Origin of the sequence: Providencia sp. PROV003 (genome assembly GCF_045040775.1) — a bacterium.
GTDB lineage: Bacteria > Pseudomonadota > Gammaproteobacteria > Enterobacterales > Enterobacteriaceae > Providencia > Providencia huashanensis.
This window is the reverse complement of the sequence record NZ_CP096369.1, coordinates 2,941,247-3,863,992: the sequence shown is the minus strand read 5'-3', so window position 1 is coordinate 3,863,992 and position 922,746 is coordinate 2,941,247. Positions and strand designations below refer to the sequence as shown.

The 922,746-nt window shown below is 39.3% G+C and carries 850 protein-coding genes, 13 tRNA genes, 6 pseudogenes, 1 riboswitch and 2 other annotated features (2 of these 872 only partly in view); of the genes and pseudogenes, 494 read left to right on the top strand and 375 right to left on the bottom strand.

What is annotated here, in order from left to right:
- Positions 1-1,253: the 5' portion of an MFS transporter gene (locus M1F14_RS17775; RefSeq protein WP_048606586.1), read on the bottom strand. It extends 163 nt beyond the left edge of the window; 1,253 of the gene's 1,416 nt are visible here — the first part of the coding sequence; it begins with the start codon at positions 1,251-1,253; the stop codon falls past the left edge of the window.
- 454 nt (positions 1,254-1,707) lie between these two features.
- On the opposite strand from M1F14_RS17775, the gene M1F14_RS17770 reads away from it, so the two are divergent.
- Positions 1,708-3,105, top strand: a complete 1,398-nt coding sequence (locus M1F14_RS17770; protein ID WP_042846489.1) for a chitoporin ChiP — start codon at positions 1,708-1,710, stop codon at positions 3,103-3,105.
- Between the two features lie 209 nt (positions 3,106-3,314).
- On the opposite strand, the gene M1F14_RS17765 is transcribed toward M1F14_RS17770, so the two are convergent.
- From M1F14_RS17765 to ybfF, 8 genes are all read right to left on the bottom strand, one after another.
- Complete coding sequence (locus tag M1F14_RS17765) at positions 3,315-3,854, bottom strand: polymer-forming cytoskeletal protein (RefSeq protein WP_232370520.1); 540 nt, start codon at positions 3,852-3,854, stop codon at positions 3,315-3,317.
- Positions 3,855-4,526: 672 nt separating this feature from the next.
- Positions 4,527-4,976, bottom strand: coding sequence for a ferric iron uptake transcriptional regulator (gene fur / locus M1F14_RS17760; RefSeq protein WP_042846487.1), 450 nt, complete (start codon positions 4,974-4,976; stop codon positions 4,527-4,529).
- 267 nt (positions 4,977-5,243) lie between these two features.
- A complete protein-coding gene (gene fldA, locus M1F14_RS17755; protein ID WP_042846486.1) occupies positions 5,244-5,771 on the bottom strand; it encodes a flavodoxin FldA in 528 nt (175 codons plus the stop codon).
- Positions 5,772-5,925: 154 nt separating this feature from the next.
- A complete protein-coding gene (gene ybfE, locus M1F14_RS17750) occupies positions 5,926-6,219 on the bottom strand; it encodes a LexA regulated protein (protein ID WP_042846485.1) in 294 nt (97 codons plus the stop codon).
- A gap of 170 nt (positions 6,220-6,389) precedes the next feature.
- Positions 6,390-8,489, bottom strand: coding sequence for a type I secretion system permease/ATPase (locus M1F14_RS17745; RefSeq protein WP_048606590.1), 2,100 nt, complete (start codon positions 8,487-8,489; stop codon positions 6,390-6,392).
- Positions 8,490-8,492: 3 nt separating this feature from the next.
- Positions 8,493-9,821 carry an HlyD family type I secretion periplasmic adaptor subunit gene (locus M1F14_RS17740; protein ID WP_048606591.1) on the bottom strand — a complete coding sequence of 443 codons (1,329 nt, stop codon included), beginning with the start codon at positions 9,819-9,821 and terminating at the stop codon, positions 8,493-8,495.
- Positions 9,818-11,923 (bottom strand): peptidase domain-containing ABC transporter, encoded by a 2,106-nt coding sequence (locus M1F14_RS17735; protein ID WP_181469167.1) that lies wholly within the window; start codon positions 11,921-11,923, stop codon positions 9,818-9,820. The genes M1F14_RS17740 and M1F14_RS17735 overlap by 4 nt, the downstream gene beginning before the upstream one ends.
- A 243-nt stretch (positions 11,924-12,166) precedes the next feature.
- Positions 12,167-12,943, bottom strand: a complete 777-nt coding sequence (gene ybfF, locus M1F14_RS17730; RefSeq protein ID WP_181469168.1) for an esterase — start codon at positions 12,941-12,943, stop codon at positions 12,167-12,169.
- Between the two features lie 326 nt (positions 12,944-13,269).
- Here ybfF and seqA point away from each other — a divergent pair, with 326 nt between their 5' ends.
- From seqA to kdsB, 13 genes are all read left to right on the top strand, one after another.
- Entirely contained in the window at positions 13,270-13,815 is a 546-nt protein-coding gene (gene seqA / locus M1F14_RS17725; protein ID WP_042846480.1) for a replication initiation negative regulator SeqA, read from the top strand.
- Between the two features lie 55 nt (positions 13,816-13,870).
- A complete protein-coding gene (pgm, locus tag M1F14_RS17720; RefSeq protein ID WP_042846479.1) occupies positions 13,871-15,505 on the top strand; it encodes a phosphoglucomutase (alpha-D-glucose-1,6-bisphosphate-dependent) in 1,635 nt (544 codons plus the stop codon).
- A 290-nt stretch (positions 15,506-15,795) separates the two neighbouring features.
- A complete protein-coding gene (gene serC, locus M1F14_RS17715) occupies positions 15,796-16,884 on the top strand; it encodes a 3-phosphoserine/phosphohydroxythreonine transaminase (protein ID WP_042846478.1) in 1,089 nt (362 codons plus the stop codon).
- Between the two features lie 247 nt (positions 16,885-17,131).
- Positions 17,132-18,406 carry a 3-phosphoshikimate 1-carboxyvinyltransferase gene (aroA, locus tag M1F14_RS17710; protein ID WP_042846477.1) on the top strand — a complete coding sequence of 425 codons (1,275 nt, stop codon included), beginning with the start codon at positions 17,132-17,134 and terminating at the stop codon, positions 18,404-18,406.
- 185 nt (positions 18,407-18,591) lie between these two features.
- On the top strand, positions 18,592-19,275 hold the full coding sequence (cmk, locus tag M1F14_RS17705; protein WP_042846475.1) for a (d)CMP kinase: 684 nt from the start codon (positions 18,592-18,594) through the stop codon (positions 19,273-19,275).
- A gap of 174 nt (positions 19,276-19,449) precedes the next feature.
- Positions 19,450-21,123 (top strand): 30S ribosomal protein S1, encoded by a 1,674-nt coding sequence (gene rpsA, locus M1F14_RS17700; protein WP_004909559.1) that lies wholly within the window; start codon positions 19,450-19,452, stop codon positions 21,121-21,123.
- A 56-nt stretch (positions 21,124-21,179) separates the two neighbouring features.
- The gene (ihfB, locus tag M1F14_RS17695; protein WP_042846474.1) at positions 21,180-21,467 is read left to right on the top strand and encodes an integration host factor subunit beta; all 288 of its coding nucleotides are present in this window, start codon (positions 21,180-21,182) and stop codon (positions 21,465-21,467) included.
- Between the two features lie 577 nt (positions 21,468-22,044).
- The gene (locus M1F14_RS17690) at positions 22,045-24,435 is read left to right on the top strand and encodes a DNA internalization-related competence protein ComEC/Rec2 (RefSeq protein WP_181469169.1); all 2,391 of its coding nucleotides are present in this window, start codon (positions 22,045-22,047) and stop codon (positions 24,433-24,435) included.
- A 36-nt stretch (positions 24,436-24,471) separates the two neighbouring features.
- Entirely contained in the window at positions 24,472-26,217 is a 1,746-nt protein-coding gene (gene msbA / locus M1F14_RS17685; RefSeq protein WP_042846473.1) for a lipid A ABC transporter ATP-binding protein/permease MsbA, read from the top strand.
- Entirely contained in the window at positions 26,214-27,212 is a 999-nt protein-coding gene (gene lpxK, locus M1F14_RS17680) for a tetraacyldisaccharide 4'-kinase (protein WP_181469170.1), read from the top strand. Before msbA ends, lpxK begins: the two co-directional genes overlap by 4 nt.
- A gap of 403 nt (positions 27,213-27,615) precedes the next feature.
- Entirely contained in the window at positions 27,616-27,831 is a 216-nt protein-coding gene (locus M1F14_RS17675; RefSeq protein ID WP_004256206.1) for a cold-shock protein, read from the top strand.
- Between the two features lie 152 nt (positions 27,832-27,983).
- Positions 27,984-28,163, top strand: coding sequence for a Trm112 family protein (locus tag M1F14_RS17670; protein WP_042846471.1), 180 nt, complete (start codon positions 27,984-27,986; stop codon positions 28,161-28,163).
- Between the two features lie 5 nt (positions 28,164-28,168).
- On the top strand, positions 28,169-28,915 hold the full coding sequence (gene kdsB / locus M1F14_RS17665; RefSeq protein ID WP_181469171.1) for a 3-deoxy-manno-octulosonate cytidylyltransferase: 747 nt from the start codon (positions 28,169-28,171) through the stop codon (positions 28,913-28,915).
- A 97-nt stretch (positions 28,916-29,012) separates the two neighbouring features.
- On the opposite strand, the gene elyC is transcribed toward kdsB, so the two are convergent.
- On the bottom strand, positions 29,013-29,840 hold the full coding sequence (gene elyC, locus M1F14_RS17660; RefSeq protein ID WP_042846469.1) for an envelope biogenesis factor ElyC: 828 nt from the start codon (positions 29,838-29,840) through the stop codon (positions 29,013-29,015).
- A 356-nt stretch (positions 29,841-30,196) separates the two neighbouring features.
- On the opposite strand from elyC, the pseudogene cmoM reads away from it, so the two are divergent.
- The 9 genes and pseudogenes from cmoM to M1F14_RS17615 all read left to right on the top strand — a co-directional run bounded on the left by cmoM (position 30,197) and on the right by M1F14_RS17615 (position 53,362).
- Positions 30,197-30,986 (top strand): annotated as a pseudogene (cmoM, locus tag M1F14_RS17655) (tRNA uridine 5-oxyacetic acid(34) methyltransferase CmoM).
- Positions 30,983-32,308 (top strand): chromosome partition protein MukF, encoded by a 1,326-nt coding sequence (mukF, locus tag M1F14_RS17650; RefSeq protein WP_042846467.1) that lies wholly within the window; start codon positions 30,983-30,985, stop codon positions 32,306-32,308. Before cmoM ends, mukF begins: the two are co-directional and overlap by 4 nt.
- On the top strand, positions 32,289-33,014 hold the full coding sequence (gene mukE / locus M1F14_RS17645) for a chromosome partition protein MukE (RefSeq protein ID WP_042846466.1): 726 nt from the start codon (positions 32,289-32,291) through the stop codon (positions 33,012-33,014). The genes mukF and mukE overlap by 20 nt, the downstream gene beginning before the upstream one ends.
- Positions 33,014-37,453 carry a chromosome partition protein MukB gene (gene mukB, locus M1F14_RS17640; protein WP_181469172.1) on the top strand — a complete coding sequence of 1,480 codons (4,440 nt, stop codon included), beginning with the start codon at positions 33,014-33,016 and terminating at the stop codon, positions 37,451-37,453. The genes mukE and mukB overlap by 1 nt, the downstream gene beginning before the upstream one ends.
- Positions 37,454-38,174: 721 nt before the next feature.
- Positions 38,175-39,128 carry a YadA C-terminal domain-containing protein gene (locus tag M1F14_RS17635; protein ID WP_145927298.1) on the top strand — a complete coding sequence of 318 codons (954 nt, stop codon included), beginning with the start codon at positions 38,175-38,177 and terminating at the stop codon, positions 39,126-39,128.
- A gap of 377 nt (positions 39,129-39,505) precedes the next feature.
- Positions 39,506-41,263, top strand: a complete 1,758-nt coding sequence (gene ldtD, locus M1F14_RS17630; RefSeq protein WP_042846462.1) for a L,D-transpeptidase — start codon at positions 39,506-39,508, stop codon at positions 41,261-41,263.
- A gap of 366 nt (positions 41,264-41,629) precedes the next feature.
- On the top strand, positions 41,630-42,178 hold the full coding sequence (locus M1F14_RS17625; RefSeq protein WP_042846461.1) for a YcbK family protein: 549 nt from the start codon (positions 41,630-41,632) through the stop codon (positions 42,176-42,178).
- A gap of 39 nt (positions 42,179-42,217) precedes the next feature.
- Positions 42,218-42,865: an MBL fold metallo-hydrolase gene (locus M1F14_RS17620; protein WP_071547892.1), complete on the top strand. Its 648-nt coding sequence runs from the start codon at positions 42,218-42,220 to the stop codon at positions 42,863-42,865.
- A 222-nt stretch (positions 42,866-43,087) separates the two neighbouring features.
- A complete protein-coding gene (locus M1F14_RS17615; RefSeq protein WP_181469173.1) occupies positions 43,088-53,362 on the top strand; it encodes an anthrax toxin-like adenylyl cyclase domain-containing protein in 10,275 nt (3,424 codons plus the stop codon).
- Positions 53,363-53,494: 132 nt separating this feature from the next.
- Here the strand turns inward: M1F14_RS17615 and M1F14_RS17610 are convergent, their stop codons facing one another.
- The 4 genes from M1F14_RS17610 to pncB all read right to left on the bottom strand — a co-directional run bounded on the left by M1F14_RS17610 (position 53,495) and on the right by pncB (position 59,864).
- Positions 53,495-54,685 (bottom strand): amino acid aminotransferase, encoded by a 1,191-nt coding sequence (locus M1F14_RS17610; protein ID WP_181469174.1) that lies wholly within the window; start codon positions 54,683-54,685, stop codon positions 53,495-53,497.
- A 408-nt stretch (positions 54,686-55,093) separates the two neighbouring features.
- Positions 55,094-56,200 (bottom strand): porin, encoded by a 1,107-nt coding sequence (locus tag M1F14_RS17605; protein WP_269750023.1) that lies wholly within the window; start codon positions 56,198-56,200, stop codon positions 55,094-55,096.
- 568 nt (positions 56,201-56,768) lie between these two features.
- Positions 56,769-58,169, bottom strand: a complete 1,401-nt coding sequence (gene asnS / locus M1F14_RS17600; protein ID WP_181469175.1) for an asparagine--tRNA ligase — start codon at positions 58,167-58,169, stop codon at positions 56,769-56,771.
- 489 nt (positions 58,170-58,658) lie between these two features.
- Positions 58,659-59,864 carry a nicotinate phosphoribosyltransferase gene (gene pncB / locus M1F14_RS17595; RefSeq protein ID WP_042846454.1) on the bottom strand — a complete coding sequence of 402 codons (1,206 nt, stop codon included), beginning with the start codon at positions 59,862-59,864 and terminating at the stop codon, positions 58,659-58,661.
- A gap of 552 nt (positions 59,865-60,416) precedes the next feature.
- On the opposite strand from pncB, the gene pepN reads away from it, so the two are divergent.
- The 3 genes from pepN (at position 60,417) to M1F14_RS17580 (ending at position 65,530) form a co-directional block, all read left to right on the top strand.
- Positions 60,417-63,035 carry an aminopeptidase N gene (pepN, locus tag M1F14_RS17590; protein ID WP_181469176.1) on the top strand — a complete coding sequence of 873 codons (2,619 nt, stop codon included), beginning with the start codon at positions 60,417-60,419 and terminating at the stop codon, positions 63,033-63,035.
- A 658-nt stretch (positions 63,036-63,693) separates the two neighbouring features.
- Entirely contained in the window at positions 63,694-64,704 is a 1,011-nt protein-coding gene (gene pyrD, locus M1F14_RS17585; RefSeq protein WP_042846451.1) for a quinone-dependent dihydroorotate dehydrogenase, read from the top strand.
- Between the two features lie 280 nt (positions 64,705-64,984).
- A complete protein-coding gene (locus M1F14_RS17580; protein WP_042846450.1) occupies positions 64,985-65,530 on the top strand; it encodes a cell division protein ZapC in 546 nt (181 codons plus the stop codon).
- A gap of 136 nt (positions 65,531-65,666) precedes the next feature.
- On the opposite strand, the gene M1F14_RS17575 is transcribed toward M1F14_RS17580, so the two are convergent.
- The gene (locus tag M1F14_RS17575; protein ID WP_181469177.1) at positions 65,667-66,776 is read right to left on the bottom strand and encodes a YcbX family protein; all 1,110 of its coding nucleotides are present in this window, start codon (positions 66,774-66,776) and stop codon (positions 65,667-65,669) included.
- Positions 66,777-66,875: 99 nt separating this feature from the next.
- Here M1F14_RS17575 and rlmKL point away from each other — a divergent pair, with 99 nt between their 5' ends.
- The 6 genes from rlmKL (at position 66,876) to rmf (ending at position 74,938) form a co-directional block, all read left to right on the top strand.
- On the top strand, positions 66,876-68,984 hold the full coding sequence (gene rlmKL / locus M1F14_RS17570; protein ID WP_048606607.1) for a bifunctional 23S rRNA (guanine(2069)-N(7))-methyltransferase RlmK/23S rRNA (guanine(2445)-N(2))-methyltransferase RlmL: 2,109 nt from the start codon (positions 66,876-66,878) through the stop codon (positions 68,982-68,984).
- Positions 68,985-68,996: 12 nt separating this feature from the next.
- On the top strand, positions 68,997-70,904 hold the full coding sequence (locus tag M1F14_RS17565; RefSeq protein ID WP_042846447.1) for an ABC transporter ATP-binding protein: 1,908 nt from the start codon (positions 68,997-68,999) through the stop codon (positions 70,902-70,904).
- 30 nt (positions 70,905-70,934) lie between these two features.
- Complete coding sequence (gene pqiA / locus M1F14_RS17560) at positions 70,935-72,215, top strand: membrane integrity-associated transporter subunit PqiA (RefSeq protein WP_071547901.1); 1,281 nt, start codon at positions 70,935-70,937, stop codon at positions 72,213-72,215.
- Positions 72,212-73,861 carry an intermembrane transport protein PqiB gene (gene pqiB / locus M1F14_RS17555; RefSeq protein ID WP_042846445.1) on the top strand — a complete coding sequence of 550 codons (1,650 nt, stop codon included), beginning with the start codon at positions 72,212-72,214 and terminating at the stop codon, positions 73,859-73,861. The genes pqiA and pqiB overlap by 4 nt, the downstream gene beginning before the upstream one ends.
- The gene (gene pqiC / locus M1F14_RS17550; protein ID WP_042846443.1) at positions 73,861-74,415 is read left to right on the top strand and encodes a membrane integrity-associated transporter subunit PqiC; all 555 of its coding nucleotides are present in this window, start codon (positions 73,861-73,863) and stop codon (positions 74,413-74,415) included. Before pqiB ends, pqiC begins: the two co-directional genes overlap by 1 nt.
- A 352-nt stretch (positions 74,416-74,767) precedes the next feature.
- On the top strand, positions 74,768-74,938 hold the full coding sequence (gene rmf / locus M1F14_RS17545; protein ID WP_004909639.1) for a ribosome modulation factor: 171 nt from the start codon (positions 74,768-74,770) through the stop codon (positions 74,936-74,938).
- 145 nt (positions 74,939-75,083) lie between these two features.
- Here the strand turns inward: rmf and fabA are convergent, their stop codons facing one another.
- The 3 genes from fabA to M1F14_RS17530 all read right to left on the bottom strand — a co-directional run bounded on the left by fabA (position 75,084) and on the right by M1F14_RS17530 (position 77,819).
- Positions 75,084-75,602, bottom strand: a complete 519-nt coding sequence (fabA, locus tag M1F14_RS17540) for a bifunctional 3-hydroxydecanoyl-ACP dehydratase/trans-2-decenoyl-ACP isomerase (protein ID WP_042846441.1) — start codon at positions 75,600-75,602, stop codon at positions 75,084-75,086.
- A gap of 96 nt (positions 75,603-75,698) precedes the next feature.
- A complete protein-coding gene (locus tag M1F14_RS17535) occupies positions 75,699-77,435 on the bottom strand; it encodes a Lon protease family protein (protein WP_181469178.1) in 1,737 nt (578 codons plus the stop codon).
- Between the two features lie 207 nt (positions 77,436-77,642).
- Positions 77,643-77,819: a GhoT/OrtT family toxin gene (locus tag M1F14_RS17530; RefSeq protein ID WP_071547903.1), complete on the bottom strand. Its 177-nt coding sequence runs from the start codon at positions 77,817-77,819 to the stop codon at positions 77,643-77,645.
- Between the two features lie 173 nt (positions 77,820-77,992).
- Between M1F14_RS17530 and matP the strand changes: the two genes are divergently transcribed.
- A complete protein-coding gene (matP, locus tag M1F14_RS17525) occupies positions 77,993-78,460 on the top strand; it encodes a macrodomain Ter protein MatP (RefSeq protein ID WP_042846439.1) in 468 nt (155 codons plus the stop codon).
- Between the two features lie 184 nt (positions 78,461-78,644).
- Here matP and ompA read toward each other — a convergent pair whose 3' ends face one another.
- Together ompA and sulA are read right to left on the bottom strand one after the other, a co-directional pair.
- On the bottom strand, positions 78,645-79,727 hold the full coding sequence (gene ompA / locus M1F14_RS17520) for a porin OmpA (RefSeq protein ID WP_181469179.1): 1,083 nt from the start codon (positions 79,725-79,727) through the stop codon (positions 78,645-78,647).
- A 353-nt stretch (positions 79,728-80,080) separates the two neighbouring features.
- Positions 80,081-80,602 carry an SOS-induced cell division inhibitor SulA gene (gene sulA / locus M1F14_RS17515; RefSeq protein ID WP_042846437.1) on the bottom strand — a complete coding sequence of 174 codons (522 nt, stop codon included), beginning with the start codon at positions 80,600-80,602 and terminating at the stop codon, positions 80,081-80,083.
- 236 nt (positions 80,603-80,838) lie between these two features.
- On the opposite strand from sulA, the gene M1F14_RS17510 reads away from it, so the two are divergent.
- Positions 80,839-81,453 (top strand): TfoX/Sxy family DNA transformation protein, encoded by a 615-nt coding sequence (locus M1F14_RS17510; protein ID WP_042846436.1) that lies wholly within the window; start codon positions 80,839-80,841, stop codon positions 81,451-81,453.
- Between the two features lie 126 nt (positions 81,454-81,579).
- Here M1F14_RS17510 and yccS read toward each other — a convergent pair whose 3' ends face one another.
- The gene (yccS, locus tag M1F14_RS17505; protein ID WP_173424818.1) at positions 81,580-83,727 is read right to left on the bottom strand and encodes a YccS family putative transporter; all 2,148 of its coding nucleotides are present in this window, start codon (positions 83,725-83,727) and stop codon (positions 81,580-81,582) included.
- 123 nt (positions 83,728-83,850) lie between these two features.
- On the opposite strand from yccS, the gene helD reads away from it, so the two are divergent.
- Positions 83,851-85,902, top strand: coding sequence for a DNA helicase IV (helD, locus tag M1F14_RS17500; RefSeq protein WP_181469180.1), 2,052 nt, complete (start codon positions 83,851-83,853; stop codon positions 85,900-85,902).
- A 30-nt stretch (positions 85,903-85,932) separates the two neighbouring features.
- On the opposite strand, the gene M1F14_RS17495 is transcribed toward helD, so the two are convergent.
- Positions 85,933-86,391 (bottom strand): methylglyoxal synthase, encoded by a 459-nt coding sequence (locus M1F14_RS17495; RefSeq protein ID WP_042846434.1) that lies wholly within the window; start codon positions 86,389-86,391, stop codon positions 85,933-85,935.
- A gap of 113 nt (positions 86,392-86,504) precedes the next feature.
- Between M1F14_RS17495 and M1F14_RS17490 the strand changes: the two genes are divergently transcribed.
- Positions 86,505-86,918, top strand: a complete 414-nt coding sequence (locus tag M1F14_RS17490) for a CoA-binding protein (RefSeq protein WP_129466706.1) — start codon at positions 86,505-86,507, stop codon at positions 86,916-86,918.
- Between the two features lie 70 nt (positions 86,919-86,988).
- Here M1F14_RS17490 and hspQ read toward each other — a convergent pair whose 3' ends face one another.
- Positions 86,989-87,309 (bottom strand): heat shock protein HspQ, encoded by a 321-nt coding sequence (hspQ, locus tag M1F14_RS17485; protein ID WP_173424817.1) that lies wholly within the window; start codon positions 87,307-87,309, stop codon positions 86,989-86,991.
- 218 nt (positions 87,310-87,527) lie between these two features.
- Here hspQ and M1F14_RS17480 point away from each other — a divergent pair, with 218 nt between their 5' ends.
- Positions 87,528-87,806, top strand: a complete 279-nt coding sequence (locus M1F14_RS17480; RefSeq protein WP_173424816.1) for an acylphosphatase — start codon at positions 87,528-87,530, stop codon at positions 87,804-87,806.
- A gap of 7 nt (positions 87,807-87,813) precedes the next feature.
- On the opposite strand, the gene M1F14_RS17475 is transcribed toward M1F14_RS17480, so the two are convergent.
- Positions 87,814-88,143 (bottom strand): TusE/DsrC/DsvC family sulfur relay protein, encoded by a 330-nt coding sequence (locus tag M1F14_RS17475; RefSeq protein ID WP_181469326.1) that lies wholly within the window; start codon positions 88,141-88,143, stop codon positions 87,814-87,816.
- A gap of 183 nt (positions 88,144-88,326) precedes the next feature.
- Between M1F14_RS17475 and M1F14_RS17470 the strand changes: the two genes are divergently transcribed.
- Positions 88,327-88,414, top strand: a tRNA-Ser gene (locus M1F14_RS17470).
- Between the two features lie 163 nt (positions 88,415-88,577).
- Positions 88,578-88,880 (top strand): annotated as a pseudogene (locus tag M1F14_RS17465) (Arm DNA-binding domain-containing protein); the annotation flags it as partial.
- A gap of 121 nt (positions 88,881-89,001) precedes the next feature.
- On the opposite strand, the gene M1F14_RS17460 reads toward M1F14_RS17465, so the two are convergent.
- The 23 genes from M1F14_RS17460 to M1F14_RS17350 all read right to left on the bottom strand — a co-directional run bounded on the left by M1F14_RS17460 (position 89,002) and on the right by M1F14_RS17350 (position 122,221).
- The gene (locus tag M1F14_RS17460; protein ID WP_181469181.1) at positions 89,002-90,345 is read right to left on the bottom strand and encodes a VasL domain-containing protein; all 1,344 of its coding nucleotides are present in this window, start codon (positions 90,343-90,345) and stop codon (positions 89,002-89,004) included.
- A 23-nt stretch (positions 90,346-90,368) separates the two neighbouring features.
- Positions 90,369-90,797 carry a type VI secretion system baseplate subunit TssE gene (tssE, locus tag M1F14_RS17455; RefSeq protein WP_042846429.1) on the bottom strand — a complete coding sequence of 143 codons (429 nt, stop codon included), beginning with the start codon at positions 90,795-90,797 and terminating at the stop codon, positions 90,369-90,371.
- Between the two features lies 1 nt (position 90,798).
- Complete coding sequence (gene tssJ / locus M1F14_RS17450; RefSeq protein WP_042846428.1) at positions 90,799-91,338, bottom strand: type VI secretion system lipoprotein TssJ; 540 nt, start codon at positions 91,336-91,338, stop codon at positions 90,799-90,801.
- A 15-nt stretch (positions 91,339-91,353) separates the two neighbouring features.
- Entirely contained in the window at positions 91,354-92,445 is a 1,092-nt protein-coding gene (gene tssG, locus M1F14_RS17445) for a type VI secretion system baseplate subunit TssG (RefSeq protein ID WP_048606625.1), read from the bottom strand.
- A complete protein-coding gene (gene tssF, locus M1F14_RS17440) occupies positions 92,421-94,172 on the bottom strand; it encodes a type VI secretion system baseplate subunit TssF (protein WP_042846426.1) in 1,752 nt (583 codons plus the stop codon). The genes tssG and tssF overlap by 25 nt, the downstream gene beginning before the upstream one ends.
- Positions 94,173-94,195: 23 nt before the next feature.
- Positions 94,196-95,806 carry a type VI secretion system protein TssA gene (tssA, locus tag M1F14_RS17435; RefSeq protein ID WP_181469182.1) on the bottom strand — a complete coding sequence of 537 codons (1,611 nt, stop codon included), beginning with the start codon at positions 95,804-95,806 and terminating at the stop codon, positions 94,196-94,198.
- Positions 95,807-95,825: 19 nt separating this feature from the next.
- A complete protein-coding gene (locus M1F14_RS17430; RefSeq protein ID WP_181469183.1) occupies positions 95,826-99,203 on the bottom strand; it encodes an ImcF-related family protein in 3,378 nt (1,125 codons plus the stop codon).
- A 59-nt stretch (positions 99,204-99,262) separates the two neighbouring features.
- Positions 99,263-100,465, bottom strand: a complete 1,203-nt coding sequence (locus M1F14_RS17425) for a hypothetical protein (protein ID WP_181469184.1) — start codon at positions 100,463-100,465, stop codon at positions 99,263-99,265.
- Positions 100,466-100,469: 4 nt separating this feature from the next.
- Positions 100,470-100,736 (bottom strand): PAAR domain-containing protein, encoded by a 267-nt coding sequence (locus tag M1F14_RS17420; protein ID WP_181469327.1) that lies wholly within the window; start codon positions 100,734-100,736, stop codon positions 100,470-100,472.
- Between the two features lie 36 nt (positions 100,737-100,772).
- Positions 100,773-101,711 (bottom strand): DUF6708 domain-containing protein, encoded by a 939-nt coding sequence (locus M1F14_RS17415; RefSeq protein ID WP_052219346.1) that lies wholly within the window; start codon positions 101,709-101,711, stop codon positions 100,773-100,775.
- Positions 101,712-101,715: 4 nt separating this feature from the next.
- Positions 101,716-104,337, bottom strand: coding sequence for a T6SS effector BTH_I2691 family protein (locus tag M1F14_RS17410; protein WP_181469185.1), 2,622 nt, complete (start codon positions 104,335-104,337; stop codon positions 101,716-101,718).
- 55 nt (positions 104,338-104,392) lie between these two features.
- Positions 104,393-105,340, bottom strand: a complete 948-nt coding sequence (locus M1F14_RS17405; RefSeq protein ID WP_042849144.1) for a DUF6708 domain-containing protein — start codon at positions 105,338-105,340, stop codon at positions 104,393-104,395.
- A 4-nt stretch (positions 105,341-105,344) separates the two neighbouring features.
- Positions 105,345-107,969, bottom strand: a complete 2,625-nt coding sequence (locus M1F14_RS17400) for a T6SS effector BTH_I2691 family protein (RefSeq protein WP_181469186.1) — start codon at positions 107,967-107,969, stop codon at positions 105,345-105,347.
- Positions 107,966-108,835 (bottom strand): DUF4123 domain-containing protein, encoded by an 870-nt coding sequence (locus M1F14_RS17395; RefSeq protein WP_181469187.1) that lies wholly within the window; start codon positions 108,833-108,835, stop codon positions 107,966-107,968. Before M1F14_RS17395 ends, M1F14_RS17400 begins: the two co-directional genes overlap by 4 nt.
- A gap of 8 nt (positions 108,836-108,843) precedes the next feature.
- Positions 108,844-111,240, bottom strand: coding sequence for a type VI secretion system Vgr family protein (locus M1F14_RS17390; protein ID WP_181469188.1), 2,397 nt, complete (start codon positions 111,238-111,240; stop codon positions 108,844-108,846).
- A complete protein-coding gene (gene tssH, locus M1F14_RS17385; RefSeq protein ID WP_181469189.1) occupies positions 111,237-113,900 on the bottom strand; it encodes a type VI secretion system ATPase TssH in 2,664 nt (887 codons plus the stop codon). The genes M1F14_RS17390 and tssH overlap by 4 nt, the downstream gene beginning before the upstream one ends.
- A gap of 184 nt (positions 113,901-114,084) precedes the next feature.
- Entirely contained in the window at positions 114,085-114,576 is a 492-nt protein-coding gene (locus tag M1F14_RS17380; RefSeq protein ID WP_004912469.1) for an Hcp family type VI secretion system effector, read from the bottom strand.
- Positions 114,577-114,578: 2 nt separating this feature from the next.
- Positions 114,579-116,315 carry an OmpA family protein gene (locus M1F14_RS17375; RefSeq protein WP_042848034.1) on the bottom strand — a complete coding sequence of 579 codons (1,737 nt, stop codon included), beginning with the start codon at positions 116,313-116,315 and terminating at the stop codon, positions 114,579-114,581.
- 2 nt (positions 116,316-116,317) lie between these two features.
- Positions 116,318-116,977 (bottom strand): type VI secretion system protein TssL, short form, encoded by a 660-nt coding sequence (gene tssL / locus M1F14_RS17370; protein WP_048606636.1) that lies wholly within the window; start codon positions 116,975-116,977, stop codon positions 116,318-116,320.
- Complete coding sequence (tssK, locus tag M1F14_RS17365; RefSeq protein WP_048606638.1) at positions 116,974-118,311, bottom strand: type VI secretion system baseplate subunit TssK; 1,338 nt, start codon at positions 118,309-118,311, stop codon at positions 116,974-116,976. The genes tssL and tssK overlap by 4 nt, the downstream gene beginning before the upstream one ends.
- Positions 118,312-118,333: 22 nt before the next feature.
- Positions 118,334-119,878, bottom strand: a complete 1,545-nt coding sequence (gene tssC / locus M1F14_RS17360; protein ID WP_042848029.1) for a type VI secretion system contractile sheath large subunit — start codon at positions 119,876-119,878, stop codon at positions 118,334-118,336.
- 19 nt (positions 119,879-119,897) lie between these two features.
- On the bottom strand, positions 119,898-120,395 hold the full coding sequence (tssB, locus tag M1F14_RS17355; RefSeq protein WP_042848028.1) for a type VI secretion system contractile sheath small subunit: 498 nt from the start codon (positions 120,393-120,395) through the stop codon (positions 119,898-119,900).
- 932 nt (positions 120,396-121,327) lie between these two features.
- A complete protein-coding gene (locus tag M1F14_RS17350) occupies positions 121,328-122,221 on the bottom strand; it encodes a hypothetical protein (RefSeq protein ID WP_042848025.1) in 894 nt (297 codons plus the stop codon).
- 417 nt (positions 122,222-122,638) lie between these two features.
- On the opposite strand from M1F14_RS17350, the gene M1F14_RS17345 reads away from it, so the two are divergent.
- Positions 122,639-122,914, top strand: a complete 276-nt coding sequence (locus M1F14_RS17345; RefSeq protein WP_042848080.1) for a GNAT family N-acetyltransferase — start codon at positions 122,639-122,641, stop codon at positions 122,912-122,914.
- A gap of 27 nt (positions 122,915-122,941) precedes the next feature.
- A complete protein-coding gene (locus M1F14_RS17340; RefSeq protein WP_042848022.1) occupies positions 122,942-123,835 on the top strand; it encodes a pirin family protein in 894 nt (297 codons plus the stop codon).
- 97 nt (positions 123,836-123,932) lie between these two features.
- On the opposite strand, the gene M1F14_RS17335 is transcribed toward M1F14_RS17340, so the two are convergent.
- Positions 123,933-124,289: a MerR family transcriptional regulator gene (locus M1F14_RS17335; RefSeq protein WP_042848020.1), complete on the bottom strand. Its 357-nt coding sequence runs from the start codon at positions 124,287-124,289 to the stop codon at positions 123,933-123,935.
- Positions 124,290-124,375: 86 nt separating this feature from the next.
- Here M1F14_RS17335 and M1F14_RS17330 point away from each other — a divergent pair, with 86 nt between their 5' ends.
- From M1F14_RS17330 to M1F14_RS17320, 3 genes are all read left to right on the top strand, one after another.
- Positions 124,376-125,158, top strand: coding sequence for an SDR family oxidoreductase (locus M1F14_RS17330; RefSeq protein WP_042848018.1), 783 nt, complete (start codon positions 124,376-124,378; stop codon positions 125,156-125,158).
- Between the two features lie 698 nt (positions 125,159-125,856).
- Positions 125,857-126,375 (top strand): hypothetical protein, encoded by a 519-nt coding sequence (locus M1F14_RS17325; protein ID WP_042848016.1) that lies wholly within the window; start codon positions 125,857-125,859, stop codon positions 126,373-126,375.
- A 91-nt stretch (positions 126,376-126,466) separates the two neighbouring features.
- Positions 126,467-126,895, top strand: a complete 429-nt coding sequence (locus M1F14_RS17320; RefSeq protein ID WP_042848014.1) for a molybdopterin-binding protein — start codon at positions 126,467-126,469, stop codon at positions 126,893-126,895.
- A 67-nt stretch (positions 126,896-126,962) separates the two neighbouring features.
- Here M1F14_RS17320 and M1F14_RS17315 read toward each other — a convergent pair whose 3' ends face one another.
- Positions 126,963-127,403, bottom strand: a complete 441-nt coding sequence (locus tag M1F14_RS17315) for a hypothetical protein (RefSeq protein WP_208292081.1) — start codon at positions 127,401-127,403, stop codon at positions 126,963-126,965.
- Between the two features lie 172 nt (positions 127,404-127,575).
- On the opposite strand from M1F14_RS17315, the gene M1F14_RS17310 reads away from it, so the two are divergent.
- A complete protein-coding gene (locus M1F14_RS17310) occupies positions 127,576-128,142 on the top strand; it encodes an NAD(P)H-dependent oxidoreductase (protein WP_048606646.1) in 567 nt (188 codons plus the stop codon).
- 201 nt (positions 128,143-128,343) lie between these two features.
- Entirely contained in the window at positions 128,344-128,634 is a 291-nt protein-coding gene (locus tag M1F14_RS17305) for a putative quinol monooxygenase (protein ID WP_042848009.1), read from the top strand.
- A gap of 8 nt (positions 128,635-128,642) precedes the next feature.
- On the opposite strand, the gene M1F14_RS17300 is transcribed toward M1F14_RS17305, so the two are convergent.
- Both M1F14_RS17300 and M1F14_RS17295 read right to left on the bottom strand, forming a co-directional pair.
- Positions 128,643-129,224, bottom strand: coding sequence for a TetR/AcrR family transcriptional regulator (locus tag M1F14_RS17300; protein WP_052219432.1), 582 nt, complete (start codon positions 129,222-129,224; stop codon positions 128,643-128,645).
- Entirely contained in the window at positions 129,221-129,757 is a 537-nt protein-coding gene (locus M1F14_RS17295; protein ID WP_181469190.1) for a dihydrofolate reductase family protein, read from the bottom strand. Before M1F14_RS17295 ends, M1F14_RS17300 begins: the two co-directional genes overlap by 4 nt.
- Positions 129,758-129,988: 231 nt before the next feature.
- On the opposite strand from M1F14_RS17295, the gene M1F14_RS17290 reads away from it, so the two are divergent.
- From M1F14_RS17290 to M1F14_RS17265, 6 genes are all read left to right on the top strand, one after another.
- The gene (locus tag M1F14_RS17290) at positions 129,989-130,255 is read left to right on the top strand and encodes a DUF2798 domain-containing protein (RefSeq protein WP_042848005.1); all 267 of its coding nucleotides are present in this window, start codon (positions 129,989-129,991) and stop codon (positions 130,253-130,255) included.
- A gap of 76 nt (positions 130,256-130,331) precedes the next feature.
- A complete protein-coding gene (locus M1F14_RS17285; protein ID WP_048606649.1) occupies positions 130,332-130,655 on the top strand; it encodes a YnfA family protein in 324 nt (107 codons plus the stop codon).
- 741 nt (positions 130,656-131,396) lie between these two features.
- Positions 131,397-134,444, top strand: a complete 3,048-nt coding sequence (gene fdnG, locus M1F14_RS17280) for a formate dehydrogenase-N subunit alpha (RefSeq protein WP_181469191.1) — start codon at positions 131,397-131,399, stop codon at positions 134,442-134,444.
- An 11-nt stretch (positions 134,445-134,455) separates the two neighbouring features.
- Entirely contained in the window at positions 134,456-135,343 is an 888-nt protein-coding gene (gene fdxH / locus M1F14_RS17275) for a formate dehydrogenase subunit beta (RefSeq protein WP_164975524.1), read from the top strand.
- Positions 135,336-135,992, top strand: a complete 657-nt coding sequence (gene fdnI, locus M1F14_RS17270; RefSeq protein WP_042848077.1) for a formate dehydrogenase-N subunit gamma — start codon at positions 135,336-135,338, stop codon at positions 135,990-135,992. The genes fdxH and fdnI overlap by 8 nt, the downstream gene beginning before the upstream one ends.
- Positions 135,993-136,189: 197 nt before the next feature.
- The gene (locus M1F14_RS17265) at positions 136,190-136,648 is read left to right on the top strand and encodes a YbaK/EbsC family protein (protein WP_042847995.1); all 459 of its coding nucleotides are present in this window, start codon (positions 136,190-136,192) and stop codon (positions 136,646-136,648) included.
- On the opposite strand, the gene M1F14_RS17260 is transcribed toward M1F14_RS17265, so the two are convergent.
- Complete coding sequence (locus tag M1F14_RS17260) at positions 136,649-137,194, bottom strand: GNAT family N-acetyltransferase (RefSeq protein WP_080750926.1); 546 nt, start codon at positions 137,192-137,194, stop codon at positions 136,649-136,651.
- Between the two features lie 2 nt (positions 137,195-137,196).
- Positions 137,197-137,643, bottom strand: a complete 447-nt coding sequence (locus M1F14_RS17255; RefSeq protein WP_042847992.1) for a GNAT family N-acetyltransferase — start codon at positions 137,641-137,643, stop codon at positions 137,197-137,199.
- Positions 137,644-137,867: 224 nt separating this feature from the next.
- Here M1F14_RS17255 and agp point away from each other — a divergent pair, with 224 nt between their 5' ends.
- Positions 137,868-139,121, top strand: a complete 1,254-nt coding sequence (gene agp / locus M1F14_RS17250) for a bifunctional glucose-1-phosphatase/inositol phosphatase (protein ID WP_042847990.1) — start codon at positions 137,868-137,870, stop codon at positions 139,119-139,121.
- Between the two features lie 130 nt (positions 139,122-139,251).
- Complete coding sequence (locus tag M1F14_RS17245; RefSeq protein ID WP_042847989.1) at positions 139,252-139,719, top strand: GNAT family N-acetyltransferase; 468 nt, start codon at positions 139,252-139,254, stop codon at positions 139,717-139,719.
- 206 nt (positions 139,720-139,925) lie between these two features.
- Here the strand turns inward: M1F14_RS17245 and M1F14_RS17240 are convergent, their stop codons facing one another.
- From M1F14_RS17240 to ttrS, 11 genes are all read right to left on the bottom strand, one after another.
- Positions 139,926-140,363 carry a universal stress protein gene (locus tag M1F14_RS17240; RefSeq protein WP_181469192.1) on the bottom strand — a complete coding sequence of 146 codons (438 nt, stop codon included), beginning with the start codon at positions 140,361-140,363 and terminating at the stop codon, positions 139,926-139,928.
- A gap of 218 nt (positions 140,364-140,581) precedes the next feature.
- Positions 140,582-141,151: a tetratricopeptide repeat protein gene (locus tag M1F14_RS17235; protein WP_042847984.1), complete on the bottom strand. Its 570-nt coding sequence runs from the start codon at positions 141,149-141,151 to the stop codon at positions 140,582-140,584.
- A gap of 589 nt (positions 141,152-141,740) precedes the next feature.
- On the bottom strand, positions 141,741-142,148 hold the full coding sequence (locus tag M1F14_RS17230; RefSeq protein ID WP_042847983.1) for an acyl-CoA thioesterase: 408 nt from the start codon (positions 142,146-142,148) through the stop codon (positions 141,741-141,743).
- A 202-nt stretch (positions 142,149-142,350) separates the two neighbouring features.
- On the bottom strand, positions 142,351-142,704 hold the full coding sequence (locus M1F14_RS17225) for a hypothetical protein (protein ID WP_042847982.1): 354 nt from the start codon (positions 142,702-142,704) through the stop codon (positions 142,351-142,353).
- Positions 142,705-142,810: 106 nt separating this feature from the next.
- Positions 142,811-144,229: an FAD-binding oxidoreductase gene (locus tag M1F14_RS17220; RefSeq protein WP_042847981.1), complete on the bottom strand. Its 1,419-nt coding sequence runs from the start codon at positions 144,227-144,229 to the stop codon at positions 142,811-142,813.
- 274 nt (positions 144,230-144,503) lie between these two features.
- Positions 144,504-145,292 (bottom strand): PhzF family phenazine biosynthesis protein, encoded by a 789-nt coding sequence (locus M1F14_RS17215; RefSeq protein ID WP_042847980.1) that lies wholly within the window; start codon positions 145,290-145,292, stop codon positions 144,504-144,506.
- A 156-nt stretch (positions 145,293-145,448) separates the two neighbouring features.
- Positions 145,449-146,978, bottom strand: a complete 1,530-nt coding sequence (locus M1F14_RS17210; RefSeq protein ID WP_042847979.1) for a peptide MFS transporter — start codon at positions 146,976-146,978, stop codon at positions 145,449-145,451.
- A 382-nt stretch (positions 146,979-147,360) separates the two neighbouring features.
- Positions 147,361-148,587 (bottom strand): multidrug efflux MFS transporter MdtG, encoded by a 1,227-nt coding sequence (gene mdtG, locus M1F14_RS17205; RefSeq protein ID WP_042847978.1) that lies wholly within the window; start codon positions 148,585-148,587, stop codon positions 147,361-147,363.
- Between the two features lie 141 nt (positions 148,588-148,728).
- Positions 148,729-149,673, bottom strand: coding sequence for a Kdo(2)-lipid IV(A) acyltransferase (locus tag M1F14_RS17200; RefSeq protein ID WP_042847977.1), 945 nt, complete (start codon positions 149,671-149,673; stop codon positions 148,729-148,731).
- Positions 149,674-149,738: 65 nt separating this feature from the next.
- Entirely contained in the window at positions 149,739-150,335 is a 597-nt protein-coding gene (gene ttrR / locus M1F14_RS17195; protein WP_048606760.1) for a tetrathionate respiration response regulator TtrR, read from the bottom strand.
- A 126-nt stretch (positions 150,336-150,461) separates the two neighbouring features.
- Positions 150,462-152,219, bottom strand: coding sequence for a tetrathionate respiration histidine kinase TtrS (ttrS, locus tag M1F14_RS17190; protein ID WP_071547921.1), 1,758 nt, complete (start codon positions 152,217-152,219; stop codon positions 150,462-150,464).
- Between the two features lie 254 nt (positions 152,220-152,473).
- On the opposite strand from ttrS, the gene ttrB reads away from it, so the two are divergent.
- Genes ttrB through ttrA form a run of 3 tightly spaced genes read left to right on the top strand, consistent with a single transcriptional unit; the run spans position 152,474 to position 157,306 of the window.
- A complete protein-coding gene (gene ttrB, locus M1F14_RS17185; protein WP_042847974.1) occupies positions 152,474-153,211 on the top strand; it encodes a tetrathionate reductase subunit TtrB in 738 nt (245 codons plus the stop codon).
- Positions 153,193-154,239, top strand: coding sequence for a tetrathionate reductase subunit TtrC (gene ttrC, locus M1F14_RS17180; protein ID WP_131680688.1), 1,047 nt, complete (start codon positions 153,193-153,195; stop codon positions 154,237-154,239). The genes ttrB and ttrC overlap by 19 nt, the downstream gene beginning before the upstream one ends.
- On the top strand, positions 154,232-157,306 hold the full coding sequence (ttrA, locus tag M1F14_RS17175; RefSeq protein WP_071547922.1) for a tetrathionate reductase subunit TtrA: 3,075 nt from the start codon (positions 154,232-154,234) through the stop codon (positions 157,304-157,306). The genes ttrC and ttrA overlap by 8 nt, the downstream gene beginning before the upstream one ends.
- 155 nt (positions 157,307-157,461) lie before the next feature.
- On the opposite strand, the gene M1F14_RS17170 is transcribed toward ttrA, so the two are convergent.
- The gene (locus M1F14_RS17170) at positions 157,462-158,481 is read right to left on the bottom strand and encodes a nickel/cobalt transporter (RefSeq protein ID WP_181469193.1); all 1,020 of its coding nucleotides are present in this window, start codon (positions 158,479-158,481) and stop codon (positions 157,462-157,464) included.
- Positions 158,472-159,107: a DUF1007 family protein gene (locus M1F14_RS17165; protein ID WP_042847966.1), complete on the bottom strand. Its 636-nt coding sequence runs from the start codon at positions 159,105-159,107 to the stop codon at positions 158,472-158,474. The genes M1F14_RS17170 and M1F14_RS17165 overlap by 10 nt, the downstream gene beginning before the upstream one ends.
- Positions 159,108-159,335: 228 nt before the next feature.
- Here M1F14_RS17165 and M1F14_RS17160 point away from each other — a divergent pair, with 228 nt between their 5' ends.
- Positions 159,336-160,379 (top strand): rhodanese-related sulfurtransferase, encoded by a 1,044-nt coding sequence (locus M1F14_RS17160; RefSeq protein WP_042847962.1) that lies wholly within the window; start codon positions 159,336-159,338, stop codon positions 160,377-160,379.
- Positions 160,380-160,414: 35 nt separating this feature from the next.
- Here M1F14_RS17160 and M1F14_RS17155 read toward each other — a convergent pair whose 3' ends face one another.
- From M1F14_RS17155 to M1F14_RS17125, 7 genes are all read right to left on the bottom strand, one after another.
- Positions 160,415-161,008 carry a LuxR C-terminal-related transcriptional regulator gene (locus M1F14_RS17155; protein WP_042847961.1) on the bottom strand — a complete coding sequence of 198 codons (594 nt, stop codon included), beginning with the start codon at positions 161,006-161,008 and terminating at the stop codon, positions 160,415-160,417.
- Between the two features lie 215 nt (positions 161,009-161,223).
- A complete protein-coding gene (bssS, locus tag M1F14_RS17150) occupies positions 161,224-161,478 on the bottom strand; it encodes a biofilm formation regulator BssS (RefSeq protein WP_042847959.1) in 255 nt (84 codons plus the stop codon).
- A gap of 217 nt (positions 161,479-161,695) precedes the next feature.
- Positions 161,696-162,745, bottom strand: coding sequence for a dihydroorotase (gene pyrC, locus M1F14_RS17145; protein ID WP_042847957.1), 1,050 nt, complete (start codon positions 162,743-162,745; stop codon positions 161,696-161,698).
- Positions 162,746-162,936: 191 nt separating this feature from the next.
- Positions 162,937-163,012, bottom strand: a tRNA-Asn gene (locus tag M1F14_RS17140).
- A 600-nt stretch (positions 163,013-163,612) separates the two neighbouring features.
- A tRNA-Asn gene (locus M1F14_RS17135) sits at positions 163,613-163,688 on the bottom strand.
- A 336-nt stretch (positions 163,689-164,024) separates the two neighbouring features.
- Positions 164,025-164,100 (bottom strand) — tRNA-Asn (locus M1F14_RS17130).
- 135 nt (positions 164,101-164,235) lie between these two features.
- Positions 164,236-164,739 (bottom strand): YlaC family protein, encoded by a 504-nt coding sequence (locus M1F14_RS17125; RefSeq protein WP_042847955.1) that lies wholly within the window; start codon positions 164,737-164,739, stop codon positions 164,236-164,238.
- 480 nt (positions 164,740-165,219) lie between these two features.
- Here M1F14_RS17125 and cspE point away from each other — a divergent pair, with 480 nt between their 5' ends.
- The 4 genes from cspE (at position 165,220) to mgtA (ending at position 169,707) form a co-directional block, all read left to right on the top strand.
- Positions 165,220-165,432 (top strand): transcription antiterminator/RNA stability regulator CspE, encoded by a 213-nt coding sequence (cspE, locus tag M1F14_RS17120; protein ID WP_008911725.1) that lies wholly within the window; start codon positions 165,220-165,222, stop codon positions 165,430-165,432.
- A 104-nt stretch (positions 165,433-165,536) separates the two neighbouring features.
- Positions 165,537-165,728: a protein DsrB gene (dsrB, locus tag M1F14_RS17115; RefSeq protein ID WP_042847951.1), complete on the top strand. Its 192-nt coding sequence runs from the start codon at positions 165,537-165,539 to the stop codon at positions 165,726-165,728.
- A gap of 425 nt (positions 165,729-166,153) precedes the next feature.
- Positions 166,154-166,852, top strand: coding sequence for an MgtC family protein (locus M1F14_RS17110; protein ID WP_042847948.1), 699 nt, complete (start codon positions 166,154-166,156; stop codon positions 166,850-166,852).
- Positions 166,853-167,001: 149 nt separating this feature from the next.
- Entirely contained in the window at positions 167,002-169,707 is a 2,706-nt protein-coding gene (gene mgtA / locus M1F14_RS17105; protein WP_181469194.1) for a magnesium-translocating P-type ATPase, read from the top strand.
- Positions 169,708-169,760: 53 nt separating this feature from the next.
- On the opposite strand, the gene M1F14_RS17100 is transcribed toward mgtA, so the two are convergent.
- Positions 169,761-170,462, bottom strand: coding sequence for a hypothetical protein (locus M1F14_RS17100; RefSeq protein WP_181469195.1), 702 nt, complete (start codon positions 170,460-170,462; stop codon positions 169,761-169,763).
- A 179-nt stretch (positions 170,463-170,641) separates the two neighbouring features.
- Positions 170,642-170,950, bottom strand: coding sequence for a DUF5339 domain-containing protein (locus M1F14_RS17095; RefSeq protein ID WP_042847942.1), 309 nt, complete (start codon positions 170,948-170,950; stop codon positions 170,642-170,644).
- A gap of 1,019 nt (positions 170,951-171,969) precedes the next feature.
- Between M1F14_RS17095 and fliZ the strand changes: the two genes are divergently transcribed.
- The gene (gene fliZ / locus M1F14_RS17090) at positions 171,970-172,485 is read left to right on the top strand and encodes a flagella biosynthesis regulatory protein FliZ (protein ID WP_042847941.1); all 516 of its coding nucleotides are present in this window, start codon (positions 171,970-171,972) and stop codon (positions 172,483-172,485) included.
- 260 nt (positions 172,486-172,745) lie between these two features.
- Here the strand turns inward: fliZ and putA are convergent, their stop codons facing one another.
- The gene (gene putA, locus M1F14_RS17085) at positions 172,746-176,729 is read right to left on the bottom strand and encodes a trifunctional transcriptional regulator/proline dehydrogenase/L-glutamate gamma-semialdehyde dehydrogenase (RefSeq protein ID WP_042847940.1); all 3,984 of its coding nucleotides are present in this window, start codon (positions 176,727-176,729) and stop codon (positions 172,746-172,748) included.
- A gap of 500 nt (positions 176,730-177,229) precedes the next feature.
- On the opposite strand from putA, the gene putP reads away from it, so the two are divergent.
- The gene (gene putP, locus M1F14_RS17080; RefSeq protein WP_042847939.1) at positions 177,230-178,714 is read left to right on the top strand and encodes a sodium/proline symporter PutP; all 1,485 of its coding nucleotides are present in this window, start codon (positions 177,230-177,232) and stop codon (positions 178,712-178,714) included.
- A 94-nt stretch (positions 178,715-178,808) separates the two neighbouring features.
- On the opposite strand, the gene cycA is transcribed toward putP, so the two are convergent.
- Positions 178,809-180,209 (bottom strand): D-serine/D-alanine/glycine transporter, encoded by a 1,401-nt coding sequence (cycA, locus tag M1F14_RS17075; RefSeq protein WP_042847937.1) that lies wholly within the window; start codon positions 180,207-180,209, stop codon positions 178,809-178,811.
- A 254-nt stretch (positions 180,210-180,463) separates the two neighbouring features.
- Between cycA and M1F14_RS17070 the strand changes: the two genes are divergently transcribed.
- Positions 180,464-180,539 (top strand) — tRNA-Lys (locus M1F14_RS17070).
- 307 nt (positions 180,540-180,846) lie between these two features.
- The gene (locus M1F14_RS17065; RefSeq protein ID WP_257786026.1) at positions 180,847-180,981 is read left to right on the top strand and encodes a hypothetical protein; all 135 of its coding nucleotides are present in this window, start codon (positions 180,847-180,849) and stop codon (positions 180,979-180,981) included.
- Between the two features lie 46 nt (positions 180,982-181,027).
- Here the strand turns inward: M1F14_RS17065 and M1F14_RS17060 are convergent, their stop codons facing one another.
- Both M1F14_RS17060 and M1F14_RS17055 read right to left on the bottom strand, forming a co-directional pair.
- A complete protein-coding gene (locus M1F14_RS17060) occupies positions 181,028-182,164 on the bottom strand; it encodes a hypothetical protein (RefSeq protein ID WP_181469196.1) in 1,137 nt (378 codons plus the stop codon).
- A 391-nt stretch (positions 182,165-182,555) separates the two neighbouring features.
- Positions 182,556-182,678, bottom strand: a pseudogene (locus M1F14_RS17055) (integrase); the annotation flags it as partial.
- 132 nt (positions 182,679-182,810) lie between these two features.
- Here M1F14_RS17055 and M1F14_RS17050 point away from each other — a divergent pair.
- Positions 182,811-182,942, top strand: coding sequence for a hypothetical protein (locus tag M1F14_RS17050; RefSeq protein WP_257786027.1), 132 nt, complete (start codon positions 182,811-182,813; stop codon positions 182,940-182,942).
- A gap of 46 nt (positions 182,943-182,988) precedes the next feature.
- Here the strand turns inward: M1F14_RS17050 and M1F14_RS17045 are convergent, their stop codons facing one another.
- The gene (locus M1F14_RS17045) at positions 182,989-184,125 is read right to left on the bottom strand and encodes a hypothetical protein (protein ID WP_052219422.1); all 1,137 of its coding nucleotides are present in this window, start codon (positions 184,123-184,125) and stop codon (positions 182,989-182,991) included.
- A 390-nt stretch (positions 184,126-184,515) separates the two neighbouring features.
- A pseudogene (locus M1F14_RS17040) lies at positions 184,516-184,638 on the bottom strand (integrase); the annotation flags it as partial.
- 132 nt (positions 184,639-184,770) lie between these two features.
- Between M1F14_RS17040 and M1F14_RS17035 the strand changes: the two are divergent.
- Positions 184,771-184,926 carry a hypothetical protein gene (locus tag M1F14_RS17035; RefSeq protein WP_162762215.1) on the top strand — a complete coding sequence of 52 codons (156 nt, stop codon included), beginning with the start codon at positions 184,771-184,773 and terminating at the stop codon, positions 184,924-184,926.
- A 46-nt stretch (positions 184,927-184,972) separates the two neighbouring features.
- Here the strand turns inward: M1F14_RS17035 and M1F14_RS17030 are convergent, their stop codons facing one another.
- Positions 184,973-186,115 (bottom strand): hypothetical protein, encoded by a 1,143-nt coding sequence (locus M1F14_RS17030; protein ID WP_181469197.1) that lies wholly within the window; start codon positions 186,113-186,115, stop codon positions 184,973-184,975.
- 1,011 nt (positions 186,116-187,126) lie between these two features.
- Complete coding sequence (locus tag M1F14_RS17025) at positions 187,127-187,342, bottom strand: hypothetical protein (RefSeq protein ID WP_048606782.1); 216 nt, start codon at positions 187,340-187,342, stop codon at positions 187,127-187,129.
- A gap of 352 nt (positions 187,343-187,694) precedes the next feature.
- Between M1F14_RS17025 and M1F14_RS17020 the strand changes: the two genes are divergently transcribed.
- Together M1F14_RS17020 and M1F14_RS17015 are read left to right on the top strand one after the other, a co-directional pair.
- Positions 187,695-188,051, top strand: a complete 357-nt coding sequence (locus tag M1F14_RS17020; RefSeq protein WP_042844291.1) for a hypothetical protein — start codon at positions 187,695-187,697, stop codon at positions 188,049-188,051.
- 92 nt (positions 188,052-188,143) lie between these two features.
- A complete protein-coding gene (locus M1F14_RS17015) occupies positions 188,144-188,356 on the top strand; it encodes an AAA family ATPase (RefSeq protein ID WP_129465768.1) in 213 nt (70 codons plus the stop codon).
- A gap of 138 nt (positions 188,357-188,494) precedes the next feature.
- Here M1F14_RS17015 and M1F14_RS17010 read toward each other — a convergent pair whose 3' ends face one another.
- Positions 188,495-188,923, bottom strand: a complete 429-nt coding sequence (locus M1F14_RS17010; RefSeq protein ID WP_042844289.1) for an antitoxin HicB — start codon at positions 188,921-188,923, stop codon at positions 188,495-188,497.
- Between the two features lie 1,653 nt (positions 188,924-190,576).
- Here M1F14_RS17010 and flhD point away from each other — a divergent pair.
- The 13 genes from flhD to M1F14_RS16945 all read left to right on the top strand — a co-directional run bounded on the left by flhD (position 190,577) and on the right by M1F14_RS16945 (position 203,250).
- Entirely contained in the window at positions 190,577-190,927 is a 351-nt protein-coding gene (gene flhD / locus M1F14_RS17005; protein ID WP_042844288.1) for a flagellar transcriptional regulator FlhD, read from the top strand.
- A complete protein-coding gene (gene flhC, locus M1F14_RS17000) occupies positions 190,924-191,514 on the top strand; it encodes a flagellar transcriptional regulator FlhC (RefSeq protein ID WP_042844287.1) in 591 nt (196 codons plus the stop codon). The genes flhD and flhC overlap by 4 nt, the downstream gene beginning before the upstream one ends.
- Before the next feature lie 96 nt (positions 191,515-191,610).
- The gene (gene motA, locus M1F14_RS16995) at positions 191,611-192,498 is read left to right on the top strand and encodes a flagellar motor stator protein MotA (protein ID WP_042844286.1); all 888 of its coding nucleotides are present in this window, start codon (positions 191,611-191,613) and stop codon (positions 192,496-192,498) included.
- Positions 192,499-192,505: 7 nt separating this feature from the next.
- Entirely contained in the window at positions 192,506-193,423 is a 918-nt protein-coding gene (motB, locus tag M1F14_RS16990; protein WP_042844285.1) for a flagellar motor protein MotB, read from the top strand.
- A 103-nt stretch (positions 193,424-193,526) separates the two neighbouring features.
- Positions 193,527-195,596, top strand: a complete 2,070-nt coding sequence (cheA, locus tag M1F14_RS16985; RefSeq protein ID WP_181469198.1) for a chemotaxis protein CheA — start codon at positions 193,527-193,529, stop codon at positions 195,594-195,596.
- Positions 195,597-195,612: 16 nt separating this feature from the next.
- The gene (gene cheW / locus M1F14_RS16980) at positions 195,613-196,110 is read left to right on the top strand and encodes a chemotaxis protein CheW (protein WP_042844283.1); all 498 of its coding nucleotides are present in this window, start codon (positions 195,613-195,615) and stop codon (positions 196,108-196,110) included.
- A gap of 104 nt (positions 196,111-196,214) precedes the next feature.
- Entirely contained in the window at positions 196,215-197,900 is a 1,686-nt protein-coding gene (locus M1F14_RS16975) for a methyl-accepting chemotaxis protein (protein ID WP_042844282.1), read from the top strand.
- A 116-nt stretch (positions 197,901-198,016) separates the two neighbouring features.
- Positions 198,017-199,585 carry a methyl-accepting chemotaxis protein gene (locus M1F14_RS16970; RefSeq protein ID WP_042844281.1) on the top strand — a complete coding sequence of 523 codons (1,569 nt, stop codon included), beginning with the start codon at positions 198,017-198,019 and terminating at the stop codon, positions 199,583-199,585.
- A gap of 150 nt (positions 199,586-199,735) precedes the next feature.
- Complete coding sequence (locus tag M1F14_RS16965) at positions 199,736-200,572, top strand: CheR family methyltransferase (RefSeq protein ID WP_042844279.1); 837 nt, start codon at positions 199,736-199,738, stop codon at positions 200,570-200,572.
- Entirely contained in the window at positions 200,572-201,639 is a 1,068-nt protein-coding gene (locus M1F14_RS16960) for a chemotaxis response regulator protein-glutamate methylesterase (protein WP_042844278.1), read from the top strand. The genes M1F14_RS16965 and M1F14_RS16960 overlap by 1 nt, the downstream gene beginning before the upstream one ends.
- A 39-nt stretch (positions 201,640-201,678) precedes the next feature.
- On the top strand, positions 201,679-202,071 hold the full coding sequence (gene cheY, locus M1F14_RS16955) for a chemotaxis response regulator CheY (RefSeq protein WP_034782834.1): 393 nt from the start codon (positions 201,679-201,681) through the stop codon (positions 202,069-202,071).
- Between the two features lie 24 nt (positions 202,072-202,095).
- Positions 202,096-202,734, top strand: a complete 639-nt coding sequence (locus M1F14_RS16950; protein ID WP_042844277.1) for a protein phosphatase CheZ — start codon at positions 202,096-202,098, stop codon at positions 202,732-202,734.
- Between the two features lie 216 nt (positions 202,735-202,950).
- On the top strand, positions 202,951-203,250 hold the full coding sequence (locus tag M1F14_RS16945) for a helix-turn-helix transcriptional regulator (RefSeq protein WP_042844276.1): 300 nt from the start codon (positions 202,951-202,953) through the stop codon (positions 203,248-203,250).
- A 20-nt stretch (positions 203,251-203,270) separates the two neighbouring features.
- On the opposite strand, the gene M1F14_RS16940 is transcribed toward M1F14_RS16945, so the two are convergent.
- Genes M1F14_RS16940 through M1F14_RS16930 form a run of 3 tightly spaced genes read right to left on the bottom strand, consistent with a single transcriptional unit; the run spans position 203,271 to position 204,358 of the window.
- The gene (locus M1F14_RS16940; RefSeq protein ID WP_181469199.1) at positions 203,271-203,828 is read right to left on the bottom strand and encodes a hypothetical protein; all 558 of its coding nucleotides are present in this window, start codon (positions 203,826-203,828) and stop codon (positions 203,271-203,273) included.
- Between the two features lie 15 nt (positions 203,829-203,843).
- Positions 203,844-204,152 (bottom strand): CcdB family protein, encoded by a 309-nt coding sequence (locus tag M1F14_RS16935; RefSeq protein ID WP_181469200.1) that lies wholly within the window; start codon positions 204,150-204,152, stop codon positions 203,844-203,846.
- A complete protein-coding gene (locus M1F14_RS16930) occupies positions 204,152-204,358 on the bottom strand; it encodes a type II toxin-antitoxin system CcdA family antitoxin (protein ID WP_072035164.1) in 207 nt (68 codons plus the stop codon). The genes M1F14_RS16935 and M1F14_RS16930 overlap by 1 nt, the downstream gene beginning before the upstream one ends.
- Before the next feature lie 198 nt (positions 204,359-204,556).
- Here M1F14_RS16930 and flhB point away from each other — a divergent pair, with 198 nt between their 5' ends.
- Together flhB and flhA are read left to right on the top strand one after the other, a co-directional pair.
- On the top strand, positions 204,557-205,708 hold the full coding sequence (flhB, locus tag M1F14_RS16925; RefSeq protein ID WP_048606786.1) for a flagellar biosynthesis protein FlhB: 1,152 nt from the start codon (positions 204,557-204,559) through the stop codon (positions 205,706-205,708).
- Positions 205,701-207,800 carry a flagellar biosynthesis protein FlhA gene (flhA, locus tag M1F14_RS16920; RefSeq protein WP_042844272.1) on the top strand — a complete coding sequence of 700 codons (2,100 nt, stop codon included), beginning with the start codon at positions 205,701-205,703 and terminating at the stop codon, positions 207,798-207,800. Before flhB ends, flhA begins: the two co-directional genes overlap by 8 nt.
- A 370-nt stretch (positions 207,801-208,170) precedes the next feature.
- Here the strand turns inward: flhA and M1F14_RS16915 are convergent, their stop codons facing one another.
- From M1F14_RS16915 to flgA, 3 genes are all read right to left on the bottom strand, one after another.
- Complete coding sequence (locus M1F14_RS16915; RefSeq protein ID WP_042844271.1) at positions 208,171-208,611, bottom strand: flagella synthesis protein FlgN; 441 nt, start codon at positions 208,609-208,611, stop codon at positions 208,171-208,173.
- Positions 208,612-208,620: 9 nt separating this feature from the next.
- Positions 208,621-208,923 (bottom strand): flagellar biosynthesis anti-sigma factor FlgM, encoded by a 303-nt coding sequence (gene flgM, locus M1F14_RS16910; RefSeq protein ID WP_042844270.1) that lies wholly within the window; start codon positions 208,921-208,923, stop codon positions 208,621-208,623.
- 280 nt (positions 208,924-209,203) lie between these two features.
- Positions 209,204-209,872, bottom strand: coding sequence for a flagellar basal body P-ring formation chaperone FlgA (gene flgA / locus M1F14_RS16905; protein ID WP_131679912.1), 669 nt, complete (start codon positions 209,870-209,872; stop codon positions 209,204-209,206).
- Between the two features lie 208 nt (positions 209,873-210,080).
- Between flgA and flgB the strand changes: the two genes are divergently transcribed.
- The 13 genes from flgB to M1F14_RS16840 all read left to right on the top strand — a co-directional run bounded on the left by flgB (position 210,081) and on the right by M1F14_RS16840 (position 223,153).
- The gene (gene flgB / locus M1F14_RS16900; protein WP_042844268.1) at positions 210,081-210,494 is read left to right on the top strand and encodes a flagellar basal body rod protein FlgB; all 414 of its coding nucleotides are present in this window, start codon (positions 210,081-210,083) and stop codon (positions 210,492-210,494) included.
- Between the two features lie 5 nt (positions 210,495-210,499).
- Complete coding sequence (gene flgC, locus M1F14_RS16895) at positions 210,500-210,904, top strand: flagellar basal body rod protein FlgC (protein ID WP_042844266.1); 405 nt, start codon at positions 210,500-210,502, stop codon at positions 210,902-210,904.
- Between the two features lie 12 nt (positions 210,905-210,916).
- Positions 210,917-211,774 (top strand): flagellar hook assembly protein FlgD, encoded by an 858-nt coding sequence (locus M1F14_RS16890; RefSeq protein ID WP_048606788.1) that lies wholly within the window; start codon positions 210,917-210,919, stop codon positions 211,772-211,774.
- A gap of 27 nt (positions 211,775-211,801) precedes the next feature.
- Positions 211,802-213,022 (top strand): flagellar hook protein FlgE, encoded by a 1,221-nt coding sequence (gene flgE / locus M1F14_RS16885; protein WP_048606790.1) that lies wholly within the window; start codon positions 211,802-211,804, stop codon positions 213,020-213,022.
- A gap of 15 nt (positions 213,023-213,037) precedes the next feature.
- A complete protein-coding gene (locus tag M1F14_RS16880; RefSeq protein WP_042844263.1) occupies positions 213,038-213,793 on the top strand; it encodes a flagellar basal body rod protein FlgF in 756 nt (251 codons plus the stop codon).
- Positions 213,794-213,811: 18 nt separating this feature from the next.
- Complete coding sequence (gene flgG, locus M1F14_RS16875) at positions 213,812-214,594, top strand: flagellar basal-body rod protein FlgG (RefSeq protein WP_042844262.1); 783 nt, start codon at positions 213,812-213,814, stop codon at positions 214,592-214,594.
- Positions 214,595-214,675: 81 nt separating this feature from the next.
- Positions 214,676-215,458 (top strand): flagellar basal body L-ring protein FlgH, encoded by a 783-nt coding sequence (locus M1F14_RS16870; RefSeq protein ID WP_173424802.1) that lies wholly within the window; start codon positions 214,676-214,678, stop codon positions 215,456-215,458.
- A 33-nt stretch (positions 215,459-215,491) separates the two neighbouring features.
- Positions 215,492-216,595: a flagellar basal body P-ring protein FlgI gene (locus M1F14_RS16865; RefSeq protein ID WP_042844261.1), complete on the top strand. Its 1,104-nt coding sequence runs from the start codon at positions 215,492-215,494 to the stop codon at positions 216,593-216,595.
- Complete coding sequence (gene flgJ / locus M1F14_RS16860; RefSeq protein ID WP_181469201.1) at positions 216,595-217,575, top strand: flagellar assembly peptidoglycan hydrolase FlgJ; 981 nt, start codon at positions 216,595-216,597, stop codon at positions 217,573-217,575. The genes M1F14_RS16865 and flgJ overlap by 1 nt, the downstream gene beginning before the upstream one ends.
- Positions 217,576-217,717: 142 nt before the next feature.
- Positions 217,718-219,361, top strand: a complete 1,644-nt coding sequence (flgK, locus tag M1F14_RS16855) for a flagellar hook-associated protein FlgK (RefSeq protein ID WP_166686867.1) — start codon at positions 217,718-217,720, stop codon at positions 219,359-219,361.
- 28 nt (positions 219,362-219,389) lie between these two features.
- Entirely contained in the window at positions 219,390-220,325 is a 936-nt protein-coding gene (gene flgL, locus M1F14_RS16850; protein ID WP_042844258.1) for a flagellar hook-associated protein FlgL, read from the top strand.
- 762 nt (positions 220,326-221,087) lie between these two features.
- Entirely contained in the window at positions 221,088-222,338 is a 1,251-nt protein-coding gene (locus M1F14_RS16845) for a hypothetical protein (protein ID WP_181469202.1), read from the top strand.
- Positions 222,339-222,382: 44 nt separating this feature from the next.
- Entirely contained in the window at positions 222,383-223,153 is a 771-nt protein-coding gene (locus tag M1F14_RS16840) for a sel1 repeat family protein (RefSeq protein ID WP_272537622.1), read from the top strand.
- 1,115 nt (positions 223,154-224,268) lie between these two features.
- On the opposite strand, the gene fliR is transcribed toward M1F14_RS16840, so the two are convergent.
- The 13 genes from fliR to fliF form a co-directional block, all read right to left on the bottom strand.
- Positions 224,269-225,048: a flagellar biosynthetic protein FliR gene (fliR, locus tag M1F14_RS16835; RefSeq protein WP_042844251.1), complete on the bottom strand. Its 780-nt coding sequence runs from the start codon at positions 225,046-225,048 to the stop codon at positions 224,269-224,271.
- Positions 225,049-225,050: 2 nt separating this feature from the next.
- On the bottom strand, positions 225,051-225,320 hold the full coding sequence (gene fliQ / locus M1F14_RS16830; RefSeq protein WP_042844250.1) for a flagellar biosynthesis protein FliQ: 270 nt from the start codon (positions 225,318-225,320) through the stop codon (positions 225,051-225,053).
- A gap of 8 nt (positions 225,321-225,328) precedes the next feature.
- Complete coding sequence (gene fliP, locus M1F14_RS16825; RefSeq protein ID WP_173424801.1) at positions 225,329-226,048, bottom strand: flagellar type III secretion system pore protein FliP; 720 nt, start codon at positions 226,046-226,048, stop codon at positions 225,329-225,331.
- Between the two features lie 36 nt (positions 226,049-226,084).
- Positions 226,085-226,543, bottom strand: a complete 459-nt coding sequence (gene fliO / locus M1F14_RS16820; protein WP_129465773.1) for a flagellar biosynthetic protein FliO — start codon at positions 226,541-226,543, stop codon at positions 226,085-226,087.
- 22 nt (positions 226,544-226,565) lie between these two features.
- Entirely contained in the window at positions 226,566-226,982 is a 417-nt protein-coding gene (gene fliN, locus M1F14_RS16815; RefSeq protein ID WP_042844248.1) for a flagellar motor switch protein FliN, read from the bottom strand.
- Complete coding sequence (gene fliM, locus M1F14_RS16810) at positions 226,975-227,982, bottom strand: flagellar motor switch protein FliM (RefSeq protein ID WP_042844246.1); 1,008 nt, start codon at positions 227,980-227,982, stop codon at positions 226,975-226,977. Before fliM ends, fliN begins: the two co-directional genes overlap by 8 nt.
- A gap of 5 nt (positions 227,983-227,987) precedes the next feature.
- Positions 227,988-228,467 carry a flagellar basal body-associated protein FliL gene (gene fliL, locus M1F14_RS16805; RefSeq protein WP_042844245.1) on the bottom strand — a complete coding sequence of 160 codons (480 nt, stop codon included), beginning with the start codon at positions 228,465-228,467 and terminating at the stop codon, positions 227,988-227,990.
- Positions 228,468-228,631: 164 nt separating this feature from the next.
- Entirely contained in the window at positions 228,632-230,005 is a 1,374-nt protein-coding gene (locus M1F14_RS16800) for a flagellar hook-length control protein FliK (protein WP_181469204.1), read from the bottom strand.
- Positions 230,006-230,449 carry a flagellar export protein FliJ gene (fliJ, locus tag M1F14_RS16795; RefSeq protein ID WP_042844242.1) on the bottom strand — a complete coding sequence of 148 codons (444 nt, stop codon included), beginning with the start codon at positions 230,447-230,449 and terminating at the stop codon, positions 230,006-230,008.
- An 11-nt stretch (positions 230,450-230,460) separates the two neighbouring features.
- Positions 230,461-231,825 carry a flagellar protein export ATPase FliI gene (fliI, locus tag M1F14_RS16790; RefSeq protein WP_042844241.1) on the bottom strand — a complete coding sequence of 455 codons (1,365 nt, stop codon included), beginning with the start codon at positions 231,823-231,825 and terminating at the stop codon, positions 230,461-230,463.
- Positions 231,822-232,541, bottom strand: a complete 720-nt coding sequence (gene fliH / locus M1F14_RS16785) for a flagellar assembly protein FliH (protein ID WP_042844240.1) — start codon at positions 232,539-232,541, stop codon at positions 231,822-231,824. The genes fliI and fliH overlap by 4 nt, the downstream gene beginning before the upstream one ends.
- A complete protein-coding gene (gene fliG, locus M1F14_RS16780) occupies positions 232,534-233,526 on the bottom strand; it encodes a flagellar motor switch protein FliG (protein ID WP_042844239.1) in 993 nt (330 codons plus the stop codon). Before fliG ends, fliH begins: the two co-directional genes overlap by 8 nt.
- A complete protein-coding gene (fliF, locus tag M1F14_RS16775) occupies positions 233,523-235,208 on the bottom strand; it encodes a flagellar basal-body MS-ring/collar protein FliF (protein ID WP_131679923.1) in 1,686 nt (561 codons plus the stop codon). The genes fliG and fliF overlap by 4 nt, the downstream gene beginning before the upstream one ends.
- Before the next feature lie 244 nt (positions 235,209-235,452).
- Between fliF and fliE the strand changes: the two genes are divergently transcribed.
- Positions 235,453-235,764: a flagellar hook-basal body complex protein FliE gene (gene fliE / locus M1F14_RS16770; protein ID WP_042844236.1), complete on the top strand. Its 312-nt coding sequence runs from the start codon at positions 235,453-235,455 to the stop codon at positions 235,762-235,764.
- Positions 235,765-235,852: 88 nt separating this feature from the next.
- Here the strand turns inward: fliE and M1F14_RS16765 are convergent, their stop codons facing one another.
- Complete coding sequence (locus tag M1F14_RS16765) at positions 235,853-236,329, bottom strand: tyrosine-type recombinase/integrase (protein WP_230683857.1); 477 nt, start codon at positions 236,327-236,329, stop codon at positions 235,853-235,855.
- On the opposite strand from M1F14_RS16765, the gene M1F14_RS16760 reads away from it, so the two are divergent.
- From M1F14_RS16760 to M1F14_RS16715, 10 genes are all read left to right on the top strand, one after another.
- Positions 236,256-236,438 carry a hypothetical protein gene (locus tag M1F14_RS16760; RefSeq protein ID WP_230683858.1) on the top strand — a complete coding sequence of 61 codons (183 nt, stop codon included), beginning with the start codon at positions 236,256-236,258 and terminating at the stop codon, positions 236,436-236,438. The genes M1F14_RS16765 and M1F14_RS16760 overlap by 74 nt on opposite strands.
- Entirely contained in the window at positions 236,435-236,611 is a 177-nt protein-coding gene (locus M1F14_RS16755) for a hypothetical protein (protein WP_155405727.1), read from the top strand. Before M1F14_RS16760 ends, M1F14_RS16755 begins: the two co-directional genes overlap by 4 nt.
- A gap of 32 nt (positions 236,612-236,643) precedes the next feature.
- Positions 236,644-237,360: an antitermination protein gene (locus M1F14_RS16750; protein ID WP_181469205.1), complete on the top strand. Its 717-nt coding sequence runs from the start codon at positions 236,644-236,646 to the stop codon at positions 237,358-237,360.
- A gap of 244 nt (positions 237,361-237,604) precedes the next feature.
- Positions 237,605-238,108: a hypothetical protein gene (locus M1F14_RS16745; RefSeq protein WP_048606800.1), complete on the top strand. Its 504-nt coding sequence runs from the start codon at positions 237,605-237,607 to the stop codon at positions 238,106-238,108.
- Between the two features lie 198 nt (positions 238,109-238,306).
- Positions 238,307-238,576, top strand: coding sequence for an HP1 family phage holin (locus tag M1F14_RS16740; RefSeq protein WP_181469206.1), 270 nt, complete (start codon positions 238,307-238,309; stop codon positions 238,574-238,576).
- Positions 238,576-239,046, top strand: coding sequence for a lysozyme (locus M1F14_RS16735; RefSeq protein WP_181469207.1), 471 nt, complete (start codon positions 238,576-238,578; stop codon positions 239,044-239,046). Before M1F14_RS16740 ends, M1F14_RS16735 begins: the two co-directional genes overlap by 1 nt.
- Positions 239,028-239,201, top strand: coding sequence for a hypothetical protein (locus M1F14_RS16730; protein ID WP_173424798.1), 174 nt, complete (start codon positions 239,028-239,030; stop codon positions 239,199-239,201). The genes M1F14_RS16735 and M1F14_RS16730 overlap by 19 nt, the downstream gene beginning before the upstream one ends.
- 20 nt (positions 239,202-239,221) lie before the next feature.
- Positions 239,222-239,668, top strand: a complete 447-nt coding sequence (locus M1F14_RS16725; RefSeq protein WP_232370523.1) for a lysis protein — start codon at positions 239,222-239,224, stop codon at positions 239,666-239,668.
- Between the two features lie 253 nt (positions 239,669-239,921).
- Positions 239,922-240,296, top strand: coding sequence for a hypothetical protein (locus M1F14_RS16720; RefSeq protein ID WP_042844230.1), 375 nt, complete (start codon positions 239,922-239,924; stop codon positions 240,294-240,296).
- A 107-nt stretch (positions 240,297-240,403) separates the two neighbouring features.
- Positions 240,404-241,150, top strand: a complete 747-nt coding sequence (locus M1F14_RS16715; protein ID WP_071547938.1) for a hypothetical protein — start codon at positions 240,404-240,406, stop codon at positions 241,148-241,150.
- A gap of 115 nt (positions 241,151-241,265) precedes the next feature.
- Here the strand turns inward: M1F14_RS16715 and M1F14_RS16710 are convergent, their stop codons facing one another.
- The gene (locus M1F14_RS16710; RefSeq protein WP_042844228.1) at positions 241,266-241,601 is read right to left on the bottom strand and encodes a hypothetical protein; all 336 of its coding nucleotides are present in this window, start codon (positions 241,599-241,601) and stop codon (positions 241,266-241,268) included.
- A gap of 312 nt (positions 241,602-241,913) precedes the next feature.
- A pseudogene (locus M1F14_RS16705) lies at positions 241,914-242,033 on the bottom strand (IS3 family transposase); the annotation flags it as partial.
- 784 nt (positions 242,034-242,817) lie between these two features.
- Here M1F14_RS16705 and M1F14_RS16700 point away from each other — a divergent pair.
- The 3 genes and pseudogenes from M1F14_RS16700 to M1F14_RS16690 all read left to right on the top strand — a co-directional run.
- Positions 242,818-243,225, top strand: a complete 408-nt coding sequence (locus M1F14_RS16700; RefSeq protein WP_042844226.1) for an ASCH domain-containing protein — start codon at positions 242,818-242,820, stop codon at positions 243,223-243,225.
- 347 nt (positions 243,226-243,572) lie between these two features.
- Complete coding sequence (gene cspA, locus M1F14_RS16695) at positions 243,573-243,785, top strand: RNA chaperone/antiterminator CspA (RefSeq protein ID WP_042844225.1); 213 nt, start codon at positions 243,573-243,575, stop codon at positions 243,783-243,785.
- 7 nt (positions 243,786-243,792) lie between these two features.
- Positions 243,793-243,915 (top strand): annotated as a pseudogene (locus tag M1F14_RS16690) (cold-shock protein); the annotation flags it as partial.
- Positions 243,916-244,146: 231 nt separating this feature from the next.
- On the opposite strand, the gene M1F14_RS16685 reads toward M1F14_RS16690, so the two are convergent.
- Positions 244,147-244,278 (bottom strand): entericidin A/B family lipoprotein, encoded by a 132-nt coding sequence (locus tag M1F14_RS16685; RefSeq protein ID WP_048606810.1) that lies wholly within the window; start codon positions 244,276-244,278, stop codon positions 244,147-244,149.
- A gap of 478 nt (positions 244,279-244,756) precedes the next feature.
- On the opposite strand from M1F14_RS16685, the gene M1F14_RS16680 reads away from it, so the two are divergent.
- The 3 genes from M1F14_RS16680 to M1F14_RS16670 all read left to right on the top strand — a co-directional run bounded on the left by M1F14_RS16680 (position 244,757) and on the right by M1F14_RS16670 (position 246,550).
- Positions 244,757-245,152 carry a hypothetical protein gene (locus M1F14_RS16680; protein ID WP_042844223.1) on the top strand — a complete coding sequence of 132 codons (396 nt, stop codon included), beginning with the start codon at positions 244,757-244,759 and terminating at the stop codon, positions 245,150-245,152.
- Positions 245,153-245,584: 432 nt separating this feature from the next.
- A complete protein-coding gene (locus tag M1F14_RS16675; protein ID WP_071547939.1) occupies positions 245,585-245,944 on the top strand; it encodes an MmcQ/YjbR family DNA-binding protein in 360 nt (119 codons plus the stop codon).
- A 108-nt stretch (positions 245,945-246,052) separates the two neighbouring features.
- Positions 246,053-246,550 carry a hypothetical protein gene (locus tag M1F14_RS16670; RefSeq protein ID WP_048606812.1) on the top strand — a complete coding sequence of 166 codons (498 nt, stop codon included), beginning with the start codon at positions 246,053-246,055 and terminating at the stop codon, positions 246,548-246,550.
- 447 nt (positions 246,551-246,997) lie between these two features.
- Here M1F14_RS16670 and M1F14_RS16665 read toward each other — a convergent pair whose 3' ends face one another.
- Positions 246,998-247,450: a DUF1097 domain-containing protein gene (locus M1F14_RS16665; protein WP_042844220.1), complete on the bottom strand. Its 453-nt coding sequence runs from the start codon at positions 247,448-247,450 to the stop codon at positions 246,998-247,000.
- A 737-nt stretch (positions 247,451-248,187) separates the two neighbouring features.
- On the opposite strand from M1F14_RS16665, the gene def reads away from it, so the two are divergent.
- The gene (gene def / locus M1F14_RS16660) at positions 248,188-248,697 is read left to right on the top strand and encodes a peptide deformylase (protein WP_071547940.1); all 510 of its coding nucleotides are present in this window, start codon (positions 248,188-248,190) and stop codon (positions 248,695-248,697) included.
- 65 nt (positions 248,698-248,762) lie between these two features.
- Here def and fliT read toward each other — a convergent pair whose 3' ends face one another.
- From fliT to fliD, 3 genes are read right to left on the bottom strand one after another with little or no spacing between them, the layout of a single operon-like run.
- The gene (fliT, locus tag M1F14_RS16655; protein ID WP_042844217.1) at positions 248,763-249,152 is read right to left on the bottom strand and encodes a flagellar protein FliT; all 390 of its coding nucleotides are present in this window, start codon (positions 249,150-249,152) and stop codon (positions 248,763-248,765) included.
- Positions 249,142-249,540: a flagellar export chaperone FliS gene (gene fliS / locus M1F14_RS16650; RefSeq protein ID WP_048606814.1), complete on the bottom strand. Its 399-nt coding sequence runs from the start codon at positions 249,538-249,540 to the stop codon at positions 249,142-249,144. The genes fliT and fliS overlap by 11 nt, the downstream gene beginning before the upstream one ends.
- A gap of 18 nt (positions 249,541-249,558) precedes the next feature.
- Complete coding sequence (fliD, locus tag M1F14_RS16645; protein ID WP_042844215.1) at positions 249,559-250,995, bottom strand: flagellar filament capping protein FliD; 1,437 nt, start codon at positions 250,993-250,995, stop codon at positions 249,559-249,561.
- A 146-nt stretch (positions 250,996-251,141) separates the two neighbouring features.
- On the opposite strand from fliD, the gene M1F14_RS16640 reads away from it, so the two are divergent.
- The 3 genes from M1F14_RS16640 to M1F14_RS16630 all read left to right on the top strand — a co-directional run bounded on the left by M1F14_RS16640 (position 251,142) and on the right by M1F14_RS16630 (position 253,937).
- The gene (locus M1F14_RS16640; RefSeq protein WP_042844214.1) at positions 251,142-251,339 is read left to right on the top strand and encodes a hypothetical protein; all 198 of its coding nucleotides are present in this window, start codon (positions 251,142-251,144) and stop codon (positions 251,337-251,339) included.
- A 22-nt stretch (positions 251,340-251,361) separates the two neighbouring features.
- Positions 251,362-252,633: a FliC/FljB family flagellin gene (locus M1F14_RS16635; RefSeq protein ID WP_071547941.1), complete on the top strand. Its 1,272-nt coding sequence runs from the start codon at positions 251,362-251,364 to the stop codon at positions 252,631-252,633.
- Between the two features lie 590 nt (positions 252,634-253,223).
- Entirely contained in the window at positions 253,224-253,937 is a 714-nt protein-coding gene (locus M1F14_RS16630; RefSeq protein WP_042844212.1) for an RNA polymerase sigma factor FliA, read from the top strand.
- Positions 253,938-254,192: 255 nt separating this feature from the next.
- Here M1F14_RS16630 and M1F14_RS16625 read toward each other — a convergent pair whose 3' ends face one another.
- Positions 254,193-254,639, bottom strand: coding sequence for a GNAT family N-acetyltransferase (locus M1F14_RS16625; protein WP_042844211.1), 447 nt, complete (start codon positions 254,637-254,639; stop codon positions 254,193-254,195).
- A 259-nt stretch (positions 254,640-254,898) separates the two neighbouring features.
- Here M1F14_RS16625 and cbpA point away from each other — a divergent pair, with 259 nt between their 5' ends.
- Both cbpA and M1F14_RS16615 read left to right on the top strand, forming a co-directional pair.
- Entirely contained in the window at positions 254,899-255,840 is a 942-nt protein-coding gene (gene cbpA, locus M1F14_RS16620) for a curved DNA-binding protein (protein WP_071548837.1), read from the top strand.
- Positions 255,840-256,133, top strand: a complete 294-nt coding sequence (locus tag M1F14_RS16615; protein ID WP_042844210.1) for a chaperone modulator CbpM — start codon at positions 255,840-255,842, stop codon at positions 256,131-256,133. The genes cbpA and M1F14_RS16615 overlap by 1 nt, the downstream gene beginning before the upstream one ends.
- A 146-nt stretch (positions 256,134-256,279) precedes the next feature.
- Here the strand turns inward: M1F14_RS16615 and M1F14_RS16610 are convergent, their stop codons facing one another.
- The 3 genes from M1F14_RS16610 to M1F14_RS16600 all read right to left on the bottom strand — a co-directional run bounded on the left by M1F14_RS16610 (position 256,280) and on the right by M1F14_RS16600 (position 258,497).
- Entirely contained in the window at positions 256,280-256,729 is a 450-nt protein-coding gene (locus tag M1F14_RS16610; protein ID WP_181469209.1) for a GNAT family N-acetyltransferase, read from the bottom strand.
- A 194-nt stretch (positions 256,730-256,923) separates the two neighbouring features.
- Positions 256,924-257,541 carry a bifunctional 4-hydroxy-2-oxoglutarate aldolase/2-dehydro-3-deoxy-phosphogluconate aldolase gene (locus M1F14_RS16605; RefSeq protein WP_131679929.1) on the bottom strand — a complete coding sequence of 206 codons (618 nt, stop codon included), beginning with the start codon at positions 257,539-257,541 and terminating at the stop codon, positions 256,924-256,926.
- A 2-nt stretch (positions 257,542-257,543) separates the two neighbouring features.
- On the bottom strand, positions 257,544-258,497 hold the full coding sequence (locus tag M1F14_RS16600; RefSeq protein WP_042844206.1) for a sugar kinase: 954 nt from the start codon (positions 258,495-258,497) through the stop codon (positions 257,544-257,546).
- Between the two features lie 226 nt (positions 258,498-258,723).
- Here M1F14_RS16600 and kdgR point away from each other — a divergent pair, with 226 nt between their 5' ends.
- Positions 258,724-259,503, top strand: a complete 780-nt coding sequence (kdgR, locus tag M1F14_RS16595) for a DNA-binding transcriptional regulator KdgR (protein ID WP_042844205.1) — start codon at positions 258,724-258,726, stop codon at positions 259,501-259,503.
- Positions 259,504-259,523: 20 nt separating this feature from the next.
- Here the strand turns inward: kdgR and M1F14_RS16590 are convergent, their stop codons facing one another.
- Complete coding sequence (locus M1F14_RS16590) at positions 259,524-260,444, bottom strand: chitinase (protein ID WP_181469210.1); 921 nt, start codon at positions 260,442-260,444, stop codon at positions 259,524-259,526.
- A gap of 501 nt (positions 260,445-260,945) precedes the next feature.
- On the opposite strand from M1F14_RS16590, the gene M1F14_RS16585 reads away from it, so the two are divergent.
- The gene (locus tag M1F14_RS16585; protein ID WP_181469211.1) at positions 260,946-261,287 is read left to right on the top strand and encodes a hypothetical protein; all 342 of its coding nucleotides are present in this window, start codon (positions 260,946-260,948) and stop codon (positions 261,285-261,287) included.
- 68 nt (positions 261,288-261,355) lie between these two features.
- Here the strand turns inward: M1F14_RS16585 and M1F14_RS16580 are convergent, their stop codons facing one another.
- A complete protein-coding gene (locus M1F14_RS16580) occupies positions 261,356-263,398 on the bottom strand; it encodes a choline transporter (RefSeq protein ID WP_042844202.1) in 2,043 nt (680 codons plus the stop codon).
- A gap of 209 nt (positions 263,399-263,607) precedes the next feature.
- On the opposite strand from M1F14_RS16580, the gene betI reads away from it, so the two are divergent.
- The 4 genes from betI to M1F14_RS16560 all read left to right on the top strand — a co-directional run bounded on the left by betI (position 263,608) and on the right by M1F14_RS16560 (position 270,076).
- Entirely contained in the window at positions 263,608-264,210 is a 603-nt protein-coding gene (gene betI / locus M1F14_RS16575) for a transcriptional regulator BetI (protein ID WP_042844367.1), read from the top strand.
- A 22-nt stretch (positions 264,211-264,232) separates the two neighbouring features.
- Positions 264,233-265,711 carry a betaine-aldehyde dehydrogenase gene (gene betB / locus M1F14_RS16570; RefSeq protein WP_048606903.1) on the top strand — a complete coding sequence of 493 codons (1,479 nt, stop codon included), beginning with the start codon at positions 264,233-264,235 and terminating at the stop codon, positions 265,709-265,711.
- A 39-nt stretch (positions 265,712-265,750) separates the two neighbouring features.
- Entirely contained in the window at positions 265,751-267,430 is a 1,680-nt protein-coding gene (gene betA / locus M1F14_RS16565) for a choline dehydrogenase (protein ID WP_042844198.1), read from the top strand.
- A gap of 384 nt (positions 267,431-267,814) precedes the next feature.
- The gene (locus tag M1F14_RS16560) at positions 267,815-270,076 is read left to right on the top strand and encodes a TonB-dependent receptor domain-containing protein (protein ID WP_071547946.1); all 2,262 of its coding nucleotides are present in this window, start codon (positions 267,815-267,817) and stop codon (positions 270,074-270,076) included.
- A gap of 57 nt (positions 270,077-270,133) precedes the next feature.
- Here M1F14_RS16560 and M1F14_RS16555 read toward each other — a convergent pair whose 3' ends face one another.
- The gene (locus M1F14_RS16555; protein WP_042844196.1) at positions 270,134-270,475 is read right to left on the bottom strand and encodes a carboxymuconolactone decarboxylase family protein; all 342 of its coding nucleotides are present in this window, start codon (positions 270,473-270,475) and stop codon (positions 270,134-270,136) included.
- 355 nt (positions 270,476-270,830) lie between these two features.
- Positions 270,831-271,181, bottom strand: coding sequence for a divalent-cation tolerance protein CutA (gene cutA / locus M1F14_RS16550; RefSeq protein WP_042844194.1), 351 nt, complete (start codon positions 271,179-271,181; stop codon positions 270,831-270,833).
- A gap of 687 nt (positions 271,182-271,868) precedes the next feature.
- Between cutA and M1F14_RS16545 the strand changes: the two genes are divergently transcribed.
- Positions 271,869-273,341, top strand: coding sequence for an anion permease (locus tag M1F14_RS16545; protein WP_042844193.1), 1,473 nt, complete (start codon positions 271,869-271,871; stop codon positions 273,339-273,341).
- Positions 273,342-273,411: 70 nt separating this feature from the next.
- Here the strand turns inward: M1F14_RS16545 and M1F14_RS16540 are convergent, their stop codons facing one another.
- The gene (locus M1F14_RS16540; RefSeq protein WP_042844192.1) at positions 273,412-273,624 is read right to left on the bottom strand and encodes a hypothetical protein; all 213 of its coding nucleotides are present in this window, start codon (positions 273,622-273,624) and stop codon (positions 273,412-273,414) included.
- Positions 273,625-273,967: 343 nt separating this feature from the next.
- On the opposite strand from M1F14_RS16540, the gene M1F14_RS16535 reads away from it, so the two are divergent.
- Both M1F14_RS16535 and M1F14_RS16530 read left to right on the top strand, forming a co-directional pair.
- Positions 273,968-274,840 (top strand): DMT family transporter, encoded by an 873-nt coding sequence (locus M1F14_RS16535; protein WP_048606911.1) that lies wholly within the window; start codon positions 273,968-273,970, stop codon positions 274,838-274,840.
- A gap of 236 nt (positions 274,841-275,076) precedes the next feature.
- On the top strand, positions 275,077-275,397 hold the full coding sequence (locus M1F14_RS16530; RefSeq protein ID WP_042844190.1) for a hypothetical protein: 321 nt from the start codon (positions 275,077-275,079) through the stop codon (positions 275,395-275,397).
- A gap of 60 nt (positions 275,398-275,457) precedes the next feature.
- Here M1F14_RS16530 and M1F14_RS16525 read toward each other — a convergent pair whose 3' ends face one another.
- Complete coding sequence (locus M1F14_RS16525; protein ID WP_042844189.1) at positions 275,458-276,549, bottom strand: NADH:flavin oxidoreductase/NADH oxidase; 1,092 nt, start codon at positions 276,547-276,549, stop codon at positions 275,458-275,460.
- 594 nt (positions 276,550-277,143) lie between these two features.
- Between M1F14_RS16525 and M1F14_RS16520 the strand changes: the two genes are divergently transcribed.
- From M1F14_RS16520 to M1F14_RS16505, 4 genes are all read left to right on the top strand, one after another.
- Entirely contained in the window at positions 277,144-278,460 is a 1,317-nt protein-coding gene (locus M1F14_RS16520; RefSeq protein ID WP_042844188.1) for a CitMHS family transporter, read from the top strand.
- Between the two features lie 265 nt (positions 278,461-278,725).
- Positions 278,726-279,544 (top strand): VanW family protein, encoded by an 819-nt coding sequence (locus M1F14_RS16515; RefSeq protein WP_181469212.1) that lies wholly within the window; start codon positions 278,726-278,728, stop codon positions 279,542-279,544.
- Between the two features lie 227 nt (positions 279,545-279,771).
- Positions 279,772-280,479, top strand: a complete 708-nt coding sequence (locus tag M1F14_RS16510; protein ID WP_071548838.1) for an RNA ligase family protein — start codon at positions 279,772-279,774, stop codon at positions 280,477-280,479.
- The gene (locus M1F14_RS16505; RefSeq protein ID WP_181469329.1) at positions 280,479-281,618 is read left to right on the top strand and encodes an AAA family ATPase; all 1,140 of its coding nucleotides are present in this window, start codon (positions 280,479-280,481) and stop codon (positions 281,616-281,618) included. Before M1F14_RS16510 ends, M1F14_RS16505 begins: the two co-directional genes overlap by 1 nt.
- 45 nt (positions 281,619-281,663) lie before the next feature.
- On the opposite strand, the gene M1F14_RS16500 is transcribed toward M1F14_RS16505, so the two are convergent.
- The 8 genes from M1F14_RS16500 to citC all read right to left on the bottom strand — a co-directional run bounded on the left by M1F14_RS16500 (position 281,664) and on the right by citC (position 290,739).
- Positions 281,664-282,716 (bottom strand): 4-oxalomesaconate tautomerase, encoded by a 1,053-nt coding sequence (locus M1F14_RS16500; RefSeq protein WP_048606913.1) that lies wholly within the window; start codon positions 282,714-282,716, stop codon positions 281,664-281,666.
- A 1,120-nt stretch (positions 282,717-283,836) separates the two neighbouring features.
- Positions 283,837-285,270, bottom strand: a complete 1,434-nt coding sequence (locus M1F14_RS16495; protein WP_048606916.1) for an anion permease — start codon at positions 285,268-285,270, stop codon at positions 283,837-283,839.
- Between the two features lie 205 nt (positions 285,271-285,475).
- On the bottom strand, positions 285,476-286,408 hold the full coding sequence (citG, locus tag M1F14_RS16490) for a triphosphoribosyl-dephospho-CoA synthase CitG (RefSeq protein WP_071547951.1): 933 nt from the start codon (positions 286,406-286,408) through the stop codon (positions 285,476-285,478).
- Complete coding sequence (gene citX / locus M1F14_RS16485; protein ID WP_042844183.1) at positions 286,395-286,934, bottom strand: citrate lyase holo-[acyl-carrier protein] synthase; 540 nt, start codon at positions 286,932-286,934, stop codon at positions 286,395-286,397. Before citX ends, citG begins: the two co-directional genes overlap by 14 nt.
- Before the next feature lie 2 nt (positions 286,935-286,936).
- Positions 286,937-288,463 carry a citrate lyase subunit alpha gene (gene citF, locus M1F14_RS16480; protein ID WP_181469213.1) on the bottom strand — a complete coding sequence of 509 codons (1,527 nt, stop codon included), beginning with the start codon at positions 288,461-288,463 and terminating at the stop codon, positions 286,937-286,939.
- A gap of 10 nt (positions 288,464-288,473) precedes the next feature.
- Positions 288,474-289,370 carry a citrate (pro-3S)-lyase subunit beta gene (citE, locus tag M1F14_RS16475; protein ID WP_048606922.1) on the bottom strand — a complete coding sequence of 299 codons (897 nt, stop codon included), beginning with the start codon at positions 289,368-289,370 and terminating at the stop codon, positions 288,474-288,476.
- Entirely contained in the window at positions 289,370-289,666 is a 297-nt protein-coding gene (citD, locus tag M1F14_RS16470) for a citrate lyase acyl carrier protein (protein WP_042844180.1), read from the bottom strand. Before citD ends, citE begins: the two co-directional genes overlap by 1 nt.
- Entirely contained in the window at positions 289,663-290,739 is a 1,077-nt protein-coding gene (gene citC, locus M1F14_RS16465; protein ID WP_226693668.1) for a [citrate (pro-3S)-lyase] ligase, read from the bottom strand. Before citC ends, citD begins: the two co-directional genes overlap by 4 nt.
- Before the next feature lie 368 nt (positions 290,740-291,107).
- Between citC and dpiB the strand changes: the two genes are divergently transcribed.
- Entirely contained in the window at positions 291,108-292,736 is a 1,629-nt protein-coding gene (dpiB, locus tag M1F14_RS16460; RefSeq protein WP_048606926.1) for a sensor histidine kinase DpiB, read from the top strand.
- 1 nt (position 292,737) lies between these two features.
- Positions 292,738-293,418 (top strand): two-component response regulator DpiA, encoded by a 681-nt coding sequence (gene dpiA, locus M1F14_RS16455; protein WP_042844177.1) that lies wholly within the window; start codon positions 292,738-292,740, stop codon positions 293,416-293,418.
- A gap of 240 nt (positions 293,419-293,658) precedes the next feature.
- On the opposite strand, the gene M1F14_RS16450 is transcribed toward dpiA, so the two are convergent.
- Positions 293,659-294,687, bottom strand: a complete 1,029-nt coding sequence (locus tag M1F14_RS16450; RefSeq protein WP_042844176.1) for an SEL1-like repeat protein — start codon at positions 294,685-294,687, stop codon at positions 293,659-293,661.
- A 926-nt stretch (positions 294,688-295,613) separates the two neighbouring features.
- Here M1F14_RS16450 and dtpA point away from each other — a divergent pair.
- Entirely contained in the window at positions 295,614-297,086 is a 1,473-nt protein-coding gene (dtpA, locus tag M1F14_RS16445; protein ID WP_181469214.1) for a dipeptide/tripeptide permease DtpA, read from the top strand.
- A gap of 47 nt (positions 297,087-297,133) precedes the next feature.
- Here dtpA and glpX read toward each other — a convergent pair whose 3' ends face one another.
- Positions 297,134-298,111: a class II fructose-bisphosphatase gene (gene glpX, locus M1F14_RS16440; RefSeq protein WP_405127788.1), complete on the bottom strand. Its 978-nt coding sequence runs from the start codon at positions 298,109-298,111 to the stop codon at positions 297,134-297,136.
- A gap of 148 nt (positions 298,112-298,259) precedes the next feature.
- The gene (locus tag M1F14_RS16435; protein WP_048606927.1) at positions 298,260-299,183 is read right to left on the bottom strand and encodes an AEC family transporter; all 924 of its coding nucleotides are present in this window, start codon (positions 299,181-299,183) and stop codon (positions 298,260-298,262) included.
- Between the two features lie 607 nt (positions 299,184-299,790).
- On the opposite strand from M1F14_RS16435, the gene M1F14_RS16430 reads away from it, so the two are divergent.
- The 16 genes from M1F14_RS16430 to M1F14_RS16355 all read left to right on the top strand — a co-directional run bounded on the left by M1F14_RS16430 (position 299,791) and on the right by M1F14_RS16355 (position 313,938).
- Positions 299,791-302,667: a DUF2339 domain-containing protein gene (locus tag M1F14_RS16430; RefSeq protein WP_181469216.1), complete on the top strand. Its 2,877-nt coding sequence runs from the start codon at positions 299,791-299,793 to the stop codon at positions 302,665-302,667.
- Entirely contained in the window at positions 302,664-304,151 is a 1,488-nt protein-coding gene (locus M1F14_RS16425; RefSeq protein ID WP_042844170.1) for a DUF3999 family protein, read from the top strand. The genes M1F14_RS16430 and M1F14_RS16425 overlap by 4 nt, the downstream gene beginning before the upstream one ends.
- A 171-nt stretch (positions 304,152-304,322) precedes the next feature.
- Positions 304,323-304,583, top strand: a complete 261-nt coding sequence (locus tag M1F14_RS16420) for a hypothetical protein (protein WP_042844169.1) — start codon at positions 304,323-304,325, stop codon at positions 304,581-304,583.
- 96 nt (positions 304,584-304,679) lie between these two features.
- A complete protein-coding gene (locus M1F14_RS16415) occupies positions 304,680-305,093 on the top strand; it encodes a GFA family protein (protein WP_042844168.1) in 414 nt (137 codons plus the stop codon).
- Positions 305,094-305,338: 245 nt separating this feature from the next.
- The gene (gene psiE, locus M1F14_RS16410; protein ID WP_370661220.1) at positions 305,339-305,746 is read left to right on the top strand and encodes a phosphate-starvation-inducible protein PsiE; all 408 of its coding nucleotides are present in this window, start codon (positions 305,339-305,341) and stop codon (positions 305,744-305,746) included.
- Between the two features lie 292 nt (positions 305,747-306,038).
- Entirely contained in the window at positions 306,039-307,592 is a 1,554-nt protein-coding gene (locus M1F14_RS16405) for an AbgT family transporter (RefSeq protein WP_042844166.1), read from the top strand.
- A 63-nt stretch (positions 307,593-307,655) separates the two neighbouring features.
- Positions 307,656-308,888, top strand: a complete 1,233-nt coding sequence (gene pepT, locus M1F14_RS16400) for a peptidase T (RefSeq protein WP_048606933.1) — start codon at positions 307,656-307,658, stop codon at positions 308,886-308,888.
- 202 nt (positions 308,889-309,090) lie between these two features.
- The gene (locus M1F14_RS16395) at positions 309,091-309,777 is read left to right on the top strand and encodes a LuxR C-terminal-related transcriptional regulator (protein WP_042844164.1); all 687 of its coding nucleotides are present in this window, start codon (positions 309,091-309,093) and stop codon (positions 309,775-309,777) included.
- The gene (uvrC, locus tag M1F14_RS16390; protein ID WP_042844163.1) at positions 309,744-311,576 is read left to right on the top strand and encodes an excinuclease ABC subunit UvrC; all 1,833 of its coding nucleotides are present in this window, start codon (positions 309,744-309,746) and stop codon (positions 311,574-311,576) included. Before M1F14_RS16395 ends, uvrC begins: the two co-directional genes overlap by 34 nt.
- Before the next feature lie 57 nt (positions 311,577-311,633).
- Positions 311,634-312,182 carry a CDP-diacylglycerol--glycerol-3-phosphate 3-phosphatidyltransferase gene (gene pgsA, locus M1F14_RS16385; protein WP_042844162.1) on the top strand — a complete coding sequence of 183 codons (549 nt, stop codon included), beginning with the start codon at positions 311,634-311,636 and terminating at the stop codon, positions 312,180-312,182.
- Between the two features lie 166 nt (positions 312,183-312,348).
- Positions 312,349-312,424: transfer RNA gene (locus tag M1F14_RS16380), tRNA-Gly, on the top strand.
- A gap of 23 nt (positions 312,425-312,447) precedes the next feature.
- Positions 312,448-312,521: transfer RNA gene (locus M1F14_RS16375), tRNA-Cys, on the top strand.
- A gap of 6 nt (positions 312,522-312,527) precedes the next feature.
- A tRNA-Leu gene (locus M1F14_RS16370) sits at positions 312,528-312,614 on the top strand.
- Positions 312,615-312,746: 132 nt separating this feature from the next.
- Positions 312,747-312,833 (top strand) — tRNA-Leu (locus M1F14_RS16365).
- 270 nt (positions 312,834-313,103) lie between these two features.
- Positions 313,104-313,256 (top strand): hypothetical protein, encoded by a 153-nt coding sequence (locus M1F14_RS16360; RefSeq protein ID WP_042844161.1) that lies wholly within the window; start codon positions 313,104-313,106, stop codon positions 313,254-313,256.
- 121 nt (positions 313,257-313,377) lie between these two features.
- Positions 313,378-313,938, top strand: coding sequence for a hypothetical protein (locus tag M1F14_RS16355; RefSeq protein WP_042844159.1), 561 nt, complete (start codon positions 313,378-313,380; stop codon positions 313,936-313,938).
- 33 nt (positions 313,939-313,971) lie between these two features.
- On the opposite strand, the gene M1F14_RS16350 is transcribed toward M1F14_RS16355, so the two are convergent.
- Complete coding sequence (locus tag M1F14_RS16350; RefSeq protein WP_405127787.1) at positions 313,972-314,397, bottom strand: SMI1/KNR4 family protein; 426 nt, start codon at positions 314,395-314,397, stop codon at positions 313,972-313,974.
- Between the two features lie 291 nt (positions 314,398-314,688).
- Here M1F14_RS16350 and M1F14_RS16345 point away from each other — a divergent pair, with 291 nt between their 5' ends.
- A complete protein-coding gene (locus M1F14_RS16345) occupies positions 314,689-315,003 on the top strand; it encodes a DUF1090 family protein (RefSeq protein WP_048606937.1) in 315 nt (104 codons plus the stop codon).
- A 126-nt stretch (positions 315,004-315,129) separates the two neighbouring features.
- Positions 315,130-316,329 carry an enoyl-ACP reductase FabV gene (gene fabV, locus M1F14_RS16340; RefSeq protein WP_181469217.1) on the top strand — a complete coding sequence of 400 codons (1,200 nt, stop codon included), beginning with the start codon at positions 315,130-315,132 and terminating at the stop codon, positions 316,327-316,329.
- Positions 316,330-316,395: 66 nt separating this feature from the next.
- Here fabV and M1F14_RS16335 read toward each other — a convergent pair whose 3' ends face one another.
- The gene (locus M1F14_RS16335; RefSeq protein ID WP_048606943.1) at positions 316,396-316,863 is read right to left on the bottom strand and encodes a YcxB family protein; all 468 of its coding nucleotides are present in this window, start codon (positions 316,861-316,863) and stop codon (positions 316,396-316,398) included.
- A 173-nt stretch (positions 316,864-317,036) separates the two neighbouring features.
- On the bottom strand, positions 317,037-317,582 hold the full coding sequence (locus M1F14_RS16330) for a toxin-antitoxin system YwqK family antitoxin (protein WP_042844153.1): 546 nt from the start codon (positions 317,580-317,582) through the stop codon (positions 317,037-317,039).
- Between the two features lie 230 nt (positions 317,583-317,812).
- Between M1F14_RS16330 and M1F14_RS16325 the strand changes: the two genes are divergently transcribed.
- A complete protein-coding gene (locus M1F14_RS16325; protein ID WP_181469218.1) occupies positions 317,813-319,042 on the top strand; it encodes a nicotinamide mononucleotide deamidase-related protein YfaY in 1,230 nt (409 codons plus the stop codon).
- On the top strand, positions 319,023-319,796 hold the full coding sequence (locus M1F14_RS16320) for a nucleotidyltransferase domain-containing protein (protein WP_071548001.1): 774 nt from the start codon (positions 319,023-319,025) through the stop codon (positions 319,794-319,796). Before M1F14_RS16325 ends, M1F14_RS16320 begins: the two co-directional genes overlap by 20 nt.
- A 5-nt stretch (positions 319,797-319,801) precedes the next feature.
- Here the strand turns inward: M1F14_RS16320 and M1F14_RS16315 are convergent, their stop codons facing one another.
- Both M1F14_RS16315 and M1F14_RS16310 read right to left on the bottom strand, forming a co-directional pair.
- Complete coding sequence (locus tag M1F14_RS16315) at positions 319,802-320,230, bottom strand: hypothetical protein (protein WP_048606946.1); 429 nt, start codon at positions 320,228-320,230, stop codon at positions 319,802-319,804.
- Between the two features lie 140 nt (positions 320,231-320,370).
- Positions 320,371-320,796 (bottom strand): universal stress protein, encoded by a 426-nt coding sequence (locus M1F14_RS16310; protein ID WP_042844149.1) that lies wholly within the window; start codon positions 320,794-320,796, stop codon positions 320,371-320,373.
- Positions 320,797-321,098: 302 nt separating this feature from the next.
- Between M1F14_RS16310 and M1F14_RS16305 the strand changes: the two genes are divergently transcribed.
- Both M1F14_RS16305 and map read left to right on the top strand, forming a co-directional pair.
- Positions 321,099-321,305 carry a ParD-like family protein gene (locus tag M1F14_RS16305; RefSeq protein WP_048606948.1) on the top strand — a complete coding sequence of 69 codons (207 nt, stop codon included), beginning with the start codon at positions 321,099-321,101 and terminating at the stop codon, positions 321,303-321,305.
- Positions 321,298-322,068, top strand: a complete 771-nt coding sequence (gene map / locus M1F14_RS16300; RefSeq protein WP_042844148.1) for a type I methionyl aminopeptidase — start codon at positions 321,298-321,300, stop codon at positions 322,066-322,068. Before M1F14_RS16305 ends, map begins: the two co-directional genes overlap by 8 nt.
- 79 nt (positions 322,069-322,147) lie before the next feature.
- Here map and M1F14_RS16295 read toward each other — a convergent pair whose 3' ends face one another.
- From M1F14_RS16295 to M1F14_RS16275, 5 genes are all read right to left on the bottom strand, one after another.
- Entirely contained in the window at positions 322,148-322,579 is a 432-nt protein-coding gene (locus tag M1F14_RS16295; protein WP_181469219.1) for a carboxymuconolactone decarboxylase family protein, read from the bottom strand.
- 166 nt (positions 322,580-322,745) lie between these two features.
- Positions 322,746-323,516 carry a DeoR/GlpR family DNA-binding transcription regulator gene (locus M1F14_RS16290; protein WP_042844145.1) on the bottom strand — a complete coding sequence of 257 codons (771 nt, stop codon included), beginning with the start codon at positions 323,514-323,516 and terminating at the stop codon, positions 322,746-322,748.
- A gap of 3 nt (positions 323,517-323,519) precedes the next feature.
- On the bottom strand, positions 323,520-324,476 hold the full coding sequence (locus tag M1F14_RS16285) for a D-threonate 4-phosphate dehydrogenase (RefSeq protein WP_306804590.1): 957 nt from the start codon (positions 324,474-324,476) through the stop codon (positions 323,520-323,522).
- A 16-nt stretch (positions 324,477-324,492) separates the two neighbouring features.
- Positions 324,493-325,767, bottom strand: a complete 1,275-nt coding sequence (locus tag M1F14_RS16280; RefSeq protein WP_042844144.1) for a D-threonate kinase — start codon at positions 325,765-325,767, stop codon at positions 324,493-324,495.
- 10 nt (positions 325,768-325,777) lie between these two features.
- On the bottom strand, positions 325,778-326,731 hold the full coding sequence (locus M1F14_RS16275; protein WP_042844142.1) for a 2-keto-3-deoxygluconate permease 1: 954 nt from the start codon (positions 326,729-326,731) through the stop codon (positions 325,778-325,780).
- 827 nt (positions 326,732-327,558) lie between these two features.
- On the opposite strand from M1F14_RS16275, the gene M1F14_RS16270 reads away from it, so the two are divergent.
- Positions 327,559-328,842 (top strand): dicarboxylate/amino acid:cation symporter, encoded by a 1,284-nt coding sequence (locus M1F14_RS16270; RefSeq protein ID WP_181469221.1) that lies wholly within the window; start codon positions 327,559-327,561, stop codon positions 328,840-328,842.
- 66 nt (positions 328,843-328,908) lie between these two features.
- Here the strand turns inward: M1F14_RS16270 and M1F14_RS16265 are convergent, their stop codons facing one another.
- Positions 328,909-329,796: a LysR substrate-binding domain-containing protein gene (locus tag M1F14_RS16265; protein WP_042844140.1), complete on the bottom strand. Its 888-nt coding sequence runs from the start codon at positions 329,794-329,796 to the stop codon at positions 328,909-328,911.
- A gap of 121 nt (positions 329,797-329,917) precedes the next feature.
- Between M1F14_RS16265 and M1F14_RS16260 the strand changes: the two genes are divergently transcribed.
- From M1F14_RS16260 to M1F14_RS16250, 3 genes are all read left to right on the top strand, one after another.
- Positions 329,918-330,661, top strand: coding sequence for an aspartate/glutamate racemase family protein (locus M1F14_RS16260; RefSeq protein ID WP_071548005.1), 744 nt, complete (start codon positions 329,918-329,920; stop codon positions 330,659-330,661).
- Positions 330,662-330,922: 261 nt separating this feature from the next.
- The gene (locus M1F14_RS16255; protein WP_042844138.1) at positions 330,923-331,867 is read left to right on the top strand and encodes an SPFH domain-containing protein; all 945 of its coding nucleotides are present in this window, start codon (positions 330,923-330,925) and stop codon (positions 331,865-331,867) included.
- Between the two features lie 186 nt (positions 331,868-332,053).
- A complete protein-coding gene (locus tag M1F14_RS16250) occupies positions 332,054-332,503 on the top strand; it encodes a GNAT family N-acetyltransferase (RefSeq protein WP_181469222.1) in 450 nt (149 codons plus the stop codon).
- 177 nt (positions 332,504-332,680) lie between these two features.
- Here the strand turns inward: M1F14_RS16250 and M1F14_RS16245 are convergent, their stop codons facing one another.
- Genes M1F14_RS16245 through M1F14_RS16235 form a run of 3 tightly spaced genes read right to left on the bottom strand, consistent with a single transcriptional unit; the run spans position 332,681 to position 334,704 of the window.
- On the bottom strand, positions 332,681-333,937 hold the full coding sequence (locus tag M1F14_RS16245) for a PTS ascorbate transporter subunit IIC (RefSeq protein WP_036958647.1): 1,257 nt from the start codon (positions 333,935-333,937) through the stop codon (positions 332,681-332,683).
- An 11-nt stretch (positions 333,938-333,948) separates the two neighbouring features.
- Positions 333,949-334,236: a PTS sugar transporter subunit IIB gene (locus M1F14_RS16240; protein ID WP_042844135.1), complete on the bottom strand. Its 288-nt coding sequence runs from the start codon at positions 334,234-334,236 to the stop codon at positions 333,949-333,951.
- A 21-nt stretch (positions 334,237-334,257) separates the two neighbouring features.
- Positions 334,258-334,704 (bottom strand): PTS sugar transporter subunit IIA, encoded by a 447-nt coding sequence (locus tag M1F14_RS16235; protein WP_181469223.1) that lies wholly within the window; start codon positions 334,702-334,704, stop codon positions 334,258-334,260.
- A gap of 230 nt (positions 334,705-334,934) precedes the next feature.
- Here M1F14_RS16235 and M1F14_RS16230 point away from each other — a divergent pair, with 230 nt between their 5' ends.
- Positions 334,935-335,969 carry a LacI family DNA-binding transcriptional regulator gene (locus M1F14_RS16230; protein ID WP_042844132.1) on the top strand — a complete coding sequence of 345 codons (1,035 nt, stop codon included), beginning with the start codon at positions 334,935-334,937 and terminating at the stop codon, positions 335,967-335,969.
- Between the two features lie 252 nt (positions 335,970-336,221).
- Complete coding sequence (locus M1F14_RS16225; RefSeq protein ID WP_071548006.1) at positions 336,222-337,115, top strand: endonuclease/exonuclease/phosphatase family protein; 894 nt, start codon at positions 336,222-336,224, stop codon at positions 337,113-337,115.
- A 66-nt stretch (positions 337,116-337,181) separates the two neighbouring features.
- On the opposite strand, the gene M1F14_RS16220 is transcribed toward M1F14_RS16225, so the two are convergent.
- Positions 337,182-337,472: a hypothetical protein gene (locus M1F14_RS16220; RefSeq protein ID WP_048606965.1), complete on the bottom strand. Its 291-nt coding sequence runs from the start codon at positions 337,470-337,472 to the stop codon at positions 337,182-337,184.
- A gap of 1,122 nt (positions 337,473-338,594) precedes the next feature.
- Between M1F14_RS16220 and M1F14_RS16215 the strand changes: the two genes are divergently transcribed.
- Entirely contained in the window at positions 338,595-338,918 is a 324-nt protein-coding gene (locus tag M1F14_RS16215) for a hypothetical protein (protein ID WP_225832900.1), read from the top strand.
- Positions 338,919-339,036: 118 nt separating this feature from the next.
- On the opposite strand, the gene M1F14_RS16210 is transcribed toward M1F14_RS16215, so the two are convergent.
- On the bottom strand, positions 339,037-340,665 hold the full coding sequence (locus M1F14_RS16210; protein WP_181469224.1) for an FGGY-family carbohydrate kinase: 1,629 nt from the start codon (positions 340,663-340,665) through the stop codon (positions 339,037-339,039).
- A gap of 45 nt (positions 340,666-340,710) precedes the next feature.
- Positions 340,711-341,439, bottom strand: a complete 729-nt coding sequence (locus M1F14_RS16205) for an SDR family oxidoreductase (RefSeq protein WP_042844127.1) — start codon at positions 341,437-341,439, stop codon at positions 340,711-340,713.
- Positions 341,440-341,676: 237 nt separating this feature from the next.
- On the opposite strand from M1F14_RS16205, the gene M1F14_RS16200 reads away from it, so the two are divergent.
- A complete protein-coding gene (locus M1F14_RS16200) occupies positions 341,677-342,705 on the top strand; it encodes a LacI family DNA-binding transcriptional regulator (protein ID WP_042844126.1) in 1,029 nt (342 codons plus the stop codon).
- 65 nt (positions 342,706-342,770) lie between these two features.
- On the opposite strand, the gene fetB is transcribed toward M1F14_RS16200, so the two are convergent.
- Together fetB and fetA are read right to left on the bottom strand one after the other, a co-directional pair.
- Complete coding sequence (gene fetB / locus M1F14_RS16195) at positions 342,771-343,547, bottom strand: iron efflux ABC transporter permease subunit FetB (protein ID WP_042844124.1); 777 nt, start codon at positions 343,545-343,547, stop codon at positions 342,771-342,773.
- A gap of 12 nt (positions 343,548-343,559) precedes the next feature.
- Positions 343,560-344,210: an iron efflux ABC transporter ATP-binding subunit FetA gene (gene fetA / locus M1F14_RS16190; protein WP_181469225.1), complete on the bottom strand. Its 651-nt coding sequence runs from the start codon at positions 344,208-344,210 to the stop codon at positions 343,560-343,562.
- A gap of 493 nt (positions 344,211-344,703) precedes the next feature.
- On the opposite strand from fetA, the gene M1F14_RS16185 reads away from it, so the two are divergent.
- Positions 344,704-345,468 carry an SDR family oxidoreductase gene (locus M1F14_RS16185; RefSeq protein WP_405127786.1) on the top strand — a complete coding sequence of 255 codons (765 nt, stop codon included), beginning with the start codon at positions 344,704-344,706 and terminating at the stop codon, positions 345,466-345,468.
- Between the two features lie 98 nt (positions 345,469-345,566).
- Here M1F14_RS16185 and tkt read toward each other — a convergent pair whose 3' ends face one another.
- Together tkt and rpiB are read right to left on the bottom strand one after the other, a co-directional pair.
- A complete protein-coding gene (gene tkt / locus M1F14_RS16180; protein WP_181469227.1) occupies positions 345,567-347,576 on the bottom strand; it encodes a transketolase in 2,010 nt (669 codons plus the stop codon).
- Between the two features lie 21 nt (positions 347,577-347,597).
- Positions 347,598-348,050, bottom strand: coding sequence for a ribose 5-phosphate isomerase B (gene rpiB / locus M1F14_RS16175; protein WP_042844119.1), 453 nt, complete (start codon positions 348,048-348,050; stop codon positions 347,598-347,600).
- A 323-nt stretch (positions 348,051-348,373) separates the two neighbouring features.
- On the opposite strand from rpiB, the gene M1F14_RS16170 reads away from it, so the two are divergent.
- From M1F14_RS16170 to M1F14_RS16150, 5 genes are all read left to right on the top strand, one after another.
- On the top strand, positions 348,374-349,486 hold the full coding sequence (locus tag M1F14_RS16170; RefSeq protein ID WP_042844118.1) for an alcohol dehydrogenase catalytic domain-containing protein: 1,113 nt from the start codon (positions 348,374-348,376) through the stop codon (positions 349,484-349,486).
- A gap of 128 nt (positions 349,487-349,614) precedes the next feature.
- Entirely contained in the window at positions 349,615-350,886 is a 1,272-nt protein-coding gene (locus tag M1F14_RS16165; RefSeq protein WP_042844117.1) for an MFS transporter, read from the top strand.
- Between the two features lie 12 nt (positions 350,887-350,898).
- Positions 350,899-351,900 (top strand): dihydroxyacetone kinase subunit DhaK, encoded by a 1,002-nt coding sequence (locus tag M1F14_RS16160; RefSeq protein WP_129465823.1) that lies wholly within the window; start codon positions 350,899-350,901, stop codon positions 351,898-351,900.
- Between the two features lie 11 nt (positions 351,901-351,911).
- Complete coding sequence (gene dhaL / locus M1F14_RS16155; RefSeq protein ID WP_042844115.1) at positions 351,912-352,565, top strand: dihydroxyacetone kinase subunit DhaL; 654 nt, start codon at positions 351,912-351,914, stop codon at positions 352,563-352,565.
- Positions 352,566-352,727: 162 nt separating this feature from the next.
- Positions 352,728-353,690, top strand: a complete 963-nt coding sequence (locus M1F14_RS16150; protein ID WP_042844114.1) for a sugar-binding transcriptional regulator — start codon at positions 352,728-352,730, stop codon at positions 353,688-353,690.
- A 166-nt stretch (positions 353,691-353,856) separates the two neighbouring features.
- Here the strand turns inward: M1F14_RS16150 and M1F14_RS16145 are convergent, their stop codons facing one another.
- Entirely contained in the window at positions 353,857-355,269 is a 1,413-nt protein-coding gene (locus M1F14_RS16145; RefSeq protein ID WP_071548013.1) for an MFS transporter, read from the bottom strand.
- Between the two features lie 98 nt (positions 355,270-355,367).
- Between M1F14_RS16145 and M1F14_RS16140 the strand changes: the two genes are divergently transcribed.
- Together M1F14_RS16140 and crcB are read left to right on the top strand one after the other, a co-directional pair.
- A complete protein-coding gene (locus tag M1F14_RS16140) occupies positions 355,368-356,153 on the top strand; it encodes a helix-turn-helix transcriptional regulator (protein WP_181469228.1) in 786 nt (261 codons plus the stop codon).
- Between the two features lie 117 nt (positions 356,154-356,270).
- Positions 356,271-356,340: riboswitch (Fluoride riboswitch) on the top strand.
- Positions 356,341-356,451: 111 nt separating this feature from the next.
- Positions 356,452-356,832, top strand: coding sequence for a fluoride efflux transporter CrcB (crcB, locus tag M1F14_RS16135; RefSeq protein ID WP_042844110.1), 381 nt, complete (start codon positions 356,452-356,454; stop codon positions 356,830-356,832).
- Between the two features lie 97 nt (positions 356,833-356,929).
- On the opposite strand, the gene M1F14_RS16130 is transcribed toward crcB, so the two are convergent.
- Complete coding sequence (locus M1F14_RS16130) at positions 356,930-357,880, bottom strand: sugar-binding transcriptional regulator (RefSeq protein ID WP_042844108.1); 951 nt, start codon at positions 357,878-357,880, stop codon at positions 356,930-356,932.
- 176 nt (positions 357,881-358,056) lie between these two features.
- Between M1F14_RS16130 and dalD the strand changes: the two genes are divergently transcribed.
- The 6 genes from dalD to M1F14_RS16100 all read left to right on the top strand — a co-directional run bounded on the left by dalD (position 358,057) and on the right by M1F14_RS16100 (position 366,653).
- Entirely contained in the window at positions 358,057-359,445 is a 1,389-nt protein-coding gene (gene dalD, locus M1F14_RS16125) for a D-arabinitol 4-dehydrogenase (RefSeq protein WP_048606977.1), read from the top strand.
- Between the two features lie 11 nt (positions 359,446-359,456).
- Entirely contained in the window at positions 359,457-360,926 is a 1,470-nt protein-coding gene (xylB, locus tag M1F14_RS16120) for a xylulokinase (RefSeq protein ID WP_181469229.1), read from the top strand.
- 89 nt (positions 360,927-361,015) lie between these two features.
- Positions 361,016-362,305, top strand: coding sequence for an MFS transporter (locus M1F14_RS16115; protein WP_042844105.1), 1,290 nt, complete (start codon positions 361,016-361,018; stop codon positions 362,303-362,305).
- A gap of 637 nt (positions 362,306-362,942) precedes the next feature.
- Positions 362,943-364,166, top strand: coding sequence for a hypothetical protein (locus tag M1F14_RS16110; RefSeq protein WP_042844104.1), 1,224 nt, complete (start codon positions 362,943-362,945; stop codon positions 364,164-364,166).
- Positions 364,167-364,174: 8 nt separating this feature from the next.
- Positions 364,175-365,410, top strand: coding sequence for a Zn-dependent hydrolase (locus M1F14_RS16105; protein WP_042844103.1), 1,236 nt, complete (start codon positions 364,175-364,177; stop codon positions 365,408-365,410).
- A gap of 58 nt (positions 365,411-365,468) precedes the next feature.
- On the top strand, positions 365,469-366,653 hold the full coding sequence (locus M1F14_RS16100) for an amidohydrolase (RefSeq protein WP_048606980.1): 1,185 nt from the start codon (positions 365,469-365,471) through the stop codon (positions 366,651-366,653).
- Between the two features lie 117 nt (positions 366,654-366,770).
- On the opposite strand, the gene M1F14_RS16095 is transcribed toward M1F14_RS16100, so the two are convergent.
- Both M1F14_RS16095 and M1F14_RS16090 read right to left on the bottom strand, forming a co-directional pair.
- Positions 366,771-366,947 (bottom strand): DUF2526 family protein, encoded by a 177-nt coding sequence (locus M1F14_RS16095; RefSeq protein WP_071548014.1) that lies wholly within the window; start codon positions 366,945-366,947, stop codon positions 366,771-366,773.
- 59 nt (positions 366,948-367,006) lie between these two features.
- Positions 367,007-367,567 (bottom strand): helix-turn-helix domain-containing protein, encoded by a 561-nt coding sequence (locus M1F14_RS16090; RefSeq protein WP_042844101.1) that lies wholly within the window; start codon positions 367,565-367,567, stop codon positions 367,007-367,009.
- Positions 367,568-367,717: 150 nt separating this feature from the next.
- Between M1F14_RS16090 and M1F14_RS16085 the strand changes: the two genes are divergently transcribed.
- Together M1F14_RS16085 and M1F14_RS16080 are read left to right on the top strand one after the other, a co-directional pair.
- Complete coding sequence (locus M1F14_RS16085) at positions 367,718-368,374, top strand: AzlC family ABC transporter permease (protein ID WP_042844099.1); 657 nt, start codon at positions 367,718-367,720, stop codon at positions 368,372-368,374.
- A 2-nt stretch (positions 368,375-368,376) separates the two neighbouring features.
- Complete coding sequence (locus tag M1F14_RS16080) at positions 368,377-368,694, top strand: AzlD domain-containing protein (RefSeq protein ID WP_048606982.1); 318 nt, start codon at positions 368,377-368,379, stop codon at positions 368,692-368,694.
- 61 nt (positions 368,695-368,755) lie between these two features.
- Here the strand turns inward: M1F14_RS16080 and M1F14_RS16075 are convergent, their stop codons facing one another.
- Together M1F14_RS16075 and M1F14_RS16070 are read right to left on the bottom strand one after the other, a co-directional pair.
- Complete coding sequence (locus tag M1F14_RS16075; protein ID WP_042844096.1) at positions 368,756-368,944, bottom strand: YegP family protein; 189 nt, start codon at positions 368,942-368,944, stop codon at positions 368,756-368,758.
- A 298-nt stretch (positions 368,945-369,242) separates the two neighbouring features.
- Positions 369,243-369,566 carry a hypothetical protein gene (locus M1F14_RS16070; protein ID WP_042844094.1) on the bottom strand — a complete coding sequence of 108 codons (324 nt, stop codon included), beginning with the start codon at positions 369,564-369,566 and terminating at the stop codon, positions 369,243-369,245.
- A gap of 275 nt (positions 369,567-369,841) precedes the next feature.
- On the opposite strand from M1F14_RS16070, the gene M1F14_RS16065 reads away from it, so the two are divergent.
- Complete coding sequence (locus M1F14_RS16065; protein ID WP_042844093.1) at positions 369,842-370,846, top strand: LLM class flavin-dependent oxidoreductase; 1,005 nt, start codon at positions 369,842-369,844, stop codon at positions 370,844-370,846.
- Positions 370,847-370,940: 94 nt separating this feature from the next.
- On the opposite strand, the gene M1F14_RS16060 is transcribed toward M1F14_RS16065, so the two are convergent.
- The 4 genes from M1F14_RS16060 to hxpB form a co-directional block, all read right to left on the bottom strand.
- Positions 370,941-371,327, bottom strand: coding sequence for a YkgJ family cysteine cluster protein (locus tag M1F14_RS16060; RefSeq protein WP_042844092.1), 387 nt, complete (start codon positions 371,325-371,327; stop codon positions 370,941-370,943).
- A 247-nt stretch (positions 371,328-371,574) separates the two neighbouring features.
- The gene (locus M1F14_RS16055; protein ID WP_181469230.1) at positions 371,575-372,966 is read right to left on the bottom strand and encodes an L-cystine transporter; all 1,392 of its coding nucleotides are present in this window, start codon (positions 372,964-372,966) and stop codon (positions 371,575-371,577) included.
- A gap of 181 nt (positions 372,967-373,147) precedes the next feature.
- Positions 373,148-373,723: a metal-dependent hydrolase gene (locus M1F14_RS16050; protein ID WP_042844089.1), complete on the bottom strand. Its 576-nt coding sequence runs from the start codon at positions 373,721-373,723 to the stop codon at positions 373,148-373,150.
- Between the two features lie 191 nt (positions 373,724-373,914).
- A complete protein-coding gene (gene hxpB, locus M1F14_RS16045; RefSeq protein ID WP_042844088.1) occupies positions 373,915-374,580 on the bottom strand; it encodes a hexitol phosphatase HxpB in 666 nt (221 codons plus the stop codon).
- Between the two features lie 282 nt (positions 374,581-374,862).
- Between hxpB and M1F14_RS16040 the strand changes: the two genes are divergently transcribed.
- The gene (locus M1F14_RS16040) at positions 374,863-375,402 is read left to right on the top strand and encodes a YniB family protein (protein WP_042844087.1); all 540 of its coding nucleotides are present in this window, start codon (positions 374,863-374,865) and stop codon (positions 375,400-375,402) included.
- A 151-nt stretch (positions 375,403-375,553) separates the two neighbouring features.
- On the opposite strand, the gene M1F14_RS16035 is transcribed toward M1F14_RS16040, so the two are convergent.
- The 5 genes from M1F14_RS16035 to M1F14_RS16015 all read right to left on the bottom strand — a co-directional run bounded on the left by M1F14_RS16035 (position 375,554) and on the right by M1F14_RS16015 (position 380,335).
- Positions 375,554-376,423, bottom strand: a complete 870-nt coding sequence (locus M1F14_RS16035; RefSeq protein WP_042844086.1) for a fructosamine kinase family protein — start codon at positions 376,421-376,423, stop codon at positions 375,554-375,556.
- A gap of 362 nt (positions 376,424-376,785) precedes the next feature.
- Positions 376,786-377,652: a metal ABC transporter permease gene (locus tag M1F14_RS16030; protein ID WP_042844084.1), complete on the bottom strand. Its 867-nt coding sequence runs from the start codon at positions 377,650-377,652 to the stop codon at positions 376,786-376,788.
- Positions 377,645-378,535 (bottom strand): metal ABC transporter permease, encoded by an 891-nt coding sequence (locus M1F14_RS16025; RefSeq protein WP_042844083.1) that lies wholly within the window; start codon positions 378,533-378,535, stop codon positions 377,645-377,647. Before M1F14_RS16025 ends, M1F14_RS16030 begins: the two co-directional genes overlap by 8 nt.
- Complete coding sequence (locus tag M1F14_RS16020; protein ID WP_042844082.1) at positions 378,532-379,422, bottom strand: manganese/iron ABC transporter ATP-binding protein; 891 nt, start codon at positions 379,420-379,422, stop codon at positions 378,532-378,534. Before M1F14_RS16020 ends, M1F14_RS16025 begins: the two co-directional genes overlap by 4 nt.
- Position 379,423: 1 nt before the next feature.
- Positions 379,424-380,335, bottom strand: a complete 912-nt coding sequence (locus M1F14_RS16015; protein ID WP_042844081.1) for a metal ABC transporter substrate-binding protein — start codon at positions 380,333-380,335, stop codon at positions 379,424-379,426.
- A gap of 284 nt (positions 380,336-380,619) precedes the next feature.
- On the opposite strand from M1F14_RS16015, the gene M1F14_RS16010 reads away from it, so the two are divergent.
- Positions 380,620-381,279 carry a transglycosylase SLT domain-containing protein gene (locus M1F14_RS16010; RefSeq protein WP_042844080.1) on the top strand — a complete coding sequence of 220 codons (660 nt, stop codon included), beginning with the start codon at positions 380,620-380,622 and terminating at the stop codon, positions 381,277-381,279.
- Here M1F14_RS16010 and M1F14_RS16005 read toward each other — a convergent pair.
- The gene (locus M1F14_RS16005; protein ID WP_181469231.1) at positions 381,273-381,977 is read right to left on the bottom strand and encodes a MarC family NAAT transporter; all 705 of its coding nucleotides are present in this window, start codon (positions 381,975-381,977) and stop codon (positions 381,273-381,275) included. The two genes, M1F14_RS16010 and M1F14_RS16005, sit on opposite strands and share 7 nt — an antisense overlap.
- 453 nt (positions 381,978-382,430) lie before the next feature.
- On the opposite strand from M1F14_RS16005, the gene fos reads away from it, so the two are divergent.
- From fos to ihfA, 12 genes are all read left to right on the top strand, one after another.
- A complete protein-coding gene (gene fos / locus M1F14_RS16000; RefSeq protein WP_042844077.1) occupies positions 382,431-382,844 on the top strand; it encodes a fosfomycin resistance glutathione transferase in 414 nt (137 codons plus the stop codon).
- Between the two features lie 105 nt (positions 382,845-382,949).
- Positions 382,950-383,348, top strand: a complete 399-nt coding sequence (locus tag M1F14_RS15995) for a hypothetical protein (protein ID WP_042844076.1) — start codon at positions 382,950-382,952, stop codon at positions 383,346-383,348.
- 100 nt (positions 383,349-383,448) lie between these two features.
- A complete protein-coding gene (locus M1F14_RS15990) occupies positions 383,449-383,898 on the top strand; it encodes an isoprenylcysteine carboxylmethyltransferase family protein (protein ID WP_181469331.1) in 450 nt (149 codons plus the stop codon).
- 73 nt (positions 383,899-383,971) lie between these two features.
- A complete protein-coding gene (locus M1F14_RS15985) occupies positions 383,972-384,559 on the top strand; it encodes a hypothetical protein (protein WP_048606987.1) in 588 nt (195 codons plus the stop codon).
- A gap of 257 nt (positions 384,560-384,816) precedes the next feature.
- Complete coding sequence (gene thrS / locus M1F14_RS15980; RefSeq protein ID WP_042844073.1) at positions 384,817-386,745, top strand: threonine--tRNA ligase; 1,929 nt, start codon at positions 384,817-384,819, stop codon at positions 386,743-386,745.
- Positions 386,746-386,748: 3 nt separating this feature from the next.
- Positions 386,749-387,288: a translation initiation factor IF-3 gene (infC, locus tag M1F14_RS15975; RefSeq protein ID WP_071548018.1), complete on the top strand. Its 540-nt coding sequence runs from the start codon at positions 386,749-386,751 to the stop codon at positions 387,286-387,288.
- Positions 387,289-387,660: 372 nt separating this feature from the next.
- Positions 387,661-388,200 carry a translation initiation factor IF-3 gene (infC, locus tag M1F14_RS15970; protein ID WP_071548019.1) on the top strand — a complete coding sequence of 180 codons (540 nt, stop codon included), beginning with the start codon at positions 387,661-387,663 and terminating at the stop codon, positions 388,198-388,200.
- An 81-nt stretch (positions 388,201-388,281) separates the two neighbouring features.
- The gene (gene rpmI / locus M1F14_RS15965) at positions 388,282-388,479 is read left to right on the top strand and encodes a 50S ribosomal protein L35 (RefSeq protein WP_004263702.1); all 198 of its coding nucleotides are present in this window, start codon (positions 388,282-388,284) and stop codon (positions 388,477-388,479) included.
- Positions 388,480-388,524: 45 nt separating this feature from the next.
- Positions 388,525-388,881 carry a 50S ribosomal protein L20 gene (gene rplT, locus M1F14_RS15960; protein WP_042844069.1) on the top strand — a complete coding sequence of 119 codons (357 nt, stop codon included), beginning with the start codon at positions 388,525-388,527 and terminating at the stop codon, positions 388,879-388,881.
- An 88-nt stretch (positions 388,882-388,969) separates the two neighbouring features.
- Positions 388,970-389,101: a sequence feature (Phe leader region), on the top strand.
- 120 nt (positions 389,102-389,221) lie between these two features.
- Positions 389,222-390,205, top strand: coding sequence for a phenylalanine--tRNA ligase subunit alpha (pheS, locus tag M1F14_RS15955; RefSeq protein WP_048606990.1), 984 nt, complete (start codon positions 389,222-389,224; stop codon positions 390,203-390,205).
- 14 nt (positions 390,206-390,219) lie between these two features.
- The gene (gene pheT / locus M1F14_RS15950) at positions 390,220-392,607 is read left to right on the top strand and encodes a phenylalanine--tRNA ligase subunit beta (protein WP_129465830.1); all 2,388 of its coding nucleotides are present in this window, start codon (positions 390,220-390,222) and stop codon (positions 392,605-392,607) included.
- Positions 392,608-392,611: 4 nt separating this feature from the next.
- The gene (ihfA, locus tag M1F14_RS15945) at positions 392,612-392,908 is read left to right on the top strand and encodes an integration host factor subunit alpha (protein ID WP_004263721.1); all 297 of its coding nucleotides are present in this window, start codon (positions 392,612-392,614) and stop codon (positions 392,906-392,908) included.
- Between the two features lie 76 nt (positions 392,909-392,984).
- On the opposite strand, the gene M1F14_RS15940 is transcribed toward ihfA, so the two are convergent.
- Positions 392,985-393,923, bottom strand: coding sequence for a RhoGAP domain-containing protein (locus M1F14_RS15940; protein WP_181469232.1), 939 nt, complete (start codon positions 393,921-393,923; stop codon positions 392,985-392,987).
- Positions 393,924-394,038: 115 nt separating this feature from the next.
- Here M1F14_RS15940 and btuC point away from each other — a divergent pair, with 115 nt between their 5' ends.
- From btuC to M1F14_RS15885, 11 genes are all read left to right on the top strand, one after another.
- Positions 394,039-395,040, top strand: coding sequence for a vitamin B12 ABC transporter permease BtuC (gene btuC / locus M1F14_RS15935; protein ID WP_048606996.1), 1,002 nt, complete (start codon positions 394,039-394,041; stop codon positions 395,038-395,040).
- Between the two features lie 5 nt (positions 395,041-395,045).
- Positions 395,046-395,813: an ATP-binding cassette domain-containing protein gene (locus tag M1F14_RS15930; RefSeq protein ID WP_042844062.1), complete on the top strand. Its 768-nt coding sequence runs from the start codon at positions 395,046-395,048 to the stop codon at positions 395,811-395,813.
- 128 nt (positions 395,814-395,941) lie between these two features.
- A complete protein-coding gene (arnB, locus tag M1F14_RS15925; protein WP_042844061.1) occupies positions 395,942-397,087 on the top strand; it encodes a UDP-4-amino-4-deoxy-L-arabinose aminotransferase in 1,146 nt (381 codons plus the stop codon).
- Complete coding sequence (gene arnC / locus M1F14_RS15920; RefSeq protein WP_042844059.1) at positions 397,087-398,079, top strand: undecaprenyl-phosphate 4-deoxy-4-formamido-L-arabinose transferase; 993 nt, start codon at positions 397,087-397,089, stop codon at positions 398,077-398,079. The genes arnB and arnC overlap by 1 nt, the downstream gene beginning before the upstream one ends.
- Complete coding sequence (gene arnA / locus M1F14_RS15915) at positions 398,079-400,064, top strand: bifunctional UDP-4-amino-4-deoxy-L-arabinose formyltransferase/UDP-glucuronic acid oxidase ArnA (RefSeq protein ID WP_042844058.1); 1,986 nt, start codon at positions 398,079-398,081, stop codon at positions 400,062-400,064. Before arnC ends, arnA begins: the two co-directional genes overlap by 1 nt.
- On the top strand, positions 400,064-400,957 hold the full coding sequence (gene arnD, locus M1F14_RS15910) for a 4-deoxy-4-formamido-L-arabinose-phosphoundecaprenol deformylase (protein ID WP_181469233.1): 894 nt from the start codon (positions 400,064-400,066) through the stop codon (positions 400,955-400,957). Before arnA ends, arnD begins: the two co-directional genes overlap by 1 nt.
- Before the next feature lie 7 nt (positions 400,958-400,964).
- The gene (gene arnT / locus M1F14_RS15905; RefSeq protein WP_181469234.1) at positions 400,965-402,623 is read left to right on the top strand and encodes a lipid IV(A) 4-amino-4-deoxy-L-arabinosyltransferase; all 1,659 of its coding nucleotides are present in this window, start codon (positions 400,965-400,967) and stop codon (positions 402,621-402,623) included.
- Complete coding sequence (arnE, locus tag M1F14_RS15900; protein WP_181469235.1) at positions 402,620-402,967, top strand: 4-amino-4-deoxy-L-arabinose-phosphoundecaprenol flippase subunit ArnE; 348 nt, start codon at positions 402,620-402,622, stop codon at positions 402,965-402,967. Before arnT ends, arnE begins: the two co-directional genes overlap by 4 nt.
- Entirely contained in the window at positions 402,964-403,377 is a 414-nt protein-coding gene (arnF, locus tag M1F14_RS15895) for a 4-amino-4-deoxy-L-arabinose-phosphoundecaprenol flippase subunit ArnF (protein ID WP_042844054.1), read from the top strand. The genes arnE and arnF overlap by 4 nt, the downstream gene beginning before the upstream one ends.
- 82 nt (positions 403,378-403,459) lie before the next feature.
- Positions 403,460-403,948 carry a C40 family peptidase gene (locus M1F14_RS15890; protein ID WP_042844053.1) on the top strand — a complete coding sequence of 163 codons (489 nt, stop codon included), beginning with the start codon at positions 403,460-403,462 and terminating at the stop codon, positions 403,946-403,948.
- 65 nt (positions 403,949-404,013) lie between these two features.
- On the top strand, positions 404,014-405,030 hold the full coding sequence (locus tag M1F14_RS15885; RefSeq protein WP_042844052.1) for a lipoate--protein ligase: 1,017 nt from the start codon (positions 404,014-404,016) through the stop codon (positions 405,028-405,030).
- A 78-nt stretch (positions 405,031-405,108) separates the two neighbouring features.
- Here the strand turns inward: M1F14_RS15885 and M1F14_RS15880 are convergent, their stop codons facing one another.
- The 5 genes from M1F14_RS15880 to M1F14_RS15860 form a co-directional block, all read right to left on the bottom strand.
- Positions 405,109-405,480 (bottom strand): helix-turn-helix domain-containing protein, encoded by a 372-nt coding sequence (locus M1F14_RS15880; RefSeq protein WP_042844051.1) that lies wholly within the window; start codon positions 405,478-405,480, stop codon positions 405,109-405,111.
- Positions 405,481-406,106: 626 nt separating this feature from the next.
- A complete protein-coding gene (locus M1F14_RS15875) occupies positions 406,107-407,156 on the bottom strand; it encodes a hemin-degrading factor (protein WP_048607004.1) in 1,050 nt (349 codons plus the stop codon).
- A gap of 128 nt (positions 407,157-407,284) precedes the next feature.
- Complete coding sequence (locus M1F14_RS15870) at positions 407,285-409,399, bottom strand: TonB-dependent receptor domain-containing protein (RefSeq protein ID WP_048607006.1); 2,115 nt, start codon at positions 409,397-409,399, stop codon at positions 407,285-407,287.
- Between the two features lie 532 nt (positions 409,400-409,931).
- The gene (locus M1F14_RS15865) at positions 409,932-410,981 is read right to left on the bottom strand and encodes a 3-deoxy-7-phosphoheptulonate synthase (protein WP_042844048.1); all 1,050 of its coding nucleotides are present in this window, start codon (positions 410,979-410,981) and stop codon (positions 409,932-409,934) included.
- A gap of 119 nt (positions 410,982-411,100) precedes the next feature.
- Positions 411,101-411,922: a pyruvate, water dikinase regulatory protein gene (locus M1F14_RS15860; RefSeq protein ID WP_269466240.1), complete on the bottom strand. Its 822-nt coding sequence runs from the start codon at positions 411,920-411,922 to the stop codon at positions 411,101-411,103.
- Positions 411,923-412,217: 295 nt separating this feature from the next.
- Here M1F14_RS15860 and ppsA point away from each other — a divergent pair, with 295 nt between their 5' ends.
- Positions 412,218-414,596: a phosphoenolpyruvate synthase gene (gene ppsA, locus M1F14_RS15855; protein WP_042844046.1), complete on the top strand. Its 2,379-nt coding sequence runs from the start codon at positions 412,218-412,220 to the stop codon at positions 414,594-414,596.
- Positions 414,597-415,302: 706 nt separating this feature from the next.
- Here the strand turns inward: ppsA and ydiK are convergent.
- Positions 415,303-416,418, bottom strand: coding sequence for an AI-2E family transporter YdiK (gene ydiK / locus M1F14_RS15850; protein ID WP_042844045.1), 1,116 nt, complete (start codon positions 416,416-416,418; stop codon positions 415,303-415,305).
- Between the two features lie 256 nt (positions 416,419-416,674).
- Between ydiK and M1F14_RS15845 the strand changes: the two genes are divergently transcribed.
- The 9 genes from M1F14_RS15845 (at position 416,675) to M1F14_RS15805 (ending at position 427,516) form a co-directional block, all read left to right on the top strand.
- Positions 416,675-419,728 carry an FAD-binding and (Fe-S)-binding domain-containing protein gene (locus M1F14_RS15845; protein WP_042844044.1) on the top strand — a complete coding sequence of 1,018 codons (3,054 nt, stop codon included), beginning with the start codon at positions 416,675-416,677 and terminating at the stop codon, positions 419,726-419,728.
- On the top strand, positions 419,728-420,144 hold the full coding sequence (gene menI / locus M1F14_RS15840) for a 1,4-dihydroxy-2-naphthoyl-CoA hydrolase (protein WP_042844043.1): 417 nt from the start codon (positions 419,728-419,730) through the stop codon (positions 420,142-420,144). Before M1F14_RS15845 ends, menI begins: the two co-directional genes overlap by 1 nt.
- 410 nt (positions 420,145-420,554) lie before the next feature.
- Positions 420,555-420,923 (top strand): Fe-S cluster assembly scaffold SufA, encoded by a 369-nt coding sequence (gene sufA, locus M1F14_RS15835; RefSeq protein ID WP_042844042.1) that lies wholly within the window; start codon positions 420,555-420,557, stop codon positions 420,921-420,923.
- A gap of 16 nt (positions 420,924-420,939) precedes the next feature.
- Positions 420,940-422,439 carry a Fe-S cluster assembly protein SufB gene (gene sufB, locus M1F14_RS15830; protein WP_042844041.1) on the top strand — a complete coding sequence of 500 codons (1,500 nt, stop codon included), beginning with the start codon at positions 420,940-420,942 and terminating at the stop codon, positions 422,437-422,439.
- Positions 422,440-422,485: 46 nt separating this feature from the next.
- The gene (gene sufC / locus M1F14_RS15825) at positions 422,486-423,232 is read left to right on the top strand and encodes a Fe-S cluster assembly ATPase SufC (protein ID WP_042844040.1); all 747 of its coding nucleotides are present in this window, start codon (positions 422,486-422,488) and stop codon (positions 423,230-423,232) included.
- On the top strand, positions 423,207-424,514 hold the full coding sequence (gene sufD / locus M1F14_RS15820) for a Fe-S cluster assembly protein SufD (RefSeq protein WP_042844039.1): 1,308 nt from the start codon (positions 423,207-423,209) through the stop codon (positions 424,512-424,514). The genes sufC and sufD overlap by 26 nt, the downstream gene beginning before the upstream one ends.
- 5 nt (positions 424,515-424,519) lie before the next feature.
- Complete coding sequence (gene sufS, locus M1F14_RS15815; RefSeq protein WP_042844038.1) at positions 424,520-425,758, top strand: cysteine desulfurase SufS; 1,239 nt, start codon at positions 424,520-424,522, stop codon at positions 425,756-425,758.
- A gap of 36 nt (positions 425,759-425,794) precedes the next feature.
- Positions 425,795-426,211, top strand: coding sequence for a cysteine desulfuration protein SufE (gene sufE / locus M1F14_RS15810; RefSeq protein ID WP_042844037.1), 417 nt, complete (start codon positions 425,795-425,797; stop codon positions 426,209-426,211).
- A 237-nt stretch (positions 426,212-426,448) separates the two neighbouring features.
- Positions 426,449-427,516 carry a L,D-transpeptidase family protein gene (locus M1F14_RS15805; RefSeq protein ID WP_042844036.1) on the top strand — a complete coding sequence of 356 codons (1,068 nt, stop codon included), beginning with the start codon at positions 426,449-426,451 and terminating at the stop codon, positions 427,514-427,516.
- A gap of 94 nt (positions 427,517-427,610) precedes the next feature.
- On the opposite strand, the gene M1F14_RS15800 is transcribed toward M1F14_RS15805, so the two are convergent.
- The 5 genes from M1F14_RS15800 to M1F14_RS15780 form a co-directional block, all read right to left on the bottom strand.
- A complete protein-coding gene (locus M1F14_RS15800) occupies positions 427,611-427,847 on the bottom strand; it encodes a major outer membrane lipoprotein (RefSeq protein ID WP_004263789.1) in 237 nt (78 codons plus the stop codon).
- A 421-nt stretch (positions 427,848-428,268) separates the two neighbouring features.
- The gene (pykF, locus tag M1F14_RS15795) at positions 428,269-429,681 is read right to left on the bottom strand and encodes a pyruvate kinase PykF (protein WP_042844034.1); all 1,413 of its coding nucleotides are present in this window, start codon (positions 429,679-429,681) and stop codon (positions 428,269-428,271) included.
- A gap of 405 nt (positions 429,682-430,086) precedes the next feature.
- A tRNA-Val gene (locus tag M1F14_RS15790) sits at positions 430,087-430,163 on the bottom strand.
- 32 nt (positions 430,164-430,195) lie between these two features.
- Positions 430,196-430,272: transfer RNA gene (locus M1F14_RS15785), tRNA-Val, on the bottom strand.
- Between the two features lie 158 nt (positions 430,273-430,430).
- Entirely contained in the window at positions 430,431-431,804 is a 1,374-nt protein-coding gene (locus M1F14_RS15780; protein ID WP_048607015.1) for an MATE family efflux transporter, read from the bottom strand.
- 283 nt (positions 431,805-432,087) lie between these two features.
- Between M1F14_RS15780 and M1F14_RS15775 the strand changes: the two genes are divergently transcribed.
- Complete coding sequence (locus M1F14_RS15775; RefSeq protein ID WP_042844031.1) at positions 432,088-432,750, top strand: riboflavin synthase; 663 nt, start codon at positions 432,088-432,090, stop codon at positions 432,748-432,750.
- Between the two features lie 229 nt (positions 432,751-432,979).
- Here the strand turns inward: M1F14_RS15775 and M1F14_RS15770 are convergent, their stop codons facing one another.
- The 3 genes from M1F14_RS15770 to punC all read right to left on the bottom strand — a co-directional run bounded on the left by M1F14_RS15770 (position 432,980) and on the right by punC (position 435,567).
- Positions 432,980-433,252, bottom strand: a complete 273-nt coding sequence (locus M1F14_RS15770) for a putative quinol monooxygenase (RefSeq protein WP_048607016.1) — start codon at positions 433,250-433,252, stop codon at positions 432,980-432,982.
- Positions 433,253-433,276: 24 nt separating this feature from the next.
- Positions 433,277-434,035 (bottom strand): helix-turn-helix transcriptional regulator, encoded by a 759-nt coding sequence (locus M1F14_RS15765; protein WP_232370525.1) that lies wholly within the window; start codon positions 434,033-434,035, stop codon positions 433,277-433,279.
- A 308-nt stretch (positions 434,036-434,343) separates the two neighbouring features.
- Positions 434,344-435,567 carry a purine nucleoside transporter PunC gene (gene punC, locus M1F14_RS15760; protein WP_048607018.1) on the bottom strand — a complete coding sequence of 408 codons (1,224 nt, stop codon included), beginning with the start codon at positions 435,565-435,567 and terminating at the stop codon, positions 434,344-434,346.
- Positions 435,568-435,689: 122 nt separating this feature from the next.
- On the opposite strand from punC, the gene punR reads away from it, so the two are divergent.
- Entirely contained in the window at positions 435,690-436,595 is a 906-nt protein-coding gene (punR, locus tag M1F14_RS15755; RefSeq protein WP_042844028.1) for a DNA-binding transcriptional activator PunR, read from the top strand.
- 9 nt (positions 436,596-436,604) lie between these two features.
- On the opposite strand, the gene purR is transcribed toward punR, so the two are convergent.
- Together purR and sodB are read right to left on the bottom strand one after the other, a co-directional pair.
- Complete coding sequence (gene purR, locus M1F14_RS15750; protein ID WP_042844027.1) at positions 436,605-437,630, bottom strand: HTH-type transcriptional repressor PurR; 1,026 nt, start codon at positions 437,628-437,630, stop codon at positions 436,605-436,607.
- A gap of 435 nt (positions 437,631-438,065) precedes the next feature.
- Entirely contained in the window at positions 438,066-438,644 is a 579-nt protein-coding gene (sodB, locus tag M1F14_RS15745) for a superoxide dismutase [Fe] (RefSeq protein ID WP_042844026.1), read from the bottom strand.
- Between the two features lie 470 nt (positions 438,645-439,114).
- Between sodB and M1F14_RS15740 the strand changes: the two genes are divergently transcribed.
- Positions 439,115-439,462 carry a Grx4 family monothiol glutaredoxin gene (locus tag M1F14_RS15740; RefSeq protein ID WP_042844025.1) on the top strand — a complete coding sequence of 116 codons (348 nt, stop codon included), beginning with the start codon at positions 439,115-439,117 and terminating at the stop codon, positions 439,460-439,462.
- 81 nt (positions 439,463-439,543) lie between these two features.
- On the opposite strand, the gene rnt is transcribed toward M1F14_RS15740, so the two are convergent.
- Together rnt and gloA are read right to left on the bottom strand one after the other, a co-directional pair.
- Positions 439,544-440,188: a ribonuclease T gene (gene rnt, locus M1F14_RS15735; RefSeq protein ID WP_042844024.1), complete on the bottom strand. Its 645-nt coding sequence runs from the start codon at positions 440,186-440,188 to the stop codon at positions 439,544-439,546.
- A 127-nt stretch (positions 440,189-440,315) separates the two neighbouring features.
- Positions 440,316-440,723, bottom strand: coding sequence for a lactoylglutathione lyase (gloA, locus tag M1F14_RS15730; protein ID WP_004910442.1), 408 nt, complete (start codon positions 440,721-440,723; stop codon positions 440,316-440,318).
- A 176-nt stretch (positions 440,724-440,899) separates the two neighbouring features.
- Between gloA and M1F14_RS15725 the strand changes: the two genes are divergently transcribed.
- On the top strand, positions 440,900-441,139 hold the full coding sequence (locus M1F14_RS15725; RefSeq protein WP_042844023.1) for a DUF1289 domain-containing protein: 240 nt from the start codon (positions 440,900-440,902) through the stop codon (positions 441,137-441,139).
- 538 nt (positions 441,140-441,677) lie between these two features.
- On the top strand, positions 441,678-442,112 hold the full coding sequence (gene slyA, locus M1F14_RS15720; RefSeq protein ID WP_042844021.1) for a transcriptional regulator SlyA: 435 nt from the start codon (positions 441,678-441,680) through the stop codon (positions 442,110-442,112).
- 483 nt (positions 442,113-442,595) lie between these two features.
- On the opposite strand, the gene M1F14_RS15715 is transcribed toward slyA, so the two are convergent.
- Positions 442,596-443,063: a glycine zipper 2TM domain-containing protein gene (locus M1F14_RS15715; RefSeq protein ID WP_042844020.1), complete on the bottom strand. Its 468-nt coding sequence runs from the start codon at positions 443,061-443,063 to the stop codon at positions 442,596-442,598.
- Positions 443,064-443,582: 519 nt separating this feature from the next.
- Between M1F14_RS15715 and anmK the strand changes: the two genes are divergently transcribed.
- The 4 genes from anmK to pdxY all read left to right on the top strand — a co-directional run bounded on the left by anmK (position 443,583) and on the right by pdxY (position 447,909).
- The gene (gene anmK / locus M1F14_RS15710) at positions 443,583-444,704 is read left to right on the top strand and encodes an anhydro-N-acetylmuramic acid kinase (protein WP_042844019.1); all 1,122 of its coding nucleotides are present in this window, start codon (positions 443,583-443,585) and stop codon (positions 444,702-444,704) included.
- A gap of 19 nt (positions 444,705-444,723) precedes the next feature.
- On the top strand, positions 444,724-445,377 hold the full coding sequence (gene pdxH, locus M1F14_RS15705; protein WP_042844017.1) for a pyridoxamine 5'-phosphate oxidase: 654 nt from the start codon (positions 444,724-444,726) through the stop codon (positions 445,375-445,377).
- Positions 445,378-445,537: 160 nt separating this feature from the next.
- Positions 445,538-446,812, top strand: coding sequence for a tyrosine--tRNA ligase (gene tyrS / locus M1F14_RS15700; RefSeq protein WP_042844016.1), 1,275 nt, complete (start codon positions 445,538-445,540; stop codon positions 446,810-446,812).
- A 233-nt stretch (positions 446,813-447,045) separates the two neighbouring features.
- A complete protein-coding gene (pdxY, locus tag M1F14_RS15695; RefSeq protein WP_129465839.1) occupies positions 447,046-447,909 on the top strand; it encodes a pyridoxal kinase PdxY in 864 nt (287 codons plus the stop codon).
- A 55-nt stretch (positions 447,910-447,964) separates the two neighbouring features.
- Here the strand turns inward: pdxY and gstA are convergent, their stop codons facing one another.
- Complete coding sequence (gstA, locus tag M1F14_RS15690) at positions 447,965-448,570, bottom strand: glutathione transferase GstA (RefSeq protein ID WP_042844014.1); 606 nt, start codon at positions 448,568-448,570, stop codon at positions 447,965-447,967.
- Positions 448,571-448,862: 292 nt separating this feature from the next.
- On the opposite strand from gstA, the gene M1F14_RS15685 reads away from it, so the two are divergent.
- Positions 448,863-449,729 carry a DUF817 domain-containing protein gene (locus M1F14_RS15685; protein ID WP_048607024.1) on the top strand — a complete coding sequence of 289 codons (867 nt, stop codon included), beginning with the start codon at positions 448,863-448,865 and terminating at the stop codon, positions 449,727-449,729.
- Between the two features lie 21 nt (positions 449,730-449,750).
- Here the strand turns inward: M1F14_RS15685 and sapF are convergent, their stop codons facing one another.
- The 7 genes from sapF to pspF form a co-directional block, all read right to left on the bottom strand.
- A complete protein-coding gene (gene sapF, locus M1F14_RS15680; protein ID WP_042844012.1) occupies positions 449,751-450,557 on the bottom strand; it encodes a putrescine export ABC transporter ATP-binding protein SapF in 807 nt (268 codons plus the stop codon).
- The gene (gene sapD, locus M1F14_RS15675; RefSeq protein ID WP_042844011.1) at positions 450,557-451,552 is read right to left on the bottom strand and encodes a putrescine export ABC transporter ATP-binding protein SapD; all 996 of its coding nucleotides are present in this window, start codon (positions 451,550-451,552) and stop codon (positions 450,557-450,559) included. The genes sapF and sapD overlap by 1 nt, the downstream gene beginning before the upstream one ends.
- Entirely contained in the window at positions 451,552-452,442 is an 891-nt protein-coding gene (sapC, locus tag M1F14_RS15670) for a putrescine export ABC transporter permease SapC (protein ID WP_042844010.1), read from the bottom strand. The genes sapD and sapC overlap by 1 nt, the downstream gene beginning before the upstream one ends.
- Positions 452,429-453,394: a putrescine export ABC transporter permease SapB gene (gene sapB / locus M1F14_RS15665; RefSeq protein WP_042844008.1), complete on the bottom strand. Its 966-nt coding sequence runs from the start codon at positions 453,392-453,394 to the stop codon at positions 452,429-452,431. The genes sapC and sapB overlap by 14 nt, the downstream gene beginning before the upstream one ends.
- Positions 453,391-455,076 carry an ABC transporter substrate-binding protein SapA gene (sapA, locus tag M1F14_RS15660; protein ID WP_048607026.1) on the bottom strand — a complete coding sequence of 562 codons (1,686 nt, stop codon included), beginning with the start codon at positions 455,074-455,076 and terminating at the stop codon, positions 453,391-453,393. Before sapA ends, sapB begins: the two co-directional genes overlap by 4 nt.
- A 376-nt stretch (positions 455,077-455,452) precedes the next feature.
- The gene (locus M1F14_RS15655; RefSeq protein WP_048607028.1) at positions 455,453-456,058 is read right to left on the bottom strand and encodes a hypothetical protein; all 606 of its coding nucleotides are present in this window, start codon (positions 456,056-456,058) and stop codon (positions 455,453-455,455) included.
- 567 nt (positions 456,059-456,625) lie between these two features.
- Positions 456,626-457,636 carry a phage shock protein operon transcriptional activator gene (gene pspF / locus M1F14_RS15650; RefSeq protein ID WP_048607030.1) on the bottom strand — a complete coding sequence of 337 codons (1,011 nt, stop codon included), beginning with the start codon at positions 457,634-457,636 and terminating at the stop codon, positions 456,626-456,628.
- 267 nt (positions 457,637-457,903) lie between these two features.
- Here pspF and pspA point away from each other — a divergent pair, with 267 nt between their 5' ends.
- The 8 genes from pspA to M1F14_RS15610 all read left to right on the top strand — a co-directional run bounded on the left by pspA (position 457,904) and on the right by M1F14_RS15610 (position 464,881).
- Positions 457,904-458,569 (top strand): phage shock protein PspA, encoded by a 666-nt coding sequence (gene pspA / locus M1F14_RS15645; RefSeq protein ID WP_042844004.1) that lies wholly within the window; start codon positions 457,904-457,906, stop codon positions 458,567-458,569.
- Positions 458,570-458,649: 80 nt separating this feature from the next.
- Positions 458,650-458,880, top strand: a complete 231-nt coding sequence (gene pspB / locus M1F14_RS15640) for an envelope stress response membrane protein PspB (protein WP_042844003.1) — start codon at positions 458,650-458,652, stop codon at positions 458,878-458,880.
- Positions 458,880-459,236: an envelope stress response membrane protein PspC gene (gene pspC, locus M1F14_RS15635; protein WP_042844002.1), complete on the top strand. Its 357-nt coding sequence runs from the start codon at positions 458,880-458,882 to the stop codon at positions 459,234-459,236. Before pspB ends, pspC begins: the two co-directional genes overlap by 1 nt.
- Before the next feature lie 367 nt (positions 459,237-459,603).
- Positions 459,604-461,001, top strand: a complete 1,398-nt coding sequence (locus M1F14_RS15630) for a YcjX family protein (RefSeq protein WP_129465841.1) — start codon at positions 459,604-459,606, stop codon at positions 460,999-461,001.
- The gene (locus M1F14_RS15625; RefSeq protein ID WP_042843999.1) at positions 460,998-462,053 is read left to right on the top strand and encodes a YcjF family protein; all 1,056 of its coding nucleotides are present in this window, start codon (positions 460,998-461,000) and stop codon (positions 462,051-462,053) included. Before M1F14_RS15630 ends, M1F14_RS15625 begins: the two co-directional genes overlap by 4 nt.
- A gap of 240 nt (positions 462,054-462,293) precedes the next feature.
- Positions 462,294-463,853, top strand: a complete 1,560-nt coding sequence (gene tyrR / locus M1F14_RS15620) for a transcriptional regulator TyrR (protein WP_048607033.1) — start codon at positions 462,294-462,296, stop codon at positions 463,851-463,853.
- Positions 463,854-463,858: 5 nt separating this feature from the next.
- Positions 463,859-464,287 (top strand): hypothetical protein, encoded by a 429-nt coding sequence (locus M1F14_RS15615; protein WP_071548028.1) that lies wholly within the window; start codon positions 463,859-463,861, stop codon positions 464,285-464,287.
- Between the two features lie 219 nt (positions 464,288-464,506).
- Positions 464,507-464,881 carry a hypothetical protein gene (locus tag M1F14_RS15610; RefSeq protein ID WP_042843996.1) on the top strand — a complete coding sequence of 125 codons (375 nt, stop codon included), beginning with the start codon at positions 464,507-464,509 and terminating at the stop codon, positions 464,879-464,881.
- A gap of 79 nt (positions 464,882-464,960) precedes the next feature.
- Here the strand turns inward: M1F14_RS15610 and tpx are convergent, their stop codons facing one another.
- Complete coding sequence (gene tpx, locus M1F14_RS15605) at positions 464,961-465,464, bottom strand: thiol peroxidase (protein WP_042843995.1); 504 nt, start codon at positions 465,462-465,464, stop codon at positions 464,961-464,963.
- A 661-nt stretch (positions 465,465-466,125) separates the two neighbouring features.
- On the opposite strand from tpx, the gene M1F14_RS15600 reads away from it, so the two are divergent.
- Together M1F14_RS15600 and zntB are read left to right on the top strand one after the other, a co-directional pair.
- Entirely contained in the window at positions 466,126-467,748 is a 1,623-nt protein-coding gene (locus tag M1F14_RS15600) for an ABC transporter substrate-binding protein (RefSeq protein WP_071548029.1), read from the top strand.
- Positions 467,749-468,094: 346 nt separating this feature from the next.
- Positions 468,095-469,078 carry a zinc transporter ZntB gene (gene zntB, locus M1F14_RS15595; RefSeq protein WP_042843993.1) on the top strand — a complete coding sequence of 328 codons (984 nt, stop codon included), beginning with the start codon at positions 468,095-468,097 and terminating at the stop codon, positions 469,076-469,078.
- 256 nt (positions 469,079-469,334) lie between these two features.
- On the opposite strand, the gene ttcA is transcribed toward zntB, so the two are convergent.
- The gene (gene ttcA / locus M1F14_RS15590; protein ID WP_181469236.1) at positions 469,335-470,249 is read right to left on the bottom strand and encodes a tRNA 2-thiocytidine(32) synthetase TtcA; all 915 of its coding nucleotides are present in this window, start codon (positions 470,247-470,249) and stop codon (positions 469,335-469,337) included.
- 880 nt (positions 470,250-471,129) lie between these two features.
- Here ttcA and M1F14_RS15585 point away from each other — a divergent pair.
- Together M1F14_RS15585 and M1F14_RS15580 are read left to right on the top strand one after the other, a co-directional pair.
- Positions 471,130-471,366, top strand: coding sequence for a YgdI/YgdR family lipoprotein (locus tag M1F14_RS15585; RefSeq protein WP_042843991.1), 237 nt, complete (start codon positions 471,130-471,132; stop codon positions 471,364-471,366).
- 282 nt (positions 471,367-471,648) lie between these two features.
- Complete coding sequence (locus M1F14_RS15580) at positions 471,649-471,789, top strand: hypothetical protein (RefSeq protein ID WP_164975491.1); 141 nt, start codon at positions 471,649-471,651, stop codon at positions 471,787-471,789.
- An 85-nt stretch (positions 471,790-471,874) separates the two neighbouring features.
- Here the strand turns inward: M1F14_RS15580 and catA are convergent, their stop codons facing one another.
- The 3 genes from catA to M1F14_RS15565 form a co-directional block, all read right to left on the bottom strand.
- Positions 471,875-472,516: a type A chloramphenicol O-acetyltransferase gene (catA, locus tag M1F14_RS15575; protein WP_042843990.1), complete on the bottom strand. Its 642-nt coding sequence runs from the start codon at positions 472,514-472,516 to the stop codon at positions 471,875-471,877.
- A gap of 193 nt (positions 472,517-472,709) precedes the next feature.
- Positions 472,710-472,958, bottom strand: coding sequence for a helix-turn-helix transcriptional regulator (locus M1F14_RS15570; RefSeq protein ID WP_042843989.1), 249 nt, complete (start codon positions 472,956-472,958; stop codon positions 472,710-472,712).
- Between the two features lie 316 nt (positions 472,959-473,274).
- Positions 473,275-473,970, bottom strand: a complete 696-nt coding sequence (locus M1F14_RS15565) for an aspartate/glutamate racemase family protein (protein WP_042843987.1) — start codon at positions 473,968-473,970, stop codon at positions 473,275-473,277.
- 413 nt (positions 473,971-474,383) lie between these two features.
- Between M1F14_RS15565 and M1F14_RS15560 the strand changes: the two genes are divergently transcribed.
- Positions 474,384-474,734: a hypothetical protein gene (locus M1F14_RS15560; RefSeq protein ID WP_181469237.1), complete on the top strand. Its 351-nt coding sequence runs from the start codon at positions 474,384-474,386 to the stop codon at positions 474,732-474,734.
- Between the two features lie 43 nt (positions 474,735-474,777).
- Here the strand turns inward: M1F14_RS15560 and M1F14_RS15555 are convergent, their stop codons facing one another.
- Positions 474,778-475,422, bottom strand: coding sequence for a glutathione S-transferase family protein (locus tag M1F14_RS15555; protein ID WP_042843986.1), 645 nt, complete (start codon positions 475,420-475,422; stop codon positions 474,778-474,780).
- 306 nt (positions 475,423-475,728) lie between these two features.
- Here M1F14_RS15555 and sra point away from each other — a divergent pair, with 306 nt between their 5' ends.
- Together sra and M1F14_RS15545 are read left to right on the top strand one after the other, a co-directional pair.
- Complete coding sequence (gene sra / locus M1F14_RS15550) at positions 475,729-475,917, top strand: stationary-phase-induced ribosome-associated protein (RefSeq protein ID WP_042843985.1); 189 nt, start codon at positions 475,729-475,731, stop codon at positions 475,915-475,917.
- A gap of 229 nt (positions 475,918-476,146) precedes the next feature.
- Positions 476,147-476,926, top strand: coding sequence for a YaeF family permuted papain-like enzyme (locus M1F14_RS15545; protein ID WP_042843984.1), 780 nt, complete (start codon positions 476,147-476,149; stop codon positions 476,924-476,926).
- On the opposite strand, the gene M1F14_RS15540 is transcribed toward M1F14_RS15545, so the two are convergent.
- Positions 476,916-477,101 carry a hypothetical protein gene (locus M1F14_RS15540; protein ID WP_042843982.1) on the bottom strand — a complete coding sequence of 62 codons (186 nt, stop codon included), beginning with the start codon at positions 477,099-477,101 and terminating at the stop codon, positions 476,916-476,918. The genes M1F14_RS15545 and M1F14_RS15540 overlap by 11 nt on opposite strands.
- Positions 477,102-477,259: 158 nt before the next feature.
- On the opposite strand from M1F14_RS15540, the gene M1F14_RS15535 reads away from it, so the two are divergent.
- From M1F14_RS15535 to M1F14_RS15515, 5 genes are all read left to right on the top strand, one after another.
- Entirely contained in the window at positions 477,260-478,198 is a 939-nt protein-coding gene (locus M1F14_RS15535) for a Gfo/Idh/MocA family protein (RefSeq protein ID WP_042843981.1), read from the top strand.
- A 74-nt stretch (positions 478,199-478,272) separates the two neighbouring features.
- On the top strand, positions 478,273-478,710 hold the full coding sequence (locus tag M1F14_RS15530; RefSeq protein ID WP_042843980.1) for a glyoxalase/bleomycin resistance/dioxygenase family protein: 438 nt from the start codon (positions 478,273-478,275) through the stop codon (positions 478,708-478,710).
- A gap of 111 nt (positions 478,711-478,821) precedes the next feature.
- Positions 478,822-479,250, top strand: coding sequence for a universal stress protein (locus M1F14_RS15525; RefSeq protein ID WP_042843978.1), 429 nt, complete (start codon positions 478,822-478,824; stop codon positions 479,248-479,250).
- A 121-nt stretch (positions 479,251-479,371) separates the two neighbouring features.
- Entirely contained in the window at positions 479,372-479,707 is a 336-nt protein-coding gene (locus M1F14_RS15520; RefSeq protein ID WP_042843976.1) for a hypothetical protein, read from the top strand.
- Positions 479,708-479,878: 171 nt separating this feature from the next.
- Entirely contained in the window at positions 479,879-480,316 is a 438-nt protein-coding gene (locus tag M1F14_RS15515) for a universal stress protein (RefSeq protein WP_042843975.1), read from the top strand.
- A gap of 75 nt (positions 480,317-480,391) precedes the next feature.
- Here the strand turns inward: M1F14_RS15515 and M1F14_RS15510 are convergent, their stop codons facing one another.
- Positions 480,392-480,685 carry a DUF5339 domain-containing protein gene (locus M1F14_RS15510; RefSeq protein WP_042844358.1) on the bottom strand — a complete coding sequence of 98 codons (294 nt, stop codon included), beginning with the start codon at positions 480,683-480,685 and terminating at the stop codon, positions 480,392-480,394.
- Positions 480,686-480,923: 238 nt separating this feature from the next.
- On the opposite strand from M1F14_RS15510, the gene M1F14_RS15505 reads away from it, so the two are divergent.
- Entirely contained in the window at positions 480,924-481,325 is a 402-nt protein-coding gene (locus M1F14_RS15505) for a hypothetical protein (protein ID WP_042843974.1), read from the top strand.
- Here the strand turns inward: M1F14_RS15505 and M1F14_RS15500 are convergent, their stop codons facing one another.
- The gene (locus M1F14_RS15500; protein WP_042843973.1) at positions 481,326-481,964 is read right to left on the bottom strand and encodes a TetR/AcrR family transcriptional regulator; all 639 of its coding nucleotides are present in this window, start codon (positions 481,962-481,964) and stop codon (positions 481,326-481,328) included.
- 196 nt (positions 481,965-482,160) lie between these two features.
- Between M1F14_RS15500 and M1F14_RS15495 the strand changes: the two genes are divergently transcribed.
- The 5 genes from M1F14_RS15495 to phoH all read left to right on the top strand — a co-directional run bounded on the left by M1F14_RS15495 (position 482,161) and on the right by phoH (position 485,908).
- Positions 482,161-482,970: a threonine/serine exporter ThrE family protein gene (locus M1F14_RS15495; protein WP_042843972.1), complete on the top strand. Its 810-nt coding sequence runs from the start codon at positions 482,161-482,163 to the stop codon at positions 482,968-482,970.
- Positions 482,961-483,431, top strand: a complete 471-nt coding sequence (locus M1F14_RS15490; protein WP_042843971.1) for a threonine/serine exporter — start codon at positions 482,961-482,963, stop codon at positions 483,429-483,431. The genes M1F14_RS15495 and M1F14_RS15490 overlap by 10 nt, the downstream gene beginning before the upstream one ends.
- Positions 483,432-483,675: 244 nt before the next feature.
- Complete coding sequence (locus tag M1F14_RS15485) at positions 483,676-484,626, top strand: endonuclease (protein ID WP_164975511.1); 951 nt, start codon at positions 483,676-483,678, stop codon at positions 484,624-484,626.
- A gap of 267 nt (positions 484,627-484,893) precedes the next feature.
- The gene (locus tag M1F14_RS15480; protein WP_042843970.1) at positions 484,894-485,076 is read left to right on the top strand and encodes a hypothetical protein; all 183 of its coding nucleotides are present in this window, start codon (positions 484,894-484,896) and stop codon (positions 485,074-485,076) included.
- Between the two features lie 46 nt (positions 485,077-485,122).
- Complete coding sequence (gene phoH / locus M1F14_RS15475) at positions 485,123-485,908, top strand: phosphate starvation-inducible protein PhoH (RefSeq protein ID WP_042843969.1); 786 nt, start codon at positions 485,123-485,125, stop codon at positions 485,906-485,908.
- A gap of 67 nt (positions 485,909-485,975) precedes the next feature.
- Here phoH and zinT read toward each other — a convergent pair whose 3' ends face one another.
- The 5 genes from zinT to M1F14_RS15450 form a co-directional block, all read right to left on the bottom strand.
- A complete protein-coding gene (gene zinT / locus M1F14_RS15470; RefSeq protein WP_181469333.1) occupies positions 485,976-486,620 on the bottom strand; it encodes a metal-binding protein ZinT in 645 nt (214 codons plus the stop codon).
- A 197-nt stretch (positions 486,621-486,817) separates the two neighbouring features.
- A complete protein-coding gene (locus M1F14_RS15465; RefSeq protein ID WP_048607054.1) occupies positions 486,818-487,657 on the bottom strand; it encodes a siderophore-interacting protein in 840 nt (279 codons plus the stop codon).
- A gap of 401 nt (positions 487,658-488,058) precedes the next feature.
- Complete coding sequence (locus M1F14_RS15460; protein ID WP_048607056.1) at positions 488,059-488,238, bottom strand: DUF2474 domain-containing protein; 180 nt, start codon at positions 488,236-488,238, stop codon at positions 488,059-488,061.
- Positions 488,195-489,205, bottom strand: coding sequence for a cytochrome d ubiquinol oxidase subunit II (gene cydB / locus M1F14_RS15455; RefSeq protein WP_042843966.1), 1,011 nt, complete (start codon positions 489,203-489,205; stop codon positions 488,195-488,197). The genes M1F14_RS15460 and cydB overlap by 44 nt, the downstream gene beginning before the upstream one ends.
- Positions 489,195-490,532 (bottom strand): cytochrome ubiquinol oxidase subunit I, encoded by a 1,338-nt coding sequence (locus M1F14_RS15450; RefSeq protein ID WP_048607058.1) that lies wholly within the window; start codon positions 490,530-490,532, stop codon positions 489,195-489,197. Before M1F14_RS15450 ends, cydB begins: the two co-directional genes overlap by 11 nt.
- Positions 490,533-490,759: 227 nt before the next feature.
- Between M1F14_RS15450 and M1F14_RS15445 the strand changes: the two genes are divergently transcribed.
- Together M1F14_RS15445 and M1F14_RS15440 are read left to right on the top strand one after the other, a co-directional pair.
- Positions 490,760-492,184, top strand: a complete 1,425-nt coding sequence (locus M1F14_RS15445) for a PLP-dependent aminotransferase family protein (protein ID WP_048607059.1) — start codon at positions 490,760-490,762, stop codon at positions 492,182-492,184.
- Positions 492,185-492,276: 92 nt separating this feature from the next.
- Complete coding sequence (locus M1F14_RS15440) at positions 492,277-492,843, top strand: HutD family protein (protein ID WP_042843962.1); 567 nt, start codon at positions 492,277-492,279, stop codon at positions 492,841-492,843.
- On the opposite strand, the gene M1F14_RS15435 is transcribed toward M1F14_RS15440, so the two are convergent.
- Complete coding sequence (locus M1F14_RS15435) at positions 492,840-493,451, bottom strand: LysE family translocator (protein WP_048607063.1); 612 nt, start codon at positions 493,449-493,451, stop codon at positions 492,840-492,842. The two genes, M1F14_RS15440 and M1F14_RS15435, sit on opposite strands and share 4 nt — an antisense overlap.
- Positions 493,452-493,622: 171 nt before the next feature.
- On the opposite strand from M1F14_RS15435, the gene M1F14_RS15430 reads away from it, so the two are divergent.
- The 8 genes from M1F14_RS15430 to M1F14_RS15395 all read left to right on the top strand — a co-directional run bounded on the left by M1F14_RS15430 (position 493,623) and on the right by M1F14_RS15395 (position 504,439).
- The gene (locus tag M1F14_RS15430; protein ID WP_042843960.1) at positions 493,623-494,084 is read left to right on the top strand and encodes an Lrp/AsnC family transcriptional regulator; all 462 of its coding nucleotides are present in this window, start codon (positions 493,623-493,625) and stop codon (positions 494,082-494,084) included.
- Between the two features lie 785 nt (positions 494,085-494,869).
- Positions 494,870-496,234 carry a radical SAM protein gene (locus M1F14_RS15425; protein ID WP_042843959.1) on the top strand — a complete coding sequence of 455 codons (1,365 nt, stop codon included), beginning with the start codon at positions 494,870-494,872 and terminating at the stop codon, positions 496,232-496,234.
- Positions 496,227-496,904, top strand: a complete 678-nt coding sequence (locus M1F14_RS15420; protein ID WP_042843957.1) for a molecular chaperone — start codon at positions 496,227-496,229, stop codon at positions 496,902-496,904. The genes M1F14_RS15425 and M1F14_RS15420 overlap by 8 nt, the downstream gene beginning before the upstream one ends.
- 32 nt (positions 496,905-496,936) lie before the next feature.
- Complete coding sequence (locus M1F14_RS15415) at positions 496,937-499,519, top strand: molybdopterin-dependent oxidoreductase (RefSeq protein WP_048607069.1); 2,583 nt, start codon at positions 496,937-496,939, stop codon at positions 499,517-499,519.
- 13 nt (positions 499,520-499,532) lie between these two features.
- Entirely contained in the window at positions 499,533-500,075 is a 543-nt protein-coding gene (locus M1F14_RS15410) for a DMSO/selenate family reductase complex B subunit (RefSeq protein WP_042843955.1), read from the top strand.
- 11 nt (positions 500,076-500,086) lie between these two features.
- Entirely contained in the window at positions 500,087-500,941 is an 855-nt protein-coding gene (locus M1F14_RS15405; protein WP_181469238.1) for a DmsC/YnfH family molybdoenzyme membrane anchor subunit, read from the top strand.
- A 210-nt stretch (positions 500,942-501,151) separates the two neighbouring features.
- Positions 501,152-503,275: a TonB-dependent siderophore receptor gene (locus tag M1F14_RS15400; protein WP_181469239.1), complete on the top strand. Its 2,124-nt coding sequence runs from the start codon at positions 501,152-501,154 to the stop codon at positions 503,273-503,275.
- 18 nt (positions 503,276-503,293) lie between these two features.
- Positions 503,294-504,439, top strand: coding sequence for an ABC transporter substrate-binding protein (locus tag M1F14_RS15395; RefSeq protein ID WP_181469240.1), 1,146 nt, complete (start codon positions 503,294-503,296; stop codon positions 504,437-504,439).
- A gap of 82 nt (positions 504,440-504,521) precedes the next feature.
- Here the strand turns inward: M1F14_RS15395 and M1F14_RS15390 are convergent, their stop codons facing one another.
- From M1F14_RS15390 to M1F14_RS15370, 5 genes are all read right to left on the bottom strand, one after another.
- Complete coding sequence (locus tag M1F14_RS15390) at positions 504,522-506,336, bottom strand: CocE/NonD family hydrolase (RefSeq protein WP_042844355.1); 1,815 nt, start codon at positions 506,334-506,336, stop codon at positions 504,522-504,524.
- 10 nt (positions 506,337-506,346) lie between these two features.
- Entirely contained in the window at positions 506,347-507,762 is a 1,416-nt protein-coding gene (locus M1F14_RS15385; RefSeq protein WP_232370526.1) for a YfcC family protein, read from the bottom strand.
- 26 nt (positions 507,763-507,788) lie between these two features.
- Positions 507,789-508,511: an IclR family transcriptional regulator gene (locus M1F14_RS15380; protein ID WP_181469241.1), complete on the bottom strand. Its 723-nt coding sequence runs from the start codon at positions 508,509-508,511 to the stop codon at positions 507,789-507,791.
- A 268-nt stretch (positions 508,512-508,779) separates the two neighbouring features.
- On the bottom strand, positions 508,780-509,208 hold the full coding sequence (locus M1F14_RS15375; protein WP_042843950.1) for a DMT family transporter: 429 nt from the start codon (positions 509,206-509,208) through the stop codon (positions 508,780-508,782).
- A 4-nt stretch (positions 509,209-509,212) separates the two neighbouring features.
- Positions 509,213-509,575 carry a DMT family transporter gene (locus tag M1F14_RS15370; RefSeq protein WP_232370527.1) on the bottom strand — a complete coding sequence of 121 codons (363 nt, stop codon included), beginning with the start codon at positions 509,573-509,575 and terminating at the stop codon, positions 509,213-509,215.
- A gap of 225 nt (positions 509,576-509,800) precedes the next feature.
- Here M1F14_RS15370 and M1F14_RS15365 point away from each other — a divergent pair, with 225 nt between their 5' ends.
- Together M1F14_RS15365 and M1F14_RS15360 are read left to right on the top strand one after the other, a co-directional pair.
- Positions 509,801-510,718 carry a LysR family transcriptional regulator gene (locus M1F14_RS15365; RefSeq protein ID WP_042843948.1) on the top strand — a complete coding sequence of 306 codons (918 nt, stop codon included), beginning with the start codon at positions 509,801-509,803 and terminating at the stop codon, positions 510,716-510,718.
- Between the two features lie 53 nt (positions 510,719-510,771).
- Positions 510,772-511,749 (top strand): Gfo/Idh/MocA family protein, encoded by a 978-nt coding sequence (locus M1F14_RS15360; protein WP_042843946.1) that lies wholly within the window; start codon positions 510,772-510,774, stop codon positions 511,747-511,749.
- A gap of 65 nt (positions 511,750-511,814) precedes the next feature.
- On the opposite strand, the gene M1F14_RS15355 is transcribed toward M1F14_RS15360, so the two are convergent.
- The gene (locus tag M1F14_RS15355; RefSeq protein ID WP_042843945.1) at positions 511,815-513,464 is read right to left on the bottom strand and encodes an alpha-keto acid decarboxylase family protein; all 1,650 of its coding nucleotides are present in this window, start codon (positions 513,462-513,464) and stop codon (positions 511,815-511,817) included.
- A 124-nt stretch (positions 513,465-513,588) separates the two neighbouring features.
- Here M1F14_RS15355 and M1F14_RS15350 point away from each other — a divergent pair, with 124 nt between their 5' ends.
- The 4 genes from M1F14_RS15350 to M1F14_RS15335 all read left to right on the top strand — a co-directional run bounded on the left by M1F14_RS15350 (position 513,589) and on the right by M1F14_RS15335 (position 520,915).
- Positions 513,589-514,482, top strand: a complete 894-nt coding sequence (locus tag M1F14_RS15350) for a LysR family transcriptional regulator (RefSeq protein WP_042843944.1) — start codon at positions 513,589-513,591, stop codon at positions 514,480-514,482.
- A gap of 856 nt (positions 514,483-515,338) precedes the next feature.
- A complete protein-coding gene (locus M1F14_RS15345) occupies positions 515,339-516,268 on the top strand; it encodes a YafY family protein (RefSeq protein WP_048607081.1) in 930 nt (309 codons plus the stop codon).
- A 21-nt stretch (positions 516,269-516,289) separates the two neighbouring features.
- The gene (locus M1F14_RS15340; RefSeq protein WP_048607083.1) at positions 516,290-517,705 is read left to right on the top strand and encodes a hypothetical protein; all 1,416 of its coding nucleotides are present in this window, start codon (positions 516,290-516,292) and stop codon (positions 517,703-517,705) included.
- 9 nt (positions 517,706-517,714) lie between these two features.
- On the top strand, positions 517,715-520,915 hold the full coding sequence (locus tag M1F14_RS15335; RefSeq protein WP_181469242.1) for a hypothetical protein: 3,201 nt from the start codon (positions 517,715-517,717) through the stop codon (positions 520,913-520,915).
- A 253-nt stretch (positions 520,916-521,168) separates the two neighbouring features.
- Here M1F14_RS15335 and M1F14_RS15330 read toward each other — a convergent pair whose 3' ends face one another.
- Complete coding sequence (locus tag M1F14_RS15330; protein WP_080972715.1) at positions 521,169-521,966, bottom strand: DNA translocase FtsK; 798 nt, start codon at positions 521,964-521,966, stop codon at positions 521,169-521,171.
- A 61-nt stretch (positions 521,967-522,027) separates the two neighbouring features.
- Entirely contained in the window at positions 522,028-522,444 is a 417-nt protein-coding gene (locus M1F14_RS15325; RefSeq protein WP_155405731.1) for a hypothetical protein, read from the bottom strand.
- Positions 522,445-522,581: 137 nt separating this feature from the next.
- Here M1F14_RS15325 and M1F14_RS15320 point away from each other — a divergent pair, with 137 nt between their 5' ends.
- The 6 genes from M1F14_RS15320 (at position 522,582) to M1F14_RS15295 (ending at position 525,020) form a co-directional block, all read left to right on the top strand.
- Positions 522,582-522,821, top strand: coding sequence for a helix-turn-helix transcriptional regulator (locus M1F14_RS15320; protein ID WP_181469243.1), 240 nt, complete (start codon positions 522,582-522,584; stop codon positions 522,819-522,821).
- Complete coding sequence (locus M1F14_RS15315; protein WP_181469244.1) at positions 522,806-522,937, top strand: helix-turn-helix domain-containing protein; 132 nt, start codon at positions 522,806-522,808, stop codon at positions 522,935-522,937. Before M1F14_RS15320 ends, M1F14_RS15315 begins: the two co-directional genes overlap by 16 nt.
- 107 nt (positions 522,938-523,044) lie before the next feature.
- Positions 523,045-523,386 (top strand): hypothetical protein, encoded by a 342-nt coding sequence (locus tag M1F14_RS15310; RefSeq protein WP_149127488.1) that lies wholly within the window; start codon positions 523,045-523,047, stop codon positions 523,384-523,386.
- A 15-nt stretch (positions 523,387-523,401) separates the two neighbouring features.
- Positions 523,402-523,713, top strand: coding sequence for a hypothetical protein (locus tag M1F14_RS15305; RefSeq protein WP_104731610.1), 312 nt, complete (start codon positions 523,402-523,404; stop codon positions 523,711-523,713).
- A gap of 280 nt (positions 523,714-523,993) precedes the next feature.
- The gene (locus M1F14_RS15300; protein ID WP_104731611.1) at positions 523,994-524,428 is read left to right on the top strand and encodes a DUF2787 family protein; all 435 of its coding nucleotides are present in this window, start codon (positions 523,994-523,996) and stop codon (positions 524,426-524,428) included.
- 70 nt (positions 524,429-524,498) lie between these two features.
- Positions 524,499-525,020: a hypothetical protein gene (locus tag M1F14_RS15295; RefSeq protein ID WP_104731612.1), complete on the top strand. Its 522-nt coding sequence runs from the start codon at positions 524,499-524,501 to the stop codon at positions 525,018-525,020.
- An 11-nt stretch (positions 525,021-525,031) separates the two neighbouring features.
- On the opposite strand, the gene M1F14_RS15290 is transcribed toward M1F14_RS15295, so the two are convergent.
- Complete coding sequence (locus M1F14_RS15290; RefSeq protein ID WP_181469245.1) at positions 525,032-525,628, bottom strand: hypothetical protein; 597 nt, start codon at positions 525,626-525,628, stop codon at positions 525,032-525,034.
- 268 nt (positions 525,629-525,896) lie between these two features.
- Here M1F14_RS15290 and M1F14_RS15285 point away from each other — a divergent pair, with 268 nt between their 5' ends.
- The 5 genes from M1F14_RS15285 to M1F14_RS15265 all read left to right on the top strand — a co-directional run bounded on the left by M1F14_RS15285 (position 525,897) and on the right by M1F14_RS15265 (position 532,401).
- On the top strand, positions 525,897-526,094 hold the full coding sequence (locus tag M1F14_RS15285; protein WP_104731614.1) for an AlpA family transcriptional regulator: 198 nt from the start codon (positions 525,897-525,899) through the stop codon (positions 526,092-526,094).
- Positions 526,095-526,178: 84 nt separating this feature from the next.
- Entirely contained in the window at positions 526,179-527,285 is a 1,107-nt protein-coding gene (locus M1F14_RS15280; RefSeq protein WP_181469246.1) for a hypothetical protein, read from the top strand.
- A gap of 371 nt (positions 527,286-527,656) precedes the next feature.
- Positions 527,657-529,168 carry a hypothetical protein gene (locus M1F14_RS15275; RefSeq protein WP_232370528.1) on the top strand — a complete coding sequence of 504 codons (1,512 nt, stop codon included), beginning with the start codon at positions 527,657-527,659 and terminating at the stop codon, positions 529,166-529,168.
- Positions 529,169-529,379: 211 nt separating this feature from the next.
- Positions 529,380-531,974, top strand: coding sequence for a restriction endonuclease (locus M1F14_RS15270; protein ID WP_048607104.1), 2,595 nt, complete (start codon positions 529,380-529,382; stop codon positions 531,972-531,974).
- A gap of 256 nt (positions 531,975-532,230) precedes the next feature.
- Complete coding sequence (locus M1F14_RS15265) at positions 532,231-532,401, top strand: hypothetical protein (protein WP_181469247.1); 171 nt, start codon at positions 532,231-532,233, stop codon at positions 532,399-532,401.
- On the opposite strand, the gene M1F14_RS15260 is transcribed toward M1F14_RS15265, so the two are convergent.
- The 4 genes from M1F14_RS15260 to pth form a co-directional block, all read right to left on the bottom strand.
- Entirely contained in the window at positions 532,398-533,015 is a 618-nt protein-coding gene (locus M1F14_RS15260; RefSeq protein WP_048607106.1) for a Fic family protein, read from the bottom strand. The two genes, M1F14_RS15265 and M1F14_RS15260, sit on opposite strands and share 4 nt — an antisense overlap.
- A gap of 172 nt (positions 533,016-533,187) precedes the next feature.
- On the bottom strand, positions 533,188-534,378 hold the full coding sequence (locus M1F14_RS15255; RefSeq protein WP_004910599.1) for an integrase arm-type DNA-binding domain-containing protein: 1,191 nt from the start codon (positions 534,376-534,378) through the stop codon (positions 533,188-533,190).
- Between the two features lie 215 nt (positions 534,379-534,593).
- Complete coding sequence (ychF, locus tag M1F14_RS15250; RefSeq protein WP_042843943.1) at positions 534,594-535,685, bottom strand: redox-regulated ATPase YchF; 1,092 nt, start codon at positions 535,683-535,685, stop codon at positions 534,594-534,596.
- A 102-nt stretch (positions 535,686-535,787) separates the two neighbouring features.
- Positions 535,788-536,378, bottom strand: a complete 591-nt coding sequence (gene pth, locus M1F14_RS15245; protein ID WP_042843942.1) for an aminoacyl-tRNA hydrolase — start codon at positions 536,376-536,378, stop codon at positions 535,788-535,790.
- 300 nt (positions 536,379-536,678) lie between these two features.
- Here pth and ychH point away from each other — a divergent pair, with 300 nt between their 5' ends.
- The gene (gene ychH / locus M1F14_RS15240) at positions 536,679-536,951 is read left to right on the top strand and encodes a stress-induced protein YchH (protein ID WP_034783625.1); all 273 of its coding nucleotides are present in this window, start codon (positions 536,679-536,681) and stop codon (positions 536,949-536,951) included.
- Between the two features lie 273 nt (positions 536,952-537,224).
- On the opposite strand, the gene prs is transcribed toward ychH, so the two are convergent.
- Genes prs through lolB form a run of 3 tightly spaced genes read right to left on the bottom strand, consistent with a single transcriptional unit; the run spans position 537,225 to position 539,730 of the window.
- Complete coding sequence (gene prs, locus M1F14_RS15235) at positions 537,225-538,172, bottom strand: ribose-phosphate diphosphokinase (protein WP_042843941.1); 948 nt, start codon at positions 538,170-538,172, stop codon at positions 537,225-537,227.
- 56 nt (positions 538,173-538,228) lie between these two features.
- Positions 538,229-539,104, bottom strand: coding sequence for a 4-(cytidine 5'-diphospho)-2-C-methyl-D-erythritol kinase (ispE, locus tag M1F14_RS15230; RefSeq protein WP_048607107.1), 876 nt, complete (start codon positions 539,102-539,104; stop codon positions 538,229-538,231).
- Entirely contained in the window at positions 539,101-539,730 is a 630-nt protein-coding gene (gene lolB, locus M1F14_RS15225) for a lipoprotein insertase outer membrane protein LolB (RefSeq protein WP_181469335.1), read from the bottom strand. Before lolB ends, ispE begins: the two co-directional genes overlap by 4 nt.
- A gap of 628 nt (positions 539,731-540,358) precedes the next feature.
- Between lolB and hemA the strand changes: the two genes are divergently transcribed.
- Genes hemA through M1F14_RS15190 form a run of 7 tightly spaced genes read left to right on the top strand, consistent with a single transcriptional unit; the run spans position 540,359 to position 546,973 of the window.
- Positions 540,359-541,621: a glutamyl-tRNA reductase gene (gene hemA, locus M1F14_RS15220; protein ID WP_042843938.1), complete on the top strand. Its 1,263-nt coding sequence runs from the start codon at positions 540,359-540,361 to the stop codon at positions 541,619-541,621.
- Positions 541,622-541,652: 31 nt separating this feature from the next.
- Positions 541,653-542,735 (top strand): peptide chain release factor 1, encoded by a 1,083-nt coding sequence (gene prfA / locus M1F14_RS15215; RefSeq protein ID WP_042843937.1) that lies wholly within the window; start codon positions 541,653-541,655, stop codon positions 542,733-542,735.
- Positions 542,735-543,568, top strand: coding sequence for a peptide chain release factor N(5)-glutamine methyltransferase (gene prmC / locus M1F14_RS15210; RefSeq protein WP_042843936.1), 834 nt, complete (start codon positions 542,735-542,737; stop codon positions 543,566-543,568). The genes prfA and prmC overlap by 1 nt, the downstream gene beginning before the upstream one ends.
- Positions 543,569-543,591: 23 nt before the next feature.
- Positions 543,592-544,401 (top strand): invasion regulator SirB1, encoded by an 810-nt coding sequence (gene sirB1 / locus M1F14_RS15205; RefSeq protein WP_042844351.1) that lies wholly within the window; start codon positions 543,592-543,594, stop codon positions 544,399-544,401.
- 45 nt (positions 544,402-544,446) lie between these two features.
- The gene (gene kdsA, locus M1F14_RS15200; protein WP_042843935.1) at positions 544,447-545,301 is read left to right on the top strand and encodes a 3-deoxy-8-phosphooctulonate synthase; all 855 of its coding nucleotides are present in this window, start codon (positions 544,447-544,449) and stop codon (positions 545,299-545,301) included.
- 12 nt (positions 545,302-545,313) lie between these two features.
- Positions 545,314-546,216 (top strand): TIGR01212 family radical SAM protein, encoded by a 903-nt coding sequence (locus M1F14_RS15195; protein ID WP_048607109.1) that lies wholly within the window; start codon positions 545,314-545,316, stop codon positions 546,214-546,216.
- 22 nt (positions 546,217-546,238) lie between these two features.
- The gene (locus M1F14_RS15190) at positions 546,239-546,973 is read left to right on the top strand and encodes a tetratricopeptide repeat protein (RefSeq protein WP_181469248.1); all 735 of its coding nucleotides are present in this window, start codon (positions 546,239-546,241) and stop codon (positions 546,971-546,973) included.
- Between the two features lie 64 nt (positions 546,974-547,037).
- Here M1F14_RS15190 and dauA read toward each other — a convergent pair whose 3' ends face one another.
- The 6 genes from dauA to M1F14_RS15160 form a co-directional block, all read right to left on the bottom strand.
- A complete protein-coding gene (gene dauA, locus M1F14_RS15185; protein WP_042843932.1) occupies positions 547,038-548,753 on the bottom strand; it encodes a C4-dicarboxylic acid transporter DauA in 1,716 nt (571 codons plus the stop codon).
- Between the two features lie 274 nt (positions 548,754-549,027).
- Positions 549,028-549,429, bottom strand: a complete 402-nt coding sequence (locus M1F14_RS15180; RefSeq protein ID WP_181469249.1) for a hypothetical protein — start codon at positions 549,427-549,429, stop codon at positions 549,028-549,030.
- Positions 549,429-550,766 carry a phosphatase PAP2/dual specificity phosphatase family protein gene (locus tag M1F14_RS15175; protein WP_181469250.1) on the bottom strand — a complete coding sequence of 446 codons (1,338 nt, stop codon included), beginning with the start codon at positions 550,764-550,766 and terminating at the stop codon, positions 549,429-549,431. Before M1F14_RS15175 ends, M1F14_RS15180 begins: the two co-directional genes overlap by 1 nt.
- 203 nt (positions 550,767-550,969) lie before the next feature.
- Positions 550,970-552,736, bottom strand: coding sequence for a bifunctional alpha/beta hydrolase/class I SAM-dependent methyltransferase (locus M1F14_RS15170; RefSeq protein ID WP_181469251.1), 1,767 nt, complete (start codon positions 552,734-552,736; stop codon positions 550,970-550,972).
- A 13-nt stretch (positions 552,737-552,749) separates the two neighbouring features.
- A complete protein-coding gene (locus M1F14_RS15165; protein ID WP_042843928.1) occupies positions 552,750-553,373 on the bottom strand; it encodes a CDP-alcohol phosphatidyltransferase family protein in 624 nt (207 codons plus the stop codon).
- Positions 553,374-553,609: 236 nt separating this feature from the next.
- Positions 553,610-554,413 carry a helix-turn-helix domain-containing protein gene (locus M1F14_RS15160; RefSeq protein WP_181469252.1) on the bottom strand — a complete coding sequence of 268 codons (804 nt, stop codon included), beginning with the start codon at positions 554,411-554,413 and terminating at the stop codon, positions 553,610-553,612.
- A gap of 152 nt (positions 554,414-554,565) precedes the next feature.
- Here M1F14_RS15160 and M1F14_RS15155 point away from each other — a divergent pair, with 152 nt between their 5' ends.
- The 5 genes from M1F14_RS15155 to M1F14_RS15135 all read left to right on the top strand — a co-directional run bounded on the left by M1F14_RS15155 (position 554,566) and on the right by M1F14_RS15135 (position 560,762).
- Positions 554,566-555,516, top strand: a complete 951-nt coding sequence (locus M1F14_RS15155) for a 4-hydroxyproline epimerase (RefSeq protein WP_042843925.1) — start codon at positions 554,566-554,568, stop codon at positions 555,514-555,516.
- Positions 555,517-555,525: 9 nt separating this feature from the next.
- Positions 555,526-556,773: an FAD-binding oxidoreductase gene (locus M1F14_RS15150; protein ID WP_042843924.1), complete on the top strand. Its 1,248-nt coding sequence runs from the start codon at positions 555,526-555,528 to the stop codon at positions 556,771-556,773.
- Positions 556,774-556,791: 18 nt separating this feature from the next.
- A complete protein-coding gene (dapA, locus tag M1F14_RS15145; protein ID WP_181469253.1) occupies positions 556,792-557,658 on the top strand; it encodes a 4-hydroxy-tetrahydrodipicolinate synthase in 867 nt (288 codons plus the stop codon).
- 15 nt (positions 557,659-557,673) lie between these two features.
- Entirely contained in the window at positions 557,674-559,158 is a 1,485-nt protein-coding gene (locus M1F14_RS15140) for an aldehyde dehydrogenase (protein ID WP_048607112.1), read from the top strand.
- A gap of 86 nt (positions 559,159-559,244) precedes the next feature.
- The gene (locus M1F14_RS15135) at positions 559,245-560,762 is read left to right on the top strand and encodes a sodium:alanine symporter family protein (RefSeq protein WP_042843921.1); all 1,518 of its coding nucleotides are present in this window, start codon (positions 559,245-559,247) and stop codon (positions 560,760-560,762) included.
- Positions 560,763-560,770: 8 nt separating this feature from the next.
- On the opposite strand, the gene M1F14_RS15130 is transcribed toward M1F14_RS15135, so the two are convergent.
- Positions 560,771-560,858: transfer RNA gene (locus M1F14_RS15130), tRNA-Ser, on the bottom strand.
- 351 nt (positions 560,859-561,209) lie between these two features.
- On the opposite strand from M1F14_RS15130, the gene ghrA reads away from it, so the two are divergent.
- Positions 561,210-562,151, top strand: coding sequence for a glyoxylate/hydroxypyruvate reductase GhrA (gene ghrA / locus M1F14_RS15125; protein WP_042843920.1), 942 nt, complete (start codon positions 561,210-561,212; stop codon positions 562,149-562,151).
- A gap of 194 nt (positions 562,152-562,345) precedes the next feature.
- Positions 562,346-562,897: a molecular chaperone gene (locus M1F14_RS15120; RefSeq protein WP_042843919.1), complete on the top strand. Its 552-nt coding sequence runs from the start codon at positions 562,346-562,348 to the stop codon at positions 562,895-562,897.
- A 143-nt stretch (positions 562,898-563,040) separates the two neighbouring features.
- Here the strand turns inward: M1F14_RS15120 and M1F14_RS15115 are convergent, their stop codons facing one another.
- Positions 563,041-563,601: a lipoprotein gene (locus M1F14_RS15115; RefSeq protein ID WP_042843917.1), complete on the bottom strand. Its 561-nt coding sequence runs from the start codon at positions 563,599-563,601 to the stop codon at positions 563,041-563,043.
- Positions 563,602-563,639: 38 nt separating this feature from the next.
- Entirely contained in the window at positions 563,640-564,845 is a 1,206-nt protein-coding gene (gene mdtH / locus M1F14_RS15110) for a multidrug efflux MFS transporter MdtH (protein ID WP_042843916.1), read from the bottom strand.
- 274 nt (positions 564,846-565,119) lie between these two features.
- Between mdtH and rimJ the strand changes: the two genes are divergently transcribed.
- Entirely contained in the window at positions 565,120-565,707 is a 588-nt protein-coding gene (rimJ, locus tag M1F14_RS15105; RefSeq protein ID WP_181469254.1) for a ribosomal protein S5-alanine N-acetyltransferase, read from the top strand.
- 91 nt (positions 565,708-565,798) lie between these two features.
- Positions 565,799-567,337 (top strand): murein biosynthesis integral membrane protein MurJ, encoded by a 1,539-nt coding sequence (gene murJ, locus M1F14_RS15100; protein ID WP_042843914.1) that lies wholly within the window; start codon positions 565,799-565,801, stop codon positions 567,335-567,337.
- Between the two features lie 201 nt (positions 567,338-567,538).
- On the opposite strand, the gene argS is transcribed toward murJ, so the two are convergent.
- A complete protein-coding gene (argS, locus tag M1F14_RS15095) occupies positions 567,539-569,269 on the bottom strand; it encodes an arginine--tRNA ligase (protein WP_042843913.1) in 1,731 nt (576 codons plus the stop codon).
- Between the two features lie 170 nt (positions 569,270-569,439).
- On the opposite strand from argS, the gene M1F14_RS15090 reads away from it, so the two are divergent.
- The 5 genes from M1F14_RS15090 (at position 569,440) to M1F14_RS15070 (ending at position 575,046) form a co-directional block, all read left to right on the top strand.
- Complete coding sequence (locus tag M1F14_RS15090) at positions 569,440-569,991, top strand: VOC family protein (protein WP_042844350.1); 552 nt, start codon at positions 569,440-569,442, stop codon at positions 569,989-569,991.
- A gap of 182 nt (positions 569,992-570,173) precedes the next feature.
- Positions 570,174-570,935 carry a copper homeostasis protein CutC gene (gene cutC / locus M1F14_RS15085; RefSeq protein WP_042843912.1) on the top strand — a complete coding sequence of 254 codons (762 nt, stop codon included), beginning with the start codon at positions 570,174-570,176 and terminating at the stop codon, positions 570,933-570,935.
- Positions 570,936-571,216: 281 nt separating this feature from the next.
- Positions 571,217-573,640, top strand: a complete 2,424-nt coding sequence (locus M1F14_RS15080) for a DMSO/selenate family reductase complex A subunit (protein WP_042843911.1) — start codon at positions 571,217-571,219, stop codon at positions 573,638-573,640.
- 10 nt (positions 573,641-573,650) lie between these two features.
- Positions 573,651-574,268, top strand: coding sequence for a DMSO/selenate family reductase complex B subunit (locus M1F14_RS15075; protein ID WP_042843910.1), 618 nt, complete (start codon positions 573,651-573,653; stop codon positions 574,266-574,268).
- Between the two features lies 1 nt (position 574,269).
- On the top strand, positions 574,270-575,046 hold the full coding sequence (locus M1F14_RS15070; protein ID WP_129465872.1) for a DmsC/YnfH family molybdoenzyme membrane anchor subunit: 777 nt from the start codon (positions 574,270-574,272) through the stop codon (positions 575,044-575,046).
- Between the two features lie 63 nt (positions 575,047-575,109).
- Here M1F14_RS15070 and cmoB read toward each other — a convergent pair whose 3' ends face one another.
- The 5 genes from cmoB to M1F14_RS15045 all read right to left on the bottom strand — a co-directional run bounded on the left by cmoB (position 575,110) and on the right by M1F14_RS15045 (position 578,336).
- Positions 575,110-576,081, bottom strand: coding sequence for a tRNA 5-methoxyuridine(34)/uridine 5-oxyacetic acid(34) synthase CmoB (gene cmoB, locus M1F14_RS15065; RefSeq protein ID WP_042843908.1), 972 nt, complete (start codon positions 576,079-576,081; stop codon positions 575,110-575,112).
- 2 nt (positions 576,082-576,083) lie between these two features.
- Positions 576,084-576,833 carry a carboxy-S-adenosyl-L-methionine synthase CmoA gene (gene cmoA, locus M1F14_RS15060; protein ID WP_042843907.1) on the bottom strand — a complete coding sequence of 250 codons (750 nt, stop codon included), beginning with the start codon at positions 576,831-576,833 and terminating at the stop codon, positions 576,084-576,086.
- Positions 576,834-576,961: 128 nt separating this feature from the next.
- Positions 576,962-577,360, bottom strand: a complete 399-nt coding sequence (locus M1F14_RS15055; RefSeq protein ID WP_042843906.1) for an MAPEG family protein — start codon at positions 577,358-577,360, stop codon at positions 576,962-576,964.
- A 149-nt stretch (positions 577,361-577,509) separates the two neighbouring features.
- On the bottom strand, positions 577,510-577,914 hold the full coding sequence (locus M1F14_RS15050; protein ID WP_042843905.1) for an NUDIX domain-containing protein: 405 nt from the start codon (positions 577,912-577,914) through the stop codon (positions 577,510-577,512).
- 98 nt (positions 577,915-578,012) lie between these two features.
- On the bottom strand, positions 578,013-578,336 hold the full coding sequence (locus M1F14_RS15045) for a DUF4377 domain-containing protein (RefSeq protein ID WP_042843903.1): 324 nt from the start codon (positions 578,334-578,336) through the stop codon (positions 578,013-578,015).
- A gap of 494 nt (positions 578,337-578,830) precedes the next feature.
- Here M1F14_RS15045 and aspS point away from each other — a divergent pair, with 494 nt between their 5' ends.
- The 6 genes from aspS (at position 578,831) to ruvB (ending at position 584,416) form a co-directional block, all read left to right on the top strand.
- Positions 578,831-580,615 (top strand): aspartate--tRNA ligase, encoded by a 1,785-nt coding sequence (gene aspS, locus M1F14_RS15040; RefSeq protein WP_042843902.1) that lies wholly within the window; start codon positions 578,831-578,833, stop codon positions 580,613-580,615.
- 9 nt (positions 580,616-580,624) lie between these two features.
- Entirely contained in the window at positions 580,625-581,056 is a 432-nt protein-coding gene (gene nudB, locus M1F14_RS15035) for a dihydroneopterin triphosphate diphosphatase (protein WP_042843901.1), read from the top strand.
- 31 nt (positions 581,057-581,087) lie between these two features.
- A complete protein-coding gene (locus M1F14_RS15030; RefSeq protein WP_042843899.1) occupies positions 581,088-581,831 on the top strand; it encodes a YebC/PmpR family DNA-binding transcriptional regulator in 744 nt (247 codons plus the stop codon).
- A 276-nt stretch (positions 581,832-582,107) separates the two neighbouring features.
- On the top strand, positions 582,108-582,629 hold the full coding sequence (gene ruvC, locus M1F14_RS15025) for a crossover junction endodeoxyribonuclease RuvC (RefSeq protein ID WP_042843898.1): 522 nt from the start codon (positions 582,108-582,110) through the stop codon (positions 582,627-582,629).
- 142 nt (positions 582,630-582,771) lie between these two features.
- Positions 582,772-583,389: a Holliday junction branch migration protein RuvA gene (ruvA, locus tag M1F14_RS15020; RefSeq protein ID WP_042843897.1), complete on the top strand. Its 618-nt coding sequence runs from the start codon at positions 582,772-582,774 to the stop codon at positions 583,387-583,389.
- A gap of 16 nt (positions 583,390-583,405) precedes the next feature.
- Positions 583,406-584,416: a Holliday junction branch migration DNA helicase RuvB gene (gene ruvB / locus M1F14_RS15015; RefSeq protein ID WP_042843896.1), complete on the top strand. Its 1,011-nt coding sequence runs from the start codon at positions 583,406-583,408 to the stop codon at positions 584,414-584,416.
- 528 nt (positions 584,417-584,944) lie between these two features.
- Here ruvB and znuB read toward each other — a convergent pair.
- Both znuB and znuC read right to left on the bottom strand, forming a co-directional pair.
- Positions 584,945-585,730 carry a zinc ABC transporter permease subunit ZnuB gene (gene znuB, locus M1F14_RS15010; protein ID WP_042843895.1) on the bottom strand — a complete coding sequence of 262 codons (786 nt, stop codon included), beginning with the start codon at positions 585,728-585,730 and terminating at the stop codon, positions 584,945-584,947.
- Positions 585,723-586,490: a zinc ABC transporter ATP-binding protein ZnuC gene (gene znuC, locus M1F14_RS15005; RefSeq protein WP_042843893.1), complete on the bottom strand. Its 768-nt coding sequence runs from the start codon at positions 586,488-586,490 to the stop codon at positions 585,723-585,725. The genes znuB and znuC overlap by 8 nt, the downstream gene beginning before the upstream one ends.
- 76 nt (positions 586,491-586,566) lie before the next feature.
- Here znuC and znuA point away from each other — a divergent pair, with 76 nt between their 5' ends.
- The 3 genes from znuA to lpxM all read left to right on the top strand — a co-directional run bounded on the left by znuA (position 586,567) and on the right by lpxM (position 589,981).
- Positions 586,567-587,526 carry a zinc ABC transporter substrate-binding protein ZnuA gene (gene znuA, locus M1F14_RS15000; RefSeq protein WP_042843892.1) on the top strand — a complete coding sequence of 320 codons (960 nt, stop codon included), beginning with the start codon at positions 586,567-586,569 and terminating at the stop codon, positions 587,524-587,526.
- A 21-nt stretch (positions 587,527-587,547) separates the two neighbouring features.
- Complete coding sequence (gene mepM / locus M1F14_RS14995) at positions 587,548-588,888, top strand: murein DD-endopeptidase MepM (RefSeq protein WP_042843891.1); 1,341 nt, start codon at positions 587,548-587,550, stop codon at positions 588,886-588,888.
- A 118-nt stretch (positions 588,889-589,006) separates the two neighbouring features.
- Entirely contained in the window at positions 589,007-589,981 is a 975-nt protein-coding gene (gene lpxM / locus M1F14_RS14990; RefSeq protein ID WP_042843890.1) for a lauroyl-Kdo(2)-lipid IV(A) myristoyltransferase, read from the top strand.
- 62 nt (positions 589,982-590,043) lie between these two features.
- Here lpxM and pyk read toward each other — a convergent pair whose 3' ends face one another.
- Both pyk and M1F14_RS14980 read right to left on the bottom strand, forming a co-directional pair.
- The gene (gene pyk, locus M1F14_RS14985) at positions 590,044-591,486 is read right to left on the bottom strand and encodes a pyruvate kinase (RefSeq protein ID WP_042843889.1); all 1,443 of its coding nucleotides are present in this window, start codon (positions 591,484-591,486) and stop codon (positions 590,044-590,046) included.
- Between the two features lie 199 nt (positions 591,487-591,685).
- Positions 591,686-592,531: a MurR/RpiR family transcriptional regulator gene (locus M1F14_RS14980; RefSeq protein WP_181469255.1), complete on the bottom strand. Its 846-nt coding sequence runs from the start codon at positions 592,529-592,531 to the stop codon at positions 591,686-591,688.
- Positions 592,532-593,005: 474 nt separating this feature from the next.
- Between M1F14_RS14980 and zwf the strand changes: the two genes are divergently transcribed.
- Complete coding sequence (gene zwf / locus M1F14_RS14975; RefSeq protein ID WP_042843887.1) at positions 593,006-594,481, top strand: glucose-6-phosphate dehydrogenase; 1,476 nt, start codon at positions 593,006-593,008, stop codon at positions 594,479-594,481.
- Between the two features lie 82 nt (positions 594,482-594,563).
- Here the strand turns inward: zwf and pdxK are convergent, their stop codons facing one another.
- Positions 594,564-595,412, bottom strand: coding sequence for a pyridoxine/pyridoxal/pyridoxamine kinase (gene pdxK, locus M1F14_RS14970; RefSeq protein ID WP_048607124.1), 849 nt, complete (start codon positions 595,410-595,412; stop codon positions 594,564-594,566).
- Between the two features lie 634 nt (positions 595,413-596,046).
- Here pdxK and mdtJ point away from each other — a divergent pair.
- Both mdtJ and mdtI read left to right on the top strand, forming a co-directional pair.
- Positions 596,047-596,475: a multidrug/spermidine efflux SMR transporter subunit MdtJ gene (mdtJ, locus tag M1F14_RS14965; RefSeq protein WP_048607126.1), complete on the top strand. Its 429-nt coding sequence runs from the start codon at positions 596,047-596,049 to the stop codon at positions 596,473-596,475.
- Position 596,476: 1 nt separating this feature from the next.
- Entirely contained in the window at positions 596,477-596,809 is a 333-nt protein-coding gene (mdtI, locus tag M1F14_RS14960) for a multidrug/spermidine efflux SMR transporter subunit MdtI (RefSeq protein ID WP_048607128.1), read from the top strand.
- A gap of 98 nt (positions 596,810-596,907) precedes the next feature.
- On the opposite strand, the gene M1F14_RS14955 is transcribed toward mdtI, so the two are convergent.
- The 4 genes from M1F14_RS14955 to M1F14_RS14940 form a co-directional block, all read right to left on the bottom strand.
- Entirely contained in the window at positions 596,908-598,173 is a 1,266-nt protein-coding gene (locus M1F14_RS14955) for a cytochrome c (protein WP_198861359.1), read from the bottom strand.
- A 12-nt stretch (positions 598,174-598,185) separates the two neighbouring features.
- Complete coding sequence (locus M1F14_RS14950) at positions 598,186-599,961, bottom strand: GMC family oxidoreductase (protein ID WP_048607132.1); 1,776 nt, start codon at positions 599,959-599,961, stop codon at positions 598,186-598,188.
- 2 nt (positions 599,962-599,963) lie between these two features.
- The gene (locus M1F14_RS14945; RefSeq protein ID WP_048607134.1) at positions 599,964-600,689 is read right to left on the bottom strand and encodes a gluconate 2-dehydrogenase subunit 3 family protein; all 726 of its coding nucleotides are present in this window, start codon (positions 600,687-600,689) and stop codon (positions 599,964-599,966) included.
- Positions 600,690-601,045: 356 nt separating this feature from the next.
- Positions 601,046-601,393: a RidA family protein gene (locus M1F14_RS14940; RefSeq protein WP_042843880.1), complete on the bottom strand. Its 348-nt coding sequence runs from the start codon at positions 601,391-601,393 to the stop codon at positions 601,046-601,048.
- A gap of 150 nt (positions 601,394-601,543) precedes the next feature.
- On the opposite strand from M1F14_RS14940, the gene M1F14_RS14935 reads away from it, so the two are divergent.
- The 6 genes from M1F14_RS14935 to M1F14_RS14910 all read left to right on the top strand — a co-directional run bounded on the left by M1F14_RS14935 (position 601,544) and on the right by M1F14_RS14910 (position 608,915).
- Entirely contained in the window at positions 601,544-603,460 is a 1,917-nt protein-coding gene (locus tag M1F14_RS14935; RefSeq protein WP_048607135.1) for an ATP-dependent DNA helicase, read from the top strand.
- A 103-nt stretch (positions 603,461-603,563) separates the two neighbouring features.
- Positions 603,564-604,262: a tRNA (adenosine(37)-N6)-threonylcarbamoyltransferase complex dimerization subunit type 1 TsaB gene (gene tsaB, locus M1F14_RS14930; protein ID WP_181469256.1), complete on the top strand. Its 699-nt coding sequence runs from the start codon at positions 603,564-603,566 to the stop codon at positions 604,260-604,262.
- A gap of 244 nt (positions 604,263-604,506) precedes the next feature.
- Complete coding sequence (locus M1F14_RS14925) at positions 604,507-605,103, top strand: Slp family lipoprotein (RefSeq protein WP_042843877.1); 597 nt, start codon at positions 604,507-604,509, stop codon at positions 605,101-605,103.
- A gap of 420 nt (positions 605,104-605,523) precedes the next feature.
- Positions 605,524-607,212, top strand: a complete 1,689-nt coding sequence (fadD, locus tag M1F14_RS14920) for a long-chain-fatty-acid--CoA ligase FadD (protein ID WP_042843876.1) — start codon at positions 605,524-605,526, stop codon at positions 607,210-607,212.
- A gap of 85 nt (positions 607,213-607,297) precedes the next feature.
- The gene (gene rnd, locus M1F14_RS14915; RefSeq protein ID WP_042843875.1) at positions 607,298-608,419 is read left to right on the top strand and encodes a ribonuclease D; all 1,122 of its coding nucleotides are present in this window, start codon (positions 607,298-607,300) and stop codon (positions 608,417-608,419) included.
- Positions 608,420-608,669: 250 nt separating this feature from the next.
- Positions 608,670-608,915: a hypothetical protein gene (locus M1F14_RS14910; protein WP_042843874.1), complete on the top strand. Its 246-nt coding sequence runs from the start codon at positions 608,670-608,672 to the stop codon at positions 608,913-608,915.
- Positions 608,916-609,117: 202 nt separating this feature from the next.
- Here M1F14_RS14910 and minE read toward each other — a convergent pair whose 3' ends face one another.
- The 3 genes from minE to minC are packed head-to-tail and all read right to left on the bottom strand — an operon-like array spanning position 609,118 to position 610,946.
- On the bottom strand, positions 609,118-609,402 hold the full coding sequence (gene minE, locus M1F14_RS14905; protein WP_042843873.1) for a cell division topological specificity factor MinE: 285 nt from the start codon (positions 609,400-609,402) through the stop codon (positions 609,118-609,120).
- Between the two features lie 3 nt (positions 609,403-609,405).
- Positions 609,406-610,221, bottom strand: a complete 816-nt coding sequence (minD, locus tag M1F14_RS14900) for a septum site-determining protein MinD (protein ID WP_042843872.1) — start codon at positions 610,219-610,221, stop codon at positions 609,406-609,408.
- A 23-nt stretch (positions 610,222-610,244) separates the two neighbouring features.
- Positions 610,245-610,946, bottom strand: coding sequence for a septum site-determining protein MinC (gene minC, locus M1F14_RS14895; RefSeq protein ID WP_042843871.1), 702 nt, complete (start codon positions 610,944-610,946; stop codon positions 610,245-610,247).
- A 129-nt stretch (positions 610,947-611,075) separates the two neighbouring features.
- On the opposite strand from minC, the gene M1F14_RS14890 reads away from it, so the two are divergent.
- The 10 genes from M1F14_RS14890 to M1F14_RS14845 all read left to right on the top strand — a co-directional run bounded on the left by M1F14_RS14890 (position 611,076) and on the right by M1F14_RS14845 (position 621,357).
- Positions 611,076-611,345: a YcgL domain-containing protein gene (locus M1F14_RS14890; protein WP_042843869.1), complete on the top strand. Its 270-nt coding sequence runs from the start codon at positions 611,076-611,078 to the stop codon at positions 611,343-611,345.
- A gap of 47 nt (positions 611,346-611,392) precedes the next feature.
- Entirely contained in the window at positions 611,393-612,481 is a 1,089-nt protein-coding gene (locus M1F14_RS14885) for a lytic transglycosylase domain-containing protein (protein ID WP_042843868.1), read from the top strand.
- Between the two features lie 23 nt (positions 612,482-612,504).
- Positions 612,505-613,161, top strand: a complete 657-nt coding sequence (locus M1F14_RS14880) for a fumarylacetoacetate hydrolase family protein (RefSeq protein ID WP_042843866.1) — start codon at positions 612,505-612,507, stop codon at positions 613,159-613,161.
- A gap of 20 nt (positions 613,162-613,181) precedes the next feature.
- Positions 613,182-613,622: a YcgN family cysteine cluster protein gene (locus M1F14_RS14875; RefSeq protein ID WP_042843865.1), complete on the top strand. Its 441-nt coding sequence runs from the start codon at positions 613,182-613,184 to the stop codon at positions 613,620-613,622.
- A gap of 478 nt (positions 613,623-614,100) precedes the next feature.
- Positions 614,101-614,310: a hypothetical protein gene (locus M1F14_RS14870; RefSeq protein ID WP_042843864.1), complete on the top strand. Its 210-nt coding sequence runs from the start codon at positions 614,101-614,103 to the stop codon at positions 614,308-614,310.
- Between the two features lie 299 nt (positions 614,311-614,609).
- Positions 614,610-614,849, top strand: a complete 240-nt coding sequence (locus M1F14_RS14865; RefSeq protein WP_042843863.1) for a DUF333 domain-containing protein — start codon at positions 614,610-614,612, stop codon at positions 614,847-614,849.
- A 1,587-nt stretch (positions 614,850-616,436) separates the two neighbouring features.
- On the top strand, positions 616,437-617,057 hold the full coding sequence (locus tag M1F14_RS14860; protein WP_036957782.1) for a fimbrial protein: 621 nt from the start codon (positions 616,437-616,439) through the stop codon (positions 617,055-617,057).
- A 119-nt stretch (positions 617,058-617,176) separates the two neighbouring features.
- A complete protein-coding gene (locus tag M1F14_RS14855) occupies positions 617,177-617,878 on the top strand; it encodes a molecular chaperone (protein WP_042843861.1) in 702 nt (233 codons plus the stop codon).
- A gap of 9 nt (positions 617,879-617,887) precedes the next feature.
- On the top strand, positions 617,888-620,371 hold the full coding sequence (locus M1F14_RS14850; RefSeq protein ID WP_181469257.1) for a fimbria/pilus outer membrane usher protein: 2,484 nt from the start codon (positions 617,888-617,890) through the stop codon (positions 620,369-620,371).
- A 119-nt stretch (positions 620,372-620,490) separates the two neighbouring features.
- Positions 620,491-621,357 (top strand): fimbrial protein, encoded by an 867-nt coding sequence (locus M1F14_RS14845; protein ID WP_232370529.1) that lies wholly within the window; start codon positions 620,491-620,493, stop codon positions 621,355-621,357.
- Positions 621,358-621,581: 224 nt separating this feature from the next.
- Here M1F14_RS14845 and M1F14_RS14840 read toward each other — a convergent pair whose 3' ends face one another.
- Together M1F14_RS14840 and M1F14_RS14835 are read right to left on the bottom strand one after the other, a co-directional pair.
- A complete protein-coding gene (locus M1F14_RS14840) occupies positions 621,582-621,863 on the bottom strand; it encodes a helix-turn-helix domain-containing protein (RefSeq protein WP_232370534.1) in 282 nt (93 codons plus the stop codon).
- Between the two features lie 547 nt (positions 621,864-622,410).
- Positions 622,411-623,010, bottom strand: coding sequence for a DJ-1/PfpI family protein (locus M1F14_RS14835; protein WP_129465883.1), 600 nt, complete (start codon positions 623,008-623,010; stop codon positions 622,411-622,413).
- Between the two features lie 189 nt (positions 623,011-623,199).
- Between M1F14_RS14835 and grxB the strand changes: the two genes are divergently transcribed.
- On the top strand, positions 623,200-623,838 hold the full coding sequence (gene grxB, locus M1F14_RS14830; protein WP_181469259.1) for a glutaredoxin 2: 639 nt from the start codon (positions 623,200-623,202) through the stop codon (positions 623,836-623,838).
- A gap of 83 nt (positions 623,839-623,921) precedes the next feature.
- Here grxB and M1F14_RS14825 read toward each other — a convergent pair whose 3' ends face one another.
- Positions 623,922-624,359, bottom strand: a complete 438-nt coding sequence (locus M1F14_RS14825) for an META domain-containing protein (protein ID WP_042843855.1) — start codon at positions 624,357-624,359, stop codon at positions 623,922-623,924.
- A gap of 15 nt (positions 624,360-624,374) precedes the next feature.
- Positions 624,375-625,373: a 2-hydroxyacid dehydrogenase gene (locus M1F14_RS14820; RefSeq protein ID WP_042843854.1), complete on the bottom strand. Its 999-nt coding sequence runs from the start codon at positions 625,371-625,373 to the stop codon at positions 624,375-624,377.
- Between the two features lie 233 nt (positions 625,374-625,606).
- Here M1F14_RS14820 and M1F14_RS14815 point away from each other — a divergent pair, with 233 nt between their 5' ends.
- The 3 genes from M1F14_RS14815 to M1F14_RS14805 are packed head-to-tail and all read left to right on the top strand — an operon-like array spanning position 625,607 to position 628,754.
- Entirely contained in the window at positions 625,607-628,204 is a 2,598-nt protein-coding gene (locus tag M1F14_RS14815) for a YdbH family protein (protein ID WP_048607145.1), read from the top strand.
- Positions 628,205-628,215: 11 nt separating this feature from the next.
- Complete coding sequence (locus M1F14_RS14810; RefSeq protein ID WP_042843852.1) at positions 628,216-628,428, top strand: YnbE family lipoprotein; 213 nt, start codon at positions 628,216-628,218, stop codon at positions 628,426-628,428.
- Positions 628,425-628,754, top strand: coding sequence for a YdbL family protein (locus M1F14_RS14805; protein ID WP_042843851.1), 330 nt, complete (start codon positions 628,425-628,427; stop codon positions 628,752-628,754). Before M1F14_RS14810 ends, M1F14_RS14805 begins: the two co-directional genes overlap by 4 nt.
- A gap of 64 nt (positions 628,755-628,818) precedes the next feature.
- On the opposite strand, the gene M1F14_RS14800 is transcribed toward M1F14_RS14805, so the two are convergent.
- Entirely contained in the window at positions 628,819-629,418 is a 600-nt protein-coding gene (locus M1F14_RS14800) for an FMN-dependent NADH-azoreductase (RefSeq protein WP_042843850.1), read from the bottom strand.
- Between the two features lie 206 nt (positions 629,419-629,624).
- On the opposite strand from M1F14_RS14800, the gene hrpA reads away from it, so the two are divergent.
- On the top strand, positions 629,625-633,527 hold the full coding sequence (gene hrpA / locus M1F14_RS14795) for an ATP-dependent RNA helicase HrpA (protein WP_048607147.1): 3,903 nt from the start codon (positions 629,625-629,627) through the stop codon (positions 633,525-633,527).
- A gap of 295 nt (positions 633,528-633,822) precedes the next feature.
- Here hrpA and M1F14_RS14790 read toward each other — a convergent pair whose 3' ends face one another.
- Positions 633,823-635,163, bottom strand: coding sequence for an amino acid permease (locus M1F14_RS14790; RefSeq protein WP_395346592.1), 1,341 nt, complete (start codon positions 635,161-635,163; stop codon positions 633,823-633,825).
- A gap of 362 nt (positions 635,164-635,525) precedes the next feature.
- Entirely contained in the window at positions 635,526-636,476 is a 951-nt protein-coding gene (gene ydgH, locus M1F14_RS14785; protein WP_071548056.1) for a DUF1471 family protein YdgH, read from the bottom strand.
- Positions 636,477-636,861: 385 nt separating this feature from the next.
- On the opposite strand from ydgH, the gene pntA reads away from it, so the two are divergent.
- The 3 genes from pntA to M1F14_RS14770 all read left to right on the top strand — a co-directional run bounded on the left by pntA (position 636,862) and on the right by M1F14_RS14770 (position 641,160).
- Complete coding sequence (pntA, locus tag M1F14_RS14780; protein ID WP_042843845.1) at positions 636,862-638,391, top strand: Re/Si-specific NAD(P)(+) transhydrogenase subunit alpha; 1,530 nt, start codon at positions 636,862-636,864, stop codon at positions 638,389-638,391.
- A 13-nt stretch (positions 638,392-638,404) separates the two neighbouring features.
- Positions 638,405-639,793, top strand: coding sequence for a Re/Si-specific NAD(P)(+) transhydrogenase subunit beta (pntB, locus tag M1F14_RS14775; RefSeq protein ID WP_042844348.1), 1,389 nt, complete (start codon positions 638,405-638,407; stop codon positions 639,791-639,793).
- A gap of 353 nt (positions 639,794-640,146) precedes the next feature.
- Positions 640,147-641,160: a hypothetical protein gene (locus M1F14_RS14770; protein WP_181469260.1), complete on the top strand. Its 1,014-nt coding sequence runs from the start codon at positions 640,147-640,149 to the stop codon at positions 641,158-641,160.
- A 286-nt stretch (positions 641,161-641,446) separates the two neighbouring features.
- On the opposite strand, the gene uspE is transcribed toward M1F14_RS14770, so the two are convergent.
- Both uspE and M1F14_RS14760 read right to left on the bottom strand, forming a co-directional pair.
- Positions 641,447-642,394: a universal stress protein UspE gene (gene uspE, locus M1F14_RS14765; RefSeq protein WP_048607154.1), complete on the bottom strand. Its 948-nt coding sequence runs from the start codon at positions 642,392-642,394 to the stop codon at positions 641,447-641,449.
- Between the two features lie 125 nt (positions 642,395-642,519).
- Entirely contained in the window at positions 642,520-643,275 is a 756-nt protein-coding gene (locus M1F14_RS14760) for an FNR family transcription factor (protein WP_042843842.1), read from the bottom strand.
- A gap of 365 nt (positions 643,276-643,640) precedes the next feature.
- Between M1F14_RS14760 and M1F14_RS14755 the strand changes: the two genes are divergently transcribed.
- The 5 genes from M1F14_RS14755 to M1F14_RS14735 all read left to right on the top strand — a co-directional run bounded on the left by M1F14_RS14755 (position 643,641) and on the right by M1F14_RS14735 (position 649,215).
- Complete coding sequence (locus M1F14_RS14755) at positions 643,641-644,651, top strand: NAD(P)H-quinone oxidoreductase (protein WP_395346597.1); 1,011 nt, start codon at positions 643,641-643,643, stop codon at positions 644,649-644,651.
- A 405-nt stretch (positions 644,652-645,056) separates the two neighbouring features.
- The gene (locus M1F14_RS14750; RefSeq protein ID WP_042843841.1) at positions 645,057-646,997 is read left to right on the top strand and encodes a pyridoxal-dependent decarboxylase; all 1,941 of its coding nucleotides are present in this window, start codon (positions 645,057-645,059) and stop codon (positions 646,995-646,997) included.
- Positions 646,998-647,078: 81 nt separating this feature from the next.
- Positions 647,079-648,227: a tyrosine transporter TyrP gene (gene tyrP, locus M1F14_RS14745; RefSeq protein WP_230232918.1), complete on the top strand. Its 1,149-nt coding sequence runs from the start codon at positions 647,079-647,081 to the stop codon at positions 648,225-648,227.
- Between the two features lie 288 nt (positions 648,228-648,515).
- Complete coding sequence (locus M1F14_RS14740) at positions 648,516-649,010, top strand: PadR family transcriptional regulator (protein ID WP_232370530.1); 495 nt, start codon at positions 648,516-648,518, stop codon at positions 649,008-649,010.
- Positions 649,003-649,215 (top strand): hypothetical protein, encoded by a 213-nt coding sequence (locus M1F14_RS14735; RefSeq protein ID WP_042843838.1) that lies wholly within the window; start codon positions 649,003-649,005, stop codon positions 649,213-649,215. Before M1F14_RS14740 ends, M1F14_RS14735 begins: the two co-directional genes overlap by 8 nt.
- A gap of 187 nt (positions 649,216-649,402) precedes the next feature.
- Here M1F14_RS14735 and M1F14_RS14730 read toward each other — a convergent pair whose 3' ends face one another.
- From M1F14_RS14730 to M1F14_RS14720, 3 genes are all read right to left on the bottom strand, one after another.
- On the bottom strand, positions 649,403-654,292 hold the full coding sequence (locus M1F14_RS14730) for an RHS repeat-associated core domain-containing protein (protein ID WP_181469261.1): 4,890 nt from the start codon (positions 654,290-654,292) through the stop codon (positions 649,403-649,405).
- Between the two features lie 123 nt (positions 654,293-654,415).
- The gene (locus M1F14_RS14725; RefSeq protein WP_181469262.1) at positions 654,416-656,110 is read right to left on the bottom strand and encodes a hypothetical protein; all 1,695 of its coding nucleotides are present in this window, start codon (positions 656,108-656,110) and stop codon (positions 654,416-654,418) included.
- 248 nt (positions 656,111-656,358) lie between these two features.
- Positions 656,359-658,101, bottom strand: a complete 1,743-nt coding sequence (locus M1F14_RS14720; RefSeq protein ID WP_048607160.1) for an ABC-F family ATP-binding cassette domain-containing protein — start codon at positions 658,099-658,101, stop codon at positions 656,359-656,361.
- 414 nt (positions 658,102-658,515) lie between these two features.
- On the opposite strand from M1F14_RS14720, the gene M1F14_RS14715 reads away from it, so the two are divergent.
- The 6 genes from M1F14_RS14715 (at position 658,516) to ahpF (ending at position 666,781) form a co-directional block, all read left to right on the top strand.
- Positions 658,516-658,992: a GNAT family N-acetyltransferase gene (locus M1F14_RS14715; RefSeq protein WP_042843836.1), complete on the top strand. Its 477-nt coding sequence runs from the start codon at positions 658,516-658,518 to the stop codon at positions 658,990-658,992.
- Between the two features lie 399 nt (positions 658,993-659,391).
- Complete coding sequence (locus tag M1F14_RS14710; protein ID WP_042843835.1) at positions 659,392-660,462, top strand: HlyD family secretion protein; 1,071 nt, start codon at positions 659,392-659,394, stop codon at positions 660,460-660,462.
- Positions 660,459-663,215, top strand: a complete 2,757-nt coding sequence (gene rbbA / locus M1F14_RS14705; protein ID WP_181469263.1) for a ribosome-associated ATPase/putative transporter RbbA — start codon at positions 660,459-660,461, stop codon at positions 663,213-663,215. The genes M1F14_RS14710 and rbbA overlap by 4 nt, the downstream gene beginning before the upstream one ends.
- Positions 663,216-663,219: 4 nt before the next feature.
- A complete protein-coding gene (locus tag M1F14_RS14700) occupies positions 663,220-664,344 on the top strand; it encodes an ABC transporter permease (RefSeq protein ID WP_162493717.1) in 1,125 nt (374 codons plus the stop codon).
- 185 nt (positions 664,345-664,529) lie between these two features.
- The gene (gene ahpC / locus M1F14_RS14695; protein ID WP_042843832.1) at positions 664,530-665,093 is read left to right on the top strand and encodes an alkyl hydroperoxide reductase subunit C; all 564 of its coding nucleotides are present in this window, start codon (positions 664,530-664,532) and stop codon (positions 665,091-665,093) included.
- 113 nt (positions 665,094-665,206) lie between these two features.
- Positions 665,207-666,781: an alkyl hydroperoxide reductase subunit F gene (gene ahpF / locus M1F14_RS14690; RefSeq protein WP_181469264.1), complete on the top strand. Its 1,575-nt coding sequence runs from the start codon at positions 665,207-665,209 to the stop codon at positions 666,779-666,781.
- Between the two features lie 261 nt (positions 666,782-667,042).
- Here ahpF and M1F14_RS14685 read toward each other — a convergent pair whose 3' ends face one another.
- Both M1F14_RS14685 and M1F14_RS14680 read right to left on the bottom strand, forming a co-directional pair.
- Positions 667,043-668,029 carry a tyrosine-type recombinase/integrase gene (locus M1F14_RS14685; protein WP_181469265.1) on the bottom strand — a complete coding sequence of 329 codons (987 nt, stop codon included), beginning with the start codon at positions 668,027-668,029 and terminating at the stop codon, positions 667,043-667,045.
- A 63-nt stretch (positions 668,030-668,092) separates the two neighbouring features.
- Complete coding sequence (locus M1F14_RS14680; protein WP_004254765.1) at positions 668,093-668,392, bottom strand: helix-turn-helix transcriptional regulator; 300 nt, start codon at positions 668,390-668,392, stop codon at positions 668,093-668,095.
- 102 nt (positions 668,393-668,494) lie between these two features.
- Between M1F14_RS14680 and M1F14_RS14675 the strand changes: the two genes are divergently transcribed.
- Positions 668,495-668,761, top strand: a complete 267-nt coding sequence (locus M1F14_RS14675) for a Cox family DNA-binding protein (protein WP_076913935.1) — start codon at positions 668,495-668,497, stop codon at positions 668,759-668,761.
- Positions 668,758-668,955 carry a hypothetical protein gene (locus M1F14_RS14670; protein WP_181469266.1) on the top strand — a complete coding sequence of 66 codons (198 nt, stop codon included), beginning with the start codon at positions 668,758-668,760 and terminating at the stop codon, positions 668,953-668,955. Before M1F14_RS14675 ends, M1F14_RS14670 begins: the two co-directional genes overlap by 4 nt.
- 178 nt (positions 668,956-669,133) lie before the next feature.
- Here M1F14_RS14670 and M1F14_RS14665 read toward each other — a convergent pair whose 3' ends face one another.
- A complete protein-coding gene (locus M1F14_RS14665) occupies positions 669,134-669,568 on the bottom strand; it encodes a hypothetical protein (protein WP_181469267.1) in 435 nt (144 codons plus the stop codon).
- Between M1F14_RS14665 and M1F14_RS14660 the strand changes: the two genes are divergently transcribed.
- From M1F14_RS14660 to M1F14_RS14645, 4 genes are all read left to right on the top strand, one after another.
- The gene (locus tag M1F14_RS14660) at positions 669,567-669,800 is read left to right on the top strand and encodes a hypothetical protein (RefSeq protein ID WP_181469268.1); all 234 of its coding nucleotides are present in this window, start codon (positions 669,567-669,569) and stop codon (positions 669,798-669,800) included. The two genes, M1F14_RS14665 and M1F14_RS14660, sit on opposite strands and share 2 nt — an antisense overlap.
- 223 nt (positions 669,801-670,023) lie before the next feature.
- Positions 670,024-670,245: a DUF2732 family protein gene (locus M1F14_RS14655; protein ID WP_004254744.1), complete on the top strand. Its 222-nt coding sequence runs from the start codon at positions 670,024-670,026 to the stop codon at positions 670,243-670,245.
- On the top strand, positions 670,238-670,459 hold the full coding sequence (locus tag M1F14_RS14650; RefSeq protein ID WP_076913940.1) for a TraR/DksA family transcriptional regulator: 222 nt from the start codon (positions 670,238-670,240) through the stop codon (positions 670,457-670,459). The genes M1F14_RS14655 and M1F14_RS14650 overlap by 8 nt, the downstream gene beginning before the upstream one ends.
- A 77-nt stretch (positions 670,460-670,536) precedes the next feature.
- Positions 670,537-673,197, top strand: coding sequence for a toprim domain-containing protein (locus tag M1F14_RS14645; RefSeq protein ID WP_181469269.1), 2,661 nt, complete (start codon positions 670,537-670,539; stop codon positions 673,195-673,197).
- A 537-nt stretch (positions 673,198-673,734) separates the two neighbouring features.
- On the opposite strand, the gene M1F14_RS14640 is transcribed toward M1F14_RS14645, so the two are convergent.
- Complete coding sequence (locus M1F14_RS14640) at positions 673,735-675,582, bottom strand: DUF4209 domain-containing protein (protein ID WP_181469270.1); 1,848 nt, start codon at positions 675,580-675,582, stop codon at positions 673,735-673,737.
- 622 nt (positions 675,583-676,204) lie between these two features.
- On the opposite strand from M1F14_RS14640, the gene M1F14_RS14635 reads away from it, so the two are divergent.
- A complete protein-coding gene (locus tag M1F14_RS14635; protein WP_181469271.1) occupies positions 676,205-677,638 on the top strand; it encodes a hypothetical protein in 1,434 nt (477 codons plus the stop codon).
- A gap of 57 nt (positions 677,639-677,695) precedes the next feature.
- Here the strand turns inward: M1F14_RS14635 and M1F14_RS14630 are convergent, their stop codons facing one another.
- Together M1F14_RS14630 and M1F14_RS14625 are read right to left on the bottom strand one after the other, a co-directional pair.
- Positions 677,696-678,751: a phage portal protein gene (locus M1F14_RS14630; protein WP_181469272.1), complete on the bottom strand. Its 1,056-nt coding sequence runs from the start codon at positions 678,749-678,751 to the stop codon at positions 677,696-677,698.
- A 2-nt stretch (positions 678,752-678,753) separates the two neighbouring features.
- A complete protein-coding gene (locus M1F14_RS14625; RefSeq protein ID WP_181469273.1) occupies positions 678,754-680,478 on the bottom strand; it encodes a terminase large subunit domain-containing protein in 1,725 nt (574 codons plus the stop codon).
- Positions 680,479-680,640: 162 nt separating this feature from the next.
- On the opposite strand from M1F14_RS14625, the gene M1F14_RS14620 reads away from it, so the two are divergent.
- From M1F14_RS14620 to M1F14_RS14535, 18 genes are all read left to right on the top strand, one after another.
- Complete coding sequence (locus M1F14_RS14620; protein ID WP_181469274.1) at positions 680,641-681,462, top strand: GPO family capsid scaffolding protein; 822 nt, start codon at positions 680,641-680,643, stop codon at positions 681,460-681,462.
- Between the two features lie 46 nt (positions 681,463-681,508).
- Complete coding sequence (locus M1F14_RS14615; protein WP_141173620.1) at positions 681,509-682,558, top strand: phage major capsid protein, P2 family; 1,050 nt, start codon at positions 681,509-681,511, stop codon at positions 682,556-682,558.
- 20 nt (positions 682,559-682,578) lie between these two features.
- Positions 682,579-683,274, top strand: coding sequence for a phage terminase small subunit (gene gpM, locus M1F14_RS14610; RefSeq protein ID WP_181469275.1), 696 nt, complete (start codon positions 682,579-682,581; stop codon positions 683,272-683,274).
- A 102-nt stretch (positions 683,275-683,376) separates the two neighbouring features.
- Positions 683,377-683,865, top strand: a complete 489-nt coding sequence (locus M1F14_RS14605) for a head completion/stabilization protein (RefSeq protein WP_181469276.1) — start codon at positions 683,377-683,379, stop codon at positions 683,863-683,865.
- Positions 683,865-684,068 carry a tail protein X gene (locus tag M1F14_RS14600; protein WP_181469277.1) on the top strand — a complete coding sequence of 68 codons (204 nt, stop codon included), beginning with the start codon at positions 683,865-683,867 and terminating at the stop codon, positions 684,066-684,068. Before M1F14_RS14605 ends, M1F14_RS14600 begins: the two co-directional genes overlap by 1 nt.
- An 18-nt stretch (positions 684,069-684,086) precedes the next feature.
- Entirely contained in the window at positions 684,087-684,374 is a 288-nt protein-coding gene (locus M1F14_RS14595) for a potassium channel protein (RefSeq protein WP_153673430.1), read from the top strand.
- A 1-nt stretch (position 684,375) separates the two neighbouring features.
- Positions 684,376-684,912 carry a lysozyme gene (locus M1F14_RS14590; RefSeq protein ID WP_181469278.1) on the top strand — a complete coding sequence of 179 codons (537 nt, stop codon included), beginning with the start codon at positions 684,376-684,378 and terminating at the stop codon, positions 684,910-684,912.
- A complete protein-coding gene (locus M1F14_RS14585) occupies positions 684,900-685,445 on the top strand; it encodes a lysis system i-spanin subunit Rz (RefSeq protein WP_230233548.1) in 546 nt (181 codons plus the stop codon). The genes M1F14_RS14590 and M1F14_RS14585 overlap by 13 nt, the downstream gene beginning before the upstream one ends.
- On the top strand, positions 685,442-685,612 hold the full coding sequence (locus M1F14_RS14580) for a hypothetical protein (protein ID WP_004254667.1): 171 nt from the start codon (positions 685,442-685,444) through the stop codon (positions 685,610-685,612). Before M1F14_RS14585 ends, M1F14_RS14580 begins: the two co-directional genes overlap by 4 nt.
- The gene (locus M1F14_RS14575; protein ID WP_181469279.1) at positions 685,612-686,064 is read left to right on the top strand and encodes a phage tail protein; all 453 of its coding nucleotides are present in this window, start codon (positions 685,612-685,614) and stop codon (positions 686,062-686,064) included. The genes M1F14_RS14580 and M1F14_RS14575 overlap by 1 nt, the downstream gene beginning before the upstream one ends.
- The gene (locus M1F14_RS14570) at positions 686,057-686,695 is read left to right on the top strand and encodes a phage virion morphogenesis protein (protein WP_181469280.1); all 639 of its coding nucleotides are present in this window, start codon (positions 686,057-686,059) and stop codon (positions 686,693-686,695) included. Before M1F14_RS14575 ends, M1F14_RS14570 begins: the two co-directional genes overlap by 8 nt.
- Positions 686,692-687,321: a phage baseplate assembly protein V gene (locus M1F14_RS14565; protein ID WP_181469281.1), complete on the top strand. Its 630-nt coding sequence runs from the start codon at positions 686,692-686,694 to the stop codon at positions 687,319-687,321. The genes M1F14_RS14570 and M1F14_RS14565 overlap by 4 nt, the downstream gene beginning before the upstream one ends.
- Positions 687,318-687,659 (top strand): GPW/gp25 family protein, encoded by a 342-nt coding sequence (locus M1F14_RS14560; RefSeq protein WP_181469282.1) that lies wholly within the window; start codon positions 687,318-687,320, stop codon positions 687,657-687,659. Before M1F14_RS14565 ends, M1F14_RS14560 begins: the two co-directional genes overlap by 4 nt.
- Positions 687,660-687,663: 4 nt before the next feature.
- Positions 687,664-688,575: a baseplate J/gp47 family protein gene (locus tag M1F14_RS14555; protein WP_181469283.1), complete on the top strand. Its 912-nt coding sequence runs from the start codon at positions 687,664-687,666 to the stop codon at positions 688,573-688,575.
- Entirely contained in the window at positions 688,568-689,179 is a 612-nt protein-coding gene (locus tag M1F14_RS14550) for a phage tail protein I (RefSeq protein WP_181469284.1), read from the top strand. The genes M1F14_RS14555 and M1F14_RS14550 overlap by 8 nt, the downstream gene beginning before the upstream one ends.
- Positions 689,176-690,639 (top strand): phage tail protein, encoded by a 1,464-nt coding sequence (locus M1F14_RS14545; protein ID WP_232370531.1) that lies wholly within the window; start codon positions 689,176-689,178, stop codon positions 690,637-690,639. The genes M1F14_RS14550 and M1F14_RS14545 overlap by 4 nt, the downstream gene beginning before the upstream one ends.
- Before the next feature lie 2 nt (positions 690,640-690,641).
- Positions 690,642-690,992 carry a tail fiber assembly protein gene (locus M1F14_RS14540; protein WP_181469285.1) on the top strand — a complete coding sequence of 117 codons (351 nt, stop codon included), beginning with the start codon at positions 690,642-690,644 and terminating at the stop codon, positions 690,990-690,992.
- A gap of 202 nt (positions 690,993-691,194) precedes the next feature.
- Positions 691,195-693,354 carry a hypothetical protein gene (locus M1F14_RS14535; RefSeq protein WP_181469286.1) on the top strand — a complete coding sequence of 720 codons (2,160 nt, stop codon included), beginning with the start codon at positions 691,195-691,197 and terminating at the stop codon, positions 693,352-693,354.
- A gap of 111 nt (positions 693,355-693,465) precedes the next feature.
- On the opposite strand, the gene M1F14_RS14530 is transcribed toward M1F14_RS14535, so the two are convergent.
- The 6 genes from M1F14_RS14530 to M1F14_RS14505 form a co-directional block, all read right to left on the bottom strand.
- Positions 693,466-693,870 (bottom strand): phage tail protein, encoded by a 405-nt coding sequence (locus M1F14_RS14530; RefSeq protein WP_181469287.1) that lies wholly within the window; start codon positions 693,868-693,870, stop codon positions 693,466-693,468.
- Between the two features lie 3 nt (positions 693,871-693,873).
- Positions 693,874-696,744: a phage tail tape measure protein gene (locus M1F14_RS14525; RefSeq protein WP_181469288.1), complete on the bottom strand. Its 2,871-nt coding sequence runs from the start codon at positions 696,742-696,744 to the stop codon at positions 693,874-693,876.
- Positions 696,741-696,806: a GpE family phage tail protein gene (locus M1F14_RS14520; RefSeq protein WP_230083332.1), complete on the bottom strand. Its 66-nt coding sequence runs from the start codon at positions 696,804-696,806 to the stop codon at positions 696,741-696,743. The genes M1F14_RS14525 and M1F14_RS14520 overlap by 4 nt, the downstream gene beginning before the upstream one ends.
- An 83-nt stretch (positions 696,807-696,889) precedes the next feature.
- Positions 696,890-697,192, bottom strand: coding sequence for a phage tail assembly protein (locus M1F14_RS14515; RefSeq protein WP_181469289.1), 303 nt, complete (start codon positions 697,190-697,192; stop codon positions 696,890-696,892).
- Positions 697,193-697,252: 60 nt separating this feature from the next.
- Entirely contained in the window at positions 697,253-697,765 is a 513-nt protein-coding gene (locus M1F14_RS14510; RefSeq protein WP_181469290.1) for a phage major tail tube protein, read from the bottom strand.
- Between the two features lie 12 nt (positions 697,766-697,777).
- Positions 697,778-698,941 (bottom strand): phage tail sheath subtilisin-like domain-containing protein, encoded by a 1,164-nt coding sequence (locus tag M1F14_RS14505; RefSeq protein WP_181469291.1) that lies wholly within the window; start codon positions 698,939-698,941, stop codon positions 697,778-697,780.
- A gap of 158 nt (positions 698,942-699,099) precedes the next feature.
- On the opposite strand from M1F14_RS14505, the gene M1F14_RS14500 reads away from it, so the two are divergent.
- The 10 genes from M1F14_RS14500 (at position 699,100) to M1F14_RS14455 (ending at position 710,189) form a co-directional block, all read left to right on the top strand.
- Complete coding sequence (locus M1F14_RS14500) at positions 699,100-700,206, top strand: phage late control D family protein (protein ID WP_181469292.1); 1,107 nt, start codon at positions 699,100-699,102, stop codon at positions 700,204-700,206.
- A gap of 45 nt (positions 700,207-700,251) precedes the next feature.
- Complete coding sequence (locus M1F14_RS14495) at positions 700,252-700,500, top strand: ogr/Delta-like zinc finger family protein (RefSeq protein WP_179896326.1); 249 nt, start codon at positions 700,252-700,254, stop codon at positions 700,498-700,500.
- A gap of 176 nt (positions 700,501-700,676) precedes the next feature.
- Positions 700,677-701,828 (top strand): AAA family ATPase, encoded by a 1,152-nt coding sequence (locus M1F14_RS14490; RefSeq protein ID WP_181469293.1) that lies wholly within the window; start codon positions 700,677-700,679, stop codon positions 701,826-701,828.
- Entirely contained in the window at positions 701,821-702,453 is a 633-nt protein-coding gene (locus tag M1F14_RS14485) for an HNH endonuclease (RefSeq protein WP_154635608.1), read from the top strand. Before M1F14_RS14490 ends, M1F14_RS14485 begins: the two co-directional genes overlap by 8 nt.
- A 963-nt stretch (positions 702,454-703,416) precedes the next feature.
- Positions 703,417-704,394, top strand: coding sequence for a DUF1852 domain-containing protein (locus M1F14_RS14480; protein WP_181469294.1), 978 nt, complete (start codon positions 703,417-703,419; stop codon positions 704,392-704,394).
- Between the two features lie 28 nt (positions 704,395-704,422).
- Entirely contained in the window at positions 704,423-705,454 is a 1,032-nt protein-coding gene (locus M1F14_RS14475) for a methionine synthase (protein WP_042843827.1), read from the top strand.
- Positions 705,455-705,833: 379 nt separating this feature from the next.
- Positions 705,834-707,441, top strand: a complete 1,608-nt coding sequence (locus M1F14_RS14470; protein ID WP_129465898.1) for a GMC family oxidoreductase — start codon at positions 705,834-705,836, stop codon at positions 707,439-707,441.
- 236 nt (positions 707,442-707,677) lie between these two features.
- Positions 707,678-708,025, top strand: coding sequence for an HNH nuclease YajD (gene yajD / locus M1F14_RS14465; RefSeq protein WP_042843825.1), 348 nt, complete (start codon positions 707,678-707,680; stop codon positions 708,023-708,025).
- 205 nt (positions 708,026-708,230) lie between these two features.
- Positions 708,231-709,496: a Xaa-Pro peptidase family protein gene (locus tag M1F14_RS14460; RefSeq protein ID WP_071548844.1), complete on the top strand. Its 1,266-nt coding sequence runs from the start codon at positions 708,231-708,233 to the stop codon at positions 709,494-709,496.
- Between the two features lie 21 nt (positions 709,497-709,517).
- A complete protein-coding gene (locus M1F14_RS14455) occupies positions 709,518-710,189 on the top strand; it encodes a CerR family C-terminal domain-containing protein (RefSeq protein WP_042843824.1) in 672 nt (223 codons plus the stop codon).
- Positions 710,190-710,219: 30 nt separating this feature from the next.
- Here the strand turns inward: M1F14_RS14455 and M1F14_RS14450 are convergent, their stop codons facing one another.
- A complete protein-coding gene (locus tag M1F14_RS14450; protein ID WP_048607169.1) occupies positions 710,220-710,801 on the bottom strand; it encodes a YebB family permuted papain-like enzyme in 582 nt (193 codons plus the stop codon).
- A gap of 94 nt (positions 710,802-710,895) precedes the next feature.
- A complete protein-coding gene (locus M1F14_RS14445) occupies positions 710,896-712,383 on the bottom strand; it encodes a PLP-dependent aminotransferase family protein (protein ID WP_129465900.1) in 1,488 nt (495 codons plus the stop codon).
- A gap of 103 nt (positions 712,384-712,486) precedes the next feature.
- On the opposite strand from M1F14_RS14445, the gene M1F14_RS14440 reads away from it, so the two are divergent.
- Positions 712,487-712,945, top strand: coding sequence for a GNAT family N-acetyltransferase (locus tag M1F14_RS14440; RefSeq protein ID WP_042843820.1), 459 nt, complete (start codon positions 712,487-712,489; stop codon positions 712,943-712,945).
- A gap of 107 nt (positions 712,946-713,052) precedes the next feature.
- Here the strand turns inward: M1F14_RS14440 and M1F14_RS14435 are convergent, their stop codons facing one another.
- The 4 genes from M1F14_RS14435 to M1F14_RS14420 form a co-directional block, all read right to left on the bottom strand.
- Positions 713,053-713,592, bottom strand: a complete 540-nt coding sequence (locus M1F14_RS14435; protein WP_181469295.1) for an NADAR family protein — start codon at positions 713,590-713,592, stop codon at positions 713,053-713,055.
- A gap of 104 nt (positions 713,593-713,696) precedes the next feature.
- Positions 713,697-714,419, bottom strand: a complete 723-nt coding sequence (locus M1F14_RS14430) for an amino acid ABC transporter ATP-binding protein (RefSeq protein WP_042843818.1) — start codon at positions 714,417-714,419, stop codon at positions 713,697-713,699.
- Positions 714,406-715,170, bottom strand: coding sequence for an amino acid ABC transporter permease (locus M1F14_RS14425; RefSeq protein WP_042843817.1), 765 nt, complete (start codon positions 715,168-715,170; stop codon positions 714,406-714,408). Before M1F14_RS14425 ends, M1F14_RS14430 begins: the two co-directional genes overlap by 14 nt.
- Before the next feature lie 63 nt (positions 715,171-715,233).
- Positions 715,234-716,001, bottom strand: a complete 768-nt coding sequence (locus M1F14_RS14420; RefSeq protein ID WP_048607209.1) for a basic amino acid ABC transporter substrate-binding protein — start codon at positions 715,999-716,001, stop codon at positions 715,234-715,236.
- Positions 716,002-716,321: 320 nt separating this feature from the next.
- Here M1F14_RS14420 and M1F14_RS14415 point away from each other — a divergent pair, with 320 nt between their 5' ends.
- From M1F14_RS14415 to M1F14_RS14390, 6 genes are all read left to right on the top strand, one after another.
- Positions 716,322-717,230, top strand: coding sequence for an AEC family transporter (locus M1F14_RS14415; RefSeq protein WP_048607173.1), 909 nt, complete (start codon positions 716,322-716,324; stop codon positions 717,228-717,230).
- 115 nt (positions 717,231-717,345) lie between these two features.
- Entirely contained in the window at positions 717,346-718,773 is a 1,428-nt protein-coding gene (locus M1F14_RS14410) for an AMP nucleosidase (protein ID WP_370661193.1), read from the top strand.
- 16 nt (positions 718,774-718,789) lie between these two features.
- The gene (locus M1F14_RS14405; protein WP_226619150.1) at positions 718,790-719,323 is read left to right on the top strand and encodes a GNAT family N-acetyltransferase; all 534 of its coding nucleotides are present in this window, start codon (positions 718,790-718,792) and stop codon (positions 719,321-719,323) included.
- Positions 719,324-719,379: 56 nt separating this feature from the next.
- The gene (locus tag M1F14_RS14400; RefSeq protein ID WP_042843814.1) at positions 719,380-719,802 is read left to right on the top strand and encodes a helix-turn-helix domain-containing protein; all 423 of its coding nucleotides are present in this window, start codon (positions 719,380-719,382) and stop codon (positions 719,800-719,802) included.
- A gap of 106 nt (positions 719,803-719,908) precedes the next feature.
- Positions 719,909-720,868: an acetyl-CoA carboxylase carboxyl transferase subunit alpha gene (gene accA, locus M1F14_RS14395; protein ID WP_181469296.1), complete on the top strand. Its 960-nt coding sequence runs from the start codon at positions 719,909-719,911 to the stop codon at positions 720,866-720,868.
- Between the two features lie 43 nt (positions 720,869-720,911).
- Positions 720,912-721,802, top strand: coding sequence for a LysR family transcriptional regulator (locus tag M1F14_RS14390; RefSeq protein WP_181469297.1), 891 nt, complete (start codon positions 720,912-720,914; stop codon positions 721,800-721,802).
- An 8-nt stretch (positions 721,803-721,810) separates the two neighbouring features.
- Here M1F14_RS14390 and M1F14_RS14385 read toward each other — a convergent pair whose 3' ends face one another.
- From M1F14_RS14385 to M1F14_RS14365, 5 genes are all read right to left on the bottom strand, one after another.
- Positions 721,811-722,272, bottom strand: coding sequence for an RES family NAD+ phosphorylase (locus M1F14_RS14385; RefSeq protein ID WP_042843809.1), 462 nt, complete (start codon positions 722,270-722,272; stop codon positions 721,811-721,813).
- Complete coding sequence (locus tag M1F14_RS14380) at positions 722,269-722,730, bottom strand: antitoxin Xre-like helix-turn-helix domain-containing protein (RefSeq protein WP_048607179.1); 462 nt, start codon at positions 722,728-722,730, stop codon at positions 722,269-722,271. Before M1F14_RS14380 ends, M1F14_RS14385 begins: the two co-directional genes overlap by 4 nt.
- Before the next feature lie 89 nt (positions 722,731-722,819).
- Positions 722,820-723,287 carry a DUF1456 family protein gene (locus M1F14_RS14375; protein ID WP_042843807.1) on the bottom strand — a complete coding sequence of 156 codons (468 nt, stop codon included), beginning with the start codon at positions 723,285-723,287 and terminating at the stop codon, positions 722,820-722,822.
- A gap of 185 nt (positions 723,288-723,472) precedes the next feature.
- Positions 723,473-723,787 carry an AzlD domain-containing protein gene (locus tag M1F14_RS14370; RefSeq protein WP_042843806.1) on the bottom strand — a complete coding sequence of 105 codons (315 nt, stop codon included), beginning with the start codon at positions 723,785-723,787 and terminating at the stop codon, positions 723,473-723,475.
- On the bottom strand, positions 723,784-724,485 hold the full coding sequence (locus tag M1F14_RS14365) for an AzlC family ABC transporter permease (protein ID WP_048607181.1): 702 nt from the start codon (positions 724,483-724,485) through the stop codon (positions 723,784-723,786). Before M1F14_RS14365 ends, M1F14_RS14370 begins: the two co-directional genes overlap by 4 nt.
- Before the next feature lie 686 nt (positions 724,486-725,171).
- On the opposite strand from M1F14_RS14365, the gene leuE reads away from it, so the two are divergent.
- Complete coding sequence (gene leuE / locus M1F14_RS14360) at positions 725,172-725,813, top strand: leucine efflux protein LeuE (RefSeq protein ID WP_048607183.1); 642 nt, start codon at positions 725,172-725,174, stop codon at positions 725,811-725,813.
- A gap of 59 nt (positions 725,814-725,872) precedes the next feature.
- On the opposite strand, the gene M1F14_RS14355 is transcribed toward leuE, so the two are convergent.
- Positions 725,873-726,331, bottom strand: a complete 459-nt coding sequence (locus M1F14_RS14355; RefSeq protein ID WP_042843802.1) for a GNAT family N-acetyltransferase — start codon at positions 726,329-726,331, stop codon at positions 725,873-725,875.
- Between the two features lie 418 nt (positions 726,332-726,749).
- On the opposite strand from M1F14_RS14355, the gene M1F14_RS14350 reads away from it, so the two are divergent.
- Together M1F14_RS14350 and M1F14_RS14345 are read left to right on the top strand one after the other, a co-directional pair.
- Positions 726,750-727,136 carry a cytidine deaminase gene (locus tag M1F14_RS14350; protein WP_048607185.1) on the top strand — a complete coding sequence of 129 codons (387 nt, stop codon included), beginning with the start codon at positions 726,750-726,752 and terminating at the stop codon, positions 727,134-727,136.
- A 23-nt stretch (positions 727,137-727,159) separates the two neighbouring features.
- Positions 727,160-727,624 carry an NUDIX hydrolase gene (locus tag M1F14_RS14345; RefSeq protein ID WP_042843800.1) on the top strand — a complete coding sequence of 155 codons (465 nt, stop codon included), beginning with the start codon at positions 727,160-727,162 and terminating at the stop codon, positions 727,622-727,624.
- A gap of 19 nt (positions 727,625-727,643) precedes the next feature.
- Here the strand turns inward: M1F14_RS14345 and M1F14_RS14340 are convergent, their stop codons facing one another.
- Positions 727,644-728,258: a LysE family translocator gene (locus M1F14_RS14340; RefSeq protein ID WP_181469298.1), complete on the bottom strand. Its 615-nt coding sequence runs from the start codon at positions 728,256-728,258 to the stop codon at positions 727,644-727,646.
- 148 nt (positions 728,259-728,406) lie between these two features.
- Here M1F14_RS14340 and M1F14_RS14335 point away from each other — a divergent pair, with 148 nt between their 5' ends.
- Together M1F14_RS14335 and ddlA are read left to right on the top strand one after the other, a co-directional pair.
- A complete protein-coding gene (locus tag M1F14_RS14335; protein WP_042843798.1) occupies positions 728,407-729,285 on the top strand; it encodes a LysR substrate-binding domain-containing protein in 879 nt (292 codons plus the stop codon).
- 138 nt (positions 729,286-729,423) lie between these two features.
- Positions 729,424-730,527, top strand: a complete 1,104-nt coding sequence (gene ddlA, locus M1F14_RS14330; RefSeq protein WP_042843797.1) for a D-alanine--D-alanine ligase — start codon at positions 729,424-729,426, stop codon at positions 730,525-730,527.
- 80 nt (positions 730,528-730,607) lie between these two features.
- Here the strand turns inward: ddlA and M1F14_RS14325 are convergent, their stop codons facing one another.
- Genes M1F14_RS14325 through M1F14_RS14310 form a run of 4 tightly spaced genes read right to left on the bottom strand, consistent with a single transcriptional unit; the run spans position 730,608 to position 733,497 of the window.
- A complete protein-coding gene (locus M1F14_RS14325; protein WP_042843796.1) occupies positions 730,608-731,150 on the bottom strand; it encodes an AAA family ATPase in 543 nt (180 codons plus the stop codon).
- Positions 731,151-731,162: 12 nt separating this feature from the next.
- Positions 731,163-731,636 carry a GNAT family N-acetyltransferase gene (locus tag M1F14_RS14320; RefSeq protein ID WP_048607191.1) on the bottom strand — a complete coding sequence of 158 codons (474 nt, stop codon included), beginning with the start codon at positions 731,634-731,636 and terminating at the stop codon, positions 731,163-731,165.
- Complete coding sequence (locus M1F14_RS14315) at positions 731,620-732,393, bottom strand: GNAT family N-acetyltransferase (RefSeq protein WP_042843795.1); 774 nt, start codon at positions 732,391-732,393, stop codon at positions 731,620-731,622. The genes M1F14_RS14320 and M1F14_RS14315 overlap by 17 nt, the downstream gene beginning before the upstream one ends.
- Before the next feature lie 3 nt (positions 732,394-732,396).
- Positions 732,397-733,497 (bottom strand): FAD-binding oxidoreductase, encoded by a 1,101-nt coding sequence (locus M1F14_RS14310; protein ID WP_042843794.1) that lies wholly within the window; start codon positions 733,495-733,497, stop codon positions 732,397-732,399.
- Between the two features lie 152 nt (positions 733,498-733,649).
- Here M1F14_RS14310 and M1F14_RS14305 point away from each other — a divergent pair, with 152 nt between their 5' ends.
- Positions 733,650-734,477: a PhzF family phenazine biosynthesis protein gene (locus M1F14_RS14305; protein ID WP_042843793.1), complete on the top strand. Its 828-nt coding sequence runs from the start codon at positions 733,650-733,652 to the stop codon at positions 734,475-734,477.
- Positions 734,478-734,531: 54 nt separating this feature from the next.
- Here the strand turns inward: M1F14_RS14305 and M1F14_RS14300 are convergent, their stop codons facing one another.
- Positions 734,532-735,692, bottom strand: a complete 1,161-nt coding sequence (locus tag M1F14_RS14300; protein WP_181469299.1) for an MFS transporter — start codon at positions 735,690-735,692, stop codon at positions 734,532-734,534.
- A gap of 469 nt (positions 735,693-736,161) precedes the next feature.
- Here M1F14_RS14300 and M1F14_RS14295 point away from each other — a divergent pair, with 469 nt between their 5' ends.
- Positions 736,162-737,082 carry a S9 family peptidase gene (locus M1F14_RS14295; RefSeq protein WP_181469300.1) on the top strand — a complete coding sequence of 307 codons (921 nt, stop codon included), beginning with the start codon at positions 736,162-736,164 and terminating at the stop codon, positions 737,080-737,082.
- A 53-nt stretch (positions 737,083-737,135) separates the two neighbouring features.
- On the opposite strand, the gene M1F14_RS14290 is transcribed toward M1F14_RS14295, so the two are convergent.
- Positions 737,136-737,918: a GNAT family N-acetyltransferase gene (locus M1F14_RS14290; protein ID WP_071548082.1), complete on the bottom strand. Its 783-nt coding sequence runs from the start codon at positions 737,916-737,918 to the stop codon at positions 737,136-737,138.
- A 177-nt stretch (positions 737,919-738,095) separates the two neighbouring features.
- Here M1F14_RS14290 and yqfB point away from each other — a divergent pair, with 177 nt between their 5' ends.
- The gene (gene yqfB, locus M1F14_RS14285) at positions 738,096-738,419 is read left to right on the top strand and encodes a N(4)-acetylcytidine aminohydrolase (protein ID WP_181469301.1); all 324 of its coding nucleotides are present in this window, start codon (positions 738,096-738,098) and stop codon (positions 738,417-738,419) included.
- A 197-nt stretch (positions 738,420-738,616) separates the two neighbouring features.
- Here the strand turns inward: yqfB and M1F14_RS14280 are convergent, their stop codons facing one another.
- The 5 genes from M1F14_RS14280 to M1F14_RS14260 form a co-directional block, all read right to left on the bottom strand.
- The gene (locus M1F14_RS14280; RefSeq protein ID WP_042843788.1) at positions 738,617-739,483 is read right to left on the bottom strand and encodes an SDR family oxidoreductase; all 867 of its coding nucleotides are present in this window, start codon (positions 739,481-739,483) and stop codon (positions 738,617-738,619) included.
- A 21-nt stretch (positions 739,484-739,504) separates the two neighbouring features.
- Entirely contained in the window at positions 739,505-740,026 is a 522-nt protein-coding gene (locus M1F14_RS14275) for a GNAT family N-acetyltransferase (RefSeq protein ID WP_181469302.1), read from the bottom strand.
- A 141-nt stretch (positions 740,027-740,167) separates the two neighbouring features.
- Positions 740,168-741,157 (bottom strand): D-cysteine desulfhydrase, encoded by a 990-nt coding sequence (locus tag M1F14_RS14270; protein WP_071548084.1) that lies wholly within the window; start codon positions 741,155-741,157, stop codon positions 740,168-740,170.
- 16 nt (positions 741,158-741,173) lie between these two features.
- On the bottom strand, positions 741,174-742,601 hold the full coding sequence (locus M1F14_RS14265) for a Na+/H+ antiporter NhaC family protein (RefSeq protein ID WP_048607201.1): 1,428 nt from the start codon (positions 742,599-742,601) through the stop codon (positions 741,174-741,176).
- A 177-nt stretch (positions 742,602-742,778) separates the two neighbouring features.
- Entirely contained in the window at positions 742,779-743,321 is a 543-nt protein-coding gene (locus tag M1F14_RS14260; protein ID WP_042843782.1) for a GNAT family N-acetyltransferase, read from the bottom strand.
- A gap of 147 nt (positions 743,322-743,468) precedes the next feature.
- Here M1F14_RS14260 and M1F14_RS14255 point away from each other — a divergent pair, with 147 nt between their 5' ends.
- On the top strand, positions 743,469-744,323 hold the full coding sequence (locus M1F14_RS14255) for an AraC family transcriptional regulator (RefSeq protein ID WP_166684932.1): 855 nt from the start codon (positions 743,469-743,471) through the stop codon (positions 744,321-744,323).
- 40 nt (positions 744,324-744,363) lie between these two features.
- On the opposite strand, the gene M1F14_RS14250 is transcribed toward M1F14_RS14255, so the two are convergent.
- Positions 744,364-745,260, bottom strand: coding sequence for a LysR family transcriptional regulator (locus M1F14_RS14250; RefSeq protein WP_048607211.1), 897 nt, complete (start codon positions 745,258-745,260; stop codon positions 744,364-744,366).
- A gap of 115 nt (positions 745,261-745,375) precedes the next feature.
- Between M1F14_RS14250 and M1F14_RS14245 the strand changes: the two genes are divergently transcribed.
- Positions 745,376-746,554 carry an MFS transporter gene (locus tag M1F14_RS14245; protein WP_181469303.1) on the top strand — a complete coding sequence of 393 codons (1,179 nt, stop codon included), beginning with the start codon at positions 745,376-745,378 and terminating at the stop codon, positions 746,552-746,554.
- A gap of 103 nt (positions 746,555-746,657) precedes the next feature.
- Positions 746,658-747,716 (top strand): bifunctional DNA-binding transcriptional regulator/O6-methylguanine-DNA methyltransferase Ada, encoded by a 1,059-nt coding sequence (ada, locus tag M1F14_RS14240; protein ID WP_048607206.1) that lies wholly within the window; start codon positions 746,658-746,660, stop codon positions 747,714-747,716.
- A 212-nt stretch (positions 747,717-747,928) separates the two neighbouring features.
- On the opposite strand, the gene M1F14_RS14235 is transcribed toward ada, so the two are convergent.
- A complete protein-coding gene (locus M1F14_RS14235) occupies positions 747,929-749,161 on the bottom strand; it encodes an MFS transporter (RefSeq protein WP_129465910.1) in 1,233 nt (410 codons plus the stop codon).
- Between the two features lie 523 nt (positions 749,162-749,684).
- Here M1F14_RS14235 and M1F14_RS14230 point away from each other — a divergent pair.
- Positions 749,685-750,851 (top strand): MFS transporter, encoded by a 1,167-nt coding sequence (locus M1F14_RS14230; protein ID WP_181469304.1) that lies wholly within the window; start codon positions 749,685-749,687, stop codon positions 750,849-750,851.
- A gap of 24 nt (positions 750,852-750,875) precedes the next feature.
- Here M1F14_RS14230 and M1F14_RS14225 read toward each other — a convergent pair whose 3' ends face one another.
- Positions 750,876-752,066 (bottom strand): MFS transporter, encoded by a 1,191-nt coding sequence (locus M1F14_RS14225; protein WP_105881025.1) that lies wholly within the window; start codon positions 752,064-752,066, stop codon positions 750,876-750,878.
- Positions 752,067-752,661: 595 nt separating this feature from the next.
- Positions 752,662-753,819: an iron-containing alcohol dehydrogenase gene (locus tag M1F14_RS14220; RefSeq protein ID WP_071548089.1), complete on the bottom strand. Its 1,158-nt coding sequence runs from the start codon at positions 753,817-753,819 to the stop codon at positions 752,662-752,664.
- 138 nt (positions 753,820-753,957) lie between these two features.
- Here M1F14_RS14220 and M1F14_RS14215 point away from each other — a divergent pair, with 138 nt between their 5' ends.
- Positions 753,958-754,170 (top strand): hypothetical protein, encoded by a 213-nt coding sequence (locus M1F14_RS14215; protein WP_181469305.1) that lies wholly within the window; start codon positions 753,958-753,960, stop codon positions 754,168-754,170.
- A 190-nt stretch (positions 754,171-754,360) separates the two neighbouring features.
- Positions 754,361-755,245 (top strand): ATP-binding protein, encoded by an 885-nt coding sequence (locus tag M1F14_RS14210; protein ID WP_071548846.1) that lies wholly within the window; start codon positions 754,361-754,363, stop codon positions 755,243-755,245.
- A 51-nt stretch (positions 755,246-755,296) separates the two neighbouring features.
- On the opposite strand, the gene M1F14_RS14205 is transcribed toward M1F14_RS14210, so the two are convergent.
- Positions 755,297-756,187, bottom strand: coding sequence for an alpha/beta fold hydrolase (locus tag M1F14_RS14205; RefSeq protein WP_071548090.1), 891 nt, complete (start codon positions 756,185-756,187; stop codon positions 755,297-755,299).
- A gap of 245 nt (positions 756,188-756,432) precedes the next feature.
- Between M1F14_RS14205 and M1F14_RS14200 the strand changes: the two genes are divergently transcribed.
- Complete coding sequence (locus tag M1F14_RS14200; protein ID WP_071548091.1) at positions 756,433-756,969, top strand: metallophosphoesterase; 537 nt, start codon at positions 756,433-756,435, stop codon at positions 756,967-756,969.
- A 10-nt stretch (positions 756,970-756,979) separates the two neighbouring features.
- Here the strand turns inward: M1F14_RS14200 and M1F14_RS14195 are convergent, their stop codons facing one another.
- From M1F14_RS14195 to M1F14_RS14185, 3 genes are all read right to left on the bottom strand, one after another.
- Complete coding sequence (locus M1F14_RS14195; RefSeq protein ID WP_042843776.1) at positions 756,980-757,609, bottom strand: transcriptional regulator; 630 nt, start codon at positions 757,607-757,609, stop codon at positions 756,980-756,982.
- Between the two features lie 83 nt (positions 757,610-757,692).
- Positions 757,693-758,658, bottom strand: a complete 966-nt coding sequence (locus tag M1F14_RS14190) for a threo-3-hydroxy-L-aspartate ammonia-lyase (RefSeq protein WP_071548092.1) — start codon at positions 758,656-758,658, stop codon at positions 757,693-757,695.
- A 27-nt stretch (positions 758,659-758,685) separates the two neighbouring features.
- A complete protein-coding gene (locus tag M1F14_RS14185) occupies positions 758,686-759,075 on the bottom strand; it encodes a RidA family protein (RefSeq protein WP_042843774.1) in 390 nt (129 codons plus the stop codon).
- 264 nt (positions 759,076-759,339) lie between these two features.
- Between M1F14_RS14185 and alkB the strand changes: the two genes are divergently transcribed.
- The 4 genes from alkB to M1F14_RS14165 all read left to right on the top strand — a co-directional run bounded on the left by alkB (position 759,340) and on the right by M1F14_RS14165 (position 762,796).
- Positions 759,340-759,975: a DNA oxidative demethylase AlkB gene (alkB, locus tag M1F14_RS14180; RefSeq protein ID WP_071548093.1), complete on the top strand. Its 636-nt coding sequence runs from the start codon at positions 759,340-759,342 to the stop codon at positions 759,973-759,975.
- Between the two features lie 187 nt (positions 759,976-760,162).
- Complete coding sequence (locus M1F14_RS14175; RefSeq protein WP_042843772.1) at positions 760,163-761,188, top strand: low specificity L-threonine aldolase; 1,026 nt, start codon at positions 760,163-760,165, stop codon at positions 761,186-761,188.
- Positions 761,189-761,582: 394 nt separating this feature from the next.
- Positions 761,583-762,044 (top strand): YaiI/YqxD family protein, encoded by a 462-nt coding sequence (locus M1F14_RS14170; protein WP_042843771.1) that lies wholly within the window; start codon positions 761,583-761,585, stop codon positions 762,042-762,044.
- A 107-nt stretch (positions 762,045-762,151) separates the two neighbouring features.
- Positions 762,152-762,796 carry a LysE family transporter gene (locus M1F14_RS14165; RefSeq protein ID WP_129465918.1) on the top strand — a complete coding sequence of 215 codons (645 nt, stop codon included), beginning with the start codon at positions 762,152-762,154 and terminating at the stop codon, positions 762,794-762,796.
- A 62-nt stretch (positions 762,797-762,858) separates the two neighbouring features.
- On the opposite strand, the gene mnmH is transcribed toward M1F14_RS14165, so the two are convergent.
- The gene (mnmH, locus tag M1F14_RS14160; RefSeq protein WP_071548847.1) at positions 762,859-763,950 is read right to left on the bottom strand and encodes a tRNA 2-selenouridine(34) synthase MnmH; all 1,092 of its coding nucleotides are present in this window, start codon (positions 763,948-763,950) and stop codon (positions 762,859-762,861) included.
- Between the two features lie 159 nt (positions 763,951-764,109).
- Between mnmH and M1F14_RS14155 the strand changes: the two genes are divergently transcribed.
- Positions 764,110-764,373, top strand: coding sequence for a DUF3811 domain-containing protein (locus M1F14_RS14155; RefSeq protein WP_042843769.1), 264 nt, complete (start codon positions 764,110-764,112; stop codon positions 764,371-764,373).
- A gap of 125 nt (positions 764,374-764,498) precedes the next feature.
- Here the strand turns inward: M1F14_RS14155 and M1F14_RS14150 are convergent, their stop codons facing one another.
- Positions 764,499-764,750 carry a hypothetical protein gene (locus M1F14_RS14150; RefSeq protein ID WP_042843768.1) on the bottom strand — a complete coding sequence of 84 codons (252 nt, stop codon included), beginning with the start codon at positions 764,748-764,750 and terminating at the stop codon, positions 764,499-764,501.
- A 631-nt stretch (positions 764,751-765,381) separates the two neighbouring features.
- Here M1F14_RS14150 and M1F14_RS14145 point away from each other — a divergent pair.
- The 11 genes from M1F14_RS14145 (at position 765,382) to M1F14_RS14095 (ending at position 776,303) form a co-directional block, all read left to right on the top strand.
- Positions 765,382-766,116, top strand: a complete 735-nt coding sequence (locus M1F14_RS14145; protein WP_042843767.1) for a type IV pilus major pilin — start codon at positions 765,382-765,384, stop codon at positions 766,114-766,116.
- Between the two features lie 65 nt (positions 766,117-766,181).
- Positions 766,182-767,831, top strand: coding sequence for a prepilin-type N-terminal cleavage/methylation domain-containing protein (locus tag M1F14_RS14140; RefSeq protein ID WP_181468486.1), 1,650 nt, complete (start codon positions 766,182-766,184; stop codon positions 767,829-767,831).
- Between the two features lie 18 nt (positions 767,832-767,849).
- Positions 767,850-768,302, top strand: coding sequence for a TcpQ domain-containing protein (locus M1F14_RS14135; RefSeq protein ID WP_052219277.1), 453 nt, complete (start codon positions 767,850-767,852; stop codon positions 768,300-768,302).
- 15 nt (positions 768,303-768,317) lie between these two features.
- Complete coding sequence (locus M1F14_RS14130; RefSeq protein WP_042843765.1) at positions 768,318-769,793, top strand: hypothetical protein; 1,476 nt, start codon at positions 768,318-768,320, stop codon at positions 769,791-769,793.
- 3 nt (positions 769,794-769,796) lie between these two features.
- Complete coding sequence (locus M1F14_RS14125) at positions 769,797-770,339, top strand: hypothetical protein (RefSeq protein ID WP_071548096.1); 543 nt, start codon at positions 769,797-769,799, stop codon at positions 770,337-770,339.
- Positions 770,340-770,349: 10 nt separating this feature from the next.
- A complete protein-coding gene (locus M1F14_RS14120; protein WP_042843762.1) occupies positions 770,350-771,171 on the top strand; it encodes a hypothetical protein in 822 nt (273 codons plus the stop codon).
- Positions 771,159-771,674 carry a hypothetical protein gene (locus M1F14_RS14115; RefSeq protein ID WP_071548098.1) on the top strand — a complete coding sequence of 172 codons (516 nt, stop codon included), beginning with the start codon at positions 771,159-771,161 and terminating at the stop codon, positions 771,672-771,674. Before M1F14_RS14120 ends, M1F14_RS14115 begins: the two co-directional genes overlap by 13 nt.
- Positions 771,675-771,847: 173 nt before the next feature.
- The gene (locus tag M1F14_RS14110; RefSeq protein ID WP_210814873.1) at positions 771,848-773,221 is read left to right on the top strand and encodes an ATPase, T2SS/T4P/T4SS family; all 1,374 of its coding nucleotides are present in this window, start codon (positions 771,848-771,850) and stop codon (positions 773,219-773,221) included.
- Entirely contained in the window at positions 773,205-774,233 is a 1,029-nt protein-coding gene (locus M1F14_RS14105) for a type II secretion system F family protein (protein ID WP_042843760.1), read from the top strand. The genes M1F14_RS14110 and M1F14_RS14105 overlap by 17 nt, the downstream gene beginning before the upstream one ends.
- 14 nt (positions 774,234-774,247) lie before the next feature.
- Entirely contained in the window at positions 774,248-775,468 is a 1,221-nt protein-coding gene (locus tag M1F14_RS14100; protein ID WP_042843759.1) for a hypothetical protein, read from the top strand.
- Between the two features lies 1 nt (position 775,469).
- The gene (locus M1F14_RS14095) at positions 775,470-776,303 is read left to right on the top strand and encodes an A24 family peptidase (RefSeq protein ID WP_181468487.1); all 834 of its coding nucleotides are present in this window, start codon (positions 775,470-775,472) and stop codon (positions 776,301-776,303) included.
- Between the two features lie 45 nt (positions 776,304-776,348).
- On the opposite strand, the gene M1F14_RS14090 is transcribed toward M1F14_RS14095, so the two are convergent.
- Complete coding sequence (locus M1F14_RS14090; protein ID WP_181468488.1) at positions 776,349-778,733, bottom strand: M66 family metalloprotease; 2,385 nt, start codon at positions 778,731-778,733, stop codon at positions 776,349-776,351.
- 988 nt (positions 778,734-779,721) lie between these two features.
- Here M1F14_RS14090 and M1F14_RS14085 point away from each other — a divergent pair.
- From M1F14_RS14085 to M1F14_RS14035, 11 genes are all read left to right on the top strand, one after another.
- A complete protein-coding gene (locus M1F14_RS14085; protein WP_042843756.1) occupies positions 779,722-779,910 on the top strand; it encodes a DUF4762 family protein in 189 nt (62 codons plus the stop codon).
- A gap of 83 nt (positions 779,911-779,993) precedes the next feature.
- Positions 779,994-780,674 (top strand): DsbA family protein, encoded by a 681-nt coding sequence (locus M1F14_RS14080; protein ID WP_042844330.1) that lies wholly within the window; start codon positions 779,994-779,996, stop codon positions 780,672-780,674.
- A 2-nt stretch (positions 780,675-780,676) separates the two neighbouring features.
- Positions 780,677-781,633: an ABC transporter gene (locus M1F14_RS14075; protein WP_042843755.1), complete on the top strand. Its 957-nt coding sequence runs from the start codon at positions 780,677-780,679 to the stop codon at positions 781,631-781,633.
- A gap of 6 nt (positions 781,634-781,639) precedes the next feature.
- Positions 781,640-783,820, top strand: a complete 2,181-nt coding sequence (locus M1F14_RS14070; protein WP_181468489.1) for a peptidase domain-containing ABC transporter — start codon at positions 781,640-781,642, stop codon at positions 783,818-783,820.
- Entirely contained in the window at positions 783,817-784,989 is a 1,173-nt protein-coding gene (locus tag M1F14_RS14065; protein WP_042843754.1) for an efflux RND transporter periplasmic adaptor subunit, read from the top strand. Before M1F14_RS14070 ends, M1F14_RS14065 begins: the two co-directional genes overlap by 4 nt.
- Entirely contained in the window at positions 784,989-786,932 is a 1,944-nt protein-coding gene (locus M1F14_RS14060) for an ATP-binding cassette domain-containing protein (protein ID WP_181468490.1), read from the top strand. The genes M1F14_RS14065 and M1F14_RS14060 overlap by 1 nt, the downstream gene beginning before the upstream one ends.
- Positions 786,929-788,302, top strand: a complete 1,374-nt coding sequence (locus tag M1F14_RS14055) for a TolC family protein (protein ID WP_042843752.1) — start codon at positions 786,929-786,931, stop codon at positions 788,300-788,302. The genes M1F14_RS14060 and M1F14_RS14055 overlap by 4 nt, the downstream gene beginning before the upstream one ends.
- 20 nt (positions 788,303-788,322) lie before the next feature.
- Positions 788,323-789,561, top strand: coding sequence for a beta-ketoacyl synthase (locus M1F14_RS14050; protein ID WP_071548103.1), 1,239 nt, complete (start codon positions 788,323-788,325; stop codon positions 789,559-789,561).
- Between the two features lies 1 nt (position 789,562).
- Positions 789,563-790,378, top strand: coding sequence for a hypothetical protein (locus M1F14_RS14045; protein ID WP_042843750.1), 816 nt, complete (start codon positions 789,563-789,565; stop codon positions 790,376-790,378).
- Positions 790,371-790,619, top strand: coding sequence for an acyl carrier protein (locus M1F14_RS14040; protein WP_042843749.1), 249 nt, complete (start codon positions 790,371-790,373; stop codon positions 790,617-790,619). The genes M1F14_RS14045 and M1F14_RS14040 overlap by 8 nt, the downstream gene beginning before the upstream one ends.
- Position 790,620: 1 nt before the next feature.
- On the top strand, positions 790,621-791,358 hold the full coding sequence (locus tag M1F14_RS14035) for an SDR family oxidoreductase (protein WP_042843747.1): 738 nt from the start codon (positions 790,621-790,623) through the stop codon (positions 791,356-791,358).
- A gap of 166 nt (positions 791,359-791,524) precedes the next feature.
- Here M1F14_RS14035 and M1F14_RS14030 read toward each other — a convergent pair whose 3' ends face one another.
- Positions 791,525-792,253, bottom strand: a complete 729-nt coding sequence (locus tag M1F14_RS14030) for a GntR family transcriptional regulator (protein WP_052219276.1) — start codon at positions 792,251-792,253, stop codon at positions 791,525-791,527.
- A 240-nt stretch (positions 792,254-792,493) separates the two neighbouring features.
- On the opposite strand from M1F14_RS14030, the gene M1F14_RS14025 reads away from it, so the two are divergent.
- The 3 genes from M1F14_RS14025 (at position 792,494) to M1F14_RS14015 (ending at position 795,381) form a co-directional block, all read left to right on the top strand.
- Positions 792,494-793,654 carry a mandelate racemase/muconate lactonizing enzyme family protein gene (locus tag M1F14_RS14025; RefSeq protein WP_181468491.1) on the top strand — a complete coding sequence of 387 codons (1,161 nt, stop codon included), beginning with the start codon at positions 792,494-792,496 and terminating at the stop codon, positions 793,652-793,654.
- Between the two features lie 69 nt (positions 793,655-793,723).
- Positions 793,724-795,022 carry an MFS transporter gene (locus M1F14_RS14020; RefSeq protein ID WP_042843744.1) on the top strand — a complete coding sequence of 433 codons (1,299 nt, stop codon included), beginning with the start codon at positions 793,724-793,726 and terminating at the stop codon, positions 795,020-795,022.
- Positions 795,023-795,057: 35 nt separating this feature from the next.
- Entirely contained in the window at positions 795,058-795,381 is a 324-nt protein-coding gene (locus tag M1F14_RS14015; protein WP_042843743.1) for a cupin domain-containing protein, read from the top strand.
- A 380-nt stretch (positions 795,382-795,761) separates the two neighbouring features.
- On the opposite strand, the gene M1F14_RS14010 is transcribed toward M1F14_RS14015, so the two are convergent.
- Positions 795,762-796,373 (bottom strand): FMN-dependent NADH-azoreductase, encoded by a 612-nt coding sequence (locus tag M1F14_RS14010; protein WP_052219275.1) that lies wholly within the window; start codon positions 796,371-796,373, stop codon positions 795,762-795,764.
- A 13-nt stretch (positions 796,374-796,386) separates the two neighbouring features.
- Positions 796,387-796,998: a GrpB family protein gene (locus tag M1F14_RS14005; protein ID WP_042843742.1), complete on the bottom strand. Its 612-nt coding sequence runs from the start codon at positions 796,996-796,998 to the stop codon at positions 796,387-796,389.
- Positions 796,999-797,109: 111 nt separating this feature from the next.
- Between M1F14_RS14005 and M1F14_RS14000 the strand changes: the two genes are divergently transcribed.
- Positions 797,110-797,973 carry a LysR family transcriptional regulator gene (locus M1F14_RS14000; protein ID WP_042843741.1) on the top strand — a complete coding sequence of 288 codons (864 nt, stop codon included), beginning with the start codon at positions 797,110-797,112 and terminating at the stop codon, positions 797,971-797,973.
- Positions 797,974-798,047: 74 nt separating this feature from the next.
- Here M1F14_RS14000 and M1F14_RS13995 read toward each other — a convergent pair whose 3' ends face one another.
- Positions 798,048-798,926 carry a DMT family transporter gene (locus tag M1F14_RS13995; RefSeq protein ID WP_129465933.1) on the bottom strand — a complete coding sequence of 293 codons (879 nt, stop codon included), beginning with the start codon at positions 798,924-798,926 and terminating at the stop codon, positions 798,048-798,050.
- Between the two features lie 320 nt (positions 798,927-799,246).
- Complete coding sequence (locus M1F14_RS13990; protein WP_181468492.1) at positions 799,247-799,786, bottom strand: TetR/AcrR family transcriptional regulator; 540 nt, start codon at positions 799,784-799,786, stop codon at positions 799,247-799,249.
- An 81-nt stretch (positions 799,787-799,867) separates the two neighbouring features.
- Here M1F14_RS13990 and M1F14_RS13985 point away from each other — a divergent pair, with 81 nt between their 5' ends.
- Entirely contained in the window at positions 799,868-800,470 is a 603-nt protein-coding gene (locus tag M1F14_RS13985; protein WP_181468493.1) for a DJ-1/PfpI family protein, read from the top strand.
- An 85-nt stretch (positions 800,471-800,555) separates the two neighbouring features.
- Positions 800,556-800,963: a DUF1801 domain-containing protein gene (locus M1F14_RS13980; protein WP_105881029.1), complete on the top strand. Its 408-nt coding sequence runs from the start codon at positions 800,556-800,558 to the stop codon at positions 800,961-800,963.
- A 31-nt stretch (positions 800,964-800,994) separates the two neighbouring features.
- On the opposite strand, the gene M1F14_RS13975 is transcribed toward M1F14_RS13980, so the two are convergent.
- The 7 genes from M1F14_RS13975 to M1F14_RS13945 form a co-directional block, all read right to left on the bottom strand.
- Complete coding sequence (locus M1F14_RS13975) at positions 800,995-801,273, bottom strand: VF530 family DNA-binding protein (protein ID WP_042843736.1); 279 nt, start codon at positions 801,271-801,273, stop codon at positions 800,995-800,997.
- A 244-nt stretch (positions 801,274-801,517) separates the two neighbouring features.
- On the bottom strand, positions 801,518-801,862 hold the full coding sequence (locus tag M1F14_RS13970; protein WP_048607213.1) for an ASCH domain-containing protein: 345 nt from the start codon (positions 801,860-801,862) through the stop codon (positions 801,518-801,520).
- Positions 801,863-801,906: 44 nt separating this feature from the next.
- On the bottom strand, positions 801,907-802,503 hold the full coding sequence (locus M1F14_RS13965) for a glutathione S-transferase family protein (protein WP_071548110.1): 597 nt from the start codon (positions 802,501-802,503) through the stop codon (positions 801,907-801,909).
- Positions 802,504-802,665: 162 nt separating this feature from the next.
- On the bottom strand, positions 802,666-803,313 hold the full coding sequence (locus M1F14_RS13960) for a glutathione S-transferase family protein (protein WP_042843723.1): 648 nt from the start codon (positions 803,311-803,313) through the stop codon (positions 802,666-802,668).
- A gap of 113 nt (positions 803,314-803,426) precedes the next feature.
- Complete coding sequence (locus tag M1F14_RS13955) at positions 803,427-803,777, bottom strand: hypothetical protein (RefSeq protein WP_042843722.1); 351 nt, start codon at positions 803,775-803,777, stop codon at positions 803,427-803,429.
- A gap of 53 nt (positions 803,778-803,830) precedes the next feature.
- Entirely contained in the window at positions 803,831-804,763 is a 933-nt protein-coding gene (locus M1F14_RS13950; protein ID WP_105881030.1) for a ChuX/HutX family heme-like substrate-binding protein, read from the bottom strand.
- Between the two features lie 20 nt (positions 804,764-804,783).
- Positions 804,784-805,581 (bottom strand): hypothetical protein, encoded by a 798-nt coding sequence (locus M1F14_RS13945; RefSeq protein WP_071548112.1) that lies wholly within the window; start codon positions 805,579-805,581, stop codon positions 804,784-804,786.
- Between the two features lie 254 nt (positions 805,582-805,835).
- On the opposite strand from M1F14_RS13945, the gene M1F14_RS13940 reads away from it, so the two are divergent.
- The 4 genes from M1F14_RS13940 to M1F14_RS13925 all read left to right on the top strand — a co-directional run bounded on the left by M1F14_RS13940 (position 805,836) and on the right by M1F14_RS13925 (position 809,019).
- Positions 805,836-807,464, top strand: a complete 1,629-nt coding sequence (locus M1F14_RS13940; protein WP_181468494.1) for a DUF4139 domain-containing protein — start codon at positions 805,836-805,838, stop codon at positions 807,462-807,464.
- Between the two features lie 74 nt (positions 807,465-807,538).
- Complete coding sequence (gene ydfG / locus M1F14_RS13935) at positions 807,539-808,288, top strand: bifunctional NADP-dependent 3-hydroxy acid dehydrogenase/3-hydroxypropionate dehydrogenase YdfG (protein ID WP_042843718.1); 750 nt, start codon at positions 807,539-807,541, stop codon at positions 808,286-808,288.
- A gap of 85 nt (positions 808,289-808,373) precedes the next feature.
- Positions 808,374-808,742, top strand: a complete 369-nt coding sequence (locus M1F14_RS13930) for a DUF1283 family protein (RefSeq protein ID WP_042843717.1) — start codon at positions 808,374-808,376, stop codon at positions 808,740-808,742.
- 43 nt (positions 808,743-808,785) lie between these two features.
- Entirely contained in the window at positions 808,786-809,019 is a 234-nt protein-coding gene (locus M1F14_RS13925; RefSeq protein WP_042843716.1) for a DUF1161 domain-containing protein, read from the top strand.
- A gap of 64 nt (positions 809,020-809,083) precedes the next feature.
- Here M1F14_RS13925 and bioD read toward each other — a convergent pair whose 3' ends face one another.
- The 3 genes from bioD to M1F14_RS13910 all read right to left on the bottom strand — a co-directional run bounded on the left by bioD (position 809,084) and on the right by M1F14_RS13910 (position 812,115).
- Positions 809,084-809,758: a dethiobiotin synthase gene (bioD, locus tag M1F14_RS13920; protein WP_048607224.1), complete on the bottom strand. Its 675-nt coding sequence runs from the start codon at positions 809,756-809,758 to the stop codon at positions 809,084-809,086.
- Between the two features lie 142 nt (positions 809,759-809,900).
- Positions 809,901-811,112 carry an ROK family protein gene (locus M1F14_RS13915; RefSeq protein WP_181468495.1) on the bottom strand — a complete coding sequence of 404 codons (1,212 nt, stop codon included), beginning with the start codon at positions 811,110-811,112 and terminating at the stop codon, positions 809,901-809,903.
- Positions 811,113-811,209: 97 nt separating this feature from the next.
- A complete protein-coding gene (locus tag M1F14_RS13910) occupies positions 811,210-812,115 on the bottom strand; it encodes a LysR family transcriptional regulator (protein ID WP_042843713.1) in 906 nt (301 codons plus the stop codon).
- Between the two features lie 115 nt (positions 812,116-812,230).
- Between M1F14_RS13910 and M1F14_RS13905 the strand changes: the two genes are divergently transcribed.
- Positions 812,231-813,499, top strand: coding sequence for an MFS transporter (locus M1F14_RS13905; protein ID WP_042843712.1), 1,269 nt, complete (start codon positions 812,231-812,233; stop codon positions 813,497-813,499).
- Positions 813,500-813,585: 86 nt separating this feature from the next.
- The gene (locus tag M1F14_RS13900) at positions 813,586-814,152 is read left to right on the top strand and encodes a lytic polysaccharide monooxygenase (protein WP_048607228.1); all 567 of its coding nucleotides are present in this window, start codon (positions 813,586-813,588) and stop codon (positions 814,150-814,152) included.
- A 68-nt stretch (positions 814,153-814,220) separates the two neighbouring features.
- Here M1F14_RS13900 and M1F14_RS13895 read toward each other — a convergent pair whose 3' ends face one another.
- The gene (locus M1F14_RS13895; RefSeq protein WP_042843710.1) at positions 814,221-815,009 is read right to left on the bottom strand and encodes a hypothetical protein; all 789 of its coding nucleotides are present in this window, start codon (positions 815,007-815,009) and stop codon (positions 814,221-814,223) included.
- Positions 815,010-815,350: 341 nt separating this feature from the next.
- On the opposite strand from M1F14_RS13895, the gene tus reads away from it, so the two are divergent.
- Positions 815,351-816,268 (top strand): DNA replication terminus site-binding protein, encoded by a 918-nt coding sequence (gene tus / locus M1F14_RS13890; protein ID WP_042843708.1) that lies wholly within the window; start codon positions 815,351-815,353, stop codon positions 816,266-816,268.
- Between the two features lie 69 nt (positions 816,269-816,337).
- Here the strand turns inward: tus and fumC are convergent, their stop codons facing one another.
- Positions 816,338-817,735 carry a class II fumarate hydratase gene (fumC, locus tag M1F14_RS13885; RefSeq protein WP_042843706.1) on the bottom strand — a complete coding sequence of 466 codons (1,398 nt, stop codon included), beginning with the start codon at positions 817,733-817,735 and terminating at the stop codon, positions 816,338-816,340.
- A 179-nt stretch (positions 817,736-817,914) separates the two neighbouring features.
- Here fumC and manA point away from each other — a divergent pair, with 179 nt between their 5' ends.
- From manA to add, 3 genes are all read left to right on the top strand, one after another.
- A complete protein-coding gene (gene manA, locus M1F14_RS13880) occupies positions 817,915-819,090 on the top strand; it encodes a mannose-6-phosphate isomerase (RefSeq protein ID WP_042843705.1) in 1,176 nt (391 codons plus the stop codon).
- Positions 819,091-819,196: 106 nt separating this feature from the next.
- Positions 819,197-820,843 carry a YdgA family protein gene (locus tag M1F14_RS13875; protein WP_042843704.1) on the top strand — a complete coding sequence of 549 codons (1,647 nt, stop codon included), beginning with the start codon at positions 819,197-819,199 and terminating at the stop codon, positions 820,841-820,843.
- Positions 820,844-821,033: 190 nt separating this feature from the next.
- A complete protein-coding gene (gene add, locus M1F14_RS13870) occupies positions 821,034-822,035 on the top strand; it encodes an adenosine deaminase (protein WP_131680024.1) in 1,002 nt (333 codons plus the stop codon).
- Between the two features lie 205 nt (positions 822,036-822,240).
- On the opposite strand, the gene M1F14_RS13865 is transcribed toward add, so the two are convergent.
- Both M1F14_RS13865 and M1F14_RS13860 read right to left on the bottom strand, forming a co-directional pair.
- Complete coding sequence (locus tag M1F14_RS13865; protein WP_042843702.1) at positions 822,241-823,218, bottom strand: bile acid:sodium symporter family protein; 978 nt, start codon at positions 823,216-823,218, stop codon at positions 822,241-822,243.
- A gap of 57 nt (positions 823,219-823,275) precedes the next feature.
- Positions 823,276-824,319, bottom strand: a complete 1,044-nt coding sequence (locus tag M1F14_RS13860) for an oxidoreductase (protein WP_181468496.1) — start codon at positions 824,317-824,319, stop codon at positions 823,276-823,278.
- Positions 824,320-824,458: 139 nt separating this feature from the next.
- On the opposite strand from M1F14_RS13860, the gene M1F14_RS13855 reads away from it, so the two are divergent.
- The 10 genes from M1F14_RS13855 to osmB all read left to right on the top strand — a co-directional run bounded on the left by M1F14_RS13855 (position 824,459) and on the right by osmB (position 834,358).
- Positions 824,459-824,899, top strand: a complete 441-nt coding sequence (locus M1F14_RS13855) for a DUF2569 domain-containing protein (RefSeq protein WP_042843700.1) — start codon at positions 824,459-824,461, stop codon at positions 824,897-824,899.
- 84 nt (positions 824,900-824,983) lie between these two features.
- Entirely contained in the window at positions 824,984-825,565 is a 582-nt protein-coding gene (gene rsxA, locus M1F14_RS13850) for an electron transport complex subunit RsxA (RefSeq protein ID WP_042843698.1), read from the top strand.
- Complete coding sequence (gene rsxB, locus M1F14_RS13845; protein ID WP_071548120.1) at positions 825,565-826,179, top strand: electron transport complex subunit RsxB; 615 nt, start codon at positions 825,565-825,567, stop codon at positions 826,177-826,179. The genes rsxA and rsxB overlap by 1 nt, the downstream gene beginning before the upstream one ends.
- Entirely contained in the window at positions 826,172-828,745 is a 2,574-nt protein-coding gene (gene rsxC / locus M1F14_RS13840) for an electron transport complex subunit RsxC (RefSeq protein ID WP_181468497.1), read from the top strand. Before rsxB ends, rsxC begins: the two co-directional genes overlap by 8 nt.
- A gap of 11 nt (positions 828,746-828,756) precedes the next feature.
- Complete coding sequence (gene rsxD / locus M1F14_RS13835) at positions 828,757-829,842, top strand: electron transport complex subunit RsxD (RefSeq protein ID WP_042843695.1); 1,086 nt, start codon at positions 828,757-828,759, stop codon at positions 829,840-829,842.
- Positions 829,843-829,851: 9 nt separating this feature from the next.
- Positions 829,852-830,481 (top strand): electron transport complex subunit RsxG, encoded by a 630-nt coding sequence (gene rsxG, locus M1F14_RS13830; protein WP_042843694.1) that lies wholly within the window; start codon positions 829,852-829,854, stop codon positions 830,479-830,481.
- On the top strand, positions 830,481-831,194 hold the full coding sequence (locus tag M1F14_RS13825) for an electron transport complex subunit E (RefSeq protein WP_048607238.1): 714 nt from the start codon (positions 830,481-830,483) through the stop codon (positions 831,192-831,194). Before rsxG ends, M1F14_RS13825 begins: the two co-directional genes overlap by 1 nt.
- A 20-nt stretch (positions 831,195-831,214) precedes the next feature.
- Positions 831,215-831,856, top strand: coding sequence for an endonuclease III (nth, locus tag M1F14_RS13820; RefSeq protein WP_042843692.1), 642 nt, complete (start codon positions 831,215-831,217; stop codon positions 831,854-831,856).
- Positions 831,857-831,994: 138 nt separating this feature from the next.
- On the top strand, positions 831,995-833,938 hold the full coding sequence (locus M1F14_RS13815; RefSeq protein ID WP_181468498.1) for an exoribonuclease II: 1,944 nt from the start codon (positions 831,995-831,997) through the stop codon (positions 833,936-833,938).
- A gap of 201 nt (positions 833,939-834,139) precedes the next feature.
- A complete protein-coding gene (osmB, locus tag M1F14_RS13810) occupies positions 834,140-834,358 on the top strand; it encodes an osmotically-inducible lipoprotein OsmB (protein ID WP_042843689.1) in 219 nt (72 codons plus the stop codon).
- 86 nt (positions 834,359-834,444) lie between these two features.
- Here osmB and yciH read toward each other — a convergent pair whose 3' ends face one another.
- The 5 genes from yciH to M1F14_RS13785 all read right to left on the bottom strand — a co-directional run bounded on the left by yciH (position 834,445) and on the right by M1F14_RS13785 (position 837,917).
- Positions 834,445-834,771 carry a stress response translation initiation inhibitor YciH gene (gene yciH / locus M1F14_RS13805; protein WP_042843687.1) on the bottom strand — a complete coding sequence of 109 codons (327 nt, stop codon included), beginning with the start codon at positions 834,769-834,771 and terminating at the stop codon, positions 834,445-834,447.
- Positions 834,768-835,493: an orotidine-5'-phosphate decarboxylase gene (gene pyrF / locus M1F14_RS13800; RefSeq protein WP_048607244.1), complete on the bottom strand. Its 726-nt coding sequence runs from the start codon at positions 835,491-835,493 to the stop codon at positions 834,768-834,770. Before pyrF ends, yciH begins: the two co-directional genes overlap by 4 nt.
- Before the next feature lie 46 nt (positions 835,494-835,539).
- A complete protein-coding gene (gene lapB, locus M1F14_RS13795; protein WP_042843685.1) occupies positions 835,540-836,712 on the bottom strand; it encodes a lipopolysaccharide assembly protein LapB in 1,173 nt (390 codons plus the stop codon).
- A 6-nt stretch (positions 836,713-836,718) separates the two neighbouring features.
- Positions 836,719-837,036 carry a LapA family protein gene (locus M1F14_RS13790; protein ID WP_042843684.1) on the bottom strand — a complete coding sequence of 106 codons (318 nt, stop codon included), beginning with the start codon at positions 837,034-837,036 and terminating at the stop codon, positions 836,719-836,721.
- Positions 837,037-837,194: 158 nt separating this feature from the next.
- Complete coding sequence (locus M1F14_RS13785; RefSeq protein ID WP_181468499.1) at positions 837,195-837,917, bottom strand: phosphatase PAP2 family protein; 723 nt, start codon at positions 837,915-837,917, stop codon at positions 837,195-837,197.
- A gap of 216 nt (positions 837,918-838,133) precedes the next feature.
- Between M1F14_RS13785 and ribA the strand changes: the two genes are divergently transcribed.
- Together ribA and hemB are read left to right on the top strand one after the other, a co-directional pair.
- Positions 838,134-838,730: a GTP cyclohydrolase II gene (gene ribA / locus M1F14_RS13780; protein ID WP_042844326.1), complete on the top strand. Its 597-nt coding sequence runs from the start codon at positions 838,134-838,136 to the stop codon at positions 838,728-838,730.
- A gap of 223 nt (positions 838,731-838,953) precedes the next feature.
- The gene (gene hemB, locus M1F14_RS13775; protein ID WP_405127785.1) at positions 838,954-839,904 is read left to right on the top strand and encodes a porphobilinogen synthase; all 951 of its coding nucleotides are present in this window, start codon (positions 838,954-838,956) and stop codon (positions 839,902-839,904) included.
- Between the two features lie 118 nt (positions 839,905-840,022).
- Here hemB and M1F14_RS13770 read toward each other — a convergent pair whose 3' ends face one another.
- The 4 genes from M1F14_RS13770 to cysB all read right to left on the bottom strand — a co-directional run bounded on the left by M1F14_RS13770 (position 840,023) and on the right by cysB (position 846,045).
- Positions 840,023-841,117 (bottom strand): hypothetical protein, encoded by a 1,095-nt coding sequence (locus M1F14_RS13770; protein ID WP_048607249.1) that lies wholly within the window; start codon positions 841,115-841,117, stop codon positions 840,023-840,025.
- 253 nt (positions 841,118-841,370) lie between these two features.
- Positions 841,371-841,814 (bottom strand): hypothetical protein, encoded by a 444-nt coding sequence (locus tag M1F14_RS13765; protein ID WP_042843679.1) that lies wholly within the window; start codon positions 841,812-841,814, stop codon positions 841,371-841,373.
- 284 nt (positions 841,815-842,098) lie between these two features.
- Entirely contained in the window at positions 842,099-844,771 is a 2,673-nt protein-coding gene (gene acnA / locus M1F14_RS13760) for an aconitate hydratase AcnA (protein WP_129465951.1), read from the bottom strand.
- Between the two features lie 299 nt (positions 844,772-845,070).
- A complete protein-coding gene (gene cysB, locus M1F14_RS13755) occupies positions 845,071-846,045 on the bottom strand; it encodes an HTH-type transcriptional regulator CysB (RefSeq protein WP_042843677.1) in 975 nt (324 codons plus the stop codon).
- Between the two features lie 314 nt (positions 846,046-846,359).
- On the opposite strand from cysB, the gene M1F14_RS13750 reads away from it, so the two are divergent.
- Entirely contained in the window at positions 846,360-848,393 is a 2,034-nt protein-coding gene (locus tag M1F14_RS13750) for a M13 family metallopeptidase (RefSeq protein ID WP_048607255.1), read from the top strand.
- 213 nt (positions 848,394-848,606) lie between these two features.
- Here M1F14_RS13750 and sodC read toward each other — a convergent pair whose 3' ends face one another.
- Entirely contained in the window at positions 848,607-849,131 is a 525-nt protein-coding gene (gene sodC / locus M1F14_RS13745) for a superoxide dismutase family protein (protein WP_042843675.1), read from the bottom strand.
- Between the two features lie 277 nt (positions 849,132-849,408).
- Positions 849,409-852,015: a type I DNA topoisomerase gene (topA, locus tag M1F14_RS13740; protein ID WP_042843673.1), complete on the bottom strand. Its 2,607-nt coding sequence runs from the start codon at positions 852,013-852,015 to the stop codon at positions 849,409-849,411.
- Positions 852,016-852,304: 289 nt separating this feature from the next.
- Here topA and M1F14_RS13735 point away from each other — a divergent pair, with 289 nt between their 5' ends.
- Positions 852,305-852,562, top strand: a complete 258-nt coding sequence (locus tag M1F14_RS13735) for a DUF2498 family protein (protein WP_042843671.1) — start codon at positions 852,305-852,307, stop codon at positions 852,560-852,562.
- Between the two features lie 95 nt (positions 852,563-852,657).
- On the opposite strand, the gene sohB is transcribed toward M1F14_RS13735, so the two are convergent.
- Positions 852,658-853,704 carry a protease SohB gene (gene sohB, locus M1F14_RS13730; protein WP_131680776.1) on the bottom strand — a complete coding sequence of 349 codons (1,047 nt, stop codon included), beginning with the start codon at positions 853,702-853,704 and terminating at the stop codon, positions 852,658-852,660.
- A gap of 179 nt (positions 853,705-853,883) precedes the next feature.
- Between sohB and M1F14_RS13725 the strand changes: the two genes are divergently transcribed.
- From M1F14_RS13725 to M1F14_RS13715, 3 genes are all read left to right on the top strand, one after another.
- Positions 853,884-854,648, top strand: coding sequence for a YciK family oxidoreductase (locus M1F14_RS13725; protein WP_042843669.1), 765 nt, complete (start codon positions 853,884-853,886; stop codon positions 854,646-854,648).
- 6 nt (positions 854,649-854,654) lie between these two features.
- Entirely contained in the window at positions 854,655-855,245 is a 591-nt protein-coding gene (gene cobO / locus M1F14_RS13720) for a cob(I)yrinic acid a,c-diamide adenosyltransferase (protein WP_042843668.1), read from the top strand.
- Between the two features lie 522 nt (positions 855,246-855,767).
- Positions 855,768-857,918, top strand: a complete 2,151-nt coding sequence (locus tag M1F14_RS13715) for a filamentous hemagglutinin N-terminal domain-containing protein (protein WP_048607259.1) — start codon at positions 855,768-855,770, stop codon at positions 857,916-857,918.
- 63 nt (positions 857,919-857,981) lie between these two features.
- Here the strand turns inward: M1F14_RS13715 and aphA are convergent, their stop codons facing one another.
- The 4 genes from aphA to M1F14_RS13695 form a co-directional block, all read right to left on the bottom strand.
- Positions 857,982-858,695 (bottom strand): acid phosphatase AphA, encoded by a 714-nt coding sequence (gene aphA, locus M1F14_RS13710; protein WP_042843666.1) that lies wholly within the window; start codon positions 858,693-858,695, stop codon positions 857,982-857,984.
- 437 nt (positions 858,696-859,132) lie between these two features.
- Entirely contained in the window at positions 859,133-860,050 is a 918-nt protein-coding gene (gene rluB, locus M1F14_RS13705; protein WP_042843665.1) for a 23S rRNA pseudouridine(2605) synthase RluB, read from the bottom strand.
- 201 nt (positions 860,051-860,251) lie between these two features.
- Positions 860,252-860,872, bottom strand: a complete 621-nt coding sequence (locus M1F14_RS13700; RefSeq protein WP_042843664.1) for an L-threonylcarbamoyladenylate synthase — start codon at positions 860,870-860,872, stop codon at positions 860,252-860,254.
- Positions 860,873-861,021: 149 nt separating this feature from the next.
- Positions 861,022-861,894 carry an RNase RNM gene (locus M1F14_RS13695; protein WP_048607286.1) on the bottom strand — a complete coding sequence of 291 codons (873 nt, stop codon included), beginning with the start codon at positions 861,892-861,894 and terminating at the stop codon, positions 861,022-861,024.
- 164 nt (positions 861,895-862,058) lie between these two features.
- Positions 862,059-862,160 (top strand) — a sequence feature (Trp leader region).
- A gap of 26 nt (positions 862,161-862,186) precedes the next feature.
- Between M1F14_RS13695 and M1F14_RS13690 the strand changes: the two genes are divergently transcribed.
- The 8 genes from M1F14_RS13690 (at position 862,187) to M1F14_RS13655 (ending at position 873,743) form a co-directional block, all read left to right on the top strand.
- Positions 862,187-863,761 (top strand): anthranilate synthase component 1, encoded by a 1,575-nt coding sequence (locus M1F14_RS13690; protein ID WP_048607262.1) that lies wholly within the window; start codon positions 862,187-862,189, stop codon positions 863,759-863,761.
- A complete protein-coding gene (locus M1F14_RS13685; RefSeq protein ID WP_042843662.1) occupies positions 863,761-864,372 on the top strand; it encodes a glutamine amidotransferase-related protein in 612 nt (203 codons plus the stop codon). The genes M1F14_RS13690 and M1F14_RS13685 overlap by 1 nt, the downstream gene beginning before the upstream one ends.
- A gap of 21 nt (positions 864,373-864,393) precedes the next feature.
- Positions 864,394-865,395, top strand: coding sequence for an anthranilate phosphoribosyltransferase (gene trpD / locus M1F14_RS13680; RefSeq protein WP_042843661.1), 1,002 nt, complete (start codon positions 864,394-864,396; stop codon positions 865,393-865,395).
- Position 865,396: 1 nt separating this feature from the next.
- On the top strand, positions 865,397-866,773 hold the full coding sequence (trpCF, locus tag M1F14_RS13675) for a bifunctional indole-3-glycerol-phosphate synthase TrpC/phosphoribosylanthranilate isomerase TrpF (protein ID WP_048607264.1): 1,377 nt from the start codon (positions 865,397-865,399) through the stop codon (positions 866,771-866,773).
- A 76-nt stretch (positions 866,774-866,849) separates the two neighbouring features.
- Positions 866,850-868,040, top strand: coding sequence for a tryptophan synthase subunit beta (gene trpB, locus M1F14_RS13670; protein WP_181468501.1), 1,191 nt, complete (start codon positions 866,850-866,852; stop codon positions 868,038-868,040).
- Positions 868,040-868,846: a tryptophan synthase subunit alpha gene (trpA, locus tag M1F14_RS13665; protein WP_042843658.1), complete on the top strand. Its 807-nt coding sequence runs from the start codon at positions 868,040-868,042 to the stop codon at positions 868,844-868,846. The genes trpB and trpA overlap by 1 nt, the downstream gene beginning before the upstream one ends.
- Before the next feature lie 491 nt (positions 868,847-869,337).
- Positions 869,338-871,497, top strand: a complete 2,160-nt coding sequence (locus M1F14_RS13660; protein ID WP_048607268.1) for a filamentous hemagglutinin N-terminal domain-containing protein — start codon at positions 869,338-869,340, stop codon at positions 871,495-871,497.
- Between the two features lie 563 nt (positions 871,498-872,060).
- Entirely contained in the window at positions 872,061-873,743 is a 1,683-nt protein-coding gene (locus M1F14_RS13655) for a ShlB/FhaC/HecB family hemolysin secretion/activation protein (RefSeq protein ID WP_071548129.1), read from the top strand.
- Positions 873,744-874,099: 356 nt separating this feature from the next.
- Here M1F14_RS13655 and ompW read toward each other — a convergent pair whose 3' ends face one another.
- Entirely contained in the window at positions 874,100-874,750 is a 651-nt protein-coding gene (ompW, locus tag M1F14_RS13650; RefSeq protein WP_042843655.1) for an outer membrane protein OmpW, read from the bottom strand.
- Positions 874,751-875,166: 416 nt separating this feature from the next.
- Between ompW and M1F14_RS13645 the strand changes: the two genes are divergently transcribed.
- Positions 875,167-875,919 carry a YciC family protein gene (locus tag M1F14_RS13645; protein WP_042843654.1) on the top strand — a complete coding sequence of 251 codons (753 nt, stop codon included), beginning with the start codon at positions 875,167-875,169 and terminating at the stop codon, positions 875,917-875,919.
- A 108-nt stretch (positions 875,920-876,027) separates the two neighbouring features.
- On the opposite strand, the gene M1F14_RS13640 is transcribed toward M1F14_RS13645, so the two are convergent.
- Positions 876,028-877,842 carry a SulP family inorganic anion transporter gene (locus M1F14_RS13640; RefSeq protein WP_080750848.1) on the bottom strand — a complete coding sequence of 605 codons (1,815 nt, stop codon included), beginning with the start codon at positions 877,840-877,842 and terminating at the stop codon, positions 876,028-876,030.
- A 225-nt stretch (positions 877,843-878,067) separates the two neighbouring features.
- Here M1F14_RS13640 and M1F14_RS13635 point away from each other — a divergent pair, with 225 nt between their 5' ends.
- Positions 878,068-878,625, top strand: coding sequence for a septation protein A (locus tag M1F14_RS13635; RefSeq protein ID WP_042843653.1), 558 nt, complete (start codon positions 878,068-878,070; stop codon positions 878,623-878,625).
- Positions 878,626-878,692: 67 nt separating this feature from the next.
- Here the strand turns inward: M1F14_RS13635 and M1F14_RS13630 are convergent, their stop codons facing one another.
- Positions 878,693-878,890 (bottom strand): YqaE/Pmp3 family membrane protein, encoded by a 198-nt coding sequence (locus M1F14_RS13630; RefSeq protein ID WP_042843652.1) that lies wholly within the window; start codon positions 878,888-878,890, stop codon positions 878,693-878,695.
- A 279-nt stretch (positions 878,891-879,169) separates the two neighbouring features.
- Between M1F14_RS13630 and yciA the strand changes: the two genes are divergently transcribed.
- Complete coding sequence (gene yciA / locus M1F14_RS13625; RefSeq protein WP_042843651.1) at positions 879,170-879,598, top strand: acyl-CoA thioester hydrolase YciA; 429 nt, start codon at positions 879,170-879,172, stop codon at positions 879,596-879,598.
- 71 nt (positions 879,599-879,669) lie between these two features.
- On the opposite strand, the gene M1F14_RS13620 is transcribed toward yciA, so the two are convergent.
- Together M1F14_RS13620 and M1F14_RS13615 are read right to left on the bottom strand one after the other, a co-directional pair.
- Entirely contained in the window at positions 879,670-880,398 is a 729-nt protein-coding gene (locus M1F14_RS13620) for a TonB family protein (RefSeq protein ID WP_129465957.1), read from the bottom strand.
- 125 nt (positions 880,399-880,523) lie between these two features.
- Positions 880,524-880,697, bottom strand: a complete 174-nt coding sequence (locus M1F14_RS13615; RefSeq protein WP_129465958.1) for a YciY family protein — start codon at positions 880,695-880,697, stop codon at positions 880,524-880,526.
- A gap of 287 nt (positions 880,698-880,984) precedes the next feature.
- Between M1F14_RS13615 and cls the strand changes: the two genes are divergently transcribed.
- Both cls and M1F14_RS13605 read left to right on the top strand, forming a co-directional pair.
- Positions 880,985-882,445: a cardiolipin synthase gene (gene cls / locus M1F14_RS13610; RefSeq protein WP_048607274.1), complete on the top strand. Its 1,461-nt coding sequence runs from the start codon at positions 880,985-880,987 to the stop codon at positions 882,443-882,445.
- Between the two features lie 22 nt (positions 882,446-882,467).
- On the top strand, positions 882,468-882,800 hold the full coding sequence (locus M1F14_RS13605; RefSeq protein WP_129465959.1) for an HI1450 family dsDNA-mimic protein: 333 nt from the start codon (positions 882,468-882,470) through the stop codon (positions 882,798-882,800).
- 77 nt (positions 882,801-882,877) lie between these two features.
- Here the strand turns inward: M1F14_RS13605 and oppF are convergent, their stop codons facing one another.
- From oppF to M1F14_RS13570, 7 genes are all read right to left on the bottom strand, one after another.
- A complete protein-coding gene (gene oppF / locus M1F14_RS13600; RefSeq protein WP_042843647.1) occupies positions 882,878-883,879 on the bottom strand; it encodes a murein tripeptide/oligopeptide ABC transporter ATP binding protein OppF in 1,002 nt (333 codons plus the stop codon).
- Positions 883,876-884,865 carry an ABC transporter ATP-binding protein gene (locus M1F14_RS13595; protein ID WP_042843646.1) on the bottom strand — a complete coding sequence of 330 codons (990 nt, stop codon included), beginning with the start codon at positions 884,863-884,865 and terminating at the stop codon, positions 883,876-883,878. Before M1F14_RS13595 ends, oppF begins: the two co-directional genes overlap by 4 nt.
- A gap of 10 nt (positions 884,866-884,875) precedes the next feature.
- Positions 884,876-885,784, bottom strand: a complete 909-nt coding sequence (gene oppC, locus M1F14_RS13590) for an oligopeptide ABC transporter permease OppC (protein ID WP_042843645.1) — start codon at positions 885,782-885,784, stop codon at positions 884,876-884,878.
- Between the two features lie 14 nt (positions 885,785-885,798).
- A complete protein-coding gene (oppB, locus tag M1F14_RS13585; RefSeq protein WP_042843644.1) occupies positions 885,799-886,719 on the bottom strand; it encodes an oligopeptide ABC transporter permease OppB in 921 nt (306 codons plus the stop codon).
- Positions 886,720-886,791: 72 nt separating this feature from the next.
- Positions 886,792-888,432, bottom strand: a complete 1,641-nt coding sequence (oppA, locus tag M1F14_RS13580; protein ID WP_042843642.1) for an oligopeptide ABC transporter substrate-binding protein OppA — start codon at positions 888,430-888,432, stop codon at positions 886,792-886,794.
- A 99-nt stretch (positions 888,433-888,531) separates the two neighbouring features.
- The gene (locus tag M1F14_RS13575) at positions 888,532-890,154 is read right to left on the bottom strand and encodes an ABC transporter substrate-binding protein (protein WP_173424796.1); all 1,623 of its coding nucleotides are present in this window, start codon (positions 890,152-890,154) and stop codon (positions 888,532-888,534) included.
- A 549-nt stretch (positions 890,155-890,703) separates the two neighbouring features.
- Positions 890,704-891,348 carry a YchE family NAAT transporter gene (locus M1F14_RS13570; RefSeq protein WP_042843640.1) on the bottom strand — a complete coding sequence of 215 codons (645 nt, stop codon included), beginning with the start codon at positions 891,346-891,348 and terminating at the stop codon, positions 890,704-890,706.
- 465 nt (positions 891,349-891,813) lie between these two features.
- Here M1F14_RS13570 and adhE point away from each other — a divergent pair, with 465 nt between their 5' ends.
- Positions 891,814-894,504, top strand: coding sequence for a bifunctional acetaldehyde-CoA/alcohol dehydrogenase (gene adhE, locus M1F14_RS13565; protein ID WP_042843639.1), 2,691 nt, complete (start codon positions 891,814-891,816; stop codon positions 894,502-894,504).
- Positions 894,505-894,703: 199 nt separating this feature from the next.
- On the opposite strand, the gene M1F14_RS13560 is transcribed toward adhE, so the two are convergent.
- Positions 894,704-895,333, bottom strand: coding sequence for a thymidine kinase (locus tag M1F14_RS13560; protein ID WP_181468502.1), 630 nt, complete (start codon positions 895,331-895,333; stop codon positions 894,704-894,706).
- 530 nt (positions 895,334-895,863) lie between these two features.
- Between M1F14_RS13560 and hns the strand changes: the two genes are divergently transcribed.
- Positions 895,864-896,274, top strand: coding sequence for a histone-like nucleoid-structuring protein H-NS (hns, locus tag M1F14_RS13555; protein WP_042843638.1), 411 nt, complete (start codon positions 895,864-895,866; stop codon positions 896,272-896,274).
- Positions 896,275-896,701: 427 nt separating this feature from the next.
- On the opposite strand, the gene galU is transcribed toward hns, so the two are convergent.
- Together galU and rssB are read right to left on the bottom strand one after the other, a co-directional pair.
- Entirely contained in the window at positions 896,702-897,622 is a 921-nt protein-coding gene (galU, locus tag M1F14_RS13550) for a UTP--glucose-1-phosphate uridylyltransferase GalU (RefSeq protein WP_042843637.1), read from the bottom strand.
- A gap of 166 nt (positions 897,623-897,788) precedes the next feature.
- Entirely contained in the window at positions 897,789-898,790 is a 1,002-nt protein-coding gene (rssB, locus tag M1F14_RS13545; protein WP_042843635.1) for a two-component system response regulator RssB, read from the bottom strand.
- A 125-nt stretch (positions 898,791-898,915) separates the two neighbouring features.
- On the opposite strand from rssB, the gene M1F14_RS13540 reads away from it, so the two are divergent.
- From M1F14_RS13540 to M1F14_RS13530, 3 genes are all read left to right on the top strand, one after another.
- Entirely contained in the window at positions 898,916-899,395 is a 480-nt protein-coding gene (locus tag M1F14_RS13540) for a YchJ family protein (protein WP_181468503.1), read from the top strand.
- 99 nt (positions 899,396-899,494) lie between these two features.
- Complete coding sequence (purU, locus tag M1F14_RS13535) at positions 899,495-900,343, top strand: formyltetrahydrofolate deformylase (protein ID WP_042843633.1); 849 nt, start codon at positions 899,495-899,497, stop codon at positions 900,341-900,343.
- Between the two features lie 158 nt (positions 900,344-900,501).
- A tRNA-Tyr gene (locus M1F14_RS13530) sits at positions 900,502-900,586 on the top strand.
- Position 900,587: 1 nt separating this feature from the next.
- Here the strand turns inward: M1F14_RS13530 and M1F14_RS13525 are convergent.
- Positions 900,588-901,463, bottom strand: a complete 876-nt coding sequence (locus M1F14_RS13525; protein ID WP_048607280.1) for a LysR family transcriptional regulator — start codon at positions 901,461-901,463, stop codon at positions 900,588-900,590.
- A gap of 546 nt (positions 901,464-902,009) precedes the next feature.
- On the opposite strand from M1F14_RS13525, the gene xthA reads away from it, so the two are divergent.
- Complete coding sequence (gene xthA, locus M1F14_RS13520) at positions 902,010-902,822, top strand: exodeoxyribonuclease III (RefSeq protein WP_042843631.1); 813 nt, start codon at positions 902,010-902,012, stop codon at positions 902,820-902,822.
- Positions 902,823-902,881: 59 nt separating this feature from the next.
- On the opposite strand, the gene M1F14_RS13515 is transcribed toward xthA, so the two are convergent.
- The 3 genes from M1F14_RS13515 to M1F14_RS13505 are packed head-to-tail and all read right to left on the bottom strand — an operon-like array spanning position 902,882 to position 906,417.
- Positions 902,882-904,807, bottom strand: coding sequence for a DNA topoisomerase III (locus M1F14_RS13515; RefSeq protein WP_181468504.1), 1,926 nt, complete (start codon positions 904,805-904,807; stop codon positions 902,882-902,884).
- Between the two features lie 3 nt (positions 904,808-904,810).
- Positions 904,811-905,854, bottom strand: a complete 1,044-nt coding sequence (gene selD, locus M1F14_RS13510) for a selenide, water dikinase SelD (protein WP_042843629.1) — start codon at positions 905,852-905,854, stop codon at positions 904,811-904,813.
- An 11-nt stretch (positions 905,855-905,865) separates the two neighbouring features.
- A complete protein-coding gene (locus M1F14_RS13505) occupies positions 905,866-906,417 on the bottom strand; it encodes an NAD(P)H nitroreductase (RefSeq protein WP_042843627.1) in 552 nt (183 codons plus the stop codon).
- 460 nt (positions 906,418-906,877) lie between these two features.
- Between M1F14_RS13505 and sppA the strand changes: the two genes are divergently transcribed.
- From sppA to pncA, 3 genes are all read left to right on the top strand, one after another.
- Positions 906,878-908,734: a signal peptide peptidase SppA gene (gene sppA, locus M1F14_RS13500; RefSeq protein WP_042843626.1), complete on the top strand. Its 1,857-nt coding sequence runs from the start codon at positions 906,878-906,880 to the stop codon at positions 908,732-908,734.
- Between the two features lie 170 nt (positions 908,735-908,904).
- Entirely contained in the window at positions 908,905-909,924 is a 1,020-nt protein-coding gene (gene ansA / locus M1F14_RS13495) for an asparaginase (protein WP_042843625.1), read from the top strand.
- A gap of 14 nt (positions 909,925-909,938) precedes the next feature.
- Positions 909,939-910,565, top strand: a complete 627-nt coding sequence (gene pncA / locus M1F14_RS13490) for a bifunctional nicotinamidase/pyrazinamidase (RefSeq protein ID WP_042843624.1) — start codon at positions 909,939-909,941, stop codon at positions 910,563-910,565.
- Positions 910,566-910,696: 131 nt separating this feature from the next.
- Here pncA and M1F14_RS13485 read toward each other — a convergent pair whose 3' ends face one another.
- Complete coding sequence (locus tag M1F14_RS13485) at positions 910,697-910,954, bottom strand: YeaC family protein (protein ID WP_048607291.1); 258 nt, start codon at positions 910,952-910,954, stop codon at positions 910,697-910,699.
- 162 nt (positions 910,955-911,116) lie between these two features.
- Positions 911,117-911,530: a peptide-methionine (R)-S-oxide reductase MsrB gene (msrB, locus tag M1F14_RS13480; RefSeq protein WP_042843621.1), complete on the bottom strand. Its 414-nt coding sequence runs from the start codon at positions 911,528-911,530 to the stop codon at positions 911,117-911,119.
- Between the two features lie 355 nt (positions 911,531-911,885).
- On the opposite strand from msrB, the gene gapA reads away from it, so the two are divergent.
- Positions 911,886-912,881: a glyceraldehyde-3-phosphate dehydrogenase gene (gene gapA, locus M1F14_RS13475; protein WP_004911198.1), complete on the top strand. Its 996-nt coding sequence runs from the start codon at positions 911,886-911,888 to the stop codon at positions 912,879-912,881.
- A gap of 341 nt (positions 912,882-913,222) precedes the next feature.
- The gene (locus tag M1F14_RS13470) at positions 913,223-914,104 is read left to right on the top strand and encodes a D-hexose-6-phosphate mutarotase (RefSeq protein ID WP_042843620.1); all 882 of its coding nucleotides are present in this window, start codon (positions 913,223-913,225) and stop codon (positions 914,102-914,104) included.
- An 84-nt stretch (positions 914,105-914,188) separates the two neighbouring features.
- Here M1F14_RS13470 and M1F14_RS13465 read toward each other — a convergent pair whose 3' ends face one another.
- From M1F14_RS13465 to fadR, 4 genes are all read right to left on the bottom strand, one after another.
- The gene (locus M1F14_RS13465; RefSeq protein WP_042843619.1) at positions 914,189-914,941 is read right to left on the bottom strand and encodes a MipA/OmpV family protein; all 753 of its coding nucleotides are present in this window, start codon (positions 914,939-914,941) and stop codon (positions 914,189-914,191) included.
- A 129-nt stretch (positions 914,942-915,070) separates the two neighbouring features.
- Complete coding sequence (gene alr, locus M1F14_RS13460; protein WP_042843617.1) at positions 915,071-916,150, bottom strand: alanine racemase; 1,080 nt, start codon at positions 916,148-916,150, stop codon at positions 915,071-915,073.
- Positions 916,151-916,218: 68 nt separating this feature from the next.
- Positions 916,219-917,520: a D-amino acid dehydrogenase gene (locus M1F14_RS13455; RefSeq protein WP_048607295.1), complete on the bottom strand. Its 1,302-nt coding sequence runs from the start codon at positions 917,518-917,520 to the stop codon at positions 916,219-916,221.
- 844 nt (positions 917,521-918,364) lie between these two features.
- Complete coding sequence (gene fadR / locus M1F14_RS13450; RefSeq protein ID WP_042843613.1) at positions 918,365-919,081, bottom strand: fatty acid metabolism transcriptional regulator FadR; 717 nt, start codon at positions 919,079-919,081, stop codon at positions 918,365-918,367.
- Positions 919,082-919,302: 221 nt separating this feature from the next.
- Here fadR and nhaB point away from each other — a divergent pair, with 221 nt between their 5' ends.
- Positions 919,303-920,853, top strand: a complete 1,551-nt coding sequence (gene nhaB, locus M1F14_RS13445) for a sodium/proton antiporter NhaB (RefSeq protein WP_042843612.1) — start codon at positions 919,303-919,305, stop codon at positions 920,851-920,853.
- Positions 920,854-921,005: 152 nt separating this feature from the next.
- Positions 921,006-921,521: a disulfide bond formation protein DsbB gene (gene dsbB, locus M1F14_RS13440; RefSeq protein WP_048607298.1), complete on the top strand. Its 516-nt coding sequence runs from the start codon at positions 921,006-921,008 to the stop codon at positions 921,519-921,521.
- A 92-nt stretch (positions 921,522-921,613) separates the two neighbouring features.
- On the opposite strand, the gene M1F14_RS13435 is transcribed toward dsbB, so the two are convergent.
- A protein-coding gene (locus M1F14_RS13435; RefSeq protein WP_181468505.1) for an FdhF/YdeP family oxidoreductase crosses the window boundary here: on the bottom strand, positions 921,614-922,746 show its 3' portion. The gene runs 1,150 nt beyond the window's last position; 1,133 of the gene's 2,283 nt are visible here — the last part of the coding sequence; its start codon lies off the right edge, out of view; its stop codon occupies positions 921,614-921,616.

Below are 922,746 nucleotides of genomic sequence, written 5' to 3'. Positions count from 1 at the left end.
GCGCCAAACGCAGTGGAGAATAGCTGCAATGTGGTAATCGCTGAAGAGGCTTTTTGTGATTCAGGGCCGATAGAAACTTGCAGGACACGGGTTAGCAAATGTGGCCAAGCTGCGCCGATACTAGCTCCTGTTGTGAATAATGCTAAGCAGATTATCCAGATTTGCAGCGTTTCAATCTGCCAAATGTTTGTTATGAAAAGCGCTAAAATAGCTAATGCACTAAAGGTAATAAAAGGGCCTATTCGTATAGTTTTTATCGCATGTTCGGGTTTGCATGAAGACGAGATAATGGCAGAACATGACCATCCTGCTCCAACTAAGGCGGCCAAGTAGCCTGACATTAATGGAGCAACACCATGAAGGGTTTGTAAAAAATAAGGGACAAAAACTTCTGTTTGCACACTTAGCCCTAATAGCGCCATCGTAAGGTAAATAGGAGCAAGTTGTGCTTTGTAATGGAATGTACCTTGGGGAAATAGTGTATTTTCGGCTGTCCGTTCAAGTTTAACTAATCGTATACATAATAAAATGGCAATTAACATCCCAAGAATAGGGATTAGACTTGCTTTACTTAGACTTCCAAGTGAAATAGCCAATACTGCGGCAGAAAGTAGCAACAAAGCTTGCAGTGGGATTGGGTCTTGAGGGCATTTTTCAGTTAAATTATGACTTGGTAAAATCAACCACGTTAGCCATAAATAAGGTATCCCAACAAATACTAAGCACCAAAATGCACCGCGCCAGATATCATATTCAGCAAAAAAACCACCTAATGCGGGGCCCAGTAATGTTGCCATCCCCCACATACTCGACATCATGGCTAATACTTTTGACCATAGGTGCTGAGGGAAAACAATATGCACCATTGAGTAGGAAAGTGTCAGTAATATTCCCCCGCCTGCTCCTTGAATAATCCGGCCAAGCAACATGATAAACATAGAAGGCGTGATGGCACAAATAACAGAGCCAATTAGGAAGATAGCAGTAGCGAGTAAATAACTCCGTTTAGGACCGAGATGGTTTAAAATCCGAGAGGTTAGTGCAGAAAGAATAATGGATGAAAGGATAAATAAAGTTGTATTCCATGCATAGAATCGGATACCACCAATATCCCTAACGACAGAAGGGAGCGTTGTGATAGTGATATAAACATTAATCGCATGTAGGCAAATGCCCCCTGCTAACGCTAGAGTTAGCCAAAGGTTTTTACCCGTAAGGAGTACGCTCCAGCCTTGTTCGTTATTCTGAGTCATCCATTTTCTCTAATATGTGAAATAAATTAAGAAAACCCAACTAAATATGCTTATACCAGTTATACATTTTTATTCAATTAGGTCAATGTGGTGATATAACTTAAGCAATTACTATAAAATTAAGATAAATAAATCATTAGATAGCTATTTATTGAATTGTTTTTTAACCCAGGCTGTTATTAGTACATGTTTAATTTTCATTATTTATCAATTGGTTACATTTTATTTTTTATTGAGTAATCAATATTGATAACCATCACTAAAAAAAATTAATGTGTCGCTGATCATATTTTGGCAACAAAGCCAGTATCTGTGTTGATAATTCGCGTCGCAAAAAATAGGCTAAATACATCACAAATAGCTTAAGTTATTGTGAATTATTAGATTTAAAAGGAAAGTTAAATCGTATTTCGGCCGAAAAATTAAAACTAAAAATTATTAGAGGAATACAAGAATGGTTAATAAACATGTCAATACTGGCAGGAAACTGCTCGTCTTAAAAATAGCCATCGCTATGCTGCCAATTGGTTATCATCCTATCATGCAAGCAGAGCAATTTTTGGAAGATTCGACACTAAAAGGTGGACTCTACTATTGGCAAAGGGATCGTTCACGTAAAGATTTAGACCCAAATAGCGACAAATATAAAAAATATGCAGATAACCTTAAGCACTCGACTTTCAACGCTAGCCTTGATTTTTCCTCAGGTTATTTCCAGGACTTTATTGGCTTAGATTTGGCTGGTTTTACCGCAATCGAATTATCCAATAGTGGGCCTGCGGCTCCCAATGAAATTGGTTTCAGTGATGCAAAGACACGCTGGGATGAAAAATATAAAGGCGACCGCAGTGGTGTGAGTATTTATAAAGCCGCGGCAAAAATGAAGTATGGGCCTTTTTGGGGAAGAGGGGGCTATATTCAACCAACAGGGCAAACACTGCTTGCTTCTCATTGGAGCTATATGCCAGGAACTTACCGAGGGGTAGAGGTTGGTGGGGTATTTGATTTTGAGCAAAGTGGTGAACTTAGCATGTCGTACATATGGGCTGACCGCTATAAAGCCCCTTGGTATCGTGATATGTACAATTTCCGAGAAGCGGATGGTAAAACAGGGATCAGTTATTTACATGCTATTGGTTTTAAATATGATTTTAAAAATTCATTAGTGTTAGAAGGCTCATACGGTCAAGCAAAGGATTATATGGACCAGTATTTTGCGAAGGTATCATATGCAGTACCTGTAGTTGACCGCGATTTACGTCTTTCTTATCAATTTTATGGCTCGAAAGATAAAGTTTCAGACGGTGGCGTTAATGACGTATACGATGGTTTAGCATGGTTACAAGCGATGACATTAGGTTATACCTATGACGAATTCGATTTTAAGGTTGAAGGAACATATGTTAAAGCTGAAGGAAACCAAGGTTATTTTTTACAACGTATGACACCGGGTTGGGCGACGTCAAACGGCCGTATGGATATATGGTGGGATGGCCGCTCTGATTGGAATGCGAACAATGAAAAAGCGGTGTATGCAGGTGTAATGTATGATTTAAAAAATTGGGATTTAGCAGGGTGGAAAGTTGGGACATCCTATATTTATGGTTGGGATGCAAAACCGAGCACTAACTCACAATACGCTCAGGATGTGCGTTTAAGAGAAAGCGCTTGGAACTTTGATATTTTATATACAGTACAATCAGGCCGTGCAAAAGACACACTATTTAAGTTGCACTTTACTAAATATGATAACCATACAGATATTCCTAGCTATGGCGGTGGTTATGGCAATATCTTCCAAGATGAAAAAGATATTAAATTTATGGTGATGATGCCATTTACTGTATTTTAATATCAATTTTTTTGAGAGTAGATTGCTGCTTTAAATTAATTATTTTGGCAGTGATCTACTAAAAATAGGAATAACATACAGACTAAATATTAAATGATGTAATGAAATAGTTAATTATACGTATATTAAGGGAATGGTGATTGAATAAAAAAGGTGAATATATTTCACCTTTTTTGAATGGTTAAAACAATACTTAGATTTATTAATAATTATATAGAAGCGATGTCTTTATCGATGTTATCGGTAGGGGGGTTAAGGTCGTGTTTTACCCTATCTTTTAATTGGGTTACTTTTTCATTATGTAAAGTAGCCTCTTTTACTTTTGCTTGCCCTGATAAAATACCACCTTTCTTAATAGATAAATTACTATATTGAATGGTTCCATGAATTTCACCATTATTTTCGATGCTTATCGAATCAGATAAACATTCCCCTTCAACTCGCCCGTTAACAATCAACTCTTTACTGGTAATGTTCCCAGTAACTTGGCCATTTAACATGACCTTCACTGTATTATTTTTCCCTATAATGTTACCAATCACTTTGCCATAAATATGTACTTGTTCATTAGAGGTAATATTACCTTCAAAAATGACATCCCTTGAGATGATGGTATTGGATTTCTCTTCACTTATAGTCGGGGTTGCTATTGTAATCTGTTCTTCTAGCTTAGCGGGTGCTTCGGGCGTGCTAGCGGTTGGTGTTGGGGTTACTTCAGGGGTTGGTTTGTTTTGTCTTTTGGTGAACATTTTACTTACCTTTTTTTGATTGAAGTGTAAGATCAAGAACAAAATTGATAATACAAATGAAAATAAGGTGATGGCAGAGTAACTAAAAAACCATCCTATCAAAGTAAGAAACCAGAAGAAAAAACTAGTATTAAGAAAAAGGTAGGTTTTTTTCATCAGTTAATCTCTTACAAAATGACTAAAGCTACATAAATGAGTTTAGTCAAAAAAATGACTACATAAAAAAATGTAATATAACGTCTTCGTTACAGACTAAAGAATAACTGTAATTTAAGATAATACAATTATAATGAGTTAATAAACTAAATGCATATAAATTTTATATTATTGATATATTGGAAATCATCTATGATGATATTTATGTACCTATACTAATAAAGGCAGCATAATTTCTAATATAAGAAAATTCATATGTAAAATAATATAAAGGATTTGGGTTGAATTGCAACTTATTATCGAGCGCTAAATATGCAAGCTCTGTGCTGATATTTGGCGATTTAAGTGAAAGTTGTCAGAAGATTAGTGAGCTTAATCACCAATATAGTGTGAATAACAATATAATTTATGGAAATAAAAACCCCTGATAACATTTAGCAATAGCATGGTTATCAGGGGTTTTTCGTTTGTCGCTACTATGATTTATTCATAGGGTAGCAATACCTTGTGATTCTTTTACTCTTTTGCTTCGTGTGCGTCAGCATTTTCACGGCAATCACCATCTGCGCAATGGCCATATAGATATAAACTATGGTTAGATAATTTAATACCATGGCGAGCGGCGATATTTTTCTGGCGAGTTTCAATAGATTCGTCAGTAAACTCAATCACTTTGCCACAATCTAAACAGATTAAGTGGTCATGGTGATGCTGCTGAGTTAATTCGAATACAGATTTTCCACCCTCAAAGTTATGGCGGGTTACGATACCTGCATCATCAAACTGGTTTAATACACGGTATACGGTAGCTAGCCCGATCTCTTCGCCCATGTCGATCAGCTTTTTATAGAGATCTTCCGCACTGACGTGGTGGCACTCAGGCTCTTGAAGTACTTCCAAAATCTTAAGTCTTGGAAGAGTGACTTTGAGTCCAGCATTTTTCAATGCTTTATTGTTGTCTGTCATGCGGGTTTGTCCTGTATCTTAAATCATAAATTTAACAATAATGAGACGTTTTTAACATAAATTCAGTTGTCTTCTAAACTGTTTTACAATTATAGGCATGGAAAATAAAAATAGAAACCATGCTTTGTCTCATTATTTTGATAATCTCTTGAGAGCCTATCCTATTAGGATGCTTTATCGGCTATTTTAGACTAGATCACTTGTTTGAATGATGCGTTTAGAGCGACAAGTGAGCTGATCTATGGGTTAGGCTCTATTTCATATGCCTTAGCCGATAATTTCTGCTAAGGACATTTCTTCAGAGATTTGTTTTACCCATGCATCGACACGTTCATCAGTTAGTTCAGGCTGACGATCTTCATCAATGGCTAAACCAATAAAGTGATTGTCATCTGCCATACCTTTGGATACTTCAAAGTGGTAACCTTCAGTTGGCCAATGACCCACAATAACAGCACCACGAGGTTCGATGATATCGCGAATGGTTCCCATCGCATCACAGAAATATTCTGCGTAGTCTTCTTGGTCTCCACAACCAAATAAGGCGACAAGTTTACCTTCAAAATCAATTTCTTCGAGAGTTGGGAAAAAATCATCCCAATCACATTGAGCTTCACCATAATACCAAGTAGGAATACCCAGAAGTAGAATGTCAAAAGCTTCGATATCTTCTTTGCTACATTTAGCAATATCATGAACTTCTGCTACATCTTTGCCTAGTCTTTCTTGGATCATTTTGGCAATATTTTCTGTGTTACCTGTGTCACTTCCGAAGAAAATGCCTATGACTGCCATAAAGTGATTAACCTCTTGTTTTTCTAAGGGAGATAGAAGTTAGTGCTGATCTTCTATAGCTCTTTTAGAACGAAAATAAATATAATATTACGCCTTATTCTGGCGAAAAAATGCGTCTAAGTCTGTCAAATTTGTGTGATTTATCAAGATGACACTATTTGCGTATCGCTTCATTAACCTGTTCAAGTTGTGACATCAAAATTTCTTCGATCAATTCACTACGGCTTATATTTTTATCTTCAGCTAATTGGTTCAATACAGCGACAGCTTCTTCATTCAGTTTTAACTCAACTCTACGCAATCCTTTGACTTTATCGCGTTTTAGCTGGTTACGTTTGTTGATCCTTAATTGTTCATCCCGTGATAGCGGGCTTGTCTTAGGTCGCCCAGGCCTTCGTTCCTCAGCGAACAAATCCAGAGTAGTACGATCAGTTTGTTCTTTTGCCATGTCTATAACTGCTAAAGGGGTGTGCCAGTAATTCAGCGCGCAATGATACCCTAGCTAATCCCCTAGTGCTATAGCTGCATACTAGGCTAGTGTATTCAATAGGTTAAAAAAAACACACATTTAACAAAAAAGCACCACTTACAGTATGGGTGGTGCTTTTTTAGACATAATCATTGTGTCTGTTGCTGCCATAAGTTGGCATACAGGCCTTTTAATTTGAGTAAATTCTCATGAGTATCCATTTCTGTCACTTCCCCATGGCAAATAACACAAATTTTATCAGCATGCATAATAGTGTTAAGTCGATGAGCAATACTAATAACGGTTCTGCCTTGGGTGATTAGCGGCATATTTGCCATAATTGCCGCTTCTGACTCGTAATCCAATGCCGAAGTTGCTTCATCTAATATCAAAATATCTGGTTCTGTTAGTAAAGCACGTGCCAGAGCTATTCTTTGACGTTGCCCACCTGATAGGTTAAGGCCTTTTTCTGATAAGGGGGAATTAAACGTGTCAGGTAGCTCCATTATGAAATCATAAGCGCCTGCTAATTTTGCAGCATGAATAACTTTTTCATCCGAAGCTTGCGGGGCACTTAAGCGAATATTATCTGCAATAGAGCCGACGAATAGCATACTTTCTTGCAGAACAACACTCATACGGCGGCGTAATGAAACCGTATCTGCTACAGCTAAATCCATGCCATCGACAATAACTTGACCATGTTGTGGTACATAAAGACGCTGCAATAATTTTGTCAGAGTACTTTTCCCTGACCCGGAAGGGCCTGTTATCCCAATAAATTCCCCTGCTTTAACGGATAGCGACAGGTTATTGAGAACCTCTGGCATATCAGGTTGATAACGAAAACGAATATTTTGAAACTCAATTTTCCCTTGAATGCTGGCAGTGCTCGCAATGCCTTTACGTTCATTTTCAACTGGTTTATCGAGTATATCCCCAACACGGCGAAGTGAAATTATAGTGTGTTGAAAATCTTGCCAAACTTGTGCAAACCTTAGCACGGGCTGAGTAACATGGGCACTTAGCATATTAAAGGCGACGAGTTCCCCAGGCGATATTCCACCGTTTAAAACTTCTTTGACCCCAACCCACAAGATAATTGCAGTTGTAATTTTACTCACTAATGTCATTAACTGAGAGGCTACTTCACTGCGCATTGAGACTTTAAAGCTTTGTCTTAGTTGTTTACTGAATATTTTTTTCCATCGTTGATTAAAATATTTTTCAGTTGCTGTAGTTTTTACCGTTTCAATTCCTGTAATGGTTTCGGTAAGAAACGTGAGCCCATTTTCATCTGCTTGATAAGACTTTTCAGTTTGCTGACGAATAATTGGCCCAAGTATCATCCATAAAATGAAGAAAACCCCCATCGAACCGAGTAAAATCCATGACATTAGGCTGCTATAGGAAAATAGAACCGCAATAAAGAGGATCACAAAAATGAAGTCAATAAATAGCATCAAAGTTGAGCCAGTCAGAAATTGCCGTATATGCGCTAGCTCACGTATCCTTGCGATGATTTTCCCTGTTGGCCTTAATTTGAAATAATTTAAGGGGAGCGCCATTAAATGCCGATAGATTTTCCCTGATAATTCGGCGCTGATTTGGCTACTGGTATGACTAAAAATTTTATTGCGAATAAAACCGTATATTGGCTCAGCAACGGCAATAGCGAAGATTGCCAATGCAATAACATGTAAGTTGGATAAACTTCGCCCCACTAAAACTTTGTCTACAAGGTTTTGAAATAGTAGAGGGCTAACTAAGGCGAAAAGCTGAATAATGGCTGATAGAATAAAGATATTTCGTAATTTAACATGTTGACGCAAAATAGAAGGAACAAACCAGCTAAACCCAAAAGCTCTTTTTTGCTCTGGCTCTTGTTGCTCTTTAAGCAATAAAATATCGATTTCAGCTTCATTATTAAAATCATCAGCCTGAATTAACTTGATTTCGTTGTTTACAGGGTTGATGAGTACGAGGTCTTTTTCTTGTTGCAAGATTTGCCATGACCCTTGCGTATAGATTAACGCGGGAAGGGGGATGGTTGCTAACTGTGTATATGGTATAGCAATGAGTTCTGTTTCGTAGCCTAGTGTATTGGCACATTCTCTGATCTCCCACTCTGTAGGCGAAAGAGTTTGCATACCAATTGAATGCCTGAGTTGGTCTGTCGAAACATTCTTTTGGTAATAATTAGCCACCCAAACTAAGGCATCCAAGCCATGGTTGTTTATCTGTTCCATCGATTATTTTTCTCTCATTGCATTCGAGGTATATTCATTGATAGGGCTAAGTAGGTAATCAATAATTCGGCGCTTATCGGTTTTTATTTCGGCCACGATAGATAACCCAGGAGTGAGCTCAATCTGTTCACCATCAACTAACAGTTGTTTTTTATTAAGGCCTATTTGACCTAAGAACACTAAGCCAAGGTTTTCATCTTGCGTGCTATCCCGTGAAATAGAGAGAACCTCACCGTCAATGGTGCCATAACGGGTGTAAGGAAAGGCATCGACTTTGACTTCGGCTTTTAAACCTTCATGAATGAAGCCAATATCTTTATTTAAAATTTTAATTTCAGCTAATTGAACATGGTTATTAGGCACTATAACCATTAATTGCTGAGCGGGTTGTAGTACTCCCCCTAAAGTATGAGTGGCTAATTGTTGAACAGTACCATCAACAGGAGCTCGGATGATTTCTAATTGATTTCTTTCATGATTTTTTAATAGTTCTTGTTCTAAGGAGGCTTGTTTAAAAGCCGCTTGCTTATATTTTTCATCCCATTCTTGGTTTTTCTGTGCCTTTATCCTACTTTGTTTTTCAGTTAAGGCATGGTGCTGACTGACAAGAATGGATAATTCAGAGAGCTTGGTAACTTTCTCTTTTTTAGCGATAAGTAGCTCTCGTTCTTGTTCTAAAAATTCTTTCTGGCTGATTAACTGTTTCTGCGTTAATGAATGATGAGCATCAAGTCGTTGCTTTATATTATTGATTAGCGCGTTAATCGTGTTTAACTCATTTTTCCTAGCTTGCTGATTGACAATATTTAATTGAATTTCATTACTAATTTCATTAATGAGAGAGTCAAACTCTATTTGTTGAGTTTGGTAACTAGAGAGGGCACTTTTTTGCTCAGCTTCAGTTAATTGATGAAATTGAGGTAATTGATCAATCGGTTGTTGCAATAACAGAGCTTGATGAATGAGAGTTTCGGCAATTTGGAAATTATGTTGATAATTTAAGCTAAGAATATCTTGGTCGACCCCTAGCACATTAACCGTAAGTAATGGATCACCTTGTTTGACGGTTTGCCCATCTGCAACATGAATGTGTTCTAAGCGACTTAATTCAAACGCTTGAATTAATTGTGTACGCCCAGAAACAATCAATTTACCTTGGGTAGTTGCCTGAATATCTAGTTTACCAAAAAATGACCAAGCAACGGCAATGAAAATACCAAAACTAATTGATATTGCCACCCACAAGGCCAAATAGGAAGGGGGGGTTTTTAAAATTGCCAAATGGGAAGGCAAAAAACTGTTATAGCGGTTTTGTTTTAATCGATGTTTCATTTTACGTCCATGTCCGGTTTTAAGGATTGTTGCAGGGTCCATAAATGTTTATAGAAATTACCTTGTTCAATAAGCTGCTGGTGGCTGCCTTGTTCTATAATTTCTCCACGTTGCATGACAATAATTCGTTGATGGTGGCGAATGGTTGATAAGCGATGGGCGATGGTAATAACTGTCCTTCCTTTTGCAATAACATGCATGTTTTCTTGAATAACAGCTTGGGATTCATCATCTAAAGCGCTGGTGGCTTCATCAAAAATAATGACTTTAGGGTTAGCAAGTAAGGTACGTGCAATGGCAATACGTTGTCGTTGACCGCCGGAAAGAGACGTCCCCCCTTCAGCCAGTACGGTGTCATATCCCATAGGTAATTTTAAAATAAAGTCATGAGCACCGGCCATCTTCGCTGCATGAACGACGTCATCCATCGAAGTATTGGGGGCCGTTTGGGCAATATTGTGAAAAACAGATTGGCTAAATAAAAAGTTTTCTTGTAATACAATACCTATTTGTTGCCTTAGTGAATGTAGATTAATTGCCGACAAAGGCATGTTATCAACATAAATGGCGCCGCTTTCAGGGGTATAAAGCCGTAACAGTAACCGAGCTAGAGTACTTTTCCCTGAGCCTGAAGTACCGACAACGCCAATGGTTTCCCCTGCTTTAATATTTAAGTTAAAGTTTTTAAGGATATAAGGCATATTGGGTTGATAGCGGAATGAGACATCTTTTATAAATAGATTCCCTTGAATTGACTGCTTGTTTTCTTGCCTGGATTGTTCAACGGGGAGATTAATAATTTGCGATAGCTTTTCAATAGCAACACCTGTACGAATATAGTCCCCCCATAATTTTACGAGTTTGACTAAAGGTTGATTGGCATGACTGACCATCATATGAAACGCTATAAATTGGCCAATAGTCATTTGTAAAGCTAATACCTCAGATGCCCCAACCCATAAAACGATAGCACTGGTGATTTTTTCAATAGCCATGACTAAGTGTTCAGAGCGTGAGCTTATTTGCCCTGATACAAAATTAGTATGGCTCATATCGGATGTTTGACCATCCCATCGGCGAGTAAAATTAGGTTCTACCGATAAGCTTTTGGCTGTTTCAATACCATTGATGCTTTCGGTAAGAAAAGAGGTATTAATTGCGATGTTAGTAAATTGCTGTTGAGCGGCGGCTTCAATTTTAGGTGTTAACCACCAAGCTAATAAAAGGTAAAAAGGAATAGAGCATAGAAAGATTAATGTTAGAGTGGTTGATATTAAATTCATCACGAAAATAAATACAAATAAAAATAATACATCAACACATAATGTAAAGAAGCTACTCGTTAAAAATTCGCGAATAGTTTCTAATTCTTTTACACGGGTAACAATTGCACCTATTTGACGGTTTTTGAAAAAGGGAATAGGTAACCGTAGTAAATGATTAACTAATTTTAAACCCAATGTCATGTCTATTCGATTAACCGTATGATGATAAACGTATTCACGTAACCCTTTTAGTATAACTTCAATAAATGCAGCAACAATTAAACCGAAAATTAGCACATCTAATGTCACTAAACTATTATGAATTAATACTTTATCCATAATAACTTGCATAACAATAGGAGAAACCAAAGCTAATATTTGTAAGATAAATGAAAAAAACAAAACCCATAAAATAATAGATTTATATTTCATAAACTCTGCTTGAAACCAAGATATATCAAATTGCCCTTGCTTCAGGTTTACATGCAACCAATCACCATTCCATCGTTGTTGTAGCTCTTCAATGCTCCAAATCTCAGGGGGGAGGTTACCCATTTGTTGTACTAAGACTTGTTCTTGATTGCGATTAGCTAACAAGAAGGCCTCACCCTGGGTGTTATATAAAATAGCCGGACAGACTATTTTGGCGATATCTTTATTTTTTTGATGCTTATTCTTGCAGTTAATATGATACTTTTTTTTAATGATTTTGAGTTTTTCATTATAATTAATAGACTGCTTTAGCGTTTCCTCAAGTTCTTTAGGGTTTACTTGCCCTGACAACTTGGCGATAACACTAATAAAATATAATGTTGATTGTGATTTGGCGGTTTCCATTTTCTGTATTAATCATTCCCTTGGTTTTATTACATGCATAAACATAAATGTATATTGAAAAAATCAATTTAACATTGGCGATGAAGAAGGGGCTTTTAAATTTGGATAATACAGTGATTACAATTATCTGTGTATTGAAGTTAGTCTTATTGTTTAGTTTGAAAAAAAATAATTAAAAAATAAATCTTATTAGAGATATTGAGAATGAAAGTTCATCTTCAATATCTCGTTCATGATGATTTATTATTTTGGAATAGCCAAAAAACGGTGGATTGCTCTTAACACATGATCCGGTTTTTCGGCATGTACCCAATGACCAGTATCCGCAACAACCCAAGCTTTGGCCTTAGGAAATTGTTGAGCGATTTCATCGGAATATTCGGCTTGTACATAAGGTGAATTTCCTCCAGGAATTAATAATACAGGTTTATTCCATGCAGGGACGGTTTCCCAACCAATAATTTTCTCATAATTCGTTTTTAGTGCGGGCAAATTGAACTTCCATTCACCTTGCTTAAAAGATTTTAGGAGAAATTGGATAACGCCATCTTCATTGATATGGTGACGCATAATGGTTGTTGCTTCTTGACGAGTTTTAGCTTGCCCCGCAGTAACTGCATCCAGAGCTGCAAAGATTTCATCATGGCGGCGAACTTGATAAGCGACAGGGGCGATATCAATAGCAATTACCTGAGTGATAAAATCAGGGGCTAAAGCCGTTGCTGCCATTGCTATTTTTCCCCCCATGGAGTGACCAATTAAAATGGCATTTTTATAACCTAATGACTTTATAAGGTTAATCACATCTTGCGCCATTTGTTGATAACTCATTTGGTCGTCACGAAATGAATCACCATGATTGCGAACATCAATTTGAATAGTATCAAAATATTGTTGTAAATCACGGCCTAACACGCCTAAGTTATGCAGGTCACCGAATAGCCCATGAATTAATACAACAGGGTTATTAGAGATTGGATTTTCAGGTTTATGAATAGTATGGTTGAGTAACACAGTCATATTTGTTTTATCAATTTATCAGTGATACAAGTAGCTTTATCATGGCATGGCTAGGGATAAAATCCAAATAGTCAAATAATCTTCTTCGGAGGGTGAACAATTCAATAATTGGGTTAATAGAATGTTTTTATGCAAAGAATTTAAGAAAATTGAACTTGGTCACTGTGATGAAATGAGTAAAGTAATGGTATGATAACATACTGAATTATCTTTAAACTTAGAGGAGTGTTTACTTTAAGTTATTGAAATTTTAATTGTTTTGTTTTTTTTAAATCTGTCTTATAATCACACCGCAAATTTTAGTTAAAATAAAGTACTGGGAAAAAATGAAAACGATAGAAGTTGATGAAGAGCTTTACCGCTATATTGCGAGCCATACACAGCATATCGGTGAAAGTGCATCGGATATCTTGCGCCGTATGTTAAATTTCAAGTCCGGGCAGCCAGTACAAGTAAAAGAAGTCGGTCAGGCACAACCAGTAACTAAAACTGAACTGGCGATGAGTACACCTGCTGTTGCACAAAACCCAGTTAGGGTTGTTAGGGAATTATTGTTATCCGATGCTTATGCAGAAAAAAGCAAAGCAATTGACCGGTTTATGTTAATTCTGTCCACATTATACAGTTTAGATGCTAAGCGCTTTGCGAGCGCTACAGAATTAATGCATGGTCGAACTCGTATTTATTTTGCCGGCGATGAGCAAACGTTGCTTGCTGCGGGTAAACAGTCTAAGCCTCGTCATATTCCGGGGACCCCTTATTGGGTGATCACGAACACAAATACTAATCGCAAACGTAGTATGGTTGATGCCATCATGCAGGAAATGCAGTTCCCTGCGAATGTGATTGAAAAAGTGAGTAATACCATTTAAAACTGAAATATCACTGATGTGAAAAGCAAAGCATCAGTGCTTTGGGAGAAAACCAGTGACAATACATGAACGTGCAGGGCAGCTTCCGTTTCAAAGTGACTTGATCAATGTCGCTCAATTAACCGCTCAATATTATACTCAGCAGCCGCAAGCAGGGGACGCTTCTCAGGCGGTTAAATTTGGTACGTCTGGGCATCGTGGTAGCTCATTACGTAAAAATTTTAATGAAAATCACATATTGGCAATTGCACAAGCTATTGCTGATTTGCGCAAAACACAAGGGGTAACAGGCCCTTGCTTTGTGGGTAAAGATACACATGCTTTATCTGAAGCGGCATTTATTACTGTGGTTGAGGTGCTAGCAGCCAATCAAGTTCATGTAATTGTTCAGGAGAACAATGGTTTCACACCAACTCCAGCCATCTCCCATGCAATCTTAAGTTACAACCAGTCACACCAAAATATTGCTGATGGCATTGTGATCACGCCTTCCCATAATCCACCTGAAGATGGTGGTATTAAATATAATCCAGCAAATGGCGGGCCTGCGGATACAGATTTAACTTCGGTTATTGAGAAAAATGCTAATCAAATACTGGTAAATAACCTCGAGGGGGTTAAGCGCCTAAGTTTTGATGCTGCGATCGCAAGTGAATATGTTATTCAGCAAGATTTAATTATGCCATACGTATTAGCACTGGGCGAAGTTGTTGATATGGAGGCCATCGCCAAATCAGGGCTAAAAATCGGTGTTGACCCACTAGGTGGCTCAGGTATCGAATATTGGAAAAAAATTGCTGAGCATTATCAATTAAATATTGAAATCGTAAATGATCAACTAGACCAAACTTTCCGTTTTATGCCACTTGACCATGATGGCGTTATCCGTATGGATTGCTCATCAAGTTGGGCTATGGCAGGGTTATTAGGGATGAAAAAACGGTTTGATTTGGCGTTTGCAAATGATCCTGATTACGACCGCCATGGTATTGTCACCCCTGATGGGTTAATGAACCCAAATCACTACCTTGCTGTTGCGATTGACTATTTATTCCAGCATCGGCCTCTGTGGGGGAAAGATGTTGCTGTCGGTAAAACGCTGGTTTCTAGTGCGATGATTGACCGAGTTGTCAGTGATATTGGTCGTGAATTGGTAGAAGTACCGGTTGGTTTTAAATGGTTTGTTGATGGTTTATTTAGTGGTCAACTCGGTTTTGGTGGGGAAGAAAGTGCTGGGGCATCGTTCCTGAAATTTGATGGTACACCTTGGTCAACGGATAAAGATGGTATCATTCTTTGTTTATTAGCCGCAGAAATTACAGCAGTTACCGGTGAAAACCCTCAGCAACGCTATAATAACCTCGCGAAAAAATTTGGTGCACCGATTTACAACCGTATCCAAGCGAAAGCGACTCACGAAGAAAAAGCTAAGTTAAGTAAATTATCTCCAGAAATGGTAGCCGCAGATACGCTAGCGGGTGATAAAATTACACAGCGCTTAACCGCAGCACCTGGTAATGGCGCCTCGATAGGTGGTTTAAAAATTATGACCGATTACGGTTGGTTTGCAGCAAGGCCATCAGGGACAGAAGAAGCATACAAAATTTATTGTGAAAGTTTCCGTGGCGAAGAACATCTACGCCTTATTGAAAAAGAAGCTATCGAGATCGTTAGTAAAGTAATTAGTTAATTCCGCTTTTTATAAATAAAAAATTCATTTCAATAAATATCCCGAAGACAAAATCGACAAGATGATTCGGGATATTATTCCTTATTTATTGTTAATCTCTTCATAAAATTATGGTTGTCGATAATGTGACGAGATTAACAAAATTCTTTTGTTTATTTTACCCAAAATTCCCCTATTACTTTTTACTATCAATTCACAATAAGCGTTGCAGCTAAAGGCGTGGAGTGGTACAACTTGAAGCATCTGAGTGAGTTTTATTAATCATAATTATTGAAGATAGGGTGAGGTCAATGAGTCAGGTTTATAATTTCAGTGCAGGTCCAGCGATGCTGCCTGTCGAAGTCATGCGTCGTGCTGAACAAGAATTTTGTAATTGGCAAGGTCTAGGTGTTTCAGTGATGGAAGTGAGTCATCGCGGAAAAGAATTTGTTGAAGTTGCAAAAGAAGCTGAGCAAAATTTACGTGATTTATTAAATGTGCCAAGTAATTATAAAATTCTATTTTGTCATGGCGGTGCCCGTGCCCACTTTGCTACTATCCCGATGAACTTATTAGGTGGCAAAACGACGGCTGATTACATTGTCAGTGGTTATTGGTCAGAATCTGCTGCGAAAGAAGCAGCGAAATACTGCAAACCTAACGTCATTCAGATTGCTGAAGAAAAAGATGGCGTTGTGAGCCTAAAACCAATGAGTGAATGGCCTTTAAGTGACGATGCTGCTTATGTCCATTATTGCCCTAATGAAACGATTGGCGGTTTAGCCCTCCACGAAGAACCTGATTTCCCGAAAGACAAAATTATTGTTGCTGATTACTCATCTTCTATTTTATCAAAACCGATTGATGTCAGCCGTTTTGGCATAATCTATGCGGGTGCACAAAAAAATATCGGGCCTGCTGGGTTAACAATTGTCATTATTCGTGAAGACCTACTGGGCAAAGCCTCTCCACAGACGCCATCAGTATTTGATTATACATTACTAGCAAAACATGATTCCATGTTCAACACACCGCCAACATTTGCATGGTACCTATCAGGTATGGTCTTTAAGTGGTTGAAAGAACAAGGTGGCTTACAAGAAATGGCGAAGCGTAATTATGAAAAATCACAATTACTCTACAATGCTATTGATGATAGCCAGTTTTATATAAACCGTGTGGCAGTAGAAAACCGCTCTTGGATGAATGTGCCATTCCAAATGCAAAACCCTGCATTGGATGCCAAATTTATCGAAGAAGCGAAAGAACAAGGCCTGCTTTCACTGAAAGGTCATAAAGTGGCAGGCGGAATGCGAGCCTCCATTTATAATGCTATGCCATTAGCTGGTGTACAGGCTTTGGTTGATTTTATGGCAGATTTTGAACGCCATAACGCATAACACTCTTTATTAAGCTCTACATAATTTGGGTTGCATGTCGGTGATAAACGAAAATAGATGAGGGGCATTGGTACACGATGTAGCTCGGTTCGTTGAAAATGGCCAACACGCATGCAACCTGAAAAATGACGAGTATAAACTCGCTGATAGGATGTTCAGCTAATAATCGAGCCCTCTTGTAGCTAACTAAAAAGAAAATAGGGCTCGGTTGATTTTACTTGCAATTTCACTGGAGAAAACACCTTTTATGCAATCCCTGACATTACAACCAATTTCTTCAATTAATGGCACAATTAATTTGCCAGGGTCTAAAAGTGTCTCAAACCGTGCACTGTTACTTGCTGCGATGGCTAAAGGGACGACCGTACTGACTAATTTATTAGACAGTGATGATATTCGCCATATGCTGAATGCATTAAGCCAATTAGGGGTTAGTTACCAATTATCGGATGATAAAACACGGTGTTGCGTGGAAGGTCTAGGCGGTAACTTATCCCATTCGGATGAACTAGAAATATTTTTAGGTAATGCAGGGACAGCAATGCGCCCGCTGGCAGCGGCATTATCATTGAGCCACAATAATATTATTCTGACCGGAGAACCCCGTATGAAAGAGCGTCCCATTGGGCACTTAGTGGATGCTTTGAGGGAAGGCGGGGCAGTTATTGATTATTTAGAACAAGAAAATTATCCGCCGATTCGTTTAAAAGGCGGTTTTGTCGGTGGCAAAATTTCAGTCGATGGTTCGGTTTCTAGCCAATTTTTAACGGCATTATTAATGGCGGCTCCTCGTGCAGAGCAAGATACGACTATTACCATTATTGGTGAGTTAGTCTCTAAACCTTATATTGATATAACGCTAGCATTAATGAAAACTTTTGGTGTTATTGTTGAAAATCATCAATATCAACAATTTGTAATTAAAGGCCAGCAACAATATCAATCACCTGGTGAATATTTAGTGGAAGGTGACGCTTCTTCGGCTTCTTACTTTTTAGCCGCTGCTGCTATTAAAGGTGGTATTGTACGTGTCACTGGTATTGGCCGTAATAGTTTGCAAGGTGATACTAAGTTTGCCAACGTGTTGGAGAAAATGGGCGCGACGATTCGCTGGGGTGATGACTACGTTGAGTGTCAACGTGGTACTTTGAGCGGTATTGACATGGATATGAATGAAATCCCTGATGCAGCAATGACAATAGGGACTGTCGCGTTATTCGCTGAAGGCGAAACAGTTATTCGTAATATTTATAACTGGCGTGTAAAAGAAACTGACAGGTTATACGCGATGGCCACTGAGCTACGAAAAGTTGGCGCTGAAGTGGAAGAGGGGCATGATTATATCCGTGTTGTTCCACCCAAAAAACTACAACACGCAGAAATTGAAACTTACAATGACCATCGTATTGCTATGTGTTTTTCATTAGTGGCGTTATCAGATACTCCTGTCACTATTTTAGACCCAGGTTGCACTGCCAAAACGTTTCCAGATTATTTCGAGCAGCTTGCTCGCCTAAGTTAATACTTTTGTTGGGCTGATATGTTTGTTCAGTACCAGCCCAACAATAACTTAATTTAATCAATATTCTCTTATTTTCTGACAATCATCAGAACCTGCTTATTTCACAAAGTTGATGAATTGGTATAATACCTCTACTGATTTTAATTGCAGGTAGCGGATGCTATGTGCAGAAAAGGAGACTTTTTATGGTGGCGATAGCCCCTGTAATCACCGTTGATGGACCTAGCGGAGCAGGCAAAGGTACACTTTGCCAAGCATTAGCAAATGAATTTGGATGGCAACTTCTAGACTCCGGTGCAATTTATCGTGTACTCGCGTTAGCTGCATTACATCATCATGTTGATATTCAATCTGAGGATGGGCTAGTTCCTTTAGCGGCTAATTTAGATGTACGCTTTGTTCCTGAAGGGAATATCTTAAAAGTGATCCTTGAAGGTGAGGATGTCTCAAATCAGATTAGAACAGAAACCGTTGGAAATACGGCTTCGCAAACAGCAACTTTTCCCCGTGTTCGTGAAGCTCTATTACGACGCCAGCGTGCATTTAGAACATTCCCTGGGTTAATTGCCGATGGTCGAGATATGGGAACTGTTGTATTCCCTGATGCCCCAGTGAAAATTTTCCTTGATGCTTCTGCGCAAGAAAGAGCGCATCGTCGCATGAAGCAGTTGCAAGAGAAAGGCTTTGATGTTAATTTTGAACGTCTTTTAAGCGAAATTGAAGAGCGCGATTACCGTGATCGCAATCGCTCAGTTGCGCCCCTTATTGCTGCGAAAGATGCATTAGTGCTGGATTCCACAAGTATGTCAATTGAGGAAGTTATTGAAAAGGCACGCACCTATGCAAAAAAAATTCTACAATTATCGTGATAATAGGCTTTATTTTAGCTTATAATTAGATAATATACGCACTTACCGCTATGTTGATTATTTTATTAGCATAGCATCAACCTTGCGACATGGAATGTTGTGGGGTATGTGAAACAACCCCATTTGGCGGGAAGCTAAGTGGACGTTAATTAAAAACTCTTGAAGATCATTAATATGACTGAATCTTTTGCTCAACTCTTTGAAGAATCCCTGCAGAATATTGAAACTCGTCCTGGTTCTATCGTTCGTGGTACTGTCGTTGCCATCGATAAAGACGTAGTACTGGTAGACGCAGGTCTTAAATCAGAATCTGCTATCCCAGTAGAACAGTTCAAAAATGCTCAGGGTGAGCTAGAAATCCAAGTTGGCGACGAAATCGATGTAGCTCTGGATGCAGTAGAAGATGGTTTCGGTGAAACTATCCTGTCTCGTGAGAAAGCTAAACGTCATGAAGCATGGCTGATGCTGGAAAAAGCTTACGAAGAAGCTGAAACTGTAACTGGTGTTATCAACGGTAAAGTTAAAGGCGGTTTCACTGTTGAACTTAACGGCATCCGTGCGTTCTTACCAGGTTCACTGGTAGATGTACGCCCAGTTCGTGATACTACTCACTTGGAAGGCAAAGAGCTTGAGTTCAAAGTAATCAAGCTGGATCAGAAACGCAACAACGTTGTTGTTTCTCGTCGTGCTGTAATTGAATCTGAAAGCAGCGCTGAGCGCGATCAACTGCTGGAAAACCTGCAGGAAGGCATGGAAGTTAAAGGTATCGTTAAGAACCTTACTGACTACGGTGCATTCGTTGATCTTGGCGGTGTTGACGGCTTGCTGCACATCACTGACATGGCTTGGAAACGTGTTAAACACCCAAGCGAAATCGTCAACGTTGGTGATGAAATCAATGTTAAAGTTCTGAAATTCGACCGTGAGCGCACTCGTGTTTCTCTGGGTCTGAAACAACTGGGCGAAGATCCTTGGGTCGCAATCGCTAAACGTTACCCAGAAGGCACTAAGCTGACTGGTCGCGTTACTAACCTGACTGACTATGGTTGCTTCGTAGAAATCGAAGAAGGCGTTGAAGGTCTGGTTCACGTTTCAGAAATGGATTGGACTAACAAAAACATCCACCCATCTAAAGTTGTTAACGTTGGTGATGTTGTTGAAGTTATGGTTCTGGATATCGACGAAGAACGTCGTCGTATCTCTTTAGGCCTAAAACAATGCAAATCTAACCCATGGCAGCAATTTGCAGAAACTCACAACAAAGGCGACCGCGTTGAAGGTAAAATCAAGTCTATCACTGACTTCGGTATCTTCATCGGTCTGGACGGCGGCATCGATGGCCTGGTTCACTTATCTGACATCTCTTGGAACGTTGCAGGGGAAGAAGCAGTTCGTGAATACAAAAAAGGCGATGAAATCGCAGCTGTTGTTCTGCAAGTTGACGCAGAGCGTGAGCGTATCTCTTTAGGTGTTAAACAGTTAGCTGAAGATCCATTCAATAACTACTTAGCAGCTACTAAGAAAGGCGCTATCGTTACTGGTAAAGTAATCGCAGTTGACGCTAAAGGTGCAACTGTTGAGCTGACTCTGGGCGTTGAAGGTTACCTGCGTGCTTCAGAAGCTTCACGTGACCGTGTTGAAGATGCAACTCTGGTTCTGAACGTTGGTGATGATGTTGAAGCTAAATACACTGGTGTTGATCGTAAAAACCGTGTAATCAACCTGTCTGTTCGTGCTAAAGATGAAGCGGATGAGAAAGACGCTGTCGCAGCTGTGAACAAACAAGAAGATACTGCATTCGGCAACAATGCAATGGCTGAAGCTTTCAAAGCAGCTAAAGGCGAATAATTAAGTGGGGGCAGTAATAGAATTGCCCCTTTGTAACGGTAGTTTAGGGAGGTACTATGACCAAGTCTGAATTAATTGAAAGACTGGCTAGCCAGCAGTCTCATCTTTCAGCAAAAACCGTTGAGGAAGCTGTAAAGGAAATTCTTGAGCATATGGCTGATACGTTAGCCGGTGGTGAGCGTATTGAGGTTCGTGGTTTCGGCAGTTTTTCTCTTCACTACCGTGCACCACGCGTTGGCCGTAACCCAAAAACTGGTGATAAAGTGGAGCTAGAAGGTAAATATGTTCCTCATTTTAAACCAGGTAAAGAATTACGTGATCGTGTAAATATTTATGGCCAATAAAGGGCTATAAATCTTAATTATTACATCAAAACAGCGCTTGCATATTATTGTATAGCGCTGTTTTTTATAATCTGGCCAACACCCAACACCCAACACCCAACACCCAACACCCAACACCCAACACCCAACACCCAACACCCAACACCCAACACCCAACACCTAACACCTAACACCTAACACCTAACACCTAACACCTAACACCTAACACCTAACACCTAACACCTAACACCTAACACCTAACACCTAACACCTAACACCTAACACCTAACACCTAACACCTAACACCTAACACCTAACACTGGGAATCAAATACTTGACCTCATAGCTTTCGCTCATTGAAAAATGGAAAAAGAAATCAATCGGTCTAGATGGGATTATAAATGTAGATGTAGGCTTAAACACGACAAGTATTGATAAGTATTGAAATAAATTGCGAGGCGCTTCCCACTTTAATGAATACTGTATTTTTCCTGAATAACTTATTACGAAGCGCGACTCAAAACCTATCTTAACTACTTATTGAATAAATAGTTAAGTTTTAGATTGGGCTCTAGATTATGGGTAAAAGGAGCCAAATATGAAAGGACAGGGAGGGGGGAAGAACTGGGCTATTAATCACACTATTCATTATTGGCTAGGTAAATATAAAAAATCACTATCACTATCATTATCATTGGCAGCATTAGCGGTAATTACTGGGGTATTACCTTTATTATTTATTCCTGAACTTATAAGTTTAAACGTTACAATTACTTGTATTTTTATCATTACTTTATTTTTAATCTTTTATATGACTAATAAGGTGGGGAAGTTTATCTCATTGGTTATCATATCGTTTATTTGGGGAAACTGGCATTGTATTGATATTAAAAACAAAATGTATTTTCTATCTGAGAAAAACCACAAAATTGACCTTACCGTTATAAGTATTCCGTTAGCAGGAAAGGAATATAAGCATAAGGTACGTATTGATAGAATAAACTCTAAAATTATTTTTCCTCCATTATATGCTTTATGGAAGACTAAGGCGCCATTATGCGCGGGGCAGTCATGGCAAATTGTAGGAAAGCTTAAGCCTTTACATAGTTCTTTAAATGAAGGGGGGTTTAATCAACAGCGTTATCTATTAGCAAAAAGGCAAATTGGTTTACTGAAGAGTCAGCAACAAAAAATATTAGACTCTCAATGTTCTATTAGACAAAAGCTGATTAACTATTATTCACAGCAAATATCACCATTAAATAATGCAGGTGTTATTTATGCGCTTATGTTTGGTGAAAGGGGGCTATTGACCCCACAGCATTCTCTACTATTACAGAATACAGGGTTAACTCATTTAATTGCGATATCTGGTTTACATATAGGTTTAGCCTATTTATTTGGTTATTTGATTGTAAGGGGGATTCAATATTTATTACCTATATCATTTTTAAATGAAAGTATTCCAATATTGTCAGGGGTATGTTTGGCTGTTCTTTATGCTTGGGTTTCTGATTTTGCAATCCCTGCAACTCGGGCATTTTTTGCTTTATTGTTATGGGTTTATATTCGAAAAAAAACATCTCATTATTTTTCTTGGCAATGGGCGTTATGGAGCATTGCAGGTATCTTAGTATTAGACCCGTTATCAATTTTATCAGATAGTTTTTGGCTATCGAGCTTTGCGGTTTTAGCCATACTCTATTGGTCCAGTGTTTTACCTTTATCTCCTCATCTTGCGCAACAAAAAGTAATAGGGAAAATTATTATATTAACTCATTTACAGATAGGTTTACTTATTCTACTTATTCCCATGCAACTTATAATGTTTAATGGCATTAACCTAATGAGTTTTTTTGCAAACCTTTGGTTTGTCCCTATTATTTCTTGGTTAGTAGTTCCTGCTATATTTGTCTTATTTTTACTACCAATTCCTGAGATACAAAATGTTATTTTACTTGCTATTGATCAGGTAATTGAATGGGGGTTGAAGCCAATTCCATTCTTCAGCCGCTTTTGGTTTGAATTACGTCATGTGCCTTATTATGCTTTGGTAAGCTGTTGGCTTATTGTTTTAGTGATCCTTTACCGCTGGTACAAAAATTACTTAGGGCTATGCGGCTGTGTCCTCATATTAATACTAACTGAAAGAGGGAATAGTAAATCACCAAAAAAGGATTGGAGCTTAACTGTACTCGATATTGGCCACGGTTTAGCAGTCGTTATAGAACAAAATAATCTAGCATTCTTATATGATACAGGAAATATATGGAAAGGGAGCAGCAGTGCAAAAAAGCAGGTTATCCCCTTTCTTAAACATCATAATATTACACCGTTAACTGTTATTCTCAGTCATAATCATCTGGATCATACTGGGGGCGTTAAAGATTTAAGTCAGCAATACCCGTGGATAAGCATACGTAGTAGTTTTGGTAATTACTCTAATGAATATAATAAGTTAAAGAAAAGACAGCGTATTCAGCATCTTCCTTGCTTCAAAGAGCAAAAGTGGCAATGGGGGATTTTAACATTTGAAGTGTTGTGGCCTGAAAAATCATCAAAAATATCGCATAACAATGATTCTTGTGTTATTCAATTAACTGATGGGTACCATAAAATCTTATTGACGGGAGATTTAGAAAAACAAGGTGAAAGATCAATTGTTGAAATGTATAAATCAAGACTTCATTCTAACATTTTATTTGCGCCTCACCATGGAAGTAGCACATCCTCAACCGCCTTATTGTTAAGGAATGTTAAACCATCATTGGCATTAGTTTCTTCTGCAAGGTACAGTGCGTGGAAAATTCCATCACAAAAAGTCTATTCTAGGTATAAAAGTAGTGGCGTTAAATGGTTAAACACAGCAGAGAATGGTCAGATAACTTTATGGTTTAAAAAAGAAAATATTAAAATTTTACGTTATCGCTATGAAATTCAACCCCGTTGGTATCATCTGTGGTTTGGCTTGCCGCTATTTCCCGAGTAGAATAGTGCGCTTACATTAAGTCTGGTAATTAAAAGTATGAATGATAAAGACCTTTCGACAAAACAAACTTTTCGCCGCTTGTGGCCAATTATTGCGCCTTTTAAAGCGGGTTTAATTGTAGCAGCAATAGCACTTATCATTAACGCCGCAGGTGATGCGTTTATGATTTCTTTGTTAAAACCCTTGTTAGATGAAGGCTTCGATAAAGCCGACAACGATGTTTTAAAATGGCTTCCGCTTGCGGTGTTAGGTCTTATGGTCGTTCGTGGTAGTTCTAGCTTTGTTTCAACCTATTGTGTTTCATGGGTCGCGGGCAAAGTCGTTATGAATATGCGCCGTAAATTGTTTGGTCATATGATGGGAATGCCTGTTAGCTTTTTTGACCAGCAGTCAACAGGGACATTATTATCGAGAATTACTTATGACTCAGAGCAGGTTGCTTCCTCTTCCTCAGGTGCATTAATTACTATTATACGTGAAAGCGCCTATATTATCGGGTTGTTTGCCATGATGTTTTATTACAGCTGGCAACTATCTCTGATATTAATTGTTATTGCCCCAGTTGTTTCTGTGACTATTCGCATTGTCTCTAAACGTTTTCGTAAAATCAGTAAAAATATGCAAACGGGGATGGGGCATGTTACTGCTAGCGCAGAGCAAATGTTAAAAGGGCATAAAGAAGTTTTAATTTTTGGTGGGCAGAAAGTTGAAACTGAGCGTTTTAACAAGGTAAGCAATAACATGCGTCGCCAAAATATGAAAATGGTAACCGCATCAGCAATTTCAGACCCGATTGTTCAACTTATTGCTTCATTCGCATTGGCATTTGTATTGTACGCTGCGAGCTTTCCCGAAATTCGCGATGAATTAACATCAGGTACCATTGCCGTTGTATTTTCATCTATGTTTGCATTAATGCGGCCTTTAAAATCCCTCACTAATGTTAACTCTCAATTTCAGCGCGGTATGGCTGCTTGCCAAACCTTGTTTGCTATCTTAGATACTGAACAAGAAAAAGATAATGGGACGAAAGTATTAAAAGAGGTAAAAGGTGACATCAAATTTGAACATGTTACTTTTACCTATGAAACCAAAGAGCATCCTGCGTTAGACGATATTTCATTTACGTTACCTGCGGGGAAATCAGTTGCTCTGGTCGGGCGTTCAGGTTCAGGTAAGTCTACTATTGCTAATTTAATTACGCGTTTTTATGACATTGATGAAGGAACGATCCAGATAGATGGTCATGACATTCGCGAATACACCTTAGCTTCGTTACGGAACCAAGTTGCTTTAGTTTCACAGCATGTTTACTTATTTAACGATACGATAGCCAATAATATTGCCTATGCAACAGATGGCAACTACAGCCGTGAGCAAATTGAAAAAGCAGCAGAGATGGCTTACGCAATGGACTTTATTGCCAAGCTTGATAAAGGCTTAGATACGGTTATTGGTGAAAATGGGGTCATGCTTTCAGGTGGTCAGCGCCAGCGGATAGCGATAGCTCGCGCATTGTTACGTGATGCCCCAATCCTTATTCTTGATGAAGCAACCTCTGCTTTAGATACTGAGTCTGAACGTGCAATTCAAGCTGCACTTGATGAACTACAAAAGAATAGGACATCTTTAGTGATTGCTCATAGGTTATCAACGATAGAGAACGCCGATGAAATCTTAGTGGTACAAGATGGCAAGATTATTGAGCGTGGTAATCATGCATCTTTATTAGCGCAAGATGGCGCGTATTCTCAATTACATAGAATCCAATTTAAACAATGATAGAGCGTATTTGGTCTGGCAAATCTTGGCTATATATTGTGTTATTGCCGTTATCTTTCCTTTATGGGCTGATAACAGTAATTCGGCATATGGCATATAAAGTTGGGCTATTTCGTTCATGGAAAGCACCGGTTCCGGTGGTCGTAGTTGGGAACCTAACTGCGGGTGGAAATGGTAAAACGCCCGTAGTCATTTGGTTAGTTGAATCATTAACTAATGCAGGTTATCGGGTGGGGGTCGTTTCTAGGGGCTATGGCGGTAAGTCAGAGAATTACCCATTAGTACTTAATGAGGCGACTACCACACAAGTTGCAGGGGATGAACCTGTATTGATATTTCATCGCACAAAGGCGCCTGTTGCTGTAGCCCCTAAGCGTAGCGATGCAGTTAAAGCCCTGCTTCAGGCATACGAATTAGATGTCATCATCACCGATGACGGGCTACAACACTACGCACTGCAACGTGACTATGAGATAGTCGTTATTGATGGGCAACGTCGTTTTGGTAATGGCTGGTGGCTTCCTGCTGGGCCTATGCGTGAAAGAATTGGGCGTTTAAAAACTGTTAATGCATCTATAGTTAATGGTGGTAATCCCCAAGGAAATGAAGTGCTAATGACCCTAGAGGGGGATAGCGCAATTAACCTTGTGAGCTTAAAAAAACAACCCGTTACGGAGCTAGAGTCGGTAGTGGCAATGGCAGGAATTGGTCACCCCACACGTTTTTTTAATTCTTTACAGGGTAAAGGGGTTGTATTAGAGGGAAGCCAAGCTTTTGCCGATCACCAATCGTATGAACAACAACAGTTAATGTCTTTAGTTAAACCCCATCAGTCTTTATTAATGACGGAGAAAGATGCAGTAAAATGCAGCGAATTTGCTCAACCTAACTGGTGGTTCCTTCCTGTTCAAGCTCAGCTCCAACATCGTGGTGCAGATAAAATTTTAAGCGAAATAAAAAAACTTATCACAAATAACAAAAAAACTTGCCACTAACGTTTCACTATGATAATAATATCGCCAATGTGATATAGATCTACTTATTATGTATCTAGATGCAATACATTAATAATTGGATTTTATACTAGCTTGAATTTCACGCCGCGTTCTTTAGTTAGTCTTCATATCCTCGCACAATCTACATTATTGGGTCGTTACTTCTAAGTTTTGTCATCATAATGTCAAATTAGGCTGTTAACTTCACAGTGGATGAGTGATATCTGAAATCTATATTTACGGGCGTTATAGTAAATGCACAATTATTTATGTGCATAAATTGGTAAAAGTGTATTTACTCTTTGATGTATTAATAGATCGGCAATTTATAAATGGGACGCAAGAAAGAGTAATGATACAAAGATAAAAAAAATATTGTTCTCAGAACAAAAGGAGTTTTAATATGAATTTTCAATTACATATGGGTCGAGTTAAATGGTTTGACGCAAAAGAAGGTTACGGTTTTATTTCACCATTCAATGGTGGAGATGATGTATTTGTGACAACAAAATCAATCGCTAATAAAAAAATCAAATCATTATTTGAAGGTCAAAACGTTGAGTTCTCTGTTACTCGTAATTCGGATGGCATAACGGCAGCAGACGTTATTGCTTACTAGAAGTAATTACTAAACAATTAACAGAACAAATTCTCCTGCTTTTATCCTCTCATCTCACGCAGGAGATCTTATTCAGAAAGATTAAAGTTAACGGTGATATCTGCATGTGATATCCTGACTCCAAGTGAGTTAAAATCCATTCGGGAGAAAACATGGATCACCGTTTACTTGAAATCATTGCCTGCCCTATATGTCATGGCAAATTAAGCTATAACAAAGAAAACCTCGAGCTTATCTGCAAGTTTGATCACTTAGCCTATCCAATTCGTGATGGCATCCCTGTATTACTCGAAAATGAAGCACGCCAAGTCTCATTAGATGAAGGAAAATAATCGCCATGTTTACGGTTATTATTCCTGCTCGTTATGCATCGACTCGTTTGCCGGGTAAACCTTTAGCTGATATTCATGGCAAGCCAATGGTCGTTAGGGTGATGGAACAAGCGATTAAATCAGGGGCTAGTCGAGTCATTGTGGCGACAGATCATCCTGATGTGGCTAAAGCCGTGATTGAAGCTGGGGGTGAGGCTTGTATGACCAACCCCGAACACCAGTCTGGCACTGAGCGGTTAGCAGAAGTTATCGATACTTACGGCTTTTCTGATGATGAAATCATTGTGAATGTGCAAGGGGATGAGCCTTTAATTCCACCTGAAATTATTAGCCAAGTAGCAAATAATCTTAAGGGAAGTCAAGCTGGAATGGGTACGCTGGCCGTGCCTATTCATGATGCTCATGAGGCATTTAACCCCAATGCAGTGAAAGTGGTTACTGATCAAGGTGGCTATGCGTTGTACTTTTCTCGTGCAACTATTCCTTGGGACAGAGACGGTTTTGCTAAAAGTCATGATGTCATTGGTGACACGTTTTTACGTCATATTGGTATTTACGCCTATCGCGCTGGGTTTATCCGCCGTTATGTTAGTTGGGAAGCTAGTCCATTAGAAAAAATCGAGATGCTTGAGCAGCTTCGGGTGCTTTGGTATGGTGAGAAAATTCATGTGGATGTAGCTAAAACAACACCAGGGGCGGGTGTTGATACCCAAGCAGATCTTGATGCTGTCAGAAAGCAATTTCTATTGTAATTAAAATATTATTCAGTAAGCCCAAGAGGTAGCATCTTGTTTGTTCTCTTGGTATTCAACAAAAGGTGTAATCTGTATAGGTTACACCTTTTTGTTTTCATTCGGCGACGGTTGCTTCTGGAGTTGGCAACGAGGAGTCTATTGATTGTGTATTATCAGGCTTTAGGTGCCACCAAATCGTCCCAAGAAATTCATACCACGCTCGTTCACTGTGACCGAAGTAATATGCTGAAGGGATGTATTTCTCCCATGGGTTAATGCCGCTAGTAATAACAAGTTGATTTGCGGGAGCAGGGAATGGTTGCATGCCTCTGTCTGTAAACATGGTTATCGCCCGAGGCAAATGGTTGGCTGAAGTGACTAATAAGAAAGGCGATTTCCCAATAATTTTCTCAACCTCAAAGGCTTCTTCTTGGGTATCTTTAGGCTCTGTAAGAGGGATTGTATCTTGTGCGGGTACACCTAAAGACTGAGCTACTTGTGCCGCAACTTCTGCACTGCTTATGGTGCTGCTCGCTTTCCCTCCAGTAAAGATAAGCTTACTGCCTGGGTGTTTTAAATATAATCGGACGCCTTCAGTTACTCTTGGTAGGCTGTTATTCAATAAGTTAGAGCTTGGGCTCCAATCTGGGTTGTAAGTAAACCCACCTCCTAATACCACGATATACTGTATATTTTGCGGTGGTGTTTCAGTGATCAATTCATATCGCTTATTATATTGGCCTTCTACAGGCGCGAGCAAGCTATCTGAAACAGGCTGTAATCCGAGTACTGCTAGGAGTATTAAGCTCAGGCTAGTAAATGTTTTTCCGCATCGTTGCCAGCGAGTGAACCAGAGTAAAATTAACCCGATAAACCCAATGATGAGCAATAATGGCAGTGGCATCAAAAGGGAACCAATATATTTTTTTAAAAAAAATAACATAACTAAGCCTATTCTTAAGGGTTATCAATTAATTTTGGTTGTGGAACTACCCTTGAAAAAGCGTCATATAACCACTTTTTCAACATAAAAATAGCGAAAATCGCCTTCAATGATGTCAAAATGAAATTCACTGAGCAAAATAAAGTACAATGCAAAAATATCGCTATTATCTGTTATAATTCATGTTTCAATTGTCGCCTACATCTGGTGTGATAAGCACAATACTCAGTGATAGTATTCTCAATTTAGCTTAATTTCATTAAGTTCAAGATGAAAATAGACTACATTGGCGGTTTTTGCGACTAATTGGCCCATAAAACTTAGTTAATGAACAATGATAGGCAACCGGATAGCACATGGCAGACCGCAACTTTGATGATATTGTCGATAAATTTGCAAAAAAATATCTACGGCACGACAAAAGGAAAAATACGTGAAGCGGTGGTTTGGCAAGATTTAACGCATATATTAGATAGCCAATTTAAGGGGAAAACCTTAAAAATACTTGATGCAGGTGGAGGTGAAGGGCATTTTTCACGTAAACTTGCTGCTATGGGCCATCAAGTTATACTTTGCGATTTATCCGAAGAAATGTTGGAACGAGCCAGTGAGCTTGCAAAAGAACAAGGGATTAGCGATAACATTCGCTTTGTTCACTGTGCGGTGCAAGATATTTCCCAACATATTAATGAGCCCGTTGACCTTGTTTTGTTCCATGCTGTTCTTGAATGGATTAGCGATCAAAAATATGCAATTGAACAACTGGCAGATATAATCAGACCAGAAGGCGTATTTTCTGTCATGTTCTATAATGCAAATGGCTTAGTCATGCGTAATGCGATTTTGGGGAACTTTCATTTGGCAACCCCGCATATTCAGCGGCGTCGTAAACGCTCGTTATCGCCACAGAAACCTTTATTTCCTCAGCAAGTTGATGAGTGGTTAAGGGGGTGTGGTATGAGCATCTTAGCTAAAAGTGGCGTCAGAGTTTTCCATGACTATCTGCAAAGTAGGCAATTACAGCAAAAAGATTTTCCTGCATTGTTAGCGTTAGAGCAACAATATTGTCGTGAAGAACCCTATCTTAGTATGGGGCGTTATATTCATGTCATGGCACGCAAACAAATACAAAAGGACGATTTATGAGTGATTTTTCCCAGACCGTCCCTGAACTTGTGTCTTGGGCACGAAAAAATGATTTTGCGATTTCACTCCCTGCTGAGCGTTTGGCATTTTTGCTGGCGGTGGCAGTATTAAACAGTGAAAGAGTGAATGGCGAAATGAGTGAAGGGGAACTGGTTGACGCCTTTCGTGAAGTTTGCAAAGGTTTTGAACAGACAACGGAATCTTTGGCGGTGAGGGCAAATAATGCCATCAATGATATGGTGCGCCAAAAGATATTTAACCGTTTCGCCAGTGATATTGTTGAAGGCAATGCCATTTATCGTCTGACCCCATTGGGGATTGGCATCAGCGATTATTATATACGCCAGCGAGAATTTTCCACATTAAGACTTTCCATGCAGCTTTCGATAGTTGCCAGTGAGCTGCAAAGAGCGGCTGAAGCAGCAGAAGAAGGCGGTGATGAATTTTATTGGCATCGTTATGTTTTTGCTCCATTAAAATATTCAGTCGCTGAAATTTTTGATAGCATCGATTTATCCCAACGTATCATGGATGAGCAGCAAAATACCGTTAAAGAAGATATTGCTGCCTTGTTAAACCAAGATTGGCAGGCGGCCATCGCAAACTGTGAGCAATTATTATCAGAAACATCCGGTACTTTGCGTGAGCTGCAAGACACGTTAGAAGCCGCAGGGGATAAACTACAAGCCAATTTATTGCGTATTCAAGAAGCGAATATGAATGCACCTGCTTTTTCTGAAATGGTGGATAGACTGGTTTTTGACTTACAAAATAAATTAGACCGTATCGTTAGTTGGGGGCAGCAATCTATCGATTTATGGATAGGCTATGACCGTCACGTCCATAAATTTATCCGTACAGCGATAGATATGGATAAAAACAGGATCTTTTCACAACGGTTACGTCAGTCCGTTCAACATTATCTCGATAGCCCTTGGGCTCTTACTTATACCAACGCAGACCGGTTATTCGATATGCGAGATGAAGAGCTCACATTACATGATGAAGAGGTAACGGGTGAATTGCCTCCAGAGCTTGAATTTGAAGAGTTTAGTGAGCTCAATGATAAACTAGCCGAGTTAATGGAAGTGGAACTTGCCATCTATAAAACAGAACAGCGTCCATTAGACGTTGGTCGTGTATTGCAGGGGTACTTGCAGCAATATCCACAAAAACGTCATTTTGATGTCGCTCGAATTATTATTGATCAGGCGGTAAGACTAGGCATTGCAGAGGCTGATTTGGCGGGGTTACCGGCAGAATGGCAAGCTATTAATGATTACGGAGCCAAGGTACAGGCACATGTCATCGACAAATATTGAACAATTTATGCCAGTAAAACTGGCTCAAGCATTAGCTAACCCTATTTTCCCAGAGCTAGACAGCCAATTGCGTTCAGGTCGGCATATTAGTATTGATGACCTTGATAACCATGCATTTTTGATGGATTTTCAGGAAGCATTGGAGCAATTTTACTCACGGTATAATGTTGAGCTAATTCGTGCACCTGAAGGGTTTTTCTATTTACGCCCGCGTTCGACCACGTTGATCCCACGCTCAGTCCTATCTGAATTGGATATGATGGTTGGCAAAATTCTGTGTTATCTCTACCTCAGCCCTGAGCGTTTAAGTAATCAAGGTATCTTTACCTCTCAAGAGCTTTTTGAAGAATTACTCTCTTTAGCGGATGAAAATAAACTGCTTAAATTTGTTAATCAGCGTTCTACGGGTTCTGACCTTGATAAACAAAAATTGCAGGAAAAATTAAGAACATCATTAAACCGTCTACGTCGTTTAGGGATGGTGCATTTTCTGCAAAATGACCCGAGTAAATTTATTATTAGTGAATCTGTGTTCCGTTTTGGTGCAGATGTACGCAGTGGTGATAACCCGCAAGACGCTCAGTTACGTATGATCCGTGATGGCGAAGCTATCTCTCTCGAAGGTGAACTCTCACTAAAAGACAGTGAAGAAGAGAATGTCGAAGATAGTCAAGAACCGGCAGAAAGTGATGAGGATGAAGAATAATGATTGAACGCGGAAAATTTCGCTCACTGACGCTGGTGAATTGGAACGGTTTTTTTGCTCGTACTTTTGACCTTGACGAGTTAGTCACCACTTTATCTGGTGGTAATGGTGCGGGTAAATCGACAACGATGGCTGCTTTTATTACTGCCATGATCCCAGATTTAACCTTACTCCACTTCCGTAATACCACCGAAGCCGGTGCTACCTCAGGGTCACGGGACAAAGGGTTACATGGGAAATTACGTCCTGGAGTCTGCTATGCCATTTTAGATGTTTTAAACTCTAAACATCAGCGCGTCATGGTGGGTGTGCGCTTACAGCAAGTTGCTGGGCGTGATAAAAAAGTTGATATTAAGCCTTTCATGGTGCAAGGCATTCCATTGGCAACGGTTCCGACTGAAATATTGACAGAAGTGATTGATGGTCGCCAAGCCAAAGTGATCCCACTGAATGAGTTAAAAGAACGCCTTGAAGAGCAAGAAGGGATTTTGTTCAAGCAATTTAACTCAATTACAGATTACCATTCGGTTCTATTTGAATTAGGTGTCTTGCCAAAACGTTTACGCTCAGCGAGTGATCGAAGCAAATATTATCGGCTTATTGAAGCGTCATTATACGGTGGGATTTCCAGCGCGATTACGCGTTCATTACGTGATTACTTATTGCCTGAAAATGGTGGCGTTCGTAAAGCCTTCCAAGATATGGAAGCTGCATTGCGTGAAAACCGCTTAACGTTGGAAGCCATTCGCGTTACACAATCTGACCGCGACTTGTTTAAACATTTAATTAGCCAAGCAACAGATTATGTATCAGCGGATTATATGCGTCATTCCAATGAAAGGCGTATCCATTTAGATGCCGCTTTAGCTGCACGTAATGAGTTATTCGCTAGTCGTAAACAACTGCGCATAGAGCAAGTTCGTAGTGTAGAAATGGCACGCGAGCTAAATGAGCAAAATAGCGCTTCAACAGAATTGGAAGCTGATTACCAAGCGGCCAATGACCATTTGAATTTAGTGCAAGCAGCGCTGCGTCAGCAAGAAAAAATAGACCGTTATCAAGCTGATATTGAAGAGCTGACTTATCGCCTTGAAGAGCAAAGCGAAGTTGTTGCAGAAGCAACAGAAACACAAGACGAATATGAAGCTCGTGCCCAAGCCGCTGAGATAGAGGTTGATGAGCTAAAAAACCAATTAGCGGACTACCAACAAGCATTAGATGTACAGCAAACTCGTGCTATCCAATACCAACAAGCGTTACATGCATTAACTCGAGCTCGTGATCTGTGTCAGCTTCCTGAATTATCAATTGATAATGCAGATGAATGGTTAGATACATTTGAGGCTCGGGAACAGCAAGCGACAGAGTCGTTATTGGCCCTTGAACAAAAAATGAGTGTTGCTGATGCAGCACATAGCCAATTTGAGCAAGCCTATCAATTAGTTAAAAATATGGTAGGTGAGGTAAGTCGCAGTGATGCATACCAACAAGCACGTGCTCTATTACGGGATTGGTCATCACAACAGCATTTAGCTGAACGTGTACAACCGTTACGCATGCAACTCTCTGAATTACAACAACGCCTAAATAGCCAGCAGAATGCAGAGCGTATGTTGGCAGAGTTTTGTAAACGCCACGGTCAAAGCTATGAGCCTGATGAACTTGATGCGTTAATGGCTGAGTTAGAAGCGCAACAAGAAGAATTAAGTGTTGGTGTAAACGAAAGTGGCGAAAGGCGCATGCAAATGCGCCAAGAATTGGAACAAATTCGCCAGCGTATCCAACAGTTATCTTCTAAAGCACCTGCATGGATCATTGCTCAAGAAGCATTAACTCAATTGAATGAACAATCAGGTGAAGTTTTTGCATCGAGTACTGCTGTAACTGAATTTATGCAGCAGTTGCTTGAACAAGAAAGGGAAATCACGGTTGAGCGCGATGAGATTGCAGCGCAGCGGCGCGACCTTGAGAAGCAAATAGAGCGTTTAAGTCAGCCAAGTGGTGCAGAAGATAGCCGGATGCTTGCATTGGCGGAACGTTTCAACGGGGTATTACTGTCTGAAATTTATGATGACATTACTATTGAAGATGCGGCTTATTTCTCAGCATTATATGGTCCTGCTCGTCACGGTATTGTCGTACAGGATTTATCAGCTGTTCGTAGCCAGTTAGAAACTTTACAAGACTGCCCTGATGATGTGTATTTTATCGAAGGGGACCCTTCTTCCTTTGATGATAGCGTTTTTGATGCCCAAGAATTTGAACAAGCCGTATTAGTTCGCTCTTCTGAGCGGCAGTGGCGTTATTCGCGTTATCCTGAGCTTCCTTTATTTGGGCGAGCAGCGCGTGAAAGCCATTTAGAGTCATTATCAGCTGAGCGTGATGAGCTCGCCGAACGCTATGCGACATTGTCATTTGATGTACAAAAAATTCAACGTTCACATCAAGCATTCAGTCGTTTTATCGGTCAGCACATTTCTGTCGCTTTCGAAGCAGACCCAGAAGCTGAAATCCGTACACTTAATCAAAAACGAACAGAACTAGAAAGAGCTTTAGCGCAATTTGAAGAACAAACCCAACAACAGCGCCAACAATTTGCTCAAGGAAAAGAAAGTTTAACGGCACTTAACCGTTTGTTACCGCAGATGGGCTTGTTACTTGATGAAACACTGGTGGATAGGGTTGAAGAAATCAATGAGGAACTATCAGAAGCTGAAGAAGCGGCGCATTTCCTCAATAAACATGGAAGTACATTAGAAAAATTAGAGCCGATTGTAACGGTATTACTCAGTGACCCTGAGCAACATGACCAGCTACGCAAAGATTACGAACTCGCGAAGCACACTCAACAGAATGCAAAACAGCAGGCTTTTGCATTGGTTGAAGTGGTTCAACGTCGGGCTCACTTTAGTTACAGTGACTCTACGGGGATGGTTAGTGAAAATAGTGATTTGAATGAAAAATTGCGTCAGCGTTTGGAACAGGCAGAAACCGAGCGAGCTCGAGCCCGTGAGCAACTACGTCAGCAGCAATCGCAGAGTGCGCAATACTATCAAGTATTGGCTTCGTTACGTAGCTCTTTTGAAACTAAGCAAGAAATGCTGAAAGAGCTAGAAGCCGAAATGCAGGAGATTGGTGTAAAAGCTGACCCTGAAGCACAAGAGCGTGCACGCATTCGTCGTGATGAATTACACCAACGAGTGATGGAGAACCGTAGCCGTATTAATCAGTTAGAAAAACAGCTAACCTTATGTGAAGCTGAAATGGATAACTTACAAAAACGCCTGCGTAAGTTAGAAAAAGATTATTATCTATTACGTGAACAAGTGGTTTCTGCGAAAGCAGGTTGGTGTGCTGTAATGCGTTTGGTGAAAGACAATGGTGTTGAGCGCCGTTTGCACCGCCGTGAACTTGCTTATACTGATGGTGACAGTTTACGCTCTATGTCGGATAAAGCATTAGGGGCGCTACGTCTTGCGGTGGCAGATAACGAACATTTACGTGATGTGCTACGTTTATCTGAAGATCCAAAATACCCAGAACGCAAAATTAAGTTCTTTATTGCAGTGTATCAACACTTACGCGAACGAATTCGCCAAGATATTATTCGTACGGATGACCCGATTGATGCGATTGAGCAAATGGAAATTGAGTTGGGTCGTTTAACGGAAGAATTAACCGCTCGTGAGCAAAAATTAGCGATTAGCTCGAAAAGTGTGGCGAATATTATTCGCAAAACAATCCAACGTGAACAAAATCGTATCCGCATGTTAAACCAAGGGTTACAAGCCGTTGCGTTTGGCCAAGTGAAAGGCGTTCGTCTTAATGTAAATATTCGTGAAAGCCATGCACTGTTACTCAGTGTACTGTCTGAAGAAAGTGAAATGCATCAAGACTTATTTACTAGCCAGCGCCTGACATTCTCTGAAGCGATGGCAAAACTGTATCAACGCCTTAACCCTCAAGTGGATGTTGGCCAGCGTTTACCGCAAACCATTGGTGAGGAATTACTCGATTATCGCAACTACTTAGAGCTAGATGTCGAGGTTAACCGTGGCTCAGATGGCTGGCTGAAAGCAGAGAGTGGTGCGCTATCAACGGGTGAAGCTATTGGTACAGGGATGTCAATTCTGGTGATGGTGGTACAAAGCTGGGAAGAAGAATCCCGTCGTTTACGTGCAAAAGATATTATTCCTTGTCGTCTATTATTCTTAGATGAAGCCGCTCGATTAGATGCTAAATCGATAGCAACCTTATTCGAATTGTGTGATAGGTTAGAAATGCAGTTAATAATTGCGGCACCAGAGAATATAAGCCCTGAGAAAGGGACAACTTATAAGCTAGTTCGTAAGGTGATAGGCAACCATGAGCATGTGCATGTGGTTGGCTTAAAAGGTTTTGGCCAAGACAGTGCTAGTGTTCAAGAACCAGCCTTGTAGTATTAGATAACTTAAATGCATTTAAAGCCGATACTTAGTAATAAGTATCGGCTTTTTTGTATTTGATATCCCTTCTTCTAACTGAAGGGATATCTGTGTTTTAAACATAAAAGCACAGTATTTTAATGGGTAGCTTAATAGTGATAGCGAGAGAAACTGCTTAGGGAAAGTATATTTTTACGATTAACGCATATAGAATGTAACAAAAATTAATGAAGTATAACTAACTCTCGTAATGAATTTAATTTAGGTAAAACTTTGCATGAAAAACACTTATAGTTATATCGATATAATAACTAATTATGGATAAGGATAATTAACTGTTTCTATATAGGGGTATTTGGCAGTTTTACAACGGATTGGAAATTTTTTTATCTGTTTATTTCTTATTTATGCTGATGGAGTCTCACAAAAACTCTAAATTGGTGTTTTAATTGGTTGATTTATTTGTTTGTTTTGGTTTTTCTTAATGTTAAACAACATAAAAATGTAACCTGAGTGCCAAGGTTAGTCAGTTCATTGTATTTTTATTCTTTAGCGCATTAATTATTAATAATTTTGTATAAAAGAAAGTTGGATGGGAAAGAGATAATTAAGGGTGTACCTTATTGCGCATATTAATTAGATATAAAAAATGATGTAAAATGAAATACTCTGTAATGGAGTTAGCTTGTATTCTGATGGCCAATTAACACTAATCAATAAATTTGGAATACAAAAAATGAATAAATTAACCTTATTAGCCGTTATGGTTTCTGCAACCATGATGAGTAACGTATCTGTTGCGGATGTTAGCTGGGCCGGTTGGAATAACAATATTGGCAGCGATAATGGACATGCAAGTACAGCACTAACATCAGAAAATCAAAATATTCTTGCTAACAATGTAAATAACGTTAATGCAGATTTGCAGGATCATAAAGCTAAACAAGATGCATATAATGCTAAGCAAGATGGATATAATAAGCATCAGAAAGAGATTAATGAAAACCAAACCCTGATCAACCAAAATCAGGGGGTTTTAAATCAAATCCAAGCAGATATTAATTCTAAGCAAGCAATAACTAACGTTGAGCAAGCTAATATTAATAAAGAACAAAAAGTAGTAAATGAAAACCAAAAAGTCGTTAATGATAAACAAGACGTTATTAACCAAAATCAAGCTAAAGTTAATAGCGACCAAAAATTAGTAAATGAAAATCAAAAAGTCGTTAATGATAAGCAAGATGTTATTAACCAAAACCAAGCTAAAGTTAATAGTGACCAAAAATTAACCAATAATAAACAAACTGTTTTTAATAAAAACCAAATGGCTTTCAACAATAGCCAAATAGCTGTTAATAACCGCCAATCTCAGATCAATAAAAATGTTGATAATAGATTAAATCAGCTAGATAGCAGAGTCACATCGTTAGATAAGCGTGTTGATTCATTAGATAACGAATTAAAGCGTGGGTTGGCTTCGCAAGCTGCTTTATCAGGGTTATTCCAACCTTATAATGTTGGGCACTTTAACCTATCTATGGCGTTAGGTGGTTATGAATCTAATACAGCTCTTGCACTAGGTTCAGGTTATCGTATTGATGAAAGTGTGGCAGTAAAAGCGGGTGTGGCAACAAATACTGATGACTTTAAAGGCGTGACTTATAATGCCGCTGTTAACTTTGAATGGTAACAGGAATCATTAGTTAACCCCCTCATGGTTACACTTTTAATCTAACTTAAGGCAAAAAAGCATATGTTATGTTTTTTTGCCTTTTATTCTTTAATTGAATAAATACTCATATGGGGCATAAAAAGCGGTAACACACTTGGTTTTTATTTGTTTTAGCCGTTTATATCGTTACCTTACGTTTATTGATAATCAGAAGAAATAAACACAGAATTAGTTTTTTCCTATAACATTCCTGCCTATATTGTTCATACTGACTTAATGATGCTTAAGTTGATATGCTGCACTGTTAACCATGTATAATGTGTGAATACTTTGAGTATCCAGAATTTACTATAATAAAAACTATTGTTATCCATGTTGTAACTTAAGGTGGATGTATGGCAAAGAGAAGTGTGAAAGCTCTGCAAGTCTCAGTAATATGTGGGTTAATGGCATTACACATACCTGCGTTTTCAAATGAAGAAAATATGCAGCAAAGTGTCGAGGAAGTACAAGCTACCGCGGCAGTTACACCAGCAGAAAGTTTGGCTAAAATAACAGTCTCGCTTCCTTCGGGGGTGAAACCTGTTTTTGCTTCACAATTATCTAAATTATATGCTGAGCGGCAAATGCAGCTATTGTGGCAAGATGAAACAGCAATTAGTCAATTCCAACAACAGTTGGCCGAATTAGCACTCGCGGGGGTACAACCTCAATTTGCCGAGTGGCTCGCGATACTGGAAAATAACCAATTAAATGAACTTGGTCGTGACGTTATTTTGTCCGATGCAATGTTGGGATATTTACACTATTTATCTTCGGTTGAAGCCAGTGGGCAATATTGGTTATATAGTAGCCGCCCCTATAAAATTATTGCCCCGACTTCTGCACAAATGAAACCATGGTTAGATGCAGTTTCAGGTAATCGCTTAAGTGATTGGGTGAAATCGCAAGCCCCTAACCACCCAATGTATTTGCCAATGCGCAAAGAAATGCTGAAGTTATTGGCGATGCCTGAAGATGACTTGGAAATCGTGGGGACTAAAACATTAAAACCAGGTCAATCAAATGATGACGTGGTTATTTTGCGCCAAATTCTGCAACGTGAAGGGTTACTGGAAGGTGAAACAGTAATGGAGAGCAGCGAAGTTGAAGCCCCTGAAACGATGGCGCAAGTTGCTGAGCAAGCGGTTGAACAAACCAGTGAACCAGCAAAAACAGCTGAGACACCAATAAGTAAGGCATCAAAAGTGTATAGCCAAGACCTTGTTGATGCGGTAAAAAAATTCCAATTACAGTATGGCTTAGAAGCGGATGGTGTTGTCGGTAAAGGTACGCGTGTTTGGCTGAATATGAAGCCAAAACAAAAAGCAGGGTTAATGGCATTAAATATTCAGCGGTTGCGTATTATTCCAGCAAGTCAAGGAACTGGGATTTTAGTCAATATACCAGGCTATTCCTTAGATTTTTATTTGAATGATGAGGTTATTTTAGACTCAAAAGTGATTGTTGGACGTGCTGATCGAAAAACACCGATCATGAGCAGTGCACTGAATAATGTGGTGATTAACCCTCCTTGGAGTGTACCGACTAGCATGGCACGTAAAGATATTGCCCCGAGAGGAAAGCAAGATCCAAGTTATTTTAGCCGTAAAGGGTATACTGTTTATTCGGGGTGGGGCGCAGATTCCTATGAAATCGACCCGTATGCCATTGATTGGGAAAATATTACGCCTGCCAATTTCCCTTATCGAATTCGTCAAGCTCCTGGCCCTACTAATTCATTAGGGCGCTATAAATTTAACATGCCAAGTTCTGATGCAATTTATTTGCATGATACACCGAATCATAGTCTATTTAATCGCAACGCACGTGCAATAAGTTCTGGGTGTGTACGAGTTAATAAAGCTAGTGAGCTTGCAAGTATTTTATTAGGTGATGCGGGCTGGGAAAGGAAGCGCATTGATGGTGCACTTAAGGAAGGTTCGACCCGTTATGTGAATATACCGGATAGGATCCCAGTATTTCTTTATTATCAAACCGCTTGGGTTGATAAAGACCAGCAACCACAATATCGAGCGGATATATATCAATATGATAACAGCATTAATAATGCAGATAACTATTTGCCAATGTTGAAAAAGATTTTGCATTAATCATCATGTTAGCTTAAATATGAAAGGGGGATTTCCCCCTTTTTTGCGAGTATTTCTGTTTAACTCCCATAATTTCTTATTAGGTCCGTTGCTTTTAGGCATTTAATTATTATCATGCAGTAAATAATAGAGAGCTGATCGCGATTCATATCAACCAAGGCAGCAAAGTAAGCGTAGTAATTCGCTTATTACATGTGAATTTAGTGACAAAGCGCTATTTTTGACGAATATAGCAACCAAATTCCCTTAAAGTATGCATATCTTTACATAAATATACATTAAAATTAAGAATGTTTTGCTAGACTCAATAGGTTGTCAAAATTTTATCGATTATTACTGAAATTATTAGAGTCTGAGCTATCACCTATGGATATTATTGACCAATCCCGCAGAAAATGGCTGGGAATTGGGGCTGCTACAGTCGGCCTTAGTTTATTACCAAGCCATGTATTTGCTGCAATGACCACCCCACGCCCACGTATTTTACGCTTTCAAAATATTAATACGGGGGAGTCTTTAAAAACAGAATTTTTTGACGGTCAACGTTATAACAAATCTGAACTTGCACGTTTAAATCATTTTTTCCGTGATTACCGCTGCGATAAAGTCAAAACCATTGATCCTAAATTATTTGACCAAATTTATTTATTACAAATGATGATGGGAACTAACAAACCAGTTCAACTTATTTCGGGTTATCGCTCTTTAGAAACGAATAATAAATTGCGTAGTAAAAGTTCGGGAGTCGCGAAGAAAAGTTACCATACTCGCGGGCAAGCGATGGATTTCCATATCGAAGGTTTACAGTTAAGTAACATTCGTAAAGCCGCGCTGAAAATGAAAGCGGGTGGTGTTGGCTATTATCCTAGAAGCAATTTTATACATATTGATACAGGGCCAGCAAGAACGTGGTAATCTGTGCATAGGTGACACAGATTACGGAGTAATTGCCCGATGAAATATACTATTATCCCAGTAACACCATTTATGCAAAACTGTCAGGTTATTTGGGATGAAAATACGTTAGAAGCGGTTGTGGTTGACCCCGGCGGTGAGGCAGAAAAAATTATTTCTGCCATTGAAAGTCGAGGGCTAAAGTTAACTAAAATTCTGCTTACCCACGGTCATTCTGACCATATCGGTGCTTCAGCTATACTTTCCAAACATTTCTCTGTGCCTATTTATGGGCCACAAAAAGAAGACGCGTTTTGGATTGAAAATCTTGCTGAGCAAAATGCCATGTTTTATATAGGGGAATGTCCTGATTTTACGCCTGACTATTGGCTAGAAGAAGGGGATACAGTCACTTGTGGTGGTATTTCATTTGATGTGTTGCATTGCCCAGGGCATACACCCGGTCATATTATTTTTGTGAATCACAATGATAAGCTAATTTCAATGGGTGATGTGTTATTTAAGGGGGGGGTAGGTCGCAGTGACTTCCCTCGTGGTAATCACCAAGATTTAATCTCATCAATTAAAACTAAAGTACTGCCTTTAGGTGACGATTACCAGTTTATACCGGGGCATGGGCCAATGTCTAATTTAGGTTTTGAACGCAAAACCAACCCTTTCTTACAAGATGAATTACCTGTTTGGTAATTAACAAAAATAGTCATTCCTTCCTAATTTAAAAACATACCCTAAGAATTGGGTATGTTTTTTATAGTTAATTATCATTGATAATTACCCTATGTTAATTTTTTACTATCCGAAACATTTTATCCGAATGTTTCATATTGATATGGTTATTAATAAATTACTTTGTTACTTTAAATATTAATTTCAATAACATACATTAATTATTAATTAAAGGGAATTATTATGAAAGTAGAAAATACAGATGTGAATTTTAATCAATATGTATTATATGACTATGTTAATGATACTGAAAATCATGATTTGTTTATTAAGTTAATAAATAATAATGGTATATCTCATTCTAGTTTCTCAGGGTATTGCTATGGGCTAACGGATGAGTTTTTAGTTTACAGCATGAATAATCAAGGGGGTAAATATATCGAGCAATTAAATGAACTTTATTCTATTATAAATTCAAATGATGATAATTTAACCCCGTTAGATAAAGCTAGAAATGATGCCTTGAAGTTACATGCTAAATCATTATTTAATGAGCATGTATCAGATGTAATTAAAAAACAGCTTTCGTATATAAAATCAGTACGTCATTATAATTATATTTATAACTTTAAATATGAAGAGATTAATGGACGTAGTTTTGTTAAATATATTAATGATATTGTCAATACAAATTATGCTGTTAGCAAAAGTATGTATGGTAGAGAGGCTAATTATTATAATTATTTGGCAGAGTTACAAAAATTAAAAATTAAAATTTATACAGATGCGCTTTTGGCTGATGCTGATAGTGATTTTTTCAAAACAAAGGCAGGGAAAGATATCGCATCAGATGAGCTTTTTATAAAGCTAAAAGATAAACTTAGCATTGGGGGGGAAAATCTAGCATCGAGTTTTACTACTGATGATGCCAAAATATTCATTAATACAATATCAGAGGTTATTCAAAGAGATAATTATTTAGAGTTAGAAGACAATAGGAATGGTAAAGGTGTTCAGGTAGTTGATAGTAAGAACTTTACGACACACTTAGCTAATGAAACCACATTGAGTCGCTTTAAAGAAAAAATCTACTCACATATAAATACAAGCAATCAACCACTGTTAATTAAGTTTTGTTCAGCTAGTCATGCAATGGCGATATCCATAATTTATGATCAAAAAACAAAGGTGTGGACATATAAGTTCTTTGATCCTGATACTGGAGTCATGACATTTAACAAAAAAGACAGTTTTATTTCTTATATCGATACATTTGTAAAAATTAATGCAGATAAATATAGGTTTAGTAAGGTTAAGAATAATGATTATAAAATTAGAACATTTTCATTTAACCCTAGTGACAGTATCGGAAGGCCATTTCAACTGAAGGAATTAAATAACCGAGATAAACTAATTACGGAAAATACGCTATTAGTAAAAAGAAAATTGGCATACATTAGTAGTGATCAAAAATGTAAATTAACCTATGTGGAATTTAATCAAAAAAATCAAATAGCTAAACTAAAGGTTACACTGAACGGAAAGACATCATTCATTTATACTGATATTTTAAATAGCGGTGAGCTTACTAAAATAATTGAGGATAATGTAAATGCATTATCAAAAATTAATAGTGATAAATTTATTAGCCAAGATGATTATCAAGTTTACTTAGTAAGTAAACAATTTGATATAAATGCTTTTTCACCACCTCAACAAGAGGGTGATAGAGATTATAAAAGTGTCAATTTGCACCTTATTCCACGTATGGGTGACCAACCAACCATAGCTACGGGGGTCCCTGAAAACCACCAAAAAGCGATTAATAAAGTTGCAGATAAATATAATATTACCATTGGTATTCGGCCTGTTGACCATAAATCGGCTAGTTTAATCGAATCAGGCATATACAGTAGTAAGGGATTAACAATTAAAGGTAAAAGTTCTGACTGGGGCCCACACAGTGGTTTTATTCCAGTTTTGCAGCAGTTCTCTAAGAAATCGGGTCGAGATGAGCAAAGCAAATATAATGACTATGTGCAACAGTCTATTGATAAAAAGCATGCAATAGCGGTTCCCCTTGAAATTAGTTCGGAACGGATTAATGAATTAATTAACTATAAAACCATCACGCCACTAATTGATACAGATGATGGGGATTACAAGAAAACTAGTTCAACTATTGATGGGGAAGAACATACCTTTTTATTAAAAAAAAGCCCTTCAGGAAAAGGTAATATTTGGCAGGTTTCTTATCAAGAAAATAATGAAATTAAACCTTTTCTTGTGATAGGTGATCCTAAAACGGGTAAGGCAATGACGGCTGATTATGATATTTTTAGCATTATCTTCCCAATTTCAGAGTTAGAGCATTATGTTAAAGTTACGGAAATGCCTGATTGGCAAGAATGGAAAGCGAGTGTAAATTATGAGGAATTAACGCCAGCTCAAAAGAGACTGTATAATAATGAGGCAGAATATAATAAGAAAGAAGGGAAAGAAAATGGCATTATCAATAATAGAATAAAAGAGGTTAATAGGCAGCTTAATAGAGAGCTAGGGAGAACTGAGGGCTTTGAATTAGTTCATCATGGTTCTGATGATGCAAACCCCGTGAGTGTGATGAAGGATAACTTCCCTATTACTTTCTTTTTACCTGAGAGTTTAAAAGGGAAAAATAAGTTATCAGGGACAACCCAACCTATTAATACTTATTTTGAGATGAACGCTCATGGTGCCATCATTATTAATGATGTTGAACAGTTGTCTAACTTCCAGCAGTTGTTAATTAATCAAGGATACCGAGCACCATTAAATAGAAAATGGAGTCAAGGTGAGAACGGTGAGTTATTTGAACCTAAAAGAAAAAAATCAGAAGGGTATATTGTAAGTCATGATAAAATTAAGAGAAAAAAAAGCATCTCAATTTTAAATGATAATATAGAACAGAGTCCAGATAACAGTGAACAAGGCTCAAACAAGGTAGTAACTGATAATAAAGTAGATAAAGTACTAATTGCTAATAGGCGTAGATATATTGAAAGACTATTCGGAAAATCGGTTATTGGGTTAGATAATGACTTTTTTGATATCCATGAAAATAACTTTAATGATAGTCATCATGCATCTCTAGCCGGGGACTTGACTTCAAAAGCGCATTCAATTAATACTTGGTGTGACCCTATTAAAGTGTATCAACAATTAATGGCAATTAATATTGAATCAGGGGCTAATAGACAGGCAAACCCTACAGAATATGACCATAACGTTATTATTCAAATACAAGGGGATGAAGTTTCAGCAGAAGCGGTAGCTAAATCACTCTCAAAACACCCCGATAATAGCACAGTGATTCAATATGACTTAACGAGCCGAAAGCATAAAGTATTATATGGTTCTCTTGACCAAATAACCACAGGGAAAGTACGCTGGTTAACCATTGGACATGGTTCTTATTCTGGTAATAACCAACCCACATTATATGCAGGGAGGAGTGCAAAACAATATACCGATGCGATGACCTATTTAAAAAAGAAAGTATTGAAAAATACGATCCCCGATAAACTAGTACTAATGGGGTGCAATTTAGGTCGGGGGGGGATAAATGAAAACTTTGCATTAAAGGCTGTAAGCTTATTTGCTAATAATAAGATGAATATGCCAATAGTTGCATATAACCGAAGAATAACCAATTTTAATCATGGGCATAAAATGGTTTTGGAGGGCGCATATAACTCCATTCAAAATAGTACTAAGGGTTATAAATTTACATATCAATACGACCTCGATATAAGGGAAGTTAAAGTAAATGGTAAATATAGTGTGTTATATTTTATTAATGAATTACAGCGTGGAGAATTAAAATTATCGCAATTCAACAGCTATATTGAACCAGACCCAATGAAAATATTTAGGCATTCATCGCCTAAAGAATTAGATTTTGCTCTAATAAGAAAAATAGCCTATAACCCTCAAGCTTATCAACTTTTTGTTGATGAATTAAAACAGCACAGTCAGGGCTTACCTAGCGATTTTCATTCAAGTTTCACTAAAAAATTAAATGAGTTAGGGATTACATCAACACCTATATGGCGTACTGTTAATCAAAATAGTATAGCGCATCAGGCACATTTAGACTCTCATTTGCAGAAGGATACCTCAACATTTTCTATCATTGTGCGCGTTGTTGCAGATATTAAGGGAAGGGTGAAAGCAGAGCAGTTAGCAGGGGAAAACCCAGAGAATACATTAATTTTGCAAGCCGACACAGATAAGAAAATATGGGTGGTAGAATATGGAGAAAATAATATTTCTTCACTACTAGAAAGTGGCAAAACAGTAAAGTGGGTTATTATCGGTAATGATGAGGTACAGAATAAACCAAGCGATAGCTTGCTCTCGGTACTGGCGGAGGTAAAGCAAAAATATCCATTTACAGCACCGGAGCATATGTCGTTTCACTCTACAAATAGTAAAACAATGCAATTTACCAGTAGTTTATTTGTAGAGCTTGAACAGCGAAAGGGGGCTACTGTGGTGCGTCCGGGAGGAACGTATCAAGGAGGGGGGGAGACATCAACGATAAAAAACTATTTAGATACAAAACATCATCAACAAGTCCAATCTTTAATAGAGAAAATAGCGTCAAAAGACATCAGTTTGGAGCATGTTCGTTTGGCAGAGCACCCTTATTTAGTGAGTTACTTTGACGATGGGTACGGCCAATTTAGTGCAGATAAACTGAAAGTAGCATTATATGATCCATTAATAGCTCCAAAAGTTAACCATTACCTCAGTAACGATAAAATTGAAAATAAAGCTCACTGGGACAATTTATTTGAGGCCCGCCTGCCTGTGGATTTACAACAGCAAGCTAAAGATACACTTACTATTTTGCATGCGATACAGGATGACCCATCCGTATTGCATCATTTGAGCGAAAAAACACGTTTACAATTAAAAGCGGTATTTCCTGCCATTAATGGTTTCGATCGAGGCAAAGTCACTGCATTAGCTAAAGATGTAAATGCATTTTTATTAATGTCTGAGGACCTTAATTCATTTTTAAGGCTTAACAAGGACAATTTTGATGGGGAAAATGCACCATTAAAAGGGGTCTCATTTGCAGAGGCATTACATAAACATCAAGTTGAGCGTCATCAGCGGTTACAGCAATATAATGAACTACGCAATCAGATGCATAAATGGTCTGCTGATAGCCAAGTGAATATGATTAACTATGATAGGTTAAGACGTATAGGGGATGCAGCAGATTTTGACCGGAAGATGGGGTTAATTTATACCGTTGAGTCTCAGTTAGGGGATGAAAACTCGGCGAGAAATCTTATTGAATGGCAAATTAAGCTAGAACAGAAACGTTATAAGGGGACATTAACCGAGGGGGAAACTGAGTTACTTAATGAAATAAAACGCTATTCAAATGATATTGTAGAAGGGTTTGATAATAAGGGAGAGAAACAAGCGAGGCAATCTATTGAATATGTTTTATCAGCCAATAATAAACTTTACCATTCCCAGAATAGTTCACTCTTATTTATTCAAGGTAATAACACAACATATACTATTCACTATACGGCCCGCGGTAACATTCATGAATACAGCTTACTTGATCCTAATGGTTTACAACTCAGTATTCGTAATGAACAACGTTATTTAGCAAAACAGTTATTTGCTAAACAAGTCAATAGTTATTTTAACGAAAATGTAAGTTTGCTGAATGGGGAGACTATAACTCGAGGCCAACAGGCAGGCTTTGGAGAGGGTAGTGATAATAGCGGTAAGTTTTATTCGGCAGATATGCAATTTATTACACTTGATGAGAACAGTATCAAGCGTATACCTCATGATTATGAGCAGTATAGAAAGAAAGTAACTGCACTTATTAATTCTGTCGCTGTTGCTGATAAAAATAGTTGGGTGAATTTTAATGGTGAAAAAATTGCCTTGGTAAGGTTACAAAACTTAGGGGTGACTATTGATGGTCAACTTATTACTGCAGATCATACAAAAAAAAATGGTTGGCAGAAAAAAGTGCGATTTCATCCCGAAAAGCTTGCGGCTGAATTAACATTAGTTGATGGAAATGAATCGGACCTTGTTTTGCTCAGGATTCTTCATCAGCAATTAGGCGACGTAGATCATATTCCTATCACAGATAATAACGCTGGTTTTCGAGACAGCGCGGTATTGAAAAAGCAGTTGAAGTATATTGCAAGAAACATCGACCCTAACGTGTCTAAATTGACACCGGAGATGGTTGAGAACTTAAGAACGTTAGGAACTAAGTTACCGCGTTTTCAACAAATAGGTAATCGGTTTGGCCAAGTAATGGGTGGAGTTGGTGCAGTACAAACATTAATTAGTATACATTTAATCTTGAAAAAGTTAGATAGCCCTGATTTGACGGATGAGGAATGTGCTGAGTTAGAAAAACAATTTTACCTTATTTGTGGTTCTGCAATTGCTAACTATGGAGACATGATTGTACAACCTATTTTATTAAATATAGCCAGTAAAGGGGGAACAACATCGTTAATCCGCGGCAGAATTGCAGCAGGAACCGTGATTATATTTAATTTAGTCGGAATGGGGTTTGACGCTTACCAAGCGTATGACAGTTTATCTAAACTTGACCGTGTTTCTGATCCAAAACAGCGGCAAGATTTGATTGTTAATGCGACTTTTTCTATTGCCAGTTTTGTGTTAAATGGCATCACGATTATTGGTGTAATAGTTGGGTCTTCCACTATCCCCGTAGTGGGCCTTGTTGTTGGAGGCGTTTTACTGGTTTCTGGTATGGTATATCAAGGTATCCGCGCAGTTGAAAATATCAAAGAGGTAATTGATATTAGTTGGGATAGGGAACTGGAAGAAGGGTTTCGTGGTGCATTTGGTTTTGAACCTACTCTGCGTAGCCAGCAAGAAATGACGATTGTATATTATACGAGAGCATTTAAAAAATTAAATGTAGAGATGGATATAGACCTGTTTGAAAAAATGATTGTCCCAGCAGGTTTTGATCATCACTTGAGCATAATTGAAAAGCCAACTTATAAATCTGAAGAACGTTATTATCTTGTAGATGAGCTATATAATTATTTTGGTGGTATAGAGGGGGAAGTACGTTTAAGTTCTTCAGATTATACTTATCGCTATACCAAACGTGGTGCCCCTTCATTTACTTCCAGTGAAGCTGATTTTTTAATTAAAAATTATTCTTTGACAGCCGATGGTAGGGCTAGAAGAGTTACTGGGCTAGAAGATAGAGTTGTATTTAGGAAAGTTAGTAAGGATGTCCTTGATGTCGTTCGTACTGGGGCAGTGGCGTCTAACGAAGGTTACTGTTTTAATCCAAATTATAATAATCCATTATTTGATAAGTTTTTAAAAAAACATGGAATTCAAAAAAGTAATTTAACACAGAGCACAGAAAATCAGCTTGTAGCTTCGGATTATGAACAATTAAGTTTTTATTCTAAACAAACTGAGGTTGCTGCACAGAAAAATTTTACCATCAGTAAATATGCAGATAACACCGATGAGTATGTTGAGAATAAACCAGGCATAATTGCGAATTATCTAGACATTGTTGAGACTCATGGTAGTAGTTTTAATCTCGCAAATGGTGTTGATTATTTTATTGGAAGAGACGACAGAATGTATGCTCTTCAGGTGTTATCGGGTGAAAAGTATTTTGCTACAGGATCAAAGTCAGATTATTTTTACTTAAGGGATAATAGTTTAACATCATTGGAGTCAAATGATGGCAAAGTAACGAAGTTTCTAGATGGCCAATCAGGAAGCGACACTTTACTTATTGATAATTTGCCTAATGGCTATCATGTTTATATCGATTTAAGGATAAATAAGGTTGCGTATCGGTGTAGAGAGAAATCTAAATCCATTGATGTTGTTCATGTTGAAAATATTGAAAATATTATTATTATTGGAAATACCGATGATATTATACATGGCGATGATGAAAATAATAATATCAATAGCGGGGGAGGAAAAGATACTTTATATGGGCACGGTGGAGACGATAAATTAACATTAGCCAAAGGGAAAGCCATTGGTGGCAGTGGAACAGATAGTTACGTCATTAAGCGATTCGAATGGGCTCATCATGTCGATGATCTCTATAAAACAAAAACAGTATATAATAAAAAAACATTCCGAGTAGAAAAAGAACATTATATTAACTCCATTTATAGGCAAGAAAATAAAAAATTTCAAGCCTATGTTATCATTGAAGAGAATAGCCAATCCGTGAGTAGGGTTGATATTGAATACTCATTAAATGAAATTAAAGATGTGTATATACAGGGTAACGACCTTTACCTTAAAATACAGGTTGATGATTATAAGACAGATAAATATGTATTTGATAAGGTTAAGAGTGAAGTCACCATAAAATTAAATAATGTATATCGTGATATAGGTGGGGTTCGTAAACGCAATCATAGTTATAACTTAAATACTAAAGATGGCTTTGCCTTAATTAGCCAATTAGTTGACCTTCCAAAAGAAAAACATCCTGAATACGCTATACGCGGCAAACTATTTAATGCTTTATATGTGCAACATAATGATAAAATGCCATATTCAGGTGAACAAAGTGTTTATATTGATGAAGGTAAAGATGAGATTGAAGTTAATAAAACACGAGTATATCGCTCACCTAAATGGGGAACGTTGGTATCAACAGGTAAAACTAAGAATTTAATTTATACTGGAAGTGAAAAATCCAATATTCTCTCCCATATAGCGTCGGGGAGTCATATAAAAGTCACATTAGGCAAAGATATTTATCAAATAAATGAACTTGACTATAAAAATAAAAATATCGTATTTGATTTTGCTAATGTCAAAGGCCATTTTACAGATCAAGATAAGGTTATTATTTTATTACCTACGGTAAATGGCTACCAACTACAAATGAATGGGCAAAAGCTTTTGCTCAAAGATAGGTTCGAAAAGACAACACTGAGTATTCGCTTTGAGAATTTCGATGGGGATATGAATAATGCGGTACTTATTCAAGATAAGTACAGTAATATGTTTTGTCTCGATCTGAAGAGTGAAAATAGTGTCATTGTCCCTTTAAATCCCATTGCAGACAGCACAGATGGCGATGATACGATTAGCATACCTGAGGGGTACCTTGGTAAAAAATTACTGATAAACGGCCAAGCAGGAAATGATATTATTCTTGACCATAGTGGGTTTAGCCGTGTGCTGATCGGTGGGGACGGTGATGATACGATAACAGCCGTTTCAGGTAATAATGTGCTGTATGCTGGCTCAGGAATGAATTTTCTCTCAGGCGGAGGTGGGGACGATCTATTACTCTCCGATCTCGGTGATGATACTTTAATGGGTAAGGAGGGCGATGATAACTATTTAATTGATTGTCGATATAGAGGGGTTGTTTATATCGAGGATCTTGAAGGGAAAAATAATATTCATTTACTGAATTTTGACTGTGAAAACATTACTGAAGGTGTGGATAATGGTGCTCTTTATCGCATTTATATATCAAAATCAGACAAAATTATTAAAATAAGACAGCCATCTCTACAAGAAAATAAAGACGCTGTATGTCAGGTCTACATGTACCCTAAATTGCCGCATAAGTTGCAGGAATTAACAAAAGAGGGGATGGGGCCTTTAGTTAAATACTTTGCAGATAGTTATTCCGTCGCTGAAAAAACAGGGCAAAAAGGTCATTGGAAACTAGTAGATACATTAACTCATTTACTAAATGGAACGCCAGATGCTTTATTAGAGTCATTACATGTACCTACTAATGGCCCAACTATTTTAAACCCAAATTATGCTCGAACTCATTGGTTAATTAAGACTAAGGAAGGAAACTTAGTTGTTTTGGACCATACTGGGCATGGTCGGATAATTCAGGGGGGTAAAGGAGATAATAGGATAGTGACTTTAGGGGGCAATAACGTGCTCTTTGGTGGCCAAGGTAATGATATTCTCGTCGGGGGAGTTGATAAAGATTTATTGATCTCCGTTGCGGGTAACGACACCTTGTCTGGTGGGTTAGGTAATGATACTTATCTTGTTAATGGTTATGAAAGCAATACGACAGTGAAGATTGAGGATTTGGCTGGTCGTAATCAGGTTGTTTTGGTTAATTTTCATGTGGCCCCAGTGAAGGTACAGCAAATAGATTCATCAAAAACACTCAGTGTCTATGAATCATATACTGGTCGAAAAGTGGAGGTTTATCATAGTAACCATTTAATGTCTATGGCAGATGTAACAGATATTAAGTTCCGTAAGTGTGATGGGGATGAATGGAATGGGCAAGCAGAGCAAACGGTAGATAAGCTTATTCAGCTTTATGCTGAGCTACGTTTTGAATACGAAAGTACTTTTGAGACAACGAATATGTCAGCCCACCTACGTAACCGTTGGGACCCTCTACCGTTTATGAACCGTTTATTAGAGGGGACGAGCGTATCAGTCGCTAATTAGCTTTCAAATGATTAGAGGAATAAGCTTTAATATGAGCGATTCCTCTTCAAAGCGAACCATACTCCTAAAAAAACACCCCAAAATTAGAACCCAATAAAATATGGGGCTAACTTGGGGTGTACTTTATGAGTTTTACAGTACTTTTACGATGGCTTCACACAGTGGAACCATGTTTTCCAGTGTTAAGCCTGCAACATTAATACGGCCAGAACTTACGGCGTAGATGCCAAATTCACTGCGTAGACGCTCTACTTGCTCTTTTGTAAGACCACTGAAGGAGAACATACCGTTTTGGTTGATAATGAAGCTAAAGTCTTGTTTAGCGCCTTTCTCTTCCAATGTTTTAACCAGTAACTGACGCATACGTTTAATACGTTCACGCATTGCTGTTAGTTCTTGGACCCATTCTGCTTTTAAGGTATCGTCAGAAAGGATAGTGGTAACCACTGCTGCACCGTGAGCGGGTGGGTTAGAGTAGTTAGCGCGAATGACCGCTTTTGCTTGGCTAAACGCACGCTCTGCGTTGTCGCTGTCTTTAGCGATAATGGTGCAAGCACCGACACGCTCATTATATAAACCGAAGTTTTTAGAGTATGAGCTGGCGACAATCATTTCTGGGTTATTTTGGGTGAAAATGCGCAAGCCTTCAGCGTCTTCATCTAACCCTTTAGCAAAACCTTGATAGGCGAAGTCGAAAACAGGTAATAAGCCTTTTTCTGCACATAAGTCAGCCAGCTTCGACCATTGCTCAGCAGTTGGGTCAATCCCTGTTGGGTTATGGCAGCAACCATGTAGGACAATAACATCCCCTGCAACCGCAGTGGATAAGCTACTTAGCATGCCGTCGAAATCCATGCCATGTTTTGCTGCGTCATAGTAGTTGTAAGTTAATACTTCTAAGCCAGCGGCTTCAAAAATATTTTTATGGTTAGGCCATGTTGGGTTGCTGATCCAAACACGTTTTGCATTGGTTTGTTTAGCAATAAAGTCAGCTGCAATACGCAGGGCACCAGTGCCCCCAGGGGCTTGTGCAGTACGGGCACGTTTTGAGGTGACAATTTCATGTTGTGCACCGAATAACAGTTCTTGTGTTACACGGCCGAATTCTGGCATTCCGCTAATCGCAAGATAGTTTTTGGTGTTTTCGTTGTCTAGCAGGAATTTTTCTGCTTTTTTTACGGTATCAAGCACAGGGGTTTTCCCTGATTCGTCTTTATAGACGCCAATACCTAAGTTGATTTTATTGTCACGGGGATCAGCACGGAAACTATCAGCAAGACCTAAAATTGGGTCAGCGGGGGCAGAAGTAATTTTTTCAAACATGTTGTCGATTCCAAAGCTCTGTTGTGGTTACCCAATACAGTTCATAGCGTATGAAGGCATTAAGTGAGAATGCTTTTGGCTATCCTTGCTTGTAAAAAGCCCATACTGCTTGAAATAAAGGGTATAGCTGAAAACGGGTTTAGTCGAACGAGTCGAGTTATCAGGGTAACGTGAGAAAGGCGTTTTGCCAACCGTTTTGCGATAAATTGGCGAGATCTTGTGAGCTAGGTAGGAATTGCATGTAATCTAACCATAAATATCTATAAAGTTGGTGAATCAGTCTGTCTTGTCGATATAGTGGTTTGATTTATAAAAATTTAGTCAGCGTTTAAAGGTAAAAAAAAGCAGCGCCGAAGCGCTGCTTGCAAAAACATGTTACCGTTTTCTAGTTTATCAGTTAACTGATAATTAGAATTGGTAGATCAGACCTAAACCAACTACGTTATCAGTGTTGATACCGTTAGCTGTGTTTTTAGTGAAGTCATTGTCTTTTAACAGGTTGATTTTGTAATCAACAACTGCAGACATGTTTTTGTTGAAGTAGTAGTAAGAACCAACAGATACATATTTCAAAATATCTTCATTGCCGTAGCCTGGTAAGTCTTTACCTTTAGACTGAACATAAGCAACAGATGGCTTCAGACCGAAGTCAAACAGATATTGAGCAACTAACTCAACGTTTTGAGTTTTGTTAGCGATGAAATCTTTGCTACCGTAGTGAGTCATGTTCAGTGTTTCACCGTACATAGCTGCTAAGTAAAGGTTGTTAGCGTCAAATTTCGCACCAACGTTCCATGCTTGAGCACGGTCACCACGAGCTTGGGTAGTTTTCTGGTTTTCAGTACGAGCAGAGTTAGAATAACCACCACCCAGTGTTACGCCCCAACCTAAGTCATAAGCGGTAGAGAAACCGTAACCGTCGCCGTTGTTTTTGTAAACCTCAGAAACGCCAGATTTGTTAGTTTCGGTATTTTTACCTTGATATTGCAGAGCAAAGCTTAGGCCATCAACATAACCGAACATGTCGCTGTTACGGTAAGTTAATAGGTTACGGTTACGACCAGTCATAAATGTATCAGTCTGAGCCATAGAGTCGCCGCCCCATAATGGCAGAACGTCGGTCCATGCAGCTGTATCATATACAACACCGTAGTTACGGCCGTAATCGATTGAACCGAAGTCAGCAAATTTCAGACCTGCGTATGCTAAACGGTTTTTGTTGGTGTTGTTGTCTTCACCTTTGTTGGTTTTAGTTTTCCACTCGAAACGACCAAAACCAGTCAGTTGATCAGTGATTTGAGTATCACCTTTCAGACCTAAACGAACACGTGAATCATCACCATCTTCGCTCTTAGTTCCATTGCTGCCTTTACCATCTGCAAAGTAGTGACGAACGTCAACTTTACCGTAAACGTCTAATTTGTTGCCGTCTTTGTTGTATACTTCAGCTGCGTTTGCTGCACCAGCAGCTAACAGAGCTGGGATAACCATTGCAAGAATATTGCGTTTCATCATTATTATTACCCTCATTGGTGTTATTCGGACACCTGCCACTGCCAAAAATAATTCTCAAAAAATAATTGGAACTATTTATGAGAGATTAGTGTCGTCTATGTCGGCGACCAGTGTTCCATTGCTAAATAAATTTATCCACCCTCAAAGTGCTACAAAATCAAAGTTTCTGAAACAAATGGTAACAAGGTGTTTCAAAATGTAAAAAATAGAGTAAAAAATAACCACTCATCGTACCAGTTTAAAAAATATTACAAAAAAGAGGGAACTTTTTCAAAAGATAATTTGAGCTTTTTTTGAGCAACTTAGGCCAGTTAAGTTGAAGATTTATGATTAGCAAAAAGCAAAAATATAATAAAAAAGCAGATTATTCTTAGCGGTAGCAGGCAGTGCGTTACTTTACGGATAATTATAAGGTATTAAGGGGGAAGTTGTGATCTACTTAATATTTTACTGTAATTTAATGTAACGTATCGGAATGATTAGCCAATGAAAGCATTATTGAACAAAAAAGCGGACCAAAATATGTTTAGCCCGCTTTTTACATCACTATTGCACCAAAAAAACGCAATTAGAATGCAGCGTTTCTAGGTGTACGAGGGAATGGGATCACCTCACGCACGTTACCAACACCAGTAACATAAGCCACTAAACGCTCAAAGCCAAGGCCGAAACCAGAGTGAGGCACAGTGCCATAACGGCGCAAATCACGATACCACCAGTAATCTTCTTTATTCATGCCCATTTCTTCAAGGCGTGCATCAAGCATATCAAGGCGTTCTTCACGTTGTGAACCACCGATGATTTCACCAATACCCGGTGCGAGAACGTCCATTGCAGCAACAGTTTTACCGTCTTCATTTAAGCGCATATAGAAAGCTTTGATGTCTTTTGGATAGTTTTTTACTACCACAGGCGCTTTAAAGTGCTGTTCAGCTAAGTAGCGCTCATGTTCAGATGACATATCGACACCCCAGTAAACTGGGTTTTCGAATTTCTGACCACAGGTTTCAAGGATTTTGATCGCGTCGGTGTAATCAACTTGGGCAAAATCAGAGTTAACAAAGCTTTCTAAGCGAGTGATAACGTCTTTATCGACACGTTGAGCAAAAAACTCTAAGTCGTCACGGCGTTCTTCAAGCGCGGCTTTAAAGGCGAATTTCAGCATTTTTTCTGCTAGGCCTGCAACATCATCTAAGTTAGCGAAAGCAACTTCAGGTTCAACCATCCAGAACTCAGCTAAGTGGCGGCTGGTATTGGAGTTTTCAGCACGGAAGGTTGGGCCAAAAGTGTACACTTTGCTCAGTGCAGTTGCATAGGCTTCACCATTTAACTGGCCTGAAACCGTTAAGAATGCTTCACGGCCAAAGAAGTCTTCACTGAAATCGACTTCGCCCTTGTCATTACGCGGCAAGTTATTGTAATCCAGTGTGGAGACACGGAACATTTCACCTGCGCCTTCGGTATCAGAGGCAGTAATGATTGGGGTTGAAACCCAGAAGTAACCTTGCTCATCAAAGAAACGATGTATCGCTTGTGCTAAGGTATGGCGCACGCGTGCAACCGCACCGATTAAATTGGTTCGAGGGCGTAGGTGTGCGGCTTCACGTAAGAATTCAACGCTATGGCGTTTCGCTGCCATAGGGTAAGTTTCAGGGTCTTTAACCCAACCAACCACCTTGACTGCGGTTGCATCAAGTTCAAAGGACTGCCCTTGGCCTTGAGACTCTTTTATAACGCCCGTAACCTGAACAGAACAACCCGTAGTTAGGTGCAGGACTTCATCATTATAATTAGGTAAGTTATTATTGATGATAGCCTGTAACGGATTAAAGCAAGAACCGTCATAAACGGCGAGGAAAGAAAAACCCGCTTTTGAATCTCTCCTTGTACGTACCCAGCCTTGAACGGTGACTTCTGTGCCTACCGCCACTCGGCCTTGCAGTACGTCGACTACAGGCGCTACTATCATATAATTCACTCTCTTCATATTAACAATATCTACTTTACTATCTCAATCCGTCATACTTCGAGCTGTAGATGCGTTGGCTTCACAAACTGACCCTAGTCACATACTTATGTATGCTCCTAGGGCTCCATTTGTTTGCCGTCTTTCTACAACTCGAATTATTTAGGATGCTATTCAAGCTGTATTAAATTCATTTTTTAATTGTATTGCGGTGTTGTTAGTTAAAGCGCAAAACAACCAGTGTATGATAAATAAAACAGTAAAGTAGGGGTATACTTACGAAATCCCATATTTCAGGGGCCAAAGCTCTATGTTACTTGCCATTTATTAGGAAACAAGTAAAAAATCACGATAAAATATTTCTGTTTAAGTGATGAGGATTTATCGAGCTTAAAGCTATAGTAATAGTAAGTGAATAAAAGAAAAAGGGGTTTTAAAGCCCCGATAAGAAAAATGCCAATTCTTATTCAGAGCTTTAAGGTTGTTACGTGATTAGCAGGCTTTAGGGAGGTCAAACGCTTTTCTCAGTTGGTTAACGAACTCATCATCTTCGCAAATCGTTTTACCTGGGCTATCAGATAACTTAGCAACCGGTTTACCGTTACATTCCACTAATTTAATCACGATATTCAGTGGCGTAACATGGGGAATATTACAGGTTAGGCGCGTACCAATACCAAATACAAGATTAACCCGCTTGTGGAAATAGCGGTATAACTCCAGTGCTTTTTGTAGATCTAGGCTGTCTGAAAACACCAAAGTTTTACTCATTGGGTCAATACCTAACTTCTCATAATGAGCGATTGCTTTTTCGCCCCATTCGATAGGGTCCCCTGAATCATGGCGTAACCCTTGATAGCGCTTGGCGAAATTAGCATCAAAATCACGTAGGAAAGCATCCATCGTGATGCAGTCCGTTAAGGCAACCCCGAGGTGATTAGGGTATTCATCTAACCAAATTTGCAAAGCCTCACGCTGGCTATTTGCTAACTCAGGGCTGATTTGCTGGTGCGCTTGGAACCATTCGTGGGCTTGGGTTCCTACTGGCGCAAGATCTAGCTCATGTGCGAGCTTGTAATTACTGGTGCCAACAAGGTAAGGGAATTCCTGTTTCAACATAGCAACAATGGCTGATTGGACACCGTATGAGAAGCGGCGCCGCGTCCCAAAGTCCATCAGCTTAAAGCCGGATAGGTCAAGTTGGTGCTCGTCAGCTTGTTGGTAAAAAACATCTAACAGTTTTTTCAGTTGTTGGACCGCATCATCAGTTGTGATGTTTGGGTGCCTATCTCGTTGCACGATTTCACTTACTAGGGCAAGAAGAGGAACTTCCCACATAATCACTTCGCGCCAAGGGCCACTAATGCGTATTGCCAGTTGCCCTTCGTCAGTCACACTAACAACCACTTGTTGTGGGTTAAAACGAAATGATTTTAGCCATGTAAGATAGTCTTCATGGAAAAAAGGTAAGCGGCGGAGAAAATTTAATTCATCATCAGTCAGTGATAGTTTTGCCATCTGCTGGATTTGTTGCCTGATTTCAGTAGCGTAGCTACCTAATATATCGCTACTACGGCAGCGAAACTCAGCGACAACCGGTACCTGATGATAACGGTGGAAAACGGCCTGCTGCATATGAAGCTTATAAGCGTCGGTATCAAGCAGTGATGTAATAATTGGTGTAGCGTCTAAGTTCATGGCACGCAGACATCCTCGCGGAGCTTATCTTTATGACTAAGGCTGTTTGTTTTTATAGGGATAACTCACAGAGTTTAAACTTGAAATTCACCCCATTAAAAAAACAAAATAAAACAGCACGTAGCAATTAGCTAAATCGTTAAAGTTGCAAAAGTATACCCACTTTACCAAAAGATAGAAGCGTTATTCTACCTGTCTGTTTTAAGAGGGCATTCGCAACCTCAATTCACGCATTCGCTTTTATGTAAAGTAGTTAAATCAGGTAAATACATTTCAGTCATACCGTATCTCGTCATTACATACAAAAGCATTAATCACGAAAAGATACTAACATGCTATAAAATATTTGATAGTGCTATAGCACCAACAAACAAACGATTGTGTAACAAAATTAGCTAGGGTGAGAAATAGAAAGGTAACATCAATATTAAAATGGATAACACATTATGATGAAAATGTTTCTCAAATCCATTCACATTATTGTGTCTTATAGTATTGTATAAAGTAACCAAGCAGTACGATATCGGATATAACAAATTAAAAAGGTTACATATGACCCAGTTAAGACAAGCGAAATACCGTCAAGATTATCAATCCCCCGATTATACCATTACAGCGATTGACCTCGATTTTAATCTTGACCCTGTAAAGACGGTTGTGACAGCAACTAGTCAGGTAAAACGCCTTAATGCGCAGTCATCAACGCTTGAGCTCAATGGTGAAAACTTATCGTTAATTAGTCTCGAAATAGAGGGTAAAGCATGGGAAAACTATCACGAAGTTGATGGTAAGTTAGTGATTGAAGCACTACCAGAATCTTTTACCTTGCGTATTGTGAATGAAATTAGCCCTGAAAAAAATACTGCATTAGAAGGTTTGTATGTTTCTGGTGATGCTTTATGTACCCAATGCGAAGCAGAAGGTTTCCGCCATATTACGTATTACCAAGACCGGCCCGATGTTTTGGCGCGCTATACCACAACAATTACCGCGGATAAGTCTCGCTACCCTTATTTACTTTCAAATGGTAACCGTATTGCAGAAGGTGAATTAGAAGGCGGGCGTCATTGGGTTAAATGGGAAGATCCCTTCCCAAAACCAAGTTATTTATTTGCCGTCGTTGCCGGTGATTTTGATGTTTTAAAAGATGTGTTTGTTACGCGCAGTGGCCGCGAAGTGGCGTTAGAACTGTTTGTTGATAAAGGCAATTTAGACCGCGCACCTTGGGCAATGCAGTCTCTGAAAAATGCAATGAAGTGGGATGAAGAGCGTTTTGGCTTAGAGTATGACCTTGATATCTATATGATTGTTGCTGTTGATTTCTTCAATATGGGTGCAATGGAAAATAAAGGTCTTAACGTTTTTAATTCTAAATATGTATTAGCTAAAAGCGAGACAGCAACAGATAAAGATTATCTCAATATCGAGTCAGTCATTGGGCATGAATATTTCCATAATTGGACAGGTAACCGAATTACTTGTCGTGATTGGTTCCAGTTAAGCTTAAAAGAAGGGTTAACGGTTTTCCGTGACCAAGAATTTAGTTCTGACTTAGGTTCCCGCTCTGTTAACCGCATTAACAATGTAAAAGTGATGCGATCAGCCCAATTCGCTGAAGATTCAAGCCCAATGGCGCACCCAATTCGCCCAGACAAAGTGATCGAAATGAATAATTTCTATACGTTGACTGTGTACGAAAAGGGCTCCGAAGTGATCCGTATGATCCATACCCTGTTGGGCGAAGAAATGTTCCAAGCCGGTATGCAACTTTATATTCATCGCCATGATGGTAGTGCAGCAACTTGTGATGATTTTGTACAAGCAATGGAAGATGCTTCAAATGTCGATTTATCACTATTTCGCCGTTGGTACAGCCAATCAGGTACACCAATACTTACGGTACGAGATGAATATTCAGCAGAAAAACAACAGTATACCCTGCATGTGAAGCAAATGACGCCGCCAACGGCTGACCAAACTGAAAAATTGCCATTACATATCCCTTTAGATATTGAGCTATATGCTGAAGATGGTAGCGTGATTGCGTTAAAACGTGATGGTAGTGCTGTTAACTCTGTTTTAAATATTACTCAAGAGTCACAAACATTTGTATTTGATGAAGTGGCAAGCCGTCCGGTTCCTTCATTATTACGGGAGTTTTCTGCTCCAGTAAAACTGGATTATAACTATACCGATGAGCAACTTGCATTCTTGATGCAATATGCCAATAACGAGTTTTCCCGTTGGGATGCTGCTCAGCAACTGATTAATAACTACGTAAAAATTAATGTCGCTAACTATCAGAAAGGGGAAGAGTTAGTTTTACCTGAATCTGTCGTTGATGCATTTAGAGCGGTGTTATTGAGTGAATCAATTGACCCTGCGTTAGCAGCGTTGATCTTGACATTACCATCAGAAAGCGAACTTGCTGAACTGTTTGCCATTATTGACCCTGTCGCCATTCACGAGGTGCTGAACTTTATCCACCATAAACTTGCGGTAGACATGCAGGATGAGTTATTGGCTGTTTACCATTCGGTCAATATCACGGGTTATCGCGTTGATCATCAGGACATTGCCAAACGTGCATTACGTAATATTTGCCTCCAATATTTGGCTGCGGGTGATGACATTGAACTAGCGAATAAGTTAGTGCAAGAACAATACCAATCTGCGGATAATATGACCGATTCTCTTGCTGCATTAACGGCAGCGAATGAATCTCAGTTACCGTGCAAAGCACAGCTAATGGCTGATTTTGATGAACGCTGGCATCATGATGGCTTGGTGATGGATAAGTGGTTTACATTACAAGGGGCAAACCCATCGAAAGATGTGCTATCGCATGTGCGTGAGCTGTTAAATCACCGTTCATTTAGCATGAGTAACCCAAATCGAGTAAGGTCGCTAGTAGGGGCATTTGCCGCGGGGAACCCAGTTAATTTCCATGCGGAAGATAGCAGCGGTTATCAGTTCCTATATGAGATCTTGGTTGATCTGAACACGCGTAATCCGCAGGTTGCATCAAGGTTGATCGAACCATTGATCCGTTTAAAACGTTATGACGAAAAGCGTCAGGCTCAAATGCGTAAAGTGCTTGAACAATTGAAAGCGCTAGATAACCTTTCTGGTGATTTATTTGAGAAAATCACCAAAGCATTAGAAAGCTAATTATTACGCCATTACACTATTTTTATATGATGGGCTAATGAACGCTACTCAGAGGCGATAGGAAAGTAAAAATAGGCTTTTGGTTTAGAACTAAAGGGGAAGATTAACCGTCTTCCCCTTTTTAATTTTTGATTTTGCTATGGTTTATCAGTTTAATAATGTGAACTGTAAAAACTAAGCGATGATATGGTTTTTAGCTCGGCAAGCTTTTAACTTAGATGGGCGTTTTCCCTTATTTTAGTCATAAGGGGCTCGGTAGACGTTGAGTGGTAACTCATAATTTTCAGTCGTGATGACATAGTTTCTTCCCCCTGCTGGTGTGTTACTATAAGCTTTCCATCCAACAAATAGTTAGATGAATAATTTAATTATAAATCAATACGATACAAGTATTTTTGATGGGAGTGGTTGTTTCCCCAGAGTTTGAGTGAATTAAAGAGCCCTTTATTATTTGTTGTTATTAGAGGCACAAAACAGAATATATTGATCTTTTCATAGTAAAGTTGCCCCTAAATAGGGTAGTCTATTGCGCGTTTTATCCGACGAAAAATAGTTCGCACAGTTAAAACTCAACAAGAACCCTTTGGTGGGGGTTTTAGCATGCGCGGTATGATGTCTATTTTATTGAAACGCACTAGCAGAAAATAGGTTATTGGATATGCTATATCATCTTGCCCGAAAGGCACTATTCCAGTTCGACCCCGAAAAAGCACATGAATTGACTTTTCGCCAGCTTCAACGTTTGAACCATTCCCCTTTTCAATGCCTTATTCGTCAATCTGTTGCTACCAAACCAGTTCAATGCATGGGGCTTTCTTTTAAAAACCCCCTTGGCCTCGCTGCTGGTCTCGATAAAGATGGTGAATGTATCGATGCGTTTGGCGCAATGGGGTTTGGGTTTATTGAAATAGGGACTGTGACTCCCCGTCCTCAATCTGGTAATGATAAGCCAAGGTTATTCCGGCTCGTTGAAGCTGAGGGTTTAATCAACCGAATGGGCTTTAATAATAAAGGTGTTGATAACCTCGTAGAGAATGTCAAAAAGGCTAATTACGGTGGAATTATTGGTATCAATATTGGTAAGAATAAAGATACACCGGTAGAACAAGGTAAAGATGATTATTTAATTTGCATGGATAAGGTATATGCCCATGCAGGCTATATTGCGATTAATATTTCCTCACCAAATACACCGGGCTTACGTACATTACAATACGGTGAGGCTCTCGATGATTTATTGAGTGGTATAAAAGCGAAGCAACTTGAGTTGCAATCATTACATCAAAAATATGTGCCAGTTGCGGTGAAAGTAGCGCCTGATTTATCTGAAGAAGAAATTATTCAAGTTACAGATAGCTTAGTGAGGCATAATATAGATGGGGTGATTGCTACAAATACAACGCTAGATCGCTCCCTCGTTCAGGGGTTAAACCATTGCAATGAAACGGGTGGGTTGAGTGGGCGGCCTGTACAATTAAAAAGTACGCAAGTTATTAAACTTATTTCACGTGAATTAAATGGTAAGTTACCAATAATTGGTGTGGGTGGAATTGATTCGCTTACAGCGGCGCGTGAAAAAATGGAAGCAGGTGCTTCATTAATTCAAATTTATTCTGGTTTTATTTACCATGGACCAAAATTAATTAAAGATATTGTCAATCATATCTAATAAATTGTAAATTTACTTAACAAGGGGGTTTCTTTATTCCCCCTTTTAAACTATATTGCTAATAGTGGCTATTTTTATATCAAATTGATATCAATTTTCAGTAAATTTGTTGTTTAGACAATGTAATATCCAGTTGCAATTAAACGACATGACTTAATCTATGAAAGCTTAATTTGTGAAAATTTAATCTATAAAAATTGCCGCAGAGTAAATTTAGGGAAGATCATTATGATGATCGTTCCTATTATATATTTACCGATAAATCGCTGAAGGATCGTTTATGAATATTAAACCTGATGATCATTGGCGTTGGTATTTTGATCATGACCATGACAGGGTGATGTTAGATCTCGCCAACGGCATGATATTTCGTTCATGTTTTCCCGCTAAAATGTTAACCGCATTTGCTCGTAGTGAAATGCCATTTAGCATTGAAGATGCAGGGGAATATTATTTATTTGATGAGCAAGCAAAGAGACTAAATATTACGCAAGAAGAAAGAGCGGAATTAGTCTTAAATAGCTTGGTTGCTTTTCGTTTTCTAAAACCACAGATGCCGAAAAGTTGGTATTTTTCTTCTTTTCATTATATTAATGCGCCTAAACAGGGGCAAATAATTCAGGTGTGTTTAGAAAATACCAGTCGTTATTTTTCATTTATTATTGCAGAAGCGGGCCCTTCAGCAAGCTTGTGTTTATTAGCTGAACCAGTTTTAGAATTACCCGATCGTACTTTAAGGTTTTGTGATCCAATTAAGATCATGAACGATCGTATGCTTGAGTATTCATCAAAGACGAAGCGGCAGTTATATGGCAACGTTATTTAGTTGATCGTCAGTGATCAAATAAAAAGAAAATGAATAAAAACTAAATGTCCGACTTAGATAACTAATGTAGTTATAGGTATTCTAACACCATCATAATATAAAATTGCTGATGGTGTTAATGAGCCATAATAAACGTTTAGTTAAGTGCTAATTTGAGCGAAGTTTTTGGAATACAGCTACAGGACAATATATAGCCGTTTTCTTTAATTGCACTTTGTTTTAGCGGTGTGACCTCACCAGAAATAAGCTTAATTTTACAGCGCCCACAAATACCCGCTCGGCAGGAATAGGGAATGGATAAACCGTGAGATTCCAGTTGTTCGAGGACCACATTTTGGTTATCACCTTGATATTCTGTTTCTTCAAAAATTAAACTGACATTGTCGACTGTTGAATTTAAGCTTGGGCTTTCAGCTTCTCTTTTTTGCGTTATATATTGTTTAGCTGGTTTGGTTTCTAATACTGTTAGCGTATCACCAACACGAATAATCCCCGTATTTTTAGCCATAACATTTTGACCAAAATCCACGTCACCATTTTCATCAGTACGGAAGGTTTGCAACGTGGCCAATGGTTCACTATTAGGGTGTTTTATCCCTTTCTCAGGGCTGACAGTGGTTAAAATACAACGACTGCATGGTTTATCTAGAGTAAAGATAACATCACCGATTTGAATGGTTTTCCAAGTATCTTCTTCAAAAGGTTTAGCGCCAGTAATAATTAGGTTGCCACGAAATTGTTCTAGCTTAATACTGGCAGGGCAACGGCCTTGGAGTTCTTGAACGGATGCTTCATTAATGAGTAGAAAAGGGTAACCATCAGCAAAAGATACGGGAACATCTTGATGATTTTTCACTCTTCTAGACAATTGAGTGCTGAGCCAACGTAGTTGTACTGGCTCATCAAAAAAGGTACTTAACCAGCTATTTACCTGCTGGGGAGCAATCAGTGCATGAAAATGATTTCCCCAAACCTCAGTAGGGCTCTGTTTATCATCAAAGTCCTGATACAATACCGTTGCACTTTCGCCATTAGGTGCTTGTAGGTGTAACCCATTGTTAAGCATAACGGGTGTAAACAGTAACATTTGCGGGTATTTTCTTGCCGTAATAAATTTACCTTCCAGCGTGGTTACCATAAAATTACGATCAAAAGTCAAACCGCTAGTATCTGCGAAGGCATGTGATAAACGTACCCCTCGCATAGATTTAACTGGGTGTGTATAAAGGCGCGAAAGCGTAATCATTTTTTAATCCTTATAATTGTTGCGCAGCAACTTTATGACAACTGCATAAGATTAGCTATAATGCGCAACAATTTTTCATCAAAATCGGTAATAAATACTATGAATTCTCTGTTTGCCAGCACAGCTCGTGGCCTAGAAGAACTACTGAAAACGGAATTGGAAGCGCTTGGCGCTAGCCAGTGCAAAATTGCGCAAGGGGGTGTCTACTTTCAGGCCGATGAACGAGGCATGTACCAAAGCCTGCTGTGGAGTCGTTTGGCATCGCGTATTTTATTGCCACTGAATGATTTTGATGTCTACAGTGACTTAGACTTATACCTTGGTGTGCAAGCTATCGATTGGACTGAGATTTTCTCAGTTAATGACACTTTTGTCGTGCATTTTACAGGCACCAACGAAGAGATCCGCAATAGCCAATATGGTGCATTAAAGGTGAAAGATGCAATTGTTGATAGCTTCGTACGCAAATTAGACCAACGGCCGGATGTTGCTCGCCAGCAGGCAGATATTCGTATTAATGTTTATTTGAATAAAGAAAGAGCCAGTGTTGCTCTTGATTTAAGCGGCGATTCTTTGCATATCCGTGGTTATCGTGACCTTGCTGGGCAAGCACCGCTGAAAGAGACCCTTGCAGCAGCTATTATTAATCGCTCAGGGTGGCAGCAAGGGACTCCATTAGTTGACCCAATGTGCGGTTCAGGAACCTTGTTAATTGAAGCCGCAATGATGGCAACAGACAAAGCTCCGGGTTTACACCGTACCCATTGGGGTTTTTATGCATGGTCGAAATTTAACGCTGAATTATGGCGCGAGTTAACGACGGAAGCACAAGTGCGTTTTCGTCAAGGCTTGAAAGAAACGACATCACGTTTTTATGGTTTTGATATCGATAAGCGTGTACTAGAAATGGCGCGTGCCAACGCGCGCCGTGCAGGGCTACAAGACTTAATCACCTTTAAACAAGGTGATGCCGCTGCATTGGAAAACCCAGTTAACACCGATACGGTAGGGGCAATTATCAGTAACCCGCCTTATGGTGAGCGTTTAGAAAGTGAGCCTGCCTTAATTGCACTGCATAGCCAGTTAGGGCGTATTGTGAAGGCCCGTTTCCCAGGTTGGCGTTTATCGATTTTTAGTGCTTCTCCTGAGTTACTTAGCTGCTTGCAATTGCGTTCAGAACGTGAATTTAAAGCCAAAAATGGCCCTTTAGACTGTGTGCAAAAGAACTATCAATTAGCTGCTACGCCATCAGAAACCGTGGCTGAAATTTCACCTGATTTCGCTAACCGCTTACGTAAAAATTTGAAAAAGTTAAGTAAGTGGGCAAAACAGCAAGGTATTGATAGTTACCGTATTTATGATGCGGATTTACCCGAGTACAACGTAGCGGTTGATATTTATGGTAGCAAAGTGGTGATTCAAGAATACGCACCACCAAAAACTGTGGATGAACGTAAGGCTCGCCAGCGGTTATTTGACGTGATCACGGCCACAATGAATGTGCTTGAGCTTACCTCTAATCAGTTAGTATTGAAAACGCGTCAACGCCAAAAAGGCAAGCAGCAATATGAAAAATTAGCCCAAAAAGATGATTTCTTTTTAGTGCAAGAATACAACGCAAAAATGTTGGTTAACTTAACTGATTATCTTGATACTGGGTTATTCCTTGACCATCGTATTGCCCGTAAAATGTTAGGGCAAATGAGTAAAGACGCGGATTTCCTAAACTTATTCTGTTACACCGGTTCTGCAACTGTACACGCAGGTTTAGGTGGGGCAAAAAGTACGACTTCCGTTGATATGTCGAGGACTTACCTTGAGTGGGCAGAGAAAAACCTGCAAGCAAACGGGTTAACGGGTCGCCAACATCGCTTAATCCAAGCTGATTGTTTGAGTTGGTTAGCCAATAGTACTGAGCAATTTGATTTGATCTTTATCGATCCCCCTACATTTTCAAATTCAAAACGCATGGATGGTACATTTGATGTACAACGCGACCATGTGCAATTAATTACACATTTAAAACGGTTACTGCGTCGTGGTGGAACTGTGATGTTCTCTAATAACAAACGCGGTTTCAAAATGGATATTGAAGCGATGCAAGAATTAGGGTTACAAGCGCAGGAAATTACTGCTAAAACACTTTCAGAAGATTTTGCTCGTAACCGTCAAATACATAACTGCTGGTTAATTCGCCACGCAGAGTAAAGGATAGAATCAATGGCTTTAATTAATTTATCGGGTGCATACCTTGCTTTTAGTGATGCTCCGTTACTTGATAATACTGAAATTCACATTGAAGATAACGAACGCGTTTGTCTGGTTGGGCGCAATGGCGCGGGTAAATCAACACTTATGCGAGTGTTAACCAAAGAACAGCCACTGGATGATGGGCAACTTATTTATGAGCAGGACTTAATTGTTGCTCGTTTACAACAAGACCCACCACGTAATATCGAAGGGACTATTTTTGATTTTGTTGCTGAAGGCGTTGCTGAACAAGCTCAATACCTGAAAGATTATCATCATGTCGCTAAATTGGTTGAACATGACCCTAGTGAGAAAAATTTAAATAAATTATCTGAATTACAAGAAGTGTTAGATAACCGTAATTTATGGTTATTAGACTCTCGTATCAGTGATGTGCTGAAAAAACTCGGTTTACCTGCGGATGCAGAACTATCCTCATTATCGGGTGGTTGGCTACGTAAAGCGGCTTTAGGTCGTGCTTTAGTGAGCAACCCGCGGGTCTTGTTTTTAGATGAGCCGACTAACCATTTAGATATTGAAACGATCCTCTGGTTGGAAACTTTCTTAAAGGATTTCCAAGGTAGTATTGTTTTCATTTCGCACGACCGTTCTTTTATCCGCAATATGGCAACCCGTATTATCGATTTAGATCGTGGACAATTAGCGTCTTGGCCGGGCAATTATGATGATTACTTGGTCAGTAAAGAAGAAGCTTTGCGTGTTGAAGAGATGCAAAATGCAGAGTTTGACCGCAAATTAGCGCAAGAAGAGACGTGGATCCGCCAAGGGATCAAAGCAAGACGTACGCGTAACGAAGGGCGGGTTCGTGCCTTGAAAGCGTTACGTGTTGAACGCTCACAGCGCCGTGAGGTTATGGGCACGGCGAAAATGCAAGTCGGTGAAGCTTCTCGCTCTGGGAAAATTGTTTTTGAAATGGAAAATGTTAACTATCAAGTTGACAATAAAGTCCTGGTCAAAGACTTTTCTGCTCAAGTTATGCGTGGTGATAAAATCGCATTAGTAGGGCCAAATGGTTGTGGTAAAACCACGTTATTGCGCTTAATGCTTGGCGATTTACAGGCAAATAGTGGGCGTGTGCACTGTGGAACCAAATTGGAAGTGGCGTATTTTGACCAGCACCGTGCTGCATTAGACCCTGATAAAACGGTCATGGATAACTTGGCAGAAGGCAAGCAAGAAGTGATGGTTAACGGTAAGCCACGCCACGTATTAGGGTATTTACAGGACTTTATGTTCCCTCCTAAACGTGCAATGACACCGGTTAGAGCTCTTTCAGGTGGGGAACGTAACCGCTTGTTATTAGCTCGCTTATTCTTAAAACCAAGTAATTTATTAATTCTCGATGAACCAACAAATGACTTGGATGTAGAAACGCTTGAGTTACTTGAAGAACTTGTTGATGGCTATCAAGGTACAGTCTTGCTCGTCAGCCATGACCGAGAGTTCGTTGATAACAGTGTAACTGAGTGCTGGATTTTTGAAGGTAACGGTGTCATCAACCGGTATGTGGGTGGGTATTTTGATGCTCAGAAACAAAGAGCACAAACCGTGAGTTTAAAAGTTGAACAAACGAGTAAAGTAGCTGCCCAAGATAAGGTGGCTAAACCAAAAGAAGCTGTAAAGCGTGCAAATAAATTAAGCTATAATTTATTGCGTGAGCTGGAACAGTTACCTGCGAAACTTGAGCAACTTGAAGCTGAAATTGAGGCTTTACAAGCTACGATTGGTGATGCTGATTTCTTTAATCAGCCTCATGAAGTCACTGAAAAAGCGTTGACTAATTTAGCGGCTAAAGAGTCTGAATTAGAACAGGCCTTTGACCGTTGGCAAGAGCTTGAATTACTTAAAAACGGCTAAGTTAGCTTTAATTAGAGGAGCAAATACACTTTGTGTACCCATGAGTCTCATGAACATGTTCTTTGCCCTCAGTGTGACATGTTGGTTGCAGTCCCTGAGTTGGAACAAGGGAGCAAAGCAACATGTCCGCGCTGCGAGACTACATTAGTCTCAAAGTGGCGGTATCCATATAAGCAACCAGCAGCATATGCATTTAGTGCATTAATTATGCTGTTTGTTGCTTGCTTGTTCCCTTTTGTGAAAATGGGGGCGGCAGGAATTGAAAATGAAATATCGTTATTTCAGATAATCGAAATTATATCGGCTACCCGCTATAGTGGGTTGGCGTTATTTTTTCTGTTTTTTTCTTTGATTATCCCAGCATTTTGCATGATCACAATTATTCTCTTAGGGTTGCAAGTTCATATTCCTAAGGGATTAAAGGTCGTGAGCACTCGCATTTTATTCCAAATGAAAGCTTGGTGCATGGCGGAAATATTTTTAGCTGGGGTTTTAGTTAGCTTTGTGAAACTGATTGCTTATGGTGATATCGGAATAGGCTTAAGTTTTTTACCTTACTGTTTGTTTTGCATGTTGCAGGTAAGGGCATTTCAATGTTTAGACCGCCATTGGCTTTGGAACCGTATTGAAGCACCGCCAAAACTAGAGCTACCATTAAAAGTAGGCCAAACAGGTATTAAGCAAAACGTACGTTTATGCCTTGTTTGCACGGCTATTTTACCAGCGGAACAATCACAGTGCCCACGGTGTTTTTCCCGTGGAAGTGTACGTAAACACCAAAGTTTGCAGTGGACATTAGCACTGCTCGTTACTTCAATCATGCTGTATATTCCCGCTAATGTGTTACCCATGATGACGACATATACACTGGGCAGCGCATTAAATTCAACCATTATTGATGGGGTTATTCTATTGTGGGAGGATGGTTCTTATCCTGTTGCTATGGTCATTTTTATTGCCAGTATCATGGTACCTACGTTAAAAATGATTGGTATTGCATGGCTTTGCCTTGATTCACAAGGATATGGCAATCGAGACCCTCATCGGATGCATTTTATTTATGAGCTAGTGGAATATGTGGGGCGTTGGTCAATGATTGATGTATTTGTGATCACGATTTTAGCCTCTTTGGTTCAAATGGGCCAGTTGATGAGTATCGTGCCAGCAATGGGGATTATTTTCTTTGGTGTTGTTGTTATTCTCACAATGTTTGCAGCGATGACGTTTGACCCAAGGTTAACTTGGGATCGTTGTGAAAGGAAAAACGCAGTAAACACGAATGCTGTTGAACAAGAAGGAGTCGTCGGGTGACCTCACAAGAAACATCACAGGCCAATGCCAAAGTTAGTAAGTTAAAAAGTTGGTCACCAGTTTGGGTGATCCCAATAGTAACTGTCTTAATTGGTGCTTGGGTATTATTTTACCATTTTAGCAACCAAGGCCCGGAAGTGACGCTAATCACTTACAATGCTGAGGGAATAGAAGCAGGTAAAACGAAAATTAAAAGTCGTAGCGTCGATATTGGCGTCGTTGAAAGCGTCACTCTTGATGATAATTTTAGTCGGGTGTTAATAAAAGCGCGCTTAAATAATGACATGAAGGATTTACTACGTGCTGATTCATCATTCTGGATTGTTAAGCCTACAATCGGGCGTGATGGTGTGACAGGGTTAGGTACTTTACTTTCAGGGGCTTATATTGAACTTCAGCCTGGGGTAGAGGCCAAAGAAAACTTTGAATTTACTTTATTGGACACACCTCCTCTTGCATCACCGGATGCAAAAGGGATACGAGTAGCATTAGTCAGCGATAAAGCAGGGCAATTAAACCCTGGTGACCCAGTATTATTCCGTGGCTATCGTGTTGGGTCAGTTGAAACTAGTAATTTTGATATGGACAAGCGTGATATGCGCTACCAATTATTTATCAATGCTCCTTATGATAAGCTGATCAGCTCCAATGTGCGTTTCTGGAAAGACAGTGGAATTGCATTCGACATGTCATCCCAAGGTGTTCACGTTGAAATGGGGTCTATTGCGACATTACTGACAGGTGGTGTGAGTTTTGATGTGCCTACGGGGTGGGTTCCAGGTACGAGTGTTAAGGAAAATACAGAGTTCCGACTCTTTGATAACCAAAACAGTATTCAAAATTCACTGTATACAGAATACCAAGATTTTGTCTTGTTCTTCTCTGATTCTATTCGTGGGTTACAGCCTGGGGCACCAGTGGAATTCCGTGGTATTCGTTTAGGCACAGTGGCACAAGTGCCTTTCTATACCGAGGGGCTTGACCAATCTTTGGATAATGACTTTAGAATTCCTGTTCTAATTCATATCGAGCCAGAGCGTTTTTCAAAAGATGTTGGTGCGAATTTTAATTTAAAAAATGAATTAAAATTGGCTATGAAAGACGGATTAAGAGCATCGTTAAAATCGGGTAACTTTTTAACAGGTGCCCTGTTTGTTGATTTAGATTTTGACCCTAATGCTGAGCCTTATAAAGGGCCTACGGTAGTGGCTGGATATAAAATTATCCCAACGACCAGTGGTGGCTTAGCGCAAATCCAACAAAAAGTTATCGCGGTGTTGGATAAGATCAATAACATGCCAATTGAGCCAATGCTTAATCAAACGACACAAACATTAGCCGAAGGGCAAAAAGTGGTTAAAGAAGCCAATGCCATGTTGGTGGAATTAAACAAAGTCATGGGAAGTAAAGAGTTCCAAAACTTGCCTCATGACTTACAAAAAACACTGCAAGAAATGAACCGTGCAATGCAAGGTTTCCAACCGGGTTCACCTGCTTATAATAAAATGGTGGATAACATGCAGCGTTTAGACCAAGTATTGAGAGAAGTTCAGCCGCTTTTACGTACATTAAACAACAAGAGTAATGCATTAGTGTTTGAAGCGGAGCCGACTAAGGATGTAGAGCCGAAAGGAGTGAAAAAATAATGCGATATTTATTATCAGTATTTGTTTTATTGTTGGCAGCGTGTAGTAGTACGCCAGAAAAAAAGTATTATCAATTGCCAATAAAAACTCCTCAGGAACAATCAGCGGCAGTGATGGATAAAGGCCAAGTTTGGCTACAGCGTATTATGTTGTCTGATGTATTAACTTCCAACGGTATTACTTACCAAACAACCGATGTGAGTTATACAAATGCGAGCACACATCTTTGGGCTAGCCCATTGGAACAACAGCTCGGGCAATCAATGGTGAGTGAATTATCCGCCGCATTACCGGATAAGCTAGTGTCTTTACAGCCATTACAGAATTCTCCAGATACACTGGATATCACTTTGACGGCATTTAATGGTCGATACGATGGAAAAGTGCTTATTCAAGGTTTTTGGACGCTTTCCCATGGTGATAAAGTCATTCGTCGTAATTTTGATGTGCAGTTAGACCAACAACAAGATGGGTATCCGGACTTGGTTCGTACATTGTCACTAGGCTGGCAACAAGTTGCTGATAATATTGCTAAAGAAATTGCAAAGTATTAGTTATTACCTAGTTAACTAATTAAATACACCTCAGATATATATGGTAAATATAAATTTCTGAGGTGTATTTTTTTTATCTTCAATAAGTAAATATATTTAATAAACTTATATGTAGTTAATAATAGTCACCTTATATACTCTAATATCATGATAAATAAAGTAAAATATTTCATAGTAAAATCAAATGATTATATTAATTGCCATATCTAAGTCACATTTATGCTATTTATGACAAATATATGAAAATCTTTACTTGATTTTCTTATCTGTGGGCGTTATTTCTATAAGGTACCTATTAATAAATAGTAGGTGCTGTTTTCTTTTCCATTTTTAATGATGAGGGAAGTAAGGCATGAAAAGACAGAAGCGAGATCGTTTAGAAAGAGCTTTATCAAGAGGTTATCAAGCAGGTTTAGCAGGGCGTTCTAAAGAGCTCTGCCCATATCAAGCAGTAGATGCTCGTTCGCATTGGCTAGGTGGTTGGCGAAAGGCGATGGAGGATCGAACCGTAGCGGTTGTGTAATCCAGAATTTATCTCATTTTTAAGGTTAAATAACCTGTCATTTTTTTATATTTAGGGTTTTTAACTTAAAGATACTAATCAATTTAAGAACCTCCGCCATTGCGGAGGTTTGCATGAATTAGCTCATAGCTTAGGCTTCTAAAAATTAGAATGCGCTTGTATCTTTGAATAAGCCAACTTTTAAATCCGTTGCGGTATAAATTGATTTACCATCAACTAAAACTTCACCATCTGCTAGCCCCATGATCAGCTTACGGTTAATTACACGTTTAAAGCTAATACGGTAAGTGACTTTTTTTGCAGTAGGTAGGACTTGGCCAGTAAATTTTACTTCGCCAACACCTAATGCACGGCCTCTACCTTCACCGCCCAGCCAGCCCAGATAGAAACCAACTAATTGCCACATTGCATCAAGCCCTAAGCAGCCTGGCATGACAGGATCATTGACAAAGTGGCAATCAAAGAACCAAAGGTCTGGATTGATATCCAGCTCAGCTTCAACATAGCCTTTATTATATGTACCACCGTCTTCAGTCATGCTGACGATACGATCCATCATCAACATGTTTCCTGATGGGAGTGGAGGACCATTTTCCCCAAATAACTCGCCTTTTCCAGAAGCAATTAAATCATCTTTTGTGTAGGATCCGCGTTTCTCAACCATGTTCTTCAGATAGCCTTTATTAAATGTAGGGGCACAGGATAGCTTACACTTGTACGCTGAACAACTCCGATCTGCTATTTTTTACGCAATCTTTACTTAACTCATCCATTTTAAGAACCAAGGAAGCCTTGCTTTATCCGGTGCGTTTGCTTGGTTAATACGCTCTTGAATTAAAGCTAACAGGTGTACGTTTTCTTCTTCAGCTTGCTGCTCAAAGTAAGGTTGCTTGGTCAATAATGTAATAGCTTGAGCGACATGTTCAACAGGCCAAATGTGGAATTGCCCTTCTTGTACCGCGCTAACGACTTCAGCTTTAGTGCATAAATGACGGATATTCGCCATTGGAATAATAACACCTTGCTCACCGGTTAAGCCCCGTTTGGCACAAATATCAAAGAAGCCTTCAATTTTTTCATTGACGCCACCAATCGGCTGGACGTAGCCAAATTGGTCAACTGCACCTGTAATAGCAATTTGTTGATCAATTGGTTGTAATGATAAAGCACTAATTAACGCACATAGCTCAGCCAGTGAGGCGCTATCACCATCAACCTCACCGTAGGATTGCTCAAAGACAATTGAGGCTGAGAAGGGCTGTGGTTGCTCTAATTTAAGCTCATAGTTTAAATAGGCTTGCATAATCATCATACCTTTTGCATGAATATTGCCACCTAATTCAGCTTTACGTTCTACGTCGGTAAATTCCCCATCACCTAGATGAGCCACACAAGTGATACGTGAGGGTTCTCCAATCGCTTCAGGGTGACCAGGGTATTGTAAAACGGATAACCCATTCACTTGCCCAATGACTTCCCCTTCAGTTTTAACGAAGATTTGCTCTTGCAAAATATCATCTTGCGTTCTTTCCATGAGGAAGTTGTGGCGCCATAGGCGGTTTTCGACCGCTTGATTAAATGAATTTTGAGTTAATAAGTTATTTTCTTGGTAATAAACCGCGTCCATTAAGCGCCTTGTAAGCCATGGAATATCAAGGGGAAGAGTAAATTTATCTTCACAATAGCGGGTTGCTTGATGAACCAAAGGTAACCAACCATCAACTGAGATATTTGGTAATTTATTGGAATCAATGATGGATTTAATATAACGCATCCATAATGTTAATTGTTGTTCATCCTCAAAGAACATGACTGGCTCATATTCACCATAAATTGCACTTTCAAATATTTCTGGTGAAGTATATTCAAACTCTTCTAAAGCAAGCCTATCACCAACAATAATAACTTTAAGTTCAAGAGGTTGTGGCTCGATTTCTATAGGTAAAGGTTGACTATCAGAATAGGGTAACCATTCTAATTGCCGACGAATAACCATATCTTTTAAGCGATTCCACATTAAAGGTTGGCTAATGAGTGCATTAGCTGCAATCACTAATATGCCCCCATTAAGCTGATGTAATAGGCCAGGGACAAGGGTCAAAGATGGGGTTACATGACCAAATAGTTGCTCTGGTTCTATCCAATTACGGTATGCAATCGCTGTGCGAGATGAAAAGCGGCTTTTAATGCCATGTTTCCATTGAAAGGAATGTTTATCTTCAGATAATTGGTAGTCGCCATCAATAGTGTTGATATCTACAAGCAATGGGCCAATTGCATTAGCGTAAGTGCTAAGGTATTCCTCACTTTCATCAGACTTGATAAACATAAAGCGTGTTTGGGCAAATTCATCGACAAAATGTTGTATTCCATCGGACAATCTAGGCTGAATGTCTGACAGTGTTGTTGGGGACAACGTTTCTGAGGATACAAATTTCGTCTGGAATGACGATAAGTTAGGAATGAGGCCTTGCCATGTTAGTTCTTGACTGATCACTATAATTATCTGCTATTAATAGGGTTATAAATAAAATGCCTGCCAATGAGCTGGGCGCATGTGCCTGAATTTGGTTTATTTAATAATTTGCCAAATAACATCGTTTGTTTTATAAACAATTTTCAGGCCTGTTAATTACCCAGTGGGCAAGCCTGCTATATTAGCCTTTGATAGGCAATCTTGCAGCAAGAATTGTTGAATTATTGACTAGAATAACGAAAACATAAACACAATAGGTAATGTCATTGGCCAAGTGAAACCAATTAATATGGCGCTAAGTAAGCGCATAAAACAATTAGGGTCTTTTGTGACGAGTAGGGTGAATAGCATAGCGCATACACCGACAATCCCATAGATGACGAGTATATTTTCAAAAGTGGACATGCAGTTTTATTAATTTGTTAACAGATGGGAGCGGATTGTACACTATTTTTACAAAGACAGGTTACTTTCTTTATTGCAGAAACGAATATTTCACTAAATCGAACGTCTGCTTGAGCATTTTGTTTATAATATTGCTAATATAAAGATAGGTTCGGTTTTCTTCAGGAAAAATTATGAAATATCAGCAGCTTGAAAATCTTGAATGTGGCTGGAAATGGGAGTACCTCGTCAATAAAGCACGAGGTGGCGAAGCGATTACCCGCTATATAGAACGAAGCGCAGAAAAAGAAGCGATAGATTTGCTGTTAAAAATGGAAAATAGACCGATTGATGTGCTCAAGTGGATTTCATTACATATGAATCCTGAGCTTGATAACCGAATGAAACAAAGCATTCGTGCAAGGCGTAAACGTCATTTCAATGCTGAGCACCCACATACTCGCAAAAAATCGATAGATCTAACCTTTTCGGTTTGGCAGCGTCTGTCTAATTTAGCAGTAAAACGTAATAAAACACTTTCTGAAACGATTATCCAGTTGATCGAAGATGCTGAGCATAAAGATAAATACGAGAGCCAAATGAGCTCATTGAAGCAGGATCTACAAGCGATTTTAGGGGCGTCGAAAGGAGATGGCAGCTAGGCTATCTGAAAAGATCTTTATGGTTGTTGTTCTTGCTATTAAGTGTAATGGGAAGCGAAAAGTAGATTAAACACTAAATAACAAACGGTCTATATTCGTTATATTAGTTTTTATAAGAATAAAAAAAACCCCAATAATAATTGGGGTTTTTTGTTCAGTTCAAAATTCAAACTAGGGCTAAGAATTAAGCGCCTGGTTGAGTTACAACTTCAGTTGTACCTTGAATTTCGATTTCAACGCGACGGTCTGGCGCTAAGCACTCGATCAGAGCTGCACGGCCTTTAACTGCGTCACATTTGTTACCAGTTACTGGATCTTCTTTACCACGACCTTCAGCAGCGATTGCGCTTGCTGGAACGCCTTTAGATACTAAGTAGTCAACTACAGACTGAGCACGTTTTTGTGACAGTGGCAGGTTGTAGTTTTGTGAACCGATACGGTCAGTGAAACCAACTACCAGTACGCGACCTTGAGTTGGATCGATGCTGCTCAGTTCGTTATACAGTTCGTTCAGAGCTTGCTGACCTTCTGGTTTCAGGCTAGCTTTGTTGAAGTTAAACAGAACGTCTGAACGTAGTGTGAAACGTTTGTTTTCAACAACTGGAGCTGGCTCAACAACTGGAGCTGGAGCAACAACTGGAGTATCTTCTTGACCAAAGCGGTATGCAACACCAACGCTCAGCATGCCGTTGTCTGGACGAGTACCGATATTGTCTTTATCACCTAAGTTGCTAACCCATTGGTAGTCTAAACGAGTTGCCCACTCTGGAGTGATTGCATACTCAAGACCCAATGCGTATACAGGTGCAACACCAGTATCAGTTTCTTTGAAACGTTCGCCATTTTGGTGAGCTTTAGCTTCAGTACGGTAAACCATACCACCTAAGCGAGTGTAAACGTCTAAGTCATCCATGATTGGATAGCTTAATTTGGTAGTTAATGAAACACCCATAGATTTCAGGTCACCGCTGTTACCAGCGCCTTTGTATTTCATTTTACCGAACCAGTCATAACCCAGTTCAAAACCCATATATTGGTTGTATTGGTAACCAGCATATGCACCAGCACCAATAGTATCACGGTCAGTTGAATTACCAACTGTACCCCAACCTGCATAGTCTGTACCAGTTTTAGCTGGGTTTAGGCTAGTATCTTCATAGTGAGACCAACCTAATTTAGCACCGGTATACCAAGTGTTATCTTTTGGAGCTGCTTGTGCAACGGTTGCAAAAGCTGCTACTGCCACTGCGATAGCTGTTTTTTTCATTTTACGCCTCGTTATCATCCAATATTGGCTTGGCTTCGCTGAGCCTTATTATGTGCCATTGGTTCAATTTACTTGCTAGGTTTCGCTGACATTATCTACAAAAAAATAATAAAAGTAAAAAATAATGCCATAAGCTTAACAAGCTAAAGTCTACAACGAACTTAAAAAGATACAAGTAGAGTGAGCAATAAACGTTAAAAAAAGTATTTTTTTAGTGTATAAATCAGGGAGATATGTATATTTTGTATTATGATTGTTTTTTGTCTATCTAATTGATCTGCAATACTTTTCATTTCACTTTAGAGATAAATATTTCTAAAGGTTAAATTTAGTAAGAAAATTCTTAATCTTGGCTAGTGATAATGATTTGAGTGAATTTTTAGGTGGTTTGACTGTCCTGATTGCATACTTACCATATTATATGTTTTTTGTGGGCGCATAATAAAGCCAATAGAATGACCTTCTTGAGCCGCATATTGTAAACGAACAAAATCTTGTTCGTTCAGTTCAGGCAACCAGCCTAAAACGACACTATAGTTACCACTTTTTAAGGCTTTTTCCATTGCATCTATGGTTGTTATGGTTTCCATGTGACTTAGTTGCATAACCTTATTCGTAGGGATGCCTGCTTGTTCTAACCAGTGTTTACTCAGTTTTTTATTTGGGCTTAGCCAGAGCAACCAACGTGATTGAGCCCCAAACTGGCGGAGCATTGGAAGCAAAATATAGTCCATGATTGGATGTTTTTCATCGTAAACGAGTTCGCTCACCATACCTTGTTGTGTAGAGTTACTCGCAAGCTCAATGGATGGGATGGACTGTGCGTAATTATTAAGAGAATGTTCTGTTGTGTTGTTCCAAGAATAGATGCTCATAATTATTAACCTCGTTACAATGCTGTATGAACATACAGTAACTGTATATTTATCCAATATCAAGCCTATTTTTTCAAAGCGCTTCGCAACTTTGTTGTTTTCCGCTGCATTCTTCTTGGCATTTTTTATTGAAACTCTCAAAATTAGCTAGGTGTAATTGTTTGTAAAGCAAGAAATTATAAAATTGATTCTCTCAAGGATAAAAATGAAACATACCCAAAAAGGAGTTAAGGTATATGTTATTAGAAGAAGAAAAATTTTTTAATTTATCTCGTTTGTTAGGTCAATTCGGAGAGTTAAAGCGTAAAAATCACTTCGGCGGTTTTTGCCTATTAGTTGATAATGTCATTGTAGGGTTAGTGCTGGATGGGAAATATTATTTACGAGGGTGTCTAGTAGCTAGAAGCCATTTTGAGGCTTCAGGGCTTAATCGGCTTGTTTATAGTAAGAAAGGCATACCTTTGGAAATGCGATATTACCAACTTCCTGAACAAATTTGGGGCGATGAAGTCTTGTGTCTCCAATATATTGAACTCGCTTATCGTTCTGCAATTGAAGAATTAAAACAAAAACAGTCCATCACAATGCGTATCAAAGATTTGCCAAATATGAATATGTCAGTTGAGAGGGCATTGGGGAAAATTGGAATTTCTCATGTAGATGATTTACGTACGATGGGCGCAAAAGCGTGTTTTATCAAACTTAAGCAACATGGGCGGCATGACCCGAGTATTAAATTATTAATTGGCCTAGCAGCGGCAATAGAAGGCTGTCATAGTGCTGTATTGCCAAAGAATACTAAGCAAGAATTGATTACTTGGTATAACAGTTTTGAACTCGCATCGAGGTGATTGCCTAATATAAATCAAAGGAAACTTATAGCAGGCTACCTCAAAACCAGACAATACTAATATGAGAAGAATAAGCGGGTAGAAAGGATATTTATATATTTTAATACCCGCTCATCGGTATGTTTATTATGCACTGATTTTTCGGATCATTTGCTTTATTTCAGGTACAAGTTCAAGTAAAAGCTTAGTTTGTTCCATGATGAGTAATGTTTTTTCATCGTCACTTTTTGCAATGTTATCGATTCGCTGTAATAAGTTTTGGCGCAGCCTATCAGATTTTTCATCGATAATTTGAGAGTCTAGTATGTTGGTTTGCAAGGCAGATTCAACATAGCAAATTGCATCATTTAACAGTGCCAAGTTATCCTCATTATGGATTTTTTCACGGTGCGCACCTAACGCGGAAATATAGCTAAGTAGTGTATGGTTTAAACATAAAAGTCTGAAAGCTTGTTCTTGGGTGATCCGGTAAGATTTGGGGTCTGATGCCATATTGGAGACAATAGAAGCAAATTCTGCATCATTATTATGTGCATCACGGCGTGCAACACGGTATTCAAGGCTATTATCTTTACCTTGGTAGTACTGCAGTAAAATGGCATCAAGGTACCTACAATTACTGTCCATTGTTTTTTGAATGACCTGAGGAAGTTGGCGAAATTTCCAATCAGGCCAAATAAAACTTACAGCAAGTAGTGCGATAAAACAGCCGATAAGGGTGTCAATAATCCGAGGTAATGCGACATCAAACCCTTCTCCTAATAAGTTAAAGCAAAAAAGCACTAACAAAGTGATAAAAAGGGTAGCTTGTGCATATTGGCTACTACGGAACATAAAGAACAGTAAGCCAGAGATCACAATAAGGGTAAGCTGGCCTTCAATTGATGGGATTAAATTAAGTAATGGTAACCCGATTAGGATACCAACGATAGTCCCGATGATACGCAGTGCTAAACGGCGTTTAGTGGCACTGTAGTTAGGTTGGCAGACAAATAAACTAGTGAGTAATATCCAATACCCTCTTTCCATATCAAATAGTTGGATAATCGCGTAACCAGTACAAAGAAGTATTGACATCCTAACTGCATGGCGAAACAACGATGATTTTGGGGTTAAATGATGCTTAACCCGTGTAATAATATCATTAAAGCCTGATAATGATTCGTCAGACAATTGTTCTACTTGTTTATTATTTTGTTGCCATGAGCTTTGCTCAAGGCTTAGCCCTTTAAGTTGAACATCAATTCCCTTTAAATTTTTGAGTAAATTATGCAGTGCTTTTATTGCATGTAATTCAGGGGATTGCTGCTTAAGTAATAATAGTGAGTTTTCAAGGTAGCTGAAAGTTCGTTCAAAGCGTGGATTATGTTGATATTGTTTACGTAGCAATACGGATTGAGCAACTTGCTGGCAGGCTCTTGCTTGCATGGTTAGTAAACGTTGAAAACGAAATAAGATATCATAATGGCGTAAGGTGCGACTAAGTTGTTGATACTGAATGTGAGACGAGCTAGCACGTTCATGGATATCTTGTGCAACAAAATAGTAATGCAGCGTATTACGAGTCCCTTTTTGGCCTCTATCACCTTTAAGTCGGCTCAATAAAGCAATTTTCGCTTGGTTCATTGTGTTGACTAAATTACTGTTTACTAAAGCTAAATCATAAACTGATTGTTGATAATCATCTTCAAGATCAGGGTCAAATAAGTTAGCTTTTGCGTCTAGGTAGGCGGAAAGTTGCTGGTAGCATTGAGTGATGGCATCTTGTAATGGCCTGACGGGAAACAAAATATGGCCAATTAATGTTAGAATATTATACCAAATGGCCCCTGTAAGTAATAACACAGGTTGTTGATACCAAGTATCAAAAATGGGTACACCTAGCATGGTATAAATGGCTATCAGTAAGGCGCCAAATGCAATGGTGGCATAACGTTGCCCTAAAGCACCAAGTAAGATGAACCCACAAGTCGAAAAAGCGAGGCCAAAAAAGAAAAATAGTGGGTATGGGAAGAGTAACTCAATTGAAACTGAGGCAACAAAAAAACAAAAAAGGGTAATAATTAAATTTTTTATTCTGCCAGTTAGCCTATCATCTAAGTCAGTCAAGGCTGCGGCAACCACGCCTAATGTCAGTGGGATAGTCACTTTAGGGTCTAGCCCTAAAAGCCACGGCACTAATGTTGCGCCTGTCAGGGCTATAAAGATTCGGATATAATATAAAATATGGCTGTTATATAGCACGCGGCGATAACTGGTAAGCAGTGTTAACACAAAGTACCTCAGAGGTAAGACAAGCTCTAGTTTATATAGGATAGCGTGTTTGCAGGGAATAAAAAACCGTTTGGAATCAAGCCAACCGTATTTTGTCATTGATTTTTTTCAGGTGCAGGACGTATGGAACTGAAATCAACACAGATTGGACAGCGTCTGGCTCAGCATCCCTACAATCGGGTTCGCTTACTCAACGCAGGTATCGAAGTCAGTGGTGAAAACCACCAATATCTTATCCCATTCAATGAACTTATTGACCTTCGTTGTAAGAGGGGCATTGTTTGGGGGGAATTAGAATTTGAAATTGTGAACGAACAAGTTGTGCGTTTACACGGTACAGAGTGGAAACAAACTCAACGTTTTTACCATTATTTGTATGAAAAATGGCAACAATGGAGTGCCGAAATGAGCCAAGTCAGTGCGCAAGTATTGACTGAATTGGTGAAAACCATTGAACAACTGATAAAACAAGATCATTGGCTTGGTTTACGTCAAGTTAGCAGCATCAAAGACAAAATTACTCAGAACTTTTCATCACTTCCTTTACCGTTAGTACGTATTCCATCGTTTGAAAATTGTGCATCTCAGTATCAATTTTGCCTTAAGTGGTTGAATGACAGAGAAAAATGTCGCAAGCAAATTAATGAAAAGTGGTGCGAGTCTGTTTTGGTGCGTTATCACGATTTTTTCCAACAAGTTGAATCTTCACCATTAAATTACTCACAATCACTATCTGTCATTAACGGCGAAGATAATGTGTTAGTGCTGGCAGGTGCTGGTAGTGGGAAAACGTCGGTTTTAGTCGCCAGAGCAGGCTGGCTAATACTAAGAGGGCTGGCAGAACCAAAGCAAATTTTATTGCTGGCATTTGGTCGCAAAGCTGCTGATGAAATGAATCAGCGCATTCAGCTACATTTACAGCAGGATATCGAAGCGAAAACATTTCATGCGCTTGCTCTGCATATTATTCGTGAAGGTAGTAAAAAATCACCGGTTATCAGTGAACTCGAAACCAACAGTCAAAAACGTCAAACATTGTTATTAACAGAATGGCGAGAGCAATGTTCAACGAAAAAGGCTCAAGCGAAAGGTTGGCGAGAGTGGCTGACTGAAGAGCTGCAATGGGAAATTCCCGATGGTGAGTTTTGGAATGATGACAAAATAAGCCATAAAGTTGCTGCGCGTTTAGAACGTTGGTTAAGCTTAATGCGTATGCATGGTGGTAGTCAAAAGGATATGGTAGATAAGGTCAATGATGAAATTAAAGATCTTTTCCAAAAACGCATTCGTTTGATGGCACCATTATTAAAAGCATGGAAAAGTGCGCTAAAAGAGGAAGGTGCGGTTGACTTTTCTGGGTTAATTCATCAGGCGGTGAATATTTTAGAAAAAGGGCGCTTTATTAGCCCATGGAAACATATTTTAGTTGATGAATTCCAAGATATTTCACCTCTTAGAGCCAAATTGCTTCAAGCGTTACGTCAACAAAATAAGCAAACAACGTTGTTTGCAGTGGGCGATGATTGGCAAGCTATTTACCGTTTTAGTGGCGCTGAATTAGACCTGACCACCTCATTTGAAAATAATTTTGGGGAAGGGGAGCTTTGTGCTTTGGATACAACCTATCGCTTCAATGAACGTATTGGCGATATTGCGAATCGGTTTATTTTACAAAATCCAATTCAGCTTCATAAGCCATTAAATAGCTTAACTAAAGGTAGTAAAAAATCAGTTGTTCTTCTATATGAACAAGCATTGGAACGGTTATTGGATAAAATGAGCGGCTATGTACTTGATGATGAAAGGATATTAGTACTGGCACGTTATCATTATTTAAAACCTGAAATTTTGAATAAAGCGCATACCCGTTGGCCAAAATTGACGATTGAATTTATGACGGTACATGCATCAAAAGGGCAGCAAGCAGATTATGTGATTATTTGTGGCTTAAACAGTGGTAAGGATGGTTTCCCTGCGCCGGCAAGGGAGTCAATTATTGAGCAAGCACTGTTGCCACAACCTGAAGATTTTGAGCATGCAGAAGAAAGGCGGTTACTGTATGTGGCCTTAACAAGGGCTAAACAGCAAGTTTGGTTATTATATAACCCCGAATTACCATCAGAATTTGTTGAAGAACTTAAACAATTAGGTGTCCCAAAACAGAAAAAGCCTTAGGGGGATGGGCATGCGAACATGCCCAGTAAACTAGTTAGTGCGTTTTGTTAGGTAGTTTTGGTAGTCAGGGATCACGATTTCTATATTGTCATCAAAATAAGGTGATGTGATTAAAAAATCAGCGGTTGCTGGGTTGGTGGCTACGGGAATATTCCATACGGTAGCTAAACGTAATAATGCTTTAACATCAGGATCATGCGGTACAGCATTAAGTGGGTCCCAGAAAAAAATCAATAGGTCGATTTTTTTTTCCGCAATCATCGCGCCAATTTGTTGGTCTCCGCCCATTGGGCCACTCATCATACTGGTGACGGGTAACCCTGTATGTTGGCTAATTAATGAACCAGTAGTCCCTGTGGCATATAATTTATGCGCTTTAAGTCGCTCATTATTCTTTTTTGTCCAAGATAATAACGAGGGTTTGCAGTGGTCATGGGCAACCAAGGCGATATTTTTTGATGCAGCAATTTTACGGGTTGTTGATTCCATGAGGTTCCCTTAAATAAGATGTGAGATAGGCATCTTTAAAACTGTGTGAGCAAAGAAGTACAACATATACCATAATGCTAATGAATAGTTTACTGATTTTAGGAGATATTTTGATGAGAGATCAAGAAATTGCTGAAATTTTAAAGAGTGTCAATACCATCGCTTTAGTTGGGGCTAGTGATAAAGCCAATAGGCCAAGTTATGAAGTCATGGAATATCTCTTACATCAAGGTTATACCGTTATTCCTGTTAGCCCTAAATTGGCTGGCCAACAGTTATTAGGTCAGTTAGTGTATGAAAAACTTAGTGATATACCTCAACCCATTGATATGGTTGATGTGTTCCGTAATGCAGAAGCCGCTGTTGGTGTCGCTAAAGAAGCAGTGCAAGTTAAAGCGAAAGTATTATGGTTGCAACAAGGGGTTATTAGCGAAGAAGCTAAAAGTATTGCGTTGCAGGCAGGGTTACAATTTGTTATGGATAAATGCCCAAAACAGGAAATACCCGCTTTAGGGCTTGAAAAGTAGCCTTTCATTGATGATAAAAGTAAAGCAGCATGTGAGCTGCTTTACGGAGCGTTCATGAATGATAAAGCCGTTAGTTACGCAGACGTGGCGCTAATAACTGAGACCTTATTGATTCTGCCAGTTCATCCATAGAAGGTTGTTCTGGGTGGTCATCAGCAGTCTCGTAAGTGATTTGAGCTTCAGCCAAATAGGTATGAACAGCATCCCCGTTGTCATCTTCCATTACAACATGATACCAAGGCAGATCGCGTAGTGTGCTGTTTGCGGCAATATCATCATCATGTGGTTGTTCGAGCGAATATTCAGCATCTACATCAACAACGACACCTAGGTAGCCGAGAAGCTTGTGCCTGACTTGTTGCCCGATTCCATATTTACTGGTGATCATCATAGCGACCTCCTAAAAGCCTTGCTTGTACTTCAATTTATATATGGGCAGTGTTGTGCGTTTTCAAGCGAAGTATGGACAATTATCAATAACGCAATACACTGTCTTTATACGCAACTATGAAAAGCAGTGCCTCATTTAGCAGATTATCTGTTCAATGAATAAAAAACAACTGCTAAAAAAAGGTATCTATATATTATGCTCTGACAATGGAGGCTTATATGACTGCATCAGGTCGCAATTTTTACATTTATGGGCGTGTTCAAGGCGTTGGGTTTCGTTATCAAACCTATCATTGGGCTAACCAAAATGGCATAAAAGGTTTTGTGTGTAATCGAGATGACGGCAGTGTTAGGCTGGCCATTTATGGTTCAGAGCAAGATATTGAATTTGTAGATGAATGGCTTAAAGCTGGTGGGCCTCCGGGGGCTAATATCGACCATTTCTTTACTGAAAGTTGGCAAACTGAGCCAATAGCGGACTTTTCCGTCCGCTATTAGGAAGAAATTAAATGCACTTTACTGGCTTTGGTAGGCCTGCGAGTTTTGTCGCTTGCTTTGCGGGCCCTTTAGGAAATAACTGATATAAATAGCGGCTATTGCCTTTTTCTTCGCCAAATTGCTGAGAAACCGCTTTCACCAACATACGAATGGCTGGTGAGGTATTGAATTCCAAGTAGAAATTTCTCACAAAACGGATAATTTCTAAATGCTCATTGGTGAGTTCAATGCCTTCCTGCTGCGCAAGTAGAGGGATGAGGTCTTCACTCCATTGTTGGCTATCAAGCAGGTAGCCCTGCGGGTCTGTTTTAATTTCTTGATTGTTAAAAACCAACATACTCATTTTTAATCCAAATAAAATTAGAGTATGAATTTAACAAAAATAGAGAAATAACCCAAGTAAAGTCGTTAGAATGTTGATATTTTCGCCCAACAGTATGAAATGCGTATATTTTTAAAGCGAATGATTAAATTAGGGGTTTACATCCAATCAGAGGATGTTTATAGTGCTCGTCATTGCGGAGGGGTGGCCGAGCGGCTGAAGGCAGCGGTCTTGAAAACCGCCGATGGGCAACCATCCGAGAGTTCGAATCTCTCCTCCTCCGCCATCTTCACTTCTAGCAACGTCTCCCAATCCCAAGTAAATCAAGCATTCCAGCGAAATCTCACTCTATCGAAGCCTACTATCATCTTTCTAAATCCTTACAATTTGTTGCCTAGTTTTTGTATAGAAATTCCCTCTACAATTTTCCTATACAATATTGGTGATTTATAAAGCTAACAGATATGGCAATCAAGCGTGCCAAGCTAAAAGAAAAAACCGACACGCTGGCGGACGGTAACGGGCTATCTTTGTTAGTTGAAACTAACGGTTCCAAAGGCTGGCGTTATCGCTATCAATTCGCTGGAAAAACCAAAATGATATCGTTAGGTATTTATCCTGTTGTCACTCTCAATGAAGCAAGAGCGAAAAGAGATGAGGCACGAAAACAGGTTGCCAATGGTATTAATCCAAGTGAAGCCAGAAAAGCAGAGAAAGCGGGCGCAATTAACCAAACTGAAACATATTTTAAAACATGTCTTTCTTTATCCATCCCTTATTTAAAGCTCAAACCATGCCACTTACTTTCAAAAAGTCAATGTAATCCCTTTCTTTTTTCTTTAACTAAGAGCGAGAATTTCGGGGCTGGTGGTGTTATTTATTTTGTTGAATCAATGCATATCGATTCAGTAGTTGCTTAAAGTGGGTATCGATACGTTGATATTCTGATTCAGGTACGGTGCCTTGCGCCTGTAATTGCTCTAGTTGGCGTAGTTCTTCCTCAAGTGGCATACCTTGATTAAAATGTTGACGTGCATTAAAAATAATCGTTTTTAGCTCAGAGCCTGTTATATAGCTGCGGGGTTTCCCATCAAGGCTATCTAAGCGCGTACTTAGGTTATTTAATAACGTCATACCTTCAGACCATTGTTGTAGTTTATCGTTAGATGACGCATTAATTTGCATATTTTGCTGCCATTTATCGTTAAACGCTGTTATTTCTTGTCGTTCCCCATAATGTTTGGTGAGGTAATTCGCCATACTAATCCCATATTGCTGAGCCCAAATAGGGGATATAGACTCTAATTCCACAAGGTAGTTATCAATCACATTGAGTTTTTCAGCAGAAATACGGCTAGATTGAGTTGGGTTCGGTTGTAATTGCTGCTCAATTATTGCTGCAATATTTGGTGTAAATTCAGGTAATTGTGGGAGTACCTGTGCTAAAGCATGATTATTGATTTGTGGGTGTAATGCATACAAGGTTCCTGCACATATCGCTCCTGTGAGTACAATACCTAAAGCTAGGCCGACACAAATGCCTTTGCGGTAAGAAGGTTGAGTAGGTGCTGGAGTGCTGATGGTGGCATTGGCTTTGATGGAAATTGGGGGGACTGCAGTACGAGCTTGAAATGTCGATGGCGAAGTTTTCGGAAGTTGCGGTGGTGTAGGCGGAATAAAACCGCTATCTGGAGCATCTGTACTCTCTAATTGCCTTGCCTGAGATGCAAGTAAATTTTGTAAGCGCTCTAGCTGAGTCAGGTGTTTGAGCTCTAATGTTTGTAACTGTTGTGCAATTTGACTAAGCTTGGTTTCAGTTTGGTAAAGGGCAGGAAGATCGGCATAAATGGGAGCATGTGCACGTAATCCTGTCACCAATTGTTGGCTTAATGTGGCGATAATTTCGACGCGAGCATGGGTCTGTTGGGGCCAAAGCCCTTGCCAGTGGTGACTGAGTAAATGCTGGAGCAACGATAACCCTTCATTTAATCCCGCTATGCCATTTTGATGCTGGCGGATCAGGGTAAACCATGCACAAGTTTGTAGGTCTGCACCATTTCGATTAAATAAGGATAAACATAAGCCATGGGCTCGAGCCCAGTCAACATCAGGGCGTGCAGGGTGGAAGCGTTTGTTTAATTCGTCTTTAAGGGCTGCAAAATCAGCCAGTGTGCGAGGGTCGCCGCCAAGGCGTAATGTATTTAAATCTGGGTTCATAATTGTCTCAAGCAATTGTCGGTTTAAATCGTATCGAATTGTTTTTTTAGATGATGCAATAAAATGCGACCATCAGGCATAAATTCAGTGCCATAGCGGATCAAACCTTGTTCGTGTAATTCAACCTCAAGGGCATAATGGAGTGTCCCAAAGCTATTTTGCGGTAATAACACTAAAGAGAGAGATTTGATGCGGGGCTCATACTTGAGCAATGTTGCCGATAAAATGGTCATCATATTGTGAGCAGTGCCGGGGAGACCTTGGATCATTTTACTCATATCGGGAAGCCCATAATCCGGAATATGTTCGATGCTCCCCGCTCTGGCGCTGAGAATACGGCGAATATTGTCCATGACGGAAACTATCACTTGGTCATGTTCTGGAATATCATCAATATTTAATCCTCCAGCAAAATACCCCGTCAACATTTCATATAACGAAGGCTGGGACATGTTATTTTTCTCCCAGTGGTTTTAGTGTCATAGCGTTATCCGTGAGAGTTAATAAACGTGGGTCATCAGGTAATAAGCGTTTTTTGGGGATCACCACACGCCAATTATCGGTGATAAGGTCTGGGTCGTGAAACATCACGGCGATAGCAACAAATTCAGCCCCTTCTTCGAGAGGCATATCAAGCGAAATTGATTCTCCTGGGCGAATTCGTAGGTCTTTTTGTGCGACTAACGAGGATTTGAGTACTTGGCTATCTTTAGCGAAAAGAGTGGCATAGTCGCTTTCTACAAAGCTTTCAAAGTTTTTTAGTTGGTAAACACGGATAATTGTTGATAACGATGCGCCAGTATCATCGGTATTTAATGCTTCACGTGCGACAAAATCTAAGTGTACGACTTTCACTTGTTTATAAAAGATGGAGCTTGCAACATTGCGAGTACCATCACCGACCATCTGAGTAAGGCCACAGCCCGATAGATTTAGTGCGCAGAGGAGCACTAACGTTTTGCCACAAAATGGTAATAAAGGTAGTTGTTTCATAAATGATTCTCAAAATTAAAATCGATAATTAGCATAATGTTGGGGAGACGTATTCTGTGATGACGTCGTTAATCGTTGGTAACGCCCTAAATTTAACGTGATAATATGTTCTTGGCGCACAGTTTGTGGGCTGAGTGTTCCCATTGCTGCGGTACGACCCAATTGAACACCTTGATGTGATTGGGTGCTTAACGCTGCATTGGGTAGTAACTTTCTTGGTAACTTTAAGTTAAGGCGAGCATTGACGCGTGATCCGAGATAAACATGCAATAGCGCCATTAAATCTTGATACAGCAACCCATCAGGCAACCAGTTCCGAGCTTCTTCAAGGTTATTGGTTTGTAAGATAATCAAAATTTGGCTATTAACATCGGTGGCGTACTGACCTAATACGGGTTTGTTGGCTAATGTCATCGGTGTTCTGCAGGATAACCCTGTTTGAGTGACTTGCTCGATGCGTCTTGGGTCATGGGACTTGATTTTAACTTGCGTATCAGGCGCCAGTAATTTGACTAAAGATATAACCCCTTCGGCGGTACGAGTCGGAAAACGTAGCGTACCTAGTAATGCGAGAAATCGGGATAACGGCGCTTGTATATGTTGCGCCGTGCCAGGTATACCTAAGCCAATTAATCCATATAAATATTGTGACGTTTCGTCTTTCCCCCCTGCTGAAAATGTTGCGGGGTAAGAGTATTTTCGCCAAATACGATAAAACTGCGTCGTCAGTCGGTGGTTAAAAATATCTAAAAAATCGGTAAGAGACTCGGTTCCTTCTCGTCGCTGTGCAATATCATCAAGGTAGGTTGTCGGTAGTGGAGAAGTGACACCATATAACCCTAAAAAAGTAGTTCGAATGCTAGGGGTTGTGCTATCACGGTATCTATCGTCAATATCCAACCCTTTAATTTCGGTGACGGGAAAGCCCATTCCACGGTGGGGGCGAAAACGAATAGCGTCTGTTTTGGGGTCTTGGGTACTACCGAGCGGCGGGCTCTGTGCATTACTTTGTTCTAGCAGCTGGCAAAACCGATAGAAGTTTACCAGCGGAAGACGCTCCCCAAGCGCATCAAAAAGCGGATTTACTGAGGATGATTTTCGGTCCATGTAAGGCTATTTCCTGTCGGTAAAATATGTAAAGTCAATTGGTTAAACAGATGTACATCGGTATAGAGGGCAAAAAAACGGTTGAGCATTTCGCCAAATAGATGAATGTCGCCCTCACCGTTAAAGCCGTGGCTATCGAGGGTAATGTCGATGGCAATACCTCGCTGTAAAAAGCCTTTTTCAAAGCGTTCGATAAGGTGTTGCTCAACGTGGATCATGGCATCGAGTTTGCGGCTGTTCAGGTCATCTTCCCGCCAGTCATAAAGTGCTAGCGTTCCTCGTAATACCTCTACGTTATCCATCATATTCAGGAAGCTGGCACCAAGGTGGCTGAGTACGCGCCAATGAAATCTATCTTCAGCAGGAGGGTAGCAAGGTAGCGTAGGTTTGCATAAGTTACGAACCCGTAATTGTGTCTGCAAGGTCTCTTCAGTTCTGTCCAGCAATGTACTTTGTAACGCTTTGCGAGGGAGCTGCCCGTTAGTCCCGGTTAATTGTAGAGATAGCGTTTCACTTTCAAGAGATGCGGTTGGTTGCTCGTGCTCTCCCCCTAAAATTAGCCATGTATCATGTAGGCCGCTGACACCACGTTTAATTCGTGTGTGATAGTAATGTTCAGGGGCATTGTGGCGGAGCATTCCGCCTCGGTGGCGAAAACTACTGAATGGCACATAGTGAATTTGTTCATCGCGTCGCGTACCATGAACTGTATCGACCGCATAAATTTCGGTGTGTCCATCTTGTAAGCGTCGAGGGCGCAGTAAATATTCACTTTCTAATCCATTAACAGTAAGTGGGTCAGCTTCAATGTTGAATAAGTTGATCACTGGGACACTGTGTAGTTTTAGGTTATCAGTAGTTAATGGAATATCGCTGTCCCAGAGCGTATCAAGCACAATTTCTAGCTCAAAATGACTTAATCCTTCGGGTAATTGAATCTCATCAAGTCCGTTTAAGTTGACGAAGAAAAACTTTTCACGAAAAGAAAAATACTCCAGTAATAGTTGGTAGCCGCTGAAGGTGCTATCTCCTTTAGGCCACAGTTGGTCTTCTTCAGCAAATCCACCAGGGGAAAACCAAAGTGGTAAACGAATACGGTCAGGGGACGATGGCAGCCGAATATAGGTGGCTGCAACTTGCTTAGTCAGCGCTAAATGTAGTGCATAGGTAGTTGGAACATCACCAGCCAGATAAAAGGAGAGAGCATTAAGTGAGATTTGTTTCCAGTCAGCAAGCTTCGCACAATCGAACTGTAAGCGAATTACGGAACGGCCATCAGGCTCTGTGGTTAAATTAACCGTTGATAGCACAATGGGGTTGAGTGTTAAGTCTCGAGTTGTGCGATAGCGGCAGACGGTCTTTTTAGGTCCAATAGGGCGTGAAAGTACTTCAAAGTTAGCGGGGATCACTGATGAGATTTTCATATCATGAATATCCGGCGCGAGTTCAACCACAGAAAGTGAGGGAATGGTTTGTAGGTAATGAGGCCAAAGTAGGCTGACTAATCCTTCTGTTAACTCGGGTAAATCATCATCAATTTTTTGGCGCAATTGCCCCATGGAGAAGGCAAAACCTTCAAAAAGCCGTTCTACAAAAGGGTCAGGAATGCCCGCTTTGTCTAAATCTAATAATGCTGCTCGATCGGGGTGAGCTTGAGCGAACTCTTTGGCTGCCTCACGCAGATATCGCATCTCCGCATCATAATAGCGAAGGGTTAAATCATCCATTAGTATGGTTCTCGTTGATTAATTTAGGGATAGAGCACTAACGCTCGCACAGGGTCTAATCGAGTTAGCTGAGCCAGTAACTCAGACATTTGATGGTGCAGTTCAGTTTTGTCTGGCGTATTACGCTGCGTTTTACCTCGTAACAATTGCAACTGGCGGGCTTTAACTTCAAACAGCGAATGAGGTTCCCAATCCGCGAGGCGCATCTGTTCAGCACTACGGTCTAATTCACGAAGTAAATTCAGTGCCAAATCATGACGAGCAAATTGTTCAGCCACTCTTGCCATCACTAATTGCAGTAACCATTTTTGACGGGAAGTTTGGATATTCGGGCGTGACATTAGCCATGCTAATGCGGCTTCAACGCCTTCGGTGTCAGCTTGAGTTAACGCTTCTTGTTCTAACGCGAATATTGAGTCGTTATCATCGTCACTTGCGCCTTGAACAGGCATGTGATTGAGAGACTGAATATTCTCTTCCAGAATATGCTGTTTGATCCACGCTAAGGTGACTTCATCTGCGAAAGGTGTGCCATCTTCCCAAGCGAGATTTTCTAAACCCGGTAAGCGAAGTAAGAACTGCTTTAAATCAGAGGCAATCACTTCTGCCCAGCCATCCCATGGCGCAGGGGATTTACTCAATGCTTGGTGCAAGTACCATTGCACATCTAACCAAAAATGGTTAACCCCTTCTGCAAACAATCGATCTGCTTGTTCAGTGAGTTCGAGCCAATTTTGTTGCAGATATAAACGTTTTAGCTGGGCTTTGGCATCTGAGCGTGGTGGGGCTAATCGAGTACAACCTTGCTGATTTTGTGGGGGAGCTTGGTGTAGCGTATCCCAACGTACGGATTTCATCAGCCGATGACCCGATAACCAACCATTAGGCTGATTACGCAGATAATTGGCGAGCACTTTGGCTTGGTCAAGTAATTCTCGACCAGACTGAATAGGGGCGATAGGACTGATACCGGTTGATGTTTGCTTCGTTGATATACTTTCTGTTGATTTAATATTTTGTGGAACAACACTATTCGCACCGCCAGATTGCGCAAGTCGATTTTCTAGTGCGCGTAGTAGTGGTGCAAGATTAGGGCGGTTTGCCTCATCCCATGTACTAAACTCATCCACAATCGAACTCAGTAGCGCCACAATACGTGCAAATTCGTTGCTATCAACTTCAGGATAAAGGGATAAACTGTCGATAACTCGCTGACCTGCCAACCATTCAATGGCTGATTTTCGGCTATTTGGGCGATTTGGTAGTAGGTCATCGTGGTAACGATGGAGTAATCCTGCCAGTAATCCTAATCCATCAGCTAAGCCCGTTTCACCTTCTCGATGTAAACGCGCCCAAACATAGTAAGTGATCACGCGTGCGTCTTTACATACATGAGTTAAGAGATTTTCGGCGAGCGTACAGATTAACTCCGTATCTGAGCCTGATAACTTGTTGACTTCTTCTTTCATTCGTTCGAAGTCATCGTCATAGCTGGGGTCTTCCCCAACCGGATTTTCAGCCGTAATTGGCAATAGCCAGCGTTCCCATAACACGACTTGCTGTTCTACTAATTGATTAGCAGCAAGCGGGGTTCCGGTAAAACAGGCTGTGCGTAAGGCAGTTAATAAAGGCATAGGTGATGTCCTATTGGGTCTAATCCAAGAAGATTTTTTCAGGTAGCACAAAGTTGCGTAGTTTTAACAGCGCCAGTGGGCCTTGGCCCATTTCGGTGCGCAGCTGGTAGTTGAGTGTATTGCCATCGGAGGTGGTCCACGACACGGTATAGCTACTGGTGCTTCCTGCATAAGGGGTAACTTGAGCCGCTTCAAGTAAGCGGATTAACCCCCAAACACCACGATGATCTCGATAGAGGCGGGTGCCGGTGGAGGTGGTCATCCAAGTCAATGAGGCGCCTGAAGCGATAGTGTCGGCAGGCCACACAAAACGTTGCCACTCAGGGAATTGGTTATCGTAAGTGAGATTTTGCTTATCGACCACCAGTACCGTCTGCATCACCTGTTTACTGGTTCCCGGGCGCATTTCGAAGTACAGGCGAGCCTCTCCATTGGCGAAGGCCACATCGCCCAGCTCACTTAAGGTATTCATCGCCTGAATAAACTCAGGGTTAAAGCGTAATCCTTGCGCATTAGCACTATTCGGTACCCAGTGATGACCTTCTTTGCGTAAAACCCCTTGCAGACGGGTTTCTAGGAAACGTTGAATACGTCCGTTATCAGGGCGAAGATACTGCGCCATCAGAGGCAAAGAAATATCACTTTGCGTGTCTTTCAAGGGGTAGCGTCCGCCAAAGGCGTTGTTCCATTCATTGACAATGGCATTTTGCCATTCGCTATTGATCCCCTGAGCGGTTGGGGTGAGCAATTGTTGCCACGCCTGCGTCATCGGCTCCACTAACAGTGCATCGCCAAAAGGTTGCCACTCTTGCCCAAAACTGGCGGCAATTAAACTGCCCATGTCACGTGTTTGGGCAAAATCGACATTTTTACCGTCTAAAATACTTTGGGCGAAGGTTTGGGACATGGCTTGCGGGTCGGGGGCATTGACCACTTGCTGAAGTTTTAAGCGCACACGAGTAATACGGGTTAAATAGGCTTGTAAACTCAGGTTATCGCCAGTTTGTGAGGCGGCTTGAGGGTCAACAAAGTTCAGGACAGGGCCAAAAGTGTCTTCCAATGGTCCCGTAAAATCGGCTTTTTGGCTAATCACGGGTTTTTGTTCTTTGTTGAGCAGTTCTTTCGCCGAGTTAACAAACGAGTCGGCCAGTTTTTCTGCCTGACGCCCGGTTTTCCCTTGGTAGGCGAGGGTATTTAGCAGTGCAATGACGGGGGACTGGCGCACATCGCTCATTAAGGATAATTGGTCGATAGTATCGGATAAGCTTTCAGTATGGCGCCATTGCAGGCTATTGAGGAAGTTTAACCAGCTATTAGCAAAGTCAGCAAAATAGCGTTCAGTAAGCTGCTGCTTGAGCGCATCAGGCGAAATATCTTGGCTAAGTTCATGCTGGCTATCACTCAATACCCAGTCAATTTCATGACGGCGCGATTCAACCACTTTTTTGATGGCGGGTTGGATCGATTCTTCCCACGCTTTGCGGGTAAAAATACCCGGTACAAACTCTTCTGTCGTCAATAAAAAGTGGGCATCGGTATCGCCCGTCATATCATCTAAGGTCATATCGGGGAACTGATGTTGCGCTTGTCGTAACACTTCTTGATACAGTGTGGCACTTTCGCTGCGTTGGCCAATTTGCCGCGTGAGTAAGGTACGGCTTTGATTAATCAGGTTATTGTTGGCGTTTAATTGCCATTCAGGGTGCGTCGGTAGCTGTTGGGCATAGAACATGAGCAACTCTTTGCCGAGAGTGTGCCATTCGCCTTCGTTCATTCCTTGCGGGACAGGAAGGGCAGTCAGAACGTGATTGGTGAAAAAAGCAGGCTCCATACGCTCTGGCGTACTCATCATGAGGTAAGTTTTTAAATCTTGATACGCACTTTGGGTGGCTTGGCGGCGTTCATCACTATTTGGCGATAATTGTGCATAAGCTTGTAACCGTTGCTCAAGTTGCTGACGGAGATTATCTTGCAGAGGAGGGAGTACCGTTTGTTGATACAGCGGCCATAAATGGGCTAATAATGGCTGATTGCTATTCAAGCCAAAATGCAGCCAAACAGGGACGGAGCTCTGTTCGCGATGCGTTAACAGCCCCAGAGTTTGCTGAAAGTCGTATTGGGCTTGAAGGCGTTCCGTTTCCGGTAATTGGTGGTTAGCGGCGACACTCGCACTTTGGTAGCTGTCTTCGATGAGTTGGCGATTGGCGAAGTAAGAGACAATCATGCCTGCGCCCCACAAGGTCATGGCGGTGGCTGCGCCGTATTGAACGAGACGTTTTTTATCAAAGCCTAAAGCGGCCGGCTGTAAACCGGATGCCAGTTCAGATTGCAGGTTTAACCAGCTTTGCCAGCGGGTATCGGGGTGCCAACTATTTGGCAAACGTTGCTGATTTAACGGATTGATAGACGGGCTAAATGCGATACCGGAAAAAGGCAGCGTACGTGATGGGGTATTGAGTGGCGCTAATGCGGTCGCGAGTTGTTGGCTGCCACCGTTTTGTAAAAATTGGGCTAAAGCAAGCAGATAGGTGTGTTTCTGTTCGCGCAGTAACGCTTGGGTTCCGTTGATCACAAGTGCGGGGATCAGGCTTAATAAGCTAGGCGATAGCGCCTCGGCAGGCATATTTTGCTCAGTCATGCAGAGGATAGCGGGCGTTTCAACCGCACTGAGGGAGGGTTGGTCACTGACACTCCATACCCAAACAGGCGCACGCCAGCCGAGTTCTTGAAAGAGGTTTTGGATTGCACGCCCTGCATTGTGGGCAGTGGCCGCATTCAGGTTGGTAAAGTGAATGTTGCTGTCTAAAAGCTGGGATGAAATGCTGTTTTCCGTCACCCAAATCACACCATCGAGCGGACGACGTCGGCGCAGGTGTTTGAGGGTTTCTAGTCGCTCTGAATCGATAGAACTCCCGATATCGCCACCGTAGATAAGCAGGGTGCCATCACATTCTTGCCAGATTTCTTGCGTCAGGCTAGGAGCAAGTTTTTCGACGGCGGAGTGGGAGCCGAGGAGGAGCTGGATAGAGACCTTGGAATGCCAGAAAGTGCCGTATTGGGATTTTAGGGTGTTTTGGATTTCTAGTAGTAATACATTTTCCGTATCATTATGATTTTTAATGATGTTATTTATTTTTTCTTTTGTTCCACTATAAGCATGTTTACCTATCCAGCGACTAACAGTAAAAACAACAATAGAAGCCAAGCCAATAAAACCAGTAACCCATACGAGGGTATTCAAAGCATTATATTGTTTTTCCGAATTAGGCTGAATTTCTAATATTTCTGGTGATAAATAAAGAATGAAGCCAAGGGTTATAGCTATGCTGAATAACACTAATAGAATAACCCATGGTTTTTCTAAATTTTTTAGTATGGAGAGTAAATAAGATTTCATATCGTGGCTCCAGATACGATGAAAATAAAGTAATTAATGTGTTTCAATGTAATGAAGCATTAAATTCCGATTGGCGGGGTAACTGTCCAAACAAATATTTCATTATTTTGATGTGTAATCGCAAGTTGGGCGGCTTCGGTTTTTATTAAACATGAAGTGCTAATGTAAAGGTTAACCCAAGGGGCGGCATGCTGAGTACAGCCAATAATATTATCAATACTATATAAAGGAATTTTCCCTCCGCTTTCGGTAAATAGAACTTCTGTTCTAGTATTATCCAGATTGCTGATTGAAAAAGCATTAATAAAAATAGACTTTACTTTGGTTAGCCCGATATTCCCCCAAAGGAGAGCATTATCAATAGATTTACTTAACTCCAGCGTATTGTGCTTATGCTGGGGTATAGATTCAGGTCGGTGAATAAAAGCGATATATTTGTTAAGCGTTTTTTTAGGCGATGATAATAAATGAGCTACACTAACCTCTGTATATTTATCAATAGGTTGTTTAATCAGATGAATGTTTATAGTGAGTAGGTATTCAAAATCATCAATTTTATCTAACCAGTTATCTACAATGCTAATTGGGATATGTTCTTTATAATTAATACTGAATGGCCTTTCGAGTAATTGAGAAATTTCTTGATTAATTTGTTTAGTATCATTTTCATTTAGAATGATACTTTCACCAATCGAAACTAAAATATTTAATGATACATTGTTAGATATACATTTGATTGCGGTTAGCATTGATGGCTCACTAATTAACGTTTTAATTCTATTGATAACTCTTTCTACATCTGATGTGTTGCTATCAATGAACTGAGCACAATAACTTGCTTTACCGTTGATTAGGTTAGGAGGCAAAAGAGATGTTTTACTGGTAATTATTTGTGTTGATAAATCTTTGCAGTTTGTTATGTGAGGAAGAATCATGGCTTGTGCTAAAAGTGTAACTTTTCTTTGGCCTATCGATATTCTTTTATCTTTGTCTATTTGTCTTTGTGTATCCCATCCATCAGCTGCCCATTTATTAAAAAGAAAAAATATGTATCTAACAGAATATAAACCTAGCCAAATTATGATGGTGAAAATGAGTAAATTAAACTCTGGTATTTTTTCTATTAACGACTGGGAAACTAAAAATCGATGTGAAATATAAATAACTACTAATAGTAAAACAAAAAAAATGCTCCATCGTTTAATTGATGGGAAATCTTGACGTTTTGCTTTTGGCGGTAGTGATAATAAATCAACAGGCATCAGTTTAGAGGCTCGCTTTGGCATTAGGAAGAGAGGATATCAAGGTGCAGCCACAGCTACATTTATGACCATCAAATGCAACAGGGATCCCATTATCGGTAAAGGTGGGATGCCCCTGCACAATGATGGCATTACTGTGCCCTTTTTTAGGACAATCAACGGGGTCACCTAAGCGTGCAACGCCAATACCCTTAAATATCATGTGGGAGGAACCCGAGACGACGCGCCCTCCACCTGTTGTTTTATCGCCAATTCTAATGATACCTTTCATCATGTATTCTCCATTTTATTGAAATCATCACCATGGTTAAAAAAAAGTTCTCCACAGGTTTTTGGGGTTAGTGGTGGCATCTAAGCGATAGGGGTCATCGTCTTCCACACGGCATTGTGCTTGAATCTCCTCCGACCAAACGGGGCGCCGACTGGTTAAAATCGCCACATAACGCGGGAGACTGAATAAAAACGCCAACGGAGCAAGAAAGGGGAGTAAGACAATGGGCGCCCCATTGTAGATGGTCATTAAATAAAAAAAGGTAAACCTATAACTTTCTTTTTTTTCTGCTATTGGCAGGCAAAAAGAGATACGCGATGTCAATCCTTCCGGTCCTTCTTCCATGTATCGCCGCACAAATTCCCAATGGGCTTTTAAGGCTGGAATATTGTTATGGGAGGCGGGTAAACAAAAGGTATCCACAATGGTCACACCATCGTCGGCAAGGACATGCCCGCTAATATAGCAATCACTGCCATACATTGCAGCCGAGGTAAAAAAAACATCCTCCCACCGCGCACTAAACACCGAACCATCATGACGATGCGCATGGACAAGTTGGTTTTTACGATCAAATCGGATGGGGTAATGGGTCCAAGCAAACCACTCTTTTTTTAAGAGGAATAACATCCATAGGCATATAGGTAAAAATAGAACAAAAACAAAAGCAAAAAAGAAAAAATCATCAAAAGAAACTCCATTTTCACGAGTAAATGAAATAAAAATAGTTCCTATTAATGCAATATTACTAAGAAGAAAAAAAGAAAAAGTAATGAAACTGAGATACCCTTTTGATGAATAGTATTTATCCACCATTTCTAAATAGTGTGAGTTCATTTCAATCACTTTTAAATCTGGCATTAATTGATCAGTCTCAAAATTCAGTCGTACTTTTTGATTTAATTGTGTAGCGCGTTCACGCTCATTCAATGGGCGATTGAGTTTAAATTGGGGAAATAATCCGTAAATATCCATATTCTTATCCTATTGCGCGTTCAAAGGCATCCATTTCCATAGCCATGGTTGGGTAAATTTCGGGCCATTCACTTTGAGGAATATGTGCGGGCACTTTCCGCCACAGGCATTGCTCTAACCATTTTTGGATCTTATTTTGTCCTTCGATGGCAATGTAAATTGCCGCCCCAATCATGATGAGCACAGCTAACAAGGTTAATACCGCAAATGCAGCAAAAAACTTAGAAAAAATAATAACAGTTAGCCATATTCCTGACGCCGCAGATAAACCATAAGCAATAGCTAGTCCTTTATTTCTTTTGTTTATTTCATCTAACATATGACTAATATCAAATGCAACAGAGATGACTCCAGCAACAACACCAGTACCTTTTCCTATGCCGATAAACAGATTTTTGTACGCCGTAGAGTTTCTAAACAGTGTTTTTACCGCCCAACTTTCAAACGATGCAAAACGTTTCATTCCTTCTTCAACTAGTCCAAACGACGCACTGACAACCCCTGCAACCCCAGCATAAAATCGACTGTGCGCTTCAAACACCTCTTCCGGTAAGGTTTTCTTATTTTCCAAATCCGCCGAGTGGAACAGCGCGACGCTTTGAAGAATGCCTGACACTATTCCTGCTCCAATGACCATCCCGGATTTTCCTTTTCCGGATGTCATGCTGGTGCGCATCCGCGCAATGCTGGCAGACTCTGTTTCTGAATGTAATTGTAACAACTGACTGAGGGCTTTTTCTTGTTCTTTAGGGGTAAGTAATTTAATTCGGTCTAATTCACTGGTATCAATGTCAATCCAATATTTTAATATTCGATTTTGCTTCATCGGTAATCCAGCGACCTTCAATCGTTTGAGTTTGTTGTACACATGCTTTCTGATTTCATTCTCATTCAAATCATGGTTATGATCACTGAGTCTAACCAACGTATTCACGACATCTTTAACAAAATGGCGATACGAGCCTGCTTTACGCACAGGGATAATGGCTTTATTACTGAAAGCCCCGAGCGCTGCCACAAAGCCATACATTTTTTCTGAACTCATGGCTTTATCGACCGTGTTCATGACCACGGTGGCAAGATTACCGAGATACACCGCCATGATATTTTGAGAGGTAATTTGGTGGGGTTCTATTAAATTAGCGAACGCATCCGCTAATCCTGCCCAATTGAGTGACAGCATATCCACAGAGGATTGGGTTGCCTCGTCTATTTTTTTGATTAAGGCATCTTGGTTGAAAACCAATGCTCGCCCTAAAATATTGGTGGGGTCAGACAAACTTTTTAACAGTGAGCTTGAGAAATAATCCAAACTGCCTTTTTTGTCCGACATTTTAATAATGCAATAGCTTACCGTGGCAGTATAGGCAATCCCACTGATCAAATCCCGCGTATCAAAATGTTGCTGAAAATAATGCATTAATGTTGGTGACTGAAACCAATCCAAGTAGAACTGCGTTCGAGAACTAACTACACGGGTATTGTATTCTTCTAAAATGCTCTGAAAACGAAGATTGAATGCATCATAGGCCTCAGTATTATAATACTGCTCATATTCAGCCCAATGCGCCTGCGTTTTTGCCATTATCATGGCTCGGCGGTTTTGGATAAACGCGCTGTCCAATTCATCCTCTTCCAACTCGACAGTGATATCGCCATCGGGATAGGTATCAATACTTTTAATGTATGCGGCTTCACGTAATGTGGTGGTGATATAATTTTCTTGAAATTGGTCTCTGATGCTGTTTTTGACACCTGAAATCGCACCCAGTAGCATGATTTGTCGCTTAATATCGGGGCGCTGATAGACATACTTATCCAACTCATATTCAATCAGTGTAGGCAAGTCCTTCAAAATCCCCGTTGGGTCTTGCAAGACAAGAAGCGCCCCGTTGGGATGAAGATCTTGATGTGCCGTCGTTTCGACCTGTTGGCCGGTTGCAATGGGGCTGAACTTCGACGTGATGGGGTACACCAAGGACTTAAGCCCTTCAAGAAGATCGAGTTGCGCGATAAGCGCTGACCACTTCCACATTTGGCTTTTTTTGACGTGCTGAGAGTAATCCGCCACGATTTGTTCCAACTGCGATAATGGCAGGGTCTGTGCAGCGGATTGCGTATTGAGCCATGCATCCATGTCAAAGGGCTGCATGTACTGCTCCCGGTGGTGTTTATCTTCAAATTGTTTACGAATGGTCTCAGTCCATTTCACTTCCGACCAAGCAAACCAAAAGAGTCCATTTTTCATTCCGTCAGGCATCACCGGTAAAGTGACGAGGGAGGCTTTAGCTAACTCTTCAGGTTGGTCAATGCAGGGTTTGATTTTACCAGATGCGATCTCATCGGGCACATCGCCATTTTCAGGGAGGGGGTAGTAAAAACCGCTCTCGGTGACAAAGTAATTAATCCACCCCTTGCCAAATTCATCCCAAATATTGAGGTACCCCGAACGCATTAGCCGTAAGGTGTAGGCGGTTTCCCCTTGTGGGGGAACGGACACGTGAATGTTATTGGGTAACAGGGGCAAGATGTCGTGTTGCGACATAATAGCAGGGCGCACAGGTAAAATTGGGAGGCCTTTACGGGTACAAAATTTACAGCCTTGGCGTTTGTTCATTTGGCTCATAAATGCATCTCTATATTTAAAATAGTACTATTTTGTTTTTTATCTCTGATGAACGTTAAAAAAAGGTTCGCCACAAACTTTTGGGATTGGTGGTGGCATCTAAGCGATAGGGGTCATCTTTATCGACAGGAGATTGAGCTTGGATGGATTTAGGCCAAACAGGGCGGCGGCTGGTAAGAATGCCAATATATCTGGGTATACTAAAGATGAATGCCAACGGTATAAATAAAGGAAAAAGTAGAATTGGGGCTCCTTTATATAAAGACATTAAATAAAAAAAAGTAAAAGAATAGCTCTCTTTTCTTTTGTCAATCGGTAAACAAAAATCAATTTGTTGAATAAGATCTTGAGGTCCTTCTTCCATGTATCGACGAACAAATTCCCAGTGAGATATCACAGCATGTAATTTTGAATGGGATAAAGGCAGGCAGAATGTATCAATAATAGTGATACCATCATCCGCGAGAATATGACCGCTAATGTAATAATCATTTCGAATAGATTTTTGGTAATTTAATCCGGTTGTAAAAAAAATATCTTGCCATGGCACAGTGAACACTGAACCATCAGTTCTATGAACATGAACCAATTGGTTTTTACGATCAAATCTAATGGGATAGTGTGTCCAAGCAAACCATTCGGTGCAGAGTAAGAACACCATAAATCCACCTAGAGGAATAGATATTATACTTATACCTATAATGAAAAAAATTTTACTAGATGAATATTCATTAAGCAAAATAGTTGATATTGCTACCCAAAAAAGAAAACCCCAAATTAATATAGTGCTTATTGAAGTTAAAAAACTCATATAACCACGACCTGAGTAAAATTTATCAACCAACTCTAAATAATGTGAATTAATTTGAATCACAGTCAGGTCAGGTATCACTTCTTCGTGAGTTAACTCAAGTCGTATATTTTGGTCAAGGTGTCCTTCAAGTTCTTTGTTGGTAAGAGGACGGTTAAGCTTAAACTTGGGGTGTAATCCATAAATATCCATGATGTTATCCTAGCCCTAAAGCGCGTTGCAATTCATCCAGCTCCATATCCATGGTTGGATATATATCAGGTAATGTATTTTTTGAATTTTCTGAAGGTTCAACGCGCCATAAGCATCGTTCTAACCATTTTTGGATATTATCCTGTCCTTCTATGGCAATATAAATTGCAGTACCTATTGCGGCAATAACTGCAAATAAGGTGATAACTAAACCTACAGGCCCTAATGTGGCAGCAAAAATAACATAAATAAGCCATATATCAGCAGAAAATGAAACAAAATAAGCAAAGGATAACCCATAGTGGCCTTCCCCTTTTTGGAATTCATCTATCATGTGATAAGCATCAAAAGCAACGGCAACCATTCCCCCAACAAGGCCAAATCCTTTTTTAGCGATATTCGAAAAGGCCTCAACACCTTTTAGCCCTTTAAATGCGGATGTGTTTACCGCATCATGTTGTTGTAAAAAAGCTTGCACACCGGTTTCAATAACGCCAAATGATCCGGATACTATACCTGCAACCCCGCCATAAAATCGGCCATTTTCTTCTAATTGTTCATCACTAAGTGTTTTTTTATTCCCAAAGTCAGCAGTCGTTAAAACGGCCGCTGATTGTAAAATAATTGACAATATTCCTCCGCCCATTAACGTGATGCTCTTACCTGTCCCGCTTGTTACTTGAGTTTGCCATTTTTCTAGGTTATGAACTTTGGCTTCTGGGCTAGATAACATTAGCTTAGAGAATTCCTTTGCTTTTTCTTCCTTGGATAATTTATTGATATTTTCAACCTGTTTCGGGTCTGCGTCGATAAAAAAAGCTAATGCTCGTTTTTCATAATCAGGAAAACCCAGATTTTTTCGACGCTCTATTATTTTTTTGACTTCTCTTTCAACGCTATCTTGATTAGGTTTCATTCGATTGTCATTTAGCGACATCAATACTTTCACAATCGCCTTTACGAAATGTCTTTCCTCTGCATATTGGGATATGGGTATTAATGCTCGGTTTTGGAAAATACCCAACGCAACAATAAAATCAAAGGTTTTTTTTGACGACAGGGTTTTATTGATGCTTCCTGTAATAGCCGCAGAAATATTGGCAAGGTAGAGTCCAATGACGGACTGTGTTGCTGGATTCGATTTTTCGATTATTTCATTAACAGCATCAATGAGTCCATTCCATGGTAACGAAATATAATCTGGGGATTGGTTTGTCGCTGCATTAATTTTCGTTATTAATTTTTCATTATTAATAGCGAGTGCACGTCCTAAAATATTGCTTGTATTTGTTAAAGGTTGGAATAAGGATTCATTGAAAAAATCTAGTGTGCCTTTCTTATTTAGCATATTAGTAATGCAATAATTTATGGTTGAAGTATATGCAAGGCAACTGATTAAATCATCAGGATCAAAATTATTGGTAAAATAATGAGTTAGGGTGGATGCTTTAAACCAATTAAGATAAAACTCTGTACGTGGTGAAATAACTCGGGAATCATATTCTTTTAGAATGCTATTGAATTTATTTTTAAAAGCTTCAAGCTTATTTGTGTCATAGTACTTTTGATAATCAGCCCAAAATTCTTGTGTTTTATTATCAAGCTGATCTTCACGTAATTCACTATACCATGTTCTTGGCGCAGGCTTATTTAAAGTGAAAAGCAATGTTCTTGGATCATTTTGTATATATTTTTCACCTAGCTGAGTGTTAGTATTATAGCTTAGTTTAAATTGCCTTTTCATTCCCTTTTCTAAACTGCTAATTGATGCATAGAGCATCACTTCACGCTTAATATCAGGGCGCTGATAGACATCCCTGTTGAGTTCGAATTCTATTAATGTTGATATATCACTTAAAATTCCCGTCGGGTCTTGTAAAACAAGGATCGCTCCATTGGGATGAAGGTCTTGATGTGCCGTCGTTTCGACCTGTTGGCTGGTTGCAATGGGGCTGAACTTCGACGTGATGGGGTACACCAAGGACTTAAGCCCTTCAAGAAGATCGAGTTGCGCGATAAGCGCTGACCACTTCCACATTTGGCTTTTTCTGGCATGTTGATGGTATTCTGCCACCGTATACTCAAGTTGTTCTAAGGGTAACGATTGGTCAGCTTGTTGGCTCTTGAGCCACGAGTCCATGTCAAAGGGCTGCATGTACTGCTCCCGGTGGTGTTTATCTTCAAACTGTTCACGAATGGTCTCGGTCCATTTCACTTCCGACCAAGCAAACCAAAAGAGTCCGTTTTTCATTCCGTCGGGCATCACCGGTAAGGTGACGAGAGAGGCTTTAGCTAATTCTTCAGGTTGGTCAATACAGGGTTTGATTTTCCCTGAGATTACATTGTCAGGTACATCCCCATCAGGTGGTAAGGGGTAATAAAATCCCCCCTCAGTAATATAGTAATTAATCCATTCATTGCCGATTTCATCCCAAATGTTTAAGTAGCCAGAGCGCAATAATCGTAAGGTATACGCTGTTTCCCCTTGGGCTTCAACGGGAACGTGTATGCTTTGTGGCATGACAGGGAGAATATCCTGTTGAGACATGATGGCTGGGCGAGCAAGTAAGATGGGCAATCCCTGTCGAATACAGAAATTGCACCCTTGCGATTGATTTTGTTCGGTCATCGTAAGAGTCCTTTAGAAAAAGCCAATATGGGAGTGTGGGATTTAATTTCTTGCCAATGAGAGTCATGCCAGCCGGATGTTATGCGGCGGTAATAGTTGGGGTTGTGGGCTGAGATTTTTAATAACGCTTGAACATCATGATGTAGCCAAAAAGCACATTGCAAAGAACAGCCTTGTTTGACAAAAGTCATAATATCTTCGTTTGTGTTTAGACCATATTCAGTAGCTCTTAATAACAATGAATCAATCTGTTGACTAAGGATATTCCTTTCGTCTAAAGAGACGAACGGTGAATACTTGCTCAGAATTTGATTAATAAGACCGATACGGTGTAATTGGGCTAGTGGCAAATCAATAGGGGTATTTTTATGATAATTGATTTTTTCTGAAAAATTTAATGTATGCCATTGTTTATCTAGCCAAAATGTCCATGAAAGAACCACTTGAGTTTTTAAATAAATTTGTAATTGCCAAGGGGTGAGCATCCATGATAATTGAAATAACACGCGTGGATCGTAGTAGCGTAGCAGATAATTTTGGTGTTTTTCATCGCTAATTAATAGGGCATTAGCTAATTCATTACATAAGGATTCAGCGGATAATAGACTCTCTAAAAACAAACATACTTTTGGTGCCGATGAATCGACAGACTGCTGTTTTATTTCTGTCAGCAGCATTTGCCAGTCAGATGCGGGCAATTCATGTAGTGATATTAAAGCAGGGTACAAATGTGCTTGTGGTTTAAGGTGTGCAGAGACCATATCTAATGAGGGAAAACGTTCAACTAATTCGCTGGCGAACGCTTTGTCAACGATGGCAAATTGATGTTCACCAAGCGCTTTGGGGTGAGATAAATAATATTCCATATAAACTCCTAGCGCAGTGGAACTGTACCCGCTCCATTTTGGGCGGCTTCGGAGGCGATTGATTCACAAGCAGTGAATTGAGGGTAAGGCATATCTAATGTTGCGGCATCAGCGTACTGAAGGTTGGCACTCTTAACACTAAAATTACCACTGGTTCCATGTTCAATCTGCGTTCCCTCTATTGTGATGTAGGAGCCACCTGATTGTAGTGTGATTTTTTTCTTCGCACTGATGATAATTTCATCATCGGTGCTCGTAATATTCAGCCCTTTTTGTGCAATGATGTCGACTTCACCTGTTTGAGCTTGAATTTCTATCTTGCCTGCCGCACTCACTAACTTCATGCCTAACTCATGAGCGAATAACACCATCTTTTTCTTGGCAAATAAAACCATACGTTTGAGTGATGAAATTTCTGTGTTACCTGCAGCTGTATAGATTTGATTGCCATTGCTGCTGTGCTGAATGTGTTTTGGAGTGGAAGTTGCTATACCACCAGGTGCGCCGACAAGAATGACGGGCTCCTGTAGTTGTTCAATATTTTGTTGAAGAAAGCGTTCTTGCGTTTGGTTGTCTAAAGAGTCGATATCTGCCTGTTCTAATATTGATGATAAAGATTCAGCCATGGATAATGCATCAGAGAGCTGGCGTTTAATTTCATCTATATTGAGTTGTTGCTCGTTCGCTTTTTCTTGCTCTTGAGTACTTATCAACAACCCTTTACCCGCACGAATAGCGCCCCAGCTGTCGGTGCGTAACTCAAAACCGTCACCACGCTGTTCGCGTTCGGCATTCACCAAATGCCCCAGGTTTAACTGGGTTTTTCCGCCATATTCGGTGCTGAGCTTAATATGCTCTTGCCCGCGTTTATCTTCCATGCGCAGTTTGTTATTCGCAGGCGTGCGGATCACATTGCGGGTGTTATTTTTATCTGTCACGTGGTCGGGGTGGCGAGAGTCATGCAGCGCGTGAGCGATGTAAGGGCGGTCTGGGTCACCCTCATGGAAGGCGATGGCGACTTCAGTCCCTTGGATCAGTGGGAAATGCATCCCATACGTATCGCCGGCGTAAGGTTTCGCCAAACGTACGGGCATGCTTTCATAGCCCTTGTTTTTTTCATCTCTGTCTGCATCGAATTTCACCCAATAAAAGCCGTGTTCATTTTGGTGGGCATAAATATCGTGGTCTTTTGCACTGGTGACACGCGCCATTAATGTTCCGGCAATCACAGGGCGCGGTTTAAGGGCAGGGCGCCAACACAGTGCTTCGGTGTAAGGCACCGCGTCAAAGCGAACAGTTAGCGCTTTATCTCGGCTGGCGGTAAAGCGTAGGCGAGTAATTAGAATTGGTGATTTGAATACGCTGGGTAACGTCGAACTGAGCGGGTTATCTTGAATACTTAGCACTAATAATGGCGTCAGGTCTGCAGCGCTACTTTCTCCGCGTAGTAAAGTCTGACGAGCTAAAAAGCGCTCGTGGTCGAGTCTTGCCCAGAAGTTAGCGGTTTCAGTTTCAGGGCGAATTTTATCCCCGCGGGTGAGGTGGCGGCCTTTATAGTGATAAACATCGCCGTAATTGATTTTTTCCCCATCACCGCGTGTCATGTCCGCTACCGCAGAAATCAACGTATCTTCCGCCAGTCGGTGGTTATAGTCTTTGGCAAACACAGAGCTTTCGACCACTTGATGACGTAACGATAACCCCCAAACACTGTCGGCATGGTTATCGCTTAGCCCCGACGGACTATTTAATGGTAGCGTTTTGTCATACACATAACCGCGTTGGCTGTCAGTAAAATGCAGGACTTCGGTTTGGGTATCATCTTGTAAACCAAAGCGATAAAAAATCCCCACTTCACTGAGTAAGCGCTCGATAAATTGGCGGTCACTTTCGTTAATTTGGTTAATTTGTTCGCGTTTTGGGTAGGCTTTTTCGAGATGAAATTCGAACTCCCAGCCTTTGAAATTGTGTTCGCGTAAGATTTGCTCAACCACATCCGGTATGGATTGGTTAATAAAAAAACGATGGCTGCGAATTTGATGGCGCAGTAGCGCGAAAAAAGGCTCGATAACTAACTGGTAGCGAGCTTCATCGGCAGAGCCTGAGAGACGACGGAAATCGGTCACTACCCCATGAACGCGCTTGGCAACAGTCGGTTGAGTGGCGAGTCCCATTACGTTATTTATTGGTGCCGAAAAGGTCAGGCTGGCATTACGGCGTAATAATTGTTGAGCAGAAAGGTCTTGGGCGGAACAGGTAAACGTAATTTGGTAGCGATAGGTGTCGCTAGCGGCTTCACGCCCGGTAAAATGTTCAACGTCCAGTAAATCTGAGCAGCCTTGGACTTCTAGGCGATAGCGGTTTTGGCCTTGAAGTAAGTTTTTGGCTGTATCGAGTAGGCTCATGGATTTATCTCCTCAATATCACTGAAACTCAGGGTGATCCCATCTTCTTCGCTATAACCCAAAGTCAGGCTTTGCGCTTGCTGGTGGTTAGCTTGGCGCATGAGTAATTGTTGGCTCAGTACCGGTAAAATTTGTTGGTTAAGCAGGCTATCAATGTTGCGGGCGCCGGTGTCTGGTAATAAACACGCACTCACGAGGGTGTCGTACAGCGCTTCATCGACAATCCCTTCGAGTTTGTAATGGGTGTAGAGACGCTTAATCACGCTGCCCAGTTTCATTTCAACAATTTGGCGCAGTGCGACAGGGCCTAATGGGCGATAAATCAGGGTTTGGAAACGCGCTAATAATGCAGGTTGGAAGTGGTCGCGCAAGGTTGGGCGCAGCAATTCTTGCAGTTCGCCGTCGGTAGACTCAGGGAACGCTTCGAGTTGTTGCATCAGCAAGTCACTGCCCAAGTTTGCTGTCATTAAAATCACGGTATTGCGAAAATCGATTTCACGGCCTTCGCCATCGCGCATAAAACCACGGTCAAATACTTGATAAAACAGGTTGAGCACATCGCGGTGCGCTTTTTCCACTTCATCAAGTAACACGACGCTGTAAGGGCGCTTGCGAACGGCTTCCGTTAAAATACCGCCTTGGCCATAACCTACATAGCCTGGAGGAGAGCCTTTTAATTGGCTGACGGTGTGGGCTTCTTGATACTCGGACATGTTGATGGTGATTAAGGATTTTTCGCCGCCAAACAGGACATCTGCCAAGGCCAAAGCCGTTTCCGTTTTCCCTACGCCACTTGGGCCAACCAGTAAAAATACCCCTTGCGGGCCATTTTCTGAGGCGAGACCCGTGCGAGCGGCGCGTAGTCGTTGTCCAAGCCCCAGTAATGGGCTTTCTTGACCCACGACACGTTTGCCAAGCGAATCTTCTAACTCAAGCAGCTCGGTTTGTTCGTCTTTTAATAGGCTGGATAATGGCACGCCTGTCCAATCTGCGATGACGGTGGCAACGGTTCTGACATCCACATCAGGGGTGATCAGTGGTTCACCTTGCTGCACTTGTTCTAATTGGGTTTGAATGTCACTCACATCTTGGGATTGACGGCGCTGTTCTAAGAGTTCGCTGATAAGGTTTTTTTCTTGCTCAAAACGCTGTTCTAACTCAGCCAGTTGTATCGCTATTTGCGCATCTTGAGTGACTAGTTCGCTTAGGAGCGATTGATTGGTGGTATTGCCAATCGCCAAGTCATCAAGAATGGCTTGCTGCTCAAGTTCTAAGGCATTGCGCTTGGCTTTTAAACGGGTCAGTTCTTCAGGGAGCGTGTCGAGGCTCATGCGGATACGGGCGCTGGCGGTATCGAGTAAATCCACGGCTTTATCGGGGAGTTGACGACCCGTTAAGTAACGGCGAGACAAAGTCACCGCTGCTTTCACTGCATCATCAGTGATATGAACACCGTGGTATTTGGCATAGCGTGGTTTTAGCCCCCGCAGCATTAAACAGGCTTTTTCGTCGTCTGGCTCATCGACTTTGACCACTTGGAAGCGGCGCTCTAAGGCGGCATCACGTTCAAAATATTGTTTGTATTCAGACCATGTTGTCGCTGCAATGGTTCTCAATTCACCGCGAGCTAGCGCGGGTTTGAGTAAGTTCGCCGCATCGGCGCCACCGGCTTGGTTGCCTGCGCCAATGATGGTATGGGCTTCATCGATAAACAGTAAAATCGGGGTAGGGGATTGTTGTACGGCCTCAATCACGTTTTTTAGGCGCTGCTCAAATTCGCCTTTAACGCCAGCGCCCGCTTGCAGTAGCCCCAAATCTAAAGTGCGCAAGGCGGTGGTTTGCAGGCTAACGGGCACATTCCCTTCGACAATGCGTAAGGCCAAGCCTTCCACCAAGGCTGTTTTCCCGACACCCGGCTCGCCGACGAGAATTGGGTTGTTTTTACGACGGCGAGAAAGAATATCCACCATTTGGCGAATTTCGTCATCACGTCCAAAGACAGGGTCAATCGCGCCTTCGCGTGCTTTTTCAGTGACATCGACGGTGAATTTATTCAGTACGGCCAGTAGTGCTTCGTTCAGTGTATTGCCAATCACATTTGAGCTTTTCGCCGTTTCTACATCGTTAGCGTCAGATGGCGTTTCATGGGATAAGGATTGATTATGTGTGGCGAGTTGTTGTATTTCAGGGCGCTCATCGGATTGGGCATCAAGCATCGGTCTTAAGCGTTGAAGTTGGGTGGTACTTAATGTCATTAATGGCCACAAATTATCATTAGGCACCAGTGACGGTTGCTGAGCCATGGCAGATAATAAATGCACGCTGCGAATATGTTCGATATCTTCATCCAATGATGCAATCACCCAAGCTTGTTGAATGAGATTCAGCAGCGGTTTTGATAAAGACGGGCGCGTATGAATGGAGCGTGGTAAGTTGTCGATATCTGTCAGTAAACTTTGCCAAAGGGCTGACATATCCCATTCATAGCGGCGAGCTAACACCGTGATATCGCTTTCCCCCATTTCCAATAATTTGAGCAACCAATGTTCAATGGTAATTTCCGCATGCGCTCGTGTTTGGCAAAGTGAAGCCGCCGCTTCTAATGCGTTGGCACAGTAAGGGTTTAGGCGGCGTAATAGCATCACGGATGAATTGTCCATATTCTTTCTCTCGTATTGGGGTAAAAATATATTGGGGTGAAAACGGTTAGAGACAGCAAGAAATGCTACCGCCCCTAACCGTTAACCGAGGTTCATTAGGTATCAAGATAAATTGTGTGTTGTGTGTCATCGGTGTACGAATACGTACAAAAAAAGCAGACGCCGAAACGCCTGCTTGTTTTAATTAAGCGGTTGCACGCTCATTCCAAGAATCGGAATGAATGATATTGCCGTCTTTATAGGTCCAAGTGATTTTTTCGTAGCGCAGTTCAATCTCTTCGAGATGGTTGTGCTTCTCTTTGTTAGGGTCTTTGATGTCGTGCATTTTTGGCGCGACTTTGACCACTTTGACGTTTTCAAGCTTGGTATTGAAATATTCCACTTCTTGCCCAGCATCATCAATGCGGTACCATTTGAATTCAGCTTCTTTCAAAGTTTGACCCGTGGTCACTGCTTTGTATAAATAAGGGCTTGATGCATCAATTTCTTTCACGAAAATAAATGGCGTATGGATACGTGTACCTGTTAATTTACCGGTATTGTTATCGGTTGGGATATACAGGTTATGGTCTTGTGCGACCACTTCAATACTGCCTTCACGGTCTTGTACATTGACAGAGCCCTTGATATCCGCGCCGCCGTCATCTTTTAGCCATAAATAAACAGGAATAGCCATGGTTACTTCTCCTTTTGTGTCGAATGTGTGTCATCGTCCATCGGTGACACGGTTTGATTATCTGCGCCCTGGCAAGCATCTGCTTGAGGGATGAGTCGTATTTCAACGCGTCGATTTTTTGCTCGGCCTTCAGCGGTTTGATTATCAGCAACAGGGTTATTTTGCCCGTCCCCTCGAACAGCAAAACAAGCAGGGCTGATATCACTGGTTTCTATCATCCAATCTCTGACCGATTCGGCGCGTTTTAATGAGAGTGTTTGGTTTAATGCTGGGTTTCCGGTGTTATCGGTATAGCCGGAGACGACAATTAACCAACCGGGCTTGGCTTTAATATTGAGCAAGGCATCGACTAAAACTTTAGTTGCATCCGTTTTGAGGGTGTATTGCCCTACATCAAACAACGATAGGCTATCAAGGGTGACCATTTCAGGGGCACTTTGAACAATGATAGGCGTCGGTGGCGGTGGGGGAGCCCAACTACCTAATAGCGTGTGCAAGTAGGGTAATATTCTATTTCCCTGATATAACGCTAAAGAGTGAGAGGTTGGTATCCCTTCGCGTTCCCAACGTGCCAATTCAGTTGCATCATCTTGCAATTGCAGATAAGCGGTCTGTTTTGGTGCAAGAGGGGTATCCGAAAGTTGCGAAAAACGAGCAACATCTTCGCCAATGTGACGAATGAGTTGTTGGTTATGGTAGTAACTTCCGATTAATGCGCCTACCAAGAAGACCCCGAAAATAATTCCGATAGCCCCAAGGGTTTTCTCTGTGCGGCTTAAGCTAATATCATGGCGTAAGCGTCGTAACATCACATCGGGTAAAGGCAGCAAATCAGTGGTTTGAATTGATGAATATAGCGGCAGCATGGTTTTTTCTTGGATAAATTGCTGCCATAAGTTGTTAGGTTGGCTGGTGATATCTATCCATTGAATAGCCCATGCTGAAGGAGTTTGCTTTGGTGCTCCTGCTTGAGACACGGTGAACTGTGGGACTAAAACTTGGTTGAGCCAACTCTGTAAGGTATCTAACCACAGGGAAAATTGCAGGCTTTGCTCTGAGTGCCCAATATGGGCGGGCAACCAGACAGAGTAGGGGGCTGACATAGAACCTTCTTGTTCTACCTGAAACTCATTTTGGTGGCTGAGTAAAGTCATCCATGGAGTGTGTTCGCCATCCACGTGTAGGTCTGTACCTGTTTGGCGAGGCATAGTGAGATACACTGTGACCCAAAATGGCAGTTTTGACCCTATTTTTTGGTTGCTTTCACCAATGGCTCGACGCCAATTGAGCAATGCTTGAGTGAGTGTTTCTTGCTGAGTAAGTTGTTCCGGCAGGACGATATACAGTAATGATGTCTGCCCTGATAATGATGGGGCATGTTCCATCAATGCAGTCACTAATTTAACTAATTCAGTGGGGGCAGATACCCGAATATACCAACCTTGGCGAGTTTCTCGGTGTAATTGGTCACTCAAAAATAGGGCATCAGACTGACCACAAACGAGGATAACAGGACCCGAGTAGTTATCGGCAGGCAATGCACCCGCATAATCATGCTCAGTAGAAAGCATTTGGCGGCGCTGCTTATACTGCCAAAATAACATCCCACCGGTAAGAGCCAGCACTAAGACCGATACAAAAATAGTGACAGTTTGCCCTAGGGACCAAAACCCCCAGAGTAACCACAGAAAAAGGCCTGTCGCAAAAAGTGTCAGACACTGTTTGGTTGGGTTTTGCATGCCTATCCTTGTGTCATCCATTGTTGTAGTAAGTGTTCTAACGATGCACTGAAGCCCCACCACATTGCAGCGAGCACAAGAGCTCCACCAATCCAACCAAACCAGTAGAGTCGGCGGCGGCTAAAACGTAATTTAGGTTTTACGACAAGAGGTAAGTCTGATGAAATCAGATAATCAGGAAGTTGAACATTGAGTTGAGCGACGATACGCTCGCGTTCTGGCGCATTTTGCTGGCGAAATTTTCCAACAAACCCGAGGGTGAGCACGCGATGAAAACAGAGCAAAACATCTGGGTTAGGTGCCGTTTCATTTAAAATACTGCGTAGGCGATCCCACAGTTTATCTCCCGCTTCCAATGTATTGAAGTAACGGGCTTGCAACGGTGATTGTATCCAAGTGTTGTATCCATCATCTTGTTGATGCTGGCGATTCATCACGCTTTCATCAATTAATGCGCATTGGGCATATTGCATATGTTCAATGGCAGTTTCTGGATAACCATGTTCAAGTAATTTTTGACGCGTTTCATCAATCAGCTGACAAACTCGGTGGTAAAAATTATCACCCTGAGAGATGGCAGTGCCCTGATGAAGTTGACAAACCATTAACCAAGTTTGAGCAAAAATCATGTCAATAGTGTGGTGTGACATTGTATTTTTCATGAGCGAAGTACCGCAAACAGCTCTAATTGAATATCACCTAATGTACTCGGGACGTAAAAGGCACATTGCCCTGAAGAAAGCATGGCTTGACCCGCAGGTGTTTCAATATCTAGCGCAAAGTATTGATTTTCTAAACGAAGTGGAACCGCGGTTGGCACATGGCTGAGCGGTTTTAATGGGATACCATTGAGTGCCACATTGACCACATCAGCAACATCATCCCGACTACCTGCTTTACACAGCAAAGGAAATTGAGCAATGAGTAGGTGAGCGGGTAAAGAGGAGCGTACGGATAAATAGAAATCCGCCTCTTCACGTAAGCGGCCATCATGAAGCTGCCCTGTCCAGAAAGGACCTTCTTTTACTAATTCAATACTGATAACACGTGAAGGTAAGCTGGCTTCAAGCAGGGTGTTTAATAGCGTAAAAAGAGGAGGGAAAACCTGCTCCGGTTGCTCATGTTTGTATTGCGGAATATCTTCCAATTTACTTTCTAAAGAGAAAGTTAATAAGCTCCCTGCTAAACGGGCGAGTTCTCGATAGAGTAATTCAGGATGACGATGTAATGCCGTGCTAAGTTCATTGAGTACAGGTTCGGCGCTGTTCAGTGAATTTAATAGCCAAAATAATGAGACATCAGCAACCACGAAGTCTGCCATTTTCTCATTGCTTTCGCGGCGCAGAGCCATCAGTCGACGGCGTTTAGCGACTAAGCGGTGCATAAATTCAGAGAGTAACGTGCGTAGTTCAAGACTTCCCTGACAAGCGAGCAAGGGGGGAATAAAACGCTTATCAAATTCCCATGCCCCTTGTGCATTGCGGATCAGCCGTGCAACTGGGCAAGTCATATAGGCTTCATTCTCATCATGGGCAAAACGTAGCGTTGCCACATGACGTAATACTGCAATATCCGTTTGCTCATGCCCGAGTAGGTCTTGAACTTTAACCCATTCTTGGCTAAACCGACGAGGGCGATCTGTACCCGTTTCAGGGGCCAAGTTGCCGCCATTTGCTAGCATTAAAGGTAACGCTAGCACGATGTCTAATGACTGACGATCTGCGTAGTCATTAAGGGATAATACCGGAGGAAGAGCATCAGACAGAGTCGTGTCAATAAGTGTGCCATCGTGAAAACGCACAATCATCTTTTGTGCGCTAACTCGAGATAGGGTTAAAGCACTGTCATCAAATTCAGTACTAATCACACCCCACGTTGAGGCAATACCCATTTGAGCAACGACTTCAGCGACATGGCTGTCCCAACGAGCTTGTTGTTGAAATTGTTGAGGGGCCAAAAAGGCCCCGTCTGTCCATAAGGGACGGTAGATTTTCATCCTGAATGACCTTTACTAATCGTTAGGCTTTGGCTTTAGGCATCTGCGAAACCAACGATAAATCCACATCCATGCCTTCGACTTGGAAGTGTGGGACGGCATACAGTTTCACGCGGAAGAAGCCTGGGTTATCTTCAATGTCTTCAACAACCACTTTTGCATCGCGAAGTGGATGAGAAGCTTGTAAATCATCACCCGGGTCGGTCATTTCAGTGACTAAACCACGAACCCAGTTGTTGAGTTCAAGTTCAAGGAGGCGTCTATCTTTGGTGGTACCAATGTTTTCACGTTGGATTAGTTTCAGGTAATGGGCAATGCGAGAGAGTAGGAAAATATAGGGTAAACGCGCGTTGATTCGGCTGTTTGCTGTCGCATCGGCAGTGTCATACAGCGCGGGCTTTTGGGTGGAGTTAGCCGAGAAAAAGCACGAATAATCGCGGTTTTTGTAGTACGACAGTGGGATAAAGCCAAGATTAGCGAATTCAAATTCGCGCGTTTCAGGGATCATCACTTCTGATGGGATTTTCACCTGACTACCTGTACCTAAATCAAATAAATGAATAGGTAAATCTTTAACTGCTCCACCTGCTTGCGGACCACGAATTTGCACACACCAACCGTTGTTGATAAAGCTTTTAACCATGTTGGCAGCGAAAGCAAATGTGGCATTAGTCCACAAATATTTCTCATGATCTGGCCCTTTGACTTCTTCAACGTAATTGAAGCTGCGGACAGGTACAGTATCAGGGCCATAAGGTAAACGGCCTAATACACGAGGCATGGTTAAACCAATATAGCGGGCATCATCCGAATCACGGAAAGCTTTCCATTTAATGTATTCAGCACGGTCAAAGTAGTTACCAATATCTTTGATAGCAGCCACTTCTTCCATGGTCTCTTTGCCAAAGAATTTTGGTCCAACAGACCCAATAAATGGCATATGAGCAGACGCGGAGACTTTAGAGATGCTGCGTAATAAGGCGATATCTTGCGCGCTACGGTCAAACTCATAGTTAGAGATTATCGCTGCAATAGGCTCACCACCTGGGGTGTCATATTCTGCAATATAGGTATGGTGGTAAAGACCACTTTGGATAATTTCCGGGCTATCTTCGAAATCTTGGCGCAAGTCATCCTTGGCAATATCCAGTAGCTCAATTTTTACGTTTTGACGAAAATCAGTGCGATCAACAAGGAATTTTAAACCACGCCAAGTAGATTCAACTTTTTGGAAGTCTTGATGGTGCATCACTTCATCTAATTGCTGGCTGATTTGCTTATCGAGTTCAGCAATATGATGGTCAAGCAGGTTGCGGTCTAAACGCTCCACTTTTTGACCAGAAGATTTTAAACGGTCTAAAAATACTTGAACGGCAACCGTGACTCGTTCATCCGCAGTTGCATCAGCTAGCGCAGTATTATCTTGGAATGCGTTAATATCACTGATTGTAGCAACAGGGGTTAAATTGATTTTTTCAAATAAAGAAGCATAAACGCCTTGATTCGAGGTTTCATCAAGTACAGTCGTTGCACCTTGGGTTGATTCATTTTTTACAGACATCAGCATAATCCTTTAATAATCCAAATTAATCTTTCTTCGGTGCAAGTTGTGCTAGCTCTTCACGTAGTTCATCACTGAGTGCTGGGTCCTTAAGGATATTTTCCAATTCACGGCGGAACGTAGCGTTATCGAGGAGGTTAGATTTCAGGTCGCGTAGCAGATTACGCATGGCTAACATGGCTCGAAGTTGGGGGATTTGACGAGCCACTTGCTCAGGTTCGAAGTCTTTCATATTTTTGAAAGAGAGGTTTACGCTTTCGTCACTTCCATCACCAGCAAGAGTATTTTTTACCGTTAAGTTAACTGTTGGTGTAAATTCACTAAGGACGCTATCAAAGTTATTTTTATTGATATTTACTTTTTCACGCTCAGACAACGCGCGGTTATCTTGTCCGTTACTGTAATCACCCATCGCTAATAACTTAAGTGGCAATTCCACTTTCTTCTGAGCGCCGCCCGTGTGCAGTTCTAATTTAATATTGACCCGTGCTTTGGGGACTTCATTTTGAAAGCTATCTGACATGAGTGAAATTTCCTTCAGTTTTAGTGAATATATTGAATTGTGTATTGTTAAATGGTTGCAATTGAATTCCATTCATTTAACTTATGTAATTATTTTCTTTATATCTTCACTGATTCAATAAATCAACTTTTCTTATCAATAAATGTGACGGGAAATCTACGTTTTTTTGGGGTTATCTTGGCTTTAAATTTAAAAGTTAATAATATCAACATTTAACGTGTGTTGTTTTTATGCTTATAATTAAAAAGTGTCATTTAAATCTTTTTGTAATATTTTTTTTCAAAGTATTACAAAGTGATTCATAAGAATATTTACTCGTTTAGTGTGTGATAATCCTCTTTTTGATTAGAAATTATTTTATGAAAAGAAATAGATGAGTACTCAATAAAAATTACTGCTCTTTTTGGACCTTGAGGAAGTACGCTCTATAGAACAGCATTACAGTCATAGCAAAACATGGAGTATTAAAAACTAGGGTGAATAGCCACTGCTATTTGGTTACAAGTGCAAAACTGGGTTGTTATCTAAAAGGTCGTGTTGGAGCGAGGGTGAGGAGGAACAAGTTTTTACTTTATATAGTTAAAGGGTAAGCTTCACTTTTACTCTAGTTGGTGTTTTATTATCTGCATTAAAATTAATAATAAATGCATATTTATGCGGTCCAAGCATCTCATTGAACCAAGAAAAAACAGGCATCAAAAATAGCCTAGTCATGTTCTTGGTTATATAGAAATTCGAATAGAATGAAAGTTAGGTTATTAAATAATCATTTAATAACAATATAATGAGTGCTATATAGAGCTCTCCTTGCATAATTACATGGTTCCAACGTTTGCTATCGTCTATTGGAAAACGGTTGATAAATTAACGTTATGGTCAATAATGCCAAAACCTAACGTTTATCGATTTAAATCATCGTATTGAAATAACGCCTACCTTATTCCCAAGGTTAAGGCTATACCATGTGCGTTATCGCTTGATAGGTAGCCTATCCCAGCTTTCACTTTTACTTGGTTATCATAGATATTAATGGGGGTTTCTAATGCGACAGAGGTATTATTTATAAAACCAAATGACAATTCTCTATAGTCCTTTCCATAGAACCCGCCGATATCATTGGATAAGATTAGATTGAAGTTAATGTCATTTATACTGATGAGTTCCGTCATAACATATTCACCACCAATCGACCATGTTCCGGTACTGCTATTGACGTTTAGGCCTTTTGTCTTTCCAAAACCATTAGTAAACATATAGGATATATGGCCATATAGATTCAATTCATCATTATTGTCTAGGATATTTGTGTTTCTCAGGCCAAGTTTAGGTGTTATATGAAATGAATTTACGTTCCAATCTAATAACCCTTCATCGCGCAATACGTCTTTCATTTGTTGACTACCATGAAAGGTGGAATTATTGCTCATATTTGCATAGCCTAATTCTAGCTCACTTTCTAGGCTGAACTTTTCGTTTATTTGGTAGGAAACTTTTGGTGATGCAGATAGACTAAAAATATCCCAACGGGCGCGTAGATTGCCTAAAGAGTCAATATTAACTAGTGACGATTTAACTTTAAGGTAATTACCTTTCAATTGCATAGAAAAAGAGTAATCATCTATTACATAAAGGTCTTTGAATTCATATGGTAAAGAATATTTTTCGTAGTTAAACCCCTCAGCATGAAGTGTTGAAGCGCTAATGTCATCTGTCAATGAAAGTGCAAGTAGCTTAGCGTAACCAGCATTCAAATTTTCATCGCTATAAGAACTACATATATAAATTGTTGAAAGTGATAATAATATTTTTAAGTATGGTACTTTCATTACATATTCCTGTCAGTGAGTAGTCAAGTAATACAATTAATAAGATAGATATTGTTATATTTCTCTGTTCTATATGTTTGTATTAGTTTAATTGATATATTGAAAAGTTAAAATACTAGCGGATAAATTAAACGGATAACGGGTAATTTACTCGAAGCTGTTATGATAGAAACCACTTATGTACAGGGGGATTCAGTCAATAGACGTAATGATAGACTTATCATTGATTAGCGTTGATGAATAGTAATGGTAAGTAAAAATAACTATTTAATAATCAGTTTTGCTATCGGTCATGTATTTTTTGACTCTGTTCACTTCAAAATATTTGGATCATATCAACAAAGGTGGGCAGTTGTCTTTTCAGGTTATGTCGCTTACTCTGGATTAACGTTAGGTTTTTAAGAAGAGCTATTTATGATGAATATCCAATCTGACCACAACAGCTTTTTTATTTTATCTGATGATAAGCAAACTCGTCTCGCAGAGATAACCTTTGTATATACAGGAGACGAATTAGCGATTATTGATCACACATTGGTTGATGAAAGCTTAAAAGGACAGGGGATCGCAAAATTGCTTGTTGCTAAAGTCGTAGAGCGTATGAGAAAAGAAAGGCGCAAAGTTATCCCGCTGTGCCCGTTTGCGAAAGCGATATTTGATAGAACTCCTGAATATAATGATATTCGACAATAATATTCTTTAATGACCGATGAGGTAGTCATGACTATTGAATCCAATGATAAGAAAACAGAATTGCAGTTGATTACAGCACGTTCCAAAGATGTTGGGGGCATCCCTGTCGCTCGGGTTTTACCTACAAGAGAACGTAGGTTAATTGGCGCATGGTGTTTTCTTGATCATGCAGGTCCTACTGTTTTTAAAGGGAATTCCGAAGGAATGAAGGTGGCTCCTCATCCTCATACTGGCTTACAAACTTTCACTTGGATGATAGAAGGGGAAGTATTACACCGCGATAGCTTAGGTTATGAGCAAGTTATTCGGCCGCGGCAAGTTAATTTAATGACAGCAGGATATGGGATCAGCCATTCAGAAGACACTTATGGAGCAAACCATAAACTCCATGCAGTGCAGTTATGGATAGCATTGCCGGAAGCCGTTAAAGATACAATACCTCGTTTTGATCATTATCCTATTTTACCGAATTGGCTTGAAGGGCAAACCCAATTCCACTTGTTAGTGGGTGAATACGGGGCTTATAAAGCGCCGACGTTGAGCTTTTCTCCTTTAGTTGGGGTCGATATTATTGCTCAAAAAAGTGTTGAACATAGCTTAACGTTACAGTCTGAATTTGAATACGGTATTTTTGTTATTGAAGGAGCTGTGATTGTTGATGGGCAACACGTAGGTACGAATCAATTAGTGTATTTAGGCAAAAACAATTCTGAAGTTGTTGTGCGGTTTGCTTCAAATAGCCACATCTTATTACTTGGGGGCGAACCTTTAAATGAAACTATATTAATGTGGTGGAATTTTATTGGGCGTACTAAAGCTGAAATTATCGAGGCTGTTGAGGCGTGGAACCAAGGTCATCCTCGTTTTGGCCAAGTATTTAATGATGATCGCAGCCCAACACCGTCCCCATTAATGCCTTGAACGGTATTTATGTTTCCTAATTGAGTGGATAGATGTTTAATTTAAAAGCACTATCATATTGAGTAAGTTTCGAATTTTTATTCAATCATGGAACTGATTACTTTAACTGTTCTTGATAGTACTTAATTTTATTATTTAAACTATCTAGGTGGTCATTCAATATTAGTATCTGTTGTTCTAGACTCGTATAATGTTCTGTGAGTAAATTCATTCTATCTAACGTTGTGGATGCGCCTATCTCCCTTAATTTCGCGTATTCTTTAATTTTTTTTAAAGGCATCCCTGTTTCCTTTAAACGAATAATAAATTTAATCCATTCAATATCAGTTTCTGAGTAAAATCGATGGTTATTACTTTGCCTTGAAGGTGCCAAGATACCTTCTTTTTCATAATATCTAAGCGTATAAATGCTAAAGCCAGTTAATTGCGAAAATTGGCTAATTGAATAATTCATATGTACCTACTATCGAAAAAAATACTTGACCTAGAGTAAGCTCTATCTTTTAGCCTTTCAATACATTTTGTAAATGAGAGGTCATTATGAAAAATTACCATTATGCTGTTATTACAGGAGCTAGCTCCGGAATAGGGCGAGCTATAGCACTCGCATTTGCTAAACGAGGCTTTAATATTATTGCAATAGCGAGGCGGGGATTTTTGCTTGAAGAGTTAAAAACGGAACTAAAAACGTTACACCCAAACATTGATATAGTCACAAAAATATGTGATTTATCGAGTGTTGAAAATGCGAGTTTACTCTATGGCGAGTTAAGCCCGTTTGACATTGATGTATGGGTAAATAATGCGGGTATTGGTTATTATGGTGAAGCTGCCAAACAATCACTTGAAGATGTAAATACGTTATTAAATTTAAACATTAATACATTAGCAATGCTTTCATTGATGTATGTCCGTGATAACCATAATTTAGAAAATAAGCAGCTCATTAATGTTAGTTCAGCTGGAGGATATACTATCGTACCAACTGCGGTGACGTATTGTGGCTCAAAATTTTTTGTTAGCGCTTTTACAGAAGGGCTTGCCCATGAATTATTAAACGCGGGAGCACAATTAAAAGTCAAGTTATTAGCACCAGCCGCAACAAAAACAGAATTCGGCAAAGTCGCCAATAACCTAGCACATTATGATTATGACCAAGTTTTTGGGACTTATCATTCAAGCAATGAGTTAGCTGATTTTTTTATGCAATTATATGATTCAGAAAATGTTATTGGTTATGTTGATAGAGACAGTTTCAGTTTTAAATTACTTGATAATAGGATGCCTTATGCCAATAACAGCAAATCTAACCAAAAGTTATAGGATTATGAGTATGAATCCTTAAACAAGATAATAATCATTATATGGGTATTAATGGTGGATAATCCCCGATTGTGGCATGAGGTATTCACAGAATATAGCTATTTTCGATATGGTCTAATTACTTGAAAATAGAGATTTTGAATTAGCTAATTGGCTGCTACCTTGTGCCATTTAAGCCAGTATAATTTGGTAATACTATCATGAGTATTATCTATATTGTTTTTTTAATAGTAAATATGGGCATATTGATAAATAATTGGTTTTACCCAACTATTGTTGCACATCTTGGTGGTGTTAATTCAATGTGTTAACTAATTTGAAGTTAAAACGTAGGTGATGGTGCTTCTACATGATGATACTCTTGAGTGAACAACTAATGGTTGTGGGGGGCAGGGAATTTAAACCGGGGCGACCCTTGTACGTGAACTGAATTATTACAGTAGGGTGTTGATGCTATCTGCTCTGATCATATTGATGTAACACCGCTGGATTTTAGCTCAATGACGTAAGTAACTGAGTTTTCCATTAATAAATTACTGGTTAATCAAACAGCTGAACAATTGAACAATTGAACAATTGTCTATTAAAGTGAGCTTGATTTATCTCAGCAGTATATTCTTACAATATGAATGTTTAGCTTAAGGATAATAATGTTTATACTGAGCTAAATTATACACATTGAAGAAATAAGGGATGATATGAAAAGAGTAGGAATTTTGCTCACGGCTTTAGTTGTGTTATCAGGCTGTCAGACTTCTAATTCAACGTTAGTTTACGAATGTAATATTGACCAATCGATTAATCAGATTTCTAGAGATAGAAATGGTTTTTTTGCTTTTCCGACTGCGGCTCCGACAGTTAAAGTGTTTTCTTACAATGGCGCATTCAATATTCGTGATTTTGAAGCCGGTGAATATGCAGGCTATAAACTGGAAAAAAGCCAACAACAACAGCAAATAAAGACCGTTAAAGATTTTAAAGTCATTGTTAATAAAGGTGATTATTACCACGATAGCGGGAAAATTATTGAGATCTTCTCCCCAAAACAAAAAACAATTAGTTTATTTTTAATTGATCAGAAGACAGGGAAAACGGATTCGCTGCAATTTTTAACCGATTGTGAAAAAAAATATATAGAAATAAAAAATCGACCTCAGCATGATGACCATGGTTCTTCCCCTGAATATGATAAAAATGACCCTGTTGTTAATGGCTAAGTGTGATTAAGGCATGAACATGATTGTTTAATTTGTATTAACATACAGATTGAATAGAGTATAAAGCAGCCATTTTCATAGGGGATATATAATGACTATTTCGGCAAGAAACCAACTTTCAGGTGTTGTTGCATCTATTGGTGTTGGTGCTGTCAATGATGAAATTATTTTGGATTTAGCGAGTGGGGAAAGCATTACTGCGGTTATTACTAAAAATAGTACCGCACAGCTAGGTCTAGAAAAAGGGAAACCTGTAATTGCGGTTATTAAAGCGCCTTGGGTCGTCCTTGTTTCTGATGAGAATGAATATAATTTCTCTGCTCGTAACCAATTTAATGGCAGTGTCGAGTCTATTGAAAAGGGCAGTGTGAATTCAGTGGTCAATTTAAGAACAAAAGCAGGTACTTTGTTATCTGCGGTGGTGACAAACAATAGTACCTCTGAGATGGGGTTAATGGTGAATAGCCCTGTGACTGCTATTATTAAAGCATCAAGTATTATTCTTGCAACGAAAAAATAAGTGTTTGATAAACTATTTATCAAAAGATGATTAAGGGGGTAAATAGAAATGATATTTACCGCCTTTTTTATTTAAGGTAAATGCCATCTAATTCCCAGTGATGTGTCAGTTCCCTTATAATGATTAAGAAAGCAGTAAACGAGGTGTCTGTTGGTAAAGTTGTTGAGTTAATAGGGCTACCATTGATGACATTAACCAACTCGTTAAATGCACTTTCAATCTGCTGGGTAGTTAAAAAATATTCTGTATTACCAGTGTGTTGCCAAATGGCCTTTAGTTTATTATCTCTATTAATCAGAACAGGGTTATTTATAGAGAGTTGCTTTCTAGCAGGAATGACCGTGTTTTCAATTAATTCAATGGCTATTTCTGCTTCATAAGGTGTTATTGGTGAGTGTTGAAATTTAAACCCATTAATACTGTCGCTACCAATAGGTAAGGTAATTTTATTGGATAGAAAAGAGAGATTGGTTTCTTGAGGCGTAATTTCTAATTGAACCGCATTCATTATGAAACCCCCAGTGAATACTGTATGTCTAGTTATGCTACACCGATTATTTCAAACTGTAAAAACATTTAAATATTCTAGATAATATATTTGAGCTTAGTCATTTTAGCCAATTAACAGTAAGTTATAATAAAAAATTAGATATTGATATTTTAATAAAAGGATAGATTTTATGGTGACAATTATATATGCACACCCTTGGAAAGGGAGCTTCTGCCAGTTTTTACTTGATAATATAACGAAAGGGTTAACCGAAAAAAAGAAAGATTATCAGGTAATTGACCTGCATAGAGATAAGTTTAACCCTGTGTTAACAGAAGAAGAGCTCGCACTTTATTCCACCGGTAACTATATTGATCCTTTAGTTGGAAAATACCAAGAAATGTTGAAAAATAGCTCACAAGTTATTGTCATATTTCCTGTTTGGTGGATGGGAATGCCTGCAATTTTAAAAGGCTTTTTTGATAAAGTAATGCTTAACGGTTTTGCTTGGTATTATAACGAACAGCAGAAAAAATTATTACCTTTGCTAGACATCCCCAAAACTACTGTTGTCACGACATCAGAAGAAGCCACAAAATTTATTATTAAAGAGGGAGACCCTGTTAGTGATGCTATTTTTCATTGTATGACAGCGGTAGGTTTAAAAAATAGTAAATGGATGAATTGTGACTATGTAACTCAGGGAGGAAATGAACACCGCATGGCGTTTATAAATACAGTATTGAACGAAGTTTAATTATTTTAATATTAAATTTATTTATACTTTAATTCTATATAACGTGATTAAGTCTATTATCACGTTATGTTTTAAGGTTACGCAAATTCTGTAATAAAATAAAATATAATTTTGTTTTATTTGTAATTGTTTATCTTTAAGAATAAATAATGAAATTATGTGATAAATTAATTACTTTATCATTCATGATAGGGCGGTTTTATGTCTGAAGTTAGGATCATTGCAACGGTAATAGCAAAAGAAAACGAAGTTGCTTATGTTAGAGCCGCGGCAGAGTCAATTGTTAAGTCGAGCCATCAGGAAGAAGGTTGCCTTCAATATGAATTGCATCAGCTTCATGACAACTCTAATACATTTGTTTTCTTTGAGGTATGGCAGAGTCAAAAAGCCGTTGATAAGCATAATAATACACCGCACTTTAACGAGTTCATTAGTCAGGTAAAAGATAGGGTCGAACTGTTAGATGTGAAATTGATGAGTAAAATTGCCTAGGAGCACTATTATTTGCTATTTATCTTGAAAAGTAACATTTTAATAGTCTCACTGTAACTAAGTTCAGCAGTGTGGATGGCTTCAGGTGTGAATGAGGGAGCTTGATTTTTAGGGGATACTGATAGCGCTTCTCCATGAGTATAATCTATTAGGATATGCCCCCATTTCGTTGCTTCTATTTGAGATAAACCAAGTTTCATTAATTGTTGGGTGAGTATTTCGGTGATCCTTTTGGCTTGTTCTGGAAAAGCATTTGGGGAACTGAAAATAGCTAAGGTGATTTGCGGATAAAGGGTCACTTTTTGCCTGTAATGCAGTAATAGCGACTCGATTTGTTGGTAAAGGTCAGGCAAGTCAGGCAATTGAATATCTTGATAAAGCCTATTGGCAATAGCTTGTATTAAGGCATCTTTATCTGAAAAGTAATGATAGAGCGCCATCGGGTTGACGTTTATCTTTTTGGCCAGCATGCGCATAGATAGGTTATCAACCTTATTATCATCTAACATTTCAATAGCTTTAGTCACTATCAACTCTAAAGAGATAGTTTGCTGGTTAGCCGGCGGGCGGCCAGGCTTTTTATCTTTCACTTTAAAACCTCATATTTAGATTGCACAAAGCCGGAAGGGAAACTGCGTGTATGCAGGTGGTTGAGTAAAATATCGTGATTGAGGTCTCCAAATAATGGGCGCCCGCTCCCAAGTAGAATGGGGAGTTTAGTTATAATTAGGTCGCTAATCATCCCCTTTTTTAAAAATGATTGAACCACTTGCCCTCCATCGATATAGACGTGTTGGCATCCTTCTAATTCCAGCATTTTCATCACATTTTCAGGGGATTGATCACTAAAACGAACTTTCCCCACTAAATGTTCAGGCACGGCTTGGTTGGTTAATGTAGAAGAAAGTACGACAACCGGAAGATTGTAAACCCAAGGTGTGATATGACTTAGTGTTTCGAAGGTGCCGCTTCCCATCACAATCGCATCTATTTGATTGATAAATTGGTCATAGCCATGATCCTCATTAGAAGTATCAATGCACCCAAGCCAATCTATTTGCCCATCTTTACGTGCGATGTAGCCATCTAAACTAGTGGCAATAAATACATGCCCCGTAATCATATTTGTTCCCCATTGATTAATTATACGGTGTATAATAATTGGTTCTATGGTGCAAGTCTAGTGGGTAAAATGCTTTTTAGGGGATGGGCTAAATTGACAAAATTTTTGCTGCTTATAAAATAGCGGAGATTGGTCATTAGACTCGTAAGCGTTTACGTTAACCAACGCATATAACTTTTGGTCACACGAATAGTTATATGCTTATGTGTGCCAGTAACCTTGGAGTTTTTTATGCCAAATCAAAGTCGTAATTATGTATTAGGTATTCCCAAATTACCTGCTCGTGCGATGATCTTTCTAGTTCCTTTCTTTTTATCCCTTGTAATGAGTGGGATCGTTTCCCTTATTAGTACTGTTAGAGCGCTAGGTTTTACTTCGGAAGTTTTCCCATCTTGGGTTAGCTCTTGGGGGATTTCTTGGATGATTGCCTTTCCAACGGTGTTCTTTGTATTACCTATCGCGAGACGAATCTCATTAATGTTAGTTAAATCCTCCTAAAAGCATGTGTTTTTTTCATACAGTCAGTTGCTATTATAGAAGGCAAATCAGTAGCGCTAATTTTGAATGGGGTCTTATGTCGATAAAAATTATTGGTTTGTTTTTTATCACTGCACTAGCTGAAATTGCAGGCTGTTATTTCCCTTATCTCTGGATGAAAAAACAGGGAGGGCCTTGGCTATTAATCCCTACAGCCTTAAGTTTGATGCTATTTGTCTGGTTATTGACATTACATCCAGAAGCCAGTGGCCGAATTTATGCATCTTACGGTGGGATATATATTGTCACAGCGTTAGTATGGCTAAAAGTTGTCGATGGGGTCGCACTTTTGGTAACTGACTGGGTTGGGGCTTTCGTTGTGCTTATTGGCGCTGGTATCATTATTAGCGGCTGGGAGTAAAAAACAGATTATTATTTAGATAAAGTAATATCCCAAAAGAACGTCATTATTATTTCGCAAGTGAGTTCTCAATGAATTCACTTTTTCCATATTTAAACTATAAGCCTGCAAGAACCATAGATAGCCTAGTGCTGTTACCTCAAAAATACAGATAAGGTTGTCGTAAAACTGAGTTTTATTTTTATCTGGTGGCTTATTTATAAGACGGTTATTTTTTTTGTTTATTATTATTATTTAAGTATCTGTGGTGATGTTCGGTATTTTTTATCATTATTGTTTCATATTAGAACAATTAAATATTGGTTTTGTAAAAAGCTAGACTAAGCTTGAGGGTTTTTTGTAATTAATTGATTTTAAAGCATGTTAAATGATTCCTGCTTATTTTTGTCAATGTTTTTTCCACCAGTTTTATATGGTGATATTTTATTTTTCATGAAATTAAATAAATTTGGTTTTTGATCAGCTGTGATGTATTTCCTGAATTAATTTTCTTCTATTTTTATTTGTATTTTTTAAAATGCCAATGAAATGTATTTAACTAAAATATTTCAAAAAGTAACATTTGATCTAAGTCAATTTAACAATAATTACTCTATTGGTAGTATTTGTAATTGATGTTTAACTACTCAGTTAATATTAATTAAACTTTTATTTTCACTTTCATTGATTTTAGGCAATATCTAATCATATTAGGCTGCTATTCTCTCACCGATTTATACAAAAAATATAAAGAGGTTAGCAATGAACGTTAGTCGCAGAAAGTTTTTTAAAATCTGCGCTGGCGGGATGGCAGGTACAACTGTAGCTGCGTTAGGTTTTATGCCTGGAATGGCAATAGCTAATGTACGTGAATATAAATTACTACGCTCTAAAGAGACGCGTAACACTTGTACTTACTGTTCTGTCGGTTGTGGATTACTAATATATAGCATGGGCGATGGTGCCATGAATGCTAAGTCCGCGATATTCCATGTGGAAGGTGACTCCGACCACCCTGTAAACCGTGGTGCTTTATGCCCTAAAGGGGCTGGCCTGCTTGACTATATCCAGAGCGAAAATCGTTTACGTTATCCTGAATATAGAGCACCAGGCTCTGATAAATGGCAACGCATTAGCTGGGATGATGCTTTCACACGTATTGCCCGTTTAATGAAAGATGACCGCGATGCAAATTTCATTGAGAAAAACGCTGAGGGAACAACCGTAAACCGTTGGTTATCAACAGGGATGCTTTGTGCATCTGCTGCAAGTAACGAAACAGGAATGTTGACCCAAAAATTCGCGAGATCGCTAGGTATGCTGGCGGTTGATAACCAAGCACGTGTCTGACACGGACCAACGGTAGCAAGTCTTGCTCCAACATTTGGTCGCGGTGCGATGACCAACCACTGGGTTGATATCAAAAATGCCGATGTTGTCGTCGTAATGGGCGGTAACGCTGCGGAAGCACACCCTGTTGGGTTCCGCTGGGCAATTGAAGCGAAAAATAATAACAATGCAACACTGATTGTGGTCGACCCGCGTTTTACGCGTACGGCATCAGTGGCAGACCATTATGTTCCGATTCGTTCGGGTACCGATATTACATTCTTATCGGGCGTCTTGTTGTACCTGATTGAAAATAACAAAATAAACGCTGAATACGTTCAAAACTATACTAATGCGTCATTAATTGTTCGAGATGATTTTGACTTTGATGATGGCCTCTTTAGTGGCTATAACGCAGATACACGTAGTTATGATAAAACCAGCTGGAACTACAAATTTGATGAAAATGGTCATGCGTTACGCGATGACACATTACAAGACCCTCGTTGTGTGTGGAATCTGCTTCACAAGCACGTGTCACGCTATACACCTGAAATTGTTGAGCAAATTTGTGGTACATCAAAGGCTGATTTCTTAAAAGTCTGTGAAATCTTAGCAACCACGAGTGCTTCAGATAAAGCAGGGACTTTCTTATACGCCTTAGGTTGGACACAACATACGGTTGGTGCGCAAAATATTCGTACCATGGCAATGATCCAGTTACTACTTGGTAACATGGGGGTTGCTGGCGGTGGTGTTAATGCCTTACGTGGCCACTCAAATATTCAAGGTTTAACTGATCTAGGGTTATTATCGACCAGTCTGCCCGGCTATTTGACGTTGCCTTCAGAAAAACACCTGAATATTGATAGCTATCTGTCTGCTAATACACCAAAAGCAACCTTACCAAATCAAGTTAACTTTTGGAGTAACTACCCGAAATTCTTCGTCAGTTTAATGAAGTCTTTCTATGGTGATTCTGCACAAGCTGACAACCAATGGGGCTATGATTGGTTACCTAAATGGGACCAAGCTTATGATGTAATGAAGTATTTTGACATGATGAGCCGTAATGAGGTCACGGGTTATATTTGTCAAGGATTTAACCCTGTAGCGTCATTCCCAGATAAAAACAAAGTTGTTAGCTGCCTCAGTAAGTTGAAATATTTGATTGTTGTCGACCCGTTAGTCACTGAAACTGCTAATTTCTGGCAAAACCACGGTGAAATGAATGATGTCGATACAGCTTCGATTCAAACTGAAGTTTTCCGTCTACCATCAACGTGTTTTGCAGAAGAAGATGGCTCTATCGCGAACTCTGGTCGTTGGTTGCAATGGCACTGGCAGGCAGCGGATGCTCCAGGTGAAGCGCGTAATGATGGCCAAATCTTGACAGGAATTTTATACAAAATTCGTGAGTTGTATGAAAAAGAAGGCGGTCAAGGCCAAGATCCTCTGATGCAGATGAAATGGAATTATAAACAGCAATTCCACCCTGAATCAGAAGAAGTGGCAAAAGAAAATAACGGAGTTGCACTGGCTGATCTGTACGATGCCGACGGCAATTTACAAGCGAAAAAAGGTGAACTTCTTAGCTCATTTGCCTTATTACGTGCTGACGGTACAACAGCATCTTCTTGCTGGATATACACGGGCAGTTGGACTGAAAAAGGCAACCAGATGGCGAATCGCGACAATAGTGACCCGTCTGGCATTGGTAACACATTAGGTTGGGCATGGGCGTGGCCGTTGAATCGTCGCGTTATTTATAACCGAGCATCTTGTGATACTAAAGGTAAGCCGTGGAATAAAGACCGTGTGCTAATTGAATGGAATGGCAAAAAATGGGTCGGTAATGATATTCCTGACTTTAATGCATCTGCACCAGAAGTCGGAACAGGTCCATTCATTATGCAACCAGAAGGGTTAGGGCGTTTATTTGCTATCGATAAGATGGCAGAAGGGCCATTCCCTGAGCACTATGAGCCTTTTGAAACGCCTCTTGGTACTAACCCATTACACCCGAATGTGGTTTCTAACCCTGCGGCACGGATCTTTGATGAGGACAAAAAACGTCTTGGCGACCACAAAGATTTCCCTTATGTCGGCACCACTTATCGTTTAACAGAGCACTTCCACACATGGACTAAGCATGCTCGCTTGAATGCGATTGCTCAGCCAGAGCAATTTGTTGAAATCAGCGAAACATTAGCGAAAGCCAAAGGAATTGCGTTAGGCGATAAGGTCAAAGTCAGTAGTAAACGTGGTTTTATCAAAGCCGTTGCGGTGGTAACGCCGAGATTACAAACCCTGATGGTGGACGGTAAACCAATTGAAACCGTTGGGTTACCTATTCACTGGGGTTTTGAAGGGGCTACGCAAAAAGGTTTTATCACCAATACGTTGACGCCATCTGTGGGGGACGCTAACTCTCAAACACCTGAGTATAAAGCGTTTTTAGTTAACATTGAGAAGGCGTAAGGGAGGGAACTATGTCCATGCAATCTCAAGACATTATTAAGCGTTCCGCGACCAATAGTATTACGCCTCCACCACAGGCGCGTGACGATAAATTTGAAGTTTGTAAGCTCATTGATGTGTCATCCTGTATAGGCTGTAAAGCTTGTCAGGTGGCATGTTCTGAATGGAATGATATTCGCGATGAAGTCGGGCATTGCGTTGGGGTTTATGATAACCCAACCGATCTTAGTGCAAAATCGTGGACGGTGATGCGTTTTAGTGAAACAAGCGAAAACGGTAAGCTGGAATGGCTAATCCGTAAAGATGGTTGTATGCACTGTGCAGACCCGGGTTGCCTAAAATCGTGCCCATCTGCGGGAGCGATCATTCAGTATTCAAATGGGATTGTTGATTTCCAATCGGAGCACTGTATTGGTTGTGGCTATTGTATTGCGGGTTGTCCTTTTAATGTACCACGCTTAAATCCTAAAGATAATCGTGTGTATAAATGTACTTTATGTGTTGATAGAGTTTCTGTCGGTCAAGAACCCGCTTGTGTGAAAACTTGCCCAACAGGTGCTATTCGCTTTGGTACGAAGAGGGAAATGCTGGAATACGGCGAAGAGCGTGTCACGAAATTAAAAAATCGAGGATATGCGCAAGCGGGGATTTACGATCCTGAAGGCGTGGGGGGAACTCACGTTGTTTATGTTCTTCATCATGCTGATAAACCGCAACTTTATCATGACTTACCGAAAGACCCACAAATTGATACTCCAATCAATCTGTGGCAGAGCGTCTTGAAACCACTTTCTGTTGCGGGCTTTATAGCCACCTTTGCAGGGTTAATTTTCCACTATGTGGGAATTGGACCGAACAAAGAAGTGAGTGATGATGAGGAGAAAGATGACCATGAGTAAAAAAAGCAAAATGATTGTGCGGACAAAGTTTATTGACCGCGCCTGTCACTGGACTGTTGTCATCAGCTTCTTTTTGGTTGCTTTGTCTGGTATCGCCTTATTTTTCCCAACACTGAAATGGTTGACGGAAACCTTTGGTACTCCACAAATGGGAAGAATTTTACACCCATTCTTTGGTGTACTGATATTCGTCGTATTGATGTTCATGTTTGTTCGTTTTGTGAAACACAATATTCCGGATAAGAAAGACCTTCCATGGATTAAAAATATTGTTGAAGTTCTCAAAGGTAATGAACATGAGGTGGCGGATGTAGGTAAGTATAATGCGGGGCAAAAAATGATGTTCTGGAGTATCATGAGTATGATTTTCGTACTACTGATCACTGGGATTATCATGTGGCGTCCTTATTTTGCTCATCTATTTCCTATGTGGATGGTTCGTTGGAGTATTTTGATCCACGCACTTTCCGCTATTATTCTAATCCACGCGATTCTAATCCATATGTATATGGCATTTTGGGTGAAAGGCTCAATTAATGGCATGATAGAAGGTAAGGTTAGCCGCCGCTGGGCGAGAAAACACCACCCTCGCTGGTATCGTGATGTTGAGGCGAAAGAAGCCAAAGCTGAAGCTGAAGGCAAAAAGTAATTTATTGTTAGATTAAGTCACATCAAGCCATCACTTTGTTTATACATTGTGGTGGCTTTTTTATTGGTTTTACCATGTTATTTATAGTTAAAATTAAATTCATGTAAAACCATTAGGTTGCAAGATGGCAAAATTTTAGTAAGGTAAAAATCGTCATATGACAAAGTGACTTGCCACCAATGATAACGAGAAAATATATGAGTATACAATCTGTTAGGGCATTTTTAGCGCAACATGCCCCCGATATTGACATTATAGAAACTGACACCCCAACAGCAACAGTGCAACAAGCGGCAATAGTACATAATGTTGAAGCAAACCAAATCGCAAAAACACTGTCACTTAAACTTAAAAATGAGGTCGTTTTAGTCGTGTGTGCAGGGGAAGCGCGGCTTGATAACCAAAAAGTAAAACAAGTATTGGGGGCAAAAGCGAGAATGTTACGAGCGGATGAGGTTGTAGACTCCACAAGCCATCCGGTTGGCGGTGTTTGCCCGTTTGGCTTGCCCCGAGACCTAGTTATTTACTGTGATATTTCACTACAACAATATAGCGAAGTGCTACCCGCTGCAGGGTCAGTGAATAGTGCTATACGTATTTCACCAACTCGTCTGTTAGAACTTGTCAAAGCATCATGGGTTGATATTTGCCAGTAATCAATCGTGAGCTGTTATGCGGTAAAGTACATGTTCTTGTAGCCAATGGCCATCAGGTAAGGCTGGGTGATAAAAATTATTTGGTTGTTTTATCATGCCTAGTCTTTTCATTACCAATTCTGATGGTGTATTAGGTACCGCAGTAAATGCAACTAGTTCGGCAATCTGTAATTGTTCGAAAGCTAATTGGATCACCGCTTTTGCCCCTTCAGTTGCCAAGCCTTGATGCCAGAATTCAGGTAATAAACGCCAGCCTATCTCAATACAGGGAGAAAAAGGCAATGTTTTAGCCGGGGTGTTTAAACCAATAAACCCAATGAATTCATTGGTAGACTTCAATTCAACAGCCCATAACCCCCAGCCCCCTTGTTGGGAAAACTTATCGATGATTGTGGCCAGCATTTCGGTACTTTGCTGCTCGCTTAGCACTGAAGGGAAATAACGCATCACCTCTGGGTGGCTGTTCATCAGTGTAAATGGCAGTTTATCTTTTTCTTGCCACATTCTTAGGAGTAAGCGAGGGGTTTCTAACTCAATAATTTTCATGGTTATTGTGCCACAGGGTTAAGGCGCATATGTAGAATAGGATATGGGTTTCCCTCTCCATCTAATTCAGAACGAGCGTATTGTGTAAAACCCATATGCTGATAAAAACCAATGGCTTGAGGGTTTTGTTCGTTAACGTCTAGCTCTGTAATACCCAGAGTGTCAATTGCATATTGCAGTAGCTTTTTCCCCGTACCTTGGCCTCTGTTTTCTGGCGAAATAAACAGCATTTCGAGACGATGCTCATCACAGCCCAGAAAACCAATCATATTGCCTAGGTCATCAAATGTGACAAATACAGCTAAATTAGGTAAGTAAATGTCTTTAATTGCCACTTTTAATTCAGCAATTTTTTCTTCGGGTAAAAAGTGATGTGTGGCTCTAACAGATGACTCCCAAACACGAATAATTTCATTATCGTGTGCACGTGTGGCGGTTTGGACTATCATTATATTTACTCCTTATGTTTATGGGGTGATCTTAATTATCCAATATGGTATGTCAATGACCTTTTTAATTTTGGTTAAGGTTGTTTTTGAGATATTTATCGCAGAAAAAAAAGCTAACTAATTCATTATTAGATGAGTCGTAATATTGGGCGTGAAGTCTGGGCGTCTGACTTTTTTATAGGGTACTTTTTCATTTTTTTGATTGGATCTTAGGGGTATATTTAATGAAATATAAATTGCTAACATTCTGTTTATCTGCTGCATTATTCACACCTATCGCGCCAGCGCTAGCCAATACAGACAACCAAACTGATATGGTTTTAGACCAAGTTTTAGTGCTTAGTCGTCATAACTTACGAACACCAATTGTTAACACAGGCGTTCTTACTGAGATTACCGATAAAAAATGGCCTGCTTGGGATGCACATAGTGGTTATCTCACCACCAAAGGTGGGGCTTTAGAAGTGTATATGGGGCATTATTTTCGGGAATGGATAGACCAAAACAAATTATTAGCGGATGAGCTATGCCCAACCAGCAGTGAGGATATTTACCTTTATACTAACAGCCTACAAAGAACCATAGCGACAGCCCAATTTTTCGCTGCGGGTGCTTTCCCCGGTTGTAAAGTGAATATCCACCACCAACCTGAAATTGGTAAAATGGACCCCGTATTTAACCCTATTATTACCAACGGAAGCCCAGAGTTCAAACAAAAAGCACTCTCAGCAATGGATGATTATTTAAATGGTTTATCGCTGAAAGCCGGCTATGAAGAGCTTGATACCGTTTTGAACATTAAAGATTCCCAGAAATGTAAAACGGATAAATTATGTAATTTAAATAGCCAGAAAAATAGTTTTATTATTGAAGAAAATAAAGAGCCTGGGGTTAGCGGTCCATTAAAAATGGCCAATTCAGCTGTAGATGCTATCGACCTGCAATATTATGAAGGTTTCCCTGCTGATGAAGTCGCTTGGGGCATGGTCAATTCGCCAGAAAAATGGCAAAAATTAAACACATTAAAAAATGCTTATCAAGAGACGCTGTTTACACCAAAATTGATTGCTAAGAATGTTGCACACCCAATATTAAATTACATTGATAAAGGTTTTGTGTCAGTTGATAAGGGCGAAACTGCAAAATTTATTTTCTTAGTCGGCCACGATTCAAATATTGCGTCGTTGATGTCAGCGATGGATTTTAAACCTTATCAATTACCTCAGCAGTATGAACATACGCCGATTGGTGGGAAATTAGTCTTTCAGCGTTGGACTGATAAACAGGCTAATAAAGATTTTATGAAAGTAGAATATGTTTATCAAACGGCTGATCAACTAAGAGATAATGCTTACTTGTCTCTGCAAACACCACCACAACATGTCACGTTGGAGCTAAAAGGTTGCCCTATTGATAAAAATGGATATTGCTCATGGGAAGACTTCCAAAAAGTCATGGCAATGGCACTAGAGCAATAATGGGTTAATTGCTATGCTAATAGCCCATTCTATTGAGTGGGCTATTGTTTTAATATGATATTTAAATTATGTTCAAAACCGCTAATCAATTTTTCGCTGACTGTATAATATGAGTAATAACTAGGTAACTATGTTGATAGAGTTTCGTAAGTTAAGTCAAATCTGCACCGCAGATATTATTGCATTGAATACCCATCCATTAGTTTTAAAACATATGCCACTGGGTAATAACCAATTTGATGAGGCATTTTGTCGCGATTGGGTTGCTGGCAAAGAGCAACATTGGGGTCAACATGGCTATGGTGTGTGGGCAATCATGATTGATGAGCAATTTGCAGGGTGGGGTGGTTTACAAAATGAAGCCGGTGATGCGGATTTGGCTTTAGTGTTACATCCTGATTTCTGGGGAGCAGGGAAATGCTTGGTGGAGCGCATGATAAATAAAGCATTTACGTCACTTAATGTTGACTCTGTAACGATCCACTTACCTTTAACTCGCTTGAAATTATCAGCAATTTTGCGCTATGGTTTTGTTGAAGAGGCACTCGTAGATTTTGATGGGGTACCCTTCAAGCGTTTTCGCTTAAATAAAAGCTAAGTAAATGACATAAAAAAATCCCTGCTATAAAAGCAGGGAGTGAAAAAAAATCACGAAAATGTTTATGAGCCTTTAATGTACCCTAAATAGGTCTTAAATAGTCTGATAAAGTGTATGCCTTTATTGTTTTTTGTAACAATCATTAAAGCTAAACTTTTCATTTGTAAAATGAGCTGACCTAGCTATATATATATTATTAGTCTTTATTATCGGACGACTAATACGCTTGTCTTAGCATAACGCACTACAGATGCGGCATTAGAGCCTAATAAGTAGGTTGACATACTCGGACGACGTGAGCCGAGTAAAATAATATCAGCGTTGATATCTTCAGCAACGGCAATAATTTCATCTTTAACAGAGCCAATAGTCGCTTTTGCATGCACTTTATCTGCAGGAACCGAGAACAATTTAATTTTTTCTTTCAATTCAGCAAGGGTAAGCTCAGCTTGTTTTGCATCATCTGGAAAATCACCTGGTAAAATGGTGCCACCATAACGTAAATAGTTAGAGATTGGTGCAGTTACAGCAAGAAAGTGTACCGTCGCATTATTTAATTTCTGTAGCGAATTAACATGGGGTACTAATAGGTTGGTGAGTGCGTCTTCGGTTACATCGATCGGAACTAAAATTGTATTGTACATATATTCTCCTTTTTTCTTTTATATTATAAGTTTAGAACATTATCATATATTTTGATATTGATTATCCATAAATTAATAATAACGAATTTTAAAGTTAAAGGTTGTGAGCAAGTAGTCGCAATACATTTTTTATGGGGAAAAGAAAAAGGAAAAGGCTCGGCACCCTCATTTTGAGTATTGAGTTTGCCAAGCCAGAGGGAGTTCGTGAACAGTATAAATTATTTCTTGTTACAGGCTTCTTTCAACCCTGCTTTACAAGCTTGTGCTAGATAATCCGCGGCGGCTTTTTCATCTATCTCAGTGCCTTCACCATTGTTTAGCATTTTACCAATTTGGTATTGGGCAGGTGGGAACTTTTTATCAGCCGATTTTTTAAACCATTCAAAGGCGGTAATATAGTTTTGCTTTACACCAATACCTTGGTAGTAAAATTGCCCCATATAATTTTGAGCTTCAACGTTACCTTTATTAGCTGATTTTTCAAATAAATCCATCGCTGTTTCAAGGTTTTCCTCAACGCCGTTTCCATTTAAATACATATCGCCCAAAAATAGTTGTGCGTCAGAGTTACCTTTATTTGATGCCATAGTTAGCCATTTTTTGGCTTTTCCATAATCTTGTTTGAGTTCATTACCAAGGTAATAGCCGATGCCAAGCATAACTTGTGCTTTAATATCGCCTTTTTGAGCTTCTTGCTCAATTCTTTTAATTGTCTCTTTAGGGACCGCAGCGACGCTATGGTTTATGGAGAAGGTAAATAAAAGAATAAGTGAGAGAATTCTAAGCATAATTTTATATCTTATATGTGTAATGTTCATTTTTATTATCAAAAAGCGATGGTAATCTGTATCTTTTATTGCTGAAAGTTAACAATGCGAAACATCTTTTTAAAGAAAAACCTAGGCTACTACCAATAATACAATAAAGTTAAACTCAATGGATATACGCATTTTTTTAGGTAATGAATATCTCTGGATACTCTACGACTATAACTAAAAAATATCAATATCTAATGGTAATTACAACTTATTAGAGTATAAAAACAAGGTCTTTTAGTAACGTGATGTGTTTATTGTAACAAGATACTAATAATAATTAAATTGTCTTAATAAGTATGTTTTGACTTAGATGCTAGTAATATATTATATATATTAGAAGTGGGGAAAGAGGTTAAGTTTATTAAACATATTTAGATTATTATGCCAGAAAGCTGTTATTTTTAACTTAAAAATAGACACTGACAATAATTAAAAGTATTCGAAAGTAATTAACACATAATGAGTGACATATGCGGTATTAAAAAGGCGTAAATAAAAGTAGGTACATCTACGCCTTTTAGCGAAAGAAAAACAAGCCTTTCTTCACGAGGTTAAAAGGTTATTCCCCAAATAGTGGGGTAGGCTTACCGTTGTCATCAATAGCGACGAAATTAAACTGGCCATGGATCACTTCTTCACGACCTTCAGAATACATATCTTCTAAAAAGATAGAGACATTGACTGTTAGACTGGTTCTACCAACTCGAATGACTTTTCCAACGAGTTCTACAATGGTTCCCGAAGGAATTGGATGGGTAAAGTTGATTTTTTCTGTTGAAACAGTGACAAGGCGTTTACGACTAAAACGCGTAGCAGTAATAAAGGAAACTTCATCCATCCAAGCGAGTGCAGTACCACCAAACAAAGTACTATGGTGGTTAGTGGTGGTTGGGAACACGACTTTAGAGACGCGGGAAATTGATTGTTCAATTTTTTGTGCGATGACATCATCAGCAATGGAACTCATGGTTCAGCCTTACAGTTGTTACTTAGTGTATAAATAATGTTAAAAGGTAAGTGTAATACTCATTACAAATAAATTCATCTGTAAATGTGAGGTGAATCGTTCCAGTGACGGTTTTTTTGTTAATGAGAAAAATAATAAGGAAATCTTAAAGACCTATTATTTTATTAATATGTCTTCAAGATTATTGTGAGGTGGGTAACCTCTAATTATCTGAATATTCGGCACTCATACGAATAGCCTTTGCTTTATCCCCGCTTTTGACACAGGAAACAAGAAAAGCTTTCGATTCAGACCAAATGGTGGCTGAAAATTCGCCATCAATATCTTTTTCGATGGTAACTGGGTATGTTTTTACACCGTCGAGCCACTCTATCAGCCCTGATTTGCAGGTAGGAAAGTCATCTTTTGCGATTGAACCATCTAAAGAAGGTACCAATATAGACGGTTTATTATTTGCAGCAATCAGACTTTCTAGCTGTTCAACCGTATAATTTTTCTCACTAAATGCGACAGTACTGACCAGTGCAATAGCTATCCCTAATATTAACTTATTCATAATCACTCCATTTGAATTAAGTCTAGAATGTTAGTGAATAGAATTAGAATAGGCAACAAGAAAACCCTTAGAAAATATAAGGGTTTTCTTGGGGGATAATTAAATATTAGCTAAATCTGTACAGGCTAAATGGCTTAACATCTAACATAGGTTCTTTGCCGAGTAACAGGTCGGCTGTGATTTCTGACGAAACTGGGCTTTCTGTCATACCCCAGCCTGTTGCAGTATTAATTACCAGACCTGGGTACTCTTTGACTTGAGAAATGATAGGGTGCTCATCCGGCGCGATAGCCATTGCACCACTCCATTGGTCAATAAGTTTAGAATCTTTAAAGGCTGGGAATTCAGTTTTTAGTTTCTCAAATGAAGCATTTAATTCTGGTAAGTCTGGTAATGCAGTCATATTTCTGTGTTTTTCGAATGGTGAAACTTCATCCAATCTCCAGCTTGTTGGCTCTGTGAATGAATTAATCAATTGTTCATTCAAGGAAATATGAACAGGGAAATCAGGCATAGATAACAGAGGGATATATTTATAACCGTACACGAAAGAATCTTTAACAACAGGGGCAACGATCACTCGAGGTGACGTTGCGTAGGTGCCATCGGCTTGTTCACGGAAGAAAATATTACCCGGTAAAGCGACGTTACCACCAGGAGCCGTTGCGGAGCCAGAGATCAACTGCTGTGATTGATATGCAGGTAGGGTTGGGACATCAACACCTAGATTTTGCATAAATAGTCTAGACCAAACTCCGCCAGCAACAACAACACGGGAAGTTTTGATTGCCCCTTTTTCAGTCACAACATCAGAAATGACCCCAGCTTGCGTTTCTAAGCCACGCGCTGCACAGTTGGTGTAAATTTTAACCCCAATCTTTTTCGCATAATCAGCCATAACAAAAGCGGCTATTTCTGCATCTAGGCTACCAGAGTCTTCTTCAAAGCCAGCTATTTTCCAGTCTGATTGTGCGCCTTTCAAACGTTGATTTAACTCAGCGCCTTCAATGATACGTGTTTTGAAAGGAATATCTGAACCAACGTTTTTATTTCTACTGTCGATCCACTCTCTGACGTTAACTAAGTCTTCTTCATCGAGGGGAACTTCAACGCGACCTTGTGTGCGATAGCTGGTATCTGCGCCGACTTTAGCATTCATTTCTCTCCAACGTTGTTTAGCAATGTGATGGAGTAAGAATGTTTCATCAGGCATTTTATAGGTAATCACTTGGCCGTAGAAGCGTGAAGACTGCTCCCCAGCGATATTCCCTTTTTCAACTACCACAACATTTAAACCGCGCTCAACAAGGTTTATGGCGGTCATAATTCCTAGAATTCCAGCACCAATAACAACTACGTCAGCCTGCTGCGGTAACGCGCCTTCTGTTCCTTCTACAAAACCATATCTTGGTTTACCGGGAACAAACCTACCCTCACGAGTTAACATTGGAGTTAAAATTCCAGCACCAGCAGCAACGGTAACAACTGCACCACCGATAAGAAATTTTCTTCTAGTAATAGCCATCTTATTGAGTTCCTTGTATTGAATGAGTTTTAACAATTAATCAATGCTTCAATTAGTAATACTTATAATTGTAATTATATTTTTAATAATAATTATAAGTGTAAACTAATTTAATGAATAATTAAAACTATTAATTAAATGTTAAAAAAAATATTTAATTGTTTATTGCAAGGAGGTGGGGAGCCGATACTTTGTACGTCCATTGAGGATGTTATCGGCGAGTTGATTGGATAAAAGGAAAAATAAAATGATTTTTAATTTGTTGATTTATAGGTTAAATATGGATTTTTCCTGTTAGGAATAAAGTGGCTTTACCTGTTAATCTCACGCGATTAGCCGTGAGTTCACAAAGCATAACACCACCTCGCGCTGAAAGTTGTTTACCAACTAACTGCAATTTATTTAACCGATTAGCCCACAATGGTGCTATTGCACAATGTGAGGTACCCGTTACTGGGTCCTCATTGACCCCTTTTGCAGGAGCAAAATAACGAGAAACGAAGTCATAACCCTGTTCAGCACTTTTAGCTGTAATAACTAATCCAGGTAGTGGAAGCTGCGATAATTTGAACAAATTAGGTTGGCAGGATTGGACTTGTTCTTCGTTTTCAAGGAAACATAAGTAACGGTCTTTTGCTATCCAAAGCTCTTGAAGTTCCACACCAAGGATCTCCTCTAATTGAGGATATTGCGTAGGTTCACTTTGCATGGAATTTAGGGCTGGGAAATCGAGGGTAAATCCTCGAGAGCTTGGTGTGATAGTTAATTCCCCTGAAAGAGACGTCAATGTGAGAGGGTTATTATTTTGTTTTAATACCTCGTTAAGTACAAAAGCGGCGGCCAATGTTGCATGACCACATAATTTAACTTCAACTTTTGGTGTAAACCAGCGGATATGGTGCCCGACTAAAAAAGCGGTTTCTGATAAATTAATTTCGGCTGCAATTGCAATTAACTTTTCATCAGGTAACCAGTCATCAAGTAAAACAATAGCGGCGGGGTTACCGTGAAAAAGTGTATCAGTAAAGGCATCAACATAATAAATTGGTAATGAAAGGCTCATTTTAGGCTTCCCTAATGGGCGAAAAGAGGATGAAAGAAGGGCAGTATAGCGTCTATTTTATTAAAAAATAATAAGCTAATTATGGTGAATGGTATTATAACGTGAGAAACCCGTTAGCTCTGTTAGCTAACGGGATTTGGTGATTAATACTTGTGATTAAGCATTAGCTTCGTTTTTATCGGCATTTTTCAACATTTTTCTGACAGGGATAATCAGTGCAGCTAAAACAATGGCACAGATCACCAGCGCAATAGAAACATGAGAGAATAACTCAGGCATAGAATCTAATTGGTCTTTGCGGATATTACCGCCCATGATACCAGCGGCAAGGTTACCTAATGCACTAGCACAGAACCATAAGCCCATGACTTGCCCACGCATTTTTTGTGGCGCTAATAGTGTCATTGTCGCAAGCCCAATAGGGCTTAAGCATAATTCGCCCAATGTAAGCAGTAAAATGCTCGCTACTAACCAAAATGGGGATACACCGCTTTGAGTGGCGAGAACTTGGTTTGCTGCTACCATCATGATAGCAAAGCCAGCAGCAGCAAATAAAATACCAATCACAAATTTAGTCATGCTGCTTGGGTTCATGTTGCGTTTAGCTAACGAAGGCCAAAACCAACTAAATACCGGTGCTAACAGAATGATAAATAACGCGTTAATTGATTGGAACCAAATAGTAGGGATTTCGAAACTGCCCATTTGGCGGTCAGTATAGTCACGAGCAAAAATATTAAAAGAGGTTGGTTTTTGCTCAAATGCTGACCAGAAGAAGGCCGCTGCGACCAGTAAAATTAAACAGGCAATTAGGCGAGAACGTTCGCTGCTGTTTAAGCCCCCAAAGAAAAACATAAATAAGAAATAGAGACCCACACAAGCGGAAATTACATAAGCCGAGCTTTTGGCTATCATTGAAGCATTAAATGGGATCGTTCCGTTGTCGATTAATACGACAAGAATAGCTAACAGCACCATCGATAATGTAACCCACTTACCGACATTTTTGCGTTGAACAGTAGGGCGGTTCCATGTGGAATCGAGGCCGACTTCTTTATCATAACGGCGCATTTGTGGAATAGCGTAGAAGCGGAAGATAAGCAAAGCAATTAACATACCTACGCCACCAAGGCCAAAACCTATGTGCCAGCCATACTTTTCATGCAATGGGCCTATGATTAATGGGGCTATGAATGAACCCATGTTAATCCCCATATAAAATAGAGAGAAACCGCCATCACGGCGTGTATCTTCTTTCTTATATAAGGTACCGACCATAACGGTAATACAGGTTTTAAATAACCCGGTTCCCAAGACAATCAGTAATAAGCCTACGAAAAAGAAAGTATTGGTTAAAAAGGCGGACATTGCGATGGATAAGTGCCCAAATGCAATAATTAATGAGCCATACCATACCGCACGACGTTGCCCTAGCCAGTTATCAGCTAACCAGCCACCGGGTAATGACGTGATGTATACACCGCCAGCAAAAATCCCGACGATAGCGGAAGCTTGTTCAATGGGTAATTCCATTCCGCCTTGTAATAATGCCGCACTCATAAACAGGATAAGTAACGGACGAACACCATAAAAAGAAAAGCGTTCCCACATTTCTGTGAGGAAAAGTGAACTCAATGGGTATGGATGCCCAAAAAAAGTTTTTGTTTTAGTCGCAGAATTATTCATCTGTGAACTCCCATAAATTATCTCTTGAGAGGTTGTGCATGATTTAAAACACCAAGCCGAGCGCTTGAGTGTCAATTATTATTGATATGTTAACTTTCAGTTCGGAAACATATTTTTAACATACATTATTATAGAATCGCCTATATACAGAATGAATTTATAGTAAAAGGCTATATTTTAAGGTGAAAATTCGATATAACTCTCATTTTTCACGATAAGGTAGGGGAAGATACAGGATTTTTGTTGACAATAAAAGAAAGATTTTTGAATCGATTAAGTTGTTTAAAAACAATTAGTTATATTATTTTTGGTTAGATTTTCACTCGGTAAGTCAGTAAAGCTTAGAAATCATCGGGTTTTTGTGCAATAAATAGCTTGTTAGTTATGGGTCTGAAGGTGATGCGCGTAAGTCATCGGACTGGCGCCTGATGACTAACCATGAATAGATTAAGTTGACGAGAACCAAAGCGGATGTGAAGAAAAATACCGCCCTAAAACCATAACTTGCTGCAACAAATGACCCCATTAAAGGCCCTGTCACATTGCCGACATCGCGCAGTGCTTGGTTATAGCTGAAAATTCGCCCGGTAACTTGGTGAGAAATGTTATAAATAATCAAGGTTTGCACTGCGGGTAAGAGCGCCGCATTTAAGGCTCCGAGCATAAATCGCAGAAAGCCTAATTCCCAATAACTCCCAACAAGGCCCATAGGAAATAGAATGAAGATAGAGGTACCTAGTGCCGCAAGTAAAACTTTTTCAGGGCCTATTCGGTCACTAAGCTTACCTAGCATCGGAGCGCTAATTAAAGCTGCTACGCCAGGTATAGAGGCAATAACCCCACTGACAAACGCGAGATTTTCTAAAGAATGGGATAGGTCACGGACATAGAGGGTGATAACAGGGTTTATTGACCCCATAGCGGCTTGAATAATCATGGTGGTGAAAAACAAGCTAATCACTAGGTTTTTATTGCGTAATGAAGCAAAAACTTGTTTACCTGACAGTGCGTCTTTACGTGAAACAGGGGTGAAACGTTCCCGTACATAGAAAAGAGTGACAAAAAAGCAAATGAATAAGACGGTGGCGGTGATAAAAAATACTGGGCGTAGGCCATATTGGTCAGCAAGTAAGCCACCAATCAGTGGGCCAATCAGAGCCCCACTGACCGCACCTGTCGCGAGAACCCCCATTGCCCAACCACTTTTTTTCACTGGGACTTGAGTGGCGATCAGTGCGTTGGCATTGGGGACAAACCCACCTAGCAGGCCCAGTAATGCCCTTAAAGCCAGTAGTTGCCAAATATTTTGCGCAAAGCCAATTAATACCATTACGATAGCCATACCTAAGGCAGAACGTAATAACATTAATTTACGCCCTTTACGGTCGGACAAGCGCCCCCAAAATGGTGCCGCAATGGCTGAAAATAAGAAGGTAATACTGAAAACTGCGCCGGTCCATAAGTTCAACGAAGCATGGTCTTTGACACCGAGTTGCTCGATGTAAAGGGGGAGAAAAGGCATAATCAAGCTAAAGGCGGCACCGGTTAAAAAACACCCGAACCACACAACGTAGAGATTTCGTTTCCAATAGCCTGTTTTTCCTGTCATACATTGTCCTTCAGTATTGCTGGCTTCACTTAGTTGCCCCTTATACGACGAAATTTTAAAGGGGCTTCAAAGTGTCACCTAGCTGTAGGTCAAATTATTCAGGAGAAAGAATGAATTAAGGTAATGAACTACAGCTAAAAGTTAATGGTGTATTTTATCTAAATCCCCATACAAAGAAGATTCTCCTTCGGGACGCGTCTTGAAACGGCGGTGTAGCCACATATATTGCTCAGGCGCTCTAAGGATTTCTTTTTCAATGATTTGATTCATTTTTGTTGCCGTCGCAAGGTTATCTTCAATAGGGAAGTTATCTATAGCTGGCTGGATGATTAATTCGTAGCCTTTTGCATTCGGTAAACGCTTTGGCGTAAAAGGCACCACTAAAGGTGATGCAAGACGCAAAATAATTTGTGAACCATTGGTGGTCGCGGCATTTTTTACGGCAAATAATGGTGCAAAAGTACTGTTACGTGGGCCATAATCGTGATCAGGGGCATACCAGAGAATTTCCCCATTTTTTAAGTCACGCACCATTCCTTTCATATCTTTGCGGTCAAGCATGTATTTGTTAGAACGCAAGCGGCCACGAGTTTGCAGCCAATCGAGTAAATCATTGTCATTAGCCCGATACACACCGATCCCTGGGTTTAACATTCCAAAAGCTCGGGCACCAATCTCAAGTGTTAGGAAGTGCACACCAAGGGCGATAATCCCTCGGCCTGTTTCTCGTGCTGCGGCTGCATTTTCAGCCCCAATAACTTTAACCCAACGCTGGACTCGCCAATCAGGCCAAAACCATGCCATACCGGTTTCAAAAAGCCCCATACCAACTGATTCAAAATTTTTGTCGATACAGAGCTGCCTTTCTTTTAAGCTCATATCTGGAAAGCATAGCTCAAGATTGCGATCAGCAACTTGAACCCGTTTCTTTAAAAAGCGCATCGACAGTAGACCTAAACGAGTTCCCAGCCAATAAATAACGGGATAAGGCAATAAAACAAGCAGATATAAGATGCCAATACCCACCCATGTTAACCAGTAACGAGGGTGAAGAAAACGTTTTTGAAATTTTGGGGCTAATATCATGAGTATCCGAATATTTTAGTTAGTCATGGTTAATGAATAAAAAGACTAGGTTAAATTATATCAAATTATTCGTTTAAAGCGTTAACCGCCTGCATGGTACTCATTAACTCAGCTAAATTACGTACCGCCATTTTTTCCATTACTCGCGAACGATGAACCTCAACGGTTCGTACAGAAACGCAGGCTGCCTCGGCAATTTCACGGTTAATCAAACCTTGCAAAACGTAGTGGCAAATGTCTTTCTCGCGGGGAGTGAGCGTCTCATAACGTTGTTTTAATAAATAACGTTCAGTTGCCTTTGTTGTTTGCGCCCGCGCTTGGTCAAGGGTTTTTGCCAGTAGTTGGCTATCTATCGGTTTTTGCAGGAAATCGACAGCCCCTAATTTAACTTGTTCCACTGCCATTGGAATATCACCATGACCCGACAGAAATATGACCGCTAGCGTGCTTTGTTGCTCCCTAAGATACCGATGAACTTGCCGACCATCCAGTTTAGGCATACGCATATCCAACAAAACCACCCCTTCTTGATGAAGGGCTGCATTCTGAATAAATGTTTCGCTGTCATTCCACACGGTGACACTATAGCCAAGGGTTTCTAGTAAAAATTGGCAAGCATCGGTCACATCGGTGTCATCATCCACTAGATGAATAACTGGCATCAATTTATACCTCGTAGTTTAGAGGGGGACAAAATAAAGTATTAGCTGATGAGCGTTGATTGTCTTAATAAAGCTATTGTCACATAGACTTAAAGTTAATGTTATCAATTGTGTGGCAAAACATGCTTAATTTATTGAATTATTATAGTAGTTGAAAATTAAGGTCACTCGTAGGCCATTTAACCCTTCATCAGTGATATTATTTTCAATGCGAATATCGCCGCCTTGGCTTTGGATCAAACGCTGGCAGATCACCAACCCTAGCCCCAAACCTTCTTTTTTAGTGGTATGAAATGGGATGATCCCTTGTTCTAGTTGTTCGGTCGGCATTCCTCCTGCGTTATCTTGTAAAACCAGAAGAAAGCGGTCTTGTGCAAAGTGAAAACCAAAGCTCAGGGTTGTGGCTCCGGCTTGTAAACTGTTGCTCACTAAATTAGAAAGGAGTTGTTCAAGCAGTGTATCGGGCAAAGTCAGGGTGACATCAGGTGTCTCTGGTAATAGCAATTTTGCATCTGGATAGTGCTGATCTACACGTAAAAGTTGCCAGATATGATTAATGGCTTGCCTCACTGATTGCTGGTTTAATGTTACCGCTGGGTCTTGACCCGGTTTCCCTGCCCAAAGACGTAAGTTGCGAATAATGTCTGCACCACGTTGCGCTTGGTCATCGATTTTAGTTAACGCACTAATGAGTGGGTGGTTATTTGACTCCTTGCTAAGGCGTAAGATACACCCTTGCGCATAATGACGAATGGCAGATAAAGGTTGGTTCAGTTCATGGGCAAAGCCCGATGCCATTTCGCCTAAAATATTTAATCGCTGAGCTTTTTGTAAATTGGCTTCTTGTTCTCGTAAGCGGTTGTGCGCCACTTCGAGTTGCCGGCTTCGGCGCCTAACTAAGAAGGCAATCCAAATGTGATTTACGCCTAGTAAAACAAAGAACAACGCAACAAGGCTAATAGTAATTTGGTTTTGAATGGTCCAACTGACGATATCTTGCCATATTTGCCGCTGTTGTGGATGTTGATTCACATCGCGGAGCAAAGTTTCGACTTGAGTGACGGAGGCAGGAGCCCCCCAACGCATAGTGGTATTATCCGTTGAAAGTAACGTTTTAGTGACTTTATCGACCAAATTGTCTGGAACATCGCTTAATGCGGCGAAAGACCAGTTTGGGTATAGCTCGGTACTAGTTAAACAAGATAATGAACTTGGATGCTGAATTAACGGACGAAACTGGGTTTTATCAATTAGCCCTTCACTGTGCATATTTTCTAATAAACAGACAGGGACAATGGCAGCAGACAATGAGTCATCCCGTAGTGCATATAATAGGGCATCCGCAGGGAACCCTAAAAACTGCATTTGAAAGTCTTTAGCCGCGTCATACCCCATATCTCTTAATACCTTATAGCCTAATAAGTAACCACCAAAGGCATCAGGTGAAATGGCACCAACTTTTTTACCAATCAAATGCTTTACGTCAGAAATATCACTTTCTTTTCGTACCAGTATCAAACTGCCAATCACATTACGGGTGGTGCTATTTGGTTCGACATCAGAACGTAATGATAATAGCCAGCGCAAGTGATAGCGATTATCTAATTGAATAAACTGCGCGGGGTTGGTCAGTAAAAAATCAATTTTGCGGTTAGAAATAGCTTCTTTCATTTCATCAAGGTTTAACGGCAATAAAGTAAACCGTTCCCCCTGAATAGAATCATTGAGTGTGTCAATTAATGGTTGCCAATGGGATTGTGTGGTACTGGGCCCACGCAAAGCCAGTACCCCGATGGTCCATTGTGCAGAAATGGCCGGTAAGGACCACATAAGCAGCGTAATTAATAGTATGTGATACAACGGTATAGATGTTTTTTTTAACATATTTGGCTTATTCGTTGCGTTAGATCAATTTAGCTACGGGTATGTGGTAAACCACAATAGGGCGGTGGTGCCTCTCTTCTTACAATGGCATTACAAGTTTTATCAAGATAATACAGTAGTTTTAAAGAGAAATAACAATTTCAGTGGTTATCTTAACGAGACTGTATTCATTGTCAATAACACATGCAATACAAATAACATATTGATTAATAACTTTTATTTTCGCATTAGCAATGTCAGTACTGGAGCCTATTATGGATCTGAGTAAACGAAAATTTCTACAACAAATTGGGGCTGTGACTGCGGGAGCATCATTAATTCCCATTGCAGAAGCTGGTCTAAATTTTTCTCCTACGCGTAGAGAAGGCAACCCAGAAAAACGATATGGAATGTTGATTGATTTACGTCGTTGTATTGGTTGCCAATCTTGCACAGTCAGCTGCTCTGTTGAAAACCAAACCCCTCAAGGGCAATTTAGAACCACAGTTAACCAATATCAAGTTGCGGTTAAGGGCGAAGAAGGGTTTACCAATGTACTTCTACCTCGCTTATGTAACCACTGCGATAATCCTCCTTGCGTACCCGTATGCCCTGTTCAAGCAACTTTCCAACGGGAAGACGGCATAGTAGTCGTTGATAATGAACGTTGCGTAGGGTGTGCTTACTGTGTACAAGCCTGCCCATATGATGCGCGTTTTATCAACCATTCAACCCAAACTGCAGATAAATGTACGTTTTGCGCTCATCGTTTAGAAGTTGGTTTATTACCTGCTTGTGTTGAATCTTGTGTAGGTGGCGCTCGCATTATCGGCGATTTAAAAGACCCTAACAGTACTATTCGTAAAATGCTGACTGAGCATGAAGCAGAAATTAAAGTACTCAAGCCAGAAAGTGGCACCTTACCGCAAGTATTCTATCTCGGTTTAGATGATGCGTTTGTTCAGCCGCTGCAAGGTAAAGGGCAGCCCGCGTTATGGCAGGAGGTATTCTGATGAATGGCCAAGTGACTTATATTTCTGAAATGATGGCTCAGCCACAAGAATTTTTTTGGCTTCCTTGGGCGGTACAATACTTTTTCTTTATTGGAATCGCCTCTTGCGCGGTGCTGTATGCCTGTTATTTACATTGGCAAAACAAAAGTGAAAACAGCCGCTTAGAAATGATTTCCGTATTTATTGCTATCACAATGGGGATCACTGCACCGCTTGCACTAACGGCAGATTTACACCAAACCGCAAGAGTATGGCATTTTTATGCACACCCAACGTTATGGTCTTGGATGTGGTGGGGCTCTGTATTATTACCCTTATTTACCACATTTATCGGCTTATACTTTGTTGCTTTAATCGTCAAAATGATTTGGAAAAAACACTTTAAAGCGACGCGCTGGGTGGCATTGCTTGCCGCATTATCGGCAATTGGCCTGCTACTTTATACCGGTCGTGAGGCATCTGTATTAACGGCTCGCCCAATCTGGAACAGCTGGTGGATGCCAGTACTTATGTTCTTGAGTGCATTACAGGTTCTGCCTGCATTGATTGGACTCGGTGCTCGTCGTGAGCCCCAATATCAAAACCGTTTAGCACGCTTCCAAGTGATTACATTGTTACTATTTGCTGTCTGTTTTGCGCTATGGCTTTCAGGGGATACCACATCGGGTATTGCTGTACGCCAACAAATAGACATGGCGAGCCCAGGTTGGTGGATGCTAATGGGGGTATGTGCACTGTGGTTAGTGGCTTTCGGAATGTCTGCGAGTAATGTAAAAGCCGTTCGTTCTGTCCCTTACATTACCGTTTTAGCATTAGTATCGATGGCTTTTGCTTGGACATTACGTTGGATTTTCCTAATGGAAGTTCAAGCTGTACCAAAATATAACATTATCGCTAACCCATATCATTTCCCACTGGGAACCGATGGACTATTGGCTATCGTAGGAACATTTGGTTTATGGATTGCGTTAACAATTATTGTTCGTGAAGGTGTTCGCTGGTTTGCGGGGAGAGTGCAACATGGCTAAATTCTCAAGACGTCAATGGCTTAAAGGTGGTTTGGTAGTTGGTGGTATCGCATTATTTGGTGCAAGCTACCGAGATGTGGCCAAACGCGCAGTCGATGGGCTAGTTAACGGCACTTCTGGTAAAGTCACTCTTGACCGCATTAATGGCAACTCTTTGCGACCAGAAGGTCAGGCGACTAAAGGCTGGCAAGAAAACCCGGAACAAGTAGTTGCAATGACCCAATGCTTTGGTTGTTGGACACAATGTGGTATTCGTGCCCGTGTCGATACCGCTAAAAATGAAGTATTACGTATCGCAGGTAACCCTTATCACCCATTATCACACGAAGAGCATTTTCCTTATGGAATGCCGCTGAAAACTGCATTTAATAAAATGAGCGGGGAATCAGGGCTAGAACATCGGTCAACCGCTTGTGCACGTGGGGCAACCTTAATGGAAGGTTTAACTAGTCCACTGCGTATTTTAGAACCAATGAAACGTGTTGGTAAACGTGGAGAAGGCAAGTGGCAACGCATCAGTTTTGAGCAATTAATTAAAGAAGTTGTTGAAGGCGGTGATTTATTTGGTGAAGGCCATGTTGATGGTTTAAGAGCTATTCGTGACCTTGAAACGCCACTTGACCCAGCACAGCCAAAATTGGGCCCCAAAGCGAACCAGCTGCTGGTAACTAACGCAGGGGACGACGGGCGTGATGGGTTTATTCGTCGCTTTGCTCAAAACGCGTTTGGCAGTAAAAATTTCGGTGCCCACGGTTCCTATTGCGGTCTTGCTTATCGCGCCGGTTCGGGTGCTTTAATGGATGACTTAAACAAAAATGCGCACGTAAAACCAGATTGGGATAACGTTCGTTTTGCATTATTCCTTGGAACCTCACCTGCTCAGTCAGGTAACCCATTTAAACGCCAAGGTCGCCAGTTAGCGACAGCACGTCTGCGTGACTCGTTTAACTATGTGGTGGTTTCTCCTGCGCTACCACTGACAACCACACTGGCTAATGACCATGGTCACTGGGTGCCAGTACAACCCGGAACTGATGCAGCGTTAGTCATGGGAATGATCCGCTGGATCATTGAAAATGAGCGTTATAATGCCAAGTACCTTAGCGTGCCTAGTGAGAAATCAATGGAAGCGATGGGGGAGAAAAGTTGGACAAACTCAACGCATTTAGTCATTACTGATGATGCTCACCCATTAGCAGGCAAATTATTAATTTCATCTTATCTTACTGGCGAAGGCGACGATGAAAAAGCTTATGTCGTCCAAGATACGTCTGGTGAATTGAAACTTGCCAGTGAAGTCCCAGCCGCAGAGTTGTTTGTCACTCGCCAAGTGACATTGCATGATGGCAGTGAAGTTACCGTAAAATCGAGCTTCCAATGCTTAAAAGAAGCGGCCAATCGTATGACACTCCAAGAATATAGCGATCGCTGCCATGTTCCAGTGAAAACCATTGAATCATTAGGTAGAGCATTAACGTCATATGATAGAAAAGCTGCCGTTATTTCTCATGGCGGCATGATGGGCGGTAATGGCTTTTACACTGCATGGTCAGTCGTTATGCTTAACGCATTGATTGGTAACTTGAACTTGAAAGGTGGTGTGTCCGTTGGGGGCGGTAAATTCAACGGTGAAATGGATGGTCCACGTTACAAAATTGCCAGCTACAAAGGCAAAGTAAAACCAAAAGGCGTTGTTTTATCGCGTAGTAATGAAGTGTATGAAAAATCAGATGAGTTCAAAGCGCGCCTTGCGGCAGGGGAAAATCCGTATCCTGCAAAAGCACCTTGGTATCCGTTTGCTAAAGGGCAACTCACTGAGCAACTGGCATCAGCATTAATGGGTTATCCTTATGCATTAAAAGCTTGGATCACCAATATGACCAACCCGGTGTATGGAATCGCGGGTATCCGCCAAGTGATGGAAGAAAAACTGAAAGATCCAAAACACCTTCCGTTGATTATCGGTATTGATGCCTTTATGAATGAAACCACTGCGCTGGCAGATTATATCGTACCGGATACCCATAATTTTGAAAGTTGGGGTTTTAGCGCTCCTTGGTCAGGGGTTCAAGTTAAAGCGAGTACAGCGCGTTGGCCGATTGTTGAGTCACGCACCGCCAAAACGGCAGATGGTCAGCCCGTATCGATGGAAAGCTTCTGTATTGCAGTTGCCAAAGAATTGGGGTTACCTGGTTTTGGCGACAACGTGATTGAAGATATGGATGGCAACCTGCATTCACTAAATACAGCGGAAGATTATTATTTACGTGTTGCTGCGAATATGGCGTGGCTAGGTGAAAAACCAGTACCAGAAGCCGCTTCGGAAGATATCCAAATTAGTGGGGTAGAACGTATTTTACCTGCGATCACCAATACGCTAAAACCTGAAGAAGTTCGCCGTGTTGCTTATATCTTTACGCGAGGTGGCCGTTTCGCACCATATGAAAAAGCATGGGATGGCGATGCAACTGGTCCGCAATGGAAAAAAGGCTTACAAATTTGGAACCCAACTGTGGCCGTTAATCGCCACGCGATCACCGGTGAACGTTACAGTGGTTGCCCTACATATTACCCACCGCGTATGGCAAATGGTGACGATGTGAATGTGGTGTTCCCAGAAAAAGAATGGCCATTGAAACTAATGTCATTCAAATCCCATGTGATGAGTAGTTCGACAACAGTAATTGAACGCTTACGTCATGTTAAACCTACGAATCTTGTTGCTATTCACCCTGATGATGCTGCAAAAGTGGGGGTTAAACACGGAGATTGGATACGTATTACCACACCGGGTGGCCAAGCAGAGGCTCAAGTGAGTGTGCTTGATGGCGTGATGCCGGGAGTACTTGCAATTGAACATGGCTATGGTCATACCGAAATGGGCGCGAAACAGCATTATTTAGATGACCAACCGATGCCAATGAATGCTGCAAATGGTTCAGGGATCAATCTAAACGATTTAGGTTTTGCAGACCCAACAAGGGAAGTCGCCAATACATGGTTAGATTGGGTATCGGGTGCTTCTGTACGTCAAGGTTTACCTGCTCGAATTGAGCTCATTGGTTAAAAGAAGTAGTAAGGGTTGCTAGTGTGTGAGGGGCTGCATAGTCTCATCATTAGCAATCTGTTTTAAGCAGTTGACATTGCGCATAACACAGTGAGATTACCACACTGTAACTTCGGCAAATGCCTGGGAGGGGGAGCCCTCCCTTTTTTATTGGGTTAACGCAGAAGTGGCGAAATAGATTGCTCCAGCCCGACACTTTGTAGCATCAAAGCCCCCATCAGTATAAAGAAAACACCGGCAAAAATTTTTAATGCTATTCCCCAATATGGGGACAGCTGTTTTCCTGTTAACCGCGATAAACGAATAGCTTTATCACGCATAAAATGAACAAAAATAGCAATTAAACAAATGGTTAATGCTGTACCAACCGCCATTGCTAGCGCCGCGATAACTCCCCATGCGTATACTTCAATCACATAAGAAAATAATAATACGAGAATGGCACCAGAGCAAGGGCGTGCCCCCATTGATAGAATAATCAACACTTTACTTTTAAAACTAGATTGAATTTGGTGAGATTGGATGACGTGCTGATGACCACAGTGACAAACGGGGTGTGGTGTCAATGTGTTGGGCTGGATCATTCGCTTGGTTGATTGTGTTAATAGCTTAAGGTTTTTTATCACTAGTGGTGATAATGCCCTAGAAAGGCGTGTTTGCCAGTAACGGCGTAAAGCAGTAATACATAAAAAACAGCCAAGTATTATGACAAATAAATAGCTTAATTGTTCTGCATATAAGCTGACCTGATTCAAATGTTTGGTGGATAGCTGAAATAACACTAACACGACAGAAACTAACGTAATAGCAACGACCCCTTGTAAGAGCGATGCTAATAAACTAATGATAACACTCTGTTTTAAATGAGTTCCTTGGGTCGCTATATAGGTTGTGATAATGAGCTTTCCATGGCCAGGTCCCAGAGCATGTAAAAAACCGTATAAAAAGCTAACGGCAATTAGCAAACTTCCAGCATACAGTGGGTGTGAGCTGGTTTCTTGTAGTAAATCCGATAAACCTTGGTTTAACTGTTTTTGCCAGCCAATACTCAGTTGTAACCATGTTCCCCAATAGCGATACGCTAGCCAAATGGCGAAAGCTAATAAACTAAACGAGACAATGATTAGCAAAGTTTTTGTTGCTTTGTATACAGAGGATGAGGGGGTTAAGGACATCGAATATCAACTCGCTGTGCAAACTGTTTCCCAAGCGCTAAATCTTCTTCTGGGGTATCACTTTTATCTAAAGAAAATGCGTAAGCCCGCATCGAATCGGTGATATTGGCTTCTTGTAAGTCAATATCACAATTGGCTGCTAATTCAATTGGCAGAGTAATTTGTTGTTTATTTTGATACGTCATACTGACATAAAAGCTAGGGTCATAAGTTTGTATTTTGATATGTGAATCTGCAATAGGTAGTGGCTGCATAAATGAAGCTGTAAAGAAAAATACTAATGAAAACCCCTCTTTTTCTAAATGGTAGCTGTCAGGGATACGCTTAAAGTTAACCTTTTTGTCTTGATAATAAAAATCAGTGAAATAATTTTGCATTAAAATATTAGCCATAATAATGGCTTCTTGTTGTTTCCAGCGTGGGTCATCGGGTTTAACCCCTTTCAATTCATAGGCAATATCTGCCGATGTCATCGGGTCCATCTTCCAAACATAGCTTATACCTGAGTATTTGTTTTGTTTGGTTTCAAGGGACATTTGCATCTCAATAAAACTATGAGGATGCGCTGCAACGTGTGGCGCAAAGATAGCCAGTATTAATAGATATAAAGGAAAAAAACGTCTCATAAAGATAATCTAATTAGCCAAATATAAATATGTTATAACATAACGAATGGTGGGCGGGCATTAAAAACTTTCTGTTGATGTTTTATTTACAATACCCCTGCAAATAAAGGGTTTTTTATTAACATAATAACAGCGATAATATCCACCAAGATTAAAAAGCCTCAAGCAATGAGCTGAAATCTGAATAAATAGAAAATTATCAACGAGTTAAATAGGATTAAGAACACCATGCCAGTGTTACATAACCAAATTTCAAATAAAATATTAAAAGAACGCATGTTGGCGGAAACAGAGCCACGTACCACAATTTCTTTTTATAAATATTTTAATATTCAAGACCCAGTGGCGTTTCGCAATGAATGGTATCAACAGTTTACAGCGCTGAGTGTTTTTGGGCGTGTCTACATTGCGAAAGAAGGGGTGAATGCACAAATCAGTGTGCCTGAATCTAATGTTGATGCTTTGCGCGAACTGATATATTCCACTGATACCGCACTAAATAACCTGCGTTTAAATATTGCGATTGACGATGACGGTAAGTCTTTCTGGGTGTTACGCATGAAAGTACGTGATCGCGTGGTGGCAGATGGCATCGAAGATGAAACCTTTAACCCAGCGAATACAGGGCAATATCTGAAAGCTCACGAAGTGAATGAAATGATTGACGATCCAAACACGGTATTCGTTGATATGCGTAATCATTACGAATATGAAGTGGGTCGTTTTGATAATGCAATTGAAATTCCATCAGATACTTTTAGGGAACAGCTGCCGATGGCAGTGGAAATGCTGCAAGAGCAAAAAGATAAAAATGTTGTCATGTATTGCACTGGGGGGATTCGCTGTGAAAAAGCCAGTGCATATATGCTGCATAATGGCTTTAAAAATGTATACCATGTTGAAGGTGGCGTTATTGAGTATGCACGTAAAGCAAAGGAACAAGGTTTACCATTACGTTTTAAAGGGAAAAACTTTGTGTTCGACAACCGTATGGGAGAGCGCATTACGGATGATACTTTAGCCCAATGCCACCAGTGTGGTGCACCATGTGATACCCATACTAATTGCAGTAATGATGGCTGCCACTTGTTGTTTATCCAATGCCCTAGCTGTGCAGAAAAATACGAGGGTTGCTGTAGTGTTTCTTGTACTGAGGAAATGAAACTCCCAGAGCAAGAACAACGTGCTCGCCGTGCAGGCCGTGAAGTCAGCAATAAGATTTTTAATAAATCACGTCATCGTTTATCAGATGGCTTATTAAATAAAGAATAACGATAATAAGAAAGCCCTTTAATTAGGGCTCTCTCTTAATATAAATATTTAAATACATTATAGATAAAAAACAATTCAATTCTGTTTTTTACAAACACTTTCGAAGTGATATGTCTTTTCTGTGAATAAACCGTGCTATTACTAATCCCTAGTTTCCTTGAGATAATATGATTAGGTGTTTCATTCATCCAGTTATTAATAATGTTTTGTTCTTTTGCAGTGAAGATGGATGAATCTATATTATTAGCGAGCTTCGTGATATGTTCTATTTGTTCGTGTTCTCGAATCACTTTATCAAGGGTTTGGGTAATAATATTTTTGGATAGAATGAAATAGTTATCTTTTAATAACAATGGGTTGGCTGTTTGTGGGTAAGGGGCATTTATATAAATATAAAACCTAATATTATTTTTTCTATTTAATAGATCTTGTAATACTGGACAGTAATTAGAGTAATGACAATAATAAGTTAAATTAGCCAATACAATACTTGGCGTGAATTCATTTATAAACCTGATAGCTTCCTCAATACAACCTGTACTAATAAATTCTAATTTTTCATTTTTAGATAAATATTCAGTAATGCCAAGTCTAGTGTAATAACATTCATCAATAACTAATATTCGCATCGGGAACATCCTTGTTCGAAAAGAGTCTTACAATAAATGGGAATTGCTAGTGAAGTCAACCGAGGATTAATAAAAATAGTAAATAGTGTTTTTATTTACAATTGTTATTTAGTTAAAAAGGTACAAGTAGTTATATATAAATATATAACTACTTGTTTGGTGAATATTATATAAAATAAAATGGATATTAAATTCTTAAATATCCATTCATTTCCCTAGTGTGTTTTAAGATTAAGTTCGATATATTCGCCTGACTCTATCTTATCTACGCCAGCTTGAAGTATATTAATCAATTGCTTAGCAACATCAGTCGTTAGCCACATAGTTTTATCCACAATGGCATCTCCTGAGTTTTTATCTTGTTCAGGGAGGTAGTGCAAACGCAACATCATCGCATCGTAGGAATCTACTGTGCTGATGTCCCAGCCAACAACTGGGTGAGTTTGAATAACATCATCTTTTCTATTCATGAAACCTCCTAATCAAACAGCGTGATAAATAGTAAATATCTATAACTGACTAAGAGCAATGTTCTCGAAATGAAGCCACTTTTAGTATAAGGAGATTTCGCTAATAAGGAAGCAATTAAAAATTTTTTTTGTATAAATGGCAGGAAATGCACAAAAATGGTGAGTATGACTATAAAAAGTAATATAGGAAGCCCAAATAGCTTCCTATAAGTGCTAATTATTTAGAAAGTGCGATTGTCCACTGAGAGTCCTCACCTGCTAAGAAAGGGATCAGCTTGTCATTACAACAATCAATTGATTCACAAGTAATATTGGGCTCTTTAGTTAATGTAATAAACCCGTCGTTAACAGGTAAATTATAAAACTTAGGGCCATTGAGTGAACAGAATGCTTCGAAGTGTGCTAGAGCGCCAAGTTCTTCAAAAACAGTGGCATAAGCGGCTAATGCAGTTGGCGCATTAAACACGCCAGCACACCCACAAGATGATTCTTTACGTGATTGCACATGTGGAGCCGTATCGGTACCTAGGAAAAAACGGTCACAGCCTGATGCTACCGCTGAGCGTAGTGCTTCTTGGTGAACGTTACGTTTTAAAATAGGTAAGCAGAATAAATGTGGCCTGACACCACCGACTAACATGTGATTACGGTTAAACATTAAATGCTGTGGTGTCAATGTGGCTGCGGTATATTCATTTGCTTCTTGGACGTATTGGGCCGCTTCTTTGGTCGTGATATGCTCAAACACAACCTTTAATTGTGGAAACTGCGCGCGCAAAGGTAGCATAACGTGTTCTATAAACAGCGCTTCACGGTCAAAAATATCAATATGGCTAGCGGTTACTTCCCCATGAATTAGCAAGGGCATACCTGCTTGTTCCATAGCCGCTAGTACGGGATAAATCTTTTTGATATCTGAGACACCATGGCTGGAATTAGTTGTCGCATTGGCAGGATACAATTTACAAGCCGTAAATACCCCTTCATGGAAGCCTTTAATCAGCTCAACAGGGTCAGTGCTATCAGTGAGGTAACATGTCATCAAGGGGGTAAATTGGTGACCTTCTGGAACGGCTTGAATAATACGTTCACGATAAGCTTTTGCCGCTTCAATTGTCGTCACTGGGGGGACAAGATTAGGCATGACAATGGCACGGCCAAAAAATTCACTCGTATAGGGAACGACCGTTTTTAACATATCATCATCGCGAAAATGAACATGCCAATCATCAGGGCGGCGGATTGTTAGGGTAGTTACAGTTGTCATTAAACCGGCTCCATAAGGGTAGAGAGGGGTGATGAGCGGGTGCTCAAGCCGGGATAGAATGATAAAGGGAAAGTCAAAAAATAGCTATGAGAAATCACAATTAAGGTTAATGTCATAGATAGATGAGGGGGAGATTAATGTACCAAAAGCAAAAAGCCTGCTTAATGATTAAGCAGGCTTTTCTAAATGATTGGCTCCTCCAGCTGGACTTGAACCAGCGACATACGGATTAACAGTCCGCCGTTCTACCGACTGAACTATGGAGGAACTCCTTGGTACGCAGAGGATATTAGCTTTCTCTTACTGGATTGTCAAAGGAGAATATCGAAAAAAAAGTTCGTTTGGCTGTTATCTGTGCGAACTGGGGGAAGTTTGATCGAAAATGATTTGGTGACAGTGAATTGAGGTTCATGCTGATAGGTAAATGAGTTAAAAGGTAAACCTCTATCATCTGTTCGTGGCTAAATTTTAGGTTGTTATTTCAGTGACTAACTTGTGGCTAATCACTGAGTTTGTAAACACGATTTGGTCGTCAAGAGACCTAGAAGCGTTAAAGAGGGATAACTAACACGGGTTGTCGAACGCCATTTAGCAAACCGCGGGTAACAGAAGTATTAAGCCAGCTAATACGCTTTTGGCTTTGAGAGCGCTATTTATTGTCCAAGCTTGGCATCTGCGTTTAGATAGAGACCCTGCACATCAATGGTTACGACAAGCGATAAAACAAATTTTCCTTGAAAAAGAGTGAGTGAAAATATACGGGGGAATTTATAATGGGGGCTTTACGGTATATAACCAGTTTGTGTGTGGTGGGTACTCAGTAGAAATAGATAGCAAAAATCCCGCACTAGGCGGGCTTCTTAAATTTGGCTCCTCCAGCTGGACTTGAACCAGCGACATACGGATTAACAGTCCGCCGTTCTACCGACTGAACTATGGAGGAATTGCTTTGTTCCTGAGAACGAGGCGCATATTACCCATCCTATACTCAGTTGTAAAGCATAAAAATAAAAAAAATGATTAACTGCGTGTTAAGTAAGCAACTTGATGGTTATCTACCCCAATATGCATCAAAATTCAGGAAGTTTAGATAGTCATAGATAACAGAAAGGAATAAAAGGGCGAACCATTTTTTTGCCGATAGTACTGATAAGCTATAAGTACAACGAAAGTGAAGTTATTCGTTGAACCAATAATTTGCATCAACAATGATATGAAATAAAAAAGAGAGGATAGGTATGGATAACAAAAAGCCCGCACTAGGCGGGCTTCTTAAATTTGGCTCCTCCAGCTGGACTTGAACCAGCGACATACGGATTAACAGTCCGCCGTTCTACCGACTGAACTATGGAGGAATTGCTTGTTCCTGAGAACGAGGCGAATATTAACGAGATCGACTCAGGCTGTCAACGGTAAAAACACAAAAAAAATCTAATTGCTCACTCACTGTTCATTATGGCTAACTTTTACGCTAGCTAATTGATAATGCATTAATTTTGTGTTGCTAATTTACCTTGTAATGGCGTAGAAACTTCAGGGAAAACGACATGATAAATATCATAAAATGAAATTTCCCCTTTCAAGGCAATTAAACGTGATATTTCTTGCTTAATGGCTTGGCTAACCTCTTTCGAATCAAGTATTTTACGCACTGCGTTATCTGAAACTGGCTCAGTGACAAACCACTCACCGTTATAGCAAACACGTAAATCTAATACGCCGATATCTTCAAAGTGATAAACGGGTTTAATATCAAAAAGTAAAACACTGGCTAAAACTAAAAACAAGACAGTAATACCGAGTGTCCAATAAGGGCCAAAATATGGCGCGTACCAAAGAATAATAGCAAGAGGGATATAAGCGGCGACCATACCGATACATAAGTAAGGGTGATTACCAAGGAACTGGCTATTAAAGTAAGGCTTACCATCACGTTTTTCGCGTTTATTGATGGCATCTAAATCTTCAATGAGTATTTGTTTGATAATATCCATGTGATAACTCTCTGTCAGATATCTATACTAGGAGAGTATCACGAGCAGATTCGATTGTTATATATCAGTTAAGAAAAATATTTACTGGGATTGTCATTGTGGTGGGCATTTCTTGATTGTCTTTTTATAAAACAGGGCTCTTTTTTATTAAATTTTTTTGTAAACTATCAACCAAATGCTGTGTTTTTATTAACATTATAGCCTGTAAAAGTGACGAACTCGAAAAAAATGCACAATTTTAGCGTTTGAACATATAAAATAGTTGCTATTATCTTTAAGTCATGAGTTAATGAGTATCGGCCTGTTTAGCAGTCCTATTTGATGTATGATTACTAAGTTAGTGTGTTCTAAAGAAGAAAGTTATCACAGATAGCCTTTGACCGTGACGCTTCATCTTGGTGTTTTCCTGATTAAATAGTTGACTCTGGCCCGTATATGCCAAAAAGGCAAGTTTTTTTGATGTTATATAGGAAAAGTCAAATGTCCGACAAAATGAAAGGTCAAGTTAAGTGGTTCAACGAGTCTAAAGGCTTCGGTTTCATCACTCCTGCTGATGGTAGCAAAGACGTTTTCGTCCACTTCTCTGCCATTCAGGGCGCTGGTTTCAAAACTCTGGCTGAAGGCCAGCAAGTTGAATTCACCATTGAAAACGGTGCAAAAGGCCCAGCAGCTGCTAACGTAACTGCAATCTAAGCTTATTGCTTAACTGATTTTCTAAAGCCCGTCATTTCTAATGACGGGCTTTTTCGTTTTTATTACATTTATGATTAACATCATTTCATTGGAAACTAAGTGTTATGAATATTAATGACCGTGTTTATGTAAAAACCGATGGGCAAGAGCGCCGAGAAGGTAAAATTTTACTCATTGAACCTTTCAATGAAGGCGTCATGTATTTAATTTCATTGCCGGATTACCCAGAAGGTATTTGGTTTTTTAATGAAAAAGATGGTGATGAAGGGACTTTTGTTGTCCCAATTGAAGGGTAGAGTTTTACTTTATTTAAAATAAATTAACACTTTGTTCTTTACATCATAAATTTCCCCACCTATACTCCACCCATCTTTTACTTAGGAGATTATTACTTGGACAGTCAGAGTTGGAATAAAAACTTAATTTAACGGCAAGCCAGTAATCGTCTTTTCTTTTCGCTGCTTGCCACTAAGGCGGGCGGTGTCTGATATTTTTCTTCACACACACCCTTATATTATAAACAAAGTACTCTCTGCTATTTAGTTTAGTCAGTGTATTACTGCTATGTTGAGTGTGTATCATGTTGGTATATATTTACTCTCTATTCCCTCCAGGCAATAGCCAATAATTTTTAGGGTAATTTATTTACTCAAAATATGGCTATGTGCTTTTTATTAAGCATGTAAGTCTCATTATCCAAGCTGTTTTTGGAGGAGCTACTATGCTTTTTTCTCCTGATATTTTAAATCTGCTTTCTGCAATGTGCTTTGGCGCATTAATCGGTGCTGAACGCCAATGGCGTCAACGAATGGCTGGCCTTAGAACCAATGCTTTAGTGGCTACAGGTGCTGCGGTATTTATTTTAAGTTCGGTGACAACATCACCAGATAGCCCGGGCCGTATCGCTGCGCAAGTTGTCTCAGGAATTGGTTTTCTGGGCGCAGGCGTCATTATGCGTGAAGGTATGAATATTCGTGGCTTAAATACCGCGGCAACTCTTTGGTGCTCAGCAGGGATCGGCGTGTTGTGTGGATTAGGCCAGTACTCACTCGCCTTGATGGCCACACTGTTAATTTTATGTGCCAATATTTTACTAAGGGAAGCGGCTTCGCGGATCAATAAGCAACCACAGCAGCAAGCTCTTGATGTAGAGCAGCGCTATAAAATTCGCGTTATGTGTCATCAAACCGATGAAATCCTAGTAAGAACACTTATCTTGCAAGCCATTAATGGCTTACATATTCGTTTACGGTCTTTGAGTAGCGCGGACACTTTAAAGCCTGAACAATTGGAAGTGTGTGCTGAATTTTTAGCAACACCTGCCGAGCAGAAAGAAATCGAAGCATTGGTATGCCGAATAAGCCTTGAGCAAAGTGTCAGTGCTATCAATTGGAAAGTGGCATCAGAGCTACCCGCCTGATGTTAGAAATTAACTCACTATAGGAGCCGAAATGGACGATCACCCTCCGTCATGGAGTAGAAAATGGAGCTATCTAACGGATAATTAAAAGGTTTTTATTTTGGTTAGGTAGCGTAAAAATAGGCAATTGTTGTATTAGAGACAACGCTATGACTGAAATAAGACATCAACGCAAAAGCGTTAAAGCTGCTCCTGTTCGCCAAAAATTTATTGTTGGCGAACAGGCCAGTAAAAATATTGAGCAAGTACTTAATGAATATCAAACGAATTTATTAGGTCTGACAGAAAATGAGGCGATGGATCGCCTTGTTACTGAAGGGGAAAATGAAGTTGCTCATGAAAAAGCGCCTCCTGCTTGGAAGCAATTACTCATTTCTTTTAAAAATCCATTCATATTCGTACTCATTATATTGGCAATAGTGAGTTTTTTTACTGACTATCTTATACCTGAGCGACAAGGTGATGAGACTGATTTAACTGGTGTAATAATCATTATTACAATGGTTTTGCTGAGTGGGTTACTTCGTTTTTGGCAGGAGTATCGAACTAATAAAGCTGCTGAAGCCTTGAAATCATTAGTACGTACCACTGCTACCGTATTTCGACGTGATAATAAAACAGGTCGTTCTACTCGAAAAGAAGTGCCGATCAAATGCTTAGTACCCGGTGATATTGTTTTATTATCTGCCGGTGACATGGTTCCTGCAGATTTAAAATTGGTTGAATCGAGAGACTTATTTATAAGCCAAGCTATCTTAACCGGAGAATCTATACCGGTAGAAAAATATGACACTCTAGGTGATATTTCTGCTAAAAGTTTAGAACCTGTTTCACCAACAGAAAACGAGTTATTAGAAATATCCAATATTTGTTTGATGGGGACCAATGTAACCAGTGGAACAGCGCGTGGAATTGTTGTTGCCACAGGGTCAAACACATATTTGGGGTCATTAGCTAAATCTATTGTTGGTAGTCGGGCGCAAACGTCATTCGACCGTGGTGTTAATAGTGTAAGTTGGTTACTGATCCGTTTTATGTTAGTCATGGTACCTATCGTGCTACTGATTAATGGCTTCACAAAAGGAGATTGGTTTGAAGCTACGCTATTTTCACTAGCAGTTGCTGTTGGGTTAACGCCAGAAATGTTACCGATGATCGTTAGCTCGAATCTAGCTAAAGGCGCAATAGCAATGTCAAAGCACAAAGTTATTGTCAAAAGGTTAAATGCTATTCAAAACTTTGGTGCCATGGACGTACTTTGTACTGATAAAACAGGGACGTTAACGCAAGATAAAATTATTTTAGAACACTATTTAGACAATAATGGGCAGAGAAATAGTCAAATTTTGCAATTGGGGTGGCTCAATAGTTTCCATCAAAGCGGCACTAAAAACATGATGGATCAGGCGATAATTCGCCGAGGAAGAGGGAATAGTGAAGTTGAAAAACTAAAAGCATTTCAGAAAATTGATGAATTACCGTTTGATTTTATCAGACGTAAATTATCAGTGACGGTTAGAACCCCTTCAGGAGAGGCCTTGTTAATATGCAAGGGGGCAGCCGAAGAAATGCTGGCAGTATGTCAACATTATCAGCAGGATGGACAGTCTTATTTACTTGATGAGCAGGCGAGGGCGAAAATAACTGAGCTAGTAAGTGACTATAACAGGCAAGGTTTTCGTGTGTTGTTACTTGCGACTCGTCAGTTAAATGATGCGGAAGCTAGTTTGCCCTTATCTGCACAAGCGGAGCAACAGTTGGAGTTACAAGGTATTTTAACATTCCTTGACCCAGCAAAGGAAAGCGCTATTTCTGCAATTGCTGCACTGCGTGAAAATGGGGTTACTGTTAAAGTTCTGACGGGTGATAATGCCATTATTACCGAAAAAATTTGTCATGATGTAGGGCTAAATATTAGTGAAATCATGTCAGGTTTAGAAGTTGAAGCATTATCTGATGAAGAATTAAGTCAAAAAGTAGAGCAAGTTTCTGTTTTTTGTAAATTAACGCCATTACAAAAATCGCGTATTTTAAAAAGGTTACAAGCGAACGGTCATACTGTCGGTTTCTTGGGTGATGGGATCAATGACGCTCCTGCTTTACGAGATGCCGATGTGGGGATTTCTGTTGATACTGGAACAGATATCGCCAAGGAATCAGCAGATATTATTTTGCTAGAAAAAGATTTAATGGTGTTAGAGCAGGGGGTTATTAAAGGAAGAGAGACTTTTGGTAATATTATTAAATATTTAAATATGACTGCAAGTTCAAACTTTGGTAATGTATTTTCGGTATTAATTGCCAGTGCATTTATTCCATTCCTTCCTATGCTAGCCATTCACTTGCTCGTTCAAAATTTACTGTACGATATTTCCCAACTAGCATTACCTTGGGATAAAATGGATAAAGAGTTTTTAAAACGACCTCGTAAATGGGATGCAAAAAATATTGGGCGTTTTATGATTTGGATTGGGCCAACCTCTTCAATTTTTGATATCACAACTTTCGCCTTGATGTGGTATGTGTTCCAAGCAAATAGTGTTGCCCATGAAGCGCTTTTCCAGTCAGGTTGGTTTGTTGAGGGTTTGCTCTCGCAAACATTAGTTGTCCATATGTTAAGAACACAAAAAATTCCGTTTATTCAAAGTACAGCGGCATTACCTGTATTATTAACAACAGGGCTAATTATGGCATTAGGTTTATATATTCCATTCTCTTCATTTGGTGAAATGATTGGGTTACAGCCATTACCAATAGAGTATTTCCCATGGTTAGTATTAACATTGGTGAGCTATTGTGTTGTTGCTCAATTGATGAAGCAATTTTATATTAAACGCTTTGGGACTTGGCTATAATAGATCGTTAAATAAGAAAACGGGAGGGCAAGGACTGCTCTCCCTATCTTCAACTAAACCGCCGTTTTTTTTCCGATTGAAAAGTATAAAGTAACAATCTCATCATTTGCTTGGTTGAGTTTATTTTCCAGCAATGCCACAGCTTCAGAATTTGCGCAATCTTTGACTTTCTTAAAATTAATATCCGGGAAAAAAATTTCCTGAATTCTGGCATTGACTGTATCAATTACATATTTGGTTACTGCTGCGCTATTTTCATTCGACTGTTCTTTTTTAAGGGATAGATAATGTGTAATTGCTTGTTTTATCTGAGTATGCTGAGGAAGAAGCTGTTTAATAAATAGTTGCGATGCATTTGTATCAATATCAGACTCAGGAATGCCACATTTTCTCGCAACACGATGAAAAATTTCTTTTTTATCATTAGAGGTAAGAGAGACTTTTGTTTTATCTAGTTTATCCGATAATTTTGCCCTTGTTTCATCAATAGCTCTGTTAATAGTGCTATTGATTTGAATTTTTTTTTCGCCTTTTTTAAATTCTTTTAATAGGGTAACCTTTTCGATTTGAGATTTCAGTTTGCTCACAATTTTGTGTTCATTTAACGTAATCGTATTATTCTCAAATTTAAGTTCTATTTTTTTACTATTAATATTTAAAGCTTCTTTGATCTTATGGCTAAATTTACTACAACCCTTTGTTATGGTAATAAATGGCTTGGGTGACTTGACAACTTGGTTTAAATGCATGCTCATTATTTTTCCTCAATGTATTAAATTATTTTAATTCTATTAAGTTAAGGGGGGATAAGCTTGCAAAAAACTATGGGAAAAGTGAATGTATAGGAAGGGATGATTTCCTAGGTAATTAAGAGAATAAAAAGAGCCGCAATAGGGCTCTTTTTGGAAAACTGACTAATCTAAATAATTCTTTATTATAGACCTAAAGCCGTTTTCATTTGTTTCATCGCATCAATACCTTGTTGGCAAGCTTTGTCTTGCTGGTCTTTAGGTAGTGCTGCAACTTGCTTTTTACCTTCTTCCAGTTGACCTTTCATTGCATCCAACTGTGCTTTTGCTTGAGGGTTTTCTGAAGCTTTAGCAATTAAGCTATCAACTTCAGCGAAGTAAGTATTACAAGTTTCAGTTGCACCAGCAACTTCACCTTTTTTCTCTTCCTCTGAACAAGCAGTGATCGTCAGTGCCAATAAACCCATACCACAAGCTAAAATTAACTTTTTCATAATCAACCTTATTAAATTTATTTATTTATATAGCAAAACGAAGTATATAAGAGATGTTTTTAATATCAAACGTAACAAATCCTAAAATAATACTTCAATAATATAGTGGTATATGCGAAAGGTTGGATAATAATATCGGGATATTTTTTATTTTAGATTGCTATTATTCTTATAGCGATAAAATCATTATTTATCAGTGTATTGAGTTGTTGTCATGAGACATGCATTCGAAGTAAGTACTGGGTACTAAGATAAAACATTTCAAAATTTAGCGAAGAAAATGACGTTGCTTACATATTATTGGGGTAAACATATTTTGAATTGAAAAATATGCTTACCCTAATGTTACGCATATTTACTTAACTTTATGGGGTCATATAACATTTTTATTTTTATTATAATACTTTGTTATATGCGGTATCTATTGATTAAAACAAGGGTCAATTGTAACTAAATGTTTACATGTGAGTGATGAATTGGCTTTATTAAATATTTTTAGAATTAATATCTGTACATTTAAGATGCAACTATAGATACGAAAAGTGAGCTGCTTCACAAATTTACGAATAAAACCTTTGTATATGTATAAGTTTGATTTTTAAATCAAATTTTCTTTGTACGAAGATGAAATTATAAGGTAAAGTCTTTGCCTTTAGGCAGTCTGAACAGCTCATGTCGCTATTTGGTAGGTTAACAATAAGTGTACAGAGTTAACGGTATTTAGGTTAATTAGGTTGACGCTAAATCAAATTCATACCAAAATTGACTCACTGTTGAAATTCGCCAAAGAGCGAAATACAAGTTAGAATGCTTCAAATAAAGGGTATTAAATTTTCTTACACTACATTCTCAGGAGGATCATTCTCCTAAAGAGAAAGTAAGAGGGCGAGATGCGGGGTTACTCGTATCACTATGCAACATAGCAGATATTCTATTAATGCTATGGGCATGTAATGTATGTAGCTTGATTTATCTAGTTACAATTTTATATTTAGACTTACACACAGGGCTTTACCATTATGTCTGCTTCTATTGTAAAGAAACGGCCTCTGAGTCGTTACATTAAAGATTTTAAACATAGTCAAACTCATTGTGCACATTGTCACAAAACTTTGGATCGTATCTCTTTGGTTTTCAACGATGACATCTTAAATAAAGAAGCTATCGCTGATATGACTGAATTGGTTGATGAAAGTACTTGGGGGGAACTACAAGGTAAATTTACTGCACTTTGCCGTTTTTGTAGTGAGATTTATTGCAATAGTAATACTGATTATTTTGATATCATGTCATTTAAACAGTATTTATTCTTACAGACTGAGATGAGCCATAGTACTGTTCGCGAATATGTTGTTCGCTTACGCCGCTTAGATGAGTTGTTATCTTCATCTAACTTTTCTATGAAAGAATTTACTGCAAGTAAGGTTCAAGAACAGTTAAGTGAAAAAATGACAGACTCTGCATTTAGTAACTATAATATTGCCTTGCGCAAGTATGAGCAGTATTTATTCTGGGAATCAGAAAAAACTCAATAACATATTGAAAATACATAAATAATAGCTATTTTCATTGTTATAATTTAATGAATTGGTGTCCGTAGGGCACCTTTTGCGTTTTTATAGTATTAACCTATTGTTATAAAATGAATTATTATTCGAAATAATGCCCCAAAATTCATTATTCTCATTTGATAAAAAATATGGAAGGCTGAATATTCAAGGGATAAGTAAATAATGAATAGCACTATAAAGTAAAGACCTAGTCTCATGTACGGTGAAACTAGGTCTTTTGTTTTTTAGCCGATGGTCATTAAGCTTGCGTTACCGCCCGCGGCTGCGGTATTGACACTTAAGGAGCGTTCATGAACAAGGCGTTCGATAAGCAAGTTTGTTTCACCTCGTTCAAATCCTTGTACTGAAATAATTGGCCCTTTACGTTGTGCAATAGCTGCGCAAACGTCTTTTAACTGATCACTATCGCCGTGATAAATAACCCCTTCAATTGGCTCCTTCGTTTCTTGCCAGTTTTTAGTTAATGAGATTGATTTTCTCACTTTTTCAGGAAGTGATTTAAACAGTTTTTGATGGAGTTCGCTTTGTGGCCATAAGGACTGACAACCGGAGGAAAGAACCGCGGCTAACTGAATCAAACAATCTTTTTCGTTGTCACTAATACACAGAATTAAACCACGTGGGCGTAAGGTATATGTATTTCTTTCGCCTGTTGGGCCTGGCAACACTCTGGTGGTTCCAGCTTGTGTATAGCGAGTAAATAATTCAATTACCGAAGGTTCAATAATATTATTTTGTTTTTCTACCCATTGGGCAAAGGACTCAAAAGATGACAGTAAATCTGCTCGAGCACTTGCATCCATAGGTAAATGATTATCTTGTCTTTCTAATGTATTTGAAACTGCGTTATCCGGTCGTTCACTTAATAAACGATAAAGGTATAATGGACCGCCAGCTTTAGGCCCTGTGCCTGATAAGCCTTCTCCACCAAACGGTTGAACGCCAACAACCGCTCCGACCATATTGCGGTTAACATATAAATTTCCGACTTTAGCCTTAGAGACAACTTGGTTAATTGTTTCGTCAATGCGAGTGTGTACACCTAGAGTTAACCCATAACCGGCTGCATTAATTTGGTCTACTAAGGCATCTAATTCATTACGGTTAAAGCGAACAACATGCAGAACAGGGCCAAAAATTTCTTTTTTCAGCTCGTTGACATTATCTAGTTCAATTAATGTCGGTTTAACATAAGTTCCTTCTGTTTGTTCTTGTTGATCGTCAGGGTTTTCGAAAGCGGCTTGGAATACGGCTTTCCCTTTACTGCGCATTTGCTGAATATGTTGTTCAATATTTTCTTTTGCTTCGCGGTCGATAACTGGGCCAATATCAGTAGAAAGGTGCTCAGGGTTAGCCATCCGGCATTCTTCCATTGCGCCTTTTAACATGCGGATTGTTCTATCGGCAACATCTTCTTGTACGCATAAAATGCGTAACGCGGAGCAGCGTTGACCCGCACTATCAAATGCAGAAGCAACTACATCAGCAATAACTTGCTCTGTTAGCGCAGAAGAATCGACAATCATAGCATTCAAGCCCCCGGTCTCTGCAATGAGCGGAGTAGGGCGACCTTGTGCATCTAAACGCCCAGCAATATTACGTTGTAGTAGCCCTGCAACCTCAGTTGAACCTGTAAACATGACACCACGAACACGCTTATCACCAACCAACTGTGCACCGATAGTTTCCCCTTTACCGGGTAAAAACTGTAATACATCTCTCGGTATTCCCGCTTGATGAAGTATTGATACAGCAATGGCACCAATTAGCGGAGTTTGTTCAGCAGGTTTGGCGAGGACAGTATTACCTGCAGCAAGGGCTGCCGCAATTTGCCCTGAAAATATCGCCAATGGGAAGTTCCAAGGACTGATACAGACAATCGGACCTAACGGTCGATGGGTATTATTATCAAAGTCATTTTTGACTTGGGTCGCATAATAATTGAGGAAATCTACCGCCTCTCTGACTTCAGCGATTGCATTATTGTAGGTTTTACCCGCTTCACGTACTAAGACATCCAATAATGGTTGCAATTGCTGTTCCATCAGATCGGCTGCGCGTAATAAGATAGCTGCACGTTCAGAAGGGGGCGTTGCGAACCAAATGGTTCCTGCTTCATCGGCAATATTTAAGGCATGTTCCGCCTCTTGCTCAGTAGTTTCACGAACTTGCCCGACAATATCTTTATTACATGCAGGGTTAATGATTGGTGTCGATTCAGGTATTGCTTGGGATGGTTGGAAATCCCCACCGAGTAGCGGCTGGGCAATTTTTTGCTGCATTGCTGCACTGAGTAGAGCGCTAGATAAAGACGCCAAGCGATGTTCATTAGAAAGGTCAAGGCCCATAGAATTTACACGATCTTGACCATATAAATCGCGAGGTAATGGGATTTTGGGGTGCGGTAGCCCAATTTGGCCTTCTGTTTTTGATAATTCAAGGATGTCTTTTACTGGGTCTGCGACTAGCTCATCCAGTGGAATAGTTGCGTCAGCAATACGGTTGACAAATGAAGTGTTCGCGCCATTTTCCAGTAATCGGCGAACTAAATAGGCAAGTAAGGTTTCATGGGTGCCAACAGGCGCATAAATTCGGCAAGGGCGATTAAGTTTACCATCAGCAACTTTGCCTACGACTTGTTCATATAAAGGTTCACCCATACCGTGGAGGCATTGGAATTCATATTGCCCTGGGTAATAGTTTTTACCTGCAATTTGGTAGATAGCCGCAAGAGTATGTGCATTGTGTGTCGCAAATTGAGGGTAAATTAAATTTGGTACAGACAATAATTTACGAGCGCAAGCCAGATAAGAGACGTCAGTATATACCTTACGAGTATAAACAGGGTAACCCTCTAAACCGTCAATTTGAGCACGTTTAATTTCACTATCCCAATAAGCCCCTTTAACCAGACGGATCATCAAACGGCGTTGGCTACGCTCAGCTAAATTGATAATAGAGTCAATGACAAAAGGGCAACGCTTTTGGTAGGCCTGAATAACAAAGCCGATACCATTCCAGCCCGCCAATTGTGGTTCAAAACAGAGTTTTTCTAATAAATCTAAAGAAATTTCTAAACGGTCAGCTTCTTCTGCATCAATATTAATACCAATATCATATTGGTGTGCTTGTAATACTAAAGACAAGAGACGTGGGTATAATTCATCTATGACGCGTGAGTATTGGGCACGGCTATAACGCGGGTGTAGCGCCGATAATTTAATCGAAATACCCGGACCTTCATAGATACCGCGTCCATTTGATGCTTTACCAATCGCGTGGATCGCTTGCTGGTAAGATACCATATAATCTTGGGCATCTTTTTCTGTTAACGCAGCTTCTCCGAGCATATCGTAAGAGTAACGGAAGCCTTTATCTTCAAGCTTGCGTGCATTCGCTAGCGCTTGAGATATTGTTTCTCCTGTTACGAATTGCTCCCCCATTAGGCGCATTGCCATATCAACACCTTTGCGGACTAAAGGCTCACCACTTTTACTAATGATCCGATTCAAAGAGGTCGATAGTTTTGCTTCGTTGTGGGTAGAAACCAACTTACCTGTAAATAAAAGGCCCCATGTTGCTGCATTAACGAACATTGAACTACTTTGGCCTAGGTGTGATTGCCAGTTACCATTACTAATTTTATCGCGGATCAGGGCGTCACGGGTTGCTTTATCTGGAATACGAAGTAGGGCTTCTGCTAGGCACATTAATGCCACACCTTCTTGAGAGGACAGGGAAAATTCCTGTAGCAAACCTTGAACTAAGCCAGAACGACCGACACCATTTTTTTGGTTACGTAATTTTTCGGCAATCGAATAGGCTAATTTATGAGCAGCTTCGGCTTGTTCTACGGGCAGTTGTGCTTGCTGTAATAACATCGGTACTGCTTGTGTTTCAGGAACCCGATAGGCAGAAGTAATTGCGGAGCGTTTTACAGATTGTGGTAAAATGTGCTCTGCAAAATCTAAGAATGGCTGATAGCTAGAGTCAACCGTTGTGTCTTCATCTGTTGATTGGTTTTCTTTTGCGTCGACATCGGCTGATAGCTCAGGAAGAAATTGGCCATTATCGAATTGTTCTAGGTAATTATAAATAGCTTGTTTGATAAGCCAATGTGATGTGCGGTCAAGACGTTGAGCGGCATTTTTAATGCGTTCACGAGTTGCTTCATCAAGTCTCACACCCATAGTTGTTGTGCTACTCATCTTAATTCCTCTAGTTCACGAGTCGGTTAAATCGAAAAGTTACATCAGAGTATCCTAATGTTGCAACTTTGTGCAACATTGTTAATCGTGGTTTCTGAGGGAAATGTGAAACACATCTGGTTTTTATATGGTGAATATTATTTGCTCAATTTATGGTTATTTATTTTGTATATATTTCATATAGTTATAACCTTTTGGTTGTTGTGGTATTAGTTAGTCATTCATTTGTAAATCCGACTTTAAATTTTAACATTTGTGATATGGATTCTATTTATGGAATAAAAAATAGTTAATTTCTTGTTAATTTAATAGGAGTCTGTCTAGGATGGAGTCGCTAAGAAATTAAAATTAGTGCAACGCAAACAATCACAGCCTATTTGGTGTTCATAGAGATAAATGAAAAAGTGCAATAAAGTGCAACACCATGAAGTGACAAGTTATCAAAGGCAATTATATAAAGATAACTAACAATTTTTAAAAATACTCAATGGAGAAAACGGATGACTGTAAGCACTCCGATGATCATTATGTTCATCGTATACATTACTGGCATGTTATTAATCGGCTACTTGGCCTATCGCTCGACCAAAAACTTTGATGATTATATTCTTGGTGGCCGAAGCTTAGGGAGTGTTGTCACCGCATTATCTGCAGGTGCTTCCGATATGAGTGGTTGGTTGCTGATGGGGTTACCTGGTGCTATTTTCTTGGCGGGTATCTCTGAAAGCTGGATAGCAATTGGTTTAAGCCTAGGGGCTTACCTTAATTGGCTATTTGTTGCTGGGCGTTTACGCGTACAAACAGAAAAGAATAACAATGCCTTAACTTTACCCGATTATTTCACTAGCCGCTTTGAGGATAATAGTAAAATTTTACGTATTATCTCCGCTGTGGTTATTTTAGTTTTCTTTACTATCTACTGTGCATCAGGCGTTGTTGCTGGCGGTTTACTGTTTGAGAGCACATTCAATATGAGCTACGAAAAAGCCATGTGGTTAGGTGCATTAGCGACAATCGCTTATACCTTTTTAGGGGGGTTTTTGGCGGTTAGTTGGACAGATACCGTTCAAGCGTCATTAATGATTTTTGCTTTGATTCTGACGCCTATCGTGGTGATCCTTTCATTAGGTGGAATTGATACTTCAATTGAAGTTATAAAAGCGAAAAACCCTGAATACCTAGATATGTTTAAAGGAATGAACTTTGTTGCCATCCTATCGTTATTAGGCTGGGGGTTAGGCTATTTTGGCCAGCCTCACATTTTAGCGCGTTTTATGGCTGCAGATTCCCATCGCACTATTCGTTCTGCACGTCGTATTAGTATGACATGGATGGTTTTATGTTTAGTGGGAACTATTGCAGTAGGTTTCTTTGGTATTGCTTATTTTGAAAACAATCCAAGCTTAGCGGGTTCAGTGTCGAATAATAGTGAACGTATTTTCATGGAGTTAACCGGAATACTGTTTAACCCATGGATAGCGGGTATCTTGTTATCTGCAATATTAGCGGCAGTAATGAGCACATTAAGTTGCCAATTGTTAGTATGTGCAAGTGCGTTAACGGAAGATTTATATAAACCATTTTTCCGGAAGAAAGCGAGCCAAAAAGAGTTGGTTTGGGTCGGGCGTGGTATGGTGTTAGTTGTTGCAGCCATCGCTATTTATATTGCTCGTGACCCAAATAATAAAGTTTTAGCGCTAGTAAGTAATGCATGGGCAGGATTTGGTGCAGCATTTGGGCCAGTAGTATTAATCTCTGTGATGTGGAAGCGGATGACTCGTACAGGCGCATTGGCAGGTATGTTGGTGGGTGCTGTAACCGTATTAGTTTGGATGAAATATAAATGGTTCGATTTATATGAAATCATCCCAGGCTTTGTGTTTGCAACAATAGCAATTATTGTTGTCAGTATGGTAACTAAAGGGCCTAGTGCGGCAGCACAAGCACGGTTTGATGAAGCGGAAGCGGAATATAAATCTCATTAATTGAGGTGTACCGATAAGATAAAAAGCCGAGTAATTTCAATTGCTCGGCTTTTTTGTTTGTCAAATCAACAGCCTAGTAATTAATGGGCAAAGGTTAATTAACTTTCCTACGTTTAGCTATTTGGTAACCAATAGCCAAAACGATAAACCAGACTGGTGTTGCAATTAAAGCCTGTCTTGTATCGTGTTGGAATGCCAGTAACACCACCATAAAGGCGAAAAAGGCTAAGCTTAACCATGACATAACAATACCCGCAGGCATTTTATAACGTGAAGATTTATGCATCTCTGGTCGTTTCTTACGGAAATTCAAATAGCTATATAAGATCATACTCCAAATAAACATAAATAGGATAGCAGACACAGTGGTAACCAATGTAAATGCATGCATGATATCAGGAATAAAGTAGATCAGAATGATGCCGAAGCTCAGGCAGATGCAAGTAAATATTAGGCCTGTTGCTGGTACAGCTTTTTTTGATAATTGGCTGAATTGTTTTGGGGCATCCCCTTCTTTAGACAGCCCAAATAACATTCGACTGGTAGAAAATACACCACTGTTGGCTGATGAAGCCGCAGAAGTTAACACCACAAAATTGACAATGCTTGCAGCAGCAGGGAGGCTGATAAGGACAAACATTTCTACAAATGGGCTTTTATCAGCCAAGATAGTTCTCCATGGCGTTACTGCCATAATAACAATCAAGGACAAAACATAAAATGCAATAATTCGGATTGGGATTGCATTAATGGCTTTTGGTAATGATTTTTCGGGATCTCGAGTTTCTGCTGCTGCCGTTCCTACTAATTCAATCCCAACGAAAGCAAAAATAGCAATTTGGAAGCCAGCAAAAAAACCGCTTATTCCCATCGGGAACATACCGCCATCATTCCAAATATTATTTAAGGATGCGATATGCCCAGTTGGTGACTGGAAGTTCATGGCGATCAACGTCCCACCTACGGCAATTAAGGCAACAATGGCAACAATTTTTATCATTGCAAACCAAAACTCTAATTCACCAAATAGCCTGACTGAAACAAGGTTTAAGGTGAGTAGGCTGATCACACAGATAAACGAGGTTACCCATTCTGGAAATTCCGGAGCCCAAAAACTAACATAGGAGGTTATGGCAATAATATCCGCTATTCCTGTGATAACCCAGCAGAACCAGTAGGTCCAACCTACAAAAAAGCCAGCCCATGGGCCAATTAAGTCAGTTGAAAAATCACTAAAAGATTTATAATCAAGGTTGGATAGCAGCAGCTCTCCCATCGCTCGCATAACGAAAAACAGCACAAAACCAATTATCATATATACGAATATGATTGATGGGCCAGCAAGTGAGATAGTTTTACCTGACCCCATAAATAGGCCGGTTCCAATTGCGCCGCCAATTGCAATAAGTTGTATATGGCGGTTACTAAGGCTACGTTTTAATTGATTACGGTCAGCATTATGCTGCTTCGGTGTTGATGTTGGATTTTCTTCCATACTGTAAAGTGTCCGTAGTGGTTTGTTATTGTTAGCCACAGTCTTTTTTTATTTTGTGGTTATGTTTGCATGAAATATTGTGACATAAATCTCAATTAGAGTAAGGAAAAGTTACCTTACTGGAACCGGAGTGATGTTTATTCGAACTATAATTATCCTAAATTTAACATTCGCAACTAAAATTTAACTTAGGTAATAAAAATAGCAGAATAGTATTGACTGTATCAATTGATGGGCGTTAAATATTTCGTATTGGGTTGTTAGCTCAGTTGGTAGAGTAGGTGACTCTTAATCATTAGGTCGGGGGTTCGAGCCCCCCACAACCCACCAAGTTTTTCAATAAGTTAGGTGTTGGTTGCGTTACTTATGCGTACCATTTGGGACGTATTTGGGACGTATTTGGGACGTGAGCATTAAATATTGTATCAATTTGCTTGGTGTGTTTGGCTAAGTGATCTGGTGTTAAGTGTGCATATCGTAGAACCATTTTAATGTTTTTCCACCCGAAATCCCCATGATAGATTGGGCTTGACTGCATCACCACTTATCCCGAGTACCAGAACGAAAACGGCGACGAATTAGAAAGCGAGGCCCTTGCGATATTCCAAATGGTCACTGGATTGACGTGCGTGTAAATATGCCTAGTAACTTACTCTACAATCAAAAGCAAGCTGAGGCTGAGAGGCTCGCTAAGCTAGAAGCAGAGCGATTAGCGGAAGAAGAAGCTAAACGTGCAGCAAAGGTAGCGGCAGAACAGGTAGAGCAACAATAAAAATCAATGCGCCAACGACTTAAGCTGGCGCATTGGTTTAATCAACTTATTCTATCAAAATAGAGACATTCACATGCCCTTTGTAGGAGCCCGGCTTAACATTGCCTAGAGCGCATAAATTAAAATATAACGACTTAATAAAGTTTTGGCTAGGAAGCGTTGATAACGAGTGGCTGTTTAAGTATGAAATTGCGTCAGATGAGTTAGCATTACAAACAGTATCACTTTGAGAGCTTAATGATGTGGCGATATAAGGCAAGTCTGCTACAGCATTAGCAGTGCTACTCGTTAACACCATTCCTGTGGTGCTATTTTCCACCAGTGCATTCCCGGGGGATAACGTTAAAAAGCCTTCCTTTCCGGCCTCGTTACAGCTTACCTGTATAGAAGCTAGGTTACTGGCTAATTTTTTCGGTGTCGGGAAATTCTGGCTTAATTGTGTTGGAAAAGTAATATCAGTTTGTGTTATAGGGGTGACTCTGCACGCTTTGAGTGCGGTGATAGTGAAGTTATCACCCCGAGAAAATAAAAGGGGTTGACCTTGAGAAATTAAGTGGGCGTTAGTGGTTAAAGATATCGAGTCAATAGTTGAGCGCAATCTATATGTCCCCGCCTTTAGCTTACCGCCAACAGCATAAGCAGAATAACTTGATACAGTAAAGACCGCTGGGTTTTTCTTGTTATTAGATAAAGCTGTAGGTTCAAAAAAGTATTTACTGCCACCTCTCGGGTTTATCCCCCAAGAGCCTTCCCCTTTTTCATTGGGACTATTGAATATATAAAGTCCATTCAATGAAGTTAATTTCGTCTTATTGAGAGTTGCAGAAACATGTTGTATGGACCCATCATAGCGCTTAAATTGTGCATTTAAGGCTCCATTGACAGTAAGTACAATCATCGCACCGTTAGGGTCATCTTCATTGACAAAGGGAATACCCGTTGTGCCTATTTCATCGTAATAGGGTAACCCTTTAACGTGAAACCCTTCAGTGACACGAATTCCATAATGAAAAGTATTGTCTTCAAGCACCGAAGTTGTTGTCAAGTAGGCTGTAGTTGACGCGACTGGAGGAACAACCTCTCCTAAATATCCAGTTGCACCAACCGGCACTTTTAATTCAATGGCATGACTCTGTGTGGATAGGGTTAATAAGGTGCTGAGCAAGAGTAATGTTTTTCTCATATTAGTTATGCCTGCTGTAGAAAGTCAATATAAGCGTAAAATAAGTGTAATGGTGTATTGTAGGGCATATAACGAAGTGCTAAGAGAGAATTTGTATTAGCATTTGTAAGTAATGGATACATTTATAATGAGTAAGAATGGAATTATATTGAAAGCAGGTGAAGAGGAGACTGTGCCTAAATTGTGACACAAAAATGAGAGTGGAATTTACTGGCGTATCAGTATAGTGTCACTAGAATGTCACTATCTGGCACGAATATGTGAGTGTGAAAGCTAATTAATCCCTTAAATCAAATGGTTAATTATGGAAATGAAAACGCTGAATCATTAGGTCGGGGGTTCGAGCCCCCACAACCCACCAAGTTTTTCAATAAGTTAGGTGTTGGTTGCGTTACTTATGCGTACCATTTGGGACGTGAGCATTAAATATTGTATCAATTTGCTTGGCGTGTTTGGCTAAGTGATCTGGTGTTAAGTGTGCATATCGTAGAACCATTTTAATGTTTTCCCACCCGAAATCCCCATGATAGATTGTGCTTGACTGCATCACCACTTATCCCGAGTACCAAAACGAAAACGGCGACGAATTAGAAAGCGAGGCCCTTGCGATATTCCAAATGGTCACTGGATTGACGTGCGTGTAAATATGCCTAGTAACTTACTCTACAATCAAAAGCAAGCTGAAGCTGAGAGACTCGCTAAGATAGAAGCTAAACGTGCAGCAGAGGAAGCGGAAAGGGCAGAGCAGGAATCTGCGGAACAGGTAGAGCAACAATAAAAATCAATGCGCCAACGACTTAAGCTGGCGCATTGGTTTAATCAACTTATTCTATCAAAATAGAGACATTCACATGCCCTTTGTAGGAGCCCGGCTTAACATTGCCTAGAGCGCATAAATTAAAATATAACGACTTAATAAAGTTTTGGCTAGGAAGCGTTGATAACGAGTGGCTGTTTAAGTATGAAATTGCGTCAGATGAGTTAGCATTACAAACAGTATCACTTTGAGAGCTTAATGATGTGGCGATATAAGGCAAGTCTGCTACAGCATTAGCAGTGCTACTCGTTAACACCATTCCTGTGGTGCTATTTTCCACCAGTGCATTCCCGGGGGATAACGTTAAAAAGCCTTCCTTTCCGGCCTCGTTACAGCTTACCTGTATAGAAGCTAGGTTACTGGCTAATTTTTTCGGTGTCGGGAAATTCTGGCTTAATTGTGTTGGAAAAGTAATATCAGTTTGTGTTATAGGGGTGACTCTGCACGCTTTGAGTGCGGTGATAGTGAAGTTATCACCGCGAGTAAATAAAACGGGTCGACTTTCACTAATTATGCCACCAGATGTAGCTCGCAAAGCTACCGAGTCAATAGTTGAGCGCAATTTATATGTCCCCGGTTTTAACTTACCGCCAACAGCATAAGCAGAATAACTTGATACAGTAAAGACCGATGCATTTTGACTATCATTAATACCTGTAGGTTTAAAAAATTTTTTATTGCCACTTCTCGGGTTTATCCCCCAAGAGCCCTCCCCTTTTTCATAGGCATTATTGAAAATATAAAGTCCATTCAATGAAGTTATTTTCGTCTTATTAAGAGTTGCAGAAACATGTTGCATTGCCCCATAATCGCGCATAAATTGTGCATTAAAGGCTCCATTGACGGTAAGTACAATCATCGCACCGTTAGGGTCGTCCTCATTGACAAAGGGAATACCCGTTGTGCCTATTTCAGAATAATAGGGTAACCCTGAAACGACATAGCGTTCAGTGATGCTAAGTCCATAATGATAAGTATTGGCTTCAAGCACCGCTGATGTTATAAGGTAGGTTGTAGTTACTGCAACAGGAGGAACAACCTCTCCTAAATATCCAGTTGCACCAACCGGCACTTTTAATTCAATGGCATGACTCTGTGTGGATAGGGTTAATAAGGTGCTGAGCAAGAGTAATGTTTTTTTCATATTCGTTATGCCTGCTGTAGAAAATCAATATAAGCGTAAAATAAGTGTAATGATGTATTGTAGAGCATATAACGAAGTGCTAAGAGAGAATTTGTATTAGCATTTGTAAGTAATGGATACATTTATAATGAGTAAGAATGGAATTATATTGAAAGCAGGTGAAGAGGAGACTGCGCCTAAATTGTGACACAAAAATGAGAGTGGAATTTACTGGCGTATCAGTATAGTGTCACTAGAATGTCACTATCTGGCACGAATATGTGAGTGTGAAAGCTAATTAATCCCTTAAATCAAATGGTTAATTATGGAAATGAAAACGCTGAATCATTAGGTCGGGGTTCGAGCCCCCACAACCCACCAAGTTTTTCAATAAGTTAGGTGTTGGTTGCGTTACTTATGCGTACCATTTGGGACGTGAGTATTAAATATTGTATCAATTTGCTTGGCGTGTTTGGCTAAGTGATCTGGTGTTAAGTGTGCATATCGTAGAACCATTTTAATGTTTTTCCACCCGAAATCCCCATGATAGATTGGGCTTGACTGCATCACCACTTATCCCGAGTACCAGAACGAAAACGGCGACGAATTAGAAAGCGAGGCCCTTGCGATATTCCAAATGGTCACTGGGTTGATGTTCGTGTAAACATGCCATCAAACTCTATCTACAATCAAAAGCAAGCTGAGGCTGAGAGGCTCGCTAAGCTAGAAGCAGAGCGATTAGCGGAAGAAGAAGCTAAACGTGTTGCGGAAGAGGCGGGAAGTGCAGAGCAGGAAGCGGCAGAACAGGTAGAGCAACAATAAAAATTAATGCGCCAACGACTTAAGCTGGCGCATTGGTTTAATCAACTTATTCTATCAAAATAGAGACATTCACATGCCCTTTGTAGGAGCCCGGCTTAACATTGCCTAGAGCGCATAAATTAAAATATAACGACTTAATAAAGTTTTGGCTAGGAAGCGTTGATAACGAGTGGCTGTTTAAGTATGAAATTGCGTCAGATGAGTTAGCATTACAAACAGTATCACTTTGAGAGCTTAATGATGTGGCGATATAAGGCAAGTCTGCTACAGCATTAGCAGTGCTACTCGTTAACACCATTCCTGTGGTGCTATTTTCCACCAGTGCATTCCCGGGGGATAACGTTAAAAAGCCTTCCTTTCCGGCCTCGTTACAGTTTACCTGTATAGACGCTAGGTTACTGGCTAATTTTTTCGGTGTCGGGAAATTCTGGCTTAATTGTGTTGGAAAAGTAATATCAGTTTGTGTTATAGGGGTGACTCTGCACGCTTTGAGTGCGGTGATTGTGACGCCATCAGTTTGAGTAAATAATGGGGGATTACTGCGGGAGCCTCCATAGGAGCTAGCCGATAAACGGATACTATTATAAAATGGGAATAATTGATATGTCCCCGGTTTTAACTTACCGCCAACAGCATAAGCAGAATAACTTGATACAGTAAATATGGCTGGGTTTTTTGGGTTTGATGGTTCTTGCATGCCTGTAGCTTTAAAGAAGTTTTTTTGCCCACTTTTGGGGTTTATTCCTAAGTTAGTATCCCCTTTTGCATAGGAACTATTGTAAATATAAAGCCCATTTAATGAGGTGGCTTTTGACCTATTGTAGGTTGCTGAAACATGCTGTATTGACCCATCATAGCGCATAAATTGCGCGTTTAAGGTTCCATTGATGGTGAGAACGATCGCCGGACCCTCAATGTCATCCAAGTTCAAAAAGGGGATGCCCGTTGCGCCTATTTCATCGTAATAGGGTAATGAGAATGAAGAATACTCTTGAGAAGAGACGAATGAATAATTGTCTTCATTGGGGGCAAGATCAGCTCTGGTAGAAAGATAAGCTGTAGTTACTGCAACAGGAGGAACAACCTCTCCTAAATATCCAGTTGCACCAACCGGCACTTTTAAATCAATGGCATGACTCTGTGTGGATAGGGTTAATAAGGTACTGAGCAAGAGTAATGCTTTTTTCATATTCGTTATGCCTGCTGTAGAAAGTCAATATAAGCGTAAAATAAGTATAATAGTGTATTGTAGAGCATATAACGAAATGCTAAGAGAGAATTTGTATTAGCATTTGTAAGTAATGGATACATTTATAATGGGTAAGAGTAGAGTTATATTTTTTATCCGTTCAGCAATGTGTGTTCTGAGTGTATTAGTGAATATGACACTTTGTGTAATAAGATAGAAAAAAGCCGCAGAGAGTGACTTTACTTGCTATATGCATCCAATAAGTCTTGAATACTCACATCCAGAATACCTGTTATCATGGATAGGTCATCTACGAATATTGATTATTTTCCATTTTCATATTGAATATATTTAGTTTCAAGCACGTCTAGGTATTTTATCATTTCTTTAGTTGAGATATTTTGGGCTATCCGCAAGGATTTAATAAATTCACCGAGCTTTTTATTTTTTATAACTCATCCTACCTTTAGATTTGATACCTTGAATACTGAACTCATATTAAGAAAGCCTAATGTGGATTGCCTTTTTTGTTTTATATATCAGGTTGTTATATTTATTTTTTTGTGGGGTATAAACTCGTTGGTATGAATAATTTTGCTTTCTGTCTCAGTTTTATAGAAAACATAGATGAACACTAACTCTTTGTGAGGTGGCTCACTATTTTAATTAATGCAACTGAGCACCAGCAATATAGGAGAAGAAAATGGATGAGTAAGTGGCTGTGATAAATTGTGACACAAAAGTAATGGGACGTGGTTGGGACTAAGTGATTTTTAAATCATTTTCAAGTATTGTTAAGTGTACCGTTATGGGACGCAATTTCCACTACCTCTGTTAGCTTTTTAATCGGTTTAAACTTTATAGCGTAAAGTGCTTATACGTTATGATTTCATATCATATTACTATATGAGTCAGTAAAGTAGATAGATATAAACACATCATGGTCAACCGCAGAGATTGAAACATTGCAATGTTTCAAATGTTCCATAAATCTTAACAAAGTCACTTTGTTTACGCTAAAAGCGATTGTGTTACCAATATTTTGATTGTTCTTTTAAATAAGGGTAGGTGAACATCATTGTTGTTGATGACTAATGGCCCACCTAGGTCAAACCAAAACTTAAATTTAGGCGTTACTTCAAAAAATAAAATGTCTTTATACCATTTTATGGCATCGTCAAGGCCATCGACATACACATGTACATGGTCTATTGCTGTCAGTTTCATTGCGTACTTCAATAAACATATAGAGTAGGATTCATCAAGGTGAATAATTATGCCAAAAATGATTTTTTAATATTCTATGAGGGGACGGTTGTAGCCTATAAAAAATAATGCCCACCGATAAGTCAAAGATTGTTTAAAAAAGTATGAGATATCTAGGCGAAGCTAACTGAATTTGTTGCTGCATTGGAGAATGTTACACAAGGTTGAGGGTGTTTTTTGATAAGAAAAATAGTTTTTACGCATTTTTCTTGTATTGAATATCAGTTTTTTATGTTTGTGTTGTAACAACGTAGATAGGAACCTAGTTAGCTTAACTTGAAATGCGAGCAATAAGCTAACCTACGGAGTAAAAATGGCAAAGGTAATCACTATTTTTGTATTACTGTACAGTATGAGTTTACCTACTTATGCGATGAAAACCTATCAACTGGATTGCCCTGATCGTGGAATAATGACAGTGCTACATACGAATTATTTAATTACCACTTTGAAATGGGGAAGCGAGTTTTTTGTATCGCGACCGACTATCCGGTATCGCAAGGAAGATGCAAGATATAATATCTACGATTTTTTAAACGGTGATTCTTTGATTAAAACCCTAGGTGACAATAAGCGTTATTATTTTATATATAAAGATGGGGATAGGGTGGAGTGTCATAAGCAAAGTGAAACCCAACTAGTTATTACCCAACTACCTATAGTGCCTTAATAACTGGCTACACCTACCTTTCAATCTTGTTGTGATATTCTAATTCTGATAAGTTTTGCTTCTTCTAATACGCGCTTAGGTAAATAGACTTAATGAAACTTATTTCTTCACTTTTTTGTTCTTTTTTGATTGCTGGGTGTACATTTAATCCTAGTTTTGAAGCGAATAAATCAACATGGCCAAAGCCACATAAAGATCAGCGCACATCTGAACAAAAAAGAATAGATAGAGAAGCTGTACATGAACAACAAAGAGCAGTGATGAGAGGTGAAAAACCAGATTATGGTGTTTTTGATAGGTACTAACTTTTTGTTAAGTGTTTTTTAAAACTGTATGTTATAAACCTTTCTTTTATCACTAAAACAAGTGATTTTCTGGTGGTGAAAACCACCAGTTAAACCATACAATTATATTTCAATACGCCAATATGAATGGCCTCAATACTACCTTGGGGTGACGGTGACTGAGGCTTCATAACCTAATAAATACAAAGCTTGCTCTAAAATATCGAGCTTAGAAGCATAATGGATATCGAGTAAGCGTTCTATCTGCTGCGCATTGATATTTAACCTACGGGCGATATCGAGTCGTTGAATTTTTGAATCTAGCATCGCATTATGTAAGGCAATTTTTAGGCAGCAAGTTATTGGTAGGTAGACAGTGAATGCATTCTCAGTTGGTTGAGTTGGCGTAGGTATTCGTTTTTTCCCTTCAATATACTCTGCAAAAGTGGCTAATAATATTTCTTGGGCTTCTAATTCAACATCTTCTCTACAATAGCTCACACCTTGAAGATCAGGAAAATCAGCAAAACTGATTTCATATGCTCCTTCTTCCTCGACAAACTCGACTGTTGCTTGATAAGTAAACATACCTTTCCTTTTGCTTTTTTAATGAGGGAGGAAGTGTTGCATTTGCTTGAGGGTAAAACAAGGGATAACACATGACTTCCGAGTTTGTATGCTTAACTCTAACCATTATAAGGTAGGCCAAGGAAAAACAGACTAGCTAAAAACCTGATGGGAAGGCCGATAATTTTTTATATGGTCGCCTTAACACAAATGTATCAATAGCGGAATAGTTTTATTCGGAAACTATTAAGAAAGACAAGAAATATATGTGAATTAGGTCACAAACTTAACAATATTTTTAAGCTTAAAATGCAGCAAAATTTGTATCTTTTATAAGCATTATTTTAACTGAATTATTTTAAATAAAATTAATTTATTTTTATTGTTGTTGTTATTGAATTACGGGGTTTACTTAGATTTGGTTTTTAGTCAGCACCATTAGTTAAAATAAAAGTATATAGTAATCTTTGTAAATAATAACATATAGTTATTAGGTGGGCAGTATACAGTTGGGTGCCATTTAAAAAAATAAGTATTGTTACCAGTAAAAATGTGTTTATCGGCAATTATTTTGATCATATTTTGAGTATATTAAAATGATACAAAAAACATATCCTGAACAGAATGTTCTTAATTGAAACCTCTATTTTTTCTCAAAATGATAAAAGAGATTAGTTATCGTAGGTTGATCATTTTATTAAAAAAAATAAATATTCGACTATTTAAATAGAAAAATAAAATCGAATTAATACAAAAATAGACTTTAATGAAGTAATAACAAGATGATTACTGAAAATATAAAATAAACAAAAATATATAACAATAAATTTTAAGTTAAATGAATGATTGATTATATACAATACTCACAAAGTTAATTAATTTTATTAATATTATGATGTGACTATATAATAGACAATGTTTAATGATTCTAATGAAATTTGTGTGGAGTGGCGATAATATGTATGACAATATAATTATTTTTTATCTATACACGATTGAATAATTTTGAATGATGGTTCGTTTTTCAATTAAACACATTGAAAATTAATGACTAAATTTTATTCCCCTTATGCCGATATTGACTTAAATGTAATTTCAACAATTCAGTTTCTCAATACCAAACCTTGATTTGGATCAATATGTTGGTTTTGATGTTGTGATTGGTTTTTATTGCTTAGTTATCACATGAGGAGAGTGAAGAGATTGATTAAAATCCTGCCATTTACCTTAGGTTGATTCAAAATGTTGTAGATATTTGGGATAAGATGAAAGAAGATAAAGGAATAATAAAGATTATTTAATGAATTAATGGGTAATTATCCCAATGGTACAAAAAGAAACATAAGTACCTTGAATAGTTAATTTAGTGGTGCATAATAATTGACGACTAATAATGACATCGGCAAATTCTGACTTTTACTGAAAATGCTAACTTTCTAGTCATTCTTTATTGTTGTAGGTATTCAGGAAATGTATTTAATTTAAGTTTGAAACTTTGTGTTTTTATACTCCAAACTGGGTATTCACCAATGGACAACATGGGAAAGTAATGGAATACATATACCCAATTTAATTACTTTTTATATTTAATAATTTGGCTACACACAATACTTTCAAATTCATATTTGTTCTTTTTGCACACAGATGTTGATAAATATTCGTAAAGGAAAAAAAATGAGCTCGACGACAGATTTTCTGAAGCATATATACGATATTAACCTCTCATATTTGCTATTAGCCCAAAAACTCATCTCTCAAGAGAAAGCCTCTGCGATGTTCCGTTTAGGTATCTCTGATGCAATGGCAACTACTTTAGCAGAACTCACGCTTCCTCAATTAGTCAAATTAGCAGAAACAAACCAGCTAATCTGTCAGTTTAGATTTGAGAATAGCGATACGATAGAAAAGCTAACTCGTGATTCAAGGGTGGATGAATTGCAACAAATTCATACAGGTATCTTACTTTCGACCCGATTATTGCAAACGCATAATGAAGGCGACAATGAAATAGCGAGAAAAAGATGAGTACCGCAGCTGAGAAAAGTATTGTTAAAGAAGCGAATGATATTCGCTTAGCAATGGAGTTAATCTCTTTAGGGGCTCGTCTTCAAATGTTAGAAAGCGAAACTCAAATCAGTCGTGGCCGATTAGTTCGTTTGTACAAAGAGCTAAGAGGCTGCCCTCCACCAAAAGGAATGCTACCTTTTTCGACAGATTGGTTTATGACATGGGAGCAAAATATTCATTCATCCATGTTTTATAATGCTTATCAATTTTTACTCAAAAGTGGCCAATGCAAAGGGGTTGATGCCATATTAAAAGCGTATCGGTTATACCTTGAGCAATGTATTCCAGAGCCTGATCAGGAACCTTTGTTAGCTTTAACGCGTGCTTGGACGCTTGTCCGTTTTGTTGAAAGTGGCATGTTGCAAAGTTCACAATGCAGTTGTTGCCATGGGTCATTTATTACTTATGCACATATCCCTGAAAACAGTTTCACTTGCAGTTTATGCCAGCCGCCATCAAGAGCAATAAAAAAACGTAAACTTTCCGAGCATCTAGCCGATATTACGGTATATCGACAGGATGGCATTACTAAAGCGGTAATGTAATTGGATTGATTGGTCAACAGGCAAAGCTTTTTGCCTGTCATTTCCAAAATTCCCTTTGACTGCCATCTGTTAACCAACGGAGTGAAAGGGAATATTGTGTTAATACTCATCGGGTATCTCATTGTTACAGTAGCGGTTATTGGCGGATATATAATGGTCGGTGGCCATTTAGGTGCGTTATATCAACCAGCTGAATTTGTCATTATTTTAGGCGCAGGTTTAGGTGCGTTTGTTGTTGGTAACAGTGGCAAATCTATCATCGCTTTGTGCAAAGTATTACCAAAACTCTTTCGCCGTTCTTCTTATAACAAAACCATGTCGATGGATTTAATGGCGTTGTTATTTCAATTACTCAATAAATCACGTCAACAAGGGTTACTTGCCCTTGAGAAAGATATTGAGAACCCGCAAGAAAGTGAAATTTTTTCCCAATACCCTCGTATTTTAAAAGATGAAACAACCATGATGTTTGTGGTGGATTATTTGCGTCTGATGGTAAGTAGTAACTTACAAAGCCATGAAATAGAGGCGTTAATGGATGAAGAATTAGAAACCTTTCGTCAAGAAAATGAAGTCCCAGCTTCAGGTTTAAACATGGTTGGAGACTCGATGCCTGCATTCGGGATTGTTGCTGCAGTTTTAGGCGTGGTGAATGCGCTTGGCTCGGCCGACCGTCCTGCGGGAGAGTTAGGCGCTTTAATTGCCCATGCAATGGTTGGGACATTTTTAGGTATTTTAGTCGCTTACGGATTTATTCTGCCATTAGCAGCACTGATTAGGCAGCGTAGTAGCGAACAACTGAAAATGATGGAGTGCATTAAGGTGACCTTTCTTTCAGCATTACAAGGTTATGCGCCGCAAATCGCCGTTGAGTTTGGTCGTAAAGTACTCTTTAGCGTAGATAGACCTTCCTTTGTTGAACTTGAGGATAGAGTTCGTGAGGTGAAAGTAGGCGCTCGCACACAAGAAACGACTGAGGAGTAGCATTAGGATGGCAGCCAATACTCCTCATATTATCCGAGTTAAAAAGCGTAATTCACATCGGCAAAGTGGCCATGGCGGTTCATGGAAAATTGCTTATGCCGATTTTATGACTGCAATGATGGCGTTCTTTCTCGTGATGTGGCTGATCTCAATTTCAAGTCCTCAGGAACTGACTCAGATTGCTGAGTATTTTCGCACCCCATTAAGTACCGCAATTAACCCAGGTAAAAAAAGTGGGGATGCTACAAACCCAATTCCCGGTGGTGGTAAAGACCCTATTTTCCGCGAAGGGGATGTGATGCCAGAACCAAACAATATTATTGACGGTGACGCAAATTATCGCTTTGAAAAATTAAAAAAGTCCCTTGAACAAGCCATTTTAAAAGACCCTCGTTTGAACGAATTAAAACCACATTTGCTCATTGATATGATTAATGATGGTTTACGTATCCAAATTGTTGATAGTGAAAATCGACCCATGTTTAAAGTGGGGTCTGCCACTGTTGAGCCTTATATGCGCGATATCCTACGTGCGATTGCACCGCTTCTGAATGATGTCCCAAACCGTATCAGCATTTCCGGTCATACGGATGATTTACCTTATGCTAATGGGGCAAATTATAGTAACTGGGAGCTGTCATCTGACCGAGCAAACGCTTCTCGTCGTGAGTTAATTCGTGGAGGGATGGATGAAAACAAGGTACTACGAGTTGTAGGAATGGCATCTGCAATCCATTTAGATACCGAAGATGGACTTGCACCTATTAACCGCCGGATAAGCATTATCGTGTTAAATGATGAAGATGCAAAACAAATATTACGTGAATACAGTGGGGCAAAACCCATCAACGATGTGCTGAATAAACCGCAAAAAATATCGTCTGACCCCATTGTGGATGAAATATCTGCGGTAAAAATACCGTGATAAATCATAGTAATTTGAATTTATTACATGATTTGTTTAGTTGTCTGCCGGTCATTCCGGCAGACAGCGTTAAGTGAAACCTAAGCGAAACTGGATAAAAACCATGGATATTACCGAGTTTTATCAAACATTTTTCGATGAAGCCGATGAGTTGCTCAGGGATATGGAACAACATTTACTTGAGCTTGATCCTTTTGACCCGGACAGCGAACAGCTAAATGCCATTTTCCGCAGTGCCCATTCAATAAAAGGAGGAGCTGCAACCTTTGGTTTCACTCAGTTGCAAAACACCACTCATACATTGGAAAACTTGCTGGATAAAGCGCGTCATGATGAGTTAACGCTCACACCTGACATCATTGACGTATTTCTTGATGCAAAAGATGTAATGGCGTCACAGTTAGATGCGTATAAAAATGATTCTTTACCTGATGAGGAAACATTTAAGCGGATTTGCGAGGTCCTTAGCCGGGTTGAAAACCATGCTGAGGAGGTCACTGAGCTAGCTCCATCGCAAACGGAACAATTAGTTGAAACTGAGATTGCTGAAACGGCCACGTCACAAGGCGAGTTTTCACACTATTTTATGATCACATTAAATCAACTAAAAGAAAGTGAAGTTGATTTACTTGCCGATGAATTAAGTTTATTTGGCAATCTGTACCACACTGAAAAAACCGCTGATAGCCTACAGGCTTGGCTTGGAACTAATACAGATATTGATGATATTTGTGGCGTATTATGTTTTGTGGTTGACGAGTCACAAATTACTCATCAAACGGTCTCTTTTAGCGACTGCCAGGCTGTTGCTCCTGAAAAAATCACTGCTAGTGAACCTGCTGACAACCAAGCCAACGCCAACGTTGTTGAGCCGAAGGAAGAAACTAAGCCAGTAGCCACATCACCGGCTACTGCTGTAACAACGAATACATCGAAAAAACCTGCTGTAGCTAAACCCAAAGGGGACTCTAGCAGTATTCGTGTTGCAGTCGAAAAAGTTGACCAACTGATTAACTTAGTTGGCGAGCTAGTCATTATCCAATCTATGTTGACGCAACATAGCCAGCAAGTAGACCAAAACGAATACAGCGATTTATTAAGTTCGATTGTGCAATTAGAGCGGAATTCACGGGCATTACAAGAATCTGTTATGTCTATTCGCATGATGCCAATGGATTATGTCTTTAGCCGTTTTCCTCGCATGGTACGCGATATTGCATCGAAATTAGGCAAAAAAATCGAACTCAAAGTGGAAGGTAGCTCCACGGAGCTAGATAAAAGCTTAATAGAGCGGATTGTTGACCCGCTAAATCATTTGGTACGCAATAGTCTTGATCACGGAATTGAAAAACCAGAAGTTCGGTTAGCCAATGGTAAACCAGAAGCTGGCACATTAACGTTGGCTGCGGCACATCAGAGCGGCAATATTTGCATTGAAGTTCGTGATGATGGTGCGGGGTTAAACCGTGAACGCATTTTGGCAAAAGCCAAGTCTCAAGGCATGAATGTGCATGACGGGATGAGCAATGATGAAGTAGCCATGCTGATTATGGCACCCGGTTTTTCAACTGCTGAGGTCGTGACGGATGTCTCTGGTCGGGGTGTTGGAATGGATGTTGTTAAGCGGAACATTCAAGACATGGGAGGGCGTATTCAGATAGGTTTCACCGAAGGTAAAGGGACAATCATCCGTATTTTACTCCCCTTAACTTTGGCTATTCTCGATGGTATGTCCGTAAAAGTTGCGGAAGACGTATTTATCGTGCCGTTAAGCGCCATCATCAGCACATTACAACCACGTCAGGAAGATATTTACCGTTTAGCGGGTGAAGAAAAAATGTTGCTTGTGCGTGGAGAATACTTACCACTCGTTGAATTACATAATGTTTTTTCAATTGACGGGGCTGAACGCCATTTAGATAACAGCATTGTGTTGATTATCCAAAATGCAGGTCATCGCTTTGCCTTATTAGTTGACAAGCTAGTAGGACAACAACAAGTGGTGGTGAAAAATATTGAAAGTAATTATCGCAAGATCCCAGGTATTTCTGCAGCAACAATTATGGGCGATGGCTCTGTTGCATTGATTTTAGATGTGGCCGAGCTGCAAAGAATGAATAACAGCATTTTGATTAAAAAGAAACAACAGGTTTCTCAACCTGTCGTGCACTAAATAGAGGCCATACACCATGTCTATGTTAGATGATGATTTAAATAAACACGAAGAAGAAAAGAACGGCGAAGGCTATCTTATTTTCACTTTAGGTGAAGAAGAGTACGGCATTGAAATTTTAAAAGTGCAGGAAATTCGTGGCTATGAGCAGGTTACTCGTATCGCGAATACACCAGATTTTATTAAGGGCGTGACCAATTTACGTGGTGTGATTATCCCTATTATTGATTTACGCGTGAAATTCTCCCACGAAAACGTGGTGTATAACGATAATACCGTTGTCATTGTGGTGAATTTAAAAGACCGAGTCGTTGGAATTGTTGTGGATGGTGTTTCTGATGTGCTGGTATTAAATGAAGAACAAATCGCACCGCCACCTGATTTTGCTGTGACCTTATCGACACAATATTTAACAGGTCTTGGGACAGTTAATGACCGTATGTTGATATTAGTCGATATTGAAAAGTTACTAACAAGCGATGAAATGGCACTAATTGACAGCATGGCTGAGTAATTCTCAGCCTAACTATTTGTGCAAATAATAATAAGTCATTGGCTAAAGTTTTTGGCTTGATGACCGATATCCAAAATACAACAAAATTATGTTAGTAAAACGTCATGTACAGTCGAATTAAAATCGTATCAGGACTTTTGTCCGTCATTTTTATCTTTATTTTACTGCAGCTGGTATCCAGTGGTTTGATGTTTACCAAACTGGGCGATAACAGCGACAGTATAAATTACTTGAATTCATTACAACGCCAAAGGCAAGTCTTAACAGAAAGTTGGGTTAATTTATTACAAGCTCGAGCTAATTTAAATCGGTCAATTAACGCTTATTTATTAGAAGGGCGCAAAATTCAAGACGATGCCACCAATGAAGAGCTGATTAAGGCTGCGAAAAATAACTTCAAAGCGGCGGATGGTGCTTATGACCGTTATAAGAAGCTAATGCAAAGTTCGGATTATGATAAAGCCAAATTTGAACAGCTTTTTAACACTTATGAAACCTACCGAAATGCACTAATTAAGCTAGGTGAATATGCAGAAAAAGGTGATTTAGAAGGTTTTTATGCCCATAGAACCTCAGGGCATCAAGTGAAATTTGAAGAGCAATTTAACGCATATTTTGCTGATATCTCCTCTGACTTTCAAGCCGAAGTCGTAAATGCAGACAATAATTATCGCCAGTCATTATATATGTTGATGACGTTATCGATTGCGTTAGCCTTTATTGGATTCTTCAGTTATCGCTATGTTCGTAAGGGAATTATTGAACCTCTCAGTTTATTAAACCAACGAATTCAAGTCTTTGCTTCAGGGGATTTGACGCCAAATATAACCACAACGGCGAACAATGAAATTGGTGAGTTGGCGAATGGTGTCCAGCACATGCAGCAGGAGTTGATTAATACGGTGCGTGGCGTATTGGATGGTAGCGAAACTATTTACCAAGGCACTACTGAGATTGCTGCGGGTAATAATGATTTATCTGCACGAACAGAGCAACAAGTAGCTTGCTTGGAAGAGACTTCTGCCAGTATGAGTGAGCTGACGGCAACGGTGAAACAAAACACTGAGTATGCACATCAAGCCAGTGAATTTGCTAGCCAAGCATCGGTTATTGCGAAAGAGGGCGGTAAGGTTGTTTCCAATGTGGTGAGTACCATGTTGAACATTGCGGATAGCTCGCAAAAAATTTCTGATATTACCGCCGTCATTGACAGCATTGCCTTCCAAACCAATATCTTAGCATTGAATGCAGCAGTAGAAGCTGCACGAGCGGGTGAGCATGGGCGCGGGTTTGCAGTCGTTGCCGATGAAGTGCGTAACTTAGCTCAGCGTAGTGCGGATGCGGCAAAAGAAATTAAAACGCTTATTGAAGATTCAGTATCAAGAACGGATACCGGGGCACGCCAAGCCGAAGACGCAGGTGAGACAATGACTAAAATTGTCGAATCGGTTACCCGTGTGACAGACATTATGACTCATATTGCAACGGCTTCCGATGAGCAAAGCAAAGGGATTGCCCAAGTCAGCATCGCCGTAGCCGAAATGGATAAAGTCACACAGCAAAACGCGTCTTTAGTTGAGCAATCGGCAGTTGCTGCCAATGTATTGGAAGAACAAGTCGCGAAACTGTCGCAATTGATTTCTATCTTCCGCTTACCACCATTAAAACAAAGTGAAATACGTAATATTAAACCGGCAGAAAGAACGGTTTCGAATATCGTTAAAACGCCGGATTTAACAAAAATATCATCGAAGGAACATAAAGATGATGACAATTGGGAAACTTTCTAACGATTAAGCTCAGTTTTACGCTGCAAAGCTTCGGTTTTGCAGCGTTTCTGTGCATTAGAAAACAAGGCAATGTATTAGGCGATCAGTTCTCTTAGCTGGCACAAGTGGGGATTTCAATGTTTGGTAAAAATATCCGGATTTCAGTGAGTTTATATCTACTTCTCATTTTATTTTGTGGGATGCAGATCGTGTCTAGCGGGGTTTCTGTTGGAATAGTTGTTAGTGAATTAAATTCATTGGAACGCATCGATTTAGGGTCAAATAAGCGTGCACTATTAGAAGAAACGAATAAACACTTAATGCAGGCACGTAACAGCCTGACGCAAATTGCATTACTGAATAAAGTTGGGGGGCATGAGCCTCTGATAGAAGAAACACAGGTGACATTCGATAATTTACTAGCGGAAGCGGCTAAAGATTACACCGAATTTAAAAACCAGCCAATCCTTAGTGAAGAAGAGAACCTCGCGGCGCTGGATGAAAGGTACCAAGCTTTTGTTATCACATTAAAAGCGTTAAAAACGCATTTAGATAATAAAGATGTTCCAGCTTACATTGCCTTACCCGCTCAAGAAAACCAAGAACAACTTGAAGCAGGGATTCGCGATTACCTCGATTTACTGAAAATCGAGAATGAAGAGTCTTTATCTGCGGCAAGGATGTACAACACCTTCGCTTGGAGCTCATTTATCTCTGTTATCGTGATCATCATAGTAGTCATCGCATTTGCCCACTATTGGATGAAACGCAAGGTAATCACTCCTCTTAAAAGTATGGGAGAACACTTTGCATTAGTCGCAGATGGGAAATTAAACCAAACTATCGAAGTGAAAACGGGTGATGAAATTGGCGAGGTTTTTGGCAAGTTAAAGCAAATGCAAGAGTCTTTAGTCACATCAGTGACAGCGCTGCGTTCAAATACCGACCAAATGTATACGGGTATCCGCGAAATTGCTTTAGGCAATAATAATTTATCCTCACGTACTGAGCAGCAAGCCGCATCTTTGGAAGAAACGGCGGCTAGTATGGAAGAGCTGACAGCAACGGTTAAGCAAAACGCAGACAACGCGCGTCAGGCGAGTGAATTGGCGGTGAGTGCTTCTAAGACGGCAACGAAAGGGGGCGAAATTACAGAAGATGTCATCGATACCATGACGTCGATTGCAAACAGCTCTCAAAAAATCAGTGCCATTATTAGTGTGATTGATGGTATTGCTTTCCAAACTAACATCTTAGCGCTAAATGCTGCTGTTGAAGCTGCGCGAGCGGGTGAACAAGGGCGAGGTTTCTCTGTTGTTGCAGGGGAGGTTAGGGCCTTAGCCCAGCGCAGTGCCGAAGCCGCCAAAGAAATTAAAACTCTTATTGATGAGTCCGTGGGCCGTGTAAGTCAAGGTTCTCAATTAGTGAATGAAGCGGGTACCACAATGAGTGAGTTGGTTGCAGCTGTTAACCAAGTTACTGAATTGATGGGAAATATTGCTTCAGCCTCAAATGAACAAAGTCGGGGTATTGAGCAAGTAGCTACCGCTGTAAGCCAAATGGATCTTGTCACCCAGCAAAACGCAGCTTTAGTGGAACAATCTACTAGTGCTACTGCTGCCTTAGAAGATCAGGCCAACAACTTAGTTGATACCGTTGCGTTCTTTGAACTCCCCGAAAATGGGACTCAGCGAATTCGACGTTGAGTAGATGAGTTTTAATTTACAGTTTTAAGTGAATCAATTTATTGGTTTTCGGCTGAGGAAGTGAAACACAATTTTCATTTCCTCCGCCATCAAGAGCAGCCTGAATATCCGGCTGCTTCTGGGTTTTTATTGAATAGGACGACAAGTACGATGCTTTTTGTACCACAGGTGGAACCACTGACTGATGATGAGTTTAGTCGGGTTTGTCGATTTATTCATAAAAAATCAGGCATTGTCCTTACCATGAATAAAAAAAATATGGTCTATAACCGGCTATTAAAGAGGTTAAGGGATTGTAATATCGGCAATTTTTCGGATTATTTGCGGATGTTAGAGCGTGAACCTCAGCATCCAGAGTGGCAAGCTTTTGTAAATGCTTTAACCACCAATTTAACGGCCTTTTTCCGCGAACCGCATCATTTTGTGACGCTGGCGGAGTTTATCCGTACACGGAAAAACAGCCCTATTAATGTTTGGTGTGCAGCTTCTTCGACTGGTGAGGAACCCTACTCTATCGCCATGACACTGAGTGATGTTCTGGGGCCTAATGCTGTTAATGCCAAAGTGATTGCTAGTGATATTGACACTGAAGTCTTGGAAAGAGCTAAGCAGGGTGTATACCGCATTGAAGAGTTGAAGAACCTAAGTGCATTACAGCGACAGCGCTATTTTATGAAAGGTGTTGGTGAGTTTGATGGCTATGCCCGAGTGAAACCCGCATTACGGCAAATGATTGAATTTCGTTACTTAAATCTTAGCGACCATGACTGGCAATTACAGCATCGTTTTGACGCTATTTTTTGCCGTAATGTCATGATTTATTTTGATAAAGAAATGCAAATGAAAATGCTAGAGCGTTTTGTTCCATTGCTTAAGCCAGATGGTTTGTTATTTATTGGACATTCAGAAAATTTATCTCAGTTATCGCAAAGTTTTGTGATTAAAGGGCAAACCGTCTACAGCTTGCAAGCTGCGAGGAGGGGGTAATGAAAAAAATTAAAGTGCTATGTGTGGATGACTCAGCACTGATGCGTCAATTAATGCGCGAAATTATTAATAGTCATGAAGACATGGTAGTGGTGGATACCGCACCAGATCCTTATGTTGCACGTGACTTAATTAAACAACATGAGCCTGATGTCATTACGTTAGACGTTGAAATGCCACGTATGGATGGTATTGATTTCTTAGAAAAATTAATGCGTTTACACCCAATGCCCGTCGTCATGGTTTCGACATTAACCTCTAAAGGTTCCGAAGTGACGTTAAAAGCACTGGAATTAGGCGCGGTAGATTTTGTCACCAAACCGCAAATTGGTATCCGTGAAACGATGATCAGTTATCGCGATGTGATTGGTGAAAAAATTCGTGCAGCGGCGATGTCAAAAATTACACAGCGCAGTCGTTTTACGCGTGCAGAGAAAAAAGTTACAGAGCCGATTTCACAGGCTAAAGCTTTGTCTCCATATGTTTGTAATAGCCGAGTCATTGCGGTTGGTGCATCGACTGGGGGGACAGAGGCGATACGTCAATTTCTTGAAATGCTCCCTAAAGAGTGCCCGCCCGTAGTGATCACCCAGCATATGCCCGCAGGGTTTACTCGCTCGTTTGCTGAAAGACTAAATAAACTTTGCGTGTTGACAGTCAAAGAAGCGGAACACAACGAATTGCTGCAAAAAGGCCATGCGTACATTGCTCCTGGCGACTCACATATGCTAATTGCAGATAAAGGCAAAGGTTTTCAAGTCATTTTGCAACAGAGTGAGCCGGTTAACCGCCATCGCCCATCTGTTGATGTGTTATTTGATTCTGTTGCCCAGTGTGTTGGCCGAAAATGTATTGGCATTTTGCTGACAGGAATGGGAATGGATGGGGCAAAAGGGCTACTTAATTTACGCCAGCAGGGGGCTATCACTTATGCGCAAAACGAAAGTAGTTGCGTTGTATTTGGTATGCCGCGTGCTGCGATAGAAATGGATGCGGCGGATGAGGTGCAAGATATTCTTAAAATTGCCCCTAGCGTTTTAGCAAGACTTTCTTCTGTGTCGGTTTAACGATGCAGAAATTCACAATTGTTTTTTGAAGGAGTGGTTATGGCCGCTAAAGATCTCAGTTTTTTGGTTGTCGATGATTTTTCTACAATGCGTCGTATCGTCCGTAACTTATTAAAAGAGCTCGGGTTTAATAAAATAGAAGAAGCAGAAGACGGCGTTGATGCATTAGAGAAGATCCGCACAGGCAATATCGATTTTGTTGTTGCAGATTGGAACATGCCAAATATGGATGGTTTAGAACTGCTTAAAACTATCCGTGGTGATGATGCCCTGAAACATATTCCAGTTCTAATGGTCACCGCAGAAGCCAAAAAGGAAAATATTATTGCAGCCGCACAAGCAGGAGCAAGTGGTTATGTGGTTAAGCCGTTTACCGCAGCTATCTTGGAAGAAAAATTAAATAAAGTTTTTGAAAAAATGGGTCTGCAATAAACGCGTATACCAAAGGAGATTGTCATGACAGAACAGTGTGGTATCGGGAGCAATCGCAATGGTAATGATGATTTAAAACAAGTCATTACGCGGATTGGTACCTTAATGAGAACGCTAAGAGAGAGCATGCGAGAGCTTGGTCTTGAAAAAAGTGTTCAACAGGCGGTTGCCAGCATTCCTGATGGTAAAGATAGGTTACGTTATATTGCCCAAATGACTGCGCAAGCAGCAGAAAAAACGTTAAATGGCATTGATGTTATCAAGCCATTACAAGTTGATATGAATAAAAACGCACAAGCGTTACAACAGCAATGGCAAGAAGCGGAAAATGATGCTGTCCCGGCTCAATTGCGACAATCAACAGAGGCATTTTTAAGCCAAGTGATCCAAGACAGCGAAACGACTAAAGCTGAACTACTTGAAATTATGATGGCGCAAGATTTCCAAGATTTAACAGGGCAAGTCATCAAAAAAATGATGGAAGTTGTTGAAGAAGCGGAAAAACAATTACTGGCTTTGTTGATGGAGAATACGCCACCAGAAATGCGCGTCAAAACGCAAAATGAAGGTTTGCTCAATGGGCCTCAAATTAATAAAGAAGGTGTGAACGTAATGGCATCACAGTCACAGGTTGATGATCTTCTTGATGAACTCGGTTTCTAACCGAACATTTTAAGCCTTTGTTTATGGAGCTACCCTAATAGTCATCCTGCTAGAGTAGCTTCAATTTAGTTGAATTATATCTTCATCAGGCTGCAAGCGGCTGCGCTGTTGACTACATTTATTCACCTTAGTCACTTTGTTGATAGAGGCTTTATCGACGAGTTCATTTATTGGCTAGCGCTAACTTGAGTTATTTAGAGTATAGGGGGTATTGTAATGATAAATAACGATTTAATCTCTACTATAGTCAGGGACACTGAAACAGAACAACATAATGAGACTGATATTGAATCACCTTATATAGAATTAGAAATACGCAAAGAGATGATTAACCAGCTTAAATTAGCCCGCATTGCCAATAATTTAACCCAAGTCCAAATCGCTGAAAAAATGAAAACGCAAAAGCAAAATATTTCACGTTTAGAAAAAGGGCAGTTTGACCCTAAGCTTGGCACATTACTAAAGTATGCAGATGCATTAGGCATGCGCCTTTCACTGAGCGTCACGGTCAAATAAGTTGAAAGGTACAGCGAATATTAATCATGCTGATATACCGTGATGATTTTGCTGCCGAGCACCTGTTCTAGTTGGTCGATAAAGCAGTCTTGTATGTCCCAATTATGGAAGCTAAAACCTAAATTTCCAAAAGCCCATTGTGGGTCAAAATTCCAACCGGAAAGTGGGGCATTGAAGTTGCAATTAAAACACCCAAGAATTTCAGGTCTCCCTTCGTACCAATCGGAAACGGTATCGCCCCATGCGTTACTATGTTCACTTTGTTCTTTGGCGCATTGTGGGCAATAAATACCAAGACCATTTCCCCCTGCGTGGAATACGGTGCGTTCGGTGACGATAGTTAAATAGTTTTTTAATGTCTCTTCAGGTAATTGAGTCGGTACTATCTCATCATTGACAACATAGAGAATTGGCTCTTTATAGGCGGGCGTTGGGCGATAAATGACTTCACCATATTCAATATGTTGAAAATGTGGGTCAATAATGCCTTGTTGCTTTAGCCAATTAAGTATGTGCTGCCCATGCTTAGGGGCATCTTCTAAGGGAATATCAGGGGCAACAAGATGACAAATATCCATAATAACCTTTTATTGTTAAAAGCCATCAATAAGTAAGTCAATTGCGTGTTTAATCGTGTTTTGTTGGCAGTTCAAGTCAACGATTTCTGTCCCTAATAATGAATGAGGGACGCAAGCCATTTGGTGTGTCATTAAAACAAACACCTGCCCGTTGCTAAATAACTGGGGGTTAAGGCAAGTAGGTAATGGTTTTTTAACTAGCCTGCTATCGAATAACGGGATGACTAAAAGAGTATTCAATATATCAATAATATTACTTTGAATGTCCAGTAAATATGGGTGTTTGACTGTATCTTCTCGATTTTGATAGAGGCAATATTGCATTAAAAACCCTTGTATTTATCTGAGAGTAATCCGTATTCTTCATTGTTCCTATTTAATTGATTAAAACCTTCGATATTTTCATTTTTCCACTTTTGTGCTTCTAGGCGTTTTAATTCAGCTTGTAAGGCACAAGTTAGTATTGCAGATAAGTTGAGTTTAGCCCGCCATGCTTGTTCGCAGAGCTCAGGCGTTACAGTGACACTGATATTTTTTTATTCTTTATTAATACGAAATATAGGATTATCTTCAGTGAGCGCTCATGTTTGCGAAGCTATTCGCAAGATTGCTGGCTTATTGCTCAATGGGCAAATAACCCCCTCGAAGTGTGTCTATTTTCCACCATTGATTTTCTTACACTCTGTCATGCTATGCGATAACTCGTATTTTAAAATGATGGAACAGATGTGTCCGACGAGAGTGATGTAGAAAAAACAGAAGAACCCACTCCCCATAAAAAGCAGAAAGCCAAAGATGATGGGCAAATAGTTCGTTCAAAGGAATTGAGCTCGTTAATGATGATGTTAGCGGGTATTAGCTTACTGTGGCTAAGTGGTGGGCATCTGGCAACTCAACTAAGACAAATAGCTCGCCAAGGGTTTATTTTTGATGGGCATTATTTACAAAATACGGGCTTAATGATCAGCTACTTAGGTAGGGTCGTTAGTGAGGCATTATTTGCTTTACTTCCGGTGATTGGTGGGTTGGCGCTCGTTGGGATTTCGGCTTCGTCACTGGTGGGCGGGCTAGTATTTAATAGCAAATTGATTAAGTTTGATTTGAAAAAACTTAACCCGTTGAAAGGGTTAAAACGTATTTTTTCAATGAATGCATTATCTGAGCTATTTAAAGCAATTTTGAAATCGTTATTTGTTGGGTTAGGGGCCTTTATATTTTTATGGGAAAGTTGGCCATCATTGCTGCATTTAGTGATGGAATCACCGATTACCGCCCTTAGTAATGCACTACAAAAAGTAATTTTTGCTGGCTACTTAATTGTCTTTTTACTGATCCCAATGGTGGCGTTTGATGTGTTTTACCAATTTCGCTCTCATTTGAAAAAATTAAGAATGAGCCGCCAAGAAATCAAAGATGAATTTAAACAGCAAGAGGGTGACCCCCAGATAAAAGCCAAAATTCGCCAGCAGCAACGTGCTATCGCGCGTAATAGGATGATGGCGGATGTCCCCAATGCGGATGTGATAGTCACCAACCCAACCCATTATGCGGTGGCGCTAAAATATGATGATAAAAGAATGGGAGCGCCAAAAGTATTAGCAAAAGGCGCTGGGGTTTTTGCTCAACGTATTAAAGAAATCGGTGAAGAACACCGAATATTGCAGTTAGAAGCACCGCCCTTAGCACGTGCATTATATCGCCATGCAGAGATAGGACAAAGTATCCCTGTTGCCTTATATGCTGCGGTAGCAGAAGTTTTAGCGTGGGTTTACCAATTACGTCGTTGGCGTCGTGAAGGTGGGCTCAGACCGAAAAAACCGAAAAATTTACCAGTGCCACCAACACTGGACTTTGCTGGAGATAACAATCGAGATGGCTAATTTGGCTTCACTTTTAAAATTGCCGAAAAACTTACAAGGAACGCAGTGGCAAATACTTGCGGGTCCGGTTCTTATCTTATTGATTTTGTCGATGATGGTACTGCCATTGCCGGCATTTTTATTGGATTTATTGTTTACTTTTAATATCGCACTTTCCATCATGGTATTGCTAGTGGCGATGTTCACTAAACGGACCCTCGATTTTGCCGCGTTTCCAACCATCTTGTTATTCGCCACATTGTTACGTCTTTCCCTTAACATTGCTTCCACGCGGATTATTTTACTTGATGGTCATACAGGGCCAGACGCAGCAGGGCGAGTCGTTGAAGCATTTGGCCACTTTTTAGTCGGCGGTAATTTTGCTATCGGTATTGTGGTATTTATCATCCTAGTATTGATTAACTTTATGGTTATCACTAAAGGTGCGGGGCGCATTGCGGAAGTGGGCGCACGCTTCGTACTTGATGGTATGCCGGGTAAGCAAATGGCTATCGACGCAGACCTCAATGCTGGCATCATTAGTGATGACGAAGCGAAAAAACGCCGTGCCGAAGTAACCCAAGAAGCTGATTTTTACGGTTCAATGGACGGGGCGAGTAAGTTCGTCCGTGGTGATGCTATCGCGGGGATCATGATTATGGTGATTAACGTGATTGGAGGCTTAATTGTTGGGGTCGGTCAACATAATATGTCTCTGGGGGATGCGACCAGTGCCTATACCTTGTTAACCATCGGTGATGGTTTAGTCGCCCAAATTCCGGCATTAATTATTTCGACCGCTGCAGGGGTTATCGTCACTCGTGTTGCAACGGATGAAGATGTGGGTGAACAGATGGTCAACCAACTCTTCAATAACCCGCGAGTGATGTGGCTCAGTGCAGGGGTCCTTGGGCTAATAGGTTTAATACCTGGAATGCCTAACTTTGTTTTCCTGTTGTTTACTGCAGCGTTAGCGGCATTGGGTTGGTATCTAGTTCGTAAAGCTCAGCAACCGGAAAATGCCGCGGGGGACAACAACCAAGCACAACATTTTCAAGAAGCGAACAAAGTTGTTGAAGCAACGTGGGATGATGTGCAATTAGAAGACTTGTTAGCGATGGAGGTCGGGTATCGATTGATACCGCTCGTTGACAGTGAGCAGCAAGGTGAATTGCTGGGTCGCCTTCGTGGTTTACGTAAGAAATTCGCTCAAGAAGTAGGCTATTTGCCCCCTGTTGTCCATATTTGTGACAACCTAGCTCTTTCCCCATGTGAATACCGTATTTTAATTAAAGGCGCTGAAGTTGGGCGTGGTGAAGCACAACCGGGGCGTAGTCTTGCTATCGACCCTGGTAATGCGGCGGGGTCATTGCAAGGTGATGAGACTAAAGAACCTGCATTTGGTTTACCTGCCGTTTGGATTGATGATGATTTACGTGAGCAAGCGCAAATTCAAGGCTATACGGTAGTGTCTGCGAGTACCGCGGTAGCAACGCATTTCAATCAAATTTTATTGCAAAACTCAAGCACGTTATTTGGTCGCCAAGAAGCACAAATGTTATATGACCGAGTGAAAAAAGAGATGCCAAAACTGGCTGATGACCTGATCCCCGATACCATCTCATTAACAATTTTGCACCGTGTTCTACAGAATTTATTAATGGAAGACGTAGTGATCCGCGATATGCGTACCATTATTGAAACACTAGCAGAAATGGCGGGGGAAAATGGCGAGCAAAAAGACACGGACTATTTAACTTCGCAAGTGAGAATTGCATTAGGCCGCGCTATTACCCAGCAGTGGTTTGGTAATGCAGAAGAAATTCAAGTTATTGGTTTAGATGCGGGGCTTGAACAAATTTTATTGCAAGCGGCCAAAAATGGTGGGGGCTTAGAGCCTAACCTTGCGCAGTTTATTCAAACTCAAGCAGAACAAGCAATTTCTCACCAAGAAGCGATGGGGGCTCCTACAGTGTTATTAGTTAACCATGCTTTACGCCTAATTTTATCGCGTTTCTTACGCCGAAGTTTGCCGCAGTTAGTGGTGATGTCTAATTTAGAAATGACTGACCACCGTAAGATTAGAATGACTTCGATGATTAGTGGTAGCTAACCCTGTTGCGCCAACCTATATGGCCAGTAGGATAGGTATGTCATTGTTTTAAGACATATACCGAAGGCGTGTATTTGAACCCACGTTAAAGCGTAAAGAAAGTATGCAAGGTCACTCTTATTCGAGTGGCCTTTTCGCATTTGATAGCTGATTAAAATGAACCAATTTGTTTATGAGGGGAAACTGAATTAGGCCTTTATCAGAGGCTTCTTAGATGGGCTGCATATCAGGGGATAGCCAGCAGGTCGGTTAAATGGCGGTAGGTTTCCTTTAGTCGACTTAATGTTGAAGCTATATCAGGTCATTGAGTAAGCTGTCTGATAGGCTTTGAGATGATAAAAAAGGGTTTTTGAACTAGGCAGAACACAGCTTAAATCGAAATTTTTTTACCTAAAACAGGGCGTTTTGATTCTAAACCATCAGCACCATAAGTGGATTGGTTATTGTGTTTCTTTACAAAGTTTAGGCGTTGAGCATTGAGTTCTATATGTAATTGCAGCATTTGGTGGTTGCGATAGTTTAATTCTTTTAAGCTGGTTGTTAATACTTTAATCGCTTCCCATACACTGGCTAATTCAGTATTACCTTCATAAGGCGCGGTAATTTCTGCTTGTGATTCGAGTTGTAGCCGCTGGGTCTCCCCATGGCCTATCGCCGCAACAAGGAAACGTTTTTGTTCAGTCGTTTCCTGAAAAGGCGAAGGCGGAACACGCTGGTAACCTAATAGTAGTTCCTCATTTTTCATCACGATTTGCAATGATTGTAAATGAGCATGTTGCTGTTCTAGCAAGATTAATAGTTCATCAGTCATGGTAGTTATTTATTTCATTGATAACATGCACTCATGTGCATCACGTAAAATGCCATCAGCAATCTTTTCTGCATCCATTTTCAGGGTGCCATCTTTGATAGCTTGTTTAATTTGTTCAACTTTAGCGCTGTTAATATCGCTAGCTTGGGGCTGTAATAATTTTTTTTGCAGCTCACTCGGGACAAATGTACTTTCTTTAATGATTTCATTTGTCGAAATTTTTTTATCGCGCATCGGGGTAGCCGTATCTTGTGGGTCACGGTTTGTTACCTGAGTTAGCGCAGAAATTGCAGGTGTTTGCTCAATAGCCATAATGTGTTTTCCTGTTCCCGATTTTTATCATATGAGAGTTATCGGCGTATTTTGTGGGATCTTTAGTCTTTATAGTGTTACAAAATATTGCCTTTATTCGTCATATTTCAAGCCGCCTCTGCGTTAACTTACGCTCATTCGCACTAGTCACTTACTTATGTAAGCTCCTAGCGACTCATTCACTTGTCGCCTTGATGCGACTTGAACTATTTAGAATAAAGGTTCATTTTGAGTGAGTTGACATTAAGTACAGACTCGTCATATTCGGTCTTGATGGCATTTATTTTAATGCGATATTAACACTGCCATTCTCTTGTGCTAACCCATTGACTACTTGACCATTGAGTAATCTTACACGAATATTTTGCCCAATGGTGGCATTATTAATGGCTCTTCCTTCGTATTTCACTGAAAAATTTTCCCCATTAGCAAAGACAAATACGGTTTGACCTGCTTTTATTGCCCAAGGGAGCCGGATCATCGATTTGGTAAATGTTTGCCCCGCAGGGATATTACGAAGTGCTATTGCGCCGCGTAGTGCCATTTTATCAGTACTCGCTCCAGCGGGAAGCTTATGTAATAAGCCTTTTTTACTGCCAATATCCACAAACTCAATAGATTCACCACGATTTATATTACGTGTTGCAACGAAATATTGCCCCGTCACATTCACAATTAGCTGAATAAATTGTTTTTTCTTACCACACTGCACTGGAATAGATACATTTCCCATATTTCTGCCCCCAATAGGTGGACTGATTTGGGGTTTCTCACAGCTTGGCCAACGTTCAATCGGCGTTTTGATCTCAATAGAAACTTGGTTTTTTTTACCGTGAATTTGGCGGAAATAGTGATTGATATCTTGAGGTAATGAGGCTTGAGCAAGGCTAATGGTTAACCCTAATACACTAATTACAATGCTAAATGACAGCTTTTGACGATAACGCATGTAGGGATAGCCTCCTTGGTAAGCAAACTTTTTCACGATTGCAGTTTACGCAGGTCTTTAATAATGAATGAGCCAAATAGGTCAATTATTTTGCCTTTATCTTGCCATTAGATTTTTTAGTAGACGGCTAAGATATGCAGGTCGAATTTTAAATTATATGAGCGAATGTTCAGATTCAGGAGTCGCTTTATTTCCATTGAGGGCCATCATGATTGATAAATTAAATGCCACGTTTGCTTTTCAGCAGCAGGCGTTATCAATACGCGAAGCAAGGCAGACTGTTTTGGCTTCAAACATCGCAAATGCGGATACTCCGGGCTATCAAGCACGTGATATTGACTTTAATCGTCAACTTCAACAAGCAATGGACAAAGGTGTCGTTGGTTCAAAGGGCGTCACCCTTGCCGTGACAGCTAAAGGCCATATCGAAGGACGAGGTATTAAAGCGCCAAATTTAGACTTGAAATACCGTGTTCCTTATCAGACATCGATGGATGGTAATACGGTAGATATGGATATTGAACGTAGTCAGTTCGCTGATAATACCCTGAAATATCAGGCTGATCTCACATTTATTAATAGCCGCGTTAAAAGTATGTTGGCTGTTCTACAGCAAGGGTAATAAGCATGGCGTTACTGAGTATTTTTGATATTTCTGCTTCTGCATTAACAGCGCAGTCTCAGCGTTTAAATGTCAGTGCAAGCAACATGGCAAACGCTGAAAGTGTCGCAGGACCGGACGGGCAGCCGTATCGTGCAAAGCAAGTGGTCTTTCAAATGGCACCACAAGGGCGCAATGAAGTGGGTGGTGTGCGTGTGAGTGAACTCATTGAAGACCCCGCACCGCCGCGTATGGAATATAAGCCTGGCCATCCACTGGCTGATGAAAAAGGTTATGTGCAAATGCCAAATGTCGACATGGTCGGGGAGATGATCAACACCATTTCGGCTTCTCGGAGTTATCAAGCCAACCTTGAAGTGATGAATACGGCAAAAACGTTATTGCAAAAGACATTAACAATAGGCCAGTAAGGGAGGTTTGTAATGGGAATTGCCGCCACAATGTACGACTCTTTGGATAATACTACAGCCGGTCCAGAGCCGGCTGCCAGTAATGTGCCAAAGAAAAGTCAAAGTGATGATATGCGTGACACATTTTTAAAGATGATTGTCACACAGATGCAAAACCAAGACCCTACTAACCCTATGGAAAATACCGACTTGACCAGTCAATTGGCACAAATCGCAACGCTTGAGAGTATGAATAAGCTAAGTGATAGCGTTAGTGGTATTTCCCAACAAATCGGTTCAGGGCAATCATTACAAGCCACTCAGCTTGTTGGCAAAGGTGTTCTTATTCCTCGCAACGAAATTATTTTAGCGCCACTTAAAAAAGAGAGCACTGGCGAAGATAGTTCAATCATTAAACCTTCAAATCCATTACCGGATGAGGGGATTAGCCCTGATAGTCCTTCAAACTTTGCACTGAGTGATAAAAGTGTGATGGGTGATGAAGGCGGCAGCGAAGAACCACAGTCCGAATTTATCTCATCTCCGTTTGGTTTCTTTTTGCCGAAATTGGCAGATAACGTTGAAATTACTATTCGCGATAAAAACAGAATGGTGGTACGCACCATTACTTATGATACCGAAGTCAAACCCGATATTTATGATATGGCTTGGGATGGTCGCGACAACAAAGGAAATCTAGTGGCAGATACAAAAGGGAAATATTACTTTGATGTGAAAGCCGTCAGAGCCGGAGCCGAAGTTGAAGTCACAAAACTAGGTTATACCCGCGTCAACGGCGTGACCCCAGGTTCTGACGCACCATTATTAGATGTTGGTATTGGGCAAAGTGTCCCCCTGAGCAGCATCTTCAAAGTTTATCCTTCATCTTAATTTATCCCCAATACTCATGGAGAAAATATGTCTTTTTCACAAGCAGTCAGTGGCTTAAATGCAGCATCAGCGGGGCTGGATTCAATTGGTAATAATATTTCCAACTCCGCGACCAATGGTTTTAAAGGGGCGACAACCTCTTTTGCCGATATGTTCGCAGGATCAGGCGTTGGTCTGGGTGTTAATGTTGCAGCAGTAACACAAAATTTTAAAGATGGCCCTATCACACGTACGGATAGACCAACGGATGTCGCTATTTCTGGCAATGGTTTTTTCCGTGTGCAAGACAAAAATGGCGATATTTACTATAGCCGTGATGGCCAGTTTTTACGTGATAAAAGCGGTAACTTAGTGAACAACCAAGGCATGATCGTCACAGGTTATCCGGCAGGTGTTGATGAGGACGGTAATGTCACTATTCAAAGTGGTGGTGTTCCTGCGGGAATTAACATTCCAACCGATATGATGGATGCTAAAAAATCAGACTTAGCCAAACTGACAGTTAACCTTAATTCAGAAGATAAAGTTAAAGATAAAAAGTTTGATATAACAAAACCTGATGATTCAGCAACTTATAATTTCAGTACCACAATGACTGCATTTGATAGTCAAGGTAATACTCACGAAATTTCAGTGTATTTTGTCAAAGAGTCTGACAATAACTGGACGGCTTATGCAAAAGATACTAACGACACAGAAGCTAAAAAATTAGGTGAATTAGAGTTTGACGGCAACGGCAAGCTAAAAGACGCTGATAAAGCCACATTTGCCTTTGCTTATAACGGGTTAAATGGGGCGGATAATGGAACGTTAAATGTCGATCTGAGTAAAACTCGCCAACAGAAAGTCAGTGAATCCTCGGTCAGTGCTATTGATGTAGATGGCTTTCCTGCCGGTGAATACACCACGTTTAAAATTGAAGATAACGGTTTAATTACTGCGAATTATTCTAACCAACAAAAACGTGTGGTAGGGCAAGTTGCGCTGTCTGCTTTTGCTAACCCGAATGGTTTAGTTTCTCAAGGTGGTAACGTTTGGGCTTCTTCAAATGCTTCAGGTAACCCAATGGATGGTGTCCCGGGTGTAGGGCAATACGGCAAATTAACCAGTGGTGCGCTGGAGTCTTCTAACGTGGACATGAGCCAAGAGTTGATCAGTATGATTGTGATGCAGCGTAATTATCAATCCAATGCGCAGACCATCAAAACGCAAGATCAAATGTTACAAACATTGGTTAACTTACGATAAACCGAGAGGGTGGGCATGGATCACGTCATTTATACTGCCATGGGTGGGGCGCGTCATGCGCTTGAAAACCAAGCGGTTGTTTCAAATAACATTGCTAATGTGTCAACGGCGGGCTTTAAAGCACAACTATCGGCAATGCGTGCTGTGCCCATTAACGGGGACAGCGAACCAACAAGGACACTGGTCGTTGCCTCAACACCCGGTGCAGATATGAGCCAAGGGCCACTGAACTATACAGGCAAGTCAACAGATGTGGCGTTAAATGACAAGCACTTTTTGGCTGTTGAACTTGCCGATGGCAGCGAAGCCTACACGCGTAACGGTAATATTCAGGTTTCGAGTGAAGGTGAGTTAATGATTGGCGAGCGTCGTTTACAAGGGGATGGTGGTCCTATTAATGTTCCGCCGAATGCCGAATTAACTATCGGCACAGACGGCACAGTGACAGCGCTATTGGCGACCGACCCCCCAACGATGCTAGGGCAGATTGGCCGTTTAAAAGTGGTTGAAGCACAGCCACAAGACCTACTTCGTGGGGAAGATGGGTTATTTCATTTATCACCTCAAGGCCAAGCAGCTAATGGCAATGTGCTTCCACAAAGTGAGCGCGCTATCGTTACCGCTGGTGTGATTGAGGGAAGTAACGTTAATGCTGCTGAAGCCATGGTTTCCATGATTGCCAATGCAAGGCATTTTGAAATGCAAATGAAAGTAGTCCGTAGTGCTGATGAAAATGCACAGCGGGCAAACCAATTGCTTGCCGTCAGCTAAATTCAGTAAGGAATTATTATGATCCGTTCATTATGGATTGCAAAAACAGGGCTTGATGCTCAACAAACCAACCTTGATGTTATTTCTAATAACTTGGCAAACGTCAGTACTAATGGTTTTAAACGCCAACGTGCCGTTTTTGAAGATTTAATGTATCAAAATATTCGCCAACCTGGCGCGATGAGCTCTGAGCAAACATCGTTACCGTCAGGGTTACAAATGGGGACGGGGGCTCGTCCCGTTGCCACAATGCGAGTTCACGCACAAGGTGCGTTAAACAAAACGGGTAATACCAACGATATCGCTATTCGAGGCCAAGGTTTCTTGCATGTACAAATGCCAGATGGTACCGACGCCTATACCCGCGATGGGGCATTGCAGCCCAACCAAGATGGCCAGCTTGTAACCTCAAGCGGTTACCAAATTGTCCCTGCGATTATGATCCCTGATAACGCAAACAGCATGTCAATTGCACGTGATGGTACGGTTTCTATCACCGTTTATGGTGATAATCAGCCGCAACAGATTGGTCAAATCACCTTAACTACTTTCATCAATGATGCAGGTTTAGAAAGTATGGGTGAAAACCTGTATATGGAAACGGCAAGTTCAGGTGCCCCTAATGAAAGTGCTCCGGGAACGAATGGTGCAGGGTTGATTTATCAAAATATGCTAGAGACATCTAACGTCAATGTTGCCGAAGAGTTAGTGAATATGATCCAAACTCAACGTGCTTATGAAATTAATAGTAAGGCAGTATCCGCATCTGACCAGATGCTACAGCGTTTAACTCAGCTGTAATTGGTTTATTGAGCGGGAAAGACACAGAAAGGTAACTTGCAATCACGATGGTGAGTTACCTATGAGAGGGATCTCTTCGTGATGGTAGAACGTACACTGCAGCAAAAGAGTAGCATGATGATTGAAAGCAGCACGATTTCTCAACAGCAAAAAATAGCGTTGCAAACGCCTTTAATCGCAACCAAACAGGTGGGATTAGTCATTGCTTTGGTTTTGATTACCAGTGGCTGCGCACACATAAAATCACGTCCGTTAGTGGACACACAGACAACGGCAATTCCAAGTGCACCGACGGCACCTGCACCGAATGGCTCAATATTTCAAAGTGCTCAGCCGGCGTATTATGGCTATCAGCCCCTATTTGAAGATAGGCGCCCTCGTAATGTTGGCGATATTTTGACTATCAATCTACAAGAAAATGTCAGTGCTAGCAAAAACTCGTCTGCAAATGCGAATCGCACTGGGAAAACTGGTTTCTTGGCTGCGATACTGCCCGGCTTTATGCAAGGCTGGATTGGCGGTAAGAATACCGAACTCGATATTAAAGGTAATAGTGACTTTAGTGGTAAGGGCGGAGCGAATGCCAATAACACCTTTAAAGGGACGATTACCGTGACGGTAGACCAATTACTGGCGAACGGTAACTTACATGTCGTCGGTGAGAAGCGTATTGCCATTAACCAAGGAACGGAGTCGATCCGCTTCTCTGGCGTGGTTAACCCACGGACCATTGGGTCAGATAACCATGTAAGCTCCACACAGGTGGCGGATGCACGTATTGAATATGTGGGTGATGGTTACATCAATGAATCGCAAAACATGGGCTGGCTGCAACGCTTTTTCTTAAATGTTTCGCCTTATTAATTGAACATAAGAGAGAATAGCCGAGAGAACTCAATGAAAAACAAAGTATTAATTTTGCTATCGCTATTTTGCTGTTTTGTATTTGCAGCGCACAGTGAACGTATTAAAGATTTAACCACGGTTCAAGGGGTACGTGATAACGCATTAATCGGTTATGGACTTGTTGTCGGGCTCGATGGCACGGGTGACCAAACCATGCAAACCCCATTTACAACCCAAAGTTTAAATAACATGTTGTCGCAAATGGGGATTACGGTCCCCCCCGGTACTAACATGCAATTGAAAAATGTGGCAGCGGTGATGGTAACCGCAAAATTACCACCTTTTGCGCGTACTGGTCAGTCTGTGGATATCGTTGTTTCTTCAATGGGGAATGCAAAAAGCTTGCGGGGTGGAACATTATTGATGACGCCACTGAAAGGTGTTGATGGGCAAGTCTATGCCATGGCGCAAGGAAATATTCTGGTTGGTGGAGCTGGCGCAAGCGGTGGTGGTAGCAGCATTAAAGTGAATCAACTTAATGGTGGACGCATTACTGGCGGGGCAACGATTGAGCGTGAACTACCAAGTAACTTTGGGCAAAGTGGCGCAATTAACCTGCAATTAAACGAAGATAGCTTCACATTAGCGCAAGATATTGCAGATGCAATAAACCGTATGGGGGGAGTCGGTTCAGCTTCCGCGTTGGACTCGCGTACGGTTCAATTATTAGTTCCGGCTAACAACCGTGACCAAGTACGCTTTTTGTCTCGGGTACAGGAACTTAACGTGCGGACACCAATGGCAGAAGCAAAAGTGATCCTCAATTCACGGACCGGTTCAGTTGTCATTAACCGCAGTGTGACACTCGAAAGCTGTGCGGTGGCTCATGGTAGTTTAGCGGTTACCGTTGAAAGACAAACACAAGTCAGCCAACCTGATACCCCATTTGCAGGTGGGCAAACGGTCGTAACCCGTAACACTAATGTCGGTATACGCGACCAAGGTGGTTCATTGCAAAAAGTGAATGCGAGTGTGCAATTAAACCAAGTTATTCAGGCTTTAAATACTTTAGGTGCGACGCCAAACGATTTGATGTCAATATTGCAAGCTATGGAAAGTGCAGGTTGCTTGCGTGCAAAATTGGAGATCATCTAATGAGTGATATGCAGCTATTGCAAGGTGCCGCGTTTGATTTACAGTCGCTAGGCCAGCTAAAAGGCGAACTGAATAAAAACCCAGAGCAAGGGCTGCGCCAAGTCACGCAGCAACTTGAGGCAACATTTGTCCAAATGATGCTAAAAAGTATGCGTGACGCATTACCCCAAGATGGTTTATTTTCCAGCGACCAAACACGTATGCTCACCAGTATGTATGACCAGCAAATCGCCCAAGATCTTTCACAAAAAGGCTTAGGTTTTGGTGAGATGATGTACCAACAGTTAACGCGCGAGCAAATAGAGCCTAATGTAGCGCTCAGCAATAGCATGTTACCGCTCGATGAAAAAGCCATCCAAACATTGCCATCATTTAATATGCAGCAGATGATGCGCCATTTTGCGCCTACGGGGGATACGCTTTCAGCACCATTTCAAAAAATCAAAGCGTTATCGCTTAACAGCAGTAATTTTATTCGTCGCTTAATTGAACCAGCAAAGGCTGCGAGTCAAAACAGTGGTATTTCACACTTTCTCGTCTTAGCGCAGGCGGCATTAGAAAGTGGTTGGGGACAGCGGGAAATTTTGAAAAGTGACGGTAAAACCAGCCATAACTTATTTGGTATTAAAGCTGGGAAAAACTGGCAGGGACCCGTCACTAATATCATGACAACCGAAGTCATTAATGGCAAAACAATAAAAATGCACGATGACTTCCGAGTCTATGGTTCATACGAAGAAGCGATTGCTGATTATATCAGTCTATTAACCGAAAACCCGCGCTATAAAGATGTGAAAAAAGCGCCGACGCCTGAAATTGCTGCGCGTCGCTTACATCAAGCCGGTTACGCCACTGACCCAAGTTATTCAGACAAACTGATCACCTTGATTAACCAAATTCGCGGTCATCAACCGACAGCAAATACCTCGGCATCAAGGGCAGTGCAAGCCTATACCATAGACTTAAACGATATTTTTTAAAAACACGGAATTAATGCGAGTTTGGCCTAAACAATTACGCTGAATTTCCGATAACCAAATATGCTGTAAATAATTTGAGTTGCTTATCACTTTGATTGTGTCAGCCAATTAAAGGGGTCAGCATCTAGAACAGGAAAAGCTTATGCTGAATAATGTAATGAATAATGCGCTCAGTGGTGTGAACGCTGCACAAGGCGGGTTAAGTGTGATTTCTAACAACTTAGCGAACGCAGGTGTAGGTTACTATCACCGCCAAAGTGCTGTTTTCGGGGAGAATCCCGGTACGATGACACCTAATGGCTATTTTGGTAACGGCACTTATTTCAGCCATGTTCGCCGTGAGTTTGATGAATTTATCAATGCACAGTACAGCCAATCACGCGCTCGCAGCGGTGATTATGAGGCGTACGTTAAAAACTGTAATAAAGTCGATGATTTGCTTACTAATGATATTGAAGATATCTCCAGTAATATTGGTAGTTTTTTCACTTCATTAGATGCAGCAACCAGTGACGCCAGTGATAAAACATTGATTGACGTTTTCTTGGGCAATTCAAATGCGTTGGTAAGTCAATTTAAAGACGCTGATCGCCGTTTACAAGAAATGGAGCGGGATATTAATCACCAAATCGAAAATAAGGTGAAAGATATCAATACATATGCGGAAAAAATTGCTGGTCTAAACCAGCAGATCTCCCGTGTACGTTCAGTCAGCGGTTCTGAACCTAATGATTTATTGGATGTGCGTGATCGCTTAGTAAATGAAGTTAACTCGTTAGTTGGGGTTAAGGTCATTGAACAAAACGGCAACTATAATGTGACGTTTGCCAATGGTTTACCGCTGGTGACTGGCGAAAAAGCTAACCGTTTAGAAGCAGTCCCTTCATCAAAAGACGATAGCCGTTTTAGTATCGGTTTTGTGGGAGCAAATGGCCAAGCGCGTGAAATCCCAGATGGGTCATTTCGTGGGGGAGAGCTAAGCGGTATTTTGCGTTCTCGTCAGGAAGTGATTGACCCGGCTTATCAAAAACTCAATAAATTAGCATTAGTTTTTGCAACGAAATTCAATGAAGTTCATAGCAAAGGCTATGATGCCAATGGTAATACGGGTAAAGACTTTTTTGAGATTGGTAAAGGCAGCGTTGTTAGCAATACCCATAATAGCGGTAAAGCGGATTTCGATTTGAGCTATAGCGATGTCTCTAAGGTGACAGGCAATAACTATGAAATGCGTTTTGATGGTAGCGAATGGAATGTCACTCGTTTACCTGAAGGCACTAAAATTTCGGTAGATGATTCAACCGCAGGCACACTGAAATTTGATGGTATAGAAGTCAAAATAAGCAATAGCCAAGGCATGACAAAAGGTGATTCTTTCCTTGTTAAGCCTGTGAGCGGTGTTATCAACGGTATGCAAACATTGATTAGTGATGCATCGGGCTTTGCTGCCGCGGGGAGTAAAGATAGTGGCCCAGGTGATAATGAAAATATTAAAGAGCTGGTTAAATTACAAGACCAAAAACTGATTGATGGCGGCTCGACCTTCTCTGATTTCTACGCAACCTTAGTCAATGATGTCGGTAGTAAAACTAAACAAGCCCAAATTGATTCGGAAACACAAAATAAAATGACTGAGAGCTTTTATGCCCAAGAGCAGGCTATCTCAGGCGTGAATATGAATGAAGAAAGTATTCAAATGCAGAAGATCCAGCAGTTTTTTAATGCGAATGCGCAAGTATTAAAAACGGTGGATGATTTGTTTAATGCGTTGATGCGTGCATTCTAAGTTTTAGCAATATAATAAGGGTTTAGCGATGCGTTTAAGTACAAATATGATTTATCACCAGCGCCTGCAAGATATGAATAATGCTCAGGCGCGTTGGATGGATGCAGGTAGCCAATTAGCCTCGGGTAAGCGCGTGAGTAAACCGTCTGATGACCCTCAAGCCTCATCACAAGCGGTGCGAATTAGCCAATCAGAAAACCGTAACCAGCAATATGTCGCAAGCCGTGGGTTTGCAAAAACGGGCATGACATTGCAGATGAGTATTTTGACTCAAATGACGGATGTGACCACACAAATTGATACCACTATCATTCAAGCTTCTAACCAAGGTGCTTTAAGTGATAAAGACCGTCATTCACTGGCAGAACAGTTAACAGGTTTAAAAGAACAACTGGTGGGATTAGGTAATACAACGGATGGTAATGGCCGTTATATTTTTGCTGGTTTTAAATCGGATAAGCCCCCGTTTGAAATTGACGCTGATGGTAATGTGTTGTACCACGGCGGTGATAAACCGATTATGCAAAATGTCGCTAGTGACCGAGAAATGACCACCTATTTTACGGGTGCGCAAGTTTTTGAGACGGGCAGCGATAATGTTGTTAATGTTTTCAAAGCGTTGAATGCAGGTATTGATGCGCTGAAAATTCCACAACAAGATGCGCCTCAAGCTGATTTAGACCGCGCTCAAGCAGGGATGGATGAAGCTAACCGTGGAATTAAAGCAGCGCTTGACCAAATTTCTAATATTGAAGCGAAACAAGGCTTACAACTGCAAGAAATTGATAAATTAGATTTCTTGGCAGATACCCGTTCGATTCAAAATGCAGCTCGTAAAAGTGAGCTGCTTGAGACCAACTGGACGGGTACTACGACGGATTACTATAAAGAAAAGGCGATGTTTGATGCATCCCAAAGTATTTTTAAAGATTTAAACAGTATGTCACTTTTTGGTAACCGTTAATAAATTAAAGGTTTAATTTTACTCACCGCGCTTTGGAGTGATTCGAGCGCGGTTTTTTTTATTTTGAGGTACTTATATTTACGCACTATTTTTGTTTAGTGCATATTGCATAAATCCCGATTTGTTTTACCCTAGTTTGACCTTTATTTTTTGCTATTTAAAAAATTAATTATTAAACAATAAGTTAGGATACCCTCCCAAAACAAAGGTATTTTGGCGTTTATAAAGCTAGTACATTGTTTTCCTTTGTTTTATCTTATTTAACTAATAGTTCACTGCCATACAGGCAGCTTAGAAAGACACTAAAACGCCCTTCATTTCCTGACGAGAGTTCACTGCCGTACAGGCAGCTTAGAAACCCCTTGTTTATCGCCGAATCAGCAACAAATAGTTCACTGCCGTACAGGCAGCTTAGAAAGCTATAAACAGGAAATCCAGCTTAATTGATGAGTTTACTGCTGTATACCCATATGCGGGGCATGGTTATTTAACAGGGAAAATAAAAAGTCTCAATTATGCCGCACGGATAGACGAAAGTGACGGTTTGGTTTATTCTGCACTAGCGATATTAAATGATAATCATTTCTATTTATAGTGTCTTTCTTTTCCAATAAAAGTCGGAATGACGTTTAGAGCGGAAATAAAAACAGGAAAACGGAGCGTGATTGATTATTTACTTAGTCCATTGCAAACGACAGTCGAAGGAAGTTTCAGGGAGCGATAATGCATTATATCAATGTACAGTGATAAAAGGATATCCTGATGACAAAACCCATAAAACAACTCCAAATTCATAAATTTGAAGACATGACGATAAAGAGTAATTTAATCCCCAATCATGATCCGTTCAAACTAGGGCCACCGAGCTTTACCATTCACGTAGTACCCAGAGGCAGCATCATTTATAACGATCAAGGAAATCCTACAAAAGACACATCCCAATGGGGGCATACCTACCTGTCAGTTCGAGGTCTTAATCCCGCAACGGGGAAGTACGAGCAAATCAGTATAGGTCTTAGCCCGGCGGAAGATTGGGGCTCTTCAAAAGATAATTTGTCTTTTAATGACCATATTCGTTATCAAGATGCCTCTACGCTAACGGTTATGTCAAAAAATGGACAGTTTGGTCATGATTTGACGAATTTATTCAACGTCGTCAATGATTATAAATCGGGAAAAACGCCTCCCCCCAACTATAACCCTTTCAGTTTTACGGGTGAAAAGACTTGCGGTAAATTTGTGCAAAAAATGCTTCAAGATGCAGGAATAAATGGGGTTATAATCCCATTTTGGCCCAACGAAGCATACGATGTATTGGAGTACTTGGCTGATGATTACAAAACGCCACTCGTCATTGACTTAAACGGCAACGGTGTACAAACCCTAGCCGACAGTTTTGGTGTAAGCTTTGACTTTGACGGCAAAGGCACTCAATCGCAAACCGGTTGGGTTCATCCTGATGACGGATTGCTGGTGTGGGATAAAAATAAAGATGGCTTGATTAACCATGGGGAAGAGTTGTTTGGTGATAATAGTTCGCTAAATAATCACACAAAAGCCAAAGAAGGTTTTTCTGCGCTGGCTGAATTTGACAGTAACGGTGATGGTATCATAGACAAAACGGATAGCCGGTGGTCTGAGTTGAAAGTATGGCAAGATAAAAATTCAGATGCTCTCAGTCAATCTCATGAATTAATTGCCTTAGATACCTTGGACATTAAATCCATTGAATTAAATGCTAAAGAAACCAATTTCTTTGACGACAATGACAATTTTCATAAACTAATGGCAAAGGTGAACTGGGATAATGGGATACAAACCGATATCACCGATGTGTTATTTCGTCAAAAAACGCCGTCAACACAAACACCGAGTGCGCAACAAACGGTCAATAAAATCATTGATGACATGGCTAGTTTTACCCAATCCAGCAATAGCGAGATTACATTATCCCCTCGTCCCACGGTGGAATACGCCCATCCTGTTTTATTGGCAAGCAGTTATTTAGGGTGAATATAATGAAATTTATGTTGTGGGTCATTGTCACAGGAGTCTTTATGATGAGTACACCAACATGGGGTGCAAAGACCGACGCTCCGCCCATTCCAACAGTCAGAGAGCGGCTGTTTAATATCGATTACACTGAAACCGAATTGCGTTATGACCCCGATTTACCTAAACGCGCCGCTCGCCCTAAGACGCAACAACAAGTTATTGAGTTATATCACAAAGCATTAACCGACAATCAAGAAGATGATAATTACCTGATACACTCATTTTTTAGTGTTGGCTGCTCGGATTTAAATAGGCTGTACTATGCCGAAACTGCGAAAGAAGAATGTGCGATAGCTAACTTTTTTTTAAAGCGAGTGCTCAAAATTAACCCCAATAATGGGTTGGCGCTATTAACTAAGGGCTTTTATTACCAACATAGTTTTGAGGGTGTTGAGGAAAATATGCAAAAGGCTATCTCCTACTATGAAAAAGCCTATCATCTTTATGGTAATCGTGTACTTGCGGCGGGAAGTAACCTTTATGGTATTTATATGCATGGATTTGGGGGCATTCCACAAGATTTGAAAAAGGCAAAATATTATTTAGCTAAAGTTGCCGAAGATAATCCTCGAGGGCAAGACGCTTATTACCTCAAAAATTTTGATACTTTTGTCGATTTGCTCAAAATATCGGATGAGGGGGATAAATGTAAGCAACAAGACCCCAATAATCGGGAGTGGATAATAAAATGTAGTAATGAAGTCGAGAGAAAAACACAAGAGTACCTAAAAAAATATCGTGGTACTCAAAAAGAAATCGATGCAAATGGTTAACTGAATTTCTTAATAATACTCCCCCCTTAGCAAGTTATGTCACTAAGGGGGGAGGATTAAGGTTGACAATATAAAGTCATTAAAGCTCCTATTGTTCAAGTTAAAAACTAATAATCCGTCAAAAATAGATGTACAAATTACAGCATGTTTACAAAATAAATTAAGCTTAGTAAATATCGTGACAGAGAACGAATAAAGGCTAAGGCCGTCGAGACCTGCGTATGCGGTCACAGGTAGTTTAATGCCCCAAACCGCCCCCAGTCCTGGTTAAGGCCAATGAAATTAAAACAGTAATTTATGGTTTGTAAACGAAGGCTTTATTGAGTTTATCTCTTTAGAGTGTGGGGCTTGAAAAAGCAGAGCCGCAACATCTTTTATTAAAAAGGACGTTTAGTTCAGAAACTAAAAACGAATTTAACCATAAAATTCAGATATTCTTTGAAGTTAATTGAAGAGAAAAAACATTCGAAGTTAGTCGGTTAAATAAAGAACAAAAATGTTTGTGGCTGAGCTGGTCTAAAGAGTTGATGGGTTGATATAGTGACACCATCGCTCAAAAAACAGGCTGTTTAGATTTAGGACGAACGAAACTACGACCAGTCAGGCAGCTTAGAAATGCTCTTACCGAGCTGGTGGTTTTCCCATCTTGTTCACTGCCGTATAGGCAGCTTAGAAAAGTGGATTAAAGAGCTTAATTTATCAACTTAAGTTTACTGCCATATAGGCAGTTTAGAGAAGAATATTAAAGAATAGATATCTAGACTCTTTCATTGGTGAAAAAAATAAATATGAGTTAAAGCTTGTTTTTTGTGAAATAAGTAGTTATACCATCTTTATCTTAAGTTAAATTTAATATCAAATATAATACGTATCTATCATTCGATAGCTTAGAAATGAAATATAGAACGGGTATTATATTACTGCCACAAAGGCAGATTTTGATTAGAGATAAATACCTGAAAAATAGATCGGGTAACCAGATAATAATAGGGATAACTAGGAGGGGTTATGAGCTTTGAGTTTGAAATAAATTGTTATTGGTTTTCAATCATCATTCGATTTTATAAATGATTTTATAAACCTACATTTAATTAAAAAAATACAAACATCACGGCTCAAATAAACAAATTAAACATCAATGACAATTGCTCAAAAGCTTGGTGGATAAGGCGTTCAGTATATCGGGGAAGGATGGAGATAATTACCCCTAGCATACTGATACCTATAGTTAAGGTGAGGGGGAAACCCACCACAAATACGGACAGTTGTGGGGTCATACGGTTTAGGATACCGAGCGCAAGGTTGAGAATTAAAAACAATGTAATAAAAGGCAGCGCTAACATTAACCCATTAATAAATAAGGTATTGGCAAATTGAACAAATACCCAAAAACCGTCTCTATTCAGTGGGGCTGTTTGAATGGGGATCAATTCAAATGAATTGACGATAATATAAATTAACCATAAATGGCCATCGAAGGCGAGAAACAATAAAATAGTAATCACATTGAAGATGCGCCCTAAAATAGGCATATTGGGCCCACCGGTTGGGTCAAAAAAGGTCGCGAAAGATAACCCCATTTGCAAACCAATGACTTCTCCTGCATGGCGAACCGCGGCAAAGGCGATTTGCATGGTTAAACCCATCGCCACACCAATCACAATCTGTTGCACAATGACCCATAACCCCATTGCAGAAAATAGGGGAATATTTACCACGGGAAGTTGCGGGGAAACAATCAACACGACAAAAAAAGCAAGGGCAACTCGAACCTTGGTAATGGCTTGTTTTTCATTAAAAAAGGGCGCTGTTCCGAGCAGCGCCAAAAGGCGTATGAAAGGGTAAAAACCTTGGCTCAACCAGAGCGTGAGCGTTTCACTGGTAATGGTTAACATTGCTAGCCAATAATAAAGGGTAAATTACTAAGCAACGTTCGCATATAGTCGGTTAGTAGGTTGAGCATCCAAGGCCCCGCAATGATGATCACTGAAATGACTGACAAAATTTTAGGGATAAAAGATAAGGTCATTTCGTTAACCTGTGTTGCGGCTTGCAGTAAGCTAATAATCAACCCTGCGGCTAGTGCCGCCAGTAATAATGGAGCCGCTAGCATTAAGGCAATTTTCATTGCTTCAGTGCCCATTGCCATGACAGATTCAGGTGTCATCGTTACTCCTAATTAAAAAAGCTTTGCGATAATGAACCAAGTAATAATTGCCAGCCATCGACTAATACAAACAGCATTAATTTAAAGGGAAGTGAAACGGTTGCCGGTGGAACCATCATCATCCCTAAGGCCATTAAGACGCTAGCAACAACCAAGTCTATGATTAAAAATGGAATAAAAATGGTAAAGCCGATTTGGAATGCCGTTTTTAATTCACTGGTGATAAATGCGGGAACGAGGATCCGTAAAGGAACATCCTTCGCCTCTTGAATCTCCCCCACTTTGGCAATACGAGCAAAAAGCGCTAAATCGGATTCGCGAGTTTGCCCTAACATAAAGGTCCTTAACGGGGCAGTCCCTTTTTCTAGTGCGACTTCAAGGCTGATTTTATCTTCGCTAAAGGGTTGGTATGCTTCACGATAAACTTGGTCGGCAACGGGGGACATAACGAAAAAGGTCAAAAACAACGCTAAACCTAATAATACTTGGTTTGGTGGTGCAGAGGGTGTCCCTAAGGCATTTCGTAATAAACCGAGAACAATAATGATGCGTGTAAAACTGGTCATCATTAAGAGTAAGGCGGGTATAAAGCCTAACAGGGTTAAAAATAGTAAGGTTTGAACGGGTAATGACCAAGTTTGGCCTCCATCGGCTAAACTATGGCTGATAACGGCAGGGAGTGCTGCTGATGCAGAACTTGGCAATGCAAATAGAAGCACAGCAATCATCAGTAGGGATTTACGTGGTAACATGTGTGCTTCCAATTACTTATACAAAGGTGTTACTGATGCCGCATGATCCGCCGCATCTTGTTTTTTCTTTAATACGGATTGGAACGTAAGGGGCTCAATAACTGAAGATACAGTGGTTTTATTTTGTGCAGGGTATTGATGTAACAGGCTAATATTTTGAGCTGTCACACCTAATACTAAACACTCATTATTGACTTCAACCACGACAACCCGTTCTTTATTGCCTAATGAGCAACTGCTTGTCACTTTCACAATTTGCTCTTTCCCCATTTTCTTCGGGGCAAAACCCAATTTTTTAACCAACCAAGCGCCAATCAGAATCAATAAAATAATGACCCCCAATGAGCCTGAAATTTGCGTTAAGCTATTACTATGGTCGATAGCTGGCGCATTCAATTCACTGGAAGGAACGCTAGTTGACAAAAAAGGCACGGATGCTGGTGCCTGTTCAGCTTGGTTGGTTATTGCCATTTTCAGTGACTCATATTGTCTATTAACGGCTTAAGCGGCGCATACGTTCGGATGGCGTAATGATATCAGTAATGCGAATACCATAATTATCTGAAACGACGACGACTTCCCCTTGAGCGATTAAATAACCGTTAATTAAAATGTCTAATGGCTCGCCAGCTAAACCATCGAGAGAAACGACAGAGCCTTGAGACAAACTGAGTAATTTTTTGATGGTCATTTTAGTACGCCCTAGCTCAACGGATAGGCGAACTGGGATATCCATAATCATATCGATGTCGGACAACTGATTTAATGGATTCTGCCCATCAAGGTTATCAAAAGCCTGTGCACCAGCTGAGGCGGATTCCGCTTTTTTTTGCTGTTCCAGCGCTTCAGCCCATAGGTCTTCACTAGCGTGATTGGTTGATGCATCAGGAGAGTTCTTCGCCTCACTCATTGGTACTTTCCTCATCTAGAGTGTTTAAAACAGGGTTAATCAAATGTTCTACACGCAACGCATATTGGCCATTTTGAGTTCCGTATTGACTGGTTAGTACAGGAACGCCATCAACATTGACAATGAGGCGGTCAGGCTTCTCAATAGGGAGCACATCCCCTTTTTGCAGTTGCAGTAAGCGAGAAATTCGCATTGGAATGTCAACAAAATTGGCAACCAATTCAAGTTCAGAACGTTTTACTTGTGTGACGAGATTTGTCACCCAAGTTTCATTTTCTTGGTGCCCTTGTTCCATTGGTGGGTTAATTAAACGCTCACGCAATGGTTCAATCATGGCAATGGGAATACAAATACTAAATTCACCAACCGTATTGCCTATCTCAACTAAAAATGGCGTGGTTACCACAATGTCATTTGGTGATGTGGTGATATTAGTAAATTTAACTTGGATTTCGGAGCGTACATACTCCACTTCTATATCCGCTATTGGTCTCCAAGCATCGCGATAAGCCCCTAATGCTAACTTCAACATTCGGTTAATAATCCGTTGCTCAGTATTGGTAAATTCTTTACCTTCCTGACGAACAGGAAAACGACCGTCTCCCCCAAATAGATTATCAACCGCGATATAAACGAGAGCAGGCTCAAAGGTAAAGAGCGCAGTGCCCCGCAATGGTGGCATGTGAATTAAATTTAGGTTGGTTGGTACTGGTAAGTTACGAGCAAACTCGTGATAAGGTTCAATTTTAATTCCGCCCACCGTGATATCCGGACTACGGCGTAACATATTGAATAACCCCATACGGAATTGGCGCGCAAAACGTTCGTTAATGATTTCAAGAGACTGCATTCGCTCCCTGATGACCCGACGTTGCGTATTTGGGTCGTAAGGGCGAATATTATCTTTTCCTTGATTCTCTGGCACCGGCGTATCGTTTGAAGGCGCATCATCATTAAGAAGCGCATCAATTTCAGCCTGAGATAAAATATTATCGCTCATGAATATTACCGCAGAATAAAAGTAGTAAATAACACATCAGAAATATCCTGATCGGTATCCCCCGGGATCAGGGTAGGGGTGAGTGTTTGCTTAATGTCTTTCATTAGCTGCAACTTGCCTTCATGAACTTCAATATTTTTTGATTTTTGTTCTGATAGTAATAGTAGTAAGCGACTACGTACTTCAGGGAGATATTCATGAAGTTGTTTACGAGATTTTTCATTTGCAAGTCGCAAGGTTATATGAATATAGAGCACACGATCAGGGCCATTATCAGCACCGGCTAAATTCACGGTAAATGGCTCTAACTCCATAAAAATGGGTTGTGGCATGTTCGGACGTTTTTCTTCTTCACTAGCCGTTTGAGTGTTTTGCTGTGTCGTCCACCAGGTGTAACCACCAAAACCAGCCCCTGCTAAGGCAATAAGGGCAAGCAGAATGATCAACCCTTTATGAGAACTTTTTGATTCTTTGCGTGACGACATGTTAGCTGAATTCCTGTTTCTTGGATGCTAAACCCAAATGGGTTTTTTACTTTATGATCTCTAGCATTATCGCTTGATTGCTAAGAGTTAAAGGAGTGAAAAACGAAACAAAAAGGCGGTAACTCGGCGCTTTAGCTAGGAAATTACCGCATTTCGTTTACTTATTATGCAAAAGTGTTAATCCCACCTTGCCTAGATACCGACTTTTGAGCGGCAACAGAAGCATTCGCTTCACTGATACCAACGGCACCGGCCGTTGCATGAGTGGCTTGAATATGGCCATCATGTTGATGCGTGTTGTGCTGTTGATTATCTGATGAGTTACCCAAGTTATCTTGCCCCACAGAGCCTTGAGCTAAGTGAATGCCACTTTCTTGTAGCGCATTACGTAATACAGGCATCATGGACTCCATCGCGGCGCGAACATGGCTGTGAGGCGAAACAAAGTGCATGACGGCTTGGTTATCTTCAATGCGTAAATGCACATTGAGTGAGCCTAACTCTTCAGGATGTAAGCGAATTTGCGCCTGAGAAACACCTTGTCGGGAGAAAAATAACATGTGTTGGCTTAACTGTTGTTGCCAAGCTTCGCTGCCTAATTGGCTAGTGAGATGCAAGGTTGGCGCTACGGTCGGAGCGTTCATTGCAGCGGCTTGTGCGACAGAGGTTGTTGGCATCATGCTAATTGGTTGAGTTGATGTCTGGTGTGTTGTGGCCGTGGTAAAGGCACTCGTTTCGCTTTGTGTGACAAAAGCACCTTTCCCGCTTGAACCAAGCGTATCAGTCGAAAAAGTGGGTAGGCCAGACTGCGGCTCTTTATCGCTCACTTTTTTATTTAATGGCATAAAATCCGCTGTCAGGTTTTTACTACGAACGTCACGTTGATTATCTAACGGTAAAAGGGGCTGATCGCGACGCTCATCCTTTTCGTTTTTAATAAACGCCGTTATTGCCGGTTTATCTTCTTGTTCATCAAGCACTAATTGGCTCTTATCTAGCAGTTTGTCACTAGTTAGTGTGATATCTTCAAGGTCACCATTTAGTTGCTGCATCTTTTGGTTAAACGCGCCTAACTTAGGGAGCGACTCAGCGGCAAGTTGCCCATTAGCTGATGGATGTATTTGACTAGAAAGCGATAACTTTAAATTATTGAGCCAAGGTTGTTCGCTTGAATTTTCCCCGACTAACAGCTCAGATTGTAGAGCGGTTTGTACGCCGTCACCTCTAAGATTGCGGGTGAAATTAAGCTGCTCAAGGGTGTTCTCACCATGAGTGGGTGTTTTGCTTGCCGGAGACGCGCTTGTTTTATCTGAAACCGCTAACTTATCGGCGACAATTTCTTTATTCAGGGCTTGTTCATCAACGGCCGTGTTTACAGCCGTATTTTTGGGCGCGGGTTGTTGGTTATCAAGTAGCGCTTGAAATGGTAATGCGGGAGCTTGGTTTTCGTCATCCTTGGGGCCATTTTGCTGTTCATTAGCACTTTTTATGGTCTTTGCTGGCGGTGCAACAGGTACGATAGTCGCGTTGATGTCCATTTATTGTGGTCTCCGTAAAGTCGCTCGTTGGGCAAATTCATCCATTTGTTTTTGCTCTATACGATTTTGACGTTGATGTTCGGTGTGTTCAGCGCGTTGTATCAAAGTATCAAACGCATTGACCCGTTGTTGTTTTTCTTGCCAATGACGATTAGCCTCATCCACTTTTTGTTCCCACAAATTAAGTTGTTGCTGCTGTTGTTCAATGGTTAGCTCTAACGTGACGAGAAATTGCTGGTAATTTTGCCATTTATCGGAGGCCATTCCGCTGTGCAATGTCTGGTTTAATGTTTGCCGATATTCGGTTTGATAATTCTCCAGCATGGTTAATTGTTGCGCCATTTGTGTATGAGTTTGGCGTACTTGCGCTAACACCTTTGCTGCCTCTTCGGAGGCTTCTACGGCTAAACTGAGTAATGTCGTTAAGGCATTGTTATTGGCCATTTATCCCCTCGTTACTCGCTAGGTACCACTTGCTGTAATTGCTCGCAAGCAGTTTGGTAATCACAACGTTCATCAATATCTTGCTGTAAAAACTTAGACATACGTGGGTAATATTGAATTGCAGTATCCAGCATTGGGTCACTTCCCATTGCATAAGCCCCCACGTTGATTAAATCGCGGTTGCGTTGATAGCTAGAGGTGAGTTGTTTAAAACGCTGAATTTTTCGGTAATGTTCTTTTGGGATCAGTTCAGTCATTGCACGGCTAATGGACGCTTCAATGTCAATAGCTGGGTAGTGCCCTGACTCTGCTAAAGAACGAGAAAGCACAATGTGACCATCAAGGATGGCGCGAGCAGAATCTGCGATCGGGTCTTGTTGGTCATCGCCTTCAGTTAATACGGTATAAAAAGCGGTGATCGAGCCGCCATTCTTGCCATTACCTGCGCGCTCAACGAGTGCGGGTAGCTTGGCAAAAACAGAAGGGGGGTAGCCTTTCGTTGCTGGTGGTTCACCGATGGCTAAGGCGATTTCGCGTTGAGCCATACTGTAGCGAGTAAGGGAATCCATGATCAGCAACACGCTGAGGCCTTGATCGCGGAAATATTCGGCGATACGCGTGGCATAAGATGCACCTTGCATACGTAAGAGGGGGGAAACATCAGCAGGTGCAGCAACCACCACTGCACGTTTTAAACCGTCAGTGCCTAAAATATTTTCAATAAAATCTTTAACTTCACGGCCACGTTCCCCAATCAGCCCAACGACGATGATATCGGCTTGGGTAAAGCGTGCCATCATGCCAAGTAATACACTTTTCCCTACGCCTGAGCCAGCAAACAGGCCCATGCGTTGCCCTCTACCCACAGTCAATAACGCGTTGATTGCTCGTACACCGACATCGAGCACACTACTGATTGGTGTGCGCTCAAGAGGATTAATGGGGGGTGTGATTAATGGGGCTCGCGTTTTAACTTCGAGTGGGCCTTTGCCATCTAATGGGGTGCCTTGTGCATCAAGCACTCGCCCTAATAGTTCATTACCAATAGGGAGTAAGCGGCTGGTTTGCCCGTCATCCCCCGTTGATTGAGCATAGACACGAGCACCTGGGGAGATACCTTCGAGGTCGGCTAATGGCATCAACAACATTCTAGGCCCACTAAAACCGACGACTTCACACACAACTTCGTCTGTACCGCCATTAATGGAGCGTTCAATAAAGCAGGTTGCCCCTAAGGGCATTTTAATCCCCTCGGCTTCCATGACTAAGCCCGTAATTTTTGTTAGGCGGCCATAACGGCGTACCATCGGAATGCCTTTCATCCGCGATTCAAAATCGTCAAGCGAGGCAATCCAGCGTCCCAAACGTGCGGTCATGTAAAGCTCTCCGGTGCATATAAACGGCACAATTCTTGCCAACGTGTTGCGACGGTCATATCGATTTCGCCATCTTCAGCGACCACACGACAACCCCCAATATGCAGCTTAGGGTCTGCGACTAACCGCCAACCATTCAGATTTAAGAGTGAACCAAGGTGCTGTTCAATCAACTCAAAATGATTGGGGTTAACATGTAATTCTGGTTGACCCGCAAAAATAGGTTTTTGCTGTAATAAGTTACTGATTTCCTCAAGTAATGCAGTACCATCACATACAGTAGATTGACCCAACACTTGTTTTGCAGCTGTTAATGCAATTTGTAGCAGCTTTGTGGTAACAACCGTATCAAAGGTATCAAGAGAATAATTGAACTCAGATAACAATTTTTGCCATGTCTCAATGACGGGTTGTTGCAAAGCAAGTGCTTGCTCACGCCCTTGCTCTTCGCCAGCACGTAAACCTTGTTCAAACCCGGCTTGATAACCCTCTTTTTGGCCTTGTTCATAGCCTTGTTGATAACCTGTACGCTGCGCATCTTCTTTTATGTTATCGAGCAAGTTGATTTGCTCTAAGACTTCTTTCGGCTCTAAGCATGGCACTTTTGGTGCGTCTGGCTCAGGAGCTTCATTTAAAGTTGAATTAAGATCCCATTGGTTAAGCTCACGCAGTTGCCAAGGCTGCCATTGGTCGTTAGGCGTTGTTGAATTAGACATACACATCGTCTCCACCACCGATGGCGATTTCGCCTTTTTCTACTAAACGACGAACGATAAGCAGGATCGCTTTTTGCTCGTTTTCCACTTGGGACATGCGAACCGGTGAACGCGATTCCAAGTCGTCGCGAACAATTTCGGCAGCGCGAACCGCCATATTGTTGAGGAAGTGGTCGCGCAGGGCTTGATTGCTGCCTTTGAGGGCAATGACCAGTGAGTCGGTTGACACTTCTTGCAAAATACGTTGGATACTGCGGTTGTCCACTTCGATAAGGTTTTCGAACAGGAACATTTCATCAATAATGCGTTGAGCCAATTCGCCATCGTAATCCCGCATTGCATCGATAACGCTTTCTTCTTGTTGGCTTTTCATTAAGTTGATAATTTCTGCTGCTGTTCTTACGCCACCCATTTTGCTGCGTTTGAGGTTTTGGCCGTCCAATAAGTTGTTTAAGACTTCGGTCAGTTCCGCTAGGGCTGCAGGTTGCACTCCACCAAAAGTAGCGATACGTAGCATAATGTCATTGCGTTGGCGCTCTTCAAATAATTCAAGTACGTCCGCAGCGAGGTTACGTTTCAAGTGGACTAAAATTGTGGCGATAATCTGTGGATGTTCATCACGGATAATATCGGCAACAGTTTGTGGCTCCATGTAGTTGAGGCTTTCGATACCTGAGGTGGTTTCTTGTTTTTCAAAGATATCTTCAAGTAAGCTAGCTGCGCGTTCCTCACCCAATGCTTTGACCAGTACAGAACGCAGGTAATCATTTGTGTTGATATTTAAGGCCGCGAATTGAATTGCTGACTCTTCAAATTCAGTTAGCACTTCCGCAAGTTCGTTATTGGAGATTTGGCGCATGTTAGACACCGCCATACTCAATTGTTGAACTTCTTTAGGGTTTAGATGCTTAAATACTTCCGCAGCCTGATCTTCACCGAGTGTCATTAACATTACGGCACTTTTTTCTGTTCCACTTAAACTCATAGGGATTTTCCTAACCACTGACGGATAACCATTGCCACGACTTGTGGGTCTTTCTCTGCCATTTCACGTATACGTTGGCTTTGGATCTCTGCACTAACACGCTGGCGAGTAAGACGGCGGCGTGTTTGCTCATCCATGTCTTCGTTTATTTCTTCATCTACCACGAACGGTGCTTTTGCCTGAGTTGCGACAAAAATTTCAGCATCAACTTGGGCTTGTTGTGTTTTACGATATTTAACCCATTGAGGTTTGATACCGAAGCGCCACATAAACCAAGCAATGAGGGTGATGAGCAATATTTTTCCGTAATCCAAAAGTTGTGTAATCAACTGTGGATTGGACAGTAATGATGGCTCTACTTCAACAGGCGTATCATCAGTAAATAAGGAGTTAGTGATGTTGATTGAGTCTCCTCGTGCTGAAGAAAAGCCCATCGCTTCTCGTGTTAACGCTTCAATTTGCTGTAGCATCTCTGGCGGCAATGGTTTCATTTCTGGCCCATTTTCGCCTTCTTGTGAATGGTAATTAACAATAACTGCGACCGAGAGCCTATCAACGACGCCAATTTGCCGTTGAGTATGGCTAATTTTGCGATCTACTTCGTAATTTGTGGTTTCATCGCTTTGCGAGTTAGTCGTGTTATTACGGTTATTGGTGGTTTGCTGTGCGTCTTTATTGTCTTTGTTAGTTTCAATTGGCGCATTCGGTGCGCTAACCGGTTGATTCGACAATGCCCCCGGGACACCCCCCGTGCCGCCATTATTGTTTTGCATACTTTGGCTGTTCTGGCGGGAACGAATAGCGGCGCTGTCCGGTGTTTGGTTCGGCTTATATTCTTCGGAGGTTTGCTCAACCTTGGAGAAATCCATTTGCGCGGTGACTTGTGCATGAATATTGGCACGCCCAACTAATGGTGACAAAATATCTTCAATGCGTTGTTTGAGATGAGATTCCATCTCTTTGGTCATCTTAATTTGTGCGCTATTAGCTGATTGCTGGCTGTTATCATTATTTGTGAGCAAGCGTCCCGCTTGGTCGACTATAATTACATTACTTGCAGTTAATCCTGTTACGCTACTTGAGACCATATGCACAATGGCGCTAATTTGCCCTTCGTCGAGCATTCTTCCCGGTAATAAACCTACCGTGACAGAAGCTGTAGGCAACTTTTGCTCACGGACAAATAGTGTCGGTTTTGGGATTGCTAAATGTACACGCGCACTTTGCACGGGGCTCAACGATTCGATAGTGCGAGATAATTCACCCTCTAAAGCACGCTGGTAGTTAATTTGTTCACTAAATTGGCTAATACCAAACTGTTCTTTATCTAATAATTCAAAGCCAGTATTCCCCCCTTTAGGTAAACCAGATTGGGCGAGCTTCAAACGTAATTCATGCACTTTATCTGCAGGAACTAAAATGGCGCTACCATTATCAGCGATTTGATATGGCACATTCATCTGAGTTAATTGGCTGACAATATCGCCACCATCTTTAGCACTAAGATTACTAAGAAGTACGCGATAGTCAGGACTGCGTAACCAGAGAAGTAGGGCAACAATAATTGAAACAGCTGCAGCCGCCGCAATCATTAACGGTATTTTAGGATCAGCTTTAATACGATCAACTATTGAGGCAAAACCCTTTTTGGCCTCCCCCGTGTCTTTAGATGCGGCACTCATAAATATTCCCTGCTTGGCAGACTACTAGACGGATGAAAATACTTTTGGTGAAACAATGTTATTTCCCTCTTCGTAACGTCACTTTTTCACTTTGCTATTATTTATTGTTTTGTAGGGTTCTAATGACGGAATCAGCCTATAATTTAGGTGTTATTTATCGGCTTCAAGTTAAAAAGGGTGTGGTAGGGTAAGCTTGCTAAATAAATTTGTGACAAAAATTCACACTATATAAGAAGAGAATAAAATGACAGTTCAAGCGATTGAAGGAGTTGTATCACAATTAAATGTTGTGGCAACTCAGGCAACGAACCCAACAAAACCTATAATAGAACCCGTCGGTTTTGCTGATCATCTGGTCGCCTCTGTGAATCAAATAAATAAAACACGTAATGATTCTGCTAAGCAAGTTGAAAACTTTACGTTAGGAAAACAAGATATTTCTTTGAATGATGTGATGGTTGATATGCAAAAAGCGAGTTTAAGCCTCCAAATGGGCATACAAGTCAGAAATAAGCTGGTGGCTGCATACCAAGAAATTATGTCAATGCCAGTGTGATATGGTTATCTATTTGAATTAAAAAGAGTATTGTTAATTTCAATTCCATTTGGGGACGCATAGGGGACATTATTACTCAATCTTTGGTTTAATAAAGAAATTTGGTCTTGGTCGTTCTCAGGCATCCAAGGCCATAAACATCATGAACCATCTTTGAGGATGAGTGTCCCATTTGTGTCGCTATAAACGAAGGGTTTGCGCCTGTGCTTAGCATCCAGCATGCGTATGTGTGCCTAGTTTGGTATGATTTTCTATGTCTAACTCCTGATTTTCGAATTAATGATTTCCATATTTGTGAGAATCCACCGGGAGAATAATATTTACTAGTGCCGCCATTGACGCTTACAATTGATGTGTGAAACACAAACGTGCATTTATCCTTCCTTATTTTTTTAAATTCTCTGGTATTTACATTTATATCTATCTGCTGCGTTAGCTTTGTATATGCAGATTGGTTTTTCAAGCAATTAAATGCAGCATCAACAAGATGAATGACCCTATCTGTCCCAGCGCTGGTTTTGGGATATGAAAACTTGGATGGTGCAAATATGTTGCGTCTAACCATTAGTGTTTTCTCGACCATGTCTATATCTTCCCAAGCTAATCCTATTGAGTTCACGTTACCTGATTGGTATCAGCACGGCATAACTTATCAGATGGGGGATGTGCAATGACTGATAAATACAAAAATCTTCGCGTTGCAATAGCAGCGGCTAGAAGAAAATCAAGAGAATCACTTCATCGCGCCAAATTTAGTGTTATTCAGCTTCCACTAGGAAATCTGGCTGTTGTGAAAACTTTTGATGCGCAACAAAGAGGAAAGTCGATTGTTTACTCAGTAGGTTGAGATAGGGATCACACAGTATTGCCGGAGGTAAGATGAGACTCGAAGACTTACCTGAGTACTTTTCACCTAAGAGCCCAATGTTTAGTGACTCTCCAGCCGCTACAGCTTCAGATAACCTAACAGTCACCGATGTAATGGCCTCGCTTGGTTTGGCGACCTCGAAAGCGAGAATGGGGATTGAATTGTTTTTGGCGAAACACGGTATCAATAAGCCAGATGAAGCGGTGGAAAGTCTCTATCAATATGCACTAACTCAGGCGCATAAATACAGTGCTATCCAAAAGCTTAATGAAGATGATAGGTCATCAGTTCTGCAAATACTCGCAAATTATGCATTTCAGGACTATGCAAGAAGCGCAGTCAGTAAAAAGGCTTGCCCTGATTGTCACGGGGGATTTATTGAAGCCGAGGTGTTCGATACTAAATATTCCACTAAGGCAAAGGTATTTGTATCTTCAGGAGGGCTAGCGCCACTTCGGATAGCTAACACTGCAAGAGAGGTTCGAGATACCACTAAAATAATTTGCAAAACATGCTGCAAATGCTCGGGGCGTGGATATTCACGGTTATCGGCTGAGGATGTAAGGCGTGAAATCTGCGATAAGGTTTTTGATTTGCCCGAAACTTCATGGCGTAGAAACATTAAGCCATTCTATGAAATGCTAATTCAGGAATGTTTCAAAGAACAGGAGAACGCAGAAAAGCAACTATCAATCGTCACAAAAAGAGAAAGTATTTCCATAAATTAACACTTAACTAGAAATATTCATTGCATGAATGGCGATAGTGGACTATCATGCTTCCAATGATGGGAATTTTGCATTTCATTATCCCAAGCGAAATAAAATAGAGCCTCACTTCGGTGGGGTTTTTTGCTTTCAAAGTCTAACGATTGTATTTTGTTGAATATAAGTAAAACGATTATGGAATTTTTGAGCGCTAAAGTATTTATTGGAATACTATCTAATACCGATAATTATTTAGAGTGACTATATGAAAGCGATAATAATATTACCTTACTTATTTTTGCTTGGATGCTCCACACCTGCAATGGAGATAAAAAGTGAAACCCAAAAAATTAAAGGATCTTCCAGCAGAGTTAAACCCATAAATACCTACTCAGTGGGGCACGGCAAAACAAAGTTTGAGGTTGAATTAGAGCAACAACAAAACAGAGTCGCTGTAAGAAGTCAAAATGATGACTCATATGCCTATTCGTTGGATTATCTTAGATATGAAAGAGATAAGCAAGAGAATGACAGGCGAAAGAGGGAAAAAGAGCAATCTGAAGCATCGCAACGAAAAATCCAATCTTTAGATAGAGAATATAGCTCGCTTGAGGCTATGTATATTTATAGAGATCTATCTAGAGATGAAAAGCAAAATATCGAGAGTAGAATGAAGCAAATAGAGATCGACCGAAATAGGGAAAGACTTCAGAGTTTAGGCTCCATAGGTGGAGATAGCAAGTCTTGGGAATGGCGGTGGGAACGATGATATAAATCATCATCTGATTTTTGTTATTAATTCCAACTCTCCGGAATTTCCGGATAGTTCACATTCAAGAGGTCGCCTAGTGCGGCCTTTTTTCGTATACGCCGCCACAGAATCAATTACCCTCGTTATCAATTAACACAAGAGCTGTGTGCGGCTATCTATTAACTCAACCTCAGGCACTCCGTAGGGGGTGAAATCATGCGTATGGATAAATACAGCAACGCAGCCTACGGCAGTGCTGGGCTTACAGCATTCTTTGCAAGTCTATCACTTTATGAGTGGGGCTTTATTATCGGGATGGCGTTTAGCATTATTCTTGGTCTTATTACCTTTTTTATGAATCGACGAGAGCAGCGAAAGCGAACGCGTTTATTTGAAGAACTTGTTAATAAAACTGACCCACAAAACCCCTCAGCCATTGCACGAAAAGCTGCCGAACTTATGGCGAAAGCGCCTAAGGATATCTAATGTCACTCAAACAAAAACTCACTGTGCTTGTTGGTGCAGGGGCTTCGGCTATCGGTTTATCCGTGATTGCGCATTATGAGGGGGTTAGATATGAGCCCTACGAGGATGTTATTGGTGTACTGACGGTCTGCTATGGGCACACAGGGAAAGATATTGTTCCCAATAAAACTTATACCAAAGAAGAATGTAACGAGCTGTTAGAGCTGGATTTTATGAGAACCAAACTGCAGGTCGATCGCCTAGTTAAAGTTCCTGTAAGCGAACACACCAAAGCCGCGCTTTATTCATTTGCTTTTAATGTGGGTACCGGCGCATTTGCTAAGTCGACCATGTTGAAAAAGCTTAACGCAGGTGACCAATACGGTGCTTGTGAAGAACTAAAAAGATGGGTTTACGCGGGGGGTAAGGTATGGCGTGGGTTAGTGAATCGCAGAGAAGCGGAGGCTGCAATATGTCATGGAAACCTGTAGTCGCTGCAATTTGCATTGTGCTATTTACGATAGCAATGATTGCGTTCGGTGCTTATCGTCTAATAGACAGCACATGCGGTATTGATAAAGCTAGTTTAGAAAAGCGCTGCCAAAAAGCTATCGACTTCTATAAGGGTCGGCAAGTTAATTTTTAATCTCCTATATGGTAATCGCTATGAATACAGTCAGAGTCGCGTTATTTATCGCAGCATGGGTGGCCATATGGGGAATGTGGAAGCAGTACGAGAAGATAGGCGAACTTAACACCAAGAATGCCAAGCTACTCATTGAACTAGCTGAGCAAGTTAAAATCAATAAAGATTACCAAGAGCGCATTAATTCCCTTCATGAGCTCGATACCAAACACACAACGGAACTCACAAATGCAAAAGCTGAAATTGATCAGTTGCGTATTGCTGCTGAGTGCAATCCTGAGCGGGTGTACATCAGAGCCAGTTGTCCGAAAGTCGAAACCAATTCCACCTCCGGCTTGGATGATGCAATCGCCACCAGACCTACTGACTCCGCTGTCAGAAATTATTGGTTACTCAGAAACAGAATTGCAGAGTCAAAGCAAATGATACTTGGCTTGCAAGATTACATTAGAACGGAGTGTTATTAGAGGGCTGTTAATGTTTGGTAATGACTCATACGCACCAGCTTTCCTTATCCTAGGCATTGCATGTGCAGTTCTAGGTTGGGGAGTAATTGAAGGTCTGATTTATATCTGCAATTGGATGTTTTAGACAAGAAAGCAATACGGGAAATTGAAGCGGAAATTAATAAATCAACTATGCTTTACACGAAGTAAATGTATTCTCAGATGAACATTGCATTTAATAGAGACTTCTACGCACAATAAAGGAAATAGAAACATGAAAAAATCAATTGTGGCAATTCTAGGATTAGTATTATTTTCAACTGCAAGCATAGCATCAACATTAGAATGTGAAATGCCCTTATCTAAAGGGGAATATTCGGGAGTATTAGAGGCTGCGCTCAAAGGGGTAGACAAGAATGGCACTTTTAATCAGTATTATTTCGTTGGGGATGCACCAACTGGTCAAAAAGTAAAAGGCTGCTTGGACACAATAACGAGTGTTCACAAAAACTTAAGTCTTCTACAGGAGTTTGAATCTGCTTATTCGAGTAAAAATACGGTCAATTTTCTTGTCAATGATGAGGGTCGTATTTATGAATTTTTACGAACTCAGAATTCCACAACAATACCCACCAAAGATATTAAATAAATAATAAGAATTCACAAGGACCCGCCAAGTGCGGGTTTTTTATTGCCTTAAATGCAGCATTGCCATAACATGCCGATGAACTTAAGCTAAACTTTTAAGATAATGGAATGAATAAATTACTAGCGTGCTTTTTGAGCGTATCGATTTTAAGCTCTACTGGGTGCGTAACTGCAGCTGTTTGGGATTCTAACGCAGCAAAAGAGACTAAAACAAGGGCGAGTGTTGATTTAAAAGATAATATTGTATCGGCTTTTGAATATAAAGATATTAGCGTTAAAAATAAACTAACTAATAAAAAATTAAAAGATATTGAGCTTCCTACTTCAGGTTATGGTTTTTTAGGTGATAAATATGTTTATATACTCACGAATGGCTCTGCTGAATTAATGAAATTAAATGAGTTGGTTAAAGTAATTCCATTGTCAGCATTTAATAACCCTGAGGGAGTTATTAGAATAGAGATAAAGCCAGATGAGCGCAAAGAAGGACTAGTAAAATTTAATGACAGCTACTTTGTTTATATAGATAAAAAGTACAAGTTAAGTCCAGAACAAGAGAAAAACCTTAAGGATTTTGGTTTTAGTGAGAGGCGATTTGATAATGATAAGTCATGGGTTAAAACAATCCCGCTAAGTGGCTATTTATTTGATAGGGACGGGATCACTCTTCTATCAGCCCCCAATGCTAAGCTAAACCAATCATATAAGGTTGAGTTTTATACTTCAGAGGAATATACATCACTTAGTGCTGGAAAATTGGCTGGCAATGTTATGATTACACCATTTACTATTGCTGCTGATATTATTGCGACGCCAATATTACTTATACTGTATGCAAATTACGTCAATAAGTAATGAACAAATAGCAAAAACATTGATTAGGTCGCTCATGCGGCCTTTTTGTTTGCTTCAATTTGCACTCCCGCTAAGCTAACACTCGGTAGGAATCTAGCCTGTCCTTGGGCTGATTTTATTGCATTACCCATCGGTCATTAACCCAACTGGCAGGGCTGTCTTCAATATTTACAATCCAATCTGCTGAAGATAGCGATAAAGTTAACTGCGAAAGTGCTTCAAGCCAATACTCGATTGATTCCATTAATATAGCTTCGTCTTCTAAAGGCAGTTTCGTTGAGCCTTCTAAAATAAACCCCTGAGACAACTCTTCATAAAAGTTTAGAGTTTCAGCTTCATTTTTGTATGGAAAGGATTGATTTAACTTATTCACCAGATTGTTAAATGAGTCTTTTTCGGTGGTTGTTAATAGGGAGTTCCTAGTTGCTGAATAATAGATTGATACGCCCATGGCTAAGGCCTCACTGTAAGAGAGTTAGAAATAGCGAATAATAATAGGGTAGTTATAAGCAATAAAATAAGAGTTAGCTTAATTAAGTAAGATTGCTGTAGATAGCCCGTCCTTGGGCTTGCAATCCAGATCACACATTACGCCTCTTGATTGAGGTTTTTTCGCTTCCTTGATAATATCAATAAATCTTAAGTTAAATTTATGGTGGTGTATGAAAAAGGGAATTCTTCTATCTTTTATTTTTGTGATTTTGCTTTCAGGTTGTAGCTACGTGACTGATAAGTATTATTTGAATAGTGAATAGCCACCAATTCAGTAGACACTCACTAATTTTCCTTTATACCGTTTTTCATACTCTACAGGCGACTGTTGATTATTGGAACCGTGCCTGCGTTTAACGTTGTAGAACATTTCGATATACTCAAAAATATCAATTTAGCTGGCATCATTTTCAGTTATCCACACTATATATATTATTAACCATTCAAGCTCTCCTTTAGGTTGAAGAGTTAATTTTATTGTTATGGCTGGGCAATTAAAATATGGGGTTCATGGTGTACTTACGTTTTGGGTTACACGTAATTTGTATTTATCAATATTCATGCTTACCTCAGGATGTGGGAAACCATTACTTATCGATTGATAACAATTATTTATTCTGTTTAAATGATTGCATTCTGATTTGTATAGGTGTTATTTATGGAAGCTTCATTTGTTGCTATTCAATTTTTCGGGCAATTATTCCCTACACATCCTTTCACGTTAGCTGAAAGTGTTGGAAAAGCGGTTTCCATTATTATGTTTATACATTAGTGTTGGTGCGGTGGGTTACTTGTGCTTGATAGCGTTTTGATTTTTGGCTGTCATCACAACCATTCTAGTGAGCTTATCGAGGGCATTTTTACGGCTCCCAGCGTTAACAGCCTGAGTGATTTGTCGGTTTATATCTTTATTAATGCCTTTTAATTTTTCCTGAACGGGCCTCTTTCACGTGCTTGTCCGTTAGCCATGTGATTAGTCTTGCTCCATTTCCATAACCTTCATTAAAGTTTCCATTATCACTGACTTTCTTTTCTAAAAGATTTGCGTTCTATTATCCATCTACCAAAACCTCATGAAGAAATAGATAGGGCGTTTAGTGATATGCCACAAGTATGACAAGTGACCATAATAAATATATATTGTCAGGCTAATAAAGAATATAGAGAGATTGATAATGAATACTTTGGATAAATTAAAAACTAAATACCCAAATGCATCGGTATGGTCATTCGGTGATAGCCCCGAACTTGCTGATGAGTTAGTTGCTCTTGTAGTTAATGGGCGTAAAACAGCGTCATGTAGTTCATTGAAATCCTATTTATCTGAAGATTTAATTAAAATTGGTGGCATCAATATTATCCTTAATGGGGCTAAAGAGCCTAAGTGTGTGATACGGACAACAGCATTAAAACTAATTAAGTTTAATGAAGTTACTGAAGAGTTTGCGAGGAAAGAAGGTGAGGGTGATTTAAGCTTAGATTTTTGGAGAGCGGGTCATAAGGACTTTTTTACTCGAGAAGGCTGTTTTTCTGATGATATGGAGCTAGTTGCTGAAGAGTTTGAGCTAATTGAAGTCATTTAAAAAACTTACAAGGCCCGCTTACAGTGGGTTTTTATTGGATGGAATATAAAATAAACATATTTATCCTATGCGCCGTAAACCCTGGTCATTAAACTTCTCTTATAAAGCTAGTTATTTAATGGTTAGTATAATAAAGTTTGCTATCTCTAAATATTTGTGGTCTAATTCGTTCACTGGTTTGGAAGTACAGGCCTATTTATGCTAGTCAGTTTTAAGATGTTCACCATTAAGCGCTATCTCAGATACCTCTTCATTGCGAATTCCTTCTAATTAATTCCCATAAGTAAAAATACCAAACAAACCGCACATATGCCTTATGGCAAAATTAAAAAATTAAAGGAAATTCTATGTCTAATACAATGACTGGTTCAGTAAAATGGTTTAACGATGATAAAGGTTTTGGTTTTATTACTCCTGCTGATGGCAGTAAAGATGTGTTTGTTCACTTCTCTGCAATCCAGAGCGATAACTTCAAATCTTTAGCTGAAGGCCAACAAGTTTCATTTACCATTGAAAATGGTATGAAAGGTCCAGCTGCTGCAAATGTAGTTGCGCTTTAAGGGCACAATAAAAATTTATTTTTATTTTAAATGTCCTTGCTGTAGCGGCTCACAATATCGGACTTCACAGTTTGATATTTCAGTAAGTAATCCACATGGTGCAAAATGTATTTTTTGCAAAAGTGCGATGAAAGCTCAAGCTAATTAGCGGCCAGTTAGGTCAATATTTAAAACCTCGCCAAGTGCGGGGTTTTTTGACATTAATAGGTTAGGTTTTTACGATAACCTATTATATGGCGATTAAATTCCAATAATATATATGAATGATCTTCAGATAATTAATAAAATAATAACCCTATTCATATTATAAAGGCTACATTAAGTAGCCTTTAGTGACGCTAATTCAGCCTGCCTTGGGTCACTATTGAGCCGCTCTCTGTATCGCTTCGCCTCCGGCCTCGACATCTTCACCGACGCCTTTGGTGGTATTACAGGCTGTTAAAGAGAATATAACCGCGATTGAGCATACGAATAAACTGATCTTTTTTAACATATCTTCTTCCTCTCGTTGTAAAAAAACACAAGTCATCAGATAGTGCTTGTTTAATTATAGCAGAATATCAACAGTGTCATTTTTCGCTTATTTTGCCGATGTAAATAAATGAGTATTTCAGGAAATAAAAAGAACCCTGCAATTGGGTTAAGGGATCGCAGGGTATCAAGGTTTAAATACACTAGACTGTCTTATTAGTATGCTATCGAGAGTAATTTATTGCTTGGTTCTATGTACTCAGTGTTTTTAACGTTCTTCAGCTGAGAATATTAATGTATAACCATGGTTAAAAAATAACCAGAATAATTTTGTAAAGGTTTGAGCTAACGTTGCTTGGTCATTTATCCTTTACGCGAGTTTTATCTATGTCACCTAATCACTCAATTAATGTAATTGCCTGATGAGTACGCGTTTTTATTGCTCTGGATGGTTATAAAGAGTACATTTTGAGCCTGTATTTCATTCATGGTTATTTGATGTGCTAACTAAGATTTTGCGTTTCTTATGTGTTCTATTATTGGTATTGCTTGCATTTGTATTTGGCGTTTCTCTGAATGTGAGTAAAAACCCGAGCGTTATTGACGGCGCAAAAGCGATGGTTGCTGATTTTATGTATCAACCTCAAGCGGCTAGTTTTAAAAATGTCACGTTTTATTCAAACGGCACTAGCATGAAAAATAAAGTGATTGGTCATGTCTGCGGCGAAGTTTTTACTTTTAAGGATGGGAGCCCTTATAAATATAAACGGTTTATCGTCCAAGTGGCCGCAAGTAAGCAGGGCTCATGCGTGTATTCTTTTCCATTATTTGATTTTGAAGGTGAAATAATGTCAGAGAATGACTTTCAAAAGAGATGGGGTGATAGTTGTGAATAAGATTACGGCTAAAAAAATTAATTTTGTCCAATGTGAAGTGTTCCATCGGGTTTGCTTAGGTTAACGATTATATCAAGAAAAAAATGGCTCCGAGTAGGAGCCGAAAGGAATGTATTAAATGAGATTAACATTGGTGTTCACTATACCGCTTCTTTAGTTAGCTTATGAATACATAGTTAAAAATATGTTTCTTTTTGTAAGTTTTTAACAGCAAGAGTAACGTTATCAAAGTTAACTAGACTATATTCTTAAAAATAATTAATAAAATTCAATAAGTAATCTAGAAAGTGAGAGCTGTATTTATCTGTAGATTAGGCACTTATCGGTATTCTAGTTGTATAACCCTATTTCCAAAGCATCAAGGTATTTATTGGTTTTAATTTGCATTTTTACTGATCTAACATGGTTGCAGTGAGTTGATGAGGGCAAAACATGAAGAGAGACGAGGTCATTGATTATATACAGAGCCATTATGGTGTAGCTCCTGAACACCCATGGGCTAAGCTGCCTAAATACCTTGTTTTTCGGCATACAAACAACTCAAAGTGGTTTGCTGTTATGATGAGTATTCCAGCAAATAAATTATATGAAGGTGGAGGGGGTAAGATAATTGACATTATAAACCTGAAAGCTGCCCCTGAATTAGTTGGTTCTTTAAGGCTAATTAAAGGTGTTTACCCTGCATACCATATGAACAAGGAGCACTGGGTGACGGTACATCTGAATAGTGATTTTAATAAGCACGAACTTACCTTGTTGATCGATGAAAGTTATAAACTAACCTATAAATAGCGGGTTGGTTTGTAAACTTGTTACTGTATTTTTTCTTTAGCGTTATGGTATCCAGTTGTTAGTATCATTTACTACTTTCAAACGATAGAACACTAAAAAGGCATGATGATGAAAAAAATTTTAGTCGCAATGGCTTTTACAGCCTTATTAGTTGGTTGTGATAGCAAGCCTGATGCTCCATTTGGCTTAACTTGGGGGCAGTCAATGGAAAGTATCAACTTTGTTAAAGATGGTAACTGTGAAACGAAAGAAAATATCACAACTTGTAAGTTTGAAAATCAGAAGCCTTTTAATCAATGGTCCTATTCAAATGAACTCACCTTTGATAAAGGAGCGCTGGTCAAAGTTATTTCTACATTCGCGGGGATTGATGGGCGTAATCCCAGTTTCCAGAATTTTAATGAAAAGCTGAATATTGAAGCTGATTTTCTGCAAAAAAATGGTTTCAATGCAGACCTCATCACTAAGATAAAGCAAAATTGCCAAAACAGTGAGGCTTGCGATAAAACAAGTGAGAGGTTCACAACACCTATAGGTAACATTAGTATTTGGCTGACAACTAAATCAACACACAACCCCATTGGGGTTGTAACATTCACACCTTAATACTTTGGGTTATATTAAAAATAACTTGATTGGTCGTTATTTATAATAAATTTAATTTAAATATAAGCGGCATATGGTTATTAAATTAGTAAACTAATGTTATTAATTGGCAGTTAAAGCATTAATGGTTATTAATTAAGGCAGATTAATCTTAATTATGAAATATTGAAAAATGCCCCCAATGGATATTGGGGTGTTTTTTCTCAAAGTCATAATCTTTTTTAGTCAAAAAAAGAGTCTTAATCTGATTTTTAATTGCTTCATTAATAATATTTAGTTTATTTAATATTTTGATTTAAGTAGGGTTACTTAGTGGGAATTGTTGGTAATTCCTAATTAAATCATTATGTTAAGTGTTGCTGTTATACCTGTTTAATGTAATATTGAATTTGTTTGAAATTCCCTTGGTTATATTTATGTTTAAACCGCCTGAGTGGCGGTTTTTTTTTACCATTTATCCGATATCCAAAGCCCACTCTTTTTCATCGCAAAACCAAAAAGTATGCCAACAAGTAATGATTGAATGGTAATTAACCATGCGCCTTGTGTTGCAAAAATAGTGCATGTCCCCACAAAGGTACCGGGTATATAAGCTAGCCACTGTTTTTTGGCTTGAATACACATAAAAAAAGCAACTAAGCCTGTAATAAAATAACCCACATAACTGGGTAGATGTTGAATATAATGGCCACTATTGAGGATCACTAACCCCCAAATAACGCCACTACTAACCGTTAAAGCAGTAATACCAAGCCCTTTAACGCCATCTTTTGGATAAGCAAAATAAGCTGTACAGCCAAGAAAACCAGCCCAGCTAATTAACCCTAAAGAGTCTGCGACCCAAGCCCAAATACCAGAGAGAATGGCGGTGGTTAACGAAAGACAAAATAGTAATTTCACAATATGCACTTTAAGTTATGTAGAGTATATCTCTAGGTTGTATGGCTCTAAGTTGATTCGATTCAGCTTTGTGTTCTTTTTAATAGCCTGATGCTGTTAATGGGTATAGCACCAAGTTAACTTATTAATAATAAGGTGATTATTGCTTGAATGAGGAGGATGCCCCCTTGTAAAGGCGAGCATTGTATAGAGATAAATAAAGCGTTGCAATTTGTATCCGCGATTATTTACGCTTAGATCAATTGCAATCGATTACATCGCACAATGGTGTAAAATATCAGCTTAGCTTAAAGGGGATAGTGCTGCGATAAGTGAACCAATATTGATAGGGTGTAAACAGGACGATGTATAGAATGACACTTTTTGCCAATTTTTGATGCAGTTTGTTAAATAACATGGTATTTTTCTGTCAAATTTCACTATACTTTGTTTTTTCAGGGAATTTTAACTCAATTTGTTCACTTTCTTTATCATTAATAGGGTGTTGAATAAATTGCGTTCAATCTAGATGTCATTTTTTGCATATTGTTAGTAAATAAAAAAGCCGATAATGTTTTTTATACTTATTCTTTTAAAAATAGCTAAATAACTTAATGTGTCAGCCTATTTAACTCTTAATATCTATTTTTACTATATTTATTAAGTGTTTGTGGCCGTCATTGTGGTCATATAGCAACTTTAGCTGAGCAATAGATTTAATTATTGAGAATAAAGACTGAATTAATAGGATTTAAACCATGGCAGTAAGAGAAATTATTGAAATCCCTGATGAGAGACTGCGTATTAAATGCAGCCCTGTGACGGATTTCGCCGCAGTTCAAACCTTAATTGACGATTTAATCGATACCATGTACAGCACTGATAATGGAATTGGCCTTGCTGCAACCCAAATTGCTGAAACCAAGTCGATTATGGTGATAGATATTTCAGAAAACCGCGACCAACTAATGGTGTTTGTGAACCCTGAAATTGTGGAAAGTGAAGGGGAAACTAGCTACCAAGAAGGGTGTTTGTCAGTCCCTGAAATTTATGCGGATGTAGCGCGTTTTCTGCGTGTTAAAGTTAAAGCATTCGATAGGCATGGCAAAGCGTTTGAAGTCGATACTGATGAGTTCTTGGCGATTGTGATGCAGCATGAAATTGACCACTTACACGGCAAAGTGTTCCTCGACCACCTATCACCACTAAAACGTAATATGCTATTGAAAAAGCTGAAAAAACAACAGCGTTTAAAACAGCAACAATAGTCGTTTTTGGTATTTATATCCGAAATGGCGTGTCAGGTCTAATGGCCTGACACACGGACTGGTTTTTATTCCATGGGGCGAATGACAATCGGGGTATCTGGCTCATCAAATTGGCCGTAGCTATTATTGAGTACCCGTTTTTGGTCTAATTGTTTCATTTCTTTGCTTAAGAAATTTAAATGCTGCTGTAAATATTCTTTAGTAATACGTTCATTTTCAATAATTTTATGCAATAACTGAATAAATTCTTCAGTGATTGGTTGTTGTTGTTCGAACGCTTGGGTCAACTGGGTGAGGTTTTCCACCGCAAGGACATATTCTGTCTCGCGGGAGACTAATGTCTCCCATTCCCCGGATTGCGCTAAGGCAACTAACTCTTCACTCAATACTAAGACATTACGGTATATTTCATGTAAATCGATAGGATTTTTATTGTCCACCTGATTATCTTTCATCCACATTTGCACCGATTTGCTGCCATGCAGAAGCGATATCGGAGAGTAATTGGTAAACTTCTTGGACATAAGCCACGTTGTTTTCGAGGTTGGCGCGAAGTAACTGCATTGTCATATACTCATACAAGCTTGCTAAGTTTTCAGCAAGCTCGCCGCCAGCCTCATAATTTAACGACTGCTTTAACCCTGTGTCAATGATGTCGATAGCTTTTGAGATTTCTTTACCTTTTTCTGCCACCTTACCCTGCTGCATAAAAATCTCCCCGCGTTTTAGGGCACTAAGCGCCCCTTTAAACAGAATCTGGATCAATTGGTATGGGGTCGCATTGGTAATTTCACTTTCCAAATCAACCTGCTGATAGGTTTGCTGTGCGTGTCTTTGATACATGTTTTTAACCTAAAAGTATTAGCCTAATAATCGGCCTAATGAATTACTGGTGCTGTTAAGTGACGTCATCATTTTGTCGAGGTTTTGGAATTGACGACGGTACATGTCCATGGTGTTTTCGATTTGTTTATTAGTCTGCTCAATACGTTTGTCTAAGCTTTTCTTTTTCTTTTGAATACCATCGGTAGCGTTGTGTAACGTGCCTTCTTTGCTGTCTAAAGTATCTTTTAAGTAGTTAAAGTTTTCTGTCCCAAAACCAGTTTCTTTACCGTCTCCAGCAAAAAATACTTTGACGCTCGATGGGTTTTCTTTGAGGACTTTATCCAGCACTTTATTATCGATTTCTAAGGTACCATCCAGCTTTTGCTTAATGCCCATTTTGCTTAGAGTATCGATGTCTCCACTGGCTTGTGGCATGCGAACTTGGGTGCGTAAGGTGCTTTGGATCATGCGTAAAGTGGAATCACCAATTAATGGTCCGTTGCTTTTATCCGGTGCTGTGCCTTTTTCTGTAGGGGTATATTTGGTGAGTTCTTTCGCTAAAGTTTGGAATTCATTATAGGCATCCACCCACGCTTTAATTTTACCTTTGGCGGGTTCGATATCTTCCGAAACAATCAGATGGTCGGCTTTACCGTCTTCGCTTTCTTTTTTCAGCGTTAAGGTTAAACCAGGAAATAAATCTTTGGCTTCATTGGTTTGTGACTCTAATTTGAAACCATCAATTTCCAGTAATGCGGTTTGTGGTGGAACTTTTTGCTCCATACCAATGGTATCGGCATTTTTTAAGGTGACAACCCCATTCTCATCTATCACAGACTCAACATTCAGGATGTCAGCTAGTTTGTCATCGCCTTCCACATTGATGCTAATACGGTTTTCACTGCCTTCTTTTTTAGAGGTCACGACAAGGTGGTAGATATTGTCTTTGTCTTTAATAACCGATGCCGAAACGCCTTTATCGGTTTTATTGATGGCGTCTGCAATTTCAATCAGTGAAGTGTGTTCGTTATCCAGTTTGATAACGATTTTATCTTTATCTTCTTTTTGTGATGGTTGGGTGATGGTAATAGTACGTTCTTTAGCACCGTTACCGAGTAATTCTTTATTATCTTTTTGACCTTTAGTGGCGATAGTTTGTGCTTTTGCTAAACGTTCTACGGTAACATCATGTACACCTGCTACCGCTTTACCGTCAGTTTTCACATCAAAGGCTTTATATTCGCCATTGACTTTGGTGGTACTGATATCGCCGTATTTCTTTAAGTCTTCCGCAGCTTTCTTTAGTTTTTCTAAGGACGATTGCATTTTGCCAAAGGCACTGATTTGTGCGTCATAGCTGGCTTTTTGTGTCGTCAGTGGTTCCAAACGACGGCGTTCCATCGCTTCGAGTTGATCCATTTGCACATTTAAATCTAAGTTTGACCCGATACCGAGTGTAGATATTCCTGCCATGTTTTCTCCTACGCTATGTCGGCGACATAAATCTTGAATATAAAAACTATTTAGACTGTTATCGGCGAAATGGAGCAAAATTTTAGACTATTCTGAAAAAGAGTGATGGCAAGAACTGAGAAGATAAAAGTAGGTAATTATTACTATTGGAATTAAATAATAAGAAAATTAATAAAAAAAATTTGTTTGCTAAAAAATTAAGGGCTAAAAAGCGGGTTATAAAGCCATTTCTGCTCGTGAGAAGAAAAATTTTCACTAAAAAGCCTAAAGGGGACTTTTTTGTAGCCGATAACCTAGTTGCTGACGAAATTCATCAAGTTAAGCATTTTGGCTTAACGCATTAATTTGAATAATAAGGATCACATCATGGCACAAGTTATCAACACTAACATTCTGTCTCTGACTACTCAGAACAACTTAAACCGTTCACAAGGCGTATTAGGTACGGCAATTGAGCGTTTATCTTCTGGCTCACGTATCAACAGCGCTAAAGACGATGCGGCTGGCCAAGCAATTGCTAACCGTTTCACAGCTAACGTGAAAGGTTTAACCCAAGCTGCACGTAATGCCAACGACGGTATCTCTATTGCACAAACGGCGGAAGGCGCAGTTAACGAAATCAACGATAACTTACAACGTATTCGTGAGCTGACGGTTCAAGCACGTAATGGAACTAACTCAGATTCAGATAAACAGTCAATTAAAGATGAAGTAGATCTGCGCATGAAAGAAATTAACCGTATCTCTGAACAAACTCAGTTTAACGGTGTAAAAGTACTGCAAAGCGATTCTACAATGAAAATTCAAGTGGGTGCTAATGATAGTGAAACTATTGGTATTGACTTGAAAAAAATTGATAGTGATGTATTAAAAATTTCTAATTTAGACCCTACTAAATCTGGGATTGTTGGAGAGAAAATAACCAAGATTGACACGGAAGGAGCACCGGAAGTTAAGTTTACAAAGTCAGGTACTAAAGATAAATTGACCGAGGAAGTTGGTGGTAAGTGGGTGTACACTGCTGATGATGACTCAAAATATGAAGTGACAGCAAAAGACTTTGATAAAGATGGTAAGTTTATTAAAGGAACACTTACCGCTGATGCATCATTAACAAATAATGGTACTGCTGTTGACATAATTTCAGCTAAGACTGAAAAATCAACAGTTACTTTAAACTTAGATGAAGGTGATGAGTTATTTCAACAGTTGGATAAAAAAACAGGCAAAGCTAGTGATGATACTTTCCTTCTGAAAAGAGATGGCAAATTTTTTGAAGTAAAAAAATCGGATATTAGTGATACTGGTGTAGTGGATGCAACTAAACTAGAAGATGGCAAAGAAATAACTAATATGACAATCAATGATTCACCGCTAGCTGCTATTGATGAAGCACTAAAAACTGTGGATTCGTTCCGTTCTTCTTTAGGTGCTATCCAAAACCGTATGCAGTCTACTATCAACAATCTGAACAACTCAGTTAACAACTTAAGTGCTGCTCGTAGCCGTATTCAAGACGCTGACTTCGCGACAGAAGTTTCTAACATGAGCCGTGGTCAAATCCTGCAACAAGCAGGTACTGCAGTGTTAGCACAAGCTAACCAAGTTCCACAAGGTGTTTTAAGTCTGTTACGTTAATTCGTAATTGGTGGATGATATTGAAGGCCAGCGATGCTGGCCTTTTCTTTGCCCGTCATATTAGCCGTCATATTTCGCACCATAGCGTTGTTGGCTTCATAAGTTCATCCGAATCACGTACCTATGTACGCTCATCGGGATATCTTCACTTGCCGCCTACCTGCAGCCCAAATTATTTAAATCCCTGTCATCCTTTAAGCCGTAGGGGTGTTGGCTGCGTTCAGCTACTCGAATCACGTACTTATGTACGTTCATCGAGATATCTTCACTTGCCGCCTACCTACAACTTAAATTATTTAAGGGATTCAATTTGTTTTTTTAAAGCTAAAAGGAAAATACAATCAAACCCCAAAGATAACCTCCTTTAAATCAAAAATTGCTTCTCAACAAAACCACCACTCTCACTTGTATTGTCAGTAAAATTCCCTAAAAATTGTGTTAAAACAATAATTAACATTGTAATCATTCAAATTTTACCTATTTAGGATAAGGCAAATAAAGCCCTATTTATTGCCTTACTCTACGGATTGAATTCAAATCCAACACTGATAATGAGTACCTTTTATAAAGCTTGAAGGGTGATTCAGGTTGTGAGTGATTTGTATACTGCCGAAGGTGTGATCAATAAAAATAGCCTATGGGAGCGTTATTACCCTCTAATACGCCATGAAGCCCTGAAACTGCAAGTCAGACTACCTGCCAGTGTTGATATTGACGACTTAATTCAAGCGGGGGGCATTGGTTTATTGCATGCATTGGAACGTTTCGATGTTACCCAAGGGGCGTCGTTTGCCACCTATGCGGTGCAACGTATTCGAGGTTCGATGCTCGATGAGCTGCGTAGCCGTGATTGGGTGCCGCGCAGTGTGCGCCGCCAAGCGCGTGAAATGACCAAAGCTATTGGTGCGTTGGAGCAATCGTTAGGGCGCAGTGCTACCGAGCCGGAAATCGCCAAAGCACTGAATATCGACCTTGCGGAGTATCGTCAAGCATTATTAGATACGAATAATAGCCAGTTGTTTTCTTATGATGAGTGGCATGAGGTTCACGGGGAAAGCTGTGAGCCGCAAATGGATGAAGATGATGGCGGCAACCCATTGAGTTTGTTATTGGATTCCAGTTTACGCGACCAAATTGCAGCGGCTATTGAGCAATTGCCTGAGCGTGAGAAAATGGTGCTAACGCTGTATTACCAAGAAGAACTGAATTTAAAAGAGATTGGTGCGGTGTTGGATGTGGGGGAGTCTAGGGTGAGTCAACTTCATAGTCAGGCCGTGAAACGACTCCGTGGCCGCCTTAAGTGATGCCCCTCGATGCTCGTCATACTTCGTATTGTGGGGGTGTCGACTGCGCTCGGCTACTCGGGTCACATACTTGTGTATGCTCCCCGAGATATCCTCACTGGTCTTCTACCCACAACACGAATTATTTAGAGCATCCGCATAGGGTGAATTTTTAATAAACCCTAAATTGAAACTGTTTTTTTAGATATTCCCTGAGTTTTCGATACTTGTGTATGCTCCCCCGAGATATCCTCTCTGGTTTATATAGTCTATTTATCATTCCCCCTCTATTAATTTAGCCAAAAAACTCTCTGCTGTGGTGTGCCACGCTCTTGGGGATTGAGTAAACCCCAGTCTTAGGTACTCGGTGAGGTTACTGTCGGTCGAAAAAAATAAAAGGTTGCATTCAGAAGGCAGTTCTTCAGCGGCAAGGCGCATTAAATGACGGTCGATACCGTGCTTTTGATAATTGGTATCTATGGCAAGCTCACAGATATAGCAGCAAGAACTAAAATCGGTGACCGCTCTTACAAAACCCACAACTTGCTCTTCATCCCATGCACTAATTAATAAGTCCGCATTATTTAGCATTGCATCTAATTTGGTTAGGTTATCGGTAGGTACGGTTTCTTTAAATGATGACTGATGGATTAAGCGAATAAAATCCTCAATGTTAATGGCAAAATTCATTTTATAGGTCAATCGGTTGGCGATGGCATCCATAAATTCCCCTTGCAAGACGTGAGCTCTCTTATAGGTTTAGCTCTAAATAGCGAAAATTTCCTGTTTTTGTGGGATGTTATCGATTTGCATCTTCATTATTTGCCAATATATTTAATATTTATCATTGTTCTACTATTCCAATTGCCATATAAATGTCTTAAGTTAAATTCAAGGTAAGTCGTTATGTTTAGCCCATTTAAGCAGTAAAGCTAAACACCATATGAATTCTATTCAACAGATAAGTGAACGAGATATGACTATGGAACTAAAGGATTATTACAGCATCATGGGTGTAAAACGCACCGATGATTTAAAAACCATTAAGACCGCGTATCGCCGTTTAGCGCGAAAATATCACCCCGACGTCAGTAAAGAATCGGATGCCGAAGCCCGCTTTAAGGAGATAGCAGAAGCGTGGGCGGTATTAAGTGACAAAGAAAAACGCGCCGAATACGATGAAATGTGGGAACATCGAAATGACCCTTATTTTAATCAAAGGCACCAAGGTCAACAAAGCCAAGGCTATTCCCAACAAGGGTTTGATGCGGGGGGCTTTGATGATATTTTTTCATCGATGTTTTCCCAACGCGCACGCGGCGGCAGTACAAGGCAAGCACGCAGCCATCGTGGCCATGACTTAGAGGTTGAATTAGCCGTTTTCCTTGAAGAAAGCCAAGAGTCACATAAACGCACTATCAGTTATAACTTACCGGTCTACAACGCTTTTGGTTTTATCGAAAATGAAATCCCTAAAACACTCAATGTGACCATCCCTGCGGGGGTAATTGATGGGCAACGCATTCGCTTAAAAGGGCAAGGGACCGCGGGAGAAAATGGCGGTGAAAACGGTGACTTATGGATAACCATCCGTATTGCGCCACACCCCTTATTCGATATTAAAGGCTATGACCTAGAAGTGGTTGTGCCATTAGCCCCTTGGGAGGCGGCGCTCGGAACTAAAGTTACTATACCAACCTTAAAGGACCCGATTGTTATTACGGTTCCCGCCAATAGCCAAGCGGGGCAAAAATTGCGACTTAAAGGTAAAGGGCTGAAACATAAAGATAGTGCAGGGGATTTATACGCCATTATAAAAATTGTAATGCCCGATAGTAATGATGCGGAATCGAAAGCATTGTGGCAGAAGTTGGCGGAGGCTCAAACGCATTTTGACCCACGTAAAAATTGGGGAGGTAAATAATGGAACAGTTAACTACATTAACCGTTATTGATTTCTGCTTTCATACGGGGATTGCTGAAGATGAATTACAGGAAATCGTCGGGCTTGGGATTGTACAACCTATTGAAATTAGAGATGAATGGTTATTTGACGACCAAGCCGTGGTGGTCGTGAGAAGGGCGGTACGCCTTTATCATGAATTAGAGATTGACTGGCCGGGCATCGCAATGGCAATGAGCCTGATGGACCAAAATGAAAGGCTACGGCGCGAAAATGAGATGTTGCGTTTACAGTTGCAGCGTTTTATTGGTTAGCTTAGTTAGTGTTGTCAATGAGTTAGTCACTAACCACCATAAGCCTTGTTCAGTGAAATTAGGCTTGTGGTGGTTATTTATGTGAGTATTTTAGCTCTTGATTAAACGCTGTTTATTGATTCATCATGATAATGAGCCGCCCCATTTTATGGGGTGCTAATATTTTGTTTATCTAACAAGTCTTGAACTCGGGTATGCCATGCAAGAGTAAAGGGGTTAAACCCTTGTTTGAGATAATAGTCTTGAGTCTCTTCAGTAGAAAGAAAAATAATACTGCATTTTGTTGGAAGCTCAGTTGCTATCATTTGAATTAACTGTGTCCCAATCCCGTTATTTTGGTAGTCATTGTGGATTATCATTTCAGATATATAACAGCAGAAACTAAAATCAGTTATGGCTCGAATATAAGCAATAAATCGTTGGTCTAACCAAACGCTAATTAACAAATTGGCATTTTCTATCATGCTTCTAAGTTGTTTTGTATCATCAGTAGGGACAATTGAATTTAGTGGAGATTGCTTAATCAGCGAACGAAAATCATCAACGGAAATTGCCGAATTAACTTTATAAGTCAGGTTATTAGCGATAGTACTCATCTTTATTCCCTATAATAAAATGTATTCTTATAGGTTTAGCTTTAAATAGCTAAACTTTCCTGTTTTTATGGGAAATAAATGGGTATTAAATAAAGGTAATGACTTGGTTTAATGGCTTTTATATGTAATAGCCAAAAAAATACCCTTACCATTAGGCAAGGGCAACATAACGACAACGAGATTTTATTTTTTAATTAGAGACTTGCTGCTTCAGCAACTAATTTTGCAAGTTCATCCCAGTTTTCACTGTCAATTAATGCATTTGGTACCATCCACGAACCGCCGCACACTAATACAGACGGTAATGCGGTGTATTCTTTAATATTTTTCATACCGATACCACCTGTTGGCATAAATTTAACAGGGTAAACGGCGCCGAGTGCTTTGAGCATCGCAACCCCACCAGAGGCTTCTGCAGGGAAGAATTTTAAGGTGGTGAGGTTAAACTCAAGGGCTTGCTCTACCAAGCTTGGGTTATTGACGCCCGGAATGATAATCACATTTTTTTGTTGGCAGTAGGCAACAATTTTCGGGTTAAAGCCTGGGCTGACAATAAAGTCCACGCCTGCTTCAATGGCTTGGTCAACTTGCTGTGTGGTTAATACGGTACCTGCTGCGATCAGCAACTCAGGGTAGGCAGCGCGCATGTTTTTGATAGCTTGTACCGCGGCTGGGGTGCGGAAAGTAACTTCTGCGCACGGTAGGCCATTTTCCACCAACACTTTAGCTAGTGGCGCCCCATGTTCTGCGTGGTTAATGGTGATCACAGGGACAACTTTCAGCTGCTTAATTTTTTCAATTAATTGATTCATGATTAAACCTTTTCAATGGGGGCTAAAGTAATGGTTGGCATGGCCTCGGATGGAATAATCGCTCCCCGGTGTTGGATGACGCTTCCAGCCAGTAAATGACCTGTTTTTGCCGCATCGCAAGGGCTGCCACCTAAAATGCGGCAAGCTAGGTAGCCGGCACTAAAGGAATCCCCTGCGGCAGTTGTATCAACAACATGGCTAATTTTATTTGCAGGAATTTCAAAGCGTTGGTTATCAATAACCACAAAACAAGCATCAGCCCCGCGTTTTATCACGATTTCATTAACGCCATATTGTTGAGTGCGAAGAATTGCATCGGTTTCGTGATTATCACCGTATAGCAATTGTTCGTCATCAAAGGTCAAAAAAGCGATATCGGTTAGGCTTAAAATTTGCTGGTAAGCTTGCTGTGCCGCTTGTTTTGAAGGCCAAAGAGCTGGGCGGTAGTTATTATCAAATACAATTTTTGCGCCATGCTGTTTGGCTTGCTGTAAAATTTCTAATAACAATTGGCGTGTGGCGTCAGGTAAAATAGCTAAACTAATGCCACTTAAATAGATGAATTGTTGTGCATTAAGCTGTTGCTGTGTGTGTGCTTTGCTATTTTCATCTAACCAAAATTTTGCTGCTGCGTTATCACGCCAGTAGAAAAAACGGCGTTCACCATTGGGGGCGGTTTCAATTAAATACATACCCGGTAACCGTGTATCAGAAATAAACACATCATCGGTATTGATCCCTTCTTGCTGCCAGCGGGTAAGCATTTGTTGGCTAAATGGGTCTTTTCCTAAACCAGTAATATATCGGGTTGTCACTCCGTGTTTCTGAGTTAAACGTGAGAGGTATAACGCGGTATTTAGCGTGTCCCCACCAAAAGTTTGGCTGTAAAGCTCACCCGATTTTTGTAATTCAACCATGCATTCGCCAATGACGGCAACTTGCGGATGTGTACTCATATTTACCACCTGCGCGATTACGACTTAGTAAACTAATACTGACCTGATAGAGCTATTAAAACTCATTTTATTCATAACTTCAAATAAAAATGAAACGCTGTTTTAAAAATATTGAATCACTGTTCTTGTTTTTCTGTGACCTGCCTATTATGCTATTTAGCCTAGAGTGGTATTGGCTGGTTTCGCTATAATATCGCTATCAATTGAATTGGATGATGGAAAAGCAATGGATAAGACGACTCAAACGGACGCCGTTTCAGCTGTAGTCAAAGTATTTAGCATACTTAGCGCTCTTGGTGAACAAAAGGAAATCGGTGTATCGGAGCTTTCCCAGCGTTTGCTGATGTCAAAAGCGACAACATTTCGTTTCTTACAAACCATGAAACAGCTGGGGTATGTGGAGCAAGAAGGTGAGGCAGATAAATACTCACTGACATTAAAGCTTTTCGAATTAGGGGCGAAATCCCTCGAGTACGTTGACTTGATTGAAATTGCAGATAAAGAAATGCGCCAGATTGGCCGACTCACCAATGAGGCCGTGCATTTAGGCGCATTAGATGAAGACGCTATCATTTATATTCACAAAATAGATTCTAGTTATAATTTACGTATGTATTCACGGGTCGGTCGCCGTAACCCGTTGTATTGTACCGCGATAGGTAAAATTTTATTGGCTTGGCAAAGTGAAGACGCTATTCGCTGTGCATTAAAAGATGAATTATTTACCAAAAAAACCAATACCACGATTTTAACGTTGGATGATTTGCTGGCGGAATTAGCCACCGTTCGCGAATGTCATTATGCGCAGGATAGGGAAGAACAAGAGCTTGGCTTACGTTGTATCGCTGTCCCAGTATATGACCGGTTAGGGCATGTGATTGCAGGGCTATCCATTTCATTTCCAACGATCCGCTTTGATGAACAATGTATTGATGATTATGTTGAATTACTAAAAACGGCGGGGCGTAATATTTCAGAAAAAATGGGTTATCACCAATACCCATAATATTGGTGATAACGGGTTATCTATGAGTTAAGTTTTTGAGTAAATAGTTCTGTATATTGAAAATCATAGGTTTGTTCTGGGTTACCTGAGCTTGTTGCTTCTGGGTAGGGTTTATTACCAGGACGGTCACGGGTTAAGCTCCACATCGACACGAGGTTCAAACCTATTTTTTTTGCGAATTCGCTTAGAATGTCGGCATCATGGAAACTGAACATAGCATGGTCATCATTTAGGCCAATCATCGGGGTAATTTGAACGTAATTATACATTTCCTTATCTTCTACCGATGGGTAGAAAGGTTTTAATTGGTTTTTAATACTGATGGCAGCCTTGATAGCGGCATCGCCCAAGCTAATGATGTTTGGGTCATAATAATCCATTGCCATTCCATTAACTTTCATGACCAAACCTGCTTCTACAGATTTTTTCACTAATGCTAATCCAGTATTTGTTAACCCTGTCGGTAGGGTGGGTAGGGTTAGGCTCAAGGTGATTTTTGGGTTATTGTCGACAATCACTTTTAAAGCAGAAAATGCATTATCAGCATCATAGAGGCCATTTTCGAAGTCTAAATCTATATGCGATGCGTTTAGTTTATCGATAGCTTCTTGATAGGTTTTGATCAGTTCTTCTTGTGTCTGTACCAATGAGACATCTTGATTAGCGGCTCCTCCGAATGACACTGCAATTTTTACCCCGACAGCAATAAGTTCGTCACACAAGGGTTTAGCCCAGCTTATTGGCATTGTGGGTTGGGCGGACCATGCCGCTTGTCTATTTCGGTCCGCAGTTAAAAAACCAAGGTAAAGTATATCAACCCCATATTGGATTGCAGCTTGGCTGTATTTAGCATTTGGCCTGCCATCAGGGTAGTTTTGCCAATCGTTCCAAGTGGCATCGACACTGACATCGATATAAGGACCAAAATAGGTTTTATTCATTGTATATTCCTAGTCTAATGAGTTAGATAAAGTGAAATTGGTGCCCAATACTAACTAATAGGGCAAGGTCACTTTTATAGAAAATAGGCTTAGGAACAAGACTAAAAATTATTAGTAACCTAATAGGTTACAGTCCTATTATGATCATGATAATAGAGGTAATTCGATACAAATTATTAGGTTAATTTGAATGATGGTAGTTAGTCTTTTTTGCATCTTGGCTTATTTCATATCATCACATCATTGGTCTTTCATGTGAGGGGTAATTATTAAGAACAATTGGTTGTGATTGAGGTGAACTGTATTTATATTACTGATGCATGATTAATGTCATGTTAATAGTTCATTACTAATAGTATCTATATCAATCAATTGATTTGATGTTTTATTATAATTAACATATTGAATAGTAAGATTTGATTATATTTTATTTTAATCATTTCTGGATGTGATAATTCTGCGTTATATAATACTGACTTACAGGCACAGTAGGATATTCATATGTTTAAAAAGATTATTTTTGTTATTTTTCTTAGTTTCACTACTTACGGCTTTGCCAGCGATTTTACCTTTAAAGAAAAATCACCCGCTGATCGCGAGTTTAATCAAGACTACCAAGGTGTTAAAAAATTACAGGCACAACAAAAGTTTGTCTTTGATCCCAAGAAGAAACTTCCAGCAGAGGAACAAAGTTATCAAGCTTTATTAGACCAACGTAATGCGGATGAAAATTCAATGCTACATCAGTTTAATGCTTGTGATGCCAACCCTACGGGAGCAGGGTGCCCAAACTCTAGGCCTTGGGTGAATGACCGACAACAAATGAAAAAAATGTTGGAGTAAGCGGGGCCTACTGATAAGCAGGTTTACTGAGAAATAAGGGAGCAATAGGCTCCCTTATTGATTTTAAGTTAACTTGATTCAGGGAAAGTCAATGTTGCTCCCGGAGCTTCACGGCTTAAGTGAATGAAATTCATATGTTTTTCATATTGGTCGAGAATATCGCTAATTACCTGCTCTTTGGTATAATCCATTAAATCATTCCCTTGGGAACCCTCCCATAAGAAGGTTTCTAAACGGTAATAATGGGATTTCCCCGAGCGGGCGCGATAAGTAAAGCCAGGAACAGAATAGCGTTGCGGCCAGACTTGATAGATAAAGCTTTGTTCATCATCAAGGTCAACGGTCAGCTCTAAATGTTCTAACCGTTCATCTGCAATTGGTGGCATCGTATTAAACTCCACTTTTGCTCCCCTTAAAGATAACTCTTTCGCCACTTCTTGCATCGCAGGGATACAAACTAAATCAAGCATCCGTTGCGTATAAGTCGTACCGGGGAAGTTCATCACACGGCCTAAACGTTGTTTCCAATTGAGGGTACCATTGCCATACAGTGGTGCGGGTGCATTGGTGTTTAATGAGCTAACGCGCCTAAAATCTTCGACTTTTAATGACTTATATAACCCTGCCATAATGAAGAAAATGACGAAGCTAAAAGGTAGCCCCATGATCACCGTGGTATTTTGTAAGGCAGCAACTCCATCAGTCATTAGCATTCCTAGAGTTAGTAAGCCAATCGCGACGGACCAAAATATACGCAACCAATTAGGTGCATCATTATTGATATCACTGAGTTTCGAGGTGAAATTCCCTAATACTAATGAGCCGGAATCCGCAGAAGTAACATAAAAAAGTAACCCTGTGATGGTGGCGATTGAGGCGGTTAAACCAAAGCCAGGATAGAGCTCAAGTAGTGAATAAAACCCTTTTTCAGGGGCTTCGAGTACAGTTTGAGCTAACTCACTATTGCCATGAATGATTTCATATAAAGCACTATTTCCGAAAATGGATAGCCACAATAAAGTGAAAACAAAAGGAATAATTAAAGTACCAATCACAAATTGACGGATCGTTCGGCCACGAGAGATGCGGGCGAGGAATAACCCAACGAATGGCGACCATGCCACCCACCAAGCCCAGAAGAACAGTGTCCAGCTATTCATCCAATCAGTTGGGCGGTCAAATGCGAAGCTATTGAGTGTCATCCCCATAAAGCGGTTGACGTAATCCCCTACATTGAGCACTAACGCATTGAGCAAGAACTCAGTATCACCGACAAATAATATGAATAAAATCAAGCCTAAAGCTAGAAGCACATTGAGCTCGGAGAGTATACGGATACCCTTATTAACCCCAGAGGTCGCTGAAATCACCGCCATGACAACGGATAGAAAGATCAAGCCAGTTTGTACCGTTAAGCCTTGCGGTAAGTCAAACAACACTTTTAGCCCATAATTGAGTTGTACTACCCCAATACCAAGTGTCGTTGCGATACCAAAGATAGTCCCCAGTACTGCAGCAATATCAACGGTATGGCCGATAGGCCCCTCAATACGTTTACCAAAAATAGGGTAAAGTGCAGACCGAATGGTCAGAGGTAAATTATAACGATAGCTGAAGTACCCTAAAGCTATACCCATTAATGCATACATAGACCAGCCCGTTAGGCCATAGTGGAATAGTGTCCACACCATCGACTGACGGGCTGCTTCTAAGGTTTCTCCATCGCCTGTTGGCGGAAGCATATATTGAGTGACGGGTTCAGCTACAGAGAAAAACATTAAATCAATACCAATCCCCGCAGCGAATAGCATTGCAGACCAGCTAAGAACGCTAAATTCAGGTTTGGATTGCTCAGGACCGAGTTTGATATTCCCAAAGCGTGATGTTGCAATAAAAATAACAAAAACAATGTACAAGGTTGCCGCTAATAGGTAATACCAACCAAAGGTTTTTGATACCCAACCTAAGGTGGCGACGATCCACTGATTTGCTGTTTCGGTCATCAGAATTGTAAAAAAAGAAAACGCTAGAATAAGACCAGCGGAAGTGAAAAAAACCACAGAATTTAATTTGTCTTTCTGCTGATTTTTCGAACTATGTTGAGTTGTCATCGGCAGTTCCACATTTTTATTTATTTAACAGGTTAAAATTACTTTTCACTCTAACTAATTGATTAATTAGTGTGAATTTGGTTTTCCTCCATATCCCTCCTGCATGTATTGTGAATTAATTGTAAAATACAATAGAGAATATTGATTGAACATTCAATTAAAAAAACGTTTAATAAAAGGGAACAGTGTATTTTTTAGGTTTAAATACTATGCCGAAGGTAGGAATTAAGTCGATACGTAAACAGCAGTTAATTCAGGCCACTTTGGCTGTGATTAACGAAGTTGGAATGCAAGAAGCCAGCTTTGTGTTAATCGCCCGTAAAGCTGGGGTGTCTACAGGTATTATCAGCCATTATTTTCGAGATAAAAACGGGTTACTTGAAGCGGCTATGCGCCATATTCAATACCAACTTGGGCTTGCAGTTGCGATGCGCTTAAGAATGCTACCGGATGCAGAGCCAAAATTGCGAATACAGGCGATTGTTGAAGGTAACTTTGACCCAACACAGACTAGCGAAGCCGCGATGAAAACGTGGTTAGCATTTTGGGCTAGTAGTATGCACCAGCCTAACTTAAACCGACTACAACAGGTGAATGATAGGCGGCTTTATTCGAATTTAAGTTATGAATTTGGGCGGGTATTAAGCAAATCCGATGCGCGGATGGCTGCAAAAGGGCTTGCGGCGCTAATTGATGGTTTATGGTTACGGAGTGCTTTAAGTAATGAAGTATTCCCAGTCCTAGAGGCACTGAAAATCACTAATGAATATATCGATATGCAACTTCATCGGGCAGAGGTAACAAAAACCTAAATATCAATTCAAAGGAGATAATATGCAACATCCACCAATCCATAAGCTTTATATTCATGGTGGTTACGTCGATAGCTCACAACCAGAATGCAGTCAATTTTCGGCAATCAACCCCGCAAATGGGGAGGTCATTGCCAAGTTACAATCTGCTAGCCTCGAAGATATTCAATGGGCAGTAGAAAGCGCCAAACAAGGCCAAAAGGTGTGGGCGGCAATGACAGCGATGGAGCGTTCACGAATTTTACGCCGCGCTGTTGATATTTTACGCGAACGTAATGATGAGCTGGCTTATCTTGAAACCTTGGATACCGGTAAACCGTTATCTGAAACTCGTTATGTCGATATTGTGACAGGGGCTGATGTCCTTGAATATTATGCTGGGCTAGCACCGATGCTGGAAGGGCAACAAATTCCGTTACGTGATAGCGCATTGGTTTATACCCGTCGTGAGCCATTAGGTGTTGTTGCTGGTATTGGTGCATGGAATTACCCAATTCAAATCGCTTTATGGAAGTCGGCGCCAGCGCTTGCAGCTGGAAACGCGATGGTGTTCAAACCGAGTGAAGTGACTTCGTTAACGGCTTTAAAACTGGCTGAAATATATACCGAAGCAGGTTTACCAGCTGGGGTGTTCAATGTGGTCACTGGAGCAGGCGGGGAAGTCGGCCAATGGCTAACAGAGCACCCAGATATTGCTAAAATCTCATTTACGGGTGGGATAGCTACGGGTAAAAAAGTCATGGCCAATGCATCTGCTTCATCATTGAAAGAAGTCACCATGGAGCTTGGTGGTAAGTCACCATTAATTATTTGTGATGATGCAGATTTAGATAAAGCTGCTGATATCGCTATGATGGCTAATTTTTATAGCTCAGGCCAAGTATGTACGAACGGTACACGGGTATTTGTGCCTAATTCTCTTAAATCACAATTTGAACATAAAATTGTTGAGCGTGTTGCGCGGATTAAAATCGGTTCTCCTGTTGAAGAGGACACGAATTTTGGGCCATTAGTCAGTTTTGCGCATATGGAAAATGTACTGCGTTATATCGAATTAGGGAAGCAGCAAGGGGCTCGTTTGTTATGTGGTGGGCAGCGTTTAGTGGATGGTCACTTTGCTGATGGCGCTTATGTTGCTCCTACGGTATTTACAGATTGTGATGATGAAATGCAAATTACTCAGGAAGAAATTTTTGGTCCAGTAATGAGTATTTTAGGTTATCAATCGGAAGAGGAAGTCATTGCTCGTGCCAACAACAGTGTGTATGGGTTGGCGGCGGGGGTTATTACTCAAGATTTAACGCGAGCGCATAGTGTAATTAATCAATTAGAAGCAGGTATTTGCTGGGTTAATACATGGGGCGAATCTCCTGCACAGATGCCCGTTGGTGGCTATAAACATTCAGGTGTTGGTCGTGAAAATGGCGTGATAACGCTGCAAAATTATACACAAATCAAATCTATTCAAGTTGAACTTGGGGAGTTTTCATCGGTTTTTTAATCACATCATTTTAATTTGACTGAAACAGAGGAGATAACAATGGTCTATGACTATATTATTATCGGTGCTGGTTCAGCCGGTAACGTTCTTGCTACCCGCCTGACAGAAGATCCTGAAGTTACTGTGCTGCTCCTTGAAGCAGGAGGACCGGATTATCGGTTCGACTTTCGCACACAAATGCCAGCGGCATTAGCGTATCCATTACAAGGTCGACGTTATAATTGGGCCTATGAGACTGACCCCGAGCCACATATGAATAACCGCCGTATGGAGTGTGGTCGAGGAAAAGGGCTTGGCGGCTCATCACTGATTAATGGGATGTGTTATATCCGTGGAAATGCGATGGACTTTGATGGCTGGGCTGAAGCTCCCGGTCTAGAAGATTGGCGCTATTTAGATTGCTTACCGTATTTTAGAAAAGCGGAGACGCGGGATATTGGTCCAAATGATTACCATGGTGGTGATGGGCCCGTAAGTGTAGCTACGCCTAAAAATGGCAATAATGTGCTATTTCATGCAATGGTTGAGGCTGGGGTTCAAGCAGGCTACCCGCAAACTGATGATTTAAATGGCTATCAACAGGAGGGGTTTGGTCCTATGGATCGCACAGTGACCCCTCAAGGACGTCGAGCAAGTACGGGGCGTGGTTATTTAGACCAAGCGAAAGGGCGAAAAAATTTAACGATTGTGACTCATGCAACCACTGATACTATTGAGTTCGAAGGAAAAAAAGCGGTTGGTGTGAAGTATTACCCAGGTAACAGTACAACTGCAACGGTGATAAAAGCGCGTAAAGAGGTGTTATTATGTGCAGGGGCGATTGCATCGCCACAAATATTACAACGCTCAGGGGTTGGTCCTGAAGATGTATTGGCGGAGTTTAATATCCCTAAAGTACATGTTTTGCCCGGTGTTGGGCAAAACTTACAAGATCATCTTGAGATGTATTTGCAGTATGAATGCAAACAGCCAGTTTCATTATACCCAGCATTAAAGTGGTATAATCAACCGATGATTGGTGCTCAGTGGCTGTTCAAAGGGACGGGAATTGGTGCCAGTAATCAGTTTGAAGCGGGCGGTTTTATTCGTACTAGTGATAAGTTTGCGTGGCCGAATATTCAGTTTCATTTCTTACCAGTTGCAATTAATTATAATGGTAGTAATGCAGTTAATATGCACGGTTTCCAAGCTCATGTCGGCTCAATGCGTTCTCCTAGCCGTGGGCGAGTACGTTTAAAATCATTAGACCCTAGGCAACACCCGAGTATTTTATTCAACTACATGTCATCGGAACAGGACTGGGAAGAGTTTCGTGCAGCTATCCGTATTACCCGTGAAATTATGGCTCAGCCAGCGCTCGACCCATATCGTGGTGCAGAAATAAGCCCCGGTAAACAGGTGAATACCGATGAAGAACTGGATGCTTTTGTCCGAGAGCGCGCTGAAACCGCATTTCACCCCTGTGGTACTTGTAAAATGGGTAATGATGAAATGGCAGTTGTTAATGGTGCAGGGCAGGTACACGGTATTGAAGGGTTAAGGGTGATTGATGCATCAATAATGCCATTAATTATTACCGGTAATTTGAATGCAACGACGATTATGATTGCTGAAAAAATAGCAGATAAAATACGTAATCGGGCACCACTACCTGTCAGCCAAGCGGATTATTTTGTGGCGGGGAATACGCCGGTTAGAAAAACGCCTTTAAGGGGGTAATAAGGCACTAGCATATTATTAAACCCGGTTTTTGGTTATTCAACAGCGGTTGATAGTTATATCAGCCGCTTTTTTTATGGGGTGAAATCATAAAGGAATTAATAAACAATAGTTATATTAATGAGAATGCAAATGATATTCATTATGATCTTGATCATTGTTATTATTGGTGTATATTTCAGGATAATTGATTAATACGAGGAAAAAATCGCCCTTAACCATTCAATAAATAAGGTTTTTGGTGTTAGCTGTATTTATCTAATTGCACTTACATCTCACTTTTAATTGACGAATTAAAGTATAGCAGGGGATATTTTCAAGCTGCTCGTACGATATTTCTTCATTTGTATTAAATATTCATTAATTAATGAAGGCATTACTTAAATGATATTTCAAAATAAAAATATAATTAGCTTACTTGTTATATGTTCTTCAGGGACGGTTTTAGCGGATGAAGCCAATACAGCACAGCAGAAAGATAAACTTCTCGTTACTGCGAGTAAAATAAAGTCAAATAGTAAGCGAATAGAGACTAAAGATATTTCGGTAGTAAGAGGCACAACTAATTCGGATATATTTGCTAATGAGACCTCTCTTCAAATAAATAATGCCAGAAATGAAGCAGGTGCTTTAGATATTGGTATTCGAGGTCTACAAGGTAATGGCCGAGTGCCTATTATTATCGATGGTAGTTTGCAATCGACGAATACATGGCGAGGTTATCAAGGTAGCACCGATAGAACCTATATTGATATGGATTTGGTTGATACCATAGAGATCGAAAAAGGAGCATCGATGAGTAAATTCTCCGGCGGTGCTATCGGTGGAACAGTTAAATTAAAAACGTTATCTGCTAATAGTATTATCCCCCAAGGAGAGCAATTCGGGTTTTTATTTAAAGGAAATATTTATAACAATAACCGACGGCCTTCTATAGCATCAGAGGAAGGGCGGGAGTCAGAGTATCGGTTATCTAATGGGGTTAAAAATAGTCATTTTAATAATGGTTCCATAACCACTGGTATTGCCTATAGAAATGATAAGTTTGACGTGTTAATTGCGCATAGTGACAGAAAACAAGGCAATTTTTTTGCAGGGAAAAATGGTTATCATAAATATTCATCCACAGATGCACCGATAAAACCCGGGCAAGAAGTGGTTAATACGAGTTATGAAAGTCAGTCAACATTATTAAAGACGAATATTTATCTTAACCCATATTCTAGTATTGAATTAAATTATCGTCGCCACGAACAGCAAGCTGGTGAAGTTTTAGCTGCTTATTGGTATCAGTATGATAATAAAATGCCACAGTGGTCGTTAGGAACCGCAAATATAGATACCGCGTCATTAAACTACTCATATAAACCTGATTCTTTATGGGTTGATATGAATTTAGGAGTATGGTGGACGAAAGGTAAGTTTAAGCAACGTAATGGTACATCGGATAATGTAAATGCTCATTATGGTGATCAATATAAACACCGTTATACCGATGAGCGGCTTGGATTTAATTTAGAAAATACTTCCGAGCTTGCCGCGTATCCCATCGGGATTACATATGGTGTGGAATATATGCAGCAGAAATCAAAGCCACTTAGTAAGACTTATCAGCCGATATGGACACCCGATGGAACACTAGAGGGGGACGAACTGACGCCGGTAACACGTAATGCGAAAGGTATTAATACATCCGCATTTACTAACGTTGAGTACCAAGGTGATTGGGTCACGGCGCTGGCGGGTTGGCGCATCCACTCGTTTGATGTTGATGACCATGTTCAAGGGAAAAGCCTTCATTACGGGCCAAAGAATGATTTATTCGGTGAATTGCGTTTTCATATGACGAATGAATTGGATATTTATACTAAATATTCAGATAGTTATAGAGAACCTAGTTTATTTGAAACAACGGCATCCGGTCAGACTTACTCTTATAGCCCTAACTCCCCACTAAAACCTGAGCATGCCAAGTCGTTTGAGGTTGGCATGAACCTTGAAAAAAATAACTTGATTGCCGATGAAGATGTTGCCGAGTTGCGGGTGGCGTATTTTAATAATGATATCAAAGATTATCTTTCACAAGGTGTGAACCCTAAATTGGAGGATTGGTCATCACCTTACGTTATAACCAAAAACTATGACAGGTTTAAGCTTTCAGGTTATGAGGTTGAATTAAAATACAATTCAAATTATGCATTTGGTTCCGTTGATGCCACTTTTTATAACAATGCAGAACTTTGCTCTCGGGATGAAATGGCGCTAGGGAGTTTACCATCTGCTTGTAATTCGGTTGGTTTTGCATGGGGGTTATCACCTTCACGTATTCCACCCAAGAAAGTTGTCACCGGAATTGTTGGGGTAAAAATGTTTGATCAAAAATTACAAACAGGTTTACGTGTACGTTATAACTCTGGGAAAGATTACCCACAAGAATGGCTAGCTGGAACAGCTGCAGCACCTGTTACCAAGCTGTATTCCACGACAACATTTGATTTGTTAGGTAAATACTCTATTCAGAAAAATATCCATGTGAATTTTAATATTGATAACTTGACGAATCGTTATGCATTTGACCCAGGAACCGTTATTTATATGCCGATTCCAGGAAGAACCTTCAGGCTTGGGTTAGAAGCGACTTTTTAAATTGCAATCAATTTAGTTGTCTCTGAGCCAGTAGGTTCAGAGACAACATTAATATATTTATTTACTTGTAAATTGCTTGTATGCACTCATGGTCTCTGCTGCGTACATTGCAGAAGGCCCACCCCCCATAAAAATGGCCACACCGAGTGCTTCTGCTAACTCTTGTTCGGTAACACCTAAATCAACCAGTATTTTGGTGTGAAAACCAATACAGCCATCACAACGATTTGCCACAGCAATACCGATAGCAATCAATTCCTTTGTTTTTTTATCTAATGCACCATCTTGGCTACCTGAACTAACTAGGTTAGAAAAATTTTTCATCACATCAGGAATATGCTTAGCGAGTTCAGGCAAATTTTGGCTGATATGAGTTGTTATTTGTTTGAAGTCTGACATTTTTTCCTCACTATATTTATGTTATTTATATTATATGATTTAATATAATGTAATGTAATCATGTAAATGATCAACCGGTATTTGCGTGAAATATAAACAATGAATTAAAATATGTTAAATTTAGCTTATGTTGGATTTTTAGGTTTGGTGGTGAGTTTAAGGCGTATAGAAAAGTGTTCTGGAATTTTAGGTAAAAAAAACCCTCCAAACATTAAGGAGGGAAAATAAATATAAAGCGAGCCTATTGGTATACCACTAATTATGTATAAACCATACCCGACCAGTAAAATAATTTTGTAAAAAAATAAATAAGCCGCTGAGTTGTAAAATAATGTTTATTAATTCATGTAGATAGCTATTTTTTAACGGAATTAATTAACCATTGTAAATAATTATCTTCGACTTGGCTTGGGTCAAGACGAATAAGTTCTGGTGTTTCGTATGGGTGAATTTCTTTTATTGCATTAAATAAACTGAGCTGATTATCGTGTGTTGTCTTAATCAAAAGCAAAATTTCTTTATCTTGTGTAATGTTACCTTGCCAAAGATATATAGATACCACTTCTGGTAATAGTGAAACACAGGCTGCAAGGCGATTCGCTAAAATATGTTGTGCAATTTTAATTGCACTTTCATGGCTATTCGTTGTACATAGCACAATGCAAGGTTGATGATTACTAGTGGTATAAGTGTTCATGGTAGACATTTAATTTCCTTATCAGTCATATTTAGAAATGAAACTACTATTAATGTTAGATTAAATATTCACACTGTGTATGGAAACAAGGCATAATATTTATAGTTATTTCTAATTGGAATTATTAGGTTAGGTAACAATACTTTTAATAAAGAGAGTCATATTGGTTTAATTCGGTTATCTGGTTTGTTTTTAAGCTGTATAAGTATTATTACTGTTCATTTTGGTTTTTTTTTAATCAATTGTGCGTGGTGTGGTATTTTTATCCACTCAAAAAAAATAACACTATTTACTATTTTTATTTTATTAATTCGATTCAGCCTGCAAAAATAGAGGAAAAAACATAAATAAAATTGAAATTTTAGTATATTAGGTAATATCGAAATAATTTACTGATTACAATGAATAGTTAACTGTATTGACATCATCAAATGTGAGAATTATTAATTCGCTGTATAGGTTCACTCTTTAAAATAAGAGTGTGGCCCTCTATTTTTTTAAAAAATGAGTCAATATAACCTTATAATTATATATTACTTATTGTTACAAAATAGTCTGGCTATTTTTAATAAAACCAAGCTACTCACTGATAATGATCAAAGTTTTTGAGCTGTATTGTTAACATAATGATAAAAATCAGAATATATAACTGAAATTAATCTGTATTTCCATCTTTATACGTACATGGATAACCTTATGAATAAGTTAACACCTTTAAAGCCTGTACCGACCTTAATCGCAGTTGCCATTACGCTAATAATTTGGTTCTTGATCCCTGTACCTGAAGGGGTTAATCCAAATGCTTGGCACCTTTTAGCATTATTTGTTGGCACAATTGCCGCCATTATAGGTAAAGCATTACCTATTGGTGGTGTTTCTATTGTGGCTATTTCTTTAGTTGCTGTAACCGGAGTCACTAATCCAGAATCAACCAAAGGCGCTATTGCTGACGCATTAAGTGGTTTTTCCAATGACTTAATTTGGTTGATTGGTATTTCTATTATGGTTTCCATGAGCCTAAATAAGACAGGTCTTGGGGCTCGGATAGGTTATTATGTGATTTCCCTATTCGGTAAAAAAACACTCGGTATAGCTTATTCATTAGCAATTGCAGAAACCATTCTTGCACCAGTAACGCCAAGTAATACCGCTCGGGGCGGGGGGATTATTCACCCCATTATGCGTTCTATTTCGGATAGCTTTGGGTCAAAAGCTGAAGATGGGACCTCAAGTAAAATAGGGCGTTATTTATCGCTGGTTAATTACAATATTAACCCCATTACCTCTGCGATGTTTATTACTGCCACTGCACCAAACCCATTGATAGTAAGTTTGATCATTAGTGAAACTAGTCAAAGTAATGAATTGACTTGGGGTATGTGGGCAATAGCTGCATTTGTACCTGCCATTGTGTCATTAATCTTAATGCCTTTGGTGATCTATTTTATGTATAAACCAGAAATTACCTCAACACCTGATGCCCCGAATTTTGCTAAAGAGCGTTTGAAACAGTTGGGTGCGGTTTCATTACCCGAAAAAATAACCCTTGCTGTTTTCGGGCTGCTATTATTGATGTGGGCTGGTGTGCCCGCCATGGTTTTTGGTCCAGCCTATAGTGTTAATGCTACCACTGCTGCTTTTATTGGTTTGAGTATTTTATTAGCAACAGGGGTTATTAATTGGGATGATGTGCTGAAAAATAAAGGGGCTTGGGATACGGTAGTATGGTTCTCTGCTTTGGTTATGATGGCGACCTTCTTAGGCAAACTAGGCTTAATTAAATGGATGTCAGTGACTGTTGGTAGCACGATTGACAGTATGGGAATAAGCTGGGTGTGGGGGATGCTAATCCTTGTTTTAATTTATGTTTATTCACATTACTTCTTTGCAAGTACCACAGCGCACATTACAGCAATGTATGCGGCATTTTTCTCCGCAGGTTTAGCGCTTGGTGCTCCGCCAATGTTATTAGCTTTAACGTTAGCTTTCTCATCTTCACTAATGATGTCATTAACGCATTATGGTACAGGGACAGCGCCGATTATTTTTGGTTCGGGTTATGCGACGTTAGGCGAATGGTGGAAAACGGGTTTTGTCATGAGTGTTGTAAATTTAGCCGTTTGGTTCTTTATCGGTAGCATTTGGTGGAAATTCTTAGGTTACTGGTAATAGTGAAAAATTTATCTAGTTAGAATAAAAAATCGGGCGAACAGCCCGATTTTTTATTGGTGTTTTTAACTTAAAAAAATAATGTGCTAATCACAGTAATGATAGCCGCGACGATTAGCGCAATTAACATCACATGCCCCCAACTGATCATATAGGGGGATTTCATTGCATGTTGCCATAATAAGCTTATTTCATCAGCATGTGCATATTTGCGAGTATTAATGGCATTTTTAACGTTATTAACTATATCGGTGGTAGTGTCGGCATTTTTTTGCATCATCATGATTACTTGCCTTTTATTAAGGTAATGATATGTGGCTTATTTTGTCTGCTGTGATTATTTCAGATATGTAAAGTCAGAAAAATTGATGGGGTTTTATACAAACTTCCTCCTTTTTTACGATAAAACTCGGTTTCAGTTAAATAAATAAGGGAAAAGGAAGTTTAAGCGCTAAATTAGCTTCATTAAGAGGAAATGGTTACTCATCTAAGGTCATATTTATGCTTTTTGGATAAGTATTTTTTTATTTGGAAAATGAATTAACAAAGCGAATAAATATGATTGGTTTGCCTACAAAAGCCAGTATGATGTAAGTGCTTGAGGGTGAATTTATTTAGAGGAACACATGTATTCGCAAAGAAAGGCAGAATTTTTCTTAGTGCTGACCACGATAATTGCAGCTTGGGGGTGGGTTTTTTCTCGCGAAGCTGTACAGGGAATGCCTATATTCGCCTTTCTCGGCAGCCGCTTCTTATTAGCCGCTATAATTTTACTGCCATTTTGTCGCGGAAAGAAAAATAAAGTAACTCTTCAACAACTGCCAAAAATATTAATGACAGGTGGTTGGATGGCATTGAATATGGTGTTATGGATCTACGCAGTGGCAACAACGGATTCGATAGGGGAAGGGGCATTCATTATGAGCCTAGCCATGCTATTTGTTCCTTTAGTTGCGTGGGTCATTTTAAAAAATAAGCCAGTGCGTTATTTTTGGCAAGCCCTTCCTGTTGCTGTAGTGGGTTTGGCGTGCTTAACTTTATTTAAGGCACAACTTGAATTTAAGGCGAGCCAACTATGGTTTCTTTGTGCTGCTATCGTCCAAGCTATTTATTTTTGTTATACCAGCTTATATACCAGAACCGTGCCGCTTTTACCTTTAACGACAATACAATTAGCTTGCACAGGTACTGTAGGCTTGGTGCTATCCATCTTTTTGGAAGAGTGGCCTGCCAGTATTACTGCACCGACGATGATGTGGTTTATAGCAAGTGTGGTGATAGCGACGAGTTTACGATTTATTTTACAGCTTATTGGCCAGAAAAATACAACAGCTGCAAACGCTGCAATTATTATGATCCTAGAGCCTGTTATGACAGTATTTGTTGCGGCTATTTGGTATCACGAACGGATGCCTTTGATTCAAATCGTGGGTTGTATATTGATTTTATGTGCTTTATTTTATTATCGTTGGCGTTGTTCAAATTCGCTACCTAAGTGAAATTAAATTATAAAAATAACTTAATGATTGCAGATCTTTTATAGGAAAACGTCTATGATTAATAGTAACAATCATAGATAGGAATATTTATCTAAATTAGAAGTTCTTATTTTGTATATTAAGATTAATGGTGTTGTAAATATAAATTATCTATCCAAAATAGCGAAGTACTAAGACGATAATTTGTTTATTGTTGTCTTCTTGGGTCAAGCGCTTAATGAGAAAATGGGCATAAGATGAAAAAATTAGCATTAATATTGGGTATGGTTGGGGCAGTAGCTGTGTTATCTGCATGTTCTGATGAAAAGGCAGAAATTGCTGAATATAAAACTAACTTTGTGAATACTTGTGTTGCAGGGTCAGGGAATCCACAGGGCGAAACAGCAAATGCTGTTTCAGCGATATGCGGATGTGCCTATGACAAAACAATTGAGAAATATGGCTTAGCTGAATTTAAACGTATTGATGGTGAATTGGCTAAGTCAGGTGATGCAGAACCTGAATTCCAAAAATCCATGATCGAATTTGTTCAGCAGTGTTCGCAAAACGCACGTTAGTCGCTTTAAACCCGCAGTTTGATGGCTATTCATCGTATAAGTGCTGCGGGTTTTTTCTTTCTATTTAAATAAATTTTTAAACTGATGTGGTGCACAACGTAAATATTGTGGTGCAACATTAACTTGCTGATTTAATTCACAAGCAGCTCTCCATGGCCAGCGTGGCTCAAATAAAATCCCCCGCCCAATAGCGACAAAATCCGCTTGATGAGTCGCCAGAATAGCCTCTGCTTGTAATGGCTCTGTAATAAGGCCAACAGCAATAACAGGCATCATAGTATGTTCATTAATTGCTTGAGCCAATGGAACTTGGTAATTAGGGCTTAAAGGAATTTGTTGTTCCGCAGATAGGCCACCTGAGGAGACATGGATATAGTCACAGCCTAAATCTTCTAATATTTCAGTAAGCTCGATAGATTCGGGAACGCTCCATCCGTGTTCAAGCCAGTCAGTTGCGGAAATTCGTACGCCAACTGCAATATTTGGGCTAATTGTTTCTCTAATTTCATGAAAAATATTCACTAATAAGCGACTTCGGTTCTCGAAGCTCCCCCCATATTCATCTTGGCGTTGATTTGAAACTGGGGATAGGAATTCATGCAATAAATACCCATGAGCTGCGTGAATTTCAATGACGTCAAATCCAGCTTGTTCTGCTCGTTTTGCTGCATCAATAAATTGTTTTTTGATTTCAATAATTTGTTCAATAGTTAACTCACGTGGTAGGTAGTTATCACCAAAAGCAAGCGCGGATGGTGCAACGGTTTGCCACCCATGAGGGTCAGTTGCTTGAAGGCTTTTTCCACCAAACCAAGGTAAATCAGTAGAGGCTTTTCTACCTGCATGGGCTATTTGCACTCCTAAACGTGCATTCGAATATTGCCTAATATCTACCAGCATTTGCTGCATGGCGGCCATTTGTTCATCATTCCACAGCCCTAAATCCTTGTGTGTAATACGTCCTTCGGGCGTAACTGCACTAGCTTCCATAATGACTAATGAAGCACCAGACAAAGCGAGGTTCATATAATGCGCCTTGTGCCACGGCGTTGGCATCCCATTGTCTGCTGAATATTGACACATAGGTGGAACGATAATTCTATTTTCTAGTGAAACTTGGCCTATTGATGCGGATGAAAAAAGATGACTCATAGGAACATTCCTTTTTAGATAACTTTAGTTATTCTTATATTATACCTAGTTTATTTTGGTCTTTTTGTGAGATGGTGTGATATTGCAAATCAACCTTACCTTTACATAAAGTTGAAACTAAAAAGCAAGTAGTTTTTTGGATCTTTGAAAAACATAAAAAAAAGTATAAATCCCTGTGTTGGTGGCTAAAAAATAGCTGAAATACTTAAAAAAATAGCATAAAAAATAAAATAGTAGAGTAAATATATTATCTTGGTATTTATAATTCTGTCACTTATAAATTAAATAAATAATCACCAATATATAATGGTTTTAATTTCACCTTATGGTTTTAATGGTTGTAATAGAAAAATACACTGGTTTTTTATTTTAAATAGTGATTTTAATTAGTGTGAACAAGTTGTTATCGCAGCAAAAATATAAAAATAGCCTTGCACTTGTTTCTAATGGTTTATATAAGCAACATACTGATATTGAATCAAATAGACAATTTAATTACGCAATTTGCATAGTCGTAAAATAGCATTAAATAATTAGGCTAGTTAATTAAAGCTTATTTCACCTGAAAAATATAATTCTAAGAAGGAAGTCGATGTGTTAACAATTATTGGTATTTTAATCATTGTATCTATCGTGACATTGCTCATGATGGGAAAAGTGAGCCCTATTATCGCAATGTCCTGTATACCATTTATTGGTGCATTATTTGCAGGATATTCTGTAGCGGAAATTTCAGTTTTCTTCGAGAGTGGGATTAATAAAGTCTCGAAAGTCGCTGCAATGTTTTTATTTGCCATCTTGTTTTTTAGCTTGATGAAAGATCTCCATATTTTTGACCCATTAATTCGGATAATGGTCAAAATGACTCGTGGAAATATTGTTGTTGTTTGTATTATGACTACCCTAATCGCGGGTATTGTCCATTTAGATGGCTCAGGAGCAGCAACATTTTTAATTATTATCCCTGCATTATTACCTTTATATCGACAGCTAGGTATGAGCCCATATTTAATGTTATTACTGATGTGTGCAAGCATGGGGGTGATGAATATGGTGCCTTGGGGAGGGCCTTTAGGGCGCGCCTCTGCAGTCACTGGAATTGATGCATCAACTTTATGGCAGCAACTTATACCTGTTCAATTAATTGGTATGGGTGGCGCTGTGGTATTCGCTATTATTATGGGTTTGCGCGAGAAACGCCGCATAGCTTCCGCACGGTTGAAAGGGACGACGCCGTATGAGATGGATTCGTTATTACCTGCGAGTGAAGAAATTGGCGAAATCAATGAAACTATCCAAAAGCCTAAAAAGCCATTAATTAATGGTGGTTTAATTGTTGCATCGGTGGTGTGTCTGGCATTTGGTTTATTATCAGCTCCATATGTATTTATGATAGCACTATCAATCGCACTGATGGTGAACTTCCCTAACCCTAGAGACCAAATGAAGGTCTTATCTGCTCATGCGCCACAAGCACTAGGTATGGTCGCGATTATACTTGCAGCTGGAGCATTTTTGGGGATTTTATCTGAAGGGGGAATGCTTGAGTCGATAGCAAAAGATTTAACTGCTATTTTACCAATGGAATGGGTATCAAAAGTGCATATCTTTGTTGGTATTTTGGGTGTGCCGATGGATATATTCACCAGTACAGATGCTTATTATTTTGCTTTATTACCGATAATTCAACAAATTGCAGCCACTGTAGGGGTAGACCCATCTGCTGTTGTTTACTCTATGGCTATTGGTAATAATGCAGGGACTTTTGTTAGCCCATTTTCACCGGCAGCTTGGTTAGCCATGGGGCTAGCGGGGATTGATATGGGGCGTCACCTGCGTTATTCATTTGGGTGGATTTGGCTATTTAGTCTATTTTTACTTGGCGCTGGTGCGGTACTCGGTCTCTACTAATTGACTTTCGCGCCGCAGTGTTGTTGGCTTTAAAAGTAACCCCTAGTCATACATTGGTATGTTCTAGGGGTTACTTTTTGTCGCCTAGTTGCAATAGCATCAGATTAGAATACATCCAGTTTATTTTTTGGTTTGTAATCTGTAGTCGGTACAGGTACCAAGGTGATTGAATAGCTATATTGCGAATTATCAGATAGTTACTATGTCGTAAAATTTACGGTTATGACATGATTTATTGGTTAATTATTATCAATAAGGTTTTGTTATGCGTCGGCCACTTTCTTCTTATCATCCTATCCTCTATTGGCTGCGTGTGACTCAAAAACGTCTAGCTCGAAGACTGCATTGGGCATTTTCCTCTCAATATTATGCGAAAGCGAAATCTTCTGAACGTCTTGAATATCGCTACAATAAGCACACATCCAAATTAATCCGCAAATTAGGTGAGTCGGATTTACGTTTGCAGTACAACAAAGTGACTAACTTGCGCATAGCCATTAAAGCCATGAATGGTATTACGATATACCCTGGGGAGTATTTTTCCTTTTGTCGATTAGTGGGAAAGCCCACAGCGCGTAGGGGGTTTCTTGAGGGGATGGAATTATCATTTGGCGAAGCTCGTAGTGGTATTGGTGGTGGAATTTGCCAGCTCAGTAACCTAATACACTGGATGATTTTGCACTCACCATTACAGGTGGTTGAGCGTGCTAATCATAGTTTTGACCCTTTTCCTGATGAGGGCAGAGTATTGCCGTTTGGCTCAGGTGCTGCCATTTTTTATAATTACATCGACCTTGTCTTTTACAACCCAACTCAAAGTGCATTTCAATTGGTTTTTAATATTGCTGAGCACCAACTTGAAGGGGAGTTGTTATGCAGTGATCCGCGAGAGGCGAAATACCATATTTATGAGAAAAACCATAAATTTACCCGTGAAAAAGGGGTGATTTATCGCCACAATGAAATTTGGCAAAAAGTGACGACTAAAGGGCAAGAACCAGTCACTTTGCAAGATAATTGTTTGTACTGCAATAAAGTCGTAGTGAAATATCCTATTGATGAAAGCCGAATTATTATCGAATAACTGCGTTTTTCATGAGTTTAGGAATAAATTGATAGTTTTTTCCTTGACAGTTAAGTTAGGATCTCACTGAATATAACACAAACAGGCCTAGAGAAAACGCTAGGCAGTATCAATATGAGGCCGACACTCGGACTAGATATGTAATACCAACACTTGATTTCTCAACAATAAAAGAAGCAAATCTTGCAAAAGATTTGTTGTGATTTCTATTTTTTAGAGAAAGCATGATGAATATGCAATCAAGAAAGTATGGTAGAACGTATCATTATCCGTTCTCACCCGGTACGACTAGTGACGATCGCATCAATAGCGATTGGTGGTCGCACATCCAAAATATTGGGCAATTAATTCACACAGAAAAACTCGATGGCGAAAACAATTGTTTAAATCGCTATGGTGTGTTTGCACGCTCTCATGGCGCGCCAACACAATCTGCATGGAGCCAACAGATACGTCAGCGTTGGCAGTTAATTAAAGATGATTTAGGTGATATCGAACTATTCGGTGAAAATCTTTATGCTGTGCATTCCATTGAGTATCAGCATATTGAAGACTATTTTTATCTGTTTGCCGTTAGGCAAGGGGGTTATTGGCTTAGTTGGGAAGAAGTGCAATTTTATGCAGCATTATTTGATTTCCCTACGGTGCCTCAGTTGGATTTATCATTGAATAAGAATATGTCTGAGCAAGAATATACCCGTGGATTAATAGAAGCCGCATCCCAAGATAGCCAATTTATTGCCTATGATACACATATAGGCAAAGCATGTAGCATGGAAGGTATTGTTAGCCGTGATAGCCAAGCCTTCCCAGTAGATGATTTTATGTCGCATGTATTTAAATATGTGCGTAAAAATCATGTCAAAACAGATATCCACTGGAAGCGTAATTGGCAAAGAGCCAAACTGGCTTTTGAATATCAAGGGGGGCAATGATGAGCTGGCAATTGACAAAAAACCGCGATTGGTCGCAGCTTGAAGCTCAATTTGATTTTATCCGCGACATGCAAAATGTACCACAAGATAGCTTGCACCATGCAGAGGGTAATGTGGCTATTCATACCCAAATGGTGTTAGCCGCGCTTGAAAGTTTGCCTGAATATCAGCAACTATCACCGTTTAAGCAGCAGGTGGTTTGGACTGCGGCATTATTGCATGACGTAGAAAAACGCAGTACCACACGTGAAGATGAAGAGGGGCGAATTCATTCACCGGGGCACGCTAAAAAAGGTGAGTTATCTGTACGGAATATATTATTTCGTCAAATAGAAACACCTTTTGCCATTCGTGAACATATTGCTGCATTAGTGCGTTTTCACGGCTTACCGTTATGGATAATGGAAAAACCAGACCCTGAGCGTACTTTATTTGCCGCCTCTTTACGTGTCGAAATGCCGTTGTTGTGTATGTTGGCGAAAGCGGATGCAATAGGCCGAACTTGTGAAGATAAAGCTGATTTACTCGCTAGAATTGAGCTGTTTGAATTATTTTGTCGTGAGCAAGATTGTTGGGATAAGCCTAAATCATTTGCCTCTTTAGCGGGCCGTTTCCAATATTTTCACTACCAGAAGGGCATGGCAGATTACCTCCCTTTTGAGGAGTTTGGTAGCGAAGTGATTATGTTATGCGGTTTACCCGGTATGGGGAAGGATCACTTTGTAAAACAGTTTTATCCACAAACTCAAATAATTTGCCTCGATGATATTCGTCGAGAACATAAAATTAACCCTGCAGATAAAAATGCACAAGGGTGGGTGGCCCAACAAGCGAAAGAGCAAGCTAAAGGTTTACTGCGCACTAAAACGGATTTTATTTGGAATGCGACTTCGTTAAGCGCTTCTTTGCGAGCCAGTATGATCAGCCTATTTGAACGTTATCAAGCAAAAGTTCATTTAGTTTACTTGGAAGTGCCATTCAAGCAATGGCGGCAACAAAATCAACAACGGCAATATGCTGTTCCAGATAATATTATGGAAAGAATGGCAGGCAAGTTGGAATTACCCACTCCCGATGAAGCGCACCAAGTTTCTTATTATATTAATAGTGAGTTTGTTGAGTTGTTCGGGGAGATATAGCATGGTTTACCTGCCTCTAGGTAAGAGGCAGGTTCTCATTTTGTATTATGGAATAAACGCATCACCTTCAAATAACTTCCTTGCTGTACGAATAATTGATGCCTGTAGCCCCTCAGGAAAGTCATTTTTTGGGGTTAATGAGACTTCAAACATTCCACTGAGATGCTCAATAGCGATATTTTTCATATCCACAGAATCAATATATTGTTTCACGATACTGTCAGGTAAAAGGGTACTGGTGGCAATAGCAATAGCGCCGGTTACAGCAAGGGCACCATGACATTTATGAGGCATAAAATAGCGTACGTTGATGGTACCACCATGGATAGCAGGAGAGACCAAAATAGGTTTGGGGATCACTTTTTTGCTCACATCACCTAAACCCATTGCTGCCCCCGCTTTAATGCGAATAGCTTCCAATTTCTGCATAAATTCGCTATCTGTTTCTAATTGTTCAGCCGTCTCATAACCGGTTTTATTCATCTGAGGGGCATCAATGAGTACCACAGGCGTTGCCATATCGATGCAACTCACCTCAACACCGTCAAAGGTATCAATTGAGTGCCCAGTTGGCAGAAGTTTCCCAGTTTTAGTACCGCAGGCATTTAAAAATGTTAGCGCAACAGGTGCTGCATACCCAGGTACACCAGCAATTGAGGTTTCACCAAGGTAATTCACTTCGCCATTAGGTGTTTGTACTGTTGAATTAATAAAGGTATTGGTATTCACATTACGAATTCTTACCGTGGTCGTGTCATGATGAATAGGGACTAAGCCTTTTTCAATGGCAAAAGGGCCAACCGCACACAGGATATTACCGCAGTTCGGCGCTGTATCGACAATCGCTTCCATAATAGAAACTTGTGCAAATAAATAGTCTATATCAGCGTCAGGGTGAGAAGAGGGGCCAATAATGGCGACTTTACTGGTTTGTGGGCTACCACCTCCAATGCCATCAATTTGTAAAGCATGACCAGAACCCATCAATGCAAGAATGAGCTTATCGCGCTGTTGAATATCGTTGGGAAGAGAATCTGCGAGTAGGAATACACCTTTCGAGGTGCCGCCACGCATTAATGTGCAAGGGATCTTTTTCATCTGTTTACCCGTTATATTTCCCGCTGTGGCGGTGTTGGCTACACTCAGTTACCCAAGTCACATACCTTTGTATGCGCCTTGGGATGCCTGCATTTGCCGCCTAGCCACAACGAGAACTATTTAGGGTAAACCCGTTGATGTTTCCCGCTGTGGCGGTGTTGGCTACACTCAGTTACCCAAGTCACATACCTTTGTATGCTCCTTGGGATGCCTTCATTTGCCGCCTAGCCACAACGAGAACTATTTAGGGTAAACCCGTTGATGTTTCCCGCTGTGACGGTGTTGGCTACACTCAGTTACCCAAGTCACATACCTTTGTATGCTCCTTGGGATGCCTTCATTTGACGCCTAGCCACAATGAGAACTATTTAGGGTAAACCCGTTGATGTTTCCCGCTGTGGCGGTGTTGGCTACACTCAGTTACCCAAGTCACATACCTTTGTATGCTCCTTGGGATGCCTTCATTTGCCGCCTAGCCACAACGAGAACTATTTAGGGTAAACCCGTTGATGTTTCCTGCTGTGGCGGTGTTGGCTACACTCAGTTACCCAAGTCACATACCTTTGTATGCTCCTTGGGATGCCTTCATTTGCCGCCTAGCCACAACGAGAACTATTTAGGGGAAGCCCGTTGATGTTTCCCGCTGTGACGGTGTTGGCTACACTCAGTTACCCAAGTCACATACCTTTGTATGCGCCTTGGGATGCCTTCATTTGCCGCCTAGCCACAACGAGAACTATTTAGGGTAAACCCGTTGATGTTTCCCGCTGTGGCGGTGTTGGCTACACTCAGTTACCCAAGTCACATACCTTTGTATGCGCCTTGGGATGCCTTCATTTGACGCCTAGCCACAACGAGAACTATTTAGGGTAAACCCGTTGATGTTTCCCGCTGTGGCGGTGTTGGTTACACTCAGTTACTCAAGTCACATACCTTTGTATGCGCCTTGGGATGCCTTCATTTGCCGCCTAGCCACAACGAGAACTATTTAGGGGAAGCCGATAAATATTTACGCGATAGCTTAAAGGCTGCAAATAACCATAGAAGCGTGAGAAATAATGTTTAGTTAAATTGGGCACAATAATCATTGTGCCCATACCGTTATATAAAGGAGTGAGGATTAAATTAACCCAGTGTTAATTAAAATTTCCCACCAACCTAAACCGATAGTCATATGAACAAGTAAGCTAATGAATGCGACAAGGCCACCAATAATCCACCAAGAGCGAATATCGTTATAACCCGCACCGAATACGATAGGCGCAGCCGCACCACCATAGTGAGTTACACTACCACCGTAGGCATTAGAGAAAAGTAAGCCTAGAGCCAGTAGCATTGGAGGTGCACCAGCTACCATACCGACTGTCGCGAATACTGGAACCATCGCGGCGACATATGCACCACCAGAGGCAAATAAGTAACGTATTGCGACACTGATAAACATGATGACGAAGAAGGCAAGCATGGCTTGGTCGCCGAAAGAAAGGTATTGGCTCATGGTATCAGCTAACCATTTAAAGAAACCCGCTTTAGTCAGTACGCCAGACATACTGATGATCCCACCGTACCAAATCAGCGTGTTCCAGCCGCCTTTGTTTTTTAAGACATCATCCCAAGTAACAACACCAAGGATCAGGGTTAATGCCATGACGGCAATAGCAACACTGGATGCGCTTACGCCGATTAAGTCGGAAAAAATCCAGCCACAAAGCGCAATAATAAATACAATGCTGAGTAATTTTTCACGCATAGTCATCGGGCCTAATTCTTCAAGGCCTTTTGCCGCGATCTCTTTGTTATTTACTTTTTTTAATTCTGGTGGGTAAAGCTTATAAATCATTAAGGGAGTTAAAATCAGCATGATTAAGCCGGGAACTGAAGCGGCGAGTGCCCATCCACCCCAACTTAAATGGATCCCCATGATGTCGGTCATCATCGCTAATGCTAAAGCATTCGGTGCCATGGCAGTTAAAAACATATAGCTGGTGGTTTTAGTCACCATATATACGTTAACCAGTAAATAGTGACCTGCTTTACGAGGGCTTTTTTCTGGATCTGACCCTAAAGCAACCGCAACACTATTGATGATAGGAAAAACAATTCCCCCAGCTCGTGCAGTATTCGATGGGGTAGCAGGAGCAATAATTAAATCCAGAATAGCAGTGACATATCCTAACCCAAGCGTTGTTCCGCCTAGCTTACCTATTAATATATACGAGAGACGTTTCCCGAGACCGGTAATTACAAATGCGGCACTCAGTGTAAATGCAGCAAATACTAACCATGTGGTCCCAGACGCATAACCGCTGAGCACTTCACTTGCTTTGACATCTTTAGTACCTGTAATACCAATAATGACAGCACTTGCTGCAATAGTGGCTAATAAGATAACGGGTTCTGAATAGGGTTTTAATACTAACCCTACAATGGCGGCAAGATAAAGACCAAATAATAACCAAGCAATATGTGGGAGCCCAGTTGGTGTTGGTATTAAAGCAATGATAATTGGAATCGCTATTAATATAAATAGCTTCCATATTTTTTCTTTTTGCATAAGCCAATTTCCTTGATTAAATCAATATTAAATTTATTTAATATTAAATTGAATGAACTTTAATATTAGGAATTTGTTAAAATAACAATTTTCAATATGGCTGCATCTTGAATGAAAATAATAAATTGGTTTTATTAGTAATTCATTCTAAAGCGGATGTTTTTTATTAATAGATATTTAATTGGTTTTTATTTACTTAATTAATTTAATTTTTCTTATTTCTTCCTATATTAATAATGTTGAATTTTTGTAATGTTAAACCGTGATGTTGATTTGCTAATCGGGCAAAAAACCAAGTCAATATTAATAAGTCTGCGCTGCCACCGGGGCTGACATTCTGTTGAATACATTCATTATCGAAATTTTTTACAAAAATTAAATCATTGTGGGTATTAATCCCTTGATGTAATAATTGTGTAGCGCGTTGTTTTACCCACTCTAACCCTTGAATACCTCCACGATTAACAATATTAGTGTCATCATTCAGGCTCATTAATAAAATTAAGGTATCAAGTAGGGCAATATCGTCTGCTTTATCTTTTGCGAGTTGTTGTAAATAGTAAGGGAGTGCATGTTGAATGACTAACGCGTAACCATTTTGCGCTTCACCTCGAGCACCTGTTAGCCCATATTGCTGATATAGGCGGTGCCCTGCCGTTGGGGTATCAGTTGGTTTTTTTAATTCATCGGTAATTCCAACACACATTCCTGCCACTAACTGACTAATATATTGAGGCAGCACGGGTTGCTGTAAGGCAATTAAACGGCCGATTGCAGTTAATACCAACCCTAGGGAAAAAATACTGCCTTTATGCGTATTTACACCTTGAGTTGCACGGAACATGGCCGTTTCACAATTAATACCAATACTACGGATATTGATTAAAACGTTTTCTATCGGTAAATCTTTATGCTGAGCCCCTGCGAGTAGAAAATAAGGGAAATATTTTGCAATTGCATTGGCACTTAAGTGAAAATCGGTTAGTGCCATATCTTTATGGGCACCTGTGTTATGTTTATCGACTAACCCCGGTTTAGGGGTTAAATTCACTTCAGCGAGCAAAGCTTGCCAAGCTAATTGGCTGTAATGCTGAACTTGTTCTTCAGTGATAGAGTTTAACTGTTTAGCGTGTTGCATTAGCTAACTCCTCAATACGGTTAAGGATCTCACCAAGTGGGTGTGTTCGATGTCGAGCACACACCTTAGCTTCATTCTCACAAACCAAACAACGCCTTGAAGAGAGGTTTAATTGTGAGCGAGAATACTGCTGTCCGTTCGCATCAAAAACGTCAAAATCCCATAGCCGTCCCACTGGCGATAACTCTTCAATTTCAATTAACGCTTTTTTAATTTCAATTGCATCGACATCAACAGCAGCCAAACATTCCGGTCCTGTTTTTAATGCCCATGATTGTTGTGATAAAAACACCCACTGCCTGCGTGAAGCAATTTGTTTAAGCGCATTTAGTCCTTGATTAAAAACATGTCTAACAAGGGAGTTATCTTTAACCGCTCCCGGGAAAACGACAGTAAATGAAATCAAGGTTACCTGATGGAGACCAATCCATTGTTGCTGACGAGCCTGACGGGCATCACGGCTATCTAGCAGTTCAGGTAAGGAAATTTCAAATTGCTCTTGAGTATCAGGCAGTGGGTAAAACATAGTTACTCCTTCACTTGATGAACAATATCAATGACCGAACCATCGCGGTAGCGAACAACGGCCACGACCTTATCGGTAAATTCAATTGGATTAGGAGTACCAGTTAAGAGTTGTGCTCGTTCTCTTAACCAGTCCATTGAAACAGTTTTAATCCCTTGGCTTTCAAGTTTTTGTTTTAATTCAGGACGAGCTGGGTTTACTGTAATACCATGGTCCGTCACGAGAATATCAACGCTTGAGCCTGGAGTAACACAAGTTAATACTTCATCAACTAAGGTTGGGATGCGCCCGCGAACTAATGGTGCCACAATGATGGAGAGTTTTGAGGCCACCGCTGTATCACTATGACCACCTGAAGCTCCACGAATGACACCGTCAGAGCCGGTTAATACATTGACATTAAAGCGAGTATCGATTTCTAGCGCACTGAGTACCACCACATCAAGCATATCAACGGAGGCCCCTTTAGAATCAAAGCAAGCATATTGATTCGCACTGATTTCAATATGATTAGGGTTGCGGCCTAATGATTCTGCGGCGGCTTTATCAAAACTTTGTACATCTAATAATTTGCGAATTAAGCCTTTCTCATGTAAATCAACAATGGTTGACGTGATCCCGCCCAATGCAAAGCCTGCGGTAATATTGTGACGTCTCATTTTATCTTCAAGAAAACGAGTTACTGCCAGAGATGCACCGCCAGTCCCTGTTTGCAATGAAAAACCATCTTTAAAATAACCGGATTTTTCGATCACATCCGCGGCGGTACGGGCAATGAGAAGTTCCCGAGGGTTAGATGTCATACGGGTCGCATCGGCGCCAATTTTATCTGCGTCGCCTACGCGTTTTACTTTCACAATGTAGTCAACTTCATCTTGTTTAATACTGGATGGGTTATGTGGGTAATCCAATAATTCTTCTGTCAGCATGACCACTTTTTTAGCTGTTTCTGCGTCAATTTTGGCATAACCTAAAGAACCACAGCTTGCAGTTCCTGTATAGCCATTGGCATTACCGTACTCATCACAAGAAGGAACACCAATAAAGGCTACATCGATTGATAGCTCACCGCTATGTATTAAGTTTGCTCGTCCGCCATGTGAATGGATTTGTACTGGCTCATCCAATTCTCCACGTGAAATAGCCTCAGCTAATGGCCCCCGAATACCTGAGGTATAAATTTTACGAATAACGCCGTGGCGAATATGTTCAACTAAGGGGGAGTGACATGCACTTAATGAACTAGAAGCAAGGGTAAGGTTACGAAAACCCATTTCGGCAATCACTTGCATCACCATATTAACGGTAAGGTCGCCACCACGAAATGCGTGATGGAATGAAATCGTCATACCGTCTTTGAGGCCAGAACGACGGATAGCAACTTGTAAATCATCGCACAGTTTGCGATTTCTCGGTTTTTGTACCTGCTGTTGTATTTTGCCAATATCTTGGAATTCTTGCTGAGTTTCATCCGTATTTGGTTGTAGGTAGGCTGATACGCGAGCCTGACGCTGAGTATTATTTGTCATTTTATTTGCCTCACTCTTCCCGAATGCCTGATAATGCTGCGCGTGATAATACAAGACGGGCTCTATCAATCACTGGGCCATCGACCATTTTTCCGTTTAAAGACACAACACCTTTACCTTCAAGGGCAGCTGAATCAGCTGCTTCAACAACACGTTGAGCATGGTCGACTTCTTTTTGAGTAGGTGCATACAGGTTATGAAGTAACTCAATTTGTCTTGGATTTATCAATGACTTGCCATCAAAGCCGAGTTGTTTAATGTGAGCGGCTTCGCGTAGAAAGCCTTCTTCATTATTAGCGTCAGAATAAACGGTATCGAAAGCTTGGATACCAGCTGAGCGTGCGGCTTGTAAAATGGCGCACCGAGCATAGAGGAGTTCAACGCCGTCAGGAGACCGCTCGGTGCGCAAATTGCGGACATAGTCCTCGGCACCTAGTGCGATGCCAATAAGTCGTTGTGATGAATGTGCAATATTAACAGCTTGGGTGATCCCCATAGGGGATTCAATGGCGGCCAGTAATCCAGTACTGCCTTCCTCACGACCACAACTTTTTTCAATACGTAGAATTTCATTTTCAATATCAATAACGTCTTGCGCAGTATCGGTTTTTGGCAAGCGAACAATATCGGCGCCACCGCGAACGACGGCCTCAAGATCGGCGACACCAAATGCGGAATCCAATGCATTGACACGAACAATAGTTTCAATATCTTGATAAAGCGGGTGTTGTAATGCGTGGTAAACTAAACGTCGAGCCGTGTCTTTTTCACGTAGTGTAACGGAGTCTTCAAGGTCAAACATCAGCGCATCTGCTTTATAAATAAAGGAGTTGCTTAGCATCGCTGCGTTTGAGCCAGGAACAAAAAGCATGCTTCTGCGTGTCCGTGATTTTTGTTGTGGAGTCATTATTTTTCCTCCCAAGGTAGGTAGTCGATATCACAAGCGCGAGCGAATAATGCTTCAAGACGTGCTCTGAGTACGCATTCCAATGCACCTTTATCATCAACGATGATTTGTGCACCTTGGATTTCATGCCGCTGTATCATTTCTTGTACGATCTGCGTGATGGCATCACCGAATTGTTTTTCGACACTGCTGGTTACTTGCACTGAAACTTCTTGAGTATCTTCTAAAGGTTCTATGCGAACCATGACATCACTTGATTCAAGCGTGCCAGCTATTGCTGCGTGTTTAATCTTCATATTTCACCTATGGCTAATTCAGAACTTTCGGTGCGGTTTATTGTGGTTGTTACTTGGTTAGCGAGCATTTCTTGTAAATATTGATATGTCGCTTCAGGCACAATCGCTTTAATTGCCGCAAGATCTTTTTTAGCGAGCAGTCTTCTAACTTGCGAGGCGGAAACCGCCGTGCCATTGATGACTATTCGCGGAAATTCAATGAGTTCTATAGGTGGATAATTCATAGCGTCCGTTTCCAGCCAGAAGCGCATGTCTTGGTTATATTGATTAGTGACTTGGCAAAAAGGCTCAGAACCTACAAATCGATGGGTGATCCCAAGAGCTGGGGCGATATATTGACGAAAAATCTTAATATCGATCTCGGTATAACAGTTATTGGCAACCGTTTTATCTTTTATAAAGTAGCAAGGGAAAGTCGCTCGAGAAATAATATATTCAGAGCCTTTATGGATAGTGAGATTGTCTATCCCTTTTGTGCCCGCCTCAATCAAATTAAGCCTAACTTTGTAAGGAAAGCGCGAGGTATCTTCTTTGACGACAAATAAATGTAGCCAATCGCACGCTTTTGCCGCTTGTTCTATCAAATAACGGTGTCCAAGGGTAAATGGATTGGCATTCATCACAATGGCGCCAATTTTTTTCCCATCTTTACGCTGTGCTTTTAAGCTTTCAATATAGCGTTTTAGATAACAGCAACTGTTTTCCATCAGCACCATGACATCAGGGACAGTTGCAATAGTATGAAAACCACATTGTTGGAATAGGCTTTCGTTCTGAAATTTGGTATAAATAAATAAATGTGTTGTGTTATTTTCATAAGCGAGATTAACAAGTTCTGTTGCTAACTTTAATGCGAGGCCTTCGCCACGAACATCATCGCTAATTGCAACGCATTTAATCACGTTTTTAGCTAATCCCCCGCATGCAATTAATTTTTCATTACGGGTTATAGTAATAAAAACGTCGATACTTGAATCAAGCTCTAAATCGTTTTCCTTTAAAAACTGAGTAATTTCAGCAAGTTTCCTGTTCTCATGACGTTTTACCTGATTAAACGTTATGTTTTCGAACATAATAGTATCCTGCATCTCATTTAGAGATGTTTTTAAAATGTTGCTAATGTTAAAGTTAATTAAATAATTATTTTTAGAATTTTTTAGTGCGCTTAATATAAGTAATTATTTAATTTCCCTTTTCAATATTAATATTAAAGAAGCTGTATTTAATATACTTGACCTATTTCATGTTTCTTAAATGAGTTTGTATTTGTTTAATGGTTTTAAAGTTTTTAATTATTGGATATGTTTTTTATTGCTTGGTTTTTATGTGTTTAATTATTAATATGTGTATTATACCTTTGGCTTTAACCTGAGTTATCCGTTATATTGTTATCTTTGTATTTAACAAATTTTTTACTTTTCATAGTGTAACGAGATTTAACATGAAAAAAGAATATGCATTCTCCTCACTGAAAAAAGTAAGCTCGATTTCGTTTTCAGTACGAGTATTCTTTCTTCTATTACTTGTCTCTGTCTTTTTGACGTTTGGGTTGGGTAAATATTTTACAGATACTGCGGAAAGCCGGTTGATTGCGAATATTAGGTCTCTAGCGATGAGCCAAGCGAAGCTAATCGCTTCAATTGAAGGGGTGGTGCAATCTGTAAAAAATAAAGATATCCCAAGACTGAAAATTATTGCAGATAAACTCAATCAAGATTCGAATTATGATTATGTGGTGATTGGTGATGAAAACTCGATTCGCCTATATCACCCAAACAGCCAGAAAATTGGCTACAAAATGCAATGGAACAAACCAGGTGCATTGGAGCGGGGCGAAAGTTACTTCATCAATGGTGAAGGTTCGATGGGAAATGCGGTACGAGCAAAAACGCCCATTTTTGATGAGCAGGGTAAAGTTATCGGGGTGGTTTCTATTGGTTATTTAACCAATAAAATTGACACCTCCCGCAGTGAACTATTTGTACAAACTGGCGCTACGTTTCTCGGTATATTGATTATTTTATTGTTTTTATCTTGGGCATTCTCACGCCTAATACAGAAACAAATGTTGGGCATGGAGCCAGAGGAAATTACACAATTAGTGTTAGTACAAAAAGGGATATTTGATGCCGTTTTTGAAGGGGTCATCGCTGTTAATACCCAAGGGCAGATTATCAATATCAATTCGAATGCTAGAAAAATGCTCATGTTGAGTGAGCCATTAGGGCAACTAACGGGTATGCGCGTTTCAGAAAGAATATCGCCCGCTGATTTTTTTATGACCGATATTGCGACAACTCGGCATGATGTGATTTGTGAATTTAATGGGCTAAATGTGATTGCAAATCGAGTAGCTATTCGTGATAGTGAGCAACTTGTGGGGGCTGTAATCAGCTTTCGTAGTCAAAATGATATTGAATCCTTAAATTCTCAGTTAACACAAGTGCGTCAGTATGTTGAAAATTTACGCACACTACGCCATGAACACCTTAATTGGATGTCAACATTAAGTGGTTTATTGCAGATGAAAGAGTATGACCAAGCTTTGGCTCTAATTAAAGGTGAATCAGAGTCCCAACAACAATTGATTGATACGTTACGCAGGCAATTTTTTGATAAGCAAGTTGCTGGCTTATTATTTGGTAAGTATCATCGAGCCAAAGAGCTAGGGTTACAATTAAAGTTTACGGCGGGTAGCCAACTGCGCGACTTACCTGATTCATTAAACAGTACTGAATTTTGTGCTGTCTTGGGTAATTTATTGGATAATGCTTTTGAAGCAAGTTTGAAAAGCAACCAAGGGAATAAGCAGGTCGAGTTATACCTTTCTGATGAAGGAAAGGAAATAGTTATTGAAGTTGTGGATCAAGGTTGTGGTTTCCCCGAAGAGCTTCAAAATAAATGGTTTGAACGTGGAGTGACAACCAAGACAGATGCAACAGATGGCCATGGTATTGGGCTCTATTTAGTTGCATCTTATGTTAAGCGCTGTAATGGCGCGGTGATTATTGAAGAAAATCAACCGCATGGTACAGTATTCTCAATTTTTATTCCGAAAGTGAAGATATAAAATGATTAAGATAAAAATCCTCATTGTGGAAGATGAGTTACTTCTGGCAGAAATGCATGGCGAGTATATAAAAACGTACCCTGCATGTGACAAAGTGTGGCTTGCGGGGAACCTAGCTGAAGCTAGGAAAATGATTGAATATATGAAACCCGATCTAATTTTATTAGATAACTATTTACCTGATGGTAAAGGTATTGATTTGGTTCATGAATTAATACAAGAAAGAAACAACGCAGATATTGTTTTCACAACCGCAGCAAGCGACATGGAAACGGTCTCTGAAGCAATTCGCTTAGGGGTTTTTGACTACTTAGTGAAACCTATCGCTTATGAGCGTTTAGGGCAAACATTAGATAGGTATATTCAACGTAAATCTGTTCTGCAAGCGAATAGTAAAACTAACCAAAGTAAAATTGATGATATGTTTAATACTTATGCGCGTGGTGAATCGAAAGAAGAGCTACCGACGGGGATTGACATCATTACATTAGAAAAAATATTAGCGCTATTTGCTGATTCAGAAGCAGAATATACAGCTGAAAGTATCGCTGAAACAATAAAATTGAGCCGCACAACAGCAAGGCGTTATTTGGAATATTGTTTGGCAAAAAATAAAATTGAGGCTGAAATTGAATACGGGAAAGTGGGGCGACCACAGCGAGTCTACCGTAGAAAAATGTGAATGTTTATATTAATCTGCGCATATCGATAAAAGTTCTGCATGGGGTATATATTCAATGCAGAACTTCTTGTATATAGCACCACTTTGGCTCAATGGGTAACGATAACGTCATGATATAAAAGGGAGTTAAATGGGGAGCATGTAGATTAAATTGCATTATGAGAGTAAAGCGAAATGCCTATAAAAACGTTTGTTCGCCCCATTCAATTATCGCTGCACATAAATTGCATCCTCATTAAGTTATTTGCGCTGGTTTTCCAAAATTAATACTTTTTTTGCAGCTCGTTCATCACCTTTAGCGGCGGCAAGCTTATACCAACGTAGCGCTTTTTTATCATCGGCTTCAACCCCCATCCCATACTGGTAGCATGCCCCAGCTGCATATTGGGCATCAGCACTATTTTGCTGCGCCGCTTTGATAAACCAGTGACAGGCTTTAGTCTGGTCAGTTTTAATGCCATCACCGCGAGCATAGATAAGCGCAATATTAAATTGTGCGGAAACCTCACCTTGCTCGGCCGCCAAAGTTAGCCATTTTATTGCCGCTTGGGGATCTTTTTCGGTGCCTTGCCCGGTTAGGTACAGCATACCTAAACTATTTTGAGCAGGGGAAAAGCCTTGCTCCGCTGCGCGAGTAAAATATTGGAAAGCTTGTGGGTAATTGACTTTGTCATACATACCTGTTGCGGATTGATAGCCAAGCAAGTAGAGGGCTTGTGGATGGTTTTTCTCAGCAAGTTCAAGGTATATTTTTTGTGCTTTCTGCGGGTCTTTAGTTACTGCTTTACCTTCTTCATACCAGTAAGCAAGGGTTAACATAGCCGCTGGAAATTGCTGTTCGGCCGCTTTTTTTAACCATTTTTCTGCTTCTGCTGGGTTTTTCTCAAGAGCCTTATCGATACCATATAAGGTGTATTCTGCCATATTCATCTGGCCAATAGGGTCGCCGTTTTCAGCGGCTATCTTCATCCAGTGCAGCATTTGTTTTTCATCTTTTGGGATGCCAGTACCTTGTTGGTACATGAGCGCAAGGTTAATTTGCGCTTTTGTAAACCCCTGTTGGGCTGATAAGAGGTACCAATTTATTGCATTTTCAAATTGCTTATTGGATTGATAAAACATGGCCAAATTGAATTGGGCTTCGGCTTGCCCTTCATTTGCTAACCCTAATAATGTTTTTTCATCTAGAGGGGTTGGCGTAGGCTCAGCAAAAGCTAAGTGTGCAAAGAGGCTGCCGATGATAATTAAAGGAAGAAGTTTTTTTTTCACAAGGCGACCTCAATGTTGGTTTTGTCACAGTTTAGCGGGTAACTTATTTGGTTTTGTTCAGACCTGCAAGGGTTAAAGCAAATTGTACATTATGATTATCAAATCAAATGGTTAAATATTGCTAAAAAGTGAAAAAACAAAAAAAGAGAAAAAATATGAACTTTTTCTGAAATTAGCATGTCTTACTAGTATCTATATACTGTTTGCTTGCGTAAACATTCATATATTTACCCTCATCATTCATTTCTTTACACGAAGTAATGTAATAATGCACCTACGTAGTGATAGTTTGATTTAGTAAAAAGATCCTTGAGTAGAATGCATTGTGCCCAGTTTGTTACTGGGCTTTTTTTTGTCAAAATTTTACGTATTTTTCCCACTCATTAAACCCTCGAACCATTTTCTTGCACTCAATATATTCTTGGTTTTATTTATTTGAATTATGCTTTTCGTTCATATCACTAATGTTAATAATCGGTGGTGCGATAGTTTCATGGCAGAATAATATTCTTAACATTAAGTATACAAGTGATTAAATAGTGGGCGTTGATAGTTTCGCTATTTTGTTAAAAATTGAAGTAAATCACGATAAGATTTTATCCATGCAGTAATTAATACTAGCTAATTCTTTAATTTTGGTGCATAAATAGCGTATATGGCTTAATTGATTATTGCGTTCTTGGCGGGTTATCTACCAGTCAACGTTGAATAAATAATCAAATGTGCTTTAACTCATTGAATTTATGCTTGAGATCCAGAAACAAGTTTGCACACAGTTTTGTTTGTTTTGAGATCAAGGAATGATGCTCCTCCTACCAAAAGTGAATCTTTCCGACGTTGAATTCTTGGGGTAATAACAATGCGAGAGCGCATAGAGCGTTCCGTGGTTTTTTTTGCATATCTACAGGTTGTACTAGAGGTAACTTGTGTCCACAACAAATAACAAAGAGGAAGTCAGTCTTAACGCGTTTAAGCAACCTCGCTCATTCTATCTCATCTTTTCCATCGAACTCTGGGAACGTTTTGGTTACTACGGTTTACAAGGTATTCTACCTATATATCTTAGCCAAGTTCTTGGTATGTCAGAAACTGAATCCATCACTTTATTCTCTGCATTTGCGGCATTAGTTTACGGCTTTGTTGCAATTGGTGGTTGGTTAGGTGATAAAATACTTGGTACAAAACGGGTTATTGTTCTTGGAACATTAACGTTGATTGCGGGGTATGCGTTTGTTGCCTTCTCAGGGCATGATGTCTCAATGGTGTATGTAGGTTTAGCGACTATTGCCGTTGGTAACGGCCTCTTTAAAGCGAACCCTTCATCACTGTTATCAACCTGTTATGATAAAGATGACCCGCGGTTAGATGGTGCATTTACCATGTACTATATGTCTGTGAATATTGGTTCATTCTTTTCTATGCTTGCAACACCGTGGTTAGCGAAACACTATGGTTGGGATGTTGCATTCTCACTCAGTGTTGTTGGCCTTATTATTACGCTGATTAACTTCTATATGTGTAAGAAGTGGGTTTCCCAACATGGGTCAAAACCAGACTTTGCTCCGGTCATTATTTCACGGTTAGTTGCAACTGTCGCGGGTGTTATTGCCTTGATTGCAATTTCAACTTGGTTATTGCATAACCTAGGGGTAGCGCGTACAGCATTAGCGGTTATTTCTTTAGGTATTTTGGTTATCTTTATTAAAGAAACGCTAGCTCTTAAGGGGATTGCACGTCGGCGCATGGTGGTGGCTCTGATCTTGATGCTCGAAGCAATTGTCTTTTTTGTTTTGTATAGCCAAATGCCAACCTCACTCAACTTCTTTGCATTACATAACGTAGAGCATGAAGTGTTTGGTTTTTCTATCGAACCTGCACAGTATCAAGCACTAAACCCATTATGGATTATGATTGGTAGCCCAATATTAGCCGCAATTTATAATAAAATGGGTGATAACTTACCCATGCCGCATAAATTCGCGATTGGTATGGTGTTATGCTCTGCGGCATTCTTAGTACTACCGCTTGGCGCCAAATTTGCAAACGAAGCGGGGATTGTTTCTGTTGAATGGTTGATTATCTGTTATGGTTTTCAAAGCATTGGTGAACTGATGATCTCTGGTCTTGGGCTGGCAATGGTAGCTCAGTTAGTTCCACAGCGTTTGATGGGCTTTATTATGGGCGCGTGGTTCTTAACTAACTCAGCGGCTGCATTTATTGCGGGTTATGTCGCTTCTATGGCAGCAGCGCCAGAAGGGGAGCTGACCAGTAAGCTTGAGTCATTAGCGGTGTACAGTGATGTATTCTTGAAGATTGGTTTAGTGACAGGGGCTATTGCGATAGTCATGGTGTTAACTGCACCATTGTTAAATCGTATGACGCTGGAACGCGCAGAATAATGATTCAAAAAAGGGCCGAAAGGCCCTTTTTTAATATCATGGAAAGGCTAATTAAATAAGCGGTTATTAATGATTTTTAATGAGCGGTCACGGCCGTTAACTAAAAGGGTATTTGAAAAACGGCTATAAGCATCTGTTGAAATTCCGCCCATTAACACTGTTGGCGTAATTGCCGTTGCGGCAAAAATCACATCATCTGTATTTACCATTTGCTCTAATGATAAAATTTCCCCAATCTCAATGCCCATTTGCTGGCATCGAATGGCTTCTTGAGCGGCGAGTAGTTTATTTTCTTCGCTATCCCCCTTTGCTTTGTCACGAGGGACCAATCTTGCTTGCATATCACCGCCTAATGCACGAGCGATGGCCGCACTAATAATGCCTTCAGGTGCGCCACCAGTGCCATACATCATATCAATTGAATGCTCGGGTAGTATTGCCAGCAATGATGCCAATACATCACCATCAGGAATGGCAATCACGTTAGCACCAAAATTACGAATGGTTTTGATGATATGCTGATGGCGTGGTTTATCTAATACTGCGATTGATAAGTTTGAAATGGGTTTATTCAATGCAGCGGAAAGGAATTCTAAATTTTTTTCGAGGGGATTAGCGAGATGAACAGCCCCTTTTGCAGCGGCACCAACGACGAGTTTTTCCATGTACATGTCTGGTGCTTGGAGTAATGAACCTGTTGGAGCAGCAGCCAGTACGGCTATGGCATTGTGTTCATTACACGCAACCATACGAGTGCCATCAATGGGGTCAACCGCAATATCGAGCCCTTGGGCGCCTGATTTTTTACCTACTTGCTCGCCGATATAAAGCATCGGAGCATCATCAATTTCACCTTCACCAATCACAATTTTACCATGAAAATCAATTTCATTAAGACGATTTCTCATGGCTTCTACAGCGGCTTTATCGGCTGCATTTTTATCTTGTTTACCAACCCAATCGAAGGCAGCAACAGCGGCAACTTCGGTGACGGAAGCAATAGCAACAGCTAACTCATCACTAATTTTCATTTTTATAAATATCCCAGGTGCATAAAAGAAAAGTACTTAGGGATATGATACGTTTTTTGTGATCTATCTGGCAAATAATTGGTGATTAAATCAACGGGGAAAAGTTGAGGGGCGGCGGGTGAATATAAACCCACCGCTCAATTTAAAGCATTTCAACAATAGCGATTCCACCGATAATGGAGATTAAAGCGGCAAGTGTACTTAATAACACGGTGCCTGCGGAGGTTTCAGTATAAGCTTGATTACTGATTGCTAAGGCGGGAACCGCAGTGGCGGTGGGTAATACGCCAATGATAAAGGCGGCTTTTAGGAGGTCATCTTGTAAACCTACTGCAAGACCTGTTGCCAAAATCAACGCGGCTTGAACAAAATTTTTAATAAAAACGTTAAATATAATTTCTTTACTAATAGTTAACTTAATACCGGATAGCAATAAACCAAGGAAAAATAAAGCAACACCTCCTGCCGTTTTACCAAGCTCATTGACTGAATTCTGTAAGATTTCAGGTAACTTAACACCAAAAATAGCGAGCAAGGCGCCTAAAATAGGAAGGAATACTAAAGGTTGGGCAATAGCTTTACCGATTGATTTAATCACGCTATGCCCTTGTTGCGAGCCACTGATCATCAGCAAAGTAAATGGAATAATAATCACCGTATAAATAAGGTTTCCTAGCACCATAGCAATTAAACCTGATGAACCGACAGTAGCTAGTAAGACTGGAGGTCCACAATAAGCCATATCCGGAAAAGAAACAGATAGCGCTTGCATTGCTGCATCTTTTTTATTGTGCCGGAAGATAAACTTACCGAAAATGAAACCAATAACGTATGTAGCGATTAAACCGACGGCCAATGCTAACAAATAATCAATATTTAAGAGTACTGAGGGTGGTGCTTGTGCGGCGGCTAAAAATAATGCAAATGGTAAGGCTATTTTGACAACAAAGTCAGCGAATGCTTGTGAATATTCTCTTTTAATAAAACCGTATTTACCTGATAACCAACCAACAGCTAACCCTAAAACGATAGGACCAAGGGCGGCTAGAATAATGTGGAGTAGCATTATATTTTCCTTAAACTATTCGTCAGATTTTGATGTGTAAATAATTAGTTATGAGCCTGTTCATACTAAAGCGGTATCGAATATCTCTCATATTACTGTGGTTTAAATAAACTCATTTCACGTTGGAAGTGGTAGATATTTAACCTCCATCAATAGATAAACTTATAATTGATGGAAATCATAATTGATAAAATAATAAATAACTACCATCGTTTAAAGATGGTGTTTTTCTGTATGAATATTTGAAGCATGGAAGCATGATATAAATATCATAATTAGACTAATTTTGTTATTCAGAGCAACTCTAATTATAATTAGAGGAACTAAAAATAAATAGGTAAGTGTTAATTTAATATGTCAAATCATCATTAAATGATGATTAAGGATTTTCTTAGTTACTAAAACTTTCAATGGGGGTATTAGTAACTGAGATTGAAAGGGTAGGAAGCGTATTTTTTCAACTAAATACGTAGTATAAGGGTTATTTTGTAACAGTTTATTACATTGAGTTGGCAAGATAATCAATGCTATCTACACTAGCGGTGATCACAAAACCCTATTCTAGCTGTATTTTAGATTGTGAAATTTATTTTGAGGAAACCTATTTGTGGATACTTGGATACTAGTAGGAGTCGTATTAGTATGTTTGCTTGTGTTAGCACCAATATTGGCTATCATAGCAATCAGCCGAACGGGCCGTATGCAGTACCAAATTTCTGAATTAAACCAGAAAGTTTTCTCTCTAGAAACTCGTTTAGGCCAATATCAGCAATCGAATGTTACGCCTTCGAAAAATGTTGCCAGTTCGTCTGATGACCAACAAGGCATTTTGGGGGTAACAGATGAGCTAGAACAGGCAGTTACAAACGTACCAATCCAATCTAGTCCAGTAAGTGAGCCTGAACCATCATTTAAACCCTTATCCGGCGATACTGCATATCAGCAATCTGAAAAAGCAGCTGATTCTACAAACCAAACCATTCCAGTGCCGGCATATACGCAATCAGCAATTGTAGGCTCTCAAGCACGTAGCGGGGTGGACCCAAATCGGTTTAATAAAGCGACTAAACCAAATCGTTTTAATGATCAGGAAGTAGATACATCTACTCAGGGTCAATTTAATCAAAAAACGATGGGAAATAATGAGTCTATATTTGGGCATTTCTTTAGTTGGTTACTAAAAGGGAACCCAGTTGCCAAAATAGGGATACTATTATTATTCCTAGGGGTCGCGTATTTATTAAATTACAGTGTGCAAAATGAGATTATTTCCCCCCAAATACGCTTAATTTTTAGCGCGGTAGGTTGTTTAGTTTTACTAGGAATTGGCTGGCGATTACGTAATAAGAAACCATTATTTGGGCTTATCCTTCAAGGTGGAGGGGTAGGCTGTTTATATATCACCATTTTTGCTGCCTTTAAGTTATATACCATGTTGCCTTATAGCATGGCATTTGTGTTTATGTTGTTGATTTGTGCAGCGAGTATTGCCTTAGCATTATTACAACGTACGATTAGCTTGGCTATTCTTGCTTCTCTTGGTGGTTATTTGGCTCCTGTTTTACTTTCGACGGGAGGGGGTAGCCATGTAATTTTGTTTTCTTATTACCTAATGTTGTCGATTGGGATTTTAATTATTAGTGTATGGCAAGCTTGGCGCCCTCTGAATTTAGTTGGTATGGTGATGACCTATGGTGTCGCTATTTTATGGGGTTTGAGCAATTACCAATCTGATTATTACATCTCCTGTCAATTATTTATCATTGCTAATTTAGTAGTATTTAATGCGTTAACACAATTATTTTCACTCCGCTTTGAGCACGACAAGCAGTTAATTGTTGATAATACATTGTTGTTTGCACCGCCATTAATCAGTATTGCCCTTCAATTCTTTATTGCGGATGATGTAGGTTTATTGCCTGCATTTATTTCTCTGTTAATTGGTTTATTGTACTTGGTTGCTGGGTTGCAGGTACATAAGCGCTATAAAGAGGTCGGTAAGAATATGGCTTTAGCAAATATTCTTATTGGTGCAGGTTTTGTAACACTGGCTATCCCATTGGCATTGACACTTGAATGGACATCGATTGTTTGGTCATTAGAAGGGTTATTACTACTCTGGCTTGGTTTACAACAGGGGCAGAAAAAAATGGCTACGGTTGGTTCATTATTAATTGTAATCAGTGCGATTACGTTACTAATGGACTACCCTTACGTATATTGGAGCCGAAGCAGTACTTATATGGTGCCATTATTATTGGTAGCTTGTTTTGGTGCTGGTGGGTTATTTCATATTCGTCGCAAAGAAAACAGTAACTTTGCCCTATTTAGTTATGGTTTTTTATTTTTAGGTTTGCTTACATGGCTCTGCTGGTTACCACTATTTACTGATATTTTATCGTGGAGTCGGGAGTCTGAAGGCTTTATAATATTAGTGTTAGTGGTGATCTCCGTCTGGTTATGGCGTCTATATGCTATTCGAATTAACTGGATACCTTTGTTATTTTGCCAATCAATTTTATGGGTTGCTGGTTACTATTACCTTGGTTTAGATTTCTTATATGATAAAAACCCAATGGGGCGCGGGGAAAACTCATTAATATGGGCGGTGATACTCGGTAGCTCAATTTTGTTTGTTATTCATGCGTATAAACTTCGTAATCAATGGATGCAATGGACCCTCCATGGCGCTAACTTGTGGTTAATCCTTGTATTTATTTTGACCCAAGTAAATTGGTTTGTCTCTATTTTACCTTGGGGTATGCATGAGATGGGCTATTTTATTTATGTGATGGCGATAACCTTAACTATCTTAGCCCTGTATTGGTTACAGCAAAATAAAATGCCACCAATGAAACGTAATGGGTTAATGTATTGGTATTGGATGCTTCCTGTTGCTATCGGGTTAATTATATTATCTGCTTACGCTAATTTAGAAGATGGCAAATTAACATTCTGGAATTATATTCCATTAATTAATCCATTAGATGAGGCGGGCTTATTCAGTATTGCTGCCCTTATTCTGATGCAAAAAGGTTTTGTGCAAAAAATACGTAAGGCTACAGAGGTAGATTATTGGATAATCCGAGGTTTATTGGTCTCAATTATTCTATTATCAGCATTTTGGTTTAACGGTATTTTAATTCGCGCAGTAGCTGATTTTGCTGGGCTAAGTTGGAATTATGCGGTGCTTTATGATTCTCGTTTGATTCAAACTGTTTTATCCATTAGCTGGGCGCTTGCTGCATTGCTTTGCATTGTTATTGCAGCGATGAAAAAAAGTCGTATCTGGTGGTTTATGGGGGCCAGTATTTTCGCATGTGTTATCGCTAAATTATTCTTAGTGGATATTCATGGACAAGGGGGGATATCTCGCGCTATCTCCTTTATCGGTGTTGCATTATTGATATTAATTGTTGGGTATTTTTCACCATTACCACCAAAGGATATAAAAGAGAAAGTCGAACAGGAGACGCAATCATGAGACAAATAAAAAGTAAAAGGCTAGGAGGGCTATTTGCTGTCTTCTTGTTGTCATCATTGTTTTCTAGCTACCTTAATGCAGGAACACCGAAAGAAAATACGCCTTATAGTTTTTACCAAGGGATGGAAATTGATATTCCAGATACATCAGAGCCATTTTATTGGTTAGAAGTTCCTACAAGTGCTTATATAAATTCAGCATATCCAAATACATTGCAAGATGTTCGGGTATTTAATGGTACGGGGGATGAAATACCTTCTGTACTTTTTTATGATGCTGAAAAGTCTATTTCTAGCAATAAAGTCTCATTTGCTCCTCAGCGCTTAGTGACTCAACTGGATAATGTAAATTCTCGTGAGGACATCCGTAGAGAAAAGCAGCATCTGCTAGTTGAGACGGTACCAGGTAAAGTCGATCGTATTGAATTACCAAATATACAACTAAAAGATAATGCTGCTTATCATGCTTATTTATTAACACGAGATCAAAGCCAAGCCCAAAATACGCCAGTTCAAAAATTAACATTGGAGTGGGCAAAAACGGAGGAAGAGTGGCAAGGAAAAGTCTTTGTTTTTGCAAGTGATGATAAAGAAAAATGGTTAAATATCGCAACTAATCAACCTATCATGAATTTGAAATTAAATTCAGAAACAATTGCGAGTAATAATATTGAGCTGTTAAATGGCAATTCTAAAGCGCTAAGCGCGCCATATCTAATGGCCGTTATTGTCAGTGCGCCAGATGTAACGCTACCTGAGTTAGTGAAGGTCAAGGCGCTATCTAACACACTGAACTCAACTCGCCGACAAGAAATATTCAATTTTGAAATGACAAATGATGGAGTTTCAAAAGACCATATTATATATCAATTACCCACGACCCAACCATTAGGTGAATTGCAAATTCATTTACAGCAATCAAATCGAGTTATTCCATTAAAGGTTGAATATTCATCAGATAAAGGGGATGTTTGGAAACCATTAGCTAATCTTGTTGCTTATAACCAAACAATAGATGGGGAACTAGTCAGTAACCCAAGCATCAATCTTTATGGGGAAATGGTTAATAAAGTTAGAGTATCTGCACTTAAAGGTAGTTGGGAAGATCAGCCGCCGCGGCTTATCGGTAAGCGTGATGGGTATAATCTTATCGTTAATTTACAAGGCGCTGCACCTTACTTGCTAGTGTGGGGGAATAAGCAAGCAGAGCTTGATAAATTAACATATAACCAACTAGTTGGGCAGGCTTATAGTGTTGACGAGTTAATGTCGCATTATCCCCAGTTATATCCTAATAATGAAGTGATTGAGCTCGGTGGTGCTGAAAGGTTAACCGTAGCCAAACAAGTCGATGATACCTCTAATTGGATAACAGTTTCGTTATGGGTCTTATTATTTTTAGGGATACTCGCGTTATTGTACTTCTGCTGGTACCTTTTAAAAGAAGTGAATTCGACAAATAAAACCAATAATGATGAACTCTAAATAGTTTTTTGTTCACTAACTTAAAGGGGGAGCTTTTGCTCCCTTTTTGCTAATAAAATTTAAATAAAATAAACCTGACATCCCTTTACCTTATCATGAGAACAATTACTTAAAATCTGTATTCGTTGACAAGCATTTGCGCTAAAACTGTGGTTAAAGGGAGGATGCATTATGAAAAAATCATTACTAACACGTTTATTTGTTGCAATCATTTTTTTTACGGGGACTTCAATATTCGCTCAGGCAGCAGATAACACAGTATTAACGGAGTTAGCATTACATAAGACAACGGCTTATGAATACAGTGTGTTAAATATCACTCAAAACGAAGCTGATATTGAGTCAGAACGTGAAACTAAAGAGTTAGATAGTGCCCAGTTGCGTAGCATCACGAATGATAAACGATTTACTGGACGGCAGTTTGAAATATAAGTTAAATAAGTATCTATGATGTTTTTAAAGATAACTAATCACTAAAATCCGTATTGATAACGAAAAAAACAATCTCAATCAGTATGAGGATAAAACATGTATAAGGGTTTATGTTTATGCGGTGCTGTAACAATCAGCGTGTCTAAGTCTGTTGATCAAATTAGTGTTTGTCATTGTGGTATGTGTCAAAAATGGAACGGGGGCCCGGGTTTCAGCATTGATGGGGGAAGTAATTTAACTATAGAAGGAAAGGAGGCAATAACGGTATTCGCTTCATCGTCTTGGGGAGAAAGAGCATTTTGTAAACATTGCGGTACCCATCTTTTTTATCACTTAATTTCCCCATCCACTTATTATGTGTCCGCAGCTTTATTCGAAGAAAGTAAAAATGCGCAAATGAGTATGCAGATTTATATTGAAAGTAAGCCAAAGTATTATAATTTCGTTGAAAAAACCCCTATGCTTACAGAGCAAGACATCATAAAACTAATGGGAGGGGTATCGGATTAAGTTGCACAGCTTATGGATTAAACTATATGCTATAAACAACAGGGCAAAAAGCCTCATTTCGTATTTTGTTTTCTATTTCTTTTGTTAAATTTAATTTGTATGTTATGCGTGTGCATTAAATTTGATTTATAATTAAGGGCATGGGCTCGCCTCGGCAAGTTAGTTTAAATATTGCTCATTAGTCGTCGGGCATTGCATTATTGAAATCATCCGCAGGTTGTTTTGAGGGAAAATAAATGAACAGTATGAAAGGAATGCGTCACGCTAGCAATATCGCGTGGGTACTGCAGTGGATATTAAACCTTGGTTTGATAGCATTAGCCGCGGTGCTTGTTTTCTTTTTAGCAAAAGAAACCGTTACGATGGCTTCATTGATGTTTGGAAGTACCAATGGGGCAACAGCGTATGAATTATTAGAAGGCATTGTCATATATTTTCTGTATTTTGAGTTTATTGCCTTAATAATCAAGTATTTTATGTCAGGTTATCACTTCCCACTAAGGTATTTTATCTATATCGGTATAACGGCAATCATTCGCCTTATCATTGTCGATCATAGTGACCCAATGACAACTTTATTGCATGCTGGTGCAATTCTGGTTCTTGTCATTGCCCTTTTTATTGCAAACACTGAAAAACTAAAACGAGAGTAATATTAATTAAGCTAATTTATCCATAGGCAAAAAAGAGTAGATTCGATTTCTTTTTTGTCTATAGATGATTCTGATGGATACTTAAGCAATATATATTGGATGTCATACTATAAATTAATAAAATTTAAGATACGGTAAATTAGCTAAAAACTAATAAACTTAAATGTTATTAATGAAATTGAATTTATCTGGTTTATCCTATAAAAACTAATAACGAAAGTGTTTTACTTTTGAATATAGGTTATTTACTGTTATAAAGTCCCAATTCTAATAACATAAGTAACTTGTAAATATGACAACTAATACACTCTCTAAGAAAAAAGGGTTTTTAAACCGTGTCGAACGGATCGGTAATGTTATGCCAGATGTTACCATGCTGTTCGTTTATGCCCTTATTATATGTTGGTTTTTATCTTATCTACTTTCATTTGTAGATTTCAATTATTACCACCCAATATCAAAAGATAAAATCTCTATTGTTAATATGTTTCAGTATGAGGAAATAATACTATTTATTACAGCGGCAGTTAAAAACTTCATTAATTTCCCTCCGCTTGGTATAACAATTGTTGCCACACTAGGTATTGGCATTGCAGAAAGTAGTGGGTTTATTAATACGGCATTGAAAAAAATGCTATCGTTTATTTCCCCAAGAATGTTGACTCCAACCGTGGTCTTTGTGGGTATTGTTTCTCACATTGCCTCTGATTCTGCTTATGTCATTCTAATGCCAGTTGCTGCTATGATGTTCTATGCCAGTGGACGTCATCCATTAGCTGGTATTGCAGCAGCCTTTGCGGGGTTAGCTGGTGGATTTACTGCAAGTTATACGCCTTCTATTATTGACCCAATTATGCAGAGTTTTACGCAGGATGCCGCACAAATGTTGGCCCCCGGTTATAGCGTTAATGTGCTATGTAACTATTTTTTTAGTTTGGGTGGAACATTTGGTGTTATTTTTACCTGTTGGTTTATTACTGAAAAAATTGTTGAGCCTTGGTTAAATAAAAATTGCCCGATTACTTCAAGCGATGTTGATACTGACTCTGAGAAAAAATTAGGGATGATTACCGCAGTTGAACATCGTGCTTTTCGTATTTCAGGGTTAGTTCTGATTGCTTTAGGTATTGGCTTATTTGCGTTGTTATGGCCAGATTCTTCTCCATTACGTGGCCCTGATGGCAGTTTAACCAGCCCGAAAGCCCCGATTATGCAAATCGTTGTGCCATTGTTATTCATTTTCTTTGCGTTACCAGGGATTGTTTATGGGTATATGACGAAATCTTTTACATCAACAAGAGATGTCGTTAAGGCAATGGAAAACATTACTAAATCATTGATTCCATTTATTGTTTTTGCTTTTTTTGCCGCTCAATTCCTATATTCATTTCAGCATTCTAATTTAGGTACATTATTAGCACTATCAGGTGCTGAATTATTGCGGACATTAGATATGCCTTCTGGCATGACTGTTTTTGGTGTTATTTTGTTGACCGCGATATTAAATATCATGATCACATCAGCGACATCTAAATGGGCAATTATGGCGCCAGTATTAGTACCAATGCTTATGGCAGTAGGAATTTCGCCAGAGTTAACCCAAGCTGCGTTCCGTGTGAGTGATTCAGCGATGAACGTAAGCACACCGATGTTCCCTTTCTATCCTTTGATACTGATGTATTGCCAGAAATACTATAAAAATGCAGGGATAGGGACGTTGTGCTCTATGATGATCCCATTTACCATCGGGTTATTAATTATTCTGACGAGTACGTTATATCTTTTCTGGGCATTCGATATCCCAATCGGTTTTGACAGTGGTTATACATGGCACCCTGCACAATAAGCGGGCTTAATACCCGACATACTTGATATGTCGGGTAGATATAAAAAAGTTAAGGAATATAAAATGAATGAGTTAGGTAAACAATTAGAGCAGCGTTTTTATCGCTACCTCGCAATTGAAAGCCAAAGTGATGCAGCAAGTACTATTGTACCAAGTACAGAAGGGCAGCGTGAATTAGCTAAACTGTTAGCGGAAGAACTTGAAAGTTACGGCTTAAAAGATATTTATATTGATGAGCACGCCATATTATATGCGATGCGACCAGGCAATAAGCCTACTGCGCCAAAAATCGGCTTCGTCACCCATTTAGATACCGTTGATGTTGGCTTATCACCCGTGATTAAACCACAGACATTAAAATATGAGGGGAAAGACTTATGTTTAAATGCCAATGAAAATATCTGGTTCAAAACGGCAGAGCATCCTGAAGCGGCACCTTATGTAGGTGAAAATATTATTTTCAGTGATGGAACCAGTGTACTTGGTGCAGATAACAAAGCAGCGATTACCGTTGTGATGGAATTAATGAATAAACTGCAACATGCTGATTTTGATTGCGGCGATATTTATGTCGCGTTTGTACCTGATGAAGAAATCGGTTTACGTGGTTCGAAAATCATGGATTTATCCCGTTTTCAGGTAGATTTTGCTTACACTATTGATTGTTGTGCATTAGGTGAAGTTGTTTTTGAAACCTTTAATGCGGCCTCTATTGAGGTATCAATTAAAGGTATTACTGCGCATCCTATGTCAGCTAAGAATGTATTATTAAACCCTATTCGTGTTGCGCATGATTTTATTGGCTGTTTTGATCGTTTTGATACACCGGAACATACGGAACAGCGCGAAGGGTATTTCTATGTGACAGATTTAGTAGCAAACCCAGATAACGCAAAAATCAAAATGGCTATTCGTGATTTTGATCGCAATAGCTACGAAGCGCGTAAGCGTTTTATTGAACAAAGTATTGAGTTGATCCGAGCCCGTCACCCTAAAGCTAAAATTGAATTTAGAATTGATGATGTTTATAGCAATATAAGTGATTCTCTAGGGGATGACCGTACTGCTATCGATTTGATTTTTGATGCACTGAAAATTCAAGGTATTGAAGCAAATGTAATCCCTATGCGTGGAGGGACTGATGGCTCTGCTTTATCGGCTCGAGGCATCTTAACACCAAACTATTTCACAGGGGCACTCAATTTCCACTCCTGTTTTGAATTTTTACCTGTGAGTTCTTTTGAGAAAAGTTATTTGGTATCAGAGACTATTTGCCGTTTAGTTGGGCAAAAATAGTTTAGTATTGATATTATGCGTAAAAGGCCATGTTATAAAGTGGCCTTTTTTATTGAATAGTTAATATTATTTACTTGGAGAATACTTTGTAGTTATAGTTTTTTTAACTTTAAAATAAGATAAATGAAAAAGAATATATGACTTTGTAACTATTTAATTTATTATTCTAACTGTTATCTCTAAATAAACACAGGGGGAGTAATTGATTAATATTATAATCATTGATGATAATAATATTACTATTCGCGGTTTTGAAGCTATATTTTCTCGGCATTCACGTTACAAAACTATCGCTTCATTTCCATCTATTCAGCAAGTGATTACATGGAATCGAAACCAAAAAGCGAATATTATTTTAATCAGTAGTGTTAAATTACAATATGATTCATTGAAAACATTACAAACACTTCGACGAACTCAACCAGATGTTGGGATAATTATTTATAATGTAAGAAATAATTATGCCTTTTTTTTAAAAGCATTAGATATAGGTATTTTTGGTTTGTTGAGTGTTCATGTCACAGAAGAAGACCTGATAGAGGCGATACGGGTGGTTAATGTAAAGCGCCGAATTATTTCTCCAGATATAGCCCAAGACCTTGCTCTGCACCGGTTAGATTATAGTCACCAGAAAGATTTATGTGATTTATTATCGGGACGTGAACTCGAAATCATGTTGATGATCACCAAAGGTATGCCGATTAAGGTCGTGGCGGAGGCTCTATCTCTAAGCCCAAAAACAGTAAATACTTATCGATATAGAATGTTTAGTAAACTTAATATCGGTAGTGATGTAGAATTAACACATATAGCTATTGGTTATGGTTTAATTACAGCAAAACAGGGTTTATCCGAGTGGCAGAACAGTTCGAGTCAAAAGCGTTCTTAAAAACAGTAACGAATCAACCGGGTGTTTATCGAATGTATGACACTGGGGGCACTGTTATCTATGTTGGTAAAGCGAAAGATCTTAAAAAACGCTTATCAAGCTACTTCCGTGAAAATGTGGGCAGCCGTAAAACAGAGCAGCTCGTTAAGCATATTGCTTCTATTGATGTCACTGTGACCCATACTGAAACGGAAGCATTACTCCTTGAACATAACTATATTAAATTATACCAACCTCGTTATAACGTGTTGCTACGAGACGATAAGTCATATCCTTATCTTTTTTTAAGCAAAGAAGCCCACCCGCGTATTTCAATGCATCGAGGCGCTAAACATGCGAAAGGGGAGTACTTTGGCCCCTTCCCAAGTTCTTACGCGGTTAGGGAAACATTAGCCTTAATGCAGAAACTGTTCCCTATTCGCCAATGTGAGGACAGTGTTTATAAAAACCGCTCAAGGCCGTGTTTGCAATATCAAATTGGTCGCTGCTTAGGCCCTTGTGTAAAAGGGTTAGTGTCTGATGAAGATTATCAGCAACAAGTTGATTATGTACGCCTATTTTTAACGGGCAAAGATAAACAAGTTCTAGCTGGGTTAGTTGAACGAATGGAACAAGCCAGCCAAGCATTGCGTTTTGAAGAGGCTGCTCGTTTTCGAGATCAAATTCAAGCAGTGCGCGCAGTGACGGAAGAGCAATATGTTTCTGGTGATAGTGATGACCTTGATGTCATCGGCGTTTCTTTTGAATCGGGTTTGGCTTGTGTCCATGTTCTTTTTATCCGCCAAGGTAAAGTGCTTGGCAGCCGAAGCTATTTTCCTAAAGTGCCAACAGATACTCAACTTGAAGAGGTCGTCCAAACATTTTTAGGGCAATTTTATCTACAAGGCAGCGAAAATCGAACCTTGCCAGGTGAAATTCTGCTTGATTTTGCATTAACAGAAAAAGACCTATTAGCACAATCATTGTCTGAACTAGCAGGGCGAAAAATTAATATTCAAAGCCAACCACGTGGAGCAAGAGCGCGTTATTTGAAATTAGCACGTACGAATGCATCAATAGCGCTTTCTACACGGTTAGCTCAACACTCAACAATACAGCAACGTCTGGATTCACTTGGGAAAGTTGTTAACTTAACGTCGATTAACCGAATGGAATGTTTTGATATCTCTCATACTATGGGGGAGCAAACGGTCGCTTCTTGCGTTGTGTTTGATAAAACAGGGCCAGTGAAATCAGAATATCGGCGCTATAATATTACTGGGATCACGCCTGGGGATGATTATGCCGCAATGCATCAAGTGTTGACCCGTCGGTATGGTAAACATATTGATGAAAGTAAAGTGCCGGATATCATTTTTATTGATGGCGGAAAGGGGCAACTTGGGCAAGCCAAAGATGTTTTTGCTTCACTTGAGGTGGATTGGGATAAAAACCACCCGTTATTAATCGGGGTGGCTAAAGGTACCGACCGTAAAGCAGGGCTGGAAACATTATTTTTAAAACCGGAAGGGGAAGGGTTTGTATTACCTCCGGATTCGCCAGCATTACATGTGATCCAACATATTCGTGATGAGTCACATAATCATGCAATTACAGGGCATCGCCAGCGACGGGCAAAAGTAAAGAATACCAGTGCACTAGAATCGATTGAAGGTGTTGGGCCGAAACGCCGACAGATGTTATTAAAATATATGGGTGGCTTGCAGCCATTACGTAATGCAAGTATAGAAGAAATCGCAAAAGTGCCCTCGATCTCATACGCACTAGCAGAAAAGATCTATAATGCATTGAAACAGTGAGTGTCTTAGGGCAACATATTCATAATATCCAACTTGGTCAAAAAGTTAGTGAGCGTGATGAAATTAAACATACCAACGTGGCTGACATTATTTCGCGTCATCCTAATACCATTCTTTGTATTAGCTTTTTATCTCCCTGTCAGTTGGGGGCCTTTCGCATGCGCGCTTATTTTTGTCATCGCGGCGGTTACTGACTGGTTTGATGGCTTTTTAGCAAGGCTATGGAAGCAAACCACCAAGTTTGGTGCGTTTTTAGACCCTGTCGCTGATAAGGTTATGGTTGCTACGGCATTAGTATTAGTCACGGAAAGCTATGATGTCTGGTATGTGACTTTACCTGCCGCAACGATGATTGCTCGTGAAATTATCATCTCTTCTTTACGCGAATGGATGGCTGAAATTGGTAAACGTAGCAGTGTGGCTGTTTCTTGGATTGGTAAATTTAAGACGACAGCACAAATGATGTCACTAGTGGGGCTATTGTGGCGTCCAACGCCATTAATTGAAAACCTTTCAATTGCATTAATGTACATCGCGGCTATCTTAACATTTTGGTCAATGTTCCAATATTTAAAGGCTGCTTGGGCTGATTTGAGCGAAGCGTGATCGAAATGATTGAAAAAACAGCGAACGATCCAATTATTTCAATAATTGTATTGACTCGAAAGGTGAAATCAGTAGAATGCATCGCATCGAACGGCAACATGGTTTACCAAAATAAATAAGTAAATCAGCCAGTTTGAAAAGCATAAGCTGAAAAGTAAAGCTTTAAGCGGGAATAGCTCAGTTGGTAGAGCACGACCTTGCCAAGGTCGGGGTCGCGAGTTCGAGTCTCGTTTCCCGCTCCAAATTTCGCAAGAAATTAGGATAAGGCGCGTTAGCAAAGCGGTTATGCACCGGATTGCAAATCCGTGTAGCTCGGTTCGACTCCGGGACGCGCCTCCAAATTTAGCCCAGGTGGTGAAATCGGTAGACACAAGGGATTTAAAATCCCTCGGCCTTTAGGCTGTGCGGGTTCAAGTCCCGCCCTGGGCACCATCTTGAAGTAAACAAGCCTCAATGGTGTGTTTTATTTTAAGTTATAACTGGTCAATATATATTGTCTACCACAATATATTGATTAGTGGGTAAATGAGTAATTTATCTAGATGTTGTAAGAAAGACAATTTGGCCCAGGTGGTGAAATCGGTAGACACAAGGGATTTAAAATCCCTCGGCCTTTAGGCTGTGCGGGTTCAAGTCCCGCCCTGGGCACCATCTAAACTTAATTGAGGTTACTCTTTAAGTTTAACATTTAACCACCTTGAGGTGGTTTTTTTGTATCTAAATTTTGGCTTAACAAAGTTAGTGTTACGTAATGCTTTAACTGCCCAGCCATTTTTCAATTCCCACTCATATATCACCCACCAAAAGAAAGCACATGGGTATGCCATGTAAATTAACACTAAATTGGTGTAAAAAACCGTAAGTCAGACCGTTCCGCCAGTGTTTTATGTCAGTATTCTAACTTTAAAAGAGGACCTGACTATGTCTAACATGAAAACAGAAGTTGTCGTTGTACGGTTAACTAAACACGAACGAGCGCTATTAGATACGGTGAAAACAAAGCCGCTATTAGCTGATTGGTTGAAAGAAATTGCAATGGCTGAGGCAAAACAACGAAAAAACAAAGAAGCATAAAGTTGTAAATTACCTTTATTATGCGAGGTTATTTTTTTTGATAAAAGGAAGGTTACCTTTTGATTAATCGACTACTTTTGTTAGTATCCAATGAGATAATTTAATTAGGATGCTACAAGCAATGATAAAGGGAATTTTGATTTCTATTTTGGTTGTATTAACCTCTGGTTGCATGACAAATAAACAGAGTGCCCCTTATGGTTTTCAGTGGGGGCTACAACCAAGTGATTTAAAAAAATTACGGTTAAAAGAAACCCAGTGCACTGGGTTTCAAGAAGGCGGGGCGCTATGCTCTGTTGTAGGTTCTCCTGAATTTCATAATAAACCCTTTCTATTAATATTTTCACGGGAAAATAATACATTGATGTTAATTTCAGCACAGGGAAATGCTAGTCGTGACCAGATGGTGATCCTTAATGAATATGATGAAATTAACCAGAGAATGTTTGAATCATATGGCTTGCCAAAACAAACCATTGAACGTTATAAGCGAGACGTGTTTTTCTTAGATAAAATCTCAGATGATGAAACGACACCATTTAAGCGAGTATATGAACAAGGTGATATGCGAATTATGGTCGGGATTGTGAGTAACTCCCATTTCAGAAAGATACAAGACAAAAAGGACATTATTTATTCAGTTATGGTTATTCATAGTTTAATTCCAAATAAGCCGCAATAGGCGGCTTCTAAGCAAGTACGCAACTTCTTAGATTTATTTGCTTTTGCGTTTTTTAATCAGCTCGCTCATATCTTTCTGCCTTTGAATAAGTGACTCAATCTCCGCGTGGTAGATATCAGTGAAATGACATTCTAAAGAAGTTGCTTCCCCATCGAAGACTTCAACATAGCTACCATCTTGTTTAATTCCCCAGTAATGGTTGCCGTCCCCAATGATTTTTAATAATGGTAAGACATCAGTAACCTCATAAATTTCCCTTAGACTGTTATAAGCAGTTTTAATACTTGCCCACTCAGGTAGTTCTTCAGTTTCGATGCCTAAAATGACTAAACCACGATGAAATGTCCACGCAGGGCCAACATCAAACAGCTTTGCTTCTGGCCAAGCGTCTTCTTGAGCTAAGACACATAGCCCATTAGTACGTTGCGAAAAGCGCAAAAAATCTTCGGGTAGCGTAATGCCTGTTACATTCTCTAAATCACGAATTGCTTCCTCAGTCGGTGAATGTGCCGCAACGACGTGAAAATCTTTTTTATTTATTTGCTGCAGAGTTTCCCAAATCAGTTCATAAAATTGTTCTGGGGCATAGTGAAATACTCCTTAATCTGATGGGTATATAAAGTGCGTTATTTTCCGGATTTTTTACATAAATTGCGATCGTTTTCCAACTAAGAAAAGTCTTGTAGATGAAAATATCATTAGGTGATGGACTAATGATAAATATTTTATTAAGTAGACTGAGAAAATATAATGAAAAAAGCCGTATTACTTACATTATTTGTCATGTTGATACCCTTATCGTCACAAGCGGGTTCTAGTTATTATAGTTGTGAGAAAAAACTGATAAAATTAGAGAAAGAGTTTCGTAGTGCTGTATCTCATGGTAATAAACATAAAATTTATAAAATAAAGAAAAAAATCCATAAGCTGGGTGATAAATGTTATGACAGTTATTCAGGAGCAACAAGGGGATATGATTATTATCCTAGAGGAAAAGCCAGTGAGCTTGAGAGAGAACTGGATTCACTGAGGCGTGTTCTTGAAGCTTTGAACGACTTAAAATAGACACATTATTGGCAAAATGAGAAATAAACTGGTCTGTTCACTATGTTTATGCTCACTCTGTCTTAAGTAAATGGATAATATCAGGTATATTAGAACCTGATTGTTAGCTACCAAGAAAAAATTATTATGATTATCAAACCTAAAATTCGTGGTTTTATCTGTACTACAGCTCATCCAGCAGGCTGTGAAGCCAATGTACGTGAGCAAATAGCCTACGTGAAATCACGCGGCGAGCTGAAAAATGGTCCTAAAAAAGTTCTAGTTATTGGGGCATCCACCGGTTATGGCCTAGCATCTCGTATCAATGCTGCATTTGGCAGCGGTGCGGCTACTATCGGCGTTTTTTTTGAAAAACCAGGCAGTGAAAGTAAGACAGGCTCTGCAGGTTGGTATAACTCAGCCGGTTTTGATAAAGCAGCAAAAGAAGAGGGGCTATATGCAAAAAGCATCAATGGTGATGCCTTCTCGAATGAATGCCGTCAAACCGTCATTGATTTAATCAAACAAGATTTAGGCCAAATTGACCTTGTTGTTTATTCACTTGCATCACCCGTTCGTAAAATGCCAGAGACAGGTGAAGTGGTACGTTCTGCGTTAAAACCTATCGGTGAACCGTATAAATCAGTTGCGTTGGATACCAACAAAGATGTGCTGATTGAAGCCGTTGTTGAACCTGCAAATGAACAAGAAATTGCTGATACCGTTAAGGTGATGGGCGGGCAAGACTGGGAACTGTGGATGAACGCATTAGATGAAGCCGGTGTTCTGGCAGACAATGCACAGTCTGTGGCTTATTCTTATATCGGTACAGATTTGACTTGGCCAATATACTGGCATGGGACGTTAGGTAAAGCTAAAGAAGATTTAGACCGCGCTGCGTATGCAATCAACCAAAAATTGCAAGCGAAGGGTGGGGCTGCGTACGTCGCAGTATTAAAATCTGTCGTTACTCAAGCGTCTTCAGCTATTCCTGTGATGCCTCTTTATATCTCAATTGTATTTAAGATCATGAAAGAGCAGGGGATACATGAAGGCTGCATCGAACAAATCCAACGTTTATTCGCAACTAAATTGTTTACAGGCACGTCACCTGAAACAGATGAAAAGCACCGTTTGCGCTTAGATGATTGGGAGCTGCGTGATGATGTACAAAGTACATGTCGCGAAATTTGGCAGCAGCTTAATGATAATAACATCAATGAATTAACAGATTACCAAGGGTATAAAGCTGAATTTTTACGCTTATTTGGTTTCGGCTTAGGTGGTGTTGATTATGATGCTGATTTAAGCGGTGAAGTTAACTTTGAAGTAAAAGAACTCATTTAATTGCTTTAATACCATAGAAGCTGTGATTAAAACCCGCATTTATTAATGCGGGTTTTATATTATCTATTAATCTATTTTACTTTTCACATATTGGATGAATTGTTGGCTGGCTTGTTCTGATGCGAAACTACGAGCGGGGATAATAATTGCGTAGATTCTATCCAAGTACAGATATAATAAATCACCATCGGTTCTAATAAATTGTACAGCACTCCATTTTATTAAAGAAGTTCCATGGATACTTTCCTCATGTATACCTTCTTCATCAATACAATATTCTCGTTCAGTAAATAAAAAACCATTATCATCAGGAATTGCTTTATTTAGGACCTGAACAAGACGTAATGCAAAAGTGATAAACAGCAGTACTGCTAGTAAAAATGAAGTGAATATAATTGGTAAGGTTGCATTAAAATACCGAAAAGTGAAAACACAGGCAACGACAAAAATCATGACTAAAACTAAAAAAGGTAAATTATTGGTTTTATCTTTAGTGAAATAATGGTTTTTATGGCTGTAACGACTGAATTTCATATAATCTGCACGATTAAGTATTACAGAAATTGGATCTATCATAATCAGGTTTTTAGGTTGTTTTATAGAGTGGTTATAGTGAGGATAGTAACGATAATTGTGGGAGGTGTAAATCTGATCGCTTATATAAAATAAACAATCAGATTAGTTTCTTCAAAAAATAAGCTAAGTGATTATTGTTCTATAAAAACTTCGCCATTTCGAATGACGGCTCTGCCAGTGACTGTACCGTTTTCATCAAATTCTGTTACCGTACCTACGAGTACACCATTATTAAATGTACCTGTAATATTAGGTTTATTGCTTGCGGTATCATGGAAAATTGTAAATGGACCTGATAATTTACCTTTGTTTACCGTCATCTCAAGATCAATACGCCCATTCTTATGATAATTACGTATAGTTCCGTTGACTAAACAATCTTTAAGTTGAATGTCAGATTCTGGATTCCCATTTTCATAATAGGTTTTGATGTATTTGTCGAAACATCCTTTTTTTATCCATGTTTTGAATTCTGGTTTACCATTATCATATTCCATTCCAAATGGCCCATCCGAAATACCTTTTGGTGCTTTTGTGGACGGAAATTCAATATTTTTAAGTTCATCTAAGGATGAAAATTTGGATTCTGATTTTGAGGAAGTAGCGAGTTGGCACCCTGAGATAAATAAAACTAGAGAACATAATACAACTGATTTAAAACGATTTAGCATTAACATATAAACCCTATTATTTGCTGTGAAAAAATAATTGATTCAAATAACTATATGACTATAGCCTTTTTATAACGGCGTGTTGTGAGAATTATCTTAATTTATTCATTTTTAGTTATAAGCCCAGCATTTGTTTTTATCGTTTATTTGAACATTTTTAAATAACTGATTTTAGTCAGGACGATTATAAGGTAATTTAATGAAGTTAAGTGGTTTTGTAAAAAAGGGAGTCATGGATGTTAGTTGTTGAAATGTTAAGTACCGGCGATGAAGTTTTACATGGGCAAATAATCGATACAAATGCGGCTTGGTTGGCGGATTATTTCTTTCAGCAAGGGCTTCCTTTATCTAGCAGAACGACTGTTGGGGATGATTTAGAGAGTTTAATCTCTACTTTTCTTGAACGCAGCTTGCATGCAGACATTCTGATTGTTAATGGAGGGCTCGGCCCAACAAGCGATGATTTAAGTGCATTAGCAGCGGCTAAAGCTGTGGGAGTTCCTCTGGTAGAGCACTCACAGTGGGTTACGGTTATGGAAAACTATTTTATTGCGAGAGGGCGAGTCATGCCTGAAACGAATCGCAAGCAGGCATTATTACCTGAAAATGCAGAATTAATTGATAACTCCGTTGGAACTGCTTGTGGTTTTTCATTAAAACTAAATGATTGTGTGCTTTTTTTCACGCCTGGGGTTCCTTCAGAATTTAAGGTCATGATTACTGAACAAATCTTACCTCAAATACGTGAGAAATTTACATTACCGGAACCGCCAGTTTGTTTGCGTTTAACTAGTTTTGGGCGTAGCGAAAGTAGTTTGGCAAAACAGTTTGATAGTATCTCTTTACCGGATGATTGTGTGCTTGGATATCGTTCATCAATGCCAATTATTGAATTAAAACTGACAGGGCCTGCATCACGACGCCAACAAATGGAGAAATGCTGGCATACGATTAAACAAGGTGTTGGCGATAATATGATTTTTGAGGGGACGGAAGGTTTTGCTCAGAAAATTGCTAAACAATTACAAGATAGGGGGCTCCAAATAGCGCTGAGTGAACAATTTAGCGCAGGTTTATTAAATTGGACATTACATGCGGCTAATATCTTAGTGCATCATGGTCAAGTTATTGTTCCGCAGTCGGAACAGAGCTTAATAAGCCTATTGCAACAAGCCAAAGATAATGCAGCTCAACAATCCGTACAGATTGGGCTCGCAATTGGTGATTATCATGACCAATACTTAAATGTAGCGCTATCAACACCAACAGGAAGCTATGCACAGCGGATACACTACTTACCTAATAATCATAGCCAAAAAGAAAAACAAGAAGTGAGCGTGATGTTAATGTTAGATATGCTGTCGCGCTGGTTAAATGCTCGAGAAGTTATTGGTTATTATGAGTGGTTAGTTCAAGTTGAGACTTTGGTTCTGGATAATGAGCTAAATGATGACGTTAAATCTTAATGGTTATATTCCAATGCTAGAAGAGGTTCCAATCCAATCGGAATTTCAGGAAATAATTACTGAAACAGTGGAGCAACTCGCTTGGCTATTCAAAACGAAATTACATAGTGTTTATGTATATGGAAGCGTTGCGAGGGGAAGCGCAACGCCTCAGCAATCGGATCTCGACCTTTGTGTCATTTTATTGCAACCAGCGACTGTACAAGAGAATGCTGGGCTAACTGAAATGCAACTACAATTAGTCACTCAGTACAGCAACGTTAGTAAAATAGATTTTGATATAGGTTTATACTCTGAAGTTATTGATAAAGATAATTTATATAGCTGGGGGTATTGGATAAAGCACCAATGCCGTTGTATTTGCGGGGCGGATTTGTCTACCCAATTTAATCCTTTTATGCCTTCACGGCAGATTGCTGAAGCGGTGAATGGCGATTTTGTTGAGGTGCTAAATGGCTATATACAGAAAATAAAAAATTGCAATAATTTCGATGAATTAAAGTTATTACAAAGAGCGGCTGCAAGGAAATTAATACGTTCAACAGATGTATTAAGGTTAGATACTGATCGGGATTGGCCAAGTAGTTTAAAGGATTATATGCAAAAATTTACGGGTAGATACCCTGAGCAAAAAAGTCGATTAGATTATTTTTTTACTCAGAGTTTACATCCTTCAGCTGATGCTAACCAATTTATAGATAATTTAATAGCCTTTATTAATTGGTTAGATCATGAAAGAAATATAGCGGGTTAAGCTTATTATTTTTCTGATTGTATTGATTCAATTATGTAATTGAAGCTTGAAATGCCTTTTCTACAGGCTTTCTCTTTTAAAACTGATGGTGTTTTATCGATTGCACCTTTTAGGCTTGTTAGCTGGCTTGCATAAGTTTCAGCGCCAATTATGTCAGGGTTGTTGTTTAAATATTCTACTGTACTGTCAACTTTTTGGTAGAAATACCCACATGGGTTGTCAGTGATTTCTATGGTGCTCAGTTCTTTTAGTGAATCAGGTAAGAGTTGTTGTGAGTTTTGCTTAACCAGCTCAATATATTCCCCTGATTTTATCTGTTCAACCATGGTATTAATTTTACTTTTTATGTTGAAAAACATCATAATAGTAGTAATTAAAGCAATAGCTAAAATAACATTTATAGTAATACTGACCCCGAGTAGATACTTTTTCATTAAATCCCTTAAGTAAAAAGATAAAGTTTTATTTGTATTGATTATAAGTTAACTAGGTTTATTTTAAATATATTTAGGATAAATGATTAAACGTAAGCTAACTTGGCTGGAGCCGCATTTTATTATTTTTGATAAGGGTTTTATCGTACTGTGAGAACAGAAACTTTAGAGTTTTGAATAACCATTGAGGCGGTCGACCCCAAGAAATAAGTGGACATACTTGGTCGACGTGAGCCGATAACAATTAAATCTGCATTAATTTCTTCTGCAACTCGTAAGATTTCATCCCTTGGGGTACCCATCAGAACTTGTGCACTATATTTATCAGCGGGAATTTTAAATTCTTTAATAATCTCTGCTAGTTTTTTGGTTACGCTCTCTTGTTCGCTATCGGCTTTTTCTGCAAAACCAAAACCCATTGTTGTATAAAAGGGAATGGTAGGGATAACCGCTAAAAAATGAACTTGCGATTTTTCATACTCAGATAGGTGCTGAATATGAGGCATGACTAAATGAGCTAAGCTTTTTTCTGTAATATCAATGGGGACTAAGATTTTAGTGTACATTTTTTCTCCAGCTATCATCTTGTGAACATGCAACCATTAAGCTTTATTTTTACAAAAATAGGGCGGTAAACCGATAAAATAGACATAGCTAATTATAGAATAAAATATGCCTCTAAAACTAAGGTTAGCATGTTAATTAGGCAAATACTTTGATGAAGTATTCAATCTCAATAACTTACTCAATACGCAATCAAAAATTTTAATGCGGTTTGTGCTATTGACCGTTATCGCTCTTTTATCGGTTAATTCAATGTTATATGATCCGTATATGGTTTGTATCTATTTTGTATTGTGAGGGTATTTTGGGGATTGTTAAAATTTCAGATGAATTACATGATTATTTACGTCATGCAAGCCAAGTAATGTCTCGTTCAATTAACTCACAGGCAGAGTTTTGGATCAAAGTTGGTATGCAAGCTGAATTAAATCCGCATAAAACATTTACTATGCTAATCAGCGAAATGCTAGAAAAAGAGTCTATTGAATCAAAAGGAAAAGTTCATGAATAACATTAAAATTAAAACAGCAGATGAAATTGAACTCATGCGTGAGTCAGGAAGGCTCTTAGCTAGCGTATTTAAGATGCTCGATTCTATTATGGTTCCGGGTATTTCGACGATGGAAATTAACGACAAAGTTGAGAGTTACATTGTTAATGAATTGCAGGCACGTCCTGCAAGTAAAGGGCAATATGGTTACCAGTATGTTTTGAATACTTCATTGAATGAAGTTGTTTGCCACGGCGTTCCTAAAACAGATGAAATAGTAAAAGCAAAAGATATTATTAATGTTGATATCACATTAGAAAAAAATGGCTTTATTGCTGATTCTAGCAAAATGTATGTTATGCCAGAAGCCTCCCCTTTAGCACGTAAGCTAGTTAAAGATACTTATGCTGCGATGTGGGAAGGAATTAAACAAGTTAAACCAGGTGCCACATTGGGTGATATTGGTTCAGCAATCCAACATTATGCGGAGTCTCATGGGTATAGTGTCGTTAGGGAATATTGCGGACATGGGATTGGGCGTGAAATGCATGAAGATCCACAAGTGCTGCATTATGGTGTACGCGGTAAAGGAATTGAATTAAAAGAAGGCATGACATTTACGATAGAACCGATGATTAACCAAGGTGGAATGAAAATTAAAACCAAAAAAGATGGTTGGACGGTAGTGACTCGAGACAAAAAATTATCAGCGCAATCAGAGCATACAGTATTAGTGACTAAAGACGGTTATGAAGTGCTGACATTACGAGATGAAGAAAAATAGCCCCTTATAAATTATTAGATAAAACTAAAATACCAGTTTGTGATCAGTAATCGATGGCAAACTGGCTGATTGTTATTAATTATTGCCTTAGTGCGATTGCTATGCGATTAAATGCACTCATTAACCCAATGGCTATAGTAAGGTCTGAAATTTGTACATCGGTAAAATGGGTTTTTAGTGTTTCAAATAGCTCATCCGATGTACCACTTGTGGCGATATTCACAACCGCTTCAGTCCAAGCTAATGCGGCTCGTTCTTTCGGGTCGAAATGATGGCTAACTTGCCAACCTGCTAGCGTGTCAATTTTTTTATTGCTAACCCCCGAAGAGCGTAAGGAATTGGCATGCATATCTAGGCAAAAAGCGCAGCCATTGATTTGAGAAACCCTTAAGTAAACAAGTTCAACAAGTTCTTTGCCTAATTCACTTTTATTGAGTGCATTTTTACAATCAATAAGCCCTTTATAGGCATCAGGGGATAATGTCGGATAAGCCAGTCTTAGTGCACTCATGGATAATTCCTCGTAAGTTCCGTTATTAGATAAATACAATATTAAAAATATTTTTATGAATCTTTTATTAGTCGGACTTTTAGTCATATTTTTATACTAATTTTAAGTGAGTATATACTTATTCGCCGACGAAGAGGAGTGATGGTTGTATAGGCTGCTTAACAGATTAATTACTGGGGACCAGTAATAGTTTAGCGCTACAAGAGTGACTAAATTGCTGTTGAACATCGGGAGGAAGGTGATTGTCTGTAATAATATGAGTCAGTTCATCCATTTGGGCAACGCGAAATAATGACCATTTCCCGTACTTGCTGCTATCCGCTAACATAACAGATTGTGTTGCATTTTTAATAAGATCACGTTTTAGACCTGCTTTTTCTTCAGTTGGTGTCGTGATCCCTTTACTCAAGCTCCAAGAGTTGCAACTAATAAATGCAATGTCAGGGTAGATACTACGAAGAAGGCTTCGTCCATGCTCACCGATGCAGGATTGGCTGCTATCATCAATACGCCCACCAATAATGGTTACTTCTATCTGTTTAAACTCGCAAAGGAAAAGGGCAATGTGAAGGTCGGCGGTCACAACGCGCAGCGGCATATGCGTTAGCTCGCGAGCTAGCTCAAGCATAGTAGTCCCAGCATCAAGAAGGACAGTGTTTCCCGGTTCAATTAAACGGGCTGCTGCTTTTGCAATAGCCCGCTTTTCTCTTAGGTTACGTTGGTTTTTTTCGACAGTCGTGGGTTGCACTGGAATAAAACGATTTAGCGTTACCCCACCATGAGTGCGAGATATAACCCCAGTTTCATCTAGTTTAATTAAATCACGCCGGATAGTGGCCGCAGAAACAGATAATGCTTGTACAAGCTCATCAACAGTCACAAGGTTATGCTGTTTAAGGTACTCAAGTATTAAATCCAATCTATCCATTGTGCTCATTGATTACACTACATTCATTGCAAGTTTAAGGGAAATAGCCATGCTTTCAGGGTTTGCTTTGCCTGTCCAAGCAATATCAAATGCGGTTCCATGATCCGCAGATGTGCGTAAGAATGGAAGGCCAGCAGTGATATTAACACCATCATAAAAACCTAATAATTTTAATGGGATATGGCCTTGGTCATGGTACATTGCAACAACCATATCGTACTGCCCTTGATAAGCTTGTAAAAATACAGTGTCTGGGGGACAAGGACCATACGCATCGATGCCTTCAGACCTTACCTGTTCTATAGCAGGTTGTAAATATACGATTTCTTCGTCACCAAATAAACCGTTTTCTCCAGCATGGGGATTAACCCCTGCAATAGCAATACGTGGTTTTTCAATGCCAACTCGTTTTAAAAAATCCGATGCAATGCGAGTCACAGTAACAACACGTTCGCAGTTTAATGTGTCTAAAAATTTTCGTAATGCGATATGGGTTGTGACATGAATGACTTTTAATTTTTCAGTGTAAAGCACCATGGCATAATCTTTAGTATTCGTTAGCTGGGCAAGGAGTTCGGTATGCCCAGGATAATTATGCCCTGCAAGGTGCAAAGCTTCTTTATTTAATGGCGCAGTAGCAATTGCTTTAACGTCACCAGCCAGCGCAAGCTCAGTTGCTCGTTTGATACAGCGAAATGCTAAGTCACCGGCTTGTGCTTGAACTTTGCCCGCGACAAGTTCATCAGGGGCAGCTAAAGGTTCATCAATGATATTGATAGTATCGGCCGAAAACTGGGCTTCATTGATATTATTTATGATATTAAGTTTTACTTGAGGAACCAAACCCGATGTAATTAAACGTTGCATTGTTGCTGCACAACCAATAACAACAGCGGGAGCTCCTGCTAATTCACCTTCGGCAAGGGATTTAACGATAATCTCAGGGCCAATTCCCGCAGGGTCACCCATAGTAATAGCAACGACATTATTTTTCACAATAAATTTCCTCAATATATTTGATGGCTTCGCATAAAGTGGTTATTTGGCCAAACCCTCCCGCTTTTGTTATGACGGGCAAGTCATCGATTTCACTATCAATAAAGGTGCCACAAGGTATACATGGCATAACCTCAGATTGGATTCGATAACCTTTTGCTCCCAAAGTATTGGCAACCGCAATAGCGATATCACCACCAGTTAAAAAAAGTCCCCCGATGCTGGCAACAGACAGCGTGTTTAATGTCAGCAAACTAATAAAGTCGCTGATTGTTTTTCCCAATTCATTACGCGTCATGCCATAGGTTATGCATAGCTCATCAATATGATGCCTATCTTGCACATCTCGACTACTACGTATGATGGTGTGTTTTTGTTGGTTTAATGTATGACTAACTTCTTTAATGAGTGCAGCCATGTAGTCATTTTGTGTATTGGATGCAAGGATCTGTGTTACATCAATATCAATGACGCTGGCATTACAGTGTGTTTGTGCATAATTTACTTGCTCAATGGTCGCGCTACTCATGGAGCCTGCAACGATAAATAGCGGTAATCCTCGCCTTTTACTCATAAAATTATCTTCAGGTAAGGCATTTGCAAACCCAGCGGCTCCGACTAATAGGCAAGGTTCAACTAATGAGGAAACGGCCTCAGCGATTAAGGTTAAATCACGCTCATTTTCGGCATCGGTAACAATAATAGTTGCTTGTGTAGGCGCTTGTGTTTGTAGCCATGTTGCGAACTGCCCTGAACGTATTTGTTCTAAAGAGATCTCGATCACGGGAAGAGCAGTTTGCTGATGAATTATCGTTTGTATACGTGATGAAACTACGGGTGTTTTTGGGTCAGATGCGAATTCAGTTTCTATCAGTGGTTTTCCATTAACTAAGCACTCACCGTTTAAGGTTACTCGTCCAGCAGCAGGAATAGCTGCGGCAACAATAGCGAGTTTAAGATTGGCTTCAGACATAACCGTTTCAATTTCTATGCCGATATTACCGCGGAATGTTGAGTCAATTTTCTTATAAATTAAAGGCTTTTCAGTTTGTGATAAAAAGGGTTTTAAGCTACCTCGGAGATTATCCGAGGCAGTTTCTGCATTTAGTGCACGGCTTTCGGTATTGAGCACCACGACATCAGCAAACCACGAATGTTTTTGTGTGCTATCGAGTAATATCTCAGTTCGAGCCTGTTTTTTTGCAAACTGGACGCCAGTATCATTGGCGCCTGTAAAATCGTCCGCAATAACGAGTAGTTTCATGACGAATTCCTCACTCTTCGGCAGCTTGAGGCTGTTTAGCTTGTTGACGTTTAGCGACCCAAGACGTCAGAACTGGGGTTAAAATGGCCGTTGTGATCACCGAGGCTGCAATCAATGGGGCTGCAGATAGCGCAATCGCTTCAAGGGATGGGTCTGCTTGGGCGATTGCCAGTGGCGTTGCAACGGCATTGCCAGCGGTACTTGATGCGGCTGCGCCAGCAATACCTGAGCCGCCAACTAAACGGTCAGCTCTGATATTGAACCAACCTCCAACAAATGTGGTGAGGGCACCTAATAAAATTCCCGCTAAGCCCCCTTGTAATAGCATTTCTAGGTTGATCCCTGCACCTAATGCGAAAGCAAAGAAAGGGATTAATATTGGCCCGCCTTTTGTCAGGAAGTCACGCATATGCGGATCTAAGTTACCTAAAATCATACCAACAATCAGTGGGACGAGAACTGCGACTAAGGCCATTAAAGGAATATTTGCCATCCCTGCGGCACCTAATGCGATCATGGTAAAGAAAGGGCCATCATTGAGAGATAAAATTGAGATAGCACCGACATCCCGTTTGTTACCAAATTCCCCCACTAACGCAGCGTATAAGCCACCATTTGAATTACTCATAGCAGCAATAATTGCAACGCCAGTTAAACCAAAGATGCCATCCATACCAAACAGGTAATCGACACCGAGCCCGAGAGCGATGGCGACAATTAATTTTGTTAATGTGATTGTACCGCCTTGTAATAGGGCTTGAGGGGCTGCTTTGAAGCTAATTCCTGCCCCCATGCACAGTAAAAACGCCCCTATCAGTGCGGGAGCGCCATTTTTAAATAGTGAAGTGGTAAAGCCTCCTATTTCGAGAGACTGGGGTGCAAAGGTATTGATCAGAGCACCGATGACTAATGGCACAACCATCATGCCGCCAGGTATACGTTCTATCGATTTTTTTATTTGCATGGTTTTCTCCGCCATGATTTATTTTAGTCATAATGATTATATTCAATCAAAATAAAACAGCAGTGACCTAGATCTCATTAATGATTTTTAGTGGGGAAGTATCATTTTTACTCATAAACAGCCTTTTTATCGTTAAATATAGTGAAATAACTTCAGAAATAGGGCGTATGGAGTGCACTGATACTTTGATTGAAATCGATCATGCTGACTATTTAATGACTGCAATCATGCACATAAGCTTATTGATGGCATATTAGCTAACATTTCTTGGTTCAAATTTAGCGGGATAAAAGTCGTATTTTAAAGGAGGAGTTGAATAGGTGAGATAATAAGCGTTGCTAAATTTAACTGTTCACTGACTATAATAATTAGCATTACCACTTCTATTTTATGGCTAATTTCCAGATGAATAAATGCAGTAGAAGAAAGGACCACAAGAAAGGATCAGAAGTATCAAAAATTATATAAGTCATACTTGCTTTAGTTAAGTAGATAGCGGTCTTTAAACTTATTTTTATTCAAACAGTATTTAATCTAATACAGAATTATTTTTATCAACATTGAAATAAAATAAATTTTTTAAATAAAAAGGATAGTTTTTAAAATATAATGTTAGGTTTATTGTAAGGTCTATTCTATTTAAAGCCTTATATCTCAGCGTGTTAAATTAAATTATTGTCTTATGCATTTTTTGCATGGTATTTCGCCCATTTGCATTTCTCTTTAAGTTAAAAAAATGTAACTATCGATTTCAGGCTCAAGAGTCGCATCCAATAAAAGGTTATAGGTGATAACTATGACTTTAAATAAATAAAATAGGGGTACGAATGAACAGACACAAACTCATGAAACAAATTATGATAGCTATTATTCTAGGTATTATATTAGGATGGGGTTTTCATAATTATGCCGCGTCAGTAGAAGAAGCAAAAAATATCGCATCTTATATGAATATTATTACTGATGTTTTTTTACGTTTAATAAAAATGATTATTGCACCACTTGTATTTGCAACAATCGTGTCAGGGATTGTATCAATGGGAGGCTCTTCTTCTGTTGGTAGTATTACAATTAAAGCGATGGTATGGTTTATTTCAGCAGCTGTAATTTCATTATTAATTGGAATGGTTTTTGTCAATGTATTCCAATTAGGTGTAGGTTTAAACTTAACTGTTCCAGCGGCTGCGGTAGATAGTGGTTTAAATACATCAGGGTTTACTCTGAAAGCTTTCATCACGCATATTTTCCCTAAAAGCTTTGCGGAAGCAATGGCGAACAATGAAATTTTACAGATATTAGTTTTCTCAATCTTTTTTGGCTCTGGTCTTGCATTTATTTGTAAAGACAAAAAAAGCCCCATAGTGACTTTAGTTGAAGACTTATCTCGCATCATGTTCCGTATTACCGATTATGTGATGAGCTTTGCACCGATTGCGGTATTCGCTGCAATTGCTTCAGCCGTGACGGTTGAAGGTTTAGGTTTACTTTATGACTATGGGAAATTAATTGGGCTTTTCTATATTGCTTTAGCGGTATTGTGGGCAGTACTTTTCTTTGCTGGCTATGTTTTCTTAGGAAAATCTGTCTTTAGTTTGGGGAAATTAATTCGTGAGCCTGTCGCTCTCGCTTTCGCAACTGCAAGTAGTGAATCAGCTTATCCAAAAACAATGGAAGCTTTAAATCAGTATGGTGTCCCTAAAAAAGTGACAAGTTTTGTATTGCCTCTTGGTTATTCCTTCAACCTTGATGGTTCAATGATGTACCAGTCTTTTGCCGTATTGTTTATTGCGAATGCCTATGGGATTGACTTGAGTATCACAGAGCAAATACTTATTTTGTTAACCTTAATGGTAACAAGTAAAGGTATGGCTGGTGTAGCAAGGGCATCTATTGTGGTTGTTGCCGCGACATTACCTATGTTTAGTTTACCTGAAGCTGGGATTTTACTATTACTTGCCATCGATCAATTTCTTGATATGGGAAGAACGGCAACAAATGTTGTTGGTAACAGTATCTCTACCGCGGTTATATCTCGTTTAGAAGAGAGAAAAGGGCGTGTAAATGAGGAGTCTGAAATAGTGATGAGCGAAAAAACACCCACAACTTTATAGTGATGGTCACTATTATCTAGTTAACGCCCTTCTTATCAGAAGGGCTATTTCTTTAAGCATTGGTAGTTATTGCGCGGTTTGGTTTCTCATAAACTGCCAAAAGCGTTCTGATGAGATATTTAACCTAGCTTCGGTTCGATAGATATAAACCCCCATAGTGACTGATAATTTTGGGTCTAAAATAGCTAATTCATTTTTTTCAAGTTCATTTTTAATTGAGTAATCAGGTAACCAACCAACGCCGCTACCTGTTAGTATCATGCGTTTTAATACATCGCTCATAGATGAAACAAAAGAAAGTTCAAAGGGAAGGTTATCTGATTTATTGATTAATTGGTTGACTTGCCTCCCCATATAGCTTTCATCTGTATACTTCATTAAAGGCAATGTTGAGCTATCAATATTGAAAATAGGGCGTTTTTTTTCGTCGCAGGGAGAGACAAGATGTAGCCGGCTTTCTAGTATTTTCGTGTGTAAGAATGGTGATGACATTAACTCTTCGTTATAAAATGATAATATAAAATCACTTTGCCCTTCTTTGAGTTTATGTACTGCTTCATCAACATTTATTGACTCTACAAAAAAAATCTTATCTACATTTTTTGAAAATTGTGAAATAAAGTCAGGAAGTAAAAATACTGAAAGTGAATGCGCAGCCGAAATATTAATTTTTTGCTTGTCATTATCTATACCTTTAATTCGGTTTATTTGAAAATAAATGTCATCAAGTAAATTTCTGGCATAAACAATAAAGCTTTTTCCTTGTGTGGTAAGTTGTAATGGGTTGGTATTTCTATCAAATATTTCAAAGCCAACCGATGATTCAATTGATTGAATTCTTCGGCTGAAAGAAGACTGTGATATATTTCTTTTTTCTGCAGCTAACGTAAAACTTCTACATTCTTCTAGTACAACAATATCGTGCAACCATTTAATTTCAAGATTACTGATCATTGTGTCCTCTAATGGTTTTTAGTTATTAATCTACTATGCAAATTTAGCATGACTTATAGAAACTCTGCAATTACCTAATGCTAACAATATGTCATGATATCATTAATTTGATGGAGGGCTTATGAAAAAAATATTAGGTATGTTAGGGGGAATGGGACCCGGAGCAACCGCGGATGCTTTTATTAAATTAATCAATAATACACATGCAAGTAAGGACCAAGAACATATTCCTATTATTATTGTGTCATTGCCTGATATTCCAGATAGAACAGAAAATATTATTTATAATGGGCCATCACCATTACCAGCAATGATACACTCACTTAAAATACTTGAAAGTGCAGGTGTATCTTGCATTATTATGCCATGTAATACGGCACATTATTGGTATGAGGACTTAAAGAAAGAAATTAATATTAATTTTATCAGCATTATTGATGCAGCATGTAAAAAAATAATTGAGGATAATGTTAAAAAGGTAGCACTATTGGCGACGACAGCAACCATTCATACTAAATTATATCAAGAAAAACTAAATGTGAACAATATTGAATGTATTGTTCCCGATGAGGTTAATCAATATAAAATAATGCAGAGTATTATTTTATATAAATCGGGTGATTTAGCTAAAGCAAGAGAGTTGCTCTATCCTTATATTAGCCAACTAAAATCACGTGGTATTGATAAGTTTGTAATGGGTTGCACTGAAATTCCTTTAATATTAGAAGAGCTTTCAAAAAATAACCCTGAGGATTTTATTGATGCAACAGAAGCATTAATAAAAGAAGCTATTAATTGGTATACTATCGATGAGAAAAGAGAGGTAGATGAAGAAAAAACAAATAAATTAATTGAATTTCATTGAAAATTATCATTCGCCATCACTGGGGTAATCTGATAAACATAAAAACTATTAAATAATAAATATATAATAATGCATTGTATAACATGTAATTGTGATTTTTTTGCATTCAATTTTTAATTGACTGTAATTTGAGCTGTTTTATCTTGTTGGATAGATGGGTTAGCCTTTAACTTTAGGAATATTAGACTTGTAGTTGTCCGATAAGTAGTGACAATAGTCGGTTTATTATAATGACTAATATTGTTAGATAGGGATTAACTCATGCAATTTAAATCAATGGTTAAATTGGTTGTTGGTGCAGTATTGCTATTTGTAATCGGTATTATTGGTATTAATTCATATACAATTGTGCAAGACGGTTCTGTTAAAGTGGGAACATTTCTAGGTAAAGTAGACCCTGTCGCTTATGATGCAGGTTTGCATTTCCCTATTAACCCATTTACTACTTTCGATACATATTCGACGAAAGACATTCGTGTTTCATTAAAGGAATTAAGAGTGCCTTCACAGGATAAGCTAAAATCGATTGTCGATATTACTGTAATGCTACAGTTTGATGGTGCTAAAGCACCAGTATTGCGTATTAACGGTGGTACTGAAAGTGAGGCATTGGATAAATATGTACGCCAAAAGCTTATCTCAACCATTCTCGAATTTGGTAAAGACGTCGCTAATGCACAAGACCTGTATACGGCTGATACACAAAGGAAGCTTCAAGAGTCTATCCGTGATGCAATTCAAGGGTATGCATCCCCATATGGGTATACAATAAAAGAAATCATGATCCAAGATATTACTCTACCAGAAGTTGTTCAGGAACAAGTGGTCAACACTAAAATGCGCCAAGAGCAGATCAACCAAGCGAAAGCAGAAGCCGAAAAAGAGCGTGAGTTAGCACAGAAAAAAGTGGTGATTGCTGAAGCTGAAAGGGAATCAGCGGAACAGCAAGCGATAGCGAGGGAACGTAATGCGCAAGCAAGTTCTTTTGCGATGCGTCAAGAGGCTGATGCAAAATTATATGCGGCTCAGAAGGAAGCAGAGGCTAATGCGATATTACAACGCACAATCACCCGTGAAATGATTAACTGGAAACAGTTAGAAATTGAACAAATTAAAGCACATAAATATAAAGGTGAAGTGCCTAACATTGTTGTTGGCGCAGATTATGACGGTAAAATGATTATGGATATGCGAAATAGCCAATAATCAGCACTGATTAACAAAAACTATATTATTGAAACCAGCTCTATTTATTTAGGGCTGGTTTTTTATTTTACTGAGCACAATTGACGCGAAATCGACCAACGACTTGTTGTCTAATAAGCTGCCCCGATTATTTAACAACAGAAATTAACCGGTATTTAGCGGTATTAAAAATTAGGTAAAATATCTATGGTTCATATTGAAGAAATAACAAAACTCAATTTTTGGGATGTATGTGAACTTACATCAAATAAAAATGGTATTGCTACCGTATTAGAAGAGCACGTATGTTGCAATGCATACTCAATAGCGGAGTCTCACTATTATCCGGAATATATCCCCAAAGCACTTTATTGGGATGATAAATTAATTGGCTTTTTTATGTACAAAATAGTTGATGAACAGCCAGCTCATGCTTTTATTTGTCGTTTTATGTTGGATTATAAATACCTTGGTAAAGGTTTAGGAAAACAGTCTTTTTCTGCAATTTTGGTGTATTTAAATAGCTTAGGAATACGAAAAATCTCTCTTGGGTTAGATGAGGAAAATATGATTGCTAAAAAAATATATTGCAGTCATGGGTTCAGCTTTACTGGTGAGATTATTGATGGTGAGCATATATATGCTTTGAACCTATAGGCATTAAAGTCAGGCTTTATCGCTAAGGTGGTAGCTCTAATTTGTATTTTTGTGATAGTTATTTGATAGTTGTGCTATATCGTAATCAAGTAAACAAGGAGTTGCTGTGATGCTTAATGTTTCTGGATTAATCAATGACTCCCCAATAGTATAACAATATTGGGGAGTTTATGTGTTTTAACGAACAATAATACCTAATAAAATTCCGATTGCACCAAAGTCAGCATCACTGAATGTAGTGTTAGCAATACCAATATCACCCAGAACAGGTAATAGGAATACAGGTAAGAAAGTAATCAACAAGCCTTGAGCAAACGCACCTAAAATAGCCCCGCGACGGCCGCCTGTTGCGTTACCGAATACCCCAGCGGCTGCACCGACGAAGAAATGTGGGACAACACCAGGAATAATGACGGTCATGTTTAATGCATACAATACAAACATGCCTAAAACACCTGCTGCAAAACTACTTAAAAAGCCTACTAATACAGCATTTGGGGCATATGGGAATACGACTGGGCAGTCTAAAGCGGGTTTTGCATTTGGTACTAATTTGTCAGAAATCCCTTTAAATGCAGGAACTATCTCGGCAATAACCATACGCACACCTTGCAGAATAATATAGACGCCCGCAGCGAATGTAATAGATTGCATCAATGAGAACATGAACCAATTTTTACCGCCACTGACTTCACGTACAAAATCACCACCTGCAAATAAGCAAGTAATAATGAAGATAATGAACATGGTAAATGAAATGGCGACTGGAGTATCACGTAGGAATAATAAGCTTTTTGGTACATTCATATCTTCGGTAGAGTGTTCTTTATTACCGAATTTGCTACCAATAAAGCCGGCCAATACATAAGAAATTGTCGAGAAATGGCCGATTGCAACATCATCTGAGCCCGTGACTTTTTTCATGTAGGGGTGAGCGATTGCTGGGAAAAAGACCATACAGAAACCAACAATCAGTGAGCCTACAGTAACCAGTAAGGTTCCTTCCATTCCTGCTGTAGCTAAGATCACTGCAATCATCATTGACATGAATAGGGTATGATGACCGGTTAAGAAAATGAATTTCCAAGGCGTCAGACGAGCAATCAAAATATTGATTAACATCGCAAAGAACATAATCATTGCCATTTCACGGCCGAAGCTTTTTTGTGCAATGGAAACAATTGCTTCGTTATTCGGTACAACACCATTTATACCAAATGCATGTTGGAAAATAGCTGAAAAATCACCTAATGAGCTTACGACTAGACCAGCACCTGCACCTAAAATGACAAAACCCATGATGGTTTTAATGGTGCCTTTAATACATTCAGTCACCGGTTTTTTCTGCGCTATTAAACCGATAAGGGCGATTAAACCGACTAAAATAGCAGGTTCAGATAAAACATCCTGCATCAGAAAACGAAAAAATGACATAGTGCCTCCGCTTACATTGCACCAAGTTTTTGTAAAGCAACAGACAGGCGTTCTTTCATCGCGACTTTGTCAATCATGTTATCGAGCGCTACGATTTCGCCACCAACTTGTTGGGCAACCAATTGCTCTGCAATGTCAGTTGTTCCTACAAAAATATCGCTTACAGTTCCTTTTGCTGAGCCTAAATCGACGTGATCTACATCAGCACTTACTTGTAAGTCTTTCAAAATATTTTTGATGCTCATTTCCATCATCAAACTTGTGCCTAAACCATTTCCACAAACAACAGTGATTTTCATAATATTTACCTTAATATTTAATTATTCATATTTAGCGATGATGCTAAGAATGTCATCTACGTTTTCTGATTGCATGATGCTGTCTATATCTTCTTGATTATCAAAAAGCTCCGCCAACTTTGCGATAACGCCAATGTGGCTGTTGCTATCTGTTGCTGCGAGAACAATTAATAACTTAACTGGGTCGTTGCCTTCAGAACCAAATTCAACGCCTTGTTTAATAACAGTTAAACCTAGTGATAATTGATTTACGCCATCTTCTGGGCGTGCGTGTGGCATCGCAATGCCAGGTCCTAATACATAATAAGGGCCAATTTTCTCATGTGATTTAATAATGGCATCAATATATCTTGGTTCGATGAATTTATTATTAACCAAAGGGCTACAGGCGATTTTTATCGCATCTTGCCAATCAGTGGCGCTTTCGACGACCTGAATGACGTTAGGGGTCAGTAATGTCGTTAGCATAGAGTTACTCCTGGTATGCTGAATTTTTATCTTTTTTAATGGTTGAATGAATAGTAGTGATCTATGGTAGCGCTATCTAGCTTAAACTTTCATTTTCGTGATAGCGCTATCATTTTGAATAAAAATAGCGAACAAATACTAATTCAGGACACTTGTTGGCTGATTAACAAATTCAACCTATGGTAAGTTACTCGGGTTAATAATAAGTTTAGGCTAATTAAAAGTATTTTATGGAAAAAACACGAAAAAGAAAAAATACAGGGCGAGTCACGCTGCAAGATGTTGCAAAATATGCAGGTGTTGGGTCAATGACAGTATCCCGAGCGCTTCGTACGCCTGAATTGGTTTCAGACAAATTACGTGAAAAAATCAACGAGGCAGTTGAAGAACTGGGTTATATTCCAAATTCAGCTGCGGGTATTTTGGCGTCAGGCCAAAGCCGAACAGTCGCCGTTTTAATTCCGTCGTTACGTGATAATGCTAGTTCAGTATTTCTGCAATCATTACAAGAGGTTTTGAATAAAAATAATTATCAAGTTGTCATTGGTAGTCATGACTATCAGCAGAAAAAAGAATCTGAAGTTTTATCTACATTATTACAGAGTAACCCTGCGGCCTTGATCATTTTTGGTGCGATTAATTCAGAGGGGGTATACACCTACCTTAAAAATGTAGATATACCTGTTATCAGTGTTGCTGGGGGAGGGAGTCATCCATTTACATTGAATATTAAAAGTAATATAGGGGAAGCGGTTAATTTTTTAACACATTATATGTTACAAAAAGGGTATAAGAAGATAGGCTATATTGGGGCTCAAATGGATAATAAAATGCAAAGCCAGCAACTAAGTGGCTGGAATAAGGCCATGCTCGAATATAACCAAAGTGCAGATCAAAGCATTACGACTCCTTATGTTGCTACCATGGATTTTGGACGTCAGGCGATTAGCGAAATGCTAACTCGTCAGCCTGAACTTGAGGCTGTGATTTGTAGCCACGAAATGATTGCGTTAGGGGTTATTTTTGAATGTCAAAGGCGCTTGATTAAAGTGCCGAAAATGTTGGCTGTTGCTTGTGTTGAAGGGTCCGCAAATTGCGACCATATTCACCCATCCTTGACTTCGGTACGCATTGATTATAGCAAAATGGCGAGAGAAGCTGCCAAGAAGTTGCAAAGATGGTTAGCGGATACTGACGGTGATCTTTCACAGAGACAAGAAGAAGTCATTTTCCCTTATAAGTTCGAAGCTAGGCAAAGTGCATAGGGGGGATCGATTTAGTCACACTATTTTGTTATTTAACTGTCTCTTAAACAAGAAATTCTATAAGAAGTCACTTTTTTGTTCTAAAAAAGATTGTTTTTTTGCCTCTCAAAATAAGATTGTCGACTTGGTCACTGCATCATTCTTATTCCTTGCTACAGTATATTAGTAGGTCATATTTCACCTGTACTTAAGTTTAGACTTTTGACGGGTATTGACCTCTTTATAGCTTTAGACAATAGCAGGGGAAATATAATGAAATTATTAAAAACAGTTATTTCTACCGCAATTTTAGTTTCTTGCGGTGCATTAGCAACAACCACGGGGTCTGAAGTACTTAAGGTGCAAGACGGAGGTACGCCGAATAAGGTCTATACCGCGAATAAGCCTACGATTAAAGTTGCAACTTATAATATCGGAAAGAACGAGTTGGCATCAGATGTGAAAAATTTCGATGCTTTAAATAAAGCAATCGCGAGAATTGATGCAGATGTTATTGTTTTAACCGAAATTGATAACAAAACGGCGCGCAGTAAACATGTTAATCAACTGGAGGAAATCGCTAAGGCTAACAAGATGCACTTTGCATTTGGTAAAGCATTAGATTTTGATGGTGGTGAATATGGCGTAGGAATTTTATCAAAATATAAAATTGAAAAATCAAAAGTCATTAACTTGCCTTCAGGCGATGCGGAGCAACGTGTTGTATTATTATCTCAGATAACAAAACCGGGTTTTGATGCGCCAATTATTATAATGGGGACTCATCTTGATTGGCAAAAAGACCCAACAGTGCGTATTGGGCAGGTTCGTCATATTTTAGATGCGAGCATTGGGGATACAGACACTGGTTTTGATAATATAGCTGCATCAATAAAAATATTAGCAGGTGACTTTAACTCAACGGCTAATGAACAACCTATTCAAGAAATCCGTTATATGTGGCAGCCCGTTGAGAAAAAAGGGACGGATTATCGTAGTTGGCCAGCAGTTAATCCAGCGATTGACATAGACCACATTTTTACATTTAAAGGGCAAGTGTGGAATGTAAATGAAATGCAAATACCAACGGATAGCGAAGAGTTTCAATGGTCAAGTGTCAGTGACCATCTACCAGTGATAGCGGAATTGGAGTTACAAGAGCAGTAGATAGGTAGGTAAACGGAGTTGTATCGGTAAAGGCCTCATTTGCAGGCCTTTGTTACATCTGTACTTTCATTGTTTCTGAAGCAATTTCTGTCTCTGAATATAACGTTTTTCAGCTATTTCCAAATAACGTTCAACGGTTGAATATATTTGTTGACGTTGTTCCGATAACTGTGGGTCATTATCTAAGGCGGAAGAGGTTTGTTTAATAAACTCAGCAATATAGCTTTTAATACAACCAAACTGATTAGCCACATTAGCATAATAGTATTGGTAAACATAAGATTCTTGAGAATGGCTTAGGTCTGTATTGTTTTTTATATTGTTGGTTGCAAGCAAAAGTAATTGAATTTGTGTCATGGCATACCCTTTTTCTTTGGAAGGCAATGCTACCTGAATTTGAAATTTAAATTTGTCATTTTTAGTCGGAAAATTTTATGTATTAGTTTAATAGGGGGTTTTTATAGGAATATTCTGTAATTTGGGTTAGTTTAACTAGACGAATTGGGAGATGTTTGAGGTACACACAAGATTTAAATCATAATGATATCGTTAAATATTCTTATGGTTTATTTGTTAAATTATTGTATTAATCTGTTTTTTATCACTTTCAAAATGCTCATTGCAATCTCATTATCGATAATTTTCAATTATTAATCAATTCATTACGATATTTTTTGTTTTGGTTTTTTTGGCTGTGGGCAATATGGGATGTAAAATAATATTGATAATGGAAAGGTAATGACGCTACTTATGAAACTAGTAGAAGAAGATAACCTAACTTTCCTTTCGATTGTAATTTATTGATTTATATTTACTTTTATCTTTTGTGTGTTTTTCTTGGAAGAGATAATCTTATTTATAAAATTACTCAATAATAAAATAAATAAATAATTTACTCATATACTGAGTCTATATACGCATTATATGAGTTTATTAACAATTAGACACACTAATTCTTAATTCGAATTGTTTAATAATATATTTGAAGTGATTACTATTAAATGATAATTAACAATTAAGTCCAATTATTGTTTCTATCATATAAAAGAGAAACGCTTTTTGTGAAAAAAATACAAATTGAAACAGTTAATCTTTCGGGTACTATTTATATTTTTAGCTTAATGCTGGTATACTTACTCATGTGATGGGTAAAATAAAGTATAAATACGAATAACCTATATGAAACTAGTTGTGTCTATTTACGTAGATTATTACTATTACGGAAAATAGCGATTAGGTCAAATGCGGTTGTCTAATAAGGTATTCTTAAGTAGGTAGTACCATCTATTATTAAATTAATTCTTATTTACTTACAATTAGCTAAAAATAACTACTCAGGTATTTTTGAGAGAAGTACTGTTGTGTCATTTTGGTCAATTGGCTGTGTCATTGCGTTTATGAGAGCTTAAAAACATGAATATCATAAAGTTGCTCACAATCTTATTGTTAACTGGGTGCTCTTTTATTTTAGGAGTAACGATGAATTATGCTCCAACACCTGATTTGGTAAAAATGGCAAAAAGTAGTGTGGAAGATTACTTGTCTTATCCTGAATCTGCGTCATTTAAAGGAGTGAAATATAATTTTATTCGGCAAACAGCAGACAAAGGGGACTTAGGCTATGTTTGTGGCGAAGTTTTTCGCGTAAAAAATGCTAAGTTAGAAGGGTACAAAAAATTTATTGTGAAAGCGTATACCTATAATGATGGTAGAGTCACAATGTCTATTCCAATGGTTGAAGGGGACTATGACTTATTACCGATGGAGATGGTAAATGCATTATGGCAAAAATATTGCTTTTGAGATTAGTCGGTAAGGGCTTTTTATCCGTTCAACATACAAATAAACAGGGAACAGAGAGAAGAAAGCCATAAAGCGGCTTTCTTCATTATAAGGCTAGATAAGGCTAGCTAATAGTTATTTAACCTTTTAACTCTCTAGCGCATTTCTGTAAGTGTAAAAAAGACGCAAACCGTATATCGTGATGCGCTTTATAGGCCTTATTCGGGTGGTAAGTTAAATCAATCGCACTAAACTTATTCATAGCCTGTGCGACATCATTACAGACTTTTCCTGCAACAGCACCTAGGATAGCGGAACCCAGCAATACAGGTTCACTTGCTCGGGTTGAAATAACTGGCACGCCACATGCGTCTGCAAGTAATTGGCGGATCAGTGGGTGTTGACCCGCTCCACCACTAACAACGATATTTTCGATTGAAGCACCTGATTTAGCTTGTGCTTCAATAATTTGCCTCAAACCATACCCAATACCACAAACACCGGCAACATAGAAAGACAGTAAATTTTCCATGCTGTTATCCATTGTTAAACCTGCAATCACAGCTCTTGCATGTGGATCGGCAAAAGGCGCTCGGTTACCTAGAAATTCTGGGACAACATGTATTTTTTGTGCTAGTTCAACGGATTGAGAAGGAGAATCAGCTTTTTCTAGAACTAAATCTGCTAGCATGACAGGTAATGATTTCCCTTGTCCTTTGGCTGTTATTTGAGCTTGCGCTGAGGCTGGGTGTAATGAAAGCAGTTGGTCTATTGCAGCACCAGCGGCACTTTGCCCCCCTTCGTTTAACCACATACCAGGAACCATAGCGCTATAATAAGGCCCCCAGACCCCAGGTATAAAAACAGGTTCTTTGGTGGTTGTCATGGTGCATGAAGAGGTACCAAATACATAGGCCATATTTGCAGTTGCATCACCGTTCACACCTACAGTCCCAATCCCTCCTGCATGAGCATCAATCATACCGGCAGCAACAGGAGTGCCTGCGAGTAAGCCCATTTGCTGTGCGGCCTGTTCTGTTAACCCTGAACCACAAGGCGTGCCCGGCTCAACGATTTGTTGCCCAATGCGGGAGAAATTTTCTTCGACCAGTTCAGATAAACCAGCTTGTTGGAAATAATCAGCATCCCAACGTTTTTCATGGGCAAGGTAGGTCCATTTGCAGGTGACGGTGCAGGTTGAGCGGGTCAGTGAACCCGTTGATTTCCATGTCAAAAAATCAGCTAAATCAAAAAACTGCCATGCGTTATCATAGGTTTGGCGTAAATTTTCTTTTAACCACAATATCTTTGGTGTTTCCATTTCTGGAGAAATTTTGCCGCCCACATAATTTAAAACGGGGTGTTTTAACTGGTTAATACGCTCTGCTTGTTCAGTCGCTCGATGATCCATCCACACAATGATGTTACGTTCAGGGTCATTAGACGGGCTAACAGTGATCGGGTGCTTATCGTGTCCAATGACGACCAGTGAGCAGGTTGCATCAAAACCGACTCCAACCACTTGTTGTGGTTTTACATTAGAAGAGGTGATCGCTTGTTTGACACAGTAACAAACTGCTTTCCATATTTCATTACTCGACTGTTCCGCAAAATTAGCGCTATCGCGAAAAAGTGAAATATCATGTTTGGCTGAGGCTAGCATATTACCAGCCATATCAAAAACACCGGCACGCGCGCTACCGGTGCCAACATCAATACCAATAACGACATTGTCATTATTATTTAATGAGGTCGTTGGATTACTCATTTTTTCCTCCAAGATGTGGGCTGTAATCTATGACAAGTTGGTAGGTTAGAGATCGACGCTATTTGGAACGATAACTAAATCACGGATAGTGACATTTTTGGGGCGCGTCAACATGAATAAAACGGCTTCAGCCACTTCAATCGGTTGCATTAAACTGCCATTAGCTAATGCCTCATCCATTTTTTCCTGCGGCCAATCGTCGAGTAGTGCGGTGACAACAGGGCCTGGTAATACTGCACCAACACGCACACCATGCTCAGAGACTTGGCGGCGCGTAGAATGGACAAACGCTTGAACGGCAAATTTTGATGCAGTGTAAATTGGTTCCCAGATCACAGGAACGACCCCAGCGATTGAACTGGTGAATAATACATCGCCAGACTTTTGAGCAATAAAATGTGGTAATACGGCACGAACACTACGAAAAGCTGCATTAATATTTAAATTCAATACCTTATCCCATACATCGGGGTCGCCTTCAGCAACGGGCCCACCAATATAGGCACCCGCATTGGCATGGAAGATATCTAAACGACCTGCTTTTTTTAGGATTTCATCTAACATCCCATCAACTTGTTTGGGGTTCATCAAATCGATGACTAATGGAATAGCGTTTTCGCCAAGTTCAGCCACGAGTTGATTCAATCTTTCTTCAGCACGGTCTATCAAAACGACTTTAGCGCCTGCTTTGATCAGTGTACGAGCACACTCAAGACCGATACCAGAAGCGGCACCTGTGATTGCTGCGACTTTGTTTTCAATGGAAATAGCCATAATTTTTACTCCAATTGGATATTTTAGCGGAAATATAAGAATAAAAAGCATTGTGAAATCAATGAAATGACAATGAGTCACAGGAACGGATAGGTGGCTACATATGAAAGACTGATAATATTTTTTTGTTTTATATCAGCTCAGAATTCATCAATTTCAGTTCTGCTCAATCGATGTAGCAGTATTGCGACTTTTCTACTTTGGTGTCAAGCTAGTAAAAAATGGAGATATGAATCTGTGACAAAGATCAGACAAAATAAGAAAACAACGATCTACGACCTTGCAGAATTAGCGGGGGTTTCAGCCAGTGCGGTGAGTGCTGTACTTAATGGAAATTGGCAAAAAAGGCGGATTAGCGCACAGCTTGCACAGAAAGTAATGCGTATCGCGGAAGAACAAAATTATTCTGTAAATAAGCAGGCCAGCTTATTACGCAGCAATAAGTCTAAAATTATCGGCATGTTAGTACCCAAATATGACAACCGTTATTTCGGTTCAATTGTTGAGCATTTTGAGGAAATGGCACGTGAAAGAGGGCTATTCCCTATTATCACCTGTACGCGACGTGATCCTAAACTCGAAATTGAAGCGGCACGCGCTATGCTTTCATATCAGGTGGATTGGTTGATTTCGACAGGGGCAACGAACCCCGATAAAATTACGGAAATCTGCCAAGTCTCCGGCGTGCCTACTTTGAATTTAGACTTGCCGGGCACATTGGCGCCTTCGGTCATTTCAGACAATTATCTCGGGGCGAAAACGCTAACCCAACGTATTTTGCGCAAACAAAAAACGCCACTTATACAGGGCGCCGCTCTAATTTTTATTGGTGGACGTGAGCATGATCATAATACTCGCGAGCGTATTCGCGGGTTTATTGATGCCCATCGCGAGCTAAGCATAGATGTCCCCAGTGAAAATATTTTGGCTTGTGGCTATGCGCCTGAAAAAGCAGAAAAAGCGCTCTCTGTTTTCTTTAAGCAGCATAATAATGACCCGCAAAAGATAGCGGAATGTGGCTTATTTATTAATTCAACAATTTCATTAGAAGGAGTGATGCGTTGGTTAGGGCATAAAGGGTATACTGGGTTACAGCAACCTAATTTAGGTTGTTTCGACTGGGACCCATTTGTTGCATTGCTAGGTAATGATATTGAAATGGTTAAACAAGATGTGCCTACTATGCTTAATCATATTTTTAATTTAATTGATAACGAAAATAGCCAAGCTCAACTGATTGAAGTCTTGCCAGTAGGAATAAGCTAATCCACGCTAATAATGATGATTGAAACCGCCTGCACAAAATTAACTTACAGGCGGGCTATGGCGAATTACTTATTGAGTGTTGTGACTAAGAGTTGATGTCGTTGATTATAAAACTTGGTATAAGTCATATAACCGGCCAAGATAGTTGAAAGGCTGGCGGTTCCCAGTAGCATAAATGTCACCATAATTTGGTATTTGACCGCTTGCAGTGGGTCAACGCCTGCAAAAATTAACCCCGACATCATGCCGGGAAGGCTAACAATTCCAACTGTTTTAGCTGAATCAACCGTGGGGATTAATGATGCGCGAATACTATCGCGGATTATGGAAGCAGAAGCCACTTTCGGTGTTGCTCCCAAGCTCAGCATTTCTTGGATTTGTTGCTGTTGGCTGGCAAAACGTTGACCAAGGTTATTAAAGCATAATCCTACGGCTATCATCGCATTCCCGGCTATCATGCCCGTTATAGGGATGACTTGCATAGGCGTAAATTCTATTGCGTTGGATAATATTAGGATAAGCAGCGTTAGGAATGTACCAGATGTAATCGCTATTAATGCCGTAACATAAACTTTATCAATATACTTACTTCTTTTTTTGGCATTCCACGCAGCATTAACGCAAATAAACATGACTAAGGCGATGGTGAGCAGTTTATGATCAACATTGAAGATGTATTTTAAGATATAACCCGCTATTAGTAGCTGGATGATAGCTCGACAGGTACTCCAAATTATATCTTTTTCTAGGGAAAGTTTTTCTTTATGGCTAATAAAAATAGCCACTAAAACTAACATGACCGAAAATGTTAGTGATTCATTGGAGATGGCTGGTTGGTGCACAGTAATATCCTATTATTCTTCATGATGAATGGGAAGGGTAATAACCTCATTGGTATGAGATATTTCATCTTGGTCATGGGTTACCCACAACACCCCGATTTTTTTATCAGTGGTAAGGTGGTGAATAAATTCATTTACTTTGATTTTATTTTCTTCATCAAGGGCACTGGTTATTTCATCTAATAGCAAAATTTGCGGTAAAAATTGTAAGTTACGGATAAGAGAAATACGTTGTTTTTCCCCACCAGAAAGCTCATTGATACCTTTTTCTAAAATAGTTTCATGCAGTGAGAAATAGTTTAAGTCACTTATTATCTTATCTTTATTGAAAGGTAACTTTCTTATTTGGTATGGAAATGCCAAATTATCATATACTGTTGTGCCAAATAAAGCAGGCGTTTGCGTACAGTATGAAACTTGTTGGCGATAGGTTTCTGGTAAAATAGTATTGATATCTTTTCCCTTGAAGGTGATCGAACCTTGAGTGGGGGAAATTAAAGATGCCACTATTTTTAATAAGGTGCTTTTTCCACAACCGGAAGGCCCTGTGATTAATTTGAAATCACCTGCTTGTAGGTTAATCTGCACATTATCGAGAATTGTTTTCCCATCAATGGTATAACCAATATCCCTCAATTGTAGCAGTAAATGGTTTTGTTCCATATTATCAATGACCTATTTAACTAAAATACGCAGTTTAACGCGAATGATACCCATTCCATTATTTTATCTGATGACAGTACATTTACGTTGTTCAATATCAATTTAGATATAACTAATATTATGCGCCAGTTATTGCTAAATTTATACTGTATTATGCAGATAGTGGTTAAAGGACTATCAATAGGGGACTATGATTGTTTTATAATCTGTCATTGTGCTATCGAAAAAATGGATTAAATACTCATGTTAATATAAACAAATAATCAGTTTGAATTTAATTATGAACAAATGTTCTTAATCTTATTTTTCATTTCTAATAATATGAGAAGTGGCTCATTTTTATAAATTATAAATATAGATTTAAACCTGTAACACTATTATATTAGTAAAACTAAATATTAATTAACTCTCATCGAATATCATGGTGTTTCAGTTTCACCATCGTATTCATATTATATTTTTATTAAATATCACATCATGATGTTAAGGAATTATAATGAAAAAATTTAGTGGATATAGCACCAACTTTTCTCTTGATGGTAAAGTGGCCGTGATCACAGGGGGAGCCGCAGGTATTGGGCTCGCCATTGCTCAGTTATATGCCGAGAAAGGGGCTAAAGTTGCCTTAGTTGATAAATCAGAAAAGGTTACTGAGGTAGCTAAAACGCTAGGAAATAGCTTAGGTATTCAATGTGATATCACAAATTCTGAGTCAGTTTCACAAATGGTTCAACAGGTTTTACAGCATTATGGCTCATTGGATATTGCTGTAAATAGTGCGGGGATTGTGGCATTAGCTCCTGCGGAAGATTTAGCAGAGTCTGATTGGGACTTAACCATGAATGTGAACTTAAAAGGTACCTTTCTTGTTTGTCAGGCAGTTGGTAATGTCATGATTAAACAAGGAAAAGGGAAGATAATTAATATGGCTTCCCAAGCAGGGGTCATTGCTTTAGATCAGCATGCCGCATATTGTGCCAGTAAAGCAGCGATCATTGGCTTAACTCAAGTATTAGCGCTGGAGTGGAGCCCTAAAGGGATACAAACTAATGCAATTTCTCCAACTATTGTGATGACGGAATTAGGTAAAAAAGCATGGGAAGGGGAGAAAGGTGATGAAATGAAAGAAAAAATTCCTGCTAGACGTTTTGCTGAACCGTCAGAAATTGCGGCATGTGCGTTATTTTTAGCCAGTGATGCATCTGATATGATCACTGGACATAATTTAGTTATTGATGGTGGATATAGTATTCAATAATTATCTAATTAAAAATAAGCCAAATAATAATGTTATTATTTGGCTTGTAATAATAATTACAAAGTAGGATAACGAATTTTAATAAAACTTAGCTTTAATTATTTATCGGCCTGTAATAATGAAAGTGACATACTAATTAGCTTTTCAACAGTGAAACCAAAATAGTCAAATAACTGCTTAGCAGGTGCAGATTCGCCAAAGCTATTCATTCCCATTATTAACCCATCCAAGCCAACATATTTACGCCAGTAATCATCAATGCTAGCTTCAATGGCAATACGTTGACGAACATGATTAGGTAAAACCTGTTGTTTATATTCATCAGGTTGTTTATCAAAAGTATCAGTGGATGGCATTGATATAACATTGACGTTAAAACCTTGTGCGGTTAAAACCTGCCAGGCTTCAACCGCCAAGGTGACCTCAGAGCCCGTCGCAATTAACAATAACTCAGGTGATTGGCTATTACTTCGTAAAATATACCCCCCACGCTGGATACAGGTAAGTTGCTCAGAGGTACGTGAGTGCTGATGGAGATTTTGCCTTGAAAGGACTAAGGCCGTCGGCTTATTTTGTTGCAGTATGGCTTGTTGCCAAGCAACTGCGGTTTCTACTTGGCAACAGGGCCGCCATACGGAAAGGTTGGGAGTAGCCCGCAATGCGGCTAATTGTTCGACCGGTTGATGAGTCGGTCCATCTTCACCTAAGCCAATCGAATCATGGGTGTAAATCAGAATTTGCGGTAATTTCATTAAGGCGGCCATGCGTACCGCATTTTGAGCATATTCACAGAACATCAAAAAGGTTGCGGTGTAAGGGCGAAACCCTCCGTGTAATGCAATACCATTGGCAATGGCAGTCATGCCAAATTCCCGTACACCATAATGAATATAATTACCCGCAGGATATTCATTGATAGGTTTTGAGCCTGACCAGTAAGTCAGGTTACTCGGCGCTAAATCTGCCGAGCCACCCATTAGCTCAGGTAAAACAGGGCCGATAATATTGAGAACATTTTGTGAAGCCTGACGAGTGGCAATTTCTGCTGGGTTATTATTCAGGTGCTGAATGTACTCATTGATAACTGAACTAAATGATCCGGTGGGTTGGTTTGATAAGCGCTGGTTTAATTGAAGGGCTAATTCGGGATATTGCTTGGCATATTCCCGTAGAGCCTGTTCCCAACGTAATTGCTGTTCAGCACCACGCTCTATTGCATTCCATGGTTGGTAAATCTCTTCAGGGATTTTAAAAGGTGGGTACTCCCAGCCTAATTGTTGACGCGTTAATGCAATTTCATCGTTCCCAAGGGGAGCACCATGTGAACTCGCTGTTCCCGCTTTATTGGGGGAGCCATATCCGATAGTGGTGCGACAAATAATCAATGTTGGTTTAGAGGTTTGTTGATGGGCTTGCTCAATCGCGGCTTTAATTGCAGGACGCGAATGCCCATCAATGGCTCTAATAACATGCCAACCATAGGCTTCAAAGCGTTGTGCGGTATCATCGGTAAACCAGCCTTGTACATCACCATCAATAGAGATCTGGTTATCGTCATAAAAAGCAATCAGCTTATTGAGCTTAAGAGTCCCTGCTAAAGAGCAAACCTCATGGGAAATCCCTTCCATCAAGCAGCCATCACCGAGGAAAGTATAAGTAAAATGATCGACAACAGGGAAACCTGAGCGGTTAAAGGTAGCCGCTAGTGTTTTTTCCGCGATAGCCATTCCCACTGCATTAGCAATACCTTGTCCCAGAGGGCCTGTGGTGGTTTCAACTCCCGGTGTGTAGCCTAATTCAGGATGACCAGGTGTTTTTGAATGTAATTGTCTAAACTGCTTTAAGTCCTCGATAGAAACATCATAGCCCGTTAAATGAAGCAAACTGTATAGCAACATTGAGGCGTGGCCATTTGATAACACAAAACGGTCGCGATTAGGCCAGCAGGGGTCGGCTGGGTTATGTTGTAAGTAGTCTCTCCATAATACTTCAGCAATGTCTGCCATCCCCATAGGGGCACCTGGGTGACCCGAATTTGCCTGTTGTACAGCATCGATTGAAAGAAAGCGGATTGCATTTGCTAATTTATTTTGTGTTTGTGTGCACATAACAAAACTCCCAAATTAAAACTAACGTTCCCCATTTTCATATTCACTAATACGGGCTACTTTGGGTGCTGAACGTCCCCCTTCATAATGGGAAGCTAGCCATGTGTCGACGATTATTTTGGCTAATTCGGGGCCTATTACCCGTGCTCCGAAAGTGATAATTTGCGCGTCATTGCTTTTTTGTGCCCGCTCTGCTGAGTAAGTATCATGGCAAAGCGCTGCACGTATCCCCGCAACTTTATTGGCTACGATAGACATCCCAATACCCGTGCCACAAATTAAAATTCCGCGTTGATGTTTACCTTGTGTGATAGCGGTGGCGACGGCATGAGCAACGTCGGGGTACATTTCATCTTCAACCCCAGTCTTTAAGCAGTAATCTGTCACTTCAATATTTAGCTCTTTTAAATGAGCTTTAATTAAATCTTTCATTTCAAATGCAGCGTCATCAGCACCAATGGCAATAGATAGCATGATAGAGATCCTTATGATTGAACAAATGTTCATTAACTATTCAATTGTACTTAATAGAAAATAGGATCTTATGAACAAATAATCAATAGGTGAACATATGTTTTTATTTTTGGTATGCTTGATTCTGTGATCTAGGGCTTTAAATTACATTTTTTTTCGATAAATAGCGAAAAGTAGTCGTTTAAAAGCTATTTTATAAGAATGTTTGCTCTAAATCACACTTTGACAATCTGGTTATGGGCAAGGATAAAGAAAAGAAGGTATGGTTAATTTGTATCTTCATTGAACTTATGTTCATTTTACAAACCGCCGAGGATAGAACTATGTGTGAACACTGTGATTCAAAAGCAACGATGAGCGCAGGCATCCCAGAAAAAATGCAAGCCGTGGTTGCTTATGCACCGAAAGATTACCGTTTAGAAACGGTGGATGTGCCAAAAATTAGTGAAGAAGAAATTCTAGTGCGTGTAGAAGCTTGCGGTATTTGTGCAGGTGATGTGAAAGCCTTCGAAGGTGCCCCAAGTTTTTGGGGGGATGATGAACAACCTGCGTATATTAAAGCGCCGATGATCCCAGGGCATGAGTTTATTGGTCATGTTGTTGGTTTTGGTTCAAAGGTAGAAGGTTTTGCATTGGGCGACCGTGTTATTTCCGAACAAATCGTCCCATGTTGGGAGTGCCGTTTTTGTAAACGTGGTGAATATTGGATGTGTGAAAAACATGACCTGTATGGCTTCCAAAAAAATGTGAATGGCGGTATGGCTCAATACATGAAATTCACTAAAGAAGCGATTAACTACCATGTTCCTGTTGATATGCCAATTGAAGATGCCATTTTGATTGAGCCTTATGCTTGCTCCTTACATGCAGTGCAGCGCGCCAATGTCAAATTGGGGGATGTGGTAGTACTTTCAGGCGCAGGAACATTAGGCTTAGGAATGATTGGTGCGATTAAAAAGTCTGGTGCTGGGAAACTGGTTGTTTTAGACCTCTTTGATAAACGCCTTGAACTAGCAAAAGAATTTGGCGCGGATATCGTATTGAATCCGAAACGTGATGATGTGGATAAAATCGTTAAAGACATGACGGAAGGCTACGGTTGCGATATCTACATTGAAGCGACAGGGGCACCAAAATCTGTAGAACAGGGGCTGAAAATGATCCGTAAACTTGGAACATTTGTCGAGTTCTCTGTATTTAAAGACCCAGTGACCGTTGATTGGAGCATTATTAGCGACCGTAAGGAACTGGACTTATTAGGTTCTCACCTAGGCCCATATTGCTACCCGTTAGTCATTGAAGGTATCGGTAATGGTGATTTCCCAACAAAAGGTGTCGTCACTGATATCTTACCATTAGAAAAATTCGCAGAAGGCTTTTCTATGATGGCGAAAGGTGACCCGCATATTAAAGTGGTCTTAGACCCGAACCTATAATGCTGTAGCCGGTTCAAATTAAACGCGAAATAAAAAATAACGATAAAAATTGGACCTGAATAAATGTCACCCTACCAAGGCTTGTTATTCAGGTCCTAACCCAGCGAACAAGCACTGAGGTTAACGATATGATAATCAATAAATTGTCTAAAGTAACGGGTTTTTCACCAAAGTTACTACTTGGCTATTTTGGCGTCCTTATCTTTATGATGGGGGAAGGGCTAGAACAAGGTTGGCTATCGCCTTTTATTATTAGCCGTGGAATGAGTATTGAAGAATCTTCATTACTTTTTAGTGTATATGGTTTTTTTGCAGCGGTTGCCGCATGGTTATCAGGGGTGCTTGCTGAGATTTATACGGCGCGTCGAGTGATGATTTTTGGCTTTGTGATGTTTGTGATTGGCTCGGTTATTTTCTTATCCGTCGGGCTGCCAAGCAATAGTTTATCTATCATGGTCCCAACTTATGCCTTACGCGGGTTTGGTTATCCAATGTTTGCTTATGGTTTTTTAGTTTGGGTAGCGTATGAAGCACCTATTAAAAAATTAGGTTCAGCCGTCGGAATTTTCTGGTTCGTTTATAGTGGCGGGCTGGGTGTATTAGGCGTGATGTATTCAAGTTATGCATTACCTATTCTCGGTGAAATGGCGACGTTATGGAGTGGGCTGATATTTGTCACTATTGGGGCATTTATAGCGATAGCGCTCAATCGTAATAAAGCGGGCGATGTACAAGACAAACCAAAAGAAAAAGTTTCGCTCAGCTATTTATTTAAAGGAATTACCATCGCATTTGAAAACCCTAAAATCGGTTTAGGGGGCATTGTAAGAACCATTAACACATCAGCGGCATATGGTTTTGTGATCTTCATGCCAATGTTTCTCGCTGACTTTGGTTTTTCTCGAACAGAATGGTTACATATCTATGCCGCACTTTGGACTGTCAATATTGCCTTTAACCTTATTTTTGGGGTTGTGAGTGACCGAATTGGTTGGCGCAATATTGTGATTTGGTTCGGTTGTGTCGGTTGTATGATTTGTACCCTAATGTTTTATTACGTACCGTACTATTTCGGTCACAGTTATACCCTGATGATGATTGCCGCCGGTTTGTTTGGCGCATGCTTGGCAGGATATGTGCCACTTTCAGCTATCATGCCAACGCTAGCTCCTGAAAACAAAGGTGCCGCAATGTCAGTACTTAACTTAGGTGCTGGGTTAAGTACCTTTGTTGGTCCAGCATTAGTAGGGATATTCATTAGTAGTGTTGGGGCATTGGGCGTGATTTGGATCTTCTCAGGGCTTTATTTATTTAGTGCGATACTGATGAAATTTATCACTGTACCGCAAGAACTGCTTGAACAGTCAGCAAAGATGCAGCTAACACCAGAAAATAAGTAAATTGAGGGAATTATGAATAGAATCATTAATGAACCTGATCTTGTTGTTGAAGATGCGATTCAAGGCTATTTGAAAGCGCACCCTGAATATTTTGCGCAAACGGAGAACGCTCGGGTTTTAAAATATCCACAAGCGCCAGTACCAGGAAAAGTAGGGATTGTCACCGGCGGGGGTTCTGGCCATGAACCTGCATTTTTAGGTTATGTTGGCGAAAATATGCTAGATGCGGTGGCGATTGGCGAAATTTTTTCCTCACCAACCGCAGGCGCATTCTTAGATGCCTTTAAAGCGGCTGACAGTGGCGCTGGTGTTGCTTGCTTATATGGCAACTATGCAGGCGATAACATGAACGTCAAAATGGCGATGAAAAAAGCTGAAAAAGCGGGCATTAAAATTAAAACGGTGGTGGCAACCGATGATGTTGCCTCAGCACCCGCCAGCGAAAAAGAAAAGCGTCGTGGTGTAGCCGGTGAAATTTTAATGTGGAAAGTTGGTGCCGCCGCCGCCAGTAAAGGTTATGACCTAGATGGCGTGATTGGCGCAGCGCAAAAAGCTATTAATAACTGCCATTCTATTGGTGTCGGTCTAACGTCTTGCACCATTCCAGCGGTAGGGCATCCTAATTTTCATATTGAAGATGGCATGATGGAATTAGGCATTGGGCACCATGGTGAGCCGGGTATTGAAATCATGCCAATTCAATCTGCTGCACAAATGGCTCAAACCATGTTAACGCCAATCTTAGATGATATGCAGGCAAAACAAGGGGATGAAGTCGTGGTGCTAGTTTCTGGATTGGGCGCGACTCCCGTAATGGAACTGTATATTTACTACGCAGAAGTTGAAAAACAATTGAGTGAGAAAGGTGTGCGCATTGTTCGCAATTACGTAGGTAATTACTTTACTTCATTAGAAATGATGGGCGTTACTCTAACCTTAATGAAGGTAGATGATGAATTAAAAACACTGATGGATGTACCTGCGTATTCATTAGGTTTAACTCAGGTTAAGTAAAGGAGCCAGTTATGCAAGTTATATCAACGGATTGTGGCAGTGAAGTAACCCTTGATTTAGTGAATATTATTGTGACAAATCGTGAATACCTGAGCGAAATTGATGGTGCTATTGGTGATGGTGACCATGGGATCAATATGGCAAAAGGTTTCAATTTATGTGCCAAGGCAATTGAAGGTCGTCAACTATCATTGAGTGAAGGGTTTGAAGAAATTTCAGATGCGTTGATGGAAGGTATTGGTGGGTCAATGGGGCCGTTGTATGGTAGCTTCTTTATGGGCATGTCTGACAGCATTTCAGGTAAAACAGAGCTAACGCAACAAGATTTTCTCGCCATGCTGCAAAATGGGTTATCTGAATTACAAGATATCAGCAGTGCCACTGTTGGTGATAAGTGTTTAATGGACACGTTGATCCCCGCGACCCAAGCATTCGAAGAAGCGACAACATCAGGTAAAAGCTTTAAACAAGCGCTTGACGCAATGCAAGAAGCTGCGATTGCAGGGCGTGATTCCACATTGGATTTAGTGGCAAAAATTGGTCGTGCAAGCCGTTTAGGTGAGCGTTCAAGAGGCGTGTTAGATGCGGGAGCAACCTCTTGCTGTCTCTTGTTATGTCAATTGGCTCAAAGTGTCGAAAAACAAGCTGCTCTAGCTAATGCCTGATTACCTAACCTAGTCATTATATGGATATATACGTCACCGTTGTTTAGGCGTATATATCCACTCTATTTTACAACTTACTTATTAATTGCCACTAGAAACGCTATACTAAAACCTTATTATCCTTGTTGCGATTAACACCAATAAAGAGGAAACCACTATCTTATGGATAGATCACAAACATCTTCCGATATCGAGCTACTCACTGAAATTGCGATAGCGTATTATCGTGATGAAATTACTCAGGAAGAGATCGCCAATAAGTTTGGTATATCGCGGATTAAGGTGGGGCGCCTATTAAAGCGTGCCAAAGAGGAAGGCATTGTTGAGATCAACGTACGCTATCATCCTATTTTTAGTACTCAGTTAGAGCAACAATTACTCTCCCGTTTTCCAATATCCCGTGCATTAATCGCATTAGACCATCCAGATGAAGAAGAGCAACGCTATCAAGTTGGGACGTTGGTTGCCAATTATTTATCAACCACATTACGCGACAATATGATTGTTACTGTAGGGCAAGGGCGCAATGTGGCGGTTGTGGCAGACAGCGGAGGAGCTGTACCTGAAAAAGATTGCCGTTTTATCTGTGGGATAGGCGGGACTCATCGCCCTGGTGATTCGATTAATGCAGACCATATCAGCCGCCGATTAGCGAAAAAATTTGGTGGAACCAGTGAAACCTTATATGCACCAGCCTATGTTGAAAATAACGAATTAAAGCAGTCATTCATGAAAAACGGCACCATCAAGGAAACCTTAGATCGCGCCCGTAAAGCGGATATAGCGTTGATTGGTATTGGTGACATGAATGAAGACAGCTATATGGTTAAGCTAGGTTGGTTTACGCCTCGTGAAATTGTTGATGCCAGCTTAAATCAAGGGGTTATTGGGGATATTGCGGGTTATGATTTTTTTAATGCACAAGGGCAACATGTAGACACTGTCATGAATGACCGGGTGATTGGTTTAAGTATTGATGAGCTGAGAAAAATCCCCTGTGTAATTGCGATTGCATCTGAGTCATCAAAAGCGATGGCGATCATGGGGGCCTTACGTACTGGGGCGATTGATATTATCGCCACTAGTGCCAGCAATGTGCGGACGATTTTAAAAATGTCCCAATAATGGACGACACCTATCTTAAATAAGCAATAACCCTGTTGGTGAGCCTATGGCACATGACAATCCTCCTAAGGGTGATTGATTTTTGTCTTTTTTAAGCGGCATGGTGATGCTGTAAAAGCAAACCACCATGCCGAGAGCTACGTTGATAGCGAAACCGTGCTGTAAGCTATTTTTTATACAGCAAGGTCAACCGCCCAGTGATCATCAATAACAAAACAGCGGCACAGATTGCCATCAATACATTAAACCCTAGCCCCCAACTGATGGCCCATTTTAATTGTTCAAATGGTAATTGTTTTGGCATAGCCGCCAATGCATATTGCATAATGACCGAAACACTTGTCGCCCCCATCGCCGCGCCAATTTGTTGTAGTGTTGCGGTAAAACCTGATGCTTGGCCGACAAGCTCAGGGGTGACTTTTGCTAACACGAGATTTAACATTGGCGTCATAATCATGCCTTGTGTAAAGCCGATGAAGAATAATATTGGAGATAGCCATTCCACTGGGCTGTTTAATGAAAAAGCATACAATGCTATCAGGAGTAGCACATAACTTATCGCGTAGAATATGGCCCCCCAAAATATGACTCGGTCACCATAACGACGGGTCCAATATGGCGTTATAATTGATGAGATAACAAAACCAATACTTGAAGGAACAAATATTAAACCGGATAAAAACGGGGTTAAGCCCATGCCTTTTTGCAGTAGCAACGATAGCATCAAAGGGAAAGCAGATGATGTTGCGTACACGCTCATGACAACCAAAAGCCCAATGACAAAGTCACGATGGGTTAAAATGGATAGGGTAAATAACGGTGCTTTTCCTTGCTTTTCTAATCGTTTTTCTTGATAGACGAATAAGGTAAGAAGCATAATCCCACTAATGAGTAATACTGTGCCTATCGTTGACCATCCCCAGACGGGTAGCATGAGTAATGGAAATAATGCGCAACAAATACCGCTACTGGACAGGAATACACCATACCAATCTAAATTCACTTTCATTCGATGGCCTTCAAGTAGAAAACCCGATAAAAAAACAGCTACCGCACCAATGGGGAGGTTGACTAGAAAAATTGTCCGCCAGCCTAAGCCAAACAGGTCGAGTGTAATTAACCAACCCCCTAAAGCTTGCCCAGCAATAGCGGCCAATCCTAAACTCATTCCCAGATAGCCAAAGGCTTTTTTAGCTGTCTGCTCATTAAAATTAATGCGGATACTGGAATAGACTTGAGGGAACAATAAGGCAGCAGATAACCCTTGTAGAAACCGAGAAGTGACTAATAAAGATGCCGTTGGTGCTAAAGCGCAAAGTAGAGAGGTGATTGTAAACAGCGTCATTCCGACACGATATAAGCTTTTTTTGCCATAAATATCGCCCAATCGTCCCCCCGTGATCAGCAGCAGCCCAAATGCTAATTCATAGCCGACAATGATGAGTGTGATTTGTGTCAGATTGGCATTCAATGATTGCTGGATACTTACAATGGCTACATTGACAACAAACAAATCAAAAATTGTCACAAAACCTGCCAGTAATAAAACAAATAGCGCAATACTTTGGTGTCGGTTCATATTTTTCCCATTTAGACAGACAAATAAATGGGGACTATAATGAATGCATTATCCTGATACAATTTAACTAGTTATACTATTACTAAAAGCAATAGGCTATGAAAAATAGAGAACGTAACCGCCCTGAGTTGGCTGATTTTTTAAAGCAAAAACGTGAAAGTGTCTCTCCTGAATCAGTCGGTTTACCACGCACAACTCGCCGTCGAACGCCAGGATTGCGCCGAGAAGAAGTTGCCGCACTCGCTGGTGTTGGTTTGACGTGGTACACATGGCTTGAACAGGGCCGAGAGATAGGGGTTTCAACGCAATTTCTTGATAACCTGTCAAATGCACTTAATTTAAATACGGCTGAACGCCAGCATCTTTATCTACTTACGCATAACAGAGAGCCTATAGCGACTGGAAATACAGAACACTGTGTGCCTTCGGCAATTTCAAAAATGATCACTGATTTTCCAGATAACTATTTATGTTATGTGCTTAATTTGCATTGGGATGTACTGGCTTATAATTCACGTGCTGATGATTATTTTCATTTTTCCGAAGCTGAACCGTATTTATGTAATTTTCTTTATTTATTATTCACCGACCTTCGCTATCAAGAACGGTTTGCGGATTGGCCGTTAGTCGCTAAACAGTTACTCGCAAGTTTTCGTCGTGATTATGCTTTGACTAGAAATGACCCTAATATCAAAACATTAGTAAAAACGCTGGTGGGGCAATCTGCGCTATTTAATCAATTATGGAATAAGCATGAGATTTATCAGCCTTGTACTGGTGTCCGTGAATTGGTTTATCAAGGAAATTTAGAACATTATGACTACACATCACTGACGTTTGATATTGAAAAAGGGAATCGACTATTAGTTTATATTCCTAAATAAATTATATGCTTACTTCTTTTTAATCTCTCGCCTTGACGAGTTGCAACTTGAATTATTTAGGAGTATGTTTTTAAAAAGAGTTCACATAATATAATAAATAACATTATGATTTTATGTAGAACTATGGGAGATGGCATTCCTCCTGTTACAAAACCGCCCATGTAGGGCTGATGATGCCTACGTTAACCTTTTCAAAAGATAGGGTACGTAGGTATTATGTGCCCTGAATTTAGGGCATGAATGATCTAATAGGAAACTTTCCTTTCATTTATCCCGCCAGACATTAAAGGAAGTTTCTATGTATGCCTCTTTATTTGCAATAGCGCTGGGTTCTGTTCTCGGTGGGTGGTTAAGGTGGTTTGTTAGCCTGAAACTTAATCACTTTTATCCCAATATTCCCCTTGGTACTGTTGTTGTCAACTTAGTGGGTGGCTTTGTTATTGGTTTTGCTATTTCTTATTTTGCCAACGCCAATATTAGCCCCGCCTATAAGTTATTTATTGTGACGGGCTTTTGTGGTGCATTCACCACTTTCTCCACATTTTCACTTGAAGTGGTCGTTTTAATTCAAGAGGGAAAATTTGGCTTTGCCATCAGCACCATTGCCATCCATGTTATTGGCGCGTTGGTCTTTACTTTGCTCGGTATGCTGTGTCATCACTGGTTAGCACAGGGGTAATATTAACCTTATAAACTGAACAAACCATTTTTTAATGGAATGATTCGTTATAAAAAAGAAGAAACTCAAGCGATGCATTATCGCCTGAGTTTCTGTTTTAATTATTTTCTAATAAATGATGAGCTGTGGCTTCATCGGTTACTAACCCTGTGACCCAACCGCCATTTAATACCGCTTGTATCGCGTGAGTTTTATGGGAACCCCCAGCAAAAGCAATAACAGGTTTATTCGGTGGTGCAAATAGAGGGACGCTGGTGTGTGTGTCATCTAACGCTGTCGATAGCCTTTCCCCATTGGCTTGAATAAAATGGCCTAATAGCTCAGCGGCTACGCCTTTCTCAAGTAACATTTCCAGTTGTTCATCGGTGACAAAGCCTTCCGAATTCAGCGGGCAGCCTTTTCCCACCTCACCAATACCAATAAAAGTTATGTCTGCATTTAAGGCTTTTTCTGTTACTTCCTTATACACACGGTGTTGGCACCACATGGCCTTATCTTCTGGGCTATCTGCATATAGCGGGGCAGGTAAGATATAATGGCGACATTGCAGCTTTTCTGCAAAACGCAGTGGAATATCATAACGTGTTGCCGAACTGTCCCGAGCGATAGCGCCAATCAATGAAACACATTGATGTTGCGGGGTTTCTAGGTAAGGAAGGGCATCAATAATACTTCGTAATGTTCGGCCTGAACCAATACCGATCACTTGGGGGTTGTCTTGTTCGATTAATTGTTCCATTAATTCAGCGCCAGCCACTGAAATCATATCGAGGGTTGAGCCTGTATCAAGCTGGCCTGATGGAACCACACAACAATGTGTTAGTTGGTATTTCTGTTGAATTTCATTGGCGAGCTTAAGGCACTCAGTAATTGGGTGAGTGATCTGAACATGGACCATGCCTTGTTCTTTGGCTAGTGAAATAAGGCGTTGTGCTACTTGTCGTGATAAACCAAGTTCATGAGCAATTTCTTGTTGAGTTTTGCCTGCCACAAAATATAACCATGCTGCACGCGCTGCTTGCTCCATTTTTTTTAATTCTTTCTGCATGGACTGTCTCCTGCTTTTTTACGATATTGTAATTCTGGGCAATTGCTTATTAAAAGGGCAAAAGTCAATATTGTGAGCATTATCGCAGTAATTGTGATCAAGTTGAAACTAAAATATAACAAACGGGCATATGCCCAAACTTGTAGCAAATATTTATTCTAAGTTAAGGGGTCACAATGTTAAAGCAAAAATCAGTGTGGATGCACATCGGTGCTGGGTCATTTCATCGTGCTCATCAAGCTTGGTACTTACACCGCTTAATTCAACAAGGTGATGATAGTTGGTCAATCGCATTAGGGAATATCCGCAATGATGCTAATACATTGCTTGATAACTTAGCTAAACAAAATGGAGAATACACACTCGAAACGGTTTCCCCTGAAGGGGAACGTCAGTACGAAAAAATTACCTCGGTGCGTAAAATCCTTCATTGGGACTCTAATTTAAGCCAACTCGTTGAACAAGGTTGTGATAAAGCGACTCGAGTGATCGCATTTACCGTAACAGAAGCAGGTTATTATTTGACTCCACAGCATGAGCTGGATGCTGAGCAACCAGATATCAAGGCTGATTTGGCAGGCGCAATGTGTACTATTTATGGTGCATTGACCCATATTTTACGGGCTCGCTTAGCCGCACATGGTGAGCCGGTAACCTTATTAAACTGTGATAATTTACGTCATAACGGTGAGCGTTTCAGGCATGGTTTTTTATCTTTTTTACAATTAAAAGGTGAAACAGAATTATATCAGTGGGTAAAAGAAAGCACTCGCTCACCAAATACCATGGTAGATAGGATCACACCTCGGCCAACACCAGATGTGGCTGAACGTGTAAAACAACATACAGGCTGGGATGATAAAGCTCCGGTAATGGGGGAAGCATTCATTCAGTGGGTAATTGAAGATGACTTTATTAATGGGCGTCCAGCACTAGAAAATGTCGATGTTGAAATGGTAGATTCAGTATTACCGTGGGAAGAAGCCAAAATCCGTATTTTGAATGCAAGCCATAGCTGTATTGCTTGGGCGGGAACACTCATTGGTTTGAATTTTATTGATGATAGCACCCGTGAAGCGGCTATTAAACAGATGGCTTGGAACTATGTAACGCAAGATGTCATCCCTTCGTTATCACCAAGCCCGCTAGATCTTGAGCAATACCGCGATGTCGTTTTAGCTCGTTTTAGTAATCCTTACATAAAAGATACTAATCAGCGAGTTGCCGCTGATGGTTTATCAAAAATTCCAGGCTTTATCACTCCAACACTACAAGAATGCTATCAACGAGGCCAAGTTCCTGCAGCAACAGCAGTACTTCCCGCACTATTTTTTGTCTTTTTACAGCGTTGGGCACAAGGCAAATTACCGTATGAATACCAAGATGGCGTGCTTGATGCTGCATATTATCTACCCTTGATGAATGCCAGTGATGCATTGGAAAAATTCGTTTCCAGTGAAATGCTATTTAGCACATTAGCGCATTCAACGCAGTTTCATGAATTAATGAAAAATACAGTGGCAGATGTTGAACGCTGGTTGAAATCACCACATCAACCTCTGTAAGGAGAAAGTCGATGTACCTTGGAATAGACCTCGGCACTTCAGAATTGAAGGCAGTTTTAATTAATGGGCAGGGAGAAATTGTCTCCTCTAGCCATATGGCATTAACCGTGCAAAGGCCCCACCCTCAGTGGGCGGAACAATCGCCAGATAGCTGGTGGGAAGCGACTAATTCGGTGGTAGCCACACTTCGTCAAAAAGCACCAGAAGCATGGGCAGCAGTAAAAGCGATAGGTTTATCTGGGCAAATGCATGGTGCGGTATTACTTGATAATCATCATCAAGTGCTACGGGATTGTATTTTATGGAATGACACCCGAAGCGCGAATGAATGTGAATGGCTGATGGAAAACCACCCCGAGTTTTTGACAATAGGTGCCAACCTTGTCATGCCCGGTTTCACTGCGCCTAAATTATTATGGGTAGCACGTAATGAACCTGAGGTATTTAATCAAGTTGCTAAGGTATTGCTACCAAAGGACTATTTGCGCTGGAAAATGACTGAACAGTTTATCAGTGATATGTCAGATGCTTCAGGAACCCTATGGCTCGATGTCGCAAAGCGTGATTGGTCTGATGAATTATTGGCTGCAACAAATTTAACTCGCGAACATATGCCTACTTTAGTGGAAGGTGCAGAGAAAAGCAGTGTACTTCGTGCAGATTTAGCTTCCCAATGGGGGCTCAGTGCAGATGTTATTGTGGCGGGAGGCGGTGGGGATAACGCCGCCTCCGCTGTGGGGGTTGGTGCCGTTAATGAAGGGGATGCATTAATCTCTCTTGGCACGTCAGGTGTCATTTTTGTCGTGAACAATCAATTGCAGGCGGCACCACATCAAGGCGTGCATGCATTTGCTCATGCTTTACCAGACCGTTGGCATCAAATGAGTGTGATGCTAAGCGCCGCCAACTGTTTACGTTGGCTTTGCCAGTTGTTGTCTACAACGGAAAACCAATTGATGGATGAAGTAGGCCAATTGACTGAACAGCAAAAAAAACAATCTCCCGTGTTTTTACCTTACCTTTCTGGAGAACGAACTCCGCATAATGATCCTTACGCAATGGGGTCTTTTTTCGCCTTAAGGAATGAAACAACACGTGCTCAGCTTGGTTATGCGGTGATAGAAGGAGTGACGTTTGCCCTTGCAGATGGCATGAAAGTTCTAACTGAAACGGGCACACAAATTAGCCGTTGTAGTTTAACTGGCGGGGGAGCTCGTAGCCCTGTCTGGGCACAATTAATTGCCGATGTGATTGATATACCGATTGTTACACACCCTGCAAGTTCATCCGGTGCGTTAGGTGCAGCACGCCTAGCGTGGCTGGTGGATGGCGGAGATACCGAAACAGTATGCCAAAAACCTGATGTGTTAGACACTTATTCACCGCAAGAACAATACCAAACTTGGTTACATCAACGGCTTGATGTATTCCGTTTATTGTACCAACAGCAAAAACAAGCAAGGGAATTACTGCCACAGTAAGTCAGTATGGCGGTGTTCCCTACACACCGCCATTACTGTTAACTCTTCGCGATTGATTAAAATAACAAAATGACAATGAGGAAACTGCAATGGAACAGAAGCAGTATTGGCTTGGTTTACCTAAGCATTTGTTCTGGGGGTTCATCGCTATCGCTATTTTTATGAGTGGTGATGGTTTTGAAATGGCTTTTTTATCCAAACATATTACTGACTTAGGTTTTACACCGACGCAATCCGCTATGGTATTTACGGTATATGGCTTAATGGCAGCGGTTGCCGCATGGGCATCGGGTGTGGTGGCTGAAATTATTACTCCACTTAAAGCGATGATGATTGGGTTTATTCTGTGGATAGTGATGCATGCCTTATTTATGGCTTTTGGTTTAGGCCTGAAAAGCTATACTCTAATGTTATTATTTTACGGTATTCGTGGGTTGGCTTACCCGCTATTTATTTACTCATTTATGATGATGTTAGTACAGGTGATCCCCCGAGCTCACCTTGCTGCCGCAACTGGGTGGTTTTGGGCGATGTATTCTGTTGGGATAGGCGTAATTGGTAGCTATTTACCTAGTTTTTCTATTCCAATGATAGGGGAAACCGGCACATTATGGATGGCAATCGGCTGGGTCGCAGTTGGTGGTGCGATTGCTTATTTTAGCTTACGCCATGTTCCAGTAGACCGTTCAAAAGTAAACTTACCCATGAAGGATAAAATGGCGGAATTGTCGCGTGCTGCGACCATTTTATTCACCAATAAAGATATCTTTATGGCCAGTTTGATTCGCATCATTAACACGATTTCTCTGTTTGGTTTTGCGATCATCATGCCATTGCTATTTGTTGACCGCTTAGGGTTTACCATCTCAGAATGGTTACAAATTTGGGCCGTGTTCTTCTTTGTGACTATTTTTACTAATATTTTCTGGGGGATTGTTGGGGAGCATATAGGTTGGATACGCCAAGTCAGGTGGTTTGGCTGTTTAGGCATGGCTATCTCAAGCCTGATGTTTTACTACTTACCGGTCTATTTTGGGCATAACTTTGCGATTGCTTTAATACCTGCCATTTTATTAGGGATTTTTGTCGCTGCCTTTGTACCTATGACTGCGGTTTTCCCAAGTATTGAGCCTAACCATAAAGGCGCAGCGGTTTCTATTTATAATCTTTCGGCTGGGTTAAGTAACTTTGCTGCGCCTGCGATCGCCAGTTTGGTCTTACCTTTCTTTGATATTGTTGGCGTGGTTTGGGCGTATACAGGGTTGTATATTTTTGCAGGTGTTCTGACATTCTTTATTAAAGTCCCACAACCGGGTTTTGAAAATAATCGTAAGGTAAAAACCACTAAGTCTGTAGTAGAGCAGCAAACGAGTAATTAACTTATTTTATTAAACTCAAATCGAGCCCTATGGCCATATTATGGTTATAGGGCTTTTCTCATTTAGAGAGTAAATAAGGTATTAGAAAAGGCAAAAAAAGCGAAAGGTATATCCTCCTTTACAGTGGCAATATAAAGAGAAACAGATTAACGGTTAAATAAAGTATAATATTCCACGAAAATGGAAATATTAGTCATATTTGTAAGGCTGTTTCTGCTGTTATCGCGAGATTTATTGAAAATACATCCTGAAGCAATAGAATATAATTTCATAGATTAAAATTTAGTCTATAGTCGATCTTGTTATAAATAAGCTAATAAGTGAGATTAAATATTAATATCTGAACTATCATTAAGATGATATTAAGGAGACGATGCTTTCTGTTGTTATATCTGACTATTGAACAAGATTATTACCTTTATTCTAACCTACTTAATTCCTGTTTTGTTATCTATACATCTGTATTTTCGGTGTTATTATGATTTTTGTTGCAATTTTGTATTTTTGCAGCGAATTGCTCTTAATACTGATGTTTTATCAAACAAAATAAATTTTTTAATAAAGTTAAAAGATAAATTAAAAGCTTATAACACCAAAAAATAATCTAATAAAAAAAGATAAATGCGGGGAAAAAGTTATGTCACAGATGTTAGCTCTGTTTCTGATTGTGGGGATATTATATATCGGGGATGCTATTGCGGTTAGAACGAAAGCGTGGGTTCCTTCTGTTTTCGTGTGTGCGGTATTATTTTTAATCGGTTATTGGACTATTTTCCCAAAAGATATTGTCAGTATTGCGGGTATTCCTCAAGTGGTGGCAATTGCCTTAATGTATTTGCTAATTACCAATATGGGAACACTGTTATCTTTAAAAGAATTATTGCGTCAGTGGAAAACTATTTTAGTTTCATTAGCGGGTATTTTAGGGATCATCATTTTTACCTTAATTATTGGCGTAATGCTATTCGATTTAAATACAGTATTGGTTGCTGTACCTCCATTAGTTGGTGGTATTGTCTCTTCACTAATTATGTCAAAAGGTGCAGCGGAAGCTGGTTTGGTTGATTTATCGGTTTTCGCTATTTTAATTTATGTTATGCAAGGTTTTGCGGGTTATCCGTTAACCGCAATAATGTTAAAAAAAGAAGGGCGCCGAGTTCTGGAAAAATACCGTAATGGTCAATGGAAAGAAACATTAGCTACTGGAGAAACAAAAGAGGTTGAAGTCAAAACACTCGTTTCTGAAGACGAAATGCCTCGTATGTTTAAAAAAATTCCTAGCCACTATAATACAAGCTATTTCAAATTCTTACGTCTAGCTTTCGTAGGGTATTTAGCATATTTAGCGTCCAGTTTTGCCGCACCTTTTGTTAGTATTAGCCCTTTTGTACTGTGCTTATTATTCGGTGTAATTGCATCTTCATTAGGCTTTTTAGAAAGGCAGCCATTGCAAAAGGCTAATGGCTTTGGCTTTGCTATTATGGCGTTAATGTTGTTTATTTTTGATACATTAAACCATGCCACCCCAGATATGTTATTACGCCTAGTTTATCCGATGGTGGTATTAATTTGTGCTGCAGTGATTGGAATGTTTATCGCATCATGGATTGTTGGCAAAATTCTAGGCGTGACTAAAGAAATGGCTTTTGCTGTTGCGCTCACTGCATTGTATGGTTTCCCTGCAGATTACATCATTACCAATGAAGCGATTAATGCATTAACAAAAGATGAAAAAGAGCGCCAAGTATTAACTAGCCATATGTTAGGGCCAATGTTAGTGGGTGGTTTTATTTCTGTCACTATGGTTTCTGTGGTATTAGCGGGCATTATGGTTGCGTATATTGTTCCAGTAGCGGGGTAAATAAAACAATGGAAACAAGTACTTCAAGAATTCAGCGCCATTTAGAACAATTGGCAGAATATACCGCGACACCAGGTCAAGGTACAACGCGGATGAGCTATAGCGAGCAAGATAAACAAGCTCGTGATTATTTAAAGCAGGAAATGACCGCGTTAGGTTTACACGTTCGCGAAGATGCGATCGGAAATATTTATGGGCGTTTGGAAGGTCAACAGCCTGATTTACCGGCAGTTATTATTGGTTCTCACTTTGATTCAGTTCCTCACGGTGGTGCATTTGATGGACCAGCGGGGATAGTCACGGGGTTAGATGTTGTTGCTCGGATACGCGAACAAAACTTAACACCAAAGTACCCATTAGAGGTGATTGCGCTGGTGGAAGAAGAAGGAACCAGTTTTGGCCGTGGCTTGATGGCTTCAAGTGTGATCACGGGGCTAATTGGCACCAAAGAATTGCACCAATTAAAAGATAGGCAAGGGGTAAGTGCCGCTGAGCGAATGGCTGCTGCGGGTTTTAATGCCGACAAAGCGTCAGAAGCTGTGCTTGACCCTAAAAAAGTGAAAGCCTTTTTAGAATTACATATTGAGCAAGGTCCCGTATTAGAACAGGCGAATGAAGATGTTGGCATCGTCGAAACAATTGTTGGTATTAGCCAGTTAGAAATAAAACTCACAGGTAAAGCAGGGCATGCTGGCACAACACCGATGAATATGCGCGCAGATGCCCTTGTTTGCGCTAGCCGAATTATCAGCCAAATCCCTAAGCTTGCAGAAGCTGCGGGGGATAATACTGTCGCGACAGTGGGACGGTTGGCGGTTTTACCAAATGGGGCTAACGTGATCCCAAGTGAAGTCACCTTCAGTGTTGATATTCGTTCTAAAAACGATGAAGCCCTTAGAAAAGTCATCGCTCAAATTATGGCTTTAACAGAGCAAGAAAGTACTGAAGCGGGAATAGGCAGTGACATTATTCAGCCATTATATGTTCAACCGACTGAGCTAAATAGCGAGATTCATACTCTAATGCAAGAACATGCCAGCGCTCAAAAGCTACGTTTTCGTAGCATGGTCAGTGGTGCAGGGCATGATACGATGATTTTTGCACAGATCACCCAAACGGGACTGATATTTGTCCCAAGTCGCAATGGGCTTAGTCATCATCCGGATGAATGGACTGATTATGCACAAATTGCACGCGGTGTTGATGTGATGTTTGAAACCGTTAAGTCACTCATAGAATGTTAATTATTAATTATATAAGCCATGCAAAACGTTATTTTGTGATGGGGTAAAAGGTAGAAAAATGATCAGCAAAACTATTACAGCCGCAATCAAAAAACATACTCAAGAAATGATTGCATTTCGACGTGATTTACATGCTCATCCTGAATTGCCATTTGAAGAAGTACGTACAACAAAACGTATTGCCGAAGAATTAGACAAAATAGGCATAGAATATCGCTTAACTGAGCCAACAGGGGTTATCGCTGAAATCAAGGGGGCGAAGCCAGGCAAAACCGTTGCATTACGTGCTGATATTGATGCGTTACCCGTATTGGAATTAAACGATTCGTTAGAATATAAATCCACTACAGCAGGGAAAATGCATGCCTGCGGTCATGATGCACACACAGCCATGTTGTTAACCGCGGCCAAAGCACTATACGAGGTACGTGAAGAGTTAGCCGGCAATGTGCGTTTGATTTTTCAACCTGCGGAAGAGATTGCTCAGGGTGCATTAGCGATGATCAAACAAGGGGCTATCGAAAATGTGGATAACGTGTTTGGTATGCACATTTGGACAACGACGCCATCAGGCAAAGTTTCTTGTAATGTTGGCGGTTCATTTGCGTCTGCGGATTTATTAAAAGTCACCTTTAAAGGGCGAGGTGGGCACGGTTCTATGCCAGAGGCGACAATAGACGCTGCGGTTGTTGCTTCGGCTTTTGTGATGAATTTACAAGCTATTGTTTCTCGTGAAACCTCATCATTAGATTCAGCAGTGGTAACGATTGGTAAAATGGAAGTGGGAACTCGCTTTAATGTTATCGCTGAAAATGCGGTATTGGACGGAACGGTACGGTGTTTCGATATTGAAACGCGTAATCGTATTGAAGCCGCTATCCGCCGTTATGCAGAACATACTGCAGCGATTTATGGTGCAACAGCACAAGTCGATTATATTTATGGGACTTTACCTGTGATCAATGAAGAGCGCAGCGCACTGCTTGCTCAGTCAGTTATTTCGCAAGCCTTTGGTGAGCAAGCGTTGATCAACGAAAGGCCAACCCCAGGGGGCGAGGACTTCAGCTTCTACATTGAAGATATTCCGGGGTGTTTTGCGTTGCTAGGTACCGGGAATGCTGAGAAGGATACGCAATGGGCACATCACCACGGCTGTTTTAATATCGATGAAGATACGATGGCGACGGGGGCTGAGTTACATGCACAATATGCATGGGCCTATTTACAGCAGCAGGCATTTTAATTGAGTATGTTAATGCTCTTAGGGCTCGTTATTCTACCTATACCGGGCCTCCCTTTGACTTTGTTGCCTATTTATTTTGTTTATTAACACTCAGTATAGCGGCTAAGTATTTGGTCGCTATACATTATGATGGGCAAATATAGCCTCCCTTAGACGCTGTTGTTGTGTAAAACGTTGGTCTTCATTGAGTTGTGGGTCATGGGATAACTGCATTAGCATTTCATTCATATGGTGAACAGAGTTTTCACCAATGAGCCGGTCAACTTTTTCGATAATTTCATCATAGTAGGGCATGTTTTAAGCTCCAATTAATATAGTCTATGGCTATTAGAGTGTTATAGGTATTTATGATGTCAATTTTGTTTCTCTATGACCATAACGGCCATCGTATTGGGTTCTAAGGCTCGCATGATATGCGGCTCATCTCCTGGATAATGAATATAATCCCCAACTTTTAACTCGACAGGGTTATCTAATGGGCCAACCAAAGCCCTACCGGCCATAATAATGATATGTTCACTTACACCATGCATATGTGGTTCTGAAATACGGTCACGACCCGGTTGGGCAATAACAGTATAAATATCACGTCGTGAATCATTAGGTGCAGATGATAATAAAAATGCTAAATAATTAGCATGTTCCGCACTGACGGGAAGGGCTTCCCCGTGGCGTATCACAGTGACAGCATCTTGTTTTTCTTCAATTAAACGAGCAAAAGGGATATCTAACGCAACACAAAGCGCCCATAAGGTTTCGATACTTGGGTTACCACTACCAGATTCCAATTGCGATAAGGTCGACTTCGCAATACCTGCTTTACGAGATAACTCGGACAACGATAACCCATTTTTTTGCCTTTCACGAGCCAGTGCTTTGGAGATCAACTCAATGGGGGGCGAAGGTAAGTTCAATTTTTTATCCTATTTATAATACTCGCTACAGATGATGAGGCTTACGCATTTGTCACCTACCTGCAACTTGAATTTTTCTGAGTATTGATTGCACTTTATAGTAAAGGTCGACATAATGAACAAATGTATTTTATATCGAACGATTGGAAAATGCTAACTTCAACACTTAATAATAGCACAGTGAAAAATATCGCTCTCGTTTGTATTGCGGACTTAATTGTCGGTATTTCATATGGTGCACTTGCCCTTTCTCAAGGTTTTGATTGGTGGGTCCCTCTGACGTTATCTATTTTAGTACTTGCTGGAGCCTCTGAATTTTTATTTATTGGGGTTATTTTTTCAGGGGGAAGCCCCATTTCAGCTGCCTTAGCGGGTCTACTGGTTAATTCAAGGCATATTCCTTTTAGTTTTGCGGTTAGTGACCTAACAGGCAAGGGGGCAAAAGCGCTATTGGGTTACCACATCATGAACGATGAAAGCGTTGTATTTGGCTTAGCACAAGAAACAAATACAGAAAAACGCGCCGCATTTTGGCTGTGTGGGGTCGGGATTTTACTTTGTTGGCCTATAGGTGTACTGATTGGGGAAGTATTAGGCAGTTTAATCAGTGACACACATGTCTATGGCATGGATGCTATGTTTCCTGCGATTATTTTAGCGCTTTCATTGCCTGCGCTCACGGATAAACGCTTACGGATTACGGCCATTGTGGGCGCCGTTATTGCTGTTTTGGTAACCCCCGTCTTACCTGCTGGGATACCTGTTTTACTCGCATTATTGAGCCTAGTTATTTATATAAGGAAATAGTCATGACAAACAGCCCATGGTTAATATTTAGCGGGGTTTTACTACTAGCGGTCGGTACTTATTTAATGCGCGCATCTGGTGCATTACTTAGAGGCCGGGTGATTTTATCAGAAAATAGCAAAGCCCTTTTTTCAGCGGCAGCAATTATTATTTTGTTTTCTGTGGCCGTAACCTCTACATTATTTTCAGGAGAACAGTTGTCGGATTGGCAAAAAATAGTAGGGGTGTTAGTTGCAGGCGTACTTACATGGTATAAAAAACCATTTATTGTCATAGTCTTGTCTGCGGCAATTGTCACTGCGCTACTTCGGTTAATTTAGAATACAACTAATTGTAATTAGCGCGATAAAGCCCCTACCTAAAGAAAGTAGGGGCTATCAATTAAGCGGTTAAGTCTTTAATCGTCTCAGAAGGGCCATTGGTTTGTACTGACGCAATACCTTTTAATGCAGATTGTTTAGATGCATACATTTCACTTGTCGCAATGATCTCATGGTTAGCTGCTTTTAAAACGAAATAATAAGGCTGAGCAACATCTTTGGTGGATTTTTTTAATTCATAATACCCCATGGTAGGCTCCTGACTTTTGTGGTTAAAAATATGAAAACCGAGGAATAAATCATAAGCAGCAAATAAATATCTGCTTAAATAAGGTTAGTCGCTATTAGGTATTATTACTAGAAGAGGGGATAAAATTCAGAAAAAGTTCAAAAAAAAGCCCCTGATAAACAGAGGCAATCGTAGGATATATAGAACTCTTTATTATGTGGCTAAGATATCGGCTTCTATCTTATAAGGCTAGTCGATTATAGTTATCGATAAAAAAGGTTTTGCCGATAACGCCATGTAAGTTAACTGATATAGCTTACTACTGGGTTACTGGTGTATTGTTAGCTTTAGGCATCGGCATTGGAGTTATGTTCTTAAATTCAGGGACTTCCATCACGGTTACTTTAACCATGTAGCGTTTGCCATCTTCAATTTTAGGTGTATTATCCGCCAGCTTTTTTATTGTTTCATTTGGGGTAGTTGTCTGTTCCGCCACGTTATAAACCATATTATGGTGATTGCCATTTCCCATATGTTGACGTGGCATGTGGTTATTCCCTCCATTGCCGATGTTTGCTGCTGTCGCAGCAAAGCCGATAGACATTAACGTTAGGGCGAATAAACTGGTAGTTATTTTTTTCATTGCGATTTCCTTTATATTGGTGATGAACCAATAGTTAACCAATTGATTTCCACCCGCAATCGCTTTTACCTCCGCTGACTGAAGCTCCTTAATTACTGCACTTTTTGTTCAATCTTAATTCATATTCATGAGAAAACAGTGGGTTAGTAGACTTTTTTTTACATTTTTAGACCTCTTGTGCTAATGGGAACTTAAGCACTGGAGACATCAAATCGGATAGTCTACGATGGTAAGTTAGGTTCTATATCAATAAAACCCTAACAAAGTGAGCGTATATGTCTGATAAAAAAACACCCCTTTCTTTGCTTGATTTAGCACCAATTATTCAAGGTTCCACAGCCAAGGAGGCTTTCGCTCATTCCCTTGATATCGCAAAATTAGCGGAAAAATTGGGTTATCACCGTTATTGGTTGGCAGAGCACCATAATATGACAGGGATAGCTAGTGCTGCGACTTCAGTGTTAATTGGCTACCTTGCCGCGAATACTCACACTTTGAGACTTGGTTCTGGGGGCGTCATGTTACCGAACCATTCACCATTGGTGATAGCCGAGCAATTTGGCACACTTAATACGTTGTATCCTGAGCGAATTGATTTAGGTATTGGGCGAGCTCCTGGAAGTGACCAAAGGACAATGCAAGCATTACGTCGTCATATGAATACGGATATTGATAATTTCCCGCAAGATGTAGCACAAATCGTGAGTTGGTTTGATGCAACTAACCCAGAGCCTGCGGTACGCCCGGTTCCTGGGTATGGTGAGAAAATCCCCGTATGGCTACTTGGCTCAAGCTTATACAGTGCGAGGTTAGCGGCTCAAATGGGGTTACCATTTGCGTTTGCTTCACATTTTGCACCGGACTTGCTGCTGCAAGCACTTGAGGTTTATCGTGCTAACTTTAAGCCATCATCACGGTTGTCAAAACCTTATGCCATGGTCTGCATTAATATTATTGCGGCAGACACCCAGCGCGAGGCCGAGTTTTTATTTACGTCGATGCAACAAGCTTTCGTTATGTTACGCCGAGGTCAGCCATCGCAGCTTCCCGCCCCTGTTGAAAGTATGGAAAACATTTGGTCGCCAGCAGAGGAATTTGGTGTGCAACAAGCATTGGGGATGTCATTAGTGGGGGATAAAACTAAGGTGGGTTACGGTTTACAAACCATTTTACGCCAAACTCAAGCCGATGAAATCATGGTAAATGGTCAAATTTTCGATCATCAAGCACGTTTATATTCCTTCGAGTTAGCTATGCAAGTCATGAATGAAATTGTTTAAATTAGCTTCATAGCATTTGTTTGCAAGAGCGCGGGCAATCAACTTTTATTCATAACCAGAAAAGATAACCCAGAGAACTCTGGGTCATTGACGGTTAGCAAGCGATTTGCGGGTGGTGAGGCTCTAAAGGCGGTAAACCATGCGCTGCTCGCGCTCTGTCACAGGCTTCATTATATATTCCATCCTGCCAAGATTGCTCAAATTCACGACACGGCGTAGGCCTTTGAGCATAAATGGAACAAGATACACATTTGCCTATTGTGCCTTCTAGGGCGGTACAACGGGTGTTTTGTTTTTGGTTAGTACCCTGCATACAGCTCATAAACGGCGTAATCTGCTCAGTTAAATGTTGGGGAACAACACCGCCGCCGCTTTCGGCTTCAGCCCAATAAAATGAGACACGAAAATAGGCGCAACAAGCACCGCAGCTTATACAGGGGTTATCTGAAGGATCAGTTTTTAGTATATGGACATTAGTCATATTAAAAACCACAAATAAATGTTGATAGAATTCCCATAGAAAATGGGATGACGCAACACAAGCAGGAAGCCCAAGAAAACGTTGCTCAGATTTTATTATCTAATGTTATGTTAGTTGATGGCAATAATTTTCAGTATAAAAGCCCGTGTTTTATTATTAAATGCAGGGTTAATGTGATTAATCATAAATTTACAGCAATAAAAAACCTGCTAATAAGCAGGTTTTTGTATCGATGAGTGTTTAAAAACTAGACATGTTTTAATTCGCCATCATCGTCTTGGTTAAATACGGTTTTATCCGTTTCTCCCATAAGTTGGCTCGTCACCGTACCGGCGGTCATTGAACCACTGACGTTTAATGCGGTACGACCCATATCAATTAATGGTTCAACAGAGATTAATAGTGCGACTAAAGTGACGGGTAGCCCCATTGCTGGCAACACAATTAATGCTGCGAATGTTGCGCCACCACCGACACCAGCAACCCCCGCTGAACTGATTGTGACAATACCAACTAACGTTGCGATCCAGAGGGGATCAAATGGGTTAATCCCCATTGTTGGTGCCACCATGACGGCTAACATAGCAGGGTAAATACCGGCACAACCATTTTGACCAATGGTTGCCCCAAAAGAGGCAGAGAAACTGGCAATAGATTCAGGAATACCGAAACGACGAGTTTGTGTTTCAATATTTAATGGAATACTTGCTGCGCTCGAACGGCTCGTAAATGCAAATGTTAATACAGGGCCTGCCTTCTTAAAGAATTTAATTGGGTTTAAGCCGGTAGAGGTAACCAATATACCGTGTACAACAAACATGATGGCTAGTGCCACATAGGATGCGACAACGAAAGTACCCAAGTTAATAATGTCGTGAAGATTCGAACTCGCAACCACTTTAATCATTAGCGCCATAACACCATAAGGGGTTAAACGCATCACTAAGCGAACTAACTTCATCGCCCATGCTTGTAATACATCAATTGCTGCTAATGCTTTTTCACCGCGCTCTTTGTCATCTTTAAACAGTTGTAAAGCGGCTACCCCTAAAAAGGCAGCAAAGATAACGACACTGATTATCGATGTTGGATTAGCACCGGTTAAATCTGCGAATGGGTTTTTAGGGATAAAGGATAAGATTAACTGAGGTACAGTTAAGTCAGAGACTTTACCAATGTAGTTACTTTCAATAGCGGATAGGCGGGCTGTTTCTGGCTGGCCTTGGACTAGGCCTTCAGCAGTCAAACCAAATACGTTAGCAATTAAAATACCAACTAATGCGGCAATAGCCGTGGTAAACAACAATGTACCAATGGTTAAAAAACTAATTTTACCCAGTGATGACGCTTTATGTAGCCTTGCTACTGCGCTTAAAATTGAAGCAAACACTAATGGCATAATTACCATTTGTAATAGCTGAACATAACCATTACCAACAATATTAAACCATAGAATGGAGTCTTTTACCGTTTGATGACCACTGCCATAAACTAGGTGCAGTATAACGCCATAGGCGACACCAAAAACCAGACCTACTAACACTTTTTTAGATAGGCTCCAGCCTTTAGCTCCCAGTTTTGCCAACAGTATTAGCAGTGCTACAAAGCCGAGCACATTAATAATTAGAGGAATATTCATTCCGAACTCCAAATCATATTTTTATAAGGTATGTTACTTGCCCTTTAATCCTTAATGGTTATAAGGATTTAGTTGCTTCAAACAACTGGTTATATGTTATCAATAGAAAAAGCACATTTCTTATATCAAATAGTAATAAGATAGTATTATTCATACTTACAGTATATGACAAAACTTTAATTTAGATAGCAAAGTGAGTATCTAACTGATAATGAATGTATTTTATCACATTCTCAATTTGGCTATAAAAATCCAGTTGGTATCCAATAGGCAAAAAACAGGCACAAACCGTCAAAATAACAGCAATAAAACGCTCTGTTCGTTTGCTATTTTTCCCTCGAATGATGGGAAAACAAAAACGTTGAGGTAATGGCCATAAAAACGGTACACCAGATGGTGTAAGCATATCGGCGATTAGGTGGCTGAGGTAACCTAATAAAAAGGCTTGAATAAGGTCATTTGGCACTTGCCATTCTACTGGCATCCATTGATAACAAGCTGCCATTACTAGTAACCATGCAACTAAGCTATGAGTAAAACCCCGGTGACCGCAGAGTTTAGAAATTGGTAATGAAAAAATGCGTAGCAACCTGCCGGGAAGAGATGAAGGGTGGTCAATATCGGGCAATAACGCGCCTAATAATGCACCCGGAACCATGTGTAGCCAATCACCTTGAGCAAGCTCAGGGGTGAGTTGAAGTTTATGGGCCATTATTAAAGAGGCGACGGAAAAAAGCAGATGCCCTTCAGCAGTCATGGTGGATAAAATACCATCTGTTTATCTATACAGTTAATTGGCAGTATAAAGTGTTTGAAAAGAATATGATAGAGGCAGAAAGGTAAAAAAACTCTTATTTATTAGCAAATAAGGAAAGGATTTTATATTTTTAAGCAAATCCCCTACCTAAGTAGGCAGGGGTGAGTGATAATTAATCAACATACTGATTCTTAACGTAAATGCTCAGCCTTTAACTCATTCAAAGAGGTGAGTTTGATATCGGCTAAGCCAAAGCGAGGGTCATTAAAATGCTGGCTATCAGGCACAACAATAGAGCGCATTCTTGCAGCCTTCGCAGAAATCATACCGTTAAAAGAGTCTTCCAATGAAACACAATTAATTGGTTTAGTTGATAATTCAGAGGCTGCTTTAAGGTAAACTTCTGGGTGTGGTTTACTCATCGGTAAATCCGCTGCGGAAACGACGGCAGAAAAGTAGTCACGAATATCCAGTAAGTTTAACACTTTTTCTAACATGTACAGGGGGGAAGCTGAAGCGAGGGCTATTTTTAGATCCATCGAGCGGCAAAGTTCCATCGCATGTTGTACGCCTGGCAAAATGGGGCGAGTTTCTTCAACTAAGCCAACAACTCGGTCAATAATTCGTTGTTTGGCTTCTTCTTGGCTACATCCTTGCCAAGGGGAAGCGTGGTACCAAAGTTCAACCACATGGTCAATACGTAAACCCAGTGTATCAGGCAGGGTATCTGCAATTGAAACGTCGACACCAAGTTGTGAAAAAACTTCAAGTTCAGCCTGTGCCCAGAAAGGTTCCGAGTCGATCAATAAACCATCCATATCAAAAATAACCGATTGGATGGGAAGGTTATGGTACATATCAAAACTCCATTCAGGTCGTATTAATTAACGAGCCAACTATAGTACCAGCAAAGGGCTAATATTCGTATTAATTGACATCAGTATTATCAGCTTTATGGCAAGATAATTAGGCATTCTGCGCGATAAATCGCCTTGAACCCAGGATGTTAGTATGTTGAACATTCTGAAAGTCGAATTATTACTATCAATAATGAATTGAAATTTGGAGGCATTTCATTATTTCAGCTATTATTAGCCATGAAAGTTTATCAAGAATAATAACTCTGAGGAAAAGCAGTAATGAATTACCACAATGCCAATTATGTCGCGATCGGCAAACGTATTTTTGGGTGGGTTGTTTTTCTGGTAGCATTAATTTCGACGTTAGCGTCTTTAATTAAACTTGCTGGCATGAAAGGGCTTGCAGGTGAAGGCATTAATGCGGTTGCCAATGACTTTATTAAATTAATGGCTGAAATGGTACGTCAAACGACACCGTTTTTAAATTTCTTTTGGAATAACTCACCAGTGCCTCAAGTCGCGAATGGCTTTTCAGGTAGCAATATTGGTTTTATCATTATTTTTATCTTTATTTTTGTTGGGCTAGCGCTTAGTGCTTCAGGTTTACGTATGTACCGGCAAATTAAATTTATCCGCGAAAGCTTAGAAGACCACGTGATTATAGAAAAAGCGAAGGGGTTAGAAATTTCCAAAGAAGAACTCGAAGCAAAAGTGACTATTCCACGGCACACTATTTTTACACAATTTTTTATTCTTTATTTTTGGCCTATTGTTTTAGGAATTGCCTTGTATTTTCTATTACGTTTCTTGAACTGGTGATTTTCAAATTTTACGTTATGAGAGTGTTAGCTGTGTTTAGCGACTCGGGGCACATACTTAGGTATGCTCCCCGAGATATCAGTATTTACCGCTAATTCATAACGCAACTTATTTGGCTGGTTGATACTTTGTGATTAGAGTTGCTAAAAAGTTATTTTTCGTTGAGTAGGTTATCTACAATAGTACGTGCTAATTGATAACTTTGTTCATTACCAAAAATATGGGCTTGATTGATTAAATAATACAACTGGTAAATGGGTTGCCTATCTAAAAAACCATTTGGAAGTGGCCAAACGCTTTGGTAGCCATCAATAATTTGTATTGGTAATTCTTTATATAGTGGGAGCATAGCAATATCACATTCTCTATCTCCCCAATAACATGCTGGGTCATAAAGTACGCCATCAATTTGATGGGTGATAGAGCAGTTAGCAGGCCATAAATCGCCGTGTAAAAGAGAGGGTTGGGGTTGGTGACCTGCTAGCTTGTGTTTAACAATATCGACAATTTGCTGAATATCGGCAAAAACCATCCCTTTTTCTGAGGCAAGTTGTAATTGTAAGCCAATCCGCTTTTCTGCAAAGAATGAATTCCAGCGCTTTTCCCAACCATTGGGCTGAACCACAGTGCTTAGCATGGTATCAAAATCAAACCCATAGCTGGGTTGCTCTTCCCATTGATGTAACCTTGCTAATTGTTGACCAAAGTGCCAAGCGTTGGTGCTATCAAAGGGTTTAAGAGGAAAATATTCGAGAAGAAGAAAGCTGTGGTGTTTGTTACTACCTACACCATAAACCTTTGGTACAGTTATGGTTTGGCTTTTAGCGAGCATTTCAAGTTGTTCGGCTTCTTGCTTGAACAAAGGTAAAAATTCACGCCGATTTTGCTTAATGAACACGGTATGGTCGCCGTAGTCAATTCGTAGCGTATGGTGAATATCACCACCAGAGAGAATGACTTTGTTACGTAGCTCTGCCTCACCTAAGTGTTCACTTAATAAACGACACATTGCTTGCCACATGACTCACCTCGCCTCTGCTTTGGTATTCATTAATACAATACTATAGTGATAATTTAGGAATTAACAGTGATAATTGTTTAAAAATAAGAGGGTATCACGAAAAAACTGAATAATTATCAGGTATAAAACCTAAATCTAGGTTATTGCAGAGGCGGTTCGGTTTACTTGTTTTTTATTAATTAACCCCGAGGTCTGCTGGAGAAAATAATTAACCATTTTAATAGTGTTGTTAGTTAATAATTTTATCAATAAAAGAGGAGGGATATCAGTATGCCAAAGTGTTTGTATGTTATCTTTATTCAGAAAGGAAAAAGCTGAACTTATCATACAGCGGTTCAGCTTTTATTTTTTCTCTCAATGCATTATGCGGTATGCATACTTTGAGGGTTAGTTTGGTTTCTTTTTCGAGCTAACACTAATTTGCTATATAACAGAGCAATTACAAAATAAACTGCTTGAGTAACTACAATTGTTGGCCCAGTGGTAGCGTTGATATGGAAGCTTAGAATAGTTCCTATCACACTTGATGTTACCGAAGCGATAATCGCGACAACGAGCATTTTCCCGAAGCTCCGACACAGAACAAACGCAATAATTCCCGGTGAGATCAGCATGGCAATAACCAGAATGATCCCAACAGCTTGCAGTGAAGCGACAATGGTTAATGCAAGTAAAGACAGTAAACCATAATGAATCAGCTTGACGGGTAGGCCAATCACACGGGCTTGGTTTGGATCAAAGCAATAAAGCATAAAGTCTTTACGCTTCAGTAAAATAATTGCGATGGTGATTCCGGCAAACAGTAAAATCTGTTTAAACTCACTATTGGTTATCCCTAAAATATCACCAAAAAGAATATGTGTGAGGTGCTGCTCAGTATCGATTTTGGCAAACATAACCAAACCAATGGCAAACATACCTGAGAAAACGATCCCCATAACCGTATCTTCTTTTATTCGGCTATTTTCTTTTAAATAACCTGTTGCAACAGCACAGAATAAACCCGAAGCAAATGCCCCAATAGCGAGTGGGATACCTAATACTGAAGCGATAATAATACCCGGCAAAACAGCATGGGAAATAGCATCCCCCATTAGTGACCAGCCCTTTAACACCAAAAAACACGAGAGAATAGCACAGACGGTCCCAGTGACTATTGCGGTAACGAGTGCTTTTTGCATAAATGGAAATGCAAACGGAGCCATCAATACGTCAATAAAATCACTCATGAGATGCTCCTTGTTGGTGTGATTGGTGGAGCTGGGCGACTTCTTTCCTTGCCTTACGGCGTGAAGCAAAAATACCGTGTTTAGGTGCAAAGAAGAATGCCAGCAGGAAAATAATGGTTTGTAATGTGACGATAAGACCACCAGTAGCACCATTAAGGAAATAGCTGATATAAGCACCAACTGCGCTCGTGACTGTGCCAATGGTAACTGAAATTATAAGTAAGCGCTTAAACTGATCAGTTAATAAATATGCGGTTGCTCCTGGGGTAACTACCATGGCAATAACTAATATAGCGCCAACAGTTTGTAATGCTGCGACCGTACAAGCACTTAATAACGTGAAGAAAATAATTTTCAGACGTAACGGGTTTAACCCAATAGAACGAGCATGGCTTTCATCGAAAAAGACGGCTAATAAATCTTTCCATAGACATAGTAAAACGATGAATGAAACACCGATAATAATTTCTACTTGTAAGACATCAGCATCAGCAATGCCTAAAATATTACCGAAAATAATACTTTGCACATTTACTGAAGTCGGGTTTAAAGAAACAATCAATAAACCTGCAGCGAAAAATGTGGAAAAAATAAAGCCTATGACAGCATCTTCACGTAACCGCGTTAAATGTTTTATTAATGTCATGGCAAGTGCCGCAAGGATACCAGTAAAGAAAGCCCCCGCAGCATAAGGTAAACCTAACGCATAAGCACCAGCCACGCCTGGAACAACGGAGTGGGAAAGTGCGTCTCCCATTAATGACCAGCCCTTTAACATCAAATATGCAGATAAAAAAGCACAGACTGCACCGACAATGGCGCTTACCCAAATGGCTTTTACCATAAAGTCATATTGAAAGGGCTGTAATAACATTTCAATCATTCGGAACCCTTAGTTTGATTTTTTCGAACTGGCGCATCATGGTCATGACCATAGAAGACAGCAGCTCTTTCATCATCGGTAATAACAGTAACAGAACGCGGGTCATCGTCGTCATGAAGTTCTTGACCTGACAAGTTGATATGGCGCAAGACCCCACCAAAGGCTTGTTGTAAATTTCGTTGTGTAAATGTGGTTTCGGTCGGACCACTCGCCAATACAGTGCGATTAATTAAAATCACATGATCACAAAATTCAGGAACACTCCCTAAATTATGGGTTGAAACTAAAATCAGGTGCCCTTCATCCCGCAAACTGCGTAATAGGTCGATAATGGCATTTTCTGTTTTAACATCAACACCGGTAAACGGTTCATCAAGTAATAGAACTTTACCTTCTTGTGCGAGAGCCCGAGCGAGAAAAACCCGTTTCTTTTGACCACCGGAGAGTTCGCCTATCTGACGATGCTCAAGCCCTGTAAGGTCAACTCTATCTAGCGCCATTTTTACGGCATCTTTATCTGCTTGTTTGGGAATACGGAAAAAACCCATTTTTCCGTAACGCCCCATCATCACAACATCTGAAACTAAAACGGGAAAATTCCAGTCAACTTCTTCTGTTTGTGGAACATAAGCAATGACGTTTTCTTTTAAGGCAGCTTTGATGGGTTGTTCGTTTAACATTACACTGCCAGAAGATGGGGTGACTAGCCCCATAATCGTTTTAAACAGCGTCGATTTACCACTCCCATTTACGCCAACGAGAGCACAAATAGAGCCACCTGAGATATTGAAGCTTGCGTCATAGATAGCTGTATGGCCATTGTTATAGGTTACAGTTGCATCATCGACGATAAGATTCGGGTGTTCGAATTGATTAGAGTGATTCATATTACTGTGAAAATCCTTTCGCTATCGTGTCTACAGTCGTATTTAACAGGTCAATATAAGTGGGTACAGGACCATCAGCAGTGGATAATGAGTCTACATATAATACACCGCCATATTTTGCCCCTGTTTCTTTACTGACCTGACGAGCTGGCTTATCAGAAATAGTACTTTCGCTAAATACGACAGGGATCTTATATTTGCGTACAGTATCAATGACTTTTTTAACTTGCTGTGGAGAACCTTGCTCTTCAGCATTAATCGGCCACAAATAAACCTCTTTAAAGCCATAATCTTTAGTTAAATAGCTAAATGCCCCTTCACTTGACACCAACCAACGTTCGTTTTCTGGGATACGGTTTAAACGTTCGCGAAGCGGAGCGTCAAGTGCTGCAATTTGCGCCGCATATTTTTTGGCATTTGCATTATATATTTCAGCATTTTCAGGATCATATTTCACTAAGGCTTCACGGATATTTTCTATATATATTTTAGCGTTAGCGGGTGACATCCATGCATGAGGGTTCGGGTTATCTTTATATTCACCCTCACGGATTGGCATGGGTTCAATCCCTTCGGTTACCACGACAGCAGGGACATTTTTGAAGTTTTCAAAGAAACGTTGGAACCAAACTTCTAAATTCATACCATTCCATAGGATTAAATCCGCATCGTAGGCTTTCATTATGTCTTTAGGGGTTGGCTGATATCCGTGAATTTCAGCACCCGGTTTGGTTATTGACTCGACAATTGCGGCATCACCAGCTACATTTTGTGCTATGTCTTGAATAATTGTAAAAGTAGTAACAACTTTAAACTTTTTCGCAAAGGCGGGTTGGCTAGCAAATATAATTGCTGTTAGCACAAATAAGGTTGTTATTAGAGGTGCAGATAAACGAGATAAATTCTTCTTCATAAAAATTGACCCTGACATTATTGGTTTAGCGTTTTCTAGCATATAGTTGTTAAGGTTTATAACAATTACATTTTATAACCCAACTGATAATGATAATCAATATCGTTTGAGTAAATAAACACAAATATTGTGGAATAACATACATACCCATTATGAAATGCTGGTTTTTATTGTTATTTTGTATGACTAAAACACGTCCTGAAGTAAAAGTTAAGTAAAAATAATTTTATTTTTCCTAGGATTAGTTATTCTTCCATCGGCTTAAGTAGCAGAGGATTATAATAGTGAAGAAAATGATTAGCGGGGCTATTCTGTTACTGCTACTTGCTGGTTGTTCTAGTGAACCAGATAGACCAGTGGCGAAGCAACGAATGTTGGATAACCCTAACACCTTGCCAGCGACGACACAAAATGGTGTATTCCCTCGCACTCCTTTTGATGAATTTATTCGGGACTCAGCAGCCCGCTACAGTATTGATGAAACTTTAATTAGGGCCATCATTGAGGTAGAGTCGAATTTCAGGCCGGAAGTTGTAAGCAAATCAAATGCGATTGGTTTGATGCAAATTAAAGCATCAACTGCGGGGAGAGACGCTTATCGTTATCAAGGAAAGTCCGGTGAACCTAGTTCTAGCGATTTAAAAGACCCTCGAAAAAATATTGATATAGGCACTGCATATATTCGAATTTTGAGGGAGCAGCAGCTTGCAGGTATTAGCCACCCGCAAACGTTATATTACGCAACAGTTGTGGCTTATGTGAATGGCGCAGGGGCACTATTAAGAACGTTTGATAATGATAAAAGTAGGGCAATAGCTATGATTAATAGTTTATCACCTGAAGAGTTTTATCAACACGTTCAAACTAAGCATCCCGCACCACAAGCTCCGCGCTATTTGTGGAAAGTTAAAAATGCATACAATGCATTAGCGATGTCTTACTGATATTCCTTCAATAAGTGTGGGAGTTGCGCGACAATCTCAACAATACCGTTGATAACAAATTGCACTCCCATACAGATTAATAAGAAACCCATTACACGGGCTATTGCATCAATACCGCTATTTCCTAACCATCGCATAATTGATGTCGCACCTCTCAAACCAATCCACACGATTAGACTCGCAATTAAAAAGGTGAGTATTGGCGCTACTTTTAATACCCAAGGAGCAAAGCTGACATTCCCTTGCAATGAGGCCGTTGAGCTGATGATCATCGCAATAGTACCTGGCCCCGCAGTACTTGGCATTGCTAATGGAACAAAGGCAATACTGGGTGACTCTTGGCGTTTTTTAGGGACATTAGGGTCATCAAGGGCCGCTGCTGTTTGGTCTTCTCCTGAATCATTACTGGGAAATAACATACCAAAACCAATAAATGCAACAATTAACCCACCTGCAATACGAAGCCCAGGTATTGATATACCAAATGTATTCATCACTAATTGGCCTGCATAAAAGGCTATAGTCATAATTGCGAATACATAAATAGAAGCGAGTAACGATTGGTGATCACGTTGCTCTTTGGTCATATTTGCGGAAATACTGAGCATGACCGCAATCGCTGTTAAAGGGTTAGCGAGTGGAAGCAATAAAACAAGGCCAATACCAACAGCTTGAAATAGCTCGAGGAAATTTGTCATAGTGATTAAATACAAGCTCCCAGTTTAGATAGATGAGTACCCTTATCTTAGATGATAACAAAATTTGTTATAGATCTGTACCTTAGCATATCTACCTAGATTAATGTTTTAATATTAAAACAAAATACGATTAAGAATTTATGTAAACTACAAATGAGTACTGGGACGAAAAAGTTGTTCACATTAACTGTGGATAACCCTCAGTTTCCTTTGTGAATAACTCAATTAACTTTATCAATAACATAGACATATGTGGATGAGCTAAAAGTATTCAATTATAATAGGCAAAAAAAACCTTTTTATGGGGGTCATAAAAAGGTTAAGGGCATCTATTAACAGGTTGTCTTAATGTTGATGTGTTATAGATTGTAACGGTTACAATGTTATTTACTGGTAGTTTATGTAAATTCATTAAAAGAAATCGTTTAGCGTTCATATAGGATGAAAAATAGTATGTTAGTTGGAATTAACCATTTAACCATTGCAGTGACTGATGTTGAGAAAAGCATCTTCTTTTATCAATCATTACTTGGTATGAAGCTACATGCAAGTTGGAAAAATGGAGCGTATATCTCCTGTGGGGATTTATGGTTATGTTTATCTTTAGATAAAACACGCTTATCTTTTTCACATACCGAAACAGATTACACTCATTATGCTTTTACAGTTAGTGAGGCAGATTTTCCTATCTGTGTTGCCAAACTAAAACAGGCTAATGTCATTGTTTGGAAAGAAAATAAGAGTGAGGGGAAATCATTTTATTTTCTTGACCCTGATGGGCACAAATTAGAACTGCATGTGGGTGGCTTATTGCAGCGTTTAAAAAGCTGCCAAGAAGCCCCTTATGAGGGTATGAAATTTTATTAAATAAGCCTGAGAATTTCTTTACAAATGATTTTTAATTTTAAAAATAGCTTTACGTAGAGTGATATATCCTATTTTTAATGAATTATTAAAGAAATAGGAATAGGTATGAAAAAACTCATAGCGACATTCGCAGGGGCGTCAATGTTGTTGGTTTTGGCTACCGCAATGATTTTGATTGTTTTCCCTCAGCAGTGGAAACAAAATATTTATCCAACTATATCTCAACTATTGCCAACATCGCTTAGTACAATTTTACCTAAAAGTTTAGTGAGCAATAATGTCTGTGATAGCTTAGAGGATAATCTGCAAAACTTTGCAAGCTACCTTAAAGTTAACCAAGACATTGTAGATATTAAGGGTATGAATAGCTTAGATGAGCAACTGACGAATATCCAAGCAAGGATTGATGCAATGCCGTCAGATGTTCGTGACCTTGTATGCCAGCAGGAGTATAGCAAATTAGAAGGGTTAAAAAGTGTATTCTCTTTAGGGCCTAATAATTAATTTTTTGGGTTAGTTATTTTGCTTGGTAATATCCCATACAAAGCCTTTCTATTGTTTTATAATATGCTGATTACCTTATTTTTGAGTTTAAGGCAGCATGATGAAAATTCTAAAATTTCCATTGTTGAATTGGCTAATTGTGAATGGCGTTGCAGTTTATTTTCTTTTTAAACAAGGTGCGTTAGATTGGTATTTTTCTGGCTGGCTGGGGGTTTTAGGGATTTTAGTTGCTCTAGAAAGTGTCAGTTGGGTGGCAACAAGTTTATTTTATTTTTATAAACATAAAACATCGCCTAATCCGAGTGTGCGGGCAACGCACCTCATCACAAATGGCCCATATCGATTATCCCGCAACCCCATGTATCTGGCTTTTACTTCCATGAGTTTGGCACTGGCTCTATTAACACATTCCCCATATTTCTTAGTTTCTGGCTTAGTATTCTGGCTAGTAACCGATTTATATACAATTCCGCAAGAAGAAAACTTTTTAGCTAAATCCTTTAAAGCAGAATGGGATAGTTATCACAAACAAACGAGGCGTTGGTTATAAAATCATATTAATGAGACTTATTCTCATCTATGATTGAGTCTATTTTTCTATAACGCACAGGCTAAGGTAATTAATGAATTATCAAGTTGCTCCATTTTGGATTAATTCAGGTAAGTTAGCGTGTTTGATTGTTATTAGCTTGTTCCTTGCATTTTTTTCTGTAAGTACTTTTATCGCATATTTACTGGTTATTGGTGTGGGATGGGCAGTATTGGTATCGTTCAAAATACATGCAATGAAAGAAAAGGGAGTAATACTAAAAAACAGTGATACATCAGATTGGATGGTTTATATCCAAGGTATTCCAGTTGAAGAGAAAAGGCAGACATTAGCTAACCCCTGTTTTGCAACATTACAGCACGCCCAGTCATTTTTCAGCAATGCATTTATGATTAGGGTTTTAATTCAAGTTATATTTTGTAGCTATATTCTTTGGCAAATATGGGGATTAGATAATATCAATGTACAAATACTTACCTTGATTGGAGTGGTATATCTTGGGTATACGTTATGGGTATCAATTCAGCGATATATTACTCTTAAACAAGGTAACTTAATCATTGAAGAATTAACGGCGCCTAGTGGATCTCTTTGGTATAGGGTGTATTTCAAAGAAAAAGAAAAACTATTTCCTGCTTTGGATGGATTATTCGCCATTTAATCGGGAAGGTATTGATTTTTCTTATGAAGAAGAACAATAAACGGCTTTGCGCTATCGCCATAAATTATGTCTGTGTTATCATTGATAGTTGAGTTACTCGCGATGTATCAATTTATGTTATCTTAATTTAACTAGAATTGTGTACATATCTCGCATAGTGAAGTGAGAAATCGTTAGTAACGTATTGATTTATAATTTTGGAATAATCAAGCAAGTGATCTGGCGTGTGGGTCACCACTGCTGATAAGGATTTTTTAATGCCTGTTATTACTCTTCCTGATGGAAGTCAGCGTCAGTTTGACCATCCTGTTTCTGTGATGGACGTGGCTCGCGATATTGGCGCGGGTCTAGCAAAAGCGTGTATCGCCGGTCGCATTAATGGCGAACGTGTTGATGCGTGTGAAATGATTGAACATGATGCTAATGTGTCAATTATTACGAGTAAAGATGACGACGGACTCGAAATTATTCGTCACTCTTGTGCTCACTTGTTAGGTCATGCCATCAAGCAATTATGGCCAAACACCAAAATGGCAATCGGTCCAACTATCGACAACGGTTTTTATTATGATGTCGATTTAGACCATACGCTGACGCAGGAAGATTTGGAAAAGCTAGAGAAGCGTATGCTTGAGCTTGCCAAAACAGATTATGATGTGGTGAAAAAACGTGTTTCTTGGAGCGAAGCTCGTGAGACATTTGTTGCCCGCGGCGAAGACTATAAAGTTGAAATCTTGGATCAAAATATTAGCCAAGATGATCGCCCTGGTTTATATCACCATGAAGAATATGTTGATATGTGTCGTGGTCCACATGTACCTAATATGCGTTTTTGTCACCACTTCAAATTGCAAAAAGTGGCTGGCGCGTATTGGCGTGGTAACAGCGACAATAAAATGTTGCAGCGTATCTACGGTACCGCATGGGCTGATAAGAAACAATTGGCAGCCTATTTATTGCGTTTAGAAGAAGCCGCTAAGCGTGACCACCGTAAAATCGGTAAACAATTAGATTTATATCATATGCAAGAAGAAGCGCCAGGTATGGCGTTCTGGCATAATGATGGTTGGACAATTTTCCGTGAACTGGAAACTTTTGTACGTACGAAACTGAAAGCTTATAACTATCAAGAAGTTAAAGGTCCATTCATGATGGATCGCGTACTGTGGGAAAAAACAGGTCACTGGGATAACTATAAAGATGCAATGTTCACGACTTCATCAGAAAACCGTGAGTATTGTGTAAAACCAATGAACTGCCCTGGTCACGTACAAATCTTTAACCAAGGTTTGAAATCTTATCGTGACTTACCATTACGTATGGCAGAATTTGGTAGCTGTCATCGTAATGAGCCATCAGGTGCTTTACATGGTTTGATGCGTGTGCGTGGCTTTACTCAAGATGATGCACATATCTTCTGTACAGAAGAACAAATTTTAAGTGAAGTAACCAGCTGTATTGAAATGATTTATGATGTTTACGCAACTTTTGGTTTTGAAAAGATTGTTGTGAAACTATCAACTCGCCCTGAAAAACGTATCGGTACTGACGAGATGTGGGACAGAGCGGAAGAAGACTTAGCTAACGCTCTGAAATCAAAAGGTATTGAATTCGAATACCAACCAGGCGAAGGCGCATTCTATGGTCCTAAAATTGAATTTACACTGTATGACTGCCTTGACCGTGCATGGCAATGCGGTACCGTCCAGTTAGACTTCTTCTTGCCGGGCCGTTTAACCGCTTCCTATGTAGGCGAAAATAACGAACGTATCGTTCCTGTTATGATCCACCGTGCTGTATTGGGTTCACTTGAGCGCTTTATTGGTATTTTAACAGAAGAATACGCAGGCTTTTTCCCAACATGGTTAGCACCACAACAAGTGGTTGTAATGAACATAACGGATAGCCAAGCTGATTATGTTCAAGAATTAGTTAGCAAGCTGCAAAGTGTTGGCATTCGCGCGAAAGCAGATTTACGTAATGAGAAAATTGGCTTTAAAATCCGCGAACACACGCTGCGTCGAGTCCCTTACATGCTAGTATGTGGTGATAAAGAAGTTGAATCAGGCAAAGTTGCTGTACGTACCCGTCGTGGTAAAGATTTAGGTAGCCTTGATGTCAACGAATTCATGACTAAACTGCTTGAAGAGATCCGCAGTCGTCAACTCAATCAGATGGAGGAATAAGGTATTAAAGGCGGAAAAAAACTCCCAACAGCACGTCCTAATCGTATTAACGAAGAGATCCGTGCTACAGAAATCCGTGTCACAGGTCTAGACGGTGAGCAACTCGGTGTTATGAGTGTGCGTGAAGCACTCTTTAAGGCTGAAGAAGCAGGTGTCGACTTAGTCGAAATCAGCCCAAATGCTGAGCCACCCGTTTGTCGTATTATGGACTACGGTAAGTATCTTTATGAGAAGAGTAAGTCTCAGAAAGAACAGAAAAAGAAACAAAAAGTTGTTCAAGTGAAGGAAATTAAATTCCGTCCAGGAACAGACGAAGGCGACTACCAAGTTAAATTACGTAGTTTAATTCGCTTTTTGGAAGAAGGTGACAAGGCTAAAGTCACACTACGTTTTCGTGGTCGTGAAATGGCTCACCAACAGATTGGTCTGGAAGTGCTTAATCGCATCAAAGCTGATCTGGATGAACTGGCGTCAGTGGAATCATTTCCTTCAAGAATTGAAGGGCGCCAGATGATCATGGTATTGGCACCAAAGAAAAAATAATTAAGCCAGTATTGGTATAGCTAAGCAGTGCTCGTTATGGGCACTGCTTATCTTGTATTGTCAGTAATGTGAGAAAATGTCGTGCTTATTCAGTAATAAGCTAAATTAATAACTAATTAAAATAGACTGACTGATAGAAATAAATACGGTAAAACTAAATTTTTAAATAAGTTAACGTGATTTATTTCAAGATTTACTTGAGTAATCGGGCAATAAGCATTAAAATCCGCGGTCGAATCGCTTTGTCAGTTTTTAAATCATAAGCAGACAAGCCAAAGAATCTTGTACGCAGATGTTGTATTAAGCAATAATAGTTCTGCGTATTGCTTTAGAGAGTATGCAAATCTCTTTATCCAGTTGGAGGAATGAAGTATTAAAGGCGGAAAAAGAATCCCAACAACACGTCCAAATCGTATTAACGATGAAATCCGTGTTCCTGAAGTCCGTTTAACAGGTTTAGACGGTGAACAGTTAGGCATTATGAGCGCACGCGAAGCGCTTGAAAAAGCTGAAGAAGCAGGTGTAGATCTTGTGGAAATCAGCCCAAATGCTGAACCGCCAGTTTGTCGTATCATGGATTACGGCAAATTCCTTTATGAGAAGAGCAAATCTCAAAAAGAACAGAAAAAGAAACAAAAAGTTGTTCAGGTGAAGGAAATTAAATTCCGCCCTGGTACAGATGAAGGTGATTATCAGGTCAAACTACGCAACCTGGTTCGCTTTCTAGAAGATGGTGACAAAGCTAAAGTTACGCTGCGTTTTCGTGGTCGTGAAATGGCTCACCAACAGATTGGTCTGGAAGTGCTTAATCGCATCAAAGCTGATCTGGAAGAACTGGCGTCAGTGGAGTCATTCCCTTCAAGAATTGAAGGACGTCAGATGATTATGGTGTTGGCACCGAAGAAGAAATAATTAGGCCTTGCAAGTAATAGCGAAAGTTATTCGCCTAATTAATTCGTAGTTTATCACAATGCGAAGTTGGAAATAAAAGAAATGCCAAAGATTAAAACTGTACGTGGCGCAGCAAAGCGCTTTAAAAAAACTGCAGGCGGTGGCTTTAAGCGCAAGCATGCAAACCTTCGTCATATCCTGACTAAAAAGTCAACTAAGCGTAAACGCCATTTACGTCCGAAAGGAATGGTATCTAAGGGCGATCTGGGTCTGGTAGTAGCCTGCCTGCCTTACGCATAAGTAAACAATTTAGTTAATTAAGATAAAAGACGATAGGAGATAGCTATGGCTCGCGCAAAACGTGGTGTAATCGCCCGTGCACGTCACAAAAAAATTCTGAAGCAGGCGAAAGGTTACTATGGTGCACGTTCACGTGTTTACCGCGTAGCGTTTCAGGCGGTAATCAAAGCTGGTCAATACGCTTACCGTGACCGCCGTCAACGTAAACGTCAGTTCCGTCAACTGTGGATCGCGCGTATTAACGCAGCGGCTCGTCAGAACGGTCTGTCTTATAGCCGTTTCATCAATGGCTTGAAAAAAGCTTCGATTGAAATCGACCGTAAGATCTTAGCAGACATCGCAGTTTTCGATAAAGCAGCATTCACTGCTTTAGTTGAAAAAGCAAAAAGCGCTTTAGCTTAATTGTTTGCTTGAAGAGAGGAAGGTAACTTCCTCTTTTCATTTATAACTATTTGTGTTAATACTTTAATAGCCCATTTTTTTGAGAAATCATTGCATGTGTTTTGTTATTTTTCGTTTCTTTTTTTACTTTAGCACCTGATTCTCGGGGGCTTTTGCGCGTAAAGATAGAAAGAATAAACGAAAAGTTACGCTAAAGCCTCCTTAGGGAGGCTTTTTTGTTTCTGGTTTAGGATTAAATACAGTAAAATCAGTTAACTACCCCGCCATCTTAAATGGAATGTGGGTTTAATAATTTAGTGAATAACTAGCAAAAAGACCGAGTGGTCATAAAGGGGAAACAATGCCACATCTCGCTGAGTTGGTTGCACAGGCAAAAGCAGCCATTGAACAGGCCCAAGATGTTGCTACGTTGGAGTCAGTGCGTGTTGAATTTTTAGGCAAAAGCGGCCACTTCACACTACAGATGAAAACGTTGCGTGATCTGCCTGCCGATGAACGTCCAGCAGCAGGGGCCGTAATAAATGAAGCCAAAGTACAGGTTCAAGATGCACTAAACGCCCGTAAAGATGCCATGCAAGCTGAGATCCTCAATGCGCGTCTCGCTTCAGAAAAAGTGGATGTATCATTACCTGGACGTCGTATGGAAAACGGTGGACTACATCCAGTGACCCGCACGATCCAGCGAATTGAAGAATTTTTTGGTGAATTAGGTTTCTCTGTTGAGACTGGCCCTGAAATTGAAGATGACTATCATAACTTTGATGCGCTAAACATTCCTGCTCACCACCCAGCACGTGCAGATCATGATACTTTTTGGTTTGATGCTAAGCGTTTGTTACGTACCCAAACCTCTGGGGTACAAATTCGTACTATGAATGGTCAACAACCTCCAATTCGTATCATTGCACCAGGTCGTGTATATCGTAACGACTATGACCAAACACATACTCCAATGTTCCACCAAACAGAAGGTCTGATTGTTGATAAAGACATCAGCTTTACTAATTTAAAAGGCACATTGCATGACTTCCTGAATAACTTTTTTGAAGAAGAAGTACAGGTACGTTTTCGCCCATCATATTTCCCATTCACAGAACCTTCAGCTGAAGTTGATGTCATGGGGAAAAATGGTAAATGGCTAGAAGTGTTAGGTTGTGGCATGGTACACCCGAATGTACTTCGCAATGTTGGGATTGACCCAGAGGTCTACTCAGGTTTTGCATTTGGTATGGGAATGGAACGCTTAACAATGTTGCGTTATGGCGTTTCTGACCTACGTGCATTCTTCGAAAATGATCTTCGTTTCCTCAAACAGTTTAAATAAGGCGGGTTTATCTCATGAAATTCAGTGAACTATGGTTACGCGAATGGGTGAACCCGGCGATCAATAGTGACGCACTATCAGACCAAATCACTATGGCTGGTCTTGAAGTTGATGGGGTTGAAGCTGTTGCTGGTCAATTTCACGGTGTTGTTGTTGGTGAAGTGGTTGAATGTGGTCAACATCCCAATGCAGACAAATTACGTGTTACCAAAGTGAATGTTGGTGGCGATCGCTTATTAGATATTGTCTGTGGTGCTCCAAATTGTCGTCAAGGGTTGAAAGTTGCAGTTGCAACGGTAGGCGCAGAACTGCCGGGTGATTTCAAAATCAAAGCGGCAAAATTACGCGGTGAGCCATCAGAAGGCATGCTGTGTTCTTATTCGGAACTGGGTATTTCTGATGACCATAGCGGGATTATAGAATTACCGTTAGACGCCGTTGTTGGAACCGACATCCGCGAATATTTAAAACTTAATGATAACGCAATTGAAATCAGCATTACGCCAAACCGGGCAGATTGCTTAAGTATTCTTGGTGTGGCTCGTGATGTTGCTGTTATTAATAAATTAGCGCTAACTGAGCCTGCTATCAATGTGGCCCCTGTTACGACTAAAGACACATTTCCTATCCGTGTTGAAGCTCCTAAGGCCTGTCCGCGCTTTTTAGGCCGTGTAATCAAAAATATCGATGTGTCTGCACCGACACCGATGTGGATGAAAGAAAAGCTGCGTCGTGGTGGTGTGCGTTCTATCGATGCTGTTGTTGATATTACCAACTATGTATTACTAGAACTAGGGCAACCTCAGCATGCGTATGACTTAGACCGTTTAGATGGCGCTATTGTTGTACGTATGGCAAAAGAAGAGGAAAAACTGGTTCTTCTTGATGGTAGTGAAGCTACATTGAAACCAGATACACTTGTTATTGCTGATGAATCTAAAGCATTGGGAATTGCGGGTATTTTTGGTGGTGAACATTCAGGTGTTAATGCTGAGACGAAAAATATCCTGCTAGAGTGTGCATTTTTCGACCCTCTATCAATCACAGGTCGCGCACGTAATTACGGCTTGCATACTGATGCCTCTCACCGCTTTGAGCGTGGTGTTGATCCACAACTACAATTTAAAGCTATTGAACGTGCGACAGCGTTAATCGTTGAAATTTGTGGTGGTGAAGTCGGCGAAATTATTGATGCTACGAGTGAGCAACACTTACCAAAAGCAGCCAATATTAAGCTGACGCGCAATAAATTAGACCGTTTGATTGGCCATGTTATTGAAGATGAATTAGTTACCGACATTTTAACGCGTTTAGGTTGCCAAGTCGTGGTTTCAGCAGGGTGTTGGGATGTAGTGGCACCAAGCTGGCGTTTCGATATGCAAATCGAAGAGGACTTAGTGGAAGAGGTCGCACGTGTTTATGGCTACAACAATATTCCTGATGTGCCGTTACGCGCCGATCTGGTTATGACTAATCATAAAGAAGCTAACTTACCATTAAAACGTCTTAAAGCGATGTTGGTTGACCGTGGATATCAAGAAGCGATTACGTATAGCTTTGTGGACCCGAAAGTTCAGGCATTATTGCACCCACAACAAGATGCATTAATGTTGCCGAATCCAATTTCTGCGGATATGTCGGCGATGCGTTTGTCTCTATGGACTGGTTTATTGACAACGGTTGTCTATAATCAAAATCGTCAACAAAATAGAATTCGTTTATTTGAAACAGGTCTACGCTTTATTCCTGATAATCAAGCAGAATATGGAATTCGCCAAGAACCTATGTTGGCGGGGGTCATTACAGGTAACAGATTTGAAGAACATTGGTCATTAGATAAACAAGTTGTTGACTTCTTTGACTTAAAAGGTGATCTTGAAGCTGTTTTTGAATTGACTGGGAAACTAAATCAAATTACATTTAAATCTGAGGCACATCCTGCATTGCATCCAGGTCAAAGTGCTGGGATTTATCTGGAAAATGAACACATTGGCTTTATTGGTGTGGTTCATCCAGAATTAGAACGTAAACTCGATTTAAATGGTCGTACGGTGGTGTTTGAGGTTCGTAGTGATGCGATAGCACAACGTGTCATCCCTGAAGCTAAGGCGATTTCACGCTATCCGTCGAACCGCCGTGACATCGCTGTGGTCGTGCCAGAACATGTAGCTGCTGCAGAAGTTTTAGCAGAGTGTAAAAAAGTTGGCATAAATCATATAGTTGGCATAAACTTATTTGATGTGTATTGTGGTGAGGGAATAGCAGAGGGTTATAAGAGCCTAGCTATCAGTCTTATCTTCCAAGATACTCAACGTACGATGGAAGAAGAAGAGATTACCGCGACCGTTGATCTGTGTGTTGCTGCGTTAAAACAGCGATTCCAAGCCTCCTTGAGGGACTAAACCTATGGCGCTTACTAAAGCTGAAATGTCAGAAAATTTGTTTGAAAAACTGGGTGTTAGCAAACGTGATGCTAAAGACCTTGTCGAAACTTTCTTTGAAGAGGTTCGCCTTTCCTTAGAAAATGGTGAGCAAGTAAAATTATCTGGATTCGGTAACTTTGATTTACGTGATAAAAATCAACGTCCCGGACGTAACCCAAAAACTGGGGAAGATATTCCAATTACTGCACGCCGTGTTGTTACTTTCCGTCCAGGCCAAAAATTAAAAAGCCGCGTGGAAAAAGCAACACCTAAAGAGTAATCATATCAATTGATATAGAAAAGACCGCCTAGGCGGTCTTTTGTTTTTGGAAACTGTGATAGTAGTTGAGAGTTGATTAGACATCATAGGATTGCAATTTTAAATCGTGATTAATTAGAGCTTCTATGTAAATTTGTGCGTCACTATTTAATTTAAACTGAGAATCAGGAGGTAGATCTGATCTAGTGACCAAACTAGGTGCAAAACAAGTTGCTAAGTTGTAAGCACCCATTTTATTTATTTCCTTATTTTTTGTGATTTCAGCGAATAGAGGAATGACTAATTGTAGTGTTAACGGTGTTTTTTCAAGAGATAAAAATGCATGTTGAGCATTTTTATCTAGTTCTTTCAGTTGCTCTCTTTTGTCCTGATTGGTTGAGTTTTGAGTGGAAATTTCCTTTAATAACGCAGATTTTTGTTGTATTGCATCGGCTAATTTATGAATGGATTCTGGAGGGGTTTCTAATGAATGAATATTTTTTTCTATTAGATTAGCAGCAATCCTTTTGTAAGCTGAAGTATAAATTTTAATATCAACAATATCTTTGTTTAAAAGATATTCTTTAAGTGGTTTGCCTGCGAGCAGGTGTGAGACTAACTTATCACGTTCAAGCGCATTTGCTGATGTGCGAAAAATACCAATTGTTTCACTGTAGTTTGGGTGAGTTAAAATGGCGCTACCCAGTTTATTAAGCTGAAGATAATTCATTTTTTCATCGCTAGTGAGCTCTTTACAGTAACCGATGGCCTTTATGTTTTCTTGCTCTATCTTTTTCGCAGCTAATTTGTTTTTTTCACAAATTGGTGAGGTTGGGGGCATTTCAGTAGAGAAGGTGGGATAGTGTTTGACCGTATTTGATTGAAACTTGTGTAAGATATAGTTTTTTATACTAGACAGAACATTGATTTTTCTGATTGAATTTATAAACCCTTTCTTCTTCTCACTAGAGGGACGCATATTTTCGTGAGGATTTGTTATCAGTGATGATTTGAGTGCATTGTTTCTAACTTTCATAGGTTTCCATAGAGATTATGTTAAAATTAAAAATTAATTTAAATCTATGGTGATAATATATCTTGCATAAAAAACGGTAATTTTCTAACTCAATAATAAATAAGTAAATATATATATGACTTATTCTTTGCTTGGATTACAAAAACAACAAAATAAATCAGACATACGTTTAATCGTGTTTTTGTTTTTCTCCCTTTTTATCATTGCAATATTATCGCTTAGTGCAGGGGAGATTTGGTATTGGCCTAGCCAATGGATGAATGACACAGCACAACTTTTTGTTTGGCAAATTCGTTTTCCTCGCACACTTACGGTCATTGTGATTGGTGCAGCTCTTGCTGTCACAGGGGCAATAATGCAAGCCTTATTTGAAAACCCATTAGCAGAACCTGGCTTATTAGGTGTGAGTAATGGCGCAGGTGTTGCTGTAGTATTGACTGTATTACTATCGTCAGGCATGACACATTACTGGCTATTAAGTGTTAGCGCGATTATAGGTGCTTTACTGTTTACCTCTATATTGCTTTACTTTGCTCGTCGTAAGGACATGAATAATTCCAGTTTATTGCTTGTTGGGGTTGCACTTGGTGTGATTAGTGGGGCTTGTATGACATGGATGGTGTATATGAGCAGTAATTTGGATTTACGCCAATTACTCTATTGGATGATGGGGAGTTTTAGTGGGGTTGATTGGCGCCAAATGGGCTTAGTGGCTGCATGTTTGCCCTTTTTATTTTGGGCTCTTTTTCAAGGGAATGTGTTGAATTATATTTCATTGGGGGCTGTTCAAGCTTATCAGTTAGGTATCTCAATACATAAATGGCGAATTATTTTAATTGTTATTAGCGGAGTCTTGATTGGGCTTAGTGTTGCCATTGCAGGTGCTATTAGTTTCATTGGTTTAGTTGTTCCACATATATTGCGGTTAAGTGGTATCACGGATAATCGTTTATTATTACTGGGTTGTGCGGTTGCCGGCGGGTTGGGCTTATTGGTTGCAGACTTACTTTCTCGCTTATTAATCGCGAATGCAGAAATACCAATTGGTGTGGTCACTGCCACATTGGGTGCACCAATATTTATCGTATTATTAATTCGTCATCAACAATGGCGGTAAATACGATGAATGATCAACCAATAATTGATATTAAAAATATTAACGTTAATAAACGGTTAATTAATATTTCAGCTCAGGCTTTTCCCGGTGAGCAAATTCATTTATTAGGCGCAAATGGCTCAGGGAAAAGTTCGTTATTAGGTGCGATAAGTGGTTATTTGCCTGTAGCGGGGGATATCCACATTAATGGTATTAATCTACAACAGTATCGTGTTTCTCAATTAGCTACCCAACGTGCGTATTTTCCTCAGTTCGTCAATACCATGCCTATCTTGAAAGTTTTTCAATATCTTGAGTTATTTTCACCTAAAAACTCGCGACTAATAGGTATTTTTGAACGTTTATGTACTGATTTTCAATTAATGCCCTTACTTCGAAAACGGATTACACAACTTTCTGGAGGTGAGTGGCAACGAGTTAGACTTACCGCAGCATTTTTACAGGTTTGGGATGAACAGTCATTGGCGGGAAAATTCATATTATTTGATGAACCAATGAGCAATTTAGACATTATCCAACAGGCAACGTTAGATAAATGGATTAAATATTTTTGTGATTGCCTAGGAACCGTTATAATGAGTGGACACGACCTCAACCATTCTTATAAAAATGCGTCTGGTATTTGGCTGATGAAACAAGGAAGGCTAATGGCGATAGGAAAACCTGATGAGGTGATGACAGAAAAAAATTTATCTGACATTTTTATGTCTGAAATTAAGCTAAGTCAAAACACATCGAATAGAATGTGGCAAATTATAAAATTAGCGGATTAATCGAAAAGTTGATTTAATCACTTATTTTTATGCGGGATAATACAGCAAGATTCGCAAGTGTTGAGGTTCGGTTAAAGTATAATTAACTAGAATATTCTATTCACAATGAAAACTAGGCTATAAACAATATGAGCAATTTCTTACCATTTTCAAAACCAGCAATTGGTGATGAAGAGGTCAAGGCAGTTGAAAAAGTTCTGCGTTCAGGCTGGATTACAACAGGCCCACAGAATCACCAGTTAGAAGAGGATTTCTGTAAACGCTATGGTTGTAAGCATGCGATAGCACTTTCATCTGCTACTGCGGGTATGCATGTTGTCTTAATGGCATTAGGTATCGGCCCAGGTGATGAGGTGATTACACCATCACAAACATGGGTTTCAACCATTAATATGATTGAATTACTGGGTGCTACACCTGTAATGATTGATGTTGACCGCGATACATTGATGATCCAACCCGAAGCGGTAGAAAAAGCGCTAACAACAAAAACTAAAGCAATTATTCCGGTACATTACGCAGGAGCTCCTTGTGATTTAGACGCGTTGCGTTTAATTGCTCAAAAAGCGGGCGTTGTATTGATTGAAGATGCTGCACATGCTGTTGGTACGCGTTATAAAAATGAGTGGATTGGCGAGAAAGGCACGTCTATTTTCTCATTCCATGCTATTAAAAATGTTACTTGTGCAGAAGGGGGGTTAGTCGCAACAGATGACGACGAACTTGCTCAGCGCGTACGCACACTTAAATTTCATGGTTTAGGGGTTGATGCGTTTGATAGGCAAATGCAAGGCCGCAAGCCACAAGCTGAAGTTGTAGAACCCGGTTTTAAATACAATTTATCGGATATCCATGCCGCAATAGCGGTAGTGCAGTTATCTCGTGTTGAGCAATTAAATCAACGTCGAGCTGAACTGACAGCACAGTATCGTGAATTGCTAAAAGACTCTCCATTACAGATGCTTAGTGTTCCTAATTACCCTCATTTGCATGCTAATCATTTATTTATGGTTCGTGTTGATAAAAACGAATGTGGTATTGACCGTGACACTTTCATGGAAAAATTGAAAGAGCACGATATTGGAACGGGGCTACATTTTCGCGCAGCCCATACACAAAAATATTACCGTGAAAAATATCCTGAATTAACGTTACCTGAATCGACATGGAATAGTGCAACATTATGTTCGTTACCGCTGTTTCCAGATATGACGGATGATGATGTTAAACGGGTTGTAAAAGCAGTAGAAGCAGTTCTTTTGGAGTCTAAATAGTGTCATACGCAGATGAATTTGATGAGATAAAAAAAGTCTCAGTGGTAATCCCTGTCTATAATGAAGAACAGAGCTTGCCACAATTATTAGAACGTACTATCAAATCATGTAAACAACTGACTCAATCTTATGAGTTAATTTTGGTCGATGATGGTAGTAGTGACCGCTCAGCACAAATGTTAACGGATGCAGCAGAAAACCCTGATAACCATGTGATTGCTATTATCCTTAATCGTAACTATGGTCAGCACTCTGCTATTATGGCGGGCTTTAATCAAGCAGATGGGGATTTAGTTATTACCTTGGATGCGGATTTACAAAATCCACCTGAGGAAATCCCACGTTTAGTGCAAACAGCGTCGCAAGGTTATGATGTAGTAGGCACGCGTCGTGCTAATCGCCAAGATTCTTGGTTCCGTAAAACGGCATCTAAGATGATTAATGCGATGATCACTCAAGCAACAGGGCGTTCAATGGGGGATTACGGTTGCATGTTACGTGCTTACCGCCGCCATATCATTCAAGCTATGTTGCAATGTCATGAAAGAAGTACATTTATTCCTATTCTTGCGAATACGTTTGCGCGTAGAACGATTGAAATTGATGTTGCGCATGCGGAACGTGAGTTTGGTGATTCTAAATACAGCTTTATGAAGCTGATTAACTTAATGTATGACTTGTTGACTTGCCTAACTACTGCGCCACTGCGTTTATTAAGCGTTGTGGGTAGTGTTATTGCTGTCGGTGGTTTCCTGCTGGCGGTTTTATTGATTGCACTACGTTTAATTTTTGGCGCAGAGTGGGCAGCAGATGGCGTATTTACCCTGTTTGCAGTACTCTTTATGTTTATTGGTGCGCAGTTTGTTGCTATGGGTTTATTAGGTGAATACATCGGTAGAATTTACAATGATGTGCGCGCGAGACCTCGTTATTTTATTCAAAAAGTCGTCGGAGCAGACCTTAAATCCGACAAAAATCAGGAAGAAGACTAATGAAAGCTATTGTTTTTGCCTATCATGATATTGGCTGCGTAGGGCTAAAAGCGCTTGAAAAAGCGGGTTTTGATATTCAAGCAGTGTTTACTCACACTGATGACCCAAATGAAAACCACTTTTACTCTTCAGTTGCACGCTTAAGCGCTGACATGGAGCTTCCTGTTTTCGCACCTGAAAACGTTAATCACCCACTGTGGATTGAACGTATTCGCGAAATGAAACCTGATGTGATTTTCTCTTTTTACTACCGTGATATGCTAAGTGAAGAACTGCTGTCAATTGCACCTAAAGGGGCTTTTAACTTGCATGGTTCATTACTGCCTAAATATCGTGGTCGTGCGCCTATCAATTGGGCACTATTAAAAGGTGAAAATGAAACGGGTGTAACCTTGCACAAGATGGTGGCTAAAGCTGATGCTGGCGATATCATTGCGCAAGAAAAAGTGGTAATCACTGAAACTGATACGGGCTTAACCTTACATGCAAAAGTTCGTGAGGCGGCAGAAGTTTTATTAGATAAAACACTACCACTAATCGAAGCGGGTACCTATAAAGCGGTTGCTCAAGACGAAAGTCAAGCAACGTATTTTGGGCGTCGTACAGCGGAAGATGGTCAAATTGACTGGAACCGTAGCGCAAAAGAAATTGATTGTCTTATCCGTGCGGTGACTGAGCCATATCCAGGCGCGTTTACTTATTTAGGCGCACGCAAAATGGTTATTTGGCGTGCACGTGTTCTAGATGACAATCAAGGTAAAGCTGCGGGGACTGTACTTTCTAATGACCCTCTGCGTATTGCTTGTGGTCAAGGTGCGATTGAAGTTGTTAGTGGGCAAAGTGAAGCAGGTTTATATATGCAAGGTAACCGCCTTGCTACCGAAATGGGTATCGTGACTGATGTTCGTGTAGGTGCGAAACCAACTGCACAAGTTAAACGTCGTACTCGTGTTCTTATTTTGGGTGTAAATGGCTTTATTGGTAACCATTTAACTGAACGTTTATTAAAAGATGGAAATTACGATATCTATGGTATGGATATCGGTTCATCAGCAATTGAGCGTTTTATTGGTAACCCTCGTTTCCACTTTATTGAAGGTGATGTAAGCATCCATACTGAGTGGATTGAATATCACATTAAAAAATGTGACGTTATTCTGCCATTGGTTGCGATTGCAACACCAATCGAATACACCCGTAATCCGCTGCGTGTTTTCGAATTAGACTTTGAAGAAAACTTAAAAGTTGTTCGCTATTGCGTGAAATACAACAAGCGCATCATCTTCCCATCAACTTCTGAAGTTTATGGTATGTGTGATGATAAAGAGTTTGATGAAGACGAATCACGCTTGATCGTCGGTCCTATCAATAAGCAGCGTTGGATTTACTCTGTCTCTAAACAGTTACTTGACCGAGTAATTTGGGCATATGGTGCAAAAGAAGGTCTGAAATTTACCTTATTCCGTCCATTTAACTGGATGGGGCCTCGTTTAGATAGCCTAAACTCTGCACGTATTGGTAGTTCACGCGCGATTACTCAGCTAATTTTAAACTTAGTTGAAGGTTCGCCAATCAAACTTGTTGATGGTGGTGCGCAGAAACGTTGCTTTACTGATATAAAAGATGGTATCGAAGCGTTGTTCCGCATTATTGAAAACAAAGACGGTAAATGTGATGGTCAAATCATCAACATTGGTAACCCTACGAACGAAGCAAGTATTCGTGAACTGGCTGAAATGTTGTTAGAAAGCTTTGAAAATCACCCACAACGCGATAAGTTCCCTCCGTTTGCTGGCTTCCGTGAAATTGAAAGCAGTAGCTACTATGGTCAAGGCTATCAAGATGTCGAGCATCGTAAGCCAAGTGTTGAAAACGCACGCCGCTTATTAGATTGGGTTCCAACTATCGACATGAAAGATACTATTGAAGAAACATTAGATTTCTTCTTGCAAGGGGCAGTTGAAGAACTAGGTAATAAAGACTAATGAAAAAAGTTGGCTTGAGAATTGATGTGGATACCTACCAAGGTACATTAAAAGGGGTTCCACAATTACTCAAAGTGCTTAAACAGCACAACATTCAGGCCAGCTTTTTCTTCAGTGTAGGACCAGATAACATGGGGCGCCATTTATGGCGCCTTTTGCGTCCTAAATTTCTGTGGAAAATGCTCAGGTCGAATGCAGCGTCTCTTTATGGGTTAGATATTTTACTCGCAGGCACCGCTTGGCCGGGTAAAAAGATTGCTAAAGATTTAGGCTACTTGATGAAACAAACGTTGGATGAAGGCCATGAAGTTGGTCTACATGCATGGGATCATCAAGGTTGGCAAGCTAAAGTTGCAAAATGGAGTAAGTCACAACTTACCGAACAAGTGAAGTTAGGTGTTGATGCATTAGAATGTGCCATTGGTCAACGTGTAACATGCTCGGCTGTTGCTGGCTGGCGAGGTGATGAGCGAGTATTAGAAGTTAAACAAACGTTTAATTTTGACTACAATAGTGATTGTCGTGGCAAATATCCATTTCGACCGATTATGGCGGATGGTTCTCTTGGGACAGTTCAAATTCCTGTAACATTACCAACTTACGATGAAGTTGTAGGGACTGTCGTGAGTGATGAAGCATTTAATGATTTTATTCTTCAAGCAATTAAAGAAGATCAAGGCGTTCCAGTTTATACTATCCACACAGAAGTGGAAGGAATGTCAAAATCGGAACAATTTTTACAATTATTGGAACGAATCACACAAGAAGAAATCCAATTCTGTACATTGAGTGAATTACTGCCAGAGGATTTAAATTCATTGCCAAAAGGGCTTGTGGTCAGAGCACCATTCCCTGGGCGTGAAGGCTGGCTAGGCTGCCAAGAAGAGGTATAAGCAATCTATGTTGAATAACCGAGCGAGCAAAGTAGGAGCCTCTCTGCTGGCTCTTTTTTTTATCCTGACCTATTTATTGCCGTTGAACAGCCGTTTACTTTGGCAACCCGATGAAACACGCTATGCAGAAATCAGCCGCGAGATGCTACAGCGGGGGGATTGGATTGTCCCTTATATGTTGGATGTGCGTTATTTTGAAAAACCAGTTGCAGGTTATTGGATAAACAATATCAGCCAAATGATCTTTGGTGATACTAACTTTGCAGTTCGTTTCGGTTCTGTTTTTTGTATTCTTCTTAGTGCATTACTGGTTTATCGCATGGCAAAAATGATGTGGCGTAATAGCCACGTTGCTTATGTTGCAAGCCTGATTTACATCTCGATGTTTTTAGTTTTTTCCATCGGGACATACAGTGTACTTGACCCAATGTTATCTTTATGGATAGCGGCGAGTATGTTTTGTTGTTTATGGGCGCTGAAAGCCAGAGAAGTCAAATCTAAACTTGGGGCATGGGTTTGCCTTGGGTTAGCTTGTGGTATGGCATTTATGACTAAGGGTTTTTTAGCCCTTGCTATACCCGTGATCGTCATGCTTCCAGTCACACTGTATCAAAGGCGTTTTCTTGAATTAGTAAAGTATGGGCCACTTGCGATAATTTCAGCGGTCATTATTAGCCTTCCATGGGCATTGGCGATTGCTAAACAAGAACCTGATTATTGGAATTATTTTTTCTGGATAGAGCATATTAAACGTTTTACTGCGGATGATGCTCAGCATATTGCACCTTTTTGGTATTATATCCCCATTATATTGCTCGGTGCCATCCCTTGGGCGGGTTTACTACCCGGCGCAATAATCAAAGGGTGGAAAGAACGTAAATCTAGCCCTGATATGTTCTTTTTACTGTGTTGGTTTATAGTGCCAGTTATCTTTTTTAGTATTTCTCGCGGTAAGTTACCAACCTATATGTTGCCGTTTATGGCGCCTTTAGCTCTCTTAATGGCAAAGTATGGGGTTGATTGCGTGCGTAATGGCACGATGAGAGCGCTAAAAGTTAATGGTATTATTAATATTGTATTGGGCATTGCTGCAGTGATTGCTGTGATTGTGATAAGCACAGTGATAAAGAAACCGTTATATGAACCAGATGAATGGTCAAAAATGGTTTTAGGTGTCGTTGCTTTCTCTATCTGGGCGATCATCGGTTACCTTTGCACCGTGCTTAATGCCAAATATTGGCTTTGGGCTGCGTCATGTTCATTGGCGGTTAGCTTATGTATTGGTAGTGCCTTACCAAACAACACCATTGATTCGAAATTGCCGCAAAACTTTATTCATCAAAACCATGATTTGTTGATGAATAGCCGTTATTTAATGGCGAGTAATGTTGGTGTTGCGGCTGGTCTTGCTTGGGAAACTAAAAACTCAAATATTTATTTATATAATAGTAGTGGTGAGTTGACCTACGGTTTGAAATACCCTGACAGCCAACATCGGTTAGTTAAACCAGACCAATTTGCACAATGGTTAGCAAAAGCACGTCAAGAAGGGCAGGTAACGGTGGTCTTTTTATTAGGTCGTAAAGAAGGGTTACCGGATATACCTAAACCAGATGAAGTCATTAAAAATTCGCGTATGGCGATTGTGGTTTATCATCAACAATGATAGCTCAACTATTACTATTATTACTTGTTAGCGTATTAACTTGCATGGGGCAAGTGGCTCAAAAACAAGCTGTGGTAAATTGGCAGAGTGAAAAAACCAATAAAACAGCATCAGCACTTCGGTGGCTGGTGCTGGCGGTTTTCATGCTGGGTCTTGGCATGTTGTTTTGGCTGAAGTTATTGGAAACCATGCCTCTCAGTATTGCTTACCCAATGCTAAGTATTAACTTTGTATTAATTACTTTGATTGGTCAGTTTATCTATAAAGAACAAACAGGGATTAGTCATTGGCTAGGGGTCGCAGCGATCATGTTGGGTATTTTACTAATGAGTATCAGTGTATGAATAAAGGATATTTATGGGTACTTGGCAGTGCATTACTAGTGACTGTGGCCCAACTGAGCTTGAAAGCCGGTGTGGTTGAGTTACCCTCATTTACACTTGGCTGGCACTGGTTACAAGCAGATTGGTTATTGGCAAATTTTGTTAGCCTAAGTATTATTTTTATAGGGTTAGTTTGCTACGCATTATCGATGCTATGTTGGTTATTTGCATTAAAATATATCGCATTAAATAAAGCCTACCCCCTTATCAGCCTTAGTTACGTATTCGTCTATATTCTCGCTGTTTTGTTACCTTGGTTTAATGAACCTGCGACATGGTTAAAAGCAGCGGGAATTGCCTTTATTTTATTAGGCGTTTGGTTGATTAGCCGACCAACAAAACAAATGAAAAGTAATAATAAGGGGGGGTAAAATCTAAGTTGCTTATTTTTTATTCTTCACGCACTATAATCTCAGTTAAATATTGTAATAAGAACTATGAATAAGGTGCTTTATGCTTATAAAAATACAACACCTACCATTACTTTTGTGTCTAGTTTTAATCGGCTGTTCATCAACGACAGTTAAAAGAACACCGCCTCCGCCGCTAAAAACACAGTTGTCCGACCCAATAATGACAATAGCACAGTTAAAAGACCAATTAGAACAATGGTATGGGACGCCTTATCACTATGGTGGAATGAACCAAAGTGGTGTGGATTGTTCAGGTTTTGTTTATCGCACCTTTAACGATCGTTTTGCTATCCAGCTGCCCCGAACGACGGTGGACCAAACTCAGTTAGGGACGCGAATTGATAAATCGGATTTGATGCCAGGGGATTTGGTTTTCTTTAAGACTGGTTCAGGGGAAAATGGGTTACATGTGGGTATTTATGATACCGATAATACTTTTATTCATGCTTCAACCAGTAAAGGGGTGATCCGTTCCTCAATGGATAACGTTTATTGGCGAAAAGTGTTCTGGCAAGCAAGGCGCATCTAAACTCGCTATTTTTTTCAGTGATTATGCTATCTTAGAAGCAATTTTTGTTTTAAGGGTAGTTTTTAATGTCTAGGTTACGTTTACTTATCTCCGAATCTTTTGATCCTTGGTTTAACCTTGCGGTTGAAGAAACTATTTTTCGACAAATGTCAGCAGATCAACGTGTTATGTTTTTATGGCGTAATGCGGACACGGTGGTTATTGGTCGAGCTCAAAATCCTTGGAAAGAATGTAATACCAGAAGGATGGATGAGGACAATGTTCGCTTAGCACGTCGTAGTAGTGGCGGTGGCGCAGTATTCCATGATCTGGGAAATACATGTTTTACGTTTATGGCGGGGAAACCTGAATACGATAAAACAGTTTCTACACAAATTATCGTTGATGGTTTAGCTCAAGTGGGTATCGCTGCACAAATTTCTGGGCGTAATGATTTGGTTTTAGACACTGAAAATGGCCTAAGAAAAATCTCTGGCTCTGCTTATCGTGAAACAAAAGACAGGGGTTTTCATCATGGAACCTTGTTAATAAATGCTGATTTAAGTCGTCTAGCAAACTATTTGAACCCAGACCCTAAAAAGTTGCAAGCAAAGGGGATCACCTCGGTACGCTCTCGGGTCGCAAATTTATCTGAATTAGTCCCTAATATTTCCCACGAAAAAGTATGCGAAGGCATTATTAAAAGCTTTTTCGAGCATTTCGGTGAGACGGTTGACCCCGAATATATTTCCCCTGAGAAGTTACCTGATCTACCCAATTTCAAGGAAACTTTTGCTAAACAAAGTAGCTGGGAATGGAATTTTGGGCAGGCGCCTGCCTTTTCACATTACTCTGATACTCGATTCCCGTGGGGGGGAATTGAATTTCATTTTGATATTGAAAAAGGTGTGATTAACCGCTGTCAATTTTTTACTGATAGCTTAGACCCTTCGCCATTAGAGTGGCTCAGTGAACAGCTAGTTGGTAAGGTCTATCAAACAGAGACTATTCGTTTATTAAGTAAACAAATGATGCAGAAATGGCCTCAATTACAGGAACAATTGGCTGATTTAGAAAACTGGTTGGTTTTAGAGTTAAGTTAAAAAAAGAGCCGACAGTTGTCGGCTCAGACATAGACATTAAAATAACGAATAGGAAAAGGGACTTATTGAATAAAATAATTAACTATGACAGTTACAAGTCATAAAGCTTTTACATTCCGGCATTTCACCAGTTTGGCGGAATTTTGCCGGCGTTGTATCAAAATGTTTTTTAAATATACGAGTAAATGTAGCTTGTGAGCTGAAGCCATATTGCAACGCAATATCAAGAATAGGTAAGTTGCCTTCACGTAATGATTTAGCGGCTTCTAACAAGCGGCGTTTACGCACATACTCGCCAAGCGTGCATCCTTTCATTTCTTTGAAAACACGCTGTAAATGCCATTTCGAATAACCACTTTTATCGGCTATTGTGTCGATTTTGATGCCTTCATTGCGTTGCAACTGGCTTTCTAGCCACTTAACAATATCATTGACTACACTTTCTGACATATTTACCTCCTACTCAAGTAGGCTATTGTTCATTAATAACTAATAATAACTCACGAAATTAGGATCTATTCTTCCTGTTTTTCCGATATATCGATAGGCTAAACGTGCGGTTTTTTAATGAGAATACCTATCACTACGATAGATGTTGATAAATTTAACATTTTAAACATACATCATTGTATGTTTAAATATATAAAAAATCAATGGGTTGTGTTTTAACTTTGATTTTTATGATAGGTTATTCTGGTGGATTTACTATATATTCAAATTAATTGTTCAAGCTGTTCGATTTTATTAACCAAGTAAATAATTGAAAAATTATCGCACTACATTTAAAGACAGTTCTATAACGATAAACAGGAAATTCCGAGTTGATTTTTTTAGAGAAAAACACTAAATGATTGGCAGTTATAGGGAGAATTATGGTGATTGGTTTTATTATCAACATAATACTCCGTTAATGAATTTTACCTCTTTTTTGCCAAAACGCTGTAGATGCTGGGTCTGTGACATAGCTTTTGGCGTATTTAACTAAACCTACTCCCACTGAGTTTTATGTTTTCATGAGGCTGTCACATCAAGGAAAATGGCGATTAGAAGCCAATGTTTCATGTTATTTACCCCTATTAAATATGGGGTAAAGCTAAAACTTGCTTACACCATTCATCTTGCTCAGGTGTGCCTTCAGTACGCTGACCATACATTTGTATAATCTGATTGCCTTGGGTATCAAAAACCTCCAAGCTTGTTACAAAGCCATCTTTAGTCGGTTTTCTTGTCACCCAACATTCAGCGATACCATTTTCAATAATGTGCAGTTTGCAATTAAGACCAATAATGTTTAACCAGTGAGTTTGGGTATTTTCTACGGTTAATGATGTTATTTCACTGATTTTACCAGTGAAAATTTGTACACAGCCACGATTACCAACGAAAAGCATAATTTCATTTTGTGCTTGGTGGGCGAGTGACAGTAAACCTGATAATGCACTGCGAGGGACTTGCCATGCTAGTTTACGGCTAACAACGCGGAAGACTTGCTGTCTGCTTAGATTATTATTTTTTAAGATGGTGAAAAATTGGTGGACATCTGTCATATTGCGCCATTCTTGTTCTAGTTTTTGTGCAAGTTCACGATCAATCGACCGTTCAGAAAACGGTTTGACTTCATGGATGGTGAGAGGGCGGTTTTCTGATGTAACATATTGTTTAATCAATGTTTGCCATGCATCGAGATTCGTCGACTTTGTGGTAAAAACTTTGTGTAAGGCATCACCATGTTTGTCAAAAAACTGAATGCTATGACGTAGGCCTTCAGTTGTTTCTTCTACTAATGAGAATGCTGAACGCCATTGAGCAAAGAACATTCTAAGGTCAAGAGCTCGAGGATTGAGAAATAAACCCGCATGTGAGCTGAGCCTTGCATTATCATATTGACCAATTTGAATATTAACGGCGTACTCATTACGGGTAACCCCTTTTGCCACCCCGATGGATGCTAAACTTTGCAAGATATCAGGCATTTTTCCAGATAACCTTTGCACGTTATCTTGACCAACGCGGCAATGAAGAAGCTGTGCTTCTGAAATATTTAGTTGTGCTGCTATTTCGCGCGCATATATACCCTTATGCTCTTTTCGTATTTTTTGGTAATCGCTATAGCTATTTGAATTCAAAATAATTTCCTTAAGGTTAAGTAGAGTAAAGTGTTATCAACTAATTTCGTATAAGGACATAGTAATTTGCGCTATGAAATTAGCTGATAACATAACTTATTGGTTGTTAACTATTATTTGTTACTAAATTACCAGTTATAATTTACGTTAAAGTAAAAATTCCTACCTTCCTGTGGGACCCCCATGGAAGAGATATACTGTTTATCAAAGGCATTTTTCATAGTAAGCGTGGAACTTAACCCTTTAATGAATTCATCAGCTTGATAATTCACATAAAAATCATGTAATTGATAACCTTTATATTGAACAACTTCTTTGTGGTAGCGATCTAAACCATCTTCTGATCTGTGGTTGTATAATTTATATTTGTCATTACCCTGAAATTGTGTTTTTGCAGTAAATTCGCCAATCCAACCAACATGAAAGCCAGTAGTTGCAATAGGAGCATTGAATCGAGTAGTTATAGTCTCGGGGCGTATTGATGAAAGGGAATAATGAGTGTCATCTTCACTTCCAGTTGTTTTGTTGTGGTTAATATTCAACTCAAACCAGTGTGTTTTATAGCTTACAAAGCTGTCTATGCCATAAATAGATGCAGAAGGGATATTAATATAATACAGCTCATCGGGGAACCACACTCCCAATCTTCGGTTATAACTACCGCTAAGGGCAATATACTGCTTAGCTTTGGTATTAAAATAAGTGGACCCAAATTGAAGATGGTCATTATCGGAAATTAAATTATCAAAGCTGAATTTCATACCCATTTCGAGTGTTTTATTGGTCTCAGGTTTTAAGTCAGGCGATGGACGAAAATTAGAGGCAATACGAACCCAAGGAATAGTGAAATGGTTTGAATTGTTATAAAGCTCCGACATTCGTGGTGTCCGATAACTTTCAGCATAAGATGAATGAAGATTTAACCAGCTAGTAGGGGTTGCACTTACAGCAAAGCGAGATGACCAGTTAGTATGCTTGTTTTCAGGGAAATTCTCTCTAGAAGCTTGGTACTGGGTGAAACGTGTCCCTGCGGAGAAAGTGATGGGTAAATGATGCAAAGTCATATCATTTACCAGCCAGCCAGACATGTTAGACAATTCTGATGGCGGATAGCTGATTGCATATTGATTTGATGTTTGTTTCTGTTGGTAATATTCAAAACCACTTTGAATATAGTGGTTTACCCAGTTATACATTGGTAAAGAGACGCTATTAGAAAATTTAGTCCCATAGGTATATTGGTTGCGTTCCTCAGGGCCATATTCACCAGGCTTTTTGATAATTTTGATGGTATCAGTTTGGTCTAAATACAAGTCGGTATAATAAACACTCCATTCAGCTTGCCAATTTAAGCTGTTTTGCGGCTTAAAATACTGATTAATTGCAATATCCCGCTGGTGGCTTTGCCTTTCATGGGGGGCGTTCGGATACTTAGTTTTTTCCGTGGGTTTTGCCGGTTGTTTTAAGCTCAGGCTATCGTTTCGATATTCTTTTAACTGTAATGTTAGGTTGTAAGATGGGTGTGGTAGCCAAGTAGTTTTGAGCATCCAGTTATGGATTTTTTCAACATTATGTGCCAGCTCAAATTCGGGAGAACCCATAATATGCTTTTTACGCTGACTGTAACTGAGCAATGTGTCAAATGACTCAGAACGACCTAATAAAGTTGCGCCTGCATAGTAACTATGGTCATTACGGTTAATGCCGCTAAACGCTCGCCCACCTAATTTTTGCCCCGGTTTTAAAATATCGGCGGCATTTAATGTTTTGAATGCGACCACCCCAGCGAGAGCACCTCCACCATGATGAACTGATGCGGAGCCTTTGTGGATATACACTTTGTTAATCAAAGTCGGGTCGATAAAAGTGGCATCATATAACCCTGAGTTAAAATCTTGAGTGATGTTATCTATTGTGACTTTTACCCCCCGAGAGTCATACCCTCGCATTTGAATGCCTTGGCCATAAGTGCTATTAGACCCAGAGACAAATACGCCGGGTTGGCCTTTTAGTAAATCCAAGGCAGAAGTTGCAGATTGTTGTTCAGGCGCTTGGGCGTCAATCACATCAACTTGCTCAGCCACGGCAATTTCTTCAAAACCGAAGGGGGAGGCTGAAACTTGGATAACATCTTGAGCTAATACGGAATGGCTCAACCCGGCTAAAGTAATAGCGATGGTGAGTGTTGAAATAGGGAATTTTTTTTCTTGGAATATAGATGCAGGCATCGGTTTAAACTGCATAGGAAGTCCTTTCCTTATATTTTAGGTTACGCTGGCTGCCTGGATAGATTATCTGGGTGGCATGCTAAAAGTATTTTATATAACGTTTTTATTTATTAGCGTTTATTATCAACCCCGCCTTTTGGTTGATAAATTTGATAGCGATATAAAACAATCCATTGTTATATTTGCTATTTATTGCCAATAAACAAAGAGCTCCATTTCAATTTAGTAAGCACCTTAGATGAATACATACCCGAATTTTTATGGGGACTTAACCTATTGTTTATCGTCTTTTATAGTCATTAATAGAAATAATGGCGTTGTTTTACAGTGAGCTAATAGATAAAACGAGCTGTAGTGAGAATTATTATCGTTAAGGTTTGAGTGGTCAAGAGTTTTTTTGATTTAATCTGTGCTTTTAATTTAAATAAACAGTTATTAATATAAATTAATTATATTTAATTGAGTGTTATTGTTATTTTATATTAAAAAGCCCTTTAATTAGAATATAACTAAAGGGCGTGATAGAAATGTTTGATACTAAGCTAGGCTATTTGAAGCGAGAATCAACCGCTTGAGAAAGGATTTCAATGAGTTGTTCAGTATCTTCCCAGCCAAGGCATGGGTCAGTAATCGATTGACCATAAACTAAAGCTTGGTCAGCGATGACTTTCTGTGTGCCTTCAATTAAAAAGCTTTCAGCCATTACACCGCTTATCGCGGTAGAGCCATCCTTTATTTGCTCTGCAATATCCCGAGCGACTTCTAATTGACGGCGGTGAATTTTTTGACAATTACCATGACTAAAGTCGACGACTAAATGCTCTGGCAGTTCAAATTTGCGCAGCTTATCGCAGGCTGCGGCTAAGTCCCCAGCAGAATAATTCGGTTGTTTCCCCCCGCGCATAATAATATGGCCATGTGGATTACCGCTGGTTTGGTAGATGGTCATTTGGCCGTTTTTATCTGGGGACAAAAACATATGTTGTGCTTTTGCGGCTCTAATTGCATCAATAGCAATATTAATATTGCCATCTGTACCATTTTTAAAACCAACAGGGCAGGAGAGCGCAGAAGCCATTTCGCGGTGAATTTGGCTTTCTGTCGTTCGCGCACCAATAGCCCCCCAACTAATAAGGTCAGCAATATATTGGCCCGTAACCATGTCGAGAAACTCAGTTGCTGTTGCTAAACCAAGCTGGTTAACTTCTATTAGTAATTTTCGCGCGAGGCGTATCCCTGTATTGACTTGGCAGGAGTTATCTAAATTTGGGTCAGAAATTAGCCCTTTCCAGCCAACAACGGTGCGCGGTTTTTCAAAATAAGTCCGCATAACAATTTCTAAGCGGTTTTGATGACGTTCCCTTAATACATTCAGCTTTGTCGCGTATTCAATTGCCGCGTCAATATCATGAATTGAGCAAGGACCGACGATAACAAGTAAACGCGGGTCTTCCCCCGATAAGATCTGTTCTATGCGCTTACGTGACGCTGTCACGTTATTGGCAACCTTTTGGGAAATAGGAAATTCATCAGCGAGAGTTTGTGGTGTAATTAAACTGTCCACTCTTGCAGTGCGTAATTCATCAGTTTTTTGCATTTTGGTTCTCAAAACTTTAATAGGCAGATGCCGTATCAGTGATAAAGATCACAATAAACGAAAATGGCTTAATTTCAACCTACAAAGTAATTTGTATCAATTATATTTTATATTTTTTATCAAAATATACGTCTCTGTAAACCCATTGTATCAATCACTTTTGCTGAAATTTCTTCCACTGAGTAGTTAGTTGTATTTAAGTAGTTGATTTTATTCTGCCTAAATAATGCTTCGACTTCAGCAATTTCAATACGGCACTGCCTTATCGATGCATAACGGCTATTTTCACGGCGTTCTTCACGGATAGCGGCTAAACGTTCAGGGCTAATCGTTAAGCCAAATAATTTGTGGGTATAAGGGCGAAGAGCCACGGGGAGCTTTAGATTGTCCATATCATCAGCAGTAAATGGATAATTGGCGGCTTGAATGCCAAATTGCATAGCTAAATATAGGCTGGTAGGGGTTTTGCCACAGCGAGAAACACCGATAAGAATGACTTGAGCTTGGTCTAAATTACGCAGAGAAATACCATCATCATGTGCGAGTGTATATTCAATGGCTGCAATACGAGCATCGTATTGGATCATATTTTGCATTGACAAGCCGTGCGTACGATTGAGCTTAGGTTCTGGTTCAAGGCCAACTTCTTTTTGGATTGGAGCAACTAAACTTTGGACAATATCTTGGCAAAAACCAGAACTTTGCGTGATGATTTGCCTAACTTCAGGGGAAATAATCGAATAGAACACTAATGGGCGAAGTTGTGTTTCTTCAAATATGGTATCAATTTTTTGTTTTATTTCTTGTGCGCGGGCCGGCGTGGTAACGAAAGGCAGGGTATAAGAAATAAAAGCTAGTGGAAATTGTGAAAGGACAGCATGCCCCAGAGTTTCAGCAGTGATAGCTGTACCATCTGAAATAAAGAAAACAGTTCTTTGTATTGGGTTGTTCATCGAATCTAATTTATTCATTGTTATTTATCTTTTATTGTATTTATCACTAGTTTTATAGAGATATTATCTTTGTTTAAAGTTTAAAAATTAGTTTATAAGGGAAAGTATAGCCATTATTTGAGCGATTTTTAGAACAAAACATTTTTCTTATTTGATGGAACGATTCACCAGTCCATCTTCTACTAATGTCTGTGCTAGTCTATTTCACGAGGCGAATTTTCGCCAATGAGATTTTTTACGATTTGTACTCTGTCACTAAATTGCTATAAAAGGATCACTTTCAATGTCCACAAATGGCCTTACTCCGTGTAATGTACTTTGGTATAACCAATTAGGGATGAATGATGTTGACCGGGTTGGCGGTAAAAATGCCTCCTTAGGTGAAATGATCACAAACTTATCTGATCTGGGTGTATCCGTACCTAACGGTTTCGCGACAACCGCACAGGCGTTTAATGATTTTCTGGAGCAGAGCGGTGTAAATCAACGCATTTATAACCTGCTAGATGAAACGGATATTGATGATGTGAACCAACTGGCTGTTGCAGGTGCTCAGATCCGTCAATGGGTGATTGATACGCCATTGACGAAGGAGTTGGAACAAGATATTCGTGACGCGTTCGCTCAACTTTCAGAAGGGGAAGCCGAAGCATCATTTGCTGTTCGCTCATCAGCAACCGCAGAGGATATGCCTGATGCTTCATTTGCGGGGCAACAGGAGACATTCCTTAATGTTCAAGGGATTGATGCTGTATTAGTGGCGATTAAACATGTTTTTGCTTCGTTGTTTAATGACCGCGCTATTTCGTATCGTGTTCACCAAGGTTACGATCACCGTGGAGTAGCTCTGTCGGCGGGTGTGCAAAGAATGGTACGCTCTGATTTAGCATCTTCGGGCGTGATGTTTACTATTGATACCGAATCTGGTTTTGATCAGGTAGTTTTCATTACCTCAGCTTATGGCCTAGGTGAAATGGTGGTACAAGGGGCGGTAAATCCGGATGAGTTTTATGTCCATAAACCAACCTTGAAAAATAACCGCCCTGCGATTGTACGCCGTACTCTAGGCTCTAAAAAACTACAAATGGTGTATGCCGATAGTAAAGAGCACGGTAAACAAGTTCAGATTGAAGATGTGCCAGAAACCCTACGCAATCGTTTCTCTCTGGCTGACCATGAAGTTGAAGAGCTCGCTCGTCAAGCTTTACAGATTGAAAAGCATTATGGTCGTCCAATGGATATTGAGTGGGCTAAAGATGGCCATAATGGGCGTTTATATATTGTCCAAGCAAGACCAGAAACAGTGCGTTCAAATCAACAAGTCATGGAACGCTATCAACTCAAAGAGCAAGGACAGGTTTTAGTTGAAGGGCGTGCTATTGGTCACCGCATTGGTTCCGGTGTAGTAAAAGTGATTCATAATTTAAGTGAGATGGATCGCATTCAGGCTGGTGATGTCTTAGTTACAGACATGACAGACCCTGACTGGGAGCCAATCATGAAAAAAGCTGCTGCGATTGTCACTAATCGTGGTGGGCGTACTTGCCATGCCGCTATCATCGCTCGTGAGCTAGGGATACCTGCTGTCGTTGGTTGTGGTGATGCAACTGACCGTTTACAAGAAGGTCAAGAAGTCACTGTTTCCTGCTCGGAAGGTGATACTGGCTTTGTTTACCAAGGCAAGTTGGAATTTGAAATTCACAGTTCTGAAGTGAGTGAAATGCCAAGCCTTGGTGTCAAAATCATGATGAATGTGGGTAATCCTGACCGTGCATTTGATTTTGCTTGTTTGCCAAATGAAGGTGTTGGTTTAGCGAGACTGGAGTTTATCATCAATCGCATGATTGGTGTTCACCCAAGAGCATTGTTAGAATTTGATGAACAGTCTCCTGAATTACAAACTGAAATCCGCGAAATGATGGCCGGTTATGACGACCCAATCGAGTTCTATGTGGGCAAATTAACCGAGGGTATTTCAACGTTAGCAGCAGCCTTCTGGCCAAAACGCGTTATTGTGCGTTTATCAGACTTCAAATCAAATGAATATGCCAATTTAGTCGGTGGGGATATTTATGAGCCTGAAGAAGAAAACCCTATGCTTGGTTTCCGTGGTGCAGGGCGTTATGTTTCTGATAGCTTCCGTGCATGTTTTGCGTTGGAATGCGAAGCCGTTAAGCGCGTGCGTAATACTATGGGGCTCACGAACGTTGAGGTAATGATCCCGTTTGTGCGTACTGTCGCACAAGCTGAGGCTGTCATTGCGGAGATGGCAAAACATGACCTTAAGCGCGGAGAGAACGGCTTAAAAGTGATTATGATGTGTGAAATACCATCGAATGCTTTGCTGGCTGACCAATTCCTTGAGCACTTTGATGGGTTCTCTATTGGTTCAAACGATATGACTCAATTAACATTAGGCCTTGATAGGGATTCTGGTGTTGTTTCTGAGCTATTCGATGAGCGAAACGACGCGGTTAAGGCAATGCTATCGATGGCAATACAAGCAGCTAAACGCCAAAATAAATATGTTGGTATTTGTGGGCAAGGTCCTTCAGATCACCAAGACTTCGCTCAGTGGTTAGTTGATGAAGGTATTGATAGTTTATCTTTAAACCCAGACACTGTCGTGCAAACTTGGTTAACGATCGCTGAAAATCAGTAATCATTACTGAGCTAATAATGAAAGTCGAGAGGTGAAAACCTTTCGGCTTTTTTTATTAATTTAAATTATCTATTATTACAATAGTTAATAGCTATTATTGAGTTATTTCATACTAAATAACTGGATTGAATGATTATGCAATTCTTTTTGCGTACATAAACATAATTATTCCAAATCAATAACACGTATAATGAGTAATTAAATGTACTTTAATTATAAAGCTCATGAAAGTAATAATAGTGCGGGTTATATATAACGCTAAAGGAGTATATTTACTTATGTTTGATACCAGAAGTTGATTCTTATCAATACTTATAAAACAGATGATTTAATTTTGATGTGAATAATTTTCATATTGAGGAACTAGATAAAAAAAAAGCCTATCATGGGCTGACAGGCAAAGACTACACACAGCAATTTGGTTAATAAAACCGTGCTTTAAGGGGGGAGCATGGCTTTTCATGTTTGTTTGATTCAATGGCTAGATAATAAAGTATTTATATTATACAAGCATTAAGAACACTCTCAATAATAAACTTACTTGTTGTTACTTAAGAGAATTATTCCAATAGAATTATGTTAACATAAATTAGGCTAAATACTAACATTAGAATGTTAAATATTGTTTCTAAATATTAATGAGAAATGAAATCATTAATGAAACAGACATGTATATCGACAACATGCCTGTTTCAATTAATTGCAACTATTTCTTAATCATGAACACATCTTCAAGAAATTTCTCTGTTTCAGCTAAGTTCTCATTAGGCATAGCTACCTCATTCATCCATGCTTTTAATAAACTATATGAAACAGCTAATACAACGGGACCGATAAATAGGCCTATCATCCCGAATGATAAGATACCCCCGATAACCCCAACTAAGATTAGTACCATCGGCAAATCGGCACCCATTTTAATCAACCAAGGACGAAGAACACCGTCCATTGTTGCCACAACCGCAGCCCAAATGGCGAGAATAATTCCCCAAGTGGTATCACCAGTCCAAAATAACCATATAACAGATGGCACCATAATCAACAGCGGCCCTATTTGAGCAACACAGCAGATAAACAGTAAAACAGTGAGGATTGCAGCATAACCAATGCCAGAAAGTGCAAGGCCAATCCCACCGACAATAGCTTGGATTAACGCTGTCACGACGACGCCCAATGCCACCGCTCTTATTGATTGAGCTGCTAATAAAACAGCTGCATCACCACGCATGCCTGCAAGGCGCACAGCAAAGTGACGTATGCCTAACATGACAGATTCACCCTTAAGGTAAAGTAAGCCGCTAAACAGTAACATTAAGATTAAATGAAACACAAAGCGCCCTGCGCTGATCGCTTGTGTGGCGAACCACCCCGCGGCTTGACCAAAGTAAGGTTGGATTTTTGCGAGTAGGGCGTTACCGCCACTTGCTACAAGGCTATGCCATGCGTAATAAATTTTTTCGCCTACCATCGGTATGGTATTTAGCCATTCTAGCTCTGGTAATGTCAGGCTTGAAGGGGACTTGGCTAAATCAATCAATGGAGTGCTATTATCAATAATACTTCCAATCAAAACCCCTAATGGGATAACAAACAACAGTAATATAAGAAGAACCATCACTAATGCAGCTAGCCAACGCTTACGCCATAAGCGCGCTTCTAGCCGTAATAATAGTGGCCATGTTGCAATAACCATCATCCCTGCCCATACAAAGCCAAGAATAAAGGGATTAAGTACCCAAAAACAGGCGGCTATCATTAAGATGATGGACAATAGGCCGAAAATAAGTTTGGGGAGATCCAAACGTTTTTGCGATTTTTCCATTAATGATTGATCCTTAATAAATGAAAATTCTGCTTATACGGCAAATTTTTAGGTGAAAATAACGAAATTATTTTTCACGATTAAAAAAAACAATATTGTGATATGGTTCATTATGACAATGTCATCAGCGGCTGTACCGTTTTTACTAGCTGTGAAGGTAATAAGTCATAAACCTGAGACGCTATTGTGCAACTTAAAGTAAAGATAGTACATAACGAGTAATGCGAACACTAAACAACAAGAGTCATCGTTAATAATGATCCCGCGTATATCAGAAGCTCCTCATCTTAGTCAATTAGTCATTGAGTTCTTGCATGAGCTACAAGAACAAGGTTTTACTGGTGATAACGGTACCAGCTACGCTGAACGGTTATCCATGGCGACAGACAACAGTATTTATCAACTATTGCCTCAAGCGGTTGTTTTCCCGCGTTCTAGTGCAGATGTACAAATTATTACACGCGTAGCCGGGCAATCCAAATATCGTGAACTTAGCTTTACGCCAAGAGGTGGTGGTACAGGGACTAACGGGCAATCCTTAACAGAAGGGATTGTCGTGGATATGTCCCGCTATATGAATCGTATTTTAGAAATAAACCCCGAGCAAGGTTGGGTCAAAGTTGAAGCTGGCGTAATCAAAGATCAGTTAAACCAATTTTTAAAACCTTATGGTTATTTCTTCTCTCCTGAGCTATCGACCAGTAACCGTGCAACCTTGGGGGGAATGATCAACACCGATGCATCAGGGCAAGGTTCATTAGTCTACGGTAAAACATCCGACCACGTTTTAGGTGTTAAAGCCATGGTATTAGGGGGGGAGTGCATTGATACTCGTGCTATGCCTATCGAACTCGCCCAATCGATTGCGTCCGAGGATTCTATTGTCGGGCGTATTTATAAAACGGTACTAGAACGCTGCTTAGAACAGCGGCCATTAATTGAAGAAAAATTCCCAAAGTTAAATCGTTTTCTGACAGGCTACGACTTACGTCATGTTTTTAATGATGAATTAACTGAATTTGACCTTACCCGCATTTTGACGGGTTCAGAGGGGTCTTTAGCGTTTATTACTGAAGCCACCCTTGATATCACGCCATTGCCAAAAGTACGCAGGCTGGTTAACGTAAAATATGACTCTTTTGAGTCAGCACTGCGTAATGCCCCTTTTATGGTTGATGCTAAAGCATTATCTGTTGAAACCGTCGATTCTAAAGTGCTGAATCTAGCCCGTGAAGATATCGTTTGGCACTCTGTAAAAGCATTAATTACTGATATTCCTAATAAAGAAATGTTAGGTCTTAATATCGTTGAATTTAGTGGCGATGATGAAAGTGAAATTAACCAGCTGACAGACAGTTTGTGCCAACGACTTGATGAGTTAATGGCAAATAATCAAGCGGGTGTGATTGGCTATCAAACTTGTCATGACCTTGATGATATAACTCGCATTTATAATATGCGTAAAAAGGCAGTTGGCTTGTTAGGTAATAGTAAAGGTGCGGCAAAACCAATTCCATTTGTAGAAGATACTTGTGTACCACCAGAGCATCTAGCTGATTATATTGTTGAGTTCCGAGCGCTACTCGATGGCCATAATCTGAATTATGGCATGTTTGGGCATGTCGATGCGGGGGTATTACATGTTCGGCCAGCTCTAGATATGTGTGATCCACAACAAGAAATATTGATGAAACAAATTTCTGATGAAATTGTTGCATTAACAGCTAAATATGGTGGGTTGCTGTGGGGAGAGCATGGTAAAGGTTTTCGCGCACAATATAGCCCTGAGTTTTTTGGGGACGTACTGTATAGCGAATTACGTAACATCAAAGCGGCATTTGACCCAGACAACCGTTTGAACCCTGGGAAGATTTGCCCTCCAGCAGGGCTTGATGCTCCAATGAAACAGGTCGATGATATCAAACGAGGCACTTATGATAGGCAAATCCCTGTTCAGGTTCGCGAGCAATTTCGGGGAGCTATGGAGTGTAATGGGAATGGGCTATGTTTTAATTTTGATGTTAAAAGCCCTATGTGCCCGTCGATGAAAGTGAGTGGTCAGCGCATTCATTCACCTAAAGGTCGTGCAACACTTGTTCGAGAATGGTTAAGGCTATTAGCAGATCAAGGAGTGACTCCGGACTACCTCGAAAAGGGCATTAAGCAAGACTCACCTTCCTTACGTGGTTTAATTGAGAAAACGCGTAATACTTGGCGGGCAAAGCAAGGAGATTACGATTTTTCTCACGAAGTAAAAGCATCAATGGCCGGGTGCCTTGCTTGCAAAGCCTGCTCAACACAGTGCCCAATCAAAATTGATGTACCTTCATTTAGAGCGAAATTTTTAGCCTTATATCACGGTCGCTACTTACGCCCTGTGCGTGATCATATTGTTGCTAACGTAGAGAGCAGTGCACCATTATTCTCTAAGGTACCAGGTGTATTTAATTTCTTTTTACGTCAGCCAATAGTGCAAAAGCTTAGCCAACACACGATAGGTATGGTTGATTTACCCTTATTTTCTCAGCCTACATTGAAACAAGAGCTTTTGGGGCATACTGCGGTGTCAGTAACACTCGAGCAACTAGAAGGTATGGGGGCTGCTCAGCGCGAAAAATACGTGTTGGTAGTACAAGACCCTTTCACCAGCTATTACGATGCGAAAGTGGTCGCAGATTTTGTGCGATTAATTGAAAAATTGGGCTATAAACCTGTTTTATTACCATTTTCACCGAATGGTAAGGCGCAGCATATTAAGGGTTTTTTGGCAAAATTTGCGAAAACAGCACGTAGAACCGCAGACTTTTTAAATCGCGTAGCAAAATTAAAGTTACCCATGGTTGGCGTCGACCCTGCATTAGTTTTATGTTATCGCGATGAATACCATGAAATTTTAGGAAAAGAACAGTGCCAGTTTACTGTAATGTTGGCTCATGAATGGTTAGTGAGTTTACCTGCACCACAAAATGCCAAAGTAAATGCAGCTGAGCCTTGGTACTTTTTTGGGCATTGTACGGAATCAACGGCTTTACCAAATAGTGCGAGCCAATGGGCAAGCTTATTTGCACGTTTTGGCCACAAACTGAATAATGTCAGTGTGGGTTGCTGTGGAATGGCGGGAACTTACGGTCATGAAGTGGCAAACCTTGAAAATTCCAAAGGAATTTATAACTTATCTTGGAAAGGAGCGATGGCCTCTTTACCAAAAGAGCGTTGCTTAAGCCCCGGTTATTCTTGCCGTAGCCAAGTGAAGCGTATGGAAAATACAGTTATAAAACACCCGATTCAAGCACTGTTGGAGATAGTTTAATGATTTGGAAACGTCAATTTAATTTGCAACAATTAGCTGAAATGTCAAAAACGTGCATGTTAGGGCATATTGGTATTGAGATCACAGCATTTGGTGATGATTATTTAGAGGGAACAATGCCTGTTGATGAGCGAACTAAACAACCGTTTGGTTTACTTCATGGTGGCGCTTCCGTGGTGCTTGCTGAGTCTTTAGGGTCAATAGCGGGTTATTTATGTACGGAAGGTGAGCAAAGAGTGGTTGGCCTAGAAATTAATGCAAACCATGTCCGTGCAGCGCGTTCGGGGGTTGTTAAAGGCATTTGCAAACCTATTCACTTAGGGCGTCGCCAGCAAGTTTGGAATATTGAAATATTCAATGAACAAGGAAAACTGTGTTGTACTTCCCGTCTAACGACTGCGGTATTATTTGAATAATCACAGCTATGTTTAGGTGGCTTGTAGGCTTTGAGTAGCTAAAAGCCACCAATAACCTTCCTATTAGTAGTGTTTTTATCTGCTGTTTTATCCGTAAATTCGTTTTTTATCGCATTAATAAAGTTGTATAATAAATACATCTTTATTAATTTGTGTCATTTAATTGTATTATTCAGTACAAAATCAAATAAAAAAATAGTTCTATTTTATTTTTCTTATTTCAATAAGTTAAGTGATAAGAAAGACATTATTGGTGATTCGATAAGCTCATAATGAATAAAAAAAGAACTAAAATAGCTATAACCTCTTAAAACAAATGGTTGAAGTAGAATAGCTAATCATTACCATAGGGTAGACAGAGTTAATCTCCTGATAACAGGCTGAAAAGCCATAAGAAATGTGGGGTCAATATGACTGACGGTGTAGAGACATTTTCATTTGATGAAAACAGTTGGCAGGGAGTTAGCCTGACACAAAGCGCTGCAAAACAAATCAAAAAATTGATGGTGCAAAACCCAAATACGAAAGGGCTTTCACTGGGCGTAAAACAGTCTGGCTGCGCAGGTTTCGGTTATGTATTTGAAATGATCGAAAACCCAACAGACCAACACCTGTTATTTGAACTCGATGGCGCACGTCTTTATGTGCCAAAAGAAGCAATGCCATTTATTGATGGTACAGTCGTTGATTTTGTCCAAGAAGGGCTGAATCAAATTTTCAAATTCAATAACCCGAAAGCACAACATGCCTGTGGGTGTGGTGAAAGCTTCGGCGTTTAACATGTGAAGTCAGATTATGTCACAGAGCAATGTAGAAGTTGGCGATGATGTTCAAAGCTGGCTTGATGACCAGCGTTATAAAGAAGGCTTCTTTACTGAAGTCGCAACGGATGAAATGGAAAAAGGGATCAACGAAGATGTGATCCGCGCCATTTCAGCAAAACGTAATGAACCAGAGTGGATGCTACAATTCCGCCTCGATGCTTTTAATCATTGGAAAGGCATGGAGGAGCCACATTGGCTTAAGGCGAATTATCCAAGCTTAGATTATCAAGATTATAGCTATTACTCTGCACCATCATGTGGTGCGTGTGATGATACGTGCGGTTCTCAATCAGGTGCAACTCAAGGTACTGGTGTTGCTGAAACCAATAGTTATTTAACGGCAGAAGTTGAAGAAGCGTTTAATCAACTAGGTGTTCCGGTTCGTGAAGGGAAAGCCGTCGCGGTTGATGCTATTTTTGACTCGGTTTCCGTTTCGACGACATATCGTGATGACCTTGCCAAACATGGCGTTATTTTTTGTTCGTTTAGTGAAGCGATCCAAGAATATCCAGAACTGGTACAAAAATACCTAGGTACTGTTGTATCAAGTCATGACAACTTTTTTGCGGCACTCAATGCTGCGGTTGCATCAGATGGTACGTTTGTTTATGTCCCGAAAGGGGTGCATTGTCCTATGGAGCTTTCAACCTATTTTAGGATTAATGCGGCGAAAACAGGCCAATTTGAACGTACTATCCTCATCGCTGATGAAGGGAGCTACGTGAGTTATATCGAAGGGTGTTCAGCGCCTGTCCGTGATAGCTACCAGCTCCATGCTGCTGTGGTTGAAGTGATTATTCACAAAGATGCAGAAGTGAAGTATTCAACGGTGCAAAATTGGTTTTCTGGTGGTGATAGCGAAACGGGTGGGATTTTAAACTTCGTGACTAAACGTGCATTATGCGAAGGTGAAAATTCTAAAATGTCATGGACACAGTCTGAGACCGGTTCTGCTATTACATGGAAATACCCAAGTGTTATTCTCAAAGGTGATAACTCAGTAGGTGAATTTTTCTCCGTTGCATTAACCAATGGTAATCAACAAGCTGATACTGGAACGAAAATGATCCATATTGGGAAAAATACGCGTTCTACAATTATTTCCAAGGGGATTTCAGCAGGTAAAAGTCAGAACAGTTATCGCGGATTAGTGAAAATTTTACCGAGTGCTCATAACGCGCGTAACTTTACCCAGTGTGACTCTATGTTAATAGGGACACAATGCGGAGCACATACTTTTCCCTATGTGGAAGTAAAAAATAATACGGCACAATTAGAACATGAAGCAACAACCTCACGTATAGGGGAAGACCAGCTGTTTTACTGTTTACAACGTGGCATTAGCGAAGATGATGCCATTTCAATGATTGTAAATGGTTTCTGTAAGGATGTGTTCTCGGAGCTTCCGTTGGAATTTGCCGTAGAAGCACAAAAATTGCTGGCGATCAGCTTAGAACACAGCGTTGGCTGATCCTAATATGAGTTTATTTGCGCTTAAGCGCTAAAGGCATGTGAATATGTTAAGTGTTAAAAACTTACACGTGAGTGTAGAAGGGAATGAGATTTTAAAAGGGTTATCTCTGGAAGTAAAACCAGGGGAGGTCCACGCCATCATGGGGCCGAATGGTTCTGGTAAAAGTACATTGTCAGCCACTCTCGCAGGCCGTGAAGAATATGAAGTTGACAGTGGTGAAGTGACATTTAAAGGTAAAGACCTGTTTGAGCTAGACCCTGAAGAGCGTGCAGGTGAGGGCGTCTTTTTAGCCTTTCAATATCCCGTTGAAATTCCTGGTGTAAGTAATCAGTTTTTCCTACAAACTGCGGTGAATGCGGTAAGAGAATATCGTCAACAAGAAGCTTTAGATCGCTTTGATTTCCAAGACTTTATCGAAGATAAAATCAAACTATTGGAAATGCCCGAAGACTTACTGGCGCGTTCAGTGAATGTAGGCTTCTCTGGTGGTGAGAAAAAACGTAATGATATCTTGCAAATGGCAGCACTTGAGCCGCAACTGTGTATCTTAGATGAAACGGATTCAGGCTTGGATATCGATGCGTTGAAAATTGTGGCAAATGGGGTTAACTCTCTGCGTTCGCCTGATCGCTCATTCATAATTGTGACTCACTATCAGCGTATTTTGGATTATGTGAAGCCAGATTTTGTCCATGTGCTTTATCAAGGGAAAATCATCAAATCGGGTGATTTCAGTTTAGCGAAAAAACTTGAGGAGCAAGGTTATGGCTGGCTTATTGACCAACAGTGAGAAAGCAGAGAAACGTGCTCAAGTTGCTGCGCTCAATGAGCGCGCAATGTCACGTTTTGCGACATTATATGAACAGCGTCATGGGGCGAACTCACAACATGCTAAAACCCATTGGGAAATGGCAAAGCATGTCGGTTTACCTACATTTCGTCATGAAGACTGGCATTACACGCCATTAAATAGTGTATTAGAAACGGAGTATCGTTTTAGTGAAGCAGATGTTGCTGCAGCGGAATGCGAAGCCTTAGCTCTACACATTGATGCATACCGCATTGTGTTAGTTGATGGTCGTTATAGTTCTGCGTTAAGTTCTATCGATATGGGGCCATTCCAAGTCGCTTTACTCGATAACCAAGATTTGCTGCCATCTCCAGTTAATAGTGAAATTTTTTTACATTTAACAGAAAGTTTAGCGGTGCAACCGTTGGTAATTTCTTTATCGGCGAATAAAATTGCTGAAAAACCACTTTATTTATTGAATATCTCTAGTGGTAATCAGGGTACACAAGCAACAAATCTTAGCCAATATCGTTACCACTTAAGTTTAGAAGCCAATAGTAAAGCACAGGTAATTGAACATTTTGTAAGCTTAAATGGTCAAGCTCACATGACGGGAAGTCGTTTAACCGTTGAAGTGGGTGATAATGCTGATTTTAGCCATTTCAAATTGAATGTAGAAAATGAACAAGCCCAGCATTTTGCGCACAATGATATTATTGTTGGGCGCGATAGCAGAGTAAAAAGCAGTAGTTTTTTACTCGGTGCCTCATTAACCCGTAACCATACTAGCGCACGTCTTGATGGGGAAAATAGCGATTTCGAACTTAATAGTTTGCTATTGCCGAAGGGCAGTGAAATTGCAGATACTCGAACCTATCTTGAGCATAACAAAGGCTACTGTAACAGCCAGCAGTGGCATAAAGTCATTGCTATGGACAATAGCAAGGCCGTGTTTAATGGTATGATTAAAGTTGCGCCAAATGCGTTGAAAACAGACGGTCAAATGACTAACAATACATTATTGTTAGGGGAAAAAGCAGAAATTGATACTAAGCCACAACTTGAAATTTATGCTGATGATGTAAAATGCGGTCACGGTGCAACAGTTGGTCGAATCGATGATGAGCAATTATTTTATCTGCGTTCAAGGGGAATCGATGGCAAAGCAGCAAAACATATGATTATTATCGCATTTGCTGCTGAATTAACAGAATCTATTGAATCGGAAGAATTAAAACACGCTGTGATGGCAAACATCCGCCAGCGCTTAGCGGAGGTTTAATACCTATGCTGTTCAATGTAGCTTCAGTAAGGCAGGACTTTCCTGCCTTATCTCAACTAATCAATAATCATCCTTTGGTGTATTTAGATACTGCTGCTAGTGCACAGAAACCGCTGCAAGTTATTGAGAAAGAAAGTGAGTTCACGTTGCATCACTATGCTGCGGTACATCGTGGAATTCATACTCTCAGTGCTAATGCAACCACGATGATGGAAGAAGTGCGCCAAAAAGCGGCTAATTTTATCCATGCTGCATCAAATGAAGAAATTGTCTTTGTAAAAGGCACCACGGAAGGCATTAATCTTGTTGCAAATAGCTTTGGCCGCAAGTATTTCCATGAAGGGGATAATATAGTTATCACGGAAATGGAACATCATGCGAATATTGTTCCTTGGTATATGTTGGCTGAAGAAATCGGTTTCGAGATCCGTGTTATTCCGATTTCTGATGATGGAAGGTTGCAGCTAGATTCACTCAATGAATTTATTGATGCTCGCACTCGTTTATTGAGTTTTGCGCATATTTCCAATGTATTAGGAACGGTTAACCCTGTACAAGATATCATCAAACAAGCAAGGGCTATTGCGGCTTCGAAAGGGAGTGAGATTGCCATTCTTGTTGATGGTGCGCAGGGTGCTATGCATCAGCAAGTTGATGTACAAGCCTTAGACTGTGATTTTTACGTTTTTTCCGGCCATAAATTATATGGGCCGACAGGGATTGGGGTACTTTACGGTAAAAAAGCGGTCCTTGATAATATGCCACCATGGGAAGGCGGTGGGGCGATGATCCGCCAAGTCAGCTTGACCAAAGGTATCACATTTGCTGATGCCCCATGGCGTTTTGAAGCAGGTACCCCGAATGTTAGTGCCATTATAGGTTTAGGGGCGGCATTTGATTATTTGAATGCACTAAATTTGGCGGATGTATTTGCTCATGAAGCTCAAGTGATGGCATACGCATCGGAAAAACTGCAAGAAATACCGTCAGTCACATTATATGGTAATGATAAACGGGAAGGGGTACTGGCATTTAATTTAGGGCAACACCATGCTTATGATGTCGGGTCTTTTCTTGATAGATATGGAATAGCGATACGTACAGGGCACCATTGTGCTTTACCATTAATGGAACACTATCATGTTCCTGCTATGTGCCGAGCTTCTGTGGGGATTTACACGACCAAAGAAGAAATCGATTCTTTATTCAGTGCGTTACAGCGAATTAAAAAATTGTTAGGCTAGCACATAAAACAGATTGTTTTGGTAAAGGAAATCAGTATGCCCGCATTACCCGATGAACATAAGTTATTACGTAACTTTTCCCGTTGTCAGGATTGGGAAGAACGCTATTTATATATGATTGAACTTGGTGGACGTTTACCTGACTTAACTGAAGCACAAAGAAGTGATAATAATTTGATTGCAGGTTGCCAAAGTCAGGTTTGGATTGACATGCAAAAGCAATCGGACGGGGCTATTATGTTTGCTGGTGACAGCGATGCAGCAATAGTTAAAGGGCTAGTGGCAATTGTCATTATTCTTTTTCAAGGCAAAACCGCGCAACAAATATTAGGGCTCGATGTTAAGTCTTTTTTTGAGCAATTAGCATTGGAGCAGCATTTAACCCCTTCACGTACACAAGGCTTAAATGCCATGATCCGCTCAATTTTAGCTCGTGCAGGTCAATTAGCATAATAATATCAGGGGAGTACAGTTTGCTCCCTTTCTCCTAGCCAATCTTTTTTCTTTTCTATGCTACTCTAAACTCATGTATTTAATTAAGTTATTATTATTAGACTAATTATTATGGATAAGCTCAGTGCTAATTATTAACTAAAATATTTATTTAGTATTAAAGATATGCAAGATAGTTGCTATTATGAGCAATAATCATTGCATTATTGTAAGAACACCATTTTCCTTGGAGTAGGTATGAAAAGAGTTTTGACGGCGGTAAGTTTGTTTGTCATGAGTGCTTTGTTGGCTCCGGCTCAGGCAAAAGAGTATCCATTACCTGACAGTAATACACGCCTAATCGGGGAAAACCTGACGTATGTTGTACCAAATGATGGGCGCCCGTTAGAAGCTATCGCCAGTGATTACCAAATAGGCTTATTGGGTATGTTAGAAGCAAACCCTGGGACAGACCCTTACCTTCCTGAAGCGGGCAAGGAACTGATCATCCCCGCACAAATGCTATTACCCGCTACACCAAGAACGGGGATTGTCATTAACCTCGCTGAGCTTCGTTTATATTATTACCCTGCGAATAGTGAAAATGTTATTGTTTACCCAATAGGTATTGGTCAATTGGGGCGTGACACGCCTGAAATGGTGACATCTGTCAGCCAATCAATTAAAGACCCTACATGGACACCAACAGCAAACATTCGTAAAAATTATGCCAAAGAGGGGATAACTTTGCCTGCGGTAGTTCCTGCGGGACCAGAAAATCCGATGGGGCTATATGCGTTACGGTTATCTTATGGTCGAGGTGAATATTTAATTCATGGTACTAATGCAGACTTTGGTATTGGCATGAGAGTTAGTTCGGGATGCATTCGCTTACGGCCTGATGATATTGAAGCATTATTCAAAACGGTACCAAAAGGAACACGGGTCCAAGTTATTGACCAACCGGTGAAATATTCTAAAGAAGCGGATGGAAGCTATTATATTGAAGTACATCAACCGTTATCTCGGACAAGCAGTGATGACCCACAAACGATGCCAATCAAATTGTCTGACGATTTCAAGCGTTTTTTAGAAAATGAAGGGGTTGACAAGGGCTTAGTAGAAAAAGAACTGGCAAGGCGTTCTGGTATGCCTGTGAGGGTCAATAATGATCAAGGTAATAGTATTCCTGATACTGAAAGCCAAATACAGCAAGGTTTAGTTCCTATTGAACCCTTTAGTATCTCACAACCTGAACCTATCTATGATGGTAAAGTTGGTGCATTGCTACCGGCTAAGTACCGCTCTTCTGCAATAACGCAATAATTTCAATAAAATAAGGGCCTATTTTCATAGGCCCTCATAAATGCTACTAGCTTCAAAGAAGCGTCTTTTCGACTAAATAACGACCAAATCGAACTTATTTTTTGTAAGTGCGAACTTGGTTGTCCAAGCGCTGGTTAGCGCGAGCTGCTTCTTCTTGAGCTGTCTGTACGTCAGAACGCAGAGACTGAACGTCGTTGCTCAGTTGATCAACTTTACCATTCAGAGTTTGTACGTCTGAAGAGAGTTTTTGCACTTCAGTGCTGTTAGAACAACCCGCTAGTAATGCTGAAGCTAATACGATAGAGCCCAGTACAATTTTAGTACGAATCATTATTTTACCCTCTAGATTGATTTATCTTGAAAATATAAAAAAGCAAGTCACCAAACAATAGAGCCAAGACTGTTATCTTAAAGCTTGCTATATCCCTTTAAAACAACCTAATGAAAATTAGGGTATGGCACTTACTTAGTCTTATGCTAGTACTAAATATAAAGTTTTGCTAGAAATACTTTAATATTAGTACTAGGAAAAAGAAGAAAAATTTAAATCAAGAACAATGATGGCGGTTATTTGACCAATTTAAGGGCTTTTTTTGATTTTACACTAATAATGATAAGAGAATATTTACTTGGGGGTACAAAATAAGTAAATAGTTACTTCAGGACAGCACAAAATGTTAACTTTAAATAAGAAGGCCGATGGTTAAATTAATTACCATCGGCCTTTTTGCATACAACTTATGAGAGTTTATTTAGAGCACATGAACAGATGAAGTATTGGTCGTACCGCTTTGTACTAATGCGCCGGATACCATAACAACAGCATCACCTGAAACCGCTAAACCACTTTCTAACGCTGCACGTTTACCTTCACGATAGAAGTCGTCAGTAGAAGTAAACCCACCAACAATCATCGGGATCACGCCTTTGACTAATAATAACTGACGAGCAGTTTCTTCGTTAGTTGTTAATGCAAGAATAGGTGCGGTTGGGAAATATTTACGAACCGATTTTGCTGATTTACCGCCGTATGTTGCAACAACAATCAGAGGAACATCTAATTTTTCAGACATTTCTACTGCGCCACGGCATACCGCTTCAGTAACACGTAAACGCTGGCTTGGTTTTTGGTTATCGATGCGAGTTTGCATCACACTATCCGTGCGCTCACAAATCGTTGCCATAATAGTGACAGCTTCTACAGGATATTTACCTTTTGCACTTTCACCTGATAGCATCACTGCATCGGTACCATCTAAAATCGCGTTTGCAACATCCCCTGCTTCTGCACGAGTCGGGCGCGGGTTTTTGATCATTGAGTCTAACATTTGGGTCGCAGTAATAACCACTTTACGTGCTGCAACACATTTCTCAATCATCATTTTTTGCGCGAAAATAACTTCTTCAACAGGGATCTCTACTCCTAAATCACCACGTGCAACCATGATGCCATCAGATGCTTCTAAAATTTCATCAAAATTATTTAGACCTTCTTGATTTTCAATTTTAGAGATAATTTGAATGTTTTCGCCGCCGTGTTTTTTCAGGTGAGCACGAATTTCTTCTACATCAGAACGTTTACGGATAAAAGAGGCAGCTACAAAATCCACACCTTGTTGGCAACCAAAAACTAAGTCTTCTTTATCTTTTTCGGCTAATGCGGGTAAGCCAATTGAAACGCCGGGTAGATTAACCCCTTTTTTCTCACCGAGGTCACCGTTATTTAAGACTTCGCAAATAACTTCAGTAGCAGTGATGCTAGTGACTTTCATGCCAATTAAGCCATCATCGACTAATACAGTATTGCCTACTTCTAAATCAGAAGTTAACCCTGCATAAGTGACAGCAACTTTATCTTTATTGCCGATAACGGAAGTATCTGTCGTAAAAGTAAAGGTTTGACCGGCAACAAGAGAGACGTCGTTACCACCTTCTAATTTCATGGTACGAATTTCAGGACCTTTTGTGTCCAGCAGGATAGCTGCTTGTTTACCAGTTTTTGCGCACACAGAGCGAAGATTGTTGATACGTTGACCATGTTCTTCATAGTCACCGTGAGAGAAGTTGAGGCGCATAACGTTCATGCCAGCATCAAGGAGTTGGGTCAGTTTTTCTTCTGATTCGGTTTTTGGACCGATAGTACAAACAATTTTGGTTTTTTTCATGGCAGTCTATCTAAGGTTATAAAGGAAATCGGTATTGTCGCCGATGCTTAGTGCGCATGATAAAATGTGTTGCGCAACTCATTTATAAGAATAGGCGACAGTCTGGTGGTTAATTCATTTTACGCTAAAATTTATCTCATTTTGATTCTTATTATAGTGTAGATGACAAATTCAATTAAAGCTAACACACTGATTTATTGCTGTTGAAACCTTTCAGCCAGCATGAGTATTATAGACAACAAAAAACTGTGAGACAAATCAAATTTTCTTAAATTGAAAGAAGTCGTCACTCAGATCAAATACTCAGTAAATAGTTTGCGATTTATTTTGTTGCGCAACAAAGTAAGGGAAGATCGACAGACAATCAAGGAAAATATTAGAATCAATAGGAGGAGGTTAGCAAAATGGTGCGTCCGAGTAGACTCGAACTACCGACCCCCACCATGTCAAGGTGGTGCTCTAACCAACTGAGCTACGGACGCACTGAAAGAGTATGCTTTGAGTTAACTTGAAATGGTGCGTCCGAGTAGACTCGAACTACCGACCCCCACCATGTCAAGGTGGTGCTCTAACCAACTGAGCTACGGACGCATTAAAAAATTATCTAGCTGACAACGGGAACGAATATTAACGTTATGATGCGCATCTGGCAAGGGGAAAATGTATTTTTGCGATAGTTTGCTCGTATTTAAAACTATCTGATGCGAAATACATCTTCCCGTACAGTTAAAAGCTTAAAAAACCGTCAATTAGCGAGTCGAACGAACTAAAATAAACTCTTCAGATTGTTTATGAAGCCACATAATCCGTGTTGCCATACCAATGGCTGCTGCGCTTAAGCCAATTATAAAACCAATCCAAAACCCTTTAGGCCCCATGGCTGGAGCAACAATATCGGTTAAGGCTAAGATATAGCCTGCAGGTAATCCTAGTAGCCAGTAAGCAGTAAAAGTAATAAAGAAAATAGAACGTGTATCTTTATAACCCCGTAGGATACCAGCACCAATAACTTGTACGGAATCTGATAATTGATAAATTGCGGCATATAGCATCAAACTAGACGCTAAAGCCACAACTTCCGGGTTTTTGTTATACATCATCGCAATTGGCTCACGGAATACGATAGTTAAAATAGCAGTAATACAAGCCACCATTAAGCCAACCGCTAAGCTAGTGTAAGATGAAACTTTAGCGGCCTCGGTAGATTTTTGCCCTAAATTATAACCAACCCGGATTGTTGCAGCGATCCCTAATGATAATGGGAACATAAACATCACTGAGCTAAAATTAAGAGCAACTTGGTGACCGGCAACGGCTATGACACCTAACGGTGCAACTAATAGTGCAACAACAGCAAATAATGTGACTTCAAAGAACAGAGCTAAACCAATAGGAGTACCCAATACAATGATGCGCTTTAAAATTAATGGATTTGGCGATGTAAAAACTAGAGTAGGGCGAATATCACGCTGAGAATGCGCTCGTTTCACATACCATCTCATCATTATGCACATAGCCCAATACACTGTAGCTGTCGCAACACCACAACCGACACCACCTAGTGCAGGTGCTCCAAAGTGCCCATAAATAAAGATATAATTGATAGGAATATTCACCATCAAACCAAGAAAACCAATAACCATCCCCGGTTTCGTTTTCGATAAACCTTCACATTGGCTACGATAGACTTGATAAAATAGGTATCCTGGCGCTCCCCACATGATTGCATGTAAGAATCGCACTGATTTATCGGCTAATTCAGCATCAATGTGCGGCATGTTATGAATGATTAACTGGCTATTATAGAGCAAACACATAATGCCCAACGCTAAGAACAATGCAAGCCATAGACCTTGCTGAACCTGATCGCCAATTAAATTTCGGCGACCTGACCCATTCATTTGAGCGACAATAGGCGTCAATGCCATCAATAGCCCTTGCCCAAAAAGAATAGCGGGCAGCCAGATTGAAACCCCAACTGCAACTGCGGACATCTCTATTTCACTAACGCTTCCAGCCATAATAGTATCCACAAACCCCATTGCAGTTTGTGAAAATTGAGCTAAAACAATAGGAATACCGAGTGCCAGCAAGCTACGCGCTTCTGTAAAATATTTCTGCACGCATACACCTTCATAATAAAACGAGTAATAGGAAAAAAACTAGAAAAATAAATGATTTACTTAAAGTATAAGCTTTAATAAAAACCGCTCATTCTATCCCTTTTCTAGAGAGAATCCAATAATGATATAATTGAATGTAATAAAAAAGCATTTTTAAACCTAGGTGCTGGTTATATCGCTAGTTTGCCAGTGAATTGGTCTGTCGCTTATCACTCAAATAAGATAGATCTCTAAGAATTCTTATGTAAACTGAAGTCATTAATTCACTACACTGAGATTTATTATGTTTACAGGCATTGTCCAAGCTACAGCTCCTATTATAGAAATCACTGAAAGAGCTAATTTTCGTACTCATGTAATGAAATTTACCCCTGAATTATTAGTCGGCTTAGAAACAGGGGCATCTGTTGCACATAACGGCTGTTGCCTTACAGTGACAAAAATTGATGGTGAAAAGGTTAGCTTTGATCTCATTAAAGAAACATTACGTTTAACCAACCTTGGCGCACTAAAAGAAGGGGATGTGGTTAATATTGAACGTGCTGCTAAATACGGTGATGAAATTGGGGGGCATGTTGTTTCTGGTCATATTATGACAACTGCAGAAATCAGTAAAATTTTCACCTCAGAAGATAACCATCAAATTTGGTTGGCGATTCACGATAAATCATTGATGAAATATATTTTACATAAAGGGTTTGTTGCCATAGATGGTATCAGCTTAACTGTAGGTGATGTCATCAATAATCGTTTTTGTGTGCATTTGATCCCAGAGACTTTGGAGCGAACTACATTAGGTCAAAAACGTTTAGGGGACAAAGTGAATATTGAAATCGATCCTCAGACTCAGGCAATCGTTGATACGGTTGAACGTGTTTTGAACCAAAAAGAACAAGAAAAGTTTTTACAACAAACTAATGAAACAATAGAAGCTAATGAGCCTTAGTAAATATTACCTTTAAGGGGTCTTAAGCTGTTAGTTAGGTTTGATTACTTTATCTAATTAGGCTATAGCAGCGGTTTATGGTGCTATAGCCAAGGTCAATTACGAAGGGGGAATTAATTTATCGGGCGTGTTTAATAATCTAATTCTACAATTCTGCTAATTACAATAAGTTAAAATTAATAAAAGAGGGTGAAATTTTTATTAATGGCTAACCTTAAACGTCAACTAGTTATTTTTCACTGAAGTTGACTGAAAAACTAGCGTTATCACGCTCAATTGCATCGACTAGACGTTTGAAATGTGGACTATTTTTATGCATCTCTAGCGCTTGAGTATTTTCCCACTCTTCGAAAACAATGTAACCATTTTCTTTAGCCATAAGATCATATTGAATGCATCCTTTCTCTCGGCGACTTAATTTTGCTAAGTCACGAACGATTTCTCGCGTCAAATACCCATCTGATTTTTCCGTCGTAATTTGGGCATACACAACAATACTCATTCCTTTCTCCTTATGTATTAAGAACTATCTTAATGGGTACTTAGTTTTTGTATTGTAAAAAAGCGAATACTCTGATTTTAAAAATGCCGACGGGGTCATAGTAAAGTATCTTTTAAAATCGCGATAAAAGTGGGACTGATCATAATAGCCTGTTTCAAACCATCGGTATGTATCTTGTTCTACTACCATACTCTTCAAAACATGCTCTAAGCGGCAATTGATCTGATAACGTTTTGGGGTAATGCCATACTCTTTTAAAAACTCTTTTTGAATAACCCGTACATGTAATCCTGTTTCTTCAGCAAGTTCTGTTATTTTTTTTGTAGGGTTGCGATACAGCAATTCTAAAATGTCATCGATAAAATGAGGCTTTTTATTGGCTTTAGTTCGATTGAAGCAATCTAAAAGTTCTTTAAATGATGAGTTGGCTAAGGACTCAAACCAGCGATCTTGCCATATTTCACTCAGAGCCATAGTCCTATCAGTGTAATTAAACGTACTAAGGGGAAGTAAAAAGCGCAGTGCATCATGGCGTATACGCAACACCATTACTTTTGAATGGTTAGGATTAGCCGTGAATGTATTGACTCTAGGAATAATTAATTGGAAAGAGTCTGTTGTTGAATGTTTTTCTGTTGACATGCAAAAAGAATCTGATGAAACCCAAATTTCAGCACCAGTTCCTGGAAAAATTTTAATTGTTCCTGAAAATTCTTTAATGATCAAAATTGAACTAACAAAGGACTTTAATTCATCTGGTGGATAATACTGTTTCAACATCATTCTTGAGCACTCATTATTTGATATGGCAATGATAACGCTTTCTAACAAGAAAATTAACTATAGAAAATCTATATCTTAGTAGATAAAAAAATAAAATCCCTCTATTTTAGTGAAATACGCTTTAAATAGTAGAAATATATGAAGTAGATACAGTTTTTAGTCTTTGAGTGTCTAAATAACAGATAAGATTATTTGTCATGAATAACTGAATATTCACGGTGAGAAGTTGGGAGTATTTTTATTGGTTAATAAACGAAAACCATGCCGCTAAGCTTGCGGCATGGTTTAAAGTGAATCATATGTTGTTATCAATCGGCTTGGCAATCGGCATGTTTTAGCGCTTTTTCACTGTTGCTGGAACAACGTTGCATAAAATAACCAATCGTCATTGGAATGATGGTTGCAGCCATTACCCCCGTTGTTGCCAGAAGTGGGTCGAAAGTAAGAGCAGAAACGAGCAAGCTGGCTAAAAAACATAACCCTAATTGCAAGGCATTTTGTAATGCCGCCGCTTTACCACTTGCACTCGGGAATGCATTTAATGCTTTCGAAACAGCGATTGGATAGGAAGCCCCATTCATCGCCGCCATAAAGCAAAATGGGATCAAAATCATAGTTAGTGACGGAGTACTGTAGATAGCTATAATGAATAAGATTGCCATGCTTACTGCATAACCCGTCAATAATAGAGGGAATAAAGTTTCAGCGCGAACTTTTGCTAATACAATACGACAGCCATAGCCACCAACAATGAAAGCTAAGGTTTGAGGGATATAACTTAAGCCTATATCTGCTGGGTTAAACCCCATATTCCGCAAAATAAATGGCGAGCCCGTTAACCAAGCGAAAAAGCCAGCACTACAAGAGGCATAAACAAGTACATTACCACTAAAAATAGGTGAACTTAACAAGTTAGCAAAAGAGACTTTAGTTTTGGGTTGTTTTTCATCCGTGATGTTTTTGACAGAAACATTCTTCAAAAATAACGTTGGTAATAAAAGTAATATACCTACGGCCATGAGGATCAGAAAAATGGCTTCCCAAGTTTGGTGTTCTAAAACCCAAGCACCTAATAAAGGCGCCAAAGCAGGGGATAAAGCGACTAATGGCATAATAGAGGCAAAAACTTTTTGCGTGCTTGCTTCATCATAGCGGTCAATAACGAGAGCTTGCCATAAAACGGCCGCAGAACAGACACCGACAGCTTGTAGAAAACGCAAAGTTAAGAGTTGTGTCGCAGTTTCAACCCAAAAAATAGCTAGGCTGCTTAAAATGAAAATAGCCAACCCAACGATAAGCACAGGTTTACGACCAAGTTTGTCTGATAATGGTCCCCATAGAAGCTGAGCAAAAGCAAAACCAGCTAAAAATATACTGAGAGAAGCGCTGATAGCCCCTTCTGTGGTATGCAGTGAGTTTTGCATTGCCCCAAAAGCAGGTAGATACATATCAATCGCTAAAAACCCCAGCATGCTTAACCCTGCAAGGTAAATCATAAACCCAGGGGAATTTTTTTTCACAGTATTCGTCATAATTATTACTTATTTGATATTTAAAAAAATGTTAACAGTAGTTCTATTGTATAGGCTATTTTTTTATGTTGTGAAACGGTAATATTTGGATCTTGCTATCAAAATTTTTGAAAGGAGATGTTATGTGGTCAGCTCATGCGCTCGAAGTCATTGATGCAGTGGCTCGTACGGGAAGTTTTAGTGGTGCTGCCGATGAGTTGCACCGTGTTCCATCTGCGATTAGCTATACGGTAAAACAAATTGAGGAATGGCTTGCTGTCCCTTTATTTGAACGTCGCCATCGTGATGTAGTTCTTACCGAGGCGGGGGCAATATTTATTAAACAAAGTCGTTCTGTTATCAAAAAAATGACAGATACCAGACATCAATGCCAACAAGTCGCAAATGGTTGGCGTGGTCAATTTAGTATCGCAGTTGACTGCATTGTCAAACCGCAGCGCACAGAACAACTCATTCTAGATTTCTATCGTCATTTTCCTGATATTGAACTGTATATTCACCCTGAAGTGTTTAATGGTGTTTGGGATGCTTTAGCTGATGGTCGTGTTGATGTGGCGATTGGCGCAACACGTGCTTCCCCCATTGGTGAAAGATACAGTTTTCGTGATATGGGTTTCATGTCTTGGATGTGTGTTGCGAGCCCTGAGCACCCATTAGCCAAAATAGAAGGTAAGTTGGTGGATGAACAAATGCGTGAATACCCCAGTTTATGCTTAGAAGATACCTCCCGTAATTTACCCAAAAGAGACACATGGGCCCTTGATAACCAGCGGCGTCTTGTTGTGCCTTATTGGGAAAATGGTTTGGCATGTTTAGTCAATGGGCTATGTGTGGGCATGGTGCCCGAACACCGCGCAACCCCTTTATGCGAGGAAGGGAAGTTAGTGGAATTGGCATTAGTACAACCATTTCCACCAAGCCCTTGCTGCCTAACTTGGGTTGAAAAAAACACATCTCCAGCGTTAAGTTGGTTATTAGATTACCTCGGTGATACTGAAACACTTAACGCGGAATGGCTTTCAACTTAGGTTGCTAAGTTATCGGCGGTAATCAATAAATGGCCCATCAGCAACAGAGCGGCGTTCAACCAGCCGTGGATGTACCTCGATAGTTTGCGCATCTTCGCGCTTATTCACAATTCTATCGAGTAACATTGTAAAGGCCATTTGCCCTAAACGCTCTTTTGGCTGGTGGATAGTCGTTAGAGCAGGGGTAAAATAGCGCGCATTACGCACATTATCATAGCCAATCACTGAAATATCTTGCGGTACACGCAGGCCCATCTCATCTGCGGCGCAAATCGCTCCCATCGCCATAATATCGCCACCACAGAATACCGCGGTAGGGCGCTGTTTATGGCTAAGGATTTGCATCATTGCTTTGTAGCCTGATTCAGGCTCAAAATCCCCTTGGACGATCCACTCATCTTTTAACGTAATTTTGGCCTCTTCCATCGCTTTTTGGAAACCAGTTAAACGACCAATGCCTGTATTTCTTTCGAGTGAACCAGGAATGACACCGATATCACGGTGGCCACGGTCAATCAAATAACGCCCTGCAAGGTAGCCGCCATGGAATGAGTTGTCGATAATACTGTCAGTAAAATCACCTCGTGACGTACCCCAATCCATAACGACCATTGGAATATTACGATAATCTTCTAACATACTGATTAAAGTATCTGGGTATTCAGAGCACATAACGAGTAAACCATCTACGCGTTTTTGCGCAAGCATTTGTAGATAGGCTTTTTGTTTACCCAAATTATTATGGGAATTACAGAGGATTAGTGTATAGCCTTTTTCATAGCAGCTATTTTCAACTGATTCTATTACCTCAGCAAAATAGGGTGCTTCACTGGAGGTTGCCAGCAAACCAATCGACTTAGTGTGATTAACTTTTAGACTACGGGCAACCGCACTTGGTGAATAATTGAGCTCTTTAATTGCAGCCCAGACCGCAGCCTTAGTATCATCAGCCACAAAGCGCGTTTTATTAATAACATGGGATACGGTTGTGGTAGATACGCCAGCGCGTTTCGCCACATCTTTAATCGTTGCCATGGGGGAAAAAAACTCCTGACCAACAATAGGTCTCTATAAGCATTCTTGTTAAAAAATTACCAGCATATTGATGCATTGATCCTTTGCTGGCAATAATTTAGCGATTTGTTGTCGATTTTGTCTGATCTAGCGCAAAAACGAAAGAAATAATTGATGTTATAACATGTGATATAGGCACGAGTTTTGTTTTTTTGGATATATATACTTAATAACCTTTATGTTAATATGGTTATTCGCTAATTCAATTACGTTTAGATGAGAGGAACTCATGGATACAGATGTTAAATATGGATTACTGGCTGCGTTGGGTTCATTAGCAATGATTATTTTTATTGCTGCACATATTTTTTGATTTTATTTTTACTCATAGCAATGTGCGTAAAAAATAAGGGCGAGATATCTCGCCCTTAGCTATTTAGAAATCAACAGATATCACTATGCTAAATTTTCTTCAACAAACTTCCAATTGACTAGCGCCCAGAAGTTTTCTAAGTATTTAGGACGCGCGTTACGGTAATCGATATAGTAAGCATGCTCCCAAATATCAACTGTTAATACAGGCTTATCTTCACCAGAAATTGGCGTTGCAGCATTAGATGTATTAACGATAGCTAAGCTACCATCGGTTTTTTTCACTAGCCATGTCCAACCTGCGCCAAAGTTTTTGGTCGCAGCGTCAGTAAATTGCGCTTTAAACTCAGCGAAAGAACCGAATGCTTTATTAATCGCATCAGCAACTTTGCCTGTTGGTTCTCCACCTGCATTTGGCGCTAAACAATGCCAATAGAAGGTGTGGTTCCAAACTTGAGCAGCATTGTTAAAAACCCCAGCGTCAGAAGTTTTGATGATCTCTTCTAGAGATTTACCTTCGAAGTTAGTGCCTTTGATGAGGTTGTTTAAGTTAACAACATAAGTGTTGTGGTGCTTGCCATAGTGATATTCTAAGGTTTCAGCAGAGATATATGGTTCTAAAGCATCTTTAGCATACGGTAGAGCGGGTAGTTCAAAAGACATTGCGTACTCCTTGATTGCTTTTGTATAAAATACTTCGGGTGTTTGCTCTTAAAATGAGCTAATTAAAAGATGGCAATTTGTTATCAACATTTCGCTCATTGGCGAGATGGTATTTAATATATTAATGATAACACGATAAACCTTACAAAGGGTAATGGTAATCATGTTACTTATATGTTAGCAAAAAACAAAATCATTAACTATTTATATTGTATGGGTATTTGTGAGGAAGAACGCCAGTTTTTCGAATTTAAACAATAGCGAGTTATTTGTTTGACTTAGGTGAGCAGAAGATAGAAAAGGTGCCTTTTTGGTTTTTTGGATGTTATAGTAATGCCCCTGTAAAACTGGCATATTGTATGAAACAATTAAGTTTCACATTATAATGGTCAATGCATTCTATTAAGTCGCAGTAAATCATGCTTGTCGGCTGACTGCAAAACCAGCATCTTTGTTCTAAGGAAGTAAAAATGACGACAATTGAAAGAATCGAGCGCCAAATCAAAGAAAACCCAATTTTATTATACATGAAAGGCTCTCCAAAACTTCCGAGCTGTGGTTTTTCTGCTCAAGCAGTCCAAGCTCTGTCTTCTTGTGGTGAACGCTTTGCTTATGTTGATATCCTACAAAACCCAGATATTCGTGCAGAACTGCCAAAATATGCAAATTGGCCAACTTTTCCTCAACTGTGGGTTGATGGGGAGCTGGTTGGGGGCTGTGATATTATCATGGAAATGTTCCAGCGCGGTGAACTTCAATCATTGATTAAAGAAACTGCGGATAAATATCGCCCAACAGACGAAACTAGCGCAGAATAATATTGCGATAGATAACAAAAAACCGTATTTAGCTAACGTAGTGGTATTTTAGCAAATACGGTTTTTTTATATGTAATTCAATTACTCTTCGTTCTCAACGATAGGCCAGCCACCAAGCTTTTTCCATTTGTTGACAATCTCACAAAACAATAGGGCAGTACGGTTAGTATCATACAGAGCACCGTGGGCTTGTTTCCCATCAAATGGAATACCCGCAGCGACACATGCTTTTGCTAAAATAGTTTGGCCGTACACTAAACCACTTAATGCTGCAGTATCGAAGGTTGCAAATGGGTGGAATGGGTTACGTTTTAAACTCGCGCGTTCTGCGGCATTCATAACAAAGCTGTGATCAAAATTTGCATTATGAGCAACAATAATTGCGCGGTTACAATCCGTGTTCTTCATTCCTTTGCGGATCACTTTAAATATTGCGTGTAATGCTTCGTATTCACTTACGGCCCCACGTAATGGATTAGTAGGGTCAATGCCAGTAAAGGCGAGCGCAGATGGCTCAAGGTTTGCACCCTCAAATGGCTCTATATGAAAATGCAATGTTTCATCCATAGACAGCCAGCCGTCTTTATCCATTTTTAAGGTAATCGCGGCGATTTCTAACAGCCCGTCAGTTTTGGCATTAAACCCACCGGTTTCAACATCAATAACAACAGGGTAATAACCCCTGAAACGGTTAACCAGGGCATTAGGATTATTTTTTTCAGACATTAGGACTTTCGATTATAAGTTTCTGATTGGCTCGTATTATGCCAAAACCAGTAAAAATTTGTAGGTAAACATAGAAGAAAATTAAGGCAGCCAATTGGCAGCCTTAATTTTGTAATTGAAAGGTCAATTAGTGACCTAAGCCTTTACTTGCACTTTTGTTTTCAATTAATTCAATTTTATAGCCATCAGGGTCTTCAACAAATGCGATAACAGTTGTTCCCCCTTTTACAGGGCCGGCTTCACGAGTAACATTACCACCTGCATTGCGGATATCATCACAAGTTTTTGCAACGTCATCGACACCTAGTGCAATATGACCATAAGCATTCCCCATATCGTATTGATCAACACCCCAATTATAGGTTAGCTCAATGACTGCGCCTTCGCTTTCATCACTATAACCAACAAAAGCAAGAGAATATTTATACTCAGTATTTTCACTGGTTCTTAACAGGCGCATGCCCAGTACTTTGGTGTAAAAATCGATTGAACGCTGCATATCTGTAACACGCAACATAGTATGAAGTAAGCGCATATTATAAACCTCTTAAAATTTCCAGAAAAAACCTGAATCGTTGTATTTATTAATATAACGTGTCTATATTGATAAATACAATGGTTGTAGTATATTTTTTAATCGAACGGCAGTGATGCTTATTTTCATAGTATATCATACATTTATTGTGTTTTTTCTTTTAAGGGGATACCTATATGGCTGAGCAACTCGAGTTCTTTGATATTCCAAGCCCTTGCCGTGGTATTTGCCAAGTAAATGAACAAGGTTACTGCCGAGGTTGTTATCGTACACGAGATGAGCGTTTTAACTGGTTAAAATTTTCTGATCCTGAAAAACGAAATATTATTCGATTATGCCGTCAACGGTACTTAAGGTCACTGAGTAAACAGGCGACTGCAAAAGATTTACCCGATCCCCAACAACAGCTTTTTTAAAGTGTAATACAAATGAATCTATTTTTATAATTCAATCAATTGTTTTGTTAATTAAAGTAACTAGTTATTTTTTAATTATTTTATTTTAATTAATTTCGTTGTTTATCTTTCAATAAAATTTTATTTATTCAAAATAGCTATAGATTCTATAAAAACAACCATAAATAACATATTTTTAAGATTAACTATATACTTTTGTTTTTAAACCATTTATTTGGTATTGCTTTTTTTATTGTTAGTTGTAATTACTATAAGGGTTAAAATAGATAGATCCGAAAGGAGAGTAAGGCTATTCTTATTAATAAGATAATTGATAGGTTGCTTTATTAAGCCTACTAATTTGAAAAGGCATGAGTCGCAAGGTATTAGTTAGAGGTACATCGTCTCATGAAGAGTTTGTCATCACTATAAATAGGTATTTGTTATCCTATGCATCAATAAAAAGTTGTAAATATAAAAGGAAATTAATATATAATTTAAAAAATAATATGAGTCTGGTATATTTTTTAGACATTATAATTATATAAAGGAGGGTAAATTGGAATCACAAATTGGAACAGAATTATCACGTGTAGTCCGTATGTGGAGAGCATTAATCGATCATCGTTTAAAACCCCTTAAACTTACGCAAACACATTGGGTTACATTACATAATATTAGCCAGTTACCACCGGAACAATCGCAAATACAACTGGCAAAGGCAATAGGAATAGAACAACCATCACTAGTGAGAACCCTTGACCAATTAGAGGAAAAAAAACTCATTTCTAGGCATATATGTGCAAATGATAGGAGAGCTAAAAGAATAAAATTGACAGAAGAGTCTGAACCATTTATTAAGACAGTAGACCAAGTAATTAATAATACACGGCTAGAAATATTGAATAATATTAGTGAAGAAGAGCTTGAGCAACTGTCTCAGTTACTTCTTAAACTTGAAAGAAACATTATACAGTTACAGAATGACTCTTGAATTTGGTATAATTTAGCATGTGAATAAATATAACACCAACTATTATTATGGTGATTATTATAAAGACAATAATTATTCAAATTGATTTTAAATAAAATGATCTTTATAGATGGTAAATTATTTCTGTGAAATATATATTGTATTGCAGTTATTTTTGTAGTGTATGGTTTGAGTTAAAATAATTTCTTTAACATTATTCTGCAATCATTAGTTAGTGATGATACACGGCTTGTAGAATACTCAGCAATAAAACCTTCACTAAAAAATGATAACTTAAATAACTATTTCACATTGAATAATGAAATATCTATATGTATAACTAGAGGGATGACTAACTAGAATACTACACATGATATTAAAGATAAAAATATAGGAAAATAATTAATTAATAGAGGTTATTAATAACTAAATATTAGTTAATTAACACTAAGTATGTTCACCGACCATGAGCCGGTGAACATATTTTAATTTAGAATAGTAAAGTTAGCGAGGAGATACAGTGACTGTATTGCCGCTATTTGCAATCATAACGCGTTGACCGTTACGGAAAGTGCTTGGGTCTTGTTTTTGAACAACCACGATATTTTTGCCGCTATCTAAGCGAATTTCTAACTGAACCCCTTGGCTTTTATTCAATGCGCCTTGTGCTTGCTGACCTGCTAAGCCACCTGCTATTGCGCCTGCTGCAGTTGCTAGTGTATTACCAGTACCACCACCAATGGTGTTACCTAATAAACCACCGAGCACAGCACCACCAATTGCGCCAATAACGTTACCATCTTCACCAGCTTGAATTGTCACAGGGCGGGCATTCAAAACGGTACCATAGGTTACAGTCTGTACCTGTTTCGCATCCTTGGCTGAAATAGTATCACCAGAAAGCGTACTGGTATTGACACAGCCTGATAACGCTGCAACTGCAACAACACCTACAAAAACTTTCTTAAGCATAATAACTCCTATGAGATTTGCTGTCTGTGGCACTAACATAGCATCGTATATTTGTTTTCACCATAAACACAACAATTATCAAAATAATGGTATTAAAAAGCGAAGGTTAGATTACTTATTTTGGTTTAAATAGAGTGTAAACACTAGGTAAAATATCTCAAATTCAGGATTATTTCACTGACAAAGGCACTGTTTGTTAAAGGGATGTCAAGTTATGAGTATGATTTCGCATCTATAGCTAAATAGGACGCCTTATCATCTTAGTCAAGACCCTGTAACTAGTGCTTGGTTTATAATTTTATTATGAACCATTGTAAACAAAAAGAGAAATCGTGATATTAAAAAGTGCCTTTTTTATTTAGTTTGTCTAGTTATTTTTAACTTAAAGGTGATTATTTATTATTCCTGCGAAGCTGCCCGAGAAATTGCATCGAATTGTTGACAAAAATCTTCATCAAAGCACAATCTTTTATAGTGATATTTAGTCAAGTTAATGTGCACACTGAAGGAACAAGCATAATGATTAAGTCCGGTCGTTACATAGGTGTCATGTCGGGAACGAGTTTAGACGGTGTTGATGTGGTGCTTGCAGCAATCAGTGATAAGTTTGTTGCTGAACAATCTAGTTTGAGTGTCACATTCCCAATTGAATTAAAGAAAAAAATTTTAAATATTTGCCAAGGGCAAACAACAACATTGTCAGAGGTTGGCAAAATTGATCGGCAGTTAGGGTCATTGTATGCAGATGCTATTAATCAGCTGTTGGTACAAACCAGTTTAACGTCTGAAGATATCATCGCTATTGGCTGCCATGGTCAAACTGTTTGGCATGAACCTGATGGCGAACAGCCTTTTACCATGCAATTAGGTGATAACAACAGAGTTGCCGCTTTAACGGGGATCACCACTGTTGGAGATTTTCGTCGTAGGGACATGGCATATGGCGGGCAAGGTGCACCATTGGTGCCTGCATTTCACCTTGCTGTATTAGGGCATCCTACTGAGAAACGCATTGTATTAAATATTGGTGGAATTGCGAATGTGACAGCTTTATTACCTGGTGCTTATGTTAAAGGCTACGATACAGGTCCTGGGAATATGTTAATGGATACATGGACTTGGCGTAATAAACAGAAAGCATATGATAAAGATGGTCAATGGGCGAGTAGTGGCAAGGTCGATAACACATTATTAAAATCCATGCTAAGCGACCCATATTTTAGACGCTCATCCCCTAAAAGCACAGGGCGTGAATATTTTAATATGCAATGGTTAGAGAAACACTTAGATAAGTTTCCATTAATTTCTGCTGAGGATGTTCAAGCAACGCTTTGTGAGCTGACGGCAACATCGATTACTGACCAAGTTTTATTATGTGGCGGCTGTGAGCGCTTAATTGTTTGTGGTGGTGGCGCAAAGAATCACTTTCTAATGCAGCGTTTAGCGGCTTTGTTACCGGGGATTGAGGTCGCTCCCAGTGATAAATTTGGGTTAAGTGGTGACGATATGGAAGCGTTAGCTTTTGCGTGGTTAGCGGCTCGAACTGTAGCCGGTTTATCAGGAAATCTTGCTTCTGTAACAGGGGCAAGTGAAGAAACTGTTCTCGGTGCGATATACCCTAAAAATATCGCTAAAAAATAACCGTATTAAGGATATAAAAATGAACGAGCTAGATGAAATAGACCTCGCATCGGTACGTCGTGAATACACAAAAGGTGGTTTAAGACGTAATGATTTAACACCAAACCCATTAACACTGTTTGAATTGTGGATGAAGCAAGCGTGCGAGGCTCGTTTAAGTGACCCAACAGCAATGTCGGTTGCTACAGTTGATGAAACAGGGCAGCCCTATCAACGTATTGTATTGTTAAAGCATTTTGATGATAACGGTTTAATTTTTTATACCAATTTAGGTAGCAGAAAGGCGCAACATTTAGAAAAAAATAACAAAATAAGTTTGCACTTTCCATGGTACCCGCTAGAGCGCCAAGTCAATTTTACGGGTGTCGCTGAGCGATTAAATCCAATTGAAGTTGTTAAGTATTTTCATAGTAGGCCTAAAGACAGCCAAATTGCAGCGTGGGCCTCTGCGCAATCATCTAAAATCTCTGCTCGAGGGATTTTAGAAGGCAAGTTTTTAGAGCTAAAACAAAAATTCAAAAATGGCGAGGTTCCATTACCCAGTTTTTGGGGTGGGTTCCGAGTGGTTTTTAATAGCGTTGAGTTTTGGCAAGGGGGCGCTCACCGCCTTCATGACCGCTTTTTATATCAACGCGAAGGGGATGGCTGGAAAATTGACAGATTAGCCCCTTAATTATAGTTTTTTAACTGGCACTTAATTGATATGCGCTTTATGCTATAGACTCATTTAATAAAATTGACAAATTAAACTGACGAGCTTTTGATATGAGTCTCAAAATCGTTGGTTTTTTAACCCTAAATAGATAGACAAAATTCAACCGATGGAGTCATTGATGTCTAGCAATAACCTGATTAAACAATTGCAAGAGCGGGGCCTCGTTGCCCAGGTAACGGATGAGGATGCGTTAGCAGAGAGACTGGCGCAAGGGCCTATCTCCCTCTATTGCGGCTTCGACCCTACCGCTGACAGCTTGCACTTGGGACATCTGGTTCCTTTGCTGTGTTTAAAACGATTCCAACTAGCCGGGCACAAGCCTGTGGCGTTGGTGGGTGGCGCAACGGGCCTAATTGGCGATCCGAGCTTTAAAGCTACTGAACGTAAATTAAACACCACAGAAACCGTTCAAGAGTGGGTAGAAAAAATACGCAACCAAGTATCACCATTTTTAAGTTTTGATTGTGGTGATAACAGCGCACGCCTTGCTAACAATTATGATTGGTTTGGTAAAATGGATGTGCTGACATTCTTACGTGATATTGGTAAACATTTCTCTGTTAACCAAATGATCAACCGTGAATCTGTTAAGCAACGTTTAAACCGTGATGATGTAGGGATCTCGTTCACCGAGTTTGCTTATAACCTGCTACAGGGTTATGACTTTGCCAATATGAATAAAGAGATGGGTGTTGAACTGCAAATTGGGGGTTCAGACCAATGGGGTAACATTACCTCTGGTATCGACTTAACTCGTCGCTTACATCAAAATCAAGTGTTTGGTATGACAGTTCCTCTAATTACAAAAGCGGACGGTACTAAGTTTGGTAAAACCGAGGGTGGTGCAGTATGGTTAGATTCTAAGAAAACTAGCCAATATAAATTCTATCAATTCTGGATTAACACCGCTGATGCTGACGTTTATCGTTTCTTAAAATTCTTCACTTTTATGGAATTAGAAGAAATTCAAGCATTGGAAGAAGAAGATAAAAATAGCGGTAAAGCACCTCGTGCTCAATATGTTTTAGCTGAGTTAGTGACTAAACTGGTGCATGGTGAAAGCGGGTTAGCCGCAGCAAAACGTATTACTGATAGTTTGTTCTCAGGTGCGGTATCTGATTTAACAGAAGCTGATTTTGAGCAATTAGCACAAGACGGCATGCCTTGTATTACACTAGATGCGGGAGCTGACTTACAACAAGCTCTAGTTGATTCAGAATTAACACCATCTCGTGGACAAGCAAGAACTGCAATCAGTTCTAATGCAGTATCCATTAACGGTCAAAAACAAACAGACCCTATGTATGTATTTAGTGATGCAGACCGTTTATTTGGTCGTTATACTTTAATCCGTCGTGGTAAGAAAAACGACTGTTTAATTAATTGGAAATAGCTCTGACTAACCTTTGTAATATTAGCCTGGGGTTCCCCAGGCTATACTCGTCATATTTCAATTTGCATAGGTGTTGATTGTGTCCAGTTAGCCGAGTATAGAGTCAAGTATACTCATAGGGCTTTCTTCTCTTGTCGCCTCCATGCAACTCGAATTATTTGGAGTATATTCATATTAGCAATGGCGAATCACTGATTTCTCTTCATTCGACATAACAATTCTTTGGGTTCTTAATGAAAAGCGTATTATCAATTCAATCCCATGTTGTTTTCGGCCATGCAGGAAACAGTGCCGCTGCATTTCCTATGTGCCGAATGGGCGTAGATGTGTGGCCACTTAATACCGTACAATTTTCGAATCACACGCAATATCCACAGTGGACAGGGAATGTTTTTTCAGCTCAGCACTTAACCGATATCGTTGAAGGCTTAGCAAAAATCCATAAATTAGAAGTTTGTGATGCGGTTTTAAGTGGTTATATCGGTTCCGCAGAGCAAGGGGATGATATCCTTGCGATTGTACAAAAAGTTAAAGCGGCAAATCCACAAGCACTTTATTTTTGTGACCCTGTCATGGGGCATCCTGAAAAAGGCTGTATCGTTGCACCAGGTGTTGCGGAGTTTCTTTGTCACCGTGCATTAGCAGTAAGCGATGTCATCGCCCCAAATCTACTTGAGTTAGAAACTTTAGTTGGTAGAAGTATTAAAACAGTAGATGAAGCAGCACAAGCCGCTCGTGAATTATGTCACAAAGGGCCGAAAATTGTGCTGGTGAAGCATTTAAGCCGAGCAGGCTATCGGGCTGATCGTTTTGAAATGATCTTAGTGACGGCAGAGCATAGCTGGCATGTGAGTCGTCCACTTGTAGATTTTGGTGAAAAACAACCAGTAGGCGTCGGTGACTTAACGAGTGGTTTAATGTTAGTCAATTTATTGAAAGGGGAGCCTCTTGATAAAGGGCTTGAGCATGTTGCAGCCGCAGTATACGAAGTGATGATTAAAACCAAAGAAATGGGTGAATACGAATTACAACTGGTTGCAGCCCAAGACAAAATGGTCAATCCTGAACATAAATTCTGTGCGACGCAGTTAGATTAAATTTAATGAGTTAATAAAATAGATAGCGCCCGTTGGTTGAGCGCTATCTTACGGATTAAATCAGTCCTTCAGCTTTTAATGCATCTTGGACATTAGGGCGTTTGGCAATTTTAGCCATGTAATCTTGTAGGTGGGTTAGGCTAGCTAAATCCAGCCCGACATGTTTTGCCCAACCACTAACGGTAAATAAATAAGCATCGGCAACACTAAAGCTATCACCAGCAAAGAAAGCCTGTTTTGATAGTACGTTGTCGACATATTTAAACTTATTAAATAATATGCCACGAGCGGTGTCTTTATATTCTTCTGGTGTACCGGGGGTAAATAACGGCGAGAAATTTTTATGTAATTCTGTCGAAATAAAATTAAGGGCTTCGAGTTGGTGATAACGTTTCATCGACCCTGGTAGTGCGATTAGGTTACGATCAGGTTTTTGATCAGCAATATATTGAACAATAACAGCACCTTCTGTTAACTGCTCACCATTATCTAGCACTAAAGTTGGAACTTGTCCTTTAGGGTTTATTGCTAAATAATCCTCGCCTTTCTCTGTTTTTTTCTCTTTGATATTAACTCGTTCAATACTGAAGTCTAATCCAGTCTCACGCAGAATAATATGAGGGGACAGCGAGCAAGCACCGGGAGCGTAATACAATTTCATGATAAAACTCCTAAGTTATTAAGTGGGCATTCATATAGCAAATAAACACATATCACTTAAGTATATCATTACTTTCTGTTAACGAATTGCCATCAGGTGCGAGATACATACAAAAATTAAAATTTAAACAAAAATAGGGCCCAAGAGTAAAAATGAGAATGTTAAGGTAAAAGAAAAAAAGCCATAAAATTAAGATAGTTGCCTTAGGTGTATTCGCTATGCTTTGCTAAAATCTACAGCTTACTTTGTATATAAAAATACAGTCGCACAATTGAAATTAGCGAGTAAATAAATGACCAACGGGTGTCAAAAATTAAATATCTTAGGGAAGCTAGATAAAATTTTGATGGCGCACACGCCAAATAATAGCCAAGGGATTAAGCGTTTTATTTTAGAGTTCTGGTTCTTTGGTATCATCAATGCACGTTCTTGTTTATTTGCTGGTTTTTTCTTTTTGGCCTTATTTTTAGTGCCAGCGAAAGGGGTAATGGGGCTTCCTCGCTATGATGCCCTATTAATTTTTGCCGTCACATTTCAAGCTTTATTGGTATGGTCAAAACTAGAAACATGGGATGAATTAAAAGCAATCTGTGTTTTTCATTTAGTCGGTTTTATGATGGAGTTATTTAAAACCTCTGCAACTATTGGTTCATGGCAATACCCCGATGAGGCTTATTCCAAGCTTTGGGGCGTTCCTTTGTTTACTGGTTTTATGTATGCGGCGGTAGGGAGCTATATCATTCAGTCTTGGCGGTTTTTTAACGTTAGAATTGAACATTACCCACCTTATTGGATGGCGACACTTGTTGCTCTTGCCATTTATGTGAATTTTTTTAGCCACCATTATATTGATGATTACCGTTGGTATTTGACAGCTTTTATTTTTGGCTTGTATGCACGTAGTGTCGTTTTTTATACCCCATTAGATAAAGAACGCAGAATGCCTTTATTACTAGCTTTTATGTTGATTGGTTTTTTTATTTGGTTAGCTGAAAACTTTGGGACATTTTTTGGTGTTTGGCAATACCCAAACCAAATTGGTGCTTGGTCAATGGTGCATGCGGGCAAATGGGGAGCATGGTCACTGTTAGTGATTGTCACCTTCACAATTGTTGTACATCTCAAACATATTAAGGCAAATGTGACAATCTCACGCTAATAGCATAAATAGCGGCATTAATTATGATAAATCTTGCCGCCATGCATCGATAGATAAAGGCTCACCAAAATGGCTTTCAATTAGGCGGCGAGTGACATCATGCAGAGGGGCGGCTAAAACTTCAGCAGTATTGCCTCGCTCGACAACTTCTCCTTTATCCATCACTAGCATTTTATCGCTAATATGTTTCATCATGCCTAAATGTTGGGTGACATAAATAAAAGCAATATCTTGCTTTGCTTGTAAATCCAACATTAGATTAATGATTTGCGAACGCATCGACATATCTAAAGAAGCCAATGCTTCATCCGCAACAATAATTTCCGGCTGTAGGATAAGTGCTCTAGCCAATGCGATGCGTTGTTTCTGCCCTGATGCTAACATATGAGGGTAATATTCTGCATGGTCAGCAAGTAAACCTACTTGGCGAAGTGTTTGAATTATACGCCTTTCACGCTCAATTCCTGTTAAATCAGTATTTAGCTTTAAAGGAAGCTCAAGGGTCTGGCCAATACGCTGCCTTGGGTTTAATGAGGTGCTGGGGTCTTGGAATATCATGCGAACCCGTTGACAACGGTAACTGTAATCACCAAATTTGAGGTGCTGCCCACGGATAAAAATATCGCCACTAGTGGGCTCGACAACACCTGATAACATACGTGCAAGTGTCGACTTCCCTGAACCGTTGGCGCCAATAATGGCTAAGGTTTGGCCCGCTTGTAAGTTAAAACTGACAGGTTTTACGGCTTGTAACTCATGGCGATGAAATAGCCCTTCACGGAAACGGAAAGTCTTAGTGAGGTTACGTACTTCAAGTAAGGTTTCCATTATGGCTGTTCCTCGGTGTTTAACGGATAGTGACAAGCAACGAGATGGCCTTTAATACTGCGTAATTGAGGCGCAATGATACAAGTACGCTGCGCATAAGGGCAACGTGGACCAAGGCGGCAACCAATAGGCAAATGTTCCAGTGAAGGAATTGCACCGGGTAAGGTATTCAACCGCCCTTTGTGAGGAATTGGGCTTTCAAAATCAGGAATTGAACGAATTAGGGCTTGTGTATATGGGTGCCGTGGGCGCTGTAACATATCTTCAGGAGTCGCACTTTCAACGGTTTGACCACAATAAAGTACATTAATACGGTCAACTAATTTTGACATCATTTCCAAATCATGGCTAATCAGTAGAATACCCATGTTATTGTTTTGATTTAACTTATCAAGTAAACGAAATATTTGAGCTTGCGTGGTGGACTCCATTGCGTTGGTCGGCTCATCCGCAATCAATAAACGGGGTTGGTTAGCAATGGCGATAGCTATCATCACTTTTTGGCATTCACCGTCAGTGAGTTCATAGGGATAGCTACGCATAATATCTTTATGGTCTTTAATACCAACCCGGTGTAATAACTCTATCGCTCGGCGTTTTCGCCAATTAAAGCGTTGCCACCAACGGCCCTTATAGGTCCAACTGGGAATAGATTGAATTAGCTGTTTACCAATATCTGCCGCAGGGTCGAGACAAGACTGGGGCTCTTGAAATATCATTGAAATATTATGGCCAATTAACCGGCGGCGTTTACGAGGACTGAGTTTTAATAAGTCGATATCTTGAAAACGAAAGCGGTCGGCTGTTACCCTAATATTATCTTTAGTTACCCCACAAATTGCTTTGGCGATTAGGCTCTTACCTGAACCTGATTCGCCGACTAAACCGCGTATTTCACCTTCAGATAGAGTCATGGATACACGGTCAACCGCTTTAACAGGGCCATTCGCCGTCATAAATTCGATGGTTAAATTGCGGATGTCTAATAGTGGCATTATTCAACTCCCGCATTAATCGCTCGGTGTAACCCATCGCCTAAAAGGTTAACAAAGAGCACGCTTATCATGATAGCAATACCAGGAAGGATCACGGTCCAAGGTGCGACATAGATAAGTTCTAAAGTATCACCAAGCATTGCCCCCCATTCAGAGGAAGGGAGTTGTGCACCTAAATCAAGAAAGCCTAAAGCGGCAATGTCTAATATGGCAATTGATAGCGCGCGAGTCAGCTCAGTAACCAAAATTGGTGTGATGTTAGGAAGTACGGTATACCATAAAATAAAAATATTTGACGCCCCATCAAGGCGTGCGGCGACAATATATTCTTTATCTAATTCATCATGCACTGCAACATAAATAGTTCTTACCATTCGAGGAATCAATGCAAGACAAATAGCTAGCATAGCATTTTGCAAACTAGCCCCCATAAATGCCACAACAATAATGGCTAATAATAATGAGGGAATAGACAATAGGGTATCAAGTATATGGTTAAACACTGCGGATTTTAACCCACGAGTCATTCCGGCTAAACAACCTAAAACCAACCCGATAATTGTCGCAATGAAGGTCACTAAAATAGCAGAGCCAAAAGTTGATTTAGTACCGATTAATAGCCGGCTAAGAATATCGCGACCAAGATCGTCAGTCCCGAAGAAGAATGCGACCTCACCGTAGTGCGACCAAGAGGGTGGTGTTAATTGATAACCTAAAAACTGTTGATCTAATGCGTAAGGAGCAAGATAAGAACCTGTAAAGCATAGAGCCAACAAAATTAGGACGCCAATAAACCCCACCATTGAAATAACATCTGATGAAAATAAATTCCATACCACACGTGTTGGGGATGGCATTTTTTGTTCACGATAAAAATTATCTGAGGACATACCAATCCTTATGCTTTAATGGGTCCATCATAGCGCCTAAAATATCAGAAAGTACATTTACTGTAATGACTAATGCACCGATTAGCATTACCCCGGCTGAAATCGCCGAATAGTCTTCTTGACGGATCGCAGTGACTAACCAACGGCCAAGCCCCGGCCAGTTAAAGACTAGCTCGGTTACCATTGTGAGAGTTAGCATTGTTGAGAACTGTAACCCAAGTTTAGGGATGATAGGTGGAATAGCATTGTGAAAAATATGGCGCTGAATAATTTTAATTCTTGAGAGACCGCGGATAGCTGCGGCTTTTATATAGTTTTCACTAGCAATTTCTTCGGTACTGTTCCTCACCAAACGTATAACTTCTGTCGTGGGAGCGAGTGCTAGGGTTAGCACTGGCAGCATCATATGCTCAAGTACGTTAATTATCATATCCTTACGATAGGGCGAATCTGAAAGCCATGCATCAATTAAAGCAAACCCTGTCACCGGTTTAAGATTATATAAAAGGTCAATACGACCAGAGACGGGGAGCCACCCAAGATGTAATGAGAAGAATAAAGTTAAAACAAGCGCTAGTACAAAGACAGGCACAGAAAAGCCCAATAAAGCAAAAATACTGATAACAATATCGGCAGGTTTGTTACGCCAAAAAGCCGCTATAATTCCAAGCGGGATCCCTGTGGTTAATGCAAAGATAAAGGCTAAAATACACAGCTCCATTGTTGCAGGGAAGGTATCTTTTAGCTGTTCGGTTATGGGCTCACCATTGATACTAGAAACACCAAAATCAAAATGAAGTAAACCATCGAAATAGAAAATATAAGCATCAATGAGTGACGCACCACTTAACGGCGCGTTAGGTGTAAAATAACTTAAGCTAAAGCTCACTAATGATAAAAAGAATACGGTAACTAGTAGCAATAAAAAACGACGCAGAGAATAAATTATCATGGTTGCGAACTCGGCTTTTTAGGTGCAACTTTAATTTTTTGCTCCATTTCACGATACACCCCAGCAAAGGATGTGTTACCAAAGGCACTGATCATTAAGCCCTTAATATCATAACGATATGCTTGTAAACGTAAAGAATAGGCTAGGGGTAAAACGGGAAGTTCTTCCCCTAAAATTTGCTGCGCTTGATGGTAATAATCGATACGAGCAGCGAGTTGTTGTGTCAGCAATGCTTTATGCAAAATCTCATCAAATGAAGGGTTGCACCAGTGGCTCAAGTTGGTCTGTGAACCTATTGCTGCACAGCTAAGCAAAGGACGAAAGAAACTGTCAGGGTCATTACTGTCTGTTGTCCATCCTGCGAGTGTCATATCATGAGACCTATCCATTAATTGGTTTTCTTGAAAGCGGCCTTCAACAGAACGGATATTCATAATAACTCCGACTTGTGCTAAATCAGCTTGGATAAGCTCAGCCATTTTCAATGGGCTGGGGTTGTATGATTGTGAAGCAATTGGCACCCATAAGTCTAACTTGAGGTTTTCTAACCCCATTTCTTGTAGCATTTGCTTTGAGAGTTCTGGATTGTAATCTGTTATTTTGGCTTGGTTATCATATGCCCACGAAGCCCTAGGTAGGATTGATGCCGCTGTTTCAGCGGTACCATAATAAATAGACTGCATTAGCCTTTCATTATTGATCGCATAAGCAATAGCTTGGCGTACTTTTAGCTTATCTAATGGCGGTTTACTGGTATTAAATGATAAATAAGCGATATTCATACCCGAGCGCATGGAAATCCGTAAGCGTGGGTCATCACGTAACACTTTTAGTTGGCTTGCCGCGGGGTAAGCTAAAACGTCGCATTCCCCTGTGAGTAATTTTGAAATACGCCCAGTTCCACCGGCACCCATATCGACGACGACTTCTTCCATACGAGGTTGACCTTTCCAATATTGGTCATTTCTAAGTAAACGAACAAATTGCCCAGCTTGGTAGTCATCTAAATTAAATGGCCCTGTGCCAACAGGACGCCAGTCAATCAACTCTTGGCGGTTAATACTCGAAAGGTAGTCTGCATATTCAGCCGACAGGATAGGGGCATAGTGAGTCGCTAAGTGCCATAAGAAGGAGGCATCCGGTGAGTTCAAACGGAACTCAACCGTATAGTTATTAATTTTTTGTATACTTTGTACGCTACTCGCAAATTGCAAACTATCAAAATAAGGGTAACGGCCACCATTAATATAATGGTAAGGATGATTTACCTCAAACATACGGGCGAAGCTAAACACAACGTCATTTGCATTCATGTTGCGGGTCGGTGAAAACCAAGGCGTATTTTGGAATTTTACGTCTTTACGTAGGTGTAAACGGTAAGTTGCGCCGTTATCAAGAACCTCCCAACGTGATGCAAGTTCGGGAATTAAACGATAGGTAAAAGGGTCGACATCTAATAGGCGGTCATAAATTTGTGCGCCAAGAGGGTCGACAATGAGCCCACTGCTGACCAACTGAGGGTTAAATGTTGTGACGATGCCATTTACACAATAAATAAAACCTTTTTGGCGTATATCAGCTGGGACCTCGTTTGCCACGATGTCTGGGTAATGCCCTTGGTTAGCAAGTGCACGGGCAGATAAAGAAATGATAAGTAAAAACCAAAAAGTTAGTTGGCGCATAACACTGATATCGTTAACCTGAATGAGCCTATTGTAGCGTAAAAATAGGGGCTCTGGGTATAAGCAAAATTTTAATCAAAAAAATAGGAATGAATAGGCGTAATTAATGGAGTAAACCTAATAATCTAACTTTAAATTATTAGGTTTATCATTGAACTATGTCTTAATGAGAAAAAATCTCATTAAAAAGCTTTACAAACGGCATTGATAACGATTATCATTCGTTTTGTCGATTAAGCAAACGCTTATGTAGACAAGGCATGACATTGCTCACATTGCTTCCAGTGTTTTATTTGATAGCCAGCATGGGTGCTGGCTTTTTTTTATCCAAACATAAGCAGTCAATTGGCACAGACGGCAGTAATAAAAAGCGAATTTATTCTAAACCAACATATTTTAAATCATCTTTTGTCACTTTGCCTTGAAGGGTACACAAAAAGCGAACGACACCTCTTTGCTCATCCTTTTCAATAATCAGCATTTTTTCAGCGGCATTCTTGTCAAGGTTGTAACGTTGAGCTGCATTTTCGTTAAATACCCAGTGATCTTGTAAATTATGCCTAATCATGGGGGAATATATATAACTATTACCAATCTTGATAATGCTAATCCTTGATGTAGTATGGCGGATCACTTCTTCAAGGCTTTGTGTTGTTTCGAACCCCCAAAAATAATACTGTCCACGCATTCCCATATAAGAAAAGTCATCATATTTGTCAAAATCACTATGACTAGCAATAAAACGGTTAAAAGTGACTTTATTTGTCGGGGAAAAATTGATATTGACAGAAATTTGCTTACCATCACTAAGCTGTGATTTATTTAAAATGTCAGAGACATCTTGTAAGACAGGGCTTTCTTTAATTTTCTCAAAAAAGGATGAGTCACAATAAGAAAAAGTTCTCATTAATGACTCAGCATTGGTGATAGGAGATAAAGCTAGAATAAAAAATGTTACAGCTAAAATGTTTATATTTTTCATAATAGTCTCCTTTTAGTAAATAAAGTTATGGTCTAGAGATATCACATAAATACATTTCGCACAGTAGATAAATATGACAATTTGTAAAATAAAGAAATAATTTAATTTATTAAAGAGTGTTCTGAGAATAGTAAAAAATTATAATGATAAGAATGCAGGGTATAACATTGGCATAATCATTATGTTAATAATTAACTTATTGTGCGAGAAGATTTACCCAATAAAATTGTATAAAATACTTAGTTAAGATAACCTTAATTTTTTATCTCATTGAAAATAATTGCAGATTAATTAATTTAAGGCAAGTTGATAAAAATTGAACCTTATCTAATTGATATGCGTGAATTTAAACTCGGGGTTTGGTTTTTTGCTTTTATTTAGAAAAAATAATATATATGTATTTAAAATTTAAATATTATTAGGTGTTATCGCGTATTAGGTAATAAAGGTTGAGGCCAATTTTTTGAAATATTTGGCAATAAAAATACAGTTAATAAGGAAGATAATAATGTCTAAATTTAAAGCCGTGTTCAAATAACCATAATGTCACTTGAACACTATTTATTATTAGGGCTCTAATTTAATCTGATGTTTTTTAATCAAACCACGTAGTTGGTCATAACTTAATGAAAGTAATTTTGCAGCTTTACGTTGGTTAAAATGGCTTATTTCAAGTGCTTGCTCTAACAACCTTTTCTCAGATGTTTGTTGCCATTGGCGCAAGTCACAAGGTAACGAGGGCAATGTTGAGGAAGAAGGAGACACAGATTGTTGAGCAGGTAATGACTCATGTAATTCTGTGAGTCGCTCTCCAAAGGGGTTAAAAATAATATTGTTGACAGGCTCTGCACGGTCACCATGACGGTATACGGAGCGCTCTATGACATTTTTCAATTCACGTACATTACCAGGCCAAGGGTATTGTTGTAGTGTTTGTTGGGCATCATGAGTAAAACCAGTAAAATGTGAACGTTTTAGTTCTCCACACATTAAAATGGCGAAATGCTCTGCTAGTAGTAAAATATCTGGTTGGCGTTCACGCAAAGGTGGTATGCGGATTACATCAAAAGCAAGTCTGTCTAAGAGGTCTGCTCGAAATCGACCTTGTTTCGCCAGTTCTGGCAAATTCGCATTAGTAGCACAAATTAAACGAACATCAACATGTAATGATTGGCTTCCTCCCACTCGTTCTAATTCACCATATTCAATTACTCGTAATAATTTTTCTTGTACTGACATTGGGGCTGTGGCTAATTCGTCCAGAAAAAGTGACCCTTTATCAGCGCGTTCAAAGCGGCCTTGATGGCGTTTTTGTGCGCCTGTAAAAGACCCTGCCTCATGTCCGAATAATTCAGAATCCAGTAAATTCTCATTGAGTCCACTGCAATTGAGAGAGATAAAAGCTTCTTGCCATCGAGGGGATAAGTAATGAAGCCTATCGGCGATAAGCTCTTTACCTGTACCTCGTTCACCAATAACCAGTATAGGTTTACTCAGTTGAGCGAGCTCGGAGGTTTGTTCTAGTACGTCTAAAAAATTACTTGAAATACCAAGGATCGGGTCATTAGTCTCTTTCATGGTTATTTTTACCAATAGTTGGTTTAAAATGCCTGTTTTTTACTATAGGCTAAAATGAAATAAAAGGGAAAGCATATAATTATTTACTTAAAAATCATTTGGATATAAATAAATTTTAAAGTTGGCACGCTAGTTGCAATATTTTCTTCGCAAATAGTTTGGTATAACGAATTAATTGTATGACTTACGGAGCGTCAGGTATTGGTTGGAAGCCAAATCAGGTCGAGGCGCTACAGAATGATAAAATCCATCAAGAGGAAATAAATAATGGGTATTTTTTCACGTTTTGCCGATATCATTAATGCAAACATCGCTTCTTTGTTAGACAAAGCTGAAGATCCGCAAAAAATGATCCGCCTGATGATTCAGGAAATGGAAGATATGTTGGTTGAAATTCGCTCAACATCTGCACGTACTCTAGCAGAAAAAAAAGGGCTAGAACGCCGTATTGAAATGGGTGAAAAGCAAGTTGCTGATTGGCAAGAAAAAGCAGAATTAGCACTCGTTAAAGATAAAGAAGATTTAGCGCGTGCTGCATTGATTGAAAAACAAAAAGTTAGTGACATGGTAGATACATTAAAACATGAGCTAATTATTGTTGGTGAAACATTAGCCCGTTTGAAAGGCGAAATTACTGAATTGGAAAATAAACTGCAGGAAACGCGTGCTAAGCAGCAGTCCATGGTAGTTCGTATGGAAGCTGCGCAATCAAGCCGTAATGTTCGCCGTCAGTTGGATAGTGGCAAGCTTGATGAAGCTATGGCGCGTTTCGAACAGTTTGAACGTCGTATCGACCATATGGAAGGCGAAGCCCAAAGTTATGGTATTGGCAAACAAAAATCACTGGACCAACAGTTTGCTGAATTGAAAGCAGACGATGAAATTAGTGCGCAATTAGCTGCACTTAAAGCTAAAATAAACAAAGAGCAATAACAGTATTTTTGATGCACTGATGCGTTGGTAACATCGTATCAGTGCTGTAGACAAGCAAACCATATGTATAAGGAAATGTGATGGGCTACGTTTTTCTGTCTCTCGGATTAATAATTTTTCTCATTTTTATTTTGCCTATTTGGCTGTGGTTACACTACAGCAAAAAGAATAATGGGCAAGGGAGTCAGCTAACCGAAAATGAAATACAGCGTTTAATGCAATTGGCTGAACAGGCATCACACATGCAGCAACGTATTAAAACGCTTGAAGACATTTTGGATGCAGAGCACCCAAATTGGAGGCAAAAATAATGACTCAATTTCGCGGCCGTAAGCTGTACCGTTTAACGGATAGACGTGTGTTCGGTGGTGTATGTTCGGGTATTGCAGAATACTTGGAACTTCCGGTTGCTTTGGTTAGGGCATTGGCTGTACTGGCTTTATTTGTCAGTTTCGGAATTACATTAATTTTGTATATTGTTATGTGCTTTGTTGTTGAAACCGCGCCAAGTGGTTATCGCTCAGAGCAAGATATTGGGCCTGAAGTGAGTAGCCTAATAAACCAAATAGATACACAGTTAAAATCAGGTGAAATGAAGCTACGCCAGATTGAAAGATATGTAACTTCAGATACTTATACTGTTAATAGTAAATTTCGTGATCTATAACATTTCGCATTGTCATCACACGATAAGGGGTTAGGTATTGATGCCGAATCCCTTTTGTTTTCAACGTGTCAGTGAGCGCAGTATGTCAAATCAAACCAATCCTCGATTAAAAAAATTCGCTAAACAACTAATATTGAAGAGAGGAGTTAAATTTATTTTATTGTTATTGATGACTTATGGCCCTGCGGGTGTCATCGGGAAAATAATTAAGCTGTTGAGCAGTAAGTGGCTAATAAATGCGTTAATTAAGCGGTTAACCTAATTCAATTTGTTGTTTTATGCTAAATTAATAAGGGTATTATCTATCTAACCACCAGTGTTGTTGGTGAAATTGATTTATATTTAAAGGATAAGTCTTCGGAGGAGCATGAAACGGCTGCAAAATGAATTAACTGATTTGATGAACCGGAGTGTTGACCGTCATGTCAGGCTAGCAGTAACCGGGCTTAGCCGTAGTGGTAAGACGGCATTTATCACCTCGTTAGTTAATCAATTATTGAATGTTAATACTGGTGCCCGGTTACCATTATTTTCCGCTGCAAGGGACAAACGATTATTGGGTGTTAAACGCGTTCCTCACCGTGATTTATCGGTACCACGTTTTGCGTACGATGAAGGGATCGCTTCACTCTATGGTCAACCTCCACAATGGCCAACGCCGACTCGAGGCGTGAGTGAAATCCGCTTAAAATTACATTATCGTTCAGAAGATTCTTTCCTTCGCCATTTTGTTGATAATTCTTCGCTATATTTGGAAATAGTTGATTACCCAGGTGAATGGCTATTGGATCTTCCTATGCTGGATTTGTATTATTTGGCTTGGTCAGAGCAAATGCATACTTTAGTCAAAGGGGAACGAGCTCATTTAGCGCAATCATGGCTGACTTTGTGTGAGAAATGTGACCCATTAGCGCCTGTCGATGAGAATTTATTGGCCGAAATTTCAGAAGCGTATACACAATATTTATTAGAATGTAAGGCCCAAGGGCAACATTTTATTCAGCCTGGTCGTTTTGTATTACCTGCGGAATTGGCTGGGGCTCCAGCGTTGCAATTTTTCCCTTGGCCAAATGTTGCAAAATATGGGGAGAAAAAGCTCGCCCAAGCAGGTAAGAATACGAATATTGGCGCGTTACAACAGCGTTATCAATATTATTGTGAGCACGTAGTAAAAGGGTTTTATCGGGAGCATTTTCAACGCTTTGATCGGCAAATTGTTTTAGTTGATTGCTTGCAACCGTTAAACAGTGGGGCTGATGCATTTAATGATATGAGAATGGCGCTGACCCAATTGATGCGCAGCTTTCAATATGGGAAACGGACATTATTAAGACGCTTATTTTCTCCTTGTATTGATAAATTACTGTTTGCTGCCAGTAAGTCCGATCATGTTACCCCTGATCAACATGCAAATTTAGTGGCGCTTTTACAACAATTGGTTCAAGAAGCTTGGCAACACGCCGCATTTGAAGGGATAAGCATGGATTGTGTTGGGTTAGCGTCGATACAGGCCACAGAAAGCGGTCTTGTGGATTATAAAGGCGAGAAACTACCCGCTTTAAAAGGCGAGCGCTTAAGTGATGGTTTGCCGTTGACTTTTTATCCAGGGGAAGTGCCAAAACGGCTGCCAAATGAGCAATTCTGGCAACGGCAAGGTTTCCAGTTTGAAAACTTTAGGCCACGATTTACACCTATTGACCAACCATTGCCCCATATCCGTATGGATAGCGCGCTAGAATTTCTGTTGGGAGATAAACTAAAATGAATGAACCTCTAAAACAACGTCTTGATTTTGCTGATAGCCTTGAAAAAGAAAATGAAGAAAAGCTGAAAAAGGCACATTTTTTTGATGAGCAAGAGCTTGAAAAATTTACGCCTATCTCTTTGGAATTAGAACAAGATAACCAAGAAGGTGAGGTAGAAAGCCTAATTAACGAAGCATTAAAACCTAAAAGAAGTTTTTGGCGTAAGTTAGTCGGAACCGCAGTGGGGGTTTTTGCTGTCAGTGTGGTCGCTCAATTAGGTATTTGGATACACCAGTCATGGGTTACTCAGGATTGGACGGCCCTAGGTACTGCGGCAGCAGGGGGCTTGATTATTATTGCCGGTGTAGGGTCAATTGCGGGAGAATGGCGGCGCTTGTACCGTTTAAGAGAGCGGGCGCAAGAACGGGATTTTGCGCGAGAACTTTTACACAGCCATGGCATGGGGCAAGGGAAGCCTTTTTGTGAAAAACTAGCCAAACAATCGGCATTATCGGCACAACACCCCGCACTGCAACGTTGGCAGGCAACTATCCATGATTCTCATAATGACCGAGAAATCGTAGAATTATACAGCAGAATGGTTCAACCTATTTTGGATGAACAAGCACGCAAAGAAATTAGTCGTTGCTCGGCAGAGTCGGCAATCATGATCGCGGTTAGCCCATTAGCGATTGTCGATATGGCTTTCATTGCATGGCGTAACATTCGTTTAATCAACCGAATCGCTGCAATTTATGGCATAGAATTGGGCTATTATAGCCGTATTAGGTTGTTTCGTATGGTGTTAATCAATATTGCATTCGCTGGAGCATCTGAATTGATCCGTGAGGTCGGTATGGATTGGCTGTCACAGGATATCACCGCGCGTTTATCGACACGTGCCGCACAAGGTATCGGTGCAGGCTTGCTAACCGCTCGCCTTGGTATCAAAGCGATGGAGCTATGCCGGCCATTGCCTTGGATTGAAGACAAACCAAGGTTAGCTGATTTTCGTCATCAACTTATTGGTCAATTAAAGAATGTTATTCCCAGTAAGAAAAATAAATCATAAATAGAGAATAATTGGCAGGGGGAGTTGACAGTTTTGACTCACCCTGCAGCATTATTTGTCAATTAATAGTTTTATTGCTATTCCAACACACAAAAAAAAGCCTAAAATAGTGATATTGTCTGAGTATTCACGTTAACATTACAGACTGTCAACAATATGTGACACAAACACTGTATTCCCCTAGTATTTAACGCTAAAATACCTTTATTCAATCGACTTTTCTGATAAAGGTTTCTATCCATGCGCCTCGAAGTGACCTGCCAAGACCGAATCGGTTTAACACGTGAATTACTTGATCTTTTAGTCCTGCAAAATATTGACTTGAAAGGGATTGAGATTTCACCACAACGTAAAATTTACCTTAACTTCACACCTGTAGATTTTCAGGTATTTAGTACATTGATGGCAGAGATTCGCCGTATTAATGGTGTCATTGATGTACGTCGAATTTACTTTATGCCTTCAGAACGAGAGCATAAAGCTGTTTGGGCGTTATTAAATTCATTTCCAGAGCCCGTTTTGTCTATTGATAATAAATTAAATATCGAATTGGTTAACCCAATGACATTACAGTTATTTGGCTACGATGAAACCAAAATTCGTGAGAAAACATTTTCTCAACTCGTTGGTAGCCAAGGTTTATTGCGTTGGTTTGAACGTGAATCACCAGAGCCTTATACAGAAAAAGTCGTTATTAAAGGCCGAGACTATTTAATGCAAGTCACGCCAATTATCTTGGCTGATGAAAATGGTAAATCCCATTGTACAGGTGCAGTGTTATTGCTGAAATCGGCTGAAATTTTAGACCAACAGCGTAAACAAGTGGTTGAAATTGATAAAAGCGGCTTTGAACAAATTATTGCTGTTAGCCCTGTGATGGTAAATGTGGTTGAACGGGCAAAACGTATAGCGATGCTTGATGAACCCTTGTTACTTGTGGGTGAAACAGGAACAGGGAAAGATATTTTAGCGAAAGCTTGCCATTTACATAGCGCGAGGGGGAAAGAACCTTTCTTAGGGTTAAATTGTGCTTCGATGCCTGATGATGTGGTGGAAAGTGAATTATTTGGTTATGCCGCAGGGGCGTATCCAAATGCAGTTGAAGGTAAAAAAGGTTTTTTTGAACAAGCAAATGGTGGCACTGTTTTACTTGATGAAATTGCGGAAATGTCGCCTCAAATGCAAATTAAATTATTACGTTTTCTAAATGATGGGACATTCAGGCGTGTTGGCGAAGAGCGGGAAGTGAAAGTGAATGTTCGCGTGATTTGTGCTACGCAGAAAAATTTACCTCAGCTAGTCGCAGAGAAGAAATTTAGGGAAGACCTTTACTACCGTTTAAATGTGTTAACACTAGCTATACCGCCATTACGTGAACGCAAAGAAGATATTTTACCGTTGACTAAAGCATTTGTTGCGAGTTTCTCGAAAGAATTACATATGGCTGAACCTAAATTAACGCCTTCATTAATTGAGTATTTGGGAAGTTATGACTGGCCGGGCAATGTAAGGCAGTTAAGAAATGCACTTTATCAAAGTTTAACGCAATTAGATGGCCATACTTTAGATGCAGATAACGTCCAACTGCCAACTGTTGCGAACACACCTGCTCTGGCGTTGGATTCACTTAATGGTTCTCTAGATGAAATAACGAAGCGTTATGAAGCTTCGGTGTTGTCACGTTTATACCGTGATTATCCAAGTACGCGCAAATTAGCAAAACGTTTGGATATTTCTCATACAGCAATTGCCAATAAGCTGAGAGAATATGGCCTCAATACCAAAAAAGAGCAAGATTAAATACAATGAGTAAAAGATTAACATTCATATTAGCTGCAATATTGGTTGGAGTGAGTACACCAATGATGGCGGAAACATCGATACCAAATAATGAGCTAAACCAATATTGCCAAGATACTGTGCAAACTATGGATGAAATCTATGAAAATGGTGCGTTGACTAAATGCTATTTTACGGGTGATTCAATCCTAGAAGCCTATCAACACTACCGAGCAGGGTTGGTTGATGGGCAACAATTCTTAACTAAAAAGCTAATGATAAAAACAGATATGGATATGCCATGTCCATCTGAAGGGTGTGTTGCTATTCGCTACCGTTGGAATGGTGGTCAGAACTTAAAAATTGAACAGGAATTCGAAGGTGGGGAAACTCACTTACAATTTAGGCAAAATAGTGATGGGACATCGCTAGAAATTACTAAACACCTTGATTAATTCATTTCTTTATTAACCATTCGGCGGGGAGGCGATAAAACGCGCTTGTCTTGCTGAATGCTTATTTTTCTGTTTAACCACTCATATTTAGATTTCAAACGGGCAAAACCCGACTAATACTATTGCTAATTGGTGATTTTTCCTGCTATATAATAAATATAGCAGCTGTTTATGGGTACCTAATCTCATTCAATAGGTTAAAGCCTACAAGGAGTCGCCATGGATCAATTCACCATTAATTTTGTTGTAAACCTTAAGTTGCGTGAATACATGAGTCAGTCTCATTATAAAAATGACATGTTTGAGTCTGCGGCATCGGCTGCTGAATTGTATTTAATGAATAAAGCGGCTGTGAAATATTTAACCAAAAAAAACCGTTTTACATGGGAAGCCTTAGTAAAAAATGGTTATAAACCCCGCGATTTAATTATCGATATTTTGACATCGTGTTGCCCTGTGACACAGGAGCAAGCATTAAAAGTATTAAGCACGTTATCGCACACATTGATTTCACTCATGAGCGGTAATAAATTGTTTGCGAATGTCGTTAATGCGAAGAACCATCACCCACTCTATTGGGCACATGTTGATTGACTTGATATTTTATTGCAGCAAGGTGAAAGCGGGAAATAAACCTTCCCGCTTGGTGGTGACCTAAATAATATTAAATCACTTATTTTAAACTGTTTAAAGCATCGTCATAGTCAGGTTCTTCAGTGATTTCTGGTACTAGTTGACTATAAATAACATTGTCATTTTCATCTAAAACGACAACAGAGCGAGCGGTGAGGCCTTTTAAAGGGCCACTTGCGAGAGCAACACCATAATCATCAGCGAAAGAATCACTACGAAAAGCGGATAGCATAACAACATTGTCTATACCTTCTGCACCACAAAAACGAGCTTGTGCAAATGGTAAATCGGCTGAAATGCATAGAACCACTGTGTTATCTAAAGCACTAGCCAGTTGATTGAACTTGCGAACTGATGCCGCACAAACACCGGTATCAACACTTGGAAAAATATTTAAGATTTTACGTTTGCCTGCATACGTTTCTAAAGTTGCTTCACTGAGATCTTTCGTAACAAGGGTAAAAGGCTTTGCTTTTGTTCCTGCTTGTAAAAATACGCCATTAACTGCAACATCATTGCCTTTTAGTTTAACTGTTTGCGACATGAATATTCTCCCGTTTATAAATTGAGTCACTGGTTACTTAATCTGTTTTTTAAAGAAAAGTCTTCGCGATTAAAGGCTTTCATAGATAAAGTGACACAGTGTTGAGTTTTATACTCTATTAATGACCAAAATTTATACTGCTGCCTACATTGACTTACTGTATACCTTAAGTTGTGTGTGGGGCAAGTGACTCATTAACACGGCGACATAACGATAAATTAAGTTTCTTATTAAGGTATCACGTCGGATGATTATATAACTGTTAAGCCTTGTTAATGCCCACATTTTTTATCATACCTTTTTCAAAGTACTCTGTTGAGTGTAACAAAAGCTCGTTAGCCTGTATCCATTTCTTTAGCAACCTATAATTTATAGGATAAAATATCATGATCTTTAATGTTATTTTATTGGACGCAGCGACTCATAAAATTTTGGGATAGCGACGCGCTCCAAGGCTCAGATCTATTTAAGCTTACAATACGCTAAAGAAAACCTAGGATATGGATTTTTTAAAGCTCAAAGCATATGCTGCATAAAGGAAAAATTGTGAATAAAGAGGGGGCTCAACAGATTAATATTGTTCATACTCTGTCTCTATTCAAATCACTTAGCTAAATCTGATTTTTAGTTAAATTTACATATTAACCAGATAGAAAATAAAATGCATAAACGTCCATTCACACCTTTAACTATTTTATTTGCTTCAGTTTTTTTTACTACACCTGCTATTAGTGCAGTTATTCCTGCGGGGACTGTTTTAGCTGAAAATCAGGAAGTGACTCGCCACCTTAAAGATGAACCAGCTTCTTTGGACCCAGTGAAATCCGTAGGGTTAACAGAAGCACAAGTCATGCGAGATCTTTTTGAAGGTCTAGTTAACCAAGATAAGCATGGCAAACCTATTCCTGGAACTGCGCTTAAATGGAGTACATCGGATAACCGAGTTTGGATATTTAATCTTCGTCCTGATGCACGCTGGTCTAATGGTGAACCGGTGACAGCACAAGATTTTGTTTATAGCTGGCAACGGCTTGTTTCGCCTAATACGACGTCCCCTTTTGCTTGGTTTGCTGCATTAGCTGGTATCAACAATGCACAAGATATTATTGATGGGAAATTGCCTGTCGAGCAACTTGGTGTGGAGGCAGTTGATCAACACACGTTAAAAATTGTGTTAAATAAACCAGTCCCGTACTTTCCATCTCTTACTGCCAATTTTAGTTTATTTCCAGTACATCGCGAAACCGTTGAGAAATTTGGTGCTAATTGGATAAAAGTAGGAAATCTCGTTGGTAATGGTGCATTTGTATTATCTGACCGTGTTGTAAATGAAAAAATTGTTTTAACGCCAAATACAAATTATTGGGATCATAAAAATACGGTGGTTACTAAGGTGACTTTTGTACCTATTAATCAAGAATCTCATGCAACAAACCGTTATCTAGCTGGGGATTTAGACATTACAGAATCATTCCCCAAGCAACGCTATCAAAAATTGTTAAGGGATATTCCTAATGAGGTTTTTACACCAGATCAATTAGGGACTTATTATTATGCTTTTAATACACAACGTGCGCCAACGAGTGATGTTAGGGTCAGAAAAGCGTTGTCTATGGCGATTGACCGCCAATTAATTGCGAGCAAGGTATTAGGGACAGGAGAAAAGCCAGCTTATTATTTTACTCCAGATGTTACCGACGGGTTTAAACCAGAGAAAGGCTTATATAACAGCTACTCGCAAAAAGAATTAGACCAGCAAGCGAAAGTTTTGTTGCAAGAAGCTGGGTTTGGTACAAATCACCCGTTGAAATTAACATTATTGTATAATAGTTCGGAAAACCATCAAAAAATAGCCATTGCTATTGCTTCTATGTGGAAGAAAAAATTAGGTGCTGAAGTTAAGTTAGTTAATCAGGAGTGGAAAACATATATTGATAGCCGTAATACTGGGAACTTTGATGTTATCAGGGCATCATGGATTGGGGATTTTAATGAGCCGTCGACATTTTTGTCTTTATTAACATCACAACATAGTGGCAATATTCCAAAATTTAATAGCCAGCAATATGATGACGTTATGGGGTCCGCCAGTATTGAGACCAATGAGCGATTACGTAACCAATATTATAATAACGCGGAAAAAATTATTGCTAAAGAGGCACCTATTGCTCCTATCTATCAATATACTAATGCACGTTTAATTAAGCCTTGGTTAAAGGGGTATCCGATTGAAAACCCAGAGGATGTGGCCTATAGCCATAGTTTTTATATCATAAAACACTAACGTAACATATTAAATATTTACTTAGCCTGTACTAGGTATAGGCTAATTTTTTAAATTAGTATCTAAAAAAACTCCTTCCTCTGGAGAAAGGGAAGGAGGACCAAAAAGGAATAAACACTACCTTTTTATAATAAAAAATTTATAAGTTATTTTATTGCTCGTTTGTGTCAACGATGTGTCTTTTTTTAGCAAAAATGGCGATATTTTACTACTTATCATGGTCTATTTGTCTTCTATGGGTTTTTATTGTTCTGCGCTTTTGATTTCAAACATCGCCTTGAAATAATTGCAATACTTCATTTATTCGATTAAAAATAACATATTGTTAATAAAAGGGAGAAATTGCATGGGGCTGATTTATGGTTCATTATTTCAAAACTCAAATCCTGTACATGCGTTTCAGTTAAATGGGGACGGTGGGCTGCTGCCACTTGATGTTAATGCGAGTGCCAGTCAGCAATCGCCATTTTGGCTTCATTACGATTATAAAGACCCACAAAGTTTTAATTGGATCCAACAATCGGGTTTATTTAATGACCAAGTAAAATCAGCGCTATCAGGTCATTCTGGTCGTTGGCGGTTGATCCGGGTTGGTGATGGTATTTTATTAACACTGCAAACCTTAAATACTAATGTCGGTCAGCGCCCTGAGCAGTTAATTGCTTTTCGTGTATTCATTAACAACCGGATGATAATTTCAAGCCGCCACCGAAAAGTTAATTCACTTGACCCTGTTATCGATGATTTAAAACAAAGCGTGGGCGCACAAAGTACGGGGGATTGGTTAGTTGAGGTTGCTGATTCGATTACGGATGAAATAAGTGATTTTACTGACTCTCTGCATGAACGCCTAATTGATATGGAAGATTTTATATTAAATGGCCAAATTCCGGAAAGAGGGGAGCTTGCTTTACTTCGCAAGCAGATTATTGTAGTTCGCCGTTACATGGCTCCTCAGCGGGATATGTTTTCACGTTTAACGACTGAAAAATTACTGTGGTTAGATGATACCGACCGTCGTCGAATTCAAGAAATATCAGATAGATTAGGGCGCTGTATTGAAGATCTCGATGGTTTTATCGCTCGTACCGCGATTATTTCTGATGAGATAACTAATATGATGACAGAGATGATGAATCGTCGTATCTATACAATGTCATTAATGGCGATGATATTTTTACCCACTACTTTTTTGACAGGGTTGTTTGGTGTTAATTTAGGCGGGATACCAGGAAATGAGTTCCGTTTTGCTTTTAGCGCCTTTTGTGTTTTATTGGCGATCTTAATTGGAACGGTCTTATGGTGGTTGAGAAAAAGCCGTTGGCTCTAAAATTGATGACTTATTATTTATAACCCAACCTAGTTTGAGATAAATCAATAAAACCAATGGGGTTTTAGGGCAGTATAAGTCCTGCAGGTGAATGCAACGTTGAGCGATGAACGTTGTGCTCCATAATTGTAGTTTTTCTCATATTGAGTTCTTATACAGAATAATTGACCACTGTAATGCCGATGTTGATTACATCGGCTTTTTTTTGCTTAAAATCCGACAAAAAATAACCTCCGTTATGGAGGCTATAGGTTAATTATTTCACTTCTACGATATCAAGACGTTGTGTAATAAAATCTGGGGTATCATCTTTATCAGTAAAAGCTTGTAGTGGGATTTCTTCTCGATCAAATGCTAAATCTCCACCATCGATGATGTCATCGCCGTGAGAAATATTTTTGAAATCAAAAAGCTCGGTATCACATAAATGAGATGGAACAACATTTTGGGTGGCACGGAACATGGTTTCAATTCTACCAGGGTAGCGTTTATCCCAATCACGTAACATTTCTTTGATCACTTGCCGTTGCAGGTTTGGCTGTGAACCGCAAAGGTTACAAGGAATGATGGGAAATTGTTTAGCTTGTGCGAAACGCTCAATGTCTTTTTCACGGCAATAAGCCAGAGGGCGAATAACGATATGTTTTCCGTCATCGCTCATTAGTTTAGGTGGCATACCCTTTAATTTACCACCGTAAAACATATTTAAGAACATGGTTTGCAAAATATCATCACGATGATGACCAAGCGCTATTTTTGTCGCGCCTAATTCTGTGGCTGTGCGGTATAAGATCCCACGACGTAAACGGGAGCATAGGGAGCAGGTTGTTTTGCCTTCCGGAATTTTTTCTTTAACAATGCCATAGGTATTTTCTTCAACAATTTTGTATTCAACGCCAAGGTTGTCAAGATAGGCGGGTAAAATATGTTCAGGAAAACCCGGTTGCTTTTGGTCTAAGTTTACAGCCACCAATGAAAATTGGATTGGTGCACTTTTTTGCAAGCTTTGTAGAATGGAAAGTAAGGTATAACTGTCCTTGCCACCGGATAAACAAACCATTATCCGGTCACCATCTTCAATCATATTGAAATCAGCGATCGCTTGGCCGACATCACGGCGGATCCTTTTTTGCAGCTTGTTTAAGTTGTATTGTTCTTTATTGTTTGTCATTCTAAATTGTTCTTCATTGTTGCTGGTTGTTACGCAATTAGCTGTAAATTAATTGTTTTTTAGCTTTGTGATGTTCATGGCTGGGTGTCACTTTTCGGTTATTTTTGCCTGAAAAAATCAAAAAAACCAAGTCCCAAGATTAGAAATAAATAGCTAACAGACACAAAACTAAAAAACATTCCTAGCATAGAAATTTCTTAGCCTGTAATGATAGCAGATGGTTGGGGGCTTTCGATACTAATTAGTAAAAAAGCTTTATTATGTGTCTTGCTTCTTGACTAGTGTGATAGTTTGGCAAGCAACTTGAGGAGGTACATTAACTTGAAAAATAATGGGTAAGCTCTAATTGATGAGTCGAAGTCCAATCTAAAATGGTAGAGCTAAAAATGTAGGGTTAATACTATCGTACAGCTAGTTAACTTTGTTTAATTTTTTGAGTTCATTATATTAAACGAGCGATTTTTTCTAAAAATATTTGAGTTATGTAAAAATAGTCCAAATATAGCTTATATTAGATTTGAGTTATTAAATATACCGCTATTAATATTTCTATTTTTATAGAGGGGTGACAAAAAATGCCCTATAGTTTTAATTAACAACGCGTGATTAATATTATGATTTTAATTTAGTTATTAATTTTGTTTTTTATAAAGTTACCGTTATATTTGTAAATATAATGAGTAATAGTGTAAGTTGATGATTGTTGTTGGATTTGTTTTTTTGTTAACTATCAATTAGTTATGGTGTTTTTTTTGGTAAATAAAAAGTTGATAAACCTAATTTTAATATTGATACTTTAATCTATTTACTTGAAAGTTTCGACTTATATATTATATTTAATATATGTAGGCGTTGTTATTAACTGAATTAGGAGATAGATATGAAAATTAAAAAGTTATTTGCCATTTTTATATTCGCCTCTATATCAGTGATGGGTATCGCAGGGTGTTCATCAAATCAAAAAATAGAGACTGTTGACGGCCGGGCTATTATTTCAGATGGAAAACCTGAAGTGGATAGCGAAACAGGACTGGTTTCCTATAAAAATGCTGAAACGGGTGAGATTGAGCAGATAAACAGAGACCAAATAAAAAATATGAATGAGTTACAAAATTAATTAAGTTCATATATTGTTTTGGTGTTAATTTAATCGCATTCATCGATGTACTTTAGCTAGGTCATTGATGTGATAAAAAACCTCTTTATGTAGAGGTTTTTTATTTGTTCGGATAGGTAATTGAAACCTCCAAAGTACAATAATGTCGCTAGAAGGGATATGATGGTACAACTAAGATAGAAGTTGGTGTGGTTAAGTAAAAATGGAATAGAAAAATTTATAGTTTTTATCTGATTGAATACTAATAAACAAGTGATTAACCTAGATAAAAATGGAGGAAACATGCCTACAATAAACCCGATGGAGTTGATTTCATATACTATAGCAAATACCATAAAAATGGTGGTCACCCCAGTAGAATATATCGTTCAAAGTGGGGCTATAGGTGATGTGGTATTTATCAGTTGGCTATTTATAGGGTAAAAATTCTGCACCATATTAATAGTTATCGCCTGTGTTTATCTGGAAAGAAGGAAGGTTTAACTTCCTTCTGACTGGTTAAATAGAACTAAATAGTGAATTCATCACACAGTTTTTGTAATCTCATGAGAAACCTACCAACATGAAAACCATCACAGACAGCATGATGTACTTGTACTGCTAGTGGAAGTAATAATGTATCGTTCTCACTGTAAAATTTCCCTATAGTAAAAATTGGGGCGAAATTTTTTGTTATATCAGAGATATTCAAATTAAAGCTATCAAATTCTACCCATGGCAAAGATGATATATAAAAGAGATTGTCAGCTTGTATTGGCTGAGGAGATAATTTGGGGTTATCTTTGTACAATATCAACTGTTGATGATAATTCTCCATAAATTGGCAAATATCATCAGAATACTCGCACCATAAAGCAGAAAATGTTTCAGTTTCTTGGTGGAAAATTGTAAAGCTTGGGTTAATTTTATCCCATAAAATAAGCTCACCATTTTTTTTGGCTAATTTAAACTCATCATAGGTATTTGCCACTTGTGATAGCAAATAAATAATAATTGGGTAAAAACTATAATTTGTTGAATCTATTTGCTTTTTTAAATTGGTGATATTTATCTTCGTTGTTAAACTAAAACCACAGTTTATAAGTTGGTCGTATACATGGAAGTGCTCTTTACGTTGCCATGTATCAACGTTAAATTTTATGTAATTCACTTTTAAACCCTTCTAATAATAAATGGAAATTTTTTATTAGAAGGGGAGTTTTTCTGCTTTTGGTAACATTATGATAGCCCCCTGTATAATGGTTATAATAGATTAATATTTTACTGAATAGTTACATCTTGTCGAGTTAAATGTGACATAATCTAAATAAGAGCGTCCTTAGTGTACAGTCATAAAGGTAATACTATAATTTAGAAGATGGTTCTGCATCAATATAAATATCAAACAGCACCTTAAGATCAACCTTGAATATCTTAGAAAGTAATACAAGGTGGTCTATAAATATAGATAGGGAACCATCCTCATATTTTATATAGACGCGTTCAGAAACAGAAATCAGTTCTGCTACTTGCTTTGTCGTTAATTGACTTTCTAGACGTTTTTCCTTAATAAAATTACCTAATACGATGTTACCAACTTTGTTTTTCTTCATAATAGCCATTTTTTCAGTGAGTTTTTTAGTGATTATCGTAGATGAAAATTAATATTCAATGGGTAATAATCTGTAAAATGAAAGATTAAAGTTATTAATAAGCAATGTTAATTTAAACTAATTTAATTTGAATAGTTTGGCTATCAAAATTTAATGACATTTTATATGTGCTATATGTTTGAAATTAGTAGGATGTATCATGATGAATGATAAATTATGCTTATTACACTAATAAGTATGCTGAATAGATTAGATTTAATTAGTAGATACTACCTTCTAATGGTATTAAAGGCAGTATCTATTGTTACCCTGATAATCAAATAGATAATGCGATTTCCACCGCTTTTTGAGCATGGATAGCTGTCGTATCAAATACTTTGGCTGTGGTATCTTTTTCATTAACTAATAATGTAATTTCAGTACATCCGAAAATAATCCCTTCGGCTCCTTGTTGTACTAATGATGACATAACCCGTTGGTATTCTTTTTTTGATGCTTGGTTTATTTTCCCTAAACAAAGCTCATTATAAATAATCTCATGAATAATTTTTCTATCATTAAGATTAGGTGTTAATACGTCTAAATTAAATTTATTTGTTAGCCTATCTTTATAGAAAGGTTGCTCCATAGTAAACGAAGTTCCCAGTAACCCTATTTTTTTTAAACCATATTGTACTATCCGCTCACCTGTTGCATCAGCAATATGTAGTAGAGGGAGGTTAGTTTCCATTTCAATTGCCGTGGCAACTTTATGCATTGTATTCGTACATAGAACAAGGAAATCAGCGCCTGCAAGCTTTAAACGATTCCCTGCCTCAGCTAAGCATTGAGCTGCCAAATCCCATTGACCATTGGCTTGGTAGTGTTCTATCTCGGCGAAATCTACACTATATAAAATAATTTTTGCAGAATGTAAGCCACCTAAATGTTGTTTAATGCCTTCATTAAGTTGTTGATAATAAAGCAGAGTAGATTCCCAGCTCATACCACCAATAAGTCCAATTGTTTTCATTGTGGGGCTCCGTATAACTGACAGTTTTAGTTTTGACTATACTAATATTTTATCAATAATCACAATGCGATAGCATTATAAAGATGACTGTTTTTTACTTATATAAAAATATGCATGGTCTTAAACCTAAGTTTAATCTGTTTTTATATTTGGCTTATGTATGGTATTAATTTCATTTAAACATTACTTATTGCATGGTCTTTGGCTGTTGATGTAATAAAAATCAAATAAAATGAGCTAAGTTAACAATATTTACGTTTTAAAGATGGATTTTAAATGATATACAGTTATTATCATAAATGAAATCACATGCATAATATTGGTAAGGTAATGGCGACCATCAAATGAATTTTTTTAAAATAATCATTGCGATACTTATTTTTGGTGCTGCTTTTCTATTAGGGGCACTATATATGAAGCCAACCCAATTAAGTTTAGTTGAGCAAGTCAAAAAGAATGTTAATGATGTTTTGGCATACCCGCAAGCCGCTGAGTTTAGAAATATAGAATATCACTTCGCTCGTTATACTGCCGATAAAGGTAAGGTTGGTTATGTATGTGGGGAAGTTTATCGGTATAAAAATGATAAGCCTGACGGATTTAAACGTTTTATCGTTAAAGCGTATACGAATGATGAAGGTCGAATGGATATTTCCATTCCATTTGTTGATGGCGGTCATGAAATACTGTTGCCAGAACAGGTCAACCAAATTTGGCATGACAAATGTTCTAGCCCAGCATCTCCGTTAGAGTCGTTATCGTAGCTATTTGTATTTATTGCTGTCAGTAGCTTGTTATAAGGCAATGCTAGGCGGTGTTTGGGTCGATACATTTTAATGCTGCTGGGCGGTTTATCATTCTATGATAATAATCGATTAAAAATGGAGTGTTCGGCCGATTTAAAGGTGTTAGTAGCCAACGCTGAATAGACAGTGTTACAACAATATCTGCCAGGGTAAAATACTCCCCGCATAGGTAGTCGTAGTGGTTTTTTGTGGTCTTATTTTGTGCTAAAACAGAATCCAGTATTAGCATCTTTTCGTTCCATAAAACAATACTGGATTCTACTAGCTCATAGTGTTGTAAATAGAAGGGGTCTCTTCTAATTAGGGCCATGAAAGCGGCTCGCCAAGCAGGGTTTAGTTCAGCGCTTTGCCAATCCATCCATTTTTCAACTTCGGCTCTAGCAAGAGGGTCTGTTGGTAATATATTTTCATGTTGGGTTGTTGCTGCTAAATAGCGACATATTGTATTGCTTTCCCATAATGCTCCTTGGTCATGAATTAATACTGGAATGAGTGCATTAGGGTTTAGTTTTAAGTAGTTTAGTTGTTTTAGAGATTCTGTATTTCCCCATTGGTCTTCATGAATAAATTCAAGGTTCAGTTCGTGTGCTGTCCATAACACTTTACGAACATTAATTGAGGATGTTCGACCTAATATCTTTAACATTTTATCTAGCCCCTTAAAAATAATAATATTCAAATAACATAGATAGTTATGTTATGCAATTGTATTTTTATAGTTATTGCGATAACCCCGCCTACGGTGATTGAAATAAAACTCAGATGTAGTTACGGGTGTGAACTAATTAGAATAACTGGATTATATATATTTATATTAATGGTATACTAATTGAGTTGTAGTTGGTTTTGTTATTGATACAAAACAAAAAAAACCTTTGTGGTCAACGATGACTATATTTGTTGATATTCATTTTTTTAATGAATTTTAATTTAGTAGTTTAAGGAGTCGATAATGGTTAGTAATAATAGCGCACGTCGTTTATTAGGTATGCCTTACAAATTGAGCCGTTCTAAGAAGAATATTCGAGTGTCTATTGGTTCTAAAGATAATATTGCTGTAGCAGTCCAAAAAAACAAATCAACAGAAAAGAAAACATATCATTCAATTACCGTTTTTTACCCTGAATATGTAGTCGGTTAATTATTATTTTTAACCCTCTAGTACCCTCTAGGGGGTTAAAATAACACTCTTCACTTAGTTTTTAATAAAAAACTCATTTCTTATCCTATTTTTAATACGAAATAAATTAATCATATTTAGCTGAATATAATTTTTTATAACAATAATTGTAGTCAGAAATATAATTAAACGTTAAGATTCCATCCATTGTATAAAATGAAAAATAATGATTACGATTAGGCGCTTTTGGATGAAATCTTACTGTTGGTTGTTGTTTTTGTGTTATATGTTTTTAACAGGGTGTTCTACTCAATTTAAATCAGATGAAAAAACAAATCGTTTAAAATTCAGTATCCAACATGCCAATACTATTCCTATTAAAGATTCCGTTGAACCACTTGCTGTTTCCGACATGTTGCCTGGCGATATTCTTTTGTCTTCAGCGACAGGGTTAAACTCGTGGGGAATTAGGCTATTTAGTATTAGTGGTGTAAGTCATGCATCTATTTATTTGGGACTTGGTGAGGTTGCTGAATCTGTTGGCAGTGGTGTGAGAGTTATTTCATTGAACCAAGCCGTAAGGGATTCGAATAATATGGTGGTATTGCGACAGTCGGGTCTTACATCACTACACGCAGATAAATTACGTGAATTTTCGATGCGTAATGATGGGCGTAAATATAATTATAAAGGTATTGTGATGATAGCCCCTTGGATGGTGACAAAAAGAATATGTGAACTACCATTAATTGGTGAAACAATACGCAATTTTTGTCTACAGACGTTAGCTAAAGTCCAGTTAGGTGATGACGTAGACCAAGCAAATGGTTTCTTTTGTTCTCAGTTCGTTATTGATGCATACAAATATGCAGGTATTCCTTTATTTGAAGGAAATTCATCATGGATAACCCCAGCAGATATATTACATATGCGTACAGGGGATGTGCCAACGTTTATGCCAACTCAGCGCTTAGTTTATGTTGGCCATTTGAAATCGTGGAGCTTCAGTAACGCTATCTTTAAAAAATAGCGCATTGTTTTACAAGCAAAAAAAAGGCCAACGTATTAAGTTGGCCTGCTAAACTGGAAGCAATGTGAGCAATGTCGTTTGTGATAAACTTGAGTAATTTACTCAAGTATTCACGAGGTAAAAGATAACCATTCTCATTTAATAAATCAACCCCTTTTTTTGTATTGCTACTCATTCTTTATTTCTACTGATTTATTTTATTTATGCATGAAAAACAACTGGTTAATGCTAATTAAGCTGTTTTTTTTGTGTTTTTACTAATAATTTTATTTAAAAAAAATCGTTTAATGCGATTATTTCAGCCTAGATAATCGACTAAAGAGTGTATTCAGTATGAGAAAACTAAAAATTGGTGTCGTAGGTTTAGGCTCAATTGCGCAAAAGGCGTACTTACCCATCTTAACCAAGGAAGATAATTGGGAATTAATAGGCGCATTTTCGCCGAATCAATCGAAAGCCAGATTAGTTTGTGACAGATATCGAATAGAGCTATTTAGTCGTCTTGATTCTCTCGCTCAGCAGTGTGATGCGGTTTTTGTACATAGTGCTACTGCAAGCCACTATGAGGTCATAAAAAGGTTATTAGATTTAAATGTGCATGTTTATGTCGATAAACCATTAACTGAGCAGATTGAACAGTCTGAGCAATTAATTGAATTAGCAGACCTTCGACAGAAAGGGTTAATGGTTGGTTTTAATCGCCGGTTTTCACCTTTCTACATGGCTTTAAAATATGACTTACAAAATATTTCTTCACTTCGTATGGAAAAACATCGTACGAACAGTGTTGGACCAAAAGATGTTAGGTTCACATTATTAGATGATTACTTGCATGTGGTCGACACCGTAATTTGGATGGCGGGGGCTGACTCAGAGGCGAAATTAATCAGTGGAAATATTCAAGCAACATCACAAGGTGAACTTTTTTACGCGGAACACCATATACAAGCAGGGCTATGTTGGCTAACGACATCTATGCATCGAAAAGCTGGGAGCCAACAAGAGAAATTGATTGCTGTGGCAGAAGATAGCATACACCAAATAACCAATATGAATCATTGGCGAAGTGAAGACGGCACTGGTATTCATGAGGCAAATCCCGGAAGTTGGGATTCAACCTTACTACAACGTGGTTTCGATGGGGCAATTCGTCACTTTATTGACTCGGTTTCAAACCAGTCTCAACCATTGATCAGTGGTGAGCAGGCGATTATGGCTCAAAGGCTGGTTGAAAAAATGATTTTAGAATCAAAGCAAATGGCGAATACTTAATTAAATAGTTAGAGTTAAATATAAAGTCGATTATCATTTTTTTATTTCAGCAGCCATGATAGTGAGATCCCCATATGCTAAACTTAACAAATAGTTCAGAGGTGTTATTTATTGCGGGTTTTGGCCCCATTGTTGTTGATCACCCAATGAGTCAGCATTTTTATTTGGATGTACTAAAACTGCCCTTAAAACCAATAGAAGAGGGGAGTCAGTATTTGACTTGTGAGCAAGATGCTCTCAATGGAACTAAACATTTTGCACTTTGGCCGATTGAGCAAGCAGCATTGTCTTGTTTTAAAGAACGACAATGGCCAGTTGAAATTCCTATCCCCCAAAGTTGGATGGAATTTGAAGTTTCAGATATTGATAAAATCACTCAAACTTGCCTCGAACATGGCTATAAATTATTAGTCTCTAATCAAATTGAGCCTTGGGGACAAACGGTAACTCGTTTGTTAAGTCCTGAAGGTATTCTTATTGGATTAACAGTTACACCTTGGTTAAGAGAATAGTTTTAAATTATCGCTAGAGATCTCATTTATCTTTGTGAATGAGAGACATTCTTAGCTAATTGTTTATAATTTTATGGTAAATCTTAATTTTAACTATTTTGTGGAGGGGTTATGTATAAAACGATTCTGGTCCCTATTGATTTAACTGAAGATGAATTAACCAGTAAAGCGGTTCGTCATGCTGTCAATCTTGCAAAACAATCGGGTGCTAACATTCATCTTATTCACGTTTTGCCTATATCATCTGCAATTATTAATGCCTATGCTTTGGGTTACATGGAAATAAAAGACCGTGCAACAGTTAAAGCAGAAGAGGATATGAAAATGCTAATGGATTCTATAGATCTACCTCATGATCATGTTAGCTACACCATTACATTTGGTTCCCCTCGTGATGAAGTGATTAATACTGCAAAGGATATCAATGCTGATATTATTGTCATTGGTTCACGCCGCCCGAATATCACGACTCATCTTTTAGGCTCTACAGCTGCGGGTATTGTTCGTTACGCAGAAACTTCAGTGCTTGTTGTTCGTTAATTTACAGATAAGAACCTACCTATAAATGTAGGTTCTTTCTAAATAGGATTTCTTTAGTTATAAATTTAGTGGGTAAAGTATAGAATCTATTTTATTTATAGTAAGGAATTTTTGAATCCCTATGGAAAAATTTTCAAAAGAATTATTACGTATTGAGTATTTCTTGCTTCGAGTTTTGCGTTTTTATTTGTTATCGCTTTTGGTGTTTTTCCTCGGGTTATTGCCCGGTATTATCGGTTTCTATTGTATAGAAGGTCACTCACTGATTGAGTCAATGCTAAATGCATTATCAATGCTAAGTGGGCAACCAATAGAGCCTGCACCGATTACGCGTGCTGGTCGCTTTTTTATTGCTATTTATGGTTTATTTCTACAAAGTGTTTTTATTATCAGTATTGGCTTGATTGTAACACCCTTTATTCATCGTATTTTGCATAAATGGCATTTAGAAGAATAGGTCTATTTTTTGTCGTAATGTTAGGGAAGTTCACAGCTTTTTTACAATAGAAATACTATACTTTTATCGATGAAATAGTAAATATTCACCCGCACTTCCTAACGATTAAATCGTAAAAACTAACTAAAATACGGTTTAAAAGAGGATAAACACAATTAAAGAGGGCATCATATGTATAAGACAATTTTGGTTCCCGTGGATATATCTGAAGATGTACTAACAGATAACGCATTAAAACATGCTGTTTACTTGGCTAAAATGACTAATGCGACAATTCACTTATTTCACTCAGTACCTGATGTTTCAAGGTTCTCTATGAGCTATAGTTATCATTATGATTTACTGTCTTCTTTCGCTAAAAAAGCAGTAGAACGTTCTGAAGAGCAATTAAAAGAAATTATTGAAAAAATTGATTACCCTTCAGACAAAATCACTTATAAGGTTGAATTTGGTTCACCAAGAGATAAAGTGTTATCAGAAGCTGAAAGTATTAATGCTGATTTAATTGTAATAGGTTCTCGTAATCCGAGTATTTCAACCCATTTATTAGGTTCTAATGCTTCAGGTATTGTTTCTTACGCTAAAATATCAGTACTTGTTGTTCGCTAGAAAGAAATGCAAGTAAGAATAAAAATACAGCCTAATTCTAGGCTGTATTTTTTTAGGTGATATATATGAACGAAACTACTTCGTTTTGACCGCTTCTTTCGCTTGTTCAATAGCTTTAAGGGCTTGGCTACAGGCTTGCTCTTGGGCATCATCGGGGTAGCTTGCTAATGCCTTTTTCGCCTCTTCTAATTGGGATTTCATTAAGGCAATTTGCTCTCCCGCATTAGCTTCGTCTTTGTATTGTTCTTCTGCTTGTTTAACCAGATCATTCATTTCTTTAAAATAGGTATCACATGTTGGCCCTGCACTTGCATTAAAAGCGGTTAGAGCCACAAATAGACCACAGATTAACGGAAGAGTTCTTTTCATCATAATTTCGCTTTTAAAAGTCATAATATAATCAGGATAACATTCCATATAAAAAAACGCACCACTCAAAGGTTGCTAATGTTTTTAAGATATAAAAATTACATACATATTAAGACTATTCCTTTCCATAACTTGGCGTTATAGCATATTTTGCAAAATAGAAATGATAATCATTCTTGACTTAGTGCAGTGAAAAAGTGTACATTCAAGTACACTTTATTGGTATGAGAGAATAACTATGGCAAATAAAATTATGGTCAGTACAGAGAACTGGCCTGTCTGTGTAATGAATACCTTTCCTACATCAATGGATGAAACACGCTTATGGGTAGAGGAAATGGATTTACTATTAGCGAGAAGAGAGCAATTTGTGTTGGTTTATCCGCCAATTGCCGTGCAAGAAAAACCATCGAGGGAAGATATGGAAGGGATGAAATATGTACGCCGTTGGCTAAAATATGCAAAAGAACCTATGGAACAACATTGCCGTGCCATGATTGTGACGTTGCAACCAGATGGCAGCGATAAAGAAGAAAAAGAACGTATGGCACCTATGTTATCAGAATTGTATGGTCCTGAAGTTTTGTTAGCCGTTGATGTTAAAACAGCCAAAGAGCAAGCTGAGTTAGCTTTAATTTAGTTATATTGCAGTGGAACTTATTTTGCGTATATAGCTGGCAATGATATCAACAGAAAGGGTGATTTGTTGTTCAATAAATTCATCGCTAGGTTTGAAATCAGCGACACAAAAAGTTGTAATGAATACATCCGCTTTTAACATTTCTAGGAAACGGGAAGAAATACTTAGGAGTGTTGTTTCATCCACTTTAACATCAGGTAATTGACTGAGTTTTTGTGTGAGTGAACGGTAGCTTTTTACAGGGCCTTGTTCAAAAAAGGCCTGACTGATTTCGGGGAATCGGTTATATTCGCCAAGAATTAGCCGATATAAACCAATGGATTGTGGCTTAAGGACATTCAAGAGAAAGCGGGAACCATAAAATGATAAAACCATTTCAATGGTATCGAGTTTTGGAGCTTTTTCATTTGGCTCAATAAAGATGTCATCTATCATAGCGGCAACCACGGCTGCAAATAATCCTTCTTTATCACCAAAGTTTTTGTACAGGGTAGAACGAGAACCACCCGCCCGCTCAATAATCATATCCAAAGTCGCCCCTTCAAAACCATACTGAAGAAAAATATCAGCAGCGGCAGTGATTAATGCTTGATTACGGCGTTTCCCTTTTGGGGTTTTAGCCACTAATGGGTTATTCATAAATGATTAATCTTCCCCTTTTTACTCAACAACAAAATAATGTTATCAATTTTACCAAAATAGTTTGAATCAAGTCACCTTATTCGCGCTTTTACCTGAAAGAGATCATAAATTCAACGTATGTTTAGCTCTATGATATTTTAGAGGTTAACATGTTTAAGTCGATATCTGAATGGATGTCATTAGGGGGGACGAGATGGTAGGGTGTGCAACAGAGCAAAACGTCAGCGAGAATGAATCAATTAATAAGCAGAGAGAAATAACCAGGCTGTGTATCGAGTGTGGTTTACTTCTCTTACAGCATGGTGCCGAAAGTATGTTAGTTGAACAACTTACGACACGTGTTGGTATTGCTCTTGGGGCAAGTCAGGTTGATAGTGCAATTTCATCGAATTCACTGGTATTGACCACAATTATTGATGGGCGTTGTTTAACATCCACTCGTCGTATTATTGATCGTGGGATTAACATGCATGTTGTTACTGAGGTTCAACATGCGGTGATCCTTGTAGAGCATCATTTATTAGACAGTAAACAACTGCAGAAAAAACTGTCGTTAATTAAACCGTTACGTTACCCCCGATGGTTAATGGTATTCATGGTGGCATTATCTTGTGCTTGTTTTAGTACCTTAAATGGCGGGGGCTGGGAAAGTGCATTGATTACATTTATAGCCAGTGGATGTGCGATGTATATTCGCCAAGTCTTAACGTCTCACCAAATGAACCCGTTGATTAATTTCTGTATGACTGCGTTTGTTGCCACCTCCGTTTCAGGCCTATTGTTGAAGATCCCATATTTGGCGGTTACAGAAACCATCTCGATGGCAGCAAGCGTATTGCTGTTAGTGCCTGGTTTTCCGTTGATCAATGCGGTTGCTGATATGTTCAAAGGGCATGTCAATACAGGGGTTGCACGTTGGACCATGGCAAGTTTGCTGACATTAGCGACATGTATTGGTGTGGTAGTTGCTATGACAATATGGGATTTAAGAGAATGGGCATAAGTTTTCTACTTGAATTAGCTGAAAAGATGGCGTTAGCTGCAATCCCTGCGGTAGGTTTTGCTATGGTATTTAATGTTCCTGCTAGAGCATTAAAATATTGTGCATTATTAGGCGCGATTGGTTATGGCTCTAGAATTGTATTAATTGAATTTGGTTTACAAATAGAATGGGCCAGTTTTGTATCCGCTATACTCGTTGGGGTGATTGGTATTCAGTGGTCTCGCTGGTGGTTAGCACACCCTAAGGTTTTTACTGTCGCTGCGGTGATACCGATGTTTCCGGGAATTAGTGCTTATATTGCGATGATTTCGGTCGTGAAAATCTCTCAATTTGGTTATAACCCTGAGTTAATTGAGGTTTTAGTCACTAATTTTCTCAAAGCATCTTTTATCGTTGGGGCATTATCTATTGGTATCTCGTTACCTGGCTTATGGCTTTACCGCAAAAGGCCGAGTGTTTAATGATAAATTAAAAGTAACAGTTTCTACTAACTTTGCATAAATTCTCATCATGGTTTTAATAGATAAAATTGAGTGACTCCTGATACCATTTGTGTTTTTATTTGATTAGAATAGATGTATATTTTCTTATATACTTTAAGGTGTTAGCGTTAATCCTATCACCTTATTCTTATTTTTTGCTGCTATTCTAGTCATCGGTGCTATTTTGAAACAATCCAGTGTATTTAAATACGTTAAACGTTTTATTCCTTTTATAATTATTCTTTTTTCCATTCCTGCATTTTCATCACCAAATTCGTTTACAGAAGCTAAAGTTCTCAGTAAAAATCAGGTGTATAAAGACCAAAATAAACAGGGCGAAGGGACACTATATTGTGGTTGTCAGTGGGAATGGTCTGGCAAAAGCGGTGGACAAGTTGATTTAGCCTCCTGCGGCTACCAAGTGCGTAAACAGCAAACACGTGCTCAACGAATTGAATGGGAGCATATTGTTCCGGCGTGGGTCTTTGGGCATCAACGACAATGTTGGCAAAAAGGCGGCAGAAAAAATTGTGTTTCAACTGACCCAGTATTTGGGATGATGGAGGCTGATTTGCATAATTTGGCTCCATCCATAGGGGAAGTTAATGGTGACCGAAGCAATTACCGTTTTGGGCAATTGGGCAATGATGTAGCTTATCCGTATGGAATGTGCCAGAGCCGTGTAGACTTTGCACAGAGGGTGTTTGAGCCCCGTAATGAAGTCAAAGGCCAAGTTGCTCGTGTCTATTTTTATATGCATGACCGTTATAATTTATCGATGTCACGCCAACAGCAACAATTATTAATGGCTTGGGATGAAAAATATCCGCCTAGTCAGTGGGAAATGCAACGAGATGAGCGAATAGCAAAAGTCATGGGGCATCATAATCCATTTGTGACAGGGGAAAAAAAATGGCGTTTAAATCATAAAAATACAGGGGAAGGGTTGCGTGTTTCACAACCGTCATCATCCACTTATAGTCACAATCAGCAACGAGTGACAAATAGACCTGAATCCTATGAAATCAAAGGCAACATTAACTCAAAAAAATACCATTTTTCACACTGTTCAGGCTTTAAAACCACCGCAGATAAAAATGCTAAAATGTTTGCAACAGAGGCCGAGGCTAAAGCAGCTGGTTTTATATTAGCGGGAAATTGTAAACCACGTTGACGATATGTTTATTTCACCTAACTAGGTAATTATTTGATTAGCTTATTTTATTTTTTAGCTATGACACCAAATGTTTTTTTATCACAAAACCATTAAAAAATGTTAGAAAAATGTTGCTTTTCGAAAAAAAATAACGCTATATTTAATGTAAATAAAAAACTGTAGCAAAAACATGAGCTCATCGGGTTTCAAAAAATGTTGCAGTTTGTCATATTAATGTCATACAGATTCATTAGTTTAAAGGTATCGCTGTCACAGGAGAAACTAATGGGAAATAATTGTTTATTTAGGTGTATGCAAAACCGGTTACCACTCCATCATGGAACTGTCATGGTGAGATTGGTAACCGGTTTTTTTATTGGTGACTTTTCTGAAATGAAATTATATCGCCAAGCACAAGTTCCACCATTAACTATGAGCTTGAAGGGAGCTCCTCTCTGTTTTGAATAGTCCGTCATTTGAATTGACATCACTGATACCTGGAAGGGTTAATACTATGAGTAGACAGAAAGCTGCAACAAAGGCACGTCGTGAAATGAAACGTTCATCACGTAAAGACCGTTCTGGTCGGTTTGATATGAATAATGTTGCGTCTTTTGCTGAATTTACAGGCATTGAGCCTATTGGTATGGCAAAAGAACGTCGTGATGAATCTCCTATCTTGCCAAGAAATGACGCTCAAAAGCTCTATATTAATTCCATTAAGCATAAGCAATTAATTTTTGCTAATGGTGAAGCGGGGTGTGGGAAAACCTACATAAGTACTGCACTTGCTGCGGACGCGTTAATTCATAAAGATATCAATAAGATTATTGTGACAAGACCTGTTCTTCAAGCGGAGGAAGATCTCGGTTTCTTACCGGGGGATATGTCGGAAAAATTTGCACCTTACTTTCGTCCTGTCTATGACGTTTTGCTGAAAAGGTTAGGAGCCTCTTTTTTACAATATTGTTTACGTCCTGAAATTGCTAAGGTGGAAATAGCGCCATTTGCCTATATGCGTGGTAGAACCTTTGAAAATGCGATTGTAATTTTAGACGAAGCGCAGAATGTCACAGTCACACAAATGAAGATGTTTTTAACCCGATTAGGTGAGAATGTGACGGTAATTGTTAATGGTGACGTCACACAATGTGATTTACCTGAGAATGTGCCATCAGGGTTGGCAGATGCATTACAACGTTTTAGTAGTGATGAAATGGTCTCAATGGTGAATTTCACGATTGAAGATTGTGTTCGGTCACAATTGTGTCATAAGGCATTGTTGGCTTATAACCATTAATATCGTCATTATTGCTGATGCCCCGTGGTTAATTACGGGGCATCTTGTTTAATCTGAAAGCGGTTGATTAGTGATATAACATTTCGTGCACAATTTGTTCATCAGTTAAAGTATAAGGGTAGTAGGTTGGCCAATTTTCTAGTTGCCCTAATAATTTTTCTTGCGAATCATTACCCATATATAAATGGAAGTGGCCCGAGGTTTGCGGCTCAATGATATGGTCGCTAAATTGAATATATTTTGGTGCTTTCGAGTTTGTGTCTTGGCACTCAAATAAATAGCGAACACCTTTTTTCCCCGAAACGTAATTCAGTATTTTATAACCAGAGTATGTGTAGTGGCAGCTATTTACGACACCATTTTGGGTAAATTCGATAATGTCATTTTCAATACCGATGCTATCAACATCCGTTGCATAGCCTTTTTTATAATACTCTCGGTACTCTTCAACGGTTTTATCTTTATTTTTTTTCGCTTTATTTTCGAGCACTTCATCAAGTTTTCCATTTAATAATAATGGGTTGACGGATATCCAAATACCTTGCCAATCACTCAGTGACCTATTTTTGACATCAGCATCATCAAAAACCCCTTTGGAAGCTTGAAGTGCTTTTTCTGATTGGGGATGAGCGTGACTGTGTGAACCATGAGAAGTTGCAGTAAAGCTGGTTACAGCAAGAACAGTGCATAAGCTCGCTTTTAGAATTGCCATTTTGTACACAATAATTTTCCCTATTTTATCGAGTGGATAAGAAAATGATGGGTATGTTATAACATAACATTAATGGTAATAAAAAGTGTTTTAACGTCATTTTTAAGCGATGCAATAAAATGGTGGCGTTTGTGAATGACAGTTTGGTGGGGTAGATAAACTCGCTTATTAGGGCTAATAAGCGAGTAGAGGGGGTTTTAATCGTCTGGGTTATCCATTACGGCGTGGCGTTCATGATGGTAACCTTCTTCATCATAGCCATGACGCCAGTATGGGATAGCATAAATATCTTCACGGCCAAAACCCTTTTCACGACGAATAAAACGGCGTAAATCACGAATTATTTGGTCTTCTCCGGCAATCCAAAAAGCAGTATCACTGGTTGGAATGTCCCATGATTTAAAAGTAGAGATTAACGCATCCGTTTTAGTGATATCACCACAAATCCAAATAATTTCAACATGTTGTGGTTTTTCTAATTCACGAATATCTTCTTGGCTATCTAACCGTAAAACAACTTTACCTTGTGCATCTTTAGGCATTTTTTCTAGTAATGCGGCAATGGCTGGTAATGAGCTAGAATCCCCAGCCATAAAATAGTGTTTTCTAATAGGTAAGAGTGGGTCTGGACCACCAGGATTGGTGATCCCCATCCAATTACCCGGCTTTGCATCCCGAGCGAAAAGATAAGCGGGGCCTGTCACGCCATCATGCATTGCAAATTCAATATCAATTTCTTTTATTTCAGGTCGAATAGCACGCACACTATAGGTTCTCACAAATGGGCGGGGCTCATTTTCTGGCCAACTACGACCTTTTTCTGTTAATACAGGTAATGCTGGCTGGCTTTTTAAATCAGGAGCGAGAAAAATTTTCAGATGCCCACCTTCACAACCTGTAGGATAAGCACTGAGTTTTTCTCCGGTGAAGGTAATGCAACGGATAGAAGGGCTGACATCCCTAATCGATTTAACTTGGATAAGCTGTGGTGGAGCCGGGCGGTAGATATTTTTTTCAACGGGTTGTTCGGTAGCCACGGACAATCTCCTATGTTAATGATAATTTTATTATATGGTAATTATTATCATTATCATGAATATGCCGAAAAGTTGCAATACATAGTCTATGATTGTGGGGAGGATTTTTGTGTTTTATTAACCGGTAGTCAATTGAGTGATTGATCTGTACTGATAGCCGCCACTTAAGGAATAGCGATGGGATGACTATTCAGCAGGGGTTAATCGATAAATCAGTAAAATAAAGCGGTATAGTATGGTCGTAAGAATACATTTGAAGGCATGAAAAATTGACTGAATATGTAAAAAGGTACTTTGTTACGTTGTAACGTTTAGGCAATGAACTCTTTTGACTCACTGAATGCACTCAGCGTATTTATAAAATATGCCGTATATAAACTATACGGCATTCAATAGGTTAACTACTTCACTTTCATTCCGGCGGCGGTCATCATTAACTTAAATAGATAAGAGAATGCGAATAACGCGAATACACTCCCTAGCCAAATGACCGCCATCCAACCAAGTTTTTTCCACCAAGGTGAGGCTATCACGTTATCAGTGGTAGCCTTGGTCTGGGGTAATTTTTCCTCTGAAGACATAGTAACTCCAATAGGTATAAACCAAAATAACGGGAATAATGAATAATGCACCAACGAGCATAAAGCCCAAGCTTTCCGGTGGACCAGCGGCTTCACGGAAGCTAATTACTGGCGGAATGAGCGTTGGCCAAATACTGATCCCTAGGCCAGTAAAACCAAGGAAAATCAGTAAAAGTGCCGCCAAGAATGGCACGCTATCATGTTGCTGGCGTTTAGCACTCTTTAAGATCAACCAAGTGCAGCCTAATACTAGTAATGGAACAGGTAAAAAGAAGAATAGGTTAGGGAGTGAGAACCAACGGTCAAACACAGCTTCATTTAACATTGGCGTCCATAAGCTAATGATTGCAATAACAGCTAACATCAGTAAGGTTAATGGGCGCAGGATACGATACATGGTACGGCGTAGGTGGCCTTCAGTTTTCATGATTAACCAGCCACAAGCGAGCAACGCATAAGCCACGACTAAGCCAAAACCACAAAATAGTGGGAACGGCGCAAACCAATCAAAATAGCCCCCCATGTAAACGCGGTTTTCAACATGGAAGCCTTGAATAAATGCCCCGACAACCACACCCTGTACAAATGTGGCGAAAATAGACCCCCAAATAAAGGCATGATCCCAATGTCGACGATGCGATTCGTCTGCTCTAAAGCGGAACTCAAAAGCAACACCTCGGAAAATCAACGCTAATAACATGAAGGTTAAAGGGATAGAAAGAGCATCTAATACAATTGCATAGGCGAGTGGGAATGCACCAAATAAGGCGGCACCACCTAAAACCAGCCAAGTTTCATTGCCATCCCATACGGGGGCAACGCTATTCATCATCAAATCGCGGTCTTGGCTATCTTTCAGGGCTGGATACAAGATCCCTATACCTAAATCGAAGCCATCCATTACGATATACATCAACATACTAAATACAATGATGACAAACCAAATGAGAGGTAAATCAATGCCCATGAGTTGTGTCCTCCGCGATACCTTTACGAATTAATTTCATCATGTACATGTAACCGATACCGAATACACTGCCATAGACGACAAAGAAAGCGATTAGGCTAATACTCATGTGCATTTCACCGTGTGCACTAACAGCATCAGCGGTTCGCTGTAACCCATAGACAACCCATGGTTGGCGGCCTATTTCTGTGGTAAACCACCCTGCAAGAATAGCGATTAAACCAGAAGGTGCCATGAAGAAAATAAAACGTAAAAATGCTTTTGACTCGTAAAGGTTTTTACGATAACGCAGCCAAAGCCCCCACACGCCAGCAACTATCATTAACAAGCCTAGCCCGACCATGACGCGGAATGACCAAAACACCATAAACACATTTGGCCTATCTTCTGGTGCATATTCTTTTAACGCTGGCACTTGTTTATCAATGCTGTGTGTTAAAATTAAACTTGCCAGATAAGGGATTTCGATAGCGTATTCCGTTTTTTCTTTTTCTTGGTTGGGGATACCAAATAAAATAAGTGGCGTCGCTTCACCGGGTTTGTTTTCCCAATGGCCCTCCATTGCTGCAACTTTAACTGGTTGATGTTTCAATGTATTTAAGCCGTGTGCATCACCAATCAAAGCTTGAACGGGGGCTAATACCAAAATTAGCCACAGTGACATGGAAAACATCTTTTTCATGGCACTGGACTTGTTACCTTTTAGTAGGTGCCATGCAGCAGAAGCACCGACAAAGAAAGCTGCCGCAAGGAATGCTGCGGTTGTCATGTGCAGTAGGCGATAAGGGAAGGATGGATTGAAAATAACGGCCAACCAGTCAACGGGTACAATACGACCATCAATGATTTCAAAGCCTTGTGGCGTTTGCATGAAGCTGTTAGATGCTAAGATCCAGAATGTTGAGATAATGGTTCCGAGTGCGACCATGCAAGTCGCAAAAAAGTGAAGTTTTTCACCCACACGGTTCATACCAAACAGCATTACACCAAGGAAACCCGCTTCTAAGAAAAATGCAGTGAGGACTTCATAAGTTAGTAATGGCCCAGTAATACCGCCTGCAAAATCAGAGAAGAAGCTCCAGTTAGTCCCAAATTGATAAGCCATTACCAACCCAGAAACGACACCCATTCCGAAATTAACCGCAAAAACTTTTGACCAAAAATGGAACAGCTTTATATAGTCTTCATCACGAGTTTTAAGCCATAAACCTTGAAGCACAGCGAGGTAACTCGCTAGCCCAATCGTAATGGCGGGAAAAATAATATGGAACGAGACCGTAAACGCAAATTGAATACGGGCGAGTTCCAACGCACTTAGTCCAAACATATTGACCCCTGAATGGAAATGTTAATGGCACGCCCATTTAAAGCTTTGGTGATAACAATCGAAGCGCTTATCCCTAGCAAAAAATCGTTAACGCCGGAATACAGCTAAAAATGTTTTGTGCTTATAGTTAAAAAAAGTCAGGTGAATGTGTGGATAAGTAGAACATGAGACGATAAACTATAATAGTAACAATTATTGAGAAATTAACTATAACAGTTGAGGCGGCTATGACGAGATATGAACAGTTAGCAGCGCAAATTCGTCAACAAATTGAAGACCATATCTGGCAAGTTGGTGACAGATTACCTTCACTTAGGGAAAGCGTTAAGCAATCAGGTCTGAGTTTAATGACCGTGGTACAAGCCTACCAATTACTCGAAAGCCAAGGTTGGGTCGTTGCTCGCCCGCAATCAGGCTACTATGTGGCTAACCGTAATAATTCATTTGCTGCGGCAAAGGGAGGAAAAGGGCTACATTTAAATGAGAATGTAGAGATTAACGCCTCTATTTTTGGTGTGCTACAAGCTTGTAAGGACCCAGATATTATCCCATTTGGCTCCGCATTTCCAGAACCCGCCCTGTTAGATGAACCAAAGCTTGCTAAATCGCTAGCTTCAGTGGCAAGGCGCTTATCAAAATTTAATACACCAGCGAACCTTCCACCGGGGAATGAGCAATTACGGCGTAATATTGCCCAACGTTATGCCACTCAAGGGATCCACGTTGCACCCGATGAAATTGTCATTACAGCTGGGGCGATGGAGTCCTTAGTTCTTAGCTTACAATCAGTTACGCAACCAGGGGACTGGGTTGTTATCGAGTCTCCAGCATTTTATGGTTCTTTACAGGCGATAGAACGTTTAAAACTCAAAGCAATAGCTATCAAAACTGACCCTATCTTTGGTATCGACCTAGATGCACTTGAAGAGATAGCGAATAAATACCCAATTAAAGCCTGTTGGTTAATGACTCACTATCAAAACCCCCTTGGCGGCACGATGCCACAGGCTAACAAGAAGCGCTTAGTTGATATTCTCAATAAACACCAAATTGCGTTAATTGAAGATGATGTTTACGGTGAACTCTATTTTGGCAATAAACAACCCATCCCTGCTAAGGCTTTAGATACCAAAGGTAATTTCTTCCATTGCTCTTCATTTTCCAAATGTTTAGCGCCGGGTTATCGGGTTGGCTGGGTTGCGGCTGGTCACCACGCGACAAAAATTCAACATTTACAAATGATGAGCACAGTTTCTGCCAGTGTACCGACTCAATTGGCGATTGCTGAGTATCTTTCTCTGGGCGGTTATGACAATCATTTGCGTAAACTGCGGCAAACTATGGAGCAACGTCAACATCAGATGCTCGGGGCCATAGCAAAATATATGCCGGCTTCAGTAAAAGTTAATATGCCTAAAGGCGGGTATTTTTTGTGGTTAGAATTTGAAGCACCTTTTAATGCTATTCGTCTTTATCAATTGGCTCTTAAAGAAGGGATCAGTATTGCGCCTGGTAGTATGTTTTCAACGAGCGAGCAGTTCAACCATGCATTTCGTCTGAATGCTTCATTTACATGGAACGAGCAAGTAGAAGAGGCCATGAAAACTTTAGGTCGTTTATGTCACTATTTAATTAATGAGAGGCGCGAATAGTCACATTATTGTTGTTAATTCATTGCCTTGAGAGACTAACTTTGCCAATCTAAGCTAAAACCACAAGTACCAATGGCAGCATAGGGGGTAATGTGAAAATAAAATGTTTTGATATGACGGAGTTACCTATCCTTGATTGGAATGATGGCGGGGGGTTTAGCCAAGAGGTTTTTTGCTGGCCTGTCGCATCGGATTACTCTTTACGTGCAAGTATTGCAACGATTAATAAAGATAGCTACTTAAAACGCTATGCCGAAGGCGAAAGGCTAGCTATCTTGCTTAATAAACAGCCGCTTTCATTAACCGATAACAAGGGTGTTGAATATCCACTAGGGCAAGTGGGTGACAGTATTCAGTTTTCTGCTCAGCAGTATTGCGCAGTTAATATAAAGCAACCCTCAACTCAATTATTGAATTTTATTTTTCGGCAAGATAGGTGGAGCGTTAAAAATTATTTAGTGACTGAAAAACGTAGGTTACCGGCAAACCAAGCAGGTCTTGTTTATGTACTTGAGGGCCAGTGGGAGGTTTTTGGTGGAAATTGTAACATAATGGCAAAAGGGCAAGGGGGCTGGTGGCTTCCTGATATCGGTGAAGGGGAGGTTAAGCCACTTAGCACCGATAGCAAATTAATTTGGATTGAGTTGTTGCCTCACTAGCTGGTTGCTAAGCCAATTGCAGCAAAAGTCAGCATTCCCCCTGCAACACCTTCGGTTATGCGGCGTTTTTTATCATTATAAGTTTGCTTGTTATGCATGGACGCAAATAATGCTCCGATCACACCGTAAATAACAATACAAGAAAAAATAAAAGTGGCAGACAAGATCAACGATTGAATAGCAACACTTTCATTTAATTGGATAAAATTAGGTAAGATGGCGAAGTAAACTAAGAGACCTTTAGGGTTGAGAAAGCTGGTCAAAAAGGCTTTGCCGATGATTGATTTTGTCGAGGCTGTTTTAATGCATATTTCACGTGTTCTGATGGCTGATAGCAGCATACAAACCGCGAGATAAGCCACATACGCGACACCTACCCATTTAATTGTATGGAAAATGGCTGGTGAGGCAGCAACAATCGCTGATAACCCTAATGCGGCAAGTATAGCATGGGTCATATAGCCCATAATAATTCCTAAATTAGCTTTCCAAGCAGCAATGGCCCCGCCGGAAAGACCTTGAGCAGAAATAAACAGCAGATCAGGTCCTGGTGTACATACCAGAGGGATCACAGTTGCGCTAAATAACAGCAAAGTTTGTAACTCCATTTGAATACCTCATGTTGATTATTTTTATTTAACACAACTGGCCAGTCGCAATAAAATTATAACTATGTATCGATAGTGTTGGGTTTTTTTATTGCTTGTAAAGCGTTAATTTTTGATATTAAATATCAAAAATTAACTTAAAAATAGCACTCAGATTCAATAGGTGAAAATATGGTAAAACTTGATGCCATAGATAAACATATTTTACGGGTTTTACAACGAGACGGTAAAATTCAAAATATTGAATTAGCTAAAGAAGTTGGGCTTTCCCCTTCTCCTTGTTTACGCAGAGTTAAATTATTGGAAGAAGCTGGGGTGATAAAACGTTACGTTGCGGTGCTTGATGGCGCTAAGATTGGGGCGGGGTTATCTTTATTTGCGCGTATTTGGTTTAAAACGCAGGATGCTCACACCATCAATCAATTTGTCCAAGAGATAAAGCAAATGCCAGAGGTTGTTGAATGCCACTTAATGGCAGGGGAATGTGATGCGCTAGTCCGTATTGTGACACATGATCTTGCATCATATCGCCGTTTCCATGCCGACCATCTGACACAAATTAATAGTATTCAAAGTATTAAGACTGAAGTGCCAATGGAAACAGTTAAAGTGACTTATGCATTACCATTATGACAGTATCGCTAATCGTTTATTGTTGTTTTATCAATTTTGTTGGGGCACATTCAGTTAGCTCTACAGTGTTATCAGGTAAGTAAAAATAGCCTGATTTCCCCATTTTTTTGATTTAACAATTAAAATAGTGGGCATAATATGCCTTGCATCAGGCATTATGGCGGTTGTGACGAATCAATAATAGTAACCGATATATTATTTAGTATTTTAAGAAAAGACAATAAGTAAAATATAAAATAAAATTTTTATTTATTAAATATTGTTTAACTATAGGTAGGTGATATTTAATTGTATTTTGAAAATTAATTTTACAAATTGAAATATAATTATTGATTTTAATATATAGAGAGAAAAGTTATGGTGAAATAGTAGCGTTGTTGTTTAGTGTGAGAATGTGAAATGTACTTATTTATATATCGGTTCGTTTTTTGATTAGGTATTTGGCTCAATAATAGTAACTGTTGGGTTTATAAATCAATACTACTGATAGCGTAATCTAATTGCTTGATATGTCAGTAATGAAATGGTTTTTTTTTTGATCCTGCGCAACATCATTTTATATCCCTTCCTTATACTAGTATTAATCAAAAAAATATAATGCGAATATTTCTTATTTAATGAAGTTAGTAATTTCCAGTTTATTTCAATAACACGAATGTAATTATTGGCACGGCTTTGTTCTGTTATCAGTTTGCCAGTGAATTAGATGGTTATTATATTTCTTTATTCGAATTATGAAGCTCAAATTTTAAAGAAACTATTCGTCAGTAAATTGAAGGAAAACTATGATTTATCCGATTACTGATAGGCTGTTGCCTACCATCAATAACGCTGAGTTTAAGCGTTATGCTATGCGTTATTTGGATATTGAGAGACAAACACAGCAAGCTATTACTCAATATGGGGTTAGTTTTGAACCTGCTTTTTCACAGCAAAGTGAGATAAACCAGCTTAAACAGGATATTAAAGCGCTAGGTGCATGTTTTGCGAATAATGGAAAGAGTATACATAGTCATTGGCTATCGAGTGCTTGTGTGCAGTGCCGCACAGGGGAAGGGAGTTACACCACATTTTTATCATTAAAATGCCACCGCGACTGCTATTTTTGTTTTAATCCTAACCAAGAGAACTACCAAGGTTTTCAACATGAGATGAGGGACGCTGTTGGCGAAGTTGCTGCAATTGCAGAGCAAAAATACCCGCTAACACATATTGCTTTAACGGGAGGTGAACCATTACTTTTCCGCCAAGAGAGCATTGCGTTTTTCGCAGCAGTTCAACAGAAATTACCTCAGGTTCATAGCCGCTTATATACAGCTGGTGACCCATTAGACCGTAGCACAGCGGTAGCCTTAGCAAACGCAGGCCTTAAAGAAATTCGCTTTAGCATCAAAATTGATGATGCAGAAGAACGGATTGAGAAAGTTTTACACCGCATTGAATTAGCAAGAGAAATTTTCCCGACGGTGATGGTAGAGATGCCGGTTATCCCAGGCACTGAACCGCAAATGTACAAGTTACTCATGCGGTTAGATGATATTGGTATAGATGGGATTAACTTATTGGAATTTTGTTTTCCTTTAACAAATAGTGACGCTTACCAATCACGGGGCTTTCAACTTAAAAACCCCCCTTATGAAGTGTATTACAATTATTGGTATGCAGGTGGGCTTGCTGTCTCCCAAAGTGAATTAGCTTGTTTGCGTGTGGTTAAATTTGCATTAGAACAACAGCTATCACTTGGTGTGCATTATTGTTCCTTGGAGAATAAACACACAGGTCAAGTATACCAAAGTAACGCATTTTTTCGGCAACATGCTCAGCTTATTGGGCAACATTATCTATTTTCATCTCGCGATTATTTTTATAAAAGCGCCAAAGTATTTGGTGATGACCGCCCACAAGTAGCAAGACTATTAAAACAAGCGGGAATTTCTTATCACGAAGAGTTGTTGCACGGCTTTTTGCAGTTTAATCCCGAATCTATTTTGTATTTAACTTCCCTCGTTGATTTACCCATCGCACTCACCTCACACATCATTGAGCCTGATGAGCAGGGCAACCCTTTAATTAAAGAAGTGAAGGTTGAATTAACGACACCAACTCAATTTTTATTGGCCGATTTGCATGAAGGTTCCTGTAATGAATAACATCCCAACATTTGATTATCTCTATGCGCGTCAATTTGCTTATGACGTATTAAGACGCTTATTAATAGAAGAACCTACCCCTGAGTTATTAAATTATTTGGATAATACGGGGTTGGCATTATTCCCTTGTGATGAAGCATTACCCGCGATGAAAAATGCAATTGAGGAAATGGGAAAAGATTTACAGTCACGGACGTTACAAGCAAACGCGGATAGTTTTGAAGATTTACATTGGGATTTTACCCGCTTATTTATTGGCCCAGAAGCGCCTCCGGCGGCACCATGGGAGTCTACTTATGTCTCCCGTGACAAATTGTTGTTTCAAGAAAACACATTAGCTGTAAAAACCTTTTATCAAAAATATGGGTTCCAATTACCTGAGGGTGACATGGAGGCAGCAGATCATATTGGGTTTGAGTTAGATTTTATGTGGAATTTAAGTCAACGCATTGTTGCGATTGTCGATGTTGGAAATGAGCTAGGCGAAGACGCAAAAAAATTATTGTTAGGGTCATCTGCATTCTTAGATACGCATCTTTTAGCATTTATTACCCCGTTTTGCCGTGCAATGCATAACCATGCAGAAACCTTATTTTATCGCCAATTAAGCTCACTTTTAGAGCTTTTTTTGCGCAACGACCTTAAAAGAATCAATGAATTAGTTAATTAATAATAATAAAGCAAAGTGAAGAGGTAAGAGCAATGTCAGAAAGACAGAAAGTAGCCTTAAGTCGTCGTTCATTTTTAGCATGGACATCGGCGGCATCAGTGATGGCTACGTTGCCGCTAAGTAAACGACTTTATGCTGCAACACCAGAAGAGGAAAAAGCCGTTGCCCAAGCAACCGACGCTGTCACTCAAGGGACATGGAAGCCCGTGGCATGTTGGCATAACTGCGGTGGTCGTTGTGTCAATAAAGCCCTCGTCGTTGAAGGTGTCGTTGTTAGGCAAAAAACAGATGATGTGGTAGCGGACTCACCTGACTTTCCACAACAACGAGGCTGTTTACGTGGGCGTTCTCAACGTAAACAGGTATTCGGCGCCGATCGATTAAAATACCCAATGAAACGTAAAGGTTGGGCTCCCGGAGGGGGAGATAAAAGCTTGCGTGGGCGTGACCAGTGGGTACGTATTAGCTGGGATGAAGCACTTGATATTGTTGCGTCAGAAAGCAAACGCATCAAAGAAAAATATGGTAATGAATCCATTTGGATCACAGGCGGCAATGGTGTTGATATCCAAAATGTTTATGCGAAAGCGGGTGGATTTGTTGGCGACTGGGGAACAACGTCATGGGGAGCATGGTTTGAAACACCAGCCCATTTAGGGTTGTTAGAAGGTTTTTATACCTTTGGTACCAATGATCGCTTTGATATGCGTAATTCACAATTGATTGTTATGTGGGGGGCAAACCCTGCGTGGAGTAGCCCTGGTAGCCCAACCTATAACTACTATCAAGCAAAAAAAGCAGGAGCTCGGTTTATTTGTATCGACCCAAGCTATACTGCGACAGCGGAATTAATGGATGCTGATTGGTACCCTATTAACCCGGGTACTGACCACGCTTTAGCGTTGGGCATCATGTATGCTCTATTGGAAATGGACAGCCAAGATAACCCATTAATTGATTGGGATTTCTTGCGCCGTTGTACGGTTGGTTTTGATGAAACTAATATGCCAGCAGGGGCTGATCCAAAAGGTAATTTTAAAGATTATTTATTAGGTACGTATACAGGGGAGCCGAAAACACCTGAATGGGCATCTAACATTTGTGGGTTATCCGCTACAGATATCCGTAAATTGGCCCGTGAAATTGGTGGGACAAACCGAGTGGCACTACTTACTGGCTGGGCTCCAGCTCGTGTTCATAATGGAGAAGGTTGGGTACAAGCATTCTCAACCTTAGGTTTTATGACAGGGCATATGGGTAAACCGGGGCGTATGACAGGGGTAAGCTGCCATTTTGCGGCAGGGAATAACGGTACTCGCTTAGTGATGGCTGGCGACAGTGGTTTACCGGCGGTGCCAAACCCAATTAGCCTGAAAATTAACCATAATGAACTCAACCGTGCATTATTAGAGAAAAAATTCCGTCAACGCGGTGTGGGTGATGTAAACGCTAACATTCAAATGATTATCCACCCATTTAATGCCACACTGCAAACACGCGCCAATATTTCGCAGAGTATTGAAGCCTACCGTAAAGATGTGGAATTAGTGGTAACAGCAGCTTATGTTCCACACACTTGCGCTAAATACTCCGATATTGTACTGCCAGTAACTACCGAATGGGAGCGTGAAGGGACCATATTAAATCCAAGCAACCGCGAAGTTATTATTGCCGCGGTTAATGTGACCCCACCTCTTTATGAAGCGAAAAGTGACCAATGGATTGCCAAAGAAATCGGAAAACGCCTTGGCATTAATGTCGATGAAGTATTCCCTGTTTCTGAGAAACAGCAGTTCTTCAATAAGCTTAATGGTGCAACAATTATTGGTGAAGATGGTAAAACCACTGAGCCATTGCTGACAATTACCCAAGCAGACATTGATGAATGGCAAGTGACAGGCAAACCTCAGCAAGGTCGCATTACATTGAATGAGTTTCTTACCGTTGGGAAATATCAAGTTAAACGAACTAAAGGTGATAACTATGGTTATATCGCCTATGAAGACTTTATTCGAGACCCTGAAGGGAATCCGCGCCCAACGCCAAGTGGTAAATTTGAAATTTATTGCCAAACATTGGTAGAAAAAGCGGATGAATGTGGTTGGACAAAATTACCTCCGATCCCTGAGTACATTCCTTCAGCAAATGGCTATGAAGCTAGCTTTAAGGATTTCTCTAAAAAAGAAAAAGGGGATTATCCATTCCAAATCTATAACCCTCATTATTTACGCCGTTCACACAGTACCCTTGATAATGTGCCTTGGTTACGCGAGCAGTGGCCTAGCCCAATTTACATCAATGCGTCGGATGCAAAGCGCCTAGGAATTAAGCATGGTGAAACGGTGTTAGTTACAAGCCCACAAGGGAAAATTGTACGTCCAGCATTGGTTACCCAAACGATGAAACCAGGAGTGGTTGCATTACCTCATGGTAGTTGGACGAATGTGGATGAAAAAACAGGGATAGATATGGCAGGGGCTGATAATACGCTAACGATCCAAGTACCAACGGGTCTTGGCACATCAGGTTGGAACACCATGCTGTGTAATATCGAGAAATGGCATGGTGATCAATTAGTTCCAGATGCTGCTATTCCACAGCGTATTATTTTTTAGGGGGCAATAAGAAATGGATAAACAAGTCGGATTTTATATAAACGTTGCTGCCTGTATTGGGTGTAAAACCTGTGTAGTAGCTTGTAAAGACAAGAACGACCTTGAGGTTGGGCGTAATTTTCGCCGAGTATATGACGTTGAAGTTGGGGAATACCCGCGGCCTCGTCTCTGGCATTTGTCAATAGCTTGTAATCACTGTGATGACCCTCAGTGCGTCAGTCATTGCCCAACAACGGCAATGCATAAACGTGAAGAAGATGGGGTTGTGTTGGTCGATCACAATAAATGTGTTGGATGCCGCTATTGTACTTGGGCTTGCCCATATGAAGCACCACAATTTGATGCGAGTATTGGTATGATGACCAAATGTGATACCTGCATCGACCTGCGTGAGAAAGGGGGAAACCCTATGTGTGTGGATTCTTGCCCAATGCGTGCCATTGAATTTGGCTTAATCAGTGAATTGCGCAAAAAATATGGCACAAATGCGGATATTGATGGGTTACCAAGCTCATCAATCACGAAGCCGAACCTTGTTGTCGGCACGAAAGGATAAGGAAAACTATCATGCATGAATTTCCATTGGTGATTTTCACCTTATTTATGCAGGCCTCAGTGGGCTGCTTGGTTGTTGCATTAATCTGTTATTTCCGGGTACTTGGCGGGGGAAATGATATTCAGAATGTTCAGTTTATCAAACGACCTGTTTTAGCCAGTTTTGTTTTAGGCTGCGTTGGGTTACTCGGTTCGTTATTTCACATGGGGAACCCTCTGCACATGTTTTACACTATGCTGCACGTGTCGACCTCATGGATGAGCCGTGAAGTTTGGGCGACTGCAATTTACATGGGGTTACTATTTTTTAGTGTCGCTTTACTTTTACTGAAACAAAAAGCGAATGCTGCATTACTGGTACTGAGTGCGATTGCTGGCTTGATGTATATGTATGCGATGTCAGCGTTATATGCCAATACATTATTTAACTTATGGAATGGTTTATTCACTTACGCGAGTTTCTTCGGCGCGGTATTACTGGTAGGCGGTGTTGTTGCTGCACTTTTGCTGGTGGGGTCTTTGCGCCGAAGTGCGAAAGAAGAGCAGGTACAACGAGTGGTTAAAATTACCTTAGGGCTAGGTATTATGGGGATACTACTTATGTTATTAGGGGCTTTATCGCTGCTTGGTAATATAGGTGAGCCGATTTACCTCGGTATGACCCAGCGTGAAATGCCAGAAGGGCTACTGAGTTTAAGCCTTGTTCGTGTAGTGCTAATCGCATTAGGCATACTATTTGTTGGCCGCTTGCTGTGCCAAAAGACGGGGCAAAATACCAACGCTACGGTTGTGATGTCTTTGGCCACGCTGTGTATTTTTGCCGGTGAGGGTGTTGGACGAGTGGTATTTTTCTCACTTGGTGGTTAATTTATCATCATATTAATCTAAAATCCGAAGGTGAGCTCCTTCGGATTTTTTTTATATGCTTATGTGCATTTTAGTACAGCAAAAACTAAATTATGATTGTAAAAGTGGGTTATTGACAAATTAATTACCAAAAGTGAGTAAATTATGTTGATTGTTATTAATGATTATAATTATCATTATCGCTCTTAATTCTCTTTTAGCTCATCGGTTATGAAATTAAAAACTAGCAAATTACTTACCCCCCTCGCAATTTCTACTGCTCTGATATCTCATTACGCTGTTGCGGCTGATAATACAAAGAGTGACCAAATCACAGTTACGGGCAATTGGCTCGAAAATACACAAGACAGTGAAGTGGTATTTAATCATCCCGGCGCTAGAACGGTAAAAACACAACAACAAATAAAAGAAACTGGCAGTGAAACAATCGCAGATGCATTAAAAGGGATCCCAGGTGTACAAGTTCGTGAAAGTAATGGAACCGGTGGCAGTGATGTTTCTTTGAATGTGGGAGTCCGTGGGTTAACTTCGCGTCTTTCACCGCGCTCAACTATTTTGCTTGATGGGATGCCATTAGCCGCAGCACCTTATGGCCAGCCACAGCTTTCTATGTCCCCATTATCTTTGGGAAGTATTGAATCTATTGATGTCATACGCGGAGGGGCTTCAGTACGTTATGGGCCACAAAATGTAGGGGGAGTGATTAATTTTGTGACTAAGCCTATCCCTAAAGATTTTGGTGGCGGTGTATCAGTACAGACGCAGGGTGCCAAAACAGGCGGGTTAAAAACATTAGTGGATGCCTCGCTAGGGGGCTCTAAAGCGGATGATTCTGCTGGGGCAATTTTGCTTTATTCGGGTTTACACGGGCAAGGTTACCGTAAAAGCAATGATAACACGGATATTGATGACCTCATGCTGAAAACGCGTTATGCCTTAACAGATAACGATGAATTATTAGCTAATTTTCATTATTACCGTGCAATGTCGGGTATGCCCGGAGGCTTGACCCAAGCTGAATATAATGCTGACCCATTCCAATCAACACGGCCTTATGACCGTTTTGAAGGTAATCGGCAGGATCTGTCATTGAAATACAAGCACGAAGTAGATGACAAACAATTTGAATTGATGACTTGGTTTAGCAAAAGTTACCGGGGGAGTTATATAGAAAGTGACCATAAAGAAAAAGCGAATGAAAGGCGCTTAGTGTCTTACCCTCGTCATTATACTGCTTATGCGATTGAACCAAGTTACTCGCAATTATTCCGTTTTAATGATATTTCCCATGAGGTTACCATTGGTTATCGTTATTTAAATGAAACGGCAGATGAAAAAGCGTACCGCTCAAATTGGTACCAAGCGGGGAGCCAAAGCACTCGCCCTGATACCAATAATTATTATCAGCACACGTCTGGGGGAACAGAAGCCCATGCGATTTATTTGGATGACACTATCGATGTTGGTAATTGGACGCTTATTCCCGGAATTAGATACGAAAATATTAACATTCATTTAGACGATAGCTTTAAAGAACAACATCGCAGTAAACGTTATAGTGAACCACTTCCTGCACTAGCAGTGATCTACCATATTGATGATGAATGGAAGTTATTTGCCAATGCCAGCACATCATTTGGGAGTTTGCAATATTTCCAATTGAATACTAAAGGGGTTGGTAACTCACCTGCGAATGGGTTAAGTGCAGAAAAAGCGCATAATTATGAAGTAGGTACTAAATACGACAATACCGCCTTGTCCCTTGAAGCAACATTATTTTATATCGATTTTGATGACCAATTATTATACGTTGAAAATACAACGGGTTGGACGAACCTAGGTGCAACAACACACCAAGGTGTCGAGTTAGCCGCGAGGTACAACTTATCTGACCTTACTGATGCACTTGAAGGCGCGAGTGTTTACAGTACCTATACCTACACTAAGGCGGTGAGTAAGAAAGGGAACTTTGCTCATAAAGATTTACCTTTTTATTCACGCCAAGTATTCACCGCAGGTGGCCGTTACGAAACGGGGAATTGGGTTTGGAACTTGAATACTTATGCGCAATCAACCCAAGAGTCACCAGGCACAACAGACCAATATGTTACTAAACCAAGCGTGGATGGCCGTTATGGGACTATCCCAGGTTATATGGTATGGGACGCTCGCGGTGAATACCATTTTGGGAGAAGTTTGTCTGATTTAACGCTATCCGCTGGTATTAAAAATTTATTTGATCAAACCTATTTCACACGCTCTACGGATAACAATTATGGCATTTATGTTGGGCAGCCGAGAACTTACTACGTTCAAGCGTCTGTGAAATTTTAATGAATATAAGGCAAAACAATGACTGGTAGACAAACTATCAAAAAATTGGGTGTAATTCTTAGCGTCGTTAGCCTATTTTTTGCGGCTACAAGCATGGCTGCACCTACTGTGGTCACGGATATTGCAGGTCGGGAAGTCACGGTGAATGTGCCAGTATCCCGTGTAATGTTAGCGGATAGCCGTGTCTTGGTAGCACTGAATATACTACACCCAAAAACGCCATTAAAAGGGGTTATTGCTTGGGATGACGCGTTAATAAAAAAAGCACCTGACCTAAGTGTTGCATATAGCAAAAAATTTCCAGAACTCAAAAAGATCCCTGTGTTTCCTAACCCATACACTACTGATTTCAGCGTAGAAAAAGCGCTAGTTGCTCAACCCGATTTATTGATTTTTGATATTGGCTTGAAAAGCAAGCTAACAGAAAGCGGGACGTTATCATTATTGGAAAAAAGCGGTTTACCTGTCATTTTTATCGATTTTAGACAATACCCACTTAAAAATACTATGCCGAGTATGACGATACTCGGGCAAGTATTTGGTGAGCAGCAGCAGGCGAAGGAATTTAACCAGTTTTATCAACAAAAATTGGGGTTAATTCGTTCAAGGGTCTCCTCGATTGATAAAGATAAACGTCCAAGTGTATTTATTGAAAGGGCCGCTGGTATTTCAGGGGTTGATTACTGTTGTAAAACCTTTGGTAATGGTAATTTTGGTGAGTTTGTTGAAACAGCAGGGGGAAATAACCTCGGTTCACAATGGTTTAGCATTGGCATGGGTGGGGAAATTAGTGAGGAGCAATTAATCCACAGCAACCCAGATTACTATTTGATGACAGCCGCTGATTGGGATAGTACCCGTAAAGGTAGCGCTTCAGTACCATTGGGTTATACAGGGGATAAACAAAAGTCTCTAGCGCGACTGAACAAGCTGATGGAACGCCCTAAGTTTCGTTCGTTAGCGGCATTTCAAAACAAACAAGTATTAGCACTATATCAACAATATTATGATACTCCATTTAATATTATTGCAGTGGAGGCGATTGCGAAGTTTATCCATCCGGAGTTATTTGCGGATCTTGATCCCCAAGCCGATAGCGACTATTTACACCAAACTTTTACCGCGCTAGATGGTGACGGTGTATTTTGGGTACAAGCACAATAGGCGATGACCATGTTTTACCTGCTTTAGTGTTATGAAATAACTAAAGCAGGTAACGGAATACATTAACTATTATTGAAAACGATTAACGTGGTTTAATAACAGGTAATACAATTTTTGATGGGTGTTCGCTCGAAATATGTATGCTATTGCGGGCTACTTGTAATTTCCTATCACCTGCAATCATTTCCCCCGTATTGGTATTGAAATCATATTTGGGGAAATTACTGCTTGAGATATCTAACCGGATACGGTGGCCCTTGGTAAAGCGGTTAGCACAAGCAAATGGTTTTATCTTCACTTCAACAATTTGCTCCGGTATGAGTAACTGTTTTTGTTCATAGCCATTACGAAAGCGGCAACGTATGATGCCATCGGTGATATTCATTGCATACCCTTGTGGGTAATCATCACTTGGTGGGTAAACATCGATCAGCTTTGCTGTAAAGTCGGTATCCAGGGCATCACTACTGATCCATAATGAGACTTCAATATCCCCAGCTAAGCATACCTCTTCTTGTAATTCTTCCGTTTCAAATACCAGTACATCAGAACGAGATGCAAGGGGGAGGTTATTTCCTTTGCTACCAAAAAACTGCGGTAATTCACGCTGATCAAATGCACCGCCCCAAAATATGGGTTGCCCAGATGTTAAAGCCCCCCCAATTGTCGGGACGGGGTGTTTAGGGTCATAACAATAGGATAAAGACACTGTTTCAGAGTGTTTTTCATGGCGTAATGAATTGTCGGGCCATAAATAGAAAGCTGTAGGCTTAATATTGGGCAGCGGCCATTGGTGATGGGTTAGCCACTGGCCACCATGCTCTAAACGCCCGTTAGTATTACGTTTACCCGAACCTCCCCCCATCATAAAAATAGTTACATCCTCATGGGGGCAGTCAGTTGTATTACCTTGTAAGTGTTCTTGGAACCAAGATAAACGGCAAGATAACCAATCTTCGCTTACATTGCGGTCAAATGTTGCGATATCACCAAACTCGACATCACCACTGTGGGTGATATTACGATCCCCATGTAACCAAGGCCCCATGATTAATTTTTGCGGGGATTGTTTCTTGGTGACAAATGCACGGTAATTATCTAATGTGGAACTGACATAGGCATCATACCAGCTGGACATGAATAGTACTGGGATATCAGGTATTTGGTCATAATATCCTTCCGCATAAATGCCTATTTTCTGCCAATAATCTGTAAAACACTCTTCTTCCCACTGCTCAAACAAGTAGGATTCATATTCAGGGACATGTTTTAGTAAGGTATGTCCTTGATGCCATGGCATTGCAGCAAACCAATCATGAATATTTTCTTGCTCAAGTGCTGCTGCTATTTTAGCCGATTGTTGCGCTAATGGACTTAATTTTGCTTGCTTAAATGCCCAAGTAGCTTGTTTAAGTTCAAATGCGCCTCCTTGGCGGATCCCACACTGAAAGGCATTGGCAAAACCGCCGGAATCTAACACCATAGTTAGCAAACCTGGAGGGTTCAAACAAGCCATTGCCAATTGCGTGTGTGCGGCATATGAGAGGCCCATTGAACCTATTCTCTTATTGCTCCAAGGTTGTTCCATGATCCATTGTAATGTGTCGAAACCATCCTCGGCTTCATTAATGTATTTAGTGAATACTCCTTCAGAGTCATAGCGCCCACGGCAATCTTGAAATATCACAATAAACCCGTGGTTAACGAAATACTGGGCCATCTCTTGGCGTGTAATTTGATGTCCAGAAGCCGTTTTTTCTGAGCGTGAAGGTGCAGTTTTATCGTAAGGTGTACGCTCAATAATAACTGGGTAAGCTGCTGATAATTTTCCCTGAGGAAAATAAACATCAGTAGAAAGCGTGATCCCATCGCGCATTGTTACGCGGTAATTCTTCATATCCATCCTGCTAATACCCTATGGTTACTGCTATGGTTAATAAGCCAATTCCGACTGCCATAAAAATTAAAAATAGAGGAAAAATGTATTTTGCCCATGTCGTCCAACTTACCCCTGCGGTAGCTAAGAAGATGAGTAGCCCACTGGATGTTGGTGTGATCATATTGGTTAATCCATTGCCCATTAAAAACGCAAAGACGGTTGTTTGTGGCGAAACGCCTGAAATTTCCCCTACTGGACCTAAAATTGGCATAGTAACGGCGGCTTGACCTGATGTGGAAGGGATGGCGACATCCAGTAATAACTGCGAAAGGAACATGCTATATGACGAGATATAAGCACCATGGTCGCCAACTAAACCAACTAGTTGATGAATAATGGTATCGAGAATTTTCCCTTGTGAAAGAATAATTTCAACGGCGGTAGCTAGGCCAATTAAGACACCAGCAATCAGCACTTTTTTCATCCCGCTGACAAAGGCATCCGCCGCTGCACTGGCGGTTAAGCCGCTACAAAAAGTGAGAATGACACTTAAAAATAAATAATAAGCAGATAAATCATTATTTTTCCAATGCCAGCGATTAGACGCATAAACTAAAAATGCCACGCCAATCGCTAAAACAATGAGCATGAGTTTATGGCGGCGGGTTAACTGACTTGATTGGACATGTTCTTCGACAACATAAGAAGTTAATGTTGTCTTACGAATGCTATAGAAAACAAATAAGATCCCTAAAGTAATAAACGCAAAGTAGGCTGCAACCCGCATACTGAGGCCGCTAAACACAGGTAAGCCAACGAGCGGTTGTGCAATAGATAAGGCATATGGGTTAGTAATTGATGCCAAATAACCCACTTTGACAGCGATAGCGACAATAGCAAGACCGATGAGCTCATTAAGCCCGACACGCTTCATTAAGGCAATAACCATCGGGATCACTAAAAGATACTCTTTAGCTAACCCCATAAAGGTACTACCCATAGAAAAAACAATCATTAAAAAAGGGATTAAGAGGTAAATATTGCCACGAGTGACATGCAGCAACCTTTCTAAACCTGACTCAATCGCGCCTGTTTTATTGAGAATACCAAACATGCCACCAATAAATAGCACCATATAAATAAGTGGGGATTGTTTAATAATTCCTTCAGGAATGGCTTTGAATAGCTGAAGTAGGCTGACAGGAGCCGCTTCATTTTCAGCCGGTTTTTCTATTCCCAATACTTGGTCAACAGTTACTTGTTTTGTGATGGTTTGGTAGGAACCTGGAATGACCTTTTTACCCTCGCGTTCATACTGCCCTGAATTAACAAAGTAAGTCATTAAAAAAGCAATAACAACAATGGTTAACATCACTAAAACGGGGTTCATTTGCCAGCCAGGAGATGGTGATGGGCTGTGTATTGTGGTTTGTGTTGGTTGCATGGGTGTTATCTCTTTTATTGTATTAATTATAAGTGGTAGCCGAGTTGCCTCGAAATACGTTGAGTCGCTTGGAGTAATTGCTCCGTCATATTGTGTTCTTTTTCATCAGAAAAGCGGCTAAGAGGAAGGCTGATACTGAGTGCTGCAATGCATTCGCCCTGTTGAGAAAAAATAGGGGCGGCAATAGCACCTATTCCCGCCGTTAATTCCCCGCGTGTAATGGCGAAACCCCGTGCCCGTATTTCGTCAAGGGATTTGGTCAGGGAGGCATTTTTTTCAACAAAGGGCGCCTGCACAGTGGTAGGAGCATAGGCGAGTAATACTCTTCCTGAGGCACCTGAACCGAGTGGGCGGCGGTTACCAGCTTCACTGCGAACTTGTAGTGACTGCCCTGAAGGTTTATGAAGAACTTGCAAAATTTCATGGTGATCACGTATACGCAGTTGAATGTTTTCATCAAAAAGTTGGCGTAGATGTTCAGCTTCAATATCAGCTACTTGGATATAGTTGATTTGCTGGCGAGCACAATTTCCTAAGCTTAATAATTGATGACCCAAATGATAGGTAACAGGGTTATCATTTTTTTGTACAAAATCACGATGCTCCAATGTGCATAATAGCCTGTATACTTTAGATTTATTCATTCCAGATAAGCGAGCTAGCTCACTTAATCCAAGGTTATTTTTCTCACCTAATAACATCATCAGTAATAAAGCATCATCAACAGCCGTCACAATATTGTCTTTCATGATTGCCTCACTTGGTTTGTACAGTAAACCACTGGTTTATATAATAAAATTAGCATGGGGAATAACTAAAAATGATTCAAGAGAGTTGTTAATAAATTGTGAGGTGGATTAGGTTTTTGAAAATGAATTTAGCGTGTTAGAAAGTGTATTTAATAATTGATTTTTTATATAAAACAATTGGTTAATTTCTATTTGGCAAATAAAGAAAGCGGATGGCTATTCAAGTAAAAAACAAAATAAACAGAGATAAAAAACCTTAAAAAGTAATTTAATTGGTTCGCCTGATAAAATGAATGGATACACCACCAATAATTAATACAACGCCTATTAATTGTAAGTAGACATTTTGACTATGTGCGCCATTTACAAGGTCAATCACTAAGCTTGAAATCATTTGGCCGCAAATAGCCAGTATTGAGGTGAGCATGACACCAAGCAATGGTAGAACATAGCTATTAATGATAACAAAAAACGCACCAATGATACCGCCAATGAATGCAACTAACGGGATCTCATTGAAATTAAACAGGTATGTTTTAAAAATGAGCACCATGATAGTGAGAAACAAAAAACCAACAAAGTGGTTGATTAGTGAACTGTAGAACGCATTATGTTGTTGAGCTAATTTGCCATTTAATGTGCGGCTAATGACAATACAAATACCATTTAGTAATGCGATAAAAATATATATACTCATTTTATTATTTTCCTATAATTAACAAGCTGCAGCCTGTTATTAATAATGTACACATCAGAAAGTCACTAACTGTAATTTTACGTTTTATTACACCAAACCAGCCCATAGCGTCTACTAACAAACCGAATATAATTTGGCCGGTGATCATTAAAATAATGCTTCCCGCAAGTGATAGTGGGCTATTAACGGTTATTGCTGCCAATAAAACGGTAAAGCCTCCAGGAATACCACCTAAATACCAAATCATTTTCCTTTTTTTATGACTTGTGGCTGAACTTGTTGTTTTCTTACTTGTTGTTTCCTTTTTTGTAAGTAAAAAAAATAAATAACGAGTGAAAATAATGTTCCGATGCCATGAGTAAGCCATGATGCTGTCAATGGTGTTGTAAAGCGGGCTAGGTAACTATTTGCCATGATCATCATTGACAGTAAAACCCCAGAGGCTAAGGCAAGAAAAGATAGAATATATTTATTTTTCATAATGATATGTCTTATCGCGTAAACATTGTATTTCTGTAGCGATAAGGTATGCTGTTTTTTCTTTGGTATCAAGAAAACACACTGTTTCCTTTTGGTTGACAATGGGGTATCTATGGATATGAATGCATTTCCAGTTTTGATTGCAGTGGCTGATAGTTTAAGTCTGACTAAAGCGGCAAATTCATTAAATATGACTAAATCGGCGGTAAGTAAAACAATTCAAATCGTCGAAGACAAACTGGGAATAAAACTTTTCCATCGTACTACTCGAACGGTAAGTTTGACGGAAGCGGGGGCTGTATATATTCGTTATATTCGACAATCTTATCAATTCGCGGTTATGGCAGATGATATTGCCGCTAAATTTAGTGATAAAATAACAGGAACTCTGAGGGTTTCAGCTCCAATGTCTTTTGGCACTTTACACTTAGCTAAAGTTCTCCCCCAGTTTATGCAAAGATACCCTGAGCTTAATGTTGAGTTATCTTTTAATGATAAAGTAGTAGATTTAATTAGTGAGGGATATGACCTAGCTATTCGTATTGGTGAGTTGCCTGATTCGTCCTTAATTGCGCGTAAATTATCCCCTTGCCATAGTCGGCTGTATGCATCGAAATCTTATCTGGCGAAATATGGTTCTCCCCAAAAAGTCGCCGATCTTAAAGGGTATAATTGTTTGTGCTATTCATTTTACCAAGCAGGACAAGAGTGGGTATTTTACCAAAAAGGGAAAAAATATAGCCATATACCAAAAGGGTCTTTTCGCGCCAATAATAGTCAGGCACTAATCCAAGCCGTATTAGCGGATATAGGTATCGCATTGTTACCTTATTTCATTACGGCTATAGGTGACAGTAACCATCAATTAGTTCCTTTATTGGGGAATTATCAATTACCTGAGCACAATATCTATGCGGTATATCCTGCAAAAGAATACTTACCACGAAAAGTCTCAGCATTTACCGAGTTTTTAATTGAACAGTTTGGAACGGGGAGTCAGTATCAAAAATTAATCGAAGGGATTTCTTAATTGTGATGCTCTGTGGCAGAATAAAATTTACTCTTCTTATATAGGTAACGTAGATGAAAATAGCGCTGATTGGTTCAGGTAAAATAATCATGATGGCTCTTGATGCGCTAACGCAGGTGCAAGGGGTAGAATTGGCCGCATTATGTGTTAGGGCTGAAAGTATTGAAAAGGGGGAGTCAATCTGTCAACAATTTGATATAGCTAGCTTGTATACGGATTACGAAAAACTCTTACAACAGCCGGATATTGATGTTGTATATATTGGGCTTCCAAATCATCTGCATTACAAATATACCTATGATGCGTTGATGGCAAATAAGCATGTTATTTGTGAGAAACCTTTCACGCCAGATTGGGAACAGTTGCAGGAGTTAATTTCTTTATCACGTCAAAAAGGTTTATATCTATTCGAAGCTATTACATCAATACACACACCTGAATTTCATTTTATTAAGCAATATATTGATAAAATAGGCGAAATAAAAATAATTCAAGGTAATTATTCACAATATTCAAGCCGATATAATGATTATTTACAAGGCCATATTCATGCTGCATTTGACCCCAAACAAGCAGGTGGAGCACTGTATGATATCAACCTTTATAATATTTATCTGTTATCCGCATTATTGGGGGCTCCAGAGAAAAGCCAATATATTTGCAACAAAGGGTATAATGGGATTGATACTTCAGGTGTATTAACGGCCTATTTTTCTACTGCGGTAGCTACTTGTGTTGGCGCTAAAGATTCAGCAAGTCCAGGTTATTTTATTATTCAAGGGACGAAAGGCTATATTCGTGTTATTGGCGCACCGAGTCTTTGTGAATCAGTTGAGGTGTGTATTGATGGGGACATCACAACGGTTTCTCGGGATAGGGCAATTAATCATATGGTTTACGAATTTGCGTTCTTTCGTGATCAGATTGCCTCCAATAAATTAACGACTTGCCAAGAACTGCTAGAATTGGCATTAACCGTCTCGAAGATACTGAGTCAATCAAAACATGATGTAGGCTTAGTATTTGAGTAACCTACTTTTAGGTTGCTTTTTATACCTCGGTGTATGAAAACACCGAGGGTACTGAACACTCTGGTTTAAAACGAATATAATGAAGCAATAGAATCACCGAGTTTTTGTGCGAGTTCAGATGCGGCATACCTATCCATAACGATCTCTATATAAGCAGCATTGTCTGATAACTCTGCTGCTTTTATTGCGGCATCTAGCTCGTTACAATCAGTGACTCTCTGGCAATACCAATTTGTACACCCCAGTGCTGCGGGTAATTGTGCATAATTCCATTGAGCTATATCATTGTAATAAGCTTCAGGGTTTTTACAGAGTAAGCGCTCAATTAGGTAACCATCATTATTGAGTACAAAAATAATGGGTTTTAAACCAAAACGGGCAAACTGACTAATTTCTTGTACTGTCAATTGGTGTGAACCTTCCCCTGTGACTAGAATAACACGTCGCTGTGGTGCAGCGATGGCCGCGCCAAAGGCAGCGGGGGTCGCCCAGCCAATCGAACCCCATAGAGTCTGGTTATAGACCTGAGCATTTTCAGGTAATAAGGCGAAACCTAAGCCCATGGAAGCGGTGCCTGTTTCCGTAATAATAATATCATCCTTTTTAAACATTTTTTCTAGGCGTGGATAGAGGTAGGCGGCGGTAATTTTTCCTTGTTGATTTTGAATTGGTTCTCCGAGCCCTTGTGCTGTGATGCCTCGATGGTTTAATGATGGGGCTAGCCTTTTCAGTTCGCTAAGCACGTCTTTCATATAAACTTGTGGATAAACGGCAGAGCCTATTTTGACATGGTCTGCTAGAATATTAATCCAGTTTTCCACTTTAACAGTTGCGGTAAAACTCCCTGAATTAAAATCAGTTAATACAGCCCCTATACCTAAAATACAGTCACAATTTTCAACAAATTCAGCGACAGCATGGTTCATTAATTGGCCATTATAAATCCCCATATAGCTCGGATTAGACTCACTTAAAATAGCTTTATCCATAAACATGGTTGCATAAGGAAGCCCTGTTTTATTGATAATAGTTTGAACATCGTCAGCTAAGCCGAGTCGAGCCGTTAAAATACCGGGAATAACGCAGGCTTGTGAGCTTGAATTGAGTTTTTCTATGATAGCGGTTACTGCAGCTGATAGTGACTCATCATTACTTTTATGTATAGTGATTGTTTCAGTGTTTTCATCTGCGATGACAGGCATGACTGCGTAGTCAGAGGGAAAACCTAGGTAAACAGGGCGCCGCTCATGTAAGGCTGTCGTGATTAAACGTTCGGTTTCTGCTATGCAGTTTTCAGGTGTTAAAATGGCATGAGCACAGCTTAAATGTTGGCTCATTTGATAAAAAACATCAAAATCACCATTACCAAGAGAATGGTGAACTAAGCGATGTTTTTTCTGCACGCCGCTTGCTGGCATCCCTACAAGGTGGAAAATAGCAAGGTTTTCAGCATAAGAACCGGCAATACCATTTAATGCGCTCAGTTCGCCCACACCAAAGGTTGTAGACAGTGCGGCGGCACCCTTTGTCCGCGCATAGCCGTCTGCTGCATATGAGGCGTTTAATTCGTTACAATTGCCTATCCAACGCATATTTTTACTTTCACAAACTGCATCTTCAATTGGGAAGGCATAGTCACCAGCAACACCAAAAATGTCACAAATTCCAATTTCGTTTAAGCGGCTCAGAACATGTTCAATGACTGTCTTACTCATTATATTGCTCCTAGTAATTATATTAGACAAATCTTCTGCTTTATATTATTTCTAGTGCATAATTCTCTTATTTGGAAATCACATATAATCATCGTAGCTATAACTAAAAGTAATAGGTGAAGAAATGGACGTACGCGCAATACGATATTTTGTAGAGGTTGTACAACTTAATGGGTTCAGCCGAGCGGCGAAAAGCTTATTTATTACACAACCGGCAATCAGTCGAAGTATTCAAAAGTTGGAGCAGGAGCTTGGTTATATTTTATTAGTGAGGGCACCTGATGGGGTTAAGCTGACCGATGAAGGCGAAATTCTGTATCGTTACGGGGTGCAATTACTTGAACTTTTTAACAATATGAAAAAATCACTGAAGGAGAGGTCAGGACCATTAGCAGGTATCTTACATGTGGGTTTACCCCCAGTTATTGCTTCTACATATTTTGCTGACATAATCATGAAATTTAGCCAGAGTTACCCTGATATTGAGTTGAAAATTCATGAGTTAGGCACACGTAAAATGATGGATGCACTATTAAATGGAGAAGTGGAAACTGCTGCCGTTATGCTGCCATTTGACAATGAGGACTATGATTTACATATTTTTGCAACTGACCGCTTGGTACTCTTAGTGAATGAACAGCATGCATTGTTTGAGAAAGAAACGGTCAAGTTTAGTGAATTAGTGAATGAGCCTTTCATTTTCTTTTCAGATGATTTTTTAATTAATGAATTAGTTATTAGTGCATGTGGTATTTATGGTAAGCAACCAATAATTGCAGGACGTAGTCACCACCTAGATTTGGTTACTGCAATGGTTAAAGCTGGGGTTGGGGTGACATTGCTTCCTGATAGCATGTGGAATAAAAGCAATTCGAAAGGGTTATCAGCCATTTCGGTGATTGAGCCTGTACTGTCTTATGACTTAGCCTTAGCAACATTAAAAAGCAGTCACCAAAACCGCCGTGTAAAACTATGGCATGATTTGGCGGTAGAGATGCTTAAAGACCAAAGTCACTAGATTCCTGGTGTTTATTACTAAAAAATACGATGCAGGACGAAGCAAGTAGGGGCGGGTTTAAATGCATTGAGGCATTTGGTTTTATAGAAATATTGATGTTCAAGTGAAATAAAAAGTGTAAAGCCCATAGGTTTTATGCGCTTTACACTATTAGATAATAAAATGCATTAGTGTGAGACTAAAGTGGTAGTTTACACATTAAACCCTAATTTATGTTATAGTTATTTGATTTTTAATGATTTAATTTTTGTTTTTTAGTTTTGTACTCAGTGGTGTACTCATTTAGAACAAGGTGTCTGATAAAATAGTACGTATAAGATTATCAAAGTAAAACTACATCAGTATAAAACACTAATCTATTGCATAGAGTATAACATAATCTGTCAGGCAGTTTGGTGCCAGTAGCGGACATCTCATACCTCGATGCCTGCACTATAAATAGGGACATTGTTGACCAATGGGTTAGTCCTCACGCGTTGTTAGTGGAGCTGGTTGCACATAAAATACTCACTACCCTAATGATGCTGTTAACCTAGTTTATTAATGGAGTATGTGGCGTCTATACTAATGACTTTTATCGAGTTCATGGTGTAGTTCCTCGGAAAAAAGAATACTCGGCATAAGTATGCCAAGACTTGCGTTGAGAGAAGGACGTCTATCACATGACTACAGCAGCAGCTTTGTGCCAAATCTGCCGTTCCTCATTCAACAACCTGACAGATCGATTCAGTTTTAAACCTTCTATTCCGTGATTAACAAATAATTTTGACTTATAATCGTTAGTTATAAGGTGACTGACACTTCCTGTCAGTTTGTTAGAGTACTATGAAGTCCAAATTCTGACCGAGGTTTGATTATGGATAATTTTTCACGGCATGAGCGTTTGGCAAATCGTATTGCGCTGATTTTATTGCAGCTGTTTAAGGAAGGTGCGGTTTCGCGTCGTGAGTTGGCTGGTCGCTTTAAAGTTACGGAGAGAACCATTTATCGTGATCTAAATCGCCTGGGTGAGTTTGTCACGTGCTCTAAAGATGGGATCTATCGTATCAGCATGCAAAATGAGGCAGAAGATAAACTTCCTACGTTAGATAGTTTGAGTGAAAAAACGGGCCTTTGGGAATTACTGCCGCTGTCAGGGGAGGGTTCGTTACGAAATATACTCACGGCAATTGAATATAACCGCATTAAAATATTGCCAATTCCTCCAGAAGCATTGAGCTCTGAGCTTCAAAAAAGCACTTTTTCCAGACTGGACAAAGCCATAAAAGAAAATTTGGTTTGCGTTATTCACTATAAAGGAAAATCCAGAACTCTCTATCCATACCGTTTAATGAATTTAAAAGGAGTATGGTATCTGGCAGCAACGGATGCTGAATTAATGATTAAAGCCTTTCGAGTGAGTGCGATTGAATGGCTGGATATCAAAAAAACAACGTTCATTCCAGACAGCGACATTCATGACTATCTTGATAGCGAGGACGACGCCTGGTTTAGCATGAATAAAATGGAAGTTATGGTTGAAGTCTTTCCCGATATTGCTTGCTACTTTGAGCGACGAAATATATTGCCACAGCAAAAAATTATCAGCAAATCACAGGATGGCAGATTAATTGTCACAACGCGAATTTCGCATAGGGAACAACTCTTTTCTACGCTACGATTCTGGTTGCCTAACGTACGAATTCTATCGCCCGTGACTGAAGCTAATGCCTTTGTGGGACAGCTTTCTCAGTATATTGCCCAACTTACTCAAGAAAATGACCTTGTAACCGATAATGTTTTCTAGGATAACGTCTAAGGATGCACCATGATGAACAATCGCAAAAAAGCTGTAACGCAGTCGATTAGCCTCTGTCCAATCTGGCCAATGCAGGCTGCCGAAAAAATTGGACGAATGGTTGGTGAAATAAACCAGGCTAACAATATTATGTCAACCATCTCTTCCACAGCGCAAAACAACGCGATAAAAGGCGGTTTTGCTGCGGAAACCTGGCATGCAGAATCCTTCAATCTTGATGCCATTCTAAAAGATAAAGATGTACGCGCTTTTACGGATCAGTTTAAGAATACCCCGTTGGGGAAAAATCATCAGATTCATGACATTGTAGTTATGAAGGGCGATGAGCAATTAGTGGGGGCGCAGCTTAAATATTTCCGCAATGCCGAAGAGACACAAAAAGCCTTCCGTTCCACCAAAGATGGTGTTCATCAATATCAGCACAGCGATGTATTTATCGGTCCGGCCGATCAAATTGATGGGATCAAGGATTCAGCCCAACGTACCGTACTTAAAAACCAACAAAAGCGTCCGGTTGTATCGGATGCTGCAGAAAAAGTGCGTGATAAAACTGCCTCCTCCATTGAGGCTGAAGGGGTTAAATCGACGCCGCTTAGCAAACGTGAGGCGGAAACCGTCGGGGCGGGGACACAATCGGGTAAAGATCTGCATGATAAAATGCAGACCGGATATCTAAACAAAGCGACACTCCAACAAAGTGTGCGCGCTGCAGGTTCTGCGGCTGTGATCACCACAGTCATTGCGGGGAGCATTAATACATTCCAATATGTGCGACAGGTTAAAAATGGTGAAATCACGGTTGAACAAGCCACCGTCCAGATCCTGCAAGACACCGTCATTGCTGCCGGGGATAGCGCGCTGAAAGCCGGGGTTGCCACCGCGAGCGTCAGCATCGCTGCACGCTCCTTACCTGGTTTGTTTGCAGGTACTGTTTTTAAACGTAGTCTCGCCAATGGTGGTATCGCGGGGGCCGCGGTTTGTGCTGTGGATGTTGTACAAAATGTGGTGCTGTTTGCTGCAGGGAAAATTACATCACAGGAACTAGAGTCTCGTACAGGTAAAGGTCTCTTCCAGACAGGGGCTGGTGTGGCTGGTGCATCTATTGGTGCGGCAGTGGGAGCGCCTGGCGGGCCGGTTGGCATGCTGTTAGGAAGCCTCATTGGCGGCTTGATTACGACCCTTGGTATGAATATTGCTTTGGATAATCACATAGAGAAAAACTTCGAACTTACCCTCGTCAATACAGAACTGGTAGTGAGTAATGGACTAGTAATGCACGATGCGTTGAGCTATCTGCATCAATCACAAATCTATTACGCCGACTTCCATAAGAGCCTTTATTTATCTGAAAAACATTTTTCCAGCCAGATAAAAACCATGGAAGCGCAAAGTTTTCGCTTAAAAAATATAATTAATAATCTGTAAGGAACTGATATGACTGATATGACTGCCGAGCAGCAGCAACAGATTTTCCATCAACCTTTGGAAGTGGCTGAACAGAAAGCTGTCAATGATTTGGTCAGGCAGCACAAAGCGAACGCGGCGCTTACACAACAGTTGGCATTGGATGCTTCAAAGCTGATTTCCAATAGCCAGAATCGGTTACAAGAGCAGGCGAGTAGTGGTTTTTTCAAACGGTTTAGTGGGGCTTTAAGCGGCAAAAATAATGAGAATAATCTACTAAATCAATCAGATACTATGCAGGTGCAAAAGTTAGCCTGGCATTATCTTATGCAACTCCAGCAGCAAAACCTGATCAATTCCCAGAGCATTGCCATCATTCGCAATAATTTGGGAACCATGAATGAATATATAATTGAAACGCGAGATTTTCTCGAGCAGGCAATTGATAAAATCAACCGCCGACTCGTTCAGGTGGAAAACAGTACCCGATATAATAACTGGTCGTTAGATATCGAAGCGAATAAACGTCGCTATAAATCCTACCCAGATAATATTCTGGTGTTAAGCCTGGCCTATGATTTTATGCGCAGACATCAGGATGCTGAACTGGTGACGGCAGATATCAATTATCTGATCGTGACGCTCGAGAAATTAGGCGTTAACTGCGATGAAGAAGTGCGGCTGCTTGATTTCATTCTTGAGCTTATCGACCAGATAGATATTATCAGTATTGATCGATACCGTTCGCTCATCGAGCTTTCGGTGGATGAACATGAAATTGACTCACATTTTATTCAAACCAATATATCTGGTATCGGCTTCAACGCTCTCTATTTTCTTTCTGAACAATATGAAAAGATCGTTTCCCTGATTTATGATGACGCGTTGTGTAACAGTGATGAAGAACGTGAGAAGCTGATATCCCGACTGTTTGGTGAAGCATTCTCAGGATTATCAACCATCTACAGCATCCGCGATCTGATTAGCGAAGTGATTGGCGGTAGTCTGGTGACTATTGATATCTATCGGGATATTAATGGATTAAATGCCACTGTACTTGAGGATACGCAGGATGAATCAGCAGAGACGTTGACGTTGGTTTCAGCTTTGCCGGATATTCATCAGCACAGCTTTCTGGACGCTACAGGCAGCGAAGATAAAAAATCTCTGTATCTGATTTTACTCGCACTGAGTATTGAAAATACTGCCTCGCTGACCAGGCAGGGGCATGAGTTTCTGGCGCTTCTTGGGGAATATGCTGGTTGTTCGGCCGTAGTGGGCGATATCATGAGTCTGGCCGATAGTCCTTATAAATATCAGGAATATCAGCAGGCGATGTTGGAACTGCTAGCCGATGATAATTCGCGCTACACCTGGCTTTTTGACGTATTCTTTTTACTGATGCTTTGTGGCAAAAAGATTGAAAATCCACAGGTGATGCGCGTACTCAGTGCGCTGAAACCCGCGCAGTTTAAAGACGTTTTTCCTCACATGCAGGTGCTGCTTCAGGAAAATAACGAAGAGAAACTGCTCACCAGCGCAGAGAAACTGACTTCACTGACGCAGGGATGGATTAATATTTTCCGCTATCGCGAGTTGCGATTTAAAAATCAATTTTCGGAGGAGATCAAGCAGCTTAATACCGCCAGTCTTGCGTGCAATATGCTGAGCTATGACATGCTGAAAGTGACGATGAAATTCGGTGATTACAGCTTCTTCCTGGGGTCGTTTGATGATGATAGCTTCTTGGGAAAAATGGGGGCCGCTGTCGGTGCTTCTGCCTTTGCGCTGGGAAGAAAATCGTGTCTCTCTGACCTAAATGGTTTTCGTAAAAAGGCCCGTGAGTTCCTTTCGTCAAATTCCTCAGCCTTGAATAAGGCCAATGGTATCACCTCTCGCTGGGGGATTCCGACGTTTGAATATGAAAATCAAATCAGTTATTCCAATTATGAACTTGATAACTCAGCAGAAAATGAAGACTGGTATTATCAAATCAGTAAATATCAGGCGCAAATTGATGATTCACTCACGGCCTTTTCAAACGCATGTTCAGATGCCGCCGAACAGCTTGAATTGTTTGCCGGCGGTGAGTTTGATCGCTCAGTCATTCGCATCAAAGAACAGAAACATATCGAGTGGCTACGGCAGAAAGAACAGGAAAAACTCGATAAGCAATCTGTTACGGTGATGAAAGGTGGCAAAGAACACCGCTTTCGGATCGAGTGGCAGGATATCGAAAATCCTCCCTGCGACCCAGAGAATATTCGTCATATTAAGACGGATGGTCAAATTTGGCTAATCATTGATAATGATGAATGTTTTTATCGTAGTGAGGATCGACTGAGCTGGCAGGTGGCTAATCCGGATCCAGTAGAGAAAATACGTTATATAAATAAAATCATCATTGTGGAAGGCATCTGGGTGATTTTCTCCAACTCCGATTCTGGATTCTATTATTCCACAGATGCCCTGACCTGGCAGCAAAGCCAGTTTCCGGATGTGCCGAATACCTGGGATTTTAGAATGACTGAAGATCTTGTTCATTTTAATGATCTTTGGTTATGGCGGTTTACGGAGCGTAAAGAGTATCAATATAAAGAAGAAGGTTTTTTCTTCGATTCGACGAAAACATCGACTTACGATAAGCCGGTTATTTTTTGTACAAGCAGTCTTAATGAGAAATGGCGCCGTTACAAAGATACGCCGAGTTTTAGAGAAGGCATTGAAATACAACGTCTTTTTTCACTACCGGGTATCAATTGTTTACTGTCATTTAGCAAATATGACAGGCATTATTTAACGGTGAAGAAGCGCCCTGACGCAGAATCTATTATTGAATATCATGTACCAGGTAAAAGCTGGCGAAATTGCACCTGGAATGGTGAGAAAGAGTTCTATAACGATATTGTGGTAACTCGGATGAATGATTCGCTAATGTGCTTTTATTCCCGTTATTTGCTGACTTCAGATAAAGGCTATGAATGGAAACGACACGACAGCGAGCTACACGTCGCCGACTGCTTCCACTTGTCAGAAATCAGCCTTTTCCCGTCCAGCTATAACCGGCAGATGATTTATCTAAGCCATGATGGTGTTGATTTCAAAGAACTCATGATGGATGAGGGGGACTGGCAATATCTTGCGGCTAACGAACAAGGATTGCTTAGTGTCTATTCGCCTAACTCTCACGAAACATTCTTGCGCTTCGGGACCTATATCTGGCTGTCTTAGGGAGAGGATGGTATATCAGTTTTTCTGCACGCCCAGAGTATTCGTTAGCGAACGTTGAGCACTTACTGGCTCGGAAGCAAAAATAATTAAATTACATGATTCTGGCACAATATTCGTAACCAGTAAGTGCATACCCTGAACTCGTCAAAGTGTAATTCTCAGGGTGAGAATGACTATACCTAGCTCAAACCAGACTGTCAGATTTAATTGTGCTAACAGTTTAACTGTTAGCACAATTCTGAATAACGTGAGGCTAAAGCTGGCTTTTCCAATAAATCAAATACCTTAAATAATCCCCTCCGTCTTCTTGCAGCCCATGCACCAACGGTTTCATGCTTTTATGGGGTAAATCAGGCCACTCACCAATCCCTCTTGGCTGATGAATGTTTTCCTCACTTAAGCTTTCCCATCCCGCTTCATTTGGCACCCATAAACCTTGCCATTCTTCTTGTGCTATTCGAGGAAGTTTCCAACAGGGCTGATAACTAATTCGTCCATGTTGCCGTAACACGTCCAATGGAGTTTCAGGACGCAGCGTAGAAAGGAAACGGTAAGAACTGGCGTTGTTGCGGAGTGTATCCTGATAAATATCATCGCTGTGCGTATCAATCAGGTATTCAAACGGTGAGACAGATTTCAAGATATTGGTTGCCCCGCCTTCAATCTCGATTTCTTCAACCCAGACCACAATACGTTGCCAGACGATAGCCTGAATCAAGCAACGGTATTCTAGGGATTGCGTATCCAGTGCTAATTCAGTGAATAATGGGGTTTGTGCTGTCTCGATAGGTGCTGCAAAGGCTGATGTATCAAAAGAGCGGTCGTGAGTCGAATACCCTAGAACTTCACGATAATCATATTGATTTAACGGGGTGATAACACCGAGATACTCAAGTTGATTAATGATTCGTTCAGCACGATGAAATCCTATCCGAAAATGGCGCTGTAAACGTCTCGGTGAGGCTCTGTTAATGAGAATGACATAATCAATGGCTTTAGCTATCAATGGGTCATAGCTGCTGTCTAGCGTGTTGTGGTGAGATAACTGCATAGTGCCTCTGAGTCAGTGACGAAAATACAGTTATTAAAATAACAAAAGATATTAAAAGATACTAATCTAATTCTTCCTGTTTCATTGTGAGCGCATTCTTTAATAGTTTTTTTCTTTTCTCAACCGACAGTGATTTATAGATTTCGAGTAAAAGGTTAAGATCTGCACTTTCAGAAGATAGCGTATTTTGCTTGATGAGCTCTTTTTCATCGGTATTTAGGATCACCTTAAATGAATCAATATGATAGAGGTCGCCACGCTTATTAGGGTTCTTCTTGCGAAAGTGGGGATGAAGAGCTGTGATTGACTCTAGACGGACTCTAACGCCTTTCGCTGTCGTCGGGATATCCATATCTTTATATTCAGGATAACGTGTTGGATCGTCAGCTTTTTCTTTTCCTATAGCCGCGAGCTCCCCACTGGTAAACCAGAGCTTGGGCGCATTATCCATTTCAGTTAGTTGTTTTTTATCAGTCATGATTTTTATAAATCTCATATATATCAAAAGGATAAAATAACCGCACTAGAAAGATGTTAAAATCATAAAGATATCTATTGATAATTCCCTTTAATTGGTTTTTAATAGACGAGGAATTAAACAGTGGAGTTATTACTATGTCTAACCCAGTAGCATCTCAAAAAAAGCCCCGAAAAGGAAGCTCTGCGGATTGGCACCGCGCGGATATTGTGGCGGCTTTACATAAAAAAGGGGTCACATTAGCGCAATTGTCTCGCGAGCATGGGCTTTCGTCTCGAACGTTAAATAATGCGCTAGAGCGAGCGTACCCAAGAGCTGAACAGATCATTGCGGATGTGATTGGCACGGCTCCCGAAACAATATGGCCGAGTCGTTAGAGCGAGCGTACCCAAGAGCTGAACAGATCATTGCGGATGTGATTGGCACGGCTCCCGAAACAATATGGCCGAGTCGTTACATCAACAAGCCACCTTCTAATAATCATGGACGGTAATTGAAATAGCCTAAATATTTACCAGTGCCTATCGGTAAGGTATTACACCCATTCTAGCACCAACACCATGGAAAAAACCCTTAATTCATTTAATTGAAGGAACAGTCATGTCTATCAAAAATAAATTGCAAAAAATTCGAGAAGAAAACGAAGCGAAAGGATTAAATGATCCGGCTTTATTTAAACAGCGTTTGTTCAACGGTGGCTTTGGATTAGCTAAAACCTTTTGGCTATTTTGGTTTTTACCGATTTTATTCTTAAATATCGTTGAATTTTTTATTACTAAAAAGGTGACATTGAATAAAGTGGAAGCATTGATTCTTATTTGGGATGTTTGCTGTTTTTACTTTATCGTGAAAATACCGGATCGTCGTGCTTGGTCTTACGTGGCGTTGGTGGTGATTGCACTCGATATATTAGCAGGAATAACCGTAAATTTTCTGCTGTAAGGTGACAATGCGAAAATGAAACTTAACCAGTGGATGAAATTAAGCATATTAACGGCGATGGTTGGTTTAACGGGATGTAATGAGAGTACCGTTAATTGTAATAGTGATGGTGCAAAAGCATTAGCGTTACAAGTGGTCAATCAACATGTCGGTTGGGCGATGTATGAGCAGCTTGTGAATGTGCGAACGCAACGTCAAAATACACAACGAGGCGTTTATCTCTGTGCTGCCGAAGCAACAGGAAAAGCGGGTTCTGTCACGGTAATTTATTCCGTGCAGCTCACGGATGATAAAAAAAGTTTTGTAGTTACGTTACTCAACGGTTAATCGCTATGCCAGCCTATTATTAGGTTGGCATTTTTCCCTTTGACGTTTCTATTCTTTCATTCACTTTCCACGTCAATATTCCCCGCCATAAATAAAAATCACGGTACGTATATCAAAATAGCAATGATGGCTAAACCCCTTAACTATCTGATTTAAAACAATAAAGTACTTTACTTTGCTGGTGGTTATGGTAAAATATTAGCATGGCACTATACCCAAAATATGATTGGGTTGTGCTTATACAGTTTATTTCCATTTTTTTATTTAAAGGCAACTTTATATGACTATTCATCAGTCAGGGCTACGCTTGCCTATCGCACAAGCTTTTAGCCAATTATTATTACATGAACTGAATAATTCAGAGATTAACTCAGCGATTGATTTAACCACTGTTCGGGCAGTCACAATGAATTTTCGAGACCCATTGTATAGCGCTGAAACAGGCGGTTTCCATCCTGTCGAAATACGCTTATTACGGCTGCATGAGCAATGGCAGTTTGATTATGTGACAGATTTTTCATTCATGGGGAGCTATTATCCTGAGCTTGAAAAGGAACTCGATATTTGTTGGTCGCAAGGTTATGTTTATCATTTTATGATGGGGGATATTGATGAAGAAGAGGGCGGAGCAATGTTTGAACTGTGGCAACGTAATTTTATTCAATACCACAAAATGAAATGTTATGAAGTCAGTATTCAGTGGGAAACCCACTAATTAAGTAAAAAATAATACCAGCGCTGGTGATTCCATTAAGTACAGTACAATCAATAGAAGGTTTGAGTTGATGTTGATACCGTCCAAGCAAGGGGATTTAGATTGCCTCTGTGGAATTTACAGTCTGGTGAATATGAGTACATGGTTCTATGGCGACCGCATTAAGCCCCGCCCGTTATTTAATTATCTTTTGCGTGAATACAGCGAATACTGGTCACTGTACAAGTGTTTAACCCAAGGTATTGATATTCCTGAAATGGATTACTTGATTAAGCGCTTAACCTCAAAATACCCATCACAAGCCCCTCTACACGTCACCACACCATTTCGTTACAAAGATGGATTTACCACACAAAAAATACTGTCTGCTTGTCAGGCGTTCTTAGACGCTCATACAACGTCACGTCGGCTTATCCTTCTGGGTGATCAGTGGCATTGGTCGCTGGTGGAGCGTATGGACAGTGAATATCTCTATTTCTTTGATAGCCACCAGCAAGAAAGAGTGAGCCGTGCCCGTTATGGATTAAGGGGTAACAAGGTACTGCGGTTGTATAGTGAATCATTATATTGGGTTGAAATATCACCTTTATAAGTAGATAGCTTTTACATTTTTTGTATTTTACTGATAACATCTTGAGTATCTAATAAATATAAAACATCCTTAGGTTCCCATTCGTTTTTATCTCTTGCATTAAACTTATTATTAAATAAATATGGAGGGATATAATATCCTTTTTCAGTCATTTTTTTTGCGATTAATTTCAGTATTTCTTCAACTTTTTTTCTCTCTTTTTCATTTTTTATGAGACTGATTTTCTCATCAAGATTTTTATTCTTAATAATAAGTAAGTGTTTATATTTAAGAACTAAATTGTTATTTTTAAAAGTAGCAAGCTTCCAGATAATTTTAAATGTTTTTATTAATAATTTTTTGTTTTCATTTTTTGGGTTAATGATTGAGGTAATATAATAGTAGTCGACAACATTCATAATTGTTTGACTGAAAATTCGTCCTGTGGCTTTTTCTCTTTCCATCATTCCATTATGTCCAAAATAAACACAGATTTCCCTTAATCTTGTTTTAATTTTATCTTGCATGTTAATGGTAAATGGTGGACCTAAATCCTCCTTCCTGTTATTTCTGCTTTCTTCCGCTCTTTCGCGATCATCTTTCTTTTTGCCTTTTCTTGGGTTTGCCATAACGAATTTCCTTTGTGACTGTCATTCAATGTTTCAGTGACTTACTAAAAGTACACCAATAATTGTGACTGTCATAATTTATAGAAGACTTGATTTACTGTGACAGTCACTAAAGTTTTAAAAAATTTTAGCAGATTTATTTCAGAAGATCACTGTGACCGTCACTTAATTTAACTTTTTGAATCTTGTGACTGTCACAAAGTCCTTGGTCTGAGAGGTTGTAAAAGCTAATCGCATCGTCGTGATGCATTACGATTAAGGATTAGTTATGCAACAAGATACATTTTTGACTCTCAAACAAGTTTTAGAAATCACTCAGGTTTCACGCGCGACCTTATACCGTTGGATTAAGGCGGGGGATTTTCCTGCGCAATATTTATTGACTGCATCTGGGCGCTCGGTTCGTTGGAAAGCTAGTCAAATAAATCAGTGGTATGAAAAATGCGTAAAAAAAGGGGGGCAATAATTATGTGGATCTATAAGCCTGTTATAACCCCTTTATATGATGATATACAGAGTAATAGTGAACAAGTGAGTAATGGAGGTAGCTATGTCTATCTCTAAAGAGAAGCTTGATAATTTGAAGAAATCAATTGCTATTCCTCATGAATTAGGTCATTACGAAATGATGCATAGAATTGATAAACTTAGTATTGTAGGTGATCTTGAAATTGATGATACCGATGAATTGTTCGATAGATTAAATAAGATGAAAGGCAGTCGTTTTTATTCAATTAGAAGAAGAAAAACGAAAGGTAAATATATTAAGAAACTTTATCGCTATCAAGTTAAGGTGAAAAATAAATATAATCCGAAGCAAGCATTTATGATCTATTATATGCCAACGGAAATGGATTTTAAGAAAAAAGATAAATATGAAGGAAGAGGTGCTGTTAGATTTGAATTTAGTCCTCAACATTTTTCTTTTGATGATATTAATAAATTAGTTCTTTATTTAGGAAAGAAGAAGCGCCTAGGTAAATATCTATATAAGTTATTGAAAAGCGCATGGGTGACTCGCATTGATTATGCTTTAGACATATATGATATGCGTCTCTCAGACTATCATATTGGTTTTAAAGGGGCATGTTGTGGCGAACGTTATTCAAGTGAAGACGAGTTTCAAGGGCAACGGCTTGGTAGCAATAAATCAGAGTATCACGCCTCTTGCTATGAGAAGCTGGATGTTGGTGATGACTTAGACACTTTACATGATAAAGATCTACAACTGATAATCACTAATTGGCGCGAAATACAGGATTACCGTCGCTTCCTACGCATAGAGACGCGTTATAAACCGAGAAGTAAGGCGCTTTTATTACGAGATATTCGCAATCTTCACAATTTGCTGGAACGTATTGGGTTCTATAAAAAGCCACTGTGTACCAAAGAAGGGGATTTAGATTGGGAGTTGTTACTGTCGGGCATGATATTACCTGAGCTACGCGATTATGTAAATAAAACCAACCCAAAGGAGGCTAAAAAGATCTTAAAACGTCTAGATAATAGATTGAAAAACAATCAAGTTGATCTTTTCGATAAAGATGAAATTTGGTACGACTTTCATTTATTGGTTGAGAAGCTCGGCATTCTTGGCAATGATGCTCTTTGGCAGAAGAGTTTGCGTGAAGAATGGGCTCGCAAACACGGTTATTAGTAGCCTGTATCACGGGTAATGGTGTTCGGTCGCTGCGGCGGTATAGTGTGGCGACTCAACATATAACAATATTATGTATATATATCAATGCTGGTTACCAGCATAACATCAAGTTTTAGCAAGTATCATAAGCATAATGGCTATGAACAATAACGCTATCTAATATGGCTATAGCGTGGAGTGGCTATAGTTAGCTATTCTCGTCTAAACCGCGAGTTGTTGGTCTTAACTGATCGCTTTGAGTAGCTGGCACGGGTATTTGACGCTTTCTCGCTTTTTCTAATCATCTACTAAAAAATGGGGGTAGCGGTAACCCCATTAAAAATGCATTTGCGTAATTCAATTTACTATTAACAACATGGTAAATTGAAATGACAGCAGCATATATCACCAAAGATAACATTCTTGTCACAGAAGCTACAGTTGAAGCCTATAAAGCGATTGTTTTGAGCGTTCCTTTTGATAATACCGTCGATCAACGTCATAAACCTCAATATTACAGTGAAATTGCCTTATTCTTACAGCATATTATCTGTAGTGCGACGGTTAGCAAAAATACGAAGAAAAAAGCGAGGTTTAAAGGAAATAAAAAATGGACGTATTCTGTGCCATTTTCCGCTGAACTGGGGAAAGAGAAATTCCCTATGATTTTTAAGCAAAGTCGCGATTTAGGCTTAGAACGCGGTTTAGAGTGCTTAGAACAAGCTAAAATTATTAAAATTATCCAACATAGCTATGGAACCCATAAGTGCCGAGAATTTGCTTTATCTAAAAGTGTCCTTAAAGCCTTATTTCCCGGTAAACGAAAGGATTATCTTAAACGTACAGATCGCTATACCTATTTGACGAATATTTTTGATAAGCGTAAGAAACCCGAAACACTGTATGAACTGATGTTAAAAAGCTCTTATAATGTAAAGCCGCCTAAACATAAAACATCGAAACGAGCCATCGAAAATGCCAATTTCAGACAGCGCATTATCGGTGTGTATCAACAACTCGAAGCATTACCGATCAACCTTGATAAACTACAAGAATATTGTAATGACCATCCTACAGCGAAGAATAAGAGCTTTTATTTTAATTTTATCTCTCATTTGATGGATGTGGGCGTTAAGGTGATTAGTGAAATGCCGCTAATCGTTGAGTATCGACAAGCGTATAAAACTGCCAAAGTGGGTAGCCGTTCTTTTGAAATAGGGACAGGCTTTCAATATTTACCCAGTAAGATGAAATGGGCATGTTTAGCCAACGGGTATAATTATGATATTAAAAGCTGTCAGTTAGCTATCTTAGCGCAAGAATTCAAGGAAAATGGAATTAGCACTGATTCACTATCTGTACTAGAAACTGACTTTATCAAAGATACTCTAGGGGTAGATGATAATCTCGTTAAAACTATCCGCTACGGTACTATATTTAACGCAGGCTCTGTTAGTCTGTCAGCGAAGGGAAGTATGGTGAAAAAGCTACAAAAGCTCTATTCCGACGATTATGTATCAGAAATACTGGAACATTGGAAATTAGAAACAACAGAGCTACGCGAAAGCATAAATCAACTCATTGACGAGTATCTAAAAATAGGAAAGAAAAATAGGCATGGGCTTTCTGTCGTGAATGCGGTTGGGCAGCCATTCAATACCACAAAGCGAAAAACAAAAAATGGGGAGTGGAAGAAATGGCGTCGTGATGTGATGCGACGTAAGTTACTCGCCCATATGATTCAAGGGTTAGAAAGTCGCGCAGTCTATGATTATGTAAGCTCGCACAGCGGTGTTTGTGCGCTAGAGCATGATGGCTTTGTGAGTTTACATGAGCTGTCTGATGGTGATTGGAAACACGAGTATTTAGATATAGTTTTGAAGCATGTTTGTTGGTTTTGATAAGAAAATATTAACAGAACCTGTATTTGCTCCTATATTTTCAGTCTGATATTGGGAACCATTTTTGAGAGTAACCGCATGCAATTAATGGAAAATAAATGAATGCTGTTTTTTTGATATGAATAAATTTAACTAAAATAAGACCAATATTTGCTTTTTTATCATAAAAATATCCTATCATATCGGTACTCTATGATGGAAAGATAAAATTATGACAAAAATAATTAATGATTCTTTTGAAAGATGGTTATCTGAGCGCCCTAAGTGGTTACAAACAGCAGCGATTCAAATAATCAATAATAAGAGACGTTTGACTGATCAGGAGCTTGATGCACTAACTGAGCTTTGTTTAAGTGAGGCTACGTTATCTAAGGATGCAATTTTTGAGGCATATGTGGAGGGGTCGCTTTCTCTAGCGTCCCAAAAGCTTCCTTTGCGTATCCTAAAACTAACAGATGTAATTGGTGTAAATGCCCTTACTCCACCTGCTAGTATTGATTTTGGAGATACACAACTAACGGTTGTATATGGACCTAATGGAGCGGGGAAATCAGGTTATTCAAGATTACTCAAGCAAATTTGTGGATCTCAATATAAAGAAGATATACATAGCAATGTATTTGATAAACAAACAAACTCAATTAGTGCTACAGCTCATTATCATGATGGACAATCTATTTGTCAGGCTATTTGGACTCCTCAAAATGGGCCATGTAGCGCGCTAAGAAAAGTACAAATTTTCGACACCCATGCTGCTGGTATTTATATAAAAGACAAAAAACCTGCAACGTATGAACCAAGTAAAATAAAATTTGTTAAGACGTTAATTTCAACATGTGATGAAATTAATACGCGGCTAATAGCTAAAAAGACTCAATTAGTGGATCGGCGCCCGAAATTTTCTACAGATATCTCTGATAATTCAGCGTTACTTTGGTATAAAAAAGTAAATGAAAAAACTACAATTGATGATATTGAATTTAATTGTAACTATACTAAAGAAATGGATTCAGAACGAATTCAAAGTGAGTCAACATTATTACAAAAAGATATACCTAGTAGATTAAAACAGATTATTGCTGAAAAAAAAGCACTTCAGCAGGTAAATAAATTTATTACAGAATTGAATGCTCTTTATAGTAATGATTCAGCCAAAGAGTTAATTGAGTCTCATAATGACGCGTTATTAAAAAGAAAAAATGCTAACGAAGCAGCTCAGTTAGCATTTAAGGACTCGCCTTTGGAAGGTATTGGACAATCTACATGGTTAGCAATGTGGGAGCAGGCTAGAAAATTTTCAGTTTCTTATGCATATCCAAATAACAATTTTCCTCACACAGAAGATTTAGCTCGATGTGTATTATGTCAACAAGAGTTGTTACCTGACGCAAAAGAAAGAATGAAAACATTTGAGTTATTCATCAAAAAAGGTTTGGAAAAAAATGCTACACAAGCAGAAAACAACTATAAAAATAAACAGGATAAATATGGAAAACTTCCAGATGTAGCGGATTGGCACTCTAGATTGAATATTTTGAAAATGGATGAGCAACTATCTGAGAAAATATTATTTGATATATTTAATCGAAAAGAATCACTAAGCATAGCCACATCTGTAGAACAACTTCCTGTAATAAATTGGAAACCTATCTATGATGCATATAATAATTCATTAAGCTTATTGGAAGGGGAGGAAAAATCACTTCAAGCACTACAAAAAGACGGGGGGAGACTAGCTCTGCTAACGAGATTGGCTTTTTTAAAAACAACCCAATGGTTAAGTCAGAATAAACAAGCCATAATTGATGAAGTTAAAAGGTTGAATAAAATAGCTGAGATAAATAAAGCACAAACCCTTGCGAGAACAAATCAACTTACTACCAAAAGTAATGAGCTTGCGGAAGAGTTAATAAGTAATGGTTATCGTGATAGATTTGCTTCTGAGCTAAATAAATTAGGAAATAAACGAATTAGAGTTAAGCCAAAGGATATAAAGCAAGGTAAAGGGAATATTTCTTTTGAATTAGAATTAGATGGTTCAATACATAAAATCTCACCAGCAGTTATTCTAAGTGAAGGGGAAGCAAGAATTGTAGCACTGTCTGCATTTATTGCGGATATGACTGGTGATCAGCAATCAACCCCGTTTGTTTTTGATGATCCAATATCATCTCTTGATCAAGACTACGAAGAACGTGTTGTTAGTAGATTAATAGAATTATCCGAAACAAGACAGGTCATTATTTTTACCCATCGTCTTTCATTAGTGGCCTTAGTTGAAGCCGAAGCCAAAAAAAGGCAATCAGGAAATCTTGGTACACCAGTATCCGTTGACGTAATTACACTACAAAATTTTGCTGGAAGAATTGGTCAAACTGTCCCTGGAAATGTCCGTAATCAGCAACCTAAAAAAGCGTTAAATACCTTAAAGGCTGATTCGTTAAGGTTATTAAAGAAAGCTCATCAAGATGGAGATCAATATGCATATGATCGTGAAGCTAAAAGCTTATGTAGTAATTTACGTATTATCGTAGAGAGATGTGTAGAAACGATCTTGCTGGATGAAGTCGTGTTAAGATTTCGTCGTAGTGTGATGACAGGAAATAAGCTTATGAAACTTGTTAAAATAACACCAGCTGATTGCCAACTAATTGACGATTTAATGACTCGTTACTCTGTCTATGAACATTCTCAACCAAATGAGCTTCCCGACACTCTTCCAGAACTTTCTGATATAGAGAATGATTTAGATAGTTTAATCAATTGGATTGAACAATTTTCAACTAGGAGCATTCCTGTAACTTAATTTTAGTTCGCTATATAAATAGTGTTGATATTTACCGTTATTAACACTATTTAATATTTTCCTATAAGAACATATTAAATTTTAGCTGTCACACCCAAACTGTGACTATGTATTACCTTGATTAGTTGGTACAGAATTACATGCTGTAGTTGGGGGCTCAAAAAATAGGTCGGTGTAATACAGCTTAGATTTAGTGTTTGTAGTTTGTATGATTATTGATACTATGGAACAGCAATTATATTTTATGAGGTTTAATATGGAAAGTAATAAAAATGTTGAAATAACATATATAAAGCCGACTAGTAGCCAACTCATTCGCTCGGTAGCAACTTCTACAGCTATTGAAACAGGGCAGGAGTCCCGTCGTCTTGAAGAAGAAATGAAAGCAAAGCGTGAGAGGTTTGGACATTTGAAACTGGCGATTTAGTTTTCTTTTAAGGCTTCATTAACCCAATATTTCATGGGTTCATAGTTAAGGTTTAACCCTGCGTGGATTGCTGCAATGTATTGTTCGGGGTGTTGAGTCCAACTTTCATAGTCTAACGGTTGAAACCCAGCTTGTACCGCCATTACATCTGCCAGTAAGCGTGATAAGCGCCCATTTCCTTCCCTAAAAGGGTGTATTAGAATTAATTCCACATGTACTGTCGCAATAGCTTCTATGACGCGCTCTCGGCTCATATTGGTGCAAGGCGTGTACTTCGCGAGATATTCTTTTTCAAATTGAGCAAGTAACTTTGCTACGCGACCCGCAGGGGCAAACATAAAGCCACCTTTGCTAATATTCACCGTGCGTAATTGACCTGCCCACTCATAAACATTCCCTAGCCATTGGCGGTGCCAACGCTGAATAAGTGATACGGTAATTTGCTTAGTGGGAAATTGTTCTTCAAAAATGACTTGATACAGTTTTTCTAACAGGACAAGCTCTGCATCATTGATATCATCAACGTTTGAAAGCCCTAGCTTATTAGCTAGCACTTCTTCATCAGAACCATCAGCAAATTTTCCTTCGCTGTTAAACACATCGTATTTATTCATATAAGCGTGTTCTTGTGGTGTGGGTATGAATTTTGTACGTTATAATGCTAAAAACATCAAATAAATAATAACTACCTATAAATCAACGGATTAATTAAGTGTAGGTTAAATCATAGGTTTTGCTAAAAAATTAATAAATATCGTTATATTTCAACGTTAACACACCCATGCATCATGATTTTGATTCTAGGTTGGCCTGTTTTACCCAAATATCAAGTTTATCAGCCCAATCTTGCATCATGATTTTGCGCTCTTCAAGATAAGTTGCATGATTATATGAACGTCTAACGCTATTTGAGTCCATATGGGCTAATTGTGCTTCGATAGCATCAGGTCGATATCCTAACTCATTTAATCGTGTGCTGCCTGTTGTACGTGTCGCATGAGGGCTATATATACCACTCCAACCTCTCGTTTTAAGAAATTGCCTTAGCGAGTTAGTAGACATTGGTTTATGGCAAGAATCACGACCGGGAAATAAATGTTTGCGGTTACCAGTAAAACCATAAAGAGATCTTAGAATAGTAATAGCTTGTGTAGGCAGAGGAACAATATGTTCTCTTCGTGCTTTCATACGCTCAGCTGGGATAGTCCAAAGTGCATTATCAAGATCGAATTCAGACCATTCAGCCTCAGCGACTTCAGATGGACGAGAAAGCGTCCACCACATTAACCACATACAATAGTTCAGTTGAAAGGTGCCACGGCTATTATCAAAGTTATTGAGTAGTTGACCTATTTGATCCGTAGTGAGGGCTTTTTTATGTTGTGTTTTGTTTGCTGGGAGAGCTTTTCTTATTGCCCATACTGGATCACTATCAGCTCTTAATGTGGCAACAGCAAATTCAAAAATCGAGGATATAGTCCGTTTAGCTTCAGCAGCAACTGTTGGAGCACCTCTTTGAACCTCACGTTGCAATATTTTGAGAATATGGTGAGATGTAATTTCTCTTATTGGTAATGTGCCGATAGAAGGAAATACAATGCGCTCCAACATATCAAGGCGACGGTATTTGGTCACATCAGCCCAATCTTTCATTTGCAACCATTCTTTTGCGATGATTTGAAATGTATTTGCAGATTCGTTCGCTTTTCTAATCTTATCTAGTTGCTTAGCTTGTGTTGGATTAATTCCTTCTGATACGAGTTTTCTGGCATCATCACATTTAGATCTGGCTTCAGCTAGTGTTACCAATGGGTAGTTGCCCAATGCAAGCATGCTTGATTTTCCATTTATTTGAAAACGGAATCGCCATGCTTTTTTACCATTAGGTTTCACTTCAAGGTACAAACCGTTGAAGTCATTGATACGATAAAGTTTTTCTTTAGGTTTTGCAGTTCGGCATTTTGTATCAGTAAGCATAATGAGTTCAACGAGTTATGTAAGTTGATATTATTATACTCACTTAAAAAGGGAAGATAAATAAATTGTACTCAGTTACGTACTCATTTAATCGCGAGCTTTTATGAAACTTAATGAGACATAAAAAAGCATAAAACCCAGTTAATGTTATGAATTTTATGCTATTTTCTTATTAAGTGATACTTTGTGAAACAGTATGAGACTAGAGTGTAGGCTTACACATTAAACAGGAAGTTAAGTACATCGCCGTCTTTAACGATATAATCTTTACCTTCAGCGCGCATTTTACCTGCTTCTTTAGCACCTTGTTCGCCGCGATATTGAATAAAATCATCAAAAGCGATAGTTTGTGCGCGGATAAAGCCTTTTTCGAAGTCAGTATGAATTTTACCTGCTGCTTGTGGGGCTGTTGCTCCGACAGGAATAGTCCATGCACGTACTTCTTTGACACCCGCCGTGAAATAAGTTTGCAAGTTTAACAATTCATATCCTGCGCGAATAACGCGGTTAAGACCGGGTTCTTCGATGCCTAAATCTGCCATAAACTCATCACGTTCTTCATCTTCCAGTTCGGCAATATCAGACTCAATCGCCGCACAAACTGGAACAACGACAGAACCTTCCGCTTCAGCAATTTTATAAACGACATCTAAGAAAGGGTTATTCTCAAAGCCATCTTCATTGACGTTAGCAATGTACATGGTTGGTTTTAATGTTAAAAAGCTTAAATAACGGATTGCGGCTTTATCTTCCGCTGATAAGTCTAAAGTGCGTAACATGCCGGCTTGCTCAAGATGTGGCAAGCATTTTTCTAAAGCTTCTAATTCTGCTTTTGCGTCTTTATCGCCACCTTTAGCCCGTTTTTGTACACGGTGAATAGCACGCTCGCAGGTATCGAGATCGGCTAATGCTAGCTCTGTATTAATGACTTCAATATCTTCTGCTGGGTTAACTTGACCTGCAACGTGAATAATATTGTCATTTTCAAAACAACGGACGACATGACCGATAGCTTCAGTTTCACGAATATTAGTTAAAAACTGGTTACCTAGGCCTTCACCTTTGGATGCGCCTTTCACTAAGCCCGCAATATCCACAAATTCCATAGTGGTTGGTAAAATACGTTGTGGCTTTACAATCTCAGCTAATTGCTCAAGACGTGGGTCTGGCATTGGTACAACACCCGTATTGGGTTCAATTGTACAGAAAGGAAAGTTGGCTGCTTCGATGCCGGCTTTGGTCAATGCATTGAATAGGGTGGATTTACCCACGTTAGGTAGACCAACGATACCGCATTTAAAACCCATATGTTTCTCACCTTAATAGCAAGGGGCAGACGTATGCTGCACCTAATGTTTAGAAATTGGCGCTGATTATACACAAAAAGTTGATTTTGATGAAATGAACTCTTATGCGGAGGCTTTAAAGCTATGGAGCCTATTTATTGCTTTATCCATTCCATCTGTAAGTAGAATATCAGTGCATCTTGTTGCTTCATCAATAGCGTCATCAATGAGCTTTTGTTCAGAAAGCGGGGGCTTACCGAGCACAAAGCCAACAACTTTGTTTTTATCACCGGGGTGCCCAATACCAATACGTAAACGGTAAAAGTTAGGGTTATTGGCAAATTTACTTTGAATATCCTTTAAACCGTTATGGCCGCCATTACTGCCGCCTAATTTCATTTTCGCTACGCCGGGTGGCAAGTCGAGTTCATCATGGGCGACTAAAATTTCATCAAGGTTAATACGATAAAAATTAGCGATGGCCGCAACGGATTTACCGCTAAGATTCATAAATGTGGTTGGAACTAATAAGCGAATATCATTGCCAGCCATGTTTATACGTGCGGTATAACCGAAAAACTTAGCTTCTTCTTTTAACGGTTGATTATGGCGCTCGGCCAGTAAATCGACATACCATGCCCCTGCGTTGTGACGTGTTTGTGCATATTCCGCACCTGGATTTGCAAGTCCAACAATTAATTTAATTTTGCTCACGGCGACTATTTCACTGTCAGTTTATGGAAGTAATACGCTAGTTTACCTTGAGAAATGGGAGATGTACAAAATTGTCATGGGTAAAATTACCCTAAGTATAGTTACGCTATAAATTATTCGGATTTTCTATTTTTTTGATAAAGAGCATTTTTTGTGTAGAAATCCTAGCTAACTTCCTTCCATGTGATGCTCATCGCAAAAAATTTTACTTAATGCACTATAATCATTACATAAATATAAAGTATTACCGAATTTTTTTACACATGCTTGCTTATCAGTTTACTGGTACTGGAGGTATATATGAAACGGAAAAGCGCTCATCTTCTTGGTAATGTTCTTATGGGAATAGGGATGGTTTTAATGATAGGGAGCATAGGCATCAACTTATTCTCTCATATTGTTAATCTCAATCTTTCTGAGCTTGTTACTAATGGTTCCCTGTTTGGTATTTTCATCGGTGCTATTGTTTGGCTTACGGGTGCGAGAGTCGGTGGCCGAGAAAAAGTTGCAGACCGTTATTGGTTGTTAAAACGCCATTATCATTCACGTAGGGATAATCACCGTTATCCATAAATAGTGACTAGTTTATAGGGCGTGTTGATGTTATTAACGGCTAGGTGAGAGTGGAAGTCAGGTGAGTTTCACTCTTGCAAGTGTAATGTCACAAAACTTCTTGTTTTTTGAGTAAGTTGGTTATTTTTATGGCTTAAGGCGTCATAGAAATAGGTATCTATAGTTTATTTTCTTTCTAAAATCATAAAGCCCCTACAGTTATTTCTGTAGGGGCTTGTATTTTTGTGGTGACATTTAATCGTTGTCAGAACGCTAAAAACCAGCTAACGGGAATTAGTGCTCAAACATCGCTGAAATTGATTCTTCGTTGCTAATACGACGAATTGCTTCAGCCAACATACCTGAAAGTGTTAAAGTACGAACATTGCTCAGCGCTTTAATTTCAGGTGAAAGAGGGATAGTGTCACAAACAATGACTTCATCAATGACTGAATTTTTGATGTTGTCTACAGCATTACCTGAGAAAATTGGGTGAGTAGCGTATGCGAACACACGTTTTGCACCACGTTCTTTCAGTGCTTCAGCTGCTTTACACAGAGTTCCACCGGTATCAATCATATCGTCAACTAAGATGCAGTCACGACCTGAAACATCACCAATGATATGCATAACTTGAGAAACGTTTGCACGAGGACGACGTTTGTCAATAATTGCCATATCAGTGTCATTCAGGAGTTTTGCGATAGCCCTAGCACGTACCACGCCGCCGATGTCTGGAGATACAACGATTGGGTTTTCCAAATCTTTCTGTAGCATATCTTCCAGAAGGATAGGACTACCAAATACGTTATCAACAGGAACATCAAAGAAGCCCTGGATCTGCTCTGCGTGTAAATCGACAGTGAGAACACGGTCTACACCTACACTTGACAGAAAATCGGCAACAACTTTAGCGGTGATTGGTACACGGGCAGAACGTACGCGACGATCCTGTCTTGCATAACCGAAGTAAGGGATAACAGCGGTAATACGACCAGCAGAAGCACGGCGTAGGGCATCGACCATAACAACCAGTTCCATCAGGTTATCATTGGTTGGTGCACAAGTTGACTGGATGATAAAAATATCACCACCGCGAACATTTTCATTAATTTGAACACTGACTTCGCCGTCGCTAAAACGACCAACAGCCGCGTCTCCAAGATTAGTGTAAAGGCGGTTAGCAACACGTTGTGCTAGTTCCGGTGTAGCGTTACCAGCAAAAAGCTTCATATCGGGCACGAGAAAAACCTCAGGCTTGCGTCCAGAGAGATATTGTTGACCAATAGCGACAGTGCTTATTGGTGCAATACACGGGTTATCCCAGCGCGGAATTTGTGCAGAGGGGAAACATTAACTCCTTGAGCTACGAACCCTTGCACCCACGATGGGGCTTGATTTAACACCTGTAGGGCATCCGCTTGTGTTTCAAATTCAGAAAAAACACATGCGCCTGTTCCTGTCAGGCGAGACGGAGCATATTCTAACAGCCAAGAAACAAGCTGTTCAACCTCACGAAAACGTTTTCTTGCAATTGGTTCGCAGTCATTAGCGTACGGAGCCAGTAATAATGCGGCTAGGGAGCGTTTTGGAGAATTTCGATTTAATTGCGGATCTGTGAAGATCATCGGGGTTGATATTTCAATTCCGGGGTGGGCGACTAAATACCATTTCTCTTTGGGGGAAGCTTTGGTTAAAATTTCACCTATACCTTCAGCGAAAGCAGCATGACCACGAACAAATACAGGGACATCTGCACCCAATGTTGCCCCAAGTTCAGCCAGAGTTTCATCAGTAACTTGAGTCCCCCAGTGCTCATTAAGTGCAATTAAGGTGGTAGCAGCGTTAGATGAGCCGCCACCAATACCACCGCCCATTGGTAATATTTTATGGATAGAAAGGTCTGCGCCTAACGGGCCAGAATACTGTAATACTTGTCGACAGTATGTTTGTAGCAGTTTTGCCGCACGTAAAATTAAATTTTTATCGGCAGGGACGCCCGCCATTTCTGTCAATAAATTTAGCTGGTCATCTTGACGAGTTGTGACGGTGATTTCATCGCCGTAATCCACAAATTGAAATAAAGTTTGCAACTCATGGTAGCCATCAGAGCGCTGGCCAGTAATATATAAAAAAAGATTCAATTTTGCAGGAGAGGGCCATGTTAATGTCATTTTTTCAGTGTCCAGCTATCCATTTTCAATTTAATTAATCTATCACCTTGGCGTAGTTCAAGGTAATTTGGCAGCATCGGGGATGTTTTGCTGTCATAAGAGATATAATTAAGTTGCCATTTTTCACCATTATTTTCAAAAGTGACACTTTTTAAGAGGTGGTTTTCATCTAAGGTAAAATCTGTGGCACGGCCTGGAGAGCCGGTCAGCCAAGCTGTTAAGTCATCGATGGGGATTTCCATCCCAGTCAACTGATAAATTAACTCGTTAGGGACATCGCTCATATGTGTTTGCCCGTCTTTGGTCGTTAAACGTGCTAAATCAGGTTCAACAGTTAGCTCAAGTTCACGACTCCCCAATGGGTTAGTGAGTAAAAGACGGTACTTTTCAGGGGTATATTGTTGCCAGAAAAACTTAGCGTAAGTTTTGGTTTCGCCACCATTATAAGCGAATGACCCGCGTGTTTGGTAATCACGTAATTGGCTTAATTCTTGTTGATGGGCTTTCCACTGGCTATCTGTAGCAGAGCTAGTCCCTTTAGTGGTGTTTTGTGACGTTGTCACGCAAGCAGTAAGGAGCAGGCAAGACAGCGGGAGCATGCGTAGCAAACGGACATTGGGACGAATAAAGGGTAACATTTGGGTTAATTGCATATCAAATCTCAAAGTTGTATTCGGTGCCGATAGCAGCATCCATTGAGTTACTGGCATTGAGCTAGTTTAGCGGTTTTGTGTTGTCGGAGTCACTTAATGGTCTAGATGATAAATAGGATAGCGAGCTAATATCAATAGAACATTCCCCATTACATGCAGATAACATAGTGTAATAATAAGAAAAATAGTGCGCTAAAATTGCTAACCAATCAATCAGATTCCTATTATTTAATTTACTATGTAGGAAAAGTAACGGCAAACAGCCCGCGTTTGCTTTCTGTGCGAAATAATTGCATTCTTTATGCATCTTATTGTAGTTAATAATGATGTGGCTGATAATTGGTAACGATATATTAATAAATTATAAAACCGATATCTGCTTTAACCTGTAAAAACAGCCATTGAAAGCCATTTTTTAGGTTTATTTTTTGGTGTTGGTCATCTTTCTGAGGGTTAGCGCTTTGCAAACCGTAGAAAGAGGGGCGCGGATCATTTACAATAGAAAAATATAAATAACAGTACTGCCAATGGTTAACTTAATTGATAGGCGCTACTGAAAATAATTAGCAATGTAAGCAATGTGAGTAAGTCGTAAAGCACAATGACCTTATTAGCCTTAGGCATCAACCATAAAACAGCACCTGTTGCCCTGCGTGAGCGGGTAACGTTTGGTCCTGAAAAAATAGACTACGCACTTGAGGACCTACTTAAGCAGCCCCAAGTGAGTGGTGGCGTTGTGCTGTCTACCTGTAATAGAACAGAGCTATACCTGAGCCTTGAATCGCAAGATCGGGCTCAAGAACAGCTAGTGAAATGGTTGTGTGATTTTCACGGTATTACCCCAAAAGATTTACAACCCAGTTTGTATTGGCATCAAGATGATAGAGCAGTTAGTCACCTAATGCGTGTAGCAAGTGGTTTGGATTCCTTGGTACTAGGGGAACCACAAATCTTAGGGCAAGTGAAAAAAGCGTTTGCACTTTCACAAGGCAACCATTCTTTATCAAGTGAGCTGGAGCGTCTTTTTCAAAAATCTTTTTCGGTTGCTAAGCGTGTACGTACAGAAACCGAAATTGGGGCGAATGCCGTTTCAGTCGCATTTGCAGCTTGTACACTTGCTCGGCAAATTTTTGAATCACTCAAGCACTTAAATATTTTGTTAGTCGGCGCAGGTGAAACTATCGAGCTTGTTGCTCGCCATTTACGTGAACATGGTGTGCAAAAAATGATGATAGCAAACCGGACTCGTGAACGGGCAGAACTATTAGCCAATGAAGTGAATGCTCAGGTGATTTCGTTATCAGATATTGATAACCGCTTAGCGGAAGCAGATATTGTCATTAGTTCTACAGCAAGCCCACTACCTATTATCGGTAAAGGGATGGTTGAACGCGCAATGAAAGTGCGCCGCAGTAAACCAATGTTGTTGATAGACATTGCAGTTCCCCGTGATATAGAACAAGATGTTGAAAAACTAAGGGATGTGTATCTCTATACTGTGGATGATCTTGAATCTATCATTGCACAGAACCTTGCTCAGAGAAAAGCAGCCGCCGTTGAAGCTGAATTTATTGTTGAGCAAGAAAGTAGTCACTTTATGGATTGGTTACGCTCACAAGCGGCAGTGTCTACAATTCGCGATTATAGAGCACAAGCTGAGGTCATTCGGGCTAATATGGCTGAAAAAGCGTTAATGGCAATTCGCCAAGGCGCAGACCCTGAGCAAGTGATCACGCAATTATCGCAACAATTAACCAATCGTCTTATTCACGCCCCAACCAAATCCTTGCAACAAGCAGCAGGAAATGGTGATATTGAGCGTCTAAATCTACTTAGGGACAGCTTAGGGCTGGACCATCAATAACCACTTTTTAATCATAGGTCTGATATAACGAATGAAGCCTTCTATTGTCGCAAAACTAGAAGCATTACAAGAACGCTACGAAGAAATTGAAGCGCACCTTGCCGATGCGGGTGTGATTGCCGATCAAGACCGTTTTCGTGCTTTATCTAAAGAATATTCTCAATTATCTGATGTGGCTAAATGCTTCACCGCATGGCGTACAGTACAGGATGATATTGAAACAGCAGAATTACTGCTGGATGATCCTGAAATGAAAGAGATGGCTCAAGAAGAGCTAAAAGAAGCGAAAGCGCGCAATGAAGAGCTAGAACAGCAGTTACAATTATTGTTACTTCCAAAAGATCCTGATGATGAATATAACTGTTTTGTTGAAATCCGTGCTGGAGCTGGGGGCGATGAAGCCGCTATTTTCGCAGGTGACTTATTCCGTATGTATAGTCGTTATGCAGAAAATAATCGTTGGCGAGTGGAATTAATGAGCACCAGTGATGGTGAGCATGGTGGTTTTAAAGAAGTCATTGCCAAAATTTCAGGGGACAGCGTATACGGGCGTTTGAAGTTCGAATCAGGAGGTCACCGAGTTCAGCGTGTCCCTGAAACTGAATCACAAGGCCGTATTCACACATCAGCGTGTACCGTCGCTATTTTGCCAGAACTCCCTGAAGCGGAATTGCCTGAAATCAGCCCAGCAGACCTGCGTATCGATACATTCCGTTCATCGGGAGCGGGTGGTCAGCACGTAAACACAACTGACTCAGCGATTCGTATTACGCACATCCCAACAGGGATCGTGGTTGAATGCCAAGATGAGCGTTCTCAGCATAAAAATAAAGCGAAAGCAATGTCTGTGCTAGGTGCTCGTATTCGCCAAGCTGAAATGGATAAACGCCATGCAGCAGAGGCTTCTGAGCGCCGAAATCTATTAGGAACAGGTGACCGTTCTGACCGCATTCGCACATATAACTTCCCTCAAGGGCGTGTGACAGATCACCGCATCAACCTAACTTTGTATCGTTTAGATGAAGTAATGGAAGGGAAATTAGATTCGTTAATCCAACCAATTATTAACGAATACCAAGCAGACCAACTTTCAGCGTTGTCTGAGCAGGAATAATGCAGTACACAGAATGGCTAAAGCAGGCAGCTAACCGGCTGTCTGCAAGTGACAGTGCAAAGCGTGACGCAGAGATTTTGCTGGAACATGTGACAGGCCGTAGTCGTACCTATCTATTTGCTTTTGGTGAAACAACATTAAAAGCAGAAGAGTTTCAACATGCAGAATCACTTTTGCAACGAAGAGAAAAAGGTGAGCCGATTGCCTATATCGTTGGCGAACGTGAGTTCTGGTCACTTCCGCTGTATGTTTCTCCCGCCACATTAATCCCTAGGCCTGATACAGAATGTATCGTCGAGCAGGCTTTATCTCGTTTAACAGAACAATCCAGCCAATTATTGGATTTAGGTACTGGAACTGGGGCAATTGCACTAGCTTTGGCATCTGAGATGCCTAAAAGCAAGGTTATCGGTGTAGATTTTAACCCTGACGCGGTTAAACTTGCTCAACGAAATCAACAGCGATTAAATATTTCAAATGTGCAATTTATACAAAGTGATTGGTTCGCTTCACTATCTCTTCAACAATTTGATATGATTATTAGTAATCCACCTTACATTGACGAAAATGATAATCACCTAAGTGAAGGGGATGTGCGTTTTGAACCTTTAACGGCTTTAGTCGCTGAAAATGAAGGGTTAGCCGATTTAGCACATATTATTCAAGAGTCTAAAAAATATATTAAGAATCAAGGGTGGTTACTACTTGAACACGGTTGGACACAAGGTCCCGCGGTGCGTGGTTTATTTAAAGAACATGGGTACACCAAAATTGAGACATGCCTTGATTATGGTGGACGAGAAAGAATTTCACTTGGTCAATGGAATGGTTAAGTGGGCACAGCAGTGGAAATGTAATGAAAACCATAGCGAATATAGAATTTAACCAACTCCCCTTAAGTGAAGGGATCATGGCCGTTTCACAATGTATCCGCCATGATTTTCCACTAATGAAAGTGCAAGCTCAGTTAGATAGTTTAGTTTCAGCGGCACAAACAGCTATTGATTTACAAGCTGATAATGAGTCAAAAATTGAACAACTTATTACTTTGTTCTATCGGGATTGGTCATTTGGCCCGGCAGAAGGGATTTATTCACTGTCTGATATGTTGTGGCTTGATAAAGTATTATCTTCCAAGCAAGGGACGCCCGTATCCCTCGGTTCGCTTTTTTTATATATTGCAGAGCGTTTAGGTATAGAGATAGCGCCAGCGATTTTCCCGACACAATTATTGTTCATTGCAGAAAAAAATGATGGTTCACAGTGGGTTATTAACCCTGTAAATGGCGATTCATTATCATTGCATACTCTTAATATGTGGTTAAAGGGCACCGTTGACCCTTTTTCTGAGTTTTTTTATGACCAACTTGAGACCGCAGAAAATAGTGTTGTTATCCGTAAAATCTTTGACACATTAAAAGCAGCGCTAATGGAAGAGAAAAAGATGGAGTTAGCGCTTAAAGTTTGCGAAACGCTACTGACACTCGACCCAGAAGACCCTTATGAAATTCGTGATCGTGGGCTAATACTTGCACATTTAGATTGCAACCATGTGGCATTAAGTGATCTCAATTACTTTATTGAACATTGCCCAGAAGACCCCGTATCTGAAATGATTAAAATACAAATTTACTCATTGGATAACCATCCAGTCATATTACATTAATTAACGTACAGACAGATAGCCTGTCTAAATATTAAAGGTAAGAGTATGCAACAGAAAGTAGTCAATATTGGTGATATCAATGTCGCGAACGACTTGCCGTTTGTGTTATTTGGCGGAATGAATGTGCTTGAATCTCGTGATATGGCGATGAAAGTGTGTGAGCATTATGTCACTGTGACGCAAAAACTGGGGGTCCCTTACGTATTTAAAGCCTCATTTGACAAGGCTAATCGTTCATCAATACATTCATATCGTGGACCAGGTCTTGAAGAAGGGATGAAAATCTTCCAAGAACTGAAACAAACCTTTGGCGTTAAAATCATTACGGATGTCCATGAACCGGCACAGGCTGCACCTGTAGCTGAAGTGGTCGATGTTATCCAATTACCTGCTTTTTTGGCTCGTCAGACCGACCTTGTCGCTGCTATGGCAAAAACGGATGCAGTCATTAATATTAAGAAACCACAATTTATTAGCCCAGGGCAAATGGGTAATATCGTTGAGAAATTTATTGAAGGCGGTAACGATAAAATTATTCTTTGCGATCGTGGTGCAAACTTTGGTTATGATAACTTAGTCGTTGATATGCTAGGTTTTAACGTGATGGTTCAATCTTCTAAAGGTTGCCCTGTCATTTTCGATGTGACGCATGCCTTACAGTGTCGTGACCCATTTGGAGCGGCATCGGGTGGTCGTCGTGGGCAAGTTGCAGAGTTAGCTAGAGCGGGTATGGCGGTGGGGATCGCCGGGTTATTCCTTGAAGCGCATCCAGACCCAGACAATGCACGTTGTGATGGCCCATCAGCACTGCCTTTAGATAAATTAGAACCATTCCTGAAGCAAATGAAAGCAATTGATGAAGTTGTTAAAAGCTTCCCTGAGTTAGATACAAGTCGCTAAATCAGACGTGACATGCAACTAACTGAAGTTGTTTCCATGTTCGGCGCTGATTTACAGCGTCGATATGGTGAAAAAATTTATAAAATCACGTTACATGGTGGTTTTAGTTGCCCAAACCGTGATGGTACTCTCGGCCGAGGCGGTTGTACGTTTTGTAATGTCGCTTCCTTTTCAGATGAAAGCCAATCTTCGCAAACAATTAGCGAGCAAATTAATCATCAAGTCTCCCGCATTTCTCGAGCAAAGCGCTATCTTGCTTATTTTCAAGCTTATACAAGTACTTATGCAGAAGTGAGCCTACTCAAGAAGTTATATGAAGAGGCATTACAGCAAGCGGATATTATTGGCCTGTGTGTTGGTACTCGTCCAGACTGCGTTCCCGACTCTGTATTATCTTTATTGAGCGAATATAAAGAACAAGGCTATGAAATTTGGCTCGAACTAGGACTACAAAGCGGCCATGATAAAACATTGCATCGCATTAACCGTGGTCATGGGTTTGCTGCTTATCAGCAGACTACACAAAAAGCCCGCCGATTAGGGCTAAAAGTCTGCACCCATTTAATTTGTGGTTTACCGGGTGAGAATATGCAAATGAACATGCAGACACTCGAAAAAGTACTCAATTGTGGTACTGATGGCATTAAACTTCATCCATTACATATCGTCGAAGGCAGTGTGATGGCTAAAGGCTGGAGAGCAGGGCGCTTAGCAACACTTTCTCTTGATGAATATACTCAAATTGCAGGGGAAATGATCCGTTATACACCACCTGAAATTGTTTATCACCGCATTAGTGCTAGCGCAAGGAAACCTACCTTATTGGCACCTTTGTGGTGTGAAAATCATTGGGTTGGAATGAATAATTTATATCAGTATTTTTTAAAAAATGGCGGGCAAGGTTCTGCACTTTAATTTATTTTAATGAGAGTATTTTATGTTACGGATAAATCACACCGCTATTATAGTATCCTCTGTTTTTTTTATTTCTTTTCATTCTGTTGCTCAACTAGATATTACACCCGAAGATAAGCAGGTTTTTACCCAGACACAGCAAAAAGCAATTAATAATGATGCATTAGCACAATATCAATTAGCCGAGATGTATTTTTCTGGTTTAGGTGTTTTACAAAACCTCAATAGTGCTCGCTTGTGGGCCAATGAAGCAGCTAAGAATGGTAATGCGGATGGATATGCATTATTGGCTGATATTAGCTTATTAAATGATAGTTATTTTAACGATGAGTTTATTGAAGCAAGGAAAAATGCAAAAAAAGCGGTTGAGTTGGGCAGTATTAGAGGGAAAATTAGCCTAGCAGAGTCTTTAATTAACCCAACTGCTGGTAAAACAGACTACGCACAGTCAGTGAATTTACTTAATGAAGTGGTTGCTCTTAATAATCCTGATTATTTTACTGCCCCAATTTGGTTAGGGGTTATCTATTTAGATGGTCAAGGTGTCCCTAAAGATGAAAAACAAGCGCAGCAATGGTTTGATAAGGCTGATGATATGACGTATCCCGGCTATGCGGAATGGATGGCTGCATTTAAATTTTCTGAAGATAATACAGGCACGGTAAGAATTGATCCGAAAAAAGCTAAAAAACTTAGGGAACTTGCTTGTGAGAAAGGTAAAAATGCAGGAAACGAAATGTTTTGTTTAGAATATTAATGTGAAAACCGCCACGTGATTTAACGTGGCGGTTTCGAGAGTAAAGAATTAAATTGTTACAGGGTCACTTTTGGGTGGGCGCCTTACTCTGCTCTATTTCTTTAACTGCTTCCAATGCATTATCTATTGAGTTATGGAAACTCAATACACCTTCAATAGGTATAACTTTAGCGCGAGCTAATGTTTTTAATGGTTGGAACGGGATATCACAGACTAAAATATGTGTATCTTTTTGTACCGCTTCTATGAATTTCTCAAAGGCTTCTAAACCACCCGCATCAAGAACTGGTACAGCATCCCACTGCATGATAATGCTTTCATAGCCTTCACTTTTTACCCGTAGCTCATCGAAAATGCGTTCGGCTGCGGCAAAGAACAATGGGCCATTAATACGAACGACTAAGCGGCTTTTTTCTTCATCGGTTTCAGCAAGTTGTGTTGAGCGAGTCATGTTGGCGATACGACGCATAAACAGCAATGAGGCAAGAACGATACCAACGGTAATAGCAATAACCATATCAAATAGCACGGTTAAAGACATACAAAGAACTAATACAATAATGTCATCTTTTGGAGCGCGCTTAATTAGGTACATCACTTTACCAGCCGCACTCATGTTCCATGCAACGATTAATAGTAAAGCCGACATTGCTGCGAGTGGTAGGTAAGAAAGCATTGGAGCCAATACGAGCAAGGTGAGTATGACTAATATTGAGTGGATCACGGCAGATATTGGCGATGTCGCTCCAGCACGTACGTTAGCCGCAGAGCGTGCAATGGCTGCTGTTGCTGTGATACCACCAAAAAATGGCGCTGCAATATTCCCGATACCTTGGCCAATGAGTTCACTATTTGAATGGTGCTTTTTACCTGTCATATTGTCTAATACAACAGCACAAAGTAGGGACTCAATTGCACCTAAAATAGCCATAGAAAAGGCGGCTGGCATTAATGCGGTGATCATCCCCCAGCTAATTGGTGAGCTTCCTGGGAGTTCCCACGGTAAAATAAATTGTGGAAGAATAGGCGGAATACCATTACCTTCGGTGCCATCCGGAAGTAAATAGCTAAATTCAGAACCTATAGTCGCCACTTCTTGACCAAATAATGAAAGTACCCACATCACGATAGTACCAACAACCAGAGCGGGTAAATGCCCCGGAAAGGCTAATTTTAATTTTGGCCAAAAAATAAGAACTAATAAGGTTGATAAACCAATGAGTGTGTCACTGTATTGGAGCGTTGGAAATGTGTTCCCAATCGCAATTAGCTTATCAACATAGTTTTCAGGCACATGTTCCATTTGCAAGCCAAAGAAATCTTTTATTTGCATGGTTGCTATGGTAATTGCGATACCTGAGGTAAACCCTAAAGTAACGGAAACAGGGATATACTCAATAAATTTACCAAAACGAGCAAAGCCCATGGCAAGGAGTATGATACCTGACATCAGTGTTGCCACGAGTAGCCCACTTAGCCCAAACTGTTGCGATACTGGGTATAAAATTACAACAAAAGCAGCCGTTGGCCCTGAAACGCTGTAGCGCGACCCACCAGTTATGGCAATAATAACCCCAGCAATTGCTGCAGTATATAACCCATACTGCGGTGGAACGCCACTTGCAATCGCTAATGCCATAGCTAAAGGGATTGCGATAATCCCAACGGTAATCCCCGCGATTAAGTCTTTAACTAAGCGGGCAACGGTATATTTTTCTTTCCAACAAGAATCTATCAGCGCACTAAAAGGACGCAAACTATTAATTTTTTTTGTACTCATTATACCCTACCAAATAACAGGGTGAAAAATAAACGAAAATGTATCTATAATGATACGCTTAGCAACCTGAAAAAAACTGTTATGTATCAATGAATCTGCAATTATCATAACGTTTTCAGTGGTGAAAGTAAAAAAAGCCATTATATTATAATGTTAAATAGCCAGTTTTATTTTATTCGGCTATTTAATTTTGCCGGTTTAAATTATATTTAATTAGTGTTTTTTAGTGGGGATTAATAGTAAATAATATATTAATCACCACTAATTAATTTACTTATAATGTAACTACAGTAATTAATAACCATAACCAAAGTAATAGTACTGACAGTAATGCCCGGGTAAATAGCTGTTTGGTGCCGTACCAGCGTTGCTCCATACTTCTGTCTTTGGTTTTCCTGGGAAATAAAAAAGTTAAAGTATTATCAAAGGCTTTGGTGTTTTCTTGGTGATAGATAATTTTAAAGAAATGGTAATCTAACCAAAGTCGATAAATATAATAATGACTAATAATAAATATAATTATGGCAATAAATAAATAGTATTTATTATAATTTAAACAGAGGAATAGGCTAAACTGACAAATAAAGGATAAAATGGAGCCCGTTGCTAAATAGCGCCAGCTATTAGTGAAAGCAATAATTATATCGCCATGATTTTTATCCATCAAAGTATTCATTATGCCACTCTATTTAAATGATATTGTGTATACCAATAGTTTAGTTGTTCTTTCGTTGCCGCATTCAAAATAACTTGTGGCCGTGCTTGTTCAACTAACGCGATTGCTTCTTCTATGTTTGTTGCATCACCATGGTGGACTAACCATGCAACAGCAACCGTAGCACTACGTGAATAGCCTAGCTTACAGTGAATGTAAACAGTACCAAATTTTGCTAGCTGGTCCATGCTATGTACTGATTTTTCGATATCTTCTGCGCTTAGTGGTAACAAATCAATTTGTGGTTGGCTACAGTAAGCTTGCCCTGCGCTATAAGTATTGCGAGGCCATTCGCAAGTCATATCTAAAACGGCTTGTGTTTGCAAAGGATAAAGCGGGCGCCCTCCCAAAACAATATACGCATTGATAATACTCGGTTGTGCACAATGTTTAGCAAAGTAATGATAGGTTCCCCAAGCAATGAGCCGATAAGGCAGTAAGAGGATAGCGGCTGAAAGGGAAATTTTGCCGTCGGGGGTTTTTTGGAAGACACTAGCGCCGGCTCCCAAATAGCCTACAGTGATAAAAAATAATGCTATTGCAGGCCAGAGTAATAACCATGCTGTACCTTGAATAAAAAAAGCTAAAGCAAAACAAAATATTGACCCTAAGCCATAATTTTTACTCATTTTGAAGCTACGAGGAGAACCCGTGTAATGCCATTGCCAGCGGGTATGCATAGGTAACAAATAACTAATTATGATGCCAACAGCAAAGCCAGTTATTACATCAATAAAATGGTGCTGCCAAGTAGTGAGAACTGAAATTAAAATTAATACAGACCAACTATGGAGCAACCAACGCCATTTGTTAGGTGTATGAGCACGAAATCGTAACCATAAGATCCATAATAAAATAATATGCAATGATGGGGCTTGGTTAAAGGGTAGGTCAAATAACTCTAAGCTATCAAACATCCAGCCAAAAAGGCCATCTGTCGTTGGGCGAGAGAAACTAAACTTAAGGGGAAATAATAAAAAACCAATACAAGCGACAACCGAAGCCATAGCGAGTCGTAACCCGTGTATCGTTTGTTCCTTACGAGTTGTGCAAATAAATAGCGATAGCCCATATAGAAGGTCGATGCTCCAATAGGGAATGATCGTCCAAGGGATAAAAGGGATCTCTGGCTCCCAAGAAAAAACAACGGAAGGGACATGGTTTAATGTTGCGGTATAAGCATTAACTTGGCCATAAGTTAGAAAGAAAAAAGGGGCTAAGAACGCGAGCCATAACAAGCCATATAATATAATTTGACGTCGTGATGGTGCTTGTTTAGGAATAGAAATTACAGTCATAGTCCTTTGCTATCTTCCTTAAAGTACGGATAGGTTAATGATAAACAATAGCCATATAAATAGGTATATATGTTGTATAAGGTCGTTTCAAATCAGCTTTCATGACATAACAGCGTTGATGTTAACCAATAATGACGGCCGCTAAAGGTAAGTGATTGATGGCGAAATTAATCATACTATCAATCACTTACTATGAAAGTAAATTAGCGGCGTCTAGCTATAGATACACTGAATATACCCCAGTTATCGATAGATTGGTTTAATTTTTCAAAACCTGCTTCTTCAACTAATGTATCCATTTCGCCTTGGCTTCGGCAACGCATTACCCATGCTTGGCCGCCTTGGTGGCTTGGTAGTACGCGCGCGATCATTTCGACTTGGGGGTGCCAAGGCTGGCAAGTATAAATAAGTAAACCGCCTGAAGGTATGGCACGAGAAAGCCCATTTAATGATTGCTTAATTAACTCATTACTGGGGAAAAGCTCATATAAACCACTGACTACACCTATCGTTGGTGATGGTGTTACCGCAGCTAAGGAGTCAGCATCAAATGCATTACCTTCTATAAACTGGATCTTATCCTCAAGGTAACGTTGCTTAATATGTAAACGGCCTTGTTCAACATTGACTGAGCTATAATCGCGTAACAAAACAGATTCGACTTTGCCATAATCATTAATAGCGTCAAAGATATAACGGCCTTGGCCAGCAGCAATATCCATGATCCGAACAGGTATGCCATTTTCGCTTAGCTCACGAATAGCTTGGCGTAAAATGTTTTCAATGTTTACTTTTCGTTGGCGTATTCCTTGCCAGCCAATGCTATTGAGATATTGTCTATCAATAATACGGCCAAATAAGCCTTTTCCTTGGGCTTTATCACGATATACATAATCCAATGTTGAACCAGAATCAAAGCCTTTGTCATAACCAATACGTATCCCTTCAGAGGCTTTTCCAAGCGTACTCATGGATTTGCTCATGGTTTTATACATAAGGTTTTTAGGGCACCATTTAGGGAGCGGGGTCATTAGAGTGCGGTATTTTTCTGCGCTAACACTCCAGGTGTCTTCATATTGGTAATTATGTTGATAAAGGGGAAAACTAAACAGTTTTTCGACAAAACCCCGAATTTTTTCAATAGGAATATGGCGCTCTTTTTCGCCTAACGTATCGTGATAAAAACCGGGTAACACATGTTTTTCTTTAATTGGTGTATTCAGTTTTTCAAAGAATTGGTGTTGAGGGCGGTGGTGAACCACGTGATCACTACCTGAAATAAATAATTGGGTTGGTAATGTAATCGCACCTGCATCTGCGACGATTCTATCGGCCGTTTTGTACAGTTCGAGTAAAATATTAACAGCGATAGGGCGAGTGATTAAAGGGTCACGATTAAACGAATCAATTCTTTGTTGGTCATGGGTGAGAAATTTTGCCTTTACATACGAATTAACATAAAACAAACCACGAGCTTTTTGCATTAAAGCTAAGCCAGTACGTGCAAATGGGACATATAATTTAACTTTAAATGCGGGGGAAGCTAATACCATTGCGCGGATTTTGGGGGCGTAATCATGTACCCAAGAGGAGACGAGCACTGCGCCAACGCTTTGGCCGATAACAATGATATTTTCTAATGGTATCTGATACTGCCTAGATATATAGCGAATAAATTCATCTACATCACTAATAGATGTACTTAATGAGGGGCTATAACCTCTCGGGCCGTCATTTCGACCATGCCCACGAGCATCCCATGCGAACATTGCAAAGTCAGGTAAATTTAATTCATCAACTAAATGAGCCACTCTCCCTGAATGCTCGTGACCGCGATGGAATAAGACAATAGCTTTCTGAGTGGGGGTTTCAGTTGGCCAATAGCGATAAAAAATAGAGGCATGGTCGCTAGTTGTAAAGTGTGATTCGGTAACGGAGCGTTGCGTCAGATAATCTGTCTGAACGTTCATAATTATTCCTTAATTATTTATTATCCAGTGGTGTATTTAACTGAGCAAGTGCTCGCTGGATACGGTTATAGCAGGTATAAAACAGCAACAATGACATAATAACCAACAGGTAAATAACCCAGTTTGATAAGGCTATGTGTGGGAATATGCTCACCAATAACCCTAGAGCCCCAAAAATAAACGCACGGTCACTTTTACCAATAGGGCCATCATAGCGTCGTGATGCACCAATGGCTTGGGCAATGACACCGATGAACTCGGTTAATACTGACAGTACTAAAATCAATAATATCAACCAGAAGGACGAGTGAAAAATAACAATAAATGGTAGGTATAAAGCGATATCAGAAATGACATCACAGAGCTCATTTAAAAATGCACCAAGGTTGCTTTTTTGCTGATGTTCTCTGGCTAGCATGCCATCAATCGCATTCAATGCCATCCGAATAAACAAAATAAAAGGTAATAAAGCAAACAAGTGAGGGTTGGGGAAGAAAAATAAAACAGCACCGACCATTACGGATAAAAGTAACGCGGCTATAGTCACTTGGTTTGCTGTCACACCGGCTTTAAATAAGTAACGCACTAGCGGGCGGAGTAGATCTTGAAATTTAGGTTTCAGATCATAAATTGTCATTGGTTTATCCTTTCCTATCACTGCGAATAGTATGCAGGTTTGTGACATATCAATACGCGATCCATCTTAAGCCACAATAAGAGCTATCTTAAGTTAATATTATAGAAAAGGGAGAATAGAGTAGAAATTGAGATTGAGTGTTGGCTAACTCATTGAATTAAAATATAAAATAAACATTATCAATGAATGTTAAATAACTTTCATTATCTAATCTTTACTGAGTAGTTCAGTATTAATTAGGCAATTATTTTTTGTCTGTCTATGGCTGCTCGCATCCGTTTAAATTGGCTAGGCGTCATGGTTGTCATTTCTTTGAATTTACGGCAAAACGCACTGTGATCAGCATAGGCACATTTACTGGAAATCTCAGTGATTGAATAATTATCCTCCAATAATTCAATAGCATGTTCAAGACGCTTTTTTTGAATATATTGCTGAGGAGTGATCAAGAAAATAGCTTTAAATTGGCGATTCAATTGGGATAGAGATAAGCCGGAAATTTCCGCAAGCGTTGTCATTTTAATCGCAGTATCAAAGTTATCGCTAATGTAGCGTTCAACTCGACTAAGTTGGTTGTTTAGTTTTGGACTCACTGATTTCGCGTCTTGAAGGTCAACTGAAATACCAGCAACCCCAATGACTTGGTTATTCGTATTAAAAATAGGAACTTTAGTGGTTAAACACCAACCCAGTAAACCTGCTTTATAGAGATGAAGTTCAAGTTTATTGATGACACTAATTTTCTTTTCCATCACTAAATAATCTTGTGAACTATAACTTTGGCCTAACTCAGAATGGAAAATATCTTCAGCGCTTTTACCTACTACATGGTTAACATGCTCAATTTTACAGCGAGTGGCTAAATTATCATTCGCAAGTAAATACTTTGCATTATGGTCTTTCACAAAGAAAGTCACATTAGGCAATGTATTTATAAGAGGCATCACTAAACCTAGGTGATTTAACAAAGTATCAATATTATCAACGGGAAAAAGCATATTTTCCTGACTAATCAATAATAATTTATTTAAATTGATCATGCTGTTCTCCGGTTCTTAAATTAATTTAACTAATTTTCTTAAATATTTTGAGATTGTGCAGAAAAACGCATAAGTTGATTGGAAAGATATCAAGAGTTGTTAACAAAAATCAAGCATTCTATTAACAATTAAAGTGGATAGGGTGCTAACAAATGCAATCTCAATATAAAAAAATTGAAGTTATAGATTCTCATACCGCCGGAGAACCAACGCGTTTAGTGATCGGCGGTTTCCCTGAGTTGGGAAATGAAAGTATAGCTGCACGATTAGAGTTACTGCGTGAGCATCATGATGATTGGCGTCGTACAACCATTTTAGAGCCTCGAGGTAACGATATTCTTGTCGGCGCACTCCTATGTAAGCCGCAAAACCCAGCTGCCGCAGCTGGTGTTATTTTCTTCAACAATGAAGGTTACTTAGGCATGTGCGGTCACGGCACAATTGGCTTAGTCGCGTCATTGCATTTTTTAGGGCAGATTTCATATGGAAAACACTTAATTGAAACCCCCGTAGGCGAAGTCACCGCCGAGTTACATCAGGATGGCAGTGTGAGTATTCAAAATGTTTATTCATATCGTTATCGTAAAGGTGTACAGATTGATGTCCCTGAAGTTGGCACCATCACTGGAGATATCGCTTGGGGAGGGAATTGGTTTTTCTTAGTTGAAAATTCGCCTGTTGCAGTCAATTTTCAACAAGTAAACCTACTGACAGAAATCTGTTTAAAAATAAAACAAGCCTTATTAGACCAAAAAGTTTTTGGTAAAGATAACCAAGAAATTGACCATATTGAGTTATTTAGTTCACACCCAACAGCGAACAGTCAAAGTTTTGTTCTTTGCCCTGGGGGCGCTTATGACCGTTCACCTTGTGGTACGGGAACAAGTGCAAAACTAGCTTGCCTTGCTGCGGATAAAAAATTAGTGGCTGGTGAAGTGTGGCATCAAGCCAGTGTTATCGGAAGCCAATTTCAAGCTAGTTTTCAGCATGCTGATGCGAATGGGATTATCCCTACGATTAGAGGCAACGCTTACATTAGTGGTCAAAATACCTTGCTTATTGATGAGCAAGACCCATTCCGTTTTGGCATTTCGGTTTCGTAGGGGAATGGTATGGCTTATCAATATCCTGTAGTCGTGATTGGTGGTGGTATTATTGGCTTAAGTATTGCACTAAGTGTGCAAGCTAATGGTACGGATGTGTTGCTCATTGATAAACATGAAATTGGCTCTGGAGCTTCGTTTGGTAATGCAGGGCATATTGCAACTGAACAGGTATTTCCTATTGCCGACCCTGCAGTGTTAAAATCCATTCCGAAAATGCTTCTCGACCCGCTTGGGCCCTTACGTTTAGATTGGCGCTATTTATTACCGTTAACACCATGGTTATGTAAGCTGGTGGGTAATATGCGTCACAAGCCTTTTACACACATCCACCGTACATTGACCACGTTGAATCGTGCTGCTTTTGATTCATGGCAAACTTTTATTCAAAAATGGCAACTTAGTGACCTTGTTAAAATGGAAGGGTCGTTATTGGTTGCAGAAAAAAATGAAACCCTTGATAAGCTGGGTGAACATAGTGAATACCTTACAAAAATTGGTGTTAAAAACCAATTAATTCAACAAGCTGAACTATTGCAGCGTGAGCCAGCTCTATCAACAAGCCAGTTGGGAGGGATTTTCTACCCTGATACTGGGCATGTTATTGATTTAGCAGAATTGCACTCAAGGCTCACTCAGTCGTTTATCAATTTGGGTGGCCGAGTGTTAACCCACTGTGAAGTAACGCAAATTACTTCAACTTCAAATTTGGAAGCGACAGTAACAACAACGCAAGGCGTATTTTCAGGACGAAAAGTCGTGATCGCAGGCGGCGCATTTTCTAAATCATTAGTCAGAATGGTCAGTCGCATTAATGTGCCGCTAGAAACTGAGCGGGGTTATCATTTAATGTTGCCGCAGGAGGGGCGGCGGCTGAATATTCCTGTTTCAAGTATGGATAGGCGTTTTATTATGACCCCAATGGCTGGGGGATTACGCCTTGCGGGTACTGTTGAATATGCAGGGTTAAAACGAGCGCCGAATATGCAACGTGCTCATCATTTTCTTCCCTTAGCAGAACCGATGCTAACCACCCCGCTTAATAGCCAAGAATCAACGCCGTGGATGGGGTTTCGCCCTTCCACATCAGATTCTTTACCCGTAATTGATCACAAAGGCCCGTATATCTTTGCCTTTGGGCACCAACACCTAGGGTTAACCCAAGCGGCTATCACCGCAGATATAGTTAATTGTTTTATTCATGAACAGCCGACAGCCGTCGATTGTAGTCCGTTTTCTATTGAGCGTTTTCTTTAAATTTTGAGGATAATTCAAATGAACTTTCATGGCATTCTTGTACCATTAGTCACTCCATTTCACGATGATTTATCATTAAATATTAGTGGATTAGCAGAACTAACGGAGCAGTTAATTGCAAAGGGCGTCACTGGTTTAGTCGTGTGCGGAACAACGGGTGAATATTACGCATTAAATGAAGATGAACGCCAAACCGTATTATCAACGGTCAGCAAAATCGCCAAAGGGCGTGTGACATTAATTGCTGGCATTAACGATTTGTCAACCGAGGGAGCAATCGCACGTGCTGAACAAGCGAAAAACCTCGGTTATGAAGGTTTAATGTTATCACCGCCTCCGTATAGTCTACCCGATCAACAAGGGGTATATGCCCACTATGAAAAAGTAGCAAAATCAACCTCATTACCCATTATTATGTACAATTTCCCTGCTCGTATTGGTATAGAAATTGAAATTGATACGGTGATGAAGTTGGCAGAAATTGACAACATTGTCGCTATCAAAGAGAGCAGCGGTAGTTTTAGCCGCGCACTTCATTTACTCCAAACGTCATTTAAAAACTTTGAAGTGATCTGCGGTTGTGATGACCAGCCTGTGGACTTTTTCTTCTGGGGCTCTAAAAGTTGGATTGCTGGAGCAGGTAATGTATTCCCATCTGAACAGGTGGCAATTTATGAGGCTGCTCAATTAGGGGATTGGGATAAAGCCAAGCAAATTATGAAGACCATATACCCAGCAATTTATTCTATGGAATCAGGTGATTATAACCAAAAAGCTAAAGCTGGCTGCTTAAATGGCTCATTTAATGCGGGGCCTGTTCGCTTGCCATTATCAAATTTAGCAACTGCAGCACGTAATGAATTTATCAAATTAGTCAAATCGTAGCTGGGGGATCACAGAATGAAAATCACTCAAGAACAGGTATTCGAACGCGCTAATCAAGGGAAATTATGGGCGGGCAATTTGATTGAAGGGTATGCAAATCATAATAATAAGTTAGAAAACCGTACGCCGATTGATAATAGCCTCATTGGGTATATCGCAGATGGGGATGCCCAAGATATTGAAGCTGCGGTAAGAGTGGCTCGCAACACGTTTGAAAAGGGAATTTGGCGTGACCAATCCCCTCAAGAACGTAAAGCTGTAATGCTTAAATGGGCTGATCTTATTAGCCTGCACAGCGAGGAGTTAGCTGCGTTGGATTGTGTTGATGCAGGTAAACCAATAACTGAATGTTTAAATACGGATTTACCCGCCACCATTGAAACTTTCTATTGGTATGCTGAAACTCTCGACAAGCTGTTTGGTAAAATTGCACCAACTAGTCAGCAAGAGCTAGGGCTGATTGTTAATGAGCCTATTGGCGTGGTTGGGGCAGTACTTCCGTGGAATTTCCCAGCACAAATGTTTGCATGGAAGGTTGCGCCAGCTCTTGCTGTGGGTAATTCTGTGGTGGTCAAACCGGCGGAGCTAACATCGTTAAGTGCTTATCGTTTGGTCGAGCTTGCCTATGAAGCGGGTGTTCCTAAAGGGGCACTAAGCCTTGTATGCGGCTTAGGGGAAAAAGTCGGTGAGGCACTTGGGCGGCACAATGATGTTGATGTTGTTTCCTTTACTGGTTCAACTGAGGTAGGGCGCCTGTTTCTAAAGTATTCGGCTGAAAGTAACTTAAAAGAAATTATTCTTGAGTGTGGTGGTAAAAGCCCGCAACTTGTGTTCGAAGATGCAGATATAGAGGCTGCAATTCCGCATATCTTGGCCGCTGCATTTTGGAATATGAGTGAAAACTGTAGCTGTGGTTCTCGTCTGATAGTACATGAAAGTATTAAACAGCCACTATTAGCAAAGCTAACGATGGCACTGAAAGAATGGAAATTGGGTGATCCACGACAGGCTGAGGTGTCAATAGGGCCTATGATTGAACAAGCGCATTTTGAGAAGGTTCAATCATTTTTGGACATAACAATAAAAGAAGGAGGTCAACTCGTTACAGGTGGAAAAGTCCATCATGAGATAGGTTCAGGCTGGTATCTCGAGCCGACAATTTTTGATGAAGTTACTCCCCAAATGTCACTGTTTAAACATGAGGTGTTCGGGCCCATTTTAGCAGTCACTTCATTTAAAAATGATGATGAAGCAATTGCTTTAGCGAATGATACGCACTACGGCTTAGCGGCCTCGTTTTATAGTCAGAATATTCATCGAGTTATGCATGTTGCCCGTCGTATTAATGCAGGAACGGTTTCGGTAAACGGATTCAGTGAGGGTAGTATCGCTACGCCGTTTGGAGGTTTCCGGCAATCAGGCTTTGGCGGTAAAGATAATGGGTTAGAGGCTTTCGAACAATATACACAAAAGAAAGTTATCTGGTTTATTCACCAATAAATAACGTTGACCTGAGCTCTAAGGGCTCAGGTTTTTTTTCCCCTGCAAACACACAATAAACAATTACAATAACGAAGGAGTACAAAATGGAAGCCATCGTTAATACAATCGTTGGTTACATCTGGGGTAATGCATTAGTCATATTATCGCTAGGTGTGGGGCTTTACTTTACTTTAGCGACACGTGGAGTACAGTTTCGCTATATCATCAAAATGGTTTGTTTATTAAAGGAAAATAAAGCATCAAAGGATGGGATTTCTTCATTCCAAGCATTTTGCTTAGCTTTATCTGGTCGCGTTGGTGTTGGTAATATTGCTGGGGTCGCAACCGCCGTTGCCGCGGGTGGTCCCGGTGCTATTTTTTGGATGGTAGTCATGGGGCTATTAGGAGGGGCTAGTGCTTTTATTGAGTCAACATTAGCTCAGATTTATAAGCAACGTTCTGATGGCCAATATCGAGGCGGCTCCCCTTACTACATTGAAAAAGGTTTAAAGTTAAAACCGTTTGCAATCGTGGTGGCTGCTGTCATTTGTTTATCTTATGGGATATTAGTTCCTGGTATTCAAGCCAATACCATCGCAGATGCTTTCCAAACATCTTTCAATCTCCCTCCGATTGTGACAGGTGTAATCGTCACTGTGCTAATGGCGTGGTTAATCTTTGGTGGCGTCAAGCGTATTGCGAGTGCTGCGGATAAAATTGTGCCGATTATGGCTCTTGCTTATATCGTGATGATGGTGATTATTTTAGGTAGCCATTATGAGAAAGTCCCAGCAATGTTTAGCTTGATATTCCGTAGTGCAATGGGGATGGATGCTGTTTTTGGTGGAATTATCGGTACTGCGGTTTCATGGGGGGTACGCCGAGCTGTTTTTTCTAATGTTGCTGGTGCAGGTGAGGCAACATTCAGTTCTGCGGCGGCTGAAGTGAGCCATCCGGTTAAACAAGGTTTGATCCAAGCCTTTTCAATCTATATTGATACAGTTGTGGTATGCACGGCTTCAGGGTTGATGATCCTCGTGACCAATATGTACAATGTGTTCCCTGACGGTTCTGCAACAGCATTAGTTGAATATGTCCCAGGAGTGGCCGCAGGAACGGCGTGGACACAAATGGCGGTATCCACAGTATTTACTTCAGCCGGGTCAGGGTTTGTTTCAATTGCCGTATTCCTTTTCGCTTTCACAACACTGATGGCTTACTATTATATTGCAGAAACAACCATCGTTTACCTTGATAGGAAGCTGTCTTATCCAGTACTCAAATTGATCCTTAAGTTTGTATTTTTAATTATCGTCTTTATGGGAAGTGTGGAGTCAGTTAGCCTAATGTGGAGTTTAGGCGATATTGGCTTTGGTAGTATGAGTTATCTCAATTTAATCGCGATAGTCTTTCTTTCGAAACCTGCATTGCGTGCTTTACGGGATTATGAACGACAAGAAAAACTGGGAATTGACCCTGTTTTCGACCCAAAAGTAGCAGGGGTGGAAAATGCTGAACTTTGGGAAGACATTAGCCGCGAGTACCATGAAAGAGGTATCGGTATTGGCCCTAAAAATGGGCAAGAAAAGGAAGTCTTGTATAAAGAAGAAAGGGAAAACTAGAAGAAAAATGGCGGTGAGGGAGGGATTCGAACCCTCGATACGTTGCCGTATACACACTTTCCAGGCGTGCTCCTTCAGCCTCTCGGACACCTCACCGTTTTTCTAAATCTGTACTGCTATATCCGTTGTGGAGTAGGTAATAAAAACCTGCTCTGCAACGGGGCGCTACTATAGGGAAAATAGCGTCTTGCGTCAACTATCTATTTATTCTTTTTCCCACATTTATGGTTGTTTAGCTAAATAAAAATCAATTTGATTATTATCTAATCTTAATTGTTATATTTTAGGGTGACTGATATTTGTTATGTTAATTTTGAACTGCAAGAAGGGAGAGTGAAAACCGTTAGCTAGTTAACAAAATTCTTATAGAGTGAGCTGTATAAGGTTGATTAACTTGAAAAGAAAAGCCATTCGGCACACTCTGTTAGAAACCGAAGAGGAGTCGCCATGAATATTTTATTTTACCATCCATTTTTTGATTCAAAACAGTGGATTGAAGGCATGCGTGCTAGATTACCACAAGCTAATATTCGTCAATGGGAAAAAGGGGATAATCAAGCAGCTGATTATGCCATGGTTTGGTTACCCCCTTATGAGTGTTTAGCTGGGCGCAGTGATTTAAAAGGGATTTTTGCATTAGGTGCAGGTGTCGACGCTATTTTAAAACAGGAGCACGATAACCCTGGGACATTACCGGCTGGGGTGCCTGTTATGCGGTTAGAAGATACGGGGATGGCGATTCAAATGGAAGAATATGCCTGTGCGAAAGTCTTATCTTACTTCCGTCGTATGGATGAATACCGGCAGTTACAATCACAGCGCCAATGGAAACAATTGCCAGCGTATCAACATGACGAATTTGTTATTGGTGTGATGGGGGCTGGTGCTCTAGGGCAAGCGGTGGCTAAGCGCCTAGTTAGCTTTGGTTTCCACGTCAAAACATGGAGCCGCTCTGAAAAACACCTTGATAAAGTGAAGAGTTATTATGGCCATGACCAGCTTGCAAGCTTCCTTGCAGGAACTCGTGTGGTGATCAACCTATTACCAAGTACTCCTGAAACGGTTGGCATTCTCAACCAGCAATTATTTAGCCAGCTACAAAAAGGCGCATATGTGATTAACTTAGCACGTGGCGCACATTTAATTGAACAAGATTTACTCTCAGCGCTTGATTCAGGGCAAATTGCTGGTGCGGCGCTAGATGTGTTTGCTAGCGAGCCATTATCGCAAATGCACCCATTTTGGACACATCCACGGATTGCCATTACGCCACATGTCGCGGCGTTTACGCTACCTAATGAAGCGATGGATATGATTACCAGTAATATTCAGCGTATCGAAGCGGGTGAAGCCCCAGTTGGTGTTGTTGATATGCAGCGCGGTTATTAATTACTGTTCTGTTATTGCGAGTGGGGCGGTGTATACCAAGAGCCACTCGCTATTATCTTGTTTCTATTTATTCACCTGTCGAGGTTATTCCTCTTTTTCTTACCTAATATATTTCCTATTTTTTCGATATACTAAAAGATCATTGCGTTGGTCACGACGATGTGGCTATTGATTTGTAAAATAGGAAAATGTATATGAACGAATTTTCAATCGTTTGCCGTATTTTAGGCACACTATTTCAACGTAGCCCTGATGACAGCCTAGTTAAACCGCTGATTGACCTGATCGCACAAGATAAACTGAAAGCATCATGGCCATTAGAGCAAGATGAACTTTGGTCTCGTATGTCAACAGGGTTAGATGTCAAAGCCATTAGTGCGGATTATCATGCGTTATTTACGGGTGAAGTGCCGGCAGTATCAATGCTAGCGAATGATTACGACTCCGAAATCACTGAGGCAGAGGTCCGTGAGTTTTTAACGGTGAGAGGCATGTCTTTAACCGATGCACCAACAGACGCATTTGGGGCTTTATTACTGGCAGCATCGTGGTTGGAAGACCAAGCAGCGGAAGATGAAATAGCCGCACAAGAAGAGCTATTCGATAGTTATATCCTAAGTTGGTATGGTACTTTTTTAGGTAAAGTTGAAGCTCACGCCAAAACGGCATTTTATCGTACGCTGGCACAAATTACTCGTGACGCTGTTATTGCTTTACGTGATGAGTTGGATTCAGAAATAGAGTGATTGTGACAGGGTCACATCAGGAGAGGCCGGTTTTAGCCTAGTATTCTCATGCATTGATTAATATTTTTGATTGAACTAGAAAGGCAACAGATTTCTCTGTTGCCTTAAATGCGTTTCTCAATCGAAATAATTTATGGTGATAACTAATCAACTAATGGAATGACCAGTTTACCGGGTTTTATTTCTAAGCCTTTCGCTAATTTTTTAGCGGTTGCCTCAGCTGCACCGTTATCTGGGTTTAATACATAAACAGGCTGAGTTTCGAAAAATGTTTCAAGGGAGCTATTCAAATAAGGGATAACGGCTGACATTGCGGTGTCCATTTTTTCTGGCATCACCGTATATTGGCTAATATTTAATTCTTTTAGGTAAATAGAGCCTGTTTGTGCGTCAAAGTATGGGCGGGCGGTCAGCGTGAGGTTAATTTGCGCTTCCGCTTTACCAATCAGGGAGTCTAATTTAACGGTTGCATCCCCAGTTAGTGCTATCTTCCCCGGTTCACTGCGGCCAATTTCTGATTTTAAATTCGCCAGTTGAATATCCGCATCTGCAAAGCCGGTTACCCCAACCTTGTGGTCGTATTTTACTTTGTTCGCCAGATAGTTATTAATTTGTGATTCACTAATACTGAATTCAGATAATTGACTACAGCCAGTCAACAAAGTGAGAAAGCCAATCATTGTCGCCAATAAAAATTTTTTCATAATGACTCCTTTTACAATAATACTGCTAGTTTAGCGTATTACTGCCCACTCAACATGACTGTTTCTATTTTTTTACGATTAAATTGCTTGTGGAGTGCCCATAAAGTAATAAAGCCGATAATGCCTAATAAAAACCACGGTAGTTGCGGCATATTCCATTGATGGCCAATATCATACATCCAGCCGCCTCCGGTATAACCGACGGCTCCTCCTAATGCTAAGCCTAAGCGGCTAAACCCCATATAGCTGCCACGAGCACGAGGATCTGCGAGAGAAGCACTGAGAGTTTCTCTAGCGGGGTCAGCGGTAACGGTTCCAAGATAAAACAGGCAAATAAGTGCAAATAATGTATTGAGCGAAGTTGTCATTCCAATTGGGAACATGCTGATGCTCATCAAAAATAAACCGGCCATCAGGCGTTGTTCAAGGCGGAAATGTTTTTCACTCCAGCGCGCAATCGGGTAGAGCAATGTTAAAGATATCGCGGCTTCGATAGCGTACATCCATTTGACCGCGGTTGGTGTCCCTGCCAATTCATTAACAACGATAGGAAACATTAACATAACTTGCACAGATAACATGAAGTAACCCGCTAGAGTTACAACATAAGTGACAAAACGTTTATCTTTTAATACCCGAGCCATACCTTCTTTTATTGGGGTTCTAACGGTTGAAATGCGGTAAGCAGGTAATAACCAAGCGTTACAAATAGCCGCAATAACAAAGACAGCGGCTCCTACCCAGCAAACATAGTGGAAGTCGTATTGTAAAAGCCAGCTCCCAATTAAGGCACCAATTACTGCCCCAGCGCTGTCTTGCATTAACAGCAAAGAATAGAAGCGCCCACGTTCGTAAGGACGAGTTAATTTGATCACAAGCGCAGTTCTGGGTGGGTCAAACAGGGTGCCGCCAAGAGCTGAAAGTACACAGGATAGCCATAAAACCCACGGGTCATGGGCAACTGCCATGACGGCGAACCCGCTAGCACGCAACAGCATTCCAATTACAATCATGGGCTTGGCGCCAAAACGGTCAGCGATAGCTCCCCCAAAAATACCTAAACCTTGCTGTACAAATTGCCTAAGGCCTAAGGCAAAACCAACGATTACGGCTGCCCAACCTAGCTGGTCAACAAATCGAATTGAAATAAGGGGAAAAACGACAAAAAACCCGAGAACAACTAACATGTTGTCGAATAAAAGGAAATACTTACCAAGGCTTCTTGCCCGTGACACCTGCGCCATGACACACCATTAGAAAAATAGCCAAGAGGGATGGAACCTTAATGTTACTTGTCAATAATATCAGTATAATATGAGGCAATAGATGATATTTTTTTATCGTGGGTAAAGGTGGTTATTGATGATTTATTTTTATCGATAAATAGCCGCCATATTTTGCATCGCAGTGTTATTGGTTGCGTTAAACAAGTCTAGTCACATATTTATGTATGCTCCTAGGTCTTTAAATTACAATCTAGAACAGTTGTCAGGGTTTATTATTAATTAAGGGTTAACGATGTTTGGTTATCGTTCAAATGTACCTAAAGTACGTCTTATTACTGATAGAATGATTATTCGTTTGACTTATGAACGTGATAATTATCGACTTGCTGATTATTATAGTTTGAATAAAGATTTTTTGATGCCGTGGGAACCAACGCGGGATAATTCACATTATCAACCCGCAGGTTGGCAAAACCGGTTACAAGTGATGAATGAAATGCACCGTGAAGGAAGTGCTTATCATTTTCTTTTACTAGATAAAGAAGAAAATGAAGTGATGGGGGTTGCTAACTTTAGTAATATCCTACGAGGTTCATTTCATGCATGTTATTTAGGGTATTCCTTAGGTGAGAAATGGCAAGGTCATGGCTTGATGTATGAGGCATTAACGCAAGTGACGCGTTATATGCAAAAGCATCAAAAAATGCACCGTATTATGGCTAATTATATGCCTCATAATATGCGTAGTGGTAACCTTCTGGCGAGGTTGGGCTTTGAACGTGAAGGTTATGCAAGGCAGTACTTACAAATCAATGGTGAATGGCGAGATCATGTCTTGACGGCATTAACCGATGATGCGTGGGGACGCCATAAAGTTTAAATACCTAAACTCCTAATTTACTTTTCAATCGTAGTCAGTAGCAGCGGGCGCTGTTAAACTGATACGATTGTATTCTTTTAGTTTATCAATCATGAATTTATTAAAATCGCTAGCAGCTGTAAGCTCAATGACCATGATGTCCCGTGTGCTTGGGTTTATTCGTGATGCTATCATTGCTCGGGTTTTTGGCGCTGGGGCTGCAGCTGACGCCTTTTTTGTCGCGTTTAAATTACCAAATTTATTGCGTCGGATTTTTGCAGAAGGCGCGTTTTCTCAAGCTTTCGTTCCTATATTAGCTGAATATAAAAATCAGCAAGGCGAAGAGGCAACTCGTACATTTGTTGCTTATATTGCAGGGATGCTAACACTGGCACTGGCAATTGTGACGGTGGCTGGTATGGTGGCGGCACCTTGGATTATTTATGTAACTGCCCCAGGGTTTACCGATGATGCGGGTAAATTTGCCCTAACAACGGATTTACTTCGTGTCACTTTTCCGTATATCTTTTTGATTTCACTCGCCTCATTAGCGGGAGCAATCCTGAATACTTGGAACCGTTTTTCTGTTCCAGCCTTTGCCCCAACCTTGCTCAATGTCAGCATGATCATTTTTGCTGCTTTTGCTGCCCCTTATTTTGATCCACCGATTATGTCTCTTGCATGGGCAGTACTTGTGGGTGGGGTTTTACAGTTAGTCTATCAGCTACCTTATTTAAAAAAGGTTGGTATGTTAGTTCTGCCACGTCTTTCATTTCGAGATAGCGGCGTTTGGCGTGTAATGAAAATGATGGGGCCCGCTATTATTGGGGTATCTGTCGCGCAAATCTCATTAATTATTAATACTATTTTTGCTTCATTTTTGCAGTCAGGCTCGGTTTCTTGGATGTACTATGCAGACCGCCTGATGGAGTTACCGTCTGGTGTACTCGGGGTCGCCTTAGGGACTATTCTGCTGCCGTCGTTGGCGAAAAGTTTCACAAGCGGTAACCAGAATGAATATCGTCAGTTAATGGATTGGGGGTTGCGTCTTTGTCTACTATTGGCGCTACCTTGTGCTCTTGGGTTAGCAATATTATCTGAAGCGTTAACGGTTTCTCTTTTCCAATATGGCAATTTTACGGCTCATGATTCTTTGATGACACAATATGCTTTAGTGGCTTATTGTGTGGGTTTGACAGGGATGATTTTAGTAAAAATTTTAGCGCCGGGGTTTTATTCACGCCAAGATATTCGCACACCAGTTAAAATTGCTATCGTGACTTTAATATTAACTCAATTGATGAACTTGGCTTTTATTGGGCCACTCCAGCATGCTGGCTTAGCCTTGTCTATTGGCTTAGCAGCGTGCTTCAATGCCGGTGTTCTGTATTGGCAATTACGTAAACAAGATATTTTCCAACCTCTAGCTGGCTGGAAAGGTTTTCTATTTAAATTATTAGTTGCTTTAGTGGTAATGGGGCTTGTGTTATTTGGTGTATTGCACTTTATGCCATCATGGCAAGAAGGGAATATGCTAATGCGCATGCTACGTTTAATTATGGTGGTGGTTATTGGTGCGGCTAGTTATTTTATTGCCTTGTTCGCCCTCGGTTTTCGGCCACGTGATTTTATGAAACGCAGTATCGCTTAAGCTGTATATCGGACTAATGTTGAAAGGCCCAATCAATGTATTGGGCTTTTTTGTTGTTTTTTTCGCGAGCCTTATCATTTGTTTTTATGATGAGGTTGGTAATTCCATCAATGAAATCTAGAAAAGTGACAAAGAGTTTAGTCTCTAAGCATAAAAAAACAGCCCACATAGTGGGCTGTTTTTTGGGCTTGATAGCTACAATTACATTCTTTCAACGGTTTCTATACCAAGTGTATCTAAACCAGTTTTCAGTGTTTTTTGTGTTAATGCTGCAAGTTTCAGGCGGCTTTGACGTTGATTTTCATTTTCCGCTGACAGAATAGGGCAATGCTCGTAGAAACTTGAGAATAACCCAGCCAATTCGTATAAATAGGCACACATAACATGAGGAGTTCCTTCCCTTGCTACTGTCAGGATGGTTTCTTCAAACTGTAATAACCGTGTTGCTAGTGCAATTTCACGTGGATCTTGTAATGAAATCGGTAAAGTGAGGTCAGTGTGGCTTAAGTTAGCCTTTTTGAAGATAGAGGCCACACGCGTATAAGCATATTGCATGTAAGGAGCTGTATTTCCTTCGAAGGCTAGCATGTTATCCCAATCAAAAATGTAATCTGTGGTTCTATTTTTTGACAGGTCAGCATACTTAACCGCACCAATGCCCACAACATTTGCAACATTGACCAGCTCGTCCTCTGGCATTTCAGGGTTTTTCTCGCGGATCAGGTTTTGTGCGCGTTCAATAGCCTCATCAAGTAAGTCAGATAAACGTACCGTTCCGCCTGTGCGAGTCTTAAATGGTTTACCATCTTTACCCAACATCATACCAAACATATGGTGTTCCAAAGACATGGATTCAGGGATGTAACCGGCTTTGCGCACGATAGTCCATGCTTGCATTAAATGTTGATGTTGGCGTGAGTCAATATAATACAGCGAACGGTCAGCATGTAGGGTTTCATAGCGGTATTTGGCACAAGCAATATCTGTGGTGGTGTATAAGAAGCCGCCGTCTTTCTTCTGAACTATTACCCCCATAGGCTCGCCTTCCTTGTTTTTAAACTCGTCAAGAAAGACAACCGTCGCACCTTCGCTTTCAACCGCAAGGCCTTTTGCTTTTAAGTCCGCGACAATATTAGGTAACATGCTGTTATATAAGCTTTCACCCATCACGTCATCTTCAGTTAATGTGACGTTTAAACGGCGGTAAGTTTGTTGATTTTGTTGCATGGTGATATCAACCAATTTACGCCACATTTGGCGGCAGTATTCATCACCTGACTGAAGTTTTACTACGTAGCCACGGGCACGCACGGCAAACTCTTCATCTTCGTCGTAATGCTTTTTCGCTTCACGGTAAAACGCTTCGAGGTCAGCAAGGGCCATATCACTTGCATCTTCGTTTTGTACTTTTTCAAGGTAGGCAATTAACATACCAAATTGCGTACCCCAATCACCTACGTGGTTGGCACGGATCACTTTATGACCAAGATATTCTTGAGTACGCGCGGCAGCGTCACCAATGATAGTTGAACGTAAATGACCAACGTGCATTTGTTTTGCAACATTTGGTGCGGAGTAGTCAATAACAATCGTTTCAGGTTTAACGGGTGCGATGCCTAACCGTTGTGAAGTTAAAGCGTCTTCGATATGTTTCTCTATCCAAGTCGGTTCAAGGAAAATATTAATAAACCCAGGACCTGCAATTTCGATTTTGCTTGCAACCCCGTCCAAATCAAGGTGATTAACAACCTGCTCAGCAAGTTGTCTCGGAGCCATCCCCATTTTTTTAGCAGCGCCCATTACCCCGTTGGCTTGATAATCGCCAAACTGAGCCTTCGCGGACTGACGTACCAGCGCGTCACTGCCTTCTGGAGCACCTGCTGCTAGCATTGCAGCACCAATTTTATCTGAAAGAATCGCCTGAATATTCACCGAAATACCTTAAATTACGAACATAGTTACCGCATTGTGCCATCACATGCGCAGAACTAAAAGGTGGAAGAGAAAAATCGGCAGGTTTTATACCACATTTTAGGGCTCTCATGCTACAGTCTGCGCCATTGTTTAGGGGATTAGTTTTATTGAAAGGGGCTTTTGGCGTCATGAAATTGAGTGAAGTTTCACAATTACAAGATTTATGGGACGATTTACCTGTATTTAGGGATAAATTACAGCAGATGGCTGAGGAATTAAATTTATCCTTGTCATCATATCTTATTGACCATATCTCAGTACGTTGCCATCAGATTAACACCGCAGAACGTTGGCACCAAGGTTTAATGCAGTGCGCGCAACTGGTGTCAGATAACCTTATCAATGGCCGCCCAATACGTTTATATGAGCTAGCAGAGCCGATTAGTATTGCACAGCAGGATGTTTATATTATTGAGCTTCCATTCCCTAAAGATAAAATCTACCCAAAAGAAAGCTGGGAACATATTGAGATGGTCATTGATGTTGAGCCTTCACAATTAGAAATGGCAGCACGTGCTCTACTGCCAGACCCGCTACCTTATGGCTACAGGATCAAAGTAAGTCAACCCAAAGGCCAGCAAGAAAGGTTGCCTAATCCAACATTAGCAGTGTCAAATGGTGAGATAACGGTTAAATACCATCCATTTTCGCTAAAAAAGATAATTGAAAGTGAAAAATAAGTGATACAAGTAACGTTATTGATCAATAGTCCCCGTTAACTTTTCGGGGTGTGATATCCATCCGATAACATTCACTGATTAATGGCATTATTAATTCAAGTGTTAACGTTTAACATTATAACCCTACTGTTATTGTAGGGTATTTAAAGCATTAGCTTTATTGCCACTTTTTGGAGGTCATCATGGCAAAACTGGAAATTTGCTGTTTCGGGATCGAATGTGCCCAAGTGGCGCAAGAATATGGTGCGGATCGTATCGAATTGTGCTCTGGCGCCGCAGATGGTGGGCTGACACCAAGTTATGGTTATCTGAAATTAGCAAGGGAAAAACTTTATATTCCAGTTCATCCTATTATTCGTCCTCGGGGTGGTGATTTTTGTTATAACGTTAGTGAGTTTGATGTTATTTGTGAAGATTTAGTCATGATTAAAGAAATGGGGTTTCCTGGGGCAGTCGTGGGAGTCCTTGATACAGAGGGACGTATTGACATTAACCGAATGCAGGTACTAATGGAAATAGCACAGGGAATGAATATCACATTCCACCGCGCATTTGATATGTGTATCAACCCAATGCTTGGACTAGAACAGTTAAAAGAGCTAGGTGTTGCACGGATATTAACTTCTGGCCAACAACAAGGTGCAGAATTGGGCTTACCTCTCCTGAAAGAACTGCATGAAAAAAGCCGCCAGATGGATGGGCCGAAAATCATGGCCGGGGCTGGCGTTCGTTTAGCTAATTTAAGTAAGTTTATCGAAATAGGTTTGACCGAAGTTCATAGCTCAGCGGGTAAAACCGTCCCTTCAACGATGAATTATCGTAAAGTCGGTGTCACAATGGCATCAAATAGTGAAAGTGATGAATTTACTCATTATTGTGTTGATGGGCCAACGGTAGAAGCGATGAAAGACTTTATTTCTATTACAGAAAAAGCCTCTGCGTAGCTGATAATTTAAGGCATTCAACAATACGGTATTTAGGTGTTGTGTATAAGATAAGGAAAATCAATGAATTGGTTTTCCTTATTGCTTTTGCGCTTTTTAGCAGTTAATTCATTAATAAATACCGCTTAATACCGTAAATAATATGATTTATTTGCTATTAATGGTGTGATTATCGGTTGTGTTGATGCATATCAATTAACCATGTTTTTTATATGGCTACTATTTAATTACTATAAAAATACGATGTAATTCAATTTATAATAATAAAAGGTAGCAATGTAATGATTAACAATATCAGAAAAAAAGCGCTGAGTAGGCGGCAATTTATTCAAGCCTCTGCATCAGTCGCGACCACAACGGCCATTGTCAGTTCCATCACTTTACCTTTCTCTGCTCAAGCAACACCACCAGTTACCATTCAACCTGATGAAATCAATGAAACGATTAAATACAGCGCATGTTTAGTGAATTGTGGGAGCAGGTGCCCGTTAAAAGTGCATGTGAAGGATGATGTAATTACCCGAATCTCCAATGAGACTATGTATGATGACTCGCAATTTGGTTTACATCAAATACGCCCATGCTTAAGAGGGCGCTCTGTTCGTTGGAAAACCTACAACCCAGATAGACTGAAGTACCCGCTATTACGTACAGGAAAGCGCGGAGAAGGGAAATTTAAACGTATCACTTGGGATGAAGCAACAACAATAGTGGCACAAAAACTACGTTCTACTATTGATACTTATGGTAATGAAGCTATTTATTACCAATATGGTTCAGGCTCGACAGGAGCAAATTTACAAGGGCGTAATGCTTGTAAGCGCCTATTAAGCCAACTGGGTGGGTTCCTTGACCAACATGGTACCTATTCAACCGCGCAAATAAACGGTGTTATTCCCTATGTTTATGGGAAATTAGACGACTCACTGTTGTCTGAAATTGCGAATAGCGATTTAGTGGTGATGTTCGGTCATAATATTGCAGAAACACGCATGTCAGGTGGTGGGCAATTTTATGAAACCCTCCATGCATTAGAAAAAAGCAAAGCTAAAGTGATTATTATTGACCCACGCCGGACAGATAGTGTGACAACACTTGGCGCTGAGTGGATACCTATTTACCCCGGGACAGATGGGGCTTTGGTTGCTGCAATCATCCATACTTTAATTAAAGAACAGCTAACTGATGAGGCATTCTTAGCCCAATACTGTGTTGGTTGGGATAGCCAAACATTGCCTGAGTCTGCGCCAAAAAATGGCTCTTATAAAGATTATATTTTAGGCAAAGGTGATGATGGCATAGAAAAGACACCTGAATGGGCGAGCCGAATTACTGGCGTTTCAGCTACCCGTATTGTTCAACTAGCTCGTGAATTAGGGAATGCTAAAGCAGCGTGGATCTCTCAAGGTTGGGGGCTGCAAAGAACAGCGTCAGGCGAGCAGGCTTCTCGCGCAGTGATGATGCTGCCCATTGTTACGGGCCATATTGGCCGTCCTGGTACCAACGCTGGAGGATGGGGCGGTAATGTTGCTTATTCAGTGCCAGGGTTTGCTATTCCTAACCCAGTCAAGACTAAAATCCCTTGTTTTATGTGGACGGATGCCATTGCCCGTGGAACGGAGATGACAGCAACAAATTCGACGCTTATCGGTAAAGAGCGCCTCGAAACAAATGTAAAATTCTTATGGCATTACGCAAGCAATGTTACTGGCAATCAACACTCTGATTTAAATAAAACTCACAACATTTTGACGGATGAGTCTTTGTGTGAATTTATCCTTGTTTGGGACACACATATGACGCCATCGACAAAATATGCAGATTTGATCTTACCTGATGTCACGAGCGTAGAGTCTAATGACCTGATCAATAATTCCTATGCAAGTGGTGCATATCATTATGCAATTCGCCTGCAAAACGCGATTACGCCATTATGGGAGTGCCGCCAATCTTATGATGTACTGGCTGATATTGCGCAAAAACTAGGTATTAAAGAGCAATTTACCGAAGGGCGTACCCATGAGCAGTGGATTGAGTACTGCTACAATCAAATGCGCGAGAAAAACCCGCATTTACCGACATTTGAAGAAACAAATGATATGGGGATTGTCGATAGAAAACTGGCGAATAGTGCGGACTATATTGCATTAAAATCATTCCGTGACTCACCAGAAACGGCTCCTCTACCGACACCATCAGGGAAAATTGAGATCTATTCAGAACGGTTAGCGAAGATAGCGAAAGAGTGGGAATACCCGTCAGACCAACGCATTCCAGCAGTACCTGAATATTGCGTAAATACAGAAGGTGTTGAAAACAAACAAGCTAAACAAAAATATCCGCTACAAATGACCGGCTACCATGATAAGGGCCATGCGCATTCGTCTTATTTTAATATTGCAATATTGCGAGAAGCGGTACCCCATCAATATTGGATTAACCCAATCGATGCTTCTGCTAGAGGGATCAAGGATGGTGATAATACCGAAATATTTAATGACCGCGGGCGAATGTATATCAAAGCTAAAGTCACTGAGCGTGTTTTACCGGGGGTTATTGCTGTTCCACAAGGTGCTTGGCGTGAAGTGAATGATGAGGGTGTTGATATTGGTGGATGTATTAATACATTAACCACCCAACAGCCATCGGCCTTAGTGAAGGGTAACCCTCAACATACTAACTTAGTTGACGTAAAACGTGCATAAGGAGTGATTGATGAAACAGTATGGTTTTTATTTTGACTCAACGAAATGCACGGGATGTAAAACTTGTCAGGTCAGTTGTAAAGATGAAAAAGATCTCGATTTAGGGCCTAAATTTCGTCGAGTCTATGAGTTCGGTGGTGGAAGTTGGCAGCAGCAAGATGGCATTTGGCAACAAAATGTCTATAGCTATTACTTATCCATTTCGTGTAACCATTGTTCTAACCCGACTTGTGTTGAAGGGTGCCCAACGGGAGCCATGCATAAGCGAGAACAGGATGGCTTAGTTGTCGTCGACCAAAGTGTTTGTGTTGGCTGTCGCTACTGCGAATTACGTTGTCCTTATGGTGCGCCACAGTACGATGAAAAGAAACATCTGATGAGCAAATGCGATGGTTGCTACGAACGAGTTGAAAAGGGGATGAAACCTGTGTGTGTGGAGTCTTGCCCTCAGCGAGCATTAGATTTTGACGATATCAATATACTTCGTGAACGTCACGGTAATATAAGTGGTATTGCACCTATGCCAAATCCTAATCTAACCAACCCTAATATTGTGATTAAACCGCATAAAGACGCGAAGCCTTATGGTGATACGAGCGGTAAATTACAAAACCCGGCGGAGGTATAACATGCACGAACTTCCTCTTGTATTTTTTACCGTATTGGGTCAGTCAGCAGCGGGTCTATATTTACTTGCTTATTTAAGTAAAAAGATAGGGATGGTTGATGAGTACCAATTGCGTAACGCCAATATAGTAGCTTTTATTACGATGATAATTGCGTTAGCTTTGGGGGCACTGCATGTGGGGCAACCTTTGCGCTTCTTTAATATGCTATTAGGCGTTGGCCGCTCACCAATGAGTAATGAAGCTTTATTGAGTGGTATTTTTGTCGCTTTTGGGGCTGCAACTTTACTGTTTACTTTATTTATTAAAAATAAAGCATTAAGTGAATTATGTAACATCGGCACGGTGATTTTTGGTTTGGCATTTGTATGGTCAATTCCACAAGTTTATAACATTGCCACAGTTGCTAATTGGTTTACTGTCTTCACAACCTTACAAATGTGGATGACGTTGCTAGTCGGTGGAGGGGCATTAGCCATTCTATTGGGTGCTCAGCGGTTAGGGGCTTTGGCCTTCCTTATTGGGGCAGTTATTATTTTTGCTACAAGAGCCGCTTATGTGTCATTTTTGGGTGAAACAGGGCCTGAAATTAGTGCGGAACAAGCGGGTTTTTGGAGCTTCCAACTGGTTGTTCTCGCATTGATGCTGTTTGTTTTCCCAGCACTTTTATACCGGGGACGGAATTCGACGGCGCTACTGGGTATTTGTGCAATAGCCGTGATCTTAGCAGAGTTGTCGGGTCGAATTGCTTTTTATAATTTATGGCAAATAACAATGTAACTTTCTGATAAATAACCATTAAAATAAACGCCTATGGGAAACTTCCCCTAGGCGTTTTTAGTTTTAAGGTTTGCGAGCAACTAAGATAGCGCGTAACGGTGCAGGATAACCTTCAATGGTTTTAGTTTGGTCATTAGGGTCTAAAAACTCCGCTAATGAATCTGTTCTCATCCATTGTGTGCGGCGCTGTTCTTCCAAAGATGTCACCGCTTGGTCAACAATACGTACATCCACAAAACCACATTTCTCTAACCAAACTTTGAGCATTTTAGCTGAAGGAATAAAGTACACATTGCGCATTTGAGCATAGCGATCACCCGGGATTAGACATTGGAACTCATCACCTTCAATGACAAGGCTTTCAAGGACCAATTCACCTTCGTTAACTAACTGATTTTTCAGTTGCCATAAGTGATCAAGTGGTGAACGACGGTGATATAGTACACCCATTGAAAATACGGTATCAAACGCGTTAAGTGCAGGGAGTTGCTCTATCCCTAGAGGTAATAAATGGGCACGTTGGTCATCCCCTAATAGTTTTCTGACTGCTTCGAACTGGCATAAAAACAGCTCTGTTGGGTCAATGCCGACGACAAATTTAGCTTGTTGTCCTAACATGCGCCACATGTGATAACCGCTTCCACAACCGACATCTAACACATAGCGGTCTTTTAACGACGAAATATGAGGCAAAACGCGATCCCATTTCCAATCAGAACGCCATTCGGTATCAATATTGACGCCATACAGTGAAAATGGCCCCTTTCGCCAAGGCATTAATTGCTCAAGGATATTATTTAAACGTCGAGTCTCACCGGATGTCAGTTCGGGCTCACGTGTGGCAGTGACACTGTTGAGTAAATCTAAATGTGTTGGTGTCATGACAGGTAAGTTATCTAACATTTTTTCCCATGAGGAAAAACCGCCATGTAAACCTTGCTTTTTCCATTCAGTAATTTGCGCTGGAAGGGTTTCAAGCCAATGACTTAAAGGGCCAACAGCGATTTGTTGGTAAAAACGACCAAAATCAATCATACTCAAGCCTCTTTAAGTGCTAGAAGTGAACCGAAATTAAAGCACTGGAACCAAACCTCACAGTGAGTAAAACCTGCATTTTTTAGGCGTTCTTTATGAGCTTCAACAGAATCTGTCAGCATCACATTTTCTAGCATGCTGCGTTTTTGGCTAATTTCTAGCTCACTGTAGCCATTTGCACGTTTAAAATCGTGGTGCATATTGAACAATAATTCACCGATTTTTTGATCCTCAAAATTAAATTTTTCAGAAAGTACTAAGATACCACCTGGTTGTAACCCCTGATAAATTTTATTCAGTAATAACTGGCGGTCATTCGGATTGAGGAATTGTAAGGTAAAATTGAGCACAACCATTGAGGCATTTTCGATATTGATATCTCGAATATCGCCTTCAATAACCTCAACCGGTGTATCTGCACGGTAAGCATCAATATGACGACGGCATCGCTCGACCATTGCAGGTGAATTATCGACTGCGATGATTTGGCTATTTTCGACGGTAATGTTGCGTCTTATAGATAAAGTGGCAGCACCTAGCGAACACCCTAAGTCATAGACTCGGCTGTGTGGCTTAACAAAACGACCAGCAAGCATGCCAATCATGGTAATAATATTTGAATACCCCGGTACTGAACGCTGGATCATATCGGGAAAAACTTCGGCAACTTTTTCATCGAATTGCCAATCACCAAGGTTAGCAATAGGTGCAGAAAAAAGGCTGTCTTTTTGGGTTGGGTCCTGACTTGACATAAGTTCTGTATTAATCAAAAACAAAAGTAGTGGGGGATTGTATCAGAAAGGCTGCTTTCTGAAAATCTATCCATATACCATGGAATAATGCGGCGGCACGTGAGTAAGTGCCGTATAGACGATAAAAATTAAAGATTAAACGAAACGATTTGTATCCATGGCAAATAATAAGTGTTTGCCATAACCATCAATGCCATAGCAAGGTAGGTTGCTACCATACCTGAACGGCGATATGTATAGTCATGGTTTTTTAAGCCATAGGAATGAAGTAAGCGACCCGCAATTAAGATAAGACCACAAACGTGGATCATCCAAACTTGTGCGCCGTTCATCTCCATAAAAAGTAACAAAATAAGGGAGATAGGGATATATTCGATGGCATTGCCATGAACACGGATTGCAGTTTGTAATTCATAAAAACCGCCATCACCATAAGCTATACGATATTGATTACGCAGCTTCACAACATTTAAAGATAATCTAAGTAGCAGTAAGGCACCTAGTACAGCGTACAAAGAGCTGACCATTTTTTACTCCACCATAAAACGAATCAAACTATGAAAACACCTAAAAATATAAGTTATAGTAATGTGTATTAACGATATTTTGTAAATTGTAATTCTTAAAAAGCCATAGGACAAATAAAATCACAACTTTTTTGGGTAATCATTCAATCTTATTTGATTAAACCATCTTGTTTTAATCGTTGTAAAATATGTACTGCTGTTGTGGAACAGCGTGATAAATCATGGCTATCAAACCAAGCGAGTTCAGCAATTTCAGCTGCAGGCTGCGGTTTGCCGTTATATTCGGCAAAATAACAACGAATACGGACTTGAGTGCCATCTTGCTTGCCATCCGCTAACCCAATGAATTCACCGTAAAAACGAATAGAGCTAGTGTCCAGTTTTAGTGTGAGTTCTTCATCAATTTCACGGCATAATGCTTGTTCATCCGTTTCACCAAGCTCTCTTTTGCCGCCAGGGATATAAAACAGCTGTTTGTTATGGGAGCGAACCATGGCAATTTTGCTTTGTGATAAGGCGATTAACCCCAGCTTATCAATAATTTTATCAGTCACAATGTCGTCACTCTTTTATTTTTTGATAATAAAAATTTGAAGTTTACACTGAGTAAAATCATTAAGCAGGGTAGAAACCCTAGCTTAATGATTAAACATTATTTTTTTTCAATGATTTTGACAAGTTCATAGCGAATGCTTGGGGCATCTGCTGGTGGGTTTGGCACATCAAACTGTTTCACTTGTAGGGTATAAGTGAAACCGGGTTGGTATTCAAAGCCTTGAATTGAATTATAAAATAATTGCCAGTCATCATTAGGGTTTTCTTTTACTTTCATACATTTCATTGGAGCAACGCCGACACAGTCAGCGAGTGAAGAATCGACATAAAATGTTTTGGTATTATCAGTATCTGCGGGTTTCACAGTTTGGCATCCTACAAGTAGCATAATTATGGATGAGGCAAGTAACATTTTTTTCATATGCAATCCTTAAACAGCAGATGATGATTAATTGAGCATTGATACAGTTTTCGATTATAGCAAACTGAAAAAGGTAACGATTCCTAAATAGAAAATTTTGTCACTAAAAATGGTGTTGCTGAATGACGATAGGTAATGAAATCAACAAAAGGTTGTTTTTTTATTCAATATTCCCTTGAACAGATAAAATAAACCTTTGTAGTAATATGTACATGGTGCTCATAGTCACTTAAAATCGAACAGATCATCGTGTGCTGTCTGCATGCCTAGTGATTTAATTTTAATGTTATTTATTGGTGGCATTAAAATTGATGAAAATATGATTAAAAACAAAATGGTTTACGCGATAAGTTAGATCCGTAACTATTTGTCTGACAGAATTTCCTGTATAATGTCTGCCTTTTTGACATTCTGAATTTTCAGCTCAATGTTCAGCAAAATGCCAAATTCCCGCAGCAAGCAAATGCACAACAAGCTGAGTAAAAGGATATTGTATGCGTACTAATTATTGTGGGCAGTTAAACATTGCTCATGAAGGCCAAAAGGTCACCCTTTGTGGATGGGTAAACCGCCGTCGTGACTTAGGTGGTTTGATTTTTATCGATATGCGTGACCGTGAAGGTATCGTACAAGTTTTTTTCGATCCGGATCGCAAAGACATATTTGAAAAAGCGTCAGAGCTGCGTAATGAGTTCTGTATCCAAATCACAGGGACAGTACGCGCGCGCCCAGATAGCCAAAAAAATAAAGATATGGCAACTGGGGAAATTGAAATCTTTGCTGAAGAGCTTGATGTTTTTAACCGCTCTGAGCCGCTACCATTAGATAGCAATCAAACGAATACAGAAGAGCGTCGTTTAAAATACCGTTATTTGGATTTACGCCGCCCTGAAATGTCTGAGCGTTTGCGTACCCGTGCAAAAATTACCAGTTTTGTGCGTAATTTTATGGATAAAGAAGGGTTTTTAGATGTAGAAACCCCAATGTTAACCAAAGCGACCCCTGAAGGCGCTCGTGACTATTTAGTCCCAAGCCGTGTACATAAAGGTAAATTCTACGCGCTGCCACAATCACCTCAACTGTTCAAACAGTTACTGATGATGTCTGGCTTTGACCGTTATTATCAAATCGTAAAATGTTTCCGTGATGAAGACTTACGTGCAGATCGTCAACCTGAATTTACCCAAATCGACGTCGAAACCTCATTTATGACCGCTGAGCAAGTGCGTGAAATCATGGAACGCATGATCCGTAACTTATGGTTAGAGGTAAAAGGGGTTGATTTAGGCAACTTCCCAATCATGACTTTTGCGGAAGCAATGCGCCGTTATGGTTCTGATAAGCCAGACCTGCGAAACCCAATGGAGCTGGTGGATGTTGCTGACATCGTTAAAGATGTTGAGTTTGCGGTATTTTCAGGTCCAGCAAACGATCCTAAAGGCCGAGTGGCTGCATTAAAAGTCCCTGGTGGTGCCGCAATGACACGTAAACAGATTGACGAATATGGTCAATTTGTAGGTATCTACGGCGCGAAAGGTTTGGCGTGGATGAAAGTCAATGAGCGTGCAAAAGGCCTTGAAGGTATTCAAAGCCCAGTGGCTAAATTCCTGAGCGAAGAGGTTATTAACCAATTGCTTGAGCGCACAGGTGCCGCTGATGGTGATATCATTCTATTTGGTGCTGGCGCGAAAAATATTGTCACAGATTCAATGGGCGCGTTGCGTTTGAAAGTTGGTCGCGACTTTGAAATCACCAACTTAAATAGCTGGCAACCGCTGTGGGTGATTGACTTCCCAATGTTTGAAGAAGATGGTGAAGGTGGTTTAACTGCTATGCACCACCCATTCACGTCACCGAAAGACTTCACTCCAGAAGATCTCGCTAACAAGCCAGAAGAAGCAGTTGCCAATGCTTATGATATGGTAATTAATGGTTATGAAGTGGGTGGCGGTTCTGTTCGTATTCACCGTAATGAGATGCAACAAACTGTATTTAGTATTTTAGGTATTAATGAAGAAGATCAGCGAGAGAAGTTTGGTTTCTTATTAGATGCATTAAAATATGGTACGCCACCACATGCAGGTCTTGCATTTGGTCTTGACCGTTTAGTGATGTTGCTAACTGGGACTGATAACATCCGTGATGTTATTGCGTTTCCAAAAACAACGGCGGCAGCATGTTTAATGACAAATGCACCAAGCTATGCGAACCCAGAGGCTTTAACTGAGTTAGCCATTGCCGTCGTTGCAAAAGACCTAGAAGTAAAAAATGAAGAGTGATAACGCCGAATGAAAATCTATAAGCGCCCAGAATCGGTATTAGTCATTATCGTGGCTAAAAATAGTGGTCGGGTGCTTATGTTAAGGCGTAACGATGATCCAGACTTTTGGCAGTCAGTAACGGGAAGTCTGGAATCTAACGAAACGCCGTTTGAAACGGCGTGTCGTGAAATTAAAGAAGAAACAGGTTTTGACGTCGAACAAAATCCGCCACAAGACTTATTTCATAGTATCATTTTTGAAATTTTCGCGCATTTCAGGCATCGTTATGCACCAGATGTATCACATTGCAAAGAGCACTGGTTTAAACTAGTTCTCGATGAAGAACAAATGCCATTACTGACTGAACATACTGATTTTCGTTGGTTGACGCCGCAAGAAGCCGCCAAATTAACCAAATCATGGAGTAACAGTCAGGCTATTTTAGAATTTGCTATTTAATTTATTGTATTGACGTTTTTGGAGATATTTCATGGCAGGTCATAGTAAATGGGCCAATACCAAGCACCGTAAAGCAGCCCAGGATGCGAAACGCGGTAAGATTTTTACAAAAATTATCCGTGAATTAGTTACAGCAGCCCGTTTAGGTGGTGGTGATCCCGCAACTAACCCACGTTTACGTGCAGCTGTAGATAAAGCGTTATCAAATAACATGACTCGTGACACCTTAAACCGTGCAATTGCACGTGGTGTGGGTAATGATGATAACGATAATATGGAAACAATCATTTATGAAGGTTATGGCCCTGGTGGAACAGCGGTTATGGTTGAATGTTTAAGCGATAACCGTAATCGTACCGTTTCTGAAGTGCGTCATGCTTTCACTAAAACCGGTGGTAACTTAGGGACGGATGGCTCTGTAGCCTATCTGTTTACTAAACGTGGTGTGATCACTTATGCACCGGGTGTTGATGAAGACGCCTTGATGGAAGCGGCATTAGAAGCGGGTGCCGATGACGTAGAAACTTACGATGATGGTGCGATGGATGTGTATACGACGCCAGAAACTTTCGGTGAAGTAAAAGACGCACTTGATGCCGCGGGTTTTACTAGCGAAGCCGCTGAAGTTTCAATGATCCCATCAACAAAAGCGGAGTTGGATGCAGAAACAGCGCCAAAACTGTTACGACTCATTGATATGTTAGAAGATTCTGACGATGTTCAGGAAGTTTATCACAACGGTGATATTTCTGACGAAGTTGCAGCGACACTGTAAAAAGTGAGGTGTTTTATTACACTCGCTACAATTTAAGACATATCCGCGTAGAGAAAGCGGGCTGTTGCAGCCTGTTTTCTCTAACGCCTTCCATGATATCCCTTCTTTTATTCGCTATACTTTTCAATACTGATAACTTAATTTATTTTTACATATATGCTTGGCTAATATTATGATGTTCAAATAGCTATTTAATTGAAATTGATAGTATTATGCAGCTAACCAGAACAATAAATTATGATGTAATTAATATAAAGAGGCATAAATAGATTTTATATGGCGATTATATTAGGGATTGATCCCGGTTCAAGAGTCACCGGTTACGGTGTTATTCGCCAACAAGGCAGGCAACTGCTGTATTTGGGTAGTGGTTGTATTCGGACTCAAGTTGATGATTTACCAAGTCGTCTGCAACGAATTTACGCGGGTGTCTCGGAAATTATCACTCAATACCAACCTGATATATTATCAATTGAACAAGTTTTTATGGCAAAAAATGCGGATTCAGCTTTAAAACTTGGTCAGGCGAGGGGAGTTGCTATTGTTGCTGCAGCCAATGCAAATATCCCTGTGTTCGAATATGCGGCACGGCAAGTAAAGCAGACCGTTGTCGGTACAGGTGCTGCTGAAAAAAGCCAAGTACAGCATATGGTTAAGTCTATACTCAAGTTGTCAGCGAACCCTCAGTCTGATGCGGCTGATGCTTTGGCAATTGCGATCACCCATTGCCATTTTAATCAAAATTTACTGAAAGTTGGAGACCCACGACTGGTGTTAACGCGCGGGCGATTGAGGTAGTTTACTGCTCTTCAAGTAACTTTTTAATAATAAATAGCTTCTCAGCTGGATATGCATCCAGCATTTTTTATGGTATAAACAGCAGTATTAATAATAGCAGGCTAAATTGGTCGAATTTTAGACGATAACAGAGGGGCTCAATGTGATTGGTCGTTTACGTGGCATTGTATTAGAAAAACAACCACCAATAGTATTATTAGAGTTGCAAGGGGTTGGCTATGAAGTCCATATGCCAATGACGTGCTTCTATGAACTACCAGATATTGGCCAAGAAGCTATTGTTTTTACTCACTTTGTAGTTCGTGAAGATGCCCAATTATTGTACGGTTTTAATGATAAGCAAGAAAGAGCGCTATTTAAGGAATTAATTAAAGTCAATGGTGTTGGTCCAAAATTGGCTCTGGCGATTTTATCGGGTATGTCCGCCCAACAATTTGTTTCAGCAATAGAACAAGAAGCAATTGCATCACTAGTGAAACTTCCCGGTATTGGTAAAAAAACCGCAGAACGCTTAGTGGTTGAAATGAAAGACCGCTTTAAAGGCCTTAATGGGGATCTGTTTAATCAAACAAGTGATATCAATCTTCCTAATGTTAACAGTAAACAGCCAAGCACTGCGGATATTGAAGCTGAGGCAGCGGCAGCCTTGATTGCTTTAGGTTATAAACCGCAAGAGGCCAGCCGCATGGTCAGCAAAGTAGCTAAACCTGGTAGTGATTCAGAAACATTGATCCGTGATGCCTTACGTGCAGCACTCTGATTGAGAGACTATTAATATGATTGAAGCTGATCGCCTAATTACCGCTGAAGTGTTGCAGTCAGATGAAGAAGCTATTGACCGTGCGATCAGGCCTAAGCTGTTGAATGAATACATTGGTCAGCCACAAGTTAAAAACCAAATGGAAATTTTTATTCAAGCAGCCAAAATGCGGGGGGACGCACTCGATCATTTATTAATATTTGGGCCACCAGGGCTGGGTAAAACAACGCTTGCAGGGATTGTCGCAAATGAATTAGGAGTGAATTTACGTACCACATCAGGTCCGGTCTTAGAAAAAGCAGGCGATCTTGCTGCTATGTTGACTAATCTTGAACCCCATGATGTGTTATTTATTGATGAAATTCATCGGCTTTCGCCTGTTGTTGAGGAAATTCTCTATCCTGCCATGGAAGATTACCAATTAGATATCATGATTGGTGAAGGCCCAGCTGCACGTTCAATCAAAATTGATTTACCACCTTTCACTCTAATTGGGGCAACTACACGTGCTGGGTCATTAACTTCTCCGTTAAGGGATCGCTTCGGTATTGTGCAACGCTTAGAGTTTTATCAAGTGGACGACTTACAGCATATTGTTAAAAGAAGTGCACAATACATGGGGTTAGATATCACCGAAGGTGGTGCTCATCAGGTAGCCATGCGCTCAAGGGGGACTCCACGCATAACAAACCGTTTGTTACGTCGTGTACGGGATTTCGCACAGGTTAAAGGTGATGGGTCTATTGATGAACAGATTGCTAACCAAGCACTAGACATGCTAAATGTTGATGCCGCAGGGTTTGATTATTTGGACCGTAAATTATTAGTCGCAATTATTGATAAATTTATGGGGGGGCCGGTTGGCGTGGATAACCTTGCCGCAGCTATTGGTGAAGAACGCGAAACAATAGAAGATGTACTGGAACCTTATTTGATCCAACAAGGCTTTATCCAGCGTACACCTCGAGGTCGCATGGCAACAACACATGCCTACAATCACTTTGGTTTGTCTCCGAAAGAGGTTTAATTACTTTTTTCACGGTTGGGGAAAGCTAAATAACAGGTAGTTTGCAAGCTTGATATACGGTTGTAAATAACGACAAAGGCATAAACGGGCATGTTCACAGAGTATCAATATTCTGTTTAAACTTAAATTATTCGTTATATTATTAATAATTTATGCCTTATTCAATTCTACGACCTTGGCAAGTAGCAAGGTCTTAGTAGTCACTTTTTTATTACTATAATATTGTATCGTATTATATAACCTTGCTGTCTTATATCTGAAGTTAATATAGGCTAAACTTAATTATTATTTTAAATAATAATTGCCCTATAAAAATACGACTCTTTATTCTTTTTGATGAATGCTGAAAGTAAGCCCACTAGGGTAGAGGTAGCTTTTATTTAATCTTACTCAAATTAGTTAGCCACTCTATACAAAAAAATAAAAGAAAAGTAATAAACAAAGGAAAGGTAATAAATAAGAGGGTAAGCTCATAACAAAGTGCCCTAGTTAAAAAAGACTAGGGCATATGCATATTTTGATAATGAATTAATTCTTTGCTTTAACTAATAAGCTAAATATAAATAAGACCGCTGAAATTAACACCACAGACGGGCCTGCTGGCGTGTCGTAAAAAGCGGAAAAGGTGAGCCCCCCAGTAACTGAAAGCATACCAATGATAATTGCTATAAATGCCATTTGCTCAGGGGTGTGGGCAAATCGACGGGCTGTAGCTGCGGGTATAATTAATAAGGAGGTAATAATTAGCGCACCAACAAATTTCATTGCGATACCAATAGTTAATGCAGTAACTAACATAAGCAATAAACGTAAGCGTTGGATATTAATACCATCCACAAATGCTAATTCAGGGCTGACAGTAATAGATAAAAGTGCCCGCCAACGATAAAAAAGCAACCCACAAACGACAATAACACCAACCAGTATTATGGTAATATCTTCGTAACTTACAGAGAGTAGGTCGCCGAATAAATAGGCCATTAGGTCTACACGGACATTTGCCATTAAACTAACAACGACTAAACCTAATGACAGTGAGCTATGAGCCATAATACCAAGCAAGGTATCAACAGCAAGTTGAGGGCGTTTTTCTAACCATACCAGTATTAAAGCTAATAACAAAGTTACGGCAATAATCGCATAAAATGGGTTTATGTTTAAAAGCAACCCAAAGGCGACACCTAATAAAGAGGCATGGGCCAACGTATCGCCAAAATAAGACATTCGGCGCCATACAACAAAAGAACCAAGAGGGCCAGCCGCAATAGCAAGTAGCATGCCTGCAATCCAACCAGGTAATAACAATTCAATCATGTTTACAGTCCTTGTTATGCTGATGCCCTGAAATAATATTACCTTCTAAATCGTGTTGGTGATTATGTTGATGACGGTATACCCCTAATTGTTGTGCACCTCGGTAGCCGAACATGGCAACAAATTCAGGGTGATTTGAAACTACATCCGGAGCGCCTGAACAACAAATATGCCCATTGATACATAGCACTTTATCCGTTTTAGCCATAACCAAATGCAAATCATGGGAAACCATTAATACCGCGCAACCGAGCTCAGTTCTTAATTGGTTAATTAAGTCATATAGCGCAACTTGCCCTGTAATATCGACACCTTGCGCAGGTTCATCAAGAACCAGTAGGTCAGGTTTATTCAGTAATGCGCGAGCGAGCAAAACTCGTTGGGTTTCACCACCTGATAATTTTTGCATTGGTTGGTCAAGTAAATGTGCTGCTTTAACCCGTTCCAGTGCAGGCAGTAAATGTTCTTTGCGTGCACCGAGTTTTAATAACATAAAGCGCTTAACAGTAAGAGGAAGGGTTGTGTCCAAATGAAGTTTTTGTGGAACATAGCCAATGGCAAGGGAAGAGTCGCGTGTTACGGTACCCGATGTCGGGGCCAGTAACCCTAACACGACACGTACAATTGTCGATTTCCCCGCCCCATTAGGGCCTAAAAGCGTGACGATATCCCCTTTATTTAGCTCAAAGGAGACGTTTTCGAGAACTTGTCTTTCGCCAAATGAAACAGAAATCTTATTTAAAGTGAGTAATGGTTGCATATGAAAAACATCTTGCAGAATTCATGTTGTGTTATATTATAACATTTCAAAATTAAAATCACGGAAAAAGACTGCTATGATACATAAATCGAAACATATTGCCCGTAAATTTCTTTTCGGGGCGGTGGCAACATCCGTATTGAGTGCAACTATGGTGTCTGCATCCTATGCGGATGTTGTCACTTCAATTCGTCCATTAGCTTTTATCGCAGCGGGAATTGCTGACGGTGTAACCGGTACCCAAGTTCTCCTTCCCGATGGCGCATCCCCCCATGATTATGCGCTTAAACCTTCTGATTTGAAAAAAATTAAACAGGCTGATTTATTCGTTTGGGTTGGACCGGATATGGAAATGTTTTTACAAAAGCCAATCAATACGTTACCACAGAATAAAAGACTAGCATTGGCCGAGCAGGAAAATATCAAATCATTACTTTTAGCAGAGCCTCACGAAGATGAGCACACCCATGAACATGGTGATGAGGCTAACTATGACAAGGATCACGAACATCATCACCATGGTGAGTATAATATGCACATCTGGTTATCCCCAGACATTGCAAATTCTGCTGCACAGGACATTTATGAACATTTAGTAGAGCTTTATCCGGAACAAAAAAATAAGCTAGACGTAAACCTTCGTAAATTCAAAGAAAATATGGCGCAAAATGATGAAAAAATTGCTAAGATTTTGCAGCCAGCTAGAAACAAGGGTTATTTCGTTTTTCACGACGCTTATGGCTACTTTGAAAAACACTATCAATTAGCTCCATTGGGGCATTTTACGATAAATCCGGAAATACAGCCTGGTGCGCAGAAATTACATCAAATACGAACTCAATTGGTTGAGCATAAAGCGCAATGTGTTTTTGCTGAGCCACAATTCAGGCCTGCTGTGATTGAAAGTGTAGCACGTAATACGGGAGTAAAAATGGGAACTCTCGACCCACTTGGAATTGGGCTGGCTATAGGGCCAGATAGCTACATGCAGTTTTTGACACAATTGTCGGAACAATACGCCAGCTGCCTGAATTAAAAAATAGAAGGAATTGTTTAAGTGCAGCAAATGGCCAAAAGTCTGGCTCAGGTATATGGTAGCCTGTCTAGAACTCACAAAATTGTATTAAGTACGCTCACAGTAGCTACCATGGCCGTCGCAATTTGGCGGCCAGTCCATATACCAGCCACTTCTGAAAATGATGGTACGCCTGATACTATTATTCCACTCTCTTTACTTTCTCCTCGTGACGCCACTGACGATATAATTCAAGATAGTAGCGATCAACTTCCTGATGAAGGGTTAGCTGACACTGAGGTTGAAGCTGCTGAGACCGGTGGAGAGGTTGCGCCATTACCCCATGAGTATGTTGTGGCAAGTGGTGATAATTTAACAACCATTTTAACCCAATTTGGAATAGAAGCTGGTGATGTTGCGACGCTATCAAATCAACATAAATCACTAAGAAATCTTAAAATAGGTCAATCGTTAAATTGGTCTTTGACAGATCAAGGCGAGTTAGAGTCTTTAACATGGGAGGTTTCTCGCCGTGAAACTCGTGTGTTTACCCGTGTTGGAGCAACGAATAAATTTGAAGAAGCTAAACAAATTCGCACTGGCGAATGGACAAATAGCGTCTTAAAAGGGACAGTCGACGGTACATTTGCACAAAGCACGAGTAAAGCAGGTTTAACGCGTAGTGAAGGTCGTGACGTGATTAAAGCTTTACAATGGCAAGTTGATTTTCGTAAATTGAAAAAAGGCGACAAATTTAGTGTTCTAATGAGCCGCGAAATGCTTAATGGTCGTAGTGAGCAAAGCCAGTTAATAGGTGTTCGGTTGCAAACTAATGGGAAAAGCTATTATGCATTCCGTGCGGAAGATGGCCGTTATTATGACAGTGAAGGGAATGGTTTAGAACGTGGTTTTTTACGTTTCCCAACGGCAAAACAATTTAGAGTTTCTTCCCAATTTAACCCACGTCGTGTAAACCCGGTTACAGGGCGTGTAGCACCTCATAAAGGTGTCGACTTTGCTATGCCAGTAGGGACACCTGTCCTTGCAGTAGGGGATGGCGAAGTGATTGTATCGAAATACAGTGGTGCGGCGGGGAATTTTATCGCGATCCGCCATGGTCGCCAGTATACCACTCGCTATATGCACTTACGTCAATTATTAGTGAAGCCAGGCCAAAAAGTTAAACGTGGTGATCGTATTGCATTATCTGGTAATACAGGGCGTTCAACGGGGCCTCATTTGCATTTTGAAATGTGGGTTAACCAACAAGCAGTGAATCCACTAACAGCAAAATTACCAAGTTCTGGTGGTTTAACGGGGAAAGAAAGGAAAGAATATTTAGCGTTAGTTAAAGAAACAAAACCCCAACTTAAACTGCAATAATTAATGATCTTATTTTTCATAGCTGGCAGGTACTTGTATCTGCCAGTTTTCTTTGTAATGCTTTCGAAAATTATTATTATAGGCTATAAAAGATAGCCGTTATTCACTTGAGTGCAGCATGAATAAAGACCAAGACACTGATAGTAAAAAAGGGTATGTGCCAACCTTTCATCGTTCCTATCTACTACCTAAATATTGGGGAGTTTGGATGGGCGCAGCTGTATTAGCAGGCTTAGCTTACATCCCTGTTAAAGTTCGGGACCCATTACTAGCAAAGGCAGGGAAATGGGTAGGACGGGTAGCTAAAAGTGCGCGTCGTCGCGCTAAAATCAATTTACTTTATTGTTTCCCACAATTAACGGAATCACAAAGAGAACAATTGGTTGACCGCATGTTTGAAACTGCGCCGCAGTCTTTTGTTATGTTAGCTGAATTATGTCTTCGCGGAGCAAATAAAACACTCGCAAGAACACATTGGCATAATGAAGAAATCATTGAACGCTTAAAACAACAACAAAGTAATGTGATTTTTATGGTGCCTCATGGTTGGGCAGTTGATGTCCCAGCTATGTTATTAGCGGCAAGAGGTCAGACTATGGCCGCTATGTTTCATCACCAGAAAAACCCTGTAGCGGATTATTTATGGAATAAAGCCCGCTATCATTTTGGTGGGCGTTTACACTCAAGGGAGGCGGGTATCAAACCGTTTATCGCCTCTGTCAGGCAAGGATACTGGGGGTTTTATCTTCCAGACCAAGACCATGGTGAAGAGCACAGTGAGTTTGTCGATTTTTTTGGTACTTATAAAGCGACGTTACCTGCAATTGGTCGGTTGATGAAAGTGTGCAAAGCAAAAGTTGTTCCGCTATTTCCTGTATATGACCATAAAACACATCAATTACATATTTATATTCGTGAACCGATGGATGATATTGATGGTAAGGATGATGAATATATAGCACGAAGAATGAATGAGGAATTGGAATACCTTGTTTCACCGAACCCTGAGCAATATACGTGGATATTGAAATTACTAAAAACCCGCAAAGAAGGGGAAATTGAGCCTTATCAGCGTAAAGATTTATACCGCTAACTATCGGATACTATACGTTAACAATGAAATGAGCCCCCGCCTGAATAGGCGAGGGCAAAAGGTTATTCGACTTCTAAAATACGGCAAGTATTGGTACTACCGATAGTCCCCATCAAGTCACCTTGAGTAACTAGGACAATATCACCACTCATTAAATAGCCGTTGTCGCGTAGGCGAGTTACCGCTTCATTGGCGGCAGCAATTCCATCAGTATGGGTGCTACAGAAAACCGGAGTAACGCCACGGTATAGTGAACACTGGTTGAGTGTTTTCTCATGGCGTGACATTGCAAAAATAGGCAAGCCAGAACTAATACGTGACATCATACGAGCGGTACGGCCTGATTCTGTCATCGCAATAATGGCTTTAACCCCTTTAAGGTGGTTAGCTGCGTACATTGTTGACATCGCAATAGCTTCTTCTGGGCTATTAAATTCTGCATCTAAACGGTGTTTAGAGACATTCAAGCCAGGCATTTTTTCTGCGCCAAAACACACTTGCGCCATCGCAGCAACAGTTTCTGCTGGGTATTGACCTGCTGCCGTTTCAGCTGAAAGCATAACCGCATCTGTACCATCAAGCACCGCGTTTGCTACGTCCATAACTTCTGCACGAGTTGGCATTGGGTTGGTGATCATCGATTCCATCATTTGTGTCGCGGTGATCACGACGCGGTTTAATTGACGTGAGCGGCGGATCAATTTTTTCTGAACCGCGACCAGTTCAGGATCGCCAATTTCAACACCGAGGTCACCACGAGCAACCATAACGACATCAGATGCAAGGATCACTTCATCCATGACTTCATCATTAGCAACGGCTTCGGCACGTTCAACTTTCGCTACAATTTGGCATTCACAGCCTGCATCTCGTGCTAAACGACGTGCATAATCTAAGTCTTCACCTGAACGAGGGAAAGAAATAGCTAAATAGTCTACGTTAATTTTTGCTGCGGTTTTAATATCTTCTTTGTCTTTATCAGTTAATGCTTCAGCAGAAAGGCCACCGCCTAATTTATTAATGCCTTTATTATTTGAGAGCTGACCACCAACCGTAACTTCAGTGAATACTTGCAGGCCTTGGACTTCACGTACTTTTAATTGAACACGTCCATCATCAAGGAGCAGGATATCGCCAGGTACTACATCAGCAGGCAAACCTTTATAGTCAATACCTACTTTTTGCTGATCGCCTTCCCCTTTACCTAGGTTAGCGTCAAGAATAAATTTGTCCCCAACATTTAAGAAAACTTTGCCATCTTTAAAGGTAGAAACGCGAATTTTTGGACCTTGTAAATCACCGAGGATCGCAACATGACGACCTAAACGAGCGGCAATTTCACGTACTTTATTAGCACGTATTTGATGGTCTTCTGGAGTTCCGTGGGAGAAGTTAAGGCGAACAACGTTGGCACCAGCGTTAATAATTTTTTCAAGGTTATTATCACGATCAGTAGCTGGACCAAGAGTTGTAACAATTTTAGTTCTTCTAAGCCGTCTAGACATGTATTACTCCGTTGACCTGTATGGTGTTGATAAAAGAGTGAAACCATTTCACTCCATTTCGAAACCTGTTTACTGCAAATAGGGATGCTGACACGAGCACAGCTATTATATACTGCGAATATTTTTATGCTATCAGGTCTGCAAAACTATTAAAGTCTGATAAGCAAAGAAAATCATTCACACTGTCAATTTATTGTATTCAGGCATTATCAAACCGCGAATCACGTAATGCTTCTTTGACGCGCTTCAAGTTATCTCTAAATTTTTCACCTCTTCTTAACGTAAAGCCAGTGGTTAACACATCAATAACAGCGAGCTGTGCCATTCTGGAAACCATTGGCATGTAGATATCCGTATCTTCTGGGACATCGATAATAATGGCAAGGGAGGCGGCTTGTGCTAAAGGGGTATTTTCTGAGGTGATAGCAATTACGGTGGCATCATTTTCACGGGCTAAATAAGCCATATCAACGAGTGCTTTGGTTCTTCCTGTATGGGAAATTAACACGATGACATCTCCTTCAATACTATTGATGCAGCTCATGCGTTGCATAACAATATCATCAAAGTACATGACAGGAATATTAAAGCGGAAAAATTTATTCATCGCATCATGAGCGACAGCCGCAGAAGCACCAAAACCAAAAAAGCTTATTTTTCGTGCTTGCGTTAATAAATCGACTGCTCGATTGATGGCACTGATATCTAAGGTATGTTTTACGTTATCAAGGCCTGCCATAGCTGATTCAAAAATTTTGTGTGTATAAGTGTTTACGGTATCCGTTTCTTCCACATGGCGGTTTATATAGGGGGTGCCATTCGCTAAATTTTGTGCGAGCCGTAATTTAAAATCAGGGAACCCTTTAGTGTCCATTTTTCGGCAAAAACGATTCACTGTTGGTTCGCTAACGTCTGCTAATTGTGCTAAGGCTGCGATACTAAGATGAATAGCGTTTTGCGGCATGCCTAGAATGACTTCAGCCACTTTTTTTTCTGATTTACTTAAAAAATCGAGACTCATTTTCATTTGTTCTAAAATATTCATATAGCAAAAGCGCCTATTTCATCGAAAGGAGAAATTTTTGAGCCATCACGTTATCCTAGTGTTGATTTTAAGTTTCTTATTCATGAGGCTGTTATGGTGTGTGAAAATATACTATGTATGATGTGTAAACTATCTGAATGCAGAGGCTAAATGGTAGCTTTTTTGTGAAACTTTGACCCGTATCTAATTTTCAGATTAGTAAACATCCTACAGATTTGGTTATTTTGTTTCACGGGCTGGCTCCATTCAGTTTTTATGCGCACTTTTCGTACAATAAAGAATATTCCCGTTATAACATGAGATTAGGACAAAATTATGTTGTTTTTTTCAGCATAAAAACTGTGATCGGCATCATGAACATTTACTGGACACTTGCAACAGGGTACATTAGCGGAATTAGGGCTAATTTTAACAAAATTACAATAAGGCCTATCCTAGTTAGGTCTTAGATTCCGCAAATTGAGGAGAACCAATATGGCGGTACATAATGCTGCTCAAGCTTGTGACTTAATTATCTTTGGCACCAAGGGTGACCTTGCACGTCGCAAACTGCTGCCGTCGCTTTATCAATTAGAAAAGGCAGGCTACATTCACCCAGACACGCGTATCATAGGTGTTGGCCGTGCAGAGTGGAGCCAAGATGATTATGTTAACTTCGTCGAAGAAGCGTTACATAAGTTCTTAAAAGAGGAACTCGATTCAGCATTGTGGGAAAAGCTCAGCGCACGCTTAGATTTTTGTAACTTGGACGTTAATGAAACAGAAAGTTTTGTTCGTCTCGCTGAAATGTTAAAACAAGATTCCCAGCCAGCTATCCATTATTTCGCTATGCCGCCAAGCACATTTGGGGCTATGTGCCAAGGGCTGGGTCATGCAAAATTAAATAAAAAACCTAATCGTGTCGTAATGGAGAAACCATTAGGAACGAATTTGGCATCCTCACAAGAAATTAATAATGAAGTAGCGAAGTATTTCGATGAAAGCCAAGTTTATCGTATTGACCACTACCTTGGTAAAGAAACGGTTTTAAACTTATTAGCTCTGCGTTTTGCTAACTCGTTATTTATTAATAACTGGGATAATCGCACTATTGACCATGTGCAAATTACCGTAGCAGAAGAGGTTGGTATTGAAGGTCGCTGGGGTTACTTTGACCAAGCAGGGCAAATGCGTGATATGGTACAGAACCACTTGCTGCAAATTTTAACGATGATAGCAATGTCACCCCCAGCAGATTTAACGACCGACCGTATTCGTGATGAAAAAGTGAAAGTATTACGTTCACTGCGCCGAATCGACCACAGCAATGTGCGTGAAAAAGCAGTTCGTGGGCAATACACTGCAGGTTTTGTGCAAGGCAAAAAAGTCCCTGGTTATTTAGAAGAAGATGGGGCGAATAAACAAAGCATGACTGAGTCATTTGTTGCCCTGCGCGTAGATATTGATGATTGGCGTTGGGCTGGCGTTCCTTTCTACTTACGTACCGGTAAACGTTTACCTGCAAAATGTTCTGAGGTGGTTGTTTACTTTAAAAAACCGGCATTGAATATTTTCTCTGAAAGCTACCAAGACCTGCCGCAAAATAAATTAACCATTCGTCTACAGCCAGATGAAGGGATTGATATTGAAATTATGAACAAGGCACCGGGTCTTGATCATAAACATCGGTTACAAACTACAAAACTGGATTTAAGCTTTTCAGAAACTTTCAATCAAACACACTTAGCCGATGCCTACGAACGCTTACTACTCGAAGCGATGAGAGGGATCCAAGCATTGTTTGTACGACGTGATGAAGTAGAAGAAGCGTGGAAGTTTGTTGATTCCATTATTGATGCATGGGCAATGGATAATGACGCACCAAAACCATACCAAGCAGGTACATGGGGGCCGATTGCTTCTGTTGCCATGATTGCTCGCGATGGGCGTTCTTGGAATGAATTTGAGTAACAGCTGATGTTATTTAGTTAACTCATCCCGCAAAAGCCAAACAATTGTTTGGCTTTTTTTGTCGTGAGGGGGAGATAAACACTTAGAGAATTAACTCACTGCGGCCCGTGGCAACCATATGAATAATGCCTTGTTCGATACGTAAACAGGCCATTTTGGCTGCGTCAGGTACTGAAAGCCCCGCAAGAAGTTGGGCGGTTAACTCTGCACCAAATAAGTCACCAGTCCCTTTGGGGGTCACGGGGTAACGTTTGTGACGGATCACCGCAACCTCATGTTGTGTCACGCAAACTACCTCGATATTGTCTTCATCAGGCTGAAATGCGCTGGTGATAATCACCCATTGAGTATTACCTTTTAATAGCGTGCGTGCTGCGTTAACAGCGTCATCTAAATTATTGACCTGTTTACCACTCAATGTCATTAATTCGAATTTATTTGGAATGATACCCGTTGCTAAAGGGATGACCTTATCACGGTAAACTTCGGCGATTTCTGGCGGAATATAAAAGCCGCTATCTTCATCCCCCATAACTGGGTCAACAATAACTGGCAATGTTGGGCGTTGCTCCCGAATGCGTATTAGCCAGTTAGCTAAGTCTTGTGCTTTCTCAGGGGAACCTAAGTAACCTGTAAGGATAGCTCTTACTGAGTCTAAACTACCTCGCTCTATAAAGCCGTTTAAGTAGCCACGAAACCATTCACCAGGCAATTCACCACCATAGCAAGTAGAATAATGTGGGGTATTGCTGAGTACCACAGTGGGAACGGCAGCAACACGCAGGCCTTGCTTGGTGAGTGCAGGTACCGCAATACTATTACCGACGCTACCATAAATAACTTGAGATTGGATTGATACAACATCATAGGGTAGTGGAGTCGCATCGGCGGCATTTTGAAAACTATTGGAGGTAAGGCTGAAGGTGTTCATGACTCTCTCTTAGGTATATTTCAATCATATAGCTACTATAAGAAGCTTGTTCAACTGGCTTGTCAATGTTAAAGATCAAATAGCATATTAGTGCTGCCTGTAAAGTGAAAAAAAGGGTAAAAATCTATTTTTTTATTAAAAAATATTTGTGTAAAACGTATTATCTTCGACTTTTTATTCGTTTTTAGAATGCCAAAGTTACGTTTATCGTGTTTATCGATGCATAATTATGCGATTTTTTATTCAAACTAAAAGGTGTTTATATTCATTGACTTAATAAAAATGACATGCTAAAAATAAGCAGTAATTAACTATCAACATGAGGGTTCGGAGTAAATTGGGTAGATGTCTACCTGATGAAAAGAATGAGATATCATGCTTAGCTCAACTAGCGGCAAGATCAGTAAGTCCCAAAAAAGAACGACACATCGGCTTTTCCTTTCAGCTATCCTTTCCAGTGAACACTACTGGTGTGGTGCATTATAGCGTCTCTCTCGATTATTCATTCTGCTGAATAAACTCAGCAACACGTTGTTATTTATTTGAATTTTCAACAACTGCGTATGGGTATTTTGACCCCTTGGTCTGTATAAAAAATAGTCTATTACGCGGCTGCATATAGAGAGATATTATAATGATTTATTGGATATTTTTAGTATTAGCTATTATAACCGAGGTTATCGGTACCTTATCAATGAAACATGCCAGTGTCAGTGGCGATTTCACCGGTATGGTGGTGATGTATGTCATGATAGCAACATCATATATTTTATTGGCCGTTGCAGTAAAAAAAGTGGCTTTAGGTGTGGCATACGCACTGTGGGAAGGTATCGGGATCTTATTTATTACGACATTTAGCGTAATGTGGTTTGGAGAAACGTTATCACCCATGAAAATCGGTGGGTTAGTATTACTGATCACCGGTATTGGCTTGATTAAATCAGGGACCAAAAAAGCCACTGTTCGCCAATCTGCACAAACGGTAAAACAAGTAACGCAAAATGCGGTCAATGCAGCCAAAACTAATGCTCTAGTTGGACGCGAAGCTAAGTCGGAGGCATAAGATGGCCAGTCATTTTGAATGGTGGCATGCAGCCTTTTTGATCCTAGCGGTAGTACTCGAAATTATCGCCAATATTTTACTAAAGATGTCGAATGGTTTTAAACGATATTGGTTAGGTATTTTATCGTTGGTGACGGTATTAGGGGCTTTTAGTTCCTTAGCCCAAGCAGTAAAAGGCATTGAATTATCAATTGCTTATGCTCTATGGGGCGCGTTTGGTATTATTGCCACAGTAGCTGCAGGCTGGATACTCTTCAACCAGCGGCTAAATTATAAAGGTTGGGGTGGGATAGTGCTGCTATTGCTAGGAATGGTGCTGATTAAAATGTCTTAACCTATTTGGTATATTGAAAAGTAATATAAGCCCAAGTCGGACTGAGGAGTTCGGCTTGGGCTTATTGTTATCTATCAATACGTTAAAAGTATATTCTTTTAATTTTTGCCTTTTGTCGTAGTTGCATCTCGCACTGATTTGACATCACTAACCGTCACTTTCTCTGCATTATTCCCCCAACTACTACGGATGAACGTCAATAAATTAGCCATTTGTAGGTCATCTAAACGCCACGCAAAATCAGGCATAGTTAACCCGGTTGGCGCATCTTGAGTCACAGGGACTTGGCTGCCATTTAATACTATCCTTATCAAAGAGTCGGGTTTTTCACTTAAGACTACTGGGCTGCCTGCAAGGGATGGGAAGGTTTTAGTATAACCCTGACCATCAATACGATGGCATGCAGAACAGTTGTCCATATACTCTTGAGCACCAGGTTGGCTCATATCTCCGGCAACTAACGAAGTGGTTGTGTTGCTAGTTGTTGAAGACGCTGAGTGTTTACTCGTTGATGTTAATGATTTTAAATACACGGCTATTGACGTTAGGTCTTCATCTGACAAATATTGTGTACTATTTTTAATCACATCAGACATTGAGCCAAATGCGGCATTTTTATCATTATGGCCAGTTTTTAAAAATTGAATGATATCTTGCTTAGACCAATTACCTAATCCACTTATCGCATTTTCAGTTAAGTCAGGTGCATACCAGTTATCGATTAGTGCCCCTGTTAAATAAGTCTGATCAGATTGGTCTAGTGCTTTTTCTGCGAATCCAATCCCCCTAGAGGTATGGCAGGCCCCACAATGCGCTAACCCTTGAACTAAATAAGCGCCTCGATTCCATTGTTCGCTTTTTGAATTGTCTGCTTGATAAATATTATTGTCTAAGTAGATTTCATTCCAGACAGCCAGCGGCCAGCGCATACTGATTAGCCAAGGGATATCACTTTCTAAGTTGGCTTGCTTTACGGGTTTAACTTGCGTCATGAAATAATCATAAATCATGCGCATATCTTGGTCAGTCACTTTTGCATATGAAGTATAAGGCATCGCGGGGTAGAGGTTACGGCCGTCTTTGGCAACCCCCTCACGTACTGCCTTAACGAAGTCATCATAACTATAATTACCGATACCAAACGTTTTATCTGGTGTGATATTTGAAGAATAAACGGCCCCAATTGGGGTGATCATCTTCAATCCTCCCGCGAAAGGAGCTCCGTCTTTAGCGGTATGACAAGAAATACAATCTCCAGCTGCGACCAACTGTTGACCATTAGTGAAATTATTGTCTGCTTTGGCTGCAATGCTACAAAGGCCAATAATCAATAATAGAGAGTTTATTTTTAGCTTACCCATCATATTCCCCTTTATTTAGGCTTGAACCAAAGGACCTGGGTTTGGTAAATAAAGTTCACGTATAGCGTTTGCAGCAAACAGTGCTGTCGCACCCACTATCCCGGTTGGGTTATAAGCAAGGTTTTGTGGAAAACAACAAGCCCCTAATACAAATACATTGGGAACATCCCAAGTTTGCATGTACTTATTTACGACACTATTTTGTGGGGAGTCACCCATCACTGCACCACCGGTGGTATGGGTTGATTGGTATGGGCGTACATCATAATGCGCATCCATTGACATAAACCCCATTTCATAATGTTTAGGGTTCATTCTTTTTGTTATTTCTTCAGCCTTAGAACCGACAAAGTTAGTCATTTTCAATTCGTTGGGTTGCCAATCGAATGTCATTCTTAACAGTGGTAGGCCATGCTTATCTTGGTAAGTTGGATCAAGGTCTAGGTAACATTGTTTATAAGGCATGACAGACCCTGAGGCCCCAATATGCATTGAGTGTAAATAATTTTCTTTAATAGCTTTTTTCCAACCTGTTCCCCATGTTGGCGAATCTTTTGGTATCGTCATTTGCTGAATAGGGCGTCCACCTGAAGTTGTCGTCGATATTGTTGAACCGCCGATAAAGCCTAGTTGGCTATGGTCAAAATTTTCAGCGTTATAGTTATCAATAAAACTACCTGTGCAGCCCGCGGCGGCGAATGGATTCATGAATTGGTTTTGATCGTAAAATAAAGTGACTCCACCGTTCATTTGATAAGCAAAGTTACGACCGACAACCCCTTCTCCTGTAGTAGGGTTATAAGGCTTTCCTATATTCGATAACAAAAGTAGCCGGACATTATGTAATTGGAATGCACTTAAGATAACAAGGTCTGCTGGCTGTACAACACGCTGCCCATGGCTATCTATATAAGTGACTCCCGTTGCTTTTTTCCCCGTCGAATCCATATTGACTTGAACAACATGTGAGTTTGTTCGTAATTCAATGTTCTTATGTTGCCTTAATGCTGGGAGCACACAGGCTTGAGGGGATGCTTTAGAATAGTTAAAACAGCCAAAACGTTCACAATAACCACAATAATTACAAACCCCAAGTTGAACGCCATAAGGGTTGACGTAAGGCTCTGTACAGTTAGCACTTGGTGTTGGGAAAGGGTGGTAACCAAGGGATTTTGCTGCTTCATTAAATAATATGGATGAATATTGCATTTTTAATGGTTTAGTTGGATAAGGGTTTTTCCGTTCAGACTCGAAAGGGTTTCCTCCATCCAAAATTTTGCCATTAATATTACCGGCTTGGCCTGAAGTTCCACAAATTTTTTCAAATTTGTCAAAATAGGGCTCCATTTCTTCATAACTAAAAGGATAATCCTGTACAGTCATGTCCGATGGAATAAAGTCAGCCCCATACTTTTCAATAACAGTACTGCGCATTTTGATATCTGCATGTAACGGTCGCCAAAGCATGCCATTCCAGTGAACACCCGCACCACCAACCCCATTTCCGGGCAAGAAAGAGCCTAAACGCCGATAAGGCAGCGCAGTGTCTGATTGTTTATGCCTTACCGTTATGGTTTCTCCAGATATATTTTGGAATAATTTCAGTCGAATACCATAAGTCAATTCATCTGCAATTCGAGGATAAGCAAAATCAGGATAAGTATCCCGTTTTTCACCTCGTTCAAGAGCGACTATTTTTAGACCTGTATTGGCGAGCTCCATGGCCATTAATGACCCAGTCCAACCAAAACCCACAATGACAATATCAACAGGATCTTTTTTAATTTCCATGGCTATATCCCTCTTTTCTTACCTGAAATACTCACGGGCCCTAATGGGTACGGTTGACCAGGATTATCCATAACTTGTTGATAATCAGCTCTAGCACCAGGGAACCCAATTAATTTCCACGAAGCCATCGTTTGATTTCCGCCATGAATCGGGTCAGAAAAATAGCCCTCTTTTGTATTTTCAAGCATTTGTGTGAAGAACAGTTCGCTTGGAACGGATGAAAGTTCAAGCGCGCCATTTTCAAGCTGAGTGAGTATTTCATCTTGCTCTGCCGTTTCTAGTTCAGCGAACATTTTATTGTGGTGTTGTTGACACCATACATTGACATCCTGAATCCCATTGCGCCATAAATCACGAGGGGTTAACGGAGATTGATAACCTAATTCTGGAACACTAGTTGCAAAGGGGCCATGCATATACCAAAGATGCCCATATCCATAAGGTTGTTCCATTTGTTTATCAATAAAAATAGGGATACCTTCATCGACGGCACCTGGGCCATATTGGTCGGCAGGAATAAGCCTATTGGTGGCAGCAAGAACGAATTGCCACTCAATTTCATTAAAAAAAAGCGGGGAATATAGCGTTGATAAATTATTGGGTGAATGAGATGTAGCAGCTAAACTGTCCATGGTTATTAGATTGCTGCCTAGCGCGGTAAGCGGAATGATAGCTAATGTTTTTTGTAAAAAAATTCGCCTAGGAGGTACGTTTTCTTTTTTGCTCATATTACTATCCCAGTTATGATCTATTAATTTAAATAAACACATAAGTTTCTTTTAGTGTGCGATAGAAGATAGAACTATCTAAAATTTATAGTCGTTTATTTCAATGAGGGATATTTGCCTAAAAAAGGTTTCTAAATGTGTTTTATGTAACAAAACGCAGATTTTAGTGGCAATAAATTGTTAATAAGGGAAGCTGGATTGAGAAAATTGGGATGCTGCTTGAGCTATTTTATTCGCGGGCGATTGCAGACAGGAGGCAGTTTTAAATTTAAAGGGTATATTTTTAGTTTAGAGCCCCAGTTTCGTTACTAGGACTCCTAAGCTAACCCTACAATCACTTATTTTTAAATATAAAATCAATCAATTGCAGCAATTATCTTTATTTCAACTTTATATTCAGGCTTCATCAATAATGCCTGTACAGTACAACGTACAGGTGCACTTCCCGCAACGACCCATGCATCCCATGCTTGGTTCATCCCAGCAAAATCAGCTTTATCAGCCAAGAAAATTGTTGCATCGAGGATTTTGCTTTTATCCGAACCTATACGCTCTAACATGACATCAATTGCAGCAAGTGTATTGGCGGTTTGCGCCACGATATCGGCATCGAGGTTTTCTGGCACGCTGGTGTAGTAAACAACATTATTATGAATAACAGCTTCAGACCAACGATTATCTGGGTCAATACGTTTAATGGACATAATCATTCCTTATTATACATGTAACTCAAGAATAGCAGCTTGATAGCCGGATGAAAATCAGTTGTTCAACCAAGTATTAATTAGCTCAGCAGGGTAAGCCAACTCATGGTAAAGTGTGCTACTCATTTTTTTGATAAATAGGTTTTTGTTGTGCACGATGATTTTTCTGCGGATGGCTTTTTAGCCAGAACAATTCCTGGTTTTCAACCTCGTGAAGCTCAGGTTACTATGTCCAAAGCCGTAGCTGAGTCGATTGAACAGCAACAGGTGCTGGTGGCTGAAGCGGGAACGGGAACAGGAAAAACCTATGCTTATTTAGTGCCAGCATTGCGTAGTGGGAAAAAAGTTATTGTTTCAACAGGGTCAAAAGCACTACAGGATCAATTATATCATCGGGATTTACCCTCAATAATCGAAGCGATGAACTATACTGGGCGCACAGCTTTATTGAAAGGGCGCTCCAATTACTTGTGTTTAGAAAGGTTAGATCAGCAATCATTAGGTGGCGGAAGCCTCGAACCAGAAATTTTATCTGCCGTTGTTAGGTTACGTAGTTGGTCAATAGAGTCTGAGTTAGGCGACACCAGTACTTGCCATGATATTGCTGAGGATAGCCCGGTTTGGCCACTAGTCACTAGTACCAATGATAATTGTCTGGGAAGTGATTGCCCTCGTTATAAAGAGTGTTTTGTTCTCAAAGCTCGCCGTAAAGCTTTAGAAGCGGATATTGTCGTCGTCAATCATCATTTATTCATGGCGGATAGAGTCGTCAAAGATACGGGGTTTGGGGAACTAATCCCCCAAGCAGAGGTGATGATTTTTGATGAAGCACACCAAATTCCAGATATTGCCAGCCAATATTTTGGCCAACAGTTAAGTAGTCGTCAATTACTTGACCTTGCCCGGGATATGGTCATGACGTATCGAACGGAGTTGAAAGACCAAGTACAACTGCAAAAAAGTGCGGATAGGCTAACGCAAAGCACGTTAGATTTTAGGTTGAATTTGGGGGAAAACAGCTTCCGTGGGAACTTACGTGACTTACTTAAGCTACCTGCAGTGCAAAGGGCGCTGACATTACTCGATGATTCATTAGAATTATGCTATGAGGTAATTAAAACCTCTTTAGGGCGCTCTCAAAGCTTAGATTCTATTTTCGAGCGAGTGACTATGTATCGCAACCGGCTAAACCGGCTTAAAGATGTTTCTATTGCTGGCTACAGTTATTGGTTTGAAAGCTATGGACGTCATTTTTTACTCGCTTTGACCCCATTAACGGTCGCAGAAAAATTTAGTGAGATGATTAATAGCACACCTGCGAGTTGGGTTTTCACATCAGCAACGTTATCTGTCAATGAAAAGCTAAGTCATTTTACAGACCGCTTAGGTTTGGTTAAAGCCAAAACATTATTACTGGCGAGCCCATTTGATTATCAACGTCAAACGTTGTTGTGTGTGCCGCGTTTTTTACCGGAACCGAATCAACGCGGAGTTGCGCAAAAACTGGCAACGATGTTACGGCCTTTAATCGAGAAAAACCAAGGGCGGTGCTTCTTTTTGTGTACATCTCATGTGATGATGCGTGAATTAGCCGAAGAATTTAAAGCCTCATTAACGTTACCCGTATTAATGCAAGGGGAGAGCAGTAAGAACAAACTGTTATCTCAGTTTATTGCGGCAGGAAACGCTGTGTTAGTCGCAACAAGTAGTTTCTGGGAAGGGGTAGATGTACGTGGCGATGAACTTACTTGTGTGATTATTGATAAACTGCCATTTACGGCACCAGATGACCCCTTATTGAGGGCGCGAATTGAAGACTGTGAATTACGCGGTGGCGACCCTTTTGCCGATGTACAGCTACCTGATGCTGTTATTACCTTAAAACAAGGTGTTGGTCGGTTAATTCGTGATACAAGTGATTATGGTGTGATAGTGATTTGTGATAATCGCCTAGTGACTCGTCCTTATGGTGAGGTATTTTTACGCAGCCTTCCTCCATCTCCACGGACGAGAAGCGTAACCAAGGCTATCGAATTTCTTGAAGAAAAAAGGCGACAGTCTCCCTAAAAAGAGTCAATTCCTTGGCGTTTTTCTGCTGTTACGGAAGTTGTTTGTGTTAATATGCATAACATCTTTTAATCAAAAATTATTAATTTGCCGGAGTTTAGGCATGTCGACCCGTATTCTTGCTGTTGATACAGCAACCGAAGCATGTTCAGTTGCACTTTGGGGTGATGGTGAAATCATTTCACGCTTTGCTATTTCCCCTCGTGAACATACACAAAAAGTTTTACCCATGGTTGAAGAGGTTTTGGCCGAAGCAGGTATGGGGCTAAACCAGTTAGATGCATTAGCATTTGGTCGTGGCCCGGGTAGTTTCACGGGAGTGCGCATTGGTGTAGGGATAGCACAAGGGTTAGCATTAGGTGCTGATTTGCCAATGATTGGTGTTTCTTCATTAATGACACTCGCTCAAGGTGCATTACGTCTCACGGGGCAAACGCAAGTCCTAGTTGCCATTGATGCACGTATGTCTGAAATCTATTGTGCTCAATATCAATATGTTGTAGATAGGCAATGGTTAGGTGAAGGCACAGAAGCTGTTCTACAACCTGATGACTTTAAAGCCCAATTCACCTCATTGACTGGGCAATGGTGCTATGCCGGTACAGGTTGGGCAGCTTATCCAACATTATTAGCTGGCGATAAGGCATTGAGTGATAGTCAGGTGACGTTACCTGATGCGCAAGACATGCTGCCAATTGCTGCACAGTTATGGCAACAAGGTAAAGCGATTGCAGTTGAAAATGTAGAACCAACTTATTTGCGTAATGAAGTGACTTGGAAAAAATTGCCCGGTAGAGAATAAGTTCAGCAGAAGTCATCAAAAATTGAATTGGCTGTATCTTATCACTAAATATATAGCCAATTTATTATCTAATTTAGGTAATACATAATATCTTGATAAATTAAAATACAAATCGAATTGTTTAAAAAGATAGGTTATTATTAAAAGGTAATGTATGCCTGTTTAACATATTGTGTTGTCTCAAATTAAGACTATTTTAAACAACACAATATAAAATTATACTATTGCTAATCGGAGGTGGTCTATGAATATTGAATTAAACTGCCGCACTGCACTTAAAGGTCTTTTTGTCGCAAGCGTATTAGCACTAACAGGGTGCGTCTCGATACCCGCATCAATTCAAGGGTCGGTACAAAACCCTACGGATAACTTAACATCCGTACAAAATGCACCTGAAATGTATATTGGTCAAGAGGCACGCTTTGGTGGAAAAGTCCTTGCTGTGGCAAATGAGCCGACAAGGACTCGCTTAGAAATTGCGGTGATGGCATTGAGTAAATACGATGCTGCACCTGAACTCAATGCTCCATCTATTGGTCGTATATATGCTTATTTGAATGGTTTCCGTGAGCCGAGTGATTTCACTAATCGTTACGTCACGGTAGTCGGTAAAATCACTGGTGAACAACCAGGTAAAGTCGGGCAAGTTCCTTACAAATATGTCACTTTAGATGTGACAGGTTTTCAACGTTGGAATATTGCACAAAGTGTTATGATACCACCGAGTGGGCCGTGGAATTATGGCTACTACGGGGACCCTTACTATTATAACCATCCTTGGGGGTGGGGATATGGCTATCCAGGCGGCCCGGCTCAGGTTCACACTTACTTAACTGAGTAATATTTTATCTCTGTTTTTGAACTTAAGACTCACTAAGTAAAAAGGAAAAGGCTGTTACCTTTAAAGTAATGGCCTTTTTTTGTGCTTGAAGATAAATAATGGCGTTCTTCGGCAGTCTTTTATACCACTAAAACTATCTTTTTTTGATATGGCAAGTTATTAAGCATCGATAAGCTCTCCAAACTTAGTGTAGTTCGGTGTATAATTACGTTATCTTGTATAGATTTACATCTATTTAATTAATCTTAAGACAAACAAGGCGGCATAGACCGCCTTGTTTTTTCTTAGAAGAATAAAATTTATTTAGTGATAGAGGTCTCAACCTTGACATTGTCTGTTTTTCAAACTGGTACGCTGAGTTAATAATTTGTTAAAACATGTGTTGAGTATAATAAATTCACTAAATTCAGGAGTAACATTTTGGAAAAAATCTGGCTAAAAAATTACCCTACTGATGTGCCGGAAGAAATCAATCCTGATCGCTTTGCCTCTTTGGCTGAGTTACTTGAAAACGCGGTTTCTCAATATGCTGATCAGCCTGCATTTATCAATATGGGCGCAGTCATGACTTATCGGAAGCTGGAGGAAAGAAGCCGTGCTTTCGCTGCTTATTTGCAAAATGGGCTTGGTCTAAAAAAAGGGGATCGTGTTGCATTAATGATGCCGAACCTCTTGCAGTACCCTATTGCTTTGTTTGGGATATTGCGGGCAGGTATGGTAGTGGTGAATGTTAATCCACTGTATACACCGCGAGAACTAGAACATCAACTAAACGATAGCGGTGCCGCAGCGATTGTGATTGTGTCGAATTTTGCTCATACGCTAGAAAAAATTGTTTATAACACCAAAGTTAAGCATGTCATTTTGACGCGAATGGGCGATCAACTCTCACGACCAAAAGCGACCATTGTGGATTTTGTTGTTAAGTATGTGAAACGCTTAGTTCCTAAATACAATTTACCCGATGCCATATCATTTCGTCGTGCAATGCATTATGGCTATCGTATGCAATATATTAAACCAAACATTGCAGGTAGTGATTTGGCTTTCTTGCAATACACGGGGGGAACAACAGGGGTTGCCAAAGGCGCGATGTTAACCCATCGCAATATGTTAGCGAATTTAGAACAAGCGAGAGCAGCTTACGGCCCTGTGTTGAAGTTTGGGGAAGAGTTTGTTGTGACTGCATTACCTCTTTACCATGTATTTGCGCTGATGGTGAACTGTTTGTTATTCATCAATGTTGGGGGAGTCAATTTACTTATAACTAACCCGCGTGATGTACCAGACACGGTGAAGCAATTAGGGCGTTATCCTGTTACATCCATTACTGGGGTGAATACATTATTTAATGCATGGCTTCATAATGATGAATTTAAGAAGTTAGATTTTTCACGTTTACGTCTTTCGGTTGGTGGGGGGATGCCAGTACAAAAAGCAGTGGCTGAAAAATGGCAGCAGCTCACCGGGAAACATTTGCTTGAAGGGTATGGTTTGACAGAATGTTCACCATTAGTGACGGGGAACCCCTATACCTTAACGTCTTATAGTGGAAGTATTGGTTTACCTGTTCCATCAACTGATGTTAAATTCCTTGATGATGATGGTCATGAAGTTGCCATTGGTGAACCCGGTGAAATGTGGGTAAAAGGCCCTCAGGTTATGAAAGGGTATTGGAATCGCCCTGACTCAACCGCGGAGGCCATCGTTGATGGCTGGTTAGCGACAGGGGATATCGCTGAAATAGATACTGAAGGCTATATTCGCATTGTTGATCGCAAAAAGGACATGATTATTGTTTCTGGTTTTAATGTTTATCCAAATGAAATTGAAGATGTCATTTCGGCACACCCTGATGTGATTGAATGCGCTGCAATTGGTGTTCCTAGCGAAAGTACAGGGGAAGCCGTTAAAGTGTTTGTTGTGACGAAAAATACGAATTTAACTGCTGATGAACTTAAAACCTTTTGCCGTCGTTCGTTAACCGCGTATAAAGTGCCTAAGTTATTTGAATTTCGTGATGAATTACCAAAATCTAACGTAGGTAAAATTTTACGTAAAGATCTGCGTGATGAAGAAAAATTGCAAAGAGATAAAACACCAGTATGATGATGGTTTAGTCTCATAAAGATAATAAGTAACGCCGGTTTATACCGGCGTTACTGTGATGAAAATATAAAAAGAGAAACTTGTTTTGAATTATCGTTTAGTAACTACAGATAGTGAACTAGCCCAAATATGTCAAGAAGCGAGCCATGCGCCATGGCTTGCGTTGGATACCGAGTTTGTTCGTACCAGAACGTATTATCCTCAATTAGGTTTGCTACAGCTGTATGATGGAAAGCAAGTTTCGTTGATTGACCCGTTATCAATAACGGATTTTAGCCCGTTCAAAGCACTTTTGACTAACCCAAATCAAATTAAGTTCTTACATGCGGGCAGTGAAGATCTCGAAGTCTTTATGCATGATTTCGGCTGCGTTCCTGAACCCATGATTGACACGCAAATTATAGCGGCTTTTTTAGGGTATCCTATTTCGTGTGGTTTTGCGTCGTTGGTATCAGAACATCTGGGAATTGAGTTGGATAAAAGTGAGTCTCGTACTGATTGGTTAGCGCGCCCATTGAGTGAAAAACAGTGTGATTACGCAACAGCGGATGTGCTGTATTTACTACCATTAGCTGAAATCCTGATGGCTAAAGTGATGGAGGCTGGGTATTTAGAAGATGTTAAAGATGAGTGCCAACGTGTTGTCGCTCGTCGTCAAAAAACACTCAAACCGGAAAAAGCATACCTAAATATTCATAATGCTTGGCAATTACGTGATGAACAACTCGCGTGTTTACAGTTACTCGCGGCATGGCGATTAAATCAGGCAAAAGCTCGTGATATGGCAATTAACTTTGTTGTAAAAGAAGAGCACTTGTGGAAAGTGGCTCGTTTTTTACCGGGTTCTCTCGGCGAACTTGATAGCTTAGGTTTGACGGGGCAAGAAATCCGTTGTCACGGTAAGCGTTTGTTAGCTATTGTGGATCAAGCTAAAAAACTTGATGCAAGCCAATATCCTGCACCTGTGGCAAATATTACTGAACAAAGTGAATATAAAAATCTCTTTAAAGAAATTAAAGCTATCGTCAAAGATATCGCTGAAAATGAAAAATTTAATGCAGAATTATTAGCCTCAAGAAGGCAGATTAACCAGTTACTTTCTTTACATTGGGGGCTAAAAACTTCGGCAACGCCCCCTGAGCTTCTCGATGGTTGGCGTGGAAAGTTGCTTGCAAAACCTATTTCAAAGTTACTAACAAACGTATAATCGTTTAAGGTACAGGGGGTTTTCCCTTGTACCTACTAAAAACATCCTTTTCAGTTATATTATCATTTCATTTAATTACTCTAACAAATAAATTCTAGTTAATCGTCTGCTATATTTAAATTAAAATTGGTTTTTAATTAAATTTACTCTTAAAAATAAACAAACAAAAAAGAGTAAAGGGGGATAATATAATTAATTACTATAAGGTTATTTTTTAATAAACTGAAAATAAACCACTATTTCACGTTTTTTGTATGCAGTTATTGTCTCATTATTGCTACATGGTGGGCTAACTTATTACAGTCTACGGAGCAGTTCAGTATCTGCAAAAATATTGGTACCGATTAATTCAGATGTCATAACGGTTGCTTTATCTCAATTACTGGTTGAAAAACAAATCGCTAAAACTGAAGACCCCCTTGTTGGTTCGAGTGGATTAATGAGTTCGCCAGTTGAATTGGAAAGCGCACTAATTGAGGTCGCAAAAAAACAGTGAAACGTATAGCAAAGACAGGTCATCAAAAACAAAAATTAATTTGAATCAGCCCAAGAAAAGCTCATAGAGTGAGAATAAATTGAACAGCCTATCTTATTATTTCTCATTAGAGAAATAATAAGATAGAAAGACTGGCATCACAGCGATGTAATGCTTGGGTTGAAAAGCAAGCCGCCATAGTAAATAGCGGCTTCTTTGCAAATTATTTTTCAGCTGTTGAACTTTTTATTTCGTCACCTTCAGGTAACGTAACATTGAGCTCTAGAACAGAGATATCATCGCCTTTTTGTTCAAACTGCACTGATAACATATCAGGGTCAACCTGAACATATTTACAAATAACTTGCAGAATATCGCGTTTCATATCGGCCAGATATGGGGGTTCACTATCACCACGGCGACGTTCTGCAACGATGATTTGCAATCGCTCTTTTGCGATATTCGCTGTCGGTTTTTTTCTCGACAGAAAGAAATCCAATAAAGCCATTATTTATCCCCCAAATAGGCGTTTTAAGAAACCTTTTTTCTCTTCTTCAATGAAACGGATAGGGCGTTCTTCGCCTAAAATACGTGCAACACAATCATCATACGCTTGGCCCGCTTCGGACTCAGTATCTAAAATAACGGGTTCACCTTGGTTAGATGAGCGCAGTACCGATTGATCTTCAGGAATAACACCAATTAAAGGAATGCAAAGGATTTCAAGTACATCTTCCATACTTAGCATATCACCGCGGGTAACACGGCCTGGGTTATAACGAGTCAGTAGTAAATGTTCTTTAATTGGCTCTTCACCTCTTTCAGCACGACGTGATTTAGAGGCTAAAATACCTAAAATACGGTCAGAGTCACGGACGGAAGAAACTTCTGGGTTTGTAGTAATAATAGCTTCATCAGCAAAGTAGAGCGCCATTAATGCGCCACTTTCAATACCAGCTGGTGAGTCACAAACGATAAAGTCAAAGCCCAAGTTATCACTTAATTCATCAAGGACTTTAGCGACCCCCTCACGAGTTAATGCATCTTTGTCGCGAGTTTGTGAAGCGGGTAAAATAAATAGGTTTTCGGTGCGTTTATCTTTAATCAGTGCCTGATTTAGGGTAGCGTCACCTTGGATGACGTTCACGAAGTCATACACTACTCGACGTTCACACCCCATAATAAGGTCAAGGTTACGTAGGCCGATATCAAAATCGATCACTACCGTTTTGTTTCCTTTTTGTGCCAGGCCAGTAGCTATGGCCGCGCTTGAAGTGGTTTTACCAACGCCACCTTTACCAGAAGTCACTACAATTATGCGTGCCATGAATAATTCCTTGTAAATAAGGTCTAAATTAAATATTCGATGTTAAGTTTATTATCAACTAAACGAAGTTTAGTTGCTTTGGCAAGATAATCAGCAGGGATTTGATCGCTCAACCAATATTCACCTGCAATTGAAACTAATTCAGCTTGCAAGTGAGTACAGTAAATCTGGCTTTCAACATCACCAGAGGCACCTGCTAATGCGCGACCTCTCATCATGCCATATATATGAATATTACCATCTGCTAACAGTTCTGCACCTGCGCTCACATTACTTGTGACGATTAGATCACTATTTGGTGCGTAAATGCGTTGCCCAGAACGAACAGGGGTATTTATAATTCGAGTTTTACGATACAGCGGCTCAGTTTGAACCGTCGTAACCTGAGTTTCAGCTTGCACTTCAACAGGTTTTTGGCTTTTACCTTCATTCAATACCGGTAAACCAACATCATTTGCTTTTTGTCGTAACTGTGGGTCAGTACATCCGCTGACACCGACAATTCGTAAACCAGCTGAAATAACGGACTTGTGAATACTCGATAAGTCTACATTTGGTGATAGTTCAGCAATATTAATTACGACAGGGGCATTTTTAAAGAAGTCAGGAGCTTGACTTACTTTATCTTGCAGCGCTTTTTTGATGAGTTTAGGCTCTTCACTGTATAAGTGAATTACTGAAAGAGTAAAACTGCTGCCTTTAAGTTCTATTGGCGATTGTGGCATCTATCTAGACTCAGCAAATTAAAATTTCCGAAACAATCCTCGGGTGAAGATATTCTGTAAAACAATAGCATGTTATAGTTACTGTATTCTTCAAGCAAGCTAATGAACTAAGAAAAAGAGTTAAATATAATGATTTGTGCAATTTATAGAAGCCCTAAGCGTGAGCAAACTTATCTTTATATTGAAAAGAAAGATGATTTTTCACGGGTTCCTGAGGACTTATTAGCCCAATTTGGAACACCACAATTTGCTATGCTTATTGCGTTGGATAAACGCGACAGGCTTGCCAATGCTGACTTAGCACGTGTTAAGGCCGATCTTATCGATGTTGGTTATTACCTACAATTCCCACCTCCGGTGGAAAATTTGCTTTCAGAACACAAAGAACTGAATAACTGAAGCAAATTAAGAAAATCCTGAAAAGTAATTCTGTCTGGAGGATACGAATGAAACCAACATTATTATATACATTAGTCGCTGGTTTGCTTTTAGCAAGTTGTTCTGCGACACAACCTGAATCCGTGGTAACTCAACCGATTACTGCAAAACAAAACGAGGCAATAATTCAAGAAGTTGCCGCGCTAGATAAAGCATTTCCAATTGAACAACGTGAACCAGAGCAATTTCCTGCCTATGTGGAATTACTAAAAGAACATGCTGTTGCACAAGGGATTAAACCCGCAACGATTGAGCGAGCCTTTGCTAATATACATTTTATAGAGCGAGTGGTAAAAGCAGATAAAGGTCAGCCAGAAAAAAGAGCGACCGTTACATTAGCCAGCTATTTAAAAAATGTCTTGCCACAATCACGGGTTAACGCAGGGTATAATAAATACTTAGAAAATAAAAACTTGTTGGATTCCACTAGCCAAAAATATGGGGTGCCACCCCAATTTATTGTATCGTTATGGGGATTAGAAAGTGGATTTGGGCGCTCTCAAGGGAAAGAGGATGTCATTTCTGCTCTTGCGACACTGTCGTTCGAAGGGCGTAGAGAGGCGCTTTTTAGTAAACAATTATTAGCCGCACTTGAAATAATGGATAAAGGCTTCATTCCAGAAGACCAGCAATTGAAAGGTTCATGGGCCGGGGCGATGGGGCAGAGCCAATTTATGCCAACCTCATACTTATCCTATGCCGCAGATGGCGATGGCGATGGGAAAATGGATATATGGGCTAATAAGGCCGATGTTTTTGCCTCTATTGCCAATTACCTATCAACTGAGGGCTGGCAATCACAATTACCTTGGGGTTATCAAGTCACTTTACCTGCTGATTTCAATCGAACTCTGGAAGGCGTAAAAACTGAACAAGGGAAAACAGTGAGCGAATGGCAACAATTAGGTGTTAAATTGCCTACAAGTGCGCAATTATCTCCAGACGTGAAAACATGGGTAGTTATCCCTGATGATCCAGAAGGGAGAACATTTTTAGTGACTGAAAACTTTCGCACCATTATGCATTGGAACCGCTCATATTATTTTGCACTGAGTGTTTGTATGATGGCAGATGGCATCGCTAACAAAATAAAATAATGATAGTAGATAGGAGTCCCCTTATGTATCAACATCGTGATTGGCAAGGTGCGTTACTTGATTTCCCAGCAAACAAAGTAGTTTGTGTGGGTAGTAACTATGCAAAGCATATTAAAGAGATGGGGTCAGCGGTTCCTGAAGAGCCTGTGGTTTTTATTAAGCCAGAAACAGCTTTATGCGATATTACACAATCAATTGTTATTCCAAAAGATTTTGGTGAGGTTCACCATGAAATTGAAATGGCAATTTTAATTGGTATGCCGTTAAAAAATGCCGATGAAGACCGAGTTTCGCGTTCTATTGTCGGTTATGCAGTTGCTCTGGATTTAACATTACGGGATCTACAAGCTAAATTTAAGCAAGCAGGGCAGCCATGGGAAAAAAGCAAAGCTTTTGACGGTTCTTGCCCAATTTCTGGTTTTATTCCTGTTAGTAACCCGAATGACCTACAAAATATTGAGCTTTCTTTGGAAATTAATGGTGAAGTTCGCCAAAGCGGCTCGACGCGTGATATGATCACCCCAATTTTACCACTGATTAGCTATATGTCCCGTTTCTTTACTCTACGTGCAGGGGATGTCATTTTGACTGGGACTCCTGAAGGTGTAGGCCCATTGGCTTCTGGTGATATGCTGAAGTTATCGATAAATGATCATTCGTTGACTACTCGAATTATTTAATTATAGGATTAATTAGTATTATGTCGCAGTTTTGGCAAGTTAAAACATTGGATGAAATGACGGATGAGGAATGGGAGTCTCTCTGTGATGGGTGTGGGCAATGTTGCTTACACAAATTAATGGATGAAGACACTGATGAAATCTATTTTACTAATGTAGCTTGCAATCAGCTAAATTTAAAAACATGTCAATGTAAGCATTATGAAGACAGGTTTAGTTATGAAGCGGACTGTATTAAACTTAATCGTTATAATTTAGAAACGTTTGAGTGGTTACCCAATACGTGTGCTTATCGTTTGTTACTTGAAGGTAAGTCGCTCCCTGCTTGGCATCCATTGAAAACAGGTTCAAAAGCTGCGATGCATAGTGAGGGTATTTCGGTTCGCCATATTGCTGTAAAAGAAATTGATGTGGTGGATTGGGAAGAACACATTATGAACCGGCCTATGGGTAGGGGGTAATATTCCCCCTCATTGGTAAGGTAATTTTAATGGGTATCTCTTTACTAACCGCAGCTTTATCTATTCTCATCAATGCATCTTTATTGCCTGCTCTTGGGGTTTTTATCGAAAAATTCTGTCAGTATGCAGAGATGATGCTTTATACATTTTAGATATTATTGAGTTAAATAGAATCAATAATATCGAAAGAACTATTTTGAAATAATGTCAGTTTTAAGCATAAATATTATTTCATATGTTGACTTTAACGATAAAAAATTATTTATTAATATCACTCGATTGTTTTAGCTTATTAAAAACACTCCATTTATTAAGCTGTAATTTCCAATTAAACTGTGCCTTAGAACACATTTATTATTGTAGTTACGCAAAAAAAAGCCTATTTATAATAACAGCCGCACAACTAGCGGCTCCTTGCTTTGCTTTTATAAAGATAGTTCGCTACCCTATTTTAACAGAAGTGATTTGAGGGTCTGGAATGAAAACGTTTGGTGTTGTGCTCACAATCATTGGGTTAATTACAGCGATTATTTCTTATAATATGGATGTTAGTATCCCTATTGTTTATGGAGAGTCGATTAAAGACACAGGCTTAGCATTTGATAGGCAAAATTATATTATTGGTAGTTTGTTGGTTGCTTTTTTTGGTGTATTAATTGTTATTTTTGATAGTAGAAAGCGTAAATAATAAGGCCGCTTGGGGTGATAAGTCCTCTCTTTTTCTTACTAGATATAGACTAAAATCACTAAAATTAACTAACTATAATCCTATGTATTCCTTCCATATAGCAGAAAGAGTCTAAACCCTTAGATTCTTTTTTATCTTATCGACACAAATTGTCGTATCCAAAATAATAATGACATTTTTAATATACAACACTAACGTGTAGTATTTTTACCTACTAAAAGGTGATATTTACGGTAATTTGTTGTTAGTTTGCTATTATTTATTTATAATAAGCTGGCCTAACGTAAATAGGGGGTTGTGTGAAAAAAATATTCATTTTTACTGCGTTAATAGCAGTAGCGGGTTGTGTATCTAAAAATACTAAAACAGAGCCTCAACAAGCAGTAGGGATGCCTAATCCTGCATCGGTATATTGTGTACAATCTGGTGGTAAATCTGAGACGGTTGATACTCCTAGCGGGCAGGTTGGCTATTGTATTTTGCCTTCAAAAGAAAGAATAGAAGAATGGGAGCTATATCGTAAAGGCCATTCAAACTAACCTTCCTTTTCATCGTTATTAGCAAAGGCTCTACTCCTTATGGGCTTTTGCTATACCACCATCAGGCATTCTCCTTTTTTAGTGATTAATCATTTCAATTTATTAGCCGATATTAAATGAGTATCAATCGTTTTTTGCTCGTCATAAAGCAGATAACGGAATGATATGTTGCAGATAGTATCCGTCAACTATTCCGTATGTAGTTTAGGCGACATTTTAAGAAAGGCATATTGATTTAGTAAAGGTAAGCTAGTCGGTATATGGCAAATTATTGATATAAAATATTTTTATCTGTTAATGTCTCAAAATTGTTAAATTATGGTACTAAAATGGAGATAGCTACTTTATGTTATGTAATCGACAAAAAATGAGTGTTATTCATGGGATTGAATTGTTTGAAAAACGGTAAACTCTCCTTTTTATGCTTAAATGAGGGTAAGAAAAACATCATTTATTGATAGCTTTAAGCTTAGGATCACACTTTAACACACTATGAGAGTAAATTAGGAATATTCTTAATGATAAAAAACAGTGTATAGATCACATTTTTGGCTGTTGTTCGGTTTAGGAAAACACCCGTATTTTCATATGGTTATAAAATAGAAAAATTGACATAAGTTAGTTTATAGTTTGTGCAACTATTCTGTTTTTTTATTTTATATCAAAAACAATGATAATTTTTTCTAACATAGACTTACTTGTACAAGTTGATATTGAGTTTTTAGTAATAATTTAGAGTTGAATGAAAAGAGGATTATATTGCGATTTTATCGTCATTTTCGTTATCATTCTAAATTTCCCCTCATCATATATATTATTATTTTAATTAAAATCGATGTTTATTCCTCCAAAACACACATTTCAGAATTTTAATAACGACCAAAGCTGACTGTTGATATAAAAACTCAATTATACACTCATAGTGTTTTTTTTTAGGTTTTTAGCATAAAAATTCGGTATTAAATTTTTTTTTGAAATCGAAATTTATTACTAATATTAGTGATTATACATTAATAAAATTAATGATACTATCTTTAAAGGATGATCGTTAATGGATGTGTGTTAGTGTTATTTTGCGACTAAAAGTATCAAAATGTGTAATTTAGTATCATTTAAATATGATAAATGTATTTTTTGTTGTTCATATAAATCTAATTTATTAGGAATTAATAGATAATTAAATCTATAAGTCAATAAAATTAAGATTTTTTTCTAAAATGTAAGCGTAACACGAGTAGTTTAGTGAAATAACCATATCAAGTAATTCAATCAATAGATCAGTTTTAATAGGTGTGGCCTATTAAAAAATAAATAAGCGATGATAAAAACGATTTGATAAAACTTAAGTTATTATGTATCCTCTCTTCGAAATCATATAGAGCATATGATTATAAATTCTAAATAGGACTAATTAAGAAATACATTTATTTGCATTAATACGAATGGTTCAAAATGAAGCATAAGCTACCGGTCATACTCTATGTATGACTAGGCTCTTGCATTTATTTTTTGCCTAACAATAAAACAAAAAACTTAATCAGTTCTTTTTAATGTAAAAAATAAATACCCTCATATTAGGAAATGAAAATGAAGAAAGTACTACTGACTGCAGTTGCAACAACTATTATTGGCTTATCAACAGCTAACGCTGCAAGCACCAACGTTGGTGGTGGCCAAGTTAATTTTCACGGTAAAGTGACCGATGTTTCTTGTACTGTTTCTGTGGATGGACAAGGTAGTGATGCTAGCGTTTACTTAGCGCCAGTTTCATTAACAGAAGTTCGTGATGGTGGTGCAGATGCATTGTTAAAACCAAAATCTTTTGTTATTGACGTAACTAATTGTGTTGCAGCAGATGTTAAAGATGTAGCTAATGATTCTGCGATCGATAAAACGTTATTAAACGTTAACTGGACTGGTGGTAACTTACTGCAAGGTGCATCAGGTAACTCAGAAGGTTACTTAGCAAATACTGAAACTACAGGTGCTAAAAATATTCAATTAGCACTTTCAACTGATGATAGCTCTGACTTATCAGGTAAAATCATTCCTGGTAACCCATCTCAGAAAAAAGTTAAAGGTGACTTAACTAAAGTTGAGAATGGAGCTCGTTTCCAATACTACGTTGGTTACGCAACTTCTACACCTAAAGATGTCACAACAGGTGAAGTTAAAAGTTATGCAACTTATGAAATCACTTATCAATAAGAAAGTAATAAGTTAATTCCTTATTAGTTTTAATTACGTAAGCATTGTTTAAATATTAATTTAATCAGCATTACTTTGATAAGCGGTAGGTATACTGCCGCTTTTATTTTGAGGTTCAAATGAAAGCAATAGTATTTATCTTCTGCTTCATTTTCAGTATGCATTCATTTGCTAATAATATTATCGTTAATGGTACACGGTTTATTTATCCTGGAAATGAAAAAGAAATTACCGTGCAATTAAATAATACTGCCGATCGTCCTGCAATTGCACAAGCGTGGCTTGACACAGGTGATGCGTCAGAAACACCAGATACGATAAAAACACCATTTCAGATTACACCACCAATTTCGCGTGTAGAAGCTAAAGGTGGGCAAACGTTACGAATCAAATTAATGGATAAAGGAAGTATTCCTCAAGACCGCGAAAGCTTATGGTGGTTGAATATTTTGGATATTCCCCCTATGGCTAAAGCTAAAGAAGGGGATAGTCAGAATGTATTGCAATTAGCGATCCGTTCTAGATTTAAATTCTTTTATCGACCAACAGGGCTGAGTAGCCGTGAATTAGCGCCAGAGCAACTTGTTATAAAAGCAAATGGCAAGGGCATTATTATAGATAACCCGACACCTTACTATATTACCATTACAAAAATTTCAACAGATGGTAAATCTGGGTTAAATGAAAAAACAATTTTATTAGAACCAAAAAGTCAAACAACAGTTGAATTAAAACAAGCCGTAAGGTCAGGAAGTCATATCGTAATTAATAATATTAATGATTATGGGTCAGATATTGCGGTGAAAACCACCGTTAAATAGGAATATATAATGAAACAGCGAGAGTTAATAAATAAATATAGCAATACGCTCTCTGTGACTTGCTTTGTCACTGCATGCATGGTGCCTACATTTAATGCTTGGGGTGAAGAAGATACAACCTATGAATTTAATAGTGGTTTTATTATAGGTAGTAAGGAAGATGTTGATTTAACGCGTTTCAATTCTTCAGGGATCAGCCCCGGTAAATATTCAGTTGACGTATATACGAATAACAATTGGAAGGGGCGCTACGATCTTAATTTTGAAGAACAAAAAAACGGTCAACTAGGAGTGTGTTATACACCAGAAATGCTTTCTGACTTTGGTATTAATATTGAAAAGCTAAATCCTACGGTTAGTAAAGATAGTAATACTTGTTTACCTTTAATGGATTGGAATGATCAAAAAGACGTTGTAGATACATTTCATTCTTCTACATTGCGTTTGGATATTTCTGTTCCACAAATATATGAACAGAGAACTTCCCGTGGTTATGTTTCTCCTCAATTTTGGGAAACGGGCATTCCTGCACTAAATATCGGTTATATGGCTAACTATTATGATAACCATACCAGTGGCTCAAAGGGAACGAATAACGCTAGCGCTTATTTAGGGCTGAATGCTGGTTTAAGTTTTGATGGGTGGCTACTCAAACATATTGGAAACTTTAATTGGCAGCGTCATGGCGGGACGAATTGGAATAGCAATCAAACATATCTGCAAAAACCAATCGCCGAACTAAAATCAAAAGCGACAGCAGGGCAGTTTTATACCGATGGTGATCTCTTTGACAGTATTAGTTTGCGTGGTGCAAAACTAGCAACAGATGACAATATGTATCCTGATGGAATGGCAACATACGCGCCTGAAATCAGAGGAATAGCACAAAGTAATGCCTTAGTAACAGTAACACAAAATAACTCTATTATTTATCAAACAACGGTTTCACCTGGGCCTTTTAGCTTGACGGATGTTTATCCATCAGGTTACGGGAATGATTTGGTTGTAACAGTAAAAGAAGCTGACGGAAGTGAAAGTAGCTTTAGCGTGCCATATTCATCATTAGCACAGCTATTACGTCCTGGTTTTACACGTTATCAAGTTGCTGGTGGTAAAGCTGATGCTGATGGGTTGAGAAATCGTCCATTTATTATGCAAGGTACTATTCAACATGGTTTGAATAATACGTTTACGCTTTATGGTGGTGTCACTGCATTTGATGACTATCAAGCTTACTTAGTTGGTACTGGTGTTAACACTGGGTTTGGTGCAGTTGCTGTGGATTTAACTCAGTCTAGAACCGCATTTAAATATAGAACAGAAAATGGGCAAAGTTACCGTCTAACATTTAGTCGTTTGTTTACTCAAACGGATACTAACTTGGTATTAGCTGCTTATCGGTATTCAACGAAAGATTACTATAACGTCAGTAATGCATTATATGCGATAGATAACGATAAGCGTGGTGTAGAGAATACATTAGGACGTGAGAAAAATGGCTTTAGTTATACAGTAAATCAAAACCTTCCTGATGGTTATGGTGGGGTTTATTTTACGGGCCGTATTTCTAATTACTGGGATAAGTCAGGGACAGAAAAGCAATACCAACTGAGTTATAACAATAATTTTAATCGTCTTTCTTATGGCGTCGCATTTATGAGAGTTTATGCAGAAAATACCAATAATAAAAAAGATGACCGCATCAACTTAAACTTTAGCTACCCACTGTATTTCGGTGAGAGTCAGAGCGCAACATTAACTTCAAATACGGCATTCAATAATGAAAAATTTGGTTCCAGCCAAATCGGTGCGAGTGGTGCATTTGATAGAGATAATAATTGGACTTATGGCATAAATACTTCCGTTGCAAATGGTGGACAGAAAAATATTGGTTTGAATACGGGGTATCGTGCACCGTTTGTTAATACGAATGCGAACTATAGCCAAGGTCAGGGGTATCGTCAGTTTGGGCTTGGTGCAAATGGTTCAATGATTGTGCACTCTGAAGGCATCACATTCACACCAAATACTTCAACAACGTTGGCTTTAATTGAAGCGAAAGGTGCGGAAGGTGCATCAATCATGGGAGCTCCGGGAACACGGATTGACGGAAATGGTTATGCTGTTGCTCCTTATGTCAGAGCTTATCGCATTAATAATGTAGAAATTGATCCAAAAGGAAGTCCTGAAGATATTGTTTTTGAAAATACAGCAACGCAAGTTGTTCCTTATGAAGGGAGTATCGTTAAGGTTAAATTTGGTACTAAAGTCGAAAAGAATATCGCATTTAATGTTGTAAGAGCTGGAAATAAGCCATTGCCATTTGGGGCGAATGTTACTGATATAGATGGTGAGTCCATAGGTATCGTTGGTCAAGGTGGTACAGTATTTATTAGTAGCGAAACTGCAAAAGTGGCAATTATAAAATGGGAAAACGGGCAGTGTTCATTTTCTTTAGAAGCTGGCAATAGTAAGGAAAGTTTATGTCAATAACGAAACAAATTTGCTTGTATATCGGAGTTGGTGTGTTTCTTACCGCGAGTTATGCTTCTGCGTATTGTAATAGGACTTCAACTCGGACATATGAATTAAATATGCAGATGGGGAGAGTCGTGGTAGACCCTAACTTAAATGTTGGCGATACCATTGCGGAGCAAACATGGGATATGCGGGAAAACTCAAGTGCTATTTATGCGTATTGTACGAGGAATACACCGATAACAGCCTCCGTAACTATGCCAAGTTTAGTTCCAGTAGGGAACAAAATTTACCAGACAAATGTGCCAGGAATTGGTATGAAATTTCACCGTGAAGGTGCAGTGAGAATGACGTACCCGGATACATTTTATGCGCCTTCATCAAGTAACTATTATCTTGCGGGTTCAAAATTTATTTTAACTCTGGTGAAAACTGCTCCGGTTACCGGTTCTGGAACTATAGCGAGTGGCCTTTATACGTCTTATGGATATACTCCAAACAACAACCCGTTTTTAATTACTAAGTTAGATGCTGAAGCTATCACAATAGTTTCACCTTCTTGCCAAGTTGAAGGGGGAACTGAAAAAAATGTGTATCTTGATCCTATTAAGCGCTCACAACTGAATGGTACAGGGGCGACGGCAGGCGAAAAAGATTTTGATATTCGATTAATATGCAGTGGTGGTGTTAGCATTTCTGGTTTTACAAATGTTAATATGACTTTCAGCGGCGATATTCCAACAAATATGAATAATCGACAAGGTGTTTTGGTTAATCAGAATAAATCCAGTAGCGGAGCTACAGGGGTTGGTATTCAAGTTTTAGAACGTAAAGCTAATAAACCACTTATGTTTAATGAAAAATACAAAGTTGGACGTTTAGTTGACCGACAAACAAAATATCTTGATTTAAATTATAAAGCTCGTTATTACCAATATGGCCGTACAATTTCTGCTGGGGAAGTAAATTCTAAAATGGTTTTTAATATTACCTATGATTAAAGTTTTATACATAAATTTTGATTTAGTGTGATTATAATTAAACTAAATTTTTGGTGCTGTTCTGTAAGTTGATAAAATCAACTTTAAATAAATGGCTAATCTTTATGTAGAAGATTAGCCATTTTATTTTAATAATCTTAGAAAAATAAAAGTACAAATAACATGGCATAAAAATGCTTATGTTATTTGTACTTTATTTGTATGAACTTAATGTTTTGGTTGTATTAATATTGATCTTTAGAAGGGGCGATAACACTTTCAGCGGTGTATCTTAACTCTTGATTAAGTTCATTAGATAGTCCATTTTCGTTTGATTTTGAACTACTTACATAACCTTGAAAAAACCATTCAATAGGGCAATTTAGCGCTTCTGCGATATCAACTAAATGATTAATTGGTATTTTATTAATACCATTTTCATAACGTGATATTTGTTGTTGGCTTAAATTTAGTTTATTAGCTAAATTGGCTCCAGATAGACCTAGTTCTTTTCTCCGGTTTTTTATCTTGATACCTATTAGAGTATGAATGTCAATATGACATCCTCAATTTATATGAAGGGTTATATTTAATATTTTTAATAAGATTTACATTATATAGTATATTAAAAACTAAAGTACTTTAAAAGTTCTAATGATGATAATTATGATAAAAATCTCCATTTACAACTAATGATTAATAAAAAATAACATTATTTTTAGTAGGGGGATTGTATCACTTAATAAGTAAAAATAATTAATTTTATTTTATTACTTGAAAGTAAGGTTGTTAGCGCAAGTGGAAGATAGGAAATTTAGCTTAATACTTTCAATCTGGGCATGTTTTATATTGGAAGTACTATAGGTAACTCTATAAATACAACCAATTACGATATCTTTAATAGCAAACTATAAAATTCAAATGAAAAAGTTAAGAATGTGGTGTTATATTGTTAATTTTATGCTTAATATATTAACTCTAAATATAAGTTAACTATAAAACACACGCTTTAATAGGTTAATAATATTAATAAAATGTGAGTGTTTATTAATTTAAATAAATGCTTAAATAATCTTATATGATGACTTTTTCAAATGGGTCATGTTTTGGGTTTTGGTTCCATATATACTCCATTTTAATAGCGATATCAGTTGCTATATTTAACCCATAGAAATCATTAACAATTTGCAACGACATATCAATACCGGCACTAATACCTGAAGAGGTATAAAATTTTCCGTCATGCACCCATCTTGCACTAGGTTGCCATAAAATTTTTTTATTTAGCGATGTAACCCAGTCATAGGCTAGTTTATTGGTGGTTGCGCGAAGCCCATTTAAAAGAGGGGTTTTTGCAATGAGTGCAGATCCTGTACAAACTGAAATCACAGTATCAGCAAACTCAAATTGTTTCATTAACCATTGGATGTACCTATCGTCTTGCGATAAAGGCCGAGTGCCTTGTCCCCCTGGGATTAAAATATGTTTATAGCGAGGCTTATCTACTCGTATAGTTTCAAGTGTGACACCTTGTGAGCTAGTCATAGGTAAGCCAGATGGGGAAATAAAGTTAATTTTGCAATTATCTAAGCGGCCAAATACCTCTACAGGCCCCATGACATCAAGGGTTTCAAATTCATTAAAAAGAATGATAGCAATAGAGTCTAACGTCATAAGTCTCTCTGGCATTTCAGTAATGTGGCTATTTTGCCATGATTATTACTTCATTATTGGGATTTTGTGCACTTTATTAACACTAAAAGTAAGGGAAATTTTACAAATCATTCACACATAAACAAAATCACTAAAGTATACTGTAAATATGTATTGGTTTTTTTTACTCCCTGAACAATGAGGTTAAAAATGAAACTATATGTTTATGACCATTGCCCATTTTGTGTCAGAGCCAGAATGATTTTTGGTTTGAAAAAGTTAGCGGTAGAACAGGTTTTTTTACTGGATGATGATAAAGAAACACCTATCAGTATGATAGGTAAAAAAATGTTACCTATCTTGCAAAAAGAGGATGGCAGCTATTTACCGGAAAGCTTAGATATTGTCCATTATATTGATAGCCTTAATGAACCTAAATATGCTAATGGGGAGATTTTTCCTGAAATAGAAACTTGGTCTAAGGCTGTATCTTCAGTCGTTTATAAACTTGTGACACCTCGCTTCATTGAAACTGATTTTCCTGAAATCAGTACAACTAAAGCAAGGGAGGCTTATATTGAACGCTCTACCAAATCGCATGGTGATTTAGGAGAACTGAAGAAAGAAACTCACACTTTATTAATAGAGTTAGAACCTCAAATGTCATTATTAGATGCGTGGTTAGAAACACGTGGGGAAGTTATTGATATTAATGATTTTATTATTTTCCCGATTCTACGTAGTTTGAGTATTGTCGACGAATTGTCATTCAGTACAAATATTAGCCATTATATGACCCGTATTGCAGAAGCCGCGAAGATTAATTTACTGTTTGACCAAGCCAAATAATTTTTGTGTTAAATGAAAAATGCCTCCCAACAGGAGGCATTTTAGTCAATGGAATGCAAACAGTGAGTAGGTAATCTTGCCTGTTAATTCATATAATCACGTAAGGTATACACGAGTTTGTAATGCCCTTGAATCAAGACAAGTTGATTATTTTTCAACGTAACAGTTGCACCATCAGTTAACATTCGTTTTATTAATGGGTCCCATTTTGATAAATCTTCATCGACACATTCAAGTTCTGTTTTATTTAGATCTTTAACGGTAATTTTAGCATTGTTAATATTACCGAACCCGTTGAAATCATTGCACATTGATGCTGAAATAAACATTTTTTCACCAAAAGAAATAGATGGCGTTGTTTGTTTATTTTGAATCGTTTTGCCGTCAACTTCGGTCAGAATAAAACGATGGTGCATTAATTTATTTCTAAGCTCTTGGTCGTCATTTCTGGCATTCACTTGATGTGTTTGGCAAGCGGCTAATAGTACACTTAAAATTGTAAGTGGAATTAGGTGTTTCATTGTTCCATTATCCAACTAAGCATTAACAATATTAGGGCAAGTTTCACCGCTATTAATTTGGCGAATATTATTAAGCGTTGTTTGGCTAATGCTTATCAACGCTTCTTCAGTTAAAAATGCCTGATGCCCCGTGAATAACACATTATGGCAAGATGAAAGACGACGGAAAACATCATCTTGTATAACATCGTTAGACTTATCTTCAAAAAATAAATCACGTTCGTTTTCATATACATCCATACCTAACGAACCAATTTTTTGTGATTTTAACGCATTGATTGCTGCAACAGAGTCTATGAGTGCACCGCGGCTGGTGTTAATGATCATGACCCCTTTTTTCATTTTATTAAACGCACTTTCATCAAGTAGGTGATGATTCTCTGCGGTTAATGGGCAATGTAGAGAAATAACGTCTGATTGCTTATATAAGGTATCTAAATCAACATATTCAGCCCCAAGATCTAAAACTGCTTGGTTTGGATATGGGTCATGGGCTAGGAGTCGCATCCCAAAACCTTTTAAAATACGTAGAGTGGCTTGGCCAATTTTACCTGTTCCGATAATACCAGCAGTGCGGTTGTGCATGTTAAAACCGGTTAAACCTTCAAGAGAGAAGTTAGCATCTCGAGTCCGTTGGTATGCTCGGTGGATCCTGCGATTTAGGCATAGCATCATGCCAACAGTATGTTCAGCAACGGCTTCTGGGGAATAAGCAGGCACACGTACCACCTGAATCCCTAATTCTTTAGCCGCTTGTAAATCGACATTATTAAAACCCGCGCAGCGTAAAGCTAAAATTCGAATGTTTAATGCAGCTAATTCTTCTAAAACAGCACGGTTGGCTTCATCATTAACAAAAATACAAATGGCATCAGCACCTACCGCATTTTTTGCAGTCTGAACCGTTAATGGAAAATCAAAATACTCAATATTAAAATTAAACCCAGAACTTTGATTAACTTGTTCCATGTGCTTACGGTCATACAGTTTGGTACTATAAGAAACAATTTTCATCAGAGAGACTCCAGTTTTTAGGAACCAATAAAATAACAGTAGGTAAAAATGTGTACCTACAAAATATAAACTCAGAATAAGGCAATTAAGTTTGTAAATCACCTATAAATTAAGAAAATAGGTATCTGTTTACAATCAGATATAGTTTATGCTTGCTAGACAATGAGTTAATGTGACAGTCGAATGAACTTCATTACTTGCAGTGTAGAGCAAATCAGACAAGGACGAAGCTAATGCAGCTATTAAAAAGAGCATTTATGATATTACTTTGTTTTTCAGGGGTAAGTATTGCTCTCTTAGCATTATTATGGATTACCATTTCTCGTTGGGCTCCAGTGGTTGCTTCTCACTATCTTCCTGAACCGTTGAAGCTTTCATTTTCAACGCCGCGTATTATAGAAGGGCAATTACAACTTAGCGAGATCAATCTAAACGTCGATAAATGCAAGTTAGTTGAGATAAAAAATACTCGGGTTTCAATATTCCCATTGCATTTTATTGTTGATAACCTCACTGTGGCTCCTGAATGTTTTAGTGCTATTAAATCAAGTAGTCATGGCACAGATGATGCTATAAATGTTGAGCAGCTGATAGGCAGTATTCCCGAGTTTTCGCTTGTCATAAAAAATGTAGACGTTCATCCTTGGGAGGACTACCAAGGTAGCTTATGGCTCAGAAGTAGCCATACTGATCCTTTAAAATTGGATTTTAGAGGAGATAATTTACAGCTAACCTCTTTAATTACCGCGGATAATCAATTGGTTATTCAAGAATTTTCTACATACCTCCCAGAACAAAAACAAACGTTAGAGCTTTCAGGTGAAATCCAATTACCTTTGACGGCAAATCGATTACCTGAGAAAGGTGAGTTAAACGCTAATTTTAAATTATTAAACCCTGAAAAATTCCTGACTGCTAAATTTAGTTGGGGAAATAATAAAGGTAAAATAAGTGTCGTTGATATAGACAAACAGCAAGAAATACTCCACCTTCCTTGGGTTTTAACCCCTGAAGTTATTCAAATATCCGACGGTAAATGGCAGTGGGATGAGGCTGATATTCCTTTAAAAGGGGGAATAAACTTACAGGTTAATAACTGGAATAATATATTGAGTGAAATGGTTTTTTCAGGGCGAATCAATCTATTGACTCAAGGGAAAAAAGGAAAAGCAAACTTAGTATTAACTCTGCCCCCAACACATATTGATTTAATAAATACTGCGGTCAATTTTCAGCTTAATGGCAGAGTGAAATATGAAGATATGATTTTAGATATCAACTTGCCAGCTCAAGTATCAGGCGAACTAACCGCGGCAAAAATCTCATTTTTATCGGGGTCATTACTTAGAGCATATGGAAGAGCATCACCAACAGTATTAATTAAAGAAATCCGTTTACCTCTTGCAGGCACTTCCCTTAGTGAAGAGGGTATTTCCGGGCCTCTACAAGCGATATTAAAGGTTAAAGAGCAATATTGGGGGGATTTTGATATCCATTTAGATGGTAAAGCCAATAAATTTACCCTCGATAACGGCACATGGTTTTGGAATTATTGGGGGAATGCTGTATTGCCTTCAATCTCTGCTAATTGGGATATTAAAGGGAATGGTAGTTGGCAAGATACACTGATTACACTAAATAATTTAACGACAGGTTTTAACCAAATACACTATGGTTTACTGTCGATGAGTGCACCGCGTTTGCAATTAACAAAACCTTTATCTTGGCAACGAGATCTCAACAAAGCTAACTTTAAGGGGTCATTGCAACTTACGAGTGAACGAATGCAATTTGGTAAAGAAAGTTATTTACCAAAAATCACGGTAAATGCAGATATTAATGGTAAATCACCTGCTGATTTTCAGTTAAAAGGCGACCTGAGTACTAAGGATGTTGGGCCAATTGTGATTTTTAGTCGTTGGGATGGGGAAAGGCTAAGAGGTGAAGCCCGTTGGCCTGAGCAATCAGTGACTGCATTTCAAACATTAATACCCGCAGATCTTGGTATTGAATTAAAACAGGGTAAATTATTTTCTCAAGCTGCATTTTCTATTACACCTGAAGATGGCTTTATTGCTGGTGGGCACTGGAGAGTTGAAAATACTAGCCTTTGGCTGAAAGATGGAGACCTATCGGGGTTAAATTTTGTATTACCATGGCGGTTAAAGCAAAGCACATGGACTTTGGGTGGAAAAACACCTGTTGAATTACGGATTAAACAACTAAATAATTTATTTGAACTTACGGATATTAAAGCTGATTTATCTGGAAGTTATCCTCCAACAGATAGTGCGCCATTGAAGCTAACTAATGTCGGTTTTAAGACATTAGGAGGGAATATTTCAATGGATTTATTACGCTGGCCACAGACACAAGCTTCAACGATTAAATTGCGACAAATTGAACTTAGCCAGTTATTTACCATACTGAAAGTGTCACAGTTTGCAGTCTCAGGTAAAGTTAATGGAGAGCTGCCATTTTATTTAAATAATCCGGAATGGATAGTTAAAAATGGTTGGATGGAAAACAGTGGGCCGCTGACTTTACGGTTAGATACCCAATTTGTCGATTCTATTCGTGAAGATAATATATCTGCAGGTTCAGCAATGAGTTGGTTGCAGTATTTAGAAATACAGCGTAGCAGAACAGATGTAAATATAACTAATTTAGGGATGTTAACGATGAAAACGATCCTTGAAGGTTATAACACGCAAGAAAAGAAAAGGCGTGAAGTTCATTTAAATTATCATCATGAAGAAAATATCTTTCAACTATGGCGTAGTTTGCGATTTGGTAGCTCTTTAGAAGAGTGGTTAGAAAAAAATTTATAATAGGCGTAGGGATGAATGTGAATATATTGAAACTGAGTACAGTAGTAGTAATAACCTTTTTATTATCAGCTTGTTTGCGAGTTGAGGTTGCCACCCCGGATAAGCCAATTAACATTAATATGAATGTGAAAATTGAGCATGAAATCCAAATAAAAGCGGATAGGCAGGTTGAGGAGTTACTTAAGGAAAACAGTGATCTATTTGGCGAGGTAAGTGAAAAATGAGTAAGATAATTAAAGTGTTAGCCTTATGCTCATTGTTTAGTGTTTTTCAATCTATGGCATTAACAATTGATGAAGCGAAAGATCGAGGGGTGTTAGGGGAAACATTATCAGGATACTTAGCCCCTGTTAATACAAATAATCCAGATGCTGTAAAGTTGGCAAACCAAATTAATCAAGAACGCGAAAAAAAGTATAGTGAGATTGCTAAAAAAAACAATCTAAAAACTAGCGAAGTAGCGAGAATTGCTGGGCAGAAATTAGTTGAGCGAGCAAGTGAAGGGGAGTATGTACGTGGAATTAATGGGCAATGGCTACAAAAGAATTAAAAAAGCGCACTAAGAAAGCGCGCAAAATTATAACAATGGTAGCTTTAGGTATATGAGGTGCTTATTAATTTATGATGTTATTTATATGTTCTTGAGCTTGTTGATGAGCTTGTAAAACTGAATCGGGCCCTAACGCAGTCCCTTCAGCAAAAATAAACTCAATATCGCTGATACCAATAAAATTCAAAAATAATGTTAAATAAGGCACCATAGTATCAGCAGGTGTATCTTTATAGATGCCGCCTCGGCTTGTTAATACATAAGCGCGTTTATCTTTTAATAAACCAACGGAACCTTGTTCTGTATATTTAAAGGTATGCCCTGAACGTGCAATAAAGTCAAAGTAGTGTTTTAAATGAGACGAAATCGTGAAATTGTACATAGGTGCTGCAATAACAATCGTATCATGAGCTTTGATTTCTTCAATTAATGCATTTGATAGGTCTAAATGTGCTTGTTGTTGTTCTGTTTTCGTGTCACTAGGGCCAAAAGCTGCTAAAATTTCACTGTCAATTGCTGGGACCGGCTGATTGACTAAATCACGTACAGTAACTGCGTCTGCTGGGTATTTTTCCTGCCATTGCTGAATAAAGTAATCTGCCATTTTATTGCTTTGTGAGTAGTCAGCAAGAATACTTGATTTCAATAGTAATATTTTACTCATATGTTCCTCAAATTTATTGTATTACTTTACTCTAATCATACGTGATACATAACTGATTGATAGACAGAAAATTAGATAGCTTACTTCAAAAAAAATGATGGTATTTTTATGTAATAACAACAATCAAAACCTAATCTAAATGCTACTTCTAAACGGCGAAGTTTAATGACTATCGTAATTGTAATTAAAAATATAAGGATTAAAAAGTGAAATCCATACTGACAGCATTAAACGCTGATATTGGACAAACTTCATTACGTGACCAATGGTTACTGAAAAAAAGAGTGCATGGAGTCGCGAAAATTCAAGATGAAAAATCGCGTTCAGCTGTACTTGATATCATTAAGTCGGATATTGAAACGGCTAAGCAGAAGGTGTTAGCCAAAAGGTTAAATCCACCTAAAATTGTTTACCCTGATAATTTACCGGTCAGCCAGAAAAAAGATGTTATTTTTGATGCGATTAAAAAACATCAAGTGGTTATTATTGCAGGTGAAACTGGCTCAGGTAAAACAACCCAAATTCCAAAAATCTGTCTTGAACTTGGACGAGGTGTACTCGGCTATATTGGCCATACCCAACCGCGTCGCCTTGCTGCTAGGTCAGTTGCTTCTCGTTTAGCACAAGAATTAGAGTGTGAATTGGGCACTAATGTGGGTTATAAAGTCCGTTTTAGTGACCAAGTGAGTGAAACCACCCAAATTAAATTGATGACGGACGGTATCCTCCTTGCAGAGCTGCAGAATGACAAATTACTCCTACAATACGATACGATTATTATCGATGAAGCACATGAGAGAAGCTTAAATATTGACTTCATTTTAGGGTATTTGCGTCAATTATTACCCAAACGCCCTGATTTAAAAGTTATTATTACTTCAGCAACTATTGATCCTGAAAGGTTCTCGAAGCACTTCAATCATGCGCCAATTGTTGAGGTATCTGGGCGTACTTACCCTGTAGAAGTGCGTTATCGCCCAATTGTTGGCGGAGATAATGACAGTGACCGTGACCAAATTGATGGGATTGTTGATGCTGTTAACGAATTATCACTAGAAGGTAATGGTGATATTCTGATATTCATGAGTGGTGAACGTGAAATACGTGATACTGCTGATGCTTTATCAAAGTTGTCATTACGTCACACTGAAATTCTTCCTTTGTTTGCAAGGCTCTCTAATACAGAACAAAATCGTATTTTCCATCCTCATGGAGGAAGGCGAATTATTTTAGCGACCAACGTAGCAGAAACATCATTAACAGTACCTGGTATCAAATATGTAATTGATACAGGTTATGCACGGATCAGTCGTTATAGTTATCGAACAAAAGTGCAACGTTTGCCTGTCGAGGCCATTTCACAAGCTTCTGCGAATCAACGAAAAGGGCGTTGTGGGCGTGTTTCTGATGGTATCTGTATTCGCCTATATTCGGAAGAGGATTTTCTTTCACGAGCGGAGTTTACTGACCCGGAAATATTACGGACCAATTTAGCCTCAGTTATTTTGCAAATGACTTCTATAGGCCTTGGTGATATTTCTGCATTCCCATTTGTAGAGGCTCCTGATAAACGTAATATACAAGATGGCGTAAAACTGTTGGAGGAGCTCGGGGCAATTAAACCTCATAGGCAGGCAGATAAGGGCTACCAATTAACAGATACAGGTCGTCAATTAGCCCAACTGCCTGTTGACCCGAGGTTAGCTCGTATGGTTATTGAGGCGAGAAAACATGGTGCCATTAGGGAAACGATGGTCATAGTTTCTGCGCTTTCAATCCAAGATCCAAGAGAAAGGCCTTTGGATAAGCAACAAGCTTCTGATGAAAAACATCGTCGCTTCCATGACAAACAATCAGACTTTTTGGCTTTTTTAAACCTTTGGGATTACCTGAAAGAGCAACAAACACAGCTGTCTAACGCTCAATTTAGGAAAATGTGCAAACAAGAGTTTTTAAATTATTTACGTATTCGTGAATGGCAAGACTTATATACGCAACTAAGGCAAGTTGTAAAAGAACAAGGTTTTGCGATTAATAGCTCAGCAGCTGATTTTCGTAGTATCCATATTTCTTTATTGGCTGGGTTACTTTCACATATCGGGCAAAAGGATGTTGATAAACCAGAATATACTGGAGCAAGGAATGCGCGGTTCACCATTTTTCCTGGCTCAGGTTTATTCAAAAAGCCCCCTAAATGGGCAATGGTTGCAGAGTTAGTTGAAACATCAAAACTATGGGGGAGAATTGCGGCTTCTATTGATGTTGAGTGGATTGAACCATTAGCAGAGCATTTGACGAAGTATAGCTATAGTGAACCCCATTGGTCAAAATCTGAAGGTGCGGTAATGGCATCAGAGAAAGTGACCTTATATGGTTTACCGATTGTTTCAGCGCGGAAAGTGAATTATGGCAACATTGACCCTTTATTATGTCGTGAGTTATTTATTCGGCACGCCTTAGTAGAAGGGGACTGGGTAACGCGTCACGCATTTTTTAAAGAAAACCTTAAACTGTTATCTGAAGTTGAGGATTTAGAACATAAATCACGTCGACGTGACATATTAGTTGACGATGAAACCTTATTTGCTTTTTATGACCAGCGGATCCCGAATGATGTGATTTCTTCACGCCACTTCGATAACTGGTGGAAAACTGCGTCAAAACAGCAGGCAGACTTGCTAAGTTTTGAAAAAAGCATGTTAATCAAAGAAGATGCCAGTAAAGTTTCGGCGCTTGATTACCCCAATTATTGGTATCAAGGGGAGCTTAAATTTCGCTTAAGCTATCAATTTGAACCAGGCACTGATGCAGACGGCGTGACAGTACATATTCCTCTCGCTATTTTAAATCAGGTGCAGAATATGGGTTTTGACTGGCAAGTGCCAGGTTTACGGCATGAATTGATTGTTGCATTAATTAAGTCATTACCCAAACCAATTAGAAGAAACTTCGTTCCTGCGCCAAACTATGCTTCAGCCTTTCTTGAGCGTGTGCCAGAACCTGAAGGTAGTGTGTTAGACAAGCTAGAAAAAGAATTGCGTCGGATGACTGGAGTGACTGTTGAACGTGAAGCGTGGCAGCTTGACCAACTTCCTGTACATTTAAAAATGACTTACCGTGTTATTGGCGACAAAAATAAAACTATTGCGGAAGGCCAAGATCTCGATATTTTGAAAAATAGCCTGAAGGAAAAAGTGCAAGAAACACTCTCTGAGGTCGTTGACGATGGGATTGAACAATCTGGTTTACATATTTGGAGTTTTGGCGAATTACCTCAACGTTTTGAGCAAAAGCGAGGAGGGTATTCAGTTAAAGCCTATCCGGCCTTAGTTGATGAAAAAAACAGTGTAGGAATTCGTGTATTTGAAACAGAATTTGAGCAACAGCAAGCGATGTGGTGTGGTATTCGCCGGTTATTATTGCTAAATATTCCATCACCCATTAAATATTTGCATGAAAAACTACCGAATAAATCGAAATTAGGGTTGTATTTTAATCCCTATGGTAAAGTTTTAGACCTAATCGATGACTGTATCTCTTGTGGGGTAGACCAATTAATTGCTAATTTTGGTGGAGCTGTGTGGGATGAAGCGCAATTTGAGAAGCTTAAAGAGTTTGCTCGTGCTGAATTAAACGATGTCGTTGTCACTATTGCAAAGCAAGTTGAGCAAATTCTTAGTGCAGTATTTGCAATTAGTAAACGTTTGAAAGGGCGAGTAGACTTTTCGATGGCTCTAGCACTTTCTGATATAAAAGCACAAATGGGGGGGCTGGTATTTAAAGGCTTTGTCACTGCTCATGGTTGGAAACGTTTGCCCGACGTGTTGCGGTATTTAAATGGTATTGAGCGTCGCCTTGAAAAGTTGGCTATTGACCCAAATCGTGACCGGGCTCAAATGAGTAAAGTCGAACACATTCAAAATATGTGGCAGCAATGGTTAGCAAAACTGACACCAATTCAAAAAGATATGCCTGAAGTACAAGAGGTTCGCTGGATGATAGAGGAATTGCGTATCAGTCTGTTTGCTCAGCAATTAGGGACGCCTTATCCAATTTCAGATAAAAGAATTATTCAGACGATGGATAGCTTATCGCAAAAATTGTCGTAATAATCGCCTTTTGATTTACCAAAGCTTCGTACTTAACGGCACGAAGCTTTTTTATTTAGCTTCGTATTTAATAAAACTATTTTCACCCTGATTTAGTTACAACATACTGTAAGAATTACATCCAATTAGCCACTGTGTTCGTACAAAATAAACATTTAACTAGGTTGAAATTGAAAACAAAGAGAGGGGGGGAGATAACGAAAAAAGATGATTTATACAGTGAGAATGATGAGCCTATATGGTCAAAGAAGGTAGGCTTAATAATATTAGACTAAGCCTACCTAAATGATGGACGCTATGCGAGTAAATAATAGAGTGCGGGTATTGCTGCGACAGCAATAGCATAAGCCATGATTATTTCTATCGTTTTTAATGGGGCCTTATTGGTCTGTTGTTGGCGTGCATAGAAAAAGACTAGAATGCCAGGGGCATATAGCACCACAGATAATAGCAAGTTAATTAAACCTGATGCATAAAGTAACCATAAACCATAGATGCTGGCAATAAATCCGACGGCAAGTAATGCTTTGTTATGGCGCTCAAATGCAACCTTCATCAAAAATGCGCCAACCAAGAAATAAGGCACTAAAATCATTTCAGAGGCAATTGTTAGCAATGTATTATAATTGCTACCACTGAGCCAAATTAAAACCAGTGAGAGCTGTACCGCACCGTTGGTTAGCCATAATGATGAAGATGGGGCATCATTTTTATTTAATTTATTGAAAATTTTAGGAAATGACTGGTATTGAGCCGCAATATAAGGTACTTCTGCAGCCATGATTGTCCAGCTTAAATAAGCACCGCATACCGAAATAATTAACCCAGCAGCAATGATGATATCACCACTTGAGCCCATTAAATTAACCATCAAAGCCGCCATTGATGGGTTTTTGATTTCTGCAAGTTCAGCGCGAGGCATAATACCGAGTGATAGTAGGGTAACAAGGATATAGATGATTAGTGCTGAGCTAACCGCAAAGACTGTTGCTAAACCAACATCTCTGCGGTTTTTTGCGCGTGCAGAAACAACTACAGCACCTTCAATACCAATAAATACCCAAAGGGTAATTAGCATAGTATCTTTGACTTGTTCCCAAACCGGCATTTTTAGGTCTATTCCGCTGAAATCTGCATTAAAGATATCTAATTTAAATGCAAAAAACGCCAAGACAATAAACAAGCCAAGGGGAACTAATTTAGCCATTGTTGCTAATTTATTGATGCCGGCGGCGGTTTGTACGCCTCGTAGAACTAAATAATGAACAAACCACAATAGTATTGATTCACCTATCAATGCCTGCCAGGTATTTCCATCACCAAAAATAATGTTATCAGGGGTATCAGTAAAGAAACTGATCGCCGCAAAAACAATAACGAGATAGGAGACGTTTGCTACAACGGCACAGAGCCAATAACCCCACGCAGAACAAAACCCGATGAGTTCACCAAAGCCAACTTTTGCATAGGTAAAAATGCCGCCATCTAGATCAGGGCGTATTCGAGACAATAGTAATAGAGCAAATGCGAGAAATAAGATCCCAACACCTGTAATAGACCAACCAATGATTAAAGCGAGTGGACTAGCCACTTCGGCCATATTTTGCGGAAGGCTAAATACACCAGCACCAACCATTGAACTAAGAACAAGGGCGGTTAGTGCAGTAAGGCTCAATGTATTTTTCAAAGTAAATCCTGAGTGTTTAGCAATCAAAAGTTAAAATGACGTTAAAACGTCATTGCAGCAATGAGTTTAACTGGCAGGTTTAAATAATCTAGTGACTTTGACTGCCGTAATTTAAGTTGTGGGATTCTACGAGTGAAATGGCCGATATGCAATGGGAAAGTATGCATTTTATTGGATGATTTATTCACTTTTATGTTAATGATGAAAAAGTATCAGAAGAAAGAGGTAAAGATGGGGTTTCAAGCATTTGAGTTATTAAAATAAAAAAACCAGCCTAGATAATTAGACTGGTTTTTTAGAGACGTTATTTATTACTTAAATAAATCGGCACTAATGGTGACACTTCCACCGTTAGATTGCCATTCTCTTGTAATATGGAAATATTTGGCGCCTTTCGCTTCAGCACGTTTTGCAATTTGATAACGTACTTCTGGTGTATTTGTGTAGTAACCAGAGAAGGTGATTGAATCAAATGGAACCATTTGTGCAGCAGCTGTTTTATTGACTTCTTCAATTACATAGCCACTTGGTAGTGTTACACTTGTTCGACCAGGTTGGCTGCTAGAAGTTTCAAAGAAACGACCTACCGCTGTTGTGGGTTCTTCGGATGAAGCAACACCAGGTATTCTTACCTTTTTAGCCGCTTCACCACCTTCAGCGAGCAGCGCTCGACCTGCATCTGAATCAGCGGGAACAACAGCATCTTCATTGAGAACTTGCCGTTTTGGTGCATCTTTTTTATAGATGTACGCGGTTGCTAAGGTATTACCACCATCGTTCATTGCAATATTACGTACGACATAGAATGATGCTGCATTCTTTTCGAGCGCTTTTTTTGCAATAGCTTCGTAAAGGTCAGGTTGAGAAGGGTAAAAACCGCTAACTGTAACAGTATCGAAAGGTTCGTACTGTGCAGCGTCAGTTTTAGTCATTTCTTCAACACCGCCAAAGACACGACGTTTTGGTTCGTCGACTTTAGGTGCATCTTTCGCGTAGACATCCGCAACAACACGCATGTTGCCGCTATCACCTACATCATCAAGGCTTTGAATGTAAAAGGCATACGCCCCCATTTTATCAGCCCTACGGGAGACTGCATCGGATGCTTCATAGATAGCATTAAAGCGCCCGGTAACTGTTATACGCTCATAAGGTTTTAATTCAGTAGCCTGTTTTGGCGTCAATTCAACAGCCGCCTGAGTAGCAGTTATACTAGTTAATGATAACACCGCGGCTGCGATGACCGTAGTTTTCAGCTTCATACAAAATCCTTCCGCCTTGCGCAATTTATTATAAAAGTGCTGAATCTTAGTTGTATCACATGTACGTGATTATTACACGTAACTGAACCTGTTGTCTCATGATTTTCTTTTTATAAGAAATAAATAATTATTGACTAGTTAAATTTACCAGATTTTTTAAAGTATCCAGTATTTTATTGACCTAAAACTAAGATTTTCACTGCGAATTCCATTTACTGTCTAAGAATCGTGATCAATTATGGATCAAGAAGCATATTTTCAGTAGGTTATTAGAACATTAAAAATCTGTTTATACACAAAATAAGACTTTTCTCTGTGATGATGGTCATTATTTTAGCAAACATTCAATCAACAACATTACTTTAGGCTTTAAAAAGGGAACATTATGCGTATTGGTATACCAAGAGAACGACTTGCCAATGAAGCGCGTGTTGCTGCTACACCTTCAACAGTGACTCAACTAGTAAAGTTGGGTTTTTCTGTCTGTGTAGAACAAGACGCAGGGCACTTAGCGAGTTTTGATGATGTAGCATACGAGCAGGTAGGTGCAGAAATAGTTGATCGTGACACTGCATTTGCAGCTGATATTGTTTTTAAAGTCAACGCTCCACTGGAAGATGAAATACCGTTATTAAAAGAGGGAGCGACACTGGTGAGCTTTATTTGGCCAGCTCAAAATGCTGCGCTAATGGATGCTCTAAAAGCGCGTAATATTAATGTGATGGCTATGGATGCAGTCCCTCGTATTTCAAGAGCACAATCACTTGATGCGCTAAGCTCAATGGCAAATATTGCCGGTTATCGTGCGATTGTTGAAGCTGCCCATGAATTTGGTCGCTTTTTTACTGGTCAAATTACCGCAGCAGGTAAGGTTCCGCCAGCAAAAGTCATGGTCATCGGGGCTGGGGTTGCTGGGCTTGCGGCTATTGGCGCGGCTGGCAGCCTTGGTGCGATTGTTCGTGCATTCGACACTCGCCCAGAGGTGAAAGAGCAAGTCCAAAGTATGGGCGCTGAGTTCCTTGAATTGGACTTTAAAGAAGAAGCTGGAAGCGGTGATGGTTATGCGAAAGTGATGTCAGAAGCCTTTATCAAGGCTGAGATGGAATTATTCGCGGCTCAAGCTAAAGACGTGGATATTATTGTCACTACCGCTCTGATCCCTGGAAAACCTGCTCCTAAATTGATTACTAAAGAAATGGTCGAATCAATGAAGCCGGGAAGTGTGGTTGTGGATTTAGCCGCACAAACGGGGGGGAACTGTGAGTTAACTCAAGCTGATAAGCTAGTTGTTACCGATAATGGTGTGAAAATTATTGGTTACACAGATTTACCAAGCCGCCTACCAACACAATCATCACAGTTATATGGTACTAACCTTGTTAACTTAATGAAATTATTGTGTAAAGATAAAAATGGTGAAATTGATATCGATTTCGACGACCTCGTTATTCGTGGTGTAACGGTGATCAAACAAGGGGAAATCACTTGGCCAGCACCTCCAATTCAGGTATCTGCTCAACCGCAGGCGAAGCCGCAACCAGTTGAAAAGGTTAAAGCGCCTGAGAAAAAGATGTCGCCAGTGGTGAAATATGGCTTGATGGCATTAGCAATTGTATTATTTGGTTGGTTTGCCAATTCAGCGCCAAAAGAGTTTTTATCACACTTCACGGTATTTGCACTTGCTTGTGTTGTAGGTTATTACGTGGTTTGGAATGTGACTCATGCATTACATACGCCATTAATGTCAGTCACGAATGCAATCTCAGGGATTATTGTTGTCGGTGCCTTACTCCAAATAGGGAGTGGTGGCTGGGTAAGCTTCTTATCCTTTATTGCCATATTGATAGCAAGTATCAATATTTTCGGTGGGTTCACAGTAACTCAACGCATGTTAAAAATGTTTCGTAAAGGATAAGGGGTAACTTATGTTGTCAAGTGGAATTGTGACAGCGGCTTACATTGTTGCTGCTATCCTATTTATTTTTAGCCTTGCGGGGCTATCGCGCCATGAAAGTTCTCAAAGAGGGAACACTTATGGCATCGTGGGGATGGCTATCGCACTCGTTGCTACCATATTAGGTCCCCATAGCGCAAATGTGGGCTGGATGATCGTTGCCATGGTGATTGGTGCCGTGATTGGAGTCCGTTTAGCAAAAAAAGTTGAAATGACGGAAATGCCTGAACTGGTGGCTATTTTACATAGCTTTGTTGGTTTAGCTGCGGTACTAGTCGGTTTCAATAGCTTTATCGCAAGTGAAGCACATGCTGATGTCGTAATGGAAAATATTCATTTAACTGAGGTTTTCTTAGGTATCTTTATCGGTGCGGTGACCTTTACGGGCTCGGTTGTGGCTTACGGCAAGTTGTCAGGCAAAATGTCATCTAAACCGATGATGTTGCCAAATAGACATAAACTTAACTTAGCGGCACTGGTTGTTTCATTTATTTTGTTAGTGATTTTCGTTAAGACCCAAAGCGTTGGTTTACAAGTGTTCTTAATGTTAATCATGACTGTGATCGCATTAGCTTTTGGTTGGCACTTGGTCGCCTCTATTGGTGGTGCTGATATGCCAGTCGTTGTTTCGATGCTTAACTCATACTCAGGTTGGGCAGCAGCGGCGGCAGGCTTTATGTTAAGTAATGACTTACTGATCGTAACTGGTGCATTGGTTGGTTCCTCAGGTGCAATTCTGTCTTATATTATGTGTAAGGCAATGAACCGCTCATTTATTAGTGTTATTGCGGGGGGGTTTGGTACCGATGGGTCATCGACTGGCTCTGAAGAAGAGATGGGCGAGTATCGTGAAACGTCAGCGGAAGAAGTCGCTGAAATGCTAAAAAACTCAACATCAGTGATCATCACTCCAGGTTATGGTATGGCTGTGGCGCAAGCTCAATATCCTGTTGCTGATATTACCACTAAGTTGCGGGAACGTGGGGTCAAAGTTCGTTTTGGTATCCACCCAGTTGCTGGGCGCTTACCAGGGCATATGAACGTATTATTGGCGGAAGCGAAAGTTCCTTACGATGTCGTATTAGAAATGGATGAAATTAATGACGATTTTTCTGATACCGATACTGTGCTAGTTATTGGTGCTAACGATACAGTTAACCCTGCGGCACAAGAGGACCCAAATAGCCCAATAGCTGGGATGCCAGTGCTTGAGGTTTGGAAAGCGAGTAATGTCATTGTATTCAAGCGTTCGATGAATACAGGTTATGCCGGTGTACAAAACCCATTATTCTTTAAAGAAAATACCCAAATGTTATTTGGTGATGCGAAAGATAGCGTTGATGCCATCTTACGTGCACTATAACTACTAAATAATTAAAGCGTTTAATTAATATGATGGGGCTATTGGTCGATACCAGTAGCCCCACTTTTATGGTGTTAAGCCTTGTTAATATATTAAGCATAAAACTGGATATGGCTTTATTAAATAAGGTATTAGATACATTATTTAACCTTAAAGTTTAGATGGAAAATAAAATCATACATCATCAAATGTCTTATTATCTATTTTAAATAATCATTCATTGTGATAATGGTATTTTTTTATTGTTATTTTAATGCGCGTAATATACGAATATTAAATTTGTTTTTGGATATTTAATGTATTATTGTTTTTTCTGCCCTTACTTTTTTATTTTTTAAAAACGGAGTTTTAAAATGAAAAATGCTATGTTTGATAAAGCTACTCAGGCTAATTATATTATTGATTTAGAATGTTCCATAATTTCTACAAATAATAATATTTCATATGTGCGAGAAATAACTGAGCTATATGAAAAATATATGGCAAAAAATGAGCCAGAACGCCAACGTATCTTGAAGGTAGACCTCCAAGGAAAGAGTAAAATACTTAAGCCTGAAGAATATAGATTAGTTAAGGAGTATCTTGAACAGATTGATAATCATTATAATGAATTAAATGGTAGCATAGATACTCATAATAAATTAATATCTGAAATAAGAGGTTATATTGATAATCCAGGCTCTCGAAAAAAGGCTGCTACTTCAATTTTGGAACGTTCTACAAAGCTAAAAGGGATGTTCGATAAGTTCGATAATATCCCTGCAATAGGGAGTGAATTACGAAAAATATTGCCTGACCTACCTCATGATGTTCAAAGGTATTTAATCAATGTGGAGCTTGAAGCTACACTTCTTTACCGTAAGCATGGGGAATTATTGTATAAGGCTAACAAAAATTATTCCGCGATAAATAACTATGAAAAAAATGGGGAATATACTGGGCCAAATCATCTTAGACATGTAAGTAATTTTGAAAGAGATATGGTGGAATTAAATGCTAATATTAGTAGATTAAATGAAGAATTAAATAGTAAAGAAATGACTGAGTTTGAGCGAGTAGAGCATAATCGAACTTTAGATACCAGAAAAAAAGTATTTAATCTGAAAACATCATATATTAATTTGGCTAATAAGGTTGTTAAGGATATAGATAATTATGAAAATAGCAATAAAGTTATTTCAGGTTTGGATAATAACATCACGTTTGGCGTAGTGAATAAAAATGATTTCATTGGTTTTTTAGAGAATAAATTAATTGATTGTGTTGTGATTTTTAATACAACTGATGCTGATGCGGCTTATGCTAAAACAGAGGAAATCAATAATACTATAAAATCCGCTCCTTTATTTGTGAAAATTTCTATTTAAAATATTTCCAAATCTGCTCAACTTTGAGCAAATTGTATTTTTTATGATGGTTTTAGCTTATTTAAATTGCTTTTACATCTTTATTATTCCCCCTGTTTTACAGGGGGATAATTTACTACTGATGACGACAAAATATTGAAAGATGGTTTTACAATATAAGCCTGAGATGAGGTAGAGCTTGATAGGTTTAATCAGGTCATTTACAACCCGATGAAACCTTGGCCGCTATTTAATGTAGAAATAAGTGTTAATAGGAACCCCCCATTAAAAATGGAGGGAAGTGAAATCAATCATCATCAGCTGCACTGATAGGACATACAAAGCCATCCGGTTTTATGGCTAATAAGTCACATTTGAGTTTATCAATCACATGCTCAGCTGTATTACCTAAAAAGGCAGCAGAAATCCCTGTACGGCCTAAAATCCCCAATACAACTACACCGGCGTGTAGTTCTTCACACATATCGGGAATTATTTTTTCAGGTAGCCCTTCACGGACATGAGTGTATTTTTCATCGATAGCAAACTTTTGGCGTAATTCCTTCATCGCGATTAGGTGTTGGCCTCGAAGAGCGTTATTGTATAGGCTAGGATCGAAATCCGGCAGCTCGATGGCGATATTCATCGGTGCAACAGGATACGCGCTCACTAAATGAATCTCTTGTTCTTTAATGATACGGGTTGCTAAATCCCGAGTTTTTTCAACCAGTTTAATATTGAGATCGTCGTGGTAGGATTCTTCATTTGATAAGTTTACGGCCACTACAACTGAGCCATGATCAGGCCAAACTTTATCTTTTACCATCCAAACTGGCGCAGGGCATTTACGAAGTAGATGCCAGTCGAGTGGGGTAAAAATTATTGATTCAAAATTGTCGGTTTGATGTGCCATTTTCAGTAGCAGGTCGTGTTCTCCACTAATAACCTCTTGGATAATGGCCTCATATGGCTTGTTATGCCAAATAACTTTAATTTCAATATCAATCCCAGCTTCAAGGTAAAAATGGGCTTGTTGTTTAATCCAGGCCGCTTTTTGGCTAATGACCCCTTTACGCATTGCATTACGCTCTTCAGGGGAGAGTAATGTTGTCATATCATAGGAAAGATCATAGATAGGAAGAAACGCTTTTATCCGTCCACCATTACGCTGCACGATGTAGACAGCACGTCTTAATGCAGGTTGATCATCCTGATTTGGGTCAATTGCAACTAGCAGGTTTTTATAGTTTGCCATATTGAAATCCTCTCGATATACGGATACTTCCACATAGATAAACTATGATATTGGCATTAAATAGGCAAGAAATCTGGGAAAAAAAACGAAAACGGACCACTAAGAATGTGATCCGTTTAGGATGGTTAGCATGTAATAGCTGTAACTTTACCTGCAATATCAGTTAGCTTCGTCATATCTTCAATAGTAATGTACTTGCCTTTGACGCTAAGCATACCACTTTTTTGAAAACGACCTAAAAGACGGCTAATAGTTTCAACGGTTAGACCGAGATAATTACCAATATCACCACGAGTCATGGTTAGCCTAAATTCTCTTGGTGAAAAACCACGCTCTGCAAAACGATGAGATAAATTAAGAATAAATGCAGCTAATCGTTCTTCAGCATTTTTCTTGGACAGTAAAAGGATCATTTCCTGATCACCTTTAATTTCACCGCTCATTAATCGCATAATTTGTTGACGTAAATTAGGCATTTTGCCTGATAAGTCATCTAATGTTTCAAATGGGATTTCACAAACCATTGAGGTTTCAAGTGCTTGTGCAAAACTTGGGTGCTGTGTATGAATAATGGCATCAAAACCAACAAGGTCACCAGCTAAGTGGAAACCGGTAATTTGCTCATCGCCTTCCTCAGTTATTGTGTAGCTTTTTATTGTACCGGAGCGAATGGCATATAATGAGCGCAACTCATCACCAGCTTTAAATAAAGCTTGGCCTTTTTGGATAGGCTTTTTGCGCTCGATGATATTATCAAGTTGATCCAGTTCATGTTCATTCAGTGTAAAAGGAATGCAAAGTTGGCTAATACTGCAGTCCTGACAATGAATAGCACAACCACCAGACTGGATGCGACGAACAACTCTTTTTTCTGGGATCATATTTAAGGCTCAATCAAGTTAAAATTATTGATATGCGTCAATTTTAACATAAGATAATGAGACTGGTAAGTAGTAATGTATGACAGAATCGACTTAATAGATAAAAAAGCCAATTAGAGAGGAGCTAATTGTTAGCGTATTTAGACGTTAATGCTAAATTAAAGAAGATTATTAAAGATTAAATTTGATGTAGATTAAATTTTGACCTCTAAACAGTAAAAAAGGTGATTGCTATCACTTCGATAATAATTACTTAGAAATATGACTTTCAAGCTATAAATACTAAACTAATTAGCATTAATTTAACACAAAAATAAATTTATAAATATCAATTTTTCAACTTAACTTTAAGAAGGGAGATTATGATGATACACGCTCAACCATCTTTACCGACGACAATGACCGCTGTTGACATTATAGAACCTGGTGGGCCTGAAAAATTGCAATTAATAGAAAAACCACTACCAAGAATTTCTGCAGGTTATATGTTAGTAAAAGTCGAGGCCGCAGGGGTTAATCGACCGGATATTTTTCAAAGAAAAGGGGCTTATCCACCGCCTCCAGATGCATCGTCAATTATGGGGCTTGAAGTTGCTGGAACTGTTGTAGCTAAAGCTGATGACGTTGATGAGTGGCAATTAGGCGATAAGCTTTGTGCATTAGTCGCAGGTGGAGGGTATGCGCAATATTGCTTAGTACATAAGGACATAGCGTTGCCGCTAGGTTCATTATCTTTTATTGAAGGCGCCTGCATTCCAGAAAACTTTTTCACAGTTTGGGCCAATGTGTTCCAAATTGGTAAGTTAAAAAAAGATGAATCGGTACTTATTCATGGAGGAACATCCGGCATTGGTAGTGTTGCGATTATGTTAGCGAAAGCATTTGGTGCAGTAGTGATCACCACTGTTGGTTCAGAAGAAAAAGTTGACGCAGCCAAAAAGCTAGGAGCTGATTGTGTCATTAATTATAAAACCGATGATTTTGTTGAAGCGGCTTTAAATTACACCTTATCACGAGGGGTTGATATGGTGGTGGATATTATAGGCGGTGATTATGTCGAGAAAAACTATCAGGTAGCCGCTAAATTTGGCCGGATTATTCAAATTGGCATGATGAAAGGTAACCCTAAACAATTAAATATGATGCCGTTAATGGTAAAACGATTAGTTCATACAGGTTCAACAATGCGTTCCCGTTCAACTGAAGAAAAAGCATTGATTGCAACAGATCTTAAAACACAAGTTTGGGATATGTTGCAAAAAGGTAAAATAAAACCAATTATTAACAAAGTGTACCAATTGACACAGGTAAAAGAAGCCCATCAACATATGGAATCTGGTGATTTGCTGGGTAAAATAGTTTTATTAAACAATTAATTATTTGTTTTTTTCTTGGCGTTTTCACTACTGGCTGATGGCATGTGCTAGTAGTGAAAGCACTTGTCATTTATAACAAATAATTTACACTATCAAGTCTTTTTACCGTAAATATCTCTTTACAGCTAAATAATTATTGATTTTTTGTCCCCGCCCACAATTTCGAACGAAATTCTTATTAGTTTATTAATAATTTAATAGGAATAGATTATATCTATAGATAAGTTGGCCATTAACGGTTTGTCTATCAATATTTTCTTGTTAAATGATATTTAAAAAATGTATATCATTAACATATTGATGTCTTTTAAACACACAGCCCGTTATGCACTTTCCAATGATATTAAGTTAATTAACTTAAAGACAATTAACGTAAGTTATTTGTAGTTTGAAGGTGTAGTAATAATGAATAATTTTAAAAATTCAAAAATGAATGTCGATGCCTTGTTCTTAGGCCCTAAATCAGAAAATGCGGTGTTTTTCAAAGAGATGATGGAGTATTCCATCACAGAGCACATGCATTGGCGTTCAGGATACCACCCTGAAGACCCTGACCTTATCTCTACTGTTGACCGGTATGCCCCTGAATATAGGGATACATTATACCGTACCGAGGGTATTCTTAACCAACTCTCTTCAAAGCTAAAAACAACATCTGTTCCTTGGTTTTCACCCCGTTATATGGGGCATATGAATGCCGATACACTGATGATCTCTAATCTCGCTTATGTGATGGCGATGATGTACAACCCCAATAACTGTGCACAAGAATCTTCACCTACAACAACGGTATTAGAAGTAGAAGCTGGTTTAGATTTATGCGCTATGTTTGGCTATGACGTACAACAAGCTTGGGGGCATATTACCTCTGGTGGTACGGTGGCCAATTATGAAGGGTTATGGGTGGCACGAAACATCAAAACGTTACCATTAGCTGTTGCGCAACACCCAGAAGCACAACATTTACTGAATGGTAAATCAGAAAAAGAATTACTGAATTTGCCGGTTAGTAAAATATTGGACTTAATTGATGAATTAAAAAAACGCCACATTTTTGAAGAGGTTCGTGATTTAACGTGCCGTGGTGTTGGTATTGAGCAAGGAAAATTAGGTAAATTATTAGTGCCGCAATCCAAGCATTATTCATGGATGAAAGCGATGGATATTCTTGGTTTAGGTCAACAGAACATCGTCCAGTTACCCGTCGATGAAAGTTACCGAACTGATGTACAAAAAATGCGTGAAACGGTCTTTTCATTGATAGAGCGGGGTGAACCGATCCTTGCTGTGGTTGCTGTTGTGGGTACAACAGAAACAGGATCAATTGATAACATTAAAGAAGTCATTAAGTTACGTGAGGAATGCGAACAGCGTTTCGGGGTTTCATTTTATGTGCATATTGATGCAGCTTATGCGGGGTATGCTTGTGCAATGTTCCGTGATGAAAATAATCAATTCATTGATTATGATGCACTAATTAAACGCTATCATAGTGAAGGGATATTCCCTAAAGAGATCGTTTGGCCGAAGCCTGAGGTATACGAGAGTTTTAAAGCACTAAACCAAGCCGACTCTATTACTGTTGACCCGCATAAAGTTGGTTTCATTCCTTATTCAGCTGGCGCTATTTGTATGAAAGATAAGCGCATTGTCGATTTGATTTCTTATCATGCTGCTTATGTATTTGAGGAAGTACAAGAAAAACAGCGTAAAACGGACAAAGTACAGAATGTGTTGCTTGGTTCTTCTATTATGGAAGGTTCAAAATCTGGGGCAACCGCAGCTGCGGTATGGGCGGCACATCGTTTAGTGCCGCTAAATCTTTTAGGCTATGGGAAGGTGATCGCGGCAGGAGTAACGACGGCTCATTGGATAATTCAGGAAATTAACCAATGTGAGCCATTTATTATTGGCGACCGTCAATTTTCAATTGCTGCAATGCCCGCACCTGATTTCCACATGGTGAATTTTATGTTCCGCGAATCAGGCAACACATCATTAGAAAAGCAAAACCAATTAAATAAACGGTTATATGAGCTGTGTTCGTATGCTTCAGGGCGCACTTATTCTAATGATTTTCTAACATCCTCAACTTCGTTAACTCATGAAGAATATGGAGATACTCCGTTAAAACTATGCCGAGACGCACATTTTTCAGATGAAGAGTGGCAGAAGGTCCGTTCAGTATATGTATTAAGGGCGGCAATTATGACTCACTGTTTACGAGATAAAGGGCATTTCGATAATTACTGGGCGGAATTAAAAAATATCTTTGCAGACAAGCTACAACAACTCGTTGATGAAGAAAATAAACTCAATCATTCCAATTATAAAATTAGTGTTTAATTGACTTGCTAGGATCTCAATATGAAAAATCGCACGCTTGGTAGTGTTTTTATTGTTGCAGGTACTACGATTGGCGCAGGTATGTTGGCTATGCCAATTGCAGCCGCTGGCAATGGTTTTATGGCCAGTTTAGCCATGCTATTAGTGTTATGGGCATTGATGTGTTACACCGCATTATTATTGGTTGAAGTTTATCAACATGAATCCCATGAAACGGGGATCGGGAGTGTTGCTCAGCGCTATTTAGGTTCAGGCGGTAAGTTTATTACCGGTTTTAGCATGATGTTTCTGATGTATGCTCTGACAGCAGCTTACGTTAGTGGTGCAGGGGAAATTATCACATCAAATTTAAACAGCAGTTTGGCCATTGAAATGGCTGATTGGATGGGGATCGTACTATTTACAGTAATCGGCGGCGGGGTAGTTTGTTTTGGCACGTCATCGGTAGATTTTATTAACCGTATATTGTTTACAGCAAAAATTGTATTTTTAGTGATTATTTTGGCGTTAATGATACCACATGTAGAACAGCAAAATTTGCTGTCGGCGCCGACTGAAAAGGTACTGATATTATCTGCTATTCCGGTATTTTTTACCTCTTTTGGCTTCCATGGTAGTGTGCCTAGTATTGTTAAATATATGGGAGGAGACGTAAAAAAATTACGGATCATATTTATCATTGGTAGTGCTATTCCTTTAATCGCTTATATCTTATGGCAAATAGCAACTCTTGGAAGTATAGGTACAACGACCTTCGTGGGTATTCTTGCTGAAAATGCAGGGTTAAACGGGCTGTTAGATGCTATTAAAAATGTAGCGCAATCTGAAAGAACCGAACTGGTTGCTCAAATGTTTATGAGTCTCGCTTTAGCAACGTCATTCCTCGGTGTTGCATTAGGGTTATTTGATTTCTTAGCGGATTTGTTCAAACGGCAAGATAACGCATCAGGGCGTTTACAAACCGGAATACTGACTTTTGCTCCACCACTAGTTTTTGCCTTGTTCTATCCGAAAGGGTTTGTGATGGCGTTAGGCTATGCCGCGATAGCACTTTCAATATTGGCGTTGTTATTACCTAGTGCGATGGCGTTTAAATCCAGAGCATTAAATCAACGTAAGTATCAAGTCTTAGGTGGCGGGTTAGGGTTATCACTGGTATTCATTTGTGGTATTATCGTTATAGGTGTTCAGTTAGGTATAGTTTTCAATATATTACCTAATATAGGCTAATTACCATTCTTATTGTAAACCAGTCATATTTTAATGGCTGGTTTTTTCATCGTCAGTTTATCGCATTTTTTCACCATATTATCTCGACATTGCTGGTATGATTTATATACGAATGATTATCATTAGCACGATATGAGAAAAACCGATATATCTAAAGCTAGCATTTTCTATAAAAATGGCTATTATGTTAGATATATCGGTTTTGATAGCGAATAACCACTGAGAGTTTTAATGATAAGGGAACCGCAGTCAGGGTCATGCTTATGTAATGGCAAAAGTGTCAGTCGCATGTTCAACCCAAAACAGTTGAGGATATATATCTTACATTTACTGACAGGGGGAATAAACTATGGTTATGACCTAATTAAAAAAATTGGGGAAGAAACCGCTGGTTTTTATTGCCCAAGCCCAGGGGTGATATATCCAACTTTGACTTTGTTAGAAGAATTAGGTTTTATCACAGAGGGTAAAGATAACGGGAAAGGCCGTAAATGCTATGTGATCACACCTGAAGGGCGGTGTTTTTTATTGCTCAAAGCCGAGATTTTAGCTGAGGTTCAGCTAAAATTAAAATATGCACAGGAATTGAAAGCCGGAAATCAGTTTGCTAATGAAATTGAATGTGCAGTAGATAAATTTAAATCATTGTTAAGGCATAAAATTGTTCTTCAACAATTGACGAAGGATGAATCGACTAAAGTGGTTGAGATCATCAATCGAGCAGTAGAAAGAATAGAACAAGTGAATGCAGTATTAGTGACAGAAGGAAAATCAAATGGCTAAAACAAATGATATTATACAAGTGAATGAGCAATCATATATGAAAGATACTAACAAAACACAGAAGAATAAAGCCTCAACACCCGCTGACGGTGAAGCAATACAACCTTCAAATAAAGACGTAAAATTCAAAGAAGTCGTTTGCCCTAGTGTGCCAACTTCTTATTTTAAACGTGCAAAAAATAAAAAACAAAAATTAAAATACTAAAAAGCTTGTTTAGTATTTAGGCTATTAAAAAAAGTATTTTATAAATAATTATTGATAGGGTAACTTATTTTATTGATAAACCAATAAAAAACTCCAGAGGACAGCGGTTGTATAACAAAGGTGGGTACTGTCCTGCTAATGAAAAAGGTATTGAGCTTGTGCCATCAGTATAATGATGTTGTTACCTTTATGGGTTAAATTTTATTGGGTCATATTTATAGGAAAAATATTCCGATGAAAAAATCGAATAAGGATTGGTTTTTCTTATTTGAAATTCATATTTTTGGGAAAATAGATTAACCATATATTCGAGCCCCTCGTCTCCATAACGCCGCGTCGCACCCAGCAAAATTTTATTGACTTCCTCGGTTTCAAAATTTCCAGTTACGGGCCCTAAGTACGCTTTTACGGGTTTATTGGTTAACCTAGCTAACTGTTTTGCAAATGACTGCTCTCCTCCATTTCCTGAGTGGCACATAATTGTGCGTATATTGGTATAATTAGATAAGTCTTTTCTTTTTGATAATATTTCATACAATTCATTTGGGGTCATATGATTTTGAGCGCTTCTGTAGAGTAGTGCGGTACCGTTTTGTTGTTTTATTCCATGTGCAACAATATTTAGTCGCTTTTCATTATGATAGATATCTTCAAAAAAATAAAAATCTTTCCCCATAGGGACCATCCCTTCCATTTTGCCACCAAAGGTTGTTAATTTTGTACTGAGAGGTGAGCTATTTTTGTTTGTTAGTATAGAAAATAGCCTATTGGAATTGAGCTTAAGGCTACTTACACTAGTACCTATGCTGGCAATACCCAGTGCAAGAGATGCCCAGCCTAAGATACTTGAAGCTTGGGGGTCACTTTTCCGAGTTAACATGCTAGCGATCCCCGTAGCATCTGAGGCAACACTTAATATTAGTGTAATACTTGCCATGATGGCGCCAGAGGCTGCTAATGATGCACCAAATGTTACACCAGAGAAAATTATCCCTAATGCCCCAATCGCTAACCCACTCATTGCTTTAAGACTAAAGTGCCCTGATGGGTCAATCCGGTTTATCGGGTCTCCGGCACAATAGGCATAGGGATTTATCCCCCCTTTGCCAAAAGGGCTCAAACTATCAGGGCAATGAAAGCGCATTAGGCATGGGTTATATGCACGATAACCATTGCCTAGGTGATAAACACCTGTAATTGGGTCAATTCGCTCACCATTTAAGCCAAGAAAATGTTCTGTTGTTTTATCTTCGCCATATGGCAACCTAGAGTGGGACTGGCTAAGCTTATTGTTTGTATTTAAAGACCATATTAAATTGTCATTATATTCATTCGCCATTAAGGTTAGTTCAGTATTACATCCAACAGCTAAGCAAGTATGACCTGCTTTTATTAAACGAATTTTGTTGTTTTTTTCTGTGGTGATTTCATTAACTAGCTCGTCGGCGCGGTAATAGAGTTGATGATTTTGATTATTTTTGACGGTTTGGCTCACAATTTGATTTAGAGCATTGTAGCCATATTTGCTATTTTCCAGCCCATTAACGCGAATAAGCCGCCCTAGAGGGTCATAGTGTAATGTCCTACCTGCATTATCTAGTATCAGACGACCACATTTATCATACTCAAGTGGAATATTCGCAGGGTAATTACGGTGTGAATGAGATATGGCGGTTAATTGTGTAGGGTCATCTTTATTATTGTAATGGTACTGGGCAATATCCACTTCGTGGTTTTTTAGTACGGTGCGTACCTGAATAAGGTTATTTAATGGGTCGTAATCATAAAATTGCTGTCTAACTGATTGCCCATAGCAGTCTATAGGGTGCTCATTACCTTCAAAAGAGTAACCTATTAAACGATTACGTTTATCATAGCGATATTTTTCATTTTTTACGGGCTTATTATCCAATGTCGTATGTTTGGATGATAGTAAGCCATTTTTTAGCCATATACTTTGAATAACCAATTGAGAACCTTGGTTATCGGTGATACTCCGTCTAATTTCCTGATTAAACTCATTGTAAGTGAATGTGGTGAGTATAAAAGCATGGGTAGAATTATCAGTTACTATTTGCGTAATTAAACGACCCAGCGCATCATAGGTAAAATCAGATATCAGAGCACTATCAAAAATTCGACTTAATCGACCATATTTATCTCGTTGATAGTCTGTTTTTGCCCCTGTAATATCATGGTATGACACGGGCTTTCCTTGCAATGTCCATTGATATTCAGTCTGCTTAGTTACACCCGATAAAATCATTGTTTCTCGTTTCAATGTGCCTGAATTATTCCATTGATTGCTCACTTTTGTGTCTTTTTCTGTAGAATGTAACAGTTCTGCGGTGGCTAAATCATATTCAAACTCCTGAGTGACGCCACATACATTGACCTTATTTATGGCATTATTTAATTCAGGGATATACTCATAATGTACGGTTTCTCCTGAAGGTAATGTGATGAATGAAGGCGAGGGGGATGCGTTATCATATTGGTAGGTTGTGACTCGTTTGCCGCTTTCTTGTAGGGTTAAACGGCCTAAACTGTCAAATTCTTGGCTTCCTAGAACCCAGCAATGGCCATTGATATCAGTTACTTGAATGGATGAAACTTCTTTTCCCATTAAATATGGGACATATGTTTGTTCAATTACTGTGCCATCAGGTAATGTTTGGCTAAGAACACGACCATACACATCATAGGTCCATTCAATAGGATTGCCTAACTCATCAATTTGTTTACGTAAACGCCCTGAACCGTCCCAAAAGTGTTGTTGAGAGGCAATAATTTCACTATTCGAATCAATACGTAGTGTGAGTTTGGGCAATTGATTTTTCTTATTAAGAATAGTCATCCACTGGCCACTTTGTAGATGTTGGCCGTTTAACCAACCTTGCTGAGTATGTGTTTCGGTTAATAAGATTGGGTCAACTATTCGGTGTGTTTCAAAATTATTATTAAGCCTTGTCGTGGTAATTTCACCCCATGAGTCTCTTTTATAGGTTGTATTTATGGTATAGCACTGCTGTTTTCTATCAGAAAATTGGGTATCTTGTTCTGTTGTTGCTTGTAGGTTACCTAATGGCCCATATTTCTGATGCTTTACCTCGTACCATTCTTGGGTTCCATCATTATCAAATTGATATTGTTTTATAGGGTAACCTAAACTATTGAAGAGTATTTTTGCTTGATTACCATATGAGTCTTTTTCATAAGTAATAGGGCCTAAATGAGTGATTTTATAATGCCAATATATTGTTCGCTCATAGGCGGAACCCACAGCTTCAGTTTGGCTCAATATCCGGCCAATCTGGTCATAAGTATAATTAGTTTGAATGCCTAACCTATTTATTTCACTCAGCAAACATAAACTCAGCATTGATAGTTTTTTCATTGTTGCTAATTGGCAACCATCATGCCCTTGAAATTGATTTTTTTGAACTATTTGCTGGTTTTGTATAGAAGTGCTAATAGATTGTTTTGAATCGAAGTGGGTTGAGTTTTCCCCATCTTGATAAAAAATATTATAACTAGCTGTTATTCTACCATATTCTATACCATTTCTCTGGCTACAAAATTCAAAAATACGTTTTTGCAATAAACGATTATCTGCATAATATTGTTCTTGGTGTAAAATAATTATCTCGGTATTTTCTAGGTAGCTGTAGGAATAATATGTTGATGTAGTCGGTGTTTGATAATCAGTTTGGTTAGGTATTACTATTTTGGATTTCATAAAGCGGACAAATCCATTTTTTTCGCGAGGGCACAATAAATTATTATTGGTATCGCTACTTTCTTCTGCTGAATACCATTGCATAATGGTTCGCGTACCATCGGGATGTATTTCTAATGTAGGGTTGCCATGTTCGTCAAATTCGGATTGATAAACATCTTGTCGTTTTTGACCGTGTTGATTTTCCCATGTGATAGTTTTTTTGTTAACGAATTGAAATTGAGGGGGTTGCTTATCAAAAGGAAGACCGATAACGGCGTAATAATCATAGTCTGTACGATTAATATTAATAGAACCATTATGTGATTGATATGTTGTAATTTCATTTGTCAGTAAATGATAGTTATTATAGAGCCGTTTAGTTTCTATAATTAGGTCATCACTTCTCTGTATTTCTGTAGACCCATAAGTATAATTAGTTAAAAGCGAATATAAATTATCAGTATCCGATTTGAAATTTAATCCGCTAGCAAAGCCTAAATAATTTGTGTTTGTATAAGTATAGGAGGTGACAATATCAGGTTGTTCTCCTTGGAAAGATAACGTATGGCGAGTTGCGGCAATTAGTGCAGGGTATATATCCTCAGGGAATCTAATGAGGTCTCTTTGATAATAAATAGATTCAACCAACCCAGTAGGATGTATTATTTTTTCTATGTAACCATATTCATTATAACTGAAATGCCAAATATAATTTTCTGTTGTTTTTATAAGTTGCTGTAAATGTCCATTGAATATTTTTAATTTTATTTTATAGCACTCTAGTGATAGGGGATATATTGATATTATAGGCTGATTATAATTTTCGTAGTCTATCGATAATAAAACATTATTTTCATCTTTTATTTCTAAAAGGTGAGGGAAGCCAAAAAACGCCCATTTTAGGATAACAAAATGGCCATCATAACTTTCGATTTTTAATGTATTTTTGATATCACTTCCCGAAGATGGTCCTTCTAATATTTCAACTACACCTGATTTATAGGTGATTTTATAAAAATCATCAAAACGTTCAAAAATAAAATTATTTAACTTTTTTTGTTTTACTTCAAAATTGGCAATAGTATCATTAATAAGATATTTTTCACCAGATGATAAGTGAAGTAGTTTGTTCTTACTGTCATAGGTGGTTAATGGTAATGAGAAGCCCATACCAAAGCCACTATTATTATTTTGTAATGAACTACTGCATAATGATAAGTTAATTTCGGGGCCCATGCCATAGTTACAATTAATATTAACGATAGGGATATTTAAGGAAAAAATACCGGTTCTAGGGTCTATTCCTGTTTTTAATGCACTTATGAAATTTTGGCTTTGTGAAAAAAATGTATTCATAGAATATTATCTATTTAATTTATTATTGATTTTTGTTGGATGTTTTTGATTATGACATTATTAAAATAATAAGCGTTATAATTTATAATGCTGAGAAATTAATAAATATAATAATGCGGTTGGTTAGCTAACATAAAATTTAATATGTTCATCATTACCTACCTTGGCTATAATTGTGGCTTCATTTCCATATTGGTCACGCAAAATAAACGCCATTTTTTCTCCCCATTCACTATAATTCCATAAAGCACCATACCAAACACGGTAACTCCAAAAGCATAACCCTGTTTTTTCATGGTTTTTTGATGTAACAGTGATGGACCATTTTTGTGTGAAATGAAATGTTGTTGTATATGCGGCATCGTGATTTTGTTTGACTGAAGAGTCTGTTGATGTGCTACAACCTTTGTAATTACCTGTTTGTTTATAGTGGAACCATAGATGCTCTTGGCATGATGCGTCATGAGTAATTGTGCCATTTGTATTATTAAATCTTACGTAGTATTTAGTCAAAATGCTATTTGAGTAACCACCCACGCCTTTCTCGATAATGGGGTGTTCAAGAGAGTACTTATCAAGATCGGACTCTGAAAAAATACGTTTGGGTAGTACATTCAATAGGACATAATCAGGCATTTTATTTTTCCCATTATATTCTAGGGCTGTAGTATATTCATCTTGATTAATTTGACATCTTACACAGAGTTTAAATGCTTCAATTAGATGGTTAAGAGAGACATAGACAATACATGATGAAATGTTAACTTGTTTATTAGACGTACCATTGTTTGGGGCATAGTTTCCGCATATATCAGTATAGTGAAGTACATTAGAAAACGGTTCATTCTTATAATCTACTAGTTGAATGTTTTTAAATATATCTTTTGGCGATATGTCAAGTGGTTGGTTGTGATTGTTTTTCGCTTCGATATTAATTTCAACCTGAACTTGGTGGTTGCCATTAGCATAAATAGATGCAGCTTTACCTCCACCAGGAATGAATATTTTTAAGGCGGATAGAGAGTGAATATCCTCCCAGTAGCAAATACCCGATATATAATCATTTCCCTCTATCACGGTGCCTAAATTTATTGACGCATTGCCATAAACCCTCGCATTACCTCTTATTATTGCATTATTCCTGATAAGGGCATTACCATAAACTTGAGCATTTTCACTAATGAGTGGACTGCCTTCTACAGTGGCATTTTCATAGACTTTTGCATAATTAGTTACCTGACAACTAATAAGTATTTTCGCATTGTCATAAACCTCAGCATGGCCACTAATAATAGAATTATTAGTCACTATGGCATTACCATAAACTTTAGCAGAGTCTTTTATTATTACTGCGGTATAATCTTTTCCTGTGATTTGAGCAAATTCGCTTATTTCAGCTGAATTCATAATAAGGCATCTTCCTCTTAATTCAGCATTGCCTGAAACTTTAGCATTATCGAAAACATCGGATTTATCTAATACTTTAGAATTACCAGAAACACTAGCATTATCAGATACCTTTGCATTTCCATAAATATTTGCATTATCGGATATTAGAGCATTACCATAAACCATAGCATTGTCATATACTTTTGCATCGTCACATATGCAGGCATTACCAGATATTTGTGCATCACCAGAAATATGAGCGTTACCATATACCATCGCATCATCTAAAATAAAACAATTACCTTCCTGACTTAAATTACTTTCACTACTAACCCATCCACCATATTCTTTGGTTATTAGGTTTTCTATTTTATATAGTGTGATGCCATCATGATTTTTTTCAATATCGGTGATCCTATATTTCTGCATAATAATTAACCTTGTTTATTGGGTTTGTAGGTATACTAAATTTTGGTCTATATGTTTATTTTTAATGGGATATATAAAATATAAAAATATTATTAACATTCAAAGATTGTTAATGTTAATGAAAAAAATAAATAATTAGAATGCTAAAAAAAGAGTATTCTTATTTAAAATTATAATAAATTAAATTTATCATAGAAACATGAATGGTATAAATTCCCCTGATAATATTGAATTATCAGGGGAATAGGTTATAAACCTAATTGAGATTGTATATAGGCAATTTCTTCAATCCATTGCTGCTGTAATTGTGGTTTTTGATGATTCAGTTTGCGTTTTTGGTCAGCTTGTAACTTTTCCTCTAACACTAACAATTTTTCTAGCAATTCATCTTCCTGAGTTGCTTTGCTAGGGTAAACATCAAGCTCCGCACTTGCATTAATAAGCGGGGGATTATTGACTAACAACAGTTGGGATTGCTGCTCAATTTTATGATAGATATCATCTACATTGAGGTATTCTTCCAAACGATTATCATTAATAAACCAAAAACGTTGGCAGCTATTTTCAATCAGCCACCTATCATGGCTGACGACCAGTAATGCCCCTGAAAATTGGCGGATTTGCTCGCTTAGTGCTTCTTTCCCTTCAAGATCAAGGTGGTTTGTTGGCTCATCCAGTAACAATAATTCATATTGAGCCAAACTTAAACCAATAAACAACAGTCTAGAGCGTTCCCCGCCACTCAGTGTTGCTACTTTTTGTGAGTGACGAGTATAAGCAAAACCTGCACTGATTAAGGCCATTTTGCGTTGTTCATCTGTTAACGGTGCAAAAGGGCGTAATGCATCCAGTAGAGTGTCATTATCATTTAGCTGCGCAAGTTGCTGATCATAATAACCAGTGCTAATTGCAGGATGAAACTTTAGCTGCGAACTATAGCGTAAATCTTGCTGATAGTGCTGCCAAAGTAGACGCAATAATGTTGATTTACCACAACCATTTGCACCGATAATAGCAATACGATCGCCACTTTTAACTTGATGAAATGCACTAGTAAATAAATGCAAGCCATTAGGTGTTGAAATGACGGTATTCTCTAACTCAAGTACGCGGTTTGCAGGGATGGATTTGCCATTTAAAGATAATGTCCATTGGTAACCCTCTGTGACTTCTGTTTGGTCATCCTTAAGACGATCAATATGCTTTTCCATCTGCTTTGCTTTACGAGAAAGTGCTTCGTTATCGTACACGTGTCCCCATATGGCTAAGCGCTTAGCACTTGAGGTTATGCGGTCAATTTCCTTTTGCTCTGCCTGAAACCGATGTTCGTCTGCAATATCTTTTTCAATTAGCGCTTGACGAGCGGCGCTACAAGCTAACCGAAAAAAATGGAGCGATTTATCCCGCAAAATCCATGTGCAGTTGGTCACTTTATCAAGTAACGCTTGGTCATGGGAAACAAGTATAAAGCTGCCTTTCCATGATTGCAGAAAATCACCTAACCAAATAAGGGTAGGCAGATCTAAGTGGTTACTCGGTTCATCTAACAGTAATAAATCAGGTTGTTCAATTAAAGCACGGCCTAATAATAAACGAGTATGTTGACCACCACTTATTGTGTTTGCTTTTTGTTCCCATTGTTGTGTCGTAAAGCCTAACTCAGATAATAAAACTTCAGCCCGCCAGCGGTCTGTTATTTTATCTTGCTCAGGAAGCTTCTCAACAATAGCATCAATGAGTGACAGATTAGCAACATCTGCAGGTAAATGCTGTTCGATATAAGCGGTGACGCAATGGTTTGCATAAGTGATAGTGCCACTATTTGGAGATAACTGGTGGGTTATCAGTTTTAATAATGTACTTTTCCCACTGCCGTTATGGCCTATTAAGCCTATACGTTCACCTTGTTGTAAGGTAAAAGAAACATCATTTAATAAAGACGTTGTTGGTGTATCGTAGTTTAATGATTTTACAGATAATAAAGTACTCATAGCTTACTCAATTTTTAGGCATAAAAATGCCAAGGAATTGTCAGAACGACAACCCAGTAAGCTGAGGGAACACCCAATTGGTAATTTCGCTCAGGCAGGGTTATCGCAGTATAAAACTGTGAAAGCCTGAGCTTTGGCGATTACCAAAGAAGTGTGAATATTCAATTAAATCACACAACAACATAGATTAGCCTCCTTATTATTTAGTTAAGTTGAACAATGTCGGTATCATAGCAAATAGACTGTTTAAGGAGCAATGTCCTAAAATGCGCTGTTTAATTTATCTACTCAGAAGTAAGTTATTGGTATAAACAAAACTTATACAGCTAATGATGAGATGAATAAAATTTCTGATGGTTGGGATTTTAGCGAGTAATACATAAAATTGATGCTCAAATTATAAGGGAATGACTAATGAACGTAGAAATAAAACCCGCAACACGCCAAGATGCTGCATTAATTTTAGACATGATCATCGAGTTGGCTGATTATGAAAAGGCTCGTCATGAAGTAAAAGCCTCCGTTACTGACATTGAAAATTCGTTATTCGGTTCAGATTCAAATACTGAAGCTTTAATTTGTTACATTGACGGGCAACCTGCAGGATATGCCGTATTTTTTACAAGTTATTCAACTTGGCTAGGGAATAATGGAATATATTTAGAGGATTTATACGTTTCTCCTGATTACAGAGGCGCTGGTGCAGGGAAAAAATTATTGAAATACATTGCAACGCTTGCTGTAGAGCGCAAATGTCAGCGCCTTGAATGGAGCGTTTTAGACTGGAATCAGCCCGCAATCGATTTTTATAAAAGTATCGGTGCACAGCCACAAGATGAGTGGGTTCGTTATCGGATGGATGAAAAAACAATTGCAATATTTGCTAGTTAATTTTTGTAGAAAATAAACAACTTGTAAATGTAATATTAAAGATGTTTTTAAAGTTTATTCAAGTAAGCCAGTAAATTAAATACTGGCTTTATTTTTGTATAAATATATACAATAAATGCCTTATTATCACTTTTTCTAATCTATTCTATTTTTTTGTGATGTACGGCAACTATACTTAAGATAAATCCTGATAAAATGTCGTTAAATTAGATAGATAGCTAATAATCGAACTGTATTTGGAAAAATGTAGCTCGATTAAAAAAAAGAAAGCATCACAACTTCAGTCTTAATCGTATTTATTTCGTATATAAACAGTTATACGGCTTTATTAATTTCACCAGGTTAATAATCAAAATAATTGTTGTTCATTGTTTTCTCATTTAATGGAAAAGGGATGGTATGAAAATAAATAAGCGAAAAGTATCGTTGTATCTCATTTTAATAATCATTATTGCCGTGGGCGGCTATTATTACTGGAGTGTGAACTCTGGGGGGCTACCTGCGGGCTTTGCGCAGAGTAACGGCCGTATTGAAGCTACTGAGATTGATATTGCGACTAAAACAGCAGGTAGAATTGAAACAATCAACGTAAAAGAAGGGGCCTTTGTTAAAGCAGGTCAAGAGCTCGCACGGATGGATACTCGTGCTCTTCAAGAGCAACTGCATGAAGTACAAGCACAATTGCGTCAAGCGATTAGTGCCGTCACTACGGCTGAATCTGCCTTAGCACAACGTAAGAGCGAAAAATTAGCCGCTCAAGCAGTCGTTCGCCAACGTGAAGCTGAGTTGAATGCCGCACAAAAACGGCTTAATCGTTCTAGAGCATTAGTCAGAACAAACGCCGTTTCACAGCAGCAAGTTGATGATGATACCGCGCAGATGCAAGGGGCTAGAGCCGCTTTAGAAGCTTCTAAAGCACAAGTTGCCGCATCGACTTCTGCCATTGATTCTGCTTCTGCAGGGATTGTACAAGCTAAAAACCGTGTTGAAGCCGCGACGGCTACAGAGCGCAGGATTTTAGCAGATTTAGACGATAGTATTTTAAAAGCCCCAAGAAATGGACGCGTTCAATACCGTGTAGCTGAGCCAGGAGAGGTACTTGGAGCCGGTGGGCGGGTCTTAAATATGGTTGATTTAAGCGATGTTTATATGACATTTTTCTTGCCGACAGAAGATGCAGGGAAAGTTGCGATAGGTAGCGATGTCCATATTATCCTTGATGCTGCGCCTAATATTGTTATTCCGGCAAAAACAACCTTTGTTGCCAGCGTGGCTCAATTCACCCCAAAAACGGTGGAAACCCAAAATGAACGCTTAAAGCTAATGTTCCGGGTTAGGGCGCGCATATCACCTGAATTATTAGAGCAACACCTTGAATACGTCAAAACGGGGTTACCAGGAAAGGCTTATGTGCGTTTAGACCCAAATGAGCCTTGGCCTGCTGAACTTGAGGTGAGATTACCGCAATGACCAACAAATTGATGGATGATGTGATAATCGATTTACAGCATGTCAGCCAGCATTATGGTGAAAATTGTGCGTTGGATGACATTGTTCTTTCTATCCCTGCGAGGAAAATGGTTGGGCTAATAGGGCCTGATGGAGTGGGTAAATCGAGTCTAATTTCACTAATTGCAGGGGCTAGGGCGATTCAGCAAGGCCACGTAAGGGTACTTGATGGGGATATGAATAGCGCTTTGCATCGCAGGGCAGTATGCCCACGAATTGCTTACATGCCGCAAGGGCTAGGAAAGAACCTGTACCACACACTATCCGTATATGAGAATGTGGATTTTTTTGGCCGGCTGTTTGGCCAATCAAAAGCTGAACGTGAGTACCGGATTCAAGACTTACTTGAAAGCACAGGGCTCGCTCCGTTTAAAGACCGACCCGCTGGTAAGCTATCGGGAGGGATGAAACAAAAATTAGGCCTATGTTGTGCGTTGATTCATGACCCGGATTTACTTATTTTAGATGAACCGACGACAGGGGTAGACCCATTATCTCGTGCGCAGTTCTGGGACCTGATTGACCGAATTCGTTTACGTCAAACAAACATGAGTGTATTAGTGGCAACCGCGTATATGGAAGAAGCGGAACGGTTCGATTGGTTGGTTGCGATGGACGACGGTAAAGTTTTAGCCACCGGTCACGCATCGGAGCTAAAAAAACAAACCCATTGTGATGATCTTGAAGCTGCGTTTATTCAATTGTTACCTAAAGAAAAACGCAGTGGCCACAAAAAAGTCATTATTCCCCCGCGTGATAAATCAAAAGATGATGTGATTGCGATTGAGGCGCAAGGCTTGACGATGCGCTTTGGTAATTTTGTGGCGGTTGACCATGTGAACTTAAAAATCCCTAAAGGGGAGATATTTGGTTTTTTAGGTTCTAACGGTTGTGGTAAATCGACCACCATGAAAATGCTAACCGGGCTATTACAAGCGAGTGAAGGACAAGCTTGGTTATTTGGGCAAGAAATTGACCCTAAAGATATTGAAACGCGTAAGCGTGTGGGCTATATGTCACAAGCCTTTTCCCTGTATAGCGAACTGAGTGTAGAGCAAAACCTTGAACTGCATGCGAAACTCTTTCATATTCCAGAAGATAACATTGCACAGCGTATTAATGACATGTGCCAACGCTTTGAGTTGGAAGATGTTAGAGAAACCATGCCAGATGATTTACCTCTAGGCATCCGCCAGCGCTTATCGTTGGCCGTTGCGGTGATACATGAACCAGAGATGTTAATCCTAGATGAACCTACCTCAGGGGTCGATCCTGTCGCGAGGGATATGTTCTGGAATTTGATGGTAGACCTATCAAGACGTGACGGTGTCACAATTTTTATTTCGACCCACTTTATGAATGAAGCTGAGCGTTGTGACCGAATTTCGTTGATGCATGCAGGGAAAGTACTGGATTGTGATACGCCAGTTAATTTAACCAAAAAAAGAGGTTTAGACACTCTTGAAGAAACCTTTATCGCCTATTTACAAGATGCTGTAGGGGAAGCGGGAGCTGAGCAAGAAACAGCCCCTGAATTCCATGTTGACCCTGCATTAAAAGAGCAAGCAACAGATGCACTTAAAAAGCGTTTTAGCTTACGTCGGTTATTCAGCTATTCCATTCGTGAAGGCATGGAGCTTCGCCGCGACCCGGTTCGTTCAACATTAGCGTTACTTGGAACAGTGATCCTAATGTTTATTATGGGTTATGGGATTAGCATGGACGTCGAAAACTTACGCTTTTCAGTACTAGATCGTGACCAAACGGGGTTAAGTCAAGGATATACTCTAAACCTCGCAGGTTCTCGTTATTTTATCGAGCAGCCGCCTATCAAAGATTATGATGATTTAGAGGCTGGAATGCGTAGCGGTAAGATTACCGTTGCTATAGAAATCCCACCTAACTTTGCGAGGGATGTTGCTCGAGGAAATAATGTCAAAATTGGGGTATGGATTGATGGCGCAATGCCAAACCGAGCAGAAACGGTACGTGGCTACGTGCAAGCTATGCACCTTGCTTGGCTAAGTACAATGGCTGCTCGTCAACCTGTCGGGGTTGCAGGGATGCCGGCTATCGATATCGAAACTCGCTATCGTTATAACCCTGATGTTCGCAGCTTACCCGCTATTGTACCTGCGGTTATCCCGTTGTTATTAATGATGATCCCAGCCATGTTAAGTGCTCTTAGCGTGGTACGCGAAAAAGAATTAGGTTCGATAATCAATCTTTATGTCACCCCGATCACCAAATTAGAGTTTTTGCTTGGTAAACAATTGCCTTATATTTTATTAGGCATGTTTAACTTTTTATTACTGTGCATTTTATCGGTATATATATTTGGTGTGGAATTTAAGGGGAGCTTCCTAACGTTGACGTTAGCGGCTTTCTTGTATGTCAGTATTGCAACGGGGATTGGTTTACTCATTTCTTGTTTTATGAAAAGCCAAATCGCTGCTATTTTTGGTACATCAATCATTACTTTAATTCCTGCGACTCAATTTTCAGGAATGATTGACCCCGTATCTTCATTAGAAGGAATAGGTCGGTGGGTTGGTATGGTCTACCCGACATCACATTTCTTAACCATCACTCGGGGGACATTCTCTAAGGGGCTGAATTTATTTGATTTACAGGCATCATTTATCCCGCTACTTATCACGGTACCGCTTGTTATTGGCTTAAGCGTATTGTTTTTGAAAAAGCAGGAGGTTTAGTATGATGCGTAAAATACAAAATATCATCAACCTAGGGGTTAAAGAGTTACGCAGCTTAGGCCGAGATAAAGCGATGCTTGCATTGATCGTCTTTGCGTTTACCGTTTCGATTTATTCATCGGCAACGGTTACGCCGGGTTCGTTACATAACGCGCCTATTGCGATAGCCGATCAAGACCGCTCACAGTTATCGAATCGGATCATCAACAGCTTTTATGCCCCGTATTTTTTACCCCCGGCAGATATTACACCTGACCAAATTGACGGTTTATTAAATAGAGGTTCATACACCTTCGCACTCGATATTCCGCCTAATTTTCAAAAAGATGTTCTTGCAGGGCGACAACCTGAAATCCAAGTTAATATTGATGCAACACGGATGAGCCAAGCTTTTTTAGGAAATAGCTATATCCAAAATATTACATTAGGAGAGGTCAACGAGTTTTTAGCAAAGTATCGAAGTAATGCAAGCTTGCCAGTAGACTTAGAAGTGAGGATGCGTTTTAACCCTAATTTGACGCAATCGTGGTTCGGTTCCGTAATGGCGATTATCAACAATATCACGATGTTGTCTATTGTCTTGACTGGGGCTGCGTTAATCCGTGAACGGGAGCATGGCACAGTAGAGCACTTGATGGTGATGCCGTTGACGCCATTTGAAATCATGATGTCGAAAATATGGTCCATGGGGCTGGTGGTACTGATTGCATCGGGTGTTTCATTGTTGCTGGTGGTTAAAACCTTGCTGCAAGTCCCTATTGAGGGGTCTATATTGCTCTTTATGGGAGGGGTTGCGCTGAGTTTATTTGCGACGACGTCAATCGGGATTTTTATGGGAACTATCGCAAGGTCCATGCCTCAGTTCGGTCTATTGATGATTTTAGTTTTATTACCTTTAAATATGCTTTCTGGGGGAATGACGGCACGTGAGAGTATGCCTCAATTAGTGCAAGATATTATGCAAACTATGCCGACAACTCACTTTGTTAGCCTTGCGCAAGCTATTTTGTATCGTGGTGCAGGTTTCCAAATAGTTTGGCCGCAATTTGTTATTTTAATCGTCATTGGGAGTGTTTTCTTTACACTTGCATTGTTCCGCTTCCGCAAAACTATTGCCACGATGGCATAATCATAGAAAAAATACCTTCCTAACAACAAAACGCTTGCTGAAGAGTTCAGTAAGCGTTTTAATGTCGCACCTATTAATTGTATGACAATGATTAGGTTATACCTATCAAATCGATAGTGGGTACTGATTGGATTTAATTGCTGTAAAACAGTAACTTAATAGGCAACCAAACAGGAGAACATCATATGTCATTAATTAATACTCAAATCAAACCTTTTACTAACCAAGCATTCAAAGACGGTCAATTTATCGAAGTTTCTGAAAAAGACGTTGAAGGTAAATGGAGTGTTTTCTTCTTCTATCCAGCTGACTTTACTTTCGTTTGCCCAACGGAATTAGGCGATATTGCTGACCATTACGAAGAATTCCAAAAATTAGGTGTTGAGATTTTCTCTGTATCTACTGATACCCACTTTACACATAAAGCATGGCATGCAAGCTCAGACACTATTGGCAAAATTAAATATGCCATGATCGGTGACCCAACTGGCGCATTAACTCGTAACTTTGAAAATATGCGTGAGAATGAAGGTCTAGCAGACCGTGGTACGTTTGTTGTTGACCCACAAGGTATCATTCAAGCAATTGAAATCACTGCTGAAGGTATTGGCCGTGATGCTTCAGATTTACTGCGTAAAGTTAAAGCTGCGCAATACGTAGCTAGCCATCCAGGTGAAGTTTGCCCAGCGAAATGGAAAGAAGGTGATGCGACACTGTCTCCGTCTTTAGACTTAGTTGGCAAAATCTAATTAGTTTCTAGATTAATAAAAAAACTATTCAAGTTGCAGGTGTTTAGGCCTGCAACTTGAAGCATGGACGGGTATATGTACCCGATTTTATGATTAAAATTAAAGGGGATTACATGCTCGACAATAATTTACAGGCACAATTAAAAGCCTACTTAGAACGTTTAACTAAACCCGTTGAATTAGTTGCTAATATAGATGACAGCCAAAAATCAAATGAAATCAAACAGCTGTTAGAACAAATCGCATCACTATCAGATAAAGTCAGTGTGCGTGAAGAACGCAACGACGCGATAAGAACACCTTCTTTTTTAATTACCAACCCAGGAATAGATAGTGGTTTGCGTTTTGCAGGTTCGCCACTGGGACATGAATTTACCTCTCTTGTGCTGGCATTATTGCAAATTGGTGGTCATCCATCGAAAGAAGCACAAGAGTTATTGGAACAAGTTAAAGGCCTAGAAGGTGAGTTCCATTTTGAGACTTATTACTCGTTATCATGCCATAACTGCCCTGATGTTGTTCAAGCACTGAATTTAATGGCTGTATTGAACCCCAATGTTAGCCATACCGCGATTGACGGTGCGCTTTTTCAAAACGAAATTGACGAGCGTAATGTAATGGGCGTTCCTGCGGTTTTCCTTAATGGAAAAGAGTTTGGCCAAGGGCGTATGACATTAAGTGAGATTGTTAGCAAGGTTGATACCAACTCGGATGCACGCGCAGCAAAATCACTGACAGAACGTAAGCCATTTGAAGTACTGGTAATTGGCAGTGGCCCTGCGGGTGCTTCAGCTGCAATTTATACTGCTCGTAAAGGGATCCGTACTGGGGTGATCGGCGAGCGTTTTGGCGGCCAAGTAATGGATACCGTTGATATTGAAAACTATATTTCAGTGATTAAAACCGAAGGGGCAATTTTTGCGGGCGCGTTAAAAAATCATGTCGATAGTTATGATGTTGATGTCATTGATGGTCAATCGGTAGCGAAATTGATACCCGCAGCAGAGGAAGGTGGTTTACACCAAATTGAGACAGCATCAGGTGGTATCTTAAAATCACGCAGCATCATTATTTCTACGGGGGCTCGCTGGAGAAACATGGGCGTTCCTGGGGAACAAGAGTACCGCACTAAAGGCGTTACATTCTGCCCACATTGCGATGGTCCATTGTTTAAAGGTAAACGTGTAGCGGTAATTGGTGGTGGTAATTCAGGAATTGAAGCGGCTATCGATTTAGCGGGAGTCGTTGACCATGTTACTGTGCTTGAATTTGCACCAGAACTGAAAGCGGATTCTGTGTTACAAGAAAAAGCCCGCAGTTTAAGTAATGTCGATATTATTTTGAATGCACAAACCTTAGAGGTTAAAGGTGATGGTAGCAAAATGACGGGTCTTGAGTATAAAGACCGTACAGATGATAGCGTTCATTTACTTGAGGTTGCAGGGGCATTCGTACAAATCGGTTTATTACCCAACACCAATTGGTTGGGAGGTACCATCGCAAGAAACCGTATGGGTGAAATTGAAATCGACGCACGTAACGAAACGAGTGTTAAAGGTATTTTTGCCGCGGGGGACTGTACAACAGTACCTTATAAGCAAATTATTATTTCAGCCGGAGAAGGGGCAAAAGCCGCACTTAGCGCCTTTGATTACCTAATCCGCACAAGTACCAGAACCGCTGAATAGGTATAATTTACTTTATATTCAGTGAGTTGTAGTCAAAAGGCACTCGGGGGCGAGTGCCTTTTTTTTGTGCATAATCTGTACAAAAAAGGCTCAAAAGTGCCTAAAAGTGTTCAAGTGTGGACAACTTGTGGACGATCTAAACGCTGATTTGGTGGTACTTACAGCGGAGAAATACATCCCAGTGTGGACAATTTGTGGACATGCAAAAGTTAAATTTGTATTGCTTTTTGTCGTCAAAATCATCCTAAAACGAACAATCTATTAAGCTAACTCTGTTCCTCCCTTTAATGGGTTGTACGTAATCGCATCTTGAAGAAAGTCCGGTGCAAAGTGTGCGTAGGTCAGGGTTTGCTGTAATGTCGAGTGACCTAGGATCCTCTGCAAAGTAATAATACTGCCGCCATTCATCATAAAATGGGTTGCGAAGGTATGCCGTAATGCGTGCGTGGCTTGGCCCTGTGGCATGTCAGGCTTAATGGTCTTTATGTGTTTTCTAAACATATCGTAAGAAGTGTTTGGAAAAAGCAGACCGGATTTTCGCGTACACACAGCATCTGCGACTTCTTGGGAAATTGGCACAATGCGTGCTTTGCCCGTTTTGGTAAAAGTGAAACGGATTTTATTTTGGATCACGTGCTCGCGTTTTAATTTAACGGCTTCCCCCCAACGCGCACCGGTGCTTAAACATAAAATCGCCACTTTTTTATTATCACCTTTTAATATATTCAGCAGCAGCCCGATTTCTTCATGCGTTAAATAAGACATCTCAGTCGCTTTTTGCTTTAACCGTGATAGCCCTCGTATTGGGTGTTTACCCATAAATAAATCCGTGCGCTTTAAAGCGGTAAATATGCCGCTTATCGCTGAAAAATCACGGTTTATCGTGGAGGGCTTGATACCCGCAGCGAGCCGGAGTTCGCGGTAAAGTGCTAATTGCTTATCGGTTAATAAGCACATTGGCGGGTTATCGAGTGCGGTTGCAATGCGTGTTGCCCTTAATAACGTGTCCTGCGCATATTCGCTACTTTTGCCAAAGGTGTTCCACCACAAATCAATTAAGTCTTGTAGCGGCCGAATATCATTGGATTTATCTAACCAATCTTTGTGCATTTTGTTTGATAGGGCGTAACGCTCAAACAAAACGGCTTCGTGTTTTGTATCAAATCGACGTCTGACACGTTTTCCTTGACGGCCAGCCGGTCTAATGTCCACTTCATATTGACCATCTTCGAGTTTCTTAATTGCCATAAGAAAGCCCTCCGAGGGTCGATTGGCTTTGCGAGTTAACCTCACAAAATGCCTGATAAATTGTTAACCAGTTTTCTTGTCTGAGTGGGGCGAGCCTGAATTTTCGTGCCCAGTGTGCGCTAAAGCCGGTGCTATTTGGCCAGCTTCGGGATTCACCTCATCGAACATGAACCAATCGCGGTATTTTCTGAACCGTTTAACTGCAAATATTTTCACGCCAGATTCAAAGGTCATTTTTGATTTATCACTCTCATAGCCGTGATAAGTGGCATAGTTTAGCCCCGTCAAATCTGCCAACTCTCTTTTTGTCATTTGTTCGGAATTGCGAATAAGCCGCAATTTCTCTCCTTGCGTTCTTGACATTATATTGAGAACTCCATATTGTATCGAGTAATTGATATTTGCTTTGCATTGATGCAAAGAGTCCTAAAGCGCTAGAAAGCGCCTGACATAAGAGGGTAGCAGATGAGAGAGAAAATCGTAAGTCTGTCAGATGTTGTGACTGAGGAAAAATTCGCTGAGTTGATTGGTAAGCCAGCAAGCGCAGTGGCAGATATGCGTAAAGCAGGTAAGTTACCGATTGTTCAGATGAAAAGACCTGGCTCTAGTCGTGCGGAGAATTATGTGTATTTGCCAGCGTGGAATAATGGTTTAAGGCTGGCCTATGAGTCGTTACCCGCGGAAATGCGTGACGGTTGGTTGGTGTGGTTGGGCTTAGGTAAACCGCAATGAGTCAGGTTATTCGTGTGAGCCATCATTGTGCGGTGTATCGCGGGTTTACGATTATCACGTTACCACGTAAGAAGCAGACACCAATCACACGTTATCACGTTTGGCATGTAGGGGAGTCGTTCGGCAAGTTTGATGCAATGGCTGAAGCGACAAAATATATCGATGGGTTGTGGAGGATGAAAGGTGGAAAGTAATTTAACTTTAAATCAAAAATCTAATTTAATGACTTCATCAATTGATAATTTAATTATTAACGATAATCAAAATAAGCATTTTCAAAACATTATTGTTTCTAATTCTATTATCTCTGGGGAGTGTAGATTGTACAAAGACAATGTTCATATAGCGAACATCGTCTTTAAAAAATAACTTTCACTTTATTGTATTGTACAAAACGCTGATACCACTAGTTAACAAGCTAGAAGCTACATTTACTAAGACTTCTTTTGTACCTGTTTTAGTCGCTTTAACTAACTCGTCACCAAATGATGATGAGCCATCAATTGAATTAGGGATTAGCTTTAATAATTCTAATCCTTTGGATGTTAAAACAAGATTTTTAGCTTGTCTCGGGTCAATTTGACCTGTGATATAACCCGTTTCAATTAACCAGTCTATGGCTGATGAAACAAAGATAGAATTTAAGTTTACTTGTGGAGTGCCTGTATTTTCAGCTGAAATTATTTGGGTATCAGGAAATAAAGTGGATAGTAAAAAAGATGTTTTTACTGGAAACTTTTCATATAAATGAGCAAGTGTAATACCAGTAACCTCATTAAATTTAACAATATTTTCAGGAGTAGACATGGATAATCCTTTGTTATCGAAACAGGCCAAAAGCAATGATGAATTATACAATAAAATCAGTGAATTAATTGATTATCAGCTTGGACTAGTTTTTGATGCTTATACTAGCAAAAAACAATGGAATGATCTTCTTGCAAGTGCCGATTTAAACCAAATAGCGGAAGCGCTAGCTAATAACTTGCACAGTGCGGGACTTGATGTAGTTACAGCCAGAAGAATTCTAAATAAGTAATGTTAGGTGGCTGTTATGCCTGATTCTGGTCAAGAAATTGCAGGCATAGCAAATATACCACACACCATGTTGCCGATCATGGTTAAAAAAATCGGATTAAATATCGTAAGGTGATTATTAATATAGAAAATAATTAGAGTTAGATAGCAATTAAATAATCAAACTAATAAACAATGACCTTTATCGGTCAGGGCTTTTTATTACCTAAAAATGAGGTTTTAAAATGAGACATATTCCAGACCCTATATTTACCCCTGTGGCTGAAAATATAAAAGCTAATCGAGAAGATGAGCGTAAATCATTAATGAATCGTTTTGCTGATCGCCAACGTCAATTAGCCGACAAAGTATTAACAGAGAAATTAGATTATGCGCAAATTCATCAGCTATTGATTGATGAAGCGGATAAATTCGAGTCACAAGCGGGAGATCTTAATTATGTCTGATGTTATCGACCGCGCCAATGAACATGCGGCATTAGTGCTAGAACAAAATATCCAAGCTGCGAGGAAGCCAGTGAATAGGGTATCTGCGTTTGAATGTGAGAATTGTGATCACCCAATACCAGAAGCCCGCCGCCAAGCGGTGATTGGCTGCACCTTGTGTATTGACTGCCAAATTCTGTTTGAACTGAAAGAAAAACATTATCACAGCGTATGAGAAATCATTTTCTGTAAGCAAATAAAAAGCACACAACCTGCGGGATAGACGCTGATTGTGTGCTCTAAGGTTATCACATGAAATCATATCATATTCAGGCGTTATTGCCTCGCCTTATACACGACTTTCAATTTAAAGAGCAAAATGGCTATTTGCGCCAAGGTGTGTGCCCAAATTGTAAGAAAAAAGAGCTATTTACCTCAATTGAAATGCCGTTTGTGTTGCGTTGTGGCCGTGAAAATAAATGCGGCGCTGAGTTGATTGTAAAAGAGATTTATCCCGATATATTTGATGACTGGTCAGCACACTACACCAAGACGCAACAAGCACCAAATGCAGCCGCAGATGCCTATTTACAGCACGCCAGAGGGCTAGACATCGCCCCGTTGAAAGGATTGTATTCCGAGTCTAGCTATCATGCCAATGGGTTAGGTGCGGCAACGGTGAAATTTGCTTTACCCGAGGGGGCATATTGGGAGCGAATTATTGATAGACCCTCACGGTTTGATCGCAAAGCTAATTTTTTTGGTTCGTATAAAGGGCATTGGTGGACACTGCCGCAACAGGATTTGACTCAAGCTAAAGAGATTTGGCTGACTGAGGGGATCTTTGATGCGTTGAGCTTGATTCAAAATGGTATTCCGGCTGTTTCTCTAATGACTTGCCATAACTACCCTGAAATTGCTTTAAGTGCGCTGAGAACAGCGCTAGGTAATAATAGAAAGCCGCTTTTAGTTTGGGCGTTGGATAATGGCGCAGCCGGTGAACGCGCAATGAAAAAGTTTGTTGCCCGCAGTATCGATGATGGCTGGAAAGTCACGGCCGCGAGACCCGCTGAAAAAGAGTGTGGCAACGATTGGAATGACTTGCATATGAAAGGCAAGCTAACGGAGCGCGATATGGCCCGTTATCGCTATTACGGCAAGTTGTTGTTAGCCTCAACCGCGTTTGAAAAGGCGCGTTTAATGTTTAACTGGACGGAGCGTTCAGAGTTCGATTTTCAGCACGATAACCGCTTGTATTGGTTTAAGTTGGATATCGATAAAATGATGAAAACCATTGAGCGTATTCATGATGCCGAACCCGATTTAGATGAAGATGAAGCCAGACAAAAAGCGGTAAAAGAGTCCGGTACGGTAGTTGAAATCGCCAATTGTTATCCCACTCCGCTATATTTCCAAAAGTCCGTTGAAACTGACGAATCATGGTATTACATGCGCGTCGACTTCCCTCGCCAGCCACAAGTTAAAGCCACGTTTACCGCCTCACAGTTAACCAGTGCCAGTGAATTCAAAAAGCGTTTATTGCATGTGGCCAAAGGGGCGGTTTATACCGGCACAACTTTGCAATTGGACCGCATTTGCAAGCAAGCCTTGCCTGATATTAAAGAGGTGATCACGCAAAATTATGTGGGTTATAACAAAGAGTATGGTGTGTATGTGTTTAATGATGTTGCGGTGCAGGATGGTAAGTGTTTTACGTTAAATGAGGAAGATTATTTCTCTCTCAATAAGTTGGATATCAAGACGTTAAGCCTTAGCCCATCATTGGCCATTAATACCGATTTTAGCGAATTTGATACCAGCTGGTTAAGTTCTCTTTGGGATGCGTTTGGTGCAAAAGGTTATGTGGTATTGGCGTTCTGGTTGGGTTCGTTCTTTGCGGAGCAGATACGCAAGACTCATAAAAGCTACCCATTTTTAGAAATTTGCGGTGAGCCTGGTTCTGGTAAAAGTACGTTGATTGAGTTTTTATGGCGTTTATGTGGCCGCGCAGATTATGAGGGGTTTGATGCATCAAAATCGAGTGTTGCCGCTCGAGGGCGAAACTTTTCACAGATTAGTAATTTGCCGGTGTGTTTAATTGAAAGTGATCGCGTGCAAGATAATGCAAAGCTGAAAGCGTTTGATTGGGAAGAACTTAAGTCACTGTATAACGGCCGTGCCACGCGTTCGTTAGGGGTGAAAAATAGCGGTAATGAGACCTACGAGCCATTATTTAAAGGCAGTATTGTGATTGCACAGAATGCAGAGATAAACGCTTCACGCGCCGTTTTAGAGCGGATTATTCACCTCTATACTGATAAAGCCGAGCAAAGCGTTGAAACCCGTTATGCCGCCATAGCCCTTGAACGTTATCCCATTGAAAGGTTATCTGGTTTTTTACCAACTGTATTGATGAAAGAAGCGGCGATATTAAAGCAATACAATGAGCGCGTAGATGGCTTACAGGCGCAGTTATTTGCGGATAAGGCGATTAACCATGAGCGGATCGCCAAGAATCACGCACAATTAATTGCCTTGCTAGAAACGTTAGCATTAGTTCTTCCCGTAAAAGCGGCCCATATTCGCCAAACTCGCGACTTTATTATTGAGTTGGCCAAACAACGTGTCCAAGCGATCCAACTTGACCAGCCACAAGTGATGGAGTTTTGGGAACTGTTTGATTATTTACACGATAACGAGGCTTTTGGTGTGAATCACAGTAGTGAAAAGGGTGTTTATGCAGTGAATTTTAACCATATTGCACAGGTGGCTAGTGAGTACCGTCAGTCTATGCAATTGAATACTGATATTAAGAATTTATTGAAAGCGGGGCGTATGCGTAAGTTTGTGGGCGTTAAGACGGTGAGAAGTGTGGTGAACAGTCAATTTAATAACACGCTTGCGGTGGGGAGTACGCTTAAGAGGCCTGAAGTGATTAAGTGCTGGGTATTTCAGGAAAACAGTGAGAGTTAGTTTTCTCCTCTATTTATCTATAGGCTGCCGATGTGCAGCCTTTCTTTTATCTATCGATAAACCCCATGAATTAAGTAAATGCTCATCATCAATATTCTATGAAAGCGTAGGTAAGTAAATCAATGGATAACAGAGTAAGAGTTGACTGTTATTTAATCTCTTTTATAAATATAGAGAATTTATGGGAGGGGTTCGGAAAGCGGTTACAATGGTTACAAAATTAAAATAGTCTTGTATCTTATTGATAATAGATATAAATATAGGAATAGTAAAAGGTTACAAATGGGTTACTTTGTGGTTACGTGTAACCGTTTTAAGAGGTTACAAATTAAAAGTATAACTTATTGTTTTATAAGGGTGTAACTTTTTAACTCCTGTTTTGTAACCCGTTGTAACCAGTAAAAAGTTACAACGGAGTTGTTTTAAATCAGTGGGTTACAGGTGTTTTTGGTAAGTTGTAACCGATGTAACCGGTTTCCGAGAGGGGCCCCATTTTAATTAGCAATTGAACGAGAGGATTATTAAATGAGACCTTTATTATTCAGTATCTACAATTTCACAAAAGTAGCTATCTACGATTAAGCGAATAAAACGCCACCAAGCATAGATAATTGTAGGTTGAATGGCATCAATATCATCTAATAGCCCATGAGCTACTTCATTACGTAGATTTGGTCCGCCTGATTCGGTAAAAAGCATTTTCATTTCAAATAATAAATTCTCATCAAATATTTCATTGGTTTCTTTTTTATCTAACAGCGTACTTAAACCAGCTTCCATTTCTTCTTGCTCAGAAGTGATGGTAGTTGTGCTAACATTACTGAATTTTAGAATACTCCGGAAAAAATTTTCAACTTGAGGGCATAGTAAATAAATCGCTGTAGAAAAATCTTTTTGTAATCCTAACATTATTAGTTTTTTAAAAATTTGCTTTCTTTCAGTAGGTATGAAAAGAGAGTGTTGAATAATATTTTCAATACTATCATCTAAAAGTTGTGTGTTTTCATATTTTTTCATTATCTCATCTATTAAAGGTAGAATTAAGCGTTGTATTAATGATGCATGTGTAATAACATCAATGAAACACTCATCTATAAATATTTCATCATTAGTATTGTCAAAGTTAAAACTTAAAGGAGGTAATCTATTGATAACTCGCCCATCTTTAGATAAGTTAATTTTGCTAGATAGGTTTCGAAAAAATGAATTTCTCACCCTTTCTTTTACTTCTTTAATTGTTTTTTCTTTATTTATGGTATGATCTAACGTTAATAAGAAAAATAACATTTCTATTGGATTTGAAAAGGTGTTTATTTTTTTAATAAGTTCATTTATATAATTGGAAAATGCAGATGGAAGTTCTGTTTTAGTATTAATGCTTATTAAGTTACTGACAATCTGTGCTCCTGCTGGTTGTAATTTTAGTTCTATAGTTTTTATTTTTTCATCTATATTAAATATACCTCTTTCTTTTTTTGGGATTTTCCTAAAATATAATAAAGATATATTGAAAGAGTATAATGATTGCATGTCTGTTGATTTTGATGCTAGATCATAGTATAAGTCTCCTATTCTTTTATATGTGTAATATTCCAAGTGTTCATTTTTTTCTTTTCTATAAATATATGATAATAAGTCTAAATAGTCTTTTGTTTGATTTGCATTGCCAGTTTCTATTGATTTCTCTATCAAAGATTCAAATACCGGAAGCCAGTTTTGATACTCAGTTATTTGAGTTACGTATAAAAAAGTAAATAATGCAAAACACCAATTATAATTTATGTCATAAGATGTTTTCTCTTCAGTTTCATTTGTTATGATGCTGAGTATTTTATTGGTTAGCGTGTCAGATAAAACATTAATCTTGGGGTTGTTTAATTTACTTATACTTGCGGCTTTTTTCATGGCTATGCCATAATATCCAAACCACTCATTATGCTTTAGATTGAAATTAATTGCCTCATTTAGTGCTAGAGCAATATACTTTAATTTCTCCTGTCTTTTTCTGCTTGAAATAAAATCATATGCTTTGAATTTTAAGATCGGATATTGAATATTCTCAATCATAATAATTAAATTATCAATGTCATTATCAGTGATTGAATGTAGAATGTCATCATTTCCATCACCTAATGTATAGCTTGTAAATTTTTGATTCTTGAAGTTATAATCAATGGATATTATAAATAAAAATAAATTAAAAATGTATTTTTTGTTAATGTCATTGTTGTTAATAATATCATTATATGGACGTTTTAAATTATAAAGATTGCGAAACTGTAAGTTTACGGTTTGGAACTTTGAGTAATCAAAGCTATTGAAATCTTCAACTGTTAATAATGGGCCATTTGAGTAATCGATACCTTCTTCAAAAAAACTCAACATATTATATCTCCTAAAAATATCAAATATTACTTTCTATTTATATTATTCGTATTAGTAATTATTTAAAAGACACTTTTTCTGAAAAATAAAAAACTCAGAGTTATGACGGTAAATTTGTTTGTTTTTTGAACTAGCAATCCATTGTGTCAGTATTTTATAGTATTTAATAGAGTAACTGAAATATTGCTACACAAATCTGCACGAAAATGCACAAATTTTATTACCTTTAATTTTCTATACAAGGCCAGAGTCAGTGAGGGTTAAGCTTGTTTGCACACCCGCACAAAAACCCACCCCTTTTGTGTGCGGGCGAGGCGGGGGAGCAAGCGCGCGCAAAGGGGTAAAGATGGGCCGCGCTGGCTATGGTGTGATCAGCCTATAAGTGGGGTTATTTGAGAGTCAGTAGCCCGTAGCAGTGAGATTGAGTAAAAAAACAAGTATTGCTATGTGGAAATTATGAAATGGCACTGAGATTGTTTTAATCGCTTTTGTGGGTAATATATTAATCTAATAAGTATCAAAGATAAGGAATAGTACGTGAGTGAGATTTATCTTATGTACCTAAGGTAAATTTAACATTAAGACTATGCACTGATATTTGTTAATGATAAATGGAATTGTTATGTTTGATGGTCTTGGTTATGTTGTTGCGATCGGTGCGGTAGTCTTAATTACTTTATGTATAACCTACTTGATTTCAATTGGAAATGCTTTCAACGATACAATACCAAAGGATAAAACCTCAGAATGTAATTCTGAAAAATTTCTTGCTAAGGATGATGAAGAGAATAGTTTTAAAAGTAAATTAAAAAATAATAAAAAGGTTTATAAATGGAGAAGTCTGATTATTGCCTCTATTTTTATTCCATTTTTAAATTTTATATACTATTGTAATGTTGGGATTTATTTTGTTAAAGATAAAGGTGAAATATTTTTTGGTATTTTCACATTTTTCATATTTACATTTTTGAATTTTTTTCTGGTTGTTTTTAGGTTCAAAAAATCAAGTGAATTTGTTGGTGCATTCTTAATATCTTTTGTTGCATACAATATTATTTATTTTCCTCAGAAATTAAATGTTGATTTTGAAAATAAAATACATTCATTTATTGCTAATGGAGACACTAACTCTTTAGAAAAAGAATTAGGGAAAAATTGTAGTTTAGTTGAGTATGAACTAGACGATTATATATGGTATGCATTATTTCGGTCTGAAGCCCCCATTGACTCTTTAGAGTTTTTATTTGGCTGCCAATTTCATGAAGATAACTTTGATGTTAATAAAATAGAAGAAGGTAGACATTACCTCCGGTCTTTTTTTGATAAAAAAATATCAAAGAATATGACTATAAATCATAATCTTGAGGCTCTTTTTGCTGAAAAATATTTCACTTTACTAGATGAAGAATCAAAACAAAAATTAATATGGGAATTAGTATATAAAATTGCAACTGAAAGTAAGAAGGAATACAATGATATATATATTAGTAGATTAGATAAGTTAATTGATTTAAATCCAAACATTGCTAGTTATGTTAATCTTCGAGACATTGATTATCATAAAATGATAGAGTATAGAGAAGTTAATGCGGCAAATTATTTTTTAACAAGATTGCCGCCTAGTAATGAAGATTACAAATTAGCAATGAATATATTGACGAATAATTTACCTTTCATCACTGAGAAAATTAAGAGTGATAGAGGTGTTTTAGAAAATACAACCATCAATGATATTGATTCCTACTTTTATAAAAAGAAAAATATAAATCTAATTTTTTATGCATTTTATGTTGGTAATGCAGAAATGATTAATTATTTGATTGAAAATAAATTGTTTAAAATCGAAGATTATAACTATGAAATGAAAACGACTGGCAGTTATGAAGCAGGTTGCAACAACTACTTAGTTACAGGTATCGCTGAGAGTTGGACTCTTAATGAAGATGAGAAAAAAGCATTGCTACAAAAATTAAAAGGTTTACCAAATATTTGTGACCGAATGATTGAAGTGGAATTAAATAAAATTGATGAGATGTTAGCCAAGTATAAGTCTTAATCGCTGCCTAGATAAGCAAACTGAGTTAATGGATCACTCAGTTTGCTTATCTTTAGTTTATTTATAATTCGGCTCTTTTCCCTTTGCCTGAGTCAAAAAATCCAGTAACGCATATTGTTTGAAGCGGATCACCTCAACACCTAGCATGTCATTAATTGATTTCATGCTTTCCATCAGCGGTAGTAACTCATTGAACCAAAAAACCATTGCGGCTTTTTCAACATCACCAAGACTACCCGAGCCTTGCGGAATGATCCCCATCAGTTGTGGTGGTATCCGGTGCATAGCCAACAAATCATCGCGAGTGGTGTCCTTGATACCGACAAACTCATCTTTAGCGCTGATTTGGGAGAAAGGTAAAATTTGAATCCCATCCTTGCCACCATTGGCGGCATAAACAAAGATATTTTTAAATGCCTTACCTTTACGGGCTTCGGTGAGTGATTTCTTTAATGACTCAACGGCCTTGTCGTCAGCCAATGCCGCGGAAAGATACACCATCACACCGGCGTGACTGCCATTTTCATAATAGTTGGTCCGAAATAGGGTGGCTGAATGATTCAAGTTAGCGGAAATAAGTCCCGCCAAATAATCGGGAGTGCCATATATCTCTTGGTGAATACATGGGTTCTTCAAGTGAATCACGCTATTTTTACGAAATTCGTAGGCATCTTGGTAATTCTTCACTTGCCAGTATTGCCCCTCATTCACACCGGCGCGGGTGTACTTAGCCAAGGAGGGTTTAAGCGTTAACATATCGCCGAGCCGATTAATGCGCTTTTCAAGGTAACCATTACCAAAAACCACAAAATCCTGCGCTAATGTAGTGAAATCAGGGCGTGATAAATACGGCGTTGGTTCAAAACAACTGGTGATCACATTACGCTTAAACACTAAAGGTGATTGATGGTAAGCCGCTGACGAGGTAAACGAGCGTGCAATGCCTGTAAAATCAATCGGGGTTTCATACCAGCGGCCATTGTGGTTGCACTCCATGCAGTCCAGCAAATCACCGCCGCCAGAGACAATTGATGGTGGGTCAAAAGTAAATGAGCAAAATTCAGGGGCTTGTGTTTGTTCTTCGGTTGCTGCTAATTCTGTTGCTTGTTCCATGGTTAAAACTCCATAACTTGTGCGCCAGCGCCGCCAGTTTCACTGGATATCGCTTCGTTAGAGAAAATATTCATTGCCGCCCATGCAAGGTCGCCGTGGTCTAAGCCGCGAACACGGCTTGACTCATAGGTGATAATCCCACTTTGGGTTTGCACTTTCTTGATGGTCATAAATGAGGTGATCAGAGGCTTATGTAACCCTGCGTCGTATTCAAAACGGCCATTACGAATGAGCATCAGCATTTTCATGATCATCATGCGTTTAATAGGGGCTGAATAGTTGAGTAAATTGGCGGCAGGGAAGAATTTAACGACCAGCTCGTGTACGGCGGCACCGGTACCGCCGGTACCATCAATGGTGATAGATTGCACGTTATAACGCTGAGTAATGCGTTTGATTTCTTCGGCTTGTTTTTCAAAGGCCATCCCGCGTAACTGGATAGTTTCAATGATGCGGAATTTCCCGCCACTGACTGCCGGTGGTGATGCAACCACTAACCCCAAGCCATCGCCATTATCACCGGTACCGGTTGGGTCTGCGCCTATCCAAACAGGGCGATTACCCAGTGGGCGTGGGGCGTAAGGTTTCCAGTCGGGCCAAACATCACTGTTATAGCCATCCACGCCACAATTGATTAAGGCATCATAACTGAATGCCCGTTCACCCGTTTTAACGAACTCACACTCATATAAATTACGAAAGTCGTCGGGCGGGTTTTCGTCTTTGATTTCTTCCAAATTAACGCGGTTCAGTCCGCGCGCGATGGCATCATGGATATTCACGATTTGCCGCCACATGCTATCCGCGCAGTAATGGCCAAGCTTTAATACCTTATGGGATAGCTCAATGATTTTGCGTTCTTTCTCCGGCTTGCCTTTGTTATAAAAATCCCCCGTCCAAAACTCGTAGGCTTCGTGATCTTCACTCGATGGTGTCGAAAAATAAGTACGGCGTAACCCTGTTTGTGTGGCCATCGCTGAAGCCACTTTCCGTAATTCCAAGAAACGCGATACCCAGAACACCTCATCAAAATAGAGGTCACCGGTATAGGATTGCGCTGTCGCGGCTGCGGTACCCAAGAAAAACAGGATCGCGCCGTTAGATAACATAATTTCATCGCCGCCTTTGAGCTCAACACCTACTTGGCGAGCCAACAATTGAATAAAACGTTTGAATTGAAATGCCTGTGCGCGGCTGGCTGATAGAAATATTTGGTTGTTACCGGTTTCCAATGCGGTCAATAGGGCTTCGCGGGCAAAGTACCACGTAGCTCCAATCTGGCGTGATTTAAGAATAAAGCGGTTTCGCTGCGTGCGTTCATCCCACCATTGGCGCTGATACTCAAATAAGCTACCTAGCACTAGGTTTTTAAGCTGTTCGATTTGTTCAGGGGTAAAGTGATTCTTTTGTGCCTTAACTTTACTTGTTCCCGCCGTTTGTTTCTTCATTTCCAAACGCTCAAAGCGATCTAACTGGCGGTTAAAGAAATCAACCGTTTTAAAGTCATGGGCGGTCATTGTGTCTTTCGCCATGATGCGCAGCACTTTTACATGTATTTGGTCAGTAACACGGTGAATAGGGGATGCCTCATCCCATTTATCACGTCGTCGCCATGAATAAATGGTGTGAATGCTTAAGCCCAGCCGCTTTGCAATCTGCGAAACGCTGTAAGCCTGCCAATAAAGTTCTTTGGCTTCTTGTCGTGGGTCAATGTCTGTTTTCATCATGCTGTCACTTTGTCACGCCCGCGCGTAACCCTCTATGAATATGGGTTCTCATAGCGCTATGAGAACCGTAACCCTTTGAGTAAAAAGAAGATGATTGAGATAGTGCTGTTATTGAAACGGCAGCATCGAAATGACAGTTACGTCAGAAACGGAGATTGATTTATGTCGCAAGGTAAAAAAACGCGCCAGATAAAGCTGATCGCTTGTGCAGAGGGAATGACACTAAACGGTTTTCCCGTTGAGCGTGAACATATCGAGCAGATGGCGAAAGACTACGACCCTAAATTTTATTGTGGTCGTGTGAATTTGGATCACATTAAAAGTGTGTTCCCAGATAGCCAATTTCGCAGTTATAGCATGATTTCAGCGGTGAATACCGTTGAATTAACTGAGGGTGAACTTAAAGGTAAATTAGGGCTTGAAGTCACTATTGATATTGATGATTTAAAAGATGAATACATTGTTAACCTGAATAAGTCAGGCCAAAAGATTTTTTCCAGTATCGAGTATTACCCCTCATTCCCACAGACCAAACGCGCCTATTTAACGGGGGTAGCGTTAACTGATTACCCAGCAGCTATTGGTTCCCGTCCTATTGAACTAAGCGCAGTTTCTCGCGGCTTACCAGATAGTGGCAATTACTTTACCGCTTCATTAGAAACGCAGTGCCATTTGTTAAGTGAGCAATACACCGAACACCAAGAGGAAAAGGAAGCCGGTAAGAAGTTTTTATCCACGGTGAAACAGTGGCTAGGGCTTGAACGTAATCACAACTCAGAAGAAACCACCAACCTAAAAACAGCCATTGAGTTGACCGCACAGCAATGCGGCACCTTGCTAACTGAAAACGAAGCACAAAAACGAGCGTTATCACAGTTAACCAATGACTTTAACGCCTTAAAGCAGCAGCTTGCAGTGACTGATGGTTCAGGAGAGTCACGCCCTCAAGTCACCGGTGGTTCGACTAAGTTGGCTGAGTATTAAGCCGCGTTTTACTTTCTTCAATTTTAATCAATAAAAGGTTTTTACTATGGGTATCAGTAATGAATCACTGGCGAATTATCTCTCATGGCTTGACCAGCAAGCCCGCTTAAATGGAGTACGTCGTGAGGGTTCGTCATTAAATTTTAGCGTTGACCCTGCGGTGCAGCAGCGCTTAGAAAAAGCAAAAATGGAAAATAGCCCATTTTTAAAACAAATCAACTCATTTGGGGTGACGGACCAGGAGGGGCAAAAGGTCTTTGGTTCGGTCAATGGACCGATTGCCGGTACAAATGATTCAACGACCGAGCGCCGTCAGCCTGAGCAAGTCAATGAGGAAAACAGCGACGATTACCGTTGTGATAAAACCAACTGGGATACGTTTATCCCATATTCATGGTTAGACGCATGGGCGGGACACCCTGAATTTCAACCGATGATCAGCCAACTGATCGCACAGCAAGAAGCCAATGACCGCTTAATGATTGGGTTCAATGGTGTGAAACGGGTGAAAAAGTCGAATAAAGCCGAAAACCCATTGTTACAAGACGTCAATATCGGTTGGCTGCAAAAAATCCGTAATGCGGCGCCACAACGCGTGATGAAAGATGTCACGTTAACCAGCCGCGATGAAAGCGGGAAAATCATTGCCAAAGGGATGTATGCCAATGTGGATGCGATGGTATTCGATGCGGTGAATTCATTGTTAGACCCGTGGCACCGCCGTGCGCAGGGCTTAGTGGCGATCACCGGTTATCAGCTCTATACCGATAAAAACTTCAAAATCATGAACCAACACAGTGAGCAAAATCCAAACATGGAAATGCTTGCGGGTAATGAACTGTTGAAATTGAGTTCAATGGGTAATTTACCGACCTTACAAGTACCGTTTTTCCCCGATGGCGCAACCTTGATAACGACCTTTAAAAACCTGTCGGTGTACTGGCAGAAAGGCAAGTACCGTCGTGTGATCAAAGATGAGCCGGAATATAACCGTGTGGCGACATATTCGTCAGGTAATGAGGGCTATGTGATTGAAGATTATGGCCTGTCTTGCCTGATTGAAGGTATCAATTACGCCGAAAGCAAAGAAATTTAAGCCAACATTGGGGAATGCAAATGGAACATTTAACACCGGCACAGCAGCACTGGCAAAAAGTGATGGCATCACGCCGTGGTGGGGCATCTGCCGAAATGTCACGGGCAGATATGACCGCTTATGAAAATATTTTGCATCGTTTACGGGCTGACCAAGCGCAACTAAGCAATATCCAAGGCAATGACCGTAAAGCGGCGTATAAGCGTAAGGTTTTACCTAATTATCGCGGTTGGATTGAAGGGGTGTTGGAAAGCCAAAGTGGTGTGGCTGATGAGGTCTTTACGCGCACTTTGGTGTGGCATATCGACGCGGGTTTATACACAGAAGCCTTACACATGGCCGAATATGCTATCCAATTTAATCTGCCATTACCTGATAACTATAACCGCACCTTAGCCACTGTTTTAGTTGATGAAATTTGTGATTGGTCATTAGCAGTTAAAGCAAGTGGCAAAGAAGATGAAGTGACAGCGTCACTTGATGATTTGCTGAGTTTAGAGCGTATTACAGCGCAATCCGATATGCCTGATGGGGCGCGTGCCAAGTTGTACAAAGTCATTGGTTTAACACTCAAAAATGACGATAAGCAGCAAGCCTTAGCCCTTGAATATCTGCAAAAAGCCATTCTTATTGATAAAGACATTGGCGTGAAAAAAGAGATTGAACAGCTATTACGGGCAGTGCGTAAGCAAGAAGACGAGACGCCTAAAAATTAGCAATAACCGAGTTGCACCCGCGTGCCACGGAGGCACAGCAATAATAAAGGGTTAACCCTCTGTATTGTCGCTGTCCACCTCCGTTTTTTCAAAGGGGTAATCATGGGTTTAGTGGCATCAAAACAAATTCATAGCGTGCAAGACGAAAGCATCAGTGATGGTGATGAAAAAATCACGTCAGGTGAGTTTTGGCCAGACATTGGTTTAGACCCGTTGCGCCAATCTATGCGATTAACGGGAAACGTCACCACAAGCCGTTTAAAGCATATGGCCACAGAAGCGGTGTTGTATGTCAATCAGCTATTAGATGAATGGCAGCAGGTACAGAACGCCAAGGGCTTTACCCAATTATCTGCGGTGCCATCACCAGAAATCAACGATACCACGGCCGTTGTTTTTCGTTACCACCATGCGGTGTATAGCTTTACTAAAGCGTTATTGATTGAAAACTACCGCGACATTGACACCACGCGCGAGGGTGAAAAACACGCCCAAGCCTTGAGCACGCAAATTGATGATCTGCGCCGCGATGGACAAAACGCCGTGCGGGATATTCTCGGTAAGTTACGCATGTTTGCGGAGCTCGTCTAATGAACGTGCAAGCGCTGCAAGGTGACACCGTTGACCTGTTGTGTTGGCGGCATTATGGGCGCACTCAGGGCATCGTTGAGCAAGTATTACAGGCCAATCCAAATTTGGTTGAGGGCGGCATACAGCTAGCCGCGGGGCAATGGGTGGAATTACCCGAACTCGCACCGGTGGCAAAACAAGACATGATCCAACTTTGGGATTAACAAAACAGGATTAATAGCATGAATGATTGGTGGAGCCGCCTAACTTACGCACTTTCTGGATTTGGCGGTTTATTCAGTGGGTCGGGCATTTTAGGTTTTTTTGGTGATTTCTCCGTGTATGAGTGGGGTTTTTTAATCGGGTTAATTGCCAGTGTTTCATTGGGCGTAATGACCTATCGGTTAAACCGCCGTGAGCAAATGAAACGCACACGCATATTAGAACGTTATTTCTCTCGTCACCCCATCAGTGAGCGCGATATTGAAAACATTGTGAAAGTGACCGAGCAATCACCAAAGGATTTATGAAATGAACACCAAATCACGATTAAGTCAGACAGTTATTGCGTTGATTATTTCCGGTGCCAGTGGCGGTGCGATCCTCTCCGGCTTTTTGGATGAAAAAGAGGGAAATTCGCTCAAGGCATATCGTGACGGGGGCGGTGTGGTCACTATTTGTCGTGGTGTAACACGTATTGACGGTAAGCCAGTAAAAATAGGTACCCAATTATCCCCAGCGGAATGTGACCGGCTAAATCAGATTGAAGCTGACAAAGCGATTGCATGGGTTAAACGCCATGTGCATGTGCCACTAACCGAGCCGCAAATCGCCGGTATTGCTTCATTTTGTCCTTACAACATCGGGCCATCTAAATGTTTCTCATCCACGTTCTATCGCAAGTTAAATGCGGGGGATATCAAGGGCGCCTGTGCGGAGATTCCTAAATGGACGCGGGATGGCGGTAAAGATTGCCGACAAACCAAAGGCCAGCCAAACGGCTGTTATGGCCAAGTGATCCGCCGTGACCAAGAGGCTGAATTACTGTGCGGCGAATGGGGGCGGTAATGGTGAATTATCGTCAGGTTTTTGGGGGGTATTTAGCGGTTGCTTGTATTGCGGCATTAGTGAGCGGCGGTGCGGTGTTTGGCATTGCACGTTTGGACTTCAAAGCCAAGTTAAGTGTGAGCGAACTGGGGCACAAAATGGCACTCAGTGCGATAAGCGCCCAAGCCTTTATTGATGCAAATGAAAAACTCGCTCAACTAAAAAAAGCACAAGAGACCTTGCACCAGCTTGATGTGGCCTATAACCAGAGGTTGTTAGATGAACAAAATAAATCTCAACGTTTGCGTGATGATTTGCTCACTGAGCGTCGTCGCGTGCAGTTCGCCAGCGCCGACCTTGCAACCTGTGAGCTCACCATCAATCACACTGCCCGCGCCGGCAGCGTGGGCGATGCTGCCACCGTCGGACTCACTCGAAAAGGTGGACTTATTGTTCACGATATCCGAACCGGAATTCAGCAAGACAGAGCCAAAATAAGTTATTTACAGGGCTATATCCGTGATGTGGTAGACCAGTGCAAGGGGGCGAAATGAAAATATTATTCAATATCTTGATGTTTATCGTGTTTATTCTTCTGTTAACCGTGGTTTTGCTTCGCGGTGTAGTGTTACTGCAAGAACCCAAATGCGCCACGGCACCACTGCAAGAACGCATTGAAATGCGTTGCCAAAAAGCACTCTATGACACTCGGGGGAGATAATGTTAAAGCCAAATCTATTACGACAAACTATTGTTGAGCAGATACCCCAGTTTAAACAAAACCCTGATTTATTAGAGGTCTATATCACTGAGGGTGGTATACAGGCCACAGGTACACAATCCGCATCTTACTTGAATGAGTACCAAATTCAGGTATTGGTCATGGATTACGCCGGCGAATTGAGCGCATTGTCATTGGCCATTCTGACTTTTGCCCGAAAACATCAGCCAGATTTGTTATTTAACCCCGATAAACGGGGAAACGGCATTCGCTATAAAGCCGATATTCTCGACAATGAAAAAATCGACGTGCTGTACACCATCAAGGCCACCGAGCGCGTGATTGTTAAAAAGGTGAATGGAAAAATTGTGCAAGAGCATATTTCCGAGCCTGAAATCGCCTTACCTGCATGGGATATCGTGATAGATGAGGGGGTGATGGTTCATGAGTGATAACAGCCTGTTTATGCAACTTGAAAATGAGCTTAATGGCTTGTTATCGACAACCTCAGCGGCTTACCGGCGAAAACTGACGGGAAAATTAGCGCGGGCAATTCGTGCTGACCAACAAAAGCGCATTCGTAGCCAACAAAATGCGGACGGCTCGGCCTATGAACCACGTAAACGCAAAGTGTTACGCGCACAGCAGCAAATTAGATTTATTCACCGTGGTGATGTTCGCACCCTGCGAAATTGGCAAGGGTCAAAAGGTCGTCGCGGTAAAACCATTACCGGTTTTGATGAAGATAGGGGGGCGGTAAGAACCTTTTATCGCCAAGATATTACCCGTTTTTTAGATATTAATTTTTCCTCGATCAAGCGCAGTACCAAACGTAATGTACCGATGTTCAGGCGGCTTAGGGCGGCGCGTTTTCTTCATGCCCGCAATACACAAGATAGCGCGATAGTGGGTTTTCAAGGCAAAGCTGCGGCAATTGCCAGAGAGCACCAATACGGGCTTGAGGGGGCAGTGAATGAACTTGCACGGGCACGTTACCCCAAACGGGAGTTATTGGGGCTATCAGAACATGAGCGCTTAGGTTTATTGGAAATGATTTATCTCGATTTGGTGGGGCAGCTATGAGTTTACAAGAGCTATACCGTTTACTCAGTAACCTTTTTCGTCAAGGTGTGGTCACTGAGGTGGATTTAGACAACGATTGTTGCCGCGTTCAAGTCGGGGAGTTAGTTACTGATTGGATTAGATGGTTAGTGCATCGTGCTGGCGAGTCTCGCAGTTATTGGGCGCCGACGGTGGGTGAGCAAGTGTTGATTGGGGCGATTGGCGGTGAACTAACAACTGGCTTTGTTTTGGGCTCCCTGTATAGCAATGCGAACCCCGCGCCAATACATTCAGCCAATGCATTACACCACACTTTTCCAGATGGTGCGGTGATTGAGTATGAGCCAGAAAACGGAACATTAAAGGCCGTTGGTATTAAAAAAGCGGTGATAGAGGCTAGTGAGGAAATCAGCGCAATAACCCAAAAAGTGATTTGCAAAGCCTCTGTTGAAATCAAGCTCGATACACCGAATGTGATTTGTACCAATAACCTCACTACAGGCACGTTGAATGTGGAAAAAGGCGGTGAAATGACCGGCAATTTTAACCATAACGGCGGGTCGATAACGTCTAATGGTGTGGTTATTCATACTCACCAACATGGCGGTGTGCGCTCGGGTGGGGATACATCAGGGAAACCGGTATGAAATATTGCGGCATGAATGCGAAAACAGGTCGTCGCCTGACAGATAGTGAGCATATTCGCCAAAGTATCGCTGATATTTTGCGAACGCCCATTGGTTCGCGGGTGATGCGCCGGCAATACGGCTCACTGTTGTATGACTTGATTGACCAGCCACAAAATCCTGCGCTGCGACTCAAAATTATGAGTGCGTGCTATATGGCATTAATGCAATGGGAGCCACGCGTTAGGCTACAAACCATTGATTATATTCGTTCAGATGTTGGCGAAATGGGTGTGAGTTTATCCGGTGTGATTATGCAAACGGGTGAAGCGATTTCGATTTCTATTCCTGTGAGGTAACAGTATGGCAGCCAGTATTGATTTAAGTTTATTGCCGGCACCGGATGTGGTCGAACTATTAGACTATGAAGTGCTATTTGCCGAGCGCAAAGCCGCGTTAATTGGTGCGATGCCAGAAGAACAACGGGAAGCCATCGCCCGTACATTGGAATTAGAATCTGAGCCGCTCACCAAATTACTGCAAGAAAATTGTTACCGTGAATTAATTTTACGTCAGCGCGTCAATGAAGCGGCTCGCGCAAGCATGGTGGCTTTTGCCACCGGTGCCGACCTTGACCAACTCGCGGCCAATAACAACGTGAAACGCTTGATGTTATCAGCTGGCGATGAAAGTGCCATTCCACCCATTGCGCCAGTGTATGAGTCTGATTCAAATTTACGCATGCGTATACCGGCCGCTTTCGAAGCGTTAAGCGTAGCGGGTCCTATTGGCAGTTATGAATATCATGCTCGTAGCGCTGATGGTCGGGTTTCTGACGCTTCTGTCATTAGCCCGCTACCGGCTCATGTCACCGTTACGGTTTTATCCCGCGAGGGCAACGGCAGCGCACCGGCTGATTTAATTGAAAAAGTCGATATTGCGTTAAACGATGAGGACGTTAGGCCGGTTGCTGATCGTGTCACCGTACAATCAGCCAATATCGTTAACTATGAAATTGACGCGGTGATTTACTGTTATCCCTCGCCTGAATACGAGCCCATCATGGCAGCGGCAGAGGAACAAGTGAAACGCTATGCGACACAGCAACACCGGTTAGGCCGTGACATTGTCCTCAGTGCCATTTATGCCGCTTTGCATGTTCAAGGCGTGCAACGTGTGGAGCTGAAAAAGCCGGTTGCAGATATCAAGCTAGATAAAACACAGGCCAGCTTCTGCACACAAATTAACGTGGTATTAGGGGGCTCAGATGAATAATCGTTTATTGCCTGTCGGTTCATCACCGTTAGAACTCGCGGCGGCTGAATCACTGGCACAGATTGAGCGCGTGCCTATTCCTATTCGTGAGCTTTGGAACCCTGATTTATGCCCCGTGCATTTACTGCCGTATCTGGCATGGGCGTTCAGTGTTGACCGATGGGATAAAAACTGGACGGAAAAAGCCAAACGGGATGCCGTTAAAGCCGCGATGTTTATTCATAAACACAAGGGCACCATTGGGGCATTGCGCCGCGTGGTTGAGCCGTTGGGTTATTTAATCCGTGTGATTGAGTGGTGGAAAACCAACGAAACCGCCGGCACGTTTCGCCTTGATATCGGTGTTCTTGAAACCGGTATCACCGAGGAAATGTATCAAGAGTTAGAAGCATTGATTTTTGATGCAAAACCGGCGAGCCGTCATTTAGTTGGGCTCACAATTCAACTTGAAACTAAAGGCCAAATCTATTGCGCTGCAACCAGTTATAGCGGTGATGAATTAACTGTTTACCCATACACGCCAGATGTGATCAGCTCAGGCGGCACGATTTCCACAGGGGTAGCGGTACATGTTATTGATGAAATGAGGGTCACTCTCCAATGAAATATTTTGCATTGCTTACCACTTATGGTGAAAAAGTGCTCGCAGAGGCGACTGCCCTCGGCACGAAAATTGAATTAACACACATGGCGGTTGGTGACGGCGGCGGCACATTGCCCGCACCCGATACCAAACAGACTAAATTAGTCAATGAAAAGCGCCGAGCGGCAATTAATACGTTATTTATTGACTCAGTGAATACCAATCAAGTTATTGCGGAACAAGTGATCCCCGAAAATGAGGGGGGATGGTGGATACGTGAAATCGGTCTGTTTGATAAATCGGGGTTATTGGTGGCCGTGGCGAATTGCCCTGAAACTTATAAACCATTATTGGCAGAGGGTTCAGGTCGCACACAAACCATTCGAATGATTTTGATTGTTAGCCATACCGAAGCGGTTACATTGAAAGTCGACCCCGCGATTGTGCTCGCTACGCGCGGCTATGTGGATGACTCAGTAAAAACAGCGATCGAGGCTCACGTTAAAAGCCGTAATCACCCCGACGCGACGACTAGCGCCAAAGGTTTTGTGCTACTGGCTGATACACTCAGCGAGGATAATACTAAAGCGGTCACACCCAAGTTGGCCACAGAAATTAACCAACGTGCAGTCAACGCGCAAAAATCAGCGGATACCGCTAATACGGCCGCAACTAGTGCGAATAATAATGCCAACGGCCGAGTACCCAGTACACGCAAAGTTAACAATAAACCGTTAAGTGCAGATATTACCTTAGCTGCCGGTGATGTTGGCGCCTACACCAAAGCCGAAACCGATACTAAAGTTGCCGATGCGAAAAAAGCGGGTACTGATGCGCAAGCCACGGCAAACGCCGCCAATACTGCGGCAACTAATGCAAATAACAATGCTAATGGCCGAGTGCCAAGCACGCGTAAAGTGAACAATAAGCCGTTAAGCGCTGATATCACTTTAAGTGCTGGTGATGTGGGCGCTTATACCAAAGCAGAAACCGACACCAAAGTCGCAGATGCGAAAAAAGTGGGTACTGATGCTCAAGCGACTGCCAACGCCGCTAATACCACCGCAACAAATGCGAATAACAATGCCAATGGCCGTGTACCAAATGGACGCAAGGTAAACAATAAAGCACTGACCGCAGATATAGCACTGAGTGCAGGGGATGTGGGGGCGTATACCAAAGCGGAAGTTGATAGCAAATTTGCGGCAGGAAGTGGCTTAGGTTACGGGCAAAAATGGCAAGAGGTTACATCCCAACGTAAAGCGGGCGTGGTTTATCAAAATACAACCGGAAAGCCTATAGCTGTATTTAATGATTCAGCTCCTACAAGAGGCAAGTTTTCATGGGTATCGGTTGACTCCAAAACGTGGACGAAGGTAGGCAATACTAGTGGTGATGCGGGAATTTCAAATAACTTTATAGTACCTGTAGGTCACTATTATAAGGTTGAGAGCTTTATTTATTGGTCTGAGTTGAGGTGAGTATGAAATATTTTAAAGACAATATAAATCAAGTATATGCATATGAACCTGATGATTTTGAAAGTGAATTTATCCGAGGTGATTTAATAGAGATATCTGAGCAAGAGGCATTAGCGATCACCAATCCACCGCCAACAAAAGAGCAATTAATCGCTGAAGCGGAGTATCAAAAACAGGCACTATTAAATGAGGCTACCGCAGTAATAGCACCTTTACAAGATGCCGTTGACCTTGGCATTGCTACGGATGAAGAACGGGAGCAGTTAAGGGCGTGGAAAGAGTATCGAGTAGAAGTGAATAGGGTGGATGCTGGGTTGGGAGCGAGTGTTAATTGGCCAGTTAGCCCAAAGTGAGACATACATTAAGATAATTAATATATTTATTGTGTAGAATCTTACATTGTATGTATTAATTATGGAAAAACATGTTTAAACTTTATACTTGAAAAGTATTATTTTTATTCTTCAAATACAATTATTTGTTTTTTCCTAATTTTACGACCTACTAATAGCTATTTTTACCTATAGATTTTTGAAAAAATAATTAGGAGACTCAGTGAAATTAACAATATCAAAGCTCAAAAAAGGGATTATTTTTACGGACGAGTACTTAAATTTAACTGAAAATAATGAATTGGACTTTGAGCGCAAAAAGTTATGTGTATTATACGGCCCTAATGGGACAGGGAAAACAAGCTTGTCAAAGGTATTAGGCCAAACTAAAGGGGCTGAGTATGACATCTATATAGATGATACTAGGTATACGGAAAAAGATGATTTAGTAGCTCATATTATCTCTGACCAAAATGATAGAAATATAATTCAAGGTGAAACGCAGGATTTTATTCTTGGCGAAAACATTAAAAAAGAGTATGAACTCAAAGAAAAGTTAAATGCAGCTTTTTCTTTTCTTTTTGAGAATGAACTTGTTAATCTTTTAAAGAAAAAATATCAAATATCAAAAATAAAGACCCATTTTGATGAACTAATTCTTGATAAAGATGTACGTTATTTTATTGCTGATATAGCGAATAGTAAATCTAAAGGAAAAAAAATACTACGAGAAAAATTTATTTCGGTAGTTTATGGTATTCATGTTGCTGATGAACCAGAGTACGATAATGAAAAATTAAATTTTTTTATTGAAGATTTTTCTAAAGATGACTCTATCATACGTGCTTTATCAAACTATAATTTTCAACTAAACGGTCAAGAAGAAGGTATAGTTAAACTTGAAGAGCAAAATGAAGCTTTAACTATACTAAAAAAATTCAGTTACATAGATGAATGCTTGGTTTGTGATCATCCAATTAATGCACTTGAACAGTTAATACAAAAAGAACAGCAATATGAAGCTACATCTAATAGAATGGGGGAGCATGAAAAAGAAATTGCAGAAAATATTATAAAAAATCTTTCTTTCATAGACCCTTTTAATATTAAAGGTAAAGTTAGAAGTGCTATAAAAAAAGCTGACAAAACTATAATAAGTGAGCTAGTATTAGAGTTTAATCATTATAAGTCAGTGTATTGGATTCTTTTAAAGAATGATTTCATAAATATATCAACTAGCCAGTCACTACAAGAAATTCACAATACATACCAAGAATTGTTAAAAAATAAGCCAACATTCGCTAGTGAAGATATATTATTCATTGAACAGTTTTTAAATGAGTCTCTCGAACGTGAGATTTCATTAGAACGTGATCCTGATAATAATATTAGACTAATGCTTGGTGGAAAAGATTTTTTAAATAAAAAAAGACAGGATCTTGAGTTGAGTAATGGAGAACAAAATTTTCTTTCGCTCGCATTTGAGCTATTAAAAGCGAAAAACTCTAAATGTGAATTGATCGTACTAGACGATCCAATATCGAGTTTTGATTCTATTTACAAAAATAAACTAGCATATGCAATATTAAGCTTTTTATCCCTAAAGAAAACTTTAATTCTTACGCACAATACGGACTTAATTAAACTCCTAGAGCATCAAGTGAAAGAATGTTTAAATCTTTATTATTTCAATAATGTGGCGAGTGAAAATAATGGTTTCATACCAATAAATGAAGATGAAAGAAAAATTCTTTTATACATTCATGAATTTTTGGCACTTTTGAGAGACAGCGAAAAGATAAAACCTCAAATTTTTAATGAAAAGCAATTTGTAATATCTCTTGTCCCCTTTATGCGAGGTCTTTGCCAAATATTCAATTTTGATGAAGAGAAAAATAAATTAACTCAACTAATGCATGGGTATTGTGACGAAAAGATTAATGTTACTGAAATTTATGGGAAAATTTTCACTACTGGAATACTGGACGAGATACATCAGATATCTGCGCAGGAAATTGTTGATTGGGATTATACTGAATTTAACCCATTAAAATCTGAAGAATATCCTTTGTTATCAAAAACATTAAGACATACAATAAATTATTTATATTTAAGAATGAATGTGGAAAAGCGATTAGTTGAAAAATATAATATAAATACAAGTAAACATGATATGTTATCCAGTATTATCGTTCATTCATTTAAAGGAAATGAGATGGAAAAAATACAAAATCGTGTTTTTTTCATGGCGAAAAAAACTTTATTAAATGAGTTTAATCATTTTGAAATGGATATGAATATTTTTCAACCTGCTATAGATATAACTGATAAAGCTTTAATTAAAGAGAGGGAACAGATCTTAGAACGTTTAAACTCGTTATAAATTAAAAAATAGGCATCTTAATGATGCTATTTTTATAATATTTTTGGAAAATATAAGTCTTTAGCCAATATAAGCTACCAATCGAGGCGAATGAACTCGCCTCACAATCTATCAAAATGCCCTCATCAACTCCATCACATCTTCATTCACACGACTCAGCGACAACGTAAAATCAATTTTTTTCGCCTTGCCATCGGTAAAAAACTCCGTTCTATCTGTGACTAAATTGGTGATCACATACATTCCATAAATGGTGCCGGTACCCTCAATCAGTGGTAAAGGTCGGGCAACATAGGCCGAGGTTTTTAATAATTCCAGCGATACATCACCGCCGGTGACTTCGGGGTAAAGCGTACCGGCCAGCGTGATCTTATCTTCACCGGCGCCCACATACTGCCATTTAGCACTGCGGCCAACACGGTCATTTTTCACATGGCGCCAATCGAGTGAGTGGTTAAAAGTTTGATAAGGTGCGGTACGTAGCTCAAACACAAACATGCCATAAATCATCATCATAATTTAGTCCTGATCTTTTAAGCTGGAACGGCGGCGGCTATCGCGTTCACGTAACAAGGTGGTTAATTGCTGTTTCACAATGTCGGCAATTTCTTTTTTATTGCTCATATCAACCCCGTAGAAATTCAACTCAAAAGTATTGTATTCCGGCTGCATGATTTGGCGTTCTGGCCGTGTCGGCGATACGGCCACCGGTACCGCATTTAATTTGGGTTGAATAGGGGCTAACGTATTAATGAGTGAATTATTGAACTGGGGAAATAATGAGTTTTTTCTCGCAGCAATACGGGGCTCTTGATACAGCCCATTAATTGCCGTTACGGCTGGAAAGTTTTTAAACACAATATCGCCGAGTTTATTTCTATCGACACTTTCGGCGGCGTCACTTAATGCAGATTTACTGCCTTTGGCTTTAATTTTTTTCTCTGCGCCGTCATACACCAAGGTACCGTATTTTTCCGCATTTTCTAGCGGGTTTACGTCATTGGCTTTTTTCTGTAGTTCGCTATTTTTCTCAAGCTGTTTACCTGCAACGGTAACACTACTGGTGATTTTACTGGTTGCTTCGGCTTGCTGTTTTTGTGCCTGCTCGTTGGCCTTGGCGGTTTTCCCTGCATAAGCGGAAACGGAGTTCAGCACTTTTAACGGGTCTTTTTCGTTCGGGTCAACCCCCATGGCACGCGCCGCATCGGCGGCAGCTTCGGCCGCGGAGGGAATAACACCCAATTTTTCCAATATCCAGCCAAGCCCTTTGGCGACTTGCTGAATGGGAAAAAATAGAGCGCTGATGGCTTTACCCACCACATCACCAAACACTTGGCCAGCTTCGGTACACGATTTCAATTCTTTAGTAGATAATTGAACTGGTGACAGTAATTCTTTAAACCAATTCCACACTTTGCTGACCGCATTTGAAATGCCGTCGAATATTGGGGCGAACGGTGCAAAGGTGGCACTGAATGCTTGACCGATTGGTGCCAGTGCGGACGTAAAACCATCCCAAAACCCACTGAAAAAAGCTTTAATGGGTTCCCAATATTGATAAATTAATACCCCAGCGGCCACGATGGCGGCAACAAATAAACCCACAGGGCTCAATAACAAAGAAAACCCACCGCCAATAAGGTTAATGGCATTACTGCCCGCGGCCATTAAGCCCCCAAAACCTTGACTGCCAGTAAGCATAAATAGACTAAGTCGCATAGCTGCAAACGGCACAATTACCGTGGCAGCGGCAAGGGCTAACGCGCCAAGGGCAGTGACTAAAGTGGCAATTGCTATTGCACCAACGGCAAGGGCTTGTGTGGTTTTGGGGTGCTCTTTCATCCATTGGCCAACTTTGCCAATAAAACCTGTTAATGATTGGGTGACACGGCGCAAAGGGGAATCGACATTTTCTTGAATTTCAATGCCGAGATCTTCCCATGCTGATTGCAATTGTTTCAGGTCGCCTTTTAAGTTATCAATCTTAACTTTGGCATTTTTATCGGCTTCACCCTCGGCGCCCATGTTGGCGGTTTTCAGTGCGTCATAGCGGCCATTCATTACGGCATCAATGACGGCACCCATACCGACCATCGCTTCCTCGCCGAAAATGTCTTTTTTCATGCGAATTTGGCTAGCTTGGTCAAACTTACGCATGCTTTTACCAACGTCTTTTAAGATTTCGTCGGCGTCACGGAGTTTGCCGCTAGCGTCTTTAACACTGACGCCTAGCTTATTAAGGGCGGCTTGGCCTTTGCCGACTGGGGCAATCATACGGGATAAGCCCGCGCGAAGTGACGTACCGGCCATACTGCCCCGAATACCATTATCGGCCATGGTTCCCGCCATTGCGGCCATACTTTCAAGGCTCACGCCAAGTTGTGCGGCAATAGGGCCTGCATACGTCATGGTTTCACCGAGTTGGCGTAAATCGGTATTACTGCGGGTAAAGGTGGCCGTGAGCACGTCGGAAACGCGGTTCATTTCTTCCGCTTTCAATTGAAATTGGGTTAGAACGTTTGAGCCAATGTCGGAGGCCTCACCGAGATCCATGTCGCCGGCTAACCCCATATTTAACACGCCACCCAATGCCGCCTTAATGGCATCCGGTGTAAAACCGGCCATCGCCAAAAACTTTTGGCCAGCCGCCACATCAGTAGAGGTATACGCCGTACTGGCGCCCAGCTCTCGCGCTTGCTGGCGTAACATGGCCAGCTGTGGCGAGTTTTTATCTAATCGGGTGAGGGCTTGAACCGTTGACATGCCCTCGTCAAAGTCTCGACCAGGAGCCGTAATTCGCGCGCCGGCATATAGCGCACCCGCGCCGCCTGCGGTGGCAATTGCACCGCCAGTGGCTAATTTATTACGTAGCTCTTTTGATTTGGCATATTGGCCTTGCGCCCGTGTGATCGCATTGAGTCGGCGGCGTTGCTCACCCAGTTGCCGGTTATAAATTTCGGTGCGTCGGGTGACTTGTGCCGTCGCATCACCGCTTTGTCGTGCTGATACTCCATGGCGATAGAGTGACGCTGTCACGTTATTAAGCTTTTGTTTCTCTTTGTCGAGTGTGCGGCCGTAGCGGTCACGCTCTAACCGTGCAGCGGCTAAGGCTTTCTTTTGTTCTTCGGTTTGCTGTGTCAGTGGTGGGTATTGGTCACGTAACGCCTTAACCTTATTTTTGGCCTTTTCGTAGGCTTGTGAGTTTTTATTAACAGAATTAGAAAGCCGTTCGAATGTTTTCGATTGGCTTTGTAAATTACGGATAGAGGTGTGTGTGGCTTTGATTTGGGTCGCTAACCCTGCCGCGCTGCGCTGTGCAGCACTAACAGGGGATGATAGCTTATTCGCAGCACTTAACGACACTTTGATATTTAAATTACGGTCACTCATGATTCATTTCCTGTTCTGGCGGCTGCGCGTTTATGCCATAACAGGATTTCGCCAACCGTCATGGCGTCATATTCAGACGGCGCCCAGTGGAAAACGGTGGCGATATCAGCGATTAACTCGTCCGTTTCAATGTTCGGGCACTCAATTACTCGTCCGCGCTGTCTGTCGTCTCTTGCGGGGAGTTCGGTACTAAAAAATTGGCAACGCCGGTGGCGAGTGCATTTAATGCAGGGATAGGCAGTTGAATAACATCACGTTCAGTCATACGCGGTGATGTCACACGCGGCAGTAACTTAATCAGTGAATCTACATCGGAGGTCATCACGTCATACAGTTTTAAACCACGTAAGGCGCCAACCTGTTTCATGGTGTCGGTGATGGTGATTTCAGTGACTTCTTGCCCCGATTCTAATTTGATAGGGGCGTCGAATTGAATAACTTCAGCCATGGTTATTATTCCTATTAAAATAAACGTGAAATGGGTGGGTGATTAAACCCACCGTGTTAATTAGTGGCCAATGTTGGCGCGGTGTTTTTCCAGCATGTCTTTGCCGTTGACTTTCCACACCATGTTTAACAAATCGACTTCAAAGGTTTCTTTGTTATTGATGGTGATTTTGCAATACGTATTTTTGATGGTGTATTTATGTTGCGTGTTATCGCCGGCTTTCGCACTGCCGAAATCCAATTCGGTAAAACGCCCGCGAGTTTGAATTTCACACGGAACAGATTCACCGGTTGAATCGTCGTAGTAAGAGCCCGCAAAGCGGAATTGCTTACCGTCAATCGTCGCGCCCCAACTTTCTAATAATTCCGACATTAGGCCACCCATCGAGGCATCCATATCTAATGCCCCTGAATCAAAGCCCATCATAACAGCAACGGAGCCCACCATACCGGCACCCTGATAATCCTCTGTTTTTAATGACAGCTTTGGCGGGGTGACTTCTTCTACTTGTCCAAGGTAGGTTTGGCCATCAATGTATAGGTCAAACAAAAAGAGTTTTTTAGGCATACCCATAATTCAAATTCCTTAGCCCAGTTGGTCAAAAACAGCGAAATACTCGTCAGTGAATTCCTGCGTTAATGTCAGGTTTTCCAGTGGCGGTACGGGGGTGTACTTGTAGCGAATGTGTGACTTACCATCGCGTAAATTTTCTTTCGGGTTATCCGATGGGTCATACCAACATTGGAACCCTAATAAACGGCCTTGTGTGACGAGTTGCGCGCCTTTGCGGTTGATCCCATCCACAATATCTTTCACCAATGAGGGGGTGAGAGTTTTGTCGATATAACTAAAATGCGCCTCGGCGATCATTTCAGCCAAAATTTGTGCGGTGCGCGTAAATACTTCAAAGGTATAGATTTCTTTATCGCCAGTGCGATTACCCCAAATACGAAAGCCATCCCGCTTAATTAGCGTGGTGATTTGGTGGCTGTTTAAGTCGTTGGCGTCAGTGTCTTTACCTTGTAACGTCCAGTAAATATCTGCGCTAATACCGAGCACGCCATTAACCGGCACGTTAGAAATCGACTTATGCCAGCCTTGTTCCGCATCAATCTTGGCACGCAAACCAATGGCGTAAGCGGTGGCGGGGATAACTTCGTTTTGGCCACTTTCTTTGTTGTACGCGATAAATTCAGGATAGATGATCATCACTTCGCGCTGATTGAAATCTTCGCGGTATTTCTTGGCTTCGGCGATAGTTTTACAGCCATTCGCGCTGATATAGGCAAAGGCTTTGATTTGCTCGGCAAAAATCGCAAGCTGCATAGCAACCGGTTTGGTGTCCAGTTTGGGTACCGCCAAAATACGCGGGCGTTCACCGATATTCGCTTCAGCGGTTAGTAAGGCATAAAGGCCGGTATAGCGGCCATCGTCACCGGTACCGCCAATCACCAATTGGTCTTGTGTCTTTTCACCGCCTTTCGCTTCAGCAACACGCACAATCACAACTTTTGGGCTGCACTGGTCGTCAATGGCTTTCAATGTAGTGTAAAGCGTACCGGTTTTACCGGCTTTACTTAGTACGGTTTTAATGCGTGTGACTAACACGGGGGTATCGAGTGGGAACGCCTCGGGGTCGGCATCTTCTGCGGTGCAGACAATACCAATCACAGAAGTGTCGATATCTCGAATAAGGGTGCTGAGGTCGGTTGTTTCGTGGACTTCAACACCGTGATGATATACGGCCATTGTTATTATCTCCTGATGTCTATTTATCTTTATTCTCAGGGATGTTTGATAACAAATCATGTACTTAGGGTTCTCATAGACACATGAGAACCACGGATGATTGCTCACCTACGCGCGCGACGACACTCTAGGCATATTGAATTGGCTAGGTGGTGAATATGTCTTTTACGGATTGGACAGAGGGGAATTTAGTCAAAGTTCCTGACTTTGATTTAACGGTCGGTGGCGTGCAGCTCCTGAGCGTCAATGACCGGCTCATGTCATTAACATTAACGGATAATCGCGGTTTTGAAGCCGATACTTTAGAACTCACTATCGATGATACCGACGGTAAAATTGCATTACCGGCGCGTGGGGCTGAGATTTCCGTTTCCCTTGGTTGGCAGGGGGAAGCCTTGGTACACAAAGGGATGTATACCGTGGATGAAATTAGCCATTCAGGCCCTCCCGACCAAATCACGGTAACCGCCCGTAGCGCGGACTTTCGGCAAGACTTTAACGTTAAACGGGAATACAGTTGGCATGATATCAAAGTGCCCGATGTTGTGAGTGCGATAGCAGGGCGTTATAACCTAAAACCCGCAGTGAGCAAACAATTGATGCACATTGAAATTGACCACGCTGACCAGACCAATGAAAGCGATATTAGCTTTTTAACGCGGATGGCTGAAATGCTCGGCGCGATAGCTACCATTAAAAACGGTAGTTTGTTATTTATCGTGCCTAATCAAGGCGTCACGCAAAGCGGCAAGCCATTGCCCGTCATTACCATTATGCGAGAAAGTGGGGATAGGCATTATTTCCGGTTGGCTGACCGGCAAGCGTACACCGGTGTACAAGCTTACTGGCTAGATTTGAACTACGGCAAACAAAAGAAAACCAACCTTAAACGCAAGCAAAAACCCAAAAAAGAGAAGTCGAGCAAAAAAGAGGGCGATTACATCGAGGGCGCGGAGGGTAATGTTTTTGTGATGCGACAAACCTTTAAAAACGAACAATCCGCTAAACGTGCTGCCGCGGCCAAGTGGTCAAAATTACAAAGGGGCGTAGCAGAATTTAATATCACTTTAGCCGAGGGGCGCGCAGACCTTTACCCTGAAATGCCCGTCACGGTAACTGGCTTTAAACCGACCATTGACAGTCACCAGTGGGTGATTAGCCGAGTGACGCACACCATTGATGGGAACGGATTTATAACCCATTTGGAACTGGAAATAAAAATCAAAGACATTGATATGACGGATGACGAGCAAAACGAAACATAATTGATTATAATAACGTCAGGCATACCCATAACCCAAGGTTATAAAATGGCGTTCAATTGTCCAAAGTGTGGCGCTGTGACTTATACCAAAACCAGTAAATCCATGAGCAGTGAAACCCGTAGAAGTTACCACCAATGTCAAAATATGTTGTGTGGTTGTTCTTTTACGACAATAACTTCAGTGGAAATTTATCTAACAAAAACAATCCCCCAAGAACTGCCAGAAGGCTTTGAGATCCCGATGGATGAGTTACCTAGATCACATCGGGGTGAGAAACAGATGGAGATGTTTTGAATATTAAATAGTAGGTATGATATATGTACCTACTATATTTCATTTCATCCTGTAACTTAGAGTCTAAGTTTTAAAAAAACAGATTGTAGTCGATTAAATCTAAGCTTTATGTGTTGCATAATAATAAATTATGAGTGTAATATTTAATAAATATCATAAATATTAGTGAGTAAGAAATGCTTGATACTAGAAAGGTAATACACTCAGACAATAATTTATTTATTTTAGTAGGAAAGAATGGTAGTGGCAAAAGCTGTTTGTTGCGTGATTTGGCAGAAAATACGCATGGTTTAGGCTATAATGTTATGGCTGTATCAAATACATTATTTGATAAATTTGAGGTTCACCTTAATAGTTTTAATTATGATTATATAGGTAGTAGATTAGGTCGAAACTTTCCTGCTCAAGCTATAAAAAGAACGCTTTCTACAGAAAGTGGGGATAAAATAAAGCGTATTTTTACAGTGTTGGGAAATATAGGGTACGAACAAGAGGTAGGCATTAAAATAAAATTCAGAAGAAAATTTAAAAATACTCTGAGATACTCAAATTATTTAGATTACACTGAAAAAAATATACCTGAAGGCCTAGAGATGGCAATTGAAAAGGCTATTTATCAGACAGGCTCTAATTATAATGATATTATTTGGTTAACTATCGATGATAATGTTTTTCATGAGGGGAGTTTTAGTTCTTATTTAACTTTGCTCAGAAATGAAAAATTACTGAAGAAGGCTAATATAATATCAGGAATAGAAGTATTTTTAAATAAAAATAAAGATTTCTTTCCTTTAAGTGAAGCAAGTTCTGGTGAGTTATCATTTATTGCTTTACTTGTGCATATTACATTTTGTGTAACTAATAATTCATTTATATTTATTGATGAGCCTGAAAATAGTTTACACCCAGAATGGCAGAGAACATATTTTGACTTATTAAAAGGGGCAATTGGCTATAATCAAGTTAAAGTAGTAGTTGCAACACATTCACCTCTTATTATAACTTCAATTTCAGGTGATGAGAAATTTGAAATTTATAAACGTGGTAGAAATGATTTTAATAAGGTTGATTACTTTAGTGATAATGCTGAAGAGTTATATATTGATTATTTTGACACATTAACCCCCAAAAATAGGGCATTATCTAATAGATGTGTCGATATTATAGACCAGTTGGATAGTGGGAAAATATCATTGGACTCGGCAAACAAAAACATATCAAAATTTATAAATATGACTGATGATGAAGCTCAAAAAAAATTTCTAAAAGGAGTAAATAAATTACTTGAGAAAGTTAATAATAAGAAAGGGATGAGCAACCATGAGTAATATTTCATTTGATAATGAAGAAATGGAAATAATAGAAAGTGCTATCGAAAGAGGTCATGATTCTTGGAAAGATGCATCTCTAGAAACTATTAAACGTAAAATCAAAAATTATTTACGTCAACATCAAAGTGAATGTTGTTGTTATTGCTCTAGAAATACAGATGATGAATTTAATATGGTGCTTGATATAGAACATATAATTCCAAAATCTAAAATAGTATCTGAGATGTTTGAAATAAGAAATTTAGCTATATCCTGCAAAAGGTGTAATATGAGAATTAAAGGGGATGATATTTCTTTTATTAATGAAGATTTTGCATATTTCAAAACTAATAAAAATTATTATCAATCAGATAAATATAAATTTATTCATCCTAATCTTGATGGATGGGATGAGCATCTTATTTATTGTGTTGTTCAAAATAATAGAAAAAAAATAGTCTATTATAAAGTTGTTGATGGTAGTCAAAAAGGTGAATATACAAAGAATTATTTTCAACTGAATAAGATACAAGCAAATACATTTGATGAAGCGCAAGGTACAACTAGTAGAAAAGAACCACGTGATCTTCTTATTGCGGAAGATTTTTCTAAATTAGTGGAATCATTGCTAGGTAAAGAGTAATTGTTATTAGTTATAAAGCCTCTCATTAAAAGAGGCTTTATAAGCGTGGTCAATATGTGGACATTGACTATTGACTAAATCCATTTAAATCAATTGGTTAAATCACTTTTAGAACGCCGCACTTAGCGCCTTTGATTACCTGATCCGCACAAGTACCAGAACCGCTGAATAGGTGTAATTTACTTTATATTCAGTGAGTTGTAGTCAAAAGGCACTCGGGGGCGAGTGCTTTTTTTGTGCATAATCTGTACAAAAAAGGCTCAAAAGTGTCTAAAAGTGTTCAAGTGTGGACAACTTGTGGACATTAATCATTGACTAAATCCATTTAAATCAATTGTTTAACTCAATTTACATTTACTTAACAAATGAGGTATTTTCAACAAAAGATAGAGTTTCGAACAACAGCACCGAGAAAATTATTGATGATGATATTCTATAGCTTCATCACACACATCGAAGTTTTCGTCATTTCAGCAGTAGATCACACCAGAGAATTGTGACCCATCATCATTATCATCACGTAGAGGTAGATAAATCTTCAAAGGCGAGCGTTCTACTAAGGTGTCGTGATGGTTAAAATTACAAAGAGGTATGGCAAAATTTGATATTACCTCGCTGGGAAAGGGGGTATCTTCCGACATTATAAAGTTTCTTATCAAAATAAATGTTATAAATGTGGAGCAGTTCTTAGATGTTAATTATCAACAAAATCAAAAGCTAATCATTTTCTGGATACCACGATTAACACTTTATATTCCAGTCTTTATATGCTGATCTTTTGATCATGAAGATAACTCATGTTCCAAATGAAATTAAGTCGCTTTAACTCATTCATCGGCTCTGGCATAAATTAGGTTATTCAAAATCATTAACTTATTGACAACATAAATATTGATAAATGGAAACGTGATTTTAAAAGCGAGGCTCCGTTTCCATCTTGGCGCTTAGGATGCAACAAACACGATGAATAAAGATTTTACCTTTAAGATTAAAAGCAGTGTTTTCGACGAGAATTATAACCCTTCGGAAAATACTCGCATTACGACCAACTTTGCTAATTTAGCGAGAGGGGAAAACCGTCAAGAAAATTTACGTAACACGCTGGTGATGATAAATAATCGTTTTAATACACTAGCGTATTGGGATAACCCAAAAAGTGACCGTTATTCAATCGAAATTGAAATTATTTCGGTAGAGATGAGCGTTGAAAAAAGTGCCAATACTTTTCCTGTTATTGAAATACTAAGAACTAATATTATCGATAAAAAAACGGGTAAAAAGATAGAAGGACTTGTCGGAAATAACTTTTCGTCTTATGTCCGTGACTATGATTTCAGTGTTCTATTGCTAGACCATAATAAAAACCAAACAAACTTTAGCCTTCCCGAAAATTTTGGTGATTTGCATGGGAACATCTTTAAATATTTTGTAAATTCAAATGAGTATAAAGCGCACTTTAACAAGGCGCCAGTGATATGTTTAAGTGTATCAAATAAAGACATTTACCACCGTACAGGAAATCAACACCCGGTATTAGGGATAGAATATCAGCAAAATGGTAGCTCATTAACGGATAAATATTTTAAAAAAATGGGATTACAGGTTCGCTATTTCATGCCGAAAAATAGTGTTGCACCGTTGGCCTTTTATTTTACGGGGGATTTGCTGAATGATTACAGCAATATTGAGTTGATTGGCACAATCAGCACGATGGAAACATTCCAGAAAATTTATCGCCCTGAAATTTATAATGCGAACTCTGTCGCAGGGCAATGCTATCAACCGAGTTTGACGAACCAAGATTATTCATTAACAAAAATTGTTTATGACCGCGAAGAACGTAGCCGACTGGCTATTGAGCAGGGGAAATATACCGAAGAACACTTTATTGAACCCTACAAACATATTCTAGAGCAATGGTCTGCTAACTGCGTGCTTTGATTAATTTTAAAATTTAAGGTCAATTATTATGAAAATATTATTACCAACATCCACAGCAGGTAGCTTACCGAAACCTTCATGGCTTGCTGAACCGGAGAAACTTTGGTCTCCTTGGAAATTACAGAATGATGAATTAATTGAGGGAAAACAAGACGCGCTTCGTTTATCTTTGGACGATCAGCTACGGGCAGGGATTGATATTGTCAGCGATGGTGAGCAAACACGCCAGCATTTTGTGACGACATTTATTGAACACCTTAGCGGCGTTGATTTTGAGAAACGTCAGGTGGTTAAAATTCGTGACCGTTATGAGGCAAGTGTTCCTACCGTTGTTGGTGCCGTTGCGCGCCAAAAACCTGTCTTTGTGGAAGATGCCAAATTTTTACGTCAGTTAACTAACCAACCGATTAAATGGGCTCTGCCAGGCCCGATGACGATGATCGACACGCTGTACGATAACCACTATAAAAGTCGTGAAAAACTGGCTTGGGAATTTGCTAAAATCCTCAATCAAGAAGCAAAAGAGCTTGAGGCGGCAGGGGTTGATATTATCCAGTTTGATGAACCCGCTTTTAATGTTTTCTTTGATGAAGTTAATGATTGGGGAATAGCGGCATTAGAAAGAGCTATTGAAGGGCTAAAATGTGAAACTGCTGTTCATATCTGTTATGGCTATGGCATTAAAGCCAACACAGATTGGAAAAAATCGTTGGGAACAGAGTGGCGGCAGTATGAAGAAGCATTTCCTAAACTGCAAACTTCGAATATCGACATCATTTCTTTAGAGTGTCATAACTCACGTGTTCCTATGGATTTGATCGAACTGATCCGTGGTAAAAAAGTGATGGTAGGGGCCATTGATGTGGCAACAAATACGATAGAAACCCCTGAAGAGGTTGCGAACACATTACGTAAAGCCCTTGAGTTTGTTGATGCAGATAAACTTTACCCTTCGACAAACTGTGGTATGGCTCCATTATCTCGTCAAGTGGCTAGCGGTAAACTCAATGCGTTAAGTGCCGGAGCAGAAATCATCCGTAGAGAGCTTTCAACGAAGTAGTTACGCTAAATCCCCTAGTTTTGTAATAGGTTTATTTCTTATCATCACATGTTAAAGAAGCTTCTTACCTATAAGAGGCTTCTTTAATACAATTAGAGTTAAATGACATTTCTTCCCTATCACCGTTGGATGACTAATTAAATGTTAACCTATTAATAAGGGGTTAATGACGTTTTGATTATCGTCAATTTACCGTCAATTCATCCGTAAAAAACACCATATATAGCCACTAATTAATATCCCTTTAAATAGTTAAAGTCGGAAATTATTTTTGATTTAAATCACATTAACTAAATATTATTCATACATTAACAAATCAAAAGCGCTATTGTTAAATTAATGGGAATGCATTGTTAATCTTTTGGGTGGTGGAGCGGAAATGAATACAGAAAAATATGACTATATTATTGTCGGTGCGGGCTCTGCGGGATGTGTTCTTGCTGCTCGATTGATTCAGAACATTCAAGCTAGGGTATTACTTCTCGAAGCTGGAGGAAGTGATAACCACATGTTTATTCGTATGCCAGCAGGCGTGGCTAAAATTATTGCACAAAAAAGCTGGCCTTACGAAACCGAACCGGAAGCTCATGCGAACAACCGTAAAATGCAGATTGCTCAAGGGAAAGTTCTTGGGGGAAGTAGCTCTGTAAATGGCATGATTTATATCCGCGGCCAAAAACAAGATTACGATAATTGGGCTCAAAATTATGGTTGCGAAGGTTGGGGTTACGATGATGTGCTCCCGTGGTTTAAAAAAGCGGAGCGTAACGAAAGCCTGACAGGTGAGTATCATGGAACCGAAGGGCCTCTCCCTGTGAGTGAGAACAGGTACCGGCACCCACTATCGATGGCATTTATTCGTGCGTCACAAGAACACGGATTACCTTATGTTAATGACCTCAATGGGGGAAGCCAGCAGGGTACTGGTTTTTACCAAACTACAACCCATAATGGTGAAAGAGCCAGCACTTCAAAAACATATTTAAAATCGGTGGAAAATAGCGAAAAACTCACGCTAAAACTGAATGCACAAGTTAACCGCATTATTATCCGTAATGGCTGTGCTGTTGGTGTTGCTTATCAAGGGAAAAGTGGACATGAAATAGAAGCGTTTGCAACAAATGAAGTTCTTATTTGTTCAGGCGCGATGGGGTCAGCAAAACTATTGATGTTGTCAGGCATTGGGCCAGAAGAACATCTTTCCAGTCTGGGTATTGATACCGTTGCAAATCTGCCTGTTGGCAAAAATTTTCATGACCATTTGCATATGTCAATTAACGTGACAACCAAACAACCAATTAGCTTATTTGGTGCGGACCAAGGGCTAAATGCGATTAAACATGGACTGGAATGGATGGTCTTTCGTAGTGGGCTATTAGCCTCTAATGTATTAGAAGGTGCTGCGTTTAAAGACAGTTGTAACCAAGGGCGCCCTGATGTACAAATCCATTTTCTTCCTATATTGGATAGCTGGGATGATGTTCCTGGTGAGCCATTACCAGCGACTCACGGTTTTACATTGAAAGTGGGGTATCTTCAACCCAAATCCCGTGGTGAAGTTTTATTGCGTAGTCGTGACCCTCTCGCCCCGTTAAAAATTCATGCAAATTATCTTGCTTCGCCTGAAGATATGGAAGGTTGCAAACGAGCAGTTAAATTTGGTTTAGAAGTGCTCAATTCACCGTCATTGCAAGCGGTAAGCAAAGATATTTTGATGCCTCCTGCGGCGGTATATGATGATGAACGGCAGTTAGAAGAGTTTGTCCGTAATTTTTGTAAAACGGTTTATCACCCCGTGGGAACTTGCCGCATGGGAACAGAAACAACAAATTCGGTAACAGATTTACGTTTAAGGGTTCATGGTATTAAGAATTTACGGGTGGTGGATTGCTCTGTCATACCGGAGATCCCAAGTGGTAATACGAATGCGCCAACGATAATGATTGCAGAGCGTGCAGCAGCAATGATTATTGAGGATAGAAAATAAATTTTATTATTGTTATGTCTGCTGAGGGTAGTCTCAGCAGCTGACTTTTGGGGGGGTATCAAAAAACACCTGAGCTACACAAGACATAGGTAACTGGTGTTTAATGTGGTTCTATATGTCAGGCACGTTGATCAGTTGATTAAAATTCTACTTTTTGCATTTCTCCTTTTGTTCCCAGATAGGGTATATTAAAGAAATCATCGTAAAGTTGTTTTTTATTATAGGTAACATTGGCAATGGCAGTGATCCCAAAAAACTATGCGCGCTTGGAAAGCGGCTACCGTGAGAAAGCACTTAAAATTTACCCGTGGATATGTGGGCGATGTACTCGGGAGTTTGTGTATTCAAATTTACGCGAATTAACGGTTCATCATATCGACCATGACCACACCAATAACCCAGAAGATGGTAGTAATTGGGAATTATTGTGTCTGTTTTGTCATGACCATGAACACTCCAAGTATACGGAAGCTGACCAGTACGGTACACGCGTGGTCGCAGGGGAGGATGCGCAAGATGATGTTGAAGCCGCAACTTACAATCCCTTTGCAGATTTAAAATCAATGTTAAATAAAAAGAAATAATTTTAGTCGTAAAACTGCGCTTATAGTTAATCAATGATAGCAAATACATTTATCTGAGTGTATTTGCTATCGTTAATGCCTCACTAAATACCCATTTTTTAATTCCCTGATCCGCACGATATGTTCATATGATTGTTTGACAAAGAGGATTACTTAGGCTTATATTTAATTCATTCAAATGAATTAAATATAAAGAGAGATGATAATGAATACAATAACTGTTCCAAGCCCATTTTCTTTTGAAGAACGTGATAGAAGGTGGGGGATAGCAAGGAAAATCATGCAGTTAAATGACCTAGAAGTCTTAATGATTTATGGGGATAGGGAGTCAGCTGCGCCAGCACCTTTTTGTATTGACCACTACTTTACTAATGACCGCTTAGGTTCCGTCGTGATTTTTCATCAAGATAAAGCACCGCTGGTGGTGACATTTGCGCCAATGATGGTGGCTGACCATATGCAAGCGCAGATGCGGGGCGATGTACAATGGATCTCGCCAGAGCAGATTATTGTGGGTAAAACAGGGCGAAATATTGCACAAATATTTGTTGATTTAGGGGTATCAGCCAATGCGAATATCGGTGTGGTGGGTTTGGAACCTTATCCCCCATTTTATTTTGATGGGGCGATGCCTTATAACACGTTAACAGGTATCAAAGAACGCTTACCTCAACTTAATTTTGTGCCTGTGTATAAACATTTTTTCCAGTTAGCTTCAGTGAAAAGTGCCGAAGAATTAGAGCATGTAAGATATGCTGCGATGATTGGTGAAGCAATGAGTGAATCAATGCGCGCAACTGCGTTGGTCGGTCACTCAGAAGCCGATATTGCCGCAGCAGTGACAGCCAAGTGTTTGTCCATGGGCGGGTTTACTGCCGAAATTTTAATGGGTTCTGGCCCTGAGTATATTGGTTGGGGGCAACCTGCTTGGCAATATCGTTCACAGCCACCGCGTAAAATTGAGCAAGGTGATATTGTCTTGAGTGAAATATTTGCACTGTATGGGATGTATGAAACACAACACCAAGCCGCAGTCGCTGTAGGGAAAATTCACCCTAACCTCGAAAAGGCTGCGGCCGTCGCACGGGAATGCTATGAAATAGGCGTTGAAAATCTGAAAGAAGGTGTCACTTTTGGGGAAGTGGTCGATAAAATGGAACAGCCTCTTTTAAAATCAAAAGGATGGCATGTTCACCCGTTGATCCACAGTATTAACCCATATGGGCCAATTGGTTTTGGTACTGCGCCGGGTATCGAGTCTTTACCTATTGCACAAAAGTATCGCCAATTAGAGCGTTTACCGAACCCTGGTCGTGAGCTGGTGTTAAAAGCAGGTATGACATTTGCCTTTGAACCTAATTGCGCATTTGGTTACCATTTATGTAATTTGGGTGGAACTGTCGTCGTTGGTCAAGGTCAGGGTATTGAACTGAATCATAATTCAACTTATCTTATGCGGGCAGATAATTAATTGATGGAATAACAGCGGGATATGACTGAAACCAATAAAAATACACTTTCTTCTGAGTCAACCAAAGAAAAGTTAATCAATGAAGGGATTAAACAGTTTGCTCTTCATGGTATTAATGGTGTAAGGACGCGACAACTAGCTGAAAATGCAGGAGTTAACCAGTCTGCAATTCCGTATCATATGGGCGGGAAATTGGGCGTTTATACCGCTGTTATCCAAAAAATAGCCGCTGATTTATCCCAAGCGAGTAATATTCAGCTATTTGATGATCAGATGGCAAAGATAAAAACACAGTCTGTTGTGGAAAATGAGCAAATAAATCAATTGGCATGTTTATTGATTAAAGGATTGGGTAATGCATTACTATTACCTGAACATGAATATTACTCAGTATTGATCCTTCGGGAGCAGTTAGAACCGACAGAAAATTATGATGTTATTTATCGTGATTTTATTGAGCCTTTTCATATTAGGTTATCTAGCCTCGTTCAATTGGCTCATTCGGTTGATGAGCAAACTGCAATTATTCGCGCCCATACATTAATCGGTCAAGTATTAGGCTTTGTTGTTGCACGCAAGCCATTACTCAAGCGATTAGAGCGCGAACAAATAGATGATGCGTTGTTAGCACAAATTATGCAGCAAATTTGTTTAATGACGAGCAACGCATTTCTTATCTCTATACAAAACTAATATGGCGAATATAGCTTTCCACATGGTGTTTTAATGGATATCTTGATGGCTACGGTACACTAGTGATAATTCAGGGTGATGCCATAAACTCGCTGGAGTAACGGTTGTACGTTCCCAAGGGATGTGTCCAATAAACCATAATTTCCAAAAGTTTAATTTGGCGTTTGGGTTTTTGGTTAATAAAGCTTCAAAGGTTTCAATTTCGCCAATTTGGATAGATAGCGCTGATTGGTATATATCAAACACGAATTTTGAACAAAATTGCCTCGAAGAATCATAATTAAACCCCGTATGGTAAAATTTATTTAAACGTGGTGGTACTTGTGCGACTAACGCTTTTTTCTGTTCTTGGGTCAATGACTGTCTGAGTCGCCGTACACTATAGCGCTTATCAGATGACCGAGAAATAAAACGGGATAAGGTAGTTGTGGTTGATAGTGGAACACGGCTTTCAGCGATTAAATAGTCATCTCCATCATGGCCTACAATCATGCCGACATGGTTGCTCCAGCATTGTGAAGCAGAGGCTATCTGGCGAAACAACTCTGTTCCGATACTGGTAAATACAATATCACCAACTTCGAATTTATGGGGATAATTTATTGTCGTCATCAATTTACCTCAATGAAATATAATGTCATTAAGGTACATTTATAATGGTTCGTAGAAATCAAGCTATCAGATAAAAGCTTAAAATAACCATTGTTTAGGTTGGGTATAGGTTCGTTAGTTTTTCGCTGAGCTGTTTTACACTACTTATGATGTCATTTTCATTATGAGCGGCATATCCAAAGAGAATCGCATTGTGGTTGCGGCTTTCAATACAATAACGAGATAACGGTTGTGCACCAAAGCCTAATTGCTGGCATTGTTCAAGGATTATCCGAATATCGTAACCTGCTTTGACCCAGCAAACAGTGTGAATACCAGAGTCTGTCATTTGTACGTCAAATAAATGGGGCAAGTATAAGTTGATTGCGCTGAGGAATGCGTTTTGCCTGTCATGACATATTTTGCGTATTTTCCTAACATGACGTGCATAATGCCCCTCTTGAATAAACTGAGCTAAGGCCGCTTGCTCTAGGTAGCCACAATGACTATCACTGTAATATTTCATCATTGTAAAAGGTTCACTCAGTATTTCTGGGACAACTAAAAAGCCTAAACGGAATCCGGGATACATCATTTTAGAGAATGTGCCTGCATAAATTACACGTTGGTGATTATCCAGTCCTTGTAATGCTTGAATTGGTTTAGATGAAAAACGAAACTCACTGTTATAGTCATCTTCGAAAATCCATGCATTATTTTGTTGTGCCCAATCTAGCAATGCCAAGCGCCGAGGTAAACTTAACGTTGTTCCTAGTGGAAATTGGTGTGAGGGCGTGGTGTAAATTAATTTTGCATGGCTATATTGTTTTGCTGCGTAAGTGATATCCATTCCCTCCTGATCTGAAGGAATAGCGGCGATTTTAGCCCCTGTTGCGGTGAGTATTGCCCTTGCACTATCATAACCAGGGTCATCTAACCAAACAGTATCACCTTGTTTTAATAGAACTTTGGAAACTAAATTAATGGCTTGCTGGGTACCGTTGACAATAATAATTTGATTTTCATTACAGTGGACTCCACGCGTTGAGCGAACATAGTCAGCCACCAGTTTTTTTAACGGCATATAACCATCGGGATGGTTAAAATGAGGGATTGCAGACTTAGATTTACGCCATACACGGCCCAGTAAACGCCCCCAAAGTTCATGTGGAAATTGGTCTACACAGCCAATACCAATATTAAACATTTGGTGTGTGTTTGTATTCGGGCGTGATTTATCCCATAAGCTTTCTAGTGTGCTGATAATAGGGTTCAGATTAAGTGCATTGTATTCAGGGCAATTAATAATTTGAGGCTTACTTGTTGTTCTAACTAATTCGTCTGGGATCTTCGCTGAAACATAAGTGCCAGACCCTTTCTTGGTATACAAATAGCCTTCATCAATTAACCTATCGAATCCTGCAATCACAGAATTTCTAGAAATTGACATCATTTCCGCAAGTGCTCTAGTTGAGGGAAGTTTAATACCTGTATTAATACGCCCATCCAGAATTGCATCACGGATTGTGTGGTAAACATTTTCTTTAATGTAACCCTCTTTAAGTAAAAGAAGGGGAAATGGAGCTTGCTGCTTACGGCGCATAAAGTGGACCCTATTTAAATAACAAAAGTGTATCTTATACAGCACCAGATTGGTATGTACTATAACCCCACTAAGTTATAAATTAATAGATGGAAGGGTTATTATGAATAAAACAGCATTACCAGTCACAGTCGATTTTGTCGCGCCAGAACATTACCCTGAGTGGTTAGTTTATTGGCTAGAATATCAAAAATTCTACAAAGTGGATTTAAAAGAAGAGGTGACGTTAAAAGCGTGGGAGCGCTTCTTTGATGCTAATGAGCCGATGTATTGTGCTGTAGCACTGGAAGAAGGAAAAGTTGTTGGTTTTGTGAATTATTTATATCACCGGTCAACTTGGGCTGAAAATGATTTTTGTTATTTAGAGGATTTATATGTGACACCTGAAATGCGAGGTCGTCATGTTGGGAAACAGTTAATCGAGTTTGTACATCAGCAAGCTAAAGAAAAACAATGTGGTCGTCTTTATTGGCATACGCAAGAAACTAACTTACCCGGTCAAAAATTGTATAACTGGGTGGCAGAAAAGCCCGGCGTGATTGAATACAGAATGGCCTTGTAATAAATAGCCGCCGAATATCCTACATTTCAGTTAATTATTTGCTGACCCGTTGTTTGGCAACAACGGGTTTTTCATCTCAATCAGAGAGCATGCAAAAATAAACTGAGTTAATCAGCTAATTGGGAACGTACTTCCATCAATGCGAAACCCAGTAAATTTAACCCTTTCCACGTTAGAGGATTTTCGATATTTTCACTATCTTCAGCTAACCCAATTCCCCAAACTTTATCAACGGGGCTGGCTTCTACGAGTATTCGCTCATTTGTAGAAAGTAAAAATTGCTTTAGTTCTTCATTTTGTGAAAATTTTGCCATATTAGCGGCAACCACGATCTCAAAACGGTTTTTATCCCAGACATCTTGTTTAAACCCACGGACTTCGCGACCAAAAGCTTTAGCCGCACCTGGATTTGGTGCATGAATAATTTTATTTAGGGTTTCTGTATCACCAAATAAACGTGCTTTTTCCGCCATCATAAAATGTTCAGCACTTGCAAATCGATGACCATTAACAATAAATGTGGAAGGGTACCACTGGCTAAAACAGCTTTTGGTTATGTGATTTTGTTTTGTTTGGTGGCCCCAGAAAAAAACATATTTATATTTTTTGCCTGAGCGAAATTGATTACAAAGAGTTTTTATATCCATAAGTTAGTCAGCTTTAGCTAAGAATAATATGCTTAGCTTATCTATCACAGATAACCCTGACTATCGGAATAGCCTGCTTAGTCAATTATAAGCAGGCGTGATGCCTAGAGTACCTTACTTAAAAATTCTGCAGTACGTGGGTTTGTCGGGGAGTTGAAAATTTGTTCAGGGCTACCTTGTTCTTGGATGATGCCTTGATCGATAAAGATAACGCGGTCAGCAACTTCCCGTGCAAACCCCATTTCATGAGTAACGATAACCATCGTCATTCCTTCATTGGCTAAAGTTTTCATGACTGCTAGAACTTCTCCCACTAGCTCAGGGTCAAGCGCTGAGGTGGGTTCATCAAATAATAAAATTGACGGTTGCATGGCTAAGGCGCGAGCTATCGCTACTCGTTGTTGTTGCCCACCAGATAAACTCGCAGGCCATGCATCAATTTTGTCTAATAACCCAACCTTGGCGAGTAGTTGCTCAGCTTGCTTAAGTGCCTGATCCTTTTTTAGTCCTTTGACCAATGTCGGCGCCATCATCAGGTTTTCAAGTACGGTCATATGAGGGAATAAATTAAAACGCTGAAAAACCATACCTATATTTTCACGCATTTTATTTAAATCAGTTTTAGGGTCATGGACGTTAAACCCATTAACTTTTATTTCGCCGCCATCAGGGCGTTCTAATGCATTTAAGCAACGTAAAAAGGTACTTTTCCCTGAGCCTGAAGGCCCAATGATACAAATAACTTCTTGTGGTTGAACTTCACATGAAATGCCTCGTAATACATGGGTATTACCAAATTTTTTTTGTAAATCATTAACGTAAATCACTTCTGCCCAACCTTTTTTCCATATATTGCACAAGCTGAGCAAGTATAAATGTCAGCATCCAATAAATTACTGATATGGTTAAATACGGTTCCCAATAGGTTGCGTAAGCACCGGAAACGGTTCTTGCTGCATAAGCAAGGTCGGCTAAACCGATAGCTGATGCAAGGGATGAATCCTTAACGATTGCAATGGCATTGTTCCCTAATGGCGGAAGGATCCTGCGGAAAGCTTGAGGCAAGATAACTTTTCGCATTGTTTTAGCCCAGCTCATACCAAGCGCTCGGGAGGCTTCCATTTGCCCTTTATCAATGGATTGAATACCGGCTCTGAATATTTCAGAGACGTAAGCTCCTGAGTTTAGCGTAATTGCGATTACACATGATAAAAATGCACCGTAATCAGAGCGTAACATACGCGCAGTATCGATGGACATAATCCCTGATGTGACTAATAAGCCATCACGTGGGTTAATAAAAAGCGGTACTAAGGCAAAATGGACGACCATTATTTGTACAAACAGAGGTGTGCCACGAAATGCACTTACATAGAAACGGACAGGCCATTGAACGAAATAGTGTAAAACAGGTTTCCAGATCCCTTGTTCAGCCTTAGCTGTTCTTCCTAAACCTAATGTTAATCCCCAAAGTGAGCCTAAAATAACGCATATGATGGTTGCTTTGATAGTCATCATAGCGCCTTCGGCAAACAAAGGGGCATATTCTTCGATTATTTCCCAACGAAACGCAGACATCTTAATTATCACCCTGATTTATATCGCGAAAAAGCCACCCAACGATGGCTTTAAATTCTACTATTATTGTTTTGGCAGTTGCGGAACGTTCTCATCAAACCATTTTTGGTAAATTTTGTTATAAGTTCCGTTCTCAACAATTTTGTTTAAACCATTATTGATTTTTTGTTGTAATTCACTATTACCTTTAGCCACCGCAATACCGAAATATTGTTTTTCAAAATGGTTATCGTAGATCAGCTTAAATTTTTTCTCTGGGTGTGTTTTGATATAAAACTTAATCACACCCACATCGCCGACTGCTGCATCAATACCATCTTCAAATAGTTCTTGTAGTAGAAGAGGGGTATTATCAAACCGTTTGATTGAGGTACTATTTTTGCCAATAACTTCAGAGACTACAATATCCCCCGTACTGGAATTGACCACGCCAACATTAAGATCTTTTAAGCTGTTCAGGTCAGTTACATTGGAAGACTCGCTGATAACGATAGCTTGTTCTGCTGGGAAATAAGGGTTGGAAAAATCGACCATATTTTTACGTTTATCTGTGATAGTGATACCGGAAATTAAAATGTCCCGATCACCTGAGGATAAAGTTGCAAAAATACCTTCCCAAGGGGTATTGATTAACTTCACATCAAAACCTTCAACTTCCGCTATAGCTTTAATAATATCGATATCAAAACCTTCCAGTTGTTTTTGGCTATTTTCAAATTCAAAAGGGCGGTATGTACCACCAGCACCGACCGTATAACTTTCTTTAGCGTAAACATTCCCTGCAAAAGCCGCGAGTGTCAGGCATCCCGCAAAAACTAATTTTTTAAACATCATTACAGCCTCTTTATTTATGCAATTATAGTGCATAAAAATACATAAACTTTAGGTTGTAAGCAAACAATATTTATAAATTAGTACTGTGATATGAGGTTGAATAATGCGGAGGGATACCGTTTTGTGTTGTCAGTGAGATTAGCGGAGAAAATAAAACTATTTAAGAATAGGAAATGTGAGGTATTTCTAGTTTTAATGAAAAAACCTTCTTACAAAAACGGATATTCACAATACCGCTTTTTTTACCTAACCATAACATTGCATTAACGATAAGCTTCTGCCATGTTTAGCTAGCTCATTGAATAAATTAACTTATCATGGAAAAGATTTTATTGGTGTTATGGCCCTTATTTGCGTTAATAGCAATTGGGTTTATCTTACGTCGTACAAGTTTATTTTCTAATGATTTCTGGCCGAGTGCTGAAAAACTTAACTATTTTATCCTATTCCCTGCATTGTTGATTAATAGTTTGGCCAGTGCACCGCTAGATAACCCTAAATTAACTTTCCTTGCCAGTGCAATATTCTGTATCTTAGGGGCAAGTTCATTTTTAGTTTTGCTATGTAAATATTTATTCAAAATTACGGTTCCGCGCTTCGGTGCTTATATTCAAGGGATCACGCGTTTTAACACCTACTTAGGCTTGGCAATAATAGCTGATTTATTTGGTCAAGAAGGGGTTGCAATTGCTGCGGTAATAATGGCAATTCTTGTCCCTAGTTGTAATGTGATTGCGGTACTTTCCCTAACATCAGGTGAGAAAATATCGATAAAGCAAATTCTATTCCCGATCATTAAAAACCCATTAATTATCTCTTGTTTGGTCGGTATTCTATTGAATTTATCCCCTATTGGTTTGCCATTTGGGTCTGGCCAATTATTAAAATTATTGGCGGCGTCCAGTTTACCATTAGGGTTGATATGCATTGGGGGCGCTTTGCAAACGGCAACCTTAAGAAGAGAATTCCAGCCTTTGATTATCTCAACATTGATACGTTTATTAGCGATGCCAGTATTGGCGGTATCAATCGCATATTTATTTTCCTTACCTGAATTTGAAACTCTTTTATTAGTTATTTTTTTTGCTATTCCAACTGCGCCAACAGCTTATATTCTGACTAGGCAATTGAATGGTGATAGCCAATTAATGGCAGGTATTATTACATTACAAACTGTGATGGCGGTTTTTACCTTGCCACTAGTTCTGTCATTAGCCATACAATAACAGCGATATATTTTGCAACCTTAGCCTCCATACACTATGTTATCGGGAGATTACTTCGTCTGATAAGGAGTTGTGTGTGTCTTTGGATAAATGTCAGAAATATGAAAATTTATCAATTGAAGAGGTATTGGATAAACTTTCATTGTTATATACAAATGCAATTGATTCATTACGAGATGCAATCGCTATTTATGTTAAAGATGGCCGCATACCTGAAAATGCTGAACGGGAAAATGGTTTATTTGCCTACCCAGAGCTATGCGTAACATGGTTAGGGGAAGTTGATCACTGTGAAAAAACACGTGCTTATGCACGCTTTGTTAAACGCGGTAATTATACTGTCACGATAACTCAACCAGAACTATTTCGGGCTTATTTAGTTGAGCAGCTTTCTATTTTACAACAAGACTATGATGTATCTTTTACGGTTCGCCCATCCAAAACAGAAATTCCCTACCCATTTGTGATTGATGGTTCAGATTTAGTCCTAGACCGTAGTATGAGCAGTCGTCTTGCTGCACATTTTCCGATTACAGACTTATCACATATTAGTGACGATATTACGGATGGTTTAAACCCAATAACTGATGAAATGCCATTATCGCATTTTGATGCGTTGCGGGTAGATTTCTCGTTAGCGCGCTTAAAACATTACACGGGTACACCGCCTGAGCACGTCCAACCTTATATTTTATTTACGAACTATAACCGTTATGTGGATGAATTTGTGAGCTGGGCATGCGAACAAATTCGAGACCCTGAAAGCCGCTATATTGCTTTGTCTTGTGTTGGTCACAATTATTTAACGGATGAAAATGCAGACCCACAAATTGCAACTTCCGATTTAACATGGAAAAAGTTCCAAATGCCTGCATACCATCTGATTGCAAAAGATGGCTCTGGTATCACATTAGTGAATATTGGCGTTGGCCCTTCAAATGCAAAAAACATTTGTGATCACCTTGCTGTATTAAGGCCGCATACCTGGCTAATGATTGGTCATTGTGGTGGTTTACGAGAAAGCCAAAAAATTGGTGATTATGTGTTAGCTCATGCTTATTTACGTGATGACCATATTTTAGATGATGTATTACCGCCAGATATTCCTATTCCAAGTATCGCAGAGGTTCAGCGTGCTCTTTATGATGCAACAAAACAGGTAAGTAATATGCCTGGTGAGTTGGTCAAACAGCGACTACGTACTGGAACGGTAGTTACCACAGATGATAGAAACTGGGAACTGCGTTTTTTTGCAACCGCACGTCGGTTTAGTTTAAGCCGTGCGGTCGCGGTGGATATGGAAAGTGCAACAATCGCAGCGCAAGGTTATCGTTTCCGAGTACCTTATGGCACACTGCTTTGCGTTTCAGATAAACCTCTGCATGGTGAAATTAAATTACCGGGACAAGCCAATAGTTTTTATGAAGGAGCGATATCCGAACACTTACAAATAGGTATTCGTGCTATTGATTTATTAAGGCAAGAAGGGGATAAATTACATTCTAGGAAATTAAGAACTTTTGATGAACCGCCATTTAGATAGCAAGGAGATGCCATCTATGAATTTGATACCAGAAATTGAAACGGATAGGTTGATTTTATCCAAACATCAGGTAAGTGACTTTCCTGCACTGACCAAGTTATGGGCAACAGAATCTATGGTACGCCATATTGGTGGCGTTCCATCTTCAGAGCGTGAATCGTGGATGAGAATGCTTGCGTATGGAGGGCTGTGGCCATTACTGGGGTTTGGTTATTGGGCTGTGCGCGAAAAAAACACGAGGCAGTATATAGGGGATTTAGGCTTTGCTGATTTTCACCGCATGGTTGAGCCTAAAGTTAAAGGGGTCCCTGAAGCTGGTTGGGTAATAGCACCTGAATTTCAAGGTCAAGGTTATGCAAGCGAGGCGATGAGCGCCGCTCTAATGTGGTTAAAAAAACAAAAAAAACATAAGCAATCAATTTGTTTTATTGAGCCGAGAAATATAGCGTCTTTGCGTGTTGCTGAAAAAGTAGGCTATGTTGTCGACCGTGAAATATTTATGAACGGTTGCATTACGGTATTATTACGCCAGGAATTAGATGTTGCATAACTAGTTGATGTAGTTATTTAATCATGAATTTTTATTGCATAACGGGTTATTATTTTATGTATGATGAGCTAGATATTTCCCAAGTTAGCCAGTTATCAGGTTTGGCACCCTCTACACTTCGTTATTATGAGGAAAGAGGGTTAATTAAACCGATAGGCAGAAAAGGGCTAAAACGGGTTTATCATGGCAAAGAAGTTATAACCCGTTTATCTTTGATTTCGCTAGGGCAGGAGGCAAAGTTCTCACTTGAAGAAATAGCTGAAATGCTAAACCATAAAGGGGGCCCTAAAATTGAACGAGAAAGTTTACTGGCAAAAGCGGATGAGATTGAACAAACCCTGCAAAGTCTGTCAGTTTTAAAAAATGGTATTTTACATATTGCTAATTGCCCTGAAGAGAATCATTTTTTATGCCCTAACTTCCAAAAGATTATGGCAAGTCGTTTAAAATTAAACCAGTTAAAGAAAAAAGGACCCTGATTATATTATCCCACTTTTGATAATAATGAATCCTAATTTCAAGCATAGAATGGGATGGCTAATCTGATTACACTGCTAAAATTGTAGTAACGATTTTAGGGAAATTATGACAACTCATTTTTTGGCGTTTGAAAAACCGATTATTGAACTTAACGAAAAAATAGCAGCTTTGATCGCCTTTAAACAAAAAGGCCACCCATCTGAAATTAAACTCGATGAAGAAATCCAATTATTAAAGAAAAAAAGCCTCTCATTGACTAAAACAATATTTTCATCACTTGGTGCATGGGAGGTTGTTCAGTTAGCTAGGCACCCATTAAGGCCTTATACCTTAGATTATATCCCATTAATATTTACTGAGTTTCAAGAGCTTGCAGGTGATCGCGCATTTGCTGATGATAAAGCAATGGTAGGCGGGCTCGCGCGTTTAGACGGTAAGCCTGTGATGGTTATTGGCCAACAAAAAGGGCGTACAACGAAAGAAAAAGTGATGCGCAACTTTGGAATGCCCTCACCAGAGGGGTATCGAAAAGCATTGCGTTTAATGAAAATGGCGGAACGCTTTCAGTTACCCGTCATTATTTTCATTGATTCAGCAGGGGCCTATCCGGGTGTTGGTGCGGAAGAACGAGGGCAAGCTGAAGCTATTGCCCGTAATATTATCGAAATGTCTCGTTTAAAAACACCGATCATTTGTGTGATAACAGGGGAAGGCTGTTCAGGTGGTGCATTAGGGATAGGTGTAGGGGACAGAATAAATATGCTGGAATACAGTACTTATGCAGCAATATCACCGGAAGGGTGCGCATCTATTTTATGGAAAGATGCACAAAAAGCCCAAATAGCCGCGGAAGTGATGGGGATGACAGCTCCTAGATTAAAAGACCTCGGAATTATCGATACAATTATACCTGAGCCAATGGGAGGAGCACACCGTGACTATACATTGGCAGCCGAGCACTTAAAGCAGCAGTTATTGGTCGATTTAGCTGAATTAACTCAATTAGATATAGACACATTGCTCGCTTCTCGTTATCAAAAAATAATGGATTTCGGTTATTGTTAATGTTATTAGTTCAGGCCCATATGTTGTGGAGCATGGAGGAAATATGACGGTTGACCTGAATTTATTGAAAGTTTTTATTGCGGTAGCCACTCAAGGGAATTTTGTGAATGCGGCAAAGCAGCTTTCCATGCCTACATCAAATGTAAGCCGTTATATTAAACAACTGGAACATCAACTAAATAGCCAATTAATTGAGCGAACAACGCGGCAAATGCGTTTAACCGAGGCCGGTAATATATTATTTGCTCAAAGCCAAAAACTGGTAGATGAATTGGAGCAAGTCGTCCAGAGAATTTGTCACCCTCAAGCGCTCACAGGGACATTGAAGCTGACTATTCCCAGTGAGTCTGGTAGTTTATTATTGGCTGATTTACTCGCAAAATTTGCATTATTGCATCCCCAACTAAATATCCATTGTGATACTCAATTAACACCACAAGATGTTATCAGTGACGATATTGATTTATTGCTGACTTTTCATCGGGGCCATCTCGAAGACAGTAGTTATCACTCACGGTTAATTAAATCATGGCCAAGTGCGGTAGTCGCATCACCAAAATTAATTGAAAAAACGGGAAAACCTTCTACAGTGGCTGATTTGGCTAGTGTGCCTTGCATTTCAAGTTTAAGCGCTTTACAAGGGCAGCCGTGGATATTTATTGATGCACATGACCGCCAGCAAAAAGTAGTAATAAACAGCACATATCGGGTTAACAGTGGGTTACTTGCTAATGCCGCTGCGGCAAACGGCGTAGGTTACGCGATTTTATCGTTAGAGGCTTGTCGTGAGCAAATACAGCAAGGGGTACTTGAGTTGATTGAATTTGGTGATATAAAACCTGCACCTATTGAGTTACGTGCTGTTTATGCCAGTCGCAGTGCATTATCACCAAAGATAGCTGCGTTTTTAAATTATTTATTACAGCAAATATAACAAGCTTACTACCGGTTAAATCGTGGGTCAAAAGCAAAGTCGAGGGGCTTAATGGTTTGGGTCACTTTTTGAAATTGCGGGTGCATAGGGTTAATAATGGCATTATATTCATAAGGAATAATACAAGAAGGGACAATTAAGGCTAGGCTGTCTTGGTTCGTTAACCAGGTTGTGCCTATGTCCATTGTGGAGGTAGGTGCTGGGTCACGCTGCCAATCATCAGGGAGATGCTCTACTGACAGCTTCATCACATACCTATCGTTGATCTCAATTGATAATAAAGTGAAATGATTAAGCACGGTATCTTGGTTTATATGAACGAGAATTTCTAAAGCAGCTAATGAAATACTTGTTGATGTGTAGATAGCGGGCGTACCTTTATGGTTCCAGCGCCCACCGTATAACCTAGCACCTTGACCGGACCACGCATCATGAGCAAAGTCAGATTTAATCAAACGATATAAAATCATGAAAAAACACCGTGTTCAATGCGGCCAATAAGGTCGATAACTTCAAGAGCACCACTTTCAGTGGCAATCAACTCTATAGGGCGCGTATGTCCTAAGCCTTTCACGGGGTGATTCAACCAATCACTTGCCATTGACTTATCACCATTGAATAAGCGTACAGCGGCATCAAATACACGCACTAAGCGAGCAATTCTTTCACTTTCATCGGCATTGAGTGGCTGACCTGCATTTCTACGTCTTGCCACATTGCGCTCATTAATACCTGAAATACGGAGTAATTCAGATTTGCTGATGCCAGACCATTCTTGAATGTTGTCTAACACCGTAACGGAAAGACCTTGTCGTAGGAAATGAGTGAGTTCGATACCACGTTCTGCGGGTAGGCCAGCAAAGCGCCATAGGGGCTTAAAAGGTGGCGTGGCGGGTTGGGTTGGGAGTGCTGGAATATAGTTTCTCATTGAATACCTCCTGACATTTGTCTTGTTTATTATAGACAATTGTCAGTAAGGTGTAAAATGAAAGATTAAAAAATAGCCATTGGTAAAGGCTATTTATCGCCTCGAAAACGCGTTGTGAGGCCTTTTAGAAAGTAACGAAGTAGCTGGTCTCCACATTCACGGTAGTTTTTATGCCCGGGTTTACGAAAAATGGCATTTAGTTCGGGTTTTGAAACACGAAAGTCAGCGAGTTGGTAAATTTCAATCATATCAGTGTCTTTTAGTTCAAAAGCGACACGTAATTTTTTGAGAATAATATTGTTGTTTAAACGAGTATCGATTTCAGGTGCAGGACGACTTTCATCTTTACCACGGCGATAATAAATCAGCCCATTCAAAAAATGCCCCATTACATTATCATTACATTCAATGTATTCAGGGTCTGTATCTTTCTTTAACCAACTCACCATGTCTTCTTTTGAAATTGTGAGGTCTGCTAGTTTTACGATATTAACCATCTGAGCATCGCTCAAGTCCAACATATAGCGAATACTACGTAAAACATAATTATTAAGCATGGTTGTATTTTATCCATTATTTATAAAATTAATTAACGCAATCATATTGTTTGCATTAATGGTTACCGTGACAACGCTGACAAGATATTGTTTGAAAAGAAACTTGCGATGACGAGGTGGCTATTATGAGGGAATAACAGGATAAAGCAAAGCACTGAACGATGCTTTACCCCATGTAGTGTTATCTAGCCCATAAAATAAATAAGGGAATAGAAAAAGACTAAGGTAAGCCCAACGGTTAATAGCATATTTTTAAGCACTGAAGCTACGACCACACAAAAGAGAGCACCCCAAAGGTAAGGGTTGTCTGGGAAGCTGCGAATCTCATGGTTTTCTAGCAAAATTACAGGTGCGCAAATAGCGGTCAATAAGCAGGGAGCCGAATAGCTCAAAGCTTGACGAACGACAAGGGGTAACCGTATTGGTAATTGGGGGATTAGAAAAATATAGCGCAGAGTAAAAACAATAGCGGTTAAGCTAATAATTAACAACCAGATCATTTTTCCTCCTTCAATAAACGTGAAACTGCGACAGAGACAAACATCCCACCAACGCCTGCGATAACAATAGCACTACTGAAGGAGTACATTGAAAGTATGATAGCGACAACGAGTGAAAAGATAACTCCGCAAAGTGTACTTATTTTTCTTGTTAATGGAACGACGATTGCGAGCAAAGTTGCAACCACAGAAAAATCAAGATGTAATCGACTTAAATCGCCCACAATATTGGCCATCGCAATCCCGCAAAGACTGGTAATTAACCAAACCAGATAAAAACTAAAACCTGCACCAAAGAGATAAGGAAAACTTAAACTCTGGCGTTTTGCTGCACTAATCGCAAATAACTCATCTGTCAGTAAGAAGCCGATACTAAGGCGCTGAGGCGTTGTAAAGTCTTTAACTTGGGGTCGCAGTGTCAACCCATATAGTAAGTGTTGAGAAGTAATAAAGAAAACCGAGATAATAATCGTGATATAACCAGCACCAGAATTAAGTAACCCAAGTGTAACTAATTGAGCAGCACCAGCAAATACCATGGCTGACATGGCAAGACTTTGCCAAAAATCAAGCCCTGTTTCGACAGCCATAGAGCCAGCGAGGACTCCCCATGGAATAACGGCAAGGTTGAGAGGGGCAGTGTGAACAGCGCCGTTCATCATTGCTTTTTGCCATGAGTGATGTTGTTGAGAATACATGTAGATATATACCTATTATGAGTAAAAATAATTATAGCAATATAATTTATATTAAAGACTTATAACTCAATGGGATAAAACAAGATTGCTCTTTTATATCCACCTGATTACGTGCCATTGATCATTTCAAGCCCACCAAGGCCTTGTAAATGAAAGTAATGGGTACTTTCCATAGCATTCCCAAAAGTGAGTCGTTTATGAGCTATTTTTATTAAGCGACTTATTGATAGCATTATTTTAATAACAACTAATAAGCAGAAAGATGGCATTTGGAATACTAATTTATATAGGGTGTTTAATAAATAGATGTTAGTGCCATAGCTACTTTTATGTAATACAGGCTGTTATGTTATATCTTGAAATACAAACTTAATCACTACTGCTAATAGATGGCCACAAAAAGTTTAAAACTCCAATTAATTAAGAAATGTAAGCATAAAAACACGCTGGTAATTTATTTTCAGCACGCCACTGAATAGGGTGACCGATCTGGTTTTATGTTCTGTTATAGATGCCAAAGACTTATTGGTTAAGCTGGTTTTTTGTTTATATGTAGATAATAAATCCATATTGAAATTATTAATTAGTGATATATTTCATATAAAACAGAAGATCTGTATCATAGTAACCATTAAGAAAGAATGTGAATTTTTTGTTATAACTTTTATAGAGTTAGCAGGTTTACTATGCTTGAAAATCTCGGTATTACAAACTTATGGACTTATCTTATTGGTGTAATATTTATTACTCTGGTACCCGGCCCTAATTCTTTATTTGTTTTAACGAGCAGTGCAAAATATGGCGTAAAAAATGGTTATAAAGCAGCGTTAGGTGTTTTTACTGGTGATGCTGTACTCATATTTTTATCATTTTTGGGTGTCGCTTCATTGGTGAAAACCTCCCCTATATTCTTTAGCGTCATAAAATATGCAGGGGCAGCTTATTTATTTTATTTAGGGATTAAAACACTCTATAGCGTTCTACATAAAAAAGACACGGCGGGTGATGTTGATTCTATTGTCCTTGCCACTAAAGGGACATTTAAAAAAGCCGTCTTTTTAAGTTTACTTAACCCCAAAATGATCATTTTTTATGTGTCGTTCTTTATCCAATTTATAGACCCTGCTTACCCAAGCGCTGGAGTGCCATTTTTCATTCTGGGCCTCATTTTAGAAACTTGCAGTATGATTTATTTATCATTACTAATTTTTGGTGCAGTTGCAGTGACTAATATGGTGAAACACAATAAAAAATTATCCAAATTTTCCAATAGCTGTATTGGTGCCGTGTTTCTAATGTTTGGTGTGAAACTGGCTTTAACCGCATAGGGATAAATTATCCTACTACCTACTAATAGCCGATGGTATATCGGCTATTTTTATGGAGACTAACGTTTCATCACTGTAACCTGCTCATGGTTCACTATCCGTTCCTCGACATCTTTCCAGCCCATTCGACGATAGAGTTGCTGCATATCCGGAGTGTATAAGTAAAGGCTTTGGCCTATCAGGTTGTGATAGTAGTTATATAATTCTTCAATAAGTTTACTGCCCATTTTATGTCCGCGGGCTTCAGGGACTGTGAGCACTTCGCCTAGCCACCAAGTAGCTTGGTGGACACCCGTTAATTCATGCAAAATAGTACTTGCAGTAGCAAGGAGATTGCCATTTTTATCCGCATAACAAGATAGTATTTGCGGGTTGTCATGACTACAGCGTTCTATTAGCCGCATACGAATGGCAGAAATATTTTCCCACGGGGGTAAATGCCGCCATTCATGATGTAAGGCACTGCTAATTTGTTCAATAAGTTGTGTGTCCTGAGGTGTAACGACGATAAAGTGCATAGCATCCCTATTGAGCAGATAATATAAGTAATGGTGAAAGGGCGTCTAGTAGACTGAATATTTGCCTATAAATATAACTTATCACTTTATTTTTGTTATGGTTATACGTTTTTATGTGGCAATTCCCAGTATGTACCTAGGGTTTCGCAACAATATAGCGTGTCCATCATCTAATTGGTGAAGTAACAAATGTAGGGTAAATATTAAGTCTGGGTCGCTCCAATAGTGCGAAAATCTGTTATAGGTTATTTTTTCGCAACAGCACAGATAATAACGTCCTATGTTGTAATAATCATTAACCTACAACAGCAAGTGATATTGTTGTGACTAGGCTTACAATAACGCACGAAAAACTTGATGGTTTTTATTCGATTAGTTTTTAATAGTGTTGAATTAAAAGATAAATCTGGGGTTATTTATGCTAAAACATCTAATAGAAATTGCTAAAAATTATGCAAAGCCCGCAACCTTTAATGGGTATATAGAAAGCGGGCATGTAGCAGCTGCATTAGAAACAGAAGATGGTGAAATTTATAGTGGTGTGAGCATTGATTCAGCATGCTCATTGGGTTTTTGCGCTGAGCACGCTGCTGTCGCTGATATGTTAAAGGAAGGTAAGTCAGTAATTAAAGCTATTGTTGCTGTTGACTCATCAGGTTGTATCGTACCTCCTTGTGGACGATGCCGTGAGCTTCTTACTCAACTGTCGGATAAAAATAAAGAAACGATTGTGGGTGTGAGTGATGATGTGCAAGTGACATTAGCACAGTTAATGCCTTATGACTGGAAGGTAGCGCGTTGTTAATCTAATAAAAGAATGGTTACAAAATGAATAATGAAGTGAAGCACTATACAGCTACTGCGATGATCCGTAATGATAAAGGTGAGTTTTTATTACATGAACATCGTAAATTAGGGTTTTGGTTACCCCCCGGTGGCCATATTGAAGCGAATGAAGAACCACAGCAGGCTGTTTTTCGAGAGGTTCTTGAAGAAACGGGGTTGGAATGCAAGGTTATTGATTGTAGTTATCCTTTTAAATCAAAGGTAAAGGGGGTTCCTCCGACACAAGTATTGCCTTTACCTCTCGCGATTTTAAAAGAATTTATTGCTGATAAAACGCAAGGGGATCATTGGCATATTGATATGGTGTATTTGTGCGAATTATTGTCGCCAGCACAGCCTCCCATTGCGCCATTCAAATGGGTTGCATATGAGCAACTCGCCAAACTCAATATTCCTGAGGATGTGATTGAGTTGGCGAAAATGGTCAATGAATATTATCAACAGTGACTGGCAAGCCAACGCAAAATTAGCTCACGTTGAAAAACAACAAAGATAACCCTAACACGATAAGTAAAAGACCAATAACCTTATCCATCACAAGTTGGTAGTTAAGTACTTTATTACGTACAGTTGGGGTTGCAAAAAATAGGGCGATTAAACTAAACCAGACTAAATGGGCAAAAGAGATAAATAACCCGTAGCCTAGGTTTAACCAAACAGAGTTATTCACTTGGATGACTTGGCTATAGACAGAAACAACAAAAAACATTGTTTTGGGGTTTAACGCATTAGTTAAAAAGCCCGTTTTAAACGCGACAAAATGTGATAGCGACTGACCTTGGGAAGCACCTGTTGTTATCTTTATTTTATTTATAAATGACTTAAAACCTATATAAACCAAATAAAAAACACCAAGAAGTTTCACCACTAAAAATAAAGTGGGTGAGCTCATAATGATCACTGTAATGCCGAAAATAGTGTAAAAAACATGTACTTGTACACCGATAGCAATACCTAACGCACAAATTAACCCTGTCTTAGCCCCATAGGTATAGCTACTGCGCGTCACCATAGCAAAATCGGGACCTGGACTAATAACGGCCAAAATCGTAATAGTGGCAACAGCAATAATTTCATTCATATTAATTCCCTAAATGAGTAATAAAAACTTACTGAAAAGTCTTTGTTTTATCTTTCTAAGCTGGCTTATTATTTTTTATTATCAATAGATTGATTAAAACTAAAAAGCGATTTATCCTGACATAAATCTGTCAGTTTTTATTACCTATATGAAACTACCACCTTTAACTTCATTACGTTTTTTTGACGCAGCAGCTAAAGCAGGCAGCTTTGTTAAAGCTGCCGAAGAGTTAAATGTCACTCACAGCGCAATTAGCCGGCAAATTCGTTTATTGGAAGAACACCTTAATGTCGAGCTATTTGAGCGCAGAAACCGAGCTGTTTTTTTAACTGCAGAAGGGGCATTATTACTACAAACAACCACTTCTATATTTGAGCAATTGCGAGAAAGTGTCGAAAAAATCACCGCAAATAACACCTCTAATGTGGTAAGTTTATCTTGTGAGCCGACGATTGCGATGAAGTGGTTAATTCCTCGGTTGACTGATTTCTATCAACATTATCCAGATATTACGGTGCACTTGGTTGCCGCTGGAGGGCCTATTGATTTTACTAAAACCAATGTTGATTTAGCGCTTAGACGAAATGATTTCACATGGGATATGCACATTAGTGCGGTAAAAGTGTGCTCTGAACATATGGGGGTGGTTATTAGGCCCGAAATAGATTTTGCAGGGGGAATTGGCGACGCGACATTGTTATCAACAGCGTCGCGGCCAAATGCATGGCAAACTTGGCAGAAAATGAAAGGGGTATCTTTTCAAGGGAATAAGGTAATCACTTATGAACATTTTTATCTATGTATTCAAGCCGCATTAGCAGGGCAAGGTGTCGCATTGGCATCATTTTTGATGGTCGCTGATGAAGTTAAATCGAAGCAACTTTGTGCTCCAGATGGGTTTATGCAAGATGGCTCAGCGTATTATTTATTGTCGGTAAAACCCATCAAGCCTAAGAGTGCAGCAGATATTTTTACCCAGTGGTTAATCGATCAAGTGAATACAAGTATTAAAATAATCATAAATTAATATAGTTAACTATCAAAAAAGGATATTTTGGTTATTAATTCACCGAACCCCCCTGTCATATAAAGATTTTATGACATAACTATTTCCGTGCGTGCTATATTTCTCTGCTGGGTTTTATGTCTTATGTTGGAGCAGATAATGAGCAAAATACGGGTAGGTGTTATTTTCGGTGGTAAGTCAACGGAGCATGAAGTTTCTTTACAGTCCGCTAAAAATATTATCAATGGGCTAGATCGCAATAGGTTTGATGTATGCCTTTTAGGTATTAATAAAGAAGGGCAATGGCATGAATATAACGAAGCCGATTTCTTATTGCATGGTGATGACCCATCTCGTATTACATTAAATACACCAAAGCGTAGTATTGCGATTGTTCCAGGCAAGACATCCGAACAATTTATTTCTTTAGAAGACGCAAAGCCGCTCCCTCAAATCGATGTTATATTTCCAATTGTCCATGGTAATTTAGGTGAGGATGGGTCCTTACAAGGCCTTTTACGTATGGCTAATTTACCCTTTGTTGGGCCTGGAGTATTAGGTTCTTCGGCTTGTATGGATAAAGACGTAACGAAAAGGTTACTAAGAGATGCGGGTTTAAAAATTGCACCCTTTGTTACCGTTTTAAACAGTGAGCGCACCACAGTTAACTATGATGAAATAGTGGCTCAGTTAAGCCTACCTCTGTTTATTAAACCCGCTAATCAAGGCTCTTCAGTGGGTATTAATAAAGTCAGTAATCTAGCTGAATTTAACCAAGCCCTCGATTTTGCATTTTTATTCGATACTAAAGTGTTAATTGAAAGCGCAGTAAAAGGCCGCGAAATTGAATGTGCAGTGTTAGGCAATGAAAACCCACTAGCAAGCCCATGCGGTGAGATTGTTTTACATGATAGCTTCTATGCGTATCACACTAAGTATATTGATGAAAATGGTGCTTCTGTGGTTGCTCCAGCTCAGCTAGATGAAGCCGTTAGTGATAAAATTCGTGAGATTGCGTTATCGGCATACAGGGCATTAAATTGTAGCGGTATGTCGCGTGTTGATGTTTTCTTAACAGAAAATAATGATGTAGTTATTAATGAAATCAATACGTTGCCAGGTTTTACGAATATCAGTATGTATCCTAAGCTATGGCAACAAGGCGGTATGACATATCAGCAATTAATTAGTCGTTTGATTGAGTTAGGCATTGAAAAGTTCCAACAAACGGCGATGCTGAAAACAGCATGTGATGAAATTTAATCGTTGATTTATACTACCTCGGTAGTCTTTATGGCTACTGAGGTGATCCCAGACTACCAGCGTTAACCTATTAATCTCTCCTAAATTTGCGACTTTATATGTTCAAAAAATAGGCGGGTCTCCTTTGGCGAAGTCAGCCGAACAAACTGAATATGGCGCAAATTGATATTAGCCATATGTTTTAGGTTTCTTCTTTTATTTGGGTAGTATGTTTTTAGCTGCCATAAAATAATCGAATCACGGCTGAAAAAGGCGTTCTTCCAGCTTTCTTTATTACCTGTATTTTCCCACAGTTCTTGCCCTGAACGAATACGTGATAACGTGCGTATAATAGACTGATAAAGGGTTCGAGGTAATGAATAATCCAGCCAAACCACCATATCAACCTCTTTCCATTTAATGGGTTGAGTCCGTGTATAGTTTCCATCGAGCACCCAGCCTGATACGGATTCATTCAAGGCTGCGCTTAGTTTCTGGTTAAGCGCTTCATCCGAAGAACCTTGCCAATTTTCCAGCCAATATAGGCTATCCAATTCGATTGAAGGCACGTTTAATAGCGATGCAAGTTGTTGGCAAAGAGTCGTTTTACCGCTGCCACTGGTACCAATGATATTAATTTTCATGCAATGTAAATGTCAGATATATTTGTGGTAAATACGTAGAGAAGGCTGACTTAATGATAAATTTAATTGCCATCCACAGCGAATAAGTAAGTTATCAGCCACTGTGGTTGCACAAAAAATATGAGGGTATTGCTGTTTATCAATAACCCATTCAAGTTGTTCAAACAAAAACTTCCCGATACCCTGATTTCGTTTTCTGGGGATAACAAATGCAGCACCAACCCATGGAAATGCGGTGTTATCAGAAAAAAAAGTATCACTTTTCAATGCAATAAAACCACAAGGTATATCATGTTCAAAGGCGATGATCCCCATACCGACCCCTTCACGATGGCGATAGGAAGCAATATCTTGCCAAACATCACCTTTACCTAGAGGACCATAATGGGAGGGCCACTCTTGAAGGAACCACTGTACAAGCAATGGTTCCAGCTCAGGGAGGTCGTGCAAATAACGCCAATGACGTGAACTATTTACACCAGACATAGTTAATATAGCGGAACAAGGGCTCAAAACCGAATTTTTTATACAGGTCAAACCCTGCTTCTGAGGCATCAAGGAAACAATGTTCGACACCTTGCTGGCGGCAAAATGCTAAGGCGTAATCAATAAGTTGTGAAGCATACCCATGGCCTTGGTGCTTCGGCTCAGTACCGATATCATCGAAACGAGCAAGGGTACCTTCTATGGTCACTGTCATTGAAGTCGCTGGCTCACCATTGACGAGCAATACGAGGTGAAATTGTGGCGCACCTTGCTGTAATGCATCTTCATGGTAACGAACATACTCTTTAATGACTTCATCGTGTTCTTCAGATAAATAAAATGCAGCCACGAGAGGAGCGGCCCAGAGCGATAAGTCATGATTAGCCAGTACGATATCAACTTGGTTATTGGGCAGAGTGACCTCATTCTGTTTTGCAAGGGTCAACGCCATAGCGGTTGTGACACTGTCACGTTTGTAGTTTAATGATTCAGCCTGTTGCACAATTTGTGGCAACATTTCTTCAGGGATAACTAATGTGTGGTTTTTTCTTTGTGATATAAATAAGTTATGTGCCTGCATAAATGCATGGCTGGTGGAATCAGGTTGCAGATAAATGAAATTAAACGCAGGGGAGTTTAAGGGCGTCAAGTAGCAAATGGTATGCTGTGCTATTTGAATGCTATGTTCACAAATTGAAGTCCAAAACGTTTTTTCGATCGATTGGTAGTGTCTTAAGTAATAAAGCGGAATATTCATTTGTCAGTTACCTGATGCAAAACGAGTTAATCGATATGGGCCTAAAGCAGCGTGTTTTACACCATGTAATATTTCACTTTGAGCTAGCTGGCATATCAAAGGCGCTAATGTAATTGCTGCGTGCATACTGATAATATATAAACCTTCAAAATCAGCAACATTTCCAACAATTGGCATCTGATCTTTAGGCATAGGTCTCATTCCTATGAAAGTTTTATCAAGAGTTAGTGTATTACTACCTATAAATGAATTCTTGATTGTTGTAAGGGCATTTTGTGCGATATTGACTGCACTATGTATAGGCTGCTCATCAATATAATCTTCAGCGCAAACAATTTTACCAGAAGTCTCTGGGCGAAGCTCCATTGCGGGTGTTGAAATGATATGTTGAACCATTTTGACGGTATCTTGTTTCGTAAAATGGACAATAATTGAAGGAGATGCTGAAACTGGCAGCGTTATTCCTAATGAATTAATGATACCAGTTGCTCCAACTCCCGCAGTGACGACGGTTTGATCTGCGATGAAATTACCCTCGCTAGTCTTGACTCCTAAAATACGTTTATCACTAACATTTAAGGATAATACTTCGTGCTCAGGTAAGTATGTTACACCTTGTTTAATAGCAAGTTTTAACAAGGTTTGTGTGGTATTGACAGGGTCAATGCTACCTTCATCAGGGCAAAAAGCAGTAATAGCAGGTGAGATTTTTAAGTTAGGTTCCATCGCTTGCAACTCAATACGGTTTAACGCTTGGATGTTAAAACCTTGAGATTGGTGGCTATTGATGAATTCTTGGGTTTCTTTATCAGTCTTGTGCCAACTGATAGCACCAGACCAATTAATTTTTATCTCACCATGGGTTAATTTTTCCAACTGATGCCAACTCGCTAAAGCTTGCTGACGAAGCTGGCTATAACCATCTGGTCGCCCATATGAAACATTCAACCATGCGAAAGAGTGCTGTGTTACCCCTTGAGCAACATGGCCTTTATCTAGCAAAATAATCTTGCTATCACTCTCTTTTGATAAATACCATGCGAGTGTCACTCCGACAATGCCTGCACCAACGATAACAATAGTTTTTTTATGTTCAGAATGCATAAATTACCCAGACAGTCGCCATATAATGAAAACTACTATAAAGTTAAGGCAACAATTAATAAGCTATTATTTTAATTATATCCGATTAATTCATTAATGGCGCATTATTATTCGAACATTGATGCAGCATAGAAGTAAAATAGGGAAAGTAAATGAAGTACATTTTTGAGCAAGTAACGGTTTTTTCATCTAAAAAAATGGATGGCAATGCTTTGGCTGTTGTTGTAGGGGCTGACGATTTAACAGAAGAGCAAATGAATAAATTTGCAAAATGGACTAACTTAAGTGAAACCGTCTTTTTATTAAAACCAACAACACCTAAAGCGGATTACCGTGTGAGGATTTATACCACGGAAGGTGAACTCCCTTTTGCTGGGCACCCAACTTTAGGCAGTTGTTTTGTATGGCAGCAAACTTATGGTCGACCGCTAGACACCATAGTCCAAGAGTGCGGAGTGGGCTTAGTAACAATAAAACGAATAAATGGTAAGCTGGCATTTATGGCGCCACCACTAATTCGTGGTGGTGAAATAGAACAACAAGAAAAAAATAAAATTTTTAAAGCACTTGGGCTTACAGATGATGATGTCGTTGGCTGCAAATGGCTCGATAATGGCCCTGGTTGGCTTGGTATTGAACTTAAATCTGTTGAAAAACTATTGCACATTGAACCTGACTATTCCCAATTAAAGGGATATGACATTGGATTATGTGCCATTTGCCCTGAAGGTCATGATAAACAATTAGAGGTTAGGGCATTTTGTTGTTCCATAGCCGAAGAAGACCCTGTGACGGGAAGTTTTAATGCGGTGGCTGCACAGTGGTTAATCCCTCAGGGGAAATTACCGCAACAATATACTGCTGGCCAAGGTCAGTGCATTGGGCGCAATGGGTTAATTTATGTAACCGCTGATGATGAAGGGATCTGGGTTGCCGGTGATGTTGTTAACTGTATTAGCGGGACAGTAGAACTGGATTAAGAATGCATCATAAGGTGACTGACTTTGGTCAATCACCTTATGATGTTAAATCGATTACACGCGAATAAAACGTGTCACGAAAGCGATAATAATAAGTAATGCAGAGATCATCAGTAATGAGGTGGCTAATGATAGATGAAAGGCAACAAAACCGATTGCGGCAGGGCCTGCAAGAATACCTAAATAACCTAAGGTTGAAATTGCCGGGACAGCTAGTGATTCAGGCATAGTTTTTTGTTTCCCAGCAGCGGAAAACATGACAGGAACAATATTGGATGAACCAGCACCGACTAAAGCAAAGCCGATGATCGCCAATGTTAAAGACGGTGATAAAACGGCAATAACAAAACCAGAGCAAGCAATCAAAGCCCCTAAAAAAACCACACGTGCAGAACCTACTCGCATAACAATCTTGTCGCCGAATAACCGGCCAATAGTCATCATGGTTGCGAAGGCTGCAAAACCAAGTCCCCCTAGGGTTTCTTTTAAACCGTGATGCTCAATAAGAAATACGGCTCCCCAGTCTAATACTGCACCTTCAGAAAGAAAAACGGCAAAGCAAACAATCCCGATGATGAGCACAATCCCTTTAGGGACCGCAATCAGTGGCCCTGACGGCGCATTGGCATAAGGGAGCAGACCGTTATAGCAAACCATGAGTAAAATGAATGCAATTACAGAGATAATAACTGATGCAAGCACCGCTGAAGCGCCGAGGAGTAATATTAGGCTCATCGTACCGGCCCCCGCAATACCACCAATACTATAAAACCCATGAAATCCTGACATGATGGGTTTATTGGATGATTTTTCGACGATCACGGCTTGTACATTCATGGCACAATCTGTTAAACCGATAAAAATACCAAACAGTAATAAGCCGATTATTAACAAATTAATTTGCGATATGAAAGATAAAATAGGGAAGAGTAAACAAAACGCAATTGTTGAAAAAACCATTAATCGCCGACAACCATATTTTGCAGCCAGAGCGCCAGTCATTGGCATGGCAACGAGAGCACCACCCCCAAAGCAGAGCAGTAACATACCAAGGGTGGCATCATTTGCTGCCGTGTTAATCTTAATATAAGGCACTATAGCGGCCCACGCAGCGGTTACAAAACCTGCAATAAAAAAGATAATTCGTGTAGAAACTTGTTCTTTTTTGGCTGGCGCAGCGTGAATATTAACGTTTAATTGTTGGGTAGAGTGCATTTTTAATTACTTTACAATAAGATAAATAAAATTAACCATTATTTAAAATAGCGAGAATTTGCTCGTGGAGAATAGAGCAATCAAAGACAATAATGGCTCTTTTGCCATCAAAGTACTTGCCTTTAAGTGTACATCAGTAGGTTTAATCATAGGGACTAATGAAACAATATCATAAGGTTCTAGTGCGAATTTAACGCAAAAATAAATTTTTTTGTGGTTAGTGTCATCACTGAATAATATTCTCAGGTATTATGAGTCAATAAGACTAGTTAGGTCAGTATGAACAATAATTAGGCGGGAAAAACTATTTTGGGAACTCTGGATAGAAGATAGCTTGCTTAATCAGTGGCTAGACTTTTATTGTTATTTATCATTTTTCTAAATTCATATCTTTATTAAGGCATTTTTAGCACCTAATTTACAGGATGGTTTAATATAATCACCTGACTAAAATTTATTTGGGCATATTATGAAGCTAAAAATTGTTGCTTTCTTGTTTTCTATTTACAGCTTAAATGCATTTGCACAGGGAGATAACTGGCAAAAGCAAACTTTACTCCATGAGGGGAAAAAAGTTGATTATTACGTTATTAAGCAACAAGCACTAAACTCAAATGATTTGTTAGTATTATTGCAAGGGTCTGATTGCATAAGCGTGACAAACAACCCTAATATGGTAAAAAATTTTGCTATCGCATTCCCTAATAATGATATTTTATTAGTTGAAAAAACAGGCTTGACTCGGCAAGTTGGTATTGATGGAAACCCAGTTTCGGAAGAAAATTGCCCCGTTGAATATATGTCCCAAGATTCCCCTTTAGAAAGGGCGGATAATTATATTTCGGTGTTACAGCAGCTAAAAAATGATTACCGGAATATTATTTTATTAGGAGGGAGCGAGGGGGCAACAGTCACTAATTTGATTGCGTCTAAAGTAGATTTTATAACTGCCTCCGTCGCTATTAACGTTGGAGGGCAATTTTTTATTAATGACGTTTTATACAGTATTAAGAATAATATCCCTGCCGACGAAGTCGATAATTCCATTGAGGGTTTTAAACAGTTTGCAGAAGCCGTCAAACAAAAGCAATTAAGAAAAGACCAGTTCGTGAGTGGTCATGGAGCCATGTGGTGGTATGAAATGTTAACCATTGATAATTTAAAATTAATTCAATCGATAAAAACGCCGCACTTAGTTATCCAAACTATGGCCGACACCAACGTTGATGCTTATGCTACGGAAAAAATGATACAAAAAAACCATAATACCAATGTGAGCTTTAAGCAATATCAAGGGTTAGACCATTTTTTCCAAGATAATAAAGGGCAATTACATACCAAGGAAATTATTAGGGATATTCAGAGTTGGTACCAAACAATCAATAACTAATCTTTTCCTATGATGAATAGTTACACCTTAATTTCTAAAGTGTAACTATTAGATTACTCAGCAATAAAACTGTAGTAATTGAATATAGGTTCGAAACCTAATTTCTTATAAATAGATAGCCCATCTGATGATGCTTCGAGTACACATTGCTCTATACCTTGCTGATGACAGAAGAAAAGAGCATGTTTAATTAATTGAGTCGCTAGCCCTTTGCCTTGGTATTGAACATCAGTTCCAATATCATCAAGACGAGCAGTTTTTTCATTTATAGTTAAGGTTAGAGTAGAAACGGGTTGTTGCTTATCAAATAAGACGAAATGCATCATATTTGTATTTTTATCCATAGCTCTTTGGTGATAACGAATGTATTCGTTAATGACGGTTGAATCGTTTTCCTCTCCTTCAGCTTCAATTGGGAAAGCTGTAATTAAAGGTTGTGCCCAATTAGTTAATTGTTCATTACAGGTTTCAATTCGGTAATCTGCGGCAAGCGGTAGTGCTATAGAATATTGAGATAATGATGCTTGAGGAAGAAACATGGCCGTTGATTCACCATCAGCAATTAAACTTAATTTGGCAATTTCAGATTTGACTTGATGAAGAGCTTGTTCATGAACGACTAGTACATAAGGTTTAGAGCGTTGCTTAAATAAATGTCGTGCATTTTCAAAGCCTGTAATAGTTGCGTCTTTATGTAAATAAATAAAATTAAAAACAGGCAGAGGAAGCTCAGAAAAATAAGCGATGACATGGTCGTCAATATGAGCGGTTTCTAAGCAAATTGCTGACCAAAAATGATTTTCTTGTTGGTAAAATAAACCTTCTTTGTTATTCATTGTAGACCCTGTGATTTATTACGGCTAGTTGCTTTTGGGTTACATTGTATATAATACAATTCAATCGCTATAGTGCTTGAGCCTCTGACAGCACGATTGGAACCATTGCATTTGCTGATGGATTTAAAAATTGGTTTTTATGATAAGGTATTTCACTGACAATATAAGGAGAATAATATGAAGAATGCAGCACCAGAGACCATCACGTTTTTTGAACGTTTACTGCCATTAGTCGTATCAGGAGAAAAAGTTATCACTATTCGTGATAAAAGCGAAAGCCATTATGTGCCAGGTAGTTTTGTTAAAGTATATGCATTAGAAACAAATAAATACTATACGGATATTGAAATTCTTTCGGTACAGCCTATCTCTTACGATGATATTTCTGAATACCATGCTCAGCAAGAAGCGATGACATTAGATACATTGAAAAAACTGATTAGAGAAATTTACCCAACAGAGCAATCTTTGTATGTTATTAGTTATAGGCTAATAAAATAGAGTTATTAATTATGAGTTAGAGTTGCTTACTATTTTAATCAAAAGCCTCTTTTGGTTGTAGCGAATACCATAGGCCATTTGCAAAAGAAATTTTTGTGATTTTTGCTGCCTCTGTTAGCTGGAGGAAGGGCATCGTTATAGGTAAAATGTTCACTAATAAATGTTAGCCCACTATTACATAGTGAGCTGGGTGAGGCTCATATAAAGTATCTTTGGTGTTTTAAAATAAACTGCTTTAATGAGGTTGGGGGCTTACCAGTGATGGTTTGGAAATTATCAAAAACAATACCTGTGCGATCTAACTTACCATTTGTAAAATCTACATAATGGTCATAGATACTTTTCATATAGGCAAGCTCTAGATTGTTATTTAGGGCATGTTGCCAAAATTCATCTGGGTTTTCTGCTTGATACTGAAAAGTTATACCTAATTGTTCTGTAATGAGTTCAGCAATCTGAGTGTAATTTTTATTTTCGTAACCAAGACGATAAATATGACCAGTATGTTTTTCAGGAGCAAGTAAACAATGTGCAGCTAATTCGGCAACATCTGCGCAATCAACCCAACTTAATACAGCATGGCCAAAATAAGAACGTAATATCCCTTTTTGTAAGTTATTATCCCCTTGGTATCCTAATAGATTTTGCATATAAGATTCAGGGCGAAGATGAGTATATTGCATTCCAGACCATTCAATATAACGCTCGATTAACTGATGCCAAGCCCAATGAGCAACTTGCGCATTATCATCGCCACAAGCACCTAAATGAACGATATATTTAACCCCTGATTTTTTTGCCGTATCAATAAAAATTTTACTTTGTACAAGCATATCAATGGTATAGCCAGTCATCATGAAAACAGAATCAATACCCTGCAAAGCATTTTCAATGGTTTCAGGCTTATCGTAATCCATGACAACGGTACGATAGCTGGTGTTAGTTATTTTGTTTGGAACCCTAATAGCTAAAACGACATCTTGGTATCCTTTTTCATGTAATGACTGGGTCAAATAACTACCGACTTGACCCGTAGCACCGGTGATGAGGATAGTATTTTTCATAAATATTCCTGATTAAATAAATTAAAGTGTTTTACTCATAATATATTCAAGTGTTTGCTGAGTTTTACTTTTGAATAACACTTCCTTCAGGATGTGTAATCCATTTGACTGATAAAGTTTGATGGCTCTCGCGTTGCTAGCCAAAACATCTAACCATAATGCTGTGCTGCCAGATTGTTTGGCAATATTTTCAATTAATCTGAAAACGATCATTCCATAACCTTTACCTGTGACGTCGGGTGAGAAATAGAGTTTGTTGAGTAATGTTCCTGATATTGAGGATTCAGGTATGGAAGATTGGTGAGTTAACTTAACTAACCCGATTGGAGAACTATTTTCTATTAGGTACCATTCAATATTTTGTTGGTTGATATCATTAATAATTTTAACTGGGCTATATTCTTGGTCTAAATAATCTAATAGCTCATCTTGATTATTCCATAAAGCAGCAAAATGGTGGCAATAGCTGTTGATACCTATATCACTAAGTATTGATGCATCTTGTTCAGTGGCTTTTCTCAGTGTAATAGAAACTTGAGTCATAAATATTATCTCCTGTATATCATCAGTTTATAGCAATATGCAGTGAGATAGCTACAGAGGTGAGGGGGAAGAGCATTTTTGGATATAAAGGATTATGCAAGCAAGATAAAAGGGCAGATAAGCCCTTTTGCACAAAGTAGGTTATTTAATTTTTTGGCTAATATCTGAATAAGCAAATAAGGCTTGAGCACCGCCAGTATGTATAAATAATACGGGGGTATTTTCGGTTGACGTTTCTAAGTAATGAATTAACCCAGCCATTGCTTTACCCGTATAAACGGGGTCTAACAAAATACCTTCTTGTTGAGCTAACAGTCTAATTGCCTCTAACCCTTGGCAATTTGGCATTCCATACATAGGCGCAAAAAAATCATCCCATAATTGGATTTCTGGTGTTTGAGTAAGCGCAAACATTTGCGCTAGCTCATTTTGTAGCTTCTCTACTTTAGGGGATTGGTCTTGTTGCTTTCTTGAAACGGTGACACCGATAACCTGGCTTTGAGATAATAATTCTTGTATCCCGATAGCGAGGCCAGCGTGGGTTCCCGCACTACCGGAAGCGACGATAATTTTATCGAATTCAATATGTTTTGGCTTTTGTTGCGCGATTTCAATAGCACATTGAATATACCCTAATGCACCTAATGCATTTGAACCGCCTACTGGAACAATATAGGTGTCTTTAAGCGCTAATGTTTCAATTAACGTTTCCATCTGTGACTGTGGGTCAGTTAATTCATCACACATGACGCAACGGGCGCCAAATAGATCAGTTAGTAATTTATTCCCATTATGCAGAAAATTAGGGTTATCACTTTGAATTGGGTTCTCTAATAATGCGACACACTCAAGACCGTACATTGCAGCAACAGCCGCGGTTTGCCTAACATGATTCGATTGTATCGCCCCTGCAGTTACGATGACTTTAGCCTTTTTTGCAAGGGCATCTGCCATCAAATATTCAAGCTTACGTAATTTATTACCTCCCATCGCTAAGGGGGTCATATCATCTCGCTTAATATAAATTTCACGATGAAATTTACGCGATAAATTGTTAAGCCGGTTAAGCGGAGTTGGTGCGTTGAGTAAATCTATTTTTGCATATTGGCTTAATTGTTGTTGAAGAGACATTTAAACTCCCAATAAATTAATAAGAGAAACCAAGGTAAAGGTAAATGGCGAGCACAATGCTGGCAGTGACTAATGCATATGGCATTTGAGTGCGGATATGCTCAATATGTTCACAGTCTGTTGCCATCGAAGCAACAATTGCATCGGCAGAAATTGGTGATGTCATATCACCAAAAATAGAGCCTGAAATTGCAGCGCCAATCATATACTCAACAGGCATTCCTACGGATAAACCTAATTGAACCCCAATGGGGATCATAATGGCAAATGTTCCCCAAGATGTTCCTGTCGCTAACGACATGATGGCACTGATAATAAAGATAAAACCAATAGAGAAACCTGGCGCCATAACGCCATGAGTGACTTCGGCAATATAGGCGCCAGTATTTAATTCAGCGGAAACATTCCCCATTAAGAACGCTAAGATCATAATAGAACTAATTTTCAGCATATTGGCATAGCCGATAAAGAGCTCTTTAAAGAAATCATCAATAGTTAGTAAGCGACGGCCAATAAACCAGCAGAAAGACACTGCTGTTCCAAACATAACTCCCCAATATACAGATGTTGAACCACTCCCTTTACTAAAGTCTCCATCTCCTGTGATATAAAGCGCAATAGGTACCATAAGCACAGTAGATAAAATGGGGATAAAAAAGTTTAATGAAGAATGTGCGTTTGGGTGATCAATAATTTCATCTTCGTCATTTTGCCCTTGGTGCTGAGAGATATTCCCTGAGGCAAAATCTTGTTGATATTTATCTTCTGCTTTTTTCATGGGGCCCCATGAAATATTAGTAAATACATAGAACAAGATTGTGATAATGGATAACCATGCCATCAAGTTATAACCAATAGAGGTAATTAAAATATCAAAAGGTTCGCCACTAATTAGGCCTTGAGATATTTGCACACCGATTAACCCCATAATGACTGCACCCCAGCCATTAATTATGGCTGATGAACACACCGAAACACAGGCTGTTTGAATGATGTAGGACATTTTTTCGGGAGCAACGCCATATTGCCTTGCTAAATTTTTAGTCGATGCTCCGGCGACGAGTTGGTTTATTGAACTTTCTATAAAGATAAGAGATGTGATGATTATCGCTAACAGTTGTGTGGCTGTACGGTTTTTAATTAATTTAGTTTTATTGGTGAGTAATTGAACTAGGGCACGAACACCACCAGTGACAACTACCAAGCGCATGATACCGCCTATCATTACCATAAAGACAATGGTGCGAGTATTACCTGCGGATGAAAAAGTATGAATAATCCCATCGACAGTGCCTTGAACACCTAAAAGTAGATTGTGGTCATGAATAACTGTAAAACCGACTAAAATCCCCAACATTAATGAAAGCATTACCTGGCGAGTTAATATAGCCAGAATAATGGTCACAATGGGAGTTATAATTGTCCAAATACCATAGTCCTGCATGTGTTTACCTGTGATCCTTTATAAAATAAAAATGTTATAACTTTATAATTATCGAAAAATCATAGCATTAATAACAACAGGGTAGAATAATTTTATGCAGTTTGAAAAACGTGGGGAACAGTAACCAATGAAAAGCAGCCATATTGAATTTATGGCTGCTTGGTGAGTAATAAACAATTATTGTAATGATAGCCATTCTTGGGCTGTAATTCGGCTAATATCTTCTGTTTTAGTTTCTGCAATGAGCTCAATATACTGTGGGGCGAGGGTTGAATGATATTTGAACCCACATTTCTCTTGGGCTATTTTAGATTGTTGATTGCCTTGAAAATACCCGCACCATAAATTATCTAATTTCAAGTCAACAAAGGCATGGCGCATGATTTCAGACATTGCTTCTGGGATCAAACCTTTTCCCCAAAATGGTACACCAATCCAATAACTCACTTCTGCATCATTATCACCAATCGGGAAATTACTTTCGTGGTTAAAGGATAGGCCAATTAAACCGATAGCTCGATTGTCATTTTTTAGCGTAACAGCATAGATCTCTTCACGCATAAAAATATTTTTTATAATTATTCGACTTTCTTCTTCATTTTGATGAGGGGGCCAACCAGCTATTGGGCCAATTCGTTTATCTTTTGCATAAAAATATAAATCACTTGCATCTGTTTCTTGCCAAGGGCGCAAAACTAACCTGTTGGTATTAAGTATCATCCTAAAGCTCCTTATCATGCCTATTTGATATTGGAGGCTATTTTAGGTATTTATGAAAAACAAAAAAGGGCAATACATCTCCAATTTGGGTACAAATGACAACTCATTTGCTATGATTTAAACAAATCGAAGGTGAAAGAGGAAAAGATGCTTCGTATAAAAAAACATCAAATTGAATTATTGGATGTGATTTGTTTGGGTAATACGAATATGGATGAAATGCAATTGACCCCAATAAGGCCATCTTATGTCACTGTATGTATATGCAGGCAAGGGGCAGCGGTATTTAATATTAACTTCAAACATTACACTGTTGGCAAAAGTGATATCATGGTGTTATATGATGATACTTTTGCGATGTTAAAGGCTAAATCACGCAATTTTCAGATTGAGTATCTATTGATTGAGAAAAAATTTGCAACTGAAATCGCTTATTCATTGCCAAACCAATTGTTTTCATTTTTTAATGAATATCCGATTATTACTATCCCAGCTGGGAAAAAAACAGTACTTGAAAGCTGGCGGCATATTTTATTTGAAATCGTATCAAGCCGTGGCGAATATTGGCAATTGCAATTAAAAAATCACCTACAAAATCTATTTTTAGAGATTAGCAATGGGGCTCAAAATAAACTAAATAAACCGATGGAAAGAAGCCGACAAGAACAGTTGTGTTGGCGCTTTTGGGATTTAATTACGACTCATTGCAAACAACATAAAGAGGTGAAGTTTTATGCGAATGAATTAGCAATTACCCCTTTTTATTTATCGAAAATCAGCCAAGCCTTTTTTAATGACCCACCTAAAGCATTGATTGATAGACAAGTTACTCTAGAAATTAAAGCATTATTAGAGGTTGGTGAATTATCTATTAAGCAAATAGCGAGTGAATTAAACTTCGAGGATACGTCCTATTTATGCCGTTATTTTAAACGCCATACGGGTATGACGTTAACAAGGTTTAAAAACGCATTACATAAAAAAGACAAGGTTGCTGAATAGAGGATTCAGGATTCAGGATTCAGGATTCAGGATTCAGGATTCAGGATTCAATTTTAGTTGAATATTTTTTTATAAACTCAATAAAACAGCGTAATCGAGGGGAAACGGTTTGGTTGCGATAATACACGGCATTAATGGGTTGCCGAGTCACCACAGTTTTACTTTCCAAAATTTGTAATAATTGCCCACTTTCAAGCGCATCCGCCGTAACAAAATCTGCTGAACATAAAATACCGGCCCCTTGAACAGCGAGGTGAAATAGGACCTCGCCACTTGCAGCTGCAATATTAGGCGTAACTTTCAACAATTTTTCATCGTTGGTTTTTATCGGCCATACATTCAAGGTATCAGGCTGTGTAAAGCCTAATATGCAGTGTTTATTTAGTTCATCAATATTTTGTGGTACGCCATACTGCTTTAAATAAGATGGGCTTGCGACTAACCGTTTTTGGCTATACCCAAGTAAGGTGGCGTTAAGGGAAGAGTCTTTAAGCGTACCAATACGGAAGGCAACATCAATCCGTTTTTCTAATAAATTTGTTATCCCTTCATAATTATGGATTTCAAGTTCAACTTGTGGGTAATGCTGATAAAACAAAGGGACTAATGGTGCAATAACATGAGTGAGAAACGGGGTTGATGCATCAATGCGTAATACGCCAGAGGGAATAGATTGGCGGGTAGATAGCATTTCTTCCGCTTCTTGAGTGAGGTTAACAATTTCTCGCGCTTTTCGCAAAAATGCAGCACCTTCATCACTGAGTTTTATTGAGCGTGTTGTGCGATATATTAAGGTAGTGTCCACTTTTTCTTCAAGCCTAAGTAATAGACGACTTGCAGTTGAGACAGTGACGTTTAACTGCTCAGCAGCAGCGGTAATTGAGCCACAATCGACAACACTAATAAAGGTTTGCAGTTCTTCAAATGTTATTTTCATTATTGCATTTCCGGCAAAAGTCATTTTCACCTTAACGCCTTTTTCATTGTGTTTCAATATGAAAGAATTCGGGTTATTAATCAGCACTCATAATGTATTTTAATAAGGGTTTTGAATGAGAATAAACACAGCATTATTGGCTTTGGCGATAGGTGCGTTTGCTATTGGAGCAACAGAGTTTTCACCGATGGGAATGTTACCTTATATCGCGCAAAATATTCAGGTAGACATACCATCAGTAGGTTCTATTGTAGTGATATATGCATTAGGGGTGATGATTGGTGCGCCAATCATGACATTACTTTTAGCAAATAGACGACCGAAAATGGCTTTAATATTTTTAATGTCAATATTCACTATAGGGAATCTATTATCTGCCATGTCACCTGATTTAGTGACGCTGTCACTTTCTCGTTTTATTACCAGCTTAAACCATGGCGCATTTTTTGGGTTAGGCGCAATGGTGGCCGCTAGTGTAGTACCAACGGGTAAACAAGCCAGTGCAATAGCAGCGATGTTTATGGGGCTAACAATAGCGAATATTGGTGGTGTACCATTAATGACTAAATTAACTCAAATGATAGGCTGGCGTCAGGCATTTTATTTGATTTCTGCTTTAGGTATATTGACGATTATTAGCTTGGTTTTGGCATTACCTAGCCATCTGACGGGTAAAAAAGTGAATGTGAAAAGCGAATTAGCTATTCTGCGACGACCTCAGGTATTGCTAGGGATGCTTTCAACAGTATTAGGTGCCAGTGCGATGTTTACACTTTATACCTATATAACCCCAATGTTAATGGAATTTATCCAAGCTTCAGATCAAATGATCACCATGATGTTAGTAATTATTGGTATTGGCTTTACCATTGGTAATTATATTGGAGGGCTGTTTGCTGATAAATCATTGTTTGGTACCTTAATTGTATTTTTTATTATGTTAGCGTCCAGTATGGCTATATTTCCATTTATCGCGGTAAATTCAATCGGGGCTGGTGCTGGTTTATTATTTTGGAGTATTTTTAGTTTTGGTATTGTACCACCAATCCAAATGCTTGTTATGAATGCTGCGACGGGGGCACAAGCTTTAGCTTCTTCTGTTAACATTGGGGCTTTTAATTTAGGTAATGCGATTGGAGCCGCTATTGGGGGAGTTATATTATCTCATGGTTATAGCTATTCAATGATTAGCTTTATTGGGGCGTTAATTGCTGTTTTAGGCATCAGTGTTATTCTGGTTATTTCTCGCAGAAATGCTAATACAAAACTCGTAACGGAAGTGGCGTGTAGTTAGCCAGTAGCGATTGAATAATTAAAAAGCAAGGTTCGGAGTTTCTGTGCTAGCCCAATGTTGATAATTAACGCAATAATTCTAAAGTGGAATAGGGGTCATAGCGATGGTTAATATGTGGAAATCTCCAGAGCAACGTTGGCAAGCCGTAGTCGAACGTAATAAAAATGCAGATGGTCATTTTGTTTATGGTGTGAAAACATCATTAATTTATAACCATCCTTCTGCTGCGGGGCGTTTACCGAATAGAGATAATGTTGAGTTTTTCGATAATGAGCAACAAGCCATTAAGCAAGGTTATCGTCCCGGTAAACGTCAACGTACAGAAACGGCACAATTAAACCAATTTTATAAGGAAAAAATAGAAAAGGCCTGCCGTTACATTGAACAGCAAAACCGGCCGTTGACACTGACTGAACTTGCAGAATACGTTGGAATTAGCCGTTACCATTTTCATCGCTTATTTAAGGCGCACACAGGTTTAACGCCAAAAGCTTATGCAAACGGTCTGCGACACGAAAAATTACAAGGTCAACTTCAGCAACAAGAACGAATTACTGATGCTATCTATGATGCAGGATACCAATCAAACAGCCGCTTTTATGAAACGGCAATACAGCGGCTAGGAATGACCCCAAGCGCTTGGAAATCAGGAGGGGGTGGCAGCAAAATTTATTTTGCTCTCGCTGCTTGTTCATTAGGAACTGTATTGGTTGCTCAAAGCCCAATAGGTGTCTGTGCTATCTTACTGGGAGACGACCCTGAGCAGCTATTGAGAGACTTACAAGATAAGTTCCCTAAAGCTGATCTTATCGGAGGTGACGATAAGTTTGAAAAAGTGATTGCGAAAGTTTTGGGGTTTATTGAAGCACCCGAAATTGGTTTTGACCTACCATTAGATATTAGAGGTACTGCATTTCAGCAACGGGTATGGCATGCATTACGTGATATACCCGCTGGTAAAACAGTAAGTTATAGTGAGATAGCAGAAAAAATAGGCCAACCTAAAGCGGTTAGGGCAGTTGCGAGTGCTTGTGCTGCAAATATATTAGCTGTAGCGATACCTTGCCACCGCGTGGTCAGAAATAATGGTGACCTTTCCGGTTACCGCTGGGGAATAGATCGTAAACAAGCACTATTGTTAAAAGAATCTCAACGTAAATGATTTAAATAATAAGTCATTTAGTATTGGTCATCTTTTATGATGAGTTAACTAAAGCTTAATGTGAGTCGATGGTGTAAAAGACGCCCCCCAAAAAATTAATCAGTACTTTAAAATTAAAGTACTAATCGCTTAGCTTATCGTTCTACAGCCCATTAGCAGTCATGAGTAAAGTTGATTTAGGTTTATCTTTGGGAGCTTGTGATTATGAACAATTACATAGATTCAGCCTTATTATGTTTAGTGAACAACATATAGATAAGGTATAAAGCCGTAAAACTTGCTGTGTACCCGGTAAATATTAGCCAAAAAGTTTTCCAATCTACAATACCTTCAACTGTATTGAGTTCAATTGCCCAACCACAAAGCACTGCGCCTAAAAAAGTACCGAACCCATTAACTAAAGTCGTGAAAACGCCCTGTGCTGTGGAACGAAATTCAGGGGCGATTTCTTTTTCTAAAAATAGGGCTCCCGCAATATTGAAGAAATCAAATGCACAGCCATACACAACCATTGATAAGAAGAGGGCGATGGTGCCTATGGAGGTGAAGTCACCATAAGCAAATAATCCTAAGCGTAAAATCCATGCAATCATACTGAGCAATAGGATCGTTTCAATTTTAATTTTTTTCAGCAAAATAGGTAAAAGGAGAATAAAAATAATTTCAGAAAACTGTGATATTGATAAGAATATGGTTGGATACGCAGAGAAAACAGAACCCTTAGCCTCAGGAGCTAGAGCCATATCTTGCAAAAAAGGAACACCAAAGGTATTGGTTATTTGCAATACAGAACCGAGTAGCATAGCAAAAAATAGAAATACAGCGACTCTACCTTTTTTAAATAGCTGAATAATATTTTGGCAGCTAATTTTTTTATTTTTTGATGTATTAACTCTTTTAATCGATATAAAGAAAACAGAAAAAATACTTAAAACAATAGATGCAGCAGCACTGATATATAATTGATAAAAACTCATTTCAAGTTTTAATAGACTAATAGTCCACATAGCGACAATAAAGCCAACTGTGCCATAGACTCGTATTTTAGGGAAATAGATATCAGAGCTAAGCTTTTGCTCCTCTAACATTTCAAAAACAATACTGTTACAGATTGAAATTGTTGGCATATAAAACATTAGGTGGATTAATGTCATAATGAACAGTAGGGTTATTGAATGACTATGAGCCATCGCTAGTAAGAATAAAGCAGAAATAAAATGAGAAGCGATATAAACTAGTTTACGGTTATTAATTTTATCTGCAATAAACCCTATGATAACTGGTGAGCATAGAGCGGATATCCCTAATGCACTGAATATTAACCCAATTTCACCACCTTTAAAGTGTAGGGTGTTGAAAAGATAGGACGCAAATGTAACTAACCAAGATCCCCATATAAAAAATTGTAAAAATGAAACTATCTTTAATCGAGTTGTTATATTCATATTTATACATCCTTGCCTAGTCTAAATATACTTTCATGTAATTGTTAAATTAATCACTTACACAAATTCATTTAATAATCATGTATACAAGCATCTATTGGTTATTTCTTGCATATTATAAAATATAATTTTGGGCTTTTTTTTGATGTAAAAGCGGCTTATTATAAATTAAATATTACATTGTTACTTTTATAAGCATTATTACATACTCACCGAAATGTTAATAATTTGTATTTAAAAAGAGGGTTGTTTAGGTAATTAAATATAAGAAATAGTTAACCATAAGGTTAAACTAAAAGTTGCATTAGCCTCGTAATTAGTGTTAAATTAGATGAAACCTACCTAATTACTAACCTAGAATACCCCATTTCACTCACCTCAAACTATGTGACTTTAGCCGAGTTGCGTTCATTTTGACATCTTATAGCCCAAAATCTAATTTCTTCGATTCATTAAATTTAGACTCAATTTATTAAATCTAAAACTCAAATCATATTAATTACTTCACTCGTAAGGGGATACTATGACCTCTAATCGTAATGTATTATTTTTATCTGCTGTTATTGTATATCTAGTTGGGACTACAGAATTTATGTTGTCCTCAATAATGTCGCCACTAGCACTGGCATTTGAAGTTTCGTCTGAACAAATTCCTTGGCTGATATCGTCCTATGCATTGGCATATACACTCACAGCACCTCTAATTGGTTACCTTTCTGACCGAATAGATAAGCGAAAAATTTTACTCACTGCAATATTGTTATTATCACTAGATAGTTTGGCGATTATTTTTTCGCCTAATTTTTCGGTTGCTGTAATTTTCCGCGTTATAGGGGGAGTGGCATCAGCGGCATTAGTTCCCGTTATTTTTTCCCTTATAGCCGATGTGATAAAAAGAGAAAAACAAGCAGCCGCGATGGGGAGTGTCATGATGGGAATGACCGTTGGCATTGTGACTGGGCCAATGTTAGCGGGTATTTTAGTTCAATATTTTGCGTGGTATTCGCCTTTTATATTAACGAGTTTATGTGGCTTATTCGCATTTTCTATATCATGGTTTATCTTGCCGAGTTCTAAAAAAAACCATACCTATCCCCACTCATTGAGCTGCTTAATACAAGCAAATATTTTACGTTTGATCATAGCAAAGGGATTATGGAACGGGGTTTCAGTTAGTATCTTTTTATTGTCAGGGGAAATTATAAGACAAAGAACTGCATTAGAAACAGCTGAGATTGGTATCATTATGGGGTTATTTGGTATTGGCTTGTTCATTGGTAATGCTTTGGTTGCGAAAATAGCAAAATATAAACTACAGGATGCGGCTAAACTAATCCTAATTTTATTAGGAATATTGGTTGCTTTAGTGTTATTTATTACAGGAAAATTACCCTTAGTTGGTGATTGTATCTGCTTGTTATTTATAGGGGTAGCATTAGGGGTGGCTTCACCGGTCAGTACCTCGTTATTGGCTAAAGAGAGTACTAAAAATAAAGGATTAGTATTATCTGTTTCAGAAAGCATAAATAATTTAGCTTTATTAATTACAATACCTGCATTTTCACTGCTGGTGACTGAAAATAATCTCTCAACTTTAGTACTTTCAGTCATCTTAATAATTAGTAGCGCAATTTTTCTCGTTATGGCTACGCTAAATTTACGGGTCAGGAAAAATAGGCGTTACCGTTAATGATGGAGCACTAACGGTAACGCACTATACGGTGCGTAATAATTGTTTTTTGCGTAGTCGCATCCCGTTTAACATGGATAACCATGCCAGAAAGGTAATAAACATGAGAATAATAAAAATGAAATGTGGCTGAAGCTCAGTAAGAACAACACCAGTTAACATAGGGTTAAATGCACCGCCCAATAGTCCAAGGGATTGGGCTGAAAAATAACTCGCTTTCATGCCTTCCGGTGCAATACTGTCAATTAACATATATTCTCCTGGGGCATAAATTAATTCACCTAATGTAAAAATAAAAGCGCCTGCCGCCCAGAGGTATAAATTTTCATGTGCATTCATAAAAGTTGCTAAGCCTAAAATAAAGAATAAGCTGCCTAAGGTCATTAATTTTTTTAGGTTATCCGGGGTGATACGCTTCCCTACGGTGTATTGTAATGTAACGACCACGACTGCATTCACAGGTAAAATTACCCCAATAACAACCTGAGCAAAATCACTGCTTGCCACAGTAATTGCATATTGCGAAATCCAAGTGGTAAAAGTACCAAAAACCAATGAACCCAAAAATGTGGATAAAATAAACCATGCTAAGACTTGATCACTTAGCATACTCAGTGGGTTCCATTTACGTATGTTTCCGTTTTCTAATGGCGTTGGTTTTATGCTTTGTACAAAACGTTGTATAAAAAATATTGGTAGAGCAGCTGATATAGCGGCTAAATAGAATGGTAAGTTAATACTGTACATTAATAACCAAGTACCAATGGGGGGGCCAATAGTCCAACCGATATTGATAAAGGTATAATTTAAGGAAAATATCTTTGCCTTTAAAGAGACTGTGAGTGTATCCGCAAAATAGGCTTTTAAGACCGTAGAAAACACAGAATATGAGCAGTTAATAAGAGAAAAGAACGCGATAACTAAAATAGCATTATTTACTGTGGGGATAGCGATAAACCCCAAAATAAAAGCTAACACAGCAAATAACATGCAGCGTTTCTTATCAACCCGGTCAGCAAGCATACCAAAGCCCATACTGAATAAAACACCTATAACCATTGCCAGTGACATGGCTATACCGACAATATCAATTGCCATTTGGTATTCTCGAGTTAGGTAAATTGCCATGAAGGGCAATGTTGCGCCACGTCCTATCGTTAAGAGTAGTGACGATGCAAGTAATGCGCTGTTTGATATATTAAATTTAGAAAGCATTGGCTCACAACCTAACTCATAATTGTTGTTAAAATTTTGTATAAAAGGGTCTGTAAGCTATAAAATACATAAATTTAGAGCAGTGAGAAATGGGGAATAATGCTCTGAATCGAAAACAATATTTTGCTAATGCTAATCTACCATTCACAATTAAAAATCTGGTAATTAAAGCGCCCTTATATCTAATTAAACGTTATATGCTAGATAGATAAATATGAGTAACTTAGGCTAATTATGGCCGATGTAGTTTTATAGGTATGGATGCAAACAAATGGGCGTTCAATCAAGGTAAATGATTAACCTAATTATGATTAATAATGGCTTTAGCGAGTTTGATGGGGGGTGGTATTACAGTGGTTCACTGATTAAAAATCTCCCCTCCAAATAACCGATAAACCTAGATTGAGTCAATCTATAAGGTTAGGTGGTTAGCGCAAAGAAAATCATGTAATACAGGTTTGGACATACCTGAAATTACAATTAAGTAGGTGATTATTTTGTTTATTAGAAATAATCACCTATCAATGCAAATGTGGTCAAGAAAACATTAACGGGCTTCATTAAAAAGGTTGAAGGTACAACCTTTACATAGCCGTTATAAGGCTGCGGTATACACTCGGCGGCTAACGTCCAAAGTAATATCTTGGTGTTCACCCAGCTTGACCATATCATGTGCTTTTAGACTGTTGACTAATGGCTCAATGACATCTTGGGTAAGCTGGTAATCACTAAAGCGTGTGCCTACTTGCATTTTTTCAAAAAACGCTCTTGTCAGCTCAATAGCTTTGATGGCTTTCTCTGATTGAGAACCAGCGGTAACCCCCCACACATTTTCTGCGTACTGGGCTAATTTTTCCTGTTTTTGTGGTAGTTTTTCGAGCAGCATTGAAGGAAGTACGATAGCTAATGTTTGTGCATGGTCTAAACCATATAACACTGTAATTTCATGGCCTAACATGTGGGTAGACCAATCTTGCGGTACGCCAACCCCAATCAACCCATTTAATGCTAATGTTGCAACCCACATTAAATTAGCGCGAATATCATAGTCATGAGGTGTTTCAAGTGCTTTAGGACCAATGTCTATTAACGTTTTTAGTAAACCTTCAGCAAATGAGTCTTGTACTTTAGCATTAACAGGGTAGGTTAAATATTGCTCAACAATATGTACAAAGGCATCAACAACACCATTACTGACTTGTCGAGGAGGTAAGGTAAATGTTTTTACAGGGTCAAGAATCGAGAACTGAGGAAAAACATAATCGCTCATAAATGCTAACTTTGAGTGTAATTCTTCCCTTGTAATGACGGAGCCTTTGTTCATTTCTGAACCTGTTGCTGGTAATGTCAAAACGGTACCAAAAGGTAAAGCTGTTTTGATTGTAGAGCCTCTGTTGGTAACAACTTCCCACTTATCACCAGGGTAGTTAACCGCTGCTGCCACAAATTTAACACCGTCAATGACAGACCCACCACCAACGGCAAGTAAAAAATCAAAGCCTTCTTTCTCTATTTTATCAACGGCCTTAATTAACGTTTCATAACGAGGGTTAGCTTCAATTCCACCAAACAGATCAAATTGACGCGTGCCTAATGCTTGCTCAACTTCATTCAATGTACCTGTCCTTCGGGCGCTTTCGCCACCAAACAGGATGAGAACTTTTGCATTTTGTGGAATGAGCCTGTCAAGTTCAGCGATTTTATCTTTACCAAAAACGATGCGTGTTGGGTTATAAAATTCGAAGTTATTCATAGATAAACCTTAGCCTTAAAAGTGGGTGGACTTGGTTTTTGTTAACTAATCAAGTTTAGCGCCTAAATGTATTAGATACAAATTATATAGCTATGGTAGTGATATATAACCAGCATATAATTTTGACTTGTATGATATATGGGGTGTTTAGCTAATACACTTGCAGGGATGCGTATACAAGATGAAATCAGTAGTTTTGGTCGTAAAAGTATTGCGCTAATACAAGCTGGCTGGGACCCAGTCATGCACGTTGAAAAGTTATATGAGAAATGCACTGTTAGCAGCACCAATAAACTAGTACTGTATAAGTTATTATTGCTAAAAAAACATAAAGTTTTTAACTATAAATGAGTTCCCGCCTACTAGGTGATTGAAATAGTTAAATCTTTATGTTTTTTGACATATTAGTTAGCCTAAATCATCTTTATCTACAATGTGTTGTACTAAAATAAACCTTAGATTAATGGTAAAATGTGAGCGTTGAGTAGGTGAATGTTGATTTTTACATTCGTATTTATTGCTACGATGGGAGTGCAGAATGATGAGACGTTTTATTAATCTAGAACTTCCACCAGAGCCAACAATTAATAATAACTGTGTCAGAAAACGATTAAAAAATAGTATTTGTGACAATTGTGCGACGAGTTGTCCGGTTGGTGCGGTGTCTTTTAGCCATATGGCAGCTGCAATTGATAATGAACTGTGCTTTCAATGTGGTAACTGTTTATTTTCTTGCCCTGTTGACGCTATTGAGAATATTGCTCCTCATGAACGAACCTATCAAGGTGACTTTTTGGTGGTTAACCACGATGAACCTGTCGCCAATGCAGATGAGTTAATTGTTTGGCACCGGCAATATGGCATTCGCGGCATACAGATAGCAGAGCCTTTGGTAGACAAGTGGCTGCCAACAGTTGCCTCATTGAATTTAAAGTTAAAAACGCTACAAGAACCGATTTGGCAATTACGTATTGTACAGCCGGCACAGGTGGATACCGGGCGTCGAATGATGTTATTCCGTCAAAAATTGGACGAGAAACCGTTAGATAAAGGCCAAGTAAAAACGGGGTTAAATGCAAGGAAACAATTTTACCCTGAGGATAGCTGGTTTAGAGTAGAGCTTGATACAGCAAGCTGTATTTTATGTGGTGCTTGTGCAAAAGTTTGTGATGAACATGCGATAAACATCGAAAATAACCAATTTTTAATAGATGAAAAGCGGTGTACGGGGTGTATGAGCTGCCAAGTAGTTTGTTTCCCGCAATCTATTCATGTCCACGCGCATACGGCTAAAAATAGCGAACCGATTAGTTTTAACTATTATGATGGTCAGTGCCATACTTGCCATCTACCATTTTCATCTTGGGAAGAAAACATCAATATTTGCCCCATTTGTGCGCAACATAAAAAACAAGGATGGTTATAATCACCTATATTTATGGCTCAGTTATAGAGCCATAAATAGGTACTAACCAAGCTAAACTTGGTTCTGCTTTAAATGAGTAATAATCAGAGTTGCAATTTGCGAGTTTAGAGCCGGAGGTGTTTCATGCCCCATACCCTCAATGATTTCTAATTTTGCATTCATTATATTCTCTGCGATATCCTGACCTGCAGCTAATGGGAACAAAGGGTCAATGGAACCATGAATAACTAATGTTGGTACATCTATACTTTTGATATAAGGCCGAAGATCACCCGTCATAGCCACAGCAACCATTTGCCGTTTAGTTCCTTCTGGGGAATAATTTCGAGCAAGCGCTTGCAGCACATAATCCCGATAATAATTTTCATCAAATGGGCAAATAGAGGAACTAATGCGTTGGTAAAATGCTAATTGACCGCTTAAGTACCCCTCTAAATTTTCTTTAGGGTTGGGGCTTGGGCTCATCAGCATTTGCATTACATCGGGTTCGCTTTGTGGCAGGTCGGGGTTCCCTGATGAAGACATAATTGGGCAAAGGGATAGTATACGTTGCGGGTAATTCGCAGCAACCAACTGTGCAATCATCCCCCCCATTGAGCGGCCAATTATGTGTGCTTTATCAATAGATAATAAGTCGAGTAGGCGAATTATATCCTCAGCCATATCTAATAAAGTGTAAGGAATAACAAATTGTTCCCCAGTTTGCATTTTTCCAATCAATTCACTTAAAACGATTGGTGGAAAATGTTCGATGTGGGAAGACAATCCTGAATCACGGTTATCAACACGTATAACATAAAAGCCTGCATCTGCAATTTGTTGGCAAAACGCCGAAGTCCAGCTGATATTATGGCCACCCAAACCTGGGATCAACACAACAGCAGGGTTTTTCGCTATACCAAATGAATCATAGAAAAGAGAAATTGAGGAAGGATTGGTCATTTTGTTTCCGATATTTTGAATGTTGTATTATTTATGCCGCAATTTCGCGTCCAATGCGAGTGATAAAAACAGATAAAAACTATCAACAATTAACGCTAACCTCTATGTAGGAGGTATTGGATTTTTAGGTCAATTCTGTAAGGTTATTAATTACAAGTACGTTATGATATAGGGGATAGCGCATATTTATTTGAATACTATCATTTTTAACATAATGACAATTAATATCTTTTTTCGGGTTTTATATGATTTACTTTATTTCAGATACGCACTTTTGTCACTCTAATATAATTAATCTTTGTGATCGACCTTTTCGAAGCACTAACCACATGAATGATACTTTAATTCATAACTGGAATGCTTATGTTACGGACTATGATGAGATCTACATATTGGGTGATTTTTTATATAAAGGGAACGGCAGTGATGCAAATAAAATATTACGTCGTTTAGCTGGGAAGAAATATCTCATACGGGGCAACCATGATAAATTTTTGGATGACCCAGAGTTTGACACGTCCTTATTTGAATGGGTACGAAGCTACTATGAATTGGAATACCAAAAGCAAAAATTTGTGTTATTTCACTACCCAATTTTAGAATGGCAAGGTTTTTTCCGTGACGCTATTCATTTATATGGGCATGTGCATAATTCAGGTAAAGACCCTGAGCAACGTAAACGCTTAGAAATATTGGGTTCACGTGCAATCAATGTGGGTGTTGATGTAAATGATTTTTACCCAATAAGCATTAAAAGTATTTTAAAAAAAGTAAATGGCTAAGGAAGCAAAACTAGCTTGCTTTCTTAGCGTATAAATACACCGAGGCTCTTGAAATCCCAAGGTGTTGAGCAACAGTCTCCATTGCTTTTTTTACATCCAGTAAGCCTTCATTTCGTAATATCTCAATTAAATTTTTCCGTTCCTCAGCTTTTAAAGTACGCGCTGTGGTAGCTAACGAAGCTGCATATTGGTCAATACGGATGCGAATTGCCTCTGTGCCATTGGGTTCAATATGTTCTTTTATAGGGCTATTTCCCACTTCGATAAATTGAGACAACATACTTTGCATTCCCCTGAATAGCGTCATATCTAAATTAAGACAAAGCGCAGCGACATATTGCCCAGAATCATCCTTTATACCAATCGAGGTACTTTTTACTGGGCGTCCATCCGTAAACTGGTTGGTATAATTGGCTATGATATTTGGGAAATCAGGAGACTCAATTCTTGCAAGGCCTAACTCTGTTGTAGGTTCACCGATTTGGCGACCAGATAAATTGTTATGAATAGAGAGAATAGAATGTTCAGGTTTTTTAAGATCATGAACCACTACTTCACAAAAAGGGGCAAATGTTTCGCTTAATCCTTTTGCTATAATATCTATTTGCGCAAGTAATGAATTTTCTTTTAGGTCTGACATTATTCTCCCTTATTTATCTTGTATCGAAACCCTAATTTTAAACTATTTTTAATGTATCTAACAGGTGATAGGCAATTATGGGGTTAGGATATTAACTGAGCAAAGTGATGAATATCCACATTCCCTCCACTGACAATAATCCCCACTCGTTTACCTTGCAGTCGTTCTTTGTTAGCCAGAGCTGCTGCATAAGATAAGCAACCCGTTGGTTCAACGATAATTTTCATGCGTTCAGCATAAAACTTCATACAGTCGATTAATTGCGGGTCAGTAACGGTAAAAATATCATTGACAATATTTTTAATAATTTCAAAAGTATAATGGCCTAAATGTTGGGTTTGGGCACCATCTGCAATGGTTTTTGGGGTATCAATATGTACAATTTCACCGCGATAAAATGACTGTTGTGCATCATTACCCGCAAGTGGTTCGACACCATATATTTGGCAATCAGGGAGTAGTTGCTTTGTGGCAATAGCACAGCCTGAGAGCAAACCACCACCACCTAAGCACACAAAAAGGGCATCTAATGGCCCAACTTCGTCTATGAGTTCTTTAGCAGTAGTACCTTGGCCAGCAATAATATGTGGATGGTCATAGGGCGGGATAATGGTAAACCCATGTTGCTTAGCGAGTTGTTGGCAAAGTAGCTCGCGGTTTTCGGTATATCTATCAAAGTGTATAACTTTAGCCCCGTAGCCTTGGGTGGCAGCTACTTTGACCGCAGGGGAATCATTTGGCATTAGAATTGTTGCTGGGATATCGAGTAACTGTGCGGCCAAAGCAACACCTTGAGCATGATTACCTGATGAAAAAGCAATAACACCTGCTTTTTTTTGTTCTGGACTTAATTGTGCTAACGCATTGAATGCGCCTCTAAATTTAAATGCACCCATACGCTGGAAATTTTCACACTTAAAAAATAATTCAGCCCCAAATTGTTTATTTGCAGTGGTTGATGTTAATACAGGCGTTTTATGGGCAAAACCTAAAATACGTTGGGCGGCATCTTCAATATCTTGATAGCTTGGCAAAGTTAACTCAGTCATGATATTACCTCAATAAATTATCAAATTTTAAGCGTATACAGCGGTGGCTTCGATTTCTAATGCGGCGCCAAAGTGGAGCTCTGAAACCCCAGCAACAGCACGAGCGGGGCGGTAATTACCGATCCACTCAGCATAAATTTGGTTAAAACTATTCCAGTTATTCATATCGGTAATATAAATACGGACTTGCACCAAGTTGGCTTTAGTACAATTGACGGTATCTAGGCAGGCTTGCAAATTATTGAGCACAAGCTTGGTTTGCTCGGTAAAAGATATGTTTGTGGCGGCATTACCCAAAGCATCAATAGGTAATTGCCCCGATATAAAAACAAACCCATTAGCGCTAACACAATGAGAATAATGCCCTTTAGGGGGAATTAATGTAGAGGCATTCGCATATTTAATTGATTGGTTCATATTTACCTTGTTATCTATCACAACGGTGGTCTTGCATTGGAATTTTAGTCTAATATTGGATTATATGTTTAGTCAATGTTTTCCATCTAAATAACATGAGGTCTGCGTTTAAACGTGAGCAAAGCTATTCGAGTAATGTAAAGAACATCTTTCAGTAACATGGTTAGCAAAAGCGACACTATCCGGTGTTAACGAAAGTTTTGGGGTAGTATAGCGGGCAGCAGTATTATTTTTATTAGCAGCTAATAATGAGAAGTGGTCGATATGCTATTTTCCGAAGAAGAAAACACCATTCAGATTGCCCCTGATGCTTATTTATTAAAAGGCTTTTTATTAGGGCATAGCCAAGGGTTATTGAAGGATTTGAACCTTGTACTCAAGGCGAATCCTTTAAGGCACATGAAAACACCAAGTGGTTATCACATGTCAGTTGCGATGACTAATTGTGGGGATTGGGGATGGGTAACGGATGAACAAGGTTATCGTTATAGTCAGCGTGACCCTGTCACTAATTTACCTTGGTTATCAATGCCAGCTATTTTCCGTCAGTTAGCGACTTCAGCTGCAAATAGCGTCGGTTTTGATGGGTTTAAACCTGATGCTTGCCTAGTTAATCGTTATGCTATCGGGGCAAAATTATCTTTGCACCAAGATAAAGATGAAGCCGATTATTCTCATCCAATTGTCTCTTTTTCTTTGGGGCTACCTGCGCTATTTGACTTTGGAGGGATAACAAGGGATGCCGCTAAACAAGCTATCCATTTAGAACATGGCGATGTGGTGGTTTGGGGAGGACAATCACGGTTAAATTACCATGGTATAAGGCGTATTAAAGCAGGGACTCACCCACTACTTGGCCCTTATCGCTTTAATTTAACTTTTCGCCGTACCCAAAACTAGTGTCGGTTGTATTCCAACTAAAGGGGGGAAATAGGTGATAAATAGCTGCATATTTAGCTTCAGAAAATTGAAAGCTACGTAAGCAACTTGAAACGCATCCCAATAAAAATTTTGTTGAATAATTAATAAGATACACCTATAAATAGTGGCTATAAAATGGTTTTGTCCAGTATTAATAGGTGAATGAATGTATAGCTTCTTAAATGATTACAATGAAATAGCCCATCCAGCAGTGATGAAAACCCTGAATGACTTAGCAGGAAAACGTTTTAAAGGTTACGGCACAGATGAAATTTGTTCTCGGGTCACTGAGCAAGTTAAAGCACGTATTGGACAACCTGATGCGGATATTCATTTTTTTAATGGCGGTACTGTTACCAATTTAACCGTGATCTCCCATGCTTTACGCCCGCACCAAGCGGTGATCGCTGTTGATAGTGGGCATGTAGCTACGCATGAAACTGGTGCGATCGAAGCAACGGGGCATAAGGTGATTACGGTGAGCTCACCATCAGGGAAATTAACGCCAACACTGGTTGCGAATGTGCTGGCTGAGCATAATGATGAACACAGTGTGCAGCCAAAATTAGTGTATATCAGTAATTCGACAGAAATAGGCACCGTTTACCGTAAACATGAGTTACTTGCATTACGTGAGGTTTGCGATAAGCATGGGTTACTCCTTTTTTTAGATGGCGCACGTCTTGCATCGGGGTTAATGTCTAAAGCAAGTGATTTAACCATTGAAGATATTGCTGCAGTCACAGATGTTTTCTACATTGGCGGTACAAAAATAGGGGCTTTAACGGGGGAAATACTGGTTATTTTGAACCCAGCATTAAAATCTGATTTTCGTTATAGCATCAAGCAAAAAGGGGGGTTACAAGCTAAAGGTTGGTTATTGGCCGCACAGTTTGAGCCACTGTTTAATAATGAGCTATATTTTGAGCTTGGTCATCACCTTAATGAGATGGCATCTCAGTTAGCCTTATTTTTTGAGGAACAAGGGTTTGAGTTTTTAGCTCCCGTTGAATCAAACCAAGTTTTCGTTATTTTACCAAACAGCCTTGCTGATAATTTATTAAAGCATTACCAACTGAGCAAAATTGGTAACCCCACAACGGAAACAACGTGCGTACGGTTTTGTACGGCTTGGTCAACAACCCAGCAAGATATCGATAAATTTAAACAAGTTTTTCATACATTAAGTTAAAAATACAGTCAGTAAACCAGTCGATAACCTTATTTTATTGGTTGCTCTATCCTGTTATTTTTACGTATAACGGGCTGTTCAATGAGCTACTTTAGTTAATGTTATCGGTTGGTGTTATCTGTTGTCGATATACTATCTGAGACTTAAAAGAAGAGGCCACTGTGACTGGCCGCAACAAAATTATGATGGCGTAGACACCAATATAGAAAATAAATACGTTTATTTTTAAAACCCTGAGTATGGTGGGGTAACCTGACATAAAATAGTGATGAAATTGTCAATATTGTATCCTGTTTTCATCTGTTCTAGTTGACTCGCTTATAAATCCACACTCGTTGTTTCTATTCTCTGTTATAATCATGAGCCCTATTTTTTGACTATTCTGGATACAATAATGGTAATTTGGGTTGATGCGGATGCCTGTCCTAAAGTAATTAAGGAAATTTTATACCGTGCGGCGGATAGGGAAAATGTGCAAATAACGTTTGTTGCCAATCAGCGCTTAACAGTTCCACCATCACCGTTTTTAAAAACGTTGCAAGTTTCTGCAGGTTTTGACGTTGCGGATAATGAAATTGTCTTACGTGCACAAGTAGGCGACCTTGTTGTTACGGCGGATATACCGTTAGCCGCAGAGGTGATGGAAAAAGGAGCTTCTGCCTTGAATCCGCGTGGGGAGCGTTATAGTGAGGCGACGATCCGTGAACGCCTTAATATACGTGATTTTATGGATACCATGCGGGCAAGTGGCGTTCAAACAGGGGGGCCTGCAAGTTTAAATCAACGTGATAGGCAGCAATTTGCAAATGAGTTAGACAAATGGTTATTACACCGTAAAAAGTCATTAAGTCTATAATAGGAAATAAATTTGCTGATTTAGCTCAGAAAACATGCAAATTAAAATAGAGTTGCTAATAATCTTATGTCTATAATGGTTATCCCTAAATTTTTGAATACAAAATTATGGACCCTTTGCACAGCATTATTATCACTCTATTTTTGTTTGTCTTAACTTTTTTTAACCCTGGCGCAAACCTGTTTATTGTTGTGCAAACAACATTAAGTTCGGGTAAAAAAGCGGGGCTAACTTGTGGTTATGGTGTTGTATTGGGTAATGCGATTTATTCCGGGTTAGGTCTATTTGGTTTAGTTACCCTAATGTCTGAATTTGGTTCATTATTTTCATTGATCAAAATTCTTGGTGGTTTATACCTGTTTTACTATGCCATAACCGTTTTTAAAAATAGGACGCAGCTTAATTTATCTACAGAAAACATTGTCGAAAGCTTTCCTTCCGGTGTTTATTTCAGGCGGGGGGTGATTTCTGATTTATCTAATCCGCAAACAGTTTTGTTTTTCATGAGTATTTTCTCAACAACTATTTCACCTTCTACTCCTTTATGGACCAAGCTCGTCATTTGGTTCGGCATTATCATCGCATCATTAATATGGCGAATCATTTTATGCCAAACTTTCTCGATGACGTCAGTCAGAAGAATGTATTCACGCATTCATAAAATAGTAGGAAAAGCGGTTGGTATAGTACTAGGTACGCTAGCATCAAGGCTCATTTACCAAGGTGTAACTGAACTTGTTGTTAAAAGATAGCAGATGACAACTATACAGTTTCACCGTTTTGAGCATGGGATTTGTATGATATGGATCTAAAATCAGTGCTGAGACGTTAGCCAATATTCAACTTCTTCATAAGTTCCACGAAAAATAATCCGCTGTTGTTTTTTGCTTAATTGGTAGAGATACATAGGGTCATAATATTCATTGAGTAAAGGGCATAACCAAGAATAGTGTGCTTGAGTGTCACCTGTCACTTTTTGTTCTGCAAGAGCAAGATCTAATAAGCGAGTTAATTCAATTGCACGCTGTGAACCTAAACGCTTACGAATAGCAAAGAGACCGTGGTGTAAATATTCGCTGTATTCTTGCCAGCCTTTTTCCTCCCCAAATACATTAAGAAATTCATGTGTCATACGGTCGAAGTATTCCTGTTTAAGGCGTTCGAGCCGTACATCAAAGGGGTCTTCAACCACCGCAATAGTAGCAGAGTCCATTTGACTTTTGAGTACACTGGGTAGGCTATTAGAACCAATTGCACGACCTTCATCCTCTAAAACCCAGCGGTTATGATGTTCTGCTTTTTTTAGTAGCATAACTGCCAAATGATTTTCAAATGTGGCTTGAGGAAATTGGGGTTGTAATGTGCGACCAAAAGACGACCCGCGATGATGAGCAATTCCTTCTAAATCAATCCCATTTGCTAAGTTATGAACAAGCGTTGTTTTGCCATTACCAGTACAGCCACCAATTAAAATTATAGGCCGTAGTGTTAATTCATTGATTGCATCAATTGCGGCTTGCCGTAATACTTTGTAGCCTCCTGCAACGAGAGGGTATTCAATACCAATGTCTTTTAACCATGATTGAACGATATGCGACCGCATTCCCCCCCTAGCACAGCAAATATAGCCACTTTTATGGCTGAGACAGGCTTCTTTCCAAGCAGCTAAGCGTGCTTCTTTTATCTCACCACTCACAAGCTGATGCCCTAATGTGAGTGCTTGATGAGACCCTTCTTGTTTATAGCAAGTGCCAACTGCTTTGCGTTCATCATCATTCATTAAAGGGATATTAATCGCACTTGGCATCGAACCTTGTTGAAATTCGATAGGAGCCCTGACATCAATTAACGTGCTGTCAGTCGCCAGTAATTGCCGAATATTTTTTGAAGAGGGAGTTAATTCCATAATAACTGTGGTATTCATTAAAGTTGCAATAAGGCTAACTATACTCCTAATCTTATCACTTGGCACTTAATGTTAAGATTAAAAAGGCTTAATAGTACTTTGGCGTATAATGATGCTATATTGATGTTGGGTATTTCAATATGAGTAAGGGGCGAGACAATGAAGATGTTAACCATCCAAGAGATGACCGAAACTCAAAAGATGCAAGTTCGTAGTAAGTTGGCGCAAGAAAGAAAAAAACTTGGCCGTGAATTAACCAACTCTGAGCAAAATAAAGTCAAAAAGCAAATCATTACCGAAATATCTATTGAAGTTGATAAGCAAGCAAAGAAACTTCGAGCACAAAAGAAAAAAGATAAATTAATACCAAGTGACCAAACTTACAGTTGGTCTTCGGCAAACCATAAAAAAGGTTATCGATAACTAATTATTAGTAAGAATAGTTAGTAGGTTATTTTATTTGTTAGTGTAGTTAAAAATAAAAAATCGCGTATTTGAACATGAATAAATACGCGATTTTTTATTAGGTTAAAACGTTAAATATAATTCTATGAATCTAATCGAGAGACATCACAAATGATTTTTTCTTTTAACGCTTCGATTAGATATGAAGAGAAGGAGAGGGAGGTATACCCTTCATTTTTAATATTTTCAAATGCATCAATATATATCATAGGAACTTGTATTAATTTTGCCTTTTTCAAATCTTGTTTAGCAATTGGTGCAGGTTTTGAATTAATAGTAGACTCATGATTAGAGCTAAATGAAGTGCCAGTAAAGGATAATTTTGGATATGTCATGTTTATAGTCTCATATCAGGGCTATTTACCATACAACTAACGATAGTAATAGCGGTAATTGGTAGTAAAAGTAGTGTTTCGACTAAAAACAGAATTACTCAAGTGATAATAAATAAGCAATATACAAAGCACGTTTATTATCCCGAATGGGAGTATTTAGCCGAATAAAGAGTAAAATATATTAATATTATTTAATTGTATATATTTAATCGGTAGTATTTGCATAAATAATGTAACTGAATATTTCTTATTAAATTAAAATAGATTAGGAATAATCCTAATCTCTGTGTTTTTATATACTGAATAGATAAATAGTGCATACATATTAAATATGCTTTATGTATAAGATATTAAATAAAAGTTAATAAATATTACAAGGTGATTACGACAATTAAATTTATAATAATAAAACCATGTTGACTGAAAAATAATTTGAACTAATAATTATTGCAATGAGAGGTAGTGATAAAAGGATACGGCCAATAAACATTTAATATAAACAAAATAAAATCTTGAAAGGTAATAAATAGAGTTACTATTAATAAAGAGAGTAACTAATTTAAATAATATATAATTTATCAATGTTATTGAATTTATAAAAATATATCAAATCAATATTTGAGGAATAACTATGTTCAAAGTGTATCAGCAGACTCAAAATTTAAAAATGAAACTCCTAAAAAAAGTATCTAAATATCACGAAGTAAAAAATCAGCGTGGTATGACATTACTCGAAATTATCATTGTATTAGGCATTGTCGGAACAATTGCAGCAGGTGTCGTCGTATTAGCACAACGTGCATTCGATAGCCGTGCAATCTCAGACTTAGTGAGCAATACAAACTCAATACGTATTGCAGCTAAAGAAGCTTATCAACGCGCTCCAGGTTACCCAGCAGAGGCAGGAACAGATTCTGCGAACTATACATTTGAGTCAATTAAAGACGCAAAAGAATCTACAGCAATTGTGGCACGCTTAGTTCAGTTAGGCAAAGTTTCGACAGACGAAGCGCGTAATAATATTTCTAATAACTTTATTGCGATCTCTGGAGCCATGACAGTAACGGGGCAGCCAGCAACGGGGCTGCGTGGGTTTGTTGTGGAATTAAATGGACTTAATCAAGAGCAGTGCCGTGCGGTTATTTCCCAATCAGGAAATTTATGGGATTACGTTGAAGTCGGTGTAGCAGCAGCTGGAGCAAGTAGCTTGACTGCAACACCAAAAAATCTCGCTGTAGAAATAACAGATGATTCACCTATCCTGCGCTCATTGCATGCCGATGGTAATAAAAACATTAAGCCAGATGACATCGCAACAGTTTGTGTCGATTCGCCAACTAACGCAGTTATTTTAGGTAGTCGTTAATAAATAGAGACTAATAACTCGCTAATAAAACCTCTCTTTAATTAGAGAGGTTTTGAGAAATAAAGATGAAAAAAAGTAAAATAGCAGGTTATTCATTACTTGAAGTTATTATCGTCCTTGGAATTATTGGTGTGATAATGGTTCCATTGAGCCGCTTTATTATTAATAGAATTGAAGATAACCGTCGCCAACAAATTTCAGATACAATCGTTGATGAAATTTATCGTTTTATAGACTTTGTTAATAGTGACGAACTAGAAACAATAGATGGGAACCTCAAGCGAAATCCTTTATTTCAAATAGGAAATAAAAAGCCAGAATACAGTAAGCGTGTGAGTAACTATAAAATTGAAGATGAGTTAACTCATGATAATTTACACTTTAATTGGGGAAGTGGCATTGGAAGTGAACGTAATTACTTTACCGATGAAACTTGTCAAGGAAGCCTACTTGAATTATCACTAAAAAAAGAATTTTTGAAATGTACAATTGACCCTTTAATTAGTCAACAGCCTGTTTTATCTATAGAAAGAATTGATCTTATTGGTGACACCAAAAGAAAAACAATTGAAAGAACTGATTTTATCGCAATGTACCACCCACAGAAAGAAGAAGAAAATTTATATGTTGATAATTTATATAATAATTTCATGCAATCATTTAAAGATAAGTCTCTATATTTAATTCAAGCAGATATGGTTTTTAAAGAAAAAGAAGATAATGAAAACACTAATTGGCAGTTATTAAAGAGAAATAATAAGAATATCAAGTTTGGGGAGTTAGCGCTAAATGCTGATGCTTTGAGTAATGATAATTATAATTATGGAATACGTTTTAGCTTCAATAGTAAAGCAGGGAAATATTTAAAATCAGATGGTTCCGTTAATACTGACAAATTGTGTTGGAATACGAAAAATAGTCAATATGGTCCTTGCTTGATGGCAAAAGATGAAAATAAACTTGTACTAACAAGTGGCGCTCTAGATAAAAATGAAAAAATGCCTGCTTTATGTTGGGATACTCAAAATAAAGCAAAATCTGTTTGTTTAGAATTGAAAGAAGTACCCGAAGACTTCAGTATAACGGATGCTCAATATTTAGATGACAGTAATTTTATACTCACCAAAGAAGATAATAAAGGCAATCAAGTAGCAGGAACATTAGTCGCTAATGTAGTTATTGAAGATAGTCATTATGAAGGCTCTAAATTAGTCAAAGAATATCGTACCGTCCCTGAAGTAAGTTATCACAGTTTTACAGGCAATAATAAGAGCATGATTGTTGGTGAGAATTATGTTGGAGATGATCTCAAAGAGGATGGGGTCATTACTATACCAAGAAAGTTATGTCCGGTAGTTAATGACGTAAGGTTATGGCCAAGGTTGACAGTCGCAGTTTCATCAATGGCGCCAGTTGTATTTGATGATGAAAAAAATATTTTAGATGTTGACCTCTCTCACGAGTCGAGTACAAGAATAAACAAAATAAAACACGTAGGGCTATCGGCAGGCGTCGTATTACAGGCTAGACACGGTTATGTTGTAGGTACAGCAACGACACCATTTCAACCGACTTGGATTATAAGTGCATCATTAGGTGTAAATAATCCAGAGAACGGGGATTCCAGTACTTATGTTAACCCTAAATCATTATCAATTATGGCAGTTGAATGGTGCAGTTCAATTAAAGGGGATTATTCTACTTCATATGATTAGTAATAAGGTATTCATATAATGAAATATAAAATGAGCGTGTTTATTTTATGTAGTTTAGCTTTCTCTTCTATTGCTAACTCAACAATAGGTCAACAAGGGTGGGTTAATTTAAAACCGATGAAAGAAATTAAATCGGTTTCTGATTCATCAAAAACTGAACAGCAAAATATCAATATAGAACAAATGACTGGTGATAAAAAAGAGGGCGAAGAGCAACGGGAGGTTATGAGTCATTTAATACTAAAGAAAAATGAGCTTTTAAGCCAAAGTATTGAAGAGTGGACAAAATTCAATGGCATTGATTTTATTTGGAATAGCCCAAAAGATATTGTCATTTTTAATGAGATCACAATTGATGGTACAGATAGGATACAAGTTTTAGAAAAATTAGGTAAACAACTGTCTTACCAAAAAGCAGGGTTTTATTTGAAGTTTTATGAAGAAAACAATGTTCTCGTGATTGATAATTGATAAGTAGAAAATACAATGAAAATGTGTAAATTGGTTTATATTCTATTGCCATTACTGCTTCAAGGATGTAGTAGTTTTTTTGAAGAAAAATATAATGACAAAGAATTATTTGATAGAGTAACTGACCTTCAAGATATTGATAGTAGCAAACAAGAGACATTTTTATCTCTAGGTACATCATATTTAGGAAAAGAAGTCAGTTACGATCGTCAGCAGAAAAAAGTACTCGATAAAGAAATTAATTTGACAACTTATGCACCTGTTAACATTTATACCGTATTAGAAATGTTAGGTGAACAAATGGAAATTACCTATAAAGTTGATGCGAGTACTCCTCAAGAGTTGGCTGAGAAAGCTACGGCTGGTGAGGATATATTAAAAAACACAGTATATACTATTAATTTTAAAGGTAATCTAGACGAATTTATTGGTTATTTATCAAATTTGTATGATGTAAGTATTCAACTGAAGAAGAATAATTTACTAGAGGTTAACTTATATTCAAACTTTGCGATCAACCTTGATTATTATGGGACAGATAATAACTATGAAGCTAGTTTAGATATATCAAGTAATGAGGCAGCCTCATCTAGCGGATTAAAAGGTAAATCAACAACCTCATTTAAATCCTCGTTCTGGGCAGATGTGAAAGATATGATGGATAAATATATCTCTTCAGGGGTATATAATATATTTCAAGACTCATCTATTTTGACGTTTGTTGGAAGGCAATCAGAATACAATCATGTCAATAAGGTTCTAGAGCAATACAAACAAGCAAATAGCCGTCAATTTGTTGTTAGCTATAAAATTTATATACTCGACAAGTCAAAATCTAAAAACTTAGAAGCAGAGTTGGGTTTTTCTTACAACAGTGGTGGTACGCAAGTCGGGTTTAATCAAAGTTTGCTGACTAAGTTAACTGGAAGTCTTAATGCTAATTCAAATTTTCATGGTGGTGAAAATGCCAAATTTCGCTTAGCCGCACAACTTGACGCTGTTTATAATTTAACTGGAAGTAAAATTTTGCAAAGTGGGTCTTTTATTACTCGTAATAATATGCCAATCCCGCTAAATTTAACTAAGACTCAACATTATGTATCTGGCATGACTTCAACTAAAAATGCCAATATGGATATTACTGAGAATCAGTTAACAACCGATCAAATTGTGACAGGGAGCAGTTTTATTATTACTCCGAGAGCCTTATCTGATGGGAAAATTGAAGTTGCTAGTGGATTTACACGTAAAAATCTGATTGGCATAGAAAAATTTGATAATGTTCAACTGCCTAATTATACAACAACGGAAATGTTTAATACTTCTGTAATTAAACCGGGTGATTTACTGATCGTTGGTAAATATGATGAAAATACAGAATCTGATGGACAAAAGGCAGGTATTTTATCAGCTATCTTAAAAAGTGAAGATGCGAATTCAACTATTATTATGATTGTAGGGATAGACAATTACTTTTCAATTAATGAGTAAGCCATGACATTAGCAGAGTTACTAAAGAATAAGCTGACTATTGGTGGTATATGGATTGATTCGAGCCAAACAGAAGAGCATCGGCATCGATTTTGGCTTGAGTCAACCAAAAAAAAATGTAGGAAAATTAGGTATAAAACTCGTAATGGTATGAAGGAAGTGTTATTTCCTAAGCAAGTGAAATTACACGAAATATTAGCTTTATATATTAAAGAACTTTATGGCGATGGCATGTTTTATGCTCCTATAGTTGAGGGTGATATTACACATTATTATTTAATATGCATTAAAGATGATTGTGTAATCTCTCCAATAGATACAATCATAACGGAGGGAATGCTCTCCTATATTTTGAGTCAAAAAGATACATCAATATATGGCTCTTTAGATGTGACGGTTATTAATGATGATATATTTGATGCAATTTATGAAGAGTATTTGAATCAGGAAAAAAAGTATCGTAATACAATCATTAAAGTTTCAGCGGCAATTGCTTGTGGTATAAGCATATTCACAATCATTATTTATATTCTATCCTTATATTAGGGTTATTAGTATGAAAGATATTCTTTCTGGCTGGCGTGAGCATGGCTTATTGAAAAGTAAGTATATGCTAATCATTAGTATTGTAATAGTATTAATTATCACCATTTCTGGTGTAATGTATTATTTACATTATAAAAAAACAGAAAAAGAGGCATTAGAAAAACAACAGCAGCAGTTAGTTCTCAATGATAAAAAGAAAATTACAAATTTTTATTTATCTCAGTTTCATGGGTATCAAGCTGATGATCTTATCATTATATTAAAACAAATTTTACTCAGTAGTTATGCATTTACAGCAAGTGGCTTCAATGAGGATATGTTTACTTGTAATGAAGATAACTGTCAATTTTCATACAAATTAAAGCCTGGTGCTATTTTTAATGTTCAAGATAAATTTTTTTTCAATGAACGCTACGAAGGGATTATTAGCCCAGATAGCTTGGATTTTTCTAATTTACAATTGAAATATACTGATAATAGATTGGAAAATAAAATAACTTCTCCTGAGGCAAAATTGCATGTACCTACTTGCAATGACTATATAAACTATGTTTATGCATACAATTCATCAAAAGATAACGAGAAAAAAAAGATAAAATTAAATGAATTACCATCTTCCTCTGTGTCAAATATAGAAAGTAAATATTCAGGGTATCCAGATAGCCATAATTTGTTATTTGCAAAATTTGAAATGACTTTTAAAAATAACCCATTGGAAATTAGTTACTTATTAAACGGTCAACCTTATATTGATTATTATGTTTTTAAATCAATAGAGAAATTAGATGTTAACAATATTAAAGTTACAGGAGTTTTTGCATGCAAAAGATAATGTTTTCTATTTTAACATTAGGTATAAGCCTACAGTTCGCTTATGCAGATCCGCAAGCAGAAAGTATAGAATTACCAAACATTGAAAATAAAGAAGTATCAATTGAACAAAAAAATATTGTTGACTTAATGCAACGAAATCTTCAATTTGAATCAGAAAAATTACATATTGAAAATCAAATTACGCTAGCTAAGTTAAAAAAAGAACTAAAAGAGGTCAATGAAATTTTAAATGAGTCTCCTAGTCAAGAAACTGTAGCAACCAAGGAAATGGATAATGATGTCGAGGAGCAACGAATTAATGAACTGATGGATACTCCCGTTAAACCAATGGATAAGCCAAAAGTTATTATGATTTCTTATGTTGCGGGTATAAAAAAAATAGGGGTGGTGAATAGTGAGAATAGCCGCATTTCTTTTGTTAGTGAGAATAAACCATTTAGTATGAATGGAATGCGATATCGAGTTATTCTAAAAAACAATCAATATAAAGTTGTAGATTAATAATGTTCCAATCAATTGATTTTATTAACATAAATTGTATTGAAGGTGGGGTGAAGGCATTAGAAAAATGCCACTTTGAGTTGCTTGAAAAAAATTTAATCATTGTTGATTATAATAAATCCAAGTATTTAGTTATCAATAAAATTAAGATTGATAAACTAGAGAGTATATATATGGATTTATATTATACGCGTTCAGTTTATAAGAAAAATATTTGTGGGTTTATGTTGAGTACTGAATCTCAATATTACCAAATTATTGAAAAAGCAACTCGAGACAAGAGCAGTAACCTATTATATGAAACCAGTGATGTCCAAAAAGAACTAGAAAGTTTATTGCAGGTTGCCGTTGATACTGGGGCGAGTGATTTACATATTACTCGTGGGGATGTTATTTCAAAAGTAGAGTTTAGGGTTAATGGCTCTTTAATTTTATATTCTCAGTTAACATCTGCTAGTTGTGATGAATTGGTGTTTGTATTGTATAACGTTGAAGCGACGACTAAAGAGACAACATGGAATCGCCAACAACCGCAAAGTGCCAATATTTTGTATGATTTGAAAGGTAAAAAATACCGGTTTCGTTATGCACATTTCCCAATATTTGGAGAGACAAGTGATTGTTATCATTGTGTATTGAGAATTATACCTGCTTCTATAGATACTAACCCTAACCCTCAATTGGAGAGTACAGGGTTATCTGAGGTAGAAATTGAAGATATTAAATCAATACTAAGTAATCCATATGGTGCTTATTTTATTGCAGGAACAACGGGGTCGGGGAAATCAACAACATTAAAGACAGTTATTGAATGGCTACAAATAAATCGGTTTAACAACAAAGGTTGTTTTTTAACGGTGGAAGACCCCGTTGAATATTATATCTATGGTACCAAACAAAGTTCAGTATTAGATGTCGATGGTGGAGGGTTTCATTCCGCGATTAAATCCGCATTACGTCGTGATCCAGATGTACTTATGATAGGTGAAATACGAGATAAAATTTCAGCTAATGCATTATCTGGTGCAGTTGAAAGTGGCCATTATTGTTTCACAACCGTTCACGCAGGGAGCATTGTAACATTATTACAGCGGCTATCGGCACTCGGTATTACAGGAGACAAACTGTGTACACCTGGTTTTATTGCGGGCCTACAGTGTCAAAAGTTAATGCCAGTACTATGTTCGCACTGTAAAAAATCAGAGCTTGCCATTTTCGGTTCCCGGGAAATTGAAATATCAGTGCTTAACCAAGATGGCTGCCAGCATTGCAAATATACGGGTATCAAAGGACGTAAACTCGTTATCGAATATATGCGGCCATCAATTGATGAATTATCTGCAATAGCGAAAAATAATTGGCTTGAAGCGTATATGCACTGGCGTAAAAAAAGGCTAATTGGAAAAGGAATTGGTGAGGGGTTTCAAATTAAAGAAAAAACGCTGTTATTAGTAATTGAAAATAAAGTTTGTTACCACTGGTTTACTCATGAATTTGGCGCTATTCCAGCAGAAGATATGGAGGTAATTTTTGAAAAAATTCACTAAATCTCAGCGATTATATTTATATCAATTTTGTGCTGATATGATTAACTCTAACCTTCCGATTTATGATTCAATCATAAAACTAAAAAAAGAAGGGGAAACGGTTATAGGCAAAGGGTTTGTCAATAAATTGAATTATTTATTAGACAAAATGGCGAATAAAGAATCTATTGCATCCGTTTTTGATGGGATGGTACCAAAGAGTGAATTAAGTTTAATCTATTCTTCAGAGAAAAGTGGGGCACTTGCCAATGGCTTTACCAGTATCGTTGAGGTTATTAAATATAAAGACCAATTAATGTCAAAAGTCATCAAATCAATAACATTTCCTTTGATTATGTTGGCTTTATCTTTAATTGTGATAGCAGGTTATGCGGTCAAAGTTTTCCCTGCCTTTGAACGAGTACTACCGGTTACGCGTTGGCCTGTTGTGACCAGTTCATTATATGAATTTGGCTTGGCTTTATATAATGGGTTATGGGTTTATATTTTAGTAGCAGTCATCCTATTAACGATAATAACTAGGGTTATTATGGCAAATGTAACTGGGTTATTTAGGGATAGGTTTATGGACAGAGTAGTACCATTTTCTACTTTCAAACAATTAAATGCTTCTATTATATTAAATAGTTTGTCAGGGATGTTAAAAAATAAAATCCCTATTAATGATGCATTGACAATATTGAGTTTAAACGCCAATAGATGGTTAAAAAGTCATATTAATATTATGAAAGTTAATATGGCCAAAGGTCAAAACTACGGAGAAGCGCTGAATACAGGGTTATTAAATGTACATGAGCTTTTGAATATTAGTTTGTATTCCGCATTACCATCATTTCATGATGTATTAACATCAGTATCTGAAAAGTCAAAAATTAATATTAATGACAAAATGGATAAGCTTGCAGGATTATTAAAATCATTTTCAACATTAATATTAGGCGGTTGTGTCATCTGGGTGTTTATTGCACTATTTTCGTTATCAGATCAGTTATCTAAGATGTCCCAAATGTAAGTGAGAGGTTAATAATGAAAAAAGTAATTTTTTGTACCGTGTTGCTGCTGCCCATAATAGCGGTTGCTAAAACAACAAAAGGTGTTAATTATATTAATAACACTGCTTCTAATCCAATAATGTCGGTTTGTGCTAATACATCGACGCCATTACCTATATTTATTTCTACATTACGTGATTTTGGTTTAACATCTAAATTTAGTAATCGAGTAAATGTATCGGTTACCGCAGAATATTGGACTGAAGAAGAACGGGGTATTCCTATAAAAATTGCTAATTTTTTTGCAATGGATACGATACGGAAACCTGATGGTAGAACGCCGTTACTTGGGAATTATTCTACAAAAAAAGAGGTTTCGCCCATACCGATGAGCGCAAGAGAGTACAGTGGTATGTCAATCTCGGATGCAGGTTTGGGAAAACCGACAAAAACTGATCGGAAACGTACTTTTGAGTCTTATAATAGCCAAATACTCTATATCAAAAATCGAGGTGTTTACAACGCTAACTATTTTCCAAGGCAGCAAGCTGCACCAACTACTTATGGCGGTAGTGAATACTTTCGACAACCTGACGATATTATTTGGTTACCCGGACGCGCAATAAAAAAACTGACAATTCATATTTATGATTCAAACCCACCAGCATCTCCACCCGAACTAAAAGGGAGACCGGCACCTACAGTTACATTTGAGTGGAAAGCCAAAACAGGTTATAACCCAAAATCATCTGTTCCGCCTATACTGGAATTAACAAGTGTGACTTATTCTGGACAAGGTAATAGTTCTTGGGGGTCGGAATCTGCATCAGATAATGATATTGACAAGACGCTATACGGTAATGCAAGTGTATTAAGTAGCATAACATTAGGGGAAAAATACACATTAGCAATGGACTGGAACCGAAGCCCTATTATTAGAGACCTTGCGACTAACCCATTTTATTCTAGAGCATACCAATTAGAACGGGATGCATTTAAAGCGGGAGATCTGGATTTTGCTCAATTAGTCAATGCGATAAGTCAAAATAAAAAATTAAGTGCTTATGATATTAACCTTAAAAAAACAGATTTTATTTATACCAATATTGATGCAATAGATAGAGATCTGGGATGGGGGCATGGAGGAAAATATAAAATAACCTATTTTAGAGGCAGTATCAACGCTTATAATAATGTATATATTGATCAAAAAAAATATGAAAAAGACGGTTCAATAATGAAGATTTGTGACTAGTATGTTAGAGTTTATTCATTATTATTATACTGTGATTGCCATTATTATAGGCTGTTGTGTTGGTAGTTTTATCAATGTAGTAATATATCGTTTGCCTATTATAATATTTACACGGGGAGAGGCGGGGAATTTTTCATTAAGTTTTCCTGGCTCTCGCTGCCCAACTTGCAAAAATAAAGTATATAAACGGGACAATATTCCTATATTAAGCTGGTTAATTTTAAAAGGGAAATGTCGACATTGTCATTGCCCTATATCAAAACTTTATCCTCTTTCAGAATTTATTTTTGGCTTTTTTTTTGGTTTGGTTATTTTCTACTATTATTTTGATAGGGAACTCGCTACATTGGTGATGTTTTTAGGGTTATGTTCCGTTTGCTATGTTATATTTTTCATTGATCTTAAATGGTTAATTATTCCAGATGAACTGAACTATTTGTTAATTTGGCTCGGGTTATTAAGTTCTGTAATGAGCTGGACAAATATAACTCCTTTGCAATCTGTCACAAGCTGTATGCTCGTATGGTCAGTGATTAAAATAGTTATTTGGGGGTTCAAATTGTCGACAGGTAAAGATGGGCTCGGTGATGGTGATGCCAAACTATTTGCTGCAGGTGCCACTTTTATTGGGTTATTTGCGATCCCTTGGCTTATTTTGCTATCGGTGTTATTTGGTTTCTTAACTTATTTAGTTGTTAGGTCTGTTAATTATAGACCGGATCGAGGAGAGTTTGCTGAGTACTATGATATTGATGAAAAAAGTTACATTCCATTTGGACCTGCTATTTGTTTTGCTATAATGGTATTAGTTTTTTATTTCCATATAATGATGTGATTCTCCACATAAACTCCTCGTTTATATAAACGAGGAGTTTATCAACTAATTAGAATTGATAGTAAAGGTTAGGTCATCATTACCTAAATTAATCTTACGGCTTGTAATCACTGAGCCATTATGAATGACCCTAGCTTCTACGGGGTGTAAACTTCTTTCGATATTCACGTGAAATTGGTTCATTTCATTTCTATTAATTTGAATGGAGGCTAACTGAAATTGTAAACATCTTCCAGTTATAAGGCTGACTTCGAGGTAATCTAAATCTGTATCGAGTTTATTACTATCATCTGGATAGACCATCCCATAAGAACCATTAAGGGCAGGGTAAATATAACTTGGCAATTTATTTTCGGGGTCATGTAACCCTAATAAGGTTATCACCTTAACACCTTGCTTGTAAGGGACCAAATCCTTAAGAAGTGCATCATCATCATGCATAATCCATTCGCGGCCATCAGAGATATAATGTAGTACTTCATTATTATGTATAATTTTCTGAGTATCATTTAGATGAAGAGTAATACTATAACTTGCTGAAGTATCAATAGTAATTAAATAATCCGGGTAATTATTGGGGGTAGGGAAAATAATATTAGGTGCATGTCTACCATTATAACAGTGGATCATAGCTTCTTTATTAAACTGGAAAATATTTATTAATTGCTCTTCGGTGATATCTTTACCATTTTCTATGGGGACATCACTATAAATATATTTTGATGTGGTATGACGGTACTCTCTCATTTGTTGTAATTCTTCATCCCAGCGAGAAAACCCTGTGGCCGAGTTAACATTAAAAACAGCTTTACTTTCAAGAAAATGTTGAATTTGGTTAAGTGAATGAGGAGTATGTAAGGTAAATGTATTGTATTTTTCATACATAGGTGAACCCCCAGCCATTGCATCATGGCCGAGAGAGTGTTCCTTATAAGGGAGTGCGAATAACCCTTCACCTTCATTTTCTAAATACGTGGGTTTATTTCGTGTTGCGCTTTCAAAATTGGGAATAAAAAAATTATTGTGGCTATCCCATCCCCATGTTGAATTTCGCTGGCTAGGAACGGCGTTGACAGAACCATAAAATCCACCGGGGTAGTGCCCTAAGCCATAATTATGTCCAATTTCATGACTAAATTCATTACGAATAGTGTCATCTAATGTCGCCATACCTGCACCACCAGAACCGCCGTGCACTTGTAACCCATTTTCATATTTTCCTATAGAGGTGTGTACGGTTATTTGTGGTGTTACCATGTTACTCGCTTTGTCTCTTCCTGCATTGAAAAAGCCGTAGTTGGCAAAATTAATTCCAGATGCAATTAACGATTTTGCTATGTATTCCCGCATAATGCCGGTGTGCCAACCCCCATCACCAGGAGCAATACCTACCAGTAGCCGGCCATCATGCAACATAAGTTCGGTTAAATAAATAGGATCGTAGGTTGTTACCGTTAAGCGAGATAAGGGGACTTGTTGAAAATATTGCTGATGATATTCATGCATTTGTTGAAATTCGAATTTGTCCCTATAGGGTGTTAACATACCAATAGCAATAGTATGGAGAAGTAACTCATTAGGTGCACCAATATCTATATATTCAATATCTCCTTTTTTATCTTGATGTGTAAATTGTAAGGTAATATTAGGCTTAATAAATTGGCTTGGCACTATAATTGACCAACAATTACCAATATAGTCTATTTTTGATAGGAATTGGTCACAGTTATTTTCTGTATTTATTTCGAACCAAGTGCCATCTACATTAACGAGTGTAAGTTCGTCACCTGTAGCTAACTCAACATTTCTACCATTGAAAAATACTGAAAATCGATAAGTTGATTTACATTGAAATATGATTTTTTTTCGCGAATATTTTTCATCTGACTCAACTTTGAATGATGAATTGTAGTGACCATCGCTGGTGATTATTTTAACCGTATCATGATTAAGAATAATATCATTAAAATAATCGGGGTCATCTAACTGATGCAATTGTTTATCATTACTAACAATGATAGTAACTTCATTAGGGTGGGGTTGGGGAGGACTAATATTGGCATAGATTGGTTCACAAGTTGACGTTAGCTCATTTGGATTTTTCATCTTAGCTTCAAATATAATACGTTTTTGTTTATCAAAAACAAATAACTTGACGTCATCATTATGCGCTATGAATTCTCTAGGTTGGAATAGAAACATAGTTTTTCGATTAGATATTATTCTTGGTTGAATATCATCAGGAATATGCTTTCCCGCTGGGATTATACAATTCTGTACATAATGAACTGAACCTGCCAATGTACCGCTTGTATCACTTTTATATTTGTTATTATTAAAATGAGAGTTATTTCCTTTAGAAACAATAAGTTTATTGAAGTAACCTAATGATTTATTATTTTGTAATATTATAGTTTTGTCATGTGCCATTTTAGTTTTCTCATTTATAAAGCATGATTTTATTTCATGCGAGGTTGTTTGGGGCGTTTTAATAATAGATATATAACCAAAATTGAATCTATATTATTATGATTTTTTGTGTATATGTATATGATATATTTAAGTATATAATTAATTTTTTTAGTTAATAAATAAAATTCAAGTGACATTGTTTTAAATGAAGATGTGGTAAATTAATTATTGTTATGTTTATTCTGTTAAGCTATATTTATTAGGTAAGTAAAGTTTAACTTTCATTTTCATGATTCGCTAATTAGGAGGCAGTTTATTGCCTCCATTTTTTTACTATTTCAACATTAGCCTTTATGGCTCCCTCATATTAATTTTCAGTGTATTATTATTTATACACATTAGAAAATAATGAACTCAATTACCTTTATAATTAATGTTGTTAATGCAAGTTAATATTATTAAGGTTATGTTTATCAATATGACAACTTGGTGAAAAGTATCTGATAGTATATAAGTGAAATTTTAACTGGTGTTTTTATTAACCCTTAGAATACTCCTTTTTAAATTATTACTCTTATGAGGAGTAATAGATTGTATTGACCTAAATATTTAAATTTTTAGATGTGTTAAATCAGTAAAATAATATTTCTAATTGTTAATATTTATATGTATCACTCATGAAATTAGTGAAAAATAAAAATAAATACAATTATCTGATTTTACTCCAATGCTGTCATCACTCCAATATTTAACCTGTGATAAATGATGGGGTGGAGTTAAGTAATAACCAAAAAACTGGTTAATCCCTAATAAGGATAATTATAACATGAATATAGGCAGGGTTTAGGATTGAATAGCTACCCATTAAATTGAACTTATATTATTGTTATGCATATAATCCAAACCGCCTTATTGGCTACTTAGTCAAAGTTATTAAGGCGAAATATTTAAATTGATTTTATCTAATAGCTAATAGTTAATAGCTAAAAATAAATAAGGAAATTATATGAAATTGTTAAATACAGTAGATGCATCAAAAGTTATTGGTGGAACAGCGCCAGTGTGTGAAACATCATTTGATACTGTAAAAGTAGGTGCTGGCCTGACAACCTGCCAACAGATCACAAAATGTACTGATAAGCACGGTGAAGTAAGTTATAAAGCACAACCTGCAACAGGTAAATGCCCTTTATAATCTAGTTGTTATGTAATAATTATAAAGCATGCTGAGGAGGGATTCTTTGCATGCTTTGCTTTCAATCCAATGGTAAAACTGTAATGAATAATAGAAAAATATCTAAATTAACGATTATCATATATACCTTGTTTGTCATTATGATTTCTGTGCTTACAACAGTCATGTTTTATCATGTTTTTATTTTTGAGACCTTTAAAGATAATAGTCAAAGTCAGCAAACATTTTTTGAAATTTCAGCCGAAAAAGTATTGTCGAGCCCAATAAAAGAAAATAACAGTATTATTGAGGTTATGTCATATGGATGTTATTACTGCGGTATAAATAATGATGCCATCATGAAGTTTGCAGAAGAACTGCCTGATGATGATAATTTCAAAGCAATACACTTAGCAAGTAAGTATACTCCACTAGCGGCCTATGCACCTATTTTTGCGACTTTAGAAGAAATGAATATTGAGCCTAGTTTACGCTCAGCCATTTTTAATTCTGTTTTAAATGATAATGTTGATTTTAAAAATCAAGTCGAACTATTGGCATGGTTGAAAAAGCATAATGTTGATACTGAAAAGTACCTTGAAATTAGCAATACCCCAGCTGTAGCTGAAAAACTTGATTATATGGAGAGCATTGCTGAATTCTACAATATTACGGCAACACCCGCTTTCATTATCAATAAGCGCTATGTTGTTTATCAAGACCGTGATTTTCCTGAATTTACTAAGTATATGGCAGAACTTTTAGAAAAGAGTAAGCAGGAGTAATTGTGGGCCGCTTTATTATTGTATGGCTAATTTTTGGTATTAGAAGTGTCGTTGACGCAGCACTTGTAGGTATTGTGAAATTAAATACCTGTGCGGTGACTCTATTTAGGTGGTTACTGCGTTATATATCTACACCACTATTATTAATAGTTAGTTATACATTATGCCGCCTTGGGGTTATCGGTAGGAATTATCGTAATAGAACTAAGGTCGCTACTCAAAATTACCAGTGTTTAATGGATAAACCAGGGCGTATTGATACCGCATGGATCGCGGTACGTCGGTATATTTTAGAAGAGGGCGCAACTTGGGGGCAAAACAGACAAATCATGTCACAAATAGAAGCGTGTACACACAAACTTAATCAAATTGTTGAGCCTCTGCATGAACAACAAGTCCCCGTTATTCTAGCGCCATTGCATATGGTTTCTGATGTATTAGCTACTATCGTAGGGGCAGGAACATCACCTAAAAATGCGACGGTTATTGTGTCTTCAAGTGCTGAGCAAACTAAATTTGATGATACCGCCCGTATTCTTGGGGGAATTAATTTATCTTATTGCTCAATACATCAAGAGGATAAGTCATTAGCAAAAAATTTAATGACATTAATGACTGAAACGGCATCAGGACAGAAAAATATGATTATTTTCCCTGATATTACCCCAGATTATACGATTCATACGGGGGAAGGGATAAATAATAAATTAGCTTGCCGTTTATTTAATCGTCCAGCGAAATTACATAGTGGTGTTGTTCGGTTATCCAAAGTGATTTCAGCGCAAGTCGTTTTCTATAACTTATATTGCAAAAATGGAATACAAATCAATATTTATCCTCCTGTGCACGCAACAGATATTGCTAAGCAATTGCCTATCATTATTGAAAAAACGATTCGAGATTACCCTAATGATTGGCTTTTGTGGCATAGCCATTCACTTTATTTTATTAATCATTGACCTCTTATGAACAAGATTATCCCTAATACTGTTTATCAAGAAGAAACGAATGAATGTGGTTTAGCATGTATTTCTATGTTAGCCCATACGCAAGGTGTTACTGTTTCACTTGATACTCTGCGTGAACGCTATCCTGCGACAGATCATGGCACTTCTTTGTTAGAACTTTCGACAATACTTAAAGACTTCGGTATTGCAACTGCTCCCGTTCTTTTTGAACATGATGAGCTAAAAAGTATTCCGCTTCCCGCAATTTTGCATTATGGCGCTAACCATTTTGTTATTTTAGCTTATCGGAAAGGGAATAATGTCTGTGTGATCAATCCAGCGATTGGTCAGCAATGGTTACCGTATTCAGCGTTAAAGCTAGAAATTAGTGGTTATGCACTTATTTTAGACCCGAATAACCAAAGCCAATCAGATGAGGCAAATACGGTAGGCCGCAAAGAGCAACAAACAATTCAAAAACGCCCTTTGGGGATAATGAGTTTAAAAGAAACCAGTGCTATTTCGGGAATTTATTGGTTAATGCTACTGACTTTTTTAGTTGGTTTAACATTATTTATTATGCCAATAATGGTAAGTAATGCTGTTAATAAAGCATTTTCTGATATTGAAAATGCGGATTTCCCCTATGGGTTATTTATTGTTGCTTTTGTACTTGCCTCTTTACTGGCTCTTGGTGTTAGAGCGATAACTGAACGGTTTATTAAGCACTTTGTATTAGTCAATAGTGGAGTGGGTTTCTCTAAATTACTGAGTAATTCATTACGCTTTTTTGAAAAGCGTGCACCAGGCGATGTTTTTAGTCGTTTTATGGCTTGGCAATCGGCAATGGCACAGAAAATAGAGCTTGATAACCAATTACGTACAGATTGGGTTATTGGCATTATTGCGCTGGCAATTATGTTTTGGATAGCGCCTGTGTTAGCTGCAATTTCATCTGTTGGTGTAACTGTGATGGGGTTAATCAGTGTTTGGGCTATTATTCGTGACCGCTGGTATACCCAACAATTGCAATTAAAAACAGCTTCATTGAATGATTTTTTCATGGAAACCCTTCAAGGGATCCTGACTATAAAAGCAGGGGGATTGGAAGAGCAACGTAAAATACAATTTGCATGGTTAAGTCGGGATTTATTCACTTGTATTCAAAAAAGAAATGTTTATGAGCAAGTTAAAGGGACTCTTTACCAATTGACCGGTAGCCTAGAAATGGTGGTATTTATGTTAGTCATACTCCCAATGGTCGCCAGTAAAATGATATCCCTTGGTGATTTTTTTGCTTATAGCTTTATTCGCCAAATTTTTACTTCCTATATTACCCGAATTTTTTATTCGATTATTCATAAATCTCAATTACATATTATTGATACACGTGCGAATAGCTTATTTCCAGAGCGAATTGAACCTGCGGTAGCGGATTTCCACGCTAAGTCGCACCTTGGTGGCGCTCCGCATTTAACATTTGAACATATTGATTTTAGTTATGATCCGGCCAAGAAAATTTTAAAAAATGTTTCTTTGGATTTACCTACAGGCGCTCAAATAGCTATCGTCGGGGAGTCTGGCGCCGGGAAAAGCACACTATTGCGTGTGATTGCAGGGTTAATTCCATATCAACATGGCCTTTGTCATTCTGATGGGGATACGATTGTGTATCAACAATTAGCGCAGTTAGTGTGTTTACAAAGCCAAGAAGACATTTTATTTAATACCTCAGTTTGGGAAAACATCACACTGTTTGCACCGAATATTCAGGAAAAAGAACAAAAAATCATTAATAAACTGTTAAAAAGCCTAGTATTAGATTCAGTGGTTAATAACCTCCCTGGGGGAATAAATGCCCTTATTCGCGAGAGCCATAGCGCTTTATCTTTAGGCCAACGGCAGCGTTTATTATTAGCTCGCTCTATGTATAGCACTAGGCCGATATTATTACTTGATGAGCCAACCGCTAATCTAGATGAAGAAACCGCCGCTAAAGTTATTCAAGCTATTCAAAAGCATTGCCATGAAATGGGCAAGACGTTAGTTGTCGTGACACATAGTGATAAGATAACTTCAAGGTTTGATGTGGTTTATCAAATCATTGATGGTGAGCTAACAAAGACTATTGATAACAACCGTGGTCAGCAGGAAGCTCAGTTGAACAATCCACTTTTATTCGCTGAGTCAGTGCCATGAAACAGTGGGCTCAGCGATTTAAATTACGGGGTTCCAACCTACTGATCGTGCTCGGTATTACCGCTGCACTATTTGCTATCGTGTATTTCGCTACAACACGCACTGAGTCGAATATTGCTCAAGAAATGACGGTGATAACAGCCGACCGTGGTGATATCGAAAAAATCATTATGGTAACCGGGACGTTAAAGCCTTCTGTACAGGTGAATGTAGGTGCTCAGGTTAATGGGCAGATAAAGTATTTGTATGCTAAACAGGGAGATAAAGTCTTCAAAGGACAAATACTTGCTGAGATTGACCCCGCCATTCAAAAATCTGATTTACGTAATGCAATAGCCAAGTTATCGAGTGTTAGAGCCCAAAAAGCGTCTTCAGAAGCTATATTAGTTCAATATCGAAAAGCCTTTGAACGACAAAAAAAATTACGTAAAGACGGTTCTGGCATCGACAGTGATTATGAACAAGCACAAGCACAATATGAAGCGCAGCAGTATCAAGTCAAAATGAATGAAGCATTAATTGTTCAATCAGAAATGGAAGTTGAAACAGCAAATGCAAATTTAAGTTACACACAAATTTTAGCGCCAATTGCTGGGGAAGTATTAGGGATTGTCGCAAATGAAGGGCAAACGATAGTATCTTCCCAAACGGCTCCAACGATTTTGGTATTAGCTAATCTGGATAAAATGCAAATTCAAACGCGTATTTCAGAAGCGGATATTCAATCCGTACATTCAGGTCAACCGTTATATTTTTATGTGCTTGCAGACCCAGATAAACGTTATGAGGGAACGATGGGGTATGTTCAACCAGTGCCTCAAGAAGCTTTAGAAGAACGGAATATGGCAAGCTCAAATAACCAACAGAATAATGCCGTATATTACTCAGGGACCTTTGAAGTTGATAATAAAAATCGCGAATTAAAAACGTCTATGACAGCACAAGTATTTATTCGTGTTGCTCAGGTTAAAGGGGTTGTGCGTATACCGGTTAATGCTTTAGGTCGTTCAATTGCCGCCAATGAATATGAAATCACGGTACTTAATGGTAATCAACCCGAGACTAAAACGGTTGTTGTTGGGATCACCGATCGCCATTTTGTTCAAATTATTCAGGGTCTTGAAGAGGGTGAGCAGGTTATTGTTTCAAATAATATAGGAGTAAGCTAATGGCTCCTATGATCACTGTAAAAAATATTTATCGTGAGTTTCTTGCCGGCACTCAGAGAATTCAGGTACTGAAGGATATATCGTTTTCTATTAACCAAGGCGAAATGTTAGCGATTGTTGGTGCGTCAGGTTCCGGAAAGTCCACACTAATGAATATTCTCGGCTGTTTGGATAAACCAACACGCGGGGAAATTTATATTAATGGTATTGCAGTGCACTCGGCGGATAGCGAAAAGCTCGCTGAACTGCGTAGTCAATATTTAGGCTTTATATTTCAGCGCTATCATTTGATGCCGTACTTAACGGCTGAAGAAAATATTGCTATTCCTGCATTATATACTGCGATGCCAGAACAAGAACGCCAATCACGCATACAGTTATTAGCCCAGCAACTGGGAATAGAAACGCGGTTAGCGCATAAACCGTTTCAATTGTCGGGGGGGCAACAACAACGCGTAAGTGTTTGTCGAGCACTGGTCAATGGCGCAAAAGTCATTTTGGCGGATGAACCCACAGGGGCTTTAGATAGTACTAGTGGTAAAGCGTTGATGAGTGTACTTCATCAGCTTCATCAAGCGGGACATACCGTTATTATTGTCACACACGACCGAAATATAGCCCAACAGACTCAGCGGATCATCGAAATTAGCGATGGGGAAATTATTTCCGACAATGCGAATAATGTGCTGAAAGATGAGGCAATTTCCCCGTGTTTACCGGTTGTTAACAGCAATGGGCGCGCTTCATTATGGCGTAGAGGTTTAGAGTCAGTACGCATGGCTTTTCGTGCCTTATTAGGGCATAGGATGCGGGCATTTTTGTCTATGTTAGGCATTATTATCGGCATATCCTCGGTCGTTTCTTCTGTTGCTGTTGGCGAAGGCGCTAAACGTACCATTATAGAAGAAATTGGTAAGTTGGGTAAAACGACGTTAGAGATCCGCCCTGGCTTAGGATGGGGGAGTAAACGCCCTGATTTAGAAAGGGCGCTTTCTTTAGATGATGTCAACAGTCTTGCGACACTTCCATGGGTTACTACGGTCTCACCCGTTATTACAAGTGTCCCTGCTATTATTTATAAAGGGCTAGATTCATCTATTATGTTAAATGGAGTATCCGATTCCTATATAACCGGACAAGGGATCACCATTATACAAGGGGATAGCTTCCATCAGTTAGACATCGTCAATAAAGAACCTGTTTTTATTTTAGATGATAATAGCCGTCATATTTTGTTCGGTCCAAATGAGGAACCATTAAACCAATTGGTTCAAATTAATGGGACACCTTGGCGTATCATCGGTATAGCGAAAAAAGCAGGCCCAAAAATGACCAATAATTTTATGATTGGCTGGGCACCTTATACCGCCGTTTCACAACGAATAACCGGTGATAAGCCCTTCGAAGCTATTTCGGTTAACTTTTTGGATACGCTAGATCTTAAACAAGCGACCTCTCTAGTTGAATCACATTTAATGAAAACCCACGGCACAAAAGATTTTTTCATTGAGTCGGACGACCAAATTGCGATGACCTTGCAAAAAACATCAGATTCAATGTCATTGTTGATCACCTCGATTGCGGCGATATCTCTTTTAGTTGGAGGCGTCGGTGTGATGAACATTATGCTGGTTTCAGTTACCGAGCGTACACATGAAATTGGCATCCGTTTATCCGTTGGTGCGAGGCCTTCCGACATTATGACTCAATTCTTAATTGAAGCTGTCATGATTTGTTTGTTAGGGGGAGTAATTGGTATTGCTGGAGCATTAGCGAGTGGTGCGGTTTTTTCTTATTTAGCTGTTGAATTTCGGATGGTTTTTACGCTCACGCCAATCTTATTTGCTTGCGGTTTTTCCGTTTTAATCGGTTTTATGTTTGGATATTTTCCCGCATACAGAGCCGCGAAGCTTAACCCAACTGAGGCATTGGCCAGAGAATGAAAATAATCAAGGCTATTGGCTATGGCGTAATATTTCTACTGACAGGATGCGGTAGCTTAATGCGGACTGAATATCAGCGTCCTCAATTGGACCTGCCAGACCAGTGGCAACAAAATGTACGGATAATTAGCTCGCAAAAGCCTCTTAATAGCCAGACTCAATTACTTAATTTTCATGACCCAGCATTAATGAAACTTATTACGTTAGTATTGGAAAGTAATAATGATTTGGCATTAGCAGGCATTAAATTGAAATTGGCGCGTGCCAGTGCAGGGTTAACAAATACCAATCTTACCCCTGATTTTTCATTTACAGGCAGTGCTTCAAATACCAAATCTATTAAGCATGGTAGCCGCCCACAAGAAAATTATAGCTCAGGGCTTTCATTGAATTATGAATTAGATTTGTGGGGGAAGCTTGCACGTATACGTGAAAAGGATGAATGGGAAGCCGTTGCTAGTGAATATGATTACCAAGCGACAAGACTAACGCTAATCAATACCACCTCTCAACTTTATTGGCGTATCGCCTTACTCAACCGGCAAATTGATAACCAAATAGCGGGAAAGGTGATTGCTGAAAAAATATTAGCACAAACAGAATCTTGGTACCACGCTGGGAAAGTCGGACAGTTGGATGTATTGCATGCGAAACAAACTGTGATTAACCGGCAAAATGAGTTAGAGCAACTTATAAATCAACAACAGAATACAAAGAATTCATTGACCTTATTGCTTAACAGTACGGTATTGCCTGAATCTATTGATATTAAACCGATTAATCTTCGTCAAAATGTGCTTGTTGAGTATTCAGCACCGTTAAGTGTGATCTCGACCCGACCGGATGTGCGTGCCATCGAATCAAGGTTACGTTCTATGCTCGCCAACTCAGATGTGGCTAGGCTCAGTTTTTATCCAACCTTATCACTGCAAGCTGCACTGAATGCAGGGAGCCAATTGTTTAGCCAATGGTTCAGCGACCCAACTCGGGTAGTTGGTAGTGCCGTTTCATTACCTTTTATTCAATGGAATACCGTGCGGTTGACAATCGAGCAATCAGATTTGCAAGTGCAGCAAACGGCAATCGAATTTCGTAATAGCGCCTATAACGCCATTATGGAGGTTAATAATGCCATTAATGCTCGAACAATGGCTGAGACTCAAAAATCACAGCTTTTCGAGGCATTATCACTCGGCCAGCAGCGCTTAGCACTGACCACAAACCGCTATCAAGCAGGCGCTGTTAATTACCAAACTTTGTTAACGGCTCAAGATGATTTGTTGTCCATCGAAAATTCATTAGCACAAAACCAATACGATTATTTATATGCCACGTTACAGCTTTGGTTAGCCCAGGGTGGTGAGAATTAATATGAGAGGATATCAAGCCAATGTCACAATTTAAGCGTGTTGTCGTTACAGGATATGGCGCTGTTACACCATTAGGTGAGACGGTAACTGAATGTTGGCAAGCCATAATGGATAAGAAAATAGGCTATCAGTATGTTGATAAAACAGAAAGTAATATTTCTAGTCATTTCTTAGGCTTAATTGATAAAGAGCCTAGTATGAAAGGTATACCCGCTGCTATTCGTCGGCGCCTGCCTCGCTATGCGCGTTTAACAATGGCAGCAGCACGCGAAGCCATGCAAATGGCTTTTGGTCAGAGTGAACCTAGTGAGCACTATGACCCGTTATCCTGCGGTGTCATTATGGGGACGGGATGGGCTGGGTTAGATGAAAGTTACCTGTCCATTGATGAGTTTAATAAGACAGGCATGACATCCCCATTTAACTGTTTTTTTTCAATGCCTAATGTAACGACGGCAGCTTGTAGCCAATATTGGAATTTACGAGGCTATCAAAATACCTCTATTGCCGCTTGTGCTACAGGAACGATTGCCATTGGTGATGCATTTGAAGTTATTCGAAGTGGTAAGGCTTCTATGATGCTAGCAGGCGCAGGAGAGTCACTACGCAGTAATTGTGCTGTGTGGAATATTGATATCTTAGGCGCACTATCCCATGAATCAGAAAATATCGAACGAGCTAGTTGCCCATTTAGTGCAGACCGTAGTGGGTTTGTGCTTTCAGAAGGCGCAGCAGTACTATGCCTTGAAGAGCGGGAAAGTGCTTTGGCTCGGGGTGCAACCATTCTCGGCGAAATTACGGGCTATGCGAATTTTTCTGATGCTTTTGATTTTACGTCACCCGCGGATGACTGTGTTGCGCGTACTCAAACGATTCAAACAGCGTTAAAACAAGCCAATATTACCCCAGAACAGCTCGATTATATTAATGCCCATGGTACATCAACTCAGCTTAATGATTTAAATGAAACTGAATCATTGAAGAGGGCTCTAGGATCTGCAGCATATAAAATCCCTATTTCAAGTACCAAATCCTATTCAGGGCATTTGATTGCTGCGGCAGGCAGTTTTGAAGCCATTGTTTGCTTGAAAAGCATGCAAACAGGGGTGATGCCGGCAACAATTAATTTAAATAACCCAGATCCCCATTGTGACCTTGATTATATCCCGAATGAACATCGTGAAGGGGCAGTATCAACAACGTTGAATCTAAGTTTTGGATTTGGTGGCGCAAATGCCGCACTTGTTTTGGAAAAATAAAATGAAAACCTTGTGTTATAGCCTACAAGACGCCCACAGTTGGGCAGAATTTTCAGGGGATTATAACCCGGTCCACTTTGATTTACCTTGGGTTCAAGCTAACGGAGGGGAGCGTCTTAGTGTACATGGCATGCGTGCATTATTAGATATAAAGCATTTTTCAAGCCAACAAGTTTCTGTCAGTGAGATTGATGCGAATAGTGATGTTAAGTGTGTGGTCCGAATTCGCCAACCATTATGGAACAATATTGAATACTCGTTAGTTGCAGGGAGTAAAGTGGGGACTTCAGCGATTTTAACGGCAGATGACCAAAAATGCATAACCTGTAATTTATCAATCACAGAAAAAACTGAGGTTTATTCAATTAAAAATGCAAAGAAAATCAATGCAATTGAACTGGTAAAAAAGCAGGAGTTGTTTGATACCTATTTTCAACAGCTGCCATTGTGGATGTTTTTAGATGCGGTACTTTTTCAATACCTTATTGAGGACCAAACACTTTTTCAACAGGAGAATATTGCGGTTTGGTTACCTAAAGACACCACATTTAAAACCCTTTTTTCTGATTACTTCGTTGTGCAAACACACCAAGAGCTGCGGTTTGATCCTACGCTTTTACAACCACAAATGCTGGAAGACAAGACTGTGGCTCTTAATATTGATATTCAGCCAGCGATTGTAACAGGGACTATTGATTCTGGTCTGTTGGTTTGTCTATCGCTGGTGGCTGAATACCAACGTAAATTTATAACGAGTGCGATTACATTGAAAATAAGTTCAACCAATAACTTAAATGAAGGGATGACTAATGAGTGATTATCAAACAATTTATCTTAAAATTAATGAAATGATCTGTGATGCAAAAGATTTAGATGAAGACATTGACGCTAACCAAACACTCGATCAAATTAAATTTGATAGTTTAGATTATGTTGAGTTGATGGTTTTAGTTAAACGTGAATATAACGTTGCACTCACTGCCGATTTTTTCATCGAAAATTCAACGATGACCATCAAGGAATTAATTGAGTATATTAGCAAGGAGTCTAGCTCATAATATGTCTACTAAATGGATTTTAATTACAGGTGGTAGCCGTGGGATAGGCCAATCACTCGTAATAGAGTTACATAAAAATTGGAATATTGTATTTACAGGCCGAAGTGAAGAAGGCTTGGCTGAGACGTTGAACATCGTAGAGAATAACCCTTCAGATTTATGGGTTAAAGGTTACGCCTGCGATGGGAAAAATGAACAACAAGTTCAAGAACTTGCGCTAATGTTACTTGAGTCACTAGGCCCTCCAAGCGCCATCATTCATAATGCTGGTATTACTAAAGATGCTCTTCATATTCATCAAGATGCCGCTATTTGGCAAGATGTTATGGATAATAACCTTATTTCAATCATTAACTGGAACCGGCACCTTGTTCCTGCCATGTTACTTGATGGGCATGGCTCTATTGTGTTGATGTCTTCTGTGACTGGGCTAAAAGGTAATATCGGGCAAACGGCTTATGCGGCTAGTAAGGCCGCAATGTTTGGTATTGCGCGTTCTTTAGCACATGAGGTAGGCCGGTTTGGGGTCCGGGTAAATTGTGTAGCACCAGGTTTGATTGAAAGTGATATGACTAACGCGATCCCTGATGCAAAACTGAAAGCAATCCTAAAGAACATTCCATTACGTCGCCTTGGTCAACCAGACGAAGTGGCTAAAGCGGTTGAGTTTTTAATCAGTGATAATAGCCAATACCTTACAGGGCAAACCCTTGTATTGGACGGTGGTTTTACGGCTTAAAATTTGAAATTTATTTCACTTATAATTAATTTACCGCCTTTGGGATCGTATATATGGCAGCATTCAATGTAGGCAAGTTAACTCATTGCCTACATTGTTTAAAAAGATGGTAATTTATAACCCTATATTTGGATTAAAAAAATATTCTAATATATTTTTATTAAAATTATTTATCTCTTTTTTTATCAACAGCCAAATTAAAGTTAATCTTTTTGTTTTGGTTACGAATATGTTCTTTGATTTCTTTTTCTAAAACAGGCAAATCACCCGCACATATTTTATCAAGCAAGACTTTATGTTCCTGGATGATTTCTTCCATTGGTTTAGTAAAAGTTGATATTCCAATGATAATCGTTAATTGTTTTGATACGTTTTCCCATAACGAGGTGAGTGTTTTATTGCCACTCAATTCACAAAGAGTACGGTGAAAATTGACATCACTAAGGGAAAATAAATAACTATCTTCTAATTTTGCCGCCATTGTCATTTTATCAATGCACTCTTTTAGTTTTTCAATGCATTGATTATCGAGATGCTTTTTCCCAGTAATGAATTTTCTTATGACGTGTAATTCGAGTAAAACACGAACTTCAATAAGTTCATCAAGGCGTTCCTCAGAAACTGGAGCCATGCGAATGCCTTTAAATGGTTCATTGATAACGATGCATTGGCTTTCGAGAATGCGTAGAGCTTCCCTTACAGGGACCCGGCTAACATTCATTTTTTCTGCGATTTCTTTTTCGACAATTCGATCGCCGGGGAGAATATAACCTCGAGTTGCTGCCTCAACAATTTTATCTACAACATCATCGGTTAGTGTTCTTGCTTTAATCGGTTGCCAATAATCGTCTTTTGAAGGCGTATCAAAAGGGCGATTTTTGTTTTCGTCAATCATAGTGAAAGCCTATAAAATTTTTATTAATCAAAAGATTAATTATCTTCTTTATGTTAAATCCTACCCAACAAAATTACCACATCATCAAATAATAGACCACTAAAAAACAAAAAATTACCTATGTGCTGGTGGGTTTACAAACCAGATTTAGATCACAATTTACTCTATTGAATATTGTATACAATTATACAATCATGTTTAATGCATTGAAAATCAGTTCTGCTTAAAGAAGGAAAAACCATGTTAAATCTGTTGGAAGATATAAAAATTACCGAAATTGTTGCTGTGCCATTATTTGGCGAGAGCCCTAAAGGGGGGTGGTCGAATGAAATAAAACCTGAAGATCCTATTCATGCCATTGTGGCAATACATACGGACGCAGGTATTACAGGGTACGGCAGCGTGTTTACCGATGGACGACTTGTAGAGGCAGCCATTCCCATTTTGGCATCATTATGTATTGGTGAAAGCGCACTGCAACCAGAGCGTATCTCTGAAAAATTAAGACAAAATACTTTTTGGATGGGGCGTGGGGGAACATTAACGCACACCATCAGTGGGATTGATATTGCCCTATGGGATATTTTAGGGAAAGCAACTGGGCTACCTGTAAGCACATTGTTAGGCGGGAACTACCGTACCAAGGTACAACCATACTGCTCTTTGCTTATGGAAGAGCCAGAGACCATGCATCAGGTTATTTCTGAGTATAAAGCACTTGGATTTAAGGCATTTAAAATTGGTTGGGGTCCATTTGGTCGTCGTAATGATCATCAATTAGACCGTGCAATAGTAGAGTCTGCAAGGGATGCGGCAGGGCAAGATTCCCAGCTATTTATTGATGCAGGAGCAAGTGATGCTTACTGGCCAAATGGGTTGAAATGGGCTATTCAAACAGCTCATATGTTAGCTGAATATCAAGTGGGTTGGTTTGAGGAAGCCTTGCGACCTGATGATATCGAAGATTTTAAAGTGTTACGTAAAGAAAGCCCAGTACCAATAGCCGGTGGTGAAGTGCTAACTCGTCGCCAAGCATTTTTACCTTGGTTATCCCAAGGCGCTTTTGACATTGTGCAACCCGATGTGACAAAAGTTGGCGGTATTTCTGAGCAGCGCCGGATTGCATGGTTAGCCGATGAATTTGGCGTTAAATATGTTGGGCATGGATGGAATACAGCGATGGGGCTGGCTGCCGACCTGCAAATGGCGGCCGCTTTCCCTCAAGTTGATTTTGTTGAGTTTATTGGCGGTAGCCAATATATCGATGGCATTGTTAAAACTCCATTTAAAGTTGACGAGGAGGGGTATCTCACTATTCCGAATAAACCAGGGCTTGGTATTGAGCTTGATGTAGATAAATTAGCTAAGTTTACAATAAATCCAGAACGTTTATTTAAATAACTTATATTATAAGCCAGGTAGTCATAATATTTGCCTGGCTTTCCATTCTTTTAAAAAGGTTTGGTTATTATGGCATATAAGAATAAGGGTACTAAAGTCAGATTTTCGATAGCGATATTAATGACTCTTGCTATTGTCATTAATTATCTAGACAGAACAGTAATGTCGGCAGCTGCGCCAACTATTTCAGAAGAGTTACAGATTTCGCCTGAAATGATGGGCTGGATTATGTCTGCATTCTTTCTTAGCTATGCACTTTGCCAAATACCTGCGGGGTTTATTGCAGATAAATATGGCCAAAGAAAAACGTTAGCAGGGTCAGTCTTGTGGTGGTCTCTAGCTACAGCTGCAACTGCGTTAGCAAAAACACCGCTGAGTTTTATTTCTACTCGTATTTTAATGGGGATGGGGGAAGCAGGGGCTTACCCATGTAATAGCGGTATTGCGGCAAAATGGTTTCCAGACAGAGAACGTGGCCGCATTACAGCATTATTCGATAGTGGTTCAAAATTCGGAACAGCTTTTGCCATGCCGTTAGTTGTTTGGATCATTGCAAAATGGGGCTGGGAAGCTGCATTTATTATTTGTGGTGCGCTTGGTGTACTTTGGGTATTTGCTTGGCTTAAAGTTTATCACGACCCAGAACAACATCCTAAGATTAGCCCTGAAGAACTTGCTTATATTCGCGAAGGTCAGGTAAAAAAAGAAGGCATTGATAATATTCAGCCTATGAAATGGTACCACTTAATCCGCTATCGCAATGTACAAGCAATGTGTATTGGGTTTTTTATGTTGGACTATGCCATTTATTTCTTTATTACATGGTTCCCTGCTTATTTAATGATGGAAAGGGGAATGAGTTTAGAAGAAATGGGCTTTGCCGCGATGTTGCCACCTCTTTGTGGTATCGCTGGGCAATGGTTAGGTGGGTGGACAACAGATTATTTATTTATTAAATATAATAACGTCAGTCTTGCACGTAAAATACCTATTGTCGGCGGAATGTTAATTGCAACCAGTATTGCATTCTCCGGTCTCGTAGAATCTACAACACTGATGATGGCATTATTATGTTTATCTTATGCAGCCCTTGCATTTGCTGCATCCGCGATTTGGTCACTACCAGGGGATGTTGCACCTCGTAATATGACTTCGGTACTCGGTGGAATGCAAAGTGCGGTATCAAATTGTGGTGGAATATTAGGGCCTATCGTAACGGGTTATATTATTGCTGCTACAGGGTCATTTATTTGGGCATTAATCGTATCAGGGATTGCTTGCGCTATCGGTGCTTTAGTCTATTTGGTTATGTTAAGAGATATTAAGCCAATTGTGCCAGCAGATCATGAAATCGAACAAACTAATTAACTCTAAATTATAATTATTATTTGGATATATAAAACATGTTTATTTTTGATAAAGACATCATGGCGAAAAATATTGCTCCGGGTACGTTAAGGAAAATATTTTTAGGTAGTAAAAATATGATGATAGCAAAAATATCCTTAACAACAGGAACATTAGGTGAGTTACACCAACATCAACATGAGCAAATGAGTTATATTTTATCTGGCTCATTTAACTATCGCGTAGGGGCAATAGTTAAAACAGTAAGCTGTGGTGATGTTATATATATACCTTCAAATGAAGAACACCAATGTGAATGTTTATTGGATGGTGAGATATTAGATATCTTTGTTCCTATGAGAGAAGATTTTATCAATTAATTAGCTAAATATCTTTTATATTATATCACCGATAAATAAAGCGGCCGCATTATGCTGGCCGTTTTATTATAAAAACATTATTAAATTTTTTGTATTATAGTAAGCATATGGTGTTTGAGGTGAATTTTACCAACCGATTGTTTGAATACACCAACAATACCTCAGTTTTTTTGCAAAAACATATAAATATAAAGTGGCTTAAATTTAAATTAGAGTATTTTTTTTAACAACTTAAGGTAAATAAAAGTTTTTACGTAAGGTCTATTCATGCGTTATGAAAAATAGACTCTAATTTAATTAAGTTAATTATGATTTTTTAGTGTTATTTATATCTCATTTTATACCATTAAGCACAGTTCTTCTTACTCAAGACTAGCTATTTAGTAATTGTTAATGAAATTTTTCATTTGAGTTTCAGCATTAATATGCTCTAACTCAATACGGCTTGTGTCCATAGCAATACCTTCAACACCAATAAAAGTGGTGTGCTCAATTCCAACAAAACTGAGTATATCCCTTAGATAATCAACAAAATAATCAGATTTATTAGCATTTTTTAATCCACCTTGACTTGTTAAAATTAAAGCTTTCTTATTTTTAAGTAAACCAATGCGTTCGTTATTTACATAATTAAACGTTAAACCTGCTCTGATAATAAGGTCAAAGTAGTTTTTTAGTTGACTAGGAATTGATAAATTATACATCGGAGCTGCGATTACGATTAGTTCCGAAATTTTAAGTTCTTCAATAAGCTTATTTGATATAGCTAGAGCTTCTTTTTGTTTTTCACTTTGTTGCTGCTCTGGTACCGAATAGTACGCAGAAAAAATATCTTCATCCATAATTGGTAGAGGAGATGCTATTAAATCTCGTTGAATAATGGCGGTATTCTTATAATTTTCAGTCCATGAGTGCTCAAAAGAATCAAGCATACGTTTAGTATGGGATTGCATTCCCATAACCGATGATTTAATGAGTATAATTTTTTTCATTATATTGTTCTGCTTATTCACTTATTGTTTTAATAATCTTGTCGTATATTTCTTTAATTACGTTTTCTTTGTTTTGGTTGTATACCTGTACATTGGTTACTTTAACCGAGGCCATTTTTTTCGCCTCTTCGTATAATCTTCTATCATCGGCATGTGTACGTAACCAATCTCTAAATAAGATATGACGTAGGTGCTCAGGGCAGTCAGGCCCGAATACATGTAAATTAACTCTTGGTTGTTCAAGGCGAAACATGCGATGTTGGTACCACGAAGGTTCTCTTACAGTTAGTAAAAAACCAAACTCTTCTAATATAGGAGCATAATTAAGTTCTTGTTCCGGATTTTTGACAATTAAATCAATGTCAATTACTGGCTTTGCTGATAGATCTGAAACTGCGGTAGAGCCCACATGCTCGATAGCAAGCGCCTTATGACCTAACTTATTTTGTATATTTTGTTTAATCTGTTTAAATTGCGCCTGCCAGTTTGGGTCATAATCAACCACATCAATTATTTCTGTTTTGGGTTTTCCTAGTACCCATGGGTTTTCATTTGGATTACTCGTTTGAAAAGAAGTAATTTGTTCTAAGTGTTTTTTATAATATTGTCGTTTTGAGTTATCCATATATGACCTTATAATGTAATTTCATCTTCGATAAGAATAATATCGTCTATGGTTTTTTTATTAAAATGAATAATTCGAAATTTATAAATTCGATTTACGAATGGATTGGTTATGAAATATACAGACTTACAAATTGACTGGTTAAAATGTTTTGTCGCTGTAGTAAATACAGGGTCTGTCTCTGCTGCTGCTTTGGAGATTCATCGCTCACAATCTGCAGTCAGTATGCAACTAAAAAAGCTTGAGTCATCACTCGGTTGTCAATTGTTAGTACGTAATCCTCGGCAACATCAATTAACCTACGAAGGTCAAAAATTATTGGGTTATGCAAGGCGGATACTGGATATACATAATGAAGCTATTATTGCATTTCATGGTGGTGAGCTAGAAGGGCGAATCAGACTTGGTGTTCCAGATGATTATGCTGAAAAATATCTGACCCCTGTATTAAAACGTTTTGCCGCATACCATAGCTCCGTTGAAATAGAGCTTAACTGTGAGCAATCTACCTCATTGATACCAAAGGTAGAAAAGGGTGAAATAGACTTAGCTTTAGTCTCAAGAGAAAATAATACTCAGGGAGCATTATTATTTTATGAGCCTATGGTATGGGTCGGTTCTTCACAATTTGAAATTTGGCGACGTGACCCATTACCGATCGCGGTATATGAGCACACCAGCTTGGCAAAACGAAGCGCCATCAATGCGCTCTCATTACAGGGGCGTAGATATAAAATTGTTTATAATAGTTCGAGCTTGCCAGGGCAGGTTGCTGCTGTTGAAAGTGGGCTGGCCGTTGCTGTACTGACTCAATGTAGTGTTCCCCCCAATCTGGAAATATTAGGCGCATTGCATGGGTTAGGGCCTTTGGAACCAATGGGTGTCGCAGCATATAGAAGTAATCAGTCTCTTGGAGATCAAGCTGTTGATAGCCTCTATAATCTCCTAATCCAAACTCTAAGAGTAGCTAAATGAGTTTGAAAGATAAAACACGTATACTTGGTTAGTTAAAGGGAGCCTCCATTTTTTATGTTTTACTACTTTTTTAACTAACTGCTAACATGGCTAAGGGCCCCCTTTTTAGGCTTATAGAAAACCAATATAATCCCCAGTATAATTGCAGCCATGCCAAAGATGCCAAATAATGAAGGTTTATTCCCAAGAATACAATAGTCAAGCAATGACGTAACAATCGGAACAAAATAAAATAAGCTAGTTACATTCACTACATTCCCCTTACTTAATAAATAATAAAGTAATATTTGAGCGATAACGGAAATAAATATACCTAGAAATAGGATGGATATCAGAAAATTCAAGTTAAAATTAAAATGTACAGTTTGCATTGGAATGAATAACAAACATAGTACCAAACTGACAGCGTATTGAATCGGTAACACTCTATATGGAGATTGCTTAATTTTTTGCTGTGAAATAGCTCCGATAGTCATAAATAACAGTGCCATTAGCGAAAGTACAATGCCCATAATAGGTAACTGGGAAGTTATTAAACTATGCCATACAAGCACAATTAGGCCGGATAACGCCATAATTAACCCAACTAACCTGTAGCCATAAATTTTTCGTTCTGTAATACAGAGTGAAAGTATTGGTTGTACTCCCATAATAGTGGCGATAAGACCAGGAGTAACACCATTTTCCATTGATAAAAAATAACAAATAGAGTAGCCACCGATTAAAATAATTCCTACCAATGCCGTTTGTAATATCATTCCTTTTTCAGGTAAATATTGTTGTTTATATCTGCAAAATATCAAAATGACAATTAGTGCGATACTAAATCTAAATACTAATAAAATCATAGAAGAAGCATTATCGATTCCTAGCTTAGTAAAAATTGCAGCACTGCCCCAAAGTAAAACAAAAGCACCAGTGATAACTAATGATTTTAGTTTGTCTACTCCCATATATTCCTCTTTATTGCTTATAATATTTTTTCATATACTGAAATTCATTCACTTGCCGGTATTTTTAGATCTTAAAAATAGTCAGCAATATTTTTAATATTCAGAGTGATATCATGCTATTGAACTTAACTTACTGAACTTGATTATAAAATCAAATAAATCAGTGTTGTGTCATTCGAAAATCGAATAATTCAATAATATCAATAGAGTTCTATGGTTTTAATCAACATTTATCTTTAGCCAAGCTAAAAAATGAGTCTTTCCTGAAATGTAGATAGGTAGAGTAGGAGGGGTAGTAAATGCCATTAACAACGGGTTATTTAAAATAAAAATTTTTTAAGTTTTACGCCATTTAAAATTAATTTATTGAAGTTTAGATTATTTAACCTCTCTCCAGATATGGTGCCACCAATTAAACTAAGATGTACTAATTTACCAATTGTTTGAGCATGTTGAGCCGGAATAGGTAGGCTTCCTAATTTATTAATAACAAAATTTAAACGCTTCTCATCAACAATCGTTTGATACTCTGCAACGATAGGGTCATGTAATGCCCAAGCTCTGATTGCAATTTCTCTTGCTGTTTTTTTTCTTGATGTGAAATTAATATACTCTGTAAGCACCTTATTGATACTCGTTTCTTGTTCTAGTTCATTTAATATTTTATCAGTATATTCAAAAACCCAACAAGAAAGCATTGAACGGATAAAATCTTCACGGTCATTAAAATGATGATAAAAGGAGCCTCGGGTAACATCTAGTTTCCTAGCAACTCTCTCAACAGAACAACGTGTATATCCTTCATTATCCAAAATATTAAAACCTGCGTTAATCCAAGATGTTCTCGTTAATTTTTTCATTTTCAATACAGTCTGTGTATGGTGATTCAAGTTCTGATACGTTAAAGCTTAATTTGTATTTCCGCTAAAAGGAATAAATTTATGAAAAAAATTGTGATTGTTGCATTTGATGATTTTACGGATATAGACCTTTTTTTTATGTGGGATATTCTTGGCCGTAACCATATAGATTGGCAAGTCAAAATATTAGGGAACAAATCAAGCTTACGATCAGCACATGGCTTAAACATACATGTTCAAGGGGCATTATCTGAAGCGAATTCAGCTGATGCGGTATTATTTAGTAGTGGTAAAAATGGCGTACCAAAGGCGATTGAAAATGCAGATTTTTTATCCGAATTTAAATTAAACCCTGAAAAACAGTATATCGGTTCTATTTGTGCAGGTACTTTAATTCTTAATGCATTAAACCTATTACCTGAACGAAGAGCCACCACTCATCCAGATGCTAGGAATGCATTATTAGCATCACAACTTGAGCCAGTAGGGCAACCTCTTGTATGTCATGGAAGGGTTGCTACAGCAGGTGGTTGCCTTTCCGCCCTTTATTTAGTTGGATGGCTAATAGAATCGCTATACGACAAAGAAAAAAGAAAGGAAACATTATTACCAGTCTTACCAACTGGACAACAAAGTGTGCTCGAATCTTTGATTGAATTTAGTATACAACAGGGCAGAATGTAACGAATATATTATGTAAATATCAGCTAGGAAGGTTAAAGTACATAGGTATGACAAGGATGTCTTAAAATAAATTAGCGGTAGTTATATGAAAACCATTTCGGATGATAGAGTGAATTTGGTATTTGGCAGTTATCCTATTCAATACCAAAAAGTGTTATTAATGATTAGAGAGCTGATTTTTAGAACAGCAGCAGAAAATAAAAAAGTAGGAACAATCACTGAGACTCTGAAATGGGGGCAACCAAGTTATCAAACAATTGAAACGGGCTCAGGAACAACGATACGAATAGGCCGGTTCAATCAGAGCTCCGTTGCTCTTTTTGTTCACTGTCAAACCACCTTAATTGATTCATTTAGAACGCTTTTTCCTGAACTTAATTACTCAAAGAACCGAGCAATTATCTTAGATATCAATGAAGCGCTGCCAATAAAAGAATTGGCCATATGCATTGAGATGGCTCTTACTTATAAGCTAAGAAATAAAACAGCTTAAGTTTCAGTAGCCAGTTAATTACAGTTTATTTTTAATGTCGTGAATTACACCAAGGGTCATCAGAACCTAAGTCAGTATTATCAATCGAATTATTTTCTATCATATCCAAATAGAGTAATTCGACTTGAGTTCTTGCCCAAGGTGTTCGGCGCAGAAACTTTAAGCTGGATTTAATACTTGGATCTTTGTTAAAGCAGTTTATTTTTATAGTACGCCCAAGTTGGTTCCAACCGTATCTGTCAACCAATGCATTAACTTGCATTTCTAGTGTAACTCCATGTAAAGGGGATTTCGATTTAAATTCACTCATTACGGCATATCCGAAGTTATAGGTTAGGTTATCATTGAGCGCATATAAATAAGCTGAACACGGCTCTAAGTCAATAGGGAACTAACAATGCTTGATCTATCAAGACCGATTCTTAATTCAATATCCTATTTAACATAATATACATTATGCGAACCTAGGTATGAAATGAAGAAATCCAGCGTTCTGGCTGGTTAATCATGTTGGCTTTTTTATCGCTGAATTGGTTAATCGTAAGGATTGAATCTTAGCTCAACTCAACTTCATAAATCTTACGTTTTGCTATCATTTTTACTGGGGTTTCAATAGCTCGGATATCAGTTAGTTCCCAAGCTAGCCAACCTGCTTCATAGTAAGATGCACAGGCTGCATCAATATCACTTTCAACGAATGGCCTCACATTTTTCACTTTAACAATTGCGACTGCTTTCCCCATTTCTTCATCGCCATCTTTTAAAAGATAATGGTGATTTTCAACAATTAGTAAGTCTTCATTACAATCGATGTTTGGTGCCCATTTTCTTATTTCTAACGTTTTTATTCCTAACGCAATATTTTTACCTGCTGGAAAAACTATAGATATGGCTTTCATTGGTGTGATTTTTCCTGTTAATCAAAATGTTATTGTTTGTTGTTTTATAAATTATTTTTTTCCTGGGCTTGTATGTATGACCGCCGGCTAATAGCCCTATCAATGTAATCATTAATTGCAGGACTGAGGTTAACATGGCATAACCTAGCCCACAAAAGCGTATGAGATAGAAAAATATCAGCTAAAGTGAAGTTGTCACCAGCGACCCACTCGTTATCTTTATCAAGCTTAAATTGCCTTGTTACATTTTCAGATTCTATTTTAAAGTAATCAACTAACGATAAAGAACGCTTCTCTTCAGGAATAAAAACAAGTTGCTTTAGTAGATTCCAGGTAGGAGATTCTAAATCTGTTAAAGCAAAGCTTATATAAGAATAAATAACTGATTGTTCTTTTATATCAGATGGATAGAACGTTTCCTTTGGGTGTTTATTACACAAATAATGACATATCGCAAATGTCTCTTCTATTGAAACATCCCCATCTACCATTAACGGAACCTTACCTCGTGAATGAGGTGATTTAACTTTAGGTTTATCGCTGAACATATCAACTCTAACTGTTTCATAGTCAACACCAAGTTCTTCTAATGTCCATAAAACCCTCAGAGAACGACTTCTAGGAAAAGTATATATTTTCATAAAAAATAACCTATGTAGTTAAATGCCCGCTGCATATTTAATACGAACAAAACTAAATCAACACTATGGTGTTGATTTAAATTTTTAAGCTGTAGATATACCCATCATTTTATCGATGAATAAGTGACAGCGTCACATAAAGTGCTATTTATACATCTAAGATTAAGGTTTTGCTGGCCGGAGTTCATCATACGAAATAGCAACATGCTCGCGATATGCAGGCCTATCAAGAAGACGCTTATAGTAAGCCTCAATGTAAGGAAGCGATTTTCTTTTTATATCAATATCATAATAACGATACAACACATGCCCGAATTGGATGTCAGCCAGTGAAAAATCATCACTGGCCAAGTAGTTTCTGGATGCTAATATCTCTTCTGCAATCATTAAATTATTTTCAAATTTGTCGATAGCAAGTTTGATGGAATTAATATCTTGGGATTCCTTTGGAGTGCGTGCTACTTGCCAAAAGATAGGCGCCGTAAATGCCAATGCTACATTCAACTTTGACCATTCCATCCAGCGATCAACCTCGGTTCTTGCTAATATTTCATCAGGCCAAAAATTCCCTTTTGCATATCGGTTAGCAAGATACCTAAGTATTGCCCCAGTTTCCCATAATGGAGGGTTGCAACCATCCTGAATAACAGGAACAGTACGATTAGGATTTAAGCGGTAAAATTCGTCAGTATCAGTACCGCCATAGCGATGCCCAAAATCAAGCCTCTTATAAGGTAATTCTAACTCACCAATACACCACATTAGTGCTTGGACGTTAGATGAAGTTTTACGACCCCAAACTGTTAGCATGAATTCTCCATAAAGGCTTTCTTAATGTTCTTCTAATACTACATGCTTAAAATAGGATATTTCAATCTTAGTTTGAGGTTTTGACGTTTAGCCTTCTATTGCTAACATTATCACTACCCGGTCCATATACCATCTAATTGGTCGTCATAGCGCTGATTAAGGTTACCATAGAGCACTGATTTATAATCTTCTCTTAATTGGCCAGTACAGTTGTTATTTTTTAAACTCGCAAGCATATAACGAAAAGACGGTAAATCATCTGTCATTTCCTTTGATGCATTGCGAAAGTTTTCATAACTTGAAGCATCAAGCCTAAATGCAATATTTTGTTTTAGCTCAAGTGGGAGATTGCTGATATGGTTAATTTTTTGGTGTATGTTTGGTTCGTGCTCCGAGAGCGCAGATTCTGCATCTGTACCTTGATGTGATGAAAATGTTTTAATATCAAAAATGTTATTTATCATTTGATTATCCACCATTTTTCTATTTTATAATTCTATTAATAATGATCAATGAGCTAGTGATTCGGTAATTTCCTCATTAAATCCCCCCAGTATTCATCTTGCTTTTGCCCTTCTCTCCTAACTCCATAAAATTGGGCTATATGCTCTTCATTTTTATTAAATAACTCTAGGCTTGTAATAAACCCATCACGAGAGTTTTTATTAACAACCCAAGCTTCACCAACCTCATCTTTTGCTATTCTTATTACTGATTTCCCTCCTTCTTCAGTTGTACCGTGGATGACTATTTTTTTGCCATTCATTATTTCAGTAATTTTATCTATTAGGCCTGTATAGATCTGGATTGCAGAATCATTACCCACAAAAATCATCATTTTTTTATTGTCGTTATGTATCTTATTTAAAGTTGTCAATAAACTTTCTGTACTTACTTTTCTTGCCAAGTCATTTGGTACTTTTTGGAATGCTTCAAGTTTGCTTATTCCAAGTTGTTGTAGCATTGGATAAAAATGGTGTACATCAGCCATGTTTCTCCATAAGTTTTCAATATCATTACTTTTATTTATTGTTTTCATTGTTGATTTTTGAGAGACGATTTCACTTGAGCTTATGTTTAAATCTTCTTTTGAATAAAAACTTAATGACAATACTTTATTTCCATCATGAGACATTAAATTAGCTTTATATCTATTATCACTAATTTTTTCGTAATTAACGTTTTTAATTTTCCCAGGGATAACTCGTAGGTCAATCCCACTTGGATTAAGTATTAAATGACCATTTGCTGCAGGTTGCTTTATCTCACCATTTGTATAGATTATTGAATGCCCTGATGGCCCACTAGTGCTCATTTCTACATTGTTATTTGATATGTTTTTTATGTTTTCTAGAATATGTTTTAATGATGAATATTTGGTATTTTCTTCAAGATTAATACCATATTGACTACTGGTATCCTTTACTGAATAAAGCCTAGAACTGAGCATTTCTTCTTCCTTAATATTATTTAATTAATACCAAATTTTTCTTTTATTTCAAAAGGTAAGTAAACTGACAAGTTTTTGACTAAAAAAAATGCATCAGACCTTATGTCATCATTTAAATCAGCGGAAGGCGTATTTATATAATCATGATAGAACTTATTGAGTCTTATTGTTGTATTCATTAATATATCAGATGATTTCTGTTGCTCAGTTAATGAGGATTTACATAAATTTTCTGCACACTTTGCATTTGCTGCTGCGATTGCAATATCGTTAGAAATATTACTTCGGCTACATTGTTCAAAATGATGATGAAAATCATTCTGTGTTAGATCACTTGGTGCAGACATTCCTTCATAAACAATGTTATAAGCAAAATTATATTGACAGGTATTCCAGTACGTAAGTCTTTTTTCTATATCTATCTTTTGTTTTAATTGTTCACTGGCACTAAGTAAACAATCTGTAGAGTTAAAGAATTTCTCATTATTTTCAAAAACCTCTTTGGATAACCCAAAGCTCTCCCACTCCGTATCTCCACTTTTCATTGCTGCTATACCATACATAACGTTTAATTCTTGTAACCTTTTGATTGATGTGATATTTATCTCTTCCTTATTCTTTAAGATATCTTCTATTATATTGATATTTTCAAATGCCTTACTGTTCAGTTCATTTTTTCTTTCGGGGCTAGGCTCGTATTGATTGTAAAGCTCCTTTTCAATTTTTAATAATTCACTATTTAGCGTCTTTATAACTGTAGTGGCATCATTGTGATCAGCTTTATAATAAAATGTGGAGCTAGTCGGGGCTATATTCATAAAATACACCTATTCTCAATTTAAAAAAATTTGATGTATTATTTTTCCACAAAAGGAAAAAACATCTTTCAATATTTACCTTAATCTTTTTTATTTTCCTTTAGCTATTTTCTGTTTATGGATATTTTTAGGTTTAATAACTTAATTTTTATAATCAACTTTTCGGTTTTATCTGCTATCGCTGAAAAGATCAGTTAAATAGGATGGTTACATAATTTCGTGTGTAATAACTTTATCATTATTGGAGTTCACATATGACCGTATCTACTCGACTGGCAAGTAGTTTGATATTGACGGCACTTTTTACGTCTCAATATGCGTTTGCTGAAGCTAAAAACAATTTAAATCAACCAGTTAAATTAAATCATGCCACTGTATTTCTACACGGGGCTGAATTAGATAATGATGTGACGCTGTCACTTAATAAGGGGCAAAATAAGGTAATTTTAACGAATATAGCCCATAACGTTGACCCACGTACGTTATCAGTTAACCTAAATGATAAAAATGTAATAATTCGTTCTGTTAATATTCAAACTGTCCCTACTGAAGTTGTTTACCCCGAAAATATCAAGGCACTTCAAACTCAACAGAAGCAATTAATGCAGCAAATAGAAGATGCTATTATTGCGATTAAAGTCGGAGAAGAACAATTAAGCTTATTGAAAGACCAACGCTTTTTTGGGGAAAATAATGCTCAATCTTTAGAGCAATCATCCCAAAAGCTAGACTTTATACGTCAGCAAATGACGAAAATTTTACAAGAACAACAAAAATATCAACTCACTATCGATGAGCTTGAAGAAAAATCAGCACTGCTACAAGCTCAAATTGACCAAAATATGCCGGCTTCCCTTGGCAAACACACACAGGTTGTTATGTCGATAGACGCACCTGAAGCCACAACAGCAAAACTACAGCTTTCTTATTTAACACAGGATGCCGCTTGGTCACCTAGCTATGATATACGCAGTCAGAACACAGAATCACCTATAGTTTTAACTTATAAAGCGGATGTCATTCAAAATACAGGTATTGATTGGGAAAATATTGACCTAACCTTATCGACCATTAATCCATCAAAGAATATCACCCCTTTTGATTTACAGCCTTGGCGTCTGTCAATTTATGATGAAAATAAACAGTTGGAACGTCAAGTCCGTATGAAACCAATGCCAGCTGCACCTGTTGCTATGTATGAAGAAAGTATGACTGCTAGCAAAAAAAAGGTTGGGTCAGGTATTGCTGATTTTGTGACCACCGCAAATAACGGTATTAGCCTAAACTATCAAATCACCCTTCCTTTCACACTGAAAAGTACATCCAAGCCAAGTTCATTGACGATTAAACAAGAAGATATTGCGGCTAAGTATGAGTACACCGCAACACCAAAACTTGCAGAGGATGTCTTCTTACAAGCAAATATTGAAAATTGGCAAGCTCTAAACTTATTGAACGGAAATGCCAATATTTACTATGGAAATACGTATATTGGAAACGTTAAAATCGATGCAAATCGACTGACTGATACTTTACAAGTTCCTTTTGGTATCGATAAAAATATTCAGATTTCACGTGAAAACAATGAAAAAATGAAGAAAAAACCAAGCTTCATTGGTTCAACGGTAGAGCAAAAAGAGAGTTATCTCATCAAAGCTAAAAACATACATCCAACCCCTGTTAAATTAACTATTTATGACCAACTGCCTATTAGTGAAGACAGTGATATAAAAGTGTCAGATGTAGATAATAAAGACGCTGTGATCAACAAAAAAACAGGGAAAATAACTTGGAATGTTGGGCTAAAACCGAATGAAGAGATTCAGATCCCATTTAGTTACACATTAAGTTACCCTAAGGATAAACATATCCTAGGATTATAACAGCTTTTGTAGTTCACATTAGAAAGCGTTAAAATCGCTACATGCTGACACAACAATAACAATTTGAGGTTCTCATGATTATATTAGTAACAGGTGCTTCATCGGGCTTTGGTGAGTCTATAGCTCGCAAATTTATTCAACATAATTATACCGTTATTGGAACGGGCCGTAGAACAGAACGTTTAGAAGCGCTACATCAGGAACTAGGTGAAAAATTTTATCCATTAACTTTGGATGTCCAAGATAGAAAAGCAATTCAATCAGCTGTTGCAAGTTTGCCTGCTCATCTCAAAAATATTGATGTACTAGTTAACAATGCTGGTTTAGCGCTCGGTTTAGAACCTGCTTTTGATGCTAACCCTGATGATTGGGAAATTATGATTAATACCAATACTAAAGGTTTAGTTAATATGACTTATGAGGTACTACAAGGTATGGTCGCTAATAATCATGGTCATATCATTAACATCGGTTCAACGGCTGCGAGCTGGCCTTATAAGGGCGGTAATGTATACGGCGCAACTAAAGCCTTCGTAAAACAATTTTCTTTAGGTCTACGTGCTGACCTTCAAGGCAAAAAGATCCGGGTTACTGATATAGAACCAGGCTTAGTGGGTGGAACAGAGTTTTCCAATATTCGTTTTAAAGGTGATGATGATAAAGCCGCTAATACGTACCAAGGTGCAGAAGCCTTGACGCCTGAAGATATCGCTGAAACGGTTTATTGGGTGGCAACATTACCTGCACATATGAATGTGAATACACTTGAATTGATGCCAGTATGCCAAACCTTTGCAGGTTTAACCGTACATAAACAACTTTGATTTTTAGTACTATTCTATACTGACGCAATCATATACTTTTGGCTATACTTTGGTTATTGCCCCTACTCAAGTAAGGAATTTTTACATGAGCCCACATAAAACTTTGAAAACTGGCTTAACTGCGTTTTGTTTTTGTCTCCCTTTATTTTGGGTAACATCCTCTTTGGCAGCACAAGCAACCACATCCTGTACCGCCGGAAGCACATGTGTTTCTGTTGGTAAAGGTGATGATTCCCTTAACAAAGAGCAAGCGCGTCAGGAAAAAGAGCAATGGGATAATACCCGTATGCTACGTAATAAAGTCAATACTCGTACTGAAAAAGAATTTGATAAGATAGATGCCGCTTTTGATGCAAAAGATAAATGTGAAAAAAGCCTTAATCTGAATGCTTATTGGGAACCTAGCACCAAGCGCTGTCTTGATGTCAGTACAGGCCGTCCAATCAATCCATAATTTCTAGCTTGCTGTTTTATGGATTGATTACCAAGGAGGTATAATGCAAAAGAAATTATTAGTTCCATTATTAGTATTAACGCTAGCACCGGTTTTTGCACAAGCTTCATGTGAAAGCGTAATTGAAGAGATCAAGCAGAAAATCATCAATAACGGTGTACCTGCTGACAATTTTAGTTTAGTCGCAGTCCCCAATGATGAGGTCGATTCATCTAAAGGGCAAGTTGTTGGGCACTGCCAAAATGATTCGTATAAAATTATTTATACACGTCATTGATTGATTTCTAATGGCTAAAATAAAGGGCGCGATATTTTTACGCGCCCTTTATTTATTTTGCGAGTTAGGCGGGTATAGCAATAAATTGTTGAAGTTTTTCCACATCTAGATAATGCCCAAGTTCTTTCTCTTCAGGGCGCAATAGATAGGGTATCTCACCAATTAGTGGGGCCTTAATGTGGTGTTGTAATCTTTCAATGATTTGAGCGTAATGTGCGAGCCCAGGGTTAATGCGATTTGCCATCCAACCAACCAAAGGTAGTCCGTCAGCTCTAATCGCTTCCGCAGTTAACAAGGCATGGTTAACACAGCCATGTTGAATACCTACAACAAGAATAACACCTACTGGTTGCCCTTTTAGCCAATCTGCATAAAACGTATTATCATCAAGAAGATATCGCCATCCTCCATTACCTTCAATGACAACCATGTCACATTGGCTGTGTAAATGCTCTAAGCCTTGTTTGATTTGATTGAAATCAATACTGTTTTCGTGACTATAATTATCGCTGATCCGCACTGGATTGACTTCATCATAGGAAACAAGGTCTTTAGATACACTTTGGATTAATAATGCATCTTTGTTTCTTATCCCCTCTGGCGTATCAATGCATTGATCCGCGATGGGTTTATATCCGACGGCTTTAATTCCCTGGCCATTTAGTGCCTGCAATATGGCAAGCGTCGATACTGTCTTCCCGACATCTGTATCTGTCCCGGTAATAAATAGATTGATCATGGTCTTTTTCTATCCTGAAGTGACAGACTTACACAGCAATAAGCTGCAAAAATGATATGGATTCAGTTTATTGGAATGGGAAAGTGATAAGTTTGCGTTAGCTCAATTTTGTGTGGGATAATGTAAAGATTATCGAATTAATTTAACCTTGTAATAACTGCATCAATAGCGAACCATCATATAAAGCACGTTGTATTAATGATGATTCACTATCACTAACACTTAACGTGGATTTTTCTATTGTTATTTTTGATGAGTAAAGAGGAATTGACTGCTGGTCGATGTAATGATGAAGTTTATCAAAAAATAATTCTGAGATTTGATTAATAGGCGAATTGATTAAGATTAATTCGGTTCCGAGTACATTGACCATTAAAGCTAATGGTTTTGCCAATAATTGCGCAATATTGTCGATAAGTTGAATGCAAAGAGTATCGCCTAATTTTACGCCGCTACAAATGCTATCAATAGAAATAATATTATGTTGCAAGTAAGAGTCTGAATAATTACAGAGTAAGTTATTTGCTTGTTGCAATATTGCAGGTAGGGATGTGTGTGTTTCTAAGCAACCAACACCTCCACAATAACAGGGGATGTTTTGCGTTTTTTTATACTGGGTATGAGCAAATAAATTGGGGCGCTGAGTATTAGCATCTAACGTTATACCATGGTTTAGAACTGTAATATTGACAACATCTTGTAGTTGAAGATAAATAATGTTTTTTGCTTTTCGTTTTGCCAAATGGGAAAAATAATCTTTTAATGCCAAAGCATCCACTGATGGATGTAAATAAATAGGTAGCCCTGTATGTTCAGTTAAGTATTCGCCAATAGCTAATTGGTTAATATTAAAGTGAGCATGGTGATGGATAACGCCAGTATAAGGATCTAAGACGCCATCAGACAGAATGCTTATTGCTGTAACTCTTTCTAATATACTCTGGTGGCTCGCAAAAAAATGACTAATTAATTCAGATAATTTATTTATAAATTGTTCATTATTAATAGGTTTAAAAGGATATTCTGTTTGAGCTAATGTTGTAGCGTTAATTTCCTTTAGTGAAATAGTGATTTTCTTGTCTTGTATACGGATTGCTAAAAACTGCCACCCTTCACTTTCAACGACTAAGCCTACTGCTGGGCGACCACGCAACCCGAGAACAGGAAACTCTAACTCTTTTATTATATGAGCATCCATGAGTTCACGCGTGATTTTAGTGATACTGGCTGGGGCAAGTTGTGATTGTTTAGATAATGCAATACGCGAAATAGGACCATGTTGATCAATTATTCGATATACGATCCCCGTATTTAATTGTTTTATCTGGTCAATATGACCCGTTTGATTCACCATGGCAATAATTGAAATCCTTTATAAAGCAATTAGTTATTATGCCTTAATCTGCATATTAATGATTTCGCATACAGCATAAGTGTGATGTTAATCACACTTATTCACCAACAATATTAGACATTAACAGGTTGGTTAACTTTTTAGCCGCAGCAGGTAAGGTTCTACGCGTATTGTAAACTAACCAAACCTCAGATGAAGCATTAATATTAGCGAGTTTTATATATTTCACACCATCAACTTTCATACGTGTAAACGACTCAGTAATAATTGAAATCCCCATCCCTGCAGAGACGAGGCCTAAAATAGTCATTGCCTCACCTGCTTCTTGAGAAATTTTTGGTACGACACCAGCAGAAGTCAATAGCTGGTTTATCTCATCGTATAATGCAGTCCCGACATCGCGCTCGAAAAAAACTAATGGGTAATTAGCAAGTTGTTCTATATCAATGCCGACATCAGCATATTCGAGCAATGGGTGTCCTTCATAAACCGCCACCATAAAAGGTTCTTTGAATAATAATTTGTAATCTAATTGCTCTGGTAACCCTGTATTTCGCATAATACCGAAATCGATACGGCCAGTAATTAAAGGAGCTATCTGCTGCTTAGTATTCATCTGATGCATATGAATAGAAACTTCAGGATAAGACTCCCGATACTGACGTAAACTCATTGTAACCTTATGCATAAAGGGTGTGGTGGAAGTAAACCCAATAGATAATTCGCCAAGTTCGCCTTTTTCCATTCGCGCTGCTTTAGTCGCCGCAGCATTAACCTGAGCCAAAATTTGATAGGCTTCTTTCAAGAACATCGTTCCCGCAGGTGTTAATGCGACGTTACGATTATTTCTTTCTAATAATTTCGCATGGATTTTTTCTTCAAGTATTTGTATTTGTTGGCTTAAAGGTGGTTGTGACATATGCAACCGCTCTGCTGCTCGGCCAAAGTGTAGTTCCTCGGCGACAGCAATAAAGTATCTAAGGTGTCGAAGTTCTATGCTCATAGTTTATTTGATATCTTTAAAGTATTATTGTGTATAATTAATATATTAGACAAAAAACTGAAAAATTTCTATTCTTTGATCGAAATCAAACCAGTTGGTATGACAAGGAATACATATGGAACATTCATCAAATAGTCTGACTTCTGAGCAACCAGCCAAAGGGAAAAAAACGGACGCCCCTGCCCATACCGAACCTAAAAAGCATTATATTCAAAGAGATGATGCTCTATATTTACGTGTCACTTTATCTTTCTTTACTGTTGGGTTCGCTACATTCGCGCTGTTATATTTTGTTCAACCTATCTTACCAATGTTGTCTGAGGATTTTAATGTTTCTCCTGCAACTGCGAGTTTGTCGCTATCACTCAGTACAGGTTTAATGGCTCTAGGTCTATTAATTACAGGGCCAATTTCAGATGCCATTGGTAGAAAAAACGTCATGGTCATTGCACTGATGTGTGCTGCGCTATTTACCTTATTAAGCTCTGTAATGCAAAGCTGGAATGGTATTTTGATAGCTAGAGCATTGGTTGGGCTATCACTTAGCGGAGTCGCAGCCGTTGCAATGACTTATTTAAGTGAAGAAATTCACCCGAGTTATGTTGCGCTCTCCATGGGGTTATACATTAGCGGTAACTCTATTGGCGGTATGAGTGGGCGGTTAATGACTGGGGTAATTTCAGATTATTATTCATGGCGGGTCGCTGTTGTTCTTTTAGGGACATTAGCGTTGATCGCTGCAATTGGCTTTTGGCGGTTATTACCTCCATCTCAACATTTCCGTGCAAGCTCATTAAAACCTAAAAATTTATGGGTAAACTTACACCTACACTTTAGGGACCGGGGTTTGCCTTGGCTCTTTGTAGAAGGCTTTGTACTGATGGGTGGTTTTGTGACAATGTACAACTATATTGGTTACCGCTTGCTTGACGCCCCCTACTATTTCTCACAATCCACTGTAGGCCTTCTTTCTGTCATTTATTTAACGGGAACATATAGCGCAACTAAAACTGGTAGTCTCACACAAAAATATGGTTTAGGTAGTGTACTAATCTCTGCAATTTGTATGATGTTAGTGGGTATATTGTTAACATTACACCCAAATATTTGGGTGATCCTATCTGGTATGACGGTATTAACGGCAGGCTTTTTTGCAGCACATTCAGTTGCAAGCAGTTGGGTTGGGCGAAGAGCGAAACGGGCTCGCGGTCAAGCATCATCGATGTATCTTTTTAGTTATTATGCCGGTTCAAGTATTGCAGGCACCTTAGGTGGAGTATTTTGGACTTATTTTGGATGGAACGGTGTTGCTTTATTTATTGCTGGAATATTACTTATCGGTATTATCATCGCCTATCGTTTGAAATTAGGATGTTATGATTAATTATCTTAGTATTTAATAAAGGTTGAAATTTCGATCCTCCTCGTTGTTAGTGATGATAGTTATTCTATTAATGACGAGGAAATTCTATGAAACAACAATTACTACTTGTACCTATCCTTTTTTTCTGCAGTTTTTTGGCCTACCCCCACGGATATGTAAAGTCTCCAGAAAGCCGTTCGTATTTGTGTCGCAAAGAAGTAAACACCAATTGTGGTCAAATTCAATATGAACCTCAGTCACTAGAAGGTCCAAAAGGTTTCCCACAACAAGGCCCTGCTGATGGTGAAATTGCTAGCGCTGGCCTTTCTCAGTTTTCACCGCTCGATGTACAAACAGCTGAGCGATGGAAGACTGTTCCCCTGAAGACCCGTAATGTAGAATTTGAATGGTATTTAACTGCAAAACATAAAACGACCAAATGGGAATATTTTATGACTAAACCCGATTGGGAGCCCAATATTCCCTTATCTCGTGCTCAATTTGAATTAACCCCTTTTTGCGAATTTCACCGTATAGAAACCCCCGATAACACAGTCAAACACAACTGTGTGTTGCCTCAAGAACAAACAGGATATCAGGTTGTTCTTGCTGTTTGGACGATAGACGATACGTCAAAGGCATTCTATCAAGTTATTGATTTATCATTGGATTAATGTTTTTCATATAACAAAAATTGAGTAATAGGCTAAACTGTATATTTATATCTAAAACCATTTCAATACTATATGTTATGTATATTGAAATGGTATTTATTAACATCATCCACCGTTACCTTGCTACTCCTTGTACCTTCAGTAAATGTTAATCCACTTTCTCTTTCACTTATTGCGGGTAATCGAAAACGTTCCATAAAGTCTTTGGCTCGACGTACTTCTGGTCTCAAATAACTATTAAAATTATTAGCATGCTCAGCTTCTGCTAATAACGGATTAATAAATTGCATAACTGAGTGAATTGGTTGTTCAAAAGCGTTAATACTTCCATCTTGTAAGTTCAATACAACCCCATAGTTATGTGGTATACACGATGAAATCGCCCATTGTTCCCAAGATGAATTTACCCCATGATTGCTTAATACCTTTTTTACCGGCTCACCAATGTTATCCCCACCCATAAGCCAAATTCCTCCCGTAAGCGTTGATACAACATCGCTATTATTCTGAGGAGCTATTTGTGATAAAGTTGCTGTAACTGCTTGGTCTATCAAACTTATTATATTATGGTCAAAATGAATAACGGCTCCAGTCTGATTATTTTTATTGTATAGCGTTGCGACCACACAGGTTTGCGCATTCACAGAACATAAATAATTATTCTCATTATTAGTACTGTAACTAGATAAAACGCCTTCCCCTTGTAAAGCACAACGAAGATGACTTGGTGTTGCCCTTTCGGGTAAAGCATCTTGAATATGTTGAATGGTACCAAGGTATTGGTAATTAGCTTGTGTAGTTGTATTTTTTTGAAAAAGGTCAACAAACGGTTGGATCAGCGGTGGGATAGTCAGCATACCTTACCTTTTAAAATTGAGTGAGTATTACATCATTTATAATGTTTAATATTTCCATAATTAAGACATTAACACTTTCAATTTAATATATAATTTACTGAATTTTATTCGAGGATAATGGCGTATTCCAAAGCCTTATATCGAAAAGATATCGATGGTACTGCTATCGGTACAGGGGTGAATACTCATCCTGAAGTACCAATGAAGAGAAAAAGCTACCAGTTCCCCTGCCCGCTAACGTTAAGTTTCGCTAAAATCCCCCGTAGTCTGGCTAAAAAATTGCTAATAATGATTGTTAATGCTACATTTTATTTATCACAAACAGAATGTTGTAACTAAAAATGAACCCTAGACAAAAACTTATCGACACTTTCAATAACTTAGAGATTGAAATAAAACAACTTAGTCATTTATTGTTAGAACAAGCTCAACTCGTCCCATTTATAGCAAGTACGTTTATTTTACCTAATATAATCAAAGGTGAAGAAAATAACGAGATTAGCCATATTCCGGTTCAAAAATTAACTAGTCATAGTGCTATTGAAGCAACAATTAAGTTAATTAACCTACTGTTTATCCATAATAAATCTGAAGAAATTAGCAATAAATCGGCTATCCGACTACCTGGTGTTATCTGTATCCAAACTGAATTAAAAACATATCGGGAATTTAATGCGTTAATATCAAAGATTAATGAATTAAAAGTACAGATAAAAACAATCGTTACACAAATAAATGAAACTCAACGTTTTGAATTTATTAGAGAAAGCCTTCATGGGTTATTAACATTAAATACCTATCGCACCCTCACCTCACTAGTCGATATTGATACCATTAATTTTGGATGGGCCAATAAAAAAATCATCAATAAAGTAACCAAAGAAACCGTATTAAGCCGTTTACAAGCAAGTTTAGAAAGTGGTCGCTGCCCTTTACATATCCCTAAAGAACATTGGCAATTACAAATAGAAAGCGATATTCAATTGATCTACTCGTTACCCCATGATGCGATTTTAAAAACTCAACGCCCTGTAAAGGTTCAGCCGATAGCGCGAGTCTGGGATAGTTCTCAACAAAAACAAACCCAATTTGCTTGCTCTACCCCCTTATTTGTTTTTGCCCTAGAGAAAACAGTTGCCGAAATAAAAGTTGGTGAATTACACGATTACCATGTAGATAATATCCCACTACGTAACCGGCCAAAAGCTAAGCCAGTAGAATTATTAATCCCACGTTTAAATTTATATATAGAACGTTAAAAAACACCCAATTGTTACCAATATGGGTGTTTCCTCAGTTTATTACATGATATTAGCAAGCCATAAAGTTTATGACTTCATGCTTCCAACCATGTCTTCTGGGCGAACCCATTCATCAAACTGTTCTTCTGTCAGATAATTTAATTTCAATGCTGATTGTTTTAGTGTTAACCCTTCTTTATGAGCTTTCTTAGCAATTTCAGCGGCTTTATCATAACCAATATGGGTATTTAAAGCGGTTACTAACATCAATGATTCATGCAGTAATTTTTCAATGCGCTCACGATTTGGTTCAATACCAATAGCACAATGTTCATTGAAACTACGCATACCATCAGCTAATAAACGGACAGATTGTAAGAAGTTATCAATTACCATTGGGCGAAAAACGTTAAGCTCGAAATTGCCTGATGCGCCACCAATATTAACTGCAACATCATTTCCCATCACTTGCGCACATAGCATTGTTAATGCTTCACACTGTGTAGGGTTAACTTTCCCTGGCATGATTGAGCTGCCTGGTTCGTTCTCTGGTATCGCAATTTCACCAATGCCACAACGAGGACCTGATGCTAACCACCTAACATCATTCGCAATTTTCATTAATGAAGCCGCTAAGCCTTTCAGTGCACCATGAGCATGAACTAAGCTGTCACACGTTGCCAAAGCTTCAAATTTATTAGGTGCAGTGATAAATGGCTGACCCGTTAATTCGGCAATTTTTTTCGCAACACGAACTGCGTATTCAGGATGAGTATTCAACCCTGTACCGACAGCAGTACCACCCAGAGCAAGTTCACAAACATGAGGTATTGAATTCTCAATATGTTTTTCATTGTGTGCTAACATTGCAGCCCAGCCAGAAATTTCTTGGCCTAACGTCAATGGGGTTGCATCTTGTAAGTGGGTACGACCAATTTTGACGATATCTTTGAATTCTTTTGCTTTTGCATCTAAAGTTTTGTGTAAAACTTTTAGTTCAGGTAGTAGATGTTCGCGAATAGCAACCACCGCAGCGACATGCATGGCTGTTGGGAAAACATCATTTGAACTTTGGCTTTTATTAACATCGTCATTTGGGTGAATAAGGCGATCATTACCACGCTGGCCACCGAGGATTTCGCTACCACGGTTAGCTAATACCTCATTCATGTTCATGTTACTTTGCGTACCAGAACCCGTTTGCCATATAGCCAGTGGGAACTCTGTAGGGTGTTTGCCAGCTAATACTTCATCAGCAGCAGCAATGATTGCATCGCCACGCTCTTTGGCTAATAATCCTAGATCCATATTTACACTAGCGGCGGCTTTTTTTGTGATAGCGAGTGCGTGGATTAACGCGACAGGCATTTTTTCTACAGATATACGGAAATGTTCTAAAGAACGCTGCGTTTGCGCGCCCCACAAGTGGTCAGCAGGTACTTCAATAGGTCCCATTGAGTCTTTTTCAATGCGAGTGGCTGCCATTACTATCTCCTTAGGTACATATACAGAATAATTGATTTTAGAATCATCTGCTTGCAGGTAAGCAAATAACCGAGCAGTATAATGCCACAAATTGAATTTCATTTATGAGACTTAGTCGAGCTTATTGTACTGTAATGAAAAGGAAATGAGTTGATTTTTATAAAAAAGAGAATTTTGCTATGCTTAAAATGATAAACAAAGTCCAAAATTATGATTGGGGTAGTAAAACGGCCCTAACTAAGCTATATGGGCTCCCTAACCCTAACCACCTACCAATGGCTGAGCTTTGGATGGGGGCTCACCCCAAAGCGAGCTCAGAAGTTCTCGATGCGCAAAAAAATCAAACTGTTCCCCTTAACACCTTGATTGAGAGTGCCCCTGAATATTATTTGGGTTCGCATATTGCACAAACTTATCATCGATTACCGTACTTGTTTAAGGTACTGTGCGCTGCTCAACCGCTGTCAGTACAAGTACATCCCAACAAAACCTATGCTGAGGTCGGGTTCGCTAAAGAGAATGCAGCGGGTATTCCAGTAGACTCACCTATTCGCAACTATAAAGATGATAACCATAAACCAGAATTAATTTATGCCTTAACACCTTTTAAAGCAATGAATGCATTTCGTCCATTGAATGAAATAGCACAATTGCTTGATTTTGTTTCAGCGGCTCATCCGGATATCCAACTATTTGTTCAAGACCCAACAGAAGAAAAGCTATCACGCCTATTTGCACAAATTCTTAATTTAACAGGTGAACAAAAAGAGCTCGCACTTGGAGTACTAAAAGCGGCTTTAAATAGTCGCCAAGGTGAACCGTGGAACTCAATAAAGCAAATGGCAAGTTTATACCCTGAAGATAATGGTTTATTTACCCCACTTCTTCTTAATGTTGTTGAACTGCAACCCGGTGAAGCGATGTTTTTATATGCAAGAACACCGCATGCTTATTTAGAAGGGGTTGGATTAGAGGTCATGGCTAATTCAGATAATGTTCTGCGTGCAGGGTTAACAAATAAACACATAGATGTCCCTGAACTGATTGCGAATATTGACTTTAACCCTACGTCAGCAAAGGATTTATTAAGTATCCCCGAAAAATCTGGAAATATCTGGAAATATAATATTCCAGTAGAAGATTTTTCATTTAATATATATTCTATAAACAACTCGGAGGTTACTCTATCTAACGATACAGCCTCAATTTTATTTTGTATTGAAGGTCAGTTAGTTTTCCGTTCAGGTAATGAAGAAATATGCATAGATTCTGGTGAGTCTGTTTTTCTACCTGCTTATGAGAAAAGTATTACCATTAACGGCAATGGTAAGCTTGCCCGAGTTTTTAATAAGTAGTGTCATATTCTGTATTTAACCGTTTATTTTGTTAAAAAACGGTTATTTAAAACTTATATAATTTTATAAGTACGTTTATAACGTACTGAAAGGATGGATGTTTATAATGAAAAAGTCATTAGTCGCGGTTGGTGTTATTGTAGCTCTGGGCGCTGTATGGACGGGTGCATCGTGGTATACAGGTTCAAAAGTAAAAGATGAACTTGACAGAGTGATCCTCAAAACCAACGATTTTTTTGCTGTAAATGTGCCTGAAGCAGGTTTGAATTTCAAAGTAGAAAACTATGAAAAAGGCGTTTTCTCTTCTAAAGCTGACATCGTAATTACTTCAGCTGATTCAGTAACACCTGATGATTCTATCATATTTAAGACTAATATTGATCATGGCCCATTCCCATTATCACAAGTTGCTAAGTTTAATTTGTTGCCAAAACTGGCTGCTACTCAAATAGAATTAGCAAATAATGCAACAACTAAAGAGCTTTTTGAAGCAACCAAAGGAAAGCCGTTTGTTAATGGTTCTGCTGTCATTGGTTATAGCAAAAGTATCGATACTAACTTAGAGCTTATCCCAGTTGAATATAGCAAAGATGATATTTCGCTATCGTTTAGCGGCTCTAAATTTGATGTTTCAACTACAGCAGACTTAGAGTCTGTCGATGCATCAATAATCACTGATAACTTTGTGATGGGTAAAGCAGATAAATCAGAAACAATGACCGTTAAAGGGTTAAAATTAGTTTCTAATGTCAAAAAATCACAATATGGTTTCTACACAGGAACACAAGAATTTGTGATTGCAGATACAGACTTCAATATCCCAGAAACAAAATTCTCATTTAAAGATTTTAAAATCGCCAGTGATACTTCTATCAACGGTGAAGATGTTAAAGGTAACATTTCTTACAGTATTGGTGACATTAAAGCATTAGAACAAAATTTAGGTTCAGGCCAAGTCACTGTTGCAATTGAAAAACTAGATGCTAAAGCATTAGGTAAATTTGTAGAACAATACAACAAAGCCTTAGCAGAAGGTTTAGCAACTGGTGACCCATCAGAAGCTACTGAACGTTTAGCCATGGAAATGATGTCAACCACATTGCCTGAGCTAATGAAAAGCAAACCTGTATTCACAGTTAGCCCGCTATATTGGAAAAATGAAGCTGGCCAAAGCTCTGTTGACTTAAATGTCACTTTCAATAAATGGAACCAAGACGAAATCACCGCGTTGGCAATGTCTAATAAAGTTGATGAAGCATTCAAACAATTGATTTCTTCTTTTGATTTTAACCTGAAGCTGAATAAGCCAATGGTAATTGAATCCATGACACAAGCCATGATTTTAGACCAAGGCGTTCCAGTTGATGCTGAAACTAAAAAAGAAATGAAAGGTATGGTGACATCTGAATTTGCAGGTGTACAGCAAATGTTGACTTCGGATATGTTCTCTTCCCCGTTTGAAGAAATGTTTATGACCGATGAAGAACGCGCTGAAAAAGCTAAACAGAAAAAATCACCTTGGATGATTGATAGCGAAAATGATTTAACAATGACGATCAAATTCGCTGGTAACGACCTGACATTCAACAATGATAAGTACACCTTAGCTGAGTTCTTGACTAAGATGAAAATCATGTCTGGACCTGAAGACGAGTTAGAATATGACGCTCAACCAGCTCCAGGTGCGGAAATCGCACCAGAAATTGGTAATGAGCCTGAGTTAGCACCACAAGCTGAAACACCTGCTAACTAATCAAACTCAAGCTAATAGAAAAAACGCTAGTCAATTATGACTGGCGTTTTTTTTATCACCAACATTTCGGTGACGAACATCACAAATTAAATGTAATTTTTTATTATGTTTCACATTTTACGTGATTTACAATTGCTTTTAGCTAAATAACGGCCAAAATAAGGAAAGAAAACAGATAAAGGATCATCCCGTGATAAATACCCGTCTCCCTTTAACCGACTTACACCGTCACCTTGATGGTAATATCCGACCGGAAACTATTCTTTCACTAGCTGAACAGCACCATATTCAATTACCCGCAACAGAACTTGAGGCATTACGCCCTCATGTACAAATTATAGGACAGGAAGCTGATTTAGTCGGTTTTTTGTCAAAATTAGATTGGGGGGTTTCAGTACTCGCTGATTTAGATGCCTGCCGCCGTGTTGCATTTGAAAATGTAGAAGATGCGTTTAATGCGGGGATTGATTATGCAGAGCTTCGTTTTTCACCTTACTACATGGCGATGAAGCACCACTTACCTGTCGAAGGTGTCGTGGAAGCGATTATTGATGGTGTACAAGCAGGTTGCAAACAATTTGAAATCAAAATTAATTTGATCGGAATTTTAAGTCGCACGTTTGGGCAGCATGCTTGCTCTACTGAATTACAAGGGCTTTTAGCTCATCGCCATCATTTGTGTGCTTTAGACCTCGCTGGAGATGAACTTGGTTTTCCAGGGGAATTATTTGAGTCTCACTTCATAAAAGCCAGAGATGCAGGTTTAAATATTACCGTTCATGCAGGTGAGGCTGCGGGAGCAGAGAGTATTTGGCATGCAATTAATGTATTAGGTGCGCAACGAATTGGCCATGGTGTAAAAGCAATTGAAGACCCCGCTCTAATTGATTATTTAGTGAAGCACCAAATCGGTATGGAAAGTTGCTTAACTTCCAATATCCAAACTAGCACTGTCTCATCATTAGCTAAACACCCGTTAAAGGCCTTTTTACAGCATGGGGTATTAGCATCAATAAATACTGATGACCCAGCAGTGCAAGGAATTGAGTTACGTTATGAATATGAAGTCGCAGCACCACAAGCAGGCTTGACCGCTGCTGAAATCGAGCAAGCTCAACGTAATGGCCTTGCTATCGCATTTTTATCCACAAATGAGAAAAATGCACTGTTAGAAAAAGCAGCTAAACGATAAAAACTAAAGGGCATCACACTGGGTGCCCTCATTCATTCCACTCACTGCATTTTGACTCGCCCTTTTTCCCTAGTAAGCCATTAATTAGCACAGAGTTAATGTATGTTCTTTATAAAAAAACACCCACAGTATGTTGTAACTAAAATAGAATAAAAGTAAACAGCATTGACTTGAGGTGGTGCCATATCCTCAAGTCAATAATATATTATTTAGTTAATAACCGTTTAGCGTAACGCTGAGCCAATACAGCACTAACCATCAGCTGAATTTGGTGGAAAATCATTAAAGGAAGTAAGATCACCCCTACCGTTGCCGCAGGAAACAATACATTAGCCATTGGAACCCCATTAGCTAAACTTTTTTTAGACCCACAAAATACAATAGTAATCTCATCTTCTTTACTAAAACCAAGCAAGCGTGCGGCTAATGTGTTAACCACTATGACAATAAATAAAATGACACAAGTGACAACCACTATCATCAGTAAAGAAAATGCGTCGATTTTCTGCCATATTCCCTCAACGACAGCTTCACTAAATGCAACATAAACAACTAATAGTATAGAGGAACGGTCAGTTATATTGACTAATTTACGGTGGCGATTAATCCAATTAACAATTAAAGGTCGCGCTAAGTGCCCTACTACAAATGGTAACATTAACTGTAATAATATTGAGCCAATTGCATTAAGCGTATCGACCGCCTGGCTACCATCTGCATCCATTAAAGCACCGACTAAAATAGGAGAAAGGAATACGCCAAGAATACTGGATGCTGAAGCGCTACAAATCGCCGCCGCTATATTACCACCTGCAACGGAAGTAAAGGCAATCGCGGACTGTACCGTCGCAGGTAATGCACAAAGGTACAAAAACCCCATATAGACAGTGGGTGACATCCATTCAGGAACGATGACAGCGAGCCCTAATCCTACAATAGGAAATAAAATAAACGTGCTCGCAAAAACTAACAGGTGCAGACGCCAATGGCCTATACCTGCCACTATTGATTCCCTTGATAACTTTGCACCATGCATAAAGAACAACAATGCGATTGCGGCAGTTGTTAGGTATTGAAAGCCCGTTTTTATTTCCCCTTCACAAGGAAAAAGGCTAGCAATAATTACAACGCCTATCATGATAAGTAAAAATGGGTCTATTCTTAGTTTAGCTAGCAGGTTCATTCTGTTTTCCATAATAAAAGCCAGTTACATAGACTGGCTTTATGATAGGTCGTGGACTCAAAAAATTGATTCAATAGTACGCTTTTCTGTTGCTGAACGTATTCCTGCTTCGATAAGCTTCATGATATCAATGGCTTCACTTGGTGTGACCGGATTGGGTTTATTATGGCGTATCGCATCATAAATAGCTTGGTAATACCCACCATAATTACCTTTTTCGTTAGGCCAAGGTTGTGTGATAAGCGCCTCACCTTGTGACAGGGTCACGATTCCAGTGTTGTCATCTACGCCCCACTTTTCACCTTCTGGTTTCATTCCACTTTTTAGACAATCTTCTTGCGGGTCTAAACCATACTTTACATAGCTACCTTTCATACCATGAATAACATAAATTGGCATAGGTGCGGCTGCTAACGTGGTCGCATGTAAAACCACCTTTTTAGTTGCATATTGTAATATGACATGAAAGTAGTCTACCGCTTCCGCATTCGGGCGGATCATAGCAAGATCAGCGGTGATCCCCATCGGCTTACCAAAATATTGCAGTACTTGGTCTAATAAGTGCGGTCCTAAATCATACCAAATACCTGAGCCCGGAATATTCGCTTCACGCCATCTTTGCCTTACCATTGGCCGGTAGCGATCAAAGTGTGACTCATAATATTTAATATCACCAAGACAACCATCTTGAAGTATTTTTTTGACAGTTAGAAAGCCAGAGTCCCACCGACGATTATGATAGATAGAAAGCAATTTCCCTGACTGTTCTGCTTGTTGTTTAAGTTGTTCTGCTTGTGCAACGTCTAGAGTAAATGGTTTATCAACAACCACATGTTTGCCCGCGGATAATGCCGCTTTAGCTAAAGGAAAGTGAGTTTCATTTGGCGTTGGGATCACCACTAATTCAATGTCATTATCAGCAAAAATAGCTTCTGGAGATGCAACAACATTGACATTTGGCCAATCCGCCTTAACTTTATTAGGGTCACTCGTTGAAATTGCAGTTAAATCATACTCTTTTAGAAAACCTAAGAAAGGCGCATGAAAGGTTTTACTTGCATAGCCATAACCTATGACCCCTACTTTAATCGGTTTAGACATATTGACCTCATACAAAAACAAACTCAGAAAGATATAAAAAGTACCATCAGAATGAATTAAATGGCAAATATATCTATGATAGGATTATAAAATACCCTAGGATCTTCTACCGCTATTTTGCAAAAATGGATGTTTACTTATGTCTTCAGTTTATAATGCTAACCGTATCACTGGCTGGTTACTGCTGCCAGCTATGTATCTGTTGCTAACGTTTTTAGCCGTATGCAGTATGACAGTCATGTATTGCATTAAATTTTATGAAATTGTGAGCACAGTTGATAATTGGGCAAGCTATATTCCCTTGGCATGGTATCTATCATTTGCTATCGCAATTGCCATGACATTATTTAGTATTCATGTACTGCAACTGATGTTTGCTCATTCAAAACATTTTCCACGTCGTTTTATTATTTGGTTACTTATCTTATTGTTATTAGGTATAAAAACATTTGCATTTTCACCTATTGATGATAATACCGCCTTACAAGTGCTTGCCTGGCCATTACTTGGAGCCGGTTTCTTCGTCCCTTACTTAAAACGTTCACAGCGTGTAAAAATGACTTTCACACAAGATCGATAAGCGCCAGATAAATTGCTTGATATCATAATGATAGTTTAGCTGGCTTAGGTCAGTTTTTGTTCTTTTTTCATTTCAGGCAATAGCATGACTGATTATCTACTACTCTTTATTGGAACGGTGTTGGTTAACAACTTCGTCCTTGTAAAATTTCTTGGTTTATGCCCCTTTATGGGGGTGTCAACTAAGCTTGAACCCGCTATAGGAATGGGGTTAGCAACAACCTTTGTTCTAACACTAGCTTCGATAAGCTCATGGTTGATTGACACCCTGATACTTGTTCCACTCGATCTTATCTATTTACGCACGCTAAGCTTTATTTTGGCGATAGCAGTAGTAGTTCAATTTACTGAAATGGTTGTCAGAAAAACTAGCCCTACGCTTTATCGCTTATTAGGTATTTTCTTACCACTAATTACGACTAACTGCGCGGTTCTTGGCGTTGCATTACTAAATATCAACATGTCCCATACTTTTATGCAATCTGCCGTCTACGGCTTTGGTGCAGCTGTTGGGTTCTCATTAGTAATGGTGTTATTTGCCGCAATCAGAGAGCGGCTAGCTGTTGCCAATGTCCCTGCCCCGTTTCGTGGCTCATCAATTGGCTTAATTACTGCCGGCTTGATGTCACTCGCATTTATGGGCTTTAGTGGTTTGGTGAAATTCTAATGATGTCAGTCTGGATTGCTATCGGCATATTAGCCGTTTTTGGTCTTATATTTGGCCTTATTTTGGGCTATGCCTCTTTGCGTTTTAAAGTTGAAGCCGACCCTATCGTTGAACAAGTCGAAGCGATTTTACCCCAAAGCCAGTGTGGTCAATGTAGCTACCCAGGTTGCCGCCCCTATGCAGAAGCCGTGGCTAACAATGGGGAAATGATCAACAAATGTGCACCTGGTGGTGAGCAAGTTATGTTAAAAATTGCTGAGCTACTAAATGTTGATCCACAACCTATTGATGGTGACGAAGCGGCGCAAAACCCTGTGCGTAAAGTGGCTATCATTGATGAACAAAACTGTATTGGTTGTACCAAGTGCATTCAAGCTTGCCCTGTTGATGCTATTGTTGGCGCGACCCGCGCTATGCACACTGTGATTGAAGATTTATGTACGGGCTGTGACCTGTGTGTTGCCCCGTGCCCTACTGATTGTATTGAACTTGTTCCTGTGAAAACGACTACCGCTAACTGGAAATGGGATTTAAACGCCATTCCCGTTAAAAATATTAATGTTGAACCCAATGAACAGCCATTAACGCAAGCGAGAGGTAATACTCATGCTTAAGCTGTTTAGTTGGTTAAAAAAAGAGAATATTTGGGATTTTAACGGCGGTATTCATCCGCCTGAAATGAAATTACAATCAAGTCAAACCCCCATGCGTATTGCCTCAGTGCCTAATGAGTTAATTATACCATTACAGCAGCATCTAGGCCCTGAAGGTGAATTAATTGTGCAAGTGGGTGAATATGTCCTAAAAGGCCAGCCCCTCACTAAAGGATTGGGTCGTACAGTACCTGTTCATGCCTCTACATCTGGCGTAATAACAGCCATTGAACCGATGGTAACAGCGCACCCATCAGGTTTGAAAGAGCTATGTGTTCGTATTCAATCGGATGGCAATGATACCTGGTGCACATTGAGTCCTGAAGCAGATTACACACAATTGTCTCAAGCTGAATTACTGCAAAAAATAGAGCAAGCGGGTATTGCGGGTCTTGGTGGTGCTGGCTTCCCTACTGCCTCAAAATTAGCAGGTGGAAAAGAAGCAATTAAAACCTTAATTATTAATGCTGCCGAGTGTGAACCGTATATCACTGCAGATGATAGGTTAATGCAAGAACATGCTCAGGAAGTTATCGAAGGTTGCCGAGTATTACAGCACTTATTAAACCCAGACCAAGTCTTAATTGGGATTGAAGATAATAAACCAGAAGCGATCCGCGCTTTAAAACACGCGCTGAGCAAACAAGATCAACAGATATTCATACGGGTTATACCGACCAAATACCCATCAGGTGGTGCTAAGCAGCTCACAAAAATATTAACCGGTAAGGAAGTCCCTTCTGGTGCCCGTTCATCACAAATTGGCGTATTAATGCAAAATGTAGGCACCGTAGTGGCGATAAAACGCGCGGTTATTGATGGGCAACCATTGATTGAACGTGTAGTGACCGTTACTGGTGATGCTATTAGCAAACCGGGGAATTTTTGGACTCGTTTAGGCACTCCTGTTAAACACCTATTACAACAAGCAGGTTTTAATCCAGAGCCGGAACAAATGGTAATCATGGGCGGGCCATTAATGGGCTTTACCCTACCGGACCTAAATGTACCTGTTGTTAAAATTTGTAATTGCCTGTTGGTTCCAACATCTGAAGAAATGGGGGCTGAATCTCCCGAAGAAGCTTGTATCCGCTGTGGGCTGTGTGTAGAAGCATGCCCAGCTGCTTTGTTACCCCAACAGCTTTATTGGTTTAGCAAAGGCGAAGAACATGAAAAAGCACAAAAGCACAATCTGTTCGACTGTATTGAGTGTGGAGCATGCGCCTATGTTTGTCCTAGTAATATTCCGCTAGTTCAATATTACCGCCAAGAAAAAGCAGAAATTCGTGAAATTGCCCAAGAGGAACGCCGAGCCGCAGAAGCAAAACTTCGTTTTGAAGCTAAGCAATTACGGATGGAACGAGATAAGAAAGCACGTGAAGAGCGGCATAAGAAAGCCGCCGTACAAGTTGATAACGCAGGTAAAGACGCTGTTAATGCGGCTTTAGCTCGGGTCAAAGCAAAACAAAGTACCGCCTCTGATCCGGTTAAAATCATTTCAGGCGAATTACCAGATAATAGTGCTGTCATTGCAGCCCGTGAAGCACGTAAAGCACAAGCTCGAGCTAAACAAGCTGAGAAATTAGCAGCGGCTCAAGTTGAGCAGAACAATCCAGACACTCACGATGACCCACGCAAAGCAGCGGTAGCGGCTGCCATTGCCCGTGCTAAGGCGAAGAAAGCGGCTCAGCAACCTACTGCGGCTGAACCGGTGGCAGAAACAACTCCCGATACAGATGTCGACCCACGCAAAGCAGCGGTAGCGGCTGCCATTGCCCGCGCTAAGGCGAAGAAAGCGGCTCAGCAACCTACTGCGGCTGAACCGGTGGCAGAAACAACTCCCGATACAGATGTCGACCCACGCAAAGCAGCGGTAGCGGCTGCTATTGCCCGTGCTAAGGCGAAAAAAGCGGCTCAGCAACCTACTGCGGCTGAACCGGTGGCAGAAACAACTCCCGATACAGATGTCGACCCGCGCAAAGCAGCGGTAGCGGCTGCCATTGCCCGCGCTAAGGCCAAGAAAGCGGCTCAGCAACCTACTGCGGCTGAACCGGTGGCAGAAACAACTCCCGATACAGATGTCGACCCACGCAAAGCGGCGGTAGCGGCTGCTATTGCCCGTGCTAAGGCGAAAAAAGCGGCTCAGCAACCTACTGCGGCTGAACCGGTGGCAGAAACAACTCCCGATACAAATGTCGACCCACGCAAAGCAGCGGTAGCGGCTGCTATTGCCCGTGCTAAGGCGAAAAAAGCGGCTCAGCAACCTACTGCGGCTGAACCGGTGGCAGAAACAACTCCCGATACAGATGTCGACCCACGCAAAGCAGCGGTAGCCGCTGCTATTGCGCGTGTTAAGGCGAAAAAAGCGGCTCAAGCAGCGCAAGTTGCCCAAGAAGAGTTAACTCCAGCCGCAAAACAACCTATTGAAGAAGAAACTGACCCGCGGAAAATTGCGGTTGCTGCTGCTATAGCTCGAGTAAAAGCGAAGCAGGCTCAAAAACAAAATGAACAAATGACGACAGAGTAAGTGATAACCAGATGAAATTTAGGCCTATTGACGCAAAAAATCGCCGTTTAAAAATTGCGAGTGCACCATTTACTCATAACAAACAAAGCACGAGTTTAGTCATGCTTTGGGTACTTTTAGCTGCAATACCCGGTATCGCAGTTCAAATTTATTTTTTTGGGGTTGGCACTCTGTTCCAAATATTGTTAGCCATGTTAACAGCCGTACTAACGGAAGCTGTTTCTATTAGGCTACGTGAAAAGCCCATTGTTCCTGTATTGAAAGATAATTCAGCGATTGTCACTGCCTTATTATTAGGGGTTAGTCTTCCCCCCTTAGCCCCTTGGTGGCTTATCGTCTTAGGGACTTTCTTTGCGATTACTATTGCTAAACAATGTTACGGTGGTTTAGGTCAGAACCCTTTTAACCCAGCGATGGTGGGTTATGTGGTGTTATTAATCTCTTTCCCTGTCCACATGACAAATTGGCTTCCACCACATGAGTTACAGAACCTTTCTATCTCCCCCTTAGATAGTTTGTCCGTCATTTTTAATGGTCATACCTTAACGGGTATCTCTCTTGAACAGCTTCGAACAGGAGTTGACGGAATGAGCCAAGCAACCCCTCTGGACAGTTTTAAAACCGGTTTGCTGACCCATTCAGTCACCGAAGTACTACAGCAACCTATTTTACAAGGGTCACTAGCAGGGATTGGTTGGCAATGGGTCAACGTTGCTTACCTGATTGGTGGTTTAATTATGATCAACCGCCGGATAATTAGCTGGCACATACCGCTTTCGTTCTTAGGGACATTGGCAATTTTATCCGTAGTTAGCTATTTAATTGATGACAGCCGCTTTGCACCACCACTGGTTCAATTACTTTCAGGTGCCACGATGTTAGGCGCATTTTTCATTGCGACAGACCCAGTGACTGCCTCAACAACCCCTAAAGGTCGAATTATTTTTGGTGTAATAATTGGTTTCTTGGTTTGGGTGATCCGTGTATTTGGCGGCTATCCAGATGCTGTCGCATTTGCAGTGTTATTGGCGAATATAACCGTACCGTTAATTGATTACTATACGCAGCCACGTGCGTACGGTCATGGACATAAATAAGGGCCACCGATGTTAAATACAATGCGACGCCATGGTGTCATCTTAGCTATCTTTGCAGCAGGAACTACCGCTCTGAGTGCAGTTGTCTATACGTTAACTAAAGATACCATTGCTAAACAAGCTGCTATTATGCAGAAAAAGTTACTCGACCAAGTTATACCTAGCAATTTATATGATAATGATTTAACCAAAGAATGTTATTTAGTCAAAAATGAAGCCATACTGGGCAATACGCAACCAAGGCACCTCTATATTGCCCGTAAAAATGGTGAACCTGTTGCTGCTGCTTTAGAAACAACGGCTTTAGATGGTTATTCAGGTGCAATTCATCTATTAGTAGGTACCGATTTCAACGGGACAGTCCTTGGTGTTCGAGTCACTGAACACCATGAAACGCCTGGTCTAGGTGATAAAATTGAGACACGCATTTCAGATTGGATCACCTATTTTAGTGGTAAAAAGATTAATTCAGATAATGACCCCAAATGGGCAGTTAAAAAAGACGGCGGCGAGTTTGACCAATTTACAGGGGCAACCATAACCCCTCGTGCGGTGGTCAACGCCACTAAACGCACCGCCGTTTTTATGCAACATGTTCCGCAACAACTGTCGAATTATCCGAGCTGTGGAGAAGAATAATGAGTGAAACTAAAGACCTGTTACTGCAAGGGTTATGGAAAAATAACTCAGCTTTGGTCCAATTATTAGGGCTTTGCCCTCTCCTTGCTGTTTCATCAACAGCAACAAATGCCCTAGGCCTCGGTTTAGCGACTACATTAGTTTTAGTTTGCACTAATATTGCGGTGTCTGCGCTACGACGTTGGGTACCATCAGAGATCCGTATTCCAATCTATGTCATGATTATTGCTTCGGTGGTGAGTGCAGTACAAATGTTAATTAATGCGTATGCATTTGGGCTATATGAGTCTCTTGGTATTTTTATCCCGCTGATCGTCACTAACTGTATTGTCATTGGCCGTGCAGAGGCATATGCATCGCGTAACCCTGTTCCATTATCAGCGTTAGATGGGTTCGCCATGGGATTAGGAGCAACAGCGACCTTATTTGTGCTTGGCTCTATTCGTGAAATTTTAGGCAATGGAACTTTATTTGATGGCGCTGACCTTTTATTAGGTTCTTGGGCAACATCTCTTCGTATTGAGGTATTACACCTTGATTCTCCTTTTTTACTCGCTATGCTACCTCCGGGCGCCTTTATTGGCCTAGCCTTGCTATTAGCGGCAAAATACCTAATTGATGAAAAAATGAAGAAAAGAGCTGCTTTACAATTGGGCCAACAACCCACTCGTGAGTATGAAAAACAACAAGGTTGTGGCAGCCATATTTCTTAATAATGATATTATTGTGAGCAATGAATAAATCAAAACGTATTGAAATACTAACTCGTCTACGCGATAACAACCCACATCCTACGACAGAGTTACAATTTAACTCCCCGTTTGAGTTACTGATAGCTGTTTTGCTTTCCGCTCAAGCGACTGATGTGAGCGTCAATAAAGCAACGGCAAAACTATACCCCGTCGCGAATACCCCCGAAGCCATAATGGCTCTCGGCGTCGATGGTATTAAAGAATATATTAAAACTATCGGGTTATTTAATACCAAAGCAGAAAGCGTATATAAAACCTGTAAGATTTTAGTCGAAAAGCACCACAGCCAAGTACCCGAAGATAGAGATGCACTCGAAGCCTTGCCCGGCGTAGGCCGTAAAACAGCAAATGTTGTGCTTAACACCGCGTTCGGTTGGCCAACTATTGCGGTTGATACTCATATTTTTCGGGTATGTAATCGCACTAATTTTGCACCGGGGAAAAATGTCGTTGAAGTCGAAGAGAAACTACTCAAGGTTGTTCCTGCAGAGTTTAAAGTCGATTGCCATCATTGGTTTATTTTACATGGCCGTTATACCTGTATTGCACGCAAACCTCGTTGCGGCTCCTGTATTATTGAAGATTTATGTGAATTTAAAGAAAAAATATACCCTGAAGATTAACTTAGTTATGGCTCTATTTGGTTATAGGAAAAACAGTCTGTTAGCGACTAATCTTGTTTGTAACGCATTTTTTCCTTGCTCTAAGACTTTGTCTTACGTAACAATAGAGCCAAACTCAACCTCAATTAAACGGTAAGTATGTTTCAAAACAACCCACTGCTCGCGCAACTTAAACAGACGTTACATGCCCAGACCCCACGCGTTGAAGGGCTGGTAAAAAGCACAGAAAAAGGTTTTGGCTTTCTCGAAGTTGATGGCCAAAAAAGTTACTTTATTCCACCTCCACAAATGAAAAAAGTAATGCACGGTGACCGTGTAATTGCCAGTGTTCATACAGATAAAGACCGTGAATTTGCTGAACCGGAAGAGCTTGTTGAGCCTTTTTTAGATAGGTTTGTTGGGAAAATTCAGAAAAAAGAAAATGATAATCGCTTATTTGTCATTCCCGACCATCCTTCACTCAAAGATATGATTTCCTGCCGTCCCATTAACGGCCTTACCCACGAATTTAAGCAAGATGATTGGGTTGTTGCCCACATGCGCCGTCACCCTTTAAAAGGTGATAAAGGCTTTTATGCAGAAATTACCGAATACATTACTGAGGGTGATGACCATTTTGCACCTTGGTGGGTAACGTTACGGCGTCACCAATTAGACCGTGACGAACCGCAAATGGTTGATAGTGAACGTGACGATCAAGGCATTGAACGGACTGACTTAACCCATTTGCATTTCGTTACTATTGATAGCGCAAGCACTGAGGATATGGATGACGCCCTGTATGTTGAAAAAACAGCAGATGGCGATTTAAAACTTTTCATCGCCATTGCCGACCCTACAAGCTATATCCACGAAGGGAGTGAACTTGATAAACTGGCATTAGCGCGCTCTTATACCAACTATTTGCCCGGTTTCAATATCCCGATGCTGCCGCGTAAATTATCTGATGACCTGTGCTCCTTACGCCCAAATTTACGTCGCCCTGCTTTAGTTTGTACAACGTTAATTAAATCAGATGGTAGTATCGATAATAATATTGAGTTTTTCAGTGCTTGGGTTGAATCAAAAACAAAACTGGTTTATGAGGAAGTCTCTGATTGGCTTGAAAATGTAGGTATTTGGCAACCAGCAAATGATACAGATAAACAGCAAATCGAACTACTCAAAGAAATGGCTGATAAACGGTTACAATGGCGTGAAAATAATGCTTTAGTCTTTAAAGACCGCCCAGATTATCGTTTCGTGCTAGATGATAAAGGAAATGTAGTAGATATCGTTTCTGAACGTCGTCGCAGCTCAAATCGTATTGTTGAAGAAGCAATGATCACCGCTAACCTCTGCGCAGCTGCTGTATTAAAAGAAAAATTAGGTTTTGGCGTATTCAACGTGCATATGGGGTTTGAACCTCTGCAAATTGAACAGGTTGTCCAAACACTCAAAGACCATGGTATTGAAACAACTTCTGAGTCTTTGCTATCCCTAGAAGGTTTCCGCCAACTACGTCGTCAGTTAGATGCACAACCAACCCAATTCCTTGATAGCCGCATCCGTCGTTACCAAACCTTTGCAGAGGTTAAAGCGGACCCCGGTCCACACTTTGGTTTAGGTTTTGATGCATATGCCACATGGACTTCCCCAATCCGGAAATATACCGATATTGTTAACCATCGGCTATTAAAGTCCATCATTGCAGGCAAACCTTCACCTGATAAACCCTCAGAGGAACTATCAATAAAACTAGCCGAACGCCGTCGTGCCAACCGCATGGCGGAACGTGATGTTGGGGACTGGTTATATTCTCGATACTTAAAACCATTTGCAGGGACTGACACAAAGTTCCCAGCAGAAATCATTGATATCACCCGTGGCGGTATACGAGTTCGGTTAGTGGATAATGGCGCAGTCGCATTTGTTCCTGCACCGTTTATTCATAGTGTACGTGATGAAATCCAATGTAGCCAAGAAACCGGGGCTGTACTCATTAAAGGTGAACAAGCCTATCAATTGAACGATATTATTAACGTTACTATCGCAGAAGTTCGTATGGAAACACGTAATATTGTTGCACGCCCAGCAGAATAACTATTCTTGTGCTAATATTTAAAGACCATAAGTTAATGCTTATGGTCTTTTCTTTGTCTAACAATCCGTCATTTGGTTAAAGTTCGCATTAAACGTTAAATTTCGCTGTCCTTGCAAAACATTTTCCTGATTATTCTTATTCGTAATTGTACGTGTCATGGTATTTTATGATTTGTCTAATACGCACTAAGGGTTATAAAAATGAAAATAGTCAGCAAACGTATTTTATCATTCATGGTGATCGCCACTGTCGCTATTAGTGTCAGTGCGTGTTCCAACATGTCTAAGCGTGATAAAAACACAGCAATTGGTGCAGGTGTAGGTGCTGTTGGTGGTGCTGTCCTAACGGGAGGAAGTTCATTAGGTACCGTAGGTGGTGCTGCTATTGGTGGGATTATCGGTCATCAGGTTGGCAAATAAGGCACTACTAACTACACTTTGCCCGCGCTTTCATTCACGCTCCTTAGTTTTTAAATAGCGCTCTTTACGAGCGCTATTTTATGGCTTTAGCCACCCGCTAATTTAACTTGAAAACCTTTGGCTTCGAGGTGTTGTTTTATCACATCGCGCTTATCACCTTGAATTTCGATATTACCCTCTTTTACTGCACCACCACAGCCGCATTTTTTTTTAAGTTCTGCAGCCAGTTTATTTAGTTCAGTATCGTCAAGATCAGTTCCAGTGATCACACAAACCCCTTTCCCTTTACGTCCAGAAGTCTCACGGCGTATCCTTACCACTCCATCACCTTTGGGCCTTTCGATTTGTGGTTTTTCTTCTGCTATACGCCCTACATCTGTACTGTAGACCAATCGGCTGTTGTGTTCACTCATACTAAACCTTTAATAGATTGATTGATTTGCTGTAAGGTCAATGCGGGGTTTTCACTACGCGTTATAGGCCGGCCAATAACCATATAATCTACCCCTGCTTTTATTGCATCTTGCGGCGTCATAATACGACGCTGATCACCAACCTCACTCCCAGCAGGACGGATACCTGGGGTGACTAATTTAAAGTCAGAGCCGCATAATGTTTTCAGTCGTTGTGCTTCATGGGCGGAACAAACCACACCATCAAGACCACATTCTTTAGTGAGCAAAGCCAATCGTTCTGCATGTATAGCAGGAGATACGTTAATACCCACACCCACTAAGTCAGACTCATCCATACTGGTTAACACGGTCACAGCCGTCAACAACGGTGCCTCTTTCCCATAGACCTCAAGTGCTTGGCGGGCAGCTTCCATCATTCGAGCACCGCCACCAGCATGAACATTTACCATCCATACCCCCATTTCTGCAGCAGCAGCTACAGCACGAGCAACGGTATTCGGAATATCATGGAATTTTAAATCTAAAAAAACATCAAAACCACGCTCATGGAGCGATTTAACAAATTGAGGACCATTAAAAGTGAACATTTCTTTGCCTACTTTTAAGCGGCAATCACGAGGATCTAAGCGCTCAACAAACGCCAAAGCTGCGTTAGCATCTTCATAATCAAGTGCCACAATGATTGGCGAATATGTCTGGTTCTCAGTTGAGGAAATCATTTCTTAGCCTTTAAAAAGTCATATTTATTTGAAAAAAGTGACGCTGTCACTGCCCATCTAACCCGCGAATTGGTTTTATTGTGTCCCAAGAGCGACAAGATGGGCAATGCCAATATAATGAGTGCGAAGTGAAACCGCATTTATGGCAGCGATAATCCGGTTTTGTACGAATTTGTTCCCCGACCATTTTACGTAATAAGATCAAGCTTTCTTTTGCTCGACCTTCTTCAGCTTCTTGTAAATGGTAGTCCATTAAGCGATAGAATAAGCGCATGGTTGGGTGACGTTGAATTTGGTCATTAATGTAACTCGCCGCAGCTTCATGATTTTGTTGTTCAACGATAATATCTGCAAGATAGAGTTCGGCAATTGCACCTGAATTACCCGCAACACATTGACGAAGGTAATTCTCCCATTCATTAGATTGCCCTGTATGTTGATAACAGTCATAAAGTAAAGGAAGAGTATCTGCAACAAGTTCTCTATCTTGTTCATAGACCTGTTTTAGCACATTAATTGCTTTATCATAATTACCTTGCTCAATAAATAACCGCCCTTTCATTATTGAGACACGAGCACAGTTTTTATCCGCTTGTTCTGCTTTATTTAATAATGTAAGGGCATCGTCAAGGTCATCACTGGCTAATTGTTGAGTCGCTAACTCACAGTAAAAATGTGCAATCTGTTCACGTAATTCATTATGACCTAACTTTACCAATTTACCGGCGGCCTCAATGGCATTTGTCCAATCACTCGTTAATTGATAAATATTTAAAAGCGATTGTAATGCACTGAGTTTGAAATCCACCTCATCAGTGAGTTGCTGGAACATGCTTTCAGCACGGTCATAAACCCCCGCCGCCATATAATCACGACCAAGTTGCTGAGTTGCCAAAAGACGCTGTTCAAAAGATAACGCCGCACTTTCCACCAGCGATTGGTGAATACGAATGGCGCGTTCAACTTCCCCGCGTGAACGAAATAAATTACCGAGAGTAAGGTGGGCTTCAAAAGCGGAGCTATCTTCATTTTTTAGCATATCGAGGAATAAATCGACAGCTTTATCTTGTTGATTAGATAATAGAAAGTTCACGCCTGTCACATAATCACGTGACAAGCGATTCGCATGTTGTTGCTTATCTTGTTGAGCACTTCTGCGCCCCATGTACCAACCATAAGCAGCAGCGACTGGTAGCAGCAGAAACAGCAACTCGAACATACAGGATTATTCCTTGTTCTGAGCCGTCACTAATGAGGTTGAGTCAGAAATATTACTTTCTCCAGCACCTAATTGTGATTCTAAACGTCTAATTTTACGACGTGCATTTTTTAGACTAACCACCATGCGCAGATAGAATACCGCACACACCAACCAGCCTAGCACAAAACCGACACCAAAAAGTGATGCAAGCAGGGTCGATAATGAGAAATCCCCTTTTGCAATCAGGTAGTTAAATGTAATAACCTGATCATTGCTTGAACCTAGCGTAATCGAAATAATAAAAAATGCGACAGCTAGTAATAAAATCAGAAAGTATTTCACATTTTTTCCCGTTATCAGTTCTTATTCATTCAATAATATCTACCTGATAAGGTAGCATTTCCAGCGCATTCAGACAAAGTAATTTATTTTATACAACGCTTAATTCAACCTAAAAATACCCTATCTCTCACTGCTTGCTATCACTGCTTGCTGAAAGATTAGTCTGCTTTGCTTCTAAACCAACGAAATTGCAATACCCCGTACCCTAATATTGCAAAGCTAGCGCTGATGACTACTGAAGCAATAATGTCAATTGGCCAGTGCATTCCTAATAGCATACGACTAAATGCGATACCTTCCGCCCAAACAGCGAGGCCTATCGCTAATATATACAGACGTTGCTGCCAAAAAAGAGCAATCAGCAATAAAGCCCAACCAGCAGCAAATAACATGTGCCCTGATGGAAATGAATACCCTGTTTCAGCTTGCCAATGCTTACGTTGCCATTTAGCAACAGAGTTATCCTGCTTAACGGTATTTTTAACTAATGCTGCCCGCTCAGACCTTTTTAAATCATAAAATTCGGTTGTTGGAATATGATGTTCAGTTGCTAACCAGGCCACATAAGGCCGTGGCTCTTTAAACGAATTTTTTAGCAGGGTTTTTACCCCTTGTTGAAGTAAGATCACACTAATAACAACCAGTAAAACTTTTAGCAGATGCGTTTTCTCTGTACGAAACGCGAAAATGACAGCCCCGATAAATAATAAAGAAGTCAAAATGCTGTATGGAGCGCCAGCAGAATTAGTTAACCATAGTAACCATTTACCGACGCCTGATTGGTTTTCTGGTGACCAATGCCAGCCCGCCATAATCATTAACATGGGTGGAATAATCAACAACAGCGCAAAAGCACAAACGACCAAAATAGTTTTTCTCATTTAATGCATTCCATAAATATAAATCTAACTAAATCAATAAATATTACATTCACCCATTATTAACTCTGTTATAGTAATACACCATTGGTAGTGTGCAAAGAAAACCAACCTCTATATGCTAAACGTCATATATCGTCGATACATTATACTCACTGTACTTTATATCGATAAACGTTATTAATTAAGCAAGAGTTACTTTAACTAATGAATGAAAATATGCAGCTAAAACGTGTTGCCGAGGCAAAGCTACCCACACCTTTCGGTGAATTCTTAATGGTAGGTTTTGAAGAAATAGCAACTGGTCGTGATCATGTAGCGTTAATTTTTGGCGATATCTCTGGAAATGAGCCGGTACTTAGCCGGATCCATTCCGAATGTTTAACAGGAGATGCGCTATTTAGTCTACGCTGCGATTGTGGTTTTCAATTAGAAGCCGCGCTTTCTCAGATTAGTAAAGAAGGCCGAGGGGTATTACTTTACCATCGTCAAGAAGGACGAAATATTGGCTTACTAAATAAAATCCGTGCTTATGCTTTACAAGATCAAGGTCTTGATACCGTTGAGGCAAATATCAAATTAGGCTTTAAAGCTGACGAACGTGATTTTACCTTATGTTCTGATATGTATAAATTACTCGGTATTAACGAAGTCCGTTTATTGACCAACAACCCACAAAAAATCGAAAAGATGCGTGATGCGGGTATTAACGTTATTGAACGTGTACCACTTATTGTTGGGCGCAACCCTAGTAATGAGCATTACTTGGATGTAAAAGCACAAAAAATGGGTCATATGTTGTTTAAGCACCAATAGCCCCCCTCACAGGAAGAGCGTCACGCTCTTCCTTATACCTTTTTAAATTTTCACCGAATATAACAACCCTGATGGTTGCATTTATTAACTGCTATATTCACTTTCTTTCTATAAGGTTTATACTGTTAGCAATATTATTACCTTGATAAATACGCTTAATCATTTAAGTTTGTTTTTCAAACAACAAGGAGATATTGTGAACAACCTGCCAACCATTCAACGCATGAGAAGACTGCGTAAAACAGAAAAGCTCCGCACTTTATTCCAAGAAACTCAGTTAACTATTAATGACTTATGTCTACCTATTTTCGTTGAAGAAGAACTTGATGATTATATGCCGATTGCCAGTATGCCCGGCGTGATGCGTATTCCTGAAAAACGTCTTGCTTATGAAATTGAGCGGATTGCCAATGCAGGTATTAAATCTGTGATGACTTTTGGCGTTTCTCATCACCTTGATGATAATGGTAGCGATGCATGGCAAGAAAATGGCCTTGTTGCGCGAATGTCCCGAATTTGTAAAGAAACGGTACCTGAGATGATTGTTATGTCAGACACCTGTTTCTGTGAATATACCTCACATGGTCACTGTGGTGTGATGCATGACCATATTGTAGATAATGATGCAACTATCCATAACTTAGGGTTACAAGCTGTTGCAGCTGCACGGGCTGGTGCTGATTTTATTGCTCCATCCGCAGCAATGGATGGTCAGGTAGCCGCTATTCGTCAAGCTCTTGATGCCGCCGGCTTTACGGATACAGCAATTATGTCTTACTCAACAAAGTTTGCTTCCGCATTATATGGCCCTTTTCGTGACGCCGCAGGTTCTTGCTTAAAAGGTGATAGAAAAACCTACCAAATGAACCCAATGAATCGCCGTGAAGCGTTACATGAGTCATTAATTGATGAGCGTGAAGGTGCTGATGCATTAATGATTAAGCCTGCAGGAGCGTATTTAGATATCATCCGTGACTTGCGTGAACATACCCAATTACCGATTGGGGCTTACCAAGTGAGTGGGGAATACGCTCAAATTAAATTTGCAGCTCAAGCAGGAGCAATTGATGAAACTCGCGTGGCACTCGAAACGTTAGGTTCTATTAAACGTGCAGGAGCTGACTTAATTTTTAGTTACTTCGCCCTGCAATTAGCCGAAGACAAGGCGTTATAATTTTCATCAGTCTATAGATGGCAACAAGGTTATTTGTTGCCATCTATACCCTATTTATATTTAGGTCCTACCCAATTAATGACTAACGAGAATACTGTTGTAGTCCCTTTTGTTGCTCTTAATTACTTGTAATGCTTGTTCCTAATCCAGCAAGCTGATTTTGATACATATCTTTTGTTTTATTCTGCTTATCTAACTCAGTTTGCAATTTATTTAAGCTAGTTGTACATGAATTCATTTTTTCCTGTACGTAATTTTGCACTGAAACATTCAATTCTTTACTATAATTCTGAATTTTATTTTCATGTTCTGTACTGAGTTCATTCTTTTTGTTTTGTAATTCTTGGATTTTATCTAATGCTACAAAATATTGTTGTACGTTTTCCATAAAATTGCGACCCTCGAGATTTGGAACCTTGGTTTTTCCTGAAAACTCTTTGTGTCCGTCCTTTAACTCGAAACCAAATTTTTTCATCGCAAAGGAATCACTGGTTAGATAGCTTTTCCATGTAGTCTTTATCTCCCCGACAAAACGACTATTCTCTACCTTAAACATTTCTCCCTTTATCGCCTTATCTAATGAATCTCCTATATCAGGAATTTTTTTAACCAGCTCGTTTCTTTTAGTTAGTGATTTATTTTTGTTATTTTCAATACCCGTATCAAGTTGCTTAATGCCTTTATTATAGTTTTCAATTGCCGCTGCTATTTTTTCAGTAACTAGCCCTTGATGATCCTCAGCCAGTAAAGAAACAGCATCAGGCGTTTTGAGAAATTTAATTTCTAATTTCTTCTTATTTATTTTTTCTTCAGTCTTGATAATGTCATTTTTAAGTCCGTTAAGTTCATTCTTTGTATTATTATATTTTTCTATCAAATTCGATTTTTTTGTTTCTAATGTGCATTTCTCTTTTGCACCTATTGATGCTAAAAGCGTTGTTTTGACAAAATTTAATTTTGTACTCTTCTCTTGAAGCATGCCTGAGTTTTGTGAATTAAGTTTCGTGATAAGTTTATCTATGCGGGATTCAAACACCTCCGTCCCGCCACTCATCAGTCTATTAAATTCGGAGCTATCAGTACTATTAGTGATCTTTGCAATATTACCGACTAACTTATTCAGTTCATTGAGCGGTTTTTTTGATACCTTACTTGACACCTCTAATTTATTGAGTGCGTTAATAAAACGCTGGGGTTGGCTTATCGTTGCCATAATATTATGTTCCTTTATTAAGTAAATGATATTTTTACAGATGCATTGCACCCTCAAGAATATTTACCTAACAAACATGAGACAATTCACTTATTTTGAAAAATTATTATTTCTTCGGAATATATCAGAATGACAATATGGAAGCCTCTTATAATGCCACACACAGCAACACTGTATATAAACACAGCATTGCCGTTTTTGGTCATTTTAGAAGAATAAATAAACAGAAAAAGTCCAAAACACTTTCAATCGATTATTTTTCAAGCTGTAACTCTAGCTGTTTCGATAACCCTTGTGCATATCTCTGCGCTTCTTCTGGTGTTAACAAGCCCGCAATCAATAAATCCTGTTTCCCTGAGGACGTTTCTGCGACCACTCCCCAATACTCGACCTCAAAGCTAATACTCTTAGGGTCTTGATCAGGCATTGGTAAAATATCAAAATAATCTTTTAATGGAGCAATGGTGATAGCGGTATAATCTGCATTTAAACCGAGTGGAAATTCTTTATCCGCGTACAAACGTAAGTCATGCACTTCCGTTTCTGGTGTTCTCATAACGATAGAATATAAATTAGGGATATGCTCTAAAATGTCACGAACCTCTTCATTTGCCCCATCAAAATGAGAAGTCGTCAATAAAATGTCTGCTGCCCACAATGCCCCTTTATAGAAATCGGTTTCATTGATATCTGCCATATTTATTTCCTTTATAGTGTTTTCGATAAGTTCAATCACTGTATGGTTGATGCAGAAGCGATTACATTTATATTATTTTCAACAAAGAAACTGATTTATAGCGAACTACACCCTATTCTTAAGCAATAATGATAATCGTATTCCCCTTTAATTGGTCATCTATTTATTACCATAGCCCAGAATCGAAACGAAAAAATTGAGAAAGAACAAGATTAATAAACAAGATAATATATTTAAAAAAAACGTCTGCTGGGCGAACCATGCAGACGTTATTGCAGTAAAAGTTAGTGTAACATTTGTCTTATTACATAATGTAAAATACCGCCATGACGGTAATAATCCATTTCTGTCGAGGTATCAATACGACAGCGCATGGTAACGTCCTTTACCTCACCATTGCCGTAAGTAATTTTAACGACAATGTCTTGCCCTGGCACAAGTGACTGTAGACCATTAACATCAATACGCTCATCACCTTTTAACCCTAGTGTTTTACGGGACTCGCCATCTTTAAACTCTAAAGGAACAACCCCCATTCCAATTAAGTTAGAGCGATGAATACGCTCATACGACTCAGCAATCACAACCCTAACACCTAACAAATTGGTCCCTTTAGCTGCCCAGTCACGGCTAGAGCCCGAACCATACTCTTTACCCGCAATGATAGCCAATGGACGTTTGTCTTGTTGATATAACATCGCTGCATCATAAATCGCCATTTGCTGCCCTGTTGGGATATGCAATGTGTAGCCACCCTCAACCCCTGGCACCATTTCATTACGAATACGAATGTTTGCAAATGTCCCTCTCATCATCACCTCATGGTTACCACGACGTGACCCGTAAGAGTTAAAATCCGCAACCGCAACACCATGCTCTTGCAAATAACGTCCTGCAGGGCTCTCTTTTTTGATGTTACCCGCAGGTGAAATATGATCTGTTGTAACTGAATCGCCAAGGATAGCTAAAATATTTGCACCATGAATATCTTTGATTGGTGCGGGTTGAACTGACATCCCTTCAAAAAAGGGTGGATGGCGAATATAGGTTGAATCTGCCTGCCAATGGTAGGTTGATGAACTTTCAACTTCTAATGCACGCCAAGCCTCATCACCGTCAAATACCGCATTGTATTCTTTACGGAACATATCCGTTTTAACTTGCTGCACTGCCTGAGCAATTTCAACACTAGAAGGCCAAATATCTTTCAGATAGACATCATTGCCCTGCTTATCTACACCTAGTGGCTCATTCTTCAAGTTAATATTCATATTCCCCGCTAATGCATACGCGACTACCAAAGGCGGTGATGCTAGCCAGTTAGTTTTCACTAATGGATGAATACGCCCCTCAAAGTTACGGTTACCTGACAGCACCGCCCCAACAGTTAAGTCTGTTTGCTTAATCGCATCTTCTATCGGTTCTGGTAATGGCCCTGAATTACCAATACAAGTCGTACAACCATAACCGACAAGGTTAAAACCTAATTTATCAAGATAAGGGGTTAAGCCCGCGACGGCCAGATAGTCAGTAACAACTTTAGAACCTGGTGCTAATGAGGTTTTCACCCAAGGCTGGCGCATTAACCCTTTTTCAACCGCTTTTTTCGCTAGTAACCCTGCGGCCATTAATACGCTTGGATTAGATGTATTAGTACATGATGTGATTGCGGCAATCACAACCGCCCCATCTGTGAGTTCAAAAGTCTTATTTTGATATTTCACTGTCGGTTGTGCATTTTTTTCTTTCTTATTAACTTCTAATTCAACTGCACCGCGAAAAGCTTTAGGGACTTGGCTTAGCTCAACTCTGTCTTGTGGACGTTTAGGCCCAGCAAGGCTAGATTCAACTGTCGACATATCAAGTTCTAGCGTACTGGTGAAAATTGGTTCATCACCAACGTGACGCCATAAGCCTTGCTCTTTACTATATGCTTCCACCAGCGCGACTTCATCATCGCTACGGCCGGTTAACCGCATATATGACAATGTAATGTCATCAATAGGGAAAAAACCACATGTTGCCCCGTACTCCGGTGACATATTCGCAATGGTCGCTCTATCCGCTAACGGCAAATCGGCTAACCCATCACCATAAAATTCAACAAATTTACCGACAACACCATGTTTACGTAGCATTTGTGTTACCGTCAGCACTAGGTCTGTCGCAGTGATCCCTTCGGATAATTTCCCTGTTAATTTAAAGCCCACGACATCAGGGATCAGCATCGAAACTGGCTGACCTAACATAGCAGCTTCTGCTTCAATCCCACCCACACCCCAGCCAAGTACACCTAGCCCGTTGATCATCGTAGTATGGGAGTCAGTTCCTACTAAGGTATCAGGATAAGCGTATAACTGACCGTCAATTTGTTCGTACCAAACCGCTTTACCTAAATATTCTAAGTTAACTTGGTGGCAGATCCCCGTACCTGGTGGAACCACTCGGAATCGATTAAAAGCCTTTTGGCCCCAACGCAAAAATAGATAACGTTCATGATTACGTTTCATTTCAATTTCGACGTTTTCACCAAATGCAGATTGTGTGGCAAATTCATCCACCATAACAGAGTGGTCAATGACTAAATCTACCGGAGATAATGGATTTACTTGTTCAACATTCCCCCCAAGAGACTTAACGGCTTCACGCATCGCCGCAAGGTCAACAACTGCGGGAACACCCGTAAAGTCTTGCATGAGTACACGAGCAGGTCGGTAAGCAATTTCCCTGTCTGCGTGCCCCTTTTTTTGCCAATCAATAATCGCTTGTAAGTCTTGTTCTACCACCGAGGTTCCATCAATATGACGCAGTAGATTCTCAAGTAGGACTTTTAAAGATTTAGGTAACTTAGAACCGTCACCAAGTTTTTTAGCAGCACGTGCTAAGCTGAAGTAATGATACTGCTTGTTTCCAACAGTGAGCATGGAAGCACTGTCTGATTTTAGGCTCAACGACATAACTCCTCCTTGGTTTTTATAACTATAACGATAGGTATTAGCTACCGCCCTTATTTTTTTGTTAACCAATTGTAATCATAGTTGCTTTAGAAATTTGATTTATAGATTTTGTGCCAAATTTTGAATTCCTATCTATTTATCATAGGAAATTTAAGTTAAGAAGGGAAATTGATACATTGAAAATATATGGTCAGTGAACAGTTGCGTAGGTAAAATAAAGTGACTAGCCTTCTTGAATAGCAAATTGTAGCTAGGTAGATAGCGCTATTAGTAACCATCCCCCTAGCTACAGTAAAGAATTAAATAATCGGCAACTTCATATCTTTAAAGAATTCTTCGATATCCTCATTATGCCTTAATGCGACTGCTTTATCGACGACATCACGCGTTAAGTGAGGTGCAAAACGCCAAATAAAATCATACATATAGCTACGAAGAAATGTGGTTCGTTTAAAACCAATTTTTGTTGTGCTATAGCTAAATTTATCGCGCATATCAATAACAACTAAATCACTGTCACTAATTGGGTCAACAGCCATACTGGCAATAATTCCGATCCCTAGACCTAACCTTACATAAGTTTTAATAACGTCTGCATCCGTAGCAGTAAAAATAATTTTTGGTTCTATGCCGACTTTTTGAAATGCAACATCGAGCTCTGAACGCCCTGTAAAGCCATGGGTGTAAGTCACAATTTGGTATTGGGCTATATCCTCAATAGTGACATTTTTTTTCGCGGCTAATGGATGGTCTTTTTGTACCACAACACAACGGTTCCAGTGGTAACACGGCAACATTATTAAGTCACTATACAAATGCAATGCTTCCGTCGCGATAGCAAAATCACTATTCCCCTTACAAACTTCCTCTGCAATTTGTGTCGGTGAGCCTTGTTGCATATGCAAAGAAACATGGGGATAACGCTCTATAAAACCTTTGATTACCGGCGGTAATGCATAACGTGCTTGAGTATGTGTGGTTGCAATACTCAAACTCCCTCTATCAGGATAGGTATGTTCCCCTGCCACCGACCGGATTGCCTCTATCTTAGACAATACCTCACGAGAAATACGTATAACTTCTTCCCCTGCTGGGGTTACGTGAGTTAAGTGTTTACCACTGCGGGCAAAAATTTGAATCCCTAACTCATCTTCAAGCATCCTTACTTGCTTACTGATCCCTGGCTGTGAAGTAAAAAGCCCCTCCGCAGTCGAGGAGACATTTAAGTCATGGTTAACGACCTCAACAATATAACGTAATTGCTGCAATTTCATATTTCAGTCTACCTCTTGCTTAATTATGTGGCTTTCACTATAGCTAAATAATATTAGTTATAACCAAAAGATATATATAACCAATTTGATATAACTAATATAACATTATTCAAACAAGAATAAACAGTATGATGATAAAATTTCATCTATACCTTACTTCTATCATTAGGGTCGTAAGAAATTGCAAAGACGGGTTAATTTAATTTCATAATGTGATTCAATAGATAAAATCAAACTGGAAAGATTTCCACTGCATTACCAATATTAATGAGTAATAGTGAAAATCAATATTCTCAACGAAGAGAGGTTGCTACATGCGTATAAATATTTTGGCTTTAATTATTGGTATGTCTACTATTTCTTTTGCCCCCCAATTGCTGGCAAAAGAAGTCTCTTATGGGCAACAAAAAATTGTCCTATCTGATTCAATCAACCCAGGGAATGACTTTTACCGCTATGTAAATGAGGATTGGATAAGCAAAGCCAAAATTCCAACAGGTATGCCACGTATAAACTCTTTTGTTGACGTGTATTTGAACACCGAAAAACAGACCCAATCTATTATTGATGAGTTACAAAAAATACCAGAAAACTCATTGAGTCATAATCAACGTAATATTCGTAATTTATATCTCAGCTACCTTAATGAGGAAGCCATCGAAAAATCAGGTCTCAGCCCAATACAACATGACTTAGACGCCATCAAAAAAGCTAAAGATCATAATGAAATAAGTGCGTTAATGACTCAGCCTGACTATAAATCACTGATTTCCTATTGGGTCGATTTAGATGCAAAGGCTCCTGATACTTACGTGTTATATCTTGGTCAAGGCGGGTTAGGGTTGCCTAATCGAAATTATTACCTTGAGGATACCCCTCAAATGAAAGATATTCGCCAAAGTTATATTGCTTATATCGGGACAATGTTGAAGTTAGCAGGTGAAACAGGTGTTGAGCAAAAAGCACAGAAGATTTTTGACTTAGAAAAGTCTCTTGCCACCGTTCATTGGAGCCCTGAGGCACGCCGTGATACTCTAAAAAATTACCATGCGATGTCCCTTGATGAAATGAAAAAATATACCCAAGGTTTTGATTGGGGTGCATTTATTAGCAGTAGAAAATTAACGGATAAACAACTTGAAAAAGTCATTGTGGAAACAGACAGCGCTGTTGAACAAACAGCAAAAATTTTCGCAGATACGCCTATTTCAACATTAAAAGACTATTTAACTTTTCAATATATTAGTGAGCATGCTCGCTATTTAAATAAAACCGTTGCTGATGCCCAGTTTGATTTTTACTCAAAAAAACTCAATGGCGTAGAGAAACAAAGAACTCGCCAAGAACGCGCACTACAAACAGTTAATTCCCTACAAGGTGAGCCATTGGGTCAAATTTATGTCGAAAAATACTTTGATCCACAGTCCAAAGAAAAAATTAAAGATCTCGTCAGTTATGTCAGGGGAACATTTAATGAGCGCCTGAAGGATAATGACTGGATGGATGACACCACTCGCCAAGAAGCATTAAAAAAACTAGAACAATTCACAGTAAAAGTCGGCTATCCTGACCAATGGAATGACTTTAGTACAATCAACTTAAACCCAAATACCCTCTTAGAGAATTACAAACAGGTTCTAGCATGGTCATACGATGATATGATCAGCAAAATTGGCCAACCAGTGCGTAAATGGGAATGGGGCATGACACCGCAAACGGTTAATGCCTATTTTAACCCTGTACAAAATGAGATAGTGTTCCCTGCTGCAATTTTACAAGCGCCATTCTTTGACCCAAATGTTGACCCTGCTTATAACTATGGTGCCATCGGGGCAGTTATTGGTCATGAGATGGGACATGGCTTTGATGACCAAGGCAGCTTATATGATGGTACTGGCCAGTTACGCAATTGGTGGAGCGATAGCGCAAAAGAGCATTTTAAACAAAAAACTGAGAAGCTTGTTGAACAATATAATGGTTTTGCTGTTGACGATTTAAATGTTAATGGGCAACTCACATTAGGCGAAAATATTGGCGACCTTGGCGGGCTCAATATTGCCTTAAGTGCTTATAAACAATTCGTTAAAGAAAATTACCCGAATGGAGAAGCCCCTATTATTGATGGAACAACAGGGTTACAACGTTTCTTTATTGCTTGGGCGCGTACATGGCAAGAACTGTCAAATAAAGAGTCTGAACGTAACAAAATTATGACAGACCCACATAGCCCTAACCAGTTCCGTGCAAATGGCGTGGTACGAAATATTGATGATTGGTACCAAACTTTCGGTGTTGATAAAGATAGTGCGCTGTATTTAGCGCCAGAACAACGTATTCGTATTTGGTAATACAAAAATAAGGTTCGGGATACTACCCGGGCCTTATTTTTCTAACCTTCATCTAAACCGAAAACAAGGTTCTATCTTTTCACTAAAATACGCTAAATAATTCGAGTTGTGACTAGCGAGCAAATGCTGTAAGCCCTAAGAGCATAACAAAAAGTATGTGATTAGGGTTAACAACCGTAGCCAACAACGCCACAGCTCGAAATATAACGAATATTATTTAATAACGCCGCAAGCCATCCTCGCCCCGCCGCCACCTAAAGCTTCAGGGTTGTCAGAATAGTTATCACCACCAACATGCACCATGAGAGCTCTTTCTTGGACATCTTTCAGTGATTTTAAGCGTGGTGCTAATACCGCATAGTTTGCATTGCCTTGGCTATCAGCAACTAAACCGGGTAAGTCACCTAAGTGACCGCTATTATCGTATGGGCCTTTATGAACCCCGGTTTTTGCAGGGTCTAGATGACCACCAGCTTTTAATGCAGGGACAGATTTGCCATCTTTGTCTGCGGGTTCACAACTTGGGTTTTCATGGACGTGGAAGCCATGAACTCCCGCTTGCAAGCCAGCTAATTTAGGAGTAAACAGTAATCCGTATTCTGTTTCTGTGATAACAACCTCACCTATTGCTTTACCATCGCCAGTCGGCGTTGCCTCTTTTAATACTACGGTAGATTGAGCCGCATACGCAGTGCCCGCAGTAAATAATGCAGCCAGTAAACACATTTTTAACTTCATTTTGCCTCCGGTGGATAACGTTTATCTATCATTCCATCGACTTACCTTAATACATTCATAAGATAAGAATTGTACTGTTTTAATCATCATTATTAATGACAATATCTAAGTTAGCACAAATCTGTTATCGCTTTGGTGCTGTATTTGAGTTTAGTTAATAATTGGTGGTTATATCACAATAGTGCCATTCAATAAGGCCAAAGATCGGTATTCACCTCTAAATAACAAAGCCAGTCATTTCTGACTGGCTTTGATTTTTTAACGTAAAAGTAACCTGTTACTTTTCTTTGACGACCCATTTACCATCAACATAAAAAGCACTCCAACCCGTTGCTTTTCCGTTCTTTTCGGAAGAAACATACTGCTGTTTAGTCTTACGACTAAAACGCACAACAGTTGGATTACCTTCACCATCTTCAGCAGGCGCTTCTGCTAAATAGGCTAATTTTTCAGGCAGACGGTCTTTAAAGCGTTGTAGCTCAGCCACTAGAGGCGCACGAGTTTCCCTAGATTTAGGGAAAGTATTCGCGGCAAGGAATACCCCAGCTGCGCCATCACGCAATACAAAGTAAGCATCTGATTTTTCACACGGCAATTCCGGTAGTGGCACTGGATCTTCTTTCGGCGGTGCAACTTCACCACTTCTTAAAATTTTACGTGTGTTTTTACACTCTTCATTGGTGCAGCCCATGTATTTACCAAAACGCCCCATTTTCAGGTGCATTTCAGAACCACATTTGTCACACTCAATAACTGGGCCATCATAGCCTTTAATACGGAACTCACCTTCTTCGATTTCATAACCTTCACACGCAGGGTTATTACCGCACACATGTAATTTACGCTGGTTATCAATCAAATAGCTATCCATCGCAGTGCCACATTTCGGGCAACGACGCTTAGCTCTTAGCGCGTTAGTTTCCGCATCATCCCCTTCAAGCACGTTAAGAACTTCATCTTCAGGGATTAAATTGATCGTTTTCTTACAACGCTCTTTCGGTGGTAATGCATAACCGCTACAACCAAGGAATACCCCTGTTGACGCTGTGCGGATGCCCATATGCCGCTCACAATCAGGACAGGTTATTGATGTAATAACCATCGGATTAGTGCGCATTCCCCCTTCTTCTGGATCTTTTTCAGCAACATCGAGTTGCGTACTAAAGTCAGAGAAAAACTCATCGAGAACCGCTTTCCATTCCGCCTCATGATTAGCAACATGGTCGAGCTGATTTTCCATACGTGCGGTAAAATCGTAGTTCATCAAATCGTTGAAGTTTTCTTCTAAACGATCAGTAACAATTTCACCCATTTTTTCCGCGTAAAAACGGCGATTTTCTACTTTAACATAACCCCTATCTTGAATAGTCGAGATTATGGCTGCATAGGTAGAAGGACGACCAATTCCCCGTTTTTCTAATTCTTTAACTAATGATGCCTCACTAAAACGCGCTGGTGGCTTGGTGAAGTGCTGGCTAGGCAATAATTCGATTAATGATAGTTCTGTGCCTACTTGGATAGGTGGCAACGTTTTATCTTCATCGTTTTTGCGCAGCGCAGGCATCACTTTCGTCCAACCATCAAAACGTAACGTACGCCCTTTGGCTTTCAGTTCAAACTCTCCCGCTTTCACTGTTAAGGTCGTAGAGTCATATTTCGCAGGCGTCATTTGACATGCAACAAATTGGTTCCAAATTAATTGGTACAATCTTTTGGCGTCATTTTCCATATCTTTTAGTGAATCAGGTAACACATCAACACTAGAAGGACGGATAGCTTCGTGCGCTTCTTGAGAATTATCTTTGCTGCTATATACGTTGGCATCTTTAGGCAGGTATTTCGCGCCAAAGTTGTCATTAATATAGCCACGAACCATATCTAATGCATCTTGACTCAAGTTAGTTGAGTCGGTACGCATATAGGTGATGTAACCAGCTTCATACAGGCGCTGTGCCATCATCATGGTTTTCTTCACCCCAAAGCCTAAGCGCGTACTCGCTGCTTGCTGCAAGGTTGAAGTAATATAAGGCGCACTCGGTTTACTCGAGGTTGGACGGTCTTCGCGGTCAATAACCTCAAAGCGTGCTTTTTCAAGCAATTTTACCGCCGCTGTAGTTTGCGCTTTATTAACAGGCTTGAACGATTTACCAGATTGCGACGTAACTTCCATGCGTAAATTTGCAATGTCTTTATCCGCTAAATCAGCGTGTAATTCCCAATATTCTTCAGGAACAAACGCTTTAATTTCCCTTTCACGCTCAACAATCAGTTTCACTGCGACTGATTGAACACGACCGGCAGATAAGCCACGAGCCACTTTTTTCCACAAAAGTGGTGAGACCATATAACCCACAACACGGTCCATGAAACGACGAGCCTGCTGCGCATTAACCCTATCAATATTTAATTCACCAGGGCTATCAAAAGCTTGTGTGATGGCATTCTTTGTAATTTCATTAAACACAACTCGACTAAAACGAGATTCATCACCACCTATCACCTCACGCAGATGCCATGCGATAGCTTCCCCTTCACGGTCCAAGTCCGTTGCTAGGTAGATATGATCAGCATCTTCTGCCAGTGATTTCAGTTCAGAAACAACTTTTTCCTTGCCTGGCAGAATTTGATAATTCGCTTCCCAACCATGGTAAGGATCAATCCCCATACGCTTGACTAACGCATCACGAGGATCTTTTTTAACTTTCTTTGTTTTGTCGGTAGATGAGCCTGTACTCTTTTGTGAGCCGGTTTGTGAACCAGAGCCGCTTTTCGGCAGATCACGAATGTGGCCAACGCTGCTTTTCACAACGTAGCCACTGCCAAGATACTTATTGATCGTTTTGGCCTTTGCCGGGGACTCCACTATAACAAGAGCTTTACCCATATTTACCTTTACCTAAATATCAACAATGGCGCATTTCTACATTAAAATGCGCAAAATGAGAATCTCTTTTTTATATTGCGACACAATCACAATATATCAATAATTTTTTAAACAATTATTTGTGCTGAAACAAAACTTATAAACTCAGTCACGTTATTCTAAAAGAACACAAAGTCTTCTAGTTCACTGATTTTAACCAAATAAATGTGTTTAGCTGTCATTGAAAAACACACACTCTACCTGATAAAATGCTAGAAGCAACCAATTATTTTTTCAAGGAAGCCATGTTATGCAAGATAATCTACCAATCATTACAAAAGAAGAGTTACTTGAAAAAGCTAATGATATCATAAAGAAACATGATGACTATATTCATGGCATGTTTGTCAACGCTGTTGAGCAACATCGGGGTACTTTTGTGTTTAAAGGGGAATTTTTTCTAGATGAAAATAATATTCCCACATTAAAAAGTACGGCTGCTTTTAATATGTACAAACACCTAGCTCATGTTCTATCTGAACAATACCAACTAAGTAATAACAATTAGTTAACTATTAAGCTATTTAATAAAAATTACCGGCGATTAAGGCCGGTAATTAATTTTAGGACTAAAATGATTTATTTACGAGGTTACAGTTAAAATTATAATAATGGCTTTTGGCCTCGTTGCCACCAGCGGAGTAACAATTTATCAACACTATTTGCCGCACTCCCCATAAATTTATCCATCATTTTTTTGTTTAATACATAACGAATACTCACCACTTCTTTGGTGTCTATAGCGTTAATAATGACATCATCACTCACACCGATTTTATCAACCAAGCCCTTATCTATGGCTTGTGAACCATACCAATACTCACCAGTAGCCACAGATGTTATGTCTAAGGTAGGACGATTTTGATGTACAAACTGCTTAAATAATTCATGAGTTGAATTTAAGTCTTCCACAAATTTCTTACGCCCCTGCTCCGTATTTTCACCAAGCATGGTTAGCGTTCGTTTATATTCACCAGCAGTGTGCAACTCAACATCTACATCGTGTTTTTTGAGTAAACGGTGAATATTAGGTATTTGTGCAACAACACCAATTGACCCAATGATAGAAAATGGTGCAGCAATAATTTTGTCAGCAATACAGGCCATCATATAGCCACCACTTGCAGCAACCTTATCAACAGCAATGGTCAGTGAAATATTTTTTTCTTTTAGCCTTAATAATTGCGAGGCAGCTAAACCATAACCATGCACCATCCCACCAGGGCTTTCTAACCTTAACAAAACTTCATCTTGCTGGTCAGCAACGGCAAGGATTGCACTGATTTCTTCTCGTAAAGAAGAAACTTCTCTCGCATCCATACTACCTTTAAAGTCTAAGACATATAAACACGGTTTTTTAACGCCGGTTTGCCCCAGTTTTGCCCCAGTTTTCTCACTTTTTGATTTAACTTTCTGCTGTTTTTTAAATGCTTTCAGCCAGACCTTATGTTCTGATTCATTCATTTTTACTTGCTGCATTTGGCGCTGGCGTTCACGATAGCTTTCACCTAAATCAGTGATTTTTAATGCCCCTTTTGTACCTTGACGGCGCATACCAACACCAAACACAAAAACAGCTAGCAAAACAACAGCCACAAGGATTGTTATGACTTTTGCTAAAAATAACCCATACAAAGAGAAATACTCCACAACTTGATCCTTCTGATATTTATCTTCAATACAAAAATAATCTCACGATTGTCAGTAAACAACCAGAAAAAAACAGTCATTAACACAATATAATTAGTAGATATCTGTGTTAGATTAGCCAATAATCGTAATCAATGCGATGATAAGAATACATGTTAAACATAATGATAGGAAAGAATATGCTCCTATATCAACCTCGACAAGACCTACTGAAAGGAAAAACCATACTCGTAACCGGTGCCGGTGATGGTATTGGTCGCGAAGCCGCTCTCACTTACGCACGTTTTGGTGCATCCTTAATCCTAGTTGGTAGAACACAGCACAAGTTAGAAACCGTTAGCGACGAAATCGCCGCTTTATCTGGGAAGAAATCCCCTTGCTATGTATTAGATTTACTCACTGCTACTATCGATGACTGCCATGCATTGGCTGCAAAAATTTCTGATACAAAACCCTATTTAGATGGTGTTTTACATAACGCAGGGATGCTCGGTGTGGTTGCACCAATCACTGAGCAGCCGACTGACCTTTGGCATGATGTCATGCAAATTAATGTCAATGCTACCTTTATGTTAACCCAAGCATTACTTCCTCTGCTACTTCGCGCACCTAATGCCTCATTAGTCTTTACTAGCTCAAGTGTTGGTAAACAAGGGCGTGCTGGCTGGGGTGCTTATGCCGTATCAAAATTTGCGACTGAAGGTTTAATGCAAGTTTTAGCAGAAGAATATAAACAAAGTAATCTTCGTGTAAACTGTATTAATCCTGGAGGAACAAGAACTAGCATGCGTGCAAGTGCTTTCCCAGAAGAAAACCCTCTTAAACTGAAAACCCCTGCTGATATTATGCCTATTTATATTTATTTAATGGGTGATGATAGCCTCCGTAAAACAGGGGAAAGTTATGATGCACAACCAGGTCGTAAGGCTGGTGCAGCGGAGTAATAATTTATGTCTCAAAGCCGACACGAAGAACGTCAACAACGTTTGAAAGACAAGGTGGATGCGCGCATTGAAGCGGCGCAAATTGAACGTGGAATATTAATTATTTTCACAGGGAACGGTAAAGGTAAAACGACCGCTGCTTTTGGTACTGTTTGCCGCGCAATTGGGCATGGTAAAAAAGCGGGTGTCATACAATTTATCAAAGGTAGTTGGGATAATGGCGAACGCGAGCTATTAGAACCACAAGGCGTACCTTTTTACGTGATGTCCACTGGGTTTACATGGGAAACCCAAAATAAAGAAACAGACACCCTTGCCTGCCTTGAGACATGGCAACATGCCAAACAATTACTCAGTGACCCACAATACGATTTGGTGGTTCTAGACGAGCTAACTTATATGGTGAGCTACCACTACCTTGATCTAAATGAAGTCACCCAAGCACTACAAAGCCGCCCAGAAAACCAGTCAGTTATTATCACTGGCAGGGCTTGTCATCGCTTTTTGTTAGAATTGGCTGATACAGTAACTGAAATGCGGCCTATCAAACATGCGTTTGATGCAGGGATTAAAGCACAAAAAGGAATTGACTGGTAATTTGTAATATTTAAATGGTCATAGTCCAATCATTTTTTGGGCTATGCCCTCTGCAATCTAGCCCCCCTTATTAACACTCAAAATAAGAGTGCAAAATAATAATAAACTTATAAAGTTTTTCATTTATTGTTAACTTGTATTGTTGTTTTCCCTCAAATAATTACATTTCAGACTTATCATTAAATAATGATATTTTATAGCATAAGCTAAGAATATAAAAATTATTAATGCAGCCGACTTAATTTAACCTATCAATTCCAATTCATTAAGTATAATTGCCTGAGTAAAAATACCATGCATTACAGAAATAGAGTAATTATAACAAATTGAAAATTAAGAGTTTTGGTTGAAGTTAATAGATCATCATCTATATTTATGCGGTTTTAGTTATTTATTGAAAAACAATAAACAATATATTCACGTTAATATTATTAATTTTATTAAAATCAATATACCTGCATAATTAAACAGCCAGAAAGGATTATTAGTTTAATTAAAACTTACCTATTTTAAGGGATATATATGCAGAATATTTTAAACCATAATTTCAATATTCCCACATTGAAATTTAAGCCACTCTTTTTATGCGTTTCCATGATCGTCGGTTCAACAACAGTAGCCCAAGCTGAGATTGTCTCAACGAATGGTGCAGGTATATTAAATCAAGGTAATGGCCCTACCGTTGTTTATATTAATAAACCAAGTCAAGGCGGGGTCTCTCATAATGTGTATAGTAAATTTGATGTTGACCAAAAAGGCGTTATTTTAAATAACAATGGAGGAAACTCTAATACCATTCTTGGTGGCAAAATCGGTAGTAATGGTAATGTTGCTGGTGGTAATAGAGCTAAAGTGATTTTAAATGAAGTAAATTCTAATACAGCAACCACCCTAAACGGAATGATTGAAGTAGCCGGAGGGAAAGCACAAGTTATCGTTGCTAACGCTTCAGGTATCACCTGCAATAACTGTGGCTTTATCAATACCAATCACGCGACTCTGACGACAGGCAAAGTCAACCTAGCCAATGATGGTTCTATTGCTAACTATAATGTACAGCAAGGAAAAATCGCAATTAACGGCAGTTTTAACGCTAATTCTCCAACTGATATCATTGCTCGTTCCGTAGCGATTAATGGTATTGTTGATGCCCAGCGTCTCAACGTTGTTGCTGGTAATAATCAAGTCAATGCCTCTGGTGAAGTTATTGGTTCAACGACAGCTATTGGCACTAAACCTAGTGTCGGCATCGATATTTCTGCTATGGGTGGCATGTATGCAAATAAAATCTCATTAATTGCCACTGAAAGCGGAGTGGGTGTTGCTAATGCGGGGGATATCATTACTCATAATGGTGCCATCACGATTGATAGCGCAGGTAGCGTCAATAATACTAACGCAAGGGTCAATGCCGCTAAAGATTTAAACATTAAAGCAACAGCTGTAACGAATAACGGCCATCTGGTTGGTAATAAAAACGTCAATATCACCGTTGCAGGTACGGGTACCATCAATAATGATCAGGGTGAAATCACATCTTACAACAATGATATTAATTTAACGACATTGGGGCAATTAAGCAATAATGGAGGAACAATCACCGCATTACAAAATATAAATTCAACGTCTGATACTTTGATTAACGATAATGGCTCATTCAATACCTCAAAAGGCGATATGAATATCCATTCCATGAATATTATCTATAATCGAGATAATCAAGGTAACCCTAATGACCCATCTAAAGGGTTCAATTCTGCTCGTGATATCAATATCAGTGCAGTGCATGTTGTAAATCAAAACTCCAATATCACTGCAGGTAGAGATGCCGTTATCAGTTCACAATCATCAATTGAAAACTTAGCAGATAGCAAAATCATCGCCCAACGCCGTGCGGAGATCAGTACCATGTCTTTGACTCAAACTAACTCTGAGATAAAGACAGCTAATGGTCGTATGGATATTGATGCATCGGTATCATTAAACAATGATGCATCATCAAAAATAGACAGTGGTCGGTTAATGAATATCAATGCTAACCAAATCAATAACTCTGGCACTATTATTTCAAATAATGGTCAAATGGCTATCAATTCGAATATATTAAATAATCGCTCAGGTTATATTAAAGGAAATAATCTAGCCATTAAGGCATTTAATATTGATAACCAAGCTGGATTAATTCATTCAGAAAACAATTTAAACATCGAAACCAGTCATCTGAATAATAACAATAGTGCTGACTTTAAACAGGCTAATGCTAAGTTTGGCTTGGTGGATCAGAACGGTGGTCTGCAAACCAATAATGGTACTGTAAAAATTCAAGGGGATACTCTCTACAATATTAATGGTTCTATTGCTGCAAACGTGAATAATATTTCAGCTTCACGTAATGATGTTGATGTTAAGCTTAAATCAACACTTAACAATAATTATGGGAAGATCTTAGGCGCTAATAACCAAAAACTTGATGTGGGTTTATTAGAAAATTACTCAGGAAGCATTGATGCAGGTAGAAACCTGACAATTGATTCAAAAAATCGGGTCAACAATCAATATGGTACTTTGCGTTCATCAAATACAACTAAGGTCACAAGCCCTATCGTTACTAATAGCACAACAGGTACCATCACAGGCAATCGAGTCATTATCGATTCTATTGTAACCAACTAATTTACTTAAGTTATAAGAAAGGAGACGATAAACGTCTCCTTTTTCATTAATTGTCGTTCAGAATTAATATTCTGAGTTAATCACCACTTCCTCACCAAAACGCCCTGCTTTCGGCAATGGCTGATAAGAGGAATTTGCCGCTCTTAAAATACGGATACCACGAATACCTAATTCATGAGCTGCTGCAATATCTGCATCTGCATCACCATAATAAATAGTCAGCTTATGGTCATGCATCCAGCTTACTTTATTATTTTGACCAGGTTCATCACCTGCAAAAATAACTTTCTGCATTTTATCTTCAGGAATAGCTAAACCTTCTTGAACATATTGAGTGACGGTTTCAGTTTTTGTTTTAGTACGGCCAGTAATGAAATAAACAGTATCTCCACGGTCTAAGTGCATTTTGACTAAGTCAATACCCACCTGTTTTGGCATACTAAACTTATCCCATTCATTGTTCATTTTTTCCCAAAACTGTTGGTTTTTTAGATAGCTAAAATCATTTGGTGAAAACTCTAATTTACCACGATAAAAACCAGGGCTCGAAAATAACACTGTATCATCAATATCAAAACCAACCGCCATTGGGGCTTTGCCTTCTAAGCTTTGTTTGATTTGCTCAATGGAAACCCAATGAATAGGCTGCTGTTGCGCTAATTCAACGACTGTCACACCAGGGCTGACTGTTTCTGGCATTGGTATTTTTGCCTGAGAAGTTGCAGTAAAACTTAATGCCAAAGCAACCGCGCTCAGAGTTAGTGTTATTTTTTTCATTTCTTATCCTTATTCAAGGTTTATCCGCTTAAAAACCATTCTTTATTCATCTGGATAAACTGTCTAGCTAACGTGTAAGTAAAATGTTTAACTGCTTATTTTTCTATTACTATCAATAAATAATGCAGAAATTATGTGAGGGATATCTCACACGGGAGGTAATACTAAGTTTTTTAGTTACATTAAAATGAGACACATATCTCATAAATGTTATCTATTCTTGATGGGTTTAATAATAATGTGAGCTAGACCATTAATTTAATAATTGATGGTCTTATGACGAAGTTAGTTCAATAAGTGATAAAACTTAATATTTCTTTAAAGTAGTGCTAACTGTAACCTTCTACACACTTAACATAATTATTTTTGCGAATAAAAAAGCGCATCGGTATCCCTTAGCGCTTTCCTTTAATAATGAAATAATGATTATTACGAAATTAGATACGTGTACGACGCTTCGCTGTCGGCCTTGATGATTGACGCTTAGCTGCAGGGCGTGCTGTAACTTGTGTATGGCGTTTCACCGCACGACGAATTTGGTTCGCTTTAATTCGGCGTTGGTCTCGTTCAACAGCAACCTTACTTTCTGTTTCAGGTGCTAGTTCAACCAATTCGCGAAGATAATTGGTTTGTTGTAAACCAAGCTCTGTCCACCCGCCACGAGGAAGCCCTTTTGGTAAATCAATGTCGCCATAACGAACACGGATCAAACGGCTAACTTGAACACCGACTGATTCCCAAAGACGTCGAACTTCACGGTTACGCCCTTCTGTTAACGTCACGTTATACCATTGGTTCATCCCTTCACCACCGCGATATGAAACCGTTTTAAAAGAAGCAGGACCATCTTCTAATTGCACGCCAGTGGTTAATTGGCGAATTTTAGCATCGTTAATTTCACCAAAAACACGTACCGCGTACTCACGTTCGACTTCACGGCTTGGGTGCATTAACCGATTCGCTAATTCACCATCTGTCGTAAATAATAATAACCCACTCGTATTGACGTCCAAACGGCCAACGGCAATCCACCTAGCCCCTGTTAACTTCGGTAAACGATTAAAAACAGTAGGACGGCCTTCAGGATCATGGCGAGTACATAATTCACCTTCTGGCTTATAATACGCCATAACACGGCAAATCTCTTTCTCAGGCTCTTTAATCGCTAATAAACGGCCATCTAAACGGATTTTTGTTGCTGCTGTAACTTCTACTCGGTCACCTAATGTTGCAATTTTACCATCAACACTAATACGACCTGCCTGCAGGAATGTTTCGATTTCACGACGGGAACCATGCCCAGAACGGGCAAGGATTTTTTGTAATTTTTCAGTTTTTTGCGGTTTAGCGCTCATGTAACCCTCTACTGTCGCCTTCACAGGCGTCAAATGACTTTTGGGAGTGATATGTTTACCCTCTCCAAAAAGTATTGAATTTGTAAACCCGCGTATTATACACAGGTTTATCTTGAAGCCCTATTACTTATCAGAATATCGCACTTTCAATACATTTTCATATAATTAGCTATATAAACACAGTGTTTTATTAGCTAAACATTACTCAAAAGGCGATGGGTCTCCAGTACCGACCCGAGCAACTACTGGCGTGTCATCCGTAAAATCAATGACTGTTGTTGGTTTTTGCCCGATGTAACCACCGTGGATCACTAAATCGACCTGTTTATCCAATAAATCCCTAATTTCCTCAGGATCAGATTGAGTAAAATCATCACCAGGCATGATTAAACTGGTCGACATTAACGGCTCTCCCACCGCTTCAAGTAGATCCCTTGCAATAGGATTAGAAGGCACTCGTAAACCAATTGTTTTACGTTTTTCATTCATTAAACGGCGCGGGACTTCTTTGGTTGCACGTAAAATAAACGTATAATTACCGGGTGTATTATTTTTAATTAAACGAAATACCGTATTATCAACATGGGCATAATTGGATAATTCAGAAAGGTCACGGCACATTAGTGTGAAATTATGATTGGTATCGAGTTGGCGGATACGGCAAATGCGTTGCAATGCATCTTTTTCTTCTAAACGACAACCTATTGCATAACCTGAGTCTGTCGGATAAACAACAACACCACCTTTATTTAGGATTTCAACGCTTTGGCTAATTAACCGCGTCTGAGGGTTGTCCGGATGGATATAAAAAAACTGGCTCATACATACCTCTACTTTTCGTAGTATCGACAGCATCACCCGGCAAAATACCTATAAATGGTACTATCTATTTATTCAATTAAATGATTTATGTGAAATAAATCATTATCCATACTGGTTATTTTACACCGCATTGTTAATACATCAAAGTATTAGGTGTTTTTTACTTCAGCCCACTGCGCCCAAACGGCCTGTTCATCATCAGGTAACCATAAATTGCGCCCCAGTTCTATCCAAGAACATGGTCGATGAAAATCGGAACCAACTGAGGTTCGTAGCTCAGCAACTTTTGCAAGCTCAGCTAAATACTGCTTTTCATTTGGAGGTTGTTGGCAATGGGAAACTTCCATAGCATCACCATTACATTGCTTAAAATAAGCAATAAGGCGTTTCAACCACTTATTTGATAGTTGATATTTAGATGGGTGCGCTAAAACAGCGACCCCACCTGCGGCGTGAATGGCTTCGATAGATTCGTGAATAGAGCACCACTTTGCAGGTACATACCCTGTTTTGCCTTTTGATAAATAACGTTTAAATACATTGTTAATCGTTTTTTCTTTACCAATTTTAACAATATATTGTGCAAAATGCGCACGAGTCACTTGCCCACCGGCAGAAATATTTCGTGCATTTTCCCATGCATCGTCAATGCCAGCTTTTTGCAAACGACGCCCCATCTCTATTCCACGTTCTAATCGACGAGCTGATTGTTCTTCCAGCAATTTAATCATTGCGGGGTGCTCCGTAGAAAAGTTTAGCCCCACAATATGTATTTCTATATTTTCCCAAAGAGTGGATATTTCTACGCCGTTGATAAGTTCAATTGGCCGATCATTTTCAGCCAAATAACGTCTCGCTTGCAATACACCATCGCAAGTATCATGGTCTGTGATAGCCAAAATATTTACGCCCATGGTTATCGCACGTTCAATTAACGCTTCAGGGGTTAGCTCCCCATCCGAAGCAATCGTATGACTATGTAAATCATAACGAGTCAATAATGACGTTGCTGCTTGCGGCATGGTGGTATCTTCTCCAATTTCCATTAACAACTATTTTCCTAATAAATTAACAAAGTGCTTGACACTAAAGACACGATCCAGTTAACTAGTACGCAAGATGGCTTGGCGCCAATAATTAATCAGTTTATCCAGTGAGGCATATCATGACTTTATTTAACCTAACAAATCGTTGGTGGCGTGACTTCCCAAATTGGGCGGAAGCCGCACGCGCATAGTTATTGTATGTCTCAGTGCCGAACCCGCCTTTCTACGGCGGGTTTTTTAATGTCTAAAATTAGCGTAAGGCAACAAAATGAACAAACAAAACACCACATTAGCACATTTTAAGTATCTGGATAGCCCAATTAACTATCAGCCAGACCCAACATTATTATTTAATCACCTGTGTCAGCAGGTTCCATCCACGATGTTATTGGAATCTGCCGAGGTTAATAACAAAGCGAATTTACAAAGTTTGCTGATTGTTAATAGTGCGCTACGTATACGCGCATTTGCTCAGCGTGTTGAAATAGAAGCTTTAACTCCTAATGGTCAATCCCTATTACCAAAGCTATTAGCTGAGCTTAATGGACGAATAGCTCATCACGACCTTAGTGACAATCTATTAACGGTATCATTTAACCAACCGAAACAAGATCTGGATGAAGATAATCGCCTTAAAGCCCCTTCTAGCTTGGATGTTTTAAGAGCGCTACCGACAATTGCTCAAACTTATTCGACTAAACCTGAAACACTATTTGTTGGTGGTCTGTTCGCATACGATTTAGTTGCAGGATTTGAAGATTTACCTGAGGTTAAGAGCGTTAATCAATGCCCCGACTATTGTTTTTTTGTCGCCGAACATTATTTAGTGATCGACCATCAAAATCAGGCTGCACGGATCAAAAGCTGTATTTTTTCTGATAATCAACAGAATATAGAAACCGTAAAACAAAGACATGAACAAATTATCGTTTCATGCCGCCCTTTTTTACCTGAGCTTCCCCTTGAGTCGGCGCCCAATTTTACCGTGACAGTAAATAAAAGCGACCAAGAGTATGGTGCAATCGTTACGTCTTTAAAAGAAGCTATTTACCGTGGTGATATTTTCCAGGTTGTCCCCTCACGTAAATTTACCATGCCTTGTGCACACCCATTGATTTCATATCAAAAACTGAAGTTGCAAAACCCAAGCCCATATATGTTTTACATGCAAGATCAAGATTTCACCCTATTTGGTGCTTCACCAGAAAGCGCACTGAAATATGCCACCCAAACCCGCAAAGTGGAAATTTACCCAATCGCTGGAACGCGTCCTCGTGGGCGTAATGCGCAGGGAGATTTAGACCTCGATTTAGATAGCCGTATTGAACTCTCAATGCGCTCAGATGAAAAAGAATTAGCAGAGCACATCATGCTAGTAGACCTTGCTCGTAACGATTTAGCGCGTATTTGTGAAGCTGGCAGCCGTTATGTAGCTAATTTAACTAAAGTTGACCGCTATTCCTTTGTTATGCATTTGGTTTCTCACGTTGTAGGAACATTACGCCAAGACTTAGATATTTTTCATGCTTATCAAGCTTGTATGAATATGGGCACCCTTACTGGGGCACCAAAAGTAAAAGCCATGCAGTTAATTGCCCAAAATGAACAGGAACGACGCGGCTCATACGGCGGTGCCGTTGGTTATTTCCAAGGAAATGGTGATTTTGATACTTGCATTGTTATTCGCTCCGCCTATGTCGAAAATGGAATTGCAACGGTACAAGCTGGCGGAGGCGTCGTATTGGATTCTTCACCACAAGCTGAAGCAGATGAAACACGTAATAAAGCACGAGCGGTGATCCGCGCAATTGCCCAAGCACACCAAGTAAAGGAGTTATTTTAATGGCGAATATTTTACTGCTCGATAATGTAGATTCCTTTACTTATAACTTGGTAGACCAGCTACGCTCTGGCGGACATCAAGTGGTTATTTACCGTAATACCGTCAGCGCATCGCATATTCTGTCAGTATTAAACAATATGGATTCCCCTATTTTAGTTCTGTCTCCTGGGCCTGGGAAACCAAGCGCGGCGGGCTCAATGCCAGAAGTCTTACAGCAGGTAAAAGGCAAAATTCCAGTTATTGGTATTTGTTTAGGACACCAAGCTATTGTTGAAGCTTATGGTGGGACTGTTTCTGCTGCTGGTGAAATATTACATGGTAAATCCTCTATCGCAACTCACGATGAACTCGCCATGTTTGCTAATCTTGAAAACCCAATTTCTGTAGCCCGTTACCATTCATTAGTTGGTAGCCAAATCCCTAGCAGCCTGACAATTTGTGCGCAATCAAATGGCATGGTTATGGCAGTCCGCAATGATAGTGACCGAGTCTGTGGGTTCCAATTCCACCCTGAATCTATTTTAACAACTACAGGCAAACAGTTGTTAGAAAATACCGTGGCATGGGCTCTTTCTACACCCAATGAAAATACCACCACTCATTCGCACTAACGGGATACTAAAGAGCCAATTATGCAAAATATTTATGACAAATTATTTAAAGCACAACCACTGACTCAACAAGAAAGCCAGTTTTTATTTAACGCTATTATCCAAGGTGAGTTAACTGAGCCCCAATTAGCTGCGGTGTTGATCAGTATGAAAATGCGTGGTGAGCAGCCTCAAGAAATTGCAGGTGCTGCACTGGCTTGCTTAGAAAATGCACAGCCATTCCCTCGCCCTAATTATACATTCAGTGATATTGTTGGTACTGGTGGTGATGGGGCTAATAGTATCAATATTTCGACGGCCAGTGCCTTTGTCGCCGCAGAATGCGGTATTAAAGTCGCTAAGCATGGTAATCGTAGCGTATCAAGCCGCTCCGGTTCTTCTGACCTACTCGCCGCATTTGGTATTGCTCTTGATCTAAGTGCTCAAAGTGCGCGCGATGCACTAGATGAGCTTGGCGTCTGTTTTTTGTTTGCACCACAATATCACAGCGGTTTTCGCCATGCGGCCCCGGTACGTACACAACTTAAAACACGCACTTTATTTAATGTACTCGGTCCGTTGATTAACCCAGCTCGCCCACCAATCGCACTTATTGGCGTCTATCAAGAAACACTAGTCAAACCTGTTGCTGAAACATTACAGATGCTTGGTTTTACACGCGCAGCTGTGGTACACAGTGGAGGGATGGATGAAGTATCACTACACGCGCCCACACAAGTGGCTGAATTAAAAGATGGTGCTTTACACTATTATCAGTTAACCGCTGAGGATTTTGGCTTAACGCCCTATGCGTTAACTGATTTAGAAGGGGGAACCCCAGATGAGAACCGCGTATTGCTAAGCAACTTGCTTCAGGGGCACGGTAAAGCTGCTCATGAAGCCGCTGTTGCGGCTAATGTCGCGATGTTAATGCGCATTAATGGCCATGAAAATCTAAAACAAAATAGTGAACATGCACTCGCAATTATCCGTAGCGGTAAAGCATTTGACCGCGTCACTGCACTAGCGGCAAGGAACCAATAACATGAAAGCAACCGTATTACAAAAAATTGTTGATGATAAAGCCAGCTACCTCATTGAACGTAAAGCGAAACAACCTTTAAGTGCCTTTATCGATGAGGTTCAGCCTAGTCAACGTAGCTTCTATAATGCGCTCAGTGCAAAACGCCCTGTTTTTATCTTGGAGTGCAAAAAAGCGTCTCCATCTAAAGGCCTAATCAGAGAAGATTTTGACCCAGAAGTGATCGCCAAAACCTATGCACCTTATGCATCTGCGATTTCCGTACTTACTGATGAAAAATATTTTCAAGGTAATATGGATTACCTGACTATTGTTAGTCAGGCAGTAAAGCAACCTGTATTATGTAAAGACTTTATCATTGATTCATATCAAATTTATCTAGCTAGATATTACCAAGCAGACGCTATCTTATTGATGTTATCAGTCCTAAGTGATGATGAATATATCGCTTTAGCTCAAGTTGCTCATCAACTCAATATGGGCGTGTTAACAGAAGTCAGTAATGAAGAAGAATTAGAAAGAGCGATTGCTTTAAAATCTAAAGTCGTGGGTATCAATAACCGTGATTTACGTGACCTTTCCATTGATTTAAACCGGACACGTGAGCTTGCCCCTCGATTAGCGCAAGGCACAATTGTTATCAGCGAATCAGGCATTCATCAACACCAACATATTCAATCGCTTAACCAATTTGCTAATGGTTTTTTAATTGGCAGTGCGTTGATGGAACAAACTGATCTTGATAAAGCGCTACAACGTTTATTAGTTGGTGAACATAAAGTTTGTGGTTTAACTCGTGAACAAGACGCAAAAGCAGTATTAGATGCGGGTGCTTGCTTTGGGGGATTAATTTTTGCTGAAGGTTCCCCACGTAAAGTGACACTGTCACAAGCACAAAACATTATTCATGCTGCCCCCTTAAAATACGTTGGGGTTTTTCGCAATCAGTCAGCTGATTTTGTTGCTCATATTGCTCAGCGCCTTGCGTTATCCGCGGTTCAATTACATGGACAAGAAAATCAAGAGTATATAGCAACGCTGAGAAACCTGCTCCCCAGTTATTGTGAAATCTGGAAAGCAGTCGATATGTCACAAGTGGATTTGTCTCACTATGACACCCAAGGTGTCGATGTTTTGTTGCTAGATAATGGCCATGGCGGTACAGGGAAAACTTTCGACTGGAGCACCATCCCGCAATCTGTTAATCAACGTTTTATGATCGCAGGTGGGCTAAATGCCCAAAATTGCCTTGAAGCATCGAAATTACTTTGTAATGGACTTGATTTTAATTCAGGGGTGGAAATTGAGCCCGGAATTAAAAGTGAACAAAAAATAAACTTAGTGCTATCAACTTTATTCGCGGAATCAACACATAGCTAACCACTAGATAACGATAGCCTTAGTAGTAATAAACAATATTTAGACCCAATTTAATTGACGAGATGGATAACAAACAATGAGCAAATTAGATCCGTATTTCGGCGAGTTTGGTGGACAATATGTCCCAGAAATTCTTATTCCCGCTTTAAACCAATTAGAAGATGCTTTTATTGAAGCGCAAAATGATGCTAGTTTTTTGCAAGAGTTTCACGACCTTCTTAAAAACTACGCAGGTCGCCCTACGGCCCTGACACTTTGTCAAAACTTAACCGCTGGTACAAAGACCAAATTATACTTAAAGCGTGAGGACTTATTACATGGTGGTGCCCACAAAACCAACCAAGTATTAGGCCAAGCTTTACTCGCCAAACGAATGGGCAAAACTGAAATTATTGCGGAAACAGGCGCAGGACAGCACGGCGTGGCAACTGCTTTAGCTTGCGCATTATTAAATATGAAATGCCGTATTTATATGGGGGCTAAAGACGTTGAACGCCAATCGCCTAACGTATTTCGTATGAAATTAATGGGAGCTGAAGTTATCCCTGTGCACAGTGGTTCCGCCACACTCAAAGATGCATGTAATGAAGCATTGAGGGACTGGTCTGGTAGCTATGATAATGCCCATTATCTATTAGGGACAGCCGCAGGGCCTCACCCTTACCCAACCATTGTACGTGAATTTCAACGCATGATAGGCGACGAAGCAAAACAACAAGTTCTTGAAAAAGAAGGTCGTTTGCCTGATGCCGTTATCGCCTGTATTGGTGGTGGCTCCAATGCGATTGGTTTATTTGCCTCATTTATACCAGAAGAAAACGTCAAATTAATTGGTGTGGAACCTGCAGGATTGGGAATCGAATCAGGCCAACACGGGGCACCATTAAAACACGGTCGTGTAGGCATATATTTTGGTATGAAGTCCCCAATGATGCAAACCAATGAAGGGCAGATTGAAGAGTCCTACTCCATTTCTGCGGGGTTAGACTTCCCTTCTGTTGGCCCTCAACACGCACACTTAAATAGTATTGGTCGAGCCGAGTATGTTTCCATTACCGATGATGAAGCACTTAATGCCTTCAAGTTATTATCTCGTAAAGAAGGTATTATTCCTGCATTAGAATCATCACATGCACTCGCTTATGCATTAAAAATGGCAGAGCAACAACCAAATAAAGAACAATTACTCATCGTAAATTTATCAGGCCGTGGAGATAAGGACATTTTTACAGTGCATGATATTCTGGCCAGCAAAGGAGAAATTTAATGGAACGTTATACCCAACTTTTTGAGCGTTTAAGCCATAACAATCAAGGTGCATTTGTTCCATTTGTTACATTAGGCGACCCTGATGCTGAGTTATCGTTAAAAATTATCGATGCATTAATTTCAGGTGGCGCAGATGCTTTAGAAATAGGTATTCCTTTTTCTGATCCTCTCGCTGATGGCCCTACGATCCAAAATGCAAATTTACGCGCATTTAAAAGCGAAATTACTCCGACTATCTGTTTTGAGTTATTGGGCCGTATAAGGGAAAAGCACCCTACTATACCAATCGGTTTATTGGTATATGCGAATTTGGTGTTTACTAATGGGATTGAAAACTTTTATATCCGTTGTGAGAAAGCAGGTGTTGATTCCGTATTAGTTGCAGATGTTCCAATGAATGAGTCAAAGGCTTTCCGTGAAGCAGCTTTAGCGCACAATATCGCCCCAATTTTTATTTGCCCGCCAAATGGTGATGATGCATTGTTACAACAAATTGGGCAATATAGCCGTGGATACACTTATTTATTATCTCGTGCAGGTGTAACAGGTACAGAGAAACGTGCGGAAATGCCGTTAACTCACTTGATTGATAAGTTAAATCAGTATCAAGCAGCGCCTGCATTACAAGGCTTCGGTATTTCAGAACCGGAACAAGTTAGAGAAGCGATTAAAAATGGTGCGGCCGGCGCTATTTCTGGCTCAGCTATAGTAAAAATCATTGAAAATAACCTAAATAAACCTGATGTTCTGCTAAAAACATTAACAGAATTTGTATTTAAAATGAAATCGGCAACACAGAAATAACTTTAACTATCTTTTAAGAGACCGTTATTAAAAATAACGGTCTCTTATTTAAAAATGAAAATTAACTATAATGATACTTATAATACATATCTACTATTTATAAATCCCCCCTACTCTAATAAAAAATATATTTCTTTAAAATTAGGAATGATTAGATTAAATATTAACCTCGTTTTAATACGCATAAATAACTTTCACCAATCAATTAGTTACGGAAATTTAAAGCTAGGTATTACCACTTTAGTATATTCACTTAATAATCTGTAGCAGAGTAAACGTTATTTGTTGTTTTTATTTGTTATTATGTTTTATTTGTTATAAAAGACTACACTTTCTTTCATTATGGCATTTAAATCTCCCACCTCCTGAACAATTAGACTTAAGTACAATTAAATTTTAATAAAAACCAATATAACGCATAATTTTCACGCTTTAATAGCAATAATTTTAGCTATTTTATTTTATCTATAGTCTATATTTAGGAATATTTTATGAAAAAACATTCTGATAAATCAATCGGACATCCGATACTAAAAATCAAACCACTCTTTTTAAGTGTATCTGTTATTTTAGGCTCTATTTCCGTTGCTCAAGCTGCTGTTGTAAATACTAATGGCGCAGGTGTATTAAACCAAGTTAACGGCCCAACAATTGTTCATATTAAAGGAGCAAGTGATAAAGGCGTTTCCCATAACATTTATAGTCAATTCGATGTTGACCAAAAAGGTGTAATTCTAAATAACAGTGCTGCCAATACAAATACCACTCTAGGTGGTCAAATCAATGGTAACCTAAACTTAAATAATGGTAATGGACCTGCTAAAGTTATCTTAAATGAAGTCAATTCAAATAAAGCCAGTGTACTTGGCGGTGTAATTGAAGTGGCTGGAACTAATAAAGCACAAGTCATCGTTGCTAATGCATCAGGTATCACATGTGATAATTGCGGCTTTATTAATACTGACCGTGTGACTTTAACAACAGGTAAGCCAATCGTTGCAGGTGGTGATCTCCTCGGTTATAACGTAGAAAAAGGCCAAATCATTATTAATAGCCGTCTACAATCTGATTCACCAACTGACATTATTGCCCGTTCAGCAGTAATCCGTGGAGATATCCACGCTGAAGAAGTTAATGTTGTTGCTGGTAATAACTTTGTAGATGCGAGTGGCAAACAAGTCACTAAAGTACAAGGTGTTGGTTACCCAACTAGCGTAGGTGTTGATATTGCCGCTATGGGTGGTATGTACGCAAATAAAATTACCTTAGTTTCAACTGAAAGTGGTACAGGTGTTTCTAATAAAGGTAGTTTAGTTGCAGGCGCTGGCGGAGTTAATATTGATTCTACTGGTTTAGTATACAACCAAAGTTCTAGAATGAATTCATCTGGTGGTATTAATATTAAAGCAAATGGTTTGTCTAACTCATCGACTATCCTTGCTAATGGGGATATTGACATTATTACTAATAATTCAGATCTGAATAATGTTAATGGTCAAATCAAATCAAATGCAGGAAACATTAAATTAACTGCTTCAAGAGTAGATAATAGAAGTGGTATTATCAACGCACGACAAGCAATGAGTATTGTAACATCAGGTAATATCAACAATAGTAATGGTTCAATTAGAACGAATAACGGCGATCTTAATATTAAGGCTTCTGGTACAATAGATAATATCTATAATCTACGCAACAACGTCATAAATGTTGATGAGCGTGGAATTAGAGCAGGTAATGATTTAACAATAAACACCTCGAAACTCTATAATAATAACTCTACTGTATCTGGTCGCGATGTCACCATTAATGCTCGCGATTCTATCTATAATTCTAGTGATAGCCAGATCATTGCTAAAAGAAAAGTTACCCTTGATGCAGCTTCGCTGCAAAATTACAATTCTCTGATCAAATCAACGAATGGTCTAACTAATATTAACCTTTCTGACACTTTGACAAATGATAGCTATGCTGCAATTTCGAGTGGTAGAGCTTTAAATATTGATGCTAATATCATTAATAACAAAGGTTCTCTATCTGCTAGTGCTGGAAAATCTAAATTTAATGCTTATACCCTAAATAACCAAAATGGATATATTAAAGGAAATAATTTAGATATTAAAACTACAAACTTATCAAATAATGAAGGATTAATTGCTGCGGACTCTAATGTTGTTATTAATACTACTAGCTTAAATAACTCTAGATCTACCGGATTTAATAGTTATGCAAGCAAGTTTGGAGTAGCAGGACACTCTGGCGGAATCTATGCTAAAGATGGCTCTGTCACTATCAAAGCTAATAGCGCAAATAACTATAGCGGTATTATCGTAGCTCACAATAAAGATGCTCTATCAAATGGTGGTGATGTTAATATTACCTTAAGAAACGATCTTGATAACCGTTATGGTACAATTCAAGGTGCAAATACTATTAAATTAGACGTGAATAAATTAGACAATTCTAATTCAGGTCTAGTTCAAGCGGGTAAAGACCTTACTATTGATGCATTTTCTCGTGTTGATAATTACTCCGGTGGTCGTTTAACTTCATTGGGTACAACGACTATCACTAGTCCAGTTATTAGTAATAGCTCTAATGGAACAATCTTAGGTTCAATGGTTGTTTTAAACACTTATAACTATTATTAATTAAATTAACAAGGGGGGCATAAGCCCCCCTAATATTAACTCCAAATTAGAGTGTGGTTTAAATTAAAAATACCTAGTTGACCATCTAGTCATTATTTCTTATACCAACACAATAATCTTAAGGCAATCTGATAATTAATATTATTCCAACTAAATACCCCCCTCTATTACATTAAGTAAAAAAACTTATTTAAGCTAATTTAGTGTAAATGCAACCGATTGATTCATTTAAAATTAATGAGTTTCACAATAGATTTATTGCATATTGAGTGAAATATCGGAACTAACTACTTTTTTATTTCCTCCGTTCTCAGTTAGTATAATTAATTATTAATTATTAAAATTTTATCGCATAATTTATAGCAAATGAAACCATACGTAAATTCGATTAATACTCAACAATAAATTTATTATAGGGATATATATATGGAAATAATATTAAAAATAAAAAAACACAAGATTACTCCGATATGAAATAATGAAATACTTTTCATACCTTTCTAATTAACAATATTTAATCATAAGAACAATTTTATTGTTTCAATTTAAAAAATGTGGTGCTCATGAATTTTCGATTTCTTTTTTTATCGGCAACCTTGTTGTCTTTTCCTTTATATGCATCAGGAAATGCCTCTCAGGTGTTAGACCAACAAATCAATAATCAAAATAGCCAAGATAGGTCTCGGCAACAACAAGTTCAACTAGAAACAAAAGACGCATTAAGCAAAACAAGAGAACGAGATAATAATATTCTAGTTTTTGACGATGAAAAAGATTGCTTTGACATGAAGCAGGTCATTTTGCTTTCTGAACCTAAACTCCCTTCCATGCGACCTTTAGAAACTTATGCTAATCAAGTGGTAGGAATTTGTCTAGGTATCAATGGCGTCGAAACCTTAGCTAAAGGCTTACAAGATAAGATTATAAGATCAGGTTATGTCACTACCCGTGTGACTATTCCTGAACAAAATATTAGTAATGGGACTTTAACCTTACAAATAATTCCGGGTAAAGTCTCAAACGTACAACTGGCGAAAGACAGTGATAGCTATATTACCTTAGGTGCGATTATGCCCGCAAAAGAAGGTGACCTTCTCAATATTCGCGATATAGAACAAGGACTAGAAAACCTTGAGCGGATCCCTGGCGCCAAAGCTAATATTGAACTAAGACCAGGCAAAGAGTTTTCCACAACGGATATTGTTATCCAACGAGAAAAATCGCCCCACATCAATGTCGGTGGTTATTATAATAACTCAGGAAGCCGCCAAACTGGTAAAGATCAGGTTGGTGTAACGGTATATGGCAATAACTTAACCAGTTTAAACGATACCCTCTATGTCAGCGCGGGTAAAAACCTAAAAAACCAAGCTCGCAATAGCACAAGTAACGCGGCTATCTATTATGCTGTCCCTTACAATTATTGGCTATACTCACTTTATGCAAGTAAAAGTGAGTATAAACAGACAATTAATGATACTATGGCTAGCTATAAATATTATGGTGATAGCAAATACTTTAATGCTACAGCAAGTAATGTATTTCTTAGGGGGCAAACTTTTAAAGATACCGCATCACTTCAGCTTATAAAGCGTAAGTCTAAATATAAATTAGAAGATGTTAGCCTACTCTCACAACAACGGGATCTAACTAGTATTAAACTCGGTGTTAACCATAGACAAAATATTGATAATGCGACTGTTGATGCTTCAATATATTATCAACGCAATGTTCCTTGGTTTGGTGCGGAAGAAAGCTGGGATATGCGTTATGGTGATGTAAGTACAATGGGACGTGTCTTATCCGCTGATATTTCAGGTATGATCCCTATTGTTTTTGATGATTTCATTATGAGCTATAACCCGCAATTATTTGTACAATATTCACCGGATCGCCTAACTATTCAAGACCAGTTTTCATTAGGTAACCGCTGGACTGTACGTGGGTTTGATGAAGAATTCTCATTAATTGGTGATAAAGGCTTCTATTTGCGTAATGAGTTTAATTTCTACGTACCTGGTTTTTCTTTCTACCCTTATTATGCGATTGATTATGGCCGTATATTGGGCGGTGTTTATCCTTTAGGCTTATACTCTGATGACCAACTATTAGGGACGGCTTTAGGGGTTAGAGGAAATATCAAGATATTCAGTTATGACCTATTTTTAGGTGTCCCACTGTATAAACCTGATGAATATGAAACCAATAGTGTCAATGCTGGTTTAAATGTTCAATGGTTCTGGTAAAATTAATTTAATATTTAAGGTTGACTGTAAATCACTACTTTCAGCCTTTTTTATTTTATGCCCTACTATTTAATTTATTCGTTTTCATCTTGTATTTTAAAAAATTCAACAGCACCAAAATAATCACATATCGAAAAAGTCCCCCTTTGCTATCACTAAAAATATTATACTGATTATAACTTAGCCTCCTTCATCTACGTGTTAATTATTTTTTATTTTTGCTTTCATGTAATTTTATTAAATATAAGACGTCATTAAAAACAAAAAATCCGAGAATATAAATATTCTCGGATTTCCTACTGCAATCTAATCCATTAGAATTCAGGTACTACCCTGCATTGCATCCTATCAAAAACTTAGAAGCGATAACCTGCTCCGAACATAAATACAAATGGGTCTAAACGAGTGTCAACTTTATACTTCTCACCACCCGCTTTAAATTTCACGTCTGATTCAATATTCATCCACCACAGTGATGCGTTTAACATCCAGTTGTCAGTCAGCATATAATCCATACCAGCTTGTGCTGCAAAGCCCCAAGAGCTTGACATGTCTAGATCAGATAAACCTGCATTTTTTCCGGTAGAATTGAATTTCTCATCAAAGAAAAAGGTATAGTTAACACCTGCACCTAAATAAGGACGTAACTTATCTTCTTTACTACCAAAATAATATTGAGCCATTAAAGTTGGTGGTAAATGTTTTACTGTTGCAATATTACCCGTTGGGCCGGTTCCTACTTTATGTTCAAATGGAGTTGCAGCTAATAATTCCACACCAATATTATCGGTGATCATATACCCAAAAGTTAAACCTAATTGAGTATTATTATTAGCACCAAATGTACCTAGGTTACCTAGACCATTAATTTTTACATCATCTCCTCCAACATTTGGTCTGACTGTTGCAGTACCAGCGCGGAAAAGAAAATCGCCAGCTTCATGTGCAATAGAAACTGCTGGAGCTAAAGTTGCAGCTGCTAATACAAGCGCAGTGAGTTTTTTCATTATCAATCCCATTCCTGTGTTTTTATTTTAGGAAAATATACCGTATTATTTAAATTGATGTTCAAATCAAGATCACATCTTTTGCTTATTTATAGGCAACCCGATAAATATGAGTTTATTATTTCATTTATATTTTTTTTAATTTTGATTTAAATCAATTTTTAGGAAATAACCAATAAAATATAAAATTGATTATAATTTATTTATATTAATCCTGCATTTTAAACATGCATTAAATATACAACATAAGTAATTATCTTTAGATTTTGCGCATTAACTTACTTATATTGCTCCAAATATCTTACTGATTAGAGTTGTTAACATTCCGAATTTTCTTATCTTTCTCTACCTCTAGCCCTGATACTCGGTTACAATTGGCTGAAACTCTTGACCCGTTTGTAGATAGGAGCAGTTAAATGTCCATTTCGGCCAACTCACTCATCAGTGATAGCGTCAATTTTTTTAAAAACCAATTGAGTGGCCTGTTTACTATTGTGTTGTCAGCAACCGTAGTAAGCCTTGCGATTTACGCAATGATGATCCCTAGCGAGCAAATGATAGGCGTGCTAGCGCAAGCACAGACTAAAATGATTGAGTCTGGTAACTCCGGCTTACAAGACTGGATACTAGGCCTTTCAGAAGAAGATAAAAGTAGTATCTTACGCGTTTCTTTTGGGTTAATTCTCTCGGTTACTCTGGGCAGTTTAGTCCTTATTTGCGGCACTCTATCTTATATTGCTGGTCTGTCTCGTGGTGAACACCTATCGGGTATTCAGGCGCTCACCGCATCTTTAAACAAAGCACCATCAATGTTTCTTCTATTAGTTGTTTGCTCTTTACTTATCCAATTAGGTATCACCATCATGGTGCTACCTGGAATTGTATTAGCTATTGGCTTCTCTTTAGCCCCTGCTATCTTAATGAGTGAGCGTACAAACCCGTTTAGTGCTATGGGTAAAAGTTGGAAAATGGCTTATGCAAACTGGCGCATTGCATTGCCAATGGTATTAATTTGGATGGCTGCACAAATGCTGGTTAGCGTTCTCTTGGGTAGCTTAAATATGAATCATATTGCTGTTAACGGGGTTTCCTTCTTACTTAATAATTTCGTTGCAGCCTTTGCTTTAATTTATTTTTATCGCCTATACATGCTAGTCGCTAAGAATTGATCTAAAGGGTAAATGGGGGATCTAATCCCCCATTTATCTTCGCGTTATTAAACACCGAATAAGGCCATCAAGTATTTTATTCCTAAAAACACCCTACCGACACATTAATCATACTTCTTTGGGCTGTTCTGGCTCTAGGTCAATTTTTGAATTCAGTGGTTCAGTTTTTTCACCATCGAATGTCTCTAACGATTTTCTGTCTGCTTCAGACTTTCTATCTTCAACTGTTTTTATTTGTACTTGCTGTTTACTCTGAATAAGTCGAATAGCAAAATAAATATCAGGCACAACCAATAAATCATCATCAGAGCGACTGATTTTATTTTGTTCCAACCACCGTTTTACCGAAGTCCTACGACCTGCAAGTACAAGAGTTACCCCTTTGGCTTTCAATGAGGTAACAATATCATTTAGCGCTGAAAATACGCTCACATCATTATGCGTGAAGCTAACTGCCGCATCCACAATTACCCAAGCAGGCCTTTTTAATTGATTATCTATATGCTTGTTTAATCGTTCTTTAAAATAATTCACGTTAAAATAAGTTAATGGTGAATTAAACCGATAAATTAAAACCCCATCAATTTGTTGAATACCATTCTCAGGCGCCATAGAATGCAGCATTCCTTGTTCATCGACACCTAATAACTGGTCTGTAGGCCTAAATATTATCCGAATAAACTGCAACAACCCCAATAATACCGCCAACCCCACACCACTAATTAACCCGACAACAAGTACAGCGCATAGCGTAAACACGCATAAGAAAAATGCCTGTCGATTGCGTTTACGCATCGAAAAAATACTACGGAAGCTCAATAAGGAAAATGTCGAAATAATCAGTACCATACCCAATGCAGGCATCGGAATATATTCTAATAAGTTTATTGAAAAAAGTAAGACAGCTAAAATAGTTAAAGCCGCGACAATAGAGACTAACTGAGTTTTCCCCCCCATCATATCATTCACTGCAGTACGGCTGCTTGCTGCGCTTACCGCAAAGCCTTGCGCCAAAGCGGATGCAATATTCGCTACGCCTAATGCCCTAAGTTCTTGGTCTGCATCAACCGTGTAGCCATTTTTACTGGCAAAACTGCGGGCAGTCATCATAAAACTCACAAAGCTAATCACCGCTAAGTTTAAAGATGGGATAACCAAATCACGAATTAGCCCCGGAGGGAAATCAGGCAGCGGAACATACGGAAGCCCATCACCTAAATCACCAACAGTACTCACGCCATATTGCTCAAGATTAAATGCAACACTAGCCGCGGTGGCTAAAATCATTGCAATGAGTAAAGAAGGCCATTTACTGCGAACACGCTTAATCGCAAGCGTAATCGCTAACGTCGTCACCGCAACTAATAATGTCGGAATATGTGTCTCTTTTAATGCTAAAGGTAAAGCGACTAAACGTTCAATAAAACCGGCTGGTAATGTACTGATACCAAAAACCTTACTAATTTGACTAACGATAATAGTTAATGCAACCCCATTTAATAACCCTTGCAATATGGGGCGAGACAAAAAGTCAGCGAATGTTCCCAAGCGAAATTTAGCTGCAATCAAACACCAAATCCCTGTCATGAAGCTCATTACCATGACCAATTGCCAACGGACATCATCATCCCCCATCGCAAGCGGTGCAACTGCTGCTGCAATCACCGCACAGGTTGCTGCATCGGGGCCGATAATCAATTGTTTGGATGTCCCAAATAATGCATAAAAAAACATGGGTAAAATACAGGAGTAAAGCCCAACGATTGCATTCATCCCCATTAATTCGGCATAAGCAATTGCGACAGGCAAAGCAACAGCAGCAACAGACAAGCCTGCTTTTACATCAGGGCCAAGATCTGAAAGTTGGTAATTAAACAGCGTTTCTAACCCTGGCATCCAAGCAAACAGCTTCGCCTTTATCATTGATGAAAAATACCTATAAATTAGTAAGTTAAATTAGCTTTAACACTATATATAGCTGAACTAATAAAGTTTATCTAGAAGTAAGTCAAATAATAGTAAAATAGTGCAAATATCTTTGGTAACAAAGCGTATTTATTGGTAAAAAGGTGCAAACTTTTAACAATTATGGTCAAAATCAGTTAAACTACTCCATTATCTTTACGTTGAGGCGCTTTATTCACTGTTATGAAACAACTTATTGATTTTATCCCTTTAATCATATTTTTCATCGTCTATAAAAGATATGACATTTTCTACGCAAGTGGCGCACTAATGGTAGCAACACCTCTTGCTTTGTTAGCGACATACCTTATTTATAAAAAAGTTGAAAAGGTGGCGAAAATCACCTGTGCAATCGTAATGGGGTTTGCAGCTTTAACCCTTATATTTCATAGTGATGCCTTTATTAAGTGGAAAGTCACCATCATTTATGCAGCCTTTGCAGGGGCATTATTGTTTAGCCAATGGTTTACTGAAAAACCATTAATTCAAAGAATGTTAGGTAGTAATCAAGAAATTAAACTTGCTGACAGCTATTGGACTAAACTAAATAGCGCTTGGGCTATTTTCTTTATTTTCTGTGCTCTTCTCAATATCTATGTTGCATTTTGGATGGCACAAGATATTTGGGTAAACTTTAAAGTGTTTGGTCTTACTGCTGGTACGTTGATATTTACTGTACTGAGCGTTGTCTATATTTTTAAAAATATGACTAAAGAGCCGATAGAAAAACACGAAGAGTAATACTGGTGATAAAACACAAAAAAAACCTGCAAATATTATTTCGCAGGTTTTTTTTACTCGTTAAATATTAATATCGCTTCTCACCAAATGCTTTTTCAATTTTTTTATCTGTATTGTATTGCGATAACGCATATACTGACCAAATTGCAGCCGGTAGCCAGCCAATAAGTGTTATTTGAAGAACCAAGCAAATAATGCCAGCAAAAGGACGGCCTATCGTGAAAAACTGTAACCAAGGTAATAATATTGCTAATAACAGTCTCATGTTATCTCCCACAGTGAGTTACCAATATTAATTTATTATAGTATAAACAATCTAATCAGTTGACTAAACGTAAAACACACTTCTTGTTTATTCTTTGCATAACTATATCTTTTTGGTGAATTTAGAAGCAACATGGCGGGTTTCCCCTCTTATTTTTACATTAAATCAATTATAGGTGCGTAAACAATGGATAACTTAATGGTTATTGTTTACGACTACATATGTAATTTGCTATAAATGCCAAATCAATATGTTTATCCTTTTTAATAAGAGTCAAATATGCAATTACCAAACGGTGAATTGGTTTTACGAACGTTAGCCATGCCCGCAGACACTAACGCAAATGGTGATATTTTTGGTGGCTGGTTAATGTCGCAAATGGATATTGGTGGTGCTATTTTAGCTAAAGAAATTGCACTTGGCCGTGTGGTCACCGTCGCTGTAAATGGTATTAAATTCCAAAAGCCTGTTGCGGTAGGGGATGTCGTTTGCTGTTACGCCCGTTGCTTAAAAACAGGCAAAAGCTCAATCACTATTAATATCGAAGTGTGGGTAAAAAAAGTGGCTACAGCACCTGTTGGTCAACGATATCAAGCCACTGATGCGGTATTCACCTATGTTGCTGTCAATGACGACAATACAACTAGGGCACTCCCCATAGAAAAACAACATTTTCAGTTAGCAAGTTCAGAACAACAGTTTGATTAATTGATATTATTTATAAAAAAGCACCTTGCGCAGTAATGGCATAAGGTGCTTTTTTTATGAAAAACGAGTGCCTAAACTTGGCTCACAGTTCCATCCAATTTGAAGTAAATCTCCGTTACATACCCTTTAGCAGGTTGTTTTTCATAAGCCCAGCGGTTCATGGCACGTTTAACTTCGCGTTCAAATAAACCTTTCGGTGAAACTTCAACAAACTCAATATTGGTAACCCGGCCTGAGTCGTCGATATCATAACGTACTTTAACATACCCTTCTTTACCTAAACGACGGGCGCGGTCCGGATACATTGGTGGCTGTTTATGTAATGCTTTTGGCCCACTTTTATTCGAGGTTTTGCTGCTTGTTCCTGCATTTTTTGCTGTAGTAACCGCATTATTATTAGTTTTAGGCGCATCTGCATCGGACTTTAAGTTGCTCATCGCCAGTTGTTTTTCTACTGGCTTGACCTCTTCTTTAATTTTTTTCTTTTCTTCCTGTTTAGGTTTAGGTTTCTTTTTCACCTCAGGTTTTTTCTTTGGTAATGCAATGACTGGCTCAACAACAGGCTCCGGTTCGGGCTCAACAACAGGTTCTGGTTCAACAACCGGCTCTGGCTCTACTGGCGTCTCAACAGGTTGAGCAGGCTCAGATGCAGGTTCAGGGGCAGCAAAACTAATCATTGCTATCGTCATTGGTTCAGGATCTCTGGCCAAATTAGGTTGATTAAAAATCCATGCCATCGCAAGGCCTGCATGAATAGATAATGAAATGACGATAATTAAAGTCCAACGGATCCAACGCATATGCAATTTCTACCTACACCAGTCTAACTATAATAATATGCCCAATAGTTTAAATGCAAATAGCAATCATATTCAATAAGCTTTGTCATACAAAGTGAAAAATGTGAATGTGCGCTTTAATAACCTTATTCAATCCATTGAGTAAAAAGTAGCGAATGGCGACGACGGTACACATCGATTTTGCGCATTGTATAAATGTGCATATTCCGCCTAGAATGCCCTTCCAGCCAGCGTCTACGGCGACGAAGGGTCTGCCTTAACATCCGCCAGCGCCCCACTTCATGCCTACTACGTCTCATTTTATTTTGTCCTTTTATCATCAAAAAATAACGTCAAAAAAATATTATATTCTTTTGTAAAAAAGAACCAAGGGGAACTTTTTGAGACAGTTTCTCTTACAATTTAATATCTCATTGATATTATCAATATATGCAATCATTATTTCCTAATGATTTTGCCTATTTCACAAAGCTTTTACTGCAAAATTTTGCTAAATTCTATTAAGTTGATATTTTACTAACGGTTTTTTTAACTAGGTCGTCTTTCTTTAACCCGATTCCCTTATCAGTGAGGCATGTGATCCACTATGGCAACCGTCTATACACTTATGAGTTGGCTTTTATTTTTCCTTTATTGGCTAATCATTGCAGCAGTCACTGTCCGCATTTTAGTCAAAAGAAGGCCTGTCACCTCTGCCATGACATGGCTTCTGATTATCTATATTCTCCCTTTAGTCGGTATCATTGCTTATGTGGCTTTTGGTGAACTCCACCTCGGAAAACGCCGTGTTGATAAAGCGCATCATATGTGGCCTTCTGTTGCTACATGGCTGGAAAATTTACGCAGTTCAAAACACATCTTTGCAACCGAAAATAGCCGTGTCGCTGAGCCACTTTTTCAATTAGTGGAAAAACGTCAAGGAGTTGCTGGTGTTAAAGGCAACCGAATCCAGTTATTAACTACATGCGAAGATTCACTGAAAGCGATTGTCAATGATATCAACAACGCCCAGCACTCTATCGAAATGGTGTTTTATATTTGGCAGCCGGGTGGCTTAGTCGATGGTGTTACCGAAGCTTTATTGAATGCGGCAAAGCGTGGCGTTAAATGCCGTATTATGGTCGACTCAGCAGGAAGTTGGCATTTTTTCCGGAGCGACTACCCAGCAAAAATGCGAGCTGCTGGCATTGAGTTTGTTGAATCTCTTAAAGTCAATTTAATGCGTTTTTTCTTACGCCGCATGGACTTACGTCAGCATCGTAAAATAATCGTTATTGATAACTATATTTCATATACTGGAAGTATGAATATGGTTGATCCTCGTTATTTTAAACAAGATTCGGGCGTCGGTGAGTGGGTTGATATTCTCGTTCGCATGGAAGGTCCTGTCAGTACAACCCTCGGCATTGTCTATGCCTTTGACTGGGAAATGGAAACAGGCCAACGTGTTCTCCCACCGCCACCAGACAGCAATATAATGCCATTTGAGCAAGCAAACGGTCATACTACCCAAATTATCGCATCAGGCCCTGGTTTCCCCGATGAACTGATCCAACAGTCCTTAATGACAGCAATGTTTTCCGCTCGGAAACAACTGATCATGACGACCCCTTATTTTGTGCCAAGTGATGATTTACTCCACGCGATTTGCACTGCAGCAATGCGCGGTGTAGATGTTAGTATCATTATGCCGCGTCAAAATGATTCTTTTCTTGTACGCTGGGCAAGCCGTTCATTTTATAGTGAATTATTAGAAGCAGGTGTTAAAATTTACCAGTTTGAAGATGGTTTGCTGCACACTAAAAGCGTCCTTGTGGATGGGGAGCTCAGTCTAGTTGGTTCGGTTAACTTAGATATGCGTAGTTTATGGTTAAACTTCGAAATTACCGTGGTCATTGATGATAAAAGTTTTGGTAGCGATCTGACACTAGTACAGTATGATTACATCGCTCGTTCAACACGGTTAGAAATTGAAGAATGGGAACAGCGCCCTTTCTGGAATCGTGTCGTTGAACGTATTTGTTACTTCTTTAGTCCATTGTTATAAATTGAATTAATTAGGAAAGGTCATGACAGAAAAACAATTTACCCAGTTAATCGATGAGGATGACATCATTGAAATTGCTTATGACCTGTTTCTTGAAGGTGCAATGACCCATTTAGAACCCGCAGATCAACTCATTTTTGCGTTACAGTTTGAAGAATTAGGGGCGGCAGAAATAGCCCCTTTGAGTGATAATTGGCAAAATATCATCACGGAACAAGTTGATTTAAATGCATTAAGTGAAGTGGTTATTGGGCTGGCTGAAACCCCTGATGCAGAACTGAATGATATTTTTGCCCGTATTTTAATTAGCCGTCACCCTTCTAAACCATTTCATCACATTTTATGGAAAAAATAGCGCAATAACCGCTATGGCTAACAAATAAAACAGAGCAAAACGCTCTGTTTTATTTACAACAAAATTAATGTTATCCCTTAAAGCGGGTCAATTTTCAAACAAGATACCGCATGTTTAAAGCTCCCTTCTAGCAAGGGTCGTGTTTTTGCGCACTCTTCATCTGCTAATGGGCAACGGGTTCTAAACACACACCCGGAAGGTGGGTTTATGGGGGATGGCAACTCCCCTTCAAGTAGCTCAATTTCTTTGTTTTTTTCTTTATCGGGGTCAGGAACTGGCACCGCAGACATGAGAGCCCGAGTATAAGGATGCAAGGGGTTATTATACACCTCATCATATGTACCAAGCTCTACCGCGTGCCCCAGATACATAACCAATACACGGTCAGAAATATGCTTAACGACAGCTAAATCGTGAGCAATGAATATTAATGATAACTTCATTTCCCGTTGTAATTCTTGCAACAAATTAACCACTTGTGCTTGAATGGAAACATCCAATGCAGATACGGGTTCATCACAAATCACTAATTTAGGCTCTAAGATCAGTGCCCTAGCAATACCTATTCGTTGACATTGCCCACCTGAAAATTCATGAGGATAGCGGTTAATCAAATTTGGCAACAGCCCTACACGCATCATCATTTTTTTCACTTTTTCGGTGACTTCAAGCTGTGACATTTTAGGATGATACGTTTTCAACGGCTCAGCAATAATATCCCCAATCGTCATACGCGGGTTTAACGACGCTAATGGATCTTGAAAAATCATTTGGATATCACTGCGTACACGCCGCCATTCTTTATCGCTTTTACCTAATAAATTTTGCCCTAGCCAACTCACCGTGCCATCTGTGGCTTTGACTAAGCCAATCAATGCCCGAGCAAATGTCGATTTACCACATCCCGACTCACCCACAACACCTAAGGTTTCGCCTTCATACAGCCGCAATGTTACCCCATCAACGGCCTTTAAACTTTTATTAGGTTGCCAAAACCATTGTTTTTTATCCCTAATCTCAAAATGGACTTTTAAGTCGTTCACCTCTAATAAGACCGGCCTATTCTCATGAGTGCTCATACAAGTTCCTCCATAGGCTTAAAGCAGGCGCGTAAACGTGTTTGTTCAAAGGTTGTTAATACGGGTTCATTATCCACACACTGCTGTGTGGCATATTGGCAACGCGGTGAAAATGGGCAACCCTTGGGTAACCTTAATAAGTTTGGTGGATTACCCGGTATTGTTGCTAGGCTCTCATCATCACCGTCAAGACGGGGAACCGCAGCTAATAAACCAAGAGAATACGGATGAGAAGGATGATAAAATATATCTCGAGCGGTACCATATTCCATCGTTCGCCCAGCATACATCACAAGAACTTTATCGCAAACGCCAGCTACTACCCCAAGGTCATGCGTGATCAGAATAATCGCAGTATCAAATTCTTGTTTTAATTCATTAAGCAACGTCATGATTTGTGCTTGCACAGTAACATCAAGCGCCGTTGTAGGCTCATCTGCTATTAACAACTTAGGCTGACATAATAATGCCATAGCAATCATCACTCGCTGGCGCATTCCCCCTGAAAATTCATGAGGATACATATTCATCCGTTTACGCGCTTCAGGCATTTTAACTGCATCAAGCATCCTAACAGACTCTTCAAAAGCCTCATTTTTACTCATACCCTTGTGAAGCATTAAAACTTCAGATAATTGAGTGCCAATTTTTAAATAAGGATTGAGCGATGTCATTGGGTCTTGAAATATCATTGAAATTTCTTCGGCCCGCATCCGGTTTAATTCTTTCTCCCTTAAATTCAGTATTTCACGTCCATTAAATACCGCTGACCCATTGATCCGGCCATTTTTAGCTAATAGACCCATTAATGCAAAAGCAGTTTGTGATTTACCAGAACCCGATTCACCGACAATGCCGAGTGTTTCCCCTGCACTTAACTCAAAATTTAATTTATTAACCGCCGTTACACTGCCATCTTGAGTGGCAAAATTAACGCTGAGATCTTTTACTGATAACAGAGGGGTTTTTATTGCATTATTTGACATGTGTTTCCCTCTAGCGATCTTTCGGGTCAAGAGCATCGCGCAGCCCATCCCCGATAAAGTTAAAACAAAATAGTGTAATGACCAAGAAACCCGCTGGGATCAGCAATAACCATGGAGTAACCTCCATTGAATTAGCCCCATCACTGAGCAAAGCCCCCCAACTACTTAGTGGTTCTTGCGTTCCTAACCCCAAAAAGCTTAAGAAAGATTCAAATAAAATCATACTTGGTACTAATAATGAGGCATATACCACAACAACCCCCAAAACATTAGGGACAATATGGCGTAAAATAATCTGCCGCGTACTGACACCACAAACAAGGGCTGCCTCGATAAACTCTTTACGTTTTAATCCCAGTGTTTGCCCACGCACAATACGTGCCATATCGAGCCATGAGACCATACCAATCGCCACAAATATCAATAAAATATTTGCACCAAATAAGGTCACTAATAAAATGACGAAAAACATAAACGGAAATGAGTTTAAAATTTCTAGCAAGCGCATCATCAGGGAATCAACCTTCCCGCCAATATAACCTGCCAATGAACCATACAAAGTACCAACAATAACTGCAACTAACGCAGCTGCAACCCCAACCATTAAGGAAATTCGCCCACCAATCGCAACTCTGACGAGTAAATCTCGACCTGATGCATCAGTGCCAAAATAGTGCCCCGTCGCCATATCTGGTGGCATAGACATCATTTCCCAATCGGTATCATCATATAAAAATGGGGATAGCATAGGGGCAAAAATCACAAACATTGTGATTAAAAATAACACAAACAAACTGACGATTGCGGCTCGATTATGGATAAAGCGACGCCTTGCATCCTGCCATAAACTGCGCCCTTCAATATCTAACTGCTCCGAAAAATGCTCCAGAGCTTCACTATTTTGCTGATTCGATATCATAGCGTTTCTCCGGCTTAGTAACGAATTTTAGGGTCAATAACGGCATACAACACATCAACAATTGCATTAAATGCAATGGTTAATACACCCACTAAAATTGTTAAACTTAGTACTAATGAATAGTCACGGTTAAGTGCTCCATTAACAAAAAGCTGGCCAATGCCCGGTAAGCCAAAAATTGTCTCAATGACCATTGACCCCGTAATGATCCCAACGAATGCTGGCCCCATATAAGAAAGCACAGGAAGCAAAGCCGGTTTCAATGCGTGACGTAGAATAATAGTTCTTAGGGGTAACCCTTTCGCGCGTGCAGTACGAATAAAATTTGAGTGCATAATCTCGATCATCGACCCGCGAGTTATACGGGAAATACTAGCAATATAAGCTAATGACAATGCAACCATGGGTAAAACCATGTGTTTAAGGTTACCGCCATCCCAGCCACCACCAGGGAGCCATTTCAAATGAATGGCAAAAATCAGCACCAATAGTGGTGCTACAACAAAGCTGGGGATGACAACCCCCGTCATGGCAAACCCCATGACTGTAAAATCCCATTTAGTATTTTGGTTTAGCGCCGCAATAACCCCGGCTGAAACACCAAAAAGAACCGCAATAATAAATGCCGTTGCACCTAACTTTGCTGACACTGGGAAAGCCTTAGCGACGAGGTCATTAACACTATAATCTTTGTATTTAAATGATGGGCCAAAATCCCCTTTGGATAACTGAATCAAATAATTGAAATACTGTTTATACATTGGGTCATTGAGATGATATTTCGCTTCAATGTTGGCCATAACTTCAGGCGGGAGTTTACGTTCCCCTGTAAAAGGGCTTCCTGGCGCCAAGCGCATCATAAAAAATGAGATTGTAATAAGGATCAGTAACGTCGGGATCGCTTCTAGCAACCGACGCAAAATGAATTTAAACATTGCTCTTTCCTACATCTATTGCCTATTAGGCTAATATCTGGCTCCACACTAAATGGAGCCAGAACAAGTTTATTAGTGTTTGATAATATATAAGTCTTTAGTATGCAGGTTATCTAACGGGTCTTTGCCACTGTAACCACCAACATAAGGTTTTACCAAACGCGTATTAACGTAGTAGTAAAGAGGAACAACACCTGAGTCTTTATCGAGTAATTCTTCAGCCTGCTGATAGAGCGCCGCCCGCTCTTCATCTGTTTTGACTTGCAATGTTTTTTTCATTACGGCATCAAAATCTGTATTTTTATAGTGAACGGTATTATTACTGCTGTAGGAAAGTAACATATTGAGGAAAGATGACGGTTCATTATAATCAGCACACCAACCAGCACGAGCAACATCATAATTACCTTGATGTCGGCTATCTAAAAAAGTTTTCCATTCTTGGTTTTCTAATTTAACTTCCGCGCCTATATTCTTTTTCCACATAGAAGAAGCGGCTATTGCGATACGTTTATGTAAATCTGAAGTGTTGTACAGTAAATTGAATTTTAATGGGTTCCCTTTATTGTAGCCGGCCTCTTCAAGTAACTGTTTGGCTTTTTCATTGCGTTGCTCTTGGGTCATATTCGCATACCAGTCAGGCTTTTCAGCTTTCATTCCGCTGGTAAATGGAGGAGTAAAGCCATACGCTGGGATATCTCCTTGCGCCTTCACTTTATAAGTAATGATATCTCTATCCATGGATAATTTTAGAGCTTCACGGACTTTCGGATCATTAAACGGTGGTTTCTCATTATTGATTTCATAATAGTAAGTACACAGATATGGGCTCACTTTTAACTCATTTGGCATATTTTGTTGTAAGCTTTTAAACTGCTCAATCGGTAAATTACTATAAGTCATATCGATTTCACCACTACGATAGCGGTTAACATCAGTCACTTCGGAAGAAATCGGTAAGAAAGTCACTTGGTCAATCACAGTATTCGCATTATCCCAATAACTAGGGCTACGCTCTAATACAATACGTTCATTCACCGTCCAACCTTTTAATTTATACGCGCCATTACCCACGAAATTTTGTGGCTGAGTCCATTTTGCGCCATGCTGTTCGATGGTTTTTTTATTCACTGGCGACATAGATGAGTGAGCTAATAACTTAGGAATATAAGGTACGGCTTCGCTAAGTGAAATAACTAATGTCTTATCATCAAGAGCCTTAACACCAAGCTCTTGAGGCTTTTTCTTACCTGCAATAATATCGTCAACATTTTGAATATGTGCATACTGTAAGTAACTTGCGTAAGGTGATGCCGTATCAGGGTCTGCTAAACGTTGCCAACTATAGACAAAATCCTCTGCTGTGACAGGGTCACCATTGGACCATTTTGCATCATCACGTATTTTAAACGTCCACTCTTTAAAATCTTTATTTTCCCAGCTAACTGCTGAGCCAGGTAAAATCTCACCGTCAGGGCCGACAATTGTGATCCCCTCAAAAAGGTCCCGCGCTAATGCTGACTCAGGTACCCCTTCAATTTTATGCGGGTCTAACGATTGAGGTTCCGACCCATTATTACGTACCATCACCTGCTTCTCTGCAAGTTCCACACCCGCAGGAACAACTGCCGCAAAACTCGTCGCTATTGACCCCACAGCCAGCCCTGCGGTCACGCTAAGTGCAATAATCGATTTATTGATTAATTTACTCATCTTATCGGTTACTCCCGTTCATATTTATTATGATTGTGTGTTGTTCATATTCACTAAAACCTAGAATAGTGAACACTTTTTATAATTATTTAGATATTATTAATTAGGTTCATTTATATATAACCGTTTAATATCCGTATAATCAAGAGGGTCTTTGCCTTTAAATCCATTAATCGTAGGTTTTATCATGCGCGCACTAACGCGATAATAAACAGGAACTATGGCCGAGTCCTTGTCCAACAAGGCTTCAGCTTGCTGATATATATCATGACGAGATTGGTCATCAGGAGCAGTTAAAGCCTGTGCAAGTAACGCATCAAAAGCAGAATTACTATAAAATGCAGTATTATTACTATTTTGTGACAACATCATGTTTAGAAAAGCAGTAGGCTCATTATAATCTGCACACCAAGTCGCTCTAGCGACATCATAATGGCCTTCATGACGGCTTTGTAATGACGTCTTCCATTCTTGGTTTTGTAAAGTCACCTGCGCACCTATATTTTTTTTCCACATAGAGGCTGCGACGATAGCTTGCTGTTTATTCTGATCAGAAGTGTTATAGAGTAATGAAAATTTTAACGGGTTTGCTTTATTATAACCGGCTTCTAAAAGTAACTCTTTGGCCTTCTTATAACGCTGTTCTTGGGTTAAATCGGCCCATTCAGGTAACGTAAAATTCCCATTATTGATAAAAGTTGGTGTAAACCCATAAGCTGCGACTTGCCCTTGCGCCATAACTTTATTGGTTATTGTCTCTCTATCTAACCCGAGCTTAATTGCCTCACGTACTCGTGGGTCATTGAATGGCGGTTTCTGGTTATTTATTTCATAATAAAATGTACATAAATAAGGGCGAACATACAGTTCATCCGGCTTTTCTTGCTGCATTTTTTTATACAGAACAGGCGGGATTGCAGAATTGCTGATATCTATCTCACCACTACGGTAACGGTTAATATCACTGACCTCTGAGGTAATCGCTAAAAATGTAGCTTGGTCTATACGGCTACTGTCATTGTTCCAATAATATGGGTTACGTTTTACTACAATACGTTCATTAACGACCCACTTATCAAGTAAATAAGCCCCATTGCCTACAAAATTTTGTGGTTGAGTCCATTTTTCACCGTGCTGCTCTATTGCCTTCTTATTAACAGGTTTCAATGATGTATGAGAAAGCATATCGACAAAATAGGGAACTGGATGGCTAAGTGTCACTTGTAAATGCTGAGGATCAAGCGCTTTAACACCCAACGCCGTCGGAGGTAATTTACCGGCTAAAATAGCATCGGCATTTAAAATATACGCATTTTGTAAATAACTCGAATAAGGAGACCCTGTACTTGGGTCCGATAACCGCTGCCAGCTATAAACGAAATCTTCAGCAGTAACTGGCGTACCATCACTCCATTTAGCCCCTTGCCGTAAAGTGAAAACCCACGTTATATAATTGTCATTTGTCCAACTTTCCGCGACCCCAGGCGCTACTTTTCCGTCGATATCGCTGTACACTAACCCTTCAAGTAAGTTTAAAATAATATTGCTTTCTGGTACCCCTTCCACTTTATGAGGGTCAAGTGATGTGACTTCTGAGCCATTGTTTATCGTGATCACCTGCGGTGACTTAATTGCCGTATCTGTCGCATTAGCCTGAAGCGTAATAAATAATATCGAGAGTGCACCAAAACCCATTTTTGATTTGATCATCATATCCCTCATGATTAATTGATGGCGCTATCACTGCATTAGCAGCCTTCTCTACAAAATTAGTTGATTGTTATAACTATCAAGTTTGCTGTTTATTAAAGTAAATAGCGCTCTCCCCAACAAATATCAATAACAAGTTTTTAACATTTTTGCGCATAAAAACTTTATATGAATATTCAAATAATCATGCAAAAGTAAAAAATATACTTTAATAACATTATGATAAAAAAATTACCGCACCCAAAAAGCAGTATCGCCTTTTTTGTGGTTCCAAACATATCATTAACAAACACTAATTAGAATAGTGAATAAATTTACGTAGCTCACAATTTCTTACTTTTTATCCCTGCTTTAGCAAAAAATGCGACATATAATTACAGTTAACATATTTGTTATCCGTAATTGTTAATTACTCTAATTTTGAGGGCATCTGAGGGTAATAAAAGTAGTCTGTATATGAATGGTTAGTATTCAGAAGTAGAAAATACAATTCGAGGGAATGTTGGCTGCAACAAACCACTGCAACCAACAAAGATAGCTAGATAGGCAAAAGAATAAAAATTATAACAACCCAGGAAATAACGCCTTAACCCCTGTCACGATAAACTCAATCCCTAACGACATAAGCAACAGCCCCATAATACGAGTTACAACGTTAATCCCAGTTTGGCCAAGGTAACGAACAAGTAAAGATGCTGAACGAAATAGCAACCAACAACAAAATGCAAAGAGAATGCTGGTCAGCGCTAAACCCAAAAAGTTTTGCCAACCATGCCAACGAGATGACCACACAATACAAGAACTAATTGCCCCCGGACCGGCCATTAGTGGTAGTGCTAACGGGACAACACCAATACTATCTCTTACTGCAGTTTCTGTTTTTTCTTGCTTATTCTGTTTATCTTCACCAATTTTTCCACTAATCATCGACATTGCGATTGTCACAATTAATATCCCCCCTGCGATGCGAAATGAATCGATGGAGATACCAAACAACTGAAGTATTGAGTCACCTATGAGTAGTGAAGTACATAAAATAATAGCGACTGAAGTATTCGCTACAGTATTAGTTTTATTTCTCCCTGCATTACTTTGATAGTTAGTCATACTAATAAACACAGGTAGAATGCCTACTGGGTTTACAAGTGCAAAAAGACCAATAAAAAATTTAATGTAACCAGATAAATCGAGTAATGCGATGCTCACTCAGCCATTTCCTTAAACAGTTCTCTTAAGAGATGCATTGATACCTTTTCTAATTTTATCACCTCTGGTGCTAATTTCCTTGCGCGAAATAATTTTTTCTATAACAAACTAAATTTCCTTGTTATTTTAGTGAGTAATGAATGAATTTTTCCCCACAAATGTATTAGTCATATTAAATTAAGTCATAGAACAATAACACTTACATAACGTATATGAATATAAGCCTGCTGAAAGGTGTCAGCTTGGCATTTTCGTGATTTAGATCACTTTATTTAATTCCTATTTTGTTAATCTATTCTTAACTGATAGACAGGATTAATAAGATTTTTAAGCCAATAGGCGATGATGAGCAGCGTTATTATTAGAATTATCTATACTTTCACTTTTAGGCAGTCTTTTTCGCCCAGTTTGTCGATACATTGCTCATTGGCTTAAAAAGTTTAACATTTATCAGGAGTAATCTATATGTCTGTAACTAACGTTACCGAACTCAATGAACTCGTTGCTCGTGTCAAAAAAGCTCAACGCGAATTCGCGACTTTCTCACAAGAAAAAGTTGACGAAATATTTCGTGCTGCTGCTCTCGCTGCCGCTGATGCACGTATCCCCCTAGCAAAACTCGCTGTTGAAGAATCTGGAATGGGTATTATTGAAGATAAAGTGATAAAAAATCATTTTGCTTCTGAGTATATCTATAATGCCTATAAAGACGAAAAGACCTGTGGGACTTTATCTGAAGACCCAACATTTGGAACAATAACGATTGCAGAGCCTATCGGTATTATTTGTGGCATTGTGCCAACCACTAACCCAACCTCAACTGCAATTTTTAAATCATTAATTAGTCTAAAAACACGTAATGCCATTATCTTCTCTCCACATCCACGTGCGAAAAATGCAACCAATCGTGCAGCTGAAATAGTACTTAATGCCGCTATTGCTGCAGGTGCACCAAAAGATATTATTGGCTGGATTGATTCCCCTTCCGTTGAATTATCCAATGCATTGATGCACCACGCTGATATTAACCTGATTTTAGCGACAGGTGGACCAGGTATGGTTAAAGCAGCCTATAGCTCTGGTAAGCCAGCGATTGGTGTCGGTGCGGGTAATACCCCTGTTGTGATTGATGAAACAGCAGATATCAAACGTGCTGTTGCATCGATTCTCATGTCAAAAACCTTCGATAACGGCGTTATTTGCGCCTCAGAACAATCCGTTGTTGTTGTGGATGAGATCTACAACCAAGTTCGTGAGCGTTTTTCCAGCCATGGCGGCTATTTACTGCAAGGTAAAGAACTTAAAGCGGTTCAAGAAATCATTTTGAAAAATGGTAATTTAAATGCTGCCATTGTGGGCCAACCTGCTGTTAAAATTGCCGAAATGGCGGGCATCACTGTCCCTATCACGACTAAAATCTTGATAGGTGAAGTTAAAGTTATTGATGATTCAGAACCCTTTGCCCATGAAAAACTGTCCCCGCTCTTAGCCATGTATCGTGGTAAAAACTTTGAAGATGCCGTCTCCAAAGCTGAACAATTAGTCGAAATGGGAGGGATTGGCCATACTTCTTGCTTATACACCGACCAAGACAATCAACATGAACGAGTGAACTACTTCGGCCAAAAAATGAAAACAGCACGTATTTTAATTAATACGCCGGCCTCGCAAGGTGGTATTGGTGACTTATACAACTTCAAACTAGCTCCTTCTCTCACATTGGGTTGTGGCTCTTGGGGGGGTAACTCTATTTCCGAAAACGTCGGGCCAAAACACTTGATCAACACTAAAACTGTGGCGAAGAGAGCTGAAAACATGTTATGGCATAAACTACCAAATTCAATCTACTTCCGTCGTGGTTGCCTACCTATCGCCCTTGAAGAGATTGCAACTGACGGTGCGAAACGTGCCTTTATCGTCACTGATGGTTATTTATTCAATAATGGTTATGTTGATGAAGTAGTCAATGTACTCAAAAAACACCACATTGAAACAGACGTATTCTTTGAAGTTGAAGCAGACCCAACATTAACAGTTGTACGTAAAGGCGCTGCCCAAATGCAAGCATTCAACCCTGATGTTATTATTGCATTAGGTGGTGGTTCACCGATGGATGCAGCGAAAATTATGTGGGTCATGTACGAACATCCTGAAACACACTTTGAAGAGCTCGCGCTACGCTTTATGGATATTCGCAAACGTATTCACCGCTTCCCTAAAATGGGCGTTAAAGCGAAACTAGTTGCGATTACAACTACTTCGGGTACTGGCTCTGAAGTTACGCCGTTTGCGGTTGTGACTGATGATAAAACAGGTCAAAAATATCCATTAGCGGATTACGCACTCACCCCGAACATGGCTATCGTTGATGCAAACTTAGTCATGAATATGCCTAAATCTTTAACTGCCTTTGGCGGTCTAGATGCAGTGACCCATGCATTAGAAGCTTATGTTTCAGTGCTAGCTAACGAATTTACCGATGGCCAAGCGCTTAAAGCATTAAGTTTATTAAAAGATTATTTACCTGCCAGCTATCACGAAGGTGCTAAAAACCCTGTCGCTAGGGAGCGTGTACATAATGGGGCTACCCTTGCAGGTATTGCATTTGCGAATGCGTTCTTAGGGGTATGTCACTCAATGGCACATAAACTAGGTTCAGAGTTCCATATTCCACATGGCCTCGCCAATGCCCTATTGATTTGTAATGTCATCCGTTTCAATGCGAATGACAATCCAACTAAGCAAACAGCCTTTAGCCAATATGACCGTCCTCACGCACGTCGACAGTATGCTGAAATTGCTGATCATCTCGGTTTAACTGATTCAGGGGATCGTACAGGCGCTAAAATTGAAAAATTATTAGCATGGCTTGATGAAATAAAAGCAGATTTAGGCATTCCAAAATCTATTCGTGAGACAGGGGTACCTGAAGCAGACTTCTTAGCTCGCGTAGATAAACTGTCTGAAGATGCATTTGATGACCAATGTACTGGTGCTAACCCAAGGTATCCATTAATCTCTGAAATTAAACAATTATTATTGGATTCCTATTATGGTCGTGATTTTGTTGAGCATTCAACAGCACCTGTTACCGAACATATAGAAAAGAAAGTTCCTCAGAAAAAAACAGCTGAAAAGAAAACCACTAAAAAATAATTTATTTATAGATTATTAAATTAGCAAAGGCACTGTTATAGAAACAGTGCCTTTTTTGAGGACTTAAAATGAGTTGCGGCGTACTAAATATTAACGTTTATATATATGATTTTTCCTAATAGCTAGTTTTATATCACCTTCTACTCGCATAACGAGATTATAATAATTATTTTATTTCCATACACGTAACTATATAAAACTACCTAAAATGAATTGTTTTTTTAGGAATTATCCCTTCATTCATCATTTGCGCTTGTTTTATTGCTTCTGAATAGTGTTTACGACAAACAGATATATACTTTTCATTACCGCCTATATCGACCTGAGCACCCTCATATACAGCAATACCATCACTTCCTATACGTAATACCTTATTAGCCTTACGCCCACAGTAGCATACGGTTTTTAGCTCAACCAATTTATCTGCCCATGCGAGTAAATATTGACTGCCTGCAAATAGTTGCCCAGCAAAATCAGTGCGAAGTCCATAGCACAAAACAGGGATATCCTCGTTATCAACGATGTCACATAATTCTTCAACTTGTTTTTTTGTTAAAAACTGACATTCATCAATAAGGACACAATGCACTTTCTGTAACTGATTTTCGCGCTTAATAACCTCTGCCATATCCGTCGTTGTTGAATAAACCAACGCTTCAGCAGATAAACCAATACGCGAGGATACTTTCCCCTGAGCAAAGCGATTATCTATCTCTGCTGTGAAAATAACGGTACGCATCCCTCTTTCATTATAGTTATACGATGATTGCAATAACGACGTTGATTTGCCTGCATTCATTGCTGAATAATAAAAATAAAGCTGAGCCATCTGGCTGTTTCCTCACAATTAATATACGCAATAATTTTACCATAAAACATATCATTAGATTAACAATATGACACTATCTCACTTTACTTATTGAAAATTTAACCCTTTTTACAATTATTTTGCTTCTTATCGCTAATAAAGCTTACCTTATATACAATAAAAACCAATTTGATATTAACTATAAACTGTATCAGCTAAAGCATGTTAAGCTAAAATTCATCATCAAAAAAAGAAAATTTAAGTTAGTATCCCCCTTCAATTCATTCTGAGTAAAAGTAGAATGCGGCTTTCGACAAGCACTGCGAAATATTAAATCACAAAGTTTTTTTCTTATTGCTATTTTTTTCATTAGTTCAGTTATTGATAATAGCGGTATATATATCTACGAAAGTTTTATTTTTCTTTTGTAAAAAAATTGCATTCGTAAAAGATAACTTTTAAACTAGAGAAGTAATTTAGCTATTGCAGAATTTAAAATAGCATTCTATTATTACTGTACACATGCCAACAAATAATTTGAGACCAGGAAAATGAGCGAATCATTAAAAGCGTTAAATAACATCCGTACTCTTCGTGCTCAAGCTCGCGAAGTAACTTTAGAATCGTTAGAAGAAATGCTGGAAAAATTAACCGTCGTTGTTGAAGAACGTCGTGATGAAGAAAACCAAGCTCGTGCAGAATTAGAAGAACGTAACCGTAAACTGGAAAAAGTTCGTGAAATGATTCTTGAGCAAGGCGTAGATTTAAATGACCTTCTGCAAACAATGGATTCAGGTAAAGGCACAAGTACTCGTGCTAAACGTGCAGCTCGTCCAGCTAAATATAAATATGTTGATGAAAATGGTGAAACTAAAACGTGGACAGGCCAAGGCCGTACTCCAGCTGTAATCAAAGTTGCCATTGAAGAACAAGGCAAATCATTAGATGATTTCTTGATCTAATCGCCTAATCTTTTATTCCAAACACCCTTTTTAAAAGGGTGTTTTTGTTTGTACCTTTATATATTATTTTATATTAGTCTCTAGCTACAAAGTCTCTTAACCATTATAACCACTAGCTCCCCCTGCAATTCTTGCTTAATTTATAGCCTCTAATAGGTATTGCACTAATCATCAAATATTTACAATTAAATAAAAACGCCAAGGTAAAGATTTGTAATTTTAATTAGACATTATTAAATTCAAAAGCAATTGTTTAATGTGACTGAGTGCTATTTTTATCGCACTGCATGGAGGTAAAATTAACAACGAGTAGAAAAGTCGCTTCTACTCCTTAATACTTAGTCTTTATAGTTAATAGTTCATCTCTATCTATAAAAAAGGCTAACTTGTCTAGTTAGCCTTGAATTAATTTACTGAAATAAGTTTTCTATTTCGGCGCGTTCAATGAAGCCGACAATTCTGTCAACCACTGGGTAAAGTCATCTCCTAAAGTGTCATGTTGCATTCCATATTCAACAAATGCTTTCATGTAACCTAGTTTATTTCCACAGTCATGACTTTTACCACATAAGTGGTAAGCCTCTACAGGTTCATTATTTTCCATCATTAATGCGATTGCATCAGTTAGCTGTATTTCATCACCAGCACCTGGGACTGTTTTTGCTAATGCGTCCCATATTTTTTCAGATAAAACGTAACGACCAACAATAGACAAATTGGAGGGGGCTTCTTCACGACTTGGTTTTTCTACCATGCGAATAATTTTTTTGCTGTCCCCCGGTTGCAGAACTGCGCCATTACAATCAACAATACCGTAATTGGAAACTTCTTGCTCGGGCACAGGTTCAACCAGAATTTGGCTCGCCCCCGTAGATTCGTACTGTTCTAGCATTTCACGTAGATTAAATTTTGTTAAATCCGTGCTATAACGGTCTAAAATCACATCAGGTAAAATGACAGCAAATGGCTCTTCACCCACTAATGGTTTTGCACATAAAATAGCATGCCCTAACCCTTTCGCAATCCCTTGACGTGTTTGCATGATAGTAACATGACTTGGGCAAATAGATTGCACCTCATCCAATAACTGGCGCTTAACACGCGCTTCCAATATGGCCTCTAACTCGAAGCTAGTATCAAAGTGGTTCTCAATTGAGTTTTTTGATGAATGGGTAACCAAAACTATCTCATTGATCCCAGCAGCAATACACTCATTGACTACATATTGAATGAGCGGCTTATCAACAATCGGTAGCATCTCTTTTGGAATAGCTTTTGTTGCCGGTAGCATCCGCGTCCCTAAGCCCGCAACAGGTATTACAGCTTTACGCACCTTGCGTTGTGTCATTTGTCATAACTCCAGATAATATCTACGCATCTTAGCCCCATAGTTCAAATATGTTAGCGATGCATTTCAAGTGCGCGGAAGTATATCAGGAAATTATCCCAAATAAATAGTGACGAGTCCGAATGCGGCTATTTAAAACGCGTTATCAACACTTTTTAAGAATGAATTAATTTTCAGGATTAAACATTAGTTTTATTTTTTGGCTATTATTGCGTATTAAACACTGCCAGACAGCCCCTTTTATCTCCAAATGATTCGATTGATAAAACTTGAGTGTCCCAAGAGGCAGGTTTCTTGCCAATTTAAAATGAGAGTTTTCTGTCGTTATATCGGCTTCTAACCCAGCACTAGCCATAATGATCGAATTATTTTGCGTGTTAAAATACCCCAACAGTAAAGGAAATTGCCCATTAAAACCGGAATCTTCCAATAAATGATTTATCTGATTAATAATCCTATCAATATTTGGTAGTTTTTTATCTGGATAGCTAACGGCGCTTTTCAATAAATCATTAAATACAACCCGGATTAAAAAAGCAGCCATGACGCCTTCTTGATGAGACCGCTCCGTATCTATACAGTAAAAACCAATTTGGCTATCTGAAATAGCGGCTAAGTCTAACAACAGACCAAACCGATTAGCTTCATTAAGTTGGCGATAATTAATTCTATAACCATTAATTATTTGGTGTACTGGCGGCTGCAATTGCTTCAAGACGGTAAGCATGTCTTGCGGATTGTTTTCCATCAATGCAGAAATATTATCGCCTATTTGTTCTGATAAGTCGTCTTGCTCAGGATACAACGCTGAAAGGATGGTAACTTTAACTTCATCTAAATTTTTTATCGGTTTTAATAACGCATCTGTCGCCCCTAAACGGAACATTCTGTCTAATTGCGTAAAATCAGTGGTTGCTGTAATGACTATCACCGGAATGTTAATATTTCTAGCAACTAACTCCCGCATAAATGCTTCGCCATCCATAACTGGCATATTTAAATCACAAAGAATGATATCAGGTTCTATATGGCTTATTGTGATCATTTCTATTGCTAATTGACCATTTTTTGCGGTATAGATCTCTATCCCTAATGTCTCAAGGTAGTTTTTTAAGATTGTACAGAAGGTGATTTCGTCTTCTACTATCAGTATTTTTCTATTTTTCATAAGATACCTACTGCAATGACCTGGTTTAATTAACAATACTATTATTCATACTATAAAATTATTTTTCACCCACAATTTAAGTATAGTGATTTTTCAATCTTATACTTATTTTTATCGAGAGTGTTATGCCATCACAAGCAAAAGATAGATGTTGCTGCGGTAATGAAGCACAATTTGAACATTGTTGCTCACCTTTTTTGCGAGGCTTGTCAATTCCCCAGACACCTGAGCAACTCATGCGCTCACGTTACAGCGCCTATGTACATTACAATGTTGATTACCTTATTGAGACATGGCACCCCGATTGCCATGCCGAAGAATACCGTAAAGAGCTAATCAATAGTTTTATACAGACACAATGGCTAGGACTTTGTGTTATTAGTTCTTCTTATGCTAAAAATCCTGATGAAGGCTATGTCGAATTTTCGGCTTGCTTTATTGATGAAAAAGCTGATCATAAACAACTTATTCATGAACGTTCCCGTTTTATTCGGATAAATTCGCGTTGGTATTATATAGATGGCATAACACCAAAAGTGGGTCGTAATGACTTATGCCCTTGTGGTTCTAGCAAAAAATATAAAAAGTGCTGTAATCTAAGTTAGCTATCGCTCGTTTATTTACTTGTATCAACGCAAATTTAACACTCAGTTTGTCATTAGCTTTATTATATAAGCTTTGCTAGTTAAGGATTAGACAGTTTCATGCAACACAAAAATGTACAAAAGAAAATTCTCAGGACAATTTGCCCTGACGCGAAAGGACTTATCGCGAAAATCACCAATATTTGCTATAAACACCAGCTCAACATTGTACAGAATAATGAGTTTGTCGATCACCGCACAGGCCGTTTCTTTATGAGGACCGAACTGGAAGGGATTTTTAACGATGAAACTCTATTAGCAGACCTTGACGATGCATTGCCTGTGGGTTCTAAACGCGAATTAAACGCAGCTGGGCGTCGTCGCATTGTTATCATGGTCACCAAAGAAGCTCATTGCCTTGGTGATTTACTCATGAAGAGTGCTTATGATGGCTTAGATGTTGAGATTGCCGCTGTTATAGGTAACCATGACACCTTGAAGAACTTGGTCGAGCAATTTGGCATTCCATTCCACCATATTAGTCACGAAGGTTTAACCCGTGAACAACATGATGAAAAAATGACAGCTCAAATTGACCAGTATCAGCCTGATTATGTGGTTCTGGCCAAATATATGCGTGTTTTAACACCAGAATTTGTTCAGCATTATCCAAACCAAATTATCAATATTCACCACTCATTCTTACCTGCGTTTATTGGTGCTAGACCTTACCACCAAGCCTATGAGCGCGGGGTAAAAATTATTGGGGCAACAGCGCATTTTGTAAATGATAACCTTGATGAGGGACCAATCATTACACAAAACGTGATTAATATAGACCATACATTCACTGCTGATGACATGATGCGTGCTGGCCGAGATGTTGAAAAAAATGTACTTAGCCATGCATTATATTGGGTATTAGCTCAGCGTGTATTTGTATATGGTAACCGAACGATTATTTTATAAGTCAAAAACTGGCTTAAACAACAATAAATTGTTGATATTACAAGCGTTAAGAACAAAAAAACAGCAAACGAGTATTTTATTGTAAATTAATGCTTTACAGCGGCGCGTCATTTGATATGATGCCGCCCGCTGTGAACGATTACAGCAATACAAAATTAGGTGGGATACCCAAGCGGCCAAAGGGAGCAGACTGTAAATCTGCCGTCACAGACTTCGAAGGTTCGAATCCTTCTCCCACCACCATTCAGTTATACTCACCTCCCAGTTTATCAACAACGCCCATAAAGCGATTTAACACACTAGAATGTGATTTTGACTTATAGACATAACATTCACTTTGCCCTAGAAACTTATTTATTGATACGTATATCAATGACTTATCAATTAACTCTTCTTCAGGATAATGGTCAGTAATGCCAATAAAGTCACCATCTTGAATAAAACTTTGACAACAACCGATATTGTCCATTTGTCTTACGCTAATCTTGTTATCGGTGGTCTCAATTTTTTTTAATAACCCACTCATTAGCGAACTTTTATAAAATGCAGGGTCACATAACCAAGTGTTTTTTTGTAATAGCTCAATAAGGTTATAATGGTATTTTTCATATAGTTCTTTACGACAATATATACCCAATGGTGAGTTCTCTATTTTTTTTTGTAATGAGAAACGCTCACTAACAACTTCCTCAGAACTAAGAATAAGTGTATTACCATCATAATCAACAATCTCATCCACTTCATCATAATTAAACCTCAATATATTAACTTGTACATTATTGAGGTGAGCTGCTTGATATAAATTGATTAAGTGCCCTTCTTTTCCCCAGTCATAATAAATATTAGCCTCATTAACAATGTAGCCTGAAAAATGTTTTTTAGTAATTTCCTTCTCCTGCAAATAAAGATCCCTAAGATCATTATAAAGTTCCTGGCCATCCTTAGTTAATGTCATTCCAAATTTTTCTCTCTTAAAAAGCCGTTTACCTAAACTGGTTTCGAAATCCTTGATTGACTTCGCTATGGGAGGTGTCGTACGGTTCATCACCCTAGCAGCCTTGCTTAACGAGCCATTTTCCACAACCGCCATAAACGCCTCTAATTTTCTTGAAAAGAACATATCTATGACCCCATTCTATTATTAAAATGTTAATCAACAAGAGTAATTATATAAGTAAAAAAATGTTGATTAGCCCATAATTCAACTCACCAAATAAAAAGACAATCTTAATTTTTTTATTGAATGAGTAACAATATTTCATAAAGGTATTTTTATAATTTCCAACATAGCAAAGCAATATATTATACTGTTTAGCTTAATTATTTTTTATGGCTAGACTATTAAATCACATTAAAATACAAATAACCAACTGACTTTAAATGAAATTAAATATACTTAATTAAGATATTATTTAACATACCTTAATTTTCAATAAAAAATAAATTAGTCATAATTCACCCAATTAACAATAATAGATAATTAAAATCGTTGATATTAATTTATATAATATACAGTATCAGTCAAATGTATTACCTACTGCTATTATTACAGTAGTCTACATAATTTATTTTTGAATTAAAGTACGCTATGTAGGGTTATACAGTGTGGTCATCATCTGTTAGAATCTGAGGCAATAATCATTAAAGCATAGGTGATAAAAAAACCATGAAATTCATATCATTCAACATTAATGGCCTGCGAGCTCGCCCTCACCAACTTGCCGCTATTATAGAAAAACATCAACCAGAAGTCATTGGTTTACAAGAAACCAAGGTCCATGATGATATGTTCCCTTATGAGGAAGTGAGCCAACTGGGCTATCATGTTTTTTATCACGGTCAAAAAGCACATTACGGTGTTGCGCTACTCACTAAAAATGAACCTATCGATGTACGAAAAGGTTTTCCAACTGATGATGAAGATGCCCAACGCCGTATTATTATGGCTGATATTCACACAGAGCGGGGGCCATTAACGGTAATTAACGGTTATTTCCCTCAAGGGGAGAGCCGTGACCACCCAACGAAATTCCCAGCCAAAGAAAAATTCTATCAAGACTTACAGCACTATGTAACGTCGACACAAACAGCTGACTCCCAATTATTAATTATGGGGGATATGAACATCAGTCCAACCGATTTAGATATTGGTATTGGAGATGTTAATCGCAAGCGCTGGTTAAAAACAGGTAAGTGTTCATTTTTACCAGAAGAACGTGAATGGCTAGATAACCTACTGGGCTGGGGGTTAGTCGATACTTACCGCGCGAAGAACCCAGATGTCAATGACTGCTACTCCTGGTTTGATTACCGCTCAAAAGGTTTCGATGATAACCGTGGCTTGCGGATAGACTTATTACTCGCCTCTAACAAGTTAGCTGAGCGTTGTATTGCAACAGGGATTGATTATGACATTCGTGGAATGGAAAAACCGTCAGATCACGCCCCTGTATGGTCTGAGTTTAACTTAACCAAATAATTATTTAACACCGTACACGGCAAGTAAAAGGTGCTATATAGCACCTTTTATTGTATTAGTTACTCGACTTTCTTTTTAGTTTTCTTGCTTGTTTTCGTTGCTTTCTTCCCGCTTTTTGAAGGCGGTGGAGGTAACTCTCTAAATGTACGCAAATTCGTAAATTGGCGAGCATGATGAATTAATTGCACCAGCGTTTGGCTTAGTGGCTGCATGAAATCATCATAACGTGATTGTTTTTCACTGATTTGAGTCAGAACAGACTCCCAATGTGCGGTCATATCCGGTAAAGTCGCCATATCTGGCAACACATGAATTAATGCTCTCCCAGCAGGCGATGAATGAATATAACGCCCTTTTTTATATAAAAATTGCCGTTTAAATAATAGGTCGATAATTCCAGCACGCGTCGCTTCAGTACCAAGGCCATCAGTTTCTCGCAATACTTTTTTTAATGCTTTATCTTGTACAAAACGAGCAATTCCTGTCATAGCAGACAATAAAGTAGCATCAGTAAAAGGCCTTGGTGGTTGTGTTTGCCTTTCGACAACCTCCCCTTTTTCACACAGAAGTTCGTCATTTTTACTCACGATGGGTAAAGGCATACCATCATTTTCAGCGTCCCGCTCTTTATTTCCTAAGACAACTCGCCAGCCTGCTTCAGCTAAAAAACGTGCTTTAGCGATAAACTTACCCTTTTCAATTTCTAAATCAATTGTACATTTACGATAAACCGCATCAGCCATAAATTGAATAATATACTGCCGCGCAATCAGTTGATAAATATTACTTTCATCCTCTGTAAGTTTTACCGCAGTGGCTTTTGCTGTAGGAATAATCGCATGGTGAGCATCGACTTTTTTATCATCCCAACAACGGTTTTTTTTATCTAACTCTGGGAGTTCAAATTCAGTGAGTAACGGCTGATGCACTGCTATTGCATTTAATACACTATGGCGACCAGCGAAATGTTCATCAGGTAGATAACGACTATCTGAACGCGGGTAGGTAATTAATTTATGCGTTTCATATAAACGTTGGCAAATATCCAAGACTTCCTGTGCACTGAGTGCATATTTTTTGGCTGCTTCAATTTGCAGAGCTGACAAAGAGAAAGGTAAAGGAGCAATCTCAGTTTCACGTTTATCTTGGTACTGTGTGACTATCGCCGGCTTACCTTCAATACGCGAAACGACATGCTCCGCTAAAGGCCGATGAAATAAGCGCCCTTCTTCATCCTGAAAATCGACACACGACTCACTAGGTTGCCATACAGCAACAAAACGCTCATCTTGCGGAGTCACAATGTGTGCTTTAACTTCAAAGTAATCTTTCGGAACAAAGTTTTCTATTTCTTCATCGCGCCTGACCACCAGCCCTAAAACTGGTGTTTGCACCCGACCAACAGAGAGAACACCTTGATAGCCCCCCCGTTGCCCCAATAAGGTATACGCTCGAGTCATATTGATGCCGTAGAGCCAATCAGCTCGTGCTCGTGCCAATGCTGACACACACAGAGGGATAAACTCACGATTTTCTCTTAAGCGGTCAATGGCCCGCTCAACAGCCTGTGGATTAAGGTCATTAATCAAGCAACGTTTTACGCTTTTGCGTTTTTCTGAATCAAGCTTTAAAAAGTCGAGTACCTCATCAACCAGCAACTGTCCTTCTCTATCGGGGTCTCCTGCATGGACAACGACAGTTGCTTGTTTAAGCAGTGCTTCAATCGTTTTTAATTGTTTGGTTACCGCGGAGCGCGGCTTTAATTGCCACTTATCGGGGATAATCGGCAAATCTTGCAAATTCCAACGCGCATACCTAGGTTCATAGGCATCGGGTTCTGCCTGCTCCAAAAGGTGCCCTATGCACCAAGTAACAGTTTGACCATCACCACATTGAATAAAACCATCACCACGCTTATGTGGTTTCGGCAGTACATCAGCAATAGCCCTTGCAAGGCTCGGTTTTTCCGCAATAAACAAACGCATGAATTAATCTATCACTTCAACTAAAGGAACATTGTCCTGATGGGGTAATAATTTCCCGATAGACTGTAACAAAACACCTTGTTGCTGTGCAATCTCTTTAATTTTAGAGACTTCTGAAGGTTTGACGGCAATAAGTAAACCGCCAGATGTTTGAGGATCACACAGTAAGTTACGTTGCATATCACTCATTGGGCCAATAAGATGCCCATAACTATCAAAATTCCGTGATGTCCCACCAGGAACACAACCTGCCTCGATATATTTCTCAACATCCGTTAATTTAGGTACTTTGCTAAAAGCAATCTCAGCGCGGACACCAGAACCTTCACAGATTTCACTTAAATGCCCCAACAAGCCAAAACCCGTCACATCAGTCATCGCGGTTACTCCATCAAGAGGAGCAATCTCAGCACCCAGCTTATTCATCTGGCACATAGTTTCAGCTGCCAAATGTTGGTGCTCCTCAGCAAGAACCCCTTTTTTCTCCGCAGTAGTTAATACGCCAATCCCCAAAGGTTTCGTTAAAAATAGCTCACAGCCTGCTATTGCTGCGCTATTTTTCTTCACGTACTCGGTATTAACGACGCCAGTAACTGCTAGACCAAAGATAGGTTCAGGTGCATCAATTGAATGCCCTCCAGCCAGGGATATCCCAGCATCCGCACAAGCGGCACGTCCCCCCTCGATAACTTCACGTGCAACTTCCGGTGGTAATTTAGCGATTGGCCAACCTAAGATTGCAATCGCCATAATCGGTTTACCACCCATAGCGAAAATATCACTTATCGCATTAGTCGCCGCAATACGGCCAAATTCAAACGGGGAATCAACAATTGGCATAAAAAAGTCAGTGGTACTAATGATGCCAATGCCATTGCCTAAATCATAAACAGCAGCGTCATCTTTAGTTTCATTACCAACTAACAAATGGGGGTCGTGAAATTTAGCTTGTTCTGTATGTAAAATTTGTTCTAAAACCTTTGGTGCGATTTTGCAGCCGCAACCTGCACCATGGCTATATTGTGTTAGTCTAATTTTCTCAGTCATTATTGTTCTCTTTAAAAATAAGTTACAAATCCTGTCATATCAGGGGCTTGTACTTTTGCAGGTGCTTTAAGTTCAGGTGTCCCCAAATAAAGAAAACCAACAATTCGGTCGTTTTCGCCACAACCTAAACCTGCACGAACGACCGCATCTTCAGTCCATGAACCAGAACGCCAAATTCCACCAAAACCCTGTGCAACTGCAGCCATTTGCATAGCTTGTACTGTGCAACTTGCTGCAACCAATTGTTCCCACTCAGGAATTTTAGGATGTTGTTTTAGCTTTGCAATCACAGTAATAATTAATGGCGCTCTAAAAGGTGCATTGCGAGCTTTTTCTTCAACATCCTCGCCTAACTGCCCTTCAATTGCCGCTTTCTCAAGCAGTTCACTGAAGCGTTTAATGCCATCATCTTTCATGATCACAAAATGCCATGGTTTCAATGCGCCGTGATCAGGTGCTCTCATCCCTGCTGCAAGTATATTATCAAGCTGTTCACCTTGTGGGGCTGGCGTTTTGAGTCTAGAAGCTGAACGGCGGTTCAACAAAAGGGTTAAAGCATCCATGGTTGTCTCCGATTAAGAGTAAACTGATATGATAATCATTCAATTAGATAATTATACCAATACTATATTTAGTTTAAGCCTAAGAGAAAATCGCCTACACTATATAACCATTAATTATTGAGTAAATTACGTTATAAATTCATTGAATTGTATCATTTGTCACTGGTGAAAAATATAATTGAGATATTGTACCTTGTGTAACACAATTTTGTTATGCATAAAAACCGCTTTCAGTGCCAAGTAATTGTATTGATTAATACTAACCGACTGAAAGTGAGAAATGATGATCGGGTTGCGGATTGGCTTTAAGACCATAGCTTTTCGTTCATCTAACAAAGGGCTTACACCTTATTTATACTAAATACAATTTTTAATAGTATCCAAATAGTTTGTCCTCCAAACTGGCAGTCAGTGAATTAATGTCACCTTGGGGAGCAAAATAGGCAGGATAGGAGAGAAAATGCGTCAATTATGGGACATCATCGCTACCATTTTTAAAATTAGCTGGCGAGCGTTAAATTTTATCCGAGAATTTGTTTTCAATGCTATTTTCCTAGTGTTGTTTTTTGTTGTGATTGGCTCAATTGCCCTTTATCAATCAGATTCTCAACCCGAGAAAAACTATTTCGGGGCATTGTATGTCGATTTACAGGGTGTGATTGTTGACCAAGTCTCCGCTCCTGATCCATTCGGCCGTATGAGTCGTGAGTTATTAGGCACCTCAAATAGCCGTATGCAAGAAAACTCCTTGTTTGATATTGTCGATACCATTCGTACCGCAGCTAGCGATGACCGCATTACAGGGATGGTATTACGTTTAGATAACTTAACGGGGGCTGACCAGCCTTCTTTGGCTTACATCGGTAAAGCCATTAACGAGTTCAAAGCTGCTGGGAAATCTGTCTATGCTGTTGGCAACAGTTATAACCAGTCACAATACTATCTTGCAAGTTTTGCTGATGATATTTATTTAACACCACAAGGCACTGTAGGGCTTTATGGCTTTGCGACTAACAGCATGTACTATAAGTCGCTGTTAGAAAGGCTTAAGGTTAGTAGTCATATATTCCGTGTGGGGACTTACAAATCTGCTGTTGAGCCACTCATGCGTGACGATATGTCACCAGAGGCACGCTTAGCCAATCAACAGTGGTTAGATGCCTTATGGAACAACTATTTATCTGAACTTGCCACAAATCGCAAAATGACCAGTGCTCAAATTTTCCCGGGTGCAGATGCGATATTATCGCAATTACGTGCTGTTAAGGGCGATAACGCTCAGTATGCGTTAAAACAACGGTTAGTGGATAAACTATATACAAATGAACAAGTTGAAGATTTGCTCTCTAAGCATTTCGGTTGGAATAAAGAAGATAAGCAGTTTAATAATATCAGTATTTACGATTACTCAGCGAAAATAGCCGATACAACTGCAAGCCAAGGGGGGAATATTGCTGTAATCGTTGTTCAAGGTGCGATTATGGACGGCCCTCAAACTGCGGGTATTGCAGGTGGAGACACCATTGCAGCTCAAATTCGTGATGCTCGTCTAGATGATAATATTAAAGCCATTGTATTACGCGTTAATAGTCCTGGTGGTAGTGTTAGTGCATCTGACCTGATCCGTAGCGAACTCGCTTCTGCTCATGCGGCAGGGAAACCTGTTGTAGTCTCAATGGGGGGCATGGCCGCATCTGGGGGCTATTGGGTATCGACGCCTGCTGATTATATTATTGCGAGCCCTAGTACTTTAACGGGTTCAATTGGTATTTTCGGTGTTATCAATACGTTTGAAAAATCATTAGATTCTATTGGCGTCTATACCGATGGGGTATCCACATCTCCCCTTGCAGATATTTCACTAACCAAAGGGATTAGCCCACAATTTGCCGATATGATGCAAATTACTATTGAAAATGGTTATGATACATTTATCGGTTTGGTCGCTAAATCACGTCACAAAACCCCTGCTGAAATAGACAAGATTGCTCAAGGCCGTGTATGGATAGGTCAGGATGCGCTCAAAAATGGCCTAGTTGACCAACTCGGTGATTTTGATAATGCCGTTGATAAAGCCGCAGAACTAGCTAAACTCACTGATGTTAAGCTAGATTGGATGAAACCTGAGCTGACTTTTATGGATCAACTGCTACTTGAATTAACCACCAATGTTCAAGCCGCAATGCCGGATGTACTACAAGTATTCCTACCTCCCGCAGTCGCGACGGATATTCGCCAGCAAGCACAATTTTTCCTAAAAATGAATGACCCGCAAAATCGCTATGCATTTTGCCTTAACTGTGCTGAAATCAACTAATCGCCCCTTTTCCCCTTCAACTCGTTTGAAGGGGATTTATCTCACAATCTAGTTAACTACCTAATTTAAACCTAGCAATTAGCAACTTAACGATAGTAATACACCAATAAATACGTCAAAATCCTAATAATCATTTTTCTTCACTGCGCAGTGATAATTTAGGTAATAAGATGCAAAAAAAATCAATTTATGTCGTCTACACAGGTGGAACCATTGGCATGCGCCATTCGCCACAAGGCTATATTCCTGTTTCTGGTCACCTACAAGCGCAATTGGCACAAATGCCCGAGTTTCACCGCCTTGAGATGCCTGAATTTACCATTCGCGAACATCAACCTCTGATAGACTCCTCGGATATTACACCAGAGGACTGGCAACTTATCGCCGATGATATTTCCGAGAATTACCCCCTATATGATGGCTTTGTGATTTTGCATGGTACGGATACCATGGCATTTACGGCTTCTGCATTATCATTTATGTTTGAAAACTTGAAAAAACCGGTGATAGTGACAGGGTCACAAATACCCTTAGAGGCACTGCGTTCAGATGGGCAAACTAACTTATTAAACGCCCTATATCTCGCCGCAAATTATCCAATAAATGAAGTTGGGTTATTTTTTAATAATAAGTTGTATCGTGGTAACCGTACCGTCAAAGCACATGCGGATGGTTTTGATGCCTTTAGTTCCCCAAACTGTTCCCCTTTAATGGAGGCAGGGATAAATATTCGCTCATTTAATACATGTCCAGCTCCCATTGGCATAGGCGAATTTAAAGCTCACCGGATTACCCCTCAACCTATTGGTGTTGTTACTCTCTATCCTGGCTTATCCATTGAGATTGTGCGTAATATTCTTCAACAACCCGTCAAAGCACTTATTTTACGTTCTTATGGCGTGGGTAATGCCCCTCAACAGCCCGAACTCTTGCGAATACTACGCGAAGCAACTAATAGAGGGATTATTGTGGTCAACCTGACACAATGTATTTCTGGCCGAGTCAATATGGAAGGGTATGCGACAGGTCACGCACTAGCAGACGCCGGGGTGATCAGTGGTTATGATATGACATTTGAGGCAGCATTAAGTAAATTGCATTACTTACTCAGCCAAAATTACACACCTGCATTAATTCGTGAATTAATGCAAAATAACTTACGCGGTGAACTGAGTTACGCTGATGACTAAATACTGGGGGCACAATGAAAACAGCTTTATTGTTAGTCGATTTACAAAATGATTTTTGTACTGGCGGGGCATTAGCCGTTAATGAAAGCGAACATGTCATTGAGGTCGCTAATAAAGCCATTGCACACTGTACACAACAACGCATCACCATTATTGCCAGCCAAGATTGGCACCCCGCCACACACTTGAGCTTTGCTGTTAATTCAGGAACAAAAGTCGGTGAGATAGGCAAACTCAATGGCCTTGACCAAGTTTGGTGGCCAGTACATTGTGTGCAAGGTGAGCTTGGCGCTAATTTTCACCCACGATTGAACCAGCAAGCCATTGAACAGGTGTTTACCAAAGGTGAAAACCCGCAAGTCGATAGTTACAGTGCTTTTTTTGATAACGATAGAGTCAGCCAAACCCAGTTACATGGGTGGCTACAGGCTCAGAATATTTCCCATCTAATAGTCATGGGGATTGCCACTGACTATTGTGTGAAGTTCACAGTATTAGATGCATTAAAATTAGGCTATACGGTTGATGTCCTCACCGATGGGTGCCGAGGCGTTAATTTAGCTGCTGATGATAGCTTAAAAGCACTGCAAAGTATGGAAAAGGAAGGTGCGAAGTTAATCACCCTTGCCGACCTAAATTAAGACAATATTTGTGTATATACAAGTTTTCTCAAATACTTATCACAATGATAATGCTGAGAAAACTTGTTGTGACCCTGTCACTCGCGCAATGGTATTTTTATTATTCTTTCGATGACTAATTCTTACCTACCCTATTCATCATTATTTTGTGGCTTCAATGTTGCTAACATTTCACCTTGGAATAAGGCTTTCAGTTCTTGTTTGCTTTTCATCGTAATTTCACCATCAGTCCCAACAGTCATATGCTCTGGGTTATGGTTATTCCGTGATTGCCACAATAATACCATTTGCAAGCTGTGCTCTTTTTGCTCGCGAGTCAATGCAACGCCATCAGGCCATTTACCTAATTCAACCGCTGTCACTAGACGCTCATAAATCTCTGGGGTCATCGCCGCTAGTAGTTGCTCAAGTTGTTCTGGGTTTACTTCAACACTCACCGTAATGCTCCTTAAAAAGATAATGTATTCGTATTTGGTTATTATTATTTTTGCCCATATAGCTGAATCGTTATTGCTATGGTATTTTTTTCAACTTCAGCTTGCTTCAGCTCACTAACCACGTACCTTTTCGCCTCCCTCATCATCCAAAAAGCTTAATGATGCTGAATTAATACAATAGCGTTGACCCGTCGGCTCTGGACCATCAGGAAATACATGCCCCAAATGCGCATTACAGTTCTGACAACGTACCTCAATACGGTGCATCCCGTGAGAAAAATCCTCAATGTATTTAATGGCGTCATCATTGATGGGTTGGTAGAAACTTGGCCACCCGCAGCCCGCGTCAAATTTAGTCTCAGACATAAATAAAGGTGAACCACAGCACAGACATTCATACACACCATCTTTACGGTTATGCAATAATTGCCCACTAAATGGGGGCTCGGTGCCCGCCTGTTGCGTGACATAACGCTGCATTTCATTTAGCTCTGAAATATCAATGCCTTGTCTTTCTTTACTTGACATAATTTACCCATGTATTTAAATAAATAGAGAGTTTAATTACTATCATACATCAATTTCAATCAACAAAAAATTAACAACATTTTCTGTAAAACTATTCTAAACTAAGAAGCATCTTACTTTCCGTTTTGATTTGTGAACCCTATCACATATATCACTGATAGATGGTTTCATTATGCTGCACAATCCCGATAATACGTGCGGCTGTATTTGTCACTAAAGTGGCTGACAAATAAGCAGTTAGTGGTATCAGAATTGATTTTTTTCAATAATTGACACGATTCCGCTTGACGGCTGGCAAGGTTTTGGTAACTTTAACTACAACTTAATTCACGAATAAATAGCTGGTGGAAATACTATGACTATCAAAGTAGGTATTAATGGTTTTGGTCGTATTGGCCGTATCGTTTTCCGTGCTGCACAAGAGCGTTCTGACATTGAAATCGTTGCTATCAACGACTTGCTTGATGCAGAATACATGGCTTACATGCTGAAATACGACTCAACTCATGGTCGTTTCAACGGTACTGTTGAAGTTAAAGATGGTCACCTAGTTGTAAACGGCAAAAAAATCCGTGTGACTGCAGAAAAAGATCCTGCAAATCTGAAATGGAACGAAGTCGGTGTTGATGTAGTCGCTGAAGCAACAGGTATCTTCCTGACTGACGAAACAGCGCGTAAACACATCCAAGCAGGCGCTAAAAAAGTTGTTCTAACTGGTCCTTCTAAAGATGACACACCAATGTTTGTTATGGGCGTTAACCACAAAGCATACGCAGGTCAAGAAATCGTTTCTAACGCTTCTTGTACAACTAACTGCTTGGCTCCACTGGCTAAAGTTATCAACGATAAATTTGGTATCGTTGAAGGTCTAATGACAACTGTTCACGCAACAACTGCAACTCAAAAAACCGTTGATGGCCCTTCACATAAAGACTGGCGTGGTGGTCGTGGTGCTGCTCAAAACATCATCCCATCTTCAACTGGTGCTGCTAAAGCAGTAGGTAAAGTTATCCCTGAACTGAATGGCAAACTGACTGGTATGTCTTTCCGTGTCCCTACTCCTAACGTATCTGTTGTTGATTTAACTGTACGCTTAGAAAAACCAGCAACTTATACTCAAATCTGTGATGCTATCAAAGAAGCAGCAGCAGGTGAGTTAAAAGGCGTTCTGGGTTATACTGAAGACGATGTTGTATCAACTGACTTCAACGGTGAAAAACTAACTTCAGTATTCGATGCTAAAGCAGGTATCGCTCTGAATGATAACTTTGTTAAGTTAGTTTCTTGGTATGACAACGAAACTGGTTACTCTAACAAAGTATTAGACTTAATTGCTCATATCTCTAAATAAGCACTGTTAAGCAACAAGTCTGATTGAGCCGCCAATATGGCGGCTCTTTTGTATCTGTATTGAATATAAAATTAACGCTTCATAATTTTGCCTTCTTCGCTTATCGTTAATACCATTATTCGATACGCTATCAATATGACTTGTTTTAAAATGAATGTTATTCACTACGCTTGAAGTATGCGAATAGATACTCTAAATAATCTAAATTGCAGCAAAGCAACAAATAAGTCGCTAAGCGCATACACACGTTTATGACTAGATGTGAATGAGCGAAGTCAACAATACCGCAGTTTGAAGTATGGCGAGTATTAACTCTGTTCCACTAACACAGGTCTAATACCATGCACGACAAAATTTTTGCTCTACCTGTTATTAAGCAGCTGTCTGCTTATATCACACAACGCCAACTTGGCGATCTCCCCCTAATTGTCGTTTCACATCCTAAAGTTTGTGGCGCTGTCAGTTTACAAGGTGCTCAGCTCATTGATTGGCAACCTGCTGGGCAAAAACCATGCCTTTGGTTAAGTTCCGAAAGTGCCTTCAAAGAAGGTGTCGCGATCCGTGGTGGTATCCCCATTTGTTGGCCATGGTTTGGTCCGGTTTCCCCACCTAGCCACGGCTTTGCTCGTCTCTTACCTTGGCAGTTCACCGCACATAATGAACATGAAGATGGTGTAATTTTAACCTTTACACTCACAGATACCGATTATACCCGTAAATTATGGCCTCATGAATTTACCTTAATCCTGAGAATGAAGCTTGGTGAAACCTGTGAGCTCGAATTAGAAAGTTATGGGGACTTCGAAACTACAGCGGCACTTCACACCTACTTCAATATTAGCGATATTCAAAAGGCTACCGTCTATGGGTTAGGTGGTCACTATTTTGATAAAGTCGCGGATAAAGAAGTATATGAAAATGAAGCGCTTAAATTCAATAAGCATATTGACCGCATTTACTCTGAACCCGAAGAGTACAGTTTATTACGTGATGACGGCTGGGCTCGTACTATTGAGATTCACCATTATCATAACAGTGATGTTGTCTGCTGGAATCCTTGGGCTGAATTATCATGTAGCATGCAAGACATGCCAAATAATGGGTATAAACAAATGGTATGCGTTGAAACTGCCTGTATCAATGTGCCAATGAAAAGTGATGCACAACATCCTGCCCGTTTATCCCTTGTGATGATTACTCGTGAGAATAAACCACAAGATTAATAATCTAATTTCAAAAAAATACCCCCTGATAGAAATTACCTTTCAGAGGGTATTTTTTATTCATAGCAATCTTATAAGGTAAAATTAGAAAGTATAAGTTACCCCTGTCCATAAGATCGCAGAAACATCTTTATTTACCATTGGGCTGTCTTTAACTTCACTCGACATGAAGTCTACACGTCCCATAGCGAAAGCCGTCCAATTTTCATCAAAACGGTAATTACCTGACAACTCTAAGTACGGTGACCAGCTGTCACTTGGTTTATAACGTTTTAGCCCACTATTACGAGACTCTTTGGAAGAAACCCCATACTCATAACGTGTTTGATTTTTACTATCCCACTTAATACCTACACCTGGAGTCAGAGACCATTTGTCACCTTCAAAGCCATATAAATAAGCTGCTTCAGCGCGTAAGCCATTACTGATCCCTAAGATATCACCGGAGCCATTAAACCTTAATGTCCCCCAATCCGCTTTATGTCGATAGGTTAAACCCGCCATGACAGTATCACGACGGCGGTTTAGCTCACGCATGGCATCGTTATCATTTTCTTTAGGCTTGAAAAATTGTGGGTAATAATATGCATCCAATGATAATTGGTCTTGCTGATCATTCCACAAATAGTAACCTGCAGCTAATGTATGAAAGTAAAAATTTTCACTATCATAATTCACGATAGGAACTGGAGTTAGATAATCACGGGATTTAATCCCTTTATAAGGTGTCGATTGCGCCAATACTGATGCACCTACTGACCATGTACCGGCAAGTACAGTACTTGATAACACACTCAATGCAACTGCAAGTGTGGTTAACTTAATCGTTTTAGACATATAAAAACCTAAAAAAATGAGAAATGGATCACTGATATATTATATCAATCCGAAACTATTCCCAATACTCATAACCTAAATCACATTTAAAGCTAAATATGTGAATTAAACAGCAAAATTGGTTAACATTCATTCTACGCTGTTTTGGTAAGATACAGGAACTCTTTTTGCTAATGCACACAGTAATTCATACCCAATAGTCCCCGCTGCATGGGCAACATCATCAACAGGTAAATTTTGCCCCCACAGTTCAACCTTATCCCCTAATTGCAAATTGCGGCAATCACTCACGTCAATTGTTAGCATGTCCATAGAAACAGCCCCAAGCAGTGCACAACGCATTCCTTGGCACCATACTGGCGTTCCATTAGGCGCATGGCGGGGATAGCCATCGGCATAACCACATGCAACGGTTGCAATACGCATTGGTTTAGTCGAGGTAAACCTGCTTCCATAACCAATCGACTGCCCGGCTTCAATTTCATGGATTGCAATCACTTCTGATTGTAAACTCATCGCAGCTTTCAGGCCTAACCCTATAATATCTGCCGATTTGCCACTAGGTGAAGCGCCATACAATAAAATACCAGTTCGGATCCAATCATACTGCGTGTATTGGTGCCATAATGCAGCCCCTGAGTTAGCAATGCAGGTTTCTAATGATAAATGTTGAAACTGTTGAATAAGTTGAAAAGGTACTGTTACACCTGTTTTTGTATCTGAATTTGCGAAATGACTCATTAAGGTTAAGCTTTTTACATGGGGGATAGCTGCTAACCGTTCGACTACAGTTTCATAGTCAGTATGAGAAAAACCTAGCCGGTTCATACCACTATTCAACTTGATATATACTGAAATTGGCGCAGAAAACTGTGCATTTTCAATAGCCGCTAATTGCCAGTCACTATGGACACTGGTCGTCAAATTGTATTGGTCAATCAGCTGTAAGTCTTGTGGTTGAAAAAAGCCCTCTAATAACAAAATTGGCCCTTTCCACCCCTCATCACGCAATAAAATTGCCTCATGAAGATCTAACACAGCAAAACCATCGGTTTCTTTTAATGCTGGCCAAATATGCTTTATACCATGACCATAACCGTCCGCCTTCATGACTGACCAAATTTTACACTTTTCTGTGTGCTGCCGTACTATAGATAAGTTATGTTGCAAATTTTGTAGATGAATAACCGCACTAATTGGGCGTGGCATCTTAATTCCTTAAATACATTATTTTTTAATCAGCGATAGACTGTAATTGCAACTTCATGTACTCCCATTTAACGCACTGGCGTCAAATGACCGCTGCTTACAAGCTTGGTATTAAAACCATCAAGATACCTAAATACAGACAAATCATCCGAAGCAATATCAGGCGTGTTACCTGAAATTAAATCCGCCAGCAGTTTTCCAGAACCACATGCCATTGTCCAACCTAAAGTGCCATGCCCCGTGTTTAGATATAGATTATTGTATGCCGTTGGCCCGACTATTGGTGTGCCATCTGGCGTCATAGGCCGAAGCCCAGTCCAAAACTGAGCCTTTTCGATATCACCACCACCTTGATATAAATCTTGTACCACCATTTTTAAGGTTTCGCAGCGTTTTTTAAGGACATCAAGATTAAAACCGACAACTTCGGCCATTCCACCGACACGAATGCGATCATCAAAACGCGTTACCGCAATTTTATAAGTTTCATCAAGTATGGTAGAAGCGGGTGAACGCTGCTCATCAATAATCGGCATTGTTAATGAATACCCTTTTAATGGATAAACCGGAATTTGCACAAGACCCTGTAGTATTGATGTTGAATAAGACCCCATAGCAACAACATACTGATCCGCTTGCACGATTTGGCCATCAATACGGATACCACTAATACGTTTACCATCCGTTAAAATTTGTTCAACCTGTTGACCAAATTGGAATTTAACCCCAGCTAGTTGTGCCATTTTAGCGAGTTTTTTAGTAAATTGCTGGCAATCACCGGTTTCATCATTCGGCAACCTCAACCCACCAGTTAGCTTATGTTTAACAAATTCTAATGCAGGTTCAGCTTTAATGAGTTGGTCGGATGTTAAAAGCTCATAAGGCACGCCTTCCTGTTGTAACACTGCAATATCATTAGCAGCATTATCAAACTGTTTAGCTGTGCGGAACAGCTGTAATGTGCCCCCTTGACGGGCTTCATAGCCAATCCCCGTATCAGCCCTAAGTTGCCGAATACAGTCGCGGCTATACTCCGCAATCCTTACCATGCGACTTTTATTCATCGCATAATGTTGAATATCACAGTTTTTCAGCATCTGCCACATCCAGCGCAACTGAAATAACGTACCATCAGGCCGAATAGCTAATGGAGCATGTTTTTCAAACATCCACTTCACTGCTTTTAGTGGTATGCCTGGTGCCCCCCATGGCGTTGCGTAACCAGGGGATATTTGCCCTGCATTAGCTGCGCTGGTTTCTTCTGCTACATCATGCTGCCTATCAACAACCAGTACTTCATGGCCTTCTTGAGCTAAATACCATGCTGTTGTAACACCAATCACTCCTGCCCCTAACACTAGAACTTTCATAAGCACCCCAGATGCAAAGTATTCAATTATTATTTAGGATAATATTCTAGAAATTATTTGCCAATGTGGTGAATTAACACTTTTAACAAAATAGATAATAAAACCAACACTTGATGATTTTTATTTACAAAAAAGTTAATTGTTCTAGTGAAATCAGAGCCCAAAAACAAAAAAGAACATATCAAATTGATTTTAAATAAAAATAATTAATCTCAAAAAAACCAAGTTCGATATTTTATACTTTAATTTAATGAATACTGTCTTTTATGGGTGGGTTTACAAATTACGTGACTTAAATTTTTATACTAAAAATATATTCTTTCCTAGTTTATTTATCCAAATAATAATCCATTATGAAAAAAACGATTAAAAATGTTAAAGGAAAGTATATGACTAAAAAGATCATCCCTATTATTTGTGCCCTGAATGTAATTTTTCTATCTATAGCCCCAAGTATTGCAGAAGAGTATTGCGAACCCACCATGAAAAGAAATTTGATAAAAGATAAAGGGAAAAATATATGCTTTTCTATAAGACCCCTTCCTATATGTACCCCCCAGCAACGGCAGTTTCTTATGTTAAAACTACAGTTCAATTCAATTGTGTAACTAAGGGTGAATATTTGGTTTTAAGCGAAAGTGAGCAATTAAACAAAATAATTACTCGGTTAGAAAATAAAGATGTAGATTATTCCGAAGATATTGCTATCCCTCGCTACTGTACATGTCCTAGCAAGCTCTAGTTAATACATATTGTATTTACTAATCTAGTCAATCATTCACTTGTAAAAAAGCCAGCCGACATAAGATGCGGGCTGGCTTTTATGCCTTATCGATTACCTAATTTAGCGAGTGTGAGCTAAATCTGAAGGCATATTACCCTGCATACTATGCCAAATTAAGCCACTTTCCTTCCCGTAATTTCGGACACAATCCATAATGCGATCGTATGCTTGCTCACGGCAAAGATTACTCAATTGTTGGTAAAAACTTAATGCAAGGCGTCTTGCTTCAGGATTAGAGAAATAATAACGCCCAACACGCGTATATAGCCCTCTTAAGCCATTAATAATCAAACCGTAGATAGGGTTACCTGATGCGAATGCAAGCCCACGGAAGACGTTATAATCCAAATCACTAAATGCATCTGAATTATCATCAACTTTTTCTCGGCCAGCTAACACTTCTAACGACTTTTCAGGGTTATTACGAAATGCAGTACGAATAAAAATTGCAGCAATATTAGTCCGCACAGCTAATAAATTATCAATTAGCTGAGGCACTCTATCGTGATCCAATCTGGCCAGTGTTTCCAAAATATTGAGGCCTGATGTTTCCCAATAATTATTCACTTTTGTTGGTTTACCATGTTGAATAGTTAACCAACCGTCACGCGCTAGACGTTGCAACACCTCGCGAAGAGTTGTGCGTGTTACACCGATTAACTCGGAGAGTTCACGCTCAGCGGGTAGTATTGAACCTGGTGGAAAACGGTTGTTCCATATGCTCTCAATAATGTACTCTTCCGCGAAACCTGCCGGACTTTGAGCTTTAATAACCATATTTTTATTATTCCAAACATTTAGACGGATATTGGGGAAATCATACCAGATTGTCGTCTCCTGATATAGTTAGACTCAAAATAAAGAGTGAGACGAATCATAGAATTCCCATATAATTCATACATTATCAATTAGCAAATGGGCTTATAATCGATAAAAGATCAGAGTAGTATGTAATAGAACGTTACACGACATCCGTATAAAGAGGATAACGAACCATAATGGATTTTAGTTTAAAAAGTGCTTTTTTGAAAAATTTTCTTGGAAATTCACCAGATTGGTACAAATTAGCAATTATCATATTTCTAATAATAAACCCTGTTGTTTTCTATTTTATCAGCCCTTTTGTGGCAGGCTGGTTATTGGTAATTGAATTTATATTCACCTTAGCAATGGCACTTAAGTGTTATCCATTGCAACCTGGGGGGTTATTAGCAATCGAAGCCGTGATCATCGGTATGACGACACCAAAACAAATTTCACATGAAATAAGCAATAACCTTGAGGTTATTTTACTGTTGATCTTTATGGTCGCCGGTATCTACTTCATGAAGCAATTGCTTTTGTTCGTTTTTACCAAACTGTTGATAAACGTGCGTTCTAAACGCATCCTTTCCCTTGCATTTTGTATGGCGAGTGCATTTTTATCTGCATTTTTAGATGCCTTAACGGTTATAGCCGTAGTCATTAGCGTCTCAATTGGTTTTTATTCTATTTACCATCAATATGCTTCTAACCAACACAGCGATACCGACTTACAAAATGATGGTTTTATTGATAGCACAGAAAAAAAACAAACACTTGAACAGTTCCGTTCTTTTTTGCGCAGCATAATGATGCATGCGGGTATTGGTACTGCCCTTGGTGGGGTGATGACAATGGTGGGGGAACCACAAAATCTGATCATCGCTAAACATGTTAACTGGGACTTTATCACTTTTTATATCCGTATGGCGCCCGTCACTATTCCTGTCTTTATTTGTGGGTTATTAGTGTGCTTTCTTGTCGAGAAGTTTAAGTTATTTGGTTATGGAGCTGAACTCCCTGCTTCCGTGCGCCAAATATTAACCGAGCACGATAAAAAACTAACTGAAAAACGCACCAAAAAAGAGCTGGCACAACTGATTGTTCAAGGTTTAATCGGTATCTGGTTAATTGTGGCTCTTGCCTTCCATTTAGCAGAAGTTGGCTTAATTGGGTTATCGGTCATTGTGATGGCAACCGCTTTTTGCGGCATCACAGAAGAACACGCTCTAGGTAAAGCTTTCGAGGAGGCGCTACCATTTACCGCATTACTTACGGTGTTTTTTAGTATTGTAGCGGTTATCATTGACCAACAGCTATTTACTCCGTTTATTCAATTTGTATTACAGTCATCTGAATCGTCGCAGTTGTCATTGTTCTATCTGTTCAATGGCCTATTATCTGCCGTTTCAGACAACGTATTTGTTGGGACTGTGTATATTACCGAAGCCCTAAAAGCAGCAAATGACGGCTTAGTATCAATGGAACAATACCAATTTCTAGCGGTTGCAATTAATACAGGGACAAACTTACCTTCTGTTGCCACCCCTAATGGTCAAGCTGCTTTCTTATTTTTGCTGACTTCAGCGCTATCACCTTTGATCCGTTTATCATATGGCCGGATGGTATGGATGGCTTTGCCTTATACCATTGTCATGACAATTGTCGGCTTATTAGGCGTTGAGTTATGGCTAGTACCAATAACCTATTGGATGGAAAGTATTGGTTTGATTACATTTGCACAATAACTATACTGATAAACTATGAGCCGTATGCAAATACGGCTCATTTGTAATTTTGCGTAAACCCCTATCTAAAATTGCATTATTTCACTTTAAGTGCTTTTTTTATCCGTCTGATAAGGGCAAAATGTGCGCATCACTCAATTAGGATATTAAGTATGTTCAGATTTTTTAACTACTGCTCACAAGGAAGAGGTGCATGGCTATTGATGGCCTTTACTGCCTTCATGCTCGAGTGTGCTGCTCTATATTTTCAACATGTGATGAAACTACAACCCTGTGTAATGTGTATCTATGAACGCGTTGCATTACTTGGTGTTATGGCTGCCGGCTTAATAGGCGCAATTGCACCACGTAATATTATCATTCGTTGGGTTGCTATCATTATTTGGGTTTATTCTGCTTGGCGTGGCTTAGAGCTTTCTTGGGAACATACCATGCTCCAGCTCTATCCTTCTCCATTCGCATCTTGTGATTTCTTTGTGAACTTCCCTGATTGGCTACCATTGCAAACTTGGGTTCCAGCAGTATTTGAAGCGACGGGTGACTGCGCGGTTAGGCAGTGGGCATTTTTAGGGCTTGATATGCCTCAATGGTTGATTGGTATTTTTGCTGTTTATTTTGTTATCGCCATTATTGTTGCCATTAGCCAATTCTTCCCTGCTAAAAAATGATTTAAACCTTCTTATTGTATCCCCCTAGCTTTAATTTCAAACTGGGGGGATATCTTACATTTAATCTGATTGATAAATATAAATACACATAATTACTGTATTACGTGTTCTAATTTGATTGGGATATTTTTATAGGCAGGTATCCCACATTCCGGGTCATAACTATCCAATGAAATTAAATTATTGGCTTCAGGGAAATAAGTCGCAACGCAACGGTCAGCCACATCATAGATAACCACCGTTAAATTATCTAAACGGCGCTTAGTCGGTTTTTGGTTGCTATCTAACGCAATTAAGTTAACTTTATCCCCCGCTTTTAATTTCTGTTTTTGCGCCTCTGCACCGCTAATAAAAACGACATCCCTTTGCCCAAATACCCCACGATAGCGGTCATTTAACCCGTATATGGTCGTATTATACTGGTCATGGCTGCGCAATGTCGCAAGAACTAGCTCACTATTTACCGCTGAATTAGGGTCTTCAATCACCCCAACAGTTGGAATGAAATTAGCTTTACCTGATTTAGTTAACCAACGCCGCTCAGAAGCCGCATTTGTAAGGTGAAAGCCTCCCGGTATTTTGATGCGGGCGTTAAAGTTATCAAAACCGGGTAATACTGCTTCCATTGCATCACGGATCAGGTCGTAATTACCAATGAAAGCATCCCATTCAACTTTACTATTCGGTATTGTCGCTTTGGCAATCCCTGCAACAATGGCACATTCAGATTTCAAATAAGGGCTACAAGGTTTTAATAACCCCTTTGAGGCATGTACCATTGACATTGAGTCTTCCACTGTCACGCATTGCACCCCACTACTTTGCCTGTCGATTTCACTTCGCCCCAGCACTGGTAGTATGAATGTATTTTTGGCTGTTAATAAATGAGAACGGTTAAGTTTAGTCGCAGTATGCACAGCCAAATCAAGCTTTTTCATGCCTTCAAAGCAGGCATCTTTATCAGGCATGGCAACCGCCAAGTTGCCCCCCATACAGATTAATGCGTTTGCACTCCCATTATAAATCGCTTGCATACTGGCAACTGCAGCATGACCGAACTCACTCGGAGGACGAAAACCAAAACGCTGTTCAATTTTATCAAGAAAACTTTTAGATGGTTTTTCTGTGATCCCGACCGTACGGTCGCCCTGTACGTTAGAGTGCCCCCTTAGTGGGCAAATCCCTGCGCCTTCTCGCCCAATATTACCTTTCAGCAACAATAAGT

What these genes read in the sequence shown, in the direction of transcription:
- M1F14_RS15540 (WP_042843982.1), bottom strand. Translation starts at nt 477,101, where the DNA reads ATGAGTAGCAATACAAAAAAAGGGGTTGATTTATTAAATGAGAATGGT.
- M1F14_RS17495 (WP_042846434.1), bottom strand. Translation starts at nt 86,391, where the DNA reads ATGGAATCAACAACCCGTAAAATTGCTGCATCAAAAAATATCGCCTTG.
- M1F14_RS17405 (WP_042849144.1), bottom strand. Translation starts at nt 105,340, where the DNA reads ATGGATATTTATGGATTACACCCCAAGTTTAAGCTTAACCGTCCTCTT.
- M1F14_RS16015 (WP_042844081.1), bottom strand. Translation starts at nt 380,335, where the DNA reads ATGAAGAAGAATTTATCTCGTTTATCTGCACCTCTAATAACAACCTTA.
- M1F14_RS16715 (WP_071547938.1), top strand. Translation starts at nt 240,404, where the DNA reads ATGAATAAATTACTAGCGTGCTTTTTGAGCGTATCGATTTTAAGCTCT.
- M1F14_RS13990 (WP_181468492.1), bottom strand. Translation starts at nt 799,786, where the DNA reads ATGAAAAAATTAACGAGAACATCTTGGATTAACGCAGGTTTTAATATT.
- sufB (WP_042844041.1), top strand. Translation starts at nt 420,940, where the DNA reads ATGTCACAGAGCAATGTAGAAGTTGGCGATGATGTTCAAAGCTGGCTT.
- sapA (WP_048607026.1), bottom strand. Translation starts at nt 455,076, where the DNA reads ATGCGCCAACTAACTTTTTGGTTTTTACTTATCATTTCTTTATCTGCC.
- arnA (WP_042844058.1), top strand. Translation starts at nt 398,079, where the DNA reads ATGAAAGCTATTGTTTTTGCCTATCATGATATTGGCTGCGTAGGGCTA.
- M1F14_RS16325 (WP_181469218.1), top strand. Translation starts at nt 317,813, where the DNA reads ATGTTAGTTGTTGAAATGTTAAGTACCGGCGATGAAGTTTTACATGGG.
- M1F14_RS14570 (WP_181469280.1), top strand. Translation starts at nt 686,057, where the DNA reads ATGAGTGATAACAGCCTGTTTATGCAACTTGAAAATGAGCTTAATGGC.
- M1F14_RS13655 (WP_071548129.1), top strand. Translation starts at nt 872,061, where the DNA reads ATGAATTTTCGATTTCTTTTTTTATCGGCAACCTTGTTGTCTTTTCCT.
- M1F14_RS15460 (WP_048607056.1), bottom strand. Translation starts at nt 488,238, where the DNA reads ATGTCTTCAGAGGAAAAATTACCCCAGACCAAGGCTACCACTGATAAC.
- M1F14_RS15075 (WP_042843910.1), top strand. Translation starts at nt 573,651, where the DNA reads ATGAAACAGTATGGTTTTTATTTTGACTCAACGAAATGCACGGGATGT.
- minC (WP_042843871.1), bottom strand. Translation starts at nt 610,946, where the DNA reads ATGCCACAATCGCCAATAGAACTTAAAGGCAGCAGTTTTACTCTTTCA.
- M1F14_RS17155 (WP_042847961.1), bottom strand. Translation starts at nt 161,008, where the DNA reads ATGCGAATATTAGTTATTGATGAATGTTATTACACTAGACTTGGCATT.
- M1F14_RS13485 (WP_048607291.1), bottom strand. Translation starts at nt 910,954, where the DNA reads ATGACCCCAGAGATTTATGAGCGTCTAGTGACAGCGGTTGAATTAGGT.
- M1F14_RS15295 (WP_104731612.1), top strand. Translation starts at nt 524,499, where the DNA reads ATGTTGATACCGTCCAAGCAAGGGGATTTAGATTGCCTCTGTGGAATT.
- M1F14_RS17670 (WP_042846471.1), top strand. Translation starts at nt 27,984, where the DNA reads ATGGATCACCGTTTACTTGAAATCATTGCCTGCCCTATATGTCATGGC.
- lapB (WP_042843685.1), bottom strand. Translation starts at nt 836,712, where the DNA reads ATGTTCGAGTTGCTGTTTCTGCTGCTACCAGTCGCTGCTGCTTATGGT.
- M1F14_RS15070 (WP_129465872.1), top strand. Translation starts at nt 574,270, where the DNA reads ATGCACGAACTTCCTCTTGTATTTTTTACCGTATTGGGTCAGTCAGCA.
- M1F14_RS17225 (WP_042847982.1), bottom strand. Translation starts at nt 142,704, where the DNA reads ATGAATAAGTTAATATTAGGGATAGCTATTGCACTGGTCAGTACTGTC.
- M1F14_RS16110 (WP_042844104.1), top strand. Translation starts at nt 362,943, where the DNA reads ATGTCACAGATGTTAGCTCTGTTTCTGATTGTGGGGATATTATATATC.
- putP (WP_042847939.1), top strand. Translation starts at nt 177,230, where the DNA reads ATGACTGTAAGCACTCCGATGATCATTATGTTCATCGTATACATTACT.
- ldtD (WP_042846462.1), top strand. Translation starts at nt 39,506, where the DNA reads ATGGCAAAGAGAAGTGTGAAAGCTCTGCAAGTCTCAGTAATATGTGGG.
- M1F14_RS14530 (WP_181469287.1), bottom strand. Translation starts at nt 693,870, where the DNA reads ATGATGATGATTTATGGCATGTTTGTGTTTGAGCTACGTACCGCACCT.
- M1F14_RS16030 (WP_042844084.1), bottom strand. Translation starts at nt 377,652, where the DNA reads ATGAGTGATTTTATTGACGTATTGATGGCTCCGTTTGCATTTCCATTT.
- M1F14_RS16610 (WP_181469209.1), bottom strand. Translation starts at nt 256,729, where the DNA reads ATGAGTACTATCGCTAATAACCTGACTTATAAAGTTAATTCGGCAATT.
- citX (WP_042844183.1), bottom strand. Translation starts at nt 286,934, where the DNA reads ATGTTTTACCCACTGCCTGATACTCAAGAGCAATTTGAAATTTCCTTA.
- xthA (WP_042843631.1), top strand. Translation starts at nt 902,010, where the DNA reads ATGAAATTCATATCATTCAACATTAATGGCCTGCGAGCTCGCCCTCAC.
- M1F14_RS17230 (WP_042847983.1), bottom strand. Translation starts at nt 142,148, where the DNA reads ATGAGTTCCATTGCTGATGATGTCATCGCACAAAAAATTGAACAATCA.
- mukB (WP_181469172.1), top strand. Translation starts at nt 33,014, where the DNA reads ATGATTGAACGCGGAAAATTTCGCTCACTGACGCTGGTGAATTGGAAC.
- M1F14_RS14440 (WP_042843820.1), top strand. Translation starts at nt 712,487, where the DNA reads ATGAATAAAACAGCATTACCAGTCACAGTCGATTTTGTCGCGCCAGAA.
- M1F14_RS16005 (WP_181469231.1), bottom strand. Translation starts at nt 381,977, where the DNA reads ATGACAAATTTCCTCGAGCTATTTCAAGCTGTTGGTATTGGCCTTGTT.
- M1F14_RS16320 (WP_071548001.1), top strand. Translation starts at nt 319,023, where the DNA reads ATGATGACGTTAAATCTTAATGGTTATATTCCAATGCTAGAAGAGGTT.
- M1F14_RS14820 (WP_042843854.1), bottom strand. Translation starts at nt 625,373, where the DNA reads ATGAAAATTGTTTCTTATAGTACCAAACTGTATGACCGTAAGCACATG.
- gapA (WP_004911198.1), top strand. Translation starts at nt 911,886, where the DNA reads ATGACTATCAAAGTAGGTATTAATGGTTTTGGTCGTATTGGCCGTATC.
- fliN (WP_042844248.1), bottom strand. Translation starts at nt 226,982, where the DNA reads ATGAGTGAGGCGAAGAACTCTCCTGATGCATCAACCAATCACGCTAGT.
- rsxC (WP_181468497.1), top strand. Translation starts at nt 826,172, where the DNA reads ATGCTTAAGCTGTTTAGTTGGTTAAAAAAAGAGAATATTTGGGATTTT.
- M1F14_RS14050 (WP_071548103.1), top strand. Translation starts at nt 788,323, where the DNA reads ATGTCACAATTTAAGCGTGTTGTCGTTACAGGATATGGCGCTGTTACA.
- M1F14_RS14555 (WP_181469283.1), top strand. Translation starts at nt 687,664, where the DNA reads ATGGCAGCCAGTATTGATTTAAGTTTATTGCCGGCACCGGATGTGGTC.
- M1F14_RS15080 (WP_042843911.1), top strand. Translation starts at nt 571,217, where the DNA reads ATGATTAACAATATCAGAAAAAAAGCGCTGAGTAGGCGGCAATTTATT.
- M1F14_RS17060 (WP_181469196.1), bottom strand. Translation starts at nt 182,164, where the DNA reads ATGAGAAAAACATTACTCTTGCTCAGCACCTTATTAACCCTATCCACA.
- M1F14_RS17100 (WP_181469195.1), bottom strand. Translation starts at nt 170,462, where the DNA reads ATGAGCATGCATTTAAACCAAGTTGTCAAGTCACCCAAGCCATTTATT.
- flhA (WP_042844272.1), top strand. Translation starts at nt 205,701, where the DNA reads ATGGCTAATTTGGCTTCACTTTTAAAATTGCCGAAAAACTTACAAGGA.
- M1F14_RS14110 (WP_210814873.1), top strand. Translation starts at nt 771,848, where the DNA reads ATGGATTTATATTATACGCGTTCAGTTTATAAGAAAAATATTTGTGGG.
- cspE (WP_008911725.1), top strand. Translation starts at nt 165,220, where the DNA reads ATGTCCGACAAAATGAAAGGTCAAGTTAAGTGGTTCAACGAGTCTAAA.
- M1F14_RS14835 (WP_129465883.1), bottom strand. Translation starts at nt 623,010, where the DNA reads ATGACGTTAGACTCTATTGCTATCATTCTTTTTAATGAATTTGAAACC.
- M1F14_RS15135 (WP_042843921.1), top strand. Translation starts at nt 559,245, where the DNA reads ATGGAAGCCATCGTTAATACAATCGTTGGTTACATCTGGGGTAATGCA.
- M1F14_RS17215 (WP_042847980.1), bottom strand. Translation starts at nt 145,292, where the DNA reads ATGAGCCTTTCATTACCAATTTATTATGTTGATGCCTTTACTGATACA.
- M1F14_RS16950 (WP_042844277.1), top strand. Translation starts at nt 202,096, where the DNA reads ATGACAGAACAGTGTGGTATCGGGAGCAATCGCAATGGTAATGATGAT.
- cheW (WP_042844283.1), top strand. Translation starts at nt 195,613, where the DNA reads ATGTCTATGTTAGATGATGATTTAAATAAACACGAAGAAGAAAAGAAC.
- aspS (WP_042843902.1), top strand. Translation starts at nt 578,831, where the DNA reads ATGCGTACTAATTATTGTGGGCAGTTAAACATTGCTCATGAAGGCCAA.
- M1F14_RS15390 (WP_042844355.1), bottom strand. Translation starts at nt 506,336, where the DNA reads ATGAAGAATTACCGCGTAACAATGCGCGATGGGATCACGCTTTCTACT.
- rsxG (WP_042843694.1), top strand. Translation starts at nt 829,852, where the DNA reads ATGTTAAATACAATGCGACGCCATGGTGTCATCTTAGCTATCTTTGCA.
- M1F14_RS16295 (WP_181469219.1), bottom strand. Translation starts at nt 322,579, where the DNA reads ATGAGTGCACTAAGACTGGCTTATCCGACATTATCCCCTGATGCCTAT.
- mdtG (WP_042847978.1), bottom strand. Translation starts at nt 148,587, where the DNA reads ATGACAGGAAAAACAGGCTATTGGAAACGAAATCTCTACGTTGTGTGG.
- M1F14_RS15435 (WP_048607063.1), bottom strand. Translation starts at nt 493,451, where the DNA reads ATGGAGTTACAAACTTTGCTGTTATTTAGCGCAACTGTGATCCCTCTG.
- M1F14_RS17410 (WP_181469185.1), bottom strand. Translation starts at nt 104,337, where the DNA reads ATGAGCCAAATGAACAAACGCCAAGGCTGTAAATTTTGTACCCGTAAA.
- tssH (WP_181469189.1), bottom strand. Translation starts at nt 113,900, where the DNA reads ATGGACAATTCATCCGTGATGCTATTACGCCGCCTAAACCCTTACTGT.
- M1F14_RS15320 (WP_181469243.1), top strand. Translation starts at nt 522,582, where the DNA reads ATGTCTAACCCAGTAGCATCTCAAAAAAAGCCCCGAAAAGGAAGCTCT.
- M1F14_RS17510 (WP_042846436.1), top strand. Translation starts at nt 80,839, where the DNA reads ATGTTATTAGAAGAAGAAAAATTTTTTAATTTATCTCGTTTGTTAGGT.
- M1F14_RS14260 (WP_042843782.1), bottom strand. Translation starts at nt 743,321, where the DNA reads ATGATACTTAATACCAACAGGTTAGTTTTGCGCCCTTGGCAAGAAACA.
- M1F14_RS14875 (WP_042843865.1), top strand. Translation starts at nt 613,182, where the DNA reads ATGTCGCAGTTTTGGCAAGTTAAAACATTGGATGAAATGACGGATGAG.
- M1F14_RS14145 (WP_042843767.1), top strand. Translation starts at nt 765,382, where the DNA reads ATGTTCAAAGTGTATCAGCAGACTCAAAATTTAAAAATGAAACTCCTA.
- M1F14_RS14740 (WP_232370530.1), top strand. Translation starts at nt 648,516, where the DNA reads ATGTTCAACCCAAAACAGTTGAGGATATATATCTTACATTTACTGACA.
- M1F14_RS16205 (WP_042844127.1), bottom strand. Translation starts at nt 341,439, where the DNA reads ATGGCTATTTCCATTGAAAACAAAGTCGCAGCAATCACAGGTGCCGCT.
- M1F14_RS17310 (WP_048606646.1), top strand. Translation starts at nt 127,576, where the DNA reads ATGGTGACAATTATATATGCACACCCTTGGAAAGGGAGCTTCTGCCAG.
- rluB (WP_042843665.1), bottom strand. Translation starts at nt 860,050, where the DNA reads ATGAGCGCTAAACCGCAAAAAACTGAAAAATTACAAAAAATCCTTGCC.
- M1F14_RS17635 (WP_145927298.1), top strand. Translation starts at nt 38,175, where the DNA reads ATGAATAAATTAACCTTATTAGCCGTTATGGTTTCTGCAACCATGATG.
- oppC (WP_042843645.1), bottom strand. Translation starts at nt 885,784, where the DNA reads ATGATATCGAATCAGCAAAATAGTGAAGCTCTGGAGCATTTTTCGGAG.
- M1F14_RS16425 (WP_042844170.1), top strand. Translation starts at nt 302,664, where the DNA reads ATGAGACAAATAAAAAGTAAAAGGCTAGGAGGGCTATTTGCTGTCTTC.
- tssL (WP_048606636.1), bottom strand. Translation starts at nt 116,977, where the DNA reads ATGAAAAATACAATGTCACACCACACTATTGACATGATTTTTGCTCAA.
- fliQ (WP_042844250.1), bottom strand. Translation starts at nt 225,320, where the DNA reads ATGACACCTGAATCTGTCATGGCAATGGGCACTGAAGCAATGAAAATT.
- M1F14_RS13635 (WP_042843653.1), top strand. Translation starts at nt 878,068, where the DNA reads ATGAAACAACTTATTGATTTTATCCCTTTAATCATATTTTTCATCGTC.
- ydfG (WP_042843718.1), top strand. Translation starts at nt 807,539, where the DNA reads ATGATTATATTAGTAACAGGTGCTTCATCGGGCTTTGGTGAGTCTATA.
- sufD (WP_042844039.1), top strand. Translation starts at nt 423,207, where the DNA reads ATGGCTGGCTTATTGACCAACAGTGAGAAAGCAGAGAAACGTGCTCAA.
- M1F14_RS16890 (WP_048606788.1), top strand. Translation starts at nt 210,917, where the DNA reads ATGGGAATTGCCGCCACAATGTACGACTCTTTGGATAATACTACAGCC.
- M1F14_RS15160 (WP_181469252.1), bottom strand. Translation starts at nt 554,413, where the DNA reads ATGATCAATTTAAATAAATTATTATTGATTAGTCAGGAAAATATGCTT.
- M1F14_RS15365 (WP_042843948.1), top strand. Translation starts at nt 509,801, where the DNA reads ATGGATATGAATGCATTTCCAGTTTTGATTGCAGTGGCTGATAGTTTA.
- M1F14_RS17490 (WP_129466706.1), top strand. Translation starts at nt 86,505, where the DNA reads ATGAGAGATCAAGAAATTGCTGAAATTTTAAAGAGTGTCAATACCATC.
- znuC (WP_042843893.1), bottom strand. Translation starts at nt 586,490, where the DNA reads ATGCAACCATTACTCACTTTAAATAAGATTTCTGTTTCATTTGGCGAA.
- rsxA (WP_042843698.1), top strand. Translation starts at nt 824,984, where the DNA reads ATGACTGATTATCTACTACTCTTTATTGGAACGGTGTTGGTTAACAAC.
- M1F14_RS17320 (WP_042848014.1), top strand. Translation starts at nt 126,467, where the DNA reads ATGACTATTTCGGCAAGAAACCAACTTTCAGGTGTTGTTGCATCTATT.
- M1F14_RS16250 (WP_181469222.1), top strand. Translation starts at nt 332,054, where the DNA reads ATGGTTCATATTGAAGAAATAACAAAACTCAATTTTTGGGATGTATGT.
- minE (WP_042843873.1), bottom strand. Translation starts at nt 609,402, where the DNA reads ATGGCTTTATTGGATTTCTTTCTGTCGAGAAAAAAACCGACAGCGAAT.
- yciA (WP_042843651.1), top strand. Translation starts at nt 879,170, where the DNA reads ATGCAATTACCAAACGGTGAATTGGTTTTACGAACGTTAGCCATGCCC.
- seqA (WP_042846480.1), top strand. Translation starts at nt 13,270, where the DNA reads ATGAAAACGATAGAAGTTGATGAAGAGCTTTACCGCTATATTGCGAGC.
- M1F14_RS13615 (WP_129465958.1), bottom strand. Translation starts at nt 880,697, where the DNA reads ATGAGACGTAGTAGGCATGAAGTGGGGCGCTGGCGGATGTTAAGGCAG.
- ihfB (WP_042846474.1), top strand. Translation starts at nt 21,180, where the DNA reads ATGACCAAGTCTGAATTAATTGAAAGACTGGCTAGCCAGCAGTCTCAT.
- M1F14_RS14495 (WP_179896326.1), top strand. Translation starts at nt 700,252, where the DNA reads ATGGCGTTCAATTGTCCAAAGTGTGGCGCTGTGACTTATACCAAAACC.
- sra (WP_042843985.1), top strand. Translation starts at nt 475,729, where the DNA reads ATGGTTAGTAATAATAGCGCACGTCGTTTATTAGGTATGCCTTACAAA.
- ansA (WP_042843625.1), top strand. Translation starts at nt 908,905, where the DNA reads ATGCAAAAAAAATCAATTTATGTCGTCTACACAGGTGGAACCATTGGC.
- M1F14_RS17240 (WP_181469192.1), bottom strand. Translation starts at nt 140,363, where the DNA reads ATGTACAATACAATTTTAGTTCCGATCGATGTAACCGAAGACGCACTC.
- M1F14_RS14290 (WP_071548082.1), bottom strand. Translation starts at nt 737,918, where the DNA reads ATGAATAACAAAGAAGGTTTATTTTACCAACAAGAAAATCATTTTTGG.
- M1F14_RS17615 (WP_181469173.1), top strand. Translation starts at nt 43,088, where the DNA reads ATGAAAGTAGAAAATACAGATGTGAATTTTAATCAATATGTATTATAT.
- M1F14_RS14680 (WP_004254765.1), bottom strand. Translation starts at nt 668,392, where the DNA reads ATGTCAAGAACGCAAGGAGAGAAATTGCGGCTTATTCGCAATTCCGAA.
- M1F14_RS15560 (WP_181469237.1), top strand. Translation starts at nt 474,384, where the DNA reads ATGAAGCCAACCCAATTAAGTTTAGTTGAGCAAGTCAAAAAGAATGTT.
- pncB (WP_042846454.1), bottom strand. Translation starts at nt 59,864, where the DNA reads ATGAACTTAGACGCTACACCAATTATTACATCACTGCTTGATACCGAC.
- M1F14_RS14225 (WP_105881025.1), bottom strand. Translation starts at nt 752,066, where the DNA reads ATGCTTTCTAAATTTAATATATCAAACAGCGCATTACTTGCATCGTCA.
- M1F14_RS17395 (WP_181469187.1), bottom strand. Translation starts at nt 108,835, where the DNA reads ATGGAATATTATTTATCTCACCCCAAAGCGCTTGGTGAACATCAATTT.
- M1F14_RS14375 (WP_042843807.1), bottom strand. Translation starts at nt 723,287, where the DNA reads ATGCTTAATAATTATGTTTTACGTAGTATTCGCTATATGTTGGACTTG.
- flhD (WP_042844288.1), top strand. Translation starts at nt 190,577, where the DNA reads ATGAGCTCGACGACAGATTTTCTGAAGCATATATACGATATTAACCTC.
- M1F14_RS17315 (WP_208292081.1), bottom strand. Translation starts at nt 127,403, where the DNA reads ATGAATGCGGTTCAATTAGAAATTACGCCTCAAGAAACCAATCTCTCT.
- M1F14_RS14170 (WP_042843771.1), top strand. Translation starts at nt 761,583, where the DNA reads ATGGTAATTTGGGTTGATGCGGATGCCTGTCCTAAAGTAATTAAGGAA.
- acnA (WP_129465951.1), bottom strand. Translation starts at nt 844,771, where the DNA reads ATGTCGTTGAGCCTAAAATCAGACAGTGCTTCCATGCTCACTGTTGGA.
- lpxM (WP_042843890.1), top strand. Translation starts at nt 589,007, where the DNA reads ATGAATAAAGACCAAGACACTGATAGTAAAAAAGGGTATGTGCCAACC.
- M1F14_RS15305 (WP_104731610.1), top strand. Translation starts at nt 523,402, where the DNA reads ATGAAACTTAACCAGTGGATGAAATTAAGCATATTAACGGCGATGGTT.
- M1F14_RS17620 (WP_071547892.1), top strand. Translation starts at nt 42,218, where the DNA reads ATGAAATATACTATTATCCCAGTAACACCATTTATGCAAAACTGTCAG.
- M1F14_RS13875 (WP_042843704.1), top strand. Translation starts at nt 819,197, where the DNA reads ATGAAAAAGTCATTAGTCGCGGTTGGTGTTATTGTAGCTCTGGGCGCT.
- rlmKL (WP_048606607.1), top strand. Translation starts at nt 66,876, where the DNA reads ATGAATTCTCTGTTTGCCAGCACAGCTCGTGGCCTAGAAGAACTACTG.
- M1F14_RS14595 (WP_153673430.1), top strand. Translation starts at nt 684,087, where the DNA reads ATGAATGATTGGTGGAGCCGCCTAACTTACGCACTTTCTGGATTTGGC.
- ruvB (WP_042843896.1), top strand. Translation starts at nt 583,406, where the DNA reads ATGATTGAAGCTGATCGCCTAATTACCGCTGAAGTGTTGCAGTCAGAT.
- M1F14_RS15500 (WP_042843973.1), bottom strand. Translation starts at nt 481,964, where the DNA reads ATGAATAACCCATTAGTGGCTAAAACCCCAAAAGGGAAACGCCGTAAT.
- fetA (WP_181469225.1), bottom strand. Translation starts at nt 344,210, where the DNA reads ATGGAACAAAACCATTTACTGCTACAATTGAGGGATATTGGTTATACC.
- M1F14_RS15335 (WP_181469242.1), top strand. Translation starts at nt 517,715, where the DNA reads ATGACTGATATGACTGCCGAGCAGCAGCAACAGATTTTCCATCAACCT.
- M1F14_RS16145 (WP_071548013.1), bottom strand. Translation starts at nt 355,269, where the DNA reads ATGAACCGACACCAAAGTATTGCGCTATTTGTTTTATTACTGGCAGGT.
- elyC (WP_042846469.1), bottom strand. Translation starts at nt 29,840, where the DNA reads ATGTTATTTTTTTTAAAAAAATATATTGGTTCCCTTTTGATGCCACTG.
- M1F14_RS17345 (WP_042848080.1), top strand. Translation starts at nt 122,639, where the DNA reads ATGAATATCCAATCTGACCACAACAGCTTTTTTATTTTATCTGATGAT.
- ychF (WP_042843943.1), bottom strand. Translation starts at nt 535,685, where the DNA reads ATGGGTTTTAAATGCGGTATCGTTGGTCTACCTAACGTGGGTAAATCC.
- M1F14_RS15655 (WP_048607028.1), bottom strand. Translation starts at nt 456,058, where the DNA reads ATGAAAAATATAAACATTTTAGCTGTAACATTTTTTATTCTAGCTTTA.
- adhE (WP_042843639.1), top strand. Translation starts at nt 891,814, where the DNA reads ATGTCTGTAACTAACGTTACCGAACTCAATGAACTCGTTGCTCGTGTC.
- M1F14_RS13815 (WP_181468498.1), top strand. Translation starts at nt 831,995, where the DNA reads ATGTTTCAAAACAACCCACTGCTCGCGCAACTTAAACAGACGTTACAT.
- M1F14_RS15340 (WP_048607083.1), top strand. Translation starts at nt 516,290, where the DNA reads ATGATGAACAATCGCAAAAAAGCTGTAACGCAGTCGATTAGCCTCTGT.
- dsrB (WP_042847951.1), top strand. Translation starts at nt 165,537, where the DNA reads ATGAATATTAATGACCGTGTTTATGTAAAAACCGATGGGCAAGAGCGC.
- matP (WP_042846439.1), top strand. Translation starts at nt 77,993, where the DNA reads ATGAAATATCAGCAGCTTGAAAATCTTGAATGTGGCTGGAAATGGGAG.
- M1F14_RS16225 (WP_071548006.1), top strand. Translation starts at nt 336,222, where the DNA reads ATGAAATTATTAAAAACAGTTATTTCTACCGCAATTTTAGTTTCTTGC.
- M1F14_RS15990 (WP_181469331.1), top strand. Translation starts at nt 383,449, where the DNA reads ATGAAAATTCTAAAATTTCCATTGTTGAATTGGCTAATTGTGAATGGC.
- tssK (WP_048606638.1), bottom strand. Translation starts at nt 118,311, where the DNA reads ATGAAAATCTACCGTCCCTTATGGACAGACGGGGCCTTTTTGGCCCCT.
- M1F14_RS15555 (WP_042843986.1), bottom strand. Translation starts at nt 475,422, where the DNA reads ATGTTAAAGATATTAGGTCGAACATCCTCAATTAATGTTCGTAAAGTG.
- M1F14_RS14405 (WP_226619150.1), top strand. Translation starts at nt 718,790, where the DNA reads ATGAATTTGATACCAGAAATTGAAACGGATAGGTTGATTTTATCCAAA.
- M1F14_RS13735 (WP_042843671.1), top strand. Translation starts at nt 852,305, where the DNA reads ATGCAAGATAATCTACCAATCATTACAAAAGAAGAGTTACTTGAAAAA.
- M1F14_RS14055 (WP_042843752.1), top strand. Translation starts at nt 786,929, where the DNA reads ATGAAAATAATCAAGGCTATTGGCTATGGCGTAATATTTCTACTGACA.
- M1F14_RS14675 (WP_076913935.1), top strand. Translation starts at nt 668,495, where the DNA reads ATGAGAGAGAAAATCGTAAGTCTGTCAGATGTTGTGACTGAGGAAAAA.
- M1F14_RS14565 (WP_181469281.1), top strand. Translation starts at nt 686,692, where the DNA reads ATGAGTTTACAAGAGCTATACCGTTTACTCAGTAACCTTTTTCGTCAA.
- M1F14_RS15530 (WP_042843980.1), top strand. Translation starts at nt 478,273, where the DNA reads ATGCTAAACTTAACAAATAGTTCAGAGGTGTTATTTATTGCGGGTTTT.
- aphA (WP_042843666.1), bottom strand. Translation starts at nt 858,695, where the DNA reads ATGAAAAAAATAACACTAACTCTGAGCGCGGTTGCTTTGGCATTAAGT.
- tus (WP_042843708.1), top strand. Translation starts at nt 815,351, where the DNA reads ATGAACCCTAGACAAAAACTTATCGACACTTTCAATAACTTAGAGATT.
- M1F14_RS15715 (WP_042844020.1), bottom strand. Translation starts at nt 443,063, where the DNA reads ATGCTTAAGAAAGTTTTTGTAGGTGTTGTTGCAGTTGCAGCGTTATCA.
- fliF (WP_131679923.1), bottom strand. Translation starts at nt 235,208, where the DNA reads ATGAGTGCCGCATCTAAAGACACGGGGGAGGCCAAAAAGGGTTTTGCC.
- tyrR (WP_048607033.1), top strand. Translation starts at nt 462,294, where the DNA reads ATGCGCCTCGAAGTGACCTGCCAAGACCGAATCGGTTTAACACGTGAA.
- M1F14_RS16285 (WP_306804590.1), bottom strand. Translation starts at nt 324,476, where the DNA reads ATGGGTGACCCTGCGGGAATTGGCCCTGAGATTATCGTTAAATCCCTT.
- M1F14_RS14710 (WP_042843835.1), top strand. Translation starts at nt 659,392, where the DNA reads ATGAAAATAAATAAGCGAAAAGTATCGTTGTATCTCATTTTAATAATC.
- M1F14_RS13465 (WP_042843619.1), bottom strand. Translation starts at nt 914,941, where the DNA reads ATGTCTAAAACGATTAAGTTAACCACACTTGCAGTTGCATTGAGTGTG.
- M1F14_RS17340 (WP_042848022.1), top strand. Translation starts at nt 122,942, where the DNA reads ATGACTATTGAATCCAATGATAAGAAAACAGAATTGCAGTTGATTACA.
- btuC (WP_048606996.1), top strand. Translation starts at nt 394,039, where the DNA reads ATGACTTATTCTTTGCTTGGATTACAAAAACAACAAAATAAATCAGAC.
- M1F14_RS14385 (WP_042843809.1), bottom strand. Translation starts at nt 722,272, where the DNA reads ATGATTTTATATCGTTTGATTAAATCTGACTTTGCTCATGATGCGTGG.
- M1F14_RS14860 (WP_036957782.1), top strand. Translation starts at nt 616,437, where the DNA reads ATGAAGAAAGTACTACTGACTGCAGTTGCAACAACTATTATTGGCTTA.
- M1F14_RS16745 (WP_048606800.1), top strand. Translation starts at nt 237,605, where the DNA reads ATGAAAGCGATAATAATATTACCTTACTTATTTTTGCTTGGATGCTCC.
- pdxY (WP_129465839.1), top strand. Translation starts at nt 447,046, where the DNA reads ATGAAAAGCGTATTATCAATTCAATCCCATGTTGTTTTCGGCCATGCA.
- M1F14_RS15175 (WP_181469250.1), bottom strand. Translation starts at nt 550,766, where the DNA reads ATGACTGTAATTTCTATTCCTAAACAAGCACCATCACGACGTCAAATT.
- M1F14_RS15370 (WP_232370527.1), bottom strand. Translation starts at nt 509,575, where the DNA reads ATGGCTTACTCATGGCATCGGAACATTATTTTCACTCGTTATTTATTT.
- flgB (WP_042844268.1), top strand. Translation starts at nt 210,081, where the DNA reads ATGATTGATAAATTAAATGCCACGTTTGCTTTTCAGCAGCAGGCGTTA.
- M1F14_RS16170 (WP_042844118.1), top strand. Translation starts at nt 348,374, where the DNA reads ATGTGTGAACACTGTGATTCAAAAGCAACGATGAGCGCAGGCATCCCA.
- map (WP_042844148.1), top strand. Translation starts at nt 321,298, where the DNA reads ATGAATAACATTAAAATTAAAACAGCAGATGAAATTGAACTCATGCGT.
- M1F14_RS15515 (WP_042843975.1), top strand. Translation starts at nt 479,879, where the DNA reads ATGTATAAGACAATTTTGGTTCCCGTGGATATATCTGAAGATGTACTA.
- M1F14_RS16720 (WP_042844230.1), top strand. Translation starts at nt 239,922, where the DNA reads ATGAAAAAATCAATTGTGGCAATTCTAGGATTAGTATTATTTTCAACT.
- M1F14_RS14275 (WP_181469302.1), bottom strand. Translation starts at nt 740,026, where the DNA reads ATGACTCAAGTTTCTATTACACTGAGAAAAGCCACTGAACAAGATGCA.
- tkt (WP_181469227.1), bottom strand. Translation starts at nt 347,576, where the DNA reads ATGTGCACACAAACACAAAATAAATTAGCAAATGCAATCCGCTTTCTT.
- flgC (WP_042844266.1), top strand. Translation starts at nt 210,500, where the DNA reads ATGGCGTTACTGAGTATTTTTGATATTTCTGCTTCTGCATTAACAGCG.
- M1F14_RS16345 (WP_048606937.1), top strand. Translation starts at nt 314,689, where the DNA reads ATGAAAAAAGCCGTATTACTTACATTATTTGTCATGTTGATACCCTTA.
- galU (WP_042843637.1), bottom strand. Translation starts at nt 897,622, where the DNA reads ATGACACAACGCAAGGTGCGTAAAGCTGTAATACCTGTTGCGGGCTTA.
- M1F14_RS14100 (WP_042843759.1), top strand. Translation starts at nt 774,248, where the DNA reads ATGAAAAAAGTAATTTTTTGTACCGTGTTGCTGCTGCCCATAATAGCG.
- M1F14_RS15880 (WP_042844051.1), bottom strand. Translation starts at nt 405,480, where the DNA reads ATGTCAGAAAGTGTAGTCAATGATATTGTTAAGTGGCTAGAAAGCCAG.
- M1F14_RS13785 (WP_181468499.1), bottom strand. Translation starts at nt 837,917, where the DNA reads ATGAGAAAAACTATTTTGGTCGTTTGTGCTTTTGCGCTGTTGTTGATT.
- M1F14_RS13985 (WP_181468493.1), top strand. Translation starts at nt 799,868, where the DNA reads ATGAAAAAAATTGTGATTGTTGCATTTGATGATTTTACGGATATAGAC.
- M1F14_RS14255 (WP_166684932.1), top strand. Translation starts at nt 743,469, where the DNA reads ATGCTTCGTATAAAAAAACATCAAATTGAATTATTGGATGTGATTTGT.
- cmoA (WP_042843907.1), bottom strand. Translation starts at nt 576,833, where the DNA reads ATGTCAAGTCAGGACCCAACCCAAAAAGACAGCCTTTTTTCTGCACCT.
- M1F14_RS17400 (WP_181469186.1), bottom strand. Translation starts at nt 107,969, where the DNA reads ATGACCGAACAAAATCAATCGCAAGGGTGCAATTTCTGTATTCGACAG.
- trpB (WP_181468501.1), top strand. Translation starts at nt 866,850, where the DNA reads ATGAGCAAATTAGATCCGTATTTCGGCGAGTTTGGTGGACAATATGTC.
- M1F14_RS14720 (WP_048607160.1), bottom strand. Translation starts at nt 658,101, where the DNA reads ATGAGTACTTTATTATCTGTAAAATCATTAAACTACGATACACCAACA.
- M1F14_RS16435 (WP_048606927.1), bottom strand. Translation starts at nt 299,183, where the DNA reads ATGCTACTCCACATTATTCTAGCCGCCCTTGGTCCTATCGTTTTAGGG.
- fliJ (WP_042844242.1), bottom strand. Translation starts at nt 230,449, where the DNA reads ATGGCCAATAACAATGCCTTAACGACATTACTCAGTTTAGCCGTAGAA.
- M1F14_RS14020 (WP_042843744.1), top strand. Translation starts at nt 793,724, where the DNA reads ATGGCATATAAGAATAAGGGTACTAAAGTCAGATTTTCGATAGCGATA.
- M1F14_RS14445 (WP_129465900.1), bottom strand. Translation starts at nt 712,383, where the DNA reads ATGCGCCGTAAGCAGCAAGCTCCATTTCCCCTTCTTTTACTTAAAGAG.
- M1F14_RS14955 (WP_198861359.1), bottom strand. Translation starts at nt 598,173, where the DNA reads ATGATGGGTAAGCTAAAAATAAACTCTCTATTATTGATTATTGGCCTT.
- ihfA (WP_004263721.1), top strand. Translation starts at nt 392,612, where the DNA reads ATGGCGCTTACTAAAGCTGAAATGTCAGAAAATTTGTTTGAAAAACTG.
- ttcA (WP_181469236.1), bottom strand. Translation starts at nt 470,249, where the DNA reads ATGACAAACAATAAAGAACAATACAACTTAAACAAGCTGCAAAAAAGG.
- M1F14_RS16935 (WP_181469200.1), bottom strand. Translation starts at nt 204,152, where the DNA reads ATGCAATATTGCCTCTATCAAAATCGAGAAGATACAGTCAAACACCCA.
- M1F14_RS15430 (WP_042843960.1), top strand. Translation starts at nt 493,623, where the DNA reads ATGGTAAAACTTGATGCCATAGATAAACATATTTTACGGGTTTTACAA.
- pspF (WP_048607030.1), bottom strand. Translation starts at nt 457,636, where the DNA reads ATGAAAGAGACTAATGACCCGATCCTTGGTATTTCAAGTAATTTTTTA.
- M1F14_RS14450 (WP_048607169.1), bottom strand. Translation starts at nt 710,801, where the DNA reads ATGACGACAATAAATTATCCCCATAAATTCGAAGTTGGTGATATTGTA.
- M1F14_RS14490 (WP_181469293.1), top strand. Translation starts at nt 700,677, where the DNA reads ATGCTTGATACTAGAAAGGTAATACACTCAGACAATAATTTATTTATT.
- dpiA (WP_042844177.1), top strand. Translation starts at nt 292,738, where the DNA reads ATGATTAAGATAAAAATCCTCATTGTGGAAGATGAGTTACTTCTGGCA.
- M1F14_RS13700 (WP_042843664.1), bottom strand. Translation starts at nt 860,872, where the DNA reads ATGAGCCAGTTTTTTTATATCCATCCGGACAACCCTCAGACGCGGTTA.
- M1F14_RS13925 (WP_042843716.1), top strand. Translation starts at nt 808,786, where the DNA reads ATGCAAAAGAAATTATTAGTTCCATTATTAGTATTAACGCTAGCACCG.
- M1F14_RS14080 (WP_042844330.1), top strand. Translation starts at nt 779,994, where the DNA reads ATGAATAATAGAAAAATATCTAAATTAACGATTATCATATATACCTTG.
- M1F14_RS14120 (WP_042843762.1), top strand. Translation starts at nt 770,350, where the DNA reads ATGAAAGATATTCTTTCTGGCTGGCGTGAGCATGGCTTATTGAAAAGT.
- msbA (WP_042846473.1), top strand. Translation starts at nt 24,472, where the DNA reads ATGAATGATAAAGACCTTTCGACAAAACAAACTTTTCGCCGCTTGTGG.
- M1F14_RS14045 (WP_042843750.1), top strand. Translation starts at nt 789,563, where the DNA reads ATGAAAACCTTGTGTTATAGCCTACAAGACGCCCACAGTTGGGCAGAA.
- M1F14_RS15275 (WP_232370528.1), top strand. Translation starts at nt 527,657, where the DNA reads ATGACAGCAGCATATATCACCAAAGATAACATTCTTGTCACAGAAGCT.
- M1F14_RS13690 (WP_048607262.1), top strand. Translation starts at nt 862,187, where the DNA reads ATGAACAAACAAAACACCACATTAGCACATTTTAAGTATCTGGATAGC.
- sulA (WP_042846437.1), bottom strand. Translation starts at nt 80,602, where the DNA reads ATGAGCATCTATTCTTGGAACAACACAACAGAACATTCTCTTAATAAT.
- M1F14_RS14940 (WP_042843880.1), bottom strand. Translation starts at nt 601,393, where the DNA reads ATGTCCATTAAACGTATTGACCCAGATAATCGTTGGTCTGAAGCTGTT.
- M1F14_RS17390 (WP_181469188.1), bottom strand. Translation starts at nt 111,240, where the DNA reads ATGAGCCTACTCGATACAGCCAAAAACTTACTTCAAGGCCAAAACCGC.
- M1F14_RS13995 (WP_129465933.1), bottom strand. Translation starts at nt 798,926, where the DNA reads ATGGGAGTAGACAAACTAAAATCATTAGTTATCACTGGTGCTTTTGTT.
- pepT (WP_048606933.1), top strand. Translation starts at nt 307,656, where the DNA reads ATGAATGAGTTAGGTAAACAATTAGAGCAGCGTTTTTATCGCTACCTC.
- M1F14_RS14755 (WP_395346597.1), top strand. Translation starts at nt 643,641, where the DNA reads ATGATACACGCTCAACCATCTTTACCGACGACAATGACCGCTGTTGAC.
- M1F14_RS16215 (WP_225832900.1), top strand. Translation starts at nt 338,595, where the DNA reads ATGAATTATGCTCCAACACCTGATTTGGTAAAAATGGCAAAAAGTAGT.
- M1F14_RS14925 (WP_042843877.1), top strand. Translation starts at nt 604,507, where the DNA reads ATGAATATTGAATTAAACTGCCGCACTGCACTTAAAGGTCTTTTTGTC.
- M1F14_RS14135 (WP_052219277.1), top strand. Translation starts at nt 767,850, where the DNA reads ATGAAATATAAAATGAGCGTGTTTATTTTATGTAGTTTAGCTTTCTCT.
- M1F14_RS15090 (WP_042844350.1), top strand. Translation starts at nt 569,440, where the DNA reads ATGAAATTGAGTGAAGTTTCACAATTACAAGATTTATGGGACGATTTA.
- M1F14_RS17580 (WP_042846450.1), top strand. Translation starts at nt 64,985, where the DNA reads ATGAATATTAAACCTGATGATCATTGGCGTTGGTATTTTGATCATGAC.
- M1F14_RS14125 (WP_071548096.1), top strand. Translation starts at nt 769,797, where the DNA reads ATGACATTAGCAGAGTTACTAAAGAATAAGCTGACTATTGGTGGTATA.
- M1F14_RS14670 (WP_181469266.1), top strand. Translation starts at nt 668,758, where the DNA reads ATGAGTCAGGTTATTCGTGTGAGCCATCATTGTGCGGTGTATCGCGGG.
- M1F14_RS14825 (WP_042843855.1), bottom strand. Translation starts at nt 624,359, where the DNA reads ATGAAACACCTAATTCCACTTACAATTTTAAGTGTACTATTAGCCGCT.
- M1F14_RS15140 (WP_048607112.1), top strand. Translation starts at nt 557,674, where the DNA reads ATGAAAATCACTCAAGAACAGGTATTCGAACGCGCTAATCAAGGGAAA.
- M1F14_RS15525 (WP_042843978.1), top strand. Translation starts at nt 478,822, where the DNA reads ATGTATAAAACGATTCTGGTCCCTATTGATTTAACTGAAGATGAATTA.
- M1F14_RS16700 (WP_042844226.1), top strand. Translation starts at nt 242,818, where the DNA reads ATGAATACTTTGGATAAATTAAAAACTAAATACCCAAATGCATCGGTA.
- M1F14_RS16415 (WP_042844168.1), top strand. Translation starts at nt 304,680, where the DNA reads ATGTATAAGGGTTTATGTTTATGCGGTGCTGTAACAATCAGCGTGTCT.
- zinT (WP_181469333.1), bottom strand. Translation starts at nt 486,620, where the DNA reads ATGGCAATTCTAAAAGCGAGCTTATGCACTGTTCTTGCTGTAACCAGC.
- M1F14_RS13725 (WP_042843669.1), top strand. Translation starts at nt 853,884, where the DNA reads ATGCTCCTATATCAACCTCGACAAGACCTACTGAAAGGAAAAACCATA.
- M1F14_RS16105 (WP_042844103.1), top strand. Translation starts at nt 364,175, where the DNA reads ATGGAAACAAGTACTTCAAGAATTCAGCGCCATTTAGAACAATTGGCA.
- M1F14_RS14515 (WP_181469289.1), bottom strand. Translation starts at nt 697,192, where the DNA reads ATGGCTGAAGTTATTCAATTCGACGCCCCTATCAAATTAGAATCGGGG.
- M1F14_RS15805 (WP_042844036.1), top strand. Translation starts at nt 426,449, where the DNA reads ATGAAAAGAGTTTTGACGGCGGTAAGTTTGTTTGTCATGAGTGCTTTG.
- M1F14_RS15360 (WP_042843946.1), top strand. Translation starts at nt 510,772, where the DNA reads ATGAAAATAGCGCTGATTGGTTCAGGTAAAATAATCATGATGGCTCTT.
- M1F14_RS14390 (WP_181469297.1), top strand. Translation starts at nt 720,912, where the DNA reads ATGACGGTTGACCTGAATTTATTGAAAGTTTTTATTGCGGTAGCCACT.
- M1F14_RS16505 (WP_181469329.1), top strand. Translation starts at nt 280,479, where the DNA reads ATGAGCTGGCAATTGACAAAAAACCGCGATTGGTCGCAGCTTGAAGCT.
- tssF (WP_042846426.1), bottom strand. Translation starts at nt 94,172, where the DNA reads ATGGATGATTTAACCCTTCGCTATTATGATGCGGAGATGCGATATCTG.
- hspQ (WP_173424817.1), bottom strand. Translation starts at nt 87,309, where the DNA reads ATGATGATCACCAGTAAATATGGAATCGGGCAACAAGTCAGGCACAAG.
- M1F14_RS17575 (WP_181469177.1), bottom strand. Translation starts at nt 66,776, where the DNA reads ATGATTACGCTTTCGCGCCTTTATACACACCCAGTTAAATCTATGCGA.
- M1F14_RS16675 (WP_071547939.1), top strand. Translation starts at nt 245,585, where the DNA reads ATGAAGAGAGACGAGGTCATTGATTATATACAGAGCCATTATGGTGTA.
- pdxK (WP_048607124.1), bottom strand. Translation starts at nt 595,412, where the DNA reads ATGAACACCTTCAGCCTTACCTCCAATAGTTTTCAAAATGCCGCCGAT.
- M1F14_RS14505 (WP_181469291.1), bottom strand. Translation starts at nt 698,941, where the DNA reads ATGGCCGTATATCATCACGGTGTTGAAGTCCACGAAACAACCGACCTC.
- M1F14_RS17065 (WP_257786026.1), top strand. Translation starts at nt 180,847, where the DNA reads ATGCCTAGTAACTTACTCTACAATCAAAAGCAAGCTGAGGCTGAGAGG.
- tssJ (WP_042846428.1), bottom strand. Translation starts at nt 91,338, where the DNA reads ATGAAACAACTACCTTTATTACCATTTTGTGGCAAAACGTTAGTGCTC.
- M1F14_RS14155 (WP_042843769.1), top strand. Translation starts at nt 764,110, where the DNA reads ATGAAGATGTTAACCATCCAAGAGATGACCGAAACTCAAAAGATGCAA.
- M1F14_RS15765 (WP_232370525.1), bottom strand. Translation starts at nt 434,035, where the DNA reads ATGATGTTGAAACAGTATTATCCACCAGATGAATTAAAGTCCTTTGTT.
- tssE (WP_042846429.1), bottom strand. Translation starts at nt 90,797, where the DNA reads ATGTCCCAGCCTTCGTTATATGAAATGTTGACGGGGTATTTTGCTGGA.
- M1F14_RS15775 (WP_042844031.1), top strand. Translation starts at nt 432,088, where the DNA reads ATGTTTACAGGCATTGTCCAAGCTACAGCTCCTATTATAGAAATCACT.
- M1F14_RS15445 (WP_048607059.1), top strand. Translation starts at nt 490,760, where the DNA reads ATGACGAGATATGAACAGTTAGCAGCGCAAATTCGTCAACAAATTGAA.
- M1F14_RS17255 (WP_042847992.1), bottom strand. Translation starts at nt 137,643, where the DNA reads ATGATAGTCCAAACCGCCACACGTGCACACGATAATGAAATTATTCGT.
- M1F14_RS16220 (WP_048606965.1), bottom strand. Translation starts at nt 337,472, where the DNA reads ATGACACAAATTCAATTACTTTTGCTTGCAACCAACAATATAAAAAAC.
- M1F14_RS14000 (WP_042843741.1), top strand. Translation starts at nt 797,110, where the DNA reads ATGAAATATACAGACTTACAAATTGACTGGTTAAAATGTTTTGTCGCT.
- M1F14_RS16750 (WP_181469205.1), top strand. Translation starts at nt 236,644, where the DNA reads ATGAGACTCGAAGACTTACCTGAGTACTTTTCACCTAAGAGCCCAATG.
- M1F14_RS14010 (WP_052219275.1), bottom strand. Translation starts at nt 796,373, where the DNA reads ATGAAAAAAATTATACTCATTAAATCATCGGTTATGGGAATGCAATCC.
- M1F14_RS16500 (WP_048606913.1), bottom strand. Translation starts at nt 282,716, where the DNA reads ATGAAAAAGATCCCTTGCACATTAATGCGTGGCGGCACCTCGAAAGGT.
- ghrA (WP_042843920.1), top strand. Translation starts at nt 561,210, where the DNA reads ATGAATATTTTATTTTACCATCCATTTTTTGATTCAAAACAGTGGATT.
- sapC (WP_042844010.1), bottom strand. Translation starts at nt 452,442, where the DNA reads ATGTCCTCAGATAATTTTTATCGTGAACAAAAAATGCCATCCCCAACA.
- motB (WP_042844285.1), top strand. Translation starts at nt 192,506, where the DNA reads ATGGCAGCCAATACTCCTCATATTATCCGAGTTAAAAAGCGTAATTCA.
- M1F14_RS14415 (WP_048607173.1), top strand. Translation starts at nt 716,322, where the DNA reads ATGGAAAAGATTTTATTGGTGTTATGGCCCTTATTTGCGTTAATAGCA.
- M1F14_RS14365 (WP_048607181.1), bottom strand. Translation starts at nt 724,485, where the DNA reads ATGTATTCTCAACAACATCACTCATGGCAAAAAGCAATGATGAACGGC.
- M1F14_RS17170 (WP_181469193.1), bottom strand. Translation starts at nt 158,481, where the DNA reads ATGTCCTTAACCCCCTCATCCTCTGTATACAAAGCAACAAAAACTTTG.
- phoH (WP_042843969.1), top strand. Translation starts at nt 485,123, where the DNA reads ATGAGTAGACAGAAAGCTGCAACAAAGGCACGTCGTGAAATGAAACGT.
- M1F14_RS15055 (WP_042843906.1), bottom strand. Translation starts at nt 577,360, where the DNA reads ATGGTCAGCTCTTTGTACGCTGTACTAGGTGCCTTACTGCTACTTAGA.
- M1F14_RS13645 (WP_042843654.1), top strand. Translation starts at nt 875,167, where the DNA reads ATGTCCATTTCGGCCAACTCACTCATCAGTGATAGCGTCAATTTTTTT.
- M1F14_RS17200 (WP_042847977.1), bottom strand. Translation starts at nt 149,673, where the DNA reads ATGATATTAGCCCCAAAATTTCAAAAACGTTTTCTTCACCCTCGTTAC.
- M1F14_RS15995 (WP_042844076.1), top strand. Translation starts at nt 382,950, where the DNA reads ATGAAAAAACTCATAGCGACATTCGCAGGGGCGTCAATGTTGTTGGTT.
- M1F14_RS16525 (WP_042844189.1), bottom strand. Translation starts at nt 276,549, where the DNA reads ATGAGTCATCTTTTTTCATCCGCATCAATAGGCCAAGTTTCACTAGAA.
- tpx (WP_042843995.1), bottom strand. Translation starts at nt 465,464, where the DNA reads ATGTCGCAAACAGTTAAACTAAAAGGCAATGATGTTGCAGTTAATGGC.
- M1F14_RS16495 (WP_048606916.1), bottom strand. Translation starts at nt 285,270, where the DNA reads ATGCAAAAAGAAAAAATATGGAAGCTATTTATATTAATAGCGATTCCA.
- M1F14_RS13980 (WP_105881029.1), top strand. Translation starts at nt 800,556, where the DNA reads ATGAAAACCATTTCGGATGATAGAGTGAATTTGGTATTTGGCAGTTAT.
- rmf (WP_004909639.1), top strand. Translation starts at nt 74,768, where the DNA reads ATGAAAAGACAGAAGCGAGATCGTTTAGAAAGAGCTTTATCAAGAGGT.
- tssA (WP_181469182.1), bottom strand. Translation starts at nt 95,806, where the DNA reads ATGCCTTTATTAACTGCCTTACGCACAGCCTGTTTTACCGGAACCCCG.
- fdnI (WP_042848077.1), top strand. Translation starts at nt 135,336, where the DNA reads ATGAGTAAAAAAAGCAAAATGATTGTGCGGACAAAGTTTATTGACCGC.
- M1F14_RS16965 (WP_042844279.1), top strand. Translation starts at nt 199,736, where the DNA reads ATGCTTTTTGTACCACAGGTGGAACCACTGACTGATGATGAGTTTAGT.
- M1F14_RS14095 (WP_181468487.1), top strand. Translation starts at nt 775,470, where the DNA reads ATGTTAGAGTTTATTCATTATTATTATACTGTGATTGCCATTATTATA.
- arnE (WP_181469235.1), top strand. Translation starts at nt 402,620, where the DNA reads ATGATAGCTCAACTATTACTATTATTACTTGTTAGCGTATTAACTTGC.
- M1F14_RS17625 (WP_042846461.1), top strand. Translation starts at nt 41,630, where the DNA reads ATGGATATTATTGACCAATCCCGCAGAAAATGGCTGGGAATTGGGGCT.
- leuE (WP_048607183.1), top strand. Translation starts at nt 725,172, where the DNA reads ATGCTTGAAAATCTCGGTATTACAAACTTATGGACTTATCTTATTGGT.
- M1F14_RS14800 (WP_042843850.1), bottom strand. Translation starts at nt 629,418, where the DNA reads ATGAGTAAAATATTACTATTGAAATCAAGTATTCTTGCTGACTACTCA.
- M1F14_RS16025 (WP_042844083.1), bottom strand. Translation starts at nt 378,535, where the DNA reads ATGATTGAAATGTTATTACAGCCCTTTCAATATGACTTTATGGTAAAA.
- lpxK (WP_181469170.1), top strand. Translation starts at nt 26,214, where the DNA reads ATGATAGAGCGTATTTGGTCTGGCAAATCTTGGCTATATATTGTGTTA.
- M1F14_RS16075 (WP_042844096.1), bottom strand. Translation starts at nt 368,944, where the DNA reads ATGGGGTATTATGAATTAAAAAAATCCACCAAAGATGTTGCTCAGCCT.
- M1F14_RS15355 (WP_042843945.1), bottom strand. Translation starts at nt 513,464, where the DNA reads ATGAGTAAGACAGTCATTGAACATGTTCTGAGCCGCTTAAACGAAATT.
- uspE (WP_048607154.1), bottom strand. Translation starts at nt 642,394, where the DNA reads ATGGCAAACTATAAAAACCTGCTAGTTGCAATTGACCCAAATCAGGAT.
- M1F14_RS15115 (WP_042843917.1), bottom strand. Translation starts at nt 563,601, where the DNA reads ATGAAAAAATTTTTATTGGCGACAATGATTGGCTTTCTCACTTTGTTG.
- purR (WP_042844027.1), bottom strand. Translation starts at nt 437,630, where the DNA reads ATGGCAACGATTAAAGATGTGGCGAAACGCGCTGGCGTATCTACCACA.
- pepN (WP_181469176.1), top strand. Translation starts at nt 60,417, where the DNA reads ATGACCCAGTTAAGACAAGCGAAATACCGTCAAGATTATCAATCCCCC.
- putA (WP_042847940.1), bottom strand. Translation starts at nt 176,729, where the DNA reads ATGAGTAGCACAACAACTATGGGTGTGAGACTTGATGAAGCAACTCGT.
- M1F14_RS13660 (WP_048607268.1), top strand. Translation starts at nt 869,338, where the DNA reads ATGAAAAAACATTCTGATAAATCAATCGGACATCCGATACTAAAAATC.
- cobO (WP_042843668.1), top strand. Translation starts at nt 854,655, where the DNA reads ATGTCTCAAAGCCGACACGAAGAACGTCAACAACGTTTGAAAGACAAG.
- bssS (WP_042847959.1), bottom strand. Translation starts at nt 161,478, where the DNA reads ATGAATAGAAAAGATGATGTTATTCAAACTCACCCAGTTGTTGGCTGG.
- M1F14_RS15535 (WP_042843981.1), top strand. Translation starts at nt 477,260, where the DNA reads ATGAGAAAACTAAAAATTGGTGTCGTAGGTTTAGGCTCAATTGCGCAA.
- M1F14_RS14525 (WP_181469288.1), bottom strand. Translation starts at nt 696,744, where the DNA reads ATGAGTGACCGTAATTTAAATATCAAAGTGTCGTTAAGTGCTGCGAAT.
- M1F14_RS17745 (WP_048606590.1), bottom strand. Translation starts at nt 8,489, where the DNA reads ATGGAACAGATAAACAACCATGGCTTGGATGCCTTAGTTTGGGTGGCT.
- bioD (WP_048607224.1), bottom strand. Translation starts at nt 809,758, where the DNA reads ATGATCAATCTATTTATTACCGGGACAGATACAGATGTCGGGAAGACA.
- mdtH (WP_042843916.1), bottom strand. Translation starts at nt 564,845, where the DNA reads ATGGCGCAGGTGTCACGGGCAAGAAGCCTTGGTAAGTATTTCCTTTTA.
- M1F14_RS16870 (WP_173424802.1), top strand. Translation starts at nt 214,676, where the DNA reads ATGGTAGAACGTACACTGCAGCAAAAGAGTAGCATGATGATTGAAAGC.
- M1F14_RS13560 (WP_181468502.1), bottom strand. Translation starts at nt 895,333, where the DNA reads ATGGCTCAGCTTTATTTTTATTATTCAGCAATGAATGCAGGCAAATCA.
- ada (WP_048607206.1), top strand. Translation starts at nt 746,658, where the DNA reads ATGGTTAATATGTGGAAATCTCCAGAGCAACGTTGGCAAGCCGTAGTC.
- M1F14_RS13620 (WP_129465957.1), bottom strand. Translation starts at nt 880,398, where the DNA reads ATGCGTTGGATCCGTTGGACTTTAATTATCGTCATTTCATTATCTATT.
- M1F14_RS16165 (WP_042844117.1), top strand. Translation starts at nt 349,615, where the DNA reads ATGATAATCAATAAATTGTCTAAAGTAACGGGTTTTTCACCAAAGTTA.
- M1F14_RS15545 (WP_042843984.1), top strand. Translation starts at nt 476,147, where the DNA reads ATGAAATCTTACTGTTGGTTGTTGTTTTTGTGTTATATGTTTTTAACA.
- osmB (WP_042843689.1), top strand. Translation starts at nt 834,140, where the DNA reads ATGAAAATAGTCAGCAAACGTATTTTATCATTCATGGTGATCGCCACT.
- M1F14_RS13825 (WP_048607238.1), top strand. Translation starts at nt 830,481, where the DNA reads ATGAGTGAAACTAAAGACCTGTTACTGCAAGGGTTATGGAAAAATAAC.
- M1F14_RS16315 (WP_048606946.1), bottom strand. Translation starts at nt 320,230, where the DNA reads ATGAAAAAGTATCTACTCGGGGTCAGTATTACTATAAATGTTATTTTA.
- M1F14_RS15350 (WP_042843944.1), top strand. Translation starts at nt 513,589, where the DNA reads ATGGACGTACGCGCAATACGATATTTTGTAGAGGTTGTACAACTTAAT.
- M1F14_RS16590 (WP_181469210.1), bottom strand. Translation starts at nt 260,444, where the DNA reads ATGAATAAAACCTATTTTGGTCCTTATATCGATGTCAGTGTCGATGCC.
- ompA (WP_181469179.1), bottom strand. Translation starts at nt 79,727, where the DNA reads ATGAAAAAAACAGCTATCGCAGTGGCAGTAGCAGCTTTTGCAACCGTT.
- betA (WP_042844198.1), top strand. Translation starts at nt 265,751, where the DNA reads ATGGTCTATGACTATATTATTATCGGTGCTGGTTCAGCCGGTAACGTT.
- M1F14_RS15585 (WP_042843991.1), top strand. Translation starts at nt 471,130, where the DNA reads ATGAAAATTAAAAAGTTATTTGCCATTTTTATATTCGCCTCTATATCA.
- M1F14_RS14345 (WP_042843800.1), top strand. Translation starts at nt 727,160, where the DNA reads ATGAATAATGAAGTGAAGCACTATACAGCTACTGCGATGATCCGTAAT.
- M1F14_RS14550 (WP_181469284.1), top strand. Translation starts at nt 688,568, where the DNA reads ATGAATAATCGTTTATTGCCTGTCGGTTCATCACCGTTAGAACTCGCG.
- trpCF (WP_048607264.1), top strand. Translation starts at nt 865,397, where the DNA reads ATGAAAGCAACCGTATTACAAAAAATTGTTGATGATAAAGCCAGCTAC.
- citG (WP_071547951.1), bottom strand. Translation starts at nt 286,408, where the DNA reads ATGCAACACGCTAAACAGTTAAACTCTATCACTGAAGAACAAGTTCAG.
- M1F14_RS13860 (WP_181468496.1), bottom strand. Translation starts at nt 824,319, where the DNA reads ATGTCTAAACCGATTAAAGTAGGGGTCATAGGTTATGGCTATGCAAGT.
- M1F14_RS14850 (WP_181469257.1), top strand. Translation starts at nt 617,888, where the DNA reads ATGAAACAGCGAGAGTTAATAAATAAATATAGCAATACGCTCTCTGTG.
- M1F14_RS17375 (WP_042848034.1), bottom strand. Translation starts at nt 116,315, where the DNA reads ATGCAAAACCCAACCAAACAGTGTCTGACACTTTTTGCGACAGGCCTT.
- M1F14_RS14200 (WP_071548091.1), top strand. Translation starts at nt 756,433, where the DNA reads ATGATTTACTTTATTTCAGATACGCACTTTTGTCACTCTAATATAATT.
- M1F14_RS17735 (WP_181469167.1), bottom strand. Translation starts at nt 11,923, where the DNA reads ATGGAAACCGCCAAATCACAATCAACATTATATTTTATTAGTGTTATC.
- fliL (WP_042844245.1), bottom strand. Translation starts at nt 228,467, where the DNA reads ATGTCGTCACGCAAAGAATCAAAAAGTTCTCATAAAGGGTTGATCATT.
- M1F14_RS16760 (WP_230683858.1), top strand. Translation starts at nt 236,256, where the DNA reads ATGACCCTATCTGTCCCAGCGCTGGTTTTGGGATATGAAAACTTGGAT.
- M1F14_RS16330 (WP_042844153.1), bottom strand. Translation starts at nt 317,582, where the DNA reads ATGTTAATGCTAAATCGTTTTAAATCAGTTGTATTATGTTCTCTAGTT.
- M1F14_RS16510 (WP_071548838.1), top strand. Translation starts at nt 279,772, where the DNA reads ATGAATATGCAATCAAGAAAGTATGGTAGAACGTATCATTATCCGTTC.
- M1F14_RS13895 (WP_042843710.1), bottom strand. Translation starts at nt 815,009, where the DNA reads ATGCTGACTATCCCACCGCTGATCCAACCGTTTGTTGACCTTTTTCAA.
- M1F14_RS16585 (WP_181469211.1), top strand. Translation starts at nt 260,946, where the DNA reads ATGTTTAAAAAGATTATTTTTGTTATTTTTCTTAGTTTCACTACTTAC.
- fliZ (WP_042847941.1), top strand. Translation starts at nt 171,970, where the DNA reads ATGTCTGCTTCTATTGTAAAGAAACGGCCTCTGAGTCGTTACATTAAA.
- pykF (WP_042844034.1), bottom strand. Translation starts at nt 429,681, where the DNA reads ATGAAAAAAACCAAAATTGTTTGTACTATCGGTCCAAAAACCGAATCA.
- xylB (WP_181469229.1), top strand. Translation starts at nt 359,457, where the DNA reads ATGTACCTTGGAATAGACCTCGGCACTTCAGAATTGAAGGCAGTTTTA.
- M1F14_RS16555 (WP_042844196.1), bottom strand. Translation starts at nt 270,475, where the DNA reads ATGTCAGACTTCAAACAAATAACAACTCATATCAGCCAAAATTTGCCT.
- M1F14_RS14685 (WP_181469265.1), bottom strand. Translation starts at nt 668,029, where the DNA reads ATGGCAATTAAGAAACTCGAAGATGGTCAATATGAAGTGGACATTAGA.
- M1F14_RS13905 (WP_042843712.1), top strand. Translation starts at nt 812,231, where the DNA reads ATGGAACATTCATCAAATAGTCTGACTTCTGAGCAACCAGCCAAAGGG.
- fliR (WP_042844251.1), bottom strand. Translation starts at nt 225,048, where the DNA reads ATGTTAACCATTACCAGTGAAACGCTCACGCTCTGGTTGAGCCAAGGT.
- M1F14_RS14700 (WP_162493717.1), top strand. Translation starts at nt 663,220, where the DNA reads ATGCGTAAAATACAAAATATCATCAACCTAGGGGTTAAAGAGTTACGC.
- cydB (WP_042843966.1), bottom strand. Translation starts at nt 489,205, where the DNA reads ATGGGCATTGATTTACCTCTCATTTGGTTTGTCATCATTGTATTTAGT.
- hns (WP_042843638.1), top strand. Translation starts at nt 895,864, where the DNA reads ATGAGCGAATCATTAAAAGCGTTAAATAACATCCGTACTCTTCGTGCT.
- M1F14_RS14265 (WP_048607201.1), bottom strand. Translation starts at nt 742,601, where the DNA reads ATGCAGGACTATGGTATTTGGACAATTATAACTCCCATTGTGACCATT.
- M1F14_RS17420 (WP_181469327.1), bottom strand. Translation starts at nt 100,736, where the DNA reads ATGAAAGGTATCATTAGAATTGGCGATAAAACAACAGGTGGAGGGCGC.
- M1F14_RS14890 (WP_042843869.1), top strand. Translation starts at nt 611,076, where the DNA reads ATGATTTGTGCAATTTATAGAAGCCCTAAGCGTGAGCAAACTTATCTT.
- M1F14_RS15410 (WP_042843955.1), top strand. Translation starts at nt 499,533, where the DNA reads ATGGATAAACAAGTCGGATTTTATATAAACGTTGCTGCCTGTATTGGG.
- rnt (WP_042844024.1), bottom strand. Translation starts at nt 440,188, where the DNA reads ATGTCTGAAAAAAATAATCCTAATGCCCTGGTTAACCGTTTCAGGGGT.
- fliD (WP_042844215.1), bottom strand. Translation starts at nt 250,995, where the DNA reads ATGGCAGGAATATCTACACTCGGTATCGGGTCAAACTTAGATTTAAAT.
- alr (WP_042843617.1), bottom strand. Translation starts at nt 916,150, where the DNA reads ATGCCACGCCCAATTAGTGCGGTTATTCATCTACAAAATTTGCAACAT.
- M1F14_RS14645 (WP_181469269.1), top strand. Translation starts at nt 670,537, where the DNA reads ATGAAATCATATCATATTCAGGCGTTATTGCCTCGCCTTATACACGAC.
- punR (WP_042844028.1), top strand. Translation starts at nt 435,690, where the DNA reads ATGTGGTCAGCTCATGCGCTCGAAGTCATTGATGCAGTGGCTCGTACG.
- M1F14_RS15415 (WP_048607069.1), top strand. Translation starts at nt 496,937, where the DNA reads ATGTCAGAAAGACAGAAAGTAGCCTTAAGTCGTCGTTCATTTTTAGCA.
- fliO (WP_129465773.1), bottom strand. Translation starts at nt 226,543, where the DNA reads ATGGCAATAACCAACCAAGCTGAACAGGCACCAGCATCCGTGCCTTTT.
- M1F14_RS16270 (WP_181469221.1), top strand. Translation starts at nt 327,559, where the DNA reads ATGAACAGACACAAACTCATGAAACAAATTATGATAGCTATTATTCTA.
- M1F14_RS17050 (WP_257786027.1), top strand. Translation starts at nt 182,811, where the DNA reads ATGCCTAGTAACTTACTCTACAATCAAAAGCAAGCTGAAGCTGAGAGA.
- oppA (WP_042843642.1), bottom strand. Translation starts at nt 888,432, where the DNA reads ATGAGTAAATTAATCAATAAATCGATTATTGCACTTAGCGTGACCGCA.
- pheT (WP_129465830.1), top strand. Translation starts at nt 390,220, where the DNA reads ATGAAATTCAGTGAACTATGGTTACGCGAATGGGTGAACCCGGCGATC.
- M1F14_RS14030 (WP_052219276.1), bottom strand. Translation starts at nt 792,253, where the DNA reads ATGATTGACGAAAACAAAAATCGCCCTTTTGATACGCCTTCAAAAGAC.
- M1F14_RS13750 (WP_048607255.1), top strand. Translation starts at nt 846,360, where the DNA reads ATGCGTATAAATATTTTGGCTTTAATTATTGGTATGTCTACTATTTCT.
- ribA (WP_042844326.1), top strand. Translation starts at nt 838,134, where the DNA reads ATGCAGCTAAAACGTGTTGCCGAGGCAAAGCTACCCACACCTTTCGGT.
- M1F14_RS17530 (WP_071547903.1), bottom strand. Translation starts at nt 77,819, where the DNA reads ATGTCCACTTTTGAAAATATACTCGTCATCTATGGGATTGTCGGTGTA.
- M1F14_RS17220 (WP_042847981.1), bottom strand. Translation starts at nt 144,229, where the DNA reads ATGGCTATTACTAGAAGAAAATTTCTTATCGGTGGTGCAGTTGTTACC.
- M1F14_RS14880 (WP_042843866.1), top strand. Translation starts at nt 612,505, where the DNA reads ATGTATCAACATCGTGATTGGCAAGGTGCGTTACTTGATTTCCCAGCA.
- M1F14_RS14370 (WP_042843806.1), bottom strand. Translation starts at nt 723,787, where the DNA reads ATGATCTGGTTGTTAATTATTAGCTTAACCGCTATTGTTTTTACTCTG.
- M1F14_RS17350 (WP_042848025.1), bottom strand. Translation starts at nt 122,221, where the DNA reads ATGAAAGTACCATACTTAAAAATATTATTATCACTTTCAACAATTTAT.
- M1F14_RS13950 (WP_105881030.1), bottom strand. Translation starts at nt 804,763, where the DNA reads ATGCTCAGTTCTAGGCTTTATTCAGTAAAGGATACCAGTAGTCAATAT.
- M1F14_RS14735 (WP_042843838.1), top strand. Translation starts at nt 649,003, where the DNA reads ATGGCTAAAACAAATGATATTATACAAGTGAATGAGCAATCATATATG.
- flhC (WP_042844287.1), top strand. Translation starts at nt 190,924, where the DNA reads ATGAGTACCGCAGCTGAGAAAAGTATTGTTAAAGAAGCGAATGATATT.
- M1F14_RS17605 (WP_269750023.1), bottom strand. Translation starts at nt 56,200, where the DNA reads ATGATGAAACGCAATATTCTTGCAATGGTTATCCCAGCTCTGTTAGCT.
- mdtI (WP_048607128.1), top strand. Translation starts at nt 596,477, where the DNA reads ATGGCCAGTCATTTTGAATGGTGGCATGCAGCCTTTTTGATCCTAGCG.
- M1F14_RS13910 (WP_042843713.1), bottom strand. Translation starts at nt 812,115, where the DNA reads ATGAGCATAGAACTTCGACACCTTAGATACTTTATTGCTGTCGCCGAG.
- tyrP (WP_230232918.1), top strand. Translation starts at nt 647,079, where the DNA reads ATGTTGGCTATGCCAATTGCAGCCGCTGGCAATGGTTTTATGGCCAGT.
- minD (WP_042843872.1), bottom strand. Translation starts at nt 610,221, where the DNA reads ATGGCACGCATAATTGTAGTGACTTCTGGTAAAGGTGGCGTTGGTAAA.
- M1F14_RS14655 (WP_004254744.1), top strand. Translation starts at nt 670,024, where the DNA reads ATGAGACATATTCCAGACCCTATATTTACCCCTGTGGCTGAAAATATA.
- M1F14_RS16530 (WP_042844190.1), top strand. Translation starts at nt 275,077, where the DNA reads ATGAAAAAATTAGCATTAATATTGGGTATGGTTGGGGCAGTAGCTGTG.
- M1F14_RS14310 (WP_042843794.1), bottom strand. Translation starts at nt 733,497, where the DNA reads ATGCATTCTGAACATAAAAAAACTATTGTTATCGTTGGTGCAGGCATT.
- fldA (WP_042846486.1), bottom strand. Translation starts at nt 5,771, where the DNA reads ATGGCAGTCATAGGCATTTTCTTCGGAAGTGACACAGGTAACACAGAA.
- M1F14_RS14545 (WP_232370531.1), top strand. Translation starts at nt 689,176, where the DNA reads ATGAAATATTTTGCATTGCTTACCACTTATGGTGAAAAAGTGCTCGCA.
- ahpF (WP_181469264.1), top strand. Translation starts at nt 665,207, where the DNA reads ATGCTCGACAATAATTTACAGGCACAATTAAAAGCCTACTTAGAACGT.
- M1F14_RS17460 (WP_181469181.1), bottom strand. Translation starts at nt 90,345, where the DNA reads ATGAACCCAGATTTAAATACATTACGCCTTGGCGGCGACCCTCGCACA.
- flgM (WP_042844270.1), bottom strand. Translation starts at nt 208,923, where the DNA reads ATGGCTATTGAGCAAACACCTGCAATTTCTGCGCTAACTCAGGTAACA.
- M1F14_RS13575 (WP_173424796.1), bottom strand. Translation starts at nt 890,154, where the DNA reads ATGAGGGATATGATGATCAAATCAAAAATGGGTTTTGGTGCACTCTCG.
- M1F14_RS17245 (WP_042847989.1), top strand. Translation starts at nt 139,252, where the DNA reads ATGTTGATAGAGTTTCGTAAGTTAAGTCAAATCTGCACCGCAGATATT.
- M1F14_RS13470 (WP_042843620.1), top strand. Translation starts at nt 913,223, where the DNA reads ATGCACGACAAAATTTTTGCTCTACCTGTTATTAAGCAGCTGTCTGCT.
- M1F14_RS17015 (WP_129465768.1), top strand. Translation starts at nt 188,144, where the DNA reads ATGAAACTTATTTCTTCACTTTTTTGTTCTTTTTTGATTGCTGGGTGT.
- M1F14_RS17425 (WP_181469184.1), bottom strand. Translation starts at nt 100,465, where the DNA reads ATGCCTGTTGATTTATTATCACTACCGCCAAAAGCAAAACGTCAAGAT.
- rsxD (WP_042843695.1), top strand. Translation starts at nt 828,757, where the DNA reads ATGAAATTTAGGCCTATTGACGCAAAAAATCGCCGTTTAAAAATTGCG.
- sirB1 (WP_042844351.1), top strand. Translation starts at nt 543,592, where the DNA reads ATGAAAACCATAGCGAATATAGAATTTAACCAACTCCCCTTAAGTGAA.
- M1F14_RS14210 (WP_071548846.1), top strand. Translation starts at nt 754,361, where the DNA reads ATGAGACGTTTTATTAATCTAGAACTTCCACCAGAGCCAACAATTAAT.
- M1F14_RS14510 (WP_181469290.1), bottom strand. Translation starts at nt 697,765, where the DNA reads ATGGGTATGCCTAAAAAACTCTTTTTGTTTGACCTATACATTGATGGC.
- M1F14_RS14065 (WP_042843754.1), top strand. Translation starts at nt 783,817, where the DNA reads ATGAAACAGTGGGCTCAGCGATTTAAATTACGGGGTTCCAACCTACTG.
- M1F14_RS16360 (WP_042844161.1), top strand. Translation starts at nt 313,104, where the DNA reads ATGTCTAACATGAAAACAGAAGTTGTCGTTGTACGGTTAACTAAACAC.
- M1F14_RS17740 (WP_048606591.1), bottom strand. Translation starts at nt 9,821, where the DNA reads ATGAAACATCGATTAAAACAAAACCGCTATAACAGTTTTTTGCCTTCC.
- fur (WP_042846487.1), bottom strand. Translation starts at nt 4,976, where the DNA reads ATGACAGACAACAATAAAGCATTGAAAAATGCTGGACTCAAAGTCACT.
- M1F14_RS14540 (WP_181469285.1), top strand. Translation starts at nt 690,642, where the DNA reads ATGAAATATTTTAAAGACAATATAAATCAAGTATATGCATATGAACCT.
- M1F14_RS16230 (WP_042844132.1), top strand. Translation starts at nt 334,935, where the DNA reads ATGGAAAAAACACGAAAAAGAAAAAATACAGGGCGAGTCACGCTGCAA.
- M1F14_RS17095 (WP_042847942.1), bottom strand. Translation starts at nt 170,950, where the DNA reads ATGAAAAAGTTAATTTTAGCTTGTGGTATGGGTTTATTGGCACTGACG.
- M1F14_RS16050 (WP_042844089.1), bottom strand. Translation starts at nt 373,723, where the DNA reads ATGACTGCTGAAGGGCATCTGCTTTTTTCCGTCGCCTCTTTAATAATG.
- M1F14_RS13685 (WP_042843662.1), top strand. Translation starts at nt 863,761, where the DNA reads ATGGCGAATATTTTACTGCTCGATAATGTAGATTCCTTTACTTATAAC.
- cbpA (WP_071548837.1), top strand. Translation starts at nt 254,899, where the DNA reads ATGGAACTAAAGGATTATTACAGCATCATGGGTGTAAAACGCACCGAT.
- M1F14_RS14220 (WP_071548089.1), bottom strand. Translation starts at nt 753,819, where the DNA reads ATGAATAACTTCGAATTTTATAACCCAACACGCATCGTTTTTGGTAAA.
- M1F14_RS14235 (WP_129465910.1), bottom strand. Translation starts at nt 749,161, where the DNA reads ATGAATATAACAACTCGATTAAAGATAGTTTCATTTTTACAATTTTTT.
- znuA (WP_042843892.1), top strand. Translation starts at nt 586,567, where the DNA reads ATGATACATAAATCGAAACATATTGCCCGTAAATTTCTTTTCGGGGCG.
- M1F14_RS15870 (WP_048607006.1), bottom strand. Translation starts at nt 409,399, where the DNA reads ATGCAGTTTAAACCGATGCCTGCATCTATATTCCAAGAAAAAAAATTC.
- yqfB (WP_181469301.1), top strand. Translation starts at nt 738,096, where the DNA reads ATGAAGAATGCAGCACCAGAGACCATCACGTTTTTTGAACGTTTACTG.
- M1F14_RS16060 (WP_042844092.1), bottom strand. Translation starts at nt 371,327, where the DNA reads ATGACTAATGTCCATATACTAAAAACTGATCCTTCAGATAACCCCTGT.
- M1F14_RS14420 (WP_048607209.1), bottom strand. Translation starts at nt 716,001, where the DNA reads ATGTTTAAAAAATTAGTTTTTGCGGGATGCCTGACACTCGCGGCTTTT.
- M1F14_RS13965 (WP_071548110.1), bottom strand. Translation starts at nt 802,503, where the DNA reads ATGAAAATATATACTTTTCCTAGAAGTCGTTCTCTGAGGGTTTTATGG.
- M1F14_RS14715 (WP_042843836.1), top strand. Translation starts at nt 658,516, where the DNA reads ATGAACGTAGAAATAAAACCCGCAACACGCCAAGATGCTGCATTAATT.
- M1F14_RS15030 (WP_042843899.1), top strand. Translation starts at nt 581,088, where the DNA reads ATGGCAGGTCATAGTAAATGGGCCAATACCAAGCACCGTAAAGCAGCC.
- tssC (WP_042848029.1), bottom strand. Translation starts at nt 119,878, where the DNA reads ATGCTGATGTCTGTAAAAAATGAATCAACCCAAGGTGCAACGACTGTA.
- flgA (WP_131679912.1), bottom strand. Translation starts at nt 209,872, where the DNA reads ATGCGTTATCGTCAAAAGCTGTCATTTAGCATTGTAATTAGTGTATTA.
- ydgH (WP_071548056.1), bottom strand. Translation starts at nt 636,476, where the DNA reads ATGAAGCTGAAAACTACGGTCATCGCAGCCGCGGTGTTATCATTAACT.
- rbbA (WP_181469263.1), top strand. Translation starts at nt 660,459, where the DNA reads ATGACCAACAAATTGATGGATGATGTGATAATCGATTTACAGCATGTC.
- flgG (WP_042844262.1), top strand. Translation starts at nt 213,812, where the DNA reads ATGATCCGTTCATTATGGATTGCAAAAACAGGGCTTGATGCTCAACAA.
- M1F14_RS17125 (WP_042847955.1), bottom strand. Translation starts at nt 164,739, where the DNA reads ATGGATATTATCAAACAAATACTCATTGAAGATTTAGATGCCATCAAT.
- topA (WP_042843673.1), bottom strand. Translation starts at nt 852,015, where the DNA reads ATGGGTAAAGCTCTTGTTATAGTGGAGTCCCCGGCAAAGGCCAAAACG.
- manA (WP_042843705.1), top strand. Translation starts at nt 817,915, where the DNA reads ATGCTTAAAATGATAAACAAAGTCCAAAATTATGATTGGGGTAGTAAA.
- M1F14_RS16235 (WP_181469223.1), bottom strand. Translation starts at nt 334,704, where the DNA reads ATGCTAACGACATTACTGACCCCTAACGTCATTCAGGTCGTCGAAAGC.
- M1F14_RS17020 (WP_042844291.1), top strand. Translation starts at nt 187,695, where the DNA reads ATGGCAAAGGTAATCACTATTTTTGTATTACTGTACAGTATGAGTTTA.
- hemA (WP_042843938.1), top strand. Translation starts at nt 540,359, where the DNA reads ATGACCTTATTAGCCTTAGGCATCAACCATAAAACAGCACCTGTTGCC.
- M1F14_RS15495 (WP_042843972.1), top strand. Translation starts at nt 482,161, where the DNA reads ATGGTAGGGTGTGCAACAGAGCAAAACGTCAGCGAGAATGAATCAATT.
- aroA (WP_042846477.1), top strand. Translation starts at nt 17,132, where the DNA reads ATGCAATCCCTGACATTACAACCAATTTCTTCAATTAATGGCACAATT.
- M1F14_RS17565 (WP_042846447.1), top strand. Translation starts at nt 68,997, where the DNA reads ATGGCTTTAATTAATTTATCGGGTGCATACCTTGCTTTTAGTGATGCT.
- pntA (WP_042843845.1), top strand. Translation starts at nt 636,862, where the DNA reads ATGCGTATTGGTATACCAAGAGAACGACTTGCCAATGAAGCGCGTGTT.
- ttrS (WP_071547921.1), bottom strand. Translation starts at nt 152,219, where the DNA reads ATGTTAAAAAAAACATCTATACCGTTGTATCACATACTATTAATTACG.
- M1F14_RS13595 (WP_042843646.1), bottom strand. Translation starts at nt 884,865, where the DNA reads ATGTCAAATAATGCAATAAAAACCCCTCTGTTATCAGTAAAAGATCTC.
- M1F14_RS16140 (WP_181469228.1), top strand. Translation starts at nt 355,368, where the DNA reads ATGAAAAATAGAGAACGTAACCGCCCTGAGTTGGCTGATTTTTTAAAG.
- arnT (WP_181469234.1), top strand. Translation starts at nt 400,965, where the DNA reads ATGTTGAATAACCGAGCGAGCAAAGTAGGAGCCTCTCTGCTGGCTCTT.
- M1F14_RS14380 (WP_048607179.1), bottom strand. Translation starts at nt 722,730, where the DNA reads ATGAGAAACTATATTCCAGCACTCCCAACCCAACCCGCCACGCCACCT.
- M1F14_RS14270 (WP_071548084.1), bottom strand. Translation starts at nt 741,157, where the DNA reads ATGTCTCTTCAACAACAATTAAGCCAATATGCAAAAATAGATTTACTC.
- M1F14_RS14165 (WP_129465918.1), top strand. Translation starts at nt 762,152, where the DNA reads ATGGACCCTTTGCACAGCATTATTATCACTCTATTTTTGTTTGTCTTA.
- cycA (WP_042847937.1), bottom strand. Translation starts at nt 180,209, where the DNA reads ATGGAAGAAAATCCAACATCAACACCGAAGCAGCATAATGCTGACCGT.
- M1F14_RS15800 (WP_004263789.1), bottom strand. Translation starts at nt 427,847, where the DNA reads ATGATTCGTACTAAAATTGTACTGGGCTCTATCGTATTAGCTTCAGCA.
- M1F14_RS16540 (WP_042844192.1), bottom strand. Translation starts at nt 273,624, where the DNA reads ATGATGATGCAAAAAAATGCCGACACTACCACCGATATAGTTAATAAC.
- M1F14_RS14470 (WP_129465898.1), top strand. Translation starts at nt 705,834, where the DNA reads ATGAATACAGAAAAATATGACTATATTATTGTCGGTGCGGGCTCTGCG.
- M1F14_RS16740 (WP_181469206.1), top strand. Translation starts at nt 238,307, where the DNA reads ATGCGTATGGATAAATACAGCAACGCAGCCTACGGCAGTGCTGGGCTT.
- M1F14_RS14015 (WP_042843743.1), top strand. Translation starts at nt 795,058, where the DNA reads ATGTTTATTTTTGATAAAGACATCATGGCGAAAAATATTGCTCCGGGT.
- M1F14_RS15885 (WP_042844052.1), top strand. Translation starts at nt 404,014, where the DNA reads ATGTCTAGGTTACGTTTACTTATCTCCGAATCTTTTGATCCTTGGTTT.
- hemB (WP_405127785.1), top strand. Translation starts at nt 838,954, where the DNA reads ATGAGAAGACTGCGTAAAACAGAAAAGCTCCGCACTTTATTCCAAGAA.
- M1F14_RS14485 (WP_154635608.1), top strand. Translation starts at nt 701,821, where the DNA reads ATGAGTAATATTTCATTTGATAATGAAGAAATGGAAATAATAGAAAGT.
- accA (WP_181469296.1), top strand. Translation starts at nt 719,909, where the DNA reads ATGACAACTCATTTTTTGGCGTTTGAAAAACCGATTATTGAACTTAAC.
- pheS (WP_048606990.1), top strand. Translation starts at nt 389,222, where the DNA reads ATGCCACATCTCGCTGAGTTGGTTGCACAGGCAAAAGCAGCCATTGAA.
- punC (WP_048607018.1), bottom strand. Translation starts at nt 435,567, where the DNA reads ATGACGAATACTGTGAAAAAAAATTCCCCTGGGTTTATGATTTACCTT.
- dauA (WP_042843932.1), bottom strand. Translation starts at nt 548,753, where the DNA reads ATGAGTACAAAAAAAATTAATAGTTTGCGTCCTTTTAGTGCGCTGATA.
- kdsB (WP_181469171.1), top strand. Translation starts at nt 28,169, where the DNA reads ATGTTTACGGTTATTATTCCTGCTCGTTATGCATCGACTCGTTTGCCG.
- M1F14_RS16800 (WP_181469204.1), bottom strand. Translation starts at nt 230,005, where the DNA reads ATGGACATCAACGCGACTATCGTACCTGTTGCACCGCCAGCAAAGACC.
- M1F14_RS16020 (WP_042844082.1), bottom strand. Translation starts at nt 379,422, where the DNA reads ATGAATCACTCTAATCAATTCGAACACCCGAATCTTATCGTCGATGAT.
- pyrC (WP_042847957.1), bottom strand. Translation starts at nt 162,745, where the DNA reads ATGACAACTGTAACTACCCTAACAATCCGCCGCCCTGATGATTGGCAT.
- fliS (WP_048606814.1), bottom strand. Translation starts at nt 249,540, where the DNA reads ATGTATCAAAGACACGCACAGCAAACCTATCAGCAGGTTGATTTGGAA.
- serC (WP_042846478.1), top strand. Translation starts at nt 15,796, where the DNA reads ATGAGTCAGGTTTATAATTTCAGTGCAGGTCCAGCGATGCTGCCTGTC.
- M1F14_RS14195 (WP_042843776.1), bottom strand. Translation starts at nt 757,609, where the DNA reads ATGTCAGACCTAAAAGAAAATTCATTACTTGCGCAAATAGATATTATA.
- mukE (WP_042846466.1), top strand. Translation starts at nt 32,289, where the DNA reads ATGTCATCGACAAATATTGAACAATTTATGCCAGTAAAACTGGCTCAA.
- M1F14_RS17010 (WP_042844289.1), bottom strand. Translation starts at nt 188,923, where the DNA reads ATGTTTACTTATCAAGCAACAGTCGAGTTTGTCGAGGAAGAAGGAGCA.
- M1F14_RS17330 (WP_042848018.1), top strand. Translation starts at nt 124,376, where the DNA reads ATGAAAAATTACCATTATGCTGTTATTACAGGAGCTAGCTCCGGAATA.
- ttrB (WP_042847974.1), top strand. Translation starts at nt 152,474, where the DNA reads ATGGATCTGAGTAAACGAAAATTTCTACAACAAATTGGGGCTGTGACT.
- M1F14_RS13865 (WP_042843702.1), bottom strand. Translation starts at nt 823,218, where the DNA reads ATGAACCTGCTAGCTAAACTAAGAATAGACCCATTTTTACTTATCATG.
- M1F14_RS14090 (WP_181468488.1), bottom strand. Translation starts at nt 778,733, where the DNA reads ATGGCACATGACAAAACTATAATATTACAAAATAATAAATCATTAGGT.
- M1F14_RS14150 (WP_042843768.1), bottom strand. Translation starts at nt 764,750, where the DNA reads ATGACATATCCAAAATTATCCTTTACTGGCACTTCATTTAGCTCTAAT.
- cutC (WP_042843912.1), top strand. Translation starts at nt 570,174, where the DNA reads ATGGCAAAACTGGAAATTTGCTGTTTCGGGATCGAATGTGCCCAAGTG.
- M1F14_RS16975 (WP_042844282.1), top strand. Translation starts at nt 196,215, where the DNA reads ATGTACAGTCGAATTAAAATCGTATCAGGACTTTTGTCCGTCATTTTT.
- flgJ (WP_181469201.1), top strand. Translation starts at nt 216,595, where the DNA reads ATGAGTGATATGCAGCTATTGCAAGGTGCCGCGTTTGATTTACAGTCG.
- M1F14_RS17260 (WP_080750926.1), bottom strand. Translation starts at nt 137,194, where the DNA reads ATGAAAATTATTGAGTTAGAAACCCCTCGCTTACTCCTAAGAATGTGG.
- trpD (WP_042843661.1), top strand. Translation starts at nt 864,394, where the DNA reads ATGCAAAATATTTATGACAAATTATTTAAAGCACAACCACTGACTCAA.
- M1F14_RS17160 (WP_042847962.1), top strand. Translation starts at nt 159,336, where the DNA reads ATGCCAGTGTTACATAACCAAATTTCAAATAAAATATTAAAAGAACGC.
- M1F14_RS14605 (WP_181469276.1), top strand. Translation starts at nt 683,377, where the DNA reads ATGGGTTTAGTGGCATCAAAACAAATTCATAGCGTGCAAGACGAAAGC.
- M1F14_RS15625 (WP_042843999.1), top strand. Translation starts at nt 460,998, where the DNA reads ATGAATGAACCTCTAAAACAACGTCTTGATTTTGCTGATAGCCTTGAA.
- agp (WP_042847990.1), top strand. Translation starts at nt 137,868, where the DNA reads ATGAAATATAAATTGCTAACATTCTGTTTATCTGCTGCATTATTCACA.
- sapF (WP_042844012.1), bottom strand. Translation starts at nt 450,557, where the DNA reads ATGGAAACCTTACTTGAAGTACGTAACCTCACTAAGACTTTCCGTTTC.
- M1F14_RS15865 (WP_042844048.1), bottom strand. Translation starts at nt 410,981, where the DNA reads ATGCAAAAAACTGATGAATTACGCACTGCAAGAGTGGACAGTTTAATT.
- ychH (WP_034783625.1), top strand. Translation starts at nt 536,679, where the DNA reads ATGAAACGGAAAAGCGCTCATCTTCTTGGTAATGTTCTTATGGGAATA.
- sufS (WP_042844038.1), top strand. Translation starts at nt 424,520, where the DNA reads ATGCTGTTCAATGTAGCTTCAGTAAGGCAGGACTTTCCTGCCTTATCT.
- M1F14_RS14730 (WP_181469261.1), bottom strand. Translation starts at nt 654,292, where the DNA reads ATGAATACATTTTTTTCACAAAGCCAAAATTTCATAAGTGCATTAAAA.
- M1F14_RS16160 (WP_129465823.1), top strand. Translation starts at nt 350,899, where the DNA reads ATGAATAGAATCATTAATGAACCTGATCTTGTTGTTGAAGATGCGATT.
- M1F14_RS14810 (WP_042843852.1), top strand. Translation starts at nt 628,216, where the DNA reads ATGAATGTGAATATATTGAAACTGAGTACAGTAGTAGTAATAACCTTT.
- M1F14_RS15890 (WP_042844053.1), top strand. Translation starts at nt 403,460, where the DNA reads ATGCTTATAAAAATACAACACCTACCATTACTTTTGTGTCTAGTTTTA.
- pdxH (WP_042844017.1), top strand. Translation starts at nt 444,724, where the DNA reads ATGAACGAGCTAGATGAAATAGACCTCGCATCGGTACGTCGTGAATAC.
- M1F14_RS16130 (WP_042844108.1), bottom strand. Translation starts at nt 357,880, where the DNA reads ATGCAGAAAGAATTAAAAAAAATGGAGCAAGCAGCGCGTGCAGCATGG.
- M1F14_RS14855 (WP_042843861.1), top strand. Translation starts at nt 617,177, where the DNA reads ATGAAAGCAATAGTATTTATCTTCTGCTTCATTTTCAGTATGCATTCA.
- M1F14_RS14130 (WP_042843765.1), top strand. Translation starts at nt 768,318, where the DNA reads ATGAAAATGTGTAAATTGGTTTATATTCTATTGCCATTACTGCTTCAA.
- sufE (WP_042844037.1), top strand. Translation starts at nt 425,795, where the DNA reads ATGCCCGCATTACCCGATGAACATAAGTTATTACGTAACTTTTCCCGT.
- sppA (WP_042843626.1), top strand. Translation starts at nt 906,878, where the DNA reads ATGCGTCAATTATGGGACATCATCGCTACCATTTTTAAAATTAGCTGG.
- hxpB (WP_042844088.1), bottom strand. Translation starts at nt 374,580, where the DNA reads ATGTACCATAACCTTCCCATCCAATCGGTTATTTTTGATATGGATGGT.
- M1F14_RS14480 (WP_181469294.1), top strand. Translation starts at nt 703,417, where the DNA reads ATGAATAAAGATTTTACCTTTAAGATTAAAAGCAGTGTTTTCGACGAG.
- arnF (WP_042844054.1), top strand. Translation starts at nt 402,964, where the DNA reads ATGAATAAAGGATATTTATGGGTACTTGGCAGTGCATTACTAGTGACT.
- znuB (WP_042843895.1), bottom strand. Translation starts at nt 585,730, where the DNA reads ATGATTGAATTGTTATTACCTGGTTGGATTGCAGGCATGCTACTTGCT.
- M1F14_RS16535 (WP_048606911.1), top strand. Translation starts at nt 273,968, where the DNA reads ATGTATTCGCAAAGAAAGGCAGAATTTTTCTTAGTGCTGACCACGATA.
- M1F14_RS15685 (WP_048607024.1), top strand. Translation starts at nt 448,863, where the DNA reads ATGACCAACGGGTGTCAAAAATTAAATATCTTAGGGAAGCTAGATAAA.
- M1F14_RS14475 (WP_042843827.1), top strand. Translation starts at nt 704,423, where the DNA reads ATGAAAATATTATTACCAACATCCACAGCAGGTAGCTTACCGAAACCT.
- M1F14_RS14205 (WP_071548090.1), bottom strand. Translation starts at nt 756,187, where the DNA reads ATGACCAATCCTTCCTCAATTTCTCTTTTCTATGATTCATTTGGTATA.
- M1F14_RS17285 (WP_048606649.1), top strand. Translation starts at nt 130,332, where the DNA reads ATGTCGATAAAAATTATTGGTTTGTTTTTTATCACTGCACTAGCTGAA.
- M1F14_RS13505 (WP_042843627.1), bottom strand. Translation starts at nt 906,417, where the DNA reads ATGGATGCTTTAACCCTTTTGTTGAACCGCCGTTCAGCTTCTAGACTC.
- M1F14_RS16310 (WP_042844149.1), bottom strand. Translation starts at nt 320,796, where the DNA reads ATGTACACTAAAATCTTAGTCCCCATTGATATTACAGAAAAAAGCTTA.
- M1F14_RS17765 (WP_232370520.1), bottom strand. Translation starts at nt 3,854, where the DNA reads ATGTTCACCAAAAGACAAAACAAACCAACCCCTGAAGTAACCCCAACA.
- citE (WP_048606922.1), bottom strand. Translation starts at nt 289,370, where the DNA reads ATGACTCCACAACAAAAATCACGGACACGCAGAAGCATGCTTTTTGTT.
- M1F14_RS17165 (WP_042847966.1), bottom strand. Translation starts at nt 159,107, where the DNA reads ATGAGACGTTTTTTTCCTTTATATCTATTAATACTGGCTATCTTTGCG.
- M1F14_RS13770 (WP_048607249.1), bottom strand. Translation starts at nt 841,117, where the DNA reads ATGGCAACGATAAGCCAACCCCAGCGTTTTATTAACGCACTCAATAAA.
- kdsA (WP_042843935.1), top strand. Translation starts at nt 544,447, where the DNA reads ATGCAACAGAAAGTAGTCAATATTGGTGATATCAATGTCGCGAACGAC.
- M1F14_RS14350 (WP_048607185.1), top strand. Translation starts at nt 726,750, where the DNA reads ATGCTAAAACATCTAATAGAAATTGCTAAAAATTATGCAAAGCCCGCA.
- M1F14_RS16710 (WP_042844228.1), bottom strand. Translation starts at nt 241,601, where the DNA reads ATGGGCGTATCAATCTATTATTCAGCAACTAGGAACTCCCTATTAACA.
- M1F14_RS17295 (WP_181469190.1), bottom strand. Translation starts at nt 129,757, where the DNA reads ATGATTACGGGGCATGTATTTATTGCCACTAGTTTAGATGGCTACATC.
- M1F14_RS15610 (WP_042843996.1), top strand. Translation starts at nt 464,507, where the DNA reads ATGGATCAATTCACCATTAATTTTGTTGTAAACCTTAAGTTGCGTGAA.
- M1F14_RS16335 (WP_048606943.1), bottom strand. Translation starts at nt 316,863, where the DNA reads ATGAAATTCAGTCGTTACAGCCATAAAAACCATTATTTCACTAAAGAT.
- M1F14_RS15520 (WP_042843976.1), top strand. Translation starts at nt 479,372, where the DNA reads ATGGAAAAATTTTCAAAAGAATTATTACGTATTGAGTATTTCTTGCTT.
- M1F14_RS16275 (WP_042844142.1), bottom strand. Translation starts at nt 326,731, where the DNA reads ATGCAAATAAAAAAATCGATAGAACGTATACCTGGCGGCATGATGGTT.
- M1F14_RS14070 (WP_181468489.1), top strand. Translation starts at nt 781,640, where the DNA reads ATGAACAAGATTATCCCTAATACTGTTTATCAAGAAGAAACGAATGAA.
- M1F14_RS15940 (WP_181469232.1), bottom strand. Translation starts at nt 393,923, where the DNA reads ATGAAAGTTAGAAACAATGCACTCAAATCATCACTGATAACAAATCCT.
- M1F14_RS14215 (WP_181469305.1), top strand. Translation starts at nt 753,958, where the DNA reads ATGGGGTGTTTAGCTAATACACTTGCAGGGATGCGTATACAAGATGAA.
- M1F14_RS15510 (WP_042844358.1), bottom strand. Translation starts at nt 480,685, where the DNA reads ATGAAAAGAACTCTTCCGTTAATCTGTGGTCTATTTGTGGCTCTAACC.
- pspA (WP_042844004.1), top strand. Translation starts at nt 457,904, where the DNA reads ATGGGTATTTTTTCACGTTTTGCCGATATCATTAATGCAAACATCGCT.
- citF (WP_181469213.1), bottom strand. Translation starts at nt 288,463, where the DNA reads ATGACAAATAATACTCAGCGTCAGGCTCGCGTATCAGCCTACCTACAA.
- pncA (WP_042843624.1), top strand. Translation starts at nt 909,939, where the DNA reads ATGAAAACAGCTTTATTGTTAGTCGATTTACAAAATGATTTTTGTACT.
- tsaB (WP_181469256.1), top strand. Translation starts at nt 603,564, where the DNA reads ATGTCGACCCGTATTCTTGCTGTTGATACAGCAACCGAAGCATGTTCA.
- M1F14_RS14435 (WP_181469295.1), bottom strand. Translation starts at nt 713,592, where the DNA reads ATGGATATAAAAACTCTTTGTAATCAATTTCGCTCAGGCAAAAAATAT.
- M1F14_RS14005 (WP_042843742.1), bottom strand. Translation starts at nt 796,998, where the DNA reads ATGGATAACTCAAAACGACAATATTATAAAAAACACTTAGAACAAATT.
- M1F14_RS17480 (WP_173424816.1), top strand. Translation starts at nt 87,528, where the DNA reads ATGACTGCATCAGGTCGCAATTTTTACATTTATGGGCGTGTTCAAGGC.
- M1F14_RS16265 (WP_042844140.1), bottom strand. Translation starts at nt 329,796, where the DNA reads ATGATCAGTAATCTTGAAATTAAATGGTTGCACGATATTGTTGTACTA.
- M1F14_RS15255 (WP_004910599.1), bottom strand. Translation starts at nt 534,378, where the DNA reads ATGCTTACTGATACAAAATGCCGAACTGCAAAACCTAAAGAAAAACTT.
- arnD (WP_181469233.1), top strand. Translation starts at nt 400,064, where the DNA reads ATGAAAAAAGTTGGCTTGAGAATTGATGTGGATACCTACCAAGGTACA.
- M1F14_RS15380 (WP_181469241.1), bottom strand. Translation starts at nt 508,511, where the DNA reads ATGAAAGACAATATTGTGACGGCTGTTGATGATGCTTTATTACTGATG.
- M1F14_RS16880 (WP_042844263.1), top strand. Translation starts at nt 213,038, where the DNA reads ATGGATCACGTCATTTATACTGCCATGGGTGGGGCGCGTCATGCGCTT.
- M1F14_RS16210 (WP_181469224.1), bottom strand. Translation starts at nt 340,665, where the DNA reads ATGAGTAATCCAACGACCTCATTAAATAATAATGACAATGTCGTTATT.
- M1F14_RS13695 (WP_048607286.1), bottom strand. Translation starts at nt 861,894, where the DNA reads ATGCCGCAAGCAGCAACGTCATTATTGACTCGTTATGATTTACATAGT.
- M1F14_RS14025 (WP_181468491.1), top strand. Translation starts at nt 792,494, where the DNA reads ATGTTAAATCTGTTGGAAGATATAAAAATTACCGAAATTGTTGCTGTG.
- M1F14_RS13930 (WP_042843717.1), top strand. Translation starts at nt 808,374, where the DNA reads ATGAGCCCACATAAAACTTTGAAAACTGGCTTAACTGCGTTTTGTTTT.
- M1F14_RS16945 (WP_042844276.1), top strand. Translation starts at nt 202,951, where the DNA reads ATGATAAATAACGATTTAATCTCTACTATAGTCAGGGACACTGAAACA.
- M1F14_RS14945 (WP_048607134.1), bottom strand. Translation starts at nt 600,689, where the DNA reads ATGAGCAAAAAAGAAAACGTACCTCCTAGGCGAATTTTTTTACAAAAA.
- M1F14_RS16085 (WP_042844099.1), top strand. Translation starts at nt 367,718, where the DNA reads ATGCTAACTTCAACACTTAATAATAGCACAGTGAAAAATATCGCTCTC.
- ydiK (WP_042844045.1), bottom strand. Translation starts at nt 416,418, where the DNA reads ATGGAAAAATCGCAAAAACGTTTGGATCTCCCCAAACTTATTTTCGGC.
- def (WP_071547940.1), top strand. Translation starts at nt 248,188, where the DNA reads ATGGCAGTAAGAGAAATTATTGAAATCCCTGATGAGAGACTGCGTATT.
- fdxH (WP_164975524.1), top strand. Translation starts at nt 134,456, where the DNA reads ATGTCCATGCAATCTCAAGACATTATTAAGCGTTCCGCGACCAATAGT.
- flgK (WP_166686867.1), top strand. Translation starts at nt 217,718, where the DNA reads ATGCTGAATAATGTAATGAATAATGCGCTCAGTGGTGTGAACGCTGCA.
- M1F14_RS15725 (WP_042844023.1), top strand. Translation starts at nt 440,900, where the DNA reads ATGGCTGAGCAACTCGAGTTCTTTGATATTCCAAGCCCTTGCCGTGGT.
- M1F14_RS15385 (WP_232370526.1), bottom strand. Translation starts at nt 507,762, where the DNA reads ATGCAACCAACACAAACCACAATACACAGCCCATCACCATCTCCTGGC.
- M1F14_RS14425 (WP_042843817.1), bottom strand. Translation starts at nt 715,170, where the DNA reads ATGTCTGCGTTTCGTTGGGAAATAATCGAAGAATATGCCCCTTTGTTT.
- ispE (WP_048607107.1), bottom strand. Translation starts at nt 539,104, where the DNA reads ATGACATTAACATGGCCCTCTCCTGCAAAATTGAATCTTTTTTTATAT.
- cysB (WP_042843677.1), bottom strand. Translation starts at nt 846,045, where the DNA reads ATGAAATTGCAGCAATTACGTTATATTGTTGAGGTCGTTAACCATGAC.
- M1F14_RS14295 (WP_181469300.1), top strand. Translation starts at nt 736,162, where the DNA reads ATGAAGCTAAAAATTGTTGCTTTCTTGTTTTCTATTTACAGCTTAAAT.
- M1F14_RS13525 (WP_048607280.1), bottom strand. Translation starts at nt 901,463, where the DNA reads ATGTTCTTTTCAAGAAAATTAGAGGCGTTTATGGCGGTTGTGGAAAAT.
- M1F14_RS17290 (WP_042848005.1), top strand. Translation starts at nt 129,989, where the DNA reads ATGCCAAATCAAAGTCGTAATTATGTATTAGGTATTCCCAAATTACCT.
- dpiB (WP_048606926.1), top strand. Translation starts at nt 291,108, where the DNA reads ATGAAAAAAGAATATGCATTCTCCTCACTGAAAAAAGTAAGCTCGATT.
- pspC (WP_042844002.1), top strand. Translation starts at nt 458,880, where the DNA reads ATGACTCAATTTCGCGGCCGTAAGCTGTACCGTTTAACGGATAGACGT.
- menI (WP_042844043.1), top strand. Translation starts at nt 419,728, where the DNA reads ATGATTTGGAAACGTCAATTTAATTTGCAACAATTAGCTGAAATGTCA.
- grxB (WP_181469259.1), top strand. Translation starts at nt 623,200, where the DNA reads ATGAAACTATATGTTTATGACCATTGCCCATTTTGTGTCAGAGCCAGA.
- M1F14_RS15580 (WP_164975491.1), top strand. Translation starts at nt 471,649, where the DNA reads ATGCCTACAATAAACCCGATGGAGTTGATTTCATATACTATAGCAAAT.
- M1F14_RS15395 (WP_181469240.1), top strand. Translation starts at nt 503,294, where the DNA reads ATGACTGGTAGACAAACTATCAAAAAATTGGGTGTAATTCTTAGCGTC.
- M1F14_RS15570 (WP_042843989.1), bottom strand. Translation starts at nt 472,958, where the DNA reads ATGAAGAAAAACAAAGTTGGTAACATCGTATTAGGTAATTTTATTAAG.
- M1F14_RS14115 (WP_071548098.1), top strand. Translation starts at nt 771,159, where the DNA reads ATGCAAAAGATAATGTTTTCTATTTTAACATTAGGTATAAGCCTACAG.
- dhaL (WP_042844115.1), top strand. Translation starts at nt 351,912, where the DNA reads ATGCAAGTTATATCAACGGATTGTGGCAGTGAAGTAACCCTTGATTTA.
- M1F14_RS17025 (WP_048606782.1), bottom strand. Translation starts at nt 187,342, where the DNA reads ATGAAACTGACAGCAATAGACCATGTACATGTGTATGTCGATGGCCTT.
- M1F14_RS15985 (WP_048606987.1), top strand. Translation starts at nt 383,972, where the DNA reads ATGAATTATCAAGTTGCTCCATTTTGGATTAATTCAGGTAAGTTAGCG.
- ppsA (WP_042844046.1), top strand. Translation starts at nt 412,218, where the DNA reads ATGTCCACAAATGGCCTTACTCCGTGTAATGTACTTTGGTATAACCAA.
- cmk (WP_042846475.1), top strand. Translation starts at nt 18,592, where the DNA reads ATGGTGGCGATAGCCCCTGTAATCACCGTTGATGGACCTAGCGGAGCA.
- oppB (WP_042843644.1), bottom strand. Translation starts at nt 886,719, where the DNA reads ATGTTTAAATTCATTTTGCGTCGGTTGCTAGAAGCGATCCCGACGTTA.
- ybfE (WP_042846485.1), bottom strand. Translation starts at nt 6,219, where the DNA reads ATGGCAAAAGAACAAACTGATCGTACTACTCTGGATTTGTTCGCTGAG.
- thrS (WP_042844073.1), top strand. Translation starts at nt 384,817, where the DNA reads ATGCCTGTTATTACTCTTCCTGATGGAAGTCAGCGTCAGTTTGACCAT.
- M1F14_RS14305 (WP_042843793.1), top strand. Translation starts at nt 733,650, where the DNA reads ATGAAGTACATTTTTGAGCAAGTAACGGTTTTTTCATCTAAAAAAATG.
- fadR (WP_042843613.1), bottom strand. Translation starts at nt 919,081, where the DNA reads ATGGTTATTAAAGCTCAAAGTCCGGCAGGTTTCGCGGAAGAGTACATT.
- M1F14_RS15195 (WP_048607109.1), top strand. Translation starts at nt 545,314, where the DNA reads ATGCAACTAACTGAAGTTGTTTCCATGTTCGGCGCTGATTTACAGCGT.
- dalD (WP_048606977.1), top strand. Translation starts at nt 358,057, where the DNA reads ATGTTAAAGCAAAAATCAGTGTGGATGCACATCGGTGCTGGGTCATTT.
- M1F14_RS15450 (WP_048607058.1), bottom strand. Translation starts at nt 490,532, where the DNA reads ATGTTTGGACTAAGTGCGTTGGAACTCGCCCGTATTCAATTTGCGTTT.
- M1F14_RS16290 (WP_042844145.1), bottom strand. Translation starts at nt 323,516, where the DNA reads ATGAGCACAATGGATAGATTGGATTTAATACTTGAGTACCTTAAACAG.
- sodB (WP_042844026.1), bottom strand. Translation starts at nt 438,644, where the DNA reads ATGTCTTTTGAACTACCCGCTCTACCGTATGCTAAAGATGCTTTAGAA.
- nth (WP_042843692.1), top strand. Translation starts at nt 831,215, where the DNA reads ATGAATAAATCAAAACGTATTGAAATACTAACTCGTCTACGCGATAAC.
- M1F14_RS15280 (WP_181469246.1), top strand. Translation starts at nt 526,179, where the DNA reads ATGTCTATCTCTAAAGAGAAGCTTGATAATTTGAAGAAATCAATTGCT.
- M1F14_RS14590 (WP_181469278.1), top strand. Translation starts at nt 684,376, where the DNA reads ATGAACACCAAATCACGATTAAGTCAGACAGTTATTGCGTTGATTATT.
- M1F14_RS13715 (WP_048607259.1), top strand. Translation starts at nt 855,768, where the DNA reads ATGCAGAATATTTTAAACCATAATTTCAATATTCCCACATTGAAATTT.
- ompW (WP_042843655.1), bottom strand. Translation starts at nt 874,750, where the DNA reads ATGAAAAAACTCACTGCGCTTGTATTAGCAGCTGCAACTTTAGCTCCA.
- M1F14_RS16070 (WP_042844094.1), bottom strand. Translation starts at nt 369,566, where the DNA reads ATGAAAAAAATAACTACCAGTTTATTCGCCCTAACGTTAATGTCTATC.
- M1F14_RS14250 (WP_048607211.1), bottom strand. Translation starts at nt 745,260, where the DNA reads ATGAAAATAACATTTGAAGAACTGCAAACCTTTATTAGTGTTGTCGAT.
- fliE (WP_042844236.1), top strand. Translation starts at nt 235,453, where the DNA reads ATGACAGTTCAAGCGATTGAAGGAGTTGTATCACAATTAAATGTTGTG.
- M1F14_RS14640 (WP_181469270.1), bottom strand. Translation starts at nt 675,582, where the DNA reads ATGTTGAGTTTTTTTGAAGAAGGTATCGATTACTCAAATGGCCCATTA.
- M1F14_RS15330 (WP_080972715.1), bottom strand. Translation starts at nt 521,966, where the DNA reads ATGCAGTTATCTCACCACAACACGCTAGACAGCAGCTATGACCCATTG.
- M1F14_RS14760 (WP_042843842.1), bottom strand. Translation starts at nt 643,275, where the DNA reads ATGATCCCAGAAAAAAGAGTTGTTCGTCGCATCCAGTCTGGTGGTTGT.
- tyrS (WP_042844016.1), top strand. Translation starts at nt 445,538, where the DNA reads ATGTCTAGCAATAACCTGATTAAACAATTGCAAGAGCGGGGCCTCGTT.
- M1F14_RS16560 (WP_071547946.1), top strand. Translation starts at nt 267,815, where the DNA reads ATGATATTTCAAAATAAAAATATAATTAGCTTACTTGTTATATGTTCT.
- M1F14_RS15600 (WP_071548029.1), top strand. Translation starts at nt 466,126, where the DNA reads ATGCATAAACGTCCATTCACACCTTTAACTATTTTATTTGCTTCAGTT.
- M1F14_RS14630 (WP_181469272.1), bottom strand. Translation starts at nt 678,751, where the DNA reads ATGGAACAAGCAACAGAATTAGCAGCAACCGAAGAACAAACACAAGCC.
- M1F14_RS17045 (WP_052219422.1), bottom strand. Translation starts at nt 184,125, where the DNA reads ATGAAAAAAACATTACTCTTGCTCAGCACCTTATTAACCCTATCCACA.
- M1F14_RS14185 (WP_042843774.1), bottom strand. Translation starts at nt 759,075, where the DNA reads ATGAACCAATCAATTAAATATGCGAATGCCTCTACATTAATTCCCCCT.
- M1F14_RS15375 (WP_042843950.1), bottom strand. Translation starts at nt 509,208, where the DNA reads ATGAGTATATATATTTTTATCGCATTACTAAATGGTATTTGTATTGTC.
- sapB (WP_042844008.1), bottom strand. Translation starts at nt 453,394, where the DNA reads ATGATAATTTATTCTCTGCGTCGTTTTTTATTGCTACTAGTTACCGTA.
- nhaB (WP_042843612.1), top strand. Translation starts at nt 919,303, where the DNA reads ATGGATTTTAGTTTAAAAAGTGCTTTTTTGAAAAATTTTCTTGGAAAT.
- helD (WP_181469180.1), top strand. Translation starts at nt 83,851, where the DNA reads ATGGAACTGAAATCAACACAGATTGGACAGCGTCTGGCTCAGCATCCC.
- M1F14_RS16755 (WP_155405727.1), top strand. Translation starts at nt 236,435, where the DNA reads ATGACTGATAAATACAAAAATCTTCGCGTTGCAATAGCAGCGGCTAGA.
- M1F14_RS13765 (WP_042843679.1), bottom strand. Translation starts at nt 841,814, where the DNA reads ATGGCAGATATCAATGAAACCGATTTCTATAAAGGGGCATTGTGGGCA.
- dapA (WP_181469253.1), top strand. Translation starts at nt 556,792, where the DNA reads ATGAACTTTCATGGCATTCTTGTACCATTAGTCACTCCATTTCACGAT.
- M1F14_RS16685 (WP_048606810.1), bottom strand. Translation starts at nt 244,278, where the DNA reads ATGTTAAAAAAGATCAGTTTATTCGTATGCTCAATCGCGGTTATATTC.
- M1F14_RS16600 (WP_042844206.1), bottom strand. Translation starts at nt 258,497, where the DNA reads ATGAGTACACATCCGCAAGTTGCCGTCATTGGCGAATGCATGGTTGAA.
- M1F14_RS15120 (WP_042843919.1), top strand. Translation starts at nt 562,346, where the DNA reads ATGAACGAATTTTCAATCGTTTGCCGTATTTTAGGCACACTATTTCAA.
- M1F14_RS15490 (WP_042843971.1), top strand. Translation starts at nt 482,961, where the DNA reads ATGGGCATAAGTTTTCTACTTGAATTAGCTGAAAAGATGGCGTTAGCT.
- M1F14_RS15045 (WP_042843903.1), bottom strand. Translation starts at nt 578,336, where the DNA reads ATGAAAAAAATGTTACTTGCCTCATCCATAATTATGCTACTTGTAGGA.
- M1F14_RS15165 (WP_042843928.1), bottom strand. Translation starts at nt 553,373, where the DNA reads ATGACAATTTATGATCTGAAACCTAAATTTCAAGATCTACTCCGCCCG.
- M1F14_RS16355 (WP_042844159.1), top strand. Translation starts at nt 313,378, where the DNA reads ATGATAAAGGGAATTTTGATTTCTATTTTGGTTGTATTAACCTCTGGT.
- M1F14_RS13455 (WP_048607295.1), bottom strand. Translation starts at nt 917,520, where the DNA reads ATGAAAGTTCTAGTGTTAGGGGCAGGAGTGATTGGTGTTACAACAGCA.
- M1F14_RS16735 (WP_181469207.1), top strand. Translation starts at nt 238,576, where the DNA reads ATGTCACTCAAACAAAAACTCACTGTGCTTGTTGGTGCAGGGGCTTCG.
- M1F14_RS14035 (WP_042843747.1), top strand. Translation starts at nt 790,621, where the DNA reads ATGTCTACTAAATGGATTTTAATTACAGGTGGTAGCCGTGGGATAGGC.
- asnS (WP_181469175.1), bottom strand. Translation starts at nt 58,169, where the DNA reads ATGATAGTAGCGCCTGTAGTCGACGTACTGCAAGGCCGAGTGGCGGTA.
- M1F14_RS17325 (WP_042848016.1), top strand. Translation starts at nt 125,857, where the DNA reads ATGAAAAGAGTAGGAATTTTGCTCACGGCTTTAGTTGTGTTATCAGGC.
- M1F14_RS15310 (WP_149127488.1), top strand. Translation starts at nt 523,045, where the DNA reads ATGTCTATCAAAAATAAATTGCAAAAAATTCGAGAAGAAAACGAAGCG.
- M1F14_RS13955 (WP_042843722.1), bottom strand. Translation starts at nt 803,777, where the DNA reads ATGATAAATAACATTTTTGATATTAAAACATTTTCATCACATCAAGGT.
- M1F14_RS15480 (WP_042843970.1), top strand. Translation starts at nt 484,894, where the DNA reads ATGGGAAATAATTGTTTATTTAGGTGTATGCAAAACCGGTTACCACTC.
- M1F14_RS14085 (WP_042843756.1), top strand. Translation starts at nt 779,722, where the DNA reads ATGAAATTGTTAAATACAGTAGATGCATCAAAAGTTATTGGTGGAACA.
- M1F14_RS17265 (WP_042847995.1), top strand. Translation starts at nt 136,190, where the DNA reads ATGAGTATACAATCTGTTAGGGCATTTTTAGCGCAACATGCCCCCGAT.
- anmK (WP_042844019.1), top strand. Translation starts at nt 443,583, where the DNA reads ATGATTAAGTCCGGTCGTTACATAGGTGTCATGTCGGGAACGAGTTTA.
- rpiB (WP_042844119.1), bottom strand. Translation starts at nt 348,050, where the DNA reads ATGCTATCTATTGCCATTGGTGCTGATGACGCTGCATTTGAAATGAAA.
- M1F14_RS14750 (WP_042843841.1), top strand. Translation starts at nt 645,057, where the DNA reads ATGAATAATTTTAAAAATTCAAAAATGAATGTCGATGCCTTGTTCTTA.
- M1F14_RS16865 (WP_042844261.1), top strand. Translation starts at nt 215,492, where the DNA reads ATGAAAAACAAAGTATTAATTTTGCTATCGCTATTTTGCTGTTTTGTA.
- M1F14_RS14805 (WP_042843851.1), top strand. Translation starts at nt 628,425, where the DNA reads ATGAGTAAGATAATTAAAGTGTTAGCCTTATGCTCATTGTTTAGTGTT.
- M1F14_RS17430 (WP_181469183.1), bottom strand. Translation starts at nt 99,203, where the DNA reads ATGAAATCTTATTTACTCTCCATACTAAAAAATTTAGAAAAACCATGG.
- M1F14_RS16940 (WP_181469199.1), bottom strand. Translation starts at nt 203,828, where the DNA reads ATGGATATTTGTCATCTTGTTGCCCCTGATATTCCCTTAGAAGATGCC.
- cmoB (WP_042843908.1), bottom strand. Translation starts at nt 576,081, where the DNA reads ATGATTGATTTTGGTCGTTTTTACCAACAAATCGCTGTTGGCCCTTTA.
- betB (WP_048606903.1), top strand. Translation starts at nt 264,233, where the DNA reads ATGCAACATCCACCAATCCATAAGCTTTATATTCATGGTGGTTACGTC.
- murJ (WP_042843914.1), top strand. Translation starts at nt 565,799, where the DNA reads ATGAATTTATTAAAATCGCTAGCAGCTGTAAGCTCAATGACCATGATG.
- nudB (WP_042843901.1), top strand. Translation starts at nt 580,625, where the DNA reads ATGAAAATCTATAAGCGCCCAGAATCGGTATTAGTCATTATCGTGGCT.
- M1F14_RS16035 (WP_042844086.1), bottom strand. Translation starts at nt 376,423, where the DNA reads ATGTGGCAAGCAATGTGTCGTTTATTAAGTGAACACTTAGGTGAGGCA.
- arnB (WP_042844061.1), top strand. Translation starts at nt 395,942, where the DNA reads ATGAGCAATTTCTTACCATTTTCAAAACCAGCAATTGGTGATGAAGAG.
- M1F14_RS14325 (WP_042843796.1), bottom strand. Translation starts at nt 731,150, where the DNA reads ATGAAAATTAATATCATTGGTACCAGTGGCAGCGGTAAAACGACTCTT.
- mukF (WP_042846467.1), top strand. Translation starts at nt 30,983, where the DNA reads ATGAGTGATTTTTCCCAGACCGTCCCTGAACTTGTGTCTTGGGCACGA.
- M1F14_RS13630 (WP_042843652.1), bottom strand. Translation starts at nt 878,890, where the DNA reads ATGAGACTGTTATTAGCAATATTATTACCTTGGTTACAGTTTTTCACG.
- M1F14_RS14560 (WP_181469282.1), top strand. Translation starts at nt 687,318, where the DNA reads ATGAAATATTGCGGCATGAATGCGAAAACAGGTCGTCGCCTGACAGAT.
- M1F14_RS14885 (WP_042843868.1), top strand. Translation starts at nt 611,393, where the DNA reads ATGAAACCAACATTATTATATACATTAGTCGCTGGTTTGCTTTTAGCA.
- M1F14_RS14575 (WP_181469279.1), top strand. Translation starts at nt 685,612, where the DNA reads ATGTTAAAGCCAAATCTATTACGACAAACTATTGTTGAGCAGATACCC.
- M1F14_RS14340 (WP_181469298.1), bottom strand. Translation starts at nt 728,258, where the DNA reads ATGAATGAAATTATTGCTGTTGCCACTATTACGATTTTGGCCGTTATT.
- M1F14_RS14950 (WP_048607132.1), bottom strand. Translation starts at nt 599,961, where the DNA reads ATGGAAATTAAAAAAGATCCTGTTGATATTGTCATTGTGGGTTTTGGT.
- M1F14_RS14620 (WP_181469274.1), top strand. Translation starts at nt 680,641, where the DNA reads ATGTCGCAAGGTAAAAAAACGCGCCAGATAAAGCTGATCGCTTGTGCA.
- M1F14_RS15285 (WP_104731614.1), top strand. Translation starts at nt 525,897, where the DNA reads ATGCAACAAGATACATTTTTGACTCTCAAACAAGTTTTAGAAATCACT.
- M1F14_RS16725 (WP_232370523.1), top strand. Translation starts at nt 239,222, where the DNA reads ATGAATACAGTCAGAGTCGCGTTATTTATCGCAGCATGGGTGGCCATA.
- M1F14_RS14060 (WP_181468490.1), top strand. Translation starts at nt 784,989, where the DNA reads ATGGCTCCTATGATCACTGTAAAAAATATTTATCGTGAGTTTCTTGCC.
- M1F14_RS14585 (WP_230233548.1), top strand. Translation starts at nt 684,900, where the DNA reads ATGGGGGCGGTAATGGTGAATTATCGTCAGGTTTTTGGGGGGTATTTA.
- M1F14_RS15150 (WP_042843924.1), top strand. Translation starts at nt 555,526, where the DNA reads ATGGCTTATCAATATCCTGTAGTCGTGATTGGTGGTGGTATTATTGGC.
- M1F14_RS15290 (WP_181469245.1), bottom strand. Translation starts at nt 525,628, where the DNA reads ATGGCAAACCCAAGAAAAGGCAAAAAGAAAGATGATCGCGAAAGAGCG.
- M1F14_RS15260 (WP_048607106.1), bottom strand. Translation starts at nt 533,015, where the DNA reads ATGAATAAATACGATGTGTTTAACAGCGAAGGAAAATTTGCTGATGGT.
- M1F14_RS16730 (WP_173424798.1), top strand. Translation starts at nt 239,028, where the DNA reads ATGTCATGGAAACCTGTAGTCGCTGCAATTTGCATTGTGCTATTTACG.
- M1F14_RS17770 (WP_042846489.1), top strand. Translation starts at nt 1,708, where the DNA reads ATGGTTAATAAACATGTCAATACTGGCAGGAAACTGCTCGTCTTAAAA.
- M1F14_RS17415 (WP_052219346.1), bottom strand. Translation starts at nt 101,711, where the DNA reads ATGGATATTTACGGATTATTTCCCCAATTTAAACTCAATCGCCCATTG.
- fabV (WP_181469217.1), top strand. Translation starts at nt 315,130, where the DNA reads ATGATTATCAAACCTAAAATTCGTGGTTTTATCTGTACTACAGCTCAT.
- M1F14_RS15770 (WP_048607016.1), bottom strand. Translation starts at nt 433,252, where the DNA reads ATGAGTATTGTTGTGTATGCCCAAATTACGACGGAAAAATCAGATGGG.
- M1F14_RS14665 (WP_181469267.1), bottom strand. Translation starts at nt 669,568, where the DNA reads ATGTCTACTCCTGAAAATATTGTTAAATTTAATGAGGTTACTGGTATT.
- M1F14_RS14400 (WP_042843814.1), top strand. Translation starts at nt 719,380, where the DNA reads ATGTATGATGAGCTAGATATTTCCCAAGTTAGCCAGTTATCAGGTTTG.
- rpsA (WP_004909559.1), top strand. Translation starts at nt 19,450, where the DNA reads ATGACTGAATCTTTTGCTCAACTCTTTGAAGAATCCCTGCAGAATATT.
- ddlA (WP_042843797.1), top strand. Translation starts at nt 729,424, where the DNA reads ATGAGCAAAATACGGGTAGGTGTTATTTTCGGTGGTAAGTCAACGGAG.
- M1F14_RS17305 (WP_042848009.1), top strand. Translation starts at nt 128,344, where the DNA reads ATGTCTGAAGTTAGGATCATTGCAACGGTAATAGCAAAAGAAAACGAA.
- alkB (WP_071548093.1), top strand. Translation starts at nt 759,340, where the DNA reads ATGCTATTTTCCGAAGAAGAAAACACCATTCAGATTGCCCCTGATGCT.
- yajD (WP_042843825.1), top strand. Translation starts at nt 707,678, where the DNA reads ATGGCAGTGATCCCAAAAAACTATGCGCGCTTGGAAAGCGGCTACCGT.
- cls (WP_048607274.1), top strand. Translation starts at nt 880,985, where the DNA reads ATGGCAACCGTCTATACACTTATGAGTTGGCTTTTATTTTTCCTTTAT.
- M1F14_RS17110 (WP_042847948.1), top strand. Translation starts at nt 166,154, where the DNA reads ATGCTTTTTTCTCCTGATATTTTAAATCTGCTTTCTGCAATGTGCTTT.
- M1F14_RS16625 (WP_042844211.1), bottom strand. Translation starts at nt 254,639, where the DNA reads ATGGATGCCATCGCCAACCGATTGACCTATAAAATGAATTTTGCCATT.
- prfA (WP_042843937.1), top strand. Translation starts at nt 541,653, where the DNA reads ATGAAGCCTTCTATTGTCGCAAAACTAGAAGCATTACAAGAACGCTAC.
- M1F14_RS14280 (WP_042843788.1), bottom strand. Translation starts at nt 739,483, where the DNA reads ATGAAAAATACTATCCTCATCACCGGTGCTACGGGTCAAGTCGGTAGT.
- M1F14_RS14580 (WP_004254667.1), top strand. Translation starts at nt 685,442, where the DNA reads ATGAAAATATTATTCAATATCTTGATGTTTATCGTGTTTATTCTTCTG.
- M1F14_RS14615 (WP_141173620.1), top strand. Translation starts at nt 681,509, where the DNA reads ATGGGTATCAGTAATGAATCACTGGCGAATTATCTCTCATGGCTTGAC.
- mdtJ (WP_048607126.1), top strand. Translation starts at nt 596,047, where the DNA reads ATGATTTATTGGATATTTTTAGTATTAGCTATTATAACCGAGGTTATC.
- M1F14_RS14500 (WP_181469292.1), top strand. Translation starts at nt 699,100, where the DNA reads ATGTCTTTTACGGATTGGACAGAGGGGAATTTAGTCAAAGTTCCTGAC.
- M1F14_RS14725 (WP_181469262.1), bottom strand. Translation starts at nt 656,110, where the DNA reads ATGCAGAAATATAGGATCACCGATATTGAAAAAAATCATGATGGCATC.
- purU (WP_042843633.1), top strand. Translation starts at nt 899,495, where the DNA reads ATGCAACACAAAAATGTACAAAAGAAAATTCTCAGGACAATTTGCCCT.
- trpA (WP_042843658.1), top strand. Translation starts at nt 868,040, where the DNA reads ATGGAACGTTATACCCAACTTTTTGAGCGTTTAAGCCATAACAATCAA.
- M1F14_RS14625 (WP_181469273.1), bottom strand. Translation starts at nt 680,478, where the DNA reads ATGATGAAAACAGACATTGACCCACGACAAGAAGCCAAAGAACTTTAT.
- M1F14_RS15740 (WP_042844025.1), top strand. Translation starts at nt 439,115, where the DNA reads ATGACGACAATTGAAAGAATCGAGCGCCAAATCAAAGAAAACCCAATT.
- sodC (WP_042843675.1), bottom strand. Translation starts at nt 849,131, where the DNA reads ATGAAGTTAAAAATGTGTTTACTGGCTGCATTATTTACTGCGGGCACT.
- M1F14_RS16635 (WP_071547941.1), top strand. Translation starts at nt 251,362, where the DNA reads ATGGCACAAGTTATCAACACTAACATTCTGTCTCTGACTACTCAGAAC.
- sufC (WP_042844040.1), top strand. Translation starts at nt 422,486, where the DNA reads ATGTTAAGTGTTAAAAACTTACACGTGAGTGTAGAAGGGAATGAGATT.
- fliM (WP_042844246.1), bottom strand. Translation starts at nt 227,982, where the DNA reads ATGAGCGATAATATTTTATCTCAGGCTGAAATTGATGCGCTTCTTAAT.
- kdgR (WP_042844205.1), top strand. Translation starts at nt 258,724, where the DNA reads ATGGATAAGACGACTCAAACGGACGCCGTTTCAGCTGTAGTCAAAGTA.
- M1F14_RS16615 (WP_042844210.1), top strand. Translation starts at nt 255,840, where the DNA reads ATGGAACAGTTAACTACATTAACCGTTATTGATTTCTGCTTTCATACG.
- dsbB (WP_048607298.1), top strand. Translation starts at nt 921,006, where the DNA reads ATGTTCAGATTTTTTAACTACTGCTCACAAGGAAGAGGTGCATGGCTA.
- M1F14_RS15315 (WP_181469244.1), top strand. Translation starts at nt 522,806, where the DNA reads ATGGCCGAGTCGTTAGAGCGAGCGTACCCAAGAGCTGAACAGATCATT.
- M1F14_RS16960 (WP_042844278.1), top strand. Translation starts at nt 200,572, where the DNA reads ATGAAAAAAATTAAAGTGCTATGTGTGGATGACTCAGCACTGATGCGT.
- pyrF (WP_048607244.1), bottom strand. Translation starts at nt 835,493, where the DNA reads ATGATTTCCTCAACTGAGAACCAGACATATTCGCCAATCATTGTGGCA.
- zntB (WP_042843993.1), top strand. Translation starts at nt 468,095, where the DNA reads ATGGGGCTGATTTATGGTTCATTATTTCAAAACTCAAATCCTGTACAT.
- M1F14_RS16405 (WP_042844166.1), top strand. Translation starts at nt 306,039, where the DNA reads ATGACAACTAATACACTCTCTAAGAAAAAAGGGTTTTTAAACCGTGTC.
- M1F14_RS16095 (WP_071548014.1), bottom strand. Translation starts at nt 366,947, where the DNA reads ATGCCCTACTATGATGAAATTATCGAAAAAGTTGACCGGCTCATTGGT.
- fliT (WP_042844217.1), bottom strand. Translation starts at nt 249,152, where the DNA reads ATGAAAGATAATCAGGTGGACAATAAAAATCCTATCGATTTACATGAA.
- M1F14_RS14245 (WP_181469303.1), top strand. Translation starts at nt 745,376, where the DNA reads ATGAGAATAAACACAGCATTATTGGCTTTGGCGATAGGTGCGTTTGCT.
- zwf (WP_042843887.1), top strand. Translation starts at nt 593,006, where the DNA reads ATGGCGGTACATAATGCTGCTCAAGCTTGTGACTTAATTATCTTTGGC.
- pqiC (WP_042846443.1), top strand. Translation starts at nt 73,861, where the DNA reads ATGCGATATTTATTATCAGTATTTGTTTTATTGTTGGCAGCGTGTAGT.
- M1F14_RS16580 (WP_042844202.1), bottom strand. Translation starts at nt 263,398, where the DNA reads ATGACAACTCAACATAGTTCGAAAAATCAGCAGAAAGACAAATTAAAT.
- M1F14_RS13945 (WP_071548112.1), bottom strand. Translation starts at nt 805,581, where the DNA reads ATGAATATAGCCCCGACTAGCTCCACATTTTATTATAAAGCTGATCAC.
- M1F14_RS17235 (WP_042847984.1), bottom strand. Translation starts at nt 141,151, where the DNA reads ATGCTTAGAATTCTCTCACTTATTCTTTTATTTACCTTCTCCATAAAC.
- M1F14_RS15505 (WP_042843974.1), top strand. Translation starts at nt 480,924, where the DNA reads ATGGCAAATAAAATTATGGTCAGTACAGAGAACTGGCCTGTCTGTGTA.
- citD (WP_042844180.1), bottom strand. Translation starts at nt 289,666, where the DNA reads ATGAAGATTAAACACGCAGCAATAGCTGGCACGCTTGAATCAAGTGAT.
- M1F14_RS16420 (WP_042844169.1), top strand. Translation starts at nt 304,323, where the DNA reads ATGAAAAAATCATTACTAACACGTTTATTTGTTGCAATCATTTTTTTT.
- M1F14_RS16845 (WP_181469202.1), top strand. Translation starts at nt 221,088, where the DNA reads ATGACAAAACCCATAAAACAACTCCAAATTCATAAATTTGAAGACATG.
- M1F14_RS15615 (WP_071548028.1), top strand. Translation starts at nt 463,859, where the DNA reads ATGAGTAAAAGATTAACATTCATATTAGCTGCAATATTGGTTGGAGTG.
- M1F14_RS14600 (WP_181469277.1), top strand. Translation starts at nt 683,865, where the DNA reads ATGAACGTGCAAGCGCTGCAAGGTGACACCGTTGACCTGTTGTGTTGG.
- M1F14_RS15345 (WP_048607081.1), top strand. Translation starts at nt 515,339, where the DNA reads ATGGATAATTTTTCACGGCATGAGCGTTTGGCAAATCGTATTGCGCTG.
- ttrA (WP_071547922.1), top strand. Translation starts at nt 154,232, where the DNA reads ATGGCTAAATTCTCAAGACGTCAATGGCTTAAAGGTGGTTTGGTAGTT.
- pspB (WP_042844003.1), top strand. Translation starts at nt 458,650, where the DNA reads ATGGGCTACGTTTTTCTGTCTCTCGGATTAATAATTTTTCTCATTTTT.
- rimJ (WP_181469254.1), top strand. Translation starts at nt 565,120, where the DNA reads ATGTTTGGTTATCGTTCAAATGTACCTAAAGTACGTCTTATTACTGAT.
- M1F14_RS15565 (WP_042843987.1), bottom strand. Translation starts at nt 473,970, where the DNA reads ATGAAAACAATTGGACTTATTGGTGGTATGAGCTGGGAATCTACTCTG.
- M1F14_RS16100 (WP_048606980.1), top strand. Translation starts at nt 365,469, where the DNA reads ATGATCAGCAAAACTATTACAGCCGCAATCAAAAAACATACTCAAGAA.
- M1F14_RS14650 (WP_076913940.1), top strand. Translation starts at nt 670,238, where the DNA reads ATGTCTGATGTTATCGACCGCGCCAATGAACATGCGGCATTAGTGCTA.
- M1F14_RS14300 (WP_181469299.1), bottom strand. Translation starts at nt 735,692, where the DNA reads ATGCACTCTACCCAACAATTAAACGTTAATATTCACGCTGCGCCAGCC.
- cspA (WP_042844225.1), top strand. Translation starts at nt 243,573, where the DNA reads ATGTCTAATACAATGACTGGTTCAGTAAAATGGTTTAACGATGATAAA.
- M1F14_RS15180 (WP_181469249.1), bottom strand. Translation starts at nt 549,429, where the DNA reads ATGAATACTTTGATGGATAAAAATCATGGCGATATAATTATTGCTTTC.
- flgL (WP_042844258.1), top strand. Translation starts at nt 219,390, where the DNA reads ATGCGTTTAAGTACAAATATGATTTATCACCAGCGCCTGCAAGATATG.
- M1F14_RS13915 (WP_181468495.1), bottom strand. Translation starts at nt 811,112, where the DNA reads ATGGTGAATCAAACGGGTCATATTGACCAGATAAAACAATTAAATACG.
- M1F14_RS16065 (WP_042844093.1), top strand. Translation starts at nt 369,842, where the DNA reads ATGTCTGATAAAAAAACACCCCTTTCTTTGCTTGATTTAGCACCAATT.
- M1F14_RS15630 (WP_129465841.1), top strand. Translation starts at nt 459,604, where the DNA reads ATGAAACGGCTGCAAAATGAATTAACTGATTTGATGAACCGGAGTGTT.
- tssG (WP_048606625.1), bottom strand. Translation starts at nt 92,445, where the DNA reads ATGGACCGAAAATCATCCTCAGTAAATCCGCTTTTTGATGCGCTTGGG.
- M1F14_RS15190 (WP_181469248.1), top strand. Translation starts at nt 546,239, where the DNA reads ATGTTACGGATAAATCACACCGCTATTATAGTATCCTCTGTTTTTTTT.
- mnmH (WP_071548847.1), bottom strand. Translation starts at nt 763,950, where the DNA reads ATGGAATTAACTCCCTCTTCAAAAAATATTCGGCAATTACTGGCGACT.
- rplT (WP_042844069.1), top strand. Translation starts at nt 388,525, where the DNA reads ATGGCTCGCGCAAAACGTGGTGTAATCGCCCGTGCACGTCACAAAAAA.
- M1F14_RS14770 (WP_181469260.1), top strand. Translation starts at nt 640,147, where the DNA reads ATGAAAAATGCTATGTTTGATAAAGCTACTCAGGCTAATTATATTATT.
- M1F14_RS14355 (WP_042843802.1), bottom strand. Translation starts at nt 726,331, where the DNA reads ATGCACTTTATCGTCGTTACACCTCAGGACACACAACTTATTGAACAA.
- M1F14_RS16150 (WP_042844114.1), top strand. Translation starts at nt 352,728, where the DNA reads ATGGATAGATCACAAACATCTTCCGATATCGAGCTACTCACTGAAATT.
- M1F14_RS15325 (WP_155405731.1), bottom strand. Translation starts at nt 522,444, where the DNA reads ATGACTGATAAAAAACAACTAACTGAAATGGATAATGCGCCCAAGCTC.
- mgtA (WP_181469194.1), top strand. Translation starts at nt 167,002, where the DNA reads ATGACTGAAATAAGACATCAACGCAAAAGCGTTAAAGCTGCTCCTGTT.
- M1F14_RS13640 (WP_080750848.1), bottom strand. Translation starts at nt 877,842, where the DNA reads ATGATAAAGGCGAAGCTGTTTGCTTGGATGCCAGGGTTAGAAACGCTG.
- fabA (WP_042846441.1), bottom strand. Translation starts at nt 75,602, where the DNA reads ATGGTTGAGAAACGCGGATCCTACACAAAAGATGATTTAATTGCTTCT.
- M1F14_RS16055 (WP_181469230.1), bottom strand. Translation starts at nt 372,966, where the DNA reads ATGAATATTCCTCTAATTATTAATGTGCTCGGCTTTGTAGCACTGCTA.
- M1F14_RS13970 (WP_048607213.1), bottom strand. Translation starts at nt 801,862, where the DNA reads ATGAAAGCCATATCTATAGTTTTTCCAGCAGGTAAAAATATTGCGTTA.
- M1F14_RS14230 (WP_181469304.1), top strand. Translation starts at nt 749,685, where the DNA reads ATGACCTCTAATCGTAATGTATTATTTTTATCTGCTGTTATTGTATAT.
- M1F14_RS17030 (WP_181469197.1), bottom strand. Translation starts at nt 186,115, where the DNA reads ATGAAAAAAGCATTACTCTTGCTCAGTACCTTATTAACCCTATCCACA.
- ttrC (WP_131680688.1), top strand. Translation starts at nt 153,193, where the DNA reads ATGGCAGGAGGTATTCTGATGAATGGCCAAGTGACTTATATTTCTGAA.
- fliI (WP_042844241.1), bottom strand. Translation starts at nt 231,825, where the DNA reads ATGACCGCACGTTTGGGACGCTGGATTGCCTCGCTTGACGATTTTGAA.
- M1F14_RS15405 (WP_181469238.1), top strand. Translation starts at nt 500,087, where the DNA reads ATGCATGAATTTCCATTGGTGATTTTCACCTTATTTATGCAGGCCTCA.
- M1F14_RS14455 (WP_042843824.1), top strand. Translation starts at nt 709,518, where the DNA reads ATGACTGAAACCAATAAAAATACACTTTCTTCTGAGTCAACCAAAGAA.
- M1F14_RS16765 (WP_230683857.1), bottom strand. Translation starts at nt 236,329, where the DNA reads ATGGTTAGACGCAACATATTTGCACCATCCAAGTTTTCATATCCCAAA.
- M1F14_RS17035 (WP_162762215.1), top strand. Translation starts at nt 184,771, where the DNA reads ATGCCATCAAACTCTATCTACAATCAAAAGCAAGCTGAGGCTGAGAGG.
- gpM (WP_181469275.1), top strand. Translation starts at nt 682,579, where the DNA reads ATGGAACATTTAACACCGGCACAGCAGCACTGGCAAAAAGTGATGGCA.
- M1F14_RS15170 (WP_181469251.1), bottom strand. Translation starts at nt 552,736, where the DNA reads ATGAACGTTCAGACAGATTATCTGACGCAACGCTCCGTTACCGAATCA.
- M1F14_RS17690 (WP_181469169.1), top strand. Translation starts at nt 22,045, where the DNA reads ATGAAAGGACAGGGAGGGGGGAAGAACTGGGCTATTAATCACACTATT.
- M1F14_RS17610 (WP_181469174.1), bottom strand. Translation starts at nt 54,685, where the DNA reads ATGTTTGAAAAAATTACTTCTGCCCCCGCTGACCCAATTTTAGGTCTT.
- M1F14_RS16240 (WP_042844135.1), bottom strand. Translation starts at nt 334,236, where the DNA reads ATGAAAATCACTGTTGTTTGTGGAAATGGTTTAGGCACAAGTTTGATG.
- M1F14_RS16260 (WP_071548005.1), top strand. Translation starts at nt 329,918, where the DNA reads ATGAAAAAAATATTAGGTATGTTAGGGGGAATGGGACCCGGAGCAACC.
- fliG (WP_042844239.1), bottom strand. Translation starts at nt 233,526, where the DNA reads ATGAGTTTAAGTGGAACAGAAAAAAGTGCCGTAATGTTAATGACACTC.
- M1F14_RS14870 (WP_042843864.1), top strand. Translation starts at nt 614,101, where the DNA reads ATGAAAACGTTTGGTGTTGTGCTCACAATCATTGGGTTAATTACAGCG.
- M1F14_RS14660 (WP_181469268.1), top strand. Translation starts at nt 669,567, where the DNA reads ATGGATAATCCTTTGTTATCGAAACAGGCCAAAAGCAATGATGAATTA.
- M1F14_RS16545 (WP_042844193.1), top strand. Translation starts at nt 271,869, where the DNA reads ATGAATAAGTTAACACCTTTAAAGCCTGTACCGACCTTAATCGCAGTT.
- M1F14_RS17675 (WP_004256206.1), top strand. Translation starts at nt 27,616, where the DNA reads ATGAATTTTCAATTACATATGGGTCGAGTTAAATGGTTTGACGCAAAA.
- yciH (WP_042843687.1), bottom strand. Translation starts at nt 834,771, where the DNA reads ATGAGTGAACACAACAGCCGATTGGTCTACAGTACAGATGTAGGGCGT.
- pyk (WP_042843889.1), bottom strand. Translation starts at nt 591,486, where the DNA reads ATGTCTAGACGGCTTAGAAGAACTAAAATTGTTACAACTCTTGGTCCA.
- M1F14_RS17210 (WP_042847979.1), bottom strand. Translation starts at nt 146,978, where the DNA reads ATGAATAATTCTGCGACTAAAACAAAAACTTTTTTTGGGCATCCATAC.
- psiE (WP_370661220.1), top strand. Translation starts at nt 305,339, where the DNA reads ATGAAAGGAATGCGTCACGCTAGCAATATCGCGTGGGTACTGCAGTGG.
- rsxB (WP_071548120.1), top strand. Translation starts at nt 825,565, where the DNA reads ATGATGTCAGTCTGGATTGCTATCGGCATATTAGCCGTTTTTGGTCTT.
- M1F14_RS17475 (WP_181469326.1), bottom strand. Translation starts at nt 88,143, where the DNA reads ATGTTGGTTTTTAACAATCAAGAAATTAAAACAGACCCGCAGGGCTAC.
- M1F14_RS16970 (WP_042844281.1), top strand. Translation starts at nt 198,017, where the DNA reads ATGTTTGGTAAAAATATCCGGATTTCAGTGAGTTTATATCTACTTCTC.
- M1F14_RS14320 (WP_048607191.1), bottom strand. Translation starts at nt 731,636, where the DNA reads ATGTCTGGTGTAAATAGTTCACGTCATTGGCGTTATTTGCACGACCTC.
- M1F14_RS15300 (WP_104731611.1), top strand. Translation starts at nt 523,994, where the DNA reads ATGACTATTCATCAGTCAGGGCTACGCTTGCCTATCGCACAAGCTTTT.
- fos (WP_042844077.1), top strand. Translation starts at nt 382,431, where the DNA reads ATGTTAGTTGGAATTAACCATTTAACCATTGCAGTGACTGATGTTGAG.
- pyrD (WP_042846451.1), top strand. Translation starts at nt 63,694, where the DNA reads ATGCTATATCATCTTGCCCGAAAGGCACTATTCCAGTTCGACCCCGAA.
- M1F14_RS15270 (WP_048607104.1), top strand. Translation starts at nt 529,380, where the DNA reads ATGACAAAAATAATTAATGATTCTTTTGAAAGATGGTTATCTGAGCGC.
- ybfF (WP_181469168.1), bottom strand. Translation starts at nt 12,943, where the DNA reads ATGACTGTGTTACTCAACCATACTATTCATAAACCTGAAAATCCAATC.
- M1F14_RS15425 (WP_042843959.1), top strand. Translation starts at nt 494,870, where the DNA reads ATGATTTATCCGATTACTGATAGGCTGTTGCCTACCATCAATAACGCT.
- crcB (WP_042844110.1), top strand. Translation starts at nt 356,452, where the DNA reads ATGTATGCCTCTTTATTTGCAATAGCGCTGGGTTCTGTTCTCGGTGGG.
- cheA (WP_181469198.1), top strand. Translation starts at nt 193,527, where the DNA reads ATGGATATTACCGAGTTTTATCAAACATTTTTCGATGAAGCCGATGAG.
- betI (WP_042844367.1), top strand. Translation starts at nt 263,608, where the DNA reads ATGCCGAAGGTAGGAATTAAGTCGATACGTAAACAGCAGTTAATTCAG.
- M1F14_RS16915 (WP_042844271.1), bottom strand. Translation starts at nt 208,611, where the DNA reads ATGACTGATGAACTATTAATCTTGCTAGAACAGCAACATGCTCATTTA.
- M1F14_RS14980 (WP_181469255.1), bottom strand. Translation starts at nt 592,531, where the DNA reads ATGAATATTTTAGAACAAATGAAAATGAGTCTCGATTTTTTAAGTAAA.
- M1F14_RS15845 (WP_042844044.1), top strand. Translation starts at nt 416,675, where the DNA reads ATGATCCCGCGTATATCAGAAGCTCCTCATCTTAGTCAATTAGTCATT.
- fliH (WP_042844240.1), bottom strand. Translation starts at nt 232,541, where the DNA reads ATGTCTAATTCAACAACGCCTAACGACCAATGGCAGCCTTGGCAACTG.
- M1F14_RS14335 (WP_042843798.1), top strand. Translation starts at nt 728,407, where the DNA reads ATGAAACTACCACCTTTAACTTCATTACGTTTTTTTGACGCAGCAGCT.
- fliP (WP_173424801.1), bottom strand. Translation starts at nt 226,048, where the DNA reads ATGATTGCTGTGCTTCTATTTGCATTGCCAAGTTCTGCATCAGCAGCA.
- M1F14_RS13960 (WP_042843723.1), bottom strand. Translation starts at nt 803,313, where the DNA reads ATGCTAACAGTTTGGGGTCGTAAAACTTCATCTAACGTCCAAGCACTA.
- M1F14_RS16040 (WP_042844087.1), top strand. Translation starts at nt 374,863, where the DNA reads ATGAATTACCACAATGCCAATTATGTCGCGATCGGCAAACGTATTTTT.
- M1F14_RS14140 (WP_181468486.1), top strand. Translation starts at nt 766,182, where the DNA reads ATGAAAAAAAGTAAAATAGCAGGTTATTCATTACTTGAAGTTATTATC.
- M1F14_RS16115 (WP_042844105.1), top strand. Translation starts at nt 361,016, where the DNA reads ATGGAACAGAAGCAGTATTGGCTTGGTTTACCTAAGCATTTGTTCTGG.
- citC (WP_226693668.1), bottom strand. Translation starts at nt 290,739, where the DNA reads ATGTTCGAAAACATAACGTTTAATCAGGTAAAACGTCATGAGAACAGG.
- M1F14_RS13900 (WP_048607228.1), top strand. Translation starts at nt 813,586, where the DNA reads ATGAAACAACAATTACTACTTGTACCTATCCTTTTTTTCTGCAGTTTT.
- fumC (WP_042843706.1), bottom strand. Translation starts at nt 817,735, where the DNA reads ATGGCAGCCACTCGCATTGAAAAAGACTCAATGGGACCTATTGAAGTA.
- pgsA (WP_042844162.1), top strand. Translation starts at nt 311,634, where the DNA reads ATGAAATTAAACATACCAACGTGGCTGACATTATTTCGCGTCATCCTA.
- M1F14_RS13605 (WP_129465959.1), top strand. Translation starts at nt 882,468, where the DNA reads ATGACAGAAAAACAATTTACCCAGTTAATCGATGAGGATGACATCATT.
- M1F14_RS16670 (WP_048606812.1), top strand. Translation starts at nt 246,053, where the DNA reads ATGAAAAAAATTTTAGTCGCAATGGCTTTTACAGCCTTATTAGTTGGT.
- selD (WP_042843629.1), bottom strand. Translation starts at nt 905,854, where the DNA reads ATGACTGAGAAAATTAGACTAACACAATATAGCCATGGTGCAGGTTGC.
- M1F14_RS14315 (WP_042843795.1), bottom strand. Translation starts at nt 732,393, where the DNA reads ATGAATATTCCGCTTTATTACTTAAGACACTACCAATCGATCGAAAAA.
- M1F14_RS15930 (WP_042844062.1), top strand. Translation starts at nt 395,046, where the DNA reads ATGAATGATCAACCAATAATTGATATTAAAAATATTAACGTTAATAAA.
- gloA (WP_004910442.1), bottom strand. Translation starts at nt 440,723, where the DNA reads ATGCGCTTACTTCATACTATGTTGCGTGTTACAGATATGCAGCGTTCA.
- M1F14_RS14815 (WP_048607145.1), top strand. Translation starts at nt 625,607, where the DNA reads ATGCAGCTATTAAAAAGAGCATTTATGATATTACTTTGTTTTTCAGGG.
- M1F14_RS16840 (WP_272537622.1), top strand. Translation starts at nt 222,383, where the DNA reads ATGATGAGTACACCAACATGGGGTGCAAAGACCGACGCTCCGCCCATT.
- M1F14_RS17380 (WP_004912469.1), bottom strand. Translation starts at nt 114,576, where the DNA reads ATGGCTATTCCTGTTTATTTATGGCTAAAAGATGACGGCGGCGCGGAT.
- M1F14_RS16255 (WP_042844138.1), top strand. Translation starts at nt 330,923, where the DNA reads ATGCAATTTAAATCAATGGTTAAATTGGTTGTTGGTGCAGTATTGCTA.
- M1F14_RS17335 (WP_042848020.1), bottom strand. Translation starts at nt 124,289, where the DNA reads ATGAATTATTCAATTAGCCAATTTTCGCAATTAACTGGCTTTAGCATT.
- M1F14_RS13515 (WP_181468504.1), bottom strand. Translation starts at nt 904,807, where the DNA reads ATGCGTTTGTTTATTGCGGAAAAACCGAGCCTTGCAAGGGCTATTGCT.
- oppF (WP_042843647.1), bottom strand. Translation starts at nt 883,879, where the DNA reads ATGAGCACTCATGAGAATAGGCCGGTCTTATTAGAGGTGAACGACTTA.
- ttrR (WP_048606760.1), bottom strand. Translation starts at nt 150,335, where the DNA reads ATGCCAGTTATTCATCTAGTGGATGATGACACCGATGTGACCGATGCT.
- prmC (WP_042843936.1), top strand. Translation starts at nt 542,735, where the DNA reads ATGCAGTACACAGAATGGCTAAAGCAGGCAGCTAACCGGCTGTCTGCA.
- M1F14_RS15400 (WP_181469239.1), top strand. Translation starts at nt 501,152, where the DNA reads ATGAAATTAAAAACTAGCAAATTACTTACCCCCCTCGCAATTTCTACT.
- gstA (WP_042844014.1), bottom strand. Translation starts at nt 448,570, where the DNA reads ATGAAATTGTATTACGCTCCCGGTGCTTGCTCGCTGTCCCCTCATATT.
- M1F14_RS15420 (WP_042843957.1), top strand. Translation starts at nt 496,227, where the DNA reads ATGAATAACATCCCAACATTTGATTATCTCTATGCGCGTCAATTTGCT.
- M1F14_RS15155 (WP_042843925.1), top strand. Translation starts at nt 554,566, where the DNA reads ATGCAATCTCAATATAAAAAAATTGAAGTTATAGATTCTCATACCGCC.
- ahpC (WP_042843832.1), top strand. Translation starts at nt 664,530, where the DNA reads ATGTCATTAATTAATACTCAAATCAAACCTTTTACTAACCAAGCATTC.
- sufA (WP_042844042.1), top strand. Translation starts at nt 420,555, where the DNA reads ATGACTGACGGTGTAGAGACATTTTCATTTGATGAAAACAGTTGGCAG.
- M1F14_RS13940 (WP_181468494.1), top strand. Translation starts at nt 805,836, where the DNA reads ATGACCGTATCTACTCGACTGGCAAGTAGTTTGATATTGACGGCACTT.
- M1F14_RS14190 (WP_071548092.1), bottom strand. Translation starts at nt 758,658, where the DNA reads ATGACTGAGTTAACTTTGCCAAGCTATCAAGATATTGAAGATGCCGCC.
- M1F14_RS16245 (WP_036958647.1), bottom strand. Translation starts at nt 333,937, where the DNA reads ATGTCATTTTTTCGTTTTCTGATGCAGGATGTTTTATCTGAACCTGCT.
- M1F14_RS16280 (WP_042844144.1), bottom strand. Translation starts at nt 325,767, where the DNA reads ATGAAACTACTCGTTATTGCGGACGATTTTACAGGCGCCAATGATACT.
- M1F14_RS13540 (WP_181468503.1), top strand. Translation starts at nt 898,916, where the DNA reads ATGCCATCACAAGCAAAAGATAGATGTTGCTGCGGTAATGAAGCACAA.
- M1F14_RS16080 (WP_048606982.1), top strand. Translation starts at nt 368,377, where the DNA reads ATGACAAACAGCCCATGGTTAATATTTAGCGGGGTTTTACTACTAGCG.
- M1F14_RS15265 (WP_181469247.1), top strand. Translation starts at nt 532,231, where the DNA reads ATGGAAAGTAATAAAAATGTTGAAATAACATATATAAAGCCGACTAGT.
- M1F14_RS14175 (WP_042843772.1), top strand. Translation starts at nt 760,163, where the DNA reads ATGTATAGCTTCTTAAATGATTACAATGAAATAGCCCATCCAGCAGTG.
- ruvC (WP_042843898.1), top strand. Translation starts at nt 582,108, where the DNA reads ATGGCGATTATATTAGGGATTGATCCCGGTTCAAGAGTCACCGGTTAC.
- tssB (WP_042848028.1), bottom strand. Translation starts at nt 120,395, where the DNA reads ATGTCAGATAGCTTTCAAAATGAAGTCCCCAAAGCACGGGTCAATATT.
- flgE (WP_048606790.1), top strand. Translation starts at nt 211,802, where the DNA reads ATGTCTTTTTCACAAGCAGTCAGTGGCTTAAATGCAGCATCAGCGGGG.
- M1F14_RS16515 (WP_181469212.1), top strand. Translation starts at nt 278,726, where the DNA reads ATGCGTCGGCCACTTTCTTCTTATCATCCTATCCTCTATTGGCTGCGT.
- M1F14_RS16605 (WP_131679929.1), bottom strand. Translation starts at nt 257,541, where the DNA reads ATGAATCAATTAATTGAAAAAATTAAGCAGCTGAAAGTTGTCCCTGTG.
- cheY (WP_034782834.1), top strand. Translation starts at nt 201,679, where the DNA reads ATGGCCGCTAAAGATCTCAGTTTTTTGGTTGTCGATGATTTTTCTACA.
- M1F14_RS13855 (WP_042843700.1), top strand. Translation starts at nt 824,459, where the DNA reads ATGTCTTCAGTTTATAATGCTAACCGTATCACTGGCTGGTTACTGCTG.
- M1F14_RS14790 (WP_395346592.1), bottom strand. Translation starts at nt 635,163, where the DNA reads ATGGTTGGTGCTGGTGTATTTAGCCTTCCGCAAAATATGGCCGAAGTG.
- M1F14_RS14635 (WP_181469271.1), top strand. Translation starts at nt 676,205, where the DNA reads ATGTTTGATGGTCTTGGTTATGTTGTTGCGATCGGTGCGGTAGTCTTA.
- msrB (WP_042843621.1), bottom strand. Translation starts at nt 911,530, where the DNA reads ATGTCAAGTAAAGAAAGACAAGGCATTGATATTTCAGAGCTAAATGAA.
- M1F14_RS14040 (WP_042843749.1), top strand. Translation starts at nt 790,371, where the DNA reads ATGAGTGATTATCAAACAATTTATCTTAAAATTAATGAAATGATCTGT.
- rssB (WP_042843635.1), bottom strand. Translation starts at nt 898,790, where the DNA reads ATGAAAAATAGAAAAATACTGATAGTAGAAGACGAAATCACCTTCTGT.
- M1F14_RS14460 (WP_071548844.1), top strand. Translation starts at nt 708,231, where the DNA reads ATGAATACAATAACTGTTCCAAGCCCATTTTCTTTTGAAGAACGTGAT.
- rpmI (WP_004263702.1), top strand. Translation starts at nt 388,282, where the DNA reads ATGCCAAAGATTAAAACTGTACGTGGCGCAGCAAAGCGCTTTAAAAAA.
- cutA (WP_042844194.1), bottom strand. Translation starts at nt 271,181, where the DNA reads ATGTCTACCATGAACACTTATACCACTAGTAATCATCAACCTTGCATT.
- sapD (WP_042844011.1), bottom strand. Translation starts at nt 451,552, where the DNA reads ATGCCACTATTAGACATCCGCAATTTAACCATCGAATTTATGACGGCG.
- M1F14_RS13975 (WP_042843736.1), bottom strand. Translation starts at nt 801,273, where the DNA reads ATGAGTGAATTTAAATCGAAATCCCCTTTACATGGAGTTACACTAGAA.